Annotated in this window: 873 protein-coding genes, 15 tRNA genes, 7 rRNA genes, 2 other RNA genes, 16 pseudogenes, 1 CRISPR repeat array, 1 riboswitch and 3 other annotated features (2 of these 918 cut by a window edge); of the genes and pseudogenes, 364 read left to right on the top strand and 549 right to left on the bottom strand. The window is 54.0% G+C overall.

The genetic code is table 11. From position 1 onward, the window contains the following. The 5 genes in view from ACVV26_RS06440 to ACVV26_RS06420 are tightly spaced (at most 34 nt apart) and all read left to right on the top strand, a layout consistent with a single transcriptional unit that may run on beyond the window. Positions 1–2,701, top strand: partial view of an ATP-binding protein gene (locus tag ACVV26_RS06440; RefSeq protein ID WP_474800559.1) — the 3' portion only. The gene continues 335 nt to the left of window position 1, outside the view; only the last 2,701 of its 3,036 coding nucleotides appear in the window; the start codon falls outside the window, past its left edge; its stop codon occupies positions 2,699–2,701. A gap of 25 nt (positions 2,702–2,726) precedes the next feature. Next, a complete protein-coding gene (locus ACVV26_RS06435) occupies positions 2,727–3,356 on the top strand; it encodes an anti-sigma factor (RefSeq protein ID WP_474800557.1) in 630 nt (209 codons plus the stop codon). A gap of 16 nt (positions 3,357–3,372) precedes the next feature. Then, on the top strand, positions 3,373–4,230 hold the full coding sequence (locus ACVV26_RS06430) for a hypothetical protein (protein WP_474800555.1): 858 nt from the start codon (positions 3,373–3,375) through the stop codon (positions 4,228–4,230). A gap of 15 nt (positions 4,231–4,245) precedes the next feature. Beyond that, complete coding sequence (locus ACVV26_RS06425) at positions 4,246–4,845, top strand: hypothetical protein (RefSeq protein WP_474800553.1); 600 nt, start codon at positions 4,246–4,248, stop codon at positions 4,843–4,845. Positions 4,846–4,879: 34 nt separating this feature from the next. Continuing rightward, positions 4,880–7,462 (top strand): hypothetical protein, encoded by a 2,583-nt coding sequence (locus tag ACVV26_RS06420; protein ID WP_474800551.1) that lies wholly within the window; start codon positions 4,880–4,882, stop codon positions 7,460–7,462. 133 nt (positions 7,463–7,595) lie between these two features. On the opposite strand, the gene ACVV26_RS06415 is transcribed toward ACVV26_RS06420, so the two are convergent. From ACVV26_RS06415 to citC, 14 genes and pseudogenes are all read right to left on the bottom strand, one after another. Next, on the bottom strand, positions 7,596–7,706 hold the full coding sequence (locus ACVV26_RS06415; RefSeq protein WP_474801753.1) for a DUF5431 family protein: 111 nt from the start codon (positions 7,704–7,706) through the stop codon (positions 7,596–7,598). After that, a pseudogene (locus ACVV26_RS06410) lies at positions 7,655–7,807 on the bottom strand (Hok/Gef family protein); the annotation flags it as partial. The pseudogene ACVV26_RS06410 and the gene ACVV26_RS06415, both read right to left, overlap by 52 nt. 312 nt (positions 7,808–8,119) lie before the next feature. Continuing rightward, a complete protein-coding gene (locus ACVV26_RS06405) occupies positions 8,120–8,230 on the bottom strand; it encodes a DUF5431 family protein (protein WP_312980396.1) in 111 nt (36 codons plus the stop codon). Next, positions 8,179–8,331 (bottom strand): annotated as a pseudogene (locus tag ACVV26_RS06400) (Hok/Gef family protein); the annotation flags it as partial. The pseudogene ACVV26_RS06400 and the gene ACVV26_RS06405, both read right to left, overlap by 52 nt. Before the next feature lie 249 nt (positions 8,332–8,580). Beyond that, on the bottom strand, positions 8,581–9,714 hold the full coding sequence (gene norW / locus ACVV26_RS06395) for an NADH:flavorubredoxin reductase NorW (RefSeq protein ID WP_474800549.1): 1,134 nt from the start codon (positions 9,712–9,714) through the stop codon (positions 8,581–8,583). Then, positions 9,711–11,159 (bottom strand): anaerobic nitric oxide reductase flavorubredoxin, encoded by a 1,449-nt coding sequence (norV, locus tag ACVV26_RS06390; protein WP_474800548.1) that lies wholly within the window; start codon positions 11,157–11,159, stop codon positions 9,711–9,713. The genes norW and norV overlap by 4 nt, the downstream gene beginning before the upstream one ends. Before the next feature lie 196 nt (positions 11,160–11,355). Beyond that, the gene (locus ACVV26_RS06385; protein ID WP_474800546.1) at positions 11,356–12,213 is read right to left on the bottom strand and encodes a DMT family transporter; all 858 of its coding nucleotides are present in this window, start codon (positions 12,211–12,213) and stop codon (positions 11,356–11,358) included. Positions 12,214–12,369: 156 nt separating this feature from the next. Then, complete coding sequence (locus ACVV26_RS06380; RefSeq protein ID WP_474800544.1) at positions 12,370–13,833, bottom strand: anion permease; 1,464 nt, start codon at positions 13,831–13,833, stop codon at positions 12,370–12,372. Beyond that, complete coding sequence (gene citG, locus ACVV26_RS06375) at positions 13,814–14,758, bottom strand: triphosphoribosyl-dephospho-CoA synthase CitG (RefSeq protein ID WP_474800542.1); 945 nt, start codon at positions 14,756–14,758, stop codon at positions 13,814–13,816. The genes ACVV26_RS06380 and citG overlap by 20 nt, the downstream gene beginning before the upstream one ends. Beyond that, entirely contained in the window at positions 14,739–15,269 is a 531-nt protein-coding gene (citX, locus tag ACVV26_RS06370; RefSeq protein WP_474800540.1) for a citrate lyase holo-[acyl-carrier protein] synthase, read from the bottom strand. Before citX ends, citG begins: the two co-directional genes overlap by 20 nt. A 3-nt stretch (positions 15,270–15,272) precedes the next feature. Continuing rightward, positions 15,273–16,783, bottom strand: a pseudogene (citF, locus tag ACVV26_RS06365) (citrate lyase subunit alpha). Between the two features lie 4 nt (positions 16,784–16,787). Next, on the bottom strand, positions 16,788–17,693 hold the full coding sequence (citE, locus tag ACVV26_RS06360; RefSeq protein WP_312980023.1) for a citrate (pro-3S)-lyase subunit beta: 906 nt from the start codon (positions 17,691–17,693) through the stop codon (positions 16,788–16,790). Further along, positions 17,690–17,986 carry a citrate lyase acyl carrier protein gene (gene citD, locus ACVV26_RS06355; protein WP_474800538.1) on the bottom strand — a complete coding sequence of 99 codons (297 nt, stop codon included), beginning with the start codon at positions 17,984–17,986 and terminating at the stop codon, positions 17,690–17,692. The genes citE and citD overlap by 4 nt, the downstream gene beginning before the upstream one ends. Further along, positions 17,983–19,059, bottom strand: coding sequence for a [citrate (pro-3S)-lyase] ligase (citC, locus tag ACVV26_RS06350; protein WP_474800536.1), 1,077 nt, complete (start codon positions 19,057–19,059; stop codon positions 17,983–17,985). The genes citD and citC overlap by 4 nt, the downstream gene beginning before the upstream one ends. A 359-nt stretch (positions 19,060–19,418) precedes the next feature. Between citC and dpiB the strand changes: the two genes are divergently transcribed. Together dpiB and dpiA are read left to right on the top strand one after the other, a co-directional pair. Next, a complete protein-coding gene (gene dpiB, locus ACVV26_RS06345) occupies positions 19,419–21,080 on the top strand; it encodes a sensor histidine kinase DpiB (protein ID WP_474800534.1) in 1,662 nt (553 codons plus the stop codon). Then, positions 21,049–21,729, top strand: coding sequence for a two-component response regulator DpiA (gene dpiA, locus ACVV26_RS06340; RefSeq protein ID WP_474800532.1), 681 nt, complete (start codon positions 21,049–21,051; stop codon positions 21,727–21,729). The genes dpiB and dpiA overlap by 32 nt, the downstream gene beginning before the upstream one ends. Here the strand turns inward: dpiA and ACVV26_RS06335 are convergent. The 40 genes from ACVV26_RS06335 to ACVV26_RS06140 all read right to left on the bottom strand — a co-directional run bounded on the left by ACVV26_RS06335 (position 21,724) and on the right by ACVV26_RS06140 (position 56,415). Continuing rightward, the gene (locus ACVV26_RS06335; protein ID WP_474800530.1) at positions 21,724–23,016 is read right to left on the bottom strand and encodes a sensor domain-containing diguanylate cyclase; all 1,293 of its coding nucleotides are present in this window, start codon (positions 23,014–23,016) and stop codon (positions 21,724–21,726) included. The two genes, dpiA and ACVV26_RS06335, sit on opposite strands and share 6 nt — an antisense overlap. Before the next feature lie 576 nt (positions 23,017–23,592). Beyond that, positions 23,593–24,861: a Y-family DNA polymerase gene (locus ACVV26_RS06330; RefSeq protein WP_474800528.1), complete on the bottom strand. Its 1,269-nt coding sequence runs from the start codon at positions 24,859–24,861 to the stop codon at positions 23,593–23,595. Beyond that, positions 24,861–25,280 (bottom strand): translesion error-prone DNA polymerase V autoproteolytic subunit, encoded by a 420-nt coding sequence (locus ACVV26_RS06325; RefSeq protein WP_474800526.1) that lies wholly within the window; start codon positions 25,278–25,280, stop codon positions 24,861–24,863. The genes ACVV26_RS06330 and ACVV26_RS06325 overlap by 1 nt, the downstream gene beginning before the upstream one ends. 108 nt (positions 25,281–25,388) lie before the next feature. After that, the gene (locus ACVV26_RS06320; RefSeq protein WP_474800524.1) at positions 25,389–26,060 is read right to left on the bottom strand and encodes an acyltransferase; all 672 of its coding nucleotides are present in this window, start codon (positions 26,058–26,060) and stop codon (positions 25,389–25,391) included. Positions 26,061–26,240: 180 nt separating this feature from the next. Next, complete coding sequence (locus ACVV26_RS06315) at positions 26,241–29,222, bottom strand: endosialidase catalytic beta-propeller domain-containing protein (protein WP_474800522.1); 2,982 nt, start codon at positions 29,220–29,222, stop codon at positions 26,241–26,243. Positions 29,223–29,288: 66 nt separating this feature from the next. Continuing rightward, positions 29,289–31,778, bottom strand: coding sequence for a host specificity factor TipJ family phage tail protein (locus tag ACVV26_RS06310; RefSeq protein WP_474800520.1), 2,490 nt, complete (start codon positions 31,776–31,778; stop codon positions 29,289–29,291). After that, entirely contained in the window at positions 31,765–32,157 is a 393-nt protein-coding gene (locus ACVV26_RS06305; protein WP_474800518.1) for an NlpC/P60 family protein, read from the bottom strand. Before ACVV26_RS06305 ends, ACVV26_RS06310 begins: the two co-directional genes overlap by 14 nt. Then, positions 32,157–32,627 (bottom strand): DUF1833 family protein, encoded by a 471-nt coding sequence (locus ACVV26_RS06300; RefSeq protein WP_474800516.1) that lies wholly within the window; start codon positions 32,625–32,627, stop codon positions 32,157–32,159. The genes ACVV26_RS06305 and ACVV26_RS06300 overlap by 1 nt, the downstream gene beginning before the upstream one ends. Next, complete coding sequence (locus ACVV26_RS06295) at positions 32,614–33,093, bottom strand: hypothetical protein (protein WP_474800514.1); 480 nt, start codon at positions 33,091–33,093, stop codon at positions 32,614–32,616. Before ACVV26_RS06295 ends, ACVV26_RS06300 begins: the two co-directional genes overlap by 14 nt. Further along, positions 33,093–36,551 carry a tape measure protein gene (locus ACVV26_RS06290; protein ID WP_474800512.1) on the bottom strand — a complete coding sequence of 1,153 codons (3,459 nt, stop codon included), beginning with the start codon at positions 36,549–36,551 and terminating at the stop codon, positions 33,093–33,095. Before ACVV26_RS06290 ends, ACVV26_RS06295 begins: the two co-directional genes overlap by 1 nt. A gap of 65 nt (positions 36,552–36,616) precedes the next feature. Next, positions 36,617–37,030: a hypothetical protein gene (locus tag ACVV26_RS06285; RefSeq protein ID WP_474800510.1), complete on the bottom strand. Its 414-nt coding sequence runs from the start codon at positions 37,028–37,030 to the stop codon at positions 36,617–36,619. A gap of 82 nt (positions 37,031–37,112) precedes the next feature. Then, entirely contained in the window at positions 37,113–37,796 is a 684-nt protein-coding gene (locus tag ACVV26_RS06280; RefSeq protein WP_474800508.1) for a DUF6246 family protein, read from the bottom strand. A 60-nt stretch (positions 37,797–37,856) separates the two neighbouring features. Next, positions 37,857–38,600, bottom strand: a complete 744-nt coding sequence (locus tag ACVV26_RS06275; protein WP_474800506.1) for an Ig-like domain-containing protein — start codon at positions 38,598–38,600, stop codon at positions 37,857–37,859. A 57-nt stretch (positions 38,601–38,657) separates the two neighbouring features. Continuing rightward, a complete protein-coding gene (locus tag ACVV26_RS06270) occupies positions 38,658–39,041 on the bottom strand; it encodes a phage tail termination protein (protein WP_474800504.1) in 384 nt (127 codons plus the stop codon). After that, a complete protein-coding gene (locus ACVV26_RS06265) occupies positions 39,038–39,463 on the bottom strand; it encodes an HK97 gp10 family phage protein (protein WP_474800502.1) in 426 nt (141 codons plus the stop codon). Before ACVV26_RS06265 ends, ACVV26_RS06270 begins: the two co-directional genes overlap by 4 nt. A gap of 2 nt (positions 39,464–39,465) precedes the next feature. After that, a complete protein-coding gene (locus tag ACVV26_RS06260; RefSeq protein ID WP_474800500.1) occupies positions 39,466–39,816 on the bottom strand; it encodes a hypothetical protein in 351 nt (116 codons plus the stop codon). A 3-nt stretch (positions 39,817–39,819) separates the two neighbouring features. Continuing rightward, positions 39,820–40,047 carry a hypothetical protein gene (locus ACVV26_RS06255; protein ID WP_474800498.1) on the bottom strand — a complete coding sequence of 76 codons (228 nt, stop codon included), beginning with the start codon at positions 40,045–40,047 and terminating at the stop codon, positions 39,820–39,822. 170 nt (positions 40,048–40,217) lie between these two features. Beyond that, on the bottom strand, positions 40,218–40,598 hold the full coding sequence (locus tag ACVV26_RS06250) for a DUF7370 family protein (protein WP_474800496.1): 381 nt from the start codon (positions 40,596–40,598) through the stop codon (positions 40,218–40,220). A 2-nt stretch (positions 40,599–40,600) separates the two neighbouring features. Continuing rightward, on the bottom strand, positions 40,601–40,828 hold the full coding sequence (locus tag ACVV26_RS06245; RefSeq protein WP_474800494.1) for a hypothetical protein: 228 nt from the start codon (positions 40,826–40,828) through the stop codon (positions 40,601–40,603). Between the two features lie 32 nt (positions 40,829–40,860). Further along, complete coding sequence (locus ACVV26_RS06240) at positions 40,861–41,916, bottom strand: major capsid protein (protein WP_474800492.1); 1,056 nt, start codon at positions 41,914–41,916, stop codon at positions 40,861–40,863. After that, positions 41,913–42,374, bottom strand: a complete 462-nt coding sequence (locus tag ACVV26_RS06235) for a hypothetical protein (RefSeq protein ID WP_125294010.1) — start codon at positions 42,372–42,374, stop codon at positions 41,913–41,915. The genes ACVV26_RS06240 and ACVV26_RS06235 overlap by 4 nt, the downstream gene beginning before the upstream one ends. Continuing rightward, complete coding sequence (locus tag ACVV26_RS06230) at positions 42,374–43,735, bottom strand: DUF2213 domain-containing protein (protein WP_474800490.1); 1,362 nt, start codon at positions 43,733–43,735, stop codon at positions 42,374–42,376. Before ACVV26_RS06230 ends, ACVV26_RS06235 begins: the two co-directional genes overlap by 1 nt. Positions 43,736–43,923: 188 nt before the next feature. Continuing rightward, complete coding sequence (locus tag ACVV26_RS06225) at positions 43,924–44,436, bottom strand: hypothetical protein (RefSeq protein WP_474800488.1); 513 nt, start codon at positions 44,434–44,436, stop codon at positions 43,924–43,926. Positions 44,437–44,480: 44 nt separating this feature from the next. Continuing rightward, entirely contained in the window at positions 44,481–45,482 is a 1,002-nt protein-coding gene (locus ACVV26_RS06220) for a phage minor head protein (RefSeq protein ID WP_474800486.1), read from the bottom strand. Further along, positions 45,409–46,875, bottom strand: coding sequence for a DUF1073 domain-containing protein (locus ACVV26_RS06215; protein ID WP_474800484.1), 1,467 nt, complete (start codon positions 46,873–46,875; stop codon positions 45,409–45,411). The genes ACVV26_RS06220 and ACVV26_RS06215 overlap by 74 nt, the downstream gene beginning before the upstream one ends. Positions 46,876–46,887: 12 nt before the next feature. Further along, the gene (locus ACVV26_RS06210; RefSeq protein ID WP_474800482.1) at positions 46,888–48,360 is read right to left on the bottom strand and encodes a terminase; all 1,473 of its coding nucleotides are present in this window, start codon (positions 48,358–48,360) and stop codon (positions 46,888–46,890) included. Next, a complete protein-coding gene (locus tag ACVV26_RS06205) occupies positions 48,360–48,962 on the bottom strand; it encodes a hypothetical protein (RefSeq protein ID WP_474800480.1) in 603 nt (200 codons plus the stop codon). The genes ACVV26_RS06210 and ACVV26_RS06205 overlap by 1 nt, the downstream gene beginning before the upstream one ends. Positions 48,963–49,233: 271 nt before the next feature. Continuing rightward, a complete protein-coding gene (locus tag ACVV26_RS06200; protein ID WP_474800478.1) occupies positions 49,234–49,467 on the bottom strand; it encodes a hypothetical protein in 234 nt (77 codons plus the stop codon). A gap of 432 nt (positions 49,468–49,899) precedes the next feature. Next, positions 49,900–50,235 (bottom strand): hypothetical protein, encoded by a 336-nt coding sequence (locus ACVV26_RS06195; protein WP_474800476.1) that lies wholly within the window; start codon positions 50,233–50,235, stop codon positions 49,900–49,902. A gap of 51 nt (positions 50,236–50,286) precedes the next feature. After that, a complete protein-coding gene (locus ACVV26_RS06190) occupies positions 50,287–50,637 on the bottom strand; it encodes a hypothetical protein (protein ID WP_474800474.1) in 351 nt (116 codons plus the stop codon). Further along, positions 50,634–51,260: a glycoside hydrolase family 19 protein gene (locus ACVV26_RS06185; protein ID WP_474800472.1), complete on the bottom strand. Its 627-nt coding sequence runs from the start codon at positions 51,258–51,260 to the stop codon at positions 50,634–50,636. Before ACVV26_RS06185 ends, ACVV26_RS06190 begins: the two co-directional genes overlap by 4 nt. Beyond that, a complete protein-coding gene (locus tag ACVV26_RS06180; RefSeq protein WP_125293522.1) occupies positions 51,257–51,541 on the bottom strand; it encodes a phage holin family protein in 285 nt (94 codons plus the stop codon). The genes ACVV26_RS06185 and ACVV26_RS06180 overlap by 4 nt, the downstream gene beginning before the upstream one ends. Then, on the bottom strand, positions 51,531–51,908 hold the full coding sequence (locus ACVV26_RS06175) for a phage holin family protein (protein ID WP_125292274.1): 378 nt from the start codon (positions 51,906–51,908) through the stop codon (positions 51,531–51,533). Before ACVV26_RS06175 ends, ACVV26_RS06180 begins: the two co-directional genes overlap by 11 nt. A 105-nt stretch (positions 51,909–52,013) precedes the next feature. Then, positions 52,014–53,381 carry an AAA family ATPase gene (locus tag ACVV26_RS06170; protein ID WP_474800470.1) on the bottom strand — a complete coding sequence of 456 codons (1,368 nt, stop codon included), beginning with the start codon at positions 53,379–53,381 and terminating at the stop codon, positions 52,014–52,016. Between the two features lie 423 nt (positions 53,382–53,804). After that, on the bottom strand, positions 53,805–54,410 hold the full coding sequence (locus tag ACVV26_RS06165) for a hypothetical protein (RefSeq protein WP_474800468.1): 606 nt from the start codon (positions 54,408–54,410) through the stop codon (positions 53,805–53,807). Next, complete coding sequence (locus tag ACVV26_RS06160) at positions 54,407–54,547, bottom strand: YlcG family protein (protein WP_474800185.1); 141 nt, start codon at positions 54,545–54,547, stop codon at positions 54,407–54,409. The genes ACVV26_RS06165 and ACVV26_RS06160 overlap by 4 nt, the downstream gene beginning before the upstream one ends. Before the next feature lie 88 nt (positions 54,548–54,635). Continuing rightward, complete coding sequence (locus ACVV26_RS06155) at positions 54,636–55,235, bottom strand: recombination protein NinG (RefSeq protein WP_474800466.1); 600 nt, start codon at positions 55,233–55,235, stop codon at positions 54,636–54,638. Between the two features lie 2 nt (positions 55,236–55,237). Beyond that, a complete protein-coding gene (locus ACVV26_RS06150) occupies positions 55,238–55,837 on the bottom strand; it encodes a DUF1367 family protein (protein ID WP_474800464.1) in 600 nt (199 codons plus the stop codon). Between the two features lie 57 nt (positions 55,838–55,894). Continuing rightward, the gene (locus tag ACVV26_RS06145; RefSeq protein WP_244290535.1) at positions 55,895–56,203 is read right to left on the bottom strand and encodes a hypothetical protein; all 309 of its coding nucleotides are present in this window, start codon (positions 56,201–56,203) and stop codon (positions 55,895–55,897) included. After that, positions 56,191–56,415: a DinI-like family protein gene (locus ACVV26_RS06140; protein WP_125293528.1), complete on the bottom strand. Its 225-nt coding sequence runs from the start codon at positions 56,413–56,415 to the stop codon at positions 56,191–56,193. Before ACVV26_RS06140 ends, ACVV26_RS06145 begins: the two co-directional genes overlap by 13 nt. Before the next feature lie 610 nt (positions 56,416–57,025). On the opposite strand from ACVV26_RS06140, the gene ACVV26_RS06135 reads away from it, so the two are divergent. Continuing rightward, positions 57,026–57,706 (top strand): hypothetical protein, encoded by a 681-nt coding sequence (locus tag ACVV26_RS06135; protein WP_474800462.1) that lies wholly within the window; start codon positions 57,026–57,028, stop codon positions 57,704–57,706. Between the two features lie 99 nt (positions 57,707–57,805). Here ACVV26_RS06135 and ACVV26_RS06130 read toward each other — a convergent pair whose 3' ends face one another. From ACVV26_RS06130 to ACVV26_RS06085, 10 genes are all read right to left on the bottom strand, one after another. Continuing rightward, entirely contained in the window at positions 57,806–59,785 is a 1,980-nt protein-coding gene (locus ACVV26_RS06130; RefSeq protein ID WP_474800460.1) for a DNA cytosine methyltransferase, read from the bottom strand. Beyond that, entirely contained in the window at positions 59,782–60,042 is a 261-nt protein-coding gene (locus ACVV26_RS06125) for a hypothetical protein (protein ID WP_474800458.1), read from the bottom strand. The genes ACVV26_RS06130 and ACVV26_RS06125 overlap by 4 nt, the downstream gene beginning before the upstream one ends. Continuing rightward, positions 60,035–60,379 carry a hypothetical protein gene (locus tag ACVV26_RS06120; protein ID WP_474800456.1) on the bottom strand — a complete coding sequence of 115 codons (345 nt, stop codon included), beginning with the start codon at positions 60,377–60,379 and terminating at the stop codon, positions 60,035–60,037. Before ACVV26_RS06120 ends, ACVV26_RS06125 begins: the two co-directional genes overlap by 8 nt. Then, positions 60,376–60,765 (bottom strand): hypothetical protein, encoded by a 390-nt coding sequence (locus tag ACVV26_RS06115; protein ID WP_474800454.1) that lies wholly within the window; start codon positions 60,763–60,765, stop codon positions 60,376–60,378. The genes ACVV26_RS06120 and ACVV26_RS06115 overlap by 4 nt, the downstream gene beginning before the upstream one ends. Continuing rightward, a complete protein-coding gene (locus ACVV26_RS06110; protein ID WP_474800452.1) occupies positions 60,762–61,349 on the bottom strand; it encodes a hypothetical protein in 588 nt (195 codons plus the stop codon). Before ACVV26_RS06110 ends, ACVV26_RS06115 begins: the two co-directional genes overlap by 4 nt. A 7-nt stretch (positions 61,350–61,356) precedes the next feature. Beyond that, positions 61,357–62,097, bottom strand: a complete 741-nt coding sequence (locus tag ACVV26_RS06105; protein ID WP_474800450.1) for an ATP-binding protein — start codon at positions 62,095–62,097, stop codon at positions 61,357–61,359. A 2-nt stretch (positions 62,098–62,099) separates the two neighbouring features. Continuing rightward, entirely contained in the window at positions 62,100–62,963 is an 864-nt protein-coding gene (locus ACVV26_RS06100) for a DnaT-like ssDNA-binding domain-containing protein (protein ID WP_474800448.1), read from the bottom strand. A gap of 114 nt (positions 62,964–63,077) precedes the next feature. Continuing rightward, the gene (locus ACVV26_RS06095) at positions 63,078–63,332 is read right to left on the bottom strand and encodes a hypothetical protein (protein ID WP_474800446.1); all 255 of its coding nucleotides are present in this window, start codon (positions 63,330–63,332) and stop codon (positions 63,078–63,080) included. A gap of 12 nt (positions 63,333–63,344) precedes the next feature. Continuing rightward, complete coding sequence (locus tag ACVV26_RS06090) at positions 63,345–63,878, bottom strand: toxin YdaT domain-containing protein (RefSeq protein WP_474800444.1); 534 nt, start codon at positions 63,876–63,878, stop codon at positions 63,345–63,347. Continuing rightward, the gene (locus ACVV26_RS06085; RefSeq protein WP_474800442.1) at positions 63,879–64,145 is read right to left on the bottom strand and encodes a transcriptional regulator; all 267 of its coding nucleotides are present in this window, start codon (positions 64,143–64,145) and stop codon (positions 63,879–63,881) included. A gap of 24 nt (positions 64,146–64,169) precedes the next feature. Here ACVV26_RS06085 and ACVV26_RS06080 point away from each other — a divergent pair, with 24 nt between their 5' ends. The 10 genes and pseudogenes from ACVV26_RS06080 (at position 64,170) to ACVV26_RS06040 (ending at position 72,108) form a co-directional block, all read left to right on the top strand. After that, on the top strand, positions 64,170–64,598 hold the full coding sequence (locus ACVV26_RS06080; RefSeq protein ID WP_474800440.1) for a hypothetical protein: 429 nt from the start codon (positions 64,170–64,172) through the stop codon (positions 64,596–64,598). 239 nt (positions 64,599–64,837) lie between these two features. Continuing rightward, on the top strand, positions 64,838–65,026 hold the full coding sequence (locus tag ACVV26_RS06075) for a hypothetical protein (protein WP_474800438.1): 189 nt from the start codon (positions 64,838–64,840) through the stop codon (positions 65,024–65,026). Continuing rightward, a pseudogene (locus tag ACVV26_RS22845) lies at positions 65,019–65,132 on the top strand (cell division protein FtsZ); the annotation flags it as partial. The gene ACVV26_RS06075 and the pseudogene ACVV26_RS22845, both read left to right, overlap by 8 nt. An 81-nt stretch (positions 65,133–65,213) precedes the next feature. Next, positions 65,214–65,393, top strand: a complete 180-nt coding sequence (locus tag ACVV26_RS06070) for a YdaE family protein (RefSeq protein ID WP_474801751.1) — start codon at positions 65,214–65,216, stop codon at positions 65,391–65,393. A 130-nt stretch (positions 65,394–65,523) separates the two neighbouring features. Beyond that, positions 65,524–68,958, top strand: coding sequence for a RecE family exodeoxyribonuclease (locus ACVV26_RS06065; protein WP_474800436.1), 3,435 nt, complete (start codon positions 65,524–65,526; stop codon positions 68,956–68,958). 12 nt (positions 68,959–68,970) lie between these two features. After that, entirely contained in the window at positions 68,971–70,050 is a 1,080-nt protein-coding gene (locus tag ACVV26_RS06060; protein WP_474800434.1) for a RecT family recombinase, read from the top strand. 33 nt (positions 70,051–70,083) lie between these two features. After that, a complete protein-coding gene (locus ACVV26_RS06055; protein ID WP_474800432.1) occupies positions 70,084–70,344 on the top strand; it encodes a DUF4060 family protein in 261 nt (86 codons plus the stop codon). After that, the gene (locus tag ACVV26_RS06050; RefSeq protein WP_474800430.1) at positions 70,341–70,688 is read left to right on the top strand and encodes a DUF7694 domain-containing protein; all 348 of its coding nucleotides are present in this window, start codon (positions 70,341–70,343) and stop codon (positions 70,686–70,688) included. Before ACVV26_RS06055 ends, ACVV26_RS06050 begins: the two co-directional genes overlap by 4 nt. Continuing rightward, positions 70,670–71,068, top strand: coding sequence for a helix-turn-helix domain-containing protein (locus tag ACVV26_RS06045; protein WP_474800428.1), 399 nt, complete (start codon positions 70,670–70,672; stop codon positions 71,066–71,068). The genes ACVV26_RS06050 and ACVV26_RS06045 overlap by 19 nt, the downstream gene beginning before the upstream one ends. Then, on the top strand, positions 70,951–72,108 hold the full coding sequence (locus ACVV26_RS06040) for an integrase (RefSeq protein WP_474801749.1): 1,158 nt from the start codon (positions 70,951–70,953) through the stop codon (positions 72,106–72,108). The genes ACVV26_RS06045 and ACVV26_RS06040 overlap by 118 nt, the downstream gene beginning before the upstream one ends. Positions 72,109–72,123: 15 nt before the next feature. On the opposite strand, the gene ACVV26_RS06035 is transcribed toward ACVV26_RS06040, so the two are convergent. After that, positions 72,124–72,200, bottom strand: a tRNA-Arg gene (locus ACVV26_RS06035). A 214-nt stretch (positions 72,201–72,414) separates the two neighbouring features. Between ACVV26_RS06035 and folD the strand changes: the two genes are divergently transcribed. After that, positions 72,415–73,281 carry a bifunctional methylenetetrahydrofolate dehydrogenase/methenyltetrahydrofolate cyclohydrolase FolD gene (folD, locus tag ACVV26_RS06030; RefSeq protein WP_474800426.1) on the top strand — a complete coding sequence of 289 codons (867 nt, stop codon included), beginning with the start codon at positions 72,415–72,417 and terminating at the stop codon, positions 73,279–73,281. A gap of 1 nt (position 73,282) precedes the next feature. Beyond that, complete coding sequence (gene ybcJ, locus ACVV26_RS06025; RefSeq protein WP_474800424.1) at positions 73,283–73,495, top strand: ribosome-associated protein YbcJ; 213 nt, start codon at positions 73,283–73,285, stop codon at positions 73,493–73,495. Between the two features lie 40 nt (positions 73,496–73,535). On the opposite strand, the gene ACVV26_RS06020 is transcribed toward ybcJ, so the two are convergent. Together ACVV26_RS06020 and ACVV26_RS06015 are read right to left on the bottom strand one after the other, a co-directional pair. Next, positions 73,536–75,233, bottom strand: coding sequence for an FKBP-type peptidyl-prolyl cis-trans isomerase (locus tag ACVV26_RS06020; RefSeq protein WP_474800422.1), 1,698 nt, complete (start codon positions 75,231–75,233; stop codon positions 73,536–73,538). A 154-nt stretch (positions 75,234–75,387) separates the two neighbouring features. Further along, positions 75,388–75,888 carry a YuaE family lipoprotein gene (locus tag ACVV26_RS06015; RefSeq protein ID WP_474800420.1) on the bottom strand — a complete coding sequence of 167 codons (501 nt, stop codon included), beginning with the start codon at positions 75,886–75,888 and terminating at the stop codon, positions 75,388–75,390. Between the two features lie 448 nt (positions 75,889–76,336). Here ACVV26_RS06015 and ACVV26_RS06010 point away from each other — a divergent pair, with 448 nt between their 5' ends. Continuing rightward, positions 76,337–77,836, top strand: a complete 1,500-nt coding sequence (locus ACVV26_RS06010; RefSeq protein WP_312980179.1) for a PTS transporter subunit EIIC — start codon at positions 76,337–76,339, stop codon at positions 77,834–77,836. An 81-nt stretch (positions 77,837–77,917) separates the two neighbouring features. Further along, the gene (locus ACVV26_RS06005) at positions 77,918–78,931 is read left to right on the top strand and encodes a substrate-binding domain-containing protein (protein WP_474800418.1); all 1,014 of its coding nucleotides are present in this window, start codon (positions 77,918–77,920) and stop codon (positions 78,929–78,931) included. A 4-nt stretch (positions 78,932–78,935) separates the two neighbouring features. Here the strand turns inward: ACVV26_RS06005 and budC are convergent, their stop codons facing one another. Then, entirely contained in the window at positions 78,936–79,700 is a 765-nt protein-coding gene (budC, locus tag ACVV26_RS06000) for a meso-2,3-butanediol dehydrogenase (RefSeq protein WP_474800416.1), read from the bottom strand. A 264-nt stretch (positions 79,701–79,964) separates the two neighbouring features. Between budC and ACVV26_RS05995 the strand changes: the two genes are divergently transcribed. Further along, on the top strand, positions 79,965–80,489 hold the full coding sequence (locus ACVV26_RS05995) for a metal-dependent hydrolase (RefSeq protein ID WP_474800414.1): 525 nt from the start codon (positions 79,965–79,967) through the stop codon (positions 80,487–80,489). A gap of 44 nt (positions 80,490–80,533) precedes the next feature. On the opposite strand, the gene cysS is transcribed toward ACVV26_RS05995, so the two are convergent. Then, complete coding sequence (cysS, locus tag ACVV26_RS05990) at positions 80,534–81,919, bottom strand: cysteine--tRNA ligase (RefSeq protein ID WP_474800412.1); 1,386 nt, start codon at positions 81,917–81,919, stop codon at positions 80,534–80,536. A 177-nt stretch (positions 81,920–82,096) separates the two neighbouring features. Here cysS and ppiB point away from each other — a divergent pair, with 177 nt between their 5' ends. From ppiB to yahO, 3 genes are all read left to right on the top strand, one after another. Further along, positions 82,097–82,591: a peptidylprolyl isomerase B gene (gene ppiB / locus ACVV26_RS05985; protein ID WP_474800410.1), complete on the top strand. Its 495-nt coding sequence runs from the start codon at positions 82,097–82,099 to the stop codon at positions 82,589–82,591. A gap of 3 nt (positions 82,592–82,594) precedes the next feature. Further along, the gene (lpxH, locus tag ACVV26_RS05980; RefSeq protein WP_474800408.1) at positions 82,595–83,317 is read left to right on the top strand and encodes a UDP-2,3-diacylglucosamine diphosphatase; all 723 of its coding nucleotides are present in this window, start codon (positions 82,595–82,597) and stop codon (positions 83,315–83,317) included. Positions 83,318–83,476: 159 nt separating this feature from the next. Then, on the top strand, positions 83,477–83,752 hold the full coding sequence (gene yahO, locus ACVV26_RS05975) for a DUF1471 family periplasmic protein YahO (protein WP_312980195.1): 276 nt from the start codon (positions 83,477–83,479) through the stop codon (positions 83,750–83,752). A 227-nt stretch (positions 83,753–83,979) separates the two neighbouring features. Here yahO and ACVV26_RS05970 read toward each other — a convergent pair whose 3' ends face one another. Continuing rightward, positions 83,980–85,956 carry an alkyl/aryl-sulfatase gene (locus tag ACVV26_RS05970; protein WP_474800406.1) on the bottom strand — a complete coding sequence of 659 codons (1,977 nt, stop codon included), beginning with the start codon at positions 85,954–85,956 and terminating at the stop codon, positions 83,980–83,982. A gap of 340 nt (positions 85,957–86,296) precedes the next feature. Here ACVV26_RS05970 and purE point away from each other — a divergent pair, with 340 nt between their 5' ends. The 3 genes from purE to mnmH all read left to right on the top strand — a co-directional run bounded on the left by purE (position 86,297) and on the right by mnmH (position 89,139). Next, positions 86,297–86,806, top strand: a complete 510-nt coding sequence (purE, locus tag ACVV26_RS05965) for a 5-(carboxyamino)imidazole ribonucleotide mutase (RefSeq protein WP_312980201.1) — start codon at positions 86,297–86,299, stop codon at positions 86,804–86,806. After that, positions 86,803–87,870 carry a 5-(carboxyamino)imidazole ribonucleotide synthase gene (purK, locus tag ACVV26_RS05960; protein WP_474800405.1) on the top strand — a complete coding sequence of 356 codons (1,068 nt, stop codon included), beginning with the start codon at positions 86,803–86,805 and terminating at the stop codon, positions 87,868–87,870. The genes purE and purK overlap by 4 nt, the downstream gene beginning before the upstream one ends. Positions 87,871–87,999: 129 nt before the next feature. Further along, positions 88,000–89,139 (top strand): tRNA 2-selenouridine(34) synthase MnmH, encoded by a 1,140-nt coding sequence (mnmH, locus tag ACVV26_RS05955; protein ID WP_474800404.1) that lies wholly within the window; start codon positions 88,000–88,002, stop codon positions 89,137–89,139. Here the strand turns inward: mnmH and ybbP are convergent. Both ybbP and ybbA read right to left on the bottom strand, forming a co-directional pair. Further along, complete coding sequence (ybbP, locus tag ACVV26_RS05950) at positions 89,126–91,543, bottom strand: putative ABC transporter permease subunit YbbP (RefSeq protein WP_474800402.1); 2,418 nt, start codon at positions 91,541–91,543, stop codon at positions 89,126–89,128. The genes mnmH and ybbP overlap by 14 nt on opposite strands. After that, complete coding sequence (gene ybbA, locus ACVV26_RS05945; RefSeq protein ID WP_474800401.1) at positions 91,540–92,226, bottom strand: putative ABC transporter ATP-binding protein YbbA; 687 nt, start codon at positions 92,224–92,226, stop codon at positions 91,540–91,542. Before ybbA ends, ybbP begins: the two co-directional genes overlap by 4 nt. Between ybbA and tesA the strand changes: the two genes are divergently transcribed. From tesA to ACVV26_RS05915, 6 genes are all read left to right on the top strand, one after another. Then, positions 92,194–92,823 (top strand): multifunctional acyl-CoA thioesterase I/protease I/lysophospholipase L1, encoded by a 630-nt coding sequence (gene tesA, locus ACVV26_RS05940; RefSeq protein WP_312980210.1) that lies wholly within the window; start codon positions 92,194–92,196, stop codon positions 92,821–92,823. The two genes, ybbA and tesA, sit on opposite strands and share 33 nt — an antisense overlap. Positions 92,824–92,851: 28 nt before the next feature. Beyond that, on the top strand, positions 92,852–93,622 hold the full coding sequence (locus ACVV26_RS05935; RefSeq protein WP_474800400.1) for an SDR family oxidoreductase: 771 nt from the start codon (positions 92,852–92,854) through the stop codon (positions 93,620–93,622). A gap of 58 nt (positions 93,623–93,680) precedes the next feature. Next, on the top strand, positions 93,681–94,535 hold the full coding sequence (locus ACVV26_RS05930; RefSeq protein WP_312980215.1) for a co-chaperone YbbN: 855 nt from the start codon (positions 93,681–93,683) through the stop codon (positions 94,533–94,535). Positions 94,536–94,725: 190 nt separating this feature from the next. Next, positions 94,726–95,583: a hypothetical protein gene (locus tag ACVV26_RS05925; protein ID WP_474800399.1), complete on the top strand. Its 858-nt coding sequence runs from the start codon at positions 94,726–94,728 to the stop codon at positions 95,581–95,583. Positions 95,584–96,122: 539 nt separating this feature from the next. Beyond that, a complete protein-coding gene (locus ACVV26_RS05920) occupies positions 96,123–97,037 on the top strand; it encodes an SPFH domain-containing protein (protein ID WP_002438811.1) in 915 nt (304 codons plus the stop codon). Next, entirely contained in the window at positions 97,034–97,486 is a 453-nt protein-coding gene (locus tag ACVV26_RS05915) for an NfeD family protein (RefSeq protein ID WP_474800398.1), read from the top strand. Before ACVV26_RS05920 ends, ACVV26_RS05915 begins: the two co-directional genes overlap by 4 nt. Before the next feature lie 46 nt (positions 97,487–97,532). Here the strand turns inward: ACVV26_RS05915 and cueR are convergent, their stop codons facing one another. From cueR to cas3, 9 genes and pseudogenes are all read right to left on the bottom strand, one after another. After that, a complete protein-coding gene (gene cueR, locus ACVV26_RS05910; RefSeq protein WP_474800397.1) occupies positions 97,533–97,949 on the bottom strand; it encodes a Cu(I)-responsive transcriptional regulator in 417 nt (138 codons plus the stop codon). 288 nt (positions 97,950–98,237) lie between these two features. Beyond that, positions 98,238–100,646: a CRISPR direct-repeat array (repeat unit 29 nt; unit sequence CGGTTTATCCCCGCTGGCGCGGGGAACAC). An 84-nt stretch (positions 100,647–100,730) separates the two neighbouring features. Then, on the bottom strand, positions 100,731–101,024 hold the full coding sequence (gene cas2e, locus ACVV26_RS05905) for a type I-E CRISPR-associated endoribonuclease Cas2e (RefSeq protein ID WP_254487933.1): 294 nt from the start codon (positions 101,022–101,024) through the stop codon (positions 100,731–100,733). Between the two features lies 1 nt (position 101,025). Further along, a complete protein-coding gene (gene cas1e, locus ACVV26_RS05900; RefSeq protein WP_474800395.1) occupies positions 101,026–101,943 on the bottom strand; it encodes a type I-E CRISPR-associated endonuclease Cas1e in 918 nt (305 codons plus the stop codon). A gap of 51 nt (positions 101,944–101,994) precedes the next feature. Continuing rightward, positions 101,995–102,594 carry a type I-E CRISPR-associated protein Cas6/Cse3/CasE gene (cas6e, locus tag ACVV26_RS05895; RefSeq protein ID WP_474800394.1) on the bottom strand — a complete coding sequence of 200 codons (600 nt, stop codon included), beginning with the start codon at positions 102,592–102,594 and terminating at the stop codon, positions 101,995–101,997. Continuing rightward, positions 102,581–103,255, bottom strand: coding sequence for a type I-E CRISPR-associated protein Cas5/CasD (gene cas5e / locus ACVV26_RS05890; RefSeq protein ID WP_474801747.1), 675 nt, complete (start codon positions 103,253–103,255; stop codon positions 102,581–102,583). The genes cas6e and cas5e overlap by 14 nt, the downstream gene beginning before the upstream one ends. Further along, a pseudogene (cas7e, locus tag ACVV26_RS05885) lies at positions 103,255–104,350 on the bottom strand (type I-E CRISPR-associated protein Cas7/Cse4/CasC). Before cas7e ends, cas5e begins: the two are co-directional and overlap by 1 nt. 12 nt (positions 104,351–104,362) lie before the next feature. Continuing rightward, entirely contained in the window at positions 104,363–104,854 is a 492-nt protein-coding gene (casB, locus tag ACVV26_RS05880; RefSeq protein WP_474800393.1) for a type I-E CRISPR-associated protein Cse2/CasB, read from the bottom strand. Beyond that, a complete protein-coding gene (gene casA / locus ACVV26_RS05875; RefSeq protein WP_474800392.1) occupies positions 104,838–106,355 on the bottom strand; it encodes a type I-E CRISPR-associated protein Cse1/CasA in 1,518 nt (505 codons plus the stop codon). Before casA ends, casB begins: the two co-directional genes overlap by 17 nt. A gap of 31 nt (positions 106,356–106,386) precedes the next feature. Further along, complete coding sequence (gene cas3 / locus ACVV26_RS05870; RefSeq protein ID WP_474800391.1) at positions 106,387–109,065, bottom strand: CRISPR-associated helicase/endonuclease Cas3; 2,679 nt, start codon at positions 109,063–109,065, stop codon at positions 106,387–106,389. A gap of 248 nt (positions 109,066–109,313) precedes the next feature. On the opposite strand from cas3, the gene copA reads away from it, so the two are divergent. The 3 genes from copA to ybaK all read left to right on the top strand — a co-directional run bounded on the left by copA (position 109,314) and on the right by ybaK (position 113,260). Next, positions 109,314–111,815 carry a copper-exporting P-type ATPase CopA gene (gene copA, locus ACVV26_RS05865; RefSeq protein ID WP_474800390.1) on the top strand — a complete coding sequence of 834 codons (2,502 nt, stop codon included), beginning with the start codon at positions 109,314–109,316 and terminating at the stop codon, positions 111,813–111,815. Positions 111,816–111,900: 85 nt separating this feature from the next. Continuing rightward, positions 111,901–112,698 carry a TraB/GumN family protein gene (locus ACVV26_RS05860; protein WP_474800389.1) on the top strand — a complete coding sequence of 266 codons (798 nt, stop codon included), beginning with the start codon at positions 111,901–111,903 and terminating at the stop codon, positions 112,696–112,698. A gap of 82 nt (positions 112,699–112,780) precedes the next feature. Next, entirely contained in the window at positions 112,781–113,260 is a 480-nt protein-coding gene (gene ybaK / locus ACVV26_RS05855) for a Cys-tRNA(Pro)/Cys-tRNA(Cys) deacylase YbaK (protein WP_474800388.1), read from the top strand. Between the two features lie 45 nt (positions 113,261–113,305). Here ybaK and ushA read toward each other — a convergent pair whose 3' ends face one another. Beyond that, positions 113,306–114,958, bottom strand: a complete 1,653-nt coding sequence (gene ushA, locus ACVV26_RS05850; protein WP_474800387.1) for a bifunctional UDP-sugar hydrolase/5'-nucleotidase UshA — start codon at positions 114,956–114,958, stop codon at positions 113,306–113,308. Positions 114,959–115,147: 189 nt separating this feature from the next. Between ushA and ACVV26_RS05845 the strand changes: the two genes are divergently transcribed. Both ACVV26_RS05845 and ybaL read left to right on the top strand, forming a co-directional pair. Beyond that, the gene (locus ACVV26_RS05845) at positions 115,148–116,362 is read left to right on the top strand and encodes an MFS transporter (RefSeq protein WP_474800386.1); all 1,215 of its coding nucleotides are present in this window, start codon (positions 115,148–115,150) and stop codon (positions 116,360–116,362) included. Between the two features lie 232 nt (positions 116,363–116,594). Further along, complete coding sequence (gene ybaL / locus ACVV26_RS05840; RefSeq protein WP_474800385.1) at positions 116,595–118,271, top strand: YbaL family putative K(+) efflux transporter; 1,677 nt, start codon at positions 116,595–116,597, stop codon at positions 118,269–118,271. Positions 118,272–118,345: 74 nt separating this feature from the next. Here ybaL and ACVV26_RS05835 read toward each other — a convergent pair whose 3' ends face one another. From ACVV26_RS05835 to ACVV26_RS05795, 9 genes are all read right to left on the bottom strand, one after another. After that, a complete protein-coding gene (locus ACVV26_RS05835) occupies positions 118,346–119,653 on the bottom strand; it encodes an inosine/guanosine kinase (RefSeq protein ID WP_474800384.1) in 1,308 nt (435 codons plus the stop codon). A gap of 62 nt (positions 119,654–119,715) precedes the next feature. Then, positions 119,716–120,678, bottom strand: coding sequence for a ferrochelatase (gene hemH, locus ACVV26_RS05830; RefSeq protein WP_474800382.1), 963 nt, complete (start codon positions 120,676–120,678; stop codon positions 119,716–119,718). Positions 120,679–120,808: 130 nt separating this feature from the next. Next, positions 120,809–121,453: an adenylate kinase gene (gene adk / locus ACVV26_RS05825; RefSeq protein ID WP_125293939.1), complete on the bottom strand. Its 645-nt coding sequence runs from the start codon at positions 121,451–121,453 to the stop codon at positions 120,809–120,811. Between the two features lie 187 nt (positions 121,454–121,640). Continuing rightward, the gene (gene htpG, locus ACVV26_RS05820; protein ID WP_474800381.1) at positions 121,641–123,515 is read right to left on the bottom strand and encodes a molecular chaperone HtpG; all 1,875 of its coding nucleotides are present in this window, start codon (positions 123,513–123,515) and stop codon (positions 121,641–121,643) included. Positions 123,516–123,625: 110 nt separating this feature from the next. After that, positions 123,626–124,231, bottom strand: a complete 606-nt coding sequence (recR, locus tag ACVV26_RS05815; RefSeq protein ID WP_474800380.1) for a recombination mediator RecR — start codon at positions 124,229–124,231, stop codon at positions 123,626–123,628. Next, complete coding sequence (locus ACVV26_RS05810) at positions 124,231–124,560, bottom strand: YbaB/EbfC family nucleoid-associated protein (protein ID WP_125293942.1); 330 nt, start codon at positions 124,558–124,560, stop codon at positions 124,231–124,233. Before ACVV26_RS05810 ends, recR begins: the two co-directional genes overlap by 1 nt. 81 nt (positions 124,561–124,641) lie before the next feature. Then, positions 124,642–126,567 carry a DNA polymerase III subunit gamma/tau gene (gene dnaX, locus ACVV26_RS05805; protein WP_474800379.1) on the bottom strand — a complete coding sequence of 642 codons (1,926 nt, stop codon included), beginning with the start codon at positions 126,565–126,567 and terminating at the stop codon, positions 124,642–124,644. Continuing rightward, positions 125,245–125,309: a sequence feature (DnaX frameshifting element), on the bottom strand. It overlaps the preceding gene by 65 nt. Before the next feature lie 90 nt (positions 126,568–126,657). Beyond that, on the bottom strand, positions 126,658–127,209 hold the full coding sequence (gene apt / locus ACVV26_RS05800; RefSeq protein WP_474800378.1) for an adenine phosphoribosyltransferase: 552 nt from the start codon (positions 127,207–127,209) through the stop codon (positions 126,658–126,660). Positions 127,210–127,361: 152 nt separating this feature from the next. Further along, positions 127,362–127,739: a DUF454 family protein gene (locus tag ACVV26_RS05795; RefSeq protein WP_312980286.1), complete on the bottom strand. Its 378-nt coding sequence runs from the start codon at positions 127,737–127,739 to the stop codon at positions 127,362–127,364. 65 nt (positions 127,740–127,804) lie between these two features. On the opposite strand from ACVV26_RS05795, the gene priC reads away from it, so the two are divergent. Together priC and rsmS are read left to right on the top strand one after the other, a co-directional pair. Then, positions 127,805–128,332: a primosomal replication protein PriC gene (gene priC, locus ACVV26_RS05790; RefSeq protein ID WP_474800377.1), complete on the top strand. Its 528-nt coding sequence runs from the start codon at positions 127,805–127,807 to the stop codon at positions 128,330–128,332. 16 nt (positions 128,333–128,348) lie between these two features. Continuing rightward, positions 128,349–128,507, top strand: coding sequence for a pleiotropic regulatory protein RsmS (gene rsmS, locus ACVV26_RS05785; RefSeq protein WP_312980290.1), 159 nt, complete (start codon positions 128,349–128,351; stop codon positions 128,505–128,507). 45 nt (positions 128,508–128,552) lie between these two features. On the opposite strand, the gene glnB is transcribed toward rsmS, so the two are convergent. The 5 genes from glnB to purL all read right to left on the bottom strand — a co-directional run bounded on the left by glnB (position 128,553) and on the right by purL (position 136,893). Continuing rightward, positions 128,553–128,891, bottom strand: coding sequence for a nitrogen regulatory protein P-II (gene glnB, locus ACVV26_RS05780; RefSeq protein WP_002438074.1), 339 nt, complete (start codon positions 128,889–128,891; stop codon positions 128,553–128,555). Between the two features lie 94 nt (positions 128,892–128,985). Beyond that, complete coding sequence (gene glrR / locus ACVV26_RS05775) at positions 128,986–130,323, bottom strand: two-component system response regulator GlrR (RefSeq protein WP_474800376.1); 1,338 nt, start codon at positions 130,321–130,323, stop codon at positions 128,986–128,988. Beyond that, positions 130,320–131,063 (bottom strand): two-component system QseEF-associated lipoprotein QseG, encoded by a 744-nt coding sequence (gene qseG, locus ACVV26_RS05770; RefSeq protein WP_474800375.1) that lies wholly within the window; start codon positions 131,061–131,063, stop codon positions 130,320–130,322. The genes glrR and qseG overlap by 4 nt, the downstream gene beginning before the upstream one ends. Next, positions 131,060–132,496, bottom strand: a complete 1,437-nt coding sequence (locus tag ACVV26_RS05765) for a sensor histidine kinase (protein WP_312980297.1) — start codon at positions 132,494–132,496, stop codon at positions 131,060–131,062. Before ACVV26_RS05765 ends, qseG begins: the two co-directional genes overlap by 4 nt. Before the next feature lie 509 nt (positions 132,497–133,005). After that, positions 133,006–136,893: a phosphoribosylformylglycinamidine synthase gene (purL, locus tag ACVV26_RS05760; RefSeq protein WP_474800373.1), complete on the bottom strand. Its 3,888-nt coding sequence runs from the start codon at positions 136,891–136,893 to the stop codon at positions 133,006–133,008. A 266-nt stretch (positions 136,894–137,159) separates the two neighbouring features. Between purL and mltF the strand changes: the two genes are divergently transcribed. Then, the gene (gene mltF / locus ACVV26_RS05755) at positions 137,160–138,710 is read left to right on the top strand and encodes a membrane-bound lytic murein transglycosylase MltF (protein ID WP_474800371.1); all 1,551 of its coding nucleotides are present in this window, start codon (positions 137,160–137,162) and stop codon (positions 138,708–138,710) included. On the opposite strand, the gene tadA is transcribed toward mltF, so the two are convergent. Both tadA and yfhb read right to left on the bottom strand, forming a co-directional pair. Then, a complete protein-coding gene (gene tadA / locus ACVV26_RS05750; RefSeq protein ID WP_474800369.1) occupies positions 138,604–139,104 on the bottom strand; it encodes a tRNA adenosine(34) deaminase TadA in 501 nt (166 codons plus the stop codon). The genes mltF and tadA overlap by 107 nt on opposite strands. 82 nt (positions 139,105–139,186) lie before the next feature. Continuing rightward, entirely contained in the window at positions 139,187–139,822 is a 636-nt protein-coding gene (gene yfhb / locus ACVV26_RS05745) for a phosphatidylglycerophosphatase C (protein ID WP_220266338.1), read from the bottom strand. A 241-nt stretch (positions 139,823–140,063) separates the two neighbouring features. Between yfhb and ACVV26_RS05740 the strand changes: the two genes are divergently transcribed. The 3 genes from ACVV26_RS05740 (at position 140,064) to ACVV26_RS05730 (ending at position 142,151) form a co-directional block, all read left to right on the top strand. Continuing rightward, entirely contained in the window at positions 140,064–140,912 is an 849-nt protein-coding gene (locus tag ACVV26_RS05740) for a MurR/RpiR family transcriptional regulator (protein ID WP_474800368.1), read from the top strand. 266 nt (positions 140,913–141,178) lie between these two features. Continuing rightward, a complete protein-coding gene (locus ACVV26_RS05735) occupies positions 141,179–141,628 on the top strand; it encodes a hypothetical protein (RefSeq protein WP_474800367.1) in 450 nt (149 codons plus the stop codon). Between the two features lie 262 nt (positions 141,629–141,890). Then, entirely contained in the window at positions 141,891–142,151 is a 261-nt protein-coding gene (locus ACVV26_RS05730; RefSeq protein WP_312980317.1) for a YfhL family 4Fe-4S dicluster ferredoxin, read from the top strand. Here the strand turns inward: ACVV26_RS05730 and acpS are convergent. The 12 genes from acpS to rpoE all read right to left on the bottom strand — a co-directional run bounded on the left by acpS (position 142,148) and on the right by rpoE (position 153,896). Continuing rightward, positions 142,148–142,528: a holo-ACP synthase gene (acpS, locus tag ACVV26_RS05725; protein ID WP_474800366.1), complete on the bottom strand. Its 381-nt coding sequence runs from the start codon at positions 142,526–142,528 to the stop codon at positions 142,148–142,150. The two genes, ACVV26_RS05730 and acpS, sit on opposite strands and share 4 nt — an antisense overlap. After that, positions 142,528–143,259 (bottom strand): pyridoxine 5'-phosphate synthase, encoded by a 732-nt coding sequence (pdxJ, locus tag ACVV26_RS05720; protein WP_474800365.1) that lies wholly within the window; start codon positions 143,257–143,259, stop codon positions 142,528–142,530. The genes acpS and pdxJ overlap by 1 nt, the downstream gene beginning before the upstream one ends. Positions 143,260–143,335: 76 nt before the next feature. Continuing rightward, complete coding sequence (recO, locus tag ACVV26_RS05715) at positions 143,336–144,070, bottom strand: DNA repair protein RecO (RefSeq protein ID WP_474800364.1); 735 nt, start codon at positions 144,068–144,070, stop codon at positions 143,336–143,338. A gap of 11 nt (positions 144,071–144,081) precedes the next feature. Continuing rightward, positions 144,082–144,987, bottom strand: coding sequence for a GTPase Era (gene era / locus ACVV26_RS05710; protein WP_312980328.1), 906 nt, complete (start codon positions 144,985–144,987; stop codon positions 144,082–144,084). After that, complete coding sequence (gene rnc, locus ACVV26_RS05705) at positions 144,984–145,664, bottom strand: ribonuclease III (RefSeq protein ID WP_125293962.1); 681 nt, start codon at positions 145,662–145,664, stop codon at positions 144,984–144,986. Before rnc ends, era begins: the two co-directional genes overlap by 4 nt. A gap of 288 nt (positions 145,665–145,952) precedes the next feature. Further along, positions 145,953–146,927 carry a signal peptidase I gene (gene lepB, locus ACVV26_RS05700; RefSeq protein WP_474800363.1) on the bottom strand — a complete coding sequence of 325 codons (975 nt, stop codon included), beginning with the start codon at positions 146,925–146,927 and terminating at the stop codon, positions 145,953–145,955. Between the two features lie 14 nt (positions 146,928–146,941). Beyond that, on the bottom strand, positions 146,942–148,741 hold the full coding sequence (gene lepA, locus ACVV26_RS05695) for a translation elongation factor 4 (RefSeq protein WP_125293964.1): 1,800 nt from the start codon (positions 148,739–148,741) through the stop codon (positions 146,942–146,944). A 240-nt stretch (positions 148,742–148,981) separates the two neighbouring features. Then, positions 148,982–150,517: a methyl-accepting chemotaxis protein gene (locus ACVV26_RS05690; RefSeq protein WP_474800362.1), complete on the bottom strand. Its 1,536-nt coding sequence runs from the start codon at positions 150,515–150,517 to the stop codon at positions 148,982–148,984. A 692-nt stretch (positions 150,518–151,209) separates the two neighbouring features. Next, positions 151,210–151,689: a SoxR-reducing system protein RseC gene (rseC, locus tag ACVV26_RS05685; protein ID WP_474800361.1), complete on the bottom strand. Its 480-nt coding sequence runs from the start codon at positions 151,687–151,689 to the stop codon at positions 151,210–151,212. Continuing rightward, positions 151,686–152,642, bottom strand: a complete 957-nt coding sequence (rseB, locus tag ACVV26_RS05680; protein ID WP_474800360.1) for a sigma-E factor regulatory protein RseB — start codon at positions 152,640–152,642, stop codon at positions 151,686–151,688. Before rseB ends, rseC begins: the two co-directional genes overlap by 4 nt. Continuing rightward, the gene (gene rseA / locus ACVV26_RS05675) at positions 152,642–153,289 is read right to left on the bottom strand and encodes an anti-sigma-E factor RseA (protein ID WP_203124292.1); all 648 of its coding nucleotides are present in this window, start codon (positions 153,287–153,289) and stop codon (positions 152,642–152,644) included. Before rseA ends, rseB begins: the two co-directional genes overlap by 1 nt. Positions 153,290–153,320: 31 nt before the next feature. Beyond that, the gene (gene rpoE / locus ACVV26_RS05670) at positions 153,321–153,896 is read right to left on the bottom strand and encodes an RNA polymerase sigma factor RpoE (protein ID WP_002438107.1); all 576 of its coding nucleotides are present in this window, start codon (positions 153,894–153,896) and stop codon (positions 153,321–153,323) included. Positions 153,897–154,325: 429 nt separating this feature from the next. Here rpoE and nadB point away from each other — a divergent pair, with 429 nt between their 5' ends. Beyond that, positions 154,326–155,945, top strand: coding sequence for an L-aspartate oxidase (gene nadB / locus ACVV26_RS05665; RefSeq protein ID WP_474800359.1), 1,620 nt, complete (start codon positions 154,326–154,328; stop codon positions 155,943–155,945). Here nadB and trmN read toward each other — a convergent pair. Then, positions 155,930–156,697 carry a tRNA(1)(Val) (adenine(37)-N(6))-methyltransferase TrmN gene (trmN, locus tag ACVV26_RS05660; RefSeq protein WP_474800358.1) on the bottom strand — a complete coding sequence of 256 codons (768 nt, stop codon included), beginning with the start codon at positions 156,695–156,697 and terminating at the stop codon, positions 155,930–155,932. The two genes, nadB and trmN, sit on opposite strands and share 16 nt — an antisense overlap. Positions 156,698–156,794: 97 nt before the next feature. Between trmN and srmB the strand changes: the two genes are divergently transcribed. Beyond that, positions 156,795–158,120: an ATP-dependent RNA helicase SrmB gene (gene srmB, locus ACVV26_RS05655; RefSeq protein ID WP_474800357.1), complete on the top strand. Its 1,326-nt coding sequence runs from the start codon at positions 156,795–156,797 to the stop codon at positions 158,118–158,120. Between the two features lie 29 nt (positions 158,121–158,149). Here srmB and ACVV26_RS05650 read toward each other — a convergent pair. Continuing rightward, positions 158,150–159,470 (bottom strand): annotated as a pseudogene (locus tag ACVV26_RS05650) (IS4 family transposase). 122 nt (positions 159,471–159,592) lie between these two features. Then, positions 159,593–159,976 carry an autonomous glycyl radical cofactor GrcA gene (gene grcA, locus ACVV26_RS05645; protein ID WP_474800355.1) on the bottom strand — a complete coding sequence of 128 codons (384 nt, stop codon included), beginning with the start codon at positions 159,974–159,976 and terminating at the stop codon, positions 159,593–159,595. Positions 159,977–160,293: 317 nt separating this feature from the next. Here grcA and ung point away from each other — a divergent pair, with 317 nt between their 5' ends. Then, positions 160,294–160,974: a uracil-DNA glycosylase gene (ung, locus tag ACVV26_RS05640; protein WP_474800354.1), complete on the top strand. Its 681-nt coding sequence runs from the start codon at positions 160,294–160,296 to the stop codon at positions 160,972–160,974. 40 nt (positions 160,975–161,014) lie between these two features. On the opposite strand, the gene ACVV26_RS05635 is transcribed toward ung, so the two are convergent. Further along, on the bottom strand, positions 161,015–162,064 hold the full coding sequence (locus ACVV26_RS05635) for a tRNA/rRNA methyltransferase (RefSeq protein WP_474800353.1): 1,050 nt from the start codon (positions 162,062–162,064) through the stop codon (positions 161,015–161,017). 204 nt (positions 162,065–162,268) lie between these two features. Here ACVV26_RS05635 and trxC point away from each other — a divergent pair, with 204 nt between their 5' ends. The 5 genes from trxC (at position 162,269) to ACVV26_RS05610 (ending at position 167,994) form a co-directional block, all read left to right on the top strand. Continuing rightward, a complete protein-coding gene (gene trxC, locus ACVV26_RS05630; RefSeq protein ID WP_474800352.1) occupies positions 162,269–162,688 on the top strand; it encodes a thioredoxin TrxC in 420 nt (139 codons plus the stop codon). An 80-nt stretch (positions 162,689–162,768) separates the two neighbouring features. After that, a complete protein-coding gene (locus ACVV26_RS05625) occupies positions 162,769–163,470 on the top strand; it encodes a tRNA-uridine aminocarboxypropyltransferase (protein WP_474800351.1) in 702 nt (233 codons plus the stop codon). Between the two features lie 32 nt (positions 163,471–163,502). After that, a complete protein-coding gene (locus ACVV26_RS05620; protein ID WP_474800350.1) occupies positions 163,503–166,160 on the top strand; it encodes a bifunctional acetate--CoA ligase family protein/GNAT family N-acetyltransferase in 2,658 nt (885 codons plus the stop codon). A 114-nt stretch (positions 166,161–166,274) separates the two neighbouring features. Continuing rightward, positions 166,275–167,630, top strand: coding sequence for a CDP-diacylglycerol--serine O-phosphatidyltransferase (gene pssA, locus ACVV26_RS05615; protein ID WP_474801745.1), 1,356 nt, complete (start codon positions 166,275–166,277; stop codon positions 167,628–167,630). A gap of 40 nt (positions 167,631–167,670) precedes the next feature. Further along, positions 167,671–167,994: a YfiM family lipoprotein gene (locus ACVV26_RS05610; RefSeq protein ID WP_474801743.1), complete on the top strand. Its 324-nt coding sequence runs from the start codon at positions 167,671–167,673 to the stop codon at positions 167,992–167,994. 5 nt (positions 167,995–167,999) lie between these two features. On the opposite strand, the gene ACVV26_RS05605 is transcribed toward ACVV26_RS05610, so the two are convergent. The 9 genes from ACVV26_RS05605 to rluD all read right to left on the bottom strand — a co-directional run bounded on the left by ACVV26_RS05605 (position 168,000) and on the right by rluD (position 178,804). Beyond that, positions 168,000–168,455 (bottom strand): DUF4385 domain-containing protein, encoded by a 456-nt coding sequence (locus ACVV26_RS05605; RefSeq protein ID WP_474800349.1) that lies wholly within the window; start codon positions 168,453–168,455, stop codon positions 168,000–168,002. 275 nt (positions 168,456–168,730) lie between these two features. Beyond that, positions 168,731–168,846, bottom strand: a 5S ribosomal RNA gene (rrf, locus tag ACVV26_RS05600). Between the two features lie 112 nt (positions 168,847–168,958). After that, positions 168,959–171,867, bottom strand: a 23S ribosomal RNA gene (locus ACVV26_RS05595). Positions 171,868–172,064: 197 nt separating this feature from the next. Beyond that, positions 172,065–172,140 (bottom strand) — tRNA-Ala (locus ACVV26_RS05590). Between the two features lie 107 nt (positions 172,141–172,247). Next, positions 172,248–172,324 (bottom strand) — tRNA-Ile (locus ACVV26_RS05585). A 70-nt stretch (positions 172,325–172,394) separates the two neighbouring features. Continuing rightward, a 16S ribosomal RNA gene (locus tag ACVV26_RS05580) occupies positions 172,395–173,936 on the bottom strand. The 16S, 23S and 5S rRNA genes sit together here with 2 tRNA genes alongside, the layout of an rRNA operon. Before the next feature lie 455 nt (positions 173,937–174,391). Then, positions 174,392–176,965 (bottom strand): ATP-dependent chaperone ClpB, encoded by a 2,574-nt coding sequence (clpB, locus tag ACVV26_RS05575; RefSeq protein ID WP_312985275.1) that lies wholly within the window; start codon positions 176,963–176,965, stop codon positions 174,392–174,394. Positions 176,966–177,095: 130 nt separating this feature from the next. Then, a complete protein-coding gene (gene yfiH / locus ACVV26_RS05570; RefSeq protein WP_474800348.1) occupies positions 177,096–177,827 on the bottom strand; it encodes a purine nucleoside phosphorylase YfiH in 732 nt (243 codons plus the stop codon). After that, positions 177,824–178,804 (bottom strand): 23S rRNA pseudouridine(1911/1915/1917) synthase RluD, encoded by a 981-nt coding sequence (gene rluD, locus ACVV26_RS05565; RefSeq protein WP_474800347.1) that lies wholly within the window; start codon positions 178,802–178,804, stop codon positions 177,824–177,826. The genes yfiH and rluD overlap by 4 nt, the downstream gene beginning before the upstream one ends. 136 nt (positions 178,805–178,940) lie before the next feature. Between rluD and bamD the strand changes: the two genes are divergently transcribed. The 4 genes from bamD (at position 178,941) to pheA (ending at position 181,678) form a co-directional block, all read left to right on the top strand. Further along, positions 178,941–179,678 (top strand): outer membrane protein assembly factor BamD, encoded by a 738-nt coding sequence (gene bamD, locus ACVV26_RS05560; RefSeq protein ID WP_312985269.1) that lies wholly within the window; start codon positions 178,941–178,943, stop codon positions 179,676–179,678. Positions 179,679–179,940: 262 nt separating this feature from the next. Continuing rightward, positions 179,941–180,273, top strand: a complete 333-nt coding sequence (raiA, locus tag ACVV26_RS05555) for a ribosome-associated translation inhibitor RaiA (RefSeq protein WP_125294798.1) — start codon at positions 179,941–179,943, stop codon at positions 180,271–180,273. A 97-nt stretch (positions 180,274–180,370) separates the two neighbouring features. After that, positions 180,371–180,496, top strand: a sequence feature (Phe leader region). Then, on the top strand, positions 180,372–180,419 hold the full coding sequence (gene pheL, locus ACVV26_RS05550; protein WP_125294913.1) for a pheA operon leader peptide PheL: 48 nt from the start codon (positions 180,372–180,374) through the stop codon (positions 180,417–180,419). (Overlaps the previous feature by 48 nt.) A 21-nt stretch (positions 180,497–180,517) precedes the next feature. Then, on the top strand, positions 180,518–181,678 hold the full coding sequence (gene pheA, locus ACVV26_RS05545) for a bifunctional chorismate mutase/prephenate dehydratase (protein WP_474800346.1): 1,161 nt from the start codon (positions 180,518–180,520) through the stop codon (positions 181,676–181,678). Positions 181,679–181,716: 38 nt separating this feature from the next. On the opposite strand, the gene tyrA is transcribed toward pheA, so the two are convergent. Then, a complete protein-coding gene (gene tyrA, locus ACVV26_RS05540) occupies positions 181,717–182,838 on the bottom strand; it encodes a bifunctional chorismate mutase/prephenate dehydrogenase (RefSeq protein WP_474800344.1) in 1,122 nt (373 codons plus the stop codon). A 9-nt stretch (positions 182,839–182,847) separates the two neighbouring features. Beyond that, the gene (aroF, locus tag ACVV26_RS05535) at positions 182,848–183,918 is read right to left on the bottom strand and encodes a 3-deoxy-7-phosphoheptulonate synthase AroF (protein ID WP_474800343.1); all 1,071 of its coding nucleotides are present in this window, start codon (positions 183,916–183,918) and stop codon (positions 182,848–182,850) included. 277 nt (positions 183,919–184,195) lie between these two features. Here aroF and ACVV26_RS05530 point away from each other — a divergent pair, with 277 nt between their 5' ends. The 4 genes from ACVV26_RS05530 to ACVV26_RS05515 all read left to right on the top strand — a co-directional run bounded on the left by ACVV26_RS05530 (position 184,196) and on the right by ACVV26_RS05515 (position 186,982). Next, positions 184,196–184,570: a DUF2799 domain-containing protein gene (locus tag ACVV26_RS05530; RefSeq protein WP_474800342.1), complete on the top strand. Its 375-nt coding sequence runs from the start codon at positions 184,196–184,198 to the stop codon at positions 184,568–184,570. Positions 184,571–184,743: 173 nt separating this feature from the next. Next, a complete protein-coding gene (yfiR, locus tag ACVV26_RS05525) occupies positions 184,744–185,268 on the top strand; it encodes a regulatory sequestration protein YfiR (protein ID WP_474800341.1) in 525 nt (174 codons plus the stop codon). After that, positions 185,261–186,481: a diguanylate cyclase DgcN/YfiN gene (dgcN, locus tag ACVV26_RS05520; protein WP_474800339.1), complete on the top strand. Its 1,221-nt coding sequence runs from the start codon at positions 185,261–185,263 to the stop codon at positions 186,479–186,481. Before yfiR ends, dgcN begins: the two co-directional genes overlap by 8 nt. 18 nt (positions 186,482–186,499) lie before the next feature. Then, positions 186,500–186,982: an OmpA family protein gene (locus ACVV26_RS05515; protein ID WP_474800337.1), complete on the top strand. Its 483-nt coding sequence runs from the start codon at positions 186,500–186,502 to the stop codon at positions 186,980–186,982. Positions 186,983–186,985: 3 nt separating this feature from the next. Here the strand turns inward: ACVV26_RS05515 and ACVV26_RS05510 are convergent, their stop codons facing one another. From ACVV26_RS05510 to ACVV26_RS05475, 8 genes are all read right to left on the bottom strand, one after another. Continuing rightward, positions 186,986–188,365, bottom strand: coding sequence for a PepSY-associated TM helix domain-containing protein (locus tag ACVV26_RS05510; RefSeq protein ID WP_474800335.1), 1,380 nt, complete (start codon positions 188,363–188,365; stop codon positions 186,986–186,988). Positions 188,366–188,425: 60 nt separating this feature from the next. Further along, entirely contained in the window at positions 188,426–188,845 is a 420-nt protein-coding gene (locus tag ACVV26_RS05505) for a DUF2946 domain-containing protein (protein WP_474800333.1), read from the bottom strand. A 151-nt stretch (positions 188,846–188,996) separates the two neighbouring features. Further along, the gene (locus ACVV26_RS05500) at positions 188,997–189,179 is read right to left on the bottom strand and encodes a YdcA family protein (RefSeq protein WP_474800331.1); all 183 of its coding nucleotides are present in this window, start codon (positions 189,177–189,179) and stop codon (positions 188,997–188,999) included. A 56-nt stretch (positions 189,180–189,235) separates the two neighbouring features. Continuing rightward, complete coding sequence (locus ACVV26_RS05495) at positions 189,236–189,682, bottom strand: hypothetical protein (RefSeq protein WP_474800329.1); 447 nt, start codon at positions 189,680–189,682, stop codon at positions 189,236–189,238. A 156-nt stretch (positions 189,683–189,838) separates the two neighbouring features. Next, on the bottom strand, positions 189,839–190,777 hold the full coding sequence (locus ACVV26_RS05490) for an FRG domain-containing protein (protein ID WP_312730903.1): 939 nt from the start codon (positions 190,775–190,777) through the stop codon (positions 189,839–189,841). Continuing rightward, positions 190,758–191,813, bottom strand: a complete 1,056-nt coding sequence (locus ACVV26_RS05485; protein WP_312730901.1) for a site-specific integrase — start codon at positions 191,811–191,813, stop codon at positions 190,758–190,760. Before ACVV26_RS05485 ends, ACVV26_RS05490 begins: the two co-directional genes overlap by 20 nt. Before the next feature lie 10 nt (positions 191,814–191,823). Then, positions 191,824–192,498 carry a DUF7424 family protein gene (locus tag ACVV26_RS05480; RefSeq protein ID WP_312730898.1) on the bottom strand — a complete coding sequence of 225 codons (675 nt, stop codon included), beginning with the start codon at positions 192,496–192,498 and terminating at the stop codon, positions 191,824–191,826. A 9-nt stretch (positions 192,499–192,507) separates the two neighbouring features. Next, entirely contained in the window at positions 192,508–193,362 is an 855-nt protein-coding gene (locus tag ACVV26_RS05475; protein ID WP_312730896.1) for a helix-turn-helix domain-containing protein, read from the bottom strand. A 115-nt stretch (positions 193,363–193,477) separates the two neighbouring features. On the opposite strand from ACVV26_RS05475, the gene ACVV26_RS05470 reads away from it, so the two are divergent. The 15 genes from ACVV26_RS05470 to ACVV26_RS05400 all read left to right on the top strand — a co-directional run bounded on the left by ACVV26_RS05470 (position 193,478) and on the right by ACVV26_RS05400 (position 202,438). Further along, positions 193,478–193,702 (top strand): MerR family transcriptional regulator, encoded by a 225-nt coding sequence (locus ACVV26_RS05470; protein WP_154827344.1) that lies wholly within the window; start codon positions 193,478–193,480, stop codon positions 193,700–193,702. 35 nt (positions 193,703–193,737) lie between these two features. Then, positions 193,738–194,247 carry a phage regulatory CII family protein gene (locus tag ACVV26_RS05465; protein ID WP_154827345.1) on the top strand — a complete coding sequence of 170 codons (510 nt, stop codon included), beginning with the start codon at positions 193,738–193,740 and terminating at the stop codon, positions 194,245–194,247. Positions 194,248–194,257: 10 nt separating this feature from the next. Continuing rightward, a complete protein-coding gene (locus tag ACVV26_RS05460) occupies positions 194,258–194,485 on the top strand; it encodes a phage filamentation protein Fil family protein (RefSeq protein WP_154827346.1) in 228 nt (75 codons plus the stop codon). Next, on the top strand, positions 194,466–194,672 hold the full coding sequence (locus ACVV26_RS05455; protein WP_154827347.1) for a hypothetical protein: 207 nt from the start codon (positions 194,466–194,468) through the stop codon (positions 194,670–194,672). Before ACVV26_RS05460 ends, ACVV26_RS05455 begins: the two co-directional genes overlap by 20 nt. Before the next feature lie 66 nt (positions 194,673–194,738). Further along, entirely contained in the window at positions 194,739–194,972 is a 234-nt protein-coding gene (locus ACVV26_RS05450) for a DUF2732 family protein (RefSeq protein WP_312730891.1), read from the top strand. Beyond that, positions 194,972–195,190: a hypothetical protein gene (locus ACVV26_RS05445; RefSeq protein WP_312730888.1), complete on the top strand. Its 219-nt coding sequence runs from the start codon at positions 194,972–194,974 to the stop codon at positions 195,188–195,190. The genes ACVV26_RS05450 and ACVV26_RS05445 overlap by 1 nt, the downstream gene beginning before the upstream one ends. Continuing rightward, complete coding sequence (locus ACVV26_RS05440; protein WP_312730885.1) at positions 195,190–195,417, top strand: TraR/DksA family transcriptional regulator; 228 nt, start codon at positions 195,190–195,192, stop codon at positions 195,415–195,417. Before ACVV26_RS05445 ends, ACVV26_RS05440 begins: the two co-directional genes overlap by 1 nt. After that, the gene (locus ACVV26_RS05435) at positions 195,414–195,602 is read left to right on the top strand and encodes a hypothetical protein (protein ID WP_312730882.1); all 189 of its coding nucleotides are present in this window, start codon (positions 195,414–195,416) and stop codon (positions 195,600–195,602) included. Before ACVV26_RS05440 ends, ACVV26_RS05435 begins: the two co-directional genes overlap by 4 nt. Continuing rightward, positions 195,599–196,459: a DNA adenine methylase gene (locus tag ACVV26_RS05430; RefSeq protein WP_312730880.1), complete on the top strand. Its 861-nt coding sequence runs from the start codon at positions 195,599–195,601 to the stop codon at positions 196,457–196,459. The genes ACVV26_RS05435 and ACVV26_RS05430 overlap by 4 nt, the downstream gene beginning before the upstream one ends. Continuing rightward, complete coding sequence (locus ACVV26_RS05425) at positions 196,460–198,760, top strand: replication endonuclease (protein ID WP_312730878.1); 2,301 nt, start codon at positions 196,460–196,462, stop codon at positions 198,758–198,760. A 105-nt stretch (positions 198,761–198,865) separates the two neighbouring features. Continuing rightward, positions 198,866–199,549 (top strand): DNA adenine methylase, encoded by a 684-nt coding sequence (locus ACVV26_RS05420; RefSeq protein WP_312730876.1) that lies wholly within the window; start codon positions 198,866–198,868, stop codon positions 199,547–199,549. A gap of 126 nt (positions 199,550–199,675) precedes the next feature. Continuing rightward, positions 199,676–199,858, top strand: coding sequence for a hypothetical protein (locus ACVV26_RS05415; protein ID WP_312730873.1), 183 nt, complete (start codon positions 199,676–199,678; stop codon positions 199,856–199,858). 358 nt (positions 199,859–200,216) lie between these two features. After that, the gene (locus ACVV26_RS05410) at positions 200,217–201,323 is read left to right on the top strand and encodes a hypothetical protein (protein ID WP_312730871.1); all 1,107 of its coding nucleotides are present in this window, start codon (positions 200,217–200,219) and stop codon (positions 201,321–201,323) included. A 12-nt stretch (positions 201,324–201,335) separates the two neighbouring features. After that, entirely contained in the window at positions 201,336–201,773 is a 438-nt protein-coding gene (locus ACVV26_RS05405) for a hypothetical protein (protein WP_312730868.1), read from the top strand. After that, positions 201,773–202,438, top strand: coding sequence for a hypothetical protein (locus ACVV26_RS05400; RefSeq protein WP_312730865.1), 666 nt, complete (start codon positions 201,773–201,775; stop codon positions 202,436–202,438). Before ACVV26_RS05405 ends, ACVV26_RS05400 begins: the two co-directional genes overlap by 1 nt. Before the next feature lie 72 nt (positions 202,439–202,510). Here the strand turns inward: ACVV26_RS05400 and ACVV26_RS05395 are convergent, their stop codons facing one another. Genes ACVV26_RS05395 through ACVV26_RS05385 form a run of 3 tightly spaced genes read right to left on the bottom strand, consistent with a single transcriptional unit; the run spans position 202,511 to position 206,003 of the window. After that, positions 202,511–203,497, bottom strand: a complete 987-nt coding sequence (locus tag ACVV26_RS05395) for a phage portal protein (protein WP_474801741.1) — start codon at positions 203,495–203,497, stop codon at positions 202,511–202,513. 56 nt (positions 203,498–203,553) lie between these two features. Next, entirely contained in the window at positions 203,554–204,237 is a 684-nt protein-coding gene (locus tag ACVV26_RS05390) for a terminase large subunit domain-containing protein (RefSeq protein WP_312730860.1), read from the bottom strand. Then, entirely contained in the window at positions 204,237–206,003 is a 1,767-nt protein-coding gene (locus ACVV26_RS05385) for a terminase ATPase subunit family protein (RefSeq protein WP_312730858.1), read from the bottom strand. Before ACVV26_RS05385 ends, ACVV26_RS05390 begins: the two co-directional genes overlap by 1 nt. A gap of 145 nt (positions 206,004–206,148) precedes the next feature. On the opposite strand from ACVV26_RS05385, the gene ACVV26_RS05380 reads away from it, so the two are divergent. From ACVV26_RS05380 to ACVV26_RS05325, 12 genes are all read left to right on the top strand, one after another. Then, positions 206,149–206,991: a GPO family capsid scaffolding protein gene (locus tag ACVV26_RS05380; protein ID WP_312730856.1), complete on the top strand. Its 843-nt coding sequence runs from the start codon at positions 206,149–206,151 to the stop codon at positions 206,989–206,991. A 15-nt stretch (positions 206,992–207,006) separates the two neighbouring features. After that, the gene (locus ACVV26_RS05375) at positions 207,007–208,149 is read left to right on the top strand and encodes a phage major capsid protein, P2 family (protein ID WP_312730854.1); all 1,143 of its coding nucleotides are present in this window, start codon (positions 207,007–207,009) and stop codon (positions 208,147–208,149) included. 2 nt (positions 208,150–208,151) lie between these two features. Then, a complete protein-coding gene (gene gpM, locus ACVV26_RS05370; protein WP_312730851.1) occupies positions 208,152–208,805 on the top strand; it encodes a phage terminase small subunit in 654 nt (217 codons plus the stop codon). Positions 208,806–208,905: 100 nt separating this feature from the next. Next, entirely contained in the window at positions 208,906–209,373 is a 468-nt protein-coding gene (locus ACVV26_RS05365) for a head completion/stabilization protein (RefSeq protein ID WP_312730850.1), read from the top strand. Beyond that, the gene (locus ACVV26_RS05360; protein ID WP_312730849.1) at positions 209,373–209,576 is read left to right on the top strand and encodes a tail protein X; all 204 of its coding nucleotides are present in this window, start codon (positions 209,373–209,375) and stop codon (positions 209,574–209,576) included. The genes ACVV26_RS05365 and ACVV26_RS05360 overlap by 1 nt, the downstream gene beginning before the upstream one ends. Next, the gene (locus tag ACVV26_RS05355; protein WP_249040116.1) at positions 209,576–209,794 is read left to right on the top strand and encodes an HP1 family phage holin; all 219 of its coding nucleotides are present in this window, start codon (positions 209,576–209,578) and stop codon (positions 209,792–209,794) included. Before ACVV26_RS05360 ends, ACVV26_RS05355 begins: the two co-directional genes overlap by 1 nt. Further along, complete coding sequence (locus ACVV26_RS05350) at positions 209,775–210,290, top strand: lysozyme (RefSeq protein ID WP_312466378.1); 516 nt, start codon at positions 209,775–209,777, stop codon at positions 210,288–210,290. Before ACVV26_RS05355 ends, ACVV26_RS05350 begins: the two co-directional genes overlap by 20 nt. Then, positions 210,287–210,715: a DNZ54_00345 family protein gene (locus ACVV26_RS05345; RefSeq protein ID WP_312730845.1), complete on the top strand. Its 429-nt coding sequence runs from the start codon at positions 210,287–210,289 to the stop codon at positions 210,713–210,715. The genes ACVV26_RS05350 and ACVV26_RS05345 overlap by 4 nt, the downstream gene beginning before the upstream one ends. Further along, positions 210,700–211,134: an Rz-like lysis system protein LysB gene (gene lysB, locus ACVV26_RS05340; RefSeq protein ID WP_312730843.1), complete on the top strand. Its 435-nt coding sequence runs from the start codon at positions 210,700–210,702 to the stop codon at positions 211,132–211,134. Before ACVV26_RS05345 ends, lysB begins: the two co-directional genes overlap by 16 nt. Further along, the gene (lysC, locus tag ACVV26_RS05335; protein WP_312730841.1) at positions 211,019–211,261 is read left to right on the top strand and encodes an Rz1-like lysis system protein LysC; all 243 of its coding nucleotides are present in this window, start codon (positions 211,019–211,021) and stop codon (positions 211,259–211,261) included. The genes lysB and lysC overlap by 116 nt, the downstream gene beginning before the upstream one ends. After that, positions 211,224–211,655, top strand: a complete 432-nt coding sequence (locus tag ACVV26_RS05330) for a phage tail protein (RefSeq protein ID WP_312730838.1) — start codon at positions 211,224–211,226, stop codon at positions 211,653–211,655. Before lysC ends, ACVV26_RS05330 begins: the two co-directional genes overlap by 38 nt. Beyond that, positions 211,648–212,097, top strand: coding sequence for a phage virion morphogenesis protein (locus ACVV26_RS05325; RefSeq protein WP_312730836.1), 450 nt, complete (start codon positions 211,648–211,650; stop codon positions 212,095–212,097). Before ACVV26_RS05330 ends, ACVV26_RS05325 begins: the two co-directional genes overlap by 8 nt. A 16-nt stretch (positions 212,098–212,113) precedes the next feature. On the opposite strand, the gene ACVV26_RS05320 is transcribed toward ACVV26_RS05325, so the two are convergent. Next, complete coding sequence (locus tag ACVV26_RS05320) at positions 212,114–213,022, bottom strand: FRG domain-containing protein (protein ID WP_312730834.1); 909 nt, start codon at positions 213,020–213,022, stop codon at positions 212,114–212,116. 151 nt (positions 213,023–213,173) lie between these two features. Here ACVV26_RS05320 and ACVV26_RS05315 point away from each other — a divergent pair. The 7 genes from ACVV26_RS05315 (at position 213,174) to ACVV26_RS05285 (ending at position 218,842) form a co-directional block, all read left to right on the top strand. Beyond that, positions 213,174–214,294, top strand: a protein-coding gene (locus ACVV26_RS05315) for an IS3 family transposase (RefSeq protein WP_105580531.1) whose coding sequence is annotated in 2 segments (ribosomal slippage) — positions 213,174–213,432 and positions 213,432–214,294 — 1,122 coding nt in all. Because the reading frame shifts where the segments join, the coding sequence is not laid out codon by codon here. Positions 214,295–214,370: 76 nt separating this feature from the next. Then, positions 214,371–214,940, top strand: a complete 570-nt coding sequence (locus ACVV26_RS05310; protein ID WP_312730832.1) for a phage baseplate assembly protein V — start codon at positions 214,371–214,373, stop codon at positions 214,938–214,940. Further along, positions 214,937–215,287, top strand: a complete 351-nt coding sequence (locus ACVV26_RS05305) for a GPW/gp25 family protein (protein ID WP_312730918.1) — start codon at positions 214,937–214,939, stop codon at positions 215,285–215,287. Before ACVV26_RS05310 ends, ACVV26_RS05305 begins: the two co-directional genes overlap by 4 nt. Continuing rightward, positions 215,284–216,195 carry a baseplate J/gp47 family protein gene (locus ACVV26_RS05300; protein ID WP_312730829.1) on the top strand — a complete coding sequence of 304 codons (912 nt, stop codon included), beginning with the start codon at positions 215,284–215,286 and terminating at the stop codon, positions 216,193–216,195. The genes ACVV26_RS05305 and ACVV26_RS05300 overlap by 4 nt, the downstream gene beginning before the upstream one ends. Beyond that, complete coding sequence (locus tag ACVV26_RS05295) at positions 216,188–216,793, top strand: phage tail protein I (protein ID WP_312730826.1); 606 nt, start codon at positions 216,188–216,190, stop codon at positions 216,791–216,793. Before ACVV26_RS05300 ends, ACVV26_RS05295 begins: the two co-directional genes overlap by 8 nt. Further along, complete coding sequence (locus ACVV26_RS05290) at positions 216,790–218,421, top strand: phage tail protein (protein ID WP_312730824.1); 1,632 nt, start codon at positions 216,790–216,792, stop codon at positions 218,419–218,421. The genes ACVV26_RS05295 and ACVV26_RS05290 overlap by 4 nt, the downstream gene beginning before the upstream one ends. Before the next feature lies 1 nt (position 218,422). Next, positions 218,423–218,842: a tail fiber assembly protein gene (locus ACVV26_RS05285; protein ID WP_312730821.1), complete on the top strand. Its 420-nt coding sequence runs from the start codon at positions 218,423–218,425 to the stop codon at positions 218,840–218,842. Here ACVV26_RS05285 and ACVV26_RS05280 read toward each other — a convergent pair. The 3 genes from ACVV26_RS05280 to ACVV26_RS05270 form a co-directional block, all read right to left on the bottom strand. Beyond that, entirely contained in the window at positions 218,829–219,260 is a 432-nt protein-coding gene (locus tag ACVV26_RS05280) for a tail fiber assembly protein (RefSeq protein ID WP_312730818.1), read from the bottom strand. The genes ACVV26_RS05285 and ACVV26_RS05280 overlap by 14 nt on opposite strands. Then, positions 219,257–219,643 (bottom strand): hypothetical protein, encoded by a 387-nt coding sequence (locus ACVV26_RS05275; protein ID WP_474800327.1) that lies wholly within the window; start codon positions 219,641–219,643, stop codon positions 219,257–219,259. The genes ACVV26_RS05280 and ACVV26_RS05275 overlap by 4 nt, the downstream gene beginning before the upstream one ends. A gap of 95 nt (positions 219,644–219,738) precedes the next feature. Beyond that, complete coding sequence (locus ACVV26_RS05270; RefSeq protein WP_474800325.1) at positions 219,739–220,404, bottom strand: hypothetical protein; 666 nt, start codon at positions 220,402–220,404, stop codon at positions 219,739–219,741. Between the two features lie 326 nt (positions 220,405–220,730). Between ACVV26_RS05270 and ACVV26_RS05265 the strand changes: the two genes are divergently transcribed. From ACVV26_RS05265 to ACVV26_RS05225, 9 genes are all read left to right on the top strand, one after another. Then, positions 220,731–221,294, top strand: coding sequence for a recombinase family protein (locus ACVV26_RS05265; protein WP_312730915.1), 564 nt, complete (start codon positions 220,731–220,733; stop codon positions 221,292–221,294). Positions 221,295–221,371: 77 nt separating this feature from the next. Continuing rightward, positions 221,372–222,544, top strand: coding sequence for a phage tail sheath protein (locus tag ACVV26_RS05260; RefSeq protein ID WP_312730810.1), 1,173 nt, complete (start codon positions 221,372–221,374; stop codon positions 222,542–222,544). Positions 222,545–222,553: 9 nt separating this feature from the next. Then, positions 222,554–223,069 (top strand): phage major tail tube protein, encoded by a 516-nt coding sequence (locus ACVV26_RS05255; protein ID WP_312730808.1) that lies wholly within the window; start codon positions 222,554–222,556, stop codon positions 223,067–223,069. A gap of 54 nt (positions 223,070–223,123) precedes the next feature. Continuing rightward, positions 223,124–223,450 (top strand): phage tail assembly protein, encoded by a 327-nt coding sequence (locus ACVV26_RS05250; protein ID WP_312730807.1) that lies wholly within the window; start codon positions 223,124–223,126, stop codon positions 223,448–223,450. A 14-nt stretch (positions 223,451–223,464) separates the two neighbouring features. Next, positions 223,465–223,584 (top strand): GpE family phage tail protein, encoded by a 120-nt coding sequence (locus ACVV26_RS05245; protein ID WP_154827285.1) that lies wholly within the window; start codon positions 223,465–223,467, stop codon positions 223,582–223,584. Further along, positions 223,577–226,693: a phage tail tape measure protein gene (locus ACVV26_RS05240; protein WP_312730805.1), complete on the top strand. Its 3,117-nt coding sequence runs from the start codon at positions 223,577–223,579 to the stop codon at positions 226,691–226,693. The genes ACVV26_RS05245 and ACVV26_RS05240 overlap by 8 nt, the downstream gene beginning before the upstream one ends. After that, positions 226,690–227,154 carry a phage tail protein gene (locus tag ACVV26_RS05235; protein ID WP_312730802.1) on the top strand — a complete coding sequence of 155 codons (465 nt, stop codon included), beginning with the start codon at positions 226,690–226,692 and terminating at the stop codon, positions 227,152–227,154. Before ACVV26_RS05240 ends, ACVV26_RS05235 begins: the two co-directional genes overlap by 4 nt. Next, positions 227,151–228,251: a phage late control D family protein gene (locus tag ACVV26_RS05230; RefSeq protein ID WP_312730799.1), complete on the top strand. Its 1,101-nt coding sequence runs from the start codon at positions 227,151–227,153 to the stop codon at positions 228,249–228,251. The genes ACVV26_RS05235 and ACVV26_RS05230 overlap by 4 nt, the downstream gene beginning before the upstream one ends. Before the next feature lie 65 nt (positions 228,252–228,316). Continuing rightward, a complete protein-coding gene (locus ACVV26_RS05225) occupies positions 228,317–228,535 on the top strand; it encodes an ogr/Delta-like zinc finger family protein (RefSeq protein ID WP_312730797.1) in 219 nt (72 codons plus the stop codon). A 154-nt stretch (positions 228,536–228,689) separates the two neighbouring features. Here ACVV26_RS05225 and rplS read toward each other — a convergent pair whose 3' ends face one another. From rplS to ffh, 5 genes are all read right to left on the bottom strand, one after another. Next, complete coding sequence (rplS, locus tag ACVV26_RS05220; protein WP_002437770.1) at positions 228,690–229,037, bottom strand: 50S ribosomal protein L19; 348 nt, start codon at positions 229,035–229,037, stop codon at positions 228,690–228,692. A gap of 45 nt (positions 229,038–229,082) precedes the next feature. Continuing rightward, positions 229,083–229,856 (bottom strand): tRNA (guanosine(37)-N1)-methyltransferase TrmD, encoded by a 774-nt coding sequence (gene trmD, locus ACVV26_RS05215; protein ID WP_474800323.1) that lies wholly within the window; start codon positions 229,854–229,856, stop codon positions 229,083–229,085. A gap of 30 nt (positions 229,857–229,886) precedes the next feature. Next, a complete protein-coding gene (rimM, locus tag ACVV26_RS05210) occupies positions 229,887–230,435 on the bottom strand; it encodes a ribosome maturation factor RimM (RefSeq protein ID WP_312985249.1) in 549 nt (182 codons plus the stop codon). A gap of 18 nt (positions 230,436–230,453) precedes the next feature. Then, positions 230,454–230,702 carry a 30S ribosomal protein S16 gene (gene rpsP / locus ACVV26_RS05205; protein ID WP_002437767.1) on the bottom strand — a complete coding sequence of 83 codons (249 nt, stop codon included), beginning with the start codon at positions 230,700–230,702 and terminating at the stop codon, positions 230,454–230,456. 264 nt (positions 230,703–230,966) lie between these two features. Further along, on the bottom strand, positions 230,967–232,328 hold the full coding sequence (gene ffh, locus ACVV26_RS05200) for a signal recognition particle protein (RefSeq protein ID WP_474800321.1): 1,362 nt from the start codon (positions 232,326–232,328) through the stop codon (positions 230,967–230,969). Positions 232,329–232,496: 168 nt separating this feature from the next. Here ffh and ACVV26_RS05195 point away from each other — a divergent pair, with 168 nt between their 5' ends. Next, a complete protein-coding gene (locus tag ACVV26_RS05195) occupies positions 232,497–233,288 on the top strand; it encodes a cytochrome C assembly family protein (RefSeq protein WP_474800319.1) in 792 nt (263 codons plus the stop codon). A 13-nt stretch (positions 233,289–233,301) separates the two neighbouring features. Beyond that, a complete protein-coding gene (locus ACVV26_RS05190; protein WP_474801739.1) occupies positions 233,302–234,588 on the top strand; it encodes an HlyC/CorC family transporter in 1,287 nt (428 codons plus the stop codon). A gap of 33 nt (positions 234,589–234,621) precedes the next feature. On the opposite strand, the gene grpE is transcribed toward ACVV26_RS05190, so the two are convergent. Continuing rightward, complete coding sequence (grpE, locus tag ACVV26_RS05185; RefSeq protein ID WP_312985245.1) at positions 234,622–235,212, bottom strand: nucleotide exchange factor GrpE; 591 nt, start codon at positions 235,210–235,212, stop codon at positions 234,622–234,624. Between the two features lie 120 nt (positions 235,213–235,332). Between grpE and nadK the strand changes: the two genes are divergently transcribed. From nadK to ACVV26_RS05165, 4 genes are all read left to right on the top strand, one after another. Continuing rightward, positions 235,333–236,211 carry an NAD(+) kinase gene (nadK, locus tag ACVV26_RS05180; RefSeq protein WP_125294817.1) on the top strand — a complete coding sequence of 293 codons (879 nt, stop codon included), beginning with the start codon at positions 235,333–235,335 and terminating at the stop codon, positions 236,209–236,211. A gap of 85 nt (positions 236,212–236,296) precedes the next feature. Beyond that, on the top strand, positions 236,297–237,958 hold the full coding sequence (gene recN, locus ACVV26_RS05175) for a DNA repair protein RecN (protein ID WP_474800317.1): 1,662 nt from the start codon (positions 236,297–236,299) through the stop codon (positions 237,956–237,958). A gap of 219 nt (positions 237,959–238,177) precedes the next feature. Then, positions 238,178–238,516 carry an outer membrane protein assembly factor BamE gene (gene bamE / locus ACVV26_RS05170; protein ID WP_312985279.1) on the top strand — a complete coding sequence of 113 codons (339 nt, stop codon included), beginning with the start codon at positions 238,178–238,180 and terminating at the stop codon, positions 238,514–238,516. Positions 238,517–238,564: 48 nt separating this feature from the next. Then, complete coding sequence (locus tag ACVV26_RS05165; protein WP_474801737.1) at positions 238,565–239,068, top strand: ClbS/DfsB family four-helix bundle protein; 504 nt, start codon at positions 238,565–238,567, stop codon at positions 239,066–239,068. A gap of 5 nt (positions 239,069–239,073) precedes the next feature. Here the strand turns inward: ACVV26_RS05165 and ACVV26_RS05160 are convergent, their stop codons facing one another. Beyond that, complete coding sequence (locus ACVV26_RS05160) at positions 239,074–239,364, bottom strand: RnfH family protein (RefSeq protein ID WP_474800315.1); 291 nt, start codon at positions 239,362–239,364, stop codon at positions 239,074–239,076. Beyond that, entirely contained in the window at positions 239,354–239,791 is a 438-nt protein-coding gene (locus ACVV26_RS05155) for a type II toxin-antitoxin system RatA family toxin (protein ID WP_203124251.1), read from the bottom strand. Before ACVV26_RS05155 ends, ACVV26_RS05160 begins: the two co-directional genes overlap by 11 nt. 142 nt (positions 239,792–239,933) lie before the next feature. Here ACVV26_RS05155 and smpB point away from each other — a divergent pair, with 142 nt between their 5' ends. Further along, the gene (gene smpB, locus ACVV26_RS05150; protein WP_312985240.1) at positions 239,934–240,416 is read left to right on the top strand and encodes an SsrA-binding protein SmpB; all 483 of its coding nucleotides are present in this window, start codon (positions 239,934–239,936) and stop codon (positions 240,414–240,416) included. A 306-nt stretch (positions 240,417–240,722) separates the two neighbouring features. Continuing rightward, positions 240,723–241,076 (top strand): hypothetical protein, encoded by a 354-nt coding sequence (locus tag ACVV26_RS05145; RefSeq protein ID WP_474800313.1) that lies wholly within the window; start codon positions 240,723–240,725, stop codon positions 241,074–241,076. Between the two features lie 76 nt (positions 241,077–241,152). On the opposite strand, the gene ACVV26_RS05140 is transcribed toward ACVV26_RS05145, so the two are convergent. After that, positions 241,153–242,013: a LysR family transcriptional regulator gene (locus tag ACVV26_RS05140; RefSeq protein ID WP_474800311.1), complete on the bottom strand. Its 861-nt coding sequence runs from the start codon at positions 242,011–242,013 to the stop codon at positions 241,153–241,155. Positions 242,014–242,243: 230 nt separating this feature from the next. Here ACVV26_RS05140 and ACVV26_RS05135 point away from each other — a divergent pair, with 230 nt between their 5' ends. Next, complete coding sequence (locus tag ACVV26_RS05135; protein ID WP_474800309.1) at positions 242,244–242,633, top strand: M15 family metallopeptidase; 390 nt, start codon at positions 242,244–242,246, stop codon at positions 242,631–242,633. Positions 242,634–242,819: 186 nt separating this feature from the next. Here ACVV26_RS05135 and ACVV26_RS05130 read toward each other — a convergent pair whose 3' ends face one another. The 4 genes from ACVV26_RS05130 to ACVV26_RS05115 all read right to left on the bottom strand — a co-directional run bounded on the left by ACVV26_RS05130 (position 242,820) and on the right by ACVV26_RS05115 (position 259,858). After that, positions 242,820–243,989, bottom strand: a complete 1,170-nt coding sequence (locus ACVV26_RS05130; RefSeq protein WP_474800307.1) for a beta-barrel domain-containing protein — start codon at positions 243,987–243,989, stop codon at positions 242,820–242,822. Positions 243,990–243,998: 9 nt separating this feature from the next. Further along, positions 243,999–246,131, bottom strand: coding sequence for a type I secretion system permease/ATPase (locus ACVV26_RS05125; protein WP_474800305.1), 2,133 nt, complete (start codon positions 246,129–246,131; stop codon positions 243,999–244,001). A gap of 23 nt (positions 246,132–246,154) precedes the next feature. Beyond that, complete coding sequence (locus tag ACVV26_RS05120; RefSeq protein ID WP_474800303.1) at positions 246,155–247,510, bottom strand: TolC family outer membrane protein; 1,356 nt, start codon at positions 247,508–247,510, stop codon at positions 246,155–246,157. 99 nt (positions 247,511–247,609) lie between these two features. Then, positions 247,610–259,858 (bottom strand): Ig-like domain-containing protein, encoded by a 12,249-nt coding sequence (locus ACVV26_RS05115; protein ID WP_474800301.1) that lies wholly within the window; start codon positions 259,856–259,858, stop codon positions 247,610–247,612. 618 nt (positions 259,859–260,476) lie between these two features. On the opposite strand from ACVV26_RS05115, the gene ssrA reads away from it, so the two are divergent. The 3 genes from ssrA (at position 260,477) to ACVV26_RS05100 (ending at position 261,623) form a co-directional block, all read left to right on the top strand. Next, positions 260,477–260,840: a transfer-messenger RNA gene (ssrA, locus tag ACVV26_RS05110) on the top strand. Between the two features lie 271 nt (positions 260,841–261,111). Further along, entirely contained in the window at positions 261,112–261,351 is a 240-nt protein-coding gene (locus ACVV26_RS05105; protein WP_474800299.1) for a DinI family protein, read from the top strand. Beyond that, entirely contained in the window at positions 261,348–261,623 is a 276-nt protein-coding gene (locus tag ACVV26_RS05100) for a hypothetical protein (protein WP_474800297.1), read from the top strand. Before ACVV26_RS05105 ends, ACVV26_RS05100 begins: the two co-directional genes overlap by 4 nt. A gap of 137 nt (positions 261,624–261,760) precedes the next feature. Here ACVV26_RS05100 and ACVV26_RS05095 read toward each other — a convergent pair. The 3 genes and pseudogenes from ACVV26_RS05095 to ACVV26_RS05085 all read right to left on the bottom strand — a co-directional run. Beyond that, positions 261,761–261,844: pseudogene (locus ACVV26_RS05095) on the bottom strand (DUF4113 domain-containing protein); the annotation flags it as partial. 81 nt (positions 261,845–261,925) lie between these two features. Next, positions 261,926–262,063, bottom strand: coding sequence for a hypothetical protein (locus tag ACVV26_RS05090; RefSeq protein WP_474800295.1), 138 nt, complete (start codon positions 262,061–262,063; stop codon positions 261,926–261,928). Positions 262,064–262,290: 227 nt separating this feature from the next. Beyond that, positions 262,291–262,551 (bottom strand): hypothetical protein, encoded by a 261-nt coding sequence (locus ACVV26_RS05085; RefSeq protein ID WP_474800293.1) that lies wholly within the window; start codon positions 262,549–262,551, stop codon positions 262,291–262,293. Between the two features lie 177 nt (positions 262,552–262,728). On the opposite strand from ACVV26_RS05085, the gene ACVV26_RS05080 reads away from it, so the two are divergent. After that, positions 262,729–262,944 (top strand): hypothetical protein, encoded by a 216-nt coding sequence (locus tag ACVV26_RS05080; RefSeq protein WP_312980042.1) that lies wholly within the window; start codon positions 262,729–262,731, stop codon positions 262,942–262,944. A gap of 437 nt (positions 262,945–263,381) precedes the next feature. Here the strand turns inward: ACVV26_RS05080 and cspE are convergent, their stop codons facing one another. From cspE to ACVV26_RS05050, 6 genes are all read right to left on the bottom strand, one after another. After that, positions 263,382–263,594 carry a transcription antiterminator/RNA stability regulator CspE gene (gene cspE, locus ACVV26_RS05075; RefSeq protein WP_312817043.1) on the bottom strand — a complete coding sequence of 71 codons (213 nt, stop codon included), beginning with the start codon at positions 263,592–263,594 and terminating at the stop codon, positions 263,382–263,384. A 763-nt stretch (positions 263,595–264,357) separates the two neighbouring features. Next, a protein-coding gene (locus tag ACVV26_RS05070; RefSeq protein ID WP_105580531.1) for an IS3 family transposase occupies positions 264,358–265,478 on the bottom strand; the annotation gives its coding sequence in 2 pieces (ribosomal slippage) (positions 264,358–265,220 and positions 265,220–265,478; 1,122 coding nt in all). Positions 265,479–265,621: 143 nt separating this feature from the next. Beyond that, positions 265,622–266,281 (bottom strand): hypothetical protein, encoded by a 660-nt coding sequence (locus ACVV26_RS05065; protein WP_474800291.1) that lies wholly within the window; start codon positions 266,279–266,281, stop codon positions 265,622–265,624. 9 nt (positions 266,282–266,290) lie between these two features. Beyond that, positions 266,291–266,617 carry an STAS-like domain-containing protein gene (locus tag ACVV26_RS05060; RefSeq protein WP_313715064.1) on the bottom strand — a complete coding sequence of 109 codons (327 nt, stop codon included), beginning with the start codon at positions 266,615–266,617 and terminating at the stop codon, positions 266,291–266,293. Between the two features lie 4 nt (positions 266,618–266,621). Then, positions 266,622–267,533, bottom strand: a complete 912-nt coding sequence (locus tag ACVV26_RS05055; protein ID WP_395909318.1) for a hypothetical protein — start codon at positions 267,531–267,533, stop codon at positions 266,622–266,624. 364 nt (positions 267,534–267,897) lie between these two features. After that, positions 267,898–268,143: a S24/S26 family peptidase gene (locus ACVV26_RS05050; protein ID WP_474800289.1), complete on the bottom strand. Its 246-nt coding sequence runs from the start codon at positions 268,141–268,143 to the stop codon at positions 267,898–267,900. 27 nt (positions 268,144–268,170) lie between these two features. Here ACVV26_RS05050 and ACVV26_RS05045 point away from each other — a divergent pair. Both ACVV26_RS05045 and ACVV26_RS05040 read left to right on the top strand, forming a co-directional pair. Continuing rightward, positions 268,171–269,208 (top strand): annotated as a pseudogene (locus ACVV26_RS05045) (DNA primase family protein); the annotation flags it as partial. 280 nt (positions 269,209–269,488) lie between these two features. Next, positions 269,489–271,294: a hypothetical protein gene (locus tag ACVV26_RS05040; RefSeq protein ID WP_474800287.1), complete on the top strand. Its 1,806-nt coding sequence runs from the start codon at positions 269,489–269,491 to the stop codon at positions 271,292–271,294. A 220-nt stretch (positions 271,295–271,514) separates the two neighbouring features. Here ACVV26_RS05040 and ACVV26_RS05035 read toward each other — a convergent pair whose 3' ends face one another. After that, on the bottom strand, positions 271,515–272,522 hold the full coding sequence (locus tag ACVV26_RS05035; RefSeq protein ID WP_474800285.1) for a LacI family DNA-binding transcriptional regulator: 1,008 nt from the start codon (positions 272,520–272,522) through the stop codon (positions 271,515–271,517). 56 nt (positions 272,523–272,578) lie between these two features. Continuing rightward, positions 272,579–274,168, bottom strand: a complete 1,590-nt coding sequence (locus ACVV26_RS05030; protein ID WP_474800283.1) for an FGGY-family carbohydrate kinase — start codon at positions 274,166–274,168, stop codon at positions 272,579–272,581. A 218-nt stretch (positions 274,169–274,386) separates the two neighbouring features. On the opposite strand from ACVV26_RS05030, the gene ACVV26_RS05025 reads away from it, so the two are divergent. After that, positions 274,387–274,914 carry an anti-virulence regulator CigR family protein gene (locus tag ACVV26_RS05025; protein WP_474800281.1) on the top strand — a complete coding sequence of 176 codons (528 nt, stop codon included), beginning with the start codon at positions 274,387–274,389 and terminating at the stop codon, positions 274,912–274,914. 41 nt (positions 274,915–274,955) lie between these two features. On the opposite strand, the gene ACVV26_RS05020 is transcribed toward ACVV26_RS05025, so the two are convergent. The 15 genes from ACVV26_RS05020 to ACVV26_RS04950 all read right to left on the bottom strand — a co-directional run bounded on the left by ACVV26_RS05020 (position 274,956) and on the right by ACVV26_RS04950 (position 293,666). After that, positions 274,956–275,981: a fimbrial protein gene (locus ACVV26_RS05020; RefSeq protein ID WP_474800279.1), complete on the bottom strand. Its 1,026-nt coding sequence runs from the start codon at positions 275,979–275,981 to the stop codon at positions 274,956–274,958. Between the two features lie 13 nt (positions 275,982–275,994). Beyond that, positions 275,995–278,460 carry a fimbria/pilus outer membrane usher protein gene (locus ACVV26_RS05015; protein WP_474800277.1) on the bottom strand — a complete coding sequence of 822 codons (2,466 nt, stop codon included), beginning with the start codon at positions 278,458–278,460 and terminating at the stop codon, positions 275,995–275,997. Between the two features lie 14 nt (positions 278,461–278,474). Continuing rightward, positions 278,475–279,146 (bottom strand): fimbrial biogenesis chaperone, encoded by a 672-nt coding sequence (locus ACVV26_RS05010; RefSeq protein ID WP_474800275.1) that lies wholly within the window; start codon positions 279,144–279,146, stop codon positions 278,475–278,477. Between the two features lie 48 nt (positions 279,147–279,194). Next, positions 279,195–279,716 (bottom strand): fimbrial protein, encoded by a 522-nt coding sequence (locus ACVV26_RS05005; RefSeq protein WP_474800273.1) that lies wholly within the window; start codon positions 279,714–279,716, stop codon positions 279,195–279,197. 121 nt (positions 279,717–279,837) lie between these two features. Continuing rightward, a complete protein-coding gene (locus ACVV26_RS05000) occupies positions 279,838–280,350 on the bottom strand; it encodes a helix-turn-helix domain-containing protein (protein ID WP_474800271.1) in 513 nt (170 codons plus the stop codon). Between the two features lie 477 nt (positions 280,351–280,827). Beyond that, positions 280,828–284,028, bottom strand: coding sequence for an ATP-binding protein (locus tag ACVV26_RS04995; protein WP_474800269.1), 3,201 nt, complete (start codon positions 284,026–284,028; stop codon positions 280,828–280,830). 3 nt (positions 284,029–284,031) lie between these two features. Further along, complete coding sequence (evgA, locus tag ACVV26_RS04990) at positions 284,032–284,649, bottom strand: acid-sensing system DNA-binding response regulator EvgA (RefSeq protein ID WP_474800267.1); 618 nt, start codon at positions 284,647–284,649, stop codon at positions 284,032–284,034. A 161-nt stretch (positions 284,650–284,810) separates the two neighbouring features. After that, positions 284,811–286,775 carry a PhoX family protein gene (locus ACVV26_RS04985; protein WP_474801735.1) on the bottom strand — a complete coding sequence of 655 codons (1,965 nt, stop codon included), beginning with the start codon at positions 286,773–286,775 and terminating at the stop codon, positions 284,811–284,813. A 109-nt stretch (positions 286,776–286,884) separates the two neighbouring features. After that, complete coding sequence (locus tag ACVV26_RS04980; protein WP_474800265.1) at positions 286,885–289,083, bottom strand: TonB-dependent receptor; 2,199 nt, start codon at positions 289,081–289,083, stop codon at positions 286,885–286,887. 50 nt (positions 289,084–289,133) lie between these two features. Then, positions 289,134–290,210 carry a YncE family protein gene (locus ACVV26_RS04975; protein ID WP_474800263.1) on the bottom strand — a complete coding sequence of 359 codons (1,077 nt, stop codon included), beginning with the start codon at positions 290,208–290,210 and terminating at the stop codon, positions 289,134–289,136. A 389-nt stretch (positions 290,211–290,599) separates the two neighbouring features. After that, positions 290,600–291,034 (bottom strand): GNAT family N-acetyltransferase, encoded by a 435-nt coding sequence (locus ACVV26_RS04970; protein ID WP_474800261.1) that lies wholly within the window; start codon positions 291,032–291,034, stop codon positions 290,600–290,602. 147 nt (positions 291,035–291,181) lie between these two features. Beyond that, complete coding sequence (gene cspG / locus ACVV26_RS04965; RefSeq protein ID WP_125294852.1) at positions 291,182–291,394, bottom strand: cold shock protein CspG; 213 nt, start codon at positions 291,392–291,394, stop codon at positions 291,182–291,184. Between the two features lie 304 nt (positions 291,395–291,698). Beyond that, on the bottom strand, positions 291,699–292,745 hold the full coding sequence (gene ansB / locus ACVV26_RS04960; RefSeq protein ID WP_474800259.1) for an L-asparaginase 2: 1,047 nt from the start codon (positions 292,743–292,745) through the stop codon (positions 291,699–291,701). Between the two features lie 209 nt (positions 292,746–292,954). Beyond that, positions 292,955–293,113 carry a YqaE/Pmp3 family membrane protein gene (locus ACVV26_RS04955; RefSeq protein ID WP_125294917.1) on the bottom strand — a complete coding sequence of 53 codons (159 nt, stop codon included), beginning with the start codon at positions 293,111–293,113 and terminating at the stop codon, positions 292,955–292,957. Between the two features lie 241 nt (positions 293,114–293,354). After that, the gene (locus ACVV26_RS04950) at positions 293,355–293,666 is read right to left on the bottom strand and encodes a hypothetical protein (RefSeq protein ID WP_474800257.1); all 312 of its coding nucleotides are present in this window, start codon (positions 293,664–293,666) and stop codon (positions 293,355–293,357) included. 619 nt (positions 293,667–294,285) lie between these two features. On the opposite strand from ACVV26_RS04950, the gene ACVV26_RS04945 reads away from it, so the two are divergent. Beyond that, positions 294,286–294,738, top strand: a complete 453-nt coding sequence (locus tag ACVV26_RS04945) for an L-alanine exporter AlaE (RefSeq protein ID WP_312983494.1) — start codon at positions 294,286–294,288, stop codon at positions 294,736–294,738. 22 nt (positions 294,739–294,760) lie between these two features. Here ACVV26_RS04945 and ACVV26_RS04940 read toward each other — a convergent pair whose 3' ends face one another. Then, entirely contained in the window at positions 294,761–295,105 is a 345-nt protein-coding gene (locus ACVV26_RS04940) for a DUF2002 family protein (RefSeq protein ID WP_474800255.1), read from the bottom strand. 165 nt (positions 295,106–295,270) lie between these two features. Here ACVV26_RS04940 and ACVV26_RS04935 point away from each other — a divergent pair, with 165 nt between their 5' ends. The 8 genes from ACVV26_RS04935 (at position 295,271) to proX (ending at position 303,303) form a co-directional block, all read left to right on the top strand. Then, positions 295,271–295,600, top strand: coding sequence for a DUF883 family protein (locus ACVV26_RS04935; protein WP_312983490.1), 330 nt, complete (start codon positions 295,271–295,273; stop codon positions 295,598–295,600). Between the two features lie 277 nt (positions 295,601–295,877). Further along, positions 295,878–296,123 (top strand): glutaredoxin-like protein NrdH, encoded by a 246-nt coding sequence (nrdH, locus tag ACVV26_RS04930; RefSeq protein WP_313082634.1) that lies wholly within the window; start codon positions 295,878–295,880, stop codon positions 296,121–296,123. After that, positions 296,120–296,515: a class Ib ribonucleoside-diphosphate reductase assembly flavoprotein NrdI gene (gene nrdI / locus ACVV26_RS04925; RefSeq protein ID WP_474800253.1), complete on the top strand. Its 396-nt coding sequence runs from the start codon at positions 296,120–296,122 to the stop codon at positions 296,513–296,515. Before nrdH ends, nrdI begins: the two co-directional genes overlap by 4 nt. A 32-nt stretch (positions 296,516–296,547) precedes the next feature. Next, the gene (gene nrdE / locus ACVV26_RS04920) at positions 296,548–298,629 is read left to right on the top strand and encodes a class 1b ribonucleoside-diphosphate reductase subunit alpha (RefSeq protein WP_474801733.1); all 2,082 of its coding nucleotides are present in this window, start codon (positions 296,548–296,550) and stop codon (positions 298,627–298,629) included. Between the two features lie 4 nt (positions 298,630–298,633). Next, the gene (nrdF, locus tag ACVV26_RS04915; RefSeq protein WP_474800251.1) at positions 298,634–299,593 is read left to right on the top strand and encodes a class 1b ribonucleoside-diphosphate reductase subunit beta; all 960 of its coding nucleotides are present in this window, start codon (positions 298,634–298,636) and stop codon (positions 299,591–299,593) included. Positions 299,594–299,971: 378 nt separating this feature from the next. After that, positions 299,972–301,174, top strand: a complete 1,203-nt coding sequence (gene proV, locus ACVV26_RS04910) for a glycine betaine/L-proline ABC transporter ATP-binding protein ProV (protein ID WP_312983484.1) — start codon at positions 299,972–299,974, stop codon at positions 301,172–301,174. After that, a complete protein-coding gene (gene proW, locus ACVV26_RS04905) occupies positions 301,167–302,234 on the top strand; it encodes a glycine betaine/L-proline ABC transporter permease ProW (RefSeq protein WP_474800249.1) in 1,068 nt (355 codons plus the stop codon). Before proV ends, proW begins: the two co-directional genes overlap by 8 nt. A 73-nt stretch (positions 302,235–302,307) precedes the next feature. After that, positions 302,308–303,303 carry a glycine betaine/L-proline ABC transporter substrate-binding protein ProX gene (proX, locus tag ACVV26_RS04900; RefSeq protein ID WP_474800247.1) on the top strand — a complete coding sequence of 332 codons (996 nt, stop codon included), beginning with the start codon at positions 302,308–302,310 and terminating at the stop codon, positions 303,301–303,303. A gap of 220 nt (positions 303,304–303,523) precedes the next feature. Here the strand turns inward: proX and ACVV26_RS04895 are convergent, their stop codons facing one another. From ACVV26_RS04895 to ACVV26_RS04885, 3 genes are read right to left on the bottom strand one after another with little or no spacing between them, the layout of a single operon-like run. After that, positions 303,524–304,003, bottom strand: a complete 480-nt coding sequence (locus ACVV26_RS04895; protein ID WP_474800245.1) for an Hcp family type VI secretion system effector — start codon at positions 304,001–304,003, stop codon at positions 303,524–303,526. A gap of 2 nt (positions 304,004–304,005) precedes the next feature. Beyond that, entirely contained in the window at positions 304,006–304,347 is a 342-nt protein-coding gene (locus ACVV26_RS04890; RefSeq protein WP_474801731.1) for a hypothetical protein, read from the bottom strand. Between the two features lie 4 nt (positions 304,348–304,351). Then, a complete protein-coding gene (locus tag ACVV26_RS04885; protein ID WP_474800243.1) occupies positions 304,352–305,023 on the bottom strand; it encodes a hypothetical protein in 672 nt (223 codons plus the stop codon). A 531-nt stretch (positions 305,024–305,554) separates the two neighbouring features. Between ACVV26_RS04885 and ACVV26_RS04880 the strand changes: the two genes are divergently transcribed. The 6 genes and pseudogenes from ACVV26_RS04880 (at position 305,555) to emrB (ending at position 311,431) form a co-directional block, all read left to right on the top strand. Further along, positions 305,555–306,739: an MFS transporter gene (locus tag ACVV26_RS04880; RefSeq protein ID WP_474800241.1), complete on the top strand. Its 1,185-nt coding sequence runs from the start codon at positions 305,555–305,557 to the stop codon at positions 306,737–306,739. A gap of 133 nt (positions 306,740–306,872) precedes the next feature. Continuing rightward, a pseudogene (locus ACVV26_RS04875) lies at positions 306,873–307,606 on the top strand (AzlC family ABC transporter permease). Beyond that, positions 307,596–307,931 (top strand): L-valine transporter subunit YgaH, encoded by a 336-nt coding sequence (ygaH, locus tag ACVV26_RS04870; RefSeq protein WP_474800239.1) that lies wholly within the window; start codon positions 307,596–307,598, stop codon positions 307,929–307,931. Before ACVV26_RS04875 ends, ygaH begins: the two are co-directional and overlap by 11 nt. Positions 307,932–308,020: 89 nt before the next feature. Continuing rightward, positions 308,021–308,551 (top strand): transcriptional repressor MprA, encoded by a 531-nt coding sequence (mprA, locus tag ACVV26_RS04865; RefSeq protein ID WP_474800237.1) that lies wholly within the window; start codon positions 308,021–308,023, stop codon positions 308,549–308,551. Between the two features lie 136 nt (positions 308,552–308,687). Continuing rightward, on the top strand, positions 308,688–309,860 hold the full coding sequence (gene emrA / locus ACVV26_RS04860; protein WP_474800235.1) for a multidrug efflux MFS transporter periplasmic adaptor subunit EmrA: 1,173 nt from the start codon (positions 308,688–308,690) through the stop codon (positions 309,858–309,860). A 14-nt stretch (positions 309,861–309,874) separates the two neighbouring features. Next, a complete protein-coding gene (gene emrB / locus ACVV26_RS04855) occupies positions 309,875–311,431 on the top strand; it encodes a multidrug efflux MFS transporter permease subunit EmrB (protein WP_474800233.1) in 1,557 nt (518 codons plus the stop codon). Positions 311,432–311,494: 63 nt separating this feature from the next. Here emrB and luxS read toward each other — a convergent pair whose 3' ends face one another. The 14 genes from luxS to mltB form a co-directional block, all read right to left on the bottom strand. Further along, positions 311,495–312,010, bottom strand: coding sequence for an S-ribosylhomocysteine lyase (gene luxS / locus ACVV26_RS04850; protein ID WP_474800231.1), 516 nt, complete (start codon positions 312,008–312,010; stop codon positions 311,495–311,497). Between the two features lie 153 nt (positions 312,011–312,163). Further along, complete coding sequence (gene gshA / locus ACVV26_RS04845) at positions 312,164–313,720, bottom strand: glutamate--cysteine ligase (protein ID WP_474800229.1); 1,557 nt, start codon at positions 313,718–313,720, stop codon at positions 312,164–312,166. An 81-nt stretch (positions 313,721–313,801) separates the two neighbouring features. Continuing rightward, positions 313,802–314,230 carry a YqaA family protein gene (locus tag ACVV26_RS04840; protein ID WP_474800227.1) on the bottom strand — a complete coding sequence of 143 codons (429 nt, stop codon included), beginning with the start codon at positions 314,228–314,230 and terminating at the stop codon, positions 313,802–313,804. Further along, positions 314,227–314,793, bottom strand: a complete 567-nt coding sequence (gene yqaB / locus ACVV26_RS04835) for a fructose-1-phosphate/6-phosphogluconate phosphatase (RefSeq protein WP_474800225.1) — start codon at positions 314,791–314,793, stop codon at positions 314,227–314,229. The genes ACVV26_RS04840 and yqaB overlap by 4 nt, the downstream gene beginning before the upstream one ends. 252 nt (positions 314,794–315,045) lie before the next feature. Next, positions 315,046–315,122: transfer RNA gene (locus ACVV26_RS04830), tRNA-Arg, on the bottom strand. A 62-nt stretch (positions 315,123–315,184) separates the two neighbouring features. Continuing rightward, positions 315,185–315,261, bottom strand: a tRNA-Arg gene (locus tag ACVV26_RS04825). Positions 315,262–315,323: 62 nt separating this feature from the next. Beyond that, positions 315,324–315,400 (bottom strand) — tRNA-Arg (locus ACVV26_RS04820). A gap of 3 nt (positions 315,401–315,403) precedes the next feature. Then, positions 315,404–315,496, bottom strand: a tRNA-Ser gene (locus ACVV26_RS04815). Between the two features lie 293 nt (positions 315,497–315,789). Next, positions 315,790–315,975: a carbon storage regulator CsrA gene (gene csrA / locus ACVV26_RS04810; RefSeq protein ID WP_002434672.1), complete on the bottom strand. Its 186-nt coding sequence runs from the start codon at positions 315,973–315,975 to the stop codon at positions 315,790–315,792. A 366-nt stretch (positions 315,976–316,341) separates the two neighbouring features. Next, on the bottom strand, positions 316,342–318,972 hold the full coding sequence (alaS, locus tag ACVV26_RS04805; protein ID WP_474800223.1) for an alanine--tRNA ligase: 2,631 nt from the start codon (positions 318,970–318,972) through the stop codon (positions 316,342–316,344). Positions 318,973–319,110: 138 nt separating this feature from the next. Continuing rightward, positions 319,111–319,614, bottom strand: a complete 504-nt coding sequence (gene recX / locus ACVV26_RS04800; RefSeq protein ID WP_474800221.1) for a recombination regulator RecX — start codon at positions 319,612–319,614, stop codon at positions 319,111–319,113. A gap of 51 nt (positions 319,615–319,665) precedes the next feature. Next, positions 319,666–320,730 (bottom strand): recombinase RecA, encoded by a 1,065-nt coding sequence (gene recA / locus ACVV26_RS04795; RefSeq protein WP_474800219.1) that lies wholly within the window; start codon positions 320,728–320,730, stop codon positions 319,666–319,668. A gap of 89 nt (positions 320,731–320,819) precedes the next feature. Beyond that, complete coding sequence (gene pncC / locus ACVV26_RS04790) at positions 320,820–321,317, bottom strand: nicotinamide-nucleotide amidase (protein ID WP_474800217.1); 498 nt, start codon at positions 321,315–321,317, stop codon at positions 320,820–320,822. A gap of 99 nt (positions 321,318–321,416) precedes the next feature. Next, positions 321,417–322,505 carry a lytic murein transglycosylase B gene (mltB, locus tag ACVV26_RS04785; RefSeq protein WP_474800215.1) on the bottom strand — a complete coding sequence of 363 codons (1,089 nt, stop codon included), beginning with the start codon at positions 322,503–322,505 and terminating at the stop codon, positions 321,417–321,419. Between the two features lie 252 nt (positions 322,506–322,757). On the opposite strand from mltB, the gene cueP reads away from it, so the two are divergent. Together cueP and mutS are read left to right on the top strand one after the other, a co-directional pair. After that, the gene (gene cueP / locus ACVV26_RS04780) at positions 322,758–323,294 is read left to right on the top strand and encodes a copper-binding periplasmic metallochaperone CueP (protein ID WP_474800213.1); all 537 of its coding nucleotides are present in this window, start codon (positions 322,758–322,760) and stop codon (positions 323,292–323,294) included. A gap of 278 nt (positions 323,295–323,572) precedes the next feature. Then, complete coding sequence (gene mutS, locus ACVV26_RS04775) at positions 323,573–326,140, top strand: DNA mismatch repair protein MutS (RefSeq protein ID WP_474800211.1); 2,568 nt, start codon at positions 323,573–323,575, stop codon at positions 326,138–326,140. A gap of 134 nt (positions 326,141–326,274) precedes the next feature. On the opposite strand, the gene rpoS is transcribed toward mutS, so the two are convergent. The 11 genes from rpoS to ACVV26_RS04720 form a co-directional block, all read right to left on the bottom strand. After that, positions 326,275–327,267 (bottom strand): RNA polymerase sigma factor RpoS, encoded by a 993-nt coding sequence (rpoS, locus tag ACVV26_RS04770; protein WP_002434658.1) that lies wholly within the window; start codon positions 327,265–327,267, stop codon positions 326,275–326,277. Between the two features lie 117 nt (positions 327,268–327,384). Then, positions 327,385–328,512 (bottom strand): murein hydrolase activator NlpD, encoded by a 1,128-nt coding sequence (nlpD, locus tag ACVV26_RS04765; RefSeq protein WP_474800210.1) that lies wholly within the window; start codon positions 328,510–328,512, stop codon positions 327,385–327,387. Positions 328,513–328,635: 123 nt separating this feature from the next. Beyond that, positions 328,636–329,262 carry a protein-L-isoaspartate(D-aspartate) O-methyltransferase gene (locus ACVV26_RS04760; RefSeq protein ID WP_125294887.1) on the bottom strand — a complete coding sequence of 209 codons (627 nt, stop codon included), beginning with the start codon at positions 329,260–329,262 and terminating at the stop codon, positions 328,636–328,638. Further along, the gene (surE, locus tag ACVV26_RS04755; RefSeq protein ID WP_161660302.1) at positions 329,256–330,017 is read right to left on the bottom strand and encodes a 5'/3'-nucleotidase SurE; all 762 of its coding nucleotides are present in this window, start codon (positions 330,015–330,017) and stop codon (positions 329,256–329,258) included. The genes ACVV26_RS04760 and surE overlap by 7 nt, the downstream gene beginning before the upstream one ends. A gap of 230 nt (positions 330,018–330,247) precedes the next feature. Beyond that, positions 330,248–331,516, bottom strand: coding sequence for a Y-family DNA polymerase (locus ACVV26_RS04750; RefSeq protein WP_474800209.1), 1,269 nt, complete (start codon positions 331,514–331,516; stop codon positions 330,248–330,250). Beyond that, positions 331,516–331,935 carry a translesion error-prone DNA polymerase V autoproteolytic subunit gene (locus ACVV26_RS04745; protein WP_474800208.1) on the bottom strand — a complete coding sequence of 140 codons (420 nt, stop codon included), beginning with the start codon at positions 331,933–331,935 and terminating at the stop codon, positions 331,516–331,518. Before ACVV26_RS04745 ends, ACVV26_RS04750 begins: the two co-directional genes overlap by 1 nt. Positions 331,936–332,045: 110 nt before the next feature. Beyond that, positions 332,046–334,133, bottom strand: coding sequence for a pyocin knob domain-containing S74 family peptidase (locus ACVV26_RS04740; RefSeq protein WP_474800206.1), 2,088 nt, complete (start codon positions 334,131–334,133; stop codon positions 332,046–332,048). A 50-nt stretch (positions 334,134–334,183) separates the two neighbouring features. Continuing rightward, positions 334,184–337,954, bottom strand: coding sequence for a TipJ family phage tail tip protein (locus tag ACVV26_RS04735; protein WP_474800205.1), 3,771 nt, complete (start codon positions 337,952–337,954; stop codon positions 334,184–334,186). Between the two features lie 9 nt (positions 337,955–337,963). Next, on the bottom strand, positions 337,964–338,491 hold the full coding sequence (locus ACVV26_RS04730; protein WP_312980046.1) for a tail assembly protein: 528 nt from the start codon (positions 338,489–338,491) through the stop codon (positions 337,964–337,966). Further along, entirely contained in the window at positions 338,434–339,153 is a 720-nt protein-coding gene (locus tag ACVV26_RS04725; protein WP_474800204.1) for a C40 family peptidase, read from the bottom strand. The genes ACVV26_RS04730 and ACVV26_RS04725 overlap by 58 nt, the downstream gene beginning before the upstream one ends. After that, complete coding sequence (locus ACVV26_RS04720) at positions 339,153–339,857, bottom strand: phage minor tail protein L (protein WP_313667286.1); 705 nt, start codon at positions 339,855–339,857, stop codon at positions 339,153–339,155. Before ACVV26_RS04720 ends, ACVV26_RS04725 begins: the two co-directional genes overlap by 1 nt. A 166-nt stretch (positions 339,858–340,023) precedes the next feature. Here ACVV26_RS04720 and ACVV26_RS04715 point away from each other — a divergent pair, with 166 nt between their 5' ends. Further along, entirely contained in the window at positions 340,024–340,260 is a 237-nt protein-coding gene (locus ACVV26_RS04715; protein ID WP_312980053.1) for a hypothetical protein, read from the top strand. Here the strand turns inward: ACVV26_RS04715 and ACVV26_RS04710 are convergent. From ACVV26_RS04710 to ACVV26_RS04555, 32 genes are all read right to left on the bottom strand, one after another. Further along, entirely contained in the window at positions 340,244–340,450 is a 207-nt protein-coding gene (locus tag ACVV26_RS04710) for a hypothetical protein (RefSeq protein WP_474800202.1), read from the bottom strand. The two genes, ACVV26_RS04715 and ACVV26_RS04710, sit on opposite strands and share 17 nt — an antisense overlap. A 22-nt stretch (positions 340,451–340,472) precedes the next feature. Further along, the gene (locus ACVV26_RS04705; RefSeq protein ID WP_474800201.1) at positions 340,473–340,820 is read right to left on the bottom strand and encodes a phage tail protein; all 348 of its coding nucleotides are present in this window, start codon (positions 340,818–340,820) and stop codon (positions 340,473–340,475) included. Beyond that, positions 340,820–344,068: a tape measure protein gene (locus tag ACVV26_RS04700; RefSeq protein WP_474800199.1), complete on the bottom strand. Its 3,249-nt coding sequence runs from the start codon at positions 344,066–344,068 to the stop codon at positions 340,820–340,822. The genes ACVV26_RS04705 and ACVV26_RS04700 overlap by 1 nt, the downstream gene beginning before the upstream one ends. A gap of 72 nt (positions 344,069–344,140) precedes the next feature. Then, positions 344,141–344,824: a hypothetical protein gene (locus ACVV26_RS04695; RefSeq protein WP_312805880.1), complete on the bottom strand. Its 684-nt coding sequence runs from the start codon at positions 344,822–344,824 to the stop codon at positions 344,141–344,143. Positions 344,825–344,965: 141 nt separating this feature from the next. Continuing rightward, entirely contained in the window at positions 344,966–345,400 is a 435-nt protein-coding gene (locus ACVV26_RS04690; RefSeq protein ID WP_312805882.1) for a type II toxin-antitoxin system YafO family toxin, read from the bottom strand. A gap of 13 nt (positions 345,401–345,413) precedes the next feature. Then, a complete protein-coding gene (locus ACVV26_RS04685; protein ID WP_312805884.1) occupies positions 345,414–345,953 on the bottom strand; it encodes a hypothetical protein in 540 nt (179 codons plus the stop codon). Between the two features lie 313 nt (positions 345,954–346,266). After that, positions 346,267–346,920 carry a DUF6246 family protein gene (locus tag ACVV26_RS04680; RefSeq protein WP_313411976.1) on the bottom strand — a complete coding sequence of 218 codons (654 nt, stop codon included), beginning with the start codon at positions 346,918–346,920 and terminating at the stop codon, positions 346,267–346,269. A gap of 31 nt (positions 346,921–346,951) precedes the next feature. Then, positions 346,952–347,686, bottom strand: coding sequence for an immunoglobulin domain-containing protein (locus ACVV26_RS04675; RefSeq protein WP_063848996.1), 735 nt, complete (start codon positions 347,684–347,686; stop codon positions 346,952–346,954). A gap of 15 nt (positions 347,687–347,701) precedes the next feature. Beyond that, on the bottom strand, positions 347,702–348,088 hold the full coding sequence (locus ACVV26_RS04670; protein WP_474800198.1) for a phage tail termination protein: 387 nt from the start codon (positions 348,086–348,088) through the stop codon (positions 347,702–347,704). Further along, positions 348,085–348,480, bottom strand: a complete 396-nt coding sequence (locus ACVV26_RS04665; protein WP_474800196.1) for a hypothetical protein — start codon at positions 348,478–348,480, stop codon at positions 348,085–348,087. Before ACVV26_RS04665 ends, ACVV26_RS04670 begins: the two co-directional genes overlap by 4 nt. A gap of 20 nt (positions 348,481–348,500) precedes the next feature. Then, positions 348,501–348,887: a hypothetical protein gene (locus tag ACVV26_RS04660; protein WP_312980078.1), complete on the bottom strand. Its 387-nt coding sequence runs from the start codon at positions 348,885–348,887 to the stop codon at positions 348,501–348,503. Next, positions 348,884–349,057 carry a hypothetical protein gene (locus ACVV26_RS04655; RefSeq protein ID WP_167509321.1) on the bottom strand — a complete coding sequence of 58 codons (174 nt, stop codon included), beginning with the start codon at positions 349,055–349,057 and terminating at the stop codon, positions 348,884–348,886. The genes ACVV26_RS04660 and ACVV26_RS04655 overlap by 4 nt, the downstream gene beginning before the upstream one ends. Continuing rightward, positions 349,057–349,461, bottom strand: coding sequence for a DUF7370 family protein (locus ACVV26_RS04650; RefSeq protein WP_474800195.1), 405 nt, complete (start codon positions 349,459–349,461; stop codon positions 349,057–349,059). The genes ACVV26_RS04655 and ACVV26_RS04650 overlap by 1 nt, the downstream gene beginning before the upstream one ends. A 63-nt stretch (positions 349,462–349,524) precedes the next feature. After that, on the bottom strand, positions 349,525–349,818 hold the full coding sequence (locus ACVV26_RS04645) for a hypothetical protein (protein ID WP_312976288.1): 294 nt from the start codon (positions 349,816–349,818) through the stop codon (positions 349,525–349,527). A 9-nt stretch (positions 349,819–349,827) separates the two neighbouring features. Further along, the gene (locus tag ACVV26_RS04640) at positions 349,828–350,931 is read right to left on the bottom strand and encodes a major capsid protein (protein ID WP_474800194.1); all 1,104 of its coding nucleotides are present in this window, start codon (positions 350,929–350,931) and stop codon (positions 349,828–349,830) included. A gap of 11 nt (positions 350,932–350,942) precedes the next feature. Continuing rightward, complete coding sequence (locus ACVV26_RS04635; RefSeq protein WP_125293512.1) at positions 350,943–351,383, bottom strand: hypothetical protein; 441 nt, start codon at positions 351,381–351,383, stop codon at positions 350,943–350,945. Between the two features lie 11 nt (positions 351,384–351,394). Then, complete coding sequence (locus ACVV26_RS04630) at positions 351,395–352,660, bottom strand: hypothetical protein (protein WP_474800193.1); 1,266 nt, start codon at positions 352,658–352,660, stop codon at positions 351,395–351,397. Positions 352,661–352,675: 15 nt separating this feature from the next. Further along, the gene (locus tag ACVV26_RS04625) at positions 352,676–353,629 is read right to left on the bottom strand and encodes a phage minor head protein (RefSeq protein WP_474800192.1); all 954 of its coding nucleotides are present in this window, start codon (positions 353,627–353,629) and stop codon (positions 352,676–352,678) included. Beyond that, positions 353,583–354,932: an anti-CBASS protein Acb1 family protein gene (locus tag ACVV26_RS04620; protein WP_474800191.1), complete on the bottom strand. Its 1,350-nt coding sequence runs from the start codon at positions 354,930–354,932 to the stop codon at positions 353,583–353,585. The genes ACVV26_RS04625 and ACVV26_RS04620 overlap by 47 nt, the downstream gene beginning before the upstream one ends. 14 nt (positions 354,933–354,946) lie before the next feature. Beyond that, positions 354,947–356,425, bottom strand: coding sequence for a phage terminase large subunit family protein (locus ACVV26_RS04615; RefSeq protein WP_474800189.1), 1,479 nt, complete (start codon positions 356,423–356,425; stop codon positions 354,947–354,949). Beyond that, positions 356,412–356,891 carry a DUF2280 domain-containing protein gene (locus ACVV26_RS04610; RefSeq protein WP_474800188.1) on the bottom strand — a complete coding sequence of 160 codons (480 nt, stop codon included), beginning with the start codon at positions 356,889–356,891 and terminating at the stop codon, positions 356,412–356,414. Before ACVV26_RS04610 ends, ACVV26_RS04615 begins: the two co-directional genes overlap by 14 nt. 32 nt (positions 356,892–356,923) lie before the next feature. Beyond that, positions 356,924–357,550, bottom strand: coding sequence for a putative metallopeptidase (locus tag ACVV26_RS04605; RefSeq protein ID WP_474800187.1), 627 nt, complete (start codon positions 357,548–357,550; stop codon positions 356,924–356,926). Positions 357,551–357,970: 420 nt separating this feature from the next. Beyond that, positions 357,971–358,321, bottom strand: coding sequence for a hypothetical protein (locus ACVV26_RS04600; RefSeq protein WP_312817812.1), 351 nt, complete (start codon positions 358,319–358,321; stop codon positions 357,971–357,973). Continuing rightward, a complete protein-coding gene (locus ACVV26_RS04595) occupies positions 358,318–358,944 on the bottom strand; it encodes a glycoside hydrolase family 19 protein (protein WP_125293521.1) in 627 nt (208 codons plus the stop codon). The genes ACVV26_RS04600 and ACVV26_RS04595 overlap by 4 nt, the downstream gene beginning before the upstream one ends. After that, complete coding sequence (locus tag ACVV26_RS04590) at positions 358,941–359,225, bottom strand: phage holin family protein (RefSeq protein ID WP_002433793.1); 285 nt, start codon at positions 359,223–359,225, stop codon at positions 358,941–358,943. The genes ACVV26_RS04595 and ACVV26_RS04590 overlap by 4 nt, the downstream gene beginning before the upstream one ends. After that, on the bottom strand, positions 359,215–359,592 hold the full coding sequence (locus ACVV26_RS04585; RefSeq protein ID WP_125292274.1) for a phage holin family protein: 378 nt from the start codon (positions 359,590–359,592) through the stop codon (positions 359,215–359,217). Before ACVV26_RS04585 ends, ACVV26_RS04590 begins: the two co-directional genes overlap by 11 nt. A 394-nt stretch (positions 359,593–359,986) precedes the next feature. Continuing rightward, the gene (locus ACVV26_RS04580; RefSeq protein WP_474800186.1) at positions 359,987–360,592 is read right to left on the bottom strand and encodes a hypothetical protein; all 606 of its coding nucleotides are present in this window, start codon (positions 360,590–360,592) and stop codon (positions 359,987–359,989) included. Beyond that, complete coding sequence (locus tag ACVV26_RS04575; RefSeq protein ID WP_474800185.1) at positions 360,589–360,729, bottom strand: YlcG family protein; 141 nt, start codon at positions 360,727–360,729, stop codon at positions 360,589–360,591. Before ACVV26_RS04575 ends, ACVV26_RS04580 begins: the two co-directional genes overlap by 4 nt. 88 nt (positions 360,730–360,817) lie before the next feature. Beyond that, positions 360,818–361,417, bottom strand: a complete 600-nt coding sequence (locus ACVV26_RS04570; protein WP_312980124.1) for a recombination protein NinG — start codon at positions 361,415–361,417, stop codon at positions 360,818–360,820. 2 nt (positions 361,418–361,419) lie between these two features. Further along, positions 361,420–362,019 (bottom strand): DUF1367 family protein, encoded by a 600-nt coding sequence (locus ACVV26_RS04565; RefSeq protein ID WP_474800184.1) that lies wholly within the window; start codon positions 362,017–362,019, stop codon positions 361,420–361,422. A 57-nt stretch (positions 362,020–362,076) separates the two neighbouring features. Beyond that, positions 362,077–362,385, bottom strand: coding sequence for a hypothetical protein (locus ACVV26_RS04560; protein WP_318068959.1), 309 nt, complete (start codon positions 362,383–362,385; stop codon positions 362,077–362,079). Further along, positions 362,373–362,597, bottom strand: coding sequence for a DinI-like family protein (locus ACVV26_RS04555; RefSeq protein WP_251849762.1), 225 nt, complete (start codon positions 362,595–362,597; stop codon positions 362,373–362,375). Before ACVV26_RS04555 ends, ACVV26_RS04560 begins: the two co-directional genes overlap by 13 nt. A gap of 368 nt (positions 362,598–362,965) precedes the next feature. On the opposite strand from ACVV26_RS04555, the gene ACVV26_RS04550 reads away from it, so the two are divergent. Continuing rightward, a complete protein-coding gene (locus ACVV26_RS04550) occupies positions 362,966–363,553 on the top strand; it encodes a hypothetical protein (protein WP_318068960.1) in 588 nt (195 codons plus the stop codon). Positions 363,554–363,612: 59 nt separating this feature from the next. Here the strand turns inward: ACVV26_RS04550 and ACVV26_RS04545 are convergent, their stop codons facing one another. From ACVV26_RS04545 to ACVV26_RS04495, 11 genes and pseudogenes are all read right to left on the bottom strand, one after another. Next, on the bottom strand, positions 363,613–363,810 hold the full coding sequence (locus ACVV26_RS04545) for a hypothetical protein (RefSeq protein ID WP_318068961.1): 198 nt from the start codon (positions 363,808–363,810) through the stop codon (positions 363,613–363,615). Beyond that, positions 363,807–364,037 (bottom strand): annotated as a pseudogene (locus ACVV26_RS04540) (hypothetical protein); the annotation flags it as partial. The pseudogene ACVV26_RS04540 and the gene ACVV26_RS04545, both read right to left, overlap by 4 nt. A 1,094-nt stretch (positions 364,038–365,131) precedes the next feature. Next, positions 365,132–365,404 carry a hypothetical protein gene (locus ACVV26_RS04535; RefSeq protein ID WP_318068962.1) on the bottom strand — a complete coding sequence of 91 codons (273 nt, stop codon included), beginning with the start codon at positions 365,402–365,404 and terminating at the stop codon, positions 365,132–365,134. A 235-nt stretch (positions 365,405–365,639) separates the two neighbouring features. Beyond that, positions 365,640–365,966, bottom strand: coding sequence for a hypothetical protein (locus ACVV26_RS04530; RefSeq protein WP_318068963.1), 327 nt, complete (start codon positions 365,964–365,966; stop codon positions 365,640–365,642). Continuing rightward, on the bottom strand, positions 365,963–366,265 hold the full coding sequence (locus tag ACVV26_RS04525; protein WP_474800183.1) for a hypothetical protein: 303 nt from the start codon (positions 366,263–366,265) through the stop codon (positions 365,963–365,965). Before ACVV26_RS04525 ends, ACVV26_RS04530 begins: the two co-directional genes overlap by 4 nt. Next, on the bottom strand, positions 366,262–366,861 hold the full coding sequence (locus tag ACVV26_RS04520; protein ID WP_474800182.1) for a hypothetical protein: 600 nt from the start codon (positions 366,859–366,861) through the stop codon (positions 366,262–366,264). The genes ACVV26_RS04525 and ACVV26_RS04520 overlap by 4 nt, the downstream gene beginning before the upstream one ends. Positions 366,862–366,868: 7 nt before the next feature. Next, the gene (locus ACVV26_RS04515) at positions 366,869–367,609 is read right to left on the bottom strand and encodes an ATP-binding protein (protein WP_474800181.1); all 741 of its coding nucleotides are present in this window, start codon (positions 367,607–367,609) and stop codon (positions 366,869–366,871) included. A gap of 2 nt (positions 367,610–367,611) precedes the next feature. Continuing rightward, positions 367,612–368,475, bottom strand: a complete 864-nt coding sequence (locus tag ACVV26_RS04510) for a DnaT-like ssDNA-binding domain-containing protein (protein ID WP_474800180.1) — start codon at positions 368,473–368,475, stop codon at positions 367,612–367,614. A 114-nt stretch (positions 368,476–368,589) separates the two neighbouring features. Further along, the gene (locus tag ACVV26_RS04505) at positions 368,590–368,844 is read right to left on the bottom strand and encodes a hypothetical protein (RefSeq protein WP_125293537.1); all 255 of its coding nucleotides are present in this window, start codon (positions 368,842–368,844) and stop codon (positions 368,590–368,592) included. Between the two features lie 12 nt (positions 368,845–368,856). Continuing rightward, complete coding sequence (locus tag ACVV26_RS04500; protein ID WP_474800179.1) at positions 368,857–369,390, bottom strand: toxin YdaT domain-containing protein; 534 nt, start codon at positions 369,388–369,390, stop codon at positions 368,857–368,859. A gap of 2 nt (positions 369,391–369,392) precedes the next feature. After that, complete coding sequence (locus ACVV26_RS04495; protein WP_474800178.1) at positions 369,393–369,620, bottom strand: transcriptional regulator; 228 nt, start codon at positions 369,618–369,620, stop codon at positions 369,393–369,395. A gap of 114 nt (positions 369,621–369,734) precedes the next feature. On the opposite strand from ACVV26_RS04495, the gene ACVV26_RS04490 reads away from it, so the two are divergent. The 7 genes from ACVV26_RS04490 (at position 369,735) to ACVV26_RS04460 (ending at position 376,463) form a co-directional block, all read left to right on the top strand. Then, a complete protein-coding gene (locus ACVV26_RS04490; RefSeq protein WP_474800177.1) occupies positions 369,735–370,331 on the top strand; it encodes a helix-turn-helix domain-containing protein in 597 nt (198 codons plus the stop codon). A gap of 102 nt (positions 370,332–370,433) precedes the next feature. Continuing rightward, the gene (locus ACVV26_RS04485) at positions 370,434–370,889 is read left to right on the top strand and encodes a YdaE family protein (RefSeq protein WP_474800176.1); all 456 of its coding nucleotides are present in this window, start codon (positions 370,434–370,436) and stop codon (positions 370,887–370,889) included. Between the two features lie 141 nt (positions 370,890–371,030). After that, complete coding sequence (locus tag ACVV26_RS04480) at positions 371,031–374,483, top strand: RecE family exodeoxyribonuclease (RefSeq protein ID WP_474800174.1); 3,453 nt, start codon at positions 371,031–371,033, stop codon at positions 374,481–374,483. 11 nt (positions 374,484–374,494) lie between these two features. Then, positions 374,495–375,607, top strand: coding sequence for a RecT family recombinase (locus tag ACVV26_RS04475; RefSeq protein ID WP_474800173.1), 1,113 nt, complete (start codon positions 374,495–374,497; stop codon positions 375,605–375,607). A 33-nt stretch (positions 375,608–375,640) separates the two neighbouring features. Further along, positions 375,641–375,901, top strand: coding sequence for a DUF4060 family protein (locus tag ACVV26_RS04470; RefSeq protein ID WP_474800171.1), 261 nt, complete (start codon positions 375,641–375,643; stop codon positions 375,899–375,901). Further along, positions 375,898–376,245 (top strand): DUF7694 domain-containing protein, encoded by a 348-nt coding sequence (locus tag ACVV26_RS04465; protein WP_474800169.1) that lies wholly within the window; start codon positions 375,898–375,900, stop codon positions 376,243–376,245. Before ACVV26_RS04470 ends, ACVV26_RS04465 begins: the two co-directional genes overlap by 4 nt. A 44-nt stretch (positions 376,246–376,289) precedes the next feature. Then, positions 376,290–376,463 (top strand): helix-turn-helix transcriptional regulator, encoded by a 174-nt coding sequence (locus ACVV26_RS04460; protein WP_251849648.1) that lies wholly within the window; start codon positions 376,290–376,292, stop codon positions 376,461–376,463. On the opposite strand, the gene ACVV26_RS04455 is transcribed toward ACVV26_RS04460, so the two are convergent. From ACVV26_RS04455 to cysG, 10 genes are all read right to left on the bottom strand, one after another. Further along, the gene (locus ACVV26_RS04455; protein ID WP_474800167.1) at positions 376,450–377,634 is read right to left on the bottom strand and encodes a tyrosine-type recombinase/integrase; all 1,185 of its coding nucleotides are present in this window, start codon (positions 377,632–377,634) and stop codon (positions 376,450–376,452) included. The genes ACVV26_RS04460 and ACVV26_RS04455 overlap by 14 nt on opposite strands. A gap of 164 nt (positions 377,635–377,798) precedes the next feature. Next, positions 377,799–378,848 carry a tRNA pseudouridine(13) synthase TruD gene (gene truD, locus ACVV26_RS04450; protein WP_474800166.1) on the bottom strand — a complete coding sequence of 350 codons (1,050 nt, stop codon included), beginning with the start codon at positions 378,846–378,848 and terminating at the stop codon, positions 377,799–377,801. Continuing rightward, positions 378,845–379,324 (bottom strand): 2-C-methyl-D-erythritol 2,4-cyclodiphosphate synthase, encoded by a 480-nt coding sequence (gene ispF, locus ACVV26_RS04445; RefSeq protein ID WP_183170052.1) that lies wholly within the window; start codon positions 379,322–379,324, stop codon positions 378,845–378,847. Before ispF ends, truD begins: the two co-directional genes overlap by 4 nt. Beyond that, the gene (gene ispD / locus ACVV26_RS04440; protein WP_474800164.1) at positions 379,324–380,034 is read right to left on the bottom strand and encodes a 2-C-methyl-D-erythritol 4-phosphate cytidylyltransferase; all 711 of its coding nucleotides are present in this window, start codon (positions 380,032–380,034) and stop codon (positions 379,324–379,326) included. Before ispD ends, ispF begins: the two co-directional genes overlap by 1 nt. Positions 380,035–380,052: 18 nt before the next feature. Continuing rightward, on the bottom strand, positions 380,053–380,364 hold the full coding sequence (gene ftsB / locus ACVV26_RS04435; RefSeq protein ID WP_125295616.1) for a cell division protein FtsB: 312 nt from the start codon (positions 380,362–380,364) through the stop codon (positions 380,053–380,055). Between the two features lie 175 nt (positions 380,365–380,539). Then, complete coding sequence (locus ACVV26_RS04430) at positions 380,540–380,863, bottom strand: DUF3561 family protein (protein WP_312983439.1); 324 nt, start codon at positions 380,861–380,863, stop codon at positions 380,540–380,542. Positions 380,864–380,914: 51 nt separating this feature from the next. Beyond that, entirely contained in the window at positions 380,915–381,520 is a 606-nt protein-coding gene (gene cysC, locus ACVV26_RS04425) for an adenylyl-sulfate kinase (RefSeq protein ID WP_474800163.1), read from the bottom strand. Next, positions 381,520–382,947, bottom strand: coding sequence for a sulfate adenylyltransferase subunit CysN (cysN, locus tag ACVV26_RS04420; protein WP_474800162.1), 1,428 nt, complete (start codon positions 382,945–382,947; stop codon positions 381,520–381,522). Before cysN ends, cysC begins: the two co-directional genes overlap by 1 nt. An 11-nt stretch (positions 382,948–382,958) precedes the next feature. Beyond that, positions 382,959–383,867, bottom strand: a complete 909-nt coding sequence (cysD, locus tag ACVV26_RS04415) for a sulfate adenylyltransferase subunit CysD (protein WP_312983433.1) — start codon at positions 383,865–383,867, stop codon at positions 382,959–382,961. Between the two features lie 60 nt (positions 383,868–383,927). Continuing rightward, positions 383,928–385,343: a siroheme synthase CysG gene (gene cysG / locus ACVV26_RS04410; protein WP_474801729.1), complete on the bottom strand. Its 1,416-nt coding sequence runs from the start codon at positions 385,341–385,343 to the stop codon at positions 383,928–383,930. Between the two features lie 241 nt (positions 385,344–385,584). Here cysG and ACVV26_RS04405 point away from each other — a divergent pair, with 241 nt between their 5' ends. Beyond that, the gene (locus tag ACVV26_RS04405) at positions 385,585–386,640 is read left to right on the top strand and encodes an aminopeptidase (RefSeq protein ID WP_474800160.1); all 1,056 of its coding nucleotides are present in this window, start codon (positions 385,585–385,587) and stop codon (positions 386,638–386,640) included. Between the two features lie 61 nt (positions 386,641–386,701). Here the strand turns inward: ACVV26_RS04405 and ACVV26_RS04400 are convergent, their stop codons facing one another. From ACVV26_RS04400 to cysJ, 4 genes are all read right to left on the bottom strand, one after another. Beyond that, on the bottom strand, positions 386,702–386,839 hold the full coding sequence (locus ACVV26_RS04400) for a Hok/Gef family protein (RefSeq protein WP_474800159.1): 138 nt from the start codon (positions 386,837–386,839) through the stop codon (positions 386,702–386,704). Between the two features lie 260 nt (positions 386,840–387,099). Further along, positions 387,100–387,834 carry a phosphoadenosine phosphosulfate reductase gene (gene cysH, locus ACVV26_RS04395; RefSeq protein WP_474800158.1) on the bottom strand — a complete coding sequence of 245 codons (735 nt, stop codon included), beginning with the start codon at positions 387,832–387,834 and terminating at the stop codon, positions 387,100–387,102. Between the two features lie 32 nt (positions 387,835–387,866). After that, positions 387,867–389,579: an assimilatory sulfite reductase (NADPH) hemoprotein subunit gene (cysI, locus tag ACVV26_RS04390; protein WP_474800157.1), complete on the bottom strand. Its 1,713-nt coding sequence runs from the start codon at positions 389,577–389,579 to the stop codon at positions 387,867–387,869. Further along, a complete protein-coding gene (gene cysJ / locus ACVV26_RS04385; protein ID WP_474800155.1) occupies positions 389,579–391,381 on the bottom strand; it encodes an NADPH-dependent assimilatory sulfite reductase flavoprotein subunit in 1,803 nt (600 codons plus the stop codon). The genes cysI and cysJ overlap by 1 nt, the downstream gene beginning before the upstream one ends. Before the next feature lie 300 nt (positions 391,382–391,681). Here cysJ and queD point away from each other — a divergent pair, with 300 nt between their 5' ends. Continuing rightward, positions 391,682–392,044, top strand: a complete 363-nt coding sequence (gene queD, locus ACVV26_RS04380) for a 6-carboxytetrahydropterin synthase QueD (protein WP_474800154.1) — start codon at positions 391,682–391,684, stop codon at positions 392,042–392,044. 47 nt (positions 392,045–392,091) lie between these two features. On the opposite strand, the gene queE is transcribed toward queD, so the two are convergent. Next, on the bottom strand, positions 392,092–392,763 hold the full coding sequence (gene queE / locus ACVV26_RS04375; RefSeq protein WP_474800153.1) for a 7-carboxy-7-deazaguanine synthase QueE: 672 nt from the start codon (positions 392,761–392,763) through the stop codon (positions 392,092–392,094). A gap of 300 nt (positions 392,764–393,063) precedes the next feature. Here queE and ACVV26_RS04370 point away from each other — a divergent pair, with 300 nt between their 5' ends. After that, complete coding sequence (locus tag ACVV26_RS04370; protein ID WP_474800152.1) at positions 393,064–394,401, top strand: gluconate:H+ symporter; 1,338 nt, start codon at positions 393,064–393,066, stop codon at positions 394,399–394,401. A 63-nt stretch (positions 394,402–394,464) separates the two neighbouring features. On the opposite strand, the gene eno is transcribed toward ACVV26_RS04370, so the two are convergent. The 5 genes from eno to rlmD form a co-directional block, all read right to left on the bottom strand. Beyond that, positions 394,465–395,763, bottom strand: a complete 1,299-nt coding sequence (gene eno / locus ACVV26_RS04365) for a phosphopyruvate hydratase (RefSeq protein WP_312983418.1) — start codon at positions 395,761–395,763, stop codon at positions 394,465–394,467. 83 nt (positions 395,764–395,846) lie between these two features. Then, positions 395,847–397,484 (bottom strand): glutamine hydrolyzing CTP synthase, encoded by a 1,638-nt coding sequence (gene pyrG / locus ACVV26_RS04360; protein WP_474800151.1) that lies wholly within the window; start codon positions 397,482–397,484, stop codon positions 395,847–395,849. Between the two features lie 224 nt (positions 397,485–397,708). Then, a complete protein-coding gene (mazG, locus tag ACVV26_RS04355) occupies positions 397,709–398,500 on the bottom strand; it encodes a nucleoside triphosphate pyrophosphohydrolase (RefSeq protein ID WP_474801727.1) in 792 nt (263 codons plus the stop codon). Between the two features lie 81 nt (positions 398,501–398,581). After that, positions 398,582–400,813, bottom strand: coding sequence for a GTP diphosphokinase (relA, locus tag ACVV26_RS04350; RefSeq protein WP_312983414.1), 2,232 nt, complete (start codon positions 400,811–400,813; stop codon positions 398,582–398,584). A 42-nt stretch (positions 400,814–400,855) separates the two neighbouring features. After that, the gene (rlmD, locus tag ACVV26_RS04345) at positions 400,856–402,157 is read right to left on the bottom strand and encodes a 23S rRNA (uracil(1939)-C(5))-methyltransferase RlmD (protein ID WP_474800150.1); all 1,302 of its coding nucleotides are present in this window, start codon (positions 402,155–402,157) and stop codon (positions 400,856–400,858) included. A gap of 55 nt (positions 402,158–402,212) precedes the next feature. Here rlmD and barA point away from each other — a divergent pair, with 55 nt between their 5' ends. Then, the gene (gene barA, locus ACVV26_RS04340; RefSeq protein ID WP_474800149.1) at positions 402,213–404,966 is read left to right on the top strand and encodes a two-component sensor histidine kinase BarA; all 2,754 of its coding nucleotides are present in this window, start codon (positions 402,213–402,215) and stop codon (positions 404,964–404,966) included. Positions 404,967–404,992: 26 nt separating this feature from the next. On the opposite strand, the gene ACVV26_RS04335 is transcribed toward barA, so the two are convergent. The 8 genes from ACVV26_RS04335 to syd form a co-directional block, all read right to left on the bottom strand. After that, positions 404,993–406,135, bottom strand: coding sequence for a glycerate kinase (locus tag ACVV26_RS04335; protein WP_474800148.1), 1,143 nt, complete (start codon positions 406,133–406,135; stop codon positions 404,993–404,995). A gap of 109 nt (positions 406,136–406,244) precedes the next feature. Then, positions 406,245–407,585: a glucarate dehydratase gene (gudD, locus tag ACVV26_RS04330; protein WP_474801725.1), complete on the bottom strand. Its 1,341-nt coding sequence runs from the start codon at positions 407,583–407,585 to the stop codon at positions 406,245–406,247. Positions 407,586–407,609: 24 nt separating this feature from the next. Continuing rightward, positions 407,610–408,950, bottom strand: coding sequence for an enolase C-terminal domain-like protein (locus ACVV26_RS04325; protein WP_474800147.1), 1,341 nt, complete (start codon positions 408,948–408,950; stop codon positions 407,610–407,612). Continuing rightward, complete coding sequence (locus tag ACVV26_RS04320) at positions 408,947–410,308, bottom strand: MFS transporter (protein ID WP_312983404.1); 1,362 nt, start codon at positions 410,306–410,308, stop codon at positions 408,947–408,949. The genes ACVV26_RS04325 and ACVV26_RS04320 overlap by 4 nt, the downstream gene beginning before the upstream one ends. A gap of 470 nt (positions 410,309–410,778) precedes the next feature. Continuing rightward, positions 410,779–411,228, bottom strand: coding sequence for a flavodoxin (locus ACVV26_RS04315; RefSeq protein WP_474800146.1), 450 nt, complete (start codon positions 411,226–411,228; stop codon positions 410,779–410,781). 18 nt (positions 411,229–411,246) lie between these two features. Continuing rightward, positions 411,247–412,026 carry a tRNA pseudouridine(65) synthase TruC gene (truC, locus tag ACVV26_RS04310; RefSeq protein ID WP_474801723.1) on the bottom strand — a complete coding sequence of 260 codons (780 nt, stop codon included), beginning with the start codon at positions 412,024–412,026 and terminating at the stop codon, positions 411,247–411,249. Between the two features lie 2 nt (positions 412,027–412,028). Continuing rightward, entirely contained in the window at positions 412,029–412,358 is a 330-nt protein-coding gene (locus ACVV26_RS04305; protein ID WP_474800145.1) for a YqcC family protein, read from the bottom strand. Between the two features lie 631 nt (positions 412,359–412,989). Further along, positions 412,990–413,535, bottom strand: a complete 546-nt coding sequence (syd, locus tag ACVV26_RS04300) for a SecY-interacting protein (RefSeq protein WP_474801721.1) — start codon at positions 413,533–413,535, stop codon at positions 412,990–412,992. A gap of 70 nt (positions 413,536–413,605) precedes the next feature. On the opposite strand from syd, the gene queF reads away from it, so the two are divergent. From queF to xni, 5 genes are all read left to right on the top strand, one after another. Next, a complete protein-coding gene (gene queF, locus ACVV26_RS04295; protein ID WP_474800143.1) occupies positions 413,606–414,451 on the top strand; it encodes an NADPH-dependent 7-cyano-7-deazaguanine reductase QueF in 846 nt (281 codons plus the stop codon). Positions 414,452–414,565: 114 nt separating this feature from the next. After that, positions 414,566–415,930, top strand: coding sequence for a nucleotide 5'-monophosphate nucleosidase PpnN (gene ppnN / locus ACVV26_RS04290; RefSeq protein WP_474800142.1), 1,365 nt, complete (start codon positions 414,566–414,568; stop codon positions 415,928–415,930). 465 nt (positions 415,931–416,395) lie between these two features. Next, positions 416,396–417,688 carry an HAAAP family serine/threonine permease gene (locus ACVV26_RS04285; protein ID WP_474800141.1) on the top strand — a complete coding sequence of 431 codons (1,293 nt, stop codon included), beginning with the start codon at positions 416,396–416,398 and terminating at the stop codon, positions 417,686–417,688. Positions 417,689–417,754: 66 nt separating this feature from the next. Further along, positions 417,755–419,119 (top strand): L-serine ammonia-lyase, encoded by a 1,365-nt coding sequence (locus ACVV26_RS04280; protein ID WP_474800140.1) that lies wholly within the window; start codon positions 417,755–417,757, stop codon positions 419,117–419,119. 132 nt (positions 419,120–419,251) lie between these two features. Further along, entirely contained in the window at positions 419,252–420,007 is a 756-nt protein-coding gene (xni, locus tag ACVV26_RS04275; RefSeq protein ID WP_474800139.1) for a flap endonuclease Xni, read from the top strand. A 63-nt stretch (positions 420,008–420,070) separates the two neighbouring features. On the opposite strand, the gene rlmM is transcribed toward xni, so the two are convergent. The 4 genes from rlmM to ACVV26_RS04255 form a co-directional block, all read right to left on the bottom strand. Beyond that, on the bottom strand, positions 420,071–421,171 hold the full coding sequence (gene rlmM / locus ACVV26_RS04270) for a 23S rRNA (cytidine(2498)-2'-O)-methyltransferase RlmM (protein ID WP_474800138.1): 1,101 nt from the start codon (positions 421,169–421,171) through the stop codon (positions 420,071–420,073). Next, the gene (locus ACVV26_RS04265; RefSeq protein ID WP_161660265.1) at positions 421,164–421,559 is read right to left on the bottom strand and encodes a DUF423 domain-containing protein; all 396 of its coding nucleotides are present in this window, start codon (positions 421,557–421,559) and stop codon (positions 421,164–421,166) included. Before ACVV26_RS04265 ends, rlmM begins: the two co-directional genes overlap by 8 nt. Positions 421,560–421,605: 46 nt before the next feature. After that, positions 421,606–422,523, bottom strand: a complete 918-nt coding sequence (gene gcvA / locus ACVV26_RS04260; protein ID WP_183170085.1) for a glycine cleavage system transcriptional regulator GcvA — start codon at positions 422,521–422,523, stop codon at positions 421,606–421,608. A 362-nt stretch (positions 422,524–422,885) separates the two neighbouring features. Next, positions 422,886–423,113, bottom strand: a complete 228-nt coding sequence (locus tag ACVV26_RS04255; protein ID WP_125295576.1) for a YgdI/YgdR family lipoprotein — start codon at positions 423,111–423,113, stop codon at positions 422,886–422,888. A 190-nt stretch (positions 423,114–423,303) separates the two neighbouring features. Here ACVV26_RS04255 and csdA point away from each other — a divergent pair, with 190 nt between their 5' ends. Next, positions 423,304–424,509: a cysteine desulfurase CsdA gene (gene csdA, locus ACVV26_RS04250; protein WP_474800137.1), complete on the top strand. Its 1,206-nt coding sequence runs from the start codon at positions 423,304–423,306 to the stop codon at positions 424,507–424,509. Next, positions 424,510–424,953 carry a cysteine desulfurase sulfur acceptor subunit CsdE gene (gene csdE / locus ACVV26_RS04245; RefSeq protein WP_474800136.1) on the top strand — a complete coding sequence of 148 codons (444 nt, stop codon included), beginning with the start codon at positions 424,510–424,512 and terminating at the stop codon, positions 424,951–424,953. A gap of 3 nt (positions 424,954–424,956) precedes the next feature. On the opposite strand, the gene tcdA is transcribed toward csdE, so the two are convergent. After that, positions 424,957–425,763 carry a tRNA cyclic N6-threonylcarbamoyladenosine(37) synthase TcdA gene (tcdA, locus tag ACVV26_RS04240; protein ID WP_474800135.1) on the bottom strand — a complete coding sequence of 269 codons (807 nt, stop codon included), beginning with the start codon at positions 425,761–425,763 and terminating at the stop codon, positions 424,957–424,959. Between the two features lie 49 nt (positions 425,764–425,812). After that, positions 425,813–426,913 (bottom strand): murein transglycosylase A, encoded by a 1,101-nt coding sequence (gene mltA, locus ACVV26_RS04235; RefSeq protein ID WP_474800134.1) that lies wholly within the window; start codon positions 426,911–426,913, stop codon positions 425,813–425,815. A 204-nt stretch (positions 426,914–427,117) separates the two neighbouring features. Here mltA and ACVV26_RS04230 point away from each other — a divergent pair. From ACVV26_RS04230 to ACVV26_RS04220, 3 genes are all read left to right on the top strand, one after another. Next, positions 427,118–427,194 (top strand) — tRNA-Met (locus ACVV26_RS04230). Between the two features lie 152 nt (positions 427,195–427,346). After that, positions 427,347–427,423: transfer RNA gene (locus ACVV26_RS04225), tRNA-Met, on the top strand. Positions 427,424–427,576: 153 nt separating this feature from the next. Beyond that, positions 427,577–427,653, top strand: a tRNA-Met gene (locus ACVV26_RS04220). Between the two features lie 85 nt (positions 427,654–427,738). Here ACVV26_RS04220 and amiC read toward each other — a convergent pair. Beyond that, positions 427,739–429,001 (bottom strand): N-acetylmuramoyl-L-alanine amidase AmiC, encoded by a 1,263-nt coding sequence (gene amiC, locus ACVV26_RS04215; protein WP_474800133.1) that lies wholly within the window; start codon positions 428,999–429,001, stop codon positions 427,739–427,741. Positions 429,002–429,232: 231 nt separating this feature from the next. Here amiC and argA point away from each other — a divergent pair, with 231 nt between their 5' ends. Next, positions 429,233–430,564 carry an amino-acid N-acetyltransferase gene (gene argA, locus ACVV26_RS04210; RefSeq protein WP_474800132.1) on the top strand — a complete coding sequence of 444 codons (1,332 nt, stop codon included), beginning with the start codon at positions 429,233–429,235 and terminating at the stop codon, positions 430,562–430,564. 9 nt (positions 430,565–430,573) lie between these two features. Here argA and recD read toward each other — a convergent pair whose 3' ends face one another. The 12 genes from recD to rppH form a co-directional block, all read right to left on the bottom strand. Next, positions 430,574–432,403 (bottom strand): exodeoxyribonuclease V subunit alpha, encoded by a 1,830-nt coding sequence (gene recD / locus ACVV26_RS04205; protein WP_474800131.1) that lies wholly within the window; start codon positions 432,401–432,403, stop codon positions 430,574–430,576. After that, positions 432,400–435,942, bottom strand: coding sequence for an exodeoxyribonuclease V subunit beta (gene recB, locus ACVV26_RS04200; protein ID WP_474800130.1), 3,543 nt, complete (start codon positions 435,940–435,942; stop codon positions 432,400–432,402). The genes recD and recB overlap by 4 nt, the downstream gene beginning before the upstream one ends. Next, entirely contained in the window at positions 435,939–438,827 is a 2,889-nt protein-coding gene (gene ptrA / locus ACVV26_RS04195) for a pitrilysin (protein WP_474800128.1), read from the bottom strand. The genes recB and ptrA overlap by 4 nt, the downstream gene beginning before the upstream one ends. Before the next feature lie 150 nt (positions 438,828–438,977). Continuing rightward, positions 438,978–442,352 carry an exodeoxyribonuclease V subunit gamma gene (recC, locus tag ACVV26_RS04190; protein ID WP_474800127.1) on the bottom strand — a complete coding sequence of 1,125 codons (3,375 nt, stop codon included), beginning with the start codon at positions 442,350–442,352 and terminating at the stop codon, positions 438,978–438,980. Positions 442,353–442,373: 21 nt separating this feature from the next. Then, entirely contained in the window at positions 442,374–442,694 is a 321-nt protein-coding gene (locus ACVV26_RS04185) for a prepilin-type N-terminal cleavage/methylation domain-containing protein (RefSeq protein ID WP_474800125.1), read from the bottom strand. Continuing rightward, positions 442,679–443,095 (bottom strand): YgdB family protein, encoded by a 417-nt coding sequence (locus ACVV26_RS04180; protein ID WP_474800124.1) that lies wholly within the window; start codon positions 443,093–443,095, stop codon positions 442,679–442,681. Before ACVV26_RS04180 ends, ACVV26_RS04185 begins: the two co-directional genes overlap by 16 nt. After that, positions 443,092–443,652 carry a prepilin peptidase-dependent protein gene (locus tag ACVV26_RS04175; protein WP_474800123.1) on the bottom strand — a complete coding sequence of 187 codons (561 nt, stop codon included), beginning with the start codon at positions 443,650–443,652 and terminating at the stop codon, positions 443,092–443,094. The genes ACVV26_RS04180 and ACVV26_RS04175 overlap by 4 nt, the downstream gene beginning before the upstream one ends. After that, entirely contained in the window at positions 443,646–444,116 is a 471-nt protein-coding gene (locus ACVV26_RS04170; protein WP_474800121.1) for a prepilin peptidase-dependent protein, read from the bottom strand. The genes ACVV26_RS04175 and ACVV26_RS04170 overlap by 7 nt, the downstream gene beginning before the upstream one ends. A 180-nt stretch (positions 444,117–444,296) precedes the next feature. Continuing rightward, positions 444,297–445,091 carry a thymidylate synthase gene (thyA, locus tag ACVV26_RS04165; RefSeq protein ID WP_312980897.1) on the bottom strand — a complete coding sequence of 265 codons (795 nt, stop codon included), beginning with the start codon at positions 445,089–445,091 and terminating at the stop codon, positions 444,297–444,299. Positions 445,092–445,097: 6 nt separating this feature from the next. Then, positions 445,098–445,973, bottom strand: coding sequence for a prolipoprotein diacylglyceryl transferase (gene lgt, locus ACVV26_RS04160; RefSeq protein ID WP_312980942.1), 876 nt, complete (start codon positions 445,971–445,973; stop codon positions 445,098–445,100). A gap of 150 nt (positions 445,974–446,123) precedes the next feature. After that, positions 446,124–448,370 (bottom strand): phosphoenolpyruvate--protein phosphotransferase, encoded by a 2,247-nt coding sequence (gene ptsP / locus ACVV26_RS04155; protein ID WP_474800120.1) that lies wholly within the window; start codon positions 448,368–448,370, stop codon positions 446,124–446,126. Positions 448,371–448,381: 11 nt separating this feature from the next. Next, complete coding sequence (gene rppH, locus ACVV26_RS04150) at positions 448,382–448,912, bottom strand: RNA pyrophosphohydrolase (RefSeq protein WP_125295292.1); 531 nt, start codon at positions 448,910–448,912, stop codon at positions 448,382–448,384. Between the two features lie 441 nt (positions 448,913–449,353). Here rppH and ACVV26_RS04145 point away from each other — a divergent pair. From ACVV26_RS04145 to ACVV26_RS04130, 4 genes and pseudogenes are all read left to right on the top strand, one after another. Further along, positions 449,354–449,455: pseudogene (locus tag ACVV26_RS04145) on the top strand (hypothetical protein); the annotation flags it as partial. 138 nt (positions 449,456–449,593) lie between these two features. Next, positions 449,594–450,283, top strand: coding sequence for a DNA mismatch repair endonuclease MutH (gene mutH / locus ACVV26_RS04140; protein ID WP_474800119.1), 690 nt, complete (start codon positions 449,594–449,596; stop codon positions 450,281–450,283). Between the two features lie 170 nt (positions 450,284–450,453). Next, entirely contained in the window at positions 450,454–450,672 is a 219-nt protein-coding gene (locus ACVV26_RS04135) for a YgdI/YgdR family lipoprotein (protein WP_183170103.1), read from the top strand. 114 nt (positions 450,673–450,786) lie between these two features. Next, positions 450,787–451,827, top strand: coding sequence for an NADP(H)-dependent aldo-keto reductase (locus ACVV26_RS04130; RefSeq protein WP_474800118.1), 1,041 nt, complete (start codon positions 450,787–450,789; stop codon positions 451,825–451,827). A gap of 30 nt (positions 451,828–451,857) precedes the next feature. Here ACVV26_RS04130 and lplT read toward each other — a convergent pair whose 3' ends face one another. Further along, on the bottom strand, positions 451,858–453,051 hold the full coding sequence (lplT, locus tag ACVV26_RS04125; protein ID WP_474800117.1) for a lysophospholipid transporter LplT: 1,194 nt from the start codon (positions 453,049–453,051) through the stop codon (positions 451,858–451,860). Then, positions 453,044–455,200, bottom strand: a complete 2,157-nt coding sequence (gene aas, locus ACVV26_RS04120; RefSeq protein WP_474800116.1) for a bifunctional acyl-ACP--phospholipid O-acyltransferase/long-chain-fatty-acid--ACP ligase — start codon at positions 455,198–455,200, stop codon at positions 453,044–453,046. Before aas ends, lplT begins: the two co-directional genes overlap by 8 nt. Positions 455,201–455,830: 630 nt before the next feature. On the opposite strand from aas, the gene galR reads away from it, so the two are divergent. Beyond that, the gene (gene galR / locus ACVV26_RS04115) at positions 455,831–456,838 is read left to right on the top strand and encodes an HTH-type transcriptional regulator GalR (protein ID WP_474800115.1); all 1,008 of its coding nucleotides are present in this window, start codon (positions 455,831–455,833) and stop codon (positions 456,836–456,838) included. Here galR and ACVV26_RS04110 read toward each other — a convergent pair. Next, the gene (locus ACVV26_RS04110; protein ID WP_312980879.1) at positions 456,835–457,284 is read right to left on the bottom strand and encodes a GNAT family N-acetyltransferase; all 450 of its coding nucleotides are present in this window, start codon (positions 457,282–457,284) and stop codon (positions 456,835–456,837) included. The genes galR and ACVV26_RS04110 overlap by 4 nt on opposite strands. Positions 457,285–457,313: 29 nt before the next feature. Next, positions 457,314–458,576, bottom strand: coding sequence for a diaminopimelate decarboxylase (lysA, locus tag ACVV26_RS04105; RefSeq protein WP_474800113.1), 1,263 nt, complete (start codon positions 458,574–458,576; stop codon positions 457,314–457,316). Positions 458,577–458,701: 125 nt separating this feature from the next. On the opposite strand from lysA, the gene ACVV26_RS04100 reads away from it, so the two are divergent. Beyond that, positions 458,702–459,628, top strand: a complete 927-nt coding sequence (locus tag ACVV26_RS04100; protein WP_474800112.1) for a LysR family transcriptional regulator — start codon at positions 458,702–458,704, stop codon at positions 459,626–459,628. Here the strand turns inward: ACVV26_RS04100 and ACVV26_RS04095 are convergent. After that, positions 459,615–460,313, bottom strand: coding sequence for an aspartate/glutamate racemase (locus ACVV26_RS04095; protein ID WP_474800111.1), 699 nt, complete (start codon positions 460,311–460,313; stop codon positions 459,615–459,617). The two genes, ACVV26_RS04100 and ACVV26_RS04095, sit on opposite strands and share 14 nt — an antisense overlap. A 160-nt stretch (positions 460,314–460,473) precedes the next feature. Here ACVV26_RS04095 and ACVV26_RS04090 point away from each other — a divergent pair, with 160 nt between their 5' ends. Then, on the top strand, positions 460,474–460,797 hold the full coding sequence (locus tag ACVV26_RS04090; RefSeq protein WP_474800110.1) for a cupin domain-containing protein: 324 nt from the start codon (positions 460,474–460,476) through the stop codon (positions 460,795–460,797). Positions 460,798–460,898: 101 nt separating this feature from the next. Here ACVV26_RS04090 and kduD read toward each other — a convergent pair whose 3' ends face one another. The 3 genes from kduD to ACVV26_RS04075 all read right to left on the bottom strand — a co-directional run bounded on the left by kduD (position 460,899) and on the right by ACVV26_RS04075 (position 464,337). Beyond that, entirely contained in the window at positions 460,899–461,660 is a 762-nt protein-coding gene (gene kduD / locus ACVV26_RS04085) for a 2-dehydro-3-deoxy-D-gluconate 5-dehydrogenase KduD (RefSeq protein ID WP_043865925.1), read from the bottom strand. A gap of 557 nt (positions 461,661–462,217) precedes the next feature. Next, positions 462,218–463,399: an acetyl-CoA C-acetyltransferase gene (locus ACVV26_RS04080; RefSeq protein WP_474800109.1), complete on the bottom strand. Its 1,182-nt coding sequence runs from the start codon at positions 463,397–463,399 to the stop codon at positions 462,218–462,220. Positions 463,400–463,629: 230 nt separating this feature from the next. Next, complete coding sequence (locus ACVV26_RS04075) at positions 463,630–464,337, bottom strand: phage antirepressor KilAC domain-containing protein (RefSeq protein ID WP_312980861.1); 708 nt, start codon at positions 464,335–464,337, stop codon at positions 463,630–463,632. A gap of 808 nt (positions 464,338–465,145) precedes the next feature. Between ACVV26_RS04075 and ACVV26_RS04070 the strand changes: the two genes are divergently transcribed. The 3 genes from ACVV26_RS04070 (at position 465,146) to pdxY (ending at position 468,759) form a co-directional block, all read left to right on the top strand. Continuing rightward, on the top strand, positions 465,146–466,516 hold the full coding sequence (locus tag ACVV26_RS04070) for a tyrosine phenol-lyase (RefSeq protein WP_125295309.1): 1,371 nt from the start codon (positions 465,146–465,148) through the stop codon (positions 466,514–466,516). Positions 466,517–466,627: 111 nt separating this feature from the next. After that, positions 466,628–467,890 (top strand): aromatic amino acid transporter, encoded by a 1,263-nt coding sequence (locus ACVV26_RS04065; RefSeq protein ID WP_474800108.1) that lies wholly within the window; start codon positions 466,628–466,630, stop codon positions 467,888–467,890. Positions 467,891–467,901: 11 nt separating this feature from the next. Then, a complete protein-coding gene (gene pdxY / locus ACVV26_RS04060; protein WP_474800107.1) occupies positions 467,902–468,759 on the top strand; it encodes a pyridoxal kinase PdxY in 858 nt (285 codons plus the stop codon). A gap of 497 nt (positions 468,760–469,256) precedes the next feature. Here the strand turns inward: pdxY and ACVV26_RS04055 are convergent, their stop codons facing one another. From ACVV26_RS04055 to ACVV26_RS04040, 4 genes and pseudogenes are all read right to left on the bottom strand, one after another. Beyond that, on the bottom strand, positions 469,257–469,883 hold the full coding sequence (locus ACVV26_RS04055) for a helix-turn-helix domain-containing protein (protein ID WP_474800105.1): 627 nt from the start codon (positions 469,881–469,883) through the stop codon (positions 469,257–469,259). Between the two features lie 110 nt (positions 469,884–469,993). Further along, positions 469,994–472,784, bottom strand: a pseudogene (locus tag ACVV26_RS04050) (autotransporter YaiT-related protein). A 776-nt stretch (positions 472,785–473,560) separates the two neighbouring features. Continuing rightward, positions 473,561–473,869 (bottom strand): hypothetical protein, encoded by a 309-nt coding sequence (locus ACVV26_RS04045; RefSeq protein WP_474800104.1) that lies wholly within the window; start codon positions 473,867–473,869, stop codon positions 473,561–473,563. Between the two features lie 75 nt (positions 473,870–473,944). Then, on the bottom strand, positions 473,945–475,024 hold the full coding sequence (locus ACVV26_RS04040) for a 4Fe-4S binding protein (RefSeq protein WP_474800102.1): 1,080 nt from the start codon (positions 475,022–475,024) through the stop codon (positions 473,945–473,947). A gap of 416 nt (positions 475,025–475,440) precedes the next feature. Between ACVV26_RS04040 and ACVV26_RS04035 the strand changes: the two genes are divergently transcribed. The 3 genes from ACVV26_RS04035 to leuA (ACVV26_RS04025) all read left to right on the top strand — a co-directional run bounded on the left by ACVV26_RS04035 (position 475,441) and on the right by leuA (ACVV26_RS04025) (position 479,044). Further along, entirely contained in the window at positions 475,441–476,421 is a 981-nt protein-coding gene (locus ACVV26_RS04035) for a GlxA family transcriptional regulator (protein WP_474800101.1), read from the top strand. Between the two features lie 105 nt (positions 476,422–476,526). Then, complete coding sequence (locus tag ACVV26_RS04030) at positions 476,527–477,075, top strand: cysteine hydrolase family protein (RefSeq protein ID WP_474800100.1); 549 nt, start codon at positions 476,527–476,529, stop codon at positions 477,073–477,075. A 292-nt stretch (positions 477,076–477,367) separates the two neighbouring features. Then, the gene (leuA, locus tag ACVV26_RS04025) at positions 477,368–479,044 is read left to right on the top strand and encodes a 2-isopropylmalate synthase (protein WP_474800099.1); all 1,677 of its coding nucleotides are present in this window, start codon (positions 477,368–477,370) and stop codon (positions 479,042–479,044) included. Here leuA (ACVV26_RS04025) and ACVV26_RS04020 read toward each other — a convergent pair. From ACVV26_RS04020 to actS, 9 genes are all read right to left on the bottom strand, one after another. Further along, the gene (locus tag ACVV26_RS04020) at positions 478,996–479,790 is read right to left on the bottom strand and encodes an AraC family transcriptional regulator (protein ID WP_474800098.1); all 795 of its coding nucleotides are present in this window, start codon (positions 479,788–479,790) and stop codon (positions 478,996–478,998) included. The genes leuA (ACVV26_RS04025) and ACVV26_RS04020 overlap by 49 nt on opposite strands. Before the next feature lie 305 nt (positions 479,791–480,095). After that, complete coding sequence (locus ACVV26_RS04015; RefSeq protein WP_474800097.1) at positions 480,096–481,148, bottom strand: TIGR04086 family membrane protein; 1,053 nt, start codon at positions 481,146–481,148, stop codon at positions 480,096–480,098. Between the two features lie 515 nt (positions 481,149–481,663). Next, a complete protein-coding gene (locus tag ACVV26_RS04010) occupies positions 481,664–482,086 on the bottom strand; it encodes an RbsD/FucU family protein (RefSeq protein ID WP_474800096.1) in 423 nt (140 codons plus the stop codon). Positions 482,087–482,152: 66 nt separating this feature from the next. Continuing rightward, a complete protein-coding gene (locus tag ACVV26_RS04005) occupies positions 482,153–482,917 on the bottom strand; it encodes an SDR family NAD(P)-dependent oxidoreductase (protein WP_474800095.1) in 765 nt (254 codons plus the stop codon). Between the two features lie 156 nt (positions 482,918–483,073). Then, the gene (locus ACVV26_RS04000) at positions 483,074–484,135 is read right to left on the bottom strand and encodes a LacI family DNA-binding transcriptional regulator (RefSeq protein ID WP_474800094.1); all 1,062 of its coding nucleotides are present in this window, start codon (positions 484,133–484,135) and stop codon (positions 483,074–483,076) included. Between the two features lie 67 nt (positions 484,136–484,202). Continuing rightward, a complete protein-coding gene (locus ACVV26_RS03995) occupies positions 484,203–486,062 on the bottom strand; it encodes a TRAP transporter large permease (RefSeq protein ID WP_312980824.1) in 1,860 nt (619 codons plus the stop codon). Between the two features lie 91 nt (positions 486,063–486,153). Then, on the bottom strand, positions 486,154–487,089 hold the full coding sequence (locus ACVV26_RS03990; RefSeq protein WP_474800093.1) for a TRAP transporter substrate-binding protein: 936 nt from the start codon (positions 487,087–487,089) through the stop codon (positions 486,154–486,156). Between the two features lie 599 nt (positions 487,090–487,688). Further along, a tRNA-Gly gene (locus ACVV26_RS03985) sits at positions 487,689–487,762 on the bottom strand. 79 nt (positions 487,763–487,841) lie between these two features. Continuing rightward, positions 487,842–488,588 (bottom strand): amidase activator ActS, encoded by a 747-nt coding sequence (gene actS / locus ACVV26_RS03980; RefSeq protein ID WP_409515028.1) that lies wholly within the window; start codon positions 488,586–488,588, stop codon positions 487,842–487,844. Positions 488,589–488,869: 281 nt separating this feature from the next. Here actS and xdhA point away from each other — a divergent pair, with 281 nt between their 5' ends. The 3 genes from xdhA to xdhC are packed head-to-tail and all read left to right on the top strand — an operon-like array spanning position 488,870 to position 492,535. Next, positions 488,870–491,167, top strand: coding sequence for a xanthine dehydrogenase molybdenum-binding subunit XdhA (gene xdhA, locus ACVV26_RS03975; RefSeq protein ID WP_474800092.1), 2,298 nt, complete (start codon positions 488,870–488,872; stop codon positions 491,165–491,167). Positions 491,168–491,177: 10 nt separating this feature from the next. Then, a complete protein-coding gene (gene xdhB, locus ACVV26_RS03970) occupies positions 491,178–492,056 on the top strand; it encodes a xanthine dehydrogenase FAD-binding subunit XdhB (protein ID WP_474800091.1) in 879 nt (292 codons plus the stop codon). Beyond that, on the top strand, positions 492,053–492,535 hold the full coding sequence (xdhC, locus tag ACVV26_RS03965) for a xanthine dehydrogenase iron sulfur-binding subunit XdhC (protein ID WP_474800090.1): 483 nt from the start codon (positions 492,053–492,055) through the stop codon (positions 492,533–492,535). Before xdhB ends, xdhC begins: the two co-directional genes overlap by 4 nt. A 31-nt stretch (positions 492,536–492,566) precedes the next feature. Here the strand turns inward: xdhC and ACVV26_RS03960 are convergent, their stop codons facing one another. After that, positions 492,567–494,345 carry a sigma 54-interacting transcriptional regulator gene (locus ACVV26_RS03960; protein WP_474800089.1) on the bottom strand — a complete coding sequence of 593 codons (1,779 nt, stop codon included), beginning with the start codon at positions 494,343–494,345 and terminating at the stop codon, positions 492,567–492,569. A 497-nt stretch (positions 494,346–494,842) separates the two neighbouring features. Between ACVV26_RS03960 and ygeW the strand changes: the two genes are divergently transcribed. The 5 genes from ygeW (at position 494,843) to arcC (ending at position 501,005) form a co-directional block, all read left to right on the top strand. Beyond that, positions 494,843–496,030 (top strand): knotted carbamoyltransferase YgeW, encoded by a 1,188-nt coding sequence (gene ygeW / locus ACVV26_RS03955; RefSeq protein WP_474800088.1) that lies wholly within the window; start codon positions 494,843–494,845, stop codon positions 496,028–496,030. A 67-nt stretch (positions 496,031–496,097) separates the two neighbouring features. Next, a complete protein-coding gene (dpaL, locus tag ACVV26_RS03950) occupies positions 496,098–497,294 on the top strand; it encodes a diaminopropionate ammonia-lyase (RefSeq protein ID WP_474800087.1) in 1,197 nt (398 codons plus the stop codon). A gap of 71 nt (positions 497,295–497,365) precedes the next feature. Beyond that, complete coding sequence (locus tag ACVV26_RS03945) at positions 497,366–498,583, top strand: YgeY family selenium metabolism-linked hydrolase (protein WP_125295321.1); 1,218 nt, start codon at positions 497,366–497,368, stop codon at positions 498,581–498,583. Positions 498,584–498,633: 50 nt separating this feature from the next. Next, complete coding sequence (hydA, locus tag ACVV26_RS03940; protein WP_474800086.1) at positions 498,634–500,019, top strand: dihydropyrimidinase; 1,386 nt, start codon at positions 498,634–498,636, stop codon at positions 500,017–500,019. Positions 500,020–500,072: 53 nt separating this feature from the next. Continuing rightward, positions 500,073–501,005, top strand: coding sequence for a carbamate kinase (gene arcC, locus ACVV26_RS03935; RefSeq protein ID WP_474800085.1), 933 nt, complete (start codon positions 500,073–500,075; stop codon positions 501,003–501,005). 56 nt (positions 501,006–501,061) lie between these two features. Here the strand turns inward: arcC and yqeB are convergent, their stop codons facing one another. Both yqeB and yqeC read right to left on the bottom strand, forming a co-directional pair. Next, the gene (gene yqeB / locus ACVV26_RS03930; protein ID WP_474800084.1) at positions 501,062–502,687 is read right to left on the bottom strand and encodes a selenium-dependent molybdenum cofactor biosynthesis protein YqeB; all 1,626 of its coding nucleotides are present in this window, start codon (positions 502,685–502,687) and stop codon (positions 501,062–501,064) included. Positions 502,688–502,736: 49 nt separating this feature from the next. After that, complete coding sequence (gene yqeC / locus ACVV26_RS03925; RefSeq protein WP_474800083.1) at positions 502,737–503,510, bottom strand: selenium cofactor biosynthesis protein YqeC; 774 nt, start codon at positions 503,508–503,510, stop codon at positions 502,737–502,739. A gap of 25 nt (positions 503,511–503,535) precedes the next feature. Here yqeC and ACVV26_RS03920 point away from each other — a divergent pair, with 25 nt between their 5' ends. The 8 genes from ACVV26_RS03920 to ACVV26_RS03885 all read left to right on the top strand — a co-directional run bounded on the left by ACVV26_RS03920 (position 503,536) and on the right by ACVV26_RS03885 (position 516,866). Next, on the top strand, positions 503,536–504,138 hold the full coding sequence (locus ACVV26_RS03920; protein ID WP_474800082.1) for an NTP transferase domain-containing protein: 603 nt from the start codon (positions 503,536–503,538) through the stop codon (positions 504,136–504,138). A gap of 301 nt (positions 504,139–504,439) precedes the next feature. Next, positions 504,440–507,541, top strand: a complete 3,102-nt coding sequence (ygfK, locus tag ACVV26_RS03915) for a putative selenate reductase subunit YgfK (protein WP_474800081.1) — start codon at positions 504,440–504,442, stop codon at positions 507,539–507,541. A gap of 2 nt (positions 507,542–507,543) precedes the next feature. Further along, the gene (ssnA, locus tag ACVV26_RS03910) at positions 507,544–508,872 is read left to right on the top strand and encodes a putative aminohydrolase SsnA (protein ID WP_474800080.1); all 1,329 of its coding nucleotides are present in this window, start codon (positions 507,544–507,546) and stop codon (positions 508,870–508,872) included. Positions 508,873–508,919: 47 nt separating this feature from the next. Further along, complete coding sequence (gene ygfM, locus ACVV26_RS03905) at positions 508,920–509,699, top strand: molybdopterin-dependent oxidoreductase FAD-binding subunit (protein WP_474800079.1); 780 nt, start codon at positions 508,920–508,922, stop codon at positions 509,697–509,699. Further along, positions 509,696–512,566: a molybdopterin-dependent oxidoreductase Mo/Fe-S-binding subunit gene (locus tag ACVV26_RS03900; RefSeq protein ID WP_474800078.1), complete on the top strand. Its 2,871-nt coding sequence runs from the start codon at positions 509,696–509,698 to the stop codon at positions 512,564–512,566. Before ygfM ends, ACVV26_RS03900 begins: the two co-directional genes overlap by 4 nt. A gap of 174 nt (positions 512,567–512,740) precedes the next feature. Next, on the top strand, positions 512,741–514,135 hold the full coding sequence (locus ACVV26_RS03895; protein ID WP_474800077.1) for a nucleobase:cation symporter-2 family protein: 1,395 nt from the start codon (positions 512,741–512,743) through the stop codon (positions 514,133–514,135). Positions 514,136–514,152: 17 nt separating this feature from the next. Then, on the top strand, positions 514,153–515,469 hold the full coding sequence (gene guaD / locus ACVV26_RS03890) for a guanine deaminase (protein ID WP_312980776.1): 1,317 nt from the start codon (positions 514,153–514,155) through the stop codon (positions 515,467–515,469). Between the two features lie 29 nt (positions 515,470–515,498). After that, a complete protein-coding gene (locus ACVV26_RS03885; protein WP_474800076.1) occupies positions 515,499–516,866 on the top strand; it encodes an NCS2 family permease in 1,368 nt (455 codons plus the stop codon). Between the two features lie 56 nt (positions 516,867–516,922). On the opposite strand, the gene ACVV26_RS03880 is transcribed toward ACVV26_RS03885, so the two are convergent. Further along, positions 516,923–518,866: an FAD-dependent oxidoreductase gene (locus ACVV26_RS03880; RefSeq protein WP_474800075.1), complete on the bottom strand. Its 1,944-nt coding sequence runs from the start codon at positions 518,864–518,866 to the stop codon at positions 516,923–516,925. Between the two features lie 530 nt (positions 518,867–519,396). Between ACVV26_RS03880 and ACVV26_RS03875 the strand changes: the two genes are divergently transcribed. Further along, a complete protein-coding gene (locus ACVV26_RS03875; protein WP_474800073.1) occupies positions 519,397–520,851 on the top strand; it encodes a nucleobase:cation symporter-2 family protein in 1,455 nt (484 codons plus the stop codon). Between the two features lie 51 nt (positions 520,852–520,902). Here ACVV26_RS03875 and lysS read toward each other — a convergent pair whose 3' ends face one another. The 5 genes from lysS to xerD all read right to left on the bottom strand — a co-directional run bounded on the left by lysS (position 520,903) and on the right by xerD (position 527,000). Continuing rightward, a complete protein-coding gene (gene lysS / locus ACVV26_RS03870; RefSeq protein WP_312980764.1) occupies positions 520,903–522,420 on the bottom strand; it encodes a lysine--tRNA ligase in 1,518 nt (505 codons plus the stop codon). Between the two features lie 9 nt (positions 522,421–522,429). Next, a protein-coding gene (prfB, locus tag ACVV26_RS03865) for a peptide chain release factor 2 (protein ID WP_312980761.1) occupies positions 522,430–523,528 on the bottom strand; the annotation gives its coding sequence in 2 pieces (ribosomal slippage) (positions 522,430–523,452 and positions 523,454–523,528; 1,098 coding nt in all). A gap of 96 nt (positions 523,529–523,624) precedes the next feature. Further along, a complete protein-coding gene (gene recJ, locus ACVV26_RS03860) occupies positions 523,625–525,358 on the bottom strand; it encodes a single-stranded-DNA-specific exonuclease RecJ (RefSeq protein ID WP_474800072.1) in 1,734 nt (577 codons plus the stop codon). A 3-nt stretch (positions 525,359–525,361) separates the two neighbouring features. Further along, on the bottom strand, positions 525,362–526,075 hold the full coding sequence (dsbC, locus tag ACVV26_RS03855; RefSeq protein ID WP_474800071.1) for a bifunctional protein-disulfide isomerase/oxidoreductase DsbC: 714 nt from the start codon (positions 526,073–526,075) through the stop codon (positions 525,362–525,364). A 25-nt stretch (positions 526,076–526,100) separates the two neighbouring features. Further along, positions 526,101–527,000 carry a site-specific tyrosine recombinase XerD gene (gene xerD, locus ACVV26_RS03850; protein ID WP_474801719.1) on the bottom strand — a complete coding sequence of 300 codons (900 nt, stop codon included), beginning with the start codon at positions 526,998–527,000 and terminating at the stop codon, positions 526,101–526,103. A gap of 101 nt (positions 527,001–527,101) precedes the next feature. On the opposite strand from xerD, the gene fldB reads away from it, so the two are divergent. Beyond that, on the top strand, positions 527,102–527,623 hold the full coding sequence (gene fldB / locus ACVV26_RS03845) for a flavodoxin FldB (protein WP_312980753.1): 522 nt from the start codon (positions 527,102–527,104) through the stop codon (positions 527,621–527,623). Between the two features lie 4 nt (positions 527,624–527,627). Here the strand turns inward: fldB and ACVV26_RS03840 are convergent, their stop codons facing one another. Further along, positions 527,628–528,047: a protein YgfX gene (locus tag ACVV26_RS03840; RefSeq protein WP_313080610.1), complete on the bottom strand. Its 420-nt coding sequence runs from the start codon at positions 528,045–528,047 to the stop codon at positions 527,628–527,630. After that, entirely contained in the window at positions 528,028–528,294 is a 267-nt protein-coding gene (gene sdhE / locus ACVV26_RS03835) for an FAD assembly factor SdhE (RefSeq protein WP_474800070.1), read from the bottom strand. Before sdhE ends, ACVV26_RS03840 begins: the two co-directional genes overlap by 20 nt. Positions 528,295–528,552: 258 nt before the next feature. On the opposite strand from sdhE, the gene ygfZ reads away from it, so the two are divergent. Both ygfZ and ACVV26_RS03825 read left to right on the top strand, forming a co-directional pair. Continuing rightward, entirely contained in the window at positions 528,553–529,539 is a 987-nt protein-coding gene (gene ygfZ, locus ACVV26_RS03830) for a tRNA-modifying protein YgfZ (RefSeq protein ID WP_474800069.1), read from the top strand. Between the two features lie 773 nt (positions 529,540–530,312). Continuing rightward, a complete protein-coding gene (locus ACVV26_RS03825) occupies positions 530,313–530,840 on the top strand; it encodes an Ail/Lom family outer membrane beta-barrel protein (protein ID WP_474800067.1) in 528 nt (175 codons plus the stop codon). 51 nt (positions 530,841–530,891) lie between these two features. On the opposite strand, the gene trhA is transcribed toward ACVV26_RS03825, so the two are convergent. Both trhA and yqfB read right to left on the bottom strand, forming a co-directional pair. Continuing rightward, positions 530,892–531,551: a PAQR family membrane homeostasis protein TrhA gene (gene trhA / locus ACVV26_RS03820; RefSeq protein ID WP_312980742.1), complete on the bottom strand. Its 660-nt coding sequence runs from the start codon at positions 531,549–531,551 to the stop codon at positions 530,892–530,894. Between the two features lie 129 nt (positions 531,552–531,680). Further along, positions 531,681–531,992: a N(4)-acetylcytidine aminohydrolase gene (gene yqfB, locus ACVV26_RS03815; protein WP_474800066.1), complete on the bottom strand. Its 312-nt coding sequence runs from the start codon at positions 531,990–531,992 to the stop codon at positions 531,681–531,683. 119 nt (positions 531,993–532,111) lie between these two features. On the opposite strand from yqfB, the gene ACVV26_RS03810 reads away from it, so the two are divergent. The 3 genes from ACVV26_RS03810 (at position 532,112) to ACVV26_RS03800 (ending at position 535,991) form a co-directional block, all read left to right on the top strand. Then, positions 532,112–532,843 (top strand): MurR/RpiR family transcriptional regulator, encoded by a 732-nt coding sequence (locus ACVV26_RS03810; protein WP_474801717.1) that lies wholly within the window; start codon positions 532,112–532,114, stop codon positions 532,841–532,843. Positions 532,844–532,966: 123 nt separating this feature from the next. Beyond that, entirely contained in the window at positions 532,967–534,400 is a 1,434-nt protein-coding gene (locus ACVV26_RS03805; protein ID WP_474800065.1) for a 6-phospho-beta-glucosidase, read from the top strand. A 199-nt stretch (positions 534,401–534,599) separates the two neighbouring features. After that, on the top strand, positions 534,600–535,991 hold the full coding sequence (locus ACVV26_RS03800) for a cytochrome c peroxidase (RefSeq protein ID WP_474800064.1): 1,392 nt from the start codon (positions 534,600–534,602) through the stop codon (positions 535,989–535,991). A gap of 25 nt (positions 535,992–536,016) precedes the next feature. Here ACVV26_RS03800 and ACVV26_RS03795 read toward each other — a convergent pair whose 3' ends face one another. The 8 genes from ACVV26_RS03795 to ACVV26_RS03760 all read right to left on the bottom strand — a co-directional run bounded on the left by ACVV26_RS03795 (position 536,017) and on the right by ACVV26_RS03760 (position 546,039). Further along, a complete protein-coding gene (locus tag ACVV26_RS03795; RefSeq protein WP_474800063.1) occupies positions 536,017–536,760 on the bottom strand; it encodes an SDR family oxidoreductase in 744 nt (247 codons plus the stop codon). 61 nt (positions 536,761–536,821) lie between these two features. Beyond that, on the bottom strand, positions 536,822–539,695 hold the full coding sequence (gcvP, locus tag ACVV26_RS03790; RefSeq protein WP_474800062.1) for an aminomethyl-transferring glycine dehydrogenase: 2,874 nt from the start codon (positions 539,693–539,695) through the stop codon (positions 536,822–536,824). A 110-nt stretch (positions 539,696–539,805) separates the two neighbouring features. Next, on the bottom strand, positions 539,806–540,195 hold the full coding sequence (gene gcvH, locus ACVV26_RS03785) for a glycine cleavage system protein GcvH (protein ID WP_474800060.1): 390 nt from the start codon (positions 540,193–540,195) through the stop codon (positions 539,806–539,808). 26 nt (positions 540,196–540,221) lie between these two features. After that, the gene (gcvT, locus tag ACVV26_RS03780; RefSeq protein WP_474800059.1) at positions 540,222–541,319 is read right to left on the bottom strand and encodes a glycine cleavage system aminomethyltransferase GcvT; all 1,098 of its coding nucleotides are present in this window, start codon (positions 541,317–541,319) and stop codon (positions 540,222–540,224) included. 411 nt (positions 541,320–541,730) lie between these two features. Further along, complete coding sequence (ubiI, locus tag ACVV26_RS03775) at positions 541,731–542,933, bottom strand: FAD-dependent 2-octaprenylphenol hydroxylase (RefSeq protein ID WP_474800058.1); 1,203 nt, start codon at positions 542,931–542,933, stop codon at positions 541,731–541,733. A 10-nt stretch (positions 542,934–542,943) separates the two neighbouring features. Next, the gene (gene ubiH / locus ACVV26_RS03770) at positions 542,944–544,119 is read right to left on the bottom strand and encodes a 2-octaprenyl-6-methoxyphenyl hydroxylase (RefSeq protein ID WP_474800057.1); all 1,176 of its coding nucleotides are present in this window, start codon (positions 544,117–544,119) and stop codon (positions 542,944–542,946) included. Further along, positions 544,116–545,432: a Xaa-Pro aminopeptidase gene (gene pepP / locus ACVV26_RS03765; RefSeq protein ID WP_474800056.1), complete on the bottom strand. Its 1,317-nt coding sequence runs from the start codon at positions 545,430–545,432 to the stop codon at positions 544,116–544,118. The genes ubiH and pepP overlap by 4 nt, the downstream gene beginning before the upstream one ends. Before the next feature lie 25 nt (positions 545,433–545,457). After that, on the bottom strand, positions 545,458–546,039 hold the full coding sequence (locus tag ACVV26_RS03760) for a YecA/YgfB family protein (protein ID WP_312980715.1): 582 nt from the start codon (positions 546,037–546,039) through the stop codon (positions 545,458–545,460). 161 nt (positions 546,040–546,200) lie between these two features. Between ACVV26_RS03760 and zapA the strand changes: the two genes are divergently transcribed. The 3 genes from zapA to ACVV26_RS03745 all read left to right on the top strand — a co-directional run bounded on the left by zapA (position 546,201) and on the right by ACVV26_RS03745 (position 547,414). Then, positions 546,201–546,530, top strand: a complete 330-nt coding sequence (gene zapA, locus ACVV26_RS03755; protein WP_002434440.1) for a cell division protein ZapA — start codon at positions 546,201–546,203, stop codon at positions 546,528–546,530. Between the two features lie 41 nt (positions 546,531–546,571). After that, positions 546,572–546,755: non-coding RNA, 6S RNA (ssrS, locus tag ACVV26_RS03750), on the top strand. 59 nt (positions 546,756–546,814) lie between these two features. Further along, entirely contained in the window at positions 546,815–547,414 is a 600-nt protein-coding gene (locus tag ACVV26_RS03745; RefSeq protein ID WP_474800055.1) for a 5-formyltetrahydrofolate cyclo-ligase, read from the top strand. Between the two features lie 38 nt (positions 547,415–547,452). Here ACVV26_RS03745 and serA read toward each other — a convergent pair whose 3' ends face one another. Further along, on the bottom strand, positions 547,453–548,691 hold the full coding sequence (serA, locus tag ACVV26_RS03740) for a phosphoglycerate dehydrogenase (protein ID WP_312980709.1): 1,239 nt from the start codon (positions 548,689–548,691) through the stop codon (positions 547,453–547,455). A gap of 269 nt (positions 548,692–548,960) precedes the next feature. After that, positions 548,961–549,620 carry a ribose-5-phosphate isomerase RpiA gene (rpiA, locus tag ACVV26_RS03735; protein WP_183170162.1) on the bottom strand — a complete coding sequence of 220 codons (660 nt, stop codon included), beginning with the start codon at positions 549,618–549,620 and terminating at the stop codon, positions 548,961–548,963. Positions 549,621–549,798: 178 nt separating this feature from the next. Between rpiA and argP the strand changes: the two genes are divergently transcribed. Beyond that, the gene (gene argP, locus ACVV26_RS03730; protein ID WP_312980707.1) at positions 549,799–550,692 is read left to right on the top strand and encodes a DNA-binding transcriptional regulator ArgP; all 894 of its coding nucleotides are present in this window, start codon (positions 549,799–549,801) and stop codon (positions 550,690–550,692) included. Positions 550,693–550,722: 30 nt separating this feature from the next. On the opposite strand, the gene ACVV26_RS03725 is transcribed toward argP, so the two are convergent. The 6 genes from ACVV26_RS03725 to epd all read right to left on the bottom strand — a co-directional run bounded on the left by ACVV26_RS03725 (position 550,723) and on the right by epd (position 557,033). Continuing rightward, entirely contained in the window at positions 550,723–551,493 is a 771-nt protein-coding gene (locus ACVV26_RS03725; RefSeq protein WP_474800054.1) for an oxidative stress defense protein, read from the bottom strand. 100 nt (positions 551,494–551,593) lie between these two features. Further along, a complete protein-coding gene (gene argO / locus ACVV26_RS03720) occupies positions 551,594–552,229 on the bottom strand; it encodes an arginine exporter ArgO (protein ID WP_474800052.1) in 636 nt (211 codons plus the stop codon). A gap of 138 nt (positions 552,230–552,367) precedes the next feature. Continuing rightward, the gene (gene mscS, locus ACVV26_RS03715; protein ID WP_474800051.1) at positions 552,368–553,333 is read right to left on the bottom strand and encodes a small-conductance mechanosensitive channel MscS; all 966 of its coding nucleotides are present in this window, start codon (positions 553,331–553,333) and stop codon (positions 552,368–552,370) included. A gap of 198 nt (positions 553,334–553,531) precedes the next feature. Continuing rightward, positions 553,532–554,608, bottom strand: a complete 1,077-nt coding sequence (gene fbaA, locus ACVV26_RS03710) for a class II fructose-bisphosphate aldolase (RefSeq protein WP_474800050.1) — start codon at positions 554,606–554,608, stop codon at positions 553,532–553,534. A 192-nt stretch (positions 554,609–554,800) separates the two neighbouring features. Beyond that, positions 554,801–555,964, bottom strand: a complete 1,164-nt coding sequence (gene pgk, locus ACVV26_RS03705; RefSeq protein ID WP_474800049.1) for a phosphoglycerate kinase — start codon at positions 555,962–555,964, stop codon at positions 554,801–554,803. Between the two features lie 49 nt (positions 555,965–556,013). Further along, positions 556,014–557,033: an erythrose-4-phosphate dehydrogenase gene (gene epd / locus ACVV26_RS03700; RefSeq protein ID WP_474800048.1), complete on the bottom strand. Its 1,020-nt coding sequence runs from the start codon at positions 557,031–557,033 to the stop codon at positions 556,014–556,016. Between the two features lie 380 nt (positions 557,034–557,413). Between epd and ACVV26_RS03695 the strand changes: the two genes are divergently transcribed. From ACVV26_RS03695 to ACVV26_RS03675, 5 genes are read left to right on the top strand one after another with little or no spacing between them, the layout of a single operon-like run. Further along, a complete protein-coding gene (locus ACVV26_RS03695) occupies positions 557,414–557,851 on the top strand; it encodes a PPC domain-containing DNA-binding protein (protein WP_474800047.1) in 438 nt (145 codons plus the stop codon). A gap of 19 nt (positions 557,852–557,870) precedes the next feature. After that, positions 557,871–558,449 (top strand): ECF transporter S component, encoded by a 579-nt coding sequence (locus ACVV26_RS03690; RefSeq protein WP_474800046.1) that lies wholly within the window; start codon positions 557,871–557,873, stop codon positions 558,447–558,449. Then, on the top strand, positions 558,450–559,157 hold the full coding sequence (locus ACVV26_RS03685) for an energy-coupling factor transporter transmembrane component T (protein WP_474800044.1): 708 nt from the start codon (positions 558,450–558,452) through the stop codon (positions 559,155–559,157). It abuts the gene before it with no gap. Continuing rightward, positions 559,145–559,822: an ABC transporter ATP-binding protein gene (locus ACVV26_RS03680; RefSeq protein WP_474800042.1), complete on the top strand. Its 678-nt coding sequence runs from the start codon at positions 559,145–559,147 to the stop codon at positions 559,820–559,822. Before ACVV26_RS03685 ends, ACVV26_RS03680 begins: the two co-directional genes overlap by 13 nt. Beyond that, complete coding sequence (locus ACVV26_RS03675; RefSeq protein ID WP_474800041.1) at positions 559,816–560,499, top strand: energy-coupling factor ABC transporter ATP-binding protein; 684 nt, start codon at positions 559,816–559,818, stop codon at positions 560,497–560,499. Before ACVV26_RS03680 ends, ACVV26_RS03675 begins: the two co-directional genes overlap by 7 nt. Before the next feature lie 42 nt (positions 560,500–560,541). Here ACVV26_RS03675 and tkt read toward each other — a convergent pair whose 3' ends face one another. Beyond that, a complete protein-coding gene (gene tkt, locus ACVV26_RS03670) occupies positions 560,542–562,533 on the bottom strand; it encodes a transketolase (RefSeq protein WP_312980680.1) in 1,992 nt (663 codons plus the stop codon). A 277-nt stretch (positions 562,534–562,810) separates the two neighbouring features. On the opposite strand from tkt, the gene loiP reads away from it, so the two are divergent. Next, complete coding sequence (gene loiP / locus ACVV26_RS03665; RefSeq protein WP_312980677.1) at positions 562,811–563,569, top strand: metalloprotease LoiP; 759 nt, start codon at positions 562,811–562,813, stop codon at positions 563,567–563,569. A 159-nt stretch (positions 563,570–563,728) separates the two neighbouring features. On the opposite strand, the gene speB is transcribed toward loiP, so the two are convergent. The 4 genes from speB to ACVV26_RS03645 all read right to left on the bottom strand — a co-directional run bounded on the left by speB (position 563,729) and on the right by ACVV26_RS03645 (position 567,197). Beyond that, entirely contained in the window at positions 563,729–564,649 is a 921-nt protein-coding gene (gene speB, locus ACVV26_RS03660) for an agmatinase (RefSeq protein WP_474800040.1), read from the bottom strand. 174 nt (positions 564,650–564,823) lie between these two features. Continuing rightward, positions 564,824–566,800, bottom strand: coding sequence for a biosynthetic arginine decarboxylase (speA, locus tag ACVV26_RS03655; RefSeq protein ID WP_474800039.1), 1,977 nt, complete (start codon positions 566,798–566,800; stop codon positions 564,824–564,826). Continuing rightward, entirely contained in the window at positions 566,793–566,918 is a 126-nt protein-coding gene (locus ACVV26_RS03650) for a virulence promoting factor (RefSeq protein ID WP_474801715.1), read from the bottom strand. The genes speA and ACVV26_RS03650 overlap by 8 nt, the downstream gene beginning before the upstream one ends. A gap of 144 nt (positions 566,919–567,062) precedes the next feature. Continuing rightward, entirely contained in the window at positions 567,063–567,197 is a 135-nt protein-coding gene (locus ACVV26_RS03645; protein ID WP_419901054.1) for a hypothetical protein, read from the bottom strand. A 495-nt stretch (positions 567,198–567,692) separates the two neighbouring features. Between ACVV26_RS03645 and metK the strand changes: the two genes are divergently transcribed. The 8 genes from metK to ruvX all read left to right on the top strand — a co-directional run bounded on the left by metK (position 567,693) and on the right by ruvX (position 574,888). Then, entirely contained in the window at positions 567,693–568,847 is a 1,155-nt protein-coding gene (gene metK, locus ACVV26_RS03640; protein ID WP_312980668.1) for a methionine adenosyltransferase, read from the top strand. Between the two features lie 347 nt (positions 568,848–569,194). Then, positions 569,195–570,577 (top strand): sugar porter family MFS transporter, encoded by a 1,383-nt coding sequence (locus tag ACVV26_RS03635; protein ID WP_474800038.1) that lies wholly within the window; start codon positions 569,195–569,197, stop codon positions 570,575–570,577. 72 nt (positions 570,578–570,649) lie between these two features. Continuing rightward, positions 570,650–571,159, top strand: coding sequence for a SprT family zinc-dependent metalloprotease (locus tag ACVV26_RS03630; protein WP_474801713.1), 510 nt, complete (start codon positions 570,650–570,652; stop codon positions 571,157–571,159). Between the two features lie 96 nt (positions 571,160–571,255). Then, positions 571,256–571,963, top strand: coding sequence for a deoxyribonuclease I (endA, locus tag ACVV26_RS03625; RefSeq protein ID WP_474800037.1), 708 nt, complete (start codon positions 571,256–571,258; stop codon positions 571,961–571,963). A gap of 74 nt (positions 571,964–572,037) precedes the next feature. Beyond that, entirely contained in the window at positions 572,038–572,769 is a 732-nt protein-coding gene (gene rsmE / locus ACVV26_RS03620) for a 16S rRNA (uracil(1498)-N(3))-methyltransferase (protein WP_474800036.1), read from the top strand. Between the two features lie 55 nt (positions 572,770–572,824). Next, positions 572,825–573,772 (top strand): glutathione synthase, encoded by a 948-nt coding sequence (gene gshB, locus ACVV26_RS03615; RefSeq protein ID WP_474800034.1) that lies wholly within the window; start codon positions 572,825–572,827, stop codon positions 573,770–573,772. Positions 573,773–573,908: 136 nt separating this feature from the next. After that, a complete protein-coding gene (locus ACVV26_RS03610; protein ID WP_125293225.1) occupies positions 573,909–574,472 on the top strand; it encodes a YqgE/AlgH family protein in 564 nt (187 codons plus the stop codon). Further along, a complete protein-coding gene (gene ruvX / locus ACVV26_RS03605; RefSeq protein WP_474800033.1) occupies positions 574,472–574,888 on the top strand; it encodes a Holliday junction resolvase RuvX in 417 nt (138 codons plus the stop codon). The genes ACVV26_RS03610 and ruvX overlap by 1 nt, the downstream gene beginning before the upstream one ends. 11 nt (positions 574,889–574,899) lie before the next feature. On the opposite strand, the gene ACVV26_RS03600 is transcribed toward ruvX, so the two are convergent. Continuing rightward, positions 574,900–575,877: a type IV pilus twitching motility protein PilT gene (locus ACVV26_RS03600; RefSeq protein ID WP_474800032.1), complete on the bottom strand. Its 978-nt coding sequence runs from the start codon at positions 575,875–575,877 to the stop codon at positions 574,900–574,902. Between the two features lie 17 nt (positions 575,878–575,894). Here ACVV26_RS03600 and ACVV26_RS03595 point away from each other — a divergent pair, with 17 nt between their 5' ends. From ACVV26_RS03595 to hemW, 5 genes are read left to right on the top strand one after another with little or no spacing between them, the layout of a single operon-like run. After that, on the top strand, positions 575,895–576,608 hold the full coding sequence (locus ACVV26_RS03595; RefSeq protein WP_474800031.1) for a YggS family pyridoxal phosphate-dependent enzyme: 714 nt from the start codon (positions 575,895–575,897) through the stop codon (positions 576,606–576,608). A 15-nt stretch (positions 576,609–576,623) separates the two neighbouring features. Continuing rightward, entirely contained in the window at positions 576,624–577,190 is a 567-nt protein-coding gene (locus tag ACVV26_RS03590; protein ID WP_002434390.1) for a YggT family protein, read from the top strand. Further along, a complete protein-coding gene (yggU, locus tag ACVV26_RS03585; protein ID WP_474800030.1) occupies positions 577,187–577,474 on the top strand; it encodes a DUF167 family protein YggU in 288 nt (95 codons plus the stop codon). The genes ACVV26_RS03590 and yggU overlap by 4 nt, the downstream gene beginning before the upstream one ends. Positions 577,475–577,489: 15 nt before the next feature. Continuing rightward, complete coding sequence (locus tag ACVV26_RS03580) at positions 577,490–578,083, top strand: XTP/dITP diphosphatase (RefSeq protein WP_312980640.1); 594 nt, start codon at positions 577,490–577,492, stop codon at positions 578,081–578,083. Beyond that, positions 578,076–579,212 (top strand): radical SAM family heme chaperone HemW, encoded by a 1,137-nt coding sequence (gene hemW / locus ACVV26_RS03575; RefSeq protein ID WP_474800029.1) that lies wholly within the window; start codon positions 578,076–578,078, stop codon positions 579,210–579,212. Before ACVV26_RS03580 ends, hemW begins: the two co-directional genes overlap by 8 nt. Before the next feature lie 71 nt (positions 579,213–579,283). Here the strand turns inward: hemW and secA are convergent, their stop codons facing one another. From secA to leuO, 22 genes are all read right to left on the bottom strand, one after another. Continuing rightward, entirely contained in the window at positions 579,284–581,989 is a 2,706-nt protein-coding gene (gene secA, locus ACVV26_RS03570) for a preprotein translocase subunit SecA (protein WP_474800027.1), read from the bottom strand. Between the two features lie 59 nt (positions 581,990–582,048). Beyond that, positions 582,049–582,552 (bottom strand): secA translation cis-regulator SecM, encoded by a 504-nt coding sequence (secM, locus tag ACVV26_RS03565; RefSeq protein ID WP_312980632.1) that lies wholly within the window; start codon positions 582,550–582,552, stop codon positions 582,049–582,051. A 247-nt stretch (positions 582,553–582,799) separates the two neighbouring features. Further along, positions 582,800–583,717, bottom strand: a complete 918-nt coding sequence (gene lpxC / locus ACVV26_RS03560; RefSeq protein WP_203123601.1) for a UDP-3-O-acyl-N-acetylglucosamine deacetylase — start codon at positions 583,715–583,717, stop codon at positions 582,800–582,802. Between the two features lie 101 nt (positions 583,718–583,818). Continuing rightward, positions 583,819–584,970 (bottom strand): cell division protein FtsZ, encoded by a 1,152-nt coding sequence (gene ftsZ, locus ACVV26_RS03555; RefSeq protein WP_002434383.1) that lies wholly within the window; start codon positions 584,968–584,970, stop codon positions 583,819–583,821. Between the two features lie 60 nt (positions 584,971–585,030). Beyond that, positions 585,031–586,287: a cell division protein FtsA gene (gene ftsA, locus ACVV26_RS03550; RefSeq protein WP_002434382.1), complete on the bottom strand. Its 1,257-nt coding sequence runs from the start codon at positions 586,285–586,287 to the stop codon at positions 585,031–585,033. Continuing rightward, positions 586,284–587,114 carry a cell division protein FtsQ gene (gene ftsQ / locus ACVV26_RS03545; protein WP_312980630.1) on the bottom strand — a complete coding sequence of 277 codons (831 nt, stop codon included), beginning with the start codon at positions 587,112–587,114 and terminating at the stop codon, positions 586,284–586,286. The genes ftsA and ftsQ overlap by 4 nt, the downstream gene beginning before the upstream one ends. Before the next feature lies 1 nt (position 587,115). After that, positions 587,116–588,036, bottom strand: a complete 921-nt coding sequence (locus tag ACVV26_RS03540) for a D-alanine--D-alanine ligase (RefSeq protein WP_474800026.1) — start codon at positions 588,034–588,036, stop codon at positions 587,116–587,118. After that, complete coding sequence (murC, locus tag ACVV26_RS03535; protein WP_474800025.1) at positions 588,029–589,504, bottom strand: UDP-N-acetylmuramate--L-alanine ligase; 1,476 nt, start codon at positions 589,502–589,504, stop codon at positions 588,029–588,031. The genes ACVV26_RS03540 and murC overlap by 8 nt, the downstream gene beginning before the upstream one ends. A gap of 71 nt (positions 589,505–589,575) precedes the next feature. Beyond that, positions 589,576–590,643, bottom strand: coding sequence for an undecaprenyldiphospho-muramoylpentapeptide beta-N-acetylglucosaminyltransferase (murG, locus tag ACVV26_RS03530; RefSeq protein ID WP_474800024.1), 1,068 nt, complete (start codon positions 590,641–590,643; stop codon positions 589,576–589,578). Further along, complete coding sequence (gene ftsW, locus ACVV26_RS03525) at positions 590,640–591,884, bottom strand: cell division protein FtsW (protein WP_474800023.1); 1,245 nt, start codon at positions 591,882–591,884, stop codon at positions 590,640–590,642. The genes murG and ftsW overlap by 4 nt, the downstream gene beginning before the upstream one ends. Continuing rightward, on the bottom strand, positions 591,884–593,200 hold the full coding sequence (murD, locus tag ACVV26_RS03520; RefSeq protein ID WP_474800022.1) for a UDP-N-acetylmuramoyl-L-alanine--D-glutamate ligase: 1,317 nt from the start codon (positions 593,198–593,200) through the stop codon (positions 591,884–591,886). Before murD ends, ftsW begins: the two co-directional genes overlap by 1 nt. Positions 593,201–593,202: 2 nt before the next feature. After that, on the bottom strand, positions 593,203–594,285 hold the full coding sequence (gene mraY, locus ACVV26_RS03515) for a phospho-N-acetylmuramoyl-pentapeptide-transferase (protein ID WP_312980615.1): 1,083 nt from the start codon (positions 594,283–594,285) through the stop codon (positions 593,203–593,205). Then, positions 594,279–595,637, bottom strand: a complete 1,359-nt coding sequence (gene murF / locus ACVV26_RS03510; RefSeq protein ID WP_474800021.1) for a UDP-N-acetylmuramoyl-tripeptide--D-alanyl-D-alanine ligase — start codon at positions 595,635–595,637, stop codon at positions 594,279–594,281. The genes mraY and murF overlap by 7 nt, the downstream gene beginning before the upstream one ends. Next, positions 595,634–597,121, bottom strand: coding sequence for a UDP-N-acetylmuramoyl-L-alanyl-D-glutamate--2,6-diaminopimelate ligase (murE, locus tag ACVV26_RS03505; RefSeq protein ID WP_474800020.1), 1,488 nt, complete (start codon positions 597,119–597,121; stop codon positions 595,634–595,636). Before murE ends, murF begins: the two co-directional genes overlap by 4 nt. After that, a complete protein-coding gene (locus ACVV26_RS03500; protein ID WP_474800019.1) occupies positions 597,108–598,874 on the bottom strand; it encodes a peptidoglycan glycosyltransferase FtsI in 1,767 nt (588 codons plus the stop codon). The genes murE and ACVV26_RS03500 overlap by 14 nt, the downstream gene beginning before the upstream one ends. A gap of 15 nt (positions 598,875–598,889) precedes the next feature. Further along, complete coding sequence (gene ftsL, locus ACVV26_RS03495) at positions 598,890–599,255, bottom strand: cell division protein FtsL (RefSeq protein WP_183170203.1); 366 nt, start codon at positions 599,253–599,255, stop codon at positions 598,890–598,892. Beyond that, positions 599,252–600,193 carry a 16S rRNA (cytosine(1402)-N(4))-methyltransferase RsmH gene (rsmH, locus tag ACVV26_RS03490; protein ID WP_474800018.1) on the bottom strand — a complete coding sequence of 314 codons (942 nt, stop codon included), beginning with the start codon at positions 600,191–600,193 and terminating at the stop codon, positions 599,252–599,254. The genes ftsL and rsmH overlap by 4 nt, the downstream gene beginning before the upstream one ends. Before the next feature lie 3 nt (positions 600,194–600,196). Continuing rightward, positions 600,197–600,655 carry a division/cell wall cluster transcriptional repressor MraZ gene (mraZ, locus tag ACVV26_RS03485; protein ID WP_474800016.1) on the bottom strand — a complete coding sequence of 153 codons (459 nt, stop codon included), beginning with the start codon at positions 600,653–600,655 and terminating at the stop codon, positions 600,197–600,199. A gap of 557 nt (positions 600,656–601,212) precedes the next feature. Beyond that, a complete protein-coding gene (cra, locus tag ACVV26_RS03480) occupies positions 601,213–602,217 on the bottom strand; it encodes a catabolite repressor/activator (RefSeq protein ID WP_312980599.1) in 1,005 nt (334 codons plus the stop codon). Between the two features lie 176 nt (positions 602,218–602,393). Continuing rightward, positions 602,394–602,885: an acetolactate synthase small subunit gene (gene ilvN, locus ACVV26_RS03475; RefSeq protein ID WP_474800015.1), complete on the bottom strand. Its 492-nt coding sequence runs from the start codon at positions 602,883–602,885 to the stop codon at positions 602,394–602,396. A gap of 2 nt (positions 602,886–602,887) precedes the next feature. Beyond that, positions 602,888–604,612 carry an acetolactate synthase 3 large subunit gene (gene ilvI / locus ACVV26_RS03470; RefSeq protein ID WP_474801711.1) on the bottom strand — a complete coding sequence of 575 codons (1,725 nt, stop codon included), beginning with the start codon at positions 604,610–604,612 and terminating at the stop codon, positions 602,888–602,890. A gap of 357 nt (positions 604,613–604,969) precedes the next feature. Then, entirely contained in the window at positions 604,970–605,914 is a 945-nt protein-coding gene (gene leuO / locus ACVV26_RS03465) for a transcriptional regulator LeuO (RefSeq protein ID WP_474800013.1), read from the bottom strand. A 641-nt stretch (positions 605,915–606,555) separates the two neighbouring features. Between leuO and leuL the strand changes: the two genes are divergently transcribed. The 5 genes from leuL (at position 606,556) to leuD (ending at position 611,417) form a co-directional block, all read left to right on the top strand. Further along, the gene (gene leuL / locus ACVV26_RS03460; protein WP_121497546.1) at positions 606,556–606,639 is read left to right on the top strand and encodes a leu operon leader peptide; all 84 of its coding nucleotides are present in this window, start codon (positions 606,556–606,558) and stop codon (positions 606,637–606,639) included. Between the two features lie 95 nt (positions 606,640–606,734). Further along, positions 606,735–608,306, top strand: coding sequence for a 2-isopropylmalate synthase (leuA, locus tag ACVV26_RS03455; protein ID WP_312980596.1), 1,572 nt, complete (start codon positions 606,735–606,737; stop codon positions 608,304–608,306). Further along, a complete protein-coding gene (leuB, locus tag ACVV26_RS03450) occupies positions 608,306–609,397 on the top strand; it encodes a 3-isopropylmalate dehydrogenase (protein WP_474800012.1) in 1,092 nt (363 codons plus the stop codon). The genes leuA (ACVV26_RS03455) and leuB overlap by 1 nt, the downstream gene beginning before the upstream one ends. 2 nt (positions 609,398–609,399) lie before the next feature. Further along, positions 609,400–610,800 carry a 3-isopropylmalate dehydratase large subunit gene (leuC, locus tag ACVV26_RS03445; RefSeq protein ID WP_474800011.1) on the top strand — a complete coding sequence of 467 codons (1,401 nt, stop codon included), beginning with the start codon at positions 609,400–609,402 and terminating at the stop codon, positions 610,798–610,800. Positions 610,801–610,811: 11 nt separating this feature from the next. After that, positions 610,812–611,417, top strand: a complete 606-nt coding sequence (gene leuD, locus ACVV26_RS03440; protein ID WP_254487712.1) for a 3-isopropylmalate dehydratase small subunit — start codon at positions 610,812–610,814, stop codon at positions 611,415–611,417. Between the two features lie 33 nt (positions 611,418–611,450). Here the strand turns inward: leuD and ACVV26_RS03435 are convergent, their stop codons facing one another. Further along, positions 611,451–612,629, bottom strand: a complete 1,179-nt coding sequence (locus ACVV26_RS03435; protein ID WP_474800010.1) for a sugar efflux transporter — start codon at positions 612,627–612,629, stop codon at positions 611,451–611,453. Between the two features lie 418 nt (positions 612,630–613,047). On the opposite strand from ACVV26_RS03435, the gene sgrR reads away from it, so the two are divergent. The 4 genes from sgrR (at position 613,048) to thiQ (ending at position 618,129) form a co-directional block, all read left to right on the top strand. Beyond that, positions 613,048–614,709, top strand: a complete 1,662-nt coding sequence (sgrR, locus tag ACVV26_RS03430) for an HTH-type transcriptional regulator SgrR (RefSeq protein WP_474800009.1) — start codon at positions 613,048–613,050, stop codon at positions 614,707–614,709. A 36-nt stretch (positions 614,710–614,745) separates the two neighbouring features. Beyond that, positions 614,746–614,845, top strand: a riboswitch (TPP riboswitch). Between the two features lie 32 nt (positions 614,846–614,877). Then, complete coding sequence (gene thiB / locus ACVV26_RS03425; RefSeq protein ID WP_474800008.1) at positions 614,878–615,861, top strand: thiamine ABC transporter substrate binding subunit; 984 nt, start codon at positions 614,878–614,880, stop codon at positions 615,859–615,861. Beyond that, positions 615,837–617,447, top strand: coding sequence for a thiamine/thiamine pyrophosphate ABC transporter permease ThiP (gene thiP, locus ACVV26_RS03420; protein ID WP_474800007.1), 1,611 nt, complete (start codon positions 615,837–615,839; stop codon positions 617,445–617,447). The genes thiB and thiP overlap by 25 nt, the downstream gene beginning before the upstream one ends. After that, on the top strand, positions 617,431–618,129 hold the full coding sequence (gene thiQ / locus ACVV26_RS03415) for a thiamine ABC transporter ATP-binding protein ThiQ (protein ID WP_474800006.1): 699 nt from the start codon (positions 617,431–617,433) through the stop codon (positions 618,127–618,129). The genes thiP and thiQ overlap by 17 nt, the downstream gene beginning before the upstream one ends. Here thiQ and ACVV26_RS03410 read toward each other — a convergent pair. Both ACVV26_RS03410 and araC read right to left on the bottom strand, forming a co-directional pair. Next, positions 618,126–618,899, bottom strand: coding sequence for a DedA family protein (locus ACVV26_RS03410; protein ID WP_474800005.1), 774 nt, complete (start codon positions 618,897–618,899; stop codon positions 618,126–618,128). The genes thiQ and ACVV26_RS03410 overlap by 4 nt on opposite strands. Positions 618,900–619,022: 123 nt before the next feature. Further along, on the bottom strand, positions 619,023–619,874 hold the full coding sequence (gene araC / locus ACVV26_RS03405) for an arabinose operon transcriptional regulator AraC (RefSeq protein ID WP_474800004.1): 852 nt from the start codon (positions 619,872–619,874) through the stop codon (positions 619,023–619,025). A 339-nt stretch (positions 619,875–620,213) separates the two neighbouring features. On the opposite strand from araC, the gene araB reads away from it, so the two are divergent. The 7 genes from araB to rluA all read left to right on the top strand — a co-directional run bounded on the left by araB (position 620,214) and on the right by rluA (position 631,116). Next, positions 620,214–621,920: a ribulokinase gene (gene araB, locus ACVV26_RS03400; protein ID WP_474800003.1), complete on the top strand. Its 1,707-nt coding sequence runs from the start codon at positions 620,214–620,216 to the stop codon at positions 621,918–621,920. A gap of 10 nt (positions 621,921–621,930) precedes the next feature. Continuing rightward, entirely contained in the window at positions 621,931–623,433 is a 1,503-nt protein-coding gene (araA, locus tag ACVV26_RS03395; RefSeq protein ID WP_474800002.1) for an L-arabinose isomerase, read from the top strand. Between the two features lie 60 nt (positions 623,434–623,493). Continuing rightward, on the top strand, positions 623,494–624,189 hold the full coding sequence (gene araD, locus ACVV26_RS03390) for an L-ribulose-5-phosphate 4-epimerase (RefSeq protein ID WP_474800001.1): 696 nt from the start codon (positions 623,494–623,496) through the stop codon (positions 624,187–624,189). A gap of 188 nt (positions 624,190–624,377) precedes the next feature. Continuing rightward, entirely contained in the window at positions 624,378–624,974 is a 597-nt protein-coding gene (locus tag ACVV26_RS03385; RefSeq protein ID WP_474800000.1) for a YdcF family protein, read from the top strand. A gap of 82 nt (positions 624,975–625,056) precedes the next feature. Continuing rightward, positions 625,057–627,414, top strand: a complete 2,358-nt coding sequence (polB, locus tag ACVV26_RS03380; protein WP_474799999.1) for a DNA polymerase II — start codon at positions 625,057–625,059, stop codon at positions 627,412–627,414. A 129-nt stretch (positions 627,415–627,543) separates the two neighbouring features. Further along, positions 627,544–630,450 (top strand): RNA polymerase-associated protein RapA, encoded by a 2,907-nt coding sequence (gene rapA / locus ACVV26_RS03375; protein WP_474799998.1) that lies wholly within the window; start codon positions 627,544–627,546, stop codon positions 630,448–630,450. 12 nt (positions 630,451–630,462) lie between these two features. Beyond that, a complete protein-coding gene (gene rluA / locus ACVV26_RS03370; RefSeq protein WP_474799996.1) occupies positions 630,463–631,116 on the top strand; it encodes a bifunctional tRNA pseudouridine(32) synthase/23S rRNA pseudouridine(746) synthase RluA in 654 nt (217 codons plus the stop codon). Between the two features lie 40 nt (positions 631,117–631,156). On the opposite strand, the gene djlA is transcribed toward rluA, so the two are convergent. Next, complete coding sequence (gene djlA / locus ACVV26_RS03365) at positions 631,157–631,972, bottom strand: co-chaperone DjlA (protein ID WP_474799995.1); 816 nt, start codon at positions 631,970–631,972, stop codon at positions 631,157–631,159. Between the two features lie 361 nt (positions 631,973–632,333). Here djlA and lptD point away from each other — a divergent pair, with 361 nt between their 5' ends. From lptD to apaH, 6 genes are read left to right on the top strand one after another with little or no spacing between them, the layout of a single operon-like run. Continuing rightward, a complete protein-coding gene (lptD, locus tag ACVV26_RS03360; RefSeq protein WP_474799994.1) occupies positions 632,334–634,691 on the top strand; it encodes an LPS assembly protein LptD in 2,358 nt (785 codons plus the stop codon). Positions 634,692–634,739: 48 nt separating this feature from the next. Continuing rightward, positions 634,740–636,026, top strand: a complete 1,287-nt coding sequence (gene surA / locus ACVV26_RS03355; RefSeq protein ID WP_312980543.1) for a peptidylprolyl isomerase SurA — start codon at positions 634,740–634,742, stop codon at positions 636,024–636,026. Then, on the top strand, positions 636,026–637,021 hold the full coding sequence (gene pdxA, locus ACVV26_RS03350) for a 4-hydroxythreonine-4-phosphate dehydrogenase PdxA (protein WP_474799993.1): 996 nt from the start codon (positions 636,026–636,028) through the stop codon (positions 637,019–637,021). Before surA ends, pdxA begins: the two co-directional genes overlap by 1 nt. Continuing rightward, complete coding sequence (gene rsmA / locus ACVV26_RS03345) at positions 637,018–637,839, top strand: 16S rRNA (adenine(1518)-N(6)/adenine(1519)-N(6))-dimethyltransferase RsmA (protein ID WP_312980539.1); 822 nt, start codon at positions 637,018–637,020, stop codon at positions 637,837–637,839. The genes pdxA and rsmA overlap by 4 nt, the downstream gene beginning before the upstream one ends. Positions 637,840–637,842: 3 nt before the next feature. Further along, positions 637,843–638,220: a Co2+/Mg2+ efflux protein ApaG gene (gene apaG, locus ACVV26_RS03340; protein WP_312980537.1), complete on the top strand. Its 378-nt coding sequence runs from the start codon at positions 637,843–637,845 to the stop codon at positions 638,218–638,220. A 4-nt stretch (positions 638,221–638,224) separates the two neighbouring features. Then, a complete protein-coding gene (gene apaH / locus ACVV26_RS03335; protein WP_312980534.1) occupies positions 638,225–639,079 on the top strand; it encodes a bis(5'-nucleosyl)-tetraphosphatase (symmetrical) ApaH in 855 nt (284 codons plus the stop codon). A gap of 43 nt (positions 639,080–639,122) precedes the next feature. Here the strand turns inward: apaH and folA are convergent, their stop codons facing one another. After that, positions 639,123–639,602, bottom strand: coding sequence for a type 3 dihydrofolate reductase (gene folA, locus ACVV26_RS03330; RefSeq protein ID WP_312980532.1), 480 nt, complete (start codon positions 639,600–639,602; stop codon positions 639,123–639,125). 268 nt (positions 639,603–639,870) lie between these two features. On the opposite strand from folA, the gene ACVV26_RS03325 reads away from it, so the two are divergent. After that, on the top strand, positions 639,871–640,485 hold the full coding sequence (locus tag ACVV26_RS03325; RefSeq protein ID WP_474799992.1) for a LysE family transporter: 615 nt from the start codon (positions 639,871–639,873) through the stop codon (positions 640,483–640,485). A 40-nt stretch (positions 640,486–640,525) separates the two neighbouring features. Here ACVV26_RS03325 and kefC read toward each other — a convergent pair whose 3' ends face one another. The 7 genes from kefC to ycgZ form a co-directional block, all read right to left on the bottom strand. Beyond that, positions 640,526–642,388, bottom strand: coding sequence for a glutathione-regulated potassium-efflux system protein KefC (kefC, locus tag ACVV26_RS03320; protein ID WP_474799990.1), 1,863 nt, complete (start codon positions 642,386–642,388; stop codon positions 640,526–640,528). Continuing rightward, a complete protein-coding gene (gene kefF, locus ACVV26_RS03315; RefSeq protein WP_474799988.1) occupies positions 642,381–642,911 on the bottom strand; it encodes a glutathione-regulated potassium-efflux system oxidoreductase KefF in 531 nt (176 codons plus the stop codon). The genes kefC and kefF overlap by 8 nt, the downstream gene beginning before the upstream one ends. 114 nt (positions 642,912–643,025) lie before the next feature. Beyond that, on the bottom strand, positions 643,026–643,259 hold the full coding sequence (locus ACVV26_RS03310; RefSeq protein WP_312980493.1) for a YgdI/YgdR family lipoprotein: 234 nt from the start codon (positions 643,257–643,259) through the stop codon (positions 643,026–643,028). Positions 643,260–643,371: 112 nt separating this feature from the next. Further along, positions 643,372–643,863 carry a toxin-antitoxin system YwqK family antitoxin gene (locus ACVV26_RS03305; RefSeq protein ID WP_474799987.1) on the bottom strand — a complete coding sequence of 164 codons (492 nt, stop codon included), beginning with the start codon at positions 643,861–643,863 and terminating at the stop codon, positions 643,372–643,374. Positions 643,864–644,062: 199 nt separating this feature from the next. Next, on the bottom strand, positions 644,063–644,329 hold the full coding sequence (locus ACVV26_RS03300) for a biofilm development regulator YmgB/AriR family protein (RefSeq protein ID WP_474799985.1): 267 nt from the start codon (positions 644,327–644,329) through the stop codon (positions 644,063–644,065). A 48-nt stretch (positions 644,330–644,377) separates the two neighbouring features. After that, positions 644,378–644,695 (bottom strand): hypothetical protein, encoded by a 318-nt coding sequence (locus ACVV26_RS03295; protein ID WP_474799983.1) that lies wholly within the window; start codon positions 644,693–644,695, stop codon positions 644,378–644,380. A 154-nt stretch (positions 644,696–644,849) separates the two neighbouring features. After that, positions 644,850–645,104: a regulatory protein YcgZ gene (gene ycgZ / locus ACVV26_RS03290; protein ID WP_474799981.1), complete on the bottom strand. Its 255-nt coding sequence runs from the start codon at positions 645,102–645,104 to the stop codon at positions 644,850–644,852. Between the two features lie 444 nt (positions 645,105–645,548). Here ycgZ and ACVV26_RS03285 point away from each other — a divergent pair, with 444 nt between their 5' ends. Both ACVV26_RS03285 and ACVV26_RS03280 read left to right on the top strand, forming a co-directional pair. Further along, a complete protein-coding gene (locus ACVV26_RS03285; protein ID WP_474799979.1) occupies positions 645,549–646,760 on the top strand; it encodes a diguanylate phosphodiesterase in 1,212 nt (403 codons plus the stop codon). Positions 646,761–646,985: 225 nt separating this feature from the next. Next, positions 646,986–647,717, top strand: a complete 732-nt coding sequence (locus ACVV26_RS03280; RefSeq protein ID WP_474801709.1) for a MerR family transcriptional regulator — start codon at positions 646,986–646,988, stop codon at positions 647,715–647,717. A gap of 52 nt (positions 647,718–647,769) precedes the next feature. Here ACVV26_RS03280 and carB read toward each other — a convergent pair whose 3' ends face one another. From carB to dapB, 3 genes are all read right to left on the bottom strand, one after another. Then, on the bottom strand, positions 647,770–650,994 hold the full coding sequence (gene carB / locus ACVV26_RS03275; protein WP_474799978.1) for a carbamoyl-phosphate synthase large subunit: 3,225 nt from the start codon (positions 650,992–650,994) through the stop codon (positions 647,770–647,772). Positions 650,995–651,010: 16 nt separating this feature from the next. Then, positions 651,011–652,159, bottom strand: coding sequence for a glutamine-hydrolyzing carbamoyl-phosphate synthase small subunit (gene carA, locus ACVV26_RS03270; RefSeq protein WP_474799976.1), 1,149 nt, complete (start codon positions 652,157–652,159; stop codon positions 651,011–651,013). Between the two features lie 458 nt (positions 652,160–652,617). Further along, on the bottom strand, positions 652,618–653,439 hold the full coding sequence (gene dapB / locus ACVV26_RS03265; protein WP_474799975.1) for a 4-hydroxy-tetrahydrodipicolinate reductase: 822 nt from the start codon (positions 653,437–653,439) through the stop codon (positions 652,618–652,620). A 669-nt stretch (positions 653,440–654,108) separates the two neighbouring features. Here dapB and bcsO point away from each other — a divergent pair. From bcsO to ACVV26_RS03230, 7 genes are read left to right on the top strand one after another with little or no spacing between them, the layout of a single operon-like run. Beyond that, positions 654,109–654,657 carry a cellulose biosynthesis protein BcsO gene (gene bcsO / locus ACVV26_RS03260; protein ID WP_474799973.1) on the top strand — a complete coding sequence of 183 codons (549 nt, stop codon included), beginning with the start codon at positions 654,109–654,111 and terminating at the stop codon, positions 654,655–654,657. Beyond that, positions 654,648–655,451, top strand: a complete 804-nt coding sequence (gene bcsQ / locus ACVV26_RS03255; protein WP_474799971.1) for a cellulose biosynthesis protein BcsQ — start codon at positions 654,648–654,650, stop codon at positions 655,449–655,451. The genes bcsO and bcsQ overlap by 10 nt, the downstream gene beginning before the upstream one ends. An 18-nt stretch (positions 655,452–655,469) precedes the next feature. Continuing rightward, complete coding sequence (gene bcsA / locus ACVV26_RS03250; protein WP_312980459.1) at positions 655,470–657,584, top strand: UDP-forming cellulose synthase catalytic subunit; 2,115 nt, start codon at positions 655,470–655,472, stop codon at positions 657,582–657,584. Continuing rightward, complete coding sequence (gene bcsB, locus ACVV26_RS03245; protein WP_474799969.1) at positions 657,581–660,055, top strand: cellulose biosynthesis cyclic di-GMP-binding regulatory protein BcsB; 2,475 nt, start codon at positions 657,581–657,583, stop codon at positions 660,053–660,055. The genes bcsA and bcsB overlap by 4 nt, the downstream gene beginning before the upstream one ends. Before the next feature lie 13 nt (positions 660,056–660,068). Continuing rightward, entirely contained in the window at positions 660,069–663,920 is a 3,852-nt protein-coding gene (locus ACVV26_RS03240) for a cellulose biosynthesis protein BcsC (protein WP_474799967.1), read from the top strand. A gap of 1 nt (position 663,921) precedes the next feature. Next, the gene (gene bcsD, locus ACVV26_RS03235; RefSeq protein ID WP_474799965.1) at positions 663,922–664,389 is read left to right on the top strand and encodes a cellulose biosynthesis protein BcsD; all 468 of its coding nucleotides are present in this window, start codon (positions 663,922–663,924) and stop codon (positions 664,387–664,389) included. 9 nt (positions 664,390–664,398) lie between these two features. After that, complete coding sequence (locus ACVV26_RS03230; protein WP_474799963.1) at positions 664,399–665,394, top strand: family 8 glycosyl hydrolase; 996 nt, start codon at positions 664,399–664,401, stop codon at positions 665,392–665,394. A gap of 31 nt (positions 665,395–665,425) precedes the next feature. Here the strand turns inward: ACVV26_RS03230 and ACVV26_RS03225 are convergent, their stop codons facing one another. Next, positions 665,426–666,196, bottom strand: coding sequence for a DeoR/GlpR family DNA-binding transcription regulator (locus tag ACVV26_RS03225; RefSeq protein WP_474799961.1), 771 nt, complete (start codon positions 666,194–666,196; stop codon positions 665,426–665,428). Positions 666,197–666,307: 111 nt separating this feature from the next. Here ACVV26_RS03225 and ACVV26_RS03220 point away from each other — a divergent pair, with 111 nt between their 5' ends. Continuing rightward, on the top strand, positions 666,308–667,471 hold the full coding sequence (locus tag ACVV26_RS03220) for an MFS transporter (RefSeq protein WP_474799959.1): 1,164 nt from the start codon (positions 666,308–666,310) through the stop codon (positions 667,469–667,471). Then, a complete protein-coding gene (locus ACVV26_RS03215) occupies positions 667,468–667,851 on the top strand; it encodes a VOC family protein (RefSeq protein ID WP_474799957.1) in 384 nt (127 codons plus the stop codon). Before ACVV26_RS03220 ends, ACVV26_RS03215 begins: the two co-directional genes overlap by 4 nt. Before the next feature lie 6 nt (positions 667,852–667,857). On the opposite strand, the gene ACVV26_RS03210 is transcribed toward ACVV26_RS03215, so the two are convergent. Continuing rightward, positions 667,858–668,883 carry a LacI family DNA-binding transcriptional regulator gene (locus tag ACVV26_RS03210; RefSeq protein ID WP_474799955.1) on the bottom strand — a complete coding sequence of 342 codons (1,026 nt, stop codon included), beginning with the start codon at positions 668,881–668,883 and terminating at the stop codon, positions 667,858–667,860. Between the two features lie 187 nt (positions 668,884–669,070). Here ACVV26_RS03210 and ACVV26_RS03205 point away from each other — a divergent pair, with 187 nt between their 5' ends. The 5 genes from ACVV26_RS03205 to ACVV26_RS03185 are packed head-to-tail and all read left to right on the top strand — an operon-like array spanning position 669,071 to position 673,381. Then, on the top strand, positions 669,071–670,819 hold the full coding sequence (locus ACVV26_RS03205) for a class I mannose-6-phosphate isomerase (RefSeq protein WP_474799953.1): 1,749 nt from the start codon (positions 669,071–669,073) through the stop codon (positions 670,817–670,819). A 2-nt stretch (positions 670,820–670,821) separates the two neighbouring features. Continuing rightward, entirely contained in the window at positions 670,822–671,250 is a 429-nt protein-coding gene (locus ACVV26_RS03200; protein ID WP_474799951.1) for a PTS sugar transporter subunit IIA, read from the top strand. Between the two features lie 10 nt (positions 671,251–671,260). Beyond that, entirely contained in the window at positions 671,261–671,755 is a 495-nt protein-coding gene (locus ACVV26_RS03195) for a PTS sugar transporter subunit IIB (RefSeq protein WP_474799949.1), read from the top strand. Positions 671,756–671,765: 10 nt separating this feature from the next. Next, positions 671,766–672,563 carry a PTS mannose/fructose/sorbose/N-acetylgalactosamine transporter subunit IIC gene (locus ACVV26_RS03190; protein WP_474799946.1) on the top strand — a complete coding sequence of 266 codons (798 nt, stop codon included), beginning with the start codon at positions 671,766–671,768 and terminating at the stop codon, positions 672,561–672,563. Beyond that, positions 672,563–673,381 carry a PTS system mannose/fructose/sorbose family transporter subunit IID gene (locus ACVV26_RS03185; protein WP_312980430.1) on the top strand — a complete coding sequence of 273 codons (819 nt, stop codon included), beginning with the start codon at positions 672,563–672,565 and terminating at the stop codon, positions 673,379–673,381. The genes ACVV26_RS03190 and ACVV26_RS03185 overlap by 1 nt, the downstream gene beginning before the upstream one ends. Before the next feature lie 40 nt (positions 673,382–673,421). Here the strand turns inward: ACVV26_RS03185 and ACVV26_RS03180 are convergent, their stop codons facing one another. Both ACVV26_RS03180 and ACVV26_RS03175 read right to left on the bottom strand, forming a co-directional pair. Beyond that, the gene (locus ACVV26_RS03180; RefSeq protein ID WP_474799944.1) at positions 673,422–674,204 is read right to left on the bottom strand and encodes a glucose-6-phosphate isomerase family protein; all 783 of its coding nucleotides are present in this window, start codon (positions 674,202–674,204) and stop codon (positions 673,422–673,424) included. Further along, positions 674,197–674,757: a glucose-6-phosphate isomerase family protein gene (locus tag ACVV26_RS03175; RefSeq protein WP_474799942.1), complete on the bottom strand. Its 561-nt coding sequence runs from the start codon at positions 674,755–674,757 to the stop codon at positions 674,197–674,199. The genes ACVV26_RS03180 and ACVV26_RS03175 overlap by 8 nt, the downstream gene beginning before the upstream one ends. A 331-nt stretch (positions 674,758–675,088) precedes the next feature. Here ACVV26_RS03175 and ACVV26_RS03170 point away from each other — a divergent pair, with 331 nt between their 5' ends. The 3 genes from ACVV26_RS03170 to ACVV26_RS03160 are packed head-to-tail and all read left to right on the top strand — an operon-like array spanning position 675,089 to position 678,199. After that, positions 675,089–675,958, top strand: a complete 870-nt coding sequence (locus ACVV26_RS03170; RefSeq protein ID WP_474799940.1) for an SMP-30/gluconolactonase/LRE family protein — start codon at positions 675,089–675,091, stop codon at positions 675,956–675,958. A 14-nt stretch (positions 675,959–675,972) separates the two neighbouring features. After that, positions 675,973–677,400: a sugar porter family MFS transporter gene (locus tag ACVV26_RS03165; protein WP_474799939.1), complete on the top strand. Its 1,428-nt coding sequence runs from the start codon at positions 675,973–675,975 to the stop codon at positions 677,398–677,400. Between the two features lie 16 nt (positions 677,401–677,416). Then, the gene (locus tag ACVV26_RS03160; RefSeq protein ID WP_474799937.1) at positions 677,417–678,199 is read left to right on the top strand and encodes an SDR family oxidoreductase; all 783 of its coding nucleotides are present in this window, start codon (positions 677,417–677,419) and stop codon (positions 678,197–678,199) included. A 63-nt stretch (positions 678,200–678,262) separates the two neighbouring features. On the opposite strand, the gene ispH is transcribed toward ACVV26_RS03160, so the two are convergent. The 6 genes and pseudogenes from ispH to ACVV26_RS03130 form a co-directional block, all read right to left on the bottom strand. Continuing rightward, the gene (ispH, locus tag ACVV26_RS03155) at positions 678,263–679,213 is read right to left on the bottom strand and encodes a 4-hydroxy-3-methylbut-2-enyl diphosphate reductase (protein ID WP_474799935.1); all 951 of its coding nucleotides are present in this window, start codon (positions 679,211–679,213) and stop codon (positions 678,263–678,265) included. Continuing rightward, positions 679,194–679,664, bottom strand: a complete 471-nt coding sequence (gene fkpB / locus ACVV26_RS03150; RefSeq protein WP_474799933.1) for an FKBP-type peptidyl-prolyl cis-trans isomerase — start codon at positions 679,662–679,664, stop codon at positions 679,194–679,196. Before fkpB ends, ispH begins: the two co-directional genes overlap by 20 nt. Further along, positions 679,657–680,172 carry a signal peptidase II gene (lspA, locus tag ACVV26_RS03145; RefSeq protein ID WP_312982808.1) on the bottom strand — a complete coding sequence of 172 codons (516 nt, stop codon included), beginning with the start codon at positions 680,170–680,172 and terminating at the stop codon, positions 679,657–679,659. Before lspA ends, fkpB begins: the two co-directional genes overlap by 8 nt. After that, the gene (gene ileS, locus ACVV26_RS03140) at positions 680,172–682,988 is read right to left on the bottom strand and encodes an isoleucine--tRNA ligase (protein ID WP_474799931.1); all 2,817 of its coding nucleotides are present in this window, start codon (positions 682,986–682,988) and stop codon (positions 680,172–680,174) included. Before ileS ends, lspA begins: the two co-directional genes overlap by 1 nt. Before the next feature lie 54 nt (positions 682,989–683,042). Further along, the gene (gene ribF, locus ACVV26_RS03135) at positions 683,043–684,002 is read right to left on the bottom strand and encodes a bifunctional riboflavin kinase/FAD synthetase (RefSeq protein ID WP_474799930.1); all 960 of its coding nucleotides are present in this window, start codon (positions 684,000–684,002) and stop codon (positions 683,043–683,045) included. A gap of 140 nt (positions 684,003–684,142) precedes the next feature. Beyond that, positions 684,143–684,226 (bottom strand): annotated as a pseudogene (locus tag ACVV26_RS03130) (DUF2575 domain-containing protein); the annotation flags it as partial. A 102-nt stretch (positions 684,227–684,328) separates the two neighbouring features. On the opposite strand from ACVV26_RS03130, the gene rpsT reads away from it, so the two are divergent. The 8 genes from rpsT (at position 684,329) to ACVV26_RS03090 (ending at position 690,394) form a co-directional block, all read left to right on the top strand. After that, complete coding sequence (rpsT, locus tag ACVV26_RS03125; protein ID WP_125293123.1) at positions 684,329–684,592, top strand: 30S ribosomal protein S20; 264 nt, start codon at positions 684,329–684,331, stop codon at positions 684,590–684,592. Positions 684,593–684,863: 271 nt separating this feature from the next. After that, complete coding sequence (locus tag ACVV26_RS03120; RefSeq protein ID WP_474799928.1) at positions 684,864–685,985, top strand: M42 family metallopeptidase; 1,122 nt, start codon at positions 684,864–684,866, stop codon at positions 685,983–685,985. Then, on the top strand, positions 685,982–686,260 hold the full coding sequence (sgcB, locus tag ACVV26_RS03115) for a PTS sugar transporter subunit IIB SgcB (RefSeq protein WP_474799926.1): 279 nt from the start codon (positions 685,982–685,984) through the stop codon (positions 686,258–686,260). The genes ACVV26_RS03120 and sgcB overlap by 4 nt, the downstream gene beginning before the upstream one ends. A gap of 18 nt (positions 686,261–686,278) precedes the next feature. After that, a complete protein-coding gene (gene sgcC, locus ACVV26_RS03110; RefSeq protein ID WP_474799925.1) occupies positions 686,279–687,592 on the top strand; it encodes a PTS sugar transporter subunit IIC SgcC in 1,314 nt (437 codons plus the stop codon). A gap of 11 nt (positions 687,593–687,603) precedes the next feature. Next, complete coding sequence (gene sgcQ, locus ACVV26_RS03105; protein WP_312982814.1) at positions 687,604–688,410, top strand: BtpA family protein SgcQ; 807 nt, start codon at positions 687,604–687,606, stop codon at positions 688,408–688,410. Positions 688,411–688,519: 109 nt separating this feature from the next. Continuing rightward, positions 688,520–688,969 (top strand): PTS sugar transporter subunit IIA, encoded by a 450-nt coding sequence (locus ACVV26_RS03100; protein ID WP_474799923.1) that lies wholly within the window; start codon positions 688,520–688,522, stop codon positions 688,967–688,969. After that, positions 688,969–689,610 carry a beta/alpha barrel domain-containing protein gene (locus ACVV26_RS03095; protein ID WP_474801707.1) on the top strand — a complete coding sequence of 214 codons (642 nt, stop codon included), beginning with the start codon at positions 688,969–688,971 and terminating at the stop codon, positions 689,608–689,610. Before ACVV26_RS03100 ends, ACVV26_RS03095 begins: the two co-directional genes overlap by 1 nt. Continuing rightward, the gene (locus ACVV26_RS03090) at positions 689,603–690,394 is read left to right on the top strand and encodes a DeoR/GlpR family DNA-binding transcription regulator (RefSeq protein WP_474799922.1); all 792 of its coding nucleotides are present in this window, start codon (positions 689,603–689,605) and stop codon (positions 690,392–690,394) included. Before ACVV26_RS03095 ends, ACVV26_RS03090 begins: the two co-directional genes overlap by 8 nt. Positions 690,395–690,415: 21 nt before the next feature. On the opposite strand, the gene nhaR is transcribed toward ACVV26_RS03090, so the two are convergent. The 3 genes from nhaR to ACVV26_RS03075 all read right to left on the bottom strand — a co-directional run bounded on the left by nhaR (position 690,416) and on the right by ACVV26_RS03075 (position 694,080). Beyond that, on the bottom strand, positions 690,416–691,309 hold the full coding sequence (nhaR, locus tag ACVV26_RS03085; RefSeq protein WP_312982817.1) for a transcriptional activator NhaR: 894 nt from the start codon (positions 691,307–691,309) through the stop codon (positions 690,416–690,418). Between the two features lie 61 nt (positions 691,310–691,370). Next, the gene (gene nhaA, locus ACVV26_RS03080; RefSeq protein ID WP_474799920.1) at positions 691,371–692,549 is read right to left on the bottom strand and encodes a Na+/H+ antiporter NhaA; all 1,179 of its coding nucleotides are present in this window, start codon (positions 692,547–692,549) and stop codon (positions 691,371–691,373) included. Between the two features lie 286 nt (positions 692,550–692,835). Further along, positions 692,836–694,080, bottom strand: coding sequence for an IS1/IS1595 family N-terminal zinc-binding domain-containing protein (locus ACVV26_RS03075; protein ID WP_474801705.1), 1,245 nt, complete (start codon positions 694,078–694,080; stop codon positions 692,836–692,838). Between the two features lie 593 nt (positions 694,081–694,673). On the opposite strand from ACVV26_RS03075, the gene ACVV26_RS03070 reads away from it, so the two are divergent. Together ACVV26_RS03070 and ACVV26_RS03065 are read left to right on the top strand one after the other, a co-directional pair. Further along, a complete protein-coding gene (locus ACVV26_RS03070; RefSeq protein WP_474799918.1) occupies positions 694,674–695,435 on the top strand; it encodes an outer membrane protein OmpK in 762 nt (253 codons plus the stop codon). Between the two features lie 79 nt (positions 695,436–695,514). Next, positions 695,515–697,089, top strand: a complete 1,575-nt coding sequence (locus ACVV26_RS03065) for a bifunctional metallophosphatase/5'-nucleotidase (RefSeq protein WP_474799916.1) — start codon at positions 695,515–695,517, stop codon at positions 697,087–697,089. A 56-nt stretch (positions 697,090–697,145) separates the two neighbouring features. On the opposite strand, the gene ACVV26_RS03060 is transcribed toward ACVV26_RS03065, so the two are convergent. Then, positions 697,146–698,861 (bottom strand): aryl-sulfate sulfotransferase, encoded by a 1,716-nt coding sequence (locus ACVV26_RS03060; protein WP_474799914.1) that lies wholly within the window; start codon positions 698,859–698,861, stop codon positions 697,146–697,148. A gap of 188 nt (positions 698,862–699,049) precedes the next feature. Between ACVV26_RS03060 and ACVV26_RS03055 the strand changes: the two genes are divergently transcribed. Beyond that, positions 699,050–699,487, top strand: a complete 438-nt coding sequence (locus tag ACVV26_RS03055; protein WP_474799912.1) for a winged helix-turn-helix domain-containing protein — start codon at positions 699,050–699,052, stop codon at positions 699,485–699,487. Between the two features lie 52 nt (positions 699,488–699,539). On the opposite strand, the gene dnaJ is transcribed toward ACVV26_RS03055, so the two are convergent. Both dnaJ and dnaK read right to left on the bottom strand, forming a co-directional pair. After that, positions 699,540–700,673 (bottom strand): molecular chaperone DnaJ, encoded by a 1,134-nt coding sequence (gene dnaJ, locus ACVV26_RS03050; protein WP_312982819.1) that lies wholly within the window; start codon positions 700,671–700,673, stop codon positions 699,540–699,542. 149 nt (positions 700,674–700,822) lie between these two features. After that, positions 700,823–702,739, bottom strand: a complete 1,917-nt coding sequence (dnaK, locus tag ACVV26_RS03045) for a molecular chaperone DnaK (RefSeq protein WP_125293112.1) — start codon at positions 702,737–702,739, stop codon at positions 700,823–700,825. Between the two features lie 291 nt (positions 702,740–703,030). Between dnaK and satP the strand changes: the two genes are divergently transcribed. Beyond that, positions 703,031–703,597, top strand: coding sequence for an acetate uptake transporter (gene satP / locus ACVV26_RS03040; protein WP_161659350.1), 567 nt, complete (start codon positions 703,031–703,033; stop codon positions 703,595–703,597). 70 nt (positions 703,598–703,667) lie between these two features. On the opposite strand, the gene ACVV26_RS03035 is transcribed toward satP, so the two are convergent. The 6 genes from ACVV26_RS03035 to tal all read right to left on the bottom strand — a co-directional run bounded on the left by ACVV26_RS03035 (position 703,668) and on the right by tal (position 710,476). Further along, positions 703,668–704,813, bottom strand: a complete 1,146-nt coding sequence (locus ACVV26_RS03035) for an anaerobic sulfatase maturase (protein ID WP_474799910.1) — start codon at positions 704,811–704,813, stop codon at positions 703,668–703,670. Between the two features lie 55 nt (positions 704,814–704,868). Next, positions 704,869–706,377 carry a sulfatase family protein gene (locus tag ACVV26_RS03030; RefSeq protein ID WP_474799908.1) on the bottom strand — a complete coding sequence of 503 codons (1,509 nt, stop codon included), beginning with the start codon at positions 706,375–706,377 and terminating at the stop codon, positions 704,869–704,871. Positions 706,378–706,394: 17 nt separating this feature from the next. Then, positions 706,395–707,150 carry an outer membrane protein OmpK gene (locus ACVV26_RS03025; protein ID WP_474801703.1) on the bottom strand — a complete coding sequence of 252 codons (756 nt, stop codon included), beginning with the start codon at positions 707,148–707,150 and terminating at the stop codon, positions 706,395–706,397. A 230-nt stretch (positions 707,151–707,380) separates the two neighbouring features. Next, the gene (locus tag ACVV26_RS03020) at positions 707,381–708,685 is read right to left on the bottom strand and encodes an MFS transporter (protein WP_474799906.1); all 1,305 of its coding nucleotides are present in this window, start codon (positions 708,683–708,685) and stop codon (positions 707,381–707,383) included. A 126-nt stretch (positions 708,686–708,811) separates the two neighbouring features. After that, positions 708,812–709,399 carry a molybdopterin adenylyltransferase gene (mog, locus tag ACVV26_RS03015; RefSeq protein WP_474799904.1) on the bottom strand — a complete coding sequence of 196 codons (588 nt, stop codon included), beginning with the start codon at positions 709,397–709,399 and terminating at the stop codon, positions 708,812–708,814. A 123-nt stretch (positions 709,400–709,522) separates the two neighbouring features. Beyond that, a complete protein-coding gene (tal, locus tag ACVV26_RS03010) occupies positions 709,523–710,476 on the bottom strand; it encodes a transaldolase (RefSeq protein WP_474799903.1) in 954 nt (317 codons plus the stop codon). A gap of 203 nt (positions 710,477–710,679) precedes the next feature. On the opposite strand from tal, the gene ACVV26_RS03005 reads away from it, so the two are divergent. Further along, complete coding sequence (locus ACVV26_RS03005; RefSeq protein WP_474799902.1) at positions 710,680–712,113, top strand: alanine/glycine:cation symporter family protein; 1,434 nt, start codon at positions 710,680–710,682, stop codon at positions 712,111–712,113. 78 nt (positions 712,114–712,191) lie between these two features. Then, positions 712,192–712,965 carry a peroxide stress protein YaaA gene (gene yaaA, locus ACVV26_RS03000; RefSeq protein WP_474799900.1) on the top strand — a complete coding sequence of 258 codons (774 nt, stop codon included), beginning with the start codon at positions 712,192–712,194 and terminating at the stop codon, positions 712,963–712,965. 53 nt (positions 712,966–713,018) lie between these two features. Here the strand turns inward: yaaA and thrC are convergent, their stop codons facing one another. The 6 genes from thrC to yjjY form a co-directional block, all read right to left on the bottom strand. Beyond that, on the bottom strand, positions 713,019–714,305 hold the full coding sequence (thrC, locus tag ACVV26_RS02995) for a threonine synthase (RefSeq protein WP_474799898.1): 1,287 nt from the start codon (positions 714,303–714,305) through the stop codon (positions 713,019–713,021). 3 nt (positions 714,306–714,308) lie between these two features. Beyond that, positions 714,309–715,238, bottom strand: a complete 930-nt coding sequence (thrB, locus tag ACVV26_RS02990; protein ID WP_312982828.1) for a homoserine kinase — start codon at positions 715,236–715,238, stop codon at positions 714,309–714,311. A 1-nt stretch (position 715,239) separates the two neighbouring features. After that, complete coding sequence (gene thrA / locus ACVV26_RS02985) at positions 715,240–717,702, bottom strand: bifunctional aspartate kinase/homoserine dehydrogenase I (RefSeq protein WP_474799897.1); 2,463 nt, start codon at positions 717,700–717,702, stop codon at positions 715,240–715,242. A gap of 24 nt (positions 717,703–717,726) precedes the next feature. Continuing rightward, positions 717,727–717,844, bottom strand: a sequence feature (Thr leader region). Beyond that, on the bottom strand, positions 717,783–717,851 hold the full coding sequence (gene thrL, locus ACVV26_RS02980) for a thr operon leader peptide (RefSeq protein ID WP_125293266.1): 69 nt from the start codon (positions 717,849–717,851) through the stop codon (positions 717,783–717,785). Its footprint overlaps the feature before it by 62 nt. A 206-nt stretch (positions 717,852–718,057) precedes the next feature. Then, entirely contained in the window at positions 718,058–718,744 is a 687-nt protein-coding gene (locus ACVV26_RS02975; RefSeq protein ID WP_474799895.1) for a tRNA/rRNA methyltransferase, read from the bottom strand. Between the two features lie 397 nt (positions 718,745–719,141). Next, on the bottom strand, positions 719,142–719,282 hold the full coding sequence (yjjY, locus tag ACVV26_RS02970; protein WP_085949465.1) for a YjjY family protein: 141 nt from the start codon (positions 719,280–719,282) through the stop codon (positions 719,142–719,144). A gap of 96 nt (positions 719,283–719,378) precedes the next feature. Here yjjY and arcA point away from each other — a divergent pair, with 96 nt between their 5' ends. Beyond that, positions 719,379–720,095, top strand: coding sequence for a two-component system response regulator ArcA (gene arcA / locus ACVV26_RS02965; RefSeq protein WP_002434287.1), 717 nt, complete (start codon positions 719,379–719,381; stop codon positions 720,093–720,095). Between the two features lie 55 nt (positions 720,096–720,150). On the opposite strand, the gene creD is transcribed toward arcA, so the two are convergent. The 4 genes from creD to creA form a co-directional block, all read right to left on the bottom strand. Beyond that, on the bottom strand, positions 720,151–721,515 hold the full coding sequence (creD, locus tag ACVV26_RS02960) for a cell envelope integrity protein CreD (protein WP_474799893.1): 1,365 nt from the start codon (positions 721,513–721,515) through the stop codon (positions 720,151–720,153). 77 nt (positions 721,516–721,592) lie between these two features. Then, a complete protein-coding gene (gene creC / locus ACVV26_RS02955; RefSeq protein WP_474799891.1) occupies positions 721,593–723,020 on the bottom strand; it encodes a two-component system sensor histidine kinase CreC in 1,428 nt (475 codons plus the stop codon). After that, complete coding sequence (gene creB, locus ACVV26_RS02950) at positions 723,020–723,709, bottom strand: two-component system response regulator CreB (RefSeq protein ID WP_474799889.1); 690 nt, start codon at positions 723,707–723,709, stop codon at positions 723,020–723,022. Before creB ends, creC begins: the two co-directional genes overlap by 1 nt. 12 nt (positions 723,710–723,721) lie before the next feature. Further along, positions 723,722–724,207 carry a protein CreA gene (gene creA, locus ACVV26_RS02945; RefSeq protein WP_474799887.1) on the bottom strand — a complete coding sequence of 162 codons (486 nt, stop codon included), beginning with the start codon at positions 724,205–724,207 and terminating at the stop codon, positions 723,722–723,724. 185 nt (positions 724,208–724,392) lie between these two features. Between creA and robA the strand changes: the two genes are divergently transcribed. Next, positions 724,393–725,265, top strand: a complete 873-nt coding sequence (robA, locus tag ACVV26_RS02940; RefSeq protein WP_474799885.1) for an MDR efflux pump AcrAB transcriptional activator RobA — start codon at positions 724,393–724,395, stop codon at positions 725,263–725,265. Here robA and gpmB read toward each other — a convergent pair. Continuing rightward, positions 725,262–725,909, bottom strand: coding sequence for a 2,3-diphosphoglycerate-dependent phosphoglycerate mutase GpmB (gene gpmB, locus ACVV26_RS02935; RefSeq protein ID WP_474799883.1), 648 nt, complete (start codon positions 725,907–725,909; stop codon positions 725,262–725,264). The genes robA and gpmB overlap by 4 nt on opposite strands. A 54-nt stretch (positions 725,910–725,963) precedes the next feature. Here gpmB and yjjX point away from each other — a divergent pair, with 54 nt between their 5' ends. Then, positions 725,964–726,479, top strand: a complete 516-nt coding sequence (gene yjjX / locus ACVV26_RS02930) for an inosine/xanthosine triphosphatase (RefSeq protein ID WP_474799881.1) — start codon at positions 725,964–725,966, stop codon at positions 726,477–726,479. Here yjjX and trpR read toward each other — a convergent pair. Next, positions 726,470–726,799, bottom strand: coding sequence for a trp operon repressor (gene trpR, locus ACVV26_RS02925; RefSeq protein WP_474799880.1), 330 nt, complete (start codon positions 726,797–726,799; stop codon positions 726,470–726,472). The genes yjjX and trpR overlap by 10 nt on opposite strands. A gap of 61 nt (positions 726,800–726,860) precedes the next feature. Then, positions 726,861–728,795, bottom strand: coding sequence for a murein transglycosylase (gene sltY / locus ACVV26_RS02920; protein WP_312982839.1), 1,935 nt, complete (start codon positions 728,793–728,795; stop codon positions 726,861–726,863). A gap of 232 nt (positions 728,796–729,027) precedes the next feature. Here sltY and ettA point away from each other — a divergent pair, with 232 nt between their 5' ends. From ettA to ACVV26_RS02890, 6 genes are all read left to right on the top strand, one after another. Further along, on the top strand, positions 729,028–730,695 hold the full coding sequence (gene ettA / locus ACVV26_RS02915; protein WP_474799879.1) for an energy-dependent translational throttle protein EttA: 1,668 nt from the start codon (positions 729,028–729,030) through the stop codon (positions 730,693–730,695). A 427-nt stretch (positions 730,696–731,122) separates the two neighbouring features. After that, entirely contained in the window at positions 731,123–732,100 is a 978-nt protein-coding gene (locus ACVV26_RS02910; protein WP_474799877.1) for a KpsF/GutQ family sugar-phosphate isomerase, read from the top strand. Positions 732,101–732,167: 67 nt separating this feature from the next. Continuing rightward, entirely contained in the window at positions 732,168–733,319 is a 1,152-nt protein-coding gene (locus ACVV26_RS02905) for a capsule biosynthesis protein (protein WP_474799876.1), read from the top strand. 23 nt (positions 733,320–733,342) lie between these two features. Beyond that, entirely contained in the window at positions 733,343–735,013 is a 1,671-nt protein-coding gene (locus tag ACVV26_RS02900; RefSeq protein WP_474799875.1) for a polysaccharide biosynthesis/export family protein, read from the top strand. A 52-nt stretch (positions 735,014–735,065) separates the two neighbouring features. Continuing rightward, positions 735,066–737,087, top strand: coding sequence for a capsule polysaccharide biogenesis protein (locus ACVV26_RS02895; protein ID WP_474799874.1), 2,022 nt, complete (start codon positions 735,066–735,068; stop codon positions 737,085–737,087). 14 nt (positions 737,088–737,101) lie between these two features. Beyond that, positions 737,102–738,286 carry a capsule polysaccharide biogenesis protein gene (locus tag ACVV26_RS02890; RefSeq protein WP_474799872.1) on the top strand — a complete coding sequence of 395 codons (1,185 nt, stop codon included), beginning with the start codon at positions 737,102–737,104 and terminating at the stop codon, positions 738,284–738,286. 61 nt (positions 738,287–738,347) lie between these two features. On the opposite strand, the gene ACVV26_RS02885 is transcribed toward ACVV26_RS02890, so the two are convergent. From ACVV26_RS02885 to ACVV26_RS02845, 9 genes are all read right to left on the bottom strand, one after another. Beyond that, positions 738,348–739,544: an alpha-2,8-polysialyltransferase family protein gene (locus tag ACVV26_RS02885; protein ID WP_474799871.1), complete on the bottom strand. Its 1,197-nt coding sequence runs from the start codon at positions 739,542–739,544 to the stop codon at positions 738,348–738,350. Between the two features lie 13 nt (positions 739,545–739,557). Further along, complete coding sequence (locus ACVV26_RS02880) at positions 739,558–740,700, bottom strand: DUF6716 putative glycosyltransferase (protein WP_474799870.1); 1,143 nt, start codon at positions 740,698–740,700, stop codon at positions 739,558–739,560. Continuing rightward, positions 740,700–741,875 carry a UDP-N-acetylglucosamine 2-epimerase gene (neuC, locus tag ACVV26_RS02875; protein ID WP_474799869.1) on the bottom strand — a complete coding sequence of 392 codons (1,176 nt, stop codon included), beginning with the start codon at positions 741,873–741,875 and terminating at the stop codon, positions 740,700–740,702. Before neuC ends, ACVV26_RS02880 begins: the two co-directional genes overlap by 1 nt. Further along, a complete protein-coding gene (locus tag ACVV26_RS02870; RefSeq protein WP_474799868.1) occupies positions 741,872–743,125 on the bottom strand; it encodes a cytidylyltransferase domain-containing protein in 1,254 nt (417 codons plus the stop codon). Before ACVV26_RS02870 ends, neuC begins: the two co-directional genes overlap by 4 nt. Positions 743,126–743,127: 2 nt before the next feature. Then, complete coding sequence (gene neuB, locus ACVV26_RS02865) at positions 743,128–744,165, bottom strand: N-acetylneuraminate synthase (RefSeq protein ID WP_312982850.1); 1,038 nt, start codon at positions 744,163–744,165, stop codon at positions 743,128–743,130. Next, complete coding sequence (locus ACVV26_RS02860) at positions 744,158–744,784, bottom strand: acetyltransferase (RefSeq protein ID WP_474799867.1); 627 nt, start codon at positions 744,782–744,784, stop codon at positions 744,158–744,160. Before ACVV26_RS02860 ends, neuB begins: the two co-directional genes overlap by 8 nt. 53 nt (positions 744,785–744,837) lie before the next feature. Continuing rightward, entirely contained in the window at positions 744,838–745,503 is a 666-nt protein-coding gene (locus ACVV26_RS02855) for an ABC transporter ATP-binding protein (protein ID WP_312982852.1), read from the bottom strand. Then, complete coding sequence (locus ACVV26_RS02850; RefSeq protein ID WP_474799866.1) at positions 745,500–746,276, bottom strand: ABC transporter permease; 777 nt, start codon at positions 746,274–746,276, stop codon at positions 745,500–745,502. The genes ACVV26_RS02855 and ACVV26_RS02850 overlap by 4 nt, the downstream gene beginning before the upstream one ends. Before the next feature lie 637 nt (positions 746,277–746,913). Continuing rightward, positions 746,914–747,813: a LysR family transcriptional regulator gene (locus ACVV26_RS02845; RefSeq protein ID WP_474799864.1), complete on the bottom strand. Its 900-nt coding sequence runs from the start codon at positions 747,811–747,813 to the stop codon at positions 746,914–746,916. A 115-nt stretch (positions 747,814–747,928) separates the two neighbouring features. Here ACVV26_RS02845 and ACVV26_RS02840 point away from each other — a divergent pair, with 115 nt between their 5' ends. Further along, on the top strand, positions 747,929–748,927 hold the full coding sequence (locus tag ACVV26_RS02840) for a zinc-binding alcohol dehydrogenase family protein (RefSeq protein ID WP_474799863.1): 999 nt from the start codon (positions 747,929–747,931) through the stop codon (positions 748,925–748,927). A 46-nt stretch (positions 748,928–748,973) separates the two neighbouring features. Here ACVV26_RS02840 and lsrK read toward each other — a convergent pair whose 3' ends face one another. Together lsrK and lsrR are read right to left on the bottom strand one after the other, a co-directional pair. Beyond that, entirely contained in the window at positions 748,974–750,560 is a 1,587-nt protein-coding gene (lsrK, locus tag ACVV26_RS02835; RefSeq protein ID WP_474799861.1) for an autoinducer-2 kinase, read from the bottom strand. Positions 750,561–750,603: 43 nt separating this feature from the next. Continuing rightward, positions 750,604–751,572 carry a transcriptional regulator LsrR gene (gene lsrR, locus ACVV26_RS02830; protein WP_474799859.1) on the bottom strand — a complete coding sequence of 323 codons (969 nt, stop codon included), beginning with the start codon at positions 751,570–751,572 and terminating at the stop codon, positions 750,604–750,606. A gap of 218 nt (positions 751,573–751,790) precedes the next feature. On the opposite strand from lsrR, the gene lsrA reads away from it, so the two are divergent. The 6 genes from lsrA to lsrG are packed head-to-tail and all read left to right on the top strand — an operon-like array spanning position 751,791 to position 757,545. Beyond that, positions 751,791–753,290 carry an autoinducer 2 ABC transporter ATP-binding protein LsrA gene (gene lsrA / locus ACVV26_RS02825; protein ID WP_474799857.1) on the top strand — a complete coding sequence of 500 codons (1,500 nt, stop codon included), beginning with the start codon at positions 751,791–751,793 and terminating at the stop codon, positions 753,288–753,290. Continuing rightward, positions 753,287–754,324, top strand: coding sequence for an autoinducer 2 ABC transporter permease LsrC (gene lsrC, locus ACVV26_RS02820; protein ID WP_474799856.1), 1,038 nt, complete (start codon positions 753,287–753,289; stop codon positions 754,322–754,324). Before lsrA ends, lsrC begins: the two co-directional genes overlap by 4 nt. Next, entirely contained in the window at positions 754,325–755,329 is a 1,005-nt protein-coding gene (gene lsrD / locus ACVV26_RS02815) for an autoinducer 2 ABC transporter permease LsrD (RefSeq protein WP_474799855.1), read from the top strand. It abuts the gene before it with no gap. A 1-nt stretch (position 755,330) separates the two neighbouring features. Next, a complete protein-coding gene (lsrB, locus tag ACVV26_RS02810; RefSeq protein ID WP_312982861.1) occupies positions 755,331–756,347 on the top strand; it encodes an autoinducer 2 ABC transporter substrate-binding protein LsrB in 1,017 nt (338 codons plus the stop codon). Positions 756,348–756,358: 11 nt separating this feature from the next. Next, positions 756,359–757,249, top strand: coding sequence for a 3-hydroxy-5-phosphonooxypentane-2,4-dione thiolase (gene lsrF / locus ACVV26_RS02805; RefSeq protein WP_474799854.1), 891 nt, complete (start codon positions 756,359–756,361; stop codon positions 757,247–757,249). Further along, entirely contained in the window at positions 757,246–757,545 is a 300-nt protein-coding gene (gene lsrG, locus ACVV26_RS02800; protein ID WP_474799853.1) for a (4S)-4-hydroxy-5-phosphonooxypentane-2,3-dione isomerase, read from the top strand. Before lsrF ends, lsrG begins: the two co-directional genes overlap by 4 nt. Positions 757,546–757,785: 240 nt before the next feature. On the opposite strand, the gene tsr is transcribed toward lsrG, so the two are convergent. Further along, positions 757,786–759,453 carry a methyl-accepting chemotaxis protein gene (gene tsr, locus ACVV26_RS02795; protein ID WP_312982866.1) on the bottom strand — a complete coding sequence of 556 codons (1,668 nt, stop codon included), beginning with the start codon at positions 759,451–759,453 and terminating at the stop codon, positions 757,786–757,788. A 197-nt stretch (positions 759,454–759,650) separates the two neighbouring features. Between tsr and ACVV26_RS02790 the strand changes: the two genes are divergently transcribed. Together ACVV26_RS02790 and ACVV26_RS02785 are read left to right on the top strand one after the other, a co-directional pair. Beyond that, positions 759,651–760,103: a DUF1198 family protein gene (locus ACVV26_RS02790; protein WP_474799852.1), complete on the top strand. Its 453-nt coding sequence runs from the start codon at positions 759,651–759,653 to the stop codon at positions 760,101–760,103. A gap of 85 nt (positions 760,104–760,188) precedes the next feature. After that, positions 760,189–760,776 (top strand): LysE family translocator, encoded by a 588-nt coding sequence (locus ACVV26_RS02785; RefSeq protein ID WP_474799851.1) that lies wholly within the window; start codon positions 760,189–760,191, stop codon positions 760,774–760,776. Here ACVV26_RS02785 and ACVV26_RS02780 read toward each other — a convergent pair. From ACVV26_RS02780 to ACVV26_RS02760, 5 genes are all read right to left on the bottom strand, one after another. Then, complete coding sequence (locus ACVV26_RS02780) at positions 760,773–761,585, bottom strand: AraC family transcriptional regulator (RefSeq protein ID WP_474799850.1); 813 nt, start codon at positions 761,583–761,585, stop codon at positions 760,773–760,775. The two genes, ACVV26_RS02785 and ACVV26_RS02780, sit on opposite strands and share 4 nt — an antisense overlap. Before the next feature lie 97 nt (positions 761,586–761,682). Further along, entirely contained in the window at positions 761,683–763,002 is a 1,320-nt protein-coding gene (locus ACVV26_RS02775; protein WP_474799849.1) for an anaerobic C4-dicarboxylate transporter family protein, read from the bottom strand. A gap of 61 nt (positions 763,003–763,063) precedes the next feature. Continuing rightward, positions 763,064–763,909: a fructoselysine 6-kinase gene (locus ACVV26_RS02770; protein ID WP_474801701.1), complete on the bottom strand. Its 846-nt coding sequence runs from the start codon at positions 763,907–763,909 to the stop codon at positions 763,064–763,066. A gap of 63 nt (positions 763,910–763,972) precedes the next feature. Further along, entirely contained in the window at positions 763,973–764,950 is a 978-nt protein-coding gene (gene fraB / locus ACVV26_RS02765; protein ID WP_474799848.1) for a 6-phosphofructose-aspartate deglycase, read from the bottom strand. 196 nt (positions 764,951–765,146) lie between these two features. Further along, positions 765,147–765,863 carry a GntR family transcriptional regulator gene (locus ACVV26_RS02760; protein WP_474799847.1) on the bottom strand — a complete coding sequence of 239 codons (717 nt, stop codon included), beginning with the start codon at positions 765,861–765,863 and terminating at the stop codon, positions 765,147–765,149. Between the two features lie 112 nt (positions 765,864–765,975). Between ACVV26_RS02760 and mdtM the strand changes: the two genes are divergently transcribed. The 3 genes from mdtM to ACVV26_RS02745 all read left to right on the top strand — a co-directional run bounded on the left by mdtM (position 765,976) and on the right by ACVV26_RS02745 (position 768,229). Further along, entirely contained in the window at positions 765,976–767,208 is a 1,233-nt protein-coding gene (gene mdtM / locus ACVV26_RS02755; RefSeq protein ID WP_474799846.1) for a multidrug efflux MFS transporter MdtM, read from the top strand. A 69-nt stretch (positions 767,209–767,277) separates the two neighbouring features. Next, entirely contained in the window at positions 767,278–767,472 is a 195-nt protein-coding gene (locus tag ACVV26_RS02750; protein WP_312982874.1) for a hypothetical protein, read from the top strand. A 1-nt stretch (position 767,473) separates the two neighbouring features. Continuing rightward, positions 767,474–768,229 carry a hypothetical protein gene (locus ACVV26_RS02745; protein ID WP_312982875.1) on the top strand — a complete coding sequence of 252 codons (756 nt, stop codon included), beginning with the start codon at positions 767,474–767,476 and terminating at the stop codon, positions 768,227–768,229. 27 nt (positions 768,230–768,256) lie between these two features. Here the strand turns inward: ACVV26_RS02745 and uspF are convergent, their stop codons facing one another. The 4 genes and pseudogenes from uspF to ACVV26_RS02725 all read right to left on the bottom strand — a co-directional run. Next, entirely contained in the window at positions 768,257–768,691 is a 435-nt protein-coding gene (uspF, locus tag ACVV26_RS02740; RefSeq protein WP_474799845.1) for a universal stress protein UspF, read from the bottom strand. 208 nt (positions 768,692–768,899) lie between these two features. Then, complete coding sequence (locus ACVV26_RS02735) at positions 768,900–769,385, bottom strand: Hcp family type VI secretion system effector (protein WP_474799843.1); 486 nt, start codon at positions 769,383–769,385, stop codon at positions 768,900–768,902. 22 nt (positions 769,386–769,407) lie between these two features. Next, positions 769,408–769,734, bottom strand: a complete 327-nt coding sequence (locus ACVV26_RS02730) for a DUF1493 family protein (protein ID WP_474799842.1) — start codon at positions 769,732–769,734, stop codon at positions 769,408–769,410. Beyond that, positions 769,728–770,045, bottom strand: a pseudogene (locus ACVV26_RS02725) (STM2901 family protein); the annotation flags it as partial. The pseudogene ACVV26_RS02725 and the gene ACVV26_RS02730, both read right to left, overlap by 7 nt. Before the next feature lie 375 nt (positions 770,046–770,420). On the opposite strand from ACVV26_RS02725, the gene ACVV26_RS02720 reads away from it, so the two are divergent. Both ACVV26_RS02720 and ACVV26_RS02715 read left to right on the top strand, forming a co-directional pair. Beyond that, the gene (locus ACVV26_RS02720; protein ID WP_474799841.1) at positions 770,421–771,704 is read left to right on the top strand and encodes a DUF445 domain-containing protein; all 1,284 of its coding nucleotides are present in this window, start codon (positions 770,421–770,423) and stop codon (positions 771,702–771,704) included. 67 nt (positions 771,705–771,771) lie between these two features. Then, positions 771,772–772,863: a Shedu anti-phage system protein SduA domain-containing protein gene (locus ACVV26_RS02715; protein ID WP_474799840.1), complete on the top strand. Its 1,092-nt coding sequence runs from the start codon at positions 771,772–771,774 to the stop codon at positions 772,861–772,863. 54 nt (positions 772,864–772,917) lie between these two features. Here ACVV26_RS02715 and ACVV26_RS02710 read toward each other — a convergent pair whose 3' ends face one another. Beyond that, complete coding sequence (locus tag ACVV26_RS02710) at positions 772,918–774,279, bottom strand: MFS transporter (protein WP_312982906.1); 1,362 nt, start codon at positions 774,277–774,279, stop codon at positions 772,918–772,920. A 583-nt stretch (positions 774,280–774,862) separates the two neighbouring features. Here ACVV26_RS02710 and ACVV26_RS02705 point away from each other — a divergent pair. From ACVV26_RS02705 to ACVV26_RS02680, 6 genes are all read left to right on the top strand, one after another. Then, positions 774,863–776,512, top strand: a complete 1,650-nt coding sequence (locus ACVV26_RS02705; protein ID WP_474799839.1) for a signal transduction protein — start codon at positions 774,863–774,865, stop codon at positions 776,510–776,512. A gap of 138 nt (positions 776,513–776,650) precedes the next feature. After that, entirely contained in the window at positions 776,651–778,108 is a 1,458-nt protein-coding gene (locus ACVV26_RS02700; RefSeq protein ID WP_474799838.1) for an MFS transporter, read from the top strand. 57 nt (positions 778,109–778,165) lie between these two features. Next, complete coding sequence (locus ACVV26_RS02695; RefSeq protein ID WP_474799837.1) at positions 778,166–779,269, top strand: mandelate racemase/muconate lactonizing enzyme family protein; 1,104 nt, start codon at positions 778,166–778,168, stop codon at positions 779,267–779,269. A 24-nt stretch (positions 779,270–779,293) separates the two neighbouring features. Then, the gene (locus tag ACVV26_RS02690) at positions 779,294–780,121 is read left to right on the top strand and encodes an SDR family oxidoreductase (protein ID WP_474799836.1); all 828 of its coding nucleotides are present in this window, start codon (positions 779,294–779,296) and stop codon (positions 780,119–780,121) included. Continuing rightward, a complete protein-coding gene (locus ACVV26_RS02685) occupies positions 780,115–781,023 on the top strand; it encodes a dihydrodipicolinate synthase family protein (protein WP_474799835.1) in 909 nt (302 codons plus the stop codon). Before ACVV26_RS02690 ends, ACVV26_RS02685 begins: the two co-directional genes overlap by 7 nt. Next, positions 781,013–781,441, top strand: coding sequence for a GlcG/HbpS family heme-binding protein (locus tag ACVV26_RS02680; protein ID WP_474799834.1), 429 nt, complete (start codon positions 781,013–781,015; stop codon positions 781,439–781,441). The genes ACVV26_RS02685 and ACVV26_RS02680 overlap by 11 nt, the downstream gene beginning before the upstream one ends. Before the next feature lie 40 nt (positions 781,442–781,481). On the opposite strand, the gene ACVV26_RS02675 is transcribed toward ACVV26_RS02680, so the two are convergent. Beyond that, the gene (locus ACVV26_RS02675; protein ID WP_474799833.1) at positions 781,482–782,492 is read right to left on the bottom strand and encodes a LacI family DNA-binding transcriptional regulator; all 1,011 of its coding nucleotides are present in this window, start codon (positions 782,490–782,492) and stop codon (positions 781,482–781,484) included. 182 nt (positions 782,493–782,674) lie between these two features. Here ACVV26_RS02675 and ACVV26_RS02670 point away from each other — a divergent pair. The 3 genes from ACVV26_RS02670 to ACVV26_RS02660 all read left to right on the top strand — a co-directional run bounded on the left by ACVV26_RS02670 (position 782,675) and on the right by ACVV26_RS02660 (position 785,656). Further along, positions 782,675–783,795, top strand: a protein-coding gene (locus ACVV26_RS02670) for an IS3 family transposase (RefSeq protein ID WP_105580531.1) whose coding sequence is annotated in 2 segments (ribosomal slippage) — positions 782,675–782,933 and positions 782,933–783,795 — 1,122 coding nt in all. Because the reading frame shifts where the segments join, the coding sequence is not laid out codon by codon here. An 876-nt stretch (positions 783,796–784,671) separates the two neighbouring features. Then, positions 784,672–784,920, top strand: coding sequence for a helix-turn-helix domain-containing protein (locus ACVV26_RS02665; RefSeq protein ID WP_474799832.1), 249 nt, complete (start codon positions 784,672–784,674; stop codon positions 784,918–784,920). Next, positions 784,913–785,656 carry a hypothetical protein gene (locus tag ACVV26_RS02660; RefSeq protein WP_474799831.1) on the top strand — a complete coding sequence of 248 codons (744 nt, stop codon included), beginning with the start codon at positions 784,913–784,915 and terminating at the stop codon, positions 785,654–785,656. Before ACVV26_RS02665 ends, ACVV26_RS02660 begins: the two co-directional genes overlap by 8 nt. Here the strand turns inward: ACVV26_RS02660 and ACVV26_RS02655 are convergent. The 6 genes from ACVV26_RS02655 to ACVV26_RS02630 all read right to left on the bottom strand — a co-directional run bounded on the left by ACVV26_RS02655 (position 785,642) and on the right by ACVV26_RS02630 (position 790,328). Further along, complete coding sequence (locus ACVV26_RS02655) at positions 785,642–786,520, bottom strand: DNA-methyltransferase (protein ID WP_474799830.1); 879 nt, start codon at positions 786,518–786,520, stop codon at positions 785,642–785,644. The two genes, ACVV26_RS02660 and ACVV26_RS02655, sit on opposite strands and share 15 nt — an antisense overlap. A 95-nt stretch (positions 786,521–786,615) precedes the next feature. Further along, positions 786,616–788,949, bottom strand: coding sequence for a primase-helicase zinc-binding domain-containing protein (locus ACVV26_RS02650; protein ID WP_474799829.1), 2,334 nt, complete (start codon positions 788,947–788,949; stop codon positions 786,616–786,618). A gap of 14 nt (positions 788,950–788,963) precedes the next feature. Further along, the gene (locus ACVV26_RS02645) at positions 788,964–789,284 is read right to left on the bottom strand and encodes a DUF5375 domain-containing protein (protein ID WP_474799828.1); all 321 of its coding nucleotides are present in this window, start codon (positions 789,282–789,284) and stop codon (positions 788,964–788,966) included. Continuing rightward, on the bottom strand, positions 789,281–789,511 hold the full coding sequence (locus ACVV26_RS02640) for a hypothetical protein (RefSeq protein WP_474799827.1): 231 nt from the start codon (positions 789,509–789,511) through the stop codon (positions 789,281–789,283). The genes ACVV26_RS02645 and ACVV26_RS02640 overlap by 4 nt, the downstream gene beginning before the upstream one ends. Next, positions 789,508–790,065, bottom strand: a complete 558-nt coding sequence (locus tag ACVV26_RS02635; protein ID WP_474799826.1) for a host cell division inhibitor Icd-like protein — start codon at positions 790,063–790,065, stop codon at positions 789,508–789,510. The genes ACVV26_RS02640 and ACVV26_RS02635 overlap by 4 nt, the downstream gene beginning before the upstream one ends. Beyond that, a complete protein-coding gene (locus ACVV26_RS02630) occupies positions 790,062–790,328 on the bottom strand; it encodes a helix-turn-helix transcriptional regulator (protein ID WP_474799825.1) in 267 nt (88 codons plus the stop codon). The genes ACVV26_RS02635 and ACVV26_RS02630 overlap by 4 nt, the downstream gene beginning before the upstream one ends. Positions 790,329–791,200: 872 nt before the next feature. Here ACVV26_RS02630 and ACVV26_RS02625 point away from each other — a divergent pair. From ACVV26_RS02625 to ACVV26_RS02605, 5 genes are all read left to right on the top strand, one after another. Continuing rightward, positions 791,201–791,935 carry a glycoprotein 3 gene (locus tag ACVV26_RS02625; RefSeq protein ID WP_474799824.1) on the top strand — a complete coding sequence of 245 codons (735 nt, stop codon included), beginning with the start codon at positions 791,201–791,203 and terminating at the stop codon, positions 791,933–791,935. Beyond that, positions 791,932–792,168 carry an ogr/Delta-like zinc finger family protein gene (locus tag ACVV26_RS02620; protein WP_002437740.1) on the top strand — a complete coding sequence of 79 codons (237 nt, stop codon included), beginning with the start codon at positions 791,932–791,934 and terminating at the stop codon, positions 792,166–792,168. The genes ACVV26_RS02625 and ACVV26_RS02620 overlap by 4 nt, the downstream gene beginning before the upstream one ends. Positions 792,169–792,186: 18 nt before the next feature. After that, positions 792,187–792,762: a phage polarity suppression protein gene (locus tag ACVV26_RS02615; protein ID WP_474799823.1), complete on the top strand. Its 576-nt coding sequence runs from the start codon at positions 792,187–792,189 to the stop codon at positions 792,760–792,762. 321 nt (positions 792,763–793,083) lie between these two features. Beyond that, complete coding sequence (locus ACVV26_RS02610; RefSeq protein ID WP_474799822.1) at positions 793,084–794,091, top strand: ParA family protein; 1,008 nt, start codon at positions 793,084–793,086, stop codon at positions 794,089–794,091. Next, positions 794,088–794,960 (top strand): SIR2 family protein, encoded by an 873-nt coding sequence (locus ACVV26_RS02605; protein WP_474799821.1) that lies wholly within the window; start codon positions 794,088–794,090, stop codon positions 794,958–794,960. The genes ACVV26_RS02610 and ACVV26_RS02605 overlap by 4 nt, the downstream gene beginning before the upstream one ends. A 10-nt stretch (positions 794,961–794,970) precedes the next feature. Here the strand turns inward: ACVV26_RS02605 and ACVV26_RS02600 are convergent, their stop codons facing one another. The 3 genes from ACVV26_RS02600 to ACVV26_RS02590 form a co-directional block, all read right to left on the bottom strand. Next, the gene (locus ACVV26_RS02600) at positions 794,971–796,248 is read right to left on the bottom strand and encodes a tyrosine-type recombinase/integrase (RefSeq protein WP_474799820.1); all 1,278 of its coding nucleotides are present in this window, start codon (positions 796,246–796,248) and stop codon (positions 794,971–794,973) included. A gap of 163 nt (positions 796,249–796,411) precedes the next feature. Continuing rightward, a tRNA-Leu gene (locus tag ACVV26_RS02595) sits at positions 796,412–796,496 on the bottom strand. Positions 796,497–796,612: 116 nt separating this feature from the next. Continuing rightward, positions 796,613–798,253, bottom strand: coding sequence for a dihydroxyacetone kinase subunit DhaK (locus ACVV26_RS02590; RefSeq protein WP_474799819.1), 1,641 nt, complete (start codon positions 798,251–798,253; stop codon positions 796,613–796,615). Positions 798,254–798,390: 137 nt separating this feature from the next. On the opposite strand from ACVV26_RS02590, the gene ACVV26_RS02585 reads away from it, so the two are divergent. After that, positions 798,391–799,893 carry a helicase HerA-like C-terminal domain-containing protein gene (locus ACVV26_RS02585; protein ID WP_474799818.1) on the top strand — a complete coding sequence of 501 codons (1,503 nt, stop codon included), beginning with the start codon at positions 798,391–798,393 and terminating at the stop codon, positions 799,891–799,893. A 54-nt stretch (positions 799,894–799,947) separates the two neighbouring features. Here the strand turns inward: ACVV26_RS02585 and lptG are convergent, their stop codons facing one another. Next, complete coding sequence (gene lptG / locus ACVV26_RS02580; protein ID WP_312983933.1) at positions 799,948–801,030, bottom strand: LPS export ABC transporter permease LptG; 1,083 nt, start codon at positions 801,028–801,030, stop codon at positions 799,948–799,950. Further along, entirely contained in the window at positions 801,017–802,129 is a 1,113-nt protein-coding gene (gene lptF / locus ACVV26_RS02575) for an LPS export ABC transporter permease LptF (RefSeq protein ID WP_312983935.1), read from the bottom strand. The genes lptG and lptF overlap by 14 nt, the downstream gene beginning before the upstream one ends. A 268-nt stretch (positions 802,130–802,397) precedes the next feature. Between lptF and pepA the strand changes: the two genes are divergently transcribed. The 3 genes from pepA (at position 802,398) to ACVV26_RS02560 (ending at position 807,305) form a co-directional block, all read left to right on the top strand. Next, positions 802,398–803,909, top strand: a complete 1,512-nt coding sequence (gene pepA / locus ACVV26_RS02570; RefSeq protein ID WP_312983940.1) for a leucyl aminopeptidase — start codon at positions 802,398–802,400, stop codon at positions 803,907–803,909. A 79-nt stretch (positions 803,910–803,988) separates the two neighbouring features. Next, entirely contained in the window at positions 803,989–804,444 is a 456-nt protein-coding gene (gene holC, locus ACVV26_RS02565; protein ID WP_474799817.1) for a DNA polymerase III subunit chi, read from the top strand. A gap of 5 nt (positions 804,445–804,449) precedes the next feature. After that, positions 804,450–807,305, top strand: a complete 2,856-nt coding sequence (locus tag ACVV26_RS02560) for a valine--tRNA ligase (protein WP_474799816.1) — start codon at positions 804,450–804,452, stop codon at positions 807,303–807,305. An 80-nt stretch (positions 807,306–807,385) separates the two neighbouring features. On the opposite strand, the gene ACVV26_RS02555 is transcribed toward ACVV26_RS02560, so the two are convergent. After that, the gene (locus tag ACVV26_RS02555; protein WP_474799815.1) at positions 807,386–808,573 is read right to left on the bottom strand and encodes a YjgN family protein; all 1,188 of its coding nucleotides are present in this window, start codon (positions 808,571–808,573) and stop codon (positions 807,386–807,388) included. A gap of 180 nt (positions 808,574–808,753) precedes the next feature. Here ACVV26_RS02555 and ACVV26_RS02550 point away from each other — a divergent pair, with 180 nt between their 5' ends. Continuing rightward, complete coding sequence (locus ACVV26_RS02550) at positions 808,754–809,257, top strand: GNAT family N-acetyltransferase (RefSeq protein ID WP_474799814.1); 504 nt, start codon at positions 808,754–808,756, stop codon at positions 809,255–809,257. Positions 809,258–809,365: 108 nt separating this feature from the next. Here ACVV26_RS02550 and ACVV26_RS02545 read toward each other — a convergent pair whose 3' ends face one another. The 3 genes from ACVV26_RS02545 to rraB form a co-directional block, all read right to left on the bottom strand. Then, a complete protein-coding gene (locus ACVV26_RS02545) occupies positions 809,366–810,190 on the bottom strand; it encodes a topoisomerase II (protein WP_474799813.1) in 825 nt (274 codons plus the stop codon). Between the two features lie 91 nt (positions 810,191–810,281). Continuing rightward, complete coding sequence (miaE, locus tag ACVV26_RS02540; protein ID WP_474799812.1) at positions 810,282–811,040, bottom strand: tRNA isopentenyl-2-thiomethyl-A-37 hydroxylase MiaE; 759 nt, start codon at positions 811,038–811,040, stop codon at positions 810,282–810,284. A 45-nt stretch (positions 811,041–811,085) separates the two neighbouring features. Further along, positions 811,086–811,511 (bottom strand): ribonuclease E inhibitor RraB, encoded by a 426-nt coding sequence (gene rraB, locus ACVV26_RS02535; RefSeq protein ID WP_125293037.1) that lies wholly within the window; start codon positions 811,509–811,511, stop codon positions 811,086–811,088. Positions 811,512–811,610: 99 nt separating this feature from the next. Here rraB and argL point away from each other — a divergent pair, with 99 nt between their 5' ends. Together argL and argF are read left to right on the top strand one after the other, a co-directional pair. Beyond that, positions 811,611–811,706: a putative translational regulatory protein ArgL gene (gene argL, locus ACVV26_RS02530; protein ID WP_409515812.1), complete on the top strand. Its 96-nt coding sequence runs from the start codon at positions 811,611–811,613 to the stop codon at positions 811,704–811,706. Further along, positions 811,676–812,680, top strand: coding sequence for an ornithine carbamoyltransferase (gene argF / locus ACVV26_RS02525; protein ID WP_474799811.1), 1,005 nt, complete (start codon positions 811,676–811,678; stop codon positions 812,678–812,680). Before argL ends, argF begins: the two co-directional genes overlap by 31 nt. Positions 812,681–812,723: 43 nt before the next feature. On the opposite strand, the gene ACVV26_RS02520 is transcribed toward argF, so the two are convergent. Further along, positions 812,724–813,176, bottom strand: coding sequence for a NanQ anomerase/TabA/YiaL family protein (locus ACVV26_RS02520; protein ID WP_474799810.1), 453 nt, complete (start codon positions 813,174–813,176; stop codon positions 812,724–812,726). Between the two features lie 171 nt (positions 813,177–813,347). Between ACVV26_RS02520 and ACVV26_RS02515 the strand changes: the two are divergent. The 4 genes and pseudogenes from ACVV26_RS02515 to ridA form a co-directional block, all read left to right on the top strand. After that, positions 813,348–813,566, top strand: a pseudogene (locus ACVV26_RS02515) (hypothetical protein); the annotation flags it as partial. 75 nt (positions 813,567–813,641) lie between these two features. Next, positions 813,642–814,577: an aspartate carbamoyltransferase gene (gene pyrB, locus ACVV26_RS02510; protein WP_474801699.1), complete on the top strand. Its 936-nt coding sequence runs from the start codon at positions 813,642–813,644 to the stop codon at positions 814,575–814,577. A 13-nt stretch (positions 814,578–814,590) separates the two neighbouring features. Further along, positions 814,591–815,055 carry an aspartate carbamoyltransferase regulatory subunit gene (gene pyrI, locus ACVV26_RS02505; RefSeq protein WP_312983962.1) on the top strand — a complete coding sequence of 155 codons (465 nt, stop codon included), beginning with the start codon at positions 814,591–814,593 and terminating at the stop codon, positions 815,053–815,055. A gap of 87 nt (positions 815,056–815,142) precedes the next feature. Beyond that, entirely contained in the window at positions 815,143–815,529 is a 387-nt protein-coding gene (gene ridA, locus ACVV26_RS02500) for a 2-iminobutanoate/2-iminopropanoate deaminase (RefSeq protein ID WP_312983964.1), read from the top strand. 53 nt (positions 815,530–815,582) lie between these two features. Here ridA and mgtA read toward each other — a convergent pair whose 3' ends face one another. Further along, complete coding sequence (mgtA, locus tag ACVV26_RS02495; RefSeq protein WP_474801697.1) at positions 815,583–818,294, bottom strand: magnesium-translocating P-type ATPase; 2,712 nt, start codon at positions 818,292–818,294, stop codon at positions 815,583–815,585. Between the two features lie 361 nt (positions 818,295–818,655). Here mgtA and treR point away from each other — a divergent pair, with 361 nt between their 5' ends. The 5 genes from treR (at position 818,656) to nrdG (ending at position 825,977) form a co-directional block, all read left to right on the top strand. Then, complete coding sequence (treR, locus tag ACVV26_RS02490; RefSeq protein WP_474799809.1) at positions 818,656–819,603, top strand: trehalose operon repressor TreR; 948 nt, start codon at positions 818,656–818,658, stop codon at positions 819,601–819,603. 126 nt (positions 819,604–819,729) lie between these two features. Beyond that, positions 819,730–821,151 (top strand): PTS trehalose transporter subunit IIBC, encoded by a 1,422-nt coding sequence (treB, locus tag ACVV26_RS02485; RefSeq protein ID WP_474799808.1) that lies wholly within the window; start codon positions 819,730–819,732, stop codon positions 821,149–821,151. Positions 821,152–821,190: 39 nt separating this feature from the next. Further along, a complete protein-coding gene (treC, locus tag ACVV26_RS02480; RefSeq protein WP_474799806.1) occupies positions 821,191–822,849 on the top strand; it encodes an alpha,alpha-phosphotrehalase in 1,659 nt (552 codons plus the stop codon). A gap of 366 nt (positions 822,850–823,215) precedes the next feature. Continuing rightward, on the top strand, positions 823,216–825,354 hold the full coding sequence (gene nrdD / locus ACVV26_RS02475; RefSeq protein WP_474799805.1) for an anaerobic ribonucleoside-triphosphate reductase: 2,139 nt from the start codon (positions 823,216–823,218) through the stop codon (positions 825,352–825,354). 158 nt (positions 825,355–825,512) lie between these two features. Beyond that, positions 825,513–825,977 carry an anaerobic ribonucleoside-triphosphate reductase-activating protein gene (gene nrdG, locus ACVV26_RS02470; RefSeq protein ID WP_474799804.1) on the top strand — a complete coding sequence of 155 codons (465 nt, stop codon included), beginning with the start codon at positions 825,513–825,515 and terminating at the stop codon, positions 825,975–825,977. Positions 825,978–826,010: 33 nt separating this feature from the next. Here the strand turns inward: nrdG and ACVV26_RS02465 are convergent, their stop codons facing one another. From ACVV26_RS02465 to pmbA, 11 genes are all read right to left on the bottom strand, one after another. Beyond that, positions 826,011–827,921, bottom strand: a complete 1,911-nt coding sequence (locus ACVV26_RS02465) for a BglG family transcription antiterminator (RefSeq protein WP_474799803.1) — start codon at positions 827,919–827,921, stop codon at positions 826,011–826,013. A gap of 16 nt (positions 827,922–827,937) precedes the next feature. Then, positions 827,938–828,678: a 2-dehydro-3-deoxy-phosphogluconate aldolase gene (gene dagF / locus ACVV26_RS02460; RefSeq protein ID WP_474799802.1), complete on the bottom strand. Its 741-nt coding sequence runs from the start codon at positions 828,676–828,678 to the stop codon at positions 827,938–827,940. Beyond that, entirely contained in the window at positions 828,675–829,793 is a 1,119-nt protein-coding gene (locus tag ACVV26_RS02455; protein ID WP_474799801.1) for a DgaE family pyridoxal phosphate-dependent ammonia lyase, read from the bottom strand. Before ACVV26_RS02455 ends, dagF begins: the two co-directional genes overlap by 4 nt. Further along, the gene (locus ACVV26_RS02450) at positions 829,777–830,910 is read right to left on the bottom strand and encodes an amidohydrolase/deacetylase family metallohydrolase (RefSeq protein WP_474799800.1); all 1,134 of its coding nucleotides are present in this window, start codon (positions 830,908–830,910) and stop codon (positions 829,777–829,779) included. Before ACVV26_RS02450 ends, ACVV26_RS02455 begins: the two co-directional genes overlap by 17 nt. A gap of 44 nt (positions 830,911–830,954) precedes the next feature. Next, positions 830,955–831,587: a DUF4310 family protein gene (locus tag ACVV26_RS02445; protein WP_474799799.1), complete on the bottom strand. Its 633-nt coding sequence runs from the start codon at positions 831,585–831,587 to the stop codon at positions 830,955–830,957. A gap of 11 nt (positions 831,588–831,598) precedes the next feature. After that, positions 831,599–832,375, bottom strand: a complete 777-nt coding sequence (locus tag ACVV26_RS02440; protein ID WP_125293015.1) for a DUF4311 domain-containing protein — start codon at positions 832,373–832,375, stop codon at positions 831,599–831,601. Positions 832,376–832,398: 23 nt separating this feature from the next. Further along, on the bottom strand, positions 832,399–832,698 hold the full coding sequence (locus ACVV26_RS02435; protein WP_312983983.1) for a DUF4312 family protein: 300 nt from the start codon (positions 832,696–832,698) through the stop codon (positions 832,399–832,401). 2 nt (positions 832,699–832,700) lie between these two features. Further along, positions 832,701–833,063 (bottom strand): SFCGS family glycine-rich protein, encoded by a 363-nt coding sequence (locus ACVV26_RS02430; RefSeq protein ID WP_003830384.1) that lies wholly within the window; start codon positions 833,061–833,063, stop codon positions 832,701–832,703. Positions 833,064–833,073: 10 nt separating this feature from the next. Next, positions 833,074–833,412, bottom strand: coding sequence for a glycine dehydrogenase (locus ACVV26_RS02425; protein ID WP_312983985.1), 339 nt, complete (start codon positions 833,410–833,412; stop codon positions 833,074–833,076). A 307-nt stretch (positions 833,413–833,719) separates the two neighbouring features. Further along, complete coding sequence (gene cybC, locus ACVV26_RS02420; protein WP_474799798.1) at positions 833,720–834,106, bottom strand: cytochrome b562; 387 nt, start codon at positions 834,104–834,106, stop codon at positions 833,720–833,722. Between the two features lie 55 nt (positions 834,107–834,161). Beyond that, positions 834,162–835,514, bottom strand: a complete 1,353-nt coding sequence (gene pmbA, locus ACVV26_RS02415; RefSeq protein ID WP_474799797.1) for a metalloprotease PmbA — start codon at positions 835,512–835,514, stop codon at positions 834,162–834,164. Between the two features lie 106 nt (positions 835,515–835,620). Between pmbA and yjgA the strand changes: the two genes are divergently transcribed. After that, positions 835,621–836,172 carry a ribosome biogenesis factor YjgA gene (gene yjgA / locus ACVV26_RS02410; protein WP_312983990.1) on the top strand — a complete coding sequence of 184 codons (552 nt, stop codon included), beginning with the start codon at positions 835,621–835,623 and terminating at the stop codon, positions 836,170–836,172. Positions 836,173–836,221: 49 nt separating this feature from the next. On the opposite strand, the gene sspB is transcribed toward yjgA, so the two are convergent. The 5 genes from sspB to zapE all read right to left on the bottom strand — a co-directional run bounded on the left by sspB (position 836,222) and on the right by zapE (position 839,878). Then, the gene (gene sspB / locus ACVV26_RS02405; protein ID WP_125293006.1) at positions 836,222–836,713 is read right to left on the bottom strand and encodes a ClpXP protease specificity-enhancing factor; all 492 of its coding nucleotides are present in this window, start codon (positions 836,711–836,713) and stop codon (positions 836,222–836,224) included. 5 nt (positions 836,714–836,718) lie between these two features. Beyond that, on the bottom strand, positions 836,719–837,360 hold the full coding sequence (gene sspA / locus ACVV26_RS02400) for a stringent starvation protein SspA (RefSeq protein ID WP_312983993.1): 642 nt from the start codon (positions 837,358–837,360) through the stop codon (positions 836,719–836,721). A 314-nt stretch (positions 837,361–837,674) separates the two neighbouring features. Beyond that, positions 837,675–838,067, bottom strand: a complete 393-nt coding sequence (rpsI, locus tag ACVV26_RS02395; protein ID WP_002437466.1) for a 30S ribosomal protein S9 — start codon at positions 838,065–838,067, stop codon at positions 837,675–837,677. A 15-nt stretch (positions 838,068–838,082) separates the two neighbouring features. After that, positions 838,083–838,511, bottom strand: a complete 429-nt coding sequence (gene rplM, locus ACVV26_RS02390) for a 50S ribosomal protein L13 (RefSeq protein WP_002437467.1) — start codon at positions 838,509–838,511, stop codon at positions 838,083–838,085. A 242-nt stretch (positions 838,512–838,753) separates the two neighbouring features. Beyond that, complete coding sequence (gene zapE, locus ACVV26_RS02385; protein WP_474799796.1) at positions 838,754–839,878, bottom strand: cell division protein ZapE; 1,125 nt, start codon at positions 839,876–839,878, stop codon at positions 838,754–838,756. Positions 839,879–840,073: 195 nt separating this feature from the next. On the opposite strand from zapE, the gene zapG reads away from it, so the two are divergent. The 3 genes from zapG (at position 840,074) to degS (ending at position 843,175) form a co-directional block, all read left to right on the top strand. Beyond that, positions 840,074–840,472 carry a Z-ring associated protein ZapG gene (zapG, locus tag ACVV26_RS02380; RefSeq protein WP_161659240.1) on the top strand — a complete coding sequence of 133 codons (399 nt, stop codon included), beginning with the start codon at positions 840,074–840,076 and terminating at the stop codon, positions 840,470–840,472. A 177-nt stretch (positions 840,473–840,649) separates the two neighbouring features. After that, positions 840,650–842,017: a serine endoprotease DegQ gene (gene degQ, locus ACVV26_RS02375; RefSeq protein ID WP_474799795.1), complete on the top strand. Its 1,368-nt coding sequence runs from the start codon at positions 840,650–840,652 to the stop codon at positions 842,015–842,017. A gap of 93 nt (positions 842,018–842,110) precedes the next feature. Continuing rightward, positions 842,111–843,175, top strand: coding sequence for an outer membrane-stress sensor serine endopeptidase DegS (degS, locus tag ACVV26_RS02370; RefSeq protein WP_474799794.1), 1,065 nt, complete (start codon positions 842,111–842,113; stop codon positions 843,173–843,175). Positions 843,176–843,231: 56 nt separating this feature from the next. On the opposite strand, the gene mdh is transcribed toward degS, so the two are convergent. Beyond that, entirely contained in the window at positions 843,232–844,170 is a 939-nt protein-coding gene (mdh, locus tag ACVV26_RS02365) for a malate dehydrogenase (protein ID WP_474799793.1), read from the bottom strand. A gap of 422 nt (positions 844,171–844,592) precedes the next feature. Here mdh and argR point away from each other — a divergent pair, with 422 nt between their 5' ends. From argR to yhcN (ACVV26_RS02350), 3 genes are all read left to right on the top strand, one after another. Further along, positions 844,593–845,063, top strand: a complete 471-nt coding sequence (gene argR / locus ACVV26_RS02360) for a transcriptional regulator ArgR (protein ID WP_312984006.1) — start codon at positions 844,593–844,595, stop codon at positions 845,061–845,063. Between the two features lie 359 nt (positions 845,064–845,422). Then, a complete protein-coding gene (gene yhcN / locus ACVV26_RS02355) occupies positions 845,423–845,686 on the top strand; it encodes a peroxide/acid stress response protein YhcN (RefSeq protein WP_474799792.1) in 264 nt (87 codons plus the stop codon). Positions 845,687–845,782: 96 nt separating this feature from the next. Beyond that, positions 845,783–846,049, top strand: a complete 267-nt coding sequence (gene yhcN / locus ACVV26_RS02350; RefSeq protein ID WP_474799791.1) for a peroxide/acid stress response protein YhcN — start codon at positions 845,783–845,785, stop codon at positions 846,047–846,049. 55 nt (positions 846,050–846,104) lie between these two features. On the opposite strand, the gene ACVV26_RS02345 is transcribed toward yhcN (ACVV26_RS02350), so the two are convergent. The 5 genes from ACVV26_RS02345 to aaeX all read right to left on the bottom strand — a co-directional run bounded on the left by ACVV26_RS02345 (position 846,105) and on the right by aaeX (position 851,083). Continuing rightward, positions 846,105–846,383: a barstar family protein gene (locus ACVV26_RS02345; RefSeq protein WP_312984014.1), complete on the bottom strand. Its 279-nt coding sequence runs from the start codon at positions 846,381–846,383 to the stop codon at positions 846,105–846,107. 29 nt (positions 846,384–846,412) lie between these two features. After that, positions 846,413–847,867 carry an NAD-dependent succinate-semialdehyde dehydrogenase gene (locus tag ACVV26_RS02340; RefSeq protein ID WP_474799790.1) on the bottom strand — a complete coding sequence of 485 codons (1,455 nt, stop codon included), beginning with the start codon at positions 847,865–847,867 and terminating at the stop codon, positions 846,413–846,415. 100 nt (positions 847,868–847,967) lie between these two features. Continuing rightward, positions 847,968–849,935, bottom strand: coding sequence for a p-hydroxybenzoic acid efflux pump subunit AaeB (gene aaeB / locus ACVV26_RS02335; protein ID WP_474799789.1), 1,968 nt, complete (start codon positions 849,933–849,935; stop codon positions 847,968–847,970). 4 nt (positions 849,936–849,939) lie between these two features. Then, complete coding sequence (gene aaeA, locus ACVV26_RS02330) at positions 849,940–850,872, bottom strand: p-hydroxybenzoic acid efflux pump subunit AaeA (RefSeq protein WP_474799788.1); 933 nt, start codon at positions 850,870–850,872, stop codon at positions 849,940–849,942. Positions 850,873–850,879: 7 nt separating this feature from the next. Further along, positions 850,880–851,083, bottom strand: a complete 204-nt coding sequence (gene aaeX / locus ACVV26_RS02325; RefSeq protein ID WP_002437480.1) for a p-hydroxybenzoic acid efflux pump operon protein AaeX — start codon at positions 851,081–851,083, stop codon at positions 850,880–850,882. 171 nt (positions 851,084–851,254) lie between these two features. Between aaeX and aaeR the strand changes: the two genes are divergently transcribed. After that, positions 851,255–852,187: an HTH-type transcriptional activator AaeR gene (gene aaeR / locus ACVV26_RS02320; RefSeq protein WP_474799786.1), complete on the top strand. Its 933-nt coding sequence runs from the start codon at positions 851,255–851,257 to the stop codon at positions 852,185–852,187. A 38-nt stretch (positions 852,188–852,225) separates the two neighbouring features. Here the strand turns inward: aaeR and tldD are convergent, their stop codons facing one another. The 8 genes and pseudogenes from tldD to csrD all read right to left on the bottom strand — a co-directional run bounded on the left by tldD (position 852,226) and on the right by csrD (position 864,486). Further along, positions 852,226–853,671, bottom strand: coding sequence for a metalloprotease TldD (tldD, locus tag ACVV26_RS02315; protein ID WP_312984024.1), 1,446 nt, complete (start codon positions 853,669–853,671; stop codon positions 852,226–852,228). 65 nt (positions 853,672–853,736) lie between these two features. Further along, a complete protein-coding gene (gene yhdP / locus ACVV26_RS02310; protein ID WP_474799785.1) occupies positions 853,737–857,522 on the bottom strand; it encodes an AsmA2 domain-containing protein YhdP in 3,786 nt (1,261 codons plus the stop codon). A 51-nt stretch (positions 857,523–857,573) separates the two neighbouring features. Continuing rightward, on the bottom strand, positions 857,574–859,043 hold the full coding sequence (gene rng, locus ACVV26_RS02305; RefSeq protein WP_161659228.1) for a ribonuclease G: 1,470 nt from the start codon (positions 859,041–859,043) through the stop codon (positions 857,574–857,576). Further along, positions 859,033–859,627 (bottom strand): annotated as a pseudogene (locus ACVV26_RS02300) (Maf family protein). The gene rng and the pseudogene ACVV26_RS02300 overlap by 11 nt, the downstream one beginning before the upstream one ends. 8 nt (positions 859,628–859,635) lie before the next feature. Beyond that, the gene (mreD, locus tag ACVV26_RS02295) at positions 859,636–860,124 is read right to left on the bottom strand and encodes a rod shape-determining protein MreD (protein ID WP_125292988.1); all 489 of its coding nucleotides are present in this window, start codon (positions 860,122–860,124) and stop codon (positions 859,636–859,638) included. After that, positions 860,124–861,128: a rod shape-determining protein MreC gene (mreC, locus tag ACVV26_RS02290; RefSeq protein WP_125292987.1), complete on the bottom strand. Its 1,005-nt coding sequence runs from the start codon at positions 861,126–861,128 to the stop codon at positions 860,124–860,126. The genes mreD and mreC overlap by 1 nt, the downstream gene beginning before the upstream one ends. Positions 861,129–861,194: 66 nt before the next feature. After that, a complete protein-coding gene (gene mreB, locus ACVV26_RS02285) occupies positions 861,195–862,238 on the bottom strand; it encodes a rod shape-determining protein MreB (RefSeq protein ID WP_000913396.1) in 1,044 nt (347 codons plus the stop codon). Positions 862,239–862,545: 307 nt separating this feature from the next. Then, entirely contained in the window at positions 862,546–864,486 is a 1,941-nt protein-coding gene (csrD, locus tag ACVV26_RS02280) for an RNase E specificity factor CsrD (RefSeq protein WP_474799783.1), read from the bottom strand. Positions 864,487–864,707: 221 nt separating this feature from the next. Here csrD and acuI point away from each other — a divergent pair, with 221 nt between their 5' ends. The 12 genes from acuI (at position 864,708) to fis (ending at position 875,242) form a co-directional block, all read left to right on the top strand. Continuing rightward, positions 864,708–865,682, top strand: coding sequence for an acrylyl-CoA reductase (NADPH) (acuI, locus tag ACVV26_RS02275; RefSeq protein WP_474799782.1), 975 nt, complete (start codon positions 864,708–864,710; stop codon positions 865,680–865,682). Positions 865,683–865,784: 102 nt separating this feature from the next. Then, complete coding sequence (gene msrP / locus ACVV26_RS02270; RefSeq protein ID WP_474799781.1) at positions 865,785–866,789, top strand: protein-methionine-sulfoxide reductase catalytic subunit MsrP; 1,005 nt, start codon at positions 865,785–865,787, stop codon at positions 866,787–866,789. Continuing rightward, the gene (msrQ, locus tag ACVV26_RS02265) at positions 866,790–867,389 is read left to right on the top strand and encodes a protein-methionine-sulfoxide reductase heme-binding subunit MsrQ (protein ID WP_474799780.1); all 600 of its coding nucleotides are present in this window, start codon (positions 866,790–866,792) and stop codon (positions 867,387–867,389) included. A gap of 235 nt (positions 867,390–867,624) precedes the next feature. Beyond that, a complete protein-coding gene (gene aroQ / locus ACVV26_RS02260) occupies positions 867,625–868,077 on the top strand; it encodes a type II 3-dehydroquinate dehydratase (RefSeq protein WP_312984036.1) in 453 nt (150 codons plus the stop codon). A 21-nt stretch (positions 868,078–868,098) separates the two neighbouring features. After that, entirely contained in the window at positions 868,099–868,575 is a 477-nt protein-coding gene (gene accB, locus ACVV26_RS02255) for an acetyl-CoA carboxylase biotin carboxyl carrier protein (protein ID WP_474799779.1), read from the top strand. A gap of 10 nt (positions 868,576–868,585) precedes the next feature. Next, complete coding sequence (gene accC, locus ACVV26_RS02250; protein ID WP_312984040.1) at positions 868,586–869,935, top strand: acetyl-CoA carboxylase biotin carboxylase subunit; 1,350 nt, start codon at positions 868,586–868,588, stop codon at positions 869,933–869,935. A 100-nt stretch (positions 869,936–870,035) separates the two neighbouring features. After that, positions 870,036–870,278: a YhdT family protein gene (locus ACVV26_RS02245; RefSeq protein ID WP_125292979.1), complete on the top strand. Its 243-nt coding sequence runs from the start codon at positions 870,036–870,038 to the stop codon at positions 870,276–870,278. Beyond that, entirely contained in the window at positions 870,268–871,722 is a 1,455-nt protein-coding gene (gene panF / locus ACVV26_RS02240) for a sodium/pantothenate symporter (protein WP_474799778.1), read from the top strand. Before ACVV26_RS02245 ends, panF begins: the two co-directional genes overlap by 11 nt. An 11-nt stretch (positions 871,723–871,733) precedes the next feature. Continuing rightward, the gene (gene prmA, locus ACVV26_RS02235) at positions 871,734–872,615 is read left to right on the top strand and encodes a 50S ribosomal protein L11 methyltransferase (protein ID WP_474799777.1); all 882 of its coding nucleotides are present in this window, start codon (positions 871,734–871,736) and stop codon (positions 872,613–872,615) included. A 148-nt stretch (positions 872,616–872,763) separates the two neighbouring features. After that, a complete protein-coding gene (locus ACVV26_RS02230) occupies positions 872,764–873,504 on the top strand; it encodes a carbonic anhydrase (RefSeq protein ID WP_474799776.1) in 741 nt (246 codons plus the stop codon). A 330-nt stretch (positions 873,505–873,834) separates the two neighbouring features. Then, a complete protein-coding gene (gene dusB / locus ACVV26_RS02225) occupies positions 873,835–874,842 on the top strand; it encodes a tRNA dihydrouridine synthase DusB (RefSeq protein ID WP_474799775.1) in 1,008 nt (335 codons plus the stop codon). Between the two features lie 103 nt (positions 874,843–874,945). Then, positions 874,946–875,242 (top strand): DNA-binding transcriptional regulator Fis, encoded by a 297-nt coding sequence (gene fis / locus ACVV26_RS02220; RefSeq protein WP_000462905.1) that lies wholly within the window; start codon positions 874,946–874,948, stop codon positions 875,240–875,242. A 69-nt stretch (positions 875,243–875,311) separates the two neighbouring features. Here fis and ACVV26_RS02215 read toward each other — a convergent pair whose 3' ends face one another. Continuing rightward, positions 875,312–875,944: a TetR family transcriptional regulator gene (locus ACVV26_RS02215; RefSeq protein WP_474801695.1), complete on the bottom strand. Its 633-nt coding sequence runs from the start codon at positions 875,942–875,944 to the stop codon at positions 875,312–875,314. 429 nt (positions 875,945–876,373) lie between these two features. Between ACVV26_RS02215 and ACVV26_RS02210 the strand changes: the two genes are divergently transcribed. From ACVV26_RS02210 to ACVV26_RS02180, 7 genes are all read left to right on the top strand, one after another. Next, positions 876,374–877,546, top strand: a complete 1,173-nt coding sequence (locus tag ACVV26_RS02210) for an efflux RND transporter periplasmic adaptor subunit (RefSeq protein WP_474799774.1) — start codon at positions 876,374–876,376, stop codon at positions 877,544–877,546. Beyond that, a complete protein-coding gene (locus ACVV26_RS02205) occupies positions 877,539–880,646 on the top strand; it encodes an efflux RND transporter permease subunit (RefSeq protein WP_474799773.1) in 3,108 nt (1,035 codons plus the stop codon). The genes ACVV26_RS02210 and ACVV26_RS02205 overlap by 8 nt, the downstream gene beginning before the upstream one ends. 285 nt (positions 880,647–880,931) lie before the next feature. Further along, the gene (locus ACVV26_RS02200; protein WP_002437506.1) at positions 880,932–881,153 is read left to right on the top strand and encodes a putative periplasmic lipoprotein; all 222 of its coding nucleotides are present in this window, start codon (positions 880,932–880,934) and stop codon (positions 881,151–881,153) included. A gap of 486 nt (positions 881,154–881,639) precedes the next feature. Then, on the top strand, positions 881,640–882,665 hold the full coding sequence (locus tag ACVV26_RS02195; RefSeq protein WP_125292954.1) for an amino acid ABC transporter substrate-binding protein: 1,026 nt from the start codon (positions 881,640–881,642) through the stop codon (positions 882,663–882,665). Between the two features lie 73 nt (positions 882,666–882,738). Next, positions 882,739–883,920, top strand: a complete 1,182-nt coding sequence (locus ACVV26_RS02190) for an amino acid ABC transporter permease (protein ID WP_474799772.1) — start codon at positions 882,739–882,741, stop codon at positions 883,918–883,920. Between the two features lie 10 nt (positions 883,921–883,930). Next, positions 883,931–885,034 carry an amino acid ABC transporter permease gene (locus tag ACVV26_RS02185; RefSeq protein WP_474799771.1) on the top strand — a complete coding sequence of 368 codons (1,104 nt, stop codon included), beginning with the start codon at positions 883,931–883,933 and terminating at the stop codon, positions 885,032–885,034. 8 nt (positions 885,035–885,042) lie between these two features. Further along, the gene (locus tag ACVV26_RS02180) at positions 885,043–885,801 is read left to right on the top strand and encodes an amino acid ABC transporter ATP-binding protein (RefSeq protein WP_312984060.1); all 759 of its coding nucleotides are present in this window, start codon (positions 885,043–885,045) and stop codon (positions 885,799–885,801) included. A gap of 97 nt (positions 885,802–885,898) precedes the next feature. On the opposite strand, the gene rrf (ACVV26_RS02175) is transcribed toward ACVV26_RS02180, so the two are convergent. The 7 genes from rrf (ACVV26_RS02175) to ACVV26_RS02145 all read right to left on the bottom strand — a co-directional run bounded on the left by rrf (ACVV26_RS02175) (position 885,899) and on the right by ACVV26_RS02145 (position 891,347). Then, a 5S ribosomal RNA gene (rrf, locus tag ACVV26_RS02175) occupies positions 885,899–886,014 on the bottom strand. A 37-nt stretch (positions 886,015–886,051) separates the two neighbouring features. Then, positions 886,052–886,127 (bottom strand) — tRNA-Thr (locus tag ACVV26_RS02170). A 14-nt stretch (positions 886,128–886,141) separates the two neighbouring features. After that, a 5S ribosomal RNA gene (rrf, locus tag ACVV26_RS02165) occupies positions 886,142–886,257 on the bottom strand. A gap of 112 nt (positions 886,258–886,369) precedes the next feature. After that, positions 886,370–889,278: ribosomal RNA gene (locus tag ACVV26_RS02160) — 23S ribosomal RNA — on the bottom strand. 197 nt (positions 889,279–889,475) lie between these two features. Beyond that, positions 889,476–889,551, bottom strand: a tRNA-Ala gene (locus ACVV26_RS02155). Positions 889,552–889,658: 107 nt separating this feature from the next. After that, positions 889,659–889,735 (bottom strand) — tRNA-Ile (locus tag ACVV26_RS02150). Between the two features lie 70 nt (positions 889,736–889,805). Continuing rightward, positions 889,806–891,347, bottom strand: a 16S ribosomal RNA gene (locus tag ACVV26_RS02145). Positions 891,348–891,819: 472 nt separating this feature from the next. Here ACVV26_RS02145 and ACVV26_RS02140 point away from each other — a divergent pair. Then, complete coding sequence (locus tag ACVV26_RS02140; protein ID WP_474799770.1) at positions 891,820–892,374, top strand: gamma carbonic anhydrase family protein; 555 nt, start codon at positions 891,820–891,822, stop codon at positions 892,372–892,374. Here ACVV26_RS02140 and ACVV26_RS02135 read toward each other — a convergent pair. The 6 genes from ACVV26_RS02135 to dprA are packed head-to-tail and all read right to left on the bottom strand — an operon-like array spanning position 892,350 to position 896,135. Then, positions 892,350–892,607, bottom strand: coding sequence for a DUF1488 family protein (locus ACVV26_RS02135; protein ID WP_474799769.1), 258 nt, complete (start codon positions 892,605–892,607; stop codon positions 892,350–892,352). The two genes, ACVV26_RS02140 and ACVV26_RS02135, sit on opposite strands and share 25 nt — an antisense overlap. Then, positions 892,604–893,422 (bottom strand): shikimate dehydrogenase, encoded by an 819-nt coding sequence (gene aroE / locus ACVV26_RS02130; RefSeq protein ID WP_474799767.1) that lies wholly within the window; start codon positions 893,420–893,422, stop codon positions 892,604–892,606. The genes ACVV26_RS02135 and aroE overlap by 4 nt, the downstream gene beginning before the upstream one ends. Before the next feature lie 4 nt (positions 893,423–893,426). Beyond that, positions 893,427–893,999, bottom strand: a complete 573-nt coding sequence (tsaC, locus tag ACVV26_RS02125; protein ID WP_474799766.1) for an L-threonylcarbamoyladenylate synthase type 1 TsaC — start codon at positions 893,997–893,999, stop codon at positions 893,427–893,429. Next, positions 893,992–894,543 (bottom strand): DNA topoisomerase family protein, encoded by a 552-nt coding sequence (locus ACVV26_RS02120; RefSeq protein WP_474799765.1) that lies wholly within the window; start codon positions 894,541–894,543, stop codon positions 893,992–893,994. The genes tsaC and ACVV26_RS02120 overlap by 8 nt, the downstream gene beginning before the upstream one ends. Positions 894,544–894,568: 25 nt before the next feature. Further along, a complete protein-coding gene (gene smg / locus ACVV26_RS02115; protein WP_474799764.1) occupies positions 894,569–895,042 on the bottom strand; it encodes a DUF494 family protein Smg in 474 nt (157 codons plus the stop codon). Then, positions 895,014–896,135 carry a DNA-protecting protein DprA gene (gene dprA, locus ACVV26_RS02110; RefSeq protein ID WP_474799763.1) on the bottom strand — a complete coding sequence of 374 codons (1,122 nt, stop codon included), beginning with the start codon at positions 896,133–896,135 and terminating at the stop codon, positions 895,014–895,016. Before dprA ends, smg begins: the two co-directional genes overlap by 29 nt. 130 nt (positions 896,136–896,265) lie before the next feature. On the opposite strand from dprA, the gene def reads away from it, so the two are divergent. The 5 genes from def to mscL all read left to right on the top strand — a co-directional run bounded on the left by def (position 896,266) and on the right by mscL (position 901,060). After that, the gene (def, locus tag ACVV26_RS02105; RefSeq protein ID WP_474799762.1) at positions 896,266–896,772 is read left to right on the top strand and encodes a peptide deformylase; all 507 of its coding nucleotides are present in this window, start codon (positions 896,266–896,268) and stop codon (positions 896,770–896,772) included. A gap of 24 nt (positions 896,773–896,796) precedes the next feature. Next, entirely contained in the window at positions 896,797–897,744 is a 948-nt protein-coding gene (gene fmt / locus ACVV26_RS02100) for a methionyl-tRNA formyltransferase (protein ID WP_474799761.1), read from the top strand. Between the two features lie 58 nt (positions 897,745–897,802). Beyond that, a complete protein-coding gene (gene rsmB / locus ACVV26_RS02095) occupies positions 897,803–899,095 on the top strand; it encodes a 16S rRNA (cytosine(967)-C(5))-methyltransferase RsmB (protein WP_474799760.1) in 1,293 nt (430 codons plus the stop codon). A gap of 35 nt (positions 899,096–899,130) precedes the next feature. Next, complete coding sequence (gene trkA, locus ACVV26_RS02090) at positions 899,131–900,507, top strand: Trk system potassium transporter TrkA (protein WP_474799759.1); 1,377 nt, start codon at positions 899,131–899,133, stop codon at positions 900,505–900,507. Positions 900,508–900,646: 139 nt separating this feature from the next. Beyond that, a complete protein-coding gene (mscL, locus tag ACVV26_RS02085; RefSeq protein ID WP_125295721.1) occupies positions 900,647–901,060 on the top strand; it encodes a large-conductance mechanosensitive channel protein MscL in 414 nt (137 codons plus the stop codon). Here mscL and ACVV26_RS02080 read toward each other — a convergent pair whose 3' ends face one another. From ACVV26_RS02080 to rpsJ, 31 genes are all read right to left on the bottom strand, one after another. Continuing rightward, positions 901,061–901,276, bottom strand: a complete 216-nt coding sequence (locus tag ACVV26_RS02080; protein WP_474799758.1) for an alternative ribosome-rescue factor A — start codon at positions 901,274–901,276, stop codon at positions 901,061–901,063. Positions 901,277–901,327: 51 nt separating this feature from the next. Beyond that, a complete protein-coding gene (zntR, locus tag ACVV26_RS02075) occupies positions 901,328–901,747 on the bottom strand; it encodes a Zn(2+)-responsive transcriptional regulator (RefSeq protein ID WP_474799757.1) in 420 nt (139 codons plus the stop codon). Between the two features lie 2 nt (positions 901,748–901,749). Further along, complete coding sequence (locus tag ACVV26_RS02070) at positions 901,750–902,118, bottom strand: DnaJ family domain-containing protein (RefSeq protein ID WP_474799756.1); 369 nt, start codon at positions 902,116–902,118, stop codon at positions 901,750–901,752. Positions 902,119–902,218: 100 nt separating this feature from the next. Further along, positions 902,219–902,605, bottom strand: coding sequence for a 50S ribosomal protein L17 (rplQ, locus tag ACVV26_RS02065; RefSeq protein WP_001216372.1), 387 nt, complete (start codon positions 902,603–902,605; stop codon positions 902,219–902,221). A gap of 40 nt (positions 902,606–902,645) precedes the next feature. Continuing rightward, a complete protein-coding gene (locus tag ACVV26_RS02060) occupies positions 902,646–903,635 on the bottom strand; it encodes a DNA-directed RNA polymerase subunit alpha (protein ID WP_002919219.1) in 990 nt (329 codons plus the stop codon). Between the two features lie 25 nt (positions 903,636–903,660). After that, entirely contained in the window at positions 903,661–904,281 is a 621-nt protein-coding gene (gene rpsD / locus ACVV26_RS02055) for a 30S ribosomal protein S4 (RefSeq protein ID WP_474799755.1), read from the bottom strand. A 31-nt stretch (positions 904,282–904,312) separates the two neighbouring features. Beyond that, entirely contained in the window at positions 904,313–904,702 is a 390-nt protein-coding gene (gene rpsK / locus ACVV26_RS02050) for a 30S ribosomal protein S11 (RefSeq protein ID WP_002438687.1), read from the bottom strand. Between the two features lie 16 nt (positions 904,703–904,718). After that, positions 904,719–905,075, bottom strand: a complete 357-nt coding sequence (rpsM, locus tag ACVV26_RS02045; protein ID WP_002438688.1) for a 30S ribosomal protein S13 — start codon at positions 905,073–905,075, stop codon at positions 904,719–904,721. A gap of 147 nt (positions 905,076–905,222) precedes the next feature. Then, positions 905,223–905,339 carry a 50S ribosomal protein L36 gene (gene rpmJ, locus ACVV26_RS02040; protein ID WP_000868187.1) on the bottom strand — a complete coding sequence of 39 codons (117 nt, stop codon included), beginning with the start codon at positions 905,337–905,339 and terminating at the stop codon, positions 905,223–905,225. Positions 905,340–905,369: 30 nt separating this feature from the next. Further along, entirely contained in the window at positions 905,370–906,701 is a 1,332-nt protein-coding gene (gene secY / locus ACVV26_RS02035) for a preprotein translocase subunit SecY (protein ID WP_125295717.1), read from the bottom strand. A gap of 7 nt (positions 906,702–906,708) precedes the next feature. Continuing rightward, positions 906,709–907,143 carry a 50S ribosomal protein L15 gene (rplO, locus tag ACVV26_RS02030; RefSeq protein ID WP_002438693.1) on the bottom strand — a complete coding sequence of 145 codons (435 nt, stop codon included), beginning with the start codon at positions 907,141–907,143 and terminating at the stop codon, positions 906,709–906,711. Between the two features lie 3 nt (positions 907,144–907,146). After that, complete coding sequence (gene rpmD, locus ACVV26_RS02025; protein ID WP_002438695.1) at positions 907,147–907,326, bottom strand: 50S ribosomal protein L30; 180 nt, start codon at positions 907,324–907,326, stop codon at positions 907,147–907,149. A gap of 5 nt (positions 907,327–907,331) precedes the next feature. Beyond that, positions 907,332–907,832, bottom strand: coding sequence for a 30S ribosomal protein S5 (gene rpsE, locus ACVV26_RS02020; RefSeq protein ID WP_002438697.1), 501 nt, complete (start codon positions 907,830–907,832; stop codon positions 907,332–907,334). A 14-nt stretch (positions 907,833–907,846) separates the two neighbouring features. Further along, complete coding sequence (rplR, locus tag ACVV26_RS02015) at positions 907,847–908,200, bottom strand: 50S ribosomal protein L18 (protein WP_002438699.1); 354 nt, start codon at positions 908,198–908,200, stop codon at positions 907,847–907,849. Between the two features lie 9 nt (positions 908,201–908,209). Continuing rightward, on the bottom strand, positions 908,210–908,743 hold the full coding sequence (gene rplF, locus ACVV26_RS02010; RefSeq protein WP_312985881.1) for a 50S ribosomal protein L6: 534 nt from the start codon (positions 908,741–908,743) through the stop codon (positions 908,210–908,212). A 12-nt stretch (positions 908,744–908,755) separates the two neighbouring features. Next, positions 908,756–909,148 (bottom strand): 30S ribosomal protein S8, encoded by a 393-nt coding sequence (gene rpsH / locus ACVV26_RS02005; RefSeq protein WP_312985879.1) that lies wholly within the window; start codon positions 909,146–909,148, stop codon positions 908,756–908,758. A gap of 33 nt (positions 909,149–909,181) precedes the next feature. Then, positions 909,182–909,487: a 30S ribosomal protein S14 gene (gene rpsN / locus ACVV26_RS02000; RefSeq protein WP_002438702.1), complete on the bottom strand. Its 306-nt coding sequence runs from the start codon at positions 909,485–909,487 to the stop codon at positions 909,182–909,184. Between the two features lie 14 nt (positions 909,488–909,501). Further along, the gene (rplE, locus tag ACVV26_RS01995; RefSeq protein WP_002438703.1) at positions 909,502–910,041 is read right to left on the bottom strand and encodes a 50S ribosomal protein L5; all 540 of its coding nucleotides are present in this window, start codon (positions 910,039–910,041) and stop codon (positions 909,502–909,504) included. 14 nt (positions 910,042–910,055) lie between these two features. Beyond that, a complete protein-coding gene (gene rplX, locus ACVV26_RS01990) occupies positions 910,056–910,370 on the bottom strand; it encodes a 50S ribosomal protein L24 (RefSeq protein WP_004106345.1) in 315 nt (104 codons plus the stop codon). Positions 910,371–910,380: 10 nt separating this feature from the next. After that, positions 910,381–910,752: a 50S ribosomal protein L14 gene (gene rplN / locus ACVV26_RS01985; RefSeq protein ID WP_002438705.1), complete on the bottom strand. Its 372-nt coding sequence runs from the start codon at positions 910,750–910,752 to the stop codon at positions 910,381–910,383. Positions 910,753–910,920: 168 nt separating this feature from the next. Continuing rightward, complete coding sequence (gene rpsQ, locus ACVV26_RS01980) at positions 910,921–911,175, bottom strand: 30S ribosomal protein S17 (protein WP_002438707.1); 255 nt, start codon at positions 911,173–911,175, stop codon at positions 910,921–910,923. Beyond that, the gene (gene rpmC / locus ACVV26_RS01975; protein ID WP_000644742.1) at positions 911,175–911,366 is read right to left on the bottom strand and encodes a 50S ribosomal protein L29; all 192 of its coding nucleotides are present in this window, start codon (positions 911,364–911,366) and stop codon (positions 911,175–911,177) included. Before rpmC ends, rpsQ begins: the two co-directional genes overlap by 1 nt. Then, the gene (rplP, locus tag ACVV26_RS01970) at positions 911,366–911,776 is read right to left on the bottom strand and encodes a 50S ribosomal protein L16 (RefSeq protein WP_002438716.1); all 411 of its coding nucleotides are present in this window, start codon (positions 911,774–911,776) and stop codon (positions 911,366–911,368) included. Before rplP ends, rpmC begins: the two co-directional genes overlap by 1 nt. Before the next feature lie 12 nt (positions 911,777–911,788). Next, positions 911,789–912,490: a 30S ribosomal protein S3 gene (gene rpsC / locus ACVV26_RS01965; protein ID WP_000529945.1), complete on the bottom strand. Its 702-nt coding sequence runs from the start codon at positions 912,488–912,490 to the stop codon at positions 911,789–911,791. 17 nt (positions 912,491–912,507) lie between these two features. Further along, entirely contained in the window at positions 912,508–912,840 is a 333-nt protein-coding gene (gene rplV / locus ACVV26_RS01960; protein ID WP_002919773.1) for a 50S ribosomal protein L22, read from the bottom strand. 14 nt (positions 912,841–912,854) lie between these two features. Further along, a complete protein-coding gene (gene rpsS, locus ACVV26_RS01955) occupies positions 912,855–913,133 on the bottom strand; it encodes a 30S ribosomal protein S19 (RefSeq protein ID WP_001138115.1) in 279 nt (92 codons plus the stop codon). A gap of 16 nt (positions 913,134–913,149) precedes the next feature. Then, positions 913,150–913,971, bottom strand: coding sequence for a 50S ribosomal protein L2 (rplB, locus tag ACVV26_RS01950; RefSeq protein ID WP_000301859.1), 822 nt, complete (start codon positions 913,969–913,971; stop codon positions 913,150–913,152). 17 nt (positions 913,972–913,988) lie between these two features. After that, positions 913,989–914,291: a 50S ribosomal protein L23 gene (rplW, locus tag ACVV26_RS01945; RefSeq protein WP_000617546.1), complete on the bottom strand. Its 303-nt coding sequence runs from the start codon at positions 914,289–914,291 to the stop codon at positions 913,989–913,991. Then, on the bottom strand, positions 914,288–914,893 hold the full coding sequence (gene rplD, locus ACVV26_RS01940; protein ID WP_002438727.1) for a 50S ribosomal protein L4: 606 nt from the start codon (positions 914,891–914,893) through the stop codon (positions 914,288–914,290). The genes rplW and rplD overlap by 4 nt, the downstream gene beginning before the upstream one ends. A 10-nt stretch (positions 914,894–914,903) precedes the next feature. Further along, entirely contained in the window at positions 914,904–915,533 is a 630-nt protein-coding gene (gene rplC, locus ACVV26_RS01935; protein WP_125295715.1) for a 50S ribosomal protein L3, read from the bottom strand. 32 nt (positions 915,534–915,565) lie between these two features. Beyond that, positions 915,566–915,877, bottom strand: a complete 312-nt coding sequence (gene rpsJ / locus ACVV26_RS01930; RefSeq protein WP_001181005.1) for a 30S ribosomal protein S10 — start codon at positions 915,875–915,877, stop codon at positions 915,566–915,568. A 376-nt stretch (positions 915,878–916,253) separates the two neighbouring features. Between rpsJ and ACVV26_RS01925 the strand changes: the two genes are divergently transcribed. Further along, complete coding sequence (locus tag ACVV26_RS01925; protein ID WP_474799754.1) at positions 916,254–916,745, top strand: prepilin peptidase; 492 nt, start codon at positions 916,254–916,256, stop codon at positions 916,743–916,745. Here ACVV26_RS01925 and bfr read toward each other — a convergent pair. The 8 genes from bfr to tusC all read right to left on the bottom strand — a co-directional run. Beyond that, positions 916,729–917,205: a bacterioferritin gene (gene bfr, locus ACVV26_RS01920; RefSeq protein ID WP_474799752.1), complete on the bottom strand. Its 477-nt coding sequence runs from the start codon at positions 917,203–917,205 to the stop codon at positions 916,729–916,731. The genes ACVV26_RS01925 and bfr overlap by 17 nt on opposite strands. Before the next feature lie 72 nt (positions 917,206–917,277). Beyond that, positions 917,278–917,472: a bacterioferritin-associated ferredoxin gene (bfd, locus tag ACVV26_RS01915; protein WP_125295712.1), complete on the bottom strand. Its 195-nt coding sequence runs from the start codon at positions 917,470–917,472 to the stop codon at positions 917,278–917,280. A gap of 171 nt (positions 917,473–917,643) precedes the next feature. Continuing rightward, positions 917,644–918,828 carry an elongation factor Tu gene (tuf, locus tag ACVV26_RS01910; protein WP_125317950.1) on the bottom strand — a complete coding sequence of 395 codons (1,185 nt, stop codon included), beginning with the start codon at positions 918,826–918,828 and terminating at the stop codon, positions 917,644–917,646. Between the two features lie 70 nt (positions 918,829–918,898). Further along, on the bottom strand, positions 918,899–921,013 hold the full coding sequence (gene fusA / locus ACVV26_RS01905) for an elongation factor G (RefSeq protein WP_312981841.1): 2,115 nt from the start codon (positions 921,011–921,013) through the stop codon (positions 918,899–918,901). 97 nt (positions 921,014–921,110) lie between these two features. Beyond that, on the bottom strand, positions 921,111–921,581 hold the full coding sequence (gene rpsG / locus ACVV26_RS01900) for a 30S ribosomal protein S7 (protein ID WP_183170380.1): 471 nt from the start codon (positions 921,579–921,581) through the stop codon (positions 921,111–921,113). 95 nt (positions 921,582–921,676) lie between these two features. Then, entirely contained in the window at positions 921,677–922,051 is a 375-nt protein-coding gene (gene rpsL / locus ACVV26_RS01895) for a 30S ribosomal protein S12 (RefSeq protein WP_002436309.1), read from the bottom strand. Positions 922,052–922,175: 124 nt separating this feature from the next. Further along, complete coding sequence (tusB, locus tag ACVV26_RS01890) at positions 922,176–922,463, bottom strand: sulfurtransferase complex subunit TusB (protein ID WP_474799751.1); 288 nt, start codon at positions 922,461–922,463, stop codon at positions 922,176–922,178. Positions 922,464–922,470: 7 nt separating this feature from the next. Continuing rightward, positions 922,471–922,746 carry the 3' portion of a sulfurtransferase complex subunit TusC gene (tusC, locus tag ACVV26_RS01885; RefSeq protein WP_474799750.1) on the bottom strand. Its footprint extends 87 nt past the window's final position, so only the last 276 of its 363 coding nucleotides appear in the window; the start codon falls outside the window, past its right edge; its stop codon occupies positions 922,471–922,473.

Raw genomic sequence — 922,746 nt, 5'->3', positions numbered from 1 at the left:
CGAGCGTGCCTTTAGCAGTAATTTACTCGGCGCGAAGCTGGCGGCGGTTAAACCCCAGGACATCACCCCGATAACCTCGCTGTTATCAATGAAGCGGCTTGGCGTGGTGACGGGCGTCCCCTCGCTGAATGAAGAAGAAACCCGGCTGGGGGATGAGGAATTTCAGGGCGTTGAGCGGTTGGTTAACGGCCTGGCGGGTGAAAGCTGGCGAATGATTATCGCCTGCAAACCGGGCAGCGCAGAGGAAGTGGAGCAGATCATTGAGCAAATTTACGACCTGTCGACCCAGCTCTCCTCACAAATGAAATATTCGGTGCAGATCTCGCAAAACCAGAGCGAGCAACATACCCGCAGCACAGGCCATAACCTCACCAAAACCAGCGGAACCAGTATTACCCTCACACAGAGCGACGGAGACAGCCGGGCTAAAAGCGTCGGCGTCAATGAAAACCACGGCTCCAGTAAAGGCACCAGCTCCAGCTACGATAATAAAGGCACCAATCACAGTAAGGGGACCAGCAGCGGCACGACCACCACCTCGTCGACCAACAAATCCCAGGCCACAGGAACCAGCGACTCGGAAAGCGTCGGCAGCAATGAAGGCACCAGCGACGCCACCACCTCCGGCGATGGCCAGGCAGTAACCCGCGAGGAGATCAACAAAGGCTACGAAGAGTTGCTGAAGCATTTAGGCGAGACGCAAATTTCACGCTTTCGCCAGGGCAACAGCAAAGGGATGTTTAAAACCTCGCTGTTTCTGGCCGCCAATACAAACGCAGTGTATGAACGGCTGAGCGCCAGCGTGCGGTCAATTTTCCAGGGCAATAACCCAACCCTGACGCCGTTGCGCGTGCACCGTTTGCAGCACGGCGCGGCGCACCTCGGGCAACTGCTGCAACTGGCCGATGCGGCGACCGGCGCGGAACATCCTTACAGCGAAGCCATTTACTCACTGGTCAGCGCCAGACACGGGCGCACCCAGTGTTCGACCTGGTTGAACAGCCAGGAAATCTCCCTGCTGATGGGCTTGCCGGATAAAGAGCTGGCGGGGCTGAAAATCCGTAAATGCGTCGATTTCGCGCTTAATCCGCCCACCCTCGCTGAGCAACAACAACTGACGCTCGGCCAGGTGATCCAGCATGGACAGACCCTGGCGTTTAAACCGCTGACGCTGGATAAATCCGAGCTGAATAAACACATTTTTATTACTGGCGTCACCGGCTCCGGCAAAACCACCAGCTGCATGAAACTCCTGCTGGAGTCCGGGCTGCCGTTTCTGGTGATTGAACCCGCTAAGACCGAGTACCGCGAGCTGTACCAGAAAAATCCCGACGTGGAGTATTACTGCCTGGGCCGGGAAGACATCACGCCGTTTCGCCTGAACCCGTTTGAACTGGTGTCGTCGAAAGAGACGCTCACCGGGCATATCGATATCCTGAAAAACGCCCTCAATGCGGTATTCCCGATGGAGGCGGCGATGCCAATGATCGTGGCAGAGGCGATTATTCAGGCCTATGAGCGCAAAGGCTGGGATATCTTCAGCAACCAAAACCTGTTGATTGATGCACCGTTCGCCCTGAACAGCGGCGCGTGGCCTAATTTTAGCGATATGATCCGCGAACTGGATTCGGTTATCGAATCCAAAGGCATGGGCAAAGAGTTTGAGGAGAAATACCGTGGCTCGCTGGTGGCGCGGCTTACCGATCTCACTAAGGGCACCAAAAGTCGAATGCTCAACGCCCGCCATTCTATTGATTTCGATGCGCTGCTGGATAAAAAAGTGGTTTTCGAACTTGATGAAATCAAGGATGAGAACGACAAATCCCTGCTGATGGCGCTGATCGTCACTCGCCTCGCCGAAACCATTAAACAGCGTTATTTACGCGAGCCAGGCTACCGCCATTTAACGCTGATTGAAGAAGCGCACCGCCTGCTGGCGAAGCCGGAGCCGGGGGAAGGCGGTAGTAAAAAACTCGGCGTAGAGATGTTCAGCAACCTGTTGGCCGAGGTGCGTAAATATGGCGAAGGTTTGATCATCGCCGATCAAATCCCCAACAAACTGATCCCGGACGTCATCAAAAATACCAATACCAAAATCGTTCACCGGCTGTTTTCTGCAGACGATCGTGACGTCATTGGCGACACCATGTCGTTAAGCGATGAGCAGAAAAACTTCCTGCCGTCGCTCCAGACGGGCCAGGCGGTGATTTACGGCGGCGGCTGGCACGGCGCGGTGCTCACGCAGATCAAACCCAACGCCAATACCACCGGGCAGCCGATAGATGAACGCCTCATCGCTGACCGGGGTCTTCAGCAATGGTGGCCGCAACGCGCCCGGCTGTTCCCACAGCTCGCGGCGCATACCGACTTTGACGATCCGCAGGCGTTTATCGCTTATAGCCAGCAGCTCGGCAACCTGTCGCGGCTGATGACGCTGGCACGGCAACTGCCGCCGGGCGCGTCACTGAATAAACAGCTGGTACGCATCGTCGGACAGCTTCAGGCGCTGAATGCCTGCGAGCCCGATTTACCCCAGGCGATGGTGGCCTGGACGCTGGATAACACCGATCTTCCCCCGCATGCTGTGCAAGAAAAAATGCCGCGTCGGCTGGCTGAGCTATTGAAATTTATCGATATCGCGCCAGAAGCGCTGGATTTCGACGCGTTAGCCGCCCGGGTTAACGATATGACCAAAAAATAGTGTTTTTAAACAACAAGGAGTGGCTATGGGATTTTTTAGTTCAATCGGTTCGGCGCTGTCGAGCATCGGCAGTTTTGTGGCGAGCGTCGCCAGCACGGTGCTGAAAATTGCGACCACGCCTGAAATCGTGCGCGCGATAAGCGCCGTGGTGCAGGTCATCGGGATCGCGCTGGATATACTTCGCCCGGATCAGTCCCCGGAGAAACACGGCGAAAAAGTGCTGGCTGCCGCAGAAATGGGAATTACGCCGGACGCGTTCGCGACGTTCGATGAATATTCTCAGGTGATTAAAAACTTTGAGGTGAAGCCGGGCCTGGAAGGCAAATGGAGTAAAGAACAGAAAATCGCCGCCAGCGCGGGCGTGATTGCCCAGGGCCTGACCGAATACAAATCCTTCAGCATGGATTCGGCGATTAGCCTGATGGTGCTGGTGGCGCAAAAGCCGGAGTTTTTTACCGCCGAGCGCGTCCTTAACCTGATGGGCAAAACCAACGACTTTACCCTGATCCGCGATTATCTCGACGACGAACTGGATCGGTATGACAGCGAGCGCGTGGAGGCCTGGCTGGCCTCTGCCGAAGCCGATATGCCGGACGGACTGTCCCGGGAAGAGATCGTCGCCAGCCTGCGCGCCCAGCGCGCCGATGCCGAATAACGCCGGGACTGAATTGATGAGCCATTACGCTATTTTTCTCGACCAGCAACGCTTTAGCTGTTTTTGCCGTACCCCGGAAGGCTGGGCCGTTTATCCGCTCAAAGGCGAAGAGAGCCTCGATTGTGCCCAGCCTGCCCAACTGGCGGACGCGCTGGGTGAACTGACCGAACGTCTGGAATGGAGCCCGGCGGAGCAGATTGTGGTGCTGTACCAGCCGCAATACCAGCCGTGGCTGCCGCAGTTGCTTGATGCCGTAGCGAACATTCCGGTGATGGTATTGCCGCTAGGTCCGTGGCTTGCCAGCGCCGCAGCCTGCGCTCCGTTGAGCAAAGCGCCGGAACAGATTTGCCATCACCTGTTGCCGCTGTTGTGGAAACAGCTGATGAATCATGACGGGTCGGTTAAATCCCACCAGCTTGAGGCGGCCTCGCGGACTCAGGAAGCTCTGGTACAGCAGCTCCAGCAGGAGCAGCAGGAAAACCTGGCACTGAAAGAGGCGTTAAAAACCTGCCAGCAGAACCTTGAGCAACAGCAGGCAAGCTGGAATAAAGCGCGCGCCCACTATGAAGCCAATCTGCTTCACGCTGACGAACTGGATGAGGCCGCCATCGCCCAGTTTATGCCGCTGTTCTTCGCGCACTTCTGGCAAAAAGTCAGCCCAAGCGATATGGCGATGCTGCTGGGCAGCCTGACATTACCCGGTATCTCAAGCCCCTGGCCGGAACCCAACAAAAGCGCGTTGGCAATTAAAAAGCGCAGCTTTCAACAAAGCCCGTTCCGCCATCGGCAGCAAATCAAAGCCATGGCGCGCAAATTTGTTGAGGTGGGTTATTTGACGGTGCGCCCGGAAATGGAACCGTTGCTGGAAGATTAAGAGAGCCGACGACTCATGACATCGCCCTTTAAAGATTTACACACCGATCCTGAATTTCGTGCCTGGCTCGCCGGGCTTATCGTTGACGAAGTGCAACAGCAGTTGCAGCACGCCTGGCGTCAGTTGAGTGAGACATCGCCAGAGCCCCTGCCAGCCGCGCCGCCGATAAACGAGCCCGCGCCGGAGCCGATATCTGACGCCCTGCAACCGCTGCGGGGCATCATCGCGATAGTGAAAAACGATCCCGAGCTCCAGGAGAAATGGCTGCGCCGCCCCCTCCCCGACGGCGAGGCCGAGCAGTTCCAGCAGGTGATCGTCATCGCCAGCCATTGGGATCGCATCGAACGCCTGTGGGACGTGCTCTCCGAACGGGCGAAATCCCGCGCCGCGCCGGTTAACGACGCTGAACAACAACTCCTGGATTACGCCCTTTCGCTGCATAACCGGCTGTGGATCGACCGGCTGGCGGAACTCGAAACCGTGGCCGCCGCCAGTGCGTATAACTATGAAATCCATAACGGCGTCGGCCAGGGCGACACCATCGCCGCGCTTTGGCTGCCTGGGCTGATTAATAGCGCGGGTAAGCGCGTTCGTAAGCCCCTGGTGCAGTTGTGATAATCAGATAAAGATGGATACGAAGAGAAGAAACATGCTGGAAAAACTGCAGGAACGCGCCTGGCTGGGGCTGGTTGATACCTTCTGGACAGAGCTAAAAAGCAAAGAGACGTTTGGCATACTCGTTGATGGCGAGCAGATGAAATGGCTGGTGCAGGCGAAGGACGATCGGCTGCTGCTCTGGACGCATGATAATCGCTACTACCCGCCGGGGCTGGTCGAGGAGAACCAGGCGTTCTGCAGTGAGTTGCGCTGGCTGGGGCTCAAAGGCTGGCGCGTGCCGACCCGCAACGAAATGCTGCTGTTTGCCAAAAACCGCAAAAACCCGCTGCGCCAGGGCGAAAATAACCGTCTGCGGGACAAATACGCGTTTAACGTCGTGGAAGGGTTTATCGATCTCGATCTCAATAACCCTACCGCCAATCCGGGGCGTGAGTATCCCTCCATCCCTTGCGCATCCGTCACGAAACAGGTGTTCGCGGATATTCTGATCGATATGCCGGTCAGGTTGAGTTCCCTTAGCGAGCCTGGCCGCAACTGGCTGGATGGCTGGGAAGATCATCTGAATACCACGCTGGTGGAACTGGATTACCAGGTAAACCGCCTGCCGAAAATCGATCCCCTCACCTTTACCGATATCAATAAAGGGATGTGGGAAATGTGGGGGCAGGACGCCAATGCCCTTGAAGCCCTGAACATTCGTCCGCGCGATCCGGCGCGGGATATCCGCCCCGGCTGCGTCGCCATCGATTTCGGCACCAGCAGCACCGTGGTGGCTTATGAAACCGAAAACGGCCGCAAAGAATTAATGCGCATCGGCGTGCGTGATTTCTATGAGCGCATCGAACCGCATCATTTTGAAAACCCGACGGTGTTGGAAATCATCGATTTGCAGGCATTGTTAAGCGAATGGACCGATGAGGCCTACCGTCCCGGCGTGCGCTGGGAAATGGTGCACTGTTCTCACGAGGCACAGGCGAAACTGCGCGATAACCAGAGCGATATCTATACCGTCAGCAGTATTTTAACCCGGCTGAAACAGTGGGCGCTGCGCCAGTCCAGCGATCATCAGGTGGTCTTTACCGACCAGCAGCAGTGCGAACACACTCTCGCGCCGCTCACCCAAAATAACCCGACGCGCGGAGAGTGGCTGGACGTTAGCGGTGATTATCCCTTCGATCCCATTGAGCTTTACGCCTGGTTTTTAGGTATGACCATCAACTGGCGCGGGCGCGGGATCTCGCTGGAATATTTCATGACCTTTCCGGTGGAGTATCCGCGCGAGGTAAAAGAAAAAATTCTTGCCAGCTTTAAACGTGGATTGCAGCGCAGCCTGCCGCCAACGCTGGTGGCGCAGCCGGAGTTTCTTAACGCGTTTAGCGTCGAAGAGTTAGCCAGCGAGCCCGCCGCCTATGCGGTGTGCGCGCTGGATGCCCTGGCTATCCAACCCGGCGAACAGGGTGCCGCCTATGCAGTCTTTGATTTTGGCGGTGGTACTACCGATTTTGATTTCGGCTACTACCGCCACCCTTCAGAAGACGAGGAGGACGAGGGCTTCGAGCGGGTATTTGAGCATTTCGCCCCGGCGGGTGACAAATTTTTGGGCGGCGAAAATCTGCTGGAAAATATGGCCTATCGGGTTTTTCGTAATAACCTCGATTTGTGCCAGAAATACCAAATCGCCTTTACCCGGCCGCTGGATGCCGATCCGTTCCCGGGTTCGGAAATTTATCTTGAGAAAACCCAGGCGGCCTACAGCAATACTATGTTGCTGATCAGCGAACTGCGTCCATTCTGGGAAACACCCTGTACCGCCGAGCCGGATATTGAAGATAAAACCTGCACGGTGGACCTGTTCAACCGGGCGGGAGAAAAAGTCAGCTGCGACTTCGTGATCCCGTATGGCGAACTGGCGGAATATCTTGAGCAACGCATCGCCCTGGGTATTGATAAGTTTATCGCCGCGCTCGGCCAGGCATTTATCCCCCTGCCGGAGCAGATACATATCCTGCTGGCGGGCAATTCCAGCCGTTCGCTGTGGATCTCTCGCCTGTGGGGCCTGGCCGACGAGGGTGAAAATGCGCTGATATTCACCAGAATGGCCGACCGTTTTGGCAACGATACCCCTACGCTGCATATTCATGCACCGCTCAGCAGCAACCCTGACGCCCCCTATCAGCCGACCGCCAAAACCGGCGTGGCGCTCGGGCTGCTGGATTTGCGTCCTGGTGGCGTCACTAAAGTGATTAACCATACGCGGCAGCAGAGCATGGGCGAAGCCGGATTCGCCTTTAACGTGGGCCGCGCCCGAGCCGGATCGTTCCTGGTGGGCTTAGCCATGAATAGCCGCTATGAAGAGTGGTTTGAACTGGGCCCACAGCGGGAGGGGATTTTCGAATTGCTATATACCCAGTCGCCGCTGGCGCAACAGGGCACGCTGTCCTCCGTTGATAGCGAAGTAAAACGCCTGCGCTTACGCCTGGCGGTGAATCAGAAAGGGCATCGGGTATTTGCCAAAGCCACTGCGCCACACCAGATAAGCCTGGTCACGGCGGCAAATGCAGACGAACTGGCGGAAAATCGAACCGATAACCATCAGGTGCTGGAGTTGAAATAATCTGAATTTCCCGTATCGCTTTTAAAGAAATGGGCTGCCAGCGAAACACTGACAGCCCTGTTAAAAGACGCTGTTGGCATGCCTGACCACACCAGCCTGAAAAGGCCGGGTTTCCCCCGCCTCCAGGTGCTACTTACCAGATTCGTAAGCCAGTAACGCAGCGACCTCCCTGCTTCCGTCTTTCACCCTCAGTTCGCAGAGCGAACTTCGCGTCAGATACGTGAATATCAACAGTGTCAAACACACCATAAATACACACCAGATCAGGGCGTTTCGCGGCAGTTTCATGCTTTCTTCTCCTTGTCTTGCGACAGGTAAGAGGCTATCCTGATGTTGTCTATGCATGCAGGTAGCCTCGTTGGTTAATTGAAAAATTACCTTCGGGGCTTTCTTCTTTCTGCCGCACAACACCACTTCACTACCCTGCGTTAATGAGGCAAAAAACCTCAAGCGCCGCCGCTACTATATGCCTCCTACGTTCGCCCGCAGTATTGAGATTTTCTGAAAGAGATATGCGTCCAGAAGGCGGCGCTTTGGTGTGGCAAAAAAAGAAAAGGGCTGCCAGCGAAACACTGACAGCCCTGTTAAAAGACGCTGTTGGTATGCCTGACTACACCAGCCTGAAAAGGCGGGGTTTCCCCCGCCTCCAGGTGCTACTTACCAGATTCGTAAGCCAGTAACGCAGCGACCTCCCTGCTTCCGTCTTTCACCCTCAGTTCGCAGAGCGAACTTCGCGTCAGATACGTGAATATCAATAGTGTCAAACACACCATAAATACACACCAGATCAGGGCGTTTCGCGGCAGTTTCATGCTTTCTTCTCCTTGTCTTGCGACAGGTAAGAGGCTATCCTGATGTTGTTCATGCATGCAGGTAGCCTCGTTGGTTAATTGAAAAATTACCTTCGAGGCTTTCTTCTTTCTGCCGCACAACACCACTTCACTACCCTGCGTTAATGAGGCAAAAAACCTCAAGCGCCGCCGCTACTATAAGCCGCACGTTATCCCGGAAAATATTAAGAAAATCTGAAACAAAAACGCCCCGGGGCAACGGGGCAAAAAAGTGCTAAACCACTGACATCGCACCTCCCTGTGCGTTGAAAAATGAGGGTTAATACGTTACGCAGACAAGGCCTTCAGCAACGCAAAGGCTTCTTTCATCTTGTCTTCACTCACCACAAAAGCACGTAGCTGGCCTTCGGCATCCACGCCTTTCGCCACCATACCCTGGGCTTCGGTAGAAATGTGCCAGTTCAGATCGCTGCGGCGGGTTTCGCCAGCCAGATGCAGCGGTAACTCCGGCGTTTTGACTTTGACCAGCATGGCGGGCAGTTTCAGCGGCGCGTTGCCGCCGAGCAGGTTTTTCGCCAGCGTCATGGCGCTAATCTGGATCGGTTGCAGAAAAGGCAGTAACTGACCGTCGATTTCCGCACAGTCGCCCAACGCGTAGATATCCGGATGACTGGTTTTCAGCGTATTGTCCACCACGATCCCGCGATTCACCTCTACCCCGGCGCTGCGGGCCAGCGCGGTTTCCGGGCGTAAGCCGGTCGCGGCAATCACCGCATCCACCTCGACCTGGCGTTCGCGATCGAAGGTGGCGCGAATACCTCCCGAGGTTTGTTCCAGAGACTGCAACTGCGATTTCAACAACAGATGCACGCCCATATCCGTTAAGCGATGTTGCAGGCGGCTGCTCACTTCCGGTGGCATCAGCGACGCCAGAATGCTGGACGCGTTATCCACCAGCGTCACAGATTTGCCCGCGCGGGTGAAATCCATCGCCAGTTCGCTGCCAATCAGGCCACCGCCGACAATCAATACCCGGCGCGCATCAAACAACTGCGACTCGCAGGCGCGATACTCCAACTGGCTGTTGAGCGTCAGCATCTGCTCACGCCCGTTCACCGGCGGGATAAACGCGCTGGCCCCGGTCGCCAGTACCAGTTTGTCGTAACACCACTGGTTATCAGTGCTTTTCACCAGACGGGCGGCGGCATCGATCTCTTTGATCCAGGTGTACGGGAACAGGCGCACGTTGTATTGCTCGGCGAACTCGCCCGCCGACTGGCGCGTCATCTCGTCCGCGCGCTGGCGCAGGCTGATGACGTGGCTGAGATCAGGCTTGTTGTATTCGTCGATACTGTCGGCGGCAATCACGGTGATTGACACCTGGCCGTCCTGTTTACGCAGATTTTTGACCAACTGCCGGGCCGCGAAGCCCGACCCGATAATCACAATCCCGTGGCTCATACCGCCTCCATTGCCAGCTCGTCGAACACGTCTTTACCCAGTGAACATTCCGGACACAGGAAGTTATCCGGTACATCGCTCCACGGCGTCCCCGGCTGGACATCCTGCATCGGTTCGCCAACGGCTGGATCGTAAATCCACTGGCAGACGCTGCACTGCATGCAGGGGCCGAGGTCGGCAGCTGCGGCGGCGGCGCTGTTGTCATCATCCTGCTTCGGTTGCGCTTTCACCGTGGTTTCCGGCAGCGGTGCGAGCGCCCACTGGCGGGCAATGTCGCGGCCATGCTGACGGCACAGTTCCAGAGCATCCACATCCGGACGCCATTTGGCTTTCAGGCTCAGGGACATTTCGAAACCGGCATCCTGCAAGCGCGTAGACAGACGGTCCACCGCACCACCACTCCAGCCGTGAGAACCGAATGCGCTGGCGCGTTTGTTACGAAAACGCAGACCGGTCATCTCTTCCACCAGACCGGCGATTTTCGGCATCATCACATTGTTCATGGTGGAGGTACCCACCAGCACGCCTTTTGAACGGAATACGTTAGTCAGGATTTCGTTTTTATCGCTACGCGCCACGTTGAAAATTTTCACTGCCACCACCGGGTCTACTTCGTTGATGCCCTGGGCGATAGCGTCCGCCATCATGCGGGTGTTGTTAGACATGGTGTCGTAGAATATTGTGATGCGGTCTTCCTGGTAATCCGCCGCCCATTTCAGGTACAGCTCGACGATCTGGGTCGGGTTTTCACGCCAGACCACGCCGTGGGACGTGGCGATCATATCCACCGGCAGGTTGAAGCCGAGGATTTCAGTGATTTTCGGCGTGACCAGACGGCTGAACGGCGTCAGGATATTGGCGTAGTAGCGCTGGCACTGTTCGAACAGCTCAGTCTGATCCACTTCGTCGTTAAACAGGCGTTCGTCGCAGTAGTGCTGACCGAAGGCATCGTTACTGAACAACACCGCATCGCCAGTCATATAGGTCATCATGCTGTCCGGCCAGTGCAGCATCGGGGTTTCAACGAAGATCAGCTGTTTGCCGTTGCCGATATCCAGGGAATCACCGGTTTTCACCACGTGGAAATTCCATTCCGGATGGTGGTGGTGCCCGTTAATGGAATCGATAGCGTTGGCGGTGCAGTAGATTGGGGTATCCGGGATCTGCATCATCAGCTCGGTCAACGCGCCTGCGTGGTCTTCTTCCGCATGGTTGATGATGATGTAATCGATATCTGCCAGATCAATTTCGCTGCGCAGGTTCTGCACGAACTCGCGGCTAAATTTGTGATCGACAGTATCGATCAGTACGTTTTTTTCTTCACGGATGAGATAGCTGTTGTAGCTGCTACCGCGCAGCGTTTTGTATTCGGTGCCGTGAAAATCGCGAACTTCCCAGTCACGCTGTCCAACCCAGGAAATGTTGTTCTTAACCAGAATAGCCATATCAACCTCTTGTGTTCATGAAATTAAATTCGAATGCGATATGGCTCATATATCAAGTTGCGTGCCAACTTTATAAGAATATGATTTTAAATATTTTATCTAATTTTATGATGATTAAGAATGTTAAAATGACTATCAGGAAGGCAGTCATTTTGACTAACTTTATTGTCAAAATGACTGTTTTCGGGAAGGACGTTTAGAGACGGTTAATCATCCGCCAGCGGAACCAGATTTGGGCGAGCAGAATCAGAACCCCGCCGATAATTTTCTGCGTGGGTAAACGCTCGCCATACCAAATCCCGGCAGCGATAACGGTAAACAGCGGCTCCAGCACCATAATCAGGGCGGCGCTGGCGACGGCGGCGTATTTTTGCCCCTGAAGCTGCAACGCGAAACGCAGGCTTGTGGCGATAAAAATACTGGCCAGCACCCACAGCGCAATAGACAGATCAAAGGGTTGGGTTATGTGCTCGAACCCGGCGGAAATACCCAGCCCAACAATACCGGTGATCATCAACTGTGCCGTGGTGAGTGGGATTAACGGCACCTCACGGGCGCAGCGGCTGGTGTAGCAAAACGAGATCGACTGCACCAGCGCCGTCAGTAAAAACCAACCCTGGCTGGGATGGAACGACACCGGGCTGTGCAGGCTTAACAGCGCCAGCCCTATCACCGCTACTGGCAGGCACTCCCAGTAAGCCCGCGCCGGGCGCACCCGCATCATCACCCACGCCGTCAGCGGCACAAACAGCATAGCGAGGCTCATAATAAACGCCCCTTCGCCCAGCGACGGGGTACTGGATACCGAGTAGATCCACAGGCACATGGTGAGCGCCATCCACAATCCGCTGATCAGCACCTGCCGCCACTGGTGGCGCGGGATATGTTGGCCACGACAAAACGGCAACAGCACCAGTGAGGCGAAGAAAAACCGCACGCCGAGAAACGCAAACACCGGCATTCCGGCAATCGCTTCTTTAGAAAAAATCCAGCCGCAGGCGGCAATAAACGTGGTTAAGACTAAAAACAGATCGGCTTGCCGCTGCCGGTTCATGGGTCATGCTCCCTGGAATAAGTAAAGTCAGTCAAACAAGCTTTCGACTTTATAACATTCCGCTAACCTGAACCACTTCACGCAGGGGAAAAGATTGGGGGGTGGTTAAACGCAGAAAAAAGCGCCCCAACGAGGCGCTTATCAATAAGACGGATATTAGTTCCAGAGCGCCAGAATCGGCCAGCCGACCAGCATCAGCATTGAGATATAAATCACCCCAAAAATCGCGCCGAGCCGCCAGTAATCTTTGGACTTCACATAGCCACAGCCGTAGATGATCACACCAGGTCCGGTGGCATACGGCGTCAGGCAACCCATGATGCCGATAGACAGTACCAGCAGGATACACAGATGCTCCATTGGCACGCCGGGTATCCCTTTACCCACCGCCAGGATCACCGGCAGCATGGTCGCGGTATGGGCTGACAGGCTGGCGAACAGGTAGTGCGCAAAGTAAAACACCAGAACCAGCGCAACCACCGTACCGGTGGGCGAAAACCCTTCCAGATGGGTGCTCATGGTTTTCGCAAACCAGTCGATAAAGCCGGAACGGGTCAGTCCGTTAGCCATCACCACCAGCGTCGCCAGGTTCACCAGGGTGTTCCAGGCGCTGTGGTATTTGGTGATCTCTTTCCACGGCACCACGTGCAGGGCCAGCATTAACGATACCGCCAACAAGCCCACCGCCGTGGCGTCGATAGCTTCACCGCCGAACACCCACAGCGCAAGGCTCAGTAATACCAGGCCAATCAGGGTGATCTCTTTCTGGGTCAACGCGCCCATCTCTTTCAGCGCGCCGCTGGCCCAACTGGAAACCTCCGCACTGTGGGTCACTTCCGGTTTATACAGCACATAAGACAGCCACGGGGCGACGATCAGCAGAATGATGCCCACCGGTAAGAAGCTCAAAAACCAGGTCAGCCAGCTAATCTGAATCCCGGCGATTTTACTGACGAACTCAAGACCCAGCACGTTCGGCGCCGCGCCGGTAACGAACATTGAGGAGCTGAGGCTGGTACTGATCACCATCATCCACATCAGGTAGCCGCCGATGCGGCGCGATGACGAGTCGTTGGGATGGGAGTTAAACAGCGGCGGCAGGTTTTTGATTACCGGGAACACGGTGCCGCCGGTACGCGCGGTATTCGACGGGGTGAACGGTGCCAGCAGGATATCGATAATCACGATGGCGTAGCCGAGCGTCAGGGTGCGTTTGCCCATAAACTTGACCATAAACAGCGCGATACGCCGCCCCAGACCGGTCACTTCATAGCCCAGCGCGAATATAAACGCCCCGAACACCAGCCACACCGTGGTGCTGGAGAACCCCGCCAGCCCCCACTTCAGCGCCTGCTTGCCGGCGTCGAATTTCGGGTCGGCCAGTTCGCTGGCATCAAACAGCAGGTAATCGCTGCCAATAACGCAAATCGTCACGGCGATAAAGCTGATCGCCGTCGCCGGGATAGGCTCGAGGATCATCCCGACAATCATTGCCACAAATACGGCAAAGTAGTGCCATGCCTGCGGCGGCATACCGTCCGGGACCGGAATGAGCAACATGATGCCCATTACCACCAGCGGGGCCAGTAATTTCCATATTTTATCTTTTGAAGCAGTCATCGCTGTTTCTCCATGAAAAGCTTGTGCTTGTAAGTGATTGAAAATGAACGTTTGAAATTTCAGCTAAAAACCAGGTGACGATAAGCAGATCGGCGCTGCCGCCGGGGCTGAGATGGCGGGCAATACAGGCGTTATCAAACTCAGTGAGCGCGTGGAGGTCGCCTGCGCGGCGGATACCGCCCTGACGCAGCAACGCGATAGCCCGCTGTTGCAGCCAGTGCAGGCCATCCGCGCCGCCGCGCGAGGCCACATTGGTGTCGCCATTGCGCGCCATCAGCACCAGCAGCGTGTCGAGTAGCGCCAGTTCAGGATCAATGCCCTGCGCGTTCAGTGCGTGGTAATGAGGTAACGCATGGTCGCGCACCAGCGGGAACCCGGCCTCGGCTTCGCCACGCGCACCGGGCAGGCCAAGCTGCAAATAGAGCCGCTGCCCCGCCGTTTGTCCGGCGTTGTGTTGAACCAGCTCGCGTGAAGTGATCCCTTCACAAAACCCCGCAGCCTGGCGGCACAGCGCTTCTGGCGTGACCGGCTGCTGCTGCTGGGTTAATCGCCCCGCCGCCGCGCACAGCAACCCCAGCGAGAAAATACTGCCTTTATGGGTGTTCACCCCGGCGGTGGCGCGGAACATTGCCGCTTCGCAGGCCAGACCGATTGGGCGGATCGCAGCTAACACCGCGTTCTCTGGCAGTCCGGCGCTGCATGCGCCCATTTCCACAAAGCGCGGCAACCACAGGCGAATGGCGTCCGCGCTGCGGTAAAAATCCTCCAACGCCATGTCCTTGTGCGCCCCGCTGTTGTAACGGTCCACCAGGCCAGGTTTGGGCGATAAATTTACCTCCGCCAGCATGGCGCGCCAGGCGCAGTCGCTGTAATACGCGGCGATGTGCGGCGCAATGACCTGGTACTCAAGCGTGTTCGGCTTCATTCAGGCGCATCTCCATATGGGCCAGCAGTTCGGCAAGCGAGTGGGATTTTTCGCGGGCGCACAGCGCTGCGGCGCGAGAACACACCAGGCAGGTTCGGGGTGGCAGGGAAAACTGCTGGCGGGACAGGATGTCGCCGTGCGGCGTTAACACGTCGATATCCCACAGACGCCCCAGCCGGTGCGCCTGCTCCAGCGCGATTGCCGCGCGTTTCACCGTTTGCGCCGGGCCGTTTACCGCCATCAAGGCTTCGGGGCCGGTGATTAAGGCAAAGGATGCCTGGGTGATAATTGGCCAACCAGCGTCGCGCGCCATATTCTCCAGCGCCTGAAGACCGTGACTAAAAAGCCGCCGGGTGAGATCGCTGTCTTTCACAGGCCCAGGTGCCACCACGGTAAAGGAAATCAGCGTCACGCCATGTTGCCTAAGCCAGGCCACTTGCCGCGCCTGGCGCGCATCCCGGCTGGCCAGCAGTTCCGGCAGCGTTATGGCACGATCCGCAGAGTGCGCCATCGTCTACGCCTTCACCTGATGAACCACGTCGATCACCGAACCGTCGCGGTAGCGCACCACGGCGATAACCCGCTCGGTAAAGGCAATCGGACAGGGATCGCCGGTCAGGATGCGCGCCCTTTCCCGCAGCCATTCGATGGTCACGACGCGCAGCCCGGCCTGTTTCAGGCAATCCGCCAGTTCAGGGCGCGCCGGATTGACAGCAATGCCGTGGTCGGTCACCAGGATATCGACGCTGGAGCCCGGCGTGACGCAGGTGTCACGCGATCCACCAAGGTGGGAATACGCCCGCGCACCAGCGGCGCGACGATAATCGACAGCGCCGCTGCGACGGCTGTATCGCAGTGACCGCCGGATGCGCCGCGCAGTACGCCGTCGGAGCCGGTCAGTACGTTGACGTTAAACTGGGTGTCGATTTCCAGCGCGCTCAGCACCACCACGTCGAGCCGGTCAACGCTTGCGCCTTTGGAACCCCAGTTGGCGTACTGGTTAGCGCTGATTTCTATGTGGTTGGGATTGCGCGCCAGCGACTCGGCGGCGGCACGGTCAAAGCTCTGAACATCGAGCAGCTTTTTGATCAATCCCTTTTCGTGCAGATCGACCATGGTGGAGGTAATGCCGCCCAGCGCGAAATCGGCGTAGACGTTGCGGCTGCGCATTTTGTCTTCCAGAAAGCGCGTCACCGCCAGCGATGCCCCGCCGGTGCCGGTTTGCAGCGAAAATCCGGGTTTGAAGTAGCCGGAATTCACTACGACATCTGCCGCATGGCGGGCAATCAGCAGCTCGCGCGGGTTCGACGTCATGCGGGTGGCGTCCGCGCCGATTTTGTCGGCATCGCCGACCTGTTCAATCTGCACGATCAGGTCGACGCAATCCTGGGCGATGCTGGCGGGATGGTGCGGATACGGCAGTAGCGCTTCGGTCAGCAGCACCACCTGACGGGCGTGTTCCGCATCCACTTTGGCGTAGCCCAGCGAGCCGCAGCAGGCTTTGCCGGTGTAGCCATTGGCGTTGCCGTACGGGTCGCAGGACGGCACGCCGAGAAACGCCACGTCAATCGCCAGCTCGCCGCTGTTCACCAGTTGCACACGGCCGCCGTGAGAGTGGATCTGCACCGGCTCGGCGAGTAAACCCCGGGAGATCTCCTCCGCCAGCGGCCCACGCAGACCGGAGGTGTAAATCCGGCTCACCACGTTATTGCGAATATGCTCGACCAGCGGCGCGTGGCAATCACTGAGGGAACTGGACGCCAGCGTCAGGTTTTTAAATCCCATTCCGGCAATGGCATCCATCACCAGATTCAGGGTCAAATCGCCGCCGCGAAAGGCATGGTGGAAGGAGATGGTCATCCCGTCCTGCAATCCTGAACGGCGAATGGCCTCCTGCAGGGTGGCGCATAGTTTTTTGTCGCGCGGCTTCTGGGTTTGCAGATTGAGCTTAGAGGCAGGCTGAAATGCTGGATGGTCGCCCTTCCCTGCGCTAACCCGCGTCTGCCGTTGTGTGGTTTGATGCATGTTGTTACTCCTCACGAATACCGGAAAGCGCTGCCCGGGACAGCACCAGACGCGCCCGCTCAATGACCGGGCTGTCCACCATCTTGCCGTTGAGCGATACCACGCCCAGCCCTTCACGCGCCGCGGCTTCAGCGGCGTCCACCACGCGCCGGGCGTGATCCGCCTCCTGCTGTGTCGGGGCATACAGGTTGTGCAGCAGTTCGATTTGGCGCGGGTTGATTAGCGATTTGCCGTCGAAACCCAATTGCTTGATGTGCGCGGCTTCACGCAGGAAACCGGCTTCGTTGTTGGCATCGGAATAAACGGTATCGAAAGCCTGAATGCCTGCGGCGCGGGCCGCCTGGAGAATAGCGCAGCGGGCGAACAGCAGTTCTGTGCCCTCCGGCGAGCGTTCAGTGCGCAAGTTGCGTACATAATCTTCTGCTCCCAGTGCAATGCCGATCAGGCGCGGCGAGGCATGGGCGATGGCGACCGCCTGGGTAATGCCCTGCGGTGATTCGATGGCGGCCAGCAGGCCGGTACTGCCGGGTTCGCGGCCGCATTCCGCTTCAATACGCGCGATGTGGTTTTCGATATCAATCACGTCCTGGGCGGTATCGGTTTTCGGCAGGCGCACAATATCCACGCCGCCGCGCACCACGGCTTCCAGATCCGCCACGCCGTAATCAGAATCCAGCGCATTTACCCGCACAATGGTTTCCACGTCCTGATACAGCGGGTGCTGTAGGGCGTGGAAAACCAGGCGGCGGGCGGCATCTTTTTCACGCAGGATCACCGAGTCTTCCAGATCGAACATCAGCGCATCGGCATGATAGATAAACGCGTTGCTGACCATGGCGGCATTGGCGCCCGGGACGAACAGCATGCTGCGGCGGGTGCGGGATTTACGTTGTTCGGCAGTCAGTTTCATGGGCGCGCCTCCCAGGGCAAAGCCTCGATTTCCCCGGCGCGCGCCAGCAGCGTTTCCAGACGCGCGCGTAAAACACAATCCAGTGCGCCTTTATCATCAATAAACACCTGAACGCCGCGTACCTGATAGCGCGCCAGGATTTCAAGGACGGTGGTGCGAATGGCGGTGCCAAACTGTTTTTCCACGCTGCTGTTGATTTGCAGTTCGATGTCGTGCGAGTCGAGGGGCGCGATGCGCGCCATCACATCTCCGGACTCCAGCGTGCCGGCGACGGCGGGACGGCTAATTTTCATGGTTCACCTGTAGTTAATGCGGATTCGGTTTTAAGCGCAGACGAACGCAGGTCGGTGTCAGGCAACATGCGTCGTAAATAGTGGGCGGTGGCGTCGGGAACCAGCAGCTCGATGGTCGCGAAATCTTGCTTTACCAGCAGCTTGCGTACCCAGGAGGCGGAAATTGCAATGCCGTGATAGTGCAACCGCTCTATCTCTACCAGTTGGATGGGCGGCGCGGGATTGGCCGGATCCTGGAGAATGCGCCGCATATCGGCGTTGTAGCGGGCGGTCACCTTGCAAAACGGTTCAGTACCGACAAAGCGATGAGTGATACCCAGCGCGGGAGCAAGGTGATTGCGGAAAATTTGCAGATCGATTTCGGTGTAGCAGTGGTTAATGACGCTTTGTTCTTTGATGAAGTAGCACGGAAACGTGGCGCGGGAGATGAGATATTCCGAGCCGCGATGCACGGTAAGTTTTTCAATATCTGCCGTCCCGGCGCGTACCAGCGCCAGCCGGTCTTCGTAAGGGAAACGGGACGTGTCTTCTTTGACTAAAAACAGATGCAGCCAGTCGCATTGCGCCGCCGCCTGTTGCACCAGGTAACGATGACCGCGGGTAAACGGGTTGGCGTTCATGACGATGCAGCCGATTTTGTCACCGACGCGGCGCAACGTGGTGAGATAGCTGGCGTACTGTTGCAGGCGGGTGGCATTATTTTCCATCAACACCATCACACCCGGTACCCGCGCCAGGGTAAAAAAACCACACTGCTTAAACAGCGCTTCATTCTGGCTTTTGGTATAGATAAATAACTGGGTGCAAAAACGTTCATAGGCCAAATTAATTAATTCGGTCGCCAGCGTGAGCGATAAACCTTCCCCACGCACCGACTCATCGATAGCGACGCATTTGATAATATTTCCGGCTAAACCACCGCAGGCGATAAGACGGTCGTTACGCGTTGCCGTAATAAATATCTCCACCGTGGTATCGATACTCAAATCGTTTTCCCGGAGGAATTGCGTTATCCCGGCGATTTTCTTATTTTCGTTACGCTTCACCCGTGTAAACACGGTATTGCCAAACATAGGTCTACGTCCCTGCGCCATGAATAAGGATGAAAATGAATGTTAATTAACTGCTGCAATAATAGAAAAACCGGTCACGCAGGCATTTCCGTTGACAGTGTGGAATACAGACAAAGGGTACGCACTATTCAAAATCTGAATTTTGATATATTTCACAAAGCACCCAAGGATTAAAATAGACTTTATGGTTTTTATTTGGTTAATTAAATTTCATCCAACGCGCCTCATGGTTTTTATTTGTTTAATTGATTTAATATCGGCAATCTGCAACGATAATCCGGTGTCTGAGCATTATAAAGAAACAATCTGATAACCTATATTCGGCACCTGCCCGGGTTCGGTACTTAAAAGGAATTATCATGACCGGGAAAAAAGAAGTTAGCGTGTTACGTTTTTTTCGCCGTCTGGCTTTTCCATTACGGATATTTCTTTTATTACTGTTGGTGTCCACGCTGTTAATCAGCGCGTTGGGTAAATATCTCTCCGCCAGCTTTGAAGACTATCTGACTGAGCACGTGCGCGGTATGGCGATGAATCAGGCCAGAATTATCGCCTCCAACGACAGCGTTATCGACGCGGTAAAACACCGCGATACCCGTCGGTTGAGGCAAATCATTGGCAAGCTGTCCACCGGCTCCGATTTCGATTATGTGGTGATCGGCGACCGCCACTCTGTTCGTCTTTACCATCCTAATCCGGCCAAAATTGGCTATCCCATGCAATGGACTAAGCCCGGCGCGCTGGAGAAAGGCGAAAGCTATTTTATTACCGGCGAAGGGTCTATCGGCATGGCGATGCGCGCTAAAACACCGATTTTTGACGAGCACCAACAGGTAATAGGCGTGGTGTCGCTGGGCTATTTAGTCAGCAAAATCAATAGCTGGCGGCTGGATTTTCTCCTGCCGTTAGCCGGTGTGTTTGTTGTCATTCTGATTATTTTGATGCTGCTGTCGTGGTTGTTCGCCGCGCATATTCGTCGCCAGATGCTCGGCATGGAACCACAGCAAATCGCCCGGGTCGTGCGTCAGCAGGAGGCGCTGTTTGGTTCGGTTTTCGAAGGGCTTATCGCTGTCGATCCCGATGGGATGATTACGGCAATCAACCGTAATGCGCGTAAAATGCTCGGCTTAGCCTCTCCGGGCCGCCAGTGGCTCGGGCGCTATATCGGCGATGTGGTCAATCCTTGCGGCTTTTTTACCGACACGATTGAAGAACAGCGCCAGGACGTGATGTGCACGTTTAATGGGTTAAGCGTTATTGCCAATCGCGGCGCGATCCGCTACCAGAACGCGCTGTTAGGCGCGATCATCAGCTTTCGCAGCAAAGATGAAATCAGCGCGTTGAACGCGCAATTGACGCAAATAAAACAGTACGTTGAGAGCCTCAGGACTCTACGCCATGAGCACCTTAACTGGATGTCCACCCTCAACGGCCTGTTGCAAATGAAAGAGTACGATCGGGTGCAGGCGATGGTGCAAGGCGAATCCGAGGCGCAGCAGCAGCTCATCGACCGCTTACGCGAGGCGGTTGACGATCGTCAGGTGGCGGGACTGCTGTTCGGCAAATGCCAACGGGCGCGCGAGTTGGGGCTGATGTTAACGCTGGTGCCTGGCAGCGTACTGCATCAACTCCCACAAGGAATGGATAGCACTGAATTTGCCGCAATCGTCGGTAACCTGCTGGATAACGCGTTTGAAGCGAGCCTGAATAACCCTCAGAGTGATAAAACTGTAGAGCTGTATCTGAGCGATGAAGGCAATGATGTGATTATTGAGGTGGCCGATCGGGGATGCGGTGTACCGGACGCGCTGTGCCAGACCCTTTTCCAACAGGGCGTCAGCACCAAAACCGATGCGCCCGGCGAGCACGGCATCGGGCTTTATCTTGTTGCCAGTTTTGTTCATCGCTGCGGCGGGGTGATTACCTTCGAGGATAACCCACCCTGCGGCGCGTTGTTTTCCGTTTTTATACCGAAAGTGAAAAAGAGTAATGGAACAATCTCTGACGATTTTAATAGTTGAGGACGAAACGCCGCTCGCAGAAATGCATGCCGAATTTATCCGCCACTTTCCCGGCTGCAGGACGGTATGGCTGGCCGGCAATCTGGCGCAGGCCAGGGAGATGATTACCCGCTTCAAACCGGCGCTGATCTTGCTGGATAATTATTTACCCGACGGCAAAGGGGTCACGCTGCTGCATGAACTTTCCCAGGCCCGCTATACGGGCGGCGTGGTTTTTACCACTGCGGCAAGCGATATGGATACCGTGTCGGAAGCCGTGCGCTGCGGCGTGTTTGATTATCTGGTCAAGCCCATCGCCTATGAGCGGCTTGGGCAAACCCTGAGTCGTTTCCAGCAGCGTTGCGCCCTGCTCGCCAGCCATGCCAGCGCCAGCCAGCGGCAAATCGACGATATGTTTAACGCCTATGCGCGGGGAGAGCAAAAAGAAGCGCTACCGCCAGGTATTGATGCGTTGACCCTGGCGAAAGTCCAGGGGCTCTTTGCTGACCCGCTGGCGCGCCATACCGCAGAAACGGTGGCGGATGAACTGAAACTGAGCCGCACCACCGCCCGCCGTTATCTGGAGTTCGCTGCCAGCCGCCAGCAAGTTGTGGCGGAGATTATTTATGGCAAAGTGGGACGCCCGCAGCGGACCTATCGGGCGTTATGAGGCGTTGTCCGGCATCGCCACCACCTGATTGCGCCCACGATTTTTAGCGGCATACAGCGCGGTATCTGCCTGATGGATCAGACCGCTGGCAATCATATGCAGCGGCATATCCAGCGACAGCGATTTACAGGCATACAGCGTCGTTACGCCAATACTGATGGTGAGATAACCTGTCGGACTGGCGACATGCGGCAGATTCAGGGCGTTGATGTTTTCACGCAGGCGTTCCGCTTCCGCCAGCGCCTCCTCCTGGTCAGTGCGCGGCAAAATCACCAAAAACTCTTCACCGCCGTAACGGCTAACATTATCTTCGGGACGCCGCCGGGATGACACCAGGGCTTTGGCCACCGCGCGTAGGCAATTGTCGCCAGACTGATGTCCGTAGTTGTCGTTGTACCGTTTAAAATAATCGATATCTGCCAGGCACACCGACAGTGGGAAACCGTTGTCGACGGCATGGCTGATTTCATTAATCAGGCATTCATCCATATAACGGCGGTTATACAGGCCGGTTAAATGATCGCGCTGGGCATATTGTTGCAGCACCTGGTTGGCGCCCGCCAGCTTCTGCTCCGCTTCCCGACGCGCAGTGATATCCACCCATGTCACCGACAACCCTACGACGCGATTGCTGGCGTTATATAAGGCGACAGGTTGGGTATCGTAACAGCGGTCACGCCAGATAATTTCTCGCCCCGGGATGTCCACGCCGGACTCTGCCATGATGAAATCATCCTGAAACTGCTGCCATACGTCGGGCATTAAACGCCCCAGGTGGCTGTCGGTCGCCTCGTCCTGCGAAATAGCCAGTAAACCGTTCATGGCCTTGTTGGACATCACCAGCCGTCCATCCAGATCCAGCATGCACAGCGCAACGGGCGTCGTATCATAGATGGTTTCAAGCTGCATTACGCGCTCGCCGAGATTGGAAATATTTCTGTCGATGCCGCGATAGCCGGTTAACTCGCCTTTATCGTTAAACAGCGGAATACCGCTGGTTTCCAGTACCACAATTTGGCCATCGGCGCGCATATTGCGGTTGACCAGGCCGGAAAACGCACGCTGCTGGGCGACAATCTCGCCAAAAGCACCCGCAACGCGTTCCGCTTCCCCTGGCGGCATAAAATCGAAAGGTGTACGTCCAATGACATAACCCGGCTCATAGCCCAGCAAATCATGCACGACACCTGAAACCCAGGTGTACCGCCCCTGAGCATCCACTTCCCAGACCCAATCGGAATTGTGATGGAGTAAATCTAAGAGATGTTTTTCATCAACGTCAGGCACAGACTGTCTCTTTCCATCATTCATGGTTATTTATCCGCATACTTTAAAGGCACTCAAACGCAGGCTGGTCAGTGTTAAGAGGATCTAAAGATACAGGTTAGTTGCCAGAGAAAGTAGCAAACATTGATAAGGTGAATTTGAAAAATAGTAATTATTTAACCCAGTTATCAATACATCCTGTATCGTTTAATGCACCTGGTTGATTTTTAAGCTGAAACGTTAAAGCTAGTATGATAAAGGGAAGGACAAAATGGGGAGTGGCTTTTTTATTCTGATTTTTAATGTGGCGATATAAAAGAAAACAAAAGGGAAATTAACAGAGACTGGAAAGTGGTAACTCTTTGAAATATATGGCGCGCCCTGCAGGACTCGAACCTGCGACCCACGGCTTAGAAGAACGTAGAGCGCGGAATAACTCATTGTAACAACACAGATTTACCGCGTTCGCTCCCGGATTTGTGTCGTTACGTGTCGTTGCAGTTCTTATTGATGGATTCAGTGTGTCTCAGTTGCGACACAAATCCGACACACCTATATCACCGGCACTTCATCATCCCGCGATCCTTATCTACCCTGTCACCAAACTTTGAGCAAATCCGAAAACCGCGTCGTGTACCGGGGCGAAAGCATGTCTCGTTTCATCTGCCACTGCTGTTGGATACCCTGCCCCGCAAAGAACAGCGTGCCCTTTCCGCCTTTGGCATTGAGCTGATCCAGCACTTCCATAAGTTTTTCGCTGTTTCGCCGTGGGGCCGCGTCATCGAACAGGTTCAGCTGCGCCACACCCTGACTGAAGAAGTCACCGAGCATAACACCTGCTTTCTGGTACCTGTGGCCGTCGCGCCAGATATTATCGAGACAGCGCACCGCAGCGTTAATTATGTCGCGGGTGTCCTGAGTGGGTGTGAGAAGTTTTACGGACACGCTGTTGCCGTAATACGGCTCGTTGATGGCGAATGGCGAGGTTTTAACAAAAGCGGAAATATAGCGGCAGTACTGGTGCTCGCCTCGCAGCTTCTCTGCCGCGCGCGCAGCATGATTGCATATCGCCTGATGCATCTGTTCGTATTCAGTTACTCGCTCACCGAACGACCGGGAGCAGACGATTTCCTGTTTCGCTGGCGCGAATTCCTCCAGCTCCAGGCAGGGTTCGCCGCGCAGCTCTCGCACGGTTCGCTCGAGCACGACATTAAAATGCTTCCTGATAACCCATGTTGAGGTGTCCGCAAGCTGGCATGCGTTGGTGATCCCCATTGCACCCAGCTTCTTGCTGATGCGCCGCCCCACGCCCCAGACGTCTTCAACGGGTACGAGCGACATCAGCCGGCGCTGGCGTTCGACGTTCGACAAATCAACGACGCCGCCGGTCTGCCGCTGCCATTTCTTCGCTGCGTGGTTCGCGAGTTTCGCCAGGGTCTTGGTCTGGGCGATGCCTACACCCACAGTTAGGTGGGTATTCTGCAAAACCGTGGCGCGGATTTCCCGCCCGAACTCTTCCAGGTTCCGGCAGTTCCGCACCCCAGTCAGGTCACAAAAAGCCTCATCGATGGAATAAATTTCGACACGTGGACTCATTAATTCCAGCGTCGTCATCACCCGGTTGGACATATCCGCATACAGCTCGTAGTTGCTGGAGAACGTGGCCACGTTGTAGCGCCGGAATAAATCGCGCTGTTTAAAGAACGGCTCACCCATAGTGATACCGATTTGTTTCGCCTCAGCACTACGGGCAATAACGCACCCGTCGTTATTCGAAAGAACAACGACGGGACGCCCTTTTAAATCGGGTCTGAACACCGTTTCGCATGATGCATAAAACGAGTTTACATCGACCAGGGCAAACATCAGTTTGTCGATTTAACGATATACGTCACGACCCCGAAAACGTCCAGGGTGTCCTCGCTACCAACCATGATCGGCGAGTAGGCGCTGTTCATTGGGTTGAGTTGTACTGTCGGGCGCAGCTGTAATCGTTTAACGGTGAACTCACCGCCCACCGCGGCGATCACGATGTCACCATGCTCCGCCGTTCTGGAACTGTCCACCACCAGCAAATCGCCGTCACTAATGCCAGCCTCGACCATTGAGTCACCGGCCGCCCGTACAAAATATGTCGCGCTGGGGTGCTGAATAATCAGTTCATTCAGATCGATGCGTTGCTCGACATAATCAGCGGCGGGAGACGGAAACCCGCACTGGACGAGGTCTCCGAAGAGGGGCAACGCGACAATGCCGCGCAGCTCAGCTGGTGTGTAAAATTCCATAAAAAATCGACTCCCGAAGCTGTACTGTTTTTATATACAGTAGTTTTTATTCGGGAGGAGATCAATTTGGCGCGGCCTATCAATTAGTGAGATTGAAGAGCCAAATGGTCATTGTTGGGTAAGCTTGGCGTGATAGCTTGAACATCGTTTGTCATCACTGATTGACTCGGCTTTGTCTGTTCTCGCCCAGATAATATTACGTTTAATGATTTTTGCAGGATTACCAGCCGCCGCACACATTACAGGTACATCTTTGGTAACGATACTTCCGTAACCGATTACAGAGCCGCTACCAATATTAACACCTTTCATTATTGATACATTTCTGCCAACCCAGACATAACTATCAATATTGATATCTTTTGCCCAGTTAACTCTTTTGCCACTTGTTGCATCGAAAACAGGATGCCCATCTGAAGCGCGCAAAATTACATCTCGCGCGATCATGCAATCATGGCCGATAGTTACATTACACCCATCAGTAACAACTTCAAATCCAGATCCAATAGTCGTTCTACGCCCAACAGTCACCTTTGATCCTTTAGATGCGACTATTACTCCTTTAGCTTTACTATTTTTGTGTATTTTCACATAATTATTATCACCACGAAAAACAACAGTAAGCCATCTACATTCAACATCATCTTCGATTACTAACTTATTATTGTTTCCATTAAACTGGACGTTATTCTCTTTACTATTTTCAAGTTCTCCACAAACAAATGAATTACCTGTTCCCTGGTCTTGAATTGTGAAAGATTTATCGACATCCTGCGCCACGATTTAATTTCCTTTATATAGAGAAGGTATTGAGCAATTCATTCTATTAACTACTGCCATCTCAGTCAATGAGGTGGTTCCATCGGCTTATCTTGTACTCCATGCTTCAACAAAAGTTTAACTTAAGTTGTGGTGATGTTATGCATTAGCGGCCTCATTGACGCATGAGGCCGCTACGGATTATTTTTGCTCTAAGGCAGATATTCTTTTTTCAAATCTATCCATGGCTCTTCGCTGAAATGCCGCTTCAGCAAAGAAAATTCCGTCAGGTCGCACGCCCCACTCCTCACCCTCTTCGTGAATAACCACTTCAATGAAAACCGGCTTCTCGGTGGTAGTGAGATTTCCCTCCTCGTCAGTGTGCTCAATGATTTCATTGTGCGAAAAGACCGTGTCGGTCATCCGTGGATACTTGTCGTAGCACAAAACGGCATAGCGGCAATCAGTGCTTCTTTCATCCATTAACCCATGCGCGATGAATACATCACGAATCTGCTGGGCGATGACGCCGAAATGAATTCTGGCCTCATTGCCCTTTAACTGAATGGCATCCAACCACTGGTACATGATGTAATGAACGTCGGCCCAGGCATCAAGAAACGCATCATCAAAAATCACTGGAGATGTTTTCTTATCTCCATTAGAGGTCACTATTGGGTTACTTCCGAGATAAGCAGTAGAAAAACGATTTCCAGCACTACCCAGCGCATTGACGTTATCGAGATATGGCTTAACATCTCCATTTTCAAAAAGGTGTTCAAATCCGTTATAAACAACCCTGCGTGGCGTGATGCTTCCTGCCCCATGAAGTGTTATAAGCGCCCCAGTTGCACTACTTGTCGTGGCACCTCCAGATACGATTAACCGCTGTTCTGATGGATTTGTCGAAGGAACGGTCTTTCCAATAAATCCATATTCCCCTTCAAATAAGGCTTCCGATCTTATTCCGCCGCTAGTGCTGGCGTGCACCTGAAGATGACCGACAGAGACATCATTAGAGAAATCAACCGGGGACGGAACAGTTCTCACTCCTGAGGTCGACATAAATGTTGGAAGGGTACGGTTAGGAGTTGCTCCTTGACGAAAAGTTCTGGATACAAGACCATCCTCAGACACTTTTAATTTCATGCAATAGATATCAGAAGGATGACCATCATGTTTGAATGGATCCTTTAACGAATTATCACCCACAGACCATGAATCAAAAAAATCCTCACCGCCAAGAGAATAATATAGATACCCATTTTTCACACACACAGAGCCAACACCAACACCAGAGTTAACGATTCCCCCCTGATATATCTGGTCAGTAACGTTCACCCAATGGATAGATGAAACATTCCAGTTGTTAATATTAACGCGAGCCATAAATGTACGTGGATATGACCCAGCATAGCGATTATCGGGCTGATTACCTTCCCATTCGCCAAATGAACGTTCTGAGCCAAAAATAAAAAGCTCATCGCCAATTTTAGCGAACGGTAGGTTTGTGCTGTGAACATTGTTAGGAATACGTAAAGCATCCCATGAAAGCCCTAAGTCATTACTGCGCATTAAGGCACTACCTGGCTGACTTGAAAGTGTTCCCCTTGTGGTTAAATATAAAATCCCGTCGAAATATTTAATACAAGGCTCTGATGCGTTCGCTTCGTATTCCGCAGGCACTCGCCTGCGGGTAAATGTCGCAGGAGATCCGAAGGCATCAGAAAATAGCAACCCACCCAACTCCCGAGGTGACGTGTCGCCATTATGATATCCAACCATAAAACTATTATCAGACAAGGTGGCGAAACTATGTGTTTCAGTTACCGGAACACCATTCGTAGGGATTGTGCCAAGACTTGTTTTCCGCCATGGTGATTGGTGAAATGAAGTACCAAAACTCCAGTATCTGCCGGAGTTATCTTGATTCGAGGTTTGCTGATTGGATGTTGTAACAGTAAATGTATTTTTGTCAATGACCGCTGTAACAGTCATATCCCCCGTTACTCCCGTTACACCAGAGTTGGAGAAATTAACGAAATCTCCGGCAAACAAACCATGACTGGGTATTACGACAGTTGCAATTGCCTGATTGGCTGGCTTTGTGATGCCACCAAACGGTCGCATGCTACGAGACATTGGCCTGTCCCAAAGCTCCGCAAGTTGCAAAATATTCCCTGAAACTGTTCTCGTTTCAATTACTGCGAAGAGGCGATTTCTAACTACCCCCATGCTCATGCAGTGATAGTTAACCGTTGGGTAATTTGAATGTAAATCTGTTAGCCACTCAGGCATAGACCAGGTCTGGCCGTCATCCCCAGAGCGTACCCAGCAGACTCGTAGATTATTTACGCCATGCCTGTCACCCGCCATAAACGGGACGAATATAACATTGTTATAAACAAATGACTTGTCCTGAGGCCATGAATTATAAAAAGGAGTATCGGTTATTTTGAACAATTCTCCCTGAACAAACTCATCAGAGACATAATAAAGCGGTTGTCCAGGAATGCGCTCATAAACGAAACGCGCGTTGATGAATCGACTTATGTCAGGGAGCGCGGTGACTTTATATGTCTTCCCGTTACCATTAATTTTTTGACCAACTGGAGCAGCATTTAACAGGTTATCAAGAGCCGCAGTGTCATCAACCAATCCATCACCTTTTGCTTCCCATCCGCGAGGATCAAAAGTGTCTCTCCACCTTGAAATCTGAATATCCGGATAATTCTCAGCCCCGTCTGGATCAGATAATTGGCCCCTTAGCGTGGCGTCCCCAACACTTAACCATGCACCAGTTCCTATTCCACCTGTTGATTCAGGTGTTGAACCCGAAGGTACAGACTTGGGGAATGTTCCGTCCCAACGATAATATTCACCATCACTCTCATCCTGTAGAACATGGTTAGGTAGCTTCAGCTCATTATTGGGTAGTGGTGCGCCTGCCTGAAAGCTCTTTAAAGTGATATAGCCGAAATTTGCTATAGCGCGCTGGGCAACCCAGCGTAATCCCTCGATGGTATAGTGCTTTTTCCCAAACCTGTCCTCATATTCCCGCTGTAGAGAGGTAACAAACTCATCTACTTTCGCCCCACCAAAAACATGGTCTCGAATATCAGGGCTTGGGACTGGTTTTTTTGTCGGAGCTGGAACCGGAATATTCAGATATTTATCGGTCATAATTGTCTCGCATGTGCATAAGCATGCCTCGGGATATACCCGAAGCATGAAAGGTTTAATCAGGAGTTAATCGTTCAGATATATTTCGTCTGAATACTCAGTTAATGAAAGCGTCTGTGTATCGTCGCCGTTAGGCTTTGATGTTTCGACACGCCACAGCGTTGAATTAAGGTCGCTGCTATTAGCCAGAAAATATCTGGATGGTGTCTGGACAGTACGACCATCATAAATATTAAGGTCGAAAGCCTCTGCTACAGCACTAAATGCCGAAGGGTTGCCATCGACCGGATATGCCCGATACCTGCCGTGGTAATTACCAAGGCTGTCAGTCATTACCACCCACACGTCACCGGAAAATGTTAGCCGCTCTGACGTCTGGAATACGTCGCCAGCGCGCCCCCTGAGGTAACCGGTCTGCTGATCGTTGTCGTACATATCCGGGCACTGCACAACCGCACCGCGCACAACCTGAGTGGTCTCGAATACCTTAACAGTCATGCTGGTACGCGAGTTAATAAGCCTGTTAGCCTCAAGATATGCACGATTCCGGGCCTGATACTCATTGCGGCAACCGGAAAGGCTAATCGTCATTGCATTAGGCGTTGCGCCGGTTACCTCTGAAACTCCGGCAGAACTAACCGCCAGCCAGATATACTCTTTATCATTGGTCTGCGGGTTGGTGTAATCCAGAGTAATGCCGTCGTACCCGTTAGGGAGACTCATTGAGTACCCCATTTTAAACTCGTCCCAGAACATGTTGCTCCGGCCAAACACAGCGGCCGGATATGACACTTCCTCATCGCGCCAGAAGGTCAGCAAATCCCCTATCCAGTTGATATCAACGCGGGCAGCGTTACAGATAGTCTGGATGCGCTCACCTAACGACTGTTTGGCATCGGAAAAAGTGAAATCAAAATATCCGAGTTGCGCATCGGGAAGCGAGCCAGCGATAGCATAGAGTGTATGCAGGTCGAGGCGTGATGGGTCCTGCCTGGCGACGATCGCCCATTCATGCAGCACTGCGTCAGCGAAAGAGCGTGACGGCCTGAGCGCGTAATCAATACCGGTCGCCGGGCTCCAGGATATTGTGTTGCGCTGCGCCAGCATGTTGTATTTCTGGTCCCGGTTGGCGTTTGATTCATTGCTCCCACGTAGCGTTACGGTCACGATCGTGTCGTCAGGATATACAACGTTGTAGCGGACGTTTACGGCATGAATTGCCATCAGCGTTACGACGTTTCCGTCGTTGCTGTCATCCAGACGCTCTATCGTCACTGCGTATATTCCAGGGCCTGCTTGAGGCGTGAATTTGTGCGTCGTTCTGAAGTAACGGGCCGTTACGTCATAGTCGTTATCAAAAAAATAATCGTACTGCTCAAGGCTTCCTGGCACCTGATTGCTGTTGGCGTCCAGCTTCCAGAACTTAATGCGATATGTGGCCGTGCCCGAAGTTGCCCCAAGCTGAACCATAACGTGCACCCAGAGTTGCGATGACTCTATCGGCGACACGGACGGGCCAATAACCAGAGGGGTGCTGTCGGTCATGGTGATCAGGCTCTTGTTAACGACATCACCAGGACCAAGTGAGGCAGCATCTCCGCCAATATTGCCGATTACAAACGTGGTGAACACATCGCCATTGGGGTCAAATTCTTCGTAGGAGTTAACGATATCTCCCGTGCCGGTAACGTTCTGCGGCGTGCCTGAGCGGGTCACATTAATGACGAAGTTGACCGGGTGCGGTAATCCCAGATCTGCAAAGAACGAGAAGTTATCGACATTCGCGCCAACTTTCACCGCAAGCAGGCCTCCTGACAACGTCACAAATTCTGGTGATGTAGTGGTGGCTGTCTGCGCAGGGTAATCGCTGGACTCATTCAGGCCCGGCACTTCTTCGCTGTCGACGTCGTCGAACTGATATCCGACATCAATGGTGCCGATCATTTCGCCTGGCTGGTAAATTCGGTAACCAGCGCCGGACAATGCCCCCAGATTCGACTCCGAATATCGCACGGATGATATTGAATATTTCCCGTACCCAACCTCAAACCATTCGGTAATGAATTTGTTATCGTCGCGATACTCATAAAGGGCCTCCTGAATAAGGTCAGGATACGCGCGCACCTGCCCGTAAATGTTCGGGCGCCCCTTATAAAGCCGCGCGACATTCGTCTGCCCTGTCAGGTCGTTGTTTGGGGATTCACCGGTTGCGATTGACGGGGTTTTCTTCATATCTCCCATCATCGTTTTTTGGATGGCCGCCATCCCTTTTTTGGTAAGCCGGATGGGGTTGATTGCCTCCCACGGAGCGGACAACTTAACCAGGTCCTTTACCCCGCCCATATTCTTGGGCTGGTCAAACACGGACAGGTAATCGCCAGGCCTGAATCGGTAGCCCAAGTCGAAATCATCATCAAGAACCTTGCCGTTGAGCTTCAACTGAAGATTATTATGCAGCTTCTGGGTATCCAGCCAGTCAACCATGCGCTGGCCGGGTTGTAATCGCCCGCGCTGCTTTGGTGCGCCGGGAAGCCGCTGTATTTCAAACGTTGCCATACTGAAGAAACTCCACTCCGGTGAATGCTCGCTCTAAAACCGGCAATGGGTCGATCCGCACACTGCCGCCTTCTCCCTTTGAATGCAGGCACTGGTTACCGCCGATAACGATGCCGACGTGGTCAGGAACTCCGCCACGATAAAACACACCAATATTCCCCTCTCTCCGCGCGCCAGGCTGCCAGAAAACCCGGTCGCCTTCGTAGCATGTGATGAAATCTTTGCCGGCTTCGTAATCCGGTGTCTGGTGAACCTCCACGCCGAGGACATGGCGGTAATAGAGAACGGCAAGGCCCCAGCAATCCACTGCCTCAAAACTACAGGCGCGATCAGCCCACGGCAGGCCATTAACCTTCCGGATAAATTCGTCTTTAGTCATCAGAGATTACTCAGGCCGGGATACTCGTTGACGGTGTAAATGATGGGGTTGGCCACACTGAGCGGGTTAGTCATGCCCACGGTCAGGGTGACGTTCTCCGCACCCGCTGAAACATCACGAACGTACAACTGGTAGGTTTTTAACGGAGCGGAATCACCGATGTTTTCCCAGATATCGTACCGGAACAGGATTGGCTCCATTCGCGACGCCCCGCGCCAGCCTTTAAGGCGCTGCTTGATGTCCTGCGACAAGGCTGCAAAGGTGATAGTGGCGCTTAGCGTCGTGGTTCCGTCCTGCGCGGGCTCGGTGAAGTCGAACCGGGTCGGTTGATAAACTTCACCACCGAAAGTGGCAGGCTGAAAAAGATTGTTGACCAGCCGCTCAACTCCGAAAGAAGAGTGACTAAAGACAACTGTCTGTTTCAGGTCTGACGCCGGGCGGCGCTCTTTCCATTCCCTAAGGGTTGGCATCTGGAAGAATCTCCGTCACAAGTAAGTCGTACCAGTACCCGGCATCCGGCGGCGCGTTAATGATCCACTCGTCGTAAGTTTCAGTGATGTCATTAATCCCGTTACAGATGATGTTGGCTGTCCAGGTAACGGTTTGCCCGTTCTTGCTGGTCTGTACCGGCATCGTAATGAAATGGACTTCCTGAACCTGCACTCCCTGGTTATCGCCAAGGTCTATCGGGATATCAAACCACGCCTGTCCCCTGTTGCCGTAATCAGGGTGCCGCAACCATGATTTAAACCGCTCGGCCTGCTGGAGTGTAAAAATCCACGTCAGTGACCAGGTCGTTTTCAGGTCAGTGGTGATCGGCGTGAACACCGCTGGACCAACCGCCGGGTTGCTTTGCCGGAAGCTGGTATCCTGTGTCATGTTCATGTTGGCACGCTGCGGGAGCGGCAGGTAAGGCGGGTATTTAACGTCTGCCATCAATAATCTCCGTTAGCGTTGCGGCTGAGCCCGAAAGTAGACTGCATGGCTGATGACATTGGACCTCCCGTTTCCATGTCACCAATGAATAAATCCACCATCATCGCGCCATCCTGGTAAGAAGTGTTTCCAGCCTCAACACGCGATCCGTTGGTGGTGGTCACATTCAGGATGAACTGCACCCCACCGCCACCACCAGTAATCTCCTTATTGCTGATGACGCTGCCGTTATCGCCGGGGATCATGTATTGCTTGCCTGTGCTGGCACGGTAGATTTCAGGCATCCCCCCTTCACCAACCTGGTACATGCTCCCGGCAGATACCGGCCCGCCATTTTTGCGCTTACCAGATAACCCCTTTCCTACCGCAAGCGCGGCCACCAGAGCGCCTAGGCCAATAGCGGCAGCACCGCCAAACGAACCGATAGAGGCTACCAGTGCCGCCGGGGTCCATGCTGCCGTAGTGGTTGCTGCTGATGCTGTGCTGGCCGCTGTAGTGGTAGCAAGGGAGCCAACTTGCGCTGCGGTGGTTGTAGCGATAGCGGCGTTCTGGGCCGTAGACCCCATGATTGCTGACTTAGCCTGTTGAACTCCCATCTGCACGAAAGTGTTAATTACTTCGTTCAGCACCGTGTTACCAACCGACCGCAGTGCTTCTGAAGCACTCATGCTTCCTGTAATAATCCCTGTAAGTGCGTTGCTGGCGCTGTTGGCCAGGCCATCAAAAGCTGCTGCGGTTGCTTCGTTAGCCACACTCTGACTGCGGTATATTTCCCACTGTGCTGCGACGCGTTGCTGTTCATACTGCGTATTGGCTGCATTGCGTAATGCGATCGCCTGCTGCTCAGTGATAGTTTTGTCTGCTTCAAACTGCTGAATGAGAGCCAGTTTCCTTGCATTCTCGTTGGCAAGTTGTGTAACCGGATCAACTGAACCCGCCGCTTCCATTTTTGGTGTTACCGCCTGGTCGGCCCTGATTTTTGCGAGATTAACCCGATGTTGCTGCTCCAGTTGTTCGATGGTGTCGTTGTACTGCTCCTGGCTTATTTTCTTCGCAGATAATGCAGTTTCCAGATCACGGACATCTTCCTGATACCTGGCATTCTCTCGCGACTCGGGGAGAAGTTTCTCTGCCGCTGCCTGAGCCTTGATAGCGTTAGCCGTATCCCACTTCTTCGCAGCATATTCACCAGCCTGCTTAATCATCTCAGGGCTGGCACTTTTGCTAAGCGAATTTTGCGCGTTGAGAATGGCCTGAGCGCGACTTAGCTGTTCTGTTGAATCTGCGGCAATCTCGGATGCTTCCTTGAGCTTCTGAAGCTTCTGGGCGTCTGATTCAGCGGCAGTGGCAGATCGTTTACTCTGCTGCTCTGCCTGCTGCTGCTCTTTCCTCCGCTTGGCAATGGCTTGCTCTGCGTCGAACTCAACGCCAGCACGCTCACGCGCAAGGTTGATATCTGCATCAGTACCGCCAAGATTTCTTAGTTCCTGTTCGGCCTTTAATTGAGCGCGCTTCTTGTCGTTGAACTCGCTTTGAAGTTCAATTTGTTCAAGCTGTTTATCGAGGTATTCCTGGATATTTTTCGGGCGCTCGACTTTAAGGCTGGAAGAGTTAAAGTTTTGCTTAGCTTTCGCAGCGAAATTCGTCATCTCTCCAAGCTGTTTCATCATTCCGGCAGCAATGCCAGCCTCTTGTCCGTCTCGGCGTAAAAGATCAATGCCCTGCCGGAATTCACCGCTAAGCATTGCCCTCCCGATATTGATGGCACTTAGTGTCTGGCTGTATCTGCGGCTTGCTTCGTCAAGATTCCCTGTAGCTATCGCCAGCCGATCTTGTGCTCCACCGAGCGCCTCCGCAGCCTGACGCCCCCTTGTGGTATTTGTGCCGTATTTCTCAATTTCCCTTTGATGGAATTGGACCGATGCTGTGGCTTTGTCGAACGCTTTTTGCGCATCAGAAACAGCATCGCTTAGCTCTGGCAAGTTGCCGCTCAATTTCCCCAGCGTAGCCGCCAGCTCGACATGCGACATGCTCTGGAATTTAGCACCAAGTTCATTGACACTATCAGCCAGCCTGTTGGCATCATCCCGAGCCTCTTTTGCTTTCTGAGAGAAATAGAAAATGGCAGTTGCTGCGATGGTCGCAAATCCTACAGGGCCGCCAATAAGACCAAGAGCCCTTGCCCCAAGGCTTTTAATTGATATAGCAGAGCGATTTGCCGCCGCGGTCGCCGCGTCCTGCGCGATTGTGTTTGCCGCCAGGGCTCGGTTGTAGTTATCCGTTAATGTTGCCGCTTCGATACGGGACGCTGAAAGCCGCGCTTCCGCTGCCGCAAGGTTGGCGGCATCAAAGGCGGTTGCCTTCATCATCTGCGCAAGACGGACTTCATCAAGGGCGCGCTCTTTTGCGATTGCTGAAGCCCGTAAATCCGCATTTGCTTTGTTCGCTGCGGCCTGAGCAGCCTGTGTTTCAGCGATAGCCTCATCCCTGCTGGCAATGGCCTTTTTAACTTTCTCTGCTGTGGCCAATGCCAGTGCGCCAGCATACCGACCACCCATGAGAACAGCGGCTGATGCAAGGATCGCACTCAATCCCTCAATATTTTCACTGACTGACACTACCGAACTGTTGAAGGTGCTAACGAAGGATTTGACCGTTGAGTTTTCGCCGAAGAACTTGGTGATGTTGTTACCGGCAGTCTGCATTGCCTGGCTGATTGTGGTGACTGTATTCGCAAACTCTTTCCCGATCTCATCGCCCTGAGAGAGTAATCCGTTGACCACGACATCTGTGGTTAGCTTGCCCTCAGCGGCCATGGCGCGAAGTTCGCCAATCCCTACACCCAGAGACTGGGCCAGCGCCACCATAATTCGGCTGCCCTGCTCAGATACCGAGTTAAACTCCTCGCCACGAAGAACGCCCGAGGCGATACCCTGTGACAGCTGAATAATTGCGTTTTCTGCTTCTTGGGCTGTGGCACCAGAAACCACAAAGCCCTGGTTAATGATGGTAGTAAGTTTGGCCAGATCTTCCGCTGAAGTGTTGTACTCACGAGTGCCGCGCTCCAGGCGGGCATATAGCGTTGCTGTAGCATCGAGGCTGCTGCGTGTCTGCTGCGTAATTTCGAATACGCGAGACGTAACATCAACAAGTTGCTCCTGTGGCCGAACGGCGTTAGCCAGCTTGTTATTCAGAGTTGTCCATGCATCCGCATAGTTCGCAACCTGCTGGACAGATAGCGCAGCCATAAGCCCTCTGGCCACACCGCTGAGGTTGGACATGGAGCGATCCATGTTGGCAATCGAGCGCTCAGTGCGGTTAACGCTGGCCTCCAGTCGTCCCATTCCACCGTTCATGCCATTAAGCGCGGCATCAACTTCACGCCGCCCCTGGATTAGGCGTGCGGTATCAATATCCACTTCATAGGTGATGCTTCCCGCGCTAACTGTGCCAGCCATTATTTATCTCCGGGCATAAAAAAACCCCGCCGGAGCGAGGTTACTTGCTTGGTTTTCAGCCTTGTCTAAATGAGGCCAGCTTTTTTTCTGGCCTCTTCCAGGTATTCTTCATCGGTCTTAATGGGCCCGAGATCAAGCGGTTGTTGCCTCTCCCATTCTTTCAATTTATTGCTTAGCGCATAAATGATTTCGTCGAAGTTCTTTTGATGTCGATGCGCTCCAGTTACGTTTACTCCAAGCTTCAAATATGAATCGATACCAACAATGCACGACTTTTCACCATCCGCATTAACAACAATAGAAACATTTTCTCCCCACGAAAAAAGCGACATCCCCGCACTAACAGAAACTCGCTTAAGGGTGTCATCCTTCTGTTTTATTGTCATTCCTACTTCAGGAATTGCCTGAAGAAGCTTTTCGTAAGCGATTTCAGCTGGAAAAGGGAAAATCTGCTGTGTTGATTGGCTGGCGAAGCTCATATTCCCGTCCTTTTTGGTGAAGGTATCAAACTTAATGCCTAAAAATATCACAGGAGAAATACAGATAGCTGATATTTTAATCTCAACCGGCAGCCGTAGATGTTCCTCTTTTAGCCGCCTGCTTCGCCAGGAAGTCATCAGCCACTCTATCGTACTCCTCGCGGGTGAAGCCCTTCTGATCCAAATACTTAGCTGCCAGAAGCTGAGTAAACTCGGTCATGGTGAGCTTCTCCGCCTCTTCCCGGCTCATGCTGAAGTGATTGCGCGCGGCGCTGATGTACTCGAAGGCGTTGAACTCCGATGTCGATTCGTTACTCTCATGCCGCTGAAGCCTACGCACCCTGGCCTTACCGATGATGCCATGCGTGATCAGCGACTGCGCGATTGCCAACATGTCGAACTCATCCATTGCGCCGCGCCGCATTTTGAACGCCTTACCTGATACTTTGGCTGGTCTAATCTCCCCGGTTAAGGCCGTCACGTCCCGGTCGCAGCACGCCGCCAGCACCGTCATGGCTGCCATCAACGCCTTACGCCCGTAGCTTGTCGATTTGATGTGCTGGATAAGCCATCCTGGAATAAGCCCGTACGCCTCCAGCACCGACTGCAAGACACCAGACACTTCATCGTGGTGCAGGTCATAGAACGCCTGAACAATCTCCCAGGGTTCCCCGATGCGGGTCATGTTTATAAACGACGGGCGGAAGAAGTATTCATCGTCTCCGGCGGTGATAAGGCATTCACCAATCTCTTTCAGTGGGGTCATGGGCAATTCCGTTTAGCGGTTATTATCAAGGGCAGCCTCAGCCACCCTTTGTAATATCCGTTAGGTGATCGTAACGGTGTGTGTAGCGACAAAGTTACCATCTTCGGTGTTGATGACGATCTGCGCCGAGCCAGCCGCGACACGGGTCACCGTAACAGTGTTGCCTGATGCGGTGGCAGTAGCTTTTGTCGGATCGGTTGAAGCAACGCTGAAGTCTTTGTTGGTTGCGCCAGTCGGGGCAATATTCACCGTAAAGGTGCTGGTACCGCCTGCCGCGCCGGTGCTGGTAGCTGGAGCAACGGTAACTCCGGTCACCGCCACGCTATCAGATTCCTCAACGGTGATGGTGGAAGCATCGCCAACCTTGAACTCAGTGGAAAAAGTGACGATGTCATTTGTTCCACCATCTGAACTCAGGGCTGTAATCACCATGTAGCCAGTAAACGTTACCGGCCCGTATTGCATGCGAAGCCAGATCCCGGGCTGGCGACGAGCAGACAGCTCACCGGAAAAATAAGTAACAAATTTCCCAATGCCGTACTGGTCCAGCTTGTCACGCTTGCGCACTTCACCTTCGAAAGAAATGGTGAAATCCGAGTTAGTGATGATGCTTTCAACGTAGCCGCCGCCATCATCGGCGTCCGAGGTTACGGCGTTAGGGCTGAAATCAAAACCTTTCGAGGTGCCTGCGGCGAGTGCTTTCCACTCGGCCTCCAGCGGCACAACGTCAGGGCATCCGTCGGCAACTTCGAGCACAACCGCGCCGCCAAACAAACGCTCATTGCTGTTCTGGCAATTAGCCATAGCAAAACTCCTTAGATAAAAAGAAACCCGCCGGAGCGGGTCATTTGGTGGGTATGGCTAGTCGCCAAAATTGCAGGAAAACTGAAGCCGGAAGATGAGCCTTCCCTCTTCAGAGAGCATCGGCGGCGGAACCCCTCCCATGTTCTGGATGTAGCCGACGCAGTCATCATCCATGGGCCGGGCCTGGACGTAGTCAACAATGCGCTGGACGGCATTCAGCGCGTCTTTGCGCTTGTCCTTCGCACCGATTACATCAACCTGGACATAATACTCAGCGCCCAGGTCATGGCGAACTGGCGCGCCGCCGCCTGGCCGGAAGACCATCACGGCCTCAGTCGGTTCTTCCGGGTCATCGTAAAGCAGCTGCTGAACGGTGAAACCTGCGGTCAGCCCGGCATCGACAAACAAATTGCGCACCCGCTCATGCATCATGGGTGTCATAGTTCCATCTCCCGCCGGATTGCAGAGAACATCGCCGCCTTATTGTCACGGGCAGGCCAGTAGAGGAATTTCGGATTCCCGTTCGGCCCCCAGATAACCCCGCGCGACCCTGGTGCTTCTCCAGCGCGTACCGGGCGATCGGTTTGGGTGTTGAGGTATTTCCCGGGTGCGTCATGGACGTAAACCGCATAGTTTGCTGAATAGCCCACCCTGCCGGTGATCCGCGTTCCGTTGAAAGTCACATCGCGAAACTGGCTGTTAACGAGCGTGGAGGTGTCGCGAGGGACCTCTTTTGCGGAGGCTGCGCCGAGAATATACAGGGCGGAATAGATTGCCCTGACGGTTTTCTTGTTCTGGATGTTATCCAGTATGCGATTCATGTTTCGAACCGTCTGATTAACCCCTTTCACTTTCACGCCCATGGCTATACTCCGGTGATAATGGCGTAATCATCCGCCAGGCGCTCAAAGGTGTCGGCGTAACGAATAACCTGACGCACCTCGTCAGCGCCAGCAACTACAGGGTCCGCTTCCGTCGATTCGCCAATCATCAGGTAATCACCCGCACCGGCCAGCGCGAACTCCGTCCAGACCGTATTTTTCACGACGATTTCAGCGCCGATGCTGCCAATGCGCTTGCTAAGGCCGCCTTCGTAATCGCAGAGGATGATTACCGGCGCTGCGTAACCATTCGGATCGCCGTATTCGTCCTTGCCGGGAAGCCTGCGCCAGACGGTGGCTTTCGCGGTATAACTCCAGTTAGCGGCACTCGACACCGGTTACTCCTTTGGCGCCGTAACGCGCTCAATCTCAAACCACTCGATATTCAGCGCATTGACCTGCTGTCCTTTACCTACCGGGACGAATAGCCCGATTACGTTACCTGACTCAAGCGTCAGGTATCTGTCAATGATGATGGGTGACGTGACTGTCTCAGCGAATAATCGCGATTCGCCATCAACCTGGTACACGACATTTACGTTAAGCGCGGAAATTTTATAGGACATTTATTCTCTCCATTGAATCACGACCGCGCCAGTTGCGCGTATTGACGGGCAATTGATCACCCACTCGCCGCTTGAGTTAACGTAACCGGTGGTTTCCCTGCCGGTATCCGTCTTAACCCATACCCGGACGAAAGTGCGCGGCAGGCAGGCGCTTGCGGAAACCCACGTCATCAGCAGCCACCCACAACCATAAACATCCCGACGCTGTTACCGGCACTGATTGGCAACTCCCCGGCGCAGCCACTGGTATCGAGGCGGGCCAGCGAGTCGCGCAACCAGGTAATGCTGTCATCGCCATATTCAAAAGAGCGCGACGCTCCGGAAGGTGCTCCCTGCGACTTGATACGTCGCGCGCCGGACGACGTCGCCATCAGTGCTGCTGCGTACATCAGGATTAGTTTTGCGGTGCAGTCGTCGTACCCTGCGCCATCAAGGCACGGGATGATTTTATTCACCACGCAAAGGATCGGCTCCAGCAGCGCACCGGGTATGCTGTAACCCAATTCACCGAGGAACGCCTGCACGTCTGCCGCCGTGATTGGATCAGCCATGGTTATTTGCTCTTCTTCGATTTGGCGGTGGTGCCTGCCTGATCTGCAGGAGCATCTCCCGGCGTGGCGACCTCAAGCTCGCGACCGCCGACTTCACCGACAACTGACACGCGACCAGCGAACGCTGGCGGGACGGATGCCGCGATGAACTCATGACCTACAGGCAATTGCTGGAATACGCCATCAATCAAGCCCCAGCAGCCCGTTTTCTCGACCTTTAACTTTTTCATGTTCTCTCCTGAAGAAAAGGGGCCGAAGCCCCTTAGCCCTGTGCGTTGAATACTTTCGAGCGTCCGTTGAAATCGCGCTTAATCTGCAGACCGACTGCACTCCATACCAGGGAGTTGTAGTTGTCGAACGGATTTTGGCGCGGGATCATGAAGGTGCCCACCGGCGCTGCGATGCGCGTCTTGATGTACTGTGAGTTGCGCACGTACGCGATGAAGTGATTACCAGTCAGTTTAAAGGTCTGGTTCACAGACTCGATGCGGCCATAGCGCAGGATGTACTCCAGCACTGTGCCTTCTTTGAAGCCGGCAGCGGAGGAATACGGCTTGCTCATGTTGCGCATGATGTCAGGCGACACCCACACCTTCACCTTCTCCTGCACGTAGTTATCGTCCAGGAGTTTCGCGAACGGACCGGTGAAGAACGCGACCATCTCGTCAGGGCTGGCGGTGGTCAGGTCGATATTCAGACCGGACGCGCTCAGATCCACCTGATTGGTGTTAGCGTGGTTGGTGATACCTGCGCCGACGTAGCCTTTCACCTTCACCTTCGCGTCACCAGAAAGCATGTAGTCAGCCATGTCTTCACGGATGGCCGCAACATGTGCCTCTTGGTCATCGGCCATCGCGTCGAGGTTTTCCGACTGCATGCCGTTCCACTCACGCCATTCACGGCTGTAGCCGGTGTTGAAGATCGGGATCGGGTCGCCTTCTTCGTCGTAGATGACTTTATCCAGCTCTTCCGGTACATGGCCAGTCAGGGTGCGATGTACCTTGCCTGCGTCGCTGGAAACGCGGTACAGAGCGGCGGTTTTGCCGATAGAGATCGGTGTACCAAGCCCCAGCAGGTCATCCAGCAGACCGTTACCTTCGTCATTACGGAATACGCGGGTGGTGATGTTGTCCACTTCGCGCCAGTAGTCTTTGGAGATCAGCGCGGCCTGGTTAACTTCCAGCGCGCCGTTGTACTGGGCGGTGATGGTGTTCTGGTTGATGTTGAACGCTTCACGCTGCATCAGCAGCTGATTCCACGCCTGCTTAATCTGGTTATGTTCGGTAACCAGCTTTTTGTTGAAAACGATCATGCTCATGCGGTTGCTTTCCCTGATTTGCGAACTTTCACGAGTTGCGCTTCCGCGCCGACAGTGATTTTCTCGCGTGAGTAGAAGAGGATGTGGTCGGTGGCCGGGGTAGTGGATTTGGACAGCGTGCCGTCACCACTGGAGATAAGGCCTTCATTCTCCAGCAGGACCTCGCCAGCCTTGACCAGCATGTGGTAGTCGACATCGTCTTCGCACATGATGGCCGCGCCAGTATCACCAGTTGGGACCGCGTCGCGGATGTCGCCGCCACCGATGTAGTTGTGCTGGAGAACCAGAGGAACACCGGTGCCGCCAGCGGTAGCATGCACTGCCAATTTCCCGACACTGTCCAGCATGACCAGTGAGCCAGGCTTAACGGCGGCGGCCATGAGCGCCTCAATGACCTGCGGGTCATTCTTGCGGGCCGGGCCCGCGATTACGGTATGGAAACGAGGAGCGAGTGCCATTATTCAGGTGCCTCCATGGAAAGGATTTCGCTTTGTGCGCCGTTACCCTGGAATGCAGGGTTAAGCCCGGTGCTGGTCTGGCACTGCGAGAACATATCGTTCAGCGCGTCGCCAGCCAGCGAGTTGATCGCCGCTTCGGTCATGAACGGGAATTTAGCTTTCACCGCCTGGCGCTTCGCGGTGATGTCTTTCTCCGCGTTGGCCTGCAGCTGCGTTTCCAGATGGCTGATTTTGTCGGTCAGCGGTCCGATCGCCATGTTTACCGCTGCGGTGATGGCCTCAGCATTCATCGGAGTGCCCACCGGGTCGCTGCCACCGGCTTTCTTCTGCATCTGCTGGTTGTAGGCATCCCAGACCTGATCGTCGGTCAGCCCTTCGGTTGTTACGCCTGCGGCATTGAGCGCGGCGATCATCTTCTGTTTCATCGGGTTTTGTTCTCCGTTGGTTTTGACTTCGTACTCAGTGGGTTTGCGCACGACTTCGAGTGGCTCACCGACCAGCGTTACCGCGTTGTCATCGATGAGGTATTTCTGCTGGAAGAGTTTCGAGCCCTCTTCGTAGATGAATTTGTCCGGCCAGACGGTCACGACGTAGCGATAGACGTCACTGCCAGACGGTGAGCGGATGGCCTCACGCAGCATCTGGTAGATTTCGTCGAATGAAGCGTCGGAGTTGTGGGTGAAGAAGAATTTCACCTTATTCATCAGGCCGTCTTTAAGGCTGTTCGCTGCGTCGATGAGGCTGGCGGTTTCGACCTCGCTCTCTAGACCGTCAGCGTTCACGAACATGCCGACGCCCTCTTCTGGCGTACCGGCTCCCGGCTCGTCCAGCAGGATGGCGATGTGGTCGAACTGCATGTTGCGGGCGATCCATGAATGTTTCTTGCCCTTCGACTCACCGGACTTTATCTCTTTGTTGGTGAGCAGGCCGGTAGAAAGGTGAATCGGGTCGGTATTGGTACCGGCAATCATTTCGTCGAGGCGGTTAATCAGGCGTTTACCGTCCGGCTTTGTCTCCGCGACAGCCTTGTTAATGTAAACGTCCATGACGACCTGGTCGCCTGACTTACTGACGTTCTGCGCCCACGCACCGACGTGATAAGCGTTAATGGCGCGCGGGTCGTTAGCGCTGACATACTTGCCGTCTACCATCGGATGCGGCAGAGGCATTAGCTTGCCTTCCATCGTCTGGTAGCTGTTGTTAATCTCCTCCGCCGGGTACAGGCCGCCATTCATCACGATGTCATCGACGATCGGAACCGCACCACGAATGACGTAGTGTTCCTGGCCGTTGATGGTTGTCGTTGAGATGTTGGAGGCGTTGATGGCGAGGGATTTAACGTGGATGCTGGATAGCTTCACGTTGCGTCCTCTTAGCGTTGTTTTGGTGGTGGCAGTACCTTGCCTGATGATTTCGACGTGCACGGTTGATACCCTGGCCAGCCATTACGCTTGCGCTCACAGCCAGGGCATTTGCAATTTTGTTTCTTCATTGGTGGATTTCAGGCAATAAAAAAGGCCGCCGTGGCGACCTTGTGTAAGGCATTTCTCTATTTAAACTTAAGCTCTTTGTTTGCATCGCTAACAATTGCGTCAATCAGCTTTTTAGTGCTGTTTGCCATTTCATGGTAGGCAATAAAGTCTGGGTAACCCTCTTCCCACACGCTTTCTTCTGAAGCGGCATCCTTTCTAAAGAAATCTTCCAGTAGCATTCTGGTGGAAAGGCTGAGCGATATTGGTGCCAAGGCATAAAAGCGATGCAGCTGAGCCTTTAGCTCGTGAAATCTGACCCAATCTGTTTTTCCATCCGGTGAGGGGGTTAAACTCCGTCCTGATTCCGCCAATTTTTCATAATAATCAGACGCGTGATTATAAAGTGCTTTAATCTCAAAAAGTATATCCAAGAGTTGATTATATGCCGCATGCTTTTTCTCCCACCATTTTTCATAGTAAAAACGGTTTAAAGCAAAGCGTGCGGTAACCCCAGCAGCCACAATGCCGGTGGCTATTGGCACGACAAGTGATAGGAAGAAAGCCCCAACCTCTGAGGGTGTAATGCTCATGAGATTTCCAATTAATTTCGAAGTGATGGCATTTTATAGCACCACTAATCCTTTGACTCCCATGATTTACGCTCTTTCTTCAGCTTATCCGCCAACCCTTCATTGAAGATGCTGCCGTCGTCGTTGAGCAGCGCTGGAATCTGGCTGCAATAGCAGTTGTACCGGTTACCGTTCTCGGCGTAGAAGTCCCGTACCTCTTCGGTGGTGTAGACTTTTCCGTGTCGGATTGCGTGCCAGCTACGCGTCGTTGGCTTGAGTGCTGAAAGCCACAGTAGGCCGGTATTCAGCCCTATCCGCTCAGAAGCCCATTCCGTCTCGTTCCACTGAGCCTCACGCAGCGCACCAACCTGCTCGGTCTGAGCAATGGCCTTTGCCTTGGACATACTCACATCAAGGCGTTTGCTGATCACACTGGCTGTCTCGCGCGGATTCACGCCCCTGGCAATCGCATCCATGATGATGGAAGCAAGGTCTGCCCTGGCTGTGTCCGATATCCCCTTCCAGTCGCTGAAGGTCGACAAACGCGCAGCGGCAATCTGGTTCTGCATTGCAGGGCTGCTCAATACCTGAAGTAAGCTGGCCTGCGCCGCGAAAACCGGCGACTGCTGCGACAGGTTATTAAAAGCCTCCTGCGCCCCGCGCTTCACCTCGGCCACGATGTAATCCATGGCCCAGTGGCCCTGATCGTCACTCTCAAGCAGGTATTCATCAAGAATGCCCTGCACTGACTCCAGCAATTCAGCCAGTTGATCCGACGTCATGTCGTAAATGAACGTACCGGCATTGACCTGGTAGAGCCGCATATCTTCGCCGTTATCGTGGCAAAGGAAATGCCAGTTATGGCTGTTTACCTCACGCTCACGCCCGGTCAGGCTAAGGTCGAATAGCGCCTTTAGCGCACGCTTGATACCGAGATATCGCTCTTCGATATCCCGGTACATAGCGGTTACCTGCTTTGCCGATCGCGTCGGGTCAACCTTGCTGCGCGGTACTATCGGCAGGCCCACCTTTGCCGTCTGTTCGTGGGTCGTCGGCCAGTGGATCATCGGTTGTCACCTTTTCTTCAGATTTCGGTGGTTCTTTCTGTTCGGGTAATGGCTCAAGCCCGATAACCTGCCGCAGTTCATTGATGGTGACTGGCGCTTCACCGCCGTACATGCCCGTCGTTTTCTGGACAACGTCGGCCAGTTTGGACATATTCTCGATTTTCTGTTTCTCACCAGGGGCAAGAAGATCGCTCCACTGGATAGTGATCTCGCTATTACTGGGCGGGTCTATGATTCCCAGCGTCCAGAAGCGCTCCAGCAGAGCGGTAATGCGGTCGGTCAGGAAGGTATTGCGGCGTGTGTTGCGGCGAATGGCCCAGTCTGTTTTGTCCTCATCACTCGCCAGGCGACCAGTCTGCTGGCCGAACAGGATGGTGAACGGGATCTGCACGGATGCGGCCAGTTCGTTGGCGGTCACTTCCCACGTCGGCCCCGGGTCGCCCGGTGTCACGCTGAGTACCCGCATCTGCCCGGCCTGCATAACTGCTGCGGCGTCGGTACCGCGGTTAAGTTTGTTGACCTTGTCGCCCATCGCCTGGCCGAGGTCTTCATAACCAGCCGCTTTCGCCTGGCTGGCAAGCGTGGACATGTCAGTTTTCTCGCTGAATTCCACCGCGATTTGGCGGCTGGCGTTCTTCAGGAAACCCTCAGCACCACCGCCGGAAATTTTCTCAATATCCAGCAGTTTGTTGTACCCGGCCTCCAGCAGTGGAATACCCGACAGAGTGTTGTCGTCTTCCGATCCCTCGCAGAACATGATGACACGGCTCGGGTGTACCGGTTCGCCGCGCGTCGGGCCAACAAACGTGTCGTCACCGACTGGCTGCTCGTTGAAGTTGAACATCGCCGGCTGGCCGAACGTAGGAGAGAGGCGGTTGTTATCCCATTCGGCAACCGTCAACTGCTGCTCCCACACTGGGATCAGTTTGACCAGGGCAGCCTCGCCGAGCGACTTCACCAGCGTGATGTCCACCGGATCACGCCATTCACGGCTGTCCTTAACCTGAATGAGAAGTGCAGAGTACCGGCCAACCATATTGCGGCGATCGGCATCTTTGACCTTCGACCACCACTTTTTCATTAAGCGGGTGACGCTCTTCTCCCAGGTAGTGGTCTCCTTCGCCTCTTCGGCCTGATCGCCATCAATGATGACAGGGTAATCCTGCCAGCAGCCATCCAGCAAACGGTGCACTACAGCAAAACCTGCGGCGTTGCGGCGGTACATGTTGTAGAAGTCGCGGAAGGTGATCGACTCTGGATAGCCAAACTCCTGATAAAGTGTCGGGCGCTTGGTGTTCCCGGATATTCCGATCGCCTGCAGGTAGTTCGCTCGCCTCATTTCAGTGGCGAGGTTGTTCACAGCCAATTCGAGACTGTTATCTTGTTCGCTCACTGGCGATGCTCCTTAAAAGAATACTGCGCCGACCTGCTTGCGGTTGTTCTTCGTCACTGCGAAGTAACGGAAGCCGTCAGCACCGTGTGAGGTGGCGTCATGGAGAGGCTTGTCTTTCCAGCAGCCGCGCTTGTCGTCCCACTCTTTCCGGTACCCCTCAAGGTGAGAGATCCCTTCAGAGCATTTCTCCTCGTCAAATACGCAATTCGGGAGGATTTCACGCACCGACTCAATGCCGGTATCGATGTCGGTTTTGGGTACGACCTTGAAATTTATCGAGTACATCTGGCCATCGATTTCGTAACCTTCGCGTGCCAGCTCTTTGCGGGATTTCGCATCGGCAGCAAATTCACGGTTCTCGATATCGTGTGGCCCCCAGTGTTCGCCGTACTCATAGCCGCGGTCTTTAAGCACCTTCATGTAGTGTCTCAGCCCCTCGCCCGAGTTTTCGTAGTAGTCGATGATGTGAAACTCTTCTCCGACCTCACGAACGAACCAGATAGCCGTGGAGTCGCCCACGCCGATATCCCAGAACGTGTGTACCGGGAGGTGTGAGTTATCCGGGATTTGGCCGATCCGCTTATTGGTGTAGAGCCAGCGGAACTGCCTGGCATAGTACGCGCCCTCGACCGACTGCTGGAACGCCTCGGCCGGAATAGTCGGGTACTCACGCTTCATGTCGTCGCCGAGCGTTTTCTCTTTGGCGTGGTACCAAGCTTTCTGGCGGTCATCCACTACAACACCGTACTTCGCCTTCATCTCAGCGAAGTATTCAACCAGGCGTGTCGGCAGCGGTTCTACCTGGTCGATTGCGTACTGCGGATTCTTCCACCAGGAGAAGAAGAAAAACTTCCAGTCGAGGGGTGAAAGTGGCTTGCCCTGAAGTAGTGCCCTCTCCGCCGCCTGGCAGTAATCGAAGAAGTATCCCGCCCGGCCCTCTGCTGTGCTTTCGATGGTAGCGAAGCATCCTGTTGACACCGCTTCGAAAGCACCTGTGACGATCTCCCGGGCTTTATGCGGAAATTTAGCGCATATCTTCCCGAACTCGGAAACGTGCAGATAACGCAGCGTTCCGCCGCGGAATGACGTACTGACGTAGAGTGAGCCGCCCTTCTTGAATACCAGTTCACCTGCAGAGTCATTGCTCGCCGGGTTCGCCGCCCTGATTTCTTTGGGTAGTTTGTCGTATGCGTACTTCACCTTTTCGCGGAACAGGCGCTTGGCGTCGTTCAACGTGTGGGCGATCAGCGCGCACTTCGCCGACTCGAATAGAGCCGCGTCCAACTGGATGATACATACCTCGGTCGTGAAACCTAGTTGCCGGGCTTTCAGGATGATGTTGCGGGTGTGGATCCCCTCGAAGTATTCCCGCTGCTCAGGCGTCATCCTGAAGCGCGTGGGCTTACCCTCTTTGTCGGTGATCCAGTAGAGATTGTTCAGCCGCCAGTCTTTATCAGACAGCAGCCGGAGGTGCTCAGGTTTCATTACGCCCCCTGAGAGAGCGAATCCATCAGGTCGGACAGTGCGTCAACGACCTTATCTTTTTCGCCTTCGTCCATGCTGTAGGCCTGTCGTTCGAGGCCGATGAGATTCTTCAGCGTCTCGCTCAGAGCCTTCATCGACTTGACGCGCTCCGGCATGCTGATGATGGCATGGTAGAGCTCGTTCAGACGGTCCCGGCCATTATCATCAGGATCTAGCATTAGTGCGCCCAGCTTACGGAGAGACTCAACGTCAGCGCACTCGGCCTCGAGCTCATCGAACAGCGCGTTCGCCAGGGTTCTCGCCCGGCGGATATCACCGCGGTGCTCCATGCGTACCGTGGCAATAACCTCGGCAGTGGCCTCTATCAGTACGCGCTCAGAAAGCACTGTTTCGCTGCGTACCTGTTTGCGTACCTCTGCTTTGCGTACCAGATCGTCAGCGCGTTCTTTCACCTTCGCATTCAGGTCACGCGACCAGTCGTCACGCTTGGCACGCTTACGGATAGCGCCTTCGCTGATACCGTGTTGTGATGCTATCTCTCGGAGGGACATCACTCCGGCCCGGTACGCCGTCTCGATGGCCTCCCAGTCCGGTTTGCTCATTCGTTACTCCATTATTTCTTTACAGGATCTGAATTCACCCTCTGGCTGAGGCCATGCTTTGCAATGAATGTAGATACCTTTTCGTAATCCGGTTCGCGGTGGGTCATTAGACAGAAAAGCATCAAAGTTTTGATATAGACCGGCAACCACCATCTGCATTTTACTTCAACTGTCAGGGTGCAAATTGCCATGTTTAGCTCCGGTGTCTGTTACGCAATAAAAAGCCCCGCGTAAGCGAGGCCAGGGAATTAATCATTTAGTAATACGTGAACTACGAAACGGGCGTGGGCTGATATTTCATAATGGCCCACTCGATATCTGAAAGAGACGGTTCGATAACCGGAAATCCAATCCAGTAATATTTCCCGTTGAACGACCGATACTGAAAAATTGAGAAGACAGCTTCACGAAGGTGCAGATCGGTTGCCTGAGCAATGTATCTGTAACGATGCACTCCTTCTTCTATCTCCCGTACCTCACCACTCCAGCCCTCACCAAACAGCATAACGTTCCGCATGCAGCTTTCCGATTATGGTTACAAAGTACTCACATTATAACAGGCGCTCAGTGTTTACCTGCTTTAGTTGCGCTTCGCTTATGGGATACATCCCATATCCGGTTAGCGGTACATTGCTAAAGTTAACAGGTAACGAAAATGCATTTGCATGCCCTCAGAAGAATTTGGATTTCCTTCCCACGGGGGTTATTTTTCGTTATTGCAACGGACCGACCCATCTAAGATTAGTCCCAATACCCCCGCTTACGCTTGTTAACGAAAGCTTAACAATCATAATCAGGTTTCCTGCCACGACAGGAGCTGAAAAACCAACGTAAGATCCTTGCCATTGAGAAAAGAATAAGAGTACGAAGTACTGTAATGTTCTACTCTGACTCGCCCTCCTACCCGGGGGCTTTTTTTTGCCTGGCACAAATTCATTCACAATAAATGCCGTTCAAGCGAGTTAATGCTTGAAAAATCACCGCTTACGCTTGTTACCACAGATTTACTAACCATACTCAAGTTTCCTTTAGCACAGGAAACAGGCACCGCAGCTTGACCCTTTACATTGAGAAAATAAGAAGTACAAACGCACATGCCATAGACAATTCCGGTTCGCCCTCTTAATGGGGGCGTTTTTTTATTGTTTTCCAGAACGTCAGCGGAAATACAAAACATCATAAGGCGTGTTAGTAAGCGCCCTGGGCTGTTCACTTCACGGCGTTGTACCAGGCCTGCCAGCGGTACTTGTCCAGCCTGAGCTGACGTAGACATTCGGCGGTTTCGATATCCGCCTGCAGGTCTTCGTCGCTGTTTCCCCCTGCGTCACTTGCCCTGCATGGTTCCTGCATCAAATCCGCTGATGGCGTTGGCAGCGTCGATAGCACGCTGGCGCAGCCGCACAGACTCATCATCAAAATCACACCTGGTACGATCCGGAGACTGAACATATTTCACCACGTCGCGGTAAATGGTTCGGTAGATCACTTTCCCTTCGGCGGTAGCCGTAGCGGCTTTATTCTCTACCGGCTGGATGGCTCTCTCGGCCTTTTGCTTTTTGTCCGCCGCCAGTGCGTTGATATGGTCGGCGTGGGCATTCCATCCAGAACGCCATGAAATCAGCGCGGTGGCGGAGATTGCGACCACCAGCACCAGAAGTACAAATCGCAGCTTCATACCAGCGCACTCCGCGCCCGGTTGTAACGCTGTCGACGGTCTTCAAGCCCGTTTTGTCCGCCGTTAATGATTTGCGTGACGCGGGCCAGGTCGCCGGAGTAAAGCAAACAACCGCTGGTGGAGTAGAACCATGCCGCCGAACGCGCCGCGTTGCGGTCCTGCTCAAGCAGTTCCGGGCTGGTAACCAGATCGAGTTTTAGCGCGGTACCGCATTTGGTGTAATTTGCCTGCCCGGTGATCTGAATCAGGCCGCGACCGCGATACTTCCAGCCATCACCCGGGGCTTTGTTGCCCAGGCGTTTGCTGTACACAAGATTAGCGATGGCGCGCTGGCGCTCCAGTGGTAGCGCTTTTTCATATGAGCGGCGGCCCAGCGCGTTTGCCTGGTCCTGAGTAAGCCGCCCGGCGCGGACAAAATTCGCCAGGCCTGCCACGCTGTAATTCATGCTCTCCACCAGCCGGGAGAAGCTTACCGATTCATGCCCGGTTTGGGCGATGAACATTGCCTGGTCAGTCGGTGCGGTGATGCCGAATTCTTTCATGGCCGCATCGATGTGCGGAAACCAGCGCGCAGCTAATCCGGCGCTTATACCAGCCGCCTGCTGAAATTGAGATTGTTTCATTCCGGCCTCAGTACATGGAAGATGCGCGCTACGTTACCACGGGCGCGGAACACGGCGGCGCAGATGATTAAGTTGATGGCGACCGTTGCCCAGTGGGTATGCAGATACGAATCGAACAGGTACCGGAACGGCACAGACGCATACGCCAGAATTATCAGATAGGCCAGCCATGACGCCCACGGGTTATGGCGCCCGCCAGGCTTACGGAACATCATCAGGCGCAGAACAATGGCGGCACAGGCCACCACGTTCGTCACCACCAGCGGATCGTTAGTTACCATTGGTTCCCCCTCTCCAGCGTGCCAGCAGCTTTAGCGGGTCCTGTTCACTGAAAAATGTCAGCGTCTTGATGGCGACGGCAGACAAAATCACCGCGCCGAGCGCATCCAGTGGTTTATCGGCATAGCCGGTTATGCTCGCCAGCCACGAACCCACCAGCCCGGAGCCATATACACCAGCGAAATACGACACGACGAAATATGCAGAACGGCGGAAAATAGTCAGGTCTGCAGCGGTAGCCACGTAGAAAACAGCCCCGGCAAATGCGCCGAACACCACACCGTAATCAGTGCCGGTCAGCAGCCCATAAATGCTGGCGCCGGTCAGCGCGCTACCGGCGGCTGCGGTACCGGAAAAAGGTTCGGACATTACGCCCCCTCTTGTGTGTGAGTCCTCTCAGGAATGAGGGGAAATAAAAAAGGCCCATTTCGGTGGGCCTTTGGAGATTATAAGTACGTTTGAACTAAAATTTATTTACTGGTTTTTCTTAACAGATGAAGTTAAGTCACTATCAAGCCAGTCATTATCGCCTCTTAATCGCGCGACCTTTCCTTCAACATTTGTTAAGGGTTTATAAGCGGAATGTTTGCCAATAACTCGAGCCGAATGTTCATTAGCAACCCTGTAGTTTTGAAAATCCAACTCTAAACCATGCTGCTCTGCTCGCATCCGAACGTATCCGCGCAGCATGTTTTCTCTAAATCTAAACCATGACGGACGTGCACCCAAAGCGGGTATTAAAATTGAGCCAAATGCAGGTTTTTTTAATTGATTAAATTTCCTGTCAAAGGACGACTTATCAAGGGGGGAAACATTAAGAGATTTGCAAATTTTAGCATATGATTCGGAAACGTGGGTTTTATGACGAGTAAGGTCTGCCATGTCTGACATAGCCCATAGTATATGCTTAAAGGATTCATCCCTGCCTTCGGTTGAATCACTGTAGGCTTGCCTTAAAGTTTCTGAAACTGAATCAATTGCAGCATTTAACCCTTTAATAAATAGCTTATAATCTACTACAGAGTACTCTCTATTTGTGCTCTGACAAATATGTAATATTTTTTCGCATATAAGATGAATATAATTAGGGAATCCATCACTTAAACCAGCAATTTTATAACGAACAGAATCATCAACTAACAAGTCGAACTCATCAAATGCAGTATCAATAATTTGAAAGCGACCGTTCCAAGGCAAACTGCCAAGGTGCACTTGATGAATTTGTCGCTCACTTGACTTATGCCCACCAATTAAAGTTACCAATGAATCGCCAATTCCTGTAAATATCAACTTGGCATCACATGATTGATCACCCAGCTGTTTTATAAGGGAGCCAAATTTTTGCCTTTCGCTTTCTGATTCGATCTGGTCAAATTCATCAATTACAATATAAGGAATCTTTGAATGGACTTTAGTTAACAATTGTAAGGCACGAACTGCAGAAGATACATTATCGACTGACAGTTCTTTTTCATTAAATTTTTCATTTTTTAATGCATTGAATCCACCAAGACCAGCAATGGTAAAGCCTATGCCCCACCCCTGGGTGTCTTTTTTGTCTTTATCTGGTAGACCCCGCAAAAGAATATCATTCAAAATGCTCGAAAAAGTTGAATCTTTTTCACAGCCAACCAAAATCGGCTCCGCTTCTTCTTGCAATTTATAAGCAATAGTTTGAGCCAAGGATGTTTTTCCTACTCCACGATCCCCATAGATGAAAGCATGTCTTCCAGGGGAATAGAGTGCGAGCTCAAGGTCATGGATATCCTTCTCACGACCAAATAATAATTCCTCTGAAACAACTGGAGCTGTTGGACTAAGGACTTTATGCAATTTTTTCATAAAGTCTGAGAGTGACAGGCCACCACATAGCATAGAGATTCTCCAATATGATTTTTAAAATTATAACAAATTGGGCTTATGCTACAAAACATGTTGTATAAAAAACCAACTCAATGGCGGGTTTATCTTTGAGTTTGTGTCCCGTTTCGTGGATCGGACGCGACCGCATGACCAGTGGATTTATCACAAGTTATTCTTACGGCTCCGGCGATCCGACAGGGGTACTGATGCAATGCACCTCGCGAATACCCCTGTCGTATCGCCGGAAAGCAAAAACCCCGCATTAGCGGGGCTTTCGAATTTTTCAGATTGTCGCTTTTAGTTGCTGCTATTTTTGCGCAGCTCTGCCAAGCATGAATTAATTAAACACTTTTCTGGCTCGTTTTCAATGCTGCGGTGAAGAAAAAGCACAAACTGTAAAAATCACTCTTCTTCAGCCAGCAGCTTTCGGGCAGATAAAAAAACCTTCGCCCTGAATATGTCCAGGCACCAGCGCACCCTTCGCCTTGCTTCACAGTCGGACAACCACGGTGCTATTGACTGCAGATCTCTGGTGATATCGGAGATTTTCTTGTGTGTGGTGTAATACTGAACGCCAACCATATAGACCGGATCGCTCACATCCAGGGCAAGCAAAACGCATTGCTCAACAAAATCAGCGTCATCATTGCGCAGTGCCTGGTCGATTATACTCACCGGGGCTTTAGGCCATAAAATGGCATGAGCACGATTCATAATATGCTTGCCTTTGAAACCTTCACTTCTGGCCTGATTTAATGCAGCAGTAAAACGCTCAAGCGCCTTATCTGACCAGCGACCACCTTTGATCGCACTCCAGCAGGCGTGGGTTCTTGGCATGCGTGGCCCCGTATCCCCACTGACACTACACCCCCATGTGGTCAGCAATGATTTTATCCATCCTGACTGGATACAGGTTAGTGGCGTAAATCGTCCAAGGTAGCTTTTGCGCGGAGCGGCGGCGACAGCGCCCAGCCCCAGATAATGCTGCCGGCGTTGGCGCGGTGTCATTGTGCAGCCCTCATTGCTGTTTTAATGTAATTTCTTAATATGCGGTAATCCGTCACAACCGAACCGCGAAAGCGGTAAATTCGCAGACGTTGCCAGCGGAGGCGGATAACATCTGTTTTGTAATTTTCTCTGTTCACCGTTTTCCCTCTCTCGTTGCGCACCAGTCCCGTATGTACCCGAGCGCCAGCAGGGCGGCCCAGCCAATTTGATAATAATTCTCGGTAGTCATGCGGCCTCCTGCTGTTTGAGTTGTCTGAGCTTTGCGCGGTATTCATCGCGGATGCGGATGTAGTCGTCGCGTTTCCATTTCGGTAATTCGTGCGGGCCCATCAGGGCATCAAAGCGGGCCTGGCCGATTTTGGCGATTAGCGCCGGACGGTAGGCCGTCAGGTTGCCGGAGAGGTGGTTATTGCATAGGGCACACTGGCGATGGCAATTGTCCTCATTGAAGCGCAGCTCCGGATTGGCACCGGTCGTACGGTAATGCCCGGCGTGATATTGCCCGTCATGGTAGCGGCCGCAGCTGATGCACGGCATGTGACGATCCCGGTACCGGATGAACTCGTTAAAAGCCTGCTGGGCCTGTTTGATGAAATAACTGAGCGGCTTAACAGCCTGTCGCCGTTCCGCCTGGCGTGCCCGCTGCTCTTTCTCCTCTTCGCGCTGGCGCTTCTTCTCAGCACGCATAACATCGGCCCGGCTCTTTGCAGTCTGCTCTTTTCCTACAGCGCTGGCGCATTCGAATGAGCAAACTACCTGCTCGTTCCGTATCGGGTGAAACCACTCCCTGCAGTGGATGCATTTTCGACGAGGTTTTTTAGCCATGCTCACCCCGCAAAATTCATCAGTTGCGCGGCGGCGTTCTCGGCCTCACGCTGATCGCGAAACACGCGGGACAGGATCCAGCGCCAGAGCACATCCAGTGCGGCCCGGTAGAGCTGCTGGAACTCAGTTTCTTTCATGCTGGCGAAAGAAATGCTTCGGGGATGTTTGCGAAGGGTGCCGTCGGGCAGCTGGATAGTGTCGAAATGCCCTGACTCGATGGTCACCCAGGCACGATATGCATCGAAGGATTTGCACAGGCTGATGCCATTGGTAATGCGGCGGCTGGCCACCTGTTCCAGGTACTGCTCAGCGGCATCCATTAGCGCGCTTTCGTTCCCGCCAAAGGCGGCAAGGTATCTGGCGTAACCGTTAACAAGTTTGCGTTCGTTGGACGAGATGGCGCCGCCGGCAGGCTCCCAGTAATCAAAGCCCAGATTAAGTAGAGCGAAGAACTTACGGTGAAAGGCGGGGTTTCGAACCTGTTTAAAGTCAGCGGCCAGTATGGCCCCGAGCTTACATTTTGAATGCAGAAAATCGCTGGTCTCAGGCGTAGCCGGGATCAGGATTCCAGATGATTGCTTGATTAATTGCAAGTGCGCCATGGTGTTCACTCCGTGGCGCTTTGCTGCTCCGATTCCGCTGTTCAGGCGGAAAGTAGATTATGGCAGTCTCGGCTTGCGAAGGTCAATAAAACCAGCCTCGACAGCCATTTCCAAAAATTCACTCATAGTGAGCAGGTGCTGCTTTTCACGTACCCTTTCCAGGCTCGTGATCCGTCCCTCTTCACAATTGACAACGAACCGGCCTCCCTGTCTGATTATGTCTACCGCTTCGGCGATGTCTAAATCCACAAAATCCCCCTGAGCGACATACAGACGCAATTGACGAAAAATCAGCAGCCGCGCATGGATGATTTGTGATTTGTCAAAGGACTGCAGGCTGCAATAAAAAACACTCAGTAGAACCACTCGTCAGCACTTTCCCAGGTTTCCTGCAGAATATTTGCGACTTCGTCTTTATCACCCCCAATCACACTAAGCCCGTCATTTGGTGCCCGGCGCACGGTGAGCTTGCACCCTTCAAAGCGTTTGTTAAGTCGTTTTAAGAGTTCGTTTTCCAGCGCCGGGATCGCGCCATCAGGCAGTTTTTTTGTACGTTCGATAGTGACTTCAACCTTCATGATCATCCCTCTCATAAAAATACTGTATAAATAAACAGTACACCCATACGGGAGAATGATCAACTTGATAAGCGCACAAATTGCGACACAGGTTTGAAAACTTCAAAAGCTGTAACTCATTGAAAAAGAAGCCACAGCAAGGGAGGCTTATGGTTCTGGTTTGCCCTGCTTCAGGCATCACTAAATGCAAATTATGCGCTATTTGATGTGTCGTCCACTTTGTAGCAAGAACGGACATTATAAATGTGAGCCAATGTTAATGCGGATGGTCACGCTGACGGTATAATAGCCACGTACGATGCAGTTAATAAGGACGATAAGCCCATCATCGGCCTTGACTTCTGACTTTGATGCCAATAATAGATCAAAATTGTAAATATAAGGGGATTTCCCAAACTTAATGCGAGTATATCAATGTTAACTGATAGAGTATGCCATAAACAGGTCTGATACTGCTGCCTTTGAGAATTTTTAGCTGTAATGCCTACTCTTGTTCATCACTTACATTTGCATTACGCTCGGGATGTCTTTGTTGCTCAATTAGTTCAATAATAATATATTCCTAGTCATTCAGAATGATACAAACAAATTTTATATTTAAGGGGTTACTTTGAAATTAAAAACGGCTGCGGAGATAATAAGAAGGGATACTATTAATGCATATTTCAAACGCATTAACTGGAGGTTTATGGACGAGCGAATCCAAAGTGAATTTGAAATCTTAAAGGCTGATCATTATAGCGCCAATATTTTGGGAGGGCTTTACATTAGTAGATCAAAAGACGATGACCCAATAAAATCATCTAATCTTATTAGCCCGCAATATATTAATTCAACTCATATTTTTACTGGGATAAGGTTTCTGGGGTTTAATATATCAGACGCTGAGAACCAAAATTCGGAAGCTGCGTTCGAAAGGAATTCGCAACTATGGTACTCTCAAGGACCATCCGGTAATGTTCTTGTATTTGTTGGGCCTTATCAATCCAATGCAGGGGAAATTAAAGAAACTGAAATAATAATAGGAAAATATCAAAACCCATCCCAAATAACATCCCGGCACATAAAAAAACATTTTTCTATATATTTCAAGTATTGTACAGCCACTGCACAGCATTCAGCTTCCAACATGAGATATTATATTTATAGACAACGCCTTATATTCAATGATTTTAGATTCAGGTCAACCTATTGGCAGAAAATAATCAAGACGGCTGAAAGATTGTTAATTATTATCTTAACTGGAGCTGCTGTATGGGCCTCCCTTTATGTTGGCGGTAAACTATCGTAAATTGAAACCCGTCAAAGACGTGGTCTGAAAAAAGCATTCCTCAGACCGCTTTTCGCTCTAAGTTGCCCAATCCTTTTATCCAGGCAGCTTAAAGCGAGCTTATGCCGCCCGCTCTTTCACTAAACACATCTCCGGCAAATTAGCCCGCATCAATGCTTCGGCAAACGGCGGCGGCACGGCGTTGCCGCACCTGGCGACTTGTTTGTCTTTCGCGTACTTAACCCCGCGGTAGTCCCGGTCGATGATGTACCACTCGGGGAAGCCCTGGGCGGCGTACAGCTCGCGGGGTTGCAGCATGCGCATGCCGATATCTACAATGCGATACACCACGCCATCAACCGTAATTAGGCCGTCTGAATCCTCCCCGCAATACTCCCGCAGGAAGGCCAGAGTTTGCTGCGCGCGCTGCTCGTCATACCCGTCAGCTGCCAGTGTGGTTTTCACCTCCCCTACGTGCTGGCCACCAGCAGTGACCGTTGGCATAGGTTCGTCTGTGCGCTGCCCGTCCCGGCATGTACCGCGCAGCTTAACCAGGTGTGAGGCAACGACAGCATGGTGATCGACGGTGGTGACCGAGTGTGCAGGTTCGTCCAGGCTGACGCCCGGGCCGGAGTAGTTCCCGCCGTAGTGCTTCGCGAGGAAGGCGCTCACCGTCGCGAATTTATTGCCGCCCGCGGTAACCGTACCCAGAGGATTATCCAGTTGCAGCACGCGCGGTTCCTGCCCCGGGCGTTCGCCGTAACCCATCTGGATCAGCGTCGGCGTTATCAGCTGCGATTTGCCGCCACCACCAGCAGTAACCGTGGCGCTTGGTTCGTCAGCCCGGTGGCCGATGCTGGCACCGAACTGGCGGGCAATCACCGGCGCAACGACGCATGCTCGTGACTCTTTCAGGATGGTGTGCATAGGTTTATCCAGCGGACGCGGCTTTGCCTGGTACTCGCTGCCGCCGCTGCCAGCCATGAACGGCGTAAGCGCGGCTTCCACTACACCGAGAGCATGCCCATTCCCGCCCGGGCGCGCCGACGTGCCAGCGGTAACCGTTGGTACCGGCTCAGTAACTGGCTGGCCGGTTGCGCCGGTACGGAATTTTGTCAGGTGCGGTACCGCGACGGCATACCCATGCGTTTTAGTGATCGTCTGCAGCGGTTCCGCCAGCGCCTGTCCACGGAAACAGTCGTAGTTGGTCCGAGTGCTGGTGTGGTTACACTTCACGATAAACGGCGACGGGCTATCGATAACAAACCGCTGAATGCCCCGGGCAATACGTTTGAGCGTGTTTTCCGCCAGCGGCTTTTTGCGGTCAAAAATCGACGGCGCCGGGATTGACCAGTCGATACACTCCGCCGCCGTCCGCCAGGCTTTCAGCTTACCGTTCTGCACTGCAGGCGATTTAGGATCACCGTGTGTAGGCTCCGGCCAGCTCACCGGCACTCCATCACAGCGCATCACCATGAAAAAGCGTTTTCTTATTGTCGGCGCGCCAAAGTCACACGCCCGCAGCTCGCGGTGATCAACAGCATATCCGAGCCCGTCCACCAGCTGCTGCGCCTGCTCGCCGTCGGCGGCAATGCCCAGAAACTCGCAGCACTCAAACAGCGCCGGATGCCCGGCGGGAACGCCACCGGATAGCATGCCGCAAAACGCTTCAAACGTTTCACCAGCGCGGGCAGGATCGGGCCGCATATCCGCCGCCAGCAGCGGCCCCCACGTTTTGAACTCCTCCACGTTCTCCAGCATCATCACGCGTGGCCGCACCGCCAGCGCCCAGCGGATCACAATCCACGCCAGACCGCGAATTTCTTTCTCCACCGGCTTTGAGCCCTTGGCCTTCGAAAAGTGCCGGCAATCAGGGCTAAACCACGCCAGCCCTACCGGGCGACCTGCCGTCGCCGCCATTGGGTTTACATCAAATACCGACTCGCAATAGTGCAACGTATCCGGGTGGTTCGTGGTGTGCATGGCCACCGCGTTCAGATCGTGGTTAATCGCAATATCCACGCTACGGCCCGTAGCCAGCTCAATACCGGTAGACGCCCCGCCGCCGCCAGCAAAATTATCAACGGTGATTTCTCTCACGCGTATTTCTCCATGGCTGTGGCCAGCGAACGGGCAGCAGTGACGATCGCCGGTACCGGCATTTTTTCCAGCCACATACGGTTGATGTGATGTTTCAGGCGGCGCTGGTGGTGCGCCGGGAGATCCACGGCGCTTTCTACCTGTGAATAGACCATGCCTACTTCAGCGGGCCATACTGTTTCCGGCACTTCCACCAGCAGCAGGCTTTCCAGTTCGACAATGCGGTTTGTGGCGTACTGCATTAAGTGCTCAGTCATTCCAGGCCTCCAGCTCGCTCTCAATCTCGTCGTCGATTTCGTCAGTGGTGGCTTCTTCGTCCAGATAGTCGCGAGCCTCTTTGCGGTACTGCTCGCGGCGTTTGTCGTACCATGCGGAGAAATCTGGCGACCATCCGCCTCTGTTGCATTGATAATCAACAAGTGCGTTATCTTCGGCCATACGTTCAACCATGCAGTCGGCAGTTATCAACGCGCACTCGCGGATATAACCGCGAAGATGATGCTTGCGCCACCACGGATTTATTTTGGAATCGCATATATCGCGCATCTGCAATTCCCAGCGACGGATGCAACGGGCGTTTAGTGATTTGCTCATACCCGTCCCTCCCGTAGTTGTGACGCAAAACCGAAAAGCAGATGCTTAACCACGCCGGTTGATGCGACTGTATCCACGTTCAGTACGTTCTGGATTGCCAGTTCAACCCCGATTGCTTGCTGTTCTCCATCTGCGGACTTCAGCGCTTCAATCGCGCTAACCACATCGCCTACCCCGTCTTCACCAACAGCCAGCATCATGGCTTTTTCCCACTCGATTTCGGCTCTGACAGAGGCGTCACGTTCCAGACAGGCTGTTCGAGCCGCTACAAGTGCGCCGTCCAGTCGTCCCGCCAGTTCGGTCAGCAGCTGCGCCGTATGCGCGCTTTCAAGCTTTGCAACCACATATGCGGCGCGGATTAACTGCTCATTGCTCATGTCTTTCATGCGCGGGCGCTCCCGAAAATTTTATGGATCTGATAGCCCTGCCAGTTCTGGCGGCATTCATCACATACAACGTTGATCGGCTGTCCCGACTCTTTGCGGGGACGATTACGACGAATCTCGCGGTATGCTGCGTTGGTGATTTCGCGTTTTGCATTGCGGCGTTGAATGACATCCTCGATATACGCTTCGTAATCTTTAAACGTCAGGAAATATCCCTGCTTACCCTGTTTGATAAACTCGCCTCGTTTTACGGCTTGCTCGAGGAAGGAGCGGGTAAGACAGGATGATTCATCGATGAGCGTTCTCACCTCACCGAAACTCAGGCGCTGGCGTTCGTGCAGCACAGCCAGGACGGTATTAAGCCGCTCCTGGTAAATCTGTTCCGGGGTACGATAATCCGTGGCCAGCCGGTAAATGTATTTCCGCATACGCCCGGTTCGAACCACGGTCCCACTACGCAACAGGCCACCCAGCAGCGTTGAGGTACGGTTTGGTTCCATGCCGATAGCCGCAGAGATTTCGTGCAGGTTTGCTTCCCGATTAGTCAGGAAGCTGATCACGGCATTAACAAAATTCGTTGTCATGGTTTCCTCACTTCACCACGCGCAGGTGGCTGACGTTTTTACGGTAACTGGCCCAGTTGAAGTTCACCCAGATGCCGCCGTCCATCTGCAGGCGGTCCATCACCCGCTCGCCCAGTACGGAGCTCAACTGGGGGTGATTCAGGTTGGTCAGCACACCGACGGGTTTCAGGGATGCCAGGCGACGATCGATAATCTGGTTCAGGATGACGAACTCGCCACGCGTCTCGCGCTGCACACCAACCTCATCAAGAACCAGCAGGTCCACGCGGCAAAGGTCATCCAGTAACGCGGATTCTGATTCGCCCTCGTCGTAGCAGGCACGTACGCGCAGCATCAGGTCGGGGATAGTCACAATCAGAACCGTGGCGCCGCGCTCGAGCAGATGATTTCCAATGGCCGCCGCCAGATGGTTTTTCCCGGTACCGCAACTGCCACTGAACACGAAGCTGCCGAACCCGGTACCGAAGTTCTGGGCAAACCGCTTCGCCATCGTCAGCGCGAGCTGTTGCCCCTCGCCGTTAACCTGGTAATTTTTGAACGTGCAGCTGCGGTGCAAATCCTGAATTCCGGATCGTCCGAAAATGCGATCTGCACGCGCTTTCTGGTTCAGTTTCTCCACCTCGAGGCAGTGCTTACGGCCCTCTTCCTGCTGCCAGGCCATCAGCTCTTCAGCGCTGGAGAACTTGGGTTTGATGCCCGCCGGCATGAGTCGCTGCAGGCGTCCGATTAATTCGCTGCTGGTTTTCATGATCACCCCGTGAATCCGTCTGGAATCGTTTTACCCGGTTGCGGTACCGCGAGCGTCGCAGTCTTCTGCCGACCCGCGTTGCGTTGCGCCTGTTCCCGCTGGCTTCGCAGACTCTGTGCAAAAGTCTGCTCCCACTGCTGATGGTGCTTCACACGGCCTTCGACAGACCAGTAGTCCCGGAACTGCTGAAGCTCCTCAGGCGTGTAACCCGGCGCTTCACCCAGAAAGATCCCCCACAGCGCGGCGCGACGTTCAAACTCAGGGGCTGGTTTCCAGCTGACAGTGATCGCGAATTTGCCCAGCGGAGGTTCGAACGCTTCCTGCGGGTTTTCTTCGTCCTGAATTTCTTCAGGCGCGCGATCCTCTCTCTCTTGTTTTATTCCTTTCCTTTCCCTTCCCTTCCCTTCCTTTCCGTCAGTGAGTCCTACATGAGTATTCAGTGAGTCCTCAGTGAGTCCTTCATGAGCACACTGTGAATCAGCATGACTATCTGCGTTATTTTTCAGTGAATTATCACCAGATGCTGGTTTTTGCTCGTCGGGCTGGCGCGGTAACGGAATATTGGAATTACTTGGACGGTTAATTTTCTGGTGTTTCAGGAAACCAGGTATCTGCAAATAGTGACTACCATTCACTGAGTACTCAGTGAGTAGTCCGTGAGCGATCAGTTCCATAATTAACGGCTCGCAGTCGATAGTGTCCGCAGGAAAAACCTGCATCTTAATGCGCTTTGGTGAGCGCTCCAGACAGCCTTTGTCATCCGCAAAGTTGAACAGTCCGATAAAAAGCAGACGAGCCGAGATAGAACATTCGACAACTTTTTCGTCTGTCCAGAACTCCGGTTTGACTGTTCTGATGCGAGCCATTAACTACTCCCGTTATTTACTTGCTTAATTTGCCCAGGCATACTTACCTCGCAATTGCTGACGGTTATTGCATCCGAAGGCCGTTGCTGTTCCACCAGCACGGCTTTCACCCTTTCAGAACAGGCCACGCTGTTCGGTGCGCCTGACGCGCTTTTCTTCAAACCTGTCGGCTGAGGTTGTTTGTTTCTCTGCCCACAATTTCGCGTGTCGTAAAACATCATCGAAAATTTTCCCCTTACGGCTTGCCTGAGACATGCGCCGGTATAAGTCCACAGCCTGAAATGCCCCCCCCTGAGCGACCGGCACCGGAAAACCCAGGCGGATAAGCTCTTCTCGGACGTGCTTCTCGATAAATTGCTCATGGTTCATAAGCAGCCCCGGTTACATGACGCCCAGCATTGAGGTGACCATCGTCATAAGCGGCCCGACCTGCTCTGGCATCAGGCGAAACAACGACGCGATCCCCTCGCTCACCTCTTTCAGCTTCTGATGTTCAGGCGCTTTCATCAGCACGGCCTGTTTGGCTTCCGCGCACTCCTTCATCGCCGTCGCGACGCGCGACAGGATGTCTTCCTGAGGAATGAGGCGGGTACGGAACTCGAGCGGGAGAACGTTAAGAATTGCCGGAGTTAACTCGCGGATATTTGCATGTGCGTAATCGGTATCACCGTCCAGCCAGCGGAAAAGCTTTTGGCGCTGGCGGTTGATTTCGGTCGGGAACTCCAGCCCACCGCCGCTGAGTTGATATTCCTCAACAATCAGTCCGGCCACCACGTCCTGGTTATCGATCGCAGCCGCCCAGGCACGAACAGCCGCACGAAGCTGCTGGTGAGTAAACTCCAGCTTCGCCTGAGAACGATTTATCATCGTTACAGGAATTGTTCCGGTACTCTGTTGAAAGTGAAGTGATTGCATTTACTGCTCCTTAGGTGCTGCTTCGTTAACCGCCGGCTTACAAGACCGCGGAGTAAATTCCGGCCAAATGTGAACCCATTCACTTGGCAAGCAATCAGCCCGAGTAACCATGCCGTCCGTATAACGTTCAATCTCTATGGCGCGGCGAGGAGAAATTGGTGCCGAGCTGGAGGCCATCTGGGACAGAAAGGACATAGAGATCCCCAGCTTTTTGGCAAGCCATTTAGCGTTACCACGTTGCTGAGAAAGGTAATCTTTGAGTTGCATATACTCTCCTTCTAAGGTGTGAAAATGAGTTTACTAATTACTAAACCTTATAGTCAAGTATTTGCTTGTTTAGAATTTACTAATCAAAATGCGCTAATGACCAAAGCAGAAGTAAGAAGAATGCAGCTCAAGGCGTGGTTCGCCGATAAATCGCTGCCAGAAAAAGAGAAGAGCTATTTATCCCAGTTGATAAATGGCAAGAGCTCCTTTGGGGAAAGAGCAGCCAGAAGAATCGAAAACGACTACGGCATGCCATCTGGATATTTAGATGAGGATGGTGAGCAAGGCAATAAGCGCCCTAATGAAGTAGTACTGACTTCTGATGAACTTCAACTAATCAAATATTACCGCAGCTTTCCTGACTCCACGAAAAAAGAGATGCTAATAGAGTTTGAAAGTATGTACGAGAAGTTCAATAAACTTTTCAAAGAGCTGCTAGCCTCACGTAAGTAAGTAAAACATCTCAATATAACCGCCTTATGGGCGGTTTTTTTATACCTATCAGCCTCATTCAAAACTAAAAAACCTTAAATCTTAATTGTTTAGCGTCAACTAAACGAAAAATGTTTATCAAACGCTTTACACAAACGTTTAGTAATGAGTAAACTTCCAGCATCAACAACGCGCTGCGTTGCTCCGATAAACGTTCCGCCAGCCGGGCGATAACGGCAGAGGATGAGATGGTTAAAAACATGTACACCATGCTTCAGTCTGAAAACTCAATTTCAAGCGAAGAAAAGCGCTTTAGCAAATGGCTTGGCCTGGTTAGCAAAAAAGTGGGTTATGCAGTTTCTGAAAATGGTCTGGCTTACGATCTGTATGCCGATGGATGCACGGCACATGAAGCCGCAGAAGAAATTTTGGCGGTGAATCATGGTTAATCAGCACTACGGCACGATGCACATCATTCGCCAGTGTGTGGCACCGGGAATGCTGGCAAAGCACGACGGGCACACCTGGAGTGTGTCAGCGGTTCGCGGCAAATACGTTTACCTGCGCACCATGCGCGGCGCCACACGTATCAACGATTGTCTTGTGGAAGTTTTACTGAATGGCTGGGGTGATCCGATGATTCACGGACAGGAAGCTACCGGTGCGAAATGCGCCTACTGCAAAAGCCCTCTTCAGCCTGGCGACGAAGTAAAAAGCACCCTGCTTTTACTGCGCGGCAACATGCTTGCCCGCGAAGAACGGCAGTACTGCTCCAGGCAGTGCGCCGAGCACGACCAGATGGCTCACGAGCCATAAACGCAAAAACCCGCCGAAGCGGGCCTTACGTCCGGTAACACCGACCAAAGCATACCGGAATTTTTCACCTAAACCGAAGGCGGCTCTTACAAGCGCCGGGGATCTTACAACCCAAAGGAGCTCAGACGCAATGAACACCTATGCGTTTCTCATTAAGGCAAAAGCGAAATCAGGAGCAAAAAACCTGTTTTGCTGGCTCTCTGCAAAATCCGACTCACGCGCCCAGCGTGAAATCGAGAACATCCTGGAAGACGCCGAAATTGAAACTGGACGCGGCGCGGATTACCAGCTTCCGGTCCGTACAAACTGGCTTATTGTTGACGACCTGCCCGCCGAAGGCGTTCTGGACGATAGCTGGTGCGATCGTTACGAACTCGGCGAAGACGGGAAGTCATGGAGTCAAATCTCGAAAGCGGCGGATTCAGTAAATATTCAGCACGAGCACGCGCAGCTGGCGGACGCTGCCGGTCATGCCAGTGCGCCGGCTGCTGACGTCCCGGCACTGCTCCGCCCGGTAGCTCGCCTGCGCCTGCCGCAGCGCCTGATTGCTCACCTGCTTAACGACACTGAAGTGAAAGAAATCAGTGAAGCTATGCACGTGCAAATCGGCGCAGCTGAGGCGGATGAAAGTAATCTCTATATCCAGAACCTGCTGCAGGCCTGCCGGGATGTACCAGGCATTGATGAACTGTCTGCGCATGTTGAGTGGAAACTCATTCAGGCCGTTAAAGAATTATTCCCACTGGATCAAAACCACGAAATAAGCGCCATTAACGGCTTTATTTCAGCCTGGGTAGAAGCTGAACAGGGTGATCGCTCCCAGCTCGTTAAAGAGTGGGCTGACCTCGTGCAGGACTGGCCTGAAATTAATAACACCAGCGACACCGCCTCTGAAATCGTCCAGGAATTCCGTGACGCTGACGTGCCGGCACTTATCACCGTGGCCACTCTGCCATTCCGCCAGCGTCTGCTTGCCCAGCTCATTTCTGAAGAAGAGTACGCCTATCACATCAGCCCGGAGCAGAAAAAAGAAGTTATTAAGCTGGAAATGGATGTCGATAACTCATACGTCCAGAACCTGCTGCTGGCTGCTGAAAACACGCCTGCCCTGAAAGACGTCAAAGAATACGACCTGTGGAAACTGACCGACGCGGTCAGGGAAGTGTTTCCGCAGGATCGTAAAACACCCGAGCTTGGTGTGATGCTGCAGTTCCTGAAGGCCTGGAGCGAAACGTCGTATATCGACAAAGGTCTGCTTGTGAAAGAGTGGGCCAAAGGCAACCGCGTGGCCGCTATCCAGCGCACCGACACCGGCACAAACGCTGGCGGCGGCATCGTGACAGATCGCAGTTCTGATTATGAGCACACACTGGATACGCTGGACACTGAAATTGCAGCCGCGACGCTGCCGATGGATTTCGATATTTACAACATGCCTGGGGCAATCCATCGCCGCGCCAGAGAAATCATTGAGAAAAAAGAAAGCCCGTTCAGGGAATGGTCAGCCGCGCTGCGCAAAACAGCGGGCATCCTGGACTATTCACGCGCTGCCATTTTCGCCTTGATCCGTGGTGCCGCCGAGAACGTCCATCACTTCCCGGTCAGCCTGCAAACCTATATCAGCGCAAACCTGAAAGAACACCAGCATGACAAGCCAGATGCTGCAACTGTAGAGGCTGCGAAAGTCAGCCGTGAAACCCTGGATAAACAACTGGCCGCTGACCGAGGCGAATATGTTGAGGGTATCAGCGACCCGGCGGATCCGAAATGGGATAAAACGCCGCGTAAAACTTTCTGTACTCACGAAGAGAATCTGCAGCGCGTCCGGGAAGAAGGAGCGCGCCGCCGGGCTGAAGAAGCAGCCGCACAGCCGAAGGTAGAAAGCCTCGGCGCTGGAGTGTTCTCCATCGAAGGGCTGACCGGTAACACCCCGGTTACTCCGGACAATGGCCCGGTAACGGGCGACGCCACTTATCAGGAAATGGCCGAAGGCCTACGCGAAGAACTGGAGATTATCGAAGATGTGCAGATGGAAACGGCTGTCAGTAACGAAATCCCGGCTGGTACACCGGTTTCAGCAGGCGAAAGCGCTGATGCAGATCATCCGCAGGCAGATGCCGTAACGCCGTCAGAAATTTTCGCGGCCGCAGCGCCGAACCTGGCTAACCACATTGAGCCGGAAACGAACCGGGAATCTGTTAAACCGCACCAGTCTGAACCGGATCAGCAACAAAGCGAGCCATCTTCGCCAAAAACTGAACCAGAAGCTATTGAGTACCCGGCTTTCTTCGAACCAGGCCGTTATGAAGGGTTGCCGAACAACGTTTACCACGCCGCGAACGGTATCAGCTCCACCATGGTAAAAGATGCCCGCGTATCGCTGATGTATTTCAATGCCCGCCATGTTGAAAAGACCATTTCCCGCGAGCAGTCCAAAGTACTAGATATGGGTAACCTGGTGCATGCGCTGGCACTGCAACCGGAGAACCTGCACGCAGAATTCAGTATTGAACCTGAAATCCCGAAAGGTGCATTCACCACCACGGCAACGCTGCGCGCGTTTATCGACGCGCATAACGCCAGCCTGGCGCCGCAACTCAGCGCTGAAGATATCAAAGCGCTGCTTGAGGCGTACAACGCCACACTGCCCGCCCCGGTGCCGCTGGGCGGAGCCCTGGAAGAGACAGCGCAAAGCTATATGGCTCTGCCTGCTGATTATCAGCGTATTGAGCCTGACCAGAAGCAGACGGCGACCGCAATGAAAGCCTGTATCAAAGAATACAACGCCACCCTACCCGCCCCGGTGAAAACCAGCGGCAGCCGTGACGCTTTGCTTGAACAACTGGCAATCATTAATCCTGACCTGGTGGCGCAGGAAGCACAGAAGCCGCAGCCGCTTAAAGTATCCGGTACCAAAGCCGACCTGATTCAGGCCGTGAAGGCTGTTAACCCTGACGCCGTGTTCGCCGACGAACTGCTGGACGCATGGCGCGAAAACCCGCAGGAAAAAATTCTGGTAACGCGCCAGCAACTGGCGACTGCCCTTGCCATTCAGTCGGCGTTACTGGCCCACCCGACCGCCGGTAAGTTCCTGACTCATTCAGGCCGGGCTGTCGAGGTGAGCTATTTCGGGATCGACGAGGAAACCGGGCTGGAAATCCGCGTACGCCCGGACCTTGAAATCGATATGAACGGCATCCGCATCGGGGCTGACCTCAAAACGATAAGCATGTGGAACGTCAAGCAGTCAGGGCTGCGCGCCCGGCTCCATCGCGAAATCATTGACCGCGATTATCACCTGAGCGCGGCCATGTATACCGAAACAGCAGCACTGGACCAGTTCTTCTGGATTTTCGTCAACAAAGACGAAGGTTATCACTGGATAGCTATCGTCGAAGCCAGCCAGGAACTGCTGGAGCTGGGTGCGCTTGAGTACCGCACTACCATGCGGGCAATCGCAAACGCATTCGATACCGGTGAATGGCCAGCACCGATTGTTGACGATTATACCGACGAACTGAACGACTACGATATGCGCCGCCTCGATGCGCTGCGCACGGCTTAAGGGGAAACACAGATGCAAAACTCAAACGTAGCAGTCGCTGATCAAACAGCTGTCGTTAACTCCAACATTGCGCTTTTTGATTCGCAGTACCTTAACGCAATTAATGCCTTCGCCCAGATGATGGCTCAGGGCTCCGCAACGGTACCGCGTCACCTTCAGGGTAATCCGGCAGACTGCATGGCCGTCGCTATGCAGGCAGCGCAGTGGCAGATGAACCCCTTTGCGGTCGCTCAGAAAACCCACCTGATTAACGGCGTGCTGGGCTATGAAGCTCAGCTGGTTAATGCCGTCATCTCGCGCAGCGGCGTGCTGGCCACCCGCTTTGAATATGAATGGTATGGCCCCTGGGAAAATGTGATAGGTAAATTCAACATCAAAAAAGGCGAGAAAGGTGAATACCGGGTACCGGGCTGGACGATGGCTGACGAAACCGGGATCGGCATTATCATCCGCGCACGGCTGAAAGGTGAAGACGAACCGCGAGAACTTGACCTCCTACTGGCTCAGGCGCGTGTTCGCAACTCCACGCTTTGGGCAGACGATCCCCGCCAGCAACTTGCTTATCTGGCTGTTAAACGTTGGTCCCGGCTGTACTGCCCTGACGTCATTCTGGGTGTTTACACGCCGGACGAACTGGAAGAACGCCAGGAGAAGGTTATTAACCCGGAGCCCGTGCCGCACGTTACCGTCCAGGAAATTACGGGTGAAAGTGTAGCCACCAGCAATGTTCAGGAGTCCACATCGAACATCGATACCCTGGCCGGTGAATTCCGTGACCGCATTGAAGCCGCTGAAGATGTTGACGCAGCGAAAGCGGTTCGCGCAGATATTGAATCCGCGAAGGCCACCCTGGGCACAGCTCTGTTTACTGAACTGAAAAACAAAGCCGTGAAGCGCTACTACCTGGTGGATGCACGCAACAAAGTCGAAGCGGCGATCAACTCCCTGCCACAGCCGGATGAACCGGATGCAGATCAGCGATTCCTGGCCGTTGAGAAAACCCTGACGGCGGCAAAACGCCACCTGGGCGATGAGCTGTACGAGAAGTTCAGCATCACGCTGCTGGATATGAAACCTGAGTATGTCGGCTAAGGGAGGCGGGAGGGTTCGCCCTCCCGGTTAACGATGAGACTAATTAACAGAGGCAGCAAACAATCTCCAATCGCCCGGCAGGCGTGCGCCGCTGCGCTCCAGGAACATTACGAGCGTTTTGGAGATTACGGCATAACAGGCAAAAGCGTGGATTACATGATCCGGGTTGACGGAACCAAACTTCGTGTCGAGATCAGGAACTGCCAGCACAGTTACATCGCGACACCGATGGATAAACCGCGCCGGTTACGTGCTCTGGCAAGCACTGTGATGGGTTCAAGGGGAAAACCATGATCTGTTGTTTTAAAGAGGTACCGAAAGCGCAGTGGCCGCAAAAACTCCACGATCCCAGCAGGACCAACGTCTGGATAAACCCGCGCTTTCTGGTGCAAGAATTTCAGGAAGAAGGGGGCGTGATCCGTCTGTCCATTAATACAAGAGAGTTGGGTTTAGCTGGACGCTGGAGAGACGGCATAAGCTGGGAAGCACTTCAGGAAATCAAAAACGCCGTTGGATATGGGGATCGTGACGCTGTCGAGATTTACCCGGCCGAGCGCGACGTGGTCAACGTGGCGAATATACGCCACCTGTGGATTTTGCCTGAACCGTTGCCATTTGCATGGCGTCGAGACAGCTGATAACGAATTATCAACGGCCCCGGCTGGGGCCAGTGGAGAGAAGTATGGCATCAGACAAACCGATTACAGCGCAGCAGGCGGCGGAGTTGCTGATTGTCTCCCCCCGGGTTATCTACCGGCTGATTGACTCCGGCGAGCTGGCTGGCCGCAAAGTTGGCAACAAATACCGCACAACCGAGGCGGCCTGTATTGCGTATTTATCTGCCCCGCATGAGACTAAGAAGGCGAACGCGGGTGATCATAAAGGAGAGGATTTATGTCAATCACCCTCAGAGGCGGAGTTTGGCACTGTCATTTCTTTACGCCGACAGGAAAGAGAGTTAGGCGCTCTCTTGGTACGGGGGACAAAAAACAAGCTCAGGAGCTCCACGACAAGTTAAAGGCGGAAGCCTGGCGCGTTGACCAGATCGGCGATCTGCCGGCGCGCACTTTCGAGGAATGCTGCATCCGCTGGATACAGGAAAAGGAGCACAAAAAATCGCTCGACGACGACAAAACGAAAATCGAGTTTTTCCTGAATCATTTCGCCGGCCGGGATATTTCTACCCTCACGGCTGACGAGATTTATAACGCAGTCGGGAAGATGACTAACAGGAAGCATTATCAGAACTGGGAGAGCAGAAGGGATCGCGCGCAACGGCTCGGGAAGGAGCCGCCTGTGTATACGCCCAAAGCAGTCAGCCTTGCCACCAAAAGCCAGCACCTGTCGTTTATCCGCTCCCTGTTGCGCGCGGCGGCCAATGACTGGCACTGGATAAAGTCGGCACCGACCATTAAAACGCGCAAGCCGGTAAGTAAGCGCATTCGCTGGCTGACCAGGGAGGAGGCAGCGCGGCTGATCGACTGCATGCCGGTGAGCATCAAACCAGTAGTGATATTCGCGCTGGCGACCGGCCTGCGCCGCTCTAACATTATCGATCTGGAATGGCAGCAGGTGGATATGCAAAGGAAGGTTGCATGGGTAAACCCGGAGAACGCTAAAGCGGGCAAGGCTATCGGCGTGGCTCTGAATGATACCGCATGCAGGGTTCTGAGAGAGCAGATTGGGAAACACTCCCGCTATGTGTTCGCGCACATGAAAGCGGCATATCGCCCGGACGGCACCCTGACGCCAGCGATCCGCAAAATGCGAGTCGATGATAATAATGCCTGGTATGCAGGACTCAAGAAAGCGGGCATTGAGGATTTCCGTTTTCATGACCTCCGGCACACCTGGGCGAGCTGGCTGGTTCAGTCAGGCGTTCCGTTATCGGCGCTGCAGGAAATGGGAGGATGGGAAAGCATTCAGATGGTGCAGCGTTATGCACATCTGGCACCCAACCACCTGACTGAGCACGCGCGCAAAATTGACGCCATTTTTGAGCTTAACGACACAAATACGACACAAGGAGAGAATCAGGCTGGACTTAGAATAGCGTAAACTATTGATAATATATGGCGCGCCCTGCAGGACTCGAACCTGCGACCCACGGCTTAGAAGGCCGTTGCTCTATCCAGCTGAGCTAAGGGCGCCTTGAAGGCATTCACACAGGCATCCTGTGATAAAAAACAAGGCGCTGCGAAACGCGTGGAATTATACGGTGAGTGCCTTGTGAGTCAATGGCTTTTCCGCTGTCTGCCTGCCTTTTAAGCATAAACCGCTATTGGTGACTGACAGCACGCCGCGCTTCTGACAAAATATCAACATCCCCTCTCCTTTTAGACTACAGATGGAATCCTCTCTCTGATGGCAGCAAAGATTATTGACGGTAAAACGATTGCGCAGCAGGTACGGCTTGAAGTCGCGCAAAAAGTGAAAGCGCGCCTGGAAACCGGAAAACGTGCGCCCGGGCTTGCGGTGGTATTGGTCGGCCAGAACCCCGCCTCGCAAATTTATGTCGGCAGCAAACGTAAAGCGTGTGAAGAAGTGGGCTTTGTTTCCCGCTCTTTCGATCTGCCAGAAACCACTTCTGAAGCCGAGCTGCTGGAACTTATCGACAAATTAAACGCCGATAAATCCATTGACGGTATTCTGGTGCAATTGCCGCTGCCTGCCGGTATCGACAATGTCAAAGTGCTGGAGCGTATCGCGCCAGATAAAGATGTTGATGGGTTCCATCCTTACAACGTAGGCCGTCTGTGCCAGCGTGCGCCGCGTCTGCGCCCCTGTACACCACGCGGCATTGTGACGCTGCTTGAGCGTTATAATATCGACCTGTACGGGCTAAATGCAGTCGTGATCGGCGCATCCAATATTGTTGGCCGCCCTATGAGCATGGAATTGCTGTTATCCGGCTGCACTACTACCGTGACTCACCGCTTTACTAAAAACCTGCGCCAGCATGTTGAAAACGCCGATTTGCTGATCGTTGCCGTGGGTAAACCCGGCTTTATTCCAGGCGAGTGGATTAAAGAAGGCGCGATTGTGATTGATGTGGGCATTAACCGCCTCGAAAGCGGCAAAGTCGTCGGCGATGTGATTTTTGAAGAAGCTGCGGCGCGCGCTTCGTACATCACTCCGGTGCCGGGCGGCGTGGGGCCGATGACCGTAGCCACGCTGATTCAGAATACGCTACAGGCCTGTGAAGAGTACCACGACGTGGAGGAAGCATAAGATGGCAACATTTTCTCTCGGTAAACATTCCCACGTCGAGCTGTGCGACCTGTTGAAGTTAGAAGGCTGGAGCGAAAGCGGCGCCCAGGCCAAAATCGCCATCAGCGAAGGCCTGGTAAAGGTAGATGGTACGGTGGAAACCCGTAAGCGCTGCAAGATTGTCGCCGGCCAGACGGTGAGTTTTGATGGTCAAAGCGTTACCGTAACCGCGTAATATAAAAAGGGCCGAAACATCGGCCCTTTTATCGTCATTCTCAACCCGCAGGCTTTTTAACGCCAGGCGACACATCGACAACTTTGATGTCATAAATCATGGTTGAGTTCGGTGGGATCTCCGGCATGCTGCCCTTTTCACCATAAGCCAGTTCAGGCGGCACCACAATACGCAGTTCACCGTGATTGCTGACCTGAGCAATCGCTGATTTAAACAGCGGCGGGAACTGGTTTAACGGTAAGGCCAGCACAGTGCCTTTTTGGCTCATATCGTTAATAATTTTGCCATTGGTCAGGCTCTCACGCATTGTGACCGCAACCGTATCGCTGTTTTTAATTTTCCCTGCACCCTTATCTACGACCATATAGTAATAGCCTAACGATGCGCGTTTAACACCCGCTTTCTTACGGAACTGCGCAAGGTATTTACTGCCTTCTGAAGTCGCGGTAGTTGAAATAGTGTTTTCCTTATTGGCTGAGTTTTGATCCAGCTCTTTCAGGACATCAACCAACTTGTCCTTCGAGACTTTCAGTTGATTATTGATTTCATCTGTTACCCCGTTCAGCACCTGTTGCTGCGCAATACGGTAACCGTAACCTTCTTTACTTTTGATCATACTGAGAATTTCATGAGCCCAGTAAGCCCCGAGCGCATAATCGCGTATTTCATCTTTAGTCGTGGGTTTTGCTTCCATTGGGACAGCGGGCTTCGCTTTTTGTAATTCAGCAAGCTGCTTCGATTGCGTCTCGAGTTGTTTTCCCGCTTCCAGCCACTTCGCTTTCAGCCCTTCGCTGTCTTTCTGACTTGCCGCCAGGCTTTGCTGTAATGTATTCAGCGTTTTATCTTTACTCGCCTGGGCAGCCGTTAAATCCGCGAGTTGTTTCTCAAGCGTAGCAACCTTATTGCGGCTCTCAATGAGGGAGTTTTGCGCTTCATCCGCCGTTGTCTTGTTGGATTTAGTAGCCGCTGTCAAAGCGGCGATTTGTTGTTGGAAGGTTGCCACCTGAGCCTTACTTTCCGCGAGGCTTTTCTGAAGTTGAACAGTCTGCTGTGTTTTTTCGTCCTGGGTACCGGTCAGGGTTTTGACCTGGGCGGTTAATCCCTGTACGGCTTTTTCACGATCCGCCAGTTGCTGTTGCAGATCGTTCAGCGCTTTGGCTTTTGCCGTCTGATCGCCAGTTAACGCAGCAATCTGCTTCTGACTTTCCGCGAGCGCTTTCTGGAGTTGAACGGCCTGCTGTGTTTTTTCGTCCTGGGTACCGGTCAGGGTTTTGACCTGTGCAGTTAATCCTTGTAAGGCTTTTTCGCGATTCGCCAGTTGCTGTTGCAAATCGGCCAGTACTTTAGCATTCGTTGTTTGCTCGCTAGTTAACGCGGCGAGCTGCTTTTGATAATCCGCTGTCTGTTTTTGACTTGTCTCAAGAGATTTTTGCAACTGGAGGTTAGGGGAAGATTTTTCTTCTTCAGCATCAGCATTTACTCGGGTCCGCGCGTTTAGCGCCTGTAGCGCTTTCTCACGTTCATTCAATTGCTGCTGCAAATCCGCCGCCTGTTTCTGTATCACATCGAGCCTTTCTTCCAGCTCGGCTTTTTCTTTAGCCCAGGGAAATCTTAATTGCGTTGCCTGATTTGGACTGGAAACTATGCTTTCTGCGGGGGGGGATACGACAGAACGGCTATGCTTTTTGGGCCTCTCTGGATGGATGACCGTTGGCTCCGGCATAAGTATTGGTTTCACCAATAACAATTCAGGAATACCGCTCGACTGAGCGGTGATTGAATCCAGAGATTCCAGTGTCTTACTATTATTGGTTGACTGGGCATCCTGCGCTGCAATGGCGCTTGTGGTTATTGGCAATATAAAAAAAAAAGGCTTTTCAACGTAGATCGGGTCATTTCACATTCTCTCCCCGCGCTATTAATGAATCATTAATAGCCTGCTCAATATCATTACAGATTTTTTGCGTTTTATATTTATAAAGCGTGTCCATAATGTCTTTGGTGTCAGGGTTTACATCATTACGAACGGTGGAATATACCGATGCGCTTTTAAGTAAGTTATCAAAAACAACCTTTTGAGCTGCGTATTTTGCTGGGTTGATTTTCGATAATGCTGCCAGTTCTCGTTGACAAACCGTCGCCGCGCCGTCAGAGGAGGAGCTTTCCTGATACGGATCGTTATTGACGGTAGAGGGTGTTTGAGATTCTAACTTCGCAGAAGGTAACGGCGTAGAAACGTTTTTTCCCGACTGGGTAGACTGCACATTTACGGTCGTTGTATCAGGCAGTGAGGATTCATTAAGATGGCACCCACCGGTTATTAGCAACCCTGAAAAAAATAGACTCAGGAGCAGCCTCATCATCCATGCATTAAATTTATTTAAATAACCCACAATATAACCTCAATGAATATTTCCCGGGTTGATCACCCTTAATCCTGGACACAATATAAAATAGGGAGTGAATTATCCTAAATAAGGAAATAAAAACAAACACGAAAGAATCCTAAAAAGGATAAATAAACGCCATCTCCCTATAAACCTCAAATGATATTTAATTGTTATTTTTATTACGTGTAATCATTAAATCCCCGTGTAGCATTTAATTCATCATACCCGTTTCGTTTTTCGCGGTAAGGCCTGTGCATCCCTCGATTCTCTCTTCGGTTCCGCTGCCCTGTTTTCTGACACGGTTCAAAAAATAAGAATTTACTTTGACCAGGCGTTAAATTTCTGTTGCGAGCCTGACGCGACCTGAACAATCATAAGTAGAACGTTCTACTATAACGTTCTACTTACATAAAACAGGGCATAAGCCTGGTCTACTTCGGGGGAAATCAGCATGAGTCTGATGTCAGGGTTGGTTAAATCGCTTTCAAAGCTGTCCATGATAGGCCGCGCGTTAATGTTGCCTATTTCACTGTTGCCTGCGGCAGGTTTGTTACTGGCGTTTGGTGACAAATTCCACTTGCCGTTAATGATGAACGCGGGCGGCGTTATCTTTGACAATCTGCCCATGCTGTTTGCCATCGGTTCTGCTGTTGGGCTGGCGTCAGAATCCGGGATCGCGGCGCTGTCGGCGGCGGTGTCGGTATTTATTACCAACATTACTATCGGCACGGTACTGGGTATTACGCCGGAAATGGCGGCCAGCGGCGGGAAATACGCAATGGTGGTGGGTATTCCCACCCTCCAGATGGGCGTATTCGGCGGCCTGATATGCGGTATCCTTGCCGCATGGTGCTATAACCGCTTTCATACCATGCAACTGCCGGAGTTTTTAGGCTTCTTCTCCGGTAAACGATTTGTCGCCATCGCCACCGCGTTGTTGTCGTTTTTGCTCGGTCTTGCTCTGCCCTACGTCTGGCAGCATATTCAGGCGGGTATTGATGCACTGTCGCTGGTCGTGAACGGTGATAACCAGGCGGCATCGACCTTTATTTTTGGTCTGGTCGAACGTGCGCTTATCCCGCTGGGCCTGCATCACATCTGGTATCCGTCGTTCTGGTATTCGTTTGGCGATTACACCACCGCCACCGGCCAAGTGATCCATGGCGACCAGACAATCTGGTTCAAGATGCTGGAAGAAGGCGTAAAAAGCTTCAGCAGCGATACTTACCACAACGCAGGCAAGTTCATGCAGGGTGAATTCCCGCTGATGCTGTTCGCGCTGCCAGCCGCTTGTCTTGCCATGTATCACGAAGCCAATACCAAAAACAAAAAAATCGCCTCCGGTATTTTGTTCTCTGCGGCGCTAACCTGCTTCTTAACCGGGATCACCGAGCCGGTTGAGTTCACCTTTATTTTCGTCGCACCGATACTGTATGTGTTTAACGCCGTGATGGCGGGTCTTTCCTATATGTGCATGTACTTACTCCACGCGCATATCGCCAAATCTTTCTCGGCTGGGCTTATCGATTACATTTCATTCGGGATTTTGCCGTCATTTAACGGTTATCAAACCAACTTCCTGAATGCCGTGATCGTCGGCGTACCGATGGGGCTGATTTATTACTTCACCTTCCGATACGTGATTCGTCGCTTTGATGTCAAAACACCGGGCCGCGCGGAAATCGCAGTGAATGCCGATGATAAAACTGATACCGAACTGGCGACGGATATCATTAATTTGCTGGGCGGCGCTGAGAATATCGACAGCGTAGGCTCGTGCATTACACGTTTACGTCTGGAAGTCGATAAAGCTTCGCTGGTGGATCGCGATGGCTTAAACAGCGTGGGCGCGCGCGGTGTGGTTTTTGTTGGTGATAGCGGGGTACAGGTGATTTTCGGTGCCCGGGCGCAGTTTATTGCCCAAACCATTTCCACCATGATTGGTAAGTGATCGCGATTTTCTGCTGCGCCTCCTGTATGTTACAGGAGGCGTTGTTATCCCGCAGAAAGAAAAGGACTTGTCAGGAGAGCGATGAAAAAGGTCAGCATTATTGATGTGGCAAAGCGGGCGGAAGTCTCCGTCTCTACCGTCTCATTGGTGTTACGCCAGAAAGGGAAAATATCTCAGGCCACCATCGAAAAGGTGCAGGCCGCTATCGATGAACTGGGCTATGTCCATAACATGGCTGCCGCGAATCTCCGCGCAAACACCTCTAATCTCATCGGTCTTATTCTTCACGATTTTAACGATCCTTTCGCCATTCGCGTCACGTCCAGCATTGTGCATGAACTGGAACTCCAGGGTTTTATGGTGGTGTTGGCCCAGCCGCAGGGCAACATTGAAAAGCTGGAGCAGTGCCTGCTGGCGTTTACCCGCCAGGGTGTAGCGGGCGTGATTTATTTAGACGCGGAATCAAAAACCGACAGCGTACCCACCGCGATTAGCGAAAGCCCGTTGCCGATGGTGGTGGTTTCCCAGTCGCCGCTTAACTGCACGCGAGACGTGGTGATGCGCGATAATCGCCAGGCCGGAAGTCTCGCAACGCGCTATCTGATTGAGCGTGGACATCGAAGCATTGCTTATATCGGTGGCGATGCGCGCTGTTTAATCCGCCATGAACGGCTTTCTGGCTACCGGGCCGCGCTGACTCAATATGGGTTATTCCCGCGTGTGGATTTTACGCCTGCCTGCCGTGAAGATACCCAGGCCGCCAGCGCCGTGGTGCGCGAGCTTCTGGAGAGCAATAATAAAATCACCGCCCTGCTGTGCCATTCGCCCAATGCCATAATTGGCTGTATTGACGCCATTAATCAGGTGGGGCGCACCGTGGGTAAAGATGTGTTCCTTACCCAACAGGTGTCGCTGATCGGTTTTGAAGACTTGATGATTAATCTGACTACGCCGTCGTTCACCTATGTTTCTTCCGCCAGTGAAGAAACCGGGCGGCAGGCGGCGCAGTTGATGGTACGTAAGCTAAAAACCGCCGACTTGCCGGTTCAACGAATTACGCTTTCCGGGCAACTGGTTATTCGCGGTTCTGCCTGATGCGTTACGCCTGCGGCGGCTGGCCGTTCGATGCCGTGATCCCGCCGTCCACCGGCAGATTAACGCCGGTAATGTACCGCGCGTCGTCGCTGGCGATAAACGCGATGGCATCGGCGATATCCTCTGGCTCCCCGGCGCGTTTAAGCGGAATACGTTCGTAGAATTTTTGCAGCAGCGGCTCATTTTCCTTCATCTCTTCCGTGAGTTCAGTAAAGGTAAAACCGGGGCAAATGGCGTTGATGCGCACGCCGTCGGCGCCGTAGTCCATCGCCAGCGCGCGGGTAAAGTTAGTGATTGCGCCTTTCGCCGCGTTGTACACGCTCATGCCCCAGTCGCCCCCCAGCCCCGATACGGAAGAGATATTCACCACGTTGCCTTTGGTTTTTAACAATTCCGGCATGAAATAGTGGGTGCAGTAAAATACGCCGTTCAAGTCTGTTCCCATTAGCGTTTCCCAGTCATTCAGCGTGATTTCATGAATGCGGCCCTGCACGATAACGCCCGCGTTATTGACCAGCACGTCCACGCGGCCATATTCATCCACTACGCGTTGCGCGAGGTTATGCACCTCATCCGCTTTCGATACGTCGCAAGGCACGACCAGATGTTTACCCTGGGGCAGCTTAGCCGCCACTTTTTCCAGTTTTTCCGGCGTGCGGCCTACCAGTACAACACTGGCCCCTTCGCTGGCGAAGCGCTTCGCCGTACCCTCACCAATGCCGGAACCTGCACCCGTGATCACCACCACTTTCTGCTGAAAACGTGTCATGTAACCTCCTGTTTATGTTGCGATGTTGAGTTAAACGACTGATTTAAGACTGGCAGTCTGTGGGTACATCGCAAGCCTGTAAGCAGAATTGGCAACTAACCATATGATTTTAATGAAGATAAAAAAGTTTAAAATTGTGATCAAACGTACTGTCTGGAAGGTGTGATTAATCGTTCGCCGCGCGTGCGTTTCAGAAAATCCCCTGCTCGCGCCCGTTTGCCGTTGGGCTATAGTTTGCCGCAATCCCTCACACCGGAAGTTTGTATGCCCACCATTGTGACTCATGCTGCCGTACCGCTGTGCCTCGGGCTCGGTCTGGGCAGCAAAACCATTCCGCGCCGTCTGTTATTCACCGGCGTCGCGCTCGCTATGCTGCCCGATGCAGATGTTCTCTCTTTTTATCTGGGAGTCAATTATGGAAATATGTTTGGTCACCGCGGCTTTACCCACTCGCTGCTGTTCGCATTCGTGGTGCCGCTGCTGTGCGTACTGATTGCCCGGCGATGGTTTCAGGCCGGGCTGGGGCGCTGTTGGCTGTTTTTAACGGTATCGCTACTGTCACACAGCCTGCTGGATTCCGTGACCACCGGCGGGAAAGGCGTGGGCTGGCTGTGGCCGTGGTCAGATGAACGCTTTTTCGCGCCCTGGCAGGTCATTAAAGTCGCGCCGCTGGCGCTGGAAAAATACCTGACGCCGCGCGGGCACCAGGTGATCGTCTCTGAACTGCTGTGGGTGTGGCTGCCGGGTATACTGCTGGCGTTAATCCTCTGGCGATTACGCCGCCGCTAAATCGCGGGCATAAAAAAAGCGGCTTACGCCGCTTTTTTTACAGGTTACTTTCTACGCCAGGTGGTGCCCTGCGGACCATCTTCCAGCACGATGCCCATCTCGTTCAACCGGTCGCGGGCTGCGTCCGCCGCCGCCCAGTCTTTGGCTTTACGCGCATCAAGACGCTGTTGGATCAGCGTTTCAATTTCTGCCACTTCGCCGTCATCCGCCTGCGCGCCGCTTTGCAGGAACTGCTCGGGATCCTGCTCCAGCAGGCCCAGTACGCCAGAAAGCTTACGCAAATGCGCCGCCATCTGATTGGCCGCTGTCGCATCAACGGATTTCAGGCGGTTAACTTCACGCGCCATATCAAACAACACCGAATAGGCTTCCGGCGTGTTGAAGTCGTCATCCATCGCTTCTACGAAACGCGCTTCAAACGCTTCGCCACCTGCCGCCTGGGCGTTGACGTCGGTGCCGCGCAGCGCGGTATACAGGCGCTCCAGGGCAGAACGCGCCTGCTTGAGGTTCTCTTCGCTGTAGTTCAACTGGCTGCGGTAATGTCCGGACATCAGGAAGTAGCGGATGGTTTCCGGATCGTAGAATTTCAGCACATCGCGCACGGTAAAGAAGTTGCCCAGCGATTTGGACATCTTTTCGCGGTCGACCATCACCATGCCGGAGTGCATCCAGTAATTCACGTATTCGCCATCGTGGGCGCAGGTGGATTGTGCGATTTCGTTTTCATGATGCGGGAACATCAAATCGGAACCACCGCCATGAATATCAAAATGGCTGCCCAGCTGTTTGCAGTTCATGGCGGAACATTCGATATGCCAGCCCGGACGCCCTTCGCCCCACGGGGACGGCCAGCTCGGTTCGCCCGGCTTGGACATTTTCCACAGTACAAAATCCATCGGGTTGCGTTTCACGTCCGCCACTTCAACGCGCGCGCCCGCCTGGAGCTGATCCAGATCCTGGCGCGACAGCAGGCCGTAATCCGCATCGGTGTCTACCGCGAACATCACATCGCCGTTGGTCGCCACATAAGCGTGATCCCGGGTAATCAGTCGTTCAACAATTTCGATGATTTCGTGAATATGTTGGGTCGCGCGCGGCTCGTTATCCGGGCGCAAAATATTCAGCGCGTCGAAATCCTTATGCATTTCAACAATCATGCGGTCCACCAGCGCGGTAAAGCTTTCGCCGTTCTCGTTGGCGCGCTTGATGATTTTGTCATCAATATCGGTGATGTTCCGCACGTATTTCAGCTTATAACCTAAGAAACGTAGGTAGCGTGCCACGACGTCAAATGCCACAAAAGTACGCCCATGGCCAATATGACAGAGGTCGTAAACCGTGATACCACACACGTACATCCCGACTTCCCCGGCATGTATTGGTTTAAATTCCTCTTTTTGGCGGCTAAGGGTATTGAAGATTTTTAACATCAGGCGATTCCGTGTCAGTGTGTGGATAAAGTAAAACGCTTTATATTACCTTGTATTCAAACTTCAGGCAGCACACTTTGCAAGGTGATCGTTCACGGTGAGTTATGCTATAACAACCTCCTCGGTGTGGCCTGAACAGCAGGTTACAGCACCCATTAAACAGAACAGGATGCAAGCATGGTTACTTTTCATACCAATCACGGCGATATCGTCATCAAAACTTTTGATGATAAAGCCCCGGCAACGGTTAAAAACTTCCTGGACTATTGCCGCGAAGGTTTCTACGACAACACCATTTTTCACCGTGTAATCAACGGTTTTATGGTACAGGGCGGCGGTTTTGAACCGGGCATGCACCAGAAAACAACGAAAGATCCTATTCAGAACGAAGCCAACAACGGCCTGAAAAACACCCGTGGCACCCTCGCTATGGCGCGTACTCAGGCTCCGCACTCCGCGACCGCACAGTTCTTTATTAACGTCGTGGATAACGACTTCCTGAACTTCAGCGGCGAAAGCCTGCAAGGTTGGGGTTACTGCGTGTTTGCTGAAGTGTCTGAAGGCATGGATGTGGTCGACAAAATCAAAGCGGTAGCCACTGGCCGCAGCGGCATGCATCAGGACGTTCCAAAAGAAGACGTTATCATCGAGCGCGTGACCGTCAGCGAGTAATCTGTGGCGACGCTGTTTATCGCAGATCTCCATTTAAGTACCGAAGAACCGGCGATTACCGCCGGTTTTCTGCGTTTGTTGGCGGGCGAAGCGCGCGCAGCGGACGCACTGTATATTCTTGGCGATCTGTTTGAAGCCTGGATCGGCGATGACGATCCTAACCCCTTACATACTCAAATCGCTGACGCTATCCATGCATTGGTGAACAGCGGTGTGCCGTGCTACTTCATCCACGGTAATCGTGATTTTCTGATCGGCCAGCGTTTTGCGCGCCAGAGCGGCATGATCCTGCTGCCTGAAGAGCAAGTGCTCACACTCTACGGCAAACGTATTCTGATTATGCACGGCGACACGCTGTGTACTGACGATATCGGTTATCTGCGGTTTCGCGCCAAAGTGCATCAGCCCTGGCTGCAAAAGCTGTTTCTTGCCCTGCCGCTGTTTATTCGCCAGCGTATTGCTGCCAAAATGCGCGCCGGCAGCAAAGCGTCCAATCAAACCAAATCCGAAACGATAATGGACGTCAATCCGCAGGCCGTTATCGATGTCATGGCCCGCCATCAGGTTCAACACCTGATCCACGGACATACGCATCGCCCGGCGATCCACGATCTCGTTATCGGGCATCACCCAGCCCGCCGTTATGTGCTCGGCGCATGGCATCGTGAAGGTTCGATGATAAAAGTCAGCGATACCGATATCGGGTTGCTGTTTTTCCCGTATTGACGGGCATATAACGTTGCAGCCTTTATGCAGAATAAACAGCGATAAAAAGTAATACGTAAGAAGATGGTTTTTTTGTGGGTTGTCTACCATGCTATTAATACCCGTTTATAGAGGCGGGTTTACTGTTGATAGCCTATCAATTCTGCAAGGAATTCATTTATGAAAAAGATGACAGCTATTCTGCTGGGCTCCGCCGTTCTGTTTGCTTCCAACGCTTTTGCTGCTGAGTTAATGGAAAAAAATGATTTCCAGAAAGTGGAATCTCAGTATGAAAAAATTGGCAGCATCTCTACCTCCGGGGAACTCTCCGCTTCTGATGCCAAGAAAGAACTTCTTGATAAAGCAGAAGAAAAAGGTGCAGATGTGGTAGTAATCACCTCCGCCAATACCGATAACAAGATTCATGGCACGGCGAACATTTATAAGAAAAAATAATCATTTTTTTCCGCCACTCCGGTTAGCCGGAGTGGCGTTACACATGAAGTAAAATGCGGTAAACCGTTATTTTCTGTGTTACAGGCGCGATACTCTTTACCCCCTCCGCTATTTATTCGCAGGCGATTTAATTAATATCCAGAAAGCATCCTGCCGCTGCTCTTTATTGCTGGTTACCCTTCCGGCTTGAAAAAACGGGCGAATAACTTCGCCCGTTCCTACGCTCATTACGGCGTAACAATATTGAACCAGAACTCAAAATTATCCATATAACCCAATAGTTCATTCAGCTTGTCGGCATTACCGGTAATTTTCACGTCGCCTTTATCAGTGGCTTCTTTCAACGTTTCCTCCTTCAGCACGATACGGTATAACGCATCGCGGGAAAGCGTAATCGTGGCATCGGCATTGGCGTCTTCGCTATTAACGGTATGGTTGAGTACGCCATTTTCCAGTTCAACCTTATATTTGCCCCCATCGCCACCGAAATCGACGTTAAGAACAGCTTTGGCGTCCGCCGCTTTTTCACCGTTGATATGCACCGCCAGATAATCAAAGAACATTTCTGGCGTCATGGCGCGAACCGTATCCGGGCTGGCAGTATTTGGCGTTGGCAGTTTTTGCACGCCGTTACGCAGTTCCTGCGCGCCTGTCAGGTAGAAGTTACGCCACGGTCCTGATTCTGCCTGATAGCCCAGTTGCTCCAGCGCGTCGGCTTCGAGGTTACGGGCGTCCTGATTATTAGGATCGGCAAAGACCACTTTGCTGACAACCTGCGCCACCCAACGGTAGTTCCCCTGGTCGAAATCCTGCTTCGCTTTTTGCAAAATCGCGTCCGCGCCGCCCATATATTCCACGTATTTTTTCGCCCCCTCTTCCGGCGGCAGTTCATCCAGGGTGGCCGGGTTGCCGTCAAACCAGCCGAGATAGAGCACGTAAGTCGCTTTGACGTCATGGCTTACCGAACCGTAATAACCCCGGTTAGCCCAGGTATTCGCCAGTGAAGAAGGGAGTGTAAAGTTGGCGGCGATCTCATCGCGTGTCAGGCCCTGGTTGGCCATACGCAGCGTCTGGTCGTTGATGTAACGATACAAATCGCGCTGGCTTTTCAGCAACTTAACCACATTCTCGTTGCCCCACGTCGGCCAGTGGTGCTGGGCAAGAATGATTTCCGCTTTATCGCCCCAGAGATTCAGCGCCTCGTTGATGTATTTAGACCAGGGAAGTGGCTGACGAATTTTTGCACCGCGCAAGGAGTAAGTGTTATGTAATGTATGCGTGACATCTTCTGCCGTTTCGATCAGTTTTTTCTCTTCGATATACCAGAGCATTTCTGATGGGGCTTCCGAGCCAGGTGCCATCAGGAAATCGTAAGTTAACCCGTCAATCACCTCTTTTTGCCCGGTTTCAGTGATGTAATGGGTTGGTGCAATCAGTGTCACCGTACCCGCTGAGGTCGTGGTTCCCAGCCCGGCACCAATCTGGCCTTTCACGTCTGGCTTCAGCAGGTTGCCGTACATATAGCTGGCGCGTCGGCTCATCACATTACCGGCCATGATGTTTTCCGAGACCGCCTCTTCCATGAAACCTGCCGGGGCGTAGATTTTCACTTTTCCGGCTTTGACGTCCGCTTCGTCAATCACACCACGCACGCCGCCGTAGTGGTCAACATGGCTGTGGGTGTAGATCACTGCCACTACCGGTTTGTTGCCACGGTTTTTATAATAAAGATCCATCCCGACTTTGGCGGTCTCTGCGGATACCAGCGGATCGACCACGGTGATCCCCTCTTTCCCTTCGATAATCGTCATATTCGACAGATCGAGATTACGGATCTGATAAACCCCTTCGGTGACCTCGAAAAGCCCGCTGATATTGATTAACTGCGCCTGGCGCCACAGGCTGGGGTTAACCGAGTCCGGCGCTTTATCACCTTCTTTGATAAAGGAATACTGCTGTGGGTTCCAGATAACGTTACCCTGCTCCCCTTTAATCACGTCCTGGGGAATGGGGGCGATAAATCCTTTGTGAGCATCGGTGAAATCTTGTGTATCAGAAAATGGGAGTTGATTGAAAAGCGCGTTATTTGCCTGTTGCGTCGAGGCGGTCGCTTCTTTTGGCGCCTCCTGGGCGAGCCCGGGAAGCGTATAAGAAGCAAGAAAACCAGCCAGAGCAAGACTTACGGCTATCCGATTGAATTTCATTCTTAAAACCTCTCAGTGGAAACAAACGTTGCTGGAATTAACAGCGCGGCCCTGGCTGATCGTTTAAAGGAATGTCATTTGGATTTCAGATATGAAAGAGAAATACGCTTCGTTGGCGTTAATCTAGCGTAGTAAAAAAATACGATATATTGAAATCAGGCCAGCGCGTGACGCTTATCTTTTTTAACCAAAAGCAGCGGGCTATCCTGGAATACCTACACGAAAAACCCCGACTCCAGGCCGACGCAACCGTTTTCCTTGCGGTTTTTCCATGTTATTCTTTGAGCCCTTCTGAACGACAGCACCTTGTTTTCGCACACTCACAGGAGTTTTAAGACGCATGTCTTTAAGCCAAAATCCGGCGCGTATCGCCATTGTGATGGGGTCTAAAAGCGACTGGGCCACCATGCAGCATGCCGCTGAAATTCTTGATGCCCTTGATGTTCCGCACCACGTTGAAGTGGTCTCCGCCCACCGCACGCCCGATAAACTGTTCAGCTTCGCCGAAGCCGCGCAGCACAACGGTTATCAGGTGATTATTGCTGGCGCGGGCGGCGCGGCGCATCTGCCAGGCATGATCGCCGCGAAAACCCTGGTGCCGGTATTAGGCGTGCCGGTGCAAAGCGCGGCGCTGAGCGGTGTAGACAGCCTCTACTCTATCGTGCAAATGCCGCGCGGCATTCCGGTGGGGACGCTGGCAATCGGCAAAGCGGGCGCGGCAAACGCCGCGCTGCTGGCCGCGCAAATCCTCGCCCAGCATGATGATGCACTGCTGGCGCGTCTGGCTGAGTGGCGTAAAACCCAAACGGATGAGGTGCTGGATAACCCGGACCCGCGGGGTGCGGCATGAAACAGGTGTGCGTGCTGGGCAACGGCCAGTTAGGACGTATGCTGCGCCAGGCCGGTGAGCCATTAGGCATTGCGGTCTGGCCGGTGGGTCTGGATGCGGAGCCGGAAGCGGTGCCATTTCAACAAAGCGTGATCACCGCTGAAATTGAACGCTGGCCGGAAACCGCGTTAACCCGCGAGCTGGCGCGCCATCCGGCGTTCGTTAACCGCGATGTATTTCCGATTATCTCTGACCGTCTGACCCAAAAGCAGCTGTTCGATAAACTCGATTTACCCACCGCGCCGTGGCAGTTGCTTGCCAGCGAAAGCGAATGGCCTGCGGTGTTCGACTCCCTTGGGGAACTGGCGATCGTCAAGCGCCGCACCGGCGGCTATGACGGGCGCGGCCAGTGGCGTTTACGCGCCGATGAGACCGCGCAGTTGCCCCAGGAGTGCTACGGCGAGTGCATCGTTGAACAGGGTATTAACTTTTCCGGCGAGGTGTCGCTAGTGGGTGCGCGGGGTCATAACGGCGAGACGGTATTCTATCCGCTGACCCATAACCTCCATCAGGACGGCATCCTGCGTACCAGCGTGGCGTTCCCGCACAGCAATATCGAGCAACAACAGCAGGCTGAACAGATGCTCGGTGCCATCATGCATGAACTGGGTTATGTCGGCGTGATGGCGATGGAGTGCTTTATTACGCCGGGCGGATTGCTGATCAACGAACTGGCGCCACGCGTACACAACAGCGGCCACTGGACGCAGAACGGCGCGTCCATCAGCCAGTTCGAACTGCACCTGCGGGCGATCCTTAACCTGCCGCTACCGCAGCCGGTGATCAACAGCACGTCGGTGATGGTGAACCTGATCGGCAGCAATCTGAATGACGCCTGGCTGCAATTGCCGCTGGTGCATCTGCACTGGTATGACAAAGAAGTGCGACCGGGGCGTAAAGTCGGCCATCTGAATTTATCGGATACCGATACCGGCAGGCTGGACGCGTCGCTGGAAGCGCTGGTCCCGCTGCTGCCACCGGAATACGCCAGCGGTATCGCCTGGGCGCAGGTGAAACTGCGTTAAACCTCCGCTGTTTATTCCGAATCCAGGGCGTCTTATGACGCCCAGTCTTTTTCAGCCGCATGTAGCGCTTACTCACCTTGTGGTCCCAGGGGTACAATGCCAGAGTCTTCGCACCGAATAGGCTCCGTCATGAAGTATGTTGTAACTATCCGTCCTGATACCCGAGACTGGCGCACGCTGCTGGCCCACAGCATTCCCATCATTGACGTCCGCGCGCCGGTGGAATTTGCCCAGGGCGCACTGCCTGCCGCCATTAATCTTCCCCTGATGAATGACCACGAACGTGCGGCAGTGGGCACCTGCTATAAGCAGCAGGGCCAGCGGGCGGCGCTGGAATTAGGCCATCAGTTAGTGGCTGGCGATACACGCGCCGCGCGGATTGACGCCTGGCGGGAAACCTGTTTACGTTATCCGAACGGCTATTTGTGCTGCGCGCGCGGCGGGCTGCGCAGCCAAATCACTCAGCAGTGGCTGCGTGAAGCGGGTGTGGAGTATCCACGGGTGGAAGGCGGTTATAAACAGCTCCGACAGGCAGCGATTGAGGCAATAGATAATCTGTCGTCGCTGCCGATGGTGCTGGTCGGCGGCTTCACTGGCAGCGGTAAAACGCAGCTGGTCAACGAGCAACCGCTGGGCGTAGACCTGGAAGGCCTGGCGCACCATCGAGGATCGTCCTTTGGCCGCACCCTCTCCCCGCAGCTTTCCCAGGCCAGCTTTGAGAACGCGCTGGCCGCAACGCTATTACGCAAGCAAATAACCTGGCAGCATCATCACTACGCCTTCTGGTTGCTGGAAGATGAAGGACAAATGATTGGCTCAAACCATCTGCCGCACACGCTGCGTGAACAGATGAACAACGCGCCAATTGCCGTGGTGGAGGAGCCGATGGCGCACCGCCTGGCGCGGTTGTGCAGCGAATATTTTATCGACATGCAGCAGGCGTTTTGCACGGCTTATGGTGAAGAACAGGGCTGGCAGGCCTATAGCGAGTATCTGCATCACGGCCTGTACGCCATCCGCCGTCGGCTTGGGCTGGAACGCTACACACTGCTGGCAGAACGCCAGCGCATTGCGTTTGAGGAACAACAGCGCAGCGGCGAGACCGACGGGCATTTCGCCTGGCTGCTGCCGCTGCTGGAAAACTATTACGATCCGATGTACCGCTATCAACTGGAGAAAAAAGCCGCGAAAATTTGCTTTCGCGGCGATTATCACAGCGTGGCGGCCTGGCTTAACGACCGGCGCAGCGGCGGAATTACTGCGCGGTAAACTGGCGGAACAGCGCCTTGCCCTTCAACAGGCGCACGCCCAGCCAGCCGCCGCAGGCGGAAAGCAGCAGCGCACCGCACACCGGCAGCACCACCCACAAGCGCCAGTCCGGCTCCCACGGGAAGTCAAACACCCGAGTTTGCAGGAAGCCCAGCGCGGTTTCTGCGCCAATCGCCGCGACTAAACCGGACACCAGCCCCAGCATGGCGAACTCACACCACAGCGTAGCGCGCAACAGGCGTTTTTCCGCGCCCAGCGTACGGTAAACCACCAGCTCCTGATGGCGCTGACGCATCCCCACCTGCACCTGCGCCAACAGCAACAGGATGCCGCAGGCGGTCACCAGCACGACCATCACTTCCAGCGCCCGACTTACCTGTTCCAGCACCTGGCCGACCTGGCGCAAAATCGCGCCGATATCCAGCAGGCTGACCGTCGGGAATTCGCGGTTAAGCTGGGCGATCATCCCGGTATCCCCGTTGGCGCGGAAACTGGTCAGCCAGCTTTGCGGCTGCCCGTCCAGCGCGCCGGGCGGAAAGATAAAGAAAAAGTTCGGGCGCAGGCTTTCCCAGTCCACGTGGCGCAGGCTGGTCACTTTGGCGCTGAAGTCCTGGGTATCGCCGGTAAAGGTCAGCGTATCCCCGAGCTTCACGTTTAGCCGCTTCGCCAGTTCCTCTTCCATAGACACTTCACCCACTTTAGGCGGCCAGCTTCCTGCAGCAATCGGATTGTGGGAAGGACGCCGATCCTGCCAGGTGAGATTGAGCTCGCGGTTGAGGGACTCATCCTGGCTGCTGACCGTCGGAACGCCTTTAATCTGGGTTAACCGCGCCCGCACGATGGGGTAGAACGACTCCGGGATAATCTGATGCTCCGCCAGAAAGCCTTTTACTTCACTGACCTGTTCCGGCGCGATGTTGATCAGGAAGTAGTTCGGGCTTTCCGGCGGCAGTTGCTGTTGCCACCGGTCCAGCAGATCGCCACGCAGCACCAGCAGCAGGGCCAGTAGCATAAACGACAGGGAGAACGCCGCCAGTTGGCTCAGCGTTGCCCAGGGCTGGCGCAGCAGGCGGTTCACCGCCAGGCGAACCGGCAACTGGCGCAACGTCAGGCGTTTTAGGATCTGCAATAATCCCCAGCCTACCAGCGCACAGATCGCCGCCATCACCACCGTTCCCGCCAGCACGGCCCACAGCAGCATTTTGCCGCCCATCAGCCAGGCCAGCAGCGCCACAACCACGCTGACAATGGCGGGCAGGTAATATTTCAGCGGCCAGACGTTGGCGACCACATCGCGGCGCAGAACGCGCAGCGGCTGGGTCGCCAGAAGCAGCCGATAAGGCCGTAATCCCACCAGCAGCGAGATCACCCCCATTGCGCCCACCGCCCATAGCCACGGCCACAGGCTGGCGGCCGGGAGTCCTGCTGGCAATACTGGCTTGAGCAGGTGCATCAGCACTTTTTCAAACGCCAGCCCTACCACGCCGCCCGTAATCGCGCTGAGCGCCAGCACCATCAGCCACTGGCCGATAATCAGCTTACGCAACTGCGCCCGCCCTGCCCCGAGAGTTTTGAGGATCGCCACCAGATCGTAGCGGCTACGGCAGTAGTGGCTCATTGCCACCGCTACCGCGCCCACCGCCAGCAGCAGCGTCAGCAGTGCCGAGAGCAGTAAAAACTGCTGGGAGCGCTGTAGCGATTTGCCCAACGCGCCGTCGTCTTGCTCCATGCCGGTCCAGCGATGTTCCGGCTTGAGCTTCGGCAACAGCCAGGCTTCGTATTGCTCAATCTGGGCAGGCTGACCGGCAAATTTATAGCGCCAGGTGATGCGGCTGCCCGGCTGAACCGCGCCGGTTTTCTCCACGTCTGCCAGGTTCATCATCAGGCGCGGCGCCATCTGGAACGGGTTAAACCCGCTGTCCGGCTCCTGCGTCACCGTTCCGGCGATTTTAAAGGTGGCATCCCCAACATCGAGCATGTCGCCGGGTTTCAGATTCAGCAACGCCATTAAGCGCGGAGCCAGCAGCACGCTGCCCGGCTCAGGCTTTAAGCCCGGCGGCTCGGTTTGCAGCGAGCCATACATCGGGTAAAGGCCGTCCACCGCTTTCACATCCGCCAGTTGAGGCGTATCGCCCGCAAAGGTCATGGTGGCAAAACTGAGCTGCCGGCTGACCCGCAGCCCGTCTTTCTCAGCTTCGGCAAGCCAGGCGGGATCGACCGCGCGGGCGCTGCGCAACGCGCGATCCCCGGCCATAAATTCCCGGCTTTGCTGGCTCAACCCTTTTTCCATCCGGTCGCTGATATTGCCGAGCGCCAGCACGCAGGCCACCGCCAGGCTCAGCGCCATCCAGACAATCAACAGTGACGGCGAGCGCCACTCCCGCCAGAACCAACGCGCAATCATGCTTCCTCCACGAGCAGGCCTTCACGCAGCCGCAAGCGCCGGTCGCAGCGCGCCGCCAGCTGTTCATCGTGAGTGACCAGAATCAGGGTGGTGGCGTAATCGCGATTCAGGGAAAACAGCAAATCGGCGATACGGTCGCCGGTATGCCTATCGAGGTTGCCGGTGGGTTCATCAGCGAATAGCACCGTTGGGCGGCCGTTAAAGGCGCGGGCCAGCGCCACGCGCTGCTGCTCGCCGCCGGAAAGCTGCGCCGGAAGATGGTCAAGACGCTTGCCGAGGCCAAGCTGCTCAAGCAGCGCTTTAGCCTGCTCGCGCCCGGTTTTGTCATTTTCGCCGCGCAGCAGCGCCGGAAGCTCCACGTTTTCCAGCGCGTTCAGCGTGGGGATTAACATAAACGACTGGAACACAAACCCAACCTGGCTGGCCCGTAGCCGGGCGCGTGCTTCTTCGTCCATACTGTGCAGCGGCTGGCCCAACAGGTGCACTTCGCCGCTGCTGCCATCGTCAAGACCCGCCAGGATCGCCAGCAGGGTGGATTTGCCGGAACCCGACTCGCCAATCAGGGCGATGGTCTGGGCCGGTTTGACAACCAGCTCAACTCCGGTAAGGATGGAAAGCTGATGTTCCCCCTGACCGACGGACTTCTTAAGATGATGAACTTCAATAATGTTTTCCGCTGGCATTGGCCTTTCCTGTTACTGGCTTTAATGACATTTCGCGCCGCCGCAGCGGACACGTTATTAATTTTGGGCGATAGCCTGAGCGCCGGCTATCGGATGTCTGCCAACGCCGCCTGGCCCGCGCTGCTGAACGACAAGTGGCAGTCGCGCGATGTTAACGTGGTTAACGCCAGCATCAGCGGCGATACCGCCGCGCAGGGCCTGTCACGCCTGCCAACGCTGTTAAAACAGCATCAGCCGCGCTGGGTGCTGGTCGAGCTGGGCGGTAACGACGGTTTGCGCGGCTTCCAGCCGAACGCCATCGCCTCCACGCTGCGCCAGATCATCACTCAGGTGAAGGCGGCGAATGCCGAACCGCTGATTATGCAGATTCGCCTGCCCGCTAATTACGGACGCCGCTACAATGAGGCGTTTAGCGCCATCTACCCTGACCTTGCCAAAGAATTTGCTATTCCGCTCCTGCCATTTTTTATGGAGGAGGTGTATCTCAAACCGCAATGGATGCAGGACGACGGTATTCACCCCAATCGTGACGCACAGCCGTTTATCGCGGACTGGATGGAAACGCGACTGGCTCCTTTAGTTAAACACGACTCATAACCCATCGGGGGCATGAGCGGGTAAAGTTATGCAAAAATCAGTCTTAATAACAGGATGTTCCAGCGGGATTGGCCTGGCCAGCGCCCACGAATTGCAGCGTCTCGGCTACCGGGTGCTCGCTGCCTGCCGCAAGCCCGCTGACGTCGAACAGATGAATGCGCTCGGTTTTACCGGGGTATTGCTCGATCTGGACGATCCGCAAAGCGTCGAGGCCGCCGCCACGCAGGTGATCGCCCTGACCAATAACCGGCTGTACGGCATTTTCAATAACGGGGGTTACGGGGTTTACGGGCCGCTCACCGCCATCAGCCGCGAACAGATGGAGCAGCAGTTTTCTACTAACTTTTTCGGCGCACACCAGCTGACGATGCTGCTGCTACCCGCGATGCTGCCGCACAATGAAGGGCGCATCGTTAACACCAGTTCGGTGATGGGGCTGATCTCCACGCCAGGGCGTGGTGCCTATGCCGCCAGCAAATATGCGCTGGAAGCCTGGTCCGATGCGCTGCGCATGGAGCTGCGTTACAGCGGCGTGAAAGTCAGCCTGATCGAACCCGGCCCAATCCGCACCCGCTTCACCGACAACGTCAACCAGGCCCAGTCCGACAAACCGGTTGAGAACCCCGGCATCGCCGCGCGGTTTACCCTGGGGCCGGAGGCGGTGGTGGCGAAAGTGCGCCATGCTTTTGAGAGCGAGAACCCCAAACTGCGTTATCCGGTGACGCTGGTGACGTACGCCGTCGGGCTGCTTAAACGCCTGTTGCCGGGACGAGTGATGGACAAAATTTTGCAGGGTTGAGTTGAAGCCCCGCCTTCTGCCCCCATGTAAAAAACAAATCGACAAAAGAGGGTGACACATGTCCCTGGAATCTATTTTTGATATTAACGAATCGAACCTGCACCAGGTGATTGAACAGTCAATGACCACGCCGGTGCTGTTCTATTTCTGGTCGCCACGCAGCCAGCACTGCGAGCAGCTGACGCCGATGCTGGAGAAGCTGGCGAACCAGTACAACGGCCAGTTTATTCTCGCCAAAGTGGATTGCGATGCCGAACAACGCGTCGCCGCACAGTTTGGCCTGCGCGCCATCCCCACGGTGTATCTGTTCCAGCAGGGCCAGCCGGTTGACGGCTTCCAGGGGCCGCAGCCGGAAGAAGCGGTACGCGCCCTGCTCGAAAAAGTCCTGCCGCGCGAAGAAGAGTTGAAAGCCCAGGAAGCGATGGCGCTGATTGAAGAAGGCAAGCACGCCGAAGCGCTGCCGCTGCTGAAAGACGCCTGGCAGATTTCCGGCCAGAACAGCGAAATCGGCTTGCTGCTGGCGCAAACTCAAATTGCGCTGCAGCGCAGCGAAGACGCCGAAGCGGTATTAAAAACGATTCCGATGCAGGATCAGGACACCCGTTATCAGGGGCTGATGGCGCAAATCGATTTACTGCGCCAGGCGGCCGATACGCCTGAGATCCAGCAGCTTCAACAACAGGTTGCGCAAAACCCGCAGGATGCGCAGCTTGCTACACAGTTGGCGCTGCAACTGCATCAGGTTGGCCGTAATGAAGAGGCGCTGGAATTGCTGTGGAGCCATCTGAAATCAGACCTGGGCGCGGGTGAGGGACAGGTGCGTAAAATGCTGCAGGAGATCCTGACGGCGCTGGGCACCGGCGACCAGTTGGCGTCTAAATATCGTCGTCAGCTTTATTCCCTGCTGTATTGATTGTGTAGCCCGCACATTTCGGCCTGTTTTCATGCCAGCCTCCGGGCTGGCATTTTGTTATGTTTGCTAAAGACTGGCGCAGCCGGGATGCACGCACCTCACCCCGCTACGTAAACAGACTTTTGCATCACTGGTTGTTAATGTTTTGATCTGCTACTCTGTGCTAAAAAAGCCACAGGAAGTCATCAAAATGCACCATTTATTTCTTGAATTTCACTCATTAAAGCCTGGCGTACCGGACGTGCAGGCTTTGATGAATGTTATTCGATCTGAAGAACAAACCGCCTTTGTCATCAGTCCAGAAGTGGTCAAGTTTGTTAATGATGCCCTGATTGTTAACACCACGATCACCAGTTTTAAAAACTGCCGCTTCGCGTTTAATGAAGGCGCAGAATTTATCGAGTTTGACGCGAAAGGCAAATCCCGGCGCTTCACTGAACCCCCTGCCTGGTTTATCTCACCCAACGAATTTGCACGTGGGCAATGGCTGAATAACCACCAGTTGGCTGACTACGGCACCAAAGAATTTATCAGCGCGTTTATCGCCAAATTCCCGAACGTGAAAGAACGTCGCGAGCATTGCAATCTGCTGTTCGATCTTCAACTGGATAAGGCTGCGCCAGCTTCCTCCCAGCCTGCGCCGGTACGTAAAGCGGGGAACCGGAACCACATCACCACTAAGCCTAAAATCACCGATCTGGGCTCGCCGGAAATCTTTATGCAGTTTTATGAACGTCTTGAGAAGGCTGTTCAAAGTGACCGTTTCCCGACGTTACAAATACTGTCCGGCCATGAGGATCTCGCCAAAGCGCCCAATTCGTTAAAAGGCTCAGTGCGTACCTGGTTTAAGGCCATCACCGGTGAACTACCACCCAATAATAAGCGCGTGGAAGCCGGAAATGTGGCGCTGTTCTGCGCGCCTATCCGCGAGCAGCTGAAGCAAATCGACGCATTAGGCCCGGAACGTTATTACCAGGCGCTGTCGCAGGCAATAAGCCAGGCGGGCGAGCAGTATATTGCAGACTTTACATTTACGTTTCCGCAATAACACCTGTCTTATCTAATATGATTTATCCAAGACTTATTAAGTGACTTTAACAAAAAATACCTTTGACTTTATGATATCATAGTGTAGAGTTTCACCCCAGAGACAGTCGATGCTAACTGAGAATAGTCTCGTTTCATAACCCTGGTGGACTGGTGGGGTTGTAACCTTCCACAGTGCGCAGCGTAAAGAGCTGAAGTATCAGCGAATCCCTTTATCGTGTGCTACCTGGCGGCCCAGGCCAACAGTCAAAAACAAATGGCGTGTTCCTTAATGGGGCACTCTTTACAGACTATTGCCACAGTAGTCTTTTGAGAGCGTCTGCTTAGTCACTTTAACCATCGTTAGACTCTTTGCTTTTTTGCTTTTTGTCCGCCCCTACCCGTGGGGCTTTTTTTTACGCTTTTTTCACCCCGCCTTGCCGCTGCCTGCGCCGCTATTCGTTGCTTTATTGACCTCAACCGGGGATGATGACCATGAGCCGCCTGTTTTCAACATGCGGAAACCCTCGATACTCGCACCAAAACACAGGAGGTTTTTTGATGCTTATTGTGATCCCCGTATTGATCTTTGTCGCGCTGGTCATTGTTGGCGCTGGGGTCAAAATTGTTCCGCAAGGTTATCAGTGGACGGTAGAGCGATTTGGACGGTACACCAAAACCTTGCAACCAGGGCTGAGTTTGGTCGTCCCCTTTATGGATCGCATTGGTCGTAAGATCAACATGATGGAACAAGTGTTAGACATCCCTTCCCAGGAAGTCATTTCCAAGGATAACGCCAACGTCACCATTGATGCGGTGTGCTTTATCCAGGTGATCGATGCGCCGAAAGCGGCTTATGAAGTGAGCAACCTTGAGCACGCCATCATCAACCTCACGATGACAAATATCCGCACGGTCCTGGGTTCAATGGAACTCGACGAGATGTTATCCCAGCGCGACAGCATTAATACGCGCCTGCTGCATATCGTTGATGAGGCCACCAATCCGTGGGGCATTAAAGTCACGCGTATTGAAATCCGCGATGTTCGCCCACCGGCCGAACTGATCTCATCCATGAATGCCCAGATGAAAGCCGAACGTACCAAGCGTGCCTACATTCTTGAGGCAGAAGGCGTACGCCAGGCGGAAATTCTTAAAGCTGAAGGTGACAAACAGTCGCAGATCCTGAAAGCCGAAGGCGAACGTCAATCTGCCTTCTTGCAGGCCGAAGCACGGGAACGTTCTGCGGAAGCAGAAGCACGGGCGACAAAAATGGTTTCAGAAGCGATCGCTGCCGGGGATATTCAGGCGGTGAACTACTTTGTGGCACAAAAATATACCGATGCGCTCCAGCAAATCGGTGCTGCCAATAACAGTAAAGTGGTGCTGATGCCGCTGGACGCCACCAGCCTGATGGGGTCGATTGCCGGTATTAGCGAATTGATAAAAGAAAGCAGCGAGCGTAAACGCCCATGATGGCCTTTTTCCTGGTGCATCCTCACACCTTCTGGCTGAGCCTTGGCGGCCTGCTGTTGGCCGCGGAAATGCTCGGGGGAAGCGGTTATCTACTCTGGAGCGGCGTGGCGGCGGTTATCACCGGGCTGCTGGTGTGGCTATTTCCTCTCGGCTGGGAGTGGCAGGGGCTCTGTTTTGCGGTGTTAACGGTGATCGCCGCCCTGCTCTGGTCGCGCTGGCTGGCACGCAGGCCGCAGCCGCGCGCCGATGCGGTGTTGAATCAGCGTGGTCAGCAGTTAATCGGCCAGCGCTACATTCTGGATACGCCGTTAATCAATGGTCGCGGGCATATGCGGGTAGGCGATGGCACCTGGCCGATAGTCGCTAATGAAGATATCCCTGCCGGAACGCGCGTTGAAGTGATTGCCGTGGAAGGCATTACGCTGCGGGTTCGCGCTTCTCTCCAGTGACGTTATGCGAAAAAACCTGCCCACGTACCGCACTGGGCAGGTTTTTTTATTCCTGCGGTTTGCTGCGGCGATGGCAGCAGCCGGAGAGATTATCCATGATCGGGCAATCGGCACTGTCGTCACCCGGGCAGGACTCTGCCAACGCCAGCAACTGTGCGCGCATATCGTTAAGCTCGACGATATGCCGTTCTATCTCCGCCACCTTTTGCAGGGTACGAGCTTTAACGTCTGCGCTACGTCGGCCAGGATCGTTGAACAGGTGCACCAGTTCTTTGCACTCTTCCAGATTAAAACCCACCTGGCGCGCCTGGCGCAGCAGCGTGAGTTCATCAAGATGGCTTTGAGTGTAGCTTCGGTAGCCGTTTTCACTGCGCAGCGGCGGCGTCACCAGCCCTTTCTCTTCGTAAAAACGAATCGCTTTGCTGGTTAAACCGGTTTTTTTTGCGACATCACTTATGTTCATTAGGCCCTCCTGAACCTTCCTTTGGGTGGAAGGTTTAGGGAGTTTATACCGGGGCTGGGGGATAAATAAAGGGTTTGGTGGGTATTGGTAGGGGTTAATTTCGATTCGGTATACTGAGGTTGGAAATATGGCATCGCTGATGATATAGCCCATGAGGTGGTTAATCTGTGGGGACGGAGGATGAGGTGGGAACACTCATCTAACTGTTTTTCGGGTTATATTTGGCTGGGTTATTCCTGCTGGCGCGGGAGAAGACGTAACTCCTGATAAAAGCAAGATGGATAAATTCGGTTTATCCCCGCTGGCGCGGGGAACACCGCTCTTTTAAAGCCGCCGCGAACGGCAAAATCGGTTTATCCCCGCTGGCGCGGGGAACACAGCGAACGTATACGGATCGCCCTGCGGGTTTTCGGTTTATCCCCGCTGGCGCGGGGAACACATGCCCGCCTCAATCATTGAATCCCCTGCCGCCGGTTTATCCCCGCTGGCGCGGGGAACACGTCTGGAAAGAGTACGCGACAAACAACACCTGCGGTTTATCCCCGCTGGCGCGGGGAACACGAAGAACGCGGGATACTCGATTACTGGCTCTTCGGTTTATCCCCGCTGGCGCGGGGAACACCGGATAAGCCGCTGGATGCACTCGGCGCGGTGAGGTTTATCCCCGCTGGCGCGGGGAACACGTTTGATTATCAGGTGGCGATCACCCGGTGGGCGGTTTATCCCCGCTGGCGCGGGGAACACTGAAGTCGCTGATTGTGCCGGGAGTGATTCTCCGGTTTATCCCCGCTGGCGCGGGGAACACCTGATGTTTTTCGACCACGCCGTTTTTCAGCGCGGTTTATCCCCGCTGGCGCGGGGAACACAAGTTTTCCGCAAACTCCGGTTTCAGGTAGTCCGGTTTATCCCCGCTGGCGCGGGGAACACTGGCGAGCGATATCTCCCAGCATCGCGTGAAACGGTTTATCCCCGCTGGCGCGGGGAACACGGCATTTCAGGTCAAGAGGCGCGGCGTCACATCGGTTTATCCCCGCTGGCGCGGGGAACACATTTCCGCTCGAATGCAGGACTGAAAGCGCGGCGGTTTATCCCCGCTGGCGCGGGGAACACGGCGGATCTGCGCCAGGAATGCATCGCCGCGTGCGGTTTATCCCCGCTGGCGCGGGGAACACCAAGCGTCATTCTGTTGATGCCAGTAGCCATAGGGTTTATCCCCGCTGGCGCGGGGAACACCTCGTAATAGGTGTGCATAATCACCGCCCCATCGGTTTATCCCCGCTGGCGCGGGGAACACACTCAACATGCTAAGACAACCGTCAATGAATCCGGTTTATCCCCGCTGGCGCGGGGAACACCGCTGGCACCTTCTCAACGCATAAACAGCATGCGGTTTATCCCCGCTGGCGCGGGGAACACGCGAGCGAGAGGGCTAGCCATTACGTCTCCTGCGGTTTATCCCCGCTGGCGCGGGGAACACGAAGAACTCAGCAGGCCTGAGACGCTGGAAAGCGGTTTATCCCCGCTGGCGCGGGGAACACGCTGTTTTGCCGCAGCACGCGCACGGCTGTGACGGTTTATCCCCGCTGGCGCGGGGAACACGCTGGCGGATAAGGCGCGTAACGATCGTGTGCCGGTTTATCCCCGCTGGCGCGGGGAACACGGCGGCGTTATCGACCAGATCGTCCCGTCCCGCGGTTTATCCCCGCTGGCGCGGGGAACACTTCCAGCCAGCGCGAGCAACACATTTGCCTTGCGGTTTATCCCCGCTGGCGCGGGGAACACGGAGGCGCGGACGGTCACTGTGAAAGTTCCTTCGGTTTATCCCCGCTGGCGCGGGGAACACCGCCTGATTGGCTGCGGTGTCTACCTGCCCCACGGTTTATCCCCGCTGGCGCGGGGAACACGGATGTTGCATGACGCCGGGTAATTATCGGCGAGGTTTATCCCCGCTGGCGCGGGGAACACCCCGCGCGGCGTAGCTGGATAATTTCCTCATGCGGTTTATCCCCGCTGGCGCGGGGAACACTTTCCGTACATGTTCAGCATTATCAAATAGCGCGGTTTATCCCCGCTGGCGCGGGGAACACGTCGCGTAACACTGCGCAGATGTGGCGGATAACGGTTTATCCCCGCTGGCGCGGGGAACACTAGTCGGCGTTGCGGTAGTCTTTACCCGTTCCCGGTTTATCCCCGCTGGCGCGGGGAACACCACCTGCCGCTGGATAGTGCCGTTTTTGTAGGCGGTTTATCCCCGCTGGCGCGGGGAACACTCCTCACCACCTGATACTTTGTTCAGGAATCGCGGTTTATCCCCGCTGGCGCGGGGAACACCGAAAACACCGACCACCACTGGCCCCGTCACGCGGTTTATCCCCGCTGGCGCGGGGAACACAAAATGAATCACAGCAGGTTGAAATTGAAGCACGGTTTATCCCCGCTGGCGCGGGGAACACTGCGCAATAGATTGCGTCCTGCGTATTGGTGGCGGTTTATCCCCGCTGGCGCGGGGAACACCTGATTGATGATATCCATATTCATTTCCAGCGCGGTTTATCCCCGCTGGCGCGGGGAACACATTGCCAGCAGTCACCTTTGCCTGGGGATAATCGGTTTATCCCCGCTGGCGCGGGGAACACTCTTGTTTTTGGCCGCGCCAGCCCGGGCGGCCCGGTTTATCCCCGCTGGCGCGGGGAACACTCTAAAAATATTCAATTGAATTATATGGATTTTTCCAGTATGCAAAAAAGCACCAACTTTTCCTGATTCTTAAAGAACGCTAACCTATTGATTATTAACGGGCAGAAAAGACACTAAACGAAGGCCATCAAGATCTACCGGAATACGTCGATTTTCGCCCCAAGTTTGGAACTCGAAACCTGATTCCGTGTTAGTTGCCCAGGCCATAACAACATTACCCTCATCAGCTAATGCTGTTACCTGCTGCCATATCATTTCCCGGATACGCGTAGAAGCATCTCCCACGTAAACACCCGCTCTCACTTCCAGTAACCATATTGCCAGACGCCCCCTCAGGCGTGGCGGCACATTTTCCGTTACGACGACTAACATCCCCATATCATGCGCTCCGGTGGCCGACATCGCCGAGCGACAGTGGAAGAGGTATAGCCACGGGTTGCGCATCTGGTGGCGGCTCTGGCGGCGCGATCTCTCCTGCGGCCAATACATCTTCTATTAGAGGAATTAATTTCATCAGCGTTTTACTACTGCGGAAAATATCCCGGCATGCCAGGCGAACGGCTTTGTCAGGCTCCGCAGGATTTTGTCGGGCTATATCGAATGCTTTTGGAACAACCACATCAAATTTAATGATGTCAGCAATATCGTAAACAAAAGACAGGGGTTTACCGGTATGAATGAAACCGATAGCAGGCGCATATCCCGCCGCTAATACAGCAGCTTCAGTTACCCCATACAGGCATGACGTTGCGGCGCTGATGCACTGATTCACCACATCCCCTTTTTCCCAGTCTTTTGGATCGTAACGCCTGCCTTGCCATTCAACGTCATACTGCTTCGCTAACATGGCGTAGGTCGCACGCACCCTACCGCCTTCAATACCTCGAAGTTGTTCGACCGACCGACGGGATGGCGCTTCTTCGCCAAAACGAAGCGCGAACATTCTTCGCACAACTTTCAAGCGCAAATCTTCATCCAGCGCCAGCTTCGCCTGATAAAGCAGTCTGTCGGATCGTGCGCCGCCCGGTTGCCCGGAGGCATATACCCGTACGCCACCTTCGCCTACCCAAACCAATAATGTGCCAACCTGCGCAGCTAAACGAACCGCAGCATGAGAAACTCGCGTTCCCGGCTCAAGCATAATGCAGGCAACAGATCCCACGGGGATATGCGTACGCACACCGGTTTTATCAACAAGAACAAATGCACCATCAATAACATCAATATGCCCGTACTGAAGAAAAATAAGCGAAACGCGATCTTTTAACGGGATGGGGTTTAAAGGAATATACGACATCAAACCTCCTGTTATGCGTAGTCCCGGTCATTTACCGCGACTACGTCGCCATCAGGCGCGAGCGAGCGATAACAACCCGCATCCCATCGCTTTTGCCGGACCAATTCCATTTTTTAATAGCACCAGTAATGCGGACGCGTCGGTCACCGTGAGAAAACCTTCAAAGTTAACCGGCTGAATTTTTCCACCTGCCCCTTTTTTAGAAAAAAACAGCGGTAACTCGCCTGCCGATTCAATGCTTTCCAGGCGGGCGGCAGGTAAAAGCTTTCTCGCTAACCACTGATGCTGTTCCTGCTCTTTCAGTAATGGCACCCGGCAACGTTTGATTTGCCCTCGGCCATCAAGACGTTGGTGTTCATCTTTAATGGTTTTTATCGGATTCGCCCGCAAACGAAACCGTAGCTGTGCTCCCTCATTCAGACAAAACGCAATGGGTTTGCACGCAAGCACATGCGCGGCCGCCGACGATTCAGGAACAGCTATCGACTGCAATAACACTTCACAGCCTCGACCGGGGTGACGGGTTTCTACACGGAATAAAAAATCTCTTTTTTGATCGCCTTGAGAAGGGAAGAGCTGCCAGATAGCCTGATGAAACTGATAAGCATCCCGGCACCAGGCGTTCTGAATAGTCACCTTACTGAGATACATCCGATTCTCCTTTTATGACGTGCCACTCTCTTGATGCAAACTGTCGCGGTAAAGCAATAATCGGTTCATCACGCACAGTGAAGCGTCGGCCTGCCCCATCTCCAGGCGCCTCACTGTAAATATCGCCTCCCACGGGCGAATAATTTGCCAGCGCCTGTTGTGGGCCAGGGGCTTCGCAGAGGTCGACAAAAAGGGGTTGGGTTAATGGGCAGCATTTACGACCCAGAAAAGGCGTAAAATGCGGTTTGCGTACCGCAGCTTGCAGTTCTTGTAATCGGAGCGTTGCCCGTTCCGATTCCCAAACCGCCACGGTGAATACGGCATCGCACAGGTATTCACGCCATGTCTGGATGGTTTCGTGGCTTTTTAAGCCGCGATAATCCTCGCGCGCATCCATAACGGTGTGGTAATCACGTAAACCGCTAACCGGAATTGCCCGACCATCAACTGACGACGTATCGCAACGAACAGCGAAAAGGACGCTGTCTGAAAGCGTTTGTAATGCGGTTCGATCGTCACGTTTTAGCCCCAGGCAAGCGCCCAATACCCCTAGCAGGCCGCTGCGTGTAGGGAAACGCGCTGTCGGGCGTGTTCCCTCAAATGTCGGTTGCCCCCAGGCTTGCATCGGCCCTGCAAGCCGCAGGATTAAGTATGATTTCATCATGACGCCTCGCCATCAAGGCAGATCCATTTTTTTAGTTGTTCCAGTGTATCGACCGCCATCACATCTCCGCCCAGGGCATTCGCATCGGCGACCATAAACTGGACGGCTGGCCCGGTTAATCCATAACCATTTGCAATGCGTCGCCAATATTCATTGAATGCATTGATAGAAGGGAGCAAATAACCGTCTTTAGCTTTGACCGGGCTTTCAAAGGCGTTGGCTAAGGAAAGGGGAAGATCGGAGAAGTTAATCATAACCATGTCAGCCGGGTTGAATGCGGCGAAAGTCCGCTGTTTTGCCCCCGGCACTTCAGTCGCCAGCATGTGCGCCAGATGCGCTGCGATCTGTAGCGCTTGTTCACGAGTTGCGCCACCGAGATTCTCCTCAAGCTGGGCGATATTCAGACTGGCGTAGCGATAAAAAAACGCCAGAGGAAAATTCCTGGGTTCCCAGATGTGCCGAACCTAAATCCTGGAGATCGTCTACCGCTGTAAACCAGTCAATATCAGAATCGACTGTATGCGTAGTGATGGCGTGAGCGATAGACATTGCGCCATCAACTTTTCCCAGTTCGCTCATCAGGCCACTGGTCGCCATACGCCCGCTCAGTGCAACATCAACCCCCTGCTGAAGATTGGCGCGCATCGCCGCTATGTCTTCTTTCAACATTTTGAGCAATTTTTTGTCATCAAGCTGCTCTGCTTCGGCTTTCATCACCTGTTCGCAAAACCATTCAACTTCACCCAGTACCCAGGGCGTCACGGCATCACCGGAGATTTTTTCCGCGTCATCAATGGCTTTGCCAGATAACAACGAAAGCGTTTTATCAATTATCGGCAATTCGAATCGCGGGGATAACTTCTCACGTAATACGTCACGCAATTCTTCAAGGTGAATCGTGCGTAGACTGGATGCGCCAATATGGTGGGCATAATAATCGCTTTTACGCATCGCACGTTTCAGGCTCTGGCTGGAAATACGTACGCGCCGCTTGCCGCCGAAAACCGCATCTTTTTGCATATTCATATCATCGCGGTTTAAACAGGAAGGGCTGTGAGAGATCAGGACATGGAAATTGATAAAATTGTTCATTAGAAGATTTCCTTACGCTTTTTTGTTTGATTCAGGGGTTGCCAACATAAAATCTTCCAGCAGTTGCTGGCGCTCTCGTTTTCCCCACCAGATGAGTTGCCGTGTGAATAAAGGCCAATCCAGAACAGGCTCTGCATGAATTAATAACCGCCGTAGTTGAATCATGTCGCCAGGACTTTCTGCGCGAACAAGCTGAAAAATGCGGCGTTCATTGATTTTCCCGCTCTTTGCTAGCGCTCTTCCCAAGCTAATACCCGTCGGGTAATCGGCGTTTTTTTCTTTATGACGAATCACGTCTTTACCGGCGATCAGGCAAAAAACCATACGCAGTAACGGGCGCTGATTGACGGGGTTTTCCCAGCCAAAGGGTTGGACAAGACGATAAAAGGCGGGGATATCGCGTAATTCATCAGGCTCACTTACCCGTCTTAGCTGGGCGCTTGAACCATTATCTAATTGCTGCCAGGCGTTATAGAGCGCCATTGAATCAATCTCCGTCGCCATGAGCTAACTCTCCTTGTGGTTGAAGTGCATAAAGATGTTTTCGAAGCGAGGCGCGCGCTACCGCTAGCGAGCGGATCAATTTCGGATGATGGGCATAAGGCGCAGTGACCTGGTTGAACAGCGCTTCGCAGAGCTGATGAAGTTCTTTTCTCAGGCGAGCGACAATGTCCTGCGGCTCGGAATAGTTAATGCTTGCAAGGATTGAAGGAATAAGCAGTTCGCTGTGACGGTAATAATGGCGTTCAGCTACTTCGTGCACTGCCACGCCAGCCCCTTTAACATCGCTATTTTTTATCCCCTCAACAAAGGTGTATAGCCCTTTGCGCAACGCGGATTTGTATCCCAGGCCGATATCCACAATGTCATTGATCACATCGACACTATTCTGCCAGCCCTCATTGAAGATCAGCACATCGTGGCGACGTTCCAGGATAGAAGCCTGATTATTACGGTACCCGCCGACAATGAGCGCCAGCTTAAATCGTGGATACACCTCTCTGAACTGTTCGACGACCATTGCTACACGACGCCCTTCACCCTGCCGGGTTTCCTTATCCACCAGGATGCGGCTAATTTGAGTCCAGGAAGGTGCGGCGGTAGTAAAGGCGAGAAACTTTTGCTCAATGACGCCCTTTTTTTCGGCGATGAGGCGGGGGGAGTGAGGATGAGGCCATAATCCTTCCACCGTAAAATTGAATTTAGCCTTGAGAAAACCGTTATAACGCTGGTTGCTCTGCTGCCCGCACCCGCAACATTGCCCTGGGCCTATTGGCGGGCAAAGTTCAATGTGCGCAGGTTGCCAAAAAAGACCGCGCAGTAAACCAACCGTGGCGGCAGGAAAGGTTTTCCCGCTGGCTATAGGCCGTTTCCAGGTGGGAAGATTTTCGGTATGGCTATCGACGGGAAAAGAAGATTGCAGACGCGATGTTGTCAGAACGTTAAGCCAGAGGGTGCTGCGCAGATCGGCCCCCTTAATTAAAGTTGTAATCGGTGTTCCGCCGCGCAGTCCACTTTTAAATCCGCCGCCGAATCCTGGTGCATTATTTGCCTGATTAAAAAGCGCAATCGCTGTGCAACCGCCGCATAAGGTCTCCCCCTGCCCAGGCTGATTAACGAAGGCGCAATTCGTGGCTCCGCTTAAACCGGTCATCAGCTTTTCCATCGGGGTGGACTCTTTCGCTTCGACGCCTTTTACCTGCATAAACGGCGTTTGCGGATGATCCAGTTGAAAGGTGTGCAGCCATGGTGCCATTAAAGAAATAAATTCTGCTTCATCAAGCGGCTTCGCAACCCGATGGCGCATTTCGCCATCGTCTTTGGGCGCGCAGGTAACTTGCAGCAGGCAAATCAGTAATTGTAAAGCCGCCAGCTCCATGTCATCGCGCGGTAGGTTTAATAGCCATTTTTCATGGCTGCAACATAACCGTTGTAGCGTGATGGTTTGCGGATGCCTTTCCTCAAACGCACGGACGGGTATCCATGGGTCAATAAGTAAATCCATTACATCACCTCCTTAAATTTATTGCTGTGAATCACAGTGCTTCGTTTGAGATGACTTTGGTCATCCCTGATTCTTTTGTATAAATAAGCGTCAAGCCTTTTCTTTCGTGTAGCCACGAGCCATCGGCAATCCTCCCCTTCAGCCAAAGCATCCCGTGCTCATCCAGGGGGTCATCAAGCGTTTTGCGCCAAGAATTCGGCACATTAACGCGGTTAAGCGCTAATGCCTCACGCACAGAAAACTCGTCCAGATGTTCGATAACTCGTCCATCCAGTAACTGCTTACCCTGCTCGGTTTGCAGGTATTGCACGACTGACAGGCTCATTTCGCCGTCACGTGTCACCGCCTGAATTTTTTCATCACTGTCATTCAATGGGGCCCGAGCGGCCCAGCCCAGCATATCGCGGGCTTTACTTCTTTTGACTAACTGCTGCATTTCGTATTCATCCATCGCAGCCGTTACCCACTCAGGTTCATCCGCCTCATTGGCGCAGTAAATCACGTCAAGCCATTCCCGGTAGGCATCCGGGAAATAAAGCGGTTGCGCATTCAGCGCTTCGAGATGCTGTTGGGTACGCCAAAGTACGCGGACATTACCGTAAATTTTGCTGTGCAAACCGTAATTTGCCTGGTCTGGAAGCAGAACGGTGGCAAGTGGAGAAGAGAATCCTGTGGGACGTGAATCGCGCTCATGGCGATGCAAACGCCCAAGCCGTTGGAATAATAAATCTGCCGGGCAGTGTTGAGTGATTAACCAGTCAAAATCGACATCCAGTGACTGCTCCACAACCTGGGTCGAAACCAGGATTCGACCACGGCTTCGATCGCCGTTTTTGCCAAAATAACGCAGCACGTTTTCTTCTTTGCTTTGGCGATCCAAAAGCGTGAAGCGCGAATGGAACAGGATGACGTCAATATCGGGGCCGCTTTTTTGCTGGAGTTCGCGACAAACCTTTTGCGCCACGTCCACCACGTTGCAGATTAAGCACACCTGCGCTCCCGCATGGGCGGCGGCCAGCATCCGGTCAATCAGCGTTTGATCAGGCATTAAATCCGTTAATTTTATTGACTCAAGTTCAAGTGCGAATCGACGCGGTAAATGCTCAGGCGAGTCCTGGAGATCCCATTGGGCGGCAGTTTTGTAACCCCGCCAGTTAATCAGGGGATATGGTGCGGAAGTACCCGTGTCATTTGACGCAACCGCCTTCCCATAGTTATTCAATAACTGATGGCGCTGCTGTTCCGGTAAGGTCGCAGAAAGCAAGATTGCGCAGCCTCCCGCTTTGTATTGCGCGTCAAGAACCGCATCCAGCAGGCCATTCATATAGGTATCGAAGGCGTGAATTTCATCGACGATCAACACACTGCGCCCTACCCCAAAACCGCGGATAAAGCGGTGTTTTACCGGCAGGACTGAAATCAGGACCTGGTCGATGGTACAGATGCCAATCTGCCCAAGAAAAACGCGCTTGTTACTTAAGGCTAGCCATTCGCAACATTGCGCCCATGCCTCATCATTGCCCTGGGCATTTTGACCATGCTGTTTTATTGCCTGAAAATCGTTATTAAACCTGGCGTTACCATGAGCGAGGATCAGATTTGGCTGAGAGAAAAGACATCCGGCAAGAAACGCCATTCTTTCAAACATGGCGTTGGCGGTGGCCTGAGTAGGTAAAGCGAAGACAATGCTGTCGGCCAGATTGGCATCAATGAGTCGCCAGGCATAGGCCAGCGCGGTTTCGGTTTTACCGGAACCCGTCGGCGCCTCGATCAGCGTGACGCCAGTCTCAAGCGGCAGCGCATCGACTAACACTTGTAACTGACGAGGCTGCTGAACGGTTGAAAGCAGTTTTTGCACACCCTGATAAGTCTGCACATCCGCCAACAGGCCACTACGCTGTAATACGATGGGCGCATCCTTTTCGCACTTTGCTATAAAGTAATCCCTTAGTTGATCCATTGTCGTAGGGATAGCGGCACTGAATTGAAAAGTGTCGTTATTGCGCCAGGAACCCAGCCAGTCAGCAATTGAGCAAAACCCAGCCATTAAGGGCGAAATTTCAGGTGGTGTATCTTTAACGGATAATCCAACCGGGTTGAGAAATAGCGCCTCAAGTGCCTCAATCCATTCGCAACGCGCTTGCCTGTCGCGTTCAGCAAGTAAGGGGGATAAAAATGTCGGCCATCTCAGGTTGTTATCGTTCAGTTCATGTTGAGGACGAATATAACCGTGGTGACCCGTCACCGCTTCTATCCATGGGATCCAGCTATGCAGGGGATGCGGTTCAGGCTCGTCGAAACAGGTAAAATCACAATCCTCCTGCATCGGTTGATAATCTTCAATAAACCAGTACAGCCCAGCCGCACCATGATCAAAACCCTGACAACAGGAATAATCCAGCGCTGATGGCTTAGCGTTGCATTGAGATAACATTCGCCAGGTTTCTACTGACTTGCACTGAAACCGGGTGTCAAACTTACCGATATCATGTAGAGCAATGAAAAACAGTACCCAGGCTTTAACCTGCGTTTCATCCAGTAAAGGCGAGTTACGGCAAAAAACTGACCGAATCAAGGAAGAGCCTTCCCACCAGCATGAAGCCACAGCGGCAACATCAAGCGAATGCCAGATCAGTAAATGACAGCCTGTCTGTTGCGAATCTTCCCTGACCGTTTTCCCCCAGTATTGCGAAAAAATCCTTTTTTTCATCGTTGTCTCACTTTTAGATCACTACAGGAGACCTTACTGTCCGCCGACAACACCATGACCAGGTTGATACATATCAAACAATTATTTTTCATTGTCCAGGCATGTACAGCATCTCGTTCCGGGTCTCGAAATATCCACAGAATTAACATTGTTCACCTCCCCCTTGACCTTCCCCTTGATGGAAGGTTTACCCTTCTATAACGTCACCAAAGCCAATCAAATCTGGCTCACCGAGAAGGAGTTTCACAATGTCTCATACTGTTGATCTCACCCTGCATGGTCTGTCCTGCGGCCATTGCGTTAAACGGGTAAAAGAAAGCCTGGAAAAACGTCCTGATGTCGATACCGCTGAAGTCACCATTACTTCCGCACAGGTTACCGGCAGCGCGTCTGCCGAGACGTTAATCGAAACCATTAAAGAAGCCGGATACGGGGCGGAGTTAAGCCACCCAAAGGCTGACCCGCTGGCAGAGTCATCAATCCCGTCGGAAGCACTGACAGCGGCGCCTACCTCGCTTCCGGCAGACGCGTCGTATGATGACAGCCAACAGTTGCTCATCGACGGCATGAGCTGCGCCAGTTGCGTAAGCCGGGTGCAAAATGCGCTTTCAGGCGTTCCCGGCGTGACCCAGGCACGGGTGAATCTTGCGGAGCGCACCGCGTTAGTCATGGGTAGCGCCTCCGCAAGCGAATTAATCAGCGCGGTTGAGAAAGCCGGATACGGCGCTGAAGCCATTGAAGACGATAACGAACGGCGCGAGCGCCAGCAGCAAACCGCCCAGGCGGCGATGAAACGCTTTCGCTGGCAGTCCGCCCTCGCGCTTGCGGTAGGTATCCCGGTGATGATCTGGGGCATGTTCGGCGACAATATGATGGTCACCGAGGATAACCGCACGCTGTGGCTGATTATCGGCGCGATCACGCTGGGCGTGATGATTTTCGCAGGCGGTCACTTTTACCGCAGCGCATGGAAAAGCCTGATGAACCGCACCGCCACTATGGATACCCTGGTGGCGTTAGGCACCGGGGCCGCGTGGCTGTTCTCCATGAGCGTCAACCTGTGGCCGCAGTGGTTCCCGATGGAAGCGCGCCACCTTTATTACGAAGCCAGCGCCATGATTATCGGTCTGATTAATCTCGGCCATATGCTGGAAGCCAGAGCGCGCCAGCGGTCGTCGAAAGCGCTGGAACGCCTGCTTGACCTTACGCCGCCCACCGCCCGCGTGGTGACCGAAAACGGCGAACAAACGCTGCCGCTGGCAGAAGTCCAGCCGGGTATGACGCTGCGCCTGACCACCGGCGATCGCGTTCCGGTCGACGGTGAGATCACCGAAGGCGAGGCCTGGTTTGATGAAGCAATGCTGACCGGCGAGCCGATCCCTCAGCAAAAAGGCCCCAGCGAGAACGTCCACGCCGGGACCGTGGTGCAGGACGGCAGCGTGCTGTTCCGCGCCAGTGCGGTCGGCAACCATACCACGCTGTCGCGCATTATTCGTATGGTGCGTCAGGCACAGAGCAGTAAGCCGGAAATCGGCAAACTTGCCGACCGCATCTCCGCCGTGTTTGTCCCGGTCGTGGTGCTGATAGCGCTATTCAGCGGCGCAATCTGGTTCTTCTTCGGCCCGGCTCCGCAAATCGTGTATACCCTGGTGATCACCACCACGGTGCTGATTATCGCCTGCCCTTGCGCATTGGGCCTGGCCACGCCGATGTCGATTATCTCCGGCGTTGGCCGCGCCGCCGAGTTTGGCGCGCTGGTGCGTGATGCCGATGCGCTGCAACGCGCCAGTACCCTCGACACGGTGGTGTTCGATAAAACTGGCACGCTGACCGAAGGTAAACCGCAGGTGGTCGCCGTGGTTGTAGCCGAAGGCGTCGACGAACAGCAGGCGGTGCGTCTGGCCGCCGCGCTGGAGCAAGGCTCAAGCCACCCGCTGGCGCGCGCTATCCTCGATAAAGCCCAGGAAATGTCGCTGCCGTCGGTGAATGGCTTCCGTACCCTGCGCGGGCTGGGCGTCAGTGGTGAAACCGAAGGCCATTCGCTGTTGCTGGGTAACCAGGCGTTACTGCATGAGCAGCAGGTGGATACCCGCGAGTTAGATGCAGAAATTGAACGCCAGGCCCAACAGGGCGCAACGCCGGTGTTGCTTGCCATTGACGGTAAAGCCGCGGCGCTGCTGGCAATCCGCGATCCGCTGCGTGAAGACAGCCGCGATGCGCTGGCCCGTCTGCATCGCGAAGGCTACCGCCTGGTGATGCTGACCGGCGATAACGCCATCACCGCGCAAGCCATTGCCAAAGAAGCAGGTATTGATGAGGTGATTGCAGGCGTGCTGCCGGATGGTAAAGCAGAGGCCATTGCCAAACTGCAACGCGAAGGCCGCCAGGTGGCAATGGTGGGCGACGGCATTAACGATGCCCCCGCGCTGGCCCAGGCTGATGTCGGTATCGCAATGGGCGGCGGCAGCGATGTGGCGATTGAAACCGCCGCTATCACGCTGATGCGCCACAGCCTGATGGGCGTTGCCGATGCGCTGGCGATTTCCAAAGCTACGCTGCGCAATATGAAGCAAAACCTGCTGGGCGCGTTTATCTACAACACGCTGGGCATCCCGATTGCCGCCGGTATTCTGTGGCCGCTGACCGGGACGCTGTTAAACCCGGTGGTGGCGGGCGCGGCGATGGCGCTGTCGTCGATTACCGTGGTCAGCAACGCCAACCGTTTGTTACGCTTTAAACCCAAAGCCTGATACTAAGCCCGGGAGGCTCTCCCGGGCTTATTTGCACGTTTTTGTTCAGCGCGTTAGCATGAGTTCTTTTACCAGGAACGCATCTATGGGCTTGTTCGATCGTCTGCGCGCACTGCTGGGGAGCCTGTCTCCCGTTAATCCCTGGCCCGCCATCGACATTACGCTGCCCGATAAACGCTACCTTCACCTGGTCGGCAGCATCCATATGGGCACAAAGGATATGTCCCCGCTTTCAGAGCGCCTGGTTGAAAAAGTCCGTCGCGCCGATGCCCTGATCGTCGAGGCGGATATTCGCGAAAGCGGTTCGCCGTTTGGCTTTGATCAGACTGAACGCCCGCTGCAAGAGCGGCTCGATGCGGCAAGCGTTGAGCAGATTGAAAAAATCGCCAGTGAACTGTCTATTCCCCTTTCGCGCCTTGACCATCAACCCGCCTGGCAGGTGGCGCTAATGCTGCAAGCCCACCAGGCGCAAAGCCTGGGGTTACGCCCGGAATACGGTATCGACTACCAGCTATTACAGGCGGCGCAGGCCACTCACACCCGAGTGATTGAGCTGGAAGGCGCAGACAGCCAGATCGCGTTGCTGCGCCAGTTGCCTGAGCAGGGCCTGGGTTTACTTCACGACACGCTCACCCACTGGCACACTAACGCCCGGTTATTGCAGTTGATGATTGGCTGGTGGCTCGGTAATCCGCCGCGCGATAATAACGTCTCCCTGCCCAATACCTTCGCGCACGATCTCTATAATGTCCTGATGCATCAACGAAATATGGCATGGTGCGAATTCCTCCATAACCTGCCGCCGGGCCGTTACGTCGTGGCGGTGGGCGCGCTGCATCTGTATGGCGAAGGAAATGTTCCGGCGCTGCTGAAGAACCCGTAGCGGATGCGCAATTTTGTTCTATTTTTCCGCTGCCTTTGCTTTTAACCTTTTCTTATGACTGAGTGAACATCAGGGAACTACCATGACGCCCGCGGTAAAACTGCTCGAAAAGAATAAAATCACCTTCAAAATCCACGCCTACGATCACGATCCGCATGACACCAATTTTGGCGACGAAGCGGTTCGCAAACTGGGGCTGAATGCCGATCAGGTGTACAAAACCCTGCTGGTCTCGATAAATGGCGACGGCAAGCAACTGGCGGTGGCGGTTACGCCCGTCGCTACCCAACTGGATTTGAAAAAGGTCGCTAAAGCCTTAGGCGCAAAGAAGGTGGATATGGCCGACCCGATGGTCGCGCAGCGCACCACCGGCTATCTGGTGGGCGGTATCAGCCCGTTAGGCCAGAAAAAACGCCTGCCGACGCTGATCGACGCGCCCGCACGGGACTTTCCGAGCATTTATATCTCCGGCGGCAAACGCGGCCTGGATATCGAACTGGCGGCGGGCGATTTGGCCTCGCTGCTTAACGCCACCTTTGCAGATATTGCCCGCCGTGATTAGCGCCGATAAAAAAACCGGGGCCACATCGCCCCGGTTCGCTGTGTTTTATTGCCAGCTCACTTCGCCTTTCGGTTCGTAAGCGTTCACATCCAGCGGCGAGTTCTGTTGGATGTACTGTTTCAGCACTTCCGCATCAATAAACCCGGTATTCACATAGCCCGGCTGGTTATCAATTTGCGGATAGCCATCGCCGCCCGTGGCGTTAAAGCTCAGGGTCGCCATGCGGTAAGTTTTATTGGGATCGACCGGCTCGCCTTTGATTTTCAGATCGCTCAGGGTGCCGCCCGAGGCGCTAAAGCTCACGTTGGCGAACTGCGGATAAGCCCCGGAATCCGGTTTTTTCTGCGCCACGGCGGTGAGATATTCCACCACGGCGTTGCCCGGCATATCGATATACACCAGGGTGTTGCCAAACGGCTGGACCTTGAGCACATCTTTATAGGTAATGTCGCCGGCCTCAATTGAATCACGGATACCGCCGCCGCTCATTACCGCGAAATCGGCTTCGGTACGCGCCATCTGCGCCGCCAGAATCAGACGGCCGAGGTTGGTCTGCACAAAGCGGACTTTACTGCGGTCCCCTTCCAGGTGTCCGTTGATGTTGCCGATTTTCACGTCGAGTTGCGCTTTGCCTTTGCTCTGGAACGGTGACAGCAGCGAAAGCATTTTTTGGTTTTCAGCAATTTCCGGGGTGTAAAGGATACGGTCGCTCTTGCCGTTATCCCAGGTGACTTTTCTCTTCAGGTTTACCGGGATCAGCTGATAATTCACCAACTTCATTTCACCGTTGCGGAATTCAAAATCCGCCCGGCCGACGTATTTGCCCCATTCGTGCGCCTGGACAATCCAGATACCGTTCTGGCGGTCCGGCGCGCACGGCGTGCCGGGCACGTAATCCTGCTGCTTTTTATTCTCCGCCGCCATACACACCGGATTTTGTGAGTGACCGCCAACAATCATTGCCAGCGCGCCTTGCGGCAGGCTACGCGCCATTTCCACATCGCCCGGCGCGTTAGAGCCGTGTTCGCCGTTATCGTAGTGTCCCATATGGGTAGTGGCGATAATCACATCCGGCTTTTCGGTTTGCTGTAATTCCTGAATCACCAGCTTCGCTTCATCCGCCGGTTTGCGAAATTCGATATCGGTGAAAAATTCCGGGTTGCCGATTTTGGCGGTGTCGTCGGTAGTTAGGCCGATGACCGCGATTTTCAAATCCTGGCGCTTAAACAACGCCCAGGGTTTAAACAGCCGTTCGCCGGTGCTTTTCTGGTAGATATTGGCGGAGAGGAACGGGAATTTGGCCCACGTTTCCTGCTGGCGTAAAACGGTAAGCGGATTATCGAATTCATGGTTGCCGACGGCCATCGCATCGTAGCCAATCAGATTCATTCCGCGAAAATCGGGTTCGGCGTCCTGCAAATCAGATTCCGGCACGCCGGTATTGATATCGCCGCCGGACAGTAACAGTACGCTGCCGCCCTGCTCGGCGACCTGCTGGCGAATGCCGTCCACCAGCGTTTTTTGCGCGGCAAGGCCATATTCGCCATATTCGTTACGCCAGAAGTGACCGTGGTGATCGTTGGTATGGAGGATGGTGATTTTATACGTTTTATCTTGCTCGTAAGCCTGCGCGGGCGCGCTCAGCATCCCGAAGGCCATAAACAAGGCCAGTGCCAGGCCGGATTTGGCTAACCCCATGTCAAAGCTCCCTTTAAAATAACTTTTAGGCAAAAGTTTAGCGGTAAGCCACCCTATACCACTTCCTTTTCAGATTTGCGACTTTCCTCACTCAGAGTTGCGCGGTATGTTAGCAGAGTAACTATTCTCCTCACGGATAATTACCTGCGTTATCCGTTAATAATAAAATCGTTTTCTGGAATCTATGGCATGAGTCAACAAACCCAGTCGATAACCGGGCAACCGGCTTCGCCGCCCAAAAGCCGCACCTCGTTCGGCATTTTGGGCGCAATCAGCCTTTCGCATTTACTGAACGATATGATCCAGTCGCTGATCCTGGCGCTGTATCCGTTATTGCAGGCTGAATTTACCCTAAGCTTTGTGCAAATCGGCATGATTACCCTGACCTTCCAGCTCACCTCGTCGCTGCTGCAACCGGTGGTCGGACACTATACCGACAAATACCCGATGCCCTGGTCGCTGCCGATTGGCATGTGCTTTACTCTCTGCGGCTTGGTGCTGCTGGCGATGGCAGACAGTTTCCCGATGGTCCTGCTGGCGGCGGCGCTGGTCGGTACCGGTTCGTCGGTGTTTCACCCTGAATCGTCCCGCGTGGCGCGTATGGCCTCCGGTGGCCGTCATGGTCTGGCGCAATCGCTGTTCCAGGTAGGCGGCAACTTCGGCAGCTCTCTCGGCCCGCTGCTGGCGGCTATCATTATCGCGCCGTATGGTAAAGGCAATGTGGGCTGGTTTGTGTTGGCCGCGCTGCTGGCGATTGTGGTGCTGGCGCAGGTCAGCCGCTGGTATGCTGCGCAGCACCGTCTGGCGAAAAGCCGCCCGGCGGTGAAAATCGAAAACCCGCTGCCGCGCCCGCAGGTGATTCAGGCGATCAGCGTGCTGCTGATCCTCATCTTCTCGAAGTACTTCTATATGGCGAGCATCAGTAGCTACTTCACTTTTTACCTGATGGAGAAGTTCAGCCTGTCGGTGCAAAGCGCCCAGCTTCACCTGTTCGGCTTTTTGTTCGCCGTGGCGGCGGGTACCGTCATCGGCGGGCCGGTGGGCGATAAGATTGGTCGCAAACTGGTCATTTGGGGTTCCATCCTCGGCGTCGCGCCCTTTACACTGATCCTGCCTTACGCCAATTTATGGTGGACGGGCGTGTTGACGGGCATCATCGGCTTTATTCTTGCCTCGGCGTTTTCGGCCATTCTGGTGTATGCCCAGGAACTGATGCCAGGGCGCATTGGGATGGTTTCCGGGTTGTTCTTCGGTTTCGCCTTCGGCATGGGAGGCCTTGGTGCGGCGGTGCTTGGCTTCGTTGCTGACCAGACCAGTATTTTTCTGGTTTATAAAATCTGCGCTTTCCTGCCGCTTTTGGGGATACTCACGGTATTCCTGCCGGATAACCGCCGCAAAGCGTAACGTAACGCGGCCAAAGCTCTGTTTTGGCCGCTGCTGTACCCCGCATATCCTCACGCTTTATGCTCAATAAAGACGGAAATCCACTCTCTGGTGCTGTTTTCTCGTCCAAATGCCATTTTTCTTCAAATTTCAACAATTATTCATAAACGAGACGTATGAAATTGTCATAAACTATTTACAGGAGGCTTGGTTTTAACCAGGTCGGGAGCCACTGGATACGAAAGGAGACGGAATGCATCACGCCACCCCGCTTATCACCACCATTGTCGGCGGCCTCGTGCTCGCTTTTTTGCTGGGCATGCTGGCCAACAGGTTACGTATATCACCACTGGTGGGATATTTGCTTGCTGGGGTTTTAGCAGGGCCATTTACGCCGGGTTTTGTGGCTGACACCAAATTAGCGCCAGAACTGGCGGAACTTGGGGTTATCCTGCTGATGTTCGGTGTGGGATTGCATTTTTCAATTAAGGATTTGATGGCGGTAAAGTCGATAGCCATCCCGGGCGCCATCGCGCAGATTGCGGTAGCGACGCTGTTGGGGATGGGGCTTGCGTATACGCTTGACTGGTCACTGATGACCGGCATCGTATTCGGATTGTGTCTTTCCACCGCCAGTACTGTGGTACTGCTGCGGGCGCTTGAAGAACGGCAGTTAATTGACAGCCAGCGCGGACAAATCGCTATCGGCTGGCTGATTGTTGAAGATTTAGTGATGGTGCTGACGCTGGTACTGCTGCCCGCCGTGGCAGGCATGCTGGAAAAAGGCAACGTCGGGCTGGCCTCGCTGTCGCTGGATATGGGCATCACCATCGGCAAAGTCGTGGCGTTTATCGCCCTGATGATGCTGGTGGGCCGCCGCGTGGTGCCGTGGATCCTGGCGCGCAGCGCCGCGACCGGTTCCCGTGAACTGTTTACCCTGTCGGTTCTGGCACTGGCGCTGGGTATTGCGTTTGGTGCGGTTGAACTGTTCGACGTCTCTTTCGCCCTCGGCGCGTTCTTCGCCGGGATGGTGCTCAACGAATCGGAACTGAGCCATCGTGCCGCCCACGACACGCTGCCGCTGCGTGACGCCTTCGCGGTGCTGTTCTTCGTCTCTGTGGGGATGCTGTTCGATCCACTGATTCTTATCCAGCAGCCGCTGGCGGTGCTGGGTACGGTTATCATCATCATCTTCGGTAAATCACTGGCGGCGTTTGCGCTGGTGCGGTTGTTTGGTCACTCTCAACGCACGGCATTAACCATTTCCACAAGCCTGGCGCAGATTGGTGAATTTGCTTTCATCCTGGCGGGCCTCGGTATGGCGCTCGACCTGCTGCCGCAGGAGGGCCAGAATCTGGTGCTGGCGGGGGCGATCCTGTCGATTATGCTCAACCCGATCCTGTTTGCCATTCTTGAAAAATATCTCGATAAAACCGAGACCCTGGAAGAGCAAACGCTTGAGGAAGCGCTGGAAGAAGAGCAGCAAAACCCGGTGGATATCTGTAATCACGCACTGCTGGTGGGGTATGGCCGCGTCGGCAGCCTGCTGGGGGAAAAACTGATGGAGCAAGGCATTCCGCTGGTGGTGGTCGAAACGTCCCGGACGCGGGTTGATGAATTGCGCTCGCGCGGTATTCGCGCCGTTCTGGGTAATGCCGCCAATGAGGAAATCCTGAGCCTGGCGCATCTGGATTGCGCGCGCTGGCTGCTGCTGACCATTCCCAACGGCTACGAGGCGGGCGAGATTGTGGCAACCGCCCGCACTAAATGCCCGGATATCGAAATTATCGCCCGCGCCCATTACGATGATGAAGTGGATTACATCAGCGAACGCGGCGCTAATAAGGTGGTGATGGGCGAACGTGAAATTGCCAACACCATGCTGGCGCTGTTGGGTAAACCGCAGTTGGATGAGGCGGTAACGGGGTAATTCCGGTTAATCACTTTCATCAATAAAAAAGGCTGGGCAGCAATGCTGACCAGCCTTTTTTATTGGGCGCTAACCTACCGCTCCCAGTACGCCTCTTCCAGGCTATCTTCGCGTTCCGGCAGGCCGCGGGTCAGGCGCGGAGAGTGCTGGTTCAGCACCTGGTAGCTCACGCGGTTGGCGTATTTGCACACCTGCGCCAGCGACGAGTACGTCAGCCAGTTAAATTTGTGCTTGCTGGAGTTCGGCACGTTGGTGCGATGGTAGTTATTGGCGGTGATGTCGTGCAGCAGCGCCGCCAGTGCGCCATCGCCTGCCCCGTTAGTGTTCATGATTTTTTCCGGCCCGCCCATATACGGCGCGATATGCGAGAAAATACGCAGCGGCTGTTGGCAATCCTGTAAGCGCATCACGCGGCTGAATTCATACTGGTTGAACTCGGCAATCGCCCCCGGCAGCAGCGGATGCTGGGTCTTGCGCTTCGCCTCTTCTTCGGTATAACCCGCCATATACAGGCCTATCGGCCCGGCGGTACACAGCACCAGGTCAACCCAGTCCAGCGCTTTATCGGACGCCAGCAACGGGTCGCTTTCTCCGGTCAGCGCCAGCGCTTCCTCTTCGTTCATCGCCAGAATCGACACGTGTTCTTTCAGGAAGTCACGCCACCATTGCGGGTTATCGGCAATCACGTACTTCGTGCCCAACGTCAGCACCACCGGCACATTGTGCTTTTTGGCGTAACCAATGGCGGTCATGGTGGCTTCCGGCATCGGCTCGCCCGGCTTGCAGCGCACCAGATAAGAGGTCAGCACCAGCGCCGACGCCCCGGCGATCACCGCTTCGGGAATGCTTTCCGGGCGCAGCTGGTTCATATGGCCAGGGCTGATGGCAAAAGTACGTTCGCCCTGCTCGCTAATCAGCGTAAAGCAGCGGCCAATTGCGCCGTCTACGCCCTGCAGATAGTTCAGGTCAGTACGGCTGGAGGTGTTGCACAGGTAACGGTAGGCATAGCTGCCTGGCGTGATGTTATTGCACATCACGCCCAGCAGTACCGAACGGTCATCGGCCAGTACAGAATAGTTGTGCATGGTATTGCCGATGGTGCCACCGGCAAACTGGTGGGTAATCAGATTTTCGCGCACCAGCTCCTGATAAAGCGCTTCCGCCACATCATCTTCAATCACCAGCGAATGACCGAGGCTTAAGCCGTAACGCGCCACAAACGCATCGTCGACGCGCGCTTCGATATCCACCAGCGTCTGGTCAATACCCACCACCCATGACGGGCTGGCTTCGTTATCGGGTAAAGACTGTTGCAGCAGTAACGGGTCGCGCAGGCTGACGGGAAAATAGTGTTTGGATTTACGTTTACCGGGAAATTTCATGGGATGCGGATCGGTAGCTAATCAGGCGGAGCATGGTAACACACTCCGCCATCGGGGTGCGATCAGCGATAGCGCGAGACCAGTTGCACCATCATCTCGATGTGCGCCGCATCGTCATTCAACGCCGGAATGTATTCGTATTTCTCACCGCCTGCCTCAAGGAAGATTTCGCGGTTCTGTTCGGCGATCTCTTCCAGGGTTTCCAGACAGTCCGCCGCAAATCCCGGACACATCACCTGAATATGCTTGATGCCTTTTTCCGGCAGCATTTTCAGGGTTTCGTCGGTATAGGGCGTTAACCACGGCTCGCGGCCAAAGCGCGACTGGAAGGTCATCATGGTCTTTTCCGGTGCGATTTCCAGCGCACCGACCAGTTCGCGGGTAGTATCGCGGCAGCGTTGCGGATAATCGTCGCCCTCATCGGCGTAACGTTGCGGAATGCCGTGATAGGACATCAACAGCAAATCCGGCTCGCCGTGTTGAGCGAAGGATTTCCGCACCGTGCCCGCCAGCGCGTTGATGTAAGCGGGATGATCCGCGTAATCGCGAATAAAATTCACGCCCGGAATACGGCGATAAAGCGCGAGGATGCGCGCCAGCTCATCCCATACGGCGGCCACAGTGGAGCAGGAATATTGCGGATAAAGCGGCAGCACGATGATATTGGTGACGCCATTTTCGACCAGCTCCGCCATGGCGTTATCCAGCGATGGCCTGCCGTAGCTCATGCCCAGCACCACCGGAATATCGGGCAAGCGCGCCGATAGCGCCTGCTGTTGGCGGCGGCTATATACCAGCAGCGGCGAGCCTTCTTCCATCCAGATCGACTGATAGAGTTTAGCGACGCGAGGAGAACGCAGCGGCAGGATCACGCCGCGCAACAGCGGCCACCAGAGCAATGGAGAGGTGTCCACGACGCGTTTGTCGCTTAAAAACTGGCGTAGATAGCGTTTAACAGCGGGCGCCGTCGGAGCATCCGGTGTACCGAGATTGACCAGTAAAATACCTGTTTTTTCGAAACGCATTACCCGCCCTTACCTGACTAAATGGCTGATAATTGTAGCTGAAAACCTGGCAGGATAAATCTATTGATATGAGAGCCAACTCCCTTCTTCGGGAAAGAAAAGCGCTGGCTCTGTATTATGCGGCGAGGAATTAACCGAGGATTTTTTCCAGTTCTGCGCGGACTTCGCTGACCGCTTTGGTGCCGTCAACTTTCGCGTACTGGGTGTTGCCCGCCTGTGCTTCTTGTTGGTAGTAGCCGATCAGCGGCGCGGTCATCTGATGGTATTCCACCAGGCGCTTACGCACGGTTTCTTCCTGATCGTCTTTACGGGTGGTCAGCTCTTCGCCGGTCACGTCGTCTTTGCCTTCCACTTTCGGCGGATTGAATTTGACGTGGTAAACGCGGCCAGACGCAGCGTGTACGCGGCGGCCAATGATACGGTCAACAATCAGCTCATCCGGCACATCGAACTCAAGCACGTAATCTACTTTGATGCCCGCTTCTTTCATGGCGTCGGCCTGCGGGATAGTGCGCGGGAAACCGTCGAGCAGGAAACCGTTGCGGCAATCTTCCTGAGCAATGCGCTCTTTTACCAGGGCAATCACCAGCTCATCGGTCACCAGTTTGCCGGCGTCCATGATGTCTTTAGCCTGTTTGCCCAGCTCAGAGCCGGATTTTACTGCGGCGCGTAACATGTCACCGGTAGAGATTTGCGGAATGCCGTATTTCTCCATGATGAACTGTGCCTGAGTACCTTTTCCTGCGCCCGGAGCGCCGAGCAGAATAATACGCATTGCGTAATTCCCCATACGATTTGATTATTACTGAAAGTAGCGAGGCCAAAACCATACCACTAAAGGCAGTACTACGACAAGAAACGCGGGACAGGTGAATGCTTTCAAGCGCCTGGAGGGAAGCAATAAAACACAGAGTGGCGGGAATTTCCCCCTCTCAGCGTAGCGAGAGGGGGAAAAAGCAGCCTTACGAAACCAGAAGCTGGTTCATGCGGCGAATAAACAAGTTTGGATCTTCCAGAGTGCCGCGTTCGGCCAACAGCGCCTGGTCGAGCAGCAATTCCACCCACTCTTTGAAGCGCGCGTCATCCTGGGTATCCGCCGTGCGTTTCACCAGCACGTGGTCCGGGTTCAGCTCAAAGATGTATTTCACTTCCGGCACCGCCTGGCCCGCAGCGGCAAACAGTTTTGCCATCTGGGTGCTCATTTCGTCGTTGTCGGTGGTGACAATCGCCGGGGTGTCGGTCAGACGGTGGGTAAAGCGCACCTCTTTCACGCGGTCGCCCAGCAGCGTTTTCACGCGCTCAACGAACGGCTCCAGCGCTTTTTCCGCTTCTTTGGTCTGCTCGTCCACTTCATCCGCCAGCTTATCCAGCGACTCGTCCGCTTTGGCGATAGACTGGAATTTCTTGCCGTCGAACTCGGTCAGGTAGCTCATCATCCACTCATCGATGCGATCGGAAAGCAGCAGTACCTCGATGCCTTTCTTACGCAGCAGCTCCAGATGCGGGCTGCTCTTGGCCGCGGCGTAGCTGTCGGCAGTGATGTAGTAGATCTTCTCCTGGCCTTCTTTCATGCGCGCCACATACTCTTCCAGCGACACGGTCTGCTCAGAAGAATCGGTATGGGTGGACGCAAAGCGCAGCAGTTTAGCGATGGTTTCCTGGTTGGCGTTGTCTTCCGCCGGGCCTTCTTTCAGCACAAGGCCGAACTGTTTCCAGAAGGTCTGGTATTTTTCCGCATCGTCTTTCGCCAGTTTTTCCAGGGTCTGCAATGCGCGTTTGGTCAGCGCATTGCGCAGATTGCGGGTCACGGTGCTGTCCTGCAGGATTTCACGCGACACGTTCAGCGGCAGATCGTTGGAGTCGATAAGCCCACGGATAAAGCGCAGGTAGTTCGGCATGAACTGCTCGGCGTCATCCATGATAAACACGCGCTGCACGTAGAGTTTCAGGCCGTGTTTATGATCGCGGTTCCACATATCCCACGGTGCCTGGGACGGCACATACAGCAGGCTGGTGTACTCCTGCTTGCCTTCCACGCGGTTATGGCTCCAGATCAGCGGATCGGTGAAGTCATGGGCGATGTGCTTGTAGAACTCGTTGTACTCATCATCGCTGATCTCAGACTTGCTGCGGGTCCACAGCGCCTGGGCTTTGTTGATTTTTTCGAAGCTAACGACGGTTTCGCCGTCTTTCTCTTCGTGCTTTTCGATCTCAACCGGCAGCGCGATGTGATCGGAATATTTGCTGATGATCGAGCGCACACGCCAGTCGTCGAGGAACTCGTCCTCGCCTTCGCGCAGGTGCAGGGTAATTTCGGTGCCGCGATCGGCTTTATTGATGTCTGCAACGGTGTATTCACCCTCGCCCGCCGATTCCCAGAACACGCCCTCTTCAGCGCTAACGCCTGCGGCGCGGGTACGAACGGTGACGTTGTCCGCCACAATAAACGCAGAGTAGAACCCCACGCCGAACTGGCCAATCAGTTGGCTGTCTTTCGCCTGATCGGAGCCCATGCTTTCCAGAAATGCTTTGGTGCCGGATTTGGCAATGGTGCCCAAGTGATCGATCACCTCATCGCGGGTCATCCCGATGCCGTTATCGGCGATAGTCAGGGTGCGGTTAGCTTTATCAAAAGAAACGCGCACGCGCAGATCGCCGTCGCCTGCGTAAAGATCCGGGTTGGACAGCGCGCGAAAACGCAGCTTATCCGCCGCATCGGAGGCGTTGGAAATCAGCTCGCGCAGGAAAATTTCTTTGTTGGAATACAAGGAATGGATCATCAGGTGCAGAAGCTGTTTTACTTCTGACTGGAAACCACGGGTTTCTTGTCCTTTCATTTAAGTCGACCTCAACAATGCCATTTAATGGGGTGGTAAGACGTTGAGGGATAGATGGGGATAGGGGACTGGAATTTCAAGCGGAGCGTGTGAAGACACGCTCCGAATGATTAAAAAACAATCTTGTGACGACCGACCAGAGAGTGCGACAGCGTGGTGCCGTCCACCATTTCCAGTTCGCCGCCGACCGGCACGCCGTGAGCGATGCGGCTGGCATCAACGCCGTACTGCCCGCACAGTTCCGCGATGTAGTTAGCCGTGGCTTCGCCTTCCACCGTGGGGTTGGTGGCGAGGATCACTTCTTTTAGCGACTCGCTTTCCAGACGCTGCTCAAGGCGATCCAGACCGATGTCCTGCGGACCGATACCATCCAGCGGAGAGAGATGGCCCATCAGCACAAAGTAGCGGCCGGAAAACTGCCCGGTCTGCTCAATCGCGTAGATATCCGCCGGGCTTTCCACTATGCAGATTTGACCATTTTCCCGACGGCGCGGGTTGGCGCAAATATGGCAGATTTCCTGCTCGGTGAAGGTGCGGCAATCGACGCAATGGCCGATTTCCGACATGGCGCGAGTCAACGCCTGCGCCAGGCGCATGCCGCCGCTGCGATCGCGCTGCAACAGCGTGAAGGCCATACGCTGCGCTGATTTCGGGCCAACACCCGGCAGGCAGCGCAACGCTTCCATCAGTTGTGTCAGCAGAGGACTGGTTTGCATCAGAACGGCATCTTAAAGCCTGGCGGCAACTGCATACCGGAAGAAACAGACGCCATTTTCTCTTTCTGAGTTTCTTCGATACGACGCGCGGCATCGTTAAACGCAGCGGCAACCAGATCTTCCAGCATGTCTTTATCGTCTTCCAGCAGGCTCGGATCGATTTCCACGCGACGGCAGTTATGCGCGCCGTTGATGGTCACTTTCACCAGGCCCGCGCCGGATTCGCCGGTCACTTCCAGTTGCGCGATCTCTTCCTGCATCTGCGCCATTTTTTCTTGCATCTGCTGGGCTTGCTTCATCAGATTACCCAGACCGCCTTTTCCAAACATATGCATCTCTCTTTACTTAGGGGCTCGCCGGGCGTCTCCGCTCAGCGATACCGGGTTTACAACAGGCAGAAATCCTGCCCGTCAAAGGGGGCGAATACTCTCTTCATCCAGATCGGCGTCGAAGAAACGACGCAGGGTCTGGATATTGGCATCCGCGATGATCGACTCGCGCGCCTGCGCCAGCTTCTCTTCATAAATCGCCTGCCGCCACTCAAGGGGCGTACGCTGGGCGAGATTATCATCTTCAATGATAGTCAGTTCAATCGGCATGCCATACAGCTGGCTCATCGCCTCGCTGAGTGTCTGCCGCGCTGCGGGCGAATTCAAATGGCGCTGAGTGGAACGCAGGTGCAGGCAGATGTTTGGCCCGTCCTGCTCTTTCCAGGCGTTCAGCGCCACCTGCTCGACCAGTTTCGGCAGCTTTAATAAGCTTACATCACGCGCCCATTCATCGCGCTCCAGAGATTCCTGCGCCAGTTTCGCGGCCAGCTCCGGGGTTTTCTCATGCTCGAGCGCTTTTTTCAGCGCTTTCGGCGTGGCGACGGGTTCCGGCGTGACTTCCACCACGTTCTGCGCTTTCCAGCGGTAGGCTTCCGGTTTGACCGGGGCGCTCTCCTGTGGCGCTTTCGCCGGTTTCGCTTTTGCCCGTTCGGTGACCGAGGCCAGTCGTTCGAGCGCGGAGTTATTCACCGGCCGCGCGGTACCTGGCGCTGCCGGTTCACTCTTTTTTGCTTTGCTGCCCTCCTGGGCTTTCTGCAAGCGGCTGCGGGCTTCCAGCAGATGGCTGGTGGCATCAGGCAGCGGGACGTTCGATGCAGGCGGCTGCGGCGCGACCGACGACGGCGCTTCCACGCGGGCGACGGGTTGCGCAGCCACTGCCGGTATCACCGTCTGCATCGGCTGCGGTTCCACTATGGGTGCACGCGGGTGAAACGCCAGCGCACGCAGCAACGTCATTTCCACGCCCATCCGCCGGTCCGGCGCCCAGGGCAATTCTTTGCGGCCAATCAGCAGCGTTTGATAATACAGCTGCACATCCGCTGGCGGCAGCGTTCTCGCCAGTTCACGCAGGCGCTGTTCAATGGCGGCCATATCCGTACCGATAGCGGCGGGAGAAAGCTGCACCATGGCAATGCGATGCAGCAGGCTGAGCATTTCTACCAGCAGCGCTTCCCACTCCACGCCACGGGAATGCGCCTCGTTAATCAGGCACATTACGGTTTCGCCTTCGGCGCGGGCCAGCGCTTCAATCAGCGCCAGCGCCTGGGAGTCGTCGAGGGTGCCTAACATAGCGCTAACTGCCGCCGTGTTGACCTGCCCGTCGCCGCTGGCGATGGCCTGGTCGGTCAGGCTTAATGCATCACGCAGGCTGCCTTCCGCCGCACGTGCCAGCAGTTGCAGGGCGCGCGATTCGTGGTCGATTTTTTCCTGGGTAAGAATATGTTCCAGCTGATCGCGGATCTGCTCAACGTCCAGCGCTTTAAGATGGAATTGTAGGCAGCGCGACAGGATCGTCACCGGCAGTTTTTGCGGATCGGTCGTCGCCAGCAGGAATTTGACGTGCGCGGGCGGCTCTTCAAGCGTCTTCAACAGTGCGTTAAAGCTGTGGCGCGAGAGCATGTGCACTTCGTCAATCAGATAAACTTTGAAGCGCCCACGGGCGGGCGCATATTGCACGTTATCCAGCAGATCGCGGGTATCTTCAACCTTGGTGCGCGAGGCGGCGTCGATTTCGATCAAATCGACAAAGCGGCCCTGCTCGATTTCGCGGCAGTTGTCGCACACGCCGCACGGGGTCGCCGTAATGCCGGTTTCGCAGTTCAGCCCTTTGGCTAACAGACGCGCAATCGAGGTTTTCCCCACGCCGCGCGTGCCGGAAAACAGGTATGCGTGATGGATACGCCCGAGGGATAATCCGTTCGCCAGCGCGGTCAGTACGTGTTCCTGGCCGACGACGTCAGCAAAGGTTTGTGGGCGCCATTTACGGGCTAAGACCTGATAACTCATGGGCTGGCTCTGAAATGCCTGGATGGTGAATAGAGAGGGGTAATGCTAACACAGCCCCACCTGTACGGCGAGGCTGTCGGGGGGCGAATATCAATGACCGGGGAACGGAACCAGGCTGAAGCAGTCGATGCCCGCCTGTTGCAGGCGCTGCTCGCCGCCGAGGTCAAACAGGTTGATGATAAACGCAGCGTCTTTCACTTCTCCACCCAGGCGGCGGATCAGTTTCACGGTGGCGTCGATGGTGCCGCCAGTCGCCAGCAGATCGTCCACCACCAGCACTTTGTCGCCGGGTTTGATCGCATCAACGTGGATTTCCAGCTGATCGGTGCCGTATTCCAGCTCATAGCTTTCTGCGATGGTTTCACGCGGCAGCTTGCGCGGTTTACGCACCGGGACAAAACCGACGCCCAGCGCCAGCGCGACCGGCGCGCCGAACAGGAAACCGCGCGCTTCGGTGCCCACCACTTTGGTGATGCCGGCGTCTTTGTAGCGCTCGGTCAGCAGTTCGATACTTAACGCGTAGGCTTTGGGGTCTTCCAGCAGGCTGGTGACGTCACGAAACAGGATGCCCGGCTTCGGGTAATCCTGGATGCTTTTAATACTGTTTTTAAGAAATTCAAGCTGCTGTGCAGTCGCGGTCATAATTACATGCCTGATTAAAACGGGTTGACTCACAAGGCACGCCAAAGGGGCTAAACGCGGTTTTGCTTAAGCATTAACCAGGGCGTGTCTGTTGCCGAAAACGCCAGAATGTACTGGCTGAGCCATCGAAATGCAACAATTCAGATGCGGGTTCAGGGGTTTTGTTGCTTTTCGTCAATCACCGGGATACGCCACATAAAGATCAGCAGGCAACCCAGAATCGTTAATAACAAAATACGCACCCAGAACATATTTACCAGCCACAGCGACACGGCAAATGTCACAAGAATAAACGCTATCGCCCGGGGTTTAGCGCCACGCGGCATCGCTTTATGCTGTTGCCAGTAGCGTAAATACCCGCCAAACCACGAGCGGTACAGCAGCCAGTGGTGAAAGCGTGGCGATGATCGGGCAAAACACCAGGCCGCCAGCAGTAAAAAAGGGGTGGTGGGAAGCAACGGGAGCACCACGCCAAGCGTCGCGAGGACTACCGCAATCCAGCCAATGATGATTAAAATAAGTCTTTGCATAGTCGCTTCCACAGAGTCATGTCGGCTACTGTAGCACAGCGCGCACGGGACACAGCGGAGAGCGAATGAAAACCGACCGATTATTACAATCGCTACAAACGCGTATGGAAAACCTGGCCCAGATGCTTGAACCGCTGGCGCAGCATCGCACTCTGTCGGCGCGTTTCGATCGCCAACTTTTCCAGACTCGCTCAACGCTTATCAATGATTATTTACAGGAATGCTGGCGCAATCTGGACGCCTTAACCGATCACGTCCGGCAACAAAAAACCGCACAAGTCGCCTGGCTGGCGGAGCATCTTGTCGCCCAGATGGAAGCGCTGGCTCGTGAAGGCGCAACCTGGTCGTTGCGTCATCATGACAGCGCCCATCTGCCCGCAGGCCGTCGCCATGCGCAGCTGTTGCAGCATCAGGAGTATGAACGCCGCCTGCTGGCGATGAAGCAGCAGCGCGAAGCGCAGTTGCGCGATGTTGAAACTCTGCAAGCGCAGCAGAAATTACATAAAGAGATTGATGCGCTGGATGGCCGTCTGGCGCGCTGCCGCCATGCGCTGGCGGGCATTGAGCGCGTGCTGGCGCGGCAAACACGTTAACCCACAGGAGAAAACCGTGTCCCTTGAGAACGCCCCCGATGACGTCAAACTGGCGGTGGATTTAATTATGCTGCTGGAAACGCACAACATTGCGCCAGAGACGGCGTTAAGCGCGCTGGAAATGGTGCGGCAGGATTTTTTGCGAAAACAGCGGGAAGCGGAGAAGCCAGATTAAGCTTCCTCTCCTGCCGGTCACGTCGCAGGAGAGGCCGGTCGGTGGTTAGATTGCCGCGTCGTCTTCTTCGCCGGTGCGGATACGCACCACGCGCGCCACATCAAACACGAAGATTTTACCATCGCCAATTTTACCGGTCTGCGCAGTGCGGATAATGGTATCCACGCAGGTATCGACAATATCGTCAGTCACCACGATTTCAATTTTCACCTTTGGCAGGAAATCCACCATATATTCCGCGCCACGGTACAGCTCGGTATGCCCTTTCTGGCGGCCAAAACCTTTTACTTCGGTCACGGTCATCCCGGTGATACCCACTTCAGCCAGCGCCTCGCGCACATCATCCAGTTTGAAAGGTTTAATAATTGCATCAATCTTTTTCATGGTGAACCCTTAAATCATCTCGCCTGAGGCACAGTTATCTACGCGTAATCGGTTGCTCACCGTACCATATGTTGAGGCCGGTTTGGCAGCAAAACTACTCTTTAAAATCATTTGCATCGAGCTCGTGGCGGGCCAGCAGTTTATAGAACTCGGTGCGGTTGCGCCCCGCCATACGGGCGGCGTGGGTCACATTGCCTTTAGTGATCTGCAAAATCTTACGCAGGTAGTTGAGTTCAAACTGGTTACGCGCCTCGACAAAGGTCGGCAGCACCGAGTTTTCCCCTTCCAGCGCCTGGCCGACCAGCGCTTCGCTGATCACCGGCGCGGAGGTCAGCGCCACGCACTGCTCGATCACGTTGACCAGTTGGCGCACGTTGCCCGGCCAGCTTGCCCCCATCAGGTATTTCATGGCTTCGGTGGAAAAGCGCCTTACAAAAGGCTTATGGCGATCCGCCGCCTGGCGCAGGAGATGGTTCGCCAGCAGCGGGATATCTTCCGCACGCTCGTTAAGTGCGGGGATTTTCAGGCTCACGACGTTCAGGCGATAAAACAGATCCTCGCGGAATTCGCCACGCGCCATCGCTTTGGGTAAATCCCGGTGGGTGGCGGAAATGATCCGCACATCGATGTCGATATCGCGGTTGCTGCCGAGCGGGCGCACTTTACGCTCCTGCAAGACGCGCAGCAGTTTGACCTGTAGCGGGATCGGCATATCGCCGATTTCATCGAGAAAGAGCGTGCCGCCTTCCGCTGCCTGAAACAGCCCTTCCCGGCTGCTTACCGCGCCGGTAAACGCACCGCGCGCATGGCCGAACAGTTCTGACTCCAGCAACTGTTCCGGCAGCGCGCCGCAGTTAATGGCGATAAAGGCTTTTTTCGCCCGGGGGCTGGCGTTGTGGATGGCCTGCGCCAGCACCTCTTTACCGGTGCCGCTCTGGCCGTTGATCAGCACGCTGACGTCGGACTGCGCCACCATCCGCGCCTGTTCGAGCAGGCGCAGCATCAGCGGGCTGCGGGTGACGATAGTGTTTTGCCATTCGTCATCGCCGCCGACGCCCTTGTGGGCCAGCGCGTCGTCGATGGCCTGATACAGCGCGTCTTTATCGACGGGTTTAGTGAGAAAACTGAAAACGCCCTGCTGAGTAGCCGCCACCGCGTCGGGGATGGAGCCGTGCGCGGTGAGAATGATCACCGGCAAACCGGGCTGCACTTTCTGAATTTCGCTGAACAGTTCCATACCGTCCATCTCATCCATACGCAGGTCGCTGATCACCAGATCAATCTGCTCGCGCGCCAGTACTTTTAGCCCTTCCGCCCCGCTTTCGGCGGTTTCCACGCTGTAGCCCTCGCTGGTCAGGCGTAAGCCTAACAGTTTGAGCAAGCCGGGATCGTCATCCACCAGCAGTAAGCGCGCCGGTTTATGCTGCGTCATGGTTTTGCCTCCTGCGTATCAGCGGGGGTTTCCTTGTCATCCGGCGTCGTTGCCGGATGCGTTGCGTCAGGCAATTCGCTGCCCGGTATTTTGCGCGAGGAAAGCCGACGTTCAATGTCGGTCAGGTTTTCAAGTTTTTGGCTCACCTGAGCAAGTTGGCTGCGCAGACGGTGCTGCTGTTCGCGCAACATATCCAGCTCGCTGTCGCTGGTCTGCTGCAATTTGGCATAGCGGCTACGCTCTTCAGCAAGCTGCAACTGGGCAGCCTGATTATCGCGCCATACCTGATAGAGCGGGCGAATTTGCGAAGGGATATCGGCGGCAAGCTCATCAAGGCGATTAACATAGCGGCGGCGTTCGCCGGGGGTAATTTTCGCGCTGGACAGCAGAATGCCGCGTTTGAAGGTCGCCTGCCAGGTATCATCCTGCAACGCGCGGGCTTCAGCCCGCGCGTAGGCGGGCGCAAGCCGTTCCGCGCAATCCATTCCACGTAGCCAGTAAAGCGGGTTATGGTCGCTGTCATGGCCCGACAGCCGCCAGATGTCCTGGCAATCGGTTGAGAGAAAATCAGCCACCTGTTGTTCAGGATATTTAGGCTGGTGTCGGTCTATTTTGCTGTGGATCGCGTCTTCTGCGCAGCCGGTAAGCATTAATGCGGCCAGCGTACCGCCCGCAAGCGCGAAAACGGGTTTAAAAGACGACGCTGCGCGCCGCCATAGCCTGCTAAACAATACATTCATGATGACGATTTTTCCGGGTCACAGACAGGCAATTCGATGCGGAAACAAACATCGGCGGTGTTATCGTCCACCAGATGGAGTTCTCCATGCATCCGTCGAATACAATCCTGGGCGATGCTCAGCCCCAGGCCACTGCCTTTAACCGCCCCTTTTCGTTGATGGCTTCCCTGAAAGAATGGCTCAAAAATCATGTCGCGTTCAGCAGCAGGAATTGGCGTGCCGCTGTTCGCCACATCAATCCGCACCCGGTTACCGACCTGTCGGCTGCGAATATAAATGTTACCGGATTCGCTCCCATAGTGCACCGCATTGGAATAGAGATTATCTATTACGCTCATCAACAACATAGGTTCAGCCTGGCAGGATGCGGCTTCCAGTGCCAGATCGGTACGCATCATTTTTGCCCGGGCCGGCAGGCTGTGGGCGGAGATAACCATATCGATTAACGGTTCCAGTTCAACTTTTTCCAGCTCAATAACGCCATCGGCCAGTTTGCGGTTGTAATCCAGCAGTTGCTCAATCAATTTCTGTAAGTTGCGGCTGCTGCTGTCGAGGATGGACACCACCTCTTCCTGCTCCGCCGTGAGCGGCCCCACCACCCGATCGGCCAGCAGTTCGGTCCCTTCGCGCAGGCTGGCGAGGGGGGTTTTCAACTCATGGGATATGTGCCGCAGGAACTGGTGGCGCTGAGATTCCAGCCAGGATAAGCGTTCGCTTAACCAGATCACCCGTTGCCCTACTGAACGCAGCTCGCGTGGCCCTTTAAACATCACCGAATCGCCCAGCAATTCGCCCTCACCCAGCCGGTTAATCATCCGTTCGATGCCCTTCACCGGGCCGATAATCATCCGGGTAAAAAGCACGACCAGGCCCAGGCTGACCAGAAAAAGAAGCATCGCCTGCCAGCCAAAGAATTGCCCCCGGGAGGCGATATCCCGCTGTAATTGCTGCCCACGAGAAAACACCACGCTGCGCGTGGTTTGCACCATTTCACTGTTGGCTTTGGCGAAGGCGTCCAGATGGTCGTCCGCCGCGTCGGCGAGCCCGCTGTCTTTACATTGCAGTTGCGCCAGCGCGTCAAGATTGTCCTTTAGCCGCTGATAAAGGGCTTTATCCGGCAGGACGATGGCATGGGATTCAAGCATCTGCGCATAACGCTGGCGCTGCGTTTGATACACCTTTTCAAGGGTGGCATCATCCAGCACGCAATACTGCCGATAGCTGCGCTCCATTTCCAGCGCGGCATTGGTCATGGCTTCACTGCGCCGGGCGTCGATCAGGGTTGTGCGGTTAGTGCGTGCCGCCTGTTTGCTGAGGTCGTTCAGGCTCTGCCAGGCCTGCCAGGCCAGTACCAACAAAGGCAGCAGGATCAGTAAAAAGGCCATAACGACCAATTGGCGCAGCGAGCGTGGAAAGAGGGACCAGCGTTTCACCAGGATTCCCTTTCAGAAAAGTTGTAGCTGGATGCTAACTGACATCAGGGGCACAGGAAAGGGTGAAACGCAGAAACGACAAAGGCAGGGAAAAAATCCCTGCCTTTGTCGTGAAATAGGCGGTGCCTTACTCAACGTGTCGCCCGGGGTCAGATAAAGCAAAGCTATTATCAATAGTTGGACGGCAGGCACCTGTTTGTGCGTCATTCGAAGTTTATGTAGCGCTCGCGTGGGGCTGACATAAGAAGGTGAATGAGCCACTGGCGATTATTATGCATCAACTGTGCCAATAAAGCCAACAAATATATAATAAACTGATAAATAAGAGTTTATATATATTTAAAATTTTGTATCCCGTTGGTTCAGGAAAGGTAAAAATGTCGCCAATAAGCAACACAACCGGACCTTGAAATATTTAATTATAAAAATCAAACAAATAGGCGTCTCCTTTTGGAGACGCCTTACTTTGCGCATTGTCGCAAAATTGCGACAGACATTCCTGGGCCCTGTTAGCCCAACTGCTTACGCGCATTACGGAAGATACGCATCCAGGGGCTATCCTCACCCCAGTTCTCCGGGTGCCAGGAGTTGCTGACGGTGCGGAAAACACGCTCCGGATGCGGCATCATCAGCGTCACGCGGCCACTTTCGCTGGTCACCGCCGTGATCCCGTTCGGCGAGCCGTTCGGGTTAGCCGGATAGGTTTCGGTTACCTTGCCAAAGTTATCCACGTAGCGCAGCGCCACCAGGCCTTTGCTTTCCAGATGGGCCAGATGGGTAGCGTCACGCACTTCCACGCGGCCTTCGCCGTGAGAAACCGCAATCGGCATCCGGGAACCGGCCATGCCGTCCAGCAGCAGCGACGGGCTGGAGGTCACTTCCACCAGGCTGAAACGCGCTTCGAAGCGATCGGAGTGGTTACGCACAAAGCGCGGCCACAGGTCACTGCCCGGGATCACTTCACGCAGATTCGACATCATCTGGCAGCCGTTACACACGCCCAGCGCCAGCGTTTGCGGACGGTGGAAGAAAGTCTCGAACTCATCGCGCACGCGGCTATTGAACAGGATTGATTTCGCCCAACCTTCGCCCGCACCCAGCACGTCGCCGTAGGAGAAACCGCCGCAGGCCACCAGCGCCTGGAACGATTCCAGCCCGGTGCGGCCCGCCAGCAAGTCGCTCATATGCACGTCGATGGCGTCAAAGCCCGCGCGATAAAACGCTGCTGCCATCTCCACATGGGAGTTAACGCCCTGCTCGCGCAGCACCGCCACCTTCGGACGCGCCCCGGTAGCGATAAACGGCGCGGCGATATCTTCCGCGATATCAAAGCTCAGTTTTACGTTCAGGCCCGGATCGCTTTCGTTTGCTTTGGCTTCATGCTCCTGATCGGCGCACGCCGGGTTATCGCGCAGGCGTTGCATCTGCCAGGTGGTTTCCGCCCACCACATACGAAGCGTGGAGCGGCTTTCGCTGAACACCACATGGCCGTCGGCAGTCAGGACAAAACGATCTCCGGCTACGGCTTTACCCAGATAGTGAACGCAATCACCCAAACCATGCGTTTTCAGGATCTGCTCAACCGCTGCGCGATCTGACGCCGCCACCTGGATCACCGCACCCAGCTCTTCATTGAATAATGCCGCCAGGCGATCGTTGCCCAGGGTCGCGATATCCGCTTCAACGCCGCAGTGACCAGTAAAGGCCATTTCCGCCAGCGTCACCAGCAGGCCGCCGTCGGAACGGTCGTGGTAAGCCAGCAGTTTACGCTGCGCGACCAGCGCCTGGGTGGCGTCGTAAAAGCTTTTCAGCTTCGCCGGGTCGCGCACGTCTGCCGTTTTATCGCCCAGTTGACGGTAAACCTGCGCCAGTGCAGTCGCGCCCAACGCATTGTGACCTTCGCCCAGGTCGATAAGCAGCAGGGCGTTATCGTCGGTAGAAAGCTGCGGCGTCACGGTATGGCGTACATCTTCTACGCGGGCAAACGCGGTGATAACCAGCGACAGCGGCGAGGTCATTTCACGGGTTTCATTACCTTCCTGCCAGCGGGTTTTCATCGACATGGAGTCTTTGCCCACCGGAATGGTCAGACCCAGTTGCGGGCACAGCTCTTCGCCCACGGCTTTCACTGCATCGTACAGGCCCGCATCTTCACCAGGGTGGCCTGCAGCGGCCATCCAGTTTGCCGAAAGCTTGATGCGTTTGATATCGCCAATCTGGGTCGCTGCGATGTTAGTCAGCGCTTCCCCTACCGCCAGACGGCCTGACGCGGCGAAATCGAGCAGTGCCACCGGCGCGCGTTCACCCAGGGACATGGCCTCGCCGTAGTAGCTGTCGAGGCTGGCAGTGGTGACCGCGCAGTTAGCAACCGGGATCTGCCACGGACCGACCATCTGATCGCGCGCCACCATGCCGGTGACGGTACGGTCGCCAATGGTGACCAGAAAGGTTTTTTCCGCCACCGTCGGCAGATGCAGTACGCGGTTAACCGCGTCGGCAATGGAGATAGCGCTACAGTCCAGCGCCTCGCCCACCGCCTGCAAACGCTCAACGTTGCGGGTCATTTTCGGGGTTTTGCCCAGCAGCACGTCCAGCGGCATATCGATGGGTTGATTATCGAAGTGGCTGTCGTTAAGCGTCAGGTGCTGTTGTTCAGTCGCTTCGCCAATCACCGCATACGGCGCGCGCTCACGGCGGCACAGCTCGTCAAACAGCGCCAACTGTTCCGGCGCAACCGCCAGCACATAACGTTCCTGAGATTCGTTACACCACACTTCCAGCGGGCTCATGCCCGGCTCGTCGTTCAAAATGTCGCGCAGCTCGAAACGCCCGCCGCGACCGCCATCGCTTACCAGTTCCGGCATGGCGTTAGACAAGCCGCCCGCGCCAACGTCATGAATAAACAGAATCGGGTTAGCGTCGCCCAACTGCCAGCAGCGGTCGATCACTTCCTGGCAGCGGCGTTCCATTTCCGGGTTGTCGCGCTGTACCGAAGCGAAATCCAGGTCAGCATCCGACTGGCCGGACGCCATTGACGATGCCGCGCCGCCGCCCAGCCCGATATTCATCGCCGGGCCGCCCAGCACGATCAGCTTCGCGCCCGGTGGGATTTCGCCCTTTTTCACGTGGTCGGCACGGATGTTGCCAATCCCGCCCGCCAGCATAATCGGCTTGTGGTAGCCGCGCAGTTCAACGCCGTTGTGGCTGTTGACCTGCTCTTCATAGGTACGGAAATAGCCGTTCAGCGCCGGGCGACCAAATTCATTGTTAAACGCCGCGCCGCCCAACGGGCCTTGAGTGATGATATCCAGCGCGCTGACGATACGCTCCGGCTTGCCGAAATCCTGTTCCCACGGCTGCTCAAAGCCCGGAATGCGCAGGTTGGAGACCGAGAAACCCACCAGCCCTGCTTTCGGTTTCGCGCCGCGCCCAGTGGCGCCTTCATCGCGAATTTCGCCGCCGGAACCGGTGGCGGCACCCGGCCACGGGGAGATCGCCGTCGGGTGGTTATGGGTTTCGACCTTCATCAGGATATGCGCGGCTTCCTGGTGGAAATCATATTGCCCGGCTTCGTGGTCCGCGTAGAAGCGCCCGACTTCAGAGCCTTCCATCACCGCGGCGTTGTCTTTATAGGCAGACAGCACGTGGTCCGGGGTTTTCTCAAAGGTGTTCTTGATCATTTTGAACAGCGACTTCGGCTGCTGTTCGCCGTCGATCACCCAGTCGGCATTGAAGATTTTATGGCGGCAATGTTCAGAGTTGGCCTGGGCGAACATATACAGTTCGATGTCGTTCGGGTTACGCCCCAGTGTGGTGAACGCATCCTGCAAATAATCGATTTCATCTTCGGCCAGCGCCAGGCCGAGACGAATATTGGCCTCTTCCAGCGCGGCGCGTCCCTGCCCTTGCAGATCGACACTTTGTACCGGCGCAGGCTGATGATGGGCAAACAACTGCTCCGCCTGCTCCAGCGAGGCGAACACGGTCTCCATCATTCGGTCATGCAACTCTGCGGCGACCTGCTGCCACTGGGCCTCGGTCAGGGTGCTGGCCTCGACATAATACGCCACGCCGCGCTCAAGGCGCTTAACGCTTGCCAGGCCGCAGTTATGGGCGATATCGGTGGCCTTGGAAGACCAGGGGGAGAGGGTGCCGGGACGCGGCGTAACGACAATCAATCGGCCTGATGGCGCATGGCTGCTGAGGTTCGGGCCATATTTCAACAGGCGTTCGAGTTGCGCGTGTTCTTCGGTGGTCAGTGGAGCGGTGATGTCAGCAAAATGAACATACTCGGCGTAAATGTCACTCACCGGCAGGTGAGCATCGTTAAAGCGGGCCAGCAGTTTGTTAATACGAAATGCCGACAAAGCGGGCGAACCACGCAGAATTTCCATCATCAAAACTCTCTCGTCTTCGGGCGTGAGCGGCGCTCACAGGGGCGCATGGGGAAAACGGGCGTCATTATAAAGAATCCGGCACGCCGACGAAACCGTTTGCGTAGAAATAAAATCGTCAATCGATAGCGCCTATAAATGTGATTGAAAGCGCGAATAAGTTGCCTCATGCGGTTTTATTAAGCAAAATGCCGCTCATTCAACAATAAAAACCGCATATTCATGACGATATTTAGCTGAGCCCCTTTCCAGCACAGAGAATTAACTATTTGAAAAAATTAAAGATTAATTATCTGTTTATCGGCATCGTGACCTTGCTACTGGCTGTGGCGCTTTGGCCCGCCATTCCCTGGTTTGATAAAGCCGAGAATCGTATCGCCGCGATCAAAGCTCGGGGAGTATTGCGCGTAAGCACGCTGTCCAGCCCGCTGATTTATAACCGGGTTAACGACAAAGTGGTGGGTCTGGATTATGAACTGGCCCAGAGCTTTGCCGATTACCTGGGCGTGAAGCTGCAAATCACCGTACGTCCCACCATCAATAAGCTGTTCGACGATCTGGATAACGGTAAAGCGGATATCCTGGCGGCAGGCCTGGTCTATAACCAGGAGCGCAGCAAAAACTACCAGCCTGGCCCTACTTATTACTCGGTTTCCCAACAGCTGGTGTATCGCGTCGGTAAAACCCGCCCTAAAACCCTGGCCACGATCAGCGACGCGCAGCTGACTATCGCGCCTGGACACGTGGCGGCTAACGATCTTCAGGCGCTCAAAGCGCGTAAATATCCCGATCTGAACTGGCGTGTGGATGAGCACAGTAACAGCAACATGCTGTTAGGGCAGGTCGCAGACGGCACGCTGGATTACACGGTTGCCGATTCTGTGGCAATTAATTTGTTCCAGCGCGTCCATCCGCAGATTGCGGTGGCGCTGGACATCACCGATGAGCAGCCGGTCACCTGGTTCAGCCTGCGCGACGGGGATAATACGCTGTCCGCCGCCCTGCTCGACTTTTTCAATCAGATCACCGAAGACGGTACCCTGGCGCGGCTGGAAGAAAAATACCTCGGTCACGGCGATGACTTTGACTATGTCGATACCCGCAGCTTTTTACGCGCGGTGGACAGCGTTCTGCCGGACCTGAAGCCGCTGTTCGAAAAGTACGCCACGGATATCGACTGGAAACTGCTGGCGGCCATCTCTTACCAGGAATCCCACTGGGACCCGCAGGCCACATCGCCTACCGGCGTGCGTGGGCTGATGATGCTTACCCGTAACACGGCGCAAAGCCTGGGCTTATCCGATCGGCTCGACCCGGAACAAAGCATTAGCGGTGGGGCTCGTTATTTAAAAGATATGATGAGCAAAGTGCCGGAAAGCGTGCCTGAAGAGGAGCGCATCTGGTTTGCGCTGGCGGCCTACAATATGGGGTATGCCCATATGCTGGACGCCCGCGCCCTGACGGCGAAACAGAAAGGCAACCCGGATAGCTGGGCCGATGTGAAGCAACGGCTGCCGCTGCTCAGCCAGAAGCCGTATTACTCGAAAACCACCTACGGCTATGCCCGTGGACACGAAGCCTATGCGTACGTGGAAAACATCCGTAAATATCAAATCAGCCTGGTGGGATATTTAATGGAGAAAGAAAAGCAAGCCGAACAGCAACGCCAACTTGCCGAGGCTTACCCCGTCGCCCTGCCGGGGGATATGCCGGCTAACCCTTTCGCAATGCTTCCTTTTGGGCCTTTTTCTCAAGCCGCCTTACCCGAAAGAACTCGCTTAACAGTGCCGAACACGTTGGGGCAAGTACCCCCTCAATAACCTGCATATGGTGATTCATGTGTGGATGAGCCGGGATATTCATTAGCGACCCTACTGCGCCAGTCTTGGCATCGCGCGCGCCGAATACCAGAGTGCCGATACGGCTGTGCACCATCGCGCCCGCACACATGATGCAGGGTTCAAGGGTCACATAAAGAGTGGTATTCAGCAGACGGTAGTTTTGCAGCACCATGCCGCCCTGGCGTAGCGCCATAATTTCCGCATGGGCGGTAGGATCGTGGCGGCCAATGGGGCGGTTCCATCCTTCACCGATCACGCGGTTATCCTGCACCAGTACCGCGCCGACCGGCACTTCCCCTTCATCCCATGCCCGCTGCGCCAGGGTTAATGCATGACGCATCCAGTATTCATGGGAAAATTCAGTCTCTGACACGCTGCACTCCAGGCGAAAAAAAGCGGGCGCATTATACCCAAAATCTGTGGCCATGCATCCGTAAGGCGCTCGTTGAGGGGCATTATTCCAGTTGCTGGAGTTCACCGCGCGGCGTAACGCGCCAGCGGTGCTGGCAGAAATAGAGCAAGGGGTTGTCCTGGCGCGAATCACTATAACCGCTATACAGGCGAAGCGGCGTGCCAATTTGTTGCTCAAGTTGCGCCACTTTTTCATGGCCAAGACAGCGCAGAGTCAGTACCCAGCCACCGTGACGCCGGTCGATCATGCTGGCGATGATTTTCACTTTCGGCAGCCAGGGTGTATCAAAATAAACCTGTTCAACCAGCGGCAGCGGTGAACCGGTAATCAACCACACGTCGGCGTCTGAGCTTTCCAGATAAGCGGTAAGGCGCTCGTGCACCACCGGGAAGGTGATGACCTGGCCGCGAAACCAGGCGACGAACTCCTGCTCAAGCTGCTTCAGGCGGGCTTCGCTGTGTCCGAAGGTGCATCCCCAAAGCAGTAAACTCATCGGCCAGCGCGCCGCGCGGCCTTTAACCGCCAGGGCAATTAAGATAACCGGCAGTAAAGGGATGACTATCAGCAAATTTAACGGCTGGCGGCGCAATAAAAAGCGTAAAAATGTGCCAAACATATCCTGCTGATGCAGGGTGCCGTCCAGATCGAAAAACACTACCCGACGCTCATTATTTGCCAAACCTTGCTCCTCTGGGCTGTCGTATTACGGCTTCTTATTAGCCTAACAGATAGCGACCGATTTTTCCGGTGACCTGCTTACCCGTTTTCCCGGCGGGTTATGCCGTCAAAACCACGATAATCCGGTTTGCACCTCAGAATATTTAATTCATAATAATAAGTAATAATGGAATATATAATTCGTTAAGGCGAGTGAATGACCTTGCCCTTATCTGAGCGGCGCGAACCCTGTGGAGTCTTTCATGAACTGTTTGATACGTATTCGTCAGCGTTATCCCAATCTGGCGCAGAGCGACCGCCGTCTGGCCGAATTCATCCTGACTCATCCTGAAAAGGCCAGGCATTTAAGTTCGCAACAGCTGGCGGAGGAGTCAGGCGTTAGCCAGTCCAGCGTGGTGAAGTTCGCTCAGAAACTGGGATATAAGGGCTACCCCGCCCTGAAACTTGCCATCAGCGATGCGCTGGCCGGGAACCCTAACCCTCATTCAATTCCAGTGCATAATGAAATTCTTGGCGACGATCCCCTGCTGCTGGTGGGTGAAAAGCTGATTAAAGATAATATGGCGGCGATGCATGCTTCGCTGGACATCAACAGCGAAGACAAGCTGGTGGAATGCGTTCAGTTGCTGCGTAATGCCCGGCGTATTGTATTAACCGGGATCGGTGCGTCCGGACTGGTGGCAAAAAACTTCTCCTGGAAGCTGATGAAGATCGGCCTGAATGTGGTTGCGGAACAGGATATGCACGCCCTGCTGGCGGCTGTTCAGGCACTCGATGAAAAAGACGTCATGCTGGCGATTTCCTACTCCGGCGAACGCCGGGAAATCAACCTGGCAGCGGATGAAGCATTGCGCGCTGGCGCGAAGATTATCGCTATCACCGGCTTTACTCCCAATGCCCTACAGCAACGCGCAACGCGTTGTCTGTATACCATCGCGGAAGAACAGGCCACGCGTAGCGCGGCTATCTCCTCCACCAGCGCGCAAATGATGCTTACCGACTTATTATTTATGGCGCTGGTGCAACAGGATCTAGAAAAGGCCCCGGAACGCATACGGCATAGTGAAGCATTAGTGAAAAAGCTGGTTTAATTAATCAGGGCACACTGCGCCCTGACGCAGATATCACTCAGAGAAAAACACGTGCTGCAAATAACCGTTCAAAACGGTAAGTATTCTTAATGTCATTTTAAAAATAGCGAAAAACCTTTTTCAGTAACGTATGAAATAGATCTTACCCAGCGCAAAGTAATCGGGAAATTAGCTTGTGAGACGGGGTTAAAATAATATAATCCTGCAAGCTTACGGCAATATTATTAAGGACCGCCCGACTGGGCTGCACATAAGGAATGCGCTACATGAAACTCAATCCGTTGTTATTACTGATTTTATTTTCCTTATCTGGCTTTGCTTATGCTGTTGAGGTCCCCATGCTGGGTGATGGCAAAGCGGAAGGCCACCAGATTTGCGGAAAAGGTATTGATGTACAGATAAGAACTCTCAATGATAACTCCTTAATTATTGGTCTGGTGAATAATAAAACCCAACACCGGGATTTATTTAAATCTTTGGAACAAAACGCGGGTGATATGAAATATTCAAAATTTGTCCCGGTGCGTTTTGATAACCTGTCGAAGAATTTTATTGAAGAAGAAAAACCGGAAATCGAGATTGTTTGGGGTCGCGCCATAAATGATAAAAAAGAACCCAGCTATACCCTGGCGCTCGGTCCAAAAGTTTATGCCTGTGGGCTTCTGCAAAAATGGCCTCATGAAGAAGCCAATATTTTATATGGTGAGACCAAATAATTTTCCCTGATGCGCCCTGTCTGTGGCGCATTTTTTTCACTACCCTCAACGCAATCCGTCACGTTTAGCTACCACAATCAGGTGGCGGCATATTGGGCGAATCCCGCGAGTGTGATAAAGTACCGTCGTTCATAATTCATCATTTCCGCAGCAAGATAATATTGTTGCTAAGATGTATTTTCTTTGTAGCTCACACTGATGAGCAACGGCGTACTCTGCACGCTACCCCATGCCTGAATCAGATATAGCGGTAAAGAATTAAATGGCTCTTTTAATCACCAAAAAATGCATTAACTGTGACATGTGCGAGCCGGAATGCCCGAACGAAGCCATCTCAATGGGTGAGAGTATTTATCAGATCAATACCGATCGCTGTACCGAATGCGTGGGACATTACGATACCCCCACCTGCCAGAAAGTCTGCCCGATCCCCAATACTATCCTGAAAGATCCGGCCTATCCGGAGAGTGAAGAACAACTGTGGGACAAATTTGTTGTTCTTCACCACGCCGACAAAATTTAGCTTTCAATGATGACCGTCGCGCAGGCGTAGTGACGTTCATCAGACAGGGTCACATGCACCGAGGCAACACCCATGCGCTGCGCCAGCTGTAGCGCTTCATCCCACAGGCGTAGACCCGGTTTACCCAGCTCATCGTTAAACACTTCAAACTGGTTAAACGCCAGCCCGTTACGGATCCCCGTACCGAACGCTTTTGCCGCTGCCTCTTTTACCGCATAGCGCTTGGCTAAAAAGCGCACCGGCTGTTGATGGGCCTGATATTGTGCCCATTCATTGACGCTTAATACGCGCTTCGCCAGCCGATCGCCCGAGCGGGAAATCACCGCTTCAATGCGGGCGATTTCCACGATATCGGTGCCGAGGCCTAAAATCGCCATTAGCGGCGCGCTTCCAGCATTAAGCGTTTCATTTCTGATACCGCTTCTTTCAGGCCGCTCATCACCGCCCGGCCAATAATCGCATGGCCGATATTGAGTTCATGCATTTCAGGCAGCGCGGCAATCGGCTGGACGTTATGGTAGGTCAGGCCATGACCGGCATTCACTTTCAGGCCTTTACTTGCCGCATAGGTCGCCGCTTTGGCGATACGCGCCAGCTCTTTCGCCTGAGTGGTTTCGTCTTTGGCATCGGCGTAACAGCCGGTGTGAATTTCGATATATGGCGCGCCGACATCCACAGCCGCGTCGATTTGCTCAATATCCGCATCGATAAACAGCGACACCAGGATATTCGCCTCTGCCAGACGCTTGCAGGCGTCGCGCATTTTTTCACGCTGCCCGGCGACGTCCAGCCCGCCTTCGGTGGTCACTTCCTGACGTTTTTCCGGCACCAGGCAGCAGAAATGCGGTTTGGTTTCGCAGGCGATCGCCAGCATCTCTTCCGTCACCGCCATTTCCAGATTCATACGAGTATCGAGGGTTTGACGCAGCACGCGCACATCGCGGTCGGTAATATGACGGCGATCCTCGCGCAGGTGAACCGTAATGCCATCCGCGCCCGCTTGCTCGGCGATAAATGCAGCCTGAACCGGATCGGGGTAAGCCGTACCGCGCGCATTACGCAGCGTAGCGATATGGTCGATATTGACGCCTAACAGTAATTCAGCCATGACAATCCTCGATAATCAGCACAAAGTGGCGGCAGTTTACACCCGGGAAGGAAAGTGTGGCTACGGGTAGTGGTGATTAGGCGTCGGAAGATGAGGAGGAGGTCGGTTTTTTAGGCACGAACTGGCGGAATAGCTCCCGGCTCTTTAGCGGTTTGCCGCCAAGATAGGGTTTGAGGGCAATGCGGGTAAAGCGTTTAGCCGCACGCAGCGTGGCGGCATCAGGAAATTCCCGGCTGGCCAGCGCCTGCAGTTCATGGCCGGTAAAAGAGAGGTTATCCACCACCAGGCTGGCGATAAACCCCTTTTCTTCACGGTAACGGTAAGTCATATCCGGGCTGACCGGCTCGCCGCTTCCGGCGCAGTGCAGATAATCTACGCCGTACCCAAGATGCCCCAGCAGCGCCAGTTCAAAACGGCGCAAGGCCGGTTCCGGCGAGGCGTTAGCACCCGCCAGGGCCTGGATGCAGTGCAGATAATCGAAGAAAAGTTCTGAGAAGCGGGTCTCCTGTTCCAGCACGCGGCTCAGCAGCTCATTGACATACAACCCGCTGTACAGCGCGATACCGGAAAGGGGAAGCGCCAGTGAAACCGCTTCAGCGCTGCGTAAAGTTTTCACCTCACCGCGACCACCGAAACGGATTAACAATGGCGTAAAAGGCTGGAGGGTGCCTTTAAGATTAGAGCGCCGTGAACGGGCACCTTTGGCGACCAGGCGAACCCGGCCCGACTCTTCGCTAAACACGTCAAGCAGCAGGCTGGTTTCGCTCCAGGGGCGACTGTGCAGCACAAAGGCGCGTTGCCAGCCTTCCATTAGCGTGTTACTCAGAGATCGTCGACATAACCGAGGCTACGCAGCGCGCGCTCGTCATCCGCCCAGCCGGATTTCACCTTCACCCACAGTTCGAGGTGAACTTTGGCTTCAAACATCTCTTCCATGTCCTTACGGGCTTCGATACCGATGGTTTTGATTTTGGCCCCTTTGTTGCCAATCACCATCTTCTTCTGCCCTTCGCGCTCAACCAGGATCAGGCCGTTGATGTCATAACCGCCACGCTCGTTGGTCTGGAAACGTTCGATTTCTACCGTCACCGAGTACGGCAACTCCGCGCCCAGGAAACGCATCAGTTTTTCACGAATGATCTCCGACGCCATAAAGCGCTGGGAACGGTCAGTGATGTAATCTTCCGGGAAGTGATGAACCGCTTCCGGCAAATGCTTGCGCACGATCCCGGCAATGGTGTCCACATTCAGACCGGTTTCCGCAGAAATCGGCACGATATCGAGGAAATTCATCTGGCTTGCCAGGAACTGCAGGTGCGGCAGCAGATCGGCTTTTTCCTGCACGTTATCCACTTTGTTCACGGCCAGGATCACCGGCGCTTTACCGTCGCGCAGTTTGTTGAGCACCATCTCATCGTCCGGCGTCCAGCGAGTGCCTTCCACCACGAAAATAATCAGCTCAACGTCGCCAATAGAACTGCTTGCCGCTTTGTTCATCAAACGGTTGATGGCGCGCTTTTCTTCCATATGCAGGCCAGGGGTATCGACATAAATCGCCTGGTATGCCCCTTCGGTATGGATGCCCACAATACGGTGGCGCGTGGTTTGCGCCTTGCGTGAGGTGATAGAAATCTTCTGGCCCAGCAGATTATTCAGCAGGGTCGATTTGCCCACGTTGGGACGCCCAACAATGGCGATAAATCCGCAATAACTTTTTTCGTCGCTCATTCCAGCTCCAGTTTTTTCAACGCCTGTTCGGCGGCAGCCTGCTCCGCCTTACGACGGCTGGAACCTGTGCCAACCACCGGTTCACTCAGGCCGCTGACCTGGCAGTGGATAGTAAATTCCTGATCGTGTGCTTCACCGCGCACCTGCACCACCAGATACGAAGGCAGCGGTAAATGACGTCCCTGCAAATATTCCTGCAAACGGGTTTTCGGATCTTTTTGTTTATCGCCCGGGCTGATTTCATCCAGCCGGGTCTGGTACCAGGAGAGGATCAGCCGCTCAACCGTCTGGATATCGCTGTCGAGAAACACGCCGCCGATCAACGCTTCAACGGTATCGGCCAGAATCGATTCACGACGAAAACCGCCGCTTTTCAACTCTCCTGGCCCTAAGCGCAGGCACTCGCCTAATTCAAATTCGCGTGCGATTTCCGCAAGGGTATTGCCGCGCACCAGCGTGGCGCGCATACGGCTCATATCGCCCTCGTCTACACGCGGAAAACGATGATAAAGCGCGTTAGCAATAACAAAGCTTAAAATGGAGTCACCCAGAAATTCGAGACGCTCGTTGTGCTTACTGCTGGCACTCCGATGGGTTAACGCCTGCTGCAATAACTCCTGATGAAGAAAAGTGTAGCCCAGCTTACGCTGCAGCCTGTTAATTACGATGGGATTCATGCGATACCAATTAATAAATGCGTCAACTATGCAGCACACGGAACAGAGCTGAAAAAACCAAAGCTGTTTCGTGTGCCGTAGCCTTTAGTACAAAGGCTAACCTGAAATCTTCGGGGGAATATTCTATACGCAACGCCAGGGGATGTCGTTAGTGATTCCTGATTTATGACTTAAATAATTTAAGGGGACGTAGATAACAGGGTTATTTATGGCTGGAATGAATATTTGTCATTACCGGGAAGGGTAAAAAGGCCGATTAACGAAGCGCTAACCGGCCATAAATACGATTTAGTGAATACCGCCGATACGATTCAGACGCACGCCGGTTGGCCATTCGCCTTCTTGTTTTTCAAAGCTCATCCAGATAGCAGTCGCTCTGCCGACCAGATTGGCTTCCGGCACGAAGCCCCAGTAACGGCTATCGGCGCTGTTATCCCGGTTATCGCCCATCATAAAGTAATGCCCGGGCGGTACGATCCAGGTCGCCAGCGGCTGGCCAGCCTGCTGGTAATACATGCCAAGCTGATCCTGAGCAATCTGCACCGTCAGAATACGGTGGGTCACGTCGCCAAGGCTCTCTTTGCGCTCGGTAAGGCGAATACCGTTATCTTTGGTTTCGTTTTTCGGCACCTGGAAGAACCCGCTGGATGCCTCTCCTGCGTTGCGGCGCGAAAACGTCTGCACGAAATCGCTCGGCTCAACCGCGGAATAGGTCACCGGCAAGGCATTGCCGCAGGCCTGGCCGGAGCTGCAATTCGGCTGAATAGTGACTTCTTTGGCAACCGGATCGTAGCTCACACGGTCACCCGGTAAACCGACGACGCGCTTGATGTAATCCAGGCGCGGATCTTCCGGGTATTTAAACACCGCGATGTCGCCGCGCTTCGGATGCCCGGTCTCAATCAACGTTTTCTGATAGATCGGATCTTTCAGGCCGTAAGCGTATTTCTCCACCAGGATAAAATCGCCAATCAGCAGCGTTGGCATCATCGAACCGGAGGGGATCTGGAAAGGTTCATAGATGAATGAACGCACCACCAGCACAATCGCCAGCACCGGAAAGACCGATGCGCCTGTTTCCAGCCAGCCCGGTTTGGGGCCGACTTTCTTCAGGGTTTTGCTGTCCAGCGCATCACCCGTTGCCGCCTGCGCCGCAGCCTGACGCTCGCGACGCTTCGGGGCAAAGATAAATTTATCCAGACACCACAAGATACCCGTCACGCCTGTCGCGATAACAAGGATCAGGGCAAACATGTTCGCCATGCCAACTCCTTAGATTATTTGCCGTCTTTACCGACATGCAGAATGGCGAGGAACGCTTCCTGCGGCAGTTCGACGTTGCCGACCTGCTTCATGCGTTTCTTACCTTCTTTCTGTTTTTGCAGCAGCTTTTTCTTACGGCTCACGTCGCCGCCGTAGCATTTTGCCAGTACGTTTTTACGCAACTGTTTCACGGTGGAACGGGCGATAATATGGTTGCCGATAGCCGCCTGAATCGCGATATCAAACTGCTGGCGCGGGATCAGTTCCTTCATCTTCTCAACCAGTTCGCGGCCACGATACGGGGCGTTGTCGTTGTGGGTGATCAGCGCCAGCGCGTCGACGCGCTCGCCATTGATCAGTACATCCACACGCACCATGTTGGAAGCCTGGAAGCGTTTGAAGTTGTAATCCAGCGATGCATAGCCGCGAGAGGTGGATTTCAGACGGTCGAAGAAATCCAGTACCACTTCCGCCATCGGGATTTCGTAGGTCAGCGCCACTTGGTTGCCGTGGTAGACCATGTTGGTCTGTACGCCGCGTTTCTCAACGCACAGCGTAATCACGTTGCCCAGATATTCCTGAGGCAGCAGCATATGACATTCGGCGATTGGCTCACGCAGTTCGTCGATATTGTTCAGCGGCGGCAGCTTGGAAGGGCTGTCGACATAGATCACTTCTTTGCTGGTGGTCTGGACTTCATAGACTACCGTTGGCGCTGTGGTGATCAGATCGAGATCGTATTCACGCTCCAGGCGCTCCTGGATGATCTCCATGTGGAGCAGGCCCAGGAAGCCGCAGCGGAAGCCGAAGCCCAGCGCGGTTGAGCTTTCCGGTTCGTAAAACAGGGAAGCGTCATTGAGGCTCAGCTTGCCCAGCGCGTCACGGAAGTTTTCATAATCGTCGGAGCTGACCGGGAACAGACCGGCATAAACCTGCGGCTTGACCTTTTTAAAGCCAGGCAGCGCTTTATCCGCCGGGTTACGCGCCTGAGTCAGGGTATCGCCCACCGGCGCGCCGAGGATGTCTTTAATGGCGCAAACCAGCCAGCCTACTTCCCCGCATTTCAGTTCGGTACGGTCAACCTGTTTCGGCGTGAAGATACCCAGACGATCGGCGTTGTACACCTGCCCGGTACTCATCACTTTGATTTTGTCGCCTTTGCGCATGGTGCCGTTTTTAATACGCACCAGAGAGACCACGCCCAGGTAGTTATCGAACCAGGAGTCGATGATCAATGCCTGCAACGGCGCATCCGGATCGCCCTGCGGCGCGGGGATTTCACGCACCAGGCGCTCAAGCACGTCTTGCACGCCCACGCCGGTTTTCGCCGAGCAACGCACGGCATCGGTGGCGTCAATGCCCACGATGTCTTCAATCTCTTCGGCAACACGTTCCGGATCGGCTGCGGGCAGATCGATTTTGTTGAGGACCGGCACCACTTCAAGATCCATTTCCATGGCGGTGTAGCAGTTTGCCAGGGTCTGAGCTTCTACGCCCTGCCCGGCATCCACCACCAGCAGCGCGCCTTCACAGGCGGCCAGCGAACGAGAAACTTCATACGAGAAGTCGACGTGGCCCGGCGTATCGATAAAGTTCAGCTGATAGGTTTCACCATCAGAAGATTTAAAATCGAGAGTAACGCTTTGCGCTTTGATGGTGATCCCGCGTTCACGTTCCAGGTCCATGGAATCAAGCACCTGGGCTTCCATTTCACGATCAGAAAGGCCACCGCAAATCTGAATGATGCGGTCAGAAAGCGTCGACTTACCGTGGTCGATGTGAGCAATGATAGAGAAGTTTCTTATGTTCTTCATAAATGAGGATTTTTTAACCCTAACGCAGAGCGATTGTCAGTTTATGGATATAACGGCTAACACGTTGTGGCAGCGGCCAATCCGTACATTGGCGTGCATATTACACTGTAGCGGCCAAATCGTCAGCATAGGATGATTTGCCGTTAAAACGTAAGCGGGTTCAGGTTGGCAAAAAGCCACCTTCAGACAGGGCGTTTAGTGCGCCGCGGCTAGTCCATTAGCCGCGTAAAGAAAGGGACATTAACCGCCAAAAACGTTGATGGCGCTGGTCAGGCGGTTGCCGCGCCGGTTCAGATCGCTGGCGATTTGCGCAGAGTGATGCACCATTTCGGCGTTATTTTTCGACATGGTTTCAATTTGCGAGACCGATTCATTAATCAGCCCCAGCGCCATGGTTTGTTCACCGGTGGCGTGGCCGACCTCTTTGATCAGTTGCGACATCTGGCGGATCTCGCCTGCCATCTCGCTGATGTGTTTCTCAGCCAGTTCGACCATTTCCACGCCAGAACGCACGCTTTGCACGTTACGCTCAATCAGCGTTTTGATCTCTTTGGCCGATGAGGCGGAATGCTGCGCCAGATTGCGTACTTCCGCGGCTACGACCGCAAAACCTCGACCCGACGCGCCCGCGCGCGCCGCTTCAACCGCGGCATTGAGGGCGAGAATATTGGTCTGGAAAGCGATACTGTCAATCACGCCAATAATATCGACGATTTGGTCGCTGATTTTAGAAATCGACTTCATCACGTCGATAGTCTCTTCCATTACCGACGCGCCTTCCTGCGCGACAATACTGGTTTTTTCCGCCATCGAAATCGTCATTTCCGACGTCGCCGCGGTTTGCTGCACCGCGCTGGTGATTTCTTCTATCGCCGCGGCAGTTTGTTGCAACTGGGCAGAGGTTTCGTCAGTGCGTTCATTCAGCGCGGTACTATTCACCTCGAGCTGCTGGCTGATTTCACTGATTCCACCAGCCTGTACGCTGACGTCATTGACCAGCGAATGGAGGTTCAGTCCCGCCTGGTTAACCAGGCGCATCATCTTGCCGATTTCATCCACGCGATTGAAATGTATATGTCCGGCTTTGCGGCCCGATACGATTTTTTGCATCTGGCTGACGATGATTTTCAGCGGGCGCGCCACCTGGGCATGCATAAACCCACCCGCCGCGACTGCCGCCACAACGGTAATCAAGGCCTGCAATCCGTAGTGTAGCCCTGTGAAGGGCAGTAAAAGAGTCATCAACGTGAAAGCCAGTAACGGCAACGCCAGCCGCCAGGCCACGGAGATTTTTTGCAGTAGCGAGAGCGGGCTAAGCCATTTGCCACGCACCACCAGCCCTTTAAAAAAGCGCAGACTCCCGGCTCGCTTCTCGTTGACGGCCTGGTAAAGCTGCTCCGCAGCCTGCACCTCTTCACGCGTCGGCACATTACGCACTGAGATATAACCGGTAAGCTCGTCATGGCGATAAACAGGCGTCACGTTGGCGCGTACCCAGTAGTGGTCGCCATTTTTACGGCGGTTTTTTACCAGCCCGGTCCAGCTCTCGCCTTGCTTAAGGGTAAACCACAGATCAGCAAAGGCCGCCGGGGGCATATCCGGATGGCGAATATGGTTGTGAGGCTGCCCCATTAAATCTGCTTCACTAAAGCCGCTGGACTCGATAAAAGCAGAGTTGGCGTAGGTGATGTAACTCTGGGTATCGGTGGTGGACATTAATGTCGCATCATCGGGAAGCTGATATTCATGTTGAGTGACAGGGTTGTTTATTCTCATAGCCCGTCCTCATTTAACAATAGAAATTCACTCATATATCCCCTGGCTGGGTGCGATAAGTTTTTCGAATAGATTATTATTGGTTTTAATAAAACGTGTGCGTCCGAGCGGTCTCGCGAATTCTCAACGGAATTTATTAAGCTGTAAATAGGGATAATTAAAAAAGAGCATCCATTAACCAAATAATTCTTTTAAATTTACATCCTGATAATAATATTCGATACCCATCTTTGCGAAATACGCACCTAAGTCAAATTAATGGCTTGTTATTACTCTCATTCGCAATCGCCTTTTATTACTTAAAAGCGTTATATGACGCTAATATGACAGCAATAAAAATCCCAAGGGCCATAGGGGCTCCCTACTTGTTTTGGTAGTAGAAGTTTATTTCTGAGGAATGCCCGTCAGTGCAGGTGCCACCCTTGCGCTGTCTTGCTTTTATTAGCGATAAGGATCGTTAAGAAACTATTTTGCAAAGCGCTATAACAAACATCCAGCATAAAACCTGACGACTTAAAAACAGTCAGCCCGGATGATATCAATATAATCCAGAACCAAACCTTATTGCGTCAGGTTATTAGATTAATGATATAAGACAATGAGCATTGTAGTTTGTGGGAAGGAAGAAGAAATTTAGTTTTGGGTAACATTCAAAGGAGAGATTAAATTAAATTTAAGTCTGACAATGCTTGTCAGGCATTGTCAGCTGAAGAAGTTTTTTCAACGCGCAGTGCGTCTGGCGGCAACCCAATGCTTAAAATAACCGGCTGCCAGCTTTCACGCTGGCTCAATGCTGGAGACAGCCCTTTTGCCAGCAGGAAACCGCCCACACCGCCTAATACCGCACCAGCCATCGCGGCCAAATCGGTGTTAAACAGCATCTGGAAAAGCCCCGCCACGATAAATAATCCAACCAGCGGCGACATATACACCAGCAGCGCAGAGCCCAGCAGGCTGCCTTCGGCAATACCCAGTTCCACTTTTTGGCCTGCGACCAGAGGCTGATCGCAGGGAACAATAATTGAATGGCTGCTCTGCGGGCCGAGTTTGTTCAGGATGCGGCTGCCACAACCAGCCCGGGACGCACAGCTGCTGCACGAGGATTTAACATCACAGCTGACGACCGCTTCGCCATTTTGCCACGAAACTACCGTGGCCCACTCTTTCATCATTGCGGAGAAGCCCTGAATTTTACGCTGTCTGCGATACGTTTAGCGGTTTGCGGGGGCAATTCGCCCACGATGGTGATTTCTGCATTATTACGCACATCGGAACTCACCGTACGGCGGCCGGTACGCAGCATCTGGCTGGAACTGGTCGCGCTGGCGCGGTTCACATTCACCGAGAAAGTGAATAAGCCGTCGGTATAAAGACGAGACTCGACTGGCACGTCAACGCCCGGAAGCGGACGGCGGCTGCCGGAAACTTCGTTAAACCCTTGCGGTAGCCAGGTCGGTGCCCAGTTAAAGTTGACTTTTTCGGTACCTGGAACGGAAAGCAGCGGCGGCAGCGTCGCTTTTGCCAGATTTTGCATCACGGTGCCCGGCGTATCGTTAACGGTAAACGACACCACCCGGAACTGTTCAAGCGTTTCGCCATCGCGGTCCAGTAAATCAACGCGCATGGGCAACTTAGTTTGCGAATCCAGCCAGACAATGTAGCTGTAACGTGTTCCGTCCCGCGCCACTACCCGAATCACGTCGCACAGGCGATCGGCAATTCGCGTTCTGCCTACGGCGATAAAATCGTAGTACGCGGCCAGACGTTTAAAATCGGTGTAGACCAGAGAAGGTAAGGAATCGACGATATAATCGCCATTCAGCGTGAAAGGCTCAAGGCCTGGTTCAAAGTAGCTCACTTCATTGCCACGCTGCACAACCTCACGGCGTGGGCCATCCATCTGCAGAAGCTGAGCCATTGGCTTGTTATCCAGGCGGGCATGCCGATAACGCAGTGATTCAACACCCTGCTTATTGATACTGATAAAAGCCAATTCGTAGTTAAGCGACTGACTGGCCTGGTTCATTTGCTGCAACAACGCCTCGGTTGAAGGATCTGCCGAGGCGTTTGCAGAAAATAACAGGCTGCCAGCCACTAATGACATAGCACACCAAAGTTGCTTCATTACTGCGGTTGCGTTCCTAACGTTTGGGTTCCTGGCACCTGAACAGCGGCTTGCTGTGTCTGGGCCTGTTCAAACTGAAGCTGCTCTGCATGCAGGCGACGCTGTAGTTCATAGTCCTGAAGCATAGCGTTAATACGGCGACGCTGCTCCTGAACCTGTTGCTGGCCTGTACCACCGGTAGCGTCAGAAGGCACGCCCAGACTCACCGGGCTGGCCTGCCCCATCATGGGAAGGGTGTTGAACACAGGTGTTTCAGGTTGCCCAGTGGCTTCGCTCGGGGCGTTGTATTGCTGAACGCCGACGATAACGGCCAGGGAAACACAGGCAGCAACGCCAATTTGCGTAATCTGGCTGGCCCAGGGGCGCAGTTTTTTCCAGAACGGCATAGCCTGCCACTGCTGTGGAGCTGGTTGTGACTCTGGAATGAGCGGTGCGGTCCGATGTACAGGCTCGTTTTCGATTGCCGCCATCACGCGGGCGGAGATATCGAAGTGAATCACATCACCCGTGTCACCCCGTAGAGTGTCGCGAATGAGGTGATAGCTCTCCCATGACTGCTGAAGCTCTTTGTCGTTAGACAAGGCGCTCAGCACTTCACTATCCAGAGACTCACCATCCATTAAAGCGGAAAGTTTTTCTTTCTGCATGCCTAATACCTTTTCCAGTATCCCGCTATCGTCAACGCCGGATAAGCGGTTGAACTTTATTATCAATAGCTTCCCGCGCACGAAAAATACGCGAACGTACCGTACCGACCGGGCAATCCATGATAGCGGCTATCTCTTCATAGCTCAGGCCATCCAGCTCCCGCAACGTAATTGCCATGCGTAAATCTTCCGGGAGTGACTCTATGGTACGGAAAACTATTTGTTTCAGTTCTTCAGACAACATTAAGTTCTCGGGGTTCGAAATTTCTTTCAGTGCACCCGCACTTTCGAAATTTTCTGCGTCAATCGCATCGACATCACTGGACGGCGGACGACGCCCCTGAGCAACCAGGTAATTTTTTGCTGTATTGACGGCGATACGATACAGCCAGGTATAAAACGCGCTATCGCCGCGAAAGGAATCCAAGGCGCGGTAAGCTTTAATAAAGGATTCCTGCACTACATCAGGCACATCCCCCGATGGCACATAGCGAGAAACCAGGCTCGCCACTTTATGCTGGTAGCGGACTACCAGTAAGTTAAACGATTTCTGATCTCCCTTCTGGACCCGCTCAACAAGGACCTGATCCGTTAACTGCTCGCTCATCCGAGGTAATATCTCCCCAAACCTAATATCCTCGCGTAATCAGAACCACCTAAACGCTGCACGTCGTGAGCAAGCAGGAGATTGGATTCTCATTAACCGGTAAAGTTCCGTTACGCCTTTGTTTTCTGTCAGCTTTTCCCGGACCGTTGATTTTGATTCATAGGGGGTCCGCCTCTTTAAGGCTAGCGCTGAAAATTCAAGCTTGCTAATCCGCCAGCAGAGTAACGCAAGCACACCTTTTTTTCACCCTTTAATCGTAGGCTAACGATCTGCTTCGCAAATATTTTTCTGGTTTTTATAAGCCTGCTACAACACACCCTGATAGCCGGTCGTGTTTAGCCACTGCAACTTAATGCAAAAAAAATGTGCTAACTGACAAATTCCGGTGCTATGCTGGCCCAACACTGTTTAGTAAATTAAACACACAGCATGAACACAACATCTGAAATGAATTGTGACGTTTTGATTATCGGCAGCGGCGCGGCGGGCCTCTCCCTGGCGCTTCGCCTGGCGGATAATTGCCAGGTTATGGTTCTGAGCAAAGGACCGGTTAACGAAGGGTCCACGTTATATGCCCAGGGCGGTATTGCGGCGGTATTCGATGAAACAGACAGCATCGATTCCCATGTTGAAGACACGCTCATTGCCGGAGCCGGAATTTGCGATCGCGACGCGGTTGAATTCGTCGCCAGCAACGCCCGCCATTGCGTTCAGTGGCTAATCGACCAGGGCGTATTGTTCGATACTGAAATACAACCAAATGGCGAAGAGAACTACCATCTGACTCGTGAAGGTGGGCATAGCCATCGCCGCATTCTGCACGCCGCAGACGCCACGGGGAGAGAAGTCGAAACCACCCTTGTCGGCAAAGCGCTGGCGCATCCTAATATTCAAATTATCGAACGTAGCAACGCCGTTGATTTAATCGTCTCCGACAAAATCGGTCTGCCGGGTACCCGCCGCGTGGTCGGCGCATGGGTCTGGAACCGCAATAAAGAAGAAGTGGAAACCTGCCGCGCTAAAGCGGTGGTGTTGGCGACTGGCGGCGCATCTAAGGTGTATCAGTACACCACTAACCCGGATATTTCTTCCGGCGATGGGATCGCCATGGCGTGGCGCGCCGGTTGCCGCGTCGCCAATCTCGAGTTTAATCAGTTCCACCCTACCGCGCTGTTCCATCCGCAGGCACGCAACTTTCTGCTGACCGAAGCGCTGCGTGGCGAAGGGGCTTACCTTAAGCGTCCAGACGGCACACGTTTTATGCCTGATTTTGATGAGCGAGCCGAACTGGCTCCGCGTGATATCGTGGCGCGCGCTATCGATCATGAAATGAAACGCTTAGGCGCAGACTGCATGTATCTGGATATTAGCCATAAGCCGGCGGAATTCGTGCGCCAGCACTTCCCGATGATTTATGAAAAACTGCTTGGTCTGGGGCTCGATTTGACCCGCGATCCGGTGCCTATCGTACCCGCCGCGCACTACACCTGCGGTGGCGTGATGGTAGATGACAATGGACGTACTGACGTTGACGGGCTGTATGCCATCGGCGAAGTGACTTACACCGGCCTGCACGGCGCCAACCGGATGGCGTCTAATTCGCTGCTGGAGTGCCTGGTGTACGGCTGGTCGGCGGCGGAGGATATTCAAAAACGCTTGCCGTTCGCCCGTGGAACGAAATCACTGCCTGCCTGGGATGAAAGCCGGGTAGAGGATCCCGATGAACTGGTGGTGATCCAGCATAACTGGCATGAGCTAAGGCTATTTATGTGGGACTACGTTGGAATTGTGCGTACCACGCGTCGCCTGGAACGGGCGTTGCGCCGGATCACTATGCTTCAGCAGGAAATTGACGAGTATTATGCCAATTTCCGCGTGTCGAATAATTTGCTTGAGCTGCGCAACCTGGTGCAGGTGGCGGAGTTGATTGTGCGTTGTGCGATGATGCGTAAAGAGAGCCGCGGATTGCATTACACCCTCGACTATCCCGATTTACAGGAAAACGCTGGCCCGTCGGTGCTCTCCCCGCTGGTTCACATAAACAGATAGAAATCCTGGGTCAGGCCGCACCATGCGTCCGAGTAGCGCTGGTCTGGCCCACGGATCGCCAGCCGGTCGATAAACAGCTCGCCCGGCGTCGGCGAAAACGCCAGTAGCACGCGGTGCGGCAGCTTAGTATCGTTATCGCACACATCGGTTCTCAGGCGAATATGCCACCCCATCTCCTGTGCTTTTTGGGTGAAAGCAGAGCCCACGGCTTCCGGCAATACCACGCAGAAACAGCCCTCTTCGGTAATGAGTTGCGCCGCGCCGCGTAACAGCGCTTCATGTTCCAGTGAGGTGTTATAGCGGGCAAGTTCACGCTGCGATGAACCACACTCCACGCCTTTATCATAAAATGGCGGGTTGCTGACGATCAGGTCGTAACGGTGAGATGCGTCCGGCGTCCAGCTTAAAAAGTCTGCTTGATGAACATGAATGCGCGCAGCCCAGGGCGACGCTTGGGCATTGTCAGCGGCCTGCCCGGCGGCTTCCGGGTCCATTTCAACTGCGTCGATAAGCGCGTCACTAGCACGCTGGGCCAGCATCAGAGCAATAAGCCCACTGCCGGTACCGATATCCAGAATGCGCTTAACGCCTGCCACTGGCGCCCATGCGCCCAGCAAAATACCATCAGTCCCGACTTTCATTGCGCAACGATCGTGGGCAACGAAGAACTGCTTAAAAGTGAAACCATCGCGACGAAGAAGCGTTTTAGTCGTTGTCATTATTACAACCTGGCAGGGAAACCGTTGTAGCATAGGGTAAAGCATTCGCCTGGAAAAGAGCATAACCATACTAAGTGATGAACATTGCTGCCTTAACGTCTATAATCGGCGGCCCATACTGAGGTAGAAAATGACTGTAACCACTTTTTCCGAACTAGAACTTGATGAAAGCCTGCTAAAAGCCCTTCAGGATAAAGGCTTCACTCGCCCGACAGCCATTCAGGCTGCCGCCATTCCGCCTGCCCTTGAAGGGCGTGATGTACTCGGTTCTGCGCCGACAGGCACCGGTAAAACGGCGGCGTACCTGCTGCCGGTGTTGCAGCATTTACTCGACTTCCCTCGTAAAAAATCCGGCCCGCCGCGCGTTCTGATCCTGACTCCGACCCGCGAGCTGGCGATGCAGGTGGCGGAACAGGCGCGTGAGCTGGCGGCGCATACTCACCTGGATATCGCCACCATTACTGGCGGCGTGGCATACATGAACCACGCGGAAGTGTTCAGCGAAAACCAGGATATCGTGGTCGCTACCACGGGCCGCCTGCTGCAATATATCAAAGAAGAAAACTTTGATTGCCGCGCCGTGGAAACGCTGATCCTGGATGAAGCCGACCGTATGCTGGACATGGGTTTCGCGCAGGATATTGAACATATTGCCGGGGAGACCCGCTGGCGCAACCAGACCATGCTGTTCTCGGCCACGCTGGAAGGCGATGCGATTAAGAACTTTGCCGAGCGTCTGCTTAACGAGCCGGAAGAAGTCTCTGCCTCGCCGTCCACCCGCGAACGTAAAAAGATCCACCAGTGGTACTATCGCGCCGACGATATCCAGCATAAAACCGCACTGCTGGTGCACCTGCTGAAGCAGCCGGAAACCACCCGCGCTATCGTTTTTGTGCGCAAGCGCGAGCGTGTGCATGAGCTGGCTGGCTGGCTGCGCGAGGCCGGCATCGCTAACTGTTTTATTGAAGGCGAAATGGTACAGGCTAAACGTAACGAGGCCATCAATCGCCTCACCGATGGCCGCGTCAATGTCCTGGTCGCCACCGACGTTGCCGCGCGCGGTATTGATATCGCCGATGTCAGCCACGTCTTTAACTTCGATATGCCGCGCACTGCCGATACCTATCTGCACCGTATTGGCCGTACCGGTCGTGCCGGGCGTAAAGGCACTGCGATCTCATTGGTTGAAGCGCACGATCACCTGCTGTTAGGTAAAGTAGGCCGCTATCTGAATGAGCCGCTGAAATCCCGCGTGATTGACGAACTGCGTCCAACCACCCGCGCACCAAGCGAGAAATTGCAGGGCAAACCATCGAAAAAAGCGCTGGCGAAACGCGAAGAGAAGAAGAAGGAGCAGGAAAAAGAAAAACCGCGCGTTAAAGTGCGCCATCGCGATAAGAAAAATATCGGAAAGCGCCGTAAACCGAGCGAAGCAAAAATCGATAATGCAGAATAAAAAAACGCCAGCGAAAGCTGTAATGCTTGTCAGTTAAGCTTTGAAGGTGGCCGCAGCGCGTAGCACTGTGGCCTCTTTTTTTACCGCCCTCGGGTAATGCCTTTCCCGTCTGCCCGGCAGCACCAGTCCTGAAGCCATACTCAGTATTTCTTCCATTATGCGCGGCAGCTTCCCCGGTGCCACTCCCGGCAGGATACTCAGCTGGCTTCTCAGGTACAGCGCTGACTGCTTAAAGCTCATCTGGTAAGGCTCCACACCTTTCAGACTGTACGCCATCTGCGCCATCATGAACCGCAACAGGTTATAGGCCAGCACCACGCCCCACAGCTCCTGGCGCACCAGCTCCGGCTTTTTGCTCCGCAGCGTCAGCTCATTATTCAGCAGATGCTGCTTCATCTCCCTGAAGCCGTGCTCTATTTCCCAGCGATGACCGTACAGATCCACGATATCTACTTTCGGGTATCTGAGCGGATCGCACATCGACGTCAGTATCTGCACCGTTTTGCCCAGGACTTCCTTACTGACAAACCTTGCCGTCAGTGTCTCCGGTGCCTCCGGCCATTTATTCCTGGCCTGCGGCGACAGCCGTAACTCCACAAGCTCCTGCCCGGTGCCCAGTTTTCTTGTCACCCGGTACTGTGCCCCCTTACGCAACGGGATCAGCCAGTGCCTTTCAGTTCCGGTGGTCTGCCAGGCGTGCAGCAGCCCCAGGGCATAAAAGCCTTTATCCAGAAGGGTCAGGGAATGGTCAGGCGTCTGCGCGATGAGCTTTGCCGCAAGGTCCGTTTCCCCGCACTCAGAGACACTGGCGAAGGCTGCACCCGTCAGCAGATGGCTGGTTACTTCCATCTGGCAGACCATGCGTACCTGCGGGCACTCAGAGCGGGCATTAATATTCGCAGTCCGCCCGAAGGCCGCATCATTTTCAGGCGTGTCAGGCGTTCGCCATACCGTGCCGTCCACGGCCATCAGGGTGAGTCCGTTCCAGTGCGACACCGGGGTTTTTTCGAACCACAGACGCTGTGTTTTCTCGAACATCAGCCGGACAACATCTTCCCCGAGCCGCTGGCGGGCCTGAACCACCGCACTGGGTGCAACAAACGGTCTTTTCCCCGGCAGCAGGATATCCAGATGGGAGACAAGCTGATTCATGGAGTGGGAGCGGAACAGCGCCATACCGGTCACGGCCCAGACCATCATTTCCATGGAGAGGCGGCGCTTACGCAGGGTAACCACGCCGGTATCAGTCAGACACTGGTCAATCAGCTCAGGAGAGAGAAGGTCATAGAGCGCAGCGAACGCCTGCGGGGTAAATTTGTGGGCGGCATCAAGTGCCTGGCTGAGTAGCATAAAAAAATCCGTAATCCCTGTGAGATTACGGATTTTTGCACAACTGCCGGATCGGTCAACCGATCCTTAACTGATCGGCATTACAGCGAAAGCTGGCGTTTTTGTTTACCGGATAAGAAACCTTACAGGCTTTCGGTAAAGGTACGGGCGATAACGTCGCGCTGCTGTTCCGGCGTCAGAGAGTTAAAGCGAACCGCATAACCGGAAACACGGATAGTTAGCTGCGGGTATTTTTCCGGGTGCTTAACCGCGTCTTCCAGCGTTTCACGGCGCAGTACGTTAACGTTCAGGTGCTGCCCCCCTTCAACGCGCACTTCCGGTTTGATTTCCATCGGAATTTCGCGGTATTCGAATTCACCCAGCGCGTTCACTGCAACCAATTCATCTTCAGCGAAACCGGCTTTGGCGCAAACGCAGCGCGCTTCGCCTTTCTCGCTGTCCAGCAGCCAGAAAGAGTTCAGAAGATCGTCGTTGGCGGCTTTAGTAATCTGGATACCAGTAATCATTTTATTTCTCCCTATGGGCAAACTTTGTTGATTCTCGTTGGGCCTGCATTGGCTCATTGGTAAAACCTTTGTTGCGTTACTGTACTGTATACCAATCGCCAGGTCGGCATTCTTTGATTTAAATCAATAAAAACCATATACCGAATAGGGTCATGCTGGCATTTATTTGTTTTACATCAACTTACGCGATATATCCTGAGTTAAAAACTTTGTAAATTTTCAAAATTTTTTAGTTTTCCAGGACAAAACCGGCGCAGGATTTTGTGTAGTGCAAATAAGACGTTAAGCTATATCATCACCCTTCGCAGGAGAGCGAAATGACCAATACTCTCACCTGGCACGACGTGCTGGCCGATGAAAAGCAACAGCCCTATTTTATCAACACGCTGAAAACCGTTGAGGATGAACGCGCCGCTGGCGAGACGATTTATCCGCCAGCCAAAGACGTCTTCAACGCCTTCAGGTTTACCGAACTGGGTAACGTGAAAGTCGTGATTCTGGGCCAGGACCCGTATCACGGGCCGAACCAGGCGCATGGCCTGGCTTTTTCCGTCCGCCCTGGTATCCAGCCGCCGCCGTCGCTGGTGAATATGTATAAAGAGCTGGAAGGCTCGATTCCTGGTTTTGTCCGTCCGTCTCATGGTTATCTGGAAAGCTGGGCACGCCAGGGCGTGATGCTGCTCAATACTGTACTGACGGTGCGTGCCGGGCAGGCGCATTCCCACGCCCGTCTTGGCTGGGAAACCTTCACTGATAAGGTGATTTCAATTATTAACGAACATCGCGAAGGCGTGGTGTTTATGCTGTGGGGATCGCACGCTCAGAAGAAAGGCGCGATGATCGACAGGGAGCGCCATTATGTGTTACAGGCACCGCATCCCTCTCCGCTCTCGGCCCATCGCGGCTTTTTTGGTTGCGGCCACTTTGTGAAAGCCAACGACTATCTGGCGCAGCGCGGTGAAACCCCGATTGACTGGACGCCAGTATTACCGGAATAGCAGGCATAAAAAAGCCAGCAAATTTGCTGGCTTCTCTTTATCAGGCTTTATTCTGTCGCCACCATTCGGCTAACAGTACGCCGGTTGCGACCGACACGTTCAGACTTTCAACGTTGCCTGAGCCCGGAATAGCAATGCTCATATCGGCATTATCGAACGTGGCGTCGGAAACCCCGTCGCGCTCCTGCCCCAACACCAGCACCATTTTCTTAGGCAATTGCGCGTTATACAGCGCGGTGCCTTTATGGCTGGATGTCGTCACGATGGCGTAACCCGCTTTACGGAAGCGATCCAGACCGTCGCTGAAGGTGTCGCCGCTGATTGCCTGGACATGCTCTGCGCCGCCTTCCGCAGTACGCACCGCCGCGCCGGATTCCAGCAGGGAGGCATCCTCTACCAGTAGGCCTTTCACGCCGAAATGCGCGCAACTGCGCATAATGCCGCCCAGGTTATGCGGATTGCCAACGTCTTCCAGCGCCAGTACGCAGTCATCTTCACCCGCATTTTCCAGCCAGCTTTCAACGCTCATACCGTTGCGCTTTTTGATAATAAAGCACACGCCGCCGTGATGCTCCGTGCCTGACGCTTTTGCCAGCTCGGCATCATCCACCACGTGATAAGCCTTACGGTTAGCCGCCATCCAGCGTAGCGCTTCTTTGAAACGCGGCGTGACGCTCTGGATAAACCAGGCTCGTACTATGGAATCCGGACGGCTCTGGAACAGCGCCTGGCAGGCATTTTCACCATAGACGCGCGTTTCTTCAGCGCGCTGGCGACGGATTACTTCCCGATCGACATACCCTTTTTCAGGTTGTTCAGTCTGATCGACACTCTCGTCGTTATAGTCGCGCGGAGGACGTGAAACCGTACGCCATGGGGATGATGACGGAGCGTCGCGATCGCTATACCGGTCGCGGCCAGCGCCAGGCTTATCATCACGACGCGGACGACGCTCGCCCTTACCTGACGCGGCAGGACGCCCGCCTCCCTTCCCGGTACGCGGGTTCTGGGTACGTTTTTCGCTGTCGTCATCGCTGCGGACATACATCACTTTGACCTTGCCGCCTTTACCTTTAAATTCTTCGCTCATGCTCTTCTCCACCTGGCTGCCGCGTGGCGCGCAGATTACCCGATGTGACGCCGCTTCGCCATCTACTTCGGTCAAAAGTCAGGAACTATCATATTCATTGGAGTTATCTCGTTGTCGATGTCAAATGAATAAACGATAATATTTAACATCTCAGAAACAGATCCATCTCGTCGGCAACTCGACGCCGCACTTTAGAGGTTAGTTATGAATACCGTTTGTGCCTCCTGTCAGGCTGTAAATCGCCTACCTGACGACCGTGTTAATGACGGGGCAAAATGTGGCCGTTGTGGTCATGAGCTGTTTGATGGCGAAGTGATTAACGCCACCAGCCAGACGCTGGATAAATATCTTCAGGACGATCTGCCGGTCGTGGTGGATTTTTGGGCCCCCTGGTGCGGTCCCTGCAAAAACTTCGCGCCGGTATTTGAAGACGTAGCGGAAGAGCGCAGCGGCCAGGTACGTTTCCTGAAAGTGAACACCGAAGCGGAACCCGCGCTTAGCGCCCGCTTCCGTATCCGCAGTATCCCGACCATCATGGTTTTCAAGAAGGGTCAGATGGTGGATATGCTCAACGGCGCTATGCCGAAAGCGCCGTTCGACAGCTGGCTCAACGAAAACCTGTAACCCGCGCTAACGGGGGCATCTTCCGGATGCCCCGTTTTGTTATCTACGCTAGAATAGCGTTTTTACGTTAATTCCCCCTGATGACTGAAAACGCTGTCCTTCGACTTCGCGCTGAACGCCTGGCGCGCGCCACCCGTCCGTTTCTTGCCCGAGGCAACCGCATCCGCCGCTGCCAGCGCTGCCTGCTGCCGTTAAAACAGTGCCTGTGCGAAGCATTGCAGCCCGTTGCGGCGCGCAGCCGGTTCTGCCTGGTGATGTTTGATACCGAACCGATGAAACCCAGCAATACCGGACGCTTGATTGCCGATGTATTGCCCGACACCGCTGCCTTTCAATGGTCGCGCACCGAGCCGCCGCAGGCGCTGATCGACCTGGTAAACGATCCGGCTTATCAGCCAATGGTGGTGTTCCCGGCATCCTATGCCGATGCGCAGCGAGAAGTACTTACCACGGTTATGCCACACGCCAAACCACCGCTGTTTATTATGCTCGATGGCACATGGACAGAAGCGCGTAAAATGTTCCGTAAAAGCCCGTATCTGGATGCGTTACCCGTCATCTCGGTCGATCTCAGTAAAACCTCGGCATACCGACTGCGTGAAGCCCACGGCGACGGCCAGTATTGCACGGCCGAAGTGGCCATCGCCTTACTTGAACTGGCGGGCGATGCGCAGGCCTCACAAGGGCTGGCCGACCATTTCACACTATTTCGCGAGCGTTATCTGGCGGGTAAACCTCATCATCAGGGAAGCGTCACAGCAACCGAGCCCGAAAGCGTTTAAAATCATTCATTCACATCCTCGGGGGGAATGTTATGAGTCAACGTGGGCTGGAAGCGCTACTTCGACCGAAATCCATCGCCGTGATTGGCGCGTCCGTGAAGCCCGACAGAGCGGGCTACCTGATGATGAGAAATCTCTTATCAGGGGGTTTTTCCGGGCCGGTATTGCCCGTTACGCCAGCTTATAAAGCGGTGTGCGGGGTGATGACCTGGCCGGACATCGCCAGTCTGCCCTTCCCGCCCGATCTGGCGGTAATTTGTACCAACCCCAGCCGCAACGAGGCGCTGCTCAACGCCCTCGGCGAAAAAGGCTGCAAGACCTGTATCATTCTCTCCTCACCCAAAGAGCAGCAGGCCACACTGCTGGAATGTGCCCACCGCTGGCAGATGCGCCTTCTGGGGCCGAATAGCCTGGGCCTGCTGGCACCGTGGCAAGGACTCAACGCCAGCTTTTCCCCGGTGCCGATCCGCAAGGGCAAACTGGCGTTTGTGTCACAATCTGCCGCTGTTTCAAACACGATTCTCGACTGGGCGCAGCAGCGCGAAATGGGGTTTTCCTACTTTATCGCCCTGGGGGACAGCCTGGATATTGATGTCGACGAGCTGCTGGACTATCTCTCGCGGGATACCAAAACCAGTGCGATTTTGCTTTACCTCGAACAGCTTAGCGATGCGCGCCGTTTTGTGTCCGCCGCGCGTAGCGCCTCACGTAATAAACCCATTCTGGTGATCAAGAGCGGACGCAGCCCGTCGGCGCGCCAGTTGTTGAATGCAGAAACCGGATTAGACGGTGCCTGGGATGCCGCCATCCAGCGTGCTGGCCTGCTGCGCGTGCAGGATACCCATGAACTGTTCTCTGCTGTTGAGACCTTAAGCCATATGCGCCCGCTGCGTGGCGAGCGGTTGATGATTGTCAGCAACGGCGCTGCGCCTGCCGCCCTGGCGCTGGATGAACTGTGGTTACGTAACGGCAAACTGGCAAGCCTCGGAGATGACATCGTCAGCCGCCTCGCTGGCGTGGTGCCTGCGGGCGTGAACGTCGCTAATCCTCTGGATTTACGCGATGACGCCACCACGCAACGCTATGTTCAGGCGCTGGAAATTCTGCTGGATAGCCAGGATTTTGACGCGTTAATGATTATCCACTCTCCGAGCGCCGCCGCGCCGGGCAGCGAAAGCGCAAGGGCGATCATCGAATTGCTGGCCCGTCATCCTCGAGGACGTTACGTGACGCTACTTACTAACTGGTGCGGCGAGTTTTCGTCTCAGGAAGCGCGCCGCTGGTTCAGCGATGCCGGTATCCCTACCTATCGCACACCAGAAGGCACTGTCACGGCGTTTATGCATATGGTGGAATATCGCCGTAACCAGAAGCAGTTGCGTGAAACACCGTCGCTGCCGGCAAACCTCACCGCCAATACGGCTGAAGTGCATCAATTGATCACCCGGGCGCTGGAAGAGGGTGCCACGCATCTGGATACCCACGAGGTACAGCCCATTCTTCAGGCGTATGGTTTGCAAACCCTGCCGACCTGGATTGCTGGCGACAGCGCCGAAGCAGTGCATATTGCTAAGCAGATCGGTTATCCCGTTGCCCTGAAGCTACGTTCGCCGGATATTCCCCATAAGTCCGAGGTCCAGGGGGTTATGCTGTATTTGCGTACAGCGACTGAAGTACAACAGGCCGCTGACGCCATTCTCGACCGGGTGAAAATGACCTGGCCTCAGGCGCGCATTCACGGCTTACTGGTGCAGAGCATGGCTAACCGTGCAGGGGCCCAGGAGTTACGTGTCGTCGTAGAGCAGGACCCGGTGTTTGGTCCATTAATTATGCTCGGCGATGGCGGTATGGCGTGGCGCCAGGATCAGGCGGCTGTGGCGCTGCCTCCCTTGAACATGAACCTGGCGCGCTATCTGGTCATTCAGGCGATAAAAAGCGGCACGATCCGCGGTCGCAGCGCATTACGCGCGCTGGATATTGCGGGTCTGAGCCAGTTTCTGGTGCAGGTATCGAACCTGATTGTCGATTGCCCGGAAATCAAACGGCTGGATATTCATCCGCTTTTGGTATCCGGCAATGAATTTACCGCGCTGGATGTGACGCTTGAGCTGGAAGCCTTTGAAGGCGATGCGGATGCGCGGTTGGCGATACGACCATACCCACATCAGTTGGAAGAAACCGTTACCCTCAAAAATGGTCAAACCTGCCTGTTCAGGCCCATTTTGCCGGAGGATGAGCCGGAACTTCGGCGCTTTATTTCTCAGGTCACCAAAGAAGATCTGTATTATCGCTATTTCAGCGAGATCAATGAATTTACCCATGAAGATTTAGCGAATATGACCCAGATCGACTACGATCGTGAAATGGCATTTGTGGCGGTATTCTCCCATGAAGGCCAGGAACAGATCCTGGGCGTTACGCGCGCGATCTCAGATCCCGATAATGTGGATGCAGAGTTTGCCGTGCTGGTTCGCTCCGATCTGAAGGGTCTGGGATTAGGCCGAAAATTACTTGAAAAACTCATCGCTTATACGCGAGATCATGGTCTTGAACGCCTGAACGGCATTACGATGCCCAACAACCGAGGTATGGTAGCGCTGGCGAGAAAACTGGGTTTTGCTGTCGACATCCAGTTAGAAGATGGCATCGTTGGACTGACCTTAGCCTTGAATAAAACGCGGGATTCGTGAGTAAGGTATTGGAAATGTTACTCACATTCCTGAGTAGTAATGTTATTATCCACCGCTACCGTCGTCCGCCCCTCAGGGATGGCCACCTACTGTATAGAGAAGATATGCACTGTGATGTTGTCTAAATTTAAACGAAACAAACATCAACAACACCTTGCCCAACTACCTAAGCTTTCTCAGTCTGTTGATGATGTAGCGTTTTATTTCTCTCCGGCCGACTTTCGCGCCACTTTGCTGCAAAAGATCGCCAGCGCGACGAAACGCATCTGCATTATTGCCCTTTATCTTGAACAAGATGATGGTGGGCTCGGCATTCTGTCAGCACTCTACGAAGCTAAGCGTCAACGCCCTGAACTGGATGTCTGTGTACTGGTTGACTGGCATCGCGCACAGCGTGGCCGTATCGGCGCTGCCGCTTCGAACACCAATGCCGACTGGTATTGCCGGATGGCGCAGGAAAACCCGGACGTTAAAATCCAGGTATACGGCATTCCCGTTAATACCCGAGAAGCTCTCGGCGTTTTGCACTATAAAGGCTTTATTATCGATGATAGCGTTATCTACAGCGGTGCCAGCTTAAACGACGTTTATCTGCATCAGCATGATAAGTATCGTTACGATCGCTATCAGTCGATCCGCAACCCCCGTCTCGCCGACATTATGTACGATTGGGTGAACACCAACCTGATCCAGGGGCGAGCGGTAAACCGGCTCGATACACCTGAGCGCCCGAAAAGCCAGGAAATCAAAAATGATGTCCGGCTGTTCCGCCAGGAATTACGCGACGCGGTATATCATTTTGCGGGTGATGCTGACAACGAACAACTGTCCGTCACCCCACTGGTCGGGCTTGGGAAATCCAGCCCGCTCAATAAAACCATCTTCCACCTGATGCCCTGCGCCGAGCAGAAGCTGACCATTTGCACCCCTTACTTCAACCTGCCTGCTATCCTGGTGCGTAATATCATTCAACTACTCCGCGATGGCAAACAGGTCGAAATTATTGTTGGCGATAAAACTGCGAACGACTTTTATATCCCGGAAGATCAGCCGTTTAAAATCATTGGCGCATTGCCATATCTGTATGAAATTAACCTGCGCCGCTTCCTGAGCCGTCTCCAGTATTATGTCAATACGGGTCAGTTGACCGTACGGCTATGGAAAGATGATGACAACACGTACCATCTGAAAGGCATGTGGGTCGATGATGAGTGGATGCTGCTGACTGGTAACAATCTTAACCCGCGCGCCTGGCGTTTGGATCTGGAAAACGCGATCCTTATCCACGATCCAAAACATGAGCTGGCGGCGCAACGCGATAAAGAGCTTGAGCTGATCCGCACGCATACTACGGTGGTTCAGCATTATCGGGATTTGGAAAGCATCGCGGATTATCCGGTGAAGGTCCGTAAACTGATCCGTCGTTTACGGCGCATCCGAATTGACCGCTTAATCAGCCGTATTCTGTGAATAATCGCCCTGCATGCAGGGCTTTTTTATGAGCACCGTAATGCACCGGTTTTTATTGATTACCTTGTTTTCTCTCACAGGCTGTAGCCATATGGCGAACGATCGATGGAGCGGGCAGGATAAGGCCCAGCACTTTATCGCCTCAGCGATGCTATCTGCCGCTGGCAACGAATATGGGCAGCATCAGGCCTGGTCGCGGGATGCCAGTGCGGGATTTGGATTAATGTTTTCGGTAGGTCTAGGCGCATCAAAAGAGCTATGGGACAGCCGCCCAGCAGGAAGCGGCTGGAGCTGGAAAGATTTTGCCTGGGATGTGGCGGGGGCGACAACTGGCTATTCTATCTGGCAGCTCGCACAGTATTAGTTTGCTCATCCCCACTTCGCCTGATGCTCTCGTTTACGTTTTAAATAGTCTTCATCTTCGCGGATCTTATCCCACCAGGTTTTAAATACCGCAGCGGCGGCAGCCTTCACCGGATCGTTACCGCGCTCATGCAAGCTTCCATCTTCGGTATATTTTTTACCACCTTTGTAATTGGCATATCGTCGGGCGCGGGTATATCCCATCTGGATAAATTTACGGGCCATATCCATGCCGACGAAATCGTCCTGCTGCCGATACGCTTCAAATAACTGGTAAATCTTTTCCGCTGATTTAATCGCCGACTCTTCATCTTTATAGCGCCACCAGGGAAGGATTTCGCCTTTATAGGGTTCAACCAGCAGCACGCCTTGTTCACCACGGCCCACCTGATATTTATCAGGGTGCTTTCGAAAATCGATTTGCGAGAAATCCTGCTGATAGTCGAACTCTTTTTTGGTCATTCGCTTCTCCGTTGCGGTCGTTTCAAACCTCTTAAAGATAGTTTATTGATGTTAACGCAGGGAGATTATCGGAGAAGAAGAGGAATATTGCAGACAGCAAAAAGCCCATCCGTGAGGATGGGCTTCTGCTTTGTTTGATGCCTGGCAGTTGATGAATCACGCAGTGATTCACCCTTCGGGCCGTTGCTGCGCAACGTTCAAAAGCTTTCGCTTTTGTCCTACTCTCTGTCGAGTAGTGAACTGCCCCGATATCCGCACAGATACTTCAATTTGATGCCTGGCAGTTCCCTACTCTCGCATGGGGAGACCCCACACTACCATCGGCGCTACGGCGTTTCACTTCTGAGTTCGGCATGGGGTCAGGTGGGACCACCGCGCTCTTGCCGCCAGGCAAATTCTGTTCACCTGCCGCACTGGTTATTTCTCACAGGGCCGCAGGCATTAATCCGGTTAAGCTGAAAATCTCTCTCAATCACCCAGCACCAAAACCACTCTGGCGTTGTAAGGTTAAGCCTCACGGCTCATTAGTACCGGTTAGCTCAACGCATCGCTGCGCTTACACACCCGGCCTATCAACGTCGTCGTCTTCAACGTTCCTTCAGGAGACTTAAAGTCTCAGGGAGAACTCATCTCGGGGCAAGTTTCGTGCTTAGATGCTTTCAGCACTTATCTCTTCCGCATGTAGCTACCGGGCAGTGCCATTGGCATGACAACCCGAACACCAGTGATGCGTCCACTCCGGTCCTCTCGTACTAGGAGCAGCCCCCCTCAATTCTCCAGCGCCCACGGCAGATAGGGACCGAACTGTCTCACGACGTTCTAAACCCAGCTCGCGTACCACTTTAAATGGCGAACAGCCATACCCTTGGGACCTACTTCAGCCCCAGGATGTGATGAGCCGACATCGAGGTGCCAAACACCGCCGTCGATATGAACTCTTGGGCGGTATCAGCCTGTTATCCCCGGAGTACCTTTTATCCGTTGAGCGATGGCCCTTCCATTCAGAACCACCGGATCACTATGACCTGCTTTCGCACCTGCTCGCGCCGTCACGCTCGCAGTCAAGCTGGCTTATGCCATTGCACTAACCTCCTGATGTCCGACCAGGATTAGCCAACCTTCGTGCTCCTCCGTTACGCTTTAGGAGGAGACCGCCCCAGTCAAACTACCCACCAGACACTGTCCGCAACCCGGATCACGGGTCCACGTTAGAACACCAGCCATTAAAGGGTGGTATTTCAAGGATGGCTCCACGCAGACTGGCGTCCACGCTTCAAAGCCTCCCACCTATCCTGCACATCAAGGACCAGTGTTCAGTGTCAAGCTATAGTAAAGGTTCACGGGGTCTTTCCGTCTTGCCGCGGGTACACTGCATCTTCACAGCGATTTCAATTTCACTGAGTCTCGGGTGGAGACAGCCTGGCCATCATTACGCCATTCGTGCAGGTCGGAACTTACCCGACAAGGAATTTCGCTACCTTAGGACCGTTATAGTTACGGCCGCCGTTTACCGGGGCTTCGATCAGGAGCTTCTCCTCGCGGATAACCCCATCAATTAACCTTCCGGCACCGGGCAGGCGTCACACCGTATACGTCCACTTTCGTGTTTGCACAGTGCTGTGTTTTTAATAAACAGTTGCAGCCAGCTGGTATCTTCGACTGGCTTCAGCTCTACGGGTAAACCGCTTCACCTACATGCCAGCGTGCCTTCTCCCGAAGTTACGGCACCATTTTGCCTAGTTCCTTCACCCGAGTTCTCTCAAGCGCCTTGGTATTCTCTACCTGACCACCTGTGTCGGTTTGGGGTACGATTTCGTGTTACCTGATGCTTAGAGGCTTTTCCTGGAAGCAGGGCATTTGTCACTTCAGCACCGTGGTGCCTCGTCATCACGCCTCAGTGTTAACAGCATTCCGGATTTACCTGGAACACCCACCTACACGCTTAAACCGGGACAACCGTCGCCCGGCCAACATAGCCTTCTCCGTCCCCCCTTCGCAGTAACACCAAGTACAGGAATATTAACCTGTTTCCCATCGACTACGCCTTTCGGCCTCGCCTTAGGGGTCGACTCACCCTGCCCCGATTAACGTTGGACAGGAACCCTTGGTCTTCCGGCGAGCGGGCTTTTCACCCGCTTTATCGTTACTTATGTCAGCATTCGCACTTCTGATACCTCCAGCAGACCTCACAGTCCACCTTCGACGGCTTACAGAACGCTCCCCTACCCAACAACGCATAAGCGTCGCTGCCGCAGCTTCGGTGCATGGTTTAGCCCCGTTACATCTTCCGCGCAGGCCGACTCGACCAGTGAGCTATTACGCTTTCTTTAAATGATGGCTGCTTCTAAGCCAACATCCTGGCTGTCTGGGCCTTCCCACATCGTTTCCCACTTAACCATGACTTTGGGACCTTAGCTGGCGGTCTGGGTTGTTTCCCTCTTCACGACGGACGTTAGCACCCGCCGTGTGTCTCCCGTGATAACATTCTGTGGTATTCGTAGTTTGCATCGGGTTGGTAAGCCGGGATGGCCCCCTAGCCGAAACAGTGCTCTACCCCCACAGATGAATTCACGAGGCGCTACCTAAATAGCTTTCGGGGAGAACCAGCTATCTCCCGGTTTGATTGGCCTTTCACCCCCAGCCACAGGTCATCCGCTAATTTTTCAACATTAGTCGGTTCGGTCCTCCAGTTAGTGTTACCCAACCTTCAACCTGCCCATGGCTAGATCACCGGGTTTCGGGTCTATACCCTGCAACTTAACGCCCAGTTAAGACTCGGTTTCCCTGCGGCTCCCCTATACGGTTAACCTTGCTACAGAATATAAGTCGCTGACCCATTATACAAAAGGTACGCAGTCACCCCATAAATGAGGCTCCCACTGCTTGTACGTACACGGTTTCAGGTTCTTTTTCACTCCCCTCGCCGGGGTTCTTTTCGCCTTTCCCTCACGGTACTGGTTCACTATCGGTCAGTCAGGAGTATTTAGCCTTGGAGGATGGTCCCCCCGTATTCAGACAGGATGTCACGTGTCCCGCCCTACTCATCGAGTTCACAGCATATGCGCTTTTGTGTACGGGACTATCACCCTGTACCGTCGGACTTTCCAGACCGTTCCACTAACACACATGCTGATTCAGACTCTGGGCTGCTCCCCGTTCGCTCGCCGCTACTGGGGGAATCTCGGTTGATTTCTTTTCCTCGGGGTACTTAGATGTTTCAGTTCCCCCGGTTCGCCTCGTTAACCTATGTATTCAGTTAACGATAGTGCAACGAATTGCACTGGGTTTCCCCATTCGGACATCGTCGGTTATAGCGGTTCATATCACCTTACCGACGCTTTTCGCAGATTAGCACGTCCTTCATCGCCTCTGACTGCCAGGGCATCCACCGTGTACGCTTGGTCGCTTAACCTCACAACCCGGAGCAGTTTCTGCTTCGTGCTGCAAGTGTTTGAGAGACTCTGGCATGGCATCGTCATTCCTTATTACGGAGAAATGCGACGGCATGCCGTTTCAATTTTCAGCTTGTTCCGGATTGTTAAAGAGCAAAACTTCGCAGTGGACCTTTTCAGGACCACTCTGAAGTTTTCTGGTATCTTGCAGTAAAGATGGTGGAGCTATGCGGGATCGAACCGCAGACCTCCTGCGTGCAAAGCAGGCGCTCTCCCAGCTGAGCTATAGCCCCATCGTAGTGAAATCCCGTCAACCGCAATTTTTCCTGAGACAAGGCGCGCAAGGACGAAGCACAGTGAACTGTGCGGGTCATTTCGCAACGCAGTGTCAGGGAAAATTTGGTAGGCCTGAGTGGACTTGAACCACCGACCTCACCCTTATCAGGGGTGCGCTCTAACCACCTGAGCTACAAGCCTGCAGAGATTTTTACTGCTCGTTTTCTATCAGACAATCTGTGTGAGCACTGCGCGGGCTGTATCTTTAAGGTAAGGAGGTGATCCAACCGCAGGTTCCCCTACGGTTACCTTGTTACGACTTCACCCCAGTCATGAATCACAAAGTGGTAAGCGCCCTCCCGGAGGTTAAGCTACCTACTTCTTTTGCAACCCACTCCCATGGTGTGACGGGCGGTGTGTACAAGGCCCGGGAACGTATTCACCGTGGCATTCTGATCCACGATTACTAGCGATTCCGACTTCATGGAGTCGAGTTGCAGACTCCAATCCGGACTACGACGCACTTTATGAGGTCCGCTTGCTCTCGCGAGGTCGCTTCTCTTTGTATGCGCCATTGTAGCACGTGTGTAGCCCTGGTCGTAAGGGCCATGATGACTTGACGTCATCCCCACCTTCCTCCAGTTTATCACTGGCAGTCTCCTTTGAGTTCCCGGCCGGACCGCTGGCAACAAAGGATAAGGGTTGCGCTCGTTGCGGGACTTAACCCAACATTTCACAACACGAGCTGACGACAGCCATGCAGCACCTGTCTCACAGTTCCCGAAGGCACTTCCGCATCTCTGCAGAATTCTGTGGATGTCAAGACCAGGTAAGGTTCTTCGCGTTGCATCGAATTAAACCACATGCTCCACCGCTTGTGCGGGCCCCCGTCAATTCATTTGAGTTTTAACCTTGCGGCCGTACTCCCCAGGCGGTCGACTTAACGCGTTAGCTCCGGAAGCCACGCCTCAAGGGCACAACCTCCAAGTCGACATCGTTTACGGCGTGGACTACCAGGGTATCTAATCCTGTTTGCTCCCCACGCTTTCGCACCTGAGCGTCAGTCTTTGTCCAGGGGGCCGCCTTCGCCACCGGTATTCCTCCAGATCTCTACGCATTTCACCGCTACACCTGGAATTCTACCCCCCTCTACAAGACTCAAGCCTGCCAGTTTCGGATGCAGTTCCCAGGTTGAGCCCGGGGATTTCACATCCGACTTGACAGACCGCCTGCGTGCGCTTTACGCCCAGTAATTCCGATTAACGCTTGCACCCTCCGTATTACCGCGGCTGCTGGCACGGAGTTAGCCGGTGCTTCTTCTGCGGGTAACGTCAATGAAAGCGGTTATTAACCACTCTCCCTTCCTCCCCGCTGAAAGTACTTTACAACCCGAAGGCCTTCTTCATACACGCGGCATGGCTGCATCAGGCTTGCGCCCATTGTGCAATATTCCCCACTGCTGCCTCCCGTAGGAGTCTGGACCGTGTCTCAGTTCCAGTGTGGCTGGTCATCCTCTCAGACCAGCTAGGGATCGTCGCCTAGGTGAGCCGTTACCCCACCTACTAGCTAATCCCATCTGGGTTCATCTGATGGCAAGAGGCCCGAAGGTCCCCCTCTTTGGTCTTGCGACGTTATGCGGTATTAGCTACCGTTTCCAGTAGTTATCCCCCTCCATCAGGCAGATCCCCAGACATTACTCACCCGTCCGCCACTCGTCAGCAAAGCAGCAAGCTGCTTCCTGTTACCGTTCGACTTGCATGTGTTAGGCCTGCCGCCAGCGTTCAATCTGAGCCATGATCAAACTCTTCAATTTAAAAGTTTGATGCTCGTGAATTAAACTTCGTAATGAATTACGTGTTCACTCAGAGACTTGATAATTCTATGTGCATCCGAAGATGCTGAGATATCAATCCTGCGAGTGCCCACACAGATTGTCTGATAAATTGTTAAAGAGCAGTTGCGACGCGGCTTTCAGCTCACTGTCACGAGGTGGCGTATATTACGCTTTCCTCTTTCAGAGTCAAGCGTTTAATTTCGCTATTCCCTGCCGAACTCCCCGGAGGGACTTCGCTGACCGGCCGGCTCATTCGCCGTTGTTCCGTGTCAGTGGTGGCGCATTATAGGGAGTAATCAGAATCTGACAAGCCTAAAATTCAAAAAATTTTCCGTTCGCTCACATTTCAAACAAAACCCATCTGAAACGGCTCATTTTGGTGATTTTATAAACAAAACGGGCTCCTGTGAGCCCGTTTTTGTGACTAACACCACTTATTGCACCGCAACGATGCGCTCATCTTTTACGGTCAGCTCAATCGGTTTACCCGGGATGAGCTCGCCAGAAAGGATCTGCTGGGCAAGCGGGTTCTCGATTTGCTGCTGGATAGCCCGTTTAAGCGGACGCGCGCCGTAAACCGGGTCATAGCCATTTTCGCCAAGCAGCCGCAGCGCATCTTCGGACATCTCAACCTGATACCCACGCTCTTCCAGCCGTTTGTAAAGCCGTTGCAACTGGATCTGCGCAATCGAGGCGATATGTTTCTGACCCAGCGGGTGGAATACCACCACTTCATCGATACGGTTAATGAATTCCGGTCTGAAGTTTTGGCTTACCACATTAAGGACCAGATCCTTCATATGGCTATAGTCGAGCTCGCCAAAACGCTCCTGGATCAGATCCGACCCCAGGTTGGAGGTCATAATCACTACCGTATTACGGAAATCCACCGTACGCCCTTGCCCATCGGTAAGGCGTCCATCGTCCAATACCTGCAGCAGAATGTTAAACACATCCGGATGCGCTTTTTCCACTTCATCCAGCAGGATGACGGAGTAAGGACGACGGCGCACCGCTTCGGTCAGGTAACCGCCTTCTTCATAGCCGACGTATCCCGGAGGCGCGCCGACCAAACGCGACACGGAGTGTTTCTCCATAAACTCGGACATATCGATACGCACCATCGCGTCATCGCTATCGAACATAAAGTTCGCCAGCGCTTTACACAGCTCCGTTTTCCCTACCCCAGTCGGACCAAGGAACAGGAACGAACCAATTGGGCGGTTAGGATCGGACAAACCAGCGCGGCTACGGCGAATGGCGTTAGAAACCGCTTCAACCGCTTCATCCTGGCCAATCACCCGCTGATGCAGGTCTTGCTCCATGCGCAGCAGTTTTTCCCGCTCGCTTTCCATCATTCGTGCAACCGGAATGCCGGTCCAGCGCGCCAGCACTTCTGCGATTTCTGCATCAGTGACTTTATTACGCAGCAGGCGCATGGTTTTGCCTTCGCTTTGCGTCGCGGCGGCCAGCTGTTTTTCAAGCTCAGGGATTTTCCCGTACTGCAATTCTGACATGCGGGCCAGATCGCCCACACGGCGCGCTTGCTCAATGGCGATTTTGGCCTGTTCCAGTTCCGCCTTGATAGTTTGAGTGCCGGAAAGTGAGGCTTTCTCCGCCTTCCACTCTTCTTCCAGTTCCGAATATTGACGTTCTTTATCAGAAAGCTCTTCATTCAGCATATCGAGACGCTTTTTGCTGGCCTCATCAGACTCTTTCAACAGCGCCTGCTGTTCCAGTTTCAGCTGAATGATGCGGCGGTCGAGCCGGTCCAGTTCTTCCGGTTTCGAGTCTATCTGCATACGAATGCTGGATGCTGCTTCATCGATCAGGTCGATGGCTTTATCCGGCAACTGCCGGTCAGCAATATAGCGGTGCGACAGCGTTGCCGCTGCCACGATCGCCGGGTCAGTGATCTGTACATGGTGGTGCAATTCATAGCGTTCTTTCAGACCACGCAGGATCGCGATGGTATCTTCTACAGTTGGCTCGGCGACAAACACCTTCTGGAAACGGCGCTCCAGAGCGGCGTCTTTCTCAATGTACTGACGATACTCATCCAGCGTCGTCGCACCCACGCAGTGCAGTTCACCACGCGCCAGCGCGGGTTTCAGCATGTTCCCGGCGTCCATCGCACCATCGGCTTTACCTGCGCCGACCATGGTGTGCAATTCGTCAATAAACAGAATGACGTTACCTTCCTGCTTAGAGAGATCGCTAAGTACGCCTTTTAAGCGCTCTTCGAATTCACCACGATACTTCGCCCCGGCCACCAGCGCGCCCATATCCAGCGCTAGTACGCGGCGGCCTTTTAAGCCTTCCGGGACTTCGCCATTGACGATGCGCTGTGCCAGCCCTTCGACGATAGCGGTTTTACCCACCCCGGGCTCGCCGATCAGGACCGGGTTGTTTTTAGTACGGCGTTGTAATACCTGGATAGTGCGGCGGATCTCTTCGTCACGGCCAATCACCGGGTCAAGCTTGCCCTGCTCGGCACGCTCGGTGAGATCGAGGGTGTATTTTTTCAAAGCCTGGCGCTGATCTTCAGCCCCCTGATCGTTCACGCTTTCACCTCCACGCATTTGCGTAATCGCCTGAGTAATATTCGCGGTATTGGCGCCCGCTGCCTTTAATAAGTCGGCGAGGGTGCCACGCGATTCAAGCGCCGCCAGAACAAACAGTTCAGACGATATAAAGTTGTCGCCCTGCTTTTGCGCCAGCTTGTCGCAAAGATTCAGGACGCGGACTAAATCCTGTGACGGCTGTACGTCGCCGCCGGTGCCTTCTACCTGCGGTAAACGGCTTAACGCCTGATCGATATCAGTGCGCAACTTGCCGGCATTAATGCCCGCCGAGGTAAGTAAAGGACGAACGGAACCCCCTTCCTGATTCAGCAAGGCGCTCATAAGATGTAAGGGTTCGATGAATTGGTTGTCGTGCCCCAGTGCCAGCGACTGGGCATCGGCAAGAGCAAGCTGGAATTTATTGGTAAGACGATCCAGACGCATAACTCCTCCCATAAACAGGTCAAATTTGCTACTGGAGATTAAATGAGGTCATCCCTCAATTATTCAAGGTGAATGACCTGAATTATGTGAAAAGAAAACAACGCGTTCTGGATCGTCTTGATTCGCTAGGTTATATCAGCCAAATGAAACTTGCCATACGGCCCGTGATTCTGTCACGGCGGTATGAGAAAAAATCATCTTTTTCAGTAAAGGTACAGCGGTCGCCGCCATAGATTTTCGTCACGCCAGCCGCCGTTAAACGCTGACGCGCAAGCTGGTAGATATCGGCGAAATACTTTTTGCCTGCCGGACGAAACGCGCTGGCGGCCTGGCCGTCTTTAGCGATAAACGCATCACGTACGTCATCGCCCACTTCAAATGCCTGAGGGCCGATCGCCGGGCCTAGCCACGCCATGACGTTTTCCGGGCGATCGTTGAAACTCGCGAGGGTCGCTTCAAGCACCCCGTCGCATAATCCCCGCCATCCCGCATGTGCGGCAGCCACTTCGCTGCCCGCCTGATTACAGAATAGCACCGGCAAACAGTCTGCGGTCATTACCGCACACACGGTACCCGGCGTATCGCTCCAGGAGGCATCGGCGCGTTTAGTGGCGTATGGTTCGCCGGTCAGGCGTAATACCGCATTGCCGTGCACCTGTTCCAGCCACACCGCCCTGGAAGGCATCTGTGCGGCAGCGAACAGCCGGCGTCGATTTTCCTCGACGTCGTCCAGGTTGTCGCCGCAGTGCGCGCCCAGATTGAGCGAGTCATACGCCCCGGCGCTCACGCCGCCGATGCGGGTGCTGCTACAGGCCGCAACGCCCGGCGGCAACGGCCAGTCGGGGATGATCAGTTTTGTCATAACCAGTCAACGTCGTCTTTATGCGCTTCAAAGTCAGCACGCAGCGCATTGATGAGATCAACCATATCCTGTGGGATTGGCGCATGCCATTCCATCTGGATACCGGTTATCGGGTGGTACAGGCGCAGCATAGTAGCGTGTAACGCCTGGCGGTCAAACTGACGCAGCGCCTGAATGAACGCCTCAGAGGCCCCTTTCGGCGGGCGCGGACGGCCGCCATACAGCTGATCGCCCACCAGCGGATGAGTAATATGAGCCATATGCACGCGGATCTGGTGAGTACGGCCGGTTTCCAGGCGTAAACGCAGACGGGTATGAATCCGAAAATGCTCCATAATCCTGTAGTGTGTGACGGCTGGTTTACCCATCGGATGAACCGACATATGTGTGCGTTTGGTCGGGTGGCGGCTGATGGGTTCTTCCACCGTTCCGCCCGCCGTCATATGGCCGATAGCCACCGCTTCATACTCACGGGTGATCTCGCGCAATTGCAGCGATTCGACCAGACGGGTTTGTGCCGGAATGGTTTTCGCCACTACCATCAAACCGGTAGTGTCTTTATCCAGACGGTGCACGATACCCGCGCGCGGCACGTCGGCAATTGGCGGATAATAGTGCAACAGCGCGTTAAGCACCGTGCCGTCAGGGTTGCCCGCGCCGGGATGCACCACGAAATCGCGCGGTTTGTTGATCACTAAAATATCGTCATCTTCATAAACGATATTCAGCGGGATATCCTGGGGTTCAAAGCGGGCGTCTTCTTCGATTTCTACATCGATAACCACGTTTTCGCCGCCGAACACTTTTTCTTTTGGCTTATCGCTAATCTTGCCGTTGAGCTGGACGCGCTGGTCTAAAATCCACTCTTTTATGCGCGATCGCGAATAATCAGGGAACATTTCGGCCAAAGCCTGATCTAAGCGTTGACCGAGTTGAGATTCGGACACCGTTGCAGTGAGTTGTACTCGTTGTGCCATATACTGCTTCTTCGTTTACGTTGGGATTTACGGCTTCGCCGTATAATATAGTGTGCTATTGTAGCTGGTCTTAACCGGGAGCAGGAACTGTCATTCTCCCGTACAAGTAAAACATTCTGAGGAAAGTCAAAACGTCATGACGCGCATGAAATATCTGGTGGCTGCCGCCACGTTGAGCCTGGCTTTGGCGGGTTGCTCCGGTTCTAAGGAAGAGGTCCCTGATAATCCGCCATCTGAAATTTACGCGACTGCTCAGCAAAAACTGCAGGACGGTAACTGGAAAGCGGCAATAACGCAACTGGAAGCGCTGGATAATCGTTATCCATTCGGGCCGTACTCCCAACAGGTTCAGCTGGATCTGATCTATGCGTACTACAAAAACGCCGATCTTCCGCTGGCTCAGGCTTCCATCGATCGTTTTATGCGTCTGAACCCGACTCACCCGAACATTGACTACGTGATGTATATGCGCGGGCTGACCAATATGGCGCTGGATGACAGCGCGCTGCAAGGTTTCTTCGGCGTCGATCGTTCTGACCGCGACCCGCAACATGCGCGCGACGCTTTCCGCGATTTCGCGAAGCTGACCCGCGGCTATCCACAAAGCCAGTACGTCACTGATGCGACCAAACGCATGGTATTCCTGAAAGACCGTCTGGCGAAGTATGAGCTTTCCGTCGCACAGTACTATACCAAACGTGGCGCGTATGTTGCCGTGGTTAACCGTGTAGAAGGGATGCTGCGTGATTATCCGGATACCCAGGCCACTCGCGATGGCCTGAAGTTAATGGAAAACGCCTACCGCGAAATGCAGATGAATGCGCAGGCGGATAAAGTTGCCAAAATCATCGAAACCAATGGCAGCAACACCTGACCGTTATTAATGAAAAAAGGCAGCCTGGCTGCCTTTTTTATGCCCGCAACCCGGATATGCCGGGATTTAGCGCGAAGTCATCCCATCAAATATGGCCCGAAAACGGCTGCCCGACAAGGGAAAAATGTCCTCTTCCTGTCCTGCCTCACAAAACAGTTTCCTTGACAAAAAGTGACAAAATTACGTGATTTACATCACACATTTTGACACTCATGGCGTTATGCTGAAATCACCAAGACGGGAAAGACGAGAGGTAAAATTTATGACAATGAACATTACCAGCAAACAAATGGAAATCACCCCGGCTATTCGCCAGCATGTCACAGACCGTCTCGCTAAACTGGATAAATGGCAAACTCACTTAATTAATCCGCACATAATCTTATCCAGAGAACCTCAAGGCTTCGTCGCTGACGCCACCATGAATACGCCAAACGGCCATCTTGTCGCCAGTGCAAAACACGAAGATATGTATACGGCTATTAACGAACTCATTAACAAACTGGAGCGACAACTGAACAAAGTGCAGCACAAAGGGGAAGCTCGTCGCGCAGTACCTTCAGTTAAAGACGTTAGCTTCGCAGAAGAAGAGTAATCACTTACAGCCTAACAACGCGCCTCCGGGCGCGTTTTTTATTGACAGAGCGAAAACACTACGGGTAGTGTAATCCCTACATTTTCAAGGAACATGTTATGAAACAACTGCCGTTCTTCTTCGCATTCTTTTTTACCTTCCCCTGAACGGGAGGCTTTTCGTCATGTGATAAAGAATGCGAAGACGAACAAACAGGCCTCCCACATCGGGGGGCCTTTTTTATGACTATAAAAAAGGTAGCGTTATGACAGCGGAAAACCCTTTACTGGCTCTGCGGGATAAAATCAGTGCGTTGGATGAGAAGTTACTGGCGCTATTAGCCGAGCGTCGCACCCTGGCGGTGGAAGTCGGCAAAGCCAAGCTCGCCACGCATCGCCCGGTGCGGGATATCGACCGCGAACGCGATCTGCTGGATAAGCTGATTACGCTGGGCAAAGCCCATCATCTTGATGCGCACTACATCACTCGCCTGTTTCAACTGATTATCGAAGATTCCGTATTAACCCAGCAGGCGCTACTCCAGCAACATCTGAATCAAACCAATCCGCACTCGGCGCGCGTGGCGTTTCTTGGCCCGAAAGGCTCTTACTCGCACCTGGCGGCGCGTCAGTATGCCGTTCGCCATTTTGAGCAGTTTATTGAAAGCGGTTGCGCAAAATTCCATGAAATTTTTAACCAGGTGGAAACCGGCCAGGCGGATTACGCGGTGGTGCCACTTGAGAACACCAGTTCCGGCGCGATTAACGACGTTTACGACCTGCTCCAGCACACCAGCCTGTCTATTGTCGGTGAATTAACGATTCCTATCGATCACTGCGTACTGGTATCAGGCTCTACCGACCTTGAAAACATCGAAACCATTTACAGCCATCCGCAGCCTTTCCAGCAGTGCAGCCAGTTCCTGAACCGCTACCCGCACTGGAAAATTGAGTATTGCGAAAGCACGTCCGCCGCGATGGAAAAAGTGGCCCAGATGAAATCGCCGAAAGTGGCGGCATTAGGAAGCGAAGCTGGCGGCGCGTTGTATGGTTTGCAGGTACTGGAGCGTAATCTGGCAAACCAGACGCAAAACATCACCCGATTTGTAGTACTGGCGCGTAAAGCAATTCACGTTTCCGATCAGGTACCGGCGAAAACCACCTTACTAATGGCCACAGGCCAGCAGGCTGGCGCCCTGGTGGAAGCATTACTTGTACTGCGTAATCACAATCTGATTATGACTCGCCTGGAATCACGACCGATTAACGGCAATCCGTGGGAAGAGATGTTCTACCTCGATGTGCAGGCCAATGTTCAGCAAGAGGAAATGCAGCAGGCGCTGCGCGAACTCACTGAAATTACCCGTTCTATGAAAGTGCTGGGCTGCTATCCCAGTGAAAACGTGGTGCCGGTCGATCCGGCGTAACTCATAAAAAAGCCAGCGAGTTCGCTGGCTTTTTCAGTTTACTGGCGGCTGTCGTTCGCCTGGCGCAGCAGAGTACGGCTTTCGCTTTGAAAGCGTTGTGCATAATCGCCAAACCAGTGTTCAACTTTGCGGAAGCTGTCGATAAACGCCTGCTTATCGCCCTGCTCCAGTAAGCCAATTGCCTCGCCAAAGCGCTGGTAGTAACGCTTAATCAGCGCCAGATTGTCTTCCGATGACATAATGATATCCGCATAGAGTTGCGGGTCCTGAGCGAACAGCCGCCCGACCATCGCCAGTTCCAGCCGATAAATGGGCGATGACAGCGCCAGCAGTTTTTCCAGCTGTACGTTCTCTTCAGCCAAGTGCAGACCGTAAGCAAAGGTCGCGAAGTGACGCAGCGCCTGGATGAACGCCATATTCTGGTCATGTTCCACAGCGTTACTGCGATGCAGTCGCGCACCCCATACCTGAATCTGCTCCAGAAACCACTGGTACGCTTCCGGCTGACGCCCGTCACAGTAGACCACCACCTGTTTCGCCAGGCTGCCGCTGTCCGGGCCAAACATCGGGTGCAAGCCCAGCACCGGCCCGCTATGGGCATTCAGCATCGCCTGTAACGGACCATTCTTCACCGACGCGAGATCGACAAGAATACAGTCATCCGGCAGACGCGGCAGTTTGGCGATAACCTGTTCAGTCACGTGGATTGGCACGCTGACGATCACCATCCCGGCGTCGGCAACGAACATCTCCGCCTGCGGCCAGTCGTGTTGTTCAAGGATACGCACCTGGTAACCAGACAGTTGCAGCATCTTTTCAAACAGACGTCCCATCTGCCCTGCTCCGCCGACGATCACCACCGGGCGCAACGCCGGATGCAGCGTTTTGAAGCCTTTGTCATTTTCATGGGCATAGGATTCGCGCATCACCCGGCGCAGCACATCCTCAATCAGATCCGGCGAGACACCAAGCTGTTCGGCTTCCTGACGACGCGACGCCAGCATTGAGGCCTCACGCTCTGGCACGTAGACCGGCAGGCCATAGCGGCTTTTGACTTCGCCAACTTCAGATACCAGTTCCAGACGGCGCGCCAGCAGCCCCAGCAGCGCCTTATCCACTTCATCGATTTGATCGCGCAGTGCGGTCAATTCTGCAACCATAATCACCTCTTAAGCGAAACGCGCCGCGAGCGTACCGTTCAAATCGTTGTGGATTTCCTGCAACAGCGCGTCGGTGGTTTCCCAATTGATACAGGCATCGGTCACGGAGACGCCGTATTTCATCTCACTGCGCGGTTGCTCGGAGGACTGATTGCCTTCGAATAAATGGCTTTCAATCATTAGTCCGATAATCGAACGGTTGCCATCTTTAATCTGCGCGACGACCGATTCGGCGACGCCCGGCTGGCGGCGGTAGTCTTTGTTTGAATTACCATGGCTGCAATCTATCATCAGCGCCGGACGTAGTCCCGCCTGTTCCATCTCTTTTTCACATTGCGCCACATCCGCCGGGCTGTAGTTCGGCGCTTTGCCGCCGCGCAAAATCACGTGGCCATCCGGGTTACCTTGGGTCTGCAACAGACAAACCTGGCCCGCCTGGTTGATGCCGACAAAACGGTGAGACTGCTCAGCGGCGCGCATTGCATTAATTGCCGTCGCCAGGCTGCCATCGGTGCCGTTTTTAAAGCCCACCGGCATGGAAAGACCTGAAGCCATTTCACGGTGGGTTTGCGATTCGGTGGTACGCGCGCCGATCGCGGACCAGCTAAACAGATCGCCCAAGTACTGTGGGCTGTTGGGATCGAGCGCCTCGGTCGCCAGCGGCAATCCCATATTAACCAGCTCTACCAGCAGGCTACGGGCGATTTTCAGACCCGCTTCCACATCAAACGAGCCATCCATGTGAGGATCGTTAATCAACCCTTTCCAGCCAACGGTGGTACGGGGTTTTTCAAAATAGACACGCATAACCAGATAAAGCGTATCGCTGACTTGTGCGGCAAGGGTTTTAAACCGACGAGCATATTCAATGGCCGCTTCGGGATCGTGGATCGAGCAAGGTCCACACACCACCAGCAAACGCGGATCGCGCCCGGCAATAATATTGGCAATCGTCTCGCGGGATTGCGCGATTTGCGCTTCCTGTTCCAGCGTCAGCGGGAATTCAGCTTTCAGTTGTTCTGGAGTAATCAGTACCTGTTCATCAGCGATATGAACGTTATTCAGCGCGTCTTTTTGCATGATTGCGACCCTTAAATTTGCTCGTTTGCGATAGTCTTTACCTCACTGAGGTAAGCATTACCTTATCACAAGCGGTAAAGATTTCAATCCACATTCCGTAAATTTATCGTTACAAATATAAATAACTGGCATTTTAAAGCGCTTTAAGACCGCCATATCTGTAATTAAATATTTACACATTGAATAATTAATCATCACAACGTAAAAAAATAATCAGCTCATGCGCTTTTTGCGCTACGTTTTGCATAAGCGAAAAACCCATCTCAAGGATGCAGTAATGCGTCAGACAATAGTGATTCTCGGCATTCTGCTCTCCACCGGTTGCCAAATTGATCCCTACACCCATGCGCCAACCTGGAGTGAGCGAAACTGGTATGAAATTGGCGTTGATGACGCGATGTCCGGCGGCCTGGCGAAAGATCAACTGCGGCTTGCCCTGGAATATGACGACGCGCAAGTTGATGTAACCGCTTATAAAAAAGGTTATCTACGCGGTCAGCAACGTTTTTGCCAGGATGACTTTTTGTATGTTTGGGGATTGAGCGGTAGAAGTTTTCCGGCGGCCTGCGAAAACCTTGAACAAACGCCGCAATTACGCGCCCGCTGGAAAGAAGGTGATACAGGCGCTAGCGAAGATTCAATTTTAAATTGAATAACTTAAAAATTTACTTACCGGTTTTCTGCTCTCAGCTATTTTGATGTACCGTTGAATGTAATCTGCCTTATCGCGTACAGATAATGACTAACCCAACGGTAGATGTTATTATCCCAGGATATATCCTGTAACAAGTATTCTGCGTCACCATTCTTGCTGGAACCTACAACATGCCTGTGCTGCACTTCCGAGCGTTTTGTTTTGTATTGATTATGGTGGCAATACCTTCGATAGCAGAACTGCCTTCACCTTCTGCAAATAATGATGAAGCCGTACAACGCATTGTTTCCGGTATTATTAGTTATACGAGGTGGCCCAGGCTTTCTGCGCCTCCGCGTATATGCATTTTTAGATCTTCCCGGCTGGCGCAATTAGTTAATGACAATATTACACCGTTATCTTATACCGCGGTCATTGTCGAAAATAGTGAAGAGGCATTAACGTCACGGTGTGACGGCCTTTATTTTGGTAAAGAACGGCCTGAAGAACAGGCGAAATTAATCGAGGCCTATCAGCCACGCCCTTTATTATTAATTGCTGAGCAAAATACACAGTGCCTGATCGGCAGTTCGTTTTGCCTGAATATTAATGTCACGCCGGTTAAATTCGCGGTAAATCTTGATTCATTGTCCCGTAGCGGTGTTCGGGTCAATCCAGACGTATTAATGCTCGCACGGAATAATAATCATGACTAAGGATCTCAACTCCATGCCACGGCCAACGTTCAAAAGAACGTTGCGACGCATCAGCATGATAAGCGTCGTGATTACCATGATTATTGCCTGGCTGCTGCTTTCCGTCTCATCCATGCTGACGCTGAAGCAATATGCCCAGAATAACCTCCGTTTACTGAGCGTTTCCATCAGCCATACGCTTGAGGCGGCTATGGTGTTTCGTGATGGCCCCGCAGCTTATGACACGCTCGCCGCCCTTGGCGAACAGGGGCAATTCGCCAGCGCGCAGGCGGTAGACCGCAACGGGGAAATCATTGCTGACTGGTCGGGTACGGCAGATAACGACCGTGATGTGATGGGCGGCCTGGTCAGTAAATGGGTATTCCCGACGCCGGTTGTCCAGAAAATTCAACACAATGGCAACGTGCTGGGCGAAATTCGCCTGACCGCCATGGATAATATTATTACCCATTTTGTCTGGACCTCGCTCGGCGTGCTGACCGCCTGCCTCATCCTCGCTTCATTTATTTCTTTATCGATTACGCGGTATTTGCATAAAGGCATGGTTAACGCGCTTAACAATATTACTGAAGTTGCTCATGACGTGCAGACTAACCGTAATTTTTCCAGACGCGTTTCCGCAGAGCGGATAGAAGAATTCCACCGTTTCGGCCAGGACTTTAATACGCTATTGGACGAAATGGAAACCTGGCAGACGCAATTGCAGCGTAAGAATGCCTCGTTGCTGATTAGCGCCACTCACGACCCGCTGACTGGCCTTGCCAATCGCACCGCGTTTCGCCAGGCCGTTGAAAGCATGATGAATGACAGAAGCCGTAAAATTGACGCTGCGCTGCTGTTTATGGATGGTGACAACTTTAAATCCATCAATGACACCTGGGGCCATGCCGCAGGTGACCGTGTACTGATTGAGGCTGCACAGCGTTTACGTAACTTCGCAGGCGATACGCACTGCGCCTATCGTCTGGGCGGCGATGAGTTCGCTATTTTGCTGACCGACGTCCACTCCACTGATGAATTACTGGGGTGCATTCACCATTTACGCCAGGCGCTATTGCCGCCAATTCTGTTGAACAATGGCGAAACGACCGTGTTGTCGATGAGCATCGGCTACGCGCTGGCGAAGTGTACGGCGACGCCAGAATCCCTGATGGAGATCGCCGACAAGAATATGTATCACGACAAAAGTAAGCGCCGCCTGGCGTTTGGATAACCACAAAGGAAGGTCATTATGTTGCCCCGCTTTTTCGCTCCTGCCGTTCTCGCTGCATTCCTGTTAACCGGCTGCCAGACGCCACAGGGAAAATTCACACCTGAGCAGGTCGCTGCCATGCAGTCTTACGGTTTCAGCGAAAGTAACGGCGACTGGTCGCTGGGCTTATCAGATACCATTCTGTTCGATAAAAACCAGTATCAACTGCGTCCTGAAAGCTATCGTCAGATTGAAACCATGGCGGCGAATCTTTCTTCCCATGGTTTGAAACACGCCCGCATGGACGGTCACACTGATAATTACGGGGAAGACAGCTATAACGAAGCGCTTTCCCTTAAACGAGCAAATATCGTGGCCGACGCATGGGCAAAAGGCGCCGGGGTGCCGCGCAGCAATTTAACGACCCAGGGTTTGGGCAAGAAATACCCTGTCGCCAGCAACAAAACGGGTGAAGGACGTGCCGAAAACCGCCGCGTCGCGGTCGTTATCAGCACGCCCTGAGTCTTAGTTAACGGCGGGTGTGGTCGCCTGACGGCGTTGCGCCCGCTTCCAGCGTAAGACATCAATCAGCAAAAACAGCAAGACGCTGAAACCCATCACCGGCATGGCGTAACCTAACGCGGCGGTAATGATCAGTGCGCTGATTCGGCCGGACACAGAGAGTTGCAGCCAGGCTTCGCACAGCGTTTGGGCAGGATTGCGGGATGCCACAGCAGGGCGCCGCAACCACCACTGGCGGTAACCCATAACAATCAGCACGCACAGCGCGGTGCCAAAGCCCACCAGCGCCAGCTGGTTAAGCAGCCCGAACAGCACGCCCATATGAAAATCCACACCCCAGCGGGTGAGCTTCGCCATTAACGGGAACTGGTTGAAGTCGGTCCTGTCGATCACCTGCATGGTTTCGCCATTTATCGCCACCGCGTCAACCTGCGTCGGCCAGCGCCGGTCAATTTCCGTGACTGTCCAGGCCTGATTACTGTTACGCGGAGGACGTATTTCCAGCAGGCTGGCATGAATACCCTTTTGCTGTGCAAGATCCCTAACACGATCGAAATCGGCGCTATCAATTTCCTGCGTCGCCATCGCGCCATGGTGATGTCCATGATGCTCGGCGTGAGGATCGGCCGCCGCCGCCTTGCCAGATAGCACCGTGTTAACCTGCGGAGTCATCCACCCTAACGCGGCTCGCAACTTATCGACGTTGCCCCCCGCGTACTGCGACCAGGTTAACCCCGTCGCGGAGAAAAGCAGCAATCCCGCCAGTAAAATCATACCCAGCGTAATATGCAGTTGTCTTGCCGCCATAAACCGGCTGCGTTTTACCGGCTTACGCTTACGCGCGGGTCTTGTCACCCACCACAGGACAATGCCGCCCAGCGCTGCAACCCACATCCATGATGCCGCCAGCTCGCTGTAGATGCGCCCGAAGTCCCCTAACAGCAGCGAGCGGTGCAGGTAGTCGATACTCTGGCGCAGCGGGAGTATTCCGCTGGTGCCGTAAACGGTCAAATCACCCGTTACCGCGAGCGTGACCGGATCGATAAATATTGCCCGGTGCTCAGATACGCCCAGCGACGGATCGCTGAACATTACGCGCGTGGTTTGCCCTGCTTCCAACCCGGGCCTGATCGCATGTAAGCGCAGCGCGTGATGAGTAAACTGCTCCGCGACGTCAACCTGGCGAGCAAGTGGCTGCGGCTCCCCTTCCCGGCTGCCGTTGAGTACCGATGAGTAAACGATGTTTTCCAGTTGAGGGGTCGCCACATATAACGTGCCCGACAGCGCGGCCACAAAAATAAACGGGCCGACAAATAATCCGATGGCGAAATGAAGCCGCCGCAATAGCGTGATCCACGCCTGGCGTTGAGTGCAGGTTGTCATACTTTTCCTTTTTATAAAGTACGGGTCGTCCCTCCGGCGGAGAGACGAAGCAGTTGAGGATTAAAAGGTAAAAGCAGACGCAACCGGCGGCGCACGGGGTACAGGCCTAAGCCAGATTAGGGAAGGATAGACAATAACGACGAAGGGATAATTCATCCGCCCAATGTGACGTAACAGCGCGTAGACCAGCGCCAGGGCAAGCAATAATATCCCCGGCACATGGCTTAACAGCACGCAATAGCCGCAGGCTTCTGCGTGATCGACCATTGTCAGTCCTGGCGAATGAACGTGTTCCGCCATGCCGCTATGCATGGACATCTCATGATGATGTTGGGAATGGGATGGCGGAGCGGCGTCGGTAATCCGGGCGTTATGAAGAGATATCGAAATCAGCGGCGCGACAACGATCAACAGCATGGCAAACAGCGCTGCCCATGCTGCTCGTTTCGTGTTATGTGATTGCGCTAAACCGATCGTCACATCCCCTCCATAAGAGAGGGCATTGTAAATGATTTGCATCCAGAAAGTTAATGAAAACGTTCCTTCAAAACTGAAAAGCTGCTTTTAGAAAGCAGCTTTTTACATTGCAGTTTTATAAGGCGGTATAAATTTGCTTAAAGCAAAGCAGCCATTAACGACAAACCTTTTTTGAACGGCTGATGCTGCCATCATTACATACAAACTTACCGTCAGCAGTACAGTGCGAGACGCCGCCTTTCGATTTAGAACACGGATAGTTAGCTGCGTGACTGAACGCGGATATACCGAATAAAGCTAAAATAACAGGGAGGAGAAATAATGCACGGACGTTCATCGATAGAGTTCCTTGTCAAAATGTTTCTACCAGAGCTCGGCCAGTTAGCGCTTTTATTACTGCTTTTCATCCAAAAGCTTCCATGGCTCATTAACTCCATTTTTAATTGCATCCGCATAATGTCTTACTAACTCCGTGGCTTCATTGCTGTACCGCACAAAGTCGCCAAAGGTATAAAGCCCCTTTCTGCTGAGATCAACCCCCACCAGCAGAAGATCAGGTACAAAATAGATCGTCCGGCCTGAAAGAGTTCGCAGGTAATATTTTTCAAACAGCGTCCATCTCTGGTAATAAATGCTCGCACCCACTTCTAAGGTATTTTGATCAGGGAAATAAATAACGTGCCAGTCCAGTCGGTGCTGACAATGGTCAGATTCATCAAAAAAGTATTCGCGAGAACACGCTGTTTTTTTGACTTTCCAGGCATAGTAGCCAATAAATACGATGAATAACTCGTAAAAAAAACAAGGGGCTGGCCTAACGCCAACCCCTTGTTTTTGCACTAACTTATTGGATGTCGCTTAAGCGAATCTTAGTTCAGGCGCTTTTAACGGACGTCATTGAAAAATAATAAAAAATTAACAAAAACAGCAAGTTAATTGCATCCTTAGTGCATCTGAGTGCCGTTAAAAACATACTGTATGGACACATTGTGGACATTAAATCAATGTGTTTTGGCTACGGCCTCTTCTACTGATCCCATACTGCTCGGTGATAAATTTTGCTGCCTTATCGATTTCCGGGAAAAGAATGCTTTCATTTATACCAAGCACTGATAAATGTTCTCTTATCTCGGCTTTATTTTCCTCTTTGATCCATAGCCTTTTCCCTTTTAAATCTTGAGGTGCAGCCGCCGCGTGCCCCTCATCAGCGCTGGCATCATTTTCAGCACCATATATCAAAAATGCTCCAGACTGTGCGATTATGCGTTTATTGGACATTTTAGGCTTTACATAAACAGCTTTAAGTAAATCCGCAGGGTTTATTCTTGGTCGAAAACCGGTTTTTTCTAAGCCTATGTAGTAACACAATAAATCTGCCGCATGTGCTTTATTGAACTCTTCTATCGACAATCCATTATGAGCAGCAGCGAAAAGGGCTTCTTTTTCCGTTTTTTTTAAATTTGCAACATTTGCTAAGCAACTTACTCGGTCACTGTCATAGTATCGTTGACGGTTTTTAGGGATAAAAAAGGCCTGCACAGAACCGTCATGCTCTTCTTTATTATCACTTGGTTCAGTGGCAAACCAAAGTGCAACTAAAGGATTGGTAGTGACATCAAGTAACCGCGTAGGCATCCCAAAATGTTGCATCCTGACCAAGCGATCAAACATCGTGTTATCGGATGAAAATTCATTGGGGTGTATTGACACAATATCTCTGACTGCAAGATCTTCACTAGACAAGAGACCTAAATCCTGTCGAAAAATTTTGGGGGCAGCTCTCCAGCCGTAAAAACGTTGTCCCCTAAAAGCAGTAGCATGATTACCATCTATCCTCCATTTAATAACTTCACTAATAAATCCAGCCAAACTAGTCACTTCAAGTGTTGGCCGTTTAATCAAATTTCTATTTATTTTATTTTGAGAAGCACTCATTGTTTTCTCTCACCATCTCTAAATTAGCAATCGGATTTAACTGCGCAGCCTCCTCCAAGTGATTTGGAGCAAAGTGTGCATATTTCATGGTTTCTCTTATGTTGGCGTGCCCTAGGATGTGCTGTAGAACAAGAATATTTCCACCGTTCATCATAAAGTGAGAAGCGAAAGTATGTCGTAGAACATGGGTTTTCTGTCCCTCGGTCAATTCGATGTCGGTCAGCGCCAGCATTTTTTTAAATTCCTGATAGCACGGCTTAAACATTTTGCCCTGGCGAGTAGCCAGCTCATCATAAAGCCATCTGGGGATCGGGACGGTCCGGTTTTTTTTACCTTTGGTTTTTGTAAACGTCAATTTATAGGGTGAGAGCTGGGAACGGGTAAGGCGCTCGGCTTCACTCCACCGTGCGCCGGTCGCCAGGCAAACCTTAACAATTGTCGTCAGGTTTTCTTTACCATACCGTTCACAGGCGCGAAAAAGTTCTGCAATCTGTTGTGGGGTCAGCCATGACATTTCCTTTTCGGCTTCTTTAAAAACGCGAATACCTTCGAGCGGGTTTGGTAGCTTCCATTCTCCAAGCCTTTTGAGTTCATTAAAGACAGCCATTAGGTACTGTTGTTCACGGTTTACCGTGATAGGTTTTGCTATCCAGTCCGCCGGGTCTTTGTGGTATCCATTATCGATCTCGCCGCGCAACCGCCGGTCGCGATAATGCGCCCAATCTTTGGCGGTTAGCTGTGATGCCACAGGGTCACCAAGACCGTTACAAACAATATGCAATTTAGCCAGGCGTGATTTACTGGCTACTAGCGCCTGGCCGTGTAGTTTGTGCCAAAGTTCGATAATTTCACTCAACCTGCGGCGGTCTTCTTTCTCGCTTTTCCAGGGCTTGTCCTGCGCTTCCCTTTTTTTAAAATCCTCAAAGGCAACAGCTTCGCCTTTTGTCGCAAATTTTTTCCTGATGCGCCTACTATCGGCCCCGTCTAAACGAAAATCACAAAGCCATTCACCGGTAGAAAGTTTTGTAATGGCCATAGAAACCTGCTTAATGAATGTTGCGTAAAAAGACGGCTGACTGACTGTATTGTTTCGGTAGTAGAACTGCTTGCGTTGTGACATCAGAGAGTCGCAATTCAATGAACTGGTCTTTTTGAAGTGTGCTATCAGTAATCAGGGGTACGGGCTGGTCATTGATAAAAGATGAAACGATATCAATTTTCTTATCGCTTCCAGTATCATTATTAAGGCGCACATTGATAATCAGGTCTGCTGGATTGAAGCTGGAAAAGCTTTTTGACGTTAAAGCTTTAACCCTTTCCTTAAGCGTCTCTGATGCCTCAACGGCTATGTATTGCCCGTTAGTATCTTTATAAGAAAGTATGTGCAATTTCCCATCATCTTTTAAATCTGAGCCAGTATGACGGCCATAGACCACAGGAATAGAAAATATTGCCCAACTGGTCATTTTCTGCGTAAAGCATTCTTTGTATTTGGCGTCAGGGAATACCGTTGGGACTGTCTTTTGTGCGTCTAACAAGGTGTCTGAAGGTTGGCGAGAATCCTCATAGCTTGTGCAACTGGCTACTTCCACCAACAAATCAGAGTCTGCGTCCTTCAAACCTTCGGATAGAACGCCAGAAAGTGGAAGATCTGTTCTAACTCCAATTTTACAGCCACCAAGTAATAATGAAATTGCGATCACAAAAGCAGTTCTATTCATGACATCACCCTAATTATTTTTCGATAATGTAAAACAAATTTTCCCTACACATTCAACATCGTCTACTAAGCATTGAAAATTAACTGATGAGTTTTTAAGATTTAATTTATTACCTGGAAGGCGCGAGACTTCATAGACGTCAATAACGCCATCAATATTGATTAACCATGTACCGCTTGCTAGCAATTTCAGCCCTAAATCGGCTAGCCATTTACTTTCGCCCCTTTCTATTAATGCAGGATCAGTTAAAGATTCATCCAATAAAGAAGGGTCGCACGTCCAGTGCCCCTTGGATAAAAGGGAGCCGTTAAAAAGTTCATATTTATTTATAGATTCTGCTTCAATCTTGCTTTCTTTCGTCGCTGAAGCTTCGAGCATAGAACCTCTACCGGTTGCCAGCCATCGAAGCGAAACACCTGTATCCAGTGCGCATGCCACAACCACATCACCAGGAAAATAATCCCGCCGAATCCATGTGCTCATGGTTCCTGAAGAAATTCCCATCAGATCCCCAAGCTGTTTTTGCATGGTGAAACCATACGCCTGCAAAATCCGTTGTAATACAGCTTTCCCGCCAGCTTCAATCAACTCGTTATAGACCGTGTTTTTATCAAAACGCTCTGTCTGCTCACCTTCAAATCTTGCATTTTCAAGCTTACCATGCTGAAGCCACTCAATATCGATGCCGGTCGCATGGGAGCACTCGTATATGTACCTAAATGGAACGCTGCCCCGGTTGATCCAATTACTTATAGTGGGTTGAGGCACCCCCGTAAGGTTTGAAAACTCAACGTTTGTACGAACTTTGTAAGCCTCTTTCATGCGAGTAAGCACGGCTTGTGCCTGTTCTCTGGAATCAACCATGACAAAATACCTTTTCGAATGGGTTGACAACTTTCCATAAGAAAATTAATCTCACCCATAGTACGCAAATGCACGCCAATGCACTAAACCAACATTTAACCGGAGATATTTACCCATGACTCCACAAATTGCAATCCCGTCAGGCCCGGATCTGATGACTTATGAAGAGTTTGCAGAACACTATGGATACGGCATCCGCACTGTAAAACAGATGGTTGCTGATGGTGATCTGCTTCTTATGCCGCGCAAAAAAGACGGCGGCGCAGCTCGTATCAACATGGTTGCTTTTCGTGCCCGTCTGCTTCAGCAGGGTATCAATTGCAAATACGTTGCCGCTTAAGCAATTCAATTATGCGAGTTGAAAAGGAATGCAACATGTTTGATTTTCGAGTTTCTAACCACCCACACTTTGATGAGGCCTGCCGCGCCTTTGCTAAACGGCATGACGTGACTGCGTTAGCCAGGCGCGCAGGGATGAAACCGCAAACCCTTCGCAACAAACTTAACCCCACTCAACCCCATCAGTTCACAGCACCAGAAATCTGGTTGCTGACTGATTTAACCGAAGATGCGTCACTGGTGGATGGCTTCCTTGCTCAAATTCATTGCCTGCCTTGTGTGCCGGTAAATGAGTTAGCCAGGGAAAAATTATCCATCTACGTTATGCAGGCCACCGCGCAGGTTGGTCAGGTCGCTGCGAACGCGGCAACCACTGGCCGTATTACTCACCTGTCCCGCCGTTCGATTGTGGAAAGTGCGAACGCTGGAATGCGTTTTCTTGCTTTAAGCGCACTGGCTGTAGATGCGCGGCTTAAATCCAGTCCGGCGATGTCCAGTGCGGTCGATACCATGACCGGCGTCGGCGCATCGTTTGGTTTGATCTGAGGTGTCGGTCATGGATAACGCACCTTCATTCGCTTCATTGCTGGTTCGTCAGAGCCCTTCCATGCATTACGGCAACGGCTGGATTATGGGTAAAGATGGTAAGCGTTGGCATCCAAGCCGCGACCAGTCCGAATTATTAAACGGGCTGAAAACCAAGCGGAAATCGCCAGCATATTTAATTATTCGTATTGCTCGTTCATTAATAAAAAGGGTGGCTTATGGCTCTTTCAAAAAATGACCTTAATTTAATTCTCGGTGTTGTGATCCCTAATATGGATAACGGCTTCGAAATTAAAACCCGTTCAGGTGAGATTTTCAAAGTTGACCCGAACTGGGAGTGCTGTCAGGAATTTATGGAAGCACTAAAAGCGGAAATGATTAACCAGTTGAATCAGAAACCGCACCGCGTCTACGGCTACAACTAATCATTCAAGTTAATTAATGGCGTAAACCCGCCGGGCATTCTTTGCCCGAATTCTGGAGAAATGAAAATGCGAAATACCGAAACACGTAAAACCAAAACCGGGCCTGATGATGCAGGCCTTAATTATTTGCTCACTGAGGCCCGCAAAGATGAACGCCGGGGCCGCGCTGAGGCTTTGGCCGCGCGTCTGGACACGCTGGCTGCTCGTATCACCTCACGCCAGCTCAACTACGCAGAAGCAGCAGAGCTATTGCGCGATGAGGCCGTCAAAATCCAGAACGAAGCCCAGGAGATCCACTGATGAAATACGCCCAGCTCACACCCGGCCAGCGTGTCACTGTGACGCCGCGCGGTTCCCGTAGCGTTTATCACAGCAAATTTATCGAGCGCCTGCCGAAAGGGGTATGCGTTTTTATCGTTGATGAATTCGTGGGCCTCACCGGCGCTGATGATATTGGCGATCTGTATTTAGCCGACAGTGAAGTACGTCGCCGCGTAAAACCTGTGGAGGCGCACTAATGGCTGACTCTATCGATCTGGCACAACAGCGCGAGCACGAAGAACGTGAACGCCTGATTCTTAAAGCCCGCAGCCGTGGCGCTGCGGTTTCCCTTTTCCTGTGCGCATCATGCGGCGAATCCATCCCTGAAGCGCGGCGCATCGCAGTACCGGGCGTGGCGCTGTGCGTCACCTGTCAGGAAGTTACAGAGCTGAAAGGCAAACATTATGTAGGTGGTGCTGTATGAACAAAGAAAGACTGGCCGTTAAGCCGCTAACCGATGCGGAACTGGATGAAATCATAGCCGGGAACGTTGACGGTGTTGAACCTACAATTCAGGAACTATCGATGGCGCTGGAATTACGCGAGCGTCGCAGCCTTACCCGGATAAATTTAGTTGTTGAGTCGGCTAAGCAAGGCGGTGCTGTATGAGCACCATCCTGAAATGGGCGGGTAATAAAACTGACCTTATGCCGGAACTGTTCGCGCATCTTCCCAAAGGCCCGCGCCTGGTTGAACCCTTCGCGGGTTCCTGCGCTGTGATGATGGCTACAGACTATCCAAATTATCTTGTCGCGGATATCAACCCCGATTTAATCAATCTGTATCGCACCATCGCAAGTGATTGTGAAAATTTTATACTGCGGGCAAAAGCGGTGTTTGAAAGCTTTCTACTGGCTGAAAATTATTACCGGGTGCGTGAGGCTTTTAATCATGACCGGGAAATTAATACTTTTCACCGCGCTGTTTATTTCCTGTATCTCAACCGCCATTCATACCGTGGGCTTTGCCGTTACAACCAGAGCGGCGGCTTTAATGTCCCGTTCGGCAATTATAAAAAGCCTTACTTCCCTGAAGCGGAAATACGTGCCTTTGCTGAAAAAGCGAAGCGCGCCACGTTTGTCTGCGCCAGCTTCGACGAAACCCTGAACATGTTGCAACCGGGCGATGTGATTTATTGCGATCCGCCTTACGACGGTGTGTTTACCGGATATCACACAAACGGTTTTAATGAAGATGACCAGTACCGTCTGGCCTCCATTCTTGAGCGCCGTTCATCAGAAGGTTACCCGGTTGTTGTATCCAACAGCGACACATCCTTAACCCGTTCCCTTTATCGCAATTTTGTATGCCACCGTATCACGGCGCGCCGTAGCCTGGGGGTTGCTGCCGGTGATGGCAAAACCGCCCCGGAAGTGATCGCCGTATCCCGTTACCCAGCACAAAAGGCATGGTTCGGGATTGATTTAGCCAGTGGCCGGGATTGCTCGGTGGAAGTGCGTTTGTAAATGACTGACACCGTATTCCCTTACGCATGGAACGCCCCCCGCGCCGCTGTCGGAGCTTATAAAGCTGATGACAGCGAGCGTGGGATCCGTTATCTGACGCCGGACGGTAAGCGTAAGTTTTTATCGGCGATGGAGCTGGCGGAAACCGATGAAAAACCAGACCGCAGCAAGGCCGCCCGCCGCCGTCTGGCTTCATTGCCTCACTACGTGCGTAGTTTTTATGCCCGCAAACTGGAACAGATGGACGCGAAAGGCAAAAAAGCCGCCGATAACTGGCTGTTAAACACCTTTGAGCGCCATGTCCTTTCCCGTATCGACCATGTGAATGACCGTTATCTGCCGAACGCCACCATACCGGCGGCCCTGATGCCGCTGCGTAATGAGTTTTTCCGCCTGTTGTGGGCCGGTAAAAAAGAACTGAAACGCCTGGCGCATAGCCTTGCTGACATCCTGCAAAGCGAGTTTATGCGCGAGGTTGATTTTCAGTATGAACGCACCGCTGATCCTCATTTTTCAACGCTGTCCGGCTATGGCCGGATAGGATTTCTGGCATCACACCTGAATACCGCCGTGCCGGGCTGGACGGCCTACTGCAACGAAGAACTGGAAGGCGAGGACGCGCTGAAATGCGTCGCGCGCCTACAGTCGCCGCAGTGGTGGCTTAACCGCCTGCGCCGTATGCATGCCCGCTGGCGCGAACACCTCATGATTGTGACCGGTTACGTCCAGGCTAAATCCGCACCCTACAGCAGTGAACCCTGTGTCCAGGAATGGCAGGCACAGAAAAAAGCCAACCGTGAATACCTCAACGCGATGGAGCTGGAAGAACAGGACACCGGCGAGCGTCTGTCACTGGCGGATAAGGTGAACGGCAGTATTGCTAACCCGGCAATCCGGCGCGCTGAGCTTATGGTGCGTATGCGTGGCTTTGAAGATCTGGCGAAACTGGAAGGGCTGGCCGGTGATTTCTATACGCTTACCGCACCATCTGCTTATCACTCAACACAAAAGAGCGGACGCCGTAACGATAAATTCAACGGTTCTTCCCCCCGTGATACCCAGCGCTATCTCTGTAAGGTGTGGTCAAAAACCCGCGCCGCATGGAAACGCAGGGGTATCCGTGTCTTTGGTTTTCGGGTCGTTGAACCTCACCACGACGCCACGCCGCACTGGCATCTGTTGCTGTTTATGCGCCCGGAGCATGCTGAGCTGGCACGAGCAATTTTCCGTAAATATGCCCTGAAAGAAGATGGCGGCGAAACGGGCGCAGAAGAGAACCGTTTTAAGGTCGTGCCGATTGAGGAAGAACACGGCAGCGCCACCGGCTATATCGCCAAATACATCAGCAAAAATATCGACGGTTACGCCCTGGACGATGAGAAAGACGATGAAACCGGCGAGCCGCTAAAAGATATGGCGCGCCGCGTCAGTGCCTGGGCGTCCCGCTGGGCTATTCGTCAGTTCCAGCAGATTGGCGGGGCACCTGTGACTGTTTACCGTGAACTGCGCAGGCTGCGGGATCGCGAACTGGTTTTACATCCAGAGATTGCCGAAGCGCATACCGCCGCCGATGAGGGGAACTGGGCCGGATATGTTACGGCGCAGGGCGGCCCGCTTGTTGCGCGTGACTGTCTGCGCGTCCGGCTGAGTTATGACGTCACCGAAAACGGCAATATTTACGGCGATGACGTGTCCAGAATTTCCGGTGTCTACAGCCCGTTTAAGGGCGACACATCCCTGATTTTAACCCGCATATCACAGTACAAAATCGTGCCGAAGCGTAAGCAGGATGACGCTTCCGGTTTTGATTTTGACTTTTCAGGCGGCAGCGCCGCCCCTCGGAGTTCTGTCAATAACTGTACGCGGGAGCCGCGAACGGTTGAAAAAAATACATTTCAGGAAAGCACCGTCATAGCTGACGGTGCCAGCTGCGCTATTGATTACAGCTCCCTGACGCGAAAGGAAAGAAAGGCAGTCGCAGCGCGGCTATCAGCTGAGTTTAAAGCGGAACAGCAGCGCAAACGCGAGCGGCGCAAACGGCAGCCGGTATTGCGCCAGCCTGGTGAACGGGCTGAAAAAATCCGCGAATTTGCCAGCTCCATCGGCTGGGATATCGGAGAAACCGAAGTTGGCCTGTTGATAGCCGGTCAGCGTATTGCGCTGGACGGTGTTTTCTATGTCGCCCGCAGTGACGGCGCACTCTACAGAACGCGGGAAAAACTCCCGCAATCCACTGCGACCACGGTTAGTACCTGGATAACGCGATTGCAGTCGACTTATCAAAATCAGGGTCAGAAATAACCATGTGGTACCAGAAGCCCCTCATGGTCATTTCCGATCGTGCTGGCCATTTCATCGAGGCCGGTCATTTTTAACCATGCTGCAGAAGATACGGAGAAAAAAACGATGAGCTATCTGGGAAGCAAAGCCGCAAGCGGCGTATATCAGAAAATTATCGCGCAAATGCCCCCGCATGATACGTACATCGAAACACACCTGGGCGGTGGGGCGGTAATGCAGCGGAAGCCACCTGCATTACGCAACGTGGGAATTGATCTGGATGCGGAGGCGCTAAAAAATTTCGCGTTCACCCATCGGCTTTCACATGTGAGCCTGGTAAACCGCGACGCAGTTGATTATCTGAAAGCGTTTGATTTTGCCAGCGCTGGTCGCGTTTTGGTTTACGCCGATCCGCCCTATCTACCGGAAACGCGCACCAGTAATGCGCGCTATCGTTACGAGTATACGGTGGAAGACCATCGCCGTTTGCTTTCCTGTCTTCTGGGTCTGCCGGACAATGTGAACATCATTTTATCCGGCTATCCGTCCAGGCTTTATGACGCAATGCTGCCGGAATGGCGCACCTGTGAATTTCAGGCAATGACGCGAGGCGGGGTCAGAACGGAAAAGCTATGGATGAACTTTTCAGAGGGTCGGGCGTATACCCATACCTTCGCGGGTAAAGATTACAACGACAGAAACCGCATTAAGCGTAAGGCCAGACGCTGGCAGGAAAAGTACGCGGCGCTTCCAGCCGCAGAGCGCCTTGCGATCATGACCGCCCTAAATGAAATTGATGCATCATCATAATTTCAAAGGGTTATCAGTTTAAGAATATATCAATGATGTTCGTAGTTTTTGACTGGAACCACTTTTAAATTTTTCTCATAACGTGATACTGTATATTTATACAGTAATCCTATCGGGAGGGATTTCATGGTTGTTGAAGAAGTCAGCCGTACCCAGCACAAATGGGCTTGCGTGCAATTCATTGCGGAAGTTTCGTTGTTAGCAAACTGCAAGCCGTCTGATCTGAAGTTGGCACTAAGCCTTATTGCCGATTTAGCAAACGGTGAAAATCAGGATGCTCAAAATGAAATTTTTTACAAAGCCGACTAAGTTGGCGGGTGCGTCTGATGAAAAAATTAGCCAGAGTGATCTCTTTCCATGTCATGCATGTCTATGCTGCATGAAAATGAAGGATCCAAAAAGGATCGTTACTCCCTTCACCCGCCTTCTCTGGCGGGCTTTCTCTATGCTCATGCACCCGCATGAAAACCCATACACAAAGCGGGCAGGCGTGGCGGGGCTACGAGCGCGCGCGCTCGCTTAAATTTTTAACGCCATGAGTGAAGTCGCTTTTTAGAAGCAAATGGCTTGCAAATTTTTTCAACGATGGGGTAACTTGATAAGAATCGAAGGATAAATCAAGACAAGAGCGATTTGTCATCGCTCTTGGGGTTACTAGGTGCAATTTATGACAGGTAATGTCCCGGTGGTGCTTTCTGAATCTGAGTTAAAGTCTATCTTAACCCTCACTGGTCGTTTCACATGGAACGTCGCAAGGCCAATTATCGCTTCTTTAGGGCTACCTACAGGTAAAGGGCGAGAAGCAACAAATGACAAAATATTAGAAAGCCTCCTTGATCTTAAAATTAAAGATAAACAAAAATTTGATGGCGTTATTGCAACTGTAAATGATCTAATTTTTGGGCAAGTCGTATATGGTGAAAAAGCATTATTTAGTCTGACCGTAGATAGCAGCGTTATTAAAAAACTTGTTAGCAGTTTTACTCATCACTGGAATACGATGACGCAGCCATCGTCTATGGCTGAAACGATCCTGGATGATAATCAATTACAAAGCTCTAAAAAAAATCAGCCATCGATCATTAATCTTTCCACTCAACATACTAAATCAGTTGTGGTTTTTTCCTCTGTCAGGGAATTAGTTGTAAGAGAAAAAATCCCCCCATCAGCATTGGCATCATATAAGCAGTTTGATGAGATTATTGCGAAACGCAAAGAAAAACGTCAGTGCTTTGATGTCTGTATATTAGATACCACTTCTAATAACATTCATATTCTAATTGATACAAATGGTAATATTATTGGAGATAACGTTACCTTTGCCAAAAGTAACATTATCCGCGAATTATACAATCATGTCGGCTATAATTTTAATTCTACTGAGAAAGATTTTTATCCATTAATTGAACCAATATTTAAACAAAACTCACTACCCTATTCAAACTTAAGTTATAAAGTCTTTGACCTATCATTTCTAACAAATGAGGGAACCACGCATAAAGAAAAGAAAAATGTGGCTACTAAAGATTTGCGTGATGATTTGTTTAATAAAGAAGGTATCAAAGCTGTAGGTAGTATTGGCCTGTATCGTATTGGCATTAGAGTTGATAGAAATAATCCAAAATTGCAATTAGCCGACAATGTTGAACTTATTATTCCCGGTACCCTACGCAGGCATTTAGGAGGAAGTAGTTGCTCTCCTGTAAACTATGCTATATTGAGCAAATGTATATCTAAAGATGATTTCGAAACCCTCACAAAGCTGATATTATAACTGGAGTCAGCAATGAAGGATGGTGATATGCCTAAGGTCATCAAAGAAATGTGTGCCGAACGCCCAGAGGTTGGGGCGTTGGCTTGCTTTTTATATGATGAAATTGAAGCAAGGGCAAAAAAATCACCTAATATAGCTTTAAGTTATAAAGACTTACTTAATATTGTCGGTAGCTATAACGGAATTCTTCAGCCAGAAACGTGCCAAGAGAAAGTAATCTACCCCGCTATAGAAATTCTTTGTAGCCCAAAGATAGACTTTTTAAAACTCAACTACTGGTTTATTGATGATTTTCATGATCCTGTAGAACTTAATTTAGAGGACGTCATTGAGGCGGAAATTAGTGAGTCGTTAGTAAATCCATTTACAGGGGAGCTGCTTTACGACTATAAATCATTTGTCTTTCCTTTTTTTACATTAGATACATCTAAATCACAGGATACTATCTAATGGTAAATTCATCATCACCAATGAGTCTTGCTGAAATAGACAATAATATATTTCTACAACGTATTAATGCGTCTATTACTCGCGTTAGATTTGCTCTTCAATCATATGATAATTTCAAACAATTCGTCAGAATTCAACTTGATGCGGCCGTGAAGGAGATTGAAGAAAACTCAAATAAACTTAACTTTGATTTAACAGAGGATCAGCTCACCCTAATTTTATTAGCCAATATAAAAAATAAAGATATGGGGATTGAAGCCTATCATGAAAACAATCAACGTGGTCATTGTGATATCACAATTAAGTTGAATAATTACATTTGGCATGGTGAAGCAAAAAAACACACATCTTCCTATAGTTATTTATTTAAAGGATATGCTCAACTTACTGAGCGATATAGTACGGGAACCATTGACAGCGCAAGTGGTGGTTTGATTATTTATACGCGCAATAAAAAATGTAATGAGATGATGATTAGCTGGAAGAATCATTTAGATAAAGCCGCTCCAAAAATTCACGCCTGCAAAAGCATAACTATTATGCCTTGTACAAAAAACCCTTTAGTTTTTTATAGTCAGCATGTTCACACTGTCAGCCAATTGAATTATGAGGTTATTCATTATCCTGTTAACCTTTATCATGAACCTGTAGACCCCAGCCTCTAATGATCAATGTTTTATTTTTTGATGGCCTTTTATAATGAAAATAAAAAACCTGCATACACAGGTTTTTCACCATTAAATACCTAAATTATAATCCTCAAAAAGGATCACTTCTTCTCCTAACCAGTCGTTAAGCTCCTGCAGTCGCTTTTGCAGTGGCTTCAATTCATTGCGTACAAATACGAGCGCAGCCTTTTCTACATCACCAAACCCTCCAGTATTCGTTGGAATTATCCCCATCAATTGAGGCGGCACCCTGTGCGCGGCCAGCATGTCATCACGGCTGATATTTTTGATATTCAGGAACTCATCCTTTGCCGCCACTTCCGACAGCGGGATTATCTGGATACCGTCCTTTTTCCCGTTCGGGCTGTACATAAACAGGTTGCGGAAGTTGCCCGGCCCTTTCGACTTTTTCAGAGCTTCGCGGATATTATCCACGTCCTGCTGGTTGGCTGCCGGGTCGCTCATGTACATGATAAATCCCGCGTGTGAGCCGTTCAGGTAATACTTACGGCGAAACAGTGTGGCCGACTCGTTAAGCAGGGTTGACGGGATGGCGGACAGGTATTCCGGCAGGCCGTAAATCTCCTGGTTCAAATCCGGCTCCATCAGGTGAAACACCCGGCCCGCGTCGAACTGGTACGGTTCCTTGTTATACCCGTACTGCACAAACCAGTAAGTATCAAGGTCAGTGCCGCGCCGGGTGAACTTCGCAAGCGAAGGCTCCAGGCTTAACGTCTGACCCAGACGGTTTACGCGCTGCTCAAGGTAGCTGTTACCAAAAGTCAGGAAGTCCAGGGCGAACCGGGAAAACGCCTGCTTTGACAGCCAGCGATGCGGGATAAACGTACTGGTCAGGATGTTGCGTTTTACATAAATGGCGCTGCTGTGGTGAGGTGCTGCCCGGAACGTGCGCGCCAGACCGTCCAGACTGATGGGCGGTTCATACCACTGATCCACCTGGACGCATTCCAGATAATCCATAAGTTCCCGGCGGTCCAGAACAGGAACCGGCTCACCGAAGCTGAACGCCTCAACGCCGGGTGTATTCTGCGTCATTGGTTCTGCCGCGCTGATGCTGTCAGCTTTGCTGCGACCGCCTGTTTTTTTCTTGCTCATTCCGGCTGCTCCTGGTCTTCCTGCGGCCATTTACCCATAAACAACATGGCAAAATTTTCCGCTGACATTGTGCGGCGGTATTCGTCAATATCTTCCGGGCTGAACACGGGCGAGTCTTCGCGCATATGGTCAGAAAGAACTAACGTTCCTCTGCTGGCAGGGCTGAGGTTTTTCCAGACTTTCCACGCTGCCTGATTCTTTGAGGGGGTCGTATATGTGGTAAGACGGTGGCGAACATTTGCGGCGACAGCCTTGCCCAGCGTAAAGAGTGCTCCGGGGTGATTTGCCCAGGCGTATTCGCTCACATATGCGTTTCCGCATAATCCGGCAAAAAGACTTTTTTCCCCTGCAAAATAAATATCCGCGCCATTGCTGAGAACGATTTTCCCTGTATCACTTTTAATTCTTACACCTACCTCGCGGGCAAAACCAACAATATAACAACGGCTGGAACCTTCTGCATAAGCCTCCCTGGTGCCGATAAACACCTGATTTCTTCCGGTCTCGATAGCATCAATCAGCGCTTCAAGTGAAAAAGCAAAGTCAGCGCCACACTGGCGCATTTTGGTGTAGTGGCGCTGCCTGGCGGGATTGCGCATCCATTGTTGCTGATATCCAAAAAGCCGGGTGGCTCGTTGCTTCAGAGCGTTAAGTTGATCGGGGGTAAATGAATAAGCCATTAAAAAATCTCCACGATATTGCTATTGTTAACGGTGGTGCCTTCCAGCGGTTCATTGAATAGCGCATGCATAGTCGCCCAGGCCAAATCGGCGTGGCTTGCTTCTTCGCTGCGGCTGGCTTCATAGGTCGGACGATTGCCGCTGGCCGTGGTGGCGCGGCGGATGGCCATGAATGACTGCGCGATATCGGTCAGGCCCGCGTCATATTCCAGACGGCGGTGGCTGATGATGTCGTATGCCTTCAGGACCAGGGCGTTTTTCACGTTCGGGTTGTAAACAAACTCGCGGGCCGCCGGGAAAAACTGCTTAACGGACTTATAAACGCCATCGCCCACGCCGGTGGAGTCGATGCCGATGTAGGTCACGTTGTATTTTTTCGTCAGTTCTTCGATAGCCTTCGCCTGGGCGCGGAAGTCCATGCCGCGCCACTGGTGGCGTTCAAGGATGCGAAACTTACCGCCCGGTACATCCGGCGGCGCGATAACCACGCACCCGGCGCTGTCACCGTTCTGGGTTCCCTTTGCCGGGTCGTAACCAATCCAGACCGGACGCCAGCCAAACGGGCGGATCATCAGCGGTTCGAAGTCGTCCCACACTTCCCAGCTGTCCACCATGCAGGCCTGCATCAGCGCCAGCGGGAACACCGACGCCAAGTCATCCACAAACTGGCACATCAGCAGGTTCTGAAATTCGTCCGGGCTGTATTCCAGGCTGAGCTGGTCGAGGTCGAACAGGTTACAGCCGCCGTGCACAGCATCTTCAATGGTGACAATCTGGCGGAACTGGCCGTCCGGGCAGAGCGCGCCGGGTGACAGGTGGGCGTGAGACAGGTCGATCTCCACCCGGTCCGCTTTGGCGCGGCCCTTGTTGAACAGCGCACCTGACCAGAACGGGTACGCACTGTGGGTCAGGCTGGACGGAGTTGAAAAATAGGTCTGCCGCCATTTTTTATGCAGCGCCATCCCGGAAGCGACCTTGCGCAGCTCCTGGAATTTCGGGATCCAGAAATATTCATCCAGGTACAGGTTGCCGTGGTAACTCTGGGCGGTGCGGGCGTTGGTCCCCAGGAAATACAGCGTGGCCCCGTTGCTGAGCGTCATCGGGTCGCCCTTCAGTTCAACTTCCACCTCGCGGGCAAACTCAATGATGTACTGTTTGAAAACGTGGGCCTGTGCCTTACTGGCTGAAAGAAAAATCTGGTTGCGCCCGGTGATAAGCGCATCAATCAGCGCCTCGCGGGCAAAATAATACGTCGCGCCAATCTGGCGGGATTTAAGCAGGTTGCGGATGCGGTGAATTTTGCCCGCCTCCCACCATTGCCGCTGGTAGTCAAACGCGGAGCCGTGGAAAATCTCTTCCAGCTTCTCGATCTGCTCGTCGGAAAACACATTCTTTTCCGGCGGCTTGCGCGGGCCTTTGTTACGGTTGGCTACTTTCGGGTTCAGGTCTGCTTCATTACCGCCATTGTTAAATTTCCCGATGCGCGCCTGCTGCACCGCCTGGCGGGACAGTAAATCAATTTCCTTGTAATCCTTCCCTTCCTTCTGCTCCTTCATGACGAGCTGACAGTAGCGCGCCGCCGTGGTGAGCTGCATCTGATCCAGTGGGCCAATATCAGCCCACTTGTCACGCTTTTTCCAGCTGTGAACGGTCGCGGGTTTCTCTCCCAGCATTTCAGCAATGCGGGCGATACGGATACCGCTGAAATACAGGAACATGGCCTGTTTTCGCGGGTCGAGGTCTGAACTGATGGGCGTCGTATTCATGCCGCCAGACTACGGCCCCGCGCGCGTCTTCTCCGCTTCTGGCTGTTGTGCCATTTCCGGCACAATGCCGCCACGTTGTTTCGCCGTCCGCGCCCCGCAACCATAAAGGCTCACAAGTCGTTATGAACTAACCGGAGCCGGAAACATGGCAAAAAAAGCAAAGCGTTTTCGTGTCGGGGTGGAAGGTGCCACCACGGACGGGCGCAATATCGAGCGCGACTGGCTGACCCAGATGGCCGCGAATTACGATCCGCAGGTTTACACCGCCCTGATTAATGTCGAGCACATCAAAGGTTTCACGCCGGAAAGCCCATTCCGCCGCTTCGGGAAGGTTGACCGCCTGGAAGCTGAAGAAATTACCGACGGCAAACTGGCGGGAAAAATGGCGCTGTATGCCTGGATTTCCCCGACGGACGATCTGGTCGCCATGACCGGCAAAATGCAGAAGCTGTTCACGTCCATGGAAGTGAACGTCAGCTTTGCAGACAGCGGCGAAGCCTATCTGGTTGGCCTGGCGGTCACTGACGATCCGGCAAGCCTCGGCACCGAAATGTTGCAGTTCAGCGCAGGCGCGGCAAACAGCCCGCTCGCCAGCCGCAAACTGGCCGCCGGTAACCTGTTCACGGCTGCTGAAGAAACCCTCATCGAATTTGAAGACGAGCCGGAAGAAAAGCCGAATCTCTTCACCCGCGTTAAAGAATTGCTGACCCGTAAATCCGCTGACGATAAGGCGAAGTTTGCCGACGTGCATCAGGCCGTGGAAGCGGTGGCGCAGGAGCACCAGACCCTGTCCGCCACCGTGGAAGGACTCGGCACCGTGCAGACCGGCTTTTCTGCCCGCCTGGATGAAATGCAACAGGCCATTGAATCCGGTCGTGCGGAGCTGGTCAGCCTGCGCGAAAAACTTTCCGCCGAAGACAGCCGCAGCGACCGACGCCCGACAGGCACCGGCGGGAACGGTAGCGCTGAACAACTCACTAACTGCTGACGGAGTTACAGCACAATGAAAAAAACCACCCGCTTTAAATTCAATGCGTATCTGACCCAGCTCGCGACGCTGAACGGCGTCGCCGTGTCGGATATCGCATCGAAGTACACCGCTGAGCCATCCGTCGCGCAGACGCTGGAAACCAAAATTCAGGATTCATCAGGCTTCCTGCAAAAAATCAACATCATCCCGGTGGATGAGCAGTCCGGCGAGCGTCTGGGGCTGGGCATCGGTGCCTCTATTGCCGGAACCACCGACACCACCCAGAAAGAGCGCGAACCCACCGATCCGACCTATATCGACGGCGAAGGGTACAAATGTACCCAGACCAACTACGACACGGCGCTGCCGTATTCGAAGCTGGACCTGTGGGCCAAATTCCAGGACTTCCAGACCCGCATCCGCGATGCGATTGTTCTGCGCCAGGCACTGGACCGCATCATGATCGGCTTTAACGGCGTGAAGCGTGAAAAGACGTCGAACCGTGTGACTAACCCGCTGTTGCAGGACGTCAACATCGGCTGGCTGGAGAAAATCCGCCAGGAAGCGCCGGTTCAGGTACTGGATAAAATCGTCAGTGAAGGCCAGGTGATCTCCCCGAAAATCCGCATCGGCACCGGTGGCGACTTCGCCAACCTGGACGCACTGGTGCTGGGCGCAGTGAGTGAAAAAATTGCGCCGTGGTATCAGGAAGACACTGAACTGGTGGTGGTCTGTGGCCGCTCGCTGCTGGCTGACAAGTATTTCCCGATTGTGAACCGCGACCAGCCCAACTCGGAAACGCTGGCGGCGGACCTCATCATCAGCCAGAAACGCATCGGCAACCTGCCCGCCGTGCGCGTTCCGTTCTTCCCTGCGAACGCCATGCTGATCACCCGCCTGGATAACCTGTCCATCTACTGGCAGGACGGCACCCGCCGCCGCTCGGTTATCGACAATCCGAAGCGTGACCGCGTGGAGAATTTCGAATCCGTCAATGAAGCCTATGTGGTCGAGGATTACGACGGCGTCTGCCTGATTGAAAACATCGAGATGCTGGCCGCTCAGGGGAATGGTTCATCCGGCGCGCTGACTGCCGACAACATCCAGGCGCTGGTCGCGGCTGCGGTTCAGGGCGTGATCGATGGTCAGAACGCCGCAGGCGGCACCGGGGCGTGATCATGAACCCTTTCCGCGCCCACACGCAGTATATCCAGGCTAAGGAGGCCGCCCGCGAGGGCGGCAGCCACAGCGGGGCGAGCGGCTACAACATGATGTTGTTGCAGCTCACCGAACACCGCCGCCGCCTGAAGGGGATCCAGTCAACCGAGCGTAAGTGCGAGCTGAAACGGGAATTTCTGCCGCTCTATGCCGGGTGGATTGCCGGGTTGCTGGAGGCGGATTCCGCACCGCAGGACGACGTGGCGATGTACCTGATGATCTGGCGCATTGATGCCGGTGACTACACCGGCGCGCTGGATATCGCCAGCCATGCCCTGAAGCATGGCTGGGTGATGCCGCAGCGTTTCAACCGCACCACGGCAACGGCTGTTGCTGAAGAGTTTGCCGATGCCGCGATGCGCGCCTTTGCTGATGGCGGCACCTTCAACGCCGCGCTGCTGACGCAGGCGCTGGCGCTGGTCGAATCCCACGATATGCCGGACCAGTCCCGCGCCCGTCTTCACAAGGCGCTGGGCTATGCCCTGCGGGATAACGATCAGGCCGTCGCCGCGCTGAACCACCTTAAACGCGCCCTGCAACTGGATAACAACAGCGGTGTGAAAACCGACATTAAGCAACTGGAATCCCGGTTGCGAAAGGCCGCCAGCGGCTGACGAATCGTGCCAACGCGCGGGGCGGCACGGGGTGGCGACAGGCTGTAAGCCGCATCAAAACCCCGTCCACCGCCCAACTTTTGGGAGTAACGGAATGAATATGAAGTTCGTTTCACCGGAGCCGGTGAAGGACGGCGCGCAGGACACCATCACCAACACGCCTTTCTGGCCTGAGATCAGCCTGAAGAAATTCCGGGAGGACATGCGCACCGACGGCACGGTCACCCCTGAACGGCTGCGCCAGGCACTGCTGACCGCCATGGCCGAAGTAAATGCCGACCTATACGAGTTTCGCGAGAAACAACAGGCCAGGGGATGCGCGGATTTAAACAGCGTACCGGCGGAGAGTATCGACGGTGAAAGCCAGCGGGTGATGCTGTACCGGCGGGCAGTGTTCTGCTGGGCGAAGGCCAATCTGGTTGAACGTTACCGGGACTTTGACGCCACCGGTGAAGGCAAAAAAAAGGCGGATGAGTATGCACAAACGGCGGACGAACTGATGCGGGATGCGCGCTGGGCCATTTCCCGTGTTCAGGACTTACCTCATATGACGGTGGAGCTTATCTGATGAAAGTCCGGGCGCAACAGAATGACACGGTTGACGCCATCTGCTGGCGTTATTACCGGCGCTCGCAGGGCATGACGGAAGCCGTCCTGAATGCTAACCCCGGACTCGCGGAGCGGGGGCCGATCCTGCCGCACGGGCTGGAAATTGAACTGCCCGAACAGGTGTCGGCGGCTGTCGCCCGGACCATTCAACTCTGGGAGTGATGATGAGTATTGAGCGGATGATGTCGGCGCTGACCTATTTCATCGCGCTGTTTCTGGCCTGGCTGGGTGATTTTTCACTTCAGGATCTGGGAACGGTGCTTGCCATGGTGCTGGGTGTGGCGGCGTTCGCGCTGTCCTGGTATTACCGGCGCAAAACATACCAGTTACTGGCCGCCGGGGCGATCAGTCGGGAGGAGTATGAACGCGCAAATCGTTAAACGCTGTGTGATTGGCGTGGTGCTGGCGATTGCCGCCACGCTGCCGCAGTTCCAGTTACTGAAAACCTCGCCGCAGGGGCTGGAACTGATTGCCGATTATGAAGGCTGCCGCCTCACGCCGTACCGCTGCGCCGCCGGTGTCTGGACTAACGGGATCGGGCATACCGAAGGCGTCGTGCCGGGGAAAACCCTTAACGAACACCAGGTGGCCGGGAATCTCGTCAGCGACGTGTTACGGGTGGAAAAGGCGCTGGCGGTCTGCGCGCCGGTGGACATGCCGCCGCAGGTGTATGACGCAATGGTCAGCCTGGCGTTTAACGTCGGCACCGGCGCGGTGTGCCGCTCCACGATGGTGTCGTTTATCAAACGGCACCAGTGGTCGCAGGCGTGTGATCAGCTGTCGCGCTGGGTCTACGTCAACGGGGTGAAAAACAACGGGCTTGAAAACCGCCGCGCGCGGGAAAAGGCGTGGTGCTTAAAAGGAGTGAATCCATGAAACGTAAAGTGATTTCTTTTGTGCTGGATGTGGTGCTGACGCTGATGCTGGTCGCTGGCCTGATGAAACCGGAAAGCGTGGCGGTGAATTTTGTGGTGGCGTGGGCCTGGCTGGGCTGCGCGCTGTGCCTTGCGGCAATGGCAACCGGCATGGCGGGCCATGTTATCTGGTACGTGTTTGAAAAGGGCAAGGTCCCGGATGCGGAATCGCAGGCGCTGAAGGCGGTGCGCGCCATATTTAACCCGGATATTTCCCCGCTGCGCCGGTGGTGGTCGTGGGCAATGTTTGCCGGGATCGTGGTCTGCCTGATTAACGCGGGCTGGCTGGTTGTGGCGGTTGTTTATCTGTTCTGCGTCGTGGCGTTCCGGTTCACGGCATCGGTTTATCGTCAGCTGATGGCAGATGCACCATGCACCGTGGCGTAGTGGTGGTTCTGGCGGTGCTGGCTGGCCTGCTGGCCTTTATGGGCTGGCGGCTGAATGAGGCGCATCAGGCTATCGGCAGCCGTGACCGGGACATTTCGGCCCTGTCTGAAAAGCTGAGCGACAAAAATGGCCAGCTCCTGGCCGTGGATATGGTGGCCCGGATGAATGACGCCTTTCAGGCCAGTCTACAGCGCAACACGGAAGCCATTCACACGGCGGCCGCAGAACGTCAGGCAATGATTAAGGGGGTGATCCGTGGAAGTGAAGAAAATGCGCGCTGGGCTGATGCTCCTTTGCCTGCTGATGTTATCCGCCTGCAAAACCGCCCCGCCCTTACCGGCGGCGCAGGTTATCACGCTTTCCTGTCCGGCGGTGACCCGCTGCCAGCTCCCGGCAAGCAACCCGACAACCAACGGTGAACTGCTGGAAGCCAAAGAAACAGCGGAAACCGCCTGGGGGCTGTGTGCCGCGAAGGTGGATGTGATTGTGGACTGTCAGGAGAAACTCAGTGAAAAAGCCCGATTCCCTGCGCCAGTCCATCAGTGAAGGGCTGGAATTTCTGAAGAAAAACCCTGATGCCCTGCATTTGTTTGTGGATGAGGGGACGGTGGTCAGTACCGGCGTACCGGCTCCCGGATGGGAATACCGCTACACGCTGAATGTGGTGGTAACGGATTATTCCGGGGATCCGAATCTGCTGATTGCTGTTGTATGTAACTGGCTCGCCACGCATCAACCCGATGCGCTGAACAACCCTGAACTGCGGGAAAAACTCTTCCGGTTTGAGGTGGATATTCTGAATAACGATCTCTGTGATATCGCCATTTATCTGGCACTGACGGAGCGCGTCATTGTCACGGTTGAGAACGGACTGGCAGTAGTTGAAGCCGTCCCGGAACCTGCCAGCCCGGAAGACGACTACTGGATCCGCCATGGCTGAATTTAAAGAAATTGAAGGGTGGCTGGATGCGCTGATAGCCCAGCTTGAACCGGCGCAGCGGCGAAAACTGTTGCGGGATGTCGCAACAAAAATCAGGCAACAACAACAACAGAATATCAGGATGCAGAAAAACCCGGACGGCAGCGCCTACGAGCCACGACGGGTATCAGGACGCGCCAAAAAGGGCCGCGTACGTCGCCAGATGTTCACCAAACTGCGCACCGTACGGTATATGAAAACCCGCGTGACGGCCAGCACGGCGGAAGTGGGGTTTGATGCAAGAGCGCAGCGTATCGCCCGTGTTCATCACTACGGCCTGCGTGATCGGGTAAGGCCAGGTGGTCCGCAGGTGACTTATGCACGACGTGAACTGCTGGGTATAACTGACGCATCTGAAGAAATGATCAGCGATTTAATCATTGCGTATTTGTCATATAAATGATTATTTTAAGACGATACTAAATCCATTTTAATAGAATCTTTTCTTTGTTCCATTTCCTTTTCGCGTTAAAAACATTCAGAGCGTCTAAAACCCCCCTTCCAGCTCCATCCGCAGTAGGATAAATATATCCCGCGCTAAATCCTGCTGAAATGCACAAATTAAACAAAGCCAGACTTTCAAATACAGACAATGTGGCTTTATATAAAACAGTGCCATACGAATCATCAAGTAATTCATCTAAGGATAAAGTATCAAATGATTTACCTCTCAAACCTGTGTGGGGGTGGATAGTAAACAAGCCTGATTGAGCGGCAAGATGTGGGCTGACAGAACCAGCGGATTTATAAATACGGATACTACTAGATTCATTTATTTTTGCCCTATCTATTACCCAAATAGCAATTCTGGAGTCAAGTTCCCATTTATCATAATTAGCTAACGCACTGCTTGCTGCAAAATATAAAGATGTATAAGAAACACTAGTCCAGTCTAACAGGCGCGTGGGTACACCATGATGCTGTGCCATAGCCATTAAATCAAGAGCTTCATCTACTGGCCATTTTGTTGGGTCAATTATACAGGAATCTATACCTTCTAAATCTACTAGTTTTCTTCTAAATTCACGACTGTCATTATGTATTTTAATTCCTATCTTATCGCATTGATTTAAAAAGTGGTTTAGTAGAAAAACCTCACTAATAATCATTTGCTCCAAGCTAGGGGGCTTCAAACTAGTAAGAATACATGTTTTATTCACTTCCCTTAATAACGAAGGAATAAGTTTCCAGTTAGCATCGCCTTGGCCTCGGTAAATCAAATTATGCGGCCTTTGAATGCCAAAATTTTTTGTAGGTGAACATGCTTCCCATAATTCATCTGCGCTATCAAAATGAATTTCCTTATAAGTTTTAAATTTACTTTCCATTTTTGCTCGCCTCGATTTTTTGATTGTGCCAACAACGATACAAACCGAATGATTCCTCATCATACATGCACAATGGCAATTGACCTGCTCCCCGTTGATTAATACACCGCGATGTTAGTAATGTCTTCATAAGCCACATGAGGACATCCCCATGAAGAAGCGTTTTTCCGAAGAACAGATCATCAGTATTCTCCGAGAGGCCGAAGCCGGGGTTTCTGCCCGTGAGCTCTGCCGCAAGCACGCCATTTCCGACGCCACCTTTTACACCTGGCGTAAGAAGTATGGCGGTATGGAGGTGCCCGAGGTTAAGCGCCTGAAGTCGCTTGAGGAAGAGAACGCCCGCCTCAAGAAGCTGCTCGCTGAAGCCATGCTGGATAAGGAGGCGCTTCAGGTGGCTCTGGGGCGAAAGTACTGACGACAGACCAGAAGCGGGAAGCTGTGGTGTTGATGTGTGATGCGACCGGTCTGTCGCAACGTCGTGCCTGCAGGCTTACAGGTTTGTCCCTGTCGACCTGCCGCTATGAGGCTCAGCGACCGGCTGCTGATGCGCATTTATCAGGGCGTATCACTGAGCTGGCACTGGAGCGCAGGCGTTTTGGCTACCGACGCATCTGGCAGTTACTGCGCCGTGAAGGCCTTCATGTTAATCACAAGCGCGTGTACCGCCTTTACCACCTTAACGGGCTGGGCGTAAAACGCAGACGACGTCGTAAAGGGCTGGCAACAGAACGTCTGCCGCTGCTCCGCCCGGAGGCGCCCAACCTGACCTGGTCGATGGATTTTGTCATGGACGCGCTGGCCACCGGTCGCAGGATCAAGTGCCTGACCTGCGTGGACGACTTCACGAAGGAGTGTCTGACGATTACCGCCGCATTCGGGATTTCAGGCGTTCAGGTCACGCGAATTCTGGACAGCATTGCACTGTTTCGCGGCTATCCGGCGACGATAAGAACGGACCAGGGGCCGGAGTTTACCTGCAGAGCACTTGACCAGTGGGCTTATGAGCATGGGGTGGAGCTGCGGCTTATCCAGCCGGGCAAGCCAACACAGAACGGATTTATTGAAAGTTTTAACGGACGATTCAGGGATGAGTGCCTCAATGAGCACTGGTTCAGCGATATAGTTCACGCCAGGAAAACGATTAATGACTGGCGGCAGGATTATAACGAGTGTCGTCCACATTCATCGCTGAACTACCAGACTCCGGCTGAATTTGCAGCGGACTGGCGAAACGGGAAATATGAAGAAAAACCAACCGACATTACTAACTGAAGGTTGTATCTAATCCTGGGGGCAGGTCACAATCTCTACAGCTGTGATTCATAAACCAGAATGAGCGAAGCTGCTTATGGAAAATTTTTCAACAAAGATGAATGAATTACATCGTCAATTATTAAACCTTATCCGAAAAGGGGTGGTGACCGAGGTGGACGCCGAAAACTGGCAGTGTCGGGTCCAGACCGGCGATCTCGAAACCAACTGGCTTAACTGGCTAACACTGCGCGCCGGTAAATCCCGCACATGGTGGAAACCGTCCGTGGGTGAACAGGTTCTGGTACTGGCGGTGGGCGGCGAGTTAACCACGGCGTTCGTTCTGCCTGGCATTTATTCCGATGCCTGCCCGCCTCCCTCCACGTCAGAAGACGCCATGGTGACTGCGTTCCCGGACGGGGGCTGGATTGAATACGAGCCGGAAACCGGACGTTACCGGGTAAAAGCCGGGGCCAGTATCGTTTTTGATGCGCCGGAAAGCATTGCCATTAAAACCGCGTTGCTGGACATAAAAGCGGACCAGACCGTGATCAACGGTGAAGTTACCCAGAGCGGCGGGGCATTGTCTTCCAATGGCGTTGTTCTGGATGCTCACGCGCACACTGGCGTAATCAAGGGCGGCGATAACACGGGCGGGCCAGTCTGATGATGTACATGGGGATGAATCAGAAAACCGGCGAAACCATTACGGACATCGATCATATCCGCCAGTCCGTGCGGGACATTCTGACCACCCCCGTCGGTTCCCGGATTTATCGCCGGGACTATGGCTCTCTGTTTTTATCGCTGATTGATGATCCGACGAACCCGGCGACAAAACTCAGGGTAATGGCGGCAACCTACAGCGCGCTTAACCGCTGGGAGCCGCGTATCCGGTTAGACAGCGTCACGCTGGAAACCACCATGGACGGTGAAATGGTCGTGGAACTTAGCGGCTATCGTGATGACGGTTCCGCTGTCAGCCTAAGTGTTCCGATGGGGAATAATTTATGAGTGCCGTTGACCTTTCATCCCTGCCCGCGCCGCAGATTATTGATGTGCCGGATTTTGAAACGCTGCTTACTGCGCGTAAGGCGCGTCTGGTATCGCTTTACCCTGCTGAATTACAGGACGCGGTTGCCCGTGCGCTGGAACTGGAATCCGAACCACAACTTAAAATCCTTCAGGAAAACTGCTACCGGGAAATTCTGCTGCGTCAACGCATCAATGAAGCTGTGCAGGCGGTCATTATTGCCCGTTCCGGGGGCGGAGACCTGGACAACCTGGTCGCCAACTTCAATGTGCAGCGTCTGGTCGTCACGCCAGCGGATGAAACCGCCGTTCCGCCGGTTCCGGCGGTCATGGAAAGCGATGAGGATTTACGCCAGCGCGCGCCGGAAGCGTTCGAGGGTTTATCCGTCGCGGGGCCTGAAGCGGCGTATAACTTTCACGCCCGCAGCGCTGACGGGCGGGTAGCCGATGCATCCACGGTCAGCCCGTCACCCGCTGTGGTGGTGGTGACCGTGCTGTCCCATGAGGGTAACGGGCAGGCCAGCCAGGCGCTGCTGGATATTGTGTCCCGCAAGCTGAGCGCCGAAACCATCCGCCCGCTGGGTGACCGGCTGACCATTCAGTCCGCTGCGATCACCGAATACCGGGTGGCGGCAAAATTGCACCTGTTTGATGGCGTGGTGGCCGGTCCCTGCCTGGCGGCAGCGAAAAACAATCTTGCTGCCTATCTGCTGGAGCAAAAGAAGCTGGCGCGCAGTATCCGGCGCGATAACTACAAGGCGGTGCTGCGTGTGGCCGGGGTGGACTGGGTAGAGCTGCTGGAGCCTGCCGCCGATGTGCTGATGGATAAATCACAGTCGGGATACTGCACCGCCACGGATATCACCATTGCCGGGGATGCCAATGAATAGCCTGCTACCGCCGGGATCGTCGGCTCTGGAACGTCGTCTTGCTGAAGCCTGCGGCGATATCAGCACCGTTCCGGTGCCACTGCGCGAACTCTGGAACCCTGACACCTGCCCGGAAAACCTGCTGCCCTGGCTTGCCTGGTCGTTCTCGGTTGACCGCTGGGATGAGGCCTGGCCGGTAGCGGTGAAACGCCAGGTGGTGCGCGATGCGTATTTCATCCACCGCCAGAAAGGCACCATTGCCGCCGTGCGCCGTGTGGTGGAGCCGTTCGGCTTTCTTATCCGGGTGATCGAGTGGTGGCAGTCCGGTGAAACACCGGGAACCTTTCGCCTGGATATTGGCGTTCAGGACCAGGGCATCACGGAAGAAACCTACCAGGAACTAGAGAGGCTGATAGCAGGCGCAAAGCCGGTCAGCCGCCATCTGGTTGGCCTGTCCATTAACTTGCAGACCACCGGCAACGTTATCACCGGCGCGGCCAGCTATCAGGGCGATGAGCTGACCGTATATCCCTATTTTGCTGAAGCTATCAGCGTGGGCGGCCCGGCAATGTCCGGCGCTGCCATCCATTTGATTGATGAGATGAGCGTAAATCCATGACGGCAAAATATTATGCAATCCTGACCACGCTGGGTGCCGCGAAGCTGGCGAACGCCATGGCCCTGGGAACGAAGCTGGAAATTACCACCATGGCCGTGGGTGATGGCGGCGGCGTACTGCCGACACCGGACGCCAGCCAGACCACCATTGTCGGTGAGCAGCGGCGCGCCCCGATTAACATGCTGAGCATTGACCCGGCAAACCCCGGCCAGATTATCGCCGAACAGGTTATCCCGGAAAATGAAGGCGGCTTCTGGATCCGCACTATCGGCCTGTACGATAAGGACGGGACGCTGATTGCGGTGGCTAACTGCCCGGAAACCTACAAGCCGCAGTTACAGGAAGGCAGCGGGCGTACCCAGACCATCCGCATGATTCTGATCGTGTCGAACACTGATGCTATCACCCTGAAAATTGACCCGTCGGTGGTGCTGGCGACCCGGAAGTACGTTGACGATCGCACGATTGAGGTTAAGGCGTATGCCGATGACCTGATGGCGGCTCATCTTGCCGCAGCTAACCCGCATAACCAGTATGCGCCGAAAGTCTCCCCTGCCCTGACCGGGACGCCAACCGCGCCGACACCGGCTAAAACGGACAACACAACCAAACTTGCCACCACTGCCCATGTGAAACTGGTCACGGCAGATTTTGCGCCGCTGGCAAACCCGGCGCTCACCGGTAAGCCCACCGCCCCGACTGCGGCGCAGACATCAAACGATACACAGCTCGCCACCACGGCATTTGTGAAAGCAGCCATCACGGCGCTGATTGATTCCTCACCGGCGGCAATGGACACGCTGAACGAACTGGCCGCCGCGCTGGGTAACGATCCGAACTTCGCCACAACCATGACGAACCTGCTGGCCGCAAAAGCGCCACTGGCAAGCCCGGCACTGACCGGAGCGCCGACAGCACCGACGGCAGCGCAGACCGTCAACAATACGCAGCTCGCCACCACAGCATTTGTGAAAGCGGCAGTGGCCGCGCTACTGGCAAGCCCGGCGTTTACCGGAACGCCAACGGCCCCGACGGCGGCGCAGACTGTCAACAACACGCAGATTGCCACCACGGCTTATGTGAAAGCGGCGCTGGCTGCCCTCGTGGATTCCTCACCGGCAGCGCTCGACACGCTGAACGAACTGGCCGCCGCGCTAGGTGACGATCCGAACTTCGCCGCCACCATGACAACTGAACTGTCCAAAAAAATGGATAAGGCCAGTAACGGGGCGGATATTCCTGATGTGGCTGCGTTTCTCTCAAACCTTGGTTTGAAAGAAATCACTCTCGCTGGAGTTATGAGCGCTGTTTTATCTGATGGTGGAAGGCTGACACTGCCCGTAATTATTAATGGCGCACGCCGCGAATTGCTTATTCAGTGGGGACAAATGCCCTGTTCAAATCTGGCAACAACCACAACGGCATTCCCGGTGCCTTTTCCCTCTACCTGCTTGAAAGTTGTGGGATGGGGTTATCAGGTTGCCGGGGCAATACAGGCGTATGCCGTGTTGAATGGCTTTAACCGCAACAGCTTTACGTGGAATGCCTTTTATGCTGCGGCGGGTTCTGCTCCATCGCTGGCTACGACAGCCGCCGTTAACATCCATTATATCGCTGTAGGGTATTGATATGACTTACATCTTTTCAGCCACTGATAACGCTTTTTACCCCCTATCTATGCAACAGCAATACATTGATGCTGGAACATGGCCAGAAAATGGGATTCAGGTTGGTGACGATATTTTTAATGAATTCATCGGCCCAGCACCAGCGGGGAAAATACGGGGCGTTGTAAACGAAATGCCAGCCTGGGTAGATTTACCCCCTCCCACGCCCCGGCAATTAATTGACCAGGCAGAACAAAATAGGCTGGCGTTAAAAAATGAAGCAGACAACGAGATAGTATGGCGTCAGGATGCGGTTGATGCTGGTATCTCCACGGATAAGGAAGCCAGCGAGCTTGCAGGGTGGAAAAAATACCGAGTGCTTTTGATGCGTGTCGATACCGCGACAGCACCCGACATTAACTGGCCTGTTAAGCCGGAATAGCGGGCCAGTTTATATCAGGCGCGGTGGAAGTGTCTGTAGCTTCCACCGCCATAATATAATCCAGCGTCAGGTTTAAATTAATCGTCTCGTCGGCCGTCAGTTTTCTTCCCGCCTGTAGTTTCAACTGTATAACGCTGATTGACTGCATAGCATCGTCTATGCGGCGCTGTTTTTGCTGTTCTGCCTGATTAATTAATTCCTCTTTCGAGGGTTTTGGGATGTCAGCCCAGGCGGGTAAACCATCAGGCCCGGCGATGCGTACTTTCCCTGCCGGTGGTAGTTCGCTAAAAAATTCGCTGAACACTTCCGCAGACATTAAAGCCGCATCGTCCGGCCAGGTGTCGGTGGCTTTAAAAATTTCGATGTCACTTTGCGGGTACGCGCCATTTGTGGTTGCTGAATAATAAAATCCGCTCATCGTCCAAACCCTATAATTCGTGCAGCGGCAGAAATCTGCCCCCAGTTATGCAGCTCTACCGCTGCGTTTGAAAACACACCTGCAACAACATTCCCTGCGACTTGACTCGCCGTCACTGCAACCGGCACCGCAATCGCAAACAAACAGGCAGAAAATGGATATGTCCAGTATGCAGCGCCGGTTGTTCCTGCCGCTACCTTTCCCGAGGTTTCCAGCCACTGCAATTTAAAGCCGTTCGGCAACTTCAGATAACCGGCTGTCGAATTTCCCACATATTCGAATGCTGACATATCCGGTATCTGACCTGTGCCAGTGCCTACAGCCCGCTTCGCCGCTTCTTTCAAACCAACGTTTGATATAACGATATGTTTTCTTATTGTCATCAGTCCCATCGAACAAATTGTAGGGGCCATGTCTTTTGGCAAAAGAAAGGCAACTCTTAAACTGCCTTTCTTTGGTCGTGTAATGTAATTTTTGGTTAATTATCTGCCTTAAGTGTCATTCCGGTCATGTCTTTTGTATTGAAGTAAATTAAATCACCCTTTGATTTATCTTTGTTTAATTCTCGCATGAATGCATCCTCCCCATAGACTTTGAGTAATGAATATGACCTACCATCTTTACTATACGTCTGGAATGAACCACTTTCTGCTAATGACCTCCCTATGACAATGAATGTAAAACTGAACACAAATGCAGTCATTGCAGTAAATATTAATGTTGAATAAAAAATCTTTAGAGGAGAATCATCATTATTTAAATTATCTCTAAAAGTTATCAAGACAAAATAGAGTCCTCCCATGAATAAGCAAAGAAAAGCAGATTGAAATGTTTTCTCTACAAAACAAAACATTAAGGCAGCGTAGAAAAATCCGCACAGCAAATGAGAAAGGGAATGCCAACCTTTATTTTCATTCCGTTCAGCCTGCAACATTATTACAATGGTTATAACCGACATCGGCACTAAAAACAAATAAAAACTAATGAAATCATTCACAATTGTCGGTATTGTTATTTGAATATAATCCAACGGTATTCCTAGTGCACTGCAATACCCCCTTTCTAAAAAATAGGTGGCCGCATAAATAACTATAGTTCCTATTGCAATTACCAATCCATCCTTTTTTATAATTCTTTCAAACATAATTAGCCCTCTATTTTTATTTAAAATTAACAAGCATGCAGTAAAGAAAGTAATAAAACTCATTAACCAAACATCGATTTTATAATAAATAAAAGCCAAAGCAAATGTAGTTTTGCTGCCAGTCTGGCATCACTCCGGTTTTTGTATAAGGGAAAAAAGATGCAAATTGGCTATGTTCGCATATCAAGGTTGGGGGGATCTCGTTTCGTTTATTGTTATTTCTGATCTTGGTGGCCATGCAAGAAAATCCAACTTCACTACCATCATGAATGACAGTGCTCGATACAATGCACCCCTGAAACTCAACGGATAAGGGGATGTTTTATATGCTGGTTGGCTACGTAAGGGTATCAACAAATGACCAGAACACCGCGCTACAGAGAAACGCGCTGGAGTGCGCAGGATGTGAACTGATTTTTGAAGACAAAATAAGCGGGAAAACATCAGATAGGCCAGGGTTAAAAAAGCTACTGAAAGCACTGTCGCCAGGTGACACGCTTATCGTCTGGAAACTAGATCGGCTGGGCCGCAGTATGCGCCACTTGGTCACCCTTATCGAAGAATTGCGCCAGCGGGGTATTAATTTTCGAAGCCTGACCGACAGCATTGATACATCCACACCGATGGGGCGCTTTTTCTTTCATGTCATGGGGGCGCTGGCGGAAATGGAGCGCGAGTTAATCGTCGAGCGTACCCGCGCCGGGCTAGATGCTGCCAGGGCGCAGGGCCGCATCGGTGGCCGACGTCCGAAATTAACAGACGAACAATGGGCGCAGGCCGGGCGGTTAATCGCTGCCGGTGAAACACGTCAGCGGGTGGCCCTGATTTATGATGTAGGACTTTCTACCCTTTACCGTAAGTTTCCCGCTACTGACCTATTGTGTGAATAACGACACAACGGCGCGATGCTGTGCGCGCGACATAATCACTTCACCATAGGGCGGAATCCACTCAGGAGGTCCGCCAGATGGCTGAAGATTATCATCACGGTGTCCGCGTTCTGGAAGTCAATGAAGGAACGCGTACTATCCGTACCGTCAGTACCGCTGTTGTCGGGATGGTCTGCACAGCAGACGACGCCGACGCGGCAACATTCCCGCTTAACACGCCAGTGCTTATCACTGACGTGCTCACCGCGTCCGGCAAGGCGGGCGAAACCGGTACCCTCGCCCGTTCGCTGGATGCCATTGCCGATCAGTCCAAACCCGTCACCGTAGTGGTGCGCGTTGAACAGGGTGAAACCGAAGCGGAAACCACGTCGAATATCATCGGCGGCGTGACCGCCCAGGGTAAGCGCACTGGCATGAAAGCGCTACTGACCGCCAACAACCAGCTCGGCGTGAAACCGCGCATTCTGGGGGTTCCCGGTCATGACACGCAGGCGGTGGCGTCTGAACTGCTGAGCGTGGCGCAGTCCCTGCGCGGCTTCGCGTATCTGGCTGCCTATGGCTGTAAAACCGTGCAGGAGTGTATCGATTACCGTGCCAACTTCGGCCAGCGTGAAGGTATGTTGATCTGGCCTGATTTTACCGGCTGGGACACAGTGACAGATGCCGAACAGACGATGTACGCCACCGCCCGTGCGCTGGGTCTGCGCGCCAAAATTGACAGTGACACTGGCTGGCACAAATCGCTTTCCAACGTCGCAGTAAACGGCGTGACTGGTATTTCTGCCGATGTGTTCTGGGACTTACAGGATCCGGCAACCGACGCGGGCCTGCTGAACAAAAACGACATCACCACGCTTATCCGCTCTGATGGTTTTCGCTTCTGGGGTTCCCGCTCCCTGAGCGATGACCCGCTGTTCCAGTTTGAGTGTTACACCCGCACCGCGCAGGTTCTGGCGGACACCATGGCAGAGGCCCACATGTGGGCGAATGACATGACGCTGACCCCGTCACTGGCCCGCGACATTATCGAAGGCGTGAAGGCAAAAATGCGCTCACTGGTCAGCCAGGGTTATCTGCTGGGCGGGGACTGCTGGTTTGACGACAGCGTGAACGATAAGGACACCATCAAGGCCGGGAAGCTGTGGCTGGACTATGACTACACCCCGGTCCCGCCGCTGGAAAACCTGATGTTCCGCCAGCGTATCACCGACCGTTATCTGGTCGATTTTGCCAGCCAGCTTAAATCCTAAGGGGACGTTATGGCACTGCCACGCAAGGTTAAATACCTGAATCTGTTTAACGCCGGTCAGAACTGGATCGGCCTGGTTGAGTCCGTCACCCTGCCAAAACTGACGGAGAAAATGGAGAAATACCGGGGCGGCGGTATGCCGGGTTCGGTGGATATCAGTCTGGGCCTGGACGACGGCGCGCTGGATACGGAATTCACCATCGGTGGTACGGAGATCCAGCTGTTCAAGCAGATGGCGACGCCCACTGTGGACGGTGTTCAGTTGCGTTTTACTGAATCCCTGCAACGTGATGACACCGCAGAAGTTTACGCGCTGGAGCTGGTTACCCGTGGCCGCTACAAGGAACTGGATTCCGGTGAACACAAGCAGGGCGACAGCTCCACCACCAAAGTTTCCTGCACCAACACTTACGTAAAACTCACCATCAATGGTGAGGAGTTGTATGAAGTGGACACGGTGAACATGGTCTGGAAAGTCGGCGGCGTGGATATGCTTGAAGCGCACCGCGCCGCGCTTGGCCTGTAATTCTTCCGGGCGTGTTTAACGCGCCCGTATTCTCTTATCTGAACGGAACACATCATGACCAAAGAAACCGAAACCACCGGCACTGAACCACGCAACACCGCAACCGTCACCCTGGACTGTCCGATCCAGCGCGGGAAACAGACCATTGAAACCATCACTGTGCGCAAGCCGCAGTCCGGCGCGCTGCGCGGCACCCGTTTACAGTCGCTGATGGAAATGGATGTGGACAGCATGATGGTTGTACTGCCCCGCGTTACGGCACCGTCACTGACCCGCGAGGAAGTGCTTACCCTGGAGCCGGGCGATCTGTTGCAGTTATCCGTGGAGCTGGTCAGTTTTTTGTTACCGAAGTCGGCAACTGCCGGTTTCCCGACAAATTAACTGTTGATGATTTAATTGCCGATATCGCCACGATCTTTCACTGGCCGCCCGATGTAACCGGCGATATGTCGCTGACAGAACTGCTGGAGTGGCGGCACAAAGCCATTTTACGAAGTGGGGCCGCCGATGAGTGACCGTAACCTGCGCTTGCAGGTTGTATTAAATGCCGTTGATAAGCTCACCCGCCCGTTTAAGGATGCGCGTGCCGGTTCTCAGGAACTGGCCGCCGCCATCAAAAAATCCCGTGATGCCCTGAAACAGCTCGACCAGGCTGGCGCGAAGCTTGACGGGTTCCGCACCCTGCAACAGTCCGTAAAACAGACCGGTGCCGATCTGGCACAGGCACGCCTGCGCGCCCAGATGATGACCCGCGAAATGGCGGGGATGGAAAATCCGACAAAGAAACAGACTAAAGCCCTGGAAGACCAGTGGCGGGCCGTGTCGCGCCTGGAGAAAAAACAGCAGGAAGAAACCGCGCAGCTAAACCGGGTCCGGGCGGAGCTGTACCGGATGGGTATTTCTGCCAAAGACGGCACCGGCGCAACGGAGAAAATCCGCCGGGAAACGGCCCGCTATAACAATGAGCTACGGGAACAGGAAGCCAGGCTGAAGCGCGTCGGTGAACAACAGCGCCGCGCAGCCGCTGCCAGCGCTGCGTTTCAGCGTTCAAGAGCATTACGCAATGAAATTGCTACAACCGGGACGGGTATGGTAGCGACGGGTGTGGCAACTGCCATGCCGTTGATGGCCCCTGTCCGGGCGTACTCGGAATCGGAAGAGGCAGCGACACAGCTGGCGGCGTCAATGATGGCTCCGGGGGCTAAGGTGCTGCCTGAATATGAGCAAATAAATAAGCTGGCGCTTCAGCTTGGTGATCGCCTGCCCGGCACTACGGCAGATTTTCAGAACATGATGACGATGCTTCGCCGTCAGGGGATGTCAGCAACAACGATCCTGAATGGACTTGGTGAGGCTACGGCTTATCTCGGCGTTCAACTGAAGTTACCCGCAACAGAAGCTGCGGAATTTGCTGCCAAACTTCAGGACGCAACCGGGACGACAGAAAAAGACATGATGGGCCTGATGGATGTTATCCAGAAGGGTTTCTATGCAGGTGTTGATCCAAACAACATGCTTAACGGCTACGCAAAAATTTCTAGTGCCATGTCAATTCTCAAGGTGAAAGGGCTGGAAGCGGCGAAAGTTTTTGCACCGTTACTTGTTATGGCCGACCAGACAGGCATGGCGGGTGAATCAGCAGGCAACGCTTACCGTAAGGTTTTCCAGGCGGCAATGAACCGGGACAAGGTGACCGGGGCTAATGATGATCTGAAAGCTGCGGGTTATAAAATCAGTCTCAATTTCAGTGACGGCAAAGGCGAATTCGCCGGGCTTGAGGCACTTTATCAGCAGTTGCTGAAGCTCAAAAATATCTCCACAGAAATGCGGCTCGCCACTTTGAAAGGCATTTTTGGGGATGATGCGGAAACCCTCCAAGTTCTGAATATCATGATTGATAAAGGAATGGATGGTTACCGTGAGGCGGAAGGGAAATTGCAGGCGCAGGCATCCTTGCGTGAGCGTGTTGATTCCCAGCTTAAAACGCTGGGCAACCGCTGGGAAGCTGCGACCGGATCGTTTACCAATGCTTTAGCCACAATAGGCGCGACCGTTGCGCCGGAACTAAAACAACTGGCTGACTGGCTGGGCAATCTGGCGAACCGTCTAAATCAGTTTGTTCAGCAACACCCGAAACTGACCTCGTCAATTTTTAAAGTAGTTGCCGGTTTTGCAATCATTACTGCCACGCTGGGAGCATTGGGGCTCGCGGTTGCTGCGATTCTGGGGCCGCTGGCGATCATGCGTTACGGCTTTAGTTTCTTGGGCGGCGGCGCGCTTTCCCGCCTGCTTCCGGGGTTCGGCGGGCTGGCGGCCATTATTGCCAGTCTGGCTCCGGGTCTGGCCGGTGCCGGTGGCGGGATCCGGGCATTTCTGGCAAGCCTTCAGAATACAGATGCGGCTTCCGTGCTAGAGCGCATCCGGGACGCCCTGTCCGGGTTCGGTGGGGATGACGAGGAAGGCGGCATACTGGATGCGCTGCGCAACGGGGTACTGAAGCACCTGAAAGAGCAGGCAGAGAACGCTGGCGGCGCGCTGGTCGCCGCGTTCCGTAACCCTGTCGCCACGCTGTCAGCCCTGCGGGGGCATGTGGCCGGGCTGGCAACGGCAGGCTTTGGGATGCTCGGTACGGCGGTGAGCCGCTTCGGTAATATCCTGCTGGCGCTTGTCACCTCGCCGCTGGCGCTGCTGCGCACGGCACTAATGGCAACCGGCGGCCTGCTGGGAGCACTGCTGAGTCCCGTCGGGCTGGTCGTTATGGCGCTGTCTGCCGTCGCGCTGGTTGTCTGGAAATACTGGCAGCCCATCACGGCATTTTTATCCGGGATGGTGGAAGGGTTTCAGGCGGCTGCCGGGCCGGTTAAGGAAGCGTTCGAGCCGGTGCGTCCGGTGTTTACATGGATTGCGGATAAGGTGGCGGCGCTCTGGAAGGGGTTCACGGACCTGCTGGCCCCGGTGAAATCCTCGGCTGAAGAACTGAACCATGCGGCGGATATGGGTAAGCGTTTCGGTCAGATGCTGGCTGACGGGCTTGCCATGGTGATGAGTCCGCTGGAGTCGCTCAAGTCCGGCGTGTCCTGGCTGCTTGAGAAGCTGGGGATCGTCAACAAGGAATCGCAGAAACTGCCCGATGCCAGAGCCGTTACCGGAAACAGTTACAGCGCCTATGGCACCGCCGCTGCCAGCGGTTACGGCGGCGGCTACAACCTGCCGATGTACGATTCCGGCGGCTTCCTCCCCGCCGGTAAAATGGGCATTGTCGGTGAGAATGGCCCGGAACTGATAAACGGGCCGGTCAATATCATGAGCCGTCGCCGTACCGCCGCACTGGCTGCCGCTACGGCGATGGCGTTCGGCAGCCTGTCACAGCCTGTTGCCGCGAAACCACTTCATCCGTTAAGCCTGCCGGTTGCTGAATACCGGCAGCCGTCAGCCGGGCTGCGTGGCGGTGATCAGTCCGTTTCATCCGGTCCGGCAAAATATGAAATCAACATTCACCAGGCACCGGGCCAGAGCGCACAGGATGTGGTGGCGGAAGTTATGCGCCAGCTCGACGCGCGGGAACGCCAGCGCGCCGCCGGTCGCCGCAGTAGCTTCAGTGATAGAGGGGATTTTGAATCATGATGATGACCCTGGGCCTGTTTGTATTCATGCTGAAAACCGTGCCGTTCCAGCAATTGCAATTGCAACAGCAGTGGCGACACGCCAGCAACAACCGCGTGGGCCTGCGCCCGTCGCTTCAGTTTCTGGGGCCGGACAGCGATGTGATAACCCTGTCCGGGATGCTGATGCCCGCCATTACCGGAGGGAGGCTGTCTATGCAGATGCTGGAACTGATGGCGGAAACCGGCAAGGGCTGGCCGCTACTGAAAGGCAACGGGACTATTTACGGCATGTTCGTGATCGAGAATATCGGGCGAACGGAAAGCGAGTTTTTCAGCGACGGTTCACCGAGAAAAATTGAATTTACCGTGACACTGAAGCGTATGGATGAGTCGCTCAGTCAGATGCTGGGCGACCTGTCCGGGCAACTGACCCAGCTTAAGGACAACGCGGTCAGCAGTGTGGGGGATTTGCTGTCATGACAGAAATGACCATGTTTGCCGGTAGTGAATGTGTCCCGGCTTACCGGGTGATGATGAAGGACCGGGATATCACGCAGAACCTTGCGCCCCGGCTTATTTCCCTGACGCACACAGATAACCGTGGCTTTGAAGCTGACCGCCTCGATTTGGAACTGGGCGACGCGGATGGTCTGCTGGAGCTGCCGCGCCGGGGTGCGGTACTGTCGCTCGCGCTGGGCTGGAAGGGAAAGCCGCTGATCGTGAAAGGGGATTTTACCGTTGATGAAATTGAGCATTACGGAACGCCGGACCGCATCACCGTGCGGGCGCGTAGCGCGGATTTTCGCGCCACGCTGAACACTCGCCGGGAGAAGTCCTGGCATAAAACCACCGTGGGGAAAATGTGTGAAGAAATCGCCGCCCGGCACAAGCTGGAAACGGCCATCGGTACGGACATGGCCGCGCAGGAGGTGGACCACATCGACCAGACCAATGAATCAGACGGGTCATTTCTGATGCGGCTGGCCAGACAGTATGGCGCGATTGCATCCGTTAAGGCGGGCAGGCTGCTGTTCATCCGGCAGGGCCAGGGCAAAACCGCCAGCGGGAAAGCGCTGCCGGTTGCCACAATAAGCCGCCAGTCCGGCGATCAGCACCGCTTCAGCCTGGTGGACCGGGAAGCCTACACCGGAGTGATCGCTTCCTGGCTGAACACCCGCGAGCCGGTAAAGAAAGACCCGGCAAAGGTGAAGCGCAGGCGCCGGAAGTCCAGCACATCCACGACCAAAACCCCGGAAGCCAAACAGGGGGATTACCTCATCGGGACGGATGAGAATGTCCTGGTTCTTAGCCGGACGTATGCCAACCGGCGCAACGCGGAGCGCGCCGCAAAGGCGACATGGGAACGGCTTCAGCGTGGCGTGGCGTCGTTTTCTATCGGTCTGGCGATGGGGCGCGAGGATTTATTCCCGGAACTGCCGGTCAGGGTAAGCGGATTCAAACAGCAGATTGATGAAGCGGACTGGATTATCACTACTGTAACCAACTCCATAAACGATAACGGTTTTACGACGTCACTGGAACTGGAAGTTAAAATTTCAGATACGGACATGAATTAAATCATTTTGAAAATGCAAGTTACAAGTTATCATATTTAAACTTTTCGAGCTGGAGAAACCTGAAAATGATGAATTGTCCTCTCTGTGGTAATGCAGCGCATACGCGGAGTAGCTATCAGGTATCGTCAAACACAAAAGAAAGATATAACCAGTGTCAGAACATTGAATGCGGACATACGTTCATTACTCATGAAACATTTGTCCGATCTATTTCTACACCACAACGTGTCAACCCTGCCCCACCTCATCCTCAGTGCAATGGACAAAGCCATTTAATTTTTTAACAAAGCCCGCGTAGAGCGGGTTTTTTATGTCCATGACTGTCCACTGTCCACCGTTTCGGTGGGCAATTTATGGACACAAAATAAAAACAAGGGGCTGGCAAAATGCCAACCCCTTGTATCTACACTACTTTCACGGATGTCGCTTAAGCGAATCTTAGTTCAGGCGCTCTTTAATACGAGCTGCCTTACCAGTACGCTCACGCAGGTAGTACAGTTTAGCTTTACGAACGGCACCACGACGTTTAACAGCGATGCTGTCAACAACCGGTGAGTGAGTCTGGAATACACGCTCAACACCTTCGCCGTTGGAAATTTTACGAACAGTGAATGCAGAGTGCAGACCGCGGTTACGGATAGCGATAACCACGCCCTCAAATGCCTGCAGACGTTTTTTGGAACCTTCAACAACCCATACTTTCACTTCCACGGTGTCACCCGGACGGAAGGAAGGTACGTCCTGCTTCATCTGCTCTTGTTCAATTTGCTTGATAATGTTGCTCATAATTTAATCTCTTATCCTGGGTAAACTGATGTTTTGGGTGGCCGCTTATGCGTCGCCAGTCCCATCATGTTTATGCTGCTGTTGCGCGTGTTCACTTTTGAACTCCGCCAGCAACCTTGCTTGCTCTTCAGTCAGAGCCAGGTTTTCCAAAAGTTCAGGTCTTCTAAGCCAGGTTCGACCCAGTTGCTGCTTCAAACGCCAGCGACGAATTTCAGCGTGGTTCCCCGACAGCAATACTGCCGGTACGTCCATCCCTTCCAGTACTTCAGGGCGGGTGTAGTGTGGGCAATCCAGCAACCCGTCAGCAAATGAATCTTCAATTGCTGATGCTTCGTGACCCAGCACCCCCGGAATAAACCGGGCGACCGAGTCAATCAGCGTCATTGCTGGTAACTCACCACCGCTGAGAACGTAATCGCCGATTGACCATTCTTCGTCAATTTCGGTTTGGATCACGCGCTCATCAACCCCTTCGTAACGGCCACAAACCAGAATTAACTTCTCGTTTGTCGCTAACTCACTGACGCCTTCTTGATCAAGCTTGCGTCCCTGAGGTGAAAGGTAGACAACCTTCGCGCCTTCGCCCGCCGCAGCTTTTGCGGCATGAATAGCATCCCGTAAGGGCTGCACCATCATTAACATCCCCGGTCCGCCGCCGTAAGGACGATCGTCCACGGTACGGTGCCGGTCATGAGTGAAATCACGCGGACTCCAGCTCTGGATGCTCAGCAGGCCATTTTTTACTGCCCGGCCAGTTACCCCGTAATCGGTAATTGCGCGGAACATCTCAGGAAACAGGCTAATTATGCCAATCCACATAGCGCCGTCTTTTACCGTATTCAGAAGTATTTAAAAACCAGGATCCCAATCTACTTCAATGGTTTGAGTAGCGAGATCGACTTTCTTGATAACCTGCCCATCGAGGAACGGAACCAACCGCTCCTTGATGCCGAACGCATCTTTCAGGTTTGCCTTGATGACGAGAACGTCATTCGACCCGGTTTCCATCATGTCAATGACTTTACCGAGCTGATATCCCTGTGTAGTCACTACCTGGCAACCGATAAGGTCTTTCCAGTAGTAGGTACCGTCTTCGAGACTGGGCAGTTGCGTTGAATCGACCACAATTTCGCAATTGGTGAGCAGATTCGCGGCATCCCGATCGTCAACGCCTTTCAGCTTGATGATCAGATCCTGATTGTGGTGCTTCCAGCTTTCCAGCTGTACTGGCTGCCACTGACCCGCCTTCTGGATAAACCAGGGCTGATAGTCAAAAATGCTTTCAGCGTCTTCGGTGGAGGAAAACACTCTGAGCCAACCACGGATCCCGTAGCAGGAGCCCATTTTCCCGAGAACAATTGGGTTAACAGGTGCCTTTGCGGTTTCTTGCTTGCTCATCATGACCACCGTGACAGATTAAGCTGCTTTTTTTGCTGCTTTGATCAGCGCGGAAACGCGATCGGAAACGGTAGCGCCCTGGCCAACCCAGTGCTCAATGCGGTCCAGATCCAGGCGGGTGCCTTCTTCTTTTTCGCTGGCGATTGGGTTGAAGAAACCAACGCGCTCAATGAAGCGACCATTGCGTGCATTACGGCTGTCGGTCACGACAACCTGGTAGAACGGACGCTTTTTCGCGCCGTGACGTGCTAAACGAATAGTTACCATAACATCCTCTATAGTGAATAAAACACCAGGCCCCCTCGAGGGAAGGGGCCCGGTGTCATATTAAAAGCCCGAAGATTTTACTCATTTTCAGCTAAAAAGCAATCAGCAGATGAGATTCGGTGAGATTAAACGAGCTGAAGGGCTAAAGGCCGTCGGCGGTGCGGCCAGTTTGGCGACGGCGTGCGCGCAACCGCCGGAGCGTACACGCAGTACGTGACGGTGGCGAGCACACCCCGGCGTCAAAATGGCAAACAAGCCAGGTCGTTATCTTCCCGGGAAGCCTGGTGGCATCATCCCTTTCATCCCCCGCATCATCTTCGCCATCCCGCCCTTCTTCATTTTCTTCATCATGCGCTGCATGTCGTCGAACTGTTTCAGAAGGCGGTTAACGTCCTGCACCTGCATACCGCAACCGGCAGCGATGCGGCGCTTGCGGGAGCCTTTAATGATATCGGGGTTGGCGCGCTCTTTCAGCGTCATGGAGCTGATGATGGCTTCCATACGCACCAGCACTTTGTCATCCATTTGGGACTTCACGTTATCCGGGATCTGCCCCATGCCTGGCAGCTTGCCCATCAGGCTCGCCATGCCGCCCATGTTTTTCATCTGCTTGAGCTGCTCAAGGAAGTCATTCAGGTCGAAGCCGTCGCCTTTCTTCAGCTTATTGGCAAGTTTCTCCGCCTGGGCGCGGTCAACTTTGCTTTCGATATCTTCGATCAGCGACAGCACATCGCCCATGCCGAGAATACGCGAGGCAATACGGTCCGGGTGGAACGGCTCCAGCGCTTCGGTTTTTTCACCGACGCCGAGGAATTTGATCGGCTTACCGGTAATGTGGCGAATAGAAAGCGCCGCACCGCCACGGGCATCGCCGTCGACTTTAGTCAGCACCACGCCAGTCAGCGGCAGCGCTTCGTTGAACGCCTTCGCGGTGTTCGCCGCATCCTGACCGGTCATGGCGTCGACCACAAACAGGGTTTCTACCGGATTAATCGCGGCATGAACCTGTTTGATCTCGTCCATCATCGCTTCATCGACGTGCAAACGACCGGCGGTATCCACCAGCAGCACATCGTAGAATTTCAGTCTGGCTTCTTTCAGCGCCGCGTTAACGATATCGACCGGCTTCTGCGCCACATCGGACGGGAAGAAATCTACGTTAACCTGCTGCGCCAGGGTTTCCAGTTGTTTGATCGCCGCCGGGCGATACACGTCAGCAGAAACCACCATCACCTTTTTCTTGTGCTTTTCGCGCAAGAATTTACCGAGCTTACCGACGCTGGTGGTTTTACCCGCACCCTGCAGGCCCGCCATCAGCACCACCGCAGGCGGTTGCGCCGCGAGGTTCAGCGACTGGTTCTCTTCGCCCATCGCCGAAACCAGTTCGTTACGGACGATTTTGACGAATTCCTGGCCTGGGGTCAGGCTTTTATTCACTTCATGACCAACCGCTTTTTCTTTCACGCGATTGATAAATTCACGCACTACCGGCAACGCCACGTCGGCTTCCAGCAGCGCCATGCGCACTTCGCGCAGGGTTTCTTTGATGTTGTCTTCGGTCAGGCGTCCGCGGCCGCTGATATTGCGCAGCGTACGCGACAAACGATCGGTTAAATTATCAAACATGGTCTTTTGCCTAAGAGGTCACATTAAGGCCGCCACAGCGACTCTGATTCAGAATGGGTCGGAGTATAACACGATCGGTGTATTGAGTGTGTTCCAACGGTTGGAGCCTGAGTCACGTAACGGTATACTGATCCACTTTCCTTTCTGGCGAATGAACGACACCCTTATATGCCTTTTTTCGCACTACTTGCGCTCGTCGCTTACTCCATCAGCCTGGCGCTGATTATTCCCGGCCTGCTTCGAAAGAACAGCGCATGGCGCCGTATCGCCATTATTTCCGCCGTGATTGCGCTGATAAGCCACGGCCTTGCGCTGGAAGCGCGGATTTTCCCGGCAGACGGCTCCGGTCAAAACCTCAGCCTGCTTAACGTCGGCTCGCTGGTGAGCCTGCTGATCTGTTCCGTAATGACGATTGTCGCCTCACGCAATCGCGGCTGGCTGCTGCTGCCTATCGTTTACGCCTTTGCGCTAATCAATCTGGCGTTCGCCAGCTTTATGCCTAACGAATTTATCACCCACCTCGAAACCACACCGGGGATGATGGTGCATATTGGGCTGTCGCTGTTTGCCTACGCCACGCTGATCATCGCCGCATTGTATGCGCTACAGCTGGCGTGGATCGATTATCAACTTAAGCATAAAAAGCTGGCGTTCAATAATGAAATGCCGCCGCTGATGACCATTGAGCGTAAAATGTTCCACATTACCCAGGTGGGCGTGGTCCTGCTGACACTGACGCTCTGCACTGGTCTGTTCTATATGCATAACCTGTTTAGCCTGGAAAATATCGACAAAGCCGTGCTGTCGATTATCGCTTGGTTTGTGTACATCATTTTACTCTGGGGCCATTTCCATGAAGGCTGGCGCGGGCGTCGCGTCGTGTGGTTTAACGTGGCGGGTGCGGCCTTATTAACGCTGGCTTACTTCGGCAGCCGCGTTATACAGGAATTCGCTGGCTAACTAAGGATTTCCCCTGGAACATATCTCAACTACCACATTAATTGTCTCCCTGATCGTAATGGTTGTGGTTTCAGCCTACTTTTCAGGCTCGGAAACCGGCATGATGACGCTTAACCGCTACCGGTTGCGTCATCTTGCCAAACAGGGCAACCGCGCCGCCCGGCGCGTTGAAAAGCTGCTGCGCAAGCCTGACCGCCTGATTAGCCTGGTGCTGATCGGCAACAACCTGGTCAATATTCTCGCCTCAGCCATCGCCACCATCGTCGGCATGCGCCTGTACGGTAACGCGGGTGTGGCTATCGCTACCGGCGTGCTCACCTTCGTGGTGCTGGTGTTCGCTGAAGTGCTGCCGAAAACCATCGCCGCGCTGTATCCCGAAAAGGTCGCTTTTCCCAGTAGCGTCCTGCTTGGCCCGCTGCAAATTGTAATGATGCCGCTGGTGTGGCTACTGAATACCGTCACGCGCATTCTGATGCGCATGGTCGGAATTAAAGTGGATAACGTAGTAAGCACGGCGCTGAGCAAAGACGAGCTGCGCACCATTGTGAATGAATCCCGCTCGCAGATTTCCCGGCGTAATCAGGACATGCTGCTGTCGGTGTTGGATCTTGAAAAAGTCAGCGTCAACGACATCATGGTGCCGCGCAACGACATCGTCGGCATTGATATTAATGACGACTGGAAGTCCATTGTTCGCCAGCTTACGCATTCGCCCCATGGGCGTATCGTGCTGTACCGGGACTCGCTGGACGACGCCATCAGCATGTTGCGGGTGCGCGAAGCGTACCGGTTGATGACCGAGAAGCAGGAGTTCACCAAAGAAACGCTGCTGCGCGCTGCCGATGAAATTTATTTCGTGCCGGAAGGTACGCCGCTCAGCACGCAGTTGATCAAATTCCAGCGTAATAAAAAGAAAGTCGGCCTGGTGGTGGATGAGTACGGCGATATCCAGGGACTGGTGACTGTAGAAGATATTCTGGAAGAGATCGTCGGAGACTTCACCACCTCTATGTCGCCCACCCTCGCGGAAGAAGTCACGCCGCAGAATGACGGGTCGGTGATTATCGAAGGCGGCGCCAACATTCGCGAAATCAATAAAGCATTCAACTGGCATCTTCCGGAAGAAGAGGCACGCACCATCAACGGCATGCTGCTGGAGGTGCTGGAAGAGATACCTGCGAACGGCACCCGGGTGCGCATCGCCCAGTACGATGTCGATATTCTGGATGTGCAGGAGAATATGATCCGCCAGGTACGGATCATTCCAGTCAAACCGTTACGCCAGAGCGTAGAAGAATAAAAAACCCGCCAGTCGGCGGGTTTTTCATTAGGGTCAGGCTTTCGCCTTCGCCACGGTCACCATCGCGGCGCGAATGGTGCGACCATTCAGGGTGTAGCCTTTCTGCATCACCATCAGCACATTGCCTGGCGCGACGTCCTCTGACTCCACCATAGCAATCGCCTGATGTACGTTCGGATCGAGCGGAACGCCAGTATCGGCAATCACTTCCACACCGAACTTACGCACCACATCCAGCATGGATTTCAGGGTCAGCTCGATGCCTTCAATCATGGCGCTCATATCCGGGTTGGCTTTATCCGCCACTTCCAGCGCGCGATCAAGGCTATCGATAACCGGCAGCAGTTCGTTGACGAATTTCTCAAGCGCAAATTTATGCGCTTTTTCAACATCCTGCTCGGTGCGGCGACGCATGTTGTCGACTTCGGCTTTAGAACGTAACACCGCGTCACGCTCGCGCTGTTGAACTTCCGCTAGCTGCGCCTGCAGGTTAGCAATCTGTTCATCGCGCGGATCCACCTGTTCAGCTGTTTCTGCGGTTTCCACGTCCACCGCCTCGTGCTGTTCCGTGATGACCTCTTCCGGGGCTTGCCCGTCAGGCGTTTTCTGTTCTTTACTACTCATGAAATTCTCCGCGTTTCTTAGCATTCAACTCGCTGGTTCGCTTATTATGGGGATCAGTTTACGGGTTTCAAGGGAACCGGGCAGATTGTCGCTGGCTAAATCACAAAGGATCACCAGAAAATGAATAAACATTTCAATTGCATTGGTATTGTTGGGCATCCCCGTCACCCAACCGCGCTCACCACGCATGAAATGCTCTGGCGATGGCTTAGTGAAAAAGGCTATGAAGTCATTATTGAGCAACAAATTGCGCATGAGCTCAAGCTTAAAGGCGTCAAAACTGGCACTCTGGCAGAAATAGGCCAACAGGCCGATCTCGCCGTGGTGGTGGGTGGGGACGGCAATATGCTGGGCGCAGCGCGGGTTCTGGCGCGTTATGACATCAAAGTCATCGGCATCAACCGCGGCAATCTCGGCTTCCTTACCGACCTGGACCCGGACAACGCCCAGCAGCAGTTGGCGGACGTGCTCGAAGGGCATTACATCGCAGAAAAACGCTTTTTGCTGGAAACCCAGGTGTGCCAACAGGACTGCCAGAAGCGCATCAGTACCGCCATCAACGAAGTGGTGCTGCATCCCGGAAAAGTGGCGCATATGATCGAGTTTGAAGTTTATATTGACGAGAAATTCGCGTTTTCCCAGCGCTCCGACGGGTTAATTATTTCCACACCGACCGGCTCAACCGCCTATTCGCTTTCCGCAGGTGGGCCGATCCTGACGCCATCCTTAGACGCCATTACCTTAGTGCCGATGTTCCCGCACACGCTTTCCGCGCGCCCGCTGGTGATTAACAGCAGCAGTACCATCCGGCTGCGTTTTTCGCATATGAGTAGCGATCTGGAAGTGAGCTGCGACAGCCAAATCGCCTTGCCGATTCAGGAAGGCGAAGACGTTTTGATCCGCCGCTGCGACTATCACCTAAATCTTATCCATCCTAAAGATTACAGCTATTTCAACACGCTAAGCTCAAAGCTGGGATGGTCAAAAAAATTATTCTGAAACCGCACTCCCCTCTTTACTGTATAAGGAACCCGTATATACTGTATGCATAAACAGCAATGTTCTTTTATACAGGAAAGCGGTTATGCTGGCACAACTGACCATCAGCAATTTCGCTATAGTTCGTGAACTTGAAATCGACTTTCACGGCGGTATGACCGCCATTACGGGTGAAACCGGCGCGGGTAAATCCATAGCGATTGACGCGCTGGGCCTGTGCCTGGGCGGCCGCGCAGAAGTCGATATGGTGCGCGCAGGCGCATCGCGCGCTGATCTGTGCGCCCGTTTCTCGTTAAAAGACACGCCTGCCGCCCTGCGCTGGTTGGAAGAAAACCAGCTTGAAGACGGAAGTGAGTGCCTGCTTCGCCGCGTTATCAGCAGCGATGGGCGTTCACGCGGTTTTATCAACGGCACCGCAGTTCCTTTGTCACAACTGCGCGAACTCGGCCAGTTGCTGATTCAAATCCACGGCCAGCATGCCCATCAACTGCTGCTTAAGCCTGAACACCAACGCACGCTGCTGGACGGCTACGCCGGTGAGCATGCGCTTACTCAGCAAATGGCCCAGCACTATCGCCAGTGGCATCAAAGCTGCCGCGATCTGGCGGCCCACCAGCAGCAGAGCCAGGATCGCGCCGCGCGCGCCGAGCTGCTGCAATATCAATTAAAAGAGTTAAACGAATTCTCCCCGCAGCCGGGCGAGTATGAGCAGATTGATGCGGAATACAAACGGCTGGCAAATAGCGGCCAACTGCTCTCTTCCGGGCAACAGGCGCTCCAGCTGATTGCCGATGGCGAAGACGCCAATATTCAAAGCCAGCTCTACTCTGCCCGCCAGTTGCTTGTTGAGCTGGCTGGCATGGATGAAAAGCTATCCGGGGTACTGGATATGCTGGAAGAAGCAGCAATTCAGTTAACCGAGGCCGGTGATGAACTGCGCCACTACTGCGATCGCCTGGATATGGACCCGAATCGCCTGTATGAACTGGAGCAACGCCTTTCCCGCCAAATCAACCTGGCGCGTAAGCACCGTATCGCACCAGAAGCACTGCCCGCGTTTCATCAAAGCCTGTTGGATGAGCAAGCTCTGCTTGATGGCCAGGCCGATTCGCTGGAAGCCTTAACGGAAGCGGTGGCCGTGCATCATAAGCTGGCGCTGGAAACCGCTAAAAAACTGCATGACAGCCGCCGCGCCTACGCCAGCGAGCTGAGCCAGTTAATTACTGAAAGTATGCACTTACTTTCCATGCCGCATGGCCGCTTGAGCATTGAAGTCGTGTTTGAAGAAAACCACTTGACCGCCGATGGCGCTGACCGGATCGATTTCCGCGTTACCACCAACCCAGGCCAGCCGTTACAGCCTCTGGCGAAAGTGGCTTCCGGTGGCGAACTTTCCCGTATCGCGCTGGCGATTCAGGTGATCACCGCCCGTAAGATGGAAACTCCGGCATTGATTTTCGATGAAGTGGACGTGGGCATCAGCGGCCCGACGGCAGCGATTGTCGGCAAAATGCTGCGTCAGCTTGGCGAATCCACCCAGGTCATGTGCGTTACCCATCTTCCGCAGGTGGCGGGCTGTGGGCATCAGCATTTCTTTGTCAGTAAAGAAACTGACGGCGCGATGACGGAAACTCACATGCAGCCGTTGGATAAACGCGCTCGCTTGCAGGAACTGGCGCGTTTGCTGGGCGGCAGTGAAGTGACCCGCAATACTCTGGCGAACGCCCGCGAACTGTTAGCCGCTTGATTCGTTTACCGGCGGCGCGTGAGACAATGGCGCGCCACTGGTTAAATTATCGCCAACTGTTCCAGTGAAAATCCGTTATAACGACTTTTCACTAACTTTTTTCCACTCTCGCGGTCATAGTGAAGCGCCTAAGGTTTTAAACTGGCTGAAGGTTTATTATCATCGGCAAATTATCCATGAGCCACAAACTGCTCGGGCCCGAAAAGGAATCACATGACTATGCGCTGTAAAACGCTGACTGCTGCTGCGGCGGCCCTTCTGATGCTGACCGCTGGTTGTTCCACTCTGGAGCGAGTGGTATACCGTCCGGACATCAACCAGGGCAACTACCTGACTACCAACGACGTATCGAAAATTCGCGTCGGGATGACACAACAGCAGGTTGCGTATGCACTTGGCACCCCAATGATGAGCGACCCGTTCGGCACCAATACCTGGTTCTACGTGTTCCGTCAGCAACCGGGCCATGAAAACGTCACTCAGCAAACGCTGACCCTGACCTTTAACAGCAGCGGTGTGCTGACCAATATTGATAACAAACCCGCGCTAACAAAATAACGCGTTAAAAAGGTGCCAGATGGTGCCTTTTTTTATGGGATGAATATCGTGTCTGTACCGGAGAATAAACAGCAGTTGCTGGCGGCGATGAATAAAAACTGGGATGCGCTACAGAAAAAACTCAGCGGCGTTCCCGCCGACCAGGTTTTTATCGCACAACTCGACGGCCACGCCAGCGGCACGCAAATGAGCGTGGCGAATCTGGTGAGCTACTTAATCGGCTGGGGAGAACAGGTGCTGTACTGGCATCAGCAGGAACGCGCCGGGCAAGATATCGATTTTCCCGCAAGCGGTTATAAATGGAATGAACTCGGCAAACTGGCGCAAAAATACTATGCCGATTACGCCACTCTCACCTCATGGCCCGCGTTACTTGAAAAGCACGCACAAACCCATCAAAAGCTGGTTGAACTGGTAGAAAGCTATAGCGATGAGGCGCTATACGGCGTTGCCTGGTACAACAGCTGGACGCGGGGACGCATGATCCAGTTCAATACGGTGTCGCCGTATAAAAATGCCGCCACGCGATTGAACGCCATACTCAAAAAGTGATGGCGCTATTTCTTCGCTGCCTTTTCCGCACGCTGACGGCGCAACTCTTTCGGGTCGGCGATTAACGGACGGTAAATTTCCACTCGGTCGCCATCGGAGAGTACGTCGGTGAGTTTTACCGGCCTGCTGTAAATACCCACCTTATTTTTCTTCAGATCGATATCGGTGCGCAGCGCCAGCAGGCCCGAGGCGTGAATCGCCTGCTCGACCGTAGCGCCCTCTTCCAGCGTCACGCGCCGCAGATACTGCTTTTCCGGCAGCGCGTAAGCCACTTCAACAGCGATCTTAGCTGGCACTGTAAACCTCTTTTGCCCGGGCGGAGAACGCCTGAACCATGCTGCCTGCCAGCTCTTTAAACACCCGGCCAAACGCCAGTTCAATCAGCTTGCTGGTAAATTCGAAATCAAGCTGGAACTCGATGCGGCACGCCTCCGGGCTGAGCGGGGTAAATTTCCAGCCGCCCATCAGGCGCTTAAACGGCCCGTCCACCAGATGCATTAAAATGCTCTGGTTGCTGGTCAGGGTATTACGGGTGGTGAACGTTTTGCTGATCCCTGCTTTCGAGACTTCCACCGCCGCGGTCATTTGCGTCGCGGAGGATTCAAGTACCCTGCTGCCCACGCAGCCTGGTAAAAATTCGGGATAGGACTTCACATCATTCACTAATTGGTACATCTGCTCGGCGCTGTATGGTACCAGGGCAGTGCGGCTAATCTGAGGCATAGCGTTTCCTGTCGTTCTGCAACCTGCCAAGAATAGCATTTATCCTGGGTGAAACAAAAACTCTCAGGCCTAAGACGTGCTACTATAACGGCTTTCCGCCCCTCAGGATGGGGTGCCTTTTTTACGGATACTGAGTGCCATTATGACGAAGAAAAAAGCACACAAACCGGGTTCTGCCACTATCGCGCTGAATAAACGCGCCCGTCACGAATACTTCATTGAAGACGAATTTGAAGCTGGCCTTGCCCTTCAGGGCTGGGAAGTAAAATCCTTACGCGCCGGAAAAGCTAACATCGGCGATAGTTATGTGATCCTCAAAGATGGCGAAGCCTATCTGTTTGGTGCGAACTTTACGCCGCTGAACGTCGCGTCAAGCCATGTGGTTTGTGACCCGACTCGTACCCGTAAGCTACTATTGAATCAGCGCGAACTTGATAATCTGTATGGTCGTATCAACCGCGATGGCTACACTGTGGTCGCTCTGTCGCTGTACTGGAAGAACGCGTGGTGCAAAGTCAAAATCGGCGTGGCGAAAGGTAAGAAACAGCACGACAAGCGCTCGGATGTCAAAGAGCGTGAATGGCAGGTAGATAAAGCCCGCATTATGAAAAACGCGGGCCGTTAACTCCCCTAAAATCCCAACCCCGCGGTTGGGATTTTTATTACCGCACCCTTAGCGCCTCTCCGTGATTTAGACCCCAAATCGGTATGATTTAATGCTGCGCTTATCGGCTATTTATTTTTTCATCTTAATACAAAACAGATGACTTCATGAATAAGGGAATAAATCATACCCTACCTCGCCCTTTATAAACTCGCGGCTATTTTTTAGTACTATAAATATCAAATACAATTGAATTCTCGCTGATTAATGCCAGTAGTATCCTTGATGGATCAAGCGCCCCCTCAATTTGAGTTACAAGGAAAAGGTATGAGCAATAAAATTACTATTAGTGAACTTATCAGTGAACTGTTTTCTCAACCGAAAGAGACTATTAAAGTTCTGTCAATACTCATGCTGGGTGAGATTGGTAGATGGCTTTATGGAAAAGGGAAAGTACGCGAGCGTATTGGCGACCTTATTGTATGTTTAATGATATTTTATCTTATTCGCCCCCATATCATTGTGATACCACCCTTATATGGCATAAAACTTTCACCAGGCGCTATTGCTATTATTATCGCACTATTGGGAACTCATGGCATTGGAAGGGTTTTTTTATATATGATTAAAAAGAAAACCGGCATTGAGCTTGGTAGCACCAAAAAAAATAACATTAATTAACACTAAGATAAGCCCATTTATGGGCTTATCAAATCATAATCATAATAGCTGCCTGTATACAACATAGCTTATCCATTCATAACAGTTGCCCCAGGGTATTTCTTATTGAGTGCAACGTAGGTATGCATTTTTCTGACAGATTATGATAAATATTAACTTTAAGATGCCAACCCTTTAAAGGGATACGTTCTATACTTTCTGTTTTATAAATGCAGGAAATTTTTTCTGGTATTATCACCGCCCCATGCCCCTGATGTACTTTATAAATCAGGGTGCTAAAGTCATAATTATGCTTTATTATTTCGATATCTGAGAAATTTCCTCCCAGCCTCTCCATAATTTTCTCTTCAAAAAAACAGCTGAACATGTCCTTCCATAAGAAAACTTTCAGTTTCGGTGCTTTTTTATTCTCGTCTTTAGTTTTAAGTAATGTTAACTCACCCCCCTCCCACGACAAATAATTATAGTGCACTATCGGGGAGAGCTTTCGTAGGGAAATAATAATAACATCCGCATTGTGCTTATTCGTTTCAAGAAACTGATCGGTGATAGTTTCTTTCTCACACACCATATTTGATTGTTCATCATTTGCATTGAAAATCGATACCACAAGCCGATATAAAACTTCAGGAAAGCTAACATCAAAAATCAGTTTAACATTTTTGACGCGATCGTTTCTTTTAATTTTCCTTTCAATTTTTTGATGCGCTTCATAGATGGGTAATAAATCATAATAGAGTTCCAATGCTAACTGCGTTGGCTCAAGAGTATTGTACAGGCGTACAAAGAGTTTATCTCCTATGAATTTTTCAAGGTCAGCCAGAATTTTGCTTAATGGTGTTCTGGTGATAAAAAGTGTCTCAGCAGCTTTTGTAATTGATTTATGCTCCATTGCAACCATGAAATATTTTAACTGCTTTGATATAAAAATTGCCATTCAGTATCTCCATCCATGTTTATGTATCTGACACTCCGACGGTATCAACCGTTTAATCATCTGTTAGCTCAAATTTTAACAATATCCCTTACATTTATTGAGCATTTTTCAACTATGTATCAGCTTATAAATATTCATGGTGTAACTAGAAGCTCTCAACAAGAAATAAATAACCAAGAATGATTTGTTTTACATATGATTCCCATTTAACCATTTAAAGGAAATAAAAAATGAATCAATACAAATTTAGTCTTAGAAGTGAGAAAAATTTGCAAGGTGTCAACAGCGATCTCATCAAACTTGTTCGACAGGCCCTGACGTTAAGCGAAATCGATTTTGGTATTACGGAAGGTCTACGCGCTATTGAAAAGCAAAAGCAATTAGTGAAGGAAGGGAAGTCCAGAACGATGAATAGCCGGCACTTATCAGGTCATGCAGTCGATCTTATTGCATACCCGGCAGGTGAGGCATCCTGGGAATTTAATGATTACAAACAGATTGCTAAAGCTTTTAAGGAAGCCTCAATCCAATTGAAAATCCCGCTGGAGTGGGGAGGAGACTGGCCTGGTTTTCGTGATGGGCCGCATTTCCAGTTACCCTGGAAATACTATCCGTTATAACAATCATATTGATTAATGTTATAAGGCAGCACGGAAACATTACCGTCCTGCCTTATCAGGAGAGTTATTCGCCATCATCAGTGCGTTATAAACGGAGTAATTTCCCGCAGGGTTTACTCTGCTATTTTTGAAATCTCTATGTTTCTGCCATGCAAGCGCACAACAGGAACGCTTACCGATCTTCGGCTACCGCTCCCTTAACGCCTCTTTCACCTTATTCAGCGGCTTGATTAAGTAATCGAGCACCGTTTTCTGCCCAGTCTTAATCTCCACGCTCGCCACCATCCCTGGCAAAATCGGAAAGCGTTTGCCGCTGCGGTTTTCCAGCTCCGCATGATCGGTACGCACATACACCCGGTAGTAAAACTGGTCGCGCTGCACTTCGTCCTGAAGAGTATCCGGCGACACGATTTCCACTCTGCCATCCAGGTTGCCATAGATAGACGAATCATAGGCCGTGATTTTGACCGTCGCGGGCAGGCCGGGTCGGATATAAGCGATATCACGCGGGTTAATGCGCGTTTCGATCAGTAGCTTGTCCTCCAGCGGCACAATCTCCATCAACTTGCCGCCCGGCTGAAGTACGCCGCCCACGGTGGTCACCTGGATGTCTTTCACTACCCCGCGCACCGGCGAATAGAGCGTGGCGCGATCCAGCTGATCGGCTTTACCCGCCATCGCCTGGATCTGGGCATCCAGATCGGCATCGTTCTTCACCTGCTCCTCCCTGGCGCGCACCGTGTACTGGTTACGCGCTTCGTCGATCTTACCGCGCAGCTCGGCCACCTGGCGTTGCAGGCGGATCACCTCCACCTGGCCCGCTGCCCCTTTCGCTACCAGCGGCTGGGTCATGCGGATTTCGGCATTGATCAGCTCCAGCGTCTTTTGCAGGTTGGAAACTGTCTCATTGAGGTTACGCCGCCGCGATTCATAAAGCTGACGTTCGCGCGCCACCAGGTTCGGCTCGCGCATCGACTCCTCGCTGAACTTCAACGGCTCGCCGGTGAGTTCGGCGCGCAGCCGCTCGCTGGAAGCCCGCAACGCTCTGGCCCGCGCCGCCGCTTCGCCGTAGTTGGACTGAAAACGCGTAGGGTCAAGTCGTGCCAGCATCTGGCCCTGCTCGACGATATCCCCCTCCTGCACCAGCAGCGCATTGACAATCCCACCGTCGAGGCTCTCTATCACCTGCGCATGGCTGGACGGCGTCACTTTGCCCGTGCCGACGGTGACCTCATCCAGCATGGCAAACCATGCCCAGACAAAAAACACCACCAGACCAATCAGCGACAGCCAGATCACCGACGAATAAAAGCGCCCCTGACGCGCCAAATCTTCCTCAAGAGTAAGTTGACTCATCCTGTTTCCTTAAGCGATGGACGCCACATTGCTGTTACGTTGGGCAGTTTTGAGGATTTGATCGCGCGGCCCGTCCGCCACTACCTGGCCGTTATCCATTACGATCACCCGGTCCACCAGCGCCAGCAGCGCCGGACGATGAGTGACCAGTACCAGGGTACGGCCCGTCAGCCACTGGTGCAGCTGGCGGATAATCAGGTTTTCCAGTTGCTCATCCATGTTGGCCGTGGGTTCGTCCATCAGCACGATTTGCGGATTACGGACGATCAGTCGGCTCAGCAGCACCATTTGCCGCTGGCCGCCGGACAGTCCGCGTCCGCCTTCATTAATCAGCCGGTCGAGGCTGGCGGCGTCCTGCTGCACCATATTGAGCGCCCCGCTGATGCGCAGCGCCTGTAATAGCTCCGCGTCGGTGGCATGCGGATGACCGAGCATCAGGTTCTGGCGCAGGGTGCCGAAAAACAGCCGGGAATCCTGCGACAGGTAGCCTACCTGGCGGCGCACGTCGTTAGGGTCGATATGCGCCAAATCCACGCCATCGATAATCACTTTGCCTTTTCCCGGCTGCGCCTGGCCACTGAGCAATTTCAGCAGCGTCGATTTACCGGCACCGACTTTGCCTAAAATCGCTACACGCTCGCCGGGTTTGATCTCCAGCTTGCCGATGGACAGCGCGCGGTCGCTCTTTTCTTCGTCGTAGCTGTATTGCGAATTCTGGAATTGGTAATGCCCGGCCAGCACCGGGCAATGCGCCATCTTGCGGGAGGCTTCGCGATCCAGCGGTTTTTTCAGCAGTTCGTTCAGCCCGCTCATGGCGGTTTTTGCGTGCTGCCAGCGGGAGAACACCATGGTCAGTTGCATCAGCGGCGCGAGGGTGCGTGACGAGAGCAGACTGCACGCCACCAGCGTCCCGGTAGTGATTTGCCCGTCGAGTACCAGATAGCTGCCGAACACCAGCATTCCGGCGTAGGTGATTTGCTGCACGGTGGAGGCCCAGCCGCTCAGGCGCGCCCCCCAGATGCGCTGCTTCATGCCGATGCTGGCCCCCACATGGTGGGTGTGCTCCCACTGGCGCTGAAAGTACGGTTCCGCCTGTAATGCCTTGATGTCCTCCACCCCTTCGATGGATTCCACCAGCACCGCGTTGCGGATCGCGCTCTCGCGCATCCCCTCTTTGGCAAGCTTCGCCATCGGCCACTGGATCAGAATCCCTGGGATCACAATCAGCGGGATCGCCAGTAACGGGATCGCCACCAGCGGCCCGCCTACCAGTGCCATAATGCCGAGAAACAGCAGCACGAATGGAATATCCATCGCCGCCCCCACTGTGGTGGAGGTCAGCAGTTCACGCACCTGATCGATTTCCCGCAGCTGTGAAATAAACGATCCAGTGGATTTCGGGCGGGCGTCGTTTTTGATCGCCATCGCCCTGGCGAAAAACAGTGACGAGACCTGTAAATCAATATGCTTGCCCATAATGTCTGACACGTGGGTACGCGCCAGGCGGATAAAGAACTCCAGTAGCGCCGCCATCAGCACCCCGAAGAACAGCACCCACAGCGTCGGGAAGGACTGCGCCGGGATCACCCGGTCGTAAACCTGCATTGAAAACAAAATCCCCGCCAGCGCCAGCACGTTGCCCACCACCGACGCCAGCGAGATTTCCGCCAGCTTGCGGCCTGCGTGGCGGAAATGCCGCCAGAACCAGTGCGGCTCCCAGGCCTGGGCAAACTCATCAATGCGCGGGTCGTGGCTGCGGGCGGCGATGCCGATCATCACCACCTGATCCTGTAACCGTTCCAGCAGCGTTTCCAGCGCCTCTTCGCGCACCAGATCGCCGCCGTCACTCACCCAATAGCTGGCGAGGCCGTCGCCGTCCAGCGCCTCAATAAGCACCAGGTTGCCGTCCTGGCCTGGCACAATCACCGGCAAATTTTGCGGGCTCCAGCGCATCCGGTCGCGGGGCATCATTTGAATTTGTAATCCCATTAACCCTGCCATGCGGGAAAGCCGCTGGGAAAGCGGCAAGTTTTCAAACCAGCGCATTTGCTGGCGGACGGCAGGGGCATCGCTGGTCAGGCCAAAACGCCCTGCGGCGCGGGTCATTGCGGCTATCCAGGATGCGGTATCGGGCTGTTCCATACTGACTCCTTCACATGCGCTGCCTATAGCGACGGCAGGCTGTCTCCTGTTAAACGGGTGCGCTCGATGCCCAACATATCGAGCAAATTATCTACCGCTCCGGCGTAGCGCACGGCGGCGTCCCAGGCGTCATAGCGGGCGACGATGGCGGCGCTTTCCGCCGAAAACACGTCCTGCTCGACGCTCAGCAAATCATTCAGGCTGCGCTTGCTTAACTGGTATTCGTCGCGGTACACCCCGCGCGCCTGGCCTGCGCTTAACAGTTGCAGCTCACCGGCCTGCTGGCGCTGCTGCGCGCCGGTTAAATCCGCCCAGGCGGTGGCGGCCTTTTGGTTGACGTCAAGCTTGCTGGCTTCCACCTGGGCGCGGGCGTTGGCCCGGTCGCCTTCGGCGGCATCCACCCGGGCGCTCACCGCGCCGCCCTGATACAGCGGCGCATCCACCACCAACTGCACTTCGTCATCCCAGTAGTCGCCGTTGTCGTTCTGATAACGGGTACGCCCCGCCTGTACCGAAATAGTCGGGTAGTGCTGCGCCCTGGCCTGGCGGATGCGCTCTTCCGAAGCCAGCTGTTTCGCCTGGGCGCTACGTACTGCGTTGTTCTGGTCGTAAGGCAGAGATTTGAGCGAGATTTTTTGCTTCATCAGATCGTCAGGCAGGTCTGGCAGGTTGTCGGAGATCACCCCGGTCAGCACGCTGAGCGACGCCTGCGCCGAACGCATCTGCGCCTGATACTGCTCAAAAGTGGCGTTCATGGCGGCGATGCGCGTGCTGGCCTGCAACACGTCGGACTGGGAGCTCAGCCCCGCCCCGGCGCGCAGCTTCGCCATTTCGCGGACCGACTCCAGCGAACGGCGGTTGCGCTCCGCCGCTTTCGCCAGCGCCTGGTAGCGCTTGACCTGCAAATAGGATTGCAACGTTTCCATGCCGACCTGATTCAGGGTGGTGTACAGATCGTACTGATAAGAGGTCGACAGGTTTTCCTGTTCATCTATGCTGCCGCCGGTTTTGCCAAAATCCCACAGCAGCTGTTTCAGGTTGAGGCCCGCCGCCGCGTTGCTGTTCAGCGAACCCGCGGAGTCGGTACGGTGAGTACGCCCGGCGTTGCCGGTGAGCGCAATTTGCGGAAACCAGGCGCTTTCCGCTTCGGAGAGATTGGCTTTCCCGACCTGTATTTGCGCCGAGGCCTGGGCGATTTTAGGGTTGCGGGCAAAGGCGCGCAGAATCGCTTCTTTAATGGTCAGCTGCGCCTGGAAGGCTTCGGTTGGCGCGGTTTGCCAGCGAAAGTCCTCTTGCGCCGCTGCGTTTGCCACACTGCACAGCGCGACGGCGACCAGCAGCGCCGTCACCGTGCGTCGATACACCGGTTTTATCGTCATCGAATTCCACCTTGTAAAGCCGCCCGCAGGCGGCTGGTGATATTGTTAGAAATCATTCCCTCATCCCTGAGTTCCCGGCGTCCCTGCCTGTGTCGCCCGTTAAACCACGTTGACGTGTAACCCGTGTTGCACCAGCACATCCCCCAGGGTGTTGGTCTGCGAGCTGTTGTGGTAAACATCAAACTGCACGCCGTCCACATCCCGCTGCCCGCTGACCTGCCAGATATCATCCTGCCCTTTCACCAGGTTCACCTGGTCGCCGTTACTGCCTTTGATCAGCAGATCGTCTTCCGGTTTGTCGGTGATGGTCAGCGCCTCGTTAAGATCGAGGGTGAGGGTATTGGTGCCGGACTGGCCCAAATCGAAAATTTCAATGTTGTGCAATTTGCCGGTCAGTACGGTGAGGTCGAGAGTCATATTGATGCCGTCGAGCATCAGGGTATCGGTGCCCGCCCCCGCGTCGATAGACGTGAAGCCCAGCGTCGACAGGTGGATGGTGTCGTTACCCTCACTGCCCTGAAGCGTCTCCCCGCTCTGGTACGTTCCGTCGGCCAGGTCGATACTCACGCCGCCAATAGAGAAGCTGCTGAGTTCGCTTTCGGGGGGAGTTTGCGGTTCAGCAAGTCCTGCCGCATCATCCCTCGCCACGGTAGCGGTTTGCTGTTCCTGAGTCGCCGCCGGTTCCTGCTGAACATCGGCGGTTGCCGCCAGCAGCGAGAAGTTTTCCGCATCGGCCTGGGTCACGGTGAAGCCCGCAGGCGGCTCGGTGGAGATGATATTGCCGCCCAGCCCTACGTTCAGGTAGCCGGTGTTGCCCGCCGCATCGGTGGAGTAAATAGTCAGCACGCTGGACAGCGACAGCAGTTGCAGAATATTCAGCCCCAGACCGATATTCGCCGACCAGTTGCCATTGGCATCGGTGATCGCCGTGGTGGTGACGGTGTTATTCAGCAGCGACAAGTGGACGACCGCGCCTGCGCCCAGGTTACGGGAGCCACCGTTGAGGGTGAGCCCTTTCGTCAGCAGGGTCAGCAGGTTGAGCGATTGCAGCGCGTTAAAGGTCAGCTCCGGCGTGGTCAGTTTCACGGTCACGTCGGTACTGGTGCGGGTCACGTTGCCGACGATGTCGGTGACCGCTACGCCCACTTTCAGCGCCCCGTTGGTCAGGCCGTTGAGAATGTTACTGCTCAACGCCAGCGACCAGGTGCCGTCCGGGTTCACCGTGGCGTTGTATGGCGTATTGCCGAGGGTGACGACCACGCTTGCGCCCCCGCCTGCGCCCGTGATCCGCCCGGTGAGGATCTGTCCGGAACTGGCTTCGCTCACGTTCAGGTAGCTGTCGTTGCCAAACAGCGAGGTCAGCGAGAGGGTCGGCAGAAGATGGGTAACGATGTTCAGCAACCCGCTGGTATTGGCGCTGTTGCCTGCGGCGTTGGTCAACGAGGCATTCACCGTCAGCGTGCCGTCCAGCAGTTGGCCGAGATCGGTTTGCGAAACCGGGATCGACCATTTACCGTCCGCGCCTACCGTGGTCTGGTAGGTTTTGCCGCCCAACAGCAGGTTAACCTGTGCGCCAATGGCGTTGGTGCTGCTACCGGTGATGACTTTCGCGCTCAGGATATCGGAGGCGTTCAGGCCGCCATCGCCAAACAGCGGGTCGAGGATAATCGACGGCAGCGCGGCGATGGACACCAACAGGTTTTGCGTGCCCTGCGCCACGTTGCCCACCACGTCCTGGGCTGTCACCGAGATCAACTGGCTACCGTCCTGCAATCCCTGCAACAGCGCGCCCGGCAGCGACAACTGCCAGCTGCCGTCCGCAGCAATGGTGGTGCGCAGCGCCAGCGGCCCAACGTTGACGGTAACCTGCGTGCCCGCCGCCAGATGGGTGGAACTGCCGCTGAGGATCTGGTTGGTCAGCAGGTCCGTCAGGCTCAGGTTGCCATCGCCGAACGGCGTATTGACGGTCAGCGTCGGTACGGCGTTGATAATGCTATTCAGCACTTTATTGCCTGTCGCCACGTTGCCTGCGGCATCCTGCACCGTCGCGGTAACGTTCAGCGCGCCATCCGGCAGCAGGCGCAGTACGTCCGGCTGCACCTGCACTGACCAGACGCCATTATTGATAGTGGCTTCCAGCGGCGCGGAATTGCCGATCCTGACCAGCACCGTCCCGCTGGCGAGGTTAGCCACCGTTCCGCTAATGGTCTGGGCAACGCCGGTTTCCAGCGCGTTCAGCAAACCGTCACCGAACACGCTATCCACAATCACCGTCGGCAGATTAGCCAACCCGATGGTGATCGGCGCGCTGCCGGGCACCTGGCTGGTATTGCCGCTCGGAGTGGTGATGGTCACCGTTGGGGTAAATACGCCATCCGACAAGAGCGCCAGTTGAGCCGGACCGACGTTGATAGTAAACGCCCCGTTGCTGGCGACGACGCCCGCAAAGGTTCTGCCGCCAATCTCCACCGAGACGCTGGAGCCTGCCGGAGCATTACCCACCAGCCCGCTGATGGTCTGGGTCGCCAGCGCGTCTACCGCATTCAGCAGCCCATCGCCAAACATCGTGAGGGTATTCAGCACCGGTTGCAGCAGATCGAGACGCAGCGTGTTGTCTACTTCGGCGACGTTGCCGTTCTGGTCAGTCGCCGTAATGCTGACCGGAACCGTACCGCTGCCCACAGTTTGCAGAATATCGCGAACCTCTGGTGTTAGCGCCACCGACCAACGACCATTCTCACCGACCGTGGTGGTTAGCAACGGCGCATTGCCGATGCTGATATTCAGCGTCTGGCCCGCCAGCCCGGTCGCCGTACCGCTCACCAGCCCGGACAGCAAGTCAGGGATGCTGAGCGTGCCGTCGCCGAACAGCGGATCGAGCGCCAGAGACGGCAGATTACGCAGTGCCACGGTCAGATCGGTGGTGTTCGATACCACGTTGCCAAAGGTATCGGTGACCGCCACCTGAAGCGCCGCCGTGCCGTCCGGCAGATTCGCCAGCACGTCCTGTGGCAGGGTCACGGCCCACTGGGTCCCGTTCAGCACAGCCCGATAAGTTTGCCCTGCCAGCGTAACCACCACATCCGCGACGTTTTCCACCGTGGACAGCGTCCCGGTCACCAGTTGATCGGTGGTGCTGTCCAGGACGTTGATAATATTGTCGCCAGCCGCAATGACATCGCCGATCACCGGCAGATCGCTGAGCGCCAGACGCACGTCGACGATCTCATTGGTGGTGTTGCCGTTGGCGTCGGTCACGTTCAGTTGCAGTGAAACCGTATCGGTAAGGATCTGCGTCCAGAGATCGGGCGGGAAGTCGATGGCAAAGCGGCCATCCGGCCCAACGGAGACCACTGGCAGCGTGATATCGGTGCCCAGCAACGTCGCCTCTACCGTTGCACCGCGATAATCCCCGGAGATGGTGCCCGTCAGGGTCTGGATCAACAGCGATTCGGCAACGTTCAGGACGCCGTCTCCACCGATCAGATCTTCTATCAGCACGCCCAGGCCACGGTTAAGCGCCACGTTGAGCGCCACGTTATTGGTGGAGGTGTTGCCTGCCGCATCGGTGGAGGTAATGGAAATCACCTGCGCGCCGTCGAACAGCGACGTGAGATCCAGATCCGCCGAGTTAATCGTCCAGCGACCGTCTGCGTCAACCAGCGCTTCCGCGACCAGCGGCCCGACGCGCACCGTCACCGTTTCGCCCACGTCGCCACGGCCACCCAGCAGCACGCCAGGGATAGCCGTCGCCGTCGTCAGCAATGCAGGCACGCCAAGGGTGTCCACCACCAGCAGCGGCGCGTCTTTATCGACGGTAATCGGACGCACTTCAGTATCCGGGTTGCCCGCCGCATCGGTCATCGAGGCGGTGACATCCAGCGTACCGTTCGGCAGCGCCGCGACCTGGGCAGGCGTCAGGGTGACGCTCCAGTTGCCTGCGCTGTCTACAGTGCTGTACAGGGTTTGTCCGTTCAGGGTGACCGTGACGGTACGGCCCTGTTCGCCGACCGCAGTACCAGCGATCGTCAACGGCTGATTGCTTTCGCTGGCGCTGATCACGTCATCGCCTGAGATTGGGTTAATAATCACCGTTGGCGGCGTGGTATCGACAATCACGCTGGTGTTGCCGACAGTGACCGGCTCGGCAACGGTAGTACCAATCACGGTATAGTCGGTCTGCGCCGCAAATACCGCCGACGGCACGGCGAGCGTCCAGTTCCCATTGGCGTCAATCACGGCGTTGCCGACCCCGACGCCGTTAACGGTAACTGTCACTTCCTGCCCGGCCTCAAAGCCGGTGGTCCGCCCGGAAATGGCTATTGTCTCGCCGCTCAGTTCGCTGGCGTTCAGGTAGCCATCCGTTCCCGGCGGGTTAATGGTGACGCTGTATTCTGGCGGTTGGGTATTGATTGAAACGCCGATGGGATCGGATGTCGCCGGGTTCTGGGCCCGGTCGCTGACGCTCGCCGCAATGGTGGTATCACCCGGCGTGAGCAGCGCCATTTGCTGCGGTGTCAGTTGCAATGACCAGCCGCCGCCAGGCTGCACGGTAGTGGTGTATTGCTGATCTCCCAGCGTCACCGTCACGGTTTGCCCCGCTTCCACATTGGTGGTGGTGCCGCGTAGGGTCTGGAGCTGCTGGCTTTCGGCAAAGCTCAATGCGCCTTCGCCGAAGGGAAGCTCAACGGTGATGGTCGGCGGGATGATAGCAATGTTCACCGGTACGGTGGCGCTGCCGGTATTGTCCGCGCCATCGGTAATAGTCACTACCACGCTTTGCGGGCCGTTCGGCACGCCATCCAGGCTATCCGGGCCGAGATTGAGCGTCCAGGTATTGCCGGACACGTCCGCCGTGAACGGCACGCCGCCAATGGTAACGATGACCGTGGTGTCTTCCGGCACGCCGGTAGTCAACGAGCCGCTCAGTTGGGTATTGCCGTCCGATTCCGCCACGTTCACGTAGCCATCGGTAAAGACTGGCGTGTTGATGGCGACGGTGGGCGGCGTCAGCGCGGCGGTAAACGGCACCTCAAGCGGCGCCTGGTTGCCGTACTGATCTTCGGCAATCACGGTGATGGCGTGTGGGCCATTTGCCAGCGACTGCAACGCGCCCGCTGGCAGCGGTACGCTCCAGGCACCTTCCGGCGTCACATTAGCCACATAGCGGGTGCCGTTCACATCAATGGTTACGGTGACGTACTGATTCGGCCCGGTGACGCCGGTGGTGCCGCTCAGGGTCAGCGGCCCGGCGGCTTCGGCGGCGTTCAGATAGCTGTCATCGCCGAACAGGCTGGTGATCTGCGGCGTCGGCAACGCGGTCTGCACCTGATAACCAATGCTTTCGGTACTGGTGTTGAGCGCGGCATCGGTGACCAGCACGGTCATGATCGGCGTATCTCCCGCCGCCAGGCCAGTAAAGGCGGTCGTTGGCAGCGTGACGGCCCATTCCCCCCGCGCGTTGACCGTACCAATGTAATTCTCACCGTTAAAGGTCAGGGTGACGGTCTGCCCCGCGCCGGTGACGCCCGTTGAACCACGGATCACCTGCGGCGTCTGGGTTTCTGCGTAATTCAACACGCCGTCGCCAAACGGGGTCATAAAGGTCGCGTCTGGCAGGGTGTTGATTACCACGCCAAAACTGCTGTTGCCAGGGGAGGTATTGCCCGCCACATCGGTCACCACCACCGTCACCGGCAGCGTGCCATCCGGCAGCGCGTTTAGCTGTTCCGGCGTCAGCGGCAACGTCCAGCTACCGTCCGGGTTGATGGTCGCAACCTGCGCCGGGCCGTTGTTAATGCTCACGGTCACCTGGCCAATATTTTCCGCAGCCAGACCGGTAGTGCCGCCCAGCGCGCCGCCCGCGTCCGCCTCATCGCTATTCAGAATGCCGTCGGTAAACGGCGGAGTCAGGGTCGGCACCGGCAGCGCGTCGGTGCGCACTTCAAAGGTTTCCGTCGGGCTGGTAGTGGTGTTACCCGCTTTGTCGGTCACGGTCACAGTGATATCGTAGGGTCCATCCGCCAGGTTTTGCAGCAGATCGGCAGGTAATTGCACGGCCCAGTTGCCCTGATCGTCCACGGTTCCGGCAATCGGCCCCAGCCCGTCGATATTCACAACCACAGCCTGGCCGCTGCCGGTAATGCCAGTGTTGCCGGTCAACGTCTGGCCGACGCTCGCTTCCGCCTGGTTCAGGAAGCCATCGGTGAACAGCGTTTCCGGCAGCGTCGCCTGCGGTTCGGTTAACAGCAGTTCAATATCGGCACTGGTGCTGGCCGGGTTGCCCCAGGCGTCGGTGGCGGTAACGTTCAGCACGTACTGCCCGCTGGCAAAGTTATTGAACTCGCCAGTATCGATGGTGACGGTCCATGCGCCGCCAGTGACGATCCCGGTTCCTAACAGGGTGTCGCCCAGGTAAATTTCTACCGTCGTGCCATCGATCAAGCCAGTGGCAGTCCCGGTAATTTCGCCGCCGTTGTTCGCCTCATCAATACTGACCAGGTTATCCACAAAGACCGCGTCCAGGCTCAGGGTCGGCAGCACCGTACCCACATCCAGCGGCAGTTGTTCACGCGTTTCGTTGCCTTGCGGATCGGTCACCACCACTTGCAGGTCATTCACCCCCTGATTGAGCGCTTTGAGATCCTGGGACGGCAGCGTCAGTTGCCAGCTGCCGTCGATCCCCGCCTGGGTGGTAATCGTGTTGCCGTTGAGGGTCAGCGACACGGTTGATCCCGCTGTGGTCGTGCCGGTGAGCAGTTGATCGACGCCCGCTTCGGCGAGGTTCAGGCGGCCATCGGCGTAGAATCCTGTTTCATTGATGATGACGTCAGGGCCGGTGGTATCAACGGTTATAGGATAGATCATCGCCGCTTCATTCAGCGCCGGATCGAGGGCAGTGACCACCAGGTTATAACTTCGATCGGCGAGCGCCTGAAGATCGGCTGGCTGGAGAGTGACCTGCCATGTGCCATCCGGGCCAAGGGTCGCGGTGTAATTCCCGTCGCCCAGAGTGATGTTTACCAGCGTGCCCTGCGGCAGATTGCGCGATCCACCGGTAAGGGTCAGCGGCAGATCCTGCTCCCGGGCATTGATCACATCGTCCCCGGCCACAACGTCCACCGTCAGGCTCGGCTGGTTCTCCGGGCTGGCGATGAAATTAACGGTACGGGTAGTGCTGGCCGGGTTGCCCGCCGCATCCGTGACCGTAACGGCGATCGCCTGCGGGCCATCGGCCACCCGCGCCAGATCGTCCGCCGGGACGTCTACCGTCCAGCTGCCGTCAGCCAGCACGGTGGTGCGATACTCTACGCCATTCAGCGTCAGCACCACTTCACGGCCCTCTTCGACAAAGGTCGTGGTGCCGGAAAGCGTCACCAGCTCTTGCGCTTCGTTGGCGTTGATGTAGTCATCGCCGGACACCGGATCCAGCGTCAGGGTTGGCGCGCTCAGCGGATCGGTATTCAGCGTCAGGGTAGCGGTTTCTGTGGCGCTATTGCCTACCGGATCGCTCGCCGTCACGGTCACCGTGACCGGGCCATCTGGCAGATTGCTCAGCGCATTGGCCGGAAGGGTCACGCTCCAGATATTTCCGTCCTGGATCAAGGCGCTGTATTTCTGGCCGTTGAGATCGACAATCACATACTGCGCCCGTTCAGGATCAAACGGTCCGGCGGTCCCGCTGATGATAATTTCCTGTTTCGCTTCGGCGATATTAACGGTGTTATCGCCCGCGATGGGGCCGATGGTCAGGGTCGGCGGCGTGGTATCCACTTCCAGGCTGCTTTCCAGAGTATTGCTGTTGCCTGCGGCATCGGTCGCGGTCACCACCAGCCCATTCGGGCCTTCAGCCAGATCGGCCAGCGCGGTATCGGGGACAGCAACGCTCCAGTTGCCGTTGGCGTCTACGGCGGCAGTCAGGATTGCCGTTCCCAGCGTGACGGTGACGGTTTGCCCTGCCCCACTGACCCCGGTGGTGCCGCTCAACGACCCGCCGCCCAGTTCGCTACCGCTGACGATGCCGTCGGTAAACGGCGTATTGAGCGTCGGCTCCGGCGTCTGGTGCGTCAGCACATTGAAGCTGTGCGAAGTAGAAATCGGATTGCCGTCGGTATCCATGCCCGACACGGTGAGCGTGGCGGTACCGTCTGCCAGCGCAGCGGCATCTGCCTGCGGGATCAGCGCGCTCCAGGTGCCCCCCACAGCCACCGTCGCCGGGTACTGTTTGCCGTTCAGGGTCACGGTCAACACGGTGCCTTCAGCGATATTCACACTGCGCCCGGCGATCTCAAATCCATCGGCCAGATCGGCAACGCCGAGAATATTATCGCCGGTGATCGGATCGAGGGTCAGCGAGCTGGTGTCGAGGTTGATGGTGAAGGTGCGATCCTGGCTGGCCTCGTTGCCCGCCGCATCGGTGACCCTCACGGTCAGGGTTTGTTCGCCGTCGGCCAGCGCGCCAATCGCCGCCTGCGGCACCGTCACGCTCCAGCGCCCGGCCGCATCCACAAAACCGGTCCAGCTATCGCCGTTAATGGTCACCGTGACTTCGCGCCCGGCTTCGACGTTCAGGGTGTAGCCGGTGATAGTGACATCCGCGCGTACTTCGCCGGCATCAATGATGTTGTTATTGGCTACCGGATCGATACTGACCCGCGGCTGCTGCTGCGGATCGGTATCCAGGGTGATCACATGGTTAATGGTGGTCGGGTTACCCGCGCTATCGGTGGCGGTAACGGTAATGGCAACCGGGCCGCTCGGTAACGCCTGAAGCGTTTCGGCAGGGATCGGCAGCTCCCAGCCGCCGCCCGTACCGGTAAAGGTTTGGTAAGTCACGCCGTTGATCGCGACAGTAACCGGTTGCCCACCTTCTGCGCCCGGTGCGGTTCCGCTGAGCAGTTGTTGCACGCCCGCTTCCGCCACGTTGAGGATATCGTCACCGGTAAACGGCAATACGGTCACCGTCGGCGGCGTGACATCCACGGTAAAGCTTTCGCCGATTGGCACCACGTTGCCTGCCGCGTCGGTGACGGTCACCACCAGCGCGACCGGCGAATCCGCCTCGGTCAGGCCGGCTAGCGCGCCTGCGGGCAGGCTCACGCTCCAGCAACCGTCGGCCGCCACCTGGCCGCGATAGGTGTTGCCGTTGAGGGTGATTTCAACCTGCTGTCCGCCGCCTGCGACGCCGGTATTGCCGGTGATTTCATGGGACTGACCGCGTTCCGCCAGGTTGAGCACCCCATCGCCAAACGGCGCGTCCACGGTGGGGTCAGGTAAGTTTTCAATCACCACGTTCAGCAGATGGCTGTCGCTGACGGGCGTGTTATCTGGTGAGGTCGCCGTGGCGGTGATGGTGAGTTCGCCATCCGCCAGTTCGGTTAAGACTTCAGGACCAACGGTGACGCTCCAGGTGCCATCCGGCCCGATGGTGGTGTCAAACAGCGTACCGCCGAAATTCACCTCGATGGCGGTCCCTACCGGCAGGCCGGCGCTGGTGCCGCGCACCACCAATTCTTCGGTGCTTTCCGCCTGGTTGAGATAATCGTCATCGGCGATAATGCTGATTGCCACCGCGCTCAGGCTCTTGTCCACTACAAAACTGTGCTGCTGAGTCGCAGGCTGACCATAGGCGTCCGTTACCGCGACTTGCAGGGTGTTGGTGCCGTCAGCCAGTTTTTGCAGATCGGCGGCGGTCATCTGGATGCGCCAGTTGCCGTCTGCGTCTACCTGGGTTGTGAATTCCTGGTTACCCAGCACCACGACGATTTTGCTGCCAGCCTCGACGTTTTCTGTCGAGCCGGTCAGCCACTGATCGGTTTTGACTTCAGCGGCGCTCAGGGCGTTATTGGCGGTGAACGGATCGACGCTCAGCAACGGCTGCGCGGTTTTCACCGACACGACGCCGGTGGCCTGTTGGCTGTTGCCCGCGCTGTCGGTGAGCGTCACGGTATAGTTGTTATCGCCTTCGAGTAGCGAGCTCAGGCTACCGGCAGGCAGCCGGACGCTCCAGGTTCCATCGCTGTTGACCGTGGTGGTGAAGCGCTGGTTGTTGATATCCACCACCACTTCCCGGCCATTTTGCTCAGGCGTGGTGACGCCCGAAAGCGTCTGCGCCGCGCTGAGTTCCCCGCCGCTCAGTTTGCTGTCGCCCGAGAACGGCAACAGGCTGAGAATGGGCGGCGTTACGTCGACAATGGCGTTACCCGCCAGCGTGACGCTATTGCCTGCGGCGTCAATGGCGTTGACGTTCAGCGACACGGTGCCCTCGCGCAGGTTCTGGAGATCGGCGGCCGGTACCTCAAGCGTCCAACGCCCGTCCACATCGACCACCGCGCTGTAGCTCTTGTCGCCAAGCTGTACCGTCACCTGCTGCCCCGTGCCCGTGACGCCGGTGCTGCCGGTGAGAGTTTGGTTGGCGGTAATTTCCTGCGCGTTGAGATAACCATCGCCGAACGGCAGGTCAAGCGTCGGTTTCGGCAAATAATTTACTATCACATTCAGATCGCGTGAGTCGCTGGCGCTGCCAATGCCATAGGTCACCGTGGCGGTGACCGGCGTGACGCCATCCGGCAGCGAAGCCAGATCTTCCGGTGGGATCACGGCGCTCCAGTTGCCGGCGCCATCCACCAGCGCGGCATAATCTTTATCGTTGAAATTCACCGTTACCGCGACGTCCGGTCCGGTGACGGTGGTCACGCCACGCACTTCCAGCGGTTGGGTCGATTCCGCGGCGCTCAGATAATCATCGGTAGAAAGAATGGCAATGGCGATGGCGTCCTGAGACGGGTCGATCACCAGAGTTTCAGTGGCTTGCGCCAGCGGCGTGCCGTCATTGTTCTGGCACTGCACGGTAATGGTTTCTTCGGGCGGTGCCAGCGCCTGCAAGTCGCCTGCGGGCACCGTCACCTGGAAGCTGCCGTCGCCAGCAACCCGCGTGTAATAGGCGCTCGTGCCAAGCGTGACCATCACCAGTTGGCCTGCGTCGATATTCGCCGTCCAGCCCGTCACGACCTGGTTTAGCGCGAGTTCTGCCCCGTTGATCAGGTTGTCGCCGGTAATAGGTTCCAGTTGGATAATCGGCTGGGTGGTATTGACGATAAAGCTTTGCTCAGCCGTGGCGGTGTTGCCTGCCAGATCCGTCACGCTGATTTCCAGGGTGTAACGCTGATCTTCCTGTAATGTTTGCAGAATCTCAGACGGGATTAACGCGTTCCAGCTACCGTCTTCAGCAACAATCGCCTCGAACTGGTTTTCGCCAAGGGTGATAGTGACCGTTTGCCCGGCATCTTCCGGCGAGCTAAAACCGGAGATGAGTTTCCCGCTGTCGACTTGCGCCTGATCGAGGACGTTGCCGGGAGAGAACTCCGCCAGATCAAGCTCTGGTGGGATGGTATCGACCGTCAGGGTGATATCTTCGGAGATGGGATTGCCGTTGCTGTCGACGAAGGAGACATTCAGGTTAGCGTCACCTTGTGGGAGCGCCTGTAATACCGCACCTGGAATGGTGACCGTCCAGGTGCCATCCGCCGCGATAACGGTGTTCCAGCTGTTGTTGCCCAGGGTGACGGTGAGCGTGCGGCCCGCATTACTGGCATCCGTGGTGCCGCTAAGGATTTGATCGGTATTGCTGTCGTCGAGGTTGATAACGTTATCTTCGGTGAACGGCGCGATGTTTAGCGTGGACGGCGTAGGGTTTTCACCGCCGGGCAAAGGGGTGCTGCCGTTACCGTTGCCACCGCTGCCGGTGCCATCATCACCGCTACCAGCGCCACTGTCTTCACCGCCATTGCCAGAACCGCCGTTTTCACCGCCCGTTCCACCGTCTCCACCGCCGTTACTGCCGTCGTTATCGTTACTGCCGCCGCCTCCCCCACCGCCGCCGCCGCTTGCCGCGATGGCCACGCCGGCAATACCACCCACCGCAGCCAGGCCGCCCAGGATGGCCGCCGTTGACAGGCCTTCACCTCCGATTAGCGCGCCCAGCGACGTATCCGCCATCACCGGGACAATGGCTTCCGCTGCGGCAGGACCGGCTTCAGTTGCAAAAGGGAAAACCGCATGGTGGGTACCGTACTGGTCTTCGAAAATCAGTTCACTGTGCAACCCGTCGGCATCGAGGTGGAAAAAGTTTTGATAGCGAACCGTTGAACCGTCACGCATATGGACAATCAGGTCATCACCCTGGCGCTCATAAAAATTAACGGATTCCGGCGAGGCATTAATTCTAACCACGCTGGATTGCGTAATATTCACCACACGATCGCCGGGCCCGGAATATTGGGTAACCAGATCGCCAGTTTTGCGATTTAGAATATCAACAGATTCTGAACGGTTATTTTCTAAAGCCATGCAGCTATCTCCCGAATAAAGACAATAGTCAACCCGGCGGAGTGAATGCATCACACCCGCTAAAGATTGATACCGCTTCGTTTAAAGCAGCATCAAAGATTTGCCTGGTATAAATGTTTATAAGAAAGATAACTCACTGAAATTAATTATTTTTAATTATTCGGCGCGTTTGGCGGTAGGCAATATGCGCCATTAAACATATAAACAACCTTTGTGAATTAGGCAAAAAAAAATGCAACAATTATGCGGTGGAAAAAATACACACCTGTGCTAGCGGGAAATAAGTCACTGTTATAAAAGAGAGTAGGGAAATTAATCGTGCAGGTAAGCCTCATTAACATTGTAACGACAAGTGATTATTTAAAAATAGAAGCATAAAAAATATATAATGCATAATAAATAATAAGAGCATTCCTGGTCACTAATACACAATATCCATTTCGAAATATTTCAAATATAGTCTACTCAATTACACCTTCATTTATCCGTATGATTATTGGCCGAAAAAGGCGTGCAATACTCTCACATGGCGCTGCGTCGGATAACTCATGCAAAAGTCGTGGTGATATGGACTGGCATGGCGAAGCCAACATCTGTTATACTTAGCCCAACACTTTTGGGGCTGATTCTGGATTCGACGGGATTCGCGAAACCCAAGGTGCATGCCGAGGGGCGGTTGGCCTCGTAAAAAGCCGCAAAAAAATAGTCGCAAACGACGAAAACTACGCTTTAGCAGCTTAATAACCTGCTCTGAGCCCTCTCTCCCTAGCTTCCGCTCTTAAGACGGGGATCAAAGAGAGGTCAAACCCAAAAGAGATCGCGTGGATGCCCTGCCTGGGGTTGAAGCGTTAAAACTAATCAGGCTAGTCTGGTAGTGGCGTGTCGGTCCGCAGGTGCCAGGCGAATGTAAAGACTGACTAAGCATGTAGTACCGAGGATGTAGGAATTTCGGACGCGGGTTCAACTCCCGCCAGCTCCACCACTTTTGATAGGACTGCAACCGGACAATTTTAATAAAAACAGCGGGTTACGGACACTGACCAGACAGCGCGCAGACCGAGAAAAGACAAAAATATGCACGTGAAATGCACGTGCACTTTAAAAGAACCCCAGATCTTACGGTCTGGGGTTTTTCTATTTGTAACTAAGGGTAACAAAAATACATCACCCTTTCGCGATTCGCTCGCCTTGACACTGTTTATTTTTACAGTTTATACACTGTATACAATCACAGTGATTCACAGGGAGCTTAATTGTTCGTTGAACTGGTTTATGACAAGCGAAATGTTGATGGTTTGGCAGGCGCCAGAGAGATAATCCTGGCTGAACTGACGAAACGAGTGCATCGGATCTTTCCCGACGCCGAGGTGAAGGTAAAGCCGATGCAGGCAAACGGCCTCAACAGTGATGCTAGCAAAAGTGATCGGGAAAAGCTGAATCGCATGCTGGAGGAGATGTTTGATGAGGCTGACATGTGGTTGGTGAGCGAATGATGGAAGATGAAAAAATGTATAAATCAAACGTGGGCCGTATGCCTGAGCTTACTGACTTTGCCATGATATACAGTGCAGTTGGAAAGCTAATAGTTCTCGATCTGGAGATGAAAGACTCACTGACAGGCTACGTTGATGACCCTAAGCTATTTCCCGATATTCACCTGAGCATTCGGGCTGATATGGCAAGGGAGTTGGCTAATGCATTACTCAAATGCGCTGATAGTATTGATGCGGGATTGACCCATCCTTCGATCAAATTCTCCCAATGACTCCATTCGCAACATAAGCGTTTACTTTGAAAATGCTGGTTGATAATGCACGTCGCTAATGCTTGACTGCGTGGTGAGGTGGCATACCGCCACCTACATCATCGGCACCTCAAGCCCCGTGATCATTATCTGCTCTGTCACCTAACTTTGAGCAAATCCGAAAACCGGGTGGTATAACGAGGCGATAGCATGTCCCGTTTCATCTGCCACTGCTGATGGATATCTGCGGATAGGTCGGTGCGAAAAACTCTGGTTAATCCGCAGATGCTCCACATCCTCTTGCATATAGCACCGAAGCCTACTCACGTTTTACCGGAACCGACGCCTACAACGTTGGCCCTGGATTTATTCGGCATCGCGAGGAACTGCGCCTGCGGCATATTAAGGGTCGGCGATACCACCGCTCCCAGGGCAAACAGCACATCATGTAATATCAGCATGTTCAGAAACCATGTCATGAAACTTCAGAAATACGGCCAAAAACCGTTGCTTGTATTCATACGGTACATGACCTCACCTGGCGGTTAATGCTGGTGCTGTGAGTATTCGGGAACAGGCCACGGACATTCAGGTAAAGGCTAGATGGTGGTTGACTGGCCTGGCCTGACTCGAATGCCATCCCGCTGATGCGGCATGGATTTTATTGGAGACTCTAATAGTCATACCTTTAATGCGACATTTCACGCCTGATAACTTGCTCAGGGAGAGGAGTAGAAACTAAATTTTCAAGATCAGCCTGCGCAAGTTCCAGTTGGAAAAAACGTAACCCTGACATACGGACTTCCGCTCCATTGGCATACCTCGCATATCTTGAGCCTTCTTCATCGAAGACATCAGATACAAGAACCGGATACAGTTTTTCCAATCCGGAAGGTTGGGTATGTTTAACAAGCATAGGTATCGGGTAGAACTGACGAGGAGTACGCATGAGATTGCCTTGTTGTACGACGGATAACGAATCATAACACCACACAACTGCTATCCCAGTCTGGGGTATGAAATATAGCGAAAAGGTGCTTTTTTTACGCATTACGCTGGAAAGCTCGCAAAAAATGTTCTTAGCTAAAGCTGATATAGTTCATCACTTAAAAAAAGGAAATGAAGAATGAACAGTGAATATGAAATCATCGGCAACATAGTTCTGAAGGTTCTTCGTCGGGATGACAACGAGATCATTAGCCGGGATTTGATTGCTTACTACCTGAAAAAGGAATTAGAGCACATTACACGCAGCGAAATGAGTGCGTACGAAAAAAAGCTTTATGAGTCTGCCGCAAGGATGATTGGAAACCCTGCCATTATGTCACTTACACAACTTTAGTGGGTTCGGAGGGCGGTTTCCAGCAGCGTATTTTTGGTATTGCCTGCCGATTTTATTCATTCCACAGAGACCGGCAACAAGCTGTTTCATTCTGTTTGCTATAGGTATTGCCATGAAAAATAACAGCCTCTTTCACGACTGGATTACAGGACTGAAAGGGACAGTATCAACTGCGATATTCATTTTGTTGATAGCTTTATAAGACTTAAAAACAACCAGTTAAACAAAGTAACGGTACGGGCAGTCCCTGACACTCATCCCAAAATCTTAGTTTAAAAAGAACAGCTTTCTAAGGGTTTGAAACCTTATGCCGTTACAAAAAAAATGACCCTGCCGCTGTGGCAAGGTCATAGTTAGAGATTAAGAATGCTGACCCAATCTCCAGCCCTGCGTACTGCTTATAAAACAGGCAGGGTAACTAATGATGGTTTTGCGGTTCAGACTGCAAACACATTCCCAGCTGAAGGGCCTTTTTGACCATTCTCAACTGTAAATTCAACTTTTTGACCTTCAGCTAACGTCTTAAACCCGCCGCTCTGGATAGCAGAGAAGTGCACAAAAACATCGTTGCTTCCATTGTCAGGCGTGATGAAACCAAAGCCTTTAGATTCATTAAACCATTTTACTAAACCAGTCATTTTATTAGACATAGATACTTCCTTTAATTTTTTTTGAACCACACGTCGTGGCGAACATGGCCTGCTTTCAGATGAGGACTTACTGGGCACTTAGGAGGAGGCTCATGCAGAAGGGTATCTGAAGATAACACTTGAAATGAGGACTGCTTTACTAAAACTGCTTTCATAAGGTCTGTATGCCAAACCGATGATGCATACTGGACCCTTACTGAAAAATAAGCAACACGAGTTTTGTCAGTATTTTTCGGATAAAATTTACAAACGTGACAGCACCTGAGCAATCTTAAAAACCCTGACCATTGCAGCCAGGGCTTTTAAGGTACTACAAACTTCAGAATTAACATTAATTGACTTAATTGAGTGATGCTACTATTGAACTACTTTTAAATGCACCCGTTTACTACAGATAATATTGGGCATTAATACTAAAAACCTCCCTCTATTTATCTTGTTATACATCTGCCTGCGTTATCATAAAACTAAACGAGGCACCTTAAACAAGTACATCTCCCATCGCGACATAGACTCTTTGATGCGTTGCTCTTTGCCGATACGGTTACTATCAATAAACCAAACCGCCAGCATAAAAACATAAAACAAGGCCTTACATCGTCGCGCTTACTATACCATTTTGCGAACCAGCACAGTCACTGCCAGGCCTGAAAGCTTACTAACGCCCAAACTACAAACTTCGTGGCCCTTACAGCAAAATGGTCTACCCGATACTTACATATAAACACTTGTTATGACCTGCCCCCAGGATTAGATACAACCTTCAGTTAGTAATGTCGGTTGGTTTTTCTTCATATTTCCCGTTTCGCCAGTCCGCTGCAAATTCAGCCGGAGTCTGGTAGTTCAGCGATGAATGTGGACGACACTCGTTATAATCCTGCCGCCAGTCATTAATCGTTTTCCTGGCGTGAACTATATCGCTGAACCAGTGCTCATTGAGGCACTCATCCCTGAATCGTCCGTTAAAACTTTCAATAAATCCGTTCTGTGTTGGCTTGCCCGGCTGGATAAGCCGCAGCTCCACCCCATGCTCATAAGCCCACTGGTCAAGTGCTCTGCAGGTAAACTCCGGCCCCTGGTCCGTTCTTATCGTCGCCGGATAGCCGCGAAACAGTGCAATGCTGTCCAGAATTCGCGTGACCTGAACGCCTGAAATCCCGAATGCGGCGGTAATCGTCAGACACTCCTTCGTGAAGTCGTCCACGCAGGTCAGGCACTTGATCCTGCGACCGGTGGCCAGCGCGTCCATGACAAAATCCATCGACCAGGTCAGGTTGGGCGCCTCCGGGCGGAGCAGCGGCAGACGTTCTGTTGCCAGCCCTTTACGACGTCGTCTGCGTTTTACGCCCAGCCCGTTAAGGTGGTAAAGGCGGTACACGCGCTTGTGATTAACATGAAGGCCTTCACGGCGCAGTAACTGCCAGATGCGTCGGTAGCCAAAACGCCTGCGCTCCAGTGCCAGCTCAGTGATACGCCCTGATAAATGCGCATCAGCAGCCGGTCGCTGAGCCTCATAGCGGCAGGTCGACAGGGACAAACCTGTAAGCCTGCAGGCACGACGTTGCGACAGACCGGTCGCATCACACATCAACACCACAGCTTCCCGCTTCTGGTCTGTCGTCAGTACTTTCGCCCCAGAGCCACCTGAAGCGCCTCCTTATCCAGCATGGCTTCAGCGAGCAGCTTCTTGAGGCGGGCGTTCTCTTCCTCAAGCGACTTCAGGCGCTTAACCTCGGGCACCTCCATACCGCCATACTTCTTACGCCAGGTGTAAAAGGTGGCGTCGGAAATGGCGTGCTTGCGGCAGAGCTCACGGGCAGAAACCCCGGCTTCGGCCTCTCGGAGAATACTGATGATCTGTTCTTCGGAAAAACGCTTCTTCATGGGGATGTCCTCATGTGGCTTATGAAGACATTACTAACATCGCGGTGTATTAATCAACGGGGAGCAGGTCACCGTCACTACGGCTCATACCTAGCTGAATATAACGGCAGCACCAGTATAAGAAAAAAAGGCCCTTAAGGGCCTTATTTTAGTTCAGTATGCCATTTATCCATTTCGGAGTATTTCCGGGCAATCATCTCCCTTAATGTTTCTTGTTTTGCGGGAGGATGGTAAAACTGGAAGGTTTCATGGAGTTCTTGGATGACCTGCATACAGGCACTAACAATTTCCTGAGACCTGATGGTACGTACACCGGAGTCCAGTTGATATGCAGTTTCACAGTCCAGAGTCGTTTTTTCCATTACCGTTGAAAGCAAATTATCAGGTATGGACAGCCCTCTAAGAGCCAGTACCTCAGAAAGCTTCGAGATCTGTTGCGCCTTAGCTAATACGGTGAATAGATAGCTTGAGGACTGATTTGCTTTCGCCACCCTTTCTTTAGCTTGTTGTTCAGGTTCGACAGTAGTATCTAAAGGAGAAGACTTCACAAGCCAGAAATCTATGGAAAGATCCGATATTTCAATAACTAACTTCGATACTGAATCAATAATAGACTTAGACTCCGAACGAGTAGCAAGCCTTATTGAATTTTTATACGCAACTCGCCACCCGATCAGAGCGATGCAAAGACCTATAAGGGTTATGCACCATGAATACTGTCCAATTTGAGCAATGAGCGATACGGGTTTTTCAACATACTGTCCAATTTGAACAGAAATTATCTCTGGTGATGCAAGAATCAACTATTACCCTTAGACTCGTTCCGGTTGAGCCATATCGATAAATTTTTCTATCTGCTCTTTATAAAAGGGAACATCACTCTTGATTACGAGCCGTGCTTTTATGTTGGCTTTAGGTAAACCTTCTTTTCGGATCAATCCTCCGAATGCCTCTTCAAGGAAAGAGGAACCTACACCCAAAGCTATACCGCGGAAGTCGACTACGACTTCCTTTTCTTCACCTTTCAGAGCCGGAACCAGAAAATCCCTGCGGAAACGTTCAGCGCTGTTGGGGCTATCAGTTGTATAGCGTCCGAATGGTGTTCTGGAGAACTCCTTCGCAATGACGATGTTTCTCATAATATCATCTCCTGGGAACCAGCGACCACTGTAGTAAAGTTCCTGGTATGTATTCAGTAAGTCTCTCACACCGAGGACTGCTGTCATTAGAATTATAGTTGTACTGAGCACGTCCAGTCAGGATTAGTAGCGTCTCATCGTCTACACACCCAACGCCTATCGGGCGTTTGATATCTTCCGAACCGTTGCCCCGACCTGCACCAACAAACCGAGACTCTCCAACCAGCATAGCTCTTTCTACAGAAGATACTTCGTTTTGAGTGCTAAGACCATCATCATCAGGCATGAAACTCTTAAAAATCCCCAAGCCTAGGTCACATACAATAAAAACGACCAGATTCTCATCTGGATTGAACCATGCGCATTGCCACCAACGTTTACCTTTTAATAAACGCAAATCATCCTTGAAGGCGTCGTCTTCATAGGCGTGATGTGAAACATTAAGTAGCGCCTCGCTGATCGCTGTGAGTAATAAGTCCAGTTGCTCTTCATTTAAGACAGCCCTTCTTTGCAGCATTGTGACAGTTTCAACGATATGCTCAAACGGTTCGACAGCGGACTGAAAAAAGCGTTCCTCATGAGTTAGCGCTTGGAGCTTTTCTTCAGTTCCAGCAAGTAAGGCTCGTGAGAGACCTGTACTTACGATCCAACGATGCCCTTCAGGATTCTTCTCCTTTTTTGGCCACTTGAAACGTATAAGATTTGGGTCACCTGTAAGCAACTGAGCTCGATTAACTACAGCAAAAAAAAGTAACGACGCCGCGGCAGATGCAAATCTTACCTTAGATAAATCGATCTCAAGTTTGCGCCCATGCTTTACTCCCAACGTCTCGATAAAGTTAAGAAACTGGAGAGTGCCAGGCCGATATTCGTCAGAGTAAATGCAAATTTCAGGAGGGGGAGCAAGTACTGTCATCCGTTACTTCCATGAAAATAGGGAGCCAAGATTTTACACATGTTTCTAAGTATTAGACAGGAACAAGACCTTATAGGGACAACAATATACACTTGAAATGCACGTTACCATTTTGAAATAACCAAAACCCCTAAAATTCAACCAATTAAAATGAATCAGGACACGGGTTCAACTCCCGCCAGCTCCACCAAATAAACATGGACAGTGGCAGGACAGTAGCTTTAAAAACAGCAAGTTAGCCACTTAACCCGGACGGTGACCTGACACCAAAGGGACAAAAAAGGATACGCAAAGGAGCCGCAGCTCCTTAGTGATACGAAAGCCCGCTAATGCGGGCTTTTTTGTGCCTGCCGAAAGCCGCGCCTTAAATCACAGGTAGGTCGTCAAATTCCTGACTCCGGGCGTCGTTAACGATGTATGCCACCACGCCAAAAATCTGATCATCATCATCCGCCAGCTTCGCTTTTTCGAATGTGTCCAGATGCTCCAGGTGTGGGGATGGGTATAACCGCATCCGGCGAATTTCATAATCCCCTGCCAGAGCGCAGACCACTATTGATCCATCAAGCGCGGGCAGCGAACTGTCTACAACCAGTAGCGCATCTTTCATGATTCCTGCGCGCCAGTGCATCTGGCCAGCCCTCACCGCCGTGAGCACTGGCTGCGCACCGTCAACAGTGTGGACTACACCGCGCCACGTCCTGATGAAAATCTCGCAGACCATGCCCCTGCTTTCTGGCGTTGGTTAACGCGGGCTGCCGGACATAATCACGACAAGCAGGAACGCATTCTCGCGGCGTTATTTATGGTGCTGGCAAACCGCTATGACTGGCAGATGTTTCTCGAAGTCACCGGCCCCGGCGGCAGCGGTAAAAGCGTCATGGCCTCGATAGCCACTCTGCTGGTTGGAAAAGACAATACTACCTCAGCCACCATCGACACGCTGGAATCCTCCCGCGAGCGCGCCAGCGTAGTGGGCTTCTCGCTAATTATTCTTCCTGACCAGGAGAAATGGAGCGGCGACGGCGCGGGCATCAAGGCGATCACCGGCGGCGATGCCGTTGCAATCGACCCGAAATACCGTGACGCCTATTCAACGCACATCCCGGCGGTGATCCTGGCGGTGAATAACAATCCTATGCGTTTCAGCGATCGCAGCGGCGGCGTGTCACGTCGCCGGGTAATCCTGACGTTCCCGGAAGTGATACCGGCAAAAGAGCGTGACCCGCAGTTGCTGGACAAAATCAGCACCGAGCTGGCCGTGATTGTTCGTCATCTGATGCAGCGCTTCGCGTCACCCGATGAAGCGCGCGAGCTGTTGCAGGCGCAGCAATCATCCGGCGAAGCGCTGGAAATAAAGAGACAGGCGGATCCGCTGGTCGATTTCTGCGGCTACCTGATGCCGCTGAGCACGCCGAACGGACTGTTTATCGGTAACGCCAACATTCGCCCGATTAACCCTAAGCGCTATCTCTATCATGCGTATCTATCATTTATGGAATCGCGTGGACATCAGCACCCGCTCAGCCTGACAGCTTTCGGTCAGGCTGTACCACAGACGCTGAAAGAGTACGAGCGCGTGCTGCTCAAGCGCCGCACGAATAACGGCATTCAAACTAACCTGACCTTACACGAGGACAGCGAGGCAGATTGGCTGCCAGCATGTAGCGCCTGATAGTTCCGTTCCTTCTAAACCGGCTCAGGCCGGTTTTTTATTATTTTTACAAAGTGATCACCCCTAGTGCACACTCATGTAGAAGTCCCCATGAACCCTTCACCATATAAGCCATTGAATTGATTGCTTAAATATGACGAGCGAACACTTTGAACACTTTATACAAAATCATTTTTTTAAGTTGGCTCATTCACAAAAATCGACATTGATCACTGTTTGAACAACTAGCTATTTATAGGTTACATTAAAAAACATTAATGTATTAATAGGGAGTATTCTTATGGACTATGTTGATAAGCTACATATCAAACCGTTTCTTTCAATACTTTTAGGGATGAGTCCTGAAGCAACAAGCGCAGCAGAAACCCATGAAAAAATTTCAAGTATAATTCGCACAGAGGGCCGAAAAGAGCAGGTTGTTAATATGCATCCTGTTAGACAGGATTCATCTGGCGAAGCTCTTATTTTCTATACCCATTACGAGGTTCTAAAAAATCCGAGTTGGTTTTCAGGAAATATACTAACTGACATTGAAAACCATATTTTCATTACCTTTAACTTAAATAATACATTCGCATTTTACGTGTCTGAGAAAGGGTTAAAGGATGAAATAAGAACATATTTCTTTACGCCATTAATCCCTAACATTAAAGTAATTAACATTAGTCAACTAAACTATCTATTCATTAATGAAGATAACATTAAAATGTTATGGCTATTAGGCACACACGGAAGAGAAAGTTTTAAAGCTGACTCAAAAGTTTTAGGTGGGGAGAGTGTGGCTGATACTTTAAACCCTCTTGAAGATCAATCATTTGTAATGTCTGCAGTTCGTACATCCTTAGATGGAACAGAAAAAACAATTGGTCTAAATCCATATAAGTCATCTTTATGGAGAGGACCATGCAAGGATTGGAAAACGTTTGAAAATAGGGTCATCGAAATAATTGACACAATTGATAAAAATAAAAATGAAGTTGAGAATCCAATAAGCATATTAGCTACACCCATTGCAGAAATGAAGGGAGTAAGTAATGTTTATGACCTATCTTTTCTCGATCCTGAGTTTAATAAAAATGATCTAAGCGAGAGCAAAGTCGATCGACTTCATACAATTAAAAACAAATATACCTTTAAGATATTTGACACCTTAAACTCGCCTGACATAAGTTTAGAAATATCCAAAAACCTTATAAGCATTGGAGAAATAAAGATATCACCTAAGATATTGGACTACTCAGTCGAATTTGATGTAATTGAAAAGATACCAAAGAAAGGGAAAAAAACCGAGCTTGATTACTTTGCAAATACATTTAAATACCCTGAGTTGATTAAATGCCGGTATGAGTCAGGGCATGCGATAATTAACAGCAGAGTATTCAAGACAGAATATCGCGATGTTATCTATAATAATTTCATATGGGCAAACTTTGATAATTTTGATATTTCAAAAGAAAAGCCAGAATTAAATGGCAAAGCAGCATTAAACAAAATCGGCACTCAAAAGTCTCTTTTTTGCTGGATGAAACATCATTGGTGTGGTCTCTGGGATTCACATGAAAACTTCATGACAACGGATAAGCCCTCGGGGTGGTTATTTTGCGATGATGGCGCTGGTGAGAAAGCTGATTTCATTCATATAGATGAGCATAAGGATAAAGTTTATATTTCTTTAATTCATATTAAAGCTGCGAACTCAAATAGCTGTGATAGAAGAATATCAGTTGGTGCTCATGATATAGTTTTGAATCAAGCAATCAAAAACCTTAGATATATCAGTAGAAAAAATTTGATAACTGATCTTAGAGAACGAGCAGAAAATGCCGTCACTAAATATTGTTGGAATAATAATGTAATTAGCGATCATGGATCATTTATAACTGCGATTGAAGCGCTGGAAAAAAATAGCAAAATTAAATTTAGAGTGATAATTGTACAACCTCACACTATGAAAAGTTATTATGATAAGAATGTTCAATCAAACATACGAAAACAGCTTGACGTCTTGTTAGTTAGCGCCGAGTCGGCTATCAGGGCATCAGGCGCAGAATTTTATATAATTGGTCACGACGATGGTAAGAATTAAATATGATACATTTTATATCTCATTTAAGTATGAACAATGATAATTGGTACACGTTTAGGTACGCGAATAAAAGTTGAATTGAATAAAAACCAATTTTTACATGAGGTTGCGCAGTCTATTCAGACTCCGCCAGCACCAAATTTGGTTCTAAAGCAACACTGAAAAGCCCGTAAGTTATAATGACTTACGGGCTTTTTCATATTCTGCCTATCCTCATTATTCACCCCTGCAATCGCCCCCTGAACACCAGTTCCGCTTTCTCTGTCCCCCCTTGATCCACCGTCTCTCCTTCCAGCGCCGACATCATCAACTGGCAGGCCTTTGCCGCGAGTTTTTTCTCATCCTGACGCATCGACCAGAGATTATTCGCCAGAAACCCCAGCATGATGTTGTCATCGAAGGTGCCGATATTGATATCGCCGGGAATAAAGCCGCAGCGTTCACGCAGTACGCTGAGCGCGCCTTGCAGTATCGGTAGCGATGACGCGATAAAATTCTGCGGCCAGCGGCCATGACAGTCGATGTACTGCGCCATAAGATCTGCGCCATCGCTGATACGATTGTGCGCTGCGCAGGTCATATCCGAGGGAGAAACCGTCATCCCCAGCTCCTTCGTGGCGCGCTTAAACCCGCTAAGACGGTCGATAATCGTCGGGGATGTCGGGTCGGCAATAAAAAAATGCAGCGGTTCGCGGAGGTATTTCAGCATGGCTTTTGTCAGTTGATATCCGCTGTCGCTGTTATCTGTGGTGACGCACACCGCATGCTGAACACCAAAATCCCGGTCGAGAAAAACCAACGGTTTTTTACAGTGCTTCAGGTGATGCGCCTGGCAGGCGGCATCCGCAGAAACCACAAAAATGCCATCGACGTTACGTTCTTCAAGCGACTTCACCAGTTGATTTTCATAGTGCGGCTCGCCATTGGTGCAACTAATCATCACTTGATAGCCTGACTCACGGCACGCGGCTTCCAGCTGTTCTGCCAGCGCGGAGAAAAAAGGGTTGGAAAGACGTGGGATGACCAGGCCAAAGACCTCGGTTTTATTAAGCTTCAGGCTACGGGCGGTCAGGTTAATGGTGTAGCTGTGCTTCTGCACATACTCGTTGATCTTGCCCTGAGTTTTCAGGCTGATGCGATACTTTTTGGCATTCCCGTTCAATACAGCGCGCACCGTGGTAATGGAAACGTTTAAATCCCTCGCGATTTCCTCAACTGTTTTTGCCATGAGTGTGCCTTCCTTACACGATGAAAAAAGCCGCCCGCTGGCGGCATAGGCAAATGTCAGGTACGCGGTGTCGCCATCAGTGCGTGGTAACGCTGCTGATCCTGATACATCTGCAAATAGACCTGATATTTCGCATCGTGGAACGCCCATTTCTCCGGGTTTGGCGCAATGGTGCGATCGCGCTTAACCATACTGCGCGCAGCGGCGCTGAGATCGGAGAACGCCCCGCAGGCCACTGCGCCAGTCAGCGCAGCACCCAACGTCACGGCGTCTTCCTCCGCGACCAGGTGGATAGCGCGCCCGGTGGCGTCGGCGTATTCACGCAGCCACAGCGGGTTTTTACTGGCTCCGCCGCACAGCGTAATGGTGTCGATTTTCTGTCCGTGAGCTTCCAGAGTATCGATAATATGGCGCGTGCCGTAGGCGATGGCCTGCAAAGTAGCGAGGTAAAGCCGGGTAAGCTGTTGCGGGCCGCTTTCCAGCGTCAGGCCAGCCACCATGCCTTTTGCCTGCGCATCGGCACGGGGCGAACGGTTGCCGTGGTGATCGCCGAGCACGTGTAAATCCCGGGTGGGAGTGGCTTCTTCCGCTTCGAGAGATTCTACGCGCTGATTAAGCAGCGCATAGGGGCTACAGCTTGACGCGGCGGCTTCATCCGTTAGCCCGCGCCAGTGTTCGCTCTGCTGGAGCGTCCATTCCACCAGCGCGCCCGCCGCGCTTTGTCCGCCTTCGTTAAGCCACCAGTTTGGGTACATCGCGCCAAAATAAGGGCCCCATACGCCGGGAATAAATTTCGGTTGCGGGCTGATAATCATATGGCAGTTAGAGGTACCGCTAATCAGCGCAAGGTTTTGCTGCGGGTTCTCCGCCACCAGTGCCAGCCCGCCTGCGTGGGCGTCGATCATGCCGCTGGAGACGACCACCCGCTCCGTCAGGCCGAGTTGCTGTACGGCTTCAGGCTGCAAGGTTCCGAGCGCCTCGCCAATATTGGCAATACGGACAGGAATTTTCGCCGTTACGTCATCCAGCGCTACGGCATCCAGCAGGGTCTGGCTAAAGCGTGATTCATGCGCGAGGTAATTCCATTTACAGGTGAGCGTGCAAATACTTGCCGCATCGACGCCGCTGGCGCGCCAGGCGAGGTAGTCGGCCAGATCGAAGAAGCGCCACACGCTGCGATAGCGCTCAGGAAAATGGTTTTTCAGCCACAGGATCTTCGGCAGTTCCATTTCAATGCTGACGCTACCGCCTACATACTCAAGCGCCGGATCCTGCGTGGCGTTAATACGCTGAGTTTCTTCTCCTGCCCGGTGATCCATCCACATGATGATGTCGCGCTGGCTTTCGCCGCCCTGCGCCACGGATACCGGTTCGCCGTGCAGCCCTACCGCCACCAGCGAACACGTGGCGTCAAAACCGATAGAGGCGATGCGTGCCGGGTCGACTTTCGCGAGGTTCACGGCTTCACGCACCACCACGCACACCTGTTGCCAGATATCCGTTGAGGACTGTTCCACGTAGTTAACGGCAGGATGAAACTGCTGAACAGGACGAACGGCAAAAGCCAGGCGTTCGCCTTGCGGCGTATAAATACCCGCCCTGACGCTTGCCGATCCCACATCCACACCGATAAATAGCTGGTCCATTTTATGCCCTCTTTAGGTTGCTGCTTCGAGAAAGCATGATGTTCAAGCCGTTGGTTAAAAACAACGCAAGGATGCGTAATTTGTGATCTCTCTTTGAAAATGCCCTTTTACCGGTATGGGTGAGCACAGGGACGTGTAAATCCAGGAATTGATGAAATTGCCTTTTAACCGCAGCGGGAATAATTTCAAAAGGCACCCGCACTTAGAAGGAACACATCATGTCCAGTCATCGTCGTTTACGTCTCGCTTTAGCGACTTTTATTTCCTTCTCACTGCTCGCCGCGCCAGTGATGGCGAATCCGGGCAACGGGAATGGAGGCGGTAATGGCAATAGCGGCAATCATGGCAACAGCGGCGGTAATCACGGGAATAAAGGCAACAGCGATAACCGTGGCAACAGCCAAAAGATGAACGGTAATCCCTCCCAGAAAGGCGCGCCGGATAAACGTAAAAACTACGGAAAGCCCGATCACGTTGAAGCCGATATCAGCTTTAACACGGCCCGTCAGTTGGCGGTGAATTACGGTCTGATCGGCTATGACTCGCTGCCTCCCGGCATCGCGAAGAATTTAGCCCGCGGCAAACCGCTGCCTCCGGGCATTGCCAAAAAAGCTGTACCGCTCTCGATGCGCGACAGCCTGCCGTATTACCCCGGCTATGAATGGCGGATTGTCGGCGATGACCTGGTGCTGATCGCGCTGAGCACCGCCGTAGTGACCGCAATCATCAACGGCGTATTTGATTAACAAACAACAAGCCCCGCATTACGTGGGGCTTTCACTGGCAATCAGTCATAGGTCAGGGTAAAGGTCGCCGTAGCGTTTGCCGTTCCACCCGTGACTTTCGGCCCGGTCTGGTAATAGCGCGCCTTCAAAGGAATGGTATAGCTTCCGTTAATGCTGGCGGTGCCGGTGGCAATCGGCGCGGCAAGCTGTAACGGCGCGTTGTTATACAGTACCTGCACGCCGACGCCTTTGGCGCTGCCTTCACCAGAACTACTGAGGTTCAACACACCGTTGGTGGCGTCGTTAACGTTGCCGTCAACCTGCATCTCGACTTTAGTGCCAGCAAAGCAGGTCAGCGGCAGGTTAAAAGTTTGCGTGCGGATGTCGCCCGGCCAGGTGCCCTGCCCGTGGAACGCATTACCCGGCACATCGCCCATTGGTACTGAAATAATCGGTTTGTCCACCGTACAGCCCAGCGTGGTGATGTTAAACGCGCTGGAGGTGACCACGATCGGCGGCTCTTGCCACAGCAGGCTGTTGTTGAGTAATACCAGCGCCCCGGCCTGTTTAGCCGCCACCGTGCCTGACCCCGTCACCGTGGCCGTTTTATAGTAAGTAATAAAGACCTGGCCTTTGATCGGTTGCACGGCAAACATGCCTTGCTGATTGGCGCACAGCGATACCGTATCAACCCGGTTACGAATGGTCCCGCTACCTGACACCCAGGCCGTCACATTGCATTGCGACGAGGCGGTGCCGCCAATGGCGTAACCAACCCCTTCGATATTGGTTTTATAGACGCGCCGCCCGTCGATCATCATCACGTATTCGCCATAAGACTCCACGCCCAGGTTCTGATTCGAAATAACGCCGCTCGGCGTGTTATAGCAGTTAAAAGCATTAATCACGCCCGTCGAGACCTGGGTGCCAATCACCGCTCCCACCGGTAAACTTCTCGGGATAGTGATCGACGGTGCGGGCGCAGGAGCCGTTGCCGAGGTAGACAGGTTGTCACAATCCCAGGCGCTGGCCACTGACGAAAAAAAGCACAGCGGCCACAGCAGCACGCTCCATAAAAATAAACGCATAACTCCCTCCAAATCAGCGGCACTGTGCCGTTACCGTGGCCTGGCCATCGGATGGATTGTTAATCTGGTACGCCGCCTGGCAGCTACCGTTTTCCCAGCGCACGGCGATGGTGCCCTTTTCCGGCACGCCGGAGAGCCAGACCCGCTGGCGGTCATCGACGATGCTTTCCGTGGTAACGCTGCCGTTCTTCACGCTGGCCGTCGCCCCAAAGGGAATGTTCGCGCCCTGGAGATGGAACATGGCTTTGTAGCCAGTAACTGTCGGATATGCCGCCAGCGCCAGCGCGCCCTTGGTCGGCACCACCGTGCTGGTGTCATTTAAAATGTCGGTCTGGCTATTCAGCGACGCGCTATCCAGTGTCAGGTTATTGCGACGGTACGGCGTAACGCTGGGGATCACCGCAAAGCCTTTGCTGTCGGTGTAAATCCCGGTGTTGTTGGTGACTTTCACTTTGCTGGCGTCATCCGCTTTGACCAGCGCCAGGGTTTCGCCCAGCGGCTGGGACAGCGACACGCCATACGGGTGAACCACCACGCCGCCCATCGCACCAAGGGTGGTCTGGTGCTGATGGCGCGAAGTGTTGTAGCCCAGCTGGTATTCGCCAAATGAGGCTTTGTAATCCGCCGACGCGCTGCCGGAGACCTTACCGCCACGGCTGTCATACCCCTGCTGGACGTTCCAGCTCAGGTTATTGTCCGCCAGCGCCACGCCGGAAAGGCCCGCGCTGGTCGCCACATCACCTTTCTTATTGCTGCTGGCCGACATATTCAGCCAGCTGTTCGGCAGGAAGCGCGACAGCGGCACCTGAACGTTGAACGACACCACGTGATCGCCATTGCCATACCACGGCTGACGTGAATAGCTGTAATTCAGCCCGTAATTAATCGCGTTGATACTGGTGTTGTAGCCAAAATTCACCGTCTGCTCTTTATCGCCGCCCCAGTACGCCTGCTGATAAAGCGAGAGGTTGATATTCCCCCAGTCGCCGATCTGCTGGTTAATATCGATCTGGGCCTTGCTGCGTTTATTTTGCCGGTGCTGCCAGTGCTGCTCGCCATTCGCTTCGGCGAAATCATGAAAGCCCTCGGTCGAATAGCGATAGCCCATCAAGGTAAAGTGGGTGCCGCTCCATGCGATATCTTTGGAATATTGCGCCCGCAGGGAAACACCGTCGTCTTTATTGCCACCCGGCAGTTGGCTGTGCGCCCAGGTGGCGTCAAAGGACAACGATCCCCAGTCGCCGAAGCTTTTGCCAATACCCAGCGCGCCGGAAAAATAGTCTTCCGAGGCGATCGCGCCGCCGTACAGGGTGGTGGTCCACGGCAAACCGTAGCTGCCGGTCAGCTGTAAAAAGTTGGGCTCTTTTTCGCTATCAGACGATGCGCGGTATTTGCCCGCCGTCATCGCGTATTTAAACTGCCCCTCGCGCAACATGATCGGCACCGCTGAAAACGCCTGGGTAAACTGGCGCACCGTGCCATCTGCTTCGCGTATCGAGACCTGCAAATCGCCGCTGCTGGAGGTCGGGTAGAGATCGTCAATGGCAAACGGCCCCGGCGGCACATACGACTGCCAGATAATATTGCCGTTCTGGCGGATAGTGACCTGCGCATTGCTTTGCGCGATGCCGCGTATAACCGGCGCGAATCCGCGCTGGCTTTCGGGCAGCATGGCGTCATCGGAATAGAGTTGAACCCCGCGAAAGCCGAAGCTGTCGAATACGTCCGATGAGGTGTAGCTGTCGCCAATGGCGAACTGGCTGCGAAGTGCTTTAATATCCCGCTGTAACGAGGTACTGATGCTGTTCCACTGGGTCCCCCGATCGCCGTCATTCCAGGTGGAATAATTACGCAACCGCCACGCTCCGAGGTTAATGCCGCTGCGCAAGTTAGCGTACTGGCTGTGGGTACTGCCGTTTTCATTACTGCCCGTCGCGCCTGAATAGCTGTAGCTCAAAAAAAGCATATTGAGGCCGTCATCCCATTCAGATGCGGGGACCGTGCCCTGCGGGTTACGCTGCATATACTGCTGCGGGATAGAAATCTCCAGCCGCTGTGCGTCAAAGTCGAGGCGGGCAACGCTGCCCGGCAGCAGCGATGAAATCGCGTCGATTTGCTCATCGTCCTGCATCGCCATGAATTCCGGCAGCGCATTCGCCTCTACGCCCCAGCGCAGGAGATCCGCTTTGGTTAAAACCGGGCTCAGCGCGTCATCCACCAGCTCAAAGCGCACCTCCCGCTCGTCAACCTGCTGGCTATTGAGCATCACGGTGACCTGCCAACGGCCTGGCGACTGGCCGCCCGTCTGGCTGAACCGCGAAATATCAATATCGCGCGCCATATTGCCGCGCATCTCAATCAGATCCGATGAGAAATAATCCCCGGCATGTGCCGCAGAAGCCTGAAGCGCGCCAAAAATAACAACGCTTAATACGCGTAATGGATAACCGGTTTGACGAATAGAAAGTAAATGCGACACGTTTTATATTTAACCTATAGTTGTACTTTTACTGGCGCGGTAATCCCCCCGAAGTCATTGATTGCCTGCCAGTCAATCTGCTGTCCCGGAGAAACATTATTTGGCAACGTCACTTCCTGTTGCGGTAACACCATGGGCGCTCTGGATATCGCCTTGCCGTTTATTTTTACCTCATGCAATGAGACGCTAAACGGCGTGGGGTTTTTCACCACCAGTTTCCCTGCGCGTTGGCTAAATTGCAGTTGCTGGTACGCCGTTGTCGGGTCGCCTTTAATTCCGGCGGGCCGGTAAATCAGTTTCATTTTACTTTTCACGGCGATCATTAATTCATTCTTCGCATCCGGTGTTGACGCAGGAATCGATTTAATATTTAACCAGTACACCGTCTCTTTATCCGTGGCGGGCGGCTTACCGCTTAATACCACCCGCACCGAATTTTGTTTCTGAGGATCGAGACGGAATAACGGCGGTGTGGTAATAAACGTATCGTCGTTATCATCCGTATTTTCGTTTTTATTGACCCATGCCTGGATCAGATAAGGTCTGTTGTCCGGGTTATTTACGCTGATAGCAGCCTGGTTTTTGTTACCATCGTAAATAAGGCGGGTCCCGCCAATTTCCACGCCGCTCATTGCGCTGGTGGAAAATAGTGCTGCCGTCAGCAGCGTTGCTTTTACGCCTTTCATCAATATTGCCTTTTAATAAGCAGGGCGAGTGACCGCCCTGCATAATCATTACTGATAAGTAATGGTGAATGCCGTGGATGAGTTAGCAGAGCCCGCGCCAACGGAAGCCGAGGTCGACATATATTTCGCGACATAGCTCAGGGTATTGGTCCCTTCCGATGCCAGCGCCACGCTTGCAGAAGAGGTGCCGACCGGGATCAGCGTCGCGCTGTCTTTTTCGTACAGGGCGATACCCACGTGGCTGGCGGTTTGCCCGCTGCTCAGCGCCAGGATCGCGCTGTTTTCAGCATGGGTGGTGCCGTCAAAGCGCACGCTGGCGCTGGTGACAGACTCCGGGCAGCTCTGAAGCACAATATTAAAGGTTTTGGCGCCTGCCGTGACGCCTGAGGTGGTGCCAAACGCCGTATTAGAAATCGTCCCCATCGGGACGGTCTGGGTCGCGGAGTTCACATCAACAGTACAGGCCTGGTCGGTAATCGTACCGGTAAAGTTAATGGTGCCGTCGGCGGCCTGTGCGCCAGACACAACAGAGCACGCGACCAGCGCAGAAATAAGAGCGATCTTTTTCATTTTAAAATCCAGTTAAGAGTGAATTGCAGTAAACATAATATATAGCACGCAGATAACACGTATTAAAAAAGGTCATTCTGCGATGCTTGTTCTCCTTTAAATAAAGGAGTGGATTGTGCGTCTATAAAACCTGTTGTGAACAGGCGTTTTCCAGCCGCGCAATATTTCGGTACAGCGAAATACGATTGCCGACGCGGAGTTTCAACACCATATTCCGGCGATGGGCGTAAAACGTTTTAAGCTTTAATCCCATCACCGAGGCGATTTCATCTGCGCTGTACCCTTTGTGCATATAATCCAGGATTTGGTATTCCCGTTGCGAAAGCGCAAATTTAATTTGGTAGTGATACCTCATGTCGTTAGCGACCAGAAAAGAGAGGATCTCATTGGCCTTACGCTTTCTGTTAATAAATAAAACGTTTCCTACGGATTGCAGTGCATAATAATCAATATCATTTGAGATAAACGCGACCAGTTGTTTGCCGCCGGTGTCGAGTTTTTTTACTTTTGCGGCGAGTACCGTATCCATATCGACAAGAATAAAATTATCGTCAATAAGCTCTGGCGAAAGTAAAGTACAAATACCCACTTTGAAAAAGTGGTCATTTGAAATGATAGAATGTGACAGCCGCATAGAAATCCCTGTTAGTTTTATCCCCTTTCGAAAACTCAATGTTCAACATCTGCATTCTCTATTTAAAATTTACCTTATATTCCCCAGGGAGATCACCCGCAAAAAATTCGTGATTCCCGGATTGAGATCAAAACGATCGTTTAATTCAAGCAAAGCAACAAATTCAGAGGGATAATCTGAATATCGCAGTTAAAAATAAATCAATCAGAATAAAAATCTGGAATAATAAGTTTCAGGGTGTATTTTATTATCGATTTTTCTTTCTCATTTCTCCGCTTCGATAGCTTAAACTTGTTAATTTGTTAAAAATGGAATTTTCTTAGGAAATATTCCAGGACGCGTTTTGGATTACATTCCCCCGCGACGTGAGATGAATTATACAGACCGAGGTATTTAGCAACATCGGCGCTTGCTTATTGTTATGCGGGCCAATCCCTACAGGTGTAAGCCGTTTCTTAAGGGACAGCAATAGCTGGATTAATCATTATCGCTATTTATATACTGCGCCTCGTTATCCAGCTCATCCAGCAACGCGTCCATATGCAGCAGGTCCGCTACCATCCCGTGGCTATTTTTATTATCTACCAGGTCCTGTTCCAGCCGTGCGGCCAGATCGTGTAGCCGGACTGCGCCCAATAGCTGCGCGGTGCCGTTAAGCCGATGAAGATGATGCCGCACTGCGACCCAGTCGCCCTGCACAGCCGCCGCTTTCGCCGCCAACAGATCGCGGCGATTTTCCCGCTGCGCGTCTTCCAGCGCGTTTAACATCAATGCTTTATTGTTCATGGTCAGCCGCGACAGTTTTTCCACGTCGAGAACCGGCTTTTCCGGCAATGCCAGGGTTGAAAGCATGGCGTGCAGTTGCGATAAGTTCAGCGGCTTGAACAAGCAGGCATTCATGCCTGCCGCCAGGCAACGCTGCTGCTCCTCCTCCTGCGCCGACGCCGTCAGCCCCCATATCACCAGGTTGTGCCCGGCGGCGCGTAACGCCTGGGCGAGCGCGATGCCATCCATTTCAGGCATATTGATGTCGGTGATCAGCAGGTCGTACTGGCGCTGCCGGAGCGCCTTCAGCGCCTGGAGGCCGTCGCTGGCTTCATCGGCCCGCTGCCCAAGCGCGTGTAATTGTTCCTTTAGCAGCAAGCGGTTAGTGGAATGATCGTCGGCAATCAATATCGCCAGATGTGGCGACAGGGCATCCGGCTGCGTGGGCGTCTCCGTTGCGCGTTGCCCCCGGCTGCGCTGGCTGGCGGCCGTTAAGGCCAGGGTGAACGTCGCGCCCTGCCCCGGCTCGCTTTGCAGCGCCAGCGTGCCGCCCATTTGCGCCAGCAGCTCTTTGCTGATTGCCAGCCCCAGGCCGGAACCGGTCTGGGCGCGGCCCGCGTCGGTCTGGCTGAACGGCGTAAACAAGCGGCTCTGCTGCTCAGCGGAAATACCCGGCCCGGTATCGCTCACGTCGATAATCAGTTCGACCTGTTTATCATCCACCCGCTGCGTCTGGGCCGTGACGGTCACACTGCCCTGGGCGGTAAATTTGACGGCGTTGCCAACAAGATTGGTCAGCGCCTGGCGCAGCGGCTGCGGGTCCAGCCACAGCCGGACATTTTCCAGCGAGCTATTTACCCGCAGTTGCAGCGATTTTTGTGCCGCTAATCCGCTGAACAGTTGCACGACCTCCGCCAGCAGCGCGTTGATATCCACCCAGCGGGGCGTAAGTTCAACTTTGCCGGATTCGATTTTCTCCAGGTCCAGCACGTTGCCAATCAACATCATCAGTGACTGCGCCGCCTGCCATGCCCGGTCAACGGCGGTTTTATCATGTTCGGCGCGGATCTCCCTGGAGCGGTGCAGTAGCTCAAGAAAACCCATGATGGCGCTCACCGGGGTGCGGATTTCATGGCTCATGCGAGCCAGAAAAACGCGCTTCTCTTTATTGGCCCGCAGGGCGTTATCTTTTTCTTGCTCCATCTGGTACTGCGCCCGCTTTCTTTTGCGGATTTCCGACAGCAGATACAGCCCCCAGATCAGGCTGCTGAGCACCAGCAGCCCCGCCAGTACTGCAACCAGATAAAACGGTTTGTTATACAACTCCCAGGTGTCGATGGTGACGTCCGGTAAGCGCACCCATTTACCGACAATTTGCAGGATCTCTTTTTGCGGAATGTTATCCAGTGCTTTATCAAGAATTTGCCGCAGCTCGGGTTCCGAACGCGGCATGGCAAAGCCAATCGCCGACGGCGGTTCGTCGGGCAACGGCGTAAAGGCCAGTTGGTCGGGATAATAGTGCTCGCTGAAGTAGCGCGCGGTTAACTGGTTAGAAATCGCCGCGTCCACGTCGCCATTCGCCACCAGATTCAGCGCCACGCTGGCGTTATCCACCTGCCGCCAGGCAATGCCCGGATATTTACTGTTCAGTACCGGGATCAGATTGTGCAGCGAGGCGATGGCGACGGTCATTCCCGGCCGTAGTGCATTTGCCTGCGGCTGACCGTTTTTCATCACGATGACGTTGGGTGTGGTAATAAAAGGATGGGTATAGGACAAATTATTGATGCGGTTTACATCCCAGGTCGCGGTCTGCATTAAATGCCAGTTGCCTTTGCCCATCGCTTCCAGCATTTCATCGTTAGATTTCGCGACGATGGTTTCAAATTTCAGACCGGTTTGCAGGCTGATTAAATTCAGGATGTCGCCGATAATTCCACGGGTTTCCAGATTGCTGTCCAACAGGGTATAGGGCGCGAAATAAGGGTTCACGATAATGCGCAGCGTTTTATGTTGGTTGAGCCACTGTCTTTCGCGGTTGGTTAAGTCCAGCTTATCCAGTGCAAAGGTCAGGTTGCCTTTTTCTATCCACGACTGGGTTATTTGATTATGGAGATGTTCGTCAATAGATCCGAGAAAGCTATTAACGATTTGCCGTAACAGCTCCTGCGACGGGGCAATCAGGAAATGGCTTCTTTTCTGCTCGTCGCCCCAGTATTTAACCGTGGTCAGCGCCAGGGCAAATTCCTGTGAAATAATCGCGCTGCCCGGCAAACTGTCGCCGATAAAATAGTTATCCTTCCCTTCCGCCACCGAGGAGAGCGCCGCATGGTAGCTGGCATAATGATGAATTTGCGCATTGGGAAATGACTGTTTAATCCATGCCGGGGGCGGATAATCGCCCACCGTGGCGACGGTGACGAGCTTCTCACTGCGCAGGGGCTCCATCACGTTAGAAAGCGTCGTCACCAGCGCGGGCCAGGAGGCGATCACCGGCGCGGAAAGCGCCACGTCCGCAGGCGGTTCGGGCTGATACTGTAAGCCGGTAAGCAGCAAATCGACATTATTCTGCTTCAGAGCGGCCACCGCCTGGGCTTCATTCTGGTAACGCCAGACGTCGAGATTAATATTCAGCGAGCGCTGCATCAGCGCCAGATAATCGGCATTCATTCCCCGATAGCGGCCCGACACGGTATTCAACACCAGCGGCGGAATATCCGGCGGGAAGATGGCCACCCGTAAGGTTTTTTTCTGCCGCAGCCAGCGATTTTGTTCATCGGTGAGATAAAGCTGAACGGGTTGTAATGGATTAAAGCCAGAGAGATCGAGTTTTTCCGCGCCAGGCGTTTGCGCCCGCGCCGGGGTAAATAGCGCTGATAACAGAACGAACAGAATAATCAGCAGGCTTTTCATGGGTCAGATCAGCTTATTCTGGCTGGCAAAAGCCAGTAACTCGATAAGCGTTTTGCATCCCAGCTTTTCCATCAACCGGCTTTTATAGGTGCTGACAGTTTTGCCGCTAATATGCATCTGCTCGCCGATTTTATTGTTGTCGAAGCCCTCCAGCATATAGCGCATTACTTTCATTTCCTGGGTGGAGAGTAATTCGAGTTTCTCCCGATCCCCCGACGGCACACCGGTAAAATCATCCAGCACGATAGGGAAATAACTATAGCCATTTTGCGCTGCCCGGATCGCCGCCATAATGGTGGTCATTTCTTCTTTCTTGCTAATAAAGGCGTGGGCTCCCGCCTCTGCGCTGCGTCGGCTGTAATAGCGGTCGTTTTTCGCCGACACCACAATCACAATGCCCCGATACTGGTCTTTACGTAATTTCTCGATCAGTTCGATGCCGTTAACGCCGGGAATATCGACATCAATAATGATGATTTCCGCAGGCGCGTGTCGCAACGCTTTTAACGCCACAGCACCATCTTCGAATTCGTGGGTAACGGTGAGGTGATGTGCCTCCAGCACGCCGCGGATCGCCATACGCGCCAGAGGATGATCGTCGATAATAATGGCAGTGGTCACTGGCGACGTCCTCCTCTAAGCAGGAAACGCTAAGCGCGGGCAGACTTTTACTGAGCATAGCCCAAACCCTAACGCAGACGACAGCACATTCACGCGATCAATAGCAAAAAGAGGGGGTTACAGCGCAAAAGAAAACGGCCTCCCAAAGGAGGCCGGAGAGGTTAACTGCCGATAATTCCGCCGTCGGCTTTAACAATTACCACGGTAGATGAGCGTGGGCGGCTATTTTTATCGCCGTCAGGCCAGGTGGACACGGCGGTCGGGTTCGCCGGGTCGCTGATATCATCGCCAGGCTCGCCGGGGTGCTGGATATTGATAAACAGCGTGCGGTTATCTGGCGTAAAGGCGATGCCGGTGATCTCGCAGCCGCGCGGCCCGGTGAGGAAGCGGCGATACTCATTGGTGCCAGGCACGGTGGCGAGCATCTGGTTGTTACCCATTCCCTCGTAGGCTTTTTTGTTGATAGTACTGGATGAGACGTCGGTCTGGATCCACAGCACGCCGCGATGGTCGAACGACAGGCCGTCCGGGCTACCAAATTCCGCCCCTTTCATTGAGCCTTTCGCCTTTTCGTCGGCGCTGTCCGGCTTGCCGCCCATCACCAGGATATCCCATTTGAACGCGGTAGAGGCCGGGTCGCTGTTCTCTTCGGTCCAGTGCATGATATGCCCGTAGACGTTACTGGCGCGCGGGTTGGCGGCATCTACTGGCGCTTTGCCCTCTTTGCCGCGATCGCTGTTGTTGGTCAGGGTACAGTAAACGCTGCCGGCAGCGTGTGGATCCACCGCAATCCACTCCGGGCGGTCCATTTTGGTGGCACCTACCACATCGGCGGCGAGACGCGTTTTGATCAGCAGTTCGCCCTGGCTGGCGAAGCCGTTGCTCTCATCCAGCCCGCCCTGGCCATACACCAGCGGCAACCAGCTTCCGCTGCCGTCTTCGTTGAATTTCGCCACGTACAGCGTGCCTTCAGAGAGCAAATTCATGGCGGCATCGCGCTGGCTGGCGTCGTATTTATTGGCGGAGACGAATTTATAGATGTACTCGAATTTCTGGTCATCGCCCATATAGGCGACCACGCGCTTGTCGGCCGCCAGCGTAATGGCCGCGCCTTCGTGTTTGAAGCGGCCCAGCGCGGTGTGTTTACGCGGGGTGGATTGCGGATGATAGGGATCGATTTCCACAACCCAGCCGAAACGGTTGGGTTCATTTGGCGTGGCGTCGACGCTAAAGCGCGGATCGGCCTCGTTCCAGCGGTAGGATTCATCGCTGTCGCTAATACCGTAGCGTTTTTCCAGCGCGTTCGGCGCGGCTTTCTTGACGAAAATATCCGACCAGTTTTCTTCACAGGTCAGATAGGTGCCCCACGGCGTATGGCCGTTGGCGCAGTTCTGCATCGTGCCGAGTACCGTTTCCCCCTGCGGATCGGCGTCGGTTTTCATCAGCGCATGATTTTTCGCCGGGCCGGTGAGTTTCATCGGCGTATTAACGGTGATGCGGCGCGCAAATTCCGACGGGCGGACCACGGTCCAGTTGTCGCCCTCTTTTTTCACTTCAATGATCGAAATCCCCATCGCGTTCTGTCCTTTGCGGACTTTATCGAGGTTCCAGTTAGCCACGCCGTCTTTAAACAACAGCCCGTTGTCGATGTATTCATGGTTCATCGCCAGCAGCCCGTGGTGCGGATCGTTATCGCCCAGCGGCAGGCTAAACCAGGCCATACCGTCGTGATGCATGCCCGCCTGCGCGGCCTGTTCATCGGTGGTGTTACTGCCATCGGTTTTAAATTCCGGCAGGTTACCTTTTAAGCCCACCGCATCGCCCCAGCGATAGAATGGACGCGCCACGTAGCCTTCCGGTACACGCACGGTATCATCCGTAGAAACCGCAATGCTGGTGAAACCCAGTGCGGACGGGCGAGCCATCGCGGTTTCCACCGCCCAGGCCGCTGGCGACTTCATCAGCGCGGGAAAAGACACCGCCGCACCGGCCACGACGCCCATTTGTAAAAAACGGCGGCGGCTTAAAAACGCACTGGCGACATCGGAAAATACGGGGTTGGCGCTGCGGTTACTGATATCGTCGCTGTGTTCCTGTTTAAACAGCGGCTTAAGAGGTCTGCTCATCATGGCTTCCTGTCGGTATTGTTATCAGAAGTGAGCAGTGTAAGAAGGTTTTATTACAAATTTATAACAATGGAAAAGGGGCATTGCTGCCCCCTGGTTTTTTTGGCAATCAGAAGTCGTAGCTCATCGACACTTTCAGGGTGCGCGGTTCGCCCTGGAAGATATACGTGCCGCCATCATCCACGCTCGACCAGTAGTTTTCGTTGGTGACGTTATCCACGCCCACGCGCAAAGTCATTTCGTTGCGATCCTGATTTAACTGCATTTTGTAGCGAACGCCTAAATCCAGCGTGGTGTAGGCGTCGAGTTTTTTGGTGTTCGCCGCGTTGGCGTACTGCGAACCGGAACGGTTAACGCGCGCCGTGGCGGTCAGCCCCTGAATCGGCTGGATGTCATATTCCGCGCCCAGCACCATCACGTACGACGGGATGCCGATTGGGTCATTGCCTTTATTAACGCCATTCTGGGTTTTGGTCAGTTCAGCATCAATCCAGGTGGCGCTGCCGTTAAGGCGCAAGCCCAGCATCGGTTCGCCGAATACGTTCAGCTCAATGCCGCGGTTACGCTGTTCGCCGTCCATTTTCCAGGTCGGCAGCGCGTTGGGATCGCTGGAGGCAACGTTAAAGCCCGACGGCTTCTTGATTTCATACAGCGCCAGCGAGCCGCCGATGCGTCCATAGTCCATTTTCACGCCCACTTCGTTCTGCTTCGAGTGCACGATATCGGTGCTCTCGCCGTAGTTAGAGGTGCCTTTCGGCGCGGCCTGGCCCGGCTGTAGCGCTTCGGTATGGTTGGCGTAGAAAGAGACCTCATCCCAGGCTTTGTACACCAGGCCGTAAGTCGGCATCCAGCGGCTCTGATCGTAGCGCGAGTTGGCGGTTTCCGCGCCGGTCGCGTTGCTGTAGTTGCGCACCGCCACTTTCTGATGACGCGCACCCAGGGTCAGCAACAGTTTGTCGTCCAGCACGCCCAGGGTATCGCTCAACAGCCAGCCCTGAGTACGGGTGCGCCCGGTGGTGAGCGGATCGCTGTAATTACCGCCTTTCAGATCGGCATCCGGCATCGGCACATCTTGCGGATCGTAAATATTGACCGGTACCGCCGGGTTTTTCGAGAGCATCGCCCAGGCGATATTGTCGCGGCGCAACAGCGCGGAGTAGCCGACGTTGACCTTATGCGAAACGAATCCGGTGTCGAAATTGCCACGAATACCGCCCATGCCGCTGTAAGAATCGTGGATGGCGTTGGTATCCAGACGGCCAATCGTCGCGTTGCCGTTAACGTTATTGATTTTCGGCGAGCTGTAGATCCCGGTTTCACGACCGTGCTGCATACCGAACCCGAGGTAAGTGGTCCAGTTATCGGTCAGATCGTATTCGGCGCGCGCCAGACCGAACTCGTTTTCGATATTGCTGTAGCCCCACTTCTGGGCGTAGTTGCTGGTATTACGCGGCGGATCGGGAATGAAATCCACGGCGCTGATATTGACGCCCACAGTGCCGCCGTGAAACGTTTTTTTCTGGTAGCCCGCGTCCAGCGAGCCGCGCAGGCGGTCGCCTTTGTAATCCAGACCAATCGAGGCCAGCGTGGTGCGGCGCTTGTCGTCTTCAATCGGGCTTTCGCCTTCGCGATGCAGCAGGTTAACCCGCGCGCCGAACTGATTGCTATCGCCGAAGCGACGACCAAGATCCAGCGAGCCGCCGACCTGGGATGCCGAGGTGTAATCCACGCCGACGCGGGTCACCGGTGTATCGGTGGCGTGTTTCGGCTCCAGGTTGATCATCCCGCCCACGCCGGATGAGGCCGCGCCGTTAACCAGCGCATTAGCGCCTTTAAAGATTTCCACGCGCTCCAGCATGGCGGCATCTACCACCTGGCGCGGCACCACGCCCGCCAGGCCGCCGAACGTCATGTCATCGCCATCCAGCTTAAAGCCGCGAATACGGTAGGTTTCGGCATAGTTGCCGTAACCCTGCACGTTTTGCACGCCCGCGTCGTTGCTGACCACGTCGGCGATGGTTTTCGCCTGCTGGTCTTCAATCAGCTTTGAGGTATAGCCGATGATGTTAAAGGGCACGTCCAGGGCATTCTGTTCACCCAACATCCCCAGCCGCCCGCCGTTGGCCATTTGGCCGTCAAGAAAAGCCGGGACCAGTTCGTCGCCGCCGGGTTTAAAGTCATTCCCGGTGGCATGGACCACCATGGTGTCTTCCTGACTTTTTTTCGCGGTTTCAGCGGAGGCCGCCTGTGCGCCCTGAACAATTGCGCCAATCGCCAGCGCCAGTAGTGTTTTCGTTTTTACGTTCATACCTGGTGACTCAAAAAAATGCAAAAGAGAATGCCCTTTAACGGAGCGGTTTAGTGATTGAGCGCGATCCGCACAATGCTGTCTGGGCCTGTAGTGGAGTGATCCTTGTTAAAGCCCTGTTTGACGGTGACGTACAGGGTTTGCCCGTCGGCGGACAGCAGCAGGCTGTTCGGATGCGGCGGCAGATCGAACTGTTTTTTCACCGTATAACGGGTCGCGTCCAGCACCCGTACCTTTCCGCTTTCGCGCTGGGAAAGGTAAATCTCGTTGCGCTTCGGATTGAATTTCACGCCCAGGGTATCGCCGGTATCCAGCTGTTTGATCACGTTGCCGGTATGAATATCCAGTACCAGGGTGGTTTTGGCTTTCGAGTTGTCGGTAACGAACAGACGACCCGTTTCTGGATCTTCCGCCATGTTCAGCAGCAGCGCGTTATCCACGCCGAGCGGTGCCCAACGCTTTTCGATGCGCTGCGTTTTCGGGTTGATCACCAGAATTTCGCCGCCGCCGTTAGCGGCATATAGACGCTGAGTCTGTTCGGAGTAATGCAGGCCGGTGACCCATTTCCCTGCGTTATCGATGCGTTTTTTCAGCTTCATGGTGTTGGCGTCAACCACCCAGATCACCGCCGGATCGGCAACGCTGCCGACATACAGCAGGCCATCACGCAGCAGGATTTCACGCGCGCCGTAAGGGAAGCCTTCTTTATTACGCTCTTTGAACAGAGTACGGATTTTTACTTTTCCGGTGGCGGTGTCCAGCGCGCTGATGCCGCCGTCCAGGGAGTTAGTGACGTATAGCGTGCTGCCGTCAGGAGAAATCGCCGCGCCGAAATTTTTCAAATCGGTATGGGCTTCACCGATAGTTTTCAACGTCCTGGGATCGAGCTTGTAAACCACACCGCCCTGCACATCTTTAAAACTTAACGCGCTGGCGACGTACAGCGCATCGCCCGCCGGGTTAATAACCATTTCATACAGGCCGTTCGCCAACTCGCGCTGCTGGACGTTTTGATTTTTCTCAGCGGCAGGCGCGGCGGCGGCTTGGGTGGGTTGCGCTTTATGCGCGACGCAGCTTGCCAAAGATGCGGCAACGGCAAGCGCCAGCAGAGTGTGTTTGATTTTCAATGAAAGCTCCTTGCTAACCATCCTGACGCGGAGGATTAACCGCAGGCGAAAAGCGCCAGAACAGGAAGATGTCGAGTTAACCGGTTATTACTCAACCGCTTTCAGCACACGGTTGAGTAATACCGGTCATGTTTTTAATGGTTTGACTGCTTTATCGGAGCCAATGGTGAGGCGCACCCTTGCCCTCAAAAGCAAATGAGAATTGTACGCATTTACTTTCTCATGGCAAGCGTTGCGGTCCCCTGCCGGGGAGTCAGGGGAAAGGGGTGAAAAAGAAGAATCGGGTGATAAATGCAAATAACCCGGTTATCCACGGGTTATCACTTTGATTGCAGAGTAAAGCATTACAGGGAACGTATCCCGGCAGCATCCTGCACCAGGCTATTTTTTTAACGGGGCTTCACATAACGCATATGCAAAAGCGGGAAAGGACGGCCCTGGCCATCCAGTGCAGAGCGCCCAACCACCTCGAAGCCGCAGTGTTGATAGAACGCCAGCGCCTGTGGGTTTTGTTCATTTACGTCCAGTTGGTTTGCGCCCTGCTCAACCGCCCACGTCAATAACGCGCGGCCGATCCCTTTTCCCCGGCTGCTGGCATGAATAAACAGCATTTCAATCGCCTCGCCCGCAAGGCCGACAAAACCCTGGATTTGGCCTTGCGGTTCGCGCCAGACGCGTAATGTCACCATCGGGAAATAGTCGGGGATTTGCGTGCGTAACGCGGCAATGTCTTGTTCAGTAAGAAAATGATGAGTGGCGCGCACTGCGCTTTCCCAGACAGGGATAAGGGAGGGAAATTCTTGCGGGGTTATGGTGGTAATCATATTCATCCTTAATTTTGTGTGGATGAAAGAATACCAGAGAAGGGTTCAGACATAAAAAACCCGCTCAGTGGCGGGTTTTTATCGCTTTATTTAACTGCTCGGGTTAAACCGTCTTCGCTATCGTAAATCAAGCGAGAGATTCAGCACTTACAGAACAACAACGTTCGCAGCAGCCGGGCCTTTAGCGCCGTTCTCGATAGAGAATTCTACTTTCTGGTTGTCTTCCAGAACTTTAAAGCCGTTGGTCTGGATTGCGGAGAAGTGTACGAACACGTCTTTGCCGCCGTTGTCAGGAGTGATGAAGCCGAAACCTTTATCAGCGTTGAACCATTTTACTAAACCAGTCATTTTATTAGACATTGATACTTCCTCGAAAAAATAGAGTGCCGCTCGATGCGGATATCGTGGCTCGCGTTGCAGAATTAACTTATTTAGAAGCTTAGGAGGAGACTCACGAGAAGGGGTATCAAAGATAACGCTCTAACTGAGGACTGCTTTACTAAAACTGCTTTCATAAGGTCTGTCTGACAAACCGAGGGCAATAATACAGGCGTAGAATAGTTTAGCAAGAACTATTTTCATCTTACGGTTTTATCAACTATTTCCTGATGTTTCAGCGTCTCGCTTAAAAACGGCGGAGCCTGAAGCCAGGCTCCGCTGAAAATCAGTACTGATTAAACATGGTTTGGATCTGTTGCGGATCGCTGGTTTGCGTCAATGCCAGTTGCAGCAAAACGCGCGCTTTTTGCGGGTTCAGCGTACCGGAGGCAACAAAACCGTATTTGGCGTCATCCACTTCGGCATCCTGTGTCGTGGAACCCGTCGGCACACGCGATGAACGCACCACGGCGATGCCGTTATGCGCAGCGGTCGCCAGGCTATCGAACACGGTTTTATACAGATTACCGTTACCCACGCCTGCGCTGACGATGCCTTTATAACCGCCCTCCACCAGCGCTTTCACCGGCAGGTCCGAGGCGTTAGCGTAGTTATAAACAATCCCCACTTTGGGTAGTTCCGTCAGATTGTTGACGTTAAAAGGCGTTTGAGTTGTGTGCTTACGGGCCGGAGCACGCTGGTAGTCGACTTTACCGTTATGGATATAACCTAGCGGGCCGAAGTTGACGGCCCGGAATGTGGCGACATCGGTGGTGTTGGTTTTGATCACGTCACGGCCATCCAGCACCGTATCGTTCATCGCCACCAGCACCCCACGATTGGCGGATTGCGGATCGGCGGCAGTAATCACGGCGTTATACAGATTAAAAGGGCCATCCGCGCTCATGGCAGTCGAGGGACGCATAGCGCCTACCATCACTACCGGCTTGTTGCATTTCACCGTCAAATTCAGGAAGTACGCCGTTTCCTCCATGGTGTCGGTGCCGTGAGTAATCACGAAGCCATCCGTGTTATCGCAGTCGCTGTTGATTTTCTTGGCCAGCGTTAACCAGACGTCGTCATTCATATCCTGAGAGCCGATGCTGACGACCTGCTCTCCTTTAATTTGGGCAATAGTCTTTAATTCAGGTACTGCGTCCACCAGGTTTTCAACCGTGACTTTACCGGCCTTGTAGGCGGACTGGGTGGCTGACGCGCCTCCGCCCGCAATGGTCCCGCCGGTTGCCAGAATGGTGATATGAGGTAAAGCCAGCGCGGCGCTACTGCATCCCATCACAAAAGCCGCCAGAATCGTCTTTCTAAATAACGCCATGTGCACTCTCCATCGGTTTTAGTTTGCGCGAATTATCCCTGTCAGGCGCATAAAAAATGTGACATATCGCCCTTTGCTGCGCATTTACGCTAAGGAAATTCTAAATTTTAGAGATAGATACCAAAAAAGCGGTAGAGAGGCGTTTTAACGGGTGCGGAAAGTAGAGCGGGAAAACACGACGGCCCAGCGAGATGCTGAGCCGTTGATATTTACGGGCGTGACTGGACCCAAAATGCGTGGATCAGGCCCGGAATATAACCAAGCAAGGTAAGAATGATATTGAGTATAAAAGCCATCCCGAATCCTTTACCCAATAACACGCCCAGCGGTGGCAAAAGAATAGTAATAACAATTCTCCAGAAACCCATATTTACTCCCTTATTATGCAGGTGGTTATAAATCATCGTTTTTACAAAGTTTAGCTTGCCGTTAGCAAAACGCCACTGTGATGACATTACTTTACCGATAACCACTGCAATATACAGAGCAGGTTTACATGCACTTCAGGAGAATCATTTTAAGATTATTACTATTTTAACCTCGATGATGGCGATTAATAACTGTTGCCGTTTCCTTTCGCGCAAACAGAGCGCTTTGGGATGGGTCCATTCAGAACGCCAGCCTCTCTCGCCCCGCCTGTAGTCCAGCCTCATAGCTAATCTCAGATAACAGCAGAACAATGCGAGACGCCAGGCTTATTAATTCTTTCTCAGTTAATTTATCAATCCTTGTTGCCAGCGGATCGCTAAACATTGCTTTAATATTTTTGAGATCCAGGGATAGTTTATCCGGCAACTCATTTTCATTGAGGTCTATCAACTCATTAAAATAAACATAGAGTAATTTTTTATTGAGAGGCGCATCATGCACTAATTCGACAATTAAATGTGCAAGCCGCCAGCTTACTGCGCGTAAATTCATTATTTTCCATCCTTAAATATCATGACGGAAGAATATGGCAAACCGGCTGAGCTTTCCATAACCTCTTAATGAGTTTTATTAACGTTTAAATCTAATAATATTTAATATATTGATGAGGTGAATGATTACATACGCGTTAGCAATGGCGGAACGATCATTAAAAATGACTACAGTAGCCTTCCTGATGCTTGTTTATGCATTCGACTGCGGTTATACGCCTCTTTGCGCTTAGTTTTTCCTGCTGATAAGGGTGTTTTTAATGATAAAAAGCTCTATTTAAAATCGCATTCTTCTTTAAGAAAGCATCTCATGCCAAAAAACCTTAATCACACCGAAAAGAACCTAAAAGCACCAGAACAAAATGACAATTAACTCATTGATTTTATTTTGTTTTTAAATCTCCTCAATTATTTATAAGGGAGATGCGTATAAAATATTCATTTCAGAGAATTTTATCGATAAAAAGGCATTAAATAAAAATTAATAGCTAGTTGTTAGTTCATATCCAGCAATATAATCTAATGACAACGTAAAAACCGAATCATATAACTGGCATGAAGACATTGACCATCATAATGCCTTTTTCCGTTAACCGCTTATTTTACAAAGGAGTGCTGACATGTTCTCGCCCCACTCGCGCCTGCGTCATGCGGCGGCGGACACTTTCGCTATGGTGGTGTATTGTTTTGCTGTTGGGATGGTTATTGAGATTTTCATCTCCGGCATGACCTTTGAACAGTCACTCTCTTCTCGTCTGGTGTCCATCCCGGTCAACATACTTATAGCCTGGCCTTATGGGATCTACCGGGATTACTTTATTCGCCAGGCAAAACGCGCCAGTGCAAACAGCTGGGCGAAGAATCTGGCAGACGTGCTGGCCTATGTTACGTTCCAGTCGCCGGTGTACGCATTGATTCTGTTATTTGTGGGTGCAGACTGGCATCAGATGGTCGCGGCGGTGAGTTCCAACGCGCTGATCTCGATGTTGATGGGCGCAGCCTACGGCTACTTCCTGGATTATTGCCGCCGCCTGTTCCGGGTTGCTGAAGCTCAGCCGCGCGTTCAGTTATAACGGCGGCGTAGCAAAAATCGAATCACTGCGGCTCGCCGAATAAACCGGAAAGATAGCGCTCCAGCGCCATACGGGAGCTAAACCCATGCGGGATACCATAGTGCTGTTCCGCTTCCCCACCCAGATACAGCGGGAACTGCTGATAGTGATCGCTGGTTTTGATCTCGGAGGCCGGCTCGGCAAGGGTCTGGCTGCGTTCTTTCAGTGTCGGGTGGATAATTAATGCCGTACGGCCCATCCGCGCTTCACGGTTCACATAAACATAAGCTTCACCACGGCGATAGCCATAGGTTTTCGGCGTTACCTCTTGCATGGTAAAGCCCACTTTCTCAAGAACGCGCGCTACCTCATCGGGTCGTAAATACATTTTTTTTCCTCGTCATCTTTTCACAGCGTTGCCAACCTTACAGTAAGGAGCATTAGCAACGCTTTCGGAAAAGTCCATAAACCGCCTTATAAGGCGTGACCTACCTCAACGGCAAACAATTCTGGTCTACACTGTTAAACACAGCTAACCCATTGGAGAATTACAATGTTTAACAAAATAAACCGTAAGCAAGCTGATGATGGCGTTCAGGAAATTAATGACGATGTAAGCCGTCTGGCGGACTCACTGGAGGATGTGCTGAAGTCCTGGGGAAGCGATGCGAAGGACGAAGCCGAAGCGGCACGCCGTAAAGCAAAATCTCTGCTGCGCGAAACCCGCGCCAGGATGAGTGGCCGTAATGGCGTTAGCCAGGCCGCCTGTGACGCGATGGGCTGTGCAGATACGTATGTTCGCCGCAACCCGTGGTGCAGCGTCGGTGTCGCAGCAGCAGCGGGGATTTTTATCGGTGCCCTGCTCAACTGTGGTCGTAAATAATCGCCCCACTGATCTCCAGACGCCCTGGCAGCCGCCGGGGCTTTTTTTTACCTCCCCTACGACCACATGCTGAAAACTTCACCGATTCGCCATCTTCTGGGCGTCAATGTCCTGCCCGCGCTTTGCTGTTAAGTGACGGCATGAGTTAGCTAAAATAACTATATATTGTGTGGTTGAATATAAAACGATCTACATCTAGTATTCATTACATCAACCAACCCCTGTGACACTACCAGCGAAACACCACGTAGCGTCATCATAGATGGAAATACGAATCATGCGCATTACTATTTACACTCGAAACGACTGTGTTCAGTGCCATGCAACCAAACGCGCAATTGAAAGCCGGGGCCTTGAGTTTGAACTGGTGAATCTGGATACCCAACCGGAAGCCATAGAAGAATTACGCGCCCGGGGTTTTCGTCAACTGCCGGTAGTGATCGCCGATGCGTTGAGCTGGTCCGGTTTTCGCCCGGACATGATCAACCGGCTGCGCCCGGCACAGCAGGCGGCGAACGCATGAGCCAGCTGGTCTACTTTTCCAGCCGCTCCGAAAACACCCATCGCTTTATTGAGCGGCTGGGATTACCGGCGCTGCGCATCGCCATTGATGGCAAAGCGCGTTTAAAAGTAGACCAGCCTTATATCCTGGTAGTGCCCAGCTACGGCGGCGGCGAAACCAAAGGCGCGGTGCCGCGCCAGGTTATCCAGTTTCTTAACGATGAACAGAACCGCACGTTGCTGCACGGCGTGATCGCGGCGGGCAACCGTAATTTTGGCGAGGCGTTTTGCCGGGCTGGTGATGTTATCGCCCAAAAATGCCAGGTGCCTTATCTCTACCGCTTCGAATTAATGGGCACGATGCGCGACATCGAAAACGTGCGTAAGGGAGTGAACGAATTTTGGCAACGATAGAAAACTCACCGGATTACCATGCGCTGAACGCCATGCTGAATCTTTACGATCCGCAGGGCCGCATTCAGTTTGAAAAAGACAAGCAGGCGGTGGCCTCGTTTATGGCGCATCACGTGCTACCAAACAGCGTGGCGTTTACCAACCAGCAGGCGCGGCTGTGTTGGCTGGTCGAGGAGAACTACTACGATCCGGCGGTGTTAAATCGCTATAGCGAGGATTTTATCCTTCAGCTTTTTACCCATGCCCACAGCGCCGGTTTCCAGTTCCAGACTTTCCTCGGCGCATGGAAGTTTTACACCAGCTATACGCTAAAAACCTTCGATGGTAAGCGCTACCTTGAACACTTCCCGGATCGCGCCTGCATGGTGGCGTTAACTCTGGCCCAGGGCGATGAAAGCCAGGCCACCGCCATGCTCGACGAAATCCTCAGCGGACGTTTTCAGCCTGCTACCCCCACCTTCCTCAACTGCGGTAAACAGCAGCGTGGTGAGCTGGTTTCCTGCTTCCTGTTGCGTATCGAAGACAATATGGAGTCCATTGGCCGGGCGGTGAACGCCGCGCTGCAACTGTCAAAACGCGGCGGCGGCGTAGCTTTCTTACTGTCGAACTTACGCGAGGCCGGTGCGCCGATTAAGCGTATAGAAAACCAGTCGTCGGGCGTGATCCCGGTGATGAAAATGCTCGAAGACGCGTTTTCTTACGCCAACCAGTTGGGCGCGCGCCAGGGTGCGGGTGCGGTGTATTTGCACGCCCATCACCCGGATATTCTGCGTTTTCTGGATACCAAACGGGAAAACGCCGACGAGAAGATTCGTATAAAAACGCTCTCACTGGGCGTGGTGATCCCGGATATCACCTTCCAGCTTGCTAAACAGAACGCGCAGATGGCGCTGTTCTCGCCCTATGATGTGGAGCGGTTGTACGGCAAAGCCTTCGGCGATATCAGCATTAGCGCGCTGTACCCCACCCTGGTGGCCGATGAACGGGTGCGTAAGAGTTGGATCAACGCGCGCGATTTCTTCCAGACGCTGGCGGAAATCCAGTTTGAGTCAGGTTACCCGTATTTGATGTTTGAAGACACGGTAAACCGCGCCAACCCCATCGCCGGGCATATCAACATGAGCAACCTGTGCTCGGAGATTTTGCAGGTCAACAGCCCGTCGCAGTATGACGAAAACCTCGATTACGCCACGGTGGGGAAAGATATTTCCTGCAACCTCGGCTCGCTGAACATTGCTCACGCTATGGACGCCCCGAATTTTGGCCGCACCGTGGAGATGGCGGTGCGGGCGCTGACGGCAGTTTCCGATATGAGCCAGATCCGCAGCGTGCCATCGGTGGAGGCGGGCAACAACGCCTCGCACGCTATTGGTCTTGGGCAAATGAACCTGCACGGCTATCTGGCGCGAGAAGGCATCGCCTACGGTTCACCGGAAGGGCTCGACTTCACCAATCTCTATTTCTACACCGTCACCTGGCACGCGCTCCATACTTCAATGCTGCTGGCGAAAGAGCGCAACGCGCGCTTTGCCGGGTTTGAACAGTCTCGCTACGCCAGCGGAGAATACTTCACGCAATATCTGGCCCATGACTGGCAGCCCAAAACGGCGAAAGTCGCCCGGCTATTTAGCCAGGCAGGGATTACGTTGCCAACCCGGGAGATGTGGCAGCAGTTGCGCGACGATGTGATGCGCTACGGCATTTATAACCAGAATTTGCAGGCTATCCCGCCGACCGGGTCGATCTCCTATATCAACCATGCCACGTCGAGCATTCACCCGATCGTGTCGCGCATTGAGATCCGCAAAGAGGGCAAAACGGGCCGGGTTTACTACCCCGCGCCGTTTATGACCAACGACAACGTGGCGCTATATCAGGACGCCTACGACATCGGGCCGGAGAAAATTATCGACACCTATGCCGAAGCCACGCGCCACGTCGATCAGGGGCTGTCGCTGACGCTGTTTTTCCCGGATACCGCCACCACCCGCGATATCAACAAGGCGCAAATTTACGCCTGGAAAAAGGGCATCAAAACCCTGTACTACATCCGCCTGCGCCAGTTGGCGCTTGAAGGCACCGAAATTGAGGGATGCGTCTCCTGCGCATTATAACGCCATGACATTAACCCGAATCAGCGCCATTAACTGGAACAAAATCCAGGACGATAAAGACCTTGAGGTCTGGAACCGGCTGACCAGCAATTTCTGGCTGCCGGAAAAAGTGCCGCTCTCTAATGATATTCCGGCGTGGCAGTCGCTCACCCCGCAGGAACAGCAGTTGACCATCCGTGTGTTTACCGGACTGACGCTGCTGGATACGGTGCAAAACAGCGTCGGCGCGCCCGCGCTGATGCCCGACTCGCTGACCCCCCATGAAGAAGCCGTGCTGTCGAACATCTGTTTCATGGAAGCAGTACACGCCCGCTCGTACAGTTCGATTTTCTCAACACTATGCCAGACCAAAGACGTCGATGCCGCCTACGCCTGGAGTGAGAACAACGCGCCGCTGCAACGCAAAGCCCAGCTAATCCTTGCGCATTACCGCAGCGACTGTCCGTTTAAAAAGAAAATCGCCAGCGTGTTTCTGGAATCATTTCTGTTCTACTCCGGTTTCTACCTGCCGATGTACTGGTCGAGCCGGGGCAAAATGACCAACACCGCCGATTTGATCCGCCTGATCATCCGCGACGAAGCGGTACACGGGTATTACATCGGCTACAAATACCAGCAGGGATTAACCGGCCAGGACGCCGCCACCCGCGAGTCACTCAAGCATTTCGCGCTGGATTTGATGATGGATCTGTATGAAAACGAAACGGTTTATACCCGCGAACTGTACGGCGACGTGGGCTGGGCGGACGACGTCAACGCTTTCCTGTGTTACAACGCCAACAAAGCATTCATGAATCTTGGCTACGAGGCGCTGTTCCCGCCGGAAATGGCGGACGTTAACCCGGCGATCCTTGCCGCGCTGTCGCCTAACGCCGATGAAAACCACGACTTTTTCTCCGGCTCCGGCTCGTCCTATGTGATGGGAAAAGCGGTGGAAACCGAGGACGACGACTGGGATTTCTGACCGATTTTTGACATTTTTATGACACCTTAAAACGCACGCAAAATATATTCTGATGAGCGTGCGTTTCCTTTTGTGATTAGCCTCGCATTACTGCCGACAATCAGGAATAACCCCTGGCGCATTATTGATAAATAAGCCAGCCGAAAGCGTCACTTTCACCGGGGAATTGACTATCAAAATCAAAAAATATTCATTTTTTTCGATTGCTGCTCAGCCCTTATATCATGGGAAATGCGCGCCATTCGCTTGCTGTTATTGGCCTCCTATGCGGGATCGCAAGGGTTGCCTCAGATTGAGAGTGTGTTAGGGTAATGACCGTTCATTATTTCCTGCAGGAATGAAACCGTTATCGATAAATAACAGGACCACGACCATTGCATGGCAATTAAATTAGAAATTAAGAATCTGTATAAAATATTTGGAGAAAATCCACAGCGCGCCTTTAAATATATTGATAAAGGCCTTTCGAAAGAAGAAATACTGGAAAAAACCGGGCTTTCACTTGGCGTTATCAACGCCAGTCTGGCCATTGAAGAAGGCGAGATATTCGTCATCATGGGGTTATCCGGCTCAGGAAAATCAACCATGGTTCGCCTTCTCAATCGCCTGATTGAACCCACCCGGGGGCAGGTGCTGATTGACGGCGAAGACATCGCCAAAATATCAGACGCGAAGCTCTCTGAGGTGCGCAAAAAGAAAATTGCGATGGTTTTCCAGTCATTTGCGCTGATGCCCCATATGACGGTATTAAATAATGCCGCCTTTGGCATGGAATTAGCGGGCGTAGGTTTACAGGAGCGCCAGGAAAAAGCGCTGGAGGCCTTACGTCAGGTTGGGCTGGAGAATTATGCCCATGCTTATCCGGATGAATTATCCGGCGGGATGCGTCAGCGCGTCGGATTAGCCCGTGCATTGGCAATCAACCCGGATATTTTGTTAATGGACGAAGCCTTCTCGGCCCTCGATCCGTTAATTCGCAGCGAAATGCAGGATGAGCTGATTAAGCTTCAGTCGAGGCATCAGCGCACCATTGTGTTTATTTCTCACGATCTCGATGAAGCCATGCGAATTGGCGACCGAATTGCGATTATGCAAAATGGCGAGGTAGTGCAAATCGGCACGCCGGACGAAATCCTTAATAATCCGGCCAATGATTATGTGCGCACCTTCTTCCGTGGCGTGGATATTAGCCAGGTGTTTAGCGCCAAAGATATCGCCCGCCGTACGCCGGTTGGCCTGATTCGCAAAACCCCAGGCTTTGGCCCGCGCTCGGCGCTGAAACTTTTGCAGGATGAAGATCGCGAGTTCGGCTATGTGCTGGAACGCGGCCAAAAATTCGTTGGCATTGTCTCCATCGATTCCCTGAAAACCGCGCTGGCTGCGGGCGCAGGCCTCGACAACGCGCTGCTGGACACTCCCGCTGCCGTCGACGCCCAGACGCCGCTCAGCGAACTTCTGTCCGTCGTCGGCCAGGCGCCCTGTGCGGTGCCGGTGGTCGGCGAAGAGGGGCAGTACGTGGGCATCATCTCGAAAGGGGTGCTGTTACAGGCATTAGATCGTGAGGGGGCAACCAATGAGTAACGAAACCACTCCGTGGGATACCGGCAGCCAGACTGCCGACAGCGCGGCCAGCGCCGCCGATGCATGGGGAACGCCTGCCGCCACGCCGCAGGATGCCCCCGCCGCCGACTGGCTGACCAGCGCGCCGGCACCCGCGCCGGAGCATTTCAACATTCTCGATCCGTTCCACAAGACGCTGATCCCGCTCGACAGCTGGGTCACACAGGGGATCGATTGGGTAGTGATGCACTTCCGCCCGGTGTTCCAGGGTATTCGCGTGCCGGTAGATTATATTCTCGGCGCATTCCAACAGCTGCTGCTGGGGATGCCTGCGCCGGTGGCAATCATTCTGTTCGCCCTGATCGCCTGGCAGATTTCCAGCCTCGGCATGGGCGTCGCCACGCTGATTTCGCTGATCGCGATCGGCGCGATTGGCGCCTGGTCGCAGGCGATGATCACCCTGGCGCTGGTACTGACCGCCCTGCTGTTCTGCATCATCATCGGCCTGCCGATGGGGATCTGGCTGGCGCGCAGTCCCGGTGCTGCGAAAGTGATCCGCCCCCTGCTGGATGCCATGCAGACCACACCCGCGTTCGTATATCTGGTGCCCATCGTGATGCTGTTTGGTATTGGCAACGTGCCGGGCGTGGTGGTGACGATTATCTTTGCCCTGCCGCCGGTGGTCCGTCTGACCATTCTGGGGATCAACCAGGTACCGGCAGACTTGATTGAGGCGTCGCGCTCGTTCGGGGCCAGCCCACGCCAGATGCTGTTTAAAGTACAACTGCCGCTGGCGATGCCGACCATCATGGCAGGCGTGAACCAGACGCTGATGCTGGCGCTCTCGATGGTGGTGATTGCCTCAATGATCGCCGTGGGCGGTCTCGGCCAGATGGTACTGCGCGGCATTGGCCGTCTGGATATGGGCCTCGCCACCGTGGGTGGCGTGGGGATTGTGATCCTCGCGATTATCCTTGACCGTCTGACTCAGGCGATGGGCCGCGATGCCCGTTCGCGTGGCAACCGCCGCTGGTATGCCACCGGGCCGATTGGCCTGCTGATCCGTCCTTTCTCGAAATAAACCGCAAGTACCTCCGGGGTGGCAGGCGTTCGCCGCCCCGCTTCCCTTCTTTACTCAAAAAAAAGGAACAACGATGCGACACAGCCTGATTTTAGCCACAGCCATTGCCACCCTTGTTTCCACCCCTGCGTTTGCTGCCGATCTGCCGGGTAAAGGCATTACCGTTCAGCCGGTACAGAGCACCATTTCCGAAGAGTCGTTCCAGACGCTGCTGGTGAGCCGCGCGCTGGAGAAGCTCGGTTACACCGTAAATAAAACCAGCGAAGTCGATTACAACGTTGGCTACACCTCGATTGCTTCTGGCGACGCCACCTTTACTGCCGTTAACTGGCAGCCGCTGCATGACGACATGTACAAAGCCGCTGGCGGCGATAACAAATTCTATCGCGAAGGGGTATTTGTCACCGGCGCGGCACAGGGTTACCTGATCGACAAGAAAACCGCCGAACAGTACAAGATTACCCGCATCGACCAGCTTAAAGATCCGAAAATCGCCAAACTGTTCGACGGAAACGGTGACGGCAAAGCCGACATGATGGGCTGTTCGCCGGGCTGGGGTTGTGAAGCGGTGATTAACCACCAGAACAAAGCCTTCGAGCTGGAAAATACCGTGACCGTTAACCACGGCAACTACGCCGCAATGATGGCCGACACCATCGCCCGCTATAAAGAAGGCAAACCGGTGCTCTACTACACCTGGACACCGTACTGGGTAAGCGACGTACTGAAGCCGGGTAAAGACGTGGTATGGCTACAGGTGCCGTTCTCCTCCCTGCCGGGCGAGCAGAAAGATATCGACACCAAACTGCCGAACGGCGCGAACTATGGCTTCCCGGTAAACACCATGCACATTGTGGCGAACAAAGCCTGGGCCGAGAAAAACCCGGCGGCGGCGAAACTTTTCGCACTGATGAAACTGCCGATTGCCGATATCAACGCCCAGAACGCCATGATGCACGACGGCAAAGCCTCTGAAGCCGATATCCAGGGCCACGTCGACGGCTGGATCAAAGCCCACCAGCAGCAATTCGACGGCTGGATCAACGAAGCGTTAAAAGCACAGAAGTAACTTATAAAAATCCCACTCCGTGGCCAAAGCCAGTGGGTTTTAGTCCGGCATCAAAATCGCCGGGAGCGTTTTGAACAACGCTTGCTTTGGCCCGAAGGGATGAGGCTCAAGGATGAGCCGAGTGATTCGGGCCTGAGGACGAGAAAAACAAAGCGGCGAAACTTATACCGCCCCTATCCTGAACTCGCTACTATTACTAAATAAATAAGACTTAAATATATTACGCTGTCGCCCTGTGATTCCAGGCGTCTTTGTAGATGATATTTCCATCACAATGTTTCCATGTAATGGCTTCATATCTTAACTGAATAGTTTCGCAGTGTGTTCCAGTACCAGAACCTGGGAATAAGTTCGGAGTAATCCCAGTTATTTTCACATTTTCTAAAATAATATTGAAGTATTCTGTTTCTACACCTGCATCAATAATTTGATACATCTTAATAATTGCTGATTTTAATGTCTGACCTTCGCTTAGCGCTTTGCATAAAATTGGCGTTGTTTTATCAAAATCTTTCTGTATCGTAACAGGACTATGTACTCGGGTGCCCGTTAATGCCCCTATGTTCACATCTACAGGAATCGATAAGTGGTGCGTTACCGCTTTTAATTCAATCGCGCCAACACGCCCTGTAACCAAACAACTGCCAATTATAGGGGAGCCATTTTCATCCGTTAACCAAAGATACGCTGGATTTGACATAATTATTCCTTATCTATAAAAGAAGGGATCCAAAACATTACGATTACCCATAAGAACATTCCAATAATCTTCACAGGCCAAGGTTCGAGAAACAAGATACAAGCAATAGCACCTATAATTAGTAATGGACCTGATAACAAATCAAAAACCCCACTCGACATACGAGTCTTTTCAGGCAAAAGCCTATTCAATACAAAAATGATGATATAAGCACTGCTAATTGTAATAATGACCGCGATAGTTTTATCTTGCCAGGCATCAAACTCTATGAGACAAATCAAGCATACTGCAACAATATAACTACAGATAACAACATTTATGACTGAGATAATTAATTTACTCATATTATTATACACTCGCATTCTCATTCAAACGCTCTTCCAGCCGTTTCATAATACTCGAGAAAACGGGCTTGCCCTCGGTGTATCCCGCATGGATGGCATCAACAAAAGGTTGTACTGCATCGGCAAAAAGAAAATAAAGCAAATCATAGTCCCGAGGTCTTAGTAACTCATATATCTCAGACGCTTCACCTTTGAGGTTATCAGATGTTCTGATGGAACGCTCAACCATCCCTCCCAATAAGAGGATTGTACTCAAAAAGGCAACTGGATTACCTTTGTCTTTAAATACTACATGCGCGAATGAACTCTTTTCTATGACGGCTTTAGCAATATTAGATGCGATGATATTGGTTGATATCCTGCCCACAATAGAGGTAACTACGCCTCTGTATATTTTATCTTTCTCTGATTCAGATAAATATTTATTAAACAGATGAAAGATTAACGTAACTGCGTTAATGATATTTTTATAATTTAGGATGTCGTTTCTTATAGCTATCATCATACGGATTCTCTCGGTTTCACGTTCATATCCCGTATCCGTATCAAAGATACCGTAAATCAGATAACCATAATCTAAAGGAACAGATAATCCACCATTGATAAGTCCCGTAACTGTATCAGTAGAAACAATGATATCGTATATCCTCCGTGCTATTCCTTCGATGTTTGTCATAGCAATCCCTTACTCAAATGCATGGTTCAGATAATATTCAATTTATATTTAACTTCACCGGGACAAAAAACAGTCTTGATACAAAAAACAATAGACACTTTAAATGACGTAACAATCATGCAATTGTTACAAAACATATTACCTGAAAAGAACATCATTCTGCCTGTCGGGCTACATTATTGTTTATAAGGTCATAAAGCAAAATTGTGTATATTTCCAAAGTATGTATTTACCCAAGTCACATTTACTTCTCAGATATTAATTAGGTATTGAGGTTATTATCTAATTATTTATCAAGTCAATGAATGTTGCTGTTGTCCCTGACTGTTCAAAGCAACAAACTTTGTGATTTCCATGTTTACCCTTCCTCTTCAGAAGCAACCTCTGACAGAAGATCGGTAAATGCATGGCCCTGTTTGCCGACTCCCCCTCCCCCCACCGCACATTCCGACACTCAACAATTCAATAACATTATCCCATGATGCGTTATCATGCCCGCCTGGCAAGAATGTATGAATCTAAAACCTAATAATGACAAAAACACCCCAAGGGCTTAGCCCCGCGCTCATCGCGCTGATGTCCCTCGCTACCGGCCTGGCGGTAGCCAGCAACTACTATGCGCAACCACTGCTCGATACCATCGCCACCGCGTTTGACCTGTCGGTCAACCAGGCCGGGTTTATCGTGACCGCTGCCCAGTTGGGCTACGCGGCAGGCTTACTGTTCCTGGTGCCGCTCGGCGATATGTTTGAACGGCGCACCCTGATTGTCTCAATGACCCTCCTGGCAGCCGGCGGGATGCTGATCACCGCCAGCAGCCATTCCCTGTGGATGATGATTCTGGGCACCGCGCTCACCGGGCTGTTTTCGGTGGTGGCGCAAATTCTGGTGCCGCTGGCCGCGACCCTCGCCAGCCCGGACAAACGCGGTAAAGTGGTCGGCACCATTATGAGTGGCCTGCTATTGGGGATTTTGCTGGCGCGTACCGTTGCCGGGTTGCTGGCGAATCTCGGCGGCTGGCGCACCGTTTACTGGGTGGCCTCGGTGCTGATGGCGCTGATGGCGATTGCCCTGTGGCGCGGCCTGCCGGTGGCGAAGCCCCAGACTCACCTGAATTACCCGCAGCTGTTGCGCTCGGTATTCACGCTGTTTATCCACGATAAACTGCTGCGCACCCGCGCGGCGCTCGGCTGCCTGACCTTCGCCAACTTCAGCATTCTCTGGACCTCAATGGCATTTCTGCTGGCCGCGCCACCGTTTAACTTCTCCGAAGGCACCATCGGGCTGTTTGGCCTGGCAGGCGCAGCCGGCGCGTTAGGCGCGCGTCCAGCGGGCGGCCTGGCGGATAAAGGCAAATCGCATCTCACCACCACCGCCGGGCTGCTGCTGTTGCTGCTGTCGTGGATAGCCATCGCTCTCGGCCAGACCTCGGTACTGGCGCTGATTATCGGCATTCTGGTGCTCGACCTGACGGTGCAGGGCGTGCACATCACCAACCAGAGCGTGATTTACCGCATCCATCCCGATGCCCGTAACCGTCTTACCGCAGGCTATATGACCAGCTATTTTATCGGCGGCTCGGCGGGCTCGTTAATTTCCGCCTCCGCCTATCAACATGCCGGCTGGAACGGGGTGTGTATTGCGGGCGCGACCGTGGCGCTTCTGAATTTACTGGTGTGGTGGAAGGGTTATCACCGCCATAACGGTCAGGGATAAAAGCGGGCGGCTTTACTTATCCAATTGTGCTTAAGGGTGTTAAGGCGGTTAAGTCTCTGTTAAGGTTAACAGGATCTATTCATCCCAGTGATTTTACCGTAGCTAACTAAATTAATTACAAATATGGACAGTCCTGCCGCCGTCACCGATACCCATCCCAGCAATGAAGCCTCATTGTGGGAAGGCGTGAAAGATAGCCTGCCGATCGTTATCAGCTACTTGCCGGTGGCATTCGCGTTTGGAATGAATGCCACCCGTCTTGGATTTACCCCCCTCGAAAGCCTTTTTTTCTCCTGCATTATTTACGCGGGCGCAAGCCAGTTTGTGATTACCGCGATGCTCGCCGCCGGCAGTTCGTTGTGGATCGCCGCGCTGACCGTGATGGCAATGGACGTGCGCCATGTGCTGTATGGCCCTTCCCTGCAAAGCCGCATTATTCGCTCGCTTAAAAAACCAAAAACCGCATTGTGGGCGTTTGGCCTGACCGATGAAGTGTTCGCCGCCGCCACCGCTAAACTGGTGCGCGACAACCGCCGCTGGAGCGAAAACTGGATGATCGGCATCGCCTTCTGCTCGTGGCTCTCCTGGGTGACGGGGACGCTGGTGGGCGCTTACTCCGGTAATGGTTTGCTGGAGGGTTACCCGGCCATTGAAGCGGCGATGAGTTTTATGCTGCCCGCGCTGTTTATGAGTTTCCTGCTGGTGTCGTTCCAGCGCGCCCAGTCGTTAAGCGTCGCGGCCTCGCTGACCGGCGCGGTGCTGGGTGTGACGCTGTTTTCCATCCCGGTGGCGATTCTGGCGGGTATTGTCTGCGGTTGCCTGGTCGCGGTGATTGAACATCTGAGAAGAAGCCGCGATGCGCACTGACGTCCTGCTGCTCGGCCTGCTGGTTGGCCTGGTCAACTATCTGTTTCGCTACCTGCCGCTGCGGGTACGCGCCGGGAGCGTGCGGCCGGCAAAGCGCGGCGCAACCGGCGTCCTGCTCGACACCATCGGCATTGCTTCGATTTGCGCCTTGCTGGTGGTCTCCAGCGTGCCGGAAATCGTTCATGACGCCCGCCGACTATTACCAACGCTGATTGGTTTTGCGGTCCTGGGCATGAGTTTTTACAACACTCGCAGCATCATTATCCCGACGCTGTTGAGTGCGCTGGGCTATGGAATAGCCTGGAAATTGTTGACGGTAATATAGCGTTCCCATATTCGTTAAAATAAATAATACATTTACATTATTTGTTACCGTCGTTACTATATCGACTGCAATTAATGAGGTCATACCTGATGGATAGTTCGTTTACGCCCATTGAGCAAATGCTTAAATTCCGCGCCAGTCGCTACGAGGATTTCCCCTACCAGGAAATTTTGCTGACTCGCCTGTGCATGCATATGCAGGGCAAGCTGCTGGAAAACCGCAATAAAATGCTGAAAGCGCAAGGCATTAACGAGACCCTGTTTATGGCGTTGATTACCCTTGAGTCTCAGGAAAATCACAGCATTCAGCCAAGCGAATTGAGCTGTGCGCTGGGTTCATCACGCACCAATGCCACGCGCATTGCCGATGAACTGGAAAAGCGCGGCTGGATTGAACGCCGTGAAAGCGATAACGACCGCCGTTGCCTGCATTTACAGTTAACCGAAAAAGGCCAGGAGTTCCTGCGCCAGGTGTTGCCGCCGCAGCATCACTGCCTGCAACACTTATGGTCTTCACTGGACGTTTCTGAAAAAGAGCAGCTGGAAAATATCACCCGCAAGCTGCTGACCCGTCTGGATCAAATGGATGCCGACGACACCATCCTTGAAGCGACGCGTTAATACCTAAGTCGCTCGTTTCGCAAACGTCCAATCGATACATCTAAGCTACAGTTACAGGCCAGCAGTTCACTGCTGGCCTTTTCTGACAACAGGTCGGCTCAGCCGACGAGAAAATAAGAAGATCGTGGAGAAAAACATGAGCGCAAATGCGGAGAATACGACCCCGCAGCAAGCGGTAAATAAGAAAGGCAAACGTAAAAGCCTGCTTATCTTATTGACGTTGCTCTTTATTATTCTGGCAGTGGCATATGGCATTTATTGGTTTTTAGTACTGCGTCATTACGAAGAAACCGACGATGCGTATGTGGCAGGGAATCAGGTACAGATCATGGCGCAGGTCTCTGGCAGCGTCACTCAAGTCTGGGCAGACAACACCGACTTCGTAAAACAGGGCGATGTGCTGGTGACGCTTGACCCGGTTGACGCGCAGCAGGCGTTTGAAAAAGCGCAGACTGAGCTGGCCTCCAGCGTGCGTCAAACGCATCAGCTGATGATCAACAGCAAGCAGTATCAGGCCAATATCGAGGTGCAGAAAACCGCACTGGCCCAGGCGCAAAGTGACTTAAACCGTCGTATTCCGCTGGGTAGCGCCAATTTGATTGGTCGTGAAGAACTGCAACACGCCCGTGATGCAGTGACCAGCGCCCAGGCGCAGCTGGATGTGGCAATCCAACAGTACAACGCCAATCAGGCGATGGTGCTGGGGACCAAACTGGAAGACCAGCCTGCGGTGAAACAGGCAGCGACCGAAGTGCGTAACGCCTGGCTGGCGCTGGAACGTACCAAAATCGTCAGCCCAATCACCGGTTATGTTTCACGCCGTGCCGTGCAGCCAGGCGCGCAAATTAGCCCGACCACGCCGTTGATGGCGGTGGTGCCCGCATCCAATCTGTGGGTGGACGCTAACTTCAAAGAGACCCAGCTGGCGCATATGCGTATCGGCCAGGCGGCTACGGTAGTGAGCGATATCTACGGCGACGAGGTGAAATACACCGGTAAAGTGGTCGGCCTGGATATGGGCACCGGCAGCGCGTTCTCGCTGCTACCTGCGCAAAACGCCACCGGCAACTGGATCAAAGTGGTTCAGCGTTTACCGGTGCGCATTGAAATTGACGCCAAACAGCTGGAACAGCATCCGCTGCGTATCGGCCTTTCCACGCTGGTGGAAGTCGACACCAGCAACCGTGATGGCCAGGTACTGGCAAGCCAGACCCGCTCTGAGCCCGTCTACCAAAGCAACGCCCGTGAGATTAGCCTTGAGCCCGTGAATACGCTTATCAACGATATCGTACGGGCCAACGCGAATTGAGTGGCGGAGGGGTTATGCAACAACGTAAACCGCTGGAGGGCGCGCAACTGGTCATCATGACCATTGCGCTGTCGCTGGCGACTTTTATGCAGGTGCTGGACTCCACCATCGCGAACGTGGCGATCCCCACCATCGCCGGTAACCTTGGCTCGTCGCTGAGCCAGGGCACCTGGGTGATTACCTCGTTCGGCGTGGCGAATGCGATTTCAATTCCCATCACCGGCTGGCTGGCCAAGCGCGTTGGCGAAGTAAAGCTGTTCCTGTGGTCGACCATTCTGTTTGTGATCGCCTCCTGGGCCTGCGGCGTCTCTTCCAGCCTGAACATGCTGATCTTCTTTCGCGTGATCCAGGGGATTGTCGCCGGGCCGCTGATCCCGCTCTCCCAGAGCTTATTACTGAACAACTATCCGCCCGCCAAACGCAGTATCGCGCTGGCGCTGTGGTCGATGACGGTGATTGTCGCGCCGATCTGCGGCCCGATCCTCGGCGGCTGGATCAGCGATAACTATCACTGGGGCTGGATCTTCTTTATCAACGTGCCGATTGGCGCGCTGGTGGTGCTGCTGACGCTGCAAACGTTGCGCAACCGTGAGACCCGCACCGAACAGCGGCGCATTGATGCCGTGGGTTTAGGGCTGTTGGTGATCGGTATCGGCAGTTTGCAGGTGATGCTGGACCGGGGGAAAGAACTCGACTGGTTTAGCTCCAACGAAATCATCATTCTGACCATTGTTGCGGTGGTGTCGATAAGCTTCCTGATTGTCTGGGAGCTGACCGACGACAACCCGATAGTCGATCTGTCGTTGTTTAAGTCGCGCAACTTTACCATCGGCTGTTTGTGTATCAGCCTGGCGTACATGCTCTACTTCGGGGCCATCGTTCTGCTGCCGCAACTGCTACAGGAGGTATACGGCTATACCGCAACCTGGGCGGGTCTGGCGTCAGCGCCGGTGGGGGTCATACCGGTGTTGCTGTCGCCCATTATTGGGCGGTTCGCGCACCGGCTGGATATGCGCCGGCTGGTGACGTTCAGCTTCATTATGTATGCGGTCTGTTTCTACTGGCGTGCGTATACCTTCGAACCGGGAATGGATTTTGGTGCGTCGGCCTGGCCGCAGTTTATCCAGGGCTTCGCCGTGGCGTGTTTCTTTATGCCGCTGACCACCATTACCCTGTCCGGGCTGCCACCGGAACGCTTGGCTGCCGCATCGAGTTTGTCGAACTTTATGCGTACGCTGGCAGGTTCTATCGGGACATCGATCACCACCACGCTGTGGACCAACCGCGAGTCGCTGCATCACGCTCAGCTTACCGAGTCGGTAAACCCTTACAACCCGAATGCCCAGGAGATGTATAGCCAGCTTCAGGGGCTGGGGATGAGCCGGGAGCAGGCGTCAGGCTATCTGGCGCAGCAAATCACCAACCAGGGGCTAATTATCTCGGCAAACGAGATTTTCTGGGTCTCTGCGGGGGTGTTCCTGGTGCTGCTGGGGCTGGTGTGGTTTGCCAAACCTCCCTTCGGGGCGGGCGGCGGTGGCGGTGGCGGTGGCGGTGGCGGTGGCGCGCATTAGCGCCCTGTTACTGAAACTAAAAAAAGCGCCATTGGCGCTTTTTTTATGGGCACAGCGTGAGGACTAGATGTGCAGTTCTTTCAGCGTTTCTTTCGGCAGCGCCAGCTCGTCGTTGCTGTTAACGCCCACGCCGCGATCGACGATGTGACGGGCGATTTCCTGCGCTTCTTCCAGAGAGTGCATATGGTAAGTGCCGCACTGGTAAACGTTCAGTTCCGGGATTTGGTTCTGCTCTTTCACCTTCAGCACGTCTTCCATTGCCGCTTTCCATGCGTCAGCCACGCGCTGTTCCTGCGGCTCGCCAATCAGGCTCATGTAGAAGCCGGTGCGGCAGCCCATCGGCGAAATGTCGATGATTTCCACGCCGTCGCCGTTCAGGTGATCGCGCATAAAGCCCGCGAACAGGTGCTCCAGCGTGTGAATGCCTTTTTCCGGCATCACTTCCTGGTTAGGCACGCAGAAACGCAGGTCGAATACGGTGATGGTGTCGCCGTGCGGAGTGTGCATGGTTTTGGCTACACGCACCGCCGGCGCCTGCATACGGGTATGGTCAACGGTAAAGCTATCCAGTAATGGCATCGGGTCACCTCCAGGCAGTGATATTTTTTAAATTAAAATGAACTATTGGTTTCCAGGCGAGTCTGAATATATGAAAGACGCGCATTTGTTATCATCATCCCTGTCTTCAGAGATGAAATTTTTGGCCACACACGGTGTGGCCTTTTTCTTTTCTTAGCCTTGCTTCGCCAGAAAATCTTCAAACGATTCCGTATCTGCCGCTTCAATGGCGCGCTGGCGCTCCCAGGATTCAACCTGTTCTTTCGCAAAATCGGCTTCGCTCAGCACTTCCAGCGGCTCTTCACGCAGCTGCGCGCGATACTGCTCCGCCAGCGCACGACCAGTGCCGCCAATCCCTTTTTCAATCATCGAACTCAGGATACGCGCCGAGTAGGTTAATTCCGGGTTGTCGAAACAGGCGACCAGCTGTTGGCAAACGTCCTGATACTGACGGTTACCGGCGATACCGTCGAGCGTTTGGGCGACGGTCATTAAATCACGGAACAGATCTTTACCCACTTTCTCAAGCGGATGTTGCGCCGTTTCGCAGCCGATACCCAGGGTTAAGCCCGGTTTGCGGCCTTCAAGGATCACGCGGTTCCAGTTTGTACGGGTACACAGCAGTTCATCGCTGCTCATTTCCGGCGCATCCGCCAGCACGCACCAGATCATAAACAGATCCAGGAAACGCACCTGCTGCTCATCCACGCCCGTCGCTGAGAACGGGTTGATATCCAGCGAGCGCACTTCGATATACTCAATACCGCCGCGCATCAGCGCATCCGACGGCGACTCGCCTTTGCGGGTGACGCGTTTCGGACGGATAGGCGCATACAGCTCGTTTTCAATCTGCAGAATGTTGGTATTAATTTGCAGATGCTTATCGCCCTCTTTCAGGCCGATTTTCGCGTACTCTTCCGACGGGGTTTTAATCGCCCGCTTCAATCCTGTCACATAAGTATCGAGATCGTTAAACGTAATCCCGAGATTGCTTTGCGATTTATTGGTATAGCCCAAATCGCTCAGGCGCAAAGATGTGGCGTACGGCAGGTAATACATGCCGCAGTCGGTTTTTTCGAACGGCAGTGTGGTCGGTTTGCCCTGCAGGAAAGAGGCGCAAATCGCCGGCGATGCGCCGAACAGATACGGGATCACCCAGCCAAAACGATAATAGTTGCGGATCAGGCGGAAATAGCCTGCCGAGATGGCAGCTTTGCCACTGTCGCTGTCGGTAACGCCGCATTTCGCCTGCCAGAACGCCAGCGGTAGCGAGAAGTTGTAATGCACGCCAGAGATGGTTTGCATCAGCGCGCCATAGCGGTTTCTCAGCCCTTCGCGGTACAGCGTTTTCAGGCGGCCAATATTGGAGCTGCCGTACTGCGCCAGTTCGATATCCTGGCCGTCTTCGATATAGCACGGCATACTGAGCGGCCACATACGCTCATCGCCCAGCTCGCGTGCCACGTGACGATGAATATCGCGCAGCACCGCCAACATATGGTCGATATCGTCATCAACGGGAGTAATAAACTCCAGCAGCGCTTCCGCAAAGTCGGTAGTGATCCACTGATGCGTGAGCGTTGAACCCAGGCTCTCTGGATGCCCGGTTTGGGCCAGATGCCCTTCTGGCGTTACGCGTAATGTTTCGCGCTCCAGCCCACGACGAATGCCCTGTAGCACATCAGGATGATTTTCCAGCCAGGCCAGCGCCTGTGATACGTCCGGGATCAAATTGACCTCCCGCCTGTCGAATTCATTTTTATTAAGCATAATTGTAATGGTTGACGATTAAAGGTCACTCAAACAATCCAATTAGTGCCACCACGCCATCCCCTGGAGCGTTGCCAGTGCCACAATGATGTAGCGCAACGCTTTACCCAGGCATAAAAAAAGTACCACCGGCCCCCACGATAAACGCAGCCATCCGGCAAGCAGGCACAACAAATCGCCTATGACAGGCATCCAGCTAAGTAATAGCGCAACTGGACCAAAACGTTGTAGCCAGTAAACCGCTTTTTCCTGCCAGCGCGACGTTTCGCGTAACGGAAAAAACCGACCAAGAATAACGTTAGTCAGGCCTCCAAGGCTATTACCTATTGTTGCTATTAAAACTAATACCCACGGCTCGCTTTTCCCGGCCAGTAACAACGCGATCAACACCGCTTCGGAACTGCCGGGTAATAAAGTAGCGCTCAAAAAACTGCTGGAGAATAGCGAGAACAGTGACAGCGCGTCACTCACAGTAAGCGTACATCCACCGCATCCATCCCTGCCCTCTGGGCAGCCTGGATACCGAAATCCGCATCTTCGAAGACCACGCATTTTTCAGGCGCAACGCCCATCAGCGCGGCGCAACGCAAAAAGGTATCCGGGGCAGGTTTGTGATGCTGAACGTGATCGGCGGCGACAACAGCCTGGAAATAGTGGCGCAAGCCTAAATGTGCTAATAACGCCTCGGCAATAGCACTTTCACTTCCGGTGCCGACGGCCATAGGACGACGCCCATGCCACGCTTTAACCACGTCGATTAACGGCAGCGGGCGCACGGTATCCAGCAGCATCGCTTTGACTGCCAGCGTTTTTTCACGCGCCAGTTCATGCGGGTCGAGCGTCGCACCATTGAGGGCGATAACCGCTTCGGCGATACGCCAGGTAGGGGAACCATTGAGCGCAACCATGGCTTCGAGGTCAAATTGCATACCGTAACGTCCTAATACGTCGCTCCACGCCTTACGGTGTGTCGGTTCGGTATCCAGGATGGTGCCATCCATATCGAAAATTAGCCCGTCGTAACGATCGTACATTTAGCCCCCAAAGTTGATTACAGGAGCGTTACTTTAGCGTAAACAAGGGTAAATGTCGCTGACTGAACCTGAGGTTATGTATGGCCGATGAAGGATTGAGCAAAAAAGATTTTGATAAGAAGAGAATGATGTATTCGGGAGGATTCAATAATGGTGCATCCGGGAGGATGACTCGGCTGCGCCTCGCCCTGCGGGCCGTTGCTGACGCAACGTTATCCTCCCTGGTGCTCGCGCTGTTATCTGGAAGAATAATGGTGCATCCGGGAGGATTCGAACCTCCGACCGCTCGGTTCGTAGCCGAGTACTCTATCCAGCTGAGCTACGGATGCATCGGGATTACTGCTGTACTACTGAATCAATGTCACTCATCATGCCGCAACACTGATGAAGATGGTGCATCCGGGAGGATTCGAACCTCCGACCGCTCGGTTCGTAGCCGAGTACTCTATCCAGCTGAGCTACGGATGCATCGGGATTACTGCTGTACTACTGAATCAATGTCACTCATCATGCCGCAACACTGATGAAGATGGTGCATCCGGGAGGATTCGAACCTCCGACCGCTCGGTTCGTAGCCGAGTACTCTATCCAGCTGAGCTACGGATGCAAATGGCGGTGAGGCGGGGATTCGAACCCCGGATGCAGCTTTTGACCGCATACTCCCTTAGCAGGGGAGCGCCTTCAGCCTCTCGGCCACCTCACCACACGCCTCTTGCGAGTGCCCCGAAGAACTTGTTTCTGCTCATCGGCGCTGCGTGGCGCACATATTACTTTCTGGGACTTATAAGTCAAACAATTTTTCCCGACTCTGTTTCGTTTGCACAATTCACGCGCAATTCGTCTGCTTTGCCAACAAAAAGGGCGTTTAATCAACATGAAACCACAGAGAAATCGCATAAAAACGCAGGGCAGCAGCAAGGGCAAAAAGGGAAAGTCAGAGGAAATAAAGGCAGGGAAAGGAGGTTGCGTCTCGCCATGCAGCGAGACGCGATAACTTTAGAAACTGGACTGTTGCGATTTTTCAGCCTGGATACGCTGGTAGATCTCTTCACGGTGTACGGAAACTTCTTTGGGGGCGTTTACGCCAATGCGTACCTGGTTACCCTTTACCCCAAGAACCGTTACAGTCACCTCATCACCAATCATGAGGGTCTCACCAACTCGACGAGTCAGAATCAGCATTCTTTGCTCCTTGAAAGATTAAAAGAGTCGGGTCTCTCTGTATCCCGGCATTATCCATCATATAACGCCAAAAAGTAAGCGATGACAAACACATAAAGTGTAAGCAGTCACGGCATCACATTCTGTTAAACCTAAGTTTAGCCGATCCAGAAATTTTCAACCCGACTTTATCGTTATATACCCGTTCACATCCATGCTACAGAAAGTCCTACAACTCGTTACATCTTATCGCAAACATCCTCTTTGCGATGGATTCACGAGACCTGTCAGCCCACTGACACACGAGAAATAAGGGGTAACGTGGGTAGAGAGAGAAAGGCGCCATAACAACGGATTGTTATAGCGCCTTCGCCTATACCTTATTCATTATGAGAGTCGCGATGCGACCCAGTTTTCTACGCTGGCAAGGGCTGCCGGCAATGCCTGGGCATCCGTACCACCGGCTTGCGCCATGTCCGGACGTCCACCGCCTTTACCCCCAACCTGCGAAGCTACCATACCGATCAATTCACCTGCTTTTACGCGGTCGGTCAAATCTTTCGAGACCCCCGCAATCAGAGAAACCTTAGCATCGGCAACGGTCGCCAGTACGATAACCGTGGAGCCCAGTTGATTTTTCAGGTCATCAACCATCGTACGCAGCATTTTCGGTTCAACGCCGGTCAGTTCGCTGACCAGCAGTTTTACGCCATTCATTTCAACGGCTTTACTGCTGAGGTTCGCGCTTTCCTGAACCGCCTGTTGTTCTTTTAGCTGCTGCAGCTCTTTTTCAAGCTGGCGCGTACGCTCAATCACCGCACGAACTTTATCGTTCAGATTCTGGCTGTCGCCTTTGAGCAATTGCGCGATATCGTGTAACTGATCGTTCTGGGCGTGAACCTGCGCCAGCGCGCCTTCGCCAGTGACCGCTTCGATACGGCGTACGCCCGCCGCGGTGCCGGACTCAGCAACAATGTGGAACAGACCGATATCGCCGGTGCGATCGGCATGAATACCGCCGCACAGCTCGGTGGAGAAATCGCCCATGCTCAGTACGCGCACGTGTTCGTCATATTTCTCGCCGAACAGCGCCATTGCGCCTTTCGCTTTGGCCGTTTCAAGATCCATTACCTGGGTTTCAATCGGCAGGTTACGGCGGATTTGCGCGTTCACCAGATCTTCCACTGCGCGGATTTCTTCCGGCTTCATGGCTTCAAAGTGGGAGAAGTCAAAACGCAGGCCTTTATCGTTAACCAGCGAGCCTTTCTGTGCAACGTGGGTGCCCAGTACCTGGCGCAATGCCGCATGCATTAAGTGAGTGGCGGAGTGGTTCAGACGGATACGCGCACGACGCGCTTCGTCCACCTGCGCTTTTACGCCCTCGCCCACTTTCAGCACGCCGCTGGTCAGTTTGCCGATATGGCCGATTGCCTGACCATACTTCTGGGTATCTTCGACGCAGAAGGCAAAACCATTGCCCAGCAACTCGCCGCGATCGCCCACCTGGCCGCCGGATTCCGCATAGAACGGCGTTTCGTTCAGGATCACTACCGCCTGCTCGCCGGCTGCGATTTGCTCAACGGCTTTGCCGTCAACAAACAGTGCAGTCACTTTGCCCGTCAGTTCAACGTGGTCATAACCTTTAAATTCAGATGCGCCTTCAACGCGGATCATGGCGTTATAGTCAGCGCCAAAACCGCTGGATTCGCGCGCGCGACGGCGCTGCGCTTCCATCGCGGCTTCAAAGCCCGCTTCGTCAACTTTGATGTTACGCTCGCGGCACACGTCAGCGGTCAAATCCACCGGGAAACCGTAAGTGTCATACAGACGGAACGCGGTTTCACCATCCAGGGTATCGCCGGACAATTTCGCCAGTTCTTCATCCAGCAGCGCCAGGCCACGCTCAAGCGTACGGGCAAATTGTTCTTCTTCAGTTTTCAGAATTTGCTCAACCTGAGCCTGCTGACGTTGCAGATCTTCACCGGCGGAACCCATCACGCGAATCAGCGGGCCAACCAGCTTGTAGAAGAAGGTGTCCTTCGCGCCCAGCATATTGCCGTGGCGAATCGCGCGACGAATGATACGGCGCAGCACGTAGCCACGGTTTTCATTGGACGGGATAACCCCATCGGCAATTAAAAATGCGCAGGAGCGGATGTGGTCAGCGATAACGCGCAGAGATTTGTTGCTCAGATCGGTTGCGCCGGTTTCTTTCGCCACTGCCTGAATCAGATCGCGGAACAGGTCAATTTCATAGTTGGAGTTAACGTGTTGCAGTACCGCCGCAATACGCTCCAGGCCCATACCGGTATCGACGGACGGTTTCGGCAGCGGTTCCATCGTACCGTCAGCCTGACGGTTGAACTGCATAAACACGATGTTCCAGATTTCGATATAGCGGTCGCCGTCTTCTTCCGGGCTTCCCGGAGGGCCACCCCAGATATGGTCGCCATGGTCGAAGAAAATCTCGGTGCAAGGACCACACGGACCGGTATCGCCCATCTGCCAGAAGTTATCAGAGGCGTAAGCTGCACCTTTGTTGTCGCCGATACGAATAATGCGTTCGCGCGGGACGCCCACTTCTTTTTCCCAGATTTCATAGGCTTCATCGTCAGATTCGTAAACGGTGACCCATAAACGATCTTTCGGCAGGTTAAACCACTGCTCGCCGGTCAACAGCTCCCAGGCGTACTGGATAGCATCATGTTTGAAATAGTCACCGAAGCTGAAGTTGCCCAGCATTTCGAAGAAAGTGTGGTGACGGGCGGTGTAACCGACGTTTTCCAGATCGTTGTGTTTACCACCCGCACGCACGCAGCGCTGCGCGGTAGTTGCGCGGGAATAATTACGCTTATCGAGACCAAGGAAAACATCCTTGAACTGGTTCATCCCGGCGTTGGTAAACAGCAGTGTGGGATCGTTGTTGGGAACCAGAGAGCTGCTGGCAACTACCTGATGTCCTTTACTATGGAAAAAATCGAGAAACGCCTGACGGATCTCAGCGGTGCTCTTGCTCATAATTATCCTGAAATCAAGCTAACGAATTGTCGTAAGCCGGACATGATAAACCGACTGGTGAATCGCTGTCCGCCCTGACGGGAAAAAAGTGGGAATAAGATAAGTTTTCTGAGGAGGGAAGTAAAATCCAGGATGCGCTCAATCGGCAAAATTTCGGTATATCTCCTGTATATCCTCCATCAGGAAGCCTCTGTACAGCAAAAACCGCTGCACTTTTACCTTCTCAGGATAGTTACGCGGCAACGGTTCGCCAAATTTGCGTACGGCGATATCCCAGGTGATTTGCTGCCAGTCGATGTCACATGCCCGAAACGCGGCGTCACAGTGCTCGCGGGTTAACCCTTTTTGCTGTAATTCTTGACGGATACGCTGTGGGCTATACCCTTTGCGGGATCGGCTGGCGATATACCGCCCTGCGAAGTTGACGTCATCCAGCCAGTTGTGCTCATAGCACCAGCGAATCACATTTTCGACGTCTTCAGCGGAGATGGATTCAGCTTCATCCTGTCGCGACTTCATCATAAAAGGCGCAGCCAGCTTGCGACGCAGCTCTTGCTCGCTGTGATCGCGCATGGCGAGTAAACGGGTCGCCCGATCGCATAAACGTGCGTATACCGAGCGGCGGGGAGAACGGTCAGTCATATCAAATTACGCGTCAGTAATAAAAAAGGGCTGCCTGGGCAGCCCTGAGAATCAGAAGTCTTCGTTAGTTTCTGACTCGTCTTTTTCATACTCTTCAGTAGAGAAAGCCGGTTTGTCATCCTGATTGTGCAACAGTTGCTCACGCAGTTTCTTTTCAATCTCCTGCGCAATCGCTTTGTTTTCCTTCAGGAAGTTAGTGGCGTTCGCTTTACCCTGGCCCACTTTCTCACCATTGTAGCTATACCACGCACCCGCTTTTTCAATCAGCTTGTGCTTCACGCCCAGGTCAACCAGCTCGCCGTAGAAGTTGATGCCTTCACCGTAAAGGATCTGGAATTCAGCCTGTTTAAACGGCGCTGCAATTTTGTTCTTCACCACTTTCACGCGGGTTTCGCTACCCACCACTTCGTCGCCCTCTTTCACGGCGCCGATACGGCGGATATCAAGACGTACGGAAGCGTAGAACTTCAGCGCGTTACCACCGGTTGTGGTTTCCGGGTTACCGAACATCACACCAATCTTCATACGGATCTGGTTGATGAAAATCAGCAGCGTGTTGGACTGCTTCAGGTTACCTGCGAGTTTACGCATTGCCTGGCTCATCATACGTGCCGCGAGGCCCATGTGAGAGTCACCGATTTCACCTTCGATTTCCGCTTTCGGTGTCAGCGCCGCAACGGAGTCGACGATGATCACGTCAACCGCGCCGGAACGCGCTAAGGCGTCACAGATTTCGAGCGCTTGTTCACCGGTATCCGGCTGAGAACACAGCAGGTTGTCGATATCAACGCCCAGCTTGCGTGCGTAGACCGGGTCCAGCGCGTGTTCAGCATCGATAAAGGCACAGGTTTTACCTTCGCGCTGCGCTGCGGCGACAACCTGCAGGGTCAGCGTGGTTTTACCGGAAGATTCCGGACCATAGATCTCAACGATACGGCCCATCGGCAGACCGCCCGCGCCAAGCGCGATATCGAGGGAGAGTGAGCCCGTTGAAATGGTTTCCACATCCATGGAGCGGTCTTCACCCAGACGCATGATGGAGCCTTTACCAAATTGCTTTTCAATTTGGCCCAGAGCTGCCGCTAACGCCTTCTGTTTGTTTTCGTCGATAGCCATTTTTACTCCTGTCATGCAAAGTGAAGCACCATCGCCCACGTTGCCGCTATTATTTCGATGAAGCAATTATACTGTATAGTCATACAGTATCAAGCCTTTTGTAGAAATTGTTGCCAGAGCGTTTTTAACGCATAAACCGTGGCCTGAAGCCGCACGGCATCGCGGTCGCCGCTAAAACATTCATGCCGCGTGAGGGTCTCGCCATGACGGCTGGCGAACCCAAACCAGACCGTGCCCACCGGCTTTTGCTCGCTGCCGCCGTCCGGCCCGGCAATCCCGCTAATAGAAACCGCATAGCTGGCATTGGCGGCAGCCAGGGCACCCTGCGCCATCTGGATCACCACCGGCTCGCTCACGGCGCCGTGCTGGTTGAGCGTGTCGGCGTCAACGCCGATCATTTGCGCTTTTGCCTCGTTACTGTAGGTGACAAATCCGCGTTCAAACCAGGCGGAACTGCCCGCAATATCGGTAATCGCTTTCGCGACCCAGCCGCCGGTGCAAGACTCCGCCGTCGTTACTGTCGCGCCCTGGCGTTTTAACGCTTCGCCCACCGTTTTGCTCAGCTGCTTCAATTCATCGTCAGTCATCACGGCTCCAATTGTAGTGAGGGCAATGCGCTTAGCAATGCGCACTGCCCTTTTTCAGCGATTACATTTTGCGTTTACGAGATCGATTCCAGAAAGCCGCTACTGAACGCGCGCCATCGCCACCGCCTGGCCCAGTTGCCATACCGCCATCGCGTAATGGGTGCTGTGGTTGTAGCGCGTGATGGTGTAGAAATTCGGCAAACCGTACCAGTACTGATAACGCGTCCCGATATCCAGGCGCAGCAAACTGACCTGCGAGTGGTTGCCCAACGGTTGTTGCGGCGTTAAGCCAGCGGCCGCCAGCTGTGCCGGAGAATATTTGGTCTTGAAGCCGTTTTCTAAACCTGGCGCTTCACCATTGGCCTGTACGGCCACCGGCTCACCTTTCTCCCAGCCATGTGCTTTGAAGTAATTTGCTACGCTGCCGATGGCATCAACTGGATCCCAAAGATTAATATGTCCATCTCCATTAAAATCAACGGCGTATTCTTTATAGGAGGATGGCATAAACTGTCCGTAGCCCATAGCACCGGCAAACGATCCTTTCAGCTCCAGTGGGTCGTCGCCTTCATCACGCGACATCAGCAAAAAGGTTTCCAGTTCGCTGGAGAAATACTCGGCACGGCGCGGATAAGCGAATGAAAGGGTTGCCAGCGCATCCAGAATGCGGGTCTTGCCCATCACGCGCCCCCAGCGGGTTTCCACACCAATAATGCCAACGATAATTTCCGGCGGCACGCCGTACACCATAAAGGCGCGATTCAGCGCGTCCTGGTATTGATTCCAGAAAACAACGCCGTTCTGGACGTTATCCGGGGTAATGAATTTATCGCGATAACGCAGCCATGCCCCGTTAGGCCCGGAAGGCGGCAGCGTGGTCGGCGCTTGTCTGTCCATCAGGCGCAGCACGTAGTCCAGCCGCTTGGCCTGAGAAAGCACTTCATGAAGCTGTTGGCGGTTAAAGCCGTGTTTGCTGACCATCATATCGATGAATTTTTCAGCGGCGGGGTTATTAGCAAAATCACCGCTGGAGAGATAAACATCATGCTGCGGCTGAAGTAAAAATCCGCCTTGCGGCGTACCCGCAGTATTGGCGGCGGCAGTTTCTGTGGTGGTTTTAGGTTTACTGCTGCATGCGGAAAGCAGCACCAGAAGAGGCAAAAGAGCAGCATAACGACGCTTAATCATGAGTTGTCCATAAAGCAAATCAAACGAGTGAATATCATGGTAGAACATTCAGCGCGGGAGGCGAAGCGCGGCGCGCCCTAATGGGAAATTATCGGAATCAAAGCGGCCGAATGCCCACGCTAAAATTTGATGAAAATCAAACAAAGTTGTGGTCATACAAAACCTTACACAACTTTGGGCGGCACGCTTTTGACTCTCCCCTAAGGGGAAGGTTTAGAGTTTGGCGACAAATCGTACCCAAAGGAAATTATCATGCGTCGCACACTCCTGCTTTCTCTGCTTGGCCTTGCCGTTTCCGGCAGTGCCCTGGCCGCAACGTCGCAAACTGACTTTCTGGCCCAGTATGGCCTTGCGGGTAAAAACACCCAGCAAATGGTTGAGGCTATCGACCAGAATCCGCAAGCGCGCCCGCTGCCGTTTAGCGCGTCAATCACCAGTACCGAGTTAAAATTATCGGACGGTAAACAGGCTTATGCGTTCCCGTTAGCGGATAAATTTTATCTCTCCGTCGCACCTTACGAACATCAGACCCATCCCTGTTTCAACCACAGTTTGTCGGGTTGCCAGGGAGAGATGCCGAACACCACCTTCGACGTTAAAGTGACCGATCTGAAAGGCAATGTGGTGCTACAAAAAAGCGTGAAGAGCTATCAGAACGGCTTTGTGGGATTGTGGCTGCCGCGCGATATGCAGGGCACGCTGGATGTGAGCTATCAGGGAAAAACCGCCTCCTCGCCCATCGCGACCCACAGCGAGAGCCAGACCTGCCTCACTACCTTGAAGCTGTAACACCGCGATGAAGAGATGATGCGCCCTCGTCGCATCATCTCTTACGAGCCGGCGCGTAAACCTGCTGTAATCCCCTGCACTGCCTGCCACGCTTTTAGACGTTGCCTCGCAAGAATGATTTTTTGTGCACAAATGCGTTTACCACCCTTGCCAAGCTTCTGGTAACGTGGCGTCGTCAGTCATCCGCCACCTTGGGTGAATCACACTAAAAAAGAGTGTTAAGATGTGCACTCAAAAAATTCTTTTCCCGCTGTGCGATTTAAAACGAGCAAAATCAGATGATTGAGTCTACTGACAAGGACTTTACCGACCATACGCCCATGATGCAGCAGTACCTGCGTCTTAAATCACAGCATCCAGAAATCCTGCTTTTCTATCGAATGGGCGATTTCTATGAGCTGTTTTACGATGATGCGAAACGCGCGTCGCAGTTGCTGGATATTTCGCTGACTAAACGCGGCGCATCGGCAGGCGAGCCTATCCCAATGGCGGGCGTCCCCCATCATGCGGTAGAAAACTATCTGGCGAAGCTGGTCAATCTCGGCGAGTCTGTGGCGATCTGCGAACAAATCGGCGATCCAGCCACCAGCAAAGGGCCGGTTGAACGCAAAGTGGTACGCATCGTTACGCCAGGCACCATTAGCGACGAAGCGCTATTACAGGAGCGCCAGGATAATCTGCTAGCCGCGCTGTGGCAGGACAGTAAAGGGTTTGGCTACGCCACGCTGGATATTAGCTCTGGCCGGTTCCGCCTTAGCGAGCCGCAGGATCGGGAAACCATGGCTGCGGAGTTGCAGCGAACCAATCCCGCGGAACTGCTGTACGCCGAAGATTTTGCCGAAATGTCGCTGATCGAGGGCCGTCGCGGTTTGCGCCGCCGTCCACTATGGGAATTTGAAATCGACACGGCGCGCCAACAGCTCACTATGCAGTTCGGCACCCGGGACCTGACGGGCTTTGGTGTGGAAAACGCGCCGCGCGGGCTATGCGCCGCCGGTTGTCTGCTGCAGTACGTCAAAGATACGCAACGCACCTCGCTGCCTCATATTCGATCTATCACGATGGAGCGCCAGCAGGACAGCATCATCATGGATGCCGCTACACGCCGCAATCTTGAAATCACCCTGAATCTGAGTGGCGGCATTGAAAATACCGTGGCTTCTGTACTGGATAGCACCGTCACGCCAATGGGCAGCCGTATGCTGAAACGCTGGCTGCATATGCCGGTACGCCATCACGAAACATTGCGTTCACGCCAGCAAACCATCGCCGCGCTGATGGATCGCACCAGCGAACTCCAACCTGTGCTGCGTCAGGTGGGCGATCTGGAGCGTATTCTGGCTCGCCTGGCGCTGCGTACCGCGCGTCCTCGCGACTTAGCGCGCATGCGTCATGCCTTTCAGCAGTTGCCGATCCTGAACGAACTGCTTGGCGACATCGACAGCGAGCACGTGCAAACCCTGCGTCAAAATATGGGCGAGTTTAGCGAGCTATGTTCATTGCTGGAGCGCGCCATTATTGACTCTCCGCCTGTGTTAATTCGTGACGGTGGGGTCATTGCCCCTGGCTATAACGAAGAGCTGGATGAGTGGCGCGCGCTGGCAGACGGTGCGACTGATTATCTCGATCGTCTGGAAATCCGCGAGCGTGAAAAACTGGGGCTGGATACGCTGAAGGTCGGCTTCAATGCCGTCCACGGTTATTACATTCAGGTCAGTCGCGGGCAAAGCCATCTGGTGCCGATGAATTATGTACGCCGTCAGACGCTGAAAAACGCCGAGCGCTACATCATCCCTGAGCTAAAAGAGTACGAAGACAAAGTCCTCACCTCAAAAGGAAAAGCGCTGTCGCTGGAAAAACAGCTCTACGATCAGCTGTTCGATATGCTACTGCCGCATTTGGCTGATTTGCAGCAAAGCGCCAGCACGCTTGCTGAACTGGATGTTCTGGTAAACCTCGCCGAACGCGCGTTAACGCTTAATTACTGCTGCCCCACCCTGAGTGATAAACCCGGCATCAACATTGTCGAAGGGCGTCACCCGGTGGTGGAACAGGTGCTTAACGAACCCTTTATCGCTAACCCGTTGGCCCTGTCTGCCCAGCGCAAGATGTTGATTATTACCGGTCCGAACATGGGCGGTAAAAGTACCTATATGCGCCAGACCGCGCTGATCGTCTTAATGGCCTATATCGGTAGCTTCGTACCCGCAACGCAGGCGGAAATCGGCCCCATTGACCGGATATTTACCCGTGTTGGCGCGGCGGATGACCTGGCCTCGGGCCGGTCAACCTTTATGGTTGAAATGACCGAAACCGCCAATATTCTGCATAACGCCACCGAGTACAGTCTGGTGCTTATGGATGAGATTGGCCGAGGTACCTCTACTTACGATGGGTTATCCCTGGCGTGGGCCTGCGCGGAAAGCCTGGCGAACCGTATTAAGGCGTTTACCCTGTTCGCGACGCACTATTTTGAGCTCACTACATTGCCTGAAAAAATGGAAGGCGTCGCCAACGTACATCTGGACGCTATCGAGCATGGCGATACTATCGCCTTTATGCATACCGTGCAGGAAGGCGCGGCCAGTAAGAGCTATGGCCTGGCGGTAGCGGCACTGGCTGGCGTGCCGAAAGACGTGATTAAACGCGCGCGTCAGAAGCTGCGTGAACTTGAGAACCTGTCAGGCAACGCATCGGCAACGCAAATCGACGGTACGCAGATGTCGCTGCTTGCCGCAGCGGAAGAAACCAGCCCGGCGGTAGAAGCGCTGGAGGCGCTGGATCCCGACTCGCTGTCGCCGCGTCAGGCGCTGGAGTGGATTTACCGGCTGAAAAATTTGGTGTAACGATGGCAGAGAAAGCGTGGAGAAGGGTGAAAACGCGTGTTCGCGCTTTACGACGCGCATAAAAAAATCTCTCGCCAGGAGAGATTTTCTGAGTAAAAAGGCGGTGAAATTCACCGCCTTTTTAAGAGCAAAACTTATTCGCGGAACAGCGCCTCAATGTTCAGACCCTGAGTCTGAAGAATTTCGCGCAGACGGCGCAACCCTTCAACCTGAATCTGACGAACACGCTCGCGAGTCAGGCCGATTTCACGACCTACATCTTCGAGCGTCGCCGCTTCATAGCCCAGCAGGCCGAAACGACGCGCCAACACTTCACGCTGTTTGGCATTCAGTTCGAACAGCCATTTGACGATACTTTGTTTCATGTCATCGTCTTGCGTGGTGTCTTCCGGGCCGTTGTCTTTTTCATCGGCCAGGATGTCCAGCAGCGCTTTCTCTGAGTCGCCACCCAGCGGGGTGTCAACAGAGGTAATACGCTCGTTGAGACGCAGCATACGGCTTACGTCATCAACCGGTTTATCCAACTGCTCGGCAATCTCTTCCGCGCTGGGCTCATGGTCCAGCTTGTGGGAAAGTTCACGCGCAGTACGCAGATAAACGTTCAACTCTTTAACAATGTGAATCGGCAGACGAATGGTACGGGTTTGATTCATGATCGCCCGTTCAATCGTTTGACGAATCCACCATGTGGCATAGGTTGAGAAGCGGAACCCGCGTTCCGGGTCAAATTTCTCGACAGCGCGAATCAGCCCCAGGTTGCCCTCTTCAATCAGATCCAGCAAAGCCAGACCACGATTGCTGTAGCGACGAGCAATTTTTACCACCAGACGCAGGTTACTTTCGATCATGCGTCGGCGGGATGCGACATCACCACGCAGGGCGCGGCGCGCGAAATAGACTTCTTCTTCTGCTGTTAACAGCGGGGAATAACCAATTTCCCCCAGATACAGTTGAGTCGCGTCCAGCACACGCTGTGTTGAACCTTGCGACAACAGCTCTTCTTCAGCTAAGTCGTTATCACTGGGTTCCTCTTCTATTAAGGCTTTTTCGTCAAAAGCCTCTACTCCGTTCTCATCAAATTCCGCGTCTTCATTTAAATCATGAACTTTCAGCGTATTCTGACTCATAAAGGTGGCTCCTACCCGTGATCCCTAAGTAAAGCAACGGCACTTTCTTGTTGGGACGCCATGACAACGACTGTCAATAACGTCCTTCAAAACAGAGTGACAAACCGCTTTACTAAATTATCGCTGCGGTAAGTAACGCAGCGGGTTTACGGATTTCCCCTTGTAACGAATTTCAAAATGCAAGCGTGTAGAACTGGTTCCGGTGCTACCCATGGTAGCTATTTTTTGCCCCGCCTTAACTTCTTGTTGTTCCCGGACCAGCATCGTATCGTTATGGGCGTAGGCACTCAGGTAATCATCGTTGTGTTTTATGATGATTAGATTACCGTAACCGCGCAGTGCATTGCCGGCATAAACTACCCGCCCGTCCGCTGTGGCGATGATAGCCTGCCCTTTACTGCCTGCGATATCGATCCCTTTGTTACCGCCTTCGTTAGCGGAGAAGTTCTCGATAACCTTGCCTTCAGCCGGCCAGCGCCATGTAGAAATCGGCGAACTGGTTGTCGTGCTGCTGACAGTCGGTTCAGTAGAGCTAACCACAGGTGCCGTAACCGGTGCTGTGACAACAGTCCCAGTACCCGGATTGTTCGGCAACATTTTGTTAGCACTTTGTTCACCTGAGGACTCAGAATACGTAATTGTTGGTTTCGACGCAACTACCGTGGTGGAATTTTGTGCAGGTGGGGTAATGATCCCCTGCGCAGTAGCATCGGCCTGGGTAATTGCATTACCGCCAGTGATAGGCGTTCCCGATGCGTTTCCAACCTGTAGCGTTTGTCCGACGTTCAAACCATAAGGGGGCTGGACGTTGTTACGCTGCGCTAAGTCACGGAAATCATTACCTGTTATCCAGGCAATGTAGAAGAGTGTATCACCACGCTTAACGGTATAAGTGCTACCGCCCGCATAACTTCCCTTCGGAATGTTCCCATATTTACGATTGTAAACAATTCGGCCATTTTCTGTACGAACTGGCTCCTCGGGAATGGCCTGTACCTGTGCAGGTTGGGTAACAGGACGCTGTACCGGTTGAATTTGTGGCGCAGGCGTCGGGGCTGGCGTATTCATTTTTGGCGGCGGTGTGATCAACATTCCGCTGCTGGTACTGCCGCCGCTATTGCCGCCGTTAACGGAACTGATCGGCGCTTGTGATTGATTGTTGGATGAACACCCGGCGACAAGAAGTGAAATAAGAGAAAGTGTCGCCACCCGGCGTGATATGAATTTATGGCTTCCCGCGCTCATTGTTCCCCCAAAAGATGGTCTTTACTGCTTAAAATGAAGACAACCGTGCCCGGCTATCAGCAAAGTGAAAATTCGCCTCACCATACGCCGAAAAGCCGATAAGGAAACAGGAAAAACTCCTGGTTATGCCAGTTCACCCCGAACTAAAGGTACGAAGCGAACGGCTTCCACGGTGTCGATAATGAACTCGTCGCCCCGCCGACGAACCCGCTTTAAGAGCTGGTGTTCATCGCCCACAGGCAAAACAAGAATACCGCCGTCGTCCAACTGCGCCATTAAGGCGGCAGGGATCTCAGGCGGCGCTGCTGTGACAATAATAGCGTCAAACGGCGCGCGTGCTTTCCAGCCTTGCCAGCCATCGCCGTGACGGGTTGAAACGTTGTGTAAATCGAGCTGCTTCAGGCGGCGTCTGGCGTGCCACTGAAGCCCTTTAATGCGCTCTACCGAGCAGACATGATGAACCAGATGCGCCAGAATGGCGGTTTGATAACCCGAGCCAGTACCAATTTCCAGCACCCGTGATTCAGGCGTCAGCTCCAGCAGCTCTGTCATTCTGGCAACCATATAAGGTTGCGAAATGGTCTGCCCCTGGCCTATCGGCAGCGCGACGTTATCCCAGGCTTTATGTTCAAACGCTTCGTCCACGAACTTATCGCGCGGAACCTGAGCTAATGCCTCAAGCACGCGCTCGTCGCTAATTCCTTGCGCACGCAACTGTTTTAAAAGTGTTTGTACGCGATTACTTACCATTGCCCATCCACTCCCGCACGATCAAGCCAGGTGGAGACTACCTCCTGCGCGCTATAGGCCGTCAGGTCAACGTGAAGAGGCGTTACCGAAACATAACCTTCATCCACGGCGGCAAAATCGGTTTCCGGTCCGGCATCGTGCTTTTCGCCGGGCGGCCCGATCCAGTACAGCGTATTACCGCGCGGATCCTGCTGAGGAATGACTTTATCTGCCGGATGACGGCTGCCGCAGCGCGTTACGCGGATGCCTTTAATCTCAGACAACGGTAAGTCAGGAACGTTGATGTTCAGAATGCGGCCAGTGCGCAACGGTTCGCGCTCTAGCGCCCGCAGGATGGAACAGGTGACTGCCGCCGCGGTTTCATAATGCTCAAAGCCGTTTAGCGATACCGCCAGGGCGGGGAAACCGAGGTGACGCCCTTCCATCGCCGCCGCTACCGTGCCCGAATAAATTACGTCATCACCAAGATTCGGCCCGGCATTAATGCCAGACACCACCACGTCAGGACGCGGGCGCATCAGTGCATTGACGCCGAGATAAACGCAGTCGGTAGGCGTGCCCATTTGCACGGCGATATCGCCGTTAGGGTATTCGAAAGTGCGCAGAGAAGACTCAAGCGTCAGCGAGTTTGACGCGCCGGAGCGATTGCGATCGGGTGCGACAACCTGCACCTCGGCGAATTCGCGTAAGGCTTTCGCCAGGGTTTGGATCCCCGGCGCATGGATTCCATCATCGTTACTCAGCAATATCCGCATTTAAACCATAACCATCTGATTTTATTAATACATGACTCACTGAGTCGTTTTTATTGTCCTGTTAGTTGTCCTGTTTTAATTTTGCTGCTCTTTTTTTGAGCATTAAAATTGAGGGCAACCGGTTCATTCTAACGCGAATTCGCCGACCAGATAAACAGTAGCAGTTCCGCAGGCGCACGCACGGATCACATCACCAGTGCTTCATCATCCCGCGATCCTTATCTACCCTGTCACCTAACTTTGAGTAAATCCGAAAACCGGGTGGTATAGCGAGGCGACAGCATATCCCGTTTCATCTGCCACTGCTGCTGTATACCCTGCCCTGCAAAGAACAGCGTGCCCTTTCCGCCTTTGGCATTGAGCTGATCCAGCACTTCCATAAGTTTCTCGCTGTTTCGCCGTGGCGCCGCATCGTCGAACAGGTTCAGTTGCGCCACACCCTGGCTGAAGAAATCGCCCAGCATCACCCCGGCTTTCTGGTACCGGTGACCGTCACGCCAGATATTATCGAGACAGCGCACCGCAGCGTTAATTATGTCGCGGCTGTCCTGGGTGGGGGTAAGAAGTTTTACAGATACGCTGTTACCGTAATATGGCTCGTTGATTGCAAAGGGGCTGGTTTTGACGAATGCGGAAATATACCGACAGTACTGGTGCTCGCCTCGCAGCTTCTCTGCCGCGCGCGCAGCATGACTGCATATTGCCTGATGCATCTGCTCGTATTCCATTACCCGTTCACCGAACGAACGGGAGCAAACAATTTCCTGTTTGGCTGGCGCGAATTCCTCCAGATCGAGACAGGGCTCGCCGCGCAGCTCCCGTACCGTTCGCTCGAGCACGACGTTAAAATGCTTCCTGATAACCCATGTTGAGGTGTCAGCCAGCTGGCATGCGTTGGTGATCCCCATTGCACCCAGCTTTTTACTGATGCGCCGTCCCACGCCCCAGACGTCTTCAACAGGAACGAGAGACATCAGACGCCGCTGGCGATCGACGTTCGACAAATCCACCACGCCACCGGTCTGCCGCTGCCATTTCTTCGCGGCGTGGTTCGCAAGTTTCGCCAGGGTTTTGGTCTGGGCAATGCCTACACCCACAGTGAGATGCGTGTTTTGCAAAACCGTGGCGCGGATTTCCCGACCGAAATCTTCTAGGTTCCGGCAGTTCCGCACGCCGGTGAGATCGCAAAAGGCCTCATCGATGGAATAAATTTCGACACGTGGACTCATTAATTCCAGCGTGGTCATCACCCGGTTAGACATATCCGCGTAAAGTTCATAGTTGCTGGAGAACGTGGCGACGTTGTGGCGCCGGAACAAATCCCTCTGTTTAAAAAACGGCTCACCCATAGTGATCCCGATTTGTTTCGCCTCAGCACTACGGGCAATGACGCACCCGTCGTTATTCGAGAGCACAACGACCGCGCGCCCTTTTAAATCGGGTCTGAACACCGTTTCGCATGATGCATAAAACGAGTTCACATCGACCAGGGCAAACATCAGTTTGTCGATTTAACGATGTACGTCACGACCCCGAAAACGTCCAGGGTGTCCTCACTACCAACCATGATCGGTGAGTAGGCGCTGTTCATGGGATTAAGCTGCACAGTCGGGCGCAGTTGTAATCGCTTAACAGTAAACTCTCCGCCCACCGCCGCGATCACGATATCCCCGTGTTCCGCTGTCCTGGAACTGTCCACCACCAGCAGGTCGCCGTCGCTGATTCCCGCTTCGAGCATCGAGTCCCCAGCAGCCTTAACGAAATATGTCGCGCTGGGGTGCTGGATCATCAGTTCATTCAGATCGATGCGTTGCTCGACATAATCTGCGGCGGGAGACGGAAACCCGCACTGCACAAGGTCTCCGAAGAGGGGCAGCGCGACAATCGCGCGCAACTCTGCTGGTGTGTAAAATTCCATAAAATCGGCTCCTGATAGTTATACTGTTTTTATATACAGTAGTTTCAATCAGTAAGCCGATCAATATCGGGTTTAACTATCAATTTCAGCGGCAGGCGTAACGGGCTGAATTAATTAGCCATGAGCCCCTCCACAATTTTCTTGAGCTCCTCAATATTTGATTTAAGTGCTTCAATTTCAACCTGCTGTGATTCATTTTCATCCATCAGGGACAGAATGGTTGCGTGATGCAGCGCAACCGTGACACCACTGTCACCGGCCTGCACTGACAGTGCATCTTCAACAATACTGCCGTCGTCCAGTTCGACGTCGCCAACGGTGATCCGCGCTTCCGGGAATGCCTCGTACAATTCATCTGCGATAACGCCGATACCGAATCTGCCAGACATCGCTTTTGATTTGTAAACCCAGGTAGCCGCTTTGATGAGCCGCATTTTACCGCGCGGATTCTCGATCTCTTTGATATCCGTTTTAGTGGCCCGGCCTGATGTGGCGCTTACCCACTGGCCGTTTCCTGCGTAGCCGTTACCATCGCTTGAGAGGGTAAATGCCGCCTGTAAAGTAAAGTCTGGGTTAACAATGGTGAACCGGTGCCCGCCAGCGCCAGCGGCCCTGTGGTTAACATATTCGGATTGCCCGTTTGTGGTATTCCATCCCTGGTAGTTACCCCCCGTCGCAGGGGCCTGAGGTGCCGTCTGTGCGAGCCTTAAGTAGCCACTAACTGTCGTAGGACCGTTGATCGTGCCGCCGGATTTGCCGTCGATAGTGCCGAGACGCGAATCATCCCCCGCGGCTACGGTGCCAGATGTGGTTCCAACGTTGCGGGTAGATGAGTTCCCCAGGCCCAGACCGGTACGGGCGGTAGCCTGCGTTGTGCCTCCGGTGCCACCGTTGGCAACGGGCACTGTATCGGTATTTGTAAAGACCTGTCGGACCGAGAAGGTCCGCGAACCTTTGGCGTTCGCAATACGTACTTTATAAATCCGCCAGGTAGAATCGTTTGCCTGATTTGCTATTAACGTTAATTCAATAACGGTTCCTGAAGACGTGATGCCATCGATCTGGACATAAACCTGGGTATTGGTCGGGTACGATATACCCGCCGGAATATTGGCCCAGGTGGTAGTGTTAGTAAGATATATGGCACCCGTAACAAATTCAGCCTGCTGCCAGTCAAAATCGCTGAGTGCCGTCATATTAGACACGCCGATACCGATATCATTCAGTGCCTTTGCGCCAGGCTGTTCCCATGATGACCAGGTGGTCCCGGATAGCGTACGTTGCCATGTGCGGTTAATGTTAGCTGTGCCGGTGGTGATATTGGTGTAGCGCTGAAGCAGTGAATTTGTGCTGGTTCGTAAAATAACCTCGCAAATGCCGGTGGCCACACCAGCCTGACCGGGAGATACAGGCCCGTTTGTCGCTGCTGCTGTAACTGACCAGGTGCCGGGTGTTAGCAGGGCATTTAAATCGCCCTCATAATAACCGGGACGCGAGTTAACGCCGACAAGATTCCAGTCACCCCAGGGGCCGTCCGTTCCGTTCCACGAAGCCGTCAGGGAGCGCACATAGACATTACCGCTGCGGACCGTATAACGCTGGGTACCGCCGAACTGCCCACCGGCGAAAACCTCGAGCAGGCCGACAGCGTTAGCTTCAGGAAAATTATTTACCAGCTGGGCACCGGCTGACGTACCCATTCCCCATAAGCCGACAAAATTCTGAACTGGCCCGTAACTGTTCAGGTTTGGCGTTGCCGGCAGCGCACCACGCCACTGTTGCGACGAGCCCACCAGCCCCGCCATTTTCTGCCAGCCAGGACCCGTTACGGCGGGCATGCTGCTGGTCAACTGGACGGTAATATCACCCGGTGCCGTATAGAAGTTTGTCCATACGCCCTTCTCGGTAAGCAGCCCGCGCAATGCTTCAGTGGACTGGGCCACCAGCTCTGCGGTGACCTGGTTCATCGTTTTACGCGGTACCGCTGCCCACGCTGCGCCGGTAAAGGTCGGCCCGGTAAACGGACTGACGAGCGTGGCCGCAGTGTTGCTTGTCACAGCATCAACAGGGAGCGTGTAAAGCACGCCGCCGATTGTCACGACAATGAAGTCGCCCGGCTTTAAATCTGTGGTAAACAGCGTACTGGTACCAACAACCGCTGTAGAGTTGTTTGTGAGTTTGAGGGTTCCTGCGGACATTGTGTCTCCTGAAAATAGGCAATAAAAAACCCGCCGGAGCGGGTTTTACGTTAGTTGGTCTGGGCAAACGAGCCGGTTCCACGCATGATGAGCATTGTGGGGGAAAGTATTTTCCCTGTTCCTCCAAGACCGGTTACGGCCTGGATTGAGCAGGTTACGACCCTGGCTGTCGTGCGGATACTGTGCATGACCGTTGAACTTCCGCCGCGCGGACGTGATCCACCAACTGGCCCGTACACATCAAACGATTTCGCCACGCCGTTAATGGTTATCGTGACCGTTGTGGCACCCTCCTGGGCCTGAGCGTTGTTGTGTTCAATCACGGCCATAACAACGATCTGCTTTTCGAGGTAACTCTCCGAGCTGTCTGTGTACTGGAAGGACCGGATTTCATTGCTGGATGCACCGGTATCCGCAAACACCTGGCCGTTGGCGACGTCACCCACGAAGTGCTTAGCCTCTACTGTTCCAGTAAATTTCCCGTCAGTGGCGTAAACCGTGCCGTTAAACACACCGTCTGTGGCATAAATCGAACCTGTAAACGAACCAGCGCTGGCATAGACGGTTCCCTTCACGGTGACGCCAGTGAAGTACGCAAATCCACTCTTGTTAACATGCCACCCGATATTGCCGGTGCCGTCCCAGTTCGTCGACTGGATGTACTGGCCGATTTTTGCATTATCGATGCTGGCATTCTGGATAAACGCCGACCGCAAAAACACCTGGCCGTTGAATACAAAGAACGCGGCTTCATAACTGCCCGGATCACTCCCTGAGTAAATGCCAAACTGATCGGCAGCAAACACGACTGTTGATTTATAGCCGCCACTCCCGTTTGGTTCGAGAGACATGCCGAACCCGGTGTTATACATCTGCCCGCCACGTTTAATCCCGAGATTGAGCGTGTAAGAAACCTTTGCGGTGCCGTTATCTGTGATTTCAGAGGTGAGTTTCTGGTTAATCGCCGCTTGTTGATTACCGAACTGCGTGGCGACCTGAGTTTGATATTGAGCAAATGCCTGGTTGGCGGAAGACTGTGCCTCCTGGATCGTCAAAATAGAACTGTCGACATCATCAAAGGACGCGGCCACTTCCAGTCGATATTCTGCGAACGCCTCATCAGCAGTAGCCTGTGCCGTCTTCACCTCAAGTATTTCCGCGGCGTTTTCACCGAACTGCACGGCAACAAGCTCCTGGAACTGAGCAAAGGCTCTGTCCGCATCAGCAATGGTGATTTTTACCTGTGAAACTTCAGCGCGCGCCAGCCCCACCTGCTCAAACTGCAACTGCGCACCTTCGACCTGCGCCAGAGTGTTCTGCATGGTTGCTTCGAGGCTGTAATCTATCCCGGCCTGCACGTTCTTAAATGCCTCAGAATCGCGCACCGCTTCATCGATGTAATCGAACATGCCCGGAATATCTGACGACGCCTTGCCTGATGCCTCAACAAAACCCGAAACACCGAACGCGTTGCGCGTCCGCACGTACATGTAATACGTTGTATCCGCTTTCAGTCCGTGAAGATTCCACTGGCTTGATCGCCCAAGGAACTGCGTCTGGTCTTCAATCAGCGCCGGATTAAGAATGCGATTCTCACCGCTGTACCAGAATTCAAATGTAGTGTCTGAAGTGGCAGTAACTCGCATGACCGGGACAATATCTGCTGAGAAAAGACCTGGCGTCCAGATAACGGATGACGGTGCCAGTGGCGCGCCGATAATCAGGTTTACCTGTGTTTCGGCACCCTTCATGCCGTTCTCGTTGCGGCCACGCACCCCAAGCATGTAATTCCCGGCATTGATTCCGTAGAAGTCATAGCGAAACTGGTCGGTTTCAAACTGTGCAACAACCGCCCCACTTTCGTTATAAACATACAGTTCGAACACCAGTTTTTTAGTTGTGGTGGCGGTTTCCCAGGTCGCCGTAACCTGCACGGTTTCGCTGTTGGTGTTAAGGATGCGAAGGTTCTCGATGTTGGGCACCCGGTATCCGTTCAGGGTATCGGTCGGCATCTCAAAAACCGCACCCTCGTCCACGATGGCCTGTTTGTTCGGGTCGTGCTGCCCCGCCGTGATGCTGTAAACCGAGTTGTTTTCCGTTTCGGCAATACTCAGGATGCGGAAAAGACGGACCGAGATTTCACTGATGGCGATGGCGAATACAGTGCCGTCACGCACCCAGGCAGGAACGCTGCGCAGGGTAATGACGCGTCCGGACACGCTCACAATGGGGTATTTCACAAACTTTCCGTTGCTGCCCATAAGCGACATGTTGTCGCCTGGCGAAACCAGACTGGAGACGTCCGCATCAACGGTAATATTCGCGCCGGAGTGTGAAACAATACGCCCGCCCAGCCGTGCCCCGGCATAGTCGTTATCCATGATTTCCACGACATCGCCGGGCGTAAAGGCGATTGCATCCCGGGCCATCTGGAAGGTTAACCGGCTACTCTCCCGTTTTGCGGTTTCCAGCAGCCATTTCCCGGCTCGCCAGGCCTGCCCGCGTGAAGTGCAACCGAACGCCTCCAGCGTTGTCTCGTTGTAGGTTCCACTACGCGCGATCATGGCATCGTCGGAAACATATTCCTTCACCTGCTCCCAGCCGTTATCCGGGTCAGTCCATGACACCACCACCCCATTGTATTTTTCGGCCCGTTTAACCGAGCTGCGGCTAAATTTCCCGTCAACAACATTCGCATTGGTAATGGTGGCAATCGGGTCCTGAGGTGTATCCAGCATGACCGTGAGACGAAGGCCATCCCAGAGAGCAATGCCCCTGAACATCCCGGCGATTTTATCCAGGATATCGCGGGCACTGGCCTGCTCGGTGATGTAGGCGTTCAGTGTCATACGCGGCTCTTTGCCGCCATAGCCGTCGTTCACCGGCTGATCGCAATACTGTGAAAGGATATAAAGCGCACCGTCGTCGACATCGATATAGCCCGCGCGCCGGGCCAGGCCAAAGCGCGTGTTTTTCACCAGCTCGCGAAAGAGCCAGGCCGGGTTGTTCGTCCACGCTTTTTTGAATCCGCCAGTCCACAAACCCGAATAGGTTCTGGCAATCGGGTCGTAGTTGTCAGGAACGTCCACAATCAGCCCGCGCAGGTGATAGGTGCGGCTTGGGGTGTCCCTGTACTGGTCACGGTCAATCACTGCACCGGCAATAGCCGAAAACGGGTAGTTCAGGTTGTCGTCCGTAATCTGGCTGAAGCTGTTCCAGATGGTACCGTTGGACAGCAGGTCGCCGTTGCTGTCAGGTGTGATACGGCGCACACGGATATCGAAAGGTTTCGTTGCCGGTGCCTCGATAACGTGCGCCTCCAGGTATTCGCCTGATATTTTCCCGGTAATGGTGACTGTTTTTTGCATTGTGAACGCCCCGCCGGCAACGCGGGTTTCGATCACCATCGTCACAGAGGTTTCCTTCTGATTCCCTTTCGTGTCCTGCTCGACAAGTCCCGTCACGCCGATATTCAGCCGTACGCGCGTGACATCCTGATCGGTGATTGTGCGGACCAGTGGCGTGTTGAAAGTGACCTCGGTATTAACGATGCTGGTCGCCTCAATGGCGGAAAAGCCGTTAATGGGATTCTGGAATTCCGAGCCGGGACGCCAGGCCACGCTCACGCCGTTCACGCTGACGTTTCCGGCAGAGTCCGTGATAGGAGTTTTATTCAGCATGAAAGAAGAAAGGTGCGACTGGTCAACCGGTCCGTAAATCGGTCCTTCGCTGATGAGATCCAGCACCCGATAAAACTGTTTTGATTTGAGGTTATCGTCGAGGAGTTTAGGGGTAGAAGCTTTGCCGCCGCCTGATGACATATTCCCGCCTTAGCTTATTGATTCTGTCCAGTCCTGGTTGTTTGTGGTGTCGATACCGAGGGAAATGACGTTAGAGCCCACCACCATTTCCCCGAGCAGGATCGACACAGGTCGCCCCTGTCCGGCGCGGTTCTCCGCACTGGTAAAAGAGTTGTTTGTGATGGTGTTGTTTTCCGCCGCCTCGGCTGAAGTTTTGGTTTTCATGTTGCGGGACATGTAAACGCTGTAGGCAATGGAGGCAACACTCACCGCCACTGCTATCCACGCGGCGGCTGCTGCGGTAATTGCCCCCTCAACCACCGGGACAAACAGCACGCTTGAACCGTCATCCAGACGCCTGTCCAGATGCCAGTGCATTGCATCCGTCGCCACGTCTTCACCCGCCACGCGGACGCGCACCCGCGATTTGAGAAAGTCCTTTTTGAACTCCGGGCACTGGGCCAGCAGCAGGCGAAGCCCTTGCGCGGGGGTATCAACGTTTAATGTGACCTGGCGGAAATGTCGGCGGAAATGCCCCGCAAATCTAAAGATGAGCACCGGTGATGCCTCCAGATGGAATGGGTTTGTTTCATGTAAGCCATGCGGAATGGTTCACGCCTGCTGAGGTGCCCGGCGTGGTCGTGGTGAAGCACCATGTTATCGTCCAGCAGGATCATCGCATGGCACGGATCAGCCCCCGGAAACGGCTGGCGGATAATCACATCGCCGGGTACGGCTTCGCTGGTGGAAACCTGGTGGAAACCGTTGGCCGCCAGGTTCTTCAGGTAGAGGTTCTCGCCCCGTAGCCACCAGCCTTCAGTCCGGGCAAAATCCGGCAGGTCAATTCCGCACAGGTGATACGCATCGCGAAACAGCGTGTAGCAGTCTGTCACGCCGTGCTCGAACCGGCGGCCCAGCAGGTGCGGTATCGGGCGGAACTTTCGCAGCTCGCCGTCACACGCCAGCCACCAGGGCAGGCCTGTCATTACCTGCATAGCGCGGTCAGCACCTGACAGCACCGGTACCGGTTGAGGATGTGAATGAAATACCGCAGTGACCGCGCCCTCCTCCTCCGCTGCCAGCCAGTCAGCCTCGCTAATGCGGAAATGGTGAGCCGGATCGGGATGTACGTTACGACATGGGTGCAAACGGGTGTCGTCGATAATCAGCGCGCACACTTCATCCTGCGACGAGGCCGCATACTCGAGTAATTCATGCATCAGGAAACCTTCTGTGAACCGGGGAAACTGCTGATTGGCATGGGGTACGGGCGCGGGTACCGGAATCGGCAACCTGTGCGGCGGTGAGAGCATTTATCCAGCGCCGGGTTGCTGGTCGGGTTGTCCCGTTCATCAGCGACTGGCGGCCCGTCGTAGTTGCAGCCGGTACCGCGATAAACCCACTGGCAGACATCGGCCAGGATAGTCCGCGCCGGGATAATAGCGTTGTCGCAGTCCACCGGCGTTGCGAGAGAATAAGTCACCTGTTCAGATGTCTCTTCAGTCATCTCCTCGACAACGTAACGGGATACCGCCTCCATGGTGGGATCGGCATCCGGGTTACCGTTGGGAAAGTTTACCGCGTCCAGATATTTCACCGGCACCTGGCGACGGGTGATCACCACGCCCAGCAGGTCGTCGAAATCATGGTTCATCCCAAAAATCATACCCGTGACGTTCGCGACGGCCATGGCCGGGCGCGCATAGGTACCCTCGTTCCGGCTTTCGAAGCCTTCGATGGCGATCGGATAAGCGGGATAGGCGTTACCGCGCCAGATAACATTGTTGTAAAAGCCGTTGGTACCGGAGTGAAAGCGCTCCAGGTTCCCGCCGTAAGGCCGGAGATCGAGTTCAAACAGATCGATAAAAGCGCCAACTCCGGCATCAACGCTTTCGATAATTAGCTCTGGTGGAATGTCGCGCACGAAAATCTCCAATAAAAAAAGCCACCCGTAGGTGGCTACTGTTCGAATATCAGGATGGGATATATCGCTATCCCTGGTTATGTTGTGGGGTCAGCCCGTCAGTGGTGGGACGCTGACGCACTCAAAAAAGAGGGATGGCTGATTACCTCTGGAAAAAGGAAATCCAATGACTGTCTCTAAAGAAGAATTTGAAAAATTGAAAGCAAGAACTTCAGTTGCTGAAGTTGCGCTGGCATATACTATTGCAAACTTATCTGCCAAGTTTCCAGATATTAAACCTGCCGTAATTAATGCATTAAAAAATGATGTTGCTAACAACGAGGCCAGTAACCCAGCAGTAGCCATCGCCCTTACTGAGTTAGCAGATTTAATCGCTAAGTTTTCATTCACCGAGAAGCAGTAATCACCCCACTAAAAATGAGTGAAGCGCTTTTTTCTTCATCATTAATTAATGCGACCTGTTCCTGGGCCGCATTAAAACGAGAATTCACCTCTTCCTGAAAATTAATGAATGCCAGTTGTGTATCAACAACAATTACGTGCAATTCTTTAAGTTCAATATTCAAAGATTCAATTTGTTTTTCTAAAGACATAATACTCTCCCGCCTTTCGGCTTTATCGTGGTACCTGTTCAAATGTGGCCGTCAGTTCATAGAGCGGCCCGGTCTTTGTCATATTCCAGGAGCGGCAGACAAACAGCGCCTGCACTCCTGTATCCGATGGTGTCCAGTAGAAAGACTCCACCGCCATGCGTGCTGTCAGAAAAGCCTCGGCCTGCTTCGCCGGGTTCACACGGCACGGCCCGTTAACGCCGCGAAACGTCAGCGAGTATTTTGACATCAGCGGGTTAATGCCTTTCTTCTGGCGCTGCTCGTATCCATCTCCGAGTTTCACGACGGCCACGTTTGGGGTGCGTTCGGCGCTGTAGCCGCGCTGAGGTTTCCAGGTGAAGATTTCAGGCATTAGCGTTTAGTCCTCGGTTGGATTAAGCCTCCGGGGCGAGACGACTGGTCGCTGATATGATAGAGAGCCACACGCTTCATCATCCCTTCCATCTGCTTTATAGTGGCATCGTCGATACCGCCGGTAGTGTTGATTTCAAATGTGATGTGCTGAACAACGCCACCCCCGCCTGCTTTATCTGCTGGAATGATCTTCCCTGACTTGTTCGGCATGAATATCTGCTGACCGCCGGTAGTCTGGAATACTTCAGAGCGCCCATCCTCGTTAATGCGGTAGGCGTTGCCAGCAGACACTGTGCCACCGTAACGGCGACCGCCAGCAAGCGCCAGCCCCTTGGCTGCAAGCATTGAACCAGCGTACGCTGATTGCCCCACTGCAGCGGCACTGCCGTACGTCGCGATGGAGGCGCTCATAGCAGCGGGTGCCCATGCAGCTGCGGCAGCTGAAGCCTGGGCAGTAGTTGCCGCCAGAGAAGCAGCCGCAGCCGCCTGGCCCATAAGCTGACTTTTAGCCCATTCAATGCCCATCTGGACAAAGCTGCCCACCACGCTGTTTAAAATCGTGGTGCCGATGTTGGCAAAGGATTCCCGCAGGCTTTGAGTGCCGTTTATCAGGCCGGTGATGGCGCTGGTTGCCCCACCCTGTAAGGAGTCTACGGCAGCGCCAATCATGCTGTTAATCTGGCTTTGCTGCTGCCACTCTTCCCACATGGCCGCCATGCGCCGCTGGTGATACTGTTCCTCGATACTGGCCCGTAACGCTTCGGCTTCCGCGATCTTTTGCGGGTAAAGGGTTACGTACTCATTGAGCTGCGCCATTTGCGTCAGATATGAGTTATCGACCGCTGCAACTGGTGATACCTGCCCCTGCAGGCTGGTGAAGTTCTGACTGGCCTGAGTGCGCTTTTTCTCTTCCTCCGCAGCGGCCTTTATCGCCTGCTGACTTCTCCAGATTGCTTCGGCCTGCTGCTCCGCCTTAACGATTTGCGCGTCAGTCGCTTTGTTGCCCAGCGCCATAACCGCATCGTACTTTGCCAGTTCAAGAGAGCCATCGGCATAACCGGTGTTGAGTCGATCCAGGGCAGACTGCTGACGAGATAAAAATTGCGTTGCGTCGTCAGCGGACTTCTTCGCTTCCTTGTTTGCGGCTTTTCTTGCGCTGGTTAACCGCTCTGTTTCAGCGTATTGATCCGCAAGGGCCTTTCTTTTTTTCTCATCAGTAATCCCGGCGTCATCAGCATCGAATTGCGCCTGCAGTCTTGCTCTTGCCTCGCCCTCAAGCTTTGAAAGCGCAAGGCGGCGTTCGGCGTTCTGAATGAGTTTCTTCGCTTCGGGGGAGTCTTCCGGTTCCGCAGGTTGTATATTTCCAGCGTTCGCGGCTTTTTTATTAAGGCTATCCAGTACCTGAATAGTCGAGGCCATTGCTGTTATTGCGGCGGAACTTGCATTGGGAATTTTATTCTTGAGGTTATTTTCAAGAATATTGAAGGCTTCTTCGGATTCTCTTGCTTTTTGATTGAGTTGCCCCTGAATAAGAGATTGTTGCTCAGTTGTATGATTTAATTTATCAGTCGCATTACTGACATCTCTTTTTCGCTGATTTAAAGTCAAAAGCCATTCGTTAGCTTTTTTTACATAGCCATTATTCTGATCCTGAGCGACGCCCATTTGCTTTGCAAGGGTGATGTATTTGTCATACTCTGACTGTGCTTCCTTTACAGAGCTATTGAGGTCATCAATGTGATCTTTTTGAGCCTCTATAGATTTAGCTATATCTGCCATTGTGCCGACAAGCTGCGCCTGATTCATCTCCTTCATCTTGGCAATAACGCCATCCAGAGAATCAGCAAAACTAAGAGCTTCTTCTTTCGCCTGTTTAGCGCTTTGCCACCAATACAGTAAGGCTCCCGCCGCGATCATAACAATGCCAGCAGGCCCGCCAAGCAGAGAAAGCGCGCCGCGCATTAATCCCATACTAACGGATGCAGCGCTTGCAGCGGCAGTAGCGCGAACGGTAGCTGCTGCCTGTGCTGTTTCTGCTTCAGTTAACACGATGGAGGCTGCGGTTGCTCTTGTCTTTGCGGCGATAAGGTTATCGAGCGCTAACATTTCTGCCGCGCTACCCCTTGCAACGTTATATTCAGCTTGAGCAAGGTTAAGCGCAGAAATCGCAGCTTCCTTATCTGCTAGCGACCTGCGCTGTGTGGCATTGGCTGAAAAGAGCGCAGCCTGAGCCGCCTGATTTTCAGCAGTTACCATTTGGCGATTCGCGGCGATATTCTGAATCTTACCGGCAATGCCAGCTTTTAATGCACCTGCATACCGACCAGCCAACACAAGAGCAAATGCTTGCGCAGCAATAGTTGCGGTATCGATGAACCCAGCCATGCTTTCAGAGTCTCGACCGAACTCCAGAATAGTGTCAGCGGCAGCAATAAGACCGTTGGTAAAGGTTTGTAGCGCTCCTGTCTGGCCCTCGATTGCCACCAAAACTTCAGTAAAGGCCGTTTTCATCCTCACGCCAGCATCGGTAAGGTTGTTGGACATCCCCGCCGCTGCGGCTGCGTTCTCATTGAGTGACTGGCGTAATCCCTCGCTTAAATCTGATGCTGTTAACTTGCCTGCTGCGCCCATCGCTCGCACTTCGGCGGAGGTTTTTTTGCTGGCGGTGGCAATATCATTGATCACGGTTGGGATGGCGGTAGTGATGGACTCCCACTGATCGGCGGAAACTTTCCCGGTGTTTATCGCTTTGGTGAATGCACTGATAGCTGACTCGGCCCGGTCCGCACTGGTGGCGTTCTTAACGAAAGCATAAGACATTGAGTCCTGGACATCGATAGCCTGTTCAGTGGAATAACCCATGCTGCGCAGACCGTCGGCGCTTCGAATATAAAGCTCCTGGGCCTCTGCTAAAGATCGATAAGTCCCGTTAGCTGTATTAAGTAAGCGCCTCTGAACGCTTTCAAATTCAGCCTGACTTGATGTCGCCATCTGAACGCGCTCGGCCATCTCCTGATAGCTCTGCACCATTTTTGCCATCTCACGCAACGCCCCAGCGGCGAAGATTAACTTGATCGTTGCTGCGAGTTTCGACAGTGTCGTATTCAAGTTGTCCGCTGATTCATCGGTATCATCAAAATTACTCTGGAGATCGTTTGTCATATCGACAACATTACGACCAGCAGAAAGCAATTGGGCTGTGTCCGCACGAATTATGTAAACAATCTCACCTACATTTTCGGACATATGTATTTTCTCCAGGCAATAAAAAACCCCGACGAGGCGGGGTTTAATTCGATGTTATATCACGCTTGAGCTTCAGAAATAACCGATCTGTTGACATACCTGTTGAGTAGCCAATTGTTCGCTCTCATCGCTACCGAAAGATATGACGGCAGCATTGAGGTCCTTTCCTTTACCAACGATCATTATTAGGAAAGGTGTATTGCCAACATACCCCCCATAGGAATTTTTTGAATTCACATATCCACAATATTCACCATTTCCATTGGATATAAATTGGGAATGTTTGAATTTAGCACTATAAGGATCTTTTAATTTATCGGTAATAGCTTTTTCTACAGCCGTTTTTTCCGCTGTAGTCAAATTTCGCCATTTTGGATTATCGATCGGTTTTATCCTTTCACTTTCCTTTTGCATTACTTGGCATTTATCCCACTGCTCCGTTACTTTGCCTATCCTGTCAGAAACAGCGAAGTTAGAGCCATCAGTTGCCGCGACATATACCTTTGAACCATCATCAATCATTTTTAGCGCCCCTCTGTTTTGAGTAAGAGGTGGACTAAAAACAAATGTTCCATCTGGGCGATGCAATTTTATCGAATCACCTAAAACTTCCACTTTTGCAGGAACTGGTAAGCTCATGTTACCCATGACGCCATTTGTAAGACCAGCTTTTGCGTAACTACATTGGTAGGTGTCAGCGGCATTAGACGTGGCGGTTATTAACCACAATACGCATCCCCAAAAAAATACTTTCATTCCATTTCCCCAGCAATAACGAAATTCATATCCTATCAGGGGAGCGCGGCAGCGCAACGGGCAGGTCTGATTTTTTGATCTCAGGCAACGAAGCACCCCGCAGCTAAGCGGGTTATCATAATTAAATGCGTTACAATCTGATCAATTATTGTCTTTGAAGTCCTGAGCAATCCTTGCAAGGTAGCTCATAACTTGATGCTCTCGGGTTTTAGTGTGAGCATCAGGATGCATGATCGCGATCAGGGAATACCTGTTCTCGTATAGTTCACCCTGCACATAAACAAGGCAAGCATCATTCTTTGGATCGCCTTTCTTACAAACACGGTCAGGCTGAGGAAGTTTTTCAGGAAACTTTCCAGGGGGAAGGCATAAATGAATATGCATCAACCCTGCCCTGAAAGCACCGTAAGGCTGAGTAAAAGCTACGTCTCTGCCGAAATAATGGGGTAGCTTTCCGGTAGATTTGTAACGTTGAAAATCAGAAATTATCGAAGCTTCCAGCTCCGGGAACTGGATAAAGACTCCATCAAAAAAATTTTCTTTAGTTTTCTCGTTAATAGAAGCTTCGATATGCACAGATTTATCCGTATCAATGCAGGGGGAGGATTTTCAACTGTTCGGTGGTGTGCTTTGCTAACGCCGCCAGGCCGTCAAGGTCTGAAGTACCATGGAATGTTTCAGGTACTTTTTTCAGGCTCTTCGCAAAGTCATTTAGCCTCGTAACAGAGGAGCGCGCCTTGGCTACATGCCGCCAATAACTTTTTAATTCACCAGCAACAAACTCAGGCAAATTCTGTGAAAGAGTTGCTTTTACTTCTTCCTCAAACGCCCTAAGGAAAAGCTCACACGCCTCTGTAGTGTCCATTCCATTATGTTCAACAGCCTGACGAGCATGGTCAGATGACATTCCAATCAATATAAGATAGAAATCATCAACTGCAATGGTCAGCTTATTGAGTACTTCCCTTCCGGCTTCAAGACCTCGCCCAAAATCCTCGATGCTCGGTGAGTGCTGAGATGCATTTGACATAACAGGAGCTGGCTGAATGATAAACTCCTGAGCCATAGCCGCAGGTTGAGCCAATGGCCCACAAAGCGCTGCGAAAGTAATGGCATTCAACGGATTCATATCAACCTCAACTAAAGTATATAACTCTATAGCGACAGCTATAGTCGCTGAGTTTAATACCATTAGTGATATTTGGGCAATCAGACTTCTGTCAGGATGTCTACATTTTCGACGACGTTCAGAATGACGCTTTTACACGTTAGCGGCAAGTTCGGCGAAGTTACCTGTGTGGTAATCACAGGATGTGATACCGTTCGAGGATGTTCACATGAGTGTAATTTCTGCGATTCAAGGCCTTTTCTTTATCGATCGCACTTTGTGCTAAAAATCGCGGTAACCGCCTTGAGTATCAACTAACAAAAAATGGATCTGATTAGTGCAGCCCGTTCCGCTGCGCATCGAGTGCAAACATTTTCTCTGCCCAGTCCATAGCCTCATCGTAATGCTGCTCGGTCGGGATTTTTGCGGCTTCCTTCTGCGGATATTTAGCGCTCATTGCCGCCCTGAAGCTGGTCATGGTCATGTTCCAGGCGTCAGACTCGCTCATGCCCAGGTGTGCCACCGCCAGATAAACGAAAGACCGGGCATCGAATTTCCCCGAGTATTCTCCTTCACCTTTGCTGGCGGCTTCCTGCGGCTGGTCGCCCACCACCCCATGGCGTATAAGATGGCGCGCCAGCTGGATAATGTGCGATACCGGCAGAAGGCCAGGGCGATACGAAAGCTTGCCTTTTGCTGTCACAGAACAGACACCAATAACCTGGCGGAGATCATCATCACAGGCCGCCTGCACCACCTTTGCCGCAGTAACAACCATGTCGGCGAAACAACGCGCCTGGATGCTGCGCATTACTTCAATATCGCTGATCCGGTGTTCAGGATAATGCCCGCCGTGCACCGTCACGAACGCCCCGACAATCTCTTCCGGTGTGCCAATCCGCGACATCGCAAGAAACGAAGGATTGAGGAATATTCTCCGGCCACCAGCGCGGATCTCCGCCTGGCCGATATCGGTAATTGCCTGCATAAAACCTCAAAGGGGCTTTCGCCCCTGTCAGTTAAGACGCGTTGACCACAACCGTTGCCGGGCTCGTGGTGACGGTACCGGCGGTAGGCGATGATACCTGGCAGGTGTAAGAACCGGCATCCCCCGCCACCGCGCTGGCTTTGGTGTAGGTAGCCGCCGTGGCCCCGCTGATATCCGTGCCATTCTTCTTCCACTGATACGTCAGCGCTGAACCATCCGTCACGGTCGCCGCTGTGGTAAGCGTCAGCGTGCTGCCGGTGGTGATGGTGCGGTTCTGCGGCTGGGAGGTGATGTTAATGACCGCGCCAACGTCACGAACATCCACCAGCCCGGCACTGGAGGCTTCAATCGACCACGTGGCCACATCATCATGCGGTGATTCATCCTGCCAGCTCGTTACCAGGAACGGGCCTTCAGTGATATCGAACGGCGAGATGATTTTCAGCCACACGTAAGGCTGGTTGCTGGTTTCTCCGGGCGGGTTGTAAACATGGCGTTTCATTTCCTTCTGGCCGTAGATAGCTTCCTTGCGGCTTACGCCATCACCGGAGAAGGATACGTTTTTATACGTGACCAAATTCTCCTGGGTATACGCCGCGCTCTGGTCAGCCGTGGCGTCTGCGGTTTCCCATTCAACGCCGGTTGTTTTGCCACGCATCATACCGAGGCGCTTGTACTGGCTCAGCGTGGGCTGAACCTCCGGGCAACCAATCGCAAAATAAACGACGACGTCGCGCCCCGTGAATGCACCTGATTCACAAGTCATATGTGTTACTCCGTATTATCGGGAAATAATGGTCTGGAAGTTAATTTCGAAGGCGCAGCGGCCCTCTTCGGTGCGGAAGGCGGGAACGCCCCCGACTGGCTGCATTGAGATGATGCATTCGGTGTGGTAGTCATCGAGCATGGCCTGGCGGATGGCGTCGGCGGTGTTTTCCACCGCATCAACATCGGCGTCGTTCTGCCCGGTAAGCAGGATGAAGCGGAAATAGTCGCGGGTGATGGCCTCTTCTGCCGCGCCACCGCCCTGCTGCTGGATAACGAGATAGCGGTCGCTCTGCGAATTTTCGACCTCGATCCAGAATCGCTTTTGAACGCGGTAACCAGAGTCAAAGCCGTGAGCTTGCAGCCAGGCGCGCAATGCGTCATAGACATCACTACGTGTCATAGCTTGTATCCTCGCTTGATAGTGGCTTTAATAGCCTCAATACCGTCGCGCTCGAACCCCTTGCGAAGAAAATCAGGCTCAGCGTCCGGGTCCCAGTAATTACCGCTTCCGTCCGGGCGCGGCTTGCCTTTTAACGTGCCACCGGCCGCATTCACCCGCGCGGCATAATTCGCGGTATAGCCCACCCGTCCGGTCATTCCGCCAGGCTCTGGCTTCAGTTCGCGATACATGCTGTTCACCAGCGTGGAGGTATGAATCGGGGTTATCTGTGCTGCGTAACCGGAGCCGACGATCATAACTTCGGTGATAACCTTTTCTGTCACTACCCCGGCGATGTTTCCAATCACGTTACCCATGTTTAACTGAACACGTTTAATACCTTTAACGGGCATAGCGTTGTCTCCTGGGGTTATCAGGCGCCGAGGGCGTTACGGTTAGATGTCAGGATTTTGTAGTCGGGCTCCTCGTCGAAAAACGACATATCCCACATCTTTACCGCCCGGATCACATCACCTTTCGCTTTTACCGGGTCAGACTCAGCGGTTGTGTCACCCACTGCGACATAGTCGTTACGCAGCGGTTTACGGACATCAGCGCCGTTGTGCTTCAGCTCGGTGGATATAATCAGGTTGGTGGTGAACTCGGTACCGGCATCATCGATCGCCTGTTCCTGGTTTATCTCCCATGTGCAGTCGATAAGATACGGCGTGCCGGTTAGCCAGGTGCCTTTCCAGTCATCGTACGTACGCGGGTAGATTGTCGCGAGGTTGGTATATACCCAGTTCGCTGTCGCGCTCATGGCTCCTCCCAGCGGATCACTTCAGGCTTCCCGGCTGCAACCTCACGGCAAAAGATGAACCATTCACCGTTACCTTTGATGTAGCCGGTGGCCTTCCTGCCGCTGTCTGTCATCACCCAGACCTTAACGAACGGCTCCGGCAGACGCTGCTTCACCGATACCCAAGCCATTATCGGCCCCCGTTGCACATGCAACCGCCCTTACCAACCCAAATCCCCGCAAATGCTGGCGCAGCAGTCGGATCGGGTGGAATAAGCGCCGTCGCGCAACCGTGTTTGTCCAGCCCACGCAGTAGGCTCAGCGCCCCTTTCCAGCGGTCAGAAAACGACTGGTACCGGAATGAACGCGAAGCGCCGTTAGGCGCGGTCTGGCTGGAGAGGTATTTATCACCCTGCCCGAGCCCCATCAGCGCCAGCAGGTAAAGCTGGATAAGCAGCGCTGTTGATGCCGGATAATGAAGTGTCAGGCATTCCTCTAGACCGTTGGCCTGGTCAATCAGCGCCGCCAGCACGAAGTCGGGTAAAGCGATGCCCTGCCCGTTCAGGTACTGCTGCGCCTGTTCCTGTGAGACCATGACAGACTCCTGAAATAAAACGCCCCGCCGGAACGGGGCATAAAAAAACCGCTTTCGCGGCGGTTATTCAGCAGGGAACAGGTTTTCAAGCTCACCAGGTGGCAGCAGCTCAGAAAGCTTTTCCGCACCCAGGTTGCCTTTGAACTCGATCCCCAGTTCTTTCAGACGTTCAGCAATGATTTCTTTTCGGGATTTCACATCAGTGCCCGCGCCCGGAGTTGCCGGGGTAAGTTCACCACCCGCTTCCCCCTGCATCAGGCGAAGATGAGATTCCAGCGCCGGATGAACTTTATCCAGAACCAGCACATCCCCAACCTTAACGCCATGCCAGCCACGTACGACTTCAAACTTCGGCATAAATTCTCCTTAATCCAGATTCGCGCCGTAGACAACGCCGGACAGGCCATCGTCATCGCGTTTAATCTGCAAACCTTCTGCAGACATAATCTGGAAGTTGTAGTTGCTCTGCGGCATCGGACGAGGCAACGGAACCACCCCAACCGCCATCCCTACTAACGGCGTGATCACATCCTGACGACGTTCATACGCCAGGAATTCATTACCGGTTAGTGCATAGGTCTGGCGGATATCTTTCACCGGCATAAATTTGCGGATGGCATCCAGGACATTGCCGCTGATAACGGCGTTCGCGCCGCTACCGACTTCGATGGTGTACGGCTTCGACAGGTTCGCCATAATTTCAGCGCTCAGCCACAGCACATCGTACGCAGTGACTTTGTTGGCGCGGGCGGTAATGCCAAACGCCCCGGTTGGCCCGAAGAACTCCAGAAGCTCCGCCGGCGTTGCCGTCGTCAGGTCGATGTTTACACCACCAGCACCGGAACCGAGGTTAATCTTGGCTGTATTACGGTGGTTGCGCATCCCCTGGGCCGGATAGTTCTGAACCTGAATGGTCGGGTTACCGTCGAGATAGCCTTTAACGCGACGTTTATGGAACTTGCGCATCTTCGCCAGCTGTGAATCCAGCACCAGGTCAATACCGACGGTATTGAGGCCAGCAGCAAGACGCCAGTTCACACCATAACCTGCGGTATAAACCGGGATCGGGTCACCGTCGCTACCGTATTCGGTGTGGTCAAAAGAAAACGGTGGCTGACCGTCCAGACTAACCTGCACATCATCGGCTATGTCACCAACGACGTTATACAGCTTGGCAGTCTTGCCAATCGGCAATACCGTCTGTACACCCATCAGATCGTTGACGATTTCCATCCCGATTTCCTGATCGCGCAGCTGGATGACCTGTCGGTCGATTTCAGCCCAGAATTCACGACCGAGACCGTCACCGGCCAGTGCATTCGCCGCCAGCATTTCAGGCGTCATGAGATTACGGTTTACCGCCATCATGGCGCGGTGCTGGGCATCCCACATGTTACGGTTAGCCCACAGCTCATTCCAGTGCGTGCGCAGGCGGCTGTTTGTAGCCAGTGTTTCAGCAGAAAAATACATTGATGCTCTCCTTAAGCAACGGTCACGCTGGAAGCGCGCGCGCGGATGCGGATGAAGTCAACCGCCGTGGTGGTGACGTCATCCTGGCAATATCCGATGACCTGATAGGTACCCGCAGCGGTAGGCACGGCAGCGGCCTGACCTGCAACAACCGTAATTGGCTGGTCTTTTTTATAGGCACCTGCAGCGACACGAACAGCGAATTCGCGCCCCTCTTCCAGGTAATTACCCACACCCGAATGACCGGACGGGATCGGATCGGTAATGCCCAGCCCTTCGTGATAAGCGCAGTCCAGCACATACATGCGTCCCACAGGTGCAGAGGCCTGCGCAAAAAGATTGCTGGCATTGATGACAACAAACGTACCCGGGTTCAGGGTCGCTGCGAGTTTTCGGGTTTCCGTCTTGTAGAGCGATTCCCCGTCGATATTAACGCGACGATAACGTGGCATTGGCGTTTCCCTTATTTAAAGTAAGTGGCCGGATCAGGTGCGCCGGTTTCGGTTTGCGCCTGTGCGGAGTTAGTGCCCAGCGGTGCGGCTTCGCCCAGGTTTTTGAACATCGCATCCAGTGCGTCACCTGACAGCGCGTTCGCAACGATCTCGCCGTGAACTTTTGCAACCGCCGCACGCTTCGTTGCTTCTTCGGCACGGGAGTTAGCGGTCAGGGTCTCAGCGAGCTGCTGCTGGTTAGTCTGAATTGCTGCAATGCTTTCGCTCAGTGGCTTAATGGTCGCGTCGTTATTAGCGGCGATGGCCTCACCAACGATTTTGCGAAGCAGTTCTGTATCTTCAGTGGTTAAAGGCATGTCGCCCTCCGTTTGATGGTTGGTTGCAGGCTTATCCTGCGGTGTGAAAAGGGATTTAACTTTGTTGGCCACGACGGTGACCCACGACTCCTGGCGGGCAACCGGCGTTCCGGTGTCGTCGAAGGTGATTTTTCCGCCGTCAGAGGTGTAGCCGTAAACCTGCGCGCTACCGCCATTGCGGATAATCACCACCTGCGAATCAGTAAAATCAGCCACCCAGGCGTATTCGTTCTCGCCGGGGGCGAACCGGGCCTTGGCTGCACGATCGAGGCGCTGTTCACGCTCCCGAAAGGATTCGCCCACCAGCGCGCCAGAGTTGGCTTTTAGTGGCGTGGCGAGGTCGGCATTCACCATCAGGCCAACGCCCTGCTCCGGCGTGGCCGCACCGACTTCGTGCAGCAAAATGGCGTCGTGATCCATGCCGTGAATTTTTGCCACCCACTCAGCACCCAGCGCCTTCTGTTCTTCATTCGGTTCGAGCTGGTCAAGAAACACCGCCACACTGGTGTGAATTGGCGGCACGTCCTCGCCACGCTCAATGGCTGCCACGCGTTCGAGGAGTTCCCGTCCACCTTCAGATTCGCTGGCCTTGTTCACATCCACCCATTTCTCCAGGTAGATACGATTCCCGGCTTTCTTAACGTTGCGGTTCCATGCGCCGACGAACCCGACATTCAACCCTTCAGGCGAAAAGGCCGACACGAAATGGCCGTTTACCTGCGGATGACCGAGCGGCGCCAGCGTCCCCTCGAGGCCCGCATAGTGCGCATCGATTTCGCTGGCAGAATAGAGACCGCCGTTCATGACGACATTGGCCGGCAGTGTGTAACTGGGCAGGATCAGGTGATCGCGCCCGTTGTGAACCTCCCGGCGGATGGACTGGCTGTTCACACGGGTGGTGACGTTTACTTGCATGGTCATGGTGGTGTCTCGCGGTTACGCGGCTCTGTGGTGGCCGCAGTCGCAGTGATTGGCGATGAGTCCGGCTTTCTGCGCTTTATCCAGGCGCTTCTTCGCCATATCAATAACATTGGGGTTAAGCGGCTGACCGCTGGCGTTAACCAGCACAGCAACCTGCGTGCACTTACAGTTAATCGCGTTGCCGTCGACGCTGTACCAGTCCCGAACCTCTTCGGTGGTGTAGAGATGCCCGTGGCGAAGCGCATGTTTACGCCGCGTTGTCGGGCTGAATGCTGACAGATGCAAAAGACGGGTTGTAATGCCGTACTGAGCCTCAGCATCATCCGTTTCATCCCACCGGGCGCGGCGCAGCGCCGTCGGTATCTCCGTGCGGGCAATACGCTTAGCCCGGCTGAGTTCAATCCCGGTCTGGCTGGTGAGACGTTTCGCAATTTCCCGTGGATTTTGCCCCCGCCCCATACCGTCGGTCAGGATGCGCGCCATATCCGATTTCATCCGCGCACTGAGGTTTTTCATCTCCTCAAACACGCGGGTTCTCACCAGCAGCAGGCGACGCTGATAGGGCTCGCTCAGCAACAGTTGCTGGAGACTTTCACGCCCGGCGGCATAGACCGGCGACTGCTGCGAGAGGCTGGCAAATTCCTGAGCCGTACCGCGCTGATATCCCTGCCTGACGTAATCCCGCCAGAACCAGAAATCGGTCTCGCTGCCACCAAAGAGGATTTCATCAACCATCACCGAGGCGTTACTGAGAAGCATTGATAGCAGTGAGGTGTCCAGGTCGAATGCGTAGCGAAGGTTTACAGCAGGTGAAGCGGGAATGCGGTCGAGAATGTCCTGGTACGCTTTGGCAATGCGCCTTATCCGTTTGCCGAACTCGTTAATCGCGCCGCGCTCGAGGCGGTCTGCACCAGTGGGGTCGTTAAGGTTTCCCGGCAGAATCGGAGGTTTCGTTTTCCTCTTCTTCATCGTCTTCCCCCAGCGGTTCAGGCGAGCCCTCATATCCGGCGGCCACGCGGATTTCTTCACCGGTGAAGGGCTGTTCGCCAGTGGCGATTGAGGCGCTGTTAATTTCCGCCATGGTCTTGGCTGCGGCCAGCTTCTCGGCGTCGGTGCTGGCGTTCAGGTCATCCCAGATAATCGTTTTTTGCCCTACCGCATCGAGAATGCCCAGATCCACCAGCTTGTCGCACAGGTCTTCAATGTCGAATGACAAATCGCCCCGGCGGGACTGGCAGCGCGCGTTGAAGTAACGCTGGTCTTCGGTACTGGCACGCTCGCCCGTCTGCATGCCAACGAGGATTTTGGTCGGGATATCCAGCGCAGCGGCGGCTGTCTGGAGGTTGACGTCATAGGTCGGGCCGGGGTCAGCCACAGATGTCACCAGCGGCGTTACAGCTGCGCCCTGCGTGGTGAGTAGCGCATCGTTGCCACGGTTAATCTCAACGGCGACTTCATTGAATTTTTCCTGCAGCTCCGCAACATTCACACCATAGAGCGAGGCCAGATTGGTAAAGTCGATTTTTTCGTCGAAGTTGATGCTCAGCTGGCGGGCTGCGTTCTTCAGGAACGACTCACCGGAGCCGCCTTCCACCTTCTCCAGACTGACAAAAGCGTTGTAAGCGGGCTCAAGAAAACCAATAGCATCGGGGGAATAATCACCCAGGATAAAAACGCGATCCGGATGAACGTCCACGCGCCGGATGGCGCCGTTCGCAAGTTGCTCGATGTACTGCCACATTTTCGGCTGGCCGTAGGTGCGGGAGTTAAGACCTGTATCCCAGTCCTTAACCTTAATTGTTCCCGCCCAGGCAACGGTAATTTTCTCCAGCCCTCTCCCTCTGGTTACAGGCAGGTTCCAGTCTTTGCCGTCCCGTACATGCAGCAGAATGCCGGAATAACGCCCAACCAGCCGACGTAAATCAGCCTCGGCAAACGAACGCCAGAAGCGATGGGTTAATACGGACTTAGCCTTGCGTTCCCAGGCCGTTTCCTTGCGGGTTTCATCCTGTTTATCACCTTCGATAATTTCCGGGTTGCTTTGCCAGCACGCGCCGATCAGCTTTTTGACCGCGCCATGGGCAATACCGCCGCGCCGATACAGGCTGTAGAGGTCATCGAAGGTAATGTCGTCCTTGAATCCGTACTCGCACCACGCTGAATTGCGCTTTGAATCCAGTCCCATGGTTGGGTTAGCGGCCATCATACGGGCGCGCGCAAGCCTGGCATCGTTCAACGCATGGTTGACGGCCAGTTGAAGATTTTTATTCATGCAGGGTCCGTAAGTTATCTGAGGCGTTTCGGGATCATCATGCCAATTGCCTGCGCCCCGCCAAGTTCGGTCAGCGCATACACAGCGGCATCCAGTCGGTCGGGTGACTTTTTGGCGGTGGCGGGCACATATTCCATCAACTGGTTTTCCAGTAGATAGAGATTGCCGTGATGAGCTACGCGCCCCTGTTCGTAGAGCGCGGATATCGGTTCGGCGCGGGCGAATTTGCCTTTATTGGCATGAACACGAATAATGCGGCCTTTGAACCCGGCGTTACGCAATGTTTCCTCCGCCATATCACCGCCCTGGTTCGTTTCGATGACAATCGCATCAGCACCATGCTCTTCATAGGCCCACATAGCCTTTTTAGCCCAGCCAGCCGGTGAGTATTTGGCACTGTAATCGCCATCCACAGAGAACTGTTTTTTATCACCAGCACCGTATGCGCTGGCAGCCACAATCCCGGTTTCATCGCTTTCATCGCTGTTCGTGGCCTGCGGGTCAATCGCAATAACCGTACGAACCTTATCAAAGCGGATCTGCAGGTCGCGCGCGGCACTAATCATCGCCTCAGTCCACAGTGCGCCCTCCGCGTTAAATTTGCGGGGCTTCTGCATGTACTGAGCCTCGGCAGTTCGGCGGTGAGAGAACAGTGATACGCGGTGAGACTCGTTGTGCTTGAACGGCCAGAGCCAGCCATCAGGCAGACCATGATCAATCGGTATGGCGTGAGAGTGCTCCGGGTACTGGGCTGCATACGCCTGGCTGTTATCGATAATCACAGGCAGATTCAGGTGATGCCACATTTCACCGGAGCCACCGCGCAGCAGGTATCCACTGAGGTCGTGGTAGTGGATGCGCTGCATAATCACAATCATCGGCGTCGTTTCTACAGCCAGACGTGATTTGATGGTTTCGTTAAAGCGGTTATTCACGCCATCGCGTACAGTCTCGCTGTATGCATCATCTGGTTTTACCGGGTCATCGATAATCAGCGCGCCCTGCCAGCCAGGCTCCATGTGTCCGGCACGAAAGCCGGTAACCTGCCCGGCAGATGAGGACGCATAAACCCCGCCACCGTATTCGTTCCACCACATCGCCTTACTGTCCGCATCGTCACGCAACGCCATCGGCCACATTGACTGGTAGGCCTGCGATTTGACCATGCCGCGTGCAGTCGATGAGTTCAGTAGCGCCAGCTGGTGGGAGTACGACAGGTGCATAAACCGGGCGCGCCGGTTCAGCGCCAGTCCCCGGCCCATCATGTTAATGGTTGCCAGTTCTGTTTTGGTGTAACCGGGCGGAACGTTAATGACCAGACGCTTTATTTCGCCGTCTATAACGCGGTTTAGCGTCTGCTGTATGACTTTGTGATGCGGTGCGACAATCATCTTGCCGCCGGTGCGCTGTTTGAAGAAGTAACGCGCGTAATACAGTCCATCCTCTTCGCATTCGACCTTACGGGCAAATGCCTTTTGCTCAGCAGTCGTCATCCTCCATCATCTCCTGCCTTGCGGATTTGTATTCCTCTTTGCTCATGGTGAGCGTCTGGATAGCGCCACCGTTCGGCCCGGAATGCTCGAATTTATGTTTGTTGGTGTAAGCATCACCACACTCTTTGGCAGCCTGCTCAATCAACTCAGCTGTTAACGCAAGGTTCTTCATCCCCTCAGCGCGCGTTGCCATGCGATCGAGAGCGCGCAGCCGGTACGCCTTATTGGCTATCGGAATGTCAGAGATTTCATTCTGGAAGCGTTCGCGGGTGGCGTTAAACATATCCACCCACTTTTGAGCCAGCCCCCTGCCGTTTGCTTTCGTCGGGTCGTGGGATTCAACCTGTTGACGGGGTATGGTCAGGCCAAATTCTTTTTTGACCGACTCAACCACCTGAGACGGGGTATCAAAGCAGGCAAGAGACTGAACGATGAAGGCTTTGACCTCACCTTTCAATGCCGCCATAAATCACCTGCCTGTCATAATCAGTCATAAAGTTAAGCCAGTTTAAGCATGCACGTCCCGCACGCTCTGGCGATATCAAGGTGAGCCACTTCCGCAGGCCTGTTTGCTGCGTCCACCAGTTGTTGCACATCGTGACTGGCACCGTAGCGGCGAACGACGCCAATGAACTCTTCCACATCGTGGCCGCGCAGTTTCAGTTTGGGTAATCCACTGTCCCGGTAGAATTTCGGCGCGCCAAATTCATCGGTTTCCTGTGCAATGTGGTACAGCTCATGCTCCACCAGCGCGCAGAACTCCAGATCAGAACACTGAGCGCAGTAATCAGCGGCCAGGGTGATGATGAACTCAGGGATGCGCCCGAACCACTCATGCATTTGCTGTTCCATTCTGGCTTTTTGCCAGCCACCAGCGCGCATCATTACCTCTTCGCATTGGCCCAGCACGGTGCGTCCTTTTTTGGAGAAGGCGCTGGACGCCCACATAAACGCGATATCAGCGTCAGCAAGGTAGAAGTGGTCGGGGTTATGAAGATGGCCGGATTCGGCAATGATTTGCATCTGTACCCACTCCCACAGTCCATCGGCGGGAATCAACCGAATGTATAGAGCGAACTCAGCAACAAAGATAGGTGACGGGAGTGGCCTGCTAATCTCGATCATAACCTCTCCGGTTTGGCTCCATTAAAAAAGCCCCGCTATTGCGAGGCTCAAAAAATGCAACTATGACAAATAGTTGCCGCTTACGCTTGTTACTACAGCATTGCTAACCATACTCAAACTTCCTTTAGCACAGGAAACAGGCACCACCGCTTGACCCTTTTCATTGAGAAAATAAAAAGTGCGAAATGCACATGCCATAGACAATTCCGGTTCGCCCTCTTGATGGGGGCGTTTTTTTGCTTTACAGAGCGTCAGCGTGAATACAGAACATCACCAGGTGCGTTCGTAAACGCGCCCCAGGTTGGTCATTTCACGGCGTTATACCAGGCCTGCCAGCGATACGTGTTGAGCCGCAGCTGGCGTAGGCATTCTGCCGTTTCGATATCCGCCTGCAGGTCCTCATCACTGTTTGCCCCGGCATTACTTGCCCTGCACGGTTCCTGCATCAAATCCGCTGATGGCGTTGGCAGCATCGATGGCACGCTGGCGCAGCCGCACAGACTCATCATCAAACTTACACACAGTACGGTTCGGATCCTGGACATACTTCACCACGTCGCGGGTTATGGTCCGGTAAATCACCTTTGCTTCAGCGGCAGCCACAGCGGCTTTCTTCTCTACCGGCTGGATGGCTTTCTCGGCCTTATCTTTCTTATCCACCGCCAGCGCGTTGATATGGTCGGCGTGGGCATTCCATCCAGAACGCCATGAAATCAGCGCGGTGGCGGAGATTGCTACCACCAGCGCCATCAGAACATATCGCCACTTCATACCAGCGCACTCCGCGCACGGTTATAACGCAGACGGCGGTCTTCAATGCCGTTATGGCCACCATTGATAATCTGTGTGACTCGCGCCAGGTCGCAGGAGTAAAGCAGGCATCCATGAGCGGCGTAGAACCATGCCGCCGAACGCGCCGCGTTGCGGTCCTGCTCCAGCAGTTCGGGGCTGGAGACCAGATCAAGTTTCAGCGCGGCGCCACACCGACGGTAATTATCCTGACCGGTGATCTGAATCAGGCCGCGTCCGCGATATTTCCAGCCATCACCCGGTGCTTTGTTGCCCAGGCGTTTGCTGTACACCAGATTGGCAATAGCGCGCTGGCGCTCCAGCGGTAACACCTTTTCATACGAACGGCGGCCCAGCGCGTTTGCTTGGTCCCGACTAAGCCGCCCAAAGCGCACGAAATCAGCCAGTCCTGCAACGCTGTAATTCATGCTTTCCACCAGCCGGGAGAAACTCACGGACTCGTGTCCGGTCTGGGCGATAAACATCGCCTGGTCAGTCGGTGCAGTGATGCCAAATTCTTTCATTGCCGCGTCGATATGTGGAAACCAGCGCGCAGCTAATCCGGCGCTTATACCAGCCGCCTGCTGAAATTGTGATTGTTTCATTCCGACCTCAGGACATAGAAGAGCCGCGCCACATTCCCCCGTGCCCTGAACACGGCGGCGCAGATAATCAGGTTGATTGTCACGGTTGCCCAGTGGGTATGCAGATAGGAATCGAACAGGTACCGGAACGGCACCGACGCATACGCCAGAATTATCAGGTAGGCCAGCCAGGACGCCCACGGGTTATGTCGCCCGCCGGGTTTACGGAACATCATCAGGCGCAGAACAATAGCGGCGCAGGCCACTACGTTGGTAAGCACCAGCGGATCGTTAGTTACCATTGGTTCCCCCTCTCCAGCGTGCCAGCAGCTTTAGCGGGTCCTGTTCACTGAAAAACGTCAGTGTCTTGATAGCCACGGCAGACAGAATCACCGCGCCGAGCGCATCCAATGGCTTATCGGCATAGCCGGTTATACTCGCCAGCCACGAACCCACCAGCCCGGAACCATAGACACCAGCGAAATACGACACGACAAAATATGCGGAGCGGCGAAAAATCGTCAGGTCGGCTGCAGTGGCCACATAGAAAACAGCCCCGGCAAACGCCCCGAACACAACGCCGTAATCTGTGCCGGTCAGCAGTCCATAAATGCTCGCGCCGGTCAGCGCGCTGCCGGCGGCTGCGGTACCGGAAAAAGGTTCGGACATTACGCCCCCTCGTTAGTGATGAGTCCTCTCAGAAATGAGGGGAAATAAAAAAGGCCCACTGAAGTGGGCCCTGATGCGGATGCCATTCCGCTGCGTTGGCGTTTGTATAAGGCATGAGCCGAATATATAGCTTATTCGGCTCATAAAATGAGGTGAATCTGTCAGATATTCTTTGCGGCGCTATGACAGGGGTACTGATGCAATGCACCTCGCGAATACCCCTGTCGTATCGCCGGAAAGCAAAAACCCCGCATTAGCGGGGCTTTCGAATTTTTCAGATTGTCGCTTTTAGTTGCTGCCATTTTTGCGCAGCTCTGCCAAGCATGAATTAATTAAACACTTTTCTGGCTCGTTTTCAATCCAGATGTGAATAAAAGGCACAAATAGTAAAAAATCACTCTTCCTCAGCCAGCAGCTTTCGGGCAGACAAAAACACCTTCGCCCTGAATATTTCCAGACACCAGCGCACTCTTCGCCTTGCTTCACAATCCGATAACCACGGTGCTATTGACTGCAGATCTCTGGTGATATCGGAGATTTTCTTGTGTGTGGTGTAATACTGAACGCCAACCATATAGACCGGATCGTTCACATCCAGGGCAAGCAAAACGCATTGCTCAACAAAATCAGCGTCATCATTGCGCAGTGCCTGGTCGATTATACTCACCGGGGCTTTAGGCCATAAAATGGCATGGGCACGATTCATAATATGCCTGCCTTTGAAACCTTCACTTCTGGCCTGATTTAATGCAGCAGTAAAACGCTCAAGCGCCTTATCTGACCAGCGACCACCTTTGATCGCACTCCAGCAGGCGTGTGTTCTTGGCATGCGTGGGCCCGTATCCCCACTGACACTACACCCCCATGTGGTCAGCAATGATTTTATCCATCCTGACTGGATACAGGTTAGTGGCGTAAATCGCCCAAGGTAGCTTTTGCGCGGAGCGGCGGCAACAGCGCCCAGCCCCAGATAATGCTGCCGGCGTTGGCTCGGTGTCATTGTGCAGCCCTCATTGCTGTTTTAATGTAATTTCTCAATATGCGGTAATCCGTCACAACCGATCCGCGAAAACGGTAAATTCGCAGACGTTGCCAACGCAGGCGAATAACATCTGTTTTGTAATTTTCTCTGTTCACCGCTTCCCCTCTCTCGTTGCATGCCAGTCCCGTACGTACCCGAGCGCCAACAGGGCGGCCCAGCCAATCTGGTAATAATTTTCGGTAGTCATGCGGCCTCCTGCTGTTTGAGTTGTCTGAGCTTTGAGCGGTATTCATCGCGGATCCGGATGTAGTCGTCGCGTTTCCATTTCCGTAATTCGTGCGGGCCCATCAGGGCATCAAAGCGGGCCTGGCCGATTTTGGCGATTAGCGCCGGACGGTAGGCCGTCAGGTTGCCGGAGAGGTGGTTATTGCATGGGGCACACTGGCGATGGCAATTGTCCTCATTGAAGCGCAGCTCCGGATTGGCACCGGTCGTACGGTAATGCCCGGCGTGATATTGCCCGTCATGGTAGCGGCCGCAGCTGATGCACGGCATGTGACGATCCCGGTACCGGATGAACTCGTTAAAAGCCTGCTGGGCCTGTTTGATGAAATAACTGAGCGGCTTAACTGCCTGTCGCCGTTCCGCCTGGCGTGCCCGCTGCTCTTTCTCCTCTTCGCGCTGGCGCTTCTTCTCAGCACGCATAGCGTCGGCCTGGTTCTTTGCGGTCTGCACTTTGCCTACAGCGCTGGCGCATTCGAATGAGCAAACGACCTGCTCGTTCCGTATCGGGTGAAACCACTCCCTGCAGTGGATACATTTTCGACGAGGTTTTTTAGCCATATTCACCCCGCAAAATTCATCAGCTGCGCGGCGGCGTTCTCAGCCTCGCGCTGGTCCCTGAATGCCCTGGACAATATCCAGCGCCACAGCACATCTAACGCGGCCCTGTAGAGCTGCTGAAACTCGGTCTCGTCCATATTTGCGAAGGCGATGCTGCGAGGATGTTTCCGGAGTGTGCCGTCAGGCAACTGGATAGTGTCGAAATGCCCGGCCTCGATAGTTACCCAGGCGCGATACGCATCGAAGGATTTGCAGAGGCTGATGCCGTTAGTTATGCGGCGACTGGCCACCTGTTCCAGATATTGCTCAGCGGCATCCATCAGCGCGCTTTCGTTCCCGCCATAGGCGGCAAGGTATCTGGCGTAACCGTTAACCAGCCTGCGTTCGTTGGAAGATATCGCGCCGCCGGTCGGTTCCCAGTACTCGAAACCAAGATTAAGCAGAGCGAAAAACTTACGGTGAAATGCCGGGTTACGTAGCTGGCGAAACTCGGCTTCGAGTACCGCACCGAGCTTACATTTTGAATGCAGAAAATCGCTGGTCTCGGGCGTAGCCGGGATCAGGATTCCTGATGATTGCTTGATTAATTGCAAGTGCGCCATGGTGTTCACTCCGTGGCGCTTTGCTGCTCCGATTCCGCTGTTCAGGCGGTAAGTAGATTATGGCAGTCTCGGCTTGCGAAGGTCAATAAGACCTGCCTCGACAGCCATTTCCAAAAATTCGCTCATAGTAAGCAGGTGTTGTTTGTCGCGTATCCTTTCCAGACTGGTGATCCGGCCCTCTTCACAATTCACAACGAACCGCCCTCCCTGTCTGATTATGTCTACCGCTTCGGCGATGTCTAAATCCACAAAATCCCCCTGAGCGACATACAGACGCAATTGTCGAAAATTCAGCAGCCGCGCATGGATGATTTGTGGTTTGGCAAAGGACTGCAGGCTGCAATAAAGAACACTCAGTAAAACCACTCGTCAGCACTTTCCCAGGTTTCCTGCAGAATATTAGCGACCTCGTCTTTATCGCCACCGATAACATTGAGCCCGTCATTTTGTGCCCGGCGAATGGTCAGCTGGCATCTCTCGAAGCGTTTGTTTAATCGTTTTAAGAGTTCGTTTTCCAGCGCCGGGATCGCGCCATCAGGCAGTTTTTTTGTACGTTCGATAGTGACTTCAACCTTCATGATCATCCCTCTTATAAAGATACTGTATAAATAAACAGTACACCTATACCGGAGAATGATCAACTCGATAAACGCACGATTTGCTACAAATTTTGAAAAGTTAAAGTTGTGTAACTCATTGAATAAAAAAGCCACTGTTTTGGTGGCTTCGGGTTTAACTCTCAGGCCGCCTCTTCACTGATGCGGCACAATTCGGGGAGATTTGCTCCTACCAGCGCCTCAGCAAACGGCGGCGGTACCGCGTTGCCGCAGCAAGTGCCCTACTTGACGTTTGAAGTGGCATAAAACAACCCACTTTTTTTGTAGTTGATATGGATATGAATTACATGCAAAAATATAAGGTTAACCTTACATAGCAGAGGTAATGCATGCTTGAAACAGTCGTTAAAAATTGCGCAAAAATCGAAAAACTACTGCGCGCAAGAGGCGCGGAAGGCAATGGCCTCAAAGAACTAAGTACTTCTATTAACTGGAGGCTCACTGATTCAATTGTCAAAAAACTTGCATTTATTACACATCTTCGCAACAAAATGATTCATGAAGCTTATATATGTAGCCCAAAAGAGTTTAGCAAATTTGAGATATTTTCCCTCGATGCGATTTCATACCTAGAAGGGTCCAAATTTGAGTACGCCAGTCGTCCCAATTGCGATGCTGAAGAATGCTCAATAGACGACTTAGATACAATGATGAAACAACTTGAGCGTTCGATGAGTGAACTAAAAAAAATTCTTCCAAATGGACCAACTGTTGAAGAAATTGTTGAAAACGTCAAACAGGCCGAAGTGAAAAGAGAGAAAGAAAATTCAGAATACACACAACCAAAACCAAATACAGATAATGCGGATTGTAAAAGCACCATTAAACTTGAAACACTTACTATATCCCCTGCTGAAGGTGCTCTCGTTGCCGCCATTGGTGCATTAGCTGCTGGATACTATTTTCTCAAAAAGTAATACTTTTTATAACAAGCCCTCATAGAACGAGGGCTAAATTTTTAAAAGAAAAGTATGAATTATCGAGATATCATTTTCTTAAGCCACATACGATTGATGTGATGTTTCAGGCGACGCTGGTGGTGCGCCGGAAGATCTCCGGCACTTTCTACCATGCCGACCTCAGTTGGCCATACGGTTTCGGTTACGTCCACCAGCAGCAGGCTTTCCAGCTCGATGATGCGATTTGTGGCGTATTCCAGTAGCTGATTGCTCACGGTTCAGCCTCCTGCTTCGGTGCGGCTGCGAAATGTTCAACACCCTTTGCCCAAATTTCTTTGATGGTTGTCCAACTGACCGGTACTGTAATTTCAATTCTTCCGCTGCCATCGCAGGTTTCGCATTCGTCATCACCTAAGCACTCAGGGCAGTTGATGAACTTAGTTTCTGAAAACTCACCAGACAATGCGCCTTTTGCCCCGTTCTCTGCTGTCAGCTTCATGGGCATGATGCAGCAGCCATCAGGCAACGTGGGCTGGTTTACATGTTCGGCACCCTGATTACTGCTGCAGCGCGACTCGGAACTTTCGGCACCCTGAAGCATGGCTTCCTGATACCGCTCCAGCTTCACGTATTCCTGTACTGCCCATCCCATAGCCCTACAATCCGAGGCCTCCGCCGCATCAGTAGAGTAAGTAGTCGAGCGCCCGCCAGGAACGGCAATCGAGTACAGGTCAGCCACTGGTTTAATGGTGGTGGGCACTTCGTCACTTTTTGGCAATAAATCCAGTGATGGTGCGGGCTGGATGCCGCTTGGCGACTCGGCACCCTGAAGCATGGCGGCAAACTCCTTAATGCCTGCGTCGTGGTCGGCGCGCTGCTCAGGGGTCATAGCTTCCAGTTCGTCGTAATATTCAGCCCGCCGCTGCAATGCATCGAGCATAGTTTGCGTGCGCACGCCCTTGCCGAAGCGCAGTCCAGGCTCAAGCATCACTGGACATGGTAATGTTTCCACCACTGCTGGCTGCGGTAACTGTGGTGCTGCGTAAACAATGCGCCCAGCGCCACCAGTATTTACCACTGTGTCATACGTCCGCTTGTCGGTGTCGTACCAGTCCACATCGCGCAGTTGGTAGATGGGTTCCTGCTCTGCCTGTACTGCTGGCGCTGCGGTCTCACCCTCACCAGTCAGCATGGCTCCCCGGCAAGCGTTCCATATATCGGACGCTAGCTTTCGTTCATACCCATCCAACTGAAAAGCGACACCATGAGGCGGCCTGATGCTGGCGAGAACTTCAATACTTTCCGGCGTTGCCTCTTCCGGCACGCTCGTACCTTGTGGGGCTGCGTAGACAAGCAGCTCCCCGTTATCAATGGGCCATTCACCGTCTTTCACGTAATCAGTGGTGCCGTCTACCTGCTGGTCGATAATGTGAAAACTGCCGATTGGCTTCTCAGCGGCGGCGCGGTACTGCTGTAGCTCGCGGGCCATCGCTGCGATTTCCCAATCCGTTGCGCTGAAATTCTTAGTGTGGTTTGGTCGAGAATACTCCGCGCTGATTGTGTCCAGGCGTTCTGGTGATACGCGTTCGTTGATTGTCATGGTCTAATCTCCGTTTTGCCACCCAGAATGCGGACCGCAATTCGCTCACGCAGAGTAAGCTGGCGGTGCTTACCGCGAGCATTTACGATTTCAGGCTTGCCATTAGGCGGATAATTAACCCTGACTGATTGACCGTCCAGAGCGTGAGACGCCTCAAGCAGTGCTGACTTTAAATTCTCAGGGCATTCTTTCTGAACTTTTTCGCGGTCAGAAATTACGCCTGCAATCCCTTGCAGTAGACTCGCTAAATTACTGAGATAATTCTTCATATCCCTCACCCCTCCACCGTATCCCAATCGACCCAGGCATTTTCACCATCAGCATCAATTTCGCCCTTGTGTCCGCATTTGGCGCAAACTGCGCTATCGCCTGACCAGAGAGAATGTGATGAGATTGATTTCCCCGTAACGTTGGCGATGCCGTGCCCACAGCACGGGCAATCATCAAGCCAGTCAATTTCGACTGTTATCGGACCGTATCCGTATTTTTCTCTGATGCTCACAATCACCCCTCCACCGTTAAATTGATGCCAACGGCTACCATTTCTGTTTTGTTGGCATCCTGGCGAGCATTAGTCCGATTTGATCTGCACACCAGCGCCCAAAAATTCATATCGCAAATCAATGCAACGCGCATTTCCGCCGTAAAGCGATAGCCGAGCTTATTTGACTTGCCCACTGACCGACGACGCTTGCGCATTAATTTGCGTACGTGCGCTGCGTTCACCTCAACCTGCCGATGCCTTGAGGCATAAACACCCTTAGGGGGTATCTTCCTGGCCTGTTTTTGATAAGCGATTAACAGGTCGTGTACGTCTGTTGCCTTGCTCATACCTGGCTCCCGCGAAGCTGTGCTGCGAATACGCGCGCATCCCGCCCGTCCTTCAGATTTTCGATTGCCAGAACCACGTCATCAACGCCGTCTTCGCCAACTGCCTGCCGCATGGTCGTCTCCCACTCAATTTCGGCCCTGACAGAGGCGTCACGTTCCAGACAAGCAGTACGCGCCGCTACCAGCGCGCAGTCCAGCCGCCCCGCCAGTTCGTTGAGCAGCTTCGCTGTCTCCGGGTCTTTAAACTTAGCGACCACGTAGGTGGCGCGAATTAACTGCTTATGGGTCATGTCTTTCATGCGCGGGCACTCCCGAAAAGTTTGTGGATCTGATAGCCCTGCCAGTTCTGGCGGCACTCATCGCAGACAATGTTCACTGAGTCCGCAGGCTTTTCTGATTCAGTTCGTCTGGCTTGAGTTTTTCGCGCTTCGCGGTATGCGGCGCTGGTTGCCCTGCGCTTTGCATCGCTGCGGCGGGCACTTTCCTCGATGTAAGATTCGTAATCCTGAAAAGTCAGGAAGAATCCCTGCTTACCCTGTTTGTGTAGGTCGCCGTTTTTACAGGCCAGTTCGAGAAAGGCGCGCGTGATCCATTCGCTTTCGCGAAGCAGACTTCTCACTTCGGCGAAGGATAATCGACGCTGTTCTGCCAGCGCTGCCTGAACGGCTTTAACCCGGACCTGGTAGATTTGCTCCGGAGTGCGGAAGTCCTGCGCCAGCCGGTAAACGTATTTCCGCATGCGTCCGGAGCGAACCACGGTACCGCTACGCAGCAGGCCACCCAGCAGCGTTGAGGTCCGGTTTGGTTCCATGCCGATAGCCGCAGAGATTTCGTGCAGGTTTGCTTCCCGGTTAGCCAGGAATTTGATAACGGCGTTAACTGAATTCGTTGTCATGATTTCCTCACTTCACCACGCGCAAGTGGCTGACGTTTTTACGGTAACTGGCCCAGTTGAAGTTCACCCAGACACCGCCATCCATCTGCAGGCGGTCCATCACCCGTTCGCCCAGTACGGCGGTCAGCTGGGGGTGATTCAGGTTGGTCAGCACGCCGACCGGTTTCAGGGATGCCAGACGGCGATCGATAATCTGGTTCAGGATGACGAACTCGCTGCGCGACTCGCGCTGAACACCCACCTCATCGAGAACCAGCAGGTCCACGCGGCAAAGGTCATCCAGTAACGCGGATTCTGATTCGCCCTCGTCGTAGCAGGCTCGTACGCGCAGCATCAGGTCGGGGATCGTGACCACGAGCACCGTGGCGCCACGCTCGAGCAGGTAGTTTCCGATGGCCGCCGCCAGATGGTTTTTCCCGGTACCGCAACCGCCGCTGAACACGAAGCTGCCGAACCCGGTACCGAAGTTCTGGGCGAACCGCTTCGCCATCGTCAGCGCGAGCTGCTGGCCTTCGCCGTTTACCTGGTAGTTTTTGAACGTGCAGCTGCGGTGTAAATCCTGAATACCGGAGCGCCCGAAAATCCGATCCGCACGCGCTTTTTGGTTGAGTTTCTCCACCTCAGCGCAGTGCTTGCGGCCCTCTTCCTGCTGCCAGGCCATCAGCTCTTCAGCGCTGGAGAACTTGGGTTTGATGCCCGCCGGCATGAGTCGCTGCAGGCGTCCGATTAATTCGCTGCTGGTTTTCATGATCACCCCGTGAATCCGTCTGGAATCGTGTTACCCGGTTGCGGTACCGCGAGCGTCGCAGTCTTCTGCCGACCCGCGTTGCGTTGCGCCTGTTCCCGCTGGCTTCGCAGACTCTGCGCAAAAGTCTGCTCCCACTGTTGATGGTGCTTAACGCGGCCTTCGACAGACCAGTAGTCCCGGAATTGCTGAAGCTCCTCTGGCGAGTAGCCAGGCGCTTCGCCGAGAAAAATCCCCCACAGCGTGGCGCGGCGCTCAAACTCAGGGGCTGGTTTCCAACTGGTGGTTATCGGAAATTTACCCAGCGGTGGTTCGTACTCGGTCTCTGGGTTTTCTTCGTCCTGAGTTTCTTCAGGCACGCGATCCTCTCTCTCTTGTTTTATTCCTTTCCTTTCCCTTCCCTTCCCTTCCTTTCCGTCAGTGAGTACTCCATGAGTATTCAGTGAGTCCTCAGTGAGTCCTTCATGAGCGCGCTGTGAATCAGCATGACCTTCTGCGTGATTTTTCAGTGAATTATCACCAGATGGCGGTTTTTGCTCGTCGGGCTGGGACGGTAACGGAATATTTGAATTACTCGGACGGTTAATTTTCTGGTGCTTCAGGAAACCAGGTATCTGCAAATAGTGACTACCATTCACTGAGTACTCAGTGAGTAGTCCGTGAGCGATCAGTTCCATAATTAACGGCTCGCAGTCGATAGTGTCCGCAGGGAAAACCTGCATCTTGATGCGCTTTGGTGAGCGCTCCAGACAGCCTTTGTCATCCGCAAAGTTGAACAGTCCGATAAAAAGCAGACGAGCCGAAATAGAACATTCGACGACTTTTTCGTCTGTCCAGAACTCCGGTTTGACTGTTCTGATGCGAGCCATTAACTACTCCCGTTATTTACTTGCTTAATTTGCCCAGTCATACTGACCTCGCGATTGATCCCAATTAATTGCACCCGAAGGCCGAAGTGTTGGCGCACATCGGTCTTCACCCTTTCAGAACAGGCCTCGCTGTTCGGTGCGCTTAACGCGCTTTTCTTCGAACCTGTCGGCAGAAGTGGTTTGTTTCTCTGCCCACAATTTCGCGTGTCGTAAAACATCATCGAAAATTTTCCCCTTGCGGCTTGCCTGAGACATACGCCGGTATAAATCCACGGCCTGGAATGCCCCCCCCTGAGCCACCGGCACCGGAAAACCCAGGCGGATAAGCTCCTCGCGGACGTGCTTCTCGATAAACTGCTCATGGTTCATAAGCGGCCCCGGTTACATGACACCCAGCATCGACGTGACCATCGTCATCAGCGGCCCGACCTGCTCGGGCATCAGGCGAAACAACGACGCAATCCCCTCGCTCACCTCTTTCAGCTTCTGATGTTCAGGCGCTTTCATCAGCACGGCCTGTTTGGCTTCCGCGCATTCTTTCATCGCCGTCGCGACGCGCGACAGGATGTCTTCCTGAGGAATGAGCCGGGTACGGAACTCGAGCGGGAGAACGTTAAGAATTGCCGGAGTTAACTCGCGGATATTTTCTCGGGAATAATCGGTGTCGCCGTCCAGCCAGCGGAATAGCTTTTGGCGCTGGCGGTTGATTTCAGTCGGGAACTCCAGGCCGCCGCCGCTGAGTTGATATTCCTCAACAATCAACCCGGCCACCACGTCCTGGTTATCGATCGCAGCCGCCCATGCACGAACAGCTGCACGAAGCTGCTGGTGGGTAAACTCCGGCTTCGCCTGAGAGCGATTTATCATCGTTACCGGCATTGTTCCGGTACTCTGTTGAAATTGAAGTGATTGCATGTTTAGGCCTTTTGTCGTGGCATACCATCAGTCGGGTTGGGATAAATATCAGGACGAAGCTCATGCGGAGTTACGCCAGTCAACTCGAATATGGCCATGACTCTGTCCACTGGCACTACGCCGCTGGATCTTGTCCGCCAAAAGCTGATCGTCATCGGCGATACACCTAACCCGCGCGCCAATGCTGATGCTGAGCCAGCTTTTGAAATCGCTTTTTGAAGGGAATCCATAAAACCTCCGTGAATGATTAACGGAGTAAATTAAACAACACGTTTAAATGAACGTCAATTAATTTCAACTGGTTGTTTATTTCGATATTTAAACTAACTGTTTATAATGTTGATATGAAAGAAGAAACCATAAAAGATTCAGCGCTATCAGATCGGCTTACAAAGATCCTAAAAGCCAAAAAGATGTCCAAATCTGAACTGGCTCGTAAGGTTGGCGTATCGCCGCAGGCAGTTAATAACTGGTTCACTCGTGGAGAACTAGGGAGGGAGTCTGCTCAGCGGATAGCAGATGCGCTTAAGGTTTCGATTGATTGGCTGCTTAACGGTGATCCAGACGACATCCTTACAGTCGAACAAATAAGGCTGAACAGGTTCAGGCACTATTTTAATGCGGGCCTACCAGAAACCAACAGCTCGACTGAGAGCCAGTTACTTCAAGACATTGAGAGCGGGAAACAGCCTATTACCGATAACATTGCTCGGCGAATTGAAGCTGATTACTCCCTTCCCTATGGTGCGCTTGATTATGACCCCCTCTTTACTCCTTCAAACCCACTTGAGAACCTGTCAGAGCAGGAGGTTGAACTTCTACACCTGTTTAGACAGATGCCTAAATCGGCGCAAAGGGAAATGCTTGCTATGTTTAATAGCCGCGTCAGCGAGTATGCCGCCCTATTTGCAGAAATGCTCGAAACGAAAAACAGCAAATAATATTCCCCTACCTATTAGACCGGCCTAGAGCCGGTTTTTTTATGCAACCAATAATCTTTTAAACTTGTAGTTGAAAATATTCTTGACCAATATTTAAACCTGTTGTTTAATAAATCCATCAACAACGCGCTGCGTTGCTCCGATAAACGTTCCGCCAGCCGGGCGATAACGGCAGAGGATGAGATGGTTAACCAACACTACGGCACGATGCACATCATTCGCCAGTGTGTGGCTCCGGGAATGCTGGCAAAGCACGACGGGCACACCTGGAATGTGTCAGCGGTTCGCGGCAAATACGTTTACCTGCGCACCATGCGCGGCGCCACACGTATCAACGATTGTCTTGTGGAAGTTTTACTGAATGGCTGGGGTGATCCAATGATTCACGGACAGGAAACTACCGGCGCGAAATGCGCCTACTGCAAAAGTCCTCTTCAGCCTGGCGACGAAGTAAAAAGCACCCTGCTTCTACTGCGCGGCAACATGCTAGCCCGCGAAGAACGGCAGTACTGCTCCAGGCAGTGCGACGAGCATGACCAGATGGCTCACGAGTCATAAACGCAAAAACCCGCGCAAGGCGGGATCTACGTCCGGTGCCACCGACCAAAGTTACACCGGAAACAACATTAAAACCAAAGTTAACCCAATGGGCGCTATCAATGGTCCGGGGATTCTAACACCCAAAAATGAGGATCTCACATGGAATTTCCATATGTAGTTAAAGCCACGCAAAAGTCGGGAAAGCCTGATGCTTTTGTCTGGTTCACTGCAAAGACTGAGGCTCGTGCCAATCTGATGCTGGATGTTGCGCTGGAAGATGCAGGCATCGAAACAGGTCGTGGCAAGGACTACGCCAAACCGATTCGCACTGATTTCCCGGTTGTTGACGGCCTGCCGAAAGAAGGTGAAGTTGATTTCACCTGGTGTGATCGTTACGAACTGCAGGAAGACGGGCGTACCTGGCTACCAAAAGCGAAACCGGCTGAATCCGTAAATATTCAGGACGAGCGCGCGCAGCTGACGGACGCTGCCGGTCATGCCAGTGCGTCGGCTGCTGACGTCCCTGCACTGCTCCGCCCGGTAGCGCGCCTGCGCCTGCCGCAGCGCCTGATTGCTCACCTGCTTAACAACACTGAAGAAAAAGAAATCAGTGAAGCTATGCACGTACAAATCGGCGCAGCTGAGGCGGACGAAAACAATCTCTATATCCAGAACCTGCTGCAGGCCTGCCGGGAAATACCAGGTATTGATGAACTGTCTGCGCATGTTGAGTGGAAACTCATTCAGTCCGTAAAAGAATTATTCCCACTGGAGCAGAACCACGAAGTAAGCGCCTTTAACGGCTTTATTGCAGCTTGGGTGGAAGCTGAACCGGGTGATCGCTCCCAGCTCGTTAAAGAGTGGGCTGACCTCGTCCAGGACTGGCCTGAAATTAATGGCAGCAGTGACACCCCCTCTGAAACTGTCCAGCAATTCCGTGACGCTGAAGTGCCAGAGCTTATCACAGTGGCCACCCTGCCATTCCGTCAGCGCCTTCTCGCCCAGCTCCTTTCTGAAGAAGAGTACGCCTATCACATTACCCTGGAGCAGAAGAAAGAAGTTATTACGCTGGAACTGGATGTGGATAACTCGTATGTACAAAACCTGCTTCTTGCCGCTGAAAACACACCTGCCCTGAAAGACGTCAGGGAATACGACCTCTGGAAACTGACCACGGCGTTTAAAGAAGTATTCCCTCAGGATAAAAAAATGCCTGAACTTGGCGTAATGCTGCAATTCCTGAAGGCCTGGAGCGAAACCGCGTATATCGACAAAGGTCTGCTTGTGAAGGAATGGGCCAAAGGTAACCGCATATCCGCAATTCAGCGCACCGACACGGGCACGAACGCTGGCGGCGGCATCGTGACAGATCGCAACCCGGATTATGAGCACACTCTGGAAACACTGGATATTGAAATTGCAGCCGCGACGCTGCCGATGGATTTCGATATCTACAACATCCCGGGCGCTATACATCGTCGCGCCAAGGAAATCGTTCAGAAACATGAAAGCCCGTTTAAGGAATGGTCTGCCGCACTGCGCAAAACAGCGGGCATCCTGGACTATTCACGCGCTGCCATTTTCGCCTTGATTCGTGGCGCCGCCGAGAATGTTCATCATTTCCCGGTCAGCCTTCAAACCTACATCAGAGCGAACCTGAAAGAACACCAGCATGACAAGCCAGATGCTGCAACTGTAGAGGCTGCGCAATTCAGCCGTGAAACCCTGGATAAACAACTGGCCGCTGACCGCGGAGAATATGTTGAGGGCATCAGCGACCCGGCGGATCCGAAATGGGATAAAACGCCACGTAAATCTTTCTGTACTCACGAAGAGAATTTACAGCGAGTCCGCGAAGAAGGGGCGCGTCGCCGGGCTGAAGAAGCGGCCGCACAGCCGAAGGTCGAAAACCTCGGTGCTGGAGTGTTCTCCATCGAAGGGCTGACTGGTAACGCCCCGATTAATCCGGACAACGGCCCGGTAATGGGTGACGCCACTTATCAGGAAATGGCCGAAGGCCTGCGAGAAGAACTGGAGATTACCGAAGATGTGCAGATGGAAACGGCTGTCAGTAACGAAATCCCGGCTGGTACACCGGTTTCAGCAGGCGAAGGCGCTGATGCAGATCATCCGCAGGCAGATGCCGTAACGCCGTCAGAAATTTTCGCGGCCGCAGCGCCGAGCCTGGCGAATCATGATCAGGAGAATGTGAAACAAAAACCAGAAAATGTGCATCAGAATGACGATTCTGCGCATCAAGAAGCCGAAAAAGTGAATCAGATCGAGCCAGAAGTGCATCAGGAGCCACCAGCTCCTGAATACCCGGCGTTCTTCGAGCCAGGTCGTTATGAAGGGTTGCCGAACAACGTTTACCACGCCGCGAACGGTATCAGCTCCACCATGGTAAAAGATGCCCGCGTATCGCTGATGTATTTCAATGCCCGCCATGTTGAAAAGACCATTTCCCGCGAGCAGTCCAAAGTGCTGGATATGGGTAACCTGGTGCATGCGCTTGCACTGCAACCGGAGAACCTGCACACAGAATTCAGTATTGAACCTGAAATCCCGGAAGGTGCATTCACCACCACGGCAACGCTGCGCACGTTTATCGAGGCACATAACGCCAGCCTGGCGCCGCAACTCAGCGCTGAAGATATCAAAGCGCTGCTGGAGGCGCATAACGACACCCTGCCCGCTCCGGTACCGCTGGGCGGCGGTCTGGAAGAAACAGCGCAAAACTATATGGCTCTGCCAGCTGATTATCAGCGTATTGAGCCTGACCAGAAGCAGACGGCAACGGCAATGAAAGCCTGCATTAAGGAGTACAACGCCACCCTGCCCGCTCCGGTAAAAACCAGTGGCAGTCGTGACGCGCTGCTCGAACAACTGGCGATCGTTAATCCTGACCTGGTGGCACAGGAAGCGCAGAAGCCGCAGCCGCTTAAAGTGTCCGGCACCAAAGCTGACCTGATTCAGGCTGTGAAGACCGTCAAACCAGATGCGGTGTTTGCAGACGAACTGCTGGATGCCTGGCGCGAAAACCCGGACGGAAAAATTCTGGTAACGCGCCAGCAACTGGCGACCGCCCGGGCCATTCAGTCGGCGTTACTGGCCCACCCGACCGCCGGTAAGTTCCTGACTCATTCAGGCCGGGCCGTCGAGGTGAGCTATTTTGGCATCGATGACGAAACAGGTCTGGAAATCCGCGTACGCCCGGACCTTGAAATCGATATGAACAGCATCCGCATCGGGGCTGACCTCAAGACGATAAGCATGTGGAACGTCAAGCAGTCAGGTCTGCGCGCCCGGCTCCACCGCGAAATCATTGACCGCGATTATCACCTGAGCGCGGCCATGTATACCGAAACAGCAGCACTGGATCAGTTCTTCTGGATTTTCGTGAACAAAGACGAAGGTTACCACTGGATCGCCATTGTCGAAGCCAGTCAGGAACTGCTTGAGCTGGGTGCGCTTGAGTACCGCACTACTATGCGTGCAATAGCAAACGCATTCGATACCGGCGAGTGGCCAGCACCGATTGTTGACGATTACACCGACGAACTGAACGACTTCGACCTGCGCCGCCTTGAAGCGCTGCGTACTCAGGCATAAGGGGAATAACGATGGAAAGCATGAATATCGTAACCGCGGAGCAGCAGGCTCCAAACACAATCTCTGCCAGTAACGCCATCTTCAATGTACAGGCATTAACCCAACTTCAAGCCGTTGCCGGTTTGATGGCTCAGGCAGCCGTAACGGTTCCTGAACATCTTCGCGGCAACTCTGCCGACTGCATGGCTATTATCATGCAGGCAATGCAGTGGGGCATGAACCCTTACGCCGTTGCACAGAAAACGCACCTGGTAAACGGCGTACTGGGCTACGAAGCGCAACTGGTAAACGCGGTGATCTCGAGCTCCAACGCAATCGTGGGCCGCTTTCACTATGAGTACGAGGGTGACTGGTCGAAATGCGCCAGCAGCCGTGAGGAGATCGTTAAGAAGCCGGCGAAAGGCGGCGGGACGTACGACAAAAAAGAAATGGTGCGCGGCTGGACTAATGCTGACGAGGAAGGCCTGTCGGTTCGCGTGGGTGCCGTCATTCGCGGCGAAAGCGAGATCACCTGGGGCGAACCGGTCTTCCTGTCCAGCGTGATCACGCGTAACTCTCCACTGTGGATTTCTAATCCCAAGCAGCAGATCGCTTACCTGGCCCTTAAATACTGGGCGCGCCTGTATTGCCCTGCGGTCGTTCTCGGTGTGTATACCCCTGATGAAGTCGAGCAGCGCACCGAGAAAGAGATCAACCCGGCACCCGCTCCGCGCATGAGCGTCCAGGAAATTACCAGTGATGTGAGCACCACCAGCAGTGCGCGGGAATGCACTACGAACATCGATGCCCTGGCCGATGAATTTCGTGACCGCATTGAAGCCGCTGAAGACGTCAATAGCGCTAAAGCGGTACGTGTGGATATCGAAGCAGCGAAAGCCACGCTGGGCACCGCCCTGTTTACTGAACTGAAAAACAAAGCCGTGAAGCGCTACTACCTGGTGGATGCGCGCAATAAAGTCGAAGCGGCGATCAACTCTCTGCCACAGCCGGATGAACCGGATGCCGCTGAACGATTCACGAAGGCCGAGCAGACACTGACGGCAGCCAAACGCCATCTGGGCGATGAACTGTACGAGAGATTCAGCATCAATTTGCTGGATATGAAACCTGAGTATGTCGGCTAAGGGAGGCGGGAGGGTTCGCCCTCCCGGTTAACGATGAGACTAATTAACAGAGGCAGCAAACAATCCCCGGTAGCCCGACAGGCTTGCGCAGCAGCGCTCCATGAACATTACGAGCGTTTCGGAGATTACGGCATAACAGGCAAAAGCGTGGATTACATGATCCGGGTTGACGGGACCAAACTTCGCGTTGAGATCAGGAACTGCCAACACAGTTACATCGCGACGCCGATGGATAAACCGCGTCGGTTACGTGCTCTGGCAAGCCCTGTGATGGGTTTAAGGGGAAAACCATGATCTGCTGTTTTAATGAGGTACCGAAAGCGCAGTGGCCGGAAAAACTCCACGACCCCAGCCGAACCAACGTCTGGATAAATCCACGCTTTCTGGTCCAGGAGTTTCATGAGGAAGGGGGCGTAATTCGCCTGTCCGTTAATACCAGAGAGTTGGGGTTAGCGGGACGCTGGAAAGACGGCATAAGCTGGGACACGCTCCAGGAAATCAAAAACGCCGTTGGCTATGCGGATCGGGATGCGGTCGAGATTTACCCGGCGGAACGCGACGTGGTGAACGTTGCCAATATTCGCCACCTGTGGATTTTACCTGAACCGTTGCCGTTCGCCTGGCGCCGTGACAACTGAGAATGAATTATCAACGGCCCCGGCCGGGGCCAGTGGAGAGAATTATGGATCGTCTGCTGAACGTTAAAGAGGTTTGCGGGATTTTGGATATGCACCGCGCGACCATTTATCGCAAAGTTAAGTCTGGCGAACTTGATCCGCCAAAGAAAATCGGTCGCTCAACAAAATGGCCGGAGTCCAGCATCAAAAAATATCTGGCTGGGCTTAAATCGTTATGAAACCTAAAAGCCAGGACTCATAGGCGAGCATCATCTCTCGCCGTTCTGGCAGGTACTCAGCGTGGTTGTACGCGGCAACAACTCTGTTTGATTCTGCGTGTGCCAACTGTTTTTCGATTACCTCTCTGCGAAATCCCATCTCGTAAAGCGTGGTCGATGCGGTCGCCCTGAAATCGTGGCTAGTAATATGTTTTGGTGGGAATCCAAGATATTCTATGGCGCGATTAATCGTACTATCAGCTAACGGGGCTTTTGGGTTTTTAATGCCAGGTAGTATCAACGGATTATCACCCGCCAGCGCTTTAGCCCTTTCAAATAATGATCGCGTGTACGGCGTCAGCGGTACCGAGTGGGGGCGGCTCATTTTCATACGCGCCGCCGGGATCACCCACATGTTTTGCTCCCAGTCAATTTCTGACCATTCTCCGCCGCGCAGCTCTCCCTGGCGAACAAATACAAACGGTAACAACTGCAAACATATTTTGGTCTGAGCGTGGCCCGCATAGTTTTCCACTGCAGCGAAATATTGCCGCAACTCATCGCTGTTCAGACAGCGGGAATTTTTTGTTTTCGGGGGTATGATTGCCCCTTTAAGGGCGGCAGCGGGATCAGAGTCAGCGCGCAGCGTTGAAACGGCATAACAGAATATTGCCGAGCACCATTGCCGCACCTTTAACGCAGAGGACGACGATCCGCGCCCCTCCATCTTCTTCAGTACCGCCAGAATTTCGTGCGCAGTGACATCGCGGATAGATTTGCTGCCAAACGCCGGGTAGCAATTTATCGCCAGAAAGTTTTCTACCTGTTCGCAGGTGCCCTCGGCCCAGGTCGATCGCTTCTTCTCTATCCACTCTTTCGCCACCAGTTCGAATGTATTAGCCGATTCGATTTCGGCGCGCTGGCGCTCCTGTTTCTTCATGTCTGTGGGATTGAAACCGCGCTTTACCTGTTCGCGGGCCCATTCACGCTCGCGGCGCGCATCGGAAAGGGAAACAGCCGGATATTCGCCGATAGTGTATCGACCGTCTTTTGTTGGAGTAAGCCAGTACCGATAGCGCCAGAATTTAGCGCCGGTAGGTCTGACTTCGAGATAAAGCCCCTGTCCATCCTGCAACGTGTAGGGCTTATCCTGTGGGCGGGCATTTTTAACGCGGGTGTCTGTGAGTGGCATACCGGACAACACTAAAAAGAATTCATGTTGTCCGGTAAGTTGTCCGGTTTAATGTGCGCTGTCAAGCAACAACGTGCGACAATGGGCGACGGTTAAAACTTCAATACCTTGAATATTGCTGCATTTATGCGACAACCTGCAACAGCAAGCGACATGCATATTGATTACTCAGCAATATCCGCATAATCACTCGACGTTGTTATCAATTCCCTTACCACACTGGTGGCAAAACTACCCGCAGGCAACCAAAAACGCACTTCTACGGTCGCGTCATCCTGCCACGCCCAGCTCATTGCCTGGGGATACACCAGCATCGCGCGACGGGCGGCTTCTACTTTCTCACGCTCTAATAAAGCCTGTAAATCTGCCTCTTGCGAAATGCGCTGCTGTTCATTTTCCAGCGCCTGATGCACGGTTCCCCACTCGCCGGTGCCCGGCAGCGCCGCCGTGATTAACAGTTCATGATTATTCACACGCTCCTGGAGCGTGGGCAGTTCTTCCTGCGTCGCCACAAACCAGCTTCCGCGCCCCGCTAATTGTAGCGCATCGCCGTCAACAACTTGATTAAAGTCTGTTTTTTTAAGCCGCTCGCTGACAAGCTGATTAAACAACGCGCTGCGGGCTGCTGACAACGCAAAACTGCGTTTATTTCGATCGCGCAGCGGCATATTATTTTGCGCCCATACCCGCGCCTGAATCAGGTTACTGCCGCCGCGCCCAAAACGCTGCGGGCCGAAATAGTTAGGCACGCCGTCGTTTTTTACCGCACTGAGGCGAGTTTCCAGCTCATCGCGCCGGGTAATGTCACGCAATATCAATCTGAAATGATTGCCTTTTAATGCCCCGGTGCGCAGTTTGCGCTTATGACGCGCGTATTCCAGCACCTGGCAGCCTTCCACCGCAAAGCCGCTTAAATCTGGCATGTCCTTGCCGGGTAAGCGAACGCAAAGCCACTGCTCAGTGATGGCATGTTTGTCTTTTTGTCCGGCGAAGCTGACTTCGCGGGCTGGCACTTTAAGGAATTTAGCCAGTGCATCGGCCACAAAGCGGGTGTTGCAGCCTTTTTTTACGATGCGCACCAGCAGTTGTTCGCCTTCGCCGTCCGGTGCAAAGCCTAAATCTTCCACGACCACGAAATCTTCCGGCGAGGCTTTCAGCGTGCCCGAGCCCTGCGGTTTGCCATGCAGCCAACTGAGTTGTTCAAAATCCATCAAGCTTTTACCTTCACCAACAGCGCCACCGCTTCGCAGGCAATACCTTCGCCGCGCCCGGTAAAGCCCAGCTTCTCGGTAGTGGTGGCTTTGACGTTAACGTCATCCATATGGCAGCCCAGATCCTCGGCGATAAACACACGCATTTGCGGGATGTGCGGCAGCATCTTCGGGGCCTGGGCAATGATCGTCACATCGACGTTGCCAAGCGTGTAACCTTTGGCCTGAATACGGCGCCAGGCTTCGCGCAGCAGCTCGCGGCTGTCAGCACCTTTAAACGCCGGGTCGGTATCCGGGAACAGTTTGCCGATGTCGCCCAGCGCCGCTGCGCCTAACAGCGCGTCGGTCAAAGCATGCAATGCCACGTCACCGTCCGAATGGGCCAGCAGGCCTTTTTCATAAGGGATACGCACTCCCCCAATGATCAGTGGGCCAGGGCCGCCAAAGGCGTGTACATCGAAGCCATGTCCGATCCGCATTATGCATTCTCCATCTGGGTTAAACGGGTAAGATAAAACGCCGCAAGGGCAAGGTCTTCAGGACGTGTCACTTTAATATTATCGCCACGTCCGGCCACCAGTTCAGGATGGTAGCCACAGTGTTCCAGCGCCGACGCCTCGTCGGTGATCGTCGCCCCTTCGTTGAGGGCGCGGACCAGGCAGTCGCGCAGTAATTCAAGGGGAAAGAGTTGCGGTGTCAGTGCATGCCAGAGATCGGTTCGCTCAACGGTATGGGCGATTAACGCTTTTCCCGGCTCGCCGCGTTTCATGGTGTCGCGCACCGGCGCGGCCAAAATTCCGCCGACGCGGCTGTGCGCCGTGATCGCCAGCAGCGCGTCCAGATCGTCCGGGTGCAGGCAAGGCCGTGCGGCATCATGCACCAGCACCCATGCGGCATTGTCGGCCATTTTTAAACCCGCCAGCACCGAATCCGCCCGCTCGCGGCCACCGTCGACGCGCGTTACGCGTGAATTGCTCGCCAGCGGCAGCGCGTCAAATTGCCTGTCAGAAGGGCTGACGGCGACGATCACGCGGCCCACGCGAGGATGGCGCAGTAAACTCGCCACCGCATGTTCGAGGATCGTGTGGTCGCCAATGGTGAGATATTGTTTGGGACAGTCTGATTGCATGCGGCTACCAATCCCGGCAGCCGGCACCACGGCAATCACGTCCGCACAGGAAGATGCCATGTGTGAAACCTGAGCCTGTTATCGATTATTTTGCCGTGACCCCGCCGCCTGCTTAGAGGCGTCGGGCACCAGACGAAAGAAGGTTTCGCCCGGTTTGGTCATGCTCAATTCGTTACGCGCGCGCTCTTCAATCGCTTCTTGTCCGCCGTTGAGATCGTCAATTTCGGCGAAAAGCTGGTCATTACGCGCTTTGAGTTTTGCGTTGGTTGCCTGCTGGGCCGCCACGTCATCGCTGACGCGGGTGTAGTCATGAACGCCGTTTTTACCAAACCACAATGAATATTGTAGCCAGACGACTAATGCCAGCAATAGCAGTGTTAGTTTACCCATTCTGCCCCCTGAAAAACGGCATAATCATCCCATAACTTTTCATCGGGCACTACCTGGCCCAATCCGACTCCAAAAAACAGCGGCAAAATGTATCACATAACACGGCAATATGCGCCTCCAGGTGCGGACCGGGAGCGGAATTAATAACTCGTTACGCCTGGAAGTATGTCTTAACTTAGCTCATTAGCCAGAGAAACAGTACGCCAAACATAAGCGCGACGGTCAGGATAGTCATCACGCAACTGACGATCAGCCGACCATCAAGCAATGAATGTAGCGCAATGCCGATAACCACCGCCACGGGCATCAATGCCAGGAAGAAAGGCCAGGTATAGAGAAAGAAGAACAGGGTGTTGGAACCATAGAACAGGAAAGGAAAACCTAACGCCAACAGCCACGCCAAAAACCCAAGAATAGCCCCAGGGAATGTCCAGGTTGTCTCTTCAGCAGCAGGCGGGACAGAGGCCTGCGAGATAATCATGTTTGTTGAATTGCGCATACCCGATCCTGTGACCTGACTTGCCGGAAGAGAGAGTCTCCCGGCGCTGTCTCAGAATTTGATAATATCGTCCCGCCGCAGCAGGTCTAATATTTGCGCAATCAAATTTGTTACTAATTGTTCACCATCTAAATGGATTTCCGGGCGGTCAGGGGCTTCATATACCGCGTCGATACCGGTGAAGTTGCGCAACTCTCCGGCGCGAGCTTTTTTATACAATCCCTTAGGATCGCGCGCTTCGCAGACTTCCAGCGGGGTATCAACAAACACTTCGATAAAGCGCCCTTCCCCTACCCGCTCGCGCACCATTGCACGTTCTTCGCGGTGCGGAGATATAAACGCCGTCAATACTACCAGCCCGGCATCCACCATCAGGTTAGCGACTTCTCCCACCCGGCGAATATTTTCTTTACGGTCGGCATCGCTAAAGCCGAGGTCGCTGCACAGGCCGTGGCGCACATTATCGCCGTCCAGCAAATAGGTGCTGACGCCGCGCTCGTGAAGCGCCGTTTCCAGCGCCCCTGCGAGGGTGGATTTACCCGAGCCCGAAAGCCCGGTAAACCACAGCACAACACCCCGGTGCCCGTGAAGCTGCTCACGGGCCTGCTGGGTCACCAGATGCGCATGCCAGACGACATTTTCGTCATGGGCGGCCATTACTTGCCTCCCAGCAAATCGCGCGCGCCCCAGTGCGGGAAGTGGCGGCGTACCAACGCGTTCAGCTCCAGCTCAAATGCGCTGTAAGCAGAAGGCTCCTGGAAGACGTCGACCTGCGGTTCAAGCACCATACCTGCGCCTACGGTCACGTTAGACAGACGGTCGATAAAGATCAGGCCGCCGGTTACCGGGTTATGCTGATAGGGATCCAGCACCAGCGGTTCGTCGAATGTCAGATCCACCAGCCCGATACCGTTCAGTGGCAGGGTTTCCACCACGCGCTGGGTCAGGTTGTTGATATCTACCTGGAACTGAATATTGTCGACCCGGGCGCGGGTCTTTTTACCGGCGACTTTAATGTCGTAGCTCTGGCCCGGCGTTAGCGGTTGTTCCGCCATCCAGACCACGTCAACTTTCGCGGCCTGCGCGATAGCCAGATTTTCACTGGCGTCCAGCAAGACATCACCGCGGCTGATGTCGATTTCATCTTTCAGCACCAGCGTGATAGCTTCCCCTGCCGCCGCTTGTTCCAGATCGCCATCAAAGGTAACGATACGCGCGACGCTGGACTCCACGCCAGACGGCAGCACTTTAATACGCTGGCCCACTTTCACCACGCCGGACGCCACGGTACCGGCATAACCCCGGAAATCAAGGTTCGGACGGTTAACGTACTGTACCGGGAAGCGGAAAGACTGCTGCTCTACGTCTTTGCGGATTTCGACGGTTTCCAGCACTTCCAGCAGCGTCGGGCCGCTGTACCACGGCATTTTGTCGCTCTGGCTGGCAACGTTATCGCCCTCCAGCGCCGACAGCGGCACGAAACGGATATCCAGCGAGCCTGGCAACTGTTCGGCGAAGGTCAGATAATCCTGTTTGATCTGCTCGAAGGTCTGTTCGCTGAACGCCACCAGATCCATTTTGTTAATCGCCACCACCAGATGCTTAATCCCCAGCAACGTGGAAATAAAACTGTGGCGGCGGGTCTGATCGAGCACGCCTTTACGGGCGTCGATCAGCAGGATCGCCAGATCGCAGGTTGATGCGCCGGTCGCCATGTTGCGGGTGTACTGCTCATGGCCTGGGGTGTCGGCGATAATAAATTTGCGTTTCTCAGTAGAGAAATAGCGGTACGCCACATCGATCGTGATGCCCTGCTCGCGCTCGGCCTGTAGACCATCCACCAGCAGCGCCAGGTCGAGTTTTTCACCCTGGGTGCCGTGGCGTTTACTGTCGTTATGCAGCGAAGAGAGCTGATCTTCATAAATCTGGCGGGTATCGTGCAGCAGGCGGCCAATCAGGGTGCTTTTCCCGTCATCAACGCTTCCGCAGGTCAAGAATCGCAGCAGGCTTTTGTGCTGTTGTGCGTGCAGGTAAGCCTCAACGCCACCTTCGTTAGCAATTTGTTGGGCAATCGTGGTGTTCATTCGCCGGCTCCTTAGAAATAACCCTGACGTTTTTTAAGCTCCATAGAGCCTGCCTGATCGCGGTCAATCATGCGGCCCTGCCGTTCGCTGGTGGTGGAAACCAGCATTTCTTCGATGATTTCCGGCAGCGTTTGCGCATCGGATTCCACCGCGCCGGTCAGAGGCCAGCAGCCCAGGGTACGGAAGCGCACCATTCGTTTTTCGATCACTTCGCCAGGCTGAAGATCGATACGGTCGTCGTCGATCATCATCAACATGCCGTCGCGCTCCAGCACCGGGCGCTCAGCGGCCAGGTACAGCGGAACAATGTCGATATTTTCAAGGTAGATATACTGCCAGATATCCAGCTCGGTCCAGTTAGACAGCGGGAATACGCGGATGCTTTCGCCCTTGTTAATCTGGCCGTTGTAGTTGTGCCACAATTCCGGGCGCTGGTTTTTCGGGTCCCAGCGGTGGAAACGATCGCGAAACGAGTAAATACGCTCTTTAGCGCGGGATTTCTCTTCATCACGGCGCGCGCCGCCAAAGGCTGCATCAAAACCGTATTTATTCAGCGCCTGCTTCAGGCCCTCGGTTTTCATGATGTCGGTATGTTTGGCGCTACCGTGGACAAACGGGTTAATGCCCATCGCCACGCCTTCCGGATTTTTGTGCACCAGCAGTTCGCAGCCATAGGCTTTAGCGGTACGGTCACGGAACTCGTACATCTCGCGAAATTTCCAGCCGGTATCAACATGCAGTAGCGGGAACGGCAGCGTACCCGGATAGAACGCTTTACGCGCCAGGTGCAGCATCACGCTGGAGTCTTTGCCGATTGAGTACATCATCACCGGATTCGCGAATTCTGCGGCAACTTCACGAATGATATGGATGCTTTCCGCCTCCAGTTGTCGCAGGTGAGTGAGTCGTTTTTGATCCATAACCTTTCCTTATAAGGCCTGACACCGCAGGCGTTGTATGACGGCCTGTCTCGCCAGTACCTAAGCCAAAGTCACTACGGAAGAGGAATCGCCCTCTGCCTGAGTTGTTGGTTGAAACCAGGCTAATTGCTCGCTGAGCGCCACCACTTCGCCAATCACCAGTAAAGCGGGCATCGGCGAGCGTTTCGCCAGGTCATCGAGTTGTTGTAATGTGCCGGTCAGTACCTGCTGGTCTTTCCGGGTGCCGCGGCTGATGACCGCCACCGGCGTGTCGGCAGCGCGGCCATGTTGTATAAGCTGTTCACTGATTTGCGCGGCCTTCATGGTGCCCATGTAGATCGCGAGCGTTTGACGGCCCTGGGCCAGATGCGCCCAGTCGAACGGCTGGCTGTCCGGTTTGTAATGACCGGTCACAAAAGTCACGCTCTGTGCATGCTCGCGATGGGTCAACGGAATGCCTGCGTAAGCCGTCGCGCCTGCGGCGGCAGTGATCCCCGGAACCATCTGAAACGCCACCCCAGCCTGTTGGGCCGCCTGCAACTCTTCGCCGCCGCGGCCAAAAATAAACGGGTCGCCGCCTTTCAGGCGCACCACGGTTTTGCCTTCACGCGCCAGATCCACCAGCATCTGGTTGGTTTCATGCTGAGGAACGGCATGCTCTCCCGCGCGTTTGCCCACGCAAATGCGATCGGCATCGCGGCGTACCAGTTCAAGCACATCGTCGCTGACCAGATGGTCATACAGCACCACGTCCGCCTGCTGAAGCACCTGCAAACCGCGTAGCGTCAGCAGTCCGGCATCTCCCGGCCCCGCGCCCACCAGAATGATTTCTCCGGTTTGCTGCTGCGGGTTTGCCAGCGTGGCTTCCAGGGTTTCAATCGCCGCACGTTCGTTACCCGCCGCCATCAGGCTGGCGAAGCGGCCGCGAAACGCCTGCTCCCAGAAACGCCGCCGCGCATCGGTGGTAGTTAGCGCGCCTTTAATGCGCTCGCGGAAACTGCCCGCCACCGTCGCCATACGTCCAAGGCTTTGCGGCAGCAGCGACTCCAGCTTTTCACGCAGCAAACGCGCTAACACTGGCGCATTGCCACCGGAAGAGACCGCCACCACTAACGGCGACCGATCGACAATCGAAGGGAAAATAAATGAGCAAAGCGGCTGATCGTCCACCACGTTGACCAGCCGGTGGCGCGCATTAGCCGCATCAAACACCTGGCGATTGAGTTCGCGGTTGTTGGTCGCGGCAATGACCAGAAAAACGCTGTCGAGCTGCTGCTCGTCAAACTCAGCGGCCAGCCATTCAACATGGCCTGCATCAACGTCACGCTGCAGTTCTGCCGCCAGCTTTTTGGCAACCACGCGCACCACCGCGCCGGCCCGGCGCAGCAAGCTAATTTTACGCACCGCGATTTCGCCGCCGCCGACGACTAACACCGGGCGCGCTTTCAGGTCTGCAAACAGGGGAAGATAGTCCACTCGCTGGCTCACTCAACATCAGAATCCAGAAGCGACTATAGGGGCCGCCTTAAAACGAATGAAATTACCAATTGGCATGAGTAGTTCCACAAAGGAATAAGCCACTGGCAAAGCAAAGTTCAAAAAGTGCTTAAGGCGTGATTTTTCGGGGGTTTCAGAGCAAATGAAATTGTGTAACGCACATCACAGTTTCATACTAGGCGAAAAAATTTTTCCGCGTTTTCATGATTAAGGATTATCTATGTTTCCCGCATTGCGCCGTGGCGTGATCGAGTGTGCAATCGGTCTGGCGCTCAGTGTTGGCGCTCTTTTTCCGGTGTTTGCCCAGGCCGCCGCGCCCGGTAAAACCGCCAGCGCCCAGGCTCGCCATATTGCCACCTATTTTCCTGGCCGCATGACCGGCACACCTGCCGAAATGCTCTCCGCAGACTATATCCGCCAGCAGTTCGCTCAATGGGGATATCAAAGCGACATCCGCACCTTTAATACCCGCTACGTTTTTACCCGCGCCAATAAGCTGACCAACTGGCAGAACGTCACGGGATCCAGCGTTATTGCCGCCCATGAAGGCAAACTGCCCCAGCAAATCATCATCATGGCGCACCTTGATACCTACGCGCCGCAAAGCGATGCGGATATCGACACCAATCTGGGGGGCCTGACATTACAGGGCATCGACGATAACGCCGCCGGGCTTGGGGTGATGCTGGAACTGGCAGAAAAACTGAAAGACACGCCAACCCAGTACGGCATTCGTTTTATCGCCACCAGCGCTGAAGAAGAAGGCAAACTGGGTGCGGAAAATATCCTTAAAAGAATGAGCGCCCAGGAGCGGAAAAACACCCTGCTGGTGATCAATCTGGATAATTTGATTGTCGGGGACAAACTCTATTTCAACAGCGGGCAATCCACGCCGACGGCGGTGCGAAAGCTAACTCGCGATCGGGCGCTGGCCATTGCGCGTAGTAATCATATCGCCGCCAGCACCAATCCTGGGCTTAATGACCATTATCCAAAAGGCACAGGCTGCTGCAACGATGCAGAAGTGTTTGATAAGGCCGGAATTCCGGTGTTATCCGTGGAAGCGACCAACTGGTCGTTAGGCCGGAAAGACGGCTATCAACAGCGGGCGAAGAGCGCGCAGTTCCCTGCGGGCACCAGCTGGCATAATGCCCAACTGGATAACCAGCTGTATATCGATCGCGCGCTGCCTGGCAGGATTGAAAAACGCAGCCGCGATGTGATGCGGATTATGCTGCCGCTGGTGAAAGAACTGGCGAAAGCAGGCAAAACGTAAAAATGGGTGCATGAGGCCAAACCTTCACCCTCCGATACGCGGGGTTGCCCCCGCGTTTCAGCTACTTCTTCGGTTCGTAAGCGAGAACAGCGCTGAATTCCATACCACGCTCTTTAATGCGCAGCTCGCAAAGCGAGTCGCGCACCATGAGTGTGAACCCCAGCGCAATGATTGCCGCAAGGGCGTACTTTGACAGCATGTCTTGCCTCCAGATAAAGAAGAAACTAACATCCAAATTGCTGGTTTGGTTGGTAGCCTCAGGTTGATAGAAATATCTCCTGGGGCTTTTAACTATCTGAACCCTGCAAATGCTCAAAGCCAGACAGCCTCAAGCACCCGCCGCAATTCTATTCCCGATCCCGTCTTTGTCTGTGTTTCTCCCTCCGTTACGGAAGACAGCTCGCAAGATAAAAAAAAGCCCCCGGCATGATGACGGAGGCATTGAATAGTTTCCGAAATTTAACCTTCGTGCAGGCCGCATTCGCGCTTGAGGCCGAAGAAGCGGGTTTCTTCCTCCGCCATACCCGGTTCCCATTTGCGGGTGGTGTGAGTATCCCCCACCGACAAATAACCCTGATCCCACAGCGGATGGTATTTCAGCCCGTGTTTTTGCAGGTACTGGTACACCGTGCGGTTATCCCAGTCGATGATCGGCAGCACTTTAAAGATGCCCCGGCTAATCGCCAGCACCGGCAAGTTCGCACGGCTGCCGGACTGCTCGCGGCGCAGGCCGGCAAACCAGGTTTTGGCGTTCAGCTCGCTCAATGCCCGGTTCATCGGCTCCACTTTGTTGATGTTATTGTATTTCTCAATGCCTTCAACGCCCTGCTCCCACAGCTTGCCGTAACGCGCTTCCTGCCAGGCCGGGCTATGCTCCGCACGATAAACCTTCAGATTCAGCTTCAGCTTCTCCGTAAGCTCGTCGATAAACTGATAGGTTTCCGGGAACAGATAGCCGGTATCCGTCAGGATCACCGGAATATCCGGGCGCTGTTGGGTGATTAAATGGAGGCTCACCGCCGCCTGGATACCAAAGCTGGACGACAGCAACACCTCGCCCGGCAGGTTTTCCAGCGACCAGGCGACACGCTCTTCGGCGCTCAGCTTTTCCAGTTGAGCGTTGGTTTCCGCCAGCGCCAGAATCCGATCCACTTTCGGTAATTCATTCAGCGCCTGTAGATCCAAATTGGACATAATGACCTCTTTAGTTGTGCCGCCGTGGCCGGTTATTCCCAGAAATCACGCGCCGGATCGAGGACCGGGCGGATGATGCCAGTACGCACGGTGAAATCGCCAAACCCTTCGCCATCTTCACGCTCTGTGGCCCAACGGCCAATCAGTTCGTCCAGCGATGCCAGAATTTCCGGCTCGGTGATGTTTTCTTTATACATCCGCGGAATACGCGTACCGATACGGTTACCGCCCAGGTGCAGGTTGTAACGACCCGGCGCTTTGCCTACCAGCCCGACTTCCGCCAGCATCGCGCGGCCACAGCCGTTCGGGCAACCGGTGACGCGCAACACAATATGTTCATCGCCGACGCCATGCTTTTCCAGTACCGCTTCGACTTTATCCGTAAAAGACGGCAGGAAACGTTCGGCTTCCGCCATCGCCAGCGGACAGGTCGGGAACGACACGCAGGCCATGGAGTTTTCACGCTGCGGCGTGACCGCATCCATTAGCCCATGATTGCGCGCCAGTTTCTCGATCTTCGCTTTCTGGCTCTCAGGCACGCCAGCGATAATCAGGTTCTGGTTGGCGGTAATACGGAATTCGCCTTTATGGATCTTCGAGATCTCCAGCAGGCCGGTTTTCAGCGGACGGCCTGGATAATCCAGAATACGGCCGTTTTCGATAAACAGCGTCAGGTGCCATTTATTGTCGATGCCTTTTACCCAGCCGATGCGATCGCCGCGTCCGGTAAATTCATACGGGCGGATCGGTTCGAATTTAATACCCGCGCGACGTTCCACTTCTTCTTTAAAAGTATCCAGGCCGACGCGTTCCAGGGTGTATTTAGTTTTGGCGTTTTTACGATCGGTACGGTTGCCCCAGTCGCGCTGAGTGGTGACAACGGCTTCTGCCACCGCCAGCGTATGCTCAATCGGCAGATAGCCAAACTCGCTCGCGGTGCGCGCATAGGTTTTCTTGTTACCGTGCTCAATGGACAGGCCGCCGCCCACCAGCAGGTTAAAGCCGACCAGCTTGCCGTTCTCGGCAATCGCCACAAAGTTCATGTCGTTTGCGTGCAGATCGATATCGTTCTGCGGCGGGATCACTACCGTGGTTTTGAACTTACGCGGCAGATAGGTCTGGCCGAGGATCGGTTCTTCATCGGTGGTCGCCACTTTTTCCTGGTCGAGCCAGATCTCTGCATAAGCGCGGGTACGCGGCAGCAGATGTTCGGAGATCTTTTTCGCCCATTCGTACGCCTCGGCATGCAGCTCGGATTCGTACGGGTTGGAAGTACACAGTACGTTACGGTTCATGTCGTTGGCGGTCGCCAGCGCGTCCAGCCCAACCGAGTGCAGCATCTGGTGCACCGGCTTAACGTTCTTCTTCAGAATGCCGTGGAACTGGAATGTCTGACGGTTGGTCAGACGGATACTGCCGTAAATCGTGTTGTCGTGGGCGAACTTGTCGATCGCCTGCCACTGTTTGGTGGTGATAATCCCACCCGGCAGGCGGCAGCGCAGCAGCATCGCATGGCGCGGCTCCAGCTTTTGTGCGGCGCGCTCGGCGCGGATATCGCGATCGTCCTGCTGATACATGCCGTGAAAGCGGATCAGCAGAAAGTTGTCGCCTTTAAAACCGCCGGTCAGGCCGTCATTTAAATCTTCGGCAATGGTGCCGCGCAGGTAGTTGCTTTCTACCTTCATACGCTCGGCGTCAGACAGTTTGCCTTCGACCACCAGTGGGCCAGGGTGTTTTTCGCTCATTAGTAGACATCTCGCTGATAACGGCGCTCAACGCGCAGCTCACTTAAATATTCATCTGCCGCTTCGGTATCCATGCCACCAAATTCGGCAATCACGTCCAGTAACGTTTTTTCTACGTCTTTCGCCATACGGTTGGCGTCGCCGCAGACATAAATATGGGCACCGTCATTAATCCAGCGCCACAGTTCCGCGCCCTGTTCGCGCAGTTTGTCTTGTACGTATATTTTTTGTTTTTGATCCCGCGACCAGGCCAGATCGATACGGGTCAGCAGGCCCTCTTTCACATAGCTCTGCCATTCAACCTGGTACAGGAAGTCTTCGGTAAAGTGCGGATTGCCGAAGAACAGCCAATTTTTACCGCTCGCTCCTTCGGCAGCACGCTGCTGCATAAAGGCGCGGAACGGCGCGATGCCGGTACCGGGCCCAATCATGATGACCGGCGTTTCTGGATTAGCCGGCAGGCGGAAATTGTCGTTATGCTCGATAAACACGCGGACTTCGCCATCTTCTTCCACCCGGTCCGCCAGGAAGCTGGAGGCACCGCCTGCGCGGGCGCGTCCTTCAACGTCGTAGCGCACCACGCCAACGGTGATATGCACTTCGTTTTCCGTTTCGGACTGGGAAGACGCGATCGAGTACAGACGCGGCGTCAGCGGGCGCAGCAAGCCAATAAGTTGCGAAGCATCCAGCTGCGCCGGGGCGAAACGCACCATATCGACAATCGGGGTGATGCTGGCGTAATGCTGTAATTTGTTTTTATCGCCAATCAGATCCTGCAGGGTTTCGGCGCGGGTCAGCGTGGCGTAATTCTCAACGATATTGGCGGTGTTAACCGTCAGCTCGAAATGCCACTGCAGGGCTTCACGCAGCGGCAGCGTTTTGCCGTCGATTTCAACGGGTTCATCCCCTTTCAGCCACAGCAGGCCTACCAGTTCGTCGACCAGCGCCGGATCGTTCTGATACCACACGCCCAGCGCATCGCCCGGCTGGTAACGCAAGCCGGAATCGCCTAAGTCGATTTCCAGATGACGCACGTCTTTCTCAGAATCACGCCCGGTGATTTTCTGGTTTACCGCCAGGCTGGCGGTCAGCGGCGCTTCTTTGGTGTACGGCGTGCTGGTTATATCATTCACCGCGCCTATGGCCGTTCGCGGCACAGCGCCCGTTGAGGCAGGCGCACGGGATTTCAGCACCTCGACGATGCGCTCGCGCCACGCCTGGGCGGCTGGCTGGAATTCAACGTCGGTGTCAACGCGATCCAGTAAGCGCTCTGCGCCCAGTTCCGCCAGTTTGCTGTCGAAGTCTTTACCGGACTGACAGAAAAATTCGTAAGAACTGTCGCCCAGGCCGAACACGGCAAACGCGGTATTATCCAGCTTTGGCGCTTTTTTAGAGAACAGGAACTTGTGCAATGCGACCGCTTCTTCCGGCGGTTCGCCCTCGCCCTGGGTAGACGTCACGACGATCAGCAATTTTTCCTGGGCGATTTGCTTAAATTTATAGTCGCCCGCGTTTACCAGCGTCACATTCAGCTTCGCAGCCAGCAGATCGTCACGCAGCGCTTCTGCCACGCGGCGCGCGTTGCCGGTTTGCGACGCAGAGATGAGCGTAATGGCTGCGGCTTCCGGCGCGTTTTGCACTACCGCACCCGGTGCTGCGTTCTGTTGATTAATCACGCCCCAGAAATAGCCGGAAACCCATGCCAGCTGTGTGGGGGAAAAGTCCGTAGTGGCCGCCTGAAGGCGCGCCAGTTGTTCCGGGCTCAGCGGGAGCAAAGCGTTCGGAGGGGCCTGAGTCGTCATGCGTCGTTATGTCCAGTATTAAAGCTGTCTTCGTTATAAAAACAGAACAGAATGTAAGGTTACCGGGCGACATGATATCTATTAAATAAGCGGTTGAAATATCAAATAACCAAAATGACTAACCGTTTTTACAGGTACATATTAGCGATAAAACAGATTAAATAAGGCTTTGATTAATAAAATAATTAAAGAGAAGAAATAACAAAAACCGCGCTTCGCCAGCGTATGCCGGTTTTAGTTAATGCTAAAAAAAGTGGTTTCCTGTACCCTACGGCGGTTTTTTTGCACCAGGATCCCGTCATGCCAACCACTATTTTTAAAGAATTCATCTTCGAAGCCGCCCACCGTTTACCCCATGTGCCGGAAGGCCATAAGTGCGGTCGTCTGCATGGACACTCATTTTTGGTGCGCCTGGACATCACCGGCGAAGTGGACCCGCATACCGGCTGGATTGTGGATTTCGCTGAGTTAAAAGCGGCGTTTAAACCGATCTACAACCGGCTGGATCACTATTATCTGAATGATATTCCAGGCCTGGAGAACCCCACCAGTGAAGTGCTGGCGCGCTGGATTTGGCAACAGATGAAGCCGAAAATGCCGCTGCTGAGCGCGGTGATGATTAAAGAAACCTGTACCGCAGGCTGCGTGTATCGCGGCGAGTAAGAGACGTCGCCCGAACGTTTCACATTTCGTTCGGGCGCAAAGCTCAATCAGGCAATATTCAAATACTTATGCGTCTGCATTGAGAACCGCCAGTTGCGGGCGATGCAGGTTTCAATGCACAGGCGCGTGGCGTCTTCTTTCTGGCTGATCGGCTGAAGCGCAATCACGCGCTGTTTCTGGTCGTTAAGCGTGGTCAGCAGTTCATCCAGCGCTTCAATATCGCGCATCCGCCCTACCGGGTGTTTGATTTCATCGGCGCGTTCCAGTGCCTGGTGCAGCACGTCATATCCACCGCGCATATTCACTTTCGGCGATACGGTTACCCATGTGGTGGCAACAGCGCGGATTTCATGGGTGCCGCTGGTCTCAATCTGGCAACTGAAGCCGCTTTTCTCAAGCAGATGGGTCAGCGGGATAAGATCGTGAATGCAGGGCTCGCCGCCGGTGATCACCACATGACGTGCGGTCCAGCCCTGGCGTTCGATCACCGCCAACAACTCTTCCGGGCTGGCGGAACCCCATTTGTCGCTCTCTTTGGTTTTGGCGAGGATGCTGTATAGCGACACTTCCCGATCGGCAAGCTTGTCCCAGGTGTGTTTGGTGTCGCACCAGGCACAGCCTACCGGGCATCCCTGTAAGCGAATAAATATGGCGGGAACGCCGGTGAAATAACCCTCGCCTTGCAGGGTCTGGAACATCTCATTTATCGGGTACTGCATCTTCGGCTCTTCGTTGGTGGTAAACCATTATTATCGCATATTCCCGCTGCCGGCGCTTGCGCAGTTCCCGGCGGGAAGGTGGGCTAAGGCAGTCAATCCGCCCGTCGTTAACGTAAAAGCACATTATGTGACACAACCAGGCATCATCAATGAAACAAACGCCACTCTTTCATCATTACTTGAGGTACATCACCTTTTAAAGCTTACCCTGCTAATTAAATTGGTATAACACATTCAGCCGAGTAATATCCAACCTCACCTACATATCATACCAATTATAATTTTTAGCAAGGAAACTGGATGAACACTCTTGTTGAAGCCATGCCGGTCATCTGGGTGGCGCTTGGCGTTGTTGTACTGCTGATACTGAATATGAAGTTCAAAATCAATGGGATGCTGGCGTTACTGCTGGCGGCAATCTTCGTTGGGGTTTGTGAAGGCCTGCCGCTGGAAGCCATCGGCAAGTCCATTGAAACTGGTATAGGAAGTACCCTCGGACATCTGGCGCTGATCATTCTGTTTGGCGCGATCCTCGGGAAACTGATGGTGGATTCCGGCGCGGCCCAGCGGGTTTCTTCAACGCTGCTACAGCGCTTTGGACCGAAAAAAGTGCAATGGGCGATCATGGTTATCGGCCTGATTTTCGGCCTCGCCATGTTCTATGAAGTGGCGTTCTTAATCCTCGCGCCACTGGTGATCAGTATCGCCCGGGAAGCGAAAATTCCGTTCCTGAAACTTGGCATTACGATGGTCGCCGCAGCAACTACCGCGCACAGCCTGTTCCCGCCTCAGCCAGGCCCTACCGCACTGGTGGCCGCATTCCATGCGGATATGGGGATGGTGTATATCTACGGCGTGATCGTGGCGATCCCGACGGTGATTTGTTCCGGGATTATTTTGCCGAAACTGCTGGGTAACCTGGACCGCCCAATCCCGCAGTTGCTCGAATCGCAGAAAGTGTTCCGCGATGATGAAATGCCCTCTTTCGCCGTCAGCTTACTGGTGCCGCTGATCCCGGCAATTATCATTACCGGCGTGACGCTTATCAAACTGGTGGTCCCGGCGAATCCGCACGTCACTTCGCTGCTGAACTTCGTCGGCAGTGCGCAAATCAGTATGCTGATTGCCGTGCTGGTGGCGCTTTACGCTTTTGGTACCGCGCGCGGTAAATCGATGACCGACGTGATGCTCTCTTATTCCACCGCGATTGAGAAAGTCGCGCTGGTGGTGTTTATCATCGGTGCAGGCGGCGCGTTTAAGCAGATCATTATGGATACCGGCGTGGGTGACTACATTGCCGATATGATGCGCACCTCATCGGTATCGCCGCTGATCATGGCGTGGTTCATCACCGTGCTGTTACGTCTGGCGACGGGCGCCGGTACGGTTTCGGCAATTACTGCTGCCGGGATCGTCGGGCCGATGATCACGACGTTTAACGTCGATCCGGCGCTGATGGTGTTGGCAACCGCGTCCGGGAGTAACACCCTGACGCACGTTAACGACGCCGCCTTCTGGTTGTTTAAAGAGTATTTTGGCCTGTCGATTAAGGATACGTTTAAGACCTGGGGCTTGCTGGAATTGACGAACTCGGTGGTAGGCTTGCTGATCGTACTGCTGCTGGACTTAATCATCTAACCGCGTTTGAAAACAAAAAAGCCGGGCATCGCTGCCCGGCTTTTTCAGGAAAAGTGCAGACGATTACGCCTGGCCTTTCACTTCTTTCAGACCGTTGAACGGTGCGCGGTCACCCAGCGCTTCTTCGATACGAATCAGCTGGTTGTACTTAGCAACACGGTCAGAACGGCTCATAGAACCGGTTTTGATCTGGCCAGCAGCGGTACCTACTGCCAGGTCGGCAATGGTCGCGTCTTCAGTTTCGCCAGAACGGTGAGAGATAACGGCAGTGTAGCCAGCATCTTTCGCCATCTTGATCGCAGCCAGAGTTTCGGTCAGAGAACCGATCTGGTTGAATTTGATCAGGATGGAGTTAGCGATGCCTTTCTCGATACCTTCTTTCAGGATCTTGGTGTTGGTTACGAACAGATCGTCCCCAACCAGCTGGATTTTGTCGCCCAGAACTTTAGTCTGGTAAGCGAAGCCTTCCCAGTCAGACTCGTCCAGGCCATCTTCGATGGACACGATCGGGTACTGTTTGGTCAGTTCTTCCAGGAAGTGGGTAAATTCTTCAGAGGTGAACGCTTTGTTGCCTTCGCCAGCCAGAACGTATTTACCGTCTTTGTAGAATTCAGAGGCTGCGCAGTCCATCGCCAGGGTAACGTCTTTACCCAGTTCGTAGCCTGCTGCTTTTACCGCTTCAGCGATAACAGCCAGGGCTTCGGCGTTGGAACCCAGGTTCGGCGCGTAGCCGCCTTCGTCGCCCACAGCGGTGTTCATGCCTTTAGACTTCAGCACTTTCGCCAGGTTATGGAACACTTCAGAACCGATGCGTACCGCTTCTTTCAGGGTTTTCGCGCCAACCGGTTGAATCATGAATTCCTGGATATCAACGTTGTTGTCAGCGTGCTCACCACCGTTAATGATGTTCATCATCGGCAGCGGCATAGAGAATTTGCCCGGGGTGCCGTTCAGCTCAGCGATGTGCTCGTACAGCGGCATGCCTTTAGCGGCAGCAGCAGCTTTAGCAGCAGCCAGAGAAACAGCCAGAATCGCGTTAGCGCCGAAGTTAGATTTGTTTTCAGTACCGTCCAGCTCGATCATGATTTTGTCGAGGCCAGCCTGGTCTTTCGCGTCTTTACCCAGCAGAGCCTGAGCGATCGGACCGTTAACCGCGCCAACAGCTTTGGTTACGCCTTTGCCCATGAAGCGGGATTTGTCGCCATCGCGCAGTTCCAGCGCTTCGCGGGAACCAGTAGAAGCCCCTGACGGCGCAGCTGCCATACCGACAAAACCGCCTTCCAGGTGAACTTCAGCTTCAACAGTCGGGTTACCACGGGAGTCGATGATTTCACGACCGATGATTTTAACGATTTTGGACATTAGATTTTCCTCTAGTCACAAGTTAACTAAAACTCCAGACAAACAGTGCACCGTATGTGGGTGCACTGCCGTACTAACTCGTTTTACTTCGCCTGACGCTTCTGATACTCAGTTGCGGCCTTCACGAAGCCTGCAAACAGTGGGTGTCCATCACGCGGCGTGGAGGTGAATTCCGGGTGGAACTGACACGCCACAAACCACGGGTGATTCGGCACTTCGATGATTTCGACCAGTTGATCATCGCCAGAACGACCCGCAACACGCAGACCCGCTGCTTCAATTTGTTTCAGTAACAGGTTGTTGACTTCATAACGGTGACGGTGGCGTTCAACGATGGTCGGCGTGCCGTACAGCTTGCGAACCAGGCTCTCATCATCTAACTGGCACTGCTGTGCGCCCAGGCGCATGGTGCCGCCGAGGTCGCTCTTTTCAGAACGTACTTCGACATTGCCGTCTTCATCACGCCATTCCGTGATAAGCGCCACGACAGGGTACTTACAGTCTGGCACAAATTCGGTTGAGTTGGCGTTGTCCATATTCGCCACATTACGGGCAAATTCAATCAGTGCAACCTGCATCCCCAGGCAAATGCCCAGGTAAGGAATATTGTTTTCACGCGCATAGCGCGCAGTGGCGATTTTGCCTTCCACGCCGCGATAGCCGAAGCCGCCAGGGATCAAGATCGCGTCCAGTCCTTTCAGCACTTCGTCGCCACGGGTTTCAACATCCTGCGAATCGATAAGCTTGATGTTAACCGTCGCGCGGTTTTTCAGCCCGCCGTGTTTCAGCGCTTCGATCACCGATTTATAGGCGTCCGGCAATTCAATGTATTTGCCGACCATACCGATGGTCACTTCGCTCGCCGGGTTGGCTTCTTCGTAAATCACCTGCTCCCATTCTGCCAGATTTGCCTCAGGGCAGTTCAAGCTGAATCGTTTACAAATATAATCGTCCAGCCCCTGGGATTTCAACAGGCCCGGAATTTTATAGATTGAATCGACATCTTTCAGAGAAATAACCGCTTTTTCCGGAACGTTACAGAATAAAGCAATTTTGGCGCGTTCATTAGCAGGGACTGCGCGATCGGAACGGCAAATCAGGATATCTGGCTGAATACCGATGGAGAGCAGCTCTTTTACAGAGTGCTGTGTTGGTTTGGTTTTCACTTCACCGGCTGCGGCCATATACGGCACCAGCGTCAGATGCATATACATGGTGTGCTCGCGGCCCACTTCTACCGCCATCTGGCGAATCGCTTCAAGGAACGGCAGGGATTCGATATCACCTACAGTACCGCCGATTTCAACCAACACCACGTCGTGGCCTTCGCCGCCTTCCAGAATGCGTTCTTTAATGGCGTTGGTGATGTGCGGGATAACCTGCACGGTGGCACCCAGATAGTCGCCGCGACGTTCTTTACGCAGAACCTCGGAATAGATGCGACCCGTAGTGAAGTTGTTGCGGCGCGTCATACGTGTGCGGATAAAACGCTCGTAGTGGCCGAGGTCTAAATCGGTTTCAGCGCCGTCTTCAGTTACGAACACTTCCCCGTGTTGAATGGGGCTCATGGTGCCCGGATCGACGTTGATATACGGATCCAGTTTCATGATAGTTACGTTGAGGCCACGGGCTTCAAGAATGGCTGCGAGGGAGGCTGCGGCAATGCCTTTACCCAGAGAGGAAACGACCCCGCCGGTCACAAAAATATAGTTCGTTGTCATGCTGAACCTGAGAAGTTAGGTTTAAAGACGGTGGAATACCAGGACGGGAAAGTAGTATACCTGAACAGGACGGGGGTCACAAACTTTCATTCTCAGCAATCAACGCCACACCTCGCTTAATAAAGCCGGAAGAAAATAGCCCGTCTGGCAGAAATGTTTTTGACGTAAATCAAGCACTTGTCAGTTACGTTTTGCAACAACAAGCGCTTGATCGCAAAAACTATTTATTTATCAGCTTCCTGGCGTTTTACTTCGCCCCAGGCATTTTCCATCTGATCGAGCGAGGCTTCATCAAGTTTTAGCCCCTGAGCGGCAATAATTCTCTCTACTTCCCGGAAGCGGCGCTCGAATTTGCGGTTAGCCTTTTGCAGCGCAATTTCCGCTTTACTGCCCAGATGGCGGGACAGGTTTACCGTGGCAAACAGCAGGTCGCCAATTTCTTCTTCGAGCTTTGCCTCGTCCACCACCGCCTGGTTGGCTTCATGCATCACTTCATCCAGTTCTTCATGCACTTTGTCGACCACCGGACCGAGAGTAGTCCAGTCAAAACCCACCGCCGCACAGCGTTTCTGGATTTTATACGCGCGCATCAGCGCTGGCAGACTTTCAGGAATATCATCCAGAGTAGAGTGTTGCGCTTTTTCAGCCCGCTCAGCACTTTTGGTTTTTTCCCAGTTAGCCAATACTTGCTCGCTATCAGCAAAGTTCGCATCGCCAAAGATATGCGGATGGCGGCGCTCCAGTTTGTCGCTGATGGCGCGACAAATGTCGCTGAAATTAAATCGCCCCTGCTCTTCGGCCATGCGGGCATAAAACACCACCTGGAACAAAAGATCGCCCAGTTCGCCGCGCAGGTCGTCGAAGTCTTCACGCGCAATAGCGTCCAGTACTTCATAGGTTTCCTCAAGAGTATAAGGCGCGATGGTGGCAAAGGTCTGCGCTTTATCCCACGGGCAGCCGGTTTGCGGATCGCGCAGTCGTTCCATAATGCCCAGCAGGCGATCGAGTTGATTCATCATGAGATCCTTTTAAGAAAAACGGGGTGCAGCGTCCTGGCGCTGCACCCCGGCCCTCTGGCGAACAGAGGCTGAGAACAATTATCCGTGCAAACGGCGGGCGTCGATGACGTCGGGCACCTGGTTCAGTTTGCCTAACACGCGGCCCAGCACTTGCAGGTTGTAGATTTCAATGTCCATGTCGATAGTCGCCAACTGCTGTTTGGTATCGCTGCGGCTCGCCACGCCAAGCACATTGACCTTTTCATTGGCTAAGATGGTGGTGATATCGCGCAGTAATCCGCTGCGATCGTTGGCGGTGACGCGCACCACCAGCGAATAGCCCGCAGAGTAGCTTTCGCCCCATACCGCATCAACAATGCGTTCCGGCGCGTGCGACTGTAGCTCGGTCAGTTGATCGCAGTCGGCGCGGTGAATAGAAATCCCGCGTCCCTGGGTGATAAATCCGACAATATCGTCACCCGGGATTGGCTGGCAGCAACGGGCGATGTGGTGCATCAGATTACCAACGCCTTCCACCACAACACGGCCATTATTTTTGTTATTACGCGTCTGCGGCTGGTAGCTTTTTTGCTGAAGTTGCTTCAGCGCAGCGGCGTCCTGCTCGGCGGCGCTCGGTTTATTAAACTGCGCCTGCAGGAAATTGATCATCTGGTTCAGGCGAATATCGCCGCCGCCAATGGCCGCCAGCAACTCTTCGATTTCATTAAAGTTGTAGCGCGGCAGCAGATGTTTTTCCGCTTCCTTCAGGCTGATACCGAGATGCGCCAGTTCGTCGTCAAGGATCTGACGCCCGGCGAGAATGTTTTTATCGCGATCCTGTTTACGGAACCAGGCGTGGATTTTAGAACGCCCGCGGCTGGTGGTGACGTAGCCCAGGTTCGGGTTCAGCCAGTCGCGGCTCGGGTTCGGCTGTTTCTGGGTGATAATTTCAATCTGATCGCCCATCTGCAACTGATAGGTAAAGGGGACGATGCGCCCGCCAATTTTGGCCCCGATACAGCGGTGCCCAACGTCGCTGTGAATGTGGTAAGCGAAATCAAGCGGCGTGGAGCCGGCTGGCAAATCCACCACATCACCTTTCGGGGTAAATACGTAGACCCGGTCATCGAACACCTGGCTGCGCACTTCGTCGAGCATTTCCCCGGAATCGGCCATCTCTTCCTGCCACGCAATCAGTTTGCGCAGCCAGGCGATACGGTCTTCATAACCGGCATGCCCGCCGCTCACGGTACCTTCTTTGTATTTCCAGTGCGCGGCGACGCCAAGCTCAGCGTCTTCATGCATCTGGCGGGTACGGATCTGGATCTCCACCGTCTTACCGCCCGGCCCCAACACCACGGTATGAATCGACTGGTAGCCGTTGGGTTTCGGGTTCGCGACATAGTCGTCGAACTCGTCAGGAAGATGGCGGAACAGGGTATGAACAATCCCCAGCGAGGCATAGCAGTCCTGCAAGCGTTCAGCCACGATGCGCACTGCGCGCACGTCAAACAACTCGTCAAAGGCGAGGTGCTTTTTCTGCATTTTGCGCCAGATGCTGTAGATATGCTTCGGACGCCCGTAAACCTCGGCTTTGACGCCCTCTTCTTTAATCGATTTACGGATTTGGCCGACGAACTCGTCGATATAGTGTTCGCGGTCGATGCGCCGCTCATGCAGCAGTTTAGCGATGCGCTTATATTCCGCAGGCCGCAGATAGCGGAAGCAGTAATCTTCCAGCTCCCATTTAAGCTGGCCGATCCCTAAGCGGTTGGCCAACGGTGCATAGATGTTGGTGCACTCTTTCGCGGCCAGCACGCGTTCGTCTTCGGGCGCGTCTTTTACTTCACGCAGGTGCGCGATACGCTCCGCGAGTTTGATCACCACGCAGCGGAAATCATCCACCATCGCCAACAGCATACGGCGCACGTTATCGACCTGTTCGGACGATACCGAATCATTATGGGTGGCTTTAAGCTGGCGGATGGCGTCCATATCGCGCACGCCGTGGATCAGGTTGACGATGGATTTCCCCACCGTCTCAGTGAGCACCTCTTCGCTCACCACGTCGGCATCGGCAATCGGGAAAAGCAGCGCGGCGCGTAGCGTGTCGTTGTCCATACTCAGCATCGACAGGATTTCCACCATCTCGACGCCGCGCCACAGCAGCAGTTCCGCCTGCGGGTGCCCTTTGGTGAGCTGTTCGCAATACGCCCAAGTTTCGGTTAAGCGTTCACACGACTGCTGGTTATTGATCCCAAGACTCGCAACCCATTTCTCATGGTCAAATTCACCAGCTTTATTGAGATGTGCACTTCTTACCGCAACCATTGTCCTCTCCTTCAGGGACGCGCTGGCCTGTTATCCAGGCCTTCACTCATGCCGTACAAACAGCACCATAGACTCCAGATGCCCAGTGTGCGGGAACATATCCAGCATCGCCAGCCGCTGAATTTGATATCCCGCCTGCAGTAATACGTCGCTGTCGCGCGAAAGCGTCGCCGGATTGCAGGAAACATAGACCACACGGCTCGGCATTAATTTCACAATATGCTGCATCACGCCGGGTGCGCCAGCGCGGGCCGGGTCCAGTAATATCTTATCAAACCCCTGCGCAGCCCAGGGCTGGCGTGTAACATCTTCTTCCAAATTTTCATGAAAAAAGGTGACATTTTTTAAGTCATTATCCTCAGCATTACGCTGAGCCTTAGCCACTAATGCGGGCACCCCTTCCACGCCGATAACGCTGTGGACGCGCCGGGCAAGCGGCAGGGTGAAATTACCCATCCCGCAAAACAGATCCAGCACCCGATCGTCGGGTTGTACCTCAAGCCATTCAATGGCCCGCGCTACCATCTGCTGGTTGACCGCGTCATTTACCTGGATAAAGTCGCGCGGGCTAAAGGTTAAGCGTAGACCGTCTGAATGATAGTACGGCACCTCGCCGGACACGTGTTCCAGTACATCACTTTGCAGTGCTAAAAACAGCGCCACATCATGGTGATGCGAGAATTGTTCCAGTTTTAGCTTATCTTTTGCCGACAACGGCTCGGGATGGCGCAACACCATCAGCGGACCGTTATCCGCCAGCACCAGTTCTACATGCCCCAGACGGCGCGCGCCCTGTAATTCGTTCAGGCAGGTACGCAGTGCCGGCAGTAATGCCTCAAGCTGGGGAGCCAAAACGGGGCACTGCTGGATATCAACCAGTTCACTGGAGGCGGCCTGGCGAAAACCCATCTGTAAGGTTTGTGCGCGGGCCAGATAATTCAAGCTCAACCGTGCGCGACGACGATATCCCCATTCCGGCCCGGCAATGATTTCGTCCACCGGATGGTTCATCATGCGCGCCAGCGCCTGGGCCTTACTGGTTTGCTGAAGCTCAACGCTGGCGTGTTGCTGTTGGCACCCGCCACAAACGCCGAAATGCGGGCAACGCGGCATTACGCGCGCCGGGCTATCGGTGAGCCGCTTTTTAACCGTTGCGTGGGCAAAGGTGCGTTTATCCTGGGTGAGTGCCACTTCCGCACGTTCTTCGGGAAGCAGTCCACTAATAAATAACGCCTTTCCGTTATGACGGGCTACGCCCTGGCCAAAAGGGTCAAGGTCATTTACCGTGACGGTTATGATCTGACGCGTCGTCACGCGTCGCTTTGCAGAGTAGAATTGCGCCATTGCTTACAGGTATTCTTAAAACTAAGTGACGATGATTGTCCCATAACGGAAGCCCATGACCAACTACAGCCTGCGGGCACGCATGATGATTCTGATCCTGGCGCCAACCGTTCTTATCGGGTTGCTGCTGAGCATTTTCTTCGTCGTCCACCGCTATCACGATTTACAGCGCCAGCTTGAAGATGCCGGCGCCAGCATTATCGAACCGCTGGCGGTATCCAGCGAATACGGCATCAATCAAAAAAACCGTGAATCCGTCCGGCAGCTCATTAGCGTGCTGCACCGCCGTCATTCGGATATTGTGCGGGCGATTTCGGTTTACGATCGGGATAACAACCTGTTCGTCACCTCGAATTTCCATTCTAAAACGGAAGGACTGCGCCTCAGCGATGGGAGCGCTCTGCCAACCAGCCTGACGGTCATGCGTCAGGGCAACATGATGATTATGCGCACGCCGATTATCTCGGAGAGCTATTCTCCGGACGAATCGGCCACCACCGATGCCAAGCCGGAAGGCAATATGCTCGGCTATGTGGCGCTGGAGCTCGATCTCAGTTCGGTACGGCTGCAACAGTATAAAGAGATGATTATCTCGGTGTTAATGCTGTCTCTATGCATTTTTTGCGCATTGATATTCGCCTGGCGACTCATGCGTGACGTCACCGGGCCAATCCGCAATATGGTGAATACCGTCGACCGCATCCGTCGCGGGCAGCTCGATAGCCGCGTGGAAGGCTTTATGCTGGGCGAACTGGATATGCTTAAGAACGGCATCAACTCGATGGCGATGTCGCTGGCGGCCTACCATGAGGAGATGCAGCATAACGTTGACCAGGCGACTTCAGATCTGCGTGAAACCCTGGAACAGATGGAAATCCAGAACGTTGAGCTGGATCTCGCCAAAAAACGCGCCCAGGAAGCCGCGCGTATTAAATCCGAGTTCCTCGCCAATATGTCCCATGAGTTGCGCACCCCGCTTAACGGCGTGATTGGTTTTACCCGGCTGACGCTGAAAACCGATCTCAATCCAACCCAGCGAGACCACCTGAACACCATTGAGCGCTCGGCCAATAATCTGCTGGCGATCATCAATGACGTCCTGGATTTCTCGAAGCTGGAAGCCGGTAAGCTGATCCTCGAAAGCATCCCGTTCCTGCTGCGTAATACGCTGGATGAAGTGATGACGTTACTGGCTCATTCGGCGCATGACAAAGGGCTTGAGCTGACCATCAACATCAAAAACGATGTGCCGGATAACGTGATCGGCGATCCGCTGCGCCTGCAACAGGTGATCACGAATCTGGTGGGCAACGCCATCAAATTTACCGAAAGCGGCAACATCGACATCTTTGTTGAGAAGCGGGCCATCAGCCACAGTAAGGTACAAATTGAGGTGCAGATCCGGGATACCGGCATCGGTATCCCGGAGCGCGATCAGTCGCGCCTGTTCCAGGCATTCCGCCAGGCGGACGCCAGTATTTCACGGCGTCACGGCGGTACCGGGCTGGGGCTGGTGATCACCCAGCGGCTGGTCAATGAGATGGGCGGCGATATTTCGTTCCACAGCCAGCCTAATCGCGGCTCGACCTTCTGGTTCCATATCAATCTGGACCTGAACCAGAACGTGGTCATCGATCGTCAAACCACCGAAATCCTGGCCGGCCGCCGGATCGCTTACGTCGAGCCCAACCATGCCGCTGCGCAAAGTACGCTGGATATGTTAGCCAACACGCCGCTTACCGTGGTGTATAGCCCTACGTTTACCGGCCTGACGGAAAGCCATTACGACATCCTGCTTTACGCCACTTCTGTCACTCAGCGGGAGCCGCTGACCATGCAGCATGAGTTACTGGCGAAAGCGGCGACCATGACCGACTGCCTGCTGCTGGCCCTGCCCTGCCACGCCCAGGTGGACGCCGAAGCGCTGAAAAAAGAGGGAGCGGCAGGTTGTTTACTGAAGCCCATTACCGTCACCCGCTTGATCCCACTGCTGCTGGAACATTGCCCTAACGGTCAGCCGGTACATCCGCCGGTAGACGAGCAAGGCAAACTGCCGATGACCGTGATGGCGGTGGATGACAATCCGGCCAACCTGAAGCTGATTGCCGCGCTGCTTAACGATCACGTACAGCATATTGAGCTGTGCGAGAACGGTATTGAGGCGATTGAACGTGCCAAAGCGCAGCCGCTGGACATTATCCTGATGGATATTCAAATGCCGGGCATGGACGGCATTCGCGCCTGCGAACTGATCCGCCAATTGCCTCATCATCAACAAACACCGGTTATTGCGGTAACGGCGCACGCCATGGCCGGCCAGAAAGAAAAACTGCTGGCGGCAGGCATGAACGACTATCTGGCGAAGCCGATTGAGGAAGAAAAGCTGCGCGCTTTACTGCTGCGCTACCAGCCGGGCCAGGTGGTCGCCAGCCAACCTGCCTCTGCCGCCGTTGCGCTGGACCCGCCGCCGGATGTGACACTCGACTGGCAGCTGGCCCTGCGCCAGGCGGCCAATAAACCCGACCTGGCGCGGGAAATGCTGCATATGCTGCTGGAGTTTTTGCCCGAAGTACGCAACACCCTTGAAGAGCAACTGGTTGGCGAAAACCCGGAAAATCTGCTGGATACCATTCATAAACTGCACGGCAGTTCAGGATATAGCGGCGTTCCTCGGCTCAAAAAACTTTGCCAGTTGATTGAACAACAGTTGCGAAGCGGTACGCCGCCCGCAGATCTGGAACCCGAAATGCTCGAACTGCTGGATGAGATGGATAACGTGGCGCGGGAAGCGCGGAAAATACTCGGCTGATCCTCTCCCGCCGGGAGAGGATCGCGTTACCTGTTCTGCGGGGAGAGTTTAATCACAGCAGCGATATTGCGGGCGTTCATGCGCAGATTTTCGGCGGCGTTCTCCAGGGCTTCATCCAGCGGACAAATACGCGGGATCACGCTGAAAATCGCGTCCAGCCCGTGGTCGTAAACCACGTCAACATCCTCCGTCAGGCTTCCGGCAATGCCAATGACCGGAATGTCGTAGCGTTTCGCCACGCGCGCCACGCCAACAGGCACTTTGCCGTGGATCGTCTGGCTGTCGATACGCCCTTCGCCAGTAATGACCAGATCCGCATCGCGCACGACGGCATCCAGCGCCAGCGCTTCGGTGACGATTTCGATGCCCTGGCGCAGATCCGCGCCGCAGAATGCGTACAGCGCCACGCCCATACCGCCCGCCGCGCCGCCGCCTTTTAAGGTCATCACCGATTTATCGAGATCGCGTTCAATGATTTGCCCGTAATGGGTCAGCGCCTTGTCGAGCTGTTTAATCATCTCCGGCGTCGCCCCTTTTTGCGGGCCAAATATCGCCGTGGCGCCTTCCGCGCCGGTCAGGGGGTTAGTCACGTCGCAGGCCGCTTCAATACGGCACTCCGCCAGCCGCTTGTCGAGCTGACTGATGTCGATACGCGCAAGCTGGTTCAGCGTCTCACCGCCTAAACCCAGTTGCTCGCCTCGCTCGTCAAGTAATTGCGCGCCCAGCGCCTGTACCATGCCTGCGCCGCCGTCGTTGGTCGCGCTGCCGCCCAGGCCGATGATGATATGCCGTACGCCAGCATCCAGCGCATGGCGAATCAGCTCGCCGGTGCCCCAGCTGGTGGTAACGCGCGGGTCGCGGCGCGCTGGCGGTACAGATTCCAGACCACTCGCCGCCGCCATTTCGATAAACGCCTGTTGCTCATCACCAGAAAGCCCATAAAACGCCTCTACCGGTTCGCCCAGCGGCCCGGTGACGCGAAGATTGACAATGCGTCCCTGCGTTGCAGCCACCATTGCCTCGACGGTGCCCTCACCGCCGTCGGCCATGGGGATTTTTACCACCTCCGCATCGGGGAAAATCTGCCGGAAGCCGTCCTCAATGGCGGTCGCGACCTCCAGGGCAGTCAGGCTCTCTTTCCAGGAATCAGGAGCGATAACGATTTTCATAGCTGTTCCTTTCGCGCGGTTTTATTTCGCCTCTTTTGATCAAGCATAAGCGGCGATAACGGCAGCCGCCTGCCGTTAAAAAAAACGGTGCCCGAGGGCACCGAGACGATTAACGCACCATGCAGGGGCGTTTGTTATCGAATTTCCACTCAGGAATAAGATACTGCATACCCATGGCGTCATCGCGTGCGCCAAGTCCATGTTTTTGATAAAGCTCATTGGCTTTCATCACCTGGTCCATATCCAGCTCAACGCCCAGGCCGGGCGTTGACGGCACCTGCACCATGCCGCCTTTGATTTCGAATGGCGCTTTGGTCAGGCGCTGGTTGCCTTCTTGCCATATCCAGTGGGTATCGATGGCGGTAATGTTACCCGGCGCGGCCGCCGCAACGTGGGTAAACATCGCCAGCGAGATATCAAAGTGGTTATTGGAGTGTGAGCCCCAGGTCAGGCCGAAGTCATGGCACATCTGCGCCACGCGTACCGAGCCCTGCATGGTCCAGAAGTGCGGGTCCGCCAGCGGGATATCAACAGATTGCAGCGACAGCGTGTGGCCCATCTGACGCCAGTCGGTGGCAATCATATTGGTGGCGGTCGGCAGACCGGTGGCACGGCGGAATTCCGCCATCACCTCACGGCCGGAATAGCCCTGCTCAGCGCCGCACGGATCTTCCGCGTAGGCCAGCGAACCTTTCAGGTATTTACCGATGTTAATCGCTTCGTTCAGCGACCATGCGCCGTTCGGGTCCAGGGTAACGCGCGCCTGCGGGAAGCGTTTCGCCAGCGCCACAATGGATTCAGCCTCTTCTTCGCCCGCCAGCACGCCGCCTTTGAGTTTGAAATCGTTGAAACCGTATTTCTCGTAAGCGGCTTCGGCCAGGCGTACTACCGCCTGCGGGGTCATGGCTTCATCGTGGCGCAGACGATACCAGTCGCACGGATCGTCCGGCTGGCTCTGGTACGGCAGCGGCGTGCGTTTGCGGTCGCCGACGAAGAACAGGTAGCCGAGCATTTCCACTTCGCTGCGCTGTTGACCATCGCCCAGCAGAGACGCCACGTTAACGCCCAGGTGTTGGCCTAACAGGTCCAGCAATGCGGCTTCAATACCGGTGACCACGTGGATCGTGGTGCGCAGGTCGAAGGTTTGCAGACCACGGCCGCCCGCATCGCGGTCGGCAAAAGTGGCACGCACGGTATTGAGGATATTTTTATATTCACCAAGCGTTTTGCCCACCACCAGCGCGGCGGCGTCTTCCAGGGTCTGGCGAATTTTTTCGCCACCGGGGATTTCGCCCACGCCGGTATGGCCTGAGTTGTCTTTGATAATCACGATATTACGCGTGAAGAACGGGGCATGGGCGCCGCTCAGGTTCATCAGCATACTGTCGTAACCCGCCACCGGGATAACCTGCATGTCGGTGACTACGGGCGTGGATTGATAAGTCGTCATCATGTAAATCCTTTATCTAAGCCTTCAGGAACGCCCGAATACCGGGCGTTTGCGGTCAAATGTCCAACCAGGAATCAGATACTGCATCGGGCCGGCATCGTTGCGCGCGCCGCCAGGCAGTTTCTTATACGCTTCGTGGGCGTTGTGGATTTGATCCCAGTCGATCTCCACGCCCAGACCCGGCGCATCCGGTACGGCAATTTTGCCGTCTTTAATTTGCAGCGGATCGCGGGTCAGCCGTGATTCGCCTTCCTGCCAGATCCAGTGGGTGTCAATGGCGGTCGGGTTGCCCGGTGCCGCCGCGCCGACGTGGGTAAACATCGCCAGCGAAATATCAAAATGGTTATTAGAGTGGCAGCCCCAGGTCAGGCCCCAGTCGTCGCACATCTGCGCCACGCGCACCGCACCGCTTAACGTCCAGAAGTGCGGGTCCGCCAGCGGGATATCTACTGCATTGAGCATGATCGAGTGGCCCATTTCACGCCAGTTGGTGGCGATCATATTGGTAGCGACCGGCAACCCGGTAGCGCGGCGGAATTCCGCCATCACTTCACGGCCGGAATAGCCCTGCTCCGCACCGCACGGGTCTTCGGCGTAGGTCAGTACATCGTTCAGCCCTTTGCACAGCGCGATGGCTTCATCCAGCAGCCAGGCCCCGTTCGGGTCCACGGTAATGCGCGCCTCCGGGAAGCGTTTTTTCAGGGCGCGAGCGGCTTCAATCTCTTGCTCGCCCGGCAGTACGCCACCTTTGAGTTTGAAATCTTTGAACCCATAGCGATCCTGCGCCGCTTCTGCCAGACGCACTACCGATGCGCTGTCCATCGCTTCCTGATGGCGCAGGTGATACCACGGATGTTTGCCCTGCTCGCCCGCCTGATAAGGCAGGTCGGTTTTGGTGCGATCGCCGATGTAGAACAGATAGCCCAGTACCGTCACCGCGTCGCGCTGTTTACCTGGGCCGAGCAGTTCGCATACCGGCACGTTCAGCGCTTTGCCCAGCAGATCGAGCAGTGCCGCTTCCAGTGCCGCGACGGCGTTTACTTTCAGTTCAAATGTCCAGGCACCTTTACCAAAGGTGTCGAAGTCCGCCGCCTGATTGCCTTTGTGCACCTGCTGCACGACGCGATTCAGACGCGCCACTTCCTGGCCGACCACGGTGGGGATAGCATCCACCAGGGTCTGATAAATCACTTCGCCGCCCGGGGCCTCGCCAACGCCGGTGTTACCGGCGTTATCTGTCAGTACCACGATATTACGGGTGAACCAGGCGTTATGCGCGCCGCCGATATTCATCAGCATGCTGTCCTGGCCGGCAACCGGGATCACCTTCATTCCGGTGATGACGGGACTGGATTGAGTGGTCATGCGCGGCTCCCAATAACAGGTTTAAGTTCGATACGTTTGATATCGCCGACAATCACCAGATAGCTCAGTACCGCGATAAAGGCGTGGACACCCACATAAATCAGCGCGCCATTGAACGAACCGGAAACCCCAACGATATAACCGATAGCGATCGGCGTCACGATACCGGAGATGTTACCGAACATGTTGAACAGACCGCCGCTCAGGCCGCTGATCTCTTTCGGCGCGGTATCCGCCATCACCGCCCAACCCAGCGCGCCAATGCCTTTACCGAAGAATGCCATGGCCATAAAGCCAATGATCATCCACTCCGCATCCACATAGTTACAGAACACCATGGTCATGGAGAGCAGCATACCGAGCACGATAGGCGTTTTACGGGCAATGTTCAGTGAACCGGTACGGCGCATCAGCCAGTCGGAAATAATGCCGCCTAACACACCGCCCACGAAACCGCAGATAGCCGGGATAGATGCCACGAAACCCGCTTTGAGAATCGACATCCCGCGCGCCTGCACCAGATACACCGGGAACCAGGTAATGAAGAAGTACGTCAGGGCGTTGATGCAGTACTGGCCGATATACACGCCGATCATCATACGGGACTTCAGCAGTTGCTTGATCTGCCCCCATTTCTGGCTGAACGGAACGGTCTGCTTGTTGTTGTTCTTCTGATCCATATTGATCAGCGCGCCGCCGGCTTCAATGTAATCAAGCTCAGCCTGGTTAACGCCCGGATGCTGGTTCGGTTCGTGGATCATTTTCAGCCACAGGAAGCTGACCAGAATCCCCAGACCGCCCATAAAGAAGAACACGTGCGACCAGCCTACGGCGTGCGTCAGCCAGCCCATAATTGGCGCGAAAATAACGGTGGCGAAGTATTGCGCGGAGTTAAAAATGGCGACCGCCGTGCCCCTTTCCTGCGCCGGGAACCAGGCCGCGACGATTCGGCTGTTGCCGGGGAAGGAGGGCGCTTCAGCAAGCCCGACCAGGAAGCGCAGGGTAAACAGCGCAATGATAATGCCAAAACCACTGAAGATATCGACGAAACCCTGCAGCAAGGTAAACATCGACCAGATAAAGATGGACCAGAAGTAGACGCGTTTTGAACCAAAACGGTCAAGCAGCCAACCGCCTGGAATCTGACCTATTACATAGGCCCACGAAAACGCGGAGAACACATAACCCATCCCAACCGGGTCCAGCCCGATATCTTTGGCCATTTCTGAACCAGCGATAGAGAGCGTGGCGCGGTCGCCATAGTTAAACGAGGTGACGATAAACAGCATCACCACTATCCAATAACGAGCATTGGTGCGCTTTTGCACGGCGCTCGCCGTCTGGCTAATCGTATTCATTGTTGCACTCCTGAATCATAGCGTGTTGCTACATTCATTCTGAACAGCACAACCTGGAGGGTAATCAGAATGAGTTTTTTAGTTGTAAGTCGCAGTATTGTTAGCCCAGAGGCGTCACCGCCCTGATTTCTGCGTTTTAAGAACTGGCGAAAAAAGTATATGAAGGGGATGAAAAGAGCTCACCGTGCAGCGCCACAACATTGCAGGGCATTACCTTAAGGGTTTATGGCATCCGCACAACGGAGTGGGCGATGCTTCACGGAAATGAAACCGCAGGCACATGAAACGTTGTTTCAAAGGGTATGAAGATAAAGAATGTGAGGCTTGTCGCTTGACGAAGAAAATGGCGGGGCAGAATGGAAATAACAGCGCCGAGATAAAACCATTAATTATCAGCGTAATGCGATAGCATTAACCACTATCGCTTGATTCAAAAAAGTCAACGCGAGCCCCCGAGCGAGGGCTCATACTTATTTTAACTGCGCGCCCCAGGCTTCGACCCAGGGATTGGAAACGGATTCCGGTTCTGGATCTTCGCTGGCGTCAATCATCAACACCTCGCCCACACGTGTGGCGCTTTGTTCTGTCAGCAATGCATCGAACTGCTTTCCGGCACCGCAGAAATTCTTGTAGGTGCTGTCGCCCAGGGCAATCACACCATAGCGCAGCCCTGGTTGATAGCCGAGCTGGTCTTTAATTCCCTGAAAGAGCGGCGCAATGCTGTCCGGTAGATCGCCCTGCCCGGTTGTCGACGTGACGACCAGCACGTGATCGTTCTCATATTGCCGCCAGTCATTAAGTTCCGGATCTTCATACACGGTGGCGCTGTGCCCCTGGCCGCGCAAAATGGCTTCCGCCTCTTCCGCCACCAGTAAGGCATTGCCATACATAGTCCCGACAAAAATCCCTATCTTAGCCATTGCTGTGACTCCTTACGATTAACCCTGATGAGAGCCATCCTGACCGTTGAGGGAGGGAAACTCAACCCTTTCAATATCGGAGAGAATTCCGCGCCAGCCAAAATGTGATAACGCCGACATCCAGACCGCATCCAGCGGAGCCTTGATGGTAAGGGCTTCACCCGTTACCGGATGATTCAGCGCAAGCGAACTGGCGTGCAGCATCAGGCGATCGCAGCCAAAATGCTCCGCCGCAGCGCGGTTTTGCCGTAAGTCGCCATGCTTGCTATCACCAATAATGGGGTGGCGCAGATGGGCTAAGTGGCGACGTAGCTGGTGTTTGCGCCCGGTTTGCGGCAATAACGACACCAGGCTGTAGCGCGCCGTGGTATAGCGGCCAACCGCGACGGGCATTTCAGCGGTAGCGACGCCGCGATAATGCGTCACCGCCGGCTGCGGGCCTTTATCGGTACGGGAAAATTTATCGCCGATTTTATCCAGCTCTTCGGTCAGCGGGTAATCCAGCACCGCCTCATCCTGCAACCAGCCGCGGGTAATGGCGTAATAGTGTTTGCGGATCTGATGATGTTCAAACTGCTGGGCCAGTAACCGTCCAGCCTCGCTGGACAGCCCCATCAGTAATATGCCGGAGGTCGGCCTGTCCAGCCGATGGGCGGTAAAAACGTGCTGACCAATCTGATCGCGCACGGTTTGCATCACCACCACTTTTTCATCGCGATCGAGCCAACTACGGTGTACCAGCCAGCCGGACGGCTTATTTACCGCCACCAGCCATTTATCCTGATAAAGGATCTCCAGGTTCACTCTTTTTCCTCGGTAAACCAGGCGTCTAATTCCTGAAGGAGTTCAAGCATAACTTCCCGCGCCGGATGGCCGGGATGTAGCGCCACTTCATAATAAGGCGCGATGGCAAACGCCTGCGGCAACGGGCTATTACTGTCGAGTAGCGCGTGCATCCGTGGAATAAATATCCACTGTAGCCATTCGTAAGGCGCGAGAGTATCCAGACAAAACGGTTTATCGCTGGTAAACGCGGCGGCGTCAGGAGATGTACCCTGCCACTGTTGATGTTGGCGCAGCGTGGCTTCAATACGTAAAAGTTGCTGACGAACAGCTTCAGCTCTGTTCATGATGACCTCAATTCCGGCAAACAGGCGCGAAGCATAGCATTTCATGGCGGGAATAAAAAAAGGGAGCACTGTAAAAACAGTGCTCCCGGTTCGTTTCGCAGCAGTCCAGCTACTTTTGTTGCTCCCTGCTCATCCGTGACAACTTTTCCTGTGAGCTCAAGAGCTCAATGTCCTTATCGATGCATCCTGCACGACATCATCCTGATGGCTTATTTGCACCTTCCTGGCGCTGAGTCCCTGATCGTCCTGATCCACCGAACATCCCGACCGGCTCTCGTTCTCCCTCCTGGAGGTGTCCTTTAACGCAGCCTTGCGTTATCCTTGCTTCATCCTGAAGCCTTCCCTGAATCACCTTCCCGGTGTGTTCCCTATAGAAGTAACATCTTCCTGATGTACACTTCATATCGCGACGTCCTGTCGACACGTATAGAATCCTCTATTACGACTCGTCTTACAAGCGAACGGCGGTCACAAATTGCAGTTAAGTTTCATTCGAAACCAACCTAATAACGCGCAATATCCTGATAAATATGTAATTAAATTTTACACCCAGGTAAATACCCTAAAGTGTTAGCGGCGATCTCTCACAAACTTGTAAGAGATATCTCACAAGTGGATTGGCAAAATAAGCTTACACCTGCGGTTCAAGGCTCGAAAGGAACGCGACGAGTGAGGGTGAAAGCACGGTCCGCTGGCGTGTGCCTATTTTTTCATGCACCACTTCCCCGGTTAGATTACAGACGGAGATCACGTCCATTTCATCGTCACACGTCGCAATAAACAGCGTGGGGGAGAGCTTTAAACGCTTCTGAGTAACCAGGTGTCCAATAAGGTTTTCCTGGACGCGACGAAAATCGTCTTTGCTCCACGTTTGCAGCAGGGTAAGCGGCTGGCCGTCGAAACGCGCCGTCATATCGCCAGCAAATTGCGAGGTATAGAATCGATAGAAATCTGCCTGCAGGACAATATCCATGGCACGTTCCACGGCGCTGAGATCGGTGGCTGGTTCAAACGGCTGCGGCTGCCAGATAACCTTATCCTGCAACGTAGAAATGATGCACGGCGAGGGCACCCCATACAGCTCCTCGCTTTGCGGCCAAGTCCCATAAACGTCATGCCACGCATCGCAAAATCGATGGGTAAAGGCTTTCAGGGCTTGCTGCACGTCACTTTCCACCACGTTTCTCTCTCTTTGCCAGGTACGGTACACTAGGCCGAATATTGTACCTGCTTTATTTTGGTGACACATGACTTCTTATGAAAACCACGCGGCGTTAAGCGGACTGACGCTCGGCAAATCCACGGATTACCGGGATATCTATGACGCCAGCCTGTTGCAGCCGGTGCCGCGCAGTTTAAACCGCGATCCGCTGGGGCTCAGTGCCGATAACTTACCGTTTCACGGTGCGGATATCTGGACGCTGTACGAACTCTCCTGGCTCAACAGTAACGGCTTACCGCAAGTGGCGGTCGGGCACGTCAGCATTGATTCCACCAGCGTAAATCTGGTGGAGTCCAAGAGTTTCAAACTCTATCTCAACAGCTTTAACCAAAGCCGCTTCGCCAGTTGGGATGAGGTACAACAAACCCTGGCGCGGGATTTAAGCCACTGCGCCCAGGGCGAGGTTGAAGTGCAACTCTATCGGCTTCATGACATTGAAGGCCAGGCGGTCGCCGCGTTCGATGGCATTTGTATTGATGACCAGCCCATCACCATTGATAGCTATGAATTTGATGCCGCTTATCTGGAAGGCGCAGCCGGGGAACAACAGGTCGAAGAGACCCTGGTGAGCCATATACTGAAATCCAACTGCCTGATAACTCATCAGCCGGACTGGGGTTCAGTGCAAATCCGCTATCGCGGCCCGCAAATCGACCGCGAAAAACTGCTGCGTTACCTGGTTTCTTTCCGCCACCATAACGAATTCCACGAGCAGTGCGTGGAGCGGATTTTTAGCGACATTATGCGATTCTGCCGCCCGCAAACGCTGAGTGTCTATGCGCGCTATACCCGTCGCGGCGGGCTGGACATCAACCCCTGGCGCAGTAATACCGATTTCACGCCCGCTACGGGTCGGCTGGTGCGCCAATAACTGGAATATGTCTCGCATTTGACACACCATTTTACGTTAGCGGGTTGTTAAACCGGAGCAGGCAGGGCTATTGTAATCACAGGGATCGGCGCGTTGTGCCCGTAAGGAGTTCACTTGATTACACATATTAGCCCGCTTGGCTCAATGGATATGTTGTCGCAGCTGGAAGTCGATATGCTTAAACGCACGGCCAGCAGCGACCTTTATCAACTTTTCCGCAATTGTTCTTTGGCCGTATTGAATTCCGGTAGTCAGACCGACAACAGTAAAGAACTGCTTTCTCGCTTCGAAAACTTTGATATTAACGTGCTGCGCCGCGAGCGCGGCGTAAAGCTTGAGCTCATTAATCCGCCGGATGAAGCATTCGTTGACGGCCGCATTATCCGCTCGCTGCAGGCCAACCTGTTTGCGGTACTGCGCGATATTTTGTTCGTTAACGGGCAAATCACCAGCGCCGGTCGGTTACAACATCTCGATCTGGAAGATTCCACCCATATCACTAACCTGGTGTTTTCCATCCTGCGCAACGCCCGCGCCCTTCACGTGGGCGAAGCGCCGAATATGGTGGTGTGCTGGGGCGGTCACTCCATCAACGAAACCGAGTATCTGTATGCCCGTCGTGTCGGCACCCAACTGGGCCTGCGCGAACTGAATATCTGCACCGGCTGCGGGCCGGGCGCGATGGAAGCGCCAATGAAAGGCGCGGCGGTGGGCCATGCCCAGCAGCGCTATAAAGATGGCCGCTTTATCGGGATGACCGAGCCATCAATTATCGCGGCGGAACCGCCGAACCCGCTGGTCAATGAATTGATCATCATGCCGGATATTGAAAAGCGTCTGGAAGCGTTCGTGCGTATCGCCCACGGGATCATCATCTTCCCCGGCGGTGTAGGCACGGCGGAAGAGCTGCTTTATTTACTGGGCATTCTGATGAACCCGCACAACCAGGACCAAGTGCTCCCGCTGATCCTCACCGGGCCGAAGCAGAGTGCGGATTATTTCCGGGTTCTGGACGAGTTTATTGTCAGTACCCTGGGCGAGCAGGCGCGCCGTTACTACCGCATCATTATTGACGATGCACCGGAAGTGGCGCGTCAGATGAAAAAAGCGATGCCGCAGGTGAAAGAGAACCGTCGTGAAACTGGCGATGCGTACAGCTTTAACTGGTCGATTCGCATTTCGCCAGATCTGCAAATGCCATTTGAACCGACCCACACCAACATGGCGAACCTGAAACTTTATCCTGACCAGCCGACGGAAGTGCTGGCGGCGGATCTGCGCCGCGCCTTCTCCGGCATAGTCGCCGGTAACGTGAAGGAAAACGGCATTCGCGCGATTGAGCAATATGGCCCGTATAAAATTCATGGCGATGCACACATGATGAAGCAGATGGATCACCTGCTACAGGGCTTTGTCGCGCAGCACCGTATGAAATTGCCGGGCAGTGCGTATATCCCCTGCTATGAGATCTGTACCTAGCATAATCTAAAATACCCGGGCGGCCATGAGCCGCCCTTTTTTTCGCCCTGACGGCGAAAAGAAAACGATTGCTTTAGCGTTCCTGGCGAAAAACATCATCCTAACTAATGAATTTTCCTTAATAAATCCCGTTTAACCTCAATTTAACAGAGTAAAATCTGATATCTCTCGCCAGCTGTATCTTGCCCCACCCTGCGAATGATAGCCTTCGCGTCCAATAATGTGGCAAAGGAGTAAAAAATCAGCGCAAAGGCCCAAAAAATACCCTTATGAAAAGTAGATTATGGCAATTGAGATCCCGATCACTGATAGATTGACGCCATAAATGTATCTTTCCGCCCGAAAATAGTTACGGGAAAAAATTATAAAAATCCCCTCTTTACCAGTATTTCGTTTTACAGTCAGGCGCTTTTGCATTGGATGTCTCTAAAAGCCTGATTTTTATGCTTCCTCCAGGAGAAACAGATGGAAACCACCCAAACCAGCACCATTGCGTCAACCGCGACGCGCAGTTCATGGCGCAAAACCGACACCATGTGGATGCTTGGCCTGTACGGCACAGCAATCGGCGCAGGTGTTCTTTTCTTACCTATTAACGCCGGTGTCGGCGGCATGATCCCGTTAATCATCATGGCGATCATTGCTTTCCCGATGACCTTCTTTGCACACCGTGGGCTGACCCGCTTTGTGCTGTCAGGCAAAAACCCGGGCGAAGACATCACTGAAGTGGTTGAAGAACACTTCGGCGTTGGCGCAGGTAAACTGATTACCCTGCTCTACTTCTTCGCGATTTACCCAATCCTGCTGGTATACAGCGTGGCAATTACCAATACGGTGGACAGCTTTATTACCCACCAGTTGGGCATGACTGCGCCACCGCGTGCGATCCTTTCTCTTATTCTGATTATCGGCATGATGACCATCGTGCGTTTCGGTGAGCAGATGATCGTGAAAGCGATGAGCGTGTTGGTGTTCCCGTTCGTCGCGGCACTGATGCTGCTGGCGCTTTACCTGATCCCACAGTGGAGCGGTGCGGCGCTGGACACTCTGTCCTTCAGCTCTGCGGCAACCTCTACCGGCAACGGCCTGTGGATGACCCTGTGGCTGGCGATCCCGGTAATGGTGTTCTCTTTCAACCACTCTCCGATCATCTCCTCCTTCGCTGTGGCGAAGCGTGAAGAGTACGGCGTGGAAGCAGAGAAAAAATGTTCACGTATTCTTGCCTTCGCACACATCATGATGGTGCTGACGGTGATGTTCTTCGTGTTCAGTTGCGTACTGAGCCTCTCCCCGGCTGACCTGGCGGAAGCAAAAGCGCAAAACATCTCAATTCTGTCTTATCTGGCTAACCACTTTAACGCGCCGATCATCGCCTGGATGGCACCGATCATTGCGATTATCGCTATCACCAAATCCTTCCTGGGCCATTACCTGGGCGCACGTGAAGGCTTCAACGGTATGGTGATTAAATCTCTGCGTGGCAAAGGTAAATCTATCGAAATCAACAAACTGAACCGCATCACTGCACTGTTCATGCTGGTTACCACCTGGATTGTGGCAACCCTGAACCCGAGCATCCTGGGCATGATTGAAACCCTGGGCGGCCCGATCATCGCAATGATCCTGTTCCTGATGCCGATGTATGCCATCCAGAAAGTACCGGCTATGCGCAAGTACAGCGGCCATATCAGCAACGTATTCGTGGTTGTGATGGGCCTGATTGCCATCTCCGCTATCTTCTACTCGCTGTTTGGCTAATAGCCTCATCCGCGCCGCTCGCAGAGCGGCGCATGCCCTTACCTCTCACTACGCAATGGATGCATCATGATTAGTGTTTTTGATATTTTCAAAATCGGTATCGGTCCTTCCAGTTCCCATACTGTCGGGCCGATGAAAGCGGGCAAGCAGTTTACGGATGATTTAATCGCACAAGGATTGTTGCGTGATGTTACCCGTGTCGTTGTTGATGTTTACGGTTCACTTTCCCTGACGGGCAAAGGGCACCACACTGATATTGCTATCATTATGGGTCTGGCGGGCAACCTGCCGCACTCGGTTGATATCGATAGTATCCCTGGTTTTATCCAGGACGTTAACACCCATGGACGCCTGCTGCTGGCTAATGGCGAACACGAAGTCGAGTTCCCGGTCGATCAGTGCATGAATTTCCACGCTGATAACCTTTCTCTGCACGAAAACGGGATGCGCATTACCGCGCTTGCCGGTGACAAGGTGGTTTACAGCCAAACCTATTACTCCATCGGCGGCGGATTTATTGTGGATGAAGACCACTTCGGCGTGACCAGTGCGTCACCGGTTGAAGTGCCTTATCCGTATAAAAACGCGGCGGATCTACAGCGCCATTGCCGCGAAACCGGCCTGTCGCTCTCTGGCCTGATGATGAAAAACGAACTCGCTCTGCACAGCAAAGAGGAGCTCGAAACCCATCTGGCCCAGGTCTGGGAAGTGATGCGCGGCGGTATTGAGCGCGGCATCACCACCGAAGGCGTACTGCCGGGCAAACTGCGCGTACCGCGCCGTGCCGCGGCGCTGCGTCGTATGCTGGTCAGCAGTGATAAAACCACCATGGACCCGATGGCGGTAGTGGACTGGATCAACATGTTCGCGTTGGCGGTCAACGAAGAGAACGCCGCAGGCGGGCGCGTCGTCACCGCGCCAACCAACGGTGCCTGCGGCATTGTTCCGGCGGTGCTGGCGTACTACGACAAGTTTATCCGCGAAGTGAACGCTAACTCGCTGGCGCGTTACCTGCTGGTTGCCAGCGCTATTGGCTCGCTTTACAAGATGAACGCGTCCATTTCCGGTGCGGAAGTGGGTTGCCAGGGCGAAGTGGGCGTAGCCTGCTCCATGGCGGCGGCGGGTCTGGCGGAATTGCTGGGCGCAAGCCCGATGCAGGTATGCATCGCGGCGGAGATCGGCATGGAACATAACCTTGGCCTAACCTGCGACCCGGTTGCCGGACAAGTCCAGGTGCCGTGCATCGAGCGTAACGCGATTGCCGCAGTTAAAGCGGTAAACGCCGCGCGTATGGCGCTGCGCCGCACCAGCGAGCCACGCGTCTGCCTCGATAAAGTCATCGAAACCATGTACGAAACAGGTAAAGACATGAACGCCAAGTACCGCGAAACCTCACGCGGCGGCCTGGCGATGAAAGTCTCCTGCGATTAACCCTCCCTCCTCCGCCTTCCACCGTGAAGGCGGAGCTGTTTTTGCGGCATATCTTCCTGATTTCCCCTCATTTGTGGTTCATGCTATCGAGAAATGATAGGGTAGCCCCACACTTACACGGAGGCGGAATACATGGCGGTACTGTTAATCGTTGACGCACTCAATCTGATTCGTCGCATTCATGCTGTGCAGGGCTCACCCTGCGCTGATACCTGTATTCATGCGCTTCAGCAGTTAATCGTACACAGTAACCCGACCCACGCCGTTGCCGTGTTTGACGACGAGGCGCGCGATAGCGGCTGGCGACACCAGCTTTTCCCGGATTACAAAGCCGGACGCGCGCCGATGCCGGACGATCTGCATGCCGAAATGCCTGCCCTGCGCCGGGCGTTTACCGACTACGGCGTGGCGTGCTGGCACTCTCCAGGCAATGAGGCGGACGATCTTGCCGCAACGCTGGCGGTAAAAATCGCCAGCGCCGGGCATCAGGCTATGATTGTTTCCACTGATAAAGGCTATTGCCAGCTATTGTCACCGGCAATCCAGATCCGCGATTACTTTCAAAAGCGCTGGCTGGATGCGCCGTTTATCGAAAACGAGTATGGCGTTGCGCCGCAGATGCTGCCGGATTACTGGGGCCTGGCGGGCATCAGCAGTTCAAAAATCCCCGGCGTAGCGGGTATCGGACCCAAAAGCGCCACTCAACTTATTGGCGAGTTCGGCTCGCTGGAAAACATTTACGCCAATCTGGAAAGCGTACCGGAGAAATGGCGCAAAAAGCTTGAAGCGCACCGTGAAGCTGCCTTTATGAGCCGCGCCATCTCGACGTTGAAAACGGATTTACAACTGGACGGCAATTTACAACAGTTGCGCCTGACGCGGCGCTGATCCTCAGAAACAACAAAGGGCCCGAAGGCCCTTTGTGAATGTGATAATGCAAGAGAACGTGACTTAACGCTCGTCGCGGCGTCCGCCCACCGCTGCCCACATACGGCGCACGTGAACGGTCACTTCTTCACGGTCGTGATAAAGCTGACGCGCCTGGATCTGGGCGCTGATGTTGTTAGCATCCAGCTGTTCCTGAATAAACGCGATGTTCTGCGAGACTTCTTCGTAGCGCTTTTTCATCGGCAACTTGAGGTTGAAAATCGCCTCGCGGCACCAGCCGTTCACCAGCCACTGCGCCATCAGCGCCGACACTTTGGCGGGCTTCTCCACCATATCGCACACCAGCCAGGAGATGTTGTTACGATTTGGGCGATAGCGGAAACCGTCTTCGCGCAGCCAGGTTACCTGCCCGGTATCCATCAGGCTTTGCGCCATCGGGCCGTTGTCCACTGACGCCACCCACATATTGCGTTTCACCAGCTGATAGGTCCAGCCGCCGGGGCACGCGCCGAGGTCGACGGCATGCATGCCGTTCGCCAGACGTTCGTCCCACTCATCCGCCGGAATAAACACGTGGAACGCTTCTTCCAGTTTCAACGTTGAGCGGCTTGGCGCATCAGACGGGAATTTCAGCCGCGGGATGCCCATATAGAACGGGGAATTGTTAGTGGTATACGAATAGCCGGTGTAGCAGCAGCCAGGAGCGATAAAGAAAACGTGCACCACCGGGCGCTTCGGGGTTTCGAACTTCGCCAGCACATTGGCTTCACGCAGCGCAGCGCGCAGCGGCACGGTGAATTTGCGGCAGAACTTCATCAGTTCTTTGCTTTCGTTGGTATCGGCCACTTCCACGCGCAGATCGCCACCCTTTTCCACCACGCCCTGTAACATGCCGACAATCGGCGTAATACGGTCTTCCGGGGGAAGATTTTGCAGCAGTTCACCGCCAACAAACATCTGGCGGGCAAAAATCAGCGAACTGAACGGCAGCTCGCGCGCCAGTTTATCGGCCTCTTCTGGCTGGTAGCATTCAAAAATCACATAGCCGGATTGCTCTTTAACGCGTGCAAACCCATAAACGTTCAGGAGAGCCGCTTTATCGGTAATCTCCGCCGCACACTCTTTCTCAAAACCCTGGCGGCAATACAAAATTACCTTATTCATGCCCACTGCCTTTTCGTTTCAGACGCACCGCGCCAATTAACATCAATATCCAACCGGCGAGGAAACTGACGCCCCCTACCGGCGTAACAAACGCCCACAGGCGCAAATGTGACAGCGCCAGGCAATACAGACTGCCGCTGAACAATACGGTACCCAGCGCCATAAAGACGCTGCTCCAGTAAAACCAAATGCTGATGCGGCGCTGCATGGCAACCGCCAGCCCTAAAATCGCAAGGGTATGGAACGCCTGATATTGCAGGCCGGTCTGGATCCATCCCATTTCCATCGGCCCAATGGTTTTACTTAATACGTGTGCGCCAAAGGCCCCAAGCGCCACAAAAATAAAGCCGCTAACGGCAGTAAAAATCAGCATGAATCGGCTGGTCATGTGTTAGCCCTAAAGTAATGCGTACCCGTCGTACGCAAAAAAATGATTATTGCTCATAGCGAAAACGGAATTTTTCCTGCTCGCTGGCTGCTTTCGACAGTATCCATTGGCGAAAGGCCGCTATTTTACCCAGTTCTGCCTGACTGTCATGACATACCAGATAAAACGCGTTTTTACTCACCAGCACATCATTAAACGGGCAAGCCAGACGCCCGGCTTCGATTTCGGTTTGCGCCATCACGTTATTCGCCAACGCAATGCCCTGGCCGTGGATCGCCGCCTGCAGCACCATGGCGCTGTGGCTGAAAATCGGTCCCTGCTGCACGTTAATATGTGTAAGACCAAGCTGACGCGTATAAGTTTGCCAGTCGCGGCGCGATGCATCGTGCAATAACGTATGGCGGCCCAGATCTTCCGGCACTTTCAGCGGCTTATCACCGGTTAACAGCATCGGCGAACAAACCGGCAGCAGATATTCTGCATACAGTTTTTCAACCCGCAGTCCCGGCCAGTTGCCGCGCCCGTAGAAAATCGCCACGTCGACATCGTCCGCCAGCTTATCTTCCTGCCGATCGACCGCCTGGATACGCACGTCGATGCCAGGATACGCCATATTAAAACTGGAAAGACGAGGCACCAGCCAGTGGATGGCAAAGCTCGGCAGCAGGCTAACCGTCAACGCGCCTTTCGCACTGCGCGCCTGAAGTTTACGGGTCGCTTCGGTAAGCTGCGAGAAAATTTCTTTGATGTCCAGAAAATAACTCTGGCCCTCTTCCGTGAGCAATAACGAGCGATTGCGTCGGCGAAATAGTTTTAATCCGAGAAAGTCTTCCAGAGACTTAATTTGATGGCTCACTGCCGCCTGGGTGACGAACAGTTCTTCTGCCGCTTTGGTAAAGCTTAAATGGCGGGCTGCTGCATCAAATACGCGTAATGCGTTTAATGGGGGTAATCGCTTTGACATGGTCACCGGACTTGTATGTTAATGCTCAGTAACAAACAGGAAACAAGAGTTAACCTATTAGTTTTTTTTATCTGAGCCATTATAAATTGTCCGTTGAGGTTGCACCAGCAAATACCTATCATGGCGCCACTTCCTGAGCCGGAACGAAAAGTCATTGGGATGGTCGTTGTGAACGATAGTTCTGAAGGCTTTTGGCTTACGGTTGTGATGTTGTGTTGTTGTGTTTGCAATTGGTCTGGAATTCAGACCTCGGTAGCGAGACTACCCCTTTTCACTTCCTGTACATTTACCCTGTCTGTCCATAGTGATTAATGTAGCACCGCAAATTGCGGTGCTTTTTTTTATCTACTGCTTTCGAACGCTTAGCGTTCCAGCTCAACCATTTCTTTGATATCACTGTGGTTGATCTGCTGCTTGTTGCCGTTGGCGTCGGTGTACTTGATCATACCGGTTTCTTTATCGGTCTGCGGTTTACCTTCAGACACAATCGAACGACCATCGTTGGTGTGCATCACATAGTTCGGGCTGGAACATGCGCTCAGGGCAAAGGCCATTACACAAGCGGATACTACTGCGGCTGTCTTATTCATATTCTTCTCCTCGTAGAGTTTCATGCTCTGTAAAGCTCATCTACTAACAGGCAAAAATATTTGCCAAACAATAATTAGCATAACGTTCTTTCACCGGGTTGCCTGGATAAACAGACTAATCCGAGGATTATCAATCGCCTTGTGTCAGCCAGTGAAATGCGCCACGATCGGGTGAAATGAGAGGATCGCCATGACAGCATTCAACCCCACCCTTTTTCGCAGCGCCTTTCCCGCGCTGGCCGATGCAGGCGTGTATCTGGACAGCGCCGCCACGGCTTTGAAACCGCAGGCAGTCATCGACGCCGCACAGCAGTTTTACAGTTTAAGCGCTGGCAACGTTCATCGTAGCCAGTTCACCAGCGCCCAGCGCCTGACCGCGCAGTATGAAGCGGCACGCGACCACGTCGCCCGGCTGATTAACGCGCCGCACAGCCACAACATCGTCTGGACGCGCGGCACTACTGAAGCCATTAATATTGTCGCCCAGTGTTATGCGCGTCCGCGCCTCAAGCCGGGCGATGAAATTATCGTCAGCGTTGCCGAGCACCACGCCAATCTGGTGCCGTGGCTGATGGTGGCGCAGCAAACCGGGGCGCGAGTCGTCAAACTCCCGCTTAATACCCGCTATGTACCGGACGTCGACGGCCTGGCGGCGCTAATCACGCCACGCACCCGCATTCTGGCGCTGGGTCAAATGTCCAACGTCACGGGCGGTCGCCCGGATCTGGCTAAAGCCATTGATATTGCTCATTCAGCAGGGGCGGTTGTGATGGTGGACGGTGCGCAGGGCGTGGTGCATTGCCCGGCGAATGTCCAGGCGCTGGATATCGATTTTTATGCCTTCTCCGGTCACAAGCTTTACGGCCCAACCGGCATTGGTGTGCTGTACGGCAAAACCGCCTTGCTAAACGGTATGGAACCCTGGCTCGGCGGCGGAAAAATGCTCACTGAGGTGTCGTTCGAGGGCTTTACACCTAAGCCTGCCCCCTGGCGCTTTGAAGCCGGTACGCCGAACGTGGCGGGCGTGATGGGGCTAAGCGCGGCGCTGGAATGGCTGGCGATGGTGGATGTCGTGGAGTCAGAAAATTACAGCCGCGGGCTGGCAACCCTGGCGGAAGACGCGCTGGCTAAGCGTCCCGGTTTCCGCAGTTTCCGCTGTCAGGACTCCAGCCTGTTAGCCTTTGATTTTGCAGGTGTTCACCACAGCGACATGGTCACGCTGCTGGCGCAATCCGGCATCGCCCTGCGCGCCGGGCAACACTGCGCCCAGCCGTTGCTGGCGGAGCTGGGCGTCAGCGGTACGCTGCGCGCCTCATTTGCGCCCTATAATACCCGTCAGGACGTAGACGCGCTGGTTGCCGCAGTGGACCAGGCGCTGGAACTTTTGGTGGATTAAATGACAAGTACATTTCTGGCCGGGCACCCGTTCGGTACCTCAATCACGGAAGAAACGCTGCGCCAGCAGTTCGCGCCGCTCAACCAGTGGGAAGAGAAGTATCGCCAGTTGATTTTACTGGGCAAACAGCTACCGCCGCTGCCGGCGGATTTGAAACAGGAAAATATCGAGATTGCCGGCTGCGAGAACCGTGTCTGGTTGGGGCATACCCGCCAGGCCGACGGCACGCTGCATTTCTATGGTGACAGCGAAGGCAGGATAGTTCGCGGCCTGCTGGCGATCCTGCTAACGGCGATTGAAGGTAAAACGCCGGAGCAACTGACCCGCCAGGATCCGCTGACGCTGTTTGATACCTTAGGATTGCGCGCCCAGATTAGCGCTTCCCGCAGCCAGGGATTAGACGCCCTGGCGAATGCGGTGGTGCAGGCGGCGCGGGAAGCGTAGCCCTTACGCGGTGCGCGCCGCTTTTGCGAGCATTTTCTTTAGCGCATGGGACACGGCGACAAAACCAAAGGTCGCCGTGACCATCGTCGCCGCACCAAAGCCGGAGGCACAGTCCATCCGCTTCGGCCCTTCAGCCGTGCTTTTCGCCGCACAAACCGACCCGTCCGCCTGTGGATAAACCAGCGCTTCGGTTGAGAACACGCAATCCACGCCCAGCTTGCCTTTACTGTTTTTCACCACACCAAAATCGCTTTTCAGTCGTTCGCGCAGTTTTGCCGCCAGCGGGTCCTGAATGGTTTTCGCCAGGTCGGTAACCTGAATTTGCGTCGGGTCGATCTGCCCGCCCGCTCCGCCGGTGGTCACCAGCGGGATTTTATTACGGCGGCAATAAGCAATTAACGCCGCTTTTGGCCGTACGCTGTCGATGGCATCAATCACGTAGCTAAAGCCCTGGCCAAGCAGCGCGGCAACGTTATCCACCGTCACGAAGTCATCAACCACGGTGACACGGCATTCCGGGTTGATCTGCCGCAGACGCTCCGCCATCACTTCCGCTTTCGCCAGGCCGACATTATCGCGCAACGCGTGGATTTGCCGGTTGGTGTTTGTGACGCAGACATCGTCCATATCGATCAGCGTGATGGCGCCAATACCGGTACGCGCCAGCGCTTCCGCCGCCCATGAGCCTACACCGCCGATACCCACCACGCAGATATGCGCGTCCGCAAACAGTTGCAGCGCCTGTTGACCATATAAACGCGCCGTGCCGCCAAAGCGGCTACGCCAGGCGTCCGTCATTACCACAGCCATGAAAACCTCAGAACCAGAAGGCGGGCCGGAGACCCGCCATAAGAAAGGATTAACCGTTAAATACGTTGCCGGTCCCCGGTGCGGCTTTCAGCACCCAGACGCGGCCATAGTGATTATACCAGCCCGCGCGATGCCCGGCGTCAGCGCCGATGCCCTGGTAAATGTCGAAGTGCTGGCCTTTGATTGCCCCGCCGACATCCAGCGCTACCATCACGCGCAGTTCATATTGTCCGTTGAACTTGCCGTTGTTGTCCAGCAACGGGACTTCCGCCAGCAGTGTCGTGCCCGCCGGAATAATGGAACGATCGGAGGCCACCGATGCGCGGCCAATCAGCGGCACGGCGCTGGCGCCTTTCACCGGTGAATAGCTTTGCGGTTTAAAGAATACGAATGAGGGGTTGTTCTCTAACAGTTCGCGCACTTCTGCTTCGCTGTGGGTTTCACCCCAGTGGCGAATCGCCTGCATCGACATGTCTTCTTTCTTCACTTCGCCGCGGTCGATCAGCACTTTGCCGATGGCATAGTAGCCATGACCATTTTTTCCCGCATAGCTGAAGAACGTCAGCGGGCTGCCATCACCAAAATCAATATAGCCGCTGCCCTGAACATCCATAATAAAGTTATCCATCAGGGAGTTGCTGTACGCCAGCACATAGGATTCGCTCAGCGCGCCCGCGTAAATCTCTGCACGTGAAGGCAAGCGCCCGCCGCGCTTCGGCGGCATGCGGTAAATAGGGTACTGGAATTCGCCCTGGCGGGTATGTCGCGCCTGGATAACCGGCGTGTAGTAGCCGGTAAACTGGACGTTGCCGTAGTTATCCGCGCCTTCCATCTGCCAGGCATCAAGGCCGAACTGGCGCATGGTGCGCGTATCGCCGCCGGAACGCAGCCATTGCTGAACCGCCGAGTAGACGTTGCTCTGGTTGTTATACAGGCGCGGCGACGCATTGCGAATTTCAGTCACCTGCTGGGCAAAATCCCCAGCGTTAATCGGCGCGCCCATGGCGTCGGGCTGGTTAACCAGAGAGAACGGCTGATTTAATTTGCCGTCTTTATATTGCTGACCGCGATCGGTCGGTTTTGATGAACAGGAGGCAAGTACTACGACCATCGCCCCTGTGAGTAAAAATTTTGTCCAACGTCCTTTCATTCTTGAGTCTCAGATTACCGCGCCGTGCAGGCGAAGATAGCAAACCGTTCCGGCTAATGAAATGCGCACTCAGCCCAATATCGCCATAACGTCTAAAAATTGCGCACCTGGCGAGATATTTAGCCCGGGAGAGCCAAAATCAGCGGTTTTGTTACAAAAAGGGTTGCATCGAAATGTCAGCGGAGTATAGTGCGCATCCACGGACGCGGGGTGGAGCAGCCTGGTAGCTCGTCGGGCTCATAACCCGAAGGTCGTCGGTTCAAATCCGGCCCCCGCAACCAATTAAAATGTAGAGAAGTATTATTCTGCAAAGCAGTTCGAATCACAGGAAGGCGGCGACGCAGTGAATCCTTAGGAGCTTACATAAGTAAGTGACTGAGGTGAACGAGGAAAGCCAACGCACATATGATTTGAAATGCGCAGCAGAATCGGACGCGGGGTGGAGCAGCCTGGTAGCTCGTCGGGCTCATAACCCGAAGGTCGTCGGTTCAAATCCGGCCCCCGCAACCAAATTAAAATGTAGAGAAGTATTATTCTGCAAAGCAGTTCGAATCACAGGAAGGCGGCGACGCAGTGAATCCTTAGGAGCTTACATAAGTAAGTGACTAAGGTGAACGAGGAAAGCCAGCGCACATGTGATTTGAAATGCGCAGCAGAATCGGACGCGGGGTGGAGCAGCCTGGTAGCTCGTCGGGCTCATAACCCGAAGGTCGTCGGTTCAAATCCGGCCCCCGCAACCAATATCTAACACCCGTTCGGGGGTTTTTTTGTTTCTGACGTCTGAAAAAATCAGTTACCGCAGCGCAAGCGCCGCGGCATCAACGTTTATCCTCGCCGCGCCAGCGTCGCCTCGCTGGTAAAGTAGGCTTTAATTCCCGCCAGAATCGACTCCGCCACTTCCTGCTGAAATGCAGCGGTACGCAGTTTTCGCTCTTCTTCGATATTACTGATGAACGCCGTCTCTACCAGAATCGACGGGATGTCCGGGGCTTTCAGCACTGCAAACCCGGCCTGATCGACCCGGTTCTTATGCAACTGGTTCACTTTCCCCATGCGGTTCAATACTTCTTTGCCGAACTTCAGGCTGTCGGAAATGGTCAGCGACTGCACCATATCGAACATGGTGTGATCGAGATAGCGGTCGCCGCTTTTACTCACCCCACCCACCAGGTCAGCGGCGTTCTGGGTTTGCGCCAGATAACGCGCGGCGGTACTGGTCGCGCCTTTGGTCGATAGCGCGAACACCGACGAGCCTCGCGCCGCACGGCTGGTAAACGCATCGGCGTGAATAGAAATAAACAGGTCGGCGCGCTGCTTTTGCGCCTTAGCGACGCGCACCTTCAGCGGGATAAAGACGTCTTCGTTACGCGTCATATAGGCCTTCATATTCGGCTCTCTCTCAATGAGCGTGCGCAAACGGCGGGCAATCTGCAACACCACGTCTTTTTCCCGGGTTTTATATTTGCCGATAGCACCGGGATCTTCCCCACCATGCCCCGGATCGAGCATGATCACAATCGGCCTGTCGCGCCCGGCCTTGCCCGGTTGCGGGCCGGTGTTGCTGGTTCCGGCAGGTGGCACTTTCTTATCCAGTTCGCCGTTGTTGTAATCTTCCAGCAATGCCAGCAGCGGATCCTGTTCGCTGTTGGAATTCACCGGATACAGGTCCATCACCAGTCGCTCTTTAAATTCCGCCACCGGTGCCAGCGCAAACAGATGCGGCGTCACGTTCTGTTTTAATTCAAAAACCATACGCACGGTTTTGGGATCGAACTGGCCGACGCGCGCTGACTGGATATACGGGTCATCAGCCCGGATCTGGTTGCCCACGCCCTTGAGCACCGAGTTCAGATTCACCCCTTCAAGATCGACCACCACGCGCGACGGATTGCTCAGCGCGAACTGGCGGTATTTGATTTGCCGGTTAGATTCCACCGTAACGCGGGTATAAGAGGAAGCTGGCCACACACGAACGGCGATCACCTGGCTGCTCGCGGCAAAGCCCGGCTGGCTTACGCTTAATAACCACATCGCGCCTGCCCCTTTGATTAACTGGCGGCGACTAAATAATTTACTGGAATCTGACATGCCTCTCCCGAGCACTAAAATCTGTCACTGGCATAACAACTTAAAATCTGGACCAAAAACTTTAGCGAATGGCGTCCGGCCTGTCATCTATAAAAGGGTAAACATTGTGAGCACGCGGGCTGTTTAAGATTAACGTGGGTTAGGCCTGGGTAAAAAAGCCGCTTGCGCCAGAGGCGATAAAAGAATAAAAATACACTATTTACGAATAAACATGCATTGAGAGGGTTTGCCGTGGTGAAGGAACGTAGAACCGAGTTGGTCCAGGGGTTTCGTCATTCTGTCCCTTATATTAATACCCACCGGGGTAAAACGTTTGTCATCATGCTGGGCGGCGAAGCCATTGAGCATGAAAACTTCTCCAGCATTGTTAATGACATAGGCCTGCTTCACAGCCTGGGCATTCGCCTGGTCGTGGTCTATGGCGCTCGCCCGCAAATCGATGCCAACCTGGCTGCGCACCACTGTGAGCCCATTTACCACAAACATACCCGCGTTACCGACGCCAAAACGCTGGAACTGGTTAAGCAGGCTGCCGGGCTGTTACAGCTCGATATCACTGCGCGCCTCTCCATGAGCCTCGGCAATACGCCGCTTCAGGGCGCGCATATCAACGTGGTCAGCGGTAATTTTATTATCTCTCAGCCGCTGGGCGTGGATGATGGCGTGGATTACTGCCACAGCGGGCGGATTCGCCGTATCGACGATGAGGCAATTAACCGCCAGTTAGATAACGGCGCGATTGTCCTGATGGGGCCGGTTGCGGTCTCCGTAACCGGCGAAAGCTTTAACCTTACTTCTGAAGAGATCGCCACGCAGCTTGCCAGCAAACTGAAAGCGGAAAAAATGATCGGCTTCTGCTCGTCCCAGGGCGTGACCGACAGCGAGGGGAACATTATTTCCGAACTGTTCCCTAACGATGCCCAGGCGCGAATCGATGAACTGGAAGCGGCGGGCGACTACCATTCCGGTACGGTGCGATTCCTGCGCGGCGCGGTGAAAGCCTGCCGCAGCGGCGTGCGGCGCAGCCACCTGATTAGCTATCAGGAGGATGGCGCGCTGTTACAGGAACTGTTCTCCCGCGATGGCATTGGCACCCAGATTGTTATGGAAAGCGCCGAACAAATTCGTCGCGCCACCATTAACGACATCGGCGGTATTCTTGAACTGATCCGCCCGCTGGAGCAGCAGGGCATTCTGGTGCGTCGTTCGCGCGAGCAACTTGAAATGGAGATCGACAAATTCACCATCATCCAGCGCGATAACCTGACCATCGCCTGCGCGGCGCTCTACCCTTTCCCGGAAGAGAAAATCGGTGAAATGGCCTGCGTGGCGGTGCATCCCGACTACCGGAGTTCGTCACGCGGCGAAGTGCTGCTGGAGCGTATTGCCAGCCAGGCCAAACAGATCGGCCTGAGCAAGCTGTTTGTGCTGACAACGCGTAGCATTCACTGGTTCCAGGAGCGCGGCTTCACGCCGGTGGACATTGATTCGCTGCCGGAAAGCAAAAAAGAGATGTACAACTACCAGCGCCGTTCAAAAGTGCTGATGGCAGACCTGACATAACCCCTTTCGCTACTGCGAGAAATGCGTCAGCAGCCCGCTGCGCCGCTCGGTACGGGCGGTGACGGCCTGGCGCAGCACGCGTTCATCGCCGTACAAAGACAATTGCTCACGGGCGCGGGTAATGGCGGTATACACCAGCTCGCGCGTCAGCACTGGCGCATATTGATTCGGCAAAATCAGTGCCGCGTGTTTGAACTCCGAGCCCTGGGATTTATGCACGGTCATCGCCCAGGCGGTATCGTGATCCGGCATGCGGCTGGGCGACACTGATTTGATGGTGCCGTCCGGCAGCGGGAACCAGACCCGCAGCCCCTGCCCGCGATTAAGCGCCACGCCGATATCGCCGTTAAACAGCCCGAGCGCGCTGTCGTTGCGGGATATCATCACTGGCCTTCCTTCATACCATTTTGAATGTGCCGAACGGGTAATTTTGCGCTTACGCACCAGTGCCTGTTCAAGCTGCTCGTTAAGCCCGCTTACGCCATAAGGCCCTTCGCGCAACGCGCACAGCAGCTGGAATTCGCTAAACGCGCGCAGGATATCGGCGGGCTCGGCCTGCGCTTTAACCTGTTTCAAAAAACGGTCGTAGCCCGCGATCGCATCCTCAATCATGGTCACATAATCTTCGCCGCCGTTGAGCGGCTTCTGGCAGATGTCGGTAAAACCGTTGGCGAAAGCCTGGTTTACACCGTGATGGTCGCTACAGTTCACCGCCTGCGCCAGTTGCCCGATGCCTGACGAACTGTCGAAGCGGTAGCTGGTGCGCAGCAGGCACAGCGCATCACGCAGCTCGCAGGCGGCGGTGGATCCAGAGTGTGGTACGGAACAGCCGGTCAACTGGCTTAACTCGCTGGCGCGCGCCGGCGTGTAGGCATCATGAGCGTAGTGGCAGATATCCCCGAGGACCGCACCCGCTTCCACCGAGGCCAGTTGATCGCGATCGCCCAGAAAAATCACCCGCGCATGGGGCGGCAATGCGTCGATTAAACGCGCCATCATCGGCAGGTCAATCATCGAGGCTTCGTCCACCACCAGCACATCCAGATGTAGCGGGTTAGATTCGTGATGGCGCGCCCGCTGGCGGCCCGGCGTCACGCCCAGCAAGCGGTGCAAGGTACTGGCATCATCGGGAAATGCCGCTTTTTGGGCGTCGCTGAGCGGTAAACCAGCCAGCGCTGAGCCCAGGGATTCGGTGAGCCGGGCTGCGGCTTTACCGGTCGGTGCCGCAAGCTTAATGCGAGGCAGCGTCTCACTGAGTTGAACCAGCGCAGCCAGCAATTTTGCTACGGTAGTCGTTTTGCCGGTTCCCGGCCCGCCTGAAATCACTGAAATACGACGCGTAAGCGCTACCGCAGCGGCGACCTTTTGCCAGTCAATCGCTTCCCGCGAAGTAAATAACCCGTTTAAGACGTCTGAAACCCGCGAGCCGTCCACTGTCATGACCCGGTTATGCTCGCGGAAAAACGCCGCAACAGCTTTTTCATGCCGCCACATGCGGTGTAGATAGAGACATTCCCCTACAAGCTTAAGCGGTGTCGGCTCCTCGCCTTCGCTAACTGCATGGCTACCAAGCAGCACGCTGCGCCAGTCGCCCGGATTGCCCGCCGCCTCGAACAGCGTTTGCCAGAGCGGCTCGCGCCGCAAACCTGCCGCGTCGTCGGGATTTAACCGGCTTAACGGCAGGCAAACGTGTCCTTCGCCCGCATCGCGGCTGACCAGCGCCGCCGCCAACATGACCGCCGGTTCGTCGTTGGAAGAAACCATAAACGCGAACTGCACGTCCAGCGGACGTAGCAATTTCAGCTGTTGAGCCTGTTGGAGTAATTTATCCATTTTCATTGCGTCATCAGCTCCTGACCTGCAAACAGCGCATCCATTTCATCAATTAACCTGGCGTCCGGCCGGGTGGTGAATATCCCGTTTGACGGCTGATTCGGGTCCACCCCGCGCAGGAAGAGGTAAACCACGCCGCCAAAATGCGTTTCATAGTCATAACCCGCCAGCCGGTGACGTAAGTAACGGTGCAGCGCCAGGGTATACAACTGATACTGCAAATCGTACCGGTGCGACTGCATCGCCTGCGCCATCGCCTCGCGGGTATAGGCCTCACTGCCCTCGCCGAGCCAGTTTGATTTGTAATCCAGCAGGTAATAACGCCCCTGCCAGCGGAAAACCAGATCGATAAAGCCTTTCAACATGCCGCGTACCTGGCGGAAATCGAGCGGCGGGCACGCCGCCGAGAGCGGATCGTAACGGCGGATTATCGCGTCGAGCCGTTGGGGATCGAGATCGGTCTCAATGGGTAAATAAAACTCCAGCTCAACCTGTTTATCCTTTGCGCCAAGCTGGTTAAGGCTGACACCGCTGTCGGCGATCGGCGCGGCTAAAATGGCCTCAAACCAGCCGGAGAACACGCCGGCCCAGTCGCTGTCGAATCCGCCGAGCTGCAACTGCTCCGCAAGCCAGGCGGGATCTACCTTCGCGGTAAAATCCAGGTTTTCGAACAGGCCGTGCAAAAAGGTGCCCGGCGACGCGCCGCGTGGAAAGGTATGCGGCGTCATTTCAAGGCTGACGGTTTCAACGCGATTGCCTGCGGCATCAATATCCAGGCGTGGTAACAGCAGTTGCGCCGCGCTGCCGCCGTGTTGCTGGAGGGCGGAGTAACTGGTCACCCGCCAGCTGTCTCTGACTTCACGCTTAGGCTCGCGAGCATCCAGTTGCAAGGCGGGCGGCTGGGGCGGCTGCCAGGGCTGCGTATCGGGCTCGGCAGCAATTTCCAGCGTGATATCTTCACCGCATAACGCTTCCAGGCAGCGGCGCAACCCGGCGGCATCCTGCGGTTCGCCGTTCTGGATCAAGCGGCCCAGCGCGCTTTGGTGCAGGCTGGTATCGCCTTTTTTCCCGCCCCGGCCTTTAAACAGCGGCGCAATACCGATGCTGCAATGCCAGACGGAGCGCGTCAGCGCCACGTACAGCAACCGTAAATCTTCCGCCAGACGCTCGGCTTCGGCCAGTTCCAGGCTCTCTTCGCCGTTATCCAGATCCAGTACCGGCGCAAACGTGGCGCGATCGTGATAAAACGCCTGCTTCTGCTCGCGGTAGTCAGCGATAAACGGCAGCCAGACCAGCGGATACTCCAGCCCTTTAGACTTATGCACCGTCACGATCTGCACCAGATGTTTATCGCTTTCCAGCCGGAGCTGCTGGCTCGACGCGTTCGCATCCGGTTCGGCGATATGCTGCGATAGCCAGCGCAGCAGCGCCGGTTCACTGTCGAGTTGCGCAGAAGCCTCCTGCAACAGCTCCGTCAAATGCAGCAAATCGGTTAATCGCCGCTCGCCGCCGGGCGTCGCCAGTAAGTTTTCGGCAATGCGGCGCTCAACCATCAAAGCACGGATCATCGGCATCACGCCGCGCGCCAGCCAGATTTGCCGGTAGCCGTCAAACTCTTCCACCAGCGCATCCCAGGCGTCTTCATCCTGATTGATGGCGTCGATAGCGGCGGCATTCAGCCCGAGCATGCTGGTGGCGATGGCGCTGCGCAACGCGCTTTCCAGCTCCGGGTTCAGGGTCGCCTGCAACACCCACAGCAGGTCGAGCGCTTCCTGGGTAGCAAACACGCTGTCGCGGTTGGATAAATACACCGACGGAATATTCAGCGCTTCCAGCGCCTGGCGGATCACGGCGGCTTCAATGCGGTTACGCACCAGTACAGTGATATCCGACGCCTGCACCGGTCGCTGTTGCTGGTTATCGCACAGCCACGCCTTGCCCTGCGCGCCCGCATCCAGCCAGTCGCGGATTTGCCCGGCGCACACCGTCGCCATGGTTTGTTGGTACTCGCTAACACCTGCGCCTTCGCCCTCCATCAGCCACAGGCGCATAGCCGGCTGCGCCTGACCGTTGAGTTCAAATCGCAGACCGTGGTTCTTTTCAGCGGCGTTAACCTTCAGGAAAGGGATTTCCTTGAACATAAACGGCTGGGGAAGCTGGCTGAAAAGCTGGTTGACGCTGGCCACCATGCCCGGCGCGGAACGCCAGTTTGTATCAAGAGTATAGTGAGCGCTAACTTCTCCACGCGCGCGCATGTAGGTGAAGATATCCGCGCCACGGAAGGCGTAAATCGCCTGCTTGGGGTCGCCAATTAACAGCAGCGCCGTGTCCGGCTGCTTATGCCAGATACGGCGGAAAATGCGGTACTGCTGCGGATCGGTATCCTGGAACTCATCGATCATCGCCGCTGGATAGCGGGTACGAATCGCCTCTGCCAGCGCTTCGCCGCCCGGCTGGTGCAGCGCTTCATCAAGACGGCTTAACATGTCGTCAAAGCCCAGCTCACCGCGACGGCGTTTTTGCATCGCCACGGTATAGCGAATCTCTTTAATGGCGCGGGCTAACACCAGATCGCGCAGCGACAACGGTTCCGCCAGCAGCGCATCGATTTCGCTAAATAGCGCATGGCGCGGCGGTTCGCCCTTTTTGGTTTTCTCATCAAGGGTCGACTGGGCGAATTTTTCCAGCGCATCGGGCAGTGCATAGGTTTGGGTCTCTTCGCAGACCCACGCGTTGACTTTATCCAGCCAGTTGGGCAGGTTGCGGCTGCTGTAGCTGCGTTTATCCACACCGGATCCGGCAATCAGCGGGCCGATATCGTCTGCCACCGCACGCCAAAGAGCCTTAACGCGCTCAAGCCGCTCGACGATTTTCTTATGGCGGCTTTCGATGGTTTCATCTTCCGCTGGCGGCGCTTTAAGCTGCGGCGCTTCACCCTGCAGATAGCTGTTAATGTCCTGGAGCAAGGCGTGCGGCCCCTGCCATAACTCGCTCACCGGACGCGCCACCGATTTGTCTAACGGATAGCAATGGCGACGCCAGAAGTCCGCGCACGCCTGATAACGCAGCAGGGACTCATCCTCAATGAGCTTTTGCTCAAACGGCATCCCGGATTCAAACGCATTGAGATTAAGCATGCGCTGGCAGAAACCGTGGATGGTAAAAATTGAGGCTTCATCCATCTGGCGCTCTGCCAGCAGCAGAGCCTGTGCCGCATCATTCAGATCGGGAATTTCTGCTAATAAGCGCTGAAACAGCGGATTGGCGGTATGCCCGCGCAGGCAGGCAATGCGCAATTCATGGATGTTAGTGCGGATACGGCCACGGAGTTCTTCCGTGGCCGCTTCGGTAAAGGTGACCACCAGCAGGGATTCCGGCATTAAGATGCGCGGATGGGCAGCATCACCGCCCAGCCCCAGTAACAGCCGCAAATAGAGCGCGGCGATGGTATACGTTTTCCCTGTGCCGGCAGACGCCTCGATCAGCCGTTCACCCACCAGCGGTAAACGTAATGGATCAAGGGGTTGCACGGTCTCATCGGTCATGGTTTCTCGCTTAACAGGGGCAAAGATTGTTGCAACGCGCTGACGCTGTCCCAAATCTTGCCACCCTCAGGCATCGCGTAATCCGGCTTGCTGCTCTGGCTGCCGGAAACCTGCGACAGAATCGTCATGCCCTGAGGTTCAACCACGGCCTGGTGAAAGAAATCGGCCAGTTTTTGGGGCGTCAGCAGTTTAATTTCGGCGATTACTTTATCACGTGAATCAAACTTCATATTGCCCCGATCGAAATCTTTGCTGACGATTGAAGCTTCCTGCGCCAGGGTTTGCGGCGCTTCCAGCATCTGGTTAATCACGCCCTGCTGAATTTGCGCAAAGGTGGCATTGTCCATTTCGCGCAGCCGTTTTTCAGCGGTGGGGAAAAACGCCTGATAGCGCGCCCACAGGGCCGCAGGTTGTTTATCGCTGCTCTGCAACAGGAAGCCTATACCCCACTGGCGGCCTACGCCGATCGGAAACGCGAACACCGCATAGCCCAACTGCTCTTCCGTGCGTAACTGGTTGTAGAACCACGGCTGGACGATTTGCCCAAGCATGGCGCTATAGGCAGAACTAACCGTCTCGCTATAGCCCGTCGGCACAAATACCGCAGCCAGCGCGGAGTCAGTACTGCTGCCAGCTTTATTAAAAATCGCCTGCTGTTTTTTATCCACCACGACATCTTTATTACGGCACCATTCGTTGCCGTGAGTCGCCAGCTGTGTTTTCACCTGGCGCGCCAGATCGGTAGCCTGCTGAGAAGTCATGTTGCCCACCATTAAAAACTCAGGGCGGGCATTGGCTTTCAGTTGCTCACGGTAGCTAAGCACATCGGCAAGCGTAATCGACGGCAGCAGCGCCCGGCGCTCTTCACGCTGAAAGTACGGCACCTGAGAGATCATCTGCACCGGCATAATAGCCTGATCGTAAGCTTTGCCCTTCTCGGCGGAATCCATCATCTGGGCGTACCAGGATTTCGCCTGGGCCAGTTGCAGCTCGTCCGGCGTATAGCTGAAGTAGCCCTCAAGCAGCGCCAGGAACAGCTTCGGCAAACGCTGGGTATAACCGTCGGCATTGACCATCAGGCCATTGTTGGCGTTAGTGGAGAAACTGATCCCGCCGACTGAAGCCTGATTGCTGAGCTGGTCGAGCGCCAGGCCAGCCAGGTAGTCATTTAACGCGAACAGCACCTGATTTTTGGCGCTGTCCATGGCCTGCGGATTGCGCAAAATTACCGAAATATTCGCCTTAGGTTCATTGGCGAAATAACGGCTCGGCATATACACCACCCGCAAATCCTGTTCATCAACCAGCAGTTCAGGATGCTTATAAGTTTTCTCGGTCTTGATCAGCGTAAAATCATCGGGAATATAGGGGTTTAACTCCGGCAACTGGAGCTTGATGGATTGCGCTTTTTGCTGCCAGGCCGCCAGCGTCGCGGCAGGAATTTTTTCCACCTGATACGGCGCTTCTACGAAATAGGCTTTCTTGTTGTGCGGCTCATTCGGGCTGATGTACCAGACGCGGGCGTTTTCCGGCGTCATCATGGTCAAGCGCGCGTTGATTTCCTGCGGATCGAAGCGATCGGCGATATTGACCGCATCCAGGGTATGGGCGACGGGCACGCGGATCATGGTATCCGCCAGCCACTCCACATAACCCATATCACGGGAAATAGACGGGTAGCGGAAATCGAGATCCAGCACGTGCGCCAGTTCATCGAAATAGCGTTTCTCGACACCCTTTTCTTTCAATAAGTTGATATAGCTGAATACTGCGGCGACTACGTCATCACGGTTTGCCAGGCCTTTATCCGTCAACGTAACGGAGATAGCGAATACCCCGCTATTGCCGTTGACGATAGGATCGGAGTCAGCACGCACGCCTTCCGCCAGCCCCTGCTTTTGCAGCCAGTCAGACAGCGTATCCGCGCTGCGGTTGCCGATCAGATAACCAATCAGCTCGTCCGTTTTGCTGCGAAATTTATCGGTATTGTTGTTGATGCGAAACTCAATGCGCACCACTTTGCGCGGCATCACCGGTACATAGTGGATAAACAGCCCTTTTTGCGCATCGGTCACCACCGGCACGTCAATCGTCGGCTTTTCGATATTTTTATTCGGGACCCGTCCATAGGTTTCAGCCGCGATACGCGCCAGTTCGGGCAGCGGTTTGTTGCTGTAAACCACCGCCTTCATCAGGTTGGCGGAATACCAGGTGTCACGGAACGCCACCAGCGCGTCGTGCAGTGGATTGCCCGGTTTATCGCTTAAGGTTTCCAGATTACCACCGGAAAACTGCGAGCCGGGGTGGGCCGGGTTGATGGTTTCTGCGCTGACCTGGGCCATGCGCATCCCGTCGCGCGATCGCGCCATGGTCAATTCGGCATTCACCGCGTTTCGCTCACGCTCCGCATAGGCTTTCGCCAGCGTCGGTTCAGCGATGGCGTCCGCCAGGCGATCCACGGCCCCTTCCAGCGCGTTGTTCTCTACTTCCAGATAAAACGCGGTGCGGTAAGGCGCGGTGCTGGCGTTATGGCTGCCGCCGTGCATCTTCAAAAATTCAGAGAGGCTATCGGGCTGGGGATATTTCTTTGATCCCATCAGCGTCATGTGTTCCAGGTAATGCGCCAGCCCCTGATGATCTTTCGGATCTTCCAGCGAACCAACTGGCACCACCAGCGCAGACAGCGATTTTACTGCCTGGGGATCATTAACCAGCAGGACCACCATACCATTATCCAGACGAATGGCCTGATACTGGCGGGGATCTTTTTCACTTTTACGAATGGTTTCCTGAATCGGCTGCCAGCCCGTATTTGCCTGGCTGACGGGTGCCCAGAGGGCAACGGAAAAGAAAAGCGCGGCTAACCAGGTGCGGCAATTAGGCATTCACGAACCTCATAATCACGAAACCTCTTGTGCTATTCATCATCAATTCAATGACTTGTTATGACGGTTTTACCCGCTCATCGTCGCACCCCTGTGTGGATGAGATGCGCATAGTAAATGAACGCTTTCGACTGTGCAATTTTTATACAGTCATTCTGTTTGGTTGAAACGAAATAAGGGCAATAAGTAACGTTGCGCCTGCTCGATAATGGCCTCGTAGTACTCAGGTTCGAGCGTGCGCCACAAGCGTTGATACCACATATCCGCCCCTTCACCCTCAATATTGTAACTACCGGTCCAGGCCTGAATCAGTTTGTTGCGCGCTTTTTGCTGAGTCTCGTCATCCCATAAAATGGTGTCAGTATCTTTGTCATAACAGGCTTTTAACCATTCGCCGCCGGACTGCGGCAAGACGATCAACGGTTCAGTTAAGCCCGTTTTATAGCCTTCGATTAACATCAGCAAATAAGCTTTCGCCTGCTCTGCCTCTATGGGCGGGAAATGCCAGCGTGTGGATTTGCGTCCGTATAACCGGCTGCTGCCCTCTCGCCCACAGGCACAGTAGACAAGATGCTCCAGCCAAAGTTGCATGCCATGCTCAACCCGCAATACCGAAGGCCGCCAGCGCAACAGGCCGTCTCCTTGTACCTGCGGCAACCAGCCGGTAAGACGATGCCCGTCGAGATGAAGGTCGATCTCCATATTTTCACTCTCGCAGCGCAGGGCGATGATCTCGTCGGCCATAGTTTGCATTTCCGCTAGCTGCTCTTCCCAGAACAGTTCACCGAAGGGGCCATACGGCAACGAACCGGCGGCTTTATAACGGCGGAATAGCGGCTCCGGGTCCTGCTGTTCCACCAGCGCCGTGAGCAGATCCTGATTGAGATAAAATTTATCCAGGCTATCGAGAGTAAACGGCTCGGTGTCCATTAGCTCCACCTCTTCGGCGTGGAAATTAACGCGTAACCTCATCTGGAAAAACGCTCGCACCGGATGACGCCAGAAACGCGCCAGTTGCTCCAGGGTAATCTCCGTGGTTTCAAATGGTGTTAGCGGGTGGATAAACGAGGGTTGCGCCTGCCCTTCTCCACAGGCGGCAGGCAGCCATTCACGGGCATAGCTTTGGCGCTCATCCCCGACGCGGAAATTTTCCGGCTCGAAGGGAGTGCGCGGGTGCAGGCGCGTAATGTGTTGCTTAACGCGCCGGGCGCTCTCATCGCAGTTCAGCGATGCATCACCGGGTAAATAATGACTTTGCGCCACGTAATCCACCAGTTCTTCTACCAGTACCGAGGGATAACGCTCCGCGTTATCCTGCACCGAACGGCCAATGTAGCTGATGTAAAGTTGATGCTGCGCGGAAATCAACGCTTCCAGAAACAGATAGCGGTCATCATCGCGTCGGCTTCGGTCGCCCTTAAGCGGTTTGTCGCTCATCAGATCGAACCCCAGCGGCGACAGCGTGCGCGGGTATACCCCATCGTTCATCCCTAACAGGCAAACGACTTTGAACGGGATTGAACGCATCGGCATGAGCGTACAGAAATTCACTGGCCCGGCTAAAAAGCGCTGGCTAATGCGCTCCTGATCAAGGCGCAACGAGATCTCATCGCGCAACAGGCTCAGGGGCACCTCTTCACCATAATGAGAAGCAACACCCTGTTCGATCATGGCTTGCCACTGCTGCTCAATAAGCGTCAACGCCGCTTCCGTTTCACTATCAGGGTCGAACAGGCTTTGCAGCAGGTCACGGCACACCGGCAGCCATTCCACCAGCGGCCTGTCCTGGCTCAACCCTGCGCGCCAGATATTAAGCTGCATCAGCAGGTCCGCCAGATTCCCCGCCAGCTCGGCAATCAACCCGCTCGATTCATCATAAGGCAAGATCGACTGCCATTCGCCGACACGGCTCTCCATGGCATAGCCTAGTAGCATACGCGTCAGGCCAAAATGCCAGGTGTGTTGACCGGTTGCCGGAAGATCAAATTCACGTACGTTGTCGTCATCCATCCCCCAGCGGATCCCGGCTTCGGTAACCCACTGGCGCAGATAACGGAGCCCCTGCTCATCGATGGAAAAACGCGCTGCCAGCGCGGGGACTTCTAACAGTGCCAGTACGTCTTCAGCGGTAAAGCGGCTATCAGGTAAGGAGAGCAGTGAAATAAATGCTTGTAACGCCGGGTGCGCCTGGCGCGCCCGCCGGTCGGAAATAGCGTAAGGTATCCGACGATTATCGCGCGCCGCGCCAAACACCGCCTGAATAAACGGGCTGTAGCTGTCGATATCCGCCACCATAACGATGATATCCTTCGGCGTAAGATCGGGATCCTCTTCCAGCATTTTCAGCAGACGATCGTGCAGAATTTCCACTTCACGCTGGGGACTGTGACAAACGTGGATCGTCAGGCTTTGATCATCAGGATCGAGCACTCTTTTGCTTTCGCTATTCTCATAGGTTTCCAGCGTGACGCCTGCCACCGCATGGTTTTCCAGCTCCAGCAGGTCATACTGGATACGATGCAGTAGGTTATCCGGCGTCACATCCACAAAAGCATCCAGCTCCTGGAAGCGCTCCAGCCCCGAAAGCAGGAACAGGTAGTCGCGACCCAGTTTGCCCCATGAGGCCAGCAGCGGGTTTGCGGTATCCTGCTCGCCGTTGGCGTTGAAGAGTGAAGATGCCAGCGCGCTGTCCTGAAACAGCGGTGTATTTTCGTCGCTGCGGGTTCTCTGGCGCTGGCGGCTCAGCAGCTTCGCCAGATAGCTGGCGTCTTTAATGTCGCCCCAGTAGTAGCGGCAGGGGTTGGTAAACAGCAGGTGGATATCGATGTGCTTACCCAGTGCCTGCAACGCCTCCAGATAAACCGGCGGCAAGGCGGAAATCCCGCAAATAAAGACTCGCTCCGGTAAACCCGCAGGGCGCTCCGTCGCGTTTTCCAGCGCGGCAATAAAACGCTGATAAAGATTGGCGCGATGCCACTGCGGCTGATTTAGCTGGTGAGTTAATTCAACCAGCGCTTTCCAGAGCGGCGCCTGCCATTGTTGCGATTCGCCGATCCCCTCCACGCGTTCATCCGCTTCCCAACGGGCAAGCCAGTCAGGCCGATAAACCAGATATTGATCGTAAAGATCGGCAACACGTGTAGCCAGCTGGAAGCATTTCCGTTTGTCTGCATCATCGTCAAGGTAATGACGAAGCATGGCGAATTCAGGGCGATCCAGCATTTCCGGCAACAGCGTCATCAGTTTCCAGCTCATGCTCTGCTTACTGAACGCGCTCTCCTGGGGGATATCTTTGAGTACCCGTACAAACATGTCCCAGATAAAGCTGGCAGGCAGCGGGAATTCGATATTGGCCGCAATGCCAAACTTTTTCGCCAGGGTCATTTGCAGCCATTGCGCCATCCCGGTACTTTGCACCAGCACCACTTCCGGCTCGAAAGGATCGGGCTGAGGCTGCTGCTCAATCAGATACTCCATGAGCTCCTCAAGCACATCCAGACGATTCGAGTGGTAAACCCGCAACATGTAAACTCCTCATCAAATAACTTACGGGCATTGCAAACGGGATAATTCACCTCGCCTGCCCGCGGGGCTGGTAACAATAACCGAAATGCTGACACATCCAGCAAGGGATGTCTGCCCCCGCGTAACCGTCCAGCCTGGTGGTGGCGGCAAAGCCTGAAGTTCAACCTGCTGGGCGGCGATTCGCCACAGTTCCCGATATTGCCATAACGACTGGAAACTTAACGATAAACCCCGGTGGTATCCCATTAAAGATGAGATCACCACGCCATAGAGCACCAGCGCTACCAGCACTTCCGCCAGGCTAAATCCTGTGTCTTTGCGTATTGTCAGGGAAGCTGGCATAGGGTTGCCTCACTTAATGGACAACTATCGATCCATCCATTTGCAGAGAAAGTGATGGTTGCGCCCTGCTTGCCCCAGCGCCACACGGTGATCGGCTGGTTATCGTTTAGCCCCTGGGCTGCCAACAGCACGTCGCCTTTTAATCCTGCTTTAAGGCACGCCCGCCAGCCTGAAGCTGGCATCGTCTGGCATTGCCATTCGCTGCCTGGTTGCCAGTTTACCGTCGTTCCCCACGCCTGGGCAGAAATCGCCGCGTTGAATGCGCGGATGGCATCGCGTTCATTAATCAACAAGGGCGTCTGGGCGCGTAAATGCTGGTCGAGGCCGTGCAATAACACGCTGCCTAATATCAAAAGCATCATCACCATGCCGATGGACGAAAACCCATTCTGCCGGTTCACTGGTTATACCCGACGATCTGCTGGACCACGTTCAGGCTGCGGGTCGGATCCTGCGCCATTGCCGCTGAAATTGAAATTGTGATTAACGGGTTTTGCCCTGCTCTGGCGATTTGCGCCACGGCAAAATCATTAATCTTAAACTGCCCGGGGTCCGTCAAACGTTCCCAGCCTTTTCCGGCGCACTGCGTCGCACCGCGCTGGATTTCGATGCTTTTATCCCGCAAACGATAGCCAGTCTGCTCAGGCTCAGAGGCTGTCGCGCCGTCCCATTTCCCATTGTGATTAGCGTCCCATTGCACAATCAAACAATGGCCGTCGTCACGTATTTCCATCCCTTTACCGGTGCATTCGCCGTGACAGTATCCTGCCCGCTGCGCCTGCTTACCGATGCTAAACGCCAGTTGCCATAAGTCTTCGCGCATCAAATTTAACTGGGACTGTTGCAGTACCGCGCGCTGAAGTGACGGTAACAAACGCATCGTCCCTATCATCAGTATGCTGCTTAACGACATCGCCACTAACACCTCAATCAGCGAAAAACCGCGCGGGGCTAACATGCCGCTCCCCTTGTGATATTGCAGGCGCGGATACGGCCCCAGGCGGATACGATGATTTTCCATTCGCCGCTGTCATTACGTAGCCGGATATGCCCAGGCCAGGCGGTATTGCGCAGGCCGAAAAAACCTAAACCCGGTGTGATTTCTGTCACCTGGACGTCGGAAAATGGCGTAGCAATATGCCATTGCGAGCGCGGCTCACAGGTTGCCTGCTCCTCTGTCTTGCTGCCCATGCACCAGCCCCGATCCCCGTTACCGATCCATAACAGATGGTCACGGTTATGCCAGTTAGCGTCTTCCCGCAGGCGAGTAAGGAAATCCCTTACCTGAAGCGCAGCCTCACGCAACTGTTGCTGCTGCTTCCAGTCGCGCCAGCTGTAAATGCCCGCGCCAGCCAGCGCAGTGACGATAACCATCACCACCATCATTTCCATCAGCGTAAATCCATGAGTGCGTATTTTCATGGCGCCACGGTGCCATAAAAAATGCGCACCGATGAGCGCCAAAAAGCGTCATTACGAGAAATACCGAAAGGATTTAGACCGCGTTGCAGTGCGTTGCAGAGAATCGGGAAGCTGTCGCGTAGAGATGATTTTTAAGGCAAAAAAACCGACGCATTACGCGTCGGTTATGACAGAGTGCGGTTAAATCGCGACGGGCGCTTTGATACCAGGATGCGGATCGTAACCTTCGATTTCGAAATCCTCGAACCGGTAATCAAACAGCGAATCAGGCTTACGTTTGATCACCAGTTTGGGCAGCGCGCGCGGTTCACGCGTTAATTGCAGATGCGTTTGTTCGAGGTGGTTGCTGTACAGGTGCGTGTCGCCACCGGTCCAGACGAAATCGCCCACTTCCAGATCGCACTGCTGCGCGACCATATGCACCAGCAAGGCATAGCTGGCGATATTAAACGGCAAACCGAGGAACACATCGCATGAACGCTGATAAAGCTGACAAGAAAGCTTACCCTCCGCCACATAGAACTGGAAGAACGCGTGACAAGGCGCCAGCGCCATTTTATCCAGTTCCCCGACGTTCCAGGCGGAGACAATAATACGCCGTGAGTCCGGGTCGTTTTTGAGCTGGTTCATTACCGTGGTGATTTGGTCAATATGACGGCCATCCGGCGTAGGCCAGGCGCGCCACTGCTTGCCGTATACCGGGCCCAGGTTACCGTTCTCATCAGCCCATTCATCCCAAATGGAGACGTTATGCTCATGCAGATACGCAACGTTGGTATCGCCTTTTAAGAACCACAGCAGTTCATGAATGATGGAGCGCAGGTGGCAACGCTTGGTTGTCACCAGCGGGAATCCCTCCTGGAGGTTAAAACGCATCTGGTGACCGAAAATGGACAGCGTGCCCGTTCCGGTGCGATCGTTTTTTTGAGCGCCCTCATCGAGGACTTTTTTCATCAATTCAAGATATTGTTTCATGGTTCGTTACGATACCTGTTGCTGCGGGCGGCGGCGATAAGCCCAAACCATCATCGCGATGCCGGCGACGATCATCGGGATGGAGAGGATCTGGCCCATACTGATGTACTGCACCCAGGCGCCGGTGAACTGCGCATCTGGCTGACGGAAAAATTCGACGATAATACGAAACGCGCCATAGCCGATCAGGAACAGGCCGGAGACAGCCCCCATCGGACGCGGTTTACGAATAAACACATTAAGGATGATAAACAGCACGATACCTTCCAGCACCATTTCATAAAGCTGAGAAGGGTGACGCGGCAGAACGCCGTAGGTATTGAAAAGCGACTGCCATTCCGGGTGGGTGGCGAGCAGCGCAACATCTTCGCCGCGTGAGCCAGGAAACAGCATGGCGTACGGGAAGCTCGGATCGACGCGGCCCCACAGTTCGCCGTTGATAAAGTTGCCTAAACGGCCTGCACCCAGGCCAAACGGGATCAGCGGCGCAATAAAATCGGCGACCTGGAAGAACGTGCGTTTGGTGCGGCGCGCAAACCAAATCATTACGCAGATAACACCGATAAGCCCGCCGTGGAAGGACATGCCGCCATCCCAGACTTTAAACAAATACAGGGGGTTATCGAGAAACAGCGGCATATTGTAGAACAGCACATAGCCGATACGGCCGCCGAGGAACACCCCAAGAAAACCTGCGTATAACAGGTTTTCGACTTCGTTTTTTGTCCAGCCGCTACCGGGACGGTTAGCCCGGCGAATAGCCAGCCACATGGCAAACACAAATCCTACCAGGTACATCATGCCGTACCAGTGGAGGGAGAGCGGCCCTACGGAAAAGATTACCGGATCGATATCGGGAAAATGCAGATAGCCACTGTTCATAGTCTTCATAACTCGTTGTTAATGCCGCTAAATTCAGGATGCGGGCTCAATGATGCACCCGGTAAGGGGCGCTCCCAAAGCAGCGAAGCATAGCATAAACGCCGGGCGGCTTGCCGTTGGGTTGATGTAAAAGATATGTAAGAAGCGGTATTACAAACCACCGCGTATCAGGCCGCCCATGCCCCGGCGCTCCATAAATGCCGCAACCTGATGGCGCACTTCCGTCGCCAGCTGTGCATCAAGGCTGCGTTTAGCGAGGGTTTGCGCCTCTTCCTGAGTAATATGGCGCAGCAGGTATTTTACCCGCGCCACCGAGCGGCCGTTCATGGAAAGATGGCGGAAGCCTAAGCCGACCAGCAGCGCCACGCACATCGGATCGCCCGCCATTTCACCGCACAGGCAGAGGTCGATGCAATAACGCTGCGCTTCGGTAGCAATCATGCTCAGTGCCCGCAGCATGGCGGGGTGCAGGCTGTCGTAGAGGTTAGCGACACGGGTGTTGTTGCGATCTACCGCCAGCAGGTATTGCGTCAGGTCGTTAGTGCCGACGGAAATAAAATCGATGCGGTTGGTTAAATGCGGCAGCATAAAGACCATAGATGGCACTTCCACCATTACGCCAATGCGCGGACGGGGAATGGTATAGCCCAACATTTCTTCCACTTCGCGGCCTGCGCGCTCAATCAGGCGGCGCGCTTCATCCACTTCATCAATGCTGGTGACCATCGGCAACAGGATATTGAGATTCCCGGTGGCGGCATTGGCGCGCAGCATCGCCCTCACCTGTACCAAGAAGATTTCCGGCTGGTCGAGGGTAATACGGATACCGCGCCAGCCCAGACAGGGGTTCTCTTCACTGATGGGCATATAAGGCAGTTGTTTATCTGCGCCGATATCCAGCGTACGCAGCGTGACCGGCTTGTCGTTGAACATCTGCAACATGCCCTGATACTGCGCGACCTGCTCTTCCTCGGAAGGGAAGCCGCTTTGCAGCATAAAGGGAATTTCGGTGCGATAAAGCCCGATGCCATCGATACGGCTACCCAGTTTTTCTTCGTGCTCCGGGCTTAATCCGGCGTTCAGCATCACCTTGACGCGCTCACCGCTTTTCAGGGCGGCGGGTTGGTCGACGTCGTCTTCCGCCAGGCGGCTGAGTTCATTCTCTTCGCTGACCAGCCGCTGGTATTCCTGTAACAACACCGGTTCAGGATCGACTAATAGCTCGCCGCGATAGCCATCCACCACCAGCATACGGGCATGCAGTACGGCAGGCTGGATATCTGCACCCATCACGGTAGGGATGCCCAGCGCGCGTACCATAATGGCGGCATGGGAGTTCGCCGCGCCGTCGCGCACCACCACGCCCGCTAAACGATCCTGGGGAAGTTCCGCAAGCGTAGCGGCGGAGAGTTCATCCGCCACTAGAATAAAGCGTTCCGGCCAGGTGTTCGGCCCCTGGATGGTATCGTCGAGGTGAAACAGCAGCCGCTGTCCCAGCGCACGTAAGTCCCCCGCGCGCTCTTTCAGGTAGTTATCGCTTAACGCAGCAAACTGCTCGGCAAATTTTTCTATGACTTTTTTAACTGCCCACTCCGCCACCGAGCCTTTGGTGACTTCCTCAAACAATTCACGACGCAATCGTGGATCGGAAAGCAAATGCGAGTAGAGATCGAAAATTGCCGCCGTCTCTTTTTGCGCACTGGCGGCAAAGCGTTTGCTATAACGCCGGAATTCGCCCGAGGCTTCTTCAAGCGCGAACGTGAGGCGTTCGCGCTCCTGGCCGGGATCCAGCGTAGAGGCTTCAGAAACTTGCTCAATTAAGGGAACGGTGGAATCCATCCATCCTGGCGCTACGGCAACGCCGGGAGCGGCGGCAAGCGCACGGATGCGGGTCTGGCGATACTGGCCAAACAGCGCGGTTAATTGAGTCTGGGAAAGAATGGCCGCCATTTGGGTGGCGAGCGTAACCAGGAATGATTCCTCGCTCTCGTCATACTGGCGCAGCTCACGCTGCTGAACCACCAGTACGCCAAGCAGCTGGCGACGCTGAATAATCGGCACGCCGAGAAACGCGCGAAAGCGCTCTTCCTTTACGGCAGGAACGTATTTAAAGCTGGGATGTTTTTGCGCGTCGGCAAGGTTAATCGGCTCGGCAAGCCGCCCGACAAGGCCGACGATGCCCTCATCAAAAGCCAGCGTGACTGTGCGGCCACGCGGCTTCTTAAGCCCCCGAGTTGCCATCAGGTAGTAGCAGCGACGATCGTTATCCGCCAGGTAGACGGAACACACTTCGGTGTCCATTGCCAGGCAAACGTCATTCACCAGGATATTCAGCGCTTCATTCAATCGCGGCGCGCTGGCTACCTTTTCAACTATTTCTCGCAACTGGGTCAGCATAGGCGTGTGGCTTAACCTCTTTTTCGTCGATAAGCAGGCGCGTGATGACGCACTGGCGCTGCTTCCTGCAATGCCATAACTACGCTGGCAAACTCTTTCATGACTCGACGATACACATCGCGCTTAAAGGAGACTACCTGACGCACCGGATACCAATAACTAACCCAGCGCCACCCGTCAAACTCAGGCGTACTGCTGGTCTGCATATTGATATCGGAATCGTTGCTTATCAATTGCAGGAGAAACCATTTTTGCTTCTGGCCGATACAAACCGGCTTTGTGTCCCAACGCACCAAACGTTTCGGTAATTTATAACGCAACCAGTTTCGGGTTGTAGCGAGGATCCTGACGTCTTTTCGCTGTAATCCGACCTCTTCGAAAAGTTCACGGTACATGGCCTGCTCTGCCGATTCGCCGGGGTTAATGCCCCCCTGCGGAAATTGCCAGGAGTGTTGGCCAAAGCGCCTCGCCCACATGACCTGACCCTGACGATTACAAATTACGATACCAACATTTGGGCGGTAGCCATCATCATCGATCACCGGACTACCTCGATAAAAAACAAAATATCATCGATTGTTTCACACTACTGAAAAACGGTAAACCACTATCCTGACGAGCCACAAAGGTATAACAACTGAATAACTCACAAAAAAAGTCGAGGTTATAAACAGGCTGCGCCCAATTCAGGGAATTTTATTCACTTTTTCTGTGGATATCGTTGTGAAGAAGTACGTAATTTCCCAGGGAAAACTCCAAATAACCTTTTGTCCCCTGTTGGTGCCTTGTCAGTTATTTTTACAGATATCATTGAGTTAAGGCGAAAAAAAATGTGGATCTCGCTTATTGCGTGATCTGCATCACATGGTTGATCCTTATTATGTCTAAAGATCGAACAACGTCGTTTTTATCCACAGTTTGTGCCCCTAACTTAAGCGTTAATTGTTCAAAAACTCGATATTACTCGCACGTCAAGGCTGTAAATCGAACCAGTATTCAGTAGTTTTACCAGTTATCCCATTTTTCTGTGGATAACATGGTGTAAGATCCTGTTCATTGTCAGTGACCTAATTTGGAAAACCCGGTTTGCGCAGCAATTTCCAGGCAAGCCTGGAACTTATATCATCTTTAAAATCATTGGGTTAATATCGCTGCGCTGAAAGTTTTATTCGCTGTGTATAAGCCGCCCCGTTGCAGTACGTTTTTTAACCAAAGGAAACCTTATGATCGCTCCGCTTCGCCCTTTGTCAGGCCCACCGGACAATGAAAGCCAGTTATTGGCCAAGGCGCAATCGCTGGCGGGATATACCCTGGGCGAACTGGCGGCGTTAGCGGGCATTCCTGTTCCTAAGGATTTACGTCGCGATAAAGGCTGGATCGGTGTGTTGCTGGAACGCTGGCTTGGCGCAACGGCGGGCAGTAAACCCGAGCAGGACTTCGCGGCGATGGGGGTCGAACTGAAAACGATTCCCGTCGATCGCTATGGCCGTCCGCTGGAAACTACCTTCGTCTGCGTAGCGCCGCTGACCGGCAACAGCGGGGTAGTATGGGAAACCAGCCACGTGCGCCATAAGCTGAAACGCGTGCTGTGGGTCCCGGTAGAAGGGGAACGCAGCCTGCCGCTGGCAGAGCGGCGCGTCGGCTCTCCGCTGTTGTGGAGCCCTTCGCCGGAGGAAGAAGAGCAACTCCGCCTCGACTGGGAAGAATTAATGGATTTGATTGTGCTGGGCCAGGTGGAGCGCATTACTGCGCGGCAGGGTGAAGTGTTGCAGCTTCGTCCGAAGGCGGCAAACAGCAAAGCCCTGACTGAGGCAATTGGCGTTAATGGCGAATCGATTCTGACGCTGCCGCGCGGTTTTTATCTGAAGAAAAATTTCACCGCTGCGCTGCTCGCGCGCCATTTTTTGCTGTAACGCGCCCGCCAGAACAGGTTTTTTGCGCCACGTCATCCTACCTGCTTATGTACATCTGTTACCAGGCATCAACTTTGGTTGCATTTTTTAAGACTTACCTGCTGTTTTCCTCCACTTTTTCTCGCTATTACTAAGGGGACATCACACCAATTAATACGAGGCGCATAACAATGAAGAAATGGGCTGTAGCAATTTCTGCTGTCGGTTTGGCATTCGCCGTATCAGGGTGTAGCAGCGATTACGTCATGGCGACCAAAGATGGCCGGATGATCCTGACGGAAGGTAAGCCGCAGGTGGATAACGATACCGGGCTGGTTAGCTATCGCGATATCCAGGGCAATGAGATGCAGATTAACCGTAATGAAGTTTCTCAAATTATTGAACGTTGAAGTTAAAAAGGTCAGTTAGCACTGGCCTTCGTTTTTTTACCGCACACTCTTCCCCTTTTGTTTCCCCTCTGCCATGTTTATATCCCCCATAACCACAATAAAAGGTAAGCGGCTATGCAATATCACCGTATTCCACACAGCTCCCTGGAAGTCAGCACGCTGGGGCTGGGAACCATGACGTTTGGTGAACAAAATAGTGAAGCCGACGCCTGGGAACAGCTCGACTATGCCGTCAGCCAGGGCATCAATTTAATCGATGTGGCAGAGATGTATCCGGTGCCTCCATGCCCGGAAACGCAGGGCCTGACAGAAACCTACGTCGGCAACTGGCTGAGCAAGCGCGGCATGCGCGACAAGCTGGTTCTTGCCACCAAAGTCAGCGGGCCGCCGCGTGCGGGCGATGCGGGCATCCGCCCCGATCAGGCGCTGGACCGTAAAAATATCCGCAATGCGCTGGATGCCAGCCTGAAACGCCTTCAGACCGATTATATCGATTTATACCAGGTTCACTGGCCGCAGCGCGCCACTAACTGCTTTGGCAAGCTGGGCTATAGCTGGAGTGACAGCGCGCCGGTGATCACTATTCTGGAAACGCTCGAAGCGTTAACTGAATTCCAGCGCGCCGGAAAGATCCGCTATATCGGCGTCTCAAACGAAACGCCCTGGGGCGTGATGCGCTATCTGCACCTGGCGGAAAAACACGATCTGCCGCGTATCGTCACTATTCAGAACCCTTACAGCCTGCTGAACCGCAGCTTTGAAGTGGGCCTGGCGGAGGTGAGCCAGTATGAAGGCATTGAACTGCTGGCTTACTCGTGCCTGGGGTTCGGCACCCTGACGGGCAAATACCTTAATGGTGCCAGGCCCGCCGGCGCGCGCAACACGCTGTTTAGCCGATTCACCCGTTACAGCAGCGAGCAGGCCCAGAACGCCGTGGCGGCTTATGTTGAAATCGCAAAACGCCACGATCTTGATCCGGCGCAGATGGCGTTGGCTTTTGTGCGCCAACAGCGTTTCGTCGCCAGTACCCTGCTGGGCGCAACCACAATGAGCCAACTGAAAGCCAACGTTGAGAGCCTGAACGTAACGCTGGATGAGGCCGTGCTGGCTGAACTGGAAGCGGTTCATCAGCGCTATACCTACCCTTCGCCGTAAAAATTAAGGGGCGGATATCCGCCCCTTGTTTTAGGATTTCTGCCGCCGCTGCCAGAGCCAAAGCCCGGCGATTGCCAACGCAAACAACACGCCAAAGCCAATGCCGATGCCGACCACCGGCACACCCGCTTTCACAGCCAGCGAGTAGAGGCCGAGCATCAACAGCATGGCACTGTTCTCGCCCAGATTTTGCACCGCAATCGCGTTGCCAGCGCCGACCGAACGTTTGCCGCGATCCTGAAGCAAGGCGTTGAGCGGCACCACGAAGAAACCGCCAAATATCCCCAGCAGCATCAACAGCAGATACGCCGGGAGCGGCGTTTGCTGAACCGCGAACGCGACAACCGCCACGCCGATCAAAATCCCGGCAGGCATACAGCGCGATACCGTTTCCAGAGTCACCAGTTTCGCCGCTGCGCCAGCCCCCACCACGATCCCGATAGCGACCATGGCGTTGAGATAGGTTGGCGTGGCGTTATCGGTAATGCCCAGCGCCACCGGCACCCACAGCACCAGCAAAAAGCGCAGCGTAACGCCAGCTCCCCAGAACAGGCTGGTGCCCACCAGCGTAAAACGGGTTTCGCCGTTGTTCCACAGCACCCGACAGGCGGCAAAGAACTGCCGCACCATAGTCACAAGATTCCAGGATTGCCCAGGCCGCGCCGCCGCCAGTTTAGGGATATACAGGTTCGCCACCACCGCGCCCGCATAAAACAGCGCGCAAACGCCGAGCGCCGCGCCGATATGCCAGTCCGCCAGCACGCCGCCCGCTACCGACCCTATCAAGATCGCCGCAATGGTGGATGATTCCATTAGCCCGTTGGCTTTGACCAGTTTATCCCCGGTAGTGATTTCTCCAAGAATGCCGTATTTCGCAGGCGAATAGGCGGCCGCGCCGACGCCCACCAGGGTATAACCGACAAAAGGGTTAAAACCGGTGGCGATAACCAACGCGCCGACCAGTTTCATGCTGTTCGCCACCATCATCACCCGGCCCTTAGCGAAGCTGTCGGCAAACTGACCGACAAACGGGGCAAACAGGATATACGCCGCAACAAACACCATTTGCAGAACCGGCTGGCTCCAGTCCGGGTAAAACTGGGCTTTCAGTACCGCCAGGGTAGCAAACAGCAAGGCGTTATCAGCAAAAGCGGACAGAAACTGCGCGGCAATGACCGCCATCATTCCACGCGAGCGCAACGATGTGTCGGCAATATCATGCATTGTGTTGTTCCTGTTCAACCATGCCTTTAAGGGTGACGAAATCAGGTTTGCCGCTGCCCAATACCGGCAACTGTTTCAGGACGCGGATATCGCGCGGCACTGCCAGTTCCGGTACGCCGTGCGCACGGGCGTATTGCTGCAACGCGTCGCGGGTTAAGTCGCCGTCGGTGGTAAACAGCACCAGCGCTTCGCCTTTGGTCGCATCCTGTTTTACCACGGTTGCATGAAGTTTTTCTGGCGAGACGCCAATGGCCATCTGCTCCACCATTTCCAGCGAGACCATCTCCCCGGCGATTTTGGCAAAGCGTTTGGCGCGGCCCTGAATCTGGCAGAATCCTTGCTCATCAAACGCGACGATGTCTCCGGTGTCATACCAACCCGGCTCCCGCTCGCCCTGGGCGTTTTCCGCTGCGGGCGCTTCCAGCACGCCGGGGTTTTCAACCCGCAGATAGCCTTTCATGATGTTCGGCCCTTTTAGTTGCAACCGCCCACCCTGTTCGATGCCCGGGACCTCAAGCAGACGCGCGTCCATCCCCGGTAAAATGCGCCCTACGGTATGGGGCTTCGCCGCCATCGGCACGTTTATCGATACCACAGGGGCGCACTCCGTCACGCCATAGCCTTCGAGAATACGCAGGCCGAATTTGTCCTGCCAGATTTGCCGGGTACTTTCCTGAAGCTTCTCCGCACCCGCGACCACATAGCGCAACCGGAAGAAATCATACGGATTGGCGAAACGGGCATAGTTGCCGAGGAAAGTTGACGTGCCGAACAGCACCGTGCAGTTACGGTCGTAAACCAGTTCGGGAACGATGCGGTAATGCAGCGGGCTCGGATAGAGAAACACTTCCGCACCGGTAAACAGCGGCGTAAACAACCCGACGGTCAGACCGAAGGAGTGGAACAGCGGTAGCGCCGACATAAAACGGTCTTTGGCGGTGAAGTCGGCTATGGTACGAATCTGCTCGACGTTCGCCAGCAGGCTTTTATGGCTGTGCACCACGCCTTTCGGATTGCCTTCAGAGCCTGAGGTAAACAGCACCATCGCGGCGTCTTCCGGTTCCTGCTTTACCTGCGCCAGACGCGGCATTAACACCCAGGAAAAGATCCACAGCTTATCTGCGCCAGTGACGTCGCCTTTGAGATCTTCGAGGAACACCCAACGCACCTGGGTTAGCTGCTCCGGCAGATGCCACAGCTTGCCTTTATCGAGGAACTGACGCGAGGTGAACACAGTTTTGATTTGCGCGGCAGTGATGGCGCTGCTCAACCCTTTAACGCCAGCGGTGTAGTTCATCATCGCCGGGATACGCCCGCGCACCGTTGCGCCGAGGATCACCGCTGCGCTAATGGAAGCGTTCGGCAGCATCAAGCCGATGGTTTCACGCGGCGCGCTATATTTTTCCAGGATGCGCGCCACAAACAGCGTTTTGGTCAACAGGCCGCGATAGCTGTCAGGTTTGAAATTGATGTCTTCAATGCAGTTTTTGCCTGCGCCATAACGGTACTTCGCCGCCAGAAAAGCTTCATACAACGTTTCACGCGGGCGTACCGCCATACGCGCTTCCATCATGATTTGATGCAGCATTTCACCGGCGATTTTACGGCGTTCGCGGGCGCGCGGCGCCTGAGGCATCTCGAGCGTGGCAGGCGGCAGAATGTGAATATTGATGGTGGGGAACAGGCGCTGTTTGACCAGGCCCTTCAGGCGGCTGAAAAAGGTTAACTCCGCGCCTTCAATACGAATCGGGATAACCGTCGCCTGGGATTTTGCCGCGACGAATCCCGCGCCCTCGTAGATTTTCATCAGCGAGCCAGTGACCGTCAGGCGACCTTCCGGGAAAATCACCACCGGCCTGCCCTGCTCAATCAGGCGTACCAGGTATTTCACCGACATCGGTTTGGTCGGGTCCAGCGGGACGAAATCAATCAGCGATTTTAACCAGCGCATGTACCACTGCTGGCTAATGGAGGTGTACACCGCGAATACCGGGCGGCCGGGCAGAAACAGCGCCAGCAGGATGCCATCGATAAACGACACATGATTGGGGGTGATCAGGACGCGGGGCGCGCTAAGCGAACGCGTGTCGCCATGAAGCCTGACCCGGAACAGAACGCGACATAGCGCACGAAAAAAACCGAAAAGCATCTCAACTCCCTTTGCGTTAGCAATGAAAAATGGGCATTTGCGGGCAGATTACACGAGATAACTCAGGTTGCGTTAGTGTAGCAGGGATAAAAAAAAAACCTGCGCATCTGCGCAGGTTGGTGCAAGCGTTGGAACAGAATTCTCACCAATCAATACCTCTGGGTTTTTTAATTCTGGAGCCTGGTACGCCGACGCGCCATGAGAAATACGCAAGGGAGATTGTTGAAGTGAAACCAGGTGTGTAAAAGCTCGCGGGGTGTAACAGGTCGGCTGAGGCAAAAAAAAACCTGCGCATCCGCGCAGGTTGGTGTAATTCAAGTGAGCAGCAAAAATGTTGCTAACTCCACCTATCAATACCTCTGGGATAACTACTGTATCAAGAGCGCAATTTGACCCGCCAGCGGCCAATCGCAACAGCCTACGGCAAAGTGTAACTAAAGGTTTTAACAGACATTATTATCGCCGTTTCGGTTACAAATGGAGGGGAGTTACCCGATGTAACGCCTGCTTAACCATCGCATTTTTTTCAACCGATTTGCGACACTACCCTATGCCGTGGCCTTGTATGTGAGCCTGTTTTCCGTAAGACTTAATGTTGTGTAAACGCTTACCCTCCAGGAAAAGTCATCTATGGCGACAATTAAGGATGTAGCGCGGCTTGCAGGAGTTTCTGTCGCCACGGTCTCACGAGTTATCAATGCGTCACCGAAAGCCAGCGACGCCTCGCGGGCGGCGGTGCAAAGTGCGATGGAACAGCTTAACTATCACCCCAATGCCAATGCGCGGGCGCTGGCCCAGCAAAACACGGAAACCATCGGGCTGGTGGTGGGCGATGTTTCCGATCCCTTTTTCGGGGCGATGGTCAAAGCAGTGGAACAAGTGGCCTACCATACCGGCAATTTCCTGCTGATCGGCAATGGCTACCACAATGAACAGAAAGAGCGCCAGGCCATAGAACAGTTGATCCGCCATCGCTGCGCGTCGTTAGTGGTACATGCCAAGAGGATCCCCGACAGCGACCTGATCCTGTTAATGAAACAGATCCCCGGCATGGTGCTGATCAACCGGATCGTGCCTGGCTTCGAGAAACGCTGCGTGGCGCTGGACGATCGTTACGGCGCGTGGCTGGCAACCCGCCATCTGATCCAGCAGGGCCATAGCCGAATCGGTTATATCTGCTCGACCCATGCGATTTCCGATGCCGAAGATCGCCTGCAAGGCTATTACGATGCCCTGAAAGAGCACGGTTTACCTTGTAACGACCGTCTTGTGACGTTTGCCGAGCCGGATGAAAGCGGCGGCGAGCAGGCTATGACCGAATTACTGGGTCGCGGGAAACAGTTTACTGCGGTGGCGTGCTACAACGACTCGATGGCGGCAGGCGCGATGGGTGTGCTGAATGATAACGGCATCGACGTGCCGAAAGAGATTTCGCTGATTGGTTTTGATGATGTGCTGATTTCGCGCTATGTGCGCCCGCGCCTGACCACGGTGCGCTATCCGATCGTTACCATGGCGACCCAGGCGGCGGAGCTGGCGCTGGCGTTAGCGCAAAACCGCCCGCCTTCAGAAGTGACGCACCTGTTCAGCCCGACCCTGGTGCGCCGTCATTCGGTAGCGGCTTTGGCAGAAAGTTAAAGCGCTTTATGATACAGATGAACGGTTTTATCCGGGTACTCCAGGCCATCGCCAATGTAGCCCCAGCCAAACCGTTCATAATAATCACGGCAGGCGGAATAGAGATACAGCGCATCAAACCCAGCCTGACGCGCCGCGCCCATCACGTGCTCCTGCATGATCCCGCCTAATCCTTTTCCACGCGCCGCTTCATCGATATACAGCGCCGCCAGCCACGGTGTGAGATCCTGGCGGCTGATCAGATCGCAGCGCCACAGCCCAACGGTTCCCAGCAGTTTATCGCCGTCGAGGGCAATAAAAGTCAACGGCAGTGCGCCTGGCGTCTGGCTGTGATGAATGATATCGGCGAAAAAGGCGCGCGGTTGTTCCGGGCCAAACGCCTGCCACAGCCAGTCGGTCACCCGGTCGGCATACTGTGGATACTGATAAAGCGGAACGATTTGCACGCCCTTTCCTCGGTTTATTATTGGCTGGCTTAAAGCATTTCCAGCGCCAGCAGTTCTTCGATGGTCTGGCGACGGCGGATCAATTTTGCCGCGCCGTTATCGAATAAGACTTCCGGCAGCAGCGGGCGGCTGTTGTAGTTGGATGACATCGACGCGCCATACGCCCCGGTATCATGGAATACCAGATAATCACCGGTCGAGACCGCAGGCAGCGCGCGGGTTTCTACTTTGCCGCCCTCCTGCTGGGTAAAGACATCGCCTGATTCGCACAGCGGCCCGGCAACCACGGTTTCAACGCCTGGCGCATGAGTGAGATCGCGGCCATCGGCGGCCAGCGCAGTAATGTGGTGATAGCTGCCGTACATCGCCGGACGCATTAAATCATTAAATCCGGCATCCACCAGCACAAAATGGCGTGATCCCATGTTTTTTACACTTCTTACCTGCGCCACCAGCACACCAGCTTCCGCGACCAGGAAACGCCCAGGCTCGATTTCCAGTTTGACCGCATGGCCCAGATGGCGGGCGATTTGCTCACGGGCAGCATTCCATAAACCAAAATAGTGGGCAGTATCAATGGCTTCTTCGCCTTCGCGATACGGGACAGACAACCCGCCGCCCGCAGAAATCGCCTCCAGATCCTGACCAAATTCCACCACCTGGCGCACCATCGCGCCGCACACCTGTTCAAGGTGGCCGTAATCCACGCCGGAACCGATATGCATATGAATGCCGACCAGTTTCAGGCCGTGGCGCTGCATCACGTCCAGCGCCTGCGGCAGGTCGCTGTACCAGATGCCATGCTTGCTGTTTTCACCGCCGGTGTTGGTTTTCTGGCTGTGACCGTGACCAAACCCTGGATTGACGCGCAGCCACACCCGATGGCCTGGCGACACGCTACCCAGTTGATCCAACATATCCACTGACCCGGCGTTAACGGGGATCTCTAATTCACGCACCCGCTCAAGCGTCGCGGCGTCGATCACATCGGCAGTGAACACAATGTCGTCCGGATGCTGTTTAGGATCGTAACCCGCCGCCAGCGCACGCTCGATTTCGCCCAGCGATACGGAATCCACCTTCACGCCCTGCTCGCGCATCAACCGTAAAATATGAATGTTCGAGCAGGCTTTCTGGGCGAAACGCACCACGTCAAATGCCTGAAGTTGGGCGATTTGATGGCGAATAATTGCCGCGTCGTAAACCCACACCGGGCAACCGAATTCGGCAGGCAGGCGCAGTAAATTCTCGGCGTTGAGGTCGGTATCGTGTTGGTGCAATGAACGTGGCATAGCGGGCTCCTGAATTCGTTTCGCTTATTACGCCACAGTCGTTAATGAAGAAAAAATATCGATTTCTACAGAGTCTATGCAAATATGATATGGATAACGCGTTGTGATAGTTAAGGATATACCCGATGCCTGCCGTAACATTGCGCCATATTGAAATTTTCCACGCCGTAATGACCGCCGGGAACGTCACCGAAGCCGCCGCCCTGCTGCATACCTCGCAGCCTACGGTGAGCCGCGAACTGGCGCGGCTCGAAAAGCTGTTGGGCCTGGAGCTATTTACCCGTAGCCGGGGGCGGCTGCATCCCACAGTTCAGGGGCTGCGGCTGTTTGAGGAGGTGCAACGATCGTGGTACGGCCTCGATCGCATTGTCAGCGCGGCGGAAAGCCTGCGGCAGTTTCGCCAGGGCGAATTATCGATCGTCTGTCTGCCGGTGTTTTCCCAGTCGTTTTTGCCGCTGCTGGTGCAGCCGTTTCTGGCGCGTTATCCCGACGTCAGCCTGAATATCGTGCCGCAGGAATCGCCGCTACTGGAAGAATGGCTCTCCGCCCAGCGTCACGATCTCGGCCTGACCGAAACCCTCACCACGCCTGCCGGAACGGAGCGCATTCCATTATTAACGCTGAATGAAGTGTGCGTGTTGCCTAAGGGCCATCCCCTCGCGCAAAAGGCGTTACTGACCCCACAAGATTTTAGCGGTGAGAATTATATTAGCCTGTCCCGCACCGACAGTTATCGCCAGTTGCTGGATGCGCTGTTTAGCGAGCATGACGTGAAACGCCGTATGGTGATGGAGACGCACAGCGCGGCGTCGGTCTGTGCGATGGTGCGCGCCGGTGCCGGGATCTCGGTGGTTAATCCGCTGACCGCGCTGGATTATGCGGCAAGCGGCGTAGTGGTGCGCCGCTTTAGCATCGACGTGCCGTTTACCGTGAGCCTGATTCGCCCGGTACACCGCCCGGCCTCGGCGCTGGTCGATGCTTTTTGCAAGCACCTCCAGCGCAACCAGGATCTTTACACCACACCGCTTGAGGCGTTGCTTACTCCGCGCTAAGCATGAAGTTCACCGCATCTTCGGCATGCAGCGCGGCGGTATCAAACAGCGGCAGCGGGCAATTTTGCTGGTTAAGCAGCAGGCCAATTTCGGTACAACCAAAAATCACGCCTTGCGCGCCCTGCTCCGCCAGCCGGGAGATGACCTGTTGATAATAGTGGCGGGACGCTTCGCTAAACACGCCGAGGCACAACTCCTGGAAAATGATTTGGTTGATGCGTTCGCGTTCAGCTTCATCCGGGATCAGCGTGGTGATGGCGAATGTCTCGGTTAACCTGCCGCGATAAAAATCCTGCTCCATGGTGTAGCGGGTGCCCAGCAACGCGACTTTATCCATTCCACTTTGCGTAATGGCGCGGCCAGTGGCGTCGGCGATATGCAGGAACGGCAGTGAACAGGCCGCCTCAATATGCCCGGTCACTTTATGCATGGTGTTAGTACAAAGCACAATGGCATCGGCTCCTGCCTTTTGCAGGCCGCAGGCGGCATCTGCCAACATCTCACCGGCTTTATTCCAGTCACCGTTCGATTGGCACGCTTCGATGTCGTGAAAATCAACACTATGCAGCACCAGCTTTGCGGAATGTAGACCGCCTAACCGGGCTTTTACACCTTCATTAATAAAACGGTAATAAGGAATCGTCGATTCCCAGCTCATACCGCCAATCAGACCCAGGGTTTTCATTTTTCACCTCCGTAATCCTCAAGGTATAACAAAACCGTTTGATGGCGGGAAGCGATAAACATTTGTGATCGACGGCGCAGTTCACAGCCACGACTTATATTTAAATGGACGCCTGATGTAGAATATTTGAAACGTTGTTTCACTAATTAGAGGCAAGCAGATGTTTATTCCCCATAACGAAACCCAACTGCAAGATTTAGGCGGCGGCGTAACCCGCCGGATCCTGGCCCATAACGGCAAGATGATGGCAGTGGAAGTGAATTTTCAGGAAGGCGCGGTAGGCGCGATGCACAATCATCCGCACGAACAACTGACCTATGTACTGTCTGGTGAATTCGAATTCACTATCGGCGATGAAACGCGTCGCGTCACGGCAGGCGATACGCTGTATAAAGAGCCACACATTATGCACGGCTGCGTCTGTATCAAAGCGGGTACTCTGCTGGATACCTTTACGCCAATGCGTGAAGATTTTCTTAAGTAAGCAACAATCTGCCGGGGAAACCCGGCGCTTTTTTATCGCGCATATAACAAAAAGCCCGTCAGTGTTTCCACTGACGGGCTTTTTGTGCGATATAGCGCGGATTAACGCGCCAGCCAGCCGCCGTCTACTGCAACGGTGTAGCCGTTGATGTAATCAGATGCGCTGGATGCCAGGAATACGATCGGCCCTTGCAGATCGCTCGGCAGACCCCAACGGCCCGCCGGGATACGATCGAGGATTTCAGCGCTACGCTGTTCGTCGGCGCGCAGCTGCTGGGTGTTGTTGGTCGCCATGTAGCCCGGTGCGATAGCGTTAACGTTGATGTTGTGCTTCGCCCACTCGTTAGCCATCAGGCGGGTGATGCCCATTACGCCGCTTTTTGACGCGGTGTAAGACGGAACGCGGATACCGCCCTGGAAGGAAAGCATAGAAGCGATATTGATGATTTTGCCGCCTTTACCCTGGGCAATAAACTGTTTAGCGACTGCCTGAGACATAAAGAACACGGATTTGATGTTCAGATTCATTACGTCATCCCAGTCGGTTTCGCTGAAGTTGATCGCATCTTCGCGACGGATCAGACCCGCGTTATTAACCAGAATGTCGACATGGCCGAATTCTGCAACCGCACGCTCAAGCAGTTCAGGGATTGCGTCGATTTTACGCAAATCGGCGGTCAGGCTCAGAAAACGACGGCCCAGCGCGGTAACGCCTTCGATCGTTTCAGTCGGTTCAACGATGTTGATGCCAACGATGTCGCAGCCTGCCTGCGCCAGACCCAGCGCCATACCCTGACCTAAGCCGGTATCGCAGCCAGTCACAATCGCAACTTTACCTTCGAGAGAGAATGAATCCAAAATCATGGTGGTTTCCTTAGTGTTCCAGCCTGTCACAGACAGATGCATAATTCACAACGGTTTACCTGACGCGATTGGTCGCGGATCAGTCACAGTGTGATAACACCTGAACTGCCTACGGCCGGTTGACACCTTTCGCTATTCGTCTTTACCGTCAAAGCCTCAAAACGCTATTTCGCACTACTGCAAAACATCGTTTCGTTTTCATTTGTGGAATTATACTAGCCCCTCTAAAACACGTTTTCAATTATAAATAAAACAATGTTTCATTTTTTAAGACACCAAAGTGCGAATTTGGAAGTAGGATCACGAAACCATCCTGAAGCCTTTTCGCTACACCATTTAATCGTGAGAATGGCCGGGTAAGGAAGGCCCGTTACCCGGTTCGGTTAAGGTCGGTTTCCGTCGGTTTCCAGGGGCGAATGCGTGCAGAGAAACGTTACGTTCGGTTTATGGGCTAAAGCAACATGAAAGGAAGTTACGAGACGGCTCGCAAAGAAAAAACGAGGGGTAGTAGAGGGTGAATAACAGCGAAAACGCGACCCAACCGGCCGCGTATTTTGTTAATCGCGTTCAATCGCCAGCGCGACGCCCTGACCGCCACCGATGCATAATGTCGCCAACCCCTTGCGGGCATTGCGTTTCACCATTTCATGCACCAGCGAAACCAGAATGCGGCAGCCGGATGCGCCGATTGGATGGCCCAACGCAATCGCGCCACCGTTGACATTAACTTTGCGCGGGTCCCACTCAAGCACTTTTCCTACCGATAGCGCTTGCGCGGCAAAGGCTTCATTGGCTTCGATGAGATCAACGTCGTTCAACTGCCAGCCCGCCCGCTCCAGGCAGCGGCGCGTGGCATACACGGGGGCAATTCCCATTAATGCCGGATCGACGCCAATGCTGGCGAATGCGCGGATCCGCGCCAGCACCGGCAGGTTGAGTTCTTCTGCGCGACTGGCGCTCATCATCATGACTGCCGCCGCGCCGTCATTAATTGTCGAGGCATTACCCGCCGTCACGCTGCCGTGTAAATCGAACGCTGGCGCGAGGCTCGCTAGCCCCTCCGCGCTGGCATCGGTACGCGGCTGTTCATCGGTATCCACCAGAACCTTCTTGCCGGGCGCTAACTCCACTTCTACCGGGACGATCTCGTCACGAAAACGCCCGCTATCAATTGCCACGCGTGCCTTGTGCTGGGAAGAGAGCGCGTAGGCGTCCTGTAATTCGCGGCTGATGCCATACTCTCGCGCCAGGTTTTCTGCGGTAACCCCGATGTGATAATCATTGAACGCATCCCATAAGCCATCATGCACCAGGCTATCGATTAACTGGCTGTTGCCCAACTGCGCGCCGGTGCGGCTGTCGGTCAGCACATGCGGGGCGCGGCTCATGTTTTCCTGCCCGCCAGCAATCACCACGTCGGCCTCGCCGCACTGGATAGCCTGAGTGGCGAGATGGAGTGCTTTAAGGCCCGAGCCGCACACATCGTTAATGGTGATTGCAGAAACTCCCCAGGGCAGGCCACTGTTAAGCGCGGTCTGCCGCGCCGGGTTTTGCCCGGCTCCCGCCGTTAACACCTGGCCCAGAATGACCTCATCCACATCAAGAGGGTTGATGCCTGAGCGTTCAATCAACGCTTTAACCACCACCGAGCCCAGCTCGACGGCGGTACGACGCGCAAGCGCGCCCTGGAAGCACCCGATAGGCGTTCGCGCAGCGCCGACAATCACCACATCTTTCATTTTCAACCTCTCAATGGCAGGACTGAAATAGAGTAGCGATTGTTATCAAATTTTTTCGTAAATGTTTAAAAAATGGTGAACGCAGTCACACAGTAAAAACGTATGACGTTAGCTGAAACGCGTATATGGGAAGGAGATAGGGGGAAAAATATAAATAGAACAGGTCACTAGCGATGACCTGTCGTTATGAGAGAAACGCCCCACGTGACGATGTGAGGTGGATTGGATCATCAGGCTGCAACGCTTTTCGGCTGGGAAGAGAGGTGCCCTGCCCACAAATTAGCGACCCACTTGACGCCCCGGGCGGTAAAGCGCGCCTGAGAAAACGTGTGCTGGTTTTCGCCAACGCCAGAGCGCAGCGTGAAATAACCGGCCTGCATATGGTGCGGCGGCGGCGTCAGCGTGCCGTTAGCGCGAAACATAATGTTGCGCTCCAGCAGGAACTGACGGAACTCAGGTTCTTTCACTTTCAGCATTTTACACACCTGCCGAAACCCCAGCGAATCTTCAACCTGGATCAGATGGTCAAATAACTCCGCCTTTGGCAAGGTGATCGCCAACTGCTGCTCTGCCGCCTGGCGCTGCTCATACTGTTCTGCCCACGCACGCGCAGCAGCAGCCGGGTTGGTGAAGTCAGGGATTTCCGCGCGTTGTTCACGCTCCTGCCACCAGTCCAGCACATTCGCCGTAAAACCAGGAGAAACGCGCGCAACGGCCAGCAGCGAGTCACGCTTGTTCAATAAGTACTCCTGGTAGCTCTCCCCTTCCCGCTCAAACTGATTGACCACGAGGGGTTGCGACAGGCGTTGAGCCGTTTCCAGACTTTTAATAATACGTTTCACTTCGCCGTGAGTTATGCCCGTCAACGTAGCAATTTCACGGCTGCTCATTGTGACTGATTGATCCAAAGAATTTCGGTTTAAAGAAGGATTCATCATAGGCCTCACCACTTACTCACAAACAGCAACACCCTTGCGGGTAGTAGAAATAGTATACAATGCACTGTTTAAATATCCAGTATTTTTTATGAACAATTTACCTTAAGGAAATCAGGTAATTTGCGCATTTTTGCCTGTTTGCCCATACAGGTGTGTTGTGAAGAGGCCTTACTCCACGCGGCATTTGTACCGCAAGGTTACCCTCAGGCTATATGTTCAGGGTGTCACGCCAGAGTGATGGCTAGTCGCCGGGGTAAATGAGCATGCTGTGGGAATCAGATATGGCCAACGCCCCGGCTGGCTCAGTTTTATTTTCGCAGTGAAATAGTCAAAACAGGTATTAATACAAGCCCATGATAGGTGTAAATAAAAATTTACAGGCTATTTTCATGCCTAGCATTATATTGTCTGAAAATAATGACTCTGTTCTCAATTTTCCCACCTGAATAAGTTCACATGAAAGCAAAAGAAAAAAACAGGAAAGTCAAAATACCAATACTTTACATATTTTCGTTATTAACAGGGCATTTAAGCTAAATCTTAAGAGAGTAATCTATTGATTTTATATGGCTCTTTTAAAATACAGTGACGCAGGTCACGGGATTTACAGACACGCTAAAAACATGCCCAGTCAAACTGTTGCCCGGCTATTTCAACTACTCAGTGTTTAACGCATAATCGCTTCGTCTTAACATTTTACGATTATTTAAACAGGGTGCTAAACCCGGACATTATTCCGCCTCGGAGTTCAGGCGGGACGATATGCTTTAAACCAACGAATACCACCCTATAAAACGGAGATATTTAAATGAACTTTCCAGCAGAACCGTTCCGTATTAAAAGCGTTGAAACCGTTTCTATGATCCCACGCGATGAGCGTATTAAGAAAATGCAGGAAGCGGGCTACAATACTTTCTTATTAAATTCGAAAGATGTGTATATCGACCTACTGACCGATAGCGGAACTAACGCCATGAGCGATAAGCAATGGGCCGGAATGATGATCGGCGATGAAGCTTACGCGGGCAGCGAAAACTTCCATCATCTGGAAAGAACGGTTCGCGAACTTTTTGGCTTCAAACATATTGTTCCTACTCACCAGGGCCGTGGCGCAGAAAACTTATTATCGCAACTGGCTATTAAACCGGGCCAGTATGTTGCCGGGAATATGTATTTCACCACTACCCGTTACCATCAGGAAAAAAATGGCGCAACGTTTATCGATATCGTTCGTGATGAAGCGCACGATGCAACAATCGAAGTGGCCTTTAAAGGCAATATCGATCTGAAAAAATTGCAAAAACTGATCGATGAAAAAGGCGCAGAAAATATTGCGTATATTTGCCTGGCAGTAACCGTTAACCTGGCAGGCGGCCAACCGGTATCCATGGAAAATATGCGTGCCGTACGCGAACTGACTGCCGCGCACGGGATTAAAGTTTTCTATGATGCGACCCGCTGCGTTGAAAACGCCTATTTCATTAAGGAGCAGGAAAAAGGTTACGAAAACACCAGCATTAAAGATATCGTTCATGAAATGTTTAGCTATGCCGACGGCTGCACTATGTCAGGCAAAAAAGACTGCCTGGTTAACATCGGCGGTTTCCTGTGCATGAATGATGATGAAATGTTCTCTTCCGCTCGCGAACTGGTTGTTGTTTATGAAGGGATGCCTTCTTACGGCGGTCTGGCAGGACGTGATATGGAAGCGATGGCGATTGGCCTGCGCGAAGCGATGCAGTATGAGTATATTGAGCATCGTATTAAGCAGGTTCGCTACCTCGGTGAAAAACTGAAAAGCGCCGGCGTACCGATTGTTGAGCCGATTGGTGGTCATGCGGTGTTCCTGGATGCGCGTCGTTTCTGCCCACATCTGAGTCAGGATGAATTCCCGGCACAGAGCCTGGCGGCCAGTATCTATATGGAAACCGGGGTGCGCAGTATGGAGCGCGGCATTATTTCCGCTGGCCGTAATAAAGAAACTGGCGAGCACCACAGACCGAAACTGGAAACCGTACGTTTGACTATTCCTCGCCGCGTTTATACCTATGCGCATATGGATGTGGTAGCGGACGGCATTATCAAGCTGTACAAGCATAAAGAAGATATTCGCGGGCTAAAGTTTGAGTACGAACCGAAGCAACTGCGTTTCTTTACGGCTCGCTTTGATTACATCTAATTCAGTATTTGGCCCTGCCTCGTTGCAGGGCCTTTTTGTTTCTGATCGAGGCCGTTAAAAATTGAGTATAAATGCTGTAAATAACAATAATTTTTTTACAGGAACATTATTATGGGTATTCATAACCCCGCTCAAAATGGTACCCCTGGATTAACCAGTGGTGCAGTGCTCGTGATTGCCACCGTCATTGGCGGCGGTATGTTTTCTCTTCCGATTGCCATGGCCGGCGTATGGTTTACCGGCGCAACCGTTATTCTTATCGCCATTGCGCTAATGATGTTATTAACCGGTTTGATGTTAGTTGAAGTCAACCTGCATTTTGAACCCGGGGCCAGTTTTAATACCTTTACCCAGGAATTGCTGGGCAAAAAATGGAATATCGTTGTTGGCATTGCGTTTGGCTTTGTTTTATATATCCTGACCTATGCCTATATTTCGGGTTCGTCGGCGGTACTTAGCCAGACATTACTGAAATACAGCGGCGTCCATTTCCCTGCAAAATTTTCTGTTATTCTTGTTACGCTGTTTGTAGGGCTGATCGCCTGGTACAGTTCATTGTTGGTTGGCCGAATTACGACGGTACTTATTCTCGGTAAGTTTATTGCCTTCTTCGCTACTTTTTCTGGGCTGGTAAGCCATATAGAAATTGCCAAACTGTTAGATAGCGCCTCCGTTGCCTTACCGGATACCCGCTATCTTCCCTACGTCCTGATGACGTTACCGTTTTGCATTATTTCGTTCGGCTTTCATGGTAATGTGCCAAGCCTGGTAAAACTGTACGGCAAGGGTGGCGTCTATAATATCACGCGTTCAATCGTGATCGGAACCCTGTTTGCAGTACTGCTGTATATCTTCTGGTTGGCGGTAACGATGGGGAATATTAGCCGTGCCTCGTTCTCACCGATTATTGCCAGGGGCGGTAATATTGATGTTTTCGTTGAGGCCATCGGCGGGATTTTCACCAGCCGCTATATGGACCTTATCCTGACGTTCTTTGGCAACTTCGCCGTTGCGAGCTCGTTACTCGCCGCGACGCTCGGGCTTTTCGATTATATTGCCGACTTGTTCCACTTCCCTAACGATCCCTTGGGCCGTTTTAAAACGACCCTGGTAACTTATCTTCCTCCGGCGTTTGTCTGCTTCTTTTTCCCTAACGGCTTCGTCTATGCCATTGGCTACGCCGGGTTAGCATTCACCATCTGGAGCGTCATCCTACCGCCATTCCTGGTGAAAAGTGCACGGCGCCGTTATAGCTCGGCTATCTATACCGCCCCCTGCAATAACACGATGCTGAATCTGGTGATTGTGTGCGGCGCCATTGTCTATCTGACAGTAGTGCTCGACGTTCTCGGCTGGTTGCCGGCGTTTAAGTAATTGAGGTTGTTATGAAAAACGTGTTATCGATTCAATCCAGCGTGGTGTACGGCTACGCGGGCAACAAAGCCGCTGTGTTGCCAATGCAACTGCTGGGTATTGATGTCTGGCCTTTCTATACCGTGCAGTTTTCTAATCATACCCAATATGGGCACTGGCAGGGAATGGCGCTGCCGCCGGGTCAACTGACGCATGTGATAGCAGGACTTGAGCAAAACGACAAACTGCCTGAGTGCGATGCCGTGTTGTCGGGTTATCTCGGCGACAGCAGGCAGTGTGAAGAGGTCGCACTGGCCGTTAATCAGATTCGTCGTTATAACCCGAAAGCGCTCTATTTTTGCGATCCGGTTATGGGCCACCCAGCGAAAGGGTGCGTGGTCGCTAGCGGCGTCGATACGTTTTTCAAAAATGAAGCCATTGCGCTTGCTGACGTGATGGGCCCCAATTTACATGAGCTGGAGATATTAACCGGAAAAACGTTAAATACTTTCGATGAAGTGGTGTATGCGGCACAACAGCTGGTAGCGCAAGGCGTCAGCAAAGTATTAGTAAAACATTTGGGAAAATGCGCGAAGGATACCACTGCTTTCGAGATGCTTTTGGTCACAGGGCGTCAGGTATTGCATATTGCACGGCCGCTGTATCTTTTCCCCCAACAGCCGGTTGGCGTGGGCGATCTCACCTGTAGCGTGTTACTTGCAAGTTTGTTGAACGGATTTGATGATATTACCGCGCTGGAGTACAGCGCCAATATTGTTGATGCCGTGATGCGTCATACCTGGCAACGAGAAAGTTATGAGCTTGAGTTGATTGAATCACGACATTTCATCATGAATCCGGTGATCCGCTATGCCGCAAAGAAACTGTAACCGTATTAATCAGAGGTGATGGATGTTTCTGACACTTCTGAAAATCCAGTTTCCGCTTGTGCACAGATTTGCGTTGCTACGTATCTTGTTGATTGTGTTGCAGCTGACAGGATTGCGGAAAAGAAAAAAATAAGAGGGAAAGCTGCACCCCGGCTCTACGTGCGGGGTGCATTTTGCTAATGCCGTCGCTTACGCCCGGAAATAACGCGGCGGGATCAATGCGGCAAAAGCATCGATTTTGTTGAGAAGTTTTTTGCAGAAAGACATTTTTGCTAACCTCAGTGTGATACAGGTCACATATTGTACCCTTCCAGTTACGAAGAGCCAATATCCTCACGTCTTCCTTGTCACTCTAAGTGTAAACCTGTCTGTAAAAAATTTTGTTTTCGCTCAGTAATTATTGATCACATTAATGGATTGCAAACCCGTATTTTAAAAACATTGGTGAAAGAGTTGTGCCAGTCACAAGCCACTTCAATCTACTGAAACCAAGCGTTTTAATAGTTTAGAGGCAATTTATGAACCGCGATTAATTTGCCTTTTTGCATTTCGATGTAGTTCCCTTTTCGTAGCGCGGAGAGCATTTCAGCAATCACTGAACGTGAGATATGCGTATGAGTTTGAATGTAATTAATGACGCCGATCTGAGAACGCAACGCTATATCCCATGAGGCCATAGTTAATAGCGTGGAACGAATTTGTGCATAGGTTGAGGTGCCTATGAATTGTGCATCGCGCCATTCGAACCAGCGCATTTGATAGGTTTGCCAATGACAAAATGACTTCCAGAGCCCCTGCTTTTCAATAATATCCATCGCTCGACTGACGGGTAAGCAAAACCCGGTGCAGTTCGTTTTCGTCACTAACTTATAATTCAACGGACTGGGGATGGGATCGCCGGTTAAACTGAGCAATACAGGAGCAGCAAGGAGTTCAACATGAATATCATTGTTCTCTCTCCAGATATCCAAAAAACCCTCTTTGAAAAACCAACACTGTTGCTCGCCTTGCTCATTAGAAAAACTGAGTTCTTCATCCGCGGCGATACTGAAGCCCATAGCGGAAGGACTAAAATGGCTGCGAAGAATCTCCAGATGGTTTAACGGTTTTACCAAATCTAACATGTGAGTCGTCCATTCACTGTCGAGAATCCATTCACTCTGGTTAAACAAATGCCCATCCAGGTAAGGATGGGCATTGGATAACCATAATATCAATTATGATATGGCGGTGATTACCAAGTGTATTTCACACCAACATTTGCAGCCCAATCCTGGTCAACGTCGCCGCCACCCAGATAGTTAGCATCTGCGTAGGTACTGAAGTTTTTGGTAAAGTTGAACTGACCACCCAAGCCAACACGAACCGCAGAACCTTCCACACCATTGTCGATGTTGTCGCCGTTAACGTTAGCGCTGTTACCCGCATCGTCATAAACGTAAGCCAGTTTGCCGTACGGTGTGAAGGACTGATCGTTACCGTAGTTGAAGGTGTAACCAATATCTGCACCCAGCTCATAACGCAGGCTGTCATAAGACTGGCTATCAACATCCATCTTATTGCTAAGTTGGTAGTCGTCGCCATCCTGGAACAGGCCAGTGATGCTTGCATACGGCGTCAAATAACCGTTCTCGTTGAACTGCCAGTCGTAACCCGCTTTTAAGCCGAAGCCCCATGCATCAGATGAGATATCGCCGGAAACAGAATTACCGTTGCTCATGACTGAAGTCAGGTCATTACTGTAATGGCTGTAGCTTAAGGTGGTATCAACAAAGATGTTGTTCGGGAAGCGTGCTGACGTATAGAAACGTGCGGATTGAGTATCCTGATCAACATTGCCAGAACGATCGTCCAGGCTACCTTTACCGAAGCCAGCCGCCGCACCGACGGTCCATTTAGCCGTATTGCCATCGATCTGCTTATCAACACCAACCATGATACCATTAACATCCTGATCATAGTTCAGTACGTTATTGCTGCCGTTGAAGTTGCCGCCGAAGTAAGTAACCCATGCGCCACCCTGGTCGCCTGCAGTATGACGGCCATTCGCGAGGCGAGTTGACAATACATCCTGCTCCAGGTTCCAGATGTTGCTGTTTGCCGAAGGAACGCTAAGCGCCATGTTGGCGTAATCGGTTAGCTCTTTCTGATGCAGAGTGACGACATCGCCATCTTGTTTAGCTTCATAGGTGTATGCACCCAGATCCGCTTTGTTAGCCGCAGTAAAGCTTGCGGCGGTATTGGCGTTGTTATCATATACACGGATAATTTCTTTATCTTTGTACTGATCTTCTGAACCCACACCCGTTGCGTTATCGATGCGAACTTCATAATTGCCGGCAACATCGCCATTCACGGCCAAATGTCCGTCGGAATTCAGCGCAATCACACCATAATCATAATTAGCGTCATGAATATCATTGGTGATATAACGGCCGTTGTTCAGGTCTGAATTAAGGACGTAATCACGGCTGGCGATATTCAGTACACCGGCGTTAGTCAGAACCATGTTGTTGGTATCAATCTGGCCCAGCCCCAGATTCAACTGACCATGATTATCAACGGTGATGGTATTGGCATACAGGCTGGCAGTTTCTTCAAGCAGGGATGCCTGGCTGTAACTGTCGATATGCAAGCTGTTAGTGGCAACTTCATAACCGGTATAGTCATCAGAGGCGTTGTTGGAATCGCCAATGTTCAGTGACGAACCATTGGAAAGAGTGATGCTATCAGCCAACAGGCTTGAATTTTCAACATTGACTTTCGAGGCGTTATTGACCACCAGATCGTCGATATTGGAAACCTTACGGGTATCCCATTCGGAGCCGTTGTCCAGCGTGACGTTAAAGATGCCACTCTGATAAACCGCATTGCCAACTACATGGTTTTCTTCGTTAAAAGCAGTACCGTCAGCACCGATACCATAAACGGAAGTAGGCCAAATGCTGTTCGGCTGATAATCATACAGCTCAGAGGTCGCTTCAACATCTGAGAACGCCGCGCCGACCCACTTGCTGCCGTTAGTCAGAGTCAGATCCAGTCGATCGGTATTATCCCAACCGTTAGAATCTAACGTGCCGTCACCGTTGCGATCGTAAGCATCCACATGAACAACGTTGCCATCAGCGTCCAGCGTGTTGTAGCCGCCGAAGTTGTTATCAAAGGAGCTGGAGAACAGGACATCGCCCGTTAACGTGGAGTGATCAAACGTTGCGGTGGTCTGCATGGCGTTGTCGGAGTCGGAAGCGATAACCGCAAGAGCGATGTCATCTGCCGTTGCCGTATTGCTGTAGTCGCTGGCTTTACCGGTGCGGCCATAGAAGCCTGTTGTGCCTTCATCGCTCATTGAGCCTGAGGTCACCACGGAGTCTTTTACAATAACGGTGTCATTAAAAATTTCACTATTATTCCAGCCGTCAACTGCCGTCACATCAAGGTAATCCTCCCACTGATAGCCCTGGCCCAACATGATTCCAGCCACTTTAGAGTTGTTCTGGATAACCAAGTCAACTTCCTGATCCAGCGTGATCGCAGTCCCTAAGTTGTAGACATCATAGGAAGCTGTTTCAGCCGTTCCTGTATTGTAATAAGTGTAATGCTCAAAGTTATCGTCGATTGTGGAGTTATCGACGGTTAAAGCCAGGCGATTGTATGCGTAACCATCAGCACGGCCATCAGCACATTCTGTGGTCATACATTCAGAATGTTACCATGCCGTTGATGTAGCTGTCTTTGATCGTCAGCGAATTCGGGTTGGTATTGCCCGCAACACCATCATCCATATAGTAAGTTGAAATCACGCCGTTAACGGTAGCGCCATTAACAACAGGGTAGATATTTCCATTATAGTAGTTAGATCCGTAATCATAGCCCACGTAACCCTGATACATTACTCCACCATTATAATAAAAGGTGTCATAATTCGTACCAGAAATATCAATGGTAGCAGATGCCTGAGAAGCGATTGCCATCGTACAAGCTATTGCTAATTGAGATACAACAAGTTTCTTATTCCAGCAGCGCATTTACCATCCCTCCTCAGGGACATATTTATGTTGGTCCATCAATTATGCGGTTTACTAAAAAACTAAAAACGACACATAAGACACACATGTTAAGCTTATAAAGTCATCAGCAGTGAAAATTATGCGCGCCGAAGGATGAAAGGTTCAAATAAAGTTTCGTGAAAGTATGATTCCACACTTTAAATAATAAATAAGATTAAAGCTCAAGTATTAACCTGAAGAATATAATAAAAGAACCGATCTAATATTATTAATTTATGCCAAAAACCTTTTTTGAGCACCCTTTTTCAAATCACTCCAAATTCATTGGATTACACCGTAAAAATCACCACAATAAAAATAAAAACACTTAAAAATCATAGCGTAAACAAAAATAAAAGATTACCACATCGACATAAACTTACCAGAAAAAGGTTAATACAAACTGATAAAAAATGAAACACGCCCGTAAGCATTATGATGTCCCCTCGTACTCGATCAAAAATGGGCCGTTAAACTCGAAGCGGAATCACATATTATAAGAATTAATACAAATGTTTTTGGATTATTTTAGATGAAAAATTCCATCATAAAAACGCGACTGCCGATAATAACAGGCGCATCGTCAATGTATTGATTAGCTATATCATCCACACCCTGAATTATCTCTTTTCGGTCAAACAATCTAAATAAGGATAGAGGATAAAAGCATTAATAACGGAGGCTAATAAAATTCATAAAAAATGTTATAAGTTAGCTTCTATAGCTAACGTAAATAAATGGATGCGTTTGTTTAGTCAGGTTAAAACCATTAACGCTGAATTGTAAGCATTATCGGATAGAGGCGTGGCCGATGAACTGACATCGGGCATGCTCCGCTGGTGTGCTAATTCTGCGGCGTGTAACGGGTTCAGGAAATCTGGGTAGATAACATTCCTCACTGTCGACATGTGCTGACGGTTCACAATACCTTTGCCAGAACCAGCAGCGGTAAAGATGGCGGAATATCGTTTATTCACCACCCTGCTGAAAGTCTGCCGGGACGGCTTGCCAACTGCCACAACGAAGCGGTTGGCGTTATAGAGCATGACTGCGGGCATTGCCATGCCTGCCGCTTTGATTCACTCCAGTAAACCGATGATTCACACTTCGCTATTTAATGTCGTCTTATCTATATAAATCTAATGCCCAATCATTCTTGCTTCAGGAATCAGGCGAAAGTAGATATGCTCCGGCACCGGGCTTTCCCATACTCCCGTTATCATCGCGAAAGCCACGCTGGCGAAGAGTATTCCGAGCACCATAAACGTCACTATCACGCCTGAAAGCACACCGCGACTTTTGCCTGTCTCGCCTGAAGGAATGTGCAGGGAAAAGCTTAACGTCGAGGCGACGGGACATGATTCCACGCAAGTCATACAACCCGTGCACTCCACGCTTCTGACCTGAATAAGCTTGTCTACCGGAATACGGGACGGACACTGTTTTGCGCATTTCCCGCAATCAATACAGCTCTGTGCATTGCGCCGTATTTTGAACGGTGAGAGCAAAGACAGCAGCCCCAGCAGCGCACCGTAAGGGCACAAATAACGACACCAGGCATTGCGAATAAACAAACTGATTACGACCAGCAGTGCGACGCTCAGCACTGTAACAGTGCCGGTATGGCGAAAAAAATCGAGCATTTTTACATCAATAATGATGCCGTACGCAGACATCAGAAAATACTGTATCCCCTGTGCGGGCATTGATAATGAAATATAAAGAAAGAAAAGCAGTAACAGATATTTGAGACCACGTAAGGGTATATCCACGAAACGGGGGAGTAAAAAATTACGGCCGCAGAGTTTTTTTCCGAGATCCGCGATAAGTTCAGATGCCGTGCCGACTGGACACAACCAGGAACAAAAGGTTTTTTTCAGCAGCAGGCTGATCAGCATAAAGGCCAACAGCAACAACATGGCACCGGCGTGTATCGGAGGAAGAAAGCCGGTTTCCAGGGTATAGCGAAGGTTCATCAGGCCAGCAATGGGCAACCAGCCTTCAATCCCGCCAGGGCGGGGCAGATACAGGGTCGTTCCACCGGACTCGTAATAACGCACCCAATAGTAAAAAGTCACACCAATATAACTATTGATAAGCAGCAGCAAAAATTGCGTCGCTTTTCGCCAGCTTGAGGCATTGCGCCAGTCATTCCATGGAAGTTTGCCGCCCGTCGTTCCCGGACGCCGTTGCCAGCGAGTCCTTCTTTTATCACTCATCGCCTGCTGATTTCCCTAAAGTGGTATTTTATATACCATTATCCTAAAGTTATCGCTCTGCGTAAGCGTTGATGTATGTCATTGCCTGATAAAAGGACAACTTGCATGGCATTGAAGCTATGGGTAAATAATAAAGTCCGAAAAAGTAGGGTCCCTTTTATAAAAACCGGGGTCAGGTTTTACCTGTAAATGGGGCCGCAGTTCTCAAGGCCGGAAAAAGCCGTCGTTACCTGCATTAACAGCTTTTCCCTTGTATCAGTGTAGGGCTGCCGTATTGTTTACCGTTACCATCAATCGTAATCTCCATCCCCGTTTCTTTAAGCCGATTACCCATCGTGCATGTCTTGTCAGCGTTAGGGTGACAAGCGTCAAAAACGATACTCTCCGGGGCAATATCAACATAAGGGTCTGCAGCTATGCTGGAAATAGGTATTGTGATTTACCCGGGTGTTCAACAAGCCGCAGTGCTTGGACTGAACGATTTATTCTGTGTTGCGAATACGTTTTCTCAGAAATATCAGAGCAATAGAGATAGATTGATAAGAGTGTCGCACTGGCAGCAAGGTTCTCTCCGGGAAGACCCGATACGCATTTTTGATACCGTACCGGATGCCAGCCCGGCACCTTTATCAGCATTGATTGTTCCACCCACGCTCAGAGAACCTGCAGAGGTAGACGCAACGCCACAACTGACGCAATGGTTAACCGGGCTGCGCGCTCAGGGAGTCGTGCTGGGTTCAGTGTGCGCCGGGGCGTTCGTGCTGGCCTCAACGGGTTTAATGAATGGACGTAAAATGACCACACACTGGGCCTACGCTGATTTGCTAAGCCAGCGTTTCCCTGAAATACAGGTCGATGTAAATCAACTGATTATTGATGACGGAGATATCATCACCGCCGGGGGACTGATGTCCTGGACCGATCTCGGTCTGCGGTTAGTTCATCGTCTGTTGGGTCCGACTGTCATGATCGATACTGCGCGAATGTTGCTTGTCGACCCACCAGGCCGTGAACAGCGCTATTACAGCGTATTTTCACCACGTCTTACGCACGGCGATGCATCCGTCCTGAAAGCGCAGCACTGGCTTCAGGCAACACAGGCCAAAGATGTCATGCTTTCGGCTCTGGCAGCACACTCTGGCCTGGAAGAACGCACGTTCCTGCGCCGCTTTCAAAAAGCCACCGGCATGACCCCTACGGCATATTGTCAGCACCTTCGGGTAGGACGGGCGCAGGAGCTTTTGCAGTTTAGTCATGACTCATTTGATCGCATTGCCTGGGAAGTGGGTTACAGCGATCCGGGTGCGCTGCGTAAAATTTTCACCCGCATTGTGGGTCTGACGCCTGGCGAATACCGCCGTCGCTTCAGCACAAGCCACGCAACGCAAAATGCCTGACAAAGTGGCGAAATTGACACTTATAATGTCGTTTACGCCACTTCAGCCTCCAGATATTCCCTGTCAAAATTGGGTTTCAGTGAGCAAACCAACAGGAATGACAAGATGAAACAACGCGGTTTGATCGTAATCGATCTGCAAAACGAATATCTACCTACCGGTAAATTACCGCTTACCGGCATAGAGGCTGCTGCCCATAATGCAGCACTTGCCATCGCTGACGCGCGTTCAAAAGATATCCCCGTTTTTCATATTCGCCATGAGTTTGCGAATAACGAAGCGCCGGTGTTTATTGCCGGCTCTGACGGCGTGGAAATTCAGGATACTGTCACCCCGGCGGCAGGCGAAGCGGTAATTGTGAAGAACTTCATCAACTCGTTTCGCGAAACCGACCTGAAAGCGCAACTGGATGCAAAGGGTGTCGAAGAAGTCATTATCGTGGGAGCAATGAGCCACATGTGTGTGGATGCCTGCGTGAGAGCGGCAGCGGATATGGGCTATCCGGTCACCGTTCTGCATGATGCCTGCGCCACGCTTGACCTGACATTTGGTGGCGTCACCGTACCGGCAGCACAGGTTCATGCTGCCATGATGGCTGCGTTTGAATTCGGCTACGGGAAAGTCCAGTCAACGGCTGACTATCTTGCTGCATAACCGCCCCCGCCAGCGTCCCTTCCCGGGGACGCTTTTTCATCGGCTGCCGCCAGTTCGCCGGCTTTGTATACGAAGACGACCGGCCCGCTTTTCAGTCCCGGCATCAGCAATATGATGCTGACATAACGCGACTCATGCAGGGCAATAAGAGGGTTCTGGCGCAGAGCCAGCCACTGCCGCTGCACTGGGGGGCGTGATGTGTCGGATCCTCACCACAGGTTGTCAGTTTTACGCCAGTACCCTCATCCATCATTCGCCAGGATAAAAGCACAACAACACCTGGAGGATCCGCATGTTACTCAACCCCTCACAAAAGTACGCTGCCTGTGTCCCGATTGCCTTACCCGACCGCCAGTGGCCGGATAAGACACTGTCCCATGCGCCGCGCTGGCTCTCTACCGACCTGCGCGATGGCAACCAGGCGCTGGCCGAACCGATGGATATTTCCCGTAAACTGCGCTTCTGGCAACAGCTGCTGAAATGCGGGTTCAAAGAGATTGAGGTCGCATTCCCCTCCGCCTCAGAAACGGACTTTCAATTTGTTCGCCAGCTCATTGAGGAGCAACGGATCCCGGATGACGTCACCATTCAGGTTCTCACCCAGGCGCGTAGCGATCTGATTGATCGTACTTTTGCCTCGCTGGAAGGAGTAAAACGCGCCACGGTACATCTTTACAACGCTACTGCGCCGCTGTTTCGCCGCCTGGTGTTTCGCCAGAGCAAAGAAGAAATTGTTCAGCTTGCCGTCACAGCCACTCGCCAGATACGGGCCTTGTGCGAGGCGAATCCGCAGACGCGCTGGAGTTATGAATACTCCCCGGAAACTTTTTGCTTCACCGAGCCGGAGTTTGCCCTGCAAATCTGTGAGGCGGTGGCTGATGTCTGGGAGCCCTCAGCCGAACGGCCCTTAATTATCAACCTCCCCGCCACGGTTGAGGTCAACACGCCCAATGTGTATGCCGATCAGATCGAGTACTTCTGTCGACACTTTTCCCGCCGGAGCGAGGTTTGCATCAGCGTACATCCCCATAACGATCGCGGCAGCGGCGTCGCCAGTGCCGAGCTGGCCCTGCTTGCCGGAGCCGAGCGGGTTGAAGGGTGCCTGTTCGGCAACGGGGAGCGCACCGGGAACGTCTGTCTTGTGACACTGGCAATGAATCTCTATAGCCAGGGTATCGCGCCGCAGCTCGACTTCAGCAATATGAAGCAGGTGGTTGAGTTGGTTGAGCAATGCAATCAATTGCCGGTGCATCCGCGTCATCCTTATGCCGGTAAGCTGGCGTTTACCGCGTTTTCCGGCTCGCATCAGGACGCCATCAAAAAAGGCTTTGCCGCACGCGAACAGTCAACTTCGCCACGGTGGGAAATGCCCTATCTTCCGGTCGATCCGAACGACATCGGCTGTAGCTATGAGGCGGTGATCCGCGTGAACAGTCAGTCCGGTAAAAGCGGCGCGGCATGGATGCTTGAGCAAAATCATGGCCTGAAGCTCCCCCGCGCACTGCAACAGGACTTCAGCCGCCACGTCCAGACCCACACTGACCGTGAAGGGAACGAGATGACGCTGAGTGCGCTGTGGCAACTTTACCGCGAACTGTACGGCCCGCATCAGCTTGCCCGGCGGCAACTGCTGGATTACCGGACGGAGAGCCAGGCGGACGGTGGTCTGGCATTGTGGGCCCGCATTCAGACCGCCGAAGGCATCATGACCATCGAGGGGAAAGGCAACGGTCTGCTCTCTGCCGCCGCCAGTGCGATAAAATCCTGCTTTAATCTGGCTTTCGCCATTGAGGATTATCATGAGCATACGCTCGGCAGATGCAGCGAAAGCCGGTCGGCAGCGTATATCCGCTGCAGCGCTAAACAGGGTGTAAGCCGCTGGGGAACCGGCATTGACAACGATGTTTCCCGGGCGTCGCTTCAGGCACTTTTGAACGCATTACCGGAGACCGAGTCGGGCTGGAAGTAGTCGCTCGGTGCCACGCCGAGCGTGCGGCGAAACATGGCGCTAAAGGCACTGTGACTCTCATAGCCGAGATCCAGCGCCACCCTGAGCACAGACTGGCCCTGCGCCAGGCGGTTCAGCGCCTCCATCAGCCGCGCCCTGCGCAGCCATTCGCTGAACGCAAGCCCGGTCTGCTGGCGAAAATGCCGCAGCAGGGTGCGATCGCTGATATTTAGCTGCCTGGCCGCCCGCAGCGTCGTCCATTTCGTCCCGGGATCCGCCTGGATCTGCCGGCACAGCGCCAGGAGCGCGGGGGACTGTGGTTCCGGAAGATTGAATGCCAGCATGCTAATCCCCCGGATTTCATCAAGGATCAGCTCATAAATGCGCTCCGGCCGACTGCCCGCCGCATAGTTTTCCGGCAGTTTAAACGAGGCGATGATCAACTCGCGCAGCAACGTGGAGATTTGCACCACCTGACAGACCGATGGCAAATCCGCGCGGGCAAAGGGATCGATAAAAAGCGTCCGTGCCGCCACATTGCCAGTAATCAGCAAACGATGCTGCGTTCCGGCTGGTAGCCAGACGCCCCTGCCCGGCGGCACAATCCAGAACCCCTGCGCGGTTTCCACTCGCACCACCCCACTCAGGGTATGCAGGAGTTGCGCGCAGGTGTGGCTGTGCCACGGCTCCGTTTCACCATGGGTATAATCATGCGCGAAAGGCACCAGCGGGCGCGTGGCAAAGCTGAATTGCTGATGGGTTGACATAGGTTGTAATTTATTTAAAAAGAGAAAGATAGCACAGGTTCGGCGTATAACAGGAACCCAGGCGAGCTTCCCGCATCACCGGCTGCTTCAGGCGCTCGAGCCCAAAAAGATCACCATTTTATGAGTGAAATACATTATCCCAACTGATCGATGTTTGATGACAGTAATGCGCCCCCTCCCTCTTCTGATTAGATAAAAAAACAGGGTTGGTTTTCTTTGAAGATCCTGTATCAGAACGTATTACCCTGTATGAAAAGGCATTGTCCACGCCCGTGTGTGCCTGGCGTGGACATCGACATGTTTTATTACCCTCGCCGTTGCTCACGGGTAAGCATTCGGGGTTGCGTACGTCGCCCCATCATTCCCATTACACCCGCAAGAATCGCTTCCACAATCATCATAAAGAAGGCAAACCAGGCGGCTTTTGCTGTCGCTGCGGCTGCTTTCTCTGCTACCTCACGGCTTTTCTGCTCTGCCTGCTGTTTCAGCTCTTCGTATTTGGCACGCGCAGCCTGATAATTCTGCTGAGTCTGATTAATAATTTGCTCCGCCTCAGCGTCACTTTTACCTGTGCGGGCCTGAATAATATTTTTCAGCGCTTCCCTGTCAGCAGCCTGGAAAGTGGCTTCGTTTCTATCGGTTAAGCCTTTAAAGAAGCTCGCAAGATCATCATTAGCACTTGCCCCTGGATCAGGAGTCTGTGCTGGCGTCTGGTTAGCCGTGCCAGACGTTTGGTTCTGAATTTGCCCGGCTTCGCTCTGCGCCTGATTCTGCAAAGCTTCAGGTTGCAGTTCCGGTTTACCTGTTTGTCGCAAGGTCGTTTCAAGCTCATTCTGAATAGTGCTGAGATCGATATTATTTTCAGCAAGTTTATCTTTCACCATTTCTGTAACGGGCGGTGCCAACGCTTTAGCGCCACTGCCAACAGCCTGTAACCCCGAGCCAAGGATATTCAGGGTGCCTGTCACCGCGTTATTGGCAATGGTTATCAGGAGCCAGGTAAAAAACAGTGTGTTAACACCAAACATTAAAAGCCCGTGCAATGCGCCTTCGCGCTGCGCCAACCTGCCGCTTACATAACCCCCTGCGGCTATGGCCAGTAACATACTTATTCCACTCCAAATCGCAGCACCCATGCCGATGCCTTCAACCGGATTTTCTTCACGTAAAGGGTCAATGGTACTGGTACCCACAGCGGTTCCAAGAATAGTGAGTAATAAATAAAGGACTATAGAAACGATCACTCCGGCAAAAACTGCGCTCCATGAAATCCTTTTTAACGGAACACCCTGAATATCGACCCGATAGTCGCCATCTGGCACATTTTCGTTACCGAGGCGTGTATGTTTATCGATCATAGGAACACTCCGCTTTTTCAGGAACGGTGAGGAAATTCATGCGCGATTCGTTAAGTATTAAAAGTCTCTGTTTAATAATAGTATAAATGAAATGATAAGCGCTATTTAGCGCGTAATTCCTGTTGAGATCAGAGAAAATAGCGGAGTGATTGCTTGATTTATATCTTTTTAGTTATAACTTTCAAGAAAATAGCTATGTTAAAAAATTAATAAGTCAAACTCTTCAGGTATTGTGGCATTTACGCTGACAACGGACCCGGGCGCCAGGGATAATTTCCTGCCGCGCCGTCTCATAACCGGCATAAACAGAACGGCAAAAGTGATAACCCAAACCTTTGCCGCTTTCGCTTGTTTTTCCGGACGCAGCGGTAATATCAGTTCCCCGCCTCACCAGGGTCCAGACAACGTTACCTCAGTTTTCGTTCAAATTCGTTGGACAGTTCCAGTATTTTGAATGTTCATTATTCGATTTTATAATCAACCCTATTTCGAAAACGAAAATAGCCTTATAATCCTTAGCCTGCACGCACTACGCCAACCGTAAGAAGAATATTGGCATAACGCCGCGTTTCACCGGTGGCAATAACGAGCAAGGTATCCGATGATTTCGCTTGCGCATAAAAATCCTCCCTTTCAGACCAGGAGAATACCGTGCCCGGGGATAAAATATTCTGATACTCCTGCTCGATGGTATTATTAAAATCATCGGGTGACGACATGAGCACGGCCTCTTCCACGTTAATATAGCTGAGTAGTTTTTCCAGTATAAACGTGCTTTCTATCATGCCCGGCGCGAAATTCAGATAAACAATTATGGCCCCCGGTGATGAATTGGTGACAAATGAATAGTTGCTGTCAGCAATTAAAATTTGCGTTTTATGACCGCATTTTGCCAGTGCGCTTAATAAATGCGGATGAAGAATGGCGGACTTAATCATTTCGACTCCATTAAAAATAGGGTGTCCTTATTTTCAAAAAAAGAATAAGGACAAATCCATTTAGTCTTACATACGATAAATGCCACCATTAACATCTATTGTGGCACCAGAAATAAAGCCATCGTATTCTGATGCCAGAAATTTGATTACACGTGCGACATCTTCTGCATTTCCTGCCCGGCCTAGCGGGATTGCGCGTACCGTCTCCTCGGCGGAGGCTTGTGTAGTATGTGTATTGTGGAATTTCGTTCCGAGAATCAGCCCTGGTGCGATGGCATTGACACGTATGCCAAACTGTCCAAGTTCAGCGGCCAGGGAGCGCGTCCAGGTCAGGATTGCGCCTTTGGTGGTGGAATAAACCAGTGAGCCAGAATGCCCACCTGACCGACCCGCCAACGAAGCAAGATTGATGATGCTGGCACCCTCGCTGGCTTGTTTTAGATAAGGCAGCGCACTTTGTGTGACGTTAAAGGTGGTTGTCATATTGACGTCAATCACCTTCTGCCAGAAAGGCTGTTCGATTTCACCCAGCCATTTTCTGCCTACCAGCCCACCGGCGTTATTGACCAGAATATCAATTCCTCCCAGGAATGCCGCTGCGGCGCCCGTACAGGTTGCGGCTTCTTCGCCTTTGGTGAGATCGGCCTGCCCATACGCGGCTTTTTGCCCCAAAGAGCCCGCCAGTAAGGTCAGGTTCTTGACACCCGAATCATCACTAAAATAATGCAAATAAATATCGCAACCCGCTTCTATCAATGCTTTTGCAGTGGCATAGCCAATGCCTTGTCCTGCCGCAGTAATAAATACACGCTTGCCGGTAAGATCACCCATATATTACTCCTGAATAGTTCGTGTTTTAATAAGAAATTCATTTTTTTGATTCATTCCGATTTTCACCTGATATGAATCCATGCAATAGATATCCCTGCCTGTTGGCAAATATTTTACTTTTCAAAGCAATGGCAGGATATTTCCTGCCCTGGTAATTTATTTAAGATTGTGACTGTCACTCTCACCGATTACAGAGTGGCGGCTAATTAATGTCGGTGTAAACAAAAACTCTCCTGATGCCAACTCCGGATTTTCAATACGCATTAATAAACGCTCCATCATCTTATTGACCATCTCCGTCAGCGGTGGAATAACCGAACTTAATGGAGGCTGAACTAAATCAGCCAGCGGAATATTATCGATACCTATAACCGAAATATCTTCAGGTATACGTATCCGGGCATCGCGTAATCCTGCCATTAAGCCAATCCCCAGTGCATCATTAATCGCGACGACGCCATCAGGCATCGGCGATGCCTGCAGGATTTTCGCCGCCAGCGCTCGACCCAGTTCCGTCATTTCGGCATCACCGTAAGCAAACTCTGCGGTGCCCTCAATGACGCGTGCACTTTTCTCAAGCCCGTGTGCTTTCGCGGCGATAAAGAAACCCTCAATTTTTTGAGAGCGACTGTTCGTTAACGAGCTTTCAGTAACAAATGCCAACTGCCGACACCCACGCTGTATTAAATGTTCCGTCGCCAGGCGGCCCGCCTCGACGTTATCCATCGAGACGCTGTCATAAGATGGTTTGCTATCCGATGTATCACAGGACATCAGGCTGTCGTAATTCACCATGACCATCCCCTTACGGACAGCTTCAGCAAAATGGGGACGATCCATCGCGGTGGCGACCACGATAATCCCTTTTACGCCATGCGCTAACATATCTTCCAGAAAAGCACGCTCTTCATCTTCCTGACGATAAGTGTTACCCAATAACACCCGATACTGGTTGGCTTTCGCCGCCCGGTCGACTTCTCTCGTCAACACAGCAAAGCTCGGGTTAACAATAGAGGGCACTAACAGACCGATCATTCTGGTCTGACCCGTTTTAAGCTGTTGCGCAATGCGGTTAGGCTGGTAATTAAGCGCAATCATAGACTGGCGAATACGCGCGAGCGTCTCCGGACGCATCTGGTCGGTGCGATTGTTCAGCACATTTGAAACGCTGCTGACTGAAACCTCCGCGTGGTGAGCGACATCACGTATATTAGCCATATGCTCCTCGTCAATTATTAGCCACAGGCAGAGTATCAACCGTCCCTGTTCTGCGTACTTTATGGAATTAATAACCTGCCAAACCGGGTAACCATGTCGACAAGAAAGGGAACAGCGCAATCAGAATGATCCCGGCCATCGAAACCAACAGATATTTTACCATGGGGCGAATAACATTTTTCATTTCAACGCCACAGATGGCACACGTGGTATACAGTCCCAGCCCAATCGGCGGTGAAAACAAACCAAATCCCATCGCCAGAATCATCACTATACCGAAATGTAAAGGGTTGAAGCCCAACTGTACGGCAATCGGCACCAAAATCGGGGCAAAGATAATCAACGCTGGCGCACCTTCCAGTACTGCACCAAATACCACCAGAATGACGATGGTCAGTAACAGGAATATCCAGCTTCCTTGTGACTGGCCGATACTGACCAGCAGTTCAGCGATTTGCTGAGGGATCATTTGAATAGTCAGCACATAAGAAAGGCTGGTCGCGCAGGCAACAATGAATAACAGCACACCCGACATGGCGGCGATGTCGATGAACATTTTCACCGTTGTTCGCAATGTCAGTTCACGAAACGCCAGCCGTCCTACAACAATTGCATAAACTACAGCGAAAGCAGAAATTTCCGTGGATGTCGCGATACCCATTATTACGCCACGGCCAATCATAAAAATCATCGCCAGGCCCACCAGTGCGCCTAACCAGAGCTGTAGCCGTGGGCGCATTTGCGGATAAGCATCTTTGATGTTGATTTTGCCGCCGAAACGATTAGCCGCGATGAGCATCAACACCAGCAGGCAGGCGGCTGGCACCAGCCCGGCGATAAACAGAGCGCCAATGGATAAATTGGCCACAAATCCCAGCACAATCAAATTAACACAGGGTGGGATAGTTTCTGATACCACCGCCGACGCGGCGAAAACTGCCGCAGCCTCGTTACTGTCCTCTTTGGCCCGGCGCACGGCAGGCATCAACACGCCGCCGACCGCCGCAATATCCGCCAGCTTTGAACCAGAAATGCCTGAGAAGAATGCCATAGAGAGTACGGTGGTCATATTCAGGCCGCCGCGAAAGCGTCCCATGCCTCTCACCACAAGTTCAACCAGCCGCGTGGACATCCCGTTGTGTTCCATAGCCGCCCCGGCCAGCAGGAAAAACGGGATTGCCAGCAGGACAAAGTGGTCTACGCCAGCAACCACCTGCTGTGAAAAAAACACGAATGGTAATGAAGGATCACAAATGAAAAACACCATTGCGGACATACCGAGTGTAAAGGCAATCGGTACGCCAGCAATGATCCCCAGCAGGAAGCAGATCAACATTAACCCGGCCGCGGCGGTGGCTGGGTCAGCCATTAACGAAAGTTTGAGCCAGCCCAGCAGAAATAACAGCGCAATACCTGCGCCGCTTAATAGCACCACTTTCATCCGCTCATTAAGCGCATGCTCCAGCGCCCCCAGCATCATCACGACCGAGCCGATAAGGACCGGCGTAACGGAAATGATCAGCGGCAGCCCCGTTTCCGTCGTCTGAAAGCGCGAGACCTGCAATAGACTGTAGCTGGACAGCGTTAAACCAACGGCCACCAGGAACAGAACCCAGCGGCTGGCATGGACAACATAGGGGCGGATAGTCACCGGAATAAAGCGCAGGAACAAATCCACGCCAATATGCCCACCTCGTCCGGTTGAAGTGGCAACACCAAAGAAAACCAGTGCAATCATCATGGCGCGTGCCGCCTCTTCAGCCCATTCAATAGGGGAGTGAAGCGCGTAGCGCCAGATGACCGAGGCGGAAACAACCAGTACGTTTACCAGCAAAACGAGACCGCCTGCCCAGGCGGTCAGCGTTGTTAGCCCTTTATTCAGCCGGGAAAGATAAACAAGTAACCCGGATTGTTGTTTTATCAACATGGATCTTTCTGCCATTTTAAACCTCGTTATCACTTCCCTGCCATTCACGTGCTTTACTGCTGCCGCTGACAAGGGTGGGCTAATCCGGAACTCATTTTGACGCAGTTACGTCATCAACCACGCTTTTCATCTGCGGATATTTAGCCAGGAACGCTTCCCATACCGGTTTAACGTCATTACGTAGCGTATCGCGATCGATGTCGTGGAAGACCATCCCGAGCGATTCAAGTTTTTTGATGGCCTGCGCTTCAATGACTGAAGCTTGCTGGCGCTCATAGTCGGTTGCTTCTTTCGCGGCGGTCAGAAATTCAGGGCGTAATTTCTCCGGGATTTGCTGGAAGCTATTTTTATTCATAGCGATCATGATGGGGTTATAACTGTGCCGGGTGAGGCTGGCGTTTTTGGCAATTTCATAGAATTTGTTCGCCAGCACGGTGGTGGAATCATGCTCCAACCCATCAATCACGCCCATTTGCAGACTGGAATAGACTTCACCTCCGGGCATTGGAATAGCGACGGCCCCCATGTGATTAATAGTGGCGATAAAATTGGGCACAGGTAAAACCCGAATCTTCAGGCTTTTGAGATCTTCCGGTTTTTCGACGACTTTTTTGGTGTAAACATTGCGCGCACCCAGATTGTAGGGATAGCCAATGACGACCACATTCGCTTTTTTCAGCATCAGGTCAGACAATGTTTTGCCTGCATTACCATCCAGCGCCAGACCAACCTGATTCCAGTCCTTAAAAAGATATCCTAAATCCAGAACCCCGATTTCAGGCACCATTGTTGACCAAATAGACGTGCCGGAAATCATCATATTGATGGCGCCAATGCGCACCTGTTGTGCGGCATCCGCTTCTTTACCCAACATTGCGTTCGGAAAATAGTTGAGTTTGATTTCATCTTTTAAATGTGGGTTCTGTTCGATATTCGCCTGCAAGCGCTTAAACCAAATGTAATGTGCGGAATTGTCATCTGCCGTCAGCGACGAATAAACCCGCAGATTGACCGCCGCCTGCGCCACGCTGGCGATATTACCCGCAATAAGCAGTGTTGAAGTGACGAGTGTACCAATGAGGATTTTGCGTAAACCGGATCGTTGAAAATTCATAAAATATTCCTATTAATTTGTTGATTTATAGTATTTTTTTAAAATTAAACTCACGTTTTTTTGCGCAAAACTTAGATCAAATACCTTTTTCTGTAACGTTACACTAAACCGTTACAGTCAACCTATAGCGGAAAAAAAAAATTGGCAACACGGAAGGCCGATCAGAAGCGAATTCTGTGAGCGGTAATAGAAAATGGATGCAAAAAACAGCAAAACTGAAGGAGAAATGCCTGAACGACATTACAAAGCATTTGGGCGGGAAAGGTAATGCAGAGGGTGTATGAGTTATATAGATTCAACGAAAGGGAAATAACAGGAACTATCGAAACCTGTTTTTTATAGATTTATAAAAATGCTTCTACTTTATTTTTATTTTGTTTTCCCCCATCCACATTCCCCTATTAAGGTGACCCAGGGTGAGTTCTATGAAGTTCATTAGAGTAATAAAATGCAACAACTGATGGTTAATCAGCAGAAAATTGAATTCGATGGCGTTCAGGAGACTTGAGATCTGGAGCGGGTGAAGGGAATCGAACCCTCGTATAGAGCTTGGGAAGCTCTCGTTCTACCATTGAACTACACCCGCTTTAAGGTGTGCAAGGCATTATAGACCTTCGCAGTCATCAGGCAATACCTTGCAGATTAAATGATGCTCTTTTAAGCAGTTAGCACGAAGGCGCTTTTCCCGGCGGTGGCAGGTAGCGTTGCGGATCGATGGCCGTCGCGCGATAGCGAATCTGGAAATGAAGCTGCACCCCGTCCGCGCCGCTGCTGCCCATAGTGGCGATTTTCTCCCCCGCTTTCACCTTCTGGCCATTATTAACCAGCAACGTTTCATTATGGGCATACGCGGTGATGTAATCTTCGCCGTGCTTAATCATCACCAGGTTGCCGTAACCGCGTAGCTGATTACCCACGTAAACCACGGTTCCCGCGCCGGATGCCACAACGGGCTGCCCACGCGAACCGGCGATATCAATACCTTTATTGCCGCCATCCGCCGTGGAATACGGCAGGATCACTTTACCGCTGGTCGGCCAGCGCCAGCAGCGTTGCCCCACGGGCGGCCACGAAGATTGCGGCACCGCGGAAGACGGCGTTACCGCTGCGGTTTTGCCCGATGATTTACGTGAAGACGACGCGGTCTTAGTTGAACCGTTCACTTTCAGGCGTTGCCCCACCTCAATGGTATAGGGCGCAGAAATGTTATTCAGCCGGGCCAGCTCTTTAACGCTGGTTCCTGTCATGCGCGAGATCCGATACAGCGTATCGCCCCGCTTCACCGTATAAACGGTGCCGGAATAGCTCCCTGGGTCCGATGATTTGTTGCCTGAACAGCCCGCGATCAGCAGCGCTATCGCCAGACAAATGGCCATTCTAAAGGGTTTTCCTGACAGGCATCCCGCACTCAAAACAGATCCTCTTAAAAGACAAATGACGGTTTATCATAGCAGCCCAACGCCAGATGCCCAATTCCCGCGCATCGCTCGCGGCGTATCAGAATGAGAGTTTTCTGGTCATTATGATAACGAGACAACTTATCACAGCTCGCGCTTTTCATTTATTCCCGGACATTTTTTAAGGTCATCACAGTTTACTTCTTGTCCAACAGGCATTTTCTCTTCTGGCGTAAATTTTGCCTGATCGTTCTATTGACTGAAGAACAGCGTCTGTCACATCAGGAGAGATAAAAATGGAACAACGGGAAGCTGCCGCAACTGGCGAGCCCTGTATGCGTGTGGATGCCGTTGCCAAAGCAACGGGCCGCGCACGATACACTGACGATTATGTGATGGCGGGAATGTGTTACGCCAGATACGTTCGAAGCCCCATCGCCCATGGTTATGCCACTAAGATTGACTGCACAGAAGCCAAAGCGCTAAACGGCGTACTCGCCGTATTCACCTGGGAGGACGTGCCGGATATCCCCTTCGCAACGGCGGGGCACGCATGGACCTTAGATCCGGGTAAGCGTGATATCGCCGACCGTCTGCTTTTAACGCGCCATGTCCGCCACCATGGTGATGCCGTGGCCATTGTGGTCGCCCGTGACGAACTCACCGCAGAAAAGGCGGCCCTGTTAGTGAAGGTAGACTGGGAAGCACTCCCGGTTATCACCACGCCGGAAGCGGCACTCGCCCCCGATGCCGTCGCGATACATGAATCGGGCAATACGCTGAAACAGAGTGAAATCATGGCAGGCGACCCGCTCGGGGTTATCGCCGGATCGGACCATCAAATACGCGGCCACTATCAGACGCCGGTAATTCAACATTGCCATATGGAAGGCGTGACCAGCTTCGCCTGGATGGAAGAGGACGCGCGCATCACCATCGTTTCCAGTACGCAGATCCCACATATTGTTCGCCGGATTGTCGCCCAGGCGCTGGATATCGCCTGGTCGCGCATTCGGGTTATCAAACCATACGTGGGCGGCGGCTTTGGCAATAAACAGGACGTTCTCGAAGAGCCGATGGCAGCGTTTTTGACCCTGAAACTGGGCGGTATCCCGGTGAAAGTGATGCTCAGCCGTGAAGAGTGCTTCACCGCGACCCGCACCCGCCACGCCTTTACCATTGACGGGCAACTGGGGATTTCCTGCGACGGCATCCTCAAAGGCTATATTCTGGATGTACTGTCGAATACCGGCGCGTACGCGTCTCACGGCCACTCGATTGCCGCAGCGGGCGGCAATAAAATTCCCTATCTCTACCCACGTATCGCCTTTGGCTATCGTGCGACCACCTGCTACACCAACCTTCCCGCTGCGGGTGCGATGCGCGGCTACGGCGCGCCGCAGGTGGTTTTTGCCCTGGAAGCGATGCTGGACGACGCCGCTGCCGAACTGGGCATCGACCCGGTGGAGATCCGTTTGCGCAATGCGGCGCGTGAAGGAGATACCAACCCGGTCAACCAAAAAGTCATCCACAGCGCCGGGCTACCGGAGTGCCTGATAAAAGGCCGTGAAATTTTCGAATGGGATAAACGCAAAGAAGCCTGCCAGGGTCAACAAGGGAATTTACGCCGCGGCGTCGGCGTGGCCTGTTTCAGCTATACCTCGAATACCTGGCCGGTAGGCGTGGAAATTTCCGGTGCGCGCCTGCTGCTTAACCAGGACGGCACCATCAACGTGCAAAGCGGCGCGACGGAAATCGGTCAGGGCGCTGACACCGTGTTTTCTCAGATGGTGGCGGAAACCGTTGGCGTGCTGGTGAGTTCGGTGCGGGTGATTTCCACCCAGGATACCGACGTCACGCCGTTCGACCCCGGCGCGTTCGCCTCGCGGCAAAGCTACGTGGCGGCCCCCGCCCTGCGCCAGGCGGCGCTGCAACTGCGTGAAAAAATCCTGCAACACGCCGCGCTGATGCTTCACCAGTCCGTGATGAATTTGACGCTACATCGCGGCGAGGTGGTGCTGACCGAGCGCCCGAACGCGCCGTTGCTGTCGGTTGCCGACATCGCCATGGATGCATTTTACCATCCTGAGCGCGGCGGACAGCTCTCTGCAGAAGCCTCTGTGAAAACCACCACCAACCCGCCCGCCTTCGGCTGCACCTTCGTCGATCTCACCGTGGATGTGGATCTGTGCAAAATCACCATTAACCGCATCCTGAATATGCATGACTCCGGGCACATCCTGAACCCGGTGCTGGCAGAAGGCCAGGTTCACGGCGGAATGGGAATGGGCATCGGCTGGTCGATTTTCGAAGAGATGATCATCGATGAAAAAACCGGTGTGGTGCGTAACCCTAATCTGTTGGATTACAAAATGCCCACCATGCTGGATCTCCCCCATCTGGAATGCGCATTTGTGGATACTCACGAACCGCAGTCGGCCTATGGGCATAAATCGCTGGGAGAACCGCCGATTATTCCGGTCGCCGCAGCCATACGCAATGCGGTACGGATGGCGACAGGCGTGGCAATCAATACCCTGCCGCTGACGCCAAAACGTCTGTTCAGTGAATTCCGCGAGGCAGGACTGATTTAAGGATAACGCTATGTTTGATTTTGAAAGCTATCATCGCGCAACCGGCGTTGCCGACGCGGCGGCACTGCTGGCGCAGCACCCGCAAGCGCGGCTGCTGGCGGGCGGCACCGACGTGCTGATCCAGTTGCATCATCATAATGCCCGCTATCGTCATGTGGTGGATATTCATGGCCTGCCGGAGCTGCGCGGTATTGAAATGAATGACAAGGGCGGATTGCGCATCGGTTCCGGTACCACCTTCACCGAACTGATTGAAAACCCGCTGGTCAGGCAGCATCTTCCGGCATTAAGCGCTGCCGCCGCGTCGATTGCCGGGCCGCAAATCCGTAACGTTGCCACCTACGGCGGTAATATCTGCAACGGCGCAACCAGCGCCGATTCCGCCACGCCGTCGTTGATTTACGATGCCACGCTGGAGATCGTGTCCGCTTCCGGCACCCGGTTTGCCACTATCAACGGCTTCCATACCGGCCCGGGCAGCGTCGCGCTGGAGGCGGGCGACATGCTGGTCGCATTTCATTTCCCTGCGCAACCCACGTCTGGCGTGGGTAGTGCGCATTTTAAATATGCGATGCGTGATGCGATGGATATCGCCACCATCGGCAGCGCTGCGCGCTGCCTGATTAAAGACGGTAAGTTTGATGAATTACGGCTGGCATTTGGCGTTGCCGCGCCTACACCGATTCGCTGTCAACATGCTGAACAGGCGGCGCAGGGCGTGCCATTAACGCAGCAAACCCTGGCCGCTATCAGCGAGGCCGTGTTGCAGGACGTTTCCCCACGTTCATCATGGCGCGCGGCCAAAGAGTTCCGCTTACATCTGATTCAAACCATGACCCGAAAAGTCGTTACCGAAGCCGTAGAAAACGCGGGAGGGAAACTGCTATGAGAAATGAAGCCTGGATAACCGTGGATTGTTCAATTAACGGCGCGCCTTTTCGTTTTACCGCCTCGCCGGCGATGCCGCTGGCGGAATTGTTGCGCGCGCAGGGTTTACTGAGCGTAAAGCAGGGTTGCAGCGTGGGTGAGTGCGGTGCCTGTACCGTGCTGGTAGATGGCATCGCTATCGACAGTTGTCTGTATCTTGCAGCATGGGTGCAGGGAAAAGCGATTCGCACCGTGGAAGGTGAATCTATCGGCGGGCAGCTTTCTGCCGTTCAACATGCTTATACCCGTTCCGGCTCGGTGCAGTGCGGCTTCTGTACGCCAGGGTTGATCATGGCGACCACCGCGTTACTGGCAAAACCGCACGCTAAACCCTTTACGGTACTGGAAATCCGCCAGGGGCTGGCAGGGAATCTTTGCCGCTGCACCGGGTATCAAATGATTGTCGAAACCGTACAAGCCTGCGATCGCTCACAGGAATAAAACAGAGCGGGCACGCGCGGTGCCCGCTTTTTTAACCCACCTGCAACTCATACTTTTTGATTTTGCGGTACAGCGTGGCAATACCGATCCCCAGTTCATCTGCCGCCTGCTTTTTATTGCTATGGCGCGACAGAGCCTCGCGGATCATCTGTTTTTCCATCTCTTCCAGCGCCGTCACGCCCGCCTCATCCACCCGTGGCGCCATCGCAAACACGGCATCCATATCGGTATCTGCCAGTTTGACGCCGTTAGTCAGATTGGGCGGCAGCAGTGAGGCGTCTATCACCTCGCCCGACGGCACCACGTTCACCAGGTATTCGATAAGATTACTCAGCTCACGCAAATTACCCGGCCAACGATAGCGCTTAAGCATCAGCATCACCTCGGGGGCCACGCCCGGATAAACCAGCCCGATGCGCCGGGTATGAAGATGAAGGAAATAGTGAATTAACAGTTCCATGTCGTCCTGGCGCTCGCGCAGCGGCGGCAAACTCACCGGGATCACATTCAGGCGATAGTACAGATCCTCGCGGAATTTCCCGTCTGCAATGAATTGCTCAAGGTTCTGGTTGGTTGCAGAAAGAATGCGGATATCTACCTGCACCGGATGGCTGGCACCGATGGGCTGGATCTCCCGCGCCTCAATGGCGCGCAGCAGTTTGGCCTGGAGAGTGAGCGGCATATCGCCGATTTCATCAAGAAACAGCGTGCCGTGGTTGGCTGCCTGAATAAGCCCGGTTTTGCCGTTGGCGGATGCGCCGGTAAACGCCCCCTTCACATAGCCGAACAGTTCGCTTTCCAGCAGCTGTTCCGGAATAGCCGCGCAGTTAATCGCGATAAAAGGTTTGTTTTTACGATCGCTCAGTTGGTGGATTGCCCTCGCCACCACTTCCTTGCCGGTTCCGCTTTCGCCAACAATCAGAATGCTCGACGGGCTGGGGGCGATACGGCTAATCAGGCGTTTTAGCTGGCGCATCGGGCGGCATTCCCCCACCAGATGCTCAATATGCGGTTCATCCTGGGCAATCGCCACGCCGGATGACGTATGCGACTGATGAAACGCCATCAGAAAAAGCTGGTGGTCCTGCACATGGTGAAGCTGCCCGATGATCAGTTCGCTTTTGTCATCGAACGTCACAATGTGCTGCATATGCCCCTGGGTGAAATTGCTTTCAAAGGTCAGCGGGCGGAAACTAACGGTCTGGCCGATCATATTTCCCTGGGTGATGCCCAGTATTTTCAATGCCGTAAGATTGGCGAATTGCACGCGATTATCTTCACCGACCACCAGCACGCCCTGATCCATATTTTCGATCATGGTGGAGAATATTTTGCGAATGCTGCCGCTGCCGTTTTGATCTTCCAGTAATTTGGAAACAAAGATTGTCGATATATGTCGGACGTAATCAGAAAACTCGTGCAGGTTATCATTAATATGTTCCTGCTGCTCATGCGTGACGGCGATAAGGCTAATCACGCCGACGCAGGAATCCTGAAAAATAACCGGCGTACCGAGAAACGCTTTTTCCTTACAATTATCTTTACTGGTACATCCATCACATAAGGGATCGAAACGGGAATGGGTCACGACCTTTTCTTGTTTGGTTTCCAGGACATAGCGCAATAAGCGTGAATTAGTATTGAGTTTCTGACCAAGAAATTTGCCATAAGATCCCGTACCAGCCACCCGGCACAGGGTTTCATCAACAATCTCGACCTCAAGCTGCAACACGCTGGCGAGCATTCTGGCAAACCGTTGAATTGTCGGTTGAATCTGCATCAAAACGGATTGCGTATTGGCGGGTATCATAGCTTAACCTTCGAATATCACGTAATTGGTTGATATTTATAAAGTCGCTCACAGAATAATCTGAACCCTATGATACTAACCTGTCTGCCATTAACATTGATAAAAACACTTTTCCTTTATCATTCTCAGGTGGAAATATGGAAGAAACATCACATTTCTATATCAATATGAGAATAACAGCGTCTAATTTATCAATTTGACGGCGCGCCCCCCTTATTCCATGAATAACGGCTTTCTTATTTTCTCATCGGCAACACGGCATAAATAAAGCCAAACGATTACGTATTAAATAACGGTTAATAAACGGCGTTAATTTGTGATTCATTTCTCATAATCCGGGCCATTACGGCTTATTAAACGGACCGGCAATGATTCTGGCACAGTTATTGTTAAGACAGAGATATCGCTGTGAATCGCGTTTCTCGATGCCCGGCTAATTTGATGCCAGACACAGCAAAATGCCACCTTGCCTGTCATTCCACTACCAGGATCTAAAAATGAAAACTGTTAATGAGTTGATAAAGGATATCAATGCGCTGAACTCTCACCTTCACGAGAAAGACTTTCTGTTGACGTGGGAGCAAACCACAGATGAACTGAAACAAGTGCTGGACGTCGCGGCCGCGCTGAAAACGCTGCGTGCGGAAAATATTGCAACGAAGGTTTTCAACAGCGGTCTTGGTATCTCCGTATTCCGCGATAACTCTACGCGCACCCGCTTCTCCTACGCTTCCGCGCTGAATTTACTCGGCCTGGCGCAACAGGATCTCGACGAAGGCAAATCGCAAATTGCCCACGGCGAAACCGTACGTGAAACCGCCAACATGATCTCTTTCTGCGCCGATGCCATTGGTATCCGCGACGACATGTATCTGGGTGCCGGCAACGCCTATATGCGTGAAGTGGGCGCTGCGCTGGATGATGGTCACAAACAGGGCGTACTGCCCCAGCGCCCGGCGCTGATCAACCTGCAATGCGATATTGACCACCCAACCCAGTCGATGGCCGATCTGGCGTGGCTGCGCGAGCATTTTGGTTCACTGGAAAACCTCAAGGGCAAGAAAATCGCCATGACCTGGGCCTACTCTCCCAGCTACGGCAAACCGCTGTCCGTGCCGCAGGGCATCATCGGCCTGATGACCCGCTTTGGTATGGACGTGACGCTGGCGCATCCGGAAGGTTATGACCTGATACCTGACGTGATCGAAGTGGCGAAAAATAACGCCAAATCCTCTGGCGGCAGCTTCCGCCAGGTCACCAGCATGGAAGAAGCGTTCAAAGACGCCGACATCGTGTATCCGAAGTCCTGGGCACCGTACAAAGTCATGGAGCAGCGTACCGACCTGCTGCGCGCCAACGATCATGACGGCCTGAAAGCGCTGGAACAAGCCTGCCTGGCGCAGAACGCCAACCACAAAGACTGGCACTGCACCGAAGAGATGATGAAGCTCACTAAGCAAGGCGAGGCGCTGTATATGCACTGCCTGCCGGCGGATATCAGCGGCGTGTCCTGTAAAGAAGGCGAAGTCACCGAAGGCGTATTCGAAAAATACCGCATCGCCACTTACAAAGAAGCCAGCTGGAAGCCCTACATCATCGCCGCCATGATCCTTGCGCGTAAATATGCCAAACCCGGTGTTCTGCTGGAGCAGCTGTTGCAGGAAGCGCAAAAACGCATCAAGTAATTCACTCAGCCGGCCTGCGGGCCGGCCTCTTCACTCCCCATGATGTTATGAAGGATAAGGATGGGATATGTCAGTTTTCTCATTGAAAATGGATATCGCCGACAACCGATTTTTTAATGGTGAAACCTCGCCGCTGTTCTCGCAAAAACAGGCGCAGCAGGCCCGCCAGTTTCATCAGAAGATCGCGGGATATCAGCCGACACCGCTGTATGCACTGGATGAATTAGCCGGTCTGTTCGGCGTCAAAAAAATCCTGGTCAAAGATGAGTCCCAGCGCTTCGGGCTCAACGCTTTCAAAATGTTGGGCGGCGCTTACGCCATCGCCCAACTGCTGTGCGAGAAGTATCACATCAACATTGCTGATTTCTCGTTCGAGACCATCAAAACCACCATCAGCGAAAAAATGACCTTTGCCACCACCACCGATGGCAACCACGGTCGCGGCGTGGCGTGGGCGGCGAAGCAGCTCGGCCAGAACGCCGTGGTGTATATGCCGAAGGGCTCCGCTCAGGAGCGCGTGGACGCGATCCTTAAATTAGGCGCGGAGTGCATCGTCACCGACATGAACTATGACGACACCGTGCGCCTGACCATGAAAAACGCTCAGCAAAACGGCTGGGAAGTGGTGCAGGACACCGCATGGGAAGGCTACACCACCATCCCTACGTGGATCATGCAGGGTTACGCCACCCTGGCGGACGAAGCCGTCGAACAGATGAACGCGATGGGCATGAAACCCACCCACGTCCTGTTACAGGCGGGGGTCGGTGCCATGGCGGGCGGCGTACTGGGCTACCTGGTGGATGTCTACGGGCCGCGCAATCTGCACTCGGTGGTGGTTGAACCGGAACTGGCCGACTGCGTTTACCGCTCCGGCGTGAAAGGCGAAATCGTCAACGTCGGCGGCGATATGGCCACCATCATGGCCGGTCTGGCCTGTGGCGAGCCAAACCCGCTGGGCTGGGAAATTTTACGCAACTGCGCCACCCAGTTCATTTCCTGCCAGGACGCCGTTGCCGCGCTGGGGATGCGTGTGCTGGGCAACCCGCTCGGCAGCGATCATCGCGTGGTCTCTGGCGAATCCGGCGCGGTGGGCCTTGGGGTGCTTGCTGCCGTGCATCACCATCCACAGCGCGACGCCTTAATGAAAAAACTGGGACTGGATAAAGATTCTGTGGTGCTGGCGATCAGCACTGAAGGCGATACCGACGTGAAGCATTACCGCGAAGTGGTCTGGGAAGGCAAACACGGCATTCCGGGTTAACACCGCGCACTTTCACACTGACGAATTGACGCTCCCTGTCGGACGGGGAGCCTAAGACTGGAGAATCAGAGATGGCTAAGCATATTCCGTTCGCGCTTATTCTGGAAAAAGCGAATCACTACAAAGACGATATGACCCGTTTTCTACGCGACATGATCGCCATTCCCAGCGAGAGCTGCGACGAGAAGCGCGTTATTCACCGCATCAAGCAGGAAATGGAAAAAGTCGGTTTCGATAAAGTAGAAATCGACCCGATGGGCAACATTCTCGGCTACGTTGGCCACGGCCCGCGCCTGGTGGCTATGGATGCGCACATCGATACTGTCGGCATCGGCAACATCAAAAACTGGAACTTCGACCCGTATACCGGCATGGAAACCGATGAACTGATCGGTGGGCGCGGTGCATCCGACCAGGAAGGCGGCATGGCGTCAATGGTTTACGCCGGTAAGATCATCAAAGACCTGGGCCTTGAGGACGAATACACGCTGCTGGTCACTGGCACCGTGCAGGAAGAAGACTGCGATGGCCTATGCTGGCAGTACATCATCGAGCAGTCCGGCATTCGCCCTGAATTTGTGGTCAGCACCGAACCTACCGACTGCCAGATTTATCGCGGCCAGCGCGGTCGTATGGAAATTCGTGTCGACGTGCAGGGCGTTAGCTGTCACGGCTCCGCCCCGGAGCGCGGCGACAACGCCATCTTCAAAATGGGCCCGATCCTCAACGAATTGCAGGGGCTGTCTCAGCGCTTAGGCCATGACGACTTCCTCGGCAAAGGCACGCTGACCGTATCAGAAATCTTCTTTACCTCGCCAAGCCGCTGCGCCGTGGCGGATAGCTGCGCGGTCTCCATTGACCGTCGTCTCACCTGGGGTGAAACCTGGGAAGGCGCGCTGGATGAAATCCGCGCCCTGCCGGCGGTACAGCAGGCTAACGCGGTGGTCTCGATGTACAACTATGACCGTCCGTCGTGGACCGGCCTGGTTTACCCCACCGAGTGCTATTTCCCGACCTGGAAAGTGGAAGAAGACCACTTCACGGTTCGCGCGCTGGCAGCGGCCTATGAAGGCCTGTTCCACCAGCAGCCGGTCGTTGATAAGTGGACCTTCTCCACTAACGGCGTTTCGATCATGGGCCGTCACGGCATTCCGGTGGTCGGCTTTGGTCCGGGTAAAGAACCAGAAGCCCACGCGCCGAACGAAAAAACCTGGAAAGCGCACCTGGTCACCTGCGCCGCCATGTATGCCGCGATCCCGTTGGCCTGGCTTGCCACAGAAAAACAATAACCCTCGTGCTATCCCTCCGGCTTCATAGCCGGAGGGGTTCTGGAGTAACTATGCGTGTACTGATTAAAAACGGCACCGTCGTCAACGCCGACGGCCAGGCCCGCCAGGACGTGCTGATCGAGAACGGTCATATCCGCCAGGTGGCCCCCGCCATTAACCCCGAACTGCCCTGTGAAACCCTCGACGCCGAAGGCTGTTACGTGATGCCCGGCGGCATCGACGTGCATACCCATTTTAATATTGATGTCGGCATCGCCCGTAGCTGTGATGATTTTTTTACCGGTACCCGCGCCGCCGCGTGTGGCGGTACAACAACCATTATCGACCATATGGGATTTGGGCCGGCAGGCTGCAAACTGCGCCACCAGCTGGAGGTATACCACGGTTACGCCGCCCATAAAGCCGTGATCGACTACAGTTTCCACGGCGTGATCCAGCATATCAACCACGCCATTCTCGACGAAATCCCCATGATGGTAGAGGAAGGGATCAGCAGCTTTAAGCTCTATCTCACCTATCAGTTCAAGCTCAATGATGATGAGGTGTTGCAGGCCCTGCGCCGCCTGAACGACGCCGGCGCGCTAACCACGGTTCACCCGGAAAACGATGCGGCTATCGCCCGCAAGCGGGCCGAATTTATCGCCTCTGGCAAAACCGCGCCGATGTACCACCCGCTCAGCCGCCCGCTGGAATGCGAAGCCGAAGCCATCGCCCGGATGATCAACCTGGCGCATTTGTCGGGCGATGCCCCGCTGTACATCGTGCATCTGTCAAACGGTCTGGGATTGGATTATTTACGGCTGGCGCGGGCGCAGCATCAGCCTGTATGGGTGGAAACCTGCCCGCAATATCTGCTGTTGGACGAGCGCAGCTACCAGGCGGAAGACGCGCTGAAGTTTATTCTCAGCCCGCCGCTGCGCAACGTGCGCGAGCAGGACAAGCTGTGGTGCGGCATCGCCGACGGCGCAGTGGACGTGGTGGCGACCGACCATTGCACCTTCTCACTGGAGCAACGCCAGCGTCTGTCCGGCGGCGATTTCAGCCGCTGCCCGAACGGCCTGCCCGGCGTGGAAAACCGCCTGCTGCTGCTGTTTTCCCACGGTGTGATGAGCGGGCGCATTTCTCCCGAACGTTTTGTCGCCTTAACCAGCGCGACGCCGGCCAAACTGTTCGGCCTGTGGCCGCATAAAGGCCAAATCGCCCCCGGCGCAGACGGCGATATCGTCATTATCGACCCGCGCCGTACCACCACCATTCGCCATGAAAACCTGCACGACAACGCCGACTATTCCCCCTGGGAAGGCATGGTGTGCCAGGGCGAAATTCGCCAGACCCTGTCGCGCGGCAATACCGTTTTCCGCGACGGCAAATTTACCGGTAGCCCCGGACAAGGACGCTACCTGCGACGTAAACCGTTTAAACACCCGGTTCCCTGACCGGCAAAGTGGCGTAAACGGATGACCCCGAACCCCTACGAAGTGAGGAAAGGATGAGTAAGAAAATTGTTCTCGCCCTGGGCGGGAATGCCCTTGGCGACGATCTGGCCGGACAGATGGCAGCGGTAAAAACCACCTCCCAGGCGATAGTCGATTTAATCGCCCAGGGCCATCAGGTGGTGGTGACGCACGGCAACGGCCCTCAGGTAGGCATGATCAACCTGGCGTTTGAAGCCGCCGCCAAAACCGAGGCGCATACCCCGATGCTGCCAATGTCGGTTTGCGTGGCGCTGAGCCAGGGCTACATCGGCTACGATCTGCAAAACGCGCTGCGCGAAGAGCTGCTTTCCCGCCAGATGCCGATCCCGGTCGCCACGCTGATCACCCAGGTCGAAGTGGACGGCAACGATCCGGCGTTTCTCAACCCCACCAAACCTATCGGTTCATTCTTCAGCGAACAGGAAGCGGCGCATTTGACCCAGCAGGGCTACACCATGAAAGAGGATGCCGGGCGCGGCTATCGTCGCGTCGTGGCCTCGCCGAAGCCAGTGGATATCATCGAAAAAGAGACCGTTAAAGTGATGATGGAAGCGGGCCACGTGGTGATCACCGCAGGGGGCGGCGGTATTCCGGTGATCCGCGAAGACCTGCATTTGCGCGGTGCCAGCGCGGTGATCGACAAAGACTGGGCCAGCGCCCGGCTGGCGGAGATGATCGATGCCGACATGCTGATTATCCTTACCGCGGTAGAAAAAGTGGCGATCAACTTTGGCAAGCCCAACGAGCAGTGGCTGGATCGCCTGTCGCTGAACGACGCCCAGCGTTTTATCGACGAAGGGCATTTCGCCAAAGGCTCGATGCTGCCGAAGGTGGAAGCCGCCGCCGCGTTCGCCCGCTCCCGTCCGGGCCGCGAGGCGCTGATCACCGTGCTGAGTAAAGCCAAAGAAGGGATTGAAGGCAAAACCGGCACCATTATCAGCCAGTAGCCGTTTACGCCAGAAACGACAAAGGGCGCCGCAGCGCCCTTTGTTTTTTTAATGCCTTACGCCACCGTCAGCACTTCCTGCGTGGATTTCACGCCCTGGTGCATTAGCGTCATCACTGCTTCCAGCACCCCGCCGCCAATGGCGCGGGCCTTATCGGAGACGCTGGTATAGTCTGCCGCTGCGCCGCGCGGATCAATATCACCGATTTTAAATCCGCCGCTGACTGCCAGCCCGTCATTCAGTAAGCCGCGCACCATTCCCGTTAGCGGCGCTTCGATAGGCGTGTCGCCGATATGGGCAATCACATCGCCCTCTTTGACGATGTCGCCCAACGCTACCCGGGCGTGCATAATCCCGGCTACCGGCGCACGGATCACCCTGCGAGAGGTATGGCCCATAATATTGCCTGGAATGCCGGTATTTTCCTGCGCCGTCCCGTTATAAATCACCTGCCCCAGCCAGTGTCCGCGATTGGTTTCGATCACCGCATGGCAATCTTTTCCGGCGGTAAAGCCCGGCCCCAGCGCCAGGGTAATCGGTGCCATGCCGCAGTGGGTGCCGGTATTTTCTTTGGCGAGGATGGCATCCACCACGCAGCCTGGCTCCAGCACGTTCAGCGTGGTGCAATCCGGGTCGATCAGCACCGGCACTACGCCGCTGTCCGCCAGGGCAAGCGCCTCTCTGGCAGAGGTGGTACGTTTCGCCCTTACCCCTTCCACCACCATTTCGCCGTCAAAAACTGCCTGGGCGAACGCCACGGTACGGCGGATCACCGTGGGTTTATCGACCTCCAGCATGATCACTTTAAACCCCGCATGGAACAGACGCAGCGCCACGCCGGTGGCAATATCCCCTGCCCCGCGGATCACAATCCGCTGATGATGAGAGGGATGCGCCGCCTGGCTCATCAACCCGCCCGCCGCGTGGTTTTTAATCTGCAATATTTCCGCTAACACGCTAATGGCGATTTCCTGCGGGGTTTCCGCGCCGATGTTATATCCCACCGGGGCATGGAACCGGGAAAGCTGTTCTTCGGTGAGCCCGCTTTCACGCATCTGGCGAATAAACACCTGGGCTTTACGGCGGCTGGCCAGCAGCCCAAGCCAGGCAACCGGGCGGCCAATCAGTTTATCCAGCGCCTCACGGTCCTGATTATTGGTGGCGATCAGCACAAAATTATCGGGTTTGATATCCAGGGCATCCACGGCGGCGGAAAACGACGCGGCGTGCAGCAACTGGGTTGCAGGTGGGAAGAAATCAGGGTTAAGGCTTTCCGGGTAAATATCTGCCACTGAAATTTCGAATCCGAGCGGCTGCGCTGCCAGGGCAATCGCCCGGTTAACATGGCCTGCGCCAATTAACACCAACCGGGGCCGTAGCCCGTGAACGCTGATATACACTGACATCGCGCCGCCACAGTCAGACCCGACCGCATCGTCGCCGTTACGCGCCATGCGGCCGTGGAACAGCCGGGGTTTACGTTCACGCATCGCCTCCAGCGCTTCGTCGATCACCCGGCGCTCAACCATGCCGCCGCCAACGGTGCCGACGATGGACCCATCCTGATGAATAATCATTTGCGCCGAATGGCGCGGCGTGGAGCCGCGGCTATCGATAATTTGCGCCATGGCGAACGGGCAATTCGTCTCTTCGAGTTTTGCAGCTTCAGTGAAAATATTCATTGTTACCTCAATAGAAATATCCATTCGGCGCCCCAGTAAACCTGGGCTGCTATCTCACCACTCTGCACGTGATAGGCGGGGTTTCCTGCACCGCCCCCTGCCAGATAGCGTCCACATCGTCGGCCTCCAGCATGTCTCTCAGGGTTTGCTGATGATTCTCATATTGAGAACCACGGTTGATAAACCAGACCCGGCGACAGCCCGGCGGCGTGCCTTTAAACAGCCCCAGCGGGTGTTGGATCAGCCGCCGCATGGCGGTCAAATCCAACCGCTCTCCGGCGCAAAGCCCGGTAATTGCGGCAAACTGCGCCCAACGATGAACGTTATCCGGTCCAACTGGCTTATCGAACAGGCCCCCGCCGGTTACCCCTATCACGCAGCGACTGGATTGAGGTATGCAAGGTTCATGCTCAGCGGGCGCTTTTAATGCAAAACCGCGAGCGCCGTCGGCTTCTATCAAAATGACATCCAGATCCTGTTGCGCAATCAGGCGGTCTATGATTTCCGGCGAGAATCCACGCACTTTGTTATGGGCAATGTTCCAGCCAGCGAAACAGGCCATCAGCGACGACTGGAAAAGGTGGGCAGGAAGTTGCGTGGGATCGCGGCAAAGCGTTACCGGACAGGCGGAATCGGGCATATACATCTGGGTGGTGGTGGTAATTAACACGCGTCTGCCGATACGACAAAATAATCTGGCTAACCAAAACAGCGTGCTGGTTTTACCGCCAGCGCCCACCAGACTTATTATTACCGGTTTGGCAAACGCGTTCACATCACATAACAGGGCGTCAGGATCCGGTATATTTTTCGCTATTGTCATCAGGCTCCGGGATGAAAAAAATAAAGTGGAACACATTGACTGCATAATTACCGCTGCGGGTCTTTCATCCCGAATGGGGCAATGGAAAATGATACTACCCTGGCGGGATAGCACAATGCTTGATGCAAGTATCAAAAACGCGCTTCAATTCTGCTCACGCATTATTCTGGTCACGGGATTTCGCCATGAAGAACTTGCGCAACGGTATATTCATGATCCGCAACTGTTAATTGTTTATAACCCTGATTATTTATCGGGACTGCTCTCTTCCGTTCAGGCAGGCGCGGCCCATGTGAACACAGAATATTGTTATCTCACTCACGGCGACCTCCCCTGTTTAAAATACAACATCTTTAATAATCTCTGGCACTTACGCGGAGACTACGCGCTAATGCCGCATTATCGCGGTAAACCTGGCCATCCGATTTTACTGCCTCACACGCGTCTGATGCAGGCTGCTCGATTAGCCAATGTTCGCTCCATGCGCGAAGCGTTAATGGCCGGAGAATATCGTTTTTGTGAAATGAATCACCCGGAAATAATTTTCGACGTTGATACGCCTGAAGATTTCCAGGCACTACAACGCCGGGGGCAAGATAAATTAAGCGGCAAGGATCGTCGCCAATGATAATTATTATTCATTCTCCTTACACCTTATCATTATGATAACAACACGGTTGTTTTGAGAAAAAGCAGTATCCCGATGACACACCGTCCGGCGCATATAAACAGAGTGATTTTAATTCTCATTTGTAAGCTGTGAGATATTTCACAAACCCAGGCCAACTTTCGAGGCTTCTCACAAATCTGTTTATTAGCTGGGCCCTGGATAAATAGCTGGTGCGATTGTTGCTCCTTTAACGTAATCCACCGGACGTTATATCACTGCCGGTAATTCCGATTAAAAATGTTACGTTAAGGAGAGGGTTATGGGGGATATCATGCGTCCCGTCCCGTTTGAGGAACTTTTGACGCGCCTGTTTGATGAATACCACCTGCACCACACTATCTTTGGTATTCCTGAACAACAGTTTTATCAGACCGGGCAACACCAGCCGATTTCCGTATTTGGCGAAACCTGCGCCACGCCCGTTGGCCCAGCCGCCGGACCGCATACCCAACTCGCACAGAACATCATTACCTCCTGGCTGACGGGTGGCCGTTTTATCGAACTGAAAACGGTGCAAATTCTCGATCGGCTGGAGCTGGAAAAACCCTGTATCGACGCGGAAGACGAATGCTTCAATACCGAGTGGTCCACTGAATTCACCCTGCTGAAAGCCTGGGATGAATACCTGAAAGCCTGGTTTATTCTGCACCTGCTCGATGAGATGTTCACCGCGCGCGGCCCGGACGACGCCAAATCCTTTATCTTCAATATGAGCGTCGGCTACAACCTCGACGGCATTAAACAGCCGCCGATGCAGCAATTTATCGACAACATGATGAACGCGGCGGATCACCCGAAATTCGCCGAGTATCGCCAGACCCTCAAGCGCTGGCTGGCTAACCCGGCATTTATTGCCCGCCTGCCGGAAGCAAAACGCGAACAGCTCGCCACGGTGGATACGCGGATCCCGTCAAGCCTGGTTCATGGCGTCACGCTTTCCACTATGCACGGCTGCCCGCCCAATGAAATTGAAGCCATCTGCCGCTATATGCTGGAAGAAAAAGGACTCAATACCTTTGTGAAACTTAACCCGACGCTGCTGGGCTACCCGCGCGTTCGCGAAATTCTCGATACCTGCGGTTTCGACTATATCGGCCTGAAAGAAGAGTCGTTTGACCACGACCTGAAGCTCGATCAGGCGCTGGCGATGCTGCAACGCCTGATGACGCTGGCGAAAGAGAAACACCTGGGCTTTGGGGTGAAACTCACCAACACCCTCGGCACCATCAACCATAAAGGCGCATTACCGGGCGAAGAGATGTATATGTCCGGGCGCGCGTTGTTCCCGCTGTCGATTAACGTGGCGGCGGTGCTCTCCCGGGCCTTTAACGGCACGTTGCCAATTTCCTACTCCGGCGGTGCCAGCCAACTTACCATTCGCGATATTTTCGACACCGGTATTCGCCCGATTACCATGGCGACCGATTTGCTGAAGCCAGGCGGCTACCTGCGCCTGAGCGAATGCATGCGTGAACTCGAAAAATCCGACGCCTGGCATATGCAGCAGGTCGACGTGGCGCGTCTTGATGAACTCGCCAAACGTGCCGTCAGCATGGAGTACACCCAAAAACACTGGAAGCCGGAAGAGCGCATCGAAGTGGCCGAAGGGCTGCCGCTCACCGACTGCTATGTTGCACCGTGCGTCACGGCCTGCGCCATCAAGCAGGATATTCCTGAGTACATTCGTCTGATGGGCGAGCAGCGCTATGCCGACGCGCTGGAGCTTATTTATCAGCGCAACGCCCTTCCCGCCATTACCGGGCACATCTGCGATCACCAGTGCCAGTACAACTGTACCCGTCTCGACTATGACAGCGCGCTCAACATCCGCGAGCTGAAAAAAATCGCGCTGGAGAAAGGCTGGGAAACCTACAAACAACGCTGGCATAAACCGGCGGGCTCCGGTTCACGCCATCCGGTAGCAGTGATTGGCGCAGGCCCGGCGGGTCTGGCGGCGGGTTATTTCCTGGCGCGCGCTGGCCACCCGGTGACGCTGTTCGAACGTGAGAAAAACGCTGGCGGCGTGGTGAGAAATATCATTCCGCAGTTCCGTATTCCGGGCGAATTGATCCAGCATGATATCGATTTTGTCACCGCCCACGGCGTGAAAATCGAATACGGCTGCGACCCACATCTGACGGTAGACAAACTGCAACAGCAGGGCTTCCATTATGTGCTGATCGGCACCGGCACCGAGAAAAACAGCGGCGTCAAACTGCGTGGCGATAACCGCAACGTCTGGAAATCACTGCCGTTCCTGCGCGAATACAACCTCGGCACAAATCTGGAACTCGGCAAGCATGTGGTGGTGGTCGGCGCGGGCAACACCGCGATGGACTGCGCACGCACCGCGCTGCGCGTGCCGGGCGTTGAAAAAGTCACCGTGGTGTACCGCCGTTCCTTACAGGAAATGCCCGCCTGGCGTGAAGAGTACGAAGAAGCGCTGCATGACGGCGTACAGTTCCAGTTCCTCAGCAACCCGGAACAGTTTGACGCCGACGGCACGCTGACGGTGCGCGTGATGGCGCTGGGCGAACCCGATGCCAAAGGCCGCCGCCGCCCGGTAGAAACCGATGACGTCCGCACCATGCAGGTAGATAGCCTGATCACCGCCATCGGCGAGCAACAGGATAGCGACGCCCTGCGCGCCATGGGCGTCCCGCTGGATGACAACGGCTGGCCGGTAGTCAACCACTTCGGCGAAACCAGCCGCCCGGACGTGTTCCTGATTGGCGATGTACAGCGCGGCCCGTCTTCGATTGTTTCCGCCATCGGCAACGCCCGTCGCGCCAGCGATGTGATCCTGACGCGGGAAAATATCCGCTCCCATCAGAGCGATAAGCACTGGAATAACGTCAACCCGGCGGAGATTTACCGTCGTAAAGGCGCGATCTCCGTGGCGCAGGTGGATAAAGACGATCGCGACGCCTTTGTCGCCCAGGAAGCTGAGCGCTGCCTGGAATGTAACTACATCTGTAGCAAGTGCGTCGATGTCTGCCCCAACCGCGCCAACGTCTCCATTGCCGTGCCTGGCTTCCAGAACCGCTATCAGACGCTGCATCTCGACGCTTACTGCAACGAATGCGGCAACTGCGCCCAGTTCTGCCCGTGGCAGGGCAAGCCTTACCAGGACAAGGTCACGGTATTCAGCCTGCCGGAAGATTTCCGCAACAGCGCCAATCCGGGCTTCCTGGTGGATGACAGCCGGGTACATATCCGCCAGGGCGAACAAACCTGGGAATTAACCATCGGCAGCGATGGTCAGTTCCGGGATGTGCCCGCCGGGTTGGATGACATGTGCCGCATCATCAGCCATGTACACCAGCACCATCACTATCTGTTAGGCCGGGTGGAGGCATAATCATGCTTATTTTAAAAAATGTTACCGCCGTGCAGTTGCATCCGGCGATGGTGATGGAAAACGTTGATATCGCCATCGACGGCGATGAAATCCTTGCGGTCGGGCCAGCGTTAACCCAACGCTACCCGGATGCGTCATACAAAGAGATGCATGGCCGGGTGGTAATGCCCGGCATCGTCTGCTCGCATAACCATTTTTACTCGGGGCTGTCGCGCGGTATTCAGGCGAAGATCGATCCCTGCCCGGATTTTATCTCCACGCTGAAAAACCTCTGGTGGCGGCTGGACCGGGCGCTGGATGAGGAATCGCTTTATTACAGCGGTCTGATTTGCTCGCTTGAAGCCATCAAAAGCGGCTGTACCGCGGTTATCGATCACCACGCTTCGCCGGCTTACATTGCGGGCTCGCTGGACACGCTGCGCAACGCGTTTATCAAAGTGGGCTTGCGCGGGATGACCTGCTTCGAAACCACCGACCGCAACGGTGGATTGAAAGAGCTCCAGGCGGGCGTTGAAGAGAATATCCGCTTCGCGAAGCATATTGATGCGGCGAAAGAGAAAGGCCAGCAGCCATACCTGGTGGAAGCCCATATCGGCGCGCATGCGCCCTTCACCGTACCCGATGCCGGATTAGCGATGCTCAGCGAAGCCGTCAAAGTCACCGGGCGCGGGTTGCATATTCATGCGGCAGAAGACAGCTATGACGTCTCCCATAGCCATCACCACTACGGCAAAGACCTGCTGGCGCGACTGGCGGAATACGACCTTATCGACAGCAAAACGCTGATCGCCCACGGGCTGTACCTTTCCGCTGACGATATCACGCTGCTGAACGACAAAGACGGTTTCCTGGTGCATAACGCCCGTTCCAATATGAACAACCACGTGGGCTACAACCATCAGCTCACCCGTATTCGTAACCTGGCGCTCGGTACCGATGGCATTGGTTCCGACATGTTTGAAGAGATGAAATTCGCCTTCTTCAAACACCGTGACGCCGGCGGCCCGCTGTGGCCGGACAGCTTCGCCCGCGCCCTTACTAACGGCAACGCGCTACTGAGCCGCAACTTCCACGCCAAATTTGGCCGCCTGGAAGCCGGGTACAAAGCGGATCTGACCATTTGCGATTACGCCTCGCCAACGCCGCTGCTGGCAGAAAACGTCGCCGGGCATATCGCGTTCGGTCTCGGTTCGTCGAGCGTGCACAGCGTGATGGTGAATGGCGTGATGGTCTACGAAGACCGCCAGTTCGCTTTTGATTGTGAACCTGTCTATGCGCAAGCACGAAAAATCGCCGCCCGGATGTGGCAACGCATGGATGCACTGAATTAAAACCTGGCGCCTCCCGGCTAGCGGGAGGCGAAAAATGAGGGTGAATTATGATTGAGCAATTTCTTACACCAGGCTCCATCGAGCAGGCGCTGGAACTTAAGCAGCGTTATCAGAATGATGCCGTCTGGTTTGCCGGCGGCAGCAAGCTAAATTCCGCGCCGGGCCGCACTGAAAAAACCGTGGCGATCTCGCTTCAGAGATTGTCCCTCGACTGGATCGACTGGGATAACGACTGCCTGCGCATCGGCGCAATGACCACGCTGCAAACCCTGCGTGACAGCCATCATCTGCCCCCGGCGCTGTATGAGGCACTGGGCTTTGTTTACTCCCGCCACCTGCGCAACCAGTCCACCTTAGGCGGAGAAATCGCCGCCATTGAACAGGAGTCGGTGTTAATTCCGGTTTTGCTGGCGCTGGATGCGGTATTGGTGTTTGGCGACGGCGAAACCGTGGCGCTGGAAAGTTATCTCGCGCAGCCTGTCGGTCGTCTGATTACCGAAATCATTATTAAAGACCCTTACCGTGCCTGTTCAACCCGCAAAATTAGCCGTTCCCAGGCGGGACTCACGGTACTCACCGCCGCCGTGGCTATCGATGAAGACAATAAAGTGCGCATCGCGCTGGACGGCGTCGCGGATCGCCCATTGCGGCTACGGGATGTGGAGGCACAACGGCTGGACGGCGAGCGGCTTGAAGCCGCCGTCGGCGCGGCGATTTTCCCGCGTGACGATGTGCGCGGCAGCGTGGCCTACAAGCGTTATATCGCCGGTGTAGTCGTGGCTGACCTGTACGCGGACTGCCAGCAGAAGGGAGAGGAAATCCAATGATCATTCAATTTACGCTCAACGGCAGCGCGCATCAGCTTGATGCCCATCCCGGCGCGAACGTCCAGAAACTGCTGTTTGGGCTGGGAATGCACTCGGTACGTAACAGCGACGACGGCTTCGGCTTTGCCGGTTCGGACGTGATCCTGTTTAATGGCCGCCTGATTAACGCCTCACTGCTGATTGCCGCCCAACTGGAAAACGCCAAAATCACCACGGCGGAATCGTTAGGGAAATGGAATCAACTCAGCCTGGTGCAACAGGCGATGGTGGACGTCGGCGTCGTTCAGTCAGGCTATAACGACCCTGCCGCTGCGCTGATTATTACCGAATTACTGGATCGCATCGCCAAACCGACCCGCGATGAGATTGACGATGCGCTATCTGGCCTGTTCAGCCGCGACGCCGGCTGGCAACAATACTACCAGGTGATCGATCTGGCGGTGGCGCGCAAAGCCGATCCCAACGCCACCTGCACCGTGGCGCCCACCTTCCGTGACGATCTGGCCGTGGTCGGTAAGATCCACCCGAAAACCGACGCCGCTAAAATGGTCCAGGCCAAGCCCTGTTACGTGGAAGATCGCATTACGTCGGATGCCTGCACCATCAAAATGCTGCGCAGCCCCCACGCGCACGCGCTGATAACCCACCTTGACGTCAGTAAAGCCGAAGCGCTGCCCGGCGTGGTGCACGTGATCACCTGGCGCAACTGCCCGGATATTTACTACACCCCCGGTGGGCAAAGCGCGCCGGAACCCTCACCGCTCGACCGACGCATGTTCAGTAAAAAACTGCGTCACGTGGGCGACCGCGTGGCGGCGGTTGTCGCCGAAAGCGAAGAGATTGCGTTGCAGGCGCTGGAACTGATCGACGTGCAATACCAGGTGCTTAAACCGGTGATGTCGATTGATGAAGCCATGGCGGAAGACGCGCCGGTGGTTCACGACGAGCCGGTGGTGTATGTCGCGGGCGCGCCGGATACGCTGGAAGAAGACAATAGAAAAGCCGTCCAGCGCGATGAGCATATGATTATCAACTTCCCGATTGGCTCGCGTCCGGCGAAGAATATCGCCGCCAGCATTCATGGCCACATCGGCGACGTTGAGCGCGGCTTTGCCGACGCGGACGTGATTATCGAACGCACCTATTCGTCAACCCAGGCCCAGCAGTGCCCGACCGAAACCCACATTTGCTTTACCCGCATGGACGGCGACCGGCTGGTGATCCATGCCTCCACCCAGGTGCCGTGGCACGTGCGTCGCCAGGTGGCGCGCATCGTCGGTCTGAAGCAAAACAAAGTACATGTGATTAAAGAGCGCGTGGGCGGCGGTTTCGGGTCGAAGCAGGACATTTTGCTGGAAGAAGTGTGCGCCTGGGCCACCTGCGTGACGGGCCGCCCGGTCTGGTTCCGCTACACCCGTGAAGAAGAGTTTATCGCCAATACCTCGCGCCACGTGGCGAAAGTCACTGTTAAGCTGGGGGCCAAAAAAGACGGGCGCTTAACGGCCATCAATATGGATTTCCGCGCCAACACCGGGCCGTTCGGCAACCACTCGCTGACGGTGCCCTGTAACGGCCCGGCGCTCTCGCTGCCGCTCTATCCGTGCGATAACGTCGATTTCCAGGTGACGACCTATTACAGCAACATCTGTCCAACCGGGGCCTATCAGGGCTACGGCGCGCCGAAAGGCAACTTCGCCATCACTATGGCGCTGGCGGAGCTGGCGGAGCAGTTGCAGATCGACCAACTGGAGATTATCGAGCGCAACCGCGTTCACGAAGGCCAGGAGCTGAAGATCCTCGGCGCGATTGGCGAAGGTAAAGCGCCGACCTCAGTGCCCTCCGCCGCCAGTTGCGCGCTGGAAGAGATCCTGCGCCAGGGCAGGGAGATGATCCAGTGGGATTCGCCGAAACCCAGCGAAGGCGACTGGAAGATCGGTCGCGGTGTGGCGATCATCATGCAGAAATCCGGCATCCCGGATATCGATCAGGCTAACTGCATGATCAAACTGGAATCTGACGGCACCTTTATTGTCCATTCCGGCGGCGCGGATATCGGCACCGGGCTGGATACGGTGGTCAGCAAACTGTCTGCGGAAGTCCTGCGCTGCCCGCTGGAAGATGTGCATGTCATTTCCGGCGACACCGACCACGCGCTGTTCGATAAAGGCGCTTATGCTTCGTCCGGCACCTGCTTCTCCGGCAACGCGGCGCGTATGGCCGCCGAAAACCTGCTGAAGAAAATCCAGTTCCACGGCGCGCAAATGCTCGGCGAACCGGAAAGCGACGTCACCATTGTTGCGCCTGGCATCGTACGCGGTAAGAAAGGTGAAGTGACTTACGGGCAGATCGCCCATAAAGCGGAAACCGGCACCGGGTTCGGCACGCTGGTGGCAACGGCCTGCTACATCACGCCGGAATTCGCCTTCCCGTACGGGGCCAACTTTGCCGAAGTGGCGGTGAACACCCGCACCGGCGAGATCCGGCTGGATAAATTCTATGCCCTGCTCGACTGCGGCACGCCGGTTAACCCGGATCTCGCCCTGGGGCAGATCTATGGCGCAACGATGCGCGCCATCGGTCACAGCCTGATGGAAGAGATCATTTACGACGACGAAGGCCATCCGATCACCCGTGATTTACGCAGCTACGGCGCGCCCAAAATTGGCGACATCCCGCGCGACTTCCGCGCAGTGCTGGTGCCAAGCGATGACAAAGTCGGGCCGTTCGGCGCGAAGTCCATCTCTGAGATTGGCGTAAACGGGGCTGCCCCCGCTATCGCTACCGCCATTCATGACGCCTGCCAGGTCTGGCTGCGGGAATGGCATTTCACCCCGGAGAAGATCCTCAGCGCATTAGGAAAATTGTAATTGTGCAGGCCGCTTCGGCGGCCTGTTTCCAACGATTCAATGCCTCACAACATAAGCGTCTGCATAAAGAGCGTGTACCGGCTCAGGGCTTGCTGTACCTGAAATTCGGGTGGTTTAGAGCAGATTTTTATTAATTGAATCAGATGATCATATTTGCTTAACAGGAGTAAAGGGATGTCTGATATATCGCACAAAGGTTCGGATCTTATTTATGAGTTAGAAGATAATCCACCGTTCCACCAAACCCTGATTGGTGCCATAACCCACCTGCTGGCAATTTTTGTGCCGATGGTGACCCCCGCGCTGATTGTCGGCGCTGCGCTGCAACTCTCAACCGAAACCACCTCTTACCTGGTTTCCATGGCGATGATCGCCTCCGGCGTCGGCACCTGGCTCCAGGTGAATCGCTACGGGCATATCGGCTCAGGTTTACTGTCTATTCAGTCGGTCAATTTCTCGTTCGTTACGGTGATGATTGCGCTGGGCAGCAGCATGAAAAGCGACGGCCTGCATGAAGAACTGATCATGTCGGCGCTGCTGGGCGTGTCGTTCGTGGGCGCGTTTTTAGTGGTCGGCTCCTCGTTTATTCTGCCCTACCTGCGCCGGGTTATCACCCCTACCGTCAGCGGCGTGGTGGTGCTGATGATCGGCCTGAGCCTGATCAAAGTCGGCATAATCGATTTTGGCGGCGGGTTTGCCGCCAAAAGCAGCGGCACCTTCGGCAACTATGAAAACATCGGCGTCGGTCTGCTGGTACTGCTGGTGGTCATCGGCTTTAACTGCTGCCGCAGCCCGCTTTTGCGCATGGGCGGCATCGCGATTGGCCTGATTGTCGGCTACATCGTGTCGTTCTGCCTGGGCATGGTGGACTTCAGCAGTATGCGCAATCTGCCGCTGGTCACCGTCCCGATCCCGTTCAAATACGGTTTTGAATTCAACTTTCATCACTTCCTGGTGGTCGGCACCATTTATCTGCTGAGCGTGCTGGAAGCCGTCGGGGATATCACCGCCACCGCGATGGTCTCGAACCGCCCTATCAAAGGCGAAGAGTACCAGTCGCGCCTGAGGGGCGGCGTGCTGGCTGATGGGCTGGTGTCGGTGATCGCCTCCGCCGTTGGCTCGTTGCCGCTCACCACCTTTGCCCAGAATAACGGCGTGATCCAGATGACCGGCGTGGCTTCCCGCTATGTGGGGCGGTTTATCGCCGTAATGTTAGTTGTCCTCGGTCTGTTCCCGAGCATAGGGCGCTTCTTTACTACCATCCCCGCACCGGTGCTCGGCGGTGCAATGACGCTAATGTTCTCGATGATCGCCATCGCCGGGATCCGCATCATCATCACCAACGGCCTGAAACGCCGGGAAACCCTGATTGTCGCCACCTCGTTAGGGCTGGGCCTGGGCGTTTCCTACGATCCGGCGATCTTCCAGGTGCTGCCAGCCTCTATCTACGTGCTGGTTGAAAACCCCATTTGCGCAGGCGGCCTGACCGCCATCCTGCTGAATTTGTTGATTCCGCTCGGGCAGAAGCAAGAAGAGCCAGTGCCCCATGCGGTTGAAGAACTGGATTAACCATTAAGGAGTCGATCATGTCAGGCGAACAGACGCTAAAAGCCGTGCGCGGGAGCTTTCTCGATATTACCCGCACCGTTGAGCATCCAGAGGAAATCGAGTCCGCGTTGCGTTTTGTGGAAGACGGGCTGCTGTTGATCCGCGACGGTAAAGTGGCGTGGTTTGGGCAATGGGAAGAGGGAAAATCGCAAGTTCCTTCCTCTATTCGCGTGCGCGATTACAGAGGCAAAATCGTGGTGCCGGGGTTTGTCGATACCCATATTCACTATCCGCAAAGTGAAATGGTCGGTGCCTATGGCGAGCAGCTACTGGAGTGGCTGAATAAACACACCTTCCCCACCGAACGCCGCTATCAGGATGCGGAATACGCCAGGGAAATGTCGACCTTCTTCCTTAAACAGCTGTTACGCAACGGCACCACCACGGCGCTGGTATTCGGCACGGTGCACCCGGAATCGGTGGACGCGCTGTTCGAGGCCGCCAGCCAAATCAATATGCGGATGATCGCCGGGAAAGTGATGATGGACCGCAACGCCCCGGACTATTTGCTGGACGACGCCGAAAGCAGCTATCTGCAAAGCAAAGCGCTGATTGAGCGCTGGCATAAAAATGGCCGCCTGCTGTATGCCATCACCCCGCGCTTCGCCCCGACCTCCACGCCGGAACAGCTGGCGATGGCGCAACGGCTGCGCGAGGAGTATCCCGACACCTGGCTGCATACCCATCTTTGCGAAAACAAGCAGGAAATCGCCTGGGTGAAAGAGTTGTTTCCGGAACACGACGGCTATCTGGATGTGTATCACCAGTACGGGCTAACCGGGAAACGCAGCGTGTTTGCCCACTGCGTACACCTGGAGGAAAAAGAGTGGGATTGCCTGAGCAAAACCGGGTCCAGCATTGCGTTCTGCCCGACCTCCAACCTCTATCTCGGCAGTGGTTTGTTCAATCTACAACAGGCGTGGCGCAAAAAAATCAAAGTGGGTATCGGCACCGATATCGGCGCGGGCACCACCTTCAACATGCTCCAGACGCTGAACGAGGCTTATAAAGTGGTGCAGCTACAGGGCTACCGGCTCTCCGCTTACGAGGCATTTTATCTGTCGACATTGGGCGGCGCGCATTCGCTGGGGCTGGACCATTGCATCGGCAACTTTACGCCGGGTAAAGAGGCCGATTTTGTGGTGCTGGAACCCACCGCTACCCCGCTCCAGCAACTGCGCTACGACAACTCCGTCTCACTGGTGGACAAGCTGTTCGTGATGATTACGCTCGGCGACGATCGCTCAATTTACCGTACCTACGTCGATGGCCGTCTGGTTTATGAACGCACCTGATTATTACAATGTTAACTGAGGGCATTCTTATGTCTGGCGATACGCTACACACACCCAATACCGCGCAGCCGCGCAATGCACTGGACCATTATTTTAAAATCTCCGAGCGCGGCAGCACCACGCGCCAGGAGATCCTGGCGGGTTTAACCACCTTTCTGGCGATGGTCTATTCGGTCATCGTGGTGCCGGGGATGTTAGGCAAAGCGGGCTTTCCGCCGGGCGCGGTGTTTGTCGCGACCTGTCTGGTGGCGGGCTTTGGCTCGCTGCTGATGGGGTTGTGGGCAAACCTGCCGATGGCGATTGGCTGCGCCATTTCGCTAACCGCGTTTACCGCATTCAGCCTGGTGCTCGGCCAGCAGATCAGTATCCCGGTGGCGCTTGGCGCGGTGTTTCTGATGGGGGTGATTTTCACCGCCATTTCCGTGACCGGCGTGCGCACCTGGATCTTACGTAATCTGCCGATGGGCATTGCCCACGGCACCGGTATCGGGATCGGCCTGTTCCTGTTGCTGATCGCCGCCAACGGCGTCGGCATGGTGATCAAAAACCCGCTGGAAGGTTTACCGGTGGCACTGGGCTCCTTTACCTCTTTTCCGGTGATGATGAGCCTGTTGGGCCTGGCGATGATCTTCGGGCTGGAGAAGTCACGCATTCCTGGCGGGATCCTGTTGGTGATTATCGGCATCTCGATCATTGGGTTAATTTTCGACCCGGCGGTGAAGTATCACGGGCTGGTGGCGATGCCGAGCCTGAGCGGTGAAGACGGCAAGTCGCTGATTTTCAGCCTGGATATTATGGGCGCGCTGCAACCGCACGTGCTGCCCAGCGTGCTAGCGTTAGTGATGACCGCGGTGTTTGACGCCACTGGCACCATTCGCGCCGTGGCGGGCCAGGCCAATTTGCTGGATAAAGATAACCAGATTATTAACGGCGGTAAGGCGCTGACCAGCGACTCGGTGAGTTCGATTTTCTCCGGGTTAGTGGGCGCGGCACCGGCGGCGGTGTATATCGAATCGGCGGCGGGAACGGCGGCGGGCGGTAAAACCGGCCTGACGGCGGTGGTGGTCGGCGCGTTGTTCTTGTTGATCCTGTTCTTGTCACCGCTGTCGTATCTGATACCGGGTTACGCCACCGCGCCTGCGCTGATGTACGTTGGCCTGTTGATGCTGAGCAACGTCTCAAAACTCAACTTCAACGATTTTATCGACGCCATGTCTGGCCTGGTGTGCGCGGTGTTTATCGTGCTGACCTGTAATATCGTTACCGGGATTATGCTGGGCTTCGTGACGCTGGTGGTTGGCCGGGTGTTTGCCCGTGAATGGGATCGCTTGAACATCGGTACGGTGGTGATTGCCGCCGTGTTAGTGATTTTCTATGCCGGGGGCTGGGCGATTTAACCTTCTGATAAAAAGAAAAAACCCGCTTCGCGAAGCGGGTTTTTTATTGGCGGTAACTAAACGGCCAGCTGGCTTGCGGCGTTGCGCTCAAACATCGCCAGCATATCCCGCGCTGCCTGATGCCCGGCCGCCATCGCCGTGACCACTAAATCCGCGCCGTGCACCGCATCACCCCCGGCAAACACGTTATCGCGGGTTGTTTGCGTTGCCAGTCGCCGCGCGCCGCCGGTGATGATGAGCCCATCGTCATCTCGCCGCACGCCGCTGCCCTGGAGCCACGGCATCGCGTGAGGCCGGAAGCCAAACGCCATAATCAGCACATCGGCGGGCAGTTCAAATTCAGAACCGGCTATCGGCTGGGGCCGCCGCCGCCCATCCGCGCCTGCTGCGCCCATCTCGGTGCGAATCAGCCCAATACCGCTCACCTGGCCGCGCGCGTTACGGGCAATGTACTGCGGCTGGACGTTGAATAAGAATTCCACGCCCTCTTCCCGGGCATTGGTCACCTCCTTGCGCGAGCCTGGCATACTGGCTTCATCCCGGCGATAGGCGCAGGTGACGCTGGCCGCCTCGCGCCGCGCCGAGGTACGCAGGCAGTCCATCGCGGTATCCCCACCGCCCAGCACCACCACCTGCTTACCTTTCAGTTCGGTCCACGGGTAGTCGGGTGAATCCTCCAGGCCCATCACCCGTCGGGTATTGGCGATTAAAAACGGCAGCGCCTGAATCACGCCATGCGCATCTTCATGCTCCAGCCCGGCGGTCATTAATCCATACGTTCCCATCGCAAGGAAGACCGCGTCGTACTCTTCGGTTAATTGATGGAACGTCTTATCGCGGCCAATCTCGCAGTTAAGATGAAACTGAATGCCCATCTCGCTGAAAATTTCGCGCCGCTGGCTTAATAGCGATTTGTCTAACTTGAACGGCGGAATGCCGAAGGTCAGCAGCCCGCCGATTTCCGGATGGCGGTCAAACACGTCGACTTTTACGCCTTCGCGCGCCAGGAAATCGGCGCAGCCTAATCCGGCAGGCCCTGCGCCAATCACCGCGACCCGCTCGCGGCGCGGCAGTGCGGGAATAAAGGTGGGCCGCCAGCCCATTTTCAGCGCGCTGTCGGTAATATAGCGTTCGAGGTTGCCGACGGTGACCGCGCCGCTGCGGTTTTTCAGGGTGCAGGCCCCTTCACACAGGCGATCCTGCGGGCAAACGCGACCACATATTTCGGGTAATGAGCTGGTCTGGTGGGAAAGCTGTGCCGCCTCTTTAATTCGCCCCTGTTGAACCAGGCGGATCAAATCAGGAATGGCGTTATGCACCGGGCAGGTCCAGTTACACCAGGCTTTCTGCGCGCAGTACAGGCAGCGCTCGCTTTCATAGCTGGCCTGCGCAGGGTCCAGCCCGTGATAGATCTCATCAAAATGGGTTTTGCGCTCGGCGGCGTCGCGCTTTTCCGCGCCCTTGCGCGGCGGCTTACGCAAGATAATTTTGTTCGGCGGCTCCGGCATAAACCCCTGCGGGTTCGCCGCCTGCAACTGGCGGGCGCGGCGCAGCTTGCCGAGCCCGTTACCGTCCATCACGCGTAACGCCTGGGTCGGGCAATGGGTCACGCAGGCAGGCTGGGCGTTTTCCACCGACTGGCAGAGATCGCATTTCTGCGCCAGTAGGCCTTTCTGCCCGGGGGCGACGACAATATCAATCGCGCCAAACGGGCAGGCCACCAGGCAGCTTTTACAGCCGATACAGCGCGCAGGATCCAGCTGGATAACGTCGCTCTCATAGTGCAGTGCATCCACCGGGCAGCTTTTGACGCAGGGCGCATCCAGACAATGTTTGCAGGTTACCGCGCAACTGTGTTCGCCATTGAAAATCACACGAATGCGCGGCAGGAAATCGCTGCGCTGATGCGGCCAGCCGTCGTTATGTGCAACCACACAGGCAACCTCACAAGCGCGACAACCGATGCACTCCCTGGCATCGGCGACAATCAATCTGTTCATAGGCATCCTTTATGTTTCGGTTTGTGAAATTACGTTTCTGATAGCAATGCAAGAACCGGGCGATGTTGTGATTTCCCCGCAGGCAAAGAGAAATGTTGTGAATGCCATCAAATTAATCGCGCCAGAACTGTGGCAAGCGGTTTTCTAAGGCAGTGGTTGCGCTCTCAGAATGAGAGGCGGGAATGAGGCATAAAGAACGATTTTATCCTCACGCGATCCTGAGATTACCGATCCACAATGAACCGCCTGCGTTATCAATCTGAGAATCTGCGTTTTTATCAAATGCAAACGCTTGCGTGGCGATCCCTGCTGAAGTCTGCCCAAAGCGGCAACTTTGTGAACTCCTCCGCGTTTTAATCACTTCCTTCCGCCTGAACGAAAAACTGGCACTTTCTGAGCATGGTGTCAGGGGTTGGCAACCGTAATCACATCACGGCAGATCCGGGTCGTCTCAGACCGTCGTCAGAGGAAGCCGTATTCACGCAGGCAGCGCCTGGTCTGCTCGCGGGTTTAACAAAAGGAAGGCATTCATGAGTACGCTTGATTCACGACCACAAACGCTCCCCCACGATAGCGCCGCGCCGACGGACGAAGTCGATCGCGTGTTGTCTCCGGCAAAATTGTGCATTCTCGGATTACAGCATGTGCTGGTGATGTATGCCGGTGCGGTGGCGGTGCCGCTAATGATTGGCGACCGGCTCGGGCTTGATAAGGAAACCATCGCGCTGCTAATCAGTTCCGATTTGTTCTGCTGCGGCGTGGTGACCCTGCTGCAATGTCTGGGCGTGGGCCGGTTTATGGGGATTCGGTTGCCGGTGATTATGTCTGTGACCTTCGCTGCGGTAACGCCGATGATCGCCATTGGCCTCAACCCGGATATCGGCCTGACGGGGATCTTCGGGGCGACGATCGCGGCGGGCTTGATCACCACCCTGCTGGCCCCAGTGATTGGCCGCCTGATCCCGCTGTTCCCGCCACTGGTGACCGGTGTGGTGATCACCTCGATTGGGCTAAGCATTATTCAGGTGGGCATCGACTGGGCGGCGGGCGGCAGAGGCAACCCGCATTATGGCGATCCGGTTTATCTGTGCATCTCGTTTGCCGTGCTGCTGTTTATTCTGGTGGTGACCCGCTTTGCTAAAGGGTTTATGTCTAACGTCGCGGTGCTGCTGGGGATCGTGTTTGGCTTTGTGCTGTCGCTGATGGTGAATGAAGTGAATCTGACCGGCCTGCACGATGCCAAATGGTTTGCCATCGTCACGCCGATGGCGCTGGGCACGCCGGTATTCGATCCGGTGTCGATCCTCACCATGACTGCCGTGTTGATTATCGTGTTTATCGAATCGATGGGGATGTTTCTGGCGCTCGGGGAGATCGTCGGGCGCAAACTGACCTCGCAGGATATCGTGCGCGGCCTGCGGGTGGACGGCGTCGGCACGCTGTTTGGCGGATTGTTTAACAGCTTCCCGCACACCTCGTTTTCACAAAACGTCGGGCTGGTGAGCGTGACCCGCGTCTATAGCCGCTGGGTGTGCGTGGCGGCGGGGATCATTTTGATCCTCTTCGGCATGGTGCCGAAAATGGCGGTGCTGGTGGCGTCTATCCCGCAATTCGTGCTGGGCGGCGCGGGGCTGGTGATGTTCGGAATGGTGCTCGCCACGGGCATTCGCATTCTTGCCCGCATCAATTACACCACGAACCGTTATAACCTCTATATCGTGGCGATAAGCCTGGGCGTGGGGATGACGCCGATGCTGTCCCACAACTTTTTCTCACAGTTCCCCGCCATCCTCCAGCCGCTGCTGCACAGCGGGATCATGCTCGCGACCTTTAGCGCGGTGACGCTGAATCTGTTTTTCAACGGTTACCACCCACAAACCGGGCTGGCGGAAGAGCCGTCGTGCGTTAGCGGCAAGTCGGTGAGAACGGTGCGGATGTGGCTGCTGTTGCGCAAAGTGAAGAAAAATCAGGAATCGGGGGAGTGAGATAAAAAAAGCCCCGGTGTGAAAACCGGGGCTGATGATAAGTCAGAAAACTTATTTAACCGGACGCATCGCCGGGAATAGGATCACGTCGCGAATGGTGTGGCTGTTGGTGAACAGCATAACCATACGGTCGATACCAATGCCCAGGCCCGCGGTCGGCGGCAGGCCGTGTTCCAGCGCGGTCACATAGTCTTCGTCATAGAACATGGCTTCGTCGTCACCCGCATCTTTGGCATTCACCTGATCCTGGAAACGCTGCGCCTGGTCTTCCGCGTCGTTCAGCTCGCTAAAGCCGTTACCGATTTCACGGCCACCGATAAAGAATTCAAAGCGATCGGTGATTTCCGGGTTCTCGTCGTTACGACGCGCCAGCGGAGACACTTCTGCCGGGTATTCGGTGATGAAGGTCGGCTGGATCAGATGCGCTTCTGCTACTTCTTCGAAGATCTCGGTCACGATGCGGCCCAGACCCCAGCTCTTCTCAACCTTGATGCCGATGGATTCAGCAATCGCTTTGGCGGAGTCGAAGTTGTCCAGATCGGCCATATTGGTTTCTGGACGGTATTTCTTGATCGCTTCGCGCATGGTCAGTTTTTCGAACGGCTTGCCGAAGTCGAACACTTCATCGCCGTAAGGCACTTCGGTTTTGCCCAGCACGTCCTGCGCCAGGGTGCGGAACAGCGATTCGGTCAGCTCGATCAGATCTTTGTAATCCGCATACGCCATGTAGAGTTCCATCATGGTGAACTCTGGGTTATGACGCACCGAGATACCTTCGTTACGGAAGTTACGGTTGATTTCGAACACGCGCTCGAAGCCGCCAACCACCAGACGCTTCAGGTACAGTTCCGGCGCGATACGCAGGTACATGTCCAGATCCAGCGCGTTGTGATGGGTGATAAACGGACGGGCAGACGCGCCGCCAGGGATCACCTGCATCATCGGGGTTTCCACTTCCATAAAGCCGCGGCCCACCATGAACTGACGGATACCCGCCAGGATCTGTGAACGCACTTTGAAGGTGTTGCGGGATTCATCGTTAGAGATGAGATCCAGGTAACGCTGGCGGTAGCGCGCTTCCTGATCCTGCAGGCCGTGGAATTTATCCGGCAGCGGGCGCAGGGCTTTGGTCAACAGACGCAGTTCGGTACAGTGAATCGACAGCTCGCCGGTTTTGGTTTTAAACAGCTTGCCGCGCGCCGCCAGGATATCGCCCAGATCCCACTTTTTAAATTGCTCGTTGTAAACGCCTTCCGGCAGATCGTCGCGGGCAACGTACAGCTGAATGCGGCCGCCAACGTCCTGCAGGGTTACGAAAGAGGCCTTACCCATAATGCGGCGGGTCATCATACGACCGGCCACCGCCACTTCTACGTTCAGCGCTTCCAGCTCTTCGTTTTCTTTGGCATCAAATTCAGCGTGCAGTTGGTCAGAGGTGTGGTCGCGACGGAAATCGTTCGGGAACGCGACGCCCTGCTCACGCAGTTGCGCCAGCTTCTCGCGACGAGTCTGGAGTTCGTTATTAAGATCGACTACCGCATCTGCGTTCTGCGCGTGTTGTTCAGACATGTTGGTTCCTCATAACCCTGCTTTCAAACTTGCTTCGATGAATTTGTCCAGATCGCCATCCAGCACCGCCTGCGTGTTACGGGTCTCAACACCGGTACGCAAGTCTTTGATGCGGGAGTCATCCAGTACGTAAGAGCGGATCTGGCTGCCCCAGCCGATATCCGATTTGTTGTCTTCCAGCGCCTGTTTCTCAGCGTTTTTCTTCTGCATTTCAAGCTCATACAGCTTTGCTTTCATCTGCTTCATAGCCTGATCTTTGTTCTTGTGCTGAGAACGGTCATTTTGGCATTGCGTCACCGTACCGGTCGGAACGTGGGTAATACGCACCGCGGATTCCGTACGGTTAACGTGCTGGCCGCCCGCGCCGGATGCGCGATAAACGTCGATGCGCAGATCCGCCGGGTTGATTTCGATATCGATATCATCATCCACTTCCGGGTAGACAAACGCGGAACTGAACGAAGTATGGCGACGGCCGCCGGAGTCAAACGGACTCTTGCGCACCAGGCGGTGAACGCCGGTTTCAGTGCGCAACCAGCCGAATGCATATTCGCCGGAAATCTTGATGGTGGCGGATTTAATACCGGCCACTTCGCCTTCGGATTCTTCGATAACTTCGGTTTTGAAGCCGCGTGCTTCAGCCCAGCGCAGGTACATACGCAGCAGCATACTGGCCCAGTCCTGGGCTTCGGTGCCGCCGGAACCGGCCTGCAGGTCGAGATAGCAGTCGGCGCTGTCGTATTCGCCGGAGAACATACGGCGGAATTCCAGCTGCGCCAGTTTGGCATCAAGCTGCTCGAGCTCAACAACGGCTTCGTTGAAGGTTTCTTCATCATCGGCTTCTACCGCCAGTTCCAGCAGACCGGTGACATCTTCCAGGCCCTGGTTTAACTGGTCCAGCGTATCGACGATGGCTTCCAGAGACGAGCGCTCTTTACCCAGCGCCTGGGCGCGTTCGGGCTCGTTCCAGACGTCAGGCTGTTCAAGTTCAGCGTTTACTTCTTCGAGACGTTCTTTCTTTGCATCGTAGTCAAAGATACCCCCTAAGAACGTCGGTGCGCTCGGTGAGGTCCTGAATACGGTTTTTTACCGGGTTAATTTCAAACATGGTCAATATGATCTTTAAGTGATGACGGTAGTCAGAATGCGGTCGTAAGGGCGAAAGTTTACCGGAAATTCGCCCTTTTTTATAGCGAAACTGGCGTTAAAGCGGCCAGAGATGGTCGATTATTAGCTGCAGGCTGCGATTGCCGCGAAACTCGTTGATATCCAGCTTATAAACGATTTCCACCTCGCGTACCCCCGCGTCGGGCCAGCGGGCAGTATCGACGTTAAACGCGATGCCGTCTAACAGCGGGCCGCCCTGCGCGGGTTCCAGCATGACTTTGAGGTGCCGCTCGCCCACCAGCCGCTGCTGCAACAGGCGAAAACGCCCGTCAAACACCGGTTCCGGGAACGCCTGGCCCCACGGGCCGGCATCGCGCAGCATCTCCGCGATGTCCAGCGTCATCTCTTGCGGTTGCAGCGGGCCGTCGGACCACACTTCCCCTTCGAGTAACGCCGGATCGAGCCATTGCTCCACCAGTTCCGCAAAACGCTGCTGGAAGGTCTCGATTTTTGAGGCTTCCAGCGACAGGCCCGCGGCCATGGCATGACCGCCGAATTTGAGGATCAGCCCCGGATTCAGCGTATCGAGCCGCTCCAGCGCATCGCGCAGATGCAGCCCGGGAATCGAACGGCCTGAGCCTTTGAGCGTGCCGTCGCCCGCAGGCGCGAACGCGATCACCGGGCGATGGAACCGCTCTTTGATGCGCGACGCCAGAATCCCCACCACGCCCTGGTGCCATTCAGGATGATAAATCGCCAGCCCGATCGGCAGTTCGTCTGCGCTTTTCAGGCAGGCATCGCACAGCGCCAGCGCTTCCGCCTGCATACCCTGTTCGATCTCTTTACGGGTCTGGTTCAGGGCATCCAGTTCATTCGCCAGTACGCGCGCTTCGCCGGGGTTATCGCACAGCAGCAGCGCCACGCCCACCGACATGTCATCCAGCCGCCCGGCGGCGTTTAAACGCGGGCCGAGGGCGAACCCCAGATCGCTTGCCGCCAGCTTTTGCGGGTCGCGGTTAGCGATTTCCAACAGTGCGCGAATGCCTGGCCGGCATTTCCCGGCGCGAATGCGGCTCAACCCCTGCCAGGTCAAAATACGGTTATTGGCATCGAGCGGCACCACGTCCGCCACGGTGCCTAATGCCACTAAATCGAGATATTCCGCCAGATTGGGAATAGCGATGCCCTGCTCGTCAAACCAGCCCTTGTCGCGCAAGTGGCTGCGCAGCGCCAACATCAGGTAAAACGCCACACCGACGCCCGCCAGAGATTTCGACGGGAATTCACAGTCCGGCAGATTAGGATTGATGATGGCTTCGGCGGCTGGCAACGTGGCGCCGGGCAGATGATGATCGGTCACCAACACCGGAATACCGTACTGATGCGCGTGCTCCACGCCCGCATGGGAGGAAATGCCGTTATCCACCGTCATGATAAGCTCAGCGCCCAGCGCTTTTGCCTGATCCACCACTTCCGGGCTCAAGCCGTAGCCGTCTTCAAAACGGTTCGGCACCAGATAACCAATCTCTTTCCCGCCGAGACTGCGTAGCGCCAGCACGCTAAGCGCAGTGCTGGTTGCGCCGTCGGCGTCAAAATCACCCACTACCACAATGCGCTGCGCGGTTTTAAACGCCTGATACAGCATCTCGACGGCGGCATTGATGCCGGTTAACTGCTGCCAGGGAAGCATGCCTTTTACGCTGCGCTCGAGATCTTCCGCGCCGCGCACGCCCCGGCTGGCATAAAGCCGTTTTAACAGCGGCGAAAGCGTCGACGGCAAAACGGCGGTTTCATCAACCGTCCGCCGACGGAGTTGCGATTGTTGCGTCACCCGTTATTGCCCGCTGGTCTGTTTCTGATGTTCGTCGAGGAAGGCTTTCATCTCTTTCGGCCCCTGATAGCCCGGCACCACGTAGCCGTTGCTCAACACAATCGCTGGAGTACCGGTCACGCCAAACTGCACGCCCAGCGCGTAGTGATCGGCGATGTCGATATCGCAACTGGTTGCGGGTACGGATTTGCCATTCATGGCATCATCAAAGGCTTTATTGCGGTCTTTGGCGCACCAGATAGATTTCATGTCTTTCTCCGCCTGGCTCTGAATGCCCTGACGCGGGAACGCCAGATAACGCACGGTGATGCCCAGTGCGTTATAGTCTTTCATCTCTTCATGCAGCTTATGGCAATAGCCGCAGGTGATATCGGTAAATACCGTGATCACGTGTTTTTCCTGCGGGGCTTTATAGACAATCATCTCTTTTTCGAGCTGGACGAGTTTGCCCATCAGCAGCTTGTTGGTCACATTGATCGGCGAGCTGCCGCTGACGTCGTACAGCGGCCCCTGAATAATGTGTTTGCCGTCTTCGGTGACATACAGCACGCCGCTGCCGGTCAGCACGGTTTTCAGGCCCGGCACCGGAGAAGCCTGAATGTCTGCGCTTTGCACGCCCAGTTTCGCCAGCGACTGTTTAATCACCGCATCGTCAGCGTGAACCATACCGGAAACCGTGGCTGCCAGAAGGGTTAGCAGCATAAAACCTTTTTTCATAACATGTCCTTTAGTCAGCAAGCACTTACGCACGCGGGTGATGCTGTTGATGAAGTTGGCGCAGGCGTTCAGTCGCCACGTGCGTATAAATTTGGGTCGTTGATAAATCGCTATGGCCCAGCAGCATTTGCACCACGCGCAGATCCGCGCCGTGATTGAGCAAATGCGTGGCGAAGGCATGGCGTAAAACGTGAGGCGACAGTTTATCGCTATCAATACCTGCCAGTGTGGCGTAATGCTTAATGCGATGCCAGAAAGTCTGGCGCGTCATTTGTTGCGCGCGGTTACTGGGAAACAGCACATCGCTGGACTGGCCGTTGAGCAGCCACGGGCGGCCGTGTTCAAGATACTGCTCCAGCCAGTGCACCGCTTCTTCGCCCAGCGGCACCAGGCGCTCTTTATCGCCTTTACCCACCACGCGCACCACACCCTGACGCAGGCTGATATCGCTCATCACCAGCCCCACCAGTTCAGACACGCGAAGCCCGGTAGCGTAAAGCACTTCGAGCATCGCCTTGTCGCGAAGTTCAATCGGGTTGCCTTCCAGCGCAGGGGCCTGCAATAGCCGGTCAACCTGGGCTTCGCTTAAATCCTTCGGCAAGCGCTGGGGCAGTTTCGGCGAGGCCAGTTGAGCGCTGGGATCGTCCGGACGCACTTTTTCCCGGTACAAATGTTGAAACAGCCGCCGGATGGCGCTGAGCAGGCGCGCGGAACTGGTCGCCTTGTAACCGCCTTCGACGCGCTCGGCGAGCAGCCCCTGCAAATCATCACGGTTGGCGGAGAGTAAATCCCGCTCATGGTGATGAAGCCACTGCACCAGCATCGTTAAGTCCCGACGATAGGCGCTAAGGGTGTTTTCCGACAGATTCCGCTCCAGCCAGAGCGCATCCAGAAACTGTTCGATGCGGGCAATATCCTGTTCCACACGAGCCTCTCGTTTATCATGCAGGGTTGCATTATGCATGATAGCGACCGCGATCTGGTACACTGAGCCACCCGCACAGCAAGAAATGAGATGTAATCGCGATGAAAATGGGTCTTTTTTATGGTTCCAGCACCTGTTACACCGAAATGGCGGCGGAAAAAATCCGTGACATTATCGGGCCGGAGCTGGTTACGTTACATAACCTGAAAGATGACGCCCCGGCGCTGATGGCGCAGTACGACGTGTTGATCCTCGGCATTCCGACCTGGGATTTCGGTGAAATTCAGGAAGACTGGGAAGCCGTCTGGGATCAACTGGATACGCTGGACCTCGACGGAAAAATCGTTGCGCTGTACGGCATGGGCGACCAGCTCGGCTACGGCGAATGGTTCCTCGACGCTTTAGGCATGCTGCACGATAAGCTGCTGCCAAAAGGCGTGAAGTTCGTGGGTTACTGGCCTACGGAAGGGTATGAATTTACCAGCCCGAAACCGGTGATAGCTGATGGTCAGCTGTTTGTCGGCCTCGCGCTGGATGAAACCAATCAATACGATTTAAGTGACGAGCGTATTGAGCAGTGGTGTGAACAAATACTCGGAGAAATGGCAGAACATTTCTCCTGAGTGATTATGAAGGGCGGCCGCTTTGCGGTTGTTGCAACAGCACCCGGCGCAAATCGCGCCATTCACTGGCATCCATACTGTCCGCCGCAAGCCACAAATGCTGGCTGCGCTGCGTCTCTGGATGCCGTAAACGCAGCAGCATACCGCTTTGCAGCATCCACGGCGCGCCGGTCAATTCCCATTCCACGCCCTGCCAGCGTAGCCGGTAATCCATCGTAAGCTTCACCTCACCCTGCAGCGAATGAATACGCCGCTGGCTGCGCACGCAATCAAACACCACCAATGACAGTAAAACTAACCAAACCGGCATATAACTTAACGGCCAGGGCAGCAGCAGGATGACCGCTGCGACAATGCCGTGCAGCATGAGAGAAAACCACTGTGCGCGCCACGAGACGCGCAGATCAGATTGCCACAGGACCACGATCCCGGTTCCGCGTCTGAATCAGTTGCACCATGCGCTGCAATTCACTGTCTACAGGCTTACCGTGATTCATTAACCAGTTGAAAAGATCGGGATCGTCGCATTCGAGCAGGCGAATAAACACGCGTTTATCGTCATCGCTCAGAGAGTCGTACTCATGTTCAAAGAACGGCATGATAGAGATATCCAGCTCGCGCATCCCGCGACGGCATGCCCAGTGGATACGGGCTTTATTATTAATATCCATGATTGCTTTCCTGGGTAATCACTCTGGGAGATGCCTGCTAGTGTAACTCTTTTTCGGCACTTCATTTAATGGAATGTTGTCATTTACGCGTCATCTTCCAAAAAACCTTATTAAAAATGAAACTATTACGCGTTTTTTGCGTGAAATCTCGTAAAAGAAAAAGACGGCACGAATGGCAATGTCAAAGCGCTTGCAATGTCTTGTGGCTCTTTTACCATTAGTCTCATTCGACTCTGCATGATGAACCGGGGCACTTTTATGGCATTTAATCCGTTTCCACCGCGCCAGCCAACGGCTGCCGCTCGACTGCCTTTAACGCTTATCTCCCTCGAGGACTGGGCGCTGGCGACCATCACCGGCGCTGATAGCGAAAAGTATATGCAAGGCCAAGTCACGGCGGATCTTGCGCTGATGACGGAAAACCAACATCTGCTGGTGGCCCACTGCGACGCGAAAGGAAAAATGTGGAGCAACCTGCGCCTGTTTCGCCAGAATGAAGGCTTCGCCTGGATCCAGCGCCGCAGCGTACGCGACGCGCAACTCACTGCGCTGAAAAAGTATGCCGTGTTCTCGAAGGTTACTATTACGCCGGACGACAACGCGGTGCTGTTAGGCGTGGCGGGTTTCCAGGCGCGCGCCGCCCTGGCGAACCACTTTTCCGTCTTACCGGATGCGGATAACCCGGCGGTCCATGACGACGACACCACCCTGCTCTGGCTACCATTGCCCGCAGAGCGTTTCCTGCTGATCACCACAGAGGAAAAAGCGCAGCAGCTTACCGAAAGCTTGCGCGGCGAGGCCCAGCTCAACGCCAGCCAACAGTGGCTGGCGCTGGATATCGAAGCCGGTTATCCGATTATCGATGAAGCCAATAGCGCGCAATTTATTCCCCAGGCGACCAACCTTCAGGCCTTTGGCGGCATTAGCTTTAAAAAGGGCTGCTATACCGGCCAGGAGATGGTGGCACGCGCAAAATTCCGCGGTGCCAACAAGCGCGCGCTCTGGACGCTGGTCGGAAACGCCAGCCGCACGCCAGCGCCAGCGGAAGATCTGGAATTGAAAATGGGCGACAACTGGCGACGTACCGGGACCGTGCTGGCTGCCGTGAAGCTGGACGACGGCACCGTGCGCGTTCAGGTGGTGATGAATAACGACATGGAAAGCGCCAGCGTCTTCCGGGTGCGTGATGAACCCAGCCACACGCTGGCGATTGAGCCGTTGCCGTATTCGTTAGAAGAGGCGTGATGAAATGCCCTTCGCTGCGGCGAAGGGCATCCATTTCTCCTGTTGGGTTAACCATTTTTCACTGCGCCTCTCGTGCTCATGAATGCAGGATCTCCCGCGATAAGGGGCATTTATCCGCACTCTCTTGAATACAAGCGATAGCAGTTAAATAATAATCAACCCAAGGCTAACGGAAATTATTTTAGTCATGCCCGCGCCACATCAGAAAAATCCAATATCTAAATATACGGAATCAGGTTTAAATACCGCGCACGTTATTCATGCCGAATTGTAATTGGTTTAATAACGCCCATCTTAGGGTAAGGCATGAATAAATAATGATCCACCCACCCTTTCGTAATAATTTTGCACGCGACGACACAAGAAAATGAATCATCAGCATATCCAGACTTTACTTTATATCTTGCGCTCACCGGGCGCATTCGATCACGTTGCAACGTGGGGGTGCATCATCGTAGCCAGCGCTGTTGGCGGCGGATTAGGTAGTCTCTTTGGGCTACTCGTGCGTTAATGCGTAACATCGTTATCAGGTAAAATGAAGTCCGCCACAAGTGCGGATTTTTTTATTTCCTCGCCAATTAAATATACATTTAATTAACGCTATAAATACCCTTAATGCAGATCAGCAACAGGACAGTAAATTAAAATCTCATCTTGTCCGAATAAAATTAAAAGCGCCTTTTACTTTGACCAAACGCAATATCAGACATTCTCTTTCCCCCTACATTCACGCCGCCCATAACAGGGCCATTAAACATTTAGGGGTTCTATTAATGAAAAAAATTATTACCGCCGCACTGGCCATGGCATCACTGTCTGCACTTGCCGGTCAACATACAATAACTGGCGGCTATGCTCAGACATCTGTGAAAGATGCGTATTCCATCGTGACCAATGATGATATCAATCCTAAGGGTATTAACCTCAAATATGGTTATGAGCCTGACGATTCAAAACTCGGCATCATGACGTCGTTAACCATCACTGGTGAGGAAAACGAACTCCATACGCCTTATGGCAAAGTTAAAGAAGAGATCGGCTACGGCTCATTAATGGGCGGCGTGAGCTACGCCGTTACCGACTGGGCCAAACCCTATGCGTTGGTAGGCGTTGCGCGTGGCGCATACAAACTGACCGCATTTGGCGATTCTGACGAAGAAACCGACACCGATTTTGCCTATGGTGCGGGTGTTCAGTTGACCCCTGTATCAGGCTTCACAATTGATGCAGGCGTTGAAGCGGCAAAAATTGGCGACGTTAAAACCACCACCTGGGTTGTTGGCGCAGGCTGGCGCTTCTGATTACCTATTGCAGTATAAAGCCCGCATTGAGCGGGCTTGTTTAAACGGGTATTAGTGCTGACCGATGTACAGATAAATCGCCAGAAAATGACACACACTGCCGCCCAGCACAAAGCCGTGCCAGATGGCGTGGTTATACGGAATGCGTTTACACACGTAGAAAATCACGCCAAGCGAATAGACAATCCCGCCTGCGGCTAACAGCGTGACTCCGCCAGGCGCGAGTTTTTCCGTTAGCTGATAAATCACAATCAGTGACAGCCAGCCCATCGCCAGGTAAGTCACCAGCGACAGCACCTTAAAGCGGTGCGCGATGGTTAATTTAAACAGGATGCCCAGCAGCGCTAATCCCCAGATGACAATCATCAGAGTGCGCGCCAGCGGTGAATCAAGCCCCACAAGTAAAAATGGGGTATAGGTCCCGGCAATCAGAAGATAGATCGCGCAGTGGTCGAATTTTTTCAGCCAGATTTTCGCTCTGGCGTGGGGGATGGCGTGATACAGCGTTGAGGCGAGAAACAGCAAAATCATGCTGCCGCCGTACAGGCTGTAGCTGGTGATCGCCATGACGTTAGCATTGGCGTCCACCGCCTGAATCAGCAGCAGTACCAACCCAACGATCCCGAACACCAGCCCAATACCGTGGCTGATGCTATTGGCTATTTCCTCAGCCAGTGAATATCCCTTCTCAATTAATGGTTTGCTAACCATGAGGCGACTCCGGGGAAACTGAATATAAAAGCAGCTTCAATAGCCTAATTGAGAATGATTTCAGTGTACACCTGTTCGCTAAAATATTTATTTTACCGATGATGTACGGCGACCCGGCAAAGCCAAAACCTAAGCAGAAACCACTTCAAAAGTAATCACATATAACTGATTTACGCCGGGATAAATCTCGTTGATCACATTGCGCAGCACTTCAGGCGTCATATTCTCGTGGCGGGCATGTTCGTCGGTTAACGCGTTCAGCAACGTCGGCGTGACGCTCAGGACCTTAATGGTACAGAAGTAGCCGTCGTCTTCGTAGCGCCCTACCCGCAGAATTTGCCCCGGTTTGAAATGCGCCTCGCTCTCGTCGCGGATTGTAATGGTTTTACGCCCAGCCAGAATGTCGCTCTCAAAACGCTTAAAGAAAGTAATATCGTTCATAAGGTTCTCGTTGAAGTGAATCGCAGGATGCGGGGATATTACCTTTCCTGGGGTGGGTTCAACACCACAATTCCAGTATCCTTGAAACAGTGCATGAAAAAGGATCGCTCGCCGTGACGATATTCACCCATTCCGCCGTCGCCAGCCTGAATAACATCGAAATGATGGTCTATAACTACGTCGTCAAAAATCGCGACAAAGTGATGTATATGACGATCCGCGAGCTGGCCGAGGCGGTGGGCGTTTCTACGACCACGGTGTTGCGTTTTTGCCGCAAACTCAACTGCGACGGCTACTCCGAATTCCGGGTACGCTTTAAGCTCTATCTGGAGCAAAACGAGACCCAGCAGGCCAATTTTGGGGCCAGCGAGATTATCAGTTTTTTCCGCAGCGTGAATAACGACGAGTTCGAGCAGTTGCTGGATGAAGCCGTGGATATCATCCTGGCCTCAGAGCGCATTATTTTTGTCGGCGCGGGAACCTCCGGTTCGCTGGCTAAATACGGCGCGCGCTTTTTCTCCAACGTCGGGAAATTCAGTAATCACATCGATGACCCCTATTTCCCGGTCACCAACGATATGGCGAAAAACGCGTTGGCGATAGTGCTGTCGGTTTCCGGTGAAACGGCGGAAATCCTGCGCTTCGCCAGCCAGTTCAGCCTGCACCATTGCAAAGTGTTGTCGATTACCAGCCACGACAATTCGTCGCTGGCGAAACTGGCCGATTTTAATCTCTCCTGGCATATTCCCCAGACCCGTATCGCAGGCGTTTACGACATCACCACCCAAATCCCGGTGGTCTATATTCTTGAGACTCTGGGGCGCAAAATCGCCAGCAAACTGGGCGGATAAAACATCCTGTTTTCTGGCGGTAACAAGTCACAACCCGTTGATTTTGTTATATCGTGACATTTGCTTTTCCTTTTGCCAGACTCGCCTTCAACTCCTGTCTCACTATGTTCTGGGATCTCTACGATGAAAAAACTGACTTTACCCAAAGACTTTTTATGGGGTGGCGCGGTTGCCGCGCACCAGGTTGAAGGCGGCTGGAATAAAGGCGGCAAAGGCCCCAGCATTTGCGACGTGTTGACCGGCGGCGCGCACGGCGTTCCGCGTGAGATCACCCACAGCGTGGAAGCGGGAAAATACTATCCCAACCATGAAGCCGTGGATTTTCATGGCCGCTACAAAGAAGACATCAAACTGTTCGCAGAGATGGGTTTTAAATGCTTCCGCACCTCTATCGCCTGGACGCGTATTTTCCCGAACGGTGATGAACTGACGCCCAACGAAGAGGGCTTACAGTTTTATGACGACATGTTCGACGAATTGCTGAAGTACAACATCGAGCCGGTGATCACCCTGTCCCACTTCGAAATGCCGCTGCATCTGGTGCAGCAATACGGAGGCTGGACTCACCGTAAAGTGGTGGATTTCTTTGTGCGCTTCGCTGAAGTGGTATTCGAGCGCTACAAAAACAAGGTCAAATACTGGATGACCTTCAACGAGATTAACAACCAGCGCAACTGGCGTGCGCCGTTATTCGGCTATTGCTGTTCCGGCGTGGTGTACACCGAGCATGACAATCCGGAAGAGACCATGTACCAGGTGCTGCATCACCAGTTCGTTGCCAGCGCGCTGGCGGTGAAAGCGGCGCGCGGCATCAACCCGGCGATGAAAATCGGCTGTATGCTGGCGATGGTGCCGCTATACCCGTACTCCTGTAAGCCGGAAGACGTGATGTTTGCCCAGGAATCGATGCGCGAACGCTATGTCTTTACCGACGTGCAGCTGCGCGGCTACTACCCGTCCTATGTGCTGAATGAATGGGAGCGTCGCGGCTTTAACATCAACATGGAAGACGGCGACGAACAGGCGCTGCGCGAAGGCACCTGCGATTATCTGGGCTTCAGCTACTACATGACCAACGCCGTAAAAGCCGAAGGCGGTAGCGGCGATGCGCTGACCGGTTTCCAGGGCAGCGTCCCGAACCCACATGTGAAGGCGTCGGACTGGGGCTGGCAGATTGACCCGGTTGGCCTGCGTTACGCGCTGTGCGAGCTGTATGAGCGCTATCAGAAGCCGCTATTTATCGTTGAGAATGGCTTCGGCGCGTACGATAAAGTGGAAGAAGACGGCAGTATTAATGACGATTACCGTATCGACTACCTGCGCGCCCACGTTGAAGAGATGATCAAAGCGGTGACCTACGATGGCGTGGACCTGATGGGTTATACCCCGTGGGGCTGTATCGATTGCGTCTCCTTCACCACCGGTCAGTACAGCAAGCGTTACGGCTTTATCTATGTGAATAAGCACGATGACGGCACCGGGGATATGTCCCGCTCCCGCAAGAAAAGCTTTAACTGGTACAAAGACGTCATCGCCAGTAACGGCGAAAAACTGTAATTCTCACAGGGGCCTGAGTGCCCCTTTTTACTGCCCATGCATTAACGCCATTGATGAAACCTATCCCAATGATAGGCCCGGCTTGTGAAATTTATTGATCCCTCGCAAGAGGTAGAATTCCCACACTGACACTATGCCCTTTCAGGAACCAGATAGTTTGCGGTCTCTGAGACCTCATTCACCTTGAAGGGATAATAAGATGAAAAACCTCACTAAACTGGCGCTGGGTGTTGTGGGCGTCGGTCTTGTAGGCTACCTCGGGCTCGTGGCGTATGTGTATTACCACGACAGCGAGCGTAACAGCCGCGCGTTGACTCAAACCTCTGCTTCACCGCAAAACAATAAAGTGCTGGCGATCATGCGTGACAAAGGGTGTGACTATTGCCATACCGTGTCCAGCGATCTGCCGTTCTATGCCTCGCTGCCGATCGCGAAGCAGCTGATGAACTACGATATGCATCTTGGCTACCAATCGTTCAACCTCACCCCGCTGCGTCAGAGCCTGATTGACGACACGCCCGCGCTGCAAAGCGATTTGACCAAAATCGAATGGGTGATGGCGCACCAGACCATGCCGCCGACGCGCTACACCGCCCTGCACTGGGACGGCAAAATGAGCGACGATGAACGCGGCGTAGTGCTCGACTGGATCAAAGCCCAGCGTCTGAAGTATTACGCTGCCGACGATATGGCGGAGCAGCACCGCAACGAGCCGGTCCAGCCGATCCCGCAAACCGTCCCTTACGATGCGCGCAAAGCCGCACTGGGCTTCCGGCTGTACCACGATCCGCGCATTTCCGATGACAATTCCATCTCCTGCGCAAGCTGCCACCAGTTAGGCGCGGGCGGCGTGGATGGACGGAAAACCTCAACCGGCGTGCGCGGTGAAATCGGGCCGATAAACGCGCCAACGGTGTTTAACTCGGTATTTAACGTGGTTCAATTCTGGGATGGCCGTGCGCCGGATCTCAAAGCCCAGGCCGGTGGCCCGCCGCTTAATCCGATTGAAATGGCATCCAAATCCTGGGATGACATCACCGCCAAACTAAACCAGGATGCGATCCTCAAGCGCGACTTTACCGCCGTCTATCCGGAAGGATTAAGCGGCGACACCATTACCGACGCCATTGCCGAGTTTGAAAAAACGCTGATTACGCCGAACTCGCCGTTCGACAACTATCTGCGCGGCGATGAAAACACGTTAACCGCCCAGCAGAAACAGGGCTGGAAGCTGTTCAAAGACAACAAGTGCGCCACCTGCCATACCGGCGTGATCCTCGGCGGCAGAACCTTTGAGCCGCTGGGCCTGAAGAAAGCGTTTACGTTTGGCGACGTACTGCCGGCGGATATTGGGCGTATGAACGTCACCCATGACGAACGCGACCGCCTGCGCCAGAAAGTGCCAACGCTGCGTAACATCGCGCTCACCGCGCCGTATTTCCACCGTGGCGACGTGGCGACCCTGGATGAGGCGGTGAAACTGATGCTGCGTTACCAGGTGGGCACTGAACTACCGCAGTCCGACGTGGATGATATTGTGGCGTTTCTGCAAAGCCTGAACGGCGTGTATAAACCCGCGCCGCTGGAATAAACCTTAAAGCCGCCCGCCAGGGCGGCTACTTGCCACCCGCCAGATCGATAAAGCTGCCGGTCACGTACGACGCGTTATTACTCACCAGCCAGGCGATGGCCTGCGCCACTTCTTCCGGCTGCCCGCCGCGCCGCATCGGGATAGCAGACGCAACGCGATCTACGCGCCCCGGCTCGCCGCCCGACGCGTGCATCTCGGTATAGATAAAACCAGGCCGTACGCCGTTAACGCGAATGCCCTGCGCCGCCACTTCCAGCGACAGCCCGGTGGTCAGTGTATCTACCGCGCCTTTGGAAGCCGCATAGTCAACGTATTCCCCCGGCGATCCCAGACGCGCCGCCACCGAAGAGACATTAACAATCGCCCCGCCGCTGCCGCCGTGTTCAGTAGACATGCGTTTCACCGCCTCCCGGCAGCATAAGAAATAGCCGGTGACGTTGGTGGACAGCACGCGATTAATTCGTTCGGCGGTGAGGTTTTCTACCCGGCACTGGGTAGAAAGAATGCCCGCGTTGTTGACCAGTACGTTAACCGGCCCCCAGGTCTCGTCGATCGCGGTAAACATCGCCACCACCTGCTGCTCGTCAGAGACATCCGCCTGCCAGGCCAGCGCTTCGCCGCCCGCCTGGATAATCTCCTCTACCACCGCCTGTGCGGCCTGCTGGTCGCGATGATAGTTCACCACCACGCGCATTCCCTGCTGCGCCAACAGCAGTGCGGTGGCTTTGCCAATCCCCCGGCTACCGCCGGTCACCAGTGCAATAGTCATAGCATTCCCCAAAAAAATAAGGGCACCGAAGTGCCCTTACAGGATAGAACAACGCGCTGCGTTATTGATATTCGCTCATCGGCACGCAGGAGCAGAACAGGTTGCGGTCGCCGTACACATCGTCCAGACGTTTTACCGTCGGCCAGTATTTATTGGCGTGGCCCGCCGGGAACACCGCCAGCTCACGGCTGTACGGATGCGCCCACTCTTCGGCAACTTCGTTCTGGGTATGCGGCGCGTTAACCAGCGGGTTATCCTCCAGCGGCCACTCGCCTTTCGCCACGCGGTCGATTTCTTCGCGGATGGTCAGCATCGCGTCGATAAAGCGGTCCAGCTCCAGTTTGCTTTCCGATTCGGTCGGCTCAACCATCAGCGTCCCGGCAACCGGGAAGGACATGGTCGGCGCGTGGAATCCGTAGTCGATCAGGCGCTTGGCGATGTCCAGCTCGCTGATGCCGGTCTGCTCTTTCAGCGGACGAATATCGAGAATGCACTCGTGCGCCACGCGGCCATCGCGCCCGGTATACAGCACCGGGAACGCGCTTTTCAGACGCGTCGCAATGTAGTTTGCGTTAAGGATCGCCGTCTGGCTGGCGCGTTTAAGCCCCTGTGCGCCCATCATGCGGATGTACATCCAACTGATCGGCAGAATCGACGCGCTGCCGAACGGTGCGGCGGAAACCGCGCCCTGTCGGGTCAGCATGCCGTCAATCTGCACCACGCTGTGGCCTGGCACAAACGGCGCAAGATGCGCTTTCACGCCAATCGGACCCATGCCCGGGCCGCCGCCGCCGTGCGGAATGCAGAAGGTTTTGTGCAGGTTGAGGTGCGACACATCCGCGCCGATATAGCCCGGCGTGGTGATGCCGACCTGGGCATTCATGTTTGCGCCGTCGAGGTAAACCTGGCCGCCAAACTGATGCACCACGTTGCACACTTCACGAATGGTCTCTTCATACACGCCGTGCGTCGACGGATACGTCACCATGATGCACGACAGCTGGTCGCCCGCCTGCCCGGCTTTGGCGCGCAGATCGGTCAGGTCGATGTTGCCCTGCTTATCGCACGCTACCACCACCACCTGCATCCCCGCCATCTGTGCGGAGGCCGGGTTGGTGCCGTGAGCGGAAGCCGGGATCAGGCAGATATCACGATGGCCTTCGTTGCGGCTCTCATGATAGTGACGGATCGCCAGCAGACCGGCGTATTCGCCCTGCGCACCGGAGTTCGGCTGCATGCACAGCGCGTCATAGCCGGTGAGCTTCACCAGCCACTCGGAGAGCTGCGCAATCATCTGGTGATAGCCTTCGGCCTGATCCACCGGGCAGAATGGGTGCAATTCAGCAAATTCCGGCCAGGTGATGGGGATCATTTCCGCCGCCGCGTTGAGCTTCATGGTGCAGGAGCCCAGCGGGATCATCGCCTGGTTGAGCGCCAGATCTTTACGCTCCAGGGAATGCATGTAGCGCATCATCTCGGTTTCGCTGTGATAGCGGTTGAACACCGGGTGAGTCAGGATCGCGTCCTGGCGCAGCATGGCGTCCGGGATTGAGCGGCTGTCGTGCGCCACGTCTTTATCCAGTTCGCTGATATCCAGCCCGTGGTTGTCGCCCAGCAACACATTAAACAGGTTCAGCAGATCCTGACGGGTGGTGGTTTCATCCAGGGTAATGCCTACCGCGTTCAGCACGTCGCTGCGCAGGTTGATTTCTTTGGCCTGGGCGCGGCTCAGCACGGCGGCTTTATCGGCGATTTCTACGCAAAGCGTGTCGAACCAGCTACTGTGGCGCAGTTTGAGGCCTTTATGTTGCAGGCCCGCTGCCAGGATATCGGTCATACGGTGGATGCGATCGGCAATGCGCTTCAGGCCTTTCGGGCCGTGGTACACCGCATACAGGCTGGCGATATTCGCTAAAAGCACCTGAGACGTACAAATGTTGGAGTTGGCTTTCTCGCGGCGGATATGCTGCTCGCGGGTCTGCATCGCCATACGCAGCGCGGTGTTGCCCGCCGCGTCTTTGGAAACGCCGATAATACGGCCAGGCATAGAGCGTTTATGCTCGTCGCGTGCGCCGAAGAAGGCCGCGTGTGGGCCGCCGTAGCCCATCGGTACGCCGAAGCGCTGGGCGGAGCCGAACACGATATCCGCGCCCTGGTGGCCCGGCGCGGTCAACAGCACCAGTGCCATAAAATCTGCGGCGACGCTAACCACCACTTTGCGTGATTTCAGTTCTGCGATCAGCGCAGCGTAATCATGCACTTCGCCGGTGGTGCCCACCTGCTGCAACAGCACGCCGAACACGTCCTGATGGTCGAGCACCTTTTGCGGTTCATCGACAATAACGTCAAAGCCGAAGGTTTCGGCACGGGTACGCACCACGTCCAGCGTTTGCGGGTGTACGTCAGCCGCCACGAAGAAGCGGTTCGCATTCTTCAGCTTGCTGACGCGTTTGGCCATCGCCATCGCTTCCGCCGCTGCCGTGGCTTCATCCAGCAGGGAGGCCGAGGCGATATCCATACCGGTCAGGTCAATCGTCACCTGCTGGAAGTTCAGCAGCGCTTCAAGACGCCCCTGCGAGACTTCCGGCTGATACGGCGTATAGGCGGTGTACCAGCCTGGGTTTTCCAGCATATTGCGCAGGATCACCGGCGGCGTGTGCACGGCGGCATAGCCCATACCGATAAAGGTTTTAAAACGTTTGTTGCGGGCGGCGATGGCTTTCAGTTCAGCCAGCGCTGCAAATTCGGTAGCCGCTTCGCCAATCGCGGGCGGCGTCGCCAGCTGAATGTCCGCAGGGACAATTTGCGCCGTCAGGGCATCAAGGGAGTCCGCGCCAACGGTGTTGAGCATGGCGTGCAGCTGCTCGCTATCCGGGCCGATATGACGGTCAATAAACGCGTCGCGGTTTTCCAACTGGTCGAGGGTCTGGGTCATGAGCGAGGGTTCCTGAAACGTGCAGTGAATCGGTTGGTAACGGGTGGTACTCGAAAAATTATTCACGTTGCAGAAGCCAGCGCCCCTGCAACATGAAGGATGACGCGTATTTATTCGTCTTCTAACAGGGCTTCGTAACCAGCCGCATCCAGTAATGCTTCAACTTCGGATTCGTCGCTGGCTTTGATACGGAAAATCCAGCCTGCGCCATACGGCTCGCTGTTCACCTGCTCAGGTGAATCGCTCAGGGCGTCGTTTACCGCAACGATTTCACCGCTGATTGGCGCATAAATGTCGGATGCCGCTTTCACGGATTCCGCCACCGCGCAGTCATCGCCCGCGCTTACGGTTGCGCCAACGTCCGGCAGATCGACAAATACCATGTCGCCCAGCAGTTCCTGCGCATGTTCGGTAATCCCAACGGTGTAAGACCCGTCCGCTTCTTTACGCAGCCACTCATGCTCTTTGCTGTATTTCAGTTCACCTGGCACATTGCTCATTTCTTTTTCTCCGAATAACGAAACAGTTACTGAACGACCGGCTTACCGGCGCGAACAAAAATCGGTTTGGTGACCATAACCGGCATTTCGCGGTTACGGATCTGCACGATGGCGGTGTCGCCAATCCCGGCGGGAACGCGCGCCAGCGCAATGCTGTAGCCCAGGGTCGGTGAGAACGATCCGCTGGTGATCTTGCCTTCCTGCACGTTGCCCTGCGCATCGGTGAAACGCACCGGCAGGTCATTACGCAGTACGCCTTTCTCTTTCATGATCAGGCCAACCAGTTGGTCGGTGCCTTTTTCGCGCTGGGATTCCAGCGCTTCGCGGCCGATAAAATCACGATCTTCCGGCTGCCAGGCAATCGTCCAGCCCATATTGGCTTCCAGCGGGGAAACGCCTTCGTCCATCTCCTGACCGTACAGATTCATACCCGCTTCCAGGCGCAGCGTATCGCGCGCGCCAAGCCCGCACGGCTTCACGCCTGCCTCAACTAACTGGCTCCAGAAAGAGACCGCTTTTTCTACCGGCATCGCGATTTCATAACCCGCTTCGCCGGTGTAGCCGGTGGTGGCGATAAACACATCACCGGACTGCACGCCAAAGAACGGCTTCATGCCGTCCACGGCCTGGCGTTGTTCATCAGTAAACAGGGTAGCGGCTTTCTGTTTCGCCTGCGGGCCCTGAACGGCAATCAGCGCCAGGTCATCGCGAACGGTGATGTCGATGGCATACGGTTCGGCGTGCTGGGTGATCCAGGCGAGGTCTTTTTCACGGGTGGCAGAGTTAACAACGAGGCGGAAATAATCTTCAGTGAGGAAATAAACAATCAGGTCGTCAATCACGCCGCCGGAAGCATTGAGCATCCCGCTGTACAGCGCTTTACCCGGCTGGGTAAGCTTCGCCACGTCGTTTGCCAGCAGATAGCGCAGAAACTCGCGGGTGCGATCGCCATGCAGGTCGACGATGGTCATATGGGATACATCGAACATTCCGGCATCGTTGCGCACCGCGTGGTGCTCATCGATCTGCGAGCCGTAGTGCAGCGGCATCATCCAGCCATGGAAATCCACCATGCGCGCGCCGCAGAGCGTGTGTTGTTCGAACAAAGGAGTCTGTTGAGCCATCTTTTCCTCTTTCAGTCAGCAGAGGCCTGTTGCCTCTTTACTACTGGACGAAACCCGGCGTCGGCATCATTCCCGCCGCCGACGCAAACGTTACCTTTGGCCTGACGTTACCATCTAACGCCGGGACAAACCACACGCGAAAATGGGTCATTACATTAGCTTATGACCAAAATGGGAAAAGAAGGCTACAGTGGAATTCACTGGAAAAATGCGAATACAGACACATAAACGCAACATAAAGGGGAATGATTTTTTACGAGGAAGCATTTACGTCGGAAATTCGGATGAAATCGCTAAAAGCGAAAAATCGCCACATTAATAAAACTAATTCGAAAAATCCGGTCAAATTAGAATAATTCAAATGAGGAGAAGCTTCCCTTCTCAGTGCCTGAAAAGGGAAGTGTGATCGAGTTAACGTAACCAGTCAGGCAGGTCGTTGAGGCCCATCGCCTCACGAATAAGCTGCGGTTTGACGCCCGGCAATTTATCCGCCAGCTTCAGCCCCACATCGCGCAGCAGTTTTTTGGCCGGATGGCTCCCGGCAAACAGTTCGCGAAACCCCTGCATACTCGCCAGCATTACCGCCGCGCTGTGCTTGCGGCTGCGTTCGTAGCGGCGCAGGTAGAGGTGCTGCCCGATATCTTTGCCCTGCTTGTGCAGACGGCGGATCTCGGCAATCAGTTCTGCCGCATCCATAAAGCCGAGGTTGACGCCCTGTCCGGCGAGCGGATGAATGGTGTGTGCCGCGTCGCCCACCAGCGCCAGACGATGGGCGGCGAACTGGCGGGCATAGCGCCCGGTCAACGGATAGATTTGACGCTCGCTTTCCAATGAACACAGGCCGAGCCGGTTATCAAAGGCGATGCACAGTTCCTGGTTAAAGGTCTCAACATCGCACTGCTGTAACCGCTCCGCCTCTTTCGGCGACAGTGACCAGACGATGGAGCACAGGTTCGGATCGGGTAAGGGCAGGAATGCCAGAATGCCTTCACCATGAAAAATCTGCCGCGCCACCGCGCCGTGCGGCTCTGCGGTGCGGATCGTCGCTACCAGCGCCTGATGCCCGTAATCCCAGAACGTCAGCGGAATATCCGCGCGGTTGCGTAGCCACGAGTTCGCGCCATCCGCTCCCACCACCAGCCGCGCCGTCAGCATGGTGCCGTCCTGCAACGTCAGAAAGGCTTCATTTTCACCGAATGCCACCTGTTGTAGCTGCGACGGGGCAATTAGCGTGATGTCTGCGTTACGGGAGGCTTTCTCCCACAGCGCCTGATGGACCACACTGTTTTCGATGATATGGCCGAGGTGGCTGAAGCCCATGCTTTTATCGTCGAACGCGATGCGTCCAAAGCTGTCTTTGTCCCACACTTCCATGCCGTGATAACGGCTGACGCGCTGTTCCAGAATGGCTTGCCAGACGCCGAGCTTTTCCAGCAGTTTTTCGCTGGCCGCGTTAATGGCGGATACCCGCAGCGCAAAAGGCGCATCCGCCGCCAGCGGTTGCGGTTGCTGCTGCTCAAGCACCGCGACGCGCAGGCCGCTGCCCTGCAATCCGCACGCCAGTGCCAGCCCGACCATTCCGCCGCCTACAATCGCCACATCTACGCTTTGCACATTTTTCTCCTTAGCGCGCAACCCAACCCAGGGTCCGCCTGGCCAGCGCATCGCGCGCTGGCGTGAATATCTCAACGCCCATCAGCCCTAAATTTCGCCCCACCACCAGCGGCGACCAGTGATTGGCAAACAGATGCACCAGCCCGTCGGTTACGCCTACGGTGGCGTCGCGATCCGGCTCGCGCTGGCACTGCCAGCCGTTGAGTACCGCGAAGGCGCCCACATCCTGCCCCGCTTGCCAGGCCGCCGCCACGTTTTCCGCCAGAGTGATCACATCGCGCATACCGAGGTTAAACCCCTGCCCGGCAATGGGATGCAGCGTTTGGGAGGCATTGCCCACCAGCGCGACGCGATGGGATACCGACGATTCGGCACGGCTTAGCACCAGCGGATAGGCGCTTCTGGCCCCTGCATGGGTAATGCGGCCTAACCGCCAGCCGAACGCTTTCTGCAATTCATCGCAGAACCGCGCATCGCTCCAGTCCAGCACCTGCTGGTTTTCCAGCGAATGGCACCACACCAGCGAACAGCGCCCCTGGGTCATCGGCAATACCGCCAGCGGCCCATTTTCGGTAAAGCGCTCGAACGCGCGGCCACGGTGCGGCTGCGCGGTGGTGACGTTGGCGATGACCGCCAGCTGTTGATAAGGAATATTTTGCCAGCGGATGCCGCACTGCTCGCCGATAGCGGACCGCGAACCGTCTGCCGCTACCAACAGCGCCCCGCGGATCTGCTGGCCGTTGGACAGGGTGACGTCAACATGTTGTTCGTCGCGCGCGACTTTCGTCACTCTGGCCGGGCAGTGCAGCGTCACGCCACGGGCGCGTTTGAGTAAGGTAAACAGCCGCTGGCCGATTTCATGCAGCTCAACCACCTGCCCCAGCGCATCAATCTGATAATCCCGCGCGTCGATGGTGACGAACCCGGCGTGGCCTCTGTCGCTGACATGCACCGTTTCAATGGCAGTGGCGCAGTCGGCCAGATTTTGCCAGATACCGATGCGCGCCAGCTGCGCCACGGTGCCCTGGGCCAGCGCGATAGCGCGCGCATCAAACCCAGGATGTGCGGTGCTGGAAGGCGGCGTCGCCTCAACCAGATGCACCGCCAGCTTGCCCTGGGTTAAGTGGGAAATCGCCAGCGCCAGGGTCGCGCCCGCCATTCCTCCGCCGACGAGGATGATGCTCATGGCTGTTTCGCCGCAGCCATTAGCGCTTCGATATCGTCGGGGCGCTTCACGACGCTTGCCGTCAGGTTTTCATTACCGGTGGCGGTGATCAGGATATCGTCCTCAACCCGGATACCGATGCCGCGGTATTGCGGCGGTACGTCGGCGTCCGGCGCGATATACAGGCCCGGCTCCACGGTAATCACCATGCCCGGCTCCAGAGTCCGGGAGCGATCCGGGCCATAAACTCCGACGTCATGCACATCCAGCCCCAGCCAGTGGCTTAAGCCGTGCATAAAGTAAGGCCGGTGGGCGTTTTCGCTAATCAGTTGCTCGACATCGCCCTTCAGAATGCCCAGTTTCACCAGGCCGGTGACCATAATGCGCACCACTTGCTGGGTGACTTCCAGCATTGAAGTGCCAGGACGATACAGCTCAAGCGCCGCGTCCAGCGACGCCAGCACGATGTCATAGATGTCGCGCTGAGCCGGGGTAAACTTGCCGTTGACCGGGAAGGTACGGGTGATATCGCCCGCGTAGCCCTGGTATTCGCAGCCCGCGTCGATCAGCACCATTTCGCCGTCCTGCAACTGCGATTCGTTTTCGGTGTAATGCAGAATGCAGCCATTTTCGCCGCCACCCACAATGGTGTTGTAAGAGGGGAAACGCGCGCCGTGGCGGTTGAATTCATGGAGAATTTCGCCTTCGAGCTGATACTCGAACATTCCTGGGCGGCATTTCTCCATAGCCCGGGTGTGCGCCAGCGCGGTGATTTCTCCAGCGCGGCGCAGCACGGCGATCTCTTCTTCGGATTTAAACAGGCGCATTTCATGTACCCACGGACGCCAGTCGGTAAGCGTGGCGGGCGCGGTGAGATTCTGGCGCGAGCCGCGACGCAGTTTATCCAGCGCGTGGAACACCGCCGTATCGGCAAAATCGTACTGGCCCTGGGCGTGGTACACCACGTCGAGCCCGTTCAACAACTGGAACAGTTGCTCGTTGAGCTCATCCCAGGCTAACGCGCGGTCTACGGCTAGTTTTTCCGGCGCGGCGTCTTGCCCCAGACGGCGGCCAAACCAGATTTCCGCCGTTTTATCGCGTAGCCGGTTAAACAGCACGCTGTGGTTATGGGTATCGTCGCTTTTGATCAGCACCAGCAGGGCTTCGGGTTCGTTAAATCCGGTGAAGTACCAGAAATCGCTGTTCTGGCGGAATGGGTATTCGCTGTCGGCGCTGCGGGTAACTTCCGGCGCGGCGAAAATCAACGCGGCGCTGCCTGGCGCCATTTTTGCCAGTAATTGCTGGCGACGACGAAGGAATTCCTGTTGGGTCATGGCGCCTCCTACGCGGTGACGAAAATTAATGGAGTGTCGGTTTACGCACTTCCGGCGCGGTCGGCTGCTGCTGGCGACTAAAGGTGTCGTGGCAAAGCAACGCGGCAACGCGGACGTACTCGACTATCTCCTCCAGAGACATTTCTAATTCTTCCTGATCTTCTTCTTCATCGTAACCCAACTGGGCGATATTGCGCAGATCGTCAATCGCTTCGCCGGTTTCGCCGGTAACTTTATCCAGCTTAGTCTGGGTAACGCCGAGGCCCAGCAGGAAGTGGTTAACCCAGCCCGCTAGCGCATCGGCGCGGTCAAATACCGTGACGTCATCGCCATCCGGCAGGTAGAGCTGGAACAGAAAACCGTCGTCTTCCAGCGAATCGCTGGTGGCGGAGTGCATCTGGCGCAGCGCCTGCGCCAGGTTCTGACCAAAGGCCAGACCTTCGTTGGTCAGGTCGTGCAACAGCGGCTGCCAGCTACTGTCATGGTTGCCGCCGCACAGCATCCCACTGATGAGGCCATGCATTTCGGCGGGCGTCAGTCCCACACCCTGTTGGGTGAGTAACTGGTTAACGTCATCGTAACCAGGTAAAGCGTTCTGTATAGACATGCGCATTCATCGTCGTTGGGAGGAAAAGTTCGTGTTATGCTACCACTTTGGGCCCTGGGGATACCAGAAAAGGGCTTGTATCTTCATATAAGGGTAGCTATAGTGTCGCCCCTTCGCAGCCCCGGCTGCGGTAGCAGGCGAGTCAACAGCAGGAAGGTGGAATGTCTGCACAACCAGTCGATATCCAAATTTTTGGGCGTTCACTGCGGGTGAATTGTCCGCCTGAACAAAAAGATGCGTTGAATCAGGCTGCAGAAGAGCTGAATCAACGGTTGCAAGATCTAAAAGTTCGCACTAGAGTCACAAATACCGAGCAGTTAGTCTTCATCGCAGCACTCAACATTTGCTATGAACTAACGCAGGAAAAGGCCAAGACTCGCGACTACGCTGAAAGCATGGAACAGCGTATCAGAATGCTCCAGCAGACCATTGAACAGGCATTACTTGAGCAAGGTCGCATAAGTGAGAGAACAGGGCCGAAGTTTGAATAACACTTCAGGGTCTACTATGGTAGAGTGACCGTGAAGAAAAAATTTCTCTGAGATGTTCGCAAGCGGGCCAGTCCCCTGAGCCGATATTTCATACCAACAGAATGTGGCGCTCCACGGTCGGTGAGCATGCTCGGTTCGCCCGAGAAGCCTTAAGACCATGACGACACATTCACCTTGAACCAAGGGTTCAAGGGTTACAGCCTGCGGCGGCATCTCGGAGATTCCCTTCCCTACCTCATCAGCCACGCCAACAGCGACACCTTCACACTGAAGGATACTGTTTCATGACCCGACAGCTTTTACCCATTTCAACGCGCCAGCAAATCCGCCAGCAGATCAGATTACGCCGAAAATCTCTTACCCGGCAGCAACAGTTGCACGCCGCCCAGCAGGGTGCCGCACGTATGATGGCGTTTGCGCCGGTTGTTGAGGCGCACACCGTGGCGCTGTTTCTCTCTTTCGATGGCGAACTGGATACCCGGCCATTAATCGAAGGGCTATGGCGCGCGGGTAAAAAAGTCTATCTGCCGGTACTGCATCCGTTTAGTCCGGGGAATCTGCTGTTTCTGCGCTACTTTCCTGACAGCGATCTGGTGCTCAATCAGTTTAAAATTCATGAGCCAGTGCTGGATGTGCGCCACGTTTTACCGCTCCACCAACTCGATGTGCTGGTTACCCCGCTGGTAGCGTTTGATTCCGCTGGTCAGCGCCTCGGCATGGGTGGCGGCTTTTATGACCGCACGCTACAAAACTGGCGTCAACACGGCCTTTTCCCGGTTGGCTATGCCCATGATTGCCAACAGGTAGAATCCCTGCCGGTTGAAGAGTGGGATATTCCACTGCCCGCCGTGATCACGCCGACCGCTACCTGGCAATGGCAATAAAAAAACCCACCGAAGTGGGTTTTTTCGATTCAGAAAAATCAGTAAAGCAGACGCGCGCGGATGGTGCCCGGGATCGCTTTCATCGCCTGTAGCGCATTAAACGCAACATCTTCTTCCGCATCGATATCAATCACCACATAACCCATTTGCGACGTGGTTTGCAAATACTGGGCCGCGATGTTCACGCCCTGCTCGGCGAAGATCTGGTTGATAGCGGTCAGAATGCCCGGACGGTTTTCGTGAATGTGCAGCAGACGGCTGACGCGCCCTTCGTGCAACGGCAGCGACACTTCCGGGAAGTTCACGGCTGACAGGGTCGAGCCGTTATCAGAGTACTTCGCCAGTTTACCTGCCACTTCCAGGCCGATGTTTTCCTGCGCTTCCTGGGTGGAGCCGCCCACGTGCGGCGTCAGGATCACGTTATCGAATTCGCACAGCGGTGAGTTAAACGGATCGCTGTTGGTGGCCGGTTCGGTCGGGAATACGTCGATTGCCGCACCCGCCAGATGTTTGCGTGACAGCGCATCGCACAGCGCCGGGATATCTACCACGGTGCCGCGCGCGGCGTTGATCAGCAGCGAGCCCGGCTTCATCAGCGCCAGCTGTTCCGCGCCAATCATATCTTTGGTGGAGGCGTTTTCCGGCACATGCAGGCTAACCACGTCGCTCATGTTAAGAAGTTCAGAGAGAAATTGTACCTGCGTGGCGTTGCCCAGCGGCAGTTTGCTTTCGATATCGTAGAAGTAAACGTGCATACCCAGCGATTCCGCCAGAATGCCCAGTTGGGTGCCGATATGGCCGTAGCCGATGATCCCCAGTTTTTTACCACGCGCTTCAAAAGAGCCCGCCGCCTGTTTGTTCCAGATACCGCGGTGCGCTTTGGCGTTTGCTTCAGGTATGCCGCGCAGCAGCAGCAGCAGTTCGCCGATCACCAGTTCGGCAACCGAACGGGTATTAGAGAATGGCGCGTTAAACACCGGCACGCCACGACGCGCCGCCGCCTGCAAGTCAACCTGGTTGGTGCCGATGCAGAAACAGCCTACCGCCACCAGTTTTTCCGCCGCAGCGAAGATCTCTTCAGTCAGATGAGTACGGGATCGCAGGCCGATGAAATGGGCATCACGGACGGACTCTTTCAGTTGCTCGCTGTCCAGCGCGCCTTTGTGATATTCGATATTGGTATACCCTGCTGCGCGCAGGCTATCGATGGCTTTCTGGTGAACACCTTCCACCAGTAAGAATTTAATCTTGTCTTTTTCCAGTGATACTTTTGCCATTTCCCGACCCTGTTATTCTGAGCTGATGTTGTGCTGGGTAATAAGTCACCCTTCTGCCAACATATCAAAATTTCGCGGCCCGGCAATATGAACGTTTGCGTCACGATTTTGAAGAAATATCATCCAACTGCAAAAGCCAGAATAAAATATTGCTCCAAAGAATAAAGACAAAAGGAATGACAGGAGTGTGTCGTAATTGTGACAGATGTCACCAAATTTCCCTGGGGAAATTTTTTTCTGGAACAGGGCACTTTCGTACCCCGCTCAGATCATTTCACGATGGTTTTCACACCGTCGGCGGTGCCGATCAGTGCGACGTCTGCGCCACGGTTAGCAAACAGCCCTACCGTGACCACGCCTGGAATGCTGTTAATTGCGTTTTCCAGCGCCACAGGGTCAATAATTTCAAGGCCATGCACGTCAAGGATCACGTTGCCGTTATCGGTCAACACGCCCTGGCGATACTCCGGACGGCCGCCCAGCTTAACCAGTTGACGCGCCACGCAACTGCGGGCCATCGGGATCACTTCCACCGGCAGCGGGAACGCGCCAAGGATATCCACCTGCTTGGACGCATCCGCGATACAGATAAATTTCTCCGCCACCGAGGCTATGATTTTCTCGCGGGTTAACGCCGCGCCACCGCCTTTGATCATCTGCATATGACCGTTGATCTCGTCAGCGCCGTCAACGTAGATCCCCAGCGAATCCACCTCGTTGAGGTCGTAAACGGTGATGCCGAGCGCCTTGAGTTTTTCGGTGGAAGCATCAGAGCTTGAAACCGCGCCATCGATTTGATGCTTAATGGTGCCAAGCGCATCAATAAAATGTGCGGCGGTCGATCCTGTACCCACTCCTACGATGGTGCCGGGCTGCACATACTGAAGCGCTGCCCAACCCACTGCTTTTTTCAGTTCATCCTGCGTCATGGTCTTTTGCCTGTGGTATGAAATCTGTGGCGCATTATAGAACAAGGCGTGACGAAAAGGGGCATCTATTGGCGCGGCAAATATCCGCCAGATTCTGTTTTTGTCGGTAACGCCGGGAAAATTATGTCATAGTGCCCAATAGTACCGATTATCAGGAATTCAGGAGCAGCCCCGAGACATGAAACGCCCGGACTACAGAACATTGCAGGCGCTGGACGCAGTCATTCGTGAACGCGGTTTTGAGCGCGCGGCGCAAAAACTGTGCATCACTCAATCGGCGGTGTCGCAGCGGATAAAGCAACTGGAGATTCTGTTCGGCCAGCCGTTGCTGGTGCGTACCGTGCCGCCCCGCCCGACCGAGCAAGGGCAAAAACTGCTGGCACTGCTGCGCCAGGTGGAGCTGCTGGAAGATGAGTGGCTGGGGGATGAGCAAACCGGCTCTACGCCGCTGCTGCTATCGCTGGCGGTTAACGCCGACAGTCTGGCGACGTGGCTGCTGCCAGCGTTAGCGCCGGTGCTGGTGGATTCGCCGATTCGCCTTAATCTTCAGGTCGAGGATGAAACCCGTACCCAGGAACGTCTGCGTCGCGGTGAAGTGGTCGGTGCGGTGAGTATTCAGCCCCAACCGCTGCCAAGCTGCCTGGTGGATCAACTGGGCGCGCTGGATTACCTGTTCGTGGCCTCGAAAGCCTTTGCGGAACGCTATTTCCCTAACGGCGTTACCCGCGCCGCGTTGCTGAAAGCTCCTGCCGTGGCGTTCGATCATCTGGACGATATGCATCAGGCATTTTTGCAGCAGAACTTCGACCTGTCGCCGGGCAGCGTGCCCTGCCACATCGTCAACTCGTCTGAAGCCTTTGTGCAACTGGCGCGTCAGGGCACCACCTGCTGTATGATCCCGCATCTGCAGATTGAAAAAGAGCTGGCAAGCGGTGAGCTGATCGACCTGACGCCGGGCCTGTTCCAGCGCCGGATGCTCTACTGGCACCGTTTTGCGCCGGAAAGCCGGATGATGCGCAACGTCACCGATGCGCTGCTGGAATACGGACACAGAGTGTTGCGCCAGGTATAAAAAAACCCGCCAGTGGCGGGTTTTTTGTTATTACTGCGCGGTTTGCGAAGGCGTAGTGGTCGCAGGTTGTGACTGCGTGGTGGTCTGCCCCTGGCCTGGCTGCAGTTCAAACACCACATCGACTTGATCGTCAAACTGAATGGTCGGTTGCTCGTAGGTTTCCTGGGCGGATACCGCAGGCGCGGCGTCTGCTTTCATCATGCGAACCACCGGGCTCGGCTGATAGTTGGAAACGTGATAACGCACGCTGTAAACCGGGCCGAGTTTGCCTTTGAAACCTTCCGCCAGCTGTTGCGCCTGGTGGGTGGCGTCATCAATCGCCGCTTTACGCGCTTTATCTTTGTATTGCTCCGGGTCCGCTACGGCTAAGGAGACTGCACGAATTTCGTTCAGGCCCGCTTTTAACGCCCCGTCGAGCAGGTTATTAAGCTTATCGAGCTGGCGTACAGTAACTTCAACGGTACGGATCGCGCGATAGCCTTTAAGAATGCTTTTGCCGTTCTGGTAGTCGTAATCCGGCTGGGTACGCAAATTTGCCGAATTGATATCTTTTTTCTCTACCCCGTTTTCCTGCAGGAAAGTGAGGTATTGCGCAACGCGGTCGTCAGCCTGTTTTTTAGCTGCGGCGGCGTCTTTAGCTGAAACATTCACTTCGATAGCGAGTGTCGCGATATCCGGCACCGCATCGACGCTTGCCGTCCCTGACGTCACGATATGTGGGCCGTTAGGCAGTTCGTTCGCCTGCACGCCACCCGCGCCTAATCCAATCATTGCCGCCAGGGCCATCACTTTAAACTTCACTGTTCTTCCTCCGTGTACGTTCCAGATCACACGCCCGGAAATAACACGGGCGCCACGTGCAAGCTTAGCCGCTGGCGTGCGAATGTCTATAAGAGAAAGATTAGTTAATCAGGTGTGACAAATGGTTAACGCCATCTTTCGCCAGCTGGAAAGCAATCACCCACATGACCAGCCCGACTACCGCATTGATAATCCGCTGCGCTTTGGCGGTACGCAGACGCGGCGCAAGCCAGGCGGCCAGTAACGCAAGCCCGAAAAACCACAGGAACGACGCGCTGACCGTGCCTAACGCAAAGGCGCGTTTTGGCCCTTCTTCAAGTTGACTGCCCAAACTGCCCAGCACCACAAAGGTATCGAGATAAACATGCGGGTTGAGCCAGGTTACCGCCAGCAGCGTGCCGATAATACGTAGCCGCCCCTGGCGCATCACTTCGGCATTGGCCAGTTCGATATTCTGGCTCATCGCGGTACGAAACGCACCCCAGCCGTACCACAGTAAAAAACCGACGCCGCCCCAGGTGACCAGCGCCAGCAGCCACGGCGACTGCATCAGGATAGCGCTGCCGCCGAAAATGCCCGCGCAGATCAGCGCTAAGTCGCTAATAGCGCAGAGCAGCGCAATCATTAAATGATACTGGCGGCGAATGCCCTGGTTCATTACAAACGCGTTTTGCGGGCCTAACGGAAGGATCATGGCTGCGCCAAGAGCAAGCCCTTGAAAGTAATAACTTATCACACTGCTTTCCTGAAATTCATAAGATAGAAAACCAGTGTAATGTGTCACCACCATTAGCTCTAACGCAAAATTTTAATCGCCAATAAGTATCACTAATACAAAAAGCTCTAGAAAAGCCAGCATTACGCTGGCTGAGGGTTATTGCGCGTCTGAAGGTTTCTCCAGCGACGTCGGCTTAATATCCTGTGCCGTGGTCTCGGTGATGATGGCCGGCTGCTTCGGCTGCGGCTTCTCTGACTGCGGTTGTTCCTGCTTAGGCTGCGCCAGCTGTTTGACGTTCACATCCATCTGTGGATACGGGATGCTAATGCCTTCGGCATCCAGCGCTTTTTTGGCGCGCTCCAGGATATCCCAGTAAACGTCCTGCAAATCGCTGCTTTTGCTCCAGCCGCGAACCACGAAATTAATCGAAGACGCGCCCAACTCGTTCATTCGCACCGTCCTTTCGCGATCCGGCAGGATACGTTCATCGGACATCACGATATCGGTCAGGATCTCGCGGACGCGATCGATATCCGCATCGTAGGACACGCCGATCACCAGCTCGTTACGGCGTACCGGCTGGCGAGAGAAGTTAATAATGTTGCCTGCGATAATCTTACCGTTTGGCACCACCACGTATTTACCGTCGGCAGTGATCAAGGTGGTCGAGAAAATCTGCACGTGCTGCACGGTGCCTGCAATCCCACCGAGATCGACATATTCCCCGGCGCGGAACGGACGGAAGGTGACCAACAGTACACCCGCCGCCAGGTTCGACAGCGACCCTTGCAACGCCAGACCCACGGCTAAGCCCGCAGCACCCAGCACGGCGATCACCGAGGCCGTCTGCACGCCCACGCGCCCCAGCGCGGCAATCAGCGTAAACGCGATAATGCCGTAACGCACCAGCGCGGACAGGAAATCCGCCACGGTGGCATCGATATGGCGCGCCAGCATCAGCTTGTTTACAGTATTGGAAATTGCGCGCGCCACAATCATACCCACGATAATAATCGCGATGGCCGCAACGATATTGACTAAATAACTCAACAGTAGCGCCTGGTTGGTCACCAGCCAGTTGCCAGCACCGTTGATGCTGTCGACAACATTCAAATCTTCCATTCACGGTTCCTTTTGCTATCGCTAATTAGGGTCTTCACTGCCCCGCTGGGCTTTGAATCACGGTTTATAAAGGGTAAACAAAAACGGGGAAGTGTGCCAAGTTGCTCACAGAAATGGCATACCGAAGCGGGTTTAGCGGGAGAAATTAAGAAAAACCCGCACAAGGCGGGTTTTATAGACAGGCGTTAGCGCGGCAAATTACAGAACGTCAACCGCGTTCAATTCTTTGAAAGCCTGCTCCAGACGGGTGATCATTGAAGTCTGGGCAGAACGCAGCCATACGCGCGGATCGTAGTATTTCTTGTTCGGCTGGTCTTCACCTTTCGGGTTGCCCAACTGACCTTGCAGATACGCTTCGTTAGCTTTGTAGTAGTTCAGAATACCTTCCCAGGTCGCCCATTGGGTGTCGGTATCGATGTTCATTTTGATCACGCCATAGCTGACGGAATCTTTGATTTCCTGAGCAGAAGAACCGGAACCGCCGTGGAACACGAAGTTCAGGCTGTTATGCGGCAGGTTGTGTTTTTTGGACACATAGTCCTGAGAATCGCGCAGGATAGTCGGGGTCAGTTTTACGTTACCCGGCTTATAAACGCCGTGAACGTTACCAAAAGAAGCTGCGATGGTGAAGCGCGGGCTGATCGCGTTCAGTTTGGTGTACGCGTAATCCACGTCTTCCGGCTGGGTGTACAGTGCAGAAGCGTCCATGTGGCTGTTGTCCACGCCGTCTTCTTCACCACCGGTGCAACCCAGTTCGATTTCCAGGGTCATGCCGATTTTGGACATGCGCTCCAGGTATTTAGAGCAGATCTCGATGTTCTCTTCCAGAGACTCTTCAGACAGGTCGATCATGTGAGAAGAGAACAGCGGTTTGCCGGTGGCTGCGAAGTGTTTCTCACCCGCGTCCAGCAGACCGTCGATCCACGGCAGCAGTTTCTTCGCGCAGTGGTCAGTGTGCAGGATCACCGGCACACCGTAGTGTTCAGCCATCTGATGCACGTGATGCGCGCCAGAGATCGCGCCAAGAATCGCAGCCTGTTGGCCTTCTGCTTTCAGGCCTTTGCCCGCGATAAACGCAGCGCCGCCGTTAGAGAACTGAACAATGACCGGAGCTTTAACTTTTGCAGCGGTTTCGAGCACTGCGTTGATGGAATCGGTGCCTACACAGTTAACCGCTGGCAGAGCAAAGTTATTCTCTTTAGCCACCTGGAAGATTTTCTGTACGTCATCACCCGTGACTACGCCCGGTTTTACGAAATCAAAAATTTTAGACATGTTTAGGTTGTCCTGTATCGTCGACCATCTTTTACCCGTTGTCTCTCGCGCCGCTGGCGTGATGGCTAAACCGGCGCATCCGAAACCGAAGCTTCAAATTAGCGCATCGTTTTGCCGCCTTCCTGCGATCTGAAATCCATTGGGTAGAAAAGTTATTTGAAAATCAGGCGGGTTTCCCCGCCTGTTCAACGCTTACTTCTTAGCACGCTCTTCGAGCATAGCTACGGCTGGAAGCACTTTGCCTTCCACGAACTCAAGGAATGCGCCGCCGCCAGTAGAGATGTAGGAAATTTTGTCGGAAATACCGAACAGATCGATGGCTGCCAGCGTGTCGCCGCCGCCTGCGATGGAGAACGCTTCGCTGTCTGCGATGGCGTTAGCCACGATTTCGGTACCTTTACGGAAGTTAGGGAATTCGAACACGCCAACCGGGCCGTTCCACAGAATGGTTTTGGCATTTTTCAGGATTTCAGCCAGTTTCTGTGCGGAAACGTCGCCGATATCCAGGATCTGCTCGCCGTCTTTCACGTCGGCAACAGATTTCAGGGTCGCTTCAGCGGTCTCAGAGAACTCCGTCGCTACGCGAACATCGGTCGGAACCGGAATATCGCAGGTGCTCAGCAGGCGTTTCGCTTCATCTACCAGATCCGCTTCGTACAGGGATTTACCCACGTTGTGGCCCTGGGCAGCAACAAAGGTGTTAGCAATGCCGCCGCCGACAATCAGCTGATCGGCGATTTTAGACAGGGAATCCAGTACGGTCAGTTTGGTAGAAACTTTAGAACCGCCAACAATAGCCACCATCGGGCGAGCCGGCTCTTTCAGGGCTTTACCCAGCGCTTCCAGTTCGTCTGCCAGCAGCGGACCTGCGCAAGCCACATCGGCAAATTTGCCCACACCGTGGGTAGATGCCTGCGCGCGGTGCGCAGTACCGAATGCGTCCATCACAAACACATCGCACAGCGCAGCGTATTTCTTCGCCAGCGTTTCGTCGTCTTTCTTCTCGCCTTTGTTAAAGCGAACGTTTTCCAGAACCACTAACTCGCCTTCAGCCACGTCTACGCCGTCCAGGTAGTCTTTAGCCAGACGTACCGGGTTGGAGAGTTTGTCTTTCAGGTAGTTAACAACCGGCAGCAGAGAGAATTCTTCGTTGTATTCACCTTCGGTCGGGCGACCCAGGTGAGAGGTTACCATCACTTTCGCGCCTTGTTTCAGGGCCAGTTCGATGGTCGGCAGCGATGCGCGGATACGGGCATCAGAAGTCACTTTACCTTCTTTAACCGGCACGTTCAGATCGGCACGGATCAGTACGCGTTTACCTGCCAGATCCAGATCGGTCATCTTAATTACAGACATGGTGAATCCTCTCGTTGATTCTTAAAGTTTTGCAGGCACAAATTGCACCTTACCGGAAACCTTGAGCGGCCATCGCTAACGTCGTGTCGAGCATTCGGTTAGCAAAGCCCCATTCATTATCACACCAGACCAGCGTTTTGATCAGATGCGAACCGCTGACCCGCGTTTGAGTACCATCAATAATAGCGCTGTGCGGATCGTGGTTAAAATCACTTGAGACCAACGGTAACTCCGTATAGTCAACTATACCACGAAATGTCTCTCGCGCCGCTTTTTGCAGCAACCCGTTGACTTCACAGGCTTTAACCGCTTTGTTCACCGTCACACTTAAATCAATGGCAGTGACGTTAATGGTCGGCACACGAACGGCGATGGCCTCAAAACGGTCGTTAAATTTGGGGAAAATACGCGTAATCCCCGCCGCCAGCCGGGTATCCACCGGAATAATCGACTGGCTGGCCGCCCGCGTACGACGCAAATCTGAATGCCAGGAATCGATAACTTGTTGATCGTTCATGGCCGAGTGGATCGTCGTCACGGTCCCCGAATCAATATCAAAAGCCTCATCAAGCAGCTTGATCACCGGGATAATACAGTTGGTGGTGCATGAGGCGTTGGAGACAATACGATGCTCCGCCTGCAGCGCGTCATGGTTCACGCCGTACACCACCGTGGCGTCTAAATCATTGCCGCCGGGGTGGGAGAAAAGCACTTTTTTCGCCCCCGCCGCCAGATGGGCTTCGCCATCGGCGCGCGATCCGTAAACCCCGGTGCAATCCAGCACCACATCGATGCCCAGTTCACGCCAGGGCAAATCCTGAAGCTCACGGTGATGAAGAAGCCGGACCACATCATCACCAATCCAGAGTTGTTCACACTCCTGGCGAACATCCCAGGAAAAGCGTCCGTGCGTGGTGTCGTATTTTAACAAGTGCGCCATGCCCTCGGCATCGGCTAACTCGTTGATCGCCACCAGTGTGATTTCCGCACGACGCCCGGATTCGTATAACGCGCGAACCACGTTGCGCCCAATGCGCCCGAACCCGTTTACCGCAATGCGTAATGTCATAGATCCCCTGCAAGGCATTCCAGGTGAGAGAAGTGGCTGACAGGGTAATGCAGCGACGTCACCAGGGGAATGCTTGCCGACCATAAACCCATTCCAATTGTTTATTTGTCGAGCGAAATACAAACTGAAACGCTTCAGCTAGGATAAGCGAAACGCGGAATAAAAGATATTCATCAGGCGTGAACAAAAACTGATATCTGATCTGCATCACACTTTCCTGCAAATCTGACCGGCAAATTATTCCAATGGCAGAATTATCGCTAAGCATTGCTGGATCTATTGTTTGCCCTGGCTCCCGTTTCCTGATTTATATCAGCAATTCATTTCTTGCGTCCTTATATTATCAGCCTCACGTCCGAGTCTCGGAGTAACCCGAATCCATGTCAAAAACATCTCTTACATCTTTACCCGCTTCCGGGGCGCGTTTTTACGCGTTACGCCTGCTTCCCGGCGACGAGGTTCTAAGCCAGTTACGCGCATTTATTCAACACCATCAACTGTACGCCGCCTGGATTGCCGGGTGTACCGGCAGCATGACCGATGTCGCGCTGCGCTATGCGGGGCGGGAAGAAACCACCCAGCTGCGTGGCACCTGGGAGGTAATATCCCTGAGCGGGACGCTGGAACTTACCGGCGAGCATTTACATCTTTCTATTTCCGATCCACAAGGCGCGATGCTCGGCGGCCATATGATGCCTGGCTGCACCGTTCGCACTACGCTGGAAATTATTATCGGCGAGCTAACGGCGCTGACCTTTAGCCGCCAACCCTGTGAAATTTCCAGTTACGAAGAACTGGTCGTCCATCCCCGTTACTAATCTAACAAGAGGTCATTTTATGGCTCAGCGCCACTTTTCCAGTCAAACTCTGGCACTTATCGTTATCGCCATCGCGATCAACATGATCGGCGGGCAATTAATCAGCATGCTGAAATTGCCTATTTTCCTCGATTCCATCGGCACGCTGATCAGCGCCGTGCTGCTCGGCCCGTTAATCGGCATGCTGACCGGGCTTATCACTAACCTCATCTGGGGCCTGCTTACCGACCCCATCGCCGCTGCTTTCGCGCCAGTGGCGATGGTGATTGGCCTGGTGGCCGGATGGCTGGCGAAAGCAGGCTGGTTCCGCACCCTGCCGAAAGTGATTGTCAGCGGCGTGATTATCACCCTCGCCGTGACCGTGGTGGCGGTTCCTTTGCGTACCGCACTGTTTGCGGGCGTGACCGGCAGCGGCGCTGATCTGTTCGTCGCCTGGATGCACTCGATGGGCCAGAACCTGGTGGAGTCTGTTGCTGTGACGGTGCTGGGTGCCAACCTGGTGGATAAAATCCTGACGGCGGTGATCGTCTGGATCCTGCTGCGCCAGCTTCCCCTGCGCACTACCCGCCACTTCCCGACCATGTCGGCAGTGCGGTAAATGCACCCGTTTACCTCATTAACGCTGTGGGCGTGGGCGGCTTGCGCCACGCTCCTGCTTCCCGCTGGCCTGGTTCTGACTCTCTATAGCGCCACGGCATTTGTCTCAATGCTGATATTTAAGGCGACGCGCCCAAGGGCGCGATACGTCGCCTGGCTGATGTTTTCGCTGGGTGCGGGCTTATGGCTGGTTCACGGCGGTTGGCTAACCGAGTGGATCAGCGGCCAGCCGCGCGATGCCCAACGCTGGGCAGACGCCACCACGCTGTGGCTGCGCATTCTGGCGATAGTCTCCACCTCACAACTGTGGATGGGATTTGTTCCGGCCCGCCAGTTTACCCGCGCCCTGTTCGCCAGCCGCCTGCCGCCGGGCATCGCCTATGTCTTTGCCGGGCCGCTGCTGGTAGTAGAACAACTTAAGCGCCAGCTTACCAGCATCAACGAAGCGCAACGGGCGCGCGGTGTGCCGCTTGATGGCCACTGGCATCAACGCTTGCGTGCCATCCCGGCGCTGATCGTTCCGCTGACCCATAATGCGTTGAATGATTTAGCGGTACGCGGCGCGGCGCTGGATATGCGTGGGTTTCGCCTGCATCCACGCCGCACTACGCTATGGGCTCCTGCGGACAGCGCCCTTCAACGCGTTGCGCGCTACGGGCTTATTGCTTTGATGTTTGCGCAAACGGGAGCCTGGTTATGGTTACGTTAGACGATTTTTGCTATCGCCCGCGCCATGCAACACAGCCCTCGGGCAGACTCAATTTCCACTATTCGCTGCCGGGAGTGGTGGCGATCTTCGGCGGCAACGGCAGCGGAAAAAGCACCCTCGCCCAACTGCTTGCCGGGTGGTATCCCGATTTTCTGCCAGGTGAAATCAGCGGCAAAGGCCAGTTACTCGGCCAACCCATCGGGTTGCAATCTTTAGTCGAGCAATCGCCAACGGTGCAACTGGTGCAACAATCCCCTGCCCTGCAACTTTCCGGCTGTACCTTTAGCGTGGAGGAAGAAGTGGCTTTCGGCCCGGAAAACCTCTGTCTGACGGAACAAGAGATCCTGCAACGCATTGATGAGGCGTTGACGCTGACCGACTGCCAGGCGCTGCGCCATCGGCATCCTGCAACCTTGTCCGGCGGTGAATCCCAGCGCGTGGTGATCGCCAGCGCGCTGGCGATGCGGCCCCGCCTGCTGCTGCTGGATGAAGCCTTCAGTCGCTTAACACCGCAGGCGACCCGGCGGTTATTAACGGTGCTTGCCGCATGGGCACAGGAGCGGCAGGCGCTGATCGTGCTGTTTGAGCGCAACCGCCAGCCGTTTCTCGATTATTGCCAGGCTTCCTGGCAACTGAAGGCAGGAGAGCTCACGCCGTTATGTTGAAGATAAACCAGATTGATTTTTCGTGGCCGAAAGCAGCGCAACCCTGCCTCAACGCGCTATCAATAGCGGTTGCGCCACGAGAAAGCGTCGCGCTGATCGGCGATAACGGCGCAGGCAAATCAACGCTGTTGCGTCTGATGGCTGGGCTACTTCAACCGACTCAGGGGGAGATCCACGTGCAGGGCGAATCGCTGGCGACACTGAAAGCCCAGCAACGCGCCCGGCTTATCGGTGTGCTGTTTCAGGAAGCGGAACACCAGATCCTCCACAGCCAGGTTTATACCGAAGTGGCGTTTGGCTTACGATTGCAGAAACGGCCTGAAGCGGAAATACACCAGCGTACCGAAGCGGCCCTGGCGCTATGCGGGCTGGAGAAAGTCGCGCAGGCGCACCCGCTGGATTTGCATGTGGCGCAACGCCGGATGGTGGCGGTTGCCAGTCTGGAAGCCATGGCGCCGCCGCTGATTTTACTGGATGAACCGAGCCGGGATTTTGACGCACACTGGCTGGCCATTTTCGAGCGCTGGCTCACGGGCTGTAAACGGCGCGGCGATACCATCATCGCCATCAGCCATGATTACGATTTCGCACGCCGCCACTTTCCGCGCGTGGTCCGGCTCAGCGAGGGGCGAATCAGCCAGGACGGCTCGCCGGAGCAGCTTCTGGTTAACGCATAAAAAAGGGCCGCATCAGCGGCCCTCATATTTTACTCTGGCGAATTACAGAATTGCTTTCGCCTGTTTCACCACGTTTTCCACGGTGAAGCCGAACTCTTCAAACAACTGCTCTGCCGGAGCAGACTCACCGAAGGTGGTCATGCCGACAACGGCGCCGTTCAGGCCGACGTATTTGTACCAGTAGTCAGCGATACCCGCTTCAACCGCCACACGTGCAGCAACTGCTTTCGGCAGCACGGATTCACGGTACGCCGCATCCTGCTTCTCGAACGCGTCGGTAGACGGCATGGAAACCACGCGCGCCTTCACGCCTTCCGCTGACAGTTGATCCCATGCCGCTACAGCCAGTTCAACTTCAGAACCAGTGGCGATCAGGATCAGCTGCGGCTGGCCGTCGCAATCTTTCAGTACGTAACCGCCACGGGCGATGTCCGCCAGTTGCTGTTCAGTACGCTCCTGCTGCGCCAGGTTCTGACGGGAGAGGATCAGCGCGGTCGGGCCGTCCTGACGCTCAACGCCGTATTTCCACGCCACCGCAGATTCCACCTGGTCACACGGACGCCATGTGGACATGTTCGGGGTCACGCGCAGAGAAGCGGTCTGTTCTACCGGCTGGTGGGTCGGGCCGTCTTCGCCCAGGCCGATGGAGTCATGGGTATAAACCATCACCTGGCGCTGTTTCATCAGTGCCGCCATACGCACCGCGTTACGGGCGTATTCCACAAACATCAGGAAGGTGGAGGTGTATGGCAGGAAGCCGCCGTGCAGGGCGATACCGTTGGCGATAGCGGTCATACCGAATTCGCGCACGCCGTAGTGGATATAGTTACCGGCAGTGTCTTCGTTGATCGCTTTCGAGCCGGACCAGATCGTCAGGTTGGACGGGGCCAGGTCAGCAGAGCCGCCGAGGAATTCAGGCAGCAGCGGGCCAAAGGCTTCGATGGCGTTCTGGGATGCTTTACGGCTGGCGATTTTCGCCGGGTTAGCTTGCAGCTTAGCGATAAATTCGTTGGCTTTCGCGTCGAAATCAGCTGGCATTTCGCCCTTCATACGACGGGTAAACTCAGCAGCCTGCTCCGGGAAGGCTTTCGCGTAGGCCGCGAATTTCTCATTCCATGCGGATTCTTTCGCGGCTCCGGCTTCTTTCGCATCCCACTGGGCATAGATGTCAGACGGGATTTCAAAGGCAGCGTGTTTCCAGCCAAGCGCTTCGCGGGTCAGCGCCACTTCTGCGTCGCCCAGCGGGGCACCGTGGGAGTCATGCGTACCGGCTTTGTTCGGTGAACCGAAGCCGATAACGGTTTTGCACATCAGCAGGGACGGCTTGTCGGTTACGGCGCGGGCCTCTTCCACGGCGCGTTTGATCGCGTCCGCATCATGACCGTCCACGCCGCGCACCACGTGCCAGCCGTAGGCTTCAAAGCGTTTTGCGGTATCGTCGGTAAACCAGCCTTCCACGTGGCCGTCAATGGAAATGCCGTTGTCGTCATAGAACGCCACCAGCTTGCCGAGCTTCAGGGTACCGGCCAGGGAGCACACCTCGTGGGAGATGCCTTCCATCATGCAGCCGTCGCCCATAAAGGCGTAAGTAAAGTGGTCGACAATGTCGTGGCCCGGACGGTTGAACTGCGCCGCCAGGGTTTTCTCGGCGATAGCCATGCCTACGGCATTAGCGATGCCCTGGCCCAGCGGACCGGTGGTGGTTTCCACACCGGCGGTGTAGCCCACTTCCGGGTGGCCCGGGGTTTTTGAGTGCAACTGGCGGAAGTTTTTCAGCTCGTCAATCGGCAGGTCATAGCCGGTGAGGTGCAGCAGGCTGTAAATCAGCATTGAGCCGTGGCCGTTGGACAGCACGAAGCGGTCGCGGTCAGCCCAGGCCGGGTTGTTCGGGTTATGGTTCAGGAAATCACGCCACAGGACTTCGGCAATGTCAGCCATGCCCATCGGGGCGCCCGGGTGACCGGATTTGGCTTTCTGTACTGCGTCCATGCTGAGCGCACGAATAGCATTGGCAAGCTCTTTACGAGAGGACATTTTGACTCCAGATCGGATAGTTAAAGGACAAAGCGTGTTAACGGCTTGACGATGGCACGTTATGGGCTACGCCCGGAAAAATTGAACAACAATGTAACCCAAGCCGCTTTCTATGTACATGGAGCATCCTTTTACCGCTTAAGAAATCTCTGGATCCTTCTCGCAGCTTGCGCAAGCTTCTCGCCCAGACCCTCAGCACTTCTTTATACTGAGTGTTACCGGCACGTTAATGTGCTAAACAAAAACTGATTACGACACTTTTAGCGGAAGCCTACACATGAAGATGCGCGCGATATTGCCAGGCCTGGTTGCCGTTGCTCTGCTGAGCGGTTGCCAGAATATGGACTCCAACGGGTTGCTCACCTCCGGCGCCGAGGCGTTTCAGGCGTATACCTTAAGCGATGCGCAGGTCAAAGCGCTCAGCGATGAAGCCTGTAAAGAGATGGACGGCAAGGCGACGATTGCGCCTGCGGGCAGCCAGTACGCTCAACGTTTGAATACCATCGCCTCTGCGCTGGGCGATAACATTAACGGCCAGCCGGTAAACTATAAGGTTTACATGGCAAAAGACGTCAACGCCTTCGCGATGGCGAACGGCTGTATCCGCGTCTACAGCGGGCTGATGGACATGATGAACGATAACGAAGTCGAAGCGGTTATCGGCCATGAAATGGGCCACGTCGCGCTGGGGCACGTGAAGAAAGGCATGCAGGTGGCGCTGGGTACTAACGCCGCGCGCGTTGCCGCCGCCTCTGCGGGCGGCGTGATCGGCAGCCTGTCACAGTCGCAGCTTGGCGATTTAGGCGAGAAGCTGGTTAACGCACAGTTCTCTCAGCGTCAGGAATCCGAAGCGGATGATTACTCTTACGATCTGCTGCGCAAACGCGGCATCAACCCTATCGGGCTGGCAACCAGTTTCGAAAAGCTCCAGACGCTGGAAGCGGGCCGTCAAAGCTCAATGTTTGACGATCACCCGGGCTCTGCCGAACGCGCCCAGCATATTCGCGATCGTATGAAAGCGGATGGGATTAAGTAATAAAAAAGCGCCGAAAGGCGCTTTTTTTATCGGTTTTGATCTGGCGTTATTGGCGCAGGCAGTTTGGACTCGGCCAGCGCGCAGCTACCGGAACGTACATGCGGTACGTGAGGATGGCGAGCACTGCCCGGGTTCAAAATGGCAAGCAAAATAGCCAGATTACTCGCCTTTCTTAGCGGCCTGGATATACAGCATTTCCAGCGCTAAGGTGGCTGCGGCCAGCGCCGTGATCTCAGACTGGTCGTAGGCCGGCGCCACTTCCACCACGTCCATACCCACGATGTTCAAATCTTTCAGACCACGCACCAGCTTGATGGCGCGATCGGAGGTCAGCCCGCCGATCACCGGGGTGCCAGTGCCCGGTGCAAACGCCGGATCCAGGCAGTCGATGTCGAAGGTCAGGTAAACCGGCAGATCGCCAACGATCTGTTTAACCTGGGCGATAATATCGTCCACGCCGCGATCGTTCACCTGGCAGGCGTCCAGTACGGTGAAGCCGTTGTCTTTATCGAATTCAGTGCGAATGCCGATCTGAACGGAGTGGTTCGGGTCGATCAGGCCTTCTTTCGGCGCGGTGAAGAACATGGTGCCGTGGTCAAACTCGCAGCCGTTCGCGTAGGTGTCGGTGTGCGCATCGAAGTGCACCAGCGCCATTTTGCCGAAGTGTTTAGCGTGAGCGCGCAGCAGCGGCAGGGTCACGAAATGGTCGCCGCCGAAAGAGAGCATGCGTTTACCCGCAGCCAGCAACTTCTCCGCGTGGGCCTGCAGTTTTTCGCTCATTTCACGGGCATCGCCGAACGCGTAAACCAGATCGCCACAGTCCACTACGTTCAGACGCTCGCGCATGTCGAAGTTCCACGGGAAGCGGTTGTGCTCCCACGCGAGGTTGGTGGAAACCTGGCGGATCGCCGCCGGGCCGTGACGGCCACCTGCGCGGCCAGACGTCGCCATATCAAACGGGACGCCGGTGATCACCCAGTCAGCGTCGCTGTCGTAGGGCTGGAAATTCATTGGTAAACGCAAAAAACCAAAGGCGTTGGATACCAGAGAGTTATCGTATTGATGGCCTAAGGTGCTCATTGATATGACCTCTTTCGTAAAGTCGATGTAAAAAAAATCCCTTCCGCGTCGTTAAGCCCGACGAGGAAGGGATTGATTAGAGTCAGTTTGCTGGCGCGAATTATCGCCGTGTTTTATGCCGGGTTCAAGCGTCTGCATGACCATCAGTATAGCCAGGCAGACGCAGCCGGGTGATTACTCGTCTTCGAGGTAGGTGTACCCGTAAAGACCGGCTTCAAACTCCTCCAGGAACTGCTGTTGCAGCGCATCGTCCAGATCGGTGTTTTTCACCTGGTCGCGGAACTGGGTCAGCAGCGTGTTCGGGTCAAGCTGCACGTATTGCAGCATGTCCGCCACGGTATCCCCTTCGTCAGACAGTTCAACTTCCACGCTGCCATCAGGGAAGACAAACACGTCAACCGCTTCGGTATCGCCGAACAGGTTATGCATGTTGCCAAGAATTTCCTGATACGCGCCCACCATAAAGAAGCCCAGCATCGGCGGGTTCTCCGGGTCGTATTCCGGCATCGGCATGGTGGTGGCAATCCCGTCGCCGTCGATATAGTGATCGATGGCACCGTCAGAGTCGCAGGTGATATCCAGCAGCACCGCGCGGCGTTCCGGGATCTGGTTCAGCCCTTCCAGCGGCATGACCGGGAACAACTGGTCGATACCCCAGGCATCCGGCATGGACTGGAACAGGGAGAAGTTGATGTACATCTTGTCCGCCATGCGCTCTTGTAACTCGTCAATGATCGGACGATGCGCACGGTTGCTGGGATCGAGCTGTTTCTGCACTTCATGGCACATGCTCAGGTAGAGCTGCTCCGCCCACGCGCGCTCCTGCAGGCTAAACGCGCCTGAAGAATAACCCACGTGAATGTCGTGCAGGTCCATCTGGCTGTCGTGCAGCCATTCGCGCAGCGAACGGCGGGTGCCCGGCTCGTGCATCTCCTGCCAGGTTTCCCACATGCTCTGCAACGCACGCGCCGCATCGTCGGCAGGCGCGGTCGGAACGGTATATTCGTTGCGCTCAACGCCGATGATATTGGACACCAGTACGGTGTGGTGCGCGGTCACCGCGCGGCCAGACTCGGTGATCACCGTCGGGTGCGGCAGACCGTTTTCTTCACAGGCATCGCCAATCGCCCAAATGATGTTATTGGCATATTCGTTCAGGCCGTAGTTCACCGAGCAGTCGGACTGCGAGCGGGTGCCTTCATAGTCCACGCCCAGACCGCCGCCCACGTCGAAGCACTGGATGTTGACGCCCAGCTTATGCAGTTCAACGTAGAAACGCGCAGATTCACGTACGCCAGTGGCGATGTCGCGGATGTTCGCCATCTGCGAGCCGAGGTGGAAGTGCAGCAGTTGCAGGCTGTCGAGACGGCCCGCTTCGCGCAGCATCTCAACCAGTTGCAGAACCTGGGTCGCCGCCAGGCCGAATTTGGATTTTTCACCGCCGGAGGATTGCCATTTACCGGAGCCCTGAGACGCCAGACGCGCACGCACACCCAGGCGCGGCACCACGTTCAGACGCTCGGCTTCTTCCAGCACGATGCGGATTTCCGACATTTTTTCGATAACCAGATAGACCTTATGGCCCATCTTCTCACCGATTAATGCCAGGCGAATGTATTCACGGTCTTTATAGCCGTTACAGACGATAACGGAACGCGTCATGCCCGCATGGGCCAGTACGGCCATCAACTCCGCTTTCGAGCCTGCTTCCAGGCCCAGCGGTTCACCGGAGTGGATCAGCGTTTCGATAACGCGACGATGCTGGTTAACCTTAATCGGGTAAACCAGGAAGTAATCGCCGTTATAGCCATAGGATTCACGCGCGCGCTTGAACGCGGCATTAATAGAACGCAGGCGGTGCTGTAAAATCTGCGGGAAGCAGAATAGCGCAGGCAAGCGCTGGCCTTGCGCTTCGCGGGCTTTCACCAGTTTGGCGAGATCCACGCGGGCTTCCGGGACGTCGGGGTCCGGGCAGACACTGATGTGGCCCAGTTCATTGACGTCATAGTAATTATTGCCCCACCAGGCAATGTTGTAGGTGCGCAGCATTTTACTGGCTTCCTGAGAACTCATTGCAACCTCCTGCATGGAACGTAGTACACCCTGTTCGCCTGCTGACGAAGGCGAAAATGAAGACATGTCGTCAGACATAGCGAACCTCAAACTCTGTTGAAAGTGTATACCCGATACCGTCGGGCATAGCGAAGTTGACTACTATCGCAGCGTTAAAATGCGATAACAACCCATAAACAGCCGGACCTGGCAGCATAGTACGCTGACCGCCCCGCTGTGCGACCGGTTTCATATTCATATCATTGTAAAACACGTATCCGAACGCTGTATGACAGGTTCGACGAAACCACGAGAAAACCCTTGCTTAGCAAGAGCGCCCTTGTTCAGTCATCGCAAACTGTTAACCGGCCCGGGAATCCTGAGAAGCGCCGAGATGGGTAGAACATCGGCAGGTTTGCAAAAAAGGGATGCAGGTTGAGAGGGACAACAGTACACCAGAACGGTGTGACAGATTCTGCAGATTACTCCGATTCATTATTTCGTATCACCTCCACGCCAACCTCGATGGGCAAGCGACAAGCAAAGCTAATGGTTAATGCTCAACCCGGCTGGAAGTGGCGACACGAACAATTGTCGTGCGCTTTTTTTCACCCTTCGCCACAGAAGCGAAAACGGGGAAGCCGCGCGCGCCGTTTTATACCGACAACAGGGGGTAAATGCAAAATAAAAATCGTGGGTTTGACGCTGATGTCAGGAAATATTGCCATTTCCGCCGTTTCGCCGGTTTTACGCAGAATAAAAATTGCTGGAAAAGGGACGAATAAATGACCTAGAATAGCCGTCCAGATGTTAATCCATCTATATACCCACTGTGCTTCAGGACACTTTGCACAAGGCGACATCGCCCGGTAAGAGAAAAAGAGGATTAACACTCATCGCCTGTATTGCCTGCAAGCCGCTGCCACAAGGCAGGTAAGCGCTTTAAATACAATACGTTGAGTTAACTAATTATTACCGAGTTTAAACGAACATGGCTAAACACCTTTTTACATCCGAGTCTGTATCAGAAGGGCATCCCGATAAAATCGCTGACCAGATCTCCGATGCAGTCCTTGACGCGATTCTGGAGCAAGATCCGAAAGCGCGCGTGGCCTGCGAAACTTATGTGAAAACCGGCATGGTTTTAGTGGGCGGTGAAATCACCACCAGCGCATGGGTAGACATCGAAGAGATCACCCGCAACACGGTCCGCGAAATCGGCTACGTGCATTCTGATATGGGCTTTGATGCCAACTCCTGCGCGGTGCTGAGTGCGATTGGCAAACAGTCCCCGGACATTAACCAGGGCGTTGACCGTACCGATCCGCTGGAACAGGGCGCGGGCGACCAGGGCCTGATGTTTGGTTATGCTACCAACGAAACCGACGTGCTGATGCCAGCACCGGTGACCTACGCGCACCGTCTGGTGCAGCGCCAGGCTGAAGTGCGTAAAAACGGCGCGCTGCCGTGGCTGCGCCCGGATGCGAAAAGCCAGGTGACCTTCCAGTACGATAACAACAAAATCGTTGGTATCGACGCGGTGGTGCTGTCTACCCAGCACGCAGAAGACATCGACCAGAAATCCCTGCACGAAGCGGTGATGGAAGAGATCATCAAGCCGGTTCTGCCTGCAGAATGGCTGAGCGAAACCACCAAATACTTCATCAACCCAACTGGCCGTTTCGTTATTGGTGGCCCGATGGGCGACTGCGGCCTGACAGGTCGTAAAATTATCGTTGATACCTACGGCGGTATGGCTCGTCACGGCGGCGGCGCGTTCTCCGGTAAGGATCCATCAAAAGTTGACCGTTCCGCAGCCTACGCGGCGCGCTATGTGGCGAAAAACATCGTTGCCGCAGGCCTGGCTGACCGTTGTGAAATCCAGGTGTCCTACGCGATTGGCGTGGCGGAACCGACGTCCATCATGGTGGAAACCTTTGGTACTGAGAAAGTGCCGACCGAGCAATTGACTCTGCTGGTTCGCGAATTCTTCGATCTGCGCCCTTACGGCCTGATCCAGATGCTGGATCTACTGCACCCAATCTACAAAGAGACGGCGGCATACGGTCACTTTGGCCGCGAGCATTTCCCGTGGGAAAAAACCGACAAAGCCGCGCTGCTGCGTGACGCTGCCGGTCTGAAATAAATTTTACGCTTAAGGTAAAAGGCGTTTATTACGTACCCAATAAACGCTGTAAAAAAATCCGGGAACGTTCTGCGTTTCCGGATTTTTTGCTTATTAGAGCGTCCACACCTTCTCCATCTATAACCAACGCAAACAAAGCAGGAATCCTGCTCTGACAGGGAAGTGAAATCCGGTAGTAACCGTTCTGGTTATTCCAGGAATTGAATATATTCAATCAGTTCCGTTGCCGCTTATTAGCTTCCCACCAATGGAAGCGATTACATAATTACGAATTTTCCCACATATCTTTACACTTTCACCGCCTACCTTCTTCATTGATAAAACCAATAATTCAATGGGAGGGCGTGATGCCTGACAAGAACAAAAATAGACGCATGACGTTTTTCGTCTGCTTTCTGGCTGCACTGGCGGGGTTACTGTTTGGCCTGGATATCGGCGTTATTGCGGGCGCACTGCCGTTTATCACCGACGATTTCCAGATCACCTCGCACCAGCAGGAATGGGTGGTGAGTTCGATGATGTTCGGTGCCGCCGTGGGTGCCGTGGGCAGCGGATGGCTGTCATCCTCTCTCGGGCGTAAAAAAAGCCTGATGATCGGCTCGGTGCTGTTTGTGGTAGGTTCGCTCTGTTCCGCCGCCGCACCGAACGTTGAGTTCTTAATTGTTTCCCGCGTGCTGCTCGGCCTGGCTGTGGGTATCGCCTCTTACACTGCACCGCTGTATCTCTCAGAAATCGCCCCGGAAAAAATCCGCGGCAGCATGATTTCTATGTATCAACTGATGATCACCATCGGAATTCTTGCCGCTTATCTTTCTGATACAGCCTTTAGCGATGCGGGCGCCTGGCGCTGGATGCTGGGGATCATCACCCTTCCGGCGGTGCTACTGCTGATTGGCGTATTTTTTCTTCCCGATAGCCCGCGCTGGTTTGCCGCAAAGCGCCGCTTCCACGATGCGGAGCGCGTGTTGATGCATCTGCGTGATTCCAGCGCTGAAGCAAAGCGTGAACTGGAAGAGATCCGCGAAAGCCTGAAGGTGAAGCAAAGCGGCTGGGCGCTGTTTAAAGACAACAGCAATTTCCGTCGTGCGGTCTTTTTGGGCGTGCTGTTGCAGGTGATGCAGCAGTTCACCGGGATGAACGTCATCATGTACTACGCGCCGAAGATTTTTGAACTGGCGGGCTATGCCAATACCAAAGAACAGATGTGGGGTACAGTGATCGTTGGTTTAACCAACGTACTGGCGACCTTTATCGCTATTGGTCTGGTAGACCGCTGGGGCCGTAAGCCGACGCTGGTGCTGGGCTTCCTGGTAATGGCGACAGGCATGGGGATTCTGGGCTATCAGATGCATGTCGGTATCGAAACCGCAGCCGGCCAGTATTTTGCCGTCGCGATGCTGCTGATGTTCATCGTAGGCTTCGCCATGAGCGCCGGTCCGCTGATTTGGGTGCTGTGCTCGGAAATCCAGCCGCTGAAAGGGCGTGATTTCGGCATCACCTGTTCCACCGCCACTAACTGGATCGCCAATATGATTGTTGGTGCAACCTTCCTGACGATGCTGAATACGCTGGGCAACGCCAATACCTTCTGGGTATACGCTGGCCTGAACCTGTTCTTTATCGTGTTGACCCTGTGGCTGGTACCGGAGACTAAACATATTTCCCTGGAGCATATCGAACGCAACCTGATGAAAGGCCGTCGCCTGCGCGAAATCGGTTCGCACCATTAATCGTTACGCCCTCTCTGCGGAGGGGGCGTCTTTCGGTTGCAGCGCTATCCCCTTCCCTCTATCCTTGCCGTTATGAAAACCCTGCGTCTCCCTATTGCCACTCAACAAGCCGTGATGCGCAGTCTGCGCGAGAATTTAGCGCGGGCTAACCAACATCTTGGCCGTGACTATCCTGAACCAAAACTGGTCTACCAACAGCGTGGCACCGCTGCGGGTACCGCCTGGCTTGAACGCTATGAAATCCGTCTCAACCCCACGTTGCTTCAGGAAAATCTTCAGGCGTTTGTTGAAGAAGTGGTGCCACACGAACTGGCGCATCTGCTGGTGTGGAAACAGTTTGGCCGCGTTCCATCTCATGGCAAAGAGTGGAAATGGATGATGGAGAGCGTGCTGGGCATTCCGGCTCGGCGAACCCATCAGTTCGCACTGGATTCGCTGGCGCGTAACACCTTTCCCTACCGTTGTAGCTGCCAGCTCCATCAGCTTACCGTGCGGCGTCATAATCGCGTGCTGCGCGGCGAAACCGAGTACCGTTGCGTACACTGCGGCGAGAAACTCAAACCGGAACCGGCAACCGAGTAATTTTTAGCGCGGTATCCGGAAATTTTCTGATCTGACTGATTGCATCTGACGCCACCGTTGGTTACGGTGCGGGCTCGTTTTGACACGGAGTCCGGGATGTCTCGCAAATTTATTCTGGCGGTTGCAGGCGTTGCAGCCGCTTTTTCGTGGAGCGCATTCAGCGCGGGGATTAATAACTTTTCCCAGGCCAAGGCCGCCGGGGTGAAAGTGAACGCTAACGCGCCAGGCGATTTTTATTGCGGCTGCAAGATTACCTGGCAGGGGAAAAAAGGCATCCCCGATCTGGAATCTTGTGGCTATAAAGTGCGAAAAAATGAAAACCGCGCCTCGCGCATCGAATGGGAACACGTGGTGCCCGCCTGGCAATTCGGCCATCAGCGCCAGTGCTGGCAGGACGGTGGTCGGAAAAACTGCGCCAAAGATCCAGTTTATCGCGCCATGGAAAGCGATATGCACAACCTACAGCCTGCTGTAGGGGAAGTAAACGGCGATCGCGGCAACTTTATGTACAGTCAGTGGAATGGCGGTGAGGGCCAGTACGGCCAGTGCGCCATGAAAGTCGATTTCAAAGAAAAATTAGCCGAGCCGCCAGCCCGCGCACGTGGGGCCATCGCCCGCACCTACTTCTATATGCGCGATAAATATTCTCTGACACTGTCTCGTCAGCAAACCCAGCTATTCAACGCCTGGAATAAGCTTTACCCGGTAAGCGCGTGGGAATGCGAGCGCGATGAGCGGATCGCCAGCGTGCAGGGCAATCACAACCCCTATGTTCAGCAGGCTTGCCAGGCCCAAAAGAGCTAACCTACACTACCGGGCATTGAAAACTGCCGTTCCCCCCTCATGTAAGGGGGAACGCCTTTGACCGGATTATTGTTATGCGCATTCCCCGCATTTATCACCCTGAGCCCCTCAGCATCAATACTGAAACCGCTTTAAGCGATGACGCCGCCAACCACGTAGGCCGCGTGCTGCGCATGGGGCCGGACCAGTTTTTGCAGCTGTTCGACGGCTCTAATCAGATTTTCGAGGCCCGCATTACTCAGGCCGATAAGAAAAGCGTACGGGTCCAGGTGCTAAACGCTACCGAAGATGACCGTGAATCACCGCTGCATCTGCATTTAGGGCAGGTCATGTCGCGCGGCGAGAAGATGGAATTTACCATCCAGAAATCCATTGAGCTGGGCGTTAACGTCATCACCCCGCTGTTTTCCGAGCGCTGCGGCGTCAAGCTGGACGCTGAAAGGTTAAACAAGAGAATCCAACAGTGGCAGAAAATCGCCATCGCCGCCTGCGAGCAGTGCGGGCGCAATCGGGTGCCGGAAATCCGTCCGGCGATGGATCTCGACGCCTGGTGCGCCGAACCTGACGACGGTCTGAAGCTCAATTTGCACCCGCGCGCCAGCCAGAGCATCAATACCCTACCCCTGCCGGTACAGCGCGTGCGGTTATTGATCGGCCCTGAAGGCGGGTTGAGCGCCGATGAAATTGCCATGACCGCAGAGCATCAATTTACTGATATTCTGTTGGGACCACGCGTTTTACGCACTGAAACTACCGCGCTCACCGCTATCACCGCGCTACAGGTGCGTTTTGGCGATCTGGGTTAAAACCTGGCGTTGAAGTCTGCAAATACCTTCAGCGTCAGCTTCACAGGAGAACATAATGATTAAGCTCGGCATTGTGATGGACCCCATCGCAACCATCAACATCAAGAAAGACAGCAGCTTCGCCATGCTTCTGGAAGCCCAACGTCGCGGCTATGAACTGCATTATATGGAAATGGCCGATCTGTATCTGATCAACGGTCAGGGACGCGCCCGTACCCGTTTGCTGAGCGTTGAGCAAAATTACGACAAATGGTACGACTTCACCGGCGAGCAGGACATCGCGCTGGCGGATCTGGACGTGGTGCTGATGCGTAAAGATCCGCCGTTCGATACCGAATTCATCTACGCCACCTATATTCTGGAACGCGCCGAAGAACAGGGCACGCTGATCGTCAATAAGCCGCAGAGCCTGCGCGACTGTAACGAGAAGCTGTTTACTGCCTGGTTCCCGGACCTGACGCCGCAAACCCTCGTGACCCGTAATAAGGCGCAGTTGAAAGCCTTCTGGCAGGAGCACGGCGACATCATTCTGAAACCGCTCGACGGCATGGGCGGCACTTCCATTTTCCGCGTTAAAGAAGGCGACCCGAACCTGTCGGTGATTACTGAAACGCTGACCCAACTGGGCACCCGCTACTGCATGGCGCAAAACTATCTGCCTGCCATTGTCGACGGTGATAAGCGTGTGCTGGTTGTCGACGGCGAACCGGTCCCGTATTGCCTGGCGCGCATTCCGCAGGGCGGCGAAACGCGCGGCAACCTGGCGGCGGGCGGCCGTGGTGAACCGCGTCCGTTAACCGAAAGCGACTGGCAAATCGCCCGCCGCGTCGGCCCAACGCTCAAAGCTAAGGGACTGATTTTTGTCGGTTTAGATATTATCGGCGATCGCCTGACTGAGATTAACGTCACCAGCCCAACCTGTATCCGTGAAATCGAAGCGCAGTTCCCCATTTCTATTACCGGTATGTTAATGGACGCCATCGAAAAACGTCTGGCGAAGTAATTTCCCGTGCGGGAGGGACCCCGCATCACCCTTTTTTATCTATTGTGTAATGCTCTCCTCCGAGGAGTGACAGACTACTACTTTCCCCGCATACTGGGCGAAGATGTTTTTTTAACCAGGGATTCAGACCGCTGATATGAATTTACAGCATCACTTTCTTATTGCCATGCCAGGCCTGCAGGACCCGCTGTTCCGCCGCGCCGTCGTTTATATTTGCGAATATAACGAGGACGGCGCTATGGGGCTCATCATCAATAAGCCGCTGGAAAACTTGAAGGTGGACGGCGTTCTGCAGAAACTCAAAATCATTCCCGAACCGCGCGACCCGGCGATTCGTCTGGATAAACCGGTATTCGTCGGCGGACCGCTGGCCGAAGATCGGGGTTTTATCCTCCACACGCCGCCAGATAAATTTAATTCCAGCATCCGTATTTCTGATAACACCATTATCACCACCTCCCGTGACGTTCTTGAAACGCTGGGCACGGATTCCCAGCCTGAAGAAGTGATCGTTGCGCTGGGTTACTCCTCCTGGGAAAAAGGCCAACTGGAGCGCGAGATCCTCGAAAACTCCTGGCTGACCGCCCCGGCGGACATGAACATTCTGTTCCGCACCCCGATTGCCGACCGATGGCGCGAAGCGGCGAAGCTTATCGGCATTGATATCCACACCATGCCGGGTACGGCGGGGCATGCCTGATGAGCGGAACCTTACTGGCCTTTGACTTCGGCACTAAAAGCATCGGCGTAGCTATCGGGCAGCGCATCACCGGCACCGCGCGCCCGCTCACGGCGATAAAAGCCAACGACGGCACCCCTGACTGGACGCAGCTCGAAAAACTGCTTAAAGAGTGGCAGCCTGAACGGGTGGTGGTCGGATTGCCGTTAAATATGGATGGCACTAGCCAACCGCTTACCGACCGGGCGCGTAAATTCGCCAACCGCCTGCATGGCCGTTTCGGTGTTAAGGTCGAATTGCAGGACGAGCGCCTGAGCACCGTGGAAGCGCGCGCGGGCCTGTTCGAGCGCGGCGGCTTCCGGGCGCTGAACAAAGGCAGCGTCGACTCCGCCTCCGCCGTGATTATTCTGGAAAGCTACTTCGAGAATCACGGTTAACGCTTCCCGCTCTATGCCTGCATTGTCGTCAGCTTTTGCAGGCTCTGTTCAAACGTTTGCATCCCATACTGCTGCCCGGTCTGTAACACGCCGGGCAGTTGATGGGTTTTGCCTTCGCGGATTAGATTCGCGACGGCAGAGGTATTGATCAGCAGTTCAAACAGTGCCGCCCGTGAGCCCTGCGCTGTCAGGATCAGCTTTTGCGCCAGCACCGCTTTCAGGCTCCCGGCTAACTGGCTGCGGATCATGTTTTTCTCTTCGGCGCTAAATACATCCACCAGACGTTCAACCGCCTGGCAGGCCCCCCGGGTATGCAGCGTCGCCAGTACCAGGTGGCCGGTTTCGGCGGCGGTTAATGCCAGCCGGATAGTTTCGCTGTCACGCAACTCACCCAACAGGATCACGTCAGGATCTTCCCGCAGCGCGCCGCGCAGCCCGGCGCTAAAGCTGTCGCAATGGGTACCGATTTCACGCTGTTGGATCAGGCATTTCTCACTGGCGTAGAGATATTCGATGGGATCTTCCAGCGTCAGAATATGTCCGCGCAACGTTCTGTTAAGTTCGTTGACCATCGCCGCCAGAGTAGTGGATTTGCCACTGCCTGTGGCACCCGTCACTAAAATCAGCCCATCCTGCGTACCCAGCAATTCTCGCAGGCACGGCGGCGCGCCGAGAGCGTCGAGTACCGGCGCTGACCGCGGCAGAATACGCAGCGCCAGCGAAATACCCTGAGATTGTTGGAACGCATTTGCGCGTAAACGTGCGCCGTTCGCCAGCGTTACCGCAAAATCTAACTGGCCCCGTCGCGTAAATTCCTGCTGCTGCTCAGCCGATAGCCACTGATGAAGCAGCGTATGGGGCGGTGGCGCGCCCTCCGGCGCGCATTCCAGCTCACCTTTACGCCGCCATCGCGCCGGTAAGTCGCTGCACAGGTGTAGATCCGAAACATTATGCTTTACACTAAGGGCCACCATTTCTTCCATTTCCATACAGCTTCCCGACGATCATGAGTGATATAGCGCGCAACTTAGCGCAGATAAAAGCAAAGATCTCAGCGGCTGCGTTACGCTGCGGCAGATCTTCAGAAGAAGTTACGTTGCTTGCAGTCAGCAAAACAAAACCTGCGAGTGATATCGAAGAAGCCATTGCCGCTGGTCAGCGGGCATTTGGTGAAAACTACGTACAAGAAGGGGTGGAGAAAATCCGCCACTTCGCCGGGGCGGGCGTATCCGGGTTGCAGTGGCATTTTATCGGGCCGTTGCAGTCCAACAAAAGCCGCCTGGTGGCCGAGCACTTTGACTGGTGCCATACCATCGACAGGCTGCGCATCGCCACCCGGCTCAGCGACCAGCGTCCAAAAGAGATACCTCCGCTTAACGTGCTGATTCAAATCAATATTAGCGATGAAAACAGTAAATCCGGCATTACCCTTAGCGAGCTTGATGAGCTGGCAAGCCAGGTGGCGGAATTACCCGGCCTGACGCTACGCGGCCTGATGGCGATCCCCGCGCCTGAGTCAAGTTATGAAAGGCAGTTTGCCGTGGCACAGCAAATGGCTGTAGCATTTAACGCGCTTAAAAATCGCTACCCTGACGTCGATACCCTTTCTCTGGGAATGAGTGACGATATGGATGCGGCGATTGCTGCCGGTAGCACGATGGTGCGCATCGGCACCGCCATTTTCGGCGCGCGCAATTACCAGGCACATCAAGGACAATAACCACAGAGGAATGCCATGAAGACGTTGACTTTCCTGATCTCCACCGCGCTTGAGCTGTATACCATGGTGATGCTGTTACGCATCTGGATGCAGTGGGCGCGTTGCGATTTCTACAATCCCCTCGCTCAGTTCGTTGTGAAAGCAACGCAACCGATCGTCGGGCCGTTACGCCGTATTCTCCCGTCAATGGGCCCGATTGATACGGCGTCATTAGTGATGGCGTTCGTGCTGAGCCTGATTAAGTCGATGGTGCTGTTTATGGTCATCACTTTCCAGCCGATTATCTGGATTGCCGCGCTACTGATTCTGATTAAAACCATCGGCCTGCTGGTTTTCTGGGTGCTGCTGGTGATGGCATTAATGAGCTGGGTCAGCCGTGGCCGTAGCCCGGTCGAGTACGTATTAATGCAGTTGACCGAGCCGCTGCTGTCGCCGATCCGCCGTATGCTGCCCGCGATGGGTGGGATTGATTTCTCGCCGATGGTATTAGTACTGCTGTTGTATGTGCTGAATATGGGCATGATGGAGCTGCTGCAAAGTACCGGAAATATGCTGCTGCCGGGGCTGTGGATGGCGCTATGAGTGCCGTGGAACGCACTGCGGACCGGCTAACGCTTCGGCTGTATATTCAGCCGAAGGCCAGCCGCGACGCGATTGTTGGACTGCATGGCGATGAATTAAAAATCGCCATCACTGCCCCACCGGTTGACGGCCACGCCAATGCGCATCTGGTAAAATTTCTCGCTAAACAGTTTCGCGTCCCGAAAAGCCAGGTGACGATTGAAAAAGGCGAAGCCGGCCGTCACAAACACATCATGATTATTGAACCGCAACAGATCCCGCCCGCCATAGCGGCACTGCTTTAATCACAGGATTTCACTATGCAAAAAGTTGTCCTCGCTACCGGAAACGCCGGTAAAGTGCGTGAACTCGCGTCGTTGTTGCGCGATTTTGGCCTGGATATCGTCGCGCAGACCGAATTAGGCGTCGAGTCAGCGGAAGAGACCGGCCTGACCTTTATCGAAAACGCCATACTGAAAGCCCGCCATGCGGCGGCCATTACCGGTTTACCGGCTATCGCCGATGATTCTGGGCTGGCGGTAAACGCGCTGGGCGGCGCGCCGGGCATCTACTCCGCGCGCTATGCGGGTGTAGACGCCAGCGATCGCCAGAATCTGGAAAAGCTGCTGGCAGCGTTAAAAGACGTGCCTGACGGGCAACGTCAGGCGCAGTTCCACTGCGTGCTGGTTTATCTGCGCCACGCCGATGACCCGACACCACTGGTGTTCCACGGTGTCTGGCCGGGCGAAATCACCCACGCGCCAGCCGGTGAAGGCGGCTTTGGCTACGACCCGATTTTTTATGTTCCCTCTGAAGGCAAAACTGCCGCAGAATTGACCCGCGAAGAAAAAAGCGCCATTTCCCATCGTGGACAGGCGTTGAAACAGTTACTGGAAGCAATGCGACATGGCTAATTTGCCACCTCTGAGCCTGTATATTCATATTCCCTGGTGCGTGCAGAAATGCCCTTACTGTGATTTCAATTCCCACGCGCTCAAGGGCGAAGTGCCGCACGATGATTATGTACAGCATCTTTTAGCCGATCTGGATAACGATGCGGCAATGGCTCAGGGACGGGCAATTAGTACCATTTTCATTGGCGGTGGTACGCCCAGCCTGCTCTCCGGCCCAGCGATGCAAACGTTGCTGGACGGGGTGCGGGCGCGCGTAGATTTACGCGCCGATGCGGAAATCACCATGGAAGCTAACCCAGGCACCGTGGAGGCGGATCGTTTTGTCGATTATCAACGCGCCGGGGTGAACCGTATTTCTATCGGCGTGCAGAGTTTTGAACAGACCAAACTCACCCGTCTGGGACGTATCCACGGCCCCGAAGAGGCGAAGTGTGCCGCGCATCTGGCCAGTTCTCTGGGGTTGCGCAGTTTTAATCTGGATTTGATGCATGGGTTGCCGGACCAGTCGCTGGATGAGGCGTTAGACGATTTGCGTCAGGCCATCGCCCTCAATCCGCCGCACCTCTCCTGGTACCAGCTGACCATTGAACCGAATACCATGTTTGGTTCGCGCCCGCCGGTATTACCGGACGACGACGCCCTGTGGGATATCTTCGAGCAGGGGCATCAGTTGCTTAGCGCGGCGGGTTATCAGCAGTATGAAACCTCGGCCTATGCGAAGCCGGGCTATCAGTGCCAGCACAACCTTAACTACTGGCGCTTCGGCGATTACTTAGGGATCGGTTGCGGCGCGCACGGGAAAATCACCTTCCCCGACGGCAGGATTTTACGAACTGCGAAAACCCGTCATCCGCGCGGCTATATGCAGGGCACTTATCTCGACAGGCAGCATCACGTTGAAGACGCAGATAAGCCGTTTGAGTTTTTTATGAACCGCTTCCGGCTGCTGGAAGCCGCACCGCGCGCGGAATTCACGCTCTATACTGGACTAAACGAAGACATCCTTCGCCCGCAAATCGATCAGGCGCTGAGCCTCGGTTATTTAGTGGAGACGCCGGAATACTGGCAAATCACCGAGCATGGAAAATTGTTCCTGAATTCCCTGCTTGAGCTGTTTCTTGCTGACTGATTTTGGTTAACGTCTCATAAAAAAAGCCCCCGCTTCATAGCGAGGGCTTTTGTTTTTAGTGCCGTTGCCGATTAGCTCAGGCGACCATGACACTGTTTGTATTTCTTACCGGAGCCGCACGGACACGGATCGTTACGGCCCACTTTACGCTCGCCGCTCTGCTCCGCCAGCGCTGCTGCCGCCGCGCTTTCATCGTCCTGATGGCTGAGCTGCTGCATCTGCGCCAGACGCTCAGCTTCTTCACGACGTTGCTGCTCCATCGCTTCCACTTCTTCCGGCATCCGCACCTGGACTTTGCTCAGGGTGCTGATGACTTCATATTTCAGGGATTCCAGCATGGTCGCGAACATCGCGAACGACTCGCGTTTGTACTCCTGCTTTGGATCTTTTTGCGCATAACCACGCAGATGGATGCCCTGACGCAGGTAGTCCATCGCCGCCAGGTGCTCTTTCCACAGGGAGTCCAGCGTTTGCAGCATCACGCCTTTTTCGAAGTGACGCATCATCTCAGCGCCAACCACTTCTTCTTTACGGTGATAGACTTCGATGGCGTTCTGCAGAATACGCTCGCGCAGCGTTTCTTCGTGCAGTTCTGGCTCTTTATCCAGCCACTCGGCAATCGGCAGATCCAAATCGAAGTCGTTTTTCAGGCGTTCCTGGAGACCCGGGATATCCCACATTTCTTCCAGAGACTGCGGCGGGATGTGGGCATCGATAGTCGCTTTGAACACGTCTTCACGGATGCTGTTCACGGTTTCGCTGATGTCAGATACATCCAGCAGTTCGTTACGCTGGGTGTAGATCGCACGGCGCTGATCGTTGGCTACGTCATCGTATTCCAGCAGTTGCTTACGAATATCAAAGTTGCGGCTTTCCACTTTGCGCTGGGCGTTGGCGATGGCTTTAGTCACCCACGGGTGCTCGATGGCTTCGCCCGGTTTCATGCCCAGTTTACGCATCATCCCGGACACGCGATCCGAGGCGAAAATACGCATCAGCGCATCTTCCATGGAAAGATAGAAACGGGAAGAACCGGCATCGCCCTGACGGCCAGAACGACCGCGCAGCTGATTATCGATACGACGGGATTCATGGCGTTCAGTACCGATAATATGCAGACCGCCGGACGCCAGTACGGCTTCGTGGCGTACCTGCCAGTCGGCTTTAATCTGGGCGATTTGTTCCGGCGTTGGGTCTTCCAGCTCGGCAACTTCTGCCTGCCAGCTGCCGCCCAGCACGATATCAGTACCACGGCCCGCCATGTTAGTGGCGATGGTCACGGCAGCCGGATAACCGGCCTGCGCGACGATGGCCGCTTCGTTGGCGTGGAATTTGGCGTTCAGCACGTTATGCGCGATGCCCGCTTTGGTCAATTCGTTAGAAACCACTTCTGATTTTTCAATCGAAATCGTCCCCACCAGCACTGGCTGGCCGTTAGCGGTACGTTCTTTAATGTCTTCGATAATCGCAGCGATTTTGTCCATCTCGGTCATGTAGACCAGGTCAGGCATATCCTTACGGATCATCGGACGGTTAGTCGGCACCACAATAGTGTCGAGTTTGTAGATAGAACGGAATTCAAAGGCTTCGGTATCCGCAGTACCGGTCATACCTGCCAGTTTTTCATACAGACGGAAGTAGTTCTGGAAAGTGATGGACGCCAGCGTCTGGTTCTCGTTCTGGATGTCCACGCCTTCTTTGGCTTCTACTGCCTGGTGCAGGCCATCAGACCAGCGGCGGCCTTGCATAGTACGGCCGGTATGCTCATCAACAATGATGACTTCACCATCTTTCACGATGTAGTCCACATCGCGGGTAAAGAGTGCGTGAGCGCGCAGGGCTGCCGTCACGTGGTGCATCAGCATAATGTTAGTCGGCGAGTAAAGTGATTCGCCCTCTTCCATAATGCCCTGATTCACCAGCAGCTCTTCAATCAGCACCAGGCCGCGCTCGGTCAGGTTGACCTGGCGCGCTTTCTCATCAACAGAGAAATGGCCTTCGCCCTGGAAAGTGTCGGAGTCTTCTTTTTCCTGACGCACCAGATGCGGGATGATTTTGTTCACTTTTTTGTACAGCTCGGAACTGTCTTCCGCCGGGCCGGAAATGATCAGAGGGGTACGCGCTTCATCGATCAGGATGGAGTCCACCTCATCCACTAGCGCATAGTGCAGTTTGCGTTGCACGCGTTCTTCAGGGCTGAATGCCATGTTGTCACGCAGATAGTCGAAGCCGTATTCGTTGTTGGTGCCGTAGGTGATATCCGCTGCGTATGCTTCCCGTTTCGCCGGGGCCGGCATGCCCGGCAGGTTGATGCCAACGGTCATACCGAGGAACTCAAACAGCGGACGGTTATTTTCAGCATCACGCTGGGCCAGGTAGTCATTCACCGTGACCACGTGAACCCCTTTACCGCTTAACGCGTTCAGGTATGCAGGCAGGGTCGCGGTCAGGGTTTTACCTTCACCGGTACGCATTTCTGCGATGCAGCGATCGTTCAGCACCATGCCGCCCATCAGCTGTACATCGAAGTGACGCATGCCGAATACGCGCTTACTGGCTTCGCGCACTACCGCGAAGGCTTCAGGCAGCAGGCTTTCAACGGTTTCGCCTTTTTCCAGGCGTGCACGGAATTCAACGGTTTTGGCTTTCAGTTCATCATCAGAAAGCTTTTCCAGTGCAGGTTCCATTGCGTTGATTGCTGCGACGGCTTTGCGCATACGGCGCAGAGAGCGGTCGTTACGGCTACCGAAAACTTTAGTTAATAATTTGATTAGCATAATAAAATCTCAAACGCCTCGCCTGTGCGAAGAAATAAAAAAAGGGAAGTATAGAAGAGTTAGCTGAGGCGTTGAGGACCGGCTCGAATGCCTTTAACCTGGCTTATCCAGTGGCTGACAGCGAAATGCCGATCGGCACAGGCCTGGGCTGGAAGTAGGCTGAGGACCCGCGCAGGTTGGGTTTCATGCGTAAGAAGCGTACTTAGAGTATCAAGCAGAGCGAGTTGCTGTGCCTGAAGGGGGATTTTTACCTCTTCCGCGACCGGCAGCGTTTGCGGTGCCATGGCGAAAGTCAGGTGGCGAATTACGGTGCGAATGGCATGTTGATGCCAGTAATCCACGGAAAACGAAGGGCGACGAACCGTCTGCTGCAGCGCCAGAGTATCAAAATTAAACGGCTGCTGATTATCAATATTGCGGGTCGAGGCTTTAGCGGGTAATTCTGGTTCGGCGCTGTTATTTAACGCAGGCAGCCCAAGGCTTGCCGCGACCATCCCCAACAAGAGATGCGGCCAAAAAAAACGTCTGCCAATTTGTCGCCAACAGGTCAAAAGTCCAGACACGTTATCCACCAGAACAGACGAAATGTTTCCGTCGTTCGTTAATCATTAAATTTGCGCACAAATATTATCATCATTCTCGCAGCCAGACAGCACTAATCAGACGCTAAGGCAAGAGAATCGGACAAGAAATCGGCAGTTAAATCCATTGAGCCGGAAAAGATTTTTTTGAAAAGGACGATAAAAAAACGGCCAGCTTTTCTGATCGGAGAGAGTACCAGAAAAAACCAGCCGTATTATGAAGTGCGTATTACGCCAGAACGATGGAAGGCGCTTTGAAAGCGAGCGGCATTTCTGCTTCGTCTTCGAAAGTCACAAATTCCCACGCTTCCTGTTTAGCCAGCACAGCCTGCAACAGTTTGTTGTTCAGTGCATGGCCTGATTTATAGGCCGTGAACGCGCCGATAATATTGTGGCCGCACATAAACAGGTCACCAATGGCATCCAGCATTTTGTGACGAACAAATTCGTCTTCAAAACGCAGGCCGTCTTCGTTCAGTACGCGATAATCATCAACAACGATGGCACAATCGAAGCTGCCACCCAGGCACAAACCACGGGATTGCAGATACTCGATATCACGCATGAAACCAAAGGTACGCGCGCGGCTGATTTGACGCATAAACGCATCAGCGGAGAAGTTCATCTGGTAACGCTGGGTGCTGGCATCAATCGCCGGATGGTTAAAATCGATGGTGAAGTCCAACGAAAAACCATTGTACGGCTTGAATTCAGCCCATTTGTCACCGTCTTCCACGCGAACGGTTTCTTTGATGCGAACAAATTTCTTGGCCGCTTTAAGTTCATCAATACCGGCATCAAGCAGCAGATAGACGAACGGCGCAGCACTACCATCCATAATCGGGATTTCCGGGGCGTCAACTTCGATAACGATGTTGTCGATTCCCAGACCCGCTAAAGCGGCGTTCAGGTGCTCAACGGTAGAAATCCGCACGTCATGCTCGTTGACCAGGCAAGTACAGAGCATGGTATCACGCACAGATTTGGCATCAGCCGGGAAATCTACCGGAGGATTCAAGTCGGTGCGACGATAGATGACCCCGGTATTTGCCGGCGCAGGGCGTAACGTCAGCGTGACTTTCTTGCCGGTATGTAAACCGACGCCAGTCGCCTGAACGATACGTTTAAGAGTCCTTTGTTTGATCATCGTATAATCTCGCCAAATAACCTATACAACCGAGAGTGTATATCACAATCGGCAGCGCAGTTTAGCACAAAGAGCGCTGAACCCCAACTTCCGGTTTATTCTTAGTCAGCCTGTTTACGCAAAAACGCCGGAATATCTAAATAATCCGGTTCTTTAGCCACTTGCGGCGTGGTGTCGTTAACCGCTTTCGCTGCTGGTTTTTGTTCCTGCTGCAGCGGCGCCATACCGTGCTGCTGGTAACGATCCATTACCGGCTGCTGGGTCTGCTTGTTAGTCACCAGGGTGATTTCCGGGCGTTTATCCATGCCGATACCGGTCGCAACAACGGTTACGCGCAGTTCGTCATTCATATCCGGGTCAAGGGACGTACCGATAACCACAGTGGCGTTATCAGACGCAAATGCACGAATGGTGTTACCCACGGTTTCAAACTCATCCAGACGCAGGTCGAAGCCCGCGGTGATGTTAACCAGAACACCGCGCGCGCCGGACAGATCGATATCTTCCAGCAGCGGAGAGGAGATCGCCATTTCTGCCGCTTCTTCCGCACGGTCTTCACCGCTTGCCACGCCGGAGCCCATCATGGCGTAACCCATTTCAGACATCACGGTACGCACGTCGGCGAAGTCGACGTTCATCAGGCCCGGACGGGTGATCAGTTCCGCGATGCCCTGGACTGCGCCTTTCAGTACATCGTTAGCTGCGCCAAACGCGTCCAGCAGAGAGATGCCGCGGCCAAGCACTTTCAGTAATTTGTCGTTAGGGATAGTGATCAGCGAGTCCACATGCTTGGACAGTTCGGTGATCCCCTGCTCTGCGAAGGCCATACGCTTCTTGCCTTCGAAGTTGAATGGTTTTGTCACAACCGCAACGGTCAGGATGCCGAGGTCTTTGGCAACTTCTGCCACCACCGGCGCAGCGCCCGTACCCGTACCACCGCCCATACCAGCCGCGATAAACACCATGTCTGCGCCATCCAGGGCAGCGCGCAGCGCTTCGCGGTCTTCATCCGCAGCATTACGGCCCACTTCAGGATTCGCACCAGCGCCAAGGCCCTTGGTGATCCCGCTACCAATCTGGATAGTCTGTCCTACTGCGGTCTTACGCAATGCCTGCGCATCGGTATTTACCGCGAAGAATTCCACACCTTCGATGCGCTCGCGCACCATGTGTTCGACGGCATTACCACCGCCACCGCCGACGCCGATGACTTTAATCACCGCGTCATTGGTCAGTTCCATAGGTTCAAACATAGTTTCTCTCCGTTTTGTGCCTGTCGCCTGAGACCGCAAACTCAGCAGTCTCTTTTAAAATTAAAACTCTTTTCGCAGCCAACCGTTGAGTCGTTTAATCCACGAGCCGACTGAAGTCCGTTTTTCCGTTTCTGTTTCACCACTGAGATGGGTTTCTTTCCCGTAGTGCAACAGGCCTACCGCCGTCGAATAGTAAGGCTCCTGAGCATAGTCAGTAAGACCGGTAATATTCAATGGCTGCCCGATGCGCACCTGCGTATGGAATACGCGTTGCGCACAGGCGGCGAGGCCTTCAATTTGTGCTGCGCCGCCGGTTAAGACGATGCCAGCCGCAAGATGGTGTTTCACCCCTTGCTGACGCAACTGCTCCTGCAATTGCAAAATTTCTTCATTCACGAGGTTGAGCAACTCGGTATAACGCGGCTCAATCACCTCGGCAAGCGTTTGACGCTGTAAACTGCGCGGCGGGCGCCCGCCCACACTTGGCACTTCGACGCTTTCGTCTTTACCGACAATCGATCCCAGCGCGCAGCCGTGGCGCACTTTAATCGCCTCGGCATCGCTCGGCGGCGTGCCGAAAGCGTAGGCGATATCGCTGGTCACCACGTTCCCGGCATACGGGATCACTTTGGTATGACGCAGCGCACCGCCGGTATACACGGCGATATCCATCGTACCACCGCCGATATCCACGACACAGACGCCAAGTTCACGTTCATCCTCGGTCAGCACCGAATAGCTCGCCGCAAGACCTGCGAAAATGAGTTGGTCAACTTTAAGGCCACATCGTTCAACCGCTTTGACAATGTTTTTTGCCATATCGTTGTGGCAGGTGATCAAATGTACCTTAGCCTGCATGCGTACGCCCGATAACCCGACCGGATTTTTAATGCCTTCCTGATAATCGATGGCATATTCCTGGGGAATGACATGCAGAACGCGGTGTTCATCGCGCACACGCACCGATTTGGCCGTATGGACGACGTTCTCAACGTCTTCCTGGGTCACTTCCTCTTCCGAAATCGGCACCATACCGATTTCGTTCTGGCAACTGATGTGCTTACCCGATAGCGCCAGATACACCGAAGAAATCTGGCAATCCGCCATCAGTTCCGCCTGGTCGATGGCGCGCTGTACGCATTTCACCACCGACTCCAGATCGTTTACCCCGCCTTTGTCCATACCACGGGAGGGGCAACTCCCGACGCCAATAATATTGACCATACCGTCGGGCAGAACTTCCCCTACTAAAGCGGCGACCTTTGCGGTCCCGATCTCTAGTCCAACTACCAGTTTTCTGTCCGTCGCCTTGATCATTGTTGTTCTGCCTGTGCCTGATTCTGTTGCTGATTAGGTTCTTCAACTGGCGCGGGTATCCAACCCACCGCCGCGCCTGAGTCGTAGCGCAAGTCGACGTAACTGATTCGTTTTGCGTCAGCCTGCGACTGCTGTTGCAGAACCGGGTAAAGTTCTACAAACCGCGCCAGACGTTTCATCGTATCGCCTCTGCCCAGATTGAGCTTGATGTCATTCGTCAGCGTCAATTGCCAGGAGCGACGAGCGGTCATAGCCGCTTCCTTAACGGTGAACCTGTCCTTCGCCAGCACTTGTCCCATATCGCGATAACCCTGAAGCACTTCGTTTTCACTGCCTTCCGGGCCATACAGCATCGGTAAAATCTGTTTGCTGGTTCGCGAAGCCGGCACGCTGAACGCATTTCCCTGCGCGTCAATCATGTGCTGGTCATTCCAACGTGCTATGGGCACATATTCAACCAGATGAATCTTCAATTCGTCCGGCCATTGCTTTCTTACGCTCGCCTGCTTGATCCAGGGCAAACGTTCGATTTGCTGCTGAATGATATTGACGTCCTGGGTCATAAACGTTCCTGGCGAACCTAAGGCCAGAATCGACTGACGAATATCATCATTGCGCGTGTAGTGCCGGTCTCCGGTCACTACCAGCTTTGATAAAGGAAGACGCTGCGCGTCTTCCATCCAGCCCAATACCACCCAACCGCCAAAAAACACGGTACATAACACGGCCAGCAGAAACAATATTCCTGCAAGTCGCGTTCCATTATTGCGGCTCGAGGTAGTGACTTCCTCGGGCCGGTTTCGGGTGTTTAGCGCCGCCTGCGACATATCACTCCGCCAATGCCAGAATACGGACAACTAACTGCGAAAAGCTCAGTCCCGCCTGGCGCGCCGCCATGGGAACAAGACTGTGGCTGGTCATTCCCGGCGCGGTATTCACTTCCAGTAAATAAAACGCGCCATCGCTATCCAGCATCACGTCAACCCGTCCCCAACCCTGGCAACCCAGCGCGTTCCAGGCCTGAAGTACCAGCGCGTTCAGCGCACTTTCACGATCGGCCTCAAGGCCTGACGGGCAGAAATATTGAGTATCATCAGAGAGATACTTGGCCTCATAATCATAGAAGGTTCCAGCAGGTTGAATACGAATCGACGGTAAAATTTCTTCACCGAGGATTGCCACCGTAAATTCCGGGCCGCTCAGCCACTTCTCAACCAGCACTTCTTCGTCATGTTCAAACGCTAAAGCCAGTGCGGCATCCAGGTTTTCTGACGCGTCGACTTTCGACATGCCCACGCTGGAGCCTTCACGGCTGGGCTTAACAATTAATGGCAAACCGAGTTCCGCAATCGCCTGGCGCGTAGCGCCATCAAGCCCGGCGCTGAACGCTTTACGCGTTAACCCGACCCAGGGCGCAACAGGCAGTCCCGCACCTTTCCAGAGCAATTTTGTGCGCTGCTTGTCCATGGTGATCGCCGAAGCCATCACGCCGCTGCCGGTATACGGCAGATCCATAAACTCCAGCAGCCCCTGCAACGTCCCGTCTTCGCCGCCCCGGCCATGCAGGGCGATAAAGACTTTATCGAAGCCTTCTTCTTTCAGAGTGGTGACCGGTGTGTCGCGCGGGTCGACCGCATATGCATCAACGCCACCTTCGCGCAGCCCTTTCAGCACCGCTGCGCCCGACTGCAAAGAGACTTCACGCTCGGCGGAAAAGCCACCAAGCAGCACTGCAATTTTCTCAGCCATGTTGCTCATCCTCACGCGTTTGCGGCTGCAACTTTACTTCAGCCAGGTGGCGAGCAATCTTGCCGATGTTCCCGGCGCCCTGCACCAGAATTAAATCGTTGCCGGTTAACACCGGCGCCAGCATTTCAGCGACCTGTTTCGGCTCGGAAACCAGAATTGGGTCGATTTTGCCGCGCCCACGAATGGTGCGGCACAGCGAACGGCTATCCGCACCGGGGATCGCCGCCTCACCGGCGGAATACACATCCAGCATTAACAGCGCGTCGACCTGCGACAGCACGTTGGCGAAGTCGTCATACAGATCGCGGGTACGGGTATAACGGTGCGGCTGGAAAATCATCACCAGGTTTTTATCCGGCCAGCCTGCCCGCGCCGCTTTAATAGTGGCGTCCACTTCTGTTGGGTGATGACCGTAATCATCCACCAGCATCGCGGTGCCCGGTTTCTCGTTTACGGTCGCCAGCGGGAATTCACCCAGAAAATCAAAGCGACGACCGGTGCCCTGGAAGCTTTCCAGCGCGCGCAGGATAGCCTCGTCTTCAATGCCTTCTTCGGTCGCAACCGCCACGGCGGCGGCGGCGTTGAGCGCGTTATGGCGGCCCGGCGCATTCAGCGTGACATGCAGTTCCGGTTTATCCTGGCGAACGATAATAAAGTTGCCCTGCGGGCCTTTCTGCACGTATTGCTCAACGCGCACGTCTGCATCCTCGCTAAAGCCATATGTGGTGGTCTGACGCCCGACGCGCGGCAACAGTTCGCGGATCACCGGGTCGTCGACGCACATCACCGCACGGCCATAAAACGGCAGGTTATGCAGGAAGTTAATAAAGGTCTGTTTTAAGTTCTCGAAGTCACCCTGGTAGGTATCCATATGGTCGGCTTCGATATTGGTCACAATAGAGACCATCGGTTGCAGATGCAGGAACGAGGCGTCGCTTTCATCCGCTTCAGCAATCAGGTAACGGCTGTGGCCCAGGCGCGCATGTACGCCCGCCGCTTTCACCAGGCCACCGTTGACAAACGTCGGGTCCAGGCCTGCTTCCGCGTAAATACTGGACACCATCGCCGTGGTCGTGGTTTTACCGTGTGTCCCGGCAATGGCGATGCCGTGACGAAAACGCATTAATTCGGCCAGCATTTCCGCGCGGCGGATCACCGGGATACGCGCTTCATGGGCCGCGACGATTTCCGGGTTATCCGCAGAAATCGCACTGGAGACCACCACCACGCTGGCGTCGCTGACGTTTTCGGGGCGATGGTTGAAATAAATCGTGGCGCCTAAATCAGCCAGTTGCTGGGTTACCGGGTTGGGTGCCAGGTCGGACCCGCTAATTTGATACCCTTCATTCGCCAGCACTTCGGCAATACCGCCCATGCCAGCACCGCCGATGCCGACAAAATGAATGTGCCGGACGCGACGCATCTCGGGCACGATAGAACGCAGTTTCGCCAGTTGTTGTGTATTCATTCTTCTAAAGCCTTTGGCATCAACGCCTTAACATCTCAACATCACGCGGATCAAAAAGTTGTCCGCAAGAATTACGCCTGTGTAACGGCGCGTACTTCATTGGCTACCCGTTCAGTAGCATCCACAATGGCCGCGCCGCGCGCGCGCTTTGCCATCGCCAGCAGGGTTGGACGATCCCATCCCGCCAGCGTTTCGCTCACCGCATCGACGGTAAATTGTGGCTGTTCGAAAATCTTCGCCGCCCCGGCTTTCTCCAGGGGAAGCGCATTCCAGTACTGCTGGCGATCTTTATGCTGGAAAGGCACAAACAGCGCAGGCAGACCGGCTGCGGCAATTTCGCTCACGGTTAACGCCCCGGAGCGGCATACCACCACGTCGGCCCAGCTGTAGGCCGCCGCCATATCATCAATAAATTCGGTCACTTTATGCTGCGGTTGACCGGCTGCCACATAAGCCTGCTGCACCTCGTTCAACGCGCCTTTACCGCACTGGTGCCAGAGCGTGGTTTTCTCACCCAGACGCCCTGCCACCTGCGGCATAGTCTGGTTGAGAATACGCGCGCCCTGAGACCCGCCCACCACTAACACCCGCACCGGGCCTTCGCGACCAACCAGCCGCTGCTCCGGCTCCGGCAGCGCCAGTACGTCGGTACGTACCGGATTACCCACCACATCCGCATTGGGGAATGCGCCGGGGAATGCCTGCATCACTTTGCTGGCAATTTTCGCCAGCCATTTGTTGGTCAGCCCGGCAATGCCGTTCTGCTCGTGCAGCACAACCGGAATGCCCAGCGACCAGGCTGCCAGGCCACCAGGCCCGGAAACATAACCGCCCATGCCCAACACCACGTCCGGCTGATAGCGTTTCATGATGGCACGCGCCTGACGCCAGGCGTTAAAGATACGCATCGGCGCCAGTAATAGCGCTTTTACGCCTTTGCCGCGCAGCCCCGAGATGCGGATAAAATCGATATCAATGCCGTGACGCGGCACCAAATCCGCTTCCATCCGGTCAGCTGTTCCCAGCCAACGCACCTGCCAGCCCTGGGCTATTAAATGGTGCGCCACGGCCAGTCCCGGGAACACATGTCCCCCGGTGCCACCAGCCATCACCATTAACCGTTTCGTCTGGCCGCTCATCGGGCACTCCTTGTAAACGCCTGCGCCTTTTCCAGACGCGTTTCGTAGTCAATCCGTAACAACAACATGATCGCGGTCGACATAATAATTAAGCTGGAACCACCGTAACTGATCAGCGGCAGCGTCAGGCCTTTGGTCGGCAACATCCCCGCCGCCGCCCCGACGTTGACCAGCGCCTGGAAGCTAAACCAAATGCCGATGGAACACGCCAGGAACCCGGAAAAACGTTGGTCGATCTCCAGAGCGCGGCGGCCAATCGACATGGCGCGAAAAGCGACGAAGAATACCATCAAAAGGGCCAGTACTACACCGATATACCCCAGCTCTTCGCCGATGATCGAGAAGATGAAGTCGGTGTGCGCTTCCGGCAGATACTCCAGTTTTTGTACCGAATTGCCTAACCCCTGCCCCCAAAGTTCGCCACGGCCAAACGCCATCAGCGACTGCGTCAGCTGATAGCCGCTGCCGAACGGATCTTCCCACGGGTTCCAGAATGAGGTCACACGCCGGATACGGTAAGGCTCCGCGAGGATCAGCAGCACCACCGCCGATATGCCCATGCCGATAATGGCGATGAACTGCCAGAGCTTGGCACCCGCGAGAAAGAGCATCGCCAGGGTAGTCACAAACAGCACCACTACCGTACCGAGGTCAGGCTGGGCAAGCAGCAGCACCGCCATCACCAGAATCACGCCCATCGGTTTTAAAAATCCGCGCAGGTTGTTTCGGACTTCATCTACCTTACGCACCAGGTAGTTGGACAGATAACAAAACAGCGACAGCTTGGAAAATTCCGCGGGCTGGATACGCAGCGGGCCAAGAGCAATCCAGCGCGACGCACCGTTAACCGAGCTACCCACGACCAGTACGATCAGCAGCATCACGATAGAGGCGATCAGCAGCGCGGCACTGTAGCGCTGCCAGACTTCCATCGGCATCCGCAGCGTGACCATCGCCAGCATAAACGCCAGGAAGATATAGATAGCGTCACGCTTGGCGAACAGGAACGGATCATCCGCCAGGCGTTGCCCAACGGGCATTGACGCCGAGGTCACCATAATAAAGCCCACCGCCGCCAGGCCCAGCGTCAACCACAGCAGCGTGCGGTCGTACATCACGAGGCTATTGGCGTCTTTATCCCTGGACCCCATTACCCAGCCTTTCAGCGCCACAAACAGCCATGTCAGGATACCGAATCCCGGTAAGCGTGGAACGCGCAGGCGAGGAAGAGACAACCGCATCAGCCTAACTCCTTCGCCAGGCGGGTAAACACATCGCCGCGTTGTTCAAAGTTTTTAAACTGATCCAGGCTGGCGCAGGCCGGTGACAGCAGCACCATATCTCCTGGCTGCACCTTGCCGGCAATAATGCGCATGGCGTCTTCCATGGTGGCAGTTTGCTCCGCCACTTCCGGACGCAGCGCCGCCAGTTCCGCACCGTCGCGGCCAAAGCAGTAAAGCCGAATGCGATCGCCCTGCAAATAGCGGTTGAGCGGAGAAAAGTCAGCGGATTTGCCGTCACCGCCCAGCAGCAGATGCAGGGTGCCGTCAATATGCAAACCGTTCAGCGCCGCTTCGGTGCTGCCGACGTTGGTGGCTTTGGAATCGTTGATCCAACGCACGCCGTTATGGTCGTAAGCCAGTTGGAAGCGGTGCGCCAGGCCGGTAAAGGTGGTCAGCGCTTTCAGGCTGCTGGAGCGCGGCAGACCAACGGCATCGGCTAACGCCAGCGCCGCCAGGGCATTGGTATAGTTGTGACGCCCGACGATTTTCATCTCTTTGGCGTTGAGGATCTTCTCGCCTTTCACCCGCAGCCAGGTATCGCCCTGCTGATGGTTGAGATGGTAATCCCCGACGTCGATGCCGAAGCTCACGCAGCGCTCGTCCGCTCCGCGCACTGGCATAGTCAGGGCATCGTCGGCGTTGACCACGCAGACTTCGGCATTCTCGTAAATCTTCAGTTTGGCGGCGCGGTATTGCTGAAGACCAAAGGGATAGCGATCCATATGATCTTCAGTCACGTTGAGCACCGTAGCGGCTTTGGCGCACAGGCTGTACGTGGTTTCCAGTTGGAAGCTGGAAAGCTCCAGTACATACAGTTCTTTTTCCGCATCCAGCAGCATCAACGCTGGCAGGCCGATATTGCCGCCCACACCCACGCTGACGCCCGCCGTTTTCGCCATTTCACCCACCAGGGTGGTGACGGTGCTTTTGCCGTTCGAACCGGTGATGGCAACAATCGGTGCCTGCGCTTCACGGCAGAACAGTTCAATATCGCCGATGATCTCTACGCCTGCGTCCGCCGCCGCGCTCAGGGAAGGATGCGCCAATGCCATACCGGGGCTGGCGACGATCAGATCTGCATTCAGCAGCCACTCATCGTTCAACGAGCCGAGATGGCGTTCGACAGTTTCAGGAAGATTATCAAGGCCCGGCGGCGCCTGGCGGGTATCCATCACGCGCGGCGTGACGCCGCGCGCCACGAAGAAGTCCACGCAGGAAAGCCCGGTTAATCCGAGACCAATGATGACGACGTTCTTACCCTGATAATCTGCCATGATTAACGTACCTTCAGCGTCGCCAGGCCAATCAGCACCAGCATCAGCGAAATAATCCAGAAGCGCACAATCACGCGCGGTTCCGGCCAGCCTTTCAGTTCATAGTGATGGTGAATCGGTGCCATGCGGAAAATACGTTGCCCGCGCAGTTTGAACGATCCAACCTGGAGGATCACCGACAGGGTCTCCACCACAAACACGCCGCCCATGATCACCAGCAGGAATTCCTGGCGCAGCAGCACCGCGATAATGCCCAGCGCACCGCCCAGGGCCAGGGAACCGACGTCGCCCATAAAGACCTGCGCCGGATAGGTGTTGAACCACAGGAAGCCAAGCCCCGCGCCGACAATCGCCGTACAGACAATCACTAATTCGCCCGCATGCCGTAAGTAAGGGATATGCAGATAGCTGGCGAAATTCATGTTACCCGTTGCCCAGGCCACCAGCGCGAAACCCGCCGCCACGAATACAGTCGGCATAATCGCCAGCCCGTCCAGGCCGTCGGTCAGGTTGACCGCGTTACCCGTACCGACAATCACGAAATAGGCGAGGATCACGTAGAAGATGCCCAACTGCGGCATCACGTCTTTAAAGAACGGCACCACGAGTTCAGTGGCTGGCGTGTCTTTGCCCACCATATACAGGGCAAACGCCACGGTCAGCGCAATCACCGACATCCAGAAGTATTTCCAGCGGGCAATCAGGCCCTTAGTGTCTTTACGCACCACTTTGCGGTAATCATCCACAAAGCCGACCGCGCCGTAACCCACCAGCACGAACAGTACGCACCAGACGTAAGGGTTGGAAGGATAGGCCCACAGCAGCACGGAAACCACGATGGAGGTCAGGATCATGATCCCGCCCATGGTCGGCGTACCGCGCTTGCTGAAGTGGGACTCCGGGCCATCGTTACGCACGACCTGGCCGAAGGACAATTTTTGCAGATGCGCAATCATGCGCGGCCCCATCCATAATGAAATGAACAGAGCGGTCAGCAGGCTGACAATGGCGCGAAACGTCAGATAGGAAAAGACGTTGAAGCCGGAATAATATTTGACCAAATGCTCGGCCAGCCAAACTAACATGTCGCGTTCTCCTGTAATGCGCGAACCACCTCTTCCATGGCAGAGCTGCGTGAACCCTTCACTAAAATCGTCATAATGGTATGTTCCGCGCGTAACGCCCTGAGACGTTCGATCACGGATTTTTTATCCTGGTAATGTTCACCCACGCCGCTGGCCTGGCTCAAAATTTCGCTGGCGTTGCCGACGCTGAGTACTTTATCGATGTTGGCCGCTTTCGCCGCTTCGCCCACTTCGCGATGACAGGCGTCGGACTCCGCGCCCAACTCCGCCATATCGCCCACCACCATTACCCGGTAGCCCGGCATTTCGCTCAGCACCTGCGCGGCGGCGGTCATCGAACCGACGTTAGCGTTGTAGCTGTCGTCCAGCAGCAACTGGTTTTCAGCCAGCTGGACCGGGAACAGACGGCCCGGTACGGCTTTTAATTTCGCCAGACCGGCTTTAATGGCGTCATGGCCTGCGCCCACCGCTGTCGCCAGCGCGCTCGCCGCGAGGGCATTGGCGATATTGTGACGGCCAGGCAATGGCAGCAGCACCTCCACATCGCCCGTCGGGGTGACAATCGTCAGCTCGGTGCCGTGGCTGGTGATATGGATATTGGTAGCGCTGAAATCGCTTCCGGCGGCATTGGGTGAAAAACGCCACACTTTGCGATCGCCGATAATTTCCTGCCAGTTAAGCCAGTCGTTGTTATCCGCGTTCAGGATCGCGATGCCGTCTGCGGTCAGGCCGGAGAAAATCTCCCCTTTCGCTTTCGCAACGCCTGCCAGCGAGCCAAAGCCTTCCAGATGCGCGGCGGCGAGATTATTCACCAGCGCCGCTTCCGGACGGGTCAGCCCAACGGTCCAGGCGATCTCGCCCTGGTGGTTAGCGCCCAGTTCAATCACCGCATACTGATGCTCCGGCGTCAGACGCAGCAATGTCATCGGCACGCCGATGTCATTATTTAGATTGCCCGCAGTAAAAAGCGTGTTGCCGCATTCGCTAAGGATCGCCGCCGTCATCTCCTTAACGGAGGTTTTGCCGGAGGAGCCGGTTAACGCCACGATGCGCGCCGGTACCTGCGAGCGCACCCACGCCGCCAGTTCGCCGAACGCAAGGCGCGTGTCGTTAACGATAATCTGTGGCAGCGCCGCATCGACCGGGCGGCTGACCAGCAATGCGCCTGCCCCGCCCTGCTGCGCGGTTTGGGAAAAATCATGGGCGTCAAAACGCTCGCCTTTGAGCGCCACAAACAGGCAGCCTGGCGTGAGTTTGCGGGTATCGGTGGTTACCGCATCAATAATGCGATCGCCGCCGCGCAACTCGCCGCCCAGCAGCGTGGCGAGTTTTTCGAGAGAAACCGGGATCATGCCACCACTCCCAACAGACGCGCAGCGGTCACACGATCCGAATAGTCCAGACGACGAGTGCCAACGATTTGATAATCTTCATGCCCTTTACCGGCAATCAGCACCACATCGTTTTCTTTAGCCTGCATAATGGCGTTAGTCACCGCTTCGGCACGGCCTTCTACGGCGCGCGCACGACCGGCATCCAGCATTCCCGCCAGGATATCGGTGATAATTGCTTTGGGATCTTCGGTACGCGGGTTGTCATCGGTGACTACAACCACATCGGCGAACTGCTCGGCAATGGCGCCCATCAGCGGACGTTTGCCCTTATCGCGATCGCCGCCGCAGCCGAAGACGCACCACAGTTTACCGGCGCAGTGTAACCGCGCGGCCTGCAACGCTTTTTCCAGCGCATCAGGAGTATGGGCGTAATCCACAACCACGGTAGGCTTGTTTGGCGCGCTGAACACTTCCATACGACCGCACACCGGTTGCAGGCGGGACGCGGTTTCCAGCAGTGCCGGAAGCGGATAATCCAGCGCCAACAGGGTTCCCAGCGCCAGCAACAGGTTGCTAACGTTAAACGCGCCCATCAGGCGGCTTTCGATTTCACCGTTGCCCCAGGAAGAGTCAAAGCGGATCGTCGCGCCGCTGTCGTGATAGTGCACTTCGCTGGCTTTCAGCCAGCGGCCACGGCAGACCGGGTTGATATTGTCTTCCATAGATACCGCAACGGCGTCTGGCAGTTTCGCCAGCCAGCGGCGGCCTACTTCATCATCGGCATTGATGATGGCCTGGCCGTAATGATGAGAGGAAAACAGCAGCCATTTCGCGGCTTCGTAACTCTCCATATCGCCGTGATAATCGAGATGATCGCGGCTTAAATTAGTAAACACCGAGGCCGCAAACGTCAGCGCCGCAACGCGGTGCTGCACCAGGCCGTGGGAAGAGACTTCCATCGCAGCAAACGTCGCGCCCTGGTCCGCCAGGCCGCCCAGCACCTGCTGAACATCCACCGCAGAGCCGGTGGTGTTTTCCGTCGGGCTGACTTTACCCAACAGGCCATTACCCACGGTGCCCATCACGGCGCTGGTTTCGCCCAGCAGTTGGCTCCACTGCGCCAGTAATTGCGTGGTGGTGGTTTTGCCGTTGGTGCCCGTCACGCCGACCAGGCGCAATTGCTGGCTTGGCTCATGGTAAAAACGGCCCGCCAACGCAGACAGCCGTTCATTTAACTGTTCGAGAAAGATAACCGGAACGCCGTGGATTTCACGGACTTCACCGTCAGTGGCTTCGCCTTTCGCTTCCGCCACAATGGCAGCTACACCTTGCGCTATCGCCTGCGGGATAAACCGACGCCCGTCCGCCTGATGACCGACCACCGCTACAAAAAGGTCACCCGCGGCAGCCACACGGCTGTCGAGCGTCATTTCTCGTAGCGCGCGCGCGGGTAAACCCGTTACCCACGGCGCAAGAAGGTCGCGCAAATTACGATCTGCCACCTGTTCCCTCTGCTTGATTGATTACAAATTCACTTTTTTCGCCCGTCGCCAGGGCATCTGGTTCGATATTCATGGTGCGTAATACGCCGCCCATAATGGCTCCGAACACCGGTGCAGATACGGCACCACCGTAATATTTACCTGCCTGCGGGTCGTTGATGACCACCACCAGCGCAAAGCGCGGATGGCTCGCCGGTGCGACGCCCGCGGTGTAAGCAATGTATTTGTTGATATAGCGCCCGTCCGGGCCAACCTTTTTCGCTGTACCGGTCTTGATGGCAATGCGATAACCTTTAATCGCCGCTTTCACGCCGCCGCCGCCAGGCAGCGCCACGCTTTCCATCATATGCACCACGGTACGCACGACGGATTCATTAAAGATGCGCTCGCCGGGCACCGGCGGGTCGACTTTGGTGATCGACAGCGGGCGATAAACACCATAGCTGCCAATCGTCGCGTAGACTCGCGCTAACTGTAACGGCGTTACCATTAGCCCGTAGCCGAAAGAGAAGGTGGCCCTCTCTATGTCAGACCACCGTTGTTTTTGAGGATATAAGCCACTGCGTTCTCCGACCAACCCCAAATTGGTCGCTTTACCCAATCCAAAACGTGAGTAAGTATCTACCAACGCTGAGGACGGCATCGCTAACGCCAGCTTTGAAACACCGACGTTACTCGACTTCTGTAACACCCCGGTCAGGGTTAATTCGCTATAGCGCGCCACGTCTTTGATCTCATGACCATTGATGCGGTACGGCACAGTATTCAGTACGGTATTTTCATTGACCACGCCGCGCTGTAACGCCGTCATCACCACCATCGGTTTCACCGTGGAACCCGGTTCGAAAACGTCGGTAATGGTGCGGTTACGCATAATGTCTTTCGGCGTGCCCGAGATGTTATTCGGGTTATAAGAGGGGCTGTTGGCCATGGCCAGCACTTCACCGGTGTTCACGTCCACCAGCACGGCGCTCCCGGATTCGGCTTTGTTGAACGCCACGGCGTTGTTCAGTTCACGGTAAACCAGCGCCTGTAAGCGCTCATCGATACTTAGCGCCAGGTTGTGCGCCGCCTGGCTGTCGGTAGAAGAGATATCTTCAATGACGCGGCCATAGCGATCTTTACGCACAATACGCTCACCCGGCTGGCCGGTAAGCCATTTATCGAAGCTTTTTTCAACGCCTTCAATCCCCTGGCTATCTACGTTGGTAAAACCAATGAGGTGAGCGGTCACTTCGCCGGAAGGATAGTAACGACGAGATTCATCGCGCAGGTGGATGCCGGGCAGTTTAAGTTTTTTGATGTAATCGCCGATGTCCGGGTTGACCTGACGGGCAAGGTAAATAAAGCGCCCTTTCGGGTTGGCGTTAATTCGTGAGGCCAGCTGGTCCAGCGGCAGTTTCAGGGCATCGGACAATGCTTTCCAGCGGTTATCGAGGGTTATGCCGCCTGCGTCGTGCAGCTCTTTCGGATCGGCCCATACCGCTCTTACCGGCACGCTGACCGCGAGTGGGCGGCCGGAGCGGTCGGTAATCAGGCCGCGCGAGGTCGCCACTTCCTGTACGCGCAGCGAGCGCATATCGCCCTGGCGCACCAGCATATCGGGCGCAATGATCTGCAACCAGGCGACGCGCGCCAGCAAGAACGTCAGCGCCAGCAAAATACACCCGCAGAGCAACGCAAAACGCCAACCTATAAAGTTGGCCTGTTCTTCCTGGCGTTTCGGTTTAAGCGTTTTTGCCGCTGCTCTCATGCCTGTTGTGAATCCTTATTTCTGAACCACGATATTTTCCTGGGATGGATCGACATGCTGCAGTTGCAGCTTTTCAGTGGCGATCCGCTCAACCCGGCTGTGGTCGCCGAGCGCATTTTCTTCAAGGATCAGGTTGCGCCATTCGATGTCCAGCGCATCACGTTCCAGTACCAGTTGCTCACGCTGCGCCGTCAGAAGACGGGTGTGGTGGGCGGTGGTCACCACGGAAATCGCGGTGACGATAATAATAATGAACAAGCAGAGTGGCAGTTTCCCGTGTCGCAACAGATCGCTGCCGATCACGCCAGGCAAGGCATGGCGCTCGTTGCTTCCTAACGATCCGGTAACTTTGCTGAGGGTCTCCGTCACTCTGCCGATCATGCGTTCGTCCTTTCTGCTATACGCAGCACTGAACTACGGGCACGTGGATTTTCCGCCACTTCTTCTTCGCCCGGCATTAACTTGCCTAATGCTCGTAAATAACGACCGCCCAGTTTACTGAGTTGCGCTTCCGTCATCGGGATCCCTGCGGGCACCTGGGGGCCACGGCTTTGCTCGCGCATAAAGCGTTTGACCAGCCGATCCTCCAGCGAGTGGAAACTGATAACAGAAAGGCGTCCTCCCGGAGCCAGTACGTCAAGCGAGCCTTTTAGCGCCAGCTCGATCTCCTCGAGTTCACTGTTCACCCAAATGCGCACCGCCTGGAATGTGCGGGTCGCCGGGTGCTTAAATTTGTCTTTTACCGGGGTCGCTGCGGCAACCACTTCGGCTAATTCTTTGGTGCGAGTCATCGGCTGTTCACGATTGCGCTCAACGATGGCGCGCGCGATGCGTTTCGCGAAACGCTCTTCGCCATAGGCTTTCAGTACCCAGGTGATGTCGCTCTCTTCTGCTGAGAGCAGCCATTCGGCGGCAGATTGCCCGCGAGTCGGGTCCATACGCATATCCAGCGGCCCGTCGCGCATAAAGGAGAAACCGCGCTCTGCGTCGTCAAGCTGCGGTGAAGAAACGCCAAGATCGAGAAGGATGCCGTCGATCTTCCCCTGAAGATCGCGGTCACGTGCGTAGTCCGCCAGCGCAGAAAACGGACCATGCACAATAGAAAAGCGCGGATCGTCGATCGCGTTTGCGGCTTCAATAGCCTGGGGATCGCGATCGATCGCCATCAGCCTGCCTTCCGGCCCAAGCTGGGACAAAATCAAACGCGAGTGACCACCGCGACCAAACGTGCCATCGATGTAGATGCCATCAGGACGAATATTCAGGCCGTTAACGGCCTCGTCGAGTAGCACCGTTTTATGTTTATAATTTTCCATCATTTTTTATAAGGACAAATCCTGCAACCTCTCTGACATCACTTCAGTAGAGGACTGCTCTGCGTCTATGTCTTCCTTGACCCGTTGATACCAGATCGTTTCGTCCCACAGCTCAAATTTATTGAACTGCCCGACCAGCATCACTTCTTTGGTAAGTCCGGCGTGCTGCCTTAACACAGGGGTTAACAGCAGGCGTCCGGCACTGTCCATCTGACATTCACTGGCATGCCCTAACAGCAGCCGTTGCACACGGCGCTCGTTGGGGTTCATGCTCGACAGACGCGATAGCTTTTGTTCAATCACTTCCCATTCAGTAAGCGTATAAAGCAGCAGGCAGGGGTGATGGATGTCGATGGTGCAAACCATCTGACCGGCAGCGGTCTCGATCAGTTGTTCCCTATAGCGGGTAGGCACGGATAACCGCCCTTTACTGTCGAGGTTTACTAACGAAGCGCCACGGAACATGCCAGCCTCACCCTGTTAAGCCCCTTTCCACCACAATATCCCACAAATTCCCACCTTAGGGAGTTTACGGAGCGGAGGAAAAGCTTGTCAAGCCAGCACCAGGGCTGGAATTAACAAATTATCCGTTCCACAGGAGGAGAAGAGCTAATTTAAAAAGCTGCGTTTAAAGCGAGGCAAAATTAACGTCATGAATATTTGTAAGAAAAACGACGAATAAACCGGGTGGGGTAAAATCGTCTATTTACGTACAAAAAAAATACAAAGTGCCGAGTTTGCGACGCGAGCGGCATTTTAAGGCAAATCATGTGGGCTGAACAGCGGCTCCTGCCGTTCGGCTGTGTGAATCATTCTGGATCGCGGTAAGAATAAAGTTATTTAACCGCCGCTTATTGTTCGCCACATGTTACAAAATGCTTCAAAGGAAATATTAATTTACTGCTTATCGCATATTAATCCTTCGTTTGAAGCCGTTATTTAATAATTTAAGAAATACGTACTTTAAGTACGGAATAATCCGAATATTAAAAAAGGCAGCCTGGGCTGCCTTTATCAGAAAATTAACGACGGCTTAGACTGCCGCGTTTAAACAGATTACGCTTTATCCGCGTGAGACCCGGTTTTGGTTTGCGCGGCTCATCAAGGCTTGCCAGCACCAGTTCAAGGACACGCTCGGCCACATCACGATGGCGTTGCGCCACTGCCAGTACCGGACATTGCAGGAAATCGAGCAGTTCATTATCCCCGAAGGTGGCGATAGCCAGATCGGTCGGCAAACGGCCTTCGCGTTTCAACGTCACATCCATGACGCCTTGCAGCAGGGCAAATGATGTCGTGAACAGCGCCTGCGGCATTGGATGGGTTTCCAGCCATTTCTCGAAAAGCTGCCCAGCGGCTTCTCTTTCATAGCTGTTGGCATACAGGTAATGCACTTCCCTGGGATCGTCTTTCCACGCGGTGCGGAACCCCTGCTCGCGTAAAAAGCTAACCGACAGTTCCGGCAGCGCCCCCATATACAATACGGTTTGCGCCGGGAATTTACGTAATTCACCCGCCAGCATTTCTGCATCGTCCTGATCGGCGCCCACTACGCTGGTAAAGTGCTCGCGATCCAGGGCGCGATCCAGCGCGACGATGGGGAATGAATTATTCGCCCAGCGTTGATAGAACGGGTGTTCAGGCGGTAAGGAGGTAGAAACGATAATGGCGTCAACCTGGCGCTGTAAAAGATGTTCAATACAGCGCATCTCATTATCAGGTTGATCTTCTGAACAGGCGATCAGCAGTTGATAGCCACGCTGCCGGGCCTGACGTTCGAGATAATTGGCAATTCGCGTATAGCTGGTGTTTTCAAGATCGGGGATCACTAAGCCGATCGAGCGCGTCCTGCCTGCGCGCAATCCCGCCGCCACCGCGTTTGGGTGGTAGTTATGCTCACGCACGACCGCCATCACTTTTTCGACAGTTTTATCGCTCACACGATACTGTCGGGCTTTTCCATTAATGACGTAGCTCGCCGTTGTGCGCGATACCCCTGCCAGTCGCGCGATTTCATCCAGTTTCACAATTGCCCCTTAGTGAATGACATACTCCATAGCCTTATTAGGGTTATAGCAAAATCCATAACATCTAAACGCAGAATAATACCCTGAGCAACTGCTTTTGCGCGCACTTGCTGGCATTCAGGCAAAAAAAAGCCCGGTGAGTCATGCCGGGCCCGTTTATTCATTTATGTTTCGCGTTACCGCATAATCTTATCACCGCGCGACAGCCCGACAACACCGGAACGCGCCACCTCGACGATTTTCGCCACATCGCGGAGGGTGGCGAGGAACGCGTCCAGTTTATCGCTGGTGCCAGCCAGTTGTACGGTATACATCGATGGCGTCACATCAATAATAGAACCACGGAAGATCTCGGTGTTGCGTTTGACTTCATCGCGGCCATAGCCGCTGGCCTGAATCTTCACCAACATGATTTCACGTTCGACGTGAGCGCCCTGCCCCAGTTCGTTCACGCGCAGCACATCAACCAGCTTGTGCAGCTGCTTTTCGATCTGCTCAAGAACTTTGGCATCGCCCACCGTCTGGATGGTCATGCGCGACAGCGTAGGATCTTCCGTCGGCGCAACGGTAAGGCTTTCGATGTTATAGCCGCGCTGGGAGAACAAGCCAATCACCCGTGATAATGCGCCCGATTCGTTTTCCAGTAACACAGATAGTATCCGGCGCATGCTTATGTCCTCTCCGTTTTGCTTAACCACATTTCATCCATCCCGCCGCCACGAATATGCATCGGGTAAACGTGCTCAGTGCCGTCCACGGTGACATCGACAAACACCAGGCGGTTATTGCGCACCTGCTCCAGGGCTTCACTTAATTTGCTTTCCAGTTCATCAGGGCGGGTAATGTTGATGCCGATGTGCCCGTAAGCCTGTGCCAGGCGAGCGAAGTCCGGCAGTGATTCCATATAAGATTGCGAATGGCGGCCGGAATAAATCATGTCTTGCCACTGCTTCACCATGCCGAGATAGCGGTTGTTCAGGTTTAGCACCAGCACCGGTAGCTCATATTGTAGCGCGGTAGATAGTTCCTGAATGTTCATCTGGATGCTGCCATCCCCGGTCACGCAAATCACCGTTTCATTCGGCAGGGCCAGCTTGACGCCCAGCGCCGCAGGTAAACCAAACCCCATGGTGCCGAGGCCGCCGGAGTTTATCCAACGACGCGGTTTATCGAATGCATAATAAAGTGCAGCAAACATCTGATGCTGCCCAACGTCAGACGTAACATAGGCGTCGCCGTGAGTTAAACGGTGAATGGTTTCTATCACCGCCTGAGGTTTAATACTCTCACCGGTGGTGTTATAGCTCAAGCATTTGCGCGCACGCCAGACTTCAATTTGCTGCCACCAGTCGCGGATATCATCCAGCGCCTGCGCGCTTTCTTCCTGCTCCAGCAGTTCCAGCATCTGTTCCAGCACCAGCCCCGCATCGCCCACGATGGGAATATCCGCAGACACTGTTTTAGAAATAGACGCCGGGTCGATATCGATATGCAGCACCGTGGCATTCGGGCAGTACTTCGCCAGATTGTTGGTGGTGCGGTCATCAAAGCGCACGCCAACGGCAAAAATGACATCGGAGTGGTGCATCGTCATATTGGCTTCGTAAGTACCATGCATGCCCAACATGCCTAACGACTGACGATGCGAGCCGGGAAACGCGCCCAACCCCATTAAAGAAGAGGCGACCGGCAGGTTGAGCTTTTCAACCAGGCGGCGTAGCTGCGCGTCACAACCCGAATTGATCGCGCCGCCGCCCACATACAGAACCGGTTTTTTCGCGGCGAGCAGCGTCTGGAGCGCGCGTTTGATTTGGCCCTTATGCCCCTGGGTGGTGGGATTATAAGAACGCATGCTGACGGAGTCGGGCCAGACGTACGGCATCTTTTTCGCCGGGTTAAGAATATCTTTCGGCAAATCGACCACCACCGGGCCTGGACGGCCGCTTGCGGCCAGCCAAAAGGCTTTCTTCAGTACGGTCGGGATGTCTTCGGTTTGCTTCACAAGGAAGCTGTGCTTCACCACCGGGCGGGAAATCCCCACCATGTCGCATTCCTGGAAGGAGTCATAGCCAATCAGCGATGTCGCCACCTGGCCGGAGAGCACAACGAGTGGAATCGAATCCATATAAGCAGTAGCGATGCCGGTAATGGCGTTGGTCGCCCCAGGACCAGAGGTCACCAGCACCACGCCCACTTCACCGGTGGCGCGAGCCAGACCATCCGCCATGTGTACGGCAGCTTGCTCATGCCGCACCAGTATATGGTCAATCCCGCCAATCGTATGCAGCGCGTCATAGATATCCAGCACGGCCCCGCCGGGGTAGCCGAAAACCTGTTTCACGCCCTGGTCGATCAGCGATTGAACCACCATCTCGGCTCCAGACAACATCTCCATCATTTGCCTCCAGGTTTTTGTTTTCTTTCAACGGCGGAAATCATATTCTCGCCGTTGCGATGCGCTTTATGATTTCTCATAACATAACCGCTCGGGATCGGGCAGGCAATTGAGCCGCCATTGCGGCCGCCGTAACGCTTTTTTTCGGTTTAGCGGGCAAATCACGCGCAATTGCGAGAAAGCTCTGGAAGAAGCGAATGTTATGGCGGGATATTTTATAAGTGTTGAAGATTACAGCGAGAGATCAAGTAAAACGGCAAGAGAAAACGGCCTCAAGGCACGACAGGATAAATAACCAGAATTGCGTTAAAAAACAGGAAAACCGAATGGTTTCCCATTCGGCCTTTATTAATAATCTTATTTCTTACAGATTCTGATCAGCAACTCTTCCATCCACTGATGGCCTTTGTCGCGCCCCGCCGCTTCATGCCAGGACAGATAGCATGTACGGCGATTGAGTTCTAAGGGCAGCGTCAGAATATCCAGGCTCAGGGTTGCAATAAACTCTTCTGCCAGCCAGCGAGGCGCAATGGCGACCAGATTGGTTTGCGAAACCACATTCAGGACGCTGGTCATGGCCATTCCTTGATAAGCGATAACGCCCTGTTTTTCGGTGGTGTCATACCAGGGCGCGCTAAATGAACCAAAACGCTCTAACGCGACAACCGCATGTTGTTCACGGTACACGCCCTGTTCATTCGTAAAATCTTTTTTCCGGGGATGTGATTTACTGCACACCAAAACCATCTCATCCTCAAATAACGGCACGCAGGAAAACTCTGGTCGCCGGAAAACATCATAGCTAATAACAAATTCCGTTTCCTGATAGCGCAACTGATGTTCGATATTTTGATTCAGGGATGATTTAAATGCCAAATGAATATTAGGGGCAATATTCGTCACACTGTTATAAATAATTGACGTTAAGAGATTATCTAACGGGCTGCATACGCAGAGGTTAAATAAGCGCTCGCTGCTTAGCGGTTCGAAACCGGATCCGGGCAGTTCATTTTGCACTAACTGCAACGCCTGGCGGATGGAACCGAAAAGCTGGCATGCGCGCATAGTTGGCTGAATACCGCGCCCATAACGCACAAAAAGTTCGTCATTAAACATCACCTTAAGACGGGAAACTGCATTACTGACCGCTGGCTGTGACATCCCCAGCAGGTGCGCTGCACGGGTGATATTCTGTTCCTGCATAACGGCATCGAAAACGGTCAATAAATTGAGGTCTACCGAGCGCAATTGCGGTTTTAATCCCTCAGTTATGGGAAAATGTTCAATATGATTATCAGGCATAAACCACTCCAATGATACATTGTTGCCCTTCCTGGCAACCTTATTGGAACGCACTCTGTTGCGCATTCAGGAAAAAACGGTGACAACTTATAAATAATGCAGTGACAGGTTTATTTGTACAATTCCCGTGGGTAACCTTCACCATTTACGAACAGAGTACAAAATTCCACTCTCAGTCCAGTTTTCTACTCACGGATGATTTTGTCACGAGCGATAATCAAAACATAATCTATGAAAATTCTCAATAATTCACCGGGTGAATTATCATTTTAGGAATATTAAAATATCGCATTCATTAATCCTCTCCGTTTCACACAAGCCATTAACAAACAACTCGCCCGGTGGCGTTAGAAATATCTTAAAATATAATAAGTTCGTAATAACCCGGTTCTATCACTAATAAAAATTCTTATTTCCTCACAGGTTAGATAAGTATCCTGCGTCACAAAAAAAAGATTTTCATGCGCCTTCTACCTGCAAAACAATTGATCGTGTTTTTTTGTGTTTTTTAGCACATTACGCTAAATATAAATTTTGTGAATTTCTCAGCCTGCACTTTCGACCTTGTGAAAGAAAGGTTGACACCTCTTTATGAATCAAGTACCACTAAAAGCATCTTAACGAATTCTGGAGTCTGATTGATGATTCGCACCGTTCGCCTACTCGGTCTACTACTACTCAACGCATCTCTGCGCGGTAGACTGTTGGGCGGCATTCAGCGATAGGTTGGATCAGGCCACAAGAGAAAACGAACCCGCGCACTGCGCGGGTTTTTTTATGCTCGTCGCAGGCGCAGAAAACTGAAATAAGGACCGTATTCATGAGCCAGCAAGTCATTATTTTCGATACAACATTACGTGATGGTGAACAAGCGCTGCAGGCCAGCCTGAGCGTGAAAGAGAAGCTGCAAATCGCACTGGCCCTGGAACGTATGGGTATTGATGTAATGGAAGTTGGTTTTCCGGTTTCCTCGCCGGGCGACTTTGAATCCGTCCAGACCATCGCCCGTAATGTGAAAAACAGCCGGGTCTGTGCACTGGCACGCTGTGTAGAAAAAGACATAGATGTGGCGGCAGAATCCCTGCGCGTGGCCGAAGCATTTCGCATTCATACCTTTATCGCCACTTCGCCGATGCACATCGCCACTAAACTGCGCAGTACACTGGATGAAGTGATTGAGCGCGCGGTCTATATGGTGAAACGTGCGCGCAACTATACCGACGACGTTGAGTTTTCCTGTGAAGATGCGGGCCGCACGCCAATTGACGATCTGGCCCGCGTGGTAGAAGCCGCTATCAACGCCGGTGCGAAAACCATTAACATTCCCGACACCGTGGGTTACACCCTGCCTTTTGAATTCAGCAACATTATTACCGGCCTGTACGAGCGCGTACCGAACATTGATAAAGCCATCATTTCCGTTCATACCCACGACGATTTAGGCATGGCGGTCGGCAACGCGCTGGCAGCCGTGAACGCGGGCGCACGCCAGGTAGAAGGCACCCTGAACGGCATCGGCGAGCGCGCGGGCAACTGTGCGCTGGAAGAAGTCATCATGGGGATCAAACTGCGCCAGAACCTGCTGAACGTGCATACCCATATCCATCATCAGGAGATCTGGCGTACCAGCCAGACCGTCAGCCAGATCTGTAACATGCCCATCCCGGCCAACAAAGCCGTTGTCGGCAGCGGCGCATTCGCCCACTCCTCCGGTATCCACCAGGATGGCGTGCTGAAGAACCGCGAAAACTACGAAATCATGACCCCGGAGTCGATTGGCCTGAACCAGATCCAGTTGAACCTGACTTCCCGCTCTGGCCGCGCCGCCGTGAAACACCGTATGGAAGAGATGGGCTATCACGAAGGGGATTACAACCTGGATAACCTGTACGACGCCTTCCTGAAACTGGCAGACAAGAAAGGCCAGGTATTTGATTACGACTTAGAAGCGCTGGCGTTCATTAATAAGCAGCAGGAAGAGCCGGAGCATTACCGTCTGGATTACTTCAGCGTGCAGTCCGGTTCTAACGCCATGGCAACCGCATCCGTGAAGTTGATTTGCGGTGAGGAAGAGAAAGCCGAAGCCGCTAACGGCAACGGTCCGGTAGACGCCGTGTACCAGGCGATTAACCGTATCACCGAATACGACATCGAACTGGTGAACTACCAGTTGGGTGCCAAAGGCCAGGGCAAAAACGCGCTGGGCCAGGTGGATATCGTGGTGACCTACAATGGCCGCCGCTTCCACGGCGTAGGCCTGGCGACGGATATCGTCGAATCTTCTGCTAAAGCGATGGTGCATGTCCTGAACAACATCTGGCGCGCCGCCGAAGTCGAAAAAGAATTGCAACGCAAAGCTCATAACAAAGAACACAATCAGGAAACCGTGTGATGTCGAAAAATTATCATATTGCTGTTTTGCCGGGTGACGGTATTGGCCCGGAAGTGATGGCGCAAGCCCTGAAAGTACTGGAAGCCGTTCGTAGCCGTTTCGATATGCGTATCTCCACCAGCCACTACGACGTGGGCGGCGTGGCGATTGACCGTCACGGTAATCCGCTGCCGCAGGCCACGGTAGAAGGCTGCGAGCAGGCCGATGCGATCTTATTCGGCTCGGTGGGCGGCCCGAAATGGGAGCATCTGCCCCCTGCCCAGCAGCCGGAGCGCGGCGCGCTGCTGCCGCTGCGTAAGCACTTTAAGCTGTTCAGCAACCTGCGTCCGGCGAAACTGTACCAGGGTCTGGAAGAATTTTGCCCGCTGCGCGCGGATATCGCCGCCAACGGCTTCGACATCCTGTGCGTGCGTGAATTAACCGGCGGTATCTACTTCGGTCAGCCGAAAGGCCGCGAAGGCCAGGGCATGCACGAAAAAGCGTTTGATACCGAGGTGTACCACCGTTTTGAGATCGAACGCATCGCGCGCATCGCTTTTGAATCGGCCCGCAAGCGCCGTAAAAAAGTGACCTCGATTGATAAAGCCAATGTGTTGCAGACTTCACTGCTGTGGCGCGAGATCGTCAACGAAATCGCCAATGACTACCCGGACGTGTCGCTGTCGCACATGTATATCGACAACGCCACCATGCAGTTGATTAAAGATCCGTCCCAGTTTGACGTATTGCTGTGTTCCAACCTGTTCGGCGACATCCTGTCCGACGAATGCGCGATGATCACCGGCTCAATGGGGATGCTGCCTTCCGCCAGCCTGAACGAGCAGGGTTTCGGCCTGTATGAACCGGCGGGCGGCTCGGCACCGGATATCGCCGGGAAAAACATCGCCAACCCGATCGCCCAGATCCTGTCGCTGGCGCTGCTGCTGCGTTACAGCCTGAACGCGGGCGATGCTGCCGACGCCATTGAACGCGCCATTAACCGTGCCCTGGAAGAAGGTGTCCGCACCAGCGACCTGGCGCGCGGCGACAAGGCAACCAGTACTGATGAAATGGGCGATATCATTGCCCGCTATGTCGCCGAAGGGGTGTAATCATGGCCAGCACGTTGTACCAAAAATTATTTGATGCCCACGTGGTGTATGAAGCAAAGGACGAAACGCCGTTGCTGTATATCGACCGCCATCTGGTGCATGAAGTCACCTCCCCGCAGGCGTTTGACGGCTTACGCGCTCACGGTCGCCCGGTGCGCCAGCCGCGTAAAACCTTCGCCACCATGGATCACAACGTCTCGACGCAGACCAAAGACATCAACGCCTCCGGCGAAATGGCGCGCATCCAGATGCAGGAACTGATCAAGAACTGCAACGAATTCGGCGTCGAACTGTATGACCTGAACCACCCGTATCAGGGCATTGTGCACGTGATGGGCCCGGAGCAAGGCATCACCCTGCCCGGTATGACCATCGTCTGCGGCGACTCCCATACCGCCACTCACGGCGCGTTCGGCGCGCTGGCGTTCGGTATTGGCACCTCGGAAGTGGAACACGTGCTGGCGACCCAGACCCTGAAGCAGGGCCGCGCCAAAACCATGAAGATTGAAGTCAAAGGCACCGCCGCGCCGGGCATCACCGCCAAAGACATTGTCCTGGCGATTATCGGTAAAACCGGTAGCGCAGGCGGTACGGGCCATGTGGTGGAATTCTGCGGCGACGCGATTGCGGCATTGAGCATGGAAGGCCGTATGACCTTGTGCAATATGGCGATTGAGATGGGTGCCAAAGCGGGCCTGGTCGCGCCGGATGACATCACCTTCAACTATGTGAAGGGCCGTCTGCACGCGCCGAAAGGCAAAGACTTTGACGATGCCGTCGAGTACTGGAAAACCTTTAAAACCGATCCCGACGCGGTGTTCGATACGGTGGTGACGCTGGACGCCGTCGACATCGCGCCGCAGGTCACCTGGGGCACTAACCCCGGCCAGGTGATCTCAGTTACCGATCGCGTGCCGGAACCGGCTTCCTTTGCCGACCCGGTGGAACGCGCCTCGGCGGAAAAAGCACTGGCCTATATGGGCCTGCAGCCTGGCGTACCGTTGACCGAAGTGGCGATTGATAAAGTATTTATCGGCTCCTGCACCAACTCGCGGATTGAAGATCTGCGCGCCGCGGCGGAAATCGCCAAAGGGCGCAAAGTCGCGCCGGGCGTTCAGGCGTTAGTGGTGCCGGGTTCCGGTCCGGTTAAGGCCCAGGCGGAAGCAGAAGGTCTGGATAAAATCTTTATCGAAGCCGGTTTTGAATGGCGTTTACCGGGCTGCTCCATGTGCCTGGCGATGAACAACGACCGTCTGAACCCGGGCGAGCGCTGCGCTTCTACCAGCAACCGTAACTTCGAAGGCCGTCAGGGCCGTGGCGGCCGCACTCACCTGGTCAGCCCGGCAATGGCGGCGGCGGCGGCGGTAACCGGTCATTTCGCCGATATCCGCACACTGAAATAAGGAGCATCACCATGGCAGAAAAATTTACTCAACATACCGGCCTGGTGGTTCCACTGGATGCGGCCAACGTAGATACCGACGCGATTATCCCGAAGCAGTTCCTGCAAAAGGTCACCCGCACCGGCTTTGGCGCACACCTGTTTAACGACTGGCGTTTTCTCGACGATAAAGGTGAAGTGCCGAACCCGGAGTTTGTGCTTAACTTCCCGGAATATCAGGGCGCGTCGATTCTGCTGGCGCGGGAAAACTTCGGCTGCGGTTCCTCGCGTGAACACGCGCCGTGGGCGTTGACCGATTACGGTTTTAAAGTCGTCATCGCCCCAAGCTTCGCGGACATTTTCTACGGCAACAGCTTTAACAACCAGTTGCTGCCGGTGAAACTGAGCGATGAAGAAGTCGATGAGCTGTTTGCGCTGGTGCAGGCTAATCCGGGCATTCGTTTTGAAGTGGATCTGGAAGCGCAGGAAGTGAAAGCGGGCGACAAGCGGTATGCCTTCACGCTGGATGCGTTTCGTCGTCACTGCATGTTGAACGGGCTGGACAGCATCGGCCTGACCTTGCAGCATGAAGACGCGATTTCCGCATACGAGCAGCGCCAGCCGGCGTTTATGAACTAATAAACAATGCCGGGCGCACTGCCCGGCATTTTTTTAGACGTCTTTTACCCGCGACGTGATCAGCAGGGTAAAAATGCCCATCCCCGCCACCGCCCAGTACACCGCATAGTGCCCGAAGCTTTCCACCAGCGCGCCCTGAATCACCCCCGCCAGGATCACCCCGGTTGAAATGCTATTGGTGAACAGCGTGGTCGCCGATCCCGCCCTCCCCGGCATCAGGTCCTGAAACCAGATCATGCCGATCGCCGCGATAATCCCGATAAACACCGCGTTAAAAATTTGCAGCATCAGCAGCGCCTGCTGGCTCTGGAACAGCAGCAGGCCGATATAGAACAGAATGGCGGAAACCACTGCCAGCAGCATGATCCTCCGCTTACCGACGCGCTTCACGTAATAGCCCGCCAGCAGCATCACCGGGATTTCCAGCCCGGCAGCGGTGCCCATCAGTACGCCCGCCAGCTTATCCGGCAACCCCAGCTCGCTGCTGATCCACAGCGGCATATCGATAAAATACATGGTGTTGCAGGTCCACATCAGCACCGAGGCGATAAACAACAGCCGCACGTTTTTATCCTGCCAGCCGCTCACCTGGGTTAACGCCATATCAGTTTGCAGCGTTTCGCGCGGGACCGACGGCAGCGCCAGCGCAATCACGATGAGGCTCAGAAAAAAGATCAGCCCGGCAAACAGGAACATAGTGGTAAAGCCGTAATTGAGCGCCAGCAAAAACGCCAGCGGCGGCCCGATGACCCACGCCAGCGACAGCTGCGCACGCATCACCGAACTGAACATCACCGCTTCGCGCGCCGAGCTGTCGGCGTATTCCCGCGCCAGGGCAAACAGCTGCGGCATGGTGGTATTCGCCAGCGCAGACAGCAGCACCCCGGCGGTGATCAGCGTCAGGTAATGGCGGGTAAAGGCAAACAGCACGCAGTTGGCGATGGCCATCAGGCAGCAGAACATAATCAGTTTGCGCCGGTCGCCCTGGGCATCGGAACGCTTCGCCAGCCAGAGGCTCACAACGATCCCGGCCAGGGCGTTGACGGTGTAAAACAGTCCCACCCAGAACGGGCGCACATCCACTTCCCGGCTTAAAAACAGGCTCAGCGTCGGGGCCTGCAATGCGCTGGCAACGCCCACCATAAAGGCGACGCCCATAAACGCCATATAGACCCAGTTCAACCGGCGACTGCGCGTTAAAAACCACTGCATAAGGTGCATCCTTTCATGAAAGAAAAGCTTATACACTAAATCATTCGAACTGCATCGAGGCGGCAACTGAGCGAAGCCCCAGGAGCTTACATAAGTAAGTGACTGGGGTGAGTGAAGGCGGCCAACGAAGAGGCAGTTTGAATGATGACGTGTATAACGAAAAAAGCCAGCAGTTAAAAAACCGCTGGCGGGTGAAAAACACCAATACTCAGTCACACTTGATGCCTGCAATGCGCCGGGAACAACCGATCGCGCTTCAGGACCTTGTGGTAGTGCCACGGGCCAGCGGCCATACCACAACGCTTCTCCCCTAAAACCGCGCTCATCACGGCGGAATCATCACTTTCATCAATACAAATTATTGGCTTAATATAGGGAAAGAAAAATTGATGCGTTTCGCTACAGGAGTTCCTCTTTTATGTCTTCTGCCCGGCTCCAACAACAATTTATTCGTCTGTGGCAATGCTGTGATGGGAAGCCACAGGAGACCACGCTGAATGAACTGGCCGAGCTACTAAACTGCTCGCGCCGCCATATGCGAACGCTGCTAAACGCGATGCAGCAAAAGGGCTGGCTAACGTGGGACGCGGAAGCGGGCCGGGGTAAACGCTCGAAACTGGCGTTCCTGTATACCGGCCTCGCGCTCCAGCAACAGCGCGCCGAAGACCTGCTGGAGCAGGATCGCATCGATCAACTGGTGCAGATCGTTGGCGATAAAGCCGCCGTGCGCCAGATGCTGATTTCCCACCTCGGACGCAGCTTCCGCCAGGGGCGCCATATCTTACGCATCCTCTATTATCGGCCATTAAAAAACCTGCTTCCGGGCAGCGCGCTCCGCCGTTCAGAGACCCATATCGTCCGGCAGATCTTTAGCGGCCTGACTCGCATAAATGAGGAAAACGGGGAAATCGAAGCCGATATCGCCCACCACTGGCAGCAGCTTGGTCCGCAGCACTGGCGTTTCTTTTTGCGGCCCGGCATCCATTTTCATCATGGCCGCGAGCTGGATATGCTGGATGTGATTAGCTCGCTACAACGCATCAACACCCTGCCGCTGTATGCCCATATCACCCGGATCGAATCCCCTACTGCCTGGACGCTGGATATTCACCTCGCCCAGCCGGATCGCTGGCTACCGTGGCTGATGGGCAGCGTCGCGGCGATGATCCTGCCGCGCGAATGGCCGTCGATGAATAACTTCTCCAGCCGTCCGGTTGGCACTGGCCCCTACGCCGTGGTGCGCAACAATAACAACCAGCTTAAGATCCACGCCTTTGATGATTACTTCGGCTACCGGGCGCTGATCGACGAAGTCAATTTCTGGGTGCTGCCGGATCTCGGGGACGAACTAAGCAGCGGCGTGCATCTGGAATCTTCTGCCGAAGGCGAGGAAAAAGCGGTGGAAAGCCGCCTCGAAGAGGGTTGCTACTATTTGCTTTACGACCAGCGCTCCCCACGCGGCGCGCTGCCGCAGGTGAAAAGCTGGCTCAGCCACGTGCTGTCGCCAGTGAATTTGCTGTGGCGGGCCAGCGAACAACACCAGCGCTACTGGTTCCCGGCATATGGTCTTTTGCCGCGCTGGCACCACACCCACCCCTCCACCGCCAGTGAGAAACCCGCCGGGCTGGAAACCCTAACGCTGACTTTTTATCGCGAACATATCGAACACCGGGTGATCGCCGAGATCATGTCGTCCATCCTGGCGGAGCACCACGTCAAGCTGGTGATCGAGGAAGTGGACTACGATGAGTGGCATCGGGGGGAAATTGTCAGCGATATCTGGCTGAACAGCGCCAACTTCACCCTGCCGCTGGAGTTTTCCCTGTTCGCACATCTGTTTGAAACGCCGCTGATGCAGCACTGCGTGCCTGTCGACTGGCAGGCGGATGCGCAACGCTGGCAGGCAGGCGAACTGAATCATGCGGCGTGGTGCCAGCAATTGCTTGAGCAACAAGCCATTTTGCCGCTGATCCACCACTGGCTGATGATCCAGGGCCAGCGCAGTATGCGCGGTGTGCGGATGAACACCCTCGGCTGGTTTGATTTTAAATCCGCCTGGTTTGCGCCGCCGGAGCCATAATCCTTTTAAACATTTATTAAATCATTACAATACAGTTCGTTCTCAACGGGGTGCCGCAGCAAACTGCGCGCTGAGATAATACCCGTCGAACCTGATCCGGATAACGCCGGCGAAGGGATTTGAGGCTGCCTGCTCAAAATCCTTTGCCACTTCCTTTTGAGGTGCAAAGTGTTCAAAAAATTTCTCCCATTACTGGTCCTCGCGGCCGCTCCGGTTTTCGCGAAGCCTGCGCTCACCGTTTATACCTACGACTCTTTCTCCGCTGACTGGGGCCCAGGCCCGAAAGTCAAAGCCGCGTTTGAAAAAGAGTGCGATTGCGAACTCACGTTCGTGGCGCTGGAAGACGGCGTCTCGCTGCTGAACCGTCTGCGGATGGAAGGCAAAAACAGCAAAGCCGATGTGATCCTCGGGCTGGACAACAACCTGCTGGAAGCGGCAACCCAAACCGGTCAGTTCGCCAAAAGCGGCGTAAAAAGCGATACCGTAAACGTGCCGGGTGGCTGGCAAAATGACACCTTCGTGCCGTTTGATTACGGCTATTTCGCGTTTGTGTACGACAAAACCAAACTGGCGAACCCGCCGAAAAGCCTGAAGGAGTTGGTGGAAAGCGACCAGAAATGGCGGGTGATTTACCAGGACCCGCGCACCAGTACGCCAGGCCTGGGTCTGCTGCTGTGGATGCAAAAAGTGTATGGCGATAACGCGCCGGATGCCTGGAAAAAGCTGGCGGCGAAAACCGTCACGGTCACTAAAGGCTGGAGCGAAGCCTATGGCCTGTTCCAGAAGGGCGAAAGCGATCTGGTGCTGAGCTACACCACCTCTCCGGCGTACCACATCATCGAAGAGAAAAAGGATCAATACGCCGCCGCCAACTTCAGCGAAGGACACTACTTGCAGGTGGAAGTCGCCGGGCGTCTGGCAAGCAGTAAGCAGCCGGAGCTGGCGCAAAAATTCCTGACCTTTATGGTCTCACCGGCGTTCCAGAACACCATCGCTACCGGCAACTGGATGTATCCGGTCACAGACGTCGCCCTGCCGCAGGGCTTTGAGCTGCTCACCAAACCGCAAACCACCTTACAGTTCACGCCGCAGGAAGTCGCGTCCCAGCGCGCAAACTGGATTAATACATGGCTGCGCGCCGTCAGCCGCTAATTCCGGGCTGGCTGTGGCCGGGTGTCATCGCCGCGCTGATCATGGTGGCGGTGGCGGTGGCGGCCTTTAGCGCGCTGTGGTTCAACGCGCCGCAAACGGATGGCGCAGGCTTCTGGCAGGACAGCTATCTCTGGCATGTAGTGCGCTTCTCATTCTGGCAGGCGCTGCTGTCCGCGCTACTGTCGGTTATCCCCGCCATTCCCCTTGCCCGCGCCCTGTACCGGCGGCGTTTTCCTGGCCGCCAGGCGCTGCTACGCCTGTGCGCGATGACGTTAATTCTGCCGGTGCTGGTGGCGGTTTTCGGCCTGCTCAGCGTTTACGGGCGCACCGGCTGGCTGGCGGCGCTGTGGGCTAAACTGGGCCTGGAGTGGACCTTCTCCCCGTACGGCTTACAGGGCATTTTGCTGGCCCATGTATTCTTTAATATGCCGATGGCGACCCGTCTGCTGCTGCAAACCCTTGAGCAAATCCCCGGCGAACAGCGCCAGATTGCCGCCCAACTGGGTATGCGCGGCTGGCATTTTTTCCGGCTGGTGGAGTGGCCGTGGATCCGCCGCCAGTTGCCATCGGTGGCGGCGCTGATCTTTATGCTCTGCTTCGCCAGCTTCGCCACGGTACTCTCGCTGGGCGGCGGGCCGCAGGCGACTACCATCGAGCTGGCCATCTACCAGGCACTGAGTTTCGATTACGATCCGGCGCGCGCCGCACTGCTGGCGCTGATCCAGATGACCTGCTGTCTGGGGCTGGTACTGCTGAGCCAGCGCTTAGGCAAAGCCATTGCGCCGGGCGTTAATCAAATCCACGGCTGGCGCGATCCTCAGGATAGCTGGCGCAGCAAGCTGGCCGATGGGCTGCTGATCGGCCTGGCGCTGATCCTGATGCTGCCGCCGCTGATGGCGGTCATCATTGATGGCCTGCAGGGCGACATCCTGCGGGTGCTGTCGCAATCCATTCTCTGGGATGCGCTATGGGCCTCGCTGCGCATCGCGCTGGGTGCCGGGCTGCTGTGCGTGACGCTGACCATGATGTTGCTGTGGAGCGGGCGCGAACTGTATCTGCGCCAGCGGCGGCTGGCGGCGCAGAGTCTGGAACTTAGCGGCATGTTGATTCTGGCCATGCCGGGCATTGTGCTGGCGACGGGTTTCTTCCTGCTGCTCAATAACACCATCGGATTGCCGGAATCGGCGGACGGCATCGTGATTTTCACTAACGCACTGATGGCGGTGCCCTATGCCCAGAAAGTGCTGGATAACCCGATGCGCGACATCGCGTTGCGTTACGGGCCGCTGTGCCAGTCGCTGGATATTCAGGGACTGAACCGCCTGAAGATTATCGAACTGCGGGCGCTGAAAAAACCGATCGCCCAGGCGATGGCCTTTGCCAGCGTGTTGTCGATTGGCGATTTCGGGGTGGTGGCGCTGTTCGGTAATGATAACTTCCGCACGCTGCCTTATTACCTGTACCAGCAGATTGGCGCGTATCGCAGCGACGACGGCGCGGTGACCGCACTGTTGCTGCTGTTACTCTGCTTTGCGCTTTTTACGGTCATTGAAAAACTGGCGGGACGACATGCTAACGCTCACTGATGTAACCTGGCTTTACCACCATCTGCCGATGCGTTTTTCGTTTCACGCCGATGCGGGTGAACGGATCGCCATTCTTGGGCCAAGCGGTGCCGGAAAAAGCACCCTGCTGAATTTGATTGCCGGATTCCTGAGCCCGGCGAGCGGGCGCATTGCGCTCAACGGAGGCGATCATACCCACACGCCACCCGCGAAGCGCCCGGTGTCGATGCTGTTCCAGGAAAACAATCTGTTTAACCACTTAACGGTGCGCCAGAATATCGGGCTGGGATTGCATCCGGGGCTGAAACTTAACGATGCGCAGCGTGATGAGATCACTACGCTGGCGGGGAAAATGGGCTTAACCGAACTGCTGGATCGGCTGCCGGGTGAACTGTCGGGCGGCCAGCGTCAACGGGCGGCGCTGGCGCGCTGTCTGATCCGCCAGCAGCCGATTTTGCTGCTGGACGAACCCTTCTCGGCGCTGGATCCGGCGCTGCGCCAGGAAATGCTCCGGCTTCTACGCACCCTGTGCCACGAGCGCAATATGACGTTGTTGATGGTTTCGCACAGCCTGGAAGATGCGCAGAGCATCGCCCCACGCAGCCTGGTGGTGCGCGATGGGCGCATCATCTGGGATGGAGCCACCGCCACGTTACTGGAAGGAAACAGCGACGCCTCAGCCTTGCTGGGCATCCCGCGTTAAAAACCGGCGACTACCTTCCAGAGAATGGCTCGGTACACCGGCATCAGGGGGTGATTCAGGATGGCGATTAACGCGCCTATCCCCGCCACGCTGACCAGCGGCGCTAACCACAATAATCTGCCGCGTGGCAGCCACTGCACCAGTTTCTCGCCTGGATTGGCTTTCGCGCTGCGCCACAATCGCCAGCACAGCCATGCTGCCAGCCAGAGCAGCAACGCCACGCCAAGCAGCATCCACTTAAACGCCCCGCTTTGCTGATCCGCCGGGATATCAATGGCGGCACCGGCGAGAATGCCGGGCAGGAAATAACATGGCGGCCAGAACAGACAGCCAATCAGGTTCGGTGGGAGAAATTTGATCGCCGGGAGATCCAACATTCCGGCGACCATCGGCACCAGCGGGCGCGTCGGCCCGACAAAGCGCCCCACCAGGATGGTGAACATACTGTGCTGATGCAGCGCGTGCTCGGTTTTATCCAGCAGCGCTTTGTTTTTCTTAAGGAATGACCAGCGGTGCAGCGGCTTTTTAAAGCGCCAGCCCAGCCAGAACGAGATCCAGTCGCCCAGCATACAGCCGACAATCCCTGCCGCCCAGGCCTGATAAAAATTCACTTCGCCACTGCCGATTAGCGCGCCTAAACCGGCCATCATCACCGTGCCCGGCAGCAGCAGCCCAACCAGCGCCAGCGATTCCAGAAACGCCACCAGCGCCACCGCAATCAGAGAATAAGTGACTGATTGGGTAATAAAATGATCCAGGAATGCTTCCATAAAGGTTCCGGTAAAATAACGAGGGAGCGATTCTCCCTGGCACCCTGACTCTCGTCAAGACATCATTACTCTGTATAGCCTACCGGTTATGACATTCACAGAATCATTAAGTTTTGGTTTACGTTAGCTCGACTCGCACCCGGCGCGAAACTCGCTCGGGCTGGCGCCGGTGCATTTCTTGAATACCCGGGAAAAATAAAGCTGATCCTCAAAGCCGACATTGCGGCCTACGGTGGCGATAGGCATCCGGGTGGTGCTCAGCAACAGCTTCGCCTGGCTGATGCGCTGATCCTCTCGCCAGCTTAGAACACTGACCCCCAGTTGCTGGCGGAACAGGTGCGACAGGCGCGACTGCGACAGACAAACGTGCTGCGCGACGCCGGCAATATCGAAATGGCTGTCGGCTAAATGGTCGCTGATGTACTGGCAGGCATCCCTTACCCGGTTATCAAGCGGCGCTTTCATTGACTCACTGATCGCCTCAACGCGGCGCAAAAAGAGCTGCTCCAGCAAATTAATCGCCAGCAGCTCGGAATAACGCCCTTCACGCTGGGAGGCCTCAATGATTTGCTGGAACAACGCGGAAAAGGCGTGCTGCTCGCCTTCAGCAGGCCGATAGTAGCCGGTCTGGGCGAATATCGACGGCCAGCTCAGCCACTCCTGCCAGTAGGCGCGCGGACGGAAGTACACCCACTGGTGATACCATTCTTTGGCCTGCGGGCTGCGGCCATAATGATGAATTTCGCCCGGCGGGAACAGCAGCATATCCCCTGGCTTGCAGATGAACTCTTTACCGTTGTTCTTGACGACCCCTTCTCCGCGAAGAGTGAAGTTCAGGATGTAGCCTTTCATGCCAAGGGGGCGATCGATAAAGAAATCGAGGTGGCCCTCGGCGTCAATGGGCGTTAATCCCGCGACCAGATGCGCATTAAATGAATACCCCGGCAACAGGGGATCGTTTTGCGTTTCAGCCATAGTAAATCGTGCTCCACCATCGGTGGGAAGAGACCATTTGTCCATATCTTACGACACCCCTGAAAATTGGGAATAACCGAAGCCATGAACCACAATAACTCACTTCCCCACTGGATTTGAACCTAAAAACTCATCGAGATAACCGCTCACATCAGGCTTTTCGCTTGATAACCAAAGTGTCTATAACCGCGACAGAATTGTCCACATCTATTATTTGCGTGAGGTCACAAATCAGCAAGGCATAGCACTTTAATCCATAAGATAAGCCAAATACACCTGACTCTTTTTTCCCCGGAAATCTAATGTCACTGCATGTTTGTTTATCCATGGAGTGAAAAAATGGCCATTGCGCTGGGACTCGACTTTGGCAGCGACTCGGTTCGCGCCTTAGCGGTTGATTGCACCTCGGGCGCTGAACTTGCCACCAGTGTGGAATGGTATCCGCGCTGGCAGGCCGGGCAGTACTGTAACGCCGCACGTAACCAATTCCGCCACCATCCCCTTGATTACATTGAATCCATGGAAGCCGCATTAAAAAGCGTGCTTGACCAGTTGGGCGCTGAAAAACGCCAGCAGGTGGTGGGCATCGGCGTTGACACTACGGGCTCCACGCCTGCGCCTGTCGATGCAGAAGGCAATGTGCTGGCGCTTAATCCGGGCTTCGCCGATAACCCGAACGCTATGTTCGTATTGTGGAAAGATCACACAGCGGTCGAAGAAGCCGAGGCCATCACCCGTTTGTGCCACCAGCCGGATAAAATCGATTACTCGCGCTATATCGGCGGCGTGTACTCCAGCGAATGGTTCTGGGCCAAAATCCTGCACGTTACCCGTCAGGACGCCTCAGTCGCTCAGGCCGCCACCTCGTGGATTGAACTGTGCGACTGGATCCCGGCGCTGCTTTCCGGCACGACCGCCCCGGCGGCTATTCGTCGTGGACGCTGTAGCGCGGGCCATAAATCTCTGTGGCACGAAAGCTGGGGCGGATTACCGCCTGCCAGCTTCTTTGACGAACTCGATCCGATCATCAGCCAGAACCTCGAACTCCCGCTGTTTACCGAGACCTGGACCGCAGACGTACCGGTGGGCACGTTGACGGCGGACTGGGCTGCACGCCTCGGTCTGCCAGAAAGCGTGGTGATCAGCGGCGGCGCGTTTGACTGCCATATGGGCGCGGTCGGCGCGAACGCCCAGCCGAATACCCTGGTGAAAGTGATAGGCACCTCCACCTGCGACATCCTGATTGCCGATAAAGACACCGTCGGCGACCGCGCCGTTAAGGGTATCTGCGGACAAGTGGACGGCAGCGTAGTGCCTGATTTTATCGGTATGGAGGCAGGCCAGTCGGCATTTGGCGATATGTACGCCTGGTTTGGCCGCGTGCTGAGCTGGCCGCTGGATCGGCTTGCCGAACAGCACCCAGAACTGAAAACCCAAATCAGCGAAAGCAAAAAAGCGCTGTTACCTGCGCTCACCGCTGACTGGGCGAAGCAGCCGTCGCTCGATCACCTGCCGGTGATCCTCGACTGGTTTAACGGCCGCCGCACGCCGTTCGCCAACCAGCGTCTGAAAGGGGTGATCACCGATGTGAATCTTGCCACCGACGCCCCGCTGCTGTTCGGCGGGCTGATCGCCTCTACCGCTTTTGGCGCGCGCGCCATTATGGAGTGCTTCACCGACCAGGGCATCCCGGTTAACGAAGTGGTGGCGCTGGGCGGGATCGCCCGTAAAAACCAGGTCATCATGCAGGTGTGCTGCGATGTGCTAAACCGCCCGTTACAGATTGTCGGCTCCGATCAATGTTGCGCGCTGGGCGCGGCTATTTTCGCCGCCGTCGCCGCTGGCGTGTATGACGATATTCCCCAGGCGCAGCAGGCCATGGCGAGCGAGATGGAAAAAACGCTCCAGCCAGACCCGGCCACCGCTGCCCGCTTCGAAGAACTGTATCGCCGCTACCAACGCTGGTGTGAGAGCGCCGAACTTCACTATTCCCCCTCTGACACGGCCCAGCCTTCTGATGCAGACCGTGCAGCCCTGACGCTTTAAGGACAAGACAATGACAGCCTTTAGTAAATACGAAGTATGGTTTGTAATCGGCAGCCAACATCTTTATGGCCCGGAAACGCTGCGCCAGGTGACGCAACACGCACAACAGGTGGTGGATTCCCTGAACAGCGAAGCCAAACTGCCCTGCAAACTGGTGCTGAAACCGCTCGGCACCTCGCCGGACGAAATCACCGCCATCTGCCGCGACGCGAACTATCACGATAACTGCGCCGGGATGATGGTATGGCTGCACACCTTCTCTCCGGCCAAAATGTGGATCAACGGCCTGAGCATCCTTAACAAGCCGCTGCTGCAATTCCATACCCAGTTCAATGCCCAGATCCCGTGGGACAGCATTGATATGGACTTTATGAACCTGAACCAGACCGCGCACGGCGGCCGCGAGTTCGGCTTTATCGGCGCGCGTATGCGTCAACAGCACAGCGTGGTAACGGGTTACTGGAAAGATCCTAAAGCCCACCAGCGCATCGGCTCATGGATGCGCCAGGCGGTCTCTAAACAGGAAACCCGCCATCTGAAAGTGGTGCGTTTCGGCGACAATATGCGTGAAGTGGCAGTTACCGACGGCGATAAAGTCGCGGCGCAAATCAAATTCGGCTTCTCGGTGAACACATGGGGTGTGGGCGATCTGGTTGCGGTAGTTAACGAAATCAGCAATGGCGACGTGAGCGCGTTGGTTGATGAATATGAAAGCAGCTACCGCCTGACGGCTGCGGCGCAGGTTAACGGCGACAAACGCCAGAACGTGATTGACGCGGCGCGTATCGAACTTGGCATGAAGCGCTTCCTCGAGCAGGGCGGTTTCCATGCCTTCACCACCACGTTTGAAGACCTGCACGGCCTGAAGCAACTGCCGGGCCTGGCGGTACAGCGTCTGATGCAACAAGGCTACGGCTTCGCGGGCGAAGGCGACTGGAAAACCGCGGCGCTGCTGCGCATCATGAAAGTGATGTCCGGCGGGCTGAACGGCGGCACCTCGTTTATGGAGGACTACACCTACAACTTCGAATCCGGCAACGACATGGTGCTGGGCTCTCATATGCTAGAAGTGTGCCCGTCTATCGCCACCGATGAAAAACCGATCCTTGATGTGCAATACCTCGGCATTGGCGGTAAAGACGATCCAGCGCGCCTGATCTTCTCCAGCAAAACCGGCCCGGGCATTAACGCCAGCCTGATCGATCTGGGCGATCGTTTCCGCCTACTGGTTAACTGCGTGGATACCGTTGAAGCGCCGCACGCGCTGCCGAAACTGCCGGTAGCGAACGCGCTGTGGAAAGCGCAGCCGGATCTGACTACCGCTTCCGAAGCCTGGATCCTGGCGGGCGGTGCACACCATACCGTATTCAGCCACGCGTTAACCCTCGACGATATGCGCCTGTTCGCAGAACTGAACGACATCGAACTGACGGTTATCGACAACGACACCCGCCTGCCAGCGTTCAAAGATGCGCTGCGCTGGAATGAGGTTTACTACGGCTTTAAACGCTAATCACAGGGGAACCTTTGGCCAGCCCAGGTGGCTGGCCCCTTTTTTTAGCGGAGGACAACGATGTTAGAAGATCTAAAACGTCAGGTGCTGGAAGCCAACCTTGCGCTACCGGCCCACAATCTGGTTACCCTGACCTGGGGTAACGTCAGCGCCGTCTGCCGCGAGCAGGGCGTGTTTATCATCAAACCGTCGGGCGTGGATTACACGGTGATGACCGCCGAGGATATGGTGGTGGTCAGCATTGAGACTGGCGAGGTAGTGGAAGGCACTAAAAAGCCCTCTTCGGACACGCCAACCCACCGCCTGCTGTATCAACAGTTCCCCGATATCGGCGGTATTGTGCACACCCATTCCCGCCACGCCACTATCTGGGCACAGGCCGGGAAAAGCATTCCGGCGACCGGCACCACCCATGCCGACTATTTTTACGGCGCAATCCCTTGCACCCGCAAAATGACCGATGCGGAAATTAACGGCGAGTATGAGTGGGATACCGGCACGGTGATCGTCGAAACCTTCCGCGAGCTGGGCATTGAAGCTAAACAGATGCCTGGCGTACTGGTGCATTCCCACGGTCCCTTTGCCTGGGGTAAAGACGCGATGGATGCGGTGCATAATGCGATTGTGATGGAAGAAGTGGCCTATATGGGGATCTTCTGCCGCCAGCTCACTCCCGATCTGCCGCCGATGCAGCAAACCCTGCTGGATAAGCACTATCTGCGTAAGCATGGGGCGAAGGCGTATTACGGGCAGTAATAAAGCGTCCTTTTATCTAAAACCCAGACCGCGATCTGGGTTTTTTTTACCTCTTTTCGCAACGCAATATCCCGCCGGGTAAAAAACTGAAAGGCGTTGCTACCCTCTTTTCAGCTTATGTTTCAGGGAACAAAATAGCGACCCACTTTTCAGGTCAGCTTGAAACAACATCAGCGGAAGAGATCGGCATGAATGCGAAAAAAGCTTCGGTCATTATTTTGGCAACCATCGTGTTAGCAATCTTCACGGTGGGCGCCATCAACGCCCTCTCAATCTATCAATACAGCCTGCGTGACGAAACCCATACTGCCGACTGCGCTATCATCGCAGGCGCGGCGGTGACGGACGATCGTCCCTCCCCCGTTTTCCAGGAGCGGCTTAATCATGCAGTAGCGTTATACCGCGATGGCTACGTCAAAACGCTGATTGTCACTGGCGGTTATTCACATGATAACGCGCTATCCGATGCTGCCGTCGCCCGTCGCTATTTGCTGGCGCAAAACGTGCCTGACCAGGCGATTCTGGTGGAAGATCGCTCTCAGGTTAGCCGCGAAAACCTGCGCTATGCCAAAGGGATCATGGCGTTGAATCAACTGCATAATGCGCTCATCGTCAGCGATCCGCTGCATATGAAGCGAATTATGTTGATTGCCCAGGATGAAAGGATCGAGGCCTGGACATCGCCCACGCAAACCAGCCGCTTTCACTCATTTAGCGCTAAAACCACTTTCCTGTTGCGCGAGACGTTCTGGTACTCCCTGTATTGTGTTTATCGCGTACTTTAACCCTGCCAGTACTGTACAAAACACCAGCGTCATAATGAAATTCAGGCTATAATCAGGCCTGGTTTTTTAGCGGGAAATGAGCGTGGCAGAGACGCGGCAGGGGTTTGTTCTGACCCGACACTGGCGGGATACGCCACAGGGCACTGAAGTGCAATTCTGGCTGGCGACTGACCAGGGGCCGCTGTGCGTGACATTGCCTGCGCAGGAGTCCGTCGCGTTCATCCCATACGCCCAGCGCGCCCACGTGGAACGTGCGCTGGCGGGCGAATCGTATCGTCTTGAACCTCTTTTCCTGCGTGATTTTCATCAGCAGCCGGTATGCGGCCTCTATTTTCGTCAGCATCGTCAACTCATGCGCTGCGAGAAACTGCTGCGCGAAGCGGGCGTCACGGTCTATGAAGCCGATGTCCGTCCGCCGGAGCGCTACCTGATGGAGCGGTTTATCACCGCGCCGGTCTGGGTCAGCGGCGAGATGCGCGGCGGCGGGCTGCGTGACGCGAAGATGAAGCCGAACCCGGCGTACCGTCCGGCGCTAAAATGGGTCTCGCTGGATATCGAAACTAACCGCCATGGGGAACTCTACTGCATCGGCCTTGAAGGTTGCGGTGAGCGCACCGTTTACATGCTCGGGCCGGAAAACGGCGACGCAACCGGGCTGGACTTCAAACTCGAATACGTTGCCAGCCGTCCGCAGCTGCTAGAAAAACTTAACGCCTGGTTTGCCGAATTCGATCCCGATGTGCTGATCGGCTGGAACGTGATCCAGTTCGATTTAAAAATGCTGCAAAAACACGCCGAACGCTACGGCATCCCGCTGCGTCTCGGGCGCAACAGCCAGGAAATCGAGTGGCGCGAGCACGGTTTTAAAGCCGGGGTATTTTTCGCCCAGGCGCCGGGCCGGTTGATGATTGACGGTATCGATGCGCTGAAATCGGCGTTCTGGAGCTTTTCTTCTTTCTCGCTGGAAGCGGTATCGCAGGAGCTACTGGGCGAAGGGAAAGCCATAGATAACCCCTGGGACCGGATGGCGGAAATCGACCGCCGCTTTGTTGAAGATAAACCGGCGCTGGCGACCTATAACCTGAAAGACTGTGAGCTGGTCACGCGTATCTTCCACAAAACCGAGATCATGCCGTTTCTGCTGGAGCGCTCGACGGTCAACGGGCTGCCGGCGGATCGTCACGGCGGGTCGGTGGCATCGTTCAGCCACCTCTATTTTCCGCGTATGCACCGCGCCGGTTTTGTGGCCCCGAATCTGGGCGATGTACCGCCCCAGGCGAGCCCAGGCGGTTATGTGATGGATTCGCGTCCAGGTCTGTACGATTCGGTACTGGTGCTCGACTACAAAAGTCTGTACCCGTCGATTATCCGCACTTTTTTGATCGACCCGGTGGGCCTGATAGAAGGCCTGTCGCAGCCCGATGAAGAGCACAGCGTGGCAGGCTATCTTAATGCCCGTTTCTCGCGTACTAACCACTGCTTACCGGGGATCGTTTCGCAAATCTGGCTGGGACGTGAAGAGGCCAAAAAGCACGGCAACAAACCGCTCTCCCAGGCGCTGAAAATTATCATGAATGCCTTTTACGGCGTGTTGGGCACCAGCGCCTGCCGGTTCTTCGACCCGCGCCTGGCGTCCTCCATTACGCTGCGTGGACATGACATCATGCGCCAGACCAAAGCGCTCATTGAGGCGGAGGGCTACGACGTGATTTACGGCGATACCGACTCGACCTTCGTGTGGCTCAAAAAGCCGTATGATAACGCCCAGGCCAGCGAAATCGGCAACGCCCTGGTCGCCAAAGTCAACCAGTGGTGGCGCGAGCATCTGAAACAAACCCTGAACGTGGAAAGCGCGCTGGAGCTGGAGTTCGAAACCCATTTTACGCGCTTTTTAATGCCCACCATCCGCGGCGCAGAGATGGGCAGCAAGAAACGCTATGCCGGGTTGATAGAGCAAGACGGCGAGCAGCGTATGGTATTCAAAGGTCTGGAAACCGTGCGCACCGACTGGACGCCGCTGGCGCAAAATTTCCAGCAGGCGCTGTATCTAAAAATATTTCGCCGCGAGCCGTACCAGGATTTTGTACGCGAGACCATCGCCAAACTGCTGAACGGCGAACTCGACGATCAGTTGGTTTACCGCAAACGCCTGCGCCGCCCGTTAAAAGAGTATCAGCGCAACGTGCCGCCCCATGTGCGCGCCGCGCGGCTGGCGGATGAAGAAAACGCCCGCCTCGGCAGGCCCGCCCAGTACCAGAATCGCGGTACGATCAAATACGTCTGGACCACGAACGGGCCGGAACCGCGCGACTATCAGCGCTCGCCGCTGGATTACGATCATTACCTGACGCGCCAGCTCCAGCCGGTGGCAGATGGAATTTTACCTTTCATGAAAGATGACTTTGCTACACTGATGACAGGGCAACTGGGGTTATTTTGACAGGTGACGAACGCGTTACCATCCAGTACCATAGCGCCCTTTCCTATTCTGAATCCCATTTACCGCACCGCGAGCTTTTTGCGGTGGACATACTATTGCCTGCAAATTATTAACCAGAGCCGAACAGATATGCCTTTTACACTTGGTCAACGTTGGATTAGCGACACGGAAAGCGAACTTGGACTAGGAACCGTGGTAGCGCTGGATGCGCGTATGGTGACTTTGCTTTTCCCTGCTACCGGCGAAAACCGTCTGTATGCCCGTAATGATTCCCCCATCACCCGTGTGATGTTCAACCCCGGCGACACCATTACCAGCCACGACGGCTGGCAGTTAAAAGTGGACGATGTCGCCGAAGAAAATGGGCTGCTCGCCTACACCGGAACCCGGCTCGATACCCAAGAGGAGAACGTCACCCTGCGTGAAGTGTTCCTCGACAGCAAGCTGGTGTTCAGTAAACCGCAGGATCGCCTGTTTGCCGGGCAAATCGACCGAATGGATCGCTTCGCCCTGCGTTTTCGCGCCCGCCGCTACCAGAGCGAACAGTACCGTATGCCGTGGAGCGGCCTGCGCGGGCAGCGCACTAACCTGATCCCACATCAGTTGCACATCGCTAATGACGTGGGCCGCCGCCATGCGCCGCGCGTACTGCTGGCGGATGAAGTGGGTCTTGGTAAAACCATCGAAGCGGGCATGATTATTCATCAGCAACTGCTGGCGGGCGCGGCGGAACGCGTGCTGATCGTGGTGCCGGAAACCCTGCAACACCAGTGGCTGGTAGAAATGCTGCGCCGCTTCAATTTACGCTTCGCGCTGTTTGATGACGATCGTTACGCCGAAGCCCAGCACGACGCCGATAACCCGTTCGAGACCGAACAACTGGTGATCTGCTCGCTGGATTTCGTGCGCCGCAATAAACAGCGCCTTGAGCACCTGTGCGAAGCCGAATGGGATTTAATGGTGGTGGATGAAGCCCACCATCTGGTGTGGAGCGAAGCCGCGCCGAGCCGTGAATATCTGGCGATTGAACAGCTGGCGGCGCAGGTTCCCGGCGTGCTGCTGTTGACCGCAACCCCGGAACAGCTGGGCCTGGAAAGCCACTTCGCCCGTTTGCGCCTGCTGGATCCGAACCGCTTCCACGATTTCGAGCAGTTTGTTGAAGAACAACAAAATTACCGCCCGGTAGCGGATGCCGTCGCCATGCTGCTGGCAGGAAAACATCTTTCCAACGACGAACTGAACACCCTGAGCGAACTGATTGGCGAGCAGGATATCGAACCGCTGCTCCAAACCGCCAACAGCACCCGCGACGGCGCGGAATCGGCGCGCCAGGAATTGATTTCGATGCTGCTGGATCGCCACGGCACCAGCCGCGTGCTGTTCCGCAACACCCGTAACGGCGTGAAAGGCTTTCCGAAGCGCGAACTGCATACCGTCAAACTGCCGCTGCCGACCCAGTACCAGACGGCGATTAAAGTCTCCGGGATCATGGGCGCGCGTAAGTCTGCCGAAGAACGCGCCCGCGACATGCTGTATCCGGAACAGATTTATCAGGAGTTTGAAGGCGATACCGGAACCTGGTGGAACTTCGACCCGCGCGTTGACTGGTTGATGGGCTATCTCACCAGCCATCGCTCGCAAAAAGTGCTGGTGATCTGCGCTAAGGCCACCACCGCGTTGCAGCTTGAGCAGGTGCTGCGCGAGCGTGAAGGTATCCGTGCTGCGGTGTTCCATGAAGGGATGTCTATCGTCGAGCGCGACCGCGCGGCGGCGTGGTTCTCTGAAGAGGATACCGGCGCGCAGGTGCTGCTGTGTTCTGAAATCGGCTCCGAAGGCCGTAACTTCCAGTTCGCCAGCCATCTGGTGATGTTCGACCTGCCGTTCAACCCGGACCTGCTGGAGCAGCGTATTGGCCGTCTCGACCGTATCGGCCAGGCGCACGATATTCAGATCCTGGTGCCGTGGCTGGAAAAAACCGCCCAGTCGGTGCTGGTGCGCTGGTATCACGAAGGGCTGGACGCATTCGAGCATACCTGCCCAACGGGCCGCACTATTTACGACAGCGTTTATAACGAGCTGATCAACTATCTGGCCGCGCCGGAAGAAACCGAAGGCTTTGATGAACTGATTAAGTCGTGCCGCGACCAGCATGATGCCTTAAAAGCGCAGCTGGAACAGGGCCGCGACCGCCTGCTGGAAATCAACTCCAACGGCGGCGAACAGGCGCAGGCGTTAGCGGAATCCATCGCTGAACAGGATAACGATACCGGTCTGGTGAACTTCGCCATGAACCTGTTCGATATCATCGGCATCAATCAGGACGATCGCGGCGAGCATATGATCGTGCTGACCCCGTCCGACCATATGCTGGTGCCGGATTTCCCGGGCCTGCCGGAAGACGGCTGCACCATCACCTTTAACCGTGATGTGGCGTTGTCTCGCGAAGATGCGCAGTTCATCACCTGGGAACATCCGCTGATCCGTAACGGCCTGGATCTGATCCTGTCCGGCGATACCGGCAGTTGCGCCCTGTCGCTGCTGAAAAACAAAGCGCTGCCGGTGGGTACGCTGTTGCTTGAACTGATTTATGTGGTGGAAGCCAAAGCGCCGAAGCAGTTGCAGCTTAACCGCTTCCTGCCGTCAACGCCGATCCGCATGCTGGTGGATAAAAACGGCACTAACCTCGCGGCGCAAGTAGAATTTGAAAGCTTCAACCGCCAGCTCAGCGCGGTGAATCGCCACACCAGCAGCAAACTGGTGAACGCGGTGCAGCAGGACGTGCATGCCATTCTGCAACTGGCGGAAAGCAAGGTAGAAAGCGCGGCGCAGGCGTTAATTAAGACGGCGCGCGAAGAAGCCGATGAGAAACTGTCTGCTGAACTGTCGCGTCTTGAAGCCCTGAAAGCGGTCAACCCCAATATTCGTGATGACGAACTCGCGGCCATTGAGAGCAACCGCGATCAGGTGCTGGCAAGCCTTAATGAAGCAAGCTGGCGGCTGGACGCGCTGCGCCTGATCGTCGTTACGCATCAGTAATCGGGAAACACTATGCTGGAAGCCTATCATCCTGCAACCGATCCCTGGCTGGTCGTCCTGTATCAGGACGACCATATCATGGTGGTCAATAAGCCGAGCGGGCTGCTCTCTGTCCCCGGCCGGCTCGAAGAGCACAAAGACAGCGTGATGACGCGTATACAGCGCGATTATCCGCAGGCGGAATCGGTGCATCGTCTGGATATGGCGACCAGCGGCGTGATCGTGGTGGCGCTCACCAAAGCCGCCGAGCGCGAACTGAAGCGCCAGTTTCGCGAACGCGAACCGAGCAAGCAGTACGTCGCCCGGGTGTGGGGACATCCGCCGGAAAAAGGCCTAGTGGATTTACCGCTAATTTGTGACTGGCCGAACCGGCCAAAGCAGAAGGTGTGTTATGAAACCGGCAAAGCGGCGCAAACCGAGTATAACGTGCTGGAGTACGGCGAGGATAATACCGCGCGAGTGCTGCTAAAACCGATTACCGGGCGTTCTCACCAGTTGCGCGTGCATATGCTGGCGCTGGGTCACCCGATTTTAGGGGATCGTTTCTACGCTACCCCGGAAGCCTTAGCGCTGGCGCCGCGCCTGCTGCTGCACGCCCAGACGCTGACCATCACTCATCCGAAATTCGGCAACGCCATGACGTTCCGCGCGCCCGTCGACTTCTGAACCTGCACCGTTGCCTTCAGGCTGAAGGCAACGGTGCAGGTTATTTAAAGCCTTTCGTCGTTTTAATCAGATCGTAAGCTTTTTGAATTTCCTGCGCTTTCTGCTTCGCCATTTGCATCATTTCCGGCGGTAACCCTTTGGCAACCAGCTTATCCGGGTGGTGTTCGCTCATCAGCTTACGATACGCACGCTTAATGGTGGTGGGTTCATCCGTGGGTTTTACGCCCAACACGTTGCAGGCATCTTCCAGCGTCGGGCCCTGCGGCGCTTGCTGCCACGGCCCTTGCTGATGCCCCTGCTGCCCGCCGCCGCTGAACTGCGCGCCACCCTGCATCATGCGCAGGAACTGGTCAAACTGGGTGCGTGAAATCCCCAACTCTTCGGCAATGACGTACAGCACTTCGCGCTCATTGGGATGCAGGGAGCCGTCGGCAAACGCCGTCTGGATCTGAATTTCCAGAAACATCCGAATTAAATCGAAACGGCCAAAACAGATGCCGCGCAGCTGGCGCATTTTTTCGCGTAACGGGTAACCCGGCTCTTTGCCCACGCGAAACGCGTTCTGCGCGGCGATGCGCGAATGACCATGCAAATCCATCCGGTCCATAAACAGCGACGCCATATGGATATCTGCCTGAGTCACACGCCCTTTTGATTTAGTGAGATGCCCCATCACTTCAAATGTGGTGGTGAAAAACAGCGATTGCCGCTGTTGTTGCGTACTAAAAAACGCCATCCGCCGACTGCGCGCTTTGTCAAAAAAGTGACCGATCAGCAAACCTAATACGACGCCCCAGAAGCCACCGCCCATCATCAGGGCCATCGCCACGCCAACTATTTTTCCCCAATACTGCATAGACTCCCCAAATCGTCAGGCTGCTGGACAGGCGATATTCCCTTTTTGCGCGCGTTTTACGCGGTATCAGGGCCTTTTAGCCCGGCGTTGACGCCACGGTCAACTGCGGGACATCGCCTATAATTTGCTTTATCATACCCGTCATTCAAAGCCGTGCCTAACAAACAGGCTCGAAAGCGGGCAGGATTAACACTAGCGCTGTGGTAATGAGTCAGTTAGTCTCTGACCGTTTGCCAGCGCTATACCCTTTTGATTCTTTCAGGTTGCATCTATGCTCACGTGCGACCAGGCGCATGATGCATTCTTGATCCTGAACGATGACGGGGACAGGCCACTGATGACGGAACAACGAATAACACGTATGAAAAAACGTATTCCCACCTTGCTGGCCACCATGATTGGCGCAGCCCTCTATAGCCAACACGGTATGGCTGCAGACCTCGCTTCACAGTGTATGCTTGGCGTGCCCAGCTACAACCGTCCTCTGGTAGAAGGGCAACCCAATAGCCAGCCCGTGACGATTAACGCGGATAGCGCGAAAGGCGATTATCCCGATAACGCCGTGTTTGGCGGTAATGTAGATATTCAACAAGGCAACAGCCGCTTACAGGCGGATGAAGTCCAGTTACATCAAAAACAGGTCGAAGGCCAGCCGGATCCGGTACGCACTGTCGACGCCCTCGGTAACGTCCACTACGACGATAACCAGGTGATCCTTAAAGGGCCGAAAGCCTGGTCGAACCTGAATACCAAAGATACCAACGTCTGGGAAGGCGATTACCAGATGGTAGGACGTCAGGGCCGCGGAAAGGCAGACGTCATGAAGCAGCGCGGCGAAAACCGCTACACCATCCTGGAAAACGGCACCTTTACTTCGTGCCTGCCGGGTTCAGATACCTGGAGCGTGGTGGGCAGCGAAGTGATCCACGACCGTGAAGAGCAGGTCGCGGAGATCTGGAATGCCCGATTTAAACTGGGCCCGGTGCCAGTTTTCTATAGCCCGTATTTGCAGCTTCCGGTGGGCGATAAGCGCCGCTCCGGCTTTTTGATCCCCAATGCCAAATACAGCACCAATAACGGCATTCAGTTCTCGCTGCCTTATTACTGGAACATCGCGCCGAACTTCGATGCCACCATCACGCCGAACTACATGGAAAAGCGTGGCACCCAGTGGCAGAACGAATTTCGCTATCTGACCCAGGCGGGCGCAGGTTTAATGGAGTTTGACTACCTCGGTTCTGACGACCAGTTTAAGGACGATCACCCGCAGGAAAGCGACAAGCACCGCTGGCTCTATTACTGGAACCATAGCGGGGTGATGAATCAGGTTTGGCGTTTTAACGTTGACTACACCAAAGTCAGCGACCCGTATTACTTCAACGACTTTAGCTCAACTTACGGTTCCAGTACCGACGGCTACGCCACTCAAAAATTCAGTGCCGGTTACGCCAACGAAAACTTTGACGCCACCGTATCCAGCAAAAAATTCCAGGTATTTAATACTCAGGCTGGCAACACCTACGGCGCCGAGCCGCAGTTGGATGTGAACTGGTATCAAAATAACGTCGGTCCGTTTGATACCCGTGTTTACGCTCAGGCGGTGAAATTCGTCAATGTGAACGAAAACTATCCTGAAGCCACCCGACTGCATATTGAGCCGGTCATTAACCTGCCGCTGTCCAACGCGTGGGGAAGCATCAATACCGAAGCAAAACTGCTGGCTACGCACTATCAGCAGGATAATATCGAGCACTTCCAGAATTACCTGGGCGGCAATAATGAAGCGGCTAACAAGCTTAAAGAGTCGGTAAGCCGTACTCTGCCGCAGTTCAAAATTGACGGCAAAATGGTGTTTGAGCGGGACATGAACTGGGCGGAAGGCTACTCCCAGACGCTGGAACCGCGCGCGCAATACCTGTATGTGCCCTATCGCGATCAGAGCAGTATCAATAACTTCGACTCCTCTCTGTTGCAGTCAGACTACTCCGGCCTGTTCCGCGATCGGACCTATGGCGGCCTTGACCGTATCGCTTCGGCTAATCAGGTCACGACCGGTGTGACATCGCGTATTTATGATCAAGAAGCGATTGAACGTTTTAACGTTTCCGTTGGTCAAATCTACTATTTCACCGAGTCCCGTACCGGTGATGAAGATATCAACTGGGAAAAAGACAAGAAAACCGGCTCTATCCTGTGGGCGGCGGACACCTACTGGCGCATCTCCGATCGTTGGGGCCTGCGCGGCGGCGTTCAGTACGATACCCGTCTGGATAACGTCGCCACCGGCAGTAGCGCCATTGAATACCGCCGCGACGAAGACCGTTTGATGCAGTTGAACTATCGCTATGCCAGCCCGGAATATATCCAGGCGACATTGCCTTCGTTCTCTGAAGCTACCCAGTATAAAGACGGCATCTCTCAGGTTGGCGTCACGGCAAGTTGGCCGATCGTCGATCGCTGGTCCGTAGTGGGCGCATACTACTACGACACCAATGCGAAAAAGCCGGCCGATCAGATGATTGGCGTGCAGTATAGCTCCTGCTGTTATGCCATCCGCGTGGGTTATGAGCGGAAAATTAACGGTTGGGAAAATGACCAGAGCAAATATGACAATGTGTTTGGCTTCAACGTTGAACTGCGTGGCCTGAGCTCGAACTACGGTCTCGGCACCCAGCAGATGTTGCGTTCGAACATTCTGCCGTATCAAAGCTCGCTGTAAGCCTTGATGTATATACTCCGCTTTGCGATTAATCATAATGGAAAAGGTATGAAGAACTGGAAAACGCTGCTTCTTGGTCTCACCCTGGTGGTGAATGCCAGTTTCGCTGCGCCGCAGGTTGTCGATAAAGTCGCCGCCGTCGTGAATAACGGCGTGGTGCTGGAAAGTGACGTTGATGGTCTGATGCAGTCCGTGAAGCTCAACGCGGGCCAGGCTGGCCAACAGCTTCCAGATGACGTGACCCTGCGTCATCAAATTCTGGAACGTCTGATCATGGACCAGATTATCCTGCAAATGGGCCAGAAAATGGGCGTCAAAATTAGCGATGAGCAGCTCGATCAGGCCATCGCGAATATCGCGAAGCAAAACAACATGACGCTGGACCAAATGCGTAGCCGTCTGGCCTACGATGGTCTCAATTACAACACCTACCGGAGTCAGATTCGTAAAGAGATGACGATTTCCGAAGTGCGTAATAACGAAGTGCGCCGTCGCGTGACCATTCTGCCGCAGGAAGTCGAATCCCTTGCGCAGCAGGTGGGCAACCAGAACGACGCCAGCACTGAATTGAACCTGAGCCACATCCTGATCCCGCTGCCGGAAAACCCGACGGCGGATCAAGTCGGCGAAGCGGAAAGCCAGGCGCGCTCTATTGTCGACCAGGCGAAAAACGGTGGCGATTTCGGTAAATTAGCCATTGCTTACTCCGCAGACCAACAGGCGTTGAAAGGCGGCCAGATGGGCTGGGGACGTATTCAGGAGCTGCCGTCCATCTTTGGTCAGGCGCTGAGCACCGCCAAAAAAGGCGATGTTGTCGGCCCAATCCGTTCAGGCGTGGGCTTCCACATTCTGAAAGTGAACGATCTGCGCGGTCAGTCGCAAAGCATTTCGGTGACCGAAGTGCATGCGCGCCATATTCTGCTGCGTCCGTCGCCGATCATGACTGACGATCAGGCGCGCGTGAAGCTGGAACAGATTGCCGCTGATATCAAGAGCGGGAAAACCAGTTTTGCCGCGGCTGCGCGTGAATTCTCCCAGGATCCGGGCTCTGCCAACCAGGGCGGCGATATGGGTTGGTCTTCACCTGACGTTTACGATCCGGCCTTCCGCGATGCGCTGATGAAGCTGCAAAAAGGCCAGATCAGCTCGCCGGTGCACTCTTCCTTCGGCTGGCACCTGATTGAGCTGATGGATACCCGCAACGTCGATAAGACCGATGCGGCGCAAAAAGATCGTGCTTACCGGATGCTGTTCAACCGTAAGTTCTCGGAAGAAGCAGCGACGTGGATGCAGGAACAGCGCGCCAGCGCTTACGTCAAAGTTCTGAGCAACTAATGACGAACACCTGGCGTGTGGTAATCACTCCCGGCGAACCCGCCGGGATTGGTCCCGAGCTGGTCGCGATGCTTGCGCAGCGCGACTGGCCCGTCGAACTGGTGGTCTGCGCCGACCCGCAACTTCTCCTGGCTCGCGCCAGCTTGCTTAATCTCCCCCTCACGCTCCATCCCTTCCAACCCGATACGCCACCGCGCCCCCAGCAAAAAGGGTCACTGACCGTGCTGCCGGTATCTCTGCGCGCGCCGTCCGTCGCCGGGCAACTGGAAGTGGAGAACAGTCATTACGTGGTGGAAACCTTAGCCCGCGCCTGCGACGGCTGCATCGACGGCGAGTTCGCCGCGCTGATCACCGGCCCGGTGCATAAAGGCATTATCAATGATGCCGGCATCCCGTTTACCGGCCATACCGAATTTTTCGAAGAGCGCGCCCACAGCCATAAAGTGGTGATGATGCTGGCGACCGATACGCTGCGCGTGGCGCTGGCCACCACACACCTGCCGCTGCGCGCTATCGCAGACGCCATCACCCCCGCGCTGCTGCGTGAAATCATCACCATTTTGCACAGCGATTTGCAGACCAAATTCGGCATCCCGCAACCGCATATTCTGGTGTGCGGCCTGAACCCCCATGCGGGGGAAGGCGGGCACATGGGCACCGAAGAGATCGACATCCTGATCCCGGTGCTGACCGAAATGCGCGCCAAAGGCATGAATCTTACCGGACCACTCCCGGCAGATACGCTTTTCCAGCCCAAATATCTCGATCATGCCGACGCGGTGCTCGCGATGTACCACGATCAGGGCCTGCCCGTGCTAAAATACCAGGGCTTTGGCCGCGCGGTGAATATCACGCTCGGTCTACCCTTTATTCGTACCTCGGTCGACCACGGCACCGCGCTTGAACTGGCCGGACAGGGGACTGCCGACGTGGGCAGTTTTATCACGGCGCTTAATCTCGCCACCAGCATGGTTTTTAACAGTAATAATCAATGAATAATCGAGTTCACCAGGGTCATTTAGCCCGCAAGCGTTTTGGGCAAAACTTTCTTAACGATCAATTTGTTATTGAGAGCATTGTCTCGGCCATTCATCCGCAAAAAGGCCAGGCGATGGTCGAAATCGGCCCAGGTCTTGGCGCATTAACCGAGCCGGTAGGCGAGCGTCTGGATAAGATGACGGTCATCGAGCTTGACCGCGATCTGGCGGCGCGCCTGCAAACCCATCCGTTCCTGGCGCCGAAGCTGACCATTTATCAGCAGGACGCCATGACCATGGATTTCGGCGAGTTGTCCCGTACGCTGGGTCAGCCGCTGCGCGTGTTCGGCAACCTGCCCTACAACATCTCCACGCCGCTGATGTTCCATCTCTTTAGCTATACTGATGCGATTGCCGATATGCACTTTATGTTGCAAAAAGAGGTGGTCAATCGCCTGGTTGCAGGGCCGAACAGTAAAGCGTATGGTCGTTTAAGCGTGATGGCGCAGTACTACTGCCAGATTATCCCGGTGCTGGAAGTGCCGCCGACGGCGTTTACTCCACCGCCCAAAGTCGACTCCGCCGTGGTGCGTCTGGTGCCTTACACCACATTGCCGCATCCGGTAAAAGAGATCCGTCTGCTGAGCCGTATTACCACCGAAGCGTTCAACCAACGCCGTAAAACCATCCGCAACAGCCTGGGTAATGTGTTCAGCCTCGATGCGCTGGAAAGCCTGGGTATCGACCCGGCGCTGCGTGCGGAAAACATTTCGGTCGCGCAATATTGTCAGTTGGCCAATTATTTAGCTGATAATCCGCCCTCGAAGGAGAGCTAAGCTATGTTAAATTCGCCCCGTGTTTGTGTGCAGGTTCAGAGCGTGTACATCGAATCGCAATCGTCTCCTGATGAAGAACGTTTCGTGTTTGCTTATACCGTGACCATCCGCAACCTGGGGCGATCGCCTGTCCAGTTGTTAGGTCGTTACTGGCTAATCACCAACGGCAACGGACGGGAAACTGAAGTTCAGGGCGAAGGGGTTGTCGGCGAACAGCCCCATATCGCGCCGGGAAGCGAATATCAGTACACCAGCGGCGCGGTCATCGAAACGCCGCTGGGCACTATGGAAGGCCATTATCATATGGTGGATGAGCAAGGTAATACGTTCAGCGTCGCCATACCCGTTTTCCGTCTCTGCGTTCCAACACTCATTCATTGATAACATGTCTACTTATCTGATTGGCGACGTTCATGGTTGTTACGATGAACTGCAAGCGCTGTTAAAGCATATTGAATTCAATCCGGCCAACGATACGCTGTGGCTGACCGGCGATCTGGTCGCCCGGGGGCCTGGCTCGCTGGACGTGCTGCGTCTGGTGCGTTCCCTCGGCGAGAGCGTGCGTATGGTGTTAGGCAACCACGATCTCCATCTGCTGGCAGTTTACGCAGGCATCAGCCGCAACAAACCCAAAGATCGGCTTAATCCCCTGCTTGAAGCCCACGACGCTGACGAGCTGATTAACTGGCTGCGTCGCCAGCCGCTGTTACAAGTGGATGAAGAGAAAAAGCTGGTGATGGCCCATGCCGGCATTACACCGCAGTGGGATCTGGCGACAGCGAAAAGCTGCGCCCGCGATGTCGAAGCCGTGCTGTCGAGCGACAGCTATCCGCTGTTTTTGGATGCGATGTACGGCGATATGCCGAACAACTGGTCCACAGAACTGTCCGGTCTGGCGCGCCTGCGCTTTATCACCAATGCGTTCACCCGCATGCGCTACTGCTTCCCGAACGGGCAACTGGATATGTTCAGCAAAGACAACCCGGAAAGCGCGCCCGCGCCGTTAAAACCCTGGTTTGCCATTCCTGGCCCGGTTTCACGCGAGTACAGCATTGCTTTTGGACACTGGGCCTCACTGGAAGGGAAAGGCACGCCGGAAGGGATTTACGCGCTGGATACCGGTTGCTGCTGGGGCGGCACGCTAACCTGCCTGCGCTGGGAAGATAAAGCCTGGTTTGTACAACCGTCTAACCGTCAACTTGATTTGGGTGAAGGCGAAGCCACTGCTGTCGCCTCCTGACCCGTCGCGTTCGCCCTTTTCTCAACGATAAGGGCGAAAGCGCTTAACGACGCTCGAGGATCTCGAAGCAATAGCTATGAGAGTTGCTCTCATCCGCGTCGTGGAACTCACTGAATACCGATTGCCATTCGTCCGGTTCGTAGTCCGGGAAATGGGTATCCCCTTCCACTTCGGCGTCAATATGGGTGAGATACAGTTTCTGGGCCTTCGGCAACAGCTGTTCGTAGATACGACCGCCGCCAATCACCATGATCTCTTCGGCATCACCACAGGCGCTAAGCGCCGCCTCAATCGATGTCACCCACTCAACGCGATCGTCGGTGCCCGGCTTGCTGCTGACGACGATATTTTTACGTCCCGGCAGCGGACGGCCAATAGATTCCCACGTTAAACGGCCCATAATGACCGGCTTATTCAGGGTGTTACGTTTAAACCAGGCGAGATCGGCGGGGAGCGTCCAGGGCATGGCATTTTCCATACCGATAACGCGATCCACCGCGAGCGCCGCAATCAGACTGATCATTGAAATTTTCCCGGGTAAAAAAAATTGCCGCCACTATACGGAAAGCGCATTCTTTAGTCGACTGGCGTCAGGCAGCGAGTGATGAATTATTTACGATCTGTTGCCTGGGCCACGTCGCCAACTGGACAGAGGTGTTACCAACGTATTTTAAAACAATAGTTTATCTAAAATTTCCTGAAAGCGTGTTTTTGTCGTCGTTTATCTTCGGTGTGATCGCAGTATTGGTTTAAGTTATAGTTCACAAATTATTGGTTCACGAGATTTTCCCATGCTTGAAACTACGCTGTTTGTCGCCACTATCGCCGCCCTCGGCATGCTTTCACCGGGACCGGATTTCTTTCTGGTTATCAAAAATGCCGCTATCTATCAGCGTAGTGCGGCGCTCATGACGGCGCTGGGCGTGATTTTAGGTGTGATGACCCATATGGCCTATTGTGTAGCGGGTATTGCCGTTGTCATTACCACCACGCCCTGGCTGTTCCAGATGCTGAAATACGTTGGCGCAGCCTACCTGGTGTGGCTCGGCCTGAACGCGCTATTGTCACGCGGCGGCAGCAAGATGGACGTCGCCAGCGCCGAACCGCAACGGGCATCGCTGAAGAAAGCATTTATCCAGGGCTATATGTGCAACTTGCTGAACCCGAAAGCCACCCTGTTCTTCCTGGCGATGTTCACCCAGGTGCTGAACGTCAATTCCGGCCTGATGGAAAAACTGTGGTATGCCGGGATTATCGTGGGCTTATCGGTGCTTTACTGGCCTGCGCTGGTGATGCTGATCCAGAGCGCGCCGGTACGCCGCGGCCTGGCGAAAGCGCAGAAGATTATCGATAAACTGCTCGGCGGGATGCTGCTGGCGCTGGGCATTAAAGTCGCTCTGAGCTAAAACGACGTTCTAACGCCCCGGCATGCCGGGGCGTTTTTATTTACGGCGTCGGCTGGCTCTCCGGCGCATCATCCGGGTTCCCGGTGTGTTTACCCTCTTTGGTGCCCTGCCAGCCATGACGCTGGATCACCGACAGATGCGCGCGGTCCTCGCTGATAATCTCTGTCAGCATGGCGCTGGTGCGCTTGTACACGTCAGCGCGCGCCGCCGTGTCGTGCGCGCCCTGCGCCATCTCTTCCACCATCTGGGTGTTATAGCGGCGAAACAGATCGGCTCGCTCACGCGCTTCATAGGGCCCCACGCCAAGCTGTTCCAGCGCCAGGCGGCCAACTTTTAATGCACCTTCGAAGGTTTCACGTTCCGGCAGCGTTACGCCCGCTTCGCGTAAGCGGATGTAATGATCCACATCGCGCGCCCTGGCGATGATTTGCAGTTTTGGAAAATGCTCCTTTACCAGCTCGGTTAATTGCAGGCTGGCCTGCGGATCGTCGATGGCGTTAATGATCACTTCCGCCTTCGCTGCGCCAGCGGATTCCAGCAAATCTACCCGCGTGGCATCGCCGTAAAACACCTTCATGCCGAATTTACGCAGCGTTTCGATATGGTCCGGGTCGTGATCGAGTACCACCATTTTTACACCGCTGGATAACAGCAAACGGCCCGAGATCTGCCCGAAGCGCCCGAACCCCGCGACAATCACTCTCGGCTGTTCTTCATCGATTTCGTCGGCATCGCGCGCCTGCGCCGAATCGTTTTTCTCCAGCCGCGTCAGCAGAACCAGCAGTATCGGTGTTGCGGCCATTGAGAGCGCCACCGCCAGCGTCAGGGATTTCGCCCAGGTCACATCCAGCACCTGCGCGGTTTGCGCCGCGCCAAAAATCACAAAGGCAAATTCACTCCCCTGCCCCAGCAGCACGGCAAACCAGCGGTATTGTTTGCGCGGCACGCCCAACGGCCGGGCGATAAGCCATAGCATTACGGTCTTAATGACCAGGAAGCCAACTAACAGCACCAGGATGCGCAGCGGGTTGTCGATCAGCGTACCGAAGTCGATAGACATGCCGACGCCAATAAAGAACAGCCCCAGCAGCAGCCCTTTAAACGGCTCGATATCACTTTCCAGCGCATGGCGGTATTCCGAGCTCGCCAGCAGAACGCCCGCTAAAAACGCGCCCATCGCCATCGACAGCCCGGCTTCTTCGAGCAGCAAACCAAAGCCGAAGACCAGGAACAGCGCCACGGCGCTGAACACTTCGCGTAAACCGGATCGCGCCACAAAGCGCAGCGCCGGACGCGCCACATAGCGCCCAAGCATTACCACCAGCGCCAGCGCGCCCACCACCTTTAATGCCGACAGGGTAAACGCACCGAGTGTGGTGGCGGCCCCGCTGCTGGCTAATAGCGGGATCATCGCTACCAGCGGAATGGCGGCGATATCCTGGAACAACAGCACGGCAAAGGTGCTGCGTCCAAGCTGAGAAACCGTGAGGTTGCGTTCGTTCATCGCCTGCATCGCAATGGCGGTAGAGGAAAGCGCCAGCGTCAGGCCAATCAGTACGGCAATTTTCCAGGAAAGCCCCAGCGCCACGCAAAAGCCGCCGAGCGCCAACCCGCATGCCGCCATTTGCAATACGCCGCCGCCGAATACCGAGGCACGCAGTTTCCACAGGCGCTGCGGATCGAGTTCCAGGCCAATCACAAACAGCATGAGCACCACGCCGATTTCCGCGAAGTGAAGGATCGACTCGGCGTCAGTGACCAGCCGCAATCCCCACGGGCCAATCAGGCAGCCAGCGATTAGATAACCCAGTACCGATCCAAGCCCCAGGCGCACAGCAATCGGCACAATCAGCGCGGCGGAACCCAGATAGATCAGCGCCTGAATCAGGGTATGGCTATCCATGGTGCGTCTCCTGCCAGTTGATGAGCCGCTGTCTATAGTGCCTGGCCTGTGCCGCGAGGGTTTCATCGTCGCAGATAAAGGTGCAGTGCATGGCGAACGGCGGCAGCCAGCGCATCCCGCAATAGAGCGCCGTGGCCTGAAGCGGTTGCGCCAGGACGTCAAAACCGGGGTGATCGCCAATGTCGAAGTGATTGTCTCCACCGCCTGTGGTGACGGCCCACATCAGGGTTTTGCCTTTTAGCGCGCAGGCGTCGTGCCCGTAGGCCCAGCCGTGCGAAAGCACTTTATCGATCCACAGTTTGAGTAAGGGCGGAATGCTGTACCACTGCATCGGGTGCTGCAACACAATCAGATCGGCCCGCTCCAGCACCTGCTGTTCGGCAGCGATATCAATAGTGAAGTCAGGGTAAAGTTGGTACAACGAGCGGATTTCGACGCCGTCCAGCGCCTCCACCTGCTCAATCATCCGCTTATTGGCATGGGAATGCTGCGGATAAGGATGGGCATAAATAATTAAAATCATGTCGTTCTCGTTTCGCTAATGCATTCAATAACGATAAGCGATTTTTAAAGAAAACGACATGAGAGGCGAACCCGCTATTTTGTGTGGGAATAGCGGGTGCGCGTGCAGTGTAAATTAGTTATCCAGTTCACTCATAGATTTAACCTGATCGCGGTTAATCTGCTCGGTTTTACCGGTTTCGGCATTTTCATAAGAGACCAGCCCGGTATCGCTATCCACTTCAGGTTTACCATCGGTAACAATCGTGCTGCCGTCGGTGGTTTTAACCGACTGGTTAGAAGAGCAACCGCTAATAAACAACAGCGCGCTGGCGGCTAAAATAGGGGTAATAAGGATTTTCGCTCGCATGGTTTTCTCCCGTGCATTGCAGTGTATTTATCGTATTTACCCTCTAACTATAGTTGCCCGAACGAAACGGTGGCGCGAAAACAGAACACTCTTAGCGCGCCACGCTGCGTTATCAGGATTTATCCGCCGGATAACCGTCTTTATAAATAACAGTTTTGGTGATTTTCCCGTTCGCGTCATAGGCCGAGACTTCACCATTAGCGAGTCCATTTTTATAATTAATGACCGTGCGTAATTTCCCGTCCTGGGTATATCCCTGTGATTTACCTTCCGCTTTGCAATTCACCAGCGGCGTATGGGTACGTAATTGACCGTTGGGATAATAAAGATCGATGTATTCGTTAAAGCAGCGGTTTTTTACTACGGTTTCGAATTTTTTATTGCCGTTATCATAACGCTCAATCAGTTTTCCTTCCGGTACGTTGTCCGCCACCGAAATGGAGGGCGCGTCTAGTTTATGATTTTGCAGATCTTTCTGCGTGGTCCCCTTTGCATACTCAGGGGTCATCCCCATCGCATCAATCGTATTCGTCACGGAGGAAGAGAATTCGGCGCAGCCTGCGAGCAGCAGGGAAAACGACATAATTACCAGTGCACGTTGCAAAATGATCTCCTTAATAAGTGCATTCCTGCGGGCACGATAATTTTAGCCGAGGAACAATCGGCTGCCGGAAATCCATCATATTTGGTAGGGGAAAATAATAACGAAGGGAAATCAGTAACGCGAAAACCACGCCTCACCGCGACGACGCTCAATAATATAAACGCTTCGCGGTGAAGGTTTCGCCTGACACATACCGGGCTTAAATATCATCAGTAGTATGATTAACGACAATTTCCAGGGTCTTACGAATGATGTCGCCCTTCACCGCATCCTCGGTGGTTTTCAGCGCTGCCATCAATCGCACGATAATAGCTTTATTAGTGAGCAGCTCTTGCGAAGCGATAATGCTGTTTACCACAGTACCGAGCAGCAAAGACTCTTCGGCCAGCATTTCCCCAGCGTTACGGAAATAGTTGGACAGCGCAGTATCGTGCACGTTGGTATAGGCATCTGATTGTTTAATCATTACCTGGCTCATTTACTTACATCCTTATTCATGAGTGATGAGATGCAGTCAGTGTTTTTTACTGTTGCCTGGCTGCGGGCTGTCGCTGAACAACGGGTAAACGTTACCCGTGCTTTTTCTGGCATCCCTGCCCAACGCGTTTTCATCAGGAGCTGTATTGTGCCGCGTTGTGACCACGGTATTACTCACTTCAGCGATAACCTTAACAATTAAGTCGCGTCGCTGAACGTCGGTTTCACCGGACTTCATTGCCCGCAACTTCCTGATGAGGGCCTGAAAATTGACAGGCAGGTTTTCCTTAAGCAGGAAGAGAACTGCCTCACCAATAATTTCATCTGTCAGTTGCTCACTTTCACTTCTATTCATAACTGCGTCTCTGATTGCCGCATTCTTCCGGTCGGATACGCGGCATTGAGGCAGTTATCCGGGGAAGAAGGTCAGCTCCAGGTAGGCCAACCTCTGTGTAACCTGAGTATTACTCCCGCCAGAATTGACTTAATAACCAGGTAGCCAGTCGCTATTAGGCGGTTTCGTCATGGCGCTCAAAAAGCAGGCCAATCAACGTATGGTAGTGACTTTCCTCTTCCGGCCCGGATGCCTGTTCGAGCCGGCGGAGTAATTTGGTGCAGATAGCCTTCCGGCTCAGATTGCGGCCATCCCGAAGGATCTCCACTGCAATCTGCCCGAGCGTTTCCTGCTGGGATGGCAATGCCGCCTTAGTGAAATAACGGGCAATGGCATTAGCGCTTCCCGGAAGGTAACCGTTCTGTTGCATATGTCACTCCAGTAATATTCAGAATCAGTAAAGTTTAAGGAAAGTATACAAGATGACTAAAGTTGTACATCGAAATTGTACAAACGCACAAGGCTTTTTTAGCGATATTATTAAAAAAACCTTAAATTCAATCAGATAAAAACAATGTTTTTTCTCTATGAGCGGGTTGTACAACACCGTATACGGTGAAAATCGATACATCTCACAAATCTCGCCTCAGAATATATCCTGTATCTTATCCAGGGATATTTAACAATTAGCTTGCCAACCAATTAAGATGTAAAAAAATTGTTTATAAACAGCGGGCTGCCTGCGAGCTATCTGAAATAAAGCCATTTTGCGCCGCGCATCCGCCCCGGTTGATTAAGATAAGCCTTAATCATGACAAGACCTCGCGTGAGTCATCTGATACTGTGGCGCTTCATACACCTACCTGGAATTGTCATGCTCACCACTATCATTTATCGCAGCCATATCTGCGACAACGTTCCGGTTAAAACGCTGGAAGAAATGGTCGACGCAGCAAATAACAAAAATGGTCATGCCGACGTTACCGGCATTCTGCTGTTTAACGGCACGCATTTTTTTCAACTGCTTGAAGGGCCAGAAGAAAGTGTGCTGACAATCTATCGTCATATTTGCGAAGACGTGCGCCATTACAACGTGGTGGAACTGCTGCGGGATTACGCGCCCGCGCGGCGTTTTGGTAAGTCGGGGATGGAACTGTTTGATTTACGAGAGCATGACAGTAACCAGGTGCTTCAGACGGTGCTGGACAAGGGTACGTCAAAGTACCAGCTAACTTATGACGACCGCGCATTGCAGTTTTTCCGTACCTTTGTCGAGTCCCGGGAAAAGGAAAACTACTTTGAAATCCCGGCGGCTGACTCCTGGGATTTCGTTCCTGATGATAGCGCAGTCGAACCCGTGGCGGCGCAGCCCGGGAATTGCAGTTTCGCCTTCCAGCCGATTATCGACCCACTTGCCCAGGAAGTGGTCTCGCTGGAAGCGCTACTGCGCACACCGGATGGCGGTTCGCCGCAGGCCTGGTTTGCAGAACTGGCTGGCGATGAGGTTTACCAGGCGGATCTTGAAAGCAAAACCGTCGCCTTTGCGATGGCTGCTGCCTTGAATATCGGCAAACAAAGCCTGTCGGTTAACCTGCTGCCGATGACATTAGTGAAGATCCCCGGCGCGGTGGAATTTCTGGTTCATGAAATTCATCAGCACGGGCTGGTACCGGATCAGATTATCGTCGAGTTCACCGAACAAGAGATTATCTCGCGTCTTGAAGAATTCACTGGGGCTATCCGCCAGTTGAAAGCCGCCGGTATTCGCGTGGCAATTGACCATTTCGGCGCTGGCTTTGCCGGTCTTTCGCTACTGGCCCGCTTTCAGCCGGAGCGTATTAAGATCAACCGTGAACTGATCGAGGATGTTCATAAGAGCGGCCCACGGCAGGCGATCATTTTAGGCATTATCAAAAGTTGTACATCATTGGAAATTTCGGTGTGCGCTGTGGGCGTTGAAAAACCGGAAGAGTGGATGTGGCTGGAGTCAGCAGGCATTTCGCTGTTTCAGGGGCATCTGTTTGCCCGTCCGGCATTTGCAGGGATCCCCGCCGTGGCATGGCCGGAGAAAAAAGCTGGTTTTTGAATAACTCACCTCGCGTTGTTGTCTGAAAGGAAAAATTTGTTGGGATAATCATCAGCAAGACGCGAGGAAACTTATTACACTCTTTAGTGCCAATTTTCATAACACCTGAGGCGGTTCGTGATAGCGAATAGAGTTCAAGGTTATACAACAGAAAATGATTTGTACAAGATGTACAAATTAGTTAGTTTGGAACATGGACGCCCCGGTTTGAGTATGAGTGATTCAATGGCCTTTTACAGTATTGGCGAAGTCGCTGAACGATGCGGAATAAATCCTGTCACACTGCGCGCCTGGCAGAGACGCTATGGATTGTTCAAACCTCAGCGCAGTGAAGGTGGGCATCGTCAATTTGATGAAACAGATATTCAGCGTATCGAAGAGATAAAGCGCTGGATACAGAGCGGCGTTCCTGTTGGGAAAGTCAAAGCGCTGCTGGAAGAAAGCCATAGCATTGAGCATGACAACTGGGGATCCTATCAGGAAGAGATGATGGCCGTGTTGCGCCATGCCCGTCCCGCAAAAATCCGCGCCGCAATCTTAGCGGCAGGCCGTCAGCACTCCGCCGACGCGCTTATCGATCACATTATTATTCCCGTGCGCCAACGGCTTCGGCTCGATCAAAATACCGCCCGGGCGATTTGCAGCATGTTAGATGGCGTGCTGATTGATTACGCGGTGTCATCACTGGCAGAGTCACGCAAAAAATCGGCAAAAGAAGCGTTACTGATTGGCTGGGACTGCGACGATCGTACCCGGCTGTGGCTGGAAGCCTGGCGGCTTTCACAACGGGGATGGAATATCGACGTACTGTCGGAACCGCTGGAAGCCCCGCGCCCGGAACTGTTTCCCGGTCAGCATATCTTTGTCTGGACAGGCAAAGCCCTGTCGCTACGTCAGCAGGAACAGTTAACCCACTGGCAGGAACAGGGCTTTGATATTGCGTTCCACGGCGTTTAACATGCACCCCGTCGATTAATTTACCTCCGGGGTGCGGCTTGCGCCGTTTCACTTATTTTGTGATTTGCGCGTGCATCTCCTGTACGGAAATCACTTTTTCCTTCGCATCCGCATTCAACGCCATCGCCGTCGCGAAACCGCCGTTCAGCGTGGTGTCGTAGTGCACTTTATACTGCAACGCGCTGCGGCGAATCAGTTTGGAATCCTCAATCGCCTGGCGTCCTGCGGTGGTGTTGATGATATAGGTGTACTCGCCATTCTTGATACGGTCCTGAATGTGCGGACGGCCTTCATGCACTTTGTTCACCAGACGCGGGTTAATGCCTGCTTCGCCCAGCACAATCGCAGTACCGTGAGTGGCATCCAGTTCGAAGCCCTGCTTCAGCAGTTTCGCCGCCAGGTCCACTACGCGCTCTTTATCGCCTTCACGAACCGACAGCAGTGCGCGACCGGATTTCTTCATGGTCGAGTTACTGCCCAGTTGCGCTTTGGCAAACGCTTCCGCGAAGGTGCGGCCCACGCCCATCACTTCGCCGGTAGAGCGCATTTCCGGCCCTAACAGCGGGTCAACGCCCGGGAATTTGTTGAACGGCAGCACCACTTCCTTCACCGAGTAGTACGGCGGGATGATCTCTTTAGTGACACCCTGCTCGGCCAGCGTTTTGCCTGCCATCACGCGCGCGGCAACTTTCGCCAGCGCCACGCCGGTGGCTTTGGAGACAAACGGCACGGTACGTGCGGCGCGTGGGTTTACTTCAATCAGGTACACTTCGTTGTCTTTCACCGCGAACTGCACGTTCATAAGACCGCGTACCTGCAATTCCATCGCCAGTTTTTGCACCTGCTGGCGCATCACGTTCTGAATATCCTGGCTCAGGGTGTAGGCCGGCAGCGAACAGGCGGAGTCGCCGGAGTGAACGCCCGCCTGCTCGATATGCTCCATGATGCCGCCAATCAGCACCATTTCGCCGTCGCAGATGGCGTCAACGTCCACTTCCACCGCGTCGTCGAGGAAACGGTCCAACAGTACCGGCGCATCGTTAGACACACTGACCGCCGTCAGGAAGTAGCGGCGCAGGTCGGATTCGTCATAAACGATTTCCATCGCGCGGCCACCCAGTACGTAAGATGGACGCACCACCAGCGGATAGCCGATTTGCGCGGCTTTCTCTACCGCCTGCTCAATGGCGGTCACGGTGGCGTTAGCCGGCTGTTTCAGCTTCAGGCGATCCACTGCCTGCTGGAAGCGCTCGCGGTCTTCCGCACGGTCGATGGCGTCCGGGCTGGTGCCGATAATCGGCACGCCTGCGGCTTCCAGCTCACGCGCCAGTTTCAGCGGCGTCTGACCGCCATACTGAACGATAACGCCTTTCGGCTTCTCGATACGTACGATTTCCAGCACGTCTTCCAGGGTCACCGGTTCGAAGTAGAGACGGTCAGAGGTGTCGTAATCGGTAGAGACGGTTTCCGGGTTGCAGTTAACCATGATGGTTTCATAACCATCTTCACGCAGCGCCAGCGAAGCGTGTACGCAGCAGTAGTCAAACTCGATGCCCTGTCCGATACGGTTCGGCCCACCGCCCAGCACCATGATTTTTTCGCGATCCGGGTTCGGGCGCGATTCGCATTCATCTTCATAGGTGGAGTACATGTAAGCGGTATCGGTGGAAAACTCCGCCGCACAGGTATCCACGCGTTTGTATACCGGATGGAGCTTGTACTGTTCACGCAGCTTACGGATTTCCGATTCACGTACGCCGACCAGTTTTGCCAGGCGCGCGTCGGCGAAACCTTTGCGCTTCAGGGTCCACATAAAATCTGCCGTCAGGCCGGTGATGCCGACATCCGCCACCTGCTCTTCCAGGCGAACCAGCTCCTCGATTTGCACCAGGAACCAGCGGTCAATATTGGTCAGGTTGAATACGCCATCAACCGACAGGCCGGCGCGGAAGGCGTCGGCAATGTACCAGATACGCTCGGCGCCTGCGTCTTTCAGCTCGCGGCGGATTTTGGTCAGCGCGTCCGGCTCATCCAGATTCACTTTCGGGTCAAAGCCGGTTGCCCCCACTTCCAGGCCGCGCAGCGCTTTCTGCATTGACTCCTGCTGGGTGCGGCCAATCGCCATCACTTCGCCCACCGATTTCATCTGAGTCGTCAGACGGTCGTTAGCACCCGCGAATTTTTCGAAGTTAAAGCGTGGGATTTTGGTGACCACATAATCGATGGACGGTTCAAACGACGCCGGAGTACGGCCGCCGGTGATGTCGTTCATCAATTCGTCCAGGGTGTAACCCACCGCCAGTTTCGCTGCCACTTTGGCAATCGGGAAACCGGTCGCTTTCGAGGCCAGTGCAGAAGAACGCGACACACGCGGGTTCATTTCGATAACAATCAGGCGACCATTTTTCGGGTTCACCGCAAACTGCACGTTGGAGCCGCCGGTTTCCACGCCGATTTCACGCAGTACCGCCATTGAGGCGTTACGCATGATTTGGTATTCCTTATCGGTCAGGGTCTGGGCCGGGGCGACGGTGATGGAATCGCCGGTATGAATGCCCATGGCGTCGAAGTTTTCGATGGAGCAGACAATGATGCAGTTGTCGTTTTTATCGCGCACCACTTCCATCTCGTACTCTTTCCAGCCGATCAGCGATTCGTCGATCAGCAGTTCGTTGGTCGGAGAGAGATCCAGGCCGCGCTCGCAAATCTCTTCAAACTCTTCGCGGTTATAAGCGATACCGCCGCCGGTACCGCCCATAGTAAAGGACGGGCGGATGATGCACGGATAACCCACATCTGCCGCGACCGCCAGCGCTTCTTCCATAGTATGCGCAATACCGGAACGCGCGGTGTCGAGGCCGATTTTCTTCATGGCGACGTCAAAACGACGGCGGTCTTCCGCTTTATCGATAGCGTCTGCGGTCGCACCAATCATGGTGACGCCGAATTCCGCCAGCACGCCCTGACGCTCCAGTTCCAGCGCGCAGTTCAGCGCCGTCTGACCGCCCATGGTTGGCAGCACCGCGTCCGGACGTTCTTTCTCGATGATTTTACGCACCACTTCCCAGTGAATCGGCTCGATATAGGTCGCATCGGCCATTTCCGGGTCGGTCATGATGGTTGCCGGGTTGGAGTTTACCAGGATAACGCGGTAACCCTCTTCGCGCAGCGCTTTACACGCCTGGGCACCCGAGTAGTCGAATTCGCAGGCCTGGCCGATGACAATCGGGCCAGCGCCAAGGATCAGGATGCTTTTTATGTCTGTACGTTTTGGCATGGCTCTTTTCTCCTGATTATTTGGCGTTCTTGCGGTACTGCTCAATTAACGCAATAAAATGGTCAAACAGCGGCGCGGCGTCGTGCGGGCCGGGGCTGGCTTCCGGGTGTCCCTGGAAGCTGAATGCCGCTTTATCGGTGCGATGGATGCCTTGCAGCGTGCCATCGAACAGGGATTTGTGGGTGATGCGCAGCGTGGCAGGCAACGTAGCTTCATCTACTGCGAAGCCGTGGTTCTGCGCGGTAATCAGCACGGTGTTGTTTTCAACGTTTTTCACCGGGTGGTTGCCACCGTGGTGGCCGAACTTCATTTTCACGGTTTTCGCACCGCTGGCCAGCGCCAGCAACTGGTGCCCCAGGCAGATGCCGAATACCGGAATATCCGTTTCCAGGAAGGTTTTAATCGCCTCGATAGCGTAGTCGCACGGAGCCGGGTCGCCTGGGCCGTTGGAGAGGAAAATCCCGTCCGGGTTCATCTTCAGTACGTCAGCCGCCGGGGTCTGCGCTGGCACCACCGTCAGGCGGCAGCCGCGATCCACCAGCATACGCAGAATGTTACGCTTCACACCGTAATCGTAAGCCACCACGTGGAATGACAGTTCCTCGTCGGTTTTGGCTTCCGGCAAACCGTTTGTCAGTTCCCAGCTTCCCTGGGTCCAACGGTAGGGCTCGTTGGTGGTGACTTCTTTCGCCAAATCCATTCCGCTCAGGCCCGGGAAGCCTTTGGCTTTCTCCAGCGCCAGTGCGGCATCCAGATTGTCGCCAGCAATAATGCAGCCGTTCTGCGCGCCCTTCTCGCTCAGCAGGCGGGTCAGCTTGCGGGTATCCACATCAGCGATGGCCACGATATTGTGACGCTTCAGGTAAGAAGAGAGGTCTTCGGTATTGCGGAAGTTGCTGGCAATCAGCGGCAGGTCACGAATGACGAGGCCTTGCGCATGTACCTGGGAAGATTCTTCATCTGCCGGGTTAGTACCGACATTACCAATATGGGGATAAGTGAGAGTGACAATCTGGCGGGAGTAGGAAGGATCAGTGAGGATTTCTTGATAACCGGTCATTGAAGTATTGAAAACGACTTCCCCTACTGCCGTACCTGATGCCCCTATGGCCCGACCGTAGAATTGGGTTCCGTCTTCCAGAACCAACAGCGCTGACTTAATCAAAACGTCCTCCAGGGAATAAACAGTCAATTTATCTGCATATTAATTCATTTAGTATGAATGAATCAACGCAAATACGCTTGCCCGGTGAATTTTTGGCAAACGGCGGCATTCTAAGGAGAGGATGGGCAAAAGTCTACCCTGAAAACGGGATTTTTCAGGTATTTTTGTCAACCACAGAGAAATAAAGGAGGATAAGCGCTAAAAAACCGATCAAACCTGGTCACGAAACCGATTAACACGCGTATTAAATGTTAAATCTGCCTCAGGCACCACTAAAAAGTGGACCAAATGGTCAAAATTTACAATAAAATAACACCAAACCACACGAAAACATTCAAAAACAGCCTGTTCACTAATTAAAACAGACAAACCCTATAAAAAATAAAGGATGATAAAATATCACCCTTTCAATCAATGGACTACGATTGTAATAACTACATCACGATGGGTAAAAAATACTATAAGTTATTCAAATCCAGTACATCCCGCATATCAAAAAGGCCGTTCTTCTCCGCATTGACCCATAATGCGGAGCGAATAGCGCCATTTGCAAACGTCATACGGCTTGATGCCTTATGAGTAATCTCCACGCGCTCGCCGATATCCGCAAACATCGCCGTATGTTCGCCAATAATGTCGCCTGCGCGCACCGTCGCGAATCCAATGGTGCCCGGCTGACGTTCGCCGGTATGGCCTTCACGGGTATACACCGCGCAGTCCTTAAGATCTTTGTTTAACGCATCCGCAATCGCCTCACCCATAGCCAGCGCGGTGCCGGATGGCGCATCCACTTTATGGCGGTGATGCGCTTCGATAATCTCAATGTCGGTGTAGTTGCCCATCACTTTGGCCGCTTTCTCCAGCAGTTTCAGCATCACGTTTACGCCTACGCTGAAGTTGGCGGCGAACACGATGCCGATATCCGTGCTGGCGTCGCGGATCGCCTGCTTGCCCGCTTCATCAAAACCCGTGGTGCCGATCACCATGCCTTTTTGATGCGCGCGGCAGAATGCCAGGTGCTGCAATGTGCCTTCCGGACGGGTGAAATCGATAAATACGTCGAAATCGTTGACCACAGACTCAAGGCTGGACTGAATCAGCACACCTGTTTTGCCTGCGCCTGCCAGCTCTCCGGCATCGCTACCCACCAGCGAAGAACCCTCACGCTCCAGCGCTGCGCCAAGAACCACCCCTTCCATTTGCAGCGCCGCCTGAATCAGTTGCCGTCCCATACGGCCGCCTGCTCCCGCGATAGCTACGCGAACCTGTGCATCATGCATATCGTTACTCTTTATGTTTAAAAATGACCTGGTACTGAGTTTCAGGTTAACGGCTCTAAGAACGCGCTGCCAACCTAAAACACCGATGATTAGAAATTTACGTCAAAAGCATATTGATATCAGTAAATGCCATTAATCCCTTACTCAATGACAGGATTAATTCACCTTTGACAGTGCGCCCTACTTATTATGTGGATTTGCTGTCCATTTGTTTACAGCTTCTTATGTAACAGCGTTCCTTTTAAGCACAGATACACTTTGCAGACCACGATCACATTCTTATAAAATTTTAATTCGCTAACAAACCTGTCGATAAGGCGAGAACCCATACCTATCGGCTAAGCTGTTTTTTTAAACCAATCGTTTTGATTATTGCGAAATAAAAACCCATGCAGGGTCACCGGGTTACTGCCCTTTTCTGTTAGCGCGAAAGCCAAAACGGTGGCGGAAAACACGCAAAAAACGATAAATTGTATCGTCTCAGTACGCAATAAATGACAAACAAAATGATAAGCCTGGTAATTATCCCCCTTGAGGAATAATAAATATTTATCAGGATCGCTCACAGATTTGATGAAATGCGACCTTTGTCTTATTGTCTGAATTAACCGTTATGCTTCCCCTGTGCGTGGAAGATGAAATAATTACTTGTAAATCATGAGCCTCTCTATGAAAAATTATGATGATTTGCAGCGTTTCAAGGATAAGACACGCACCGGCGCTATCGATTTCAAGGATATGTCGGCGCAAAGCCAGCAGCACAGCAGCGGCAACTGGGCCATCATTAAACAGCTGTCGTCCGAAGGTGACGAGCAAACGCTGCTTGCGCAAGGAGGCAGTGTGTCCGCCCCGGTTCCCCAGGCCGTTGATGCCAGAACCTTCGAGGCTAGCCTAACGAAACCCGCGCAAACTGAACCCAGCCCGGTCGCCAAAGCGTCGTCTATCTTTGGCAGCCTTGCTCCCGGGCAGGCTGAGCTGCGTCAAACGCCCGCGCAGCCACCGCTGCTCTCACAGGTGCCGCCGCCAGCCTCTGCTGCCACGCCTGCACAACCCGCTTTATCACACCCTGCCGCACCGGTTAATGCCCCTGCGTCCGGGCAAACTCAACCCGTGCGATTTGATCAGTTATTTGCCACCAAAGGCGCAACGTCAACTGGGCAAAACGCGAAAGATATCCCCTTACAAACGTTGCTGGAGACGATCGCGTCATGCCGTTAGTTTGTGTTTGTTCGCCTAAAGGCGGTGTAGGAAAAACTACCGTTACGGCCAATCTGGCGTATGCGCTGGCTCGCTCGGGCAGCAAGGTCCTGGCGATTGATTTTGATGTACAAAACGCCCTGCGTTTGCATTTTGGCGTGCCGTTGTCCGATGGGCGCGGCTATGTGGCGAAAGCGGGTGAATCCGCCGACTGGAGCCAATTTGTGCTGACGGCGGGCGGCAACGTGTTTCTGCTGCCCTATGGTGACGTGACCGAAGAGCAACGCCTGATCTTTGAACAGCATCTCGCCAGCGACCCGCATTTCCTGATGCGCGGATTAAGCACGCTGCTGAATTATCCCGGTCTGGTGATCATCGCCGATTTCCCGCCCGGGCCGAGCCCGGCGCTGAAAGCCATGTCCCCCCTGGCGGATCTGCATTTGGTGACATTGCTGGCGGATACCGCTTCCCTGTCGCTGCTGCCACATATTGAAAACCACCGTTTGATTGGTGAACCGCTGAATCACAAGCAGGGTTATTACTTTGTGCTGAACCAGAGCGATAACCGCAGGAATATCAGCCGCGACGTCACCGCATTCATGCAACAGCGGCTGGGCGAGCAGCTTATAGGCATTATTAATCGCGATGAAAGCGTATCGGAGGCGAATGCCTCGCAGCAGTCTATTTTTGATTTCAGCCCTGCTTCCGCTGCGGCATTCGATATCGAATTAATCAGTAAAAGAGTAGCAGCCCTGCTCGGCATAAATATTGGCGACGGTGCGGTTCACGCCAATCTAAAAACATCACATTTCTGACGATTACCAGGAAGGCCTATGAAGAAGGTCCTGTTTTATCTCTTGCTACTGGTGCTTGCGCCAGTAGCGGTGCTGATCATCATTACGCCCATGGATAGCCAGAAACAATATATCTTCGGTCTGGTCAGCCTTGGCATTCTTTTTTTATTAGGGTTCAGTAAAAAACACAGCATTTCCGTGGTGATGATGGTGGTCTCCGCGCTGATGTCGACACGATATATTTATTTCCGCGCCACCCAAACCCTGCATTTTAATTCCGAGATTGAAGCCATACTCGGCATTGGGTTATTTCTGGCGGAACTCTATATTTGGGTCATCTTATTACTCACTTACCTGCAAACCGTATTCCCGCTGAAAAGAGGGATTGTCCCGCTGCCGGATGACATCTCGACCTGGCCGACGGTAGATATTTATATCCCTTCTTATAACGAAAGCCTGGAAGTGGTACGCGACACGGTGCTGGCGGCGCAGTGTATTGATTATCCACGCGATAAGCTCAACATTTACCTGCTGGATGACGGTAAGCGCCGGGAGTTCGCGGTGTTCGCCGCCGATGTTGGCGTAGGCTATATCACCCGTAACGATAATTTTCACGCCAAAGCGGGCAACCTTAACCACGCCATGAAGCTGACAAAAGGCGAGTTGATCTGCGTTTTTGACTGTGACCACGTCGCCACGCGTATTTTTCTGCAAGCCACCGTGGGCGCGTTTTTACAGGATCCAAAGCTGGCGCTGCTGCAAACGCCACACTACTTCTATTCTCCCGATCCGTTCGAGCGCAACCTGTCAGGGGGTAAAAATATCCCGAACGAAGGTTCGCTGTTTTACGGCCCGATCCAGCAGGGTAACGATAACTGGAACGCCACCTTCTTCTGCGGCTCCTGTGCGGTGATCCGCCGTTCAGCGCTGGAAGAGATTGGCGGCTTCGCGGTTGAAACCGTGACCGAAGATGCCCACACAGCGCTGAAAATGCAGCGTCTGGGCTGGAAGTCGGCGTTTCTCGCGATCCCGCTGGCGGCAGGTTTAGCGACCGAGCGTCTGGTGCTGCACGTGATCCAGCGTACCCGCTGGGCGCGCGGTATGACGCAGATATTCCGCATGGATAACCCGCTGTTTGGCCGGGGGCTGACCTGGCAGCAGCGCTGTTGCTATCTGAGCGCCATGCTCTATTTCCAGTTCGCCCTGCCTCGCGTGGCGTTCTTAACCGCGCCGCTGGCCTACCTGCTGTTTAACCTGAATATCATTCACTCTTCGGCAGGGTTAATTTTCGCTTACGCCCTACCCCACTTGCTACTGAGTATTTATCTTAACTCCCGCATGAACGGGCGTTATCGCTACAGTTTTTGGGGAGAAGTGTACGATATCGTGCTGGCGTTTCATCTGGTCCTGCCGACGGCGATCACCATGATTTTCCCGAAACGCGGCAAATTCAACGTGACTGACAAAGGCGGCCTGCTCAATATCGGCTATTTCGATTTCAGCGTGGTACGCCCGCATCTGATTGTCGCCATTTTACTCGCCATCGGCATTATCGCGGGTCTGGTCAGGGCTTTTGCCCATGACTACTTTGCGGTGGACCCGAAGGTTATCGCGCTGAACGTGGGATGGGGGATTTACAGCCTGGTGTTCCTGCTGGCGGCGATTGCCGTGGCGCGGGAAACACGCCAGACGCGTAAAACCATCCGTATCGACGTCGACGTGCCGGTGATCGTTCATTACGCCAGCGGCATTTCGTCGCGCACCCATACCCAGGACTTGTCGATGGGCGGCTGCCGTATCGTGGTGCCGGATAATCGTCATCTCACCGACGAGATTGAAGAAATCGAATTACAGCTACAGTCCGGTGCTATCAGCATCCCGGTCAATGTGATCGGCACTGATGACGAGTTTATCCGCCTGATGTTCGAAGATATTCCGCTGTCCCGCCGCCGCGAACTGGTGCGCGTGGTACTGGCGCGCGCCGACGCGTGGATCCGTCCGCCGAAGCCGCAGGATAACCCATTCCGCTCGCTGTTTATTATTATCCGCAGCGTGTTCGACCTGTTCTGGCTGACCTGGAAATCACGCCATGAAAACCGCCGCCTGCGCGAGGAAGAGGCGCGCCGCCTCAAAGCTGAGGACACCGCTGCATGAAAAGGATGACCGTCAAAGCCTGCCAGGTTTTGCTGGCGTTATGCGTACTGACACGGACCGTACCGGCGCAGGAGCAACAGCCGGGCGCGCCAGATTTCACTGCGCCCGCCGCGACGCCAGTGGATACGGCAGCGCCTGAGCCATTCTCTACGCCATCACCGGACGGCGCTATGCCGTCTGACATGCCCGCGACGCTCTCCCCGGAAGGGGCCGTGCCGCAAACCGACGCGCCAGAAACCACGCCGGTTCCCGCCATCCCGTTAGATTTGCCGCCGCCGGCCCAGGCCGCAGATAATACACCCGCCGCGACGCAGTTAATCCCCGGCAACGCAGTTAGCGTAACGGTGGCGCAAATGGGCCAGCCGCAAGGCGTGATCCTGAGCGGCGGGCAGTTGCAGGCAGGCATCAACTTTACCCTGCCCTCCGACCAGGTGATCACCAGCGCGCAGTTAAACCTGAACCTGAAAGTCTCCCCGGATATGGCCGCGCGTAATACCACGCTGCAAATGATGATGAACGGCCAGCCGTTAGGCACCGTGCCGCTCGGTACGTCGGACAGCAATATCTCGAATTATCAACTGGAGATCCCGGCAGCGCTGGTGGTGTCGAGCAACAACATCAGCTTTAAGATCAACGACGGCGATGCTCTGCTGTGCCTACGCGATCTTTCTGATAAATATCAGGTGACGATCATGCCGGACACCCGGCTGGATCTGGAAGGCCAGCAGTTGAATATCGGCGCGGATCTCAGCCATTTCCCGCGCCCGTTCTTTGATTCGATGCAGATGACGCCGACCACCCTCACCTTCGCATTCCCGGCGAAACTGCTGCCGGAACAGGTCAGCGCGGCGGCGATTGTCGCGTCGTGGCTGGGTATCCAGGCCGACTACCGTGGGATCAATTTTGACGCGATGCGCGACAAGCTGCCGGAGAAAAACGGCATCCTGTTCGGCAAACCCGGCGATACCATCGGCGGCCTGACCATGCCGGAAACCAATACGCCCATCCTGCAAATCGTCGATAACCCGGGCAACCCGGTGTACAAGCTGCTGCTGGTTGTCGGGAATAACGACCAGCAACTGCGCGCGGCGGCATCGCGCTTAACCCGTGGCGATTTCAACGTGCAGTCGCCGTTTATGCCGGTGGACGTACAGACCATCCCCACCAGCAAACCCTATGACGCGCCGCGCTGGATCGCCACCGACCGTCCGGTGCGCCTGGTGGAACTGATGCGCCAGGATCAAAGCCTGACGGTGTCCGGCATCTGGCATGAGCCGCTGCGCGTGGCGTTCCGCGCCGCACCGGATCTGTTCCTGTGGGACGGTGAAACCATTCCGATACAAATCGGCTACCGATTCCCGTCGGAAAGCTGGATCGATGACGAACGATCCTACCTCTCCATGACCTTCAACGGCACCTTCCTGCGCAATCTCCCGGTAAATAAACAGGGTCTGCTGGAGATGCTGTGGCATAAACTGGGCGGCGACGCGCGCCAGGAGAGCGCCCGGGTGCCGCTGGAACCCTATCTGATTTACGGCGATAACCAGCTCTCCCTCTATTTCAATATCGAAACCAAAGAGGCCGCGCCCTGTAGCGTGCTGCTGAATAACAACATCAAGAGCCGCATTGACGAAGATTCCTGGATTGATTTGAGCAAGACGCGGCACTTCTCGCTGCTGCCGAATCTCTCCTACTTCGTGGGCGCGTCCTTCCCGTTCACCCGGTTGGCGGACTTCTCGCAAACCGTGCTGCTGCTGCCGGAAACCCCGGCGGATAGCGAAGTCGGCACCCTGCTGGATCTGGCGGCCCGCTCCGGTATTGCGACTGGCACCGCGCTGTACCATAACCGCGTGATGTTTGGCCTGCCCTCCGGCGGTGCCAACCAGGTACACCTGAGCCAAAGCGACGTGCTGGCGGTCTCTACCATCGACCAAAACGCCTTCAACCGCGCCGTGCTGGCGCAATCGCCGTTCACCGCCAATGAACATACCTTTGGGGTGCGCGAGCCGACAATGTGGCAGACCGCCCAGCGTTATCTCGAAGGCGACTGGACCGCATCGGGCGTTGACGCCGACCGCTACTTCTCGTCTAACGAAGCCTGGCGCGGGTTTGTGAGCTTCCGCTCCCAGTGGAACCCGTCGCGGCTGGTAGTCATGGCGATTGGCAGCAATGACGATCAGCTTTCCCGCCTGTCTGGCGATCTGAACTCGGCGCGCATTAACGCCGGTATTCGCGGTGATGTCGCCATCATCACCGATGAAAACGGCGTGCGCAGCTTCCGCGTCGGCCAGCAGTTCCCCAGCGGGCAGATGCCCTGGTACATGATGGTGGTGTGGTACGCCAACCAGCATTCGGCGCTGCTGGCGCTGATTGGCCTGCTGTTCGCCATCGTGATGGGTTTGAGTCTGTACGCGTTACTGAAAAAACGTGCGCATAAACGCCTTAATCCGCAGGATTACGACAGTGAGTAAAGGTGGTAACAACATGAATCACAATAAAAATACCGCCAGACCATGGACGACGCTCTGCCTGTTCGGCGGGCTGACCGTAGGCGCGATCTCCGCCCAGGCGGCGGACAATAATCCCGCCCTTAAGGCGTTGTTCGATCAGGCCAATTACTGGCATGAAAAATCGCACGACGACCTGGCGAAAGAGTCGCTGCGCAAAGTGTTAATGGTGGACGCCAATAACACCCAGGCGATGTACCTGATGGCGCTATGGGCGCAGCAGGCGGGCGACGTGAAAAGCGCTGCCCAGTGGCGCGAACGGCTGGCGGCAGTATCGCCGCAGGACCCGAATCTCCAGGCGCTGGATAACGCCAGACAGCTCCAGCAAGTGCCGCGCGGCCAGTTGGATCTGGCGCGCCAGCAGGCCAGAAGCGGCAATATTCCGGCGGCGCTCAACACCTGGAATACGATGTTTAAGGGTGGCGAGCCGCCGCAAAGCCTTGCGCCGGAATACTATCTGACCATGGCCGGGGATAAGTCGCTGTACCCACAAGCGGTCAGCGGCCTACGCCAGATAACCACCCAATATCCGCAGGATAACGCGGCGCGCATCGCGTTAGGCAAGGTGTTGACCTACCAGGAATCCACGCGCCGGGAAGGGATCGACATTCTGCAAAACATGGCCAGCGGCAGTAAAGACGCTGATGCCGCGTTGCGCCAGGCGCTGCTGTGGCTGGGGCCGCGCGCGGGCGATGAGCCGTACTATCAAACCTTTTTGCAGCGCCATCCGCAGGATACCGACGTTCAGAACTATTACCGCACCAACATCGGCGGCGCTGCCAAAGGACAGGGCTTCGAAGCCCTGAACACCGGCAATACCGATGCCGCGCGCGGTCAGTTCGAGCAGGTATTGCAGGCCAATCCGGAAGACGCCGACGCGCTGGCCGGGATGGGCTATGTCGCCCAACGCCGTGGCGATTACGCCGCCGCCGCCCAATACCTGAACCGGGCGGCAAGCCTGGGCGGAGAACAATCCGCTGAACGTAAAAAGCAGGCGGAAGACGCGGCGTTTTACGGCCAGCTCGCCGCCGCCCAGAACGCGCTAAAGCAGGGCAACGTCAACCAGGCGTTAAGCCTGAGCGCCCCGCTCGCCCAGCAAAGCGGTGAACAGGGTATCGCGGCGAAGCTGTTCCGCGCCGACGTGCTGCGCCGCAATAAAAATTACGCCGAGGCGGAGCAAGCCCTGCGCGGCGTGCTCGCCGAGCAGGCCGATAACGCCCCGGCCCGAGAAAACCTCTATTACGTGCTGCGCGAGCAGAATAAAACCGCTGAGGCGCAATCGGTACTGCAAACCCTGCCCGCCAGCTTACAGGCCCGTTTGCAGCCGCGCGTCTCCAGCGGCAACCCCACCGATCCGATCCGCCGCCAGGCGCAACAGGCAGTGGCCAGCGGCGATACGCAGCGGGCCATTTCGCTGCTGGAGCAGGGCGTGGCGCGCTATCCTTCCGACCCGTGGCTGCGTCTCGATTTGGCGCGCCAGCTGCAAAAACAGGGGCGCAGCGCCGAAGCCACCAACTTAATGGCCCCGGCGTTCCGGCCCGGCGCCAGCCATACCCAGCTTTACTCCGCCGCGCTGTTTGCCAGCGAAAACAACGGCTGGCAGCAGGCGCAAACCCTGCTGTCGCGTATTCCTGCCGCCAGCCAGAATAGCGATATGCGCGAACTGGCCCAGCGGGTGAACTACAATCTTCAAATGACCACCGCCGAGCGCTATCTGGCGCAGGGCGATACGGTTGCCGCCGCCAATACCTTAAAAGCGCTGGCCTCCCGTCCGCCGCAAAGCCCCGCCGATGCGGGCAAACTGGCGCGGATGCTGGCGGAAACCGGTGATGTGGGCGGCGCGGTAACCGTGGTGCGCGACAACATGCGACGCGGCGTACAGGGCAACGCCGGTGACTATGCCGATCAAATTACGGTGCTGAACCAAGCCGGTTTAGGCAGCGAAGCGCAGTCCTGGCTGGCAAACCCGGCGTTACAGGCGCGCAGTACGCCGACACAGCTGGCGAATATTCAGCAGGGCTATGTGATCAACGAAGCCGACCGGCTGCGAGTACAGGGCAACTATGCGGCGGCGTATGACAAGCTGATCCGCGCCATGCAAAGCGATCCGCAAAATGCCGATCTGATGTTCGCTATGGGGCGGCTGTATCAGTCCGGGAAGATGAACAAAGAAGCGGGCGTGGTGTACGACTACCTGATGACCCGCGACACGCCGCAGCAGGATGCCCGGGTCGGGGCCATTGACGTGGCGCTGGCGGAAGGCAATACCGACCGCGCGCGCCAGCTGGCGGCAGGGCTGCGCAGCAACGACACGCCGGACCGGCTGCTGCTTCAGGCGCGCGTCGCCGAAGCGCAAGGCAACCACCAGCAGGCGATGAGCTATCTGCGCTCCGCGCGCGGTAAGCTGTTAGGCTTGCAGGGCGCGGGCGGGGAAACCTCACCGATGCTCGGCGGCCTGGCGCTGGCGGATAACCCGTTTATCACCACCGCCAGCCGCAGCGAAGCGACCTCCCCGTCGGTCTATGGCCAGGCGATGCCGTGGCAGGTGGCGCAACTGGCGCGCAATCCGCAAACCGCGCCGCCCGCCGCCGTGCGTAGCGATCTCCCCGTAGAGAGCGTCCAGGCGGGCACACTGCGCCAGGTAGACAATATGATCGAGCAGCTCACCGAGAAAACCGCCACCTGGACGCGGGGTTCGGTGGCCGTGCGCGGGCGCGATGGCGAAAGCGGGCTTAGCAAACTCACCGAAATCAAATCACCGCTCCAGTGGTCGACGGTGCCGTTTGGCGATTCGCGTTTTGATATTAACGTCACGCCCATTAGCCTGAACGCCGGAAGTTCATCCGACCAGGCCAGCACCCGCTTCGGCACCGGTGCATTGATCCAGGGCGAAGTGGCCCAGGGCATTTACAACGCCTCTACCACCACGCCGCCGACCCGGCCTAATCTCGACACCCTTGACGTACCGTCACAAGGTTCGCAAAAAGCCTCCGGGGTGGAAGTGGGCATGGCGCTCACTGGCGATCAGTACAAAATCGACGTCGGTTCAACGCCGCTCGGCCAGGATTTGAACACCGTGGTGGGCGGGATCCAGTGGTCGCCGCAGTTGACCGATTATCTGAAGCTGATCCTCACCGGCGAGCGCCGCGCCGTGGTAGACAGCCTGCTCTCGTATGTCGGCGTGGAAGATAAATACAGCGGTAAGAAATGGGGCCAGGTCACCAAAAACGGCGGCAGCGCCCAGTTGAGCTATGACAACGGCGACGCCGGTTTTTACGCGGGGTTCGGCCTGTATAACTATCTGGGCGAAAACGTGCCGAGCAACAGCAACGTCACCGGATCTGCCGGGGTCTATCTGCGGCCTTTACGCGCCGATGACCGCGAGCTGAAAACCGGTATCAGCATGACCTATATGGATTTCTCGAAAAACCTGAGCTACTTCAGCTACGGTCAGGGGGGCTATTTCAGCCCGCAGGATTATGTCAGCGTCTCTTTCCCCGTCGACTATTCTCAAACCTTCGACAACTGGAAAATGTCGGTGGGCGCGTCGCTGGGTTATCAATCCTACACTCAGGATAAGAGCGCTTACTTCCCTGGCGACAAACGCTTGCAGTCGCAGTTGGAAGATTACGTCGCCAACGGGTTCGCCAAAGAGGCGTACTACAGCGGCAACAGCGAAAATGGTCTGGGCTATAACCTGCGTGCCGCCGCCGATTATAAGATCAATAAGGACATGACCATCGGCGGACAGGTGGGTTACGACACCTTCGGCGACTACAACGAAAGCTCCGCGCAGCTTTACTTCCGTTATCTGCTGGGAAATAACTAATATGAATGACGCACAACTTTTGCACTATTTCCAGAATCAACAAACCCAGTCAGGATGGTTTGCACTGCTCCACATCATGGTGGAAAACATGGTGGCGAACGTAGGCGAAACGCAGAGTCATGCCTTTCTGACGCAGATGGGCGACGATCTTGGCAAGGGATTTCCGCTGCCGCTATCAAATACGGTAGGTGAACTGGAAGTCGTGATAAATAAGCAACTTGCGGATTTCAACTGGGGGTATATTGATATCGAAGCCAGCGAAACCGCCCTGCTTATTCGACACAGGGCGCTACCCACTCCCCCCGATCACGCCAAACAAGCGGCATGGAGCAGCGCGATGAGCGCGGTTCTGGAGGGTTTGTACGCGCGCTGGTTGCAGTCTCAGGGGGGGAAACCCACGGTGTCGTTATGGCGCGAAGCCGCGCCGTCGGCCACTGAGGTCATATTCAGATATCAAAATAGCCGATGAGGTGAATGCATGTTGCAGCGATGCAAAACGCTGTTTGTCGCCATGATGGTGTTGCTAACCAGCCAGTGCGCGCTGGCCGGTAGCGCGTGGGATAGCTATAAAGCGCGGTTTTTAATGCCCGACGGGCGCATTATCGATACCGGCAATAACAGCGTCAGCCACACCGAAGGCCAGGGTTTTGCCATGATGATGGCGGTGATGAACGATGACCGTGCCAGCTTCGACAAAATTTGGGGATGGACCAACAAAACGTTAAAGAACCCGGATAACGGTCTGTTTTACTGGCGCTATAACCCGGTGGAAGCCCAGCCCATCACCGATAAAAACAACGCCACTGATGGCGACACGTTTATTGCCTGGGCGCTGTTAAAAGCGGGTGAGAAATGGGGCGATAGTACCTATCTCAGCGCCTCGGACACTATCGCCAAAGCGATTATCGCTTATAACGTGATCAGCTACGCGGGTTACAAAGTGATGCTGCCCGGCGCGAAGGGGTTCAATCTTAACAGCAATATCAATCTGAACCCGTCCTACTTCGTGTTCCCGGCCTGGCGCGATTTAGGCAACCGCAGCCATTTGATGGTCTGGAAAGAGTTAATCAATGACGGCCAGAAACTGCTGGGAAAAATGCGTTTTGGCAACGGACAGCTTCCGGCGGACTGGGTGTCGCTGTATGCCGACGGGCGAATGACGCCCGCCAAACAGTGGCCTGCGCGTTTTAGCTATGACGCCATCCGCGTTCCGCTGTATAGCAAATGGTATGCGCCGCAAAGCCCATTGCTGGATCCGTACAAGGCCTTTTGGGGCCAGTATTCCCGCAGCCAGACGCCTGCCTGGGTGAACGTGACTACCAACGATCCCGCCCCGTATAGTATGGACGGCGGCATTCTGGCGGTACGCGATTTCACATTGGGGCAGTTGCCGAAGGGCGAACCGCAAATCACCGCCCAGGAAGATTACTACTCCGCCAGCCTGAAAATGCTGGTCAGCCTGGCGGCTCGCTGAAAGACACGCTGCGCGAATAAGCGCAGCGCTGTTATGCCGTGAGGAGGGTGATCTCCTCGGCCTCAAACGCGCTGCGCGTCTCGCAGCTCAGCGTCTCTTCAATCACCAGCACGTCAATTTCACTGCATCTCGCGACGGTAAACCGTGCGATACCGGGAATTTTATTCGCCGTCATCGCTACGATGGTTTGATTACTTTGGCGGATTGCCGCTTTCTTGAACTCGCAGTCGGCAAAGTCAAAGCCGGTCAACCCCGACTCCGGGCTCATGGCGCATCCGCCAATAAACGCCTGGTCGAAAATAATATTTCTGATCTGCTCCAGCGCGGTGCTGCCCACGCAGCCGCCAATATTTTTCTGGATCTGCCCGCCCAGCATAATCACCTCAATCAACGGGTGCTTTAACAGCACGGCGGCGATATCCGGCGCATTGGTGACCACGGTGATCGGTAAATCCTCCGGGAAGACCGACGCCATCGCCAGATTCGTGGTGCCGGTATCAATAAAGATGCAGGTACCGTTTTTCACCAGTTGCGCACAGCGCTTTGCCAAAAGTCCCTTTTCTGCGTGATTGTGCTCTTTTCGATGGGTAAAACTTGCGTCATCCTGCAATTGCAGCACTGCGCCGCCATAGACTTTTTTGCAGATCCCCTCTTTGCTGAGTTCATGCAGATCGCGGCGAATCGTATGTTCAGACACCGCTAACTGTGAGGCAAGATCGCTACAGATCACCCGGCCATTCTCTTGCAGGATCTGGCGGATCAGCGCTTGTCGCTGCTCCGGAAAAGCTGCATAATCGAGCATATAAATCCTTAAATCATCACAAACGAGCTATAGTGAGCATACTCCTGCAACCCGGGCCCCGCTGTCAACGGCATCCGGCCTGATTGAATACAAAATTTGAAGAGGATCTACATGTCCCAACATCGTTCCGGCGTTTCACCGGCATTTGCGACTCGCCTTGTTTTCTTTATCGCCGGATTCGTCACGGCGGCCTGGGCGGTGATCGTGCCGTTCGCCCGCAGTCATACCGGCGTCAACGAGGCGACCCTGGGTACGCTGCTGCTGTGCCTCGGCGTGGGTGCGCTGATTGCGATGCCGGTAACCGGGTTGCTGACCAGTAAATTCGGCTGCCGCCGCGTGATCCTCTGTGCCGTCGGGTTTATCGTGCTGACCACCCCGCTGCTGTCGATCGTGTCCGATCCTCTGTTACTCGCAGGCGCTCTGCTGCTTTTTGGCGTCGGCGTCGGCGTGACCGACTGCGCCATGAACATTCAGGCTATCCTGGTGGAAAAAGCGTCTCCGGTGCCGCTGATGTCCGGGTTCCACGGGATGTACAGCGTCGGCGGGATTGCCGGTGCGGGCTTTTTGACGCTGCTGCTAACGCTGGGGATGACGATTTTTACTGGCACTCTGCTGGTCACTCTGGCGGTCATTGTGATGACCATGATGAGCCGTTCCGGGTTGCTCAACTACGCGAATCCCGCCGAAGGCCCGGCGTTTGCCATTCCCCGGGGCGCAGTGCTGCTGCTGGGGATCGTCTGTTTTGCCGTGTTCCTTACCGAAGGGACAGTACTGGACTGGAGCGCCGTCTATTTGACCGATGCGCGCAATATCCCGGAAACCCTCGGCGGGCTGGGCTATACCTGTTTCGCCATCGCCATGACCCTGTTCAGATTAACCGGTGACCGCATCATCGCCCGGCTGGGGCGCCTCCCCGTCGTGTTGGGCGGGTCGATTGTCGCGGCAATCGGTCTGGCGCTGGTGACGTATATTCCTTCATGGGAATTATCGCTTATAGGCTATGCGCTGGTGGGCGCGGGCTGCGCCAATATTGTTCCGGTGATGTTTTCAGCCGTAGGCCGCCAGACAGTGATGCCCCAGGCAGCGGCGGTGCCGGCCATCACCACCCTGGGCTATCTGGGTGTGCTCAGCGGGCCTGCGTTTATCGGCTACGTGGCGCATTACAGCTCCCTCTCTTTCGCCTTCTCGCTGATCATGGTGCTAATGCTGATGGTCGGCGCGTTATCCCTTACCCTTAACCTCGGTCATAAAACCGTGACGGCGGAGAACGCATGAAAATTGCACATATCGCGCTCTGGACGCGCGACCTGGCGGCGCAGCAGGCATTCTGGCGTAACATGTTCGGCGGCGTCAGCAATACGCTGTACGTCAGTAAAAACAGGCCGGGATTCCAGTCGTATTTTATCAGCCTGCCCGAAGGCCCGACGATTGAGTTAATGACCCTGTCCGAACTGGGTGACGGGCATAACGGGCAGGAGCTGACGGGCTGGGCACATATCGCCGTCAACGTTGGCGAGAAACAGGACGTGGATGCCCTGGCGGATCGCGCCGCCCAGTCCGGCATTCTGGTCAGCCCGCCTCGCACCACCGGCGATGGGTTTTACGAGGCGGTGATCCGCGATCCCGATGGCAACCTGATTGAACTGGTGGCCTGATCGGTTTTATTCCGCCCCGCTGGCCTGATGGAATCCACACGATCCCCGGATCACCAGCGCGGGCGGCAAAATAATCCGCTTGGGCGGTTCATCATTGCCCTGAATACGGCTGTACAGCAATTCCCCCGCTTTACGGCCAATTTCTTTCGCCGCCACCGAAACCGTGGTTAGCGCGGGCTGCACCAGGGCCGCCTCGGTAATGTCGTCAAACCCCACCAGCGCGAAATCCTGGCCGGGGGTGCGGCCCATTTTGCGCAGCGCCTGCATCACGCCCAGCGCCACAATGTCCTGGTAGCACACGGCGGCGGTAATTCCTGGATACGCGGTCAACAGCGCTTCCGCCACACGCGCACCATCGCTCTGGCTGGCCTGGGAGGTGACAATCCACTCCGGCTTTGGCGACAGGCCATGCTCGATAAGTTTGCTGGTGAAACCGCCGATACGCTGGGCACGAGTACCAGAATTTTGGCTGCCGCCGATAAACGCAATGTTCCTGTGGCCCAGCTTTAACAGATGTGCGGTCGCCAGTTGGGTGCCGAAAAAGTTATCGGTGCCGACGTAATCGAAATCGGCATCTCCGAAGGTGCGCACCGTGAGGATCACCGGAATATTGCGCCGCTTCAGGCCATCAAAAAAAGCCTGCGGCGTGTCGCGCGCGGCGCACAACACCATGCCGCAGGCATTGTTGCGCATCAGCGAGTCGACAAACCGCTGCTGGCGCTCGCCGGATTCTTCGCTGTTGGCAAGAAACAGCAGCAGATTGTGGCGCTCCATTTCATGGCTCAGCCCGGCGGTCATCTCGCTGTAAAACGGGTTAGTGATATCGTGCAGCAGCAGCCCGACCTGATTGCTGCTGCGGTTGCGTAAATTCGCCGCCGTCTGGTTGTAGACATAGCCGGATTCATCCAGCGCTTTTAGCACCCGCTCGCGGGTAGCCTGTGATATCCGGCCCCGGTTGCGCAGCACCATAGAAACGGTCGCGGTGGAAACGCCCGCACGTTCGGCGACCTGCGCCAGCGTCACTGTCGTCATGATTCCTCCCTTCTTTCCAGACAGATTAATCGAATAACCTGTTTTTTGCACATTATCCTGTGAGGCGTTTCATAAGACCGCCTGTAACTGGCGCTTTATTGCCATAAATGGCGGGTTAATCGCGTTAACCACTCTTCCCAGAATCGGTTAATCGATTAATCTTTTAGCAAGGATTAAGGGAGAGCATATGAAACAGACAGCTTATGATAAATACCCGGAAATCACGATTTCGGGCTTTGAGAACCAGGCCTGGCAAGGATGGGATGACGTCGCTGCTGCGCTAAACGCGAAACGTCCCGCCCAGGGTAAAACGGTGCTGGTGATTGACTGTTACCCCGGCGTCAGGCTTGCGGAGCTGGAAACTCAGCTCATAGCCCGGCTTACGCCGCAGTTAACAATTAACGCGGAAACTGCCCGGCTGGATGAACAGCATTTGCATGAACTGCTGGCCCGCAATCTCACTGACGATCGAGTGTTTGGCGTGCTCTCCTGTCATCAGTTACCTGAATTCTTCTCCCCGCAGCGCCTGGCGCAACTGCGCCACGAGGTTGATCGCGTTGAGCAAGGCCTGGTGGTGATTTATGGCCCCGGCGCGGCGCTGGTGCATTCGGGCGATGTGCTGGTGTATGCCGATCTGGCGCGCTGGGAAATCCAGCAGCGGATGCGCAGCGGCGAACTCGGCAACTGGGGCGTTGAAAACCAGCACGAAGACATGCTGCGCCGCTACAAACGCGCCTTCTTCATCGAATGGCGAGTGTTCGATCGCCATAAAACGCCGCTGCTGAAGCAGGCAGATTTTGTGCTGGATACCACCCGGCAGGATCACCCAACGATGGTGAGCGGCGACGGGCTGCGCACCGGCCTTGTGCAGGCAACGCGCCAGCCGTTTCGCGTGGTGCCTTTCTTTGACCCTGGCGTATGGGGCGGCCAGTGGATGAAACAGCGATTCGATCTCGATCCCTCTGCGGCGAATTACGCATGGTGTTTTGACTGTGTGCCCGAGGAAAACAGCCTGTTCTTGCGTTTCGGCGCGGTGCGGATCGAGATCCCCTCTCAGGATTTAGTGTTATTACAGCCGCGTCAGCTGCTGGGTGAAAAAGTCCATGCCCGGTTTGGGGCGGAATTCCCTATTCGCTTCGACTTTCTCGATACCATGGATGGCCAGAATCTCAGTTTCCAGGTGCACCCGCTCACGGAATATATCCAGCAACAGTTCGGCATGCACTACACCCAGGATGAAAGCTATTACATCCTCGACGCGGAGCCGGGCGCAGTGGTGTATCTGGGAACGCAAACCGGGACGCAGCCGCAGGCGATGCTGGACGATCTGCATGCCGCCCAGCGCGGTGAAAAGTCCTTTGATGACCAGCGCTTCGTGAACCAAATCCCGGCACGCAAGCACGATCACTTCCTGATCCCTGCCGGGACCGTGCACTGTTCCGGTAAGGGCACCATGGTGCTGGAGATCAGCGCCACGCCGTACATTTTCACTTTCAAACTGTGGGACTGGGGCCGCCTGGGGCTGGACGGCCTGCCGCGCCCGGTGCATCTGGAGCACGGCGCCCAGGTGATCGACTGGCAGCGCGATACCCGCTGGGTGGAAAAACATCTGGTGAACCGGATCGAGCCGGTCGCCCGGGGCGAAGGCTGGTGTGAAGAGCGTACCGGCCTGCACGAACGGGAATTTATTGAAACCCGTCGCCACTGGTTTAGCGCGCCGGTTACCCATCACACCCACGGCGGCGTCAACGTGCTCAATCTTGTCGAGGGCGCACAGGCCCTGGTCGACAGCCCAACCGGCGCATTCGAACCTTACGTGGTGAATTATGCCGAGACCTTTATCGTCCCCGCCGCCGTGGGGGAATACCGTATTTCGCCCTGGGGTGAAAGCGTCGGGCAAACTTTGGCGACGGTGAAAGCCTGGGTAAGGGGGTAATCATGATTCATTTTATTGTCGCCAGCCACGGTCCGCTTGCCGAGGCGCTGCTGGAAAGCAGCCGCATGGTGTATGGCGAACTGCCGCACGTATCGACGGTTACGCTGAATGAACAGCGTGGCATTGACGGGTTTAAACAGGACTTCGCGGCGGTGATGGCCGCTGCCCGCGAAGGTGCTGACGGCGTGCTGGTGCTGTGCGATATGCAAAGCGGCACGCCGTGGAACGTCGCCTGTGTGTACGCCTTTTCCCCCGACTGCGTGCCGCCGGTTGCCGTGGTCGCCGGCGTGAATTTCCCGATGCTGCTGCTCAGCGACGAGGTTTCCGGGGGGACCGACGTTCACGCCGCCGCCGCACTTTTACTGGAGATGACGCAGCCGACGCTGATTAAAGCCGCCCCCGTTTCTTCATCAACTTCTGACGATTTTTAAGGAGCCCGCTATGAGTCTCTCATTTGTACGTATTGATGACCGCGTCATTCATGGGCAGCTCGTGACACGCTGGGCCAAAGAGCTGCCCTGTGACGGCATCATCGCCATTGATGACGCCGTCGCGGCCGATCCCCTGCTCTCCTCGGTGATGAAGGGCGCGGTGCAGGACACCAAAGTGTGGTTATTCGATACCGCCACCGCCATCGAAAAATTGCCAAAGGTGATTGCCAGCGAAAAGCGTTATTTCGTGATCGGCAAATCACCCGTAACGCTCCAGCGCATTGAAATGGCAGGCATCAGCCTGAAAAACGCCAACGGCAAGATCAATGTCGGCCCCATGAGCGCCCGCGCCAATACCACGACTATCGGCCCCAACCAGTCGGTGAATGCTGAAGAAACCGCCGCCTTCGACTGGCTTGTTGCCCACGGTCACGCCATTGAGTTTCGGCTGGTTCCCGATGCCAGTTTCTATAGCTGGCAGGACGCCCGGCAAAAAATAAAATGAGGAGCGCATTATGATTATTGAAGCCACATTGATTGGCATTCTGTGTTATCTCGGGGCGCTAAGCAGCCCCTGGCTGTTTGGCCTGACGGGCGGCTGGTATTTGATCACCCGTCCGCTGGTTTCCGGGATGCTGGTCGGCCTGATCCTCGGCGATGTGACCACCGGAATTATTATCGGCGTGGCGGTACAGGCGGTATATATCGCGATGGTGACGCCGGGCGGCTCCATGCCTGCCGACCTCAACTTCGTCGCTTTTCCGGCCATTGCGCTGGGCATTCTCTCTGGCAAAGGGCCGGAGGTCGCCGTGGCGCTGGCCGCCACGATTGGTATCGCCGGGACCATTTTGTTTAATGCCATGATGGTGCTGAACTCGTTCTGGAACCACCGCGCCGATGTGGCGCTGGAGCGTGGCGACGAGCGCGGTATTTATCTCAACAGCGCTATCTTCCCACAGGCCACCAATTTCCTGCTGCGCTTTGTACCCACCTTTATCGCGGTTTACTTTGGCGCGCAGTACATCAGCGAATTTATGGACAGCCTGCCGCGCATGGTGCTGTCGATCATGAACGTGCTGGGTGGCATTTTACCGGCGGTGGGTATCGCGATCCTGCTTAAGCAAATCATCAAAAATTACAGCATGTTGATCTATTTTTTGGTCGGCTTCGTCTGCATCGTGTTCCTGAAGCTGAACATGGTCGCCCTGGTGATCGTGGGCGCGCTGCTGGCGCTGATCCATTACAACTACAAGCCGGAAGCCCAGCCTGCGGTGAAAGCCGCGTCGCCTGCCGATGATGAGGATGAATTCTGATGGAAGAACGTAAACTGACCCGTAAAGATCTGCGTCGCTGCTGGCGCGCGTGGATGATGCACAATCTCTCTTCCATGAGCTTTGAACGGCTGGAGTCCTTTGGTTTTTGCCTCAGCATGTTGCCGGTCGCCCGCAAACTCTACCCGGACGCGGCGGCGCGTACCGAGATGCTGCGCCGTCACGCGTCGTTCTATAACACCGAACCGCAGATTGGCGCGATTGTTAACGGCATGGCGCTGGGCCTGGAAGAGAAAAAAGCCAACGGCGAACCTATCGACGGCGAAACCATTAACACCCTGAAAGTCGGCCTGATGGGGCCGCTGGCCGGGATTGGCGATTCAATGATCCCCGGCATGCTGATCCCGATTTTGCTCAGTATCGGGATGGCGCTGGCGGCGGGGGGCAGTATGCTCGGCCCGCTGTTTTATGCCGTGGCATGGCTGGCGATTATTATCCCCGGCTCGTGGTTTTTGTTCCTCAAAGGCTACCAGATGGGCTCCGGCTCGGTGGAAATGCTGGTCAGCAGCCGCTCGACACGCCTGCGTGAAGCCCTGTCGCTGCTCGGCGTGTTCGTCATGGGCGGCGTAGCGGCAAGCTATGTGAAGTTGGGCACCGGACTGGAGTTCGTGACTAACGATGGGGTCAATATCCACGTTCAGCAAATGCTCGATGGGATCTTCCCACAACTGTTACCGCTGATTGTGGTGCTGGGCACCTGGTATCTGATGGCGAAGCGCGGGGTATCGCCCGTTAAGGCCATGCTGCTATTGCTGATCCTCGCCGCAATAGGCGTGGCGACCGGGTTGTTTGCCGGGTAAAACGATCACTCAAGCTAACCGGGGCCACGCCCCGGTTTTTTTATGGATGAAAGTTGCGCCACAGACTGGCGACCCTATCGGGTTTAGAGATGAACTGAAAACGGGCAGGATGGTCGATAAACTGCTGGTAAATGGGCGCATCGGTAATGTCGAATTCGCTGTAGCGACGCGGCGTAATCACTTGTAAGCGCCCCGGCATATAGCGGTCGTTATGCTGCCAGACAATGTGGCTGTCCTGCACCAGCGGATACCACGCCAGTCCCTTATGCGCCCGCACGGCGTCGTACTCAAAGCCATATTCGCGATCGCACCAGGCCCCGAAGGTCAGCGGCTCGTTAACAGAGGCGGAAATCGTCGCGTGTCCCCATCCCGGCGGCACCAGCACTTTTTCGCCCGGCCCGGCAATCACCGCGAAACAGCGCCCCGGATCGTCTTCCACAAATTCCTGCATATAGATGATCGCTTTGCCCTGCCAAATTTCGTACAGCTCCGGCGGAGACCAGCCGCTGTGCTGGCTGATGCGGTGAATATGGCCCTGGCTGCGCACCGGTTCATCGCCCAACTGGCCCGCCGCATAGGTCACCACGCCGAACAGCAGCATGCGCTTTTGCAATTCTTCGCGATCCTGCAACCGCGCAACGTCCATTGCAATGGCATATACCGCTTCCGGCCCGCTACAGTCCGGGTTGCGCAGCGAGGCGCGGATCTGGTCGAGGGTACGCACTTCCGGCATTGGCCCAATCACATCTTCGCCGTAGCTAAATCCCAGCGGCTGATGGTGTACGGCCATATTCAGGCCGTACGTCGTGGTTGTATCAGCCATGTGGTACCGCCTTGATCCGCGCCTGCCCTTCTTCTTCCTTCACCCGCAATGCAAAGCCGTGCGGCAGCGAGGTATAGTCATGCCCGGCGATACTCGGCCACACGGCCAGCGCGCGCAGAGTTTGCGAGCCGGTGTTGATTAAGCGATGGGCGGTAAAACCAGGAATAATATGGACGGAGCCCGCAAAAACGGGTTCCGTCCACGCTTCGCCCTGCTCGTTTTGCATCAGCAGCATACCTTCGCCTTCCAGCCCGAAATAAACCTCGCCCTGTTCACGGCGCTGGTGAAAATGTCCGCGGGTCATAAAGTATTCGTGGCCCACTTTGCCGGGGTAAAGATGCGTGACGCCGACATACAGCTCGCCTTCACCGCCAGGAGTATCAAACATGTCGACATCATAAGCGGGTTGACTGGCAAACGGTTGGATTGCGTCGCGATCGGCGAAAACAGCGGTGAGATCCCCGAGACGGGTGGTTTTGCGGATCAGGGGGCCGTGACTTAGCGCACCCGTTGCCCAGGCAAGCTGGAAGGGTTGGATCAATAAATCATTCATGTTCATCTCCGGCCCGAGGAGAACAACAGCACAATCCTGGCAGATTAATCGATTAACCTGTAGTCGGCAGCGCGTAACCTGTTAGCCAGATCACAGATTCAGGGCACTAACGTGACTGGCTCTGGGCTTCCATTAACAGTGTGCAAGCCGCTTGCATGGCGATTTGCGGAGGAATGTTGCGGTCATGCCGATAGACGCGTTTTTCCATCACCCGCTTTATTTTCGATCTGATTCACAAAACACGTTTATTTTTTACCCTACCATCTTGTCATACAAGATATATTGCTTTGTATTACTTGCGCAATGGTGCGCTCGTTAAGGAAATCAGCCAATGTGTTCGCCATTCGTTAATACGCCTGTCGTTGTGGGTCAGTATCGCGCACTGTTGGGAGAAACCCCGATATGGTGCGTCAGAAGCCAGTCGCTGCTTTGGGTAGATATTTTACAGCAACGCCTGCTGCGCTACTGGCCTATGGAAAATCAACGTCTGCAAGCACGTGCGATGCTGCCCTTTACCAGCGCGGTATTACTGACCCAACTGCCAGAGACCTTTTTAATCGTTAGCCAATGTGGTATTCGCCTCTACGATTACGCATCAGGGGAGGTCGAACCTTACTGTGATTATCCCGAAACGGCGACGGGCACCCGGCCAAACGAAGCCGCAATTGCCCCGGATGGCGCGCTCTGGTTCAGTACCATGGACACCGCAGCGGAAAAAGCGCTGGGAAGCTGGTATCGGCTTGCCCGTGATGATAAAGCGCCGCAGCGCCTACTCAGCCAGCAATGGGTGCCCAACACGCTGCAATGGTATGGCGATCATATCTGGTTTGCTGATTCATTTCGCAAACGCTTTTACTGCGCCGATAGCCGCACCAACGCTCTGACTTCCGTTGCCGTTCATCCTGTTGAGGGTGTTCCGGATGGCTCCGCATTAACCACCGGGGGCCAATTGATTAATGCCTGCTGGGGCCAGTCCCGCCTGGTTCGCTATCAGCTTGACGGGCAGCACATCACCGAGCTGGATAGCCTGCCATTACCCGTTTTACAGCCGAGTAGCTGTACCTTCGGCGGCCCCACCCTTTCCGATCTGTATATCACTTCCGCGCGCCAGGGATTATCTCAGCCGTCAGAGACGGACGGCGCACTGCTACGTGTAGCGACAAGCTTAACGGGCACCCCCGCCGGTTATTTTCGACTTTAACAGCAGGAACGATCATGAACACTTCTTCCCACCCTTCCCCAATAAACAAGCAGACCATACTCGTCTGCTTCCTGGCCGCCCTTGCCGGATTGCTCTTCGGTCTGGATATGGGCGTTATTGCCGGCGCGTTGCCGTTTATCGCCGACGAATTTAACTTAACCAGCCACCATCAGGAGATTGTTGTCAGCATAATGATGTTTGGTGCCGCGCTGGGCGCATTGTGTAGCGGACCGATGTCTTCCTCTCTTGGACGCAGGAAAAGCCTGTTGCTGGGGGCAGTCCTGTTCGTAATAGGTTCTGTTGGCTGCGCCATCGCCACTAGCATGGGGTTCCTTTCCGTTTCTCGTTTTATCCTCGGTCTGGCCGTGGGCGTGGCGTCTTTTACCGCCCCGCTTTATCTGTCGGAAATCGCACCGGAACGGATCCGCGGCAGTATGATTTCGCTGTATCAGTTAATGATAACCATCGGCATTCTGGCGGCGTTTCTGTCTGATACTGCGCTGAGCGCAGGCGGGCACTGGCGCTGGATGCTGGGCATTATTACCTTCCCGGCGCTGGTGTTATTCGCTGGCGTGCTCACGCTACCGGAAAGCCCCCGCTGGCTGGCGATGCGCAACAAGAACGACCTCGCCGCCCGGGTGCTTAAACTGCTGCGCAACTCGGATCGTGAAGCCGCTGAAGAACTTAATCAGATCCGGGAAAGCGTAAAAATGAAGCAGCGCGGCTGGCAGCTCTTTCGCCATAACGCACACTTTCGCCGCTCGGCCTACCTTGGCGTGCTGTTGCAATTTATGCAGCAATTCACCGGGATGACGGTGATCATGTATTACGCGCCGAAAATCTTTGAGATCGCCGGTTTTTCCACCACGCGGGAGCAGATGTGGGGCACGGTGATTGCCGGGCTCACCAACGTTCTGGCGACGTTTATTGCCATCGGGCTGGTGGATCGCTGGGGACGCAAGCCTATCCTGAAGCTGGGCTTTGCCGTGATGGCGATCTGCATGGGCATCCTGGGATACATGTTTTATAGCGGTATCACGACGCCTGCTGAGCAATACGCTGCCGTCGCCGTTCTGCTGATCTTCATCACCGGCTTCGCCATGAGCGCTGGCCCGCTGATTTGGGTGCTGTGCTCAGAAATACAACCGCTGGCGGGCCGCGATTTTGGCGTGACCTGCTCCACCATGGCGAACTGGATAGCCAATATGATCATTGGTGCCACCTTCCTGACGCTGATCGACACCCTCGGCAGCCCGAACACCTTCTGGCTCTATGGCGTACTGAACGTCATCTGTATCGCGCTGACTTTTCTCTTCGTGCCGGAAACGAAAAATATTTCGCTTGAGCATATCGAACGCAATCTGATGCGCGGCGAGGCGTTACGCCATATCGGGCAGAAGCCGCATCACTCTCTCTCATCCAGCGCCGCCACGGTGAAATAATAAGTTTGAGGTATTCATGTCCAGTTCATTATTACCCCGCGTTGTCATCGTCACTGGCGCAAGCCAGGGCATTGGCTATGCCATTGCCCAAACCTTTCTTGAGCAGGGGGACATCGTTATTGGCTGTGCACATTCCGACATAGAAAACGCACCGCTCGCTGGGGCGCTGCTCGCCCATTACCCGAAACGTTTTTTTTATTACTCAGTCGATGTGACGGAAACCGCGCAGATCGCCCATTTCGTCAGTGAAGCAGAAGCGCTGTTCGGACGCATCGACGTCGTGATATCGAATGCCGGTAAAAATGTTTTCAGGGGTATCGATTGTTCAGAAAGCGACTGGTCGCATAATTTCGATCTGAACCTGCGCTCCCACTGGTTTCTGGCGAAATGCGCGCGCGGCGCATTACAAAAAAGCCGGGGCGTGATTCTGGTGATCACCTCGAATCACGCATTTTCAACTATGCCCGGCTGCGCGCCCTATAACATCAGCAAACGGGCGCTGCTGTCGCTGGTGCAAAGCCTGACGATTGAATGGGGCCCCGATATTCGCGCCGTGGGGGTCGCGCCGGGATTTATTGATACCGAGGGCAACCAGTCCTGGTTTGACTCGCACCCTAATCCGCAGGCGGTACGTGAAAAAACCATCAAAAAGCACCCGGTCGGGCGCATTGGCGAACCGCGCGAAGTTGGCGAATTATGCCTGTTTCTATCCAGCGCTAAGGCGGGGTTTATCGCCGGAACCACTATCGTCATGGATGGTGGCCGCAGTGCGATTATGCAGGATGAAGACGACGCCTGACTTCAGCCAAAAAAATGCCAGACAGACTGTCTGGCATTTTTATTTGATGACCCGGAACAGCGATTATTCGACTTCCCGCACGTCCATACGCAGCTCTTTTGGCACTTCGAAGACAATATTCTCTTCACGGCCCGTCAGTTCACGGGTTTCACCGCCGCCTAACGCCTGCAACCGCTTCAGGACGTTCTGCACCAGGATATCGGGAGCAGACGCCCCTGCCGTGACGCCGACGCAGGCCGCGCCTTGCAGCCACGACTCGTCAATATCGCTGGCATCGTCAATCAGGAACGCTTTTTTACCCATCCGCTGGGCCAGTTCCGCCAGGCGGTTGGAGTTGGAGGAGTTTTTCGACCCCACCACCAGCACCACATCCGCTTCCGCCGCCAGAGCGCGTACGGCTTCCTGGCGGTTAGTGGTGGCGTAGCAAATATCGTCTTTGCGCGGTCCGATGATTTTTGGGAAGCGGCTGCGCAGCGCGTCAATCACATCAGACGTGTCGTCCACAGACAGCGTGGTCTGGGTCATAAAGGAAAGATTACTGTCGTCTTTCACGGTAATCTTCAGCACATCTTCCGGTGACTCCACCAGGTACATGCCACCTTTCGGGTTGCTGTACTGGCCCATGGTGCCTTCCACTTCCGGGTGCCCGGCGTGGCCGATAAGAATGGCCTCTTCCCCACGACGGCTGGCGCGCGCCACTTCCATATGCACTTTGGTCACCAGCGGGCAAGTGGCGTCAAAGACCGTTAAATCACGGCTTTTAGCTTCGTTGCGTACCGCCTGGGACACGCCGTGCGCCGAGAAAATCAGGATCGCGCCGTCCGGCACTTCGCTGATTTGCTCGATGAAAATCGCGCCGCGCTCGCGCAGGCTGTCCACCACATAGCGGTTATGCACCACTTCATGGCGCACATAAATCGGCGCGCCGTAAATCGTCAGTGCGTTTTCGACAATGCTGATTGCACGGTCAACGCCAGCGCAAAAACCGCGCGTGTTAGCCAACAGGATCTGCATTCAACGTCTCCAGTACCGGATCAACCTCCAGTACGTCGATATCAAAATGAAGGGTCTGCCCGGCAAGTGGATGGTTGAAATCCACCGTGATGGAGTCGCCATTAATTTCGCGGATCACACCTGGCATTTCCGAACCATCCATGGCAGTGAATAACATGATTGCCCCGATTTCCGGCTCTCCGGCATCGATAAATTCCCGACGCGAGAAGTACTGGATCATGTCCGGGCTGGGAATGCCAAACCCGGATTCCGGCGGCAGCGTGAAGGATTTTTTCTCCCCCGCACGCATTTCCAGCAGCAGTGCTTCGAGGCCAGGGGACAGCGAGCCATCCCCCAGACGGAACAGAGCAGGTTTGCCGTTATTGCGGGTCGATTCCGCCGTGGAGCCATCTTCCAGCTTCAGCGTGAAGTGGACCAGGACGACGCTGTTGCTCTGTACGCTGTTACTCATGGCTTTTCTTTTCCCGGGCAGTTTTGTCGGACGAGACAAAGAAACCTTCCAGCACGATCAGCGCCGCGCCGACGCAGATTGCCGTGTCCGCCAGGTTGAAGGTAGCGAAATGCCAGTCGCCGACGTAGAAGTCGATCATATCGACCACAAAGCCGTGCCACAGGCGGTCAAACAGGTTGCCCAACGCCCCGCCGATGATTAAAGCATAGGCGATATTGTTGAGCTTCTGCGTCGCTTTGGCGCGATACATCATCACCGCCAGCACCACACAGATGCCGATAGCGATACCGGCAAAGAACCAGCGCTGCCAGCCGCCTTTATCGGCGAGGAAGCTGAATGCCGCGCCGTAGTTACGCGCATAATGCAGATTGAGCGACGGGAACAGGGACACCGTATCCCCCAGAGCGAAGTTCTGGAGGATAAGGTATTTACTGCCCAAATCGACAATCAGCACGACCACCACCAGCCACAGCCAGCGCAGCCCTGTTGAAAGGATCGGTTTACTCATCAGGCGAACTTACGTTTTTCGCCGTCACCGGCGACGTTGCTGATACAGCGGCCGCACAGTTCAGCGTGCTCCGCTACCTGGCCGACATCAGTGGTGTAATGCCAGCAGCGCTGGCATTTCTCACCATCGGCTTTACGTAACGCCACTTTCAGGCCTTTGAGCTGCTCGCTCTGCTGAGCCTCGGCGGACGCCTGTGCATACTCTTCAACCTGCGCCTCTGAGGTCAACAGGACAAATCGCAATTCATCGCCCAGCGCCGTGAGTTTCGCCGCCAGTTCCGGTTCCGCGTACAGCGTCACCGCCGCTTCCAGCGAGCCGCCGATGCGCTTGTCGGCGCGCGCCTGCTCGATGACTTTGTTGACTTCGCCACGCACTTTCAGCAGCTCGTCCCAGTAGGCATCGTTCATGGCTTCGTTACCGGCCAGGCTAAACAAGCCGTCGTACCATTCGCCGGTAAACACGTATTTTTCACGATCGCCCGGCAGGTAACCCCAGATTTCATCGGCAGTAAAGGACATGATCGGCGCCATCCAGCGTACCAGCGCTTCTGCGATGTGATACAGCGCGGTCTGGCAGCTACGGCGCGCCACGCTGTCCGCTTTCGCGGTGTACTGACGGTCTTTGATGATATCGAGATAGAACGAACCCATTTCTACGGAGCAGAAGCGCATCAGGCGCTGGACCACTTCGTGGAAGTCGTAGGCTTCGTAAGATTTCACGATATCTTCCTGCGCCGCTTTGGCGCAGCCTACCGCCCAGCGATCCAGCACCACCATGTCTTCCGGTCTGACGCTGTCTTTCACCGGGTCGAAGCCGTTGAGGTTCGCCAGCAGGAAGCGCGCGGTGTTGCGGATACGGCGATAGGCGTCGGCGGCGCGCTTGAGGATCTCGTCAGAAACCGCCATTTCGCCGGTGTAATCGGTCGATGCCACCCACAGGCGCAGAATGTCCGCGCCGAGTTTGTTCATCACGTCCTGCGGCGACACGGTGTTACCGATGGACTTGGACATTTTGCGGCCCTGGCCATCCACGGTGAAGCCGTGGGTCAGTACCTGACGGTACGGCGCTTTGCCTTTCATGGCGGTAGAGATCATCAGAGAAGACATAAACCAGCCGCGATGCTGGTCGGAACCTTCCAGATACATATCCGCCGCGTGGCCGGCAAACTCCGGACGCACGTCGACCACAGAGGCATGGGTTGAACCGGAGTCGAACCACACGTCCAGGGTGTCCGGCACTTTCTCGTAGCTGTCGGCGTCGTCGCCCATGATGTCGCGCGGGTCGAGATCCCACCACGCCTGAATGCCGTCCTGCTCAACGCGTTGGGCAACGGCTTCCATCAATTCCTGAGTGCGCGGGTGCAGTTCCTGAGTCTCTTTATGCACGAACAGCGACATCGGTACACCCCAGGTACGCTGACGGGAGATACACCAGTCCGGGCGGTTCGCCACCATCGACTCGATACGCGCCTGGCCCCAGTCCGGGATCCACTGCACGCTTTTGATTTCCTGCAAGGACTGCGCGCGCAGGCCTTTCTGATCCATGCTCACGAACCACTGCGGCGTGGCGCGGAAGATGATCGGGGTTTTGTGACGCCAACAGTGCGGATAGCTGTGCAGCAGTTTTTCAACGTGCAGCAACGCGCCTTTTTCACGCAGCAGGTTGACGATCAAATCGTTAGCTTTAAATACCTGAACGCCATCCAGCGTCGGGTAAGTGCCCGGCAGATATGCACCGTCCGGGCCTACCGGGTTAGCGGTTTCCAGACCGTATTTCTGGCCGATTACATAGTCGTCCGGGCCGTGGCCAGGGGCGGTATGCACCGCACCGGTACCGGCGTCCAGCGTGACGTGTTCGCCGAGGATGGCCGGCACGTCGAAATCCAGGAACGGGTGTTTGAAGCGCAGCAGCTCCAGCGCATCGCCTTTCACGGTGCCCAGCACGGTGAAATCGGTGATACCGGCGCGTTTCATCACGCTGTCTACCAGCTCTTTCGCCAGGATCAGCGCCTGGCCGTCAATCTGCACCAGCGCGTATTCGATATCCGCATGCAGGGAGATAGCGCGGTTAGCCGGCAGGGTCCACGGGGTCGTGGTCCAGATCACCAGCGAAACCGGGCCATTCACATTGCTGACGCCGAATTTGGCTTTTACCGCGTCGGCATCAACGGCGTTGAACGTCACGTCGATAGACGGGGAGGTTTTGTCGTAGTACTCGACTTCCGCTTCCGCCAGCGCAGAGCGGCAGTCCACGCACCAGTGCACCGGCTTGGCGCCTTTATGCAGATGGCCGTTGCCGATGATTTTGCCCAACGCGCGGATGATGTTGGCTTCAGTTTTGAAGTCCATGGTCAGGTACGGGTGCGACCAGTCGCCCAGCACGCCCAGACGGATAAAGTCAGCGCGCTGGCCTTCAACCTGCTCGGCCGCGTATTTGCGGCAGGCGGCGCGGAATTCCGCCGCAGACACTTTCTCACCCGGCTTGCCGATCAGCTGTTCGACTTTCAGTTCAATCGGCAGACCGTGGCAATCCCATCCCGGTACATACGGGGAGTCGTAACCCGCCAGCCCTTTGGATTTGATAATAATGTCTTTTAGAATCTTGTTAACCGAGTGACCAATATGAATGCTGCCATTCGCATAAGGAGGGCCATCATGCAGAATGAAGGTTTTTTTGCCTTTTTTCGCCGCACGGATGATGCCGTACAGGTCATCATCGGTCCAACGTGCCAGCATTCCCGGTTCGCGTTTGGCGAGGTCGCCACGCATCGGGAACCCTGTTTCCGGCAAATTCAGGGTAGATTTATAGTCACTCATTAGATTCTCGGTTCCGTATTTCGGTTTGATTAACACCAACAGGCCTAAAGCCGGCTAACTGGTCTTGTTTCCCATCGTCTGGCGGGTAACCCGCCCAAAAAATTCGCGGGCCGTTACGACATCCCTGGCGATTTGCGCTTTCAGCTCATCGAGCGAGGCAAATCGCTGCTCATTACGTATTTTTTTACGCAACACCACATCTATATGGCGTCCGTAAAGGTCCATTGCAATGTCTAACAGATGAACCTCAAGCTGCTGGCGCATTCCCTGCACCGTCGGGCGTGTGCCGATATTAGCAACGCCGGACAAAGGCGTATCACCCAGCCCCCTGACTTCAACCGCATAAACCCCTTTAACCGGGGAAACCTGACGACGCAGCGGTAAATTCGCCGTCGGGAAGCCGATGGTGCGGCCCAGCTCATCGCCGTGCACCACGCGACCGGAAATCATAAACGGATGGCCGAGCAGGCTTTCCGCCTGCGCCAGATCGTCGTCCGCCAGCGCCTGGCGCACCGCTGTGCTGCTGACGCGCACGCCGCCGTGGCAAAAAGTCTGGGTGCTGGTTACGTCGAAGCCATATTCCAGGCCAGCCTTTTGTAATAACAAGAAATCCCCCTGACGACCAGCGCCAAAACGGAAATCATCCCCCACCGCCAAAAAGTGTACGCCGAGGCGTTTCACCAGCAGATCGCTGACGAAAGTCTGTGCGGTCAGCGCGGCGAAGCGCCGGTCGAACCTGACGCACAGCACGTAATCCACATCCGACTCCGCCAGATATTTCAGCTTTTCACGCAGGCGGGTGAGCCGTGCGGGGGCTTTGTCCGCTGCGAACAGCTCCAGCGGCTGAGGTTCGAAAATCATCACCATCACGGGCAAATTGCGGCGGCGTCCTTCCTCGCGCAATCCGGCAAGCAATGCCTGATGGCCGCGATGTACGCCATCGAAATTACCAATTGTGAGGACACAACCACGGTGTTCGGAGGTCAGATTGTGAATGCCGCGTATCAGCTTCATGACAGGCTCAACAGGGTGAAAATCGTCGGATTATAGCGTGTACCGCTCTCAAGGTTAACCAACGATTGCAGATACCGCCCGGAAACCGGTTGTTTTAGCGCACTTAGCCTCAATCATAAGGAATTGCGGCAAACCTTTACTATTTTTGTCCCCGAAAGGCTGTATTCGCGCAACGCAAGCTGGTAGAATCCTGCGCCATCACTACGTAACAAGTGTCGCTTCATTAACGGCGCTTATTTGCACAAATCCATTGACAAAACGGGGCTAAGAGGGCATATTCCTCGGCCTTTGAATTGTCCATATAGATCATATTTGGGAGTTGGACCTTGGCTAATATCAAGTCAGCTAAGAAGCGCGCCGTTCAGTCTGAAAAGGCTCGCAAACACAACGCTAGCCGTCGTTCTATGATGCGTACTTTCATCAAGAAAGTATACGCAGCTATCGAAACTGGCGACAAAGCAGCAGCACAGAACGCATTCAACGAAATGCAACCGATCGTGGATCGCCAGGCCGCTAAAGGTCTGATCCACAAAAACAAAGCAGCGCGCCATAAGGCTAACCTGACCGCGCAGATCAACAAACTGGCTTAATCGCCCGCTGTTGTCGCTTTGTAAAAAAGACCCGCTTAACGCGGGTTTTTTTATGCCTGTTTCCCGCCTCAACGCCGCCTGCCTTATCACACTCTCTGCCAATCGGAAGGTTATTCGCTCAACCAGGTTGCGCGAAATAGCTTCATATCGATCACATATCTCTTTGATTTAGTCAAATTATCACCACCGAGGTGATATTCATCACACTTATTACGTCATTCGCCGCTTATAAATCGCTCAACAAATGAGTGAATTTTACTGGAGTTGCGTCATGACCTTCGATCTCAAAGAAACGTTATTCACCTTACTGTCGCTCGATGGTATTTCCGGCCACGAAACAGCGCTTGCCGATTATATGCAGCAACAATTCTCAGCGACTGCGCATGAAGTCTGGCGTGACCGGTTAGGGAATGTCGTTGCCCGCTACGGCAGCCAACACCCGGATGCGCTCAGAGTGATGGTTTTCGCGCATATGGATGAAGTCGGTTTTATGGTGCGAAAAATCGAATCTTCCGGCTTTGTGCGTTTTGAACGTGTTGGCGGGCCTGCGCAAATTACCATGCCTGGCTCACGCGTCACCCTGAATACCGAGCAGGGCCCAGTGCCCGGTTGTATTGGAATTAAAGCCTATCATTTCGCTAAAGCGGATGAGCGAACCCAATCTCCCCCTCTCGATAAGCTGTGGATTGATATTGGCGCGCAATCTAAAGCGGATGCCGAGCAAATGGGGGTCCGCGTGGGCACGCCCATCACGCTCTATAACCCCCCGCAACTGCTGGCTAACGATCTGGTATGCAGTAAAGCACTCGACGATCGGCTTGGGTGTACCGCGCTGCTCGGCGTGGCGCAGGGTATTGCACGCAAGCCGTTAACCATTGCCCTGTATCTGGTCGCTTCCGTTCAGGAAGAGTTCAACATTCGCGGTATCGTCCCGGTGTTATCACGAATCAAACCAGACCTGGCGATTGGCATTGATATTACACCGTCCTGCGATACGCCCGATCTGCATGATTACTCCGATGTGGTCGTAAATCAGGGCGTGGGTATTACCTGCCTGAATTATCACGGCCGCGGCACCCTCGCTGGCCTGATTACCCCGCCACGGCTTATCGCCATGCTGGAGCAAACGGCCCGCGAAGCCGCCATTCCGGTCCAGCGCGAGGTGGCACCCGGTGTGATTACCGAAACGGGATATATCCAGGTTGAGCAAAACGGTATCCCCTGCGCCAGCCTTTCACTTCCCTGCCGCTACACGCATTCACCCGCCGAAGTCGCCAGTCTGCGCGACTTAGGGCATTGCATCGATTTACTGACGGCTCTGGCGCAGCAGCGCCCTGAGTCATTTCCCATTGAGCCCATCCCGGGCACCCTTCAGGAGCACCCTCTGTTATGAAAAAGATCCTTGTGGCATGCGGTACTGGCATGTCGACCTCAACCATGATTGCCCAAAAGCTTCAGAACTATCTGGCGCAACAGGGCATTCCCGCTACTACCACGCAATGCTGTCTGAGCGAAATCCCGCTCAATTGCCGGGGCGTCGATCTGATCGTGACGTCCATGAAAACCACCACCGATTATGGCGTGCCCACGCTGAATGGCGCGGCGCTGTTGACCGGTATCAACGATGACGCGCTGAAGCAGCAAATTAAAGCGCTGCTCAATAACTAGCGATGATAAGGAGGCGTTATGTTTGACTACATTTTGTCTCTTGGCGGGACGGTGTTTGTTCCCATCATTATGATCTTAATCGGTCTTATCTTCCGTATCCCGGTGCTTCAGGCAGTGAAAGCCAGTGTTACGGTGGGCATTGGTTTTGTCGGAATGGGTTTGGTTATCGTCATGGCGATAGATAGCCTGAACCCACCGATAAAAATCATGATCGAACGTTTTGGTCTGAATCTTCATGTGCTTGATGTGGGGGCTGGCCCGGCCTCTGGCGTCGGGTATGCCACGGCAATTGGTGCCATCATTATTCCGGTGATTTTTTTACTCAACATCGGCATGCTGCTGACCCGCCTGACCAAAACCATGAACGTGGATATTTATAATTACTGGCACTTTGCGATTACCGGCACCGTCACGCAGCTGATGACCGGCAGCATGATTTATGGCGTGCTGGCGGCAATTTGCCATGCCGCGTTGTCGTTGAAAATGGCTGACTGGAGCGCCCGTCGGGTACAGAGCATTGTTGGACTGGAAGGGATATCCATCCCGCAGGGTTATGGTTCCAGCTCCGTTCCGCTGTTTGTTTTACTGGATACGTTATACGACAAAATTCCGTTCCTGAAGGGGCGAAACATTGATGCCAGCGAACTTCAGAAACGTTACGGCATGGTAGGCGATCCCGTCATTATCGGCGTGGTACTGGGGTTAATTTTCGGGCTCGCGGCGGGTGAAGGCTTTAAAGGCACCGCCACGTTAATGATCACGGTTGCCGCAATCATGGTGCTGTTTCCACGTATGATCCGCCTGATTGTTGAAGGGTTGCTGCCCATTTCGGATGGCGCTCGCCAGTTTTTCCAAAAGCATTTTCATGGCCGGGAAGTCTATATCGGGCTGGATTCAGCCGTGACGCTAGGTCACCCGACCACCATCGCCGTCGGCCTGCTGTTAATCCCCATTATGTTGATTTTCGCCAGCATCCTGCCCGGCAATAAAGTTCTGCCGCTTGCGGATCTGCCCGTCGCGCCGTTTTTTATTTGTATGGCAACGGTGATCCATCGCGGTGATTTATTGCGCACCTTGATCAGCGGCGTGATCGTCATGGTGACCGTACTGCTGATCGCAACGCAATTTGCGCCTTACTTTACCGAGATGGCGCTAAAAGGCGGCTTCAGCTTCGCGCAGGACGGTGCGCAAATCAGCGCGCTGTCTGTCGGCAATATGTTTGGCTGGTCAATCGCCGAAATCATGTCATTGGGAGCGATCGGCGTAGTGGTTGCTGCCGGTTTGACGGCAACGGTAGTCCTGATTTTACGAAAACGTGAATTGTCGGAATAAGGAGTCAGTAAATGAGTTGGCTTAAAAGCGTTATAGGTACTGAAAAAGCGGTCATTGCCATGTGTCATCTGCGAGCGTTGCCGGGCGACCCGGGATTCGATCACCAAAAGGGGATCAACTGGGTTATCGATCGCGCCCATGACGATCTGATGGCGCTACAAAACGGCGGCGTCGATGCGGTGATGTTTTCTAATGAGTTTAGCCTGCCCTACCTTACCAAAGTGCGGCCTGAAACCACGGCGGCAATGGCGCGGATCATTGGACAACTGATGTCGGAAGTCCGCGTACCTTACGGTGTGAATGTACTGTGGGACCCCGTCGCCTCCTTCGATTTAGCCATGGCGACCGGCGCATCATTCATCCGGGAAATCTTCACCGGCGTTTACGCCAGCGATTTTGGCATCTGGGATACCAATGTCGGTGAAACCATTCGCCATCAGCACCGGATCGGCGCAGGCCACGTGAAGACCCTGTTTAATATCGTGCCCGAGGCGGCCGTGTATTTGGGGGATCGCGATATCTGTTCCATCGCAAAATCGACCGTGTTTAACAACCATCCCGACGCGTTATGCGTATCCGGGTTAACTGCCGGGGCGAAAACAGACAGCGCCGTATTAAAGCGCGTGAAAGAGACCGTACCGGATACGGTGGTGCTGGCCAATACCGGCGTTTGCCTCGATAACGTGGAAGAACAGTTGACCATCGCTGATGGATGCGTCACCGCAACCTGGTTCAAAAAAGACGGTATCTTCGCCAACTTTGTCGATCAGGAACGGGTAAGCCGCTTTATGGAGAAAGTGCACCAGATAAGGCAGTAAGAAAGGGATAAGCAAACGCTTATCCCCCGGGGCGCTCCCGCTGTCTTCGCCAAAAGTACCGGCGGGAGCGTTTTAACCATACCCACTCTGGTAAGGGAGTCAATGCGCCATGTTGAATGATGTGAAATGGGTACAAGCCTGCCGGGAAGCCGCCGACTGGAGAGAAGCCGTAGCGATTGCGGTGGACCCGCTGATCGTTTATGGCTCGGCGCAAGCCGCTTATCTGGAGGGCGTGATGACTAATACGCTGGCCTGGGGGCCTTACTATGTTGTAGCACCCGGGATCGCGTTACCCCACGCCCGGCCTGAGCAGGGCGCAATACATAACCAGATTGCCGTGACGACGCTTCAGCAGCCCGTAACGTTTGGTCATGAAGACTGCGATCCGGTCTGGCTGCTGATTGCGTTAAGCGCAACGGACGCCGAACGCCATATCGCCACAATTCAGCGCATCAGCCAATGGCTGGAAGACGATGCGTTTATCGCGGCGCTGCGTCAGGCTAAAGACGATCGCGCCCTGTTTCAGCTTTTAAAGCAATCGCTCACCAGGAGTGAATGATGATTTTGCATCCTTCTCTCGCTTCCGCTGACCCGCTTCATCTGTATCAGGCAATAAGCCAGTTTGAGGAGAGCCCCATTGGCTCATGGCACCTGGATATTGAAGACACCAGCTTTATATCGAATATTACTTTTGGTATGAAAACCGTCCGGAGTGTCTTTGAAGCCACGCGGCACCCGCTCTCTTTTCATTTGATGGTCGCCAACCCCTGGCCGTGGTTTCGGGCATTATCGCCGTATAAGCCCGCATGGATTTTTGTTCATGCAGAGACGCTGAATAACCCTGCGGAAGCGCTGGCGGCGATCCGCGACACCGGTGCCCGCGCAGGCCTGGCGTTAAACCCCGCTACACCGCCTGAGCCTTATGTTTATCTCAAAGAACACCTTGACGGCTGTCTGGTGATGACCAGCGAGCCGGATGGGCACGGACAATGCTTTAACCCCTCGTTAATCGACAAAGTCGCGGCCTGCGCGGGTTATTTCCCTGAGGCAGCCTGCTGGGTTGACGGAGGGATCGCTGAACCTGCTATGGCGTTGCTCAAACAGGCAGGCGCAAAACATCTTGTTCTGGGGCGCGCGTTATTTTCCACTAATGACCCCGCGGCCAGGCTGGAACACTTCAGGAGTGCGTTACATGGATGATCGCTCTCAAACCCGCCCCGATCGCATCCAACAGATGCTGCATTATCTCTGGCAACATCGCCGTCTTTCATCCAGCCAGGCCGTTGAACTGTTTGGCTATGCCCATGCCACGGTGCGACGCGATTTTCATTTTATCGCCAGCCATTATCCGGGGATGGTGCGCCGTCATGGATGGCTGGAATTCGACAGCAGCACTTCAGATAAAGAATACGTTTTTGATTTAAAAAACAGCCTGCAAAGCCAGGCGAAACAGGAAATCGCGATCGCAGCACGAGCCATGATCCACGATGGCGACTGCTTTATCCTGGATTCAGGGTCGACCTGTCTCGAACTGGCTAAGCGGTTGGGCGATGTCCAGGCCAAAGCCATCTCTGTGGATATAAAAATCGCCAATCAACTGGGCTGTTTTAATAATGTTGAAAGCTATATTATCGGGGGAATGGTCCGCCCGGGCTATTTCTCAATCGGAGAGAGCCTGGCGCTGGAAATGCTTAATGCGTTTTCGGTGGAGCGCGCCTTTTTATCCTGCGATGCGCTTTCGCTCGAAGCGGGTATCACCAATGCCACCATGTTTGAAGTGGGCGTTAAAAGCCGCATCATTCAGCGCGCCAGAGAGGTGATATTGCTGGCGGATCATGGGAAGTTTGACAAGGTGGAGCCGCACAGAGTGGCCACGCTGTCATGCATTAAAACGATTATTACCGACAGCGGGTTAGCCAGTGACGTGATGCAGCGCTATCAACAGGCAGGCATTCAGATTATTCGCGCCAAAGGAGAGCGGTAACAGCACCGCTCTCCGGGCCTGTTAAGGCGTAACAAACAAGGAGGAATAGTCGCGGTTACAGATGCGCTGCACCGCCGGATGCTGGATCATGCGCTCAGCAAAAATCGCGTGATACTCTTCCATCACATTATCAATCCGGCCAATCTCCACGACCGTTTTATCGTCGAAAAAGTCCTGGGTATAGAGCGTCGGCGCGACAAAAATCGCATTATGGGCGCAGCCGAAGGCTTTCATCAGCGCGGCATCGTCAAACTCACCCAATATCTCGATATTCAGCGCCTGGGAGTTAAGCCAGTTCAGCACCTTACGGCCAAGCATTGAACGGCGGCCAGGAATAAGCAACCGGCGCTCTTCCAGACAGGCAGGAAACGGCTTTTCCGGCCCTGGCGTCTGACACCAGAAACTGACGCCGCACTCGCCGATTTTGACCGAAAACAACCCTTCTTGCTGGGTGGAGTCGATGGGGCAATCCGAAATAATCATGTCCAGCTTATGCTGGCTGAGCTGCTCCAGAAGCATTTCATGGGTGGATTCAAAACAGCGTAAATGGATCTGTTCATCTTCCACCACCGCAGCATCCAGCACGCCGCTGACCAGGCGTTTCGAGAGCGCATCGGCTACGCCCACGTCAAACAGCAGGTGCGATTCCTTGCGATAGTTGACGATATCAAGCATCTCCTGGCTGAGCGTAAACATGCGGTCGGCGTAGCGGAACACCAGTTCCCCCAACTCGCTGGGCTCAATGCCCCGCCCTTTGCGCTTGAACAGCTTGCCCTGCAGTCGCTCTTCTAACGCTTTAATCTGCCCGGTGATGGTTTGCGGCGTCAGATATAGCGCTTCCGCCGCTCCCACAACCGACCCTTCCTTATACACGTGCCAAAAGTAGTAAAGGTGGTTGTAATTGATGTGTGACATATCGCTTTCGCTCCCTGATTGATAGTGATGTTCGGCAAGAACGCTTCCATGTGTTTTTTGTTCAGGCACGAAGCGCCGCGCCTGAATATCGTATCCGTAACAGGCCGTAGCCTACGATTGCCGCCAGTAGCGAGCCGATAAGAATGCCCAGTTTTGCCCACGTAATGAACGTGGGATCGGCATGGCTAAATGCCAGGGTTGCGATGAAGATGGACATGGTGAAACCGATGCCGCACAACACCCCAACCGCCATAATCTCCTTAAACGTGGTCCCCTCAGGTAGCGAGGCCAGCTTGAGTTTTAACGCCAGCAGGCAAAATAAACTGATGCCTAAAGGCTTTCCAATAAACAGCCCGGCAATAATGCCTAACGGCAGCAGGGACGTCAGTCCTTCCAGCGTGACGCCCTGAAGCGAAACGCCCGCATTGGCGAAGGCAAACAGCGGCAGGATCAAAAACGCGACCCACGGATGCAGTATGTGCTCCAGCTCCCGGGCCGGAGAATGCCCTCTCTGCACCTTCAGCGGAATAAAGAAGCCGATGATCACCCCCGCCAGGGTGGCATGAATGCCGGATTTCAATACTGCCGTCCAGAGTACGACGCCCACCAGAATATAAATACCGGTGCGGCGAACATTTAGCAGATTGAGTAGCGCTAACACCGTAATCGCACCTGCGGCCACCAGTAACGACAACATCGAAAGCTGATGGGTATAAAACAACGCAATGATGATAATCGCGCCTAAATCATCAATGATCGCCAGCGCCATCAGGAACACTTTCAGTGCAGGTGGCACCCGCTTGCCCAGTAAGGCCAGTACGCCTAATGCGAACGCGATATCCGTCGCTGCCGGGATCGCCCACCCTTCACGGGTTGCCGGGTCCTGGAAATTGAACAGCAGGTACACCGCTGCCGGGATCGCCATTCCGCCTATGGCGGCAATAGCCGGGAATGCAGCCTGACGGCGGCTGGCCAGGGAGCCCTGCAATAGCTCCCGCTTCACTTCCAGCCCGATCAACAAAAAGAAGATCGCCATCAGCGCGTCATTAATCCACAGCAGCAAATTCTTTTTAATTTCCAGTGCCCCAAACTTGATTTCTACGGGCGTACTAAGAAATTGCTGGTATCCTGTATGGGTACTTTCGACGTTCGCAAGCAGCATGGCCATGGCCGCAGCGATGATTAAAATGACGCCGCCTGATGCTTCGTTAGCCAGAAAACGTTGAATCAATTTTGACATGCCTAACTACCTCAATAATTCCATATCTTCTTTTAAAATACGATATATTTTCCATCCTACCTCACACAAAACTTCGTTAAAATCAGATTATTTCGCCATTAAAAGTCGAAAATACCGATCAAAGGCGATAACTGGTTCCATTATCAAGAAACATCTGACTTGTTAACGCTTTCAGTTATAGTCAAAAGTAGTCAGAAGTTATCATAACGTCTTGAGTAGACGCTAAAGAAGCGGGGTGATGCGCTAAACACAGGAGATTGGGAAAAAATGGCTTTAAAAAATCCGCCTAAACATATTGATTATAATGGTGTTTAAGGTAATCCAGAGTAGCGGTCACATTGGCGGGAGACATGCGGTTTAACGATGGTAAAAACGGATGGTTCTCAAGATAGTCAATAAAACGCGACGCGCTGCGTAGCGTAGCATGGCGTAAGGTGCTGGTCTTTTTTTTACCCGTCAGATCGCAAACCGCCATTGAATAATTCTGGGCATTAAACGCATACCAGATATTGTTACGTATCCCGCCTGCGGAAAATAAACGCGGCGAGATTACCTTTTGTGGCGGTGAGGTTCCCCTTTCCTTTACAAATGCAATATGGCAACGCCCATCAGCGATGTATTGCACATTGGCCATGATGCATCCGCCAAACAAAAAACACTCATTGTCGAGAAAATGTTGGGTGTTGAGCGCACGATCGTCCGTCAGGATCCTGACCAGTTCAAAATGTCGATATGCTGCCAGTACCGGTTTGACCAGCATACCCGGATCGTTTTGATGCAGCGCCGCTGTACCATAATCAATGTCATATAAGGTCTCTCGCCGCATGGTCATGAGTTCTTTACGCTGGATAAGATGTATCAGCGTACCCGGCGGCATGCGCTCTTCATAACAGGAGCAATACTGATAATCAGGCTCCACGGGAAGAGCGGAGTAATTGGTGGTCACGGACACCACCTTACCGCTTTTTTCTTCTGCCGTGACCAGGACATACAGTCGGTTGTCACTACCGTTATATTTTACCGTAAAGGCTCGGGTGCATAATGTAATATCGAATGAGGGGAATACCAGCCTCCGCTCCGCCTGATTCGCTTTGCGGTTTAATTTTATTAACGCCCGCCCAAGACCAGTACTGTCCAGAGAGAGTGTGTGGCGAATTTCTTGCAGTGACACACCGGCATCAATCATCATCGATAATCGGTCTCGCCTGGCTTCCTGGCGGCATTGCTCGCTAAAAACAAAGGTTCGGTCACATTCCCGACAGTAAAGGCGGTGTTTGTCCGGCGCTGAAAAGCCATATTTTTTTAGCGAGGTGCCGCCACAAGTCGGGCACTGCCGGATTAAACCTTTCCAGGGATGGTTTGCGGCCTGCCTGAAGCGATTAAGCGAGCGCTCAGAAATAATCGGAAACGCAAAGCCGCACCCGCGGCATAACACATTATTACCCTGCAAAACATAATCCGGGCTGTTTAAAATACCTAAGTTTTTACAACCTATGGTTTTGCAACAATCGACATTAATTTGCACAAACATGGTTCTTCTCTGCTTATGTGATTGCTTTTTCACGTATCCAGTTACGTATTGCTGTTAATCAGATCTCTGAAAACGCCTGGTAAAATAGAAATTAGATTATCCTTAAACTTTCATTGATAAGGTAATTTGATTAATCGTTAAAAACCTTTATATTCACCCCATAAATAAATTATCAATTATACAAAAAAACTATATTATTAATATTATGAACATCAACCCCTCGACCCAGAAGTATAAATAAAAAAATCATTATCAGCCAGTGATAAAGTTCTCATCTTTTAACGCCACAAACCTATCTCATATCATGTAAAATGATGTCGTATTATTACATTCGATTTTCATACTCACACTCTTCAGCAAGATTACCCCTGAAAAAATCAGCCAAAAAGGCTTGTTAATTAAATAACAAAGCAAGCAATTACAATACATATAATAAACTTGGTTAAAGCAACATTATTTGACACAGAACGATGACATATCGCTCTCCTGATACTTTTGCGACATTTATCACTTACCCTCACCGCCTGCTGCTTTTAGACTTTCACCGCTGACAGAATACATAATGCTGGATTATTTCTGGGGAAGGATTGCTCATGAATAAAAACGTTGTAATCTCAAATTTATTAGGTACCTGTATTGCGCTAACCTGTTTTAACGGTGAAGCAACAGAACTTAAGCGCGTATATGGGAAAATAAGCGCCAGATATGGTGACTGGAATAAAGGTTTTGTTAATGTCGACCGCGGTGAAGTTTGGAGTATAGTTGGCGACTTTGGGGCTGAATTCGATCGGGGAGAGTTTGCCTCTTTTTATGAATCCAATGTTCTTAACCACGCAGTAGAAGGGCGTAATCATGTCACTCAATTTCTTGGCCATTATCGTCCGATAGAGGGTTCAGATTTCACCGTTATGACCAAGCTTTATATGACCATGGAAAACAAGTTTGGCGATGAGCTGAATATGATGTATGGCGTAGGTTATCTCGGTCTTAAAGAGAAATCATGGTTTATTAAGCCTTATATTGCGATACACAACGTATCGAGCGATTACAATTCCAAAAAATATGGGCAAGCATCAGGTTTCAATGGTTATGTTCTGGGATGGGTTGCTGCTTATAATTTTGAATTATTTAAGGAAAAATTCGCTATCTCCGACTGGAACGAAATTGAATTTGATCGCAACGACGCTTATGCCCAACAGCAAGGGGGTAAAACAGGTTTGAACGGTGCCGTCACGCTCACGTGGAAATTTATTCCTCGTTGGACGGCCTCTGTTTCTTATCGCTATTTCGATAACAAATTGGGCTGGGACCGTTATGGCGATCGTATTAACTATATCGTCGGTTACGAGTTTTAGTACAATTACATTAACAACCCGCGAATAAAACAATGTCTGTCAGCAAAAACTGTCAATCTTTTACTTTTTACAGAAACGGATGGTGAAGATGAAAAACAAATTGTCGATTTCTCTTCTCGCATTGTGTATTGGATTATCCTCATCAATATCCATGTCAGTGAGTGCGAAAGATATCACTATTTATTACACAAACGATTTACATGCTCACGTAACGCCGGAAATCATTCCCTACGTCTCGAAAACTCGCCCGGTGGGCGGTTTTGCTCCTATCTCAAAAATTATTAAAGATGCTAAAGCCAAAGAAAAAGATATTTTCTTCTTTGACGCCGGTGACTATTTTACCGGACCCTATATAAGTACCCTGACAAAGGGTGAGGCGATCGTCGATATATTAAATACAATGCCTTACGATGCCGTTTCTGTAGGTAATCATGAATTTGATCATGGCATTAAAAACTTAACGACGCAGTTGGCGAAGTTAAAATTCCCGGTACTGCTTGATAACGTTTTTTACAGCGGCAGCAATACGCCGTTATTGGATACGCCATATACCATTGTTGAAAGGGATGGCATTAAAATCGGCGTGATTGGTATGCATGGCGTGTCTGCATTCTATGAGGCTATTGCCGCAGGCGCGCGTGAGGGCGTAGATTGCCGCGATCCTGTACCGTATGTAAAAAAAGCGCTGGAAGAACTAAAAGGCAAAGTTGACCTGACGGTACTGCTGGCGCATGAAGGCGTGCCTGGACGTCAATCCAGCGGTGGCGACGATGACGTTGCGCGTGCATTAAAAACCGATGTCGAGATGGCGAAAACGCTCCAGGGGTATGGGCTCAATGTGCTTATTACCGGTCACGCGCATAAAGGTACCCCAGAACCGATTAAAGTCGGCGACACGCTTGTCGTCTCTACCGATGCCTATAGCATCGAACTGGGTAAACTGGTTCTGGACTGGAACCCAGATACCAAAAAAGTAGACCGTTATAACGGTAAGTTGATTACTCTCTACGCAGATACCTACCAGCCCGATCCTACCACTCAGGCCAAAATTGACGAGTGGAATAATAAAGTTAAAAAAATCACCGATGAAGTGGTAGGTCATTCACCAGAAGTGATGACGCGTTCTTATGGCGAATCGGCCCCTACCGGTAACCTGATCGCCGACGCATTAATGTATAAGGTGCCTTATGCTGATGCTTCATTTTATAACGCGGGCGGGATACGTGCTGAGCTGCCAAAAGGGAACATTACCTACGGTGATATTCTGAGTATGAACCCCTTTACCAGCGATGTGCTAAGTATGGAAATTAGCGGTAAAGATCTCAGGGCAATCATGTCGCATGCCGCAGACCTGAAGAACGGGATACTGCATGTATCAAAATCGGTGCAATTTAACTACGACAGCACTAAACCGCTGGGCCAGCGCATTGTCGAGTTTACTATCAAAGGCCAGCCTGTTGAAGATAATAAAGTCTATACCGTTGCTATCGACTCCTTTATTGGGAAAGGGGGTGGCGGCTTCGATTTTACTAAAGGCAACAATGTTAAATACATTACTGGGTTAAAAACCCCTCAGGCCATTACTGACTATATCAGGCATGTGAATAACATCGTACCCGATCCCACTCTGCGTGTTGATGATATCAGTAAATAACAGGGTTTATCACTGTGAAAGGCTATGCGCCCCGGAGATCGCATAGTCTTTGTTATTTATCCGAACAACGGCAATTTGTACACCCTGAAGCCAGACAGATCGTAACGGTAGCTATCACCGTTTGCTTCGGCATTTTTAAAATAACCGGAAGAAATCGTTGCTTCGAAAAGCAATTCCTTCGTTTCTTTATGAATTTCCTGTAAAAGAAGAATGCCTAACGCCTGTGAACCTTCATCGGGATCAATGATGTCGCTATATCCGGGCTCTGAGGTAATAGGACGGTAATTTTCATCAACGGTATATCCACCAAAATGGATCACCAGATTACCGTTGCTCAAAAGATGTTTTGCACTGACATAGCTACTATACCCCCTGTTACCCACCTCGGTTTTACCGTACTCATACGGGCGGAATACAGTTTTAGCATTGAGGTCAATTTTGAACTGCACAACGCGGCTAAAATTATCAATCGGCAACAGGCTTTTTGCGTCATCACGAGAACGATAGTTACCGTTATCAAACACTAAAAACTCGACGATACCGGGTTGATCATTAGGGATCTTAACAACGTTATGTTGACCCCAGGTCCAGAATTGACGGTTAGCGTCGTCAATGCCCTCCTGAGTGGATAAATCATATAAGGGTGCATTCTGTTCATTAACCGGGGTAAGCAAATAATCTTCAAATTCAGATGCCCACCCCTCGTGGCTTGCCATAATAAATCGCAGCTCACCCGTATCAACATCTACCCCAAATACCGCCCCCTGATTTCGTCCCGATGCAATAACAAGGTTGTTTGTTTCATCGATGTAGCATTGATTAATATGCAGCCAGTCGTCCATTTCGACGTCCTGCCCCGGCGCACTGCCGGAAGGGCGGGCGGGGCGAGCATAGTCCATGACTTTTAACATGTCGTAATAAGCCACTTCAAGGCCCGTTGTCAAATCGACTATGGAGATGCCATCTTTCCCGGTTGAATATGCATCAGGCCGGCCATTACTGTATTCTGACGGGGCGATCACTCGATTATCGTCCAGAGGGAGTATTGAATGATGAAATTCATTATCCAGCAGATAGAAGGTATAAACGCGGCCAACAATGTCGAACTCATACATATTAAGGCAGTGATTGATACCCTGGGACGTTGCCAGAAAATGGCCGTTATCCATTCTGACGAAATTATAGGAAGGAATATCTTTTGTGGTATACCAACGCACGATCCCGTTCTGATCAAATGCCAAGTTGTAGCGATCAAATTGGGTCGTAAAATAAAAACCTTCACCGACCGACGCCAGATCATCCGTAGCGTGCGTCACACTGATAACCGGAAAGCCAAGGCTCACTTCTGCAGAATCAGGCAAAGGCAACGGAGCAGTCGCAATGGTATATTTTCCAACCTCCTGCGCATCGACCATGAGCGTAATGACGTTCAGGGTATCCGCAACCATTCCTGAAACAGGAATAACATTAGCGCCCTGTTGTAACTGCTGCGCCCAGGTCGCTGCGGACGTGACGCCGCCATTATCCTGTACACTTATCGTCAACGTTTGTTCGGCTTCTGCCCATAATCCGAGGCTGGCGCTCAACGGCGCGGTGCCATAAGGATTTAACCAGATGATGGCATGACCGAAATTATTATTTTCTCTTACTTCTGAAAGCATATTTTGATAAAGGGTATTATGTGCCAATACAAGGGCATTAGCGACATCGATTTTTTGATTTACAGGTTCACGCGGAGCTGGATAACCCGCTGAGAAGGATTTATCAGACATAATGAGACACCCTCTTGTTTAAGTAATACGGCTACGTAGCCGCGTAAACAAAATAAGGTGTAACCGGTCCACGACACGAATAAAAACGCATCATTATTTGTTATTTATGTATTTATATTAAACACCCTTACCCCAACATCAAGGAGGTAAACTGACAGAACCACACAGAGCATAAAGAGAATAATATCATGACCTTATATTCTATTAACCGCGAATTGATTTATGATGACCAGCGTCATGTTTTAAACAGGAAAGACGGTAAGCAAGGAATAAAATTAACCCATATGCGCGCTAAGCTAATGGATTTTATTTTAAAGAACAGACAGGCCAGAACATTGAGTAGAAAACAAATCGCGGATGAACTTTGGGGCCAAAGAAGCGAATTCATTCCTGAAGCCAATTTAACTCAATTGTTATATTTGATTCGAAGAGATCTCAAAACGTTCGGAATAGATAATTTGTTTATCACTATTCCTCGTCATGGAATACAAATAAACGCCGATGTGATAATTACGGTTGCGGCTGCTGACGTCTGCACAACTCAACGGGCAACCCGGCGACGCGTTCAGCGAACAGGACTTGCGCTGTTATGTCTCCTGATATTACTTTTTCTGTATATTGATTAATAAAAAAGCCTGAGATTAATTCACCTCAGGCTTTCAACTATGTGATAGTTAATTAACGTGTCAGATCGTCAAAGAATTTTTTTACGCCGTCGAAAAAGCTTTTGGAACGCGGGCTATTTTTTTCGCCCGTCGGGCCACCGAAACTTTCCTGCAAATCTTTCAGTAGCTGCTTCTGCTTCTCGTTGAGACCCACCGGGGTTTCTACCACTACGCGGCATAACAGGTCGCCCTGGGCACCGCCGCGTACCGATTTCACACCCTTGCCGCGCATGCGGAACAGCTTACCGGTTTGGGTTTCGTGCGGCACTTTCAGCTTAACGCGGCCATCCAGCGTCGGCACTTCGATTTCGCCGCCCAGCGCTGCCATCGCGAAGTTAATCGGCACTTCGCAATACAGGTTGTTGCCTTCACGTTCGAAGATCGGGTGCTGTTTCACTTGTACCTGGACGTACAAATCGCCTGCTGGTGCGCCGTGCTCGCCTGCTTCGCCCTCGCCTGCCAGGCGGATGCGGTCGCCGGTGTCCACGCCCGCCGGGATTTTAACCGACAGAGTTTTCGATTTCTCAACGCGTCCATGACCGTGGCATTTGGTGCACGGATCTTTGATCAACGTACCGCGGCCCTGACAGTGCGGACAGGTCTGCTGAACCGCAAAGAAGCCCTGACGCATCTGTACCTGGCCTGCGCCGTGGCAGGTCGGACAGGTCTGCGGCTGGGTGCCCGGTTTTGCACCGTTGCCGTGGCACACGTCGCACTCTTCCAGAGTCGGAATGCGGATCTCTTTAGTGACGCCACGCACCGCTTCTTCCAGCGTCAACTCCATGTTGTAACGGAGATCTGCACCGCGCGCCGCGCGCTGACGGCCACGTCCGCCGCCGAAGATATCGCCGAACACATCGCCGAAGATGTCGCTGAAATCCGCACCGCCGCCGCCAAATCCGCCGCCGCCCATGCCGCCCTGCTCAAATGCCGCATGGCCGTACTGATCGTAGGCCGCGCGTTTTTGCGCATCGGTCAGGATTTCATAGGCTTCTTTAATCTCTTTGAATTTGTCTTCAGCGTCTTTATCACCCTGATTACGGTCCGGGTGATATTTCATTGCCAGGCGTTTATAAGCCTTTTTGATTTCACGCTCTTCCGCGGTTTTCGGGACGCCTAAAATCTCGTAATAGTCTTTTTTCGCCATTTCTTTTATCTGCCCTTATTCCCTGTTTCATTCACGCCGCGCCCGCGTTGACCGTTACGCAACGCAAATTCATCCGGGAATACAAGAATAAACGGGCGGAGAGGAGATCCTCTTCGCCCGTATCAGTGTTTTACCCGTTCAAAGGGCGATTATTTTTTATCTTTAACTTCTTCGAACTCTGCGTCGACAACATCATCATCTTTCGCGTTGTTCGCAGAAGCGTCAGCACCGCCAGCCTGCTGCTGCGCGTGTTGCTGCTGGGCGATTTCCATCAGCTTCTGGGAAACCTGCGCCAGCGCCTGCATTTTGGCTTCGATATCTGCTTTATCTTCGCCTTTCAGCGCAGTTTCCAGCGCGGTCAGCGCAGACTCGATAGCGGTTTTATCGTCAGCTGGCAGTTGATCGCCTGCTTCTTCAACCTGCTTGCGAGTGCTGTGCACCAAGTGGTCTGCCTGGTTGCGGGTCTGTACCAGCTCTTCGAACTTACGGTCAGATTCCGCATTCGCTTCCGCTTCGCGCACCATTTTCTGGATTTCATCTTCGTTCAGACCAGAAGATGCCTTGATGGTGATTTTCTGCTCGCGGCCGCTGTTTTTGTCTTTCGCAGACACGTGCAGGATACCGTCCGCATCGATGTCGAAGGTCACTTCGATCTGCGGCATGCCGCGCGGTGCCGGGTTAATCCCGTCAAGGTTGAACTGGCCCAGAGATTTGTTATCGCTGGCGCGCTTACGTTCACCCTGCAGCACATGGATGGTTACCGCAGACTGGTTATCTTCCGCAGTAGAGAACACCTGGCTGTGCTTGGTCGGGATAGTGGTGTTTTTGCTGATCAGCGCCGTCATCACGCCGCCCATGGTTTCGATACCCAGAGACAGCGGGGTAACGTCCAGCAGCAGTACGTCTTTCACGTCACCGGTCAACACGCCGCCCTGAACCGCTGCGCCGATAGCCACAGCTTCGTCCGGGTTAACGTCTTTACGCGGCTCTTTGCCAAAGAACTCGGCAACTTTTTTCTGCACCATCGGCATACGGGTCTGACCGCCGACCAGGATCACGTCCTGCACGTCGGATACGGACAGGCCAGCATCCTGCAGTGCCACTTTCAGCGGCTCGATGGAACGGTTCACCAGGTCTTCTACCAGGCTTTCCAGTTTCGCGCGAGTCACTTTGATGTTCATGTGTTTCGGACCGGTGGCGTCTGCAGTGATGTACGGCAGGTTCACGTCGGTCTGCTGAGCAGAAGACAGCTCAATTTTGGCTTTTTCTGCCGCTTCTTTCAGACGCTGCATCGCCAGCGGATCGTTACGCAGATCGATACCCTGGTCTTTCTTAAACTCTTCCACCAGGTAGTTGATCATACGGCTGTCGAAGTCTTCGCCGCCCAGGTGGGTGTCACCGTTGGTCGCCAGTACTTCGAAGGTTTTTTCGCCGTCAACGTCGTCAATTTCGATAATAGAGATATCGAAAGTACCACCACCGAGGTCGTAAACCGCGATAGTACGGTTGCCGACTTCTTTATCCAGACCGTAAGCCAGCGCGGCAGCGGTCGGTTCGTTGATGATACGTTTTACTTCCAGACCTGCGATACGGCCAGCATCTTTGGTTGCCTGACGCTGAGCATCGTTGAAGTACGCAGGTACAGTGATAACCGCTTCAGTTACCGGTTCGCCCAGGTAATCTTCAGCTGTTTTCTTCATTTTCTTCAGCACTTCAGCAGAGATCTGCGGCGGTGCCATTTTCTGGCCTTTCACGTCAAGCCAGGCGTCGCCGTTATCGGCGGCGATGATTTTGTACGGCATGATGGCTTCATCACGCTGCACTTCTTCATCCTGGAAGCGGCGACCGATCAGGCGTTTAATCGCAAACAGCGTGTTCTGCGGGTTAGTCACTGCCTGACGTTTAGCCGGCTGACCTACCAGAGTTTCGCCATCCTGTGTATAAGCAATGATAGAAGGCGTGGTGCGGTCACCCTCGGCGTTCTCCAGAACACGTGCGGTTGTACCATCCATAATCGCGACACAAGAGTTAGTCGTCCCCAGGTCGATACCAATAATTTTACCCATCTAAACGTCTCCACTAAAAATTCGTCATTATGTGGTTGTGAACCTGTAATAAGGGCGAAACCGTGAGTTTCAACTGCCCCTTCATTATTTTTCACGTCCACTCACTGCGGTTGACTACAAGATGGGGTCGTATCGCTGCGCATCAAGGGGCAACAAATAAAATTTTTTTCTTTTACCTGTGCAGATCATAGACGGCGGAGTATTGGCTGATTATTATGCCGCGCCCGACACGGATCACACTTTCTGGCGGCGGGAATTTCTATCTCTACATTCACATGTTTTTGAGGATTTATGGGCAACACGAAGTTGGCTAACCCCGCTCCGCTGGGATTAATGGGTTTCGGCATGACCACTATTCTGCTTAACCTGCACAATATCGGTCTTTTCCCGCTGGACGGCATTATTCTGGCAATGGGGATTTTCTACGGCGGCATCGCGCAAATTTTCGCGGGCCTGCTGGAGTTTAAGAAAGGGAATACTTTCGGTTTAACCGCGTTCACCTCTTACGGTTCCTTCTGGCTGACGCTGGTCGCGATCCTGCTGATGCCAAAAATGGGCCTGGCAGAAGCGGCTAACGGACACTTCCTGGGTGTTTACTTAGGCATCTGGGGCATTTTCACCCTGTTCATGTTCTTCGGTACGCTAAAAGGCGCACGCGTTCTGCAATTCGTGTTCCTGAGCCTGACCGTTCTGTTTGCTCTGCTGGCTATTGGCCACCTGGCAGACAGCGAGAGCATCGTTCACGTGGCGGGTTGGATTGGCCTGATCTGCGGCGCAAGCGCGATTTACCTGGCGATGGGCGAAGTGCTCAACGAGCAATATGGCCGCACCGTGCTGCCGATTGGCGAACAGCACTAAGATTCAGCGCATCTTCACCTAACGGCTGCCGTCTGGCGGCCGTTTTTTTATTCCACCGCCAGCGACGGCATCATTCGATGAGATAGTGACGAATATCTGAAGGCGCGTACCCCTGCTCCCATAACGCCTTCATGGTACGCATGTAAGGTGCGACATAGGTAAAAAACGCCCGATAGCTGGGGCAGAAGTAATTTAGCTCAGGAAGACCGCGCGATGAGAGCATAATACGATCTTTCGGGCAGCCGCCATGACAGGCAGTCCTGACGTCGCAGACGGCGCACTCCGGCGCTTGTGGCCGTTTTTTCTGACTAAACGCATGATTCGCCTGGCTGTCCCGCATTTGCTGGATTGTCTGCTGATGAAGATTCCCCAGCAGGTATTCCGGGCTCACGAAATGGTCACATTGATAAAAATCACCGTTGAGTTCCAGCGCAAAGGCGCTGCCACAGGCGGGTGCAAACACGCAGGTTAGCGCAGGCATACCACAGTTGACCGCAAACGCATGTTCAAAAAGCGGAATCTCAATCAGCCCAATATCCTGGCGAACCCACTGCGCAAAAATCGTGGTTAAAAACGTGCCGAAGTCTGGGGGCTTAACGCTGCGTTCATGAATACCTTCATCAGTGGTTTCAAGCAGCGGAATAAACTGCATATGCCGGCTGCCGAGCTTTTTCAGGTATTCGTATACCCGCAGTGGATGCTGGCTATTAAGCGCGTTAATCACCGTCAGGGTGTTAAATGCCACACCGTGCTTTTGCAGTAACTTTACTGCATTCTCGACGCGCTGATGGGTCGGTTTACCGGCGTTGGTTTTGCGAAAAGCATCATGGAGTAAGGCGTCACCGTCCACGGAGATGCCAATTAAAAAATGGTGTTGACTAAAAAAACGGCACCAGGCATCGTCCAGCAACACGCCATTGGTCTGAAAGGTATTAATCAGGGTTTTGCCCTGGGCGAATTGCTTTTGCAGGGCAACGGCGCGCTGAAAAAAAGCCAGGCCGGCGAGCGTAGGCTCGCCGCCCTGCCAGGCAAAAATCACCTCATCGGTGTCCTGGGCAGCAATATGTTGTTGGATAAGCTGGCTTAGCGTTTCATCGTCCATACAACGCGCGTTACGGTGGGGGTAAAGCCGGGCTTTTTCGAGATAGAAGCAGTAATCGCATCCGAGATTACATAATGCGCCGGTGGGCTTGACCATAACATGACAGCTTTTCATCATCCTTTCCTTTATACAATGGCCCTGTGCCGACAGGGCCGTCATTTCCTTTACCTTAGTTCCAGTCTACCGGCGTGGGTTTTTCGCCACGCGCTTCCATCAGTGCGTCATGCTCAACGCTGTATTTATAATTTTCAAATGCAGACACCAGCCGTTTTTCAACCTCAGGCTGCTTGCCAAGCTGGTTCATGGTTTCTCCACGATCCAGTTTCATGTTGTAGAGATACTTCGGCTTACTGTCGCGATCGAAAATCATCTTCCAGTCACCGTCACGCAGCGCCCACATATCGGTAGGATCGTCCTGGAATGGCATATCGATGGCCGTCAAAATGGGTTTTTGGCGGGTGAGGGTTTTCCCTTCCAGTACCGGCACAATGGATTCGCCGTCAATGACGCGATCTTTCGGTAAATCAAAGTGGGTCAATTCAGCCAGGGTTGGCAGAATATCCAGGCCGCTCACCGGAACATCAGATACCGTGCCCGCCGGTAAATTTTTGCCGTATTTCACAATGGCTGGCACGCGTGTACCGCCATCCCAAAGATTATCTTTACGGCCGCGCAATCCGTCGGTTTCACCTGCCAGGTTGAGTTCATACCATTTACGGGCTTCGCGGGTAACCGGACCGTTGTCACTGGTAAAAATCACGATGGTGTTGTCTTCCTGGCCCATCGCTTTAATTTTCGCCAGCACTTTACCGACCTGCTCATCCATATAGCTAATATTGGCGTAATATTCGCCCGGCCCGCGATACGGTTTATCTGCCCAGTCGGCGTAGAACAGATCCTGATGCTGTTTCTCATACTCACTCATGTACGCGTTATACATATCGAGATATTTTTTCGACGAAGCCAGTGGGCTATGAACTTCGGTAAACGCCACGTACATAAAGAAAGGTTTATTATCTTTCTTATTATCTAACCAGTTAATGGCCTCCTGGCTGACAAACTCGCCGCTGATCTGATTAACGGTACCCAGCGCTTTGCCATTACGATAAAAACCGTTGGGATAGACCACCCCGTAACGCGGACGCTCTTTGGCTTTATCGAGGTCGCTGGTCACGAATCCGGCGGCATTGACCAGGGTGTACTGGAATCCTGCATCTTCAGCCTGCGGCTGGTCGTGGCGATCGGCCCCGGCATTCAGGTGCCATTTCCCCATCATCGCCGTGTCGTACCCTTTATCCTTCAGGTAATTCGCGATGGTTTTTTCATTACGGCCCAACGCCACATTTTTAGTCACCGGGATCCATGAACGAATGCCGGTACGGAATGGCGTACGTCCGGTTAACAACCCGGCGCGCGAGGGCGAACACAGCGGTGCTGGCGCGTAATATTGAGTAAAACGCACCCCTTCCTGCGCCAGCTTGTCGATATTCGGCGTTTTCACAATCGGATGACCGTAAGCACCCAGATCGCCATAGCCCAGGTCATCCGCCAAAATAATGACGACGTTCGGTTGTTGTGTATTAGCGCCTGATGCTGGTGTGGCTGCCATGGCGGAATGCATCACGACCGGCGCGCAAAACGCGGCGCTGACCAGCGTGGCCAAAATATGTTTTTTCATCGCCTGTTCCTTATTTATTAAAATTCGTAGCCGAGCATATAAATCAATTGATCGCCGTAGTTTTCATAGCCGAGTTTGTTATCGAAATAACGGTACGTCATACTGGCTTTGAAATGAGGGTAGAATTTCCAGGTAAGCGTTAACCCGCCGTTAATACCGTTTTTGCTGTGCTGTTGTTCTGCATAAGCATCATTACGGTCGAGTTCAAATTCATTCCAGTTGGAGAGCACCATCTTTTCGCCCCACAGGTCGAAAAACCAGGCAGCCGTCCAGCCGACGACATAGCCATTCAAACCATTGGCCTGGCCGTATTCTCTGGAGGTGTAGTCAGAAGAGAGGTTGTGTAGTGCGACATAGGGTTTAAAGAAGCCCTGAGGGCCTGACCAGCCCAAATAGCCGAAGCCGTACATCATATTCAGCTCATCACCCCATTTATTTTCGAACTGACCATACAGCTTGCCCATAAAGCTAAAATCAGAATCAAATAAACGCACGTGAGTTTGTGCAGAAAGTACGTGGTTGCGGCCTTCAACTGCGTGATTTAATACGTTGCTTTCATAGAAAGAATAAAACTCACCTTTATCAAATATGGCGCCGAAATCTGCCGTTGCCTTCCAGACTTCGCCACGGTGAGTATTTTCAAAACCGGTGTTCCAGTTAGCATAACCCGCATTAATCGAGCCATATGACGTTTTTAATTCTAATGCCTGCGCCTGCCCGGCGAGTAAACCGGTTAGTACGAGCGCTGTCCCCCCAAGGTACTTTATTCTCATCGTTGTTACTCCCTGTAGTTTTACGTGCAAAACATCTCTTTCATCGGGGTGCATGGTAGGGAGTGAGGAATAAAATATTCGTGATAATTTTCACACATTATTTGTGAGGATTTTCACATGCAGGCAAAGTGACAAAAATTGGGGGTAATGGAGGGGTAACTTACTGATAATAAGAAGGAGATTACCAAAAAAATCACTGCAAGCAGATAGCTCGCAGTGATCGACCGGTATTATCGGGCAACGGCATCTTGTGCCAGGGCATCATACTGGCCATGTCCCTGACGCAGCCAGATGCCCAATCCCAATCCCATTAGTGCAAGCGCTAATACGTACCATGCTGGTGCCATGGGTGAAATCCCCATGAGTACCGTTACGGCAATGGGGGTCAGTCCGCCAAAGATGGCATAGGAGACATTGTAGGAAAAGGAAATGCCGGTGAAGCGCACTTCCGCCGGGAAGGAACGCACCATGACGTATGGCACCGCGCCCACCACGCCCACACACAGCCCTACCGTGCCATACAGCAAGAACAGTTGCTCAGGGTGCGTACCGGACAGATGGTAGAAAAACCAGCTGGAACATGCCAACAGCAGGCTGCCGATGATAAAGGTTTTGCTGGCTCCGAAACGGTCTACCGCCAGCCCGGCGATCAGGCAACCAAAGCACAGCATGATGGTGGCGATACTGTTCGCCTGAAGCGTCAACGCAGGCGCAAAGCCATACTGTTTTTGCAGCCAGACCGGCGACATCAAAATCACCACCACGATGCCCGCAGACAGCAGCCAGGTCAGCAGCATTGAGACCACCACCGCTTTTTTATGCCGTACTACCACGGTCTTAACCGGTAGCTCTTGCGCCAGCGCTTTGCGCTGCTGCATTTCGAGGAAAATCGGCGTCTCCTGCAACCAGCGGCGTAGATACATGGCGACCAGGCCAAACGCACCGCCAAGCAGGAACGGCACGCGCCAGCCCCAGTCATGTACCGCTTGCGGGGTCATGCTGGTGTTGACCAGCGTGGCGACGACCGAGCCGAGCAGGATCCCCACCGTCAGGCCCGCGGTCAGCGTTCCGCAGGCAATACCGATACGCCGAGCCGGGACGTGTTCAGCCACAAATACCCATGCGCCGGGCACTTCGCCGCCAATTGCCGCGCCCTGTAACAAACGCATCAGCAACAGCAATAGCGGCGCGGCAATGCCTGCGGTGGCATAAGTGGGCAATAAGCCCATCGCCAGCGTCGGCACCGCCATCAGCAGGATACTCAGCGTAAACATTTTCTTACGGCCAACCAGATCGCCAAAATGCGCCATGATGATGCCGCCCAGCGGGCGCGCCAGATAGCCCGCCGCAAAGATGCCAAAGGTCTGCACCTGGCGCAGCCATTCGGGGATATCAGTGGGGAAAAACAGCTCGCCGACCACGGCAGCAAAGAAAACGAAGATAATAAAGTCGTAAAACTCCAGCGCGCCGCCGAGGGCGGCAAGAGTCAGCGTTTTATAATCCTGACGATTCAGAGGACGATTGTGTTGTGACATAAGAGACCGTTTGTAAACAGAGGTGGTGTAATAGCGTTATACGATAACTGTAAAGTAACAATTACTATACCGTATCAATTGCATTACACCAGTTGCTTTCGCTGTTATGTCACTCCACCGGAGATTTTAGGGTTTTATCTCGCGAACTGCGCTCTTGGGACGAAATGCAGCTACCACATCAGCACATGTCTCTACATAGGGGCCATCAAGCAGTTGGATGCAGTAAGGAACGCTGGCAAAAATACCCGCGACGGCGACCTTACCGCTCGCGTCACGCAGCCCTTCCAGCGTTTCTTTAATCGACTTTGGCTGGCCAGGAAGATTAAGGATCAGCGCCTGTTTACGGATCACCCCAACCTGGCGCGACAAAATCGCCGTCGGCACAAAGTTAAGGCTAATCTGGCGCATTTGCTCGCCAAAGCCGGGCATTTCACGGTCGGCGACGGCCAGTGTCGCGTCAGGGGTCACATCGCGGCGCGCGGGGCCGGTGCCCCCGGTGGTCAGGACTAAATGGCAACCCATCTCATCCACCAGCTCGCAGAGCGTTTGTTCGATAACCGGCTGTTCGTCGGGGATGAGGCGCGTTTCAACGGTGAACGGGGTAGTGAGTGCCGACGCGAGCCATGCTTCAAGCGCGGGGATGCCTTTGTCCTGATAAACGCCGGTGGACGCGCGATCAGAAACAGAAACCAGGCCAATACGTAATGTGTCCATATCCATTCCGAAAATGATTCAAAAGTGACGGAATGATACACCGAGTGGGGAAATGCAGACAGGGGAAGCGGGGATTACGTGACGCAGAGCGTGTGGCCGGGCTAAACCCGGCCACGGGAAAAATTACAGCAGATCGCCGATCATTTTTTCCAGTTTTTCCTGGTCAACCGCAAACTTACGGATGCCGTCAGCCAGTTTATCAACCGCCATCGGATCCTGGTTGTGCTGCCACAGGAACTCAGACTCAGTGATACGCTCAGGACGCGCTTTCACTTCACCGCTAAAGGCCAGTTTACGTTCAACCGCGCCTTCGCTTTCCGCCAGTTCTTTCAGCAGTGCCGGCGCAATGGTCAGACGGTCGCAGCCCGCCAGTTCCAGAATTTCGCCCACGTTACGGAAGCTTGCGCCCATCACCACGGTTTCGTAACCGTGCTGTTTGTAGTACTCGTAAATTTCAGTGACTGACACCACGCCCGGATCTTCAGCACCAACATACTCTTTCTTATCGGTGTTGGCTTTGTACCAGTCGAGGATACGGCCCACGAACGGAGAAATCAGGAACACGCCCGCTTCAGCACAGGCGCGCGCCTGGGCGAAGGAGAACAGCAGCGTCAGGTTACAGTTGATGCCTTCTTTTTCCAGCTGCTCCGCGGCGCGGATACCCTGCCAGGTAGAAGCCAGTTTGATCAGAATCCGATCGTTGCTGATGCCGGCATCGTTATACAGCTTGATCAGACGCTTGGCTTTTACGATGCTCGCTTCGGTATCGTAAGAAAGACGTGCATCCACTTCAGTAGAGATGCGGCCCGGGATCAGCTTCAGGATTTCCAGGCCGATATTCACGGCCAGCTTATCCGACGCATCCACAATCTGCTGCTCGCGGGAATCGCTTTGCGCACGCGCCCAGGTCACCGCATCGTCAATCAGTTTGCGGTATTCAGGAATTTGCGCGGCGTTCAGAATTAAAGAAGGGTTGGTGGTTGCATCCTGCGGCTGGTACAGCTTCATTGCCGCGATGTCTCCGGTATCAGCCACTACGGTTGTGAACTGACGAAGGGAGGTCAATTTGTCCGTCATAATAGAGGTCTCTTCAAAACTGCGTGTTAGGGAGATGTAATCGGTCTGCGGTGATGATAACACGACGCCCGAACAGCGCAACCGCAGCAATTCAGGCGGGCACAGTGTGATAAACTACGGAATTCGATAACCTGCAAAGTATCACGAAGGATAGCGGTCAGTGCTGTTGCGCAAACCGGGTGAGTTGATCAAGAGGGATGTGAATGCCGGATTTTCTGACGTTTATCAACGAAATACTTTGGGGCTCTATCCTCATCTATCTGCTGCTGTGCGCAGGGATCTGGTTCACGTTGCGCAGCGGATGTGTGCAGTTCCGCTATATCCGCTATTTCCCCCGGGCATTAAGAAAGAGTTTTACCCCGCAACCCGACGGTTTAACGGCATTCCAGGCGCTGTGCACCAGCCTGGCGGCGCGCGTTGGCAGCGGCAATATCGCGGGCGTTGCGCTGGCGATCTCAATGGGCGGCCCCGGCGCGGTGTTCTGGATGTGGGTAACGGCGCTGATTGGCATGGCGACCTCGTTTGCCGAATGCTCGCTTGCGCAACTGTATAAAGGCCGCGACCGCAACGGGCAGTTTCGCGGCGGCCCGGCCTGGTATATGGAGCGCGGGCTCGGCATGCGCTGGATGGGCGTGCTGTTTTCTCTTTTCCTGCTGCTGTCGTTTGGCCTGGTGTTTAATGCCGTCCAGGCCAGTTCTGTGGCCTTTGCGTTGGATCATGCCTGGCAAATTCCCAAATGGCTGACGGTCAGCGTGCTGGCGGCGCTAACCCTGCTGGTCTGCGTCCGGGGCATGCGCGGGATCGCCCGGCTGGCGCAATGGCTGGTGCCCGTAATGGCAATTGTGTGGGTACTGACGGGGCTGGTGATTATCGCTCTGCATGCCGACAAAATGCCTGACGTGATCGACGCGATCTTTACTGGCGCATTTGGCTGGCAGGAAGCGGCGTCCGGCGTCATGGGCTATACCTTCAGCCAGGCGCTGACCAGCGGCTTTCAGCGCGGCATGTTTTCTAACGAAGCGGGCATGGGTTCGACGCCTAACGCGGCGGCGGCGGCCTCGTCATGGCCGCCCCACCCTGCCGCGCAGGGCATCGTGCAGATGATCGGCGTGTTTGTCGATACGGTGATTATTTGCAGCGCCACGGCGGTGATTATCCTGATCGCCGGGCTACCGGAAAAACCCCTGACGCCGGATGAGGGAATTTTACTCACCCAACATGCACTGGTGAGCCTGTCCGGGCACTGGGCCAGCGGCTATCTAGGCCTTATCGTGTTGCTGTTCGCGTTTACCTCTATTGTCGCCAACTACGCCTATGCGGAAAATAATCTGGTGTTTTTGCGTATCGATACCCAGCGCAATATCTGGCTGCTGAGAATAAGCGTAATAGTGATGGTGATGCTGGGCGCAGTCGTCAACCTGACACTGGTATGGCATCTGGCCGATATCTCTATGGCCCTGATGGCAATCACCAACCTGACGGCCATTCTGTTGCTGTCGCCCGTTGTGAAAACCCTCGCTGCGGACTATCTACGCCAGCGAAAGCTAGGGGTGAAGCCGCATTTCGATCCGGCACGCTTTCCTGATATCCAACACCAGCTTGCGCCGGATGTGTGGGAAAATATCCCGCGAGAGTGAGCGCAAACTGATTGCATCCATTGGTCACCTTTGCATCAAAATTTGTTACAGTCACCAAAAAGCCTGTAAGGAAAAGCAATGCTGTTACTGATTTCACCTGCTAAAACGCTGGACTATCAAAGCCCGCTGGCCACGAAACGCTATACCCAACCCGAGTTGCTGGAATACTCCCAACAGCTGATTGGCGAAGCGCGCAATTTATCTGAAGCGCAGATCAAAGCGCTGATGGGCGTGAGCGATAAAATCGCCTCCCTGAACGCGACCCGTTTCCATGACTGGCATCCTGACTTTACCCCTGATAATGCGCGCCAGGCGATCCTGGCGTTTAAAGGGGATGTCTATACCGGGCTTCAGGCCGACACTTTCAGCGAGGCGGATTTCGATTTTGCCCAGCGTCATTTGCGGGTGTTATCGGGGTTGTATGGCGTGTTGCGCCCGCTGGATCTGATGCAACCTTACCGGCTGGAAATGGGTATTAAGCTGGAGAATACCAAAGGCAGCGATCTTTACACCTTCTGGGGCGACATCATTACCCATACGCTCAACGACGCGCTGGCCGCCCAGGGCGACAACGTTTTGGTTAACCTGGCGTCTGATGAGTATTTTAAAGCGGTGCGTCCGGCGAAGCTGAACGCGAAAATCGTGAAGCCAGTATTCCTCGATGAGAAAAACGGCAAATTTAAGGTAATCAGTTTCTACGCCAAGAAAGCGCGCGGATTAATGAGCCGCTACGTAATCGAAAACCGCCTGACCCTGCCCCAGCAGCTGACCCAGTTTGACGTAGACGGCTATGCCTGGGATCGCGATATGTCGAGCGAAACCGAGCTGGTATTTAAGCGTCCTGAACGCTAAGCAATAAAAAGGCCCGGCGCTTTCGCAGACCGGGCCATTGGGTTAAAGGCTTATCAGGCTTTGGTCATCATCAACTGACGTAACGCCGCGAAATCCGCCGGCAGCGAGTGCGACAACAGCGGCAGGTCGGCGCGCTCAGCCAGCTCTTTCGGCAGATCCAGCGTCTCGCCCAGAATCGACTCTACGCTTTCTTTAAATTTAGCCGGATGCGCCGTACCGAGGAATAACCCGTATTCCCCCGGACGCAGTTGATCGCGTAACGCGCGATAAGCAATCGCCGCATGCGGTTCAGACACATAGCCGCCCGCTTTCAGTTCACGCATCGTTTCCTGAGTCACGTTATCGTCCACCGCCGCATGGCCGAGTTCATTCAGACGCCACACTTTACGGCGGAACAGCTCTTCCACGCGCGGCCAGTTGTTCGGCTGAGAAACGTCCATCGCGTTAGACAGCGTCGCCACGGTGGCCTTAGGCTGCCATTCGCCGTTTTGTAAGAAACGCGGCACGGTGTCGTTGGCATTAGTGGCAGCGATAAAGCGCTTCACCGGCAGACCGAGGGATTTTGCCAGCAACCCGGCGGTGAGATCGCCGAAGTTGCCGCTGGGCACGGAAACCACCAGTTGGTTACGCGCTTCCTGCGGCAGTTGCGCCACGGCTTCGAAGTAATAGCAAATCTGTGCCAGCAGGCGGCTGATGTTGATAGAATTCGCCGAATTCAGACCCAGCGCCACTTTCAGTTCTTCATCGTCGAACGCCTGTTTCACCAGCGCCTGGCAGGCGTCAAAATCGCCGTCGATCGCCACGGTTTCAATGTTGCCGCCCAGGGTGCAGAACAGTTTTTCCTGGAGCGGGGAAATCTTGCCCTGCGGATAGAGGATCACTACGCGCACATTTTTGAGGCCGTAAAACGCGTGGGCTACCGCTGCGCCGGTGTCGCCGGAGGTGGCGGTTAAAATGGTCACCGGCTTGTCACCGCTGATGTGGGTCAGCATCTGGGCCATAAAACGGCCGCCAAAATCTTTAAATGCCAGCGTCGGGCCGTGGAACAACTCCAGGCAACCGATATCCGGCTCCACGCTTTTCACCGGTGCCGGGAAGGCAAACGCTTCGCGCACGCGGTTTTGGAGGATCTGTTGCGGGATTTCATCGCCAATAAACGCCGCGAGGATTTTTGCGCTGCGCGAGACGAAATCCAGCTTCAGCATCTCGTCGATTTCAGTGAGGCTGAATTCCGGTAAATCGTGCGGGAAAAACAGCCCCTGGTTTTTGCCAAGTCCTTGCGTAACGGCCTGCGCAAAGCTGACCTGTTCGTTGTGATCTTTCAGATTATAAAGTTTCATGCGTTATCCCAGTACTCGTGCGCCAGCCGTGTCCAGACGGCAAATATGTACAAAGCCTTCCTGATTTTGCAGGTAGTGTTGTTGCAGCCAGTCCGCCATGCGCTGCGCCGTTTCCGGGTTATCGCACACCGCAAACAGGGTCGGGCCGGAGCCGGAAATCCCGCAGGCCAGCGCCCCGATATCGGCAGCGGCTTGACGCGCCTGGCTAAAGCCCGGCAGCAGTTTGGTGCGATACGGTTCGGCAATCACATCGCGCATCAGCTTCGCCGCCAGCAGCGGCTGGCGGGTGTGGCAGGCGTGAATAAAGCCCGCCAGGTAACGCCCGTGAGCGATGCAATCCTGGCGGCGATACTGCGCCGGTAAAATCGCCCGCGCTTCGGCGGTGGAAACCTTAATACCCGGATAGGCCATGACCCACAGCCACTCATCAAAGCCTGGCACCTGCTGGCTGATAATGCCGTTCTCTTCCAGCATCAACTGCAACCCGCCTAAAAAGCAGGGCGCGACGTTGTCGTAATGGATACTGCCGGAGATGCGCCCTTCCAGCTCGCCCATCAGCGCCAGCAAGCGCGTGTCGTTAAGCGGCTTGCCGCAAAATTCATTCATCGCCATCAGGCCCGCCACCACGGAACAGGCGCTAGAGCCCAGACCGGAGCCGATCGGCATATTTTTTTCCAGGGTCATCGCCACCGGCACGGTTTTGCCAATCTCCTGGCAAAAACGCTCCCAGCATTGATAAACGATGTTTTCACGCGGCTCGCTGGGTAATTTGCTGACGAATTGCCCGCGATTGGTCAGAGAAAACTGCTCCGCCGCCTCAACCGTGACGCAATCGCCCAACAACTCGCCGCTGGCGGGCGTCACCGCCGCGCCTAATACATCAAACCCCACGCTGACATTCCCAATGGAGGCTGGGGCATATACTTTGACCATTTTAAACTCCTAACTTCCATGACAGGGTACGCAGCAAATCGGCAAACACGCCTGCGGCAGTCACATCGTTACCCGCACCGTAACCCCGAAGTACCAGAGGCAGCGGCTGATAATAGTGGCTATAGAACGCCAGGGCGTTTTCGCCGTTTTTAACTTTATACAGCGGATCGTTGCCGTCTACGGCGGCAATTTTCACGCGGCAGGTGCCATCGTCTTCGATAAGGCCAACATAGCGCAGCACTTTGCCTTCATCACGCGCCTGCGCCACCCGGGAAGAAAAGTCATCATCCAGTTGGTTCAGGCGAGCCATAAAGCTGGCGACGTCGCCTTCCGCATCAAAACTCGCCGGGAGTACCGGTTCAACGACAATATCTGAAAGTTCCAGGCTGCGCCCGGTCTCACGTGCCAGAATCAACAATTTACGCGCCACGTCCATGCCGCTGAGATCGTCGCGCGGATCCGGCTCGGTATAGCCCATTTCACGCGCTGTGTTGGTGGCTTCGGAGAGTTTCATCCCCTCGTCCAGCTTGCCGAAAATAAACGACAGCGAGCCGGATAAAATGCCGGAGAAGCGTTGCAGCTCGTCACCGGCGTTCAGCAGGTTCTGGAGGTTTTCGATAACCGGAAGGCCCGCGCCGACGTTAGTGTCGTAGAGGAATTTACGGCGTGATTTCGCCGCCGCCTGACGCAACTGATGGTAGTAATCCATCGAGGAGGTATTGGCTTTCTTATTCGGGGTGACCACGTGGAAACCTTCGCTCAGGAAATCCGCGTACTGATCGGCCACCGCCTGGTTAGAGGTACAGTCAACGATCACCGGGTTGAGCAGGTGATACTCTTTCACCAGGCGGATCAGGCGGCCAAGATTGAACGGCTCCGATGCCTGGCCCAGTGCATCGCGCCAGTTTTCCAGATCCAGACCATGAACGTTGGTCAGCAGCGCTTTTGAGTTGGCAACGCCGCACACCCGTAAATCGATATGCTTCTGCTTTAGCCACGCCTGCTGGCGCTTAAGCTGCTCCAGCAGCGCCCCGCCGACCCCGCCGACGCCAATCACAAACACTTCGATCACCTGATCGGTGTTGAACAGCATCTGATGAGTGACGCGAACGCCGGTTGTGACATCATCATTGCTGACTACCACCGAAATGGAGCGTTCAGACGAGCCCTGGGCAATCGCCACGATGTTGATATTGGCGCGCGCCAGCGCCGCGAAGAACTTGGCGGAGATACCGCGCAGGGTGCGCATACCGTCGCCGACAACGGAGATAATCGCCAGACGCTCCATTACCGCCAGCGGCTCCAGCAATCCTTCTTTCAGCTCCAGATAAAACTCATCCTGCATCGCCCGCTGCGCCCGCACGCTGTCGGCCTGCGGCACGCAGAAGCTGATGCTGTATTCAGATGAGGACTGGGTGATCAGCACCACTGAAATACCTGCGCGGGACATCGCCGCAAACACGCGCGCCGCCATGCCGATCATGCCTTTCATCCCCGGACCGGAGACGCTGAACATCGCCATATTATTCAGGTTACTGATGCCCTTCACCGGCAGGCCGTCTTCATCACTGCTGGCGCCAATCAGGGTGCCTGGCGCTTGCGGGTTGCCGGTATTTTTAATCAGACAGGGGATTTGGAACTGGGCGATAGGGGCGATAGTGCGGGGGTGGAGAACTTTTGCGCCGAAATAGGAAAGCTCCATGGCTTCCTGATACGACATCGATTTCAGTAGCCTGGCGTCCGGCACCTGGCGCGGGTCGCAGGTATATACGCCGTCGACGTCAGTCCAGATCTCACAACAGTCGGCGCGCAAACAGGCGGCCAGCACGGCGGCGGAATAGTCAGAACCGTTACGGCCCAGCACCACCAGCTCGCCCTTCTCATTCCCGGCAGTAAAACCGGCCATCAGGATCATATGATCGGCGGGAATACGGCTGGCGGCGATACGACGGGTGGATTCAGCGATATCCACTGTCGATTCGAGGTAATGGCCCACCGCCAGCAGTTTTTCAACCGGGTCGATAACGCTGACCTTATGGCCGCGCGCCTCAAGCAGGCCCGCCATAATGGCAATCGACAATTTTTCACCACGGCAAATCAGCGCCGCATTGATGCTGTCCGGGCACTGCCCAAGAAGGCTGATGCCGTGCAGGATATGATTAATCTGGGCAAATTCTTGGTCGACCAGAGCCTTGAGTTGCGCCAGAGGGAAACCGGGTTGCTCAGCGGCCAGGCCGTTAAGCAGATCGGCAAAGATTTTTTCGGCATCGCTGATATTCGGCAGCGCATCCTGACCCCCGATGGTTTTTTCAATCATTGCCACCAGATGGTTAGTAATTTTCGCCGGGGCAGAGAGAACCGTCGCCACCTGCCCCTGTCTGGCATTACTTTCCAGAATGTCGGCTACGCGCAGAAAACGTTGCGCATTCGCCACTGATGTACCGCCAAATTTCAACACTCGCATGGTATTACCCCTTGATTTCTGGTCGAAAAAAAAGCCCGCACTGTTCAGGTGCGGGCTTTTTTCAGTTTTTCCTGTACGCGTCAGCCCGCCCCGTTACCTGTGGTAATGGTGGTGGTTGTAATAATGGTGTTCAGGCTGATGCGAGTCATGGATGTTGTGTGCTCTATATCTAATTTCTGTTGCTGTACCCTATTGGTTAAAGTATCTGTTGCGCCAAGTCAATGAATTTCTCATTTAGTCACCTTTCGCAACCATCACTCACCGTTCTGCCGCTGGGTCATAAAATATCGGATACGACGAGTTAACGGCGAATAACCCCAATCTTATCACCATGGATTGCTTAAAATGCAGAGTTTTACTCTGCGAGTTTTTTTTCGATATCGTGCAGTAAACGGTGCAACATGGCGGTATCGCGCTGTTCAAGAAGCCCTAAACGCTGAGTCAGCCAGTCAGACATTTTGTTGTCATCCTGAACGTCGAGTTTTTCAAGCAAAACGCTAACGCGACGGCGCAACGCGTCAAGTTGCTGTCCCGGCACCGGTTCGCTCTCTTCCCGCTTCGTTTGCATTAATGATGCTAATTGATAGCAATACACCATGACTGCCTGCCCCAGGTTCAGTGAAGGGTAATCCGCAACCATAGGCACGCCCGTTAAAATATCTGCCAGTGATAATTCATCATTCGTCAGACCGGAATCTTCCCGGCCAAATACCAGCGCAATTCGGCTCATCCATTGTTGCTTTTCTTGCAATAACGGCACCAGTTGCTCCGGCGTGGCGTAATAATGAAACTTCGCCCGGCTGCGTGCGGTGGTCGCAACGACAAAGTCAACGTCGGCAACCGCATCGGCAAGTGTCGGGTAAAATTTAACATTATCAATAATATCGCCCGCGCCATGGGCGACCCACCGTGCAGCAGGTTGTAAGTGGGCGTCGCTGGCAACAATGCGCAACTCATTAAAACCCATCGTTTTCATTGCCCGCGCAGCGGCACCGACATTTTCTGGTCTGACGGGTGATACCAAAATTATTGGAAATAACATTCAGTTCTCTCATGCCAATAAATGACAAAAAAACGTGATAGAGCTCAACATATTACGCGGCGAGAATTTACATTGCGATAACAAAAAGCGCAGTATTTGAACACAGCCTTTTATCAGGCTTATTTAAGTTTTCATCTATAAAAGCTTCAGGCAATATGTTAATAAAAGTATGATATCATTCTGTTTAGCATGAATAAATTTTATTAAGATATTGCCTTAAAATTGGATTCAGTCTATTAATTAGTTAACGCATGAAACTATCGGATAGTTTGCAAAATTGTGATTATCCCGAGTATTCAGCGACGATGATTTCAAGAAATTGTTATCGTGCTACAATTGAATTTGATATATGTCAACGAAGCGTAGTTTTATTAGGTGTCGCCGTTCTCTTAGCCTGTTATGTTGCTGTTAAAATGGTTAGGATGGCAGCCGTTTTTGACACCGTCGGGTCCAGAGGGAAAGTACCCACGACCAAGCTAATGATGTTGTTGACGTTGATGGAAAGTGCATCAAGAACGCAATTACGTACTTTAGTCATGTTACGCCGGGCATGTTAATTTTCAGCATGTACCAGGCAGGTCAGGGACTTTTGTACTTCCTGTTTCGATTTAGTTGGCAATTTTAGGTAGCAAACATGCAGACCCCGCACATTCTTATTGTTGAAGACGAGTTGGTAACACGCAACACGTTAAAAAGCATTTTCGAAGCAGAAGGCTACGATGTGTCTGAAGCCACCGATGGCGCTGAGATGCATCAGATCCTCTCTGACAATGACATCAACCTGGTGATCATGGACATCAACCTGCCGGGCAAAAACGGCCTGTTGCTGGCGCGCGAGCTGCGTGAGCAAGCCAATGTGGCGCTGATGTTCCTGACTGGCCGCGATAACGAAGTCGATAAAATTCTCGGCCTCGAAATCGGCGCGGACGACTATATCACTAAGCCATTCAACCCGCGTGAACTCACCATTCGCGCACGTAATCTGCTGTCGCGTACCATGAATCTTGGCACCATCAGCGAAGAGCGTCGCAATGTTGAAAGCTATAAGTTCAACGGTTGGGAGCTGGACATCAACAGCCGTTCGCTGGTGAGCCCAAACGGTGAACAGTATAAGCTGCCGCGTAGCGAATTCCGCGCCATGCTGCACTTCTGTGAAAATCCGGGCAAGATTCAGTCCCGCGCAGAACTGCTGAAGAAAATGACGGGTCGTGAGCTTAAACCGCACGATCGTACTGTCGACGTCACTATCCGCCGCATTCGTAAGCATTTCGAATCAACCCCGGATACCCCGGAAATCATCGCCACCATCCACGGCGAAGGTTACCGTTTCTGCGGCGATCTGCAGGAATAACCCGGCCAGCAGCGACAGATAAAAAGGGCGGAAATTCCGCCCTTTTTGCTTTACTTTACTTCCACAATCTTTCCCGCTCGTCCCCTTCTGCTACCTGCGGTTTTAATCGCGGCGTGCGCTTTGATAACGCGTACCAGTCGATATGACGCGTCAGGAACATCACTGTTGTCAGGACTACCAGCAATACCGCCGTCCCCAACAGCAGGGCGCTTTCCTGCGAACGTAGCAATTGCCACAACACCGCATCCAGTGTTAACAGCCCTGCGCTGAAGGCCAGGCTTCGCTTCCACCCTTTCATGACGGCCTGTAGATAAAAACCGTTTATCAGAGCACAAACGAGACTGGCGCTTAGCCACGCCAGATTAAATCCAATGTGTTCAGACAGCGCCAGCAACACCAGATAGAACATCACCAGTGACATCCCAACCAACAGATACTGCATCGGGTGCATCATGGTTGCCGTTAAGGTTTCAAAGATAAAGAACGCCATAAATGTCATGGCAATCAGCAGCACCGCATATTTTACCGCCCGGTCGATAAGCTGATACTGATCGGCTGGGGTTTCCAGCGTCACGCTAAAGGCGGGCAATCCATTAATTTCACGGTATAAATCCCCACCCTCTTCAAACGTGGTGTTGATGTTGTTAGCAAACCAGGTGCTCCTCCATAACGCTTTAAAACCACTGGCGCTGACTTCACGTTCCCGCGGCAGGAAGTCGCCAAGGAATCCTGGGTGCGGCCAGTCACTGGTGAGCGATAACTGGCTCATTCGGCCCAGCGGCACGACGGAAAAAGAACCTGTCCCGGTTAATTCCATGGAAAATGCCAGATTGAGTTGGTCATCCTGATAAAGGCTATCGGGAATATTTACGTGTACCCCCTGCTTCAGGGAAGCCAGCCCTGTACCCGGTTCAATCTCGGGGAGCGCGTTATCGTTAATGGTCACCTTTCCGACTTTCCCGATACCGCGTGAATCACCAACGGCAAGCACAATAAATGGCTTACCGATTTCAAAACCGGGCTTGCGCCATTCATTAAATTTTCCGGTATTAAAAACGGCACGGACTTTCATGGCCGTAGACCAAACTTGTCCATCATAAATGCCGATATGGCGCGTCTCGATTTGCTGATTTCCATCAATCACCAGATCATAGGGCAAATAATAATGAATAAAACTCGACGGCTTCGTGACCTCTTTGCCTCCTTCCTGCACCGAGATCATTTCCGTAATGGGTAGCGCAATGAGCGGACCCAGCAGTTTTTGCGGGCCACTGGTGCTTTGCTCGAGAGAATTTTTGACATCGTCGCGATATTGCGAACGTTCGTTAATTAAGCCTTTCAGCATCGATAGCGGCAGCAGCAATAAAATAACGCTGCCGATCAGAACCCCAATTTTGATTAATAACGGTGATTTCAGCATAAGCCCTCCTGTGAATTGAGGGCACTGTACGCAGTGAAAATGGGGGCTAAATGAAGTTATGTGAAGTTCAGGTGAAGTCAGGCCACCGGCAAATGAATGCAGGCTTCCACACCACCTTCTGGCCTGTTGCGAAGCGTAACGTTACCCAAATGAAGCCGGGTCACCTCCTGGACAAACGCCAGCCCCAGGCCACTGCTTTTCATGCCGTGGCTACGCGGCAAAGAATAAAAACGTTCGAATACTCGCGTCAGGGCGAAATCAGGAATACCGCTGCCGGTATCCGTGACGGTTAACAGGCATTCCTCATTCTGTTGGGCTGCCCGCACCTCCACCGTACCGCCTGGCGGGGTAAAATCTATCGCGTTATCAATCAGGCTGCTTAACGCCTGCGCAAGCAGTTCCCTGTCACCCGCAACTACAAGGCCCCTCGCGCTGCCATCGTCTGCCTGCAATCTGATGCCGCGTGTGGCCGCCTGCGGGGCATGGTTTTCCATCAGCATCTCAAACAGCGAGGCGACTTCAATCGGCGTACGCTGGATTTCCAGTTTATTTTCCAGTTTAGCCTGTTGGAGCAGCTTTTCGATCAACTGCTGCATCCGAAGATTTTGCTGAAGGATGTTGTCGCTAAACCGGGTGATGACGTCCGGCGGCGGCGCTTCACGCAGGATCTCCGCCGCGCCGCGAATGGCCGCAAGCGGGCTTTTCAGCTCATGGGTTAACGCGTGAACGTACTGCTCAATATAATTTTTACCTTCCAGGCGAACGCGCATATTTTCCAGCGCGTGGGCCAGCTTGCGCAATTCGCTGCTGCCGGGATTAGGCAACGGCAAAGGCCGATCCTGGGTGACAGCGTCGGCGTAGCACACCAGTTTACTGATAGAGCGATTGATCCACAGCGCCACGCCCAGGCCGATTAATAATGCGATCCCCAGCAATGCCGCGCCGGCAATCAGGATCCGCCGTTGACTGCGGCGGATCACCGGTTCCAGAGCGCTGTTCGGTTTCCCTACCGACAGAACGCCGATAATCTTGTCATTATTTCTGACGGGTGCCGCCACATACATCACCGAACTTTCTGGATCGTTGGGATCGCGTGGAGAACTGCGCGCGCCATACTTCCCGCGCAGCGTCAGCCAGACATCGTTCCAGCGTGAATAATCCTGCCCCAGCGCCTGGCCCGATGAGTCATAAACCACCTTTCCTGTGGCGTCCGTGAGATAAACGCGGTACTCATTTTTTTCTTTAATGATGCCGGAGATGTTCGCCCTGAGCGGATGGCGATTCAGCCGGGCGAATGCGCGCGCCAGTTCCCCCTGCTCAGGCTGGCCGGAGAGCAGATCATCACGGGCGATCTCGGCTAACAGAGTAGCGGAGTCGTTGAGCATGCCTTCGGTGGCGCGGCGCACGCCGGGTTTGATCTCTTCGCCAAAGATAGAAATCACGAACCATGCCGCCACGGCGACAATCAAAAAATAGCCCAGCAGCAAGCGCATTCCGAGGCGCATTAACACACCACCAGGCTGTAGCCTAAACCCCGATGGGTGTTAATGGGTGATAACGCCGGATTGATCTCGCGTAATTTGGCCCGCAGGGTTTTGATATGCGTATCGACGGTGCGATCGAAGCTTTCCTGGGCATCCTGCCAGACGTGATCCATCAGTTGCTGGCGCGAGAACACGCGTCCCGGCGCCTCCAGCAGCATTTTCATCAGCAGGTATTCGTAGCGGGTGAGTTTCAACGGTACGCCGCACCAGACCACGGATGCCGCAAGGGTATTCAGCTCAAAAGAACCGATTTTCAGCACGCTTTCAGGTTCTTTTACGCGGTTCACACGGCGCAAAATAGTGCGCACGCGCGCGCAAACTTCGCGCGGCGAAAAAGGCTTCGCCACATAGTCGTCTGCGCCCATTTCCAGCCCCAGCAGTTTATCGACTTCATCGCTGCGGGCCGTTAAAAATAGCACGGGTAACGCCGGGTTTTTCGCGAGTAGCTGGCGGCACAATTCAAACCCGCTGATATCCGGCAACCCGACATCCAGAATGGCCAAATCCGGCGGTTCGGCATGAAACGCGGCCAGCGCTGGCAGGGCGCGCTCGAAAGTCCGCACGCGGAACCCTTCCTGCTGCAACACATAACCCAGCGTTTCGCTGATGCTGATTTCGTCTTCCACCAGCCAGATCAGGGAGGGGGTCATCCGGTCATTCCTTTATGGTTGCTGCGGGCTATTCCACGGCATGATTGGCACGGCGCTGAGCGCGTTTTTCGGCGAACCGTCCACCACTTTATCGGAGTAAGTCAGATAAATGAGGGCGTTACGTTTCATATCATAAAAACGCACCACCTGAAGTTTCTTGAATACCAGCGAAGTACGTTTTCGGAACACCACTTCACCCTGCGCTTTGCCGCTTTTGATTTTTTCCGAAAGCGTAATTGGCCCCACCTGCTGACAGGAAATCGCTGCATCGGAGGTGTCTTCTGCCAGCCCCAGCCCGCCTTTAATACCGCCGGTTTTGGCACGGCTAATATAACAGGTCACGTTTTGCACATCGGGATCGTCAAAGGCTTCAACCACGATTTTATGGTCCGGGCCTAACCACTTGAATACGGTATCCACCGAGCCAATTTCTTCCGCGTTCACACTCGCGCTCAGGCCCAAACAGAATACTGCCAGGGTTAATGCTTTATATTTCATATTGTTACCAATTAAGAATGTTGATGATATAAATATCTTTAAATTTCACGTTATTATTAATTTGAGAATATATTAAGGCCAAATCTGGCACATTTTGTTAAAAAAAACACCCATCGCTAAAAGACTAAACAATGCTACTATCCGCTACCGAAAACACCCAGGTGTATTATGGATGAGGAAAATGTATGGATCAGGCCGGGATTATTCGCGATTTGCTAAGTTGGCTGGAAGGCCATCTTGATCAACCCCTGTCTCTCGATAATGTGGCAACGAAAGCCGGTTATTCCAAGTGGCATCTGCAAAGAATGTTCAAAGAAGTGACAGGCCATGCTATCGGCGCTTATATTCGGGCGCGCCGCCTGTCTAAATCCGCTGTCGCCCTGCGTTTGACCTCGCGGCCTATTCTGGATATCGCGTTACAATACCGCTTTGATTCGCAACAAACCTTTACCCGGGCCTTTAAAAAACAGTTCTCAGTGACGCCAGCGCTTTACCGCCGTTCACCTGACTGGAATGCGCAGGGTATGCGTTCGCCACTCAGCCTGGATAATACGCCGCTTCCTGTCCATGAATTCGTCACGCTTCCTGTATTGCACCTGACAGGGCTAACCCAAAGCTACGTCTGCTCTCTGGAGGAAATGGCTGAATTACGCCACGAAATGCGCGTTCAGTTCTGGGAAGCGTTTCTGGGGAATTCACCGGATATTCCGCCCGTGCTGTATGGCCTGAATGAATCCCGCCCAAGCCTGGAAAGAGACGACGATCAGGAAGTGCTTTACACCACCGCCCTGTCGCCCGATCTGATCAACGGTCATATTCAGGATTGCCATCCGGTAACGGTAGAAGGCGGCGATTATGTGCAGTTTACCTATGAAGGGCTGGGAACTGGCTTGCAGGAATATATTTTTTTCCTGTATGGCACCGTAATGCCGAAGCTGGGCCTTACGCGCCGTCGCGGCGTGGATATTGAGCGCTACTTCCCCGCTGAAGATGCCAAACGTGGCGAGCGCCCAATCCAGTTGCGTTGCGACTATCTAATCCCGGTCCGCCGCGCTTAACGCTGTAACTCATCCATCGCGGGAGCGTCCAGATGCGAGACGTCGCCCGCCGTTTCCACTACCCATCCCGACGCCAGCCAGGCGCTTTCCTGGTAATCCACGCGTGAAATCGAGCAGTTACGCAGGCGTAAGCGGCGCTCCGCCCAGGCCGGCAGGCCAAGAATGGTACTCACCAGGCAACCCAGCGCCATCCCGTGGCTGACCAGCAGCGGACGGCTACCTTTCGGCAGTGACAGACACGCATTCAGCACGGCATGCATCCGCTCGCTGAGTTCAAGCATCGATTCGCCATCAGGAATACGGCCATCGGCAGTGCCGTTAACTAACTGACGACGCCAGCCTTCTTCCTCTTCGGTTAACGCATCAATATGGCGCTGTTCCAGTACGCCCATATCCAGCTCGCGCAGACGCGGATCGTACGTCACCTCGCAGCCGCAGGCATCGGCGATAATTTCCGCCGTGCGGCGCGTCCGCCCCAGATCGCTGGCAATCACGTGGGTAATGCCCAGCGTTTTGACGCGCTCCCCCACCTGAAAAGCCTGGCGCTCACCTTTCTCGGTGAGTTTGCTGTCAGACTGGCCCTGAATGCGACGCTCTGCATTCCACTGCGTTTCACCGTGACGAACAAGGTATACCTGTAACATGCTTTTTATCCGTTATACTGCGACGATATTGATTGAGACGAGACGTTAAACATTATGTACCACGTTATCTGCGCTACCACTAATCCCACCAAAATTCAGGCGATTCTCCAGGCATTTAACGAGATATTTACATCAGGATCCTGCCACATCACCTCGGTGGACGTCGAGAGCGGCGTGCCGGAACAGCCTTTTGGAAGTCATGAAACGCGGCTCGGCGCACGCAATCGCGTCGCCAACGCCCGCGTGCAATGCCCGGACGCTGATTTCTGGGTGGCGATTGAGGCTGGCATTGACGACGACAGCACCTTCAGTTGGGTGGTCATCGAAAATGCGCAGCAGCGCGGTGAAGCGCGATCCGCCACGCTGCCCCTTCCCGCCGTGATCCTGGAAAAAGTGCGCGCGGGCCAGGCCCTCGGGCCGGTAATGTCGGCGTATACCGGTATCAACGAAATTGGTCGTAAAGAAGGCGCGATTGGCGTGTTTACCGCCGGCGCGCTGACCCGCAGCAGCGTTTATCATCAGGCGGTAGTGCTGGCGTTATCGCCGTTTCACAACGCTGTTTACCGCTGAGCTTTCAGCAGGATTTCTTCAAGCCAGGCGCGTAATTCCACCGGGGCGGACTTCAGGCTATTGGAGCCGCGGGTTATCGTGGCAATCCCCGCGCCCAGCTCGCTTTTCAGTTCGCGCTGGCTCATCTCGCCGCGCAGCAATTCTTCAATAATACGCACGCGCGTTCCCAGCGCCGTCCGTTCGTCCGGCGTCAGGAGCAGCGTTAATAAAGGAAGATGAAGCTGATTGTCGAAGGACTGCTTCAGGAGATCCACAAAACGTAGCCATTCCTGTTGGCTCTGTTCATCCTGCGCTGCAGACCAGGGTGATTGTTGAGTCATGTTATGCCGCCCTACCTTCATACTATTTAACTAGTACAGCAGCATAACATATTGCTCATCATCAGTAACGGCGTTGCCACTCATTCTGGGTCATCAGAACCGGCTTATCGCCCATGAAATAACGGTAGTAGGCGTCATAAGCCAGCACGTTTTTCACATAGCCGCGGGTTTCTGAGAACGGAATACTCTCGACAAACGCCACCGCGTCGATCCTGCCTGCGCTGTTGCCAAGCCAGGTGCGTACCCTGCCCGGCCCGGCGTTATACGCCGCCGAGGCGAAAATGCGGTTATCGCCAAACTGCTGATACACCGACTCCAGATACTGGGTACCGATATTGATATTGGTTTCTGGGTCAAGCAGCTGATTCACGCCGCTGTAACCAGAAATACCAAACTTCTGCACGGTATGAGTGGCAGTGGCGGGCATGATTTGCATCAGCCCCGATGCGCCGACCGGCGAGCGCACTTTCGGGTTCCAGGCGCTCTCCTGGCGGGCAATCGCCATCGCGTAGCTTTGTGAAATGTCTTTACCGCTGACGTAGCGCTTAAACAGGTTTTCATAAGCCAGCGGGAAGCGTTCTTCCAGATGATCCCACAGCTTACCGGCAATGGTGGCCTGCACGCTGAGATCCCACCAATCGCGGTCAAACGCATAACGCGCCAGCGCCGCCTGCTCCTGGCTGGGGCGGCTGGTGATCAGGTTCGCCCATTCGCTGCGCGCGGTGTTATCCAGCCCCCAATACATAAGCTCGCGCACCCGGGCCATCTCAGCCCCCTGGAATAATGCAGCATCCATTTTCGGGGCTTTATCCACCCGCAATGGATAATCCTCATTCAGCCGCTGGGCCGCCACCATTGGGTAAAAGCCACGCTGCTGCATCAGCGAGCGCAGGATTTGATTGGCTTCTTCAGTGCGTCCGCGCTCCAGCAGTAAATCAGCCTGCCAGTAGCGCCACTCGTCCTTTTCTTTGGCTTCCATCGGCAGCCGCGCCAGCCAGGTATTCAGCCCGACGCGATCGCCCGTGCCCAGCGCAATACGAATTCGCCGCTCGATAAGCGATGTCGACTCCGAACGCATAATCACATCGTCGCGCCAGCGGGCCTGCTCGCTGGTGATGTCATTGCCCATCAGACGCCACGCCACCAGATCGCGCAGCTCCTGTGCCTGCGCGTCGTTAAGCTGTTGCGCCTGCACCAGCGATGGGATCATCAATCGGGCATTTTCTGCATCCTGGCGCGCCACGCTGGCAAAAGCCACTGCCGCCATCTGGCGGGTAAAATCGGTCGAACCGACGCTTCGGGCAAAGGTCAGCACGCTATTGGGATCGTTCGCCAGGCTGACAAGGGCGCTGGAGACGGTCTGGTAATCCGCAGGCATCTGCGACGCCAGATTGCTGACGAGACGAGTATTGCCCTCTTTCATTGCCAGCCGGATGCGCTCAAGGTACGCCAGCGGATCCTGCTGTCCGGAACTGCGCCAGGCGGAAAACAAGCGGTCGCAGGCCGACGGTAAATTCTTCCCGGTCAACCAGATCTCTTTCGCCCCGCTGTACGCGGTAACGGTATCGCCGGTGTTCCACTTCGCATAGTAATAGTTGCATTTCGCTTCCGTTGCGGAAGGCGCCTGCGGGCTAAAGGCCAGCAGCCCGCGCCAGTCTTCCCGGCGCGCCAGTTCATTGACAAACCGGTTGGTCAGGGTCCGGGCGGGGGGCAGCGTTGGGTTAGCGCGGACGAACTGCGTAACGGTCAACGCCGGCTGATTCATGAGATCGTCGGTTAACTGTCGGTACTGCAAATAGGGATAGAGCGGATACTCGGTCAGGGTGGGCATCAGTTGCGCCACGGTATCCATCTGGCGGTTATCCCATGCCTGCTTCACCTGGGCGTAGCGGCTGCGCTGCGCTTCCAGCGAATCAGCCCATACCGTCTGGCTGATGGTCATCAGACACACGCCCGCAGTCAGCACTCGCCAGGCGGTCTGTTTAGCTTTCATCACTCGAAATCCCTCATGATGGATTAACGGCTGCGGCATCATGCCGCTGTAATACGATACTTTATGCTAACCAGGGGTTTGCGGTTGCGCCACGTCGCGGACACTTTTTTACTTTTGCCGCGGGCTGCGGGCGAGCTAACACTCCGCGCCCACGATGCTGGGATTAGCCAGGGAAAAAGGCTACACTTCGCCACTAATCACATCACCAATGAATATAAAGAGGCGAAGTCGCAACGTGGCTCAATTCGTTTATACCATGCATCGTGTCGGCAAAGTGGTTCCGCCGAAACGCCATATTCTTAAAAACATCTCTCTGAGCTTCTTCCCCGGCGCAAAAATCGGGGTACTGGGCCTGAACGGCGCCGGTAAATCTACCCTGCTGCGCATCATGGCGGGCATTGATACCGATATCGAAGGCGAAGCGCGTCCGCAGCCTGGCATTAAAATCGGTTACCTGCCGCAGGAGCCGCAGCTAAACACCGAACATACCGTACGTGAATCCGTGGAAGAAGCGGTTGCCGAAGTGGTTAACGCCCTGAAAGGCCTCGATGAAGTGTATGCCAAATACGCTGAACCGGACGCCGACTTCGATAAACTTGCCGCGCAACAGGGCAAATTCGAAGAGATCATCCAGGCCCACGACGGCCACAACCTGAACACCCAACTGGAGCGTGCCGCCGATGCGCTGCGCCTGCCAGACTGGGATGCCAAAATCGCCAATCTCTCCGGGGGTGAACGCCGCCGCGTCGCACTGTGCCGTCTGCTGCTGGAAAAGCCAGACATGCTGCTGCTCGACGAACCGACCAACCACCTGGATGCGGAATCCGTGGCCTGGCTCGAGCGCTTCCTGCACGATTTCGAAGGCACCGTCGTGGCCATTACCCACGACCGTTACTTCCTCGATAACGTTGCCGGTTGGATCCTCGAGCTTGACCGTGGCGAAGGTATTCCGTGGGAAGGCAACTACTCCTCCTGGCTGGAGCAGAAAGATCAGCGTCTGGCTCAGGAAGCCTCTCAGGAAGCGGCTCGCCGTAAGTCCATTGAGAAAGAGCTGGAGTGGGTACGCCAGGGCGCGAAAGGCCGTCAGTCTAAGGGCAAAGCCCGTCTGGCGCGTTTTGAAGAGCTTAACAACACCGAATACCAGAAACGTAACGAAACCAACGAACTGTTTATTCCGCCGGGAGCACGCCTGGGGGATAAAGTGGTTGAAGTGACTAACCTGCGTAAATCCTATGGCGATCGCCTGCTGATCGACGATCTGACCTTCTCAGTACCGAAAGGCGCGATTGTCGGCATCATCGGTCCAAACGGCGCGGGTAAATCCACCCTGTTCCGCATGATGTCAGGCCAGGAACAGCCGGACAGCGGCACCATCACCCTGGGTGAAACCGTGAAGCTGGCGTCTGTGGATCAGTTCCGCGACAGCATGGACAACAGCAAAACCGTGTGGGAAGAAGTGTCCGGCGGGCTGGATATCATGCGTATCGGCAACACCGAAATGCCAAGCCGCGCCTATGTGGGCCGCTTTAACTTCAAAGGCGTCGACCAGGGCAAACGCGTGGGCGAACTGTCCGGTGGTGAGCGTGGTCGTCTGCACCTGGCGAAGCTGCTACAGGTAGGCGGCAACGTGCTGCTGCTCGATGAACCGACCAACGACCTGGATATCGAAACTCTGCGCGCGCTGGAAAACGCCCTGCTGGAATTCCCGGGCTGCGCGATGGTTATCTCGCACGACCGTTGGTTCCTTGACCGTATCGCGACCCACATCCTTGATTATCAGGATGAAGGTAAAGTGGAATTCTTCGAAGGTAACTTCACCGAGTACGAAGAGTACAAAAAACGCACCCTCGGCGCTGACGCGCTGGAGCCGAAGCGTATCAAGTACAAACGTATCGCTAAGTAACGAAAATGGCCCTCAAGCAGAGGGCCATTTTTTTATCCTTCACCACTGCTATTATTAGCAGTTGAGCATTTCTTTGATTTATTGAGATAATTTTACCTCAAGCAAAACAGGGACCAGGGGACATTGGCTGAACGATCTCTTCGCCCTTTAACCCTATTGTCAGATTTTTCTCATTGTCCTTGTTTAGGCAGTTCTACTGTGTTAAAAATCCCCTGCTTTTCCGCTTGCTTGTAGTACGTTGGTACTACGCGAATGCTTTGTTTGACATTAACGTTAGCAATATTTGCTTCATTCCCTCCAGTATTGCTGTTCAGCGCTAATCCTGAAGCACGACGCCGTAGACGAAATACGCCAAGATTCATTACCGAATTTAATGATTAAGTTCAGTCACGGCCTCCCGCTGCGACGATCTTTCAAAGGAATGAGTATGCCTGAGCAATCCCAAATTGACGTAACGCCAATCGTTGTGGACGCATCCCTGATTGGCTCGGTTCAACGCACCTTAAGCGAACAAGGCCAAGCCTTGTCCAGGCTGTCGCAACAACTCGACGCGGCACAATACGCCACCGCCCTAAAAATGATGCTGGAATGCAAAGGCCATGTGATCCTGTCCGGCATGGGAAAATCGGGGCACGTGGGCAGGAAGATGTCCGCCACGATGGCCTCTACCGGCACGCCCAGTTTCTTTATTCATCCCGCTGAAGCCTTTCACGGCGATCTGGGGATGATTACACCTTACGATCTGTTGATTTTGATTTCCGCCAGCGGTGAAACCGATGAGATCCTCAAACTGATCCCGTCGCTGAAAAATTTCGGCAATCGCATTGTTGCTATCACCAACAACGGTCAATCCACCCTCGCAAAACATGCCGATGCGGTGCTGGAATTGCATATGGACAGCGAAGCCTGCCCCAACAATCTTGCGCCGACTACCTCCACCACGCTCACGATGGCGATTGGCGATGCGCTAGCCATTGCGTTAATGGAAAAACGGCAGTTCCGCTCTGACGATTTTGCCCGCTATCACCCAGGCGGTTCTTTAGGACGCCGGCTGCTTACCCGCGTCAGCGATGTCATGGTGGGCCAGGTACCTACCATCGATGCCCAGGCCGACTTTAAAAAAGTCATCCAGGAAATCTCCAGCGGCTGCCAGGGCATGGTGGCGGTGACCTTAGCGCAACGCCTGGCGGGAATTATCACCGACGGCGACCTGCGTCGTTTTATGGAAAAACATGACGATTTCCTGACGGCCACCGCTGAACAGATGATGACGCGCCAACCGCTGACAATCAGCCCGCAAATGATGGTGGTGGAAGCCGAAGAGATCATGCAGAAACGCCGCGTCTCTTCGCTGCTGGTCACTGAAAATGACGACATCGTCGGCTTATTACGTATTTTCAACTGATGATTTGACAGGGATTTCCTGCAAAAGAAACCGAGCGTAAATCGCTCCCGTAGATGACGAAACTGGCATGTTTATTGAGAAAGTAAGAACCGGTATTCCAGCGGTAAAGCGTAGATTGGCTGTTATTAATCTGGAAACTATTCAGCGACATTTGGGAAAATTAGTCGTGTTAATCCCAATGGCGCTGCTGATTATCTATCTGGTAATTTTTAGCCAACCACGCTATGTCAGCGAATCTACCGTAGCCATTAAGCGTTCCAGTGATATCGACGGCAGCAGCCTCAACGTGGGGCTGCTGTTAGGCGCATCCAATCCCAGCTCGGTCGAAGATGCCCTGTATCTGAAAGAGTACATCAACTCGCCGGATATGCTGGCTATCCTCGATAAGCAACTTAACTTTCATGAGGCATTCAGCCAGAGCGGCCTGGATTTTCTCTACCATCTACCGCAGCAAGTGACCGCAGAGAAGTTTCTGGATTATTACCGCAACCGCATCGCGGTCTCCTGGGATGATAAAAACGGCCTGTTAACCATCCAGACACAGGGCTTTACCCCGGAATTCGCGCAACGCTTCAACCAGGCGGTACTGAAAGAATCCGAGCGCTTTATTAACGAACTTTCCCACCGTATCGCCAGGGACCAACAGCAGTTCGCCGAAAGCGAGATGGAAAAAGCGCGCGCCAAACTCGATGAAAGCAAACGTCTGCTGCTGACCTATCAGAACAGCAATAACGTGCTCGATCCGCAGGCTCAGGCGCTGGCCGCCAGTACCCTGGTCAACACCCTGATGGGCCAGAAGATCCAGATGGAAGCCGAGCTGCGAAACCTGCTGACCTATCTGCGCGAAGATGCGCCACAGGTGGTGAGCGCGCGTAATGCCATTGATTCTCTTGCCAGCCAGATTGACGAAGAGAAAAGCAAAATCACCGCCCCGGACGGCCATAAGCTCAACCGTATGGCGGTGGATTTCGAAGAGATCAAATCCCAGGTGGCGTTTGATACCGAAATCTACAAGCTGGCACTCACGTCAATTGAAAAAACGCGCGTTGAATCGGCCCGTAAGCTGAAAGTGCTGTCTGTGATCAGCTCGCCGCAACGTCCTGAAGAATCACGCTTCCCGAACATTCCTTACCTGCTCGCCAGCTGGTTGCTGGTGTGCGGTTTACTGTTCGGAACCATAAAACTGCTGTTGGCGGTTATTGAAGATCATAAAGATTAATAAGAGTCATCACTGAGTTTGCTATGAAATTATTAAAATGGATTTGCGTCGCCCTGGCCTGTCAGTTAGCACAGGCTAACGCCGTTGGCATTAATGCCGACCCTAACCTCACGGGCGCGCCAATGCCGGATCTGCTGCCTGGCCAGAACCAACAGGCCGTTTCCAGCGATGGGTTTGATAACTCGCCGCCGCCCGCCAGCGCGGCGTTAATGAGCCGTATGTTCGGTGCCCAGCTTTTCACTTCTTCTACCGCAGACAGCGGCGCCAGCATCGGTTTTAACCCGAGCTACGTGATTGGCCTGGGCGATACCATCCAAATCCGCCTGTGGGGGGCTTTCAGCTTCGACGGCGCGTTAACGGTGGATCCGAAAGGGAATATCTTCCTGCCTAACGTCGGCCCGCTGAAAGTCGCCGGGATCACTAACGGGCAGTTGAATGCTTTAGTCACCAGCAAAGTGAAAGAAGTGTACCAGGCGAACGTTAACGTCTATGCCTCGCTGGTGCAGGCACAGCCGGTAAAAGTGTTCGTCACTGGCTATGTCCGCAATCCTGGCCTCTACGGCGGCGTAGCGTCTGACTCGCTGCTTTCGTACCTGAGCAAAGCGGGCGGCGTTGACAGCGATCGCGGCAGCTATGTGGATATTGTCGTCAAACGCGGCACCCGCGTGCGCTCGCGAGTCAATCTGTATGACTTCCTGCTCAGCGGCAATCTGGCGCTGTCGCAGTTCTCCGATGGCGACACCATCGTGGTTGGCCCACGCCAGCACACCTTTAGCGTTGAAGGCGACGTGTTCAACAGCTATGACTTTGAATTCGCCAATAGCACCATCCCTGTGACTGAAGCCCTGAGCTGGGCACGGCCTAAGCCGGGTGCCACCCATATGACGATTATTCGCCAGCAGGGCACCATGAAGCGCAGCGAATATTATCCGCTGAGCTCTGCGCCGGGCCGCACCTTGCAGGATGGCGACAAACTGGTTGTCAGTTCCGACCGCTATGCCGGCACTATCCAGGTACGTGTAGAAGGCGCGCACTCCGGCGAGCACGCCATTGTATTGCCGTACGGCGCAACGATGCGCCAGGTCCTGTCGCAGGTGCGCCCGAACAGCATGTCGCAGATGGACGCCATCCAACTGTACCGCCGCTCCGTAGCGCTGCGTCAAAAAGAGATGCTCGACGTATCCCTGCAAAAACTGGAGCAGGCTTCGCTTTCCGCACAATCATCCACGCAAGAAGAAGCGCGCTTACGCATGCAGGAAGCGCAGCTGGTCAGCCGCTTTGTGGCTAAAGCCCGCACCGTGGTGCCTAAAGGCGAGGTGGTGCTGAACGAGAAAAACATCGACTCGGTACTGCTGGAAGATGGCGATGTGATTAGCATCCCGGAAAAAACGTCTCTGGTGATGGTTCACGGCGAAGTGCTGTTCCCGAACGCCGTGAGCTGGGAGAAAGGCCTGGATCCGGAAGAGTACATCGAGAAATGCGGCGGTCTGACGCAGAAATCGGGTAACGCCAAAATCATCGTGATCCGCCAGAACGGTGAAGCGCTGAACGCCGATGACGTTAAAGAAATGCGTGCCGGCGACGAGATTATGGTGTTGCCGAAGTACGAGTCGAAGAACATCGAAGTTACGCGCGGCATTTCCACGATCCTGTACCAACTGGCCGTGGCGGCAAAAGTTATTCTGACGTTGTAACCATCGGCCCTGCCCATACGTGGGCAGGGTTAATCAGGGAGAGGCATACACGGTGTTAGGCATTTTTTCCGGTGGTATCTGGCGCATTCCGTTTCGCGAAAGCTTTTTGCCCGGACCCCATCAAAAATTGTCATCACAACGCCCGGTCCCGCCGGGTATTGAGGCCGTTGCGGTGTGGGGCTTTCGTCCCAGCGCCCGTAAGCCTGTCGACCTGGCACAGGCGGCCCGGTTGCCTGTCGTGCGTCTTGAGGATGGTTTTATCCGTTCGCTTGGGCTGGGCGTAACGGGTTGCCCACCGCTGTCGATGGTCGTTGATTACCAGGGTATGTACTACGACGCCTCTACGCCAAGCACGCTCGAAGCCCTGATTCAGGATACCGCTGGCAACGCGCCGTTAATAAACGAGGCTCGCCAATTGATGGTGGACATCGTCAGCTACGATCTCTCTAAATATAATCAGGCCGCGCCCTGGATCCCCGATGCCTGGTCCGGCAAACAGGTGCTGGTGGTCGATCAAACCGTTGGCGATGTCTCCGTCAGCAAAGGCAATGCAGATCCTTCACGTTTTACAGAAATGTTGGAAACCGCGCGGCGTGAAAACCCTGATGCGCGGATCCTGGTGAAAGTCCACCCTGATGTACTGTGTGGTAAAAAAGCAGGCTATTTCGCCGGGCTGCGCAACGACGCGCAAATCCAGCTTTTCGCTCAGGATGTTAGCCCGCAGTCGCTGCTGCGCCATATGGATAAAGTCTACGTCGTGACCTCTCAGTACGGCTTTGAGGCCCTGATGGCGGGTAAACCCGTTGTCTGTTTTGGGCAACCCTGGTACGCCGGATGGGGCCTGACAGACGATCGCCATGCGAATGCCGCCATGCTTGCCGCGCGGCGGCAGTCTGCCACGCTGGACGCACTGTTCACCGCCGCCTATCTGCGTTATACCCGCTACCGCAACCCGGTAACCGGCGAACCCGCAGACTTGCGTATTGTGGTGGAATGGTTAGCCCTACAGCGCCGCCATATTTTAGCCCGCGCGGGCCATATCTGGGCACCCGGCCTGAGCTTATGGAAATGCTCGGTATTAAAGCCGTTTCTTAAAACCGCTGATAATCGCCTCAACTTTTCAAAACGCGGTAAAGACGCAACCGCCTGCGTGGTATGGGGTACGCGCGGCGAAGCGACGTGGCAATCCTCAGCCGAACAAAGATCGCTGCCGCTATGGCGCATGGAAGATGGCTTTATTCGCTCATCAGGCCTGGGTTCCGATTTACTGCCTCCGCTCTCGCTGGTGCTCGATAAAACCGGTATCTACTACGATGCCCATCGTCCCAGCGACCTGGAAAATTTGCTCAACGCCAGTGCGTTAACCGCATCGCAATCCCAACGTGCGCAGGCGTTACGCCAGAGCCTGGTGGCGCATAAGCTAAGCAAATATAACTTGGGCTGCGCATGGCAACTGCCTGCCAGGGCCACGGGTAAACGTGTTCTCCTGGTACCCGGACAGGTAGAGGACGACGCCTCCATCGCCACCGGTACGTTATCCATCAACACAAACCGCGATTTACTGCGAACAGTGCGCGAGCGCAATCCTGACGCGTTTGTTATCTACAAACCCCATCCTGATGTGGTGGTGGGTAATCGCATGGGGCAGATTGCCCCGGAAGATCTGGCTGCATGGGCAGATTGTGAGGCGCGGGATGCGGACATTATCGACTGCATCCAGCTCGCCGATGAGCTACACACCATGACCTCGCTTTCAGGCTTTGAGGCGCTGCTACACGGCAAACAGGTCTACTGCTATGGAATGCCGTTTTATGCCGGTTGGGGGCTAACGCATGATGAACATACCCTGCCGCGCCGCACCCGCAAGCTGAGCCTGGATGATGTGGTTTATCAGGCGCTAATCGCGTATCCAACTTATATTCATCCGGTCCGGCAGGAGCCCATAACGGTAGAGGACGCGGTCAGCGTATTGAAGAGCGCGCCACGTGGTGAGATGAAGGCTGTGTCAGGATTGATAAGTTGGATAGCTCGTAAAGTAAGAAAAATAAAAATGGTTATAAAAGTTGTTATTTAATGAGTGCGAGCAAAATGAAAAATATAACATCTAATTTTGCAGTAGAGATGCTTCTCAGTGGGAAAAAATATCTTTTGCTACAAGGACCAATGGGACCATTTTTTTCAGATTTAGCAGATTGGTTGGTATCTCAGGACCGTGAAGTCACAAGTGTAATATTTAATGGTGGAGATTATTTTTACAATCGTAAAAATAGGCATGTACGGTATACGCAAACAGTACATGAGTTCCCATCATGGCTAAAGAAAACATGGGAGCAGTATAATTTTGACACAATAATATGTTTCGGTGATTGCCGCCCTCTGCATCAAGCCGCCTCTTCATGGTCAAAATCGAAGAAAATTCAATTTTTGGTTTTTGAAGAAGGATATTTAAGGCCGCATTTTATTACCTTAGAAAAACAAGGGGTAAATGCTTTTTCAACACTTCCTAAAGATCCTAACTTCTATAGAAACCACACACCTTATGAAGAAAAAGAAATTAAACATTTCATTCCATCTATAGCTAAAAGAAATATTCATGCGACGTGGTATTATCTTATGGGAAGTTTATATAAAAAAAAATTTCCGAATTACAGACATCATAAATCATTCTCCCCCATTTATGAAGCACGTTGCTGGATACGTGCATGGTATCGAAAGAAGTGGTATGCACTATTACAGCATAACCGGCTTAATTATTTGACGAACAATCTTGATAATCAATACTTTCTTGCAATATTACAGGTTTATAACGATAGTCAAATCAGAAACCACAGCCCATATGATGACATTAGAGACTATATTAACGAAGTTATTTATTCTTTCAGCAAATATGCATGCTCTTCGGACTATCTGGTATTTAAACACCACCCAATGGACCGGGGCCACAGGCTCTATAGTCCTCTAATTAAAAAGCTTGAAGCTAAATACCATGTCAAAGGAAGAATAATATATATACATGACTTATCAATGCCAAAGTTACTTACCCATTCAAAGGCTGTTATTACCATTAATAGTACTGCGGGTATTTCAGCATTAATCCACAACAAGCCATTAAAAGTGATGGGAAAAGCGATTTATGACATGAAGGGATTAACTTACCAGGGTAACCTTAACAGCTTCTGGAAAAAACATCATAAACCTGACATGTTATTATTAAATAATTTTCGCAATTACTTATTACAACACACTCAAATTAATAATATTTTCTATAAATAAGAGTGCTCAGCGCAATAAAAAAGGGCGTTACAAAACGCCCTTTTAATTGAAGTTGCAAATTTTATTGATGTTTAAAAATAGGATCGCTGAAAGATGATATGATTCTGACGTTTGTAAAATTCTTCAAAATGTCAAAGTGCTGGCTCAGAGTTATAATGCCTTTTCGAGATTGCTTATTGTTACATAACTCAAGCATAAGCGGTGCTATCGAGTAAGGCTGACATTTATTTGAAATTAAGGGAGAGTAAACTAAAGAAGAAGATGTCAAACCAATTAGCATCTTAATCTTGAATTTTTTTATGACAGGTTCTATTAAAAAATCAGGTTCAGTTATCAAAACAATATCTTTACACTTAGCATCTTTTATAGCTTTGCTAATGATAGACACGTTTTTAACAGGTTCTTTGGGATGAAGCTTAATAAATATTCTCGAACCTTTATCTTTCTCTAAACGTTGAAGGATAGATACTAAACTTTTAGCAAACAAAGTCTGGTTAATAGCATATTTTTGGTTGACATAAATGATATCATGACTGGTTAGGTTATATTTACCAATAACGACATTAACTTTTGGGGATAATTTTGCTGATGGTGTGTTAGTGAATTCAATAAATTCTTTTGCTTGAAATCTCTCTTTCAAGAGTTCTGGAAATGATCCATAAACCTTTTCATATCGTAAATCTGGATAGCGAAAAGATTTTATTGCATTAAAATACCCAGAAAATAAATTAACATTAGCAAAGCTAGACTGAGATAATTTTTTATAGGTTCCAGTACCTTCTTCTATCAAAGAACATCTAATATTGTTTTTTTTGAATAAAGATAAGAAAATAGAATAATGATACTCGTAGCTCATAAAGTAAGCATGTTGAGCATTTGATATCTCTACGATTTTCTTATAAACGTGATAGAACCAAGTTGCTTTTTGGAAAGAAAACGCGTTAGGGAAAACAGGTATAGTTAATAAATTAGCTGAAGAAAATAATTTCTTTTCCATTTGCTCAAGAATTATCTTGGGCATTTGTAAATTTTTTTCGGTAGCTAACACAATTAATCCGTTATTCCTTTTATTAAATCTCCTAATAAATTCTTCAGCCTTTTTCAATTGTCCAAGATTGCTGATAATAAATATATTTTTGCAATTAAATCGTTTACCCGACAATAATTCATTAGTTTTATTGTTTGCATTAAAAAACCATGAATCATTAAAAAACAGCTTTGGTTTAAAAACCAGTTTTTTTATCTTTTTAGAAAACATTAAAACCCCAAGCTTAAGCTAATCTTGATAAAACATTTTTAACTCTTTTCAATACTACCCAATTTTCTCGTTTCAAAAACATCCAAAAGAATCTAATTATGATTAAAAAAATAATAAAATTACGCGATCGCTTAATATTAATATTTTTACTGGCGCAAAAATATTTAGTTACCAGTAAATCATACAGGAACTCCTTCTGCGCGCATTGCGAATAAACAACATGATTATTTAGCCAATTTTTATTGGCGGATAAAGGGGGGTTAAAAGCGAAATGATCATAGTGAGTTAAAAGACCTGAATCCGAAAAGTAAACCTGGCCACGAAATGAATCTGTAAAACCATCAATTAAATAGACATTGATACCATTTACCAGGCAATTTATAGCTGCAGATGAAGAAATAGTGATACATTCATCAACTTCAAGCAATAAATCTTCAATGCTTACTTCAGTAAATGACAAATTATTAAAGTCGAAGTGCATTAAATATTCCTGGATATCAAATATCATCTCGCCAGGCGAGATTAATTGGTTGCGGCTTTTAAAGGTGAATTTCTTACATGGGTTATCTTTGATAATTGACGCAAGAAAAGTTGCATAAGCGACTCTACCATTTTTGGTGTAAGGTTCCTGAAGCTGATCGATAATAATGCAATGGTTACTTTTTGTTTTGCGATTGGAAAGAATTTTTACCCATGGCGATCCAAAATGAACGCCGTTAAAGGGTACGCCAACAATTCTGCAAATAGCCTTATAGATTTTATAATCTTTACGACAATTCAGTAAGACATAATGGCTTCTTACTTTAGAAATAAATGATTCCAGTTGTGATGATAATAAAATCCCAGGAAAGCATGAAATAATCAATGCGTCTTTCGAAGCAACTGCCTTCGTTATTGTATTAAGATCCCGACCGCCTGTAGCACAGAATATATAGTCAACTTGAGCATATTCAAGAAAAGAAGAGACATCATTTGGATAAAAAACAGGAGTTTTATTGCCTATTGTTTTTTTTATAAAATGATAAGACTGAGCCTCCAACCCGCAAAAAAAAATGTCTACGGCACGGTCAGAGATATATTCAAAAATGTTTTTCAATGCTAAAAGATGAGAATCGTAACGGAAAACAAAACACACAACAGGACGATGATTCATCATTAATGCTTAAAAGTTGTGAATGATGGTAAATCGTAAAAATCTTTATAATCGTGTTGAGGTGCCTGCAAAAATTCTTTAATAATTGAAATGCAATTATCTAATGAATTTTCTTTTACATAAGGATTGTTGAAGTGCTTAAGTTCATCCAGGAAGGCAGGATTATAGGTCAGCTTGATTGCATTAATAATATCTTCAGAATGAATTGGAACATCAATAACGCTGCTCCCTCTTACTCTCCCTTTTTGTCTGTCCCCAATATTGATTGTTGGGATCTTTAGAGAGGGTATTTCAATTAAGCCAGATGATGAATTTCCAATCAAACCACACGAGTATTTATTTAGCGCCAAGTATTCTTCGGTACGTAAAGAGACTAGATTTCTAAAGTTGTTTTTGTAACAGAAGGTGTTAATTTTTTCCCGAATGATATTTGAGCCAGTATCTGAATTGCTTCCAATAAACACAAAATCATACGTATCTTTAAAGGTTTCTATCGCAGTTAATAGTTCATCAACCTGTTCTTCAAGAGAATGTGATGTTAACGTTTCAGGATGAAATAAGACAACATAATAGGGCTTAGTAAAGGTTCCATGCATTGCTTCCATTTCATGAAGCTGGGGTAATCGCAACGAGGACGCGTTCTCTGCTCCTAAGGAGCCAATATTGAAAACAAAATCTGGGTTTTCACCCAGTTGGATTACGCGATTTCGATATTCTTCAGTTGAAGTAAGATGAAGCTTACTCATCTTGGTAATAGCATGCCTGATAAATTCATCATAATTTGCTAACGTTTTTTCCCCACCATGAATATGGATGAGCGGTATATTATGCATTGCGGCCGCAATAGCAACGCTGAAAATTTCATATCTATCGCCCAAAACCATTACAGCATCATAATTATTTTTCTCAAAATAGTCACCGAAAGATTCCAAACAAATTGCCATTGACTTTAATACATGAGCATTAGATGTGGAATCAATTTTGATATCGATAGATGCGTCGATAATTAGACCATCTTCTTCAATGATATGGATCGTGTTTCCATAAATATGGTCGCAATGCATTCCTGTAGCCACAATACGCAGATCCACAGTGGAATCATTATTCAATTTTAATAGTAATCTTTTGACTATTCCATATTCTGCTCGAGAACCCGTGACATACAATATTCTTTTCATAATATAATTCCTTTGAGAAGTTTTTCCAGCGCATCATAGCCTGCGTCGTTGAAATGCAATCCATCATAAGTAAATGATTGATGTAAATTGCCATACTCATCTTTAAGAACGCTATCTAAACAAACAAAACTAGCAAAATCCATTTTTTCTTTAAGGTAATCATTTAATTCATCAATAATACGGTTACTACGATCGAGCCGACCAAAGACTGGCGGCAAAGATAAAAAATAAATTTCAGCTTGCGGGTTTTTACTTTTAATATACTCACAAAGCGTTTTATTAAGTGATAAAGTATCCTCTTTTTGCCAATTATCTAATACAATGTCGTTTGTCCCAGAAAAAATAAAAACAATATCGCCAAAAGTAGATATCAACCCCTTATTAATTATCAACTGATTATATTGATAAGAATTAATTCCAGCAATCCCAAGATTATTAATAGACTTAGTGTTAAGGTTTTCAATATCCCAATAATCGAATAAAGAATGTCCAATGAAAGTTATATCCTTTTTGTCTTTCATTTGCATTTCTTTTTCTTTAATCCTTTTGCAAATGGCTTCGTTTAGTACTTTCGTTTTATTTATTTTCTGCTGAATAACAATCGCCAACTCAAAATCCATTTTATCATCAATATCAACTGAGCACTCTTTGTTCATTATGTAGGCAAGCGAATCTTTACCAAAAAAATGTTTTTTCTTAAGATAATGTTGTTTACTTGCAATGAATAAAGCGCCATTAGGATGATACTCAATACTATGATTTCTATTGTAATTGCTATAATCTAAATCAAAGTATCCAAGAGTAAGTGAGCTATCTAATGGTTTAATAATTGATGAGGGTTTGTCGCTCTGCGTCACGGAGACTACACACTCGTATCCTTGTGCGTAATATTGACTCACTGCTTCAAAAATATGCTGAGCATTTCTGAAAGGCGATGTTGGCTGTAACAGAGCAAAATCGCTATATTCTGCATAGCTGTTTAATGCATGGCTTATGACATCATATGAATTGGCATTATCAGTCGCAAACTCCTCAGGCCGCATTAAAACTTCTGCTCCGTATTTCTCAGCAATACTGCCGTAATATTGTGAGTCTGTCGTGACTATTACTTTATCAAATACATTCGACTCAATTGCCGCTTCGATAGTGTAGGCCATAAGCGGTTTATCGATAAGCATCAATACATTCTTATTAGGCAGACCTTTCGATCCGCTTCGCGCCGGGATTATCGCTATTAATTTCGATTTCATATTTATTTTTGCATTTTAAATGTGCTATGGATGATTAACTCATCTTCAATAAAATCTTGCTCTGCGACTTTACCAATTAAATTATACCATTCCATCGGACTAATGCCGTTACCAGGGCGTTTAGTGGTAAGATTATGTTCACTATAAACATCACCTTTCTTGATATTTGTTTTGGCAATAATTGATTTCCTCGCAACGATTTTATTTTTTTCTTCTGATTTAGTTACGATTTTTTCACTCGATCCTAACGCCATTTCAACCGCTCTGACACCCTGGCATAAATGCTTCAGTTCATCGGGAGTGATAGAGGCCAAGTGATCTGGCCCTGGCATATTTTTATCGAGAGTAAAATGCTTTTCTATAAAAGTAATACCGAATGGAACAGATGCCAGTGCTGCATAGAAACCACTTGAGTGATCGGAAAACCCGATACTGTGTTCAGGGAAATGCTTTTTTAAGTCATTAATAGCATTCAGATTGACATCTTCAAAAGGAGTAGGATATTCGGTATTACAGTGTAGTATTGTAATATTTGTAGGCGTAATTCCATTTCGCAAAAATATTGATACACACTGTTTGATTTCATCAATAGTGGCCATACCCGTTGATAATACAATCTTAATATCAGGTATAGGGAGTTGAGCAATCTTTTCAAGATACGGCAAATTGAGTAATTCGCCTGATGGGATTTTCCACACTTTTTGTTTTAACGATGCTAAAAATTCGACCGAATCCATATCAAACGGGGTTGAGAAAACATCTAACCCCAGCTCTTTAGCATAATTCATTAGACCAATATACTCGTCATGCCCAAGTTCAAGCTTCTTTGTCATCTCTAATTGAGATTCAACTTCACCTGTGTTTTTGATTTGATATTCTGCTTTTGGCGCTATTGACGAAATTAATTTGTCGGCTTTAAACGTCTGAAATTTAACTGCATCGACATTTGCATTTTTAGCTTGTAGTATCATTTCTTTTGCAATTTCGATACAACCATTATGATTACAACCAATCTCAGCGACAATATAGATATTATTCATTTATTTCTCTTATTAACCTAGTTGGTGAGCCAGCAACTACCACATTATTCGGGATATTACGAATTACAACGGAACCTGAGCCAATAACACTTTTCGACCCGATTTTTATTTGTCCATTCACAACGGTACAACTACCAATGAATGTCTCCTCTCCAACATGAACATCTCCGTTGAGTACAACATTCGTTGATATATTACTGCACAAACCTACTTCGTTACCATGTTCGATCAATGCGCGAGTATTTATTACTGCCGCATCGTGTATAGTGCAACCGCGGTTTAATATACACAATTTGCCAATAAAAACACCTACGCCTAAAGTTACTTCACTTGATAACAAAGCAGTTTTATCGATAACATTGATCAGTTTTAGATTGTGTTTACGTACAAGATTTAAATAGTATTTTCTTGCTGAAGGTTGACCAACACCAATAAAATAGTAAAAATCATCTTTGTTATCGATTTCAGATATATCATTGCCAAGTATTGGGTATGATTGATGAATACCGCTTTTGTACTTATCAATGAATCCTGTCAGTTCATATTTATCGGGATCTAAACTATCAATAATTGATTTTGAAAATCCACCGGCCCCGAATATTATTAATTTACATTTCATATAACACCTATTTTCAGTAAGGCGTTTTTGATTATTGTTTATGAATAACGATGTTATTTAAGTGAATCTTCTGTATAGACTTCAATAGCTTCGGAAACATCTTTATATAATTTTCCCGACCCTTTTTTGTCTAGATAAACAGCCACATCGCAATAGTCTTTAAGTGATTTCAACCCATGTGAAACCATTATTATTTCAGCCTTGCCTCTAATATTATCAAAAATATCAGCACATTTTTTTTTGAATTTTGCATCCCCCACTGCCGTGACTTCATCTACTAAGTAATAATCAAATTTAAATGCCATGCTCAAGCCAAATCCCAACCGAGATTTCATGCCAGATGAGTAAGTTTTTATAGGCATATCAAAGTATTTACCTAACTCGGCAAAATCTTCCACAAACGCGACTTTATCTTGCAGTTCATTTTGCTTAGCATATAAACGAGAAACAAATTTTACATTTTCGCGGCCTGTCAGGCTTCCCTGAAACCCTCCTGAAAGTCCGACCGGCCAGGAAATAGTTTTATTTGTAATAATGCGTCCACTGTCAGGGCGGTCAATACCACCAATCATACGCAATAAGGTTGATTTACCAGCACCGTTACGTCCAATAAGCGCCACACTTTTACCGCTTGGTAATTCAATGTTGAGATCTTTAAATACATTATGTCTTCCCTGCGGCGTTCGATATGTCTTTGTAAGGTTCTCTATTCTAATCATGATGTTAACATCGCATCTTCACGGGTGCGATAAAGAGCCAGCCCCAAAAATAAAGTTACTAATGTAAATAATGCAAGATAACTAAGACTGACTCCTTCAGTATGATAACCAGCAACTACGGATGATCGGCTTAACTCCACGACATGAACAATGGGATTCCACAGAAAAAAAGACCAATATTCTCTTGGGATTGCATGTAACGGAAACATGATGCAGGAAACAAAGTACAGAGGCTTTGCAATAATAGGTAAGAATTTTTCCGTCTCAGGAAACGTTCTACCTATCACCATAAATATTAGACCAACACCACATGAAAAAAGTATAAGCATAACCCAAGTAGCAACCAGAGTAGGTATGTTATTAACTTCAAATTCTTCACCGCAAAATCTGACAACAATCATTAATGTAATGTATACGAGTGCGTATATTAATGATTCGAGCATAGCTCGTGATATTATCGTATCAATAGGTTTTACAGGCCGGTAATTAAACAACCCCTTATTTGCTTCAATCGCACCAATTGACCGACTTGTTATTTTATTAAAAATAAAAAATGGAATAATGCCATTTAATAAAAAAACCGGAAATGATATATCAGGCATTGTTCTATGACGAATAAACCCAAAGATAAACATTAGAATCAGCAAATGTGCTGACGGTTCAATCAATGCCCATAAGTACCCAAGGCGATACTTCCCAAAGCGCGTTTTCAGTTCACGTAAAAAGAGGGCATGCACAGCGGCCTTTTGCACCTCAAACCCACTTCTGGCCATAGTAAATCCACAATTTTTTAGGGGTATTGGACACGCTACCGCCCCTGGCTTTGCAGCAACCAAATGCTGTACAACGCAGGCAACGATGAGAGAAAGACAAAGAAGAAAACACTCAGAGGAATCGTGGGACAAGTTGTCCGTTCGTGTGCCGGACGCCCTATGGCGAGGTGGGTCAAACTAAAACGAGGTTAACCAAATCTGGTAAAGCTGCGCTAAAGCCCATCAATCCTGGATATCGACTGGAGTTCCTTCTCAAAAAGCCCAGTAAAATTAACCGTAACGTAGGATTAATCCTAATCGTTTTGATCTATTAATCTCTTTATCTTTATTAGCTAGAAGTGATTACAATGCGTAATCATGCATGCGCAACGATTATTAGGCATCTCTATAATAAATCTTATAAATCCATAATTTCTATAAAAATGTATAAATATCAATAAGATATTGAAGAATCATTAATGACGGGAAATTAAAAATAAGAATGTTTTGTTCATAAATAAACTTAATGTGAAAGTTTCACTTAAGTAATAAAACAGAAGACCCTAAAAAAAATAAGAATTTACCATTACCCACTAAGATAAATACTATGAAAAATATGTTTTTGTCACCTATTAATATTAATGATCTAATACTATGATCATTTTTCCCGATAGCTATCCTTAATTCCTGAAAATTTCATAATAAAATCAATATAGCAGGCCAGCGCAGGGGAGTTTAGCTTACGGCTGGGGTAGACCAGATACAAATCATTTCCCTGCGGTTCCCACGCTGGCAACACGACCGCCAGTTCGCCGCTTTCTAACGACCCCTCAACCAGAAAAGACGGTAATAAGGTTATCCCCGCCCCTTCTTTCGCACACTCCCGCGCATACAGCAGATTATCGGTGGTATGCAGGCGCGGCAGATCGCAACGATAATACGCCTCCCCTTTTTGCAGTACCCATTCGTTCCAGGCGCGATGCACAATGCACGGGTGTTCCGTCAGTTGGCTGGGGTGTTCGAGCGTGGGATGATTATCCAGATAGTCCGGCGAGGCGACCAGCAGGCGCGGGCTGTGGCCAATCATACGGCCAATCAGCGAAGAATCCTGTGGTTTACCGGTACGCAACGCGACGTCATAACCCGTTTCAACTAAATCCACCACCTCATCAGAAATAGACACTTCCAGCACCACGTTAGGATAACTGCGCTGGAACTGAGTATTCATTCGCGCCAGCAACGTCGCGCCAATGCCTGCCGGGCAGGTAATACGTAGCCTGCCGCTGGGGTTATCGCGCAACTGTTGTAAGGCATATTCAGCGCGTTCGGAGGCATCAAGCATTTCCCGGCAATGCACCAGATAGCGCTCGCCAGCAAACGTCAGGTTGATTTTGCGGGTAGTGCGATTGAACAACCGCAGCCCCACCAGCTGTTCAAGCTGGCTAATGCGTTGGCTAACGCTGGATTTCGGCAATCCCGCTTCCTGTGCCGCCGCGGTAAAACTCCCCCGCTCCGCCACCAGCGCAAACAGCGCCATATCCTGAAGTTGTTTAAACATGATTGTTTATCTCACACGAACACAGCGTTAGTGATTGTCCATCTTATCATCCTTATCGCGGTGTCCTAGACTGATCCACGACATCACCCTTTTAATCTGATACGCGGAGCGCACCATGTCAGTGAAAGCCATTGCCGTTAATCCACAAGATCCTGCCAGCTTTATTGAAATCCCCCCTGAAATGCCGCAGCCCGGCGAATATGATTTACTGGTCGAAGTGAAAGCCGTATCGATTAACCCGGTTGATACTAAAGTCCATCAGGGCATTCAGAAGAAAGGTTTACAGGAGCCGCGTATTTTAGGTTGGGACGCCAGCGGGATAGTGAAATCTACCGGTAGCAAAGTGACCAGCTTTCAGCCGGGGGATGAAGTGTATTACGCCGGTGATATCACCCGTCCGGGCAGCAACACCACCCATCAGTTAATTGACGCGCGCATCGTCGGCCACAAACCGAAAAGCCTTGACTGGGCGGCGGCGGCCATCCCGTTAACGGCGTTGACCGCCTGGGAAGGGTTATTTGAACGTCTGAATATCCAGCACGCTGACGAAGAGAAAACGCTGCTGATTATTGGCGGCGCTGGTGGCGTCGGCTCGCTGGCAATCCCGTTCGCGAAGCACAACAGCAAAGTAAAAGTGATCGCCACCGCCTCGCGGGAAGATTCCGCACAGTGGTGCCGCGATCGCGGCGCAGATCTGGTGGTGAGCTACCAGGGTCTGCCAGGCGAACTGGCGAAGCACAATATCAAATTCGTGGATTACATCTTTATCCTTAACGATACCGACGGCCACTGGCCTGCGGTCACGCAGCTTATCGCGCCGCAAGGCCATATCTGCACTATCGTAGAGAACACGCAGCCGCTGAGCCAGGACGTGCTGAAATCAAAATCCGCTGCCCTGCACTGGGAATTTATGTATACCCGCAGTATGTATCAAACCGCCGATATGGCGCGTCAGGGCGAGATCCTCGATCACGTTGCTAAATTGGTAGATGACGGCGTGGTGGAAAGCGCCCTTAGCGAAACGCTGCATGGCCTGAGCGTGGAGAGCATCCGCGACGCGCACGAGAAAGTGCTGGCCGGGCATATGCGCGGGAAAGTAGTGATTGCGTTTTAATTCACTCAGGCACGCCCATCAAACGGGCGTGCCGTCTATCCAGGCGTTATGACGCTGGCGCCTGTCTCCTCTCCAGCCCCGGCGCTTTCCAGAGCGACGTCGTCAGCCCGCTGTCCACCAGCCCCAACTGGTCCGCATACACCGCCTGCCATTTCTGCATCATCTCATCGTACAGTTCCCGGTGCGCGGGGTTCGGGGTGAACTCCCGCTGCCAGCTCACCAGTTTTTCCCCGGCGCTGGCCATATTCGCATACAGCCCAACCCCTGCGCCCGCCGCAATGGCGCAACCCAGCGCGGTCGCTTCTTTGACTTCCGGGACGCGCACCGGCAATCCGGTGACGTCGCTTAAAATCTGGCTCCACAGCGCGCCTTTCGAGCCACCGCCCGCAAACACCAGCCCGTCGAATTTTACCCCGGAGAAACTGGAGATCTGCGCCAGGTTGCAGGCCGAGACAATCGCGGCATTCTCTTCCAGCGCCCTGAATAACGTAGCCTTGTTACATTTATCGGCATCAATGGAGAGGTTAATAAACGACGGGGCCGCGTGATACCACTTATTAAAGTGCATCGCGTCAGAGAAAATCGGCATCACGCCGTGGGAACCCGCCGGAACCTGGCTTGCCATCTGTTCCAGCAGCGCGTAAGTATCGGTGCCGAGCCGCTCGGCAATCAGTTTTTCCTCGGCGCAGAACGCATCGCGGAACCAGCGCATCGTCAGCCCGGTGAAAAAGCTGATCGACTCCGCCTGCACCATGCCGGGGATAACGTGCGGGTTAACGCGGATATTCATTTGCGGATCGGTGCGTACCGCCGGGAGATTCACTACCTGCTGCCAGAAAGTGCCGCCCAGCACGGCGGTTTGCCCGGCGCGCACCACGCCAAGCCCCAGGCAGCCCAGTTGCACATCGCCGCCGCCCATCACTACCGGCGTGCCTTCGCGTAACCCGGACTGCGCCGCGGCGTCTGCCGTCACTGCGCCCAACACTGTGCCGGTCTCTTTAACCGGCGAGAGGATGTCCGCGCGCAGCCCGGCCATATCCAGCAGCGCAGGCCGCCAGTCGCGGGTATTCAAATCCAGCATCCCGGTGGTGCCTGCGTTGGATGGGTCTACCGCCAGTTCGCCAGACAGTTTTGCCGCCAGCCAGTCGCTGATCATGGTGATGGTCGCCGCCTGGCGATAAATATCCGGGCGATGATGGGCCAGCCACAGCAGGCGCGGCATGGCGCTCAGCGCCAGGGTCTGGCCGGAAACGTGGTACACCTCGGATTCGAACTGATAATCGTGGATCTCTTTCAGTTCTGACACTTCATGGCTGGCGCGGGCATCGACGTTGGCGCAGGCCCAAATGGGCTCGCCGTTGCGATCGTAAAGCACAATCCCTTCGCGCATGGAGCAGCAGGCGACGCTGGCGATATCACTGGCGGTTAAGCCCGCTTTCATCAGCGCTTCCCGGATGCAGCGGCAGGTTAACTGCCAGTTGGTATTAAGATCGAACTCCATCGAGCCGGGAACGTCCGCCACGCTCTGGTGAGTCCATTCCGCCTGGCCTGCGGCAATCTGGCGGCCTGCTAAATCAAAGATAACGGCACGGACACTGCCTGTTCCGGCGTCTAACGCTAAAAGGTAACTCATCGGCTTGCCTCGCTCTGTTAGGGTTCGCGAAGCAAGCCCTGGATTATCCCGCCAGAGCCAGCACCGCGCGCGCTGTCGCTTCTTCTGTTACCAGGCCGTTGATACGGCGGCCGCACAGGGCGGCATAAATGGCGTCTGCTTTATCTTCACCGCCCGCCACGCCCACAATGGTGGGTAGCTGAGCCAGCTCATTCAGAGTGATACCCAGCAGCTCGCGGTGGATCGGCAGGTCGTCGACCTGTTCGCCGTCGGCCTGCAGGAAATAACCAAGAATGTCGCCCACTGCGCCTTTACGGGCGTACATCAACTGCTCGCCTTCGCTGATATAACCAGAGCGCAGGATCGTCGCATCGCGTTTCTGGCTTACCGACCCGATACCCACCACCGCCACATCGGCGGCGCTGGCGGCCAGCAGCACATCGCGCACGCTGGATTCGCGCTTTAAAATCTCCGCCACTTCCGGCGATGACACCCGCAGCGGCGCGGGAATAATGCTGACGCTACAGGCCGCATCAAGCTGGCCGATGCCGGTCATATACGGCCCCACGCCGCCCGACAACGTCACCAGCCGGATCTGCTGGGAGCTGATAAAACCGCTTAAATGCTGTAAGCAGCTCATGGTGGCTTCGCCGAACCCCACCGCCAGCAATTGCCCCGGCTCCAGCACGCCCATTAGCGACTGCGCCGCGCCAATTCCGAGACGCGTATTCATCGGCGGCGTGTTCAGCGCGGGCAGCACCCGTGCCAGCCGTAGCCCAAAACGCTGGGCCAGCGCGGTTTCCAGCGCCAGGCAACCTTCGTACCGCGAGTTGATTTGCACCCGGATCACGCCCGACTGGCGGCCTTTCTCTAACAGGCGTGAAATCTTCAGTCGCGGTAATCCCAGCCGTTCGCCGATATCGTTCTGGGTCAATCCGTCGTGGTAGTAGCACCACGCCACCCGTGCCAGTAGCTCTTCTTCGGCCATTGCGATACCGGCATACCGTCCCTCATCGCTTCGTTTTTCGCTCATAAGCTGAACTCTTATTGAAATTTAGATCATGTGTTCGATCCTGCCTGGTCTGAAACTGTGAGATGCCCGGCAAAAAGATCATTTTTTATTCCGTTTAGCGGTGCGACCAGATTATGCCTGAAAATGTGATCCCTGCACGGTTGTAAATATAGTTCACCGTCTACGCTTTTTGAACATTGTAGATTTAAAAAATCATTTGTTCATTTTTCGGAGTGGCGATGACGAATCCAGACCCGTTACTGAATGTGCAGGCGATAAGTAAACAGTTCTCCGGGGTGAGCGTGCTGAAGTCGATTGATTTCACGCTGCTTTCCGGGCAGGTACATGCCCTGATGGGCGGTAACGGCGCGGGCAAGTCGACGCTGATGAAAATTGTCGCGGGCATAGAAACCGCCGACAGCGGGGTAATACAGATTGAAGGGCAGCCGTTTACCCGGCTCTCGCCGCAACAGGCGCACGGTCTGGGTATCTATCTGGTGCCGCAGGAGCCAATGTTATTCCCCAACCTCACCGTGCAGGAAAACATTCTGTTCCGCCTGCCGAATGACAAAAAGATTGCGCAGCAGTTGTCAGAAAAACTGGCCCAGCTCGATTGCCATCTCATTTTGCAGGCTTCAGCCAGTACGCTGGAAGTGGCGGATCAGCAGATGGTGGAGATCCTGCGCGGCCTGATGCGCAACGCCAAAATTTTAATTCTTGATGAACCGACCGCTTCGCTAACGCCAGGGGAAACCGATCGGTTATTTCGCCAGATCCGCGCGCTGCAAACCGCAGGCGTGGGGATCATTTTTATCTCCCATAAACTGCCGGAGATCCGCGCCATCGCCAGCCATGTCTCGGTGATGCGCGACGGCGCCGTGGTGCTGAGCGGCGAAACCGCGCAGCGTAATGACAGCGAATTGATCCACGCCATGACCCCGGTCAGCCGGGAACGTAGCCTGAGCGACACCCAAAAACTGTGGCTGGCATTGCCGGGCAACCGCCGCACCCAGCCGCAGGATTTCCCGGTATTGCGGGTAGATGAACTGACCGGCGAAGGTTTTCTCGATCTCAGTTTTGAAGTGCGCGCCGGAGAGATCGTCGGTCTGGCGGGGCTGGTGGGCTCCGGGCGTACCGAACTGGCGGAGACCTTATACGGCCTGCGTCCGGTACGCGGCGGGCGCGTCTGGCTGGAAAATCATGACATCACCTCTACGCCGATCCGTGCGCGTCTGGATCGCGGGCTGGTGTACTTGCCGGAAGATCGCCAGGTCTCCGGGCTGTTTCTCGATGCCCCCATCCGCTGGAACACCGTGGCGCTCAACGAGCCGTCGCTGTGGCAACAGCCGAAGCGCGAAGACGCGGTAGTCGAGCGTTATCACCGGGCGCTGGGCATCAAACTTAACCATCCGAATCAAATCGTGCGCACGCTCTCTGGCGGCAATCAGCAAAAAGTACTGCTGGCGCGCTGCCTGGAAGCCAATCCGCTGCTGCTGATCATTGATGAGCCGACCCGTGGCGTGGACGTCTCCGCCCGCGCCGATATCTATCAGTTGATCAAAAGCGTGGCGGCGCAAAACGTGGCGGTGCTGATGATCTCCTCTGACGTGGACGAATTTCCGGGGCTGGCGGACCGGGTGCTGGTGATGCACCAGGGGGAACTCAGCGGGGAGCTGGCGCGCGACGCCATTTCGCCTGACCGGATGATGAAACTGGCCTTTGGAGGACAACGTCCGTGAAGATGCTGTTGCGTAACCGTGAACTGACCGCGTTTCTGGCCATAGTGGCGCTGTTCGGCGTGCTGGTGGGCCTTAACCACAGCTATTTCAGTGCCCAGACCCTGGCGATGATTTTTTCCAGCTCGCAGATTTTGATCCTGCTGGCAATGGGCGCGGCGATGGTGATGCTGACGCGCAATATCGATGTGTCGGTGGGCTCGACGGTCGGGCTGTGCGCCATTGCCGTCGGTGTGGCGCTTAACCAGGGTTACAGCCTGCCGCTGGCGATGGGCTTCGCGTTTGCTATCGGCGCGCTGTGCGGGTTTTTCAACGGCGTGCTGGTGGTGTGGCTGCGCATCCCGGCGATTGTCGCCACGCTTGGTACGCTGGGGCTGTACCGTGGCGCAATGCTGCTGTGGACCGACGGTAAATGGATCGAAGGGCTGCCGCAGAGCCTAAAAACGCTGTCGGAGCCGGTGTTTATCGGCGTCTCCCCGTTCGGCTTCGCGGTGCTGGCGCTGGTAGCGTTGGGCAGCGTGATCCTGGCGCGTACCGCCTTTGGCCGCGACTTCTATGCAGTGGGCGATAACCTCGCCGCCGCGCGTAAGCTCGGCGTGGCGGTGGATCGCACCCGGCTGCTGGCCTTCACTTTTAACGGCCTGCTGGCGGCGCTCGGCGGCATTCTGTTCGCTTCGCAAATCGGCTTTGTCCCCAATCAGACCGGCAGCGGCCTGGAGATGAAAGCCATCGCCGCCTGCGTGCTGGGCGGGATCTCCCTGCTCGGCGGCACCGGCACGCTGATCGGCGCATTTCTCGGCGCGTTCTTTTTAACCCAAATCGACACCGTTCTGGTGCTGTTCAAACTGCCCGCCTGGTGGAATGACTTTATCGCCGGAATGGTGCTGCTGGGCGTGCTGGTGCTCGACGGGCGGCTGCGCCAGGCGCTGACGCGCCACCAGCGGGCCCTGAAATACAGCCGCTTTGTGCCGGGGGCGTCGGGGCGGAAAAACGTCGCGCCGTTTCCCGGTCGCAAAAACAAAAAAGAGGTGGCGTAAATGAAAGTGAACTGGGAACTGGCGCTGCTGGCGTTGCTGCTACTGGAAATCCTGCTGTTTGGCGCGCTGAACCCGCGCATGCTCGACGTGAATATGCTGCTGTTCAGCACCAGCGACTTTATCTGCATCGGCATCGTGGCGCTGCCACTGACGCTGGTGATCATCAGCGGCGGGATCGATATTTCTCTCGGCTCTACCATCGGGCTGTGCGCCATCGCGCTGGGCGTGCTGATGCAGTCCGGCGTGCCGATGGGCGTGGCGATTGTATTAACCCTGGCGCTCGGCCTGGCCTGCGGCTTTCTCAATGCGGCATTGATCCACTACACCGGCATCAGCCCGCTGGTGATCACCCTCGGCACGCTTTACCTCTACGGCGGCGGCGCGCTGCTGCTTTCCGGGATGGCGGGCGCGACGGGTTATGAAGGCATTGGCGGTTTCCCGGAAAGTTTCACCGCTTTCGCCAACGCCACGCTGTTCGGCCTGCCAGTCCCGCTGGTGATGTTTCTGGTGATCACGCTGCTTTTCTGGGTACTGGCGCACCGGGCGCGCTTTGGCCGCCACCTGTTTTTACTTGGGCAAAACGCCCGTGCCGCCCGCTACGCGGCCCTGCCGGTTAACGGCATGTTGTACGGCGTATACGGCCTGGTAGGCCTGGCGTCAGCTATCGCGGCGGTGATTCTGGTTTCTTACTTCGGTTCAGCCCGTTCGGATTTGGGGCGCGATTTACTGATGCCCGCGCTGACGGCGGCGGTGCTGGGCGGCGCCAATATTTACGGCGGTTCAGGTTCTGTGGTGGGTACGGCGCTGGCGGCGTTGCTGGTGGGGTATTTGCAGCAGGGGTTACAGATGGTCGGGATACCCAATCAGGTATCGAGCGCGTTGTCCGGTGCGTTGTTGATTGTGGTGGTGATTGGTCGTTCGGTGAGTTTGCATCGCGAAACCCTGCGTGCGGCATGGCGCCGCGTTCAGATTCGCCGCGGTGCCATAAAACAATCAGGAGCTTAAGATGAATACAGCAAAACGTGTGCTGCAATGTAGTGCTCTGGCACTGGCCTTGAGCGTCGTGACTGCCCAGGCGGCGGATCGCATCGCCTTTATTCCGAAGCTGGTGGGCGTCGGGTTCTTTACCAGCGGCGGCAACGGGGCGAAAGAAGCGGGCAAAGCGCTGGGCGCGGACGTCACTTATGACGGGCCGACGGAGCCGAGCGTGTCGGGCCAGGTGCAGTTGATCAACAACTTCGTCAACCAGGGGTATAACGCGATTATCGTGTCGGCGGTCTCCCCGGATGGCCTGTGCCCTGCCCTGAAACGCGCCATGCAGCGCGGCGTAAAAGTGCTGACCTGGGACTCGGACACCAAACCGGAATGCCGCAGCATCTACATCAACCAGGGCACGCCGGAGCAGTTGGGCGGCATGCTGGTGGAGATGGCCTCGAAGCAGGTCACTAAACCGAAAGCAAAAGTCGCATTTTTCTATTCCAGCCCTACCGTGACCGATCAAAACCAGTGGGTAAAAGAAGCCAAAGCGAAGATCGCCAAAGATCATCCGGAGTGGGAAGTGGTTACCACCCAGTTTGGCTATAACGACGCCACCAAATCTCTGCAAACCGCCGAGGGGATCTTAAAAGCTTACCCGGATCTGGATGCGATCATCGCGCCGGACGCCAACGCGCTGCCGGCGGCGGCCCAGGCGGCGGAAAACCTCAAACGCACCGGCGTGGCGATTGTCGGTTTCAGTACTCCGAACGTGATGCGCCCCTACGTTGAGCGCGGCACCGTGAAAGCCTTTGGTCTGTGGGACGTGGTGCAACAGGGCAAAATCGCGGTCAACGTGGCGGATACTTTGCTGAAGAAAGGCGATCTTAACGTGGGCGACAGCGTCGACGTGAAAGACATCGGCACCCTGAAAGTGGAGCCGAACAAAGTCCAGGGTTACGACTACGAAGCCAAAGGCAACGGCATTGTGCTGCTGCCGGAGCGCGTGGTGTTCACCAAAGACAACATCAACAATTACGATTTCTGACGGGGGAGACAATGGCTGATTTAGACGACATCAAGGACGGCAAAGATTTTGGTATTGGGCAACCCCAGAAGAACACGCTGTTCACGCTGAAGGGCTGCGGGGCGCTGGACTGGGGGATGCAGTCGCGGCTGGCGCGCATCTTCAACCCCGCCACCAACCGCACGGTGATGCTGGCGTTTGACCACGGCTATTTCCAGGGCCCAACTACCGGGCTGGAGCGTATCGATCTGTCCATCGCGCCGCTGTATCAGGAAACCGATGTGCTGATGTGTACCCGCGGCATTCTGCGCAGCCAGGTACCGCCCGCCACCAATAAACCGGTGGTGCTGCGCGCCTCCGGCGGCAACTCGATTCTGGCGGAACTGTCGAACGAGTGCGTGGCGGTGGCGATGGAAGACGCCCTGCGGCTCAACGCCTGCGCGGTGGCGGCGCAGATTTATATCGGCTCCGAATACGAGCACCAGTCGATCAATAACATCATCAAGCTGGTGGATGAAGGGACGCGCTATGGCATCCCGACGCTGGCGGTCACCGGCGTGGGTAAAGAGATGGCGCGCGACGCTCGCTACTTCTCGCTGGCCAGCCGCATCGCCGCCGAGATTGGCGCGCAGTTCGTCAAAACCTATTACGTCGAACAAGGCTTTGAGAAAGTTACCGCCAGTTGCCCGGTGCCGATTGTGATCGCTGGCGGCAAAAAGCTCCCGGAACTGGATGCGCTGGAGATGTGCTGGCGGGCCATCGACCAGGGGGCCAGCGGCGTGGACATGGGGCGCAACATCTTCCAGTCCGACGCGCCGCTCGCCATGCTCAACGCGGTGAAAAAAGTGGTGCACGAGAATATGTCGGCACGCGAAGCGTACCAATTCTGGCAGGAAGAGAAAGCACACGGAGGAAAGGCATGAATGTGACGCTGGTTGAGATCAACATCAAACCGGACCGGGTAGATGAGTTTTTAACGGTGTTCCGCGCCAATCACGAGGGTGCCGTCGCCGAACCCGGCAACCTGCGTTTTGACGTATTGCAGGACCCAAAGGTAAAGACGCGGTTTTACATCTACGAAGCCTACCAGGATGACGACGCGGTGCTGGCCCATAAAGAAACGCCGCACTACAAAGCGTGCGTTGAGGCGTTGGATTCAATGATGTCAGAGCCGAGGAAAAAGCGGAGTTTTATTGGGTTGCTGCCAGAGGTGAAGTAAGGCGAAAAGCGGCCCATGGACGGGCAAGCTCGTTGGCATGGTTGCGCAATATGTCGAAAAAAATGGATTTTTTTAACATATGGCCGGGATTGGTTTATGGCATCGACACGTTCCGGGCATATGTCGATAAAACGCGTTTTTTTAAACATGTTGTAGAGAGCTCAACACCAGACTCCTGCGGGAGCTGAATCAATAAGGGGTTCACTGCACGTGAACCCCTGATCCTTCCGGGCTTACCTGTTAAAACGTTTCCCAGTTATCGCCGCTGTCCGCCAGCGCGGGTTTACGCGTTGCCAGTGGCGCAGCCGGTGCTTTTGGCGGGGTAGCGTCCTGTGAAATCTCACGCGCGTCGGCGTTGATGCGGAATACCGACACCGCCTGAGTCAGGCGGCTGGCCTGTTCTTCCAGCGCTGCCGCGGCAGCTGCGGATTCCTGCACCAGCGAGGCGTTCTGCTGGGTCACGCGATCCATCTCGGCAACCGCCAGACCCACCTGGTCGATACCGCGGCTCTGCTCGTCAGACGCAGAGGCGATTTCACCCATAATGTCGGTCACGCGGGTTACCGCATTGACGATCTCGCCCATGGTTTCGCCCGCGCTTTCTACCAGCGTCGAACCCACTTCCACTTTGCTGACCGAGTCTTCAATCAGGCCTTTGATCTCTTTTGCCGCCTGGGCGCTGCGGCTTGCCAGGTTGCGAACTTCACCGGCAACCACCGCAAAACCCCGACCCTGCTCGCCTGCGCGCGCGGCTTCTACCGCAGCGTTCAGCGCCAGAATGTTGGTCTGGAACGCGATGCCGTCAATCACGCTGGTGATGTCGGCAATTTTCTGCGAACTACCGGCGATTTCGTGCATGGTCTGCACCACGTTGCTCACCACTTTACCGCCCTTCTGCGCGGTTTCAGAGGCGCTCAGGGCAAGCTGGCTGGCCTGACGGGCGTTCTCGGCGTTCTGTTTCACCGTCGCGGTCAGTTCTTCCATGCTGGCAGCGGTTTCTTCCAGCGAGGCCGCCTGCTGCTCGGTACGGGAAGAGAGATCGTTGTTGCCGATGGCGATTTCACTCGCGCCGCTGTAGATAGCGTTCGCGCCGGTACGCACATCGCCGACGGTTTTCGCCAGTTCATCCTGCATATGGCGCAGGCTGGCCGCCAGTTGGCCCATTTCGTTGGTGCCGTGTACTTCGATGCCGCGCACCAGATCGCCGTTAGCGATATGGCGAATGTTTTCCAGCAGACGCTGCAACGGATGGATCAGCGCTTTGTTAATGCCGATCCACACCACAATCATCACCGCCAGCACAGCGCCCAGCACGCCGATCAGGATCCACATCGCCAGGTTATAAGATTCGTTGCTGCCATCCACCGCCAGCTGGTACAGGCCGTCGTTCTCGGCCAGGTAGCTGTTGTAGGCTTTTTCCATGCCGTCCTGGAAGCTCTGGGTCGGCTGGTCGAAGAAGGCGTTGATTTTACCGGCACCCAACAGTTGGATCAGTTCCGCCAGCGCGTTGTGGTAGATATCGTAAGTGCGCTTCACTTCCTGCGCGGTTTGCTCGCTCTGGCGCGGGTCGCGCGGCAGAGCCTCATAGGCCGTCCACTGCTCTTCCGCCTGCTTCAGCGAGGTTTGGGCGATTTGCATTAGCTGCGCCACGGTCGCGCCGCTGCCCATCTGGTTGGAATCCATCATGTAACGGATACCGGCGCGGTTCAGGGTGTTACGGGTCTGGATCAGCGCTACCCAACTGGCGTTCAGCGTGGACTGCTGCTGACGGATGGTCTGAAGAACGGTGAAGTTTTCCTTGTCGTTTTTCAGCGCGTTAAAGAACAACCCGCCCGACGTTAACTGTAAGAGGCCAAATAGCCCCAGTACGATAAGCAGGCTGGTGACGACTTTGATACGGTTGAGCATGGTGACTGTTTCCCGAGGCAAAATAAAAAGGGGTATCGGAAAATCCCCGGAAAACTTTATAGGGTAAATCCTCAGAGTTACGTTTTTATGCGCTAAACAGCGGTAAACTTTCGATTTGGGATGGGGGCGCAACGGCGATTTTTCCCGCCGGTGGGTTTAGCCTATGATAAGCACTCTTTTTTATCGCAGGAGCGATCATGATTTGGTTGATGCTGGCTACCCTGGTGGTGGTGTTTGTGGTGGGTTTTCGGGTATTGACCTCCGATTCACGTCGCGCGGTGCGGCGGCTTAGCGAACGTCTCAATATTCAGACGTTACAGGTGGAGTCGATGATCGACCAGATGGGCAAGCAGTCCGGGCACGAGTTTATTCAGTATCTGGCACGTCCCGATGAAGTGCATCTGCAAAACGCCGCCCAGTTGCTGCTGATCTATCAGGTGTACATCGTTGACGGTAGCGATCAAAACCTGCTGCGCTGGTATCGCATCCTGCAAAAAGGCCGGTTAAGCGCCCCGCTGACCGACGCGCAAATCCGCCTTGCCCTGCGCTTTTACCACGAGCTGGATCTGGATAATTACGAGCTCAACGCTTTCCAACTGCGCTACAACTCGCTGTTTGTGCCGGACGGCACGGTCACTTACCTGCATTAATCCCCCCCACGCTGTGATGCGTATTTTGTTCAATACCTGCATCGCCTGACATGGCACGGTAACCCCTTCGCTAACAGGAGGGGTTATGAGTGTTGTCTGGTCGATGATGGTGTTTGCGCTGGTGTCGTCGGTATCGCCGGGGCCGGTAAATCTGGTGGCGTTAAGCAGTGGCGTCAGTTTTGGCTGGCGGGCCAGCGTGCCGCACGTCACGGGCGCGACGGTGGGCTTTACCGCGTTGCTGCTCGCTACCGGCTACGGGCTGTATGAATTGCTGTTGCTGTGGCCCGCGCTACAGGGCGCGATCCGCATCGGCGGCATCGCATTTTTACTGTGGATGGCCTGGCGGCTGGCGCGGGACAACGGCGAGATGAATAAGCGCGAGGCGCAGCGCGCGCCGGGGGCGTTTAACGGCGCGCTGATGCAGTGGCTGAATCCCAAAGCCTGGCTGGCCTGCGTGGCGGGCATGGGACTGTTCGCCAGCGATGGCAATCACGCCACGCTGTGGCTGTTTGCCGGGATCTATTTTGTGGTGTGCTATCTGTCGATTCTGAGCTGGGCGCTGGCTGGCGCGTCGCTGAGCGGCTGGCTGCAACAGCCCGCCCGGATCCGGTTGTTTAACCGGGTTCTGGCGGCAATGCTGCTGGGGTGCGCCGCCTGGCTGGCCTTCGCTTAAAGCAGATCGCGGTACTGCTTCGGCGTTACCGCCAGATGCTGTTTGAACGCGCGCTGGAAATGCGCCTGATCGGCAAAGCCCACGTCCAGAGCCACATCCGCCAGCGGCGCGCCGCGCTTCAGGTGCTCACGGGCGATATGCAGGCGGCGGTTCATCAACAGCGCATGGGGCGTTGCGCCGTAATGTTGCTGGCACAGGCGAATCAGGTGACTGACCGACAGCCCGGCGGTCTGCGCCAGTTCCGCCAGTGTGAGCGGCGCGTGGTACTCCTCGTTGATTTTCTCTTTCACCCTGGCAAGCAGCGCCGGGGCGGCATCGGGCTGGCGATCCTGCGGGCGCAACCGCTGCTGGACCGTCAGCATCAGATGCGCCGCTTCGCACTCTTTTTCCAGCGCATCCCGCTCGCTATCGATCACGATGTGATACAGCCGGTTCAGGCCGTCGAAAATCGTGGGATCGGCGGTCCAGGTTTGGGTGAAATGGCAGGCGTTATCGGCCTCTCTGCCGGTCAGTTCGTTCAGCCAGCGGCTGTCAAAATAGAACATCCGGTAGGCCCAGGACTGGTTTTGCAGTGGGTTGCAGGCATGCAGATCGCCGGGGTTCATCAGCACTACGGTGCCCTCGCCGACCTCGATGCGCGTTTTCTCGTTCAGGTAGCTGCTGGTGCCGCCGACGATTGCCCCGATAGAAAAGGTTTCATGGGTATGCGGCGCGTAGCTGACCGTGCGCCCGTCTTCCACATTACGCACTTCGAGCCAGGGCAGCGCGTCGCTGCGCCAGAATTGTTGCCGGATAGGGTATCGCGCCATGATGCACCTCAGTAAGTGAGCATTTACTTTTAGCACAGCTTTGACGCGTAAGACGATAAAAAAACGGCCCCTGAAACGAGCGGGCCGGGGAGCAGAATCAACCTAACACCATCTTGCCAATCATCAGACCCATCGCCACCGAGACAATCACGTTCACCAGTCCGGGGCGCATAAAGCTGTGGTTAAGCACATATTTGCCGATGCGGGTGGTGCCGGTATCGTCGAAGGCCAGCGCCGCGAGGCACTGCCCGGCCACCGGGATAAAGAAGTAGCCGTTGACCGCAGGCCAGGAGCCAATCAGCGCATACGCCGGTAATCCAAGCGCCAGCCCCAGCGGCAGCAGGATCAGCGTGGTCGCCGCCTGGCTGCTGACCATCGCCGAGACAAAGAACATCATAATGGCGATAAGCCAGGTATGTTCCTGCAACAGCACCTGCACTTCGGATTTGATCAGGTCGATATGGCTGCTGACAAAGGTTTCGCTCATCCACGCCAGGCCAAAAGCACAGACGATAGCCAGCGCACCGGCGCGGAACACGCTGCCGCTGAGGATGTGATCCACCGGCGGGCGGCACAGCAACACAATCAGACAGGCAAAGGAGAGCATCACGATCTGGATCGCTGCCGACATCGAGAGCGGTTGCAGCCCTTTGGCGGTTTCTACAATCGGACGCAGGCCCGGCACCAGCCCCAGCAGCACAATAATTACCGCACCGGCCAGGAACAGCAGCACCGAGAGTTTGGCGCGCGGCGCGATTTCCGTGCTGCGTTCCGCTTTGCCGATCGGCTTCAGCAACCCTTCCGCCAGGCGGCGCTGGTATTCCGGGTCATCCTTCAGCTCTTTGCCTTTATTAAAGGTCGCGATCGCTCCTGCCGCCACGCCAATCAGCGTCGCCGGGACGCAAATCATCATGATGGTGGAAATCGAGATACCGAACGGGGCCATCAGGCCAATCATTGCCGCCATAGCCGCAGAGATCGGGCTGGCGGTAATCGCCTGTTGGGAAGCGATCACGGAAATCGATAACGGACGCTCCGGGCGAATGCCGGAATCCCGCGCCACTTCCGAGATCACCGGCAGCAGGCTGTACACCACGTGCCCGGTGCCGGACATAAAGGTGAAGATATAGCAGATAAACGGTGCCAGCAGCGTGATATAGCGCGGGTGGCGGCGCAGCATTTTTTCCGCCAGCCGGACTAATAAATCCAGCCCACCGGACGCCTGTAATGACGATGCCGCTAATACCACCGAGAGAATAATTAAAATAACGTCAATGGGCGGCGATGAGGGCGTCAGGCCAAAACCAAATACCAGTACGCCAACGCCAAGACCGCCAACCATACCTAAAAATACGCCGCCAATACGGGCGCCAAACATCAGGGCTACAAGGATAAAACACAATTCTGTCCAGAACATACTTACCCCCGGATAATGGAGTGAATTCCAGTTATGTTTTTATGTAATCGGTGAGAAGCAATTAATCGGAATACGGTTTACCAAAACCAAACGCGCCAAAATGATGTAATACGTGGCTCGCTGATTTTCCTCCTGCCGTCATGGCGCGGATAATATCGTCGTGTTCCGGTTGGGGTTTACCGCATGCCAGAATGGACAGCATAAAGCCGGTTAAAAAGGCATCGCCCGCGCCGAGGGTATCGACGGGTTGAATATAAACCGGCTGCCATTCGATGAGTTTATTTCCGGCATAGTAATACACCTTTTCATGCCCGCGCGTGGCGATAACATGTTTACAGCCGTAATCGTAAAACGTATAAATTTTATTAATGGTCTCTTCGACCGATAACGCCCCGCAGGAAATAAATCCGTAATCCACCCACGGGCAAACCTGTTTAAAATAATCGTCCGTACCGCGCCCGGAAAAATCAAACGACAGCGTGACGTTGCGTTGCTTTATTTTTTCTAACTCAGATTCGAGAAATCCATTAATACTGGAATGGACCGCATCGAATTGCGCAATATAATCGAGATCGTCATCGGATAATTGCAGCGGGTTTTCGCGTAATACGCCGTTTTTATTACTGGTGACAAATTCCCTGTCGCCATCCACTAGCCGGATACAGGCATAGCCGTTTTCCCCGACATAGTGGCGACAGCGCTGGACGTCTATGTTCAGCTCCAGAAGGGTATCCTGCACGTGCCGTGCGGCGGCGTCATTGCCAAACGCGCCGAGAAACGCGCTTTCGCAACCTGCCAGCCGGGCATACACCGCGAAGTTCAGCGCGTTGCCGCCGGGGTACATCACGCCAGAATGAAGATATTTATCAACGACATTATCACCAATGCCAATCACCTTAATGTCCATCATTGTTCCTTGTTGATAGCGATAAATCGGGCGTCCCTGCCCCTGCGTCAAATCCTGGCGTGATTAATATTCGACCTTCCACATATAGCGGCGGGTCGTTAACGGATGCTGGCGAATGTCGGCCAGCGCACGGTTATAAACCGGGTAAACGTTGTTGAACAAGGAATGGTTGAAGTAATCGATCACCGTCGGTTTGATGGTGGAGAGGCCCAGCTCTTTGGCATCCACCACTTCGATGCGGCGGCCATATTTTTTCAGGAAGTTCAGGGCGCGCTCATCCACCGCGCGGGTGCTGCCTTCGGAGAACTGGAAGAAGAACGGCGTGTTGGCATCGGTGATTTCAAACGGGCCGTGGAAGAACTCGCCGCTGTGGATGCAGGCAGAGTGGATCCACTGCATTTCCATAAAGATACAGATGCTCTGCAAATAAGCCGCGCCGTAACCCGCACCGCTCGCCATGGTGTAGATAACTTTGTCGTCTTTATATTCCTGGGCGAACGCCTGGGCGCGGTTCTGCAAATGATCCCACGCGCGGTACACGATGCGGTTGATTTTGCTCAGGCCGTCCTGGAAATCGTCGTAATGGGCGTAGCCTTCGGTCTGGTTGAGGATTTCTACCGCAGTGAGCAGGCCCTTGAGGGTTTTCTCTTCGGCGATGTCTTTGCCGTCGCCAAAGCTGTAGGTTTCTACAAAATCGCAGTGGGCCACCAGCGGGGAGTCGGTCACCCAGGTCAGGCCGATAACCGGCACGCCACGGCTCTGGGCCAGCTCTGCCGCTTTGATGGTTTCCGGGGTGTTGCCTTTGTGAGACGCCACTACCACAACCGCGTTTTCGCCCAGCGCCACCGGCGGGTTATTGATAAATTCGCCGCTGTTGTACAACCCGACGGTGACTTTAGTGGCTTCTTTTTCCAGGAAGGCTTTCGCCGGGTAAAACGCCGCATACGAGCCGCCGCAGGCAACGTAGTACACGTGCGTGATCCCGCCCTTTTCTGCTTTGCTTTCAACGATGCCGCTAATGATTTCTTTAATACTCATCACTTTTCCCCTTGGGTCGTTTCTGACGTTAACCGCGTGACAGCCGCGCGCCAATCAATGTATCTAAATGTATTGTTATTGATATATAACATTAGCATACATTTAGATCAACGAGTGCCCCTACAAAAAAATCGGGATCCGCGATGCAGATCCCGATTTACGCTGTAACGGCGTAGCGATCAACGATGAAAAATGGGGGTCAGACGGTAAAACGCAGTTTGTCGCCGACGATCAACTGATGAGAAATGCAGGACATTTCGCCTTTGTTATCAATCATCTCACTTTTGATTGAGATCAGCGGATAACGGTTGGCCACACCGAGGTAGTGGGCCACTTCAAAACTGGCGTACACCAGCTCGATGGTTTTGCTGGAGTGGGTAAACCACAGGCCATGTTTGTCGCGCAGGGTGTCGTACAGGGAGTGGCTGTTAAGATCTTCATTCAGCAAAGCGGCGAACTGCGGGGGAAACCACACGGTTTCCAGCGAGACGGGTACATCGTCGGCATAGCGGATACGCTCAATGACCACCGCTTTTTCTCCATTGGAGATGTTCAGTTTGGCGCGGGTATCTTCATCGCAATCTTCAAACACCGATTTGATCGTGCGCGAACCGGGGCGGCGGCCCTGTGAGCGGCACAGCTCGCTGAAGCTCATAATGCCGGTCATGCTGCGCTGGAACTTCTCGCCGGAAACGAATGTGCCTTTGCCCGATACGCGGGTCAGAAAGTTTTCCCGGGTCAGGGCATCCAGCGCTTTACGCACCGTCACGCGGCTGACCTGCCAGCTGGCGCTGAGATCGTTTTCGGTGGGGATCTGCTGCCCCGGCTGGTACTCGCCACTTAAGATCGCCGCTTTCAGGGCTTCTTCAAGCTGCTTGTACAGGGGTTTGGCACTTGAGGTATCCGGCGGATTCACGTTATGTATCCTTTTGTATTGTCATAAAGCAGACAGCATAGGGTTTACAATATACAACAATTTGCTTATGGCTACACTGTAGCGAGGATCCGTCAGCAAGGAGAAAGACAGTATGCAATGGAATTCCGCGTTTTGGGCCCGGCACGCCAGCTCGCTTTTCTTCCCGATGGCGCTCATTTTGTATGATTTCGCCGCCTATCTCACCACCGATATGATCCAACCGGGGATCATCCACGTGGTGCGGGAATTTGACGCCGACGTCAGCCTGGCTCCGGCGTCTGTCAGCCTGTATATGGCGGGCGGCATGGCGTTGCAGTGGCTGCTCGGGCCGCTGTCGGACCGGATTGGCCGCCGCCCGGTGCTGCTTACCGGCGCGCTGATCTTCACCCTTGCCTGTACCGCCACGCTGTTCGCCACCTCGATGGAACAGTTTCTCGCGGCGCGCTTTATTCAGGGCACCAGCATCTGTTTTATCGCCACCGTGGGTTATGTGACGGTGCAGGAAGCCTACGGCCAAACCAAATCCATTAAGTTGATGGCGATTATCACCTCGGTAGTGCTTGTGGCCCCGGTAGTTGGCCCGCTGTCCGGCGCGGCGCTGATGCAGTTTGTCCACTGGAAAGTGCTGTTTGGCGTGATTGCGGTGATGGGGTTCATCGCCTGGCTGGGCCTGTTGTTCAGCATGCCAGAGACCATAAAAGAACGCGGCGCGCCGTTTCGCGTAGCAAGCGTATGGCAGGATTTTAAGAACGTGTTCCGCAACCGCATCTTCCTGACCGGCGCGGCTACGCTGTCCTTAAGCTATATCCCGCTGATGACCTGGGTGGCGGTATCGCCGGTGATTCTGATCGACGACGGCGGGCTGAGCACCTCGCAGTACGCCTGGACTCAGGTGCCGATTTTCGGCGCGGTGATCGTCGCCAATATGCTGGTAGTGAAATTTATTAAAGACCCCACCACGCCGCGCTTTATGTGGAGTGCGATCCCGATCCAACTCACCGGGCTGGCGCTGATGATCGTCGGCAATATCCTGTTCCCGCACGTCTGGCTGTGGTCGGTACTCGGCACCAGCTTTTACGCCTTCGGGATCGGGCTGATTTTCCCGACGCTGTACCGCTTTACCCTGTTTTCCAACGACTTGCCAAAAGGCACGGTTTCCGCGTCGCTGAATATTGTGGTGCTGAGTACCAGCGCGGCGGCGGTGGAAGCGGCACGCTGGATTTACTTCCACGCGGGCGGACGGCTAGCGTTCCACACCCTGTCGGTAGTGGCGGGCGTGATTGTGGTTTTCCTCCTGGCCGGGTTGTTAAAACGGGTCAGAGCGCGCGAGGCGGCGCTGGCGTAGCGCGGGTTTCGGAAACATCCGCCGCGGCTTTCGTGCAGACTTTCTACACTGTAGCCAGGAGGAAAATTCATGAAACTGCTGCCATCTCTATTCTCAAGCCCCGAAAAACTTCTGCAAGTCATCAGCCAGGGTGACGTCCAGGATGCCATCGACGACGGTGAACGTATTATTATCGATGGCGACGGCAACGCTATGGTGAACATCCACTGCGTCCAGGTTCAACAGGACTTTGAACGCCACGTTGAAACGCTAAAGCGGGCCTGAGATGGGAACCGCGATCTTTATGGTGCTGATGGTCTGCGGCTACTGGTACGCCAGCCGCGACCTGTCGACGCGCCTGAAATACAAACGCACCTTCGGCTGGGATGTTTACTTCCTGGTGGCGCTGTACGGCTGCATCTTTGTGTTGCAGGGGCTGATTGCCACCGCCGCCGTGTGGCTAATTTTACTGCTGGCTTCGTTGACGATGAACGAACTGCCGCAGTATTTCGGCACGGAAGCGCACCGCTACCAGATGGAGTTTATTAACTGGAGCTTTCTGGGCATTCAGGCGCCGGTGGTGATCATGCTGAGTTTTGCGGTGCTGTTTTGCCTGTATCGCTCCAACTGGGCGCGCAGCGCGCGGCTCGACAGCGGTGGCCGCCGCTCGCTCTACAAGCAGCTAACCCGCGCCAACGGGCTGGAGGGTTTGCTGTACCAGTGCATGGAAGAAGGTGAACTGGCGTTTGTGATGCTCAAATCGCAGCGCGTGTACGTCGGGATGGTGCACACCGCGTCGTTCGACAGCAGCAGTCCGGGCAACAATATCGTACTGATCCCGTTCCTGAGCGGTTACCGCTCCCGGGAAAACGGGGAATTTGTGGTGGAGCACAACTACAGCGCCTGGTACGCAGAGCACGAGATAACACTGACTACGGAGCCGAAGTCTGCGCTGTCGTTTCGCAAAGTGATTTTGCTGGAGCAAATCGAAAGTCTGTCGCTGTTCGATCCGGTAAGCGCAATGGGATTAGACCGCCGGTAAAAAGCCCACCGCAGTGGGCTTGATCGATTAGCGAACCACCAGCACCGAGCATTTGGCGTGCCGCACCACCGCTGCGGCATTAGAGCCTAACAGATACGTACTCATGCTGGGACGGTGCGAGGCGAGGATAATCAGATCGGCGTTGATCTGATCCGCCACCCGCAGGATATGATCCTTCGGCGCGCCGCTACACACGTGGGTTTTAACGCGGCCCTCCGGCAGTTTGAACTGGACGATCAACTCATTTAGCGTTTCCAGCGCATTGGCTTCCCGCTGCGAGCGTTCCGGCGCGATGGTGGTGTATTCCAGGCCATAGGCGGCAAAATAACTATGGTCCGGGATCACGGCCAGAAAGTGGATCATCGCAACCTCCCGCCCGGCATATTCCTGAACATGGGGAATAACCTGCGTCGTCAGCTGCATCTCAGAGATATCGATAGGGACTAAGATCGTTCTGGACATACAACCTCCTTTTGCGTGTGGTGTGAAACCCCACGGTTATTATGGTCAAAATTTAACCGTTTGGGTGTGACGGGGGTTGGGGTTTGGGGGTTTTGCGTTGGGGAAACTGAGAGAGTACAGAAATGAAAAGAAATAAAACCTGCCCGACCATTATCCAGATTATGAATATATTTTCCAGGCGAGGGATGGGGGCCACAAGCCCCCATCATCAGGCTGTTGGACGTTCATTCCACGCATCCGTGAAGGTGAGATTGCCATCTTTATACAACCAGGTAATTTTCTCGTAACTAAGCGCGACATCCTCTAAATGTCCAGTACCAGGACAACCTCGCGTATCGTGCATGAGTGGACTGATTGATATCACTTTTACAGCTTCCATCGTGATTCTAAAATATTCCACTTCCTGACCGGCATCATTAATGTTGTACCACCTAATCTCTGCGCTTTTTAAAATTTGCCCTGTGGCCGCTGCTTTATAAAGATAAGGTGAAGCACTATCTATATCTTTTGAAAACTGGAAAGGACCATGTTGCCTGGTTCCAGTCACTTTCCCTGTTGCAGAATCGGTGGGAATAGTTAAGTTATGGTGTACAGTGCGTAATTCTATACTGCCTTCTCGTCCTGCAACATCTGAAGATCCACGGATAGTGGCCCCGCCATCATCGGTTAAAAATAAATGTACTGGTACAGCCATGATTTATGCTCCTTGCTGGTGATTAATTATATAACCATTTTCCTGCCCTTGCAGATTCTATTAACATACCAATGGTAAAATCTGGCACATCGATTATTTTCTTCTTAAATGGATTCCACGAAATTGGCACGTCGGGATAGTAGGTTTCAATATTGAATTTTTCCCGCTCTACATCAAACTCTGAGAAAAACTCTTCCATTAATTCTTCCGCTTCATCGACATCAAGCTTTACATCGAAATGGAGACTTGAAGATGCTGTATAGTCATCATATTTCTTTTTCCTGAATATATACACACCGCTATAACGAGTAACCAATGCAATAACGCGCGTTTCAATATTATTTACCATATTTTATCGCCACCCCTGACAATTCGGTTATAATCACGAATAGAGGAATATGTAATTTTAAATACATCACCCAGTAAAATCACCTCACCTATAAGTGGAATAGTGCGACCAACAAAGGTACCAATTTTTCTTACGATTTTTCTTTTCACTGTCCATGGTGTGTAACCGCCAATCCAGGTAGGTAATTTTATACCAAAAGGAAACATTTTATTTCCAAAAAATTTTCTGACCTTCTTAGAAATTATCGATGTACCTTCAATCGCATCGCGCGGTTTTGTCCGCGTTGTTTGATTGTTTATCCCTCCCAGAAGCATTTAGTTCTTCAACAGTATCCATCTACCACTCCTTTGGTTTTAAATTCCTGATGAGCACACTAATCTTCTGTTAATTAACAATATGAGATCTCGGCCATAATTTTATAAATTAAATTTTTAGTAACATTCTACTGAGGATTAGAGCTATTAATGATTTCAGTAAAACATTCAATTAATCAATACCTTTATTACATGCTACGTCTGACGAGTAAAAAAGAATGATTGATTGCAGGAATATACCTGACAAATTAGACCCTGATCACTTTCTTCGCAGGTGGCACTACCGTAGCTATATATTTCTATCAATTTGCCTGCCCACTGTTTAAACCTTTTCCCCTACCCCATCCCGCGCATCGCCTCTATGCTTATCTGATGGAAAAATTAGCTGAACTCAAGCGCGCCAAGCTGCTGGCGCTGTCGCTGCTGCTGATTGCCGCAGCAATCTTTGTCACCACCCTGTTCCTGCCGCCCAGCCCGTGGGTGAGCGGGCTAAAAGCCATTTCTGAGGCGGCGATGGTCGGTGCGCTGGCCGACTGGTTCGCCGTAGTAGCGCTGTTTCGCCGCGTGCCGCTGCCGTTTATCTCGCGGCATACCGCGATTATCCCGCGCAATAAAGACCGGATTGGCGAAAACCTCGGGCGCTTTGTCGAAGAGAAATTCCTTGATACTCAGTCGCTGGTTACGCTTATTCATCGCCATGAACCCGCGATGCTGATCGGTAAATGGTTCAGCCAGCCGGAGAATGCCCAGCGGGTCGGCGGGTATCTGATCCAGGGGATGAGCGGCTTCCTGGAACTGACCGACGACTCGCGGATCCAGGGCCTGCTTCGCCGTGCCGTGCATAAGGCGATAGATAAAGTCGACCTCACCGGTACCAGCGCTTTGATGCTGGAAAGCATGACCAAAAACGATCGCCACCAACAGCTGCTGGATTCGCTGATTACGCAGCTGATCGCCCTGCTCCAGCGTGACAAAACCCGTGATTTTATTGCCCGGCAGATTGTCCACTGGCTGGAGACGGAGCATCCGCTGAAAGCCAAAATTTTACCCACCGAGTGGTTAGGCGAGCACAGCGCGGAGCTGGTGTCCGATGCGGTGAATTCACTGCTGGATGATATCAGCGAGGATCGCGGGCATCAGATCCGCAAAGCCTTCGATCGCGCCACGCTGAAGCTTATCGACAATCTCACAAGCGACCCGGAGATGGCCGAGAAAGCCAATAACATCAAGCGCTACCTGAAGAATGATGACGCGTTTAACCGCTATCTCGGCGAACTGTGGGGCGACCTGCGCCAGTGGCTGAAGGCGGATATGCAGTCAGAGGATTCGCGCATTCAGCGACGCATCGCCGAGGCCGGGCAGTGGTTTGGCGAAACGCTGGTAGCGGACAACGCGCTGCGCAACTCGCTCAACGAACATATGGAACAGGCCGCGACCCGCGTTGCGCCGGACTTCGCCGCGTTTTTAACCCGTCACATCAGCGACACGGTGAAAAGCTGGGACGCGCGGGACATGTCGCGCCAGATTGAGCTGAACATCGGTAAAGATTTGCAGTTTATCCGCATCAACGGGACGCTGGTGGGCGGCTGTATTGGGCTGGTGCTGTGGCTGCTGTCGCAGGTGCCGGGTTGGATGCAGGGCGCAGGAGGGGGGTAGATAGACTGCGGGAAAGCCGCGTATAGTCATCCAGTCGCCACCCAGGAGCAAGGGAATAAGGAAAGAAATGAAAACCAGCGATTTTATATTTCAATTTACCCCGGCTAATATGACGCGAACAGATAACTTATGCCGGGTCCGACTCTTCGTAAATAAGCAAAACATGTATGCGCTGATAACAGATGTGGACAGTAAATACAGCCCCGCCAGTGTGATTAACTTTATCGAAAATATTAAAGAACAGCTTATTGAGAAAGGATATATATCCGAAAGCACGATAATCATTACCCATGATGAGGATAGAGTATCGGGCTATGGCTCGTTTGAAATAGTGACCTTTGGACGCAACGGCTCTGCCGAATGGCACGATAGCACTCTTGACAAGGTGAGCGAGTTACTAGGCTGCTCGCGCCAGGCATTACTGGATAAAACGCTCAAAAATAAGCGCCTCTTCAACCAGCTTGAGCAACTCCATCATCTGATACGCCCGTTTACCAAAGACACATATATTGAAAATTATGGCGTGTTATCCCGACGCTACAAAATCAAAGACAATGCGATTACTAAAACCGAATTAGCGGCTTTTTTATCCGGTGCCCCCAGTGAAAAAGAGTTAGCCACGTTTTTTAAACGCGATCTCGCCTTTTTCGCTGATCTTTACGCTTACCCCTCCGAAGAATACATCGTCGTTCCCGAGCTTAAAATTGAAGAGGGATTTGTGGATTATGCAATTTTTTCCGGTCGATCGCGCATGGATGTCACGCTTATCGAAATCAAAGGCGCAAACTTTGATTTGATGGGCTCAACGGGTTATCGCAATTTTTCCTACAAAACCAATGAAGCGCTCCAGCAGGTCAGAGGAAGAGAGGGCACCATCATCAGGGATTACCCCAAATTCCGGGAATACTTTCATGAAATTTGTAAGGCGGTGGAAACCGGTAGTCATGGTCACAAGGCGTTTTGCGGGCCAAAGGGGAAATTACTTGTCGACCCTAAGAAGGATATCAATATCAGGATGATCGTGATTGCTGGCCGTTCGAAAAACGATCTGGAAGAGAGCATTGAGCGCCATAATCTTGAGAGGAACACCTCTCTACCCTTAAGGGTGGAAAGCTGGGACAGTTTACTGAATAAGATTTCTGGCGACCGAAACGTATAGCCATGAAAGATTCAGGTATACCGCCCCCTGCTTTATTCGCAGGGGGCCAGGCTTTTATTTCACTTCATTTAACTCATCGTTATAACTTTCCCTGGTCACGCACACGCACGCGATAGTAATCAGCGCCATACAGGCCAGGAACAGGGAAATCGGCCACGACTGCCCGCCGGACCAGGCAATCAGCAGCGTACCAATCATCGGAGTCAACCCGCCGACGATATTCGCCAACTGGAAGCCGAGCGACACGCCGGTATAACGCACGCTGGTATCAAACAGTTCCGAGAAAAAAGCCGGCTGGACGCTGAACATCATTCCCAGCCCTACTGAATAGCAGAAGGTGGTGGCGAACATAAACATCTTCACCGAGCCGGAATCAATCATCCAGAACAGCGGGAAAGCGAAAATCAGGGTAATCGTGGCACCGGCGAGATAAACCGGGCGGCGGCCGATTTTATCAGACAGCCAGCCGAAGAACGGGAAGGTGAAGATGCCGACGAAGCTCGCCAGCAACAGGCCGTTGAGCGCCGTTTCGCGGGTGAAGTTAAGCTCGCGGGTGACGTAAGACATAAAGAACGCCACCGTCAGCCAACCCAGCACGATCTCGCCCATGCGCATACCCATCGCCAGGAATACCGCCCGGCGGTGATGCTTCAGTACCGTCAGAATGGGAAACTTCTGTTCAGCAGCTTTTGGCGCGTTCTGGCGCTGTTTCTGGTTTTCCTTGAACACCGGCGTTTCTTCAATACGCGAGCGGATAAACATGCCGACGAACAGCAACGCGATGCTCAGCAGGAACGGCACGCGCCAGCCCCAGGACATTAAATCGTCTTCCGGCAGCATCACCACCAGCGCAAAGACGGCGGTAGCGATAAACAGCCCCAGCACGTTGCCCAGTTGCACAAAGGTGCCGAAGAACCCACGACGGTTGCGCGGCGCGTATTCAGTGATAAGCGTGGTCGCCCCGCCCCACTCCCCGCCAATGGCGAAGCCCTGGCACAAGCGCAGGAAAATCAGGATCAGCGGCGCGGCGTTGCCGATGGTGTCGTAACTCGGGATCAGGCCAATCAGGAAGGTGGAAATCCCCATGATCATCAGCGACAGCACCAGCGATTTTTTACGGCCAATCTTATCGCCATAGTGACCAAACACGATGGCACCAATCGGGCGGCTGACAAAGGTTATCGACAGCGTCAGGAACGACACCAGCAGCGCCATCAGCGGCGACAGATTGGGGAAAAACAGCGATGGAAACACCAGCGCCGCCGCCGTGCCGTAGATAAAGAAGTCGTAGAACTCGATGGTGGTGCCGGATAAACCGGACCCCAGCACGGTGATCAGCTTTTTTCTTTCCTGTGCCGGCAGAGCAAGCTGCTCGTCTTTCACAGAAGTTATGTCTGGCGAGGTAAGCATAGTCATCATTAAATCCTCTGTCCGCGATTGTTATTGTGTTATTGGTCTGCGCCTGGCTGGCGATAGCGACGGGTAAAATCGCCCACAAGCTAACTCGAATTAGCTAATTATAGCAATCAACGGATATTCTCAATGTTGATCGGCGAAGAGTGTGAGCAGGATCGGTTAAATTATCATCCCGCACGGTGCTACCACAGCCAATAAGCGGTGAATAACCCCTGATATAATCATTTATATTCATACGGTTATATAAAAAATATTTCATGTATTTCAAAATTCTTTATGCCGTCGCGTTTTTCTGGCCCGGCGAGCACCTGTTTAGCCACCATAAGGCGGTTCGTCTCCGTACAGTCCAGCGCAAGTAAAAATGCGCTTTATAAATCAATAACATAAAAATACATTTTTGATGGTCATCACAAAACCCCGGCAAAAAATTTGAGAGTGGCTTTTTTTTATCCTAATTTGCTAATTCGAGTTAGCCATAAGAGTTAACCAGGAATATCGAGGCTTAGCGCGGGAAAACGTCGGTTCAGTCCGGGTTTTGCGCCGTTAAGCACTACGCTGGACTACCCCTACAGGAGCCATTCCGATGTTGAATTTAACCCTACCTGCGGAACAAGAAATCATCACGCCGCAAGCCGGTGAAGTCCTTATGGTGACCAATGCGGACCTACGCGAACCGGCGAACGTCACCTGCTGGCCGACGCAAAAATCCTTTGAGCAGCGCCTTGAAGCGGCACTGGAAAAGTTGGGTTACCGCATGCGGCGCGCCCATCCGGTGAATGAAAGCCGCGGTCACGGTTTTATCAGTAGCCAGAAAGAAGGCAGCGATCTGTTCGCCCATATCGACCCGGACGCGCCGGTGATTGTGCTGCTCACCGCCTGGCAATATTCCCATCATATCGCCCCGTCGCTGGTGCATCATCGCGGGCCGATCCTGCTGCTCGCCAACTTCGACGGCACCTGGCCGGGGCTGGTCGGCATGCTGTGCATGGCGGGCAGCCTGACCAGCCTTGAGCGCAACTACTCCCGCCTGTGGTCGGAAACCTTCGACGACAAAAAATTTATGCGTGGGCTGGAGACCTGGCTGCGCGACGGCCATCTCAGCCACAAGCTCAGCTACCTGCGCCCGGTCCCGGCCAGCGCGCCGCTGCTGGCCAGCGAAGCCGGACAGATTGGTGTGAAGGTGGGCCAGTCGATCCTCAAACATAAAGCAATCGTCGGCCTGTTCGACACCTTCTGCATGGGGATGATCAATGGCGTCTTCCCGCAGAAAGCCATGATCGACGTGGGCATCCCGGTGGAGTCGCTGTCGCAGTCGGCGCTGCTGGTGGAGATGAACAACGTGCCGCAGGCGCTGCGCGAGGCCTGCCTCGACTGGTATGAAACCCGGGGGATGCGCTTTAACTTTGGCACCCACAGCGCCGAAGAACTCACCCGCGAGCAGGTGCTGGAACAGTGCGCAATGATGATCGCCATGGCGCGTTTCGTGAAGCGCTTCGGGCTGTCGGCAGTGGGCGTGCAGTATCAGCAGGGGCTGAAGGACAGCTGCGCCGCGTCCGATTTCGCCGAAGGGGCGATTGGTAACGGCGAGCGCTTCCCGATCCCGGATGAGCAGGGCGAGATCATCTGCCCCGACGCGCCGATCCCGTGCATCAACGAAGTGGACATGGGCAGCGCCATCCCGCAGGTGATGCTGGCGAAACTGCTTGGCGCGCTGGGTCTGGAAAGCGAAACCACCCTTCACGATATCCGCTGGGGCAGCGACTACAACGGCACGTTCTACTGGGATCTGGAGATTTCCGGCGCCGTCCCGTTCGCCCATCTCAAAGGCGGCATCGCGGGCGCGACCGGCTACCGCCAGCCGCCGATGTTCTTCCCCTACGGCGGTTCCACCATCGCCGGCCAGGGCAAGGCCGGGCGCTTTATCTGGGCGCGCGCCCACTATGAAGGCACCCGGGTGATCCTGCACGTCGGCACCGGTACGGCGGTGGAACTCCCGGAAGTGGAATTCGAGCGCCGCCGCAAGTCCACCAACTACGAATGGCCGCTGCTGAATGCGGTGCTCGACGGCGTGACCCGCGACGACTTAATGGCGGGCCACCAGAGTAACCACCTGAGCCTGGCCTATGTCGACGAAGCGCTGTTGCCAGAGGTGCTGACGGCCTTTGTCGCCCAGGCGCTGACGCAAAACATCCAGGTTTATCTGGCAGGCGATGCCCACCAGCTCGTGCAGTAACACTGACTCGCTTATGTGATTTTTACGTTGTTAGCGATCCTGACAAACATCCCGTTTCTCTGACGCCTTAACACAGGTGCGGATAGACAGGTTTCTGTTCGGGCGCGCAATCTTGCCGCCCGGATAAGAGAGGATTTTATGTACCAGCAGCAACATATTGAATTCATTATCCAGAAGGCCAAAAGACGCCTCGATTCTCAGGAAGCCCCGGGCAGTACCAAAGCGGGCTGGCTGATGATCACCGCTTTATTAATCGAGTCATGGGATATCTATTCCATGGCCTATATTCTGTTCGCCCTGAAAGATATTTATGAGCCGAGCGCCTGGCTGCTCGGCTTTACCGCCGCCGGGACCCAACTGGGCGCGGTGATCGGCGCCCTGCTCGGCGGCTGGCTGACCGATAAATTAGGCCGCCGCACTATCTTCCTGTGGTCGATGATCCTGTTCGCGATTTTCGCGGTGTTGCAGGGCCTTGCACCGGACATGTACTGGCTGGCAATTATCCGCTGCCTCGCCGGGATCCCGGTGGGCGCAGACGTCGCCAACGGCTTTACCTACATCATGGAAGTGATGCCGAAAGGCAAACGCGAGGTCATGGCCAACCGCTGGCAATTTATGTTCGCGCTGGGGATTATCGCCGCGATCCTGCTGGTTACCAGCCTGGTGGCGCTCGACGTTCACCCGGATCTGATCTGGCGTATCGTGCTGGCTGTCCCGGCAATCCCGGCGTGCCTGCTGCTGTTTATGCGCCGCGAACTGCCGGAAACCCCGGCCTGGTTCGTGGAGCGTGGCCGTTTCATCGACGCGAAAAAGGCGTCCCGCGAATACTACGGTGAGCAGGACGGCAAGCTGCTGGACGATATCCTCCCCAATGAAGACGTGCAGATCCCGCACCCGACGCTGAAAGAGACGTTGCACGACCTGTTTCGCCGCCCGTTCACCCGCCGCACCACCCTGTTCGGCTGGTTCTCCTGTGCGGTGCAGTCGTTTGAAAACTATGCGTTTTCGTTCTACCTGCCGCTGATCCTCGTCACCGTCGGCATCTCCGGGCAGATCCAGAACAACCTCGCCCTGCTGGCGGTGAACTGCATCGCCGCGCTGTCGGCGTTCGTCGGCCCGCTGCTGCTGCCAAAACTTGGCCACAAGGGGCTGAGCAAGTACGGCTTCCTGCTGGTCACTATCGGGATTTCGATTTCGTCGTGGGGGGTTTACACCAGCAGCTTCGGGTTTATCACCTTCGGTGCGGCGCTGATGCTCTGGGGCCACTACTGGGATTCCGAAAGCGGCATGACGGTGATCTCGCTGGTGGCGAAACCGCGCTATCGCGGCGTGGCTTCCGGCATCGGCTACACCATCGTGAAGGTGACCGCGTTCGTCACCACCCTGGTGTTCCCGCCGCTGTTTGAAAAGCTCGGCGTACCGCTGGCGTCGCTGATTATCGCCATCGCACCGTTCTGCGCCTTCCTCGCCTCGATTTTCCTGCTGCCGGAAGTGTTCGGGCATTCGGTGGGCGATGAGCACGACCAGCCGCATACCGACAGCCCGGAAATCACGTTGCAGGGGCAACAGTCCCCGGTTTCAACCTCAAAAAACTAACGCGCTCCCGACCGTGCGCCGCCAGGCGGCCACGGTCATGAAAGAAGGATGACCATAATGAACAGCACCAAAATGCCCGTAATCGAAAATATCGAACTGATGACCGCCCGCGTTCCGCTACCGGAAGGCCCGTGGGGCGACCAGATCCACCACGTCACCGATATCGAAGTGGCGATTGTCGATGTCTACGGCTCTAACGGCCACGTCGGCACCGGCTTCAGCCACACCTCCGGCTGGTGCGGTAAAACCATCTCCGCGTTGATTGCTGAAATTATTCCGGACGTCATCGGCCAGCCGCTGTCGCCGCGCGGGCTGTGGCACCGTTCGTATAAATACATTCACGATGTGGGCGGCGCGGGCGTGACCACCCACGCCCTCGCAGCGCTGGATATCGCCTACTGGGACTTGCTCGGTAAAACCCTGAATGCGCCGATTGTTGACATCATCGGTAAGGTGCGCGACCGCGTTCCGCTGTACGGCAGCGGCATCAACCTGCATCTCTCCCTCGACGAAGTGATCGACCAGGTGAAACGCTGGAAAAGCACCGGCTATCTGGCGGCAAAAGTAAAAGTCGGCAAACCGACGCTGGAAGAAGACGTTGAACGCCTGCGTAAAATCCAGGAAGCGGTGCCGGGCTTCCCGCTGGCAGTGGACGCCAACCAGGGCTGGAATTTCCCGCAGGCATTGCGCGCCTTCAAACTGTTCGAGCCGCTGAACCTGTTGTGGATTGAGGAGCCGCTGCCGTCCGACGACATTACCGGCCACCTCAAACTGCGCGAACGCAGCACCACGCCGATCGCGCTGGGCGAAAATGTCTATAACGTAAACCAGTTCACGCAATATATTGAGAGTGGCTGCGCAGATTACGTGCAGGCGGATCTGGGCCGGGTGGGCGGTATTACCGGCTATCTCGACATTGCTGCCGTCGCCCGCGCCCACAACCTGCCGATGACACCGCACTTTGTCATGGAGCTGAGCGCCAGCCTGCTGGCCACCGTGCCGAATATCTCGTACGCCGAAATGACCGACGGCGGGCGCTGGAAGGATCTGCGCATCATCGCCGAAGCGGGCGAAGAGAAGGACGGCTACTACGTACCGAGTGACCGTCCAGGCCACGGCATTATTCTCGATCGTGACTACCTCGCCACACACAAAATCTAACAACGTATTGATGGGGAAAGAACAATGGAAGACAGCTTATTCTCGGTAAAAGACAAGATCATCATCGTCACCGGCGGCCTGGGGCAGCTTGGCGCGCAGTACGTGAAGACGCTGCACGAGCGCGGCGCGAAGGTGGCGGCGCTGGCGACTCACGTTGACGCCGCGCGCGTGGACCGCGTGCTGGGGGCGATCAAAGATTCGGACCGTCTGCTGTGCGCCGAGATCAACATTACCGACAAAGCCAGCATCAACCAAGTGCTGGATAAGATTGAAGCCAAATGGGGTGTGCCGGACGGGCTGGTCAATAACGCGGGTGTTGATACCCAGCCAAGCGCGCCGCCGGAAGTCTCCGGCCCGTTCGAGGACTTCCCGGAAGAGGTGTTCCGCGACGTGGTGGAAGTGAATCTGGTCGGCACCTTCCTGATGACCCAGCAAGTTGGCAAGCGGATGCGCCAGGCCGGGAAAGGCGGCTCGATCATCAACGTCGGTTCGATCTACGGGGTGGTCTCTCCGGTGCAGGACATCTACAGCTATAAAAAAGAGGACACTGGCATTCCGTTCGTCAAACCGGTGGCCTACGCGGCGGCCAAGTCCGGGCTGTATAACTTCACCCGCTACTGCGCCACTTACTGGGGCCGCGACGGCATTCGCGTCAATACCCTGACGCTTTCCGGCGTGGAGCGCAGCGACCAGGACCCGCGCTTCCAGAAAAACTACACCGATCGCATTCCGATTGGCCGCATGGCACAGCCCCACGAGTACAACGGCGCGGTGGTATTCCTGCTTTCCGACGCATCAATCTATATGACCGGCTCCACCGTAACGGTGGATGGAGGCTGGACGGCATGGTAAGTGAAAAATGGCAGGCGTTTCGCGGCATTATCTCGGCGGTGATCACGCCGATGCACGCCGATGAATCCGTCAACTACGCGGCGCTGGAGACGCTGGCCCATGCGCAACTGGCGCGCGGCGTGGAAGGCTTTTACTGCTGCGGCTCCTCCGGGGAGGGCCCGCTGCTGCGCTTCGACGAGCGCAAACAGGTGCTGTCGACGCTGGTGAGCGCGGCGGCGGGTAAGGTGCCGGTGATCGCCCATGTCGGCACGCCGCGCACCCAGGACGCCGTCGAGCTGGCGAAAAGCGCCGAACAGGACGGGGCCAGCGCGGTATCGCTGGTGCCGCCCTACTACTATAAATACAGCCGCGAGGAGATTATCGCCTACTACCGGCGGGTGCTGGACGCCATCTCTATTCCGGTGATCCTGTATAACATCCCGCAGTTTACCGGCGTGGAACTGGACAGCCTGACCGCCGAGGCGCTGCTGGGCGACGAGCAGGTGCTGGGCGTTAAGCACACCTCGCATAACCTCTACTCGCTGGAGCGGATGATTGCCCGTTACCCGGATAAGGTGTTCTTTAACGGCTTCGACGAGATTTTCCTGTCCAGCCTCTCCGCCGGGGCCACCGCCACCGTCGGCACCACGGTGAACCTGCAACCGGAGCTGTTCCTTGCGCTGCGTAACGCGTTCCAGCAAGGGGACATCTCGAAAGCGCAGCGTTTGCAGCAGCAGATTAACGAGGTAGTGGAGAACCTGGTCGCGCGCGGCGTATTCCAGTCAGCGAAATACCTGGCGGGCAAAGGCGTGGTGGACACCGGGCCGACCCGCGAGCCGTTTGTGGCGCTGACGGCGACGCAGCGCGAGGAGCTGGACGCGCTGCATCAGCGGTTACAGGGGTATATCGCCGATGCCCGATAGCCTGGTCTGCGCATCCCAACGCCTGGACGATAGCGCGGTCTGCCAGCGGCTGGCGCGCTTCCTGAAGGAGACGGAAGCGGAGCCACATACCGCCGGGCTGGCTGTTGCGGTAGTGGGAACGGATGGCGAGCTGATAGCCTTTGGCGCTCACGCCCGCTGCCCCGCCCTGCCTCGCCAACTGGCGCAGCGCAAGGCCTGGAGCGCGTTGCGCTTTCGCCGCCCGACGGCGCGGCTGGCGGAAGAAGTCAGCCAGGGATCGTTAAAGCTGGATATCTTTCACGATGCGCATTTGCTGGCGATGCCCGGCGGCGTACCGGTGATGGTGGATGGCCTGGCGGTTGCCGGCGTGGGGATTAGCGGCCTGCCGCCGGAGCTGGATGCGGAACTGGCTACGCGCTTCGCCAACGAACTGATCTAACTGCGTTTCCGGGCGGCCATTTCGGTCGCCCGGCCTCTCTTTATCCCTTGCGACTTTCCACGGACAGCGGCCGGTGAATCAACGTCATCGGCACGGTGATTTTGACGTGGGTTGTATCTCCGTCGAGTTTCTGGCGCATCAGGTGAAACGCATGCTGCGCCCAGGCATCTTCATCCTGGCGCATCGACCATACCGCATTAGGCAGGAACCCGAGCATCTGATGTTCATCGAACGTGCCGATAGAAATATCCGACGGGATATAGCCGCAGGCTTCGCGCAACCCGCTCAGCGTCCCTTCAAGAATGGGCAGCGACGAGGCGATAAATGCCTGTGGCGGATCGCGGTGCTGCTTGAGAAAGTTGAGCATTAACTGTTTGCCCTCTTCCTGGCGGTTGTGGTTCGCGGAGAGCACCCAGTCTTTCCCGGCGGGCAGTTCGCTGAGGTAACCCTGTAAACGGCGCTGGATCGAGGGCTGTTGGGTATCGCCCGCGATAAAGAATAGCGGCGACACGTCCAGCGCCTGGGTCATGGCCTGCACCAGCTTTTTGCTGCCGTTGTAGTTATCGCTCACTACCAGCGAGGTCTCGCCTTCCCCGAAGTCGCGGTCGAGGATCACCAGCGGCCGCTTGCGCGCTACCTTCTGGTGGTGCAACTGGGTTTCCCGCGTCGAAGGCACCACGAACATCCCGTCAACGTTGCGCGCCAGCAGGCCTTCCACCAGGCTTTTCTCATGCTCGCTGTCGCTGTAGGTGCAGGCGATCATCAACTGATAACCCGCCTGACGGCAGCAGGATTCGAGCTTTTCCGCGAGGGTGGAGAAAAACAGGTTCGATAAACGCGGAACCACCAGCCCTAAGGTTTCGGTTTTGTTCAGCTTCAGGCTGCGGGCGATGTGGTTAACGACCAGGCCATTTTCAGCGATGTAATCGTTAATACGCTGCTGCGTTTTAGCGCTGATGCGGTACTGATCGGCTTTGCCTCCCAGCACCAGGCGCACAGTGGTGATGGAGATATCCAGCGCTTTGGCGACTTGTTCAACGGTTTTGGCCATAAACCCTTCATTTTCCATAGGGGAAGTAATGGGGTAATTGTAAACTAATTCGAGTTAGCATGGGAGTGTGGGTGGGTATTTGTGAGGGTTAAAGCAGTAAAATAAGGGAGCTGACCTGCTCCCCGTTGATTAATACACCGCGATGTTAGTAATGTCTTCATAAGCCACATGAGGACATCCCCATGAAGAAGCGTTTTTCCGAAGAACAGATCATCAGTATTCTCCGAGAGGCCGAAGCCGGGGTTTCTGCCCGTGAGCTCTGCCGCAAGCACGCCATTTCCGACGCCACCTTTTACACCTGGCGTAAGAAGTATGGCGGTATGGAGGTGCCCGAGGTTAAGCGCCTGAAGTCGCTTGAGGAAGAGAACGCCCGCCTCAAGAAGCTGCTCGCTGAAGCCATGCTGGATAAGGAGGCGCTTCAGGTGGCTCTGGGGCGAAAGTACTGACGACAGACCAGAAGCGGGAAGCTGTGGTGTTGATGTGTGATGCGACCGGTCTGTCGCAACGTCGTGCCTGCAGGCTTACAGGTTTGTCCCTGTCGACCTGCCGCTATGAGGCTCAGCGACCGGCTGCTGATGCGCATTTATCAGGGCGTATCACTGAGCTGGCACTGGAGCGCAGGCGTTTTGGCTACCGACGCATCTGGCAGTTACTGCGCCGTGAAGGCCTTCATGTTAATCACAAGCGCGTGTACCGCCTTTACCACCTTAACGGGCTGGGCGTAAAACGCAGACGACGTCGTAAAGGGCTGGCAACAGAACGTCTGCCGCTGCTCCGCCCGGAGGCGCCCAACCTGACCTGGTCGATGGATTTTGTCATGGACGCGCTGGCCACCGGTCGCAGGATCAAGTGCCTGACCTGCGTGGACGACTTCACGAAGGAGTGTCTGACGATTACCGCCGCATTCGGGATTTCAGGCGTTCAGGTCACGCGAATTCTGGACAGCATTGCACTGTTTCGCGGCTATCCGGCGACGATAAGAACGGACCAGGGGCCGGAGTTTACCTGCAGAGCACTTGACCAGTGGGCTTATGAGCATGGGGTGGAGCTGCGGCTTATCCAGCCGGGCAAGCCAACACAGAACGGATTTATTGAAAGTTTTAACGGACGATTCAGGGATGAGTGCCTCAATGAGCACTGGTTCAGCGATATAGTTCACGCCAGGAAAACGATTAATGACTGGCGGCAGGATTATAACGAGTGTCGTCCACATTCATCGCTGAACTACCAGACTCCGGCTGAATTTGCAGCGGACTGGCGAAACGGGAAATATGAAGAAAAACCAACCGACATTACTAACTGAAGGTTGTATCTAATCCTGGGGGCAGGTCATAATACCTGCAACGACGAGCATCGCAAACGATACAGAACAAAGAAATGAACCACTGAGTTGAATGATCGCTACCAACAGTTACGTGTTAAATGCTCAACACTGTTGCCTGCCGACATTGATAAGTTAAAGAATGCCGAACGTTCTTATAATGTCGCTGTAAGTAGCTTAAAGTCGGTATAAATCTGTATCATCAATAGATCGATGCATGATGTATAAAGTTGGCTTTTGATGAAAAGAAAGGTCAGAAAAATTAGACAGTTCGAGGAAGTTAATTACAAAAAAAGCCACCCTCAGGTAGCTTGCTTTGCATCACTTGGTGCGAAGGCCGGACTCAAAAAAATAGGCAACACCATGAAATATAAAAAATATTTCAACAGATAATTTTGAAATGCCCCCTTTTGTGCCCCCAAACATACATTGTGACTGTTTCATCATCAATATATTGCTTTAAGGAGAAAAACTTAAAATATCTTTATTGGTTTGGATCCGTCGTTCGGATCCAAACCAGAACACAAAAAACTTTTTTGAAAAAACTGTTCACACTGTTCACTTACGATTATTTCCTTTTTTTTCAAATGAATATACAGTGAATGGTTGGTGAACAGTGAATACTTGACTGTTCACGGCTCCATCGCCCCATCATTGTCGAAATGATGAAAATAACCCCAAGTCGAGTAATACAAGTTAACTCTTTGTAGGTTATCAAATTCTCCGGTGACTTGTGTTTTCAGCACAACGAAGCGCCTTAGCGACATCACTCTGTTTCTTCCAAAATGCTACTCATAGTCTGTCGACCTATAGTCATCACGACTTTATAAAGACCTTTTATTCAAAAGGGGATGACAAGTGTCTAACACTGACATCGATTTTAATGACATTAAAGAGATACTTGCTGAAAACATAAGAGTCTATAGAAATATAAATGGTTTATCCCAAGAACAATTAGCAGAAATTTCAGGGCTTCATAGGACTTATATAGGTTCAGTTGAAAGAAAAGAAAGGAACGTAACATTAAATACTCTTTTATGTTTAGCTAAGGCATTGAATACCTCTGTACCAAATCTTTTAACAAAACAGGAATTAAAGCATGAATAGGGATGAAAAATTATATTTTCTCTGGAGCAAACTTAATGATCGTCAAAAAGATAACTTCCTAAAATGGATGAAATCCTTTGATGTAGAGAAAATTTATCAGAGAACAAGTGGTGATATTTTCACTGAGGACTTTTTCGATATATTTGGGGATAGATTAATCACTCATCATTTCAGTAGTACTCAACCATTAACAAAAACTCTATTTGAACATGCCTTTAATGATTCCTTAAACGAGTCAGGAATTGTCTCATATCTTGCTGAAAGTAGAACAAATCCTGGGCATGACGTAACAATTGATGGAGTAAAGGTTGGATTAAAAACAGAAGCTGCTAGAAACATAAACTACTCACAGATTCATGTAAGTAAATGGATGGAATTAGGTAAAGGTGATTGGATTTTGGAATCTCTATTACAGAGATTTTTAGAACATTTAAACAATTACGAAAGAATTTTCACACTCAGATATTTTAAAATATCTAATTCTAAATTTAGTTACCACCTAGTAGAAATACCTAAAAAAGTTTTACTGGAAGCAAAAAATGCGGAATTGATTGTGATGATGACAAGTAAGCAAAACCCAAAACCTGGGTATGGTCACATCTTTGATGAAAAAGGAAATAAGAAGTTTTCTCTATACTTTGATGGTGGTAGCGAGAGAAAACTTCAAATAAAACATCTAAAGATAGAAAACTGCATTATTCATGGCACTTGGGATTTTATACTACCGCCCCCTTAACATTCTCTCCTTGGCAAGAGAAGCATATTCCTCATTGAGCTCGATACCGACGCATTCTCTCCCGAGCTCATTGCAAACAACTCCTGTTGTTCCAGATCCAAAAAATGGGTCAAGAACTTTGCCTCCTGGGCGTGAACCCGCTAAAACACATAAACGTACCATTGCGCGTGGATAAACAGCAAAATGACTCCCCGGATAAGGCTCAGTATTAATATTCCAAACTGTGCGTCTATTTTTTTTATCCATTTTAGGATCGGATGCAGGTTCTTTTATTGCCTCCCAATCATAGTAGTACTTTTTCCCTTTAGATAAGAGAAAAATGTATTCATGAGATCTTGTAGGCCTATCTCTGACACTTTCAGGCTGGCAATTTGGCTTATTCCATATTATATCAGTCCGAAGATACCAACCATCCTCCTGAAGTGCGAATGCTAAACGCCATGGAACACCAATTAGATCTTTTGGTTTTAAACCTTCTGGAGTAGGCGGCCGATAACTCATGGCACGACCTTTATTTTTATCATCTTTATCGCGCCAAGTCCTTCCTCCTGACGTGTAGCTATCTCCTATATTGAGCCATAGCGTACCATCATCTTTGAGAATCCGTCTTACATCTCTAAATAGCTCAACTAAATCCTTGATATAATCATTTATATTAGTTTCAGCTCCTATTTGACCACCATTTCCGTAATCTCTCAGCCCCCAGTAAGGAGGTGATGTCACAACGCAGTCAAATAATTTAGACTCTAACCCTTTGACTATCTCTCTGGCATCACCCACAATTATCTTGCAAGCATGAAAATCACTTACTGAATATTCTCGTTCATTATCGAACAAATCTAAATTGTTGCTGGAATTTTTCATAGAATCCAAAAAAACAGTAAAACATTGCTACTTATAGTATTCAGTTAGGAGCCTAAAAACAATGTTTTTAGGCTCTCCCTCATTATCTTCGCAGACTATTTCGCCGCAATTTCATCACATTTCGGCAGCCAGTCAGCGTTGCTTTCCTCCCTGAGGGCGAGATTAGTCTGCATGCCCTGATTTGTCCGGCGCTTCTCATAATTCAGACCATACTCTTTCAGCATGGTTGGCAAGCCCTTTCCGAACATGGTCAGGCTCAGGGTATTTTTGTAACCGTGGGCTTCCATATACACCAGATAAGCGTGATAGAGGTACAGGCGCGGCTGACGCGGGATAATGTTGGCATTCCCCATGTACATCCCGACAGCGTCCGGCAGGGCTTCCAGATAGCCGCAAAAATCAAACGCCGGGTCGGCGTCACGCTTGATGTTCAGCGCCTCGTCGGAATTCTGCTGCAACTGGAGCAGTGCGCGGGCGCTCATTGGATCGCTGAACCGCTGCATAAGCTGACGCACGATAACGGCCAGCTCGTGCGCGATTTTGTCACAGAGTTGCGGGTCGCGCTCCTCCGGCGCAATCTGCTCCGGGAAGTGAATAATCACCCGCCGACGCGATACCCCGCCGCTGCGGTCAGTGAAGCGCATCGGGTTATTGTTCACGGCCAGAATCACCGCCGGAATATGCGTCGAGTACGGGTTCTGGTATTTCGGGTCAACCGAGACTGCATCGCCGCCGGTGATGGCCTTAAGCCCGGCACCGTCACCGCTCCATTTCTCCTGGTCAGGCAGACGGATAAGCGAGAAACCCGTCAGGGCGGCACGCTTGCGGGGGTCTTCCAGCATATCAATATCTGCTGACGTCGCATTATCCTCACCGGCAAGCAGGGTCGCTATTTTCTCCAGTATACTTTTCCCGCTGCCGCCCGGCCCGGTCACTTCGAGAAAGAGCTGCCAGTCGTAGCGGTTCGCCAGCACCATAAACAGCGCGGCGAGTATCACATCGCGTTTGTCAGCCCGGCCACCGGCGGCACGGTCGAGCCAGCGCCAGAAATGCGGCGCGTGGGTTTCCAGCGTTTCCCCTTCAACCGGTGGCGTAAAATCGACATCGCACAGGGTGCGCATCCAGTGTGATTTGTGGTGCGGGCTGAAAATGCCCGTGCCGGTATCCAGTACGCCGTTACGAAAGCCAATGAGCCGCCGCGCCGGGGTGTCCTGCTGCGGAATAATCAGTTTCAGGGTTTCCACCACGGAGGCGATTTTCCCCGATGAAAACGGAGCACGCAGACGCTGAAACAGCCCGGCCACATCGCGGGCAAATTCAGACGGCGGAATGATTTTCCATATACCTGCCTCATAGCGGGACAGAAGCTGGCCGTTCGCATCCACCGCCAGCGCCTCGCCGTAGTGCTCATGCACCCGCATCGCCTTTTCACTGGTGCTCATGGCGGTAAATTCCGCCTCGCTCATGGTGTCGAACGGGCTCTGCGCCGCCGGGCGGATGGCGTCATAAATCGCCCGGCGCGTGGCGTCCCCGCCCTGCTGCACAAACGCGTCATTCCAGTCACCGAACACCGGCGGCAGGGCAACAGTGCCGTCACAGGCTTCTGCGGCCGCTGCGGCTTTCGTCTGGCCGTCACCGTTAAGGTCGCGGTCGGCGGCGATAACAATCTGACAGGCAGGATATTTGTTGTGGGCAAGGCTCGCCAGAGAAAGGAGGTTCACGGAGGACAGTGCCACCATGACGGTTTCGCCGGTCAGGTGATGCACGGTGAGCGCGGTGGCGTAGCCCTCCGCTATCCACAGGCGTTTCCCGGCCTGCTTTTTCCCTTCGAGGGTATGGGCGCACCCTTTCACCGCGCCGCCCTTCAGGGTGCGTTTAAGACCGTCTGTGTTAATCAACTGGAGATTAACCAGTACCCCGTTTTCGTCATACAGCGGCACGGCCAGGTCACCGCCGCAATACGTCACGCCGCCGGTTTTATGGGTGGCCGTCAGCATGACACACTCATGACCGGGCAGGCCCTTGCGGGTCAGGTAGGCGTTACCGGTGGCCGTGCGGGTTTTTTCCATGAGTTTTGCGGCAAGCGTAACCGCCGCCTTTCGCCCGGCATCGGTTTCCGCTTCTGCGGCCGCAGCCTCCTCCGGAGCAACCGGCGGCAGGCTGCCGGTCAGGGCACTGACCTTTCCGGCGGCTTCTGAGGCTGACACACCGAACACCTTCTCAACCAGTTTCAGGCCGTCACCCGCGCCGCACTGGTTACAGAACCACGTCCCGCGCCCTTCCTTATCGTCAAAGCGGAAACGGTCAGAGCCGCCGCACACCGGGCAGGCCTGATGGCGGTTTTTAATGACCTTCACACCCAGCGCAGGGAGAATGCGCGGCCAGTGGCCGCATGCCTGTTTCACGGTTTCCGTTACGTTCATTTTCATTGTTATTTTCTCCCTCAGTGCAGTACCGGCGCGGTGATGTGGCGGGCGCATAATTCATCCATCACGGTCAGCCCGAGAAAGGACAATGACGGGGCGGCCTTAAGCGGCCCCGCTTCCATTAAATCTTCCAGTAAGGCACAGGCAATCAGGCGGCCCTTTTCCTCGCCGTGCTGGCGCAGGTAGAAGCCCTCCAGCTCGGCGGCAATAGCGCTTTCCAGCGATTCAAGGGTCAGATACGGATAACGCTGCTGACGCGCGCACAGGGTCAGCCAGGCACAGGCCACGGCGCGGCGGTACAGTGTTGCACGTAATACAGGCGGTAAGGGCTGTTTCATGCGCGTACCTCCTCAGTGAGCCAGCGCTGATTACAGCGTTCCACCACATCGTCGAGGCGGGCGGTCATAAGATGAATAACCGAGGCGAGCTGTAACTGTTGTTCCGTGCCGTGACCGGTTGTGGTGTCCTGTAACTGCAACATTTCGCCGACGAACTGGCCGACGTTACGCAGATGCTCAAGGCTCACAAGGTCAGCGTGGGTGATGGTCAGGGTCAGCTCTTTCACGGGCGCACCTCCGCAACCGGCAGGCGACCGGCAAACGACAGGACATAATCACGGACAAGGGCACGGCGGGCAGAGCGCTCGTCACCGGCAACGGTGCGCAGCATACGGACACGGGGTTTACGGTCAGCGCGACGGATAGCCGCAAAGACAAAGACGAACTGAGGGTATGACGGGGTGAGGATAGTAGCCATGACGGCAGCCTCCATTGAGTAGCGGTTATTGCTACCACCGGAAACGCCAATTTCACTGGTGGCAGCCCGAACGGGGTTGGCGTAACCGGCCTCAATGGATACCGGCCAGCCCGAAGGCTGCCCCGCCCGGACTACCATTATCTTGCTGGAACGATGATGTATGAGAAAACACCACAGCCCGGAAAATGGATGTGCCTGAGCCACGACATAAAAAAAGACGCACGGCGCGTCTGGTGTCGCCATTGAGTTTCGCGGAACGCCAATTCCGGCTGCCGATTTTGCGACAGCGAAAAAACTGTACCAGGAAACATACAACAGATGCAAGCCAGAAAAAGGGGCTTTTTGCAGAGCGGCCATCATCATGCATCATATCCCCGGTTACGGTCGGCGATACGGTCAGCCATCCATGCGGTGATTTCAGACTGTGCCCACGCCACATTTTTCCCGCCGAGCGAGATTTGTTTCGGGAAGGCCTCGCGGCTGATGAGGTCGTAAAGGGTGGAGCGTGACAGGCCACACAGGTGCATCACTTCGGGCAGGCGAATGAAGCGTTCCTGAACGCTGTCAGAGACCGGCATAAGTGGCGCGGCAGGGGCAGAAGACGGGGAAGAAAAAACAGTTTGCATCGGGCTACCTCATAAAGTCCATACAGTGCCGGTCATGTCCGTCCGGCCTCGGGTAGCTCCCTATTATGTGTATATTTTTCTTCAGGTCATGTTTGTTTTTCGCGAGATAAACATTGACTTCTGACTGGTTAAAACTAATTAAAACCCGTAAAAACCAATCAAAATCAGTCATAACTGAATCGGATATACACTGGAGCATTAATTTCTAATTAATCTAAAAAGGTCAGTGCTGTTATCCGGTGATTACCAGCCTTAAAGATGTTGTAAATATCATCAGGTAAATAGAACTGCGGCGTGGGATATGTGCGGGATATAAACGAAAAGAAACTGTGAGCATCAGGCTACCTCGTAAAGTCCATACAGTGCCGGTCGTGTCCGTCCGGCCTCGGGTAGCTCTCTATTCTGTGAATATTTTGCCTCAGGGCAACAAGTCATTTTGTGGTAGCTGACCACACAACAGAGCGATTTTTATACAGTGGCAAACGTTGGCCACTTTTTGGCAAATGCTGGCATAGTAATGGCCCATTCCTGATTACTTATATTTATTAATTTATTACAGATTAACCATAAAAAAATCTAAGGGCTAAAGGTTCACCAAAAAGCTTGGTGAACAGTGGTGAACAGACAGTGAACAGTCATACCCTCAACTGTTCACCCTTTAACTTACTGTATTACTTATTCTTTTCTTTCTGGTGAACAGTAGTGAACAGTTATAAGTAAAAAAACAAACAGTAAGTAAGGTTTTCCTGCGACCTCTTTCTGGCGAGCCGGGTTTGCCTCTCTTTGTGCCAGACCTGCCACAACTGCAATCAGTCGTGCTGTTGTGTGGCGCACGGCAGAATGACCTCACACCCACTGCTGAGAGTCATAACATGAGTGAGACTGTTTTCCCCAATTACCTGAAACCCGCACTGGATGAGCTGGAAAATGCCAGGGCGGCCCATCTTGCTAATGCGCGACTGCTGGATGAGACCACCACCGCCATCAGCCGCGCCGCAGAGCAGAAAGCTGAACTGGAGCAGGAAAACGGCAGCGACGCCAGCGCATGGCGCATGGCCTTTCGTACCGGTGGCGCGGTCATTACGGACGAACTGAAAAAAAGCCATATCGAACGTGTGGCCCGCCGCGAGCTGGCGCAGGAATGTGAAAACCTTGCGGAGGTGCTGCGCCTTGAAAGTGACCGGCTGAAAGGAGCCTGTGACAGCACGGCGAGGACATACCGCAAAGCCCATTACGCCATTCTCAGACAGTACGCAGAGCATGAGCTGGATACGGCAATGCGTGAGAGCTGCGCGGCACTTGTCCGGACGATGAAGCTGAAGATGCTGGTACTGGATAACCCGCTGGCAAACACTGCCGGCACTGAAGGGTATGTGGAGCCGGAAAAGGCCGTGATGCATCAGGTTAAATCCTGGCTGGGTAAACAGGTGGAAGCCTGCCATATCCGTCTGGCTGACGAACCGGTGCTTTATAAAACGGGGCTGTCTGCCGACACCCTTCCGCACATGAATTATGGCGTGGCAGGCAGCGTTGCCGGTAAACAGGCATGGCAGGCAAAATTACAGGAGCGCGAAGCGGAGCTTAAGGCCAGGGGATTACTGTCATGATCCACTGCCCGTTCTGCAAACAGGCGGCACACGCCCGTACAAGTCGCTATCTGTCGGAAAGTGTGAAACACCGCTATTACCAGTGCACTAATCTGCTCTGTTCAGCAAGTTTCCGTTCGATGGAATCCATCGACAGTATTATCCGCCCACCGTCAGAAGGGGGTGAGGCGGATGATTTTATTAAAGCTGAGTCCGGCAGGGCCAGAACGCAGCGACCATCCGCCACGCAGTAATCTGACAGGAAAATAACCGTGACCACATTAACCACACAACAGGCCTCTGAAGTCTGTCAGGCAGACAAAACCGCCTGGCTGACGCTTAAAGCTGAGCTGGCGCAGGCAGAGCAGGCGCTGTATCAGCATCTGACCGGTGACAATGACAACTGCCCGGTGAGACTCGCGGAACTGCGTGAAAGTATCGACGTGAAAAAATGGCAGATTAACCAGGCGGCCGGTCGCTATATCCGCTCGCATGAAGCCCTTCAGCGCGTCAGTATGCAGAATGGCCTTAACGGGTTTATGCAGCAGCACGGCGCAACGCTTGCCGCCGTACTGGCCCCGGAATTGAAGGCGCTGAACGGCCAGCCGGAGCTGGTCAGGCATCGTGCCCTCGACCGTGCCGCCGCTTATTTTCGCGAAGCCCTGAATGGCTGGCTGAGCGAAGAAAAAGAAATTAATTATTTCGCGCAGAATAACGACATTTTAACCGCCGCCGGACACAGGCCCGACGCGGCTTCGCGGGTGGATAATCAGCAAAAATATACGCCCGTTCAGCACCGGATTTATGCGCGCCGGTGTGCAGAAATGACCGCGCAACGCCCCGTCTGAAAATCCCCGAAAAACCTGCTGTTTTTCCTGAATTAAGCCATGCATCCACAGGGTGGATGGTTTTGCATGCGTTTATGCACCCTTTTCACCCCTCCCCGCGCCAGTAACGTCGCGGCCTGAGCCTGTAAATGCACCTGCATTAAAACCGACCCCTTAAGCGGGCAGGCGAGGCGGGGAAAGCACTGCGCGCTATTGCAACTGTCAATTTACTTAAGACATTATAGATTTAATGTAATCTTTGATAACATTAAACAATTAGTATGAAACCAATCTTCTAAAGTTAAGCCCCTAGAGGGTGTAAATCTAAAAACGGGAAAAGTTATGGAAAGCATAGTTTTTTTTAATAACAAAGGTGGTGTCGGTAAAACCACATTGCTATGTAATGTTGCTGCCTACCTAAGTTTGGAACTTAACAAAAAGGTTCTGGTCGTTGATGCTGATCCTCAATGTAATACTACTTCGTATTGTTTAGGTGAGCAGAAGATATCTCAAATATATAGCAATGAAAAACGAATTACTATCGAGCACTTTTTAAACCCCGTGCGTCGAGGAAAAGGATATGCTTCGGAAAGAATAGTCCCTATCAAAACAAGTAGGTTTGGGTTTGATCTAATACCAGGAGACCCCAAATTAGCTCTGAGCGAAGATTTTTTAGCATCCGATTGGGATCCAGCAGTGGCTGGGAAACCTCGAGGCATGCAAACAACATTTGTCTTCTCTCATCTCTCCTCGCTATATAACGACTATGATTATGTATTATATGATGTTGGTCCATCATTAGGTGCTTTGAATAGAGCAATAATTATATCATGCGATTATTTCATAATTCCAATGTCAGTTGACATGTTTAGTTTGCTGGCATTAAACAACATTAATCTGTCATTAAAGAATTGGATGAATGGTATTAAAACTGGCTTAAAAAACCATATAGCCGAAGAAGGTGAAGAATTTACAATTGGAAATGAAAGTCTGGAATGCAATTTGCAATTTTTAGGTTATGCAATGCAGCAATACCGGGGAAAAACAGTGCGAGGTGAGAAAGTCAAAGTTAATGCTTATGAAAAAATAGCCTTAAAAGTTCCTAAAATCATAAAGACGGAAATAGTGGCAAACTACTCTCACAATAAAAACATTGATTTCGAACTGGGTCAAATTGAAAACATGTATAGCCTAATTCCATTATCACAACTGGCCAACGCACCCATTTTTTGCCTTAAGAATAAAGATGGTGTCGTGGGGTCACATTTTTCAAAAGTAAATGACGCCAAGAAATTATTTGACAGCATTTGCTCAAATATCCTAAAAAATATTGAGGCAGTTAAACCATGATAAATTGGGATGAAGCTTTAATATCTGATCTAGCCAGAAGAAAATGCATTCTTTTTCTTGGCGCAGGTGTATCAATGAATAGCACTGGTAACGGAGGAGTCAGGCCTCCAAGTTGGAAGGAGTTTTTGGAAAACTGTTTGCCGGAACTGAATGCGGCTTCTTCAACCCAAATAAAAAAACTAATTAAAAATGAAGATTACTTAACGGCATGTGAACTAATCAAGTCAAAATTAGCAAAAGGCAAATTCGACCACATAGCTAAGAGTGCATTTTTAACACCACAGTATACTAAAGCAGAAATACACGAACTTTTATTCAAGTTGGATTGTAGAATTGTAGTCACTCCAAATTTTGATAAAATTTATGAAACTTTTGCGATAAGAGAAACTGAAGGCACCGTAAGTGTACGGAACTATTATGATACAGATATAGTTTCTGCCGTGAAAGATAGCGGCAGGGTCGTTTTAAAGATTCACGGTACAATTGATAATACCTCAAAATTAATTTTTTCTAGGACAGATTACGCCAGCGCAAGATCGCAGCACAGAGACTTTTATGAAATACTCAATGCATTAGGATTAACACACACATTCCTATTTATAGGATGTGGGGCAAATGATCCGGATATCAGATTGCTGCTTGAAGATGCATTTTTCAAACATAATGCCGTAAAACCACACTATATAGTTGTTTCAGACAAGAGTATTCATAAAGATATGATGCCTGTTATCGAAAAAACATTAAATGTCAACATGCTTGTTTACAAAACCAGTAAAGGTAGCCATCAAGAATTAATTGATAGTTTAAAAAATTTAGTTCAACAAGTTGAGATTGCACGAGTTGAATTAAAGGAGAATATGAATTGGTAACACACCCCCCTCATTCATATATTTTAAATGAGGGGGTAGACTTAGCAAAATCGAATGGTGATATGTAGCCATTAGAATTACTATAAATATAATCAGCCCACCATTGAACCATTAATGTACGTTCATCCAAATGCTCAGAAGTATGAATATAAGCCGCACGCACATTATTGCGTTCTGAATGACTCAACTGACGTTCTATTGCATCATCACTCCATAACCCTGACTCCCCCAGCGCACCACGCGCCATTGTTCTAAATCCATGCCCGCAGACTTCGGTTTTCGTGTCATAGCCCATTGTGCGCAAAGCACTATTTACCGTGTTTTCACTCATGACCTTAGTTGCGTCATGATCCCCCGGAAAAAGCAGCTCTTTATCACCACTAATCTGCTTAAGCTGGTTTAACAAACTCATCGCCTGCCGGCTAAGCGGCACAATATGCTCCTCTTTCATTTTCATGCCACGGTACGAGTAACGTACACCTTTAATTTCTTCTCGTTTTGCAGGTATGCGCCAAAGGGATTTTTCGAAGTCGAACTCATCCCAACGCGCGAAACGTAACTCACTGGAGCGCACAAAAGTTAGTAAGGAAAGCTCGACCGCGATCCGTGTCATTACACGGCCACGATATGCGGCAAGACGTGCAAGAAATTCAGGGAACCGGCTAGAGGGTAAAGCGGGGTAATGTCGCGCTTTGGTTGTCGATAGCGCACCGACCATATCACTGGCTGGATTTGAGTCGATGTAATCGTTCTGTACGGCATAACGCATAATAGCCGTGACGCGTTGTTGTAAGCGCTGAGCGACATCATGCTTACCACTGGCATCAACTTTTTTAATCGGGGCTAACAGGTGGCTGGTTTTGAGCTGGCGAATGTCGGATGAACCAATATACGGGAAGATATAAAGCTCTAGATAGCGAAGAACGCGCGATCGATGGTCTTCGCTCCAGCGCTTATTACTTGCATGCCATTCGCGGGCGATAGTTTCGAAAGCATATGCTCCCGAATTCTCGGCCTGAGCTTCCTTCTGTTCAGCTTTTGGGTCAATGCCCTGCACTAACAGCTTTTTAGCTTCATCACGCTTTGCTCTTGCCTGAGCAAGGGTCACAGTAGGCCAAACACCAAAAGCGAGGCGATCCTCTTTTTTATCTGAGGGGCGTCTGTATTTCATGCGCCAGTATTTAGAACCCTTAGCCGAAACCTCAAGATACAAACCGCCGCCATCGGCCATTTTGTAGGTTTTGTCCTTTGGCTTTGCAGTCTCGACCTGTTTGGCGTTGAGCTTCATTTGGGGGCACATTTATAATCGAAGTTAAGATGCCCCCAATTATGCCCCCAATGACATCCGGATTTCAACGGACAACCTCGGACGACTCAGGACGTAAAAATCGCTGCAATCATTGATTTTAAAGGGATAATCGGACTTTCTCGGATGGTCTGGGAAGTACTTTTGGTGCCGAAGGCCGGACTCGAACCGGCACGTATTTCTACGGTTGATTTTGAATCAACTGCGTCTACCGATTTCGCCACTTCGGCACTGAAGAGGTATGCGGAAAACGTTGTGGATTATACCTGCAACTCCCTCACGCGCAACAGTTATCCCTTACCCTGCCATTCGGATGCTGAAAAAACCAGCACCCGAATCCCCTACATCAACGCTTAACCAGCGCCCCAAACACCTCAGCCACCGCAACGGCCCCCGGGTCCGGCACGCCGTTCAGGTTCTCGCTGTTGACGTATGACGATCGTCCGGCATTGGCCTTCTGAATCTGCGCCGTCGCTTCCGCACCCTGCTTCGCAGCTTTCACAGCAGCCTCCAACCCCTCACCCGCCAGCGCCTCCAGCGCAGGCTGCAACGCATCGATTAACGTTCTGTCACCCAGGTCCGCACCGCCGTAGCGTTTCATCTGCTGCAAGCCCACGTTCAGCGCCTGCGATAACACCTTCCCTTCCGCCACCTTCTGTCCGGCAGCGGTAAAGAAGATCGACATCAGCACCCCGCTTGACCCGCCCATCACGGTAGCCAGCCGTTCACCGATTAACAGCAGCAGCGCGCCGGTATCGTTAAGCGGCAACTTCCCTGCCTCAAGCTGGGTTTTAATGTCGCGCGCGCCTTCGGCAAACGTCGATCCGGTATCGCCGTCGCCTACTTTGGCATCCAGCGCGTTCAGCCGGTTCTCCAGGCTGATTAACGTATCGACCGCCGTGGCGACAATCTGTTTCGTGGCGGCGTTCTCGCTGGGTGTAACGTCCATGCGATTGTAAATCAGGTTATGCGGCTGGGCTTTCACCGTGCGGAACGGCACAGGCGGCTGCCAGCCCGCCGTCTCAACGCTGGCCTTTAATGCCTTCTCAAAGGCCTCATCCAGCGCGATGGCCGAGAGCGAGAAGCCTTTCATATCCAGCGCGCTCACCAGCGCCGCCGGGCCAATCAGGTAATCAATCTGCTCACTCAACCTCGAATGCGCCAGTTCTTTGGTCAGCAGCGCCATCTCAAGTGCGGAAACCCCGCCCAGATTATTGATCATCACCGCCAGCCGGGCATCCGGCCCGGTTTTTTGTTGGAGCGCGTCCACCAGCTGCGCCACAATCTTCTGGCTGTTATGCGTCTCGACGATGCTGGCACCCGGCTCGCCGTGTATGCCCAGCCCCAGTTCGATTTTACCTGGCTGGATGCGGTTCTCTTCTTCACTGCCCGGTAGGTTGCAGGTCTGCATCGCCACACCCAGACTCCAGACGCGCTGGCTGGCGGTCTGGGCCAGGTCACGCACTTCGCTGAGGGATCTTCCTTGCTCCGCCGCGAATCCAGCGATTTTGTGCACCAGCGCCGTGCCCGCAATGCCGCGCGGCTGTTTGTTATCCGGCAACGCGATATCGTCTGCCACAATCACCATCTCGACTTTCAGGCCGTGGCGCTTGGCTTTTTCCGCCGCCAGGCCAAAGTTGAGCCGGTCGCCGGTGTAGTTTTTGACGATCAACAGGCAGCCACGGTCACCGGTCACAGCGACAATCGCGTTCAGTACAGCATCCACGCTCGGCGAGGCAAACAGGTCGCCGCACACCGCTGCGGTTAGCATCCCTTTGCCGACAAACCCGACATGCGCCGGCTCATGGCCCGCACCGCCGCCGGAAATCACCGCCACTTTGCTTTTATCCCAGTCGCTGCGCACCACGACGCGGATTGCCGGGTCAATATCAAGACGCGTCAGGTTACGGTGCTGAGCGGAGAGAATAACACCCTCAATTGCATCGTTGACCAGCTGTTTGCGTTCGTTAAAAAAGAATCTGGACATGTTTTCCAAAAAATAAGTAAACCGTATGCAAAGCATAGTCGGTGATGCGGGATATGCCGCAAAGTCAGCATTTTACCAATGTTCTTTCGTCGTGAATTACCTATGATTTAAGCGAAACTACCACAAGGAAATTTACCATGACCGCACCGCTGCTTATCGCCCGAACGCCGGACGTGACGTTAAACCTGCTGCCGCAAATGGCTAATCGCCACGGGTTGATTACCGGAGCGACGGGAACCGGTAAAACCGTCACGCTGCAAAAGCTGGCGGAATCGTTGTCTGATATCGGCGTGCCGGTTTTTATGGCGGATGTGAAAGGTGATTTAACCGGGATTGCGCAAGAGGGTGCGGCATCGGAAAAACTGCTGGCGCGCCTGAATGGCATAGGCGTCACCGACTGGCAGCCGCACATGAACCCGGTCACGCTGTGGGATATTTTCGGTGAAAAAGGCCATCCGGTACGGGCTACGGTGTCGGACATGGGGCCGCTACTGCTTGCCCGTTTGTTGAACCTGAACGAGGTGCAGTCCGGGGTGCTGAACATCATTTTCCGCATTGCGGATGAGCAAGGGTTGTTGCTGCTTGATTTTAAAGATCTACGCGCCATCACCCAGTACGTCGGCGATAACGCGAAATCGTTTCAGAACCAGTACGGCAATATCAGCAGCGCATCGGTGGGTGCTATCCAGCGTGGGCTGCTCACGCTTGAGCAGCAAGGGGCCAATGAGTTTTTCGGCGAGCCAATGCTGGATATCAAGGACTGGATGCGCACCGACGCCAACGGCAAAGGCATCGTGAATATCCTGTCGGCGGAGAAGCTGTATCAGATGCCAAAACTTTACGCCGCCAGCCTGCTGTGGATGCTCTCCGAACTGTATGAGCAACTGCCGGAAGCGGGCGATTTGGATAAGCCTAAGCTGGTGTTTTTCTTCGACGAGGCGCATCTGCTGTTTAACGACGCTCCGCAGGTACTGCTGGACAAAATTGAACAGGTGATCCGCCTGATCCGCTCGAAAGGCGTGGGCGTATGGTTTGTGTCCCAGAACCCTTCGGATGTCCCGGATATGGTTTTAGGCCAGTTGGGCAACCGGGTTCAGCATGCGCTGCGCGCGTTTACCCCTAAAGATCAGAAAGCCGTCAAAGCGGCGGCGCAAACCATGCGCGCCAATCCGGCTTTTGATACTGAAGACGCGATCCAGGCGCTGGGCACGGGCGAAGCATTAATCTCATTTCTCGATGCCAAAGGCAGCCCAACCATGGTGGAACGCGCCATGGTGATCGCCCCCTGCTCGCGGATGGGGCCAGTAAACGATGATGAGCGCAACGGGCTGCTCAATCACTCTTCGCTATATGGCAAATATGAAGATGCGGTTGACCGCGAATCCGCTTATGAAATGCTGCAAAACCGCGTGGCGGATGCGCCGGAACAGGGTAACGCGCCGCCTGCTAAAGGCACTCAGGTCACAGAAGATGGCGGCCTTATCGGCGGGTTAAAAGACATTCTGTTCGGCAGCACAGGTCCGCGAGGCGGCAAGCGTGACGGTATGGTGCAGACCATGGCGAAAAGCGCGGTGCGTCAGGTAACCAATCAGATTGTACGCGGGATGCTGGGAAGTATTCTGGGCGGAAGGCGGCGTTAACAATCGGCTGGAACAAGCAATAAAACAAAGGGGTGCAAATTTGCACCCCTCAATTTATGACTTACGGACCAGCAACCACAAGCTTATCAGGAAGAAGCTGGCGCTTGGCAACAGCGCGCCCATAATCGGCGGAATGTTATAGACCAGGCTCAGCGGGCCGAATATCTGGTCAAGCACGTAGAACAGGAAGCCGAAGCTTATCCCGGTCACCACCCGCACGCCCATCGGTACGCTACGCAGCGGGCCAAAGATAAATGACAGCGCCATCAGCATCATCACCGCCACGGAAAGCGGCTGGAAGATTTTACTCCACATATTGAGCTGATAACGGCTGGCATCCTGGCCGCTGGACTTCAGATAACGTACATAGTCGCGCAACCCGGTAATAGACAGCGCATCCGGGTCCAGCGCCACCACGCCCAGTTTGTCCGGCGTAAGGTTGGTTTTCCAGGTGCCGGTCACGGTCTGCGTACCGGTGATTTGCTTATCGTTGGTCAGATTGGATTCATCTACCTGCGACAGCTGCCAGACACGCGTTTCCGGGTTAAACGTCGCCGTGGCGGCGTAACGAACCGTCTGTAAACGGCGCTGATCGTTGAACGAATAAATGCTAATGCCACCCAGTTCGTTATCGCCTTTCACGCGCTCGATATAGACAAAATTATTACCGTCTTTCGCCCATAGGCCTTGTTGAGTGGAGAGCAACGAACCGCCGTACATCATCTGCGCACGGTAGTTACGCGCCATCTGTTCACCCTGCGGCGCAACCCATTCGCCAATCGCCATGGTCAGCAGTACCAGGGGGATCGCGGTTTTCATCACCGACAGCGCGACCTGCATACGGGTAAAGCCGGACGCCTGCATCACCACCAGCTCGCTACGCTGAGCCAGCATGCCAAGCCCCAGCAGTGCGCCAAGCAGCGCCGCCATCGGGAAGAAAATCTGCGTATCCTTAGGTATGCTCAGCAGGGTATACATCCCTGCGCCGACGGCGGAATAACTGCCTTCGCCGGTTTTTTTCAACTGATCGACAAACTTGATAACGCCAGACAGCGACACCAGCATGAACAGCGTCATCATGATGGTGTTGAAAATCGTTTTGCCGATGTATCGGTCAAGTACGCTAAATCCCGGCATTCACCACTCCTCGGCGCGAAAAACGGCTACGCAGTTTGCGCATCGGCACCGTATCCCACAGGTTCAGGCCAATCGCTAACGCCAGGTACGCCAGGTTCACCGCCCACATCCAAATCATCGGGTCGAGCTTGCCTTTTGCGCCGTTAGAGCGCAGCGATGTTTGCAGCAAGAAGAAAATCAGATAAAGCAGCATCGCGGGCAGCATTGACAACACGCGCCCCTGGCGCGGGTTCACAACGCTCAACGGCACCACCATCAACGCCATCACGATCACGGCGACAACCAGCGTCAGACGCCAGTGGAACTCCGCGCGCGCCTGTTGTTTATCCGATTCCCAGAGCGTACGCATGTCCATCTGCTCTGAGTCTTCAGGATCGAGCGCTACCGCCTGGTGGCCAATGACGGCCTTGTAATCTTTGAAATCCGTAATGCGGAAATCACGCAGCAACGCGGTGCCTTCAAAGCGCGTCCCCTGGTTCAGGGTGACAACCTGTGCGCCGTCTTTACGCTGTGACAGCGCACCGGAATCGGCAACAACCACAGAGGGACGCGCATTGCCCTTAGGCCGCAGTTGCGCCAGGAACACATCGTTAAACTTGCTGCCATCAACGCTTTCAATAAACAGTACGGCGTTGCCATCGGTGGCCTGCTGGAACTGGCCCTGCGCCAGCGCCGCCATTCCAGGGTTGGCTTTCGCCTCCGCCAGCACTTCATCCTGATGGCGTGACGACCAGGGGCTGGCCCACATGACGTTGACCGTGGCCACAATCCCGGTCAACAGCGCCAGGATCATCGCAGCTTTTACCAGCACCGCTTTACTCAGGCCGCAGGCGTGCATCACCGTGATTTCACTCTCGGTATACAGTTTGCCCAGCGTCATAAGCAGCGCGAGGAACAGGCTTAACGGAAGGATCAGTTGCGCCATAGCAGGCACGCCTAAACCTAATAAGGAAAGGACCAGATTTGTCGGGATCTCGCCGTCGACTGCCGCACCCAAAATCCTGACGAGCTTCTGGCAAAAGAAGATCAGCAGCAGGATGAACAGTATCGCCAGTTGGCTTTTGAGCGTCTCCCGGACCAGATATCTTATGATTATCACATTAAATACGCCTGTGAATACGAGTCTTTTTGCAGGAAAATCGCTTGTTTCATGGCTTAAACGTCATTTATTCTCTTGAGTCGTCGAAAAGATCGCTAAGATATGTAAACTCAGCGGTAAGTACTTAAGATGTTGACGCGCCGAAACCGTAACAACATTCGTTAAGATTAACACGAAAGTCATCGCAACAGCGGAGCAAAGCGTTACGAAAGCGTTCAATTCTATCCGTAGCCGCCGTTGTTGTCTTTAAGATTCAGGAGCGTAGTGCATGGAGTTCAGTGTAAAAAGCGGTAGCCCCGAAAAGCAGCGGAGTGCCTGCATTGTCGTCGGTGTTTTCGAGCCGCGCCGCCTCTCCCCGATAGCCGAACAGCTGGATAAAATCAGCGATGGCTACATTAGCGCACTGCTGCGTCGCGGAGAACTGGAAGGCAAGCCCGGTCAAACCCTTCTGCTTCATCACGTTCCGAACGTGCTCTCTGAACGTATTTTGCTGATTGGCTGCGGTAAAGAGCGCGAACTGGATGAGCGCCAGTACAAACAGGTGATCCAGAAAACCATCAATACCCTTAATGATACCGGTTCGATGGAAGCCGTATGCTTTTTGACCGAGCTGCACGTTAAAGGCCGCAATACTTACTGGAAAGTGCGCCAGGCGGTGGAAACCGCGAAAGAGTCGCTTTACTGCTTCGACCAACTCAAAACCAATAAAAGCGAACCGCGCCGCCCGCTGCGTAAAATGGTGTTCAACGTGCCGACGCGCCGCGAACTGACCAGCGGCGAACGCGCTATCCAGCACGGACTGGCGATTGCCTCCGGTATCAAGGCCGCGAAAGATTTAGGCAATATGCCGCCAAACATTTGCAACGCCGCGTATCTTGCGTCCCAGGCGCGCCAGTTGGCCGACTCCTTCAGCAAAAACGTGGTGACCCGCGTGATTGGCGAGCAGCAAATGAAAGATCTCGGCATGCACTCCTATCTGGCAGTGGGTGCGGGTTCGCAAAACGAATCCCTGATGTCGGTGATGGAATATAAAGGCAGCACCTCGCCGGATGCCCGCCCTATCGTGCTGGTGGGCAAAGGCCTGACGTTTGACTCCGGCGGTATTTCTATCAAGCCATCCGAAGGCATGGATGAGATGAAATACGACATGTGCGGCGCGGCGGCGGTTTACGGCGTGATGCGCATGGTGGCGGAGCTTCAACTGCCGCTGAACGTGATTGGCGTGCTGGCAGGCTGTGAAAACATGCCGGGCGGGCGCGCTTATCGTCCGGGGGATGTGCTGACCACCATGTCCGGGCAAACCGTCGAAGTGCTGAACACCGACGCGGAAGGCCGCCTGGTGCTGTGCGACGTGTTGACCTACGTTGAGCGCTTCGAGCCGGAAGTGGTGATTGACGTGGCGACCCTGACCGGTGCCTGCGTGATTGCGCTGGGCCATCACATTACCGGGCTGATGTCGAACCACAATCCGCTGGCCCACGAGCTGATCGGCGCTTCCGAGCAGGCGGGCGACCGCGCATGGCGTTTACCGCTCAGCGATGAGTATTACGAGCAGCTCGACTCCAACTTTGCAGATATGGCCAACATCGGCGGCCGTCCTGGCGGTGCGATCACTGCCGGCTGCTTCCTGTCGCGCTTTACCCGCAAATACAACTGGGCGCACCTGGATATCGCCGGCACCGCCTGGCGTTCCGGTAAAGCCAAAGGCGCAACCGGGCGTCCGGTCGCGATGCTGGCGCAGTTCCTGTTGAACCGCGCCGGGTTTACCGGCGAAGAGTAACGGCGAAGAGTTATCGTCCTGTCACAGCCCGGTTCTCACCGGGCTGTGCGTTTAACGTCATCACAAGAAGCCCCATATTATGAAGAGTGCAACCTTCTATCTGTTGGACAACGATACCCATCAGGACGGCCTCAGCGCCGTCGAGCAACTGGTGTGTGAGATTGCCGCAGAACGCTGGCGGGCGGGTAAACGTGTTCTGATTGCCTGTGAAAACGATGCCCAGGCGATACGCCTTGATGAGGCGCTCTGGGCGCGCGATCCAGACAGTTTTGTGCCGCACAATCTGGCGGGTGAAGGGCCGCGCGCCGGGGCACCGGTTGAGCTCGCCTGGCCGCAAAAGCGCGGCAGCAGCGCGCGCGATGTGCTGATAAGCCTGCTGCCGGGGTTTGCAGATTTTGCCACCGCTTTCCCGGAAGTGGTAGACTTCGTCCCTTACGAAGAAACTCAGAAACAACTGGCTCGCGAACGCTATAAAGCCTATCGCGTGGCTGGTTTCCACTTGACCACGGCCACCTACGGCGCCGCAAAGACATAGCAGAAATGGAAAAGACATATAACCCGCAAGATATCGAACAGCCGCTATACGAGCACTGGGAACAGCAGGGCTACTTTAAACCCAATGGCGATGAAAGCCAGGAAAGCTTCTGCATCATGATCCCGCCGCCGAACGTCACCGGCAGTTTGCATATGGGTCACGCCTTCCAGCAAACCATCATGGACACCATGATCCGCTATCAGCGCATGCAGGGCAAAAACACCCTGTGGCAGGCGGGCACCGACCACGCCGGTATCGCCACCCAGATGGTGGTGGAGCGCAAAATTGCCGCCGAAGAGGGCAAAACCCGTCACGATTATGGCCGCGATGCGTTCATCGACAAAATCTGGCAGTGGAAAGCGGAATCCGGCGGCACCATTACCCGCCAGATGCGCCGTCTGGGCAACTCCGTGGACTGGGAGCGCGAGCGTTTCACCATGGATGAAGGCCTGTCCAACGCGGTAAAAGAAGTCTTCGTGCGCCTGTATAAAGAAGACCTGATTTACCGTGGCAAGCGCCTGGTAAACTGGGACCCGAAACTGCGCACCGCGATCTCCGACCTGGAAGTGGAAAACCGCGAGTCCAAAGGCTCGATGTGGCATATCCGCTATCCGCTGGCCAATGGCGCGAAAACTGCTGACGGTAAAGATTACCTGGTGGTCGCCACGACCCGTCCAGAAACCCTGCTGGGTGATACCGGCGTGGCCGTTAACCCGGAAGATCCGCGTTACAAAGATTTGATCGGCAAATTCGTGGTGCTGCCGCTGGTTAACCGCCGTATCCCGGTGGTGGGCGATGAGCACGCCGATATGGAGAAAGGCACCGGCTGCGTGAAAATCACCCCGGCGCACGACTTCAACGACTACGAAGTGGGCCGTCGTCACGCCCTGCCGATGATCAACATCCTGACCTTTGACGGCGACATCCGTGAAAGTGCGGAAGTGTACGACACCAAAGGCAACGAATCCGACGTTTACTCCAGCGAGATCCCGGCACAATTCCAGAAGATGGAACGCTTTGCCGCGCGTAAAGCCGTTGTGGCTGCCGTTGATGAACTCGGCCTGCTGGAAGAGATCAAACCGCACGATCTGACCGTACCTTACGGCGACCGTGGCGGCGTGGTTATCGAACCGATGCTGACCGACCAGTGGTATGTGCGCGCAGACGTACTGGCGAAACCGGCTGTGGAAGCGGTGGAAAACGGTGATATTCAGTTTGTGCCGAAGCAGTACGAGAACATGTATTTCTCCTGGATGCGCGACATTCAGGACTGGTGTATCTCCCGCCAACTGTGGTGGGGCCACCGTATTCCGGCGTGGTATGACGACCAGGGCAACGTGTACGTTGGCCGCAGCGAAGACGACGTGCGCCAGGAAAATAACCTGGGCGCGGACGTTGCGCTGCGCCAGGACGAAGACGTACTCGACACCTGGTTCTCCTCCGCGCTGTGGACGTTCTCTACCCTCGGCTGGCCGGAAAATACCGACGCGCTGCGTCAGTTCCACCCGACCAGCGTGATGGTGTCCGGCTTCGACATCATCTTCTTCTGGATTGCTCGCATGATCATGATGACCATGCACTTCATCAAAGATGAAAACGGCAAGCCGCAGGTGCCGTTCCACACCGTCTATATGACTGGCCTGATCCGCGATGACGAAGGCCAGAAGATGTCCAAATCCAAAGGCAACGTGATCGACCCGCTGGATATGGTAGACGGTATCTCCCTGGAAGAGCTGCTGGAAAAACGCACCGGCAACATGATGCAACCGCAGCTGGCCGAGAAAATCCGCAAGCGTACCGAGAAACAGTTCCCGAACGGCATCGAGCCGCACGGGACCGACGCCCTGCGCTTCACCCTGGCGGCGCTGGCCTCTACCGGCCGCGATATCAACTGGGATATGAAGCGCCTTGAAGGCTATCGTAACTTCTGTAACAAGCTGTGGAACGCCAGCCGCTTTGTGCTGATGAACACCGAAGAGCAGGATTGCGGCTTCAACGGCGGCGAGAAAGTGTTTTCTCTGGCGGATCGCTGGATCCTGGCGGAGTTCAACCGCACCGTGAAGGCTTACCGTGAGGCGCTGGACAACTACCGTTTCGATATCGCGGCGGGCATGCTGTATGAGTTTACCTGGAACCAGTTCTGCGACTGGTATCTGGAACTCACCAAGCCAGTGATGAACGGTGGCTCTGAAGCGGAACTGCGCGGCACCCGCAATACGCTGGTTAACGTGCTGGAAGGTCTGCTGCGCCTGGCGCACCCGATTATTCCGTTTATCACCGAGACCATCTGGCAGCGTGTGAAAGTGCTGAAAGGCATCGATGCCGACACCATCATGCTGCAACCGTTCCCGGCGTATGATGTCGCACTGGATGACGAAGCGGCGCGTACCGATACCGAATGGCTGAAGCAGGCGATTGTAGCGGTACGTAATATTCGCGCTGAAATGAACATCGCGCCGGGCAAACCGCTGGAAGTGCTGTTGCGTGGCGCCAGTGCTGACGCTCAGCGCCGCGTAAATGATAACCGCAGCTTCCTGCTGAACCTGGCGCGTCTGCAAAGCATCACGTTGCTTGACGAGGGCGACAAAGGCCCGGTCTCGGTGACCAAAATCATCGACGGCGCTGAATTGCTGATCCCGATGGCCGGTCTTATCGACAAGTCCGCTGAGCTGGCGCGTCTGGCTAAAGAAGTGGAAAAAGTTGAGATCGAAATCGGCAAGATCGAAAGCAAGCTGGGTAACGAAGGCTTTGTGGCCCGCGCGCCGGAAGCGGTGGTGGCGAAAGAGCGCGAGCGTCTGCAAGCGTTCCATGATGCTAAAGCCACGCTGATTGAGCAGCAGGGCGTGATTGCCGCGCTGTAAGCGTTTAGGTTGAACGAAAAAGCCGGGTTTGTTAACCCGGCTTTTTTATTGATATCGACTCAGGAACTTCATTCCAAAGATTAAGTAAAAGGAATAGTGACTATCAGCCCGCGTGACAGCACCGTCATGAACCCCAACTTCATTACCTCGTCTGAATCCTGAATGTCATCAAGAGATCCAATAACTTCACTATGGGAAGCCATATATCGTAATAAACGTACTTTAGCCCAGGGATAAGCCAGCCCACATGTCACAGCAACTAACGCAAAGTTGCTTAACAGTAGCCATACCATGTGAGAAAAGTTTAACGTTGATGAGAAACGAATGTTATTGCCTAACACTAATGCTGACCAAAAATAATTGCGACAGGCAGTAAATAAATACCCAACGCACACCAGAATGGCCAGAATATAAATTAAATAGCTTGTGACGATAGCGCCAATATGGTTTGCAAAAATGTTCGCTTCGATTTCCGACTGGCTTAATCCAGACATCATTGAAAGTGAAACCTCTGAAAATATTGGTGCATTAATCTTTATTAGCACCCCAATAAAAGGTAATAGCATCAAATAAGATAACATACTTATCTTTATGCACTGTTTAGTGTTAATGAATGCAGAAAACCGTAAGTTACCGAATGAAGATGAGCCTGCGAACATTCTCATCCACATCGCCATAGATATTCCATTGACAATGCCAAGTAAAATAAACGCCATCAGCGCCAGTATAACAGCATTTACGATCAATCCGTTGAGACTATCGGGTGAAGGTATTGCTTTCATAAATCCAAATAAAATGAAAGCGCAAGCAACCATCAGTAACAGCGGGCAACCCATCATTACCCACCATGCACGTAGCGCAGAGCAATGAAAAGAAAAGCGGATACCATTTAACCTGGTCATTAACGCCTGATAGCGCAAACTCAGCACAATACCGCAGGGAATAAACAGCACAAAAAGAAGCAACATGATACTGGCGGCAACGACTTTTTGATTTACTAACACCACAACAAATATAACGTATAAGATAAAAAACAGTAGCCAACTAACAAAAATCGCGCTGCCCTTTGCATGATAGCTAAAAAAGGCACCTGACAACTCCGTTTTCGAATAGATATATTTCCTGGTTTTCACCACCGCCCAGGGAAGGTAAACCCCAAGCGTAATTATCGTCAAGAAAACGTTAACTATCCAGATACCAAAATACTCAATCCCTTTGCCATGAAAAACAAAAGCGTGTCGCCTGTCGGCATTTTTTTCCAGATCCATTTCGCTACAGTCCCTTAGCCATAAAAAAATCAATTTGCGTTTCCATTTACTATTGCAGCACAGCCATTGAGTAAGTTAAATGCATAACCGGCTCAGAAACATTTTTTTCAGAATCTTGCGAATAGAAATTAACAGTGGTATTAAAGGCGATACGTTTTGTTAATTTTTCTGAGCGCTGTCATGACCATAGCTACCCGGGTTGACCTCTCGTTACGCCCGATCGCCCCTCACGATAATCCCGCTCTTGCGAGCGTCATCCGTACCGTTTCCGCCGAATACGGCCTTACCGCCGATAAAGGCTACACCGTGGCCGATCCGAATCTGGACACGCTGTATGAACTTTACAGCCAGCCGGGGCACGCCTACTGGGTCGTAGAACGAGATGGAAAAGTCGTGGGCGGCGGCGGCGTTGCGCCGCTGTCATGCAGCGAGCCGGATATTTGCGAGCTGCAAAAGATGTACTTTTTGCCCGAAGCGCGCGGCCAGGGCCAGGCCAAAAAGCTGGCGCTGATGGCGATGGGCTTCGCTAAACAGCAGGGCTTTACGCGCTGCTATCTGGAAACCACCGCGTTCCTGAAAGAAGCCATCGCGCTGTATGAGCATCTGGGTTTCACCCATATCAGCGAACCGCTCGGCTGTACCGGCCATGTCGATTGCGAAGTACGAATGCTGAAAAGCCTCTGATTTCACCCCGCTTTAAATAACGTAATTAATGTCGCCACCTGTTCATCAGGCGGCGACAGCGCTTCTTTCACAATAAGTACGTCGGCATCCTTACTGGTGGGGCATTTTCTAATCGGCGCTGACCGAATAGCGGATAATCCCCGCCGCCTTATTCACCGGCAGTTGCAGCACGTTGCGCCACAGATCCTGGGTGATGTTGCACACCACGTCCTCTTTCCCTGCCGCTTTCTGCGGCTCGTTCATTAACGTGATATCCTGGCCGTACTGCTGCACCAGTTTCTGGACAATAGGCTGAACATCTTGCATCGCCTGCTGGCGTTCCTGCGGCGTGACCTGGTGTTTATTGGGGCCGTAGGCGGCGCGCATCATGTCGGCATCCACATCCAGACGATGCTGGGTGACGTCAGCCGGCAGCATTCTGGCGGCATTGACGCCCCCTTTTACCGCCGGGAACAGGAAGCGGAAACAGGCATCGTCGCTCTGCTTTTGGATCAGAGCAGTTTGCTGCATATTTGCCTGCATAAACGCCACCACGTTGGCATCGGGCGCGGTTTGCAGCCGCGCCATCTGTATGGCCAGGATTTGCGGCTGAATAGCGTCAATGACGTTCTGCTCCGACTCGCCCGCTTTCTGCATCGCCAGCGCCTGCTCGCGTATACGGCGCCAGGTTTCCGGCTCCTGCTCGCGGAGGAGTTGGTATAGCGGCAGCCGCTCCATCGCGGCATCAAACTTCTCGCCTTCCGTCATCTGCTGCGCGACGTTATCGCGGGGGATCAGGTATTTCACATCGATAATGTTCCACACCACGATGGCGAGCAGCGCGATAATCACGGCGCTGGTTTTACCAATCCAGCCTTTTTTACGAAATACGCCGACCACAATGGCGATAACCGCGCCGATATAGCCCGCAAGAATGACGTGTGTCCAGTTCATAATTTTCCCTGTCAGGTGCAAAGGCTTCTTTTTACCAGGCTGAGCGGATTTGTCACCCACTCAGACCCTGACCCTGCCAATTTTAGGAGAGTTAAACCGGAACACCGCTGTGGAAACGAAATTCGGAATCGGGTGACTGGATCAGTTCAGCCTCCACTTCGCCCAAATAGCGCACACGCGGCGCGATATCGTCCGGCGAAATTTGCTGCGCCAGGGACAAATAATCCTGATAATGGCGCGCTTCAGAACGCAGCAGGGAGAGATAGAATTTCTGTAGCTCATCGTCAAGATACGGTGCCAGCGCGGCGAAACGTTCGCAGGAGCGCGCTTCGATATACGCCCCGCAAATCAGCTTATCGATCAGCATTGCGGGCTCGTGAGTGCGGATCGCGCGCAGTAGCCCTTTGGCATAGCGGCTGGCGGTGATTTTCACATACGGGATATCTCGCGCGGTCATCACTTCCCGCACCTGCCAGAAATGATGCAGTTCCTCTTTAATCAACAGCACCATGCTGTCGATTAGCGCCTGGCCCCACGGATCGTCGGTTTTCGGCATCTCACTTTTACTGACTCGCTTTTGCAATGCCACAAAATCTACTTCCGGGCCGTTATAAAACGCGAAAGTTTCGTAGGGCCTGAGCCATTCGAGCAGCATGTCGGAGCCGGATTTATCCGCTACATATTTACGGATCAGCAGCATCGCGGTTTGCGCGGCTTTGAGTTCGCAAATCATATGGTCAGTTAATAACAAAGGAAGGTGTTCCGGCAGTCTGGCTTTCTGGAGCCAGGCATCTGGGGTGGCGCAGTGGAGGAATTGGTGTACCGGTTCGAGTAATGCAGAGGTGTTCATTCGCTGTCCTTCAGGGCGGCAGCCAGACGCTGCCGCCGCGCGAGATTAGTGACGGACGCCGTCGTCGTCATCATCCATGTATTCGTCATCGTCGCCGTCTTCACCCTCTTCACCGTTCGGATCTTCGAAGTAGGTGCCCCAACCGTCGTACTCCACATCAAACTTTTCAGCCAGGTCGAGCAGTTGCGCCACCTGGGCGTCAATCAGCTCGGCGTTGAGCGCGCATTCGCTCAGCACATCGCAGCAAATCACGGTTTCGCCTTCGTCCAGTTCCAGCTCTTCCGGGTCGGTGACTTCGTAACCCATTTTGAAAGCTTCAACTGCGGCTTTTTCGAGCGTTTCAAAATCATCTGCCGAGAGGTGATGTTCGATGGTGTACAGCGCATCCGGATCGCTGCCGTCCTCAAGCAACTCTTCAATGATAAGACGCGTTTCTTCGCGTTGTTCTTCCAGTAGTTCCGGGTTTGCCATGGCTCGTTCCTCAATGTGTTGGCCGATAGTTACTATTTTCACATACCCCAGTGATTGCCTCCACCTTTCCGGTAAAAGTTTTATTTTTCGGGGTTGCAAATGCATATTCATACATATAAATTGAATTTTAATTCAACAAGTGGCATCAGCCAGGTGAGGGAACTATGTCGGCTTTCTATCAAAAACACTTTCTGAAATTATTAGATTTTACCCCTGCACAGATAAACGCATTGCTCGATCTTGCCGCAACGCTGAAAAGCGATAAAAAGAATGGTCAAGAAGTTCAAAAGCTTACTGGTAAAAACATCGCGCTCATCTTCGAAAAAGACTCAACCCGTACACGATGCTCTTTCGAAGTTGCCGCTTACGACCAGGGTGCTCGCGTCACTTATCTCGGCCCGAGCGGCAGTCAGATTGGGCATAAAGAATCAATTAAAGACACCGCCAGGGTACTGGGCCGGATGTATGACGGCATTCAGTATCGCGGCCACGGCCAGGAAGTGGTGGAAACGCTGGCGCAGTATGCCGGTGTGCCGGTGTGGAACGGCCTGACCAACGAATTCCACCCAACGCAACTGCTGGCAGATTTGTTGACCATGCGCGAGCACCTGCCGGGCAAAGCCTTTAAGGAGATGACGCTGGTCTATGCAGGCGATGCGCGTAACAACATGGGTAATTCGATGCTGGAAGCCGCTGCGCTAACCGGGCTGGATCTGCGCCTGGTGGCTCCGAAAGCCTGCTGGCCGGAAGCGGCGCTGGTAGAAGAGTGCAAAGCGATGGCGGCGCAAACCGGTGGCAAAATCACCCTCACCGAAGACATCGCCGCGGGCGTGAAAGGCGCGGATTTTATCTACACCGACGTGTGGGTATCTATGGGCGAAGCCAAAGAGAAGTGGGCCGAGCGCATCGCGCTGCTGCGTGATTATCAGGTTAACAGCCAGATGATGACGCTCACCGGCAATCCCCAGACCAAATTTCTGCACTGTTTACCGGCGTTTCACGACGATGAAACCGTTGTCGGCAAGCAGATGGCGGAGCAATACGGGATGCACGGCGGCATGGAAGTGACCAACGACGTGTTTGAATCACCGAACAGCATCGTGTTCGACCAGGCAGAAAACCGTATGCACACCATCAAAGCGGTGATGGTGGCGACCTTAGCCCAATAAAAAAAGCGGCCCGAATACGGGCCGCTGTTCTTTTCTGGGCGGATTACGCAACCAGCATTTTTACCACCACTTTACGCACTTTGGCATTTTCGCCCACGGCGCACAGCGGTTTGTGCACTTCGCCCGGATAGAACACCACAAAATCCCCTTCCTGCATCACCACGGTTTTTTCCTGGCCGCCTTCCGGCAGGAACGCGATATCTTTATCCGCCAACCAGTCGGTATCCGGCTCGCCCGCAGGCAGGCAGCTGAAGGTCATACCTTCTACGCCGCGCATCACAATCTGGATATCCAGATAGCGCGCGTGATACTCCGCACGACGCTCCGCCAGCGGCTGGGTTTCATCTTCGGAGACCAGGAAGAACAAATTATTGCCTTCGATGTCGTGTTTACCCAGCGGGGTTTCCGGGGTGACGTGCTGTTTGACATATTCAATTGCCTGACGCAGTTCAGCAGGCAGCCAGGACTGAAGATGGTGGATGTTGCCAATAATCACGGGAAGCTCCTTATATAAAACAATGTTTCATTTTTATGAGTTATACGAGGAATCGCTTCAGGCTACCACCGCTTTGTGGCAAAAATCTGCTTTAGCGCATATTTATTGGCGCATAAGCTTGCAATTTTTGTTGTTTCTTTTCGGGCAATCCGGCAATTTCAGTTAACTTTCATGCCGCACCACCTGATTTTTTTATTCATTTTTTTCGCGTTGTTATGCAGCGCAACCGCTTCCCAATGTAAAAAAGTGCATTCTCCGCTTGCTATGCGATCGCGGCTGAGTATAATCCGGGACAATTTGCCGGGAGGAAGCATGGTTCTGCGAGTTCGACAATTTGTCCTGACACAACGCCTTAACGCAGGCGTCGCAGTCCCGTTTTTCTTTCCGTTATCCAATGAAAAACCCCTCAATGAGGGGTTTTTTTTTGCCCGGCGTTTGCCCGCCGTTCGAAAAAAGGAGAGAGACATGGCTAACCCGCTCTATCAAAAACATATTATTTCCATCAACGATCTGGACCGTGAAGAGCTGGAACTGGTGCTGGCAACCGCCGCGCGCCTGAAAGCGAATCCGCAGCCTGAGCTGTTGAAGCATAAAGTGGTCGCCAGTTGCTTCTTTGAAGCCTCTACCCGCACCCGTCTCTCGTTCGAAACCTCGATTCACCGCCTGGGTGCATCGGTGGTTGGCTTTTCGGACAGCAGCAACACGTCGCTGGGCAAAAAAGGTGAAACGCTGGCTGACACCATTTCGGTGATCAGCACCTACGTGGATGCGATTGTGATGCGCCACCCGCAGGAAGGCGCGGCGCGCCTCGCCACCGAGTTTTCCGGCGGCATTCCGGTGTTGAACGCGGGTGACGGCGCGAACCAGCATCCAACCCAGACGCTGCTCGATCTGTTTACCATCCAGGAAACCCAGGGGCGACTGGAAAACTTAAACATCGCTATGGTGGGCGATCTGAAATATGGCCGCACGGTGCACTCTCTCGCCCAGGCGCTGGCGAAATTCAATGGCAACCACTTTTACTTTATCGCCCCGGAAGCGCTGGCTATGCCGCAGTACATCCTCGATATGCTGGATGAAAAAGGTATCGCCTGGAGCCTGCACGACGCTATCGACGACGTGGTGCGCGAAGTAGACATCCTTTATATGACCCGTGTGCAGAAAGAGCGTCTCGACCCGTCGGAATACGCCAACGTGAAAGCGCAATTTATCCTGCGCGCCGCCGACCTCAACGGTGCCCGCAGCAATATGAAAGTCCTGCACCCGCTGCCGCGTATTGATGAGATCACCACCGATGTGGATAAAACGCCGCACGCCTGGTATTTCCAGCAGGCCGGTAACGGCATTTTCGCTCGCCAGGCTTTGCTGGCGCTGGTTCTCAATCACGATTTCGCGCTGTAAGAAGGAGATGAACATGACTCACGATAATAAACTCCAGGTAGAAGCCATCAGCCGTGGCACCGTCATCGACCATATTCCGGCGCAGGTGGGCTTTAAGCTTCTTACGCTGTTCAAACTGACCGAGACCGATCAGCGCATCACCATCGGCCTGAACCTGCCGTCCGGCGAAATGGGCCGCAAAGATCTGATCAAAATTGAAAATACCTTCCTGACTGACGAGCAGGTCAACCAGCTGGCGCTGTACGCGCCTGAGGCTACCGTTAACCGCATCGATAATTATGAAGTGGTAGGTAAGAGCCGCCCGAGCCTGCCGGGGCGGATTGAGAAAGTGCTGGTCTGCCCAAACAGTAACTGCATCAGCCGCGCCGAGCCGGTGGCGTCCAGCTTTAGCGTCAAAAAACGCGCTGACGATATCGCGTTGAAGTGCAAATACTGTGAGAAAGAGTTCTCGCACCATGTGGTGCTGGCGGACGGCTAACGCGCTGACCGACAATAACAAACCTGTACCTTGAGGGTTGCCGGGGTATACTGTGCCCTCTTACCGCTGACAATTTCAGGAGAAACTATGTCCCGCACTATCGCGACGGAAAATGCACCCGCAGCTATCGGCCCTTATGTTCAGGGCGTAGATCTTGGCAGTATGATCATCACCTCCGGTCAGATCCCGGTGGACCCAAAAACCGGCACGGTTTCTGATGATGTCTCTGCACAAGCGCGTCAGTCTCTGGAAAACGTGAAAGCTATCGTTGAAGCCGCTGGCCTTAAAGTGGGCGATATTGTGAAAACCACCGTTTTCGTGAAGGATCTAAATGATTTCGCCACCGTTAACGCCACTTATGAAGCGTTCTTCACCGAACATAACGCGACCTTCCCGGCACGTTCCTGCGTGGAAGTGGCCCGTCTGCCGAAAGACGTGAAGATTGAGATTGAAGCGATTGCGGTTCGTCGCTAATTTTTCAGCGCGTTGAAATGAAAAAGCCAGTCTTGCGACTGGCTTTTTTGTTATTACTGCCACCCATACCGGCGGACATAAAATCCTTTCACCATTTGGGTCAGTGTCATATACCCCAACAAAATCCCTGCCAGCCACGGGAAGTAGCTCAGCGGCAGCGCCTGAAGTTGCAGGTAAGGCGCCAGCGACGAGAACGGCAGCACAATACCCACTACCATAATAATCAGCGTCATCACCATTAATGGCCACGCGGCGCGGCTCTGGATAAACGGTACCCGGCGGGTACGGATCATGTGCACGATTAAGGTCTGGGACAGCAAGCCCACCACAAACCAGCCGGACTGGAACAGGGTTTGCGCTTCCGGCACGTTGGCCTTAAATACCCACCACATAACGCAGAACGTCAGGATGTCGAAGATAGAACTGATCGGCCCAAAGAAGATCATAAAGCGTCCGATATCCGCTGGGTTCCAGCGCTGCGGTTTTTCGATCTGGTCGTCGTCGACGTTATCGAACGGGATCGCTACCTGGGACACATCGTACAGCAGGTTCTGGATCAGTAAGTGCATCGGCAGCATCGGCAGGAATGGCAGGAAAGCGCTCGCTACCAGTACGCTGAACACGTTACCGAAGTTCGAACTGGCGGTCATTTTGATGTACTTGAGCATATTGGCGAAGGTGCGGCGCCCTTCAATAACGCCCTCTTCCAGCACCATCAGGCTCTTTTCCAGCAGAATGATGTCCGCCGCTTCGCGGGCGATATCCACCGCGCCGTCCACGGAGATGCCAATATCCGCCGCCCGCAACGCAGGCGCGTCATTGATGCCGTCGCCCATAAAGCCCACTACGTGCCCTTCTTCGCGCAGCAAACGCACAATGCGTTCTTTATGCAGCGGCGTCAGGCGGGCAAACAGCGTTGTGCGCAACGCCAGCTGTGCCAGCTCCTTGTCGCTTAACGGTTCGATTTCGCTGCCCACCACCGGGCGGCCCGGATTGAGCCCCACTTCGTGGCACACTTTAGCGGCCACCAGCTCGCTGTCGCCGGTCAGGATCTTGACGGTGATCCCGCTCTCTTTCAGCGCTTTTAACGCCGGCGCGGTGGTCTCTTTCGGCGGATCGAGGAAGGCGATGTAGCCTTCAAGGATCAGATCCGATTCATCCACCCGTCCATAGTCTTCGCTTCTGGCAGGCAGGGCTTTGCTGGCAACCGCCACCACGCGCAGGCCCTGACGGTTAAGGTTGTCGGTCACTTTACGGATGCGTTGCAACATGCTGTCGCACAGCGGCACGATCTCCTCGCCGTGGCGCACCAGCGTACAGACATCAAGGATCTCCTGTAGCGCGCCTTTGCAGATCAGCTGATGGGTATCTTCGTTTTCCGCGACCACCACTGACATACGGCGGCGCTCGAAATCAAACGGGATTTCATCTACTTTGCGCCAGCGCGCCGACAGCTCCAGCGCTTCCGGCGCGTCCACGCCTTCCAGCACAGCGGTATCCAGCAGGTTTTTCAGCCCGGTTTGATAGTGGCTGTTGAGCCACGCGCTGCGCAGTACGCGCTGGCTGGCGCGGCCAAACACATCGGTATGATTCTCTAAGGCAATTTTATCCTGGGTGAGCGTCCCGGTTTTATCGGTGCACAGGATGTCCATAGCGCCGAAGTTCTGAATTGCGTCCAGATGCTTAACGATCACTTTTTGCTTAGACAGCTTAACCGCGCCGCGCGCCAGGGTCGACGTAACGATCATCGGCAGCATTTCCGGGGTTAACCCCACCGCCACCGACAGCGCAAACAGCGCCGCTTCCCACCAGTCGCCTTTGGTGAAGCCATTGATCAACAGCACCACCGGCACCATCACCAGCATAAAGCGGATCAGCAGCATACTGACGCGGCTGATGCCCTGCTGGAAAGCGTTCGGCTCACTCTCCTGCTCGTTTACGCGCCCGGCCAGTTGACCAAACCAGGTGCCGCCGCCAGTGGAAATCACTATCGCCTGCGCGGTGCCGCTGACCACGGTCGTGCCCATAAAGCACAGGTTGTCGCACTCAAGCGGGTTTTTCTGGTCGGGGTGGCGGGTCTGGGCCTGTTTTTCTACCGGTAAAGATTCGCCGGTTAACGAGGCCTGGGCGATAAACAGATCGCGTGCTTTCATGACCCGCAGATCGGCGGGGATCATATCTCCCGCCGCCAGTTTGACGATATCGCCCGGCACCAGCTGGTCGATGGGCAATTCCATCCACTGGCATTCGCCTTTGTCATTCACCACCCGCAGCACGGTGGCGGTATTGCTGACCATCGCTTTTAGCGCGTCCGCCGCTTTGGTGGAGCGCGCTTCCTGAACGAAGTTCAGCAGCGTCGAGATGCCCACCATCAGCGCGATAATCCCCGCGCCAACCAGATCGTCTTCGGTGGCGTAAGAGAGAATGCCCAGCGCCGTCAGCAGCAGGTTGAACGGATTACGATAACAGTTCCACAGATGCAGATACCAGGGCGCGGGACGCTGCGCCGGGATCTGGTTCGGCCCGTGTTGCTCACGCGCATCCGCCACTTCCCGGGGGTTGAGCCCTTCAGGATGGCTGGAAAAGACGCGCCACAGTTCGGCCTCATCCATCCGCGATACCGACAGGCACTGTTCGGTTAACGTGGCGGGCAGCGTTTCCTGACGCCACACTTTGCCTTCCGGCAGCGGATCGCGCTGTACCAGACGACGGGGAAGATGACGGTTCAGCTGCGCGAGCAACTGCCGGGTGAAGTTTTTAAACAGCATAAAAGTCCCTCTACGCCTCAATCCTGAGGCGCTGCTGGGCTGCCAGAATGGCAGGCACAAATTTTTGCAGGGACGACGTTGCGCCACTGCCTTACACATCCGGTAAAGCAGCGACTAAAAAGGCGTGCTTACCGGAACAACGTTCCCGTTAAAGGAAGCGGGGTGGGATCGGGATCCATGGGGCCTCCGGTAAAATCAAAAGATACGTGCGTGTTAAATCCGCACGGTGAATGTTGAGCGGCGTCACTATAGCGCCAGTGACATAAACCAAACGTAAACCAGATTTTGCTCATTGTTCCGCGGTTGGTTAGCATTAAGGTCGTTTAACCACTTTTTCGATACACAACAGGCGACAGGGATGCAAAACCGGCTGACCATTAAAGACATCGCGCGCTTAAGCGGCGTGGGCAAATCCACCGTATCGCGCGTCCTCAATAATGAGAGTGGCGTCAGCGAGCGCACCCGCGAGCGCGTTGAGGCGGTGATGCGCCAGCAGGGCTTTTCCCCTTCCCGTTCCGCGCGCGCCATGCGCGGCCAGAGCGACAAAGTGGTGGCGATTATCGTCACCCGCCTGGACTCCCTGTCTGAAAACCTCGCCGTCCAGACCATGCTCCCCTGCCTGTATGAGCAGGGTTATGATCCGATCATGATGGAAAGCCAGTTCTCCCCGGCGCGGGTGGAAGAGCATTTGCGCATTCTGCGCCAGCGCAATATCGACGGAGTGATCCTGTTTGGATTTACCGGTATTGATGAGTCTCTGTTGGCCCCGTGGCGATCGATGCTGGTGCTGATGGCGCGAGATGCGGCGGGTTTTACCTCGGTGTGTTACGACGATGAAGGCGCAATCCAAATTTTGATGGCGCGCTTGTATCAGCAGGGCCATCGCCATATCAGCTACCTCGGCGTCCCGCACAGCGATGTCACCACCGGACTGCGCCGCCATCACTCTTATCTGGCGTTTTGCGAGGCCCATAACCTGACGCCCCGCGCCGCGCTGCCGGGCCTGGCGATGAAACAGGGCTATGAACACGTCTCCGACGTGCTGCACGCCGACACCACCGCGCTGGTGTGCGCCACGGATACGCTGGCCATCGGTGCCAGTAAGTTTTTACAGCAGCATCACCCGGAGCCCATCCAGCTTGCCAGCGTCGGCAATACGCCGCTGTTAACGTTCCTGCACCCGGAGATCATCACCGTCGATCCTGGTTACGCTGAAGCCGGACGCCAGGCGGCGTTGCAGCTGATCGCCCAGATCACGTCGGGCAACGATCCCCAGCAGATCGTCATTCCCTCCTCGCTGATCTAAATCGTCAGAACGACGTTTTGTGTGATCGCGGCTTCGTTTCGGGAACGTTCCCATTTTCCAGGAACGCAAGAATGTTTACCCTTGCCGTCACTTCTACCGCTTCCTCTTTCTCCGCCATGAGGCTTCATGATGAGCAAAGTTAAACAACAGGAAATTGATCGGCTGATCGAGCTGGTGGGTGGCCGCGAGAATATCGCGACCGTAACCCACTGCATTACTCGTCTGCGCTTTGTGCTGAATAACCCGGCGAAAGCCGATCCGAAAGCCATTGAAACCCTGCCAATGGTCAAAGGCTGCTTCACCAACGCCGGGCAGTTTCAGGTGGTGATTGGCACCAACGTCGGGGATTACTACCAGGCGCTGATCGCCACCAGCGGCCACAGTTCAGCGAATAAAGAGCAGGCCAAACAGGCGGCGCGCGCCAATATGAAATGGCACGAACAGTTGATCTCGCACTTCGCGGAGATCTTCTTTCCGCTGCTGCCAGCGCTGATCAGCGGCGGTTTGATCCTTGGCTTTCGCAATGTGATCGGCGATGTGCCGATGAGCAACGGCCAGACCCTGACGCAAATGCATCCGTCGCTGCAAGCCATCTATGACTTCCTGTGGCTGATCGGCGAGGCGATTTTCTTCTATCTGCCGGTGGGGATCTGCTGGTCGGCGGTGCGCAAAATGGGCGGCACGCCGATCCTCGGGATTGTGCTTGGCGTCACCCTGGTTTCTCCGCAGTTGATGAACGCCTATTTGCTGGGCACCCAGGTGCCGGAAGTATGGAACTTCGGGCTATTTACCATCGCCAAAGTGGGCTATCAGGCCCAGGTGATCCCGGCGCTGCTGGCAGGCCTGGCGCTTGGGTTTATCGAAACCCGGCTGAAACGTATCGTACCCGATTATCTATACCTGGTTGTCGTGCCGGTGTGTTCGTTGATTCTGGCGGTGTTCCTGGCCCACGCGTTTATCGGCCCGCTTGGCCGCATGATCGGCGACGGTGTGGCCTGGGGGGTTAGCCATCTGATGACCGGCAGCTTCGCCCCGATTGGCGCGGCGCTGTTTGGTTTTCTGTATGCCCCGCTGGTGATCACCGGGGTGCATCAGACCACGCTCGCCATCGATATGCAGATGATCCAGAACCTCGGCGGTACGCCGGTCTGGCCGCTGATTGCGCTGTCCAACATCGCCCAGGCGTCTGCGGTGGTGGGCATTATTATCGCCAGCCGTAAACACAATGAGCGGGAGATCTCGGTCCCGGCGGCGATTTCCGCCTATCTCGGCGTAACGGAACCCGCCATGTACGGGATCAACCTGAAATACCGCTTCCCGATGCTGTGTGCCATGATAGGCTCCGGCCTTGCCGGGTTGCTGTGTGGACTGAGCGGCGTGATGGCTAACGGCATCGGGGTTGGCGGGCTGCCGGGCATCCTGTCGATTCAACCGCGTTACTGGGAAGTGTTTAGCCTGGCGATGCTGATTGCTATTGTCATCCCCATTGTTCTGACCACGGTGCTTTACCGTCGCAAATTCCGTCAGGGCACATTGTTAGTCGTGTAATTCAGGTTCCGGGTTCTATCAACTTAAGCAGGTAAGGTTATGACAGCGACGCCTCCCTGGTGGCAACACGGGGTGATCTATCAAATTTATCCAAAGAGTTTTCAGGACACCACGGGCAGCGGCACCGGCGATTTAGCCGGTGTCACCCGGCGGCTCGACTACCTGAAAACCCTCGGCGTGGACGCCATCTGGCTGACCCCGTTCTATATCTCGCCTCAGGTGGACAACGGTTATGACGTGGCAAACTACACCGCCATCGACCCGACCTACGGCACGCTGGATGATTTTGACCGGCTGGTGGCAGAAGCCCACGATCGGGGCATTCGCATTATCCTTGATATGGTGTTTAACCATACCTCCACCCAGCATGACTGGTTTCACCAGGCCGTGAAGCCGCAGAGCCCGTATCGCCAGTTTTATATCTGGCGCGACGGCACGCCGGACGTGGCACCTACCAACTGGCGTTCAAAGTTTGGCGGCAGCGCCTGGCGCTGGCATGCGGAGAGCGGCCAGTACTATCTGCACCTGTTCGCGCCGGAGCAGGCGGATCTCAACTGGGAAAACCCGCAGGTGCGCGCGGAATTAAAAAAAGTGTGCGAGTTCTGGGCCGATCGCGGCGTGGATGGTTTGCGGCTCGATGTCATTAATCTGGTGTCTAAATCTCAGGATTTTACCGACGATATCGACGGCGGCGATGGGCGTTGTTTTTATACCGATGGCCCGCGCATCCATGAGTTTTTGCAGGAATTTAGCCGGGATGTGTTTATCCCGCGCGGCCTGATGACCGTGGGCGAGATGTCCTCCACCACTCTGGCGCACTGCCAGCAATACGCCGCGCTGGATGGCGGCGAGCTGTCGATGACCTTTAACTTCCACCATTTGAAAGTCGATTACCCCGGCGGGCTGAAATGGACGCTGGCGGCCCCCGACTACGTGGCGCTGAAAGCCATTTTCCGCCACTGGCAGCAGGGAATGCACAACATTGCCTGGAACGCGCTGTTCTGGTGTAACCACGATCAGCCGCGCATCGTGTCGCGCTTCGGCGACGAAGGCGAACTGCGCGTTCCGGCGGCAAAAATGCTGGCGATGGTGCTGCACGGGATGCAGGGCACGCCCTATATCTACCAGGGCGAAGAGCTGGGTATGACCAACCCGCATTTCGCGCGCATCACCGACTATCGCGATGTGGAAAGCCATAACATGTTCGCCGAACTGCGCGCCCAGGGGCGAACTCCCGAAGAGCTGCTGGCCATCCTCGCGGCAAAATCGCGCGATAACAGCCGCACGCCGATGCAGTGGGATTCCAGTGAACATGCAGGCTTCACCCGCGGTAAACCGTGGATCGGCCTGTGCGATAACGTTGACACCATCAACGCTGAAAACGCGCAGGCGGACCCGGATTCGGTGTTTCATGCCTATCGCAAGCTGATCCAGTTGCGTAAAGCCTGGCCGATTTTCACCTGGGGTAACTACCACGATTTGCTGCCGGATCACCCATTTTTATGGTGCTATCGCCGTGAATGGCAGGGCCAGCAATTGATGGTAGTAGCGAATCTGAGCCGGGAAAATCAGTGGTGGATGCCGGAAAAAATCGACAGCAATTGGGAAGTGCTGATGAGCAACTACCCGGACGCCAGCCCGGTTCCCACGGAAACGACGCTACGCCCGTTTGAAGCCGTTTACTGGCTACAGCATTAACCCAAAACCGGAGGCCAACGCGCCTCCGGTTAATTTTTCGCCATGATTTTTATCGATTTATCTGAAATTTAAATTTCCCCGCCGCGCGTTGCCCATCATTGCAGCCACCAAAAATTTACCTTGTTCTACATCAAAGAAATCTCAAACATCTTTGATGCAAATCACTACATATAGTATTTAAAATGCCTGCCGCCGCTACATATTGTATCAATCGACTATTATTACAGCGTATCCAGGTGGCGGGTTAGCGGTACGCTGTGGATAAAAACGGCCAGATTCAGGGATGTCTATGAACGCAATAATGAAAATGCGCCCTGTCTGTCTCTGAGCCTCTGTGGATAACCTGTTCTTTAAGATGGAGTGATCATGACACCGCATGTGATGAAACGCGATGGGTGCAAAGTACCTTTCAAGTCAGAGCGCATCAGAGAAGCGATTCTTCGTGCCGCTAAAGCTGCGGGAGTCGATGACGCAGATTACTGCGCCACCGTCGCAGAAATTGTCAGTGCCCAGATGCAGGGCCGCAGCCAGGTCGATATCGGCGAAATCCAGACCGCCGTTGAAAACCAATTGATGGCTGGCAACTACAAACAGCTGGCGCGTGCCTATATTGAATATCGCCACGATCGCGATATTTCCCGCGAAAAGCGCGGCCGCCTGAACCAGGAAATTCGTGGACTGGTGGAACAAACCAACTCCGCTTTGCTTAACGAAAACGCCAACAAAGACAGCAAAGTGATCCCTACCCAGCGCGATCTGCTGGCCGGGATTGTCGCCAAACACTATGCCCGCCAGCACCTGCTGCCGCGCGATGTGGTGCAGGCGCACGAGCGCGGCGATATCCACTACCACGATCTGGACTATTCCCCGTTCTTCCCGATGTTCAACTGCATGCTGATCGACCTGAAAGGTATGCTGACCCAGGGTTTCAAGATGGGCAACGCGGAAATTGAGCCGCCGAAATCCATCTCTACCGCGACCGCTGTCACCGCGCAGATTATCGCCCAGGTCGCCAGCCATATTTACGGCGGCACCACCATTAACCGTATCGACGAAGTGCTGGCCCCATTTGTTACCGCCAGCCTGGAAAAACACCGCAAGGTGGCGCTGGAGTGGCAAATTCCGGATGCCGACGGCTATGCCCGTTCCCGTACCGAGAAAGAGTGCTACGACGCATTCCAGTCGCTGGAATACGAAGTGAATACGCTGCACACCGCCAACGGCCAGACGCCGTTCGTGACCTTTGGTTTTGGCCTGGGCACCAGTTGGGAATCGCGTCTGATCCAGACCTCGATCCTGCGTAACCGTATTGCCGGACTGGGTAAAAACCGCAAAACCGCCGTGTTCCCGAAACTGGTGTTTGCTATCCGTGACGGGTTGAACCATAAATTCGGCGATGCCAATTACGACATCAAGCAACTGGCCCTCGAATGCGCCAGCAAGCGCATGTACCCGGACATTCTCAACTACGACCAGGTGGTGAAAGTCACTGGCTCGTTCAAAACCCCAATGGGCTGCCGCAGCTTCCTGGGCGTGTATGAGAACGAAAACGGCGAACAGGTTCACGACGGGCGTAACAACCTCGGTGTGATCAGCCTGAACCTGCCGCGCATCGCGCTGGAAGCCAACGGTGATGAAGCCGCATTCTGGAAACTATTGGACGAGCGGCTGGTGTTGGCGCGTAAAGCGCTAATGACCCGTATCGCCCGTCTGGAAGGCGTCAAAGCCCGCGTTGCGCCGATCCTGTATATGGAAGGCGCCTGCGGCGTGCGTCTGAAAGCGGATGATGACGTGTCGGAAATCTTCAAAAATGGCCGCGCGTCGATCTCGCTGGGCTATATCGGCATCCATGAAACCATCAATGCGCTGTTCGGCAATGAGCACGTTTACGACAGCGCCGCGCTGCGCCAGAAAGCGGTGGAAATCATTAAGCATCTGCGTAACGCGGTGGACCGCTGGAAAGAAGAGACCGGCTACGGTTTCAGCCTCTACAGCACCCCGAGTGAAAACCTGTGCGACCGTTTCTGCCGTCTGGATACTGCCGATTTCGGCGTGGTGCCGGGCGTGACCGATAAAGGCTACTACACCAACAGCTTCCACCTCGACGTGGAGAAAAAGGTTAACCCGTACGACAAGATCGACTTTGAAGCACCCTATCCTCCGTTAGCCAACGGCGGGTTCATCTGCTACGGCGAATACCCGAATATTCAGCACAACCTGAAAGCGCTGGAAGACGTCTGGGATTACAGCTATCAGCATGTGCCGTATTACGGGACTAACACCCCGATCGACGAATGCTACGAGTGCGGCTACACCGGTGAGTTCGAATGCACCAGCAAAGGCTTTACCTGCCCGAAATGCGGCAACCACGATGCGGCCCGCGTTTCGGTAACCCGTCGCGTTTGCGGCTACCTGGGCAGCCCGGATGCGCGTCCGTTCAACGCCGGCAAACAGGAAGAAGTGAAGCGCCGCGTCAAGCATTTAGGGAATGGGCAGATCGGTTAGTTTCCAAAATCTATGCTCTCCACAAACCACGTTTTTCGCAAAGCAATTGATGTCAGAACAAGGCGGCAAACGAAGGAATCCCGGGGAGCTTACATGAGTAAGTGACCCGGGTGAGTGAGAGCAGCCAACGCGGTTATGGCATCAATTGAGAAGCGAAAATGCGGTTTCATCAGTATTACCCGGTCGACATCGTCAACGGGCCCGGCACACGCTGCACCCTGTTTGTTTCAGGGTGCGTCCATGAGTGCCCCGGCTGCTACAACAAAAGCACCTGGCGACTGAATTCAGGGCAGTCGTTCACCCGGGAGATGGAAGATCGGATCATCAGCGATCTCAACGATACGCGGATCTCCCGGCAGGGGATCTCCCTGTCCGGCGGCGATCCGCTGCATCCGCAAAACGTGGCGGATATTCTGCAACTGGTGCAGCGCATTCGTGGCGAGTGTCCCGGCAAAGATATCTGGGTGTGGACGGGTTATAAGCTGGATGAACTCAGCGCCGAACAGATGCAGGTCGTGGATCTGATCAACGTGCTAGTGGACGGTAAGTTTGTCCAGGATCTCAAAGACCCGGCGCTGATTTGGCGCGGCAGCAGTAACCAGGTTGTTCATCACCTGCGTTAATCTTTTACAGCGGGCAGCTCGGGCTTCCCACTGCTAATACCGGCTTACGCACTCCATTGCTACCGCGTTAAATTCCGCAAAGTTCTGGCATCCGCACAGCCGCGTCATGGCGCGCTCCCGCAAGAAGGTGACGAAAATATCGTAAATCGCCATCGCCTCCTCGTACTCGCTTTTACTGATGGCAAGTAAAAAGATCACGTGCGCCGTTTCATCCCCCCAGGCGATCCCCTGCGGGGCCAGCACGGTATAGACCACGGTTTTTTTCGCTAACAAACCCAGGGCATGGGGCAGCGCAATGCTGTCCCCCAGCAGGGTGCTGACGATGGCCTCACGTTCAATCACCGAGTCAAGGAACTCTCCATCGACAAAGCCCTCATCATGCAACTGGTCGCACAGGGTTTTGAACAGCGCCTGCTGGTCCATCGCACCGTTGATAATGCGGAAATGGGCGGCATCAAAATATTTGTTCAGCATCCACGGGCGGGTGCGATCCACCAGCACCAGCTTGCCGATTTGCTCCAGCTGATAGTCGGTGGGGAACGGCGCAATCTGCACTACCGGTTTGTCTTTTTCGCTGATGCGCGCGGTGGAAATCACAAAGTCTTCGCTGATGCTCTCCCGCTGCTCATAGTCGCGTAGCGTCAGGGTACGGGTAATGTCGATCTGCGGGTATTTACGCGCCATCACCGCTTCGATCATCCGCACCATGGCGTTACCGGCGTCGCACACCAGCAACACGCGCGGCTGGCGCTGGTAATCAATGTTGTAACTGCGCTCCAGCCCGACGCCGACGTGCAGCACCAGAAAGCCGATTTCGTTTTCGCTAATGGTATACGGCGTGTATTTCACCCAGCCAGACACCGCCGCCAGCGTCATATCCCACGCCATCGGGTAGTGCTGCTTGATGTTATCCAACAGCGGGTTAGGGATCATGATTTGATAGCGCACCCGGGTGATCATGGTTTTGACATGGGTGAGCATATCGGCATGGAGTTGCTTATCGTTCAGCAGGTTGTAGTTGTACTGGGTGTTAATAAAATTAAGGATGTAATTGACCAGCGCCTCTTCATCATCGGCATTGATGGTGCTGGGCGCGATGTCCTGTACCTGGCGCGCGGCGATATGCACCTTCAGCCAGTTTTCTTCAAAGGCCGACAGCGGTTTTTCCGCCAGCCGTTGCAGTACGCTCGCCAGCTCGCGCGCCGCATGGCATACCGGTTCCGCCACCTCTTCGCCGACAAACTCCGACAGCGGATAACCTTCGCTGATGCGCCGCACCGCCACGGCGCAGTACAGGCGCAAAAACAGTTCGCCTTCATCGGTGAGACGAATATGAAAACGGCTGAAAATTTCCGCGAGGATCGGCTGTAACCGTTCCGGCATACCCGCGTTCAGCGCCTCTTCGATCACCAGCGGATGGGCCGGATCCTGTTGGGCCAGCGTCCACAGCAGATCGGTGAGACAGGCGCGGATCGCCATTTCACTGCCAAACAGTTTCATGCCGTGGCGGGGCCGCGTTTCCAGCGTCAGCTGATAGCGCCGCAGCCATTCGCGCACTTCCGCCATGTCGTTTTGCAGCGTGGCGCGGCTGACAAACCATTCGTCAGCCAAATCTTCCAGCTTGAGGGAAAACGCCGAGGTCAGGAAACGCACCATCAGATACTGCACCCGCTCCTGGCTGGTGCGCGGAATGCGCAGCACGTTCGGCTGCTGCGTCTGGAGGGTTTGATAGCTCGCCGAATCATCGATTCTCAGCTGGTAGCCGTTGCCCCGGCTCAGCACAAACTGCGCGCCATGCTGGGTCAGCAAGGCGTTCAGCGCAGTGATATCGGCGCGGACGGTGCGCGTGGAAACCGACAACCGCTGCGCCAGTTCATCCTGTGGCAGCGTTTCGTTTTGCAACATATCAAATAGTTGCGCTAAACGTTGGTTGGGGAATCGCACGTCACTCTCCTCGCTCTTAGCCTACGCACGCCCGGGTGATGGCGAGCAACTGGCGCACATCGTCCGGGCGGGTGTTTCCGCTCACCTTATCAATAATCGAACTATAGACGTGAGGAATGATTCTGGAGACACCCGCATCCAGGGCAATCTGCAAAATCTCGCCGACGTTTTCTAAATCGATACCGCCGGTGGGCTCCAGCCAGAAGTCATAACGGGCGCAGGCTTCCGCAACCGCCTGATACTCGTCGCGGCACGCCAGGCCGTCCATAGGGAAATATTTAATCGAGCTACCGCCCATGTCTTTCAACAGCGCAATGGCGGTTTCGATGGGCACGATGCCGTCCGCCGCTTTACTGCTGAGCGGGCCGGTGGAGATTTTTACTTTGCCCGCCGTACCGGTCGGCGATACCAGTCCGTTGACTACCGTGTCGTTCTGCCCCAGCAGCGCGCGGCTGGTGGCCACGCCGGTAAACACCTGATTGACGTGCTGCGGCTGCACCTGGCGGGAGATTTCGCTCACCATCGCCGACTGCCTGGGATCGCCCGCGCCCAGCCCAACCGAGAGGGCATTGTCAATAAGCGACGCGTAGTCACGCATGTCCGCCACCGCGCTGGCAATGTCCGGGTAATTTTTGGAGAGCACGCCCACCAGCACATGACCTTCCGCCGCTTCATAGATCTCGCGGGCGTTGTCTTTTGAACCCGCCAGCACGTTCAGGCAGACGCGATCGCGGTAAAAGTTGGGGGTTAGTTTCATGCGGTTTTCTCCTGGTTAATCACTTCGCTAATGCGGCGCGCCACAATCTCCAGCTGCGCGCGGTCAACGCTGCGCACGTCGGCTTCGATAATCCCTTCGTTGGCTTTGTAGCCACGGAAGTAAATGGCGTACTCGCCCTGCTTCAGGGCTTCCACCAGCTCGCCGGTAGCCACGCCAGTCACGGCTTCATCAAACTTGATTTCGGTGCGGGCGATGTCGCGTCCGGCGCTGTCCCACACTACGCGGGCGCTCACGCCGTTAAGGGTATTCAGCGCGTCGATAAACGGCGTCATTTTTTCCACCATCTCCGCCCCGCTCTCTTTCTGCGCGTGCAGATAAAGCTCGATGGCGCATGTCAGGCCAAGAATGCCTTCTTTACCCACTTTCATCGCCCGGCCAATGCCCGCCGTCTGGCGCTTCACCCACTCGACGTACTGGGTTTTGCCGATCACCAGCCCGCTGGTCGGCCCTTCGATGGCCTTCGCGCCGCTGTAGATCACCAGGTCCGCGCCCGCGCGGTAGTAGCATTGCAGGTCTTCTTCCGCCGCCGCATCGACAATCAGCGGCAGGTTATGTTTGCGGGCGACCACCGCCGCCTGCTCCACGCTGAGCATACTTTTTTGCACGCAGTGGTGGGATTTGATGTAGAGAATGGCGGCGGTGCGCGGCGTGATTGCCGCAGCCAGTTGCGCGGCAGAGCATTCGTTGGCGTAGCCCGCTTCCACCAGTTTGCCGCCGCCCAGCGCCACCATGGTGCCAACCGGCGCGCCGAAGTTGACGTTGTGGCCCTTCGGCAGCACGATTTCGTTATTCTCGATGGGCGTGACGTGCAGGTTTTCCAGCAGCCAGTCGCTGTCCTGGACCAGAACGGCGGCCACCGACTGGGCAATCCCCGCTGAGGCGCAGGACACCACGGTCGCACCTTCCACATCCAGCAATTTCGCGATGTATTCGCCGGTTTTGTTCACCAGATCTTTCATTTCGAAGTACTGGTTCATACCGGCCATTGCCACCTCCACCACTTCCGGGCGCGGCGTGGAGACGCCCAGCGCGGTCATGCGGCCAGACGTGTTTATCACCTGTTTTAACTGGTATTTCTCAAAAATCGAAGGCATGTTCCGCGCTCCCTTGTTCGGTCATATAGCCCTTGCCCGCCCGTATGGCGGCAAGCGGCACCAGCAGTTTCTCAGCCTGTAAGCTGTCGTTTTCTGCATCTACCAGCAGCGTCGGCTGGCGCTTTAGCGTAAAGAGGGTGAGGTCGGCATCCAGGCCTGGCTGGAGACGGCCCTTGGTTTTCAGATTCAGGCCATCGGCGGCATTAGCCGTCACGCAGTCAATGACCTGCGGCAGCGACATCCCGATAGCCAGAAATTTCGACATCACGTTAGCCAGCGAATACACCGGCCCGTTAATGCGGTTACGGCAATAGATATCTGAGCTGATGGTGTGCGGCAGAATGCCTAAGCTGATGGCGCGTTTCGCCACCGCAAAGCTCAGGCTGGCAGTGCCGTGACCGACGTCGAGGCGCACCCCGCGCTGGATTGCCCGGGTCACAGATGCACGCAGCTCACCGCCCGGCGTCAAAATACGGTTCGGTTTGCCGTTGTAGCAGTGGGTAATGATGTCGCCCGCCGTCAGGCGCTCGGCGATCTCATCCAGGTCTGGCGGGTTATTGCCGATGTGCACCATCAACGGTAAATCGCCGTTCTGTTGCTGCATCGCTTTGGCGCGTTCCAGCGGAGTAATGCCGTTTTCGCCCACTACGCTGCTGCTCATGCGTGCCTTCAGGCCAACGATAAAATCAGGATGGCGTTTGACCGCTTGTTTCACCGCATCGCTATCGATGTTTGCCATGTTCGCCAGTTCGTTCTGGGCAATCAGGCCAACGCGGGAGATGTTCAGCAGAGCATAAACGTCGGTAGAGGCGTCGCGGGTCAGCGTATAAAAATCATCAATATCATCCGCGCCGGTGCTGCCGGCATCAATCACGGTCGTCACGCCGGTGGCGATACCGATACTGTCCGGTTCATCGTGGTAAATCGGGGATTTTGGGTAACAGTGGACGTGGGAATCAATCCAGCCAGCGCTGACGTAACATTCGCCCTGGAGATCAACAGTTTTCACCGCCGGGTCGTTTATCTCGCCCAGGGCGGCGATTTTGCCGTCCTTCACAGCGATATCACAGACCGTGTCGTCGACCAGACGCGCACGGCGCAGGAGTAAATCAAACATGTCTCTCTCCTGTGAAAGCGGGCGTTTGCACGCCCGCCGTGGGTTTAGCTAATAGCAATTGGGAAGATCGAACCTAAAATCATCGCGCCGAGGATTGCGCCGCCGGTGATCGGCTTCTGCCAGATATAAAACAGCAGGGCGCCAACCAGCGAACCGATGCCGATAGGAATAGACGCAGTCATGGCGCTGAGGATGATAAGCGGCCCGAGGAAACGGCCAGAGGCGTTACCGGCCCCCATCATCACGTCCGCCCCGTAGGTGGAGTCGCTCTGGTTGATAGTGAACTTACGCGCCAGGATGATGACATAGCCAATCGCCAGGCCCGTTGCCAGGGAAGCGATAAAGTTTTCCACCGGGAAGACAATGCCCGCACCCAGCAGCAGCGCCGGAACGCCGAGGCCCACGCCGGTCTGGATTGCCCCGCCGATATCCAGGATCCCCACCAGGGAACCTTCGATAATGCGGGCAAACAGGAAGCTGGCGCCAAACGCCGCCACCGCGCCATAGGAGCCGGTGTCGATGCCCGCTTTCAGCATCGCCACGAAAGCCACTTCGTTAAACGCACCGATACCGTACAGGTAGTACATGTGCGTTCCGGCAAACACGCCAGAGGAGAGCAGGCCAACGAAGATAGGGAATGACCAGTCGGCAAACCAAAAACCTTTATTCTGTTCCATTGTGGCCTCCGTTATTTGCCGCTCAGCGAGTTGTGGATCAGTTCGAGCCAGTTCGGCACGGTCATATGGAAGGATTCGATCATCTTCATGTCAAAGCCACGGAAGAATCCGCTCAGCACGAACAGCAGCACGATGGCGACCATCATCACTTTGGTGACGTGGTTCCAGCCGCTCTCTTCAACGCCTTTACCGATTAGGATGCCTAATACCAGGCCCGGAACGGCGTTGCCCATGATCAGCTGCGCCGCGCCGCCAAAGACGGTGGCCCAGAAACCGGATTTCTTACCGGCATCGATGGCCGCCAGCCAGAAGATCACCGGCATCACGGTGTTGACCAGCAGGTTAGCCGCAGGCACCAGCACCTTAACAGCGGTGACCTGCAACGCTTCCGGAACGGAAGACGCGGTGAGGTTCAGGAAAGTCACGACGATCATGCCGATGACGCCACAGGCAATCGCCATTTTTTTCGGATCGTGCAGGGTTTCGCCGACGTTGCGGTTTTTAACCATCAGCGCCGCCGCGCCCCAGTTCGGGATAATGCGATGATCGACGTCCTGGGTGAACGAGCCCGCCGCTACCGACGACGCCCATGCGTTGAAGAAGAAGCCCAGACCGAAGGAGAAATGAGACGCCGGGTCCCCTTCACAGGAGTTCAGCTCCCCCAAAGTACGAAACGCGCCCATACCCTGTGTGGTAGGCGCATGAAACATGCGTGCAGCCCCAGCGCCCACGCCGACGCCAACCAGGCCGCCGATAATGAGCGATTTTATTAATATTATCAGGAACATTAGTCTGCCCTTTTTAGTCAGAATCAGCGTTGCGCGACGAAATCCACCTTGTCGAGATTGATGGCTGTCACGTTGACGGTCACATCCAGCTCCACGCTGTACGTGCGTCTTTCCCGGCGCAAAAAGAAGAACAGAAAAGCGTCTTTACGCACCGTTTCACGCGCTTGAACAACCTGCACATCCTGTGGCTCAATACGCAGTAAGATATGCGGCGATGCTTTCATCACCGTGGCCTGAACGTGGTTCAGGGCGTCGGCAAAGGCGCGCGCTTTGGCTTCGCCTTTGCCGGAGACTCTCACCGTGGTGGTGAATTGCTCTTTCATACTCAGGCGCCGTGCTTCTTCTGCCACGCCTGTACCAGACGCTCGCCCAGCTCTTCTTTATCCATAAAGCCGAACCCCAGCACGTTGCAGCCTTCGTTGATGGCGGTGACGCCTTCATCCACCGAGCGCATCCCGTATTTGGCTTTGTAACCGTATTTGGTCTGCGCCGTGATAGCGCCCGCGCCGCCGCTGCCGCAAAACGAGATGCCAAAGGTGGCGTTTTCCGCTTTCATCACGTCGCCCAGTTTCATGTCCGCCGCCACGCCCGGCACAACCACCGCACGCCCGCCCGCTTTCTCAACGCCTGCCGCCACTTTCTGGCCTTTTCCCAGACGATCGCCAATCACGACTGTAATCTGTTCCATTCTTTGCTCCTTAAAGGTTGTCTTTCGCGACGTCGAAATGCACCGACAGCAGCCAGGCTTCTTCATCGGGAAGGTTGCCAAACGTGGCGACTACCTCGCGGGCAAGCGCCATCGACTCGGCTGAAATTTCATCAAATAAACTGGCATCCACTTCCGGCAACGGCTCACCGGTCACCGACCGGTGCGCCATAGCGCGAACGTGCGACGTCAGCATCTGTTCCTGTACCGCATTGGGAATGATGTGGTGATGGCGGAGTAAGGCATACACCTGCGCCAGCATGCGCTCGGCCAGCTCGCCGATCTGCGTCGCCTGCTCGCCCCCGTCGTTGATTACTGCTCCGTTATTCACTCGCGTTACCCCGTTAATGGCTCTGGAGTAAAAGTAACGATGGGGGTTAAGAGTTTGTAGCGAGTTGTTTTCCACTTCGAAGTGGAAAGGCGGGTGGTGATAGTGATCTGTTCCACAGAAAAGGCGGGATCGGCGATTTATCCCTGGAAATGTGTGATGGGTATCGCGGGAAAACGATCAAAACCGTTGTCGGAACAAACAATCAGGCTGCGCAGAGAAAGCGAGAAATGTGACAGAGATTGGATTTACTTATGGCAAAACGTGCAGGGAAAGCGGGAGAAAACACCTCCCGCCAGCAGAAAAGCGATTAGCGATACTTTTTGTGATAGGTGTTGCGCGTGGTTTTAAACTCTTCGGCTGCCGCCTGCGCCTCTTTGATTTTTCCTTCATTCGCCAGCTTCAGTGCCCCGTCGATTTGCCCGACCAGTGTCTGTAACCCATGACGAAAATCTTTCATTTCCGGGCTGTCTGGCGCTTTGTCTTCCAGCTTCGGCGGCGTACCTTTTTGCGCGTCCAGTGCGGCGGTGCGCATTGCGGTTAAGGCCGTTTTCATCTCACCGGCATCCTCGGTTTTTTGAACGATTTTGAGATTGTCGTTGAGGATATCCATATCATCTTCAAGATCCTTCGCCAGACCGGCGGCACTGAATAACACGGACGATACGGCTAACATTGCAATCAGTTGCTTACGCATTAGTTCACCTTTTTTAGTTATAAAAAAGGCGCGATTTCTCGCGCCTGTCTTACGTTTACTGACCGGCGATTTTCATCTCCGGCAGTAATACCGAGCCACACTGAATATTGCTGCGCGTTTCGATATCGTCGCCGATGGTGACGATGTTGCGCCACATGTCTTTAAGGTTCCCGGCAATGGTGATTTCACTCACCGGGTACTGAATTACGCCGTTTTCCACCCAGAAACCGGCAGCGCCACGGGAGTAATCCCCGGTAATGCCGCTAACGCCCTGGCCCATCAGCTCAGTGACCACCAGGCCGGTGCCCATCTCTTTGAGCAACGCGTCGAAACCTAAGCCGCGACCGTTGATGCGCCAGTTGTGGATACCGCCCGCATGGCCGGTACTGGTTAAGCCCAGCTTGCGCGCGGAATAGTTGGTCAGCAGCCACTGTTGGAGCACGCCGTCTTTGATGATATCGCGACGCTCGGTGCGTACCCCTTCGCTGTCGAACGGCGTAGAGGCCAGCCCTTTTAGCAGATGCGGATGTTCTTCGATGGTCAGCCAGTCCGGCAGAATCTGTTTACCCAGCGAATCCAGCAAGAAGGTTGATTTGCGGTACACCGCACCGCCAGCAATCGCGCCAACCAGATGGCCAAACAGGCCGGTGGCCACTTCACGGGCGAAAATCACCGGTGCTTTCATGGTGGAGAGCTTACGCGGTGCCAGGCGTGATAAAACGCGCTGGGCGCACTCTTCGCCCACCCACTCCGGCGAACGTAAGTCTTCAATGGCGCGGCCAATGGTATAGGCGTAATCACGCTCCATATCGCCGTCCTGCTCGGCAATCACACAGCTGGAAAGCGAATGGCGCGTTGAGCAGTAGCTTTGCAGCATACCGTGGCTGTTACCGAACACTTTAATGCCGTAATGGCTGTTAAAGCTGCCGCCTTCGGTATTGGTGATGCGTTTATCCGCTTTAAGCGCCACCTCTTCGGCGCGTGCCGCCAGTTCAATGGCGCGATCGGCGTCGACTTCCGCCGGGTGGAAAAGGTCCAAATCCGGGGCGTCAAAGGCCAGCAGTTCTTTATCGGCTACGCCTGCGCACGGGTCCGGCGAGGTGTAACGGGCGATATCCAGCGCCGCCTGCACGGTGCGGGCAATGGCGTCGGGGCTTAAATCGGTGGACGAAGCGCTGCCTTTACGGTTCTGATGATAAACCGTAATACCCAGCGCACCATCGCTGTTAAATTCTACGTTTTCCACTTCACCGTAGCGGGTGCTAACGCTGATGCCGGTGGTTTTGCTGACCGCCACTTCCGCACCGTCGGCTTTACCGGCAGCGAGTTCCAGTGCCTGAGAGACAGCCTGTTCCAGCGTTTTGCGCTGCGCTTCAACTTGTGTGATTACTTTCATCGCGAGTGCCATAATGTAAGGTGATAATTCGAAACGTCTTAAGTGAGTCTAACAGAGAACCATTTCGCAGTGCGCGCCATTACTGATAGTATTAGCCTCTTTTTTTAAGGAGCCTGAAATGACAAAGCAGCCCGAAGACTGGCTCGACGACGTGCCCGATAATGAAAACGAAGACGACGATGATGAAATTATCTGGGTCAGTAAAAGCGAGATTAAACGCGACGCCGAAGAGTTAAAGCGCCTCGGCCTTGAGATGGTTGAGCTGGGTAAAAACGCGCTGGATAAAATCCCGCTGGATGAGGAACTGCGTGCCGCCATCGAGCTGGCGCAGAAAATCAAAAAAGAGGGTCGCCGCCGCCAGCTTCAGCTTATCGGAAAAATGTTGCGTAACCGCGATGTCGAGCCTATTCGCCAGGCGCTTGATAAGCTCAAAAACCGCCATAACCAGCAGGTCGCGCTGTTCCATAAGCTGGAAATGTTGCGCGATCGCCTGATTGAAGAAGGCGATGACGCGGTGCCGGAAGTGCTGAAACTGTGGCCGCAGGCGGATCGCCAGCAGTTGCGTTCGCTGATCCGCAACGCGAAGAAGGAAAAAGAAGGCAATAAAGCGCCGAAATCCGCGCGTTTGATTTTCCAGTACCTGCGCGAACTGGCTGAAGAGCAGCCATAAACGCGGTTCTGCAAACGTAAAAAAGCCAGGGTTTATGCCCTGGCTTTTTTTATTTCACGACGCGCAACGACGGACGGCCACCGCGCGGCGGCGGATCGTCATCCGGCGAATCGTCTTCATGATCGGGTTTGTCGCCGTCGATAACCGACATCACGGTTTCATTTTCCGCCATGCCTGAATCATCATCGTTTAAGCTGGATGCCTCTTCATCATAAGCGGATTCCGGCTCAAACATGGTGCCTGCGCCGTTTTCACGTGCATAGATCGCCAGTACTGCAGCCAGCGGGACATACACCTGGCGCGGCACACCGCCGAAACGCGCGTTAAAACGCACTTCGTCGTTGGCCAGCTCCAGATTGCCCACTGCGCGCGGCGCGATGTTCAGCACGATTTGACCATCACGCGCGTATTCCATCGGCACGTTGACGCCCGGCAACGTCACATCCACGACCAGGTGCGGCGTGAGCTGGTTATCCAGCAGCCATTCATAGAAGGCTCGCAGCAGATACGGACGACGTGGAGAAAGTTGCGACATATCCATTCGGTTTAGCCCCGGGTTTGCAGACGCATTTCGCGCTCGGCTTCCGTCAGGGAAGCGAGGAAGGAATCACGCTCGAATACGCGGGTCATATAGCCTTTAAGCTCTTTAGAACCTGCGCCGACGAGTTCGATGCCCAGCTGCGGTAAACGCCACAGCAGCGGCGCCAGGTAGCAATCCACCAGGCTAAATTCATCGCTCAGGAAGTAAGGTTTTTGGCCAAACACCGGGGCGATTGCCAGCAGTTCTTCGCGCAGCTGTTTACGCGCGTTGTCAGCTTCCTGCGCGGAACCGTTAACCACGACATTCATCAGGCTGTACCAGTCTTTTTCGATACGATGCATGTAGAGACGGCTTTCACCACGCGCAACCGGATAGACCGGCATCAGCGGAGGGTGCGGGAAACGCTCATCAAGGTATTCCATGATGATGCGGGATTCCCACAACGTCAGTTCACGGTCTACCAGGGTCGGAACGCTTTGATTCGGGTTGAGGTCGATCAGATCCTGCGGAACATTATCGGCGTCCACATGTTCAATTTCAAAACTGACACCCTTCTCTGCCAGGACGATACGAACCTGATGGCTATAGATATCAGTAGGACCAGAAAACAGCGTCATTACCGAACGTTTGTTGGCAGCGACAGCCATGAAAACCTCCAGGTATATTCAGAAAAATACTGCTACCAGCCGCAACGGCGGCCAGGCTTTATGGGTTACCCTTCCCTGCCGAACTGACATCGCAGCCCGTGCTCAGACCAAAATGTGAACAGTTACCAGCATTTGGGCAGAAAATTGGATGATAGTTTACCAGATTTTGAGGGCTTTGTGGTGAGGGGATGCGGGATTTGCCTTAAAAGTAATGCAGCACCAGACATTTAGGCGGTTTCCAGGAAATTCGCCATAAAAAAACCCGGTACAAGACCGGGCTTTTTCGCCATTCGATTCTGCAAAGCAGAAAAGAATTAACGTTTAGAGTACTGCGGACGACGACGTGCTTTACGCAGGCCGACTTTCTTACGTTCAACCTGACGAGCGTCACGAGTAACGAAGCCAGCTTTACGCAGTTCAGAACGCAGAGACTCATCGTACTCCATCAGAGCGCGGGTGATACCGTGACGGATCGCACCAGCCTGACCAGAGATACCACCACCTTTAACAGTGATGTACAGATCCAGTTTCTCAACCATGTCGACCAGTTCCAGCGGCTGACGAACTACCATGCGGGCAGTTTCACGGCCAAAGTACTGTTCCAGAGAACGTTGGTTGATAACGATTTTGCCGTTACCCGGTTTGATGAAAACACGAGCAGCGGAACTTTTGCGGCGACCAGTGCCGTAGTATTGATTTTCAGCCATTGCCTATAATCCCGATTAGATGTCCAGAACTTGCGGTTGCTGTGCCGCGTGGTTGTGCTCGTTACCCGCGTAAACTTTCAGTTTACGGTACATAGCACGACCCAGCGGGCCTTTTGGCAGCATGCCTTTAACCGCGATTTCAATCACACGCTCAGGACGGCGGGCAATCATCTCTTCAAAGGTCGCTTCTTTGATACCACCGATGTGGCCGGTGTGGTGGTAGTACATTTTGTCAGAACGCTTGTTGCCGGTTACAGCAACTTTTTCTGCGTTCAGAACGATGATGTAATCACCGGTATCAACGTGCGGAGTGTATTCCGCTTTATGCTTACCGCGCAGGCGACGAGCCAGTTCAGTAGCCAGACGGCCCAGAGTTTTACCGGTCGCGTCAACAACATACCAGTCGCGTTTTACGGTTTCTGGTTTAGCTGTAAAAGTTTTCATTAAAAGCTTACCCAAATAAATAAGTTACACGTTGGTGAACACCCAAACGTTTAGTCAGTTGAGGTTCACACGACATTGTCCAGCAAACCTACCCCTTCGAATAGCCTATGCCGGCGCAGAGAAAGTTTTGGGAAAAAAACCTTCTTGTAACGTGGGGTCGCAGGATTATAGAGAAGTCGACCTCAAAGATCGACCACTTTTTGTGAACAAACGCAGGAATTCTCCGCGCGCGCGCCGCATTATTACGGCATGTGCTCGCGTTTCAGGTATTCCTCGCTCTGCATCTCCTGAAGCCGCGACAGGCAGCGCTGGAACTCAAATTTGAGGCGTTCACCGCGATAAATTTCAAACATCGGCGCGGCGGCACAGACCACCAGTTTGACGTGGCGCTCGTAAAATTCATCCACCAGCGCGATAAACCGCCGGGCCTCACTTTCCATCAACGGCGTCATTACCGCCACGTCGTGCAGCATCACGGTATGGAATTGGCGCGACAGTTCGATGTAATCGTGCTGGCTGCGCGCATCAACGCACAGCGTGTCGAAACTCACCGCCAGGGTTTGGTTCTCAACGCCCAGCGTCGCTAAGGGACGATGGTTGATTTCCAGCGTTGGGGTATTTGCCCGCCCGCCGCCCGCCAGCGCGCGCCACAGGGTATCCATCTGCTGGCGCGTCTCGTCGTTGAGCGGCGTGAGCCACAGGTGTGCCTGAGTCAAGGTGCGCAGGCGGTAATCAATCCCCGCGTCAACGTTCATCACATCGCAATACTGTTTGATGGCTTCGATGGCCGGCAGAAAGCGGGCGCGCTGTAAGCCGTTGCGGTACAGGTCGTCCGGCGGAATGTTGGACGTCGCCACCAGGGTGATGCCCCTGCTGAACAGCGCTTTCATTAAGCCGCCCAGCAGCATGGCGTCGGTGATATCGGAAACAAAAAACTCGTCAAAGCACAGTACGTCGGTTTTGGCTTTAAACCGATCGGCAATGATTTCGAGCGGGTCGGTCTGCCCCTGCAACTGCCCCAGTTCCTCATGCACGTGCAGCATAAAGCGGTGGAAGTGCAGACGCTGCTTTCGCTCCCCCGGCAGGCTTTGATAGAACATATCCATCAGCCAGGTCTTACCGCGTCCCACGCCGCCCCACATATATAAGCCGCGTACCGGCGCAGGCGGCGCGCTCGGGCGTTTGCCCAGCAGTTTGCTGAATGCAGCTTTGAGCCCCTGTTCTTGCGCCGGTTCGGCGCGCTTCGCCGTCAGTTCCTGATAAATCGCATCGAGACGGCTGACCGCCTCGCGCTGCACGTCGTCAGGTTGATGGGATTTATCCTGAAGTGCCTGAAGGTAACGCGATGTGGGGGAAAGGTTTTGCATGATGTTGTTGTTATTCCTTGAAAATCGGTTTGCCGTAGATCACGGCTGGCGAAAAAAAGGCCGTACTACACTACGCGATGCGCCTGCAGGATTCCACTTCTGCACCGTTAACGGTTATAGTGGCATTATTGGGCGAAGGTAAGGCAGGCCTCGCTATTCTTACCCTACGGAAACACAATACAACGGGAGATGTTCATGACCTGGGAATACGCGCTAATTGGGTTAGTGGTCGGTATCATCATCGGTGCCGTCGCAATGCGCTTTGGTAATCGTAAATTACGTCAGCAACAGGCCCTCCAGTATGAGCTGGAAAAAAACAAAGCGGAGCTTGAAGAGTACCGTGAGGAGCTGGTAAGCCATTTCGCCCGCAGCGCCGAACTGCTGGATAACATGGCCCACGACTATCGCCAGCTTTATCAGCATATGGCGAAAAGCTCCAGCAGCCTGCTGCCGGAAATGTCGGCGGAGTCCAATCCATTCCGCAACCGTCTGGCAGAATCCGAAGCCGGTAACGACCAGGCGCCGGTGCAGATGCCGCGCGATTATTCCGAAGGCGCATCAGGCCTGCTGCGCAATGGCGCAAAACGCGATTAATCACCACACAGCATTTTTTCTTCAGGGCGCGATATTCGCGCCCTGTTTTTTTGTGCCTGACGTATAGTAAAAGATATCTGTTATCACAATGTCTTCATTGTTACCCGTTCGGGAATTCAATAACATCGACACGTTTTGGGTGACATTTCTTATTCCAGGTTGCGAGAGCGAGCATTCATGAAAAAACAAACCCTGTTGTTGAGTGCGTTAGCGTTAAGTGTCGGGTTATCCCTCTCGGCACCGAGTCAGGTAGCAGCGGCAATCCCGTCCCAGGTTCCAGGCCAGGGGGCGCTCCCAAGCCTTGCGCCGGTACTGGAAAAAGTGCTGCCTGCGGTGGTGAGCGTGCAGGTTGAAGGCACCGCCACCCAGAGCCAGAAAGTGCCGGAAGAGCTGAAGAAGTTCTTCGGTGAAGAGTTGCCCGATCAGCCTGCGCAGCCGTTTGAAGGTCTCGGCTCCGGCGTCATTATTGACGCGGCGAAAGGCTATGTTCTGACCAACAATCATGTGATCAACCAGGCGCAAAAAATCAGCGTTCAGTTGAATGATGGCCGCGAGTTTGATGCCAAACTGATCGGCGGCGACGACCAGAGCGATATCGCGCTACTGCAACTGCAAAACGCCACTAACCTGACGCAAATTAAAGTCGCGGACTCCGACGCCCTGCGCGTTGGCGATTTCGCCATAGCGGTAGGCAACCCGTTTGGTCTGGGGCAAACCGCCACCTCAGGGATTATCTCCGCGCTGGGCCGCAGCGGGCTGAATCTCGAAGGGCTGGAAAACTTTATCCAGACCGACGCCTCAATTAACCGCGGCAACTCCGGCGGCGCGCTGCTGAACCTTAACGGCGAGCTGATCGGCATTAATACCGCTATTCTCGCGCCGGGGGGCGGAAGCGTCGGCATCGGCTTCGCTATTCCCAGCAATATGGCGCAAACCCTGGCGACCCAGCTGATTCAGTCCGGCGAAATCAAACGCGGCCTGTTAGGCATTAAGGGCACCGAGATGAGCGCGGATCTGGCGAAAGCCTTTAATCTCAACGTTCAGCGCGGCGCATTCGTCAGCGAAGTGTTGCCGAATTCCGGCTCGGCGAAAGCGGGCATTAAATCCGGCGATGTGATCGTCAGTCTCAACGGTAAAACCCTGAACAGCTTTGCCGAGCTGCGCTCGCGCATCGCTACCACCGCGCCGGGCACCAAAGTGAAATTAGGATTACTGCGTGACAGGAAGCCGCTGGATGTGGAAGTGACGCTGGATAAGAGCACCTCGTCGTCCGCCAGCGCGGAGATGATTATCCCGGCACTGCAGGGCGCGACGCTGAGCGACGGTCAACTGAAAGACGGCACCAAAGGCGTCACGATTGAGAACGTTGAAAAAGGCAGCGCGGCGGCACAGGCCGGATTGCATAAAGATGATGTGATTATTGGCGTCAACAGCGATCGCATCAGCACCATCGCTGAGATGCGTAAACTGATGGAGTCAAAACCGTCGATTGTTGCCCTGCACGTCGTGCGCGGCAATGACAGCATCTATCTGTTGTTACGCTAGCCGTTTTGCTCACAGACATCACACCGCCGCGTGTGATGTCTGTGAATCTCGTGATATGCTCCCTTCGGTCTCCCTGTTAATTAACGTTTACCCATGTTTCTGAAGCTTTTACGGCCCGTCTTTTTTGGACTGATTGTCGCTGCGCTGCTGTTGGCGCTGATGCCGTCATTACGCAAAAACGGCACTGAATCAACCCCTGCGTATAACAGCGCCGATGACACCCCACTGAGCTATAACTCGGCGGTGCGCCGCGCTGCGCCTGCGGTGGTGAACGTTTATAACCGTGGCGTCAGTAACGGCGGGCGTAATCAACTGGAAATCCGCACCCTGGGCTCGGGCGTGATCATGGATCAGCGCGGCTATATCCTCACCAATAAACACGTGATTAACGATGCCGACCAGATCATCGTCGCCTTGCAGGATGGGCGAGTCTTTGAAGCGCTGCTGGTCGGCTCTGACAGCCTGACCGATCTGGCGGTTTTAAAAATCAACGCCACCTCGCTGCCCATCATTCCGATTAACGGGAAACGCATGCCGCATATTGGCGACATCGTGATGGCTATCGGCAACCCCTATAACCTGGGGCAAACCATTACCCAGGGGATAATCAGTGCCACGGGTCGTATCGGCCTTAACCCGTCCGGGCGGCAAAGCTTCCTGCAAACCGATGCCTCGATTAACCACGGTAACTCCGGCGGTGCGCTGGTGAACTCGCTAGGCGAACTCATGGGCATCAATACTCTGTCGTTTGATAAAAGCAACGACGGCGAAACGCCGGAAGGAATTGGCTTCGCGATCCCCACGCAGCTGGCGACCAAGATTATGGATAAGCTGATCCGCGATGGCCGCGTGATCCGTGGTTATATCGGCATCGGCGGGCGGGAAATCGCGCCAATGCACGGTCCGGCGGTGGGCATCGATCAGATCCAGGGGATTATCGTCAACGAAGTGACCCCGGACGGCCCGGCGGCGCATGCCGGTATTCAGGTCAATGATGTGATCGTCTCAGTAAACAATAAACCCGCTATTTCGGCGCTGGAAACCATGGACCAGGTGGCGGAGATTCGCCCCGGCTCGGTCATCCCGGTGGTGGTGATGCGTGATGATAAGAAACTCACGCTACAGGTCACCGTTCAGGAATATCCGGCGACCAACTAACAGACGAAAAAAAACCGGAACTGATGTTCCGGTTTTGCTTTCAGAATCCACGACGATTATTTGTTAACGAACTCTTCGCCCAGGGTGATGTCTTTTTTCAGGGTATCCAGCATGCCTTCCAGCGCCTGCTGTTCAAACGCGCTCAGGGTGCCGATACTTTGACGCTCTTCAATACCGTTTTTACCCAGCAGCAGCGGCTGAGAGAAGAAACGCGCGTGTTCGCCGTCGCCTTCTACATAGGCACACTCAACCACGCCTTTTTCGCCCTGCATTGCGCGAACCAGAGACAGACCGAAACGCGCCGCCGCCTGGCCCATCGACAGGGTTGCCGATCCGCCACCCGCTTTGGCTTCTACCACTTCGGTGCCCGCGTTCTGAATACGTTTGGTCAGGTCAGCCACTTCCTGCTCGGAGAAGCTCACGCCTGGGATCTGGGACAGCAGCGGCAGAATGGTCACGCCAGAGTGGCCGCCGATCACCGGGACTTCAACCTCGGTCGGCTGTTTGCCTTTCAGTTCCGCTACAAAGGTGTTGGAGCGGATGATATCCAGCGTAGTCACGCCGAACAGTTTGTTCTTATCGTAAACACCGGCTTTTTTCAGCACTTCCGCTGCGATAGCAACAGTGGTGTTTACCGGGTTGGTGATGATGCCGATGCACGCTTTCGGGCAAGTGGTGGCAATCTGCTGCACCAGGTTTTTAACGATGCCCGCGTTGACGTTAAACAGGTCAGAGCGATCCATACCCGGTTTACGCGCCACGCCTGCGGAAATCAGCACCACGTCTGCGCCTTCCAGCGCCGGAGTCGCGTCTTCGCCGGAGAAGCCTTTGATCTTCACCGCGGTAGGGATATGGCTTAAATCAACCGCGACGCCGGGGGTAACCGGTGCGATGTCGTAGAGGGAGAGTTCTGAACCTGAAGGCAGTTGGGTCTTGAGTAGAAGGGCAAGCGCCTGGCCAATACCACCGGCCGCGCCGAGGACTGCAACTTTCATCCTAAACTCCTTATTATGATTTGCAATTAAAGTGCCGTTACTCCTTTGGTGGCGACCATGATTATCCAGGGCGGAAGTCATTACAATCTTTTCACCTTCAGATTGAGAAGTCATACCGGCTCTTTATGGCACAGACCTCACGCACATCAGGAAAATAGCCGGATCGCTACCGAAGCAACATATCAACAGGCGGTTACATTACACCCTCTTCATTCATCAAAACAACATCATTTTTATAACAATTGATTTACTTAATGGCTTATTTTCGAGTCGTGACGCAGGCATGTTCTCCAATAACAAAATTTGATAAAATCCGCCGCTTTCATAACATTATTTCAGCCACATTTTCGGCCTGGGATTTGCATAAAAATTCAGATAAATGCATAATAATGTTGTTTCTTTGGCCAGATTGTAGGTGACTTATGCGCGGCTCGGCAAAACAAGAAGAATTAGTCAAAGCTTTCAAAGCGTTATTAAAGGAAGAGAAATTCAGTTCTCAGGGAGAGATTGTCCAGGCGTTGCAGGACGAAGGTTACGAAAACATTAACCAGTCCAAAGTCTCTCGCATGCTGACCAAATTCGGTGCGGTGCGTACACGCAACGCCAAAATGGAGATGGTCTACTGCCTGCCAGCGGAACTGGGCGTACCAACCACGTCCAGCCCACTCAAAAATCTGGTGCTGGATATTGATTACAACAATGCGGTGGTGGTGATCCATACCAGCCCGGGTGCGGCGCAGCTGATTGCGCGTCTGCTCGACTCGTTGGGTAAAGCAGAAGGTATTCTGGGCACTATCGCCGGGGATGACACTATCTTTACTACCCCCGCGAGAGATTTTTCGGTTAAAGAACTCTACGAAGCCATTCTGGTACTGTTCGAACAAGAACTGTAAGCCTTCTCTTCTACCGCCGCGCCCGCGGCGGTTATTATTAAATACCCCCTTTAATTTCCTCTCCAGCCGTTACGTCTGCGCGCTCAACGTTACATAGTCATTACATCTTTTCTAAAAAGCACAAATCATCAAATTTACCTATTTTCATGAATTTATTAGCATTATTTTTTATAAACGCACTAAACGTTAATTTTTTATAACGACAGGGAATAAAAAATCCGTTTCTGGAAACAAAGTTTCATTGTAAATAATTAGCGTGGTATTAATTTTCAACGTTATTAGTGTATACTTGATTTTGTGATGAGGGTCACGAAATGAGACCCCAAAGATAAAGATAAAAATACGACGAGGTAACGATCATGAAAATCAAATCAACCGTAGCCACCTTAAGCCTACTTTCAATGCTCTCCTTTGGCGCTTTTGCCGCAACGTCTATCGACGCGCAACAAGCCCAGGGTCGTCAGTCACTCGGCACCGTTACTGTCTCTTCCGTGACCAGCTCACCGATGGACATGAACGAAATGCTCGATCAGAAAGCGCAGGAAAAAGGCGCATCCGCCTACCGCATTATCGAAGCGCATTCTGGCGACGAATGGCACGCCACTGCTGAGCTGTACAAATAAGCATTAACCCTGTTTCACCTGCATACATACATTCATTCTGTGGTCCGTACAGTGACTTCGCCTGCCGACCACAGAAACTCAAACGAGGAAATGACGATGAAAACCAAATTTACCCTTGCTGCAGTGACTCTGGCTTCCCTGATGGCTTTTGGCGCAAACGCCGCCGTACAGCAAGTTAGCGCACAGGATGCCCAAAACATGCAATCTATGGGCACCATCTCTGTTGCCCAGCACGGCAGCTCGCCGATGGATATGCGCGAAGCGCTGGCTGAAAAAGCCGATCAGAAAGGCGCGACCGCTTACCGCGTTATTGAAGCGCGTACCGGTGATACTTGGCACGCCACTGCAGAACTGTATAAATAAGAACCTCGTCGTCGTGTCCGACGACTTGCCCCAGTTCGCCTGGGGCTTTTTTCGGTCACGTGGAATGACGAATATTGAAGCGGAGTTGGCCTTCCAACTCCTCTTCTGCTTCATCAAACAGCAAAATCAGCGCGCCAAACCGCCGACGGTTCTCTTCCGATAAGTGAACAAATTCAATCTCCAGCGGCAACGGCAAATACCCTTCCGTCACCACCTCCCACAAGCTATCCAGATTATTCACCTGCTGCTTCGTTAACCCAAACGACCGGGTAAAGTCGCGATAAAAATCGGCCTGATCGGTGATTTCATCAAAGTCAAAAGTGTAGATTTGCATTGTTTGTCACCCATCGGTGTGGTCACAGGTTAGAGCCCGCCGATATGCAGGGTTTTCACTTCCAGATATTCGTCCAGCCCCAGTACCGATCCTTCGCGCCCCAGCCCGGATTCTTTCACGCCGCCGAACGGCCCCAGCTCGGTAGATACCGCGCAGTCGTTCACGCCGATCATTCCACTTTCAAGCTGCGAAGAGACGCGGAATACCCGCTGTAGATTCTGGGTGTAAAAATAGGCGGCCAGGCCATACGGCGTATTGTTGGCGCGTTCAATCACCTCTTCTTCGCTGCTAAATCGGAAGCAGGCAGCCAGGGGACCAAAGGTCTCTTCCTGGGCAAGTTTCATGTCATCGGTGGCATCAATCAGCACCGTCGGCTGCCAGAAGTTGCCGCCAAGATCGTGCGCTTTCCCGCCTGCCAGCGCTTTCGCGCCTTTCGCAAGCGCATCTTCCACATGCTCGCGGACTTTATCCACGCCGGCTTTCTCAATCAGCGGCCCGACAATCACGCCCTCTTCCAGACCATTGCCCACTTTCAACTGCTTCACCGCCTCGGCCAGTTGGTTCACGAAGCGGTCATAGACGCCATCCTGAATAAAGAAGCGGTTAACGCTGACGCACACCTGCCCGGCGTTACGGAATTTATTGGCGATCGCGCCTTTCACCGCCGCATCAATATCCGCGTCGTCAAACACGATATACGGCGCATTGCCTCCCAGCTCCATGGAGACTTTTTTCATGGTTTCCGCCGCGTTGCGCACCAGGGTTTTACCCACTGCCGTCGACCCGGTGAAAGAGATTTTGCGCACCTCATGGCTTTCCATAATGGCGTCGCTGATTTCTGATGTTTTCCCGGCTACCGCATTCAACACGCCATCCGGAATGCCCGCTTTTTTCGCCAGCGCCAGCAGCGCAAACGCGCACAGCGGGGTGTTATTGGCGGGTTTAATCACGCCGGTACAGCCTGCCGCCAGCGCCGGACCGAGTTTGCGGGTCAGCATCGCCATCGGGAAGTTCCACGGGGTGATCGCCGCGACCACGCCAACCGGTTCACGGGTCGCCAGGATGCGTGAACCCGGTTTAGCCGGCGGGATAATCTCGCCGTTGGCGCGTTTCGCCTGCTCGGCAAACCACTGGATAAAACTGGCGGCATAGTCCACTTCGCCTTCCGCTTCTTTCAGCGGCTTGCCCTGTTCGAGGGTCATTAAGCGCGCCAGCCAGCTTTTATTTTCGTTAATCAGCTCAAACCAGCGGTACAGTAACGTGGAACGCTCTTTCGCCGTCTTTTTCCGCCAGGCCGGGAACGCCTTACTGGCCGCAGCGATAGCTGCCTGTGTCTCTTTCTTACCCGCTTTCGCGACTTTCGCAATCACTTCACCCGTCGCCGGATTCACGACGTCAAAAGTCTCGTCGGCCTGATGCCATTCGCCATTAACCAGATAGCCTGTTTTAAAGAGTTCACTGTCCTGGAGTGCTTGTGTCGTCATCGTTTCCTCCTGATGGATGGTGCTTTTTTGCACCCTCGGCTAAGTATAGCCACAAAAAAACCGACGCCCGGGCGTCGGTTTTTACGCTGTGCGGCAGCCGTCAATTATCGGTCAGGGCATGTTGATATTTTCGCAGCATCGAGGTCAACCGCTTCACCGACTCGGTGACCGACAGCGGCGCTTCCCAGACCTGCAATTTTTGCTGATAGATATCAAGCTCGTCGAGCAGTTGCAGGAAGGTCTGGTGGCGCTTATCGTCGCTGGAGGCAGAAACCACCCGGTCGGCGGTGCGGCGCAACTGGCGGTGAAACGCCGACAGATCGTCGTTTACCGGAATTGGCGCATCGCGCAGCCGCTGGTGAGCAATGATTAAATTCAGCGCCAGGCGAAACTTGGCGATATCGCCGGGGAATTTGCTCAGCAACAAAAACAGTTGCTGATACAGCGCCGGAAGATGGTTCTCCTTGCGCCGCGCTTTGTTGGTGGTCATGGATGATACCGCCGCCAGCATAAACCGGTTAAGCAAGGCCCGCCCGGTTTGCGCCTGGGAATTATCGCGGATCAGCAGGATCACCATCATCGCCAGGAAGCAGCCCATAATCTGGCCGAGGGCGCTGTCCAGAAAGCGGCTGAACTCAAAGGTCATTGGGTTATCCAGCACGATAATATTGATGGTGCTGGCCAGCGCGCCCAGCGAACCTAAGCGCCGCTTTTGTACTTCGATGCCGATAAAGAACCCCAGCAGCGCCAGGCTGATGCACAGCAGCAACATGCTCTGCTGGGTCGCAGGCAGCACAATCAGGAAGTAAAACGCGCCGAGCGGCAGCGCCGCAAGGGTGCCCAGCAGGAAATCCAGCGACACCATCCGCGGGTTAGGCAGGCGCATCGCCAGCGCCGTCACCACGGCGATCATTACCATCGCGCCGCTGCCGGACGTCCAGCCAGTCCACAGCCAGAACAGCGTGCCGAGCATGCACGACACCGTGGTGCGCCAGAAGTTGATCATTGCGTGATGACGTTCCGCCGAAGCCGCTTTCACCACCACTTCGCCTTCGAGGATCTCTTCTTCTACGGCGCTGATGCGCGTATTGCCGTTCACGCCGCGCTTGAGCAGCAGAAAGCGCGTCGCCGCGCCGACCCAGCTATAAATTGTCACGGGCGTGTCGCTCTCACCGGTCCAGACCATTGCGCGACGGATAAATTTCAGGCGCTTATGGACATCCGCCACCGTTTCGACCGGCTCGCTGAAAAACTCGTGGTATTCCGGCGGCACCGCTTCCGGACGGGTATTCTGGATCAGATAAGTTTCGCAGGCCTGAGTGATTAAGGTCAGGGAAAGCGTATTAATGGCTTTTAAGCGTTGGTTGGCGCGCGCCCAGCGCGACGATTCCATATTCAGGTTGCTGCGCATCCCTTCCAGCGCCGTGGTGCGGCGCACCAGGTTGCCCCAGGCTTTATCCACCACCTCACTGTCGCCGTGGGCGATGCACAGCTGCATCAGGCGATAATGATCCACCAGCAGCGCATCCAGCTCGCGGTCAATTTCGTGCTTGATGGAGCGCGGGGAGAACAGCAGGTCGGCGGCGATGGCGCAGCAAATGCCAATCACGATCTCACTACAGCGCTCTACGGCAAACTGCGGCGTCAGCAGCGGCTCGGCCTGAACGGTAATAACGATAATTAACGCGGTATAGCCCGCCAGCCCCCAGGCATAGGAGTTCTCGACTTTAACCAGCGAGGAGATCCAGGTGCAAAAACCGGCCCAGATACAGCACACCATCAGCATCACGACCGGCGCGCGGATCATCGCAATAATGATAATCAGCGCGGCGATACTGCCAATAAAGGTCCCGACGATACGCAGCATCCCGCGATAGCGGATCGCCCCTGACCACGGCTCGCCGCCTGCGGCAAATGCCGGGCCTGCCGCCACAATCGCGGCGGTTAACACTGCCCAGCGCGGGGTTTCCAGCTGAAAATGGAAGCCAATAAACAGCGCCAACACGATGGCCGTGGCCAGTTTCAGCGCAAAACGAACGTGTTGCGGTGCGATGGAAAAAATACCCATGGGATTAACCGAACTCGCGCAGGCGGTGCATCAGGCGGTTAAACGGCGACACGTTGCGGTCATCCCGATCTTTTTCGCCAGTGATCACCACGGTCGCCGTGGTGCCCGCCGGGAACAGATTACCGGTCTGCTCATCCAGACGAATGCGTACCGGCACACGCTGGGCCAGACGTACCCACTCCAGATTGGAATCGACCGATGCCATGCCTTTACCGTCGTTGCTGCTGCTGGCGTTGGTCACGCCCGCCGCCACGCTATCCACGGTGCCCCGTAGCACGCGGTTGCTGCCAAGCGGTGTAATTTCAGCCCGGAAGCCAGGGCGCACGCCTTCCAGCTTGGTTTCTTCCATATAGGCCAGCACATAGAATGAGTGCTGCTTAACCAGCGCCACGGCGGTGGAACCCCGGGTGATAAACTCCCCGGCGTACACGTTGAGGTTAGTAACCCAGCCGTCGGCAGGCGCGCGGATCACGGTGCGTTCTAAATCCAGCTTCGCCAGGTCGCGGGTTGCTTGCGCACGCGCCATTTGATGCAGCACGGTTTGCAGCACGTTGTTGGACTGTTCAATCTCTTCGCGCGACATCGCCTGGATGCCGAGTTTGTTGCGGCGTCCGGCTTCGCGGCGTTTTTCTGCGGCTAACGCCTGATAATAGGACACGTCCGCTTCGGCTTCTTCCAGCGCCTTCTGGTAGCGCGGCTGGTCAATCGTGAACAGCACCTGATCTTTTTTGACCAGTTGGTTATCGTGAACCATTACCTGGGTGATCAACCCGGCGACGTCGGGGGCAATGGCCACCACATCGGCGCTGAAACGCGCATCGCGCGTCCAGGGCGATTCGGTGTAGTAAACCCAGGCACGGAAAATGGCGACGAAGGCCAGTGCTACCAGCACCAGGGTGATCGCCGTTCGGGATATTTTTCTTGTAAGTGCTTTCACATCAACCTCAGACAAATAAGCGCGATATCAAATAAAACAGGCAGCAATACAGCGCGGTATTAAACAATGCCGGATGCCAGACAAAATCATAGATCCCTGTCGGGGTCAGCAAACGGCGCACCAGCCAGAAAATCGCCAGTGACAAAAGCAGCTCGAAGAATATCGGCGGAAAAGAGAGACCGAAAACCACGATAACCGGAAATAAACTCATACGAACCTTGATTAGCGTGCAGGCGAATTAGTGATGGATAACCGGGTGCACAAAGTCAGGAAGGACTGTGGACGCGTGCGGGTTAGTTACCTCGTTAATAATATATTAACGTAATTTATAATAAGTCATCTATCATATGTGATCTAAATCACTTTTCACTCAGAGTGAACAATGGAACGCCTGAAACGTATGTCGATTTTCGCGCGGGTTGTTGAGCAAGGCTCTTTTACCCGCGCCGCTAAACAGTTGGACATGAGCGTCTCGTCCATCAGCCAGACCGTGTCGAAGCTGGAGGACGAATTGCAGGTCAAACTGTTAAACCGCAGTACGCGCAGCATCGGGCTGACCGAGGCGGGAAAAATCTATTACCAGGGCTGCCGAAAAATGCTCCATGAAGTGCAATCGGTGCATGAGCAGCTCTACGCCTTTAACAACACGCCAATTGGCACCCTGCGTATTGGGTGTTCTTCAACTATGGCACAAAATGTCCTGGCGGGAATGACAGCGCAAATGTTACGCGAATATCCGGGTTTGACCGTCAATCTGGTGACCGGTATCCCCGCCCCGGATCTGATCGCCGACGGGCTGGATGTGGTGATCCGCGTCGGCGCGCTTCAGGATTCGAGCCTGTTTTCCAAACGGCTTGGCGCAATGCCGATGGTGGTCTGCGCGGCTAAATCCTATCTCGCCCGCTACGGCACGCCGGAAAAGCCCTCGGATCTTAGCAATCATTCATGGCTTGAATATAGTGTGCGCCCCGACAATGAGTTTGAGCTGATCGCACCGGAGGGGATCTCCACACGCCTGATTCCGCAGGGGCGTTTTGTCACCAACGATCCGATGACGCTGTCGCGCTGGTTGATTGAAGGGGCCGGGATCGCGTATGTACCGCTGATGTGGGTGATCGACGAGATCAACCGGGGCGAACTGGAGATCCTGTTCCCGCGCTACCAGTCCGATCCGCGCCCGGTTTACGCGCTGTACACCGAACGGGATAAACTGCCGCTGAAGGTGCAGGTGTGCATTAATTATCTGACGGAATATTTTGCCGGGGTGGCGACGCTGTATCAGGAGAGGCGTTTCGGAAGTAAAGAGACGCGATAATCAAACCCTCTCTATTAAGAGAGGGTTTGCAGGAGAGATTACGCGGTACCGCCCACGGTCAGGCTGTCGAGTTTCAGGGTCGGCTGGCCGACGCCGACCGGCAGGCTCTGGCCCTCTTTACCGCACACACCAACGCCGTTATCCAACTTCAGATCGTTACCGACCATCGAAATTTGCTGCATGGCTTCGATACCGGAGCCGATCAGGGTCGCGCCTTTCACTGGCGTGGTCACTTTACCTTTTTCGATCAGGTACGCTTCAGAAGTGGAGAACACAAACTTGCCGGAGGTGATATCGACTTGGCCGCCGCCAAAGTTCGGCGCATAAATTCCGTACTCCACCGATTCGATGATTTCCTGCGGCGTGGATTTCCCCGCCAGCATATAGGTGTTGGTCATGCGCGGCATTGGCAGATGGGCATAGGATTCACGGCGACCGTTGCCCGTCGGCGCAACGCCCATCAGGCGCGCATTGAGTTTATCCTGCATGTAGCCTTTGAGAACGCCGTTTTCGATCAGCACGTTGTACTGGCCCGGAACGCCTTCGTCGTCAATGGCCACCGAACCACGGCGCGAGGCCATGGTGCCGTCATCCACCACGGTGCAAAGTTCCGACGCCACCCGTTGGCCCATCTGGCCGCTGAAGACGGAGGTGCCGCGACGGTTAAAGTCGCCTTCCAGACCGTGACCGACCGCTTCGTGCAGCAGCACGCCCGGCCAGCCCGCGCCCAATACCACCGGCAGCGTGCCCGCTGGCGCGGCAACGGCGGAAAGATTCACCAGCGCCATCCGCACCGCTTCTTTGGCCCAGGCATCAGCGCGTACTTCGCCATCTGATGCTTCCAGGAACCACTCATAACCAAAACGACCACCGCCGCCAGCGGAACCGCGCTCGCGCTTGCCGTCCTGCTCAACCTGCACGCTGACCGATAAACGCACCAGCGGACGCACGTCCGCCGCCAGGGTGCCATCGGTGGCTGCCACTAAAATCAATTCATACACGCCGGTCAGGCTGGCGTTCACTTCCTGCACCCGGGCATCTGCCGCACGGGCCACGCCGTCGACGCGCTTGAGGATGTCGAGTTTCTCTTCGCGGGTCAGGCTTTGCAGCGGGTCCAGCGAGGTGTACAGCGCTTTATGCTCTACAGCCCCCAGGGTTTGCACGCGTCCATCGCCCTGCTCGCGCACAATGCTGCGCGCCGCATGGGCACTCTGTTCCAGCGCCAGCAGGCTGACCTGGTCGGCATAGGCAAAACCGGTTTTCTCGCCGCTCACGGCGCGTACGCCCACGCCCTGGTCAATATTGTAAGAGCCATCTTTGATGATGCGGTCTTCCAGTACCCAGGATTCGTGATAGCTCGACTGAAAATACAGATCCCCGTAATCCACACGGCGCTCGGTCAGTTGACCGAGGATGGAAAACAGATCGTGATGGTTCAAGCCATTCGCAGACAACAACTGCTCAGTTACCAGGTTCAGACTCATCGTTAGGCTACTCTATAGGGTGATTCATAATAGGGAGCTTGCGGCAATTCATTGATGCCGTCAAATCATTGCGCCTTCCCGGCGCGCGGTTCGCGCAACACTTCGTTAATCTGCGGTTTATCAAGCGGACCGGAAATATGGTAACGCAGCACGGAGATTTTGCTCCACAGCGGGCCAAGCACCTTACTGGCGGCAAACACCGCCGCGCCGACAATCGGGTTGACCACGAAGGCCGTAGCCACGCCCACGGTGGCGGAAATTTCCGGCGCGACGATCGCTTCCATATCCAGCCGGCGGCGCGCCAGGTCAACCGAGCCTTTCATGGCGATGTCCGCTTCCAGGCCGTCTACCAGCGTATCGTCGGTATGTAATACGCCATCTTTAATCCATGCGGTGCTGCGAATGGAATCAAAATAGAACCCATCGCCAAACGTATCGCTAAAGTCGAAGCGCAGTTTACGCAGCAGGGCATCGAAGCTCATCAGGCGCAGTAGCTGCCCGGCGTGTCCAGTGCCCAAATCCTCGATTTGCCCTTTGCCGAGACGGGTGTGCAGGATGCCGTTAAGCGACGCTTCATCCGGTTTCCAGGGCATATCCCGCCAGTGCAGATCGTAATCCAGATCGAACGAAGACCCCTGGATTGGCGTAGAGACGCCAAAGAAATTGGTCGCGGCATCGATCTTCTTGCCTTTCAGCGTCCCTTTTATTGACGTACGAGGCTCGCGGGCGCGGTTAACCCATTCGCCTTGCGCGGTAAGCTTCGCAAAGCCGGTATCGACAATACCGTTGGATAAGGTCAGCGTGTCGCCCGATATCGCAACATCGCCATTGATGCGGCCATATTTCTGGCCCCACAGCCAGCATTCGGCACAGCGCAGTTGCACGTCAGGCCAGTCGCTGAAATTAATACGTTGGTCTGGAAGTGGGCTGGCAGGCGCTTTGGCGTCCGTCACCGCGCTCCATACCGGGTTGAAGTAAAGGTATTTAATCTCGGCCAGCCACGGACCGGTTTTGTTCATCGCCAGCGAACCGTTGATTTCACGTCCCTGCACGGAGACATCATTACCCAGGGAAATGATACTGACGTTATTCCATTGCTGCCCACCCAGCGTCAGCGCCGGAGTGCGTAAGGTGACATGCTCCGGGAACTGCGTGGCGTTGCTGACGTCATCTGCCGCGCCTTTCTGGAACAGGGCCAGCCACTCGGCACCGTCCAGCGCCGGGAGGTTGAGTTCAACCCCCGCCTGCTCCGGCAACGGCGGCAGGGTTTTACTGTCAGACACCCAGATGCCGCGATCGAGAGTGAGCTTATTGCCCAACAGCCAGCGGCTGTTAAAGCGATGCCCGTCACTCGCATTGCCCGTAAGCGTAAATCCGCGCAGATCGCCTTTAACGTTGACCGTCAGCGGTAGAGGCTCTCCGGCGTCTTTACTGGCGGGAGAAGGTAAGCGACTGCTCACTTCTTTTAAATCGCTTTTCACCGCCACGTCATACTGCGCGCTGCCTTTATACGGCAGGGTAATCCCCACTTTGCCCTGCCAGGGCATCAGGCCCGCCAGCGCGTCATTAATCGGTTTCGGCAACAGCCCGGTGCGCGTTGGCTGCCAGTTGGCGTCCAGATTAATCCCCACCTGGTAGGCTTTATCGCCCTGTTTGGTGTTGAAATCCAGATTCATCGGCTGATTAAACCAGGTGGCGCGCATCGGCTCGCTTTGCAGATCGCCGTTGACGAAACTGAATTTTCCGCTCAGGTTATGCACGGTGCTGTCGAGGGGTTTAATAAACAGCGTGTTGTCGTTCAGCAGCACATCGCCCTTCGCCGTCACCCGCTCGCCGGTAAACGGGATATCGAGATGTAAGCGAGCATTCACATCGCCATCAAGCTGGAGTTCATCCAGCGCGGCTCCCAGTGAATCCTCCAGCGGTGTCTCTTTAAAATACGGCCCAACCGCTTTGCCGGGCCCGGAAATATCCGCGTCAATCAGCAGCTTTTCTTTGGCGTAATCCGGGATATTGGCGGTGATGTTGCGCCCTTTCACGCCGCCCAACATGGCTTCCGGCGATTTCATCCACAGGCCGTCATTAATAAAGTCGAGTTCGACCTCAATGCCTTTCAGCGCAGGCCAGTCAGGCTGGAACGCATAGGTCGCGTTACGCACCGGCACCAGCACTTCGAATTGCCCTTCGTTTTTATAATAGGGGAACAGCTTCGGGTTGCCGCCGTAGACCAGCGTGGCGTTGTCGGCCTGGCCGCCCTGGATCGCGCCGCTCAGGTAATCCACCAGATGTTTGCCCATCAGGTTTTCCGGGAAATAGCGCCACGCCTGGGAAGCATCATCCGTGCTAATGCCCGCCAGGATCGCCAGCCACGGCTCGTCGCCGACCGGCTGCTGGTAGCGGAAGTCGCCCCGCGCATGGACTGCGGTGGCTTTAACATCGATATCTTTGCCGTCCAGCGTCAGGCCCTGCGCGTCTTTGCGCCACTCCAGCGTCGCCTTGCCGTCAGCAATTTCCAGCGGCGCGCGGAACACACCTTCGTACGGCATCTTGGCCTGTTTCATATTGGCGGTGACGCGACCATTCTCCACGCTGCCGGATAGGGTGCCGGAGAAATGTTCAGCGCCAGGCAGTAACTTCCACTGGTTCCAGGAGAGATCGCGCCATTCACCCTGGAAGCGCGTTTTCTCCGTCGCCGCCAGAGGGATGTCCAGCGCCAGGGTATCGAGGTGGCCTTTTGGCCGCAGGGTATTCCACACGTCGCCAAAAGCGGGCGAAAGCTTATTAGTAATCGGAATCAGGCCGTTCAGCCCCTGAAGCTTAAGATTGTTGGCGCGAATACGCAGCTCATCGCTGGTTTTACGATCGGCCCCGCCAACCTCCTGGGCAGGCAGCCATGCCAGCGTTAACGCGCCCGCAGGCCAGGGGATGTCGTCCATAGTGATATTGGTGCGCGGAATATCCAGTTGCCAGCCCGCGCCCTCTTTGCGCAAATGGGCGGTCAGGTTATCGACCTGAAGATGATGCGGCTGGCTGTCGCCCTGCCAGGACGCCCCGCCGCGCTTCAGCCAGACGTCCCCGTCGGCAATATCCCCTTTGCGGATATTCATCCAGGCGGCAAGGCTGAACTGCGCCGTAGAGAGCGAGACGTTCTCGGTCATCCATCTGCCCAGCCAGGGTTTAACGTCGACATCATCCGCTTGTAGCCAGATGGTGCCGTTGCTCAACAGGCCGTCATCATCGCGCAAATCCATACGCAACTGCATGCTCCCGTGCTGGCCGGTCAGGCTGGAAAGGCTAATTAACCCTTCCGCGCGGTGACGATCGCGGCCATTAAGCCAGGTCAGCCTGGGGATCGCCAGTTCTGCGCGCTGGCCGGAAAGGGTGATAAAGCTAATATTGCTGTCGCGCAGATCAAACTGATCGAACTGGCGCAGAAACAGATCGCTGATTTTGTTGGCCGGGATAGGCTCCCCGCTTTCACTCTGGGTAAAAGGGGTATTGGTGCGGATATTGAGTTGATAAAACGTGAGATCGCGGAACTGCCAGCGCGCGTGAAGCAGGCTCTGCCACACGTCCAGTGCCAGGGTGACACGCTTAACCGTGAGTTCGCCGCCCTCTTTCAGGCCCGCTTTGATATCGCGCACCTCCAGCGTCGGGCCGAAATTTTGCCAGGAAGCCTGAAGGTAGCTGGCATCGACCGGCGCGCCGGTGGCGGCGCTGATTTTCTCAAGCAGCGCGGGACGCCAGGTGTTGAGATGCGGCAACGCCAGACGCAGCCCGCTCACCAACAGGGCGACAATCACGACCAGCGTTGCGCCTGTGATTAACAGTATGCCCGGCAGTCGCCTCACATTCCTCTCCTTGTCATCCGCCACCGCGGAGCGTAGGTTACCTGCACCGGGTTACATCATAACGACGTCAAACTGCTCTTGATTATAGAGCGGCTCAATTTGCACTTTGACCTGCTTACCAACGAAAATCTCCACCTCTGCCAGCGCATGCGACTCTTCGCTTTTTAACGCTTCTGCCACCGCTGGCGCGGCGTAAACCAGGAAGCGATCGGACTCGTAAGCATGATGCACGCGCACGATTTCACGCATGATTTCGTAGCAAACGGTTTCCACGGTTTTCACCGTGCCGCGACCGTGGCAGGTCGGGCATTCGTTGCATAATACGTGCTCAACGCTTTCACGGGTACGCTTGCGGGTCATCTCCACCAGCCCCAGTTGGGAGAATCCGTTGATGCTGGTTTTCACCCGGTCTTTGCTCAGCGCCTGCTCCAGCGAGTGCAGCACCCGGCGGCGGTGGTCTTCGTTATTCATATCGATGAAATCAATAATGATAATGCCGCCCAGATTACGCAACCGCAGCTGGCGGGCAATCGCCTGCGTCGCTTCGATGTTGGTATTAAAGATAGTATCGTCGAGATTGCGGTGGCCGACAAAAGCGCCGGTATTGATATCCACGGTGGTCATGGCTTCGGTCTGATCGATGATCAGATAGCCGCCGGATTTCAGTTCAACCTTGCGCTCCAGCGCACGCTGGATTTCATTCTCTACGTCGTAGAGATCGAAAATCGGTTGGCGGCCGGTGTAGTGTTCCAGCTTGCTGGTCATTTCCGGGATGTATTCCGCCGTGAATTCCAGCAGCATGTCGTAAGTGAGACGCGAGTCGACGCGGATTTTATCCAGCGAGGTGTCGGCGAAATCGCGCAGTACACGCTGGGCCAGTGCCAGTTCGCCGTACAGTTGATAGCGCGTTTGATGGCGTTTTTTACGCTCCATCACTTTGGTCCAGACGCGTTTCAGGTACGCCGCATCAGAGGCCAGATCTTCCGTACAGACGCCTTCCGCCGCGGTACGAATGATAAATCCGCCCTGCTCGTCACAATAATCCGCCACCACCTTTTTCAGGCGGTCGCGCTCGGATTCGCTTTCAATACGTTGGGAAACGCCGACGTGCGACGCGCCTGGCATAAACACCAGGTATCGGGACGGCAGGGTGATGTCGGTGGTCAGGCGCGCGCCTTTAGTGCCGAGCGGATCTTTCACCACCTGCACCATTAAATCCTGGCCCTGGCGGACCAGTTCAGAGATATCGCGAACGGTGAAGTTTTTCTGCTCTTCACCCGCCACGCATTCGGTATGCGGCATGATGTCTGAGGCATGAAGAAACGCGGCCTTTTCCAGGCCAATATCAACAAATGCCGCCTGCATTCCTGGCAGAACCCGGCTGACGCGACCTTTGTAGATATTCCCTACGATCCCGCGCCGCGCTTCACGCTCGATGTGAATTTCCTGAAGGATCCCACCATCGATATACGCTACCCGGGTTTCCGAAGGGGTTACGTTCACTAACAGTTCAGCCGTCATGTTCTCTTCTATCCTTCACGCAGCGAGTTAAAGTTACTCAGCAACTCATACGTTTCCACCAGCGGTAAGCCGACTACGGCGTGGTAGCTGCCATTAATCTTCCTGACGAAACAGCCACCCAGCCCCTGAATACCGTATGCACCTGCTTTATCCATAGGTTCACCGCTGGCGACATAACCGGCGATATCCTGTTGCGACAGTACTCTGAAGGTCACTTCCGTGACGACCAGACAATCCATGATGTGTTGACGATCGGCAATAGCCACCGCCGTCATGACTTGATGCGTTTGGCCAGAGAGGCGATGCAGCATCGCGCAGGCTTCTTCAGGGGATTGCGGTTTTTCCAGCACGTCGCCGTTGATGATCACAATCGTGTCCGCGCCCAGTACCGGCAGGTCGCGTTGCGCCTGCGCTACGCCCGCCTGCGCTTTATCGCGTGCCAGGCGCACCACGTAATGCTGCGCACTTTCCTGCGGTTGGCGGCGTTCTTCCACATTGGTGACGATGCGTTCGAAATCGATGCCCAACTGCGTTAACAGTTCCTGACGACGCGGCGAGCCGGATGCGAGATAAATCGCTGACATAATCCCTCTTATTGCACTGCAAACTGCTGGCGAATTTTACGCATCAACAGGAAAAGCCATGGCCAGAGTATGCCGTTCACTACACTACTCCAGAACACTTCCGGCTTGAAAGAGACGTTGATCACTAAAAATTCAGCCCAGAAAACAATAATATCCGAAGCCAGTGAAAGTAATACCACCACCAGAGCCTGTTGCCAGAGCGCCAGATTCCTGAAGAGCTGATATTTAAGCGCCACCAGATAGGCAATGATGCACAGCGACAGGGCGCGAACGCCCAACGTAGAGCCACTAATGAGATCCAGTATGGCACCCATCACGAAACCTGTACCGACATTTACGCGATGCGGCAACGCCAGGATCCAGTAAAGCAGGATCAATAATACCCAGTCAGGCCGGAAGGCAAGAAGGTCATCCGGCCAGGGCATTATTTGCAGTAACAAGGCGATAAGGAAAGAGAGCCAAATAACCCAACGTCCCTGACTTCGATAACTCGCCACTATTGCCCTCCCGCAGCGCCAGGCGCAGCAGGCGCGGGTTGGGTGATGCCGGTAGCTGGCGCAGGTACGGGCGCAGGCGGCCCCATCGCATCCGGCGACGGCAACACTTGCGGCATCATCTGCATCAGACGCTCATTCGCCACGCGATGCACGTCTTCCGGCGTCATCGGGTTAGCGCCGTTGCGATCGGCACCCCACAGCAACAGTAAATAACGTAAACGCTGTAACCCGGCCGTCGGACGCGCCTGAATCACGGTATACGCCCGCTGGGTATCCAGTTTCACGGAAGACACCACCGCAACCGGATAACCTTCAGGGAACCGGCCGCCCAAGCCGGAGGTCACCAGGACATCGCCGACGCGAATATCGGTATTCGCCGGGAGATGCTCAAGCTGTAAATCGTCGGTGCAACCGTTACCTGCGGCAATCACGCGGATATCGTTACGCAGGACCTGAATCGGCAGCGCATGGGTCGCATCGCAAATTAGCAGCACGCGGCTGGTGAGTTTCGCTACCGCCACCACCTGGCCAACGACGCCTTTATCGCTGATCACCGGCTGGCCTTCATACACGCCGTTCACGCTGCCTTTGTCGATAACCACCTGATCGCTGTAGGGATCGTTAACGGTGGAGATCACTTGGGTAACCATTTTCTGCTCGTCCTGACGCAGCGGTGAGCCCAACAGCTCGCGCAGACGCGCATTTTCCTGGCGGTACTGGCCCAGCAATAGAATTTCGCTGTTTTTTAACAATAACTCCTGACGTAGCGCCCGGTTTTCTAACTCAAGTTGATCGCGTGACGCCAGGGTTTGAGACACGTTGTCCAGTAATTGACGTGGACCATTTGATACAAAGTAGAAGGGACTGACGGCGGTATCCATGTACGTTCGGATCTGGCTGAACGTACCGAGGCGGCTGTCGGCGATAATGACACCAAGCGCCACCAGAACCGCCAGGATCAGGCGAAACTGTAGCGACGGGCCACGGCTAAAAATTGGCTTCATAGGCTATGCGTATTCCTCGGCTGCAAGAAAAGGGCAGACCTTACGGCTGCCCTTACCTGCGGCTGATTACTCTTCGCTGAACAAGTCGCCGCCGTGCATGTCGATCATTTCCAGTGCCTTGCCGCCGCCGCGGGCTACGCAGGTCAATGGATCTTCCGCGACCACTACCGGAATGCCGGTTTCTTCCATCAGTAGACGGTCAAGGTTACGCAGCAGTGCGCCACCGCCGGTGAGCACCATACCGCGCTCGGAGATATCAGACGCCAGCTCCGGCGGGCACTGTTCAAGCGCAACCATCACGGCGCTCACGATACCGGTTAACGGCTCTTGCAGCGCTTCGAGAATTTCATTGGAGTTGAGCGTAAAGCCACGCGGCACGCCTTCTGCCAGGTTACGACCGCGCACTTCGATTTCACGCACTTCATCACCCGGATAGGCGGAACCGATTTCATGCTTGATACGCTCAGCGGTAGCTTCGCCGATCAGCGAGCCATAGTTACGACGCACATAATTGATGATAGCTTCGTCAAAGCGGTCACCGCCGATACGCACGGAGGAGGAATACACTACGCCGTTCAGGGAGATCACCGCCACTTCGGTGGTACCGCCACCGATATCCACCACCATAGAACCGGTTGCTTCGGAAACCGGCAACCCGGCACCGATAGCGGCCGCCATCGGTTCTTCGATCAGGAACACTTCACGTGCGCCTGCGCCCTGCGCGGATTCGCGGATAGCACGGCGTTCTACCTGGGTCGCGCCAACCGGCACACACACCAGCACACGCGGGCTTGGGCGCATAAAGCTGTTGCTATGCACTTGCTTGATGAAGTGTTGCAGCATTTTTTCCGTGACAAAGAAGTCGGCGATTACGCCGTCTTTCATCGGGCGAATCGCCGCGATGTTGCCAGGCGTACGGCCCAGCATTTGTTTCGCATCATGACCGACGGCGGCAACGCTTTTCGGCGAGCCTGCGCGGTCCTGACGAATGGCCACAACGGAAGGCTCATTCAGTACGATGCCTTGTCCTTTTACATAAATGAGGGTATTCGCGGTACCCAGGTCAATGGACAGGTCATTGGAAAACATGCCACGAAATTTTTTCAACATACTAAGGGATAATCCTGAAAGCTGGGGCGGAAAACAAAATCCGCTTACTTTACCAACCACACGACGCAGCGACAAGGCGCAAAAAATGTTCTGCGACGGTGAAAAAGAGTGCCGTTCTCGCCTCTTTCGTCAGCGCATTACCCACCACTCGCCATCCTGCTAAAAGCATCGTTCGCGAAGGGTACTCATAACGCAAAGAGGTTATAAACTGGCTGTATATTTGCTGCGTGAATCTGTCCGGCAGGCGCACTCGCCCCCTTGAGATGCAGCGCGCGTTATTCTACGTGAAATCTGGCTAAACGGCAGGTCAAACCGAGAATCTTTGAGAATATTTTTTCACGCTGGTATCCAGGGGCTGCGAGGCCGAGAAGAAATCGCCCTGGCCGCCCGTCACGCCGCGTTCCACCAGGGTCTGCCATTCGCTTCGGCTACGAATGCCCGCCGCAAATAACTGGGCTTGCGTACCGCTGCAAGCCTCTACCAGACTCTGCACAAACAGTTGATTTTCTGTACGCTTTTCAATATTGCGCACCAGCCCCGGATGGAGCTTCACCACCTCGACATTGAGATCGTTGATGTACGCGGTGCTGACCACGGTTAATCCGGCCTGTACCACGCCGATACGCGCCCCCAATGCCTGTATTAATCGCACAACCGGTTGTAAACGGTTGATGTGTTGACAAACATCCGCCTCTGCAAGTTCAAAAAGAATGCGTTTTCTTTGCGTTTTTTCACACTGCATCAGCGTATCGCGCAGCCAGCGCTGGAATGGCGGGCGGATCAACGCCTCCACAGAGACGGGAACAGCAAGGGTTTCTTCCGGCCAGAAGCGTAAAAACGGGATCACGCGGGTAATAATTTGCCGGTCGAACTGCTCGGCAAGGCCAAACTGGATCACCATCGGCATAAACTCCGCCGCCAGCACTTCTTCCTTGCCATCGAAGATACGGCACATTAATTCCCGGTGATGCACCCAGCCTTCACGCGTGACGGCGGGTTTTTGGTAGAATCGCGGGCCGCCGCGCTGTAAGGCATTTTCGATCAGCGTGCGCCAGCGTACGTTGCCGCGCCCCTTCTCCGGCAGCGATTCGTCATACACCGACCAGCCGTTTCCCCCCTGCAATACCGCGTTGCGCGTCGCCACCTGGGCGCTTTCGATAACATTTTCGATGCTCTGGCCGCCCCGAAAGGCGCAAATGCCGATATGCAGCATATCGGCGCTGTCCAGCATACGTGTGGGAGGAAGCGCATCCACGGCGTTCAGCAACTGGCTGGCGATGCCCTCCGCCTCCTTAAGCGTACGGTGGGGCAGCAGCACGGCAAAATCGCTGCGAAAATAGCGCGCCAGCAGTGCGCCGGGGTAGCGCATAATAAAGGTAGAAAACATATTTATCAGATTGAAGAGATATTCTTCTACCGCCGTTTTGCCCCAGGTTTCGCGCAGAGTGTCGAAATCCGGCAGGCGCATCATCATCACTACGCCATGCGCGCCCGCGCTCTCCTGATCTTCCAACAGCGTCGCGAGCTGATTATCAAAAAATAGTCGGTTGCTCAGGCCGGTTTTTGAGTCCTGGGCCGCAAAGGCGCGGATCAGGGTGTCCATACGGTTGCGCTGCTCGCTGGCATGCTGAATATCTGACAGCAAAATATCCATCGCGCTGCTGGCGCGCGTCGGCCACTCATGCATCGAGCCGAGTACCCGGTTGCCGCGCTCGCCGTTAAGTATCCGGCTGGCCCGCGTTTCCAGCAGCTCCAGCCCGGAAAGCTGGCGTTTAATCCAACGTCCCCCCAGGAAAATCATCGCCACCATAAAGATGATGGCAATACTCAACGGCGCAGTGGTCAACACGGAGCGAAAGTAATTCACCACCGGATCGCTCCAGGTTACGCGTACAGCCAGGCCAGGATTTTTCAGTAAATTAAACGTCTCGCTGCGCCAGCGTTCCACACCGCCCAGTTGCCGGTACATACGCGGCGCGTTGACTTCTACCAGCGTGTGCCCGTTTTTAATAAATTCGATTCGCGAGATATCAACGGGGGCCATCATGCCCGCCAGGCGAGGTGCCAGATCTTCCGGCGTGTTGATGAGCAGTTCATTGTCGATCACCGTCACCACGGCGGAGATCCGCTTCTCCAGCTTATAATGAACGGAGTTGTAAAAACTGGCGGCGCAGCCGAAGAGCGTGACCAGAATCGCCAGACTGGTCAGCAAGGTAACGAAGGCAGAGAATTTCGTCGTTAATCGCATCCTTGAGTTAACTCCGTTTTGGGGTGATACCAGCAACCTTTAAGGTTGTCCTCGCGACAATAAAAGTGAGTGCTAACTAATTAGCCAGAGCCGCGCATAGTAGCAAACGACGTCAGGTTTAACAGGATTTATTGCGTTAAATCGGCATTGCGTTTCAATAAGCGAGTATAGTCTTCAACGATTATTTTCCAATGCTAACGACCCGGTAAGGAGTAGTAGACATGCAAGCTTTGATTCTCGATCAGCAGGATGGAAAAACGATTTCCGCTGTAAAAACGATTGATGAAAACCAACTCCCCGAAGGAAACGTCACCGTCGATATTGACTGGTCCAGCCTGAATTATAAAGATGCGCTCGCCATTACCGGAAAAGGTAAAATTATCCGTAACTTCCCCATGGTGCCGGGCATCGACTTCGCGGGCCGGGTTCGCCACAGCGAAGATCCGCGCTTCCATGCGGGCCAGGCCGTGCTGCTAACCGGCTGGGGCGTGGGCGAAAACCATTGGGGCGGCCTGTCGCAGATGGCGCGGGTCAATGGCGACTGGCTGGTTGCGATGCCGGAAGGGCTGGATGGTCGTAAAGCAATGATCATCGGTACCGCAGGTTTCACGGCGATGCTGTGTGTGATGGCGTTGGAAGATGCGGGTATTACGCCGCAAAGCGGTGAAGTCGTGGTCACCGGCGCCAGCGGCGGCGTAGGCAGTACGGCGGTGGCGCTGCTGCATAAGCTGGGTTATCAGGTTGCGGCAGTATCCGGCCGCGAAAGCACCCATGACTATCTGCGTAAGCTGGGCGCTAACCGTATCCTGGGCCGCGAGGAGTTCGCCGAAACCCGTCCGCTGGAAAAACAAATTTGGGCAGGCGCAGTCGATACCGTTGGCGATAAAGTGTTGGCCAAAGTGCTGGCGCAGATGAACTACGGCGGTTGCGTTGCGGCATGCGGCCTGGCGGGCGGCTTCGCGCTACCGACTACCGTGATGCCGTTTATCCTGCGTAATGTCCGTTTGCAGGGGGTCGATTCCGTGATGACGCCAGCCGAGCGCCGCGCCGAAGCCTGGAAACGCCTGGTTCGCGATCTGCCTGCCTCCTTCTATGAGCAAGCCACCCATGAAATCCCGCTGGCAGAAGCGCCGCGTCTGGCTAATGACATTATGAATAATGCCACTCAGGGCCGTACCCTGGTAAAAATCCGCTAAGGCAATGAGGGGCCGCAGCGCCCCTCTGTTCAATTTTTTGTGACAAATTCGCCGTAAACCATTTTCTTCGTCATGCTTAATGACTACGTCAAGGAGCATGCCATGAAAAAGCTATCCCGGCTGACCGAAGCCGATGTCACCCCCGAATCGGTATTTATGATGAAGCGCCGCCAGGTCCTGCAGGCGTTGGGCCTTGGCGCTGCCGCGTTATCCCTGCCCCGCGTTGCGCAGGCGGATTTACTCTCCTGGTTTAAAGGCAACGATCGCCCGCCCGCACCCGCCGGCAAACCGCTGGAATTCAGCAAGCCGCAGCAATGGCAAAGCGCGCTGGAACTCACCCCGGAAGATAAGGTCACGGGTTACAACAATTTCTATGAATTTGGCCTGGATAAGGCCGATCCGGCCGCCAATGCCGGCAGCCTGCCTGTTCAACCCTGGCAATTAAAAATTGATGGCGAGGTCGCCAAACCATTGACGTTTGATTATGACGATCTGCATAAGCGTTTCCCGCTGGAAGAGCGTATCTACCGGATGCGCTGCGTGGAGGCCTGGTCGATGGTGGTACCGTGGATTGGCTTCCCGCTTGCCAGTCTGTTGGCGCAGGTCGAGCCCACCAGCCGGGCACGTTATGTGGCGTTCAAAACCCTGTATGCCCCAGAAGTTATGCCCGGTCAGAAAGACCGCTTTATTGGCGGCGGGCTGGAATACCCTTATGTTGAAGGATTACGCATTGATGAGGCGATGCATCCGCTGACCCTGCTTACTGTCGGGGTCTATGGAAAAGCGCTGCCGCCGCAAAATGGCGCGCCGGTGAGGTTAACCGTGCCCTGGAAATACGGCTTTAAAGGGATCAAGTCCATCGTCAGCATTACCCTGACCGAGCAAAGACCGCCCACGACCTGGAACCTTGCCGCCGCCAATGAGTACGGTTTTTACGCCAACGTAAACCCCCATGTGGATCATCCGCGCTGGTCGCAAGCCAGTGAACGCTTTATTGGATCGGGTGGAATTCTGGATGTGAAACGCCAGCCGACACTGCTGTTTAATGGGTACGCCGATCAGGTGGCATCGCTGTACCACGGTCTCGATTTACGGGAGAATTTTTGAGTGCGGCTGAATGCAAAACAGATCGTCTGGCTAAAAGTCGTTTTTCATCTGGCGGCGTTTTTGCCGCTGGTTTGGCTGTTCTGGGCGGCAAGCCAGGGATATTTCAGCGCCGATCCGGCAAAAGATATTCAGCACTTTACCGGTAGGATGGCTCTGAAATTACTGCTGGCGACCTTGTTGGTCTCCCCGCTGGCGCGTTACGCTAAACAGCCGTTGCTGATCAGAACCCGGCGTATGCTGGGCCTGTGGTGCTTCGCCTGGGCGAGCCTGCATTTAACCAGCTATGCCTTACTGGAACTGGGCATTCATAATGTGGCGCTGCTGGGTAAAGAACTGATTAGCCGTCCCTATCTGACCCTGGGGATCCTCAGTTGGCTGATTTTGTTGGCGCTCGCCCTGACATCGCCACAGATCATGCAGCGTAAACTGGGGCGAAACTGGCAAAAACTGCATAACTTCGTGTATCTGGTCGCCATCCTTGCGCCGATTCATTATATGTGGTCGGTAAAGACGCTTTCCCCACAGCCGTTGATTTACGCCGCGCTGGCGGCTGGGCTTTTAGCGCTACGTTACAAGAAGTTCCGCCAATGGTGGCGATAAGGCGAGGTTCTGTGCAGTTGTGCTCAATTCTTTTCACTTCCGCTGCGGTCTCGCAGATATCGGTTGATAATCTTCCCTGATAAGACCAGTATTTAGCTGCCAATTGCTACGAAATCGTTATAATGTGCGACTTTGGTTTTCCAGCTGGCTGTTTTTTGGGCCGCCAGGTGATGACAATCAAGCAATCCAGGTATATTTTGTAATATCACCGAAATTGGCAGGAGATACAGGCACGATGACGGATAGATTCAACATACTGCTGTTAAATGGCCCGAATTTGAACATGCTCGGCACACGTGAGCCTGAGAAGTACGGCAGCCAAACGCTGGCAGACATTGTTACTAATTTGAAAGCCCAGGCAGCATCGTTGAACGTCTCGCTGGATGACCTGCAATCCAATGCGGAGTATGTGTTGATTGACCGCATTCATCAGGCAAAGGACAAGGTGGATTACATCCTGATCAATCCGGCTGCGTTCACCCACACCAGTGTTGCCATTCGTGATGCGCTGTTGGCGGTGAGCATTCCGTTTATCGAGATCCACCTGAGCAATGTCCACGCCCGTGAGCCCTTCCGGCATCACTCATATCTCTCGGATATCGCTGCCGGCGTCATCTGCGGATTCGGCGCTGACGGCTATTCCTATGCACTACAGACGGCGGTAAAACGCCTGTCACACTCAAACTAAACAAGAGTACGGAACCCACTCATGGATATTCGTAAGATTAAAAAACTGATCGAGCTGGTTGAAGAATCAGGCATTGCTGAACTGGAAATTTCTGAGGGCGAAGAATCGGTACGTATTAGCCGCGCCCCGGTGAACACCGGTTTCCCAATGATGCAGCAAGCTTATGCCGCACCGATGATGCAACAGCAGCAACCTGCGCTGTCTAACGCTATCGCGCCAGCCGCCGCGCCGGCAATGGAAGCGCCAGCCGTCGCTGAAATCAGTGGTCACATCGTACGTTCCCCAATGGTTGGTACCTTCTACCGTACCCCGAGCCCGGACGCGAAAGCGTTTGTGGAAGTGGGCCAGAAAGTAAACGTGGGCGACACGCTGTGCATCGTTGAAGCAATGAAAATGATGAACCAGATCGAAGCTGATAAATCAGGCGTAGTGAAAGCTATCCTGGTAGAAAACGGTCAACCGGTTGAATTTGACGAGCCGCTGGTCGTCATCGAGTAACGAGGCGAACATGCTGGATAAAATTGTTATCGCCAACCGCGGCGAGATCGCATTGCGTATTCTTCGTGCCTGTAAAGAACTGGGCATCAAGACCGTCGCTGTGCACTCAAGCGCGGATCGCGATTTAAAACACGTATTGCTGGCGGATGAGACGGTCTGTATCGGCCCGGCTCCGTCCGTAAAAAGCTATCTGAATATCCCGGCTATCATCAGCGCCGCTGAAATCACCGGCGCGGTGGCAATCCATCCGGGTTACGGCTTCCTCTCCGAGAACGCCAACTTTGCCGAGCAGGTTGAACGCTCCGGCTTTATCTTCATCGGCCCGAAAGCCGACACTATCCGCCTGATGGGCGACAAAGTGTCTGCGATCACCGCGATGAAGAAAGCAGGCGTCCCAACTGTACCGGGCTCTGACGGCCCGCTGACCGACGACATGGACGCCAACCGTGCCCATGCGAAACGCATCGGCTACCCGGTGATCATCAAAGCCTCTGGCGGCGGCGGCGGTCGCGGTATGCGCGTTGTGCGCGGCGATGCTGAGCTGGCGCAATCCATCTCCATGACCAAAGCCGAAGCGAAAGCCGCTTTCAGCAACGACATGGTTTACATGGAGAAATACCTCGAGAACCCACGCCACATTGAGATTCAGGTGCTGGCTGACGGTCAGGGTAACGCGATCTATCTGGCGGAACGTGACTGCTCCATGCAGCGTCGCCACCAGAAAGTGGTCGAAGAAGCACCGGCACCGGGCATCACCCCGGAACTGCGCCGCTTCATCGGCGAGCGTTGCGCGAAAGCCTGTGTGGATATCGGCTATCGCGGCGCGGGTACCTTTGAGTTCCTGTTCGAAAACGGCGAGTTCTATTTCATCGAGATGAACACCCGTATTCAGGTTGAACACCCGGTTACCGAAATGATCACCGGCGTTGACCTGATTAAAGAGCAGCTGCGTATCGCTGCCGGTCAGCCGCTGTCCATCAAGCAAGAAGAAGTGCAGGTAAAAGGCCATGCGGTAGAATGCCGTATCAACGCCGAAGATCCGAACACCTTCCTGCCAAGCCCGGGTAAAATCACCCGTTTCCACGCGCCAGGCGGTTTTGGCGTGCGTTGGGAGTCTCATATTTATGCCGGTTACACCGTACCGCCATACTATGACTCCATGATCGGCAAGCTGATCTGCTACGGCGAAACCCGTGATGTGGCGATTGCTCGCATGAAAAACGCGCTTCAGGAATTGATCATCGACGGCATCAAAACCAACGTTGATCTGCAGACACGCATCATGAACGATGAACACTTCCAGCAAGGTGGTACTAACATCCACTATCTGGAGAAAAAACTCGGTCTCGCCGAGAAGTAATCGCTCAGCAGTAAAAAAGGCCGGTCTTCCGGCCTTTTTTTATTCCCCCCTGCGCCCCATAGGTTACAATCGCGGCTTTTACAATTAACCTGGGATGACAATGGACAAACGCTTTGTTCAGGCACACAGAGAAGCCCGCTGGGCACTGTGGCTGACCCTTCTCTATCTCGCCGCCTGGTTAGTGGCTGCTTACTTACCTGATTCCACCCTCGGGTTCACCGGGCTTCCTCACTGGTTTGAGATGGCCTGCCTGCTGGTGCCGTTGATTTTTATTGTGTTGTGTTGGCTGATGGTGAAAGTGATTTACCGCGATATTTCGCTGGAGGACGACAATGCAGCATGAAGTGATCCTGCCTCTGGTTGCGTATTTGCTGGTGGTGATGGGACTGTCGATTTATGCCATCCGGCGTCGCGCCAGCGGCAGCTTTTTGAACGAATATTTCCTCGGAAGCCGTTCCATGGGCGGCTTCGTGCTGGCGATGACGCTCACCGCGACCTATATCAGCGCCAGTTCATTTATTGGCGGGCCTGGCGCAGCCTATAAATATGGTCTGGGTTGGGTATTGCTGGCGATGATCCAACTACCGGCGATTTGGCTGTCGCTGGGCATTTTAGGTAAGAAATTCGCGATTCTGGCGCGCCGCTACAACGCCGTGACGCTGAACGATATGCTGTTTGCCCGCTACCAAAGCCGTTTACTGGTATGGCTGGCGAGCATTAGTCTGCTGGTGGCGTTTGTGGGCGCGATGACGGTGCAGTTTATCGGTGGCGCGCGGCTGCTTGAGACGGCAGCGGGCATTCCTTACGAAACCGGACTGCTGATTTTCGGCGTCAGTATCGCACTGTACACGGCGTTTGGTGGCTTTCGCGCCAGCGTATTAAACGACACCATGCAGGGTATGGTGATGCTGATTGGCACCATCCTGCTGTTGATTGGCGTGGTGCATGCCGCTGGCGGGCTGCCGAGCGCGGTGGAAAAACTCCAGCATATCGACCCGAAACTGATCGCCCCGGAAGGCGCTGGCGACATGCTTTCTCCCGCCTTTATGACCTCGTTCTGGGTGCTGGTCTGCTTCGGGGTGATCGGCCTTCCCCATACCGCGGTACGCTGCATTTCGTATAAAGACAGTAAAGCCGTGCACCGCGGGATGATCATCGGCACTATCGTGGTGGCTATCCTGATGTTCGGTATGCACCTTGCCGGGGCGCTGGGTCGTGCCGTTTTGCCGGATCTGAAAGTCCCGGATCTGGTGATCCCCACGCTAATGGTGACTGTGCTACCGCCGGTTGCGGCGGGCATCTTTTTAGCTGCGCCGATGGCGGCGATTATGTCGACCATCAACGCCCAGCTGTTGCAGTCGTCCGCCACGATCGTCAAAGATCTCTGGCTCAATATCCGTCCCGATCAGATCCATAATGAAAAGGGGCTGAAGCGCATGTCCTCGGCGATCACGTTGATACTGAGCGTGCTGTTGCTGCTGGCGGCATGGCGCCCGCCTGAAATGATCATCTGGCTTAATCTGCTGGCGTTTGGTGGCCTGGAAGCGGTTTTCCTGTGGCCGCTGGTGCTGGGGCTGTACTGGGAAAAAGCCAACGCTACAGGCGCTTTAAGCGCAATGATTTGCGGCGGCGTGCTTTATGCCGTGCTCGCCACATTTAACGTGCACTACTTTGGGTTCCATCCCATCGTACCGTCGTTATTAATAAGTTTGCTGGCTTTCCTGTTGGGCAACCTGTTTGGTCGCCCGGTAGCCGAAGCCGCTGTTGTTTCATCCGCTGATAAATAAAGAGTGACGCTATGCCATGGATCCAACTGAAAATTAACACTACCGGTACTCATGCGGAGGACCTCGGCGACGCGCTAATGGAAAGCGGTGCGGTATCCGTCACCTTTCAGGATACCCACGATACGCCGGTATTCGAGCCGCTGCCGGGCGAAACCCGCCTGTGGGGCGATACCGATGTGATCGGGCTGTATGATGCCGAAACCGATATGAAAGACGTGGTGGCGATCCTGGAAAACCAGCCGCTGTTGGGCGCGGGTTTTTACCACAAAATCGAGCAGTTAGAAGATAAAGACTGGGAGCGCGAGTGGATGGATAACTTCCACCCGATGCGTTTCGGCGAGCGCCTGTGGATTTGCCCGAGCTGGCGCGATGTCCCCGATGCAAACGCCGTGAATGTGATGCTCGATCCGGGCCTGGCGTTCGGTACCGGCACGCACCCCACTACCTCGCTGTGCCTGCAATGGCTGGACGGCCTGGATCTCGCCGGTAAAACGGTAATCGACTTCGGCTGCGGCTCCGGCATTCTCGCTATCGCTGCGCTTAAACTGGGCGCAGCCAAAGCCATCGGTATCGATATCGATCCGCAGGCCATTCAGGCCAGCCGCGATAACGCCCAGCGCAACGGTGTTTCTGAGCGTCTGGAACTCTATCTGCCGCATAACCAACCGGAACAGATGCAGGCCGACGTGGTGGTCGCCAACATTCTGGCGGGCCCGCTGCGTGAACTGGCCCCGCTGATTAGCGTATTACCGGTTCAGGGCGGCCTGTTAGGCTTGTCTGGCGTGCTGGCAAGCCAGGCGGAAAGCGTCTGCGAAGCCTATCAGGAATTATTCAGCCTCGACCCGGTGGTTGAAAAAGAAGAGTGGTGCCGCATTACCGGCGTTAAAAACTGATCTTTGAGAACATGGTGCAGGCCATGTTCTCAATTCCCCGTATCCAGCTCTGAAATCCCCTTCTGATTTATCCGTCCTCTTTATAATAAGCCGCCCCGATATCACCGGGGTGGACCATCAGATATCGTAGATTCACCGGACGAATGAAATGAAAATGCGTTTAGCAACATCGCTGTTATTTGCCGCAGGCCTGATGCCTGCGCTGGCTTTGGCTTCCCACTGGAGTTACGAGGGCCATGCCTCCCCGGAACATTGGGGCGAGCTTAGCAATGAATTTAAAGAGTGCCAGGCAGGTAAAAACCAGTCGCCGATCGACATCAGCGGCTCCCTGGAAGCACATATTGCACCGCTGAAAGTGCAGTACTCCCAGGGCCCTGTCGTGCTGCTAAATAACGGCCACACCATCCAGGCCAGCTTTGACCAAAAGGCCGATAACACCGTTAATTTTGACAATATCAACGTCGATTTGCAGCAATTTCACTTCCATGCGCCCAGCGAGAATACCCTCAACGGTAAGCATGCTGCGATGGAAATGCACCTGGTGCATAAAGAGAACAACGGCGACATTGTGGTGGTGGCTGTGATGTTTGACATCGGTGCAGAGAATGCGGCGCTGGCGGAATTGTGGAAGAAAATGCCGCAACAAGCGGAAAAAAGCGCGCCGCTGACCACCAAAATCGATATGAATAGTCTGCTGCCCGCCGACAAAACGTACTGGCGCTTTAGCGGCTCGCTAACCACGCCGCCCTGCTCCGAGGGTGTGACATGGCTGGTGATGAAGCACCCTCTGACGCTGTCAGAAGCGCAGCTTCAGCAATTCAAGACCGTTATGCACCATGACAATAACCGCCCGGTCCAGCCGTTACATGGTCGTGTGGTGGTTGAATAATCAGCGCGGCTGTTGAATCGCCCTGCTCAAAAAATGAGAGCGAGTTCTCAAAATTCGCTCTCATTGCCTGAAAAACCAGCAAATACATCCGGGTTGTTTCCCGATATTTCCAGCTCTGGCGTGAGAAGTCATAAGAAATTGTTGTTGAACACAAAATAATCTTATTCAATTAACCTGATGAAATTTATATGAAATTCACGTTTTCTACCCTGCACTCTGGCGATTCCTTGATCTACACCCTCTGATTGTTCAAAGTTTGGCCTTTCATCTCGCGTCAAAAATGCGTAATATACGCCGCCTTGCAGGCACAGTATGGTCATTTCTTAACTCATGCGCATCGGACACCACCAACTCAGAAATCGCCTGATTGCAGCGCCCATGGCCGGTATTACTGACCGTCCATTCAGGACGCTGTGTTATGAGATGGGGGCCGGACTGACCGTTTCCGAGATGATGTCGTCTAACCCACAGGTATGGGAAAGCGACAAATCACGGCTTCGGATGGTTCATGTCGATGAGCCGGGTATTCGCACCGTGCAGATTGCCGGAAGTGTACCTGATGAGATGGCCCAGGCCGCGCGTATCAACGTGGAAAATGGCGCCCAAATTATTGATATCAATATGGGGTGCCCGGCGAAAAAGGTGAATCGTAAGCTGGCGGGCTCAGCCCTGCTGCAGTACCCCGAACAGGTGAAGTCAATCCTGAACGCGGTAGTCAACGCAGTGGACGTGCCTGTGACGCTGAAGATTCGTACCGGCTGGGATCCAGAACACCGCAATTGTGTAGAGATTGCCCAACTGGCGGAAGATTGCGGTATTCAAGCGCTGACGATTCATGGCCGCACCCGGGCATGTTTATTTCAGGGAAACGCGGAATACAGCAGTATTCGGACAGTTAAGCAGAGAGTTTCCATTCCGATTATCGCGAATGGCGACATTACCGACCCGCTTAAAGCCAGGGCCGTGCTCGACTATACAGGGGCAGATGCCTTGATGATAGGACGCGCAGCCCAGGGAAGACCCTGGATCTTCCGGGAAATCCAGCATTATCTGGACACTGGGGAGTTGCTGCCCCCTCTGCCTCTGGTAGAGGTTAAGCGCTTGCTTTGTGCGCACATTCGCGAACTGCATAGCTTCTATGGCGAAGCGAAAGGGTACCGAATTGCGCGTAAACACGTTTCCTGGTATTTACAGGAACATGCTCCAGATGACCAGTTTCGGCGCACATTCAACGCCATAGAGGACGCCAGCGAGCAGCTGGAGGCGTTGGAGGCATACTTCGAAAATTTTGCGTATACACAGAATCAATCATCATGCGTCGAGGCAGTAACTGAGTGAGTCTGCGGAGCTTATCACCGTAAGCGACAAGATGAACGCAGGTTGCCAGCGAAGGCAGGTTGAGAGATGAAGTGTAAAACAGAAATAAAGAGCTAACAGAACTATGTTCGAACAACGCGTAAATTCTGACGTACTAACCGTTTCTACCGTCAACTCTCAGGATCAGGTAACTCAAAAGCCCCTGCGTGACTCGGTTAAACAGGCACTGAAGAACTATTTTGCTCAATTGAACGGTCAGGATGTGAATGACCTGTATGAGCTGGTACTGGCTGAAGTTGAACAGCCCCTGTTGGACATGGTGATGCAGTACACCCGCGGTAACCAAACCCGCGCTGCGCTGATGATGGGTATCAACCGCGGTACTCTGCGTAAGAAACTCAAAAAATATGGCATGAACTAATTTCGATTAGCTCATTGCTGTGTAAAAAGGCGCTAACCGGCATGGGGAAGCGCCTTTTTTATTGCGGTTTTACATAGCGGCAAACAGCGAAGGTTGAAACGACGTCGCGCTGAGGTTATCCGTCGTTAACAGCTTTAACATGTTATCCACCAAATCCTCCACCAGCGCGAAAAGATTAAACGCACTCGGTTCGCTCAGCCAATTACTGATTATTCCGTTAATACAACTTTGTAATAATATTATCGTTACATCAATGTTTATCGCGGCGCTGACCTGGCCGCTTTCGACACAGTGTTTAAGCGCCTTTGCTAAATTGTCTTTATCGAAACACGCGCTATTTTTAATTTCATACTCTGAGGTCATGTCAGACGTAAATTCACATTTATGATACAATATCTCCATTAATGCGCGATTTTTAGGATCCACCGCAACGGCTTTTAATGGCGCGATCAAAGTGTTTCGCAATTCACTAAGCGGGTCGCCATGCTCATGAGTAATGAAACAGGTTGCTTCTTTTTCCTTTAGTTCTTCTTGCTGTTTCCATATCTCATTAAATAACTCCGCCTTGCTGGAAAAGTGCCAGTATATCGCCCCACGCGTCACGTGCGCGGCGTCAGCGATGTCCGTCAACGTGGTATTCGACACCCCGCGCCGGGCAAACTCCGCAATGGCGGTGTCAATCAGGAGCTGGCGCGTTTTCATCGCGTCCAGTTTTGTTTTGCGCACGTTGTCTCTCCTCATCGCAAGCAACCTGTCGAAAGAAGAAAATAATATTTTCAACACCACAGCCGTGTCATTTTTAATTCCCTCATATCTACATTTGAAAACAATTTTGGGAATTTAAAAATATACTCACTCATTTTATGCAAAAACAATTTTCATTCTCAATATGAATACATTCACACAGGAATTAAATCATGATGAAAAATAAACAAAGGAGAAAGTAAGAAACATGCCGACACATATTAATTCCTAATTTTGCTTTTTTGTGCTGAAAAAAAGAGACGCCATCACCCGCTCACTTACATTGCCCACGGATTGTTTGTAGGATCGCCCATTACATTTATTTGATTAACTCTGATGCCAGCTTGAGGGATGACACTCTGCCATCGGTTTATAAAAGGAATAGTGATGACAAAACATAATGGGGCTAAATGTTTATTCCTCTTTCTACTGATTTCAGGAATGTTCATTAGTGGATGCGATGATAAAAATAACATGCCATCAGGTAACGAACCGCCTTCGGTCGTGGTACATGTCGTTAAAGCCGCTCCCTTTGCTGTAACCACAGAACTGCCCGGGCGCACTTCCGCTTTTCGTATCGCTGAAGTCCGTCCTCAGGTTGGCGGGATTATCCTGAAGCGTAATTTCGCCGAGGGTAGCGATATTACGGCAGGTTCCTCGCTGTATCAGATCGATCCTGCGACCTATCAGGCGACGTTTGATAGCGCAAAAGCCACATTAGCCAGGGCGCAGGCGGCAGCAGAGATTGCCCATCTGACCGTAAAACGCTATCAGCCGCTGGTTGGCACGCAATACGTCAGTAAGCAGGAGTATGATCAATCGGTGGTCAGCGCCAAACAAGCCGATGCCGATGTGCTCAGTGCCCAGGCCGCCGTTGAGTCCGCACGCATTAACCTGGCATATACCAAAGTCACCTCCCCTATCAGCGGCAGGATCGGCAAATCTACCGTCACAGAAGGCGCGCTGGTCACCGACGGCCAGGCCACCGCGCTGGCAACGGTACAGCAACTCGATCCGATTTATGTCGATCTCACCCAGTCCAGCAACGACTTTCTGCAACTTAAGCAGGCTATCGAGCAAGGTAGCCTGACGAAAGACAGCACCAGCGGCGTGAACATTATTATGGATAATGGCCAAACCTATGCGCATCCCGGGAAGCTTGAATTTACCGATGTGACCGTGGATGAAAGCACTGGCTCCGTGACGTTAAGGGCAGTGTTCCCTAATCCCGATCATCAGTTGTTGCCGGGGATGTTTGTCAGAGCGCGGGTCGATGAAGGTACCCAGCCTGACGCGATACTGGTGCCTCAGCAAGGCGTCACCCGGACACCGCGCGGCGACGCGTTAGTGATGGTGGTTGATGAACAGAACAAAGTTGAAACCCGCCCGGTCGTCGCATCCGAAGCCATAGGCGATCGGTGGCTGGTGAAAGAGGGACTTAAGCCGGGCGACAAAGTGATTGTCAGCGGCATACAGCATATTAAGGCAGGCGCAACGGTAAACCCGGTCACTGACGACGCCGCAGAAAAAACTCAGCAAGGCAGTCGCGAACATGGCTAATTTCTTTATTCAGCGACCGATCTTCGCCTGGGTTCTGGCTATTCTGTTGATGATTGCCGGCGGGCTGGCCATTATCCAGTTGCCCGTGGCTCAGTACCCAACAATAGCGCCGCCTGCCGTCGCCATCTCCGCTACCTATCCCGGTGCGGATGCGCAAACTGTTCAGGACTCCGTGACCCAGGTGATTGAGCAGAACATGAACGGCATCGATAACCTGATGTATATGTCCTCGACCAGCGATGCGTCTGGCAGTGTGACCATTACTCTGACCTTTGAATCCGGCACCGATCCCGATATCGCTCAGGTGCAGGTGCAAAATAAACTGCAGTTGGCGATGCCCCTGCTTCCTCAGGAGGTACAACAACAGGGCATCGGCGTTGAGAAATCGAGTAGCAGCTACTTACTGGTGGCAGGCTTTATCTCCTCTGATAACAGTATGAATCAGGAACAGCTGGGGGATTACGTCGCTTCAACGGTGAAAGATCCTATCAGCCGTACGCCTGGCGTGGGCGATGTGCAGCTCTTTGGCGCGCAGTTCGCTATGCGTATCTGGTTGGATAACAACGCGTTAAATAATTATCAACTGACGCCGGTTGACGTCGTCAATCAGTTAAAAATTCAGAACGCGCAAATCGCTGCGGGTCAGCTTGGCGGTACGCCTGCGGTGGCCGGACAGCAACTTAACGCTTCGATCATTGCCCAGACTCGCCTTAAGAGCGTTAAGGAGTTTGAAAACATCACGTTACGCGTAAATAAAGACGGCTCGCTGATCCGCCTTAAAGATGTGGCGCGCGTAGAGTTGGGTGGCGAAAACTACAACACCATAGCGAGAATCAACGGGAAACCCGCCGCAGGGTTAGGGATCAAACTGGCGACGGGCGCGAATGCCCTCGATACGGCTAAAGCCATAAAAGACGAGCTGGCGAAAATGCAGCCCTTCTTTCCAAAAGGCTTAAAAGTAACCTATCCCTATGACACCACGCCGTTTGTCCAAATCTCTATTAAAGAGGTGGTCAAAACCCTGTTCGAGGCCATCGTACTTGTGTTCCTGGTGATGTACCTGTTCCTGCAAAATATCCGCGCGACGCTCATCCCAACGATTGCCGTGCCTGTGGTTCTGCTGGGCACGTTCGCTTTGTTGTCTGCATTCGGGTACTCCATTAATACCCTCACGATGTTCGGGATGGTGCTTGCCATAGGTTTGCTGGTTGACGATGCCATCGTGGTCGTTGAAAACGTTGAACGTGTTATGGAAGAGGATCATCTGCCGCCTAAAGAAGCCACCAGCAAATCTATGGGGCAAATACAGGGCGCGCTGGTGGGCATCGCGATGGTGCTTTCCGCCGTATTTATCCCAATGGCTTTCTTTGGCGGTTCGACAGGTGCGATTTACCGACAATTTTCGATCACGATTGTTTCTGCCATGGCGCTGTCAGTGCTGGTCGCACTGATCCTGACGCCAGCGCTGTGCGCGACGCTGCTGAAACCGCCGTCAGGGGAGAAACATGATAAAAACGCCGGGCTGTTTGGTAAGTTCAACCGCTTATTCGATAAGAGCGTCGACCACTACAGTAATAGCGTAAGCCGGATTATTCACAGTACCACGCGCTATCTGGTTGTTTACGTGCTTATCGTGGCGGGAATGGTGATGCTGTTTATGAAGTTGCCTACTTCATTTCTGCCCGAGGAGGATCAGGGTGTGTTTATGACCCTGGTGCAACTACCTTCCGGCGCGACGCAGCAGCGCACCCAGAAAGTGCTTGATGAAATCAATGACTATTACCTGACCAAAGAAAGTAAAAACGTCGAATCCGTGTTCACGGTTAACGGGTTTAGCTTCAGCGGACAGGGGCAAAACGCCGGTATCGCGTTCATCAGCCTGAAACCCTGGGAAGAGCGTTCCGGTGACGAGAACAAGGCGCAGTCCATTATTGCGCGCGCGACGATGGCATTCAGGCATATTAGTGACGCGATGGTATTCCCGTTCAACCTGCCCGCCATTATCGAACTGGGCACCGCCACGGGTTTCGATTTTGAACTGATCGACCAGGCAAACCAGGGGCATGATGCCTTAACTCAGGCGCGCAATCAGCTATTGGGTGAAGCGGCTCAGCGTTCCGATGTGCTGGTCCGCGTCAGGCCGAATGGTCTGGAAGACACGCCGCAATTTAAGATCGATGTCGATCAGGATAAAGCGCAGGCGCTGGGTGTCGCGCTCTCCGATATCAACCAAACGCTGTCTACCGCACTGGGCGGCAATTACGTTAATGACTTTATTGATGAAGGCCGGGTGAAAAAGGTTTATCTCCAGTCGGATGCAAAATTCCGTATGTTGCCATCAGATCTTAATACGCTCTATGTGCGCAGCAGCAGCGGTGAAATGGTGCCGTTCTCGGCCTTCGCGTCATCACATTGGGTTAAAGGCTCACCGCGTCTTGAGCGGTATAACGGCTTGCCTTCTATGGAAATTCAGGGTGAAGCCATGCCGGGTAAAAGTACCGGGGAGGCCATGGAGGTGATGGAGTCACTGGCCGCTAAATTACCTTCTGGGTTTGGATATCAGTGGACTGGCATGTCCTATCAGGAAAGGTTATCCGGCAACCAGGCTCCTGCTTTATATGCCATCTCCCTGATTGTGGTGTTCCTGTGCCTCGCCGCGTTGTACGAGAGCTGGTCCATTCCGTTTTCTGTAATGCTGGTGGTGCCTCTGGGCGTGGTAGGAGCATTGCTTGCGGCGACGGTAAAAGGCCTGGATAACGACGTTTATTTCCAGGTCGGTTTGCTCACGACTATCGGTCTTTCCGCCAAAAACGCCATCCTGATTGTCGAATTTGCCAAAGACCTGATGGACAAAGAAGGTAAAAATCTTATCGAAGCAACGCTGGAAGCGGTACGGATGCGCCTTCGACCAATCCTCATGACATCACTGGCGTTTATCCTGGGCGTGTTGCCACTGGTTATTAGTAAAGGCGCCGGGAGCGGTTCACAGAATGCGGTGGGTACCGGAGTGATGGGCGGTATGCTTGCCGCGACGTTACTGGCCATTTTCTTTGTCCCGGTATTTTTTGTGGTAATTCGCCAACGGTTTAATAAAAAGTAACCCTGTAAAACATGAAAGACATCGGATGTCTTTCATGTTTTTACATGCTAAATACGTTGATTTATTAATGAGATAAACCCACCGCTGGAACTGAATATCTTTTCGGTTCCAGCGTAAATTTTCCTCTCCATTATTTTTACAATCCACATGAATTGAAAATAATGTGTGCTCCTCTCCATTTTTTGCCAGTGGTAAAATGCGTCTATCAAATCCAGCGCTATAAGGTTATGAATAATATTACCGTTAGCGAGGTTTGCTGGATGATTATTCTAATGAGGTAATACCATGAAGAAGTTAATCGCTGTAGCATCCCTTTGTGCAGTGTTAGCCGGTTGTGCGCATGACTCCCCATGTGTGCCGGTGTATGACGATCAGGGGCGTCTGGTCCATACCAACACCTGTATGAAAGGCACCACTCAGGATAACTGGGAAACAGCTGGCGCGATCGCTGGCGGCGCAGCAGCGGTAGCGGGCTTAACGATGGGTATCATCGCGCTGAGTAAATAATACCGGTCTGTTCCGAAACGGCGCGTTCATCGCGCCGTTTGCATCTAAACGGTGCAACTCTTTTTGTTAATCTCTTAATTTGTTATTTAATCGCACCAAAGCAAAATTAAAATTCCTGCAATAACTCACATTGCTTTATTTCTTTTTTCGGGCTTTAACTCTGCCTCGTGATTTATCTCACATCATTAATCATTCCTTACCCTGCCAATATTAACATGAGAAATTAATTAGTTACTTGACGGCGATGCCATTTAATTATTTTGCTCCAAAATGTGGCGCAGGTTGTAATTTCGCACCATTGGTGAGCATTACGTTTTACGTTTCCTGTCTACACTTCGCTTACTGCATCGAAATAAATGCGTTATCCCTCCGATGCAAAACTGGCACTCCCTTTGCTTTAACGTTTATGGCTGTTGCCACAGACAGGTAATTAGCGTGCCCAACGGGCCGCCAATATAACGATAATTTCGCCACACAGGATGCACTATGAAGAAGATGATTATTGCCACGCTTGCCGCGGCAGGCGCACTGATGGCTGTTGCAAATCAGGCACATGCAGGCGCGACATTTGACGCAGTAAAAAAGAAGGGTTTTGTTCAATGCGGTATTAGTGATGGCTTACCGGGATTTTCTTATGCGGATGCAGACGGTAAATTCAGCGGAATTGATGTTGATGTCTGCCGTGGCGTCGCGGCTGCCGTATTTGGCGATGCAACAAAAGTAAAATATACCCCGCTGACGGCGAAAGAACGCTTTACCGCACTGCAATCTGGCGAAGTGGATTTGTTATCCCGCAATACCACCTGGACATCTTCTCGCGATACCGGAATGGGTATGGCCTTTACTGGCGTGACCTATTATGACGGCATCGGCTTCCTGACCCATAACAAAGCGGGGCTGAAAAGCGCCAAAGAGCTGGATGGCGCAACGGTTTGTATTCAGGCGGGTACCGATACCGAGCTGAACGTGGCGGATTACTTCAAAGCCAATAACATGAAATACACGCCGGTGACCTTTGACCGCTCTGACGAATCGGCAAAAGCGCTGGAATCGGGCCGTTGCGATACCCTCGCCTCTGATCAGTCTCAGCTGTATGCCCTGCGCATTAAACTGAGCAACCCGGATGAATTTATCGTTCTGCCGGAAGTGATCTCGAAAGAGCCGCTGGGCCCGGTAGTGCGTCGCGGGGATGATGAATGGTTCTCCGTGGTACGCTGGACGCTGTTCGCTATGCTCAATGCAGAAGAGATGGGCGTCACGTCTAAAAACGTCGATGAGAAAGCCGCTAATCCTGCCACGCCGGACATGGGCCATCTTCTGGGCAAAGAAGGCGATTATGGCAAGGATCTGAAGCTGGATAACAAATGGGCTTACAACATCGTTAAGCAGGTCGGTAACTATGCCGAAGTGTTTGAACGTAACGTGGGTTCCGAAAGCCCGCTGAAAATCAAACGCGGTCAGAACAACCTCTGGAACAACGGCGGCATTCAATACGCTCCGCCGGTTCGTTAATCACGCACGTTGTTGTAACGGGCGCTGCGCCTTTGCGGCGCCCAAACCAGAGTTTTGTTACTGAGGTTCGCATATGCCCCATCACCGCCCAAACGCAAAAGGAGAATTCTCCTTTTCCAATCCCGCGGTTCGCGCCTGGCTGTTTCAAATACTGGCAATCGCCGCAGTTATTGGTATTGCTGTTTATCTGATCCACAACACCATTACAAACCTCAACAGTCGTGGCATTACGTCAGGGTTTGCTTTTCTCGATCGCGGCGCCGGATTTGGCATAGTTCAGCATTTGATTGATTATCAGCAAGGGGATACCTATGGCCGGGTTTTCCTGGTCGGGTTGCTTAACACCCTGCTAGTTTCTGCGCTGTGTATTGTGTTTGCGTCATTTCTTGGCTTCTTTTTAGGACTGGCGCGCCTGTCCGATAACTGGCTGTTACGCAAGCTTTCTACCGTTTATATCGAAACCTTCCGAAATATCCCGCCGTTGCTGCAAATTTTCTTTTGGTACTTCGCCGTACTGCGCAATTTGCCAGGCCCACGCCAGGCGGTGAATGCCTTTGACCTGGCGTTTCTCAGCAACCGGGGGCTTTATATCCCCGCACCGGCGTTAGGCGAAGGCGCGCTGGAATTCGTGCTGTCTATTCTTGTCGCGCTGGCGATCTCGGCGGGCCTGTTTCGCTTTAATAAGAACCATCAAATCAAAACAGGGCAGTTGCGGCGTACCTGGCCTGTGACGCTGGTACTGCTTATCGCACTGCCGCTGGTCGCTCACTGGACGTTTGGTGCCGCGCTACACTGGGACGTGCCCGAGTTACGTGGTTTCAACTTCCGAGGGGGAATGGCGCTAATCCCTGAGCTGGCAGCCCTGACGCTCGCACTCTCGGTTTATACCTCCGCATTTATCGCCGAGATCATTCGCGCCGGGATCCAGTCCGTTCCTTATGGTCAGCATGAAGCGGCACGGTCACTGGGTTTGCCGAACCCAGTAACGCTGCGCCAGGTGATTATTCCCCAGGCCATGCGCGTGATTATTCCGCCGTTGACCAGCCAGTATCTCAATATTGTTAAAAACTCTTCGCTGGCGGCGGCGATTGGCTACCCGGATATGGTGTCGCTGTTCGCTGGCACCGTACTGAACCAAACCGGTCAGGCGATTGAGACCATCGCTATCACCATGTCGGTCTATCTGATTATCAGCCTGACAATTTCTCTGCTGATGAACCTCTATAACCGGCACATTGCCCTGGTTGAGCGCTAAAGGAGCCATGATGAGCAAAGTACTCATGAGTCCTACCCCGCGCGTTGCCGCTACCGGCTCAGGACGCATGTGGGTGTGGGTTCGCAAAAATTTGTTTTCCAGCTGGTTTAATAGCCTACTGACATTATTTTGTTTGTGGATGATGTGGGAATTGATTCCGCCGCTGCTCAATTGGACGCTGTTTCAGGCTAACTGGATTGGTGAAACGCGCGCGGATTGCACGAAGGAAGGCGCGTGCTGGGTGTTTATTCACGCCCGGTTTGGCCAATTTATGTATGGACTGTATCCACACGATCAGCGTTGGCGAATCAATCTGGCGCTGATTATCACGCTGCTTTCCATCGCGCCGATGTTTTGGAAAAGCATACCGCAACGCGGTAAATACATCGCCGTCTGGGCGGTGGTTTATCCGATAGTGGTGTGGTTTCTGATGTATGGCGGTTTCTTTGGCCTGGAACGTGTAGAAACCCGCCAGTGGGGCGGACTCACGCTAACGCTGATTATCGCTGCGGTGGGGATCGCTGGCGCATTGCCGCTGGGCATTTTGCTGGCGTTAGGGCGTCGGTCGACCATGCCGGTAGTGCGGATCCTGTCGGTGATTTTTATCGAATTCTGGCGCGGCGTACCCCTGATCACGGTGCTGTTTATGTCCTCCGTCATGTTGCCGCTGTTTATGGCGGAAGGCACCAGTATCGATAAGCTTATCAGGGCGCTGGTTGGGGTGATTCTTTTCCAGTCAGCCTATGTTGCCGAGGTGGTGCGCGGAGGGCTTCAGGCGCTACCGAAAGGCCAATATGAGGCCGCAGAATCTCTCTCGCTGGGTTACTGGAAAACCCAGGGCCTGGTGATCCTCCCGCAGGCATTAAAGATGGTGATCCCGGGTCTGGTCAACACCATTATCGCCCTGTTTAAAGACACCAGTCTGGTGATCATTATTGGGCTGTTTGATCTCTTCAGTAGCGTGCAGCAGGCCACGGTCGACCCAGCATGGTTAGGCATGTCGACCGAAGGCTATGTGTTTGCCGCCATGATCTATTGGATCTTCTGTTTCAGTATGTCGCGCTACAGCCAGCACCTTGAGCAGCGCTTTAACACCGGGCGTACACCGCACTAAGGAATCCCATGAGTAATATAACGATGCAACCGGCCGACGCGATGATAACGCTCGAAAACGTGAATAAATGGTATGGGCAGTTTCATGTCCTGAAAGACATTAACCTGAAGGTGAAGCAGGGCGAACGTATTGTGCTCTGCGGTCCGTCAGGCTCCGGTAAATCTACAACAATCCGCTGTATTAACCATCTCGAAGAGCATCAGCAGGGCCGTATTGTCGTGGATGGCATTGAGCTCAATGATGACCTGCGCAATATCGAACGGGTGCGTACAGAAGTGGGGATGGTGTTCCAGCACTTTAATTTATTCCCGCACTTAACCGTACTGCAAAACTGCACGCTGGCACCGATTTGGGTTCGTAAAATGCCGAAGAAAGAAGCCGAGGCGTTGGCAATGCATTATCTGGATCGTGTACGTATCGCCGAGCATGCGCATAAGTTTCCCGGTCAAATCTCCGGCGGGCAGCAGCAGCGCGTGGCGATTGCCCGGTCGTTATGCATGAAGCCAAAAATTATGCTGTTCGACGAACCGACATCGGCGCTCGATCCCGAAATGGTTAAGGAAGTGCTGGATACCATGATTGGACTGGCACAGTCCGGGATGACGATGCTTTGCGTAACGCATGAGATGGGGTTTGCCCGGACGGTGGCCGATCGGGTGATCTTTATGGATCGCGGTGAGATTGTTGAGCAGGCGCCGCCGCATGAATTCTTTGCGAATCCGAAGTCTGAACGCACGCGGGCGTTTTTATCGCAGGTTATTCACTAACAATATTACAGGCCAGTCAGGTGACTGGCCGTTTTTTGTGTTCTGAAAACTAAAAAGCAAAAAGCCCTGCACTTATGTGCAGGGCTTTTTATTTGATGCCTGGCAGTTCCCTACTCTCGCATGGGGAGACCCCACACTACCATCGGCGCTACGGCGTTTCACTTCTGAGTTCGGCATGGGGTCAGGTGGGACCACCGCGCTCTTGCCGCCAGGCAAATTCTTTTTAAATGCCGAACATTACCGTTATAACTGGTGCTGATACCCAGAGTCGAACTGGGGACCTCACCCTTACCAAGGGTGCGCTCTACCAACTGAGCCATATCAGCACACTTAATTTGATGCCTGGCAGTTCCCTACTCTCGCATGGGGAGACCCCACACTACCATCGGCGCTACGGCGTTTCACTTCTGAGTTCGGCATGGGGTCAGGTGGGACCACCGCGCTCTTGCCGCCAGGCAAATTCTGTTCACCTGCCGCACTGGTTATTTCTCACAGGGCCGCAGGCATTAATCCGGTTAAGCTGAAAATCTCTCTCAATCACCCAGCACCAAAACCACTCTGGCGTTGTAAGGTTAAGCCTCACGGCTCATTAGTACCGGTTAGCTCAACGCATCGCTGCGCTTACACACCCGGCCTATCAACGTCGTCGTCTTCAACGTTCCTTCAGGAGACTTAAAGTCTCAGGGAGAACTCATCTCGGGGCAAGTTTCGTGCTTAGATGCTTTCAGCACTTATCTCTTCCGCATGTAGCTACCGGGCAGTGCCATTGGCATGACAACCCGAACACCAGTGATGCGTCCACTCCGGTCCTCTCGTACTAGGAGCAGCCCCCCTCAATTCTCCAGCGCCCACGGCAGATAGGGACCGAACTGTCTCACGACGTTCTAAACCCAGCTCGCGTACCACTTTAAATGGCGAACAGCCATACCCTTGGGACCTACTTCAGCCCCAGGATGTGATGAGCCGACATCGAGGTGCCAAACACCGCCGTCGATATGAACTCTTGGGCGGTATCAGCCTGTTATCCCCGGAGTACCTTTTATCCGTTGAGCGATGGCCCTTCCATTCAGAACCACCGGATCACTATGACCTGCTTTCGCACCTGCTCGCGCCGTCACGCTCGCAGTCAAGCTGGCTTATGCCATTGCACTAACCTCCTGATGTCCGACCAGGATTAGCCAACCTTCGTGCTCCTCCGTTACGCTTTAGGAGGAGACCGCCCCAGTCAAACTACCCACCAGACACTGTCCGCAACCCGGATCACGGGTCCACGTTAGAACACCAGCCATTAAAGGGTGGTATTTCAAGGATGGCTCCACGCAGACTGGCGTCCACGCTTCAAAGCCTCCCACCTATCCTGCACATCAAGGACCAGTGTTCAGTGTCAAGCTATAGTAAAGGTTCACGGGGTCTTTCCGTCTTGCCGCGGGTACACTGCATCTTCACAGCGATTTCAATTTCACTGAGTCTCGGGTGGAGACAGCCTGGCCATCATTACGCCATTCGTGCAGGTCGGAACTTACCCGACAAGGAATTTCGCTACCTTAGGACCGTTATAGTTACGGCCGCCGTTTACCGGGGCTTCGATCAGGAGCTTCTCCTCGCGGATAACCCCATCAATTAACCTTCCGGCACCGGGCAGGCGTCACACCGTATACGTCCACTTTCGTGTTTGCACAGTGCTGTGTTTTTAATAAACAGTTGCAGCCAGCTGGTATCTTCGACTGGCTTCAGCTCCACGGGTAAACCGCTTCACCTACATGCCAGCGTGCCTTCTCCCGAAGTTACGGCACCATTTTGCCTAGTTCCTTCACCCGAGTTCTCTCAAGCGCCTTGGTATTCTCTACCTGACCACCTGTGTCGGTTTGGGGTACGATTTCGTGTTACCTGATGCTTAGAGGCTTTTCCTGGAAGCAGGGCATTTGTCACTTCAGCACCGTGGTGCCTCGTCATCACGCCTCAGTGTTAACAGCATTCCGGATTTACCTGGAACACCCACCTACACGCTTAAACCGGGACAACCGTCGCCCGGCCAACATAGCCTTCTCCGTCCCCCCTTCGCAGTAACACCAAGTACAGGAATATTAACCTGTTTCCCATCGACTACGCCTTTCGGCCTCGCCTTAGGGGTCGACTCACCCTGCCCCGATTAACGTTGGACAGGAACCCTTGGTCTTCCGGCGAGCGGGCTTTTCACCCGCTTTATCGTTACTTATGTCAGCATTCGCACTTCTGATACCTCCAGCAGACCTCACAGTCCACCTTCAACGGCTTACAGAACGCTCCCCTACCCAACAACGCATAAGCGTCGCTGCCGCAGCTTCGGTGCATGGTTTAGCCCCGTTACATCTTCCGCGCAGGCCGACTCGACCAGTGAGCTATTACGCTTTCTTTAAATGATGGCTGCTTCTAAGCCAACATCCTGGCTGTCTGGGCCTTCCCACATCGTTTCCCACTTAACCATGACTTTGGGACCTTAGCTGGCGGTCTGGGTTGTTTCCCTCTTCACGACGGACGTTAGCACCCGCCGTGTGTCTCCCGTGATAACATTCTGTGGTATTCGTAGTTTGCATCGGGTTGGTAAGCCGGGATGGCCCCCTAGCCGAAACAGTGCTCTACCCCCACAGATGAATTCACGAGGCGCTACCTAAATAGCTTTCGGGGAGAACCAGCTATCTCCCGGTTTGATTGGCCTTTCACCCCCAGCCACAGGTCATCCGCTAATTTTTCAACATTAGTCGGTTCGGTCCTCCAGTTAGTGTTACCCAACCTTCAACCTGCCCATGGCTAGATCACCGGGTTTCGGGTCTATACCCTGCAACTTAACGCCCAGTTAAGACTCGGTTTCCCTGCGGCTCCCCTATACGGTTAACCTTGCTACAGAATATAAGTCGCTGACCCATTATACAAAAGGTACGCAGTCACCCCATAAATGAGGCTCCCACTGCTTGTACGTACACGGTTTCAGGTTCTTTTTCACTCCCCTCGCCGGGGTTCTTTTCGCCTTTCCCTCACGGTACTGGTTCACTATCGGTCAGTCAGGAGTATTTAGCCTTGGAGGATGGTCCCCCCGTATTCAGACAGGATGTCACGTGTCCCGCCCTACTCATCGAGTTCACAGCACATGCGCTTTTGTGTACGGGACTATCACCCTGTACCGTCGGACTTTCCAGACCGTTCCACTAACACACATGCTGATTCAGACTCTGGGCTGCTCCCCGTTCGCTCGCCGCTACTGGGGGAATCTCGGTTGATTTCTTTTCCTCGGGGTACTTAGATGTTTCAGTTCCCCCGGTTCGCCTCGTTAACCTATGTATTCAGTTAACGATAGTGCAACGAATTGCACTGGGTTTCCCCATTCGGACATCGTCGGTTATAGCGGTTCATATCACCTTACCGACGCTTTTCGCAGATTAGCACGTCCTTCATCGCCTCTGACTGCCAGGGCATCCACCGTGTACGCTTGGTCGCTTAACCTCACAACCCGGAGCAGTTTCTGCTTCGTGCTGCAAGTGTTTGAGAGACTCTGGCATGGCATCGTCATTCCTTATTACGGAGAAATGCGACGGCATGCCGTTTCAATTTTCAGCTTGTTCCGGATTGTTAAAGAGCAAAACTTCGCAGTGGACCTTTTCAGGACCACTCTGAAGTTTTCTGGTATCTTGCAGTAAAGATGGTGGAGCTATGCGGGATCGAACCGCAGACCTCCTGCGTGCAAAGCAGGCGCTCTCCCAGCTGAGCTATAGCCCCATCGTAGTGAAATCCCGTCAACCGCAATTTTTCCTGAGACAAGGCGCGCAAGGACGAAGCACAGTGAACTGTGCGGGTCATTTCGCAACGCAGTGTCAGGGAAAATTTGGTAGGCCTGAGTGGACTTGAACCACCGACCTCACCCTTATCAGGGGTGCGCTCTAACCACCTGAGCTACAAGCCTGCAGAGATTTTTACTGCTCGTTTTCTATCAGACAATCTGTGTGAGCACTGCGCGGGCTGTATCTTTAAGGTAAGGAGGTGATCCAACCGCAGGTTCCCCTACGGTTACCTTGTTACGACTTCACCCCAGTCATGAATCACAAAGTGGTAAGCGCCCTCCCGGAGGTTAAGCTACCTACTTCTTTTGCAACCCACTCCCATGGTGTGACGGGCGGTGTGTACAAGGCCCGGGAACGTATTCACCGTGGCATTCTGATCCACGATTACTAGCGATTCCGACTTCATGGAGTCGAGTTGCAGACTCCAATCCGGACTACGACGCACTTTATGAGGTCCGCTTGCTCTCGCGAGGTCGCTTCTCTTTGTATGCGCCATTGTAGCACGTGTGTAGCCCTGGTCGTAAGGGCCATGATGACTTGACGTCATCCCCACCTTCCTCCAGTTTATCACTGGCAGTCTCCTTTGAGTTCCCGGCCGGACCGCTGGCAACAAAGGATAAGGGTTGCGCTCGTTGCGGGACTTAACCCAACATTTCACAACACGAGCTGACGACAGCCATGCAGCACCTGTCTCACAGTTCCCGAAGGCACTTCCGCATCTCTGCAGAATTCTGTGGATGTCAAGACCAGGTAAGGTTCTTCGCGTTGCATCGAATTAAACCACATGCTCCACCGCTTGTGCGGGCCCCCGTCAATTCATTTGAGTTTTAACCTTGCGGCCGTACTCCCCAGGCGGTCGACTTAACGCGTTAGCTCCGGAAGCCACGCCTCAAGGGCACAACCTCCAAGTCGACATCGTTTACGGCGTGGACTACCAGGGTATCTAATCCTGTTTGCTCCCCACGCTTTCGCACCTGAGCGTCAGTCTTTGTCCAGGGGGCCGCCTTCGCCACCGGTATTCCTCCAGATCTCTACGCATTTCACCGCTACACCTGGAATTCTACCCCCCTCTACAAGACTCAAGCCTGCCAGTTTCGGATGCAGTTCCCAGGTTGAGCCCGGGGATTTCACATCCGACTTGACAGACCGCCTGCGTGCGCTTTACGCCCAGTAATTCCGATTAACGCTTGCACCCTCCGTATTACCGCGGCTGCTGGCACGGAGTTAGCCGGTGCTTCTTCTGCGGGTAACGTCAATGAAAGCGGTTATTAACCACTCTCCCTTCCTCCCCGCTGAAAGTACTTTACAACCCGAAGGCCTTCTTCATACACGCGGCATGGCTGCATCAGGCTTGCGCCCATTGTGCAATATTCCCCACTGCTGCCTCCCGTAGGAGTCTGGACCGTGTCTCAGTTCCAGTGTGGCTGGTCATCCTCTCAGACCAGCTAGGGATCGTCGCCTAGGTGAGCCGTTACCCCACCTACTAGCTAATCCCATCTGGGTTCATCTGATGGCAAGAGGCCCGAAGGTCCCCCTCTTTGGTCTTGCGACGTTATGCGGTATTAGCTACCGTTTCCAGTAGTTATCCCCCTCCATCAGGCAGATCCCCAGACATTACTCACCCGTCCGCCACTCGTCAGCAAAGCAGCAAGCTGCTTCCTGTTACCGTTCGACTTGCATGTGTTAGGCCTGCCGCCAGCGTTCAATCTGAGCCATGATCAAACTCTTCAATTTAAAAGTTTGATGCTCGTGAATTAAACTTCGTAATGAATTACGTGTTCACTCAGAGACTTGATAATTCTATGTGCATCCGAAGATGCTGAGATATCAATCCTGCGAGTGCCCACACAGATTGTCTGATAAATTGTTAAAGAGCAGTTGCGACGCAGCTTTCAGCTCACTGTCGCGAGGTGGCGTATATTACGCTTTCCTCTTTCAGAGTCAACCCTGAATTTCAGGATTTTTCTCTTTGTTGTTCTGACTGTTGCTGTGAAGCATTTCACATTGTCGTCTCAACGGAGGCGCATTATAGGGTTCCCATTTTTTTGCACAAGCCTTTTTTCGATCTTTTATTTCGATCGCTGTTTTTTCATGCTTTTCGCTGCGATCGCATACGATCTGCTTAAAAAATGATACCGTTTTGCCTTGCTTACCCTTCGTAATGCGGCCAAAGTTCCTTTCACAGTCTTTGATTGATGAGGTTTTTATGTCTGCAGTACTGCGTCCTTATAAAGATACCTTTCCCAAACGCGGCCACCGCGTCATGGTCGATTCATCGAGCGTGGTGATTGGCGATGTACGTATTGCCGATGACGTCGGCATCTGGCCGCTGGTTGCAATGCGCGGCGACGTGCATTTTATTGAGATTGGCGCGCGCACTAATATTCAGGATGGAAGCGTGCTTCATGTCACGCATAAGTCATCTTATAACCCGCAAGGGAATCCATTAGTTATTGGCGAAGACGTCACGGTAGGCCATAAAGTGATGCTGCACGGCTGCACCATCGGCAATCGCGTGCTGGTAGGAATGGGCTCTATTGTATTAGATGGCGCGGTAGTAGAAGACGATGTGATGATTGGCGCAGGCAGTCTGGTTCCGCAAAACAGGCGACTGGAGAGCGGTTACTTGTATCTGGGAAGCCCGGTCAAACAAATTCGCCCGCTCTCAGATGCTGAGATACAGGGCTTAGTCTATTCCGCTAATAACTACGTGAAATGGAAAGACGAGTATCTGGATCAAGAAAGCCAAAACCAGCCCTGAGCATCATCGAGCCCTTCAGCAATAAGGGGCTCGAGTTCTTCTTCCAAATCCCAACGGTGTTGGCGAAACCGTTCCAGCCAGTCTGAAGGCGTTTCACCGCCAAAGCGCCTGGCCAGTGTCCCGGCAGATATTGCGCAGTTCACCTGAAACCCACCTGTCAGGGCCGGAAAGCACACTGCACACAACTCTTCATTCCACTGTTCAACATCCGGAAACTGGATCGCCTGATTCATGCCGCCATTTCCTGCTTGAGACGTTCAATTACCGGGACCACATCCGGCATCTGTCCATGCCAAAGCATAAAAGCATGCGCCGCCTGGCCCACCAGCATACCCAACCCATCGGCCATACTGTGCGCACCCAGCGACTCGCACCAGCTTAGGAAAGGCGTACGCCCATGTTGATAGAACATGTCATAACAATGAACGCTGGCGTGAATAAGTGAAGCCGGGATCCCCGGCAGATCGCCAGAAAGCCCGCAGGATGTGGCGTTCACAATAAGCTCGAACTCATGCCCTTCAAGCGCGTCGCCCGCCAACGCAGCCACACTGCCGGTATGACTGAAAAGCGTGGCTAATTGCTCAGCGCGGGACACCGTCCGGTTAGTTATTGTCACCGCGCAGTCTAAAGAAAGCAGTGGAAGCAAGACGCCCCGGGCCGCGCCACCTGCGCCAATTAATAACACGCGCGCGCCAGGCTTAATCATTTTCAGACGCTCTAAATCACTTAGCAGGCCGATGCCGTCCGTGTTATCGCCAAGCAAACGACCATCTTCAAGACGTTTAAGGGTATTCACCGCTCCCGCCAGCGAAGCGCGTTCGGTGAGTTGGTCAGCGCACCCAAATGCTTCTTCTTTGAAGGGAACCGTGACGTTAGCCCCCTTGCCACCTGCCTGAAAAAAAGCATCCAGCGTAGGGATAAACCCATCAAGCGGGGCAAGAACCCGGCCATAAGGATGTTCAATCTGGAGTTGCTGTGCAAAGAGCTGATGAATAAAAGGCGATTTGCTGTGGGCAACAGGGTTGCCGAATACCGCATAAGTTTCCATTACATCACCCCTCACGAAAAAGTTCGCCCGTCAGCGCATCGCAGATCTCTGAAGGATTAACGCGTCCGCCCGTTGCGCCATCCAGCACAGGGAAATCATGACCAAATTGTAGCCGGACTTCCTGAGTGCTACGGCACGGCGGTAAACCGGTTAAGTTAGCACTGGTTGACACTAACGGTTTACCAAACGCTTCACACAGCGCAATTACCAACGGGTGATCGGTTACGCGCACGGCCAGCGTCTCAAAACGACCGGTAAGCCAGCGCGGCGTCGTCTTTTTGGCAGGAAAGACAAAGGTTACAGGGCCTGGCCACCGGGCAAAAACAGCGTCGCGCTGCTCTGCAGTCAAGGCGGCGTCATCAATATAAGGCATGAGTTGGTCGAAACGGGAGGCGATGAGAATTAGTCCCTTTTCCACTGGGCGCTGCTTGAGCGCCAGCAGTCGATTGACCGCAATTTCACTGTCGGGATCGCAGCCTACGCCGAACACAGCTTCGGTAGGATAGGCAATAACTAGTTGTTTTTTCAGGACCTCAACGAGCGATTCGATTGAGTCCGCAGGCAGGTTTTTATTCACTTTTTTCCGCCGTCACCGGCTTTCCACATTGTTTACTGGCGCAACAGAGCTTAGCCCCTTGCGCGGTTTTCTTTTCTATTAGCAGCGGGTAGCCGCATTGCGGGCAAACACCCGCAACGGGTTTAGCATTAAGGACGAACTGGCATTCCGGATAGCGATCGCAGGAATGAAAGGTCTTGCCATAACGGGAGCGGCGCTGAACCAGATGGCCTTCCTGGCACTGCGGACAGCTAATCGCCGTCTCGTCAGGCTTATCAATTTGTTCGGTATGGTCGCATTCCGGATAGCGGCTACAGCCGATAAACATACCGAAGCGGCCCTGACGTAGCGCCAGTTCCGCGTTGCACTGAGGGCAAAACTTACCCTCCAGAATTTTAATAATATGTCCATCCGCCTGATTACGCAGGGGACGGACATAATCACATTCCGGATAGTGAGAACAACCGAGAAAAGGTCCGTGTTTCCCGGTTCGAATAACCAGATCGGCCCCGCACTGCGGGCAGGGCTCTTGTTGGCGCACAGAAAAGAGTGCCGATTTTGTCATAACGACTTATTTCGCTGCATAGATGTCAGTGCAGCATACCTTCATTCACTTCGAAGAGTAATTCTTCCATTTGTTGATACGCATTTTCACAGCCCGGAAGGTTGAACAACACCATCAATACCACCCACTTAAGATCCTCCAGATCAAAATCGACCGTATCAAGAGCAAGTACGCGTTCAATCACCATTTCACGGGTTTCGAGGTTCAGCACCTGAATTTGTTCCAGGAACAACAGGAATCCCCGGCAGCTGGCATCCAGTCTCTGACACTCTTCGGCGGTATAAATACGCATCGAAAGCGGGTCAGAAGCCAACTGCATCGGTTCAACCAGACCATCCTGATAATCAGCGAGTTTTTCTAACCACAGGAGCGCGTTATAAATATCTTCACGCTCAAAGCCAGCATCAGTAAGGTCGCGAGTGATTATATCCTGATCGACGCGCACTTCGGCGTCGTTGTGGATATATGTCTCAAACAAATACATTAGTACGTCGAACATGGCCTGCCCTCCTTAATCGGACATAGCCGCCGGGTACAGCTGCGATCCATCCTGCTAACTCCAGTTCGAGTAATTGGGTTACTGTCTCTGGCACAGGTTGGCCGGCACGTTCAGCGACGACGTCAACAGGTGTAACCTCATCTCCTACGTTAGCCAACAGCTCGGGAAATGGCAATGTACCCTCCTCTTCATTTGGTGAATAATTTGCGACTTTCACAGAAGAGAGCCACTGGAGATCGCTTTGCAAATGTGCAAGTATCTCCTCTGGCGAGGTGATCAGTGTAGCGCCCTGCTGAATCAGCCAGTGCGGGCCCGTTGCACCAGGATTGCCAAGCGAGCCCGGCAGCGCGAACACTTCCCGGCCCTGCTCCAGCGCACAGCGCGCTGTAACCAGCGAACCGCTGCGCTGCGTCGCCTCAACCACCAGCACACCGTGGCTTAACCCGCTAATAATACGGTTCCGTCTGGGAAAATTACTTTGCCAGGGCTTCATGGTGAGCGGGAATTCGCTGACCAATGCGCCACCCCTGGCAATAATCTCCTCAGCTAAACGCTTATGCCTTTTTGGATAGAGTTGTTCAAGGCCGCTTCCCAGCACGGCAATGGTTGTTCCCTGCATGCTTAATGCCGCACGATGGGCGACACCATCAATCCCTACTGCCAGACCACTGGTAATCGTCATGCCAAGCTTTGCCAACATCTCACAGAAATATCGCCCCCAATGTTCGCCGTACCATGAATGCGCACGGCTCCCTACCACTGCGAGCTGTGGCGATGTTAACGCATCAATATTGCCCGCAATCAACAGTGCGCCGGGAAACCAGTCAATAGCCCTGAGCAGTGGGGGGTACTGAGGCATATCTGCAGTTAACAAGCAGTGCTCAGGCTGTTCGAGCCAACGCAGAGCATGTTCAATGTCAGCCATGCTGACCGATAAAAACTGCTTTATTTGCGAGGCCGTTAACGGGACGGCAGCCAGAGCCGATGCAGGGTCAGAAGGGCTACACTGCAGATATTTCACAACCGTTAGCATCTGTTCGCCATTCAGGCTGGTAACAGCCATCAAGCGCAACCAAATCTCAGTAAGCGGCATCGTTTTCCCCTGCCATTAACCCATTCAGGCAATCCCTGCGATTGGTTACGGATGCTGTCAATCAAGGGGGGTTTTGTCTAGAATAGGGATAATGATCTTTATCAACTCTTGAACACAGCTCTGGATAAATATGTCAGTTTTGCAGGTATTACATTTCCCGGACGAGCGTCTTCGCAAAGTCGCTGAACCGGTCAAAGAAGTGAATGCGGAAATTCAACGTATCGTGGATGATATGTTCGAAACGATGTACGCAGAAGAAGGTATTGGCCTGGCGGCCACTCAGGTCGATATTCATCAACGGATTATCGTGATTGACGTTTCTGAGAATCGAGATGAGCGTCTGGTGCTTATCAACCCGGAACTGCTGGAAAAACACGGCGAGACCGGTATTGAAGAGGGATGTTTATCTATTCCTGAGCAGAGAGCCCTGGTACCACGCGCTGAGACCGTAAAAATCCGTGCGCTCGACCGCGACGGTAATAGCTATGAATTAGCAGCCGATGGCTTGCTGGCGATTTGTATTCAACATGAAATGGACCACCTGGTCGGCAAACTTTTTGTTGATTACCTCTCACCGATGAAGCGCCAGCGTATTCGCCAGAAAGTTGAAAAGCTCGATCGTTTAAACGGGCGTTAAGCCTTTAGCAAAACAGGGAATATCGTGTCCGATTCATTACGTATCATCTTTGCAGGTACGCCTGATTTCGCAGCGCGCCATCTCGCTGCGCTGCTTGCCGCGAACTATAACGTGGTGGGAGTTTTTACTCAGCCTGACCGCCCGGCGGGGCGCGGTAAAAAGCTTATGCCCTCCCCGGTGAAAATCCTGGCGGAAGAGCATGGCCTCCCTGTTTTTCAGCCTGTTTCACTTCGCCCGGCAGACAACCAGCAACTTATTGCAGATTTGAACGCCGATATTATGGTTGTGGTGGCTTATGGGTTAATCCTGCCAAAAGCCGTGCTGGAGATGCCCCGGCTGGGCTGCATCAACGTTCATGGTTCTTTACTGCCCCGCTGGCGCGGCGCGGCGCCGATCCAACGCTCCCTGTGGGCAGGTGATAACGAAACCGGCGTGACCATTATGCAGATGGATGTGGGCCTGGATACTGGCGATATGCTGTACAAACTGGCCTGTCCCATCACGGCGGATGACACCAGCGCCTCCCTGTATGACAAACTGGCTGAGCTTGGTCCGCAAGGGCTTATCGAAACGCTGGAACAGATTGCCAACGGTAAGGCCAAACCTGAAGTGCAAGACGAATCGCGGGTCACCTATGCGGAAAAACTGAGTAAAGAAGAAGCCCAGCTCGACTGGTCACTCTCTGCCGCTCAGTTAGAACGCTGCATTCGCGCCTTTAACCCGTGGCCAATGAGTTTCTTTATGATGGACGAACAGCCGGTAAAAGTCTGGAAAGCCAGCGTAATTGACACAGCGGCGAATGCTGAGCCCGGCACCATCCTGTCGGCAGATAAGCAAGGCATCCAGGTTGCGACGGCACAAGGTGTGCTGAATATTGAAGAATTGCAGCCAGCCGGTAAAAAGGCCATGAAAGCGCAGGATTTGCTGAACTCCCGTAAAGCGTTTTTTGCGCCTGGCAACAGGCTTGCCTGAACCTCTCTCTTTTTAGCGCCCGGATTTTCCGGGCCTTTTTATTTTAATGACCGTAACTATGAACAAATCACCGAATATTCGCAGCCTGGCGGCGCAAGCCATTGAGCAAGTGGTCGAGAAAGGCCAGTCGTTAAGCAATGTGCTGCCCGTCTTGCAGCAGAAAGTGCCGGAAAAAGATAAAGCCCTGCTTCAGGAGCTTTGCTTTGGTGTGTTGCGTACCCTTTCACAGCTTGAGTGGTTTATCGGCAAATTAATGTCGCGTCCGATGACCGGCAAGCAGCGCACCGTCCACTATTTGATTATGGTGGGCCTGTATCAGTTGCTGTATACCCGTATTCCTCCTCATGCGGCGCTGGCCGAAACGGTGGAAGGCGCAGTCGTTATTAAACGCCCTCAATTAAAAGGGCTGATTAACGGTGTATTGAGAGAATTTCAACGCCAGCAGGAAACGTTGCTTGGCGAATTTGCCACACAAGATAGCCGTTTCTTGCATCCATCATGGCTGGTCAAACGGCTACGCGCCGCTTATGCCACGCAATGGGAAGCGATCCTGGAGGCAAATAATCAGCGCCCGCCCATGTGGCTGCGGGTGAATCGCCAACACCACAGCCGCGATGCCTGGCTTGCCATGCTGGAAGAAAGCGGTATTCAGGGCTTTGCGCATCCGGATTATCCAGACGCGGTACGTCTGGAAACGCCAACCTCGGTTCATGCGCTCCCCGGCTTCGAAGAGGGTTGGGTGACGGTGCAGGATGCCTCCGCGCAAGGGTGTATTCCTCTACTCAACCCGCAGAACGGTGAAGAGATTTTAGATCTCTGCGCAGCTCCGGGCGGGAAGACTACGCATATACTGGAAGCAGCCCCTCAGGCCACTGTGCTGGCCGTCGATATTGATGAGCAGCGCCTGAGCCGCGTTTATGAAAACTTAAAACGTCTGGGAATGAAGGCGACGGTCAAACAGGGCGATGGTCGATATCCGCAACAGTGGGCCGAAGGTAAACAGTTCGATCGAATATTGCTGGATGCGCCATGCTCCGCAACCGGCGTGATCCGCCGTCATCCGGATATTAAATGGCTACGTCGCGATCGGGATATCCCCGAACTGGCTGAACTCCAGTCGCAAATTCTGGATGCTGTCTGGCCGCTGCTCAAGCCCGGCGGTACGCTGGTTTACGCAACCTGTTCGGTTCTTCCTGAAGAGAACACGCAGCAGGTCGCTGCATTCCTGAAACGCACGCCTGACGCCCAGATTGCCGAAACCGGTACGCCCGACTCGCCGGGCATTCAGAACTTGCCGGCCAGCACAGAAGGCGACGGCTTTTTTTACGCTAAGCTTGTGAAGCAAGGCTAAGGTCATTTTCAACTGAGTCTGAGAAGCGAAAGACGATGAAAATAATCATTCTGGGCGCGGGTCAGGTGGGTGGAACCCTGGCGGAAAACCTGGTAGGCGAAAACAACGACATCACGTTGGTTGATACCAATGGCGACCGCCTGCGCACCTTGCAGGACAAGTTCGATTTACGCGTGGTACAAGGCCACGGCTCGCATCCTCGTGTACTACGCGAAGCGGGCGCTGATGATGCAGATATGCTAGTTGCCGTAACTAGCTCCGATGAAACCAATATGGTGGCCTGCCAGGTGGCTTACTCGCTATTCAACACGCCTAACCGTATTGCCCGCATCCGGGCTCCGGACTATGTGCGTGACGCCGAAAAGCTGTTTAATTCAGAAGCGGTGCCTATCGATCACCTTATCGCCCCCGAGCAGTTGGTTATCGATAATATTTACCGTCTGATTGAGTACCCAGGTGCGCTACAGGTAGTGAACTTCGCCGAAGGGAAGGTCAGCCTGGCGGTGGTAAAAGCCTATTATGGCGGTCCGCTGGTCGGCAATGCGCTGTCTACTATGCGCGAACATATGCCGCATATCGATACCCGCGTGGCGGCGATATTCCGTCACGATCGTCCTATACGTCCGCAAGGCTCAACCATTGTAGAAGCCGGTGATGAAGTGTTCTTCATTGCGGCATCGCAGCATATTCGGGCGGTAATGAGCGAGCTACAGCGTCTGGAAAAACCCTACAAGCGCATTATGCTGGTTGGCGGCGGGAATATCGGTGCAGGTCTCGCGCATCGTCTGGAAAAAGACTACAGCGTAAAGCTGATTGAACGTAACCAGCAACGCGCCGCAGAGCTTGCCGAAAAATTACAGAATACCATTGTGTTTTACGGCGACGCGTCGGATCAGGAACTGCTTGCTGAAGAGCATATCGATCAAGTTGATCTATTTATTGCTGTCACTAACGATGACGAAGCCAACATCATGTCCGCCATGCTCGCGAAACGCATGGGCGCAAAAAAGGTCATGGTGCTAATTCAGCGACGCGCTTACGTTGACCTGGTTCAGGGAAGCGTTATTGATATCGCTATTTCTCCCCAGCAGGCCACCATTTCCGCTCTTTTGGGCCATGTGCGTAAAGCCGATATCGTCAGCGTATCATCATTACGCCGTGGCGTAGCGGAGGCAATTGAAGCTGTGGCGCACGGCGATGAGAGTACGTCTCGCGTCGTTGGGCGAGTAATTGACGAGATTAAACTTCCTCCCGGTACCATTATTGGGGCAGTCGTACGCGGCAATGACGTGATGATCGCCAATAATACTTTGCGTATCGAACAGGGCGATCACGTCATCATGTTCCTGACGGATAAAAAGTTTGTCTCTGACGTTGAGCGTTTATTCCAGCCGAGTCCATTCTTCCTTTAATACCTATGCGGAGCAATTCCGCTGGGTATTTTTCCGCTTTGATATTGTGGATATTGTGTGAAAACAATTACTTCGCATCAATGGCAAACGATGAAGTCTTTGTTAGACTTATGAAGCTAGCCCAGATAAGGAGAATAAAATGAGTATGTTAAAAGAGTTCCGCGAATTCGCGATGCGCGGAAATGTGGTTGATTTGGCAGTGGGTGTAATTATTGGTGCGGCATTCGGGAAAATTGTTTCTTCGTTGGTTGCCGATATTATTATGCCGCCGCTGGGCTTACTGATCGGGGGTATTGATTTTAAGCAGTTCGCCCTTACCCTGCGCCCGGCAGTGGGTGATACGCCTGCTGTAGTCATGCATTACGGGGTGTTCATTCAGAATGTCTTTGATTTCATCATCGTAGCCTTCGCTATCTTTATGGCTATCAAACTCATTAATAAACTGAACCGTAAGAAAAAAGAAGAACCGAAGGCACCGCCTGCGCCAACTAAAGAAGAAGTTCTCCTGACAGAAATTCGCGATATTTTGAAACAACAGAAAGAACGTATTTAATTAACGCCAGGAAAGCAGAAGGCCAGTGGAAAATAAGCTGTTAGCTTGTTTACCACTGGCCTCCCAGTTACCCCGCCCTTTGTGTTTTCCTTTTCTTTGATAGCTTCCTTTGCCTTTTACATTTTTCTCGACGCGTTGTCTGAATAACGGATCGTGTAACAGTGCTTCGAGTGCATTCTCTTTAATCTGCCCCCGGGTATGCTTATAACTGCTCATGACTCTCTCCTTTGGAATGTGCCGCGAGTGTAATACTCACTGATTGAAAAATCAACGCGCCGGGCCATTTGCGCCCTGCTCCAGCGCTTCCAGAATAGAACAATAGACGCTGCTATGGGCTGTGCCGCAGCAAGTTGCGTTTAACCGCTGTAACGACACGCGCATAAGCTCAAGCTCATGAATTTTTTCTTCGACTTCATGGAGTCTTGCCTGCACGATCCCTTTAGATTCCTGGCAGGTATGATGTTCGGGATCGATGCGGATCGACAGCAGCTCACGAATGGATTCCAACGTGAAACCCAGTTGGCGGGCATAACGAATAAACTTCAGCCGCTGTAAATCGTTTTCACTGTATAACCGGAACCCACCTTCAGTACGAATTTCATGATCCATCATCTGCCGCTTTTCATAAAAGCGGATCGTATCGGGCGTGACCTCAGCCAGCTTCGCTAACTCACCAATTTTATACATGGTTACTCCTTAGCAAGTTTTTCCTCGATGGATAATCCATAGGATGTACGGAGAAAGTCGGTATTCATACCCGCCTGACGCAGCTTCATTTCCAGCAACAGCAATTGCTTTTTTAACGCGGCATATTCTGGCTGTTCGGGGTTAAGGCTGTGAAGTAGCTCAGAGAGTTCAACCGCTTCTTTACGCTGTAGCAGTTCAGGAGGCAAAAACCCCGAATTCTTCAGAAGCCGATATCCTGCACGCAGGTCCGGCGGCACGTGAGTGTCGTCATCCAGCACCAGTTTCTGGCCTGTTCCGGGAAGGTTATCCAGTTCGCCTTTATTTTGGGCTTCCAGAATTCGTTGCTCAGCCCATTGATCGATTAACCACATTGCGCTGTTCCGGGCTTTGGAAAAGAAATGAATTATAACAGGTGAGAATGAGTGGATATAAAAAAACCCGCCGAGGCGGGTTTTTTTACGATACTACAGATTACTCTGCAGCAGCTTCTGCTTTCGACTCAGAGCGATCAACCAGCTCGATGTATGCCATCGGCGCGTTGTCGCCTGCACGGAAGCCACACTTCAGAATGCGAGTGTAACCACCGGCGCGGCTCGCGAAACGCGGGCCCAGCTCGTTAAACAGTTTTGCTACGATCTCGTTATCACGAGTGCGGGCGAATGCCAGACGACGATTAGCAACGCTATCAGTCTTGGCAAGAGTAATCAGCGGCTCAACTACGCGACGCAGCTCTTTCGCTTTAGGCAGGGTCGTCTTGATGATCTCATGACGAACCAGAGAACCTGCCATGTTGCGGAACATAGCCTGGCGATGGCTGCTGTTGCGGTTCAGTTGACGACCACTCTTACGATGGCGCATGACCTTATCCTTCTCAGTAAAACCTTAACCTGTGATCCGGTTACTCGTCAGCAATGCTTGCCGGCGGCCAGTTTTCCAGGCGCATGCCCAGAGACAGACCACGGGAGGCCAGCACGTCTTTAATCTCAGTAAGAGATTTTTTACCCAGGTTCGGCGTTTTCAGCAACTCAACCTCGGTACGCTGTACCAGATCACCGATATAGTGGATAGCTTCTGCCTTGAGGCAGTTAGCAGAGCGGACAGTCAATTCCAGATCGTCAACAGGGCGCAGCAGGATCGGATCGAATTCTGGTTTTTCTTCTTTCACTTCCGGCTGACGTACATCACGTAAGTCAACGAAAGCTTCCAGTTGTTCAGCCAGAATGGTCGCCGCACGACGAATCGCCTCTTCAGGATCGATTGTGCCGTTGGTTTCCATTTCGATGACCAGCTTGTCCAGGTCGGTACGCTGTTCTACACGCGCTGCTTCAACATTGTAGGCAATACGCTCTACAGGGCTATAGCATGCGTCGACCAGCAGACGGCCGATTGGGCGCTCATCTTCTTCCGAATGAATTCGGGCAGAAGCCGGCACATAACCACGACCGCGCTGAACTTTGATACGCATGCTAATAGCTGCGTTTTCATCGGTCAGGTGGCAGATCACGTGCTGCGGCTTGACGATTTCGACATCTCCATCATGGGTGATATCGGCTGCAGTCACAGGGCCAATGCCAGATTTATTCAGGGTAAGGATAACTTCATCTTTACCTTGAACTCTTACCGCCAGCCCTTTCAGGTTAAGCAGGATTTCCAGGATATCTTCCTGAACACCTTCTTTGGTGCTGTACTCGTGCAGTACACCATCAATCTCAACCTCAGTCACCGCGCAACCCGGCATCGATGAAAGCAGAATACGGCGCAGTGCGTTACCCAGAGTATGGCCAAAGCCACGCTCTAAAGGCTCAAGGGTCACCTTGGCGTGCGTCGAACTCACTTGCTCGATATCTACCAGGCGCGGTTTTAGAAACTCTGTCACAGAACCCTGCATTGTGTCCTCTCTTTGGTACTAAGCTTTACTTGGAGTAAAGCTCGACGATCAGGTGTTCGTTAATGTCCGCAGACAGATCAGAACGCTCAGGCTTACGCTTAAACGTACCTTCCATCTTGCCACCATCAACTTCCAGCCAAGTTGGCTTTTCACGCTGCTCAGCCAGCTCCAGAGCTGCTTTCACGCGAGATTGCTTTTTCGCTTTCTCACGAATGCTGATTACGTCGTTCGGGCTAACCTGATAAGAAGCGATGTTAACAACACGACCGTTTACCATGATAGCTTTATGGCTAACCAGCTGACGTGCTTCAGCACGAGTAGCGCCAAAACCCATACGGTATACAACGTTGTCCAGACGACCTTCCAGCAGAGCTAACAGGTTTTCACCGGTGTTGCCTTTCAGACGTGCTGCTTCTTTATAGTAGTTACGGAACTGACGCTCCAGCACACCGTAGATACGGCGAACTTTTTGCTTTTCACGCAACTGCACACCATAGTCAGACAGACGCGGTTTACGCGCACCGTGCTGGCCAGGAGCTTGTTCAATTTTACACTTGGTATCGATCGCGCGAACGCCAGACTTCAGGAATAAGTCTGTACCCTCGCGACGGCTCAGCTTGAGCTTAGGACCCAAATATCTTGCCATTTTCTTTCTCCAACATTCCTAAAAACGAGCGTTATACGCGACGTTTTTTCGGCGGACGACAACCGTTGTGAGGGATCGGAGTCACATCAGTAATATTAGTGATGCGGAAACCAGCGGCGTTCAGAGCACGAATGGTAGATTCGCGACCCGGACCCGGTCCCTTAACCATAACTTCCAGGTTCTTGATACCGTATTCTTTCACGGCTTCTGCGCAACGCTCTGCTGCAACCTGAGCTGCAAACGGAGTGGATTTGCGAGAACCACGGAAACCGGAACCACCGGCAGTTGCCCAACCCAACGCGTTACCTTGACGATCGGTAATAGTCACGATGGTGTTGTTGAAAGAAGCATGGACATGAGCCACGCCGTCAGAGACTTGTTTTCTTACACGTTTACGTGCACGAATTGGTGCCTTTGCCATTATTCAATCACCCCGATTATTTCTTGATCGGTTTGCGCGGACCCTTACGGGTACGTGCGTTGGTCTTGGTACGCTGACCGCGAACCGGGAGACCACGACGATGACGCAAACCGCGATAGCAACCAAGGTCCATCAGACGCTTGATGCTCATGCTCACTTCACGGCGCAGATCACCTTCAACGACAAATTTGGCAACTTCGTCACGCAGCGTGTCGATTTGTTCTTCAGACAGCTCACTGATCTTAACATCTTCAGCGATACCCGCAGCGGCGCAGATGGCCTTGGAGCGAGTCTTGCCGACACCGTAGATCGACGTTAACGCGATCACGGTATGTTTCTGATCAGGAATGTTAATGCCTGCTATACGGGCCACTATGCACTCCTACTATTTAATTATGCGCCCCATGCTGAAAAGCCCGTTTTCAGGATACTCAAATGGAAAACGCATAGACATACAAAAGATTGGCTGGCTAATCTAGCCAGCTCAACCCAACTTTGCAAGAAAAATATGCGAGATAAATCAGCCTTGACGCTGTTTATGCTTCGGCTCGGCACTGCAAATCACGCGGATGACGCCATCACGCTTAACGATTTTGCAGTTACGGCATAATTTCTTGACGGAAGCACGAACTTTCATTTTTACTCTCCGTAACTTCTTAAGCGACCATTAACGGCCATAGCCTTTGAGGTTCGCTTTCTTCAATGCAGACTCGTACTGACTGGACATCATCAGAGTTTGCACTTGAGCCATAAAGTCCATAATGACGACAACAACGATTAGCAGTGAGGTCCCACCGAAGTAGAACGGCACTTTCATTGCATCACGCATGAACTCCGGGATCAGGCAGATAAAAGTAATATAAAGCGCGCCAACTAAAGTCAGGCGAGTCATTACTTTATCGATATACTTCGCCGTTTGCTCTCCCGGACGAATTCCTGGTACAAATGCACCGGACTTCTTCAGGTTATCAGCTGTTTCTCTCGGGTTGAAAACCAACGCGGTATAGAAGAAACAGAAGAAGATGATTGCAGACGCATAGAGTAACACATAAAGCGGTTGCCCAGGCTGCAAATACAGCGAAATTGTTGTCAGCCAGTTCCAACCGGTACCGCCCCCGAACCATGACGCGATGGTCGCCGGGAACAGAATAATACTGGAAGCGAAAATTGCCGGGATAACCCCCGCCATATTCACTTTCAGCGGTAAATGTGTGCTCTGTGCAGCATAGACACGACGACCTTGTTGACGCTTCGCATAGTTCACCACAATGCGGCGTTGACCACGCTCTACGAAAACAACAAAGAAGGTCACTGCAAATACTAATACTGCAACCAACAGCAACAGGAGGAAGTGCAGGTCGCCTTGACGCGCTTGCTCAATCGTATGGCCAATGGCTGGCGGGAGGCCCGCAACGATACCAGCGAAGATAATGATTGAGATACCGTTACCGATACCACGCTCAGTAATCTGTTCGCCGAGCCACATCAGGAACATCGTCCCTGTAACCAGACTTACAACAGCGGTGAAGTAGAACGCAAAGCCTGGGTTAATAACCAGGCCCTGCATTCCAGGCATATTCGGCAGACCGGTAGCAATACCGATCGACTGAAATATTGCCAACACCAACGTACCGTAACGGGTGTACTGGCTAATCTTACGACGACCAGACTCCCCTTCTTTCTTAAGCTCTGCCAGGGCCGGATGAACGACCGTTAACAGCTGGATAATAATGGATGCCGAAATATACGGCATAATACCCAAAGCAAAGATTGAAGCTCGGCTAAGAGCACCACCAGAGAACATGTTGAACATTTCAATGATGGTGCCACGCTGTTGATCAAGCAGTTTGGCAAGTACAGCGGCATCAATACCAGGGATCGGAATAAAAGAGCCAATACGGAACACAATCAGCGCACCGATAACAAACAGCAGTCTGCGTTTCAGTTCGCCAAGACCACCTTTGGCACTTTGAAAATCTAATCCCGGTTGTTTAGCCATCTGCTACTTATTCCTCAGTTTTACCGCCAGCAGCTTCGATAGCAGCACGAGCGCCTTTAGTAACACGCAGACCGCGTACAGTTACCGGACGAGTTACCTCGCCAGACAGGATCACTTTCGCGAACTCGATCTGGATACCGATAATGTTTGCAGCTTTCAGCGTGTTCAGGTCAACGACATCGCCTTCTACTTTAGCCAGGTCAGACAGACGAACTTCTGCAGTGACCATTGCTTTACGAGAAGTAAAACCGAATTTCGGCAGACGACGGTATAACGGCATCTGACCACCTTCGAAACCGCGACGTACGCCACCGCCAGAACGAGAGTTCTGACCTTTGTGACCACGACCACCGGTTTTACCGAGGCCAGAACCGATACCACGACCCAGACGCTTGGAAGCGTGCTTAGACCCTTCGGCCGGAGACAGAGTATTTAAACGCATCTCTTACTCCTCAACTTTAACCATGTAGGAAATCGCGTTAACCATACCGCGTACAGCAGGAGTATCCTCGCGCTCTACGGTGTGGCCAATACGACGCAGACCCAGGCCAAGCAGCGTTGCCTTGTGTTTCGGCAGACGACCGATTGCACTGCGGGTTTGAGTAATTTTAATAGTCTTTGCCATGGTCATTACCCCAGAATTTCTTCAACGGATTTACCACGCTTGGCAGCGACCATTTCTGGAGAATTCATATTTTCCAGGCCATCGATAGTTGCACGAACCACGTTAATCGGGTTGGTGGAACCGTACGCTTTAGCCAGTACGTTATGAACTCCAGCGACTTCCAGAACGGCGCGCATTGCACCACCGGCGATGATACCGGTACCTTCGGAAGCCGGCTGCATGAATACACGAGAACCCGTGTGAACACCTTTAACCGGGTGCTGCAGGGTGCCGTGGTTCAGCGCGACGTTAATCATATTGCGACGAGCTTTTTCCATCGCTTTCTGGATGGCTGCCGGAACTTCGCGTGCTTTACCGTAACCAAAACCAACGCGACCGTTACCATCGCCTACTACAGTCAGAGCTGTGAAGGAGAAAATACGACCACCTTTTACGGTTTTAGATACGCGGTTAACCGCGATCAGCTTTTCCTGCAGTTCGCCAGCTTGTTTTTCGATGTGAGCCATCTTACACCTCTACCTTAGAACTGAAGGCCAGCTTCACGGGCAGCATCTGCCAGTGCCTGGACACGACCATGATATTGGAAACCAGAACGGTCAAAGGAAACTTCTTTGATACCTTTTTCCAGAGCGCGTTCAGCAACTGCTTTACCAACAGCAGCAGCAGCGTCTTTGTTCCCAGTGTACTTCAGTTGTTCAGTGATAGCTTTTTCAACAGTAGAAGCTGCTACCAGAACTTCAGAACCATTCGGTGCAATTACCTGTGCGTAAATATGACGCGGGGTACGATGTACCACCAGGCGAGTTGCACCCAGCTCTTTGAGCTTGCGGCGTGCGCGGGTCGCACGACGGATACGAGCAGATTTCTTATCCATAGTGTTACCTTACTTCTTCTTAGCCTCTTTGGTACGCACGACTTCGTCGGCGTAACGAACACCCTTGCCTTTATAAGGCTCAGGACGACGGTAGGCGCGCAGATCAGCTGCAACCTGACCGATCAGCTGCTTATCAGCGCCTTTCAGCACGATTTCAGTCTGGGACGGACATTCAGCAGTAATCCCTGCCGGCAGTTGATGGTCAACAGGATGTGAGAAACCCAGAGCCAGGTTTACTACATTGCCTTTAACCGCTGCACGATAACCTACACCAACCAGCTGCAGCTTCTTAGTGAAGCCTTCGGTAACACCGATAACCATTGAGTTCAGCAGTGCACGAGCAGTACCCGCCTGAGCCCATCCATCCACGAAACCATCACGCGGACCGAAAGTCAGGGCGTTGTCTGCTTGTTTCACTTCAACAGCATCGTTGAGAGTACGAGTCAGCTCGCCGTTTTTACCTTTGATCGAAATAACCTGACCGTTGAGTTTTACCTCTACGCCGGCAGGAATAACGACCGGTGCCTTAGCAACACGAGACATTTTTTCCTCCGATTACGCTACGTAGCAGATAATTTCGCCACCAAGACCAGCCTGGCGCGCTGCACGATCGGTCATAACACCTTTAGAGGTAGATACGACAGCGATACCTAAACCAGCCATTACTTTCGGCAGCTCATCTTTTTTCTTATAGATGCGCAGACCTGGGCGGCTGACACGCTGAATGCTTTCTACCACAGCCTTGCCCTGGAAATACTTAAGAGTCAGTTCCAGTTCCGGCTTGGTGTCGCCTTCAATTTTAAAATCTTCAATAAAACCTTCTTCCTTCAGCACGTTGGCAATTGCCACTTTCAGCTTGGAGGAAGGCATGGTGACCGCAGTTTTATTCGCGGATTGACCGTTACGGATACGGGTCAGCATATCCGCGATCGGATCTTGCATGCTCATCTGTCTTTACTCCCGTGATTCAATTGGTGACAATTACCAGCTAGCCTTCTTAAGACCCGGAATTTCACCGCGCATAGCGGCTTCACGGACCTTAATACGGCTCAACCCGAACTTCCGCAGGAAAGCGTGCGGACGACCAGTTTGGCGGCAGCGGTTACGCTGACGAGACGGGCTGGAATCACGCGGCAGAGACTGCAGCTTGAGAACGGCATTCCAACGATCTTCGTCAGAAGCGTTCACATCAGAAATGATCGCTTTCAGTTCAGCGCGTACAGCGAAGTATTTTTCAGCTAAAGCTACGCGTTTTACTTCGCGTGCTTTCATTGATTGCTTAGCCATGAAGTAACCCTACCTTACTTGCGGAACGGGAAGTCAAAGGCAGCCAGCAGAGCACGGCCTTCATCATCGGATTTCGCAGTAGTGGTAATGGTAATATCCAAACCACGAACGCGATCGACTTTATCGTAATCGATTTCCGGGAAGATGATCTGCTCACGGACACCCATGCTGTAGTTACCACGACCGTCGAAAGACTTAGCGGACAAGCCACGGAAGTCACGGATACGCGGTACAGCAATAGTGATCAGACGCTCAAAGAACTCCCACATGCGTTCGCCACGCAGAGTCACTTTACAGCCGATCGGATAGCCCTGACGGATTTTGAAGCCTGCAACAGATTTGCGTGCTTTGGTGATCAACGGTTTTTGACCGGAGATTGCTGCCAGATCAGCTGCTGCGTTATCCAGCAGTTTCTTGTCAGCGATCGCTTCACCAACACCCATGTTCAGGGTGATCTTCTCGACCCGAGGGACTTGCATGACAGAATTGTAGTTAAACTCAGTCATGAGTTTCTTAACTACTTCGTCTTTGTAGTAATCATGCAGTTTCGCCATCGTACTACTCCAAATTACTTGATAGTTTCGCTATTAGACTTGAAGAAACGGACTTTTTTGCCGTCTTCGAATCTAAAACCTACACGGTCAGCCTTGCCGGTTGCCGCATTGAAGATTGCAACGTTAGAAACCTGAATAGCAGCTTCTTTTTCAACGATGCCACCTGGTTGATTCAGGGCCGGAACCGGCTTCTGATGTTTCTTAACCAGGTTGATACCTTCAACGATGAGCTTGCCGGAAGACAAGACATTCTTAACTTTACCGCGCTTACCTTTATCTTTACCGGTTAACACGATAACTTCGTCATCACGACGGATTTTAGCTGCCATGATTCGCTCCTTAGAGTACTTCTGGTGCCAGAGAGATAATTTTCATGAACTTTTCATTACGCAGTTCACGAGTTACCGGCCCAAAAATACGCGTGCCGATTGGCTGCTCGCTGTTATTGTTTAAAATAACGCATGCATTGCCATCGAAGCGAATGACAGAACCGTCCGGGCGACGAACGCCCTTCCTGGTGCGCACCACTACCGCCTTCAGGACATCGCCTTTTTTCACCTTACCGCGAGGAATTGCTTCCTTGATGGTAATTTTGATGATGTCGCCGACGCCTGCGTAGCGACGGTGCGAGCCACCCAGAACCTTGATACACATTACGCGACGTGCGCCGGAGTTGTCGGCCACGGTCAGCATAGTCTGTTCTTGGATCATTTCAGTGCTCCGCTAATGTCAACTACTACTTCGGGACCCAATAAATCGGGTCGTTAAAAAGCCCCATAATCGAGGGCGCGGCATTATAACACCGGTTCCTACATATGGGTAGAAAAAATAAACGGCTCATCGCTGAGCCGTTTATTTGTATTGAGAAAGGCTACTGTATTACAGAACCGCTTTCTCTACAACGCGAACCAGCGTCCAGGACTTAGTCTTGGACAGCGGACGGCATTCACGGATTTCAACCTTGTCGCCGATACCGCATTCGTTGTTCTCGTCATGTACGTGCAGTTTGGTCGTACGCTTAATGAATTTACCGTAGATCGGGTGTTTCACAAAACGTTCGATAGCAACAACAATGGATTTCTCCATTTTGTCGCTAACAACGCGACCTTGCAGAGTACGGATTTTATCGGTCATTACGCACCCGCCTTCTCAGTCAGTAAAGTCTTAACGCGTGCGACATCACGACGCACTTGCTTCAACAGGTGAGACTGTTGCAGCTGGCCACTTGCAGCCTGCATACGCAGGTTGAACTGCTCACGCAGCAGGTTCAGCAGCTCGGTGTTCAGCTCTTCAACACTTTTCTCACGCAGCTCTTTTGCTTTCATTACATCACCGTCTTAGTTACAAAGGTGGTTTTAATCGGCAGTTTCGCTGCTGCCAGCTTGAATGCTTCACGGGCCAGCTCTTCCGGTACTCCGTCCATTTCATACAGGACTTTACCCGGCTGAATCAAGGCAACCCAATACTCCACGTTACCTTTACCTTTACCCATACGCACTTCGAGCGGCTTTTCGGTGATCGGTTTGTCCGGGAATACACGGATCCAGATCTTACCTTGACGCTTAACTGCACGGGTCATAGCACGACGTGCTGCTTCGATCTGACGGGCAGTCAGACGACCACGGCCAACAGCTTTCAGACCGAAAGTGCCGAAGCTAACATCCGTACCCTGCGCCAGACCACGGTTGCGGCCTTTGTGCACTTTACGGAATTTTGTACGCTTTGGTTGTAACATCAGCGACGCTCCTTATTTACGGCCTTTACGCTGCTGCTTTTTAGGTTGAGCAGCCGGTTTTTCCGGTTGTTCAACAGCAGCCATACCACCCAGGATCTCGCCTTTGAAGATCCACACTTTAACGCCGATTACACCGTAAGTGGTGTGCGCTTCAGAGGTGTTGTAGTCAATGTCAGCACGCAGGGTGTGCAACGGAACACGACCTTCACGGTACCATTCAGTACGTGCGATCTCCGCGCCGCCCAGACGGCCGCTAACTTCAACTTTGATACCTTTAGCGCCCAGACGCATTGCGTTCTGTACAGCACGCTTCATCGCACGACGGAACATAACACGACGTTCCAGCTGAGAAGTGATGCTGTCAGCAACCAGTTTTGCGTCCAGTTCAGGTTTACGAACTTCGGCGATATTGATCTGAGCAGGAACGCCAGCGATATCCGCTACGACCTTGCGCAGTTTTTCTACGTCTTCGCCTTTCTTACCGATAACGATACCCGGGCGAGCGGTGTGAATGGTCACACGGATGCTCTTAGCCGGACGCTCGATAACGATACGAGATACGGACGCTTTAGCCAGTTCCTTAGTCAGGTACTGACGTACTTTAAAGTCGCTGTCCAGGTTGTCAGCGAATTCTTTGGTGTTCGCAAACCAGGTAGAGTTCCATGGTTTTACAATACCCAGGCGAATACCATTAGGATGTACTTTCTGACCCATTGCTAGTCTCCAGAGTCTCAGCGATCGGACACAACCACAGTGATGTGGCTGGTGCGCTTCAGGATGCGATCTGCACGACCTTTCGCACGCGGCATAATGCGCTTCATGCTCGGGCCTTCGTCTACGAAAATTTTCGCAACTTTCAGATCGTCAATGTCAGCGCCATCGTTGTGTTCAGCGTTAGCAATGGCAGATTCCAGTACTTTCTTAACCAATACCGCAGCTTTCTTGTTGGTATAGGTCAGGATGTCCAGGGCCTGCGACACTTTCTTACCGCGAATCAGGTCAGCAACAAGGCGAACCTTCTGAGCAGAAGAACGAGCATGGCGATGTTGAGCTAAAGTTTCCATCTCTTCCTCCTACCTTATTTCTTCTTCGCTTTTTTATCAGCAGCGTGGCCGCGATAAGTACGAGTCGGTGCGAATTCACCCAGTTTGTGACCGACCATTTCGTCGGAAACAAAGACTGGAACGTGCTGACGACCATTATGGACAGCGATGGTCAAACCGATCATGTTAGGAAAGATCGTTGAACGACGGGACCAAGTGCGCAGGGGCTTCTTGTCTCCGCTTTCCACCGCTTTCTCTACCTTCTTCAGCAAGTGCAGGTCAATAAAAGGACCTTTCTTGAGAGAACGTGGCATGGCTTATCCTCTAATATTATTTGCTACGGCGACGTACGATAAATTTATCAGTACGCTTGTTGCTGCGGGTCTTCTTACCTTTGGTCTGAACGCCCCACGGAGTTACCGGGTGCTTACCAAAGTTACGACCTTCACCACCACCGTGTGGGTGGTCGACTGGGTTCATCGCAGTACCGCGAACGGTAGGACGAACACCACGCCAGCGTGCAGCACCGGCTTTACCCAGAACGCGCAGCATATGCTCAGCATTGCCAACTTCGCCCAGAGTCGCGCGGCAATCTGCTTCGACTTTACGCATTTCACCAGAACGCAGACGCAGGGTGACATAAGCACCATCGCGAGCCACGATCTGAACGTAAGTACCAGCAGAACGCGCCAGCTGACCGCCTTTACCTGGTTTCATTTCTACGTTATGAACGGTAGAACCAACCGGGATGTTGCGCATCGGCAGGGTGTTACCCGCTTTAATTGCAGCATCAACGCCAGACTGAATCTGGTCGCCCGCTTTCAGGCCTTTCGGGGCCAGAATGTAACGGCGTTCGCCGTCTTTGTACAGAACCAGCGCGATGTTCGCGGAACGGTTCGGATCGTACTCAAGACGCTCAACAACTGCCGGGATACCATCTTTGTTGCGTTTGAAGTCAACAATACGGTAAGCCTGCTTGTGGCCACCACCGATGTGACGAGTGGTGATGCGACCATTGTTGTTACGACCACCGGATTTGCTGTTTTTTTCCAGCAACGGAGCAAAAGGTTTGCCCTTGTGCAGCTCAGGGTTAACCACTTTAACAACGTGGCGACGACCCGGAGATGTCGGTTTACACTTAACAACTGCCATTGTATTACTCCTCCGACTTACTCAGCGCCGCCAACGAAGTCCAGGTTCTGGCCTTCTTTCAGGGTGACGTAAGCTTTTTTCCAGTCGCTACGACGACCGATACGCTGTCCGTGACGTTTAACTTTCCCTTTAACGACCAGGGTGTTAACGACTTCGACTTCGACTTCAAACAGTTTCTGCACAGCAGCTTTGATTTCTGCTTTAGTCGCGTCTTTGGCAACTTTGAGAACGATGGTGTTGGTTTTTTCCATCGCAGTAGACGCTTTCTCAGAAACGTGCGGTGCACGCAGCACCTTCAGCAAACGTTCTTCACGAATCATGCCAGCATCTCCTCAACTTGCTTAACAGCGTCAGCCGTCATTACGACTTTGTCGAAGGCGATCAGGCTTACCGGATCGATGCTCACTGCGTCACGTACGTCAACCTTGTGCAGGTTGCGTGCAGCCAGGAACAGATTCTCATCCAGTTCACCGGTGATGATCAGCACATCTTCCAGAGCCATGTCTTTCAGTTTCTGAGCCAGCAGCTTAGTTTTCGGCGCTTCTACAGAGAACTTCTCGACAACGATCAGACGATCTTGACGTACCAGTTCGGACAGGATGCTTTTCAGCGCGCCGCGGTACATCTTTTTGTTAACTTTTTGACTGTGGTCCTGCGGGCGAGCAGCGAAGGTTACGCCACCGGAACGCCAGATCGGGCTCTTGATAGAACCTGAACGCGCACGGCCGGTACCTTTCTGGCGCCACGGCTTTTTACCGGAACCAGTTACTTCAGCACGGGTCTTCTGAGCACGAGTACCCTGACGAGCACCAGCTGCGTAAGCAACTACAACCTGGTGTACCAGCGCTTCGTTGAAATCACGACCGAAGGTAGTTTCGGAAACAGTCAGCGCGCTTTGCGCGTCTTTCAATACTAATTCCATTGCTATCTCCTCACGCCTTCACAGCTGGTTTAACGATCAGGTTGCTACCGGTTGCACCGGGAACAGCACCTTTAACCAGCAGCAGGTTGCGCTCAGCGTCAACACGTACTACGTCCAGGCTCTGAACGGTTACACGTTCGTTACCCAGCTGACCTGCCATTTTCTTGCCTTTGAACACCTTGCCCGGAGTCTGGTTCTGACCGATAGAACCCGGAACGCGGTGAGACAAGGAGTTACCGTGGGTAGCGTCTTGGGTACGGAAGTTCCAGCGCTTAACGGTACCTGCGAAACCTTTACCTTTAGAGGTGCCAGTTACGTCAACTTTTTTCACTTCTGCAAACAGTTCAACGCTGATGCTCTGACCAACAGTGAACTCTTCGCCGTCTGCCAGGCGGAATTCCCACAGACCACGGCCAGCTTCAACGCCAGCTTTAGCGAAGTGACCAGCTTCCGGCTTGGTTACACGGTTAGCTTTTTTAGCACCAGTGGTAACCTGAATTGCACGGTAGCCGTCGTTAGCCAGGTCTTTAACCTGAGTAACACGGTTTGCTTCTACTTCGATAACGGTTACTGGGATAGAAACGCCGTCTTCAGTGAAGATACGGGTCATACCCACTTTTTTACCGACTAAACCAATCATTGTTTCAACCTCTCAATCGCTCAATGACCTGATTAACCCAGGCTGATCTGCACGTCTACACCGGCAGCCAGATCCAGACGCATCAGAGCATCAACGGTTTTCTCGGTTGGCTCAACGATGTCAACCAGACGCTTGTGAGTGCGAATTTCGTACTGATCGCGCGCGTCTTTGTTAACGTGCGGAGAGATCAGAACGGTAAAGCGCTCTTTGCGGGTCGGCAGCGGGATCGGACCACGTACTTGCGCACCAGTGCGCTTAGCAGTCTCGACGATTTCGGCGGTTGATTGATCGATCAGACGATGATCAAACGCTTTCAAGCGGATACGGATTCTTTGGTTCTGCATGAGACCAGAGCTCCAATTATTTATAGACGAAAATAATTACTCCTCGCACCCATTACGATTGATGGGGGAGTGTAATCGTTTTTACATAGCTTCCCGATTGGAAGCATTGTTAAGCAACAAACTGCATTGCTCCGGTTCTGATTGAACCTGCCGTCAATATTGACAAGCCCGCGCATTATACGGAATTACGCAGCTTAAGCAAGTGCTGTTTACTATTCGTGCGTTCAGGGCTGGAATCCGGCGCGCATTTTTTTGCCAGGGCTATGGAAAAGCACTGAAAAAGCCTGAAGACGGCTTCCGTCTTTGAGAAACAGCGCTACAGCCAGGTTCATCATTTTGGCATGGTTGGTGCCTCCCCTACCCCACTGTCATGGAGGTGCCAGTGACCGTAGCCTTTATGCTTTTTTATTTAGTAATGTGCAGTTGCCTTAGTTGGCATGACTGGCGCACAGCCTTGCTTCCCGATCGTCTGACCTGTCCATTGCTGTGGGGCGGCCTGTTGTTCAACCTATTCTGCATGCCGGATTCTTTATCGGGTGCCGTTCTTGGCGCAGTTGCGGGTTATGGATTCTTTGCCTGTTTCTATTGGCTATACCGCAGCCTACGTGGTCACGAAGGGCTGGGATATGGAGATGTAAAATTACTGGCGGCGCTCGGTGCATGGCATGGATGGCAATCCCTATCGGCCATCATTTTAATAGCCTCGCTAAGTGGTTTGATCGTTGCTGGGCTACTACTCTGGGCAAATTCTGACAGACATAAAAAAACCCCGCTGCCGTTTGGTCCATTTCTGGTGGCTGCAGGGTTCTGCATAGGCTGGCCGACATTCGAGCAGCCTCTGTTGGTGCTGTTTAATCCTGTTCTTTGATCTGAGATTGCAGGTAATTCTGCAAACCAATCTTAGCGATCAGATCCAGTTCGGTTTCCAGCCAGTCAATGTGGTGTTCTTCGTCCGCAAGAATTGCGATCATCATGTCACGGCTGACATAGTCATGGACGCTATCCGCATAGGCAATTGCTTCACGCAAATCTTTAGCGCCTTCAAGTTCGAGATTCAGGTCAGATTGCAGCATCTCTTCCACATCTTCGCCGATGTGTAATTTCCCGAGATCTTGCAGGTTTGGGATGCCTTCGAGGAACAGAATACGCTCGATATACTTATCGGCGTGTTTCATTTCATCGATGGATTCGTGGTATTCGACATCATTGAGGCGCATCAGGCCCCAGTCTTTGAACATTCTTGCGTGAAGAAAATACTGATTGATTGCGACAAGCTCATTTCCCAATAATTTATTGAGATAATTTATTATCTTGATATCACCTTTCATTTTATAGTCCCTCCGCTTCCACTACATGAAGCGTAGATCGACTAAAAGGGAAGTCAAAAAAAAGATGCCGCTTTAAGCAATCTCTTTGTATTCCGGGATCTGCATCAATTCATCCTGCATGATTTCGCGCGCGGCGCGAACGCATTTACCACATTGATTCCCTACAGGAATAAATTTACGCAACTGCTGAAATGATTGTGGATGGAACTGGCGAACTGCCTGGCGGATCTTTTTATCGCTGACACCGTTACATAAACAAACGTACATGATGGCTCCCGTTCAAATTATGCGCAGTGTAAATGAGAATAGTTATGACTACAATAGCACAATTGTAAACGGTAGAGAGCGAGCGTAACGAAAATTACCGAGCAGAAACTTACTGAGCAATATAAAAACAAAAAGGGCGCCGAAGCGCCCTTTTCAATTCAGGGTAATTACTTAGCCCAGAACTTTAGCAACAACGCCCGCGCCAACGGTACGGCCGCCTTCACGGATTGCGAAACGCAGACCGTCGTCCATCGCGATCGGGTGGATCAGGGTAACAACCATTTTGATGTTGTCGCCCGGCATTACCATCTCAACGCCTTCCGGCAGTTCGATGGTGCCAGTCACGTCAGTGGTACGGAAGTAGAACTGCGGACGGTAGCCCTTGAAGAACGGAGTGTGACGGCCGCCTTCGTCTTTGGACAGAATGTACACTTCAGATTCGAACTTGGTGTGCGGCTTGATGGAGCCCGGCTTCGCCAGTACCTGACCACGTTCGATTTCTTCACGTTTGATACCACGCAGCAGAACACCCACGTTCTCGCCCGCACGGCCTTCGTCCAGCAGTTTGCGGAACATTTCAACGCCGGTACAGGTTGATTTCGCAGTATCCTTGATACCCACGATTTCAACTTCTTCACCCACTTTGATGATGCCGCGCTCTACACGACCGGTAACAACGGTACCACGGCCGGAGATGGAGAATACGTCTTCGATCGGCAGCAGGAACGGCTTGTCAATCGCACGCTCTGGTTCCGGGATGTAGGAATCCAGGTAGCCAGCCAGTTCGATGATTTTCTCTTCCCACTCTGCTTCGCCTTCCAGCGCTTTCAGCGCGGAACCACGAACGATCGGGGTGTCGTCGCCCGGGAAGTCGTACTGAGACAGCAGTTCGCGAACTTCCATCTCAACCAGTTCCAGCAGCTCTTCGTCATCAACCATGTCGCATTTGTTCAGGAACACGATGATGTACGGAACGCCTACCTGGCGACCCAGCAGGATGTGCTCACGGGTCTGCGGCATCGGGCCGTCAGTCGCAGCAACAACCAGGATCGCGCCGTCCATCTGCGCAGCACCGGTGATCATGTTTTTCACATAGTCGGCGTGGCCCGGGCAGTCAACGTGCGCGTAGTGGCGAGTCGGGGTGTCATATTCAACGTGAGAGGTGTTGATGGTGATACCACGAGCTTTTTCTTCCGGCGCGTTATCGATCTGATCGAATGCACGAGCAGAACCACCGTAGGTTTTAGCCAGAACGGTAGTGATGGCAGCAGTCAGGGTAGTTTTACCGTGGTCAACGTGGCCGATAGTACCAACGTTAACGTGCGGTTTTGTACGTTCAAATTTTTCTTTAGACACGGCTATATTCCTTACTATAGTGCTCTCCCCAACAGAGGAGAGCACGGGACATTAGTTTTAACCCCGGGGCTTATTTGCCACGAGCTTCAATTACGGCCTGAGCAACGTTGTTCGGCGCATCATCATACTTCAGGAATTCCATAGTATAAGATGCACGACCTTTGGTCAGAGAACGCAGCTGAGTCGCATATCCGAACATTTCAGACAGCGGTACTTCAGCGTGGATCTTAACGCCAGTAACTTCAGATTCCTGACCGCGCAGCATACCACGACGACGGCTCAAGTCACCGATAACGTCACCGGTGTTCTCTTCTGGAGTTTCTACTTCAACCTTCATGATCGGCTCAAGCAGAACAGGTTTCGCTTTCTTAAAGCCTTCTTTAAAGGCGATAGAAGCGGCCAGTTTAAACGCCAGTTCAGAGGAGTCAACGTCATGGTAAGAACCGAAGTGCAGACGCACGCCCATGTCTACTACCGGGTAACCCGCCAGCGGACCAGACTTCAACTGCTCCTGGATACCTTTATCAACGGCCGGGATGTATTCGCCAGGAATTACACCGCCCTTGATGTCGTTGACGAACTCATAACCTTTCGGATTTGAGCCCGGCTCCAGCGGGTACATGTCGATAACAACATGACCGTACTGACCACGACCACCAGACTGCTTAGCGTGTTTACCTTCAATGTCGGTAACTTTCGCGCGAATCGCTTCGCGGTAAGCAACCTGAGGTTTACCCACGTTAGCTTCAACGTTGAACTCACGCTTCATGCGGTCAACGATGATGTCGAGGTGCAGTTCGCCCATACCGGCGATGATGGTCTGGTTAGACTCTTCGTCAGTCCATACGCGGAAAGACGGGTCTTCTTTAGCCAGACGGCCCAGAGCCAGACCCATTTTTTCCTGGTCAGCTTTGGTTTTCGGTTCTACGGCGATGGAGATTACCGGCTCAGGGAATTCCATACGCTCCAGAATGATCGGCGCGTTCGGATCACACAGAGTATCACCCGTAGTCACGTCTTTCAGACCGATAGCAGCCGCGATGTCGCCTGCGCGAACTTCTTTAATCTCTTCACGTTTGTTGGCGTGCATCTGTACGATACGACCAAAACGCTCACGAGCCGCTTTCACGGAGTTCAGCACAGTATCACCAGAGTTAACCACGCCAGAGTACACGCGGAAGAACGTCAGGTTACCTACGAACGGGTCGGTAGCAATTTTGAACGCCAGTGCAGAGAACGGCTCGTCATCGTTAGCGTGACGCTCAGCCGGGGTATCTTTACCGTCATCCAGCATACCGTTGATCGCAGGTACGTCAGTCGGTGCCGGCAGGTAATCGATTACCGCATCCAGCATTGCCTGAACACCTTTGTTCTTAAACGCAGAACCACAGGTTACCAGGATGATTTCGTTGTTCAGAACGCGCTGACGCAGAGCTTTCTTGATTTCTTCCTCGGTCAGCTCTTCGCCGCCCAAGTATTTTTCCATCAGCTCTTCAGAAGCTTCAGCAGCAGATTCGATCAGATTCTGGTGCCATTCTTCAGCCAGGTCCTGCATATCAGCCGGGATATCTTCGTATTCGAAGGTCACGCCCTGATCTGCGTCGTTCCAGTTGATGGCTTTCATTTTCACCAGGTCAACAACGCCGGTGAAACCTTCTTCAGCACCAATCGCCAGCTGCAGCGGAACCGGGTTCGCGCCCAGACGGGATTTGATCTGACCAACAACTTTCAGGAAGTTCGCACCCATACGGTCCATTTTGTTAACGAACGCGATACGCGGAACTTTGTATTTGTTTGCCTGACGCCATACGGTTTCAGACTGCGGCTGAACACCACCAACTGCGCAGTAAACCATTACCGCACCGTCAAGAACACGCATGGAACGTTCTACTTCGATGGTGAAGTCAACGTGGCCCGGGGTGTCGATGATGTTTACACGATGCGGTTCATACTGCTTAGCCATACCAGACCAGAACGCAGTAGTCGCTGCGGAGGTGATGGTGATACCACGCTCCTGCTCTTGTTCCATCCAGTCCATGGTAGCGGCGCCGTCATGAACTTCACCGATTTTATGGTTTACACCGGTGTAGAACAGAATACGTTCGGTAGTAGTGGTTTTACCGGCGTCGATGTGTGCACTGATACCGATATTACGGTAGCGTGCAATGGGTGTTGTACGAGCCATTTGATTCCTCGTTTATTGCATTAGGCGTTCAGATTAAGTTAACCAGTGCGGGCAACCCAACTGAAGCGCCCGCCTGGTGACTATCATTCCGAAGGGATTACCAACGGTAGTGTGCGAACGCCTTGTTGGCTTCGGCCATACGGTGAACGTCTTCACGTTTCTTCACTGCAGTACCTTTGTTGTCTGCAGCGTCAGTGAGTTCGTTCGCCAGGCGCAGAGCCATGGATTTATCACCGCGTTTACGAGCAGCTTCAACGATCCAACGCATTGCCAGGGCATTACGACGGACCGGACGAACTTCAACCGGAACCTGATAAGTTGAACCACCAACGCGGCGAGACTTAACTTCTACAGTCGGGCGCACGTTTTCGAGAGCAACTTCGAAAGCTTCCAGTTCAGATTTACCAGAGCGTTGAGCCAGGGTCTCAAGAGCACTGTATACGATTGATTCTGCAGTAGATTTTTTACCATCTACCATCAGGATATTTACAAATTTAGCCAGCAGTTCTGATCCGAACTTCGGATCCGGCAGAATTTTACGCTGACCAATGACGCGACGACGTGGCATGGAAATACTCCGTTGTTAATTCAGGATTGTCCAAAACTCTATGAGTTTAGTTTGACAGTAATATAAAACGTTTGGCCTTACTTAACGGAGAACCATTAAGCCTTAGGACGCTTCACGCCGTACTTGGAGCGAGCTTGCTTACGGTCTTTAACGCCGGAGCAGTCAAGCGCACCGCGAACGGTGTGGTAACGAACACCCGGGAGGTCTTTAACACGACCGCCACGGATCAGGATCACGGAGTGCTCCTGCAGGTTGTGACCTTCACCACCGATGTAGGAGGTCACTTCAAAACCGTTTGTCAGACGAACACGGCACACTTTACGCAGAGCGGAGTTCGGTTTTTTCGGAGTGGTGGTATATACACGGGTACATACACCACGTTTTTGCGGGCATGCTTCCAGCGCTGGCACGTTGCTTTTTGCAACTTTGCGAGAGCGTGGTTTGCGTACCAGCTGGTTAACTGTTGCCATTAAATAGCTCCTGGTTTTAGCTTTTGCTTCGTAAACACGTAATAAATCGACCTCATATAATATGAGGACGCAGAATTTTATGGCTCTGTCGAAAAGGAGTCAAGAAATATACAGCGATCTCAGGCTACCAGTTCATCTGACTTGGATGTTTAATGGCTAATCTGACGAAGTCATTATAGCTAACCCTGCCAATATCGGTCGAAATTTGACCACTCAAACCTCGCGCAAGAATGTCATTTTCCAGCGCGTGAAGAGATATGGGGGCTTGCTGTAATAATTCAAGGAAAGAGGAGCCTGCGATACCGGCCGCTACGCCGTCCTGAATCAGCAGTACATCGTCGCCAGAGGCGAGCATCCGCAGGAAGTGATTGAAATCCATCTGCCAGGGTGAGCGCGTTAAGGTATGCAGCATTGAAACCTCAAAAACGTAAAATCACATCGTATTGGTTTAGCGTGTCCCGTAATTGCGCGCTGCCCAGCATTTCTGCCTTCATCACAAACTCACTGGCGTCCGGGTTGAGTCCACGCTCGCGCAACGAGTCGGCGCACAGCCAGCAGTTCTCGATATCATAGAGCGCCAGCAGTTTGAAGGTAGAGATGTAATCGCGGGCCAGGATCTCTGCGGGCTGCTGCCCTGCCAGGATTTGAAAAACGCCGTCGCCGGTAAAGAAAACGCCGATCTCATCACTCAGCGC

This window comes from Atlantibacter sp. MEI4A-1023 (genome assembly GCF_056155425.1).
This window is presented reverse-complemented; position numbering and strand designations above follow the sequence as displayed.

What these genes read in the sequence shown, in the direction of transcription:
- ACVV26_RS06435 (WP_474800557.1), top strand. Translation starts at nt 2,727, where the DNA reads ATGGGATTTTTTAGTTCAATCGGTTCGGCGCTGTCGAGCATCGGCAGT.
- ACVV26_RS06430 (WP_474800555.1), top strand. Translation starts at nt 3,373, where the DNA reads ATGAGCCATTACGCTATTTTTCTCGACCAGCAACGCTTTAGCTGTTTT.
- ACVV26_RS06425 (WP_474800553.1), top strand. Translation starts at nt 4,246, where the DNA reads ATGACATCGCCCTTTAAAGATTTACACACCGATCCTGAATTTCGTGCC.
- ACVV26_RS06420 (WP_474800551.1), top strand. Translation starts at nt 4,880, where the DNA reads ATGCTGGAAAAACTGCAGGAACGCGCCTGGCTGGGGCTGGTTGATACC.
- norW (WP_474800549.1), bottom strand. Translation starts at nt 9,714, where the DNA reads ATGAGCCACGGGATTGTGATTATCGGGTCGGGCTTCGCGGCCCGGCAG.
- norV (WP_474800548.1), bottom strand. Translation starts at nt 11,159, where the DNA reads ATGGCTATTCTGGTTAAGAACAACATTTCCTGGGTTGGACAGCGTGAC.
- ACVV26_RS06385 (WP_474800546.1), bottom strand. Translation starts at nt 12,213, where the DNA reads ATGAACCGGCAGCGGCAAGCCGATCTGTTTTTAGTCTTAACCACGTTT.
- ACVV26_RS06380 (WP_474800544.1), bottom strand. Translation starts at nt 13,833, where the DNA reads ATGACTGCTTCAAAAGATAAAATATGGAAATTACTGGCCCCGCTGGTG.
- citG (WP_474800542.1), bottom strand. Translation starts at nt 14,758, where the DNA reads ATGAAGCCGAACACGCTTGAGTACCAGGTCATTGCGCCGCACATCGCC.
- citX (WP_474800540.1), bottom strand. Translation starts at nt 15,269, where the DNA reads ATGGCGCACTCTGCGGATCGTGCCATAACGCTGCCGGAACTGCTGGCC.
- citE (WP_312980023.1), bottom strand. Translation starts at nt 17,693, where the DNA reads ATGAAACTGACTGCCGAACAACGTAAATCCCGCACCCGCCGCAGCATG.
- citD (WP_474800538.1), bottom strand. Translation starts at nt 17,986, where the DNA reads ATGAAAATTAGCCGTCCCGCCGTCGCCGGCACGCTGGAGTCCGGAGAT.
- citC (WP_474800536.1), bottom strand. Translation starts at nt 19,059, where the DNA reads ATGTTTGGCAATACCGTGTTTACACGGGTGAAGCGTAACGAAAATAAG.
- dpiB (WP_474800534.1), top strand. Translation starts at nt 19,419, where the DNA reads ATGACCGGGAAAAAAGAAGTTAGCGTGTTACGTTTTTTTCGCCGTCTG.
- dpiA (WP_474800532.1), top strand. Translation starts at nt 21,049, where the DNA reads ATGGAACAATCTCTGACGATTTTAATAGTTGAGGACGAAACGCCGCTC.
- ACVV26_RS06330 (WP_474800528.1), bottom strand. Translation starts at nt 24,861, where the DNA reads ATGTTTGCCCTGGTCGATGTAAACTCGTTTTATGCATCATGCGAAACG.
- ACVV26_RS06325 (WP_474800526.1), bottom strand. Translation starts at nt 25,280, where the DNA reads ATGGAATTTTACACACCAGCTGAGCTGCGCGGCATTGTCGCGTTGCCC.
- ACVV26_RS06315 (WP_474800522.1), bottom strand. Translation starts at nt 29,222, where the DNA reads ATGACCGATAAATATCTGAATATTCCGGTTCCAGCTCCGACAAAAAAA.
- ACVV26_RS06310 (WP_474800520.1), bottom strand. Translation starts at nt 31,778, where the DNA reads ATGGCAACGTTTGAAATACAGCGGCTTCCCGGCGCACCAAAGCAGCGC.
- ACVV26_RS06305 (WP_474800518.1), bottom strand. Translation starts at nt 32,157, where the DNA reads ATGACTAAAGACGAATTTATCCGGAAGGTTAATGGCCTGCCGTGGGCT.
- ACVV26_RS06300 (WP_474800516.1), bottom strand. Translation starts at nt 32,627, where the DNA reads ATGCCAACCCTTAGGGAATGGAAAGAGCGCCGCCCGGCGTCAGACCTG.
- ACVV26_RS06295 (WP_474800514.1), bottom strand. Translation starts at nt 33,093, where the DNA reads ATGGCAGACGTTAAATACCCGCCTTACCTGCCGCTCCCGCAGCGTGCC.
- ACVV26_RS06290 (WP_474800512.1), bottom strand. Translation starts at nt 36,551, where the DNA reads ATGGCTGGCACAGTTAGCGCGGGAAGCATCACCTATGAAGTGGATATT.
- ACVV26_RS06285 (WP_474800510.1), bottom strand. Translation starts at nt 37,030, where the DNA reads ATGAGCTTCGCCAGCCAATCAACACAGCAGATTTTCCCTTTTCCAGCT.
- ACVV26_RS06280 (WP_474800508.1), bottom strand. Translation starts at nt 37,796, where the DNA reads ATGACCCCACTGAAAGAGATTGGTGAATGCCTTATCACCGCCGGAGAC.
- ACVV26_RS06275 (WP_474800506.1), bottom strand. Translation starts at nt 38,600, where the DNA reads ATGGCTAATTGCCAGAACAGCAATGAGCGTTTGTTTGGCGGCGCGGTT.
- ACVV26_RS06270 (WP_474800504.1), bottom strand. Translation starts at nt 39,041, where the DNA reads ATGACACCCATGATGCATGAGCGGGTGCGCAATTTGTTTGTCGATGCC.
- ACVV26_RS06265 (WP_474800502.1), bottom strand. Translation starts at nt 39,463, where the DNA reads ATGGGCGTGAAAGTGAAAGGGGTTAATCAGACGGTTCGAAACATGAAT.
- ACVV26_RS06255 (WP_474800498.1), bottom strand. Translation starts at nt 40,047, where the DNA reads ATGTCCTATAAAATTTCCGCGCTTAACGTAAATGTCGTGTACCAGGTT.
- ACVV26_RS06250 (WP_474800496.1), bottom strand. Translation starts at nt 40,598, where the DNA reads ATGGCTGATCCAATCACGGCGGCAGACGTGCAGGCGTTCCTCGGTGAA.
- ACVV26_RS06245 (WP_474800494.1), bottom strand. Translation starts at nt 40,828, where the DNA reads ATGAAAAAGTTAAAGGTCGAGAAAACGGGCTGCTGGGGCTTGATTGAT.
- ACVV26_RS06240 (WP_474800492.1), bottom strand. Translation starts at nt 41,916, where the DNA reads ATGAGCATGATCGTTTTCAACAAAAAGCTGGTTACCGAACATAACCAG.
- ACVV26_RS06235 (WP_125294010.1), bottom strand. Translation starts at nt 42,374, where the DNA reads ATGGCACTCGCTCCTCGTTTCCATACCGTAATCGCGGGCCCGGCCCGC.
- ACVV26_RS06225 (WP_474800488.1), bottom strand. Translation starts at nt 44,436, where the DNA reads ATGAGCATTACACCCTCAGAGGTTGGGGCTTTCTTCCTATCACTTGTC.
- ACVV26_RS06220 (WP_474800486.1), bottom strand. Translation starts at nt 45,482, where the DNA reads ATGATCCACTGGCCGACGACCCACGAACAGACGGCAAAGGTGGGCCTG.
- ACVV26_RS06210 (WP_474800482.1), bottom strand. Translation starts at nt 48,360, where the DNA reads ATGAAACCTGAGCACCTCCGGCTGCTGTCTGATAAAGACTGGCGGCTG.
- ACVV26_RS06205 (WP_474800480.1), bottom strand. Translation starts at nt 48,962, where the DNA reads ATGAGCAAACCGGACTGGGAGGCCATCGAGACGGCGTACCGGGCCGGA.
- ACVV26_RS06200 (WP_474800478.1), bottom strand. Translation starts at nt 49,467, where the DNA reads ATGCTGTTTGGTGAGGGCTGGAGTGGTGAGGTACGGGAGATAGAAGAA.
- ACVV26_RS06195 (WP_474800476.1), bottom strand. Translation starts at nt 50,235, where the DNA reads ATGTCTACGTCAGCTCAGGCTGGACAAGTACCGCTGGCAGGCCTGGTA.
- ACVV26_RS06190 (WP_474800474.1), bottom strand. Translation starts at nt 50,637, where the DNA reads ATGAAGCTGCGATTTGTACTTCTGGTGCTGGTGGTCGCAATCTCCGCC.
- ACVV26_RS06185 (WP_474800472.1), bottom strand. Translation starts at nt 51,260, where the DNA reads ATGAAACAATCTCAATTTCAGCAGGCGGCTGGTATAAGCGCCGGATTA.
- ACVV26_RS06180 (WP_125293522.1), bottom strand. Translation starts at nt 51,541, where the DNA reads ATGGTAACTAACGATCCGCTGGTGGTGACGAACGTGGTGGCCTGTGCC.
- ACVV26_RS06175 (WP_125292274.1), bottom strand. Translation starts at nt 51,908, where the DNA reads ATGTCCGAACCTTTTTCCGGTACCGCAGCCGCCGGTAGCGCGCTGACC.
- ACVV26_RS06170 (WP_474800470.1), bottom strand. Translation starts at nt 53,381, where the DNA reads ATGAAAAAATTGCATAAAGTCCTTAGTCCAACAGCTCCAGTTGTTTCA.
- ACVV26_RS06165 (WP_474800468.1), bottom strand. Translation starts at nt 54,410, where the DNA reads ATGACACCGCGCCAACGCCGGCAGCATTATCTGGGGCTGGGCGCTGTC.
- ACVV26_RS06155 (WP_474800466.1), bottom strand. Translation starts at nt 55,235, where the DNA reads ATGGCTAAAAAACCTCGTCGAAAATGCATCCACTGCAGGGAGTGGTTT.
- ACVV26_RS06150 (WP_474800464.1), bottom strand. Translation starts at nt 55,837, where the DNA reads ATGGCGCACTTGCAATTAATCAAGCAATCATCTGGAATCCTGATCCCG.
- ACVV26_RS06140 (WP_125293528.1), bottom strand. Translation starts at nt 56,415, where the DNA reads ATGAAGGTTGAAGTCACTATCGAACGTACAAAAAAACTGCCTGATGGC.
- ACVV26_RS06125 (WP_474800458.1), bottom strand. Translation starts at nt 60,042, where the DNA reads ATGACTGAGCACTTAATGCAGTACGCCACAAACCGCATTGTCGAACTG.
- ACVV26_RS06120 (WP_474800456.1), bottom strand. Translation starts at nt 60,379, where the DNA reads ATGAGCAAATCACTAAACGCCCGTTGCATCCGTCGCTGGGAATTGCAG.
- ACVV26_RS06115 (WP_474800454.1), bottom strand. Translation starts at nt 60,765, where the DNA reads ATGAAAGACATGAGCAATGAGCAGTTAATCCGCGCCGCATATGTGGTT.
- ACVV26_RS06110 (WP_474800452.1), bottom strand. Translation starts at nt 61,349, where the DNA reads ATGACAACGAATTTTGTTAATGCCGTGATCAGCTTCCTGACTAATCGG.
- ACVV26_RS06105 (WP_474800450.1), bottom strand. Translation starts at nt 62,097, where the DNA reads ATGAAAACCAGCAGCGAATTAATCGGACGCCTGCAGCGACTCATGCCG.
- ACVV26_RS06100 (WP_474800448.1), bottom strand. Translation starts at nt 62,963, where the DNA reads ATGGCTCGCATCAGAACAGTCAAACCGGAGTTCTGGACAGACGAAAAA.
- ACVV26_RS06095 (WP_474800446.1), bottom strand. Translation starts at nt 63,332, where the DNA reads ATGAACCATGAGCAATTTATCGAGAAGCACGTCCGAGAAGAGCTTATC.
- ACVV26_RS06090 (WP_474800444.1), bottom strand. Translation starts at nt 63,878, where the DNA reads ATGCAATCACTTCACTTTCAACAGAGTACCGGAACAATTCCTGTAACG.
- ACVV26_RS06085 (WP_474800442.1), bottom strand. Translation starts at nt 64,145, where the DNA reads ATGCAACTCAAAGATTACCTTTCTCAGCAACGTGGTAACGCTAAATGG.
- ACVV26_RS06080 (WP_474800440.1), top strand. Translation starts at nt 64,170, where the DNA reads ATGAGTTTACTAATTACTAAACCTTATAGTCAAGTATTTGCTTGTTTA.
- ACVV26_RS06075 (WP_474800438.1), top strand. Translation starts at nt 64,838, where the DNA reads ATGTACACCATGCTTCAGTCTGAAAACTCAATTTCAAGCGAAGAAAAG.
- ACVV26_RS06070 (WP_474801751.1), top strand. Translation starts at nt 65,214, where the DNA reads ATGATTCACGGACAGGAAGCTACCGGTGCGAAATGCGCCTACTGCAAA.
- ACVV26_RS06065 (WP_474800436.1), top strand. Translation starts at nt 65,524, where the DNA reads ATGAACACCTATGCGTTTCTCATTAAGGCAAAAGCGAAATCAGGAGCA.
- ACVV26_RS06060 (WP_474800434.1), top strand. Translation starts at nt 68,971, where the DNA reads ATGCAAAACTCAAACGTAGCAGTCGCTGATCAAACAGCTGTCGTTAAC.
- ACVV26_RS06055 (WP_474800432.1), top strand. Translation starts at nt 70,084, where the DNA reads ATGAGACTAATTAACAGAGGCAGCAAACAATCTCCAATCGCCCGGCAG.
- ACVV26_RS06050 (WP_474800430.1), top strand. Translation starts at nt 70,341, where the DNA reads ATGATCTGTTGTTTTAAAGAGGTACCGAAAGCGCAGTGGCCGCAAAAA.
- ACVV26_RS06045 (WP_474800428.1), top strand. Translation starts at nt 70,670, where the DNA reads ATGGCGTCGAGACAGCTGATAACGAATTATCAACGGCCCCGGCTGGGG.
- folD (WP_474800426.1), top strand. Translation starts at nt 72,415, where the DNA reads ATGGCAGCAAAGATTATTGACGGTAAAACGATTGCGCAGCAGGTACGG.
- ybcJ (WP_474800424.1), top strand. Translation starts at nt 73,283, where the DNA reads ATGGCAACATTTTCTCTCGGTAAACATTCCCACGTCGAGCTGTGCGAC.
- ACVV26_RS06010 (WP_312980179.1), top strand. Translation starts at nt 76,337, where the DNA reads ATGAGTCTGATGTCAGGGTTGGTTAAATCGCTTTCAAAGCTGTCCATG.
- ACVV26_RS06005 (WP_474800418.1), top strand. Translation starts at nt 77,918, where the DNA reads ATGAAAAAGGTCAGCATTATTGATGTGGCAAAGCGGGCGGAAGTCTCC.
- budC (WP_474800416.1), bottom strand. Translation starts at nt 79,700, where the DNA reads ATGACACGTTTTCAGCAGAAAGTGGTGGTGATCACGGGTGCAGGTTCC.
- ACVV26_RS05995 (WP_474800414.1), top strand. Translation starts at nt 79,965, where the DNA reads ATGCCCACCATTGTGACTCATGCTGCCGTACCGCTGTGCCTCGGGCTC.
- cysS (WP_474800412.1), bottom strand. Translation starts at nt 81,919, where the DNA reads ATGTTAAAAATCTTCAATACCCTTAGCCGCCAAAAAGAGGAATTTAAA.
- ppiB (WP_474800410.1), top strand. Translation starts at nt 82,097, where the DNA reads ATGGTTACTTTTCATACCAATCACGGCGATATCGTCATCAAAACTTTT.
- yahO (WP_312980195.1), top strand. Translation starts at nt 83,477, where the DNA reads ATGAAAAAGATGACAGCTATTCTGCTGGGCTCCGCCGTTCTGTTTGCT.
- ACVV26_RS05970 (WP_474800406.1), bottom strand. Translation starts at nt 85,956, where the DNA reads ATGAAATTCAATCGGATAGCCGTAAGTCTTGCTCTGGCTGGTTTTCTT.
- purE (WP_312980201.1), top strand. Translation starts at nt 86,297, where the DNA reads ATGTCTTTAAGCCAAAATCCGGCGCGTATCGCCATTGTGATGGGGTCT.
- purK (WP_474800405.1), top strand. Translation starts at nt 86,803, where the DNA reads ATGAAACAGGTGTGCGTGCTGGGCAACGGCCAGTTAGGACGTATGCTG.
- mnmH (WP_474800404.1), top strand. Translation starts at nt 88,000, where the DNA reads ATGAAGTATGTTGTAACTATCCGTCCTGATACCCGAGACTGGCGCACG.
- ybbP (WP_474800402.1), bottom strand. Translation starts at nt 91,543, where the DNA reads ATGATTGCGCGTTGGTTCTGGCGGGAGTGGCGCTCGCCGTCACTGTTG.
- tesA (WP_312980210.1), top strand. Translation starts at nt 92,194, where the DNA reads ATGATGAACTTCAATAATGTTTTCCGCTGGCATTGGCCTTTCCTGTTA.
- ybbA (WP_474800401.1), bottom strand. Translation starts at nt 92,226, where the DNA reads ATGCCAGCGGAAAACATTATTGAAGTTCATCATCTTAAGAAGTCCGTC.
- ACVV26_RS05935 (WP_474800400.1), top strand. Translation starts at nt 92,852, where the DNA reads ATGCAAAAATCAGTCTTAATAACAGGATGTTCCAGCGGGATTGGCCTG.
- ACVV26_RS05930 (WP_312980215.1), top strand. Translation starts at nt 93,681, where the DNA reads ATGTCCCTGGAATCTATTTTTGATATTAACGAATCGAACCTGCACCAG.
- ACVV26_RS05925 (WP_474800399.1), top strand. Translation starts at nt 94,726, where the DNA reads ATGCACCATTTATTTCTTGAATTTCACTCATTAAAGCCTGGCGTACCG.
- ACVV26_RS05920 (WP_002438811.1), top strand. Translation starts at nt 96,123, where the DNA reads ATGCTTATTGTGATCCCCGTATTGATCTTTGTCGCGCTGGTCATTGTT.
- ACVV26_RS05915 (WP_474800398.1), top strand. Translation starts at nt 97,034, where the DNA reads ATGATGGCCTTTTTCCTGGTGCATCCTCACACCTTCTGGCTGAGCCTT.
- cueR (WP_474800397.1), bottom strand. Translation starts at nt 97,949, where the DNA reads ATGAACATAAGTGATGTCGCAAAAAAAACCGGTTTAACCAGCAAAGCG.
- cas2e (WP_254487933.1), bottom strand. Translation starts at nt 101,024, where the DNA reads ATGGGGATGTTAGTCGTCGTAACGGAAAATGTGCCGCCACGCCTGAGG.
- cas1e (WP_474800395.1), bottom strand. Translation starts at nt 101,943, where the DNA reads ATGTCGTATATTCCTTTAAACCCCATCCCGTTAAAAGATCGCGTTTCG.
- cas6e (WP_474800394.1), bottom strand. Translation starts at nt 102,594, where the DNA reads ATGTATCTCAGTAAGGTGACTATTCAGAACGCCTGGTGCCGGGATGCT.
- cas5e (WP_474801747.1), bottom strand. Translation starts at nt 103,255, where the DNA reads ATGAAATCATACTTAATCCTGCGGCTTGCAGGGCCGATGCAAGCCTGG.
- casB (WP_474800393.1), bottom strand. Translation starts at nt 104,854, where the DNA reads ATGGCGACGGAGATTGATTCAATGGCGCTCTATAACGCCTGGCAGCAA.
- casA (WP_474800392.1), bottom strand. Translation starts at nt 106,355, where the DNA reads ATGGATTTACTTATTGACCCATGGATACCCGTCCGTGCGTTTGAGGAA.
- cas3 (WP_474800391.1), bottom strand. Translation starts at nt 109,065, where the DNA reads ATGAAAAAAAGGATTTTTTCGCAATACTGGGGGAAAACGGTCAGGGAA.
- copA (WP_474800390.1), top strand. Translation starts at nt 109,314, where the DNA reads ATGTCTCATACTGTTGATCTCACCCTGCATGGTCTGTCCTGCGGCCAT.
- ACVV26_RS05860 (WP_474800389.1), top strand. Translation starts at nt 111,901, where the DNA reads ATGGGCTTGTTCGATCGTCTGCGCGCACTGCTGGGGAGCCTGTCTCCC.
- ybaK (WP_474800388.1), top strand. Translation starts at nt 112,781, where the DNA reads ATGACGCCCGCGGTAAAACTGCTCGAAAAGAATAAAATCACCTTCAAA.
- ushA (WP_474800387.1), bottom strand. Translation starts at nt 114,958, where the DNA reads ATGGGGTTAGCCAAATCCGGCCTGGCACTGGCCTTGTTTATGGCCTTC.
- ACVV26_RS05845 (WP_474800386.1), top strand. Translation starts at nt 115,148, where the DNA reads ATGAGTCAACAAACCCAGTCGATAACCGGGCAACCGGCTTCGCCGCCC.
- ybaL (WP_474800385.1), top strand. Translation starts at nt 116,595, where the DNA reads ATGCATCACGCCACCCCGCTTATCACCACCATTGTCGGCGGCCTCGTG.
- ACVV26_RS05835 (WP_474800384.1), bottom strand. Translation starts at nt 119,653, where the DNA reads ATGAAATTTCCCGGTAAACGTAAATCCAAACACTATTTTCCCGTCAGC.
- hemH (WP_474800382.1), bottom strand. Translation starts at nt 120,678, where the DNA reads ATGCGTTTCGAAAAAACAGGTATTTTACTGGTCAATCTCGGTACACCG.
- adk (WP_125293939.1), bottom strand. Translation starts at nt 121,453, where the DNA reads ATGCGTATTATTCTGCTCGGCGCTCCGGGCGCAGGAAAAGGTACTCAG.
- htpG (WP_474800381.1), bottom strand. Translation starts at nt 123,515, where the DNA reads ATGAAAGGACAAGAAACCCGTGGTTTCCAGTCAGAAGTAAAACAGCTT.
- recR (WP_474800380.1), bottom strand. Translation starts at nt 124,231, where the DNA reads ATGCAAACCAGTCCTCTGCTGACACAACTGATGGAAGCGTTGCGCTGC.
- ACVV26_RS05810 (WP_125293942.1), bottom strand. Translation starts at nt 124,560, where the DNA reads ATGTTTGGAAAAGGCGGTCTGGGTAATCTGATGAAGCAAGCCCAGCAG.
- dnaX (WP_474800379.1), bottom strand. Translation starts at nt 126,567, where the DNA reads ATGAGTTATCAGGTCTTAGCCCGTAAATGGCGCCCACAAACCTTTGCT.
- apt (WP_474800378.1), bottom strand. Translation starts at nt 127,209, where the DNA reads ATGACCGCGACTGCACAGCAGCTTGAATTTCTTAAAAACAGTATTAAA.
- ACVV26_RS05795 (WP_312980286.1), bottom strand. Translation starts at nt 127,739, where the DNA reads ATGCAAAGACTTATTTTAATCATCATTGGCTGGATTGCGGTAGTCCTC.
- priC (WP_474800377.1), top strand. Translation starts at nt 127,805, where the DNA reads ATGAAAACCGACCGATTATTACAATCGCTACAAACGCGTATGGAAAAC.
- glnB (WP_002438074.1), bottom strand. Translation starts at nt 128,891, where the DNA reads ATGAAAAAGATTGATGCAATTATTAAACCTTTCAAACTGGATGATGTG.
- glrR (WP_474800376.1), bottom strand. Translation starts at nt 130,323, where the DNA reads ATGACGCAGCATAAACCGGCGCGCTTACTGCTGGTGGATGACGATCCC.
- qseG (WP_474800375.1), bottom strand. Translation starts at nt 131,063, where the DNA reads ATGAATGTATTGTTTAGCAGGCTATGGCGGCGCGCAGCGTCGTCTTTT.
- purL (WP_474800373.1), bottom strand. Translation starts at nt 136,893, where the DNA reads ATGATGGAAATTCTGCGTGGTTCGCCCGCTTTGTCGGCATTTCGTATT.
- ACVV26_RS05740 (WP_474800368.1), top strand. Translation starts at nt 140,064, where the DNA reads ATGAACTGTTTGATACGTATTCGTCAGCGTTATCCCAATCTGGCGCAG.
- ACVV26_RS05735 (WP_474800367.1), top strand. Translation starts at nt 141,179, where the DNA reads ATGAAACTCAATCCGTTGTTATTACTGATTTTATTTTCCTTATCTGGC.
- ACVV26_RS05730 (WP_312980317.1), top strand. Translation starts at nt 141,891, where the DNA reads ATGGCTCTTTTAATCACCAAAAAATGCATTAACTGTGACATGTGCGAG.
- acpS (WP_474800366.1), bottom strand. Translation starts at nt 142,528, where the DNA reads ATGGCGATTTTAGGCCTCGGCACCGATATCGTGGAAATCGCCCGCATT.
- pdxJ (WP_474800365.1), bottom strand. Translation starts at nt 143,259, where the DNA reads ATGGCTGAATTACTGTTAGGCGTCAATATCGACCATATCGCTACGCTG.
- recO (WP_474800364.1), bottom strand. Translation starts at nt 144,070, where the DNA reads ATGGAAGGCTGGCAACGCGCCTTTGTGCTGCACAGTCGCCCCTGGAGC.
- era (WP_312980328.1), bottom strand. Translation starts at nt 144,987, where the DNA reads ATGAGCGACGAAAAAAGTTATTGCGGATTTATCGCCATTGTTGGGCGT.
- rnc (WP_125293962.1), bottom strand. Translation starts at nt 145,664, where the DNA reads ATGAATCCCATCGTAATTAACAGGCTGCAGCGTAAGCTGGGCTACACT.
- lepB (WP_474800363.1), bottom strand. Translation starts at nt 146,927, where the DNA reads ATGGCGAACATGTTTGCCCTGATCCTTGTTATCGCGACAGGCGTGACG.
- lepA (WP_125293964.1), bottom strand. Translation starts at nt 148,741, where the DNA reads ATGAAGAACATAAGAAACTTCTCTATCATTGCTCACATCGACCACGGT.
- ACVV26_RS05690 (WP_474800362.1), bottom strand. Translation starts at nt 150,517, where the DNA reads ATGAGAATAAACAACCCTGTCACTCAACATGAATATCAGCTTCCCGAT.
- rseC (WP_474800361.1), bottom strand. Translation starts at nt 151,689, where the DNA reads ATGATGAAAGAGTGGGCCACGGTAGTTTCGTGGCAAAATGGCGAAGCG.
- rseB (WP_474800360.1), bottom strand. Translation starts at nt 152,642, where the DNA reads ATGAAGCAACTTTGGTGTGCTATGTCATTAGTGGCTGGCAGCCTGTTA.
- rseA (WP_203124292.1), bottom strand. Translation starts at nt 153,289, where the DNA reads ATGCAGAAAGAAAAACTTTCCGCTTTAATGGATGGTGAGTCTCTGGAT.
- rpoE (WP_002438107.1), bottom strand. Translation starts at nt 153,896, where the DNA reads ATGAGCGAGCAGTTAACGGATCAGGTCCTTGTTGAGCGGGTCCAGAAG.
- nadB (WP_474800359.1), top strand. Translation starts at nt 154,326, where the DNA reads ATGAACACAACATCTGAAATGAATTGTGACGTTTTGATTATCGGCAGC.
- trmN (WP_474800358.1), bottom strand. Translation starts at nt 156,697, where the DNA reads ATGCTACAACGGTTTCCCTGCCAGGTTGTAATAATGACAACGACTAAA.
- srmB (WP_474800357.1), top strand. Translation starts at nt 156,795, where the DNA reads ATGACTGTAACCACTTTTTCCGAACTAGAACTTGATGAAAGCCTGCTA.
- grcA (WP_474800355.1), bottom strand. Translation starts at nt 159,976, where the DNA reads ATGATTACTGGTATCCAGATTACTAAAGCCGCCAACGACGATCTTCTG.
- ung (WP_474800354.1), top strand. Translation starts at nt 160,294, where the DNA reads ATGACCAATACTCTCACCTGGCACGACGTGCTGGCCGATGAAAAGCAA.
- ACVV26_RS05635 (WP_474800353.1), bottom strand. Translation starts at nt 162,064, where the DNA reads ATGAGCGAAGAATTTAAAGGTAAAGGCGGCAAGGTCAAAGTGATGTAT.
- trxC (WP_474800352.1), top strand. Translation starts at nt 162,269, where the DNA reads ATGAATACCGTTTGTGCCTCCTGTCAGGCTGTAAATCGCCTACCTGAC.
- ACVV26_RS05625 (WP_474800351.1), top strand. Translation starts at nt 162,769, where the DNA reads ATGACTGAAAACGCTGTCCTTCGACTTCGCGCTGAACGCCTGGCGCGC.
- ACVV26_RS05620 (WP_474800350.1), top strand. Translation starts at nt 163,503, where the DNA reads ATGAGTCAACGTGGGCTGGAAGCGCTACTTCGACCGAAATCCATCGCC.
- pssA (WP_474801745.1), top strand. Translation starts at nt 166,275, where the DNA reads ATGTTGTCTAAATTTAAACGAAACAAACATCAACAACACCTTGCCCAA.
- ACVV26_RS05610 (WP_474801743.1), top strand. Translation starts at nt 167,671, where the DNA reads ATGCACCGGTTTTTATTGATTACCTTGTTTTCTCTCACAGGCTGTAGC.
- ACVV26_RS05605 (WP_474800349.1), bottom strand. Translation starts at nt 168,455, where the DNA reads ATGACCAAAAAAGAGTTCGACTATCAGCAGGATTTCTCGCAAATCGAT.
- clpB (WP_312985275.1), bottom strand. Translation starts at nt 176,965, where the DNA reads ATGCGTCTGGATCGTCTTACCAATAAATTCCAGCTTGCTCTTGCCGAT.
- yfiH (WP_474800348.1), bottom strand. Translation starts at nt 177,827, where the DNA reads ATGACAAAACTGATCATCCCCGACTGGCCGTTGCCGCCGGGCGTTGCG.
- rluD (WP_474800347.1), bottom strand. Translation starts at nt 178,804, where the DNA reads ATGGCACAACGAGTACAACTCACTGCAACGGTGTCCGAATCTCAACTC.
- bamD (WP_312985269.1), top strand. Translation starts at nt 178,941, where the DNA reads ATGACGCGCATGAAATATCTGGTGGCTGCCGCCACGTTGAGCCTGGCT.
- raiA (WP_125294798.1), top strand. Translation starts at nt 179,941, where the DNA reads ATGACAATGAACATTACCAGCAAACAAATGGAAATCACCCCGGCTATT.
- pheA (WP_474800346.1), top strand. Translation starts at nt 180,518, where the DNA reads ATGACAGCGGAAAACCCTTTACTGGCTCTGCGGGATAAAATCAGTGCG.
- tyrA (WP_474800344.1), bottom strand. Translation starts at nt 182,838, where the DNA reads ATGGTTGCAGAATTGACCGCACTGCGCGATCAAATCGATGAAGTGGAT.
- aroF (WP_474800343.1), bottom strand. Translation starts at nt 183,918, where the DNA reads ATGCAAAAAGACGCGCTGAATAACGTTCATATCGCTGATGAACAGGTA.
- ACVV26_RS05530 (WP_474800342.1), top strand. Translation starts at nt 184,196, where the DNA reads ATGCGTCAGACAATAGTGATTCTCGGCATTCTGCTCTCCACCGGTTGC.
- yfiR (WP_474800341.1), top strand. Translation starts at nt 184,744, where the DNA reads ATGCCTGTGCTGCACTTCCGAGCGTTTTGTTTTGTATTGATTATGGTG.
- dgcN (WP_474800339.1), top strand. Translation starts at nt 185,261, where the DNA reads ATGACTAAGGATCTCAACTCCATGCCACGGCCAACGTTCAAAAGAACG.
- ACVV26_RS05515 (WP_474800337.1), top strand. Translation starts at nt 186,500, where the DNA reads ATGTTGCCCCGCTTTTTCGCTCCTGCCGTTCTCGCTGCATTCCTGTTA.
- ACVV26_RS05510 (WP_474800335.1), bottom strand. Translation starts at nt 188,365, where the DNA reads ATGACAACCTGCACTCAACGCCAGGCGTGGATCACGCTATTGCGGCGG.
- ACVV26_RS05500 (WP_474800331.1), bottom strand. Translation starts at nt 189,179, where the DNA reads ATGAACGTCCGTGCATTATTTCTCCTCCCTGTTATTTTAGCTTTATTC.
- ACVV26_RS05490 (WP_312730903.1), bottom strand. Translation starts at nt 190,777, where the DNA reads ATGAGTGCTTCTCAAAATAAAATAAATAGAAATTTGATTAAACGGCCA.
- ACVV26_RS05485 (WP_312730901.1), bottom strand. Translation starts at nt 191,813, where the DNA reads ATGGCCATTACAAAACTTTCTACCGGTGAATGGCTTTGTGATTTTCGT.
- ACVV26_RS05480 (WP_312730898.1), bottom strand. Translation starts at nt 192,498, where the DNA reads ATGAATAGAACTGCTTTTGTGATCGCAATTTCATTATTACTTGGTGGC.
- ACVV26_RS05475 (WP_312730896.1), bottom strand. Translation starts at nt 193,362, where the DNA reads ATGGTTGATTCCAGAGAACAGGCACAAGCCGTGCTTACTCGCATGAAA.
- ACVV26_RS05470 (WP_154827344.1), top strand. Translation starts at nt 193,478, where the DNA reads ATGACTCCACAAATTGCAATCCCGTCAGGCCCGGATCTGATGACTTAT.
- ACVV26_RS05465 (WP_154827345.1), top strand. Translation starts at nt 193,738, where the DNA reads ATGTTTGATTTTCGAGTTTCTAACCACCCACACTTTGATGAGGCCTGC.
- ACVV26_RS05460 (WP_154827346.1), top strand. Translation starts at nt 194,258, where the DNA reads ATGGATAACGCACCTTCATTCGCTTCATTGCTGGTTCGTCAGAGCCCT.
- ACVV26_RS05455 (WP_154827347.1), top strand. Translation starts at nt 194,466, where the DNA reads ATGGCTCTTTCAAAAAATGACCTTAATTTAATTCTCGGTGTTGTGATC.
- ACVV26_RS05450 (WP_312730891.1), top strand. Translation starts at nt 194,739, where the DNA reads ATGCGAAATACCGAAACACGTAAAACCAAAACCGGGCCTGATGATGCA.
- ACVV26_RS05445 (WP_312730888.1), top strand. Translation starts at nt 194,972, where the DNA reads ATGAAATACGCCCAGCTCACACCCGGCCAGCGTGTCACTGTGACGCCG.
- ACVV26_RS05440 (WP_312730885.1), top strand. Translation starts at nt 195,190, where the DNA reads ATGGCTGACTCTATCGATCTGGCACAACAGCGCGAGCACGAAGAACGT.
- ACVV26_RS05435 (WP_312730882.1), top strand. Translation starts at nt 195,414, where the DNA reads ATGAACAAAGAAAGACTGGCCGTTAAGCCGCTAACCGATGCGGAACTG.
- ACVV26_RS05430 (WP_312730880.1), top strand. Translation starts at nt 195,599, where the DNA reads ATGAGCACCATCCTGAAATGGGCGGGTAATAAAACTGACCTTATGCCG.
- ACVV26_RS05425 (WP_312730878.1), top strand. Translation starts at nt 196,460, where the DNA reads ATGACTGACACCGTATTCCCTTACGCATGGAACGCCCCCCGCGCCGCT.
- ACVV26_RS05420 (WP_312730876.1), top strand. Translation starts at nt 198,866, where the DNA reads ATGAGCTATCTGGGAAGCAAAGCCGCAAGCGGCGTATATCAGAAAATT.
- ACVV26_RS05415 (WP_312730873.1), top strand. Translation starts at nt 199,676, where the DNA reads ATGGTTGTTGAAGAAGTCAGCCGTACCCAGCACAAATGGGCTTGCGTG.
- ACVV26_RS05410 (WP_312730871.1), top strand. Translation starts at nt 200,217, where the DNA reads ATGACAGGTAATGTCCCGGTGGTGCTTTCTGAATCTGAGTTAAAGTCT.
- ACVV26_RS05405 (WP_312730868.1), top strand. Translation starts at nt 201,336, where the DNA reads ATGAAGGATGGTGATATGCCTAAGGTCATCAAAGAAATGTGTGCCGAA.
- ACVV26_RS05400 (WP_312730865.1), top strand. Translation starts at nt 201,773, where the DNA reads ATGGTAAATTCATCATCACCAATGAGTCTTGCTGAAATAGACAATAAT.
- ACVV26_RS05395 (WP_474801741.1), bottom strand. Translation starts at nt 203,497, where the DNA reads ATGACGCAGAATACACCCGGCGTTGAGGCGTTCAGCTTCGGTGAGCCG.
- ACVV26_RS05390 (WP_312730860.1), bottom strand. Translation starts at nt 204,237, where the DNA reads ATGGCTTATTCATTTACCCCCGATCAACTTAACGCTCTGAAGCAACGA.
- ACVV26_RS05385 (WP_312730858.1), bottom strand. Translation starts at nt 206,003, where the DNA reads ATGAATACGACGCCCATCAGTTCAGACCTCGACCCGCGAAAACAGGCC.
- ACVV26_RS05380 (WP_312730856.1), top strand. Translation starts at nt 206,149, where the DNA reads ATGGCAAAAAAAGCAAAGCGTTTTCGTGTCGGGGTGGAAGGTGCCACC.
- ACVV26_RS05375 (WP_312730854.1), top strand. Translation starts at nt 207,007, where the DNA reads ATGAAAAAAACCACCCGCTTTAAATTCAATGCGTATCTGACCCAGCTC.
- gpM (WP_312730851.1), top strand. Translation starts at nt 208,152, where the DNA reads ATGAACCCTTTCCGCGCCCACACGCAGTATATCCAGGCTAAGGAGGCC.
- ACVV26_RS05365 (WP_312730850.1), top strand. Translation starts at nt 208,906, where the DNA reads ATGAAGTTCGTTTCACCGGAGCCGGTGAAGGACGGCGCGCAGGACACC.
- ACVV26_RS05360 (WP_312730849.1), top strand. Translation starts at nt 209,373, where the DNA reads ATGAAAGTCCGGGCGCAACAGAATGACACGGTTGACGCCATCTGCTGG.
- ACVV26_RS05355 (WP_249040116.1), top strand. Translation starts at nt 209,576, where the DNA reads ATGATGAGTATTGAGCGGATGATGTCGGCGCTGACCTATTTCATCGCG.
- ACVV26_RS05350 (WP_312466378.1), top strand. Translation starts at nt 209,775, where the DNA reads ATGAACGCGCAAATCGTTAAACGCTGTGTGATTGGCGTGGTGCTGGCG.
- ACVV26_RS05345 (WP_312730845.1), top strand. Translation starts at nt 210,287, where the DNA reads ATGAAACGTAAAGTGATTTCTTTTGTGCTGGATGTGGTGCTGACGCTG.
- lysB (WP_312730843.1), top strand. Translation starts at nt 210,700, where the DNA reads ATGCACCGTGGCGTAGTGGTGGTTCTGGCGGTGCTGGCTGGCCTGCTG.
- lysC (WP_312730841.1), top strand. Translation starts at nt 211,019, where the DNA reads ATGTTATCCGCCTGCAAAACCGCCCCGCCCTTACCGGCGGCGCAGGTT.
- ACVV26_RS05325 (WP_312730836.1), top strand. Translation starts at nt 211,648, where the DNA reads ATGGCTGAATTTAAAGAAATTGAAGGGTGGCTGGATGCGCTGATAGCC.
- ACVV26_RS05320 (WP_312730834.1), bottom strand. Translation starts at nt 213,022, where the DNA reads ATGGAAAGTAAATTTAAAACTTATAAGGAAATTCATTTTGATAGCGCA.
- ACVV26_RS05310 (WP_312730832.1), top strand. Translation starts at nt 214,371, where the DNA reads ATGGAAAATTTTTCAACAAAGATGAATGAATTACATCGTCAATTATTA.
- ACVV26_RS05300 (WP_312730829.1), top strand. Translation starts at nt 215,284, where the DNA reads ATGAGTGCCGTTGACCTTTCATCCCTGCCCGCGCCGCAGATTATTGAT.
- ACVV26_RS05295 (WP_312730826.1), top strand. Translation starts at nt 216,188, where the DNA reads ATGAATAGCCTGCTACCGCCGGGATCGTCGGCTCTGGAACGTCGTCTT.
- ACVV26_RS05290 (WP_312730824.1), top strand. Translation starts at nt 216,790, where the DNA reads ATGACGGCAAAATATTATGCAATCCTGACCACGCTGGGTGCCGCGAAG.
- ACVV26_RS05285 (WP_312730821.1), top strand. Translation starts at nt 218,423, where the DNA reads ATGACTTACATCTTTTCAGCCACTGATAACGCTTTTTACCCCCTATCT.
- ACVV26_RS05280 (WP_312730818.1), bottom strand. Translation starts at nt 219,260, where the DNA reads ATGAGCGGATTTTATTATTCAGCAACCACAAATGGCGCGTACCCGCAA.
- ACVV26_RS05275 (WP_474800327.1), bottom strand. Translation starts at nt 219,643, where the DNA reads ATGACAATAAGAAAACATATCGTTATATCAAACGTTGGTTTGAAAGAA.
- ACVV26_RS05270 (WP_474800325.1), bottom strand. Translation starts at nt 220,404, where the DNA reads ATGTTTGAAAGAATTATAAAAAAGGATGGATTGGTAATTGCAATAGGA.
- ACVV26_RS05265 (WP_312730915.1), top strand. Translation starts at nt 220,731, where the DNA reads ATGCTGGTTGGCTACGTAAGGGTATCAACAAATGACCAGAACACCGCG.
- ACVV26_RS05260 (WP_312730810.1), top strand. Translation starts at nt 221,372, where the DNA reads ATGGCTGAAGATTATCATCACGGTGTCCGCGTTCTGGAAGTCAATGAA.
- ACVV26_RS05255 (WP_312730808.1), top strand. Translation starts at nt 222,554, where the DNA reads ATGGCACTGCCACGCAAGGTTAAATACCTGAATCTGTTTAACGCCGGT.
- ACVV26_RS05250 (WP_312730807.1), top strand. Translation starts at nt 223,124, where the DNA reads ATGACCAAAGAAACCGAAACCACCGGCACTGAACCACGCAACACCGCA.
- ACVV26_RS05240 (WP_312730805.1), top strand. Translation starts at nt 223,577, where the DNA reads ATGAGTGACCGTAACCTGCGCTTGCAGGTTGTATTAAATGCCGTTGAT.
- ACVV26_RS05235 (WP_312730802.1), top strand. Translation starts at nt 226,690, where the DNA reads ATGATGATGACCCTGGGCCTGTTTGTATTCATGCTGAAAACCGTGCCG.
- ACVV26_RS05230 (WP_312730799.1), top strand. Translation starts at nt 227,151, where the DNA reads ATGACAGAAATGACCATGTTTGCCGGTAGTGAATGTGTCCCGGCTTAC.
- ACVV26_RS05225 (WP_312730797.1), top strand. Translation starts at nt 228,317, where the DNA reads ATGATGAATTGTCCTCTCTGTGGTAATGCAGCGCATACGCGGAGTAGC.
- rplS (WP_002437770.1), bottom strand. Translation starts at nt 229,037, where the DNA reads ATGAGCAACATTATCAAGCAAATTGAACAAGAGCAGATGAAGCAGGAC.
- trmD (WP_474800323.1), bottom strand. Translation starts at nt 229,856, where the DNA reads ATGTGGATTGGCATAATTAGCCTGTTTCCTGAGATGTTCCGCGCAATT.
- rimM (WP_312985249.1), bottom strand. Translation starts at nt 230,435, where the DNA reads ATGAGCAAGCAAGAAACCGCAAAGGCACCTGTTAACCCAATTGTTCTC.
- rpsP (WP_002437767.1), bottom strand. Translation starts at nt 230,702, where the DNA reads ATGGTAACTATTCGTTTAGCACGTCACGGCGCGAAAAAGCGTCCGTTC.
- ffh (WP_474800321.1), bottom strand. Translation starts at nt 232,328, where the DNA reads ATGTTTGATAATTTAACCGATCGTTTGTCGCGTACGCTGCGCAATATC.
- ACVV26_RS05195 (WP_474800319.1), top strand. Translation starts at nt 232,497, where the DNA reads ATGCCTTTTTTCGCACTACTTGCGCTCGTCGCTTACTCCATCAGCCTG.
- grpE (WP_312985245.1), bottom strand. Translation starts at nt 235,212, where the DNA reads ATGAGTAGTAAAGAACAGAAAACGCCTGACGGGCAAGCCCCGGAAGAG.
- nadK (WP_125294817.1), top strand. Translation starts at nt 235,333, where the DNA reads ATGAATAAACATTTCAATTGCATTGGTATTGTTGGGCATCCCCGTCAC.
- recN (WP_474800317.1), top strand. Translation starts at nt 236,297, where the DNA reads ATGCTGGCACAACTGACCATCAGCAATTTCGCTATAGTTCGTGAACTT.
- bamE (WP_312985279.1), top strand. Translation starts at nt 238,178, where the DNA reads ATGCGCTGTAAAACGCTGACTGCTGCTGCGGCGGCCCTTCTGATGCTG.
- ACVV26_RS05155 (WP_203124251.1), bottom strand. Translation starts at nt 239,791, where the DNA reads ATGCCTCAGATTAGCCGCACTGCCCTGGTACCATACAGCGCCGAGCAG.
- smpB (WP_312985240.1), top strand. Translation starts at nt 239,934, where the DNA reads ATGACGAAGAAAAAAGCACACAAACCGGGTTCTGCCACTATCGCGCTG.
- ACVV26_RS05145 (WP_474800313.1), top strand. Translation starts at nt 240,723, where the DNA reads ATGAGCAATAAAATTACTATTAGTGAACTTATCAGTGAACTGTTTTCT.
- ACVV26_RS05140 (WP_474800311.1), bottom strand. Translation starts at nt 242,013, where the DNA reads ATGGCAATTTTTATATCAAAGCAGTTAAAATATTTCATGGTTGCAATG.
- ACVV26_RS05135 (WP_474800309.1), top strand. Translation starts at nt 242,244, where the DNA reads ATGAATCAATACAAATTTAGTCTTAGAAGTGAGAAAAATTTGCAAGGT.
- ACVV26_RS05130 (WP_474800307.1), bottom strand. Translation starts at nt 243,989, where the DNA reads ATGAGTCAACTTACTCTTGAGGAAGATTTGGCGCGTCAGGGGCGCTTT.
- ACVV26_RS05125 (WP_474800305.1), bottom strand. Translation starts at nt 246,131, where the DNA reads ATGGAACAGCCCGATACCGCATCCTGGATAGCCGCAATGACCCGCGCC.
- ACVV26_RS05120 (WP_474800303.1), bottom strand. Translation starts at nt 247,510, where the DNA reads ATGACGATAAAACCGGTGTATCGACGCACGGTGACGGCGCTGCTGGTC.
- ACVV26_RS05115 (WP_474800301.1), bottom strand. Translation starts at nt 259,858, where the DNA reads ATGGCTTTAGAAAATAACCGTTCAGAATCTGTTGATATTCTAAATCGC.
- ACVV26_RS05100 (WP_474800297.1), top strand. Translation starts at nt 261,348, where the DNA reads ATGATGGAAGATGAAAAAATGTATAAATCAAACGTGGGCCGTATGCCT.
- ACVV26_RS05090 (WP_474800295.1), bottom strand. Translation starts at nt 262,063, where the DNA reads ATGCTGATATTACATGATGTGCTGTTTGCCCTGGGAGCGGTGGTATCG.
- ACVV26_RS05085 (WP_474800293.1), bottom strand. Translation starts at nt 262,551, where the DNA reads ATGCGTACTCCTCGTCAGTTCTACCCGATACCTATGCTTGTTAAACAT.
- ACVV26_RS05080 (WP_312980042.1), top strand. Translation starts at nt 262,729, where the DNA reads ATGAACAGTGAATATGAAATCATCGGCAACATAGTTCTGAAGGTTCTT.
- cspE (WP_312817043.1), bottom strand. Translation starts at nt 263,594, where the DNA reads ATGTCTAATAAAATGACTGGTTTAGTAAAATGGTTTAATGAATCTAAA.
- ACVV26_RS05060 (WP_313715064.1), bottom strand. Translation starts at nt 266,617, where the DNA reads ATGAGAAACATCGTCATTGCGAAGGAGTTCTCCAGAACACCATTCGGA.
- ACVV26_RS05055 (WP_395909318.1), bottom strand. Translation starts at nt 267,533, where the DNA reads ATGACAGTACTTGCTCCCCCTCCTGAAATTTGCATTTACTCTGACGAA.
- ACVV26_RS05050 (WP_474800289.1), bottom strand. Translation starts at nt 268,143, where the DNA reads ATGAAAGATGCGCTACTGGTTGTAGACAGTTCGCTGCCCGCGCTTGAT.
- ACVV26_RS05040 (WP_474800287.1), top strand. Translation starts at nt 269,489, where the DNA reads ATGGACTATGTTGATAAGCTACATATCAAACCGTTTCTTTCAATACTT.
- ACVV26_RS05035 (WP_474800285.1), bottom strand. Translation starts at nt 272,522, where the DNA reads ATGGCAAAAACAGTTGAGGAAATCGCGAGGGATTTAAACGTTTCCATT.
- ACVV26_RS05030 (WP_474800283.1), bottom strand. Translation starts at nt 274,168, where the DNA reads ATGGACCAGCTATTTATCGGTGTGGATGTGGGATCGGCAAGCGTCAGG.
- ACVV26_RS05025 (WP_474800281.1), top strand. Translation starts at nt 274,387, where the DNA reads ATGTCCAGTCATCGTCGTTTACGTCTCGCTTTAGCGACTTTTATTTCC.
- ACVV26_RS05020 (WP_474800279.1), bottom strand. Translation starts at nt 275,981, where the DNA reads ATGCGTTTATTTTTATGGAGCGTGCTGCTGTGGCCGCTGTGCTTTTTT.
- ACVV26_RS05010 (WP_474800275.1), bottom strand. Translation starts at nt 279,146, where the DNA reads ATGAAAGGCGTAAAAGCAACGCTGCTGACGGCAGCACTATTTTCCACC.
- ACVV26_RS05005 (WP_474800273.1), bottom strand. Translation starts at nt 279,716, where the DNA reads ATGAAAAAGATCGCTCTTATTTCTGCGCTGGTCGCGTGCTCTGTTGTG.
- ACVV26_RS05000 (WP_474800271.1), bottom strand. Translation starts at nt 280,350, where the DNA reads ATGCGGCTGTCACATTCTATCATTTCAAATGACCACTTTTTCAAAGTG.
- ACVV26_RS04995 (WP_474800269.1), bottom strand. Translation starts at nt 284,028, where the DNA reads ATGAAAAGCCTGCTGATTATTCTGTTCGTTCTGTTATCAGCGCTATTT.
- ACVV26_RS04985 (WP_474801735.1), bottom strand. Translation starts at nt 286,775, where the DNA reads ATGAGCAGACCTCTTAAGCCGCTGTTTAAACAGGAACACAGCGACGAT.
- ACVV26_RS04980 (WP_474800265.1), bottom strand. Translation starts at nt 289,083, where the DNA reads ATGAACGTAAAAACGAAAACACTACTGGCGCTGGCGATTGGCGCAATT.
- ACVV26_RS04970 (WP_474800261.1), bottom strand. Translation starts at nt 291,034, where the DNA reads ATGATTACCACCATAACCCCGCAAGAATTTCCCTCCCTTATCCCTGTC.
- cspG (WP_125294852.1), bottom strand. Translation starts at nt 291,394, where the DNA reads ATGTCTAATAAAATGACTGGTTTAGTAAAATGGTTCAACGCTGATAAA.
- ansB (WP_474800259.1), bottom strand. Translation starts at nt 292,745, where the DNA reads ATGGCGTTATTTAGAAAGACGATTCTGGCGGCTTTTGTGATGGGATGC.
- ACVV26_RS04955 (WP_125294917.1), bottom strand. Translation starts at nt 293,113, where the DNA reads ATGGGTTTCTGGAGAATTGTTATTACTATTCTTTTGCCACCGCTGGGC.
- ACVV26_RS04950 (WP_474800257.1), bottom strand. Translation starts at nt 293,666, where the DNA reads ATGAATTTACGCGCAGTAAGCTGGCGGCTTGCACATTTAATTGTCGAA.
- ACVV26_RS04945 (WP_312983494.1), top strand. Translation starts at nt 294,286, where the DNA reads ATGTTCTCGCCCCACTCGCGCCTGCGTCATGCGGCGGCGGACACTTTC.
- ACVV26_RS04940 (WP_474800255.1), bottom strand. Translation starts at nt 295,105, where the DNA reads ATGTATTTACGACCCGATGAGGTAGCGCGCGTTCTTGAGAAAGTGGGC.
- ACVV26_RS04935 (WP_312983490.1), top strand. Translation starts at nt 295,271, where the DNA reads ATGTTTAACAAAATAAACCGTAAGCAAGCTGATGATGGCGTTCAGGAA.
- nrdH (WP_313082634.1), top strand. Translation starts at nt 295,878, where the DNA reads ATGCGCATTACTATTTACACTCGAAACGACTGTGTTCAGTGCCATGCA.
- nrdI (WP_474800253.1), top strand. Translation starts at nt 296,120, where the DNA reads ATGAGCCAGCTGGTCTACTTTTCCAGCCGCTCCGAAAACACCCATCGC.
- nrdE (WP_474801733.1), top strand. Translation starts at nt 296,548, where the DNA reads ATGCTGAATCTTTACGATCCGCAGGGCCGCATTCAGTTTGAAAAAGAC.
- nrdF (WP_474800251.1), top strand. Translation starts at nt 298,634, where the DNA reads ATGACATTAACCCGAATCAGCGCCATTAACTGGAACAAAATCCAGGAC.
- proV (WP_312983484.1), top strand. Translation starts at nt 299,972, where the DNA reads ATGGCAATTAAATTAGAAATTAAGAATCTGTATAAAATATTTGGAGAA.
- proW (WP_474800249.1), top strand. Translation starts at nt 301,167, where the DNA reads ATGAGTAACGAAACCACTCCGTGGGATACCGGCAGCCAGACTGCCGAC.
- proX (WP_474800247.1), top strand. Translation starts at nt 302,308, where the DNA reads ATGCGACACAGCCTGATTTTAGCCACAGCCATTGCCACCCTTGTTTCC.
- ACVV26_RS04895 (WP_474800245.1), bottom strand. Translation starts at nt 304,003, where the DNA reads ATGTCAAATCCAGCGTATCTTTGGTTAACGGATGAAAATGGCTCCCCT.
- ACVV26_RS04890 (WP_474801731.1), bottom strand. Translation starts at nt 304,347, where the DNA reads ATGAGTAAATTAATTATCTCAGTCATAAATGTTGTTATCTGTAGTTAT.
- ACVV26_RS04885 (WP_474800243.1), bottom strand. Translation starts at nt 305,023, where the DNA reads ATGACAAACATCGAAGGAATAGCACGGAGGATATACGATATCATTGTT.
- ACVV26_RS04880 (WP_474800241.1), top strand. Translation starts at nt 305,555, where the DNA reads ATGACAAAAACACCCCAAGGGCTTAGCCCCGCGCTCATCGCGCTGATG.
- ygaH (WP_474800239.1), top strand. Translation starts at nt 307,596, where the DNA reads ATGCGCACTGACGTCCTGCTGCTCGGCCTGCTGGTTGGCCTGGTCAAC.
- mprA (WP_474800237.1), top strand. Translation starts at nt 308,021, where the DNA reads ATGGATAGTTCGTTTACGCCCATTGAGCAAATGCTTAAATTCCGCGCC.
- emrA (WP_474800235.1), top strand. Translation starts at nt 308,688, where the DNA reads ATGAGCGCAAATGCGGAGAATACGACCCCGCAGCAAGCGGTAAATAAG.
- emrB (WP_474800233.1), top strand. Translation starts at nt 309,875, where the DNA reads ATGCAACAACGTAAACCGCTGGAGGGCGCGCAACTGGTCATCATGACC.
- luxS (WP_474800231.1), bottom strand. Translation starts at nt 312,010, where the DNA reads ATGCCATTACTGGATAGCTTTACCGTTGACCATACCCGTATGCAGGCG.
- yqaB (WP_474800225.1), bottom strand. Translation starts at nt 314,793, where the DNA reads ATGTACGATCGTTACGACGGGCTAATTTTCGATATGGATGGCACCATC.
- csrA (WP_002434672.1), bottom strand. Translation starts at nt 315,975, where the DNA reads ATGCTGATTCTGACTCGTCGAGTTGGTGAGACCCTCATGATTGGTGAT.
- alaS (WP_474800223.1), bottom strand. Translation starts at nt 318,972, where the DNA reads ATGAGCAAGAGCACCGCTGAGATCCGTCAGGCGTTTCTCGATTTTTTC.
- recX (WP_474800221.1), bottom strand. Translation starts at nt 319,614, where the DNA reads ATGACTGACCGTTCTCCCCGCCGCTCGGTATACGCACGTTTATGCGAT.
- recA (WP_474800219.1), bottom strand. Translation starts at nt 320,730, where the DNA reads ATGGCTATCGACGAAAACAAACAGAAGGCGTTAGCGGCAGCTCTGGGC.
- pncC (WP_474800217.1), bottom strand. Translation starts at nt 321,317, where the DNA reads ATGACTGACGATGAATTGAAGCAGCTGAGCAAAACGGTGGGCGAAGCG.
- mltB (WP_474800215.1), bottom strand. Translation starts at nt 322,505, where the DNA reads ATGATTAAGCGTCGTTATGCTGCTCTTTTGCCTCTTCTGGTGCTGCTT.
- cueP (WP_474800213.1), top strand. Translation starts at nt 322,758, where the DNA reads ATGCGTCGCACACTCCTGCTTTCTCTGCTTGGCCTTGCCGTTTCCGGC.
- mutS (WP_474800211.1), top strand. Translation starts at nt 323,573, where the DNA reads ATGATTGAGTCTACTGACAAGGACTTTACCGACCATACGCCCATGATG.
- rpoS (WP_002434658.1), bottom strand. Translation starts at nt 327,267, where the DNA reads ATGAGTCAGAATACGCTGAAAGTTCATGATTTAAATGAAGACGCGGAA.
- nlpD (WP_474800210.1), bottom strand. Translation starts at nt 328,512, where the DNA reads ATGAGCGCGGGAAGCCATAAATTCATATCACGCCGGGTGGCGACACTT.
- ACVV26_RS04760 (WP_125294887.1), bottom strand. Translation starts at nt 329,262, where the DNA reads ATGGTAAGTAATCGCGTACAAACACTTTTAAAACAGTTGCGTGCGCAA.
- surE (WP_161660302.1), bottom strand. Translation starts at nt 330,017, where the DNA reads ATGCGGATATTGCTGAGTAACGATGATGGAATCCATGCGCCGGGGATC.
- ACVV26_RS04750 (WP_474800209.1), bottom strand. Translation starts at nt 331,516, where the DNA reads ATGTTTGCCCTGGTCGATGTGAACTCGTTTTATGCATCATGCGAAACG.
- ACVV26_RS04745 (WP_474800208.1), bottom strand. Translation starts at nt 331,935, where the DNA reads ATGGAATTTTACACACCAGCAGAGTTGCGCGCGATTGTCGCGCTGCCC.
- ACVV26_RS04740 (WP_474800206.1), bottom strand. Translation starts at nt 334,133, where the DNA reads ATGTCCGCAGGAACCCTCAAACTCACAAACAACTCTACAGCGGTTGTT.
- ACVV26_RS04735 (WP_474800205.1), bottom strand. Translation starts at nt 337,954, where the DNA reads ATGTCATCAGGCGGCGGCAAAGCTTCTACCCCTAAACTCCTCGACGAT.
- ACVV26_RS04725 (WP_474800204.1), bottom strand. Translation starts at nt 339,153, where the DNA reads ATGCATGAATTACTCGAGTATGCGGCCTCGTCGCAGGATGAAGTGTGC.
- ACVV26_RS04715 (WP_312980053.1), top strand. Translation starts at nt 340,024, where the DNA reads ATGACTGTCTCTAAAGAAGAATTTGAAAAATTGAAAGCAAGAACTTCA.
- ACVV26_RS04710 (WP_474800202.1), bottom strand. Translation starts at nt 340,450, where the DNA reads ATGTCTTTAGAAAAACAAATTGAATCTTTGAATATTGAACTTAAAGAA.
- ACVV26_RS04705 (WP_474800201.1), bottom strand. Translation starts at nt 340,820, where the DNA reads ATGCCTGAAATCTTCACCTGGAAACCTCAGCGCGGCTACAGCGCCGAA.
- ACVV26_RS04700 (WP_474800199.1), bottom strand. Translation starts at nt 344,068, where the DNA reads ATGTCCGAAAATGTAGGTGAGATTGTTTACATAATTCGTGCGGACACA.
- ACVV26_RS04695 (WP_312805880.1), bottom strand. Translation starts at nt 344,824, where the DNA reads ATGAAAGTATTTTTTTGGGGATGCGTATTGTGGTTAATAACCGCCACG.
- ACVV26_RS04685 (WP_312805884.1), bottom strand. Translation starts at nt 345,953, where the DNA reads ATGAATCCGTTGAATGCCATTACTTTCGCAGCGCTTTGTGGGCCATTG.
- ACVV26_RS04680 (WP_313411976.1), bottom strand. Translation starts at nt 346,920, where the DNA reads ATGCAGGCAATTACCGATATCGGCCAGGCGGAGATCCGCGCTGGTGGC.
- ACVV26_RS04675 (WP_063848996.1), bottom strand. Translation starts at nt 347,686, where the DNA reads ATGACTTGTGAATCAGGTGCATTCACGGGGCGCGACGTCGTCGTTTAT.
- ACVV26_RS04670 (WP_474800198.1), bottom strand. Translation starts at nt 348,088, where the DNA reads ATGACACGTAGTGATGTCTATGACGCATTGCGCGCCTGGCTGCAAGCT.
- ACVV26_RS04665 (WP_474800196.1), bottom strand. Translation starts at nt 348,480, where the DNA reads ATGCCCGTTAAAGGTATTAAACGTGTTCAGTTAAACATGGGTAACGTG.
- ACVV26_RS04660 (WP_312980078.1), bottom strand. Translation starts at nt 348,887, where the DNA reads ATGAGCGCGACAGCGAACTGGGTATATACCAACCTCGCGACAATCTAC.
- ACVV26_RS04655 (WP_167509321.1), bottom strand. Translation starts at nt 349,057, where the DNA reads ATGGCTTGGGTATCGGTGAAGCAGCGTCTGCCGGAGCCGTTCGTTAAG.
- ACVV26_RS04650 (WP_474800195.1), bottom strand. Translation starts at nt 349,461, where the DNA reads ATGGTCTCACAGGAACAGGCGCAGCAGTACCTGAACGGGCAGGGCATC.
- ACVV26_RS04645 (WP_312976288.1), bottom strand. Translation starts at nt 349,818, where the DNA reads ATGCCGAAGTTTGAAGTCGTACGTGGCTGGCATGGCGTTAAGGTTGGG.
- ACVV26_RS04640 (WP_474800194.1), bottom strand. Translation starts at nt 350,931, where the DNA reads ATGTATTTTTCTGCTGAAACACTGGCTACAAACAGCCGCCTGCGCACG.
- ACVV26_RS04635 (WP_125293512.1), bottom strand. Translation starts at nt 351,383, where the DNA reads ATGCCACGTTATCGTCGCGTTAATATCGACGGGGAATCGCTCTACAAG.
- ACVV26_RS04630 (WP_474800193.1), bottom strand. Translation starts at nt 352,660, where the DNA reads ATGACCATGCAAGTAAACGTCACCACCCGTGTGAACAGCCAGTCCATC.
- ACVV26_RS04625 (WP_474800192.1), bottom strand. Translation starts at nt 353,629, where the DNA reads ATGAAGAAGAGGAAAACGAAACCTCCGATTCTGCCGGGAAACCTTAAC.
- ACVV26_RS04620 (WP_474800191.1), bottom strand. Translation starts at nt 354,932, where the DNA reads ATGAATAAAAATCTTCAACTGGCCGTCAACCATGCGTTGAACGATGCC.
- ACVV26_RS04615 (WP_474800189.1), bottom strand. Translation starts at nt 356,425, where the DNA reads ATGACGACTGCTGAGCAAAAGGCATTTGCCCGTAAGGTCGAATGCGAA.
- ACVV26_RS04610 (WP_474800188.1), bottom strand. Translation starts at nt 356,891, where the DNA reads ATGGCGGCATTGAAAGGTGAGGTCAAAGCCTTCATCGTTCAGTCTCTT.
- ACVV26_RS04605 (WP_474800187.1), bottom strand. Translation starts at nt 357,550, where the DNA reads ATGATCGAGATTAGCAGGCCACTCCCGTCACCTATCTTTGTTGCTGAG.
- ACVV26_RS04600 (WP_312817812.1), bottom strand. Translation starts at nt 358,321, where the DNA reads ATGAAGTGGCGATATGTTCTGATGGCGCTGGTGGTAGCAATCTCCGCC.
- ACVV26_RS04595 (WP_125293521.1), bottom strand. Translation starts at nt 358,944, where the DNA reads ATGAAACAATCACAATTTCAGCAGGCGGCTGGTATAAGCGCCGGATTA.
- ACVV26_RS04590 (WP_002433793.1), bottom strand. Translation starts at nt 359,225, where the DNA reads ATGGTAACTAACGATCCGCTGGTGCTTACCAACGTAGTGGCCTGCGCC.
- ACVV26_RS04585 (WP_125292274.1), bottom strand. Translation starts at nt 359,592, where the DNA reads ATGTCCGAACCTTTTTCCGGTACCGCAGCCGCCGGCAGCGCGCTGACC.
- ACVV26_RS04580 (WP_474800186.1), bottom strand. Translation starts at nt 360,592, where the DNA reads ATGACACCGAGCCAACGCCGGCAGCATTATCTGGGGCTGGGCGCTGTT.
- ACVV26_RS04570 (WP_312980124.1), bottom strand. Translation starts at nt 361,417, where the DNA reads ATGGCTAAAAAACCTCGTCGAAAATGTATCCACTGCAGGGAGTGGTTT.
- ACVV26_RS04565 (WP_474800184.1), bottom strand. Translation starts at nt 362,019, where the DNA reads ATGGCGCACTTGCAATTAATCAAGCAATCATCAGGAATCCTGATCCCG.
- ACVV26_RS04555 (WP_251849762.1), bottom strand. Translation starts at nt 362,597, where the DNA reads ATGAAGGTTGAAGTCACTATCGAACGTACAAAAAAACTGCCTGATGGC.
- ACVV26_RS04550 (WP_318068960.1), top strand. Translation starts at nt 362,966, where the DNA reads ATGCTTGAAACAGTCGTTAAAAATTGCGCAAAAATCGAAAAACTACTG.
- ACVV26_RS04535 (WP_318068962.1), bottom strand. Translation starts at nt 365,404, where the DNA reads ATGAAGAATTATCTCAGTAATTTAGCGAGTCTACTGCAAGGGATTGCA.
- ACVV26_RS04530 (WP_318068963.1), bottom strand. Translation starts at nt 365,966, where the DNA reads ATGAGCAAGGCAACAGACGTACACGACCTGTTAATCGCTTATCAAAAA.
- ACVV26_RS04525 (WP_474800183.1), bottom strand. Translation starts at nt 366,265, where the DNA reads ATGAAAGACATGACCCATAAGCAGTTAATTCGCGCCACCTACGTGGTC.
- ACVV26_RS04520 (WP_474800182.1), bottom strand. Translation starts at nt 366,861, where the DNA reads ATGACAACGAATTCAGTTAACGCCGTTATCAAATTCCTGGCTAACCGG.
- ACVV26_RS04515 (WP_474800181.1), bottom strand. Translation starts at nt 367,609, where the DNA reads ATGAAAACCAGCAGCGAATTAATCGGACGCCTGCAGCGACTCATGCCG.
- ACVV26_RS04510 (WP_474800180.1), bottom strand. Translation starts at nt 368,475, where the DNA reads ATGGCTCGCATCAGAACAGTCAAACCGGAGTTCTGGACAGACGAAAAA.
- ACVV26_RS04505 (WP_125293537.1), bottom strand. Translation starts at nt 368,844, where the DNA reads ATGAACCATGAGCAGTTTATCGAGAAGCACGTCCGCGAGGAGCTTATC.
- ACVV26_RS04500 (WP_474800179.1), bottom strand. Translation starts at nt 369,390, where the DNA reads ATGCAATCACTTCAATTTCAACAGAGTACCGGAACAATGCCGGTAACG.
- ACVV26_RS04495 (WP_474800178.1), bottom strand. Translation starts at nt 369,620, where the DNA reads ATGGATTCCCTTCAAAAAGCGATTTCAAAAGCTGGCTCAGCATCAGCA.
- ACVV26_RS04490 (WP_474800177.1), top strand. Translation starts at nt 369,735, where the DNA reads ATGAAAGAAGAAACCATAAAAGATTCAGCGCTATCAGATCGGCTTACA.
- ACVV26_RS04480 (WP_474800174.1), top strand. Translation starts at nt 371,031, where the DNA reads ATGGAATTTCCATATGTAGTTAAAGCCACGCAAAAGTCGGGAAAGCCT.
- ACVV26_RS04475 (WP_474800173.1), top strand. Translation starts at nt 374,495, where the DNA reads ATGGAAAGCATGAATATCGTAACCGCGGAGCAGCAGGCTCCAAACACA.
- ACVV26_RS04470 (WP_474800171.1), top strand. Translation starts at nt 375,641, where the DNA reads ATGAGACTAATTAACAGAGGCAGCAAACAATCCCCGGTAGCCCGACAG.
- ACVV26_RS04465 (WP_474800169.1), top strand. Translation starts at nt 375,898, where the DNA reads ATGATCTGCTGTTTTAATGAGGTACCGAAAGCGCAGTGGCCGGAAAAA.
- ACVV26_RS04460 (WP_251849648.1), top strand. Translation starts at nt 376,290, where the DNA reads ATGGATCGTCTGCTGAACGTTAAAGAGGTTTGCGGGATTTTGGATATG.
- ACVV26_RS04455 (WP_474800167.1), bottom strand. Translation starts at nt 377,634, where the DNA reads ATGCCACTCACAGACACCCGCGTTAAAAATGCCCGCCCACAGGATAAG.
- ispF (WP_183170052.1), bottom strand. Translation starts at nt 379,324, where the DNA reads ATGCGGATCGGACATGGCTTCGATGTACACGCCTTTGGCGGCCCTGGC.
- ispD (WP_474800164.1), bottom strand. Translation starts at nt 380,034, where the DNA reads ATGGCATCTTCCTGTGCGGACGTGATTGCCGTGGTGCCGGCTGCCGGG.
- ftsB (WP_125295616.1), bottom strand. Translation starts at nt 380,364, where the DNA reads ATGGGTAAACTAACACTGCTATTGCTGGCATTAGTCGTCTGGCTACAA.
- ACVV26_RS04430 (WP_312983439.1), bottom strand. Translation starts at nt 380,863, where the DNA reads ATGCGCAATTCAACAAACATGATTATCTCGCAGGCCTCTGTCCCGCCT.
- cysC (WP_474800163.1), bottom strand. Translation starts at nt 381,520, where the DNA reads ATGGCCGCCCATGACGAAAATGTCGTCTGGCATGCGCATCTGGTGACC.
- cysN (WP_474800162.1), bottom strand. Translation starts at nt 382,947, where the DNA reads ATGAACACCACGATTGCCCAACAAATTGCTAACGAAGGTGGCGTTGAG.
- cysD (WP_312983433.1), bottom strand. Translation starts at nt 383,867, where the DNA reads ATGGATCAAAAACGACTCACTCACCTGCGACAACTGGAGGCGGAAAGC.
- ACVV26_RS04405 (WP_474800160.1), top strand. Translation starts at nt 385,585, where the DNA reads ATGTTTCCCGCATTGCGCCGTGGCGTGATCGAGTGTGCAATCGGTCTG.
- ACVV26_RS04400 (WP_474800159.1), bottom strand. Translation starts at nt 386,839, where the DNA reads ATGCTGTCAAAGTACGCCCTTGCGGCAATCATTGCGCTGGGGTTCACA.
- cysH (WP_474800158.1), bottom strand. Translation starts at nt 387,834, where the DNA reads ATGTCCAATTTGGATCTACAGGCGCTGAATGAATTACCGAAAGTGGAT.
- cysI (WP_474800157.1), bottom strand. Translation starts at nt 389,579, where the DNA reads ATGAGCGAAAAACACCCTGGCCCACTGGTGGTCGAAGGCAAACTGTCT.
- cysJ (WP_474800155.1), bottom strand. Translation starts at nt 391,381, where the DNA reads ATGACGACTCAGGCCCCTCCGAACGCTTTGCTCCCGCTGAGCCCGGAA.
- queD (WP_474800154.1), top strand. Translation starts at nt 391,682, where the DNA reads ATGCCAACCACTATTTTTAAAGAATTCATCTTCGAAGCCGCCCACCGT.
- queE (WP_474800153.1), bottom strand. Translation starts at nt 392,763, where the DNA reads ATGCAGTACCCGATAAATGAGATGTTCCAGACCCTGCAAGGCGAGGGT.
- ACVV26_RS04370 (WP_474800152.1), top strand. Translation starts at nt 393,064, where the DNA reads ATGAACACTCTTGTTGAAGCCATGCCGGTCATCTGGGTGGCGCTTGGC.
- eno (WP_312983418.1), bottom strand. Translation starts at nt 395,763, where the DNA reads ATGTCCAAAATCGTTAAAATCATCGGTCGTGAAATCATCGACTCCCGT.
- pyrG (WP_474800151.1), bottom strand. Translation starts at nt 397,484, where the DNA reads ATGACAACGAACTATATTTTTGTGACCGGCGGGGTCGTTTCCTCTCTG.
- mazG (WP_474801727.1), bottom strand. Translation starts at nt 398,500, where the DNA reads ATGAATCAACTCGATCGCCTGCTGGGCATTATGGAACGACTGCGCGAT.
- relA (WP_312983414.1), bottom strand. Translation starts at nt 400,813, where the DNA reads ATGGTTGCGGTAAGAAGTGCACATCTCAATAAAGCTGGTGAATTTGAC.
- rlmD (WP_474800150.1), bottom strand. Translation starts at nt 402,157, where the DNA reads ATGGCGCAATTCTACTCTGCAAAGCGACGCGTGACGACGCGTCAGATC.
- barA (WP_474800149.1), top strand. Translation starts at nt 402,213, where the DNA reads ATGACCAACTACAGCCTGCGGGCACGCATGATGATTCTGATCCTGGCG.
- ACVV26_RS04335 (WP_474800148.1), bottom strand. Translation starts at nt 406,135, where the DNA reads ATGAAAATCGTTATCGCTCCTGATTCCTGGAAAGAGAGCCTGACTGCC.
- gudD (WP_474801725.1), bottom strand. Translation starts at nt 407,585, where the DNA reads ATGACGACTTATCAATCCACGCCCGTAGTCACCGACATGCAGGTTATC.
- ACVV26_RS04325 (WP_474800147.1), bottom strand. Translation starts at nt 408,950, where the DNA reads ATGACCACTCAATCCAGTCCCGTCATCACCGGAATGAAGGTGATCCCG.
- ACVV26_RS04320 (WP_312983404.1), bottom strand. Translation starts at nt 410,308, where the DNA reads ATGAATACGATTAGCCAGACGGCGAGCGCCGTGCAAAAGCGCACCAAT.
- ACVV26_RS04315 (WP_474800146.1), bottom strand. Translation starts at nt 411,228, where the DNA reads ATGGCTAAGATAGGGATTTTTGTCGGGACTATGTATGGCAATGCCTTA.
- ACVV26_RS04305 (WP_474800145.1), bottom strand. Translation starts at nt 412,358, where the DNA reads ATGAACAGAGCTGAAGCTGTTCGTCAGCAACTTTTACGTATTGAAGCC.
- queF (WP_474800143.1), top strand. Translation starts at nt 413,606, where the DNA reads ATGACTTCTTATGAAAACCACGCGGCGTTAAGCGGACTGACGCTCGGC.
- ACVV26_RS04285 (WP_474800141.1), top strand. Translation starts at nt 416,396, where the DNA reads ATGGAAACCACCCAAACCAGCACCATTGCGTCAACCGCGACGCGCAGT.
- ACVV26_RS04280 (WP_474800140.1), top strand. Translation starts at nt 417,755, where the DNA reads ATGATTAGTGTTTTTGATATTTTCAAAATCGGTATCGGTCCTTCCAGT.
- xni (WP_474800139.1), top strand. Translation starts at nt 419,252, where the DNA reads ATGGCGGTACTGTTAATCGTTGACGCACTCAATCTGATTCGTCGCATT.
- rlmM (WP_474800138.1), bottom strand. Translation starts at nt 421,171, where the DNA reads ATGAATAAGGTAATTTTGTATTGCCGCCAGGGTTTTGAGAAAGAGTGT.
- ACVV26_RS04265 (WP_161660265.1), bottom strand. Translation starts at nt 421,559, where the DNA reads ATGACCAGCCGATTCATGCTGATTTTTACTGCCGTTAGCGGCTTTATT.
- gcvA (WP_183170085.1), bottom strand. Translation starts at nt 422,523, where the DNA reads ATGTCAAAGCGATTACCCCCATTAAACGCATTACGCGTATTTGATGCA.
- ACVV26_RS04255 (WP_125295576.1), bottom strand. Translation starts at nt 423,113, where the DNA reads ATGAATAAGACAGCCGCAGTAGTATCCGCTTGTGTAATGGCCTTTGCC.
- csdA (WP_474800137.1), top strand. Translation starts at nt 423,304, where the DNA reads ATGACAGCATTCAACCCCACCCTTTTTCGCAGCGCCTTTCCCGCGCTG.
- csdE (WP_474800136.1), top strand. Translation starts at nt 424,510, where the DNA reads ATGACAAGTACATTTCTGGCCGGGCACCCGTTCGGTACCTCAATCACG.
- tcdA (WP_474800135.1), bottom strand. Translation starts at nt 425,763, where the DNA reads ATGGCTGTGGTAATGACGGACGCCTGGCGTAGCCGCTTTGGCGGCACG.
- mltA (WP_474800134.1), bottom strand. Translation starts at nt 426,913, where the DNA reads ATGAAAGGACGTTGGACAAAATTTTTACTCACAGGGGCGATGGTCGTA.
- amiC (WP_474800133.1), bottom strand. Translation starts at nt 429,001, where the DNA reads ATGTCAGATTCCAGTAAATTATTTAGTCGCCGCCAGTTAATCAAAGGG.
- recD (WP_474800131.1), bottom strand. Translation starts at nt 432,403, where the DNA reads ATGAAAATGGATAAATTACTCCAACAGGCTCAACAGCTGAAATTGCTA.
- recB (WP_474800130.1), bottom strand. Translation starts at nt 435,942, where the DNA reads ATGACCGATGAGACCGTGCAACCCCTTGATCCATTACGTTTACCGCTG.
- ptrA (WP_474800128.1), bottom strand. Translation starts at nt 438,827, where the DNA reads ATGCCTAATTGCCGCACCTGGTTAGCCGCGCTTTTCTTTTCCGTTGCC.
- recC (WP_474800127.1), bottom strand. Translation starts at nt 442,352, where the DNA reads ATGTTGCGGGTTTACCACTCGAATCGTCTGGATGTGCTTGAGGAGCTC.
- ACVV26_RS04185 (WP_474800125.1), bottom strand. Translation starts at nt 442,694, where the DNA reads ATGCCAGCTTCCCTGACAATACGCAAAGACACAGGATTTAGCCTGGCG.
- ACVV26_RS04175 (WP_474800123.1), bottom strand. Translation starts at nt 443,652, where the DNA reads ATGTTAGCCCCGCGCGGTTTTTCGCTGATTGAGGTGTTAGTGGCGATG.
- ACVV26_RS04170 (WP_474800121.1), bottom strand. Translation starts at nt 444,116, where the DNA reads ATGAAAATACGCACTCATGGATTTACGCTGATGGAAATGATGGTGGTG.
- thyA (WP_312980897.1), bottom strand. Translation starts at nt 445,091, where the DNA reads ATGAAACAATATCTTGAATTGATGAAAAAAGTCCTCGATGAGGGCGCT.
- lgt (WP_312980942.1), bottom strand. Translation starts at nt 445,973, where the DNA reads ATGAACAGTGGCTATCTGCATTTTCCCGATATCGATCCGGTAATCTTT.
- ptsP (WP_474800120.1), bottom strand. Translation starts at nt 448,370, where the DNA reads ATGCTGACCCAGTTGCGAGAAATAGTTGAAAAGGTAGCCAGCGCGCCG.
- mutH (WP_474800119.1), top strand. Translation starts at nt 449,594, where the DNA reads ATGATCGCTCCGCTTCGCCCTTTGTCAGGCCCACCGGACAATGAAAGC.
- ACVV26_RS04135 (WP_183170103.1), top strand. Translation starts at nt 450,454, where the DNA reads ATGAAGAAATGGGCTGTAGCAATTTCTGCTGTCGGTTTGGCATTCGCC.
- ACVV26_RS04130 (WP_474800118.1), top strand. Translation starts at nt 450,787, where the DNA reads ATGCAATATCACCGTATTCCACACAGCTCCCTGGAAGTCAGCACGCTG.
- lplT (WP_474800117.1), bottom strand. Translation starts at nt 453,051, where the DNA reads ATGCATGATATTGCCGACACATCGTTGCGCTCGCGTGGAATGATGGCG.
- aas (WP_474800116.1), bottom strand. Translation starts at nt 455,200, where the DNA reads ATGCTTTTCGGTTTTTTTCGTGCGCTATGTCGCGTTCTGTTCCGGGTC.
- galR (WP_474800115.1), top strand. Translation starts at nt 455,831, where the DNA reads ATGGCGACAATTAAGGATGTAGCGCGGCTTGCAGGAGTTTCTGTCGCC.
- lysA (WP_474800113.1), bottom strand. Translation starts at nt 458,576, where the DNA reads ATGCCACGTTCATTGCACCAACACGATACCGACCTCAACGCCGAGAAT.
- ACVV26_RS04100 (WP_474800112.1), top strand. Translation starts at nt 458,702, where the DNA reads ATGCCTGCCGTAACATTGCGCCATATTGAAATTTTCCACGCCGTAATG.
- ACVV26_RS04095 (WP_474800111.1), bottom strand. Translation starts at nt 460,313, where the DNA reads ATGAAAACCCTGGGTCTGATTGGCGGTATGAGCTGGGAATCGACGATT.
- ACVV26_RS04090 (WP_474800110.1), top strand. Translation starts at nt 460,474, where the DNA reads ATGTTTATTCCCCATAACGAAACCCAACTGCAAGATTTAGGCGGCGGC.
- kduD (WP_043865925.1), bottom strand. Translation starts at nt 461,660, where the DNA reads ATGATTTTGGATTCATTCTCTCTCGAAGGTAAAGTTGCGATTGTGACT.
- ACVV26_RS04080 (WP_474800109.1), bottom strand. Translation starts at nt 463,399, where the DNA reads ATGAAAGATGTGGTGATTGTCGGCGCTGCGCGAACGCCTATCGGGTGC.
- ACVV26_RS04075 (WP_312980861.1), bottom strand. Translation starts at nt 464,337, where the DNA reads ATGATGAATCCTTCTTTAAACCGAAATTCTTTGGATCAATCAGTCACA.
- ACVV26_RS04070 (WP_125295309.1), top strand. Translation starts at nt 465,146, where the DNA reads ATGAACTTTCCAGCAGAACCGTTCCGTATTAAAAGCGTTGAAACCGTT.
- ACVV26_RS04065 (WP_474800108.1), top strand. Translation starts at nt 466,628, where the DNA reads ATGGGTATTCATAACCCCGCTCAAAATGGTACCCCTGGATTAACCAGT.
- pdxY (WP_474800107.1), top strand. Translation starts at nt 467,902, where the DNA reads ATGAAAAACGTGTTATCGATTCAATCCAGCGTGGTGTACGGCTACGCG.
- ACVV26_RS04055 (WP_474800105.1), bottom strand. Translation starts at nt 469,883, where the DNA reads ATGTTAGATTTGGTAAAACCGTTAAACCATCTGGAGATTCTTCGCAGC.
- ACVV26_RS04045 (WP_474800104.1), bottom strand. Translation starts at nt 473,869, where the DNA reads ATGGCAATGCCCGCAGTCATGCTCTATAACGCCAACCGCTTCGTTGTG.
- ACVV26_RS04040 (WP_474800102.1), bottom strand. Translation starts at nt 475,024, where the DNA reads ATGAGTGATAAAAGAAGGACTCGCTGGCAACGGCGTCCGGGAACGACG.
- ACVV26_RS04035 (WP_474800101.1), top strand. Translation starts at nt 475,441, where the DNA reads ATGCTGGAAATAGGTATTGTGATTTACCCGGGTGTTCAACAAGCCGCA.
- ACVV26_RS04030 (WP_474800100.1), top strand. Translation starts at nt 476,527, where the DNA reads ATGAAACAACGCGGTTTGATCGTAATCGATCTGCAAAACGAATATCTA.
- leuA (WP_474800099.1), top strand. Translation starts at nt 477,368, where the DNA reads ATGTTACTCAACCCCTCACAAAAGTACGCTGCCTGTGTCCCGATTGCC.
- ACVV26_RS04020 (WP_474800098.1), bottom strand. Translation starts at nt 479,790, where the DNA reads ATGTCAACCCATCAGCAATTCAGCTTTGCCACGCGCCCGCTGGTGCCT.
- ACVV26_RS04015 (WP_474800097.1), bottom strand. Translation starts at nt 481,148, where the DNA reads ATGATCGATAAACATACACGCCTCGGTAACGAAAATGTGCCAGATGGC.
- ACVV26_RS04010 (WP_474800096.1), bottom strand. Translation starts at nt 482,086, where the DNA reads ATGATTAAGTCCGCCATTCTTCATCCGCATTTATTAAGCGCACTGGCA.
- ACVV26_RS04005 (WP_474800095.1), bottom strand. Translation starts at nt 482,917, where the DNA reads ATGGGTGATCTTACCGGCAAGCGTGTATTTATTACTGCGGCAGGACAA.
- ACVV26_RS04000 (WP_474800094.1), bottom strand. Translation starts at nt 484,135, where the DNA reads ATGGCTAATATACGTGATGTCGCTCACCACGCGGAGGTTTCAGTCAGC.
- ACVV26_RS03995 (WP_312980824.1), bottom strand. Translation starts at nt 486,062, where the DNA reads ATGTTGATAAAACAACAATCCGGGTTACTTGTTTATCTTTCCCGGCTG.
- xdhA (WP_474800092.1), top strand. Translation starts at nt 488,870, where the DNA reads ATGGAACAACGGGAAGCTGCCGCAACTGGCGAGCCCTGTATGCGTGTG.
- xdhB (WP_474800091.1), top strand. Translation starts at nt 491,178, where the DNA reads ATGTTTGATTTTGAAAGCTATCATCGCGCAACCGGCGTTGCCGACGCG.
- xdhC (WP_474800090.1), top strand. Translation starts at nt 492,053, where the DNA reads ATGAGAAATGAAGCCTGGATAACCGTGGATTGTTCAATTAACGGCGCG.
- ACVV26_RS03960 (WP_474800089.1), bottom strand. Translation starts at nt 494,345, where the DNA reads ATGATACCCGCCAATACGCAATCCGTTTTGATGCAGATTCAACCGACA.
- ygeW (WP_474800088.1), top strand. Translation starts at nt 494,843, where the DNA reads ATGAAAACTGTTAATGAGTTGATAAAGGATATCAATGCGCTGAACTCT.
- dpaL (WP_474800087.1), top strand. Translation starts at nt 496,098, where the DNA reads ATGTCAGTTTTCTCATTGAAAATGGATATCGCCGACAACCGATTTTTT.
- ACVV26_RS03945 (WP_125295321.1), top strand. Translation starts at nt 497,366, where the DNA reads ATGGCTAAGCATATTCCGTTCGCGCTTATTCTGGAAAAAGCGAATCAC.
- hydA (WP_474800086.1), top strand. Translation starts at nt 498,634, where the DNA reads ATGCGTGTACTGATTAAAAACGGCACCGTCGTCAACGCCGACGGCCAG.
- arcC (WP_474800085.1), top strand. Translation starts at nt 500,073, where the DNA reads ATGAGTAAGAAAATTGTTCTCGCCCTGGGCGGGAATGCCCTTGGCGAC.
- yqeB (WP_474800084.1), bottom strand. Translation starts at nt 502,687, where the DNA reads ATGAATATTTTCACTGAAGCTGCAAAACTCGAAGAGACGAATTGCCCG.
- yqeC (WP_474800083.1), bottom strand. Translation starts at nt 503,510, where the DNA reads ATGACAATAGCGAAAAATATACCGGATCCTGACGCCCTGTTATGTGAT.
- ygfK (WP_474800081.1), top strand. Translation starts at nt 504,440, where the DNA reads ATGGGGGATATCATGCGTCCCGTCCCGTTTGAGGAACTTTTGACGCGC.
- ssnA (WP_474800080.1), top strand. Translation starts at nt 507,544, where the DNA reads ATGCTTATTTTAAAAAATGTTACCGCCGTGCAGTTGCATCCGGCGATG.
- ygfM (WP_474800079.1), top strand. Translation starts at nt 508,920, where the DNA reads ATGATTGAGCAATTTCTTACACCAGGCTCCATCGAGCAGGCGCTGGAA.
- ACVV26_RS03900 (WP_474800078.1), top strand. Translation starts at nt 509,696, where the DNA reads ATGATCATTCAATTTACGCTCAACGGCAGCGCGCATCAGCTTGATGCC.
- ACVV26_RS03895 (WP_474800077.1), top strand. Translation starts at nt 512,741, where the DNA reads ATGTCTGATATATCGCACAAAGGTTCGGATCTTATTTATGAGTTAGAA.
- guaD (WP_312980776.1), top strand. Translation starts at nt 514,153, where the DNA reads ATGTCAGGCGAACAGACGCTAAAAGCCGTGCGCGGGAGCTTTCTCGAT.
- ACVV26_RS03885 (WP_474800076.1), top strand. Translation starts at nt 515,499, where the DNA reads ATGTCTGGCGATACGCTACACACACCCAATACCGCGCAGCCGCGCAAT.
- ACVV26_RS03880 (WP_474800075.1), bottom strand. Translation starts at nt 518,866, where the DNA reads ATGAACAGATTGATTGTCGCCGATGCCAGGGAGTGCATCGGTTGTCGC.
- ACVV26_RS03875 (WP_474800073.1), top strand. Translation starts at nt 519,397, where the DNA reads ATGAGTACGCTTGATTCACGACCACAAACGCTCCCCCACGATAGCGCC.
- lysS (WP_312980764.1), bottom strand. Translation starts at nt 522,420, where the DNA reads ATGTCTGAACAACACGCGCAGAACGCAGATGCGGTAGTCGATCTTAAT.
- dsbC (WP_474800071.1), bottom strand. Translation starts at nt 526,075, where the DNA reads ATGAAAAAAGGTTTTATGCTGCTAACCCTTCTGGCAGCCACGGTTTCC.
- fldB (WP_312980753.1), top strand. Translation starts at nt 527,102, where the DNA reads ATGAAAATGGGTCTTTTTTATGGTTCCAGCACCTGTTACACCGAAATG.
- sdhE (WP_474800070.1), bottom strand. Translation starts at nt 528,294, where the DNA reads ATGGATATTAATAATAAAGCCCGTATCCACTGGGCATGCCGTCGCGGG.
- ygfZ (WP_474800069.1), top strand. Translation starts at nt 528,553, where the DNA reads ATGGCATTTAATCCGTTTCCACCGCGCCAGCCAACGGCTGCCGCTCGA.
- ACVV26_RS03825 (WP_474800067.1), top strand. Translation starts at nt 530,313, where the DNA reads ATGAAAAAAATTATTACCGCCGCACTGGCCATGGCATCACTGTCTGCA.
- trhA (WP_312980742.1), bottom strand. Translation starts at nt 531,551, where the DNA reads ATGGTTAGCAAACCATTAATTGAGAAGGGATATTCACTGGCTGAGGAA.
- yqfB (WP_474800066.1), bottom strand. Translation starts at nt 531,992, where the DNA reads ATGAACGATATTACTTTCTTTAAGCGTTTTGAGAGCGACATTCTGGCT.
- ACVV26_RS03805 (WP_474800065.1), top strand. Translation starts at nt 532,967, where the DNA reads ATGAAAAAACTGACTTTACCCAAAGACTTTTTATGGGGTGGCGCGGTT.
- ACVV26_RS03800 (WP_474800064.1), top strand. Translation starts at nt 534,600, where the DNA reads ATGAAAAACCTCACTAAACTGGCGCTGGGTGTTGTGGGCGTCGGTCTT.
- ACVV26_RS03795 (WP_474800063.1), bottom strand. Translation starts at nt 536,760, where the DNA reads ATGACTATTGCACTGGTGACCGGCGGTAGCCGGGGGATTGGCAAAGCC.
- gcvP (WP_474800062.1), bottom strand. Translation starts at nt 539,695, where the DNA reads ATGACCCAGACCCTCGACCAGTTGGAAAACCGCGACGCGTTTATTGAC.
- gcvH (WP_474800060.1), bottom strand. Translation starts at nt 540,195, where the DNA reads ATGAGCAATGTGCCAGGTGAACTGAAATACAGCAAAGAGCATGAGTGG.
- gcvT (WP_474800059.1), bottom strand. Translation starts at nt 541,319, where the DNA reads ATGGCTCAACAGACTCCTTTGTTCGAACAACACACGCTCTGCGGCGCG.
- ubiH (WP_474800057.1), bottom strand. Translation starts at nt 544,119, where the DNA reads ATGAGCATCATCCTCGTCGGCGGAGGAATGGCGGGCGCGACCCTGGCG.
- pepP (WP_474800056.1), bottom strand. Translation starts at nt 545,432, where the DNA reads ATGACCCAACAGGAATTCCTTCGTCGTCGCCAGCAATTACTGGCAAAA.
- ACVV26_RS03760 (WP_312980715.1), bottom strand. Translation starts at nt 546,039, where the DNA reads ATGTCTATACAGAACGCTTTACCTGGTTACGATGACGTTAACCAGTTA.
- zapA (WP_002434440.1), top strand. Translation starts at nt 546,201, where the DNA reads ATGTCTGCACAACCAGTCGATATCCAAATTTTTGGGCGTTCACTGCGG.
- ACVV26_RS03745 (WP_474800055.1), top strand. Translation starts at nt 546,815, where the DNA reads ATGACCCGACAGCTTTTACCCATTTCAACGCGCCAGCAAATCCGCCAG.
- serA (WP_312980709.1), bottom strand. Translation starts at nt 548,691, where the DNA reads ATGGCAAAAGTATCACTGGAAAAAGACAAGATTAAATTCTTACTGGTG.
- rpiA (WP_183170162.1), bottom strand. Translation starts at nt 549,620, where the DNA reads ATGACGCAGGATGAACTGAAAAAAGCAGTGGGTTGGGCAGCGCTTCAG.
- argP (WP_312980707.1), top strand. Translation starts at nt 549,799, where the DNA reads ATGAAACGCCCGGACTACAGAACATTGCAGGCGCTGGACGCAGTCATT.
- mscS (WP_474800051.1), bottom strand. Translation starts at nt 553,333, where the DNA reads ATGGAAGATTTGAATGTTGTCGACAGCATCAACGGTGCTGGCAACTGG.
- fbaA (WP_474800050.1), bottom strand. Translation starts at nt 554,608, where the DNA reads ATGTCTAAAATTTTTGATTTCGTAAAACCGGGCGTAGTCACGGGTGAT.
- pgk (WP_474800049.1), bottom strand. Translation starts at nt 555,964, where the DNA reads ATGTCTGTAATTAAGATGACCGATCTGGATCTGGCAGGTAAACGCGTA.
- epd (WP_474800048.1), bottom strand. Translation starts at nt 557,033, where the DNA reads ATGACATTACGCATTGCGGTAAACGGGTTCGGGCGCATTGGGCGCAAC.
- ACVV26_RS03695 (WP_474800047.1), top strand. Translation starts at nt 557,414, where the DNA reads ATGTCAAAAACATCTCTTACATCTTTACCCGCTTCCGGGGCGCGTTTT.
- ACVV26_RS03690 (WP_474800046.1), top strand. Translation starts at nt 557,871, where the DNA reads ATGGCTCAGCGCCACTTTTCCAGTCAAACTCTGGCACTTATCGTTATC.
- ACVV26_RS03685 (WP_474800044.1), top strand. Translation starts at nt 558,450, where the DNA reads ATGCACCCGTTTACCTCATTAACGCTGTGGGCGTGGGCGGCTTGCGCC.
- ACVV26_RS03680 (WP_474800042.1), top strand. Translation starts at nt 559,145, where the DNA reads ATGGTTACGTTAGACGATTTTTGCTATCGCCCGCGCCATGCAACACAG.
- ACVV26_RS03675 (WP_474800041.1), top strand. Translation starts at nt 559,816, where the DNA reads ATGTTGAAGATAAACCAGATTGATTTTTCGTGGCCGAAAGCAGCGCAA.
- tkt (WP_312980680.1), bottom strand. Translation starts at nt 562,533, where the DNA reads ATGTCCTCTCGTAAAGAGCTTGCCAATGCTATTCGTGCGCTCAGCATG.
- loiP (WP_312980677.1), top strand. Translation starts at nt 562,811, where the DNA reads ATGAAGATGCGCGCGATATTGCCAGGCCTGGTTGCCGTTGCTCTGCTG.
- speB (WP_474800040.1), bottom strand. Translation starts at nt 564,649, where the DNA reads ATGAGCACCTTAGGCCATCAATACGATAACTCTCTGGTATCCAACGCC.
- speA (WP_474800039.1), bottom strand. Translation starts at nt 566,800, where the DNA reads ATGTCTGACGACATGTCTTCATTTTCGCCTTCGTCAGCAGGCGAACAG.
- ACVV26_RS03650 (WP_474801715.1), bottom strand. Translation starts at nt 566,918, where the DNA reads ATGCTGCCAGGTCCGGCTGTTTATGGGTTGTTATCGCATTTTAACGCT.
- ACVV26_RS03645 (WP_419901054.1), bottom strand. Translation starts at nt 567,197, where the DNA reads ATGAATCGGAGTAATCTGCAGAATCTGTCACACCGTTCTGGTGTACTG.
- metK (WP_312980668.1), top strand. Translation starts at nt 567,693, where the DNA reads ATGGCTAAACACCTTTTTACATCCGAGTCTGTATCAGAAGGGCATCCC.
- ACVV26_RS03635 (WP_474800038.1), top strand. Translation starts at nt 569,195, where the DNA reads ATGCCTGACAAGAACAAAAATAGACGCATGACGTTTTTCGTCTGCTTT.
- ACVV26_RS03630 (WP_474801713.1), top strand. Translation starts at nt 570,650, where the DNA reads ATGAAAACCCTGCGTCTCCCTATTGCCACTCAACAAGCCGTGATGCGC.
- endA (WP_474800037.1), top strand. Translation starts at nt 571,256, where the DNA reads ATGTCTCGCAAATTTATTCTGGCGGTTGCAGGCGTTGCAGCCGCTTTT.
- rsmE (WP_474800036.1), top strand. Translation starts at nt 572,038, where the DNA reads ATGCGCATTCCCCGCATTTATCACCCTGAGCCCCTCAGCATCAATACT.
- gshB (WP_474800034.1), top strand. Translation starts at nt 572,825, where the DNA reads ATGATTAAGCTCGGCATTGTGATGGACCCCATCGCAACCATCAACATC.
- ACVV26_RS03610 (WP_125293225.1), top strand. Translation starts at nt 573,909, where the DNA reads ATGAATTTACAGCATCACTTTCTTATTGCCATGCCAGGCCTGCAGGAC.
- ruvX (WP_474800033.1), top strand. Translation starts at nt 574,472, where the DNA reads ATGAGCGGAACCTTACTGGCCTTTGACTTCGGCACTAAAAGCATCGGC.
- ACVV26_RS03600 (WP_474800032.1), bottom strand. Translation starts at nt 575,877, where the DNA reads ATGGAAATGGAAGAAATGGTGGCCCTTAGTGTAAAGCATAATGTTTCG.
- ACVV26_RS03595 (WP_474800031.1), top strand. Translation starts at nt 575,895, where the DNA reads ATGAGTGATATAGCGCGCAACTTAGCGCAGATAAAAGCAAAGATCTCA.
- ACVV26_RS03590 (WP_002434390.1), top strand. Translation starts at nt 576,624, where the DNA reads ATGAAGACGTTGACTTTCCTGATCTCCACCGCGCTTGAGCTGTATACC.
- yggU (WP_474800030.1), top strand. Translation starts at nt 577,187, where the DNA reads ATGAGTGCCGTGGAACGCACTGCGGACCGGCTAACGCTTCGGCTGTAT.
- ACVV26_RS03580 (WP_312980640.1), top strand. Translation starts at nt 577,490, where the DNA reads ATGCAAAAAGTTGTCCTCGCTACCGGAAACGCCGGTAAAGTGCGTGAA.
- hemW (WP_474800029.1), top strand. Translation starts at nt 578,076, where the DNA reads ATGGCTAATTTGCCACCTCTGAGCCTGTATATTCATATTCCCTGGTGC.
- secA (WP_474800027.1), bottom strand. Translation starts at nt 581,989, where the DNA reads ATGCTAATCAAATTATTAACTAAAGTTTTCGGTAGCCGTAACGACCGC.
- lpxC (WP_203123601.1), bottom strand. Translation starts at nt 583,717, where the DNA reads ATGATCAAACAAAGGACTCTTAAACGTATCGTTCAGGCGACTGGCGTC.
- ftsZ (WP_002434383.1), bottom strand. Translation starts at nt 584,970, where the DNA reads ATGTTTGAACCTATGGAACTGACCAATGACGCGGTGATTAAAGTCATC.
- ftsA (WP_002434382.1), bottom strand. Translation starts at nt 586,287, where the DNA reads ATGATCAAGGCGACGGACAGAAAACTGGTAGTTGGACTAGAGATCGGG.
- ftsQ (WP_312980630.1), bottom strand. Translation starts at nt 587,114, where the DNA reads ATGTCGCAGGCGGCGCTAAACACCCGAAACCGGCCCGAGGAAGTCACT.
- ACVV26_RS03540 (WP_474800026.1), bottom strand. Translation starts at nt 588,036, where the DNA reads ATGGCTGAGAAAATTGCAGTGCTGCTTGGTGGCTTTTCCGCCGAGCGT.
- murC (WP_474800025.1), bottom strand. Translation starts at nt 589,504, where the DNA reads ATGAATACACAACAACTGGCGAAACTGCGTTCTATCGTGCCCGAGATG.
- murG (WP_474800024.1), bottom strand. Translation starts at nt 590,643, where the DNA reads ATGAGCGGCCAGACGAAACGGTTAATGGTGATGGCTGGTGGCACCGGG.
- ftsW (WP_474800023.1), bottom strand. Translation starts at nt 591,884, where the DNA reads ATGCGGTTGTCTCTTCCTCGCCTGCGCGTTCCACGCTTACCGGGATTC.
- murD (WP_474800022.1), bottom strand. Translation starts at nt 593,200, where the DNA reads ATGGCAGATTATCAGGGTAAGAACGTCGTCATCATTGGTCTCGGATTA.
- mraY (WP_312980615.1), bottom strand. Translation starts at nt 594,285, where the DNA reads ATGTTAGTTTGGCTGGCCGAGCATTTGGTCAAATATTATTCCGGCTTC.
- murF (WP_474800021.1), bottom strand. Translation starts at nt 595,637, where the DNA reads ATGATCCCGGTTTCTCTCGAAAAACTCGCCACGCTGCTGGGCGGCGAG.
- ACVV26_RS03500 (WP_474800019.1), bottom strand. Translation starts at nt 598,874, where the DNA reads ATGAGAGCAGCGGCAAAAACGCTTAAACCGAAACGCCAGGAAGAACAG.
- ftsL (WP_183170203.1), bottom strand. Translation starts at nt 599,255, where the DNA reads ATGATCGGCAGAGTGACGGAGACCCTCAGCAAAGTTACCGGATCGTTA.
- rsmH (WP_474800018.1), bottom strand. Translation starts at nt 600,193, where the DNA reads ATGATGGAAAATTATAAACATAAAACGGTGCTACTCGACGAGGCCGTT.
- mraZ (WP_474800016.1), bottom strand. Translation starts at nt 600,655, where the DNA reads ATGTTCCGTGGCGCTTCGTTAGTAAACCTCGACAGTAAAGGGCGGTTA.
- ilvN (WP_474800015.1), bottom strand. Translation starts at nt 602,885, where the DNA reads ATGCGCCGGATACTATCTGTGTTACTGGAAAACGAATCGGGCGCATTA.
- ilvI (WP_474801711.1), bottom strand. Translation starts at nt 604,612, where the DNA reads ATGGAGATGTTGTCTGGAGCCGAGATGGTGGTTCAATCGCTGATCGAC.
- leuO (WP_474800013.1), bottom strand. Translation starts at nt 605,914, where the DNA reads ATGCCTGATAATCATATTGAACATTTTCCCATAACTGAGGGATTAAAA.
- leuL (WP_121497546.1), top strand. Translation starts at nt 606,556, where the DNA reads ATGATTCGCACCGTTCGCCTACTCGGTCTACTACTACTCAACGCATCT.
- leuA (WP_312980596.1), top strand. Translation starts at nt 606,735, where the DNA reads ATGAGCCAGCAAGTCATTATTTTCGATACAACATTACGTGATGGTGAA.
- leuB (WP_474800012.1), top strand. Translation starts at nt 608,306, where the DNA reads ATGTCGAAAAATTATCATATTGCTGTTTTGCCGGGTGACGGTATTGGC.
- leuC (WP_474800011.1), top strand. Translation starts at nt 609,400, where the DNA reads ATGGCCAGCACGTTGTACCAAAAATTATTTGATGCCCACGTGGTGTAT.
- leuD (WP_254487712.1), top strand. Translation starts at nt 610,812, where the DNA reads ATGGCAGAAAAATTTACTCAACATACCGGCCTGGTGGTTCCACTGGAT.
- ACVV26_RS03435 (WP_474800010.1), bottom strand. Translation starts at nt 612,629, where the DNA reads ATGCAGTGGTTTTTAACGCGCAGTCGCCGGTTGAACTGGGTCTATATG.
- sgrR (WP_474800009.1), top strand. Translation starts at nt 613,048, where the DNA reads ATGTCTTCTGCCCGGCTCCAACAACAATTTATTCGTCTGTGGCAATGC.
- thiP (WP_474800007.1), top strand. Translation starts at nt 615,837, where the DNA reads ATGGCTGCGCGCCGTCAGCCGCTAATTCCGGGCTGGCTGTGGCCGGGT.
- thiQ (WP_474800006.1), top strand. Translation starts at nt 617,431, where the DNA reads ATGCTAACGCTCACTGATGTAACCTGGCTTTACCACCATCTGCCGATG.
- ACVV26_RS03410 (WP_474800005.1), bottom strand. Translation starts at nt 618,899, where the DNA reads ATGGAAGCATTCCTGGATCATTTTATTACCCAATCAGTCACTTATTCT.
- araC (WP_474800004.1), bottom strand. Translation starts at nt 619,874, where the DNA reads ATGGCTGAAACGCAAAACGATCCCCTGTTGCCGGGGTATTCATTTAAT.
- araB (WP_474800003.1), top strand. Translation starts at nt 620,214, where the DNA reads ATGGCCATTGCGCTGGGACTCGACTTTGGCAGCGACTCGGTTCGCGCC.
- araA (WP_474800002.1), top strand. Translation starts at nt 621,931, where the DNA reads ATGACAGCCTTTAGTAAATACGAAGTATGGTTTGTAATCGGCAGCCAA.
- araD (WP_474800001.1), top strand. Translation starts at nt 623,494, where the DNA reads ATGTTAGAAGATCTAAAACGTCAGGTGCTGGAAGCCAACCTTGCGCTA.
- ACVV26_RS03385 (WP_474800000.1), top strand. Translation starts at nt 624,378, where the DNA reads ATGAATGCGAAAAAAGCTTCGGTCATTATTTTGGCAACCATCGTGTTA.
- rapA (WP_474799998.1), top strand. Translation starts at nt 627,544, where the DNA reads ATGCCTTTTACACTTGGTCAACGTTGGATTAGCGACACGGAAAGCGAA.
- rluA (WP_474799996.1), top strand. Translation starts at nt 630,463, where the DNA reads ATGCTGGAAGCCTATCATCCTGCAACCGATCCCTGGCTGGTCGTCCTG.
- djlA (WP_474799995.1), bottom strand. Translation starts at nt 631,972, where the DNA reads ATGCAGTATTGGGGAAAAATAGTTGGCGTGGCGATGGCCCTGATGATG.
- lptD (WP_474799994.1), top strand. Translation starts at nt 632,334, where the DNA reads ATGAAAAAACGTATTCCCACCTTGCTGGCCACCATGATTGGCGCAGCC.
- surA (WP_312980543.1), top strand. Translation starts at nt 634,740, where the DNA reads ATGAAGAACTGGAAAACGCTGCTTCTTGGTCTCACCCTGGTGGTGAAT.
- pdxA (WP_474799993.1), top strand. Translation starts at nt 636,026, where the DNA reads ATGACGAACACCTGGCGTGTGGTAATCACTCCCGGCGAACCCGCCGGG.
- rsmA (WP_312980539.1), top strand. Translation starts at nt 637,018, where the DNA reads ATGAATAATCGAGTTCACCAGGGTCATTTAGCCCGCAAGCGTTTTGGG.
- apaG (WP_312980537.1), top strand. Translation starts at nt 637,843, where the DNA reads ATGTTAAATTCGCCCCGTGTTTGTGTGCAGGTTCAGAGCGTGTACATC.
- apaH (WP_312980534.1), top strand. Translation starts at nt 638,225, where the DNA reads ATGTCTACTTATCTGATTGGCGACGTTCATGGTTGTTACGATGAACTG.
- folA (WP_312980532.1), bottom strand. Translation starts at nt 639,602, where the DNA reads ATGATCAGTCTGATTGCGGCGCTCGCGGTGGATCGCGTTATCGGTATG.
- ACVV26_RS03325 (WP_474799992.1), top strand. Translation starts at nt 639,871, where the DNA reads ATGCTTGAAACTACGCTGTTTGTCGCCACTATCGCCGCCCTCGGCATG.
- kefC (WP_474799990.1), bottom strand. Translation starts at nt 642,388, where the DNA reads ATGGATAGCCATACCCTGATTCAGGCGCTGATCTATCTGGGTTCCGCC.
- kefF (WP_474799988.1), bottom strand. Translation starts at nt 642,911, where the DNA reads ATGATTTTAATTATTTATGCCCATCCTTATCCGCAGCATTCCCATGCC.
- ACVV26_RS03310 (WP_312980493.1), bottom strand. Translation starts at nt 643,259, where the DNA reads ATGCGAGCGAAAATCCTTATTACCCCTATTTTAGCCGCCAGCGCGCTG.
- ACVV26_RS03300 (WP_474799985.1), bottom strand. Translation starts at nt 644,329, where the DNA reads ATGATTAAACAATCAGATGCCTATACCAACGTGCACGATACTGCGCTG.
- ACVV26_RS03295 (WP_474799983.1), bottom strand. Translation starts at nt 644,695, where the DNA reads ATGAATAGAAGTGAAAGTGAGCAACTGACAGATGAAATTATTGGTGAG.
- ycgZ (WP_474799981.1), bottom strand. Translation starts at nt 645,104, where the DNA reads ATGCAACAGAACGGTTACCTTCCGGGAAGCGCTAATGCCATTGCCCGT.
- ACVV26_RS03285 (WP_474799979.1), top strand. Translation starts at nt 645,549, where the DNA reads ATGCTCACCACTATCATTTATCGCAGCCATATCTGCGACAACGTTCCG.
- ACVV26_RS03280 (WP_474801709.1), top strand. Translation starts at nt 646,986, where the DNA reads ATGGCCTTTTACAGTATTGGCGAAGTCGCTGAACGATGCGGAATAAAT.
- carB (WP_474799978.1), bottom strand. Translation starts at nt 650,994, where the DNA reads ATGCCAAAACGTACAGACATAAAAAGCATCCTGATCCTTGGCGCTGGC.
- dapB (WP_474799975.1), bottom strand. Translation starts at nt 653,439, where the DNA reads ATGCATGATGCACAGGTTCGCGTAGCTATCGCGGGAGCAGGCGGCCGT.
- bcsO (WP_474799973.1), top strand. Translation starts at nt 654,109, where the DNA reads ATGAAAAATTATGATGATTTGCAGCGTTTCAAGGATAAGACACGCACC.
- bcsQ (WP_474799971.1), top strand. Translation starts at nt 654,648, where the DNA reads ATGCCGTTAGTTTGTGTTTGTTCGCCTAAAGGCGGTGTAGGAAAAACT.
- bcsA (WP_312980459.1), top strand. Translation starts at nt 655,470, where the DNA reads ATGAAGAAGGTCCTGTTTTATCTCTTGCTACTGGTGCTTGCGCCAGTA.
- bcsB (WP_474799969.1), top strand. Translation starts at nt 657,581, where the DNA reads ATGAAAAGGATGACCGTCAAAGCCTGCCAGGTTTTGCTGGCGTTATGC.
- ACVV26_RS03240 (WP_474799967.1), top strand. Translation starts at nt 660,069, where the DNA reads ATGAATCACAATAAAAATACCGCCAGACCATGGACGACGCTCTGCCTG.
- bcsD (WP_474799965.1), top strand. Translation starts at nt 663,922, where the DNA reads ATGAATGACGCACAACTTTTGCACTATTTCCAGAATCAACAAACCCAG.
- ACVV26_RS03230 (WP_474799963.1), top strand. Translation starts at nt 664,399, where the DNA reads ATGTTGCAGCGATGCAAAACGCTGTTTGTCGCCATGATGGTGTTGCTA.
- ACVV26_RS03225 (WP_474799961.1), bottom strand. Translation starts at nt 666,196, where the DNA reads ATGCTCGATTATGCAGCTTTTCCGGAGCAGCGACAAGCGCTGATCCGC.
- ACVV26_RS03220 (WP_474799959.1), top strand. Translation starts at nt 666,308, where the DNA reads ATGTCCCAACATCGTTCCGGCGTTTCACCGGCATTTGCGACTCGCCTT.
- ACVV26_RS03215 (WP_474799957.1), top strand. Translation starts at nt 667,468, where the DNA reads ATGAAAATTGCACATATCGCGCTCTGGACGCGCGACCTGGCGGCGCAG.
- ACVV26_RS03210 (WP_474799955.1), bottom strand. Translation starts at nt 668,883, where the DNA reads ATGACGACAGTGACGCTGGCGCAGGTCGCCGAACGTGCGGGCGTTTCC.
- ACVV26_RS03205 (WP_474799953.1), top strand. Translation starts at nt 669,071, where the DNA reads ATGAAACAGACAGCTTATGATAAATACCCGGAAATCACGATTTCGGGC.
- ACVV26_RS03200 (WP_474799951.1), top strand. Translation starts at nt 670,822, where the DNA reads ATGATTCATTTTATTGTCGCCAGCCACGGTCCGCTTGCCGAGGCGCTG.
- ACVV26_RS03195 (WP_474799949.1), top strand. Translation starts at nt 671,261, where the DNA reads ATGAGTCTCTCATTTGTACGTATTGATGACCGCGTCATTCATGGGCAG.
- ACVV26_RS03190 (WP_474799946.1), top strand. Translation starts at nt 671,766, where the DNA reads ATGATTATTGAAGCCACATTGATTGGCATTCTGTGTTATCTCGGGGCG.
- ACVV26_RS03185 (WP_312980430.1), top strand. Translation starts at nt 672,563, where the DNA reads ATGGAAGAACGTAAACTGACCCGTAAAGATCTGCGTCGCTGCTGGCGC.
- ACVV26_RS03180 (WP_474799944.1), bottom strand. Translation starts at nt 674,204, where the DNA reads ATGGCTGATACAACCACGACGTACGGCCTGAATATGGCCGTACACCAT.
- ACVV26_RS03175 (WP_474799942.1), bottom strand. Translation starts at nt 674,757, where the DNA reads ATGAATGATTTATTGATCCAACCCTTCCAGCTTGCCTGGGCAACGGGT.
- ACVV26_RS03170 (WP_474799940.1), top strand. Translation starts at nt 675,089, where the DNA reads ATGTGTTCGCCATTCGTTAATACGCCTGTCGTTGTGGGTCAGTATCGC.
- ACVV26_RS03165 (WP_474799939.1), top strand. Translation starts at nt 675,973, where the DNA reads ATGAACACTTCTTCCCACCCTTCCCCAATAAACAAGCAGACCATACTC.
- ACVV26_RS03160 (WP_474799937.1), top strand. Translation starts at nt 677,417, where the DNA reads ATGTCCAGTTCATTATTACCCCGCGTTGTCATCGTCACTGGCGCAAGC.
- ispH (WP_474799935.1), bottom strand. Translation starts at nt 679,213, where the DNA reads ATGCAGATCCTGTTGGCTAACACGCGCGGTTTTTGCGCTGGCGTTGAC.
- fkpB (WP_474799933.1), bottom strand. Translation starts at nt 679,664, where the DNA reads ATGAGTAACAGCGTACAGAGCAACAGCGTCGTCCTGGTCCACTTCACG.
- lspA (WP_312982808.1), bottom strand. Translation starts at nt 680,172, where the DNA reads ATGAGTAAACCGATCCTTTCAACAGGGCTGCGCTGGCTGTGGCTGGTG.
- ileS (WP_474799931.1), bottom strand. Translation starts at nt 682,988, where the DNA reads ATGAGTGACTATAAATCTACCCTGAATTTGCCGGAAACAGGGTTCCCG.
- ribF (WP_474799930.1), bottom strand. Translation starts at nt 684,002, where the DNA reads ATGAAGCTGATACGCGGCATTCACAATCTGACCTCCGAACACCGTGGT.
- ACVV26_RS03120 (WP_474799928.1), top strand. Translation starts at nt 684,864, where the DNA reads ATGACCTTCGATCTCAAAGAAACGTTATTCACCTTACTGTCGCTCGAT.
- sgcB (WP_474799926.1), top strand. Translation starts at nt 685,982, where the DNA reads ATGAAAAAGATCCTTGTGGCATGCGGTACTGGCATGTCGACCTCAACC.
- sgcC (WP_474799925.1), top strand. Translation starts at nt 686,279, where the DNA reads ATGTTTGACTACATTTTGTCTCTTGGCGGGACGGTGTTTGTTCCCATC.
- sgcQ (WP_312982814.1), top strand. Translation starts at nt 687,604, where the DNA reads ATGAGTTGGCTTAAAAGCGTTATAGGTACTGAAAAAGCGGTCATTGCC.
- ACVV26_RS03100 (WP_474799923.1), top strand. Translation starts at nt 688,520, where the DNA reads ATGTTGAATGATGTGAAATGGGTACAAGCCTGCCGGGAAGCCGCCGAC.
- ACVV26_RS03095 (WP_474801707.1), top strand. Translation starts at nt 688,969, where the DNA reads ATGATTTTGCATCCTTCTCTCGCTTCCGCTGACCCGCTTCATCTGTAT.
- ACVV26_RS03090 (WP_474799922.1), top strand. Translation starts at nt 689,603, where the DNA reads ATGGATGATCGCTCTCAAACCCGCCCCGATCGCATCCAACAGATGCTG.
- nhaR (WP_312982817.1), bottom strand. Translation starts at nt 691,309, where the DNA reads ATGTCACACATCAATTACAACCACCTTTACTACTTTTGGCACGTGTAT.
- nhaA (WP_474799920.1), bottom strand. Translation starts at nt 692,549, where the DNA reads ATGTCAAAATTGATTCAACGTTTTCTGGCTAACGAAGCATCAGGCGGC.
- ACVV26_RS03075 (WP_474801705.1), bottom strand. Translation starts at nt 694,080, where the DNA reads ATGTTTGTGCAAATTAATGTCGATTGTTGCAAAACCATAGGTTGTAAA.
- ACVV26_RS03070 (WP_474799918.1), top strand. Translation starts at nt 694,674, where the DNA reads ATGAATAAAAACGTTGTAATCTCAAATTTATTAGGTACCTGTATTGCG.
- ACVV26_RS03065 (WP_474799916.1), top strand. Translation starts at nt 695,515, where the DNA reads ATGGTGAAGATGAAAAACAAATTGTCGATTTCTCTTCTCGCATTGTGT.
- ACVV26_RS03060 (WP_474799914.1), bottom strand. Translation starts at nt 698,861, where the DNA reads ATGTCTGATAAATCCTTCTCAGCGGGTTATCCAGCTCCGCGTGAACCT.
- ACVV26_RS03055 (WP_474799912.1), top strand. Translation starts at nt 699,050, where the DNA reads ATGACCTTATATTCTATTAACCGCGAATTGATTTATGATGACCAGCGT.
- dnaJ (WP_312982819.1), bottom strand. Translation starts at nt 700,673, where the DNA reads ATGGCGAAAAAAGACTATTACGAGATTTTAGGCGTCCCGAAAACCGCG.
- dnaK (WP_125293112.1), bottom strand. Translation starts at nt 702,739, where the DNA reads ATGGGTAAAATTATTGGTATCGACCTGGGGACGACTAACTCTTGTGTC.
- satP (WP_161659350.1), top strand. Translation starts at nt 703,031, where the DNA reads ATGGGCAACACGAAGTTGGCTAACCCCGCTCCGCTGGGATTAATGGGT.
- ACVV26_RS03035 (WP_474799910.1), bottom strand. Translation starts at nt 704,813, where the DNA reads ATGAAAAGCTGTCATGTTATGGTCAAGCCCACCGGCGCATTATGTAAT.
- ACVV26_RS03030 (WP_474799908.1), bottom strand. Translation starts at nt 706,377, where the DNA reads ATGAAAAAACATATTTTGGCCACGCTGGTCAGCGCCGCGTTTTGCGCG.
- ACVV26_RS03025 (WP_474801703.1), bottom strand. Translation starts at nt 707,150, where the DNA reads ATGAGAATAAAGTACCTTGGGGGGACAGCGCTCGTACTAACCGGTTTA.
- ACVV26_RS03020 (WP_474799906.1), bottom strand. Translation starts at nt 708,685, where the DNA reads ATGTCACAACACAATCGTCCTCTGAATCGTCAGGATTATAAAACGCTG.
- mog (WP_474799904.1), bottom strand. Translation starts at nt 709,399, where the DNA reads ATGGACACATTACGTATTGGCCTGGTTTCTGTTTCTGATCGCGCGTCC.
- tal (WP_474799903.1), bottom strand. Translation starts at nt 710,476, where the DNA reads ATGACGGACAAATTGACCTCCCTTCGTCAGTTCACAACCGTAGTGGCT.
- ACVV26_RS03005 (WP_474799902.1), top strand. Translation starts at nt 710,680, where the DNA reads ATGCCGGATTTTCTGACGTTTATCAACGAAATACTTTGGGGCTCTATC.
- yaaA (WP_474799900.1), top strand. Translation starts at nt 712,192, where the DNA reads ATGCTGTTACTGATTTCACCTGCTAAAACGCTGGACTATCAAAGCCCG.
- thrC (WP_474799898.1), bottom strand. Translation starts at nt 714,305, where the DNA reads ATGAAACTTTATAATCTGAAAGATCACAACGAACAGGTCAGCTTTGCG.
- thrB (WP_312982828.1), bottom strand. Translation starts at nt 715,238, where the DNA reads ATGGTCAAAGTATATGCCCCAGCCTCCATTGGGAATGTCAGCGTGGGG.
- thrA (WP_474799897.1), bottom strand. Translation starts at nt 717,702, where the DNA reads ATGCGAGTGTTGAAATTTGGCGGTACATCAGTGGCGAATGCGCAACGT.
- ACVV26_RS02975 (WP_474799895.1), bottom strand. Translation starts at nt 718,744, where the DNA reads ATGTTATTTCCAATAATTTTGGTATCACCCGTCAGACCAGAAAATGTC.
- yjjY (WP_085949465.1), bottom strand. Translation starts at nt 719,282, where the DNA reads ATGACTAAAGTACGTAATTGCGTTCTTGATGCACTTTCCATCAACGTC.
- arcA (WP_002434287.1), top strand. Translation starts at nt 719,379, where the DNA reads ATGCAGACCCCGCACATTCTTATTGTTGAAGACGAGTTGGTAACACGC.
- creD (WP_474799893.1), bottom strand. Translation starts at nt 721,515, where the DNA reads ATGCTGAAATCACCGTTATTAATCAAAATTGGGGTTCTGATCGGCAGC.
- creC (WP_474799891.1), bottom strand. Translation starts at nt 723,020, where the DNA reads ATGCGCCTCGGAATGCGCTTGCTGCTGGGCTATTTTTTGATTGTCGCC.
- creB (WP_474799889.1), bottom strand. Translation starts at nt 723,709, where the DNA reads ATGACCCCCTCCCTGATCTGGCTGGTGGAAGACGAAATCAGCATCAGC.
- creA (WP_474799887.1), bottom strand. Translation starts at nt 724,207, where the DNA reads ATGAAATATAAAGCATTAACCCTGGCAGTATTCTGTTTGGGCCTGAGC.
- robA (WP_474799885.1), top strand. Translation starts at nt 724,393, where the DNA reads ATGGATCAGGCCGGGATTATTCGCGATTTGCTAAGTTGGCTGGAAGGC.
- gpmB (WP_474799883.1), bottom strand. Translation starts at nt 725,909, where the DNA reads ATGTTACAGGTATACCTTGTTCGTCACGGTGAAACGCAGTGGAATGCA.
- yjjX (WP_474799881.1), top strand. Translation starts at nt 725,964, where the DNA reads ATGTACCACGTTATCTGCGCTACCACTAATCCCACCAAAATTCAGGCG.
- trpR (WP_474799880.1), bottom strand. Translation starts at nt 726,799, where the DNA reads ATGACTCAACAATCACCCTGGTCTGCAGCGCAGGATGAACAGAGCCAA.
- ACVV26_RS02910 (WP_474799877.1), top strand. Translation starts at nt 731,123, where the DNA reads ATGCCTGAGCAATCCCAAATTGACGTAACGCCAATCGTTGTGGACGCA.
- ACVV26_RS02905 (WP_474799876.1), top strand. Translation starts at nt 732,168, where the DNA reads ATGTTTATTGAGAAAGTAAGAACCGGTATTCCAGCGGTAAAGCGTAGA.
- ACVV26_RS02900 (WP_474799875.1), top strand. Translation starts at nt 733,343, where the DNA reads ATGAAATTATTAAAATGGATTTGCGTCGCCCTGGCCTGTCAGTTAGCA.
- ACVV26_RS02890 (WP_474799872.1), top strand. Translation starts at nt 737,102, where the DNA reads ATGAAAAATATAACATCTAATTTTGCAGTAGAGATGCTTCTCAGTGGG.
- ACVV26_RS02885 (WP_474799871.1), bottom strand. Translation starts at nt 739,544, where the DNA reads ATGTTTTCTAAAAAGATAAAAAAACTGGTTTTTAAACCAAAGCTGTTT.
- ACVV26_RS02880 (WP_474799870.1), bottom strand. Translation starts at nt 740,700, where the DNA reads ATGATGAATCATCGTCCTGTTGTGTGTTTTGTTTTCCGTTACGATTCT.
- neuC (WP_474799869.1), bottom strand. Translation starts at nt 741,875, where the DNA reads ATGAAAAGAATATTGTATGTCACGGGTTCTCGAGCAGAATATGGAATA.
- ACVV26_RS02870 (WP_474799868.1), bottom strand. Translation starts at nt 743,125, where the DNA reads ATGAAATCGAAATTAATAGCGATAATCCCGGCGCGAAGCGGATCGAAA.
- neuB (WP_312982850.1), bottom strand. Translation starts at nt 744,165, where the DNA reads ATGAATAATATCTATATTGTCGCTGAGATTGGTTGTAATCATAATGGT.
- ACVV26_RS02860 (WP_474799867.1), bottom strand. Translation starts at nt 744,784, where the DNA reads ATGAAATGTAAATTAATAATATTCGGGGCCGGTGGATTTTCAAAATCA.
- ACVV26_RS02855 (WP_312982852.1), bottom strand. Translation starts at nt 745,503, where the DNA reads ATGATTAGAATAGAGAACCTTACAAAGACATATCGAACGCCGCAGGGA.
- ACVV26_RS02850 (WP_474799866.1), bottom strand. Translation starts at nt 746,276, where the DNA reads ATGGCCAGAAGTGGGTTTGAGGTGCAAAAGGCCGCTGTGCATGCCCTC.
- ACVV26_RS02845 (WP_474799864.1), bottom strand. Translation starts at nt 747,813, where the DNA reads ATGTTTAAACAACTTCAGGATATGGCGCTGTTTGCGCTGGTGGCGGAG.
- ACVV26_RS02840 (WP_474799863.1), top strand. Translation starts at nt 747,929, where the DNA reads ATGTCAGTGAAAGCCATTGCCGTTAATCCACAAGATCCTGCCAGCTTT.
- lsrK (WP_474799861.1), bottom strand. Translation starts at nt 750,560, where the DNA reads ATGAGTTACCTTTTAGCGTTAGACGCCGGAACAGGCAGTGTCCGTGCC.
- lsrR (WP_474799859.1), bottom strand. Translation starts at nt 751,572, where the DNA reads ATGAGCGAAAAACGAAGCGATGAGGGACGGTATGCCGGTATCGCAATG.
- lsrA (WP_474799857.1), top strand. Translation starts at nt 751,791, where the DNA reads ATGACGAATCCAGACCCGTTACTGAATGTGCAGGCGATAAGTAAACAG.
- lsrD (WP_474799855.1), top strand. Translation starts at nt 754,325, where the DNA reads ATGAAAGTGAACTGGGAACTGGCGCTGCTGGCGTTGCTGCTACTGGAA.
- lsrB (WP_312982861.1), top strand. Translation starts at nt 755,331, where the DNA reads ATGAATACAGCAAAACGTGTGCTGCAATGTAGTGCTCTGGCACTGGCC.
- lsrF (WP_474799854.1), top strand. Translation starts at nt 756,359, where the DNA reads ATGGCTGATTTAGACGACATCAAGGACGGCAAAGATTTTGGTATTGGG.
- lsrG (WP_474799853.1), top strand. Translation starts at nt 757,246, where the DNA reads ATGAATGTGACGCTGGTTGAGATCAACATCAAACCGGACCGGGTAGAT.
- tsr (WP_312982866.1), bottom strand. Translation starts at nt 759,453, where the DNA reads ATGCTCAACCGTATCAAAGTCGTCACCAGCCTGCTTATCGTACTGGGG.
- ACVV26_RS02790 (WP_474799852.1), top strand. Translation starts at nt 759,651, where the DNA reads ATGATTTGGTTGATGCTGGCTACCCTGGTGGTGGTGTTTGTGGTGGGT.
- ACVV26_RS02785 (WP_474799851.1), top strand. Translation starts at nt 760,189, where the DNA reads ATGAGTGTTGTCTGGTCGATGATGGTGTTTGCGCTGGTGTCGTCGGTA.
- ACVV26_RS02780 (WP_474799850.1), bottom strand. Translation starts at nt 761,585, where the DNA reads ATGGCGCGATACCCTATCCGGCAACAATTCTGGCGCAGCGACGCGCTG.
- ACVV26_RS02775 (WP_474799849.1), bottom strand. Translation starts at nt 763,002, where the DNA reads ATGTTCTGGACAGAATTGTGTTTTATCCTTGTAGCCCTGATGTTTGGC.
- ACVV26_RS02770 (WP_474801701.1), bottom strand. Translation starts at nt 763,909, where the DNA reads ATGGACATTAAGGTGATTGGCATTGGTGATAATGTCGTTGATAAATAT.
- mdtM (WP_474799846.1), top strand. Translation starts at nt 765,976, where the DNA reads ATGCAATGGAATTCCGCGTTTTGGGCCCGGCACGCCAGCTCGCTTTTC.
- ACVV26_RS02750 (WP_312982874.1), top strand. Translation starts at nt 767,278, where the DNA reads ATGAAACTGCTGCCATCTCTATTCTCAAGCCCCGAAAAACTTCTGCAA.
- ACVV26_RS02745 (WP_312982875.1), top strand. Translation starts at nt 767,474, where the DNA reads ATGGGAACCGCGATCTTTATGGTGCTGATGGTCTGCGGCTACTGGTAC.
- uspF (WP_474799845.1), bottom strand. Translation starts at nt 768,691, where the DNA reads ATGTCCAGAACGATCTTAGTCCCTATCGATATCTCTGAGATGCAGCTG.
- ACVV26_RS02735 (WP_474799843.1), bottom strand. Translation starts at nt 769,385, where the DNA reads ATGGCTGTACCAGTACATTTATTTTTAACCGATGATGGCGGGGCCACT.
- ACVV26_RS02730 (WP_474799842.1), bottom strand. Translation starts at nt 769,734, where the DNA reads ATGGTAAATAATATTGAAACGCGCGTTATTGCATTGGTTACTCGTTAT.
- ACVV26_RS02720 (WP_474799841.1), top strand. Translation starts at nt 770,421, where the DNA reads ATGGAAAAATTAGCTGAACTCAAGCGCGCCAAGCTGCTGGCGCTGTCG.
- ACVV26_RS02715 (WP_474799840.1), top strand. Translation starts at nt 771,772, where the DNA reads ATGAAAACCAGCGATTTTATATTTCAATTTACCCCGGCTAATATGACG.
- ACVV26_RS02710 (WP_312982906.1), bottom strand. Translation starts at nt 774,279, where the DNA reads ATGACTATGCTTACCTCGCCAGACATAACTTCTGTGAAAGACGAGCAG.
- ACVV26_RS02705 (WP_474799839.1), top strand. Translation starts at nt 774,863, where the DNA reads ATGTTGAATTTAACCCTACCTGCGGAACAAGAAATCATCACGCCGCAA.
- ACVV26_RS02700 (WP_474799838.1), top strand. Translation starts at nt 776,651, where the DNA reads ATGTACCAGCAGCAACATATTGAATTCATTATCCAGAAGGCCAAAAGA.
- ACVV26_RS02695 (WP_474799837.1), top strand. Translation starts at nt 778,166, where the DNA reads ATGAACAGCACCAAAATGCCCGTAATCGAAAATATCGAACTGATGACC.
- ACVV26_RS02690 (WP_474799836.1), top strand. Translation starts at nt 779,294, where the DNA reads ATGGAAGACAGCTTATTCTCGGTAAAAGACAAGATCATCATCGTCACC.
- ACVV26_RS02685 (WP_474799835.1), top strand. Translation starts at nt 780,115, where the DNA reads ATGGTAAGTGAAAAATGGCAGGCGTTTCGCGGCATTATCTCGGCGGTG.
- ACVV26_RS02680 (WP_474799834.1), top strand. Translation starts at nt 781,013, where the DNA reads ATGCCCGATAGCCTGGTCTGCGCATCCCAACGCCTGGACGATAGCGCG.
- ACVV26_RS02675 (WP_474799833.1), bottom strand. Translation starts at nt 782,492, where the DNA reads ATGGCCAAAACCGTTGAACAAGTCGCCAAAGCGCTGGATATCTCCATC.
- ACVV26_RS02660 (WP_474799831.1), top strand. Translation starts at nt 784,913, where the DNA reads ATGAATAGGGATGAAAAATTATATTTTCTCTGGAGCAAACTTAATGAT.
- ACVV26_RS02655 (WP_474799830.1), bottom strand. Translation starts at nt 786,520, where the DNA reads ATGAAAAATTCCAGCAACAATTTAGATTTGTTCGATAATGAACGAGAA.
- ACVV26_RS02650 (WP_474799829.1), bottom strand. Translation starts at nt 788,949, where the DNA reads ATGAAAATGAACGTAACGGAAACCGTGAAACAGGCATGCGGCCACTGG.
- ACVV26_RS02645 (WP_474799828.1), bottom strand. Translation starts at nt 789,284, where the DNA reads ATGAAACAGCCCTTACCGCCTGTATTACGTGCAACACTGTACCGCCGC.
- ACVV26_RS02635 (WP_474799826.1), bottom strand. Translation starts at nt 790,065, where the DNA reads ATGATGATGGCCGCTCTGCAAAAAGCCCCTTTTTCTGGCTTGCATCTG.
- ACVV26_RS02630 (WP_474799825.1), bottom strand. Translation starts at nt 790,328, where the DNA reads ATGCAAACTGTTTTTTCTTCCCCGTCTTCTGCCCCTGCCGCGCCACTT.
- ACVV26_RS02625 (WP_474799824.1), top strand. Translation starts at nt 791,201, where the DNA reads ATGAGTGAGACTGTTTTCCCCAATTACCTGAAACCCGCACTGGATGAG.
- ACVV26_RS02620 (WP_002437740.1), top strand. Translation starts at nt 791,932, where the DNA reads ATGATCCACTGCCCGTTCTGCAAACAGGCGGCACACGCCCGTACAAGT.
- ACVV26_RS02610 (WP_474799822.1), top strand. Translation starts at nt 793,084, where the DNA reads ATGGAAAGCATAGTTTTTTTTAATAACAAAGGTGGTGTCGGTAAAACC.
- ACVV26_RS02605 (WP_474799821.1), top strand. Translation starts at nt 794,088, where the DNA reads ATGATAAATTGGGATGAAGCTTTAATATCTGATCTAGCCAGAAGAAAA.
- ACVV26_RS02600 (WP_474799820.1), bottom strand. Translation starts at nt 796,248, where the DNA reads ATGAAGCTCAACGCCAAACAGGTCGAGACTGCAAAGCCAAAGGACAAA.
- ACVV26_RS02590 (WP_474799819.1), bottom strand. Translation starts at nt 798,253, where the DNA reads ATGTCCAGATTCTTTTTTAACGAACGCAAACAGCTGGTCAACGATGCA.
- ACVV26_RS02585 (WP_474799818.1), top strand. Translation starts at nt 798,391, where the DNA reads ATGACCGCACCGCTGCTTATCGCCCGAACGCCGGACGTGACGTTAAAC.
- lptG (WP_312983933.1), bottom strand. Translation starts at nt 801,030, where the DNA reads ATGCCGGGATTTAGCGTACTTGACCGATACATCGGCAAAACGATTTTC.
- pepA (WP_312983940.1), top strand. Translation starts at nt 802,398, where the DNA reads ATGGAGTTCAGTGTAAAAAGCGGTAGCCCCGAAAAGCAGCGGAGTGCC.
- holC (WP_474799817.1), top strand. Translation starts at nt 803,989, where the DNA reads ATGAAGAGTGCAACCTTCTATCTGTTGGACAACGATACCCATCAGGAC.
- ACVV26_RS02560 (WP_474799816.1), top strand. Translation starts at nt 804,450, where the DNA reads ATGGAAAAGACATATAACCCGCAAGATATCGAACAGCCGCTATACGAG.
- ACVV26_RS02555 (WP_474799815.1), bottom strand. Translation starts at nt 808,573, where the DNA reads ATGGATCTGGAAAAAAATGCCGACAGGCGACACGCTTTTGTTTTTCAT.
- ACVV26_RS02550 (WP_474799814.1), top strand. Translation starts at nt 808,754, where the DNA reads ATGACCATAGCTACCCGGGTTGACCTCTCGTTACGCCCGATCGCCCCT.
- ACVV26_RS02545 (WP_474799813.1), bottom strand. Translation starts at nt 810,190, where the DNA reads ATGAACTGGACACACGTCATTCTTGCGGGCTATATCGGCGCGGTTATC.
- miaE (WP_474799812.1), bottom strand. Translation starts at nt 811,040, where the DNA reads ATGAACACCTCTGCATTACTCGAACCGGTACACCAATTCCTCCACTGC.
- rraB (WP_125293037.1), bottom strand. Translation starts at nt 811,511, where the DNA reads ATGGCAAACCCGGAACTACTGGAAGAACAACGCGAAGAAACGCGTCTT.
- argL (WP_409515812.1), top strand. Translation starts at nt 811,611, where the DNA reads ATGCATATTCATACATATAAATTGAATTTTAATTCAACAAGTGGCATC.
- argF (WP_474799811.1), top strand. Translation starts at nt 811,676, where the DNA reads ATGTCGGCTTTCTATCAAAAACACTTTCTGAAATTATTAGATTTTACC.
- pyrB (WP_474801699.1), top strand. Translation starts at nt 813,642, where the DNA reads ATGGCTAACCCGCTCTATCAAAAACATATTATTTCCATCAACGATCTG.
- pyrI (WP_312983962.1), top strand. Translation starts at nt 814,591, where the DNA reads ATGACTCACGATAATAAACTCCAGGTAGAAGCCATCAGCCGTGGCACC.
- ridA (WP_312983964.1), top strand. Translation starts at nt 815,143, where the DNA reads ATGTCCCGCACTATCGCGACGGAAAATGCACCCGCAGCTATCGGCCCT.
- treR (WP_474799809.1), top strand. Translation starts at nt 818,656, where the DNA reads ATGCAAAACCGGCTGACCATTAAAGACATCGCGCGCTTAAGCGGCGTG.
- treB (WP_474799808.1), top strand. Translation starts at nt 819,730, where the DNA reads ATGATGAGCAAAGTTAAACAACAGGAAATTGATCGGCTGATCGAGCTG.
- treC (WP_474799806.1), top strand. Translation starts at nt 821,191, where the DNA reads ATGACAGCGACGCCTCCCTGGTGGCAACACGGGGTGATCTATCAAATT.
- nrdD (WP_474799805.1), top strand. Translation starts at nt 823,216, where the DNA reads ATGACACCGCATGTGATGAAACGCGATGGGTGCAAAGTACCTTTCAAG.
- nrdG (WP_474799804.1), top strand. Translation starts at nt 825,513, where the DNA reads ATGCGGTTTCATCAGTATTACCCGGTCGACATCGTCAACGGGCCCGGC.
- dagF (WP_474799802.1), bottom strand. Translation starts at nt 828,678, where the DNA reads ATGAAACTAACCCCCAACTTTTACCGCGATCGCGTCTGCCTGAACGTG.
- ACVV26_RS02455 (WP_474799801.1), bottom strand. Translation starts at nt 829,793, where the DNA reads ATGCCTTCGATTTTTGAGAAATACCAGTTAAAACAGGTGATAAACACG.
- ACVV26_RS02450 (WP_474799800.1), bottom strand. Translation starts at nt 830,910, where the DNA reads ATGTTTGATTTACTCCTGCGCCGTGCGCGTCTGGTCGACGACACGGTC.
- ACVV26_RS02445 (WP_474799799.1), bottom strand. Translation starts at nt 831,587, where the DNA reads ATGGAACAGAATAAAGGTTTTTGGTTTGCCGACTGGTCATTCCCTATC.
- ACVV26_RS02440 (WP_125293015.1), bottom strand. Translation starts at nt 832,375, where the DNA reads ATGTTCCTGATAATATTAATAAAATCGCTCATTATCGGCGGCCTGGTT.
- ACVV26_RS02435 (WP_312983983.1), bottom strand. Translation starts at nt 832,698, where the DNA reads ATGAAAGAGCAATTCACCACCACGGTGAGAGTCTCCGGCAAAGGCGAA.
- ACVV26_RS02430 (WP_003830384.1), bottom strand. Translation starts at nt 833,063, where the DNA reads ATGGAACAGATTACAGTCGTGATTGGCGATCGTCTGGGAAAAGGCCAG.
- cybC (WP_474799798.1), bottom strand. Translation starts at nt 834,106, where the DNA reads ATGCGTAAGCAACTGATTGCAATGTTAGCCGTATCGTCCGTGTTATTC.
- pmbA (WP_474799797.1), bottom strand. Translation starts at nt 835,514, where the DNA reads ATGGCACTCGCGATGAAAGTAATCACACAAGTTGAAGCGCAGCGCAAA.
- yjgA (WP_312983990.1), top strand. Translation starts at nt 835,621, where the DNA reads ATGACAAAGCAGCCCGAAGACTGGCTCGACGACGTGCCCGATAATGAA.
- sspB (WP_125293006.1), bottom strand. Translation starts at nt 836,713, where the DNA reads ATGGATATGTCGCAACTTTCTCCACGTCGTCCGTATCTGCTGCGAGCC.
- sspA (WP_312983993.1), bottom strand. Translation starts at nt 837,360, where the DNA reads ATGGCTGTCGCTGCCAACAAACGTTCGGTAATGACGCTGTTTTCTGGT.
- rpsI (WP_002437466.1), bottom strand. Translation starts at nt 838,067, where the DNA reads ATGGCTGAAAATCAATACTACGGCACTGGTCGCCGCAAAAGTTCCGCT.
- rplM (WP_002437467.1), bottom strand. Translation starts at nt 838,511, where the DNA reads ATGAAAACTTTTACAGCTAAACCAGAAACCGTAAAACGCGACTGGTAT.
- zapE (WP_474799796.1), bottom strand. Translation starts at nt 839,878, where the DNA reads ATGCAAAACCTTTCCCCCACATCGCGTTACCTTCAGGCACTTCAGGAT.
- zapG (WP_161659240.1), top strand. Translation starts at nt 840,074, where the DNA reads ATGACCTGGGAATACGCGCTAATTGGGTTAGTGGTCGGTATCATCATC.
- degQ (WP_474799795.1), top strand. Translation starts at nt 840,650, where the DNA reads ATGAAAAAACAAACCCTGTTGTTGAGTGCGTTAGCGTTAAGTGTCGGG.
- degS (WP_474799794.1), top strand. Translation starts at nt 842,111, where the DNA reads ATGTTTCTGAAGCTTTTACGGCCCGTCTTTTTTGGACTGATTGTCGCT.
- mdh (WP_474799793.1), bottom strand. Translation starts at nt 844,170, where the DNA reads ATGAAAGTTGCAGTCCTCGGCGCGGCCGGTGGTATTGGCCAGGCGCTT.
- argR (WP_312984006.1), top strand. Translation starts at nt 844,593, where the DNA reads ATGCGCGGCTCGGCAAAACAAGAAGAATTAGTCAAAGCTTTCAAAGCG.
- yhcN (WP_474799792.1), top strand. Translation starts at nt 845,423, where the DNA reads ATGAAAATCAAATCAACCGTAGCCACCTTAAGCCTACTTTCAATGCTC.
- yhcN (WP_474799791.1), top strand. Translation starts at nt 845,783, where the DNA reads ATGAAAACCAAATTTACCCTTGCTGCAGTGACTCTGGCTTCCCTGATG.
- ACVV26_RS02345 (WP_312984014.1), bottom strand. Translation starts at nt 846,383, where the DNA reads ATGCAAATCTACACTTTTGACTTTGATGAAATCACCGATCAGGCCGAT.
- ACVV26_RS02340 (WP_474799790.1), bottom strand. Translation starts at nt 847,867, where the DNA reads ATGACGACACAAGCACTCCAGGACAGTGAACTCTTTAAAACAGGCTAT.
- aaeB (WP_474799789.1), bottom strand. Translation starts at nt 849,935, where the DNA reads ATGGGTATTTTTTCCATCGCACCGCAACACGTTCGTTTTGCGCTGAAA.
- aaeX (WP_002437480.1), bottom strand. Translation starts at nt 851,083, where the DNA reads ATGAGTTTATTTCCGGTTATCGTGGTTTTCGGTCTCTCTTTTCCGCCG.
- aaeR (WP_474799786.1), top strand. Translation starts at nt 851,255, where the DNA reads ATGGAACGCCTGAAACGTATGTCGATTTTCGCGCGGGTTGTTGAGCAA.
- tldD (WP_312984024.1), bottom strand. Translation starts at nt 853,671, where the DNA reads ATGAGTCTGAACCTGGTAACTGAGCAGTTGTTGTCTGCGAATGGCTTG.
- rng (WP_161659228.1), bottom strand. Translation starts at nt 859,043, where the DNA reads ATGACGGCTGAACTGTTAGTGAACGTAACCCCTTCGGAAACCCGGGTA.
- mreC (WP_125292987.1), bottom strand. Translation starts at nt 861,128, where the DNA reads ATGAAGCCAATTTTTAGCCGTGGCCCGTCGCTACAGTTTCGCCTGATC.
- mreB (WP_000913396.1), bottom strand. Translation starts at nt 862,238, where the DNA reads ATGTTGAAAAAATTTCGTGGCATGTTTTCCAATGACCTGTCCATTGAC.
- csrD (WP_474799783.1), bottom strand. Translation starts at nt 864,486, where the DNA reads ATGCGATTAACGACGAAATTCTCTGCCTTCGTTACCTTGCTGACCAGT.
- acuI (WP_474799782.1), top strand. Translation starts at nt 864,708, where the DNA reads ATGCAAGCTTTGATTCTCGATCAGCAGGATGGAAAAACGATTTCCGCT.
- msrP (WP_474799781.1), top strand. Translation starts at nt 865,785, where the DNA reads ATGAAAAAGCTATCCCGGCTGACCGAAGCCGATGTCACCCCCGAATCG.
- aroQ (WP_312984036.1), top strand. Translation starts at nt 867,625, where the DNA reads ATGACGGATAGATTCAACATACTGCTGTTAAATGGCCCGAATTTGAAC.
- accB (WP_474799779.1), top strand. Translation starts at nt 868,099, where the DNA reads ATGGATATTCGTAAGATTAAAAAACTGATCGAGCTGGTTGAAGAATCA.
- accC (WP_312984040.1), top strand. Translation starts at nt 868,586, where the DNA reads ATGCTGGATAAAATTGTTATCGCCAACCGCGGCGAGATCGCATTGCGT.
- ACVV26_RS02245 (WP_125292979.1), top strand. Translation starts at nt 870,036, where the DNA reads ATGGACAAACGCTTTGTTCAGGCACACAGAGAAGCCCGCTGGGCACTG.
- panF (WP_474799778.1), top strand. Translation starts at nt 870,268, where the DNA reads ATGCAGCATGAAGTGATCCTGCCTCTGGTTGCGTATTTGCTGGTGGTG.
- prmA (WP_474799777.1), top strand. Translation starts at nt 871,734, where the DNA reads ATGCCATGGATCCAACTGAAAATTAACACTACCGGTACTCATGCGGAG.
- ACVV26_RS02230 (WP_474799776.1), top strand. Translation starts at nt 872,764, where the DNA reads ATGAAAATGCGTTTAGCAACATCGCTGTTATTTGCCGCAGGCCTGATG.
- dusB (WP_474799775.1), top strand. Translation starts at nt 873,835, where the DNA reads ATGCGCATCGGACACCACCAACTCAGAAATCGCCTGATTGCAGCGCCC.
- fis (WP_000462905.1), top strand. Translation starts at nt 874,946, where the DNA reads ATGTTCGAACAACGCGTAAATTCTGACGTACTAACCGTTTCTACCGTC.
- ACVV26_RS02215 (WP_474801695.1), bottom strand. Translation starts at nt 875,944, where the DNA reads ATGAAAACGCGCCAGCTCCTGATTGACACCGCCATTGCGGAGTTTGCC.
- ACVV26_RS02210 (WP_474799774.1), top strand. Translation starts at nt 876,374, where the DNA reads ATGACAAAACATAATGGGGCTAAATGTTTATTCCTCTTTCTACTGATT.
- ACVV26_RS02205 (WP_474799773.1), top strand. Translation starts at nt 877,539, where the DNA reads ATGGCTAATTTCTTTATTCAGCGACCGATCTTCGCCTGGGTTCTGGCT.
- ACVV26_RS02200 (WP_002437506.1), top strand. Translation starts at nt 880,932, where the DNA reads ATGAAGAAGTTAATCGCTGTAGCATCCCTTTGTGCAGTGTTAGCCGGT.
- ACVV26_RS02195 (WP_125292954.1), top strand. Translation starts at nt 881,640, where the DNA reads ATGAAGAAGATGATTATTGCCACGCTTGCCGCGGCAGGCGCACTGATG.
- ACVV26_RS02190 (WP_474799772.1), top strand. Translation starts at nt 882,739, where the DNA reads ATGCCCCATCACCGCCCAAACGCAAAAGGAGAATTCTCCTTTTCCAAT.
- ACVV26_RS02185 (WP_474799771.1), top strand. Translation starts at nt 883,931, where the DNA reads ATGAGCAAAGTACTCATGAGTCCTACCCCGCGCGTTGCCGCTACCGGC.
- ACVV26_RS02180 (WP_312984060.1), top strand. Translation starts at nt 885,043, where the DNA reads ATGAGTAATATAACGATGCAACCGGCCGACGCGATGATAACGCTCGAA.
- ACVV26_RS02140 (WP_474799770.1), top strand. Translation starts at nt 891,820, where the DNA reads ATGTCTGCAGTACTGCGTCCTTATAAAGATACCTTTCCCAAACGCGGC.
- ACVV26_RS02135 (WP_474799769.1), bottom strand. Translation starts at nt 892,607, where the DNA reads ATGAATCAGGCGATCCAGTTTCCGGATGTTGAACAGTGGAATGAAGAG.
- aroE (WP_474799767.1), bottom strand. Translation starts at nt 893,422, where the DNA reads ATGGAAACTTATGCGGTATTCGGCAACCCTGTTGCCCACAGCAAATCG.
- ACVV26_RS02120 (WP_474799765.1), bottom strand. Translation starts at nt 894,543, where the DNA reads ATGACAAAATCGGCACTCTTTTCTGTGCGCCAACAAGAGCCCTGCCCG.
- smg (WP_474799764.1), bottom strand. Translation starts at nt 895,042, where the DNA reads ATGTTCGACGTACTAATGTATTTGTTTGAGACATATATCCACAACGAC.
- dprA (WP_474799763.1), bottom strand. Translation starts at nt 896,135, where the DNA reads ATGCCGCTTACTGAGATTTGGTTGCGCTTGATGGCTGTTACCAGCCTG.
- def (WP_474799762.1), top strand. Translation starts at nt 896,266, where the DNA reads ATGTCAGTTTTGCAGGTATTACATTTCCCGGACGAGCGTCTTCGCAAA.
- rsmB (WP_474799760.1), top strand. Translation starts at nt 897,803, where the DNA reads ATGAACAAATCACCGAATATTCGCAGCCTGGCGGCGCAAGCCATTGAG.
- trkA (WP_474799759.1), top strand. Translation starts at nt 899,131, where the DNA reads ATGAAAATAATCATTCTGGGCGCGGGTCAGGTGGGTGGAACCCTGGCG.
- mscL (WP_125295721.1), top strand. Translation starts at nt 900,647, where the DNA reads ATGAGTATGTTAAAAGAGTTCCGCGAATTCGCGATGCGCGGAAATGTG.
- ACVV26_RS02080 (WP_474799758.1), bottom strand. Translation starts at nt 901,276, where the DNA reads ATGAGCAGTTATAAGCATACCCGGGGGCAGATTAAAGAGAATGCACTC.
- zntR (WP_474799757.1), bottom strand. Translation starts at nt 901,747, where the DNA reads ATGTATAAAATTGGTGAGTTAGCGAAGCTGGCTGAGGTCACGCCCGAT.
- ACVV26_RS02070 (WP_474799756.1), bottom strand. Translation starts at nt 902,118, where the DNA reads ATGTGGTTAATCGATCAATGGGCTGAGCAACGAATTCTGGAAGCCCAA.
- rplQ (WP_001216372.1), bottom strand. Translation starts at nt 902,605, where the DNA reads ATGCGCCATCGTAAGAGTGGTCGTCAACTGAACCGCAACAGCAGCCAT.
- ACVV26_RS02060 (WP_002919219.1), bottom strand. Translation starts at nt 903,635, where the DNA reads ATGCAGGGTTCTGTGACAGAGTTTCTAAAACCGCGCCTGGTAGATATC.
- rpsD (WP_474799755.1), bottom strand. Translation starts at nt 904,281, where the DNA reads ATGGCAAGATATTTGGGTCCTAAGCTCAAGCTGAGCCGTCGCGAGGGT.
- rpsK (WP_002438687.1), bottom strand. Translation starts at nt 904,702, where the DNA reads ATGGCAAAGGCACCAATTCGTGCACGTAAACGTGTAAGAAAACAAGTC.
- rpmJ (WP_000868187.1), bottom strand. Translation starts at nt 905,339, where the DNA reads ATGAAAGTTCGTGCTTCCGTCAAGAAATTATGCCGTAACTGCAAAATC.
- secY (WP_125295717.1), bottom strand. Translation starts at nt 906,701, where the DNA reads ATGGCTAAACAACCGGGATTAGATTTTCAAAGTGCCAAAGGTGGTCTT.
- rplO (WP_002438693.1), bottom strand. Translation starts at nt 907,143, where the DNA reads ATGCGTTTAAATACTCTGTCTCCGGCCGAAGGGTCTAAGCACGCTTCC.
- rpmD (WP_002438695.1), bottom strand. Translation starts at nt 907,326, where the DNA reads ATGGCAAAGACTATTAAAATTACTCAAACCCGCAGTGCAATCGGTCGT.
- rpsE (WP_002438697.1), bottom strand. Translation starts at nt 907,832, where the DNA reads ATGGCTCACATCGAAAAACAAGCTGGCGAACTGCAGGAAAAGCTGATC.
- rplR (WP_002438699.1), bottom strand. Translation starts at nt 908,200, where the DNA reads ATGGATAAGAAATCTGCTCGTATCCGTCGTGCGACCCGCGCACGCCGC.
- rplF (WP_312985881.1), bottom strand. Translation starts at nt 908,743, where the DNA reads ATGTCTCGTGTTGCTAAGGCACCGGTCGTTATTCCTGCCGGCGTAGAG.
- rpsH (WP_312985879.1), bottom strand. Translation starts at nt 909,148, where the DNA reads ATGAGCATGCAAGATCCGATCGCGGATATGCTGACCCGTATCCGTAAC.
- rpsN (WP_002438702.1), bottom strand. Translation starts at nt 909,487, where the DNA reads ATGGCTAAGCAATCAATGAAAGCACGCGAAGTAAAACGCGTAGCTTTA.
- rplE (WP_002438703.1), bottom strand. Translation starts at nt 910,041, where the DNA reads ATGGCGAAACTGCATGATTACTACAAAGACGAAGTAGTTAAGAAACTC.
- rplX (WP_004106345.1), bottom strand. Translation starts at nt 910,370, where the DNA reads ATGGCAGCTAAAATCCGTCGTGATGACGAAGTTATCGTGTTAACCGGT.
- rplN (WP_002438705.1), bottom strand. Translation starts at nt 910,752, where the DNA reads ATGATCCAAGAACAGACTATGCTGACCGTGGCCGACAACTCCGGCGCA.
- rpsQ (WP_002438707.1), bottom strand. Translation starts at nt 911,175, where the DNA reads ATGACCGATAAAATCCGTACTCTGCAAGGTCGCGTTGTTAGCGACAAA.
- rpmC (WP_000644742.1), bottom strand. Translation starts at nt 911,366, where the DNA reads ATGAAAGCAAAAGAGCTGCGTGAGAAAAGTGTTGAAGAGCTGAACACC.
- rplP (WP_002438716.1), bottom strand. Translation starts at nt 911,776, where the DNA reads ATGTTACAACCAAAGCGTACAAAATTCCGTAAAGTGCACAAAGGCCGC.
- rpsC (WP_000529945.1), bottom strand. Translation starts at nt 912,490, where the DNA reads ATGGGTCAGAAAGTACATCCTAATGGTATTCGCCTGGGTATTGTAAAA.
- rplV (WP_002919773.1), bottom strand. Translation starts at nt 912,840, where the DNA reads ATGGAAACTTTAGCTCAACATCGCCATGCTCGTTCTTCTGCTCAGAAG.
- rpsS (WP_001138115.1), bottom strand. Translation starts at nt 913,133, where the DNA reads ATGCCACGTTCTCTCAAGAAAGGTCCTTTTATTGACCTGCACTTGCTG.
- rplB (WP_000301859.1), bottom strand. Translation starts at nt 913,971, where the DNA reads ATGGCAGTTGTTAAGTGTAAACCGACATCTCCGGGTCGTCGCCACGTT.
- rplW (WP_000617546.1), bottom strand. Translation starts at nt 914,291, where the DNA reads ATGATTCGTGAAGAACGTTTGCTGAAGGTGCTGCGTGCACCGCACGTT.
- rplD (WP_002438727.1), bottom strand. Translation starts at nt 914,893, where the DNA reads ATGGAATTAGTATTGAAAGACGCGCAAAGCGCGCTGACTGTTTCCGAA.
- rplC (WP_125295715.1), bottom strand. Translation starts at nt 915,533, where the DNA reads ATGATTGGTTTAGTCGGTAAAAAAGTGGGTATGACCCGTATCTTCACT.
- rpsJ (WP_001181005.1), bottom strand. Translation starts at nt 915,877, where the DNA reads ATGCAGAACCAAAGAATCCGTATCCGCTTGAAAGCGTTTGATCATCGT.
- bfr (WP_474799752.1), bottom strand. Translation starts at nt 917,205, where the DNA reads ATGAAAGGTGATATCAAGATAATAAATTATCTCAATAAATTATTGGGA.
- bfd (WP_125295712.1), bottom strand. Translation starts at nt 917,472, where the DNA reads ATGTACGTTTGTTTATGTAACGGTGTCAGCGATAAAAAGATCCGCCAG.
- fusA (WP_312981841.1), bottom strand. Translation starts at nt 921,013, where the DNA reads ATGGCTCGTACAACACCCATTGCACGCTACCGTAATATCGGTATCAGT.
- rpsG (WP_183170380.1), bottom strand. Translation starts at nt 921,581, where the DNA reads ATGCCACGTCGTCGCGTCATTGGTCAGCGTAAAATTCTGCCGGATCCG.
- rpsL (WP_002436309.1), bottom strand. Translation starts at nt 922,051, where the DNA reads ATGGCAACAGTTAACCAGCTGGTACGCAAACCACGCTCTCGCAAAGTT.
- tusB (WP_474799751.1), bottom strand. Translation starts at nt 922,463, where the DNA reads ATGCTGCATACCTTAACGCGCTCACCCTGGCAGATGGATTTCAATCAC.